Source organism: Ihuprevotella massiliensis (assembly GCA_900095835.1).
In the GTDB taxonomy this organism is placed as follows: domain Bacteria; phylum Bacteroidota; class Bacteroidia; order Bacteroidales; family Bacteroidaceae; genus Alloprevotella; species Alloprevotella massiliensis.
Genome location: LT608321.1, coordinates 954,160 through 1,607,719, shown reverse-complemented (window position 1 = coordinate 1,607,719; position 653,560 = coordinate 954,160). Strand labels below are relative to the sequence as shown.

The following is a 653,560-nucleotide window of genomic DNA, read 5'->3' as shown; positions in this document are numbered from 1 at the left end:
TCACGCCAAATCTTATGCTTAGTTCGACTGCGCAAGAATGAAGGTTTTTTGTAAATTTCGGTGTCTCCCTCTATTCCTGACCAATCATTTACAAACTCTATAGAGAAATTAGGTGCAGGAGTGTATTTGTAGGCAAAAGCGTAGTTGTCGAAGACAACTTTCGCCTTACCTTCCGACACCACAACAATCACTAACTCTGGTGCTTCATCTTGGTCATAATAGAACCATCCACCGAAGCAAAGAGCAAAGCTCTTGTCATCAAGGGGAATCTGCAAGAAGCGAGACTTGTCTTTATATAGCGTGATATTGCCACAATTATACAAGGGATCCCCTGTGTAGTATGAGAGGATAGTCTTTCCCTTATGCTCTATAGAGAATCCATTATAGTTTTCGCGGTTTACGCGAGAGTCGTCTACACTATTTAATTTGATGGTGTAAGTGTCTCCTTGAGAGTTCTTCACTGAATAAGTGTGAAGCGTGTATACTTTGTACTTGGGGTCATTCAGTGACACTGTATAACTATCTCTGATTAAAGGGCGAAAGACCTCTTTCACAGAAAAATCAGAGCTAGTTTTCCATTCAAAAATAGATTGAGATGTTTGTGCAAAGGTGGCTAGTTCTACGAGTGAGAACAAAACCAAAAGAATAGAACGTATCATAAAGGGCTAATTTGCATAATAGTAAAATTCAACATTTGGAATCTTAGATTTTCCAAAACCATCATTAAGGTAATAGTGGGTTCCGCGTCTACCAACTCCTGTGTCCATCATTGGAGGCATTTCTACACCCCAATGCTTGTTGTATTCCCCTGTTCCGGGGAGGATAACAACTACATGACCACTTTTATTCTTATTGGGGTTCTCCCAACCTGCCACAGCGTGTTCGTAGCAAGTTACTTCCAAGATTTATATTTGAGCATATTTCCCTCACGCCAAATCTTATGCTTAGTTCGACTGCGCAAGAATGAAGGCTTTTTGTAAATTTCGGTGTCTCCCTCTATTCCTGACCAATCATTTACAAACTCTATAGAGAAATTAGGTGCAGGAGTGTATTTGTAGGCAAAAGCGTAGTTGTCGAAGACAACTTTCGCCTTACCTTCCGACACCACAACAATCACTAACTCTGGTGCTTCATCTTGGTCATAATAGAACCATCCACCGAAGCAAAGAGCAAAGCTCTTGTCATCAAGGGGAATCTGCAAGAAGCGAGACTTGTCTTTATATAGCGTGATATTGCCACAATTATACAAGGGATCCCCTGTGTAGTATGAGAGGATAGTCTTTCCCTTATGCTCTATAGAGAATCCATCATAGTTTTCGCGGTTTGCCCGAGAGTCATCTACACTATTTAATTTTATGGTGTAAGTGTCTCCTTGAGAGTTCTTCACTGTATAAGTGTGAAGCGTGTAAACTTTGTACTTGGGATCATTCAGTGACACCGTATAACTATCTCTGATTAAAGGGCGAAAGACCTCTTTCACAGAAAAAACTGAGCTAGTTTTCCATTCAAAAATAGATTGAGAACTTTGCGCAAAGGTGGTTAGTTCTAAGAGTGAGAACAGAACCAAAAGAATAGAACGTATCATAAAGGGCTAATTTGCATAATAGTAAAATTCAACATTTGGAATCTTAGATTTTCCGAAAACATCATTAAGGTAATAGTGGGTTCCGCGTCTACCCACTCCAGTGTCCATTATTGGAGGCTTTTCTACCTCCCAATGCTTGTGGATTCTCCTGTTCCGAGCTGGACAACAACCACATGGCCACTTTTGTTCTTATTGGGATTCTCCCAACCTGCTACAGCATGTTCGTAGCAAGTTACTTCCAAGATTTATATTTGAGTACATTTCCCTCACGCCAAATCTTATGCTTAGTTCGACTGCGCAAGAATGAAGGTTTTTTGTAAATTTCGGTGTCTCCCTCTATTCCTGACCAATCATTTACAAACTCTATAGAGAAATTAGGTGCAGGAGTGTATTTGTAGGCAAAAGCGTAGTTGTCGAAGACAACTTTCGCCTTACCTTCCGACACCACAACAATCACTAACTCTGGTGCTTCATCTTGGTCATAATAGAACCATCCACCGAAGCAAAGAGCAAAGCTCTTGTCATCAAGGGGAATCTGCAAGAAGCGAGACTTGTCTTTATATAGCGTGATATTGCCACAATTATACAAGGGATCCCCTGTGTAGTATGAGAGGATAGTCTTTCCCTTATGCTCTATAGAGAATCCATCATAGTTTTCGCGGTTTGCCCGAGAGTCATCTACACTATTTAATTTTATGGTGTAAGTGTCTCCTTGAGAGTTCTTCACTGTATAAGTGTGAAGCGTGTAAACTTTGTACTTGGGATCATTCAGTGACACCGTATAACTATCTCTGATTAAAGGGCGAAAGACCTCTTTCACAGAAAAAACTGAGCTAGTTTTCCATTCAAAAATAGATTGAGAACTTTGCGCAAAGGTGGTTAGTTCTAAGAGTGAGAACAGAACCAAAAGAATAGAACGTATCATAAAGGGCTAATTTGCATAATAGTAAAATTCAACATTTGGAATCTTAGATTTTCCGAAAACATCATTAAGGTAATAGTGGGTTCCGCGTCTACCCACTCCAGTGTCCATTATTGGAGGCTTTTCTACCTCCCAATGCTTGTGGATTCTCCTGTTCCGAGCTGGACAACAACCACATGGCCACTTTTGTTCTTATTGGGATTCTCCCAACCTGCTACAGCATGTTCGTAGCAAGTTACTTCCAAGATTTATATTTGAGTACATTTCCCTCACGCCAAATCTTATGCTTAGTTCGACTGCGCAAGAATGAAGGTTTTTTGTAAATTTCGGTGTCTCCCTCTATTCCTGACCAATCATTTACAAACTCTATAGAGAAATTAGGTGCAGGAGTGTATTTGTAGGCAAAAGCGTAGTTGTCGAAGACAACTTTCGCCTTACCTTCCGACACCACAACAATCACTAACTCTGGTGCTTCATCTTGGTCATAATAGAACCATCCACCGAAGCAAAGAGCAAAGCTCTTGTCATCAAGGGGAATCTGCAAGAAGCGAGACTTGTCTTTATATAGCGTGATATTGCCACAATTATACAAGGGATCCCCTGTGTAGTATGAGAGGATAGTCTTTCCCTTATGCTCTATAGAGAATCCATTATAGTTTTCGCGGTTTACGCGAGAGTCGTCTACACTATTTAATTTGATGGTGTAAGTGTCTCCTTGAGAGTTCTTCACTGAATAAGTGTGAAGCGTGTATACTTTGTACTTGGGGTCATTCAGTGACACTGTATAACTATCTCTGATTAAAGGGCGAAAGACCTCTTTCACAGAAAAATCAGAGCTAGTTTTCCATTCAAAAATAGATTGAGATGTTTGTGCAAAGGTGGCTAGTTCTACGAGTGAGAACAAAACCAAAAGAATAGAACGTATCATAAAGGGCTAATTTGCATAATAGTAAAATTCAACATTTGGAATCTTAGATTTTCCAAAACCATCATTAAGGTAATAGTGGGTTCCGCGTCTACCAACTCCTGTGTCCATCATTGGAGGCATTTCTACACCCCAATGCTTGTTGTATTCCCCTGTTCCGGGGAGGATAACAACTACATGACCACTTTTATTCTTATTGGGGTTCTCCCAACCTGCCACAGCGTGTTCGTAGCAAGTTACTTCCAAGATTTATATTTGAGCATATTTCCCTCACGCCAAATCTTATGCTTAGTTCGACTGCGCAAGAATGAAGGTTTTTTGTAAATTTCGGTGTCTCCCTCTATTCCTGACCAATCATTTACAAACTCTATAGAGAAATTAGGTGCAGGAGTGTATTTGTAGGCAAAAGCGTAGTTGTCGAAGACAACTTTCGCCTTACCTTCCGACACCACAACAATCACTAACTCTGGTGCTTCATCTTGGTCATAATAGAACCATCCACCGAAGCAAAGAGCAAAGCTCTTGTCATCAAGGGGAATCTGCAAGAAGCGAGACTTGTCTTTATATAGCGTGATATTGCCACAATTATACAAGGGATCCCCTGTGTAGTATGAGAGGATAGTCTTTCCCTTATGCTCTATAGAGAATCCATCATAGTTTTCGCGGTTTGCCCGAGAGTCATCTACACTATTTAATTTTATGGTGTAAGTGTCTCCTTGAGAGTTCTTCACTGTATAAGTGTGAAGCGTGTAAACTTTGTACTTGGGATCATTCAGTGACACCGTATAACTATCTCTGATTAAAGGGCGAAAGACCTCTTTCACAGAAAAAACTGAGCTAGTTTTCCATTCAAAAATAGATTGAGAACTTTGCGCAAAGGTGGTTAGTTCTAAGAGTGAGAACAGAACCAAAAGAATAGAACGTATCATAAAGGGCTAATTTGCATAATAGTAAAATTCAACATTTGGAATCTTAGATTTTCCGAAAACATCATTAAGGTAATAGTGGGTTCCGCGTCTACCCACTCCAGTGTCCATTATTGGAGGCTTTTCTACCTCCCAATGCTTGTGGATTCTCCTGTTCCGAGCTGGACAACAACCACATGGCCACTTTTGTTCTTATTGGGATTCTCCCAACCTGCTACAGCATGTTCGTAGCAAGTTACTTCCAAGATTTATATTTGAGTACATTTCCCTCACGCCAAATCTTATGCTTAGTTCGACTGCGCAAGAATGAAGGTTTTTTGTAAATTTCGGTGTCTCCCTCTATTCCTGACCAATCATTTACAAACTCTATAGAGAAATTAGGTGCAGGAGTGTATTTGTAGGCAAAAGCGTAGTTGTCGAAGACTACTTTCGCCTTACCTTCCGACACCACAACAATCACTAACTCTGGTGCTTCATCTTGGTCATAATAGAACCATCCACCGAAGCAAAGAGCAAAGCTCTTGTCATCAAGGGGAATCTGCAAGAAGCGAGACTTGTCTTTATATAGCGTGATATTGCCACAATTATACAAGGGATCCCCTGTGTAGTATGAGAGGATAGTCTTTCCCTTATGCTCTATAGAGAATCCATTATAGTTTTCGCGGTTTACGCGAGAGTCGTCTACACTATTTAATTTGATGGTGTAAGTGTCTCCTTGAGAGTTCTTCACTGAATAAGTGTGAAGCGTGTATACTTTGTACTTGGGGTCATTCAGTGACACTGTATAACTATCTCTGATTAAAGGGCGAAAGACCTCTTTCACAGAAAAATCAGAGCTAGTTTTCCATTCAAAAATAGATTGAGATGTTTGTGCAAAGGTGGCTAGTTCTACGAGTGAGAACAAAACCAAAAGAATAGAACGTATCATAAAGGGCTAATTTGCATAATAGTAAAATTCAACATTTGGAATCTTAGATTTTCCAAAACCATCATTAAGGTAATAGTGGGTTCCGCGTCTACCAACTCCTGTGTCCATCATTGGAGGCATTTCTACACCCCAATGCTTGTTGTATTCCCCTGTTCCGGGGAGGATAACAACTACATGACCACTTTTATTCTTATTGGGGTTCTCCCAACCTGCCACAGCGTGTTCGTAGCAAGTTACTTCCAAGATTTATATTTGAGCATATTTCCCTCACGCCAAATCTTATGCTTAGTTCGACTGCGCAAGAATGAAGGCTTTTTGTAAATTTCGGTGTCTCCCTCTATTCCTGACCAATCATTTACAAACTCTATAGAGAAATTAGGTGCAGGAGTGTATTTGTAGGCAAAAGCGTAGTTGTCGAAGACTACTTTCGCCTTACCTTCCGACACCACAACAATCACTAACTCTGGTGCTTCATCTTGGTCATAATAGAACCATCCACCGAAGCAAAGAGCAAAGCTCTTGTCATCAAGGGGAATCTGCAAGAAGCGAGACTTGTCTTTATATAGCGTGATATTGCCACAATTATACAAGGGATCCCCTGTGTAGTATGAGAGGATAGTCTTTCCCTTATGCTCTATAGAGAATCCATTATAGTTTTCGCGGTTTACGCGAGAGTCGTCTACACTATTTAATTTGATGGTGTAAGTGTCTCCTTGAGAGTTCTTCACTGAATAAGTGTGAAGCGTGTATACTTTGTACTTGGGGTCATTCAGTGACACTGTATAACTATCTCTGATTAAAGGGCGAAAGACCTCTTTCACAGAAAAATCAGAGCTAGTTTTCCATTCAAAAATAGATTGAGATGTTTGTGCAAAGGTGGCTAGTTCTACGAGTGAGAACAAAACCAAAAGAATAGAACGTATCATAAAGGGCTAATTTGCATAATAGTAAAATTCAACATTTGGAATCTTAGATTTTCCAAAACCATCATTAAGGTAATAGTGGGTTCCGCGTCTACCAACTCCTGTGTCCATCATTGGAGGCATTTCTACACCCCAATGCTTGTTGTATTCCCCTGTTCCGGGGAGGATAACAACTACATGACCACTTTTATTCTTATTGGGGTTCTCCCAACCTGCCACAGCGTGTTCGTAGCAAGTTACTTCCAAGATTTATATTTGAGCATATTTCCCTCACGCCAAATCTTATGCTTAGTTCGACTGCGCAAGAATGAAGGTTTTTTGTAAATTTCGGTGTCTCCCTCTATTCCTGACCAATCATTTACAAACTCTATAGAGAAATTAGGTGCAGGAGTGTATTTGTAGGCAAAAGCGTAGTTGTCGAAGACTACTTTCGCCTTACCTTCCGACACCACAACAATCACTAACTCTGGTGCATTGTCAATACCAAAATTCCATCCACCGAAGCAAAGTGCGAAGCTCTTTTCGTCAAGAGGTATTTGTAAGAAGGGAGACTTGTCCTTCTCCAGTGTGATACTTTCGCAATTATACAGTGGGTCGCCAGGATAATAAGTCAGAATACTCTGACCTTTGTACAAGATAGAAAAACCACTGTATCCACCTTCTAATTTAGGGTCTGGATCATTTACGCTATTGAGGTTTAGTGTATAGTTCTCTCCAGATAGACTCTTGATGGTATAAAACTTGTGAGTATATATTTTCGACTTGGGAGACACCGAGTAGCTCCCTTTCGTTAGCGTGAGGTATGAATCCTTGCAGATAATTTCTGCATTAGTTCTCCATTCAAAAATGGATGGAGAACTTTGCGCAAAGGTGGGTAGTTCTAAGATTGAGAACAAAACCACAAGAATAGAGCGAATCATAAACATTAGTTTTTGTAGAATAAAATTCAACGTGGAGTCAGCTGATAAGTGCAAAAATAAGCTATTATTTTGAATAACTCTACTTTTGGTGTCTAAAACTTTAATTTATTCCTGGTCTGCTGTTGATGTTCTTTTGTATGCTCGCAATCTTTTTATCGGTAACATCATTTTATTGTCTTTGTATTCCTCACGGAGGCACTTGTGGTGATACAATCTCCCAGTATGATACAGAAAAGAGCTGTTCATAACTGTACATTTGCGGGTGATAATTCAAATATACAATATGTTCGGCAGTTTTCTTCTGTTTAAACAATATCACTCAAAATGTCAGATTAACCAATTAAAATTGCCACGCAAGGTGCAGCATCAAGTAGCGTGGGATGGTCAGTTGGGTGGTTTCCTGCCAATATGTGGCGGTGAGGAGACGCTCCGTGTTGTGCAACTGACGGAGCAGGTCGTAAGCCTCAAGGCGCACAGACCAATGCTTGCCGAAGGATTTGTTCAACGATGCGTTCCAGAGATTGCTGAAACGGCGCACCTGCGTGTTTTCATATCCTGAGCGCAGAAAGAAGGTGAAGTCCGAACTGGCTTGGAAGCCGAAGGGAAGATTATAGGTCAGTACCACGCCCGTTGTCCAGTCCGTGCCTTTGAGGGACTTTCCAGCTTGGGCTTTTGCGCTAAGGAGACTGATGCCAGCTTTGAGCGAGGCTTGCAGACTTTGAAGCCGCCATGTGAGGCGAGCATGCACCTTCGTGTTGAACGAATTGACGTGATTGAGCACAGCAGGAATAGGATGAGTGCCAAGTGTCGTTGCAAGGAAATGTTGCTGTTGCCATGTTCCTTCTGCTGTTGTGCCAAACACCCAACGATTGTCTGTGCCAAGATTGCAACTATAACCTCCATTGAAGCCCAAGAGGTAGTCACCACTGACATTTTCGGGGGTAAAGGTATAACTACCTGTTGCCAGATCGAGAACACTCGCCCAGACGATTTTGTTACGGTCTGTGCTCCAGCGTCCGTTGGCGTACCACGACTGTGCGTATCGTTGCGAACGCCCCGAGTAGTTGAGCTCTACACTGTGCGTTAGCGAGGATTTGAGATGAGGGTTACCCCGATAGCGCATTTGCGTGTCGTAACTATCGGTCAAATTGAAGAGTTGTGAAAGCTCTGGAGCTTTTCGGCTAAGGCGATAATTAAGATGTAAGCCCCAAGGAGACAGCCAAGTGAAGGACGGCTGGAAGAATGTGTAATGTGGATGCACAGAAGTGGTGCGACTATCGTGCGCGGTGGCGTGTTCAAAGCTGAGTGGAAGGCGAAGCATCAAAGCATGCTTGTTGATCCAAGTGCGCCATTCGCTGCGCACCTCATGCTTGTTGTTATGGTCAGCATAGCGATAGGAGTTATTCGCATCCATCGCCATCGCAGGCAAAGTTGTTCTGCCCATCGCTTCAGCCATGAAAATATCACGGCTTCGCTCATTATTGGTGTGCGAAAATCCATACGACAAGGTCCACTGCCATGCTCTCCAACGTATCTCGTAGTCAATGCCTGTGCTGAGGTTGTAAGTCTGCGTCGGAAGCGTTGCCGTTTTCTTCTCTAGCAGATTAAATTGTGCATCAGGTGTGAAGCGGTCCAAGTCTTCCCCACTGCGCGTTTTTCCATCAGCGAAACTGCCATCGGCACGCAACGTGATGCCGTTGCCCGTCCAAGGCGACACGAACTTCACTTTCAGACCAAGTGCTGCCTCCAACTGGTGCGAAGCATGATGACCCTTGCTGCGTGTGTCGCTCATCAGCAAGGGGGCATAGGTGGGAAGGCGCAAGGAGTCGAGCAGAGAAAGGGCAGGCACGAGCGCGGAAGTAGTTATCGCTCCATGCGTCAGCGCATCGTCATTCTCTTTGTAATAATTGAGCAAGGACGCCACCTCAATGAATGTTTTGCGAAGTGGTAGGACTAAGCGACCGTTGTATTCAAAGTTTCGTCGCTCCGATTCTCCTGTGGTAGCGTGCATGCTGTTGGTCGTTGTGCCGTCTGTGAGGAAATTGCGTTGTATCGCCGTATTCCCTATCGTTTCCCACTGCTGACCGCCTTTCACGGAAGCGGTAAAATAAGTTTTTGTTCGGCGGGAAGTCCAGTGGAAATCAGCACCGCCTTCTTGGTCTGTCAGCGGTTGTGTGGCGAAATCCTCAATGCTCCACGCATCGCTCTCCGTGGGACGTTGCGTGTCTCCCACATTGTTCAAACGCCCATAGACCGAAAGGCGTGAAATGTCGTTTGTGCGCATGCCAAACCCGCGCACATTGTAGCGGTGGTGCGTACCACCGCCAGCATCCATATTACCCAGCCAGCGCTCGTGAAACTCTTTTTTCAAGCGCACATCCATCACCAAAGGATTTTGCGACTTTGTCGTTGAATCGGGTGCCATCAAGTAGCTGTCTTCAGCCTCCTTGCGATACACCTTCACCTTGTTCACGGCATAGGCGGGGAGGTTGCGCAACGCCACAGTGGCATCGCCGTTGAAGAAGTCCTTGCCATCAATAAGCAAGCTGCTGACAAATTCGCCATTCACCATAATTTGTCCGCCACTACGCAAACTCACGCCAGGGAGCTGTTCAATGAGTTTATCCAACAACGAGCCTTCTGCCAACTGGAAGGCATCGGCGTTGTAGATAATCGTGTCGCCTTTGACCAGCATCATGATCTTGGATGCCCGCACCGTGGCTTCTTTGAGATTGATGCCACGTTCCAACGGCAAATCCCCCACTTCAAAGAGCGTCACTCGCTTCCCGTTCTGTTTCTCTGGAACGACAATCGGGTGTTGCAGCGTCATGAATTTAGCCTTGCTTATGATAAGCGTATAATTGCCTGCGGTAGGAACGCCAAGACTAAACTCAATGAGTACGTCGCCATTGCTGTCCACATTATAGAGCTTATAGTAATCTACGCTTTGGGTGCGCGAGACGGTGTCGCCCTTGGCATCTACGGCAACGATTTCAGCATGCTCTAGTGGTTGCAAGCTCAGGGCTTCGACCACACGTCCATGTATATAGATATAGATACTGTCTATACTTTCTTTTTGCTGCGCGGACAGAGCAGTATTACATAATAGGAATAATACGAGGGAGAAAACGTATTTCATTGGTAAGTATAATGTACAAGGAGTTGGTAAAAGACTGTTAGTCTACACGAATATTTTTGTAATATGTCTTTTGTAGACTTCCATAAGTGTTGATAATCTAAGGTTTTTCCCTAAACACACTGCTAAAGCCTTGTGTATTATTGCAAATGATTTGAGCCATCAGTTGTGTTTGGCGAAATCTTCGCATAAGCCTTAGTATTTGTAATGCAGGCTTCTTTTATAGTTTGTCCGATATAGGAATGAAGGTGCAAGTGGTTGATTATGAGCTCAACTATTACATCTATAAGCAAAGGTTATGAGTAATGTTTGTAAAAATAGTAGTTTTTTCTTCATACCAGACTACTATTAGATTGGGTAAAAGATGGAGTTAGATTAGGAGGTAAGAGAGTATATCTACGGCAAAGATAAGAGTTTTTTTGAAATATGAATAGATAGTAGTTGTGTAATCTTGAAAAATATTTCAGGGCTGATTGTTTTGTTGTGAAATAAGGTGTGTTTTTGGGCTGTGTGTCAAAAACTTTCTTATTTGTAGTCGCGCATACCTTGTGTTATAAGGAGAAGATGGGATTTAGGTAAAAAGTGACAATTACACGTACATAATAAAAGGAGTAATCAGCATTGTAGGAAATAATACTTTGCGTTGGTGTTGTGTGGCGCTGATTTACGATCTTTTCTCCTTATAGTTGGATAATAATATGGTTTAAGGGTTTAACCTAAACTATTCTTTTGGATAGCTCTGCTTTGGGTGTCTAAAACTTTGATTTTCTTCTGTATACTCGCAGTCTTTTTTGCAGCAGGCTTTTTTGGGGGATATACTATCTGATGAGTTTGTTTGTATTTTCAATCGCTTCTTTCTGCCACGAGGCAAAGATTTGCGATCTTTTGGTCTGAGTTTAGTTGTTTGTATATAAGCAATACAAAGACAATGAATCTCCAAGAGTACTCAAAAGGGGCTCTTTTTTATATCTTGCTGGCATCGCTCTTCGCGGCTACCTACCCAGACACGAGGCAAACCCACGGTATTTTTCATAGATTAGAACCTATGAGAAAACGACTGGTTTGTTGCACTTCAATTTTGAAAGCAAATGACTATGTTGGAAGCAAAAGGAAATCTAATAGATATTTTCCTTGACATTATGCTTTTTGTTTCTATGAGAATTGTTATATTTGCAATGTTATGAAGACCTTCTGACGAATTTAAGGAGAAGATACCGAAAATCTAAAGAGTCGGTAAAATAATAAACTTGGAGTATGGCTAAATCATTGAACGAGATAGTGCAGTTGTTGGGGAAATCCCAGTTATTAAGCCTGTAAGTACTGTTCTAAACAATGATATTTCCCAACATCAACGCAAATCTTATGAATAAAAAACTTGGCTTAGGGATACTTTCCCTCTTCTCATTATGTGGACTAGCACAAACACCAGCTGATAGCGTGCAAGTGCAGCAACTCAACGAGGCTGTAGTCAATAGTGCACGAATTGTGAAAAAGACAGGTGGCTATATTCTCTTTCCTTCTTCCTTACAAAGACAGCACACAACCAATGGGCTTGACCTGCTCTCTGCGCTACGTTTACCCGGTGTGAAGATTGATATAGTTGAGAAAAACATAATCAGTACGACCAGTTCGGGAAATGTGATTGTTCTCATCAATGGTGTTGAATCATCACTTGACAATTTGCAAACGTTGCCACAAGAAATGGTGGGGAAGGTGGAAATCTCCACTATTGTTCCTTCTAAATATGGAAGCCACGTAGCAGCTGTCGTTGATGTGCGTACGCATTTGGTTAATCATGGCTATGCCTTTGGCGCAAATGCGATGAATGCACTGACCACCAGTTATAACGACGATGGTGCTTGGGCTAAGTATTTTCACAGAAATGCTACACTAGGTCTGCAATATAATTTCAAGGCTAACGACGTGACCAAGGCTTTCTCAGAAAGTCACCAGAATTTCTTCTATCCTGACGGACATTCTCGTCAACGCTCAAAAACAGGAAGTTACGTAGGCAACGATTTCCGCAGCGATAACGCCGTGCTAACTTATGCTTTAGTAATTCCTAAGCAGCGAGTTGTCGATGTGAAAGGCGGATTCAGTAGTGAGCGATTTCCACAGCGCACGCTGCACGAGCGTGTGTGGGGAGATGCCGCAAGCGACCTTTTTACGCTGACACACAGCAAAGAAAATCGTACGCATCTCCGTGCCTATTACGAAGAAAACCTTTCTCCAGCCGATAAACTCACACTTTCTGCGGCTGGTGCGTGGATCAACAACCGCTACAAACGTGGACTGCGCACATCTCTCCTCAATAATGTTTATGATGTAGAGGGCGAAAAATACAGTTGGCGCGGAGAAGCCGACTTTCAACACACCTTTGCCAATGGACATACGTTAAATGTGGGTTATCAACACGCCAATTCTTTCACGCGCAACAGTTATCTTGGCACCAACAACGCATTGTTTCGCTTTCACGATGCCACACATTTTGCTTATGCGCAATGGAGTGGCAACTGGGATAAACTCTATTTTGCACTAGGCTTAGGAGGTAGCCGTGAGAACTTTGGTGAATCGCAAGAACAACACGTGTTTTGGACATTCCAGCCCAATCTGTCCTTGGATTATGTTTTTAATGATGTTTGGTCGCTCAACTATCGTTACGAACAAGTCTCCACGCTTCCTACGCTCTCCGAACTTTCGGCTTATCCTCATCAAGACGATGCCAACATATATTCCATAGGCAATGCAGGTCTACGTGGATTCAGCACCAACATCAACGCGCTCACACTCAGTTTTCAGCGTGCCAGCACCACGGCTTTTGCCTATGTGAACCACGAATATGCTCACCAGCGCATTGCCGAGCAAGAAGTGCAATGGAGAGATGAAAATTTCTGGATCAGTATTAACAATCATATCAACACACACCACTTAGATTTTGGACTTTACTTCTCGCAAGACCTGTGGAATCGTGCAGTCAATGTATATGTAGAACCGAAATTCTCTTGGGATAAATCGATTTATCTCCCCTCTGCTGCTCCTCAATCTGCCTCTTTTTCTAATCCTCCACGCACCAGCAACGGCTATTTCAATCTTCAGACAGGGCTCACTGCCTATTGGCGCGCTTGGAGTCTGACGGCATACTATCGTTCGGCTTCGGAGCAACTCATAGGTCCGATACTTGTGCACAAATATGCAGTGTCTGATGTGAAATTAGGCTATCAATGGCACAAGGTTTCATTGTCTTTGGGCTTGCGCAATGCGTTCTCCTGTGGCAAGACGATGCATCAAGAACGAATTTCTTCGGTGCTTCCTAGCACAAACATCATCGGCAATCTTGGATTTCGCAACATGCTCTATGTCTCTTGCTCATGGTCACTCTTCAAAGGACGTCAAAACAAAGCACGAAATATCAAAGACATACGCTCTAGTTGGGACAATGGGATTGTGAAATAGGTGTTCCTTAACTCCAAGAATTATAAAGGTTCATCCGATAAGGAGTAATAGTGGAAGTAGTTGATTCTTGATAACTCATTATTATCACTCCAAATTCTGGAAGACGCTGTTCTATTCCCTTCGGAGCGGATAGTGTCCGCGTTGGAATTCGAAAGAATTGGGCGCAGAGCGCAGGCGGAAGGTGTCGGCTAGTGCATCATACTGCTGCAACTGTGATGATGCGTTGTGGGGCAAAATAACGGTGATTTCGGGGGATAACCACGGATAGGAGGCGGAGAATGAAGCAGGGAGCTGCGATATGACCTCTTGTGCATAGTCGAAACCTTGTGGAAGGGTGGGAGCTTGCACAGAGAGTTGCGGACAAGGGGTGGGGCGGAAATGGTCGATGATGTGTTGCAAACTCATGCGTGTACCGTTGGCTTTGCCGTCTGCGCTATAGCCTGCGATGTGTGGCGTGGCAATGAAGGCTAGATCTAGGAGTTCACGGTCAATATGGGGCTCGTTTTCCCAAGTGTCGATGACGGCACAAGCCACTTTTCCAGAGCGAATCGCTGCCTTAAGGGCTTGCGTGTCGGTGCACTCACCACGAGCAGCATTGATAAACACGCGGCATTGATGGAGGGAAGCGAAGAATTCGGCATTTGCCAAATGGAAGGTGGCGTGCTCTCCTTCGGTGGTGAGGGGAGTGTGCAGGGTAATCACTTGACATTCGCGCGCTAGATCAGCCAGGGTGGCAGGTTCACCTTTGGGAGGGTCGCAGTGGAGGGTGCGAAATCCTTCGGCGCGGAGGGCGCGTGAAACGGCTGATCCCACGTGACCTACACCCACGATACCCACACAGGTGTCTTGGGGATTGGCAGAAAGATGACCAGCCAGCATGGCGCGCCAAAGACTATTGCGGACATATTGCGCCACACTCTCTGCATTGCACCCTGGGCAGTTGTGCCATTCGATGCCGGCTTGCGCCAGATATTCTTTGTCAAGGTGATCGTGTCCGATGGTGGCGGTGACTACGAGTTGCACCTTACTGCCTTTGAGCAGGGCTTCATTGGCATGTGTGCGCGTGCGTACGATGAGTGCATCGGCATCTTGCACATCTGCAGGAGAAATCTCCGATCCTGGACGATAAACACACGTGCCGAGCTGTTCGGCTAGTCCGTGAATAAATGGGATTTTATCGTCAATAACGAGTTTCATAGGCTATTTTATTAGATTCCCCTCGAAGAGTTCAGAGAAAAGTGGGTCTTCTCTGTCGGCTTCGAGGGGAATTTATGGTTTCTGTAAATGGAGTGGAGGAGGATAAACCCCTAAACTATCACGATGAAGTCTAGAGGAGGGTGACCTTAACCCATTATTCTCCACGTTGGCGCAAACGTTCGATGTTGCGCTGGTGAGTGTCAATCTTTTGTTTGTCGCTGCGTTGCTTGACAAGCGCGTCTGGTTTTTGTTTGTCTAAGCGTAGGGCAGTAACATCCCACGATTCATTCAAGTCCCAGTTGGCACGTACCTCAATTTCTTTTGGGAAATAGTACACCTCTTCTGGGTCGCGACGTGGTGACCAACTGCCCGTGGTCCACTTTCCATCGCCATTGCGGTCGAAGAAGCAGCGGAGGTAGTATTTACCGGGTTGCACGTAGTAGAACTCAGCACGGCCATTTTTCGTGGGTGCTTGTGCCACGGGTTTGCCATCGCTGCCCAGGAGTTGCACTACCGTAGATTCGTGGGCATTAGAGAGTGAAAGGAACACGGTGCCGAAGTCTTCGAGTTTAGCAATCGAGAACTTGTTGTCAGTGGCGAGATTGACGCGGCCATACAGACTGGTCATGGCTGCTGAGTCGATGACCAACTGATATTCTTGTCCCGGTCGCCACTCTGCGCGCAGTCGATAAGCCAAGATGTTATTGGGCACTGTGTCGAGCGCGTATGGTGCATCGTGATAGGTGCTGTCCTTCTTCAGCCGGAGATGCAGCTTTTTAGTGTCGAAACGCTGCAAAGGTTGGTCAAACTGAATGAGGATGTTGCGGTTAGGCACCAAAGAACTGCTCACGTCTGCGCGAAGTTGCAGAGCCACCATTGGTGGTTGTGACTTAGAGAAATCTCCACGCTTCTCACGCTTTTCACGTTGCTTGTTCCATTTCTCCAGTTCCTTGGCTTCGTTGGCAGCGCGCTTTGCAAAAGTCGTTTTAGGCACGAGTTCGAGGGTGTCGGTCTTCGGTAGCATCTGCGCCAGAGAGTCGTCCCAGTTGTCGTAAGTGTAGGCAAATCGCAGGGTGTCTTGGCGCAATAGCGTGGTATCTGCCAACCAATAAGTGAGGGTGTCGTTGCCGGCAGAAGCATTCACCACGAAGGCTTTACGCGCATCGAAGTTGAGGCCCTGGATGGTAGGGCGTTTGCGGCTAGGTCCAGTGAAGAAAGTGGTGAACCACTCCGGCACATCGCGCTGCGCTTTGAGGTAGTGGCGCGTATTGACATCAATCTTGAAGGCACGCACCACCAAATCATCGGGAGTGAAGTGCGTGTAGGGTATGATGCGAATGGAGTCGTAGCGCACAGAGTCCACCCACAGCGTGTCATAGCGCGTGTCGCGGAAAGCACCAGCGCGGAGATCGGTGTGGAGGAATCCCACCATTTCACTAGGTTGCGTGAAATGGAAGTCACCATCGGCATCTTGCAAGGCATAAAGTCGATAGTTTCTGTCGGGTGCTACTCCTTTGATGGAGAAAAATCCCGAAGCATCGGTGCGAGCCACGCGGTCGAAAGCGCGTAGTGCAAAGACACTGTCATGGTGCTGCTGGTAGAGACCTGCTAGGATGCCTTTGACCGGTTCGAGATCTTCGGCATTGAGCACATAGCCCGACATTTGCATGGTGTCGGTGGTCTGACCTGTGGAGAAAATGTAGGTGTATTGTCCGAGCGGATTTCCCTCATTGTTGTCGGTGATGGCATCAGAGAAGTCCACCGTGTAGGTGGTGTTGGGTCGCATCGAGTCGAGCAATTCCACGGTGATACGACGTCCCGACACCTTAATCTCGGGCGTTTCAATCTGCGGAGGCGACACGATGATTTTCTCCGTGGGATTATCCACCTTAATCAACTCGTTGAAGACCAGAGAGAACTTGGTGCGCTTGCCGTTTTGCAGTCGCTCCGGGGCAGTCATTCCCACGATGCGTGGTGGAGTCTCGTCATAGGGGCCACCATCAGGGCCAGCACCTTGGTTGGCGCAGGCAGCAATCAGACTTGTGAGTCCGATGAGAGCGAGGAGAAAGAGGGTGAATCTTTTCATGCGGTGAGCATGTTGAAGGTGAAAAATCAGAGAAGAGGAGTGCTGGCACGCGATTTCGGCTGTAGCTGCCATCCGAAGTGTTTACTCTATCCTAATGTGCGACGGCTAAACATTAAAAGCCAGGATCTGCTCTATGATGTCGCGCGTATTGCTCAGGCGGGGCACTTTGTGTTGTCCACCGAGTTTGCCGCGGCTCTTGAGCCAATCGTTAAAGAGATTGGGGCGAGCAGGCACGATTTCTAGTTCTTGTAGCGTAATATCCTTGTAGCGTTTCGCCTCATAGTCCGAATTGATGCGCTGCAAGGCTTGGTCGAGATGGCGTGCGAAAGTCGCTACATCCTCTGGAGCACGACGGAATTCGATGACCCACTGGTGGCGGCATTTGCCTTCTGCATCCATAAACACTGGGGCTGCGGTGTATTCGCTCACTTCTGCTCCTGTGGCTTCGCAGGCAGCTTTGAGACCTTGTTCGGCATTGTCCACCATGAGTTCTTCACCAAAGGCATTGATGAAACTCTTGGTACGACCAGAGATGATGAATTTCCAGGGGCGCACTTGGGTGAAGCGCACAGTGTCGCCGATTTGGTAACGCCAAAGTCCACAAGAGGTGGAGATGACGAGGGCATAGTTGCGCCCTGCTTCCACTTCCCAAATGGGGAGAATGGTGGGATTGTCGCTGCCAACTTCTTCGAGAGGAATAAATTCGTAGAAGACGTCGTAGTCGAGCATGAACTCCATGGACTTATCGGCAGAATCGGTTTGGAGTCCGAAGAATCCTTCCGAAGCATTGTAGGTTTCCATGTAGTGCATCTTGTCGGAAGGGATGAGGCGCAGGTATTGTTCTCGGTAGGGGGTGAAAGCCACTCCACCGTGGAAGAAAACTTCTAGATTGGGCCACACCTCGGTGAGGTCTTTTGCACCCGAAATCTCCATCAAGCGCATGAGCACTGCCATCATCCACGAAGGCACACCAGCTATAGAGGTAACGTTGGCGTGGAGGGTTTCTTGTGCAATGAGGTCGCGTTTTTGCTCAAAATCTTCCAAAAGTGCCACGCGCTTGGAGGGCACACGGAAGAGACGCACGAAGGGTGAGGCATTTTCGTTGAGAATCGCGCTCAAATCTCCCACGCGCGAAGTGGTGGAGTCGTAGTTGGGTTGGTGACTACCGCCAAGAATGAGCGATTTACCCGTGAAGAGTCGACTCTCGGGATTGTTGTGGAGATAGAGTGCCACTGAATCTCGTCCACCAGCATAGTGCAGTTGTTGGAGTCCTTGGTTGCTGACAGGGATAAACTTGCTCTTGTCGTTCGTGGTGCCGGAAGATTTGGCATACCAGCGCACTTTTCCTGGCCAGAGGATGCTAGACTCTCCGTGGCGCATGCGGTCGATGTCGGTTTTCAGACTCTCATAGTCGTTGAGTGGTACGCGCTGTGCAAAACTCTCGTAGGAGGTGATGGAAGTGAAATCGTAGCGTTCGCCATAGGCGGTGCGAGCAGCTTGACGAATCAAGCGTGCCAACACTTGGCGTTGCAGCATTTCTCCTTGTTCGGGATAGGACTGTATGGTGCGCACGCGGTGGGCGAAGAAGCGACGAACGAGAGGGGTGAGATTCATTGAAGCAAGAGTTTAGGAGAAGTGGAAGAAGACGGGCGAATCACTACAGATGAGTGTCTGTGGTGTTGCCGAGGGTAGCTCGCGATTGGATTAGGATTTCACGAGAAGATGGTGCAGCACGTGGTAGTCTTCGGGATAGGTGAGTTTGATGTTGCTTTGTTCGCCTTCCACCAAGGCAATTTCGACATCGGGAAGATAGCGAAACACCACACCGCAATCGTCTGTAGCTTGAAAGTTGGGATCGGTGAGGGCAACATCATAGGCGTGTTGGAGGGTGGCTGCGTGAAACCCTTGAGGAGTTTGCACACAGCGGAAACGAGCGCGCGAAGGCATGGCTGCAGTGGTGCCGTTTTTGTCTATTTCCAACAAGGTGTCTGTCACGGGTACTACGAGATTGACGGCAGCGTGTGTGTCGAGCGCAGTGCAAACGCGCGCAATCACGGCTTGACTCACAGCAGGGCGCACTGCATCGTGGATGAGGATGCGGAGCTGCTCCAAGGGTAGGTCGGTGACTTGCTCCAGTGCGCGCAGTGCATTGAGGGTAGAGTCCTGTCGCTCTGCCCCTCCTGCCACCACTGCACGGAGTTTGGGGTGCTGAGATGGGGGAAGAAGTTGACGCACCTCATCGAGATGCTGAGGATGCGACACGACCACTACGGCATCTATGTGTGGTGATTGCTCAAAAGCGGCAAGGCTATGCTCTAAGACGGTGCGTTCTCCGATGCGAACGAACTGTTTGGGACAGTCTGCTCCGTAGCGATGACCCGAACCTCCGGCAAGGAGAATGGCAACTTGTAGGGTTTTAGACATTAGAGGGTAGACGTTAGAGTGTAGACGTTAGACGTTAGAGCTTAGACGCTAGAGGAAGCACTGCCCCTTCTTGCTCGCCGCTACAGTCCTGGCTTGGAGCACTCGTTAAAGATAGACGTTAGTCGTTAGAGATTAGCCAAAGACGTGCTGATAAATCACGGGGGTAGCTCCAGCGTTTTGGTGAATGTAGTCGCCTGCTGCGCTTCCAGCTTGGGCGATGTGCGCAGGATTTTCCAAGAAGTCATCCATAATGACGGAGAAATCCTCGGCGTTCTCGATGCTTTTACATCCTCCATTAGCGATGAGTGCCATGGCTTCGGCAAATCGTTGGTGATTGGGACCGATGATGACAGGAATGCCGTAGACAGCTGCCTCGGGCACGTTGTGGATGCCTACACCAAAGCCACCACCCACATAAGCCACTGTGGCATAGCGATAGATGGAAGAGAGGAGTCCGTAACCGTCGATGATGAGTACGCGGTAATCGTCCACATTTTCCAATGTAGCTTGCGAATAACGTAGAGCAGGAGTGGTGAGTTTCTGCTCGATTTCCTGAATGTGTGCATCGTTCACCACGTGAGGAGCAATGACGAGACGAAGGTCGGGATGACGATTGACGTAGTCCAAGAGTATATCCTCATCGGGTTGCCAAGAACTTCCAGCGACAAGCACGAAAGGTGCTGTGTTGATGTCCTCTTTTGCACGCGTGAATTGTTCCACAAGTGGGAGAGGACGGGCATTGTTGCGGATGTCGATGACACGATCGAAGCGCGTGTCTCCTACGATGGTCACATTGTCTTGCACACCGATGGTGCGAAGGAGTTCGACAGAGCGTTCATTCTGCACGAAAAAGTGCGTGATGCGGCGTAGACAACGGGCATATTTGCGACCATACCAGCGGAAAAAGATTTGCCCTGGGCGAAAAATGCTGCTCACGCTGTAGATGGGGATGGACTTCTTGGAGAGGACGTCGATGTAGTTACGCCAGAATTCATATTTAATGAAGAATGCCATCTCAGGGCGTGCCAGTTTGATGAAGCGTCTTGCAGCGGTGGGGCTGTCGAAGGGAAGATAGCACACCACGTCAGCTCCTTTGTAGTCCTTGCGTACTTCATAGCCAGAAGGCGAAAAGAAGGTGAGAAGAATCTTGCGCGAGGGTTGTTCACGGCGTAGGCGTTCGATGAGGGGGAGTCCTTGTTCAAACTCTCCCAAAGATGCGGCGTGAAACCACACATATCGTGCAGTAGGGTCGATTTTCTCACGGAGGATGCGCCAAGTGTCGCGCTGTCCACGCACCATAGCGCGCGCCTTGCGGTGACCAAGGGCCGCCACAAGGCGCACAAGAAGGGCGTAGAGATAAATACCTAAGCTATACATGCAGTGTTATCCCAATTGTTCGATAGCAAAACGCAGACGGCGCAGCGTTTCTTCTTTGCCAAGGAATGCTGAAAGTTCGTACATATCGGGGCCTTTACCAGTGCCAACGAGGGCTACGCGCCAAGCATTCCAGGGTTTTACGCCTTCTGCTTCGCACCAAGGATCGATGGCTGCCTTTTGACTGTCGGCAGAAAAATCACTGAGTGCTTCGAGACGTTCTGCCACTTGTGCCATGACAGCTGCACTGTCCTCTTTCCAGTTTTTACGAACGAACTTATCTTCCTTGTCGAAGGTGGTAGGAGCGAGGAAGCAGAAGTCGCAGAGCGGCCAGAGATCAGCCACAAAGCTCACATTGCGCTTCTTGGTTTGTCCACTTTGTGCATCGACATACTCAATATTCTTGGTCTTGAGCATCTCAATCACAGCAGCCGCTTGCTCCGCAGAAGCAGTGATGTTGTGCTGAGCAAGGATGTCTACCAACTGAGGAGCGAGGGTTTCGGCAGGAGCGGCGAGGAGATACTCGCGATTGAACCACCAACCCTTCACGTAGTCAAACTTAGCACCTGCTTTGGAGCACTTGCTGAGGTCGAATTTCTCAATCAATTCGTCCATAGAGAGGATTTCCTGATCATCACCAGGGTTCCAACCGAGGAGGGCAAGGAAGTTGACCACGGCTTGTGGGAGATAACCACTTTCGCGATAGCCACTGCTCACTGTGCCATCGGCAGCATGCCACTCAAGAGGGAAGACGGGGAAGCCCAATTTGTCGCCATCACGCTTAGAGAGCTTACCATTGCCGGTGGGTTTCAAGAGAAGGGGAAGGTGAGCAAAGCGGGGCATGGTGTCTTCCCATCCGAAAGCGCGATAGAGCAGCACATGGAGTGGAGCAGAAGGTAACCACTCTTCACCACGAATCACGTGAGAGATGTCCATCAAGTGGTCATCTACGATGTTCGCCAAGTGATAGGTGGGAAGCTGGTCTGCGCTTTTGTAGAGCACTTTGTCGTCGAGAATCGTGGAATTGATGACCACATCACCGCGAATCAAGTCGTCTACATGTACATCTTCGCCAGGTTGGATTTTGAAACGTACCACATATTGGTCGCCACGTGCAATGCGTTGCTCCACCTCTTCGGCAGAAAGGGTGAGAGAATTGCACATGTTGCCACGTGTGGAAGCATCATATTGGAAGTTGGCTGTGGCTTCGCGAGCTGCATTGAGGTCTTCGGGAGAGTCGAAAGCGATGTAAGCCTTGTCCTCAGCAAGGAGTTGATCTACGTATTTCTTGTAGATTTCTCGACGTTCACTCTGACGGTAGGGACCTTTGTCGCCACCGAAGCTCACGCCTTCATCGAATTGGATGCCGAGCCATTTGAAAGATTCAATGATGTAGTCCTCAGCTCCTGGCACAAAACGCGCAGAGTCGGTGTCTTCGATGCGGAATACGAGGTCGCCACCATGTTGGCGAGCGAAGAGATAGTTGTAGAGCGCGGTGCGAACGCCGCCGATGTGTAGAGGACCTGTGGGGCTGGGTGCGAAGCGCACGCGTACTTTTCTTTCAGACATATTGAGGTGTGATATGTATATGTTGATGTGTGATGAGTCAAATAGAACGCTGATGGAGCGAAATCTGTGCAGCATTGGTGCAGTATCTCTGCTTATCAATGTCTTGCTGTGACTTTGTGGGAGATTTCTATTATTGCAGCAAGCGTTTGGTGAGCACCTGCACAGGTATCCAAACTGAGAGGAAACCCACTCCGATGACGGTCGCCAAGATGAGGGCGATGTCGGTGAGATGCACGCTGACGGGATAGGCAGGAATGATGAAATTCTGTCCGCTTCCAAACTTGATAATCCCGTATTCTTGTTGTAGCCAGCAGAGTCCTCCGCCAAGTGCTAAACCAAGCAAGGCTCCGAGGGTGGAGATGAACATGCCTTCGCGGACGAAAATTCCTCGGATTCGGCTGTGAGAGAGTCCTAGGTGACGTAAGGTCTCAGCATCATCGCGTTTCTCTATGATGAGCATGGAGAGCGAAGAGATGATGTTGAAACAAGCAATGAGGACAATGAAGGTGAGAAAGACATAAGCGATGAGTTTCTCCACGTTCATGATGTTGAACACGTCGGCTTGTTGCTCCATACGGTCGAGCACCTTGTAGCGATTGCCCACAATGTGGCGCAACTCTTCCTTCACAGCTTGGAGGTCTGCGTCAGGTTTCAACTTCAGTTCGAGGCGCGAGAGTTGACCGGGCTTTTCAAAGAGATCTTCAGCAAAGGTTTTGGAAGTGAGAATGTAGCTCTCGTCATATTTTCGCTGATTCACATTGAACGCCATCCCACTGCTGTGAAGGTCTTGCACCGAAAAGGACTCGATGGGGTTGGCAAGATTGATGCGCTCGCCGTCACGTGGGGCGCAAATCTGGAGTTGCTCAAAATCGAGTGTGCCAATCTGTTGTGCTAGTCCTTGACCTAGCACTCCATATTGCACGCTGGCAGCGGAGAGGACAAAAGGTTTGCGCTTGGGATTGACTAAGATGGAGCGGATGGCAGTGACTTTCTCAAAGTTTTTGTCGACCCCTTTGATGTAGACCACCAAAGGGTGACCGCGAAAGAGAATGAGTGCATTCTGTTCGAGCGTGGCACTGCTGGCGGCAACGGCAGGGTGTAGTTGCACTTTCTGAAGCACCATGTCATCCTCTGGTGCATATTTGCCCGTAGAGGGTACTACCACAATCTGGGGGTCGAAGGTGGTGTAGAGACTTCCGATGAGATCGCGAAAACCATTGAACACGCTGAGCGTGCACACCATGGCGGCTGTCGCCACTACAATTCCCCCCACGGCAATCGCCGAGATGAGGTTGATGGCGTTGTGACTCTTCTTGGAGAAGAGATAGCGGAGAGCAATGATGTTGGTGAGTGACATGGATGAAATCGCTTGTGATGCGCTGAAAAGCTGGCTATAGAGCAGCGTGGCACTGGTTTCTAGCCTTTGATGTACGGATGATTTCCTACGGCTGTCCTACGATGGGTAGCGAGCGGCGCAACTTATTGTTGCAAGAGTCGGTCGATGTTTTCGAGATAGTCCAAGCTATCGTCTACGAAGAACTTGAGTTCAGGGATGATGCGGAGCTGATGGCGCACGCGTTTGCCGAGTTCAAATCGAATGGCTGGGACATTGCCGTTGATGTTTGCCACAATCTCTTCGCTGCGCTCCGAGGGGAAGACGCTGAGATAGGCGCGGCAGATGCTCATGTCGGGGCTGATGTAGCACTTGCTCACCGAAACGAGCGTGCCTGCCATAGATTTTGTTTGTAAAAGGAAGATTTCGCTCAGCTCTTTCTGAAGCAGTCGCGATATTTTTTGTTGTCTTGTAGATTCCATGAGAATATGATTGATAGTATATGGAAAGAAGGGGAAACGATGGCAGAGAATCGAGTGGATACTACGCGATAAGTTTTAGCCTTAGCGCAATTACCGTGCATGGCGTGTGTGATGTTTGTACACTCAATGGGGAAATGCCTCGTGTGCTTTGTCCTATTCGATTCGCTGCTGGTTAGTCGCTCACCTTGCGAATGAGGGAGAGTCCATCGCGGAGGGGAAGAATGAGAGTTTCCACGCGTGAATCAGCTGCCATCTTGTCGTTGAAGGCGCGAATGCCTTCGGTTTGTGCGTCGTTGCGTTCGGCTTCTACCACATGTCCATCCCAAAGGGTGTTGTCGGCTAATAGGAAACCTCCTACTCGCATCATGGGGAAGAGAAGGTCGAAATAAGCACAATAGTCGCGCTTGTTGGCATCGATGAATGCTAAATCTATGGTGAGATGGAGCGGTGGGAGGAGTTTTTCAACTTCTCCGATGTGGAAGTGGATGTCAACGTTGGAAGACCACGGGGAGTTTTCTAGCCATGGGCGTGTGAAGTCCTCTTGTTCGTCATTGATCTCAAAGGTGTGGAGCACACTTCCGTGCGGCATACCAGCTGCCATCGACAGGGCAGAATAGCCAGAATACGTGCCAATCTCTACAACAGTCTGAGGTTGGTGCATCTGGCAGAGCATGGTGAGCAAACGTCCTTGGAGTGGACCACTCGCCATACGCGGACGAATGAGCTGCGTGTGCGTGGCGCGATAGAGTTGATAGAGATAGGGGTGCGCTGCAGAGGTATGACTCGCTACGTAATCGTCGAGAGCTTCGTTGACGTTGGACATGAGGGTGAGGACTTTGATGGGTGTCAGCATTGCAGTTGTGTCTTGAATAGACACAGAGCGTGCGAGTGTGCTGCGCCTTTCTTTTACAATCGAATGCAATAGACGTTGGTTTCTCTGCGCTCAAAGCCTTCCGACACATAGAGTGCATTGGCTGCCACGCGTTCTGGTCGGGAGGTGAGGTGGAGTGTGATGGCGCGGTGCTCAGCAGCGAGGTCTTTGGCTGCGCGGATGAGGCGACGCCCCAAGCCTTTGCCCCGATGCAATTCATCGACTACTACGTCCTCCACATAGGCTTTTGTGCCAGTGGGAGTGTACATCATGCACAGCGTAGCCATTCCCACCACCAGCATTTCGCCCGAACGATTGGCGTGCACCAAGATGAGATGGACATCGGGATGGTGAACGATGCGTTCCAGCGAAGCCCAGTCGAGTTTTCTACCTGGAGTGAGCTGTGGTAACAGACGATTGATGCTGTCTAGGTCAGAGAGTGAGGGCTCTGTGGGGAAAGCCAAATGATAATCTGGGGTGAGCTTATCGAGCAGTTGGCGGAAGGTTCCACCACCTTCGCCTGCGTATTCGCCATCAGGGTCAATTTCGACAAGGGGACGCAACACAAAGTCGCGTTCTGCCAAGCGAGGGTGGGGAAGTTCTAAATCGCGGTTGTGAATGTGGTGATCACCATATTGCAACAAATCGATGTCGATGGGACGATCAAAGTGCTCCCCTCCTTCACTCTTGCGCTCACGTCCGAGTTGCCGTTCGATACGTTTGGCAATTTGGAGAATGCGTCCAGGAGAGAGTTTTGTGTCGAAGATGGCAACAGCGTTGAGGAAGGCGTTGTCGGAGAGCATGTCCACGGGAGCTGTTTCGATGAGTGAGGAACAGCGGACAAGGGGTCCCACTTGCTGCGACATCAGTTGCACAGCTTGGTGAATGTTCTCCTCGCGGTCGCCAAGGTTGGCACCAAAGGCGATGTGTATGTGCATAGAAACTGATGAGGTTTTAATCAACAATGAGCATTACGTCGCCGAATGTGCCGAAGCGATAGCCTTCTTTCAAAGCCACTTCGTAGGCATTCATCACGTGTTCGTAGCCACCAAAGGCTGCAGTGAGCATGAGGAGTGTGGACTCAGGCATGTGGAAGTTGGAGAACATAGCGTCAGCCACCGAGAAATCGTAGGGAGGGAAGATAAACTTGCTCGTCCAGCCTTCAAATTCTTTGATGCGACCTTCTGTGCTCACACTAGCTTCAAGGGCACGCTGCACGGTAGTTCCTACGGCGCAAATCTTGCGTCCCTTCTCCTTTGCGGTATTGACCATCTCGCAGCACTCCTTGCGCACGAACATTTGCTCGCTGTACATCTTGTGTTTGGTGAGATCTTCCACGTCAGTTTGTGTGAAGTTGCCCAAGCCACAGTGGAGGGTGATGAAAGCAGATTCGATGCCCTTAATCTCCATGCGCTTCATCATGTTCTTGCTGAAGTGCAAACCTGCAGTGGGAGCGGTGACCGCACCTTCGTGTTTGGCGAAGATACATTGGAAACGTTCCAAGTCTTCGGGTTCAGAAGGACGCTTGATGATTTCATGAGGAATGGGAGCTTCGCCAAGTGCATAAAGTTGTTGACGGAACTCATCGTGATCACCATCGTAGAGGAATCGCAAGGTGCGGCCGCGGCTTGTGGTGTTGTCGATGACTTCAGCCACGATGGAGTTATCTTCTCCAAAGTAGAGCTTGTTGCCAATACGGATTTTACGCGCAGGGTCTACAAGAACATCCCAAAGACGAAGGTCGCGGTTGAGTTCGCGTAGGAGAAACACTTCGATGCGGGCACCCGTCTTCTCCTTGTTGCCATAGAGGCGAGCAGGGAAGACCTTGGTGTCGTTGAACACGAAGACATCTTCTTCATCGAAATACTCCAAGAAATCTTTGAACTCACGGTGTTCAATTTCCCCCGTTTTGCGATGGAGCACCAGCATACGGCAGTCATCGCGATGGGGAGCAGGGTATTCTGCAATCTTCTCTTGAGGGAGCTTATACTTGAATTGAGACAGTTTCATAAGTGAGATATAATTGGGGGTATGAGAAGTGCGGCACTCTCGTCATTGCTGTAGGCAGTGGGTGCACTTCTAGATGAAGAATTTTATTGAGGAAGTTCGGTTTCAATGGTTTGCTGTGCTAGCCAACCTTCGAAATCGTCGAGTTGCATGCAGTCTTCCACGCGGAAGTCGCCCACGCGAGTGCGTCGAAGCGAGGTGAGATGAGCACCACTGCCGAGGGCTTCACCGATGTCGCGTGCCAATGCACGGATGTAAGTGCCTTTGGAGCAGACCACACGGATGGTCAAGAACTTTTCTGCACCTGCCAAGGCACAATCCAGGAGTTCAAGTTCGTCGATGCGCAAGAGCTTCGGTTTGAGTTCCACTTCCTTTCCTTTGCGAGCCAAATCGTAAGCGCGCTTGCCATCTACCTTAACGGCGGAGAAAGCAGGAGGAGTTTGCCAAATGTCACCGATGAACTTCTTGAGTTGGGTTTCCACTAATTGGTGGTCGATGTGGCAAGTGGCGTAGGTGTGGTCTACGGGATGCTCCAAGTCAAAGCTGGGGGTGGTAGCTCCCAAGCGAAGGGTAGCGATATATTCTTTCACGCCAGCTTGCAACGTGTCGATTTGTTTGGTGGCACGTCCTGTGCACACCACCATCACGCCAGAGGCAAGTGGATCGAGAGTGCCCGCATGTCCCACTTTAATTTTCACTCCACCCATGGCGCGCGTGAGCAACCAGCGCACTTTTGCCACCAGTTGAAAAGAAGTCAGCCCGAGTGGCTTATCGAAGGTCAGGATTTGTCCAGTTAAAAAGTTCATGCAGGGCGTTGCGTTGCTGTTATTGTGCGCTGAGACGTAGAGATAGTGCGCTGAGAATGAATGTTAGTGCGACTTTGTGCAGCAGACTCCGCGTGAGGAGTTGCTGTTTTGCTTTCGTTTTCAGTCTGGAGTTTAACTCCGCAGAGGGGCAAAGCCAAAATCACTGCGCCAACTACGATGCGATACCATCCGAAAGCACGGAAACCATAGCGCGCAATGTAGTGGATGAAGTATTTCACTGCCATAAGTGCCACTACAAAGGCGATGAGACTGCCCAAAAGGAGTGTGGTGAGGTTGCCGTCCGCCGTGAGCACTTGCGTGCCTGTGAGGTGTTGTACCGTGCCATCTGCGAGGGTGATGTCTGCCCCATGTTTCATGAGGTCGTAGACTTCCTTCACAGCAGCCCCAAACATAGTTGGAACGGCGAGGAAGAAGGAGAACTCCGCTGCCATCTTGCGTGTGAGCTTTTGTTGCATACCGCCCACGATGGTAGCCATGGAGCGAGAAGTGCCAGGAAGCACCGCTGCAATGCACTGATAAAGTCCAATCATGAAAGCGCGACGATAGGTCACGGGTGTGTGCGAAAGGGCTTCTACTGCGGCTTTGTCTTTGGGGGCAAAGAGCTGATCGCAGAAAAGCATGAACACGCCACCAATGATGAGCATCACAGCTACCATGGTTACACTCTCTAGGTTTTGATCTATAACGTCTTTCAGCGTCAATCCTACCACCACTGCAGGCAATACGCCTACGATGAGTTTGAGGTAAAAGCGCCAAATGCGCGACCACCATTGCCCAAATCGTGATGTGTCTTGTGAGGCTTGGACAGAAGCTCCTTCTGCTGACGTTTGTTTTCCCAAGGCATCAGCCGATGGATAGAAAAACTTGCGCCAATAGAGCACCACTACAGCCAGGATAGCGCCCAACTGAATGATGACAGTAAAGGATTTCACGAAAGTCGTCATTTCGACGCCCAACAACCCTTCTGCAATCATCATGTGTCCTGTAGAACTAACGGGGAGAAACTCAGTGAGTCCTTCGACAATCGAGATGATAATGAGGTCTAGGAGATTCATGCTTCAGCAGAGGTTGTAGCGCAAGAAGTGGTTTGGAGGGGAGCGTCTGTCTCGAGGGTCACCACAACTTCCGCTTGTGTGTCGTTTGTGGTCTGAGCTTGTTGAGGATTTTCCGCCTCGTTCTTCGCCTTTGGACGATAGAGGATGGCAACAATCATGAAGAGATAACCCAAAAAGCAGATGATGGGAGCTACGACAGTGCGCGTGTTGTCAAAGATAGCGGGATTAAATTGTGTGTCAGTGCTACCTTTTCCGCTCATCAACACAAAACCGATGAGCACGGTGACGATGGCAACAGCCAAAAGATAGAAATTGATGGCTGAAAATGCGAATTGCTGTTTCTTTTGCATGGCGCAGAATTTAGCAGAGTTGTAGAGAATGAAAAAATGGTCAATGACAGAGCGCAGACCTCGCAAGAAGCGCGCAGAGTCTTGGACTAATAGGTTGAATCTAGCTAAGAAATTCAGCCCCTGATCAGGAGCGGAGGAAAATCTCGTTGGAGGATAGGGGTTGCAGTGTGCAGTCTTTGTAGAATTCTAATAGAGATAAGCCTCATGACGACTCATGCCCAAGTGCTTGTTCACGGAGAAGAAGGCACTGATGACGGTGAGAATCACACCAATCAAAGGTACGCTCACCAAAGTCACCAACATCACCGTGGGAGTGATGAGGGTAGAAATCTCTTTGTCCCAAGTCATCAAACCATACATGCCACCATAGAGCACAGCGTCAGCCACGAGTCCAGCCCAAAAGCCGATGTTGAAGGCTTGCCACAAGAAAGGACGACGGATGAAACTCCATTTTGCGCCCACGAGCTTCATAATTTGGATAGAGTGTCGACGCTTGGCAATGTTCATGCGCAGGGTGTTGTTGATGAGCGCAAGGCTCACAAAGCCTAGCAAAGCAGCCACCACGAGGAGCACGATGCTCACCTTGTTGATGTTGCTGTTGATGTTTTGCATCAAATCTTCGGGATACACCACGTCCACCACGCGTTCGTCGGCTTGCAACTTAGGCATAAACTTTTTGAGTGAGTCAGTGTCGGCGTATTCCGCTTTGAGCTGTAGTTCAAAAGAGGCGGGGATGGGGCTATAACCCAAGAATTCGTTGGGGTCGATGTTCAAAGCCTCGCTCTGCAACTTTGTCGCCTTTTCCTTAGAAATGTAGGAAATGCCGCGCGTGTAGGGCTGTTGCTTGAGCGTCGTTTGAAGATCATAGGCTTGTTCATGGTTGAGGCTGTCGGAGAGCAGCACCTCGACGGTGAAGTTCTCACGCAAGGCGCGACTAAGATTGTCTGCCATCGTGCCGAAGAATACAACTGTGCCCACGAGAATCAACACTAAGGTGGTGCTGATGCCGGCGGTGACGTATCTAAAACGTCCGTTGTTACGTGGTTTTCGCTTACTCATTGTGAGACGGTATGCAGGGTTTACCCCTCTTCTTGCAGAGAAAAGGGTAGAATGAGGGTAATTTGCTGCAAAATTACAAATTAAGTGGGGACTGCCACACTATAATTCTCTTTTTAACATTACACCTCATTCTCCTTTTTAGGGCTAAGATGGAGAAGTGGCTACGGCCTTGTTGAACGCGCTGCGTGCTTCGCAGGGAGGTCCACCTACTTCGATGGAGAATTTCTTGTTGAGGGAGCTTCGTCGAGCGATAGAAGAATGTGGAACATGCGTTGCTGTTATTAAACCAGCTGCAAGAGGTGATGCGCAGCTGCGATGGGATATAAAAAATCTCCCACCCCTCATGAAGAGGAGTGGGAGATGATATTTGGATTAGGCTTTCCTCAGTGATTGCACTGTGGACACTGGGGAAAATCTTTGAGGTATTATGCCTTAGCAGCCTTTTTTGCTTGACGGCGACCATAGATCTTGTAAGCGATAGGTGCAGCCATGAAGATAGAAGAAAGAGTACCTACTACAACACCGAGAATCATAGCAAACGAGAATGAGCGAATCGCGTCACCACCGAGGAAGAAGATGCAGAGGAGCACCAAGAGGGTAGTGAATGAGGTCATAATCGTACGCGTGAGCGTGTTGTTGATGGAGTCATTGAAGAGACGTTCGGGGTCGCGAGTGGGGTAGAGACCGATGTTTTCACGGATACGGTCGAAGACTACCACCTTGTCGTTGATCGAATAACCAATCACCGTGAGGATAGCACCGATGAACGTCTGGTCTACTTCCAATGAGAAGGGCAAGAAGCCCCAGCACACTGAGTAGATGCCGATGATGATGAAGGTATCCACTGCCAAAGCCACGATTGCACCCACTGAGAACGCCACGCTGCGGAAGCGGAAGAGGATGTAGATGAAGATGGCGATGAGCGAGAGAATCACACTGATGATAGCACCACGAGTGAGGTCTGCTGCTACGCTAGGACCAACCTTCTGTGCAGAGATGATAGAACCACCCTTGCGGTTGTCGCGATCCTTGAAGGTTGCGTAGTCTGCATTCACCAACTTGTTGTTGTGGAGCGCGCGCCAGATGAGTTGTTCTACTTCTTGGTCTACCTTTTCATCGTTTTGGTCAATCTTGTAAGAAGTTGAAATGCGGAGAGCAGGGTTCTGGGTGGTTACGATAGAGAGAACACCTACCGTACCTGTTTGACCTGTCTTGGCAATTTCGTCTTCTACTGCCTTCTTCACTTGTTCGGGATTTGCCTTCTGTTCAAATTCCACTACGTAGTTGCGACCACCAGTGAAGTCAATACCACGTTGGAGACCACGAGTTGCCAATGACACAGCACCTCCCAGCACGAGGATAGCCACGAGGATGTTCGTCTTAGAAGCCATCTTCATGAAACCGAAATTGGTGTTGGTGAGGAACTTCTTAGAGAGACCTGTTGTGAAGGTGAGATTGAGCCACTTGTCTTTGTCAAGGAAGTGTTCGTAAGCAATGCGAGTGAGCCAAACAGCGGTGAAGAATGAGGCTACGATACCGATGGCGAGTGTCAAAGCAAAGCCACGGATAGGACCTGTACCGAAGTTGTAGAGGATAATCGCAGTGATGATAGACGTGAGGTTAGAGTCGAAAATCGCAGAGAATGCGTTGCCGTAACCATCCGCAAGAGCTTGTTTGATGTTCTTACCTGCACGGAGTTCTTCCTTCGTACGTTCGTAAATCAATACGTTAGCGTCCACCGCCATACCGAGTGAGAGCACCATACCCGCGAGTCCGCTGAGTGTGAGTGCAGCTTGGAAGGAGGTGAGCACACCAAAGGTGAAGAAGAAGTTGAGGATGAGCGCCATGTTAGCGACCATGCCAGGGATCACGCCATAGAAAGCGCACATGAAGACCATCAAGAGCACGAATGCCACTACGCAGGCGGTGAAACCAGCTTGGATAGACGCAGCACCGAGGCTTGGTCCAACAGTTTCTTCTTGTACAATGTTGGTGGGAGCAGGCATCTTACCACTCTTGAGCACGTTCGCCAAGTCTTGGGTTTGTTGAGTAGTGAAATTACCGCTGATTTGTGACTGACCACCGTTGATTTCATTTTCGATTACAGGTGCGCTATACACCACACCATCAAGCACGATAGCCACAGGTTTCTTGAGGTTGTTGCGAGTCACAATAGCCCATTCGCGAGCACCTTCCGGTGTCATGGTCATGGAAACCATTGGCTTGTGGTATTGGTTGAAGTCGTCCTTTGCGTTTTCTACTACTTCACCAGCAAGTACAGCACCGCCATTGTTGCGACGAAGCGCATAGAGTTCATAAACGCCCTTTTCTGCGTTTACGCTCCAAGCAAGATTGAGGTCAGCAGGAAGGATTTCCTTTGCCACCTCTGAATGGATAGCCTTGTTGACTGCAGCAGTGTCTGTGGCGCGCACATAACCTACGATTGCAGATTTAGGATTACCAAGTTGCATAACAGCGAGGAGGGGGTGTTGCTTGAGCGCTTGTGCGCGAGCAGCATTTTCCTTACCGATACCATCAACCATTTTGTCTTGGGCGTTGCTGCCCTTGAGTGACGCCAAAGCATCTTTCACCTTAGTGTCAGTAGGCTTAGTGTCGGCTTTTGTGCTGTCTACTTTCGTAGAGTCTGTAGAAGTTTTGCCAGAGTTGATTTGAGCCAAACGAGTGTCGAGGGCTTGGAGAGCACCTTGCACTTCGCCAAGGGTGTAGGTTTCCCAGAATTCGAGGTTTGCACTACCTTGGAGGAGCTTACGCACGCGCTCGGGTTCCTTGATACCAGGCATTTCTACCATGATTTGACCCATTTGACCACGGCCCTCAAGGATTTGGATGTTGGGCTGAGCCACACCGAAGCGGTCGATACGTTGTTGTACCACTTGATAAGAGTTGCTCACTGCAGCCTTAATTTCCTTCTCGAGTGCAGCCTTCACTTGTGCGTCTGTGCTGCTAGGTGTGATACCATCGTCTTTAAGACGAAGAGAGAAGAGACCGCCGAGTTGGTTGGCACCTACTTCCTTTTGGTACTTGCTCACGAAGACATCGAGGAAGTTGTCTGAAGACTTAGCAGCTTCAGCTTGTGCTTCAGCAAGAATCTTCTTCACTTTGGGGTCTTCAGCACCACTGCCAGCGAGGTTTTTCACCACGTCGGGCACCGACACTTCGAGAATCACGTTCATACCGCCTTTGAGGTCGAGACCTAAGCCGATTTGGAGTGCTTCGCACTTCTTGTAACTTTGTCCCAGCCATACACCCTCGTCGCTTTGACGTAAAGAGTCGAGGTATGCTTTGCCAGCTTCTACGCCCATCGCTTCAGCTTTCTTCTCGTAATGGTTAGTTACGAAGCTGAAACTCAAATAGTAGACGCAGATAAGGGCAAGCAATACGGCGATTACTTTGACAAATCCTTTGTTTTGCATTTGAATTGAGGTTTATTTTATTGTTATTGATTTCCACTGAGGGGGTGATAAGGATGAACTTGTTGCTCGTCGACATCGTAAAACACCTCTTTCGTGTCTAGAGTCTTCGCCAAGGTACACTTATCAGCCTGCAAATATACCAAATTATTTTCAGATTTCTGTCTCGTTGGCTCGAAATCCGCGCTTTCTTCTCTCCTTTATGCTGTTTTCTCTAGTCTTTTGCTAAAATTTGCGCTAAGTTGCTTCGTTTTATATCGCCAATCTGGACCCATGATTGACTCACTTTTCCGATACCTCATTTTCTGCTTCTCGCGCGCACGCGTGCGCGCACATACTGCAATTTCGCTCTTTTTGCTTTCACAACCTTCACAGAAATCCGTGTAATGCATTGTGTGCAAGTGTGATATGTGGGTTTTTGCCCCTACTTTTTGTGACGTTTGATCGTCGGGGTAGGGTTTCTGCGAATAATCTGTTGTTTTGGACTGATTTTCTTTGTTGAGAAATGTGTTTTTTTTCGCCTTTTCTTTCCTTTTGGATAGAGGATAAGCGTGGTTCTTCGTACAGCGTTTATTCGCAATGGTGGGTAAAGGGTTTATTCTCGTAGCTATGGTAGTTGTTGTCTAAGCGGATTTTCGGAAAATATTGAGTTTGTAGACGAGGTTTCTTGTGCCGATGTTGTGATGTTTTTGAGTCTTCCCTTAAGAACTCCGACAGAACAGAAAAAACGTGGGAGTTTTTTCAAAAAATCTCCCACGTTTTTTGAGAATTCTCCCACGTTTTTGGAAAAAGCTCGGACATTTTTTGCGTGATTTTTGGTGATGTTTTGAAGCGCGTTAGCTGGTTTTTCTGTGTTTTTGGAGGTGTTTGAGTTGTCTGAACCTAAACGAATGTTATAAAAAGGGCTTACAATTCAGTCTGTCAGACGATTACAAAGAAAACTGTGAAGGTTGTGAAAGCAAAAAGTTATGTTTCTCTGTTACGCGCGCGCGAGGGATGGCAATTCAGCATGATTCTGCTGTCGTGTAAGGTCTATTAACAGTGACAGTTTGAGGAAATTTTTCACGGCACTGAAGAATGAATCACATGGGTTGGGGTTTAATATCTTGCAAATAGGGCAGCATGTTTTTTGTGGGGCTGATGTTCCTCTTGCGGCAGCGAGAAATGAAGGAGGGTAGGAGCAACGCTTGTTGTCATAGATAAGTCTACCATTTTCAGCATTTTTCATGACCGAATAGTGGGAAGTGAGATAATTACGGAACTGTGATGTGTTTATATGCTGTTGTTCCGTGTGTTGTTTTTCCCGTCTTTTTACGTACACTAGATTTTCTTGGAGTTATCTTAGTATGCTAATTGTCAAAAGGATATGACTTTCTGAGACCATTGGTCTTACCTCACTATCAAAGTTGATAGGTTTTACTAGAATTCGCGAAATAAAAAGACAAAGTAAAATTCTACAATAAGAGGTGGATTTCCGTTTTTCCGGTGAAATCGGCAATATGAGACAAAAAATGCGCGCACATCTCTCAGAAATGAGAAGTGTGCGCGCAAATGTTAGGATTTTGCCGTGAAAGAGTGGGGCAGAGGTCTTGAAGTTGTCTTACTTGCTTGCTCGTGGAAATTTGCGATTGTCGACCTTTCGTTTGTTGCGAGTTTCGCAGCTTTCAGATTGCGTTGTAAAAACGAGCAGTGCTGTGGAGAAGAACACTCACAAGGTTGCGATTTTTAGTAATTGACCGCCTTGCTGCTGAAAGGCGCGATGTCTTCGCCCACGATAGCAGAAGCGAGGAGATTTGCCAAACGGCTGGTGCCGATGCGGAAAAGACCTTGCTTGATGTAGTCTTCGCCAAGGGTCTCTGCCACGATGGTGTAGAAATCGATGGCTTCATCTACGGTCTTGATGCCACCAGCGGCTTTGAAGCCTACAAGACGACCAGTTTGTTCCTTGTATTCCAAGATAGCAGAGCACATTACCAAAGCAGCTTCTGGAGTAGCGGCAACAGCGACTTTCCCTGTGGAAGTCTTGATGAAGTCAGCACCGGCATACATGGAGAGGATGGATGCTTTTTTGATCAGTTCAGCAGTTTTGAGTTCGCCAGTCTCGAGGATAACCTTGAGAGGGTGGTCACCGCACACTGACTTGAGCTCTGCAATTTCGTCGGCGCAAGTTTCGTAGTCACCACTCAAGAAGGCACCTACAGAAAGCACCATGTCGATTTCATCGGCACCATCAGCAAGTGCAAGTGCAGTCTCCACAGTTTTCACTTCGAGGAAGGTTTGAGAGGCGGGGAAACCACCGCTCACGCAAGCCACTTTGACGTTATCGGCTTGGAGATTTTGGCTTACCGTAGCAGCAAAATTGGGGTATACGCAGATGGTTGCCAAAGGTGGAAGGTCAGGATGTTGGTCGCTCCAACGGTTGACGCTCTCTGTGAAATTGAATACGCTCTCGTGTGAGTCTGTCACGGTGAGGGTGGTGAGTTCCACCGTGGAGAGGAGGGTGTGCAGCACTTCGGGGGTGTTATATTTCTCGCGGTTTTGTGAGATGATTTCGCGTACAGTGCTGCTCACCTTCTCGTCGCTAAGATGGAGCTCGTATTTTGAAAAGGCTTGTTCGTACTGGTTATCATCGTCATGATGGGAGTGACCGCATTGACAGTCGTTGTTGTGCTGTTCGTGCCCTTCGTGTTGGCAGCAGCAATCATGTTCGTGATCGTGGTGTTCGTGACCACATTCGCAGTGATGTTCAGACATAGTGATAGTATGTTATGGGTGTATGGATGATTATATGGAAGCAAATGGGGGAATTTATTCCTTGTTATGTGTGTCCATGAGGATTGTGACAGGACCATCGTTGAGGAGGGATACTTGCATGTCTGCGCCGAACTCTCCGGTGGCAATGGGTCGTTGCAAGCCCAGACTGAGATTTTCCACAAAATACTGGTAGAGGGGCTCGGCATGCTCTGGACGAGCGGCACGGATGTAGCTGGGGCGGTTGCCCTTCTGCGTTGCTGCCATGAGGGTGAACTGACTCACCACCATCACTTCTCCTTGGATGTCCACGACGGAACGATTCATTACCCCTGCTTCATCGTCAAAGATGCGCATTTTGAGGATTTTCTGCACGAGCCATTCGGCATCGGATGCTGTGTCGTCGTGCGTGATGCCAAGCAGCACGAGGAGACCTTGCTCGATGTGGCTGTATTCTTGGGCATCGATACTAACTTGTGCGTGTTTGACACGCTGTATAACAACTCTCATAGTTGCAAAGTTACGTTTTTCTTCCGATTATATCTAGTACTACTTAAGATATTATCTTTTAATGGAGGGAGTTTAGACTTCTTTCTCGCTCGTAGGAGTGGGATGTAGGGCTTCAAAGAGCTTTGCACCGCGCTTCTCTCCCAACACTTCTTGAAATTGTTCCACTGTTGTCGCGAGGATTTGTTTCACACTGCCGAAGTGTTGTATGAGGGTTTGCTTGGTTTTTTCGCCTATTCCTGGGATGTTGTCTAGAGCAGAGGCGGTTTGTCGTTTGCTGCGCTGTTGGCGATGGAAGGTGATGGCGAAACGGTGCACTTCGTCTTGCATCTGCGTGAGCACCTTGAAGAGGTAACTGTCGAGTTGCACGCCCACTGACACCGGAGGATTGCCAAAGAGTAGTTCGCGGGTGCGATGGCGATGGTCTTTCACCAGACCTGCTACGGGGATATTTAGTCCGAGCGCTTCGATTTCACCGCGAATAGCTTCCATTTGTCCGCGCCCACCATCGGCAATGATGAGGTTGGGCATAGTGCCGTCTTCCTCTTTCAGACGAGCATATCGCCGATGCACGACTTCGCGCATCGAGGCGTAGTCGTCTGGACCTTCCACAGTCTTAATATGGAATTTGCGATATTCCTTCTTCGCTGGTTTGAGTTTGTCGAATACCACGCAACCGGCGACAGCATCAGTACCAGAAATGTTGGAGTTGTCGAAGATTTCGATGCGGAGAGGGAGGGAAGGTAGTCCCAGTTGTGTTTGTATTTCCTTCATCAATCGCACTTGCTTTTGCTCGGGATTGAGTTTTTCGGCTTGTTTTAGGCGGTCAAACTTGTATTGTTTGACGTTCTGGCGCGAAAGATCGAGGAGGGTTTTCTTTCCTCCTTGTTGCGGCACGACTAGTTTGGCGTAGTCATCGGGCAGTTCCACCAAGAAGGGCAACACAATCTCTTTGGACTTTGATTCGAAGCGTTCGCGCATCTCCACAATGCCAAGGGCAAGGAGGTCTTCATCGCTTTCATCGAGTTTTTTCTTAAACTCGAAGGTGAAAGATTGGGTGATGGCGCCATTGACGACGTGGAGAAAGTTGATATAAGCCAATTTCTCGTCGCTTTCGATGGAGAAAACATCGATATCGTAGCTGATCTGCGACACAACTTCTGATTTAGCACGAAAGTTTTCGATTAAATCATACTTTCGTTTCAATATAGCCGCTTCTTCAAAACGCATTTCTTCAGAAAGTCGCGCCATTTCATCGCGAAGATGCTGGGCTACAGCACGGGTGTTTCCTTTGAGAATCTCTCGACAAGCCTCGATGTTGCGCATATATTCTTCGTGGGTCTGCTTACCCACGCATGCTCCCTCACATTTATGGATGTGGTAATTGAGACAGAGCTCATATTTCCCTGTTTTAACCCCCACTTCCGTCATTGGTTGATGGCACGGACGCGGTTTGTAGAGCTTTTGACACAAATCTAATAAGGCATACATTGTGGGCAGGTGGCTATAGGGACCAAAATAGGTGGCCCCTCTACGTTCGCGGTGTCGTGTCTTGAAGATGCGAGGGAGATATTCGTGGGAGATCGCGATGGAGGGGTAGGTCTTATCGTCTTTGAGTAGGACGTTGTAGCGCGGTTTGTATTGTTTGATGAGCGCATTCTCCAACAACAAGGCATCTTCTTCCGTATTCACCACGGTGTAGGTGATGTTGCGAATCTTTGATACCAAGATACTCGTTTTGCGATTTTGGTCCTTATTGAAGTAGGAAGCCACACGGCGCTTGAGATTTTTTGCTTTGCCCACATATATGATGGTGTCTTCCTCGTCGTAGTATTGATAGCTCCCCGGCTTCTCGGGAAGATTTGAAACAATACCTTTGAGTTTTTGCTGAAGCGCTTCTTGTTCTGCCTTGTTCATGGTGTTGTGGTGCTAAGAAAAGGCGACCTCGTCCTTGGAGTTACGTGAATGTCCAGGGAAGGAGGTCGCCTTTGTGGGTGAAATAAGGAAAACAATGCCTTTGCAACGAGAGGTAATTACTCGTTGAGTGTGAGCAAAGCGGTTATTTCTGCCTTGTTTCCGAGGAATTCTTTTCCTTTTAGTCCTTCCATGCGGAGCTCGATGAGGAAGTTGACGTAGATTTTTTTTGCGCCAAAAGAATCCACCAAGTCGATGGCGGCCTTCATAGAACCACCAGTGGCGAGCAAATCGTCGTGGATGAGTACGACGTCTTCCGATGAAATCGCATCGGTGTGGATTTCTATCACATCTTCTCCGTATTCTTTGAGATAACTCTGCTTGCGTGTCTCTCCTGGGAGCTTGCCAATCTTGCGGCACATCACGAACCCGACGCCAAGACGTTGTGCTAAAATAGCGCCCATCACAAAACCGCGGCTTTCGATGCCGACAACTTTGGTAATGCCTTTGTCTTTATAAAGGTGCACTAATTCGTCAAGGATTTCATTCAAACACGCAGGCTCGAGGAAAAGGGTGGAAACGTCTTTGAATTGAATGCCGGGTTTGGGGAAATCGGGGATGTTTCTCAGATGAGAGAGTAACAATTCTGTATTCATAAGTGTTTGATAATTCGCCAGGTGACGTTGTTTTGTTTCACGTGGAACGCAGGTGTTTTGCGATGATCTGCGCTGAAAAACGCGATTCCATCGATTTTCTGTTCCTTTATGATGGCGCTACTTAGAGTGAAACTAAAACTATGTGGCGTAAACGGTTGATTCTATAATAAATGATGCAAAGTTTTATCTTCCTAGTAGCACGAGGAGGACGGAAATATCGGAGGGAGAAACGCCTGGGATGCGAGAGGCCTGTGCCAAAGTCTCTGGATTCACCGCTGTCAATTTCTGGCGAGCTTCTGTGGATAGTTGTGTGAGGGAGTTGTAGTCGAAGCGATCGCGGATGCGGATGTCTTCGAGACGTTGCATTTTGTCTGCCAGTGCTCGTTCGCGAGCAATATAGCCATCGTATTTAATGAGGATTTCTGTCGCTTCCATCGTCTCTTCTCGATCCACATTGTCGGAGGAAAGCGGTGCAAAGAAGCTTGCTACGGCAGGAATGTCTTGGAGGCTCGAGAAGTCTTCCACTTTTAATTCTGGACGTGCGATGAGTTCAAACAATTTTGCTCCGTGATTGAGCGGCTGTGAACCGTGGCTTTCCAAAAGTGCATTCACCTCGCTTGGTTTGAGATTGCCAGATTTGGCGGCTTCTATCATACCTGCGATTGTGGCTTGTTTGTGATGGAATCGTTCCAAACGTTCGCGAGTGGCGATGCCGAAACGCTCTGCGTAGGGTGTGAGGCGCACATCGGCATTGTCTTGTCGGAGCAAAATGCGATATTCTGCACGAGAAGTAAACATGCGATAGGGTTCGTCCACACCTTTCGTGACCAAATCATCGATGAGAACGCCAATATAGGCTTCATCGCGTCCGAGGGTGAAGCGTTCGTTGCCGTTGCAAGAGAGTGCAGCATTAATACCAGCCACGATGCCTTGTCCACCTGCTTCTTCGTATCCAGTGGTGCCGTTCACTTGTCCGGCAAAGAAGAGACCTTCCACTTTCTTCGATTCCAACGAGTGGTGGAGTTGTGTGGGAGGGAAAAAGTCGTATTCGATGGCGTAACCAGGGCGATATACTTTCACATCGCGGAAACAGGGCATTTGTTTGAGCGCTTCGATTTGCACATTCATCGGAAGAGATGATGAGAAACCATTTAAGTAAAGCTCGTTAGTGTCCAAACCTTCGGGCTCTAAGAACAGCGGATGCGAATCGCGACCCTCAAACGTTACCAGTTTTGTTTCGATGGATGGGCAATATCTTGGACCGATAGATTGAATTTGTCCATTATAAAGCGGAGAGTCTTCGAGTCCTTGGCGCAAGATGCGGTGAACTTCTGCATTGGTGTTGCACGTCCAGCAGTTGAGTTGTGGTAGTGGTCGATGCTCTGAAATGAAAGAGAAGCGGTGAAAATCGTTTTCACCAGGTTGCAATTCCATTTCATCGAAGTGTACCGAACGCGCGTCGATGCGTACAGGAGTACCTGTCTTCATTCGAAGGCTTTCGATGCCGAGTTCGTTGAGTGCTGTGGTGAGGAAGGTTGAAGCAGGTTCGGCGCAGCGACCACCTGGTACCATCTTCTTGCCGATGTGCATCAAACCATTGAGGAAGGTGCCCGCTGTGATGACAACTGCACCTGCACGAAACTCCGCGCCCCAAATCGTTCGCAAACCAGCAATTCTGCCGTTTTCAACGAGGAGTTCGCTTACTTCGTCTTGCCACACATCAAGGTTTTCGGTGTTTTCGATGCGGTGACGCCATTCTGCGATGAAGCGAATGCGGTCGCATTGTGCTCGTGGGCTCCACATGGCAGGACCTTTGGAGCGGTTGAGCATGCGGAATTGTATGGCGGTGGCGTCTGTCACCAAGCCCATCTGTCCGCCTAGTGCATCAATCTCGCGCACAATCTGACCTTTGGCAATCCCACCCACGGCAGGATTGCAGCTCATTTGTGCTATTTTGTTCATGTCCATTGTGATGAGAACGGTGCGTGCCCCCATGCGTGCAGCAGCGGAGGCAGCTTCGCAACCTGCGTGTCCTGCTCCTACAACAATGACATCATAGTGAAATATCGTGTCCATATCCTGCAAAGTTAATGATTTTCGGGCAGATAACCGAATTCTATTCTTGAGCTCTCTACTTCAAAATAGACAACAGTAAATCAAACCTTCCCGATTTTTTTAGTTGTATGAAACTTATTATTCGATGAAATCGGAATTTTTTGAGGAAAGGGCGTGGAAATTTAATAATTCCAAAATAGAAGCGACTTACGTATTAGCAACAAAAAAGTGGCGCTACGAATTCTCGTAGCGCCACTAAGGATGGGTAAATTAAGATATGAGATGAAAAAGAAGGGAGAAAGCTGAGAAGCGGAGGCTTGGGAGCGATTTTGCCACCCATCCCCCGATTTTACAATCCAAACTTTTCGTTTAGCTCTGGACAGTCGGAGAGACGACCATTGATGATAGCAACAATATCGGTTTGAGCACGGAGAGATAGTACTTCCTTTTGGTAAGAGGGGTCTTTCTGTGCGCGCTTTTCATCAGCCAAGCGCACAATGTCCTGATGGAAAACATAGCGAAGGCCTTGTTTTTCGAGAGCAAGACGGATCTCGAATTTATCGCCGGGACGGAGCGATGTTTTGAAGCGCATGTTGAGTTGTGCCACTACCACGTCGATGCCACGTTCGTGGAGGTCGGCGAATTCGATGCCGAGGGAAGCAATGAAGCAGCTTCGGCAGTGTTCGTTGTAGTTCTGATAAACTGCATTGTTCACGATGCCCTGGATGTCGCATTCGTAGTCGCGCACCACCATGGGGAGGGTAAAAATAGGTTGCATATATTAGAAGCTATGAAATGATGAAATCAATGTTTGTGAGGGAGTTGTTGAAAATGGTGTCGCTCTTCGCTCGAGAGTTTTAGAAAAGCGATTTACGCTGTTGGATATAGCGCGTGCCAAATCTGCAACGCAAGCAGTCGTGTCGATCACAGTATTGCCATTTGAGTTGCAGCAATGCTTGGGAGTCAGCAGCATGTTCGGCGGTGATGCCTACAGCTTGCCACATCTGCACCACGTGATTGCGCTCCGCCCGAAGTTGCTCAAGCCAATTGATGGCTTTGTCCATGAGTGTCGAGTCTTGGTGGTGACGTCCGAAGGCAAAAAGAAGCGGGATGACGGCATTGATCAAAAGTAAATCTTGACTTCCTGTTGAAAGGCAGGGCGTAACTTTTAGAGCCTTTTTCTTGCTGTCTACTTCTTTTTCGCAAGAAACAGTGTTTACCTCGCGATTTTGCTCTTGAGAACATTCTAATCCGTTCTGGTATTTGTCTTTCTTTTTCGTGGTTTTTGCGGAGTTGTCTCCAAATTTATAGCGGTCTATCCAATAGGGTAGTGTGTTGAAAGATAGTATGTTGCGTGCGTCTTCTACAGAGGTGGATTGACGGATTCGTGCGAGTGAAAAGCGTTGAGATCCGTAGAGCGCAGCCAACTGAGCCAGTCGTACGTGCGGAAAATTCTGCGGACGGAGTCGTAGGAATTTCCATTCCAAGGGGGAAATAGGAGTTAGGGAGAATTTTTGTTGAAGAAAGCGATAGTCGCGCACTAGGGCTTGAAAGTGCGAGTCTTGTTCGGAGGGAGGGGTGCGCTCGGTATCTAGCAAACCAGCTTGTCCAAAGAAGAAAGCCTCAATGAGTTGTGCGTCGTCGCGGTGCTTCCCCGTGTGTTGAGGATCGAGAGTTACTGCCCATCGTTCGAAGGCATCCGTGTTTTTACCAAACCCAAAGGCGCGTGCTAAAACGATGAATGCCACGCGTTCCCAGTCGCCACTCGTTTCCGTTAGCCAACGGTCTATGCGCTCTGTTTTTTGTTGCAGTCGCTCGAAAGTCAATGCCGAGAGCCAAGCGTGTACCTCGAAAATCGGCAGTGAAGCCAACAGTTGATGACAAGGAGGATAATTGTCTTCTTCCATCAGTTCGTGATAGTTGTCTGCTACATGTTGGGGCACCTCAATCACCAGTTGCGGGAGGGCTCTTCCTGACTTCGTAGACACTTCTCTATCAGCTTCGCACACTACATGGAGAATCACATTGTCGTAGCGTGCATCAGTTTCGTGCTGATGGCGAAACCAGTCGGAAGATCGCAAATGAATCTCCACATTTCCCACCCAAAGTTGTGTGCCGATGCGTATTTTCGCATTGAAAAAATCAGGACCCGCATCTGTGTTGTGGAGTCCCACATCGAGCACTTCCACTACTTCTCCCTGTGTGGTAGCGAGGGAGGTCTGTGGAAATAGGCGGTGCTGCCAGACATAGTGTAAGAGTGCTTCCATGAGTGTAATAAGGGATGTACGGAGTGTTTTGGCGAATGTAACAATTTTTTCTTGAAATGACAAGTGCTAAGGTTTCATTTCGTGAGAACTTTTTAGAAACAATCGAGAATTATGCGAGACAAACGGTTGTGGAAGGAAGATGAGAGAGGCTTTCCTCATATTCTCGTGCGCTGTAGCAAGAGGATTGTAGGATTTTGTAAGGTTGGCGGAGATGGGTGAGTCGTGCGTCGGTTTGAACCTGCGAGACAGTTTTGAGGTGTGGTTATTGACGTGGAGAAGGTGGTATGAAAATCGCATATGCTCTTGTGAAAAATGGCTGAGAATGAAGAAGAATTTCAGAAAAAGGCCTAGAAAATAGGCGAAAGTGCGGAGAAAATTGTATATTTGCACGATAACATCATCGCGCGCTTGCAAAGGTGTCCTCCTCGAGAGGTGCTTTTGCTCTTTTTCCGTGCAGTGAAATGGAAAGAGTATTTATTGTGCAAGTGCACGCCCTTGTTCCTCATTATCATGCCAATTCACATTACGAAAGTCACTACAAAGGACGAACTCAAGCAATTTATTCGTTTTAACTACGAACTCTACAAGAACAACGCATACTCCGTGCCTGATTTGCTCGAAGATATGCTCGACACCTTCAATCCCGAGAAGAACGCAGCTTATGATTTCTGTGAAGCGGAGCTCTTTTTGGCGGATCGCGAAGGCATCCTCGTAGGGCGTGTGGCTTGTATCATCAACCACAAGGCCAATACTACTTGGGAAACCAAGAATGCTCGCTTCGGATGGATTGACTTTGTGGATGACCTTGAAGTGAGTGGCGCGCTGTTGCGTCACGCTGAAGAATGGGGAAGACAACATGGTTGCGACAAAATTATCGGTCCTATGGGTTTTACCGATCTCGATGCAGAGGGTATGCTCATTGAGGGTTTTGACAAATTGTCAACCATGGCGACCATCTACAACTATCCTTACTACCCCAAACATCTTGAACATCATGGTTATGTACGAGAAATTGACTGGGTGGAACGTAAAATCTACGTTCCCGTGAAGGGGCACGAAGCCGAACAAGAGCGCTATTTCAAGGTGGCACGTCGCATGGGCGAACGTTTGAATCTCAAAGTGCGTAAGTTTAAGAATGTCAAGGAACTTAAGCAGGGCGGGTATGTCTACAAAATCTTTGATGTGGTGAACAAAGCCTATGCACCGCTCTTTGGATTTAGCGAGCTCACCCGCAAGCAAATCGACAAATATGCCGATGAATATCTGAAACTCCTCGATTTGCGTTTGCTCACTGTCATTGAGGATGCTAACGGTGAACCCGTAGCTATGGGCGTGTGTATGCCCTCTTTGGCTGTTGCACTGCAAAAGGCCAAAGGTAAACTCTTCCCCTTCGGTTGGTGGCATTTGCTCAAAGCCTTGAAGGTGAAGAAGTCAAAGACTGTGGAATTGCTGCTTGTCGCCGTTCTTCCTGAATATCAAAACAAGGGCGTTAACGCCTTGCTGTTTGCCGATATCATTCCCATTGCTAAGGAAATGGGTTTTGAATACGCTGAAAGTAATCCTCAGCTTGAAACGAACCACCAAAGCCAAGATCAATGGAAGGGACTCGACAATGTGGTGCACAAGCGCCGTCGCTGCTTCCAAAAATCGCTGGTTTAATCGATATATGCGGTGAAAATCGATGAAATAATATGGACTCATCGGACAAAATAACCGCCTTTATCGCTACATTAGCTCGCATTTTATCTTATCTATTGTTTATTTTTCCGCTCCATGTCCGAACTTCTCGACACCAACGTACGCAACGCTTCCGACTACAGTGAAGACTCCATTCGCCATCTTGACGATATGACCCACATCCGTATGCGTCCGGGTATGTATATTGGACGTTTAGGGGATGGCTCGCATGCTGAAGATGGGGTATATGTCTTGCTCAAAGAGAGCATAGACAACTCTATAGACGAATTTAATGAAGGATTTGGTAAAAAGATTGAGATTGATATCCAAGATGACCTCACGGCATCTATTCGTGACTATGGTCGTGGCATCCCCTTGGGAAGTTTGATTCCTGCTGTATCGAAACTCAACACTGGAGGTAAGTATGATAACGACCAATACACCGCTTCTGTCGGTCTAAATGGTGTGGGTTTGAAAGCTGTCAATGCGCTTTCTAAGAAATTTATTGCTCGCACTCATCGCGATGGTCAATATCGCGAAGCCACTTTTGAGGGTGGACAACTCGTGTCTGACGTTTCGGGAGATACCGAAGAGGAAAATGGTACGTTTATCTACTTTGAACCCGATCCGCAGCTCTTCCTCAACTATCGCTTTCATGGCGAATTCATCGAGACGATGCTCCGCAACTACACCTATCTCAACACGGGACTCGCCATTTTCTACAATGGTCGTCGCATCATCTCGCGCAACGGTTTGGAAGATCTTCTCACCGACAACATGACCGCGCAAGGACTCTATCCGATAGTGCACCTCAAGGGAGAAAGCATCGACATCGCTTTTACCCACACGGGGCAATATGGTGAGGAGTATTATTCTTTTGTCAATGGTCAGCACACCACGCAAGGTGGGACACACCAAAGTGCTTTCAAAGAGCACATTGCACGCACCATCAAGGAGTATTTCGGTAAGAACTACGAAGTACAAGACGTGCGCAATGGCCTCGTGGCTGCTATTGCGGTGCGTGTGGTAGAGCCCATGTTTGAATCGCAAACAAAAATCAAGTTGGGTTCGCTGACGATGGCACCTGATAAGGACAAGAGTGGACAGCCTTTTGCGCTTAGTGGCGTGAGTGTCAATAAGTTTGTGGGAGATTTTATCAAGGAACAAGTGGATAATTATCTCCACAAGCACCTAGATGTGGCAGAAGTAATCCAACAAAAGATTCAGGAGAGCGAGAAAGAACGCAAAGCCATCGCTGGTGTCACAAAACTTGCTCGTGAGCGCGCTAAAAAAGCTAATCTCCACAATAAGAAACTCCGTGACTGCCACGTCCATCTCAATGATGCTCCTCCCAAACCCAAGCGTGGGCAGGATGAAGTGGTAGATTTGCGTTTCGACTCTAGCATATTCATCACCGAGGGTAATTCCGCCTCGGGTAGTATCACGCAATGTCGCGATGTCAACACGCAAGCCGTGTTCTCTCTTCGTGGTAAACCACTCAACTCTTATGGGTTGACGAAGAAGGTGGTGTATGAAAACGAAGAGTTCAACCTCCTGCAAGCTGCACTCAACATTGAGGACGGACTGGATGGATTGCGCTATAACAAGGTGATTATCGCCACAGATGCCGATGTCGATGGCATGCATATTCGTCTGTTGATGATGACCTTCTTCTTGCAGTTCTTCCCTGATTTGGTGAAGAAAGGTCACGTATATATCCTTCAAACGCCGCTTTTCCGTGTGCGCAATAAGAAAAAAGCTGAAAAAGCTGTGGCTGAAGAAGGTAAAAAGACCTCAGGAAAGGGTAAATCTACGGCAAAAAATGCCGATTCCACCGAAAATACTGCCGATTCTACGTCAAAATCTGGCAAAACCTCAGCAGGTAAGCGCAAAACTGGTCGCACCGAGTTTGAGACCATCTATTGTTATAATGAAGAAGAGCGCGTAGCAGCCATCGAACGCCTATCTCCCAACCCTGAAATCACACGATTCAAGGGGTTAGGTGAAATCAGTGCCGATGAATTCAAGAATTTCATTGGACCCGACATGCGACTCGAACCTGTGACGCTGCACAAAAGCGACAAAGTCAAGGAACTATTGGCTTACTATATGGGTAAAAATACGATGGAACGTCAGAATTTTATCATTGACAACCTTGTCGTGGAAGAAGACCTCGTGGAAGAAATCTAGTGATTGTTTCAGAGGTTAAATGATAGTTCTGTCGTTTTGCTACTCCGTAGCTTCGACTGTTTTGCTCTTTCATCGCTTTGTAGAGTTCTGTTTTTTGCAGTTTGTCAGTGTTTCTTAGGCTCCGTCTCATCAAAATATCGCATTCAAATCCCCTTGTTCCCCTATGCGCATCGCTATCTTTCCAGGAAGTTTTGACCCCTTCACCATCGGTCATGCCTCAATCGTACGTCGCGGGCTCGAAATGTTCGATAAAATCGTGATAGGGGTGGGGTATAATACCAACAAACGCTCTTTTCTCACTCCCGAAGAGCGCGTAGCCGCCATCGAAAAGGTCTATGCATCGGAAGCTCGTGTGAAAGTGGTGGCTTATGACGACCTCACCGCTGATTTAGCACGCAGAGAACAAGCTCGTTTTGTGTTGCGTGGCATTCGTTCGGTCAAGGACTTTGAGTATGAGCGCGACATCGCGGGTATCAACCATCGTCTTTCGGGCGTAGAAACGGTGTTACTCTTCACCGAACCTCACTATGCCGATATTTCTTCGACTATTGTTCGCGAGCTTTTAGCGTTTGGCAAAGACGTAAGCGAATTCTTACCCCAAGTGGCCTCTCTAGACTAGTCCGCATTCATCGGCTTTCACTAAGCTATTTTCCCACCTCTGACTCCTATATTTCCTTTTCTCATGCAGCAATATCGCTATTTTCCCACTTTTTTAGCTAGCCTTCTTCTCTTGTTGGCTAGTACTTCTTGGAGCTTCGCCCAGTCGCGCAACAAAGACGCCGACATAGACGTGACGCAAATCCGCAAACTTCAGATGGCGCAACTTGCAGTTACCCAGCTCTATGTGGACTCTGTCAATCAGAAAAAGCTCGTAGAAGACGCCATCAAGGGAATGCTCGACAAGCTCGATCCACACTCTTCCTATAGCAATCCAGAAGAGACCAAGAAGATGAATGAGCCTCTCGAAGGAAACTTTGAAGGTATCGGTGTGCAGTTCAATATCCTCACCGACACCCTAGTTGTGGTGCAAACCATCAAGAAAGGACCTTCTGAGAAAGTCGGAATTCTCAACGGTGACCGCATCATTTCTGTCGACGGACGTGCCATAGCAGGGGTGAAAATGCCGCAAGATAGCATCGTGAAGTTGCTGCGTGGTCCCAAGGGCACCAAGGTGCGCCTTGGAGTAGTGCGTCGTGGTGCTGCAGGTGTCCTCTATTTCGTGGTGACGCGCGACAAAATCCCCATGAACACCGTAGAAGCCACCTACATGATTGCCCCTGGAGTAGGATACATTCGTTTTGATCGCTTCGGTGCAACTACTGGTGACGAAGTAGAAAAAGCCCTCCAGACGCTGAAGAAACAGGGAATGAAAGACCTCATTCTCGACTTACAGAGCAATGGAGGAGGTTATTTAGGAGCTGCTGTCGATGTCGCCAGCCAATTCTTGCGTCCAGGTTCTCTCGTGGTCTACACCCAAGGTCGCAACCAACCTAAACAAGTGCTGAAAGCTGAAGGAGGTGGATTGTTCCGTCAAGGCAGAATTGTGGTCTTAGTGGACGAATTCAGTGCCTCAGCAGCAGAGATTGTCACAGGTGCTTTGCAGGACTACGACCGCGCTCTTGTGGTAGGTCGTCGCACATTCGGTAAAGGATTGGTACAACGCCCCATCGATCTCCCCGATGGTTCGATGATTCGTCTCACCACGAGCCACTATTACACACCCTCTGGCCGTTGCATCCAAAAACCCTATGAGAAGGGAAAGAAGGAAGAGTATGCGCAAGATCTCGAACAGCGTTACACTCACGGAGAACTCCTTCACAAGGACTCCATCCGCTTGGATTCATCGCAGGTTTATCACACTCTCATCGACAAACGTATCGTTTATGGAGGGGGAGGTGTGATGCCCGATGTGTTTGTTCCGATTGATACAGCACAAATCACTAAGTTCCACATAGCACTTCGTCGCAATAATCTCATCAACGAAGCCACTCTGCGCTATATCGACAATCATCGTAAGGCACTTCGTCAGCAGTATAAAACCTTCGATCAGTTCGAACGCGAATTCACTGTTCCCCAATCTCTCATCGACGAAATTGTTGCAGCTGGAAAAGCTAAGAAAATTACGCCGAAAGACGATAAAGAATTAGCAGAAACGATTGAAGATTTGCGTTTCAGCTTGAAATCTATCTTTATCAATGGCTTGTTTGAATCGAGCGACTTCTATCATTTTGTCAATCAAAAGAATAATATTGTTCAAGAAGCTCTCAAGCAATTGAAAACCAATCCCAATATACCCACCCACGTGCGGTAAATCACACTGACTAGCGTGAGTAGAGACTTCTGCCCTTTCCTGTTATCTGATGTTTCTACTCACGCTTTTAATGCATCTACGACCCATGAACTTATTTTCTAAATACTCCCATCGTGCTTTTCTGCCATCGCTTTGTCTGTCGGCGGCTAGCCTGTTAGGCATCAGTGCAGCGCACGCCCAAATATCCACCCTCCGCACAGGAAAACTCCCCAACGGTCTTACCTACTACATCAGCAAAGATGCAGGAGGGTCGCAAGGTACTGCCCATTTCTACCTACTTCAGAACGTAGGTGCTTTGTTGGAAAACGACAAACAACAAGGTTTGGCACACTTCCTCGAGCACATGGCATTCAACAGCACCAAGCATTATCCCCAAGGCGTCATGACTTGGTTGCGCCAGCGTGGATTGTATGACTTTGATGCCCGCACCGGACAAGATGAAACGCGATTCTCCATCAGTGAGGTTTCCACAGAAGCTCCCGGACTCACCGACTCCGTATTGCTCGTGCTCCGTGACTGGTGCGATGGTGTCAACATCACCGACAAAGATACCGAGAAAGAGCGCGGTATCGTCATTGAAGAATGGCGCCAGCGTAACACGGTGTCGAAGCGTTTGAGCGACAGTATTGCGAGTGTTGTCTACAATAATTCCCAATATGCGCAGCGCAATGTCATCGGTCCACTGCAATCTTTAGAGACACTGACAGCGAAAGATGTGCAACGCTTCTATCGCACTTGGTATCGTCCCGACCTTCAGTGTGTCGTCATTGTGGGCGACATCGACCCAGAAGTCTATGAAGCAAAGGTAAAGCAGCTCTTTGGCAGCATCAAGAAGCCGAAGAAAGCGGAAGTCCGTCCTAATTTCACCATTGCCGACCATAATGCACCGCTTTATTATCGTTTTGTGGATGCTGAGAACCAATCCCATTCCTATGGCATCTACCAACGTGTCGCCACGCCTACAGACTTGAAAGGCGAAGCTGCCACGAAGGAATTTCTCTTCCAGCAATTGTTCAACGACATCGCACCTAAGTATTTCGCTTATCTGCGCAATGACAACCGCGAAGATTTCATTGCCGCCTCTGTGAGCTACACACCACTGGTGCGCGGTTATGGCCAGTTTGCATGGGATGTTGTGCCCTATCGTGGCAAAGATGTCTCAGCCGTGCAACAAGTGCTTGTAGAGCGTGCTCGTTTGCTCCAACCCATCCCCGAGCGACTCTTTGAGAATGCCAAGCAATCGCTGTATGATGGCATGAAGCAAGCCTTAGATGACGAGCAAAACTTGGGTACTCCCGACAATTTCTTCGATCAATACCGTCGCAACTACCTCTACGGCACACCCCTCAAGGAACTTCGTGCACAGTTGCAGGAGAATATTGAACAATTGGTGGAGCTTGAAGTCGAAGACCTCCAAGACTGGTTGCAAGCGAAGATGGGCAACAACAACAATCTTGCCTTCGTAGCCTACACCGCTTCAGCACAAGAAGCCGCCATTTCCCAAGCTGAGGCTGAAAAGCTCCTCGCTACGACAAAGGCGGTGGGCAACGCTGCCGAAAAACAAAGCGATATCTCCGGAAATCTCATTGATTTCACCCTCCCGCAAGGGAAAATCGTGCGTGAACAGCGCCTACCTTCTCTCGATGCAGTGGAGTGGACGCTCTCCAACGGCATGAAAGTTGTCTATAAGTCGCTCCCCAAAGACTTAAAAGGCGAAGTGATGCTCCTTGCTGCTGCAAAGGGTGGGCACATGCTCGTGAAGCCAGAGGATTTAGCTTCCTTTTCTGCCATGCAAGGCCTCATCATGCAGTCGGGAGTCTACAAGTATTCTCGCAATCAGCTCGCCAACTGGTTAGGCAATCGCCCCATAGAAGTAAGCCTCACCATCAACGATTATCTCGATGGAATGCAGGCGCGCAGCAAGACCGATGAGGCAGATGCCCTCTTCTCCTATCTCTATCTGGTGTTGGCACGACAAAACTTCTCACAGCCCGTCTTTGACAAGTGGCTCCAGCGCAAAGAATACGTGTGGGCATCGCGTCCACAAGTGGGAAAAGAAGCTGTGGATCGTCAGATTCAAGAAGTCCTCTCTCCCATCACTCCCAAGAATCCACGTGAAGACAAGGCGTTCTTCTCCAAGATGCGATTCAACGATTTGGAACGCTTGTACAAAGAGCACTTTGGCAACGCTGCCCACTTCAACGCTTGTTTAGTGGGCGACCTTTCTGAGGCAGAAGCCAAGCGACTCGTCACCACTTATCTTGCAGCACTTCCTGGTGATGTCAAGCAACCTCGCAAGGACTTCACCCCTGCCGACTATGCCGCTCGCGACTTCACCAGTAAGGAGCGTGTCATCGACCGTAATTTTGTAGTAGAAACCCCAGGTGATATGGGCGAAGTGGAACTATCCTTCTTGCTCGATCAACCTAAACTCGACGAACGTCAGACACTCGCGCTCTCACTGCTCGAACCGCTCCTGCAAAATGTGCTCTTCGACGAACTTCGTGAGCGAGAACAAGCCACCTATAGCATTGCGGTTAATGCTAACCACGTGGAAGAGCCCATAGAACGTGCCACATTGTCCATCCACTTCTCCACTTCTCGTGAGAAAGCCGACCTTTTGAAGGCTCGCACCTTGGAAATCCTCCGCAACATGGCAGCAGGACACATCGACAACGATGCGTTCAAAAAGGTACAAATCCCCTTTATTCTCGACGAAGAGTCTGGTGATAAAGCAGCCGCTGGTGAACTAGGCTTAGGGGTTTGGCTAGCCCTTCTCAATAATTACGTTGAAACGGGTAAAGTGCCACAGTTGCCCCTCGCTAATGGCTCAAATAAAACCTCAGTAATCCCCAATAAGTCGGCTACTGCGCCTACATCTTCCGCTACCGCTCCCACAGTGCGTGTATCAGATGTGAAAGCCGCTGACCTCTCTGCCGTCTTGCAGCGTTTCCTCAATGATGCTCGTCAGCGCTACATCGTAGTAAAGAGCCAAGCTCCCGAAGATAAAAAGTGGGAACACGATTAAGTCTTATCTCTCCTAACCTAGTTATAAAGATATGTCACAACATAACTCACCCCTGCGTCTAAGTCTGGTCGCCCTCATGGGAGGTGTCCTTCTTGCTGGAACACCTGCAATGACCGCGCAAGCGCAGACCACCCCCACCACCATCACAGTTTCTTTCAAACAGAAAGATATGTGGACGGTGCTCAACTACATCGTTCAAAAGGGTGGTTATCAACTTGAGGGCGGTGATGCCGTACGCCAAGCAGGCATTGCCGTGACCGTGGACTTCGACGAAACAACACCCGCGGCTGCACTTGCCCTCCTTTTCGAAAATAAGCCCTTCCTCTACACCTTGGACGGTAAGCATTTGCGCGTAGTTCGCAACGCAGTGACAGCGGCTCCTACTGCAGCCAAAACCACAGGACAAGCCATTTCAGCACAAGCCACTTCAGGAACGACTACTGCACAGCAAACTGTTGCCGAAGGTTTGCGCGGCATCGTGCGTGATGGTGCAGGCCATCCCATCATGTCTGCCAATGTGCAGCTCAAAGGCACCAAGTTTGTGGCTATGACCCAAGAAGATGGCACCTTCGTCCTCCCCACCACCGCTAAGAGTGGAGAGTTGGTGGTATCTTCCATAGGTTATCAATCCTCTACGGTGAAATTCACCAATGGGGTAGTGCCTCGCGTCACCCTCAGAGAGACCTCACTTCAGTTAGGAGAAGCCACAGTTGTAGCGTATGGTGAGCGCAACTCTCGCGAATTGGTGGGTGCCGTGAGCAGCATCAAGGCCGAAAAACTCAAGGATGCTCCAGCGCCCAGCATCCAAAACCTCTTGCAAGGTCAGCTCTCTGGCTTGGCAGTGACCAATGTCTCCGGTTCTCCTGGTGGCACGGGGGCACGCATCAACATCCGCGGCATCAGTTCGCTCAACGACCAAGGTATCAACGACGGCACACCGCTGTTTGTCATCGATGGAGTACCCATTTCTAAGGTTTCCAGCGATGCCACTGGTGGTATCAATGCCCTTGCTGGCCTTGACCCCACGACCATCGAGTCTGTGGAAGTGTTGAAAGATGCTGCCTCCGCTTCCCTCTATGGTTCGCGTTCGGGCAATGGTGTCATCTTGATCACCACCAAGAAAGGTCGTCTCGGTCGCCCCGAATTTGGAGTCACCCTTTCACAGAGCCTTTCTTTCCTTCCTGCCACTCCCCTGCAAATGCGCGGTAATGGCGAACGCTATGTGCACAACCTCTTGGCGCGCCATCAGCGTTATGGCTACTACGACTATCTCACAGGCAACTATGTGTTGCCCAATGGTTATGGACAGTCTTATGGTCGCTCCCAATATGGCGATGGAGCCTACGACTACTTCTGGGGCAATGGTAATGTCCTCGCCGATGACGCCTCCGCTCCTGGAGCCGTGCAAGACTCACTCAACTCTTTCTACAACAATAATACCAACTGGTGGAAATACTTCTTCCAAGTGGGTAAGGTCACCTCGGGCAACTTCTACGCTCGCGGCGGCACCGACAATGCTCGCTATCTCGTAAGCCTTGGACTCTATGATGAGACAGGCATCCAAATCAACAGCGGATTCCAGCGTCTCAACTTCTTGACCAATTTAGATTTGCGCCTTTCACCGAAACTCAACTTCTTCACCCGTGTGAATTTGTCGTATGCCAAGCAAATTGCCATCAGCGGATCTAGCATCCAAGGTCTTGAGGTCGATCCCAAGCAGATGCCCACCGTCTACCCCGGAGCTGGCTCTGTGGCAGAGCAACAAACGGTGCAACGCATCCGCGATGTCCACGCACGTAACGGTATGTTCAACCCCCGTCTCACCTTGGGTGCCGACTATACCTTCTTCCCAGGACTGAAGTTCCAGACCACAGCTTCTGCTGATGCCTATTTCTCCAACAATCATCAGTTCCGCCCCACCTATTTGAACTTTAACAACCTCTCTTCTGTGGAGACTGCGCGCTCCATGGTGGTCATGATGCAGTGGGAAAACATCCTTACCTACAAATTCAAGGTTAAAGAAAAGAATAACTTCGAGTTGATGGGCGGTTTCACCACGACCTACGACCTCAATGAGAATATCAAGGGTAAGGCAGCAGGTGGACCTACCAACCGCATCTTTGAGATTGGCGAAGGCTGGCCTCAAGGGCGCGAAGTGGAAGGCCGCACCGAATACTTGCAACGTCTTACGACCAATCGTGAGGAGCAACAAATGATGAGTTACCTCGGTCGTTTCGCCTACAACTACGATCGTCGCTATCTCCTCGAAGCCTCCATTCGTTATGATGGTTCTTCCGTCTTCGGAAGCGATGTGCGTTGGGCGTCCTTCCCCTCTGTAGCAGCTGGCTGGGCATTTAGTCAGGAAGACTTTATGCGCGACATCTGGTATCTCTCCTATGGTAAATTCCGTGCCTCTTGGGGACGTAGCGGACAAAAGTTCCAAGAAGCCTACTTGGCACATGGTCTCATGGAAGAATCCAATATCTTCATGGGAGAATCAGGTTTGCAGCCTAGTGAAATGGCAAATAGCCACCTCACTTGGGAAAAGAGCGACCAGTACGACCTCGGTTTGGATCTCGAGTTCCTCAACAGCCGCCTCAAAGTTCGTGCCGACTACTACTACAAGTATTCTCACGATTTGCTCATGCAAGTGCCCACACCTGGTAATTTCTTCATCTCGCGTAGCACTTGGACCAATGCTTCCTCCATCTCCAACGAAGGATTAGAACTCGACATCACCGCTTCGCTCTACCGTTCTAAGGACTTCACTTGGGACTTAGGTTTCAACATCTCTCGCAACTGGAACAAGTTCCTCTCTTCCTACGATGGCAAGGACCTCAATGACAAGGTGCTCGGTCGTCCCATGTACGGCATCTACACCTATCATGACGAAGGCATCGTGCAAAATGAGAGTCAAATCCCCTACTACTACAGCCAAGAAGGTAAGCGCGTGCCCCTTTCGTTTGGTGCCTTGAGCCATCCGCTCCGTCCTGGTGGTCGTAAGATCAAAGACCAAAATGGCGATGGCATCATCAACAGTGGCGACCTCTACTATGCAGGTTCTGCACTTCCCATTGCACAAGGCGGAATCACCAACACCCTTACCTACAAAAACTTCACCCTCACCGTCCTCACCACCTACACCCTCGGCCAGCGCATGATGAATATGGTCAAAGGTGGAGCCTTCTTGTTCAACAAGAAGTTTGGAGTGGTGATGAACGACTTCACCAAGGCTAAGTTCTGGAAGCAAGAAGGTGACCTTGCCGACTATCCCTCACTCGAATTCTCCGACGATGGCTATGTGGGGCAGTTTGATGGCGATATCGATAGCAACATCGAAAAGGTGAGCTACCTTCGTTTGAAGCAACTCACTTTGAGCTACACCCTTCCTGCCAAAATCACCAAGGCACTCCGTCTCACAGAGGGACGCATCTACTTCACCGGCGAGAATCTCTTCCTCCTCACCAACTATTCTGGCCTCGATCCCGAAATCGTCAATCCCGCCACTGGTAAGGACAACGGCACGATGTATCCTCTGAATCGCAAACTCACCCTTGGTCTAAATTTCAAGTTCTAATGAAACAGCAGTTCCTACCCTATATTTTCTCCGCCGTCCTCGGTTTGGGATTGGTGTCTTGCGATTTGGATCTCACCCCAGAGAACGCAATCACCTATTCCAACGCCTTTGCTACGGAAAGCGAGTTGAACACCACCACCATCACCATCCATTTCTATCTCAACAATGCTATGGATGCGGTGCGTCCTCTCACGAAAGTGGGACTTCTCGCTGACGAATCGCAATATGACGACCAACTTCGCCAAGGCAACCCTCGCACCATCCTCGAGAGTTCCGCAGACTGGCAAGGTCTCTATCGCATGATTTTTGAGTCCAATCTTTTGCTCGAAAACATAGGTTCGACCAAAGGGCTCACCCAAGACCGCTACAACTACCATGCTGGTCAAGCCCATTTTGCCCTCGGCTTCGGATATCTCCAGCTCGCTCGTGCTTATGGCAAAGCCGTAATCCCGCTTGATGCCAAAGAAATCCGCGTTTACAGTCTATCCTCTCAGCAAGAAGTCATAGATGCCGGTATTCGCCATGCCGAGCAAGCCTACAACATGCTCCCTGTCTTCTCGCAAGTGCGCAACACGGCAGGAGCTAGTGTCACCTCCAAGCAATATGCCGCAAAGGGTAGTGCAGCCGCTTTGCTCGCCCATCTCTACGCATGGAAGGGAAGCATGGCAGACCTCTACGGAGCGTCTGGTGTAGATGCCAAAGCCGCCTACGAAAAGAGTGTGGAATATGCCACCCATCTCATCAATGGTGAAGCAGGCACTTATTCCCTCGTCGAAAGCCCCGAAGCCCTTTGCCAATTGCTTTCCAACCCCACTGCCAACAATCCCGAAGAAATATTCTCTTTGGTCTACGATAAGAGTCGCGGCAATGAGTCTACCACGAAAAACGATGTCGCCACCTCCTACGCCACTTGGCCCGTCAATGACACCAAACTCGAAGGTGACCTGGCGCAAGCCGACTATCGTCTCTATCGCTCCACGGTCGATAGACTCTATCCCGATGCCACCGACCTGCGTCGCACCGCCTTCTTCTACAAGCAAGACGAAGAGCACCTGTCGGGAGGCACAGACTATGCCGTACCTTACAAGTTCCGCAATGCCGTCTACACCATCGACCAAAGTTCGGAAGCGGGTAAGAACTTCTTGAGCATCGATGCCAACTATGTCTATTGGCGTCTAGCCGACCTCTACTTGCTCCGTGCCGAGTGTCTCAACAAACTAGGCCGCACGGCTGAGGCGATGGCAGATCTCAACGTGATTCGTGCGCGTGCTGGTGCTGCAGCCTATCCCGCCAATGGAGAGAGCGATCTGAAGCGTGCCATCTTCCACGAGCGCGAACGTGAGTTTGTGTTGGAAAACGACTCTCGCTATTACGACATCCTTCGCAATGGCTATGTCAAAACCGACCTCACCGGCAAGTGGACCTTGCTCACCAGTCAAGATTTTGCCGATGGTGCACTCAATCTCCCCATCCCCTATGGTGCACAGCGTGACAAAGACGGCAAGGTCATTAATGGACTCATCCTCCAACGTCCTTATTGGCACCGCTACAACAACTAGTTTCATGATCCTTCCGAAGGAATTAAATCCAGTCTTATGATACATCGCATCAAACAAGGAGCACTCTTCTGCTGCCTCCTCCTCATGGGGTGGCTCACCTCCTGCACCGACTACAACTTCGTGGAGACAGGACTTGCCAAAACCTACCACGACACCTCGATGCTCACCTATTTCAAGGGTGATAACTACAACTATAGCTATCTCGTCTATCTCATCGATCGTGCTGGTCTCAACGATGTCTTTGAAGGAAAGAGCACCTATGGTAGCCAAATTACCTTTATTGCACCTACCAACCACAGCATCCGTCGCTATCTCCTCAAGACCTATGCTGCCACCACTGCTAATGAAGAAACCACAGAAACCTTCAGCACACGTGGAACGTTCGATAAAGATGCCGCCACCGACAGCATGATCATGCACCTCATCGATTCTATCAGTGTTGATTCGTGCCGCAACATCGTGCTCTCTCACGTCATCCCCAATGAGAATCTCCAGCTCGAAGACTTCGTTCGTGGAACAAAATCCACCAGTGGCGAGGCTATCGGTAAGGGCGGTAAACTCTACACCATGGCTTCTGGCACGCAGTTGTGGATGTACACCTTTGCTTCCAGTTTTGGGGGCGTAGCTGGTGCAGGACCTTTGGGCTTGCACGTGGTGTCGCCCACTACTCAAGTGGAGCGTTTGGTGGCTTCTCACAACATCCGCACCAAGACAGGCACCGTCCATGCCCTGCAATACAATTTCACGCTCTTTGAGTTTTAATCCCCACTTCCTTTTGTGATATGAAAAGAATCTTTCTTTACAGCCTGCTCCTCGCAGGTCTTCTGAGCACCCCCGCGCTCACCGCTTGTCACGACACCACAGTGGGCTATCTCGACACGCAGTACGCTGCCTTCTCCACCAAAGAACTCGTGGTGTATCGCGAAGTGAGCGACGATAACGTCCACAGTCTTACACACGAATATCCTGCCCCTTGGTCGTCACAACGCATCCAAGGTGTGTCGGGCACCAATCCCGTCAACTTCTACTACCAGAGTGTCACCGTCAGCGACGGAGGAGATGCCGCTGCTTTCAACAAAGCCGTGCAAGATGGGCTCGTCACCGTGGGTGGTGGCACCATCAATCTCTTCCCTAAAGCCGTAGCGACTCTCCCCAATGGCCGCTACACGGTCAATCTCCGCGTGAGCAACGAAGGCTATTCGCGTGAACTCAACGGGCTCTTCACCTTTGTGGTCAAGGACAAGGCTGAAGAAGTCGCAGATGAGGCCACCACAGAAGAGAATCCTCCGGCAGAAGATAGCCCAGTCGAAAACTCCTAAAACGAAGTCGTATGAAACAGTTTCGTCTTTTCCTCCTCTCCCTCCTTTGTGCCCTAATCGCACTGCCTGTTATGGCACAAGAGTCCAAAGGCATCCAGTTTTTCAAAGGCACCTTTGCTGAGGCACTTGCCAAGGCCAAGGCTGAAGGAAAACCCCTCTTTGTCGATTTCTATGCTGTGTGGTGTGGCCCTTGCAAGAAGATGGAGAAACAGATATTCACCCTCCCAGAGGTGGGCGAATATTTCAACAAAAACTTTATCTCTCTCCAACTCGATGCCGAGAAACCCGAAAATGTGGACATCGCTAAAAACTACAAGGTGGAAGCCTTCCCCACATTGGGCATCATCGATGGTGATGGTAAGGCGCTCTCCATCAATGTGGGCTATATGAACGCCCAAGAACTCCTCGACATGGCGAAGACGGCGATGGGAGAAATCAAAGGTTTTGAGCAACTCTACAAGGAATATCGCCAAAACCCCAACGACCTCACCATTCAGCAAGATTTGCTCACCATGGCTCCCCAATTTCTCACCACGCAAGACGGCATGGATGCAGAAAAATGGGTGGTACGCGTGCGCAAAATCTATCAGAAGTACATCGAAACCAAGATGGCGGACAATAGTCTCATCAATCGTAAAGACTATATCATCATCGGTTATCTTGGCGGTGACGATGATGAAACCACCGATCGCCTTGTAGATTACATCAGCACTCACCTCGATGCGTGGTTGGCTGCCGTGGGAGAACCTGCCGCCTACTATGTGGTCGAAAAGAACGACGAGCGTATGCTCAAACTCGTTAAGAAAGGCGATGCGAGCTACAAAGACTATCTCGAAAAGATCCGCACCGACTACAAAAAGGCTTACGATGTGATTCCCGTTTCCAGCGTAACTCCCTACGACAAGTCGCGCGACTACTTCAATGCCCTCTTTGCCATCTACAAGAACAAGGACGTGGCAGAATATCTCAAGCTCATGCGCAAATATCTTGCGGGTCTTGGCAAGGATGCCAATGCTGCCGACTATGCCATGGCTGCACAGTCCCTCTACTATGCTGCCGACAAGAAGTTGCGCGCTGCCGACCACGAACAAGCCATAGAGTGGCTCAAAATAGCCATCCCTTCCGAGAAAGTGTTGATGAACAAAATCAACTATCTCGTGATGGTGGGCGACTCCTATCGCGAACTCAAAAAATATTCCGAAGCTGAGCAATACTACAAGCAGGCTTATGGTGAATCGCTCCAAATGGGAGGAGAGTTGCAACAAGCGCAACAAATGATTCAAGCCAGCGTGCTTCATAAGCTCTCCACCCTAGAGTTGCTCATGCGCTAAGGGGAAACGCTCTCACAGCCCTTCTTTTGCCCCTTTTTCGCCCTGCTCTTATGTTCCCCCTCTATTCATATAGGGGAAGCAAATAGGGCAAAGAGTGAAAATTCGGCGGAAAAGTGAAGAAAAAATTTTAGACACCCTTTGTTTTGCTATTTCTACATGACAAATCAGGGATGTTTTGTTTTTGGCTTTTCAGTTTTCGGTTTGCTGCTTGCACACCATCTTTTTAGGGATGAGACGGCAGTCTTTGCTCACGCGCGTGTACGCGCGCCTTCCCTGGGATTTTGTGCTTTTTGCTTTCACAACCTTCACACGAAGGGTTGTGGAGAGCCATCAATCTAAGGTGAAACAACCATGTTCTCTGATGTGCGTAGAGGAACTTTTTTGCCCCCTTGCGACGCACTTTTGACATGTTCTGTTAAAATATGTCCGAAAATATCGTGTTACTTATTGATATATAGTGGGTTATATAGGGTGTCTGTGAAGGTTGTGAAAGCAAAAAGTGCAAAACTCCTGTTGTGTGCGCGTACACGTACGCGCGAGAGAACCTATTTTAACATCTAGTAGCAGCCAGTTTTCTGCTTATCTTTGCCTTTCCCCTTCTTTGCGCAATCTTTCTCCTTTGAGAGCGTGTGCTGTCGGTCGTGACAATCATCTTACGTCTTAAAATCGGTTTGCACTGTTGCAACAGGAATTCTCCGAACAACATAGAAAAATGTCCGACGTTTACTCAAAAAACTCCGACGTTTTCGGAAAAACGTAGGAGATTTCTCCAAAAATGTCGGAGATTTTTTTTGAATTCTCCTATTGTTTGGGTGCGCTATGCCCCAGCTATCATATTTGAGGGGGCAAAGTCTATTCTTATGTCTTTCATGAAAAAGTTATTACTCTTGTTTTTTGAAAAGAAAAAAATAGAGATTTTGACAGATGTGACAGAAACTTTAGGCATTTATGCGCAAATGTGTTGGGATATACAATAGAAAATGCTATATTTGCACTGCATAATATCATAAAACGTAGTCATGAATACATTTCGAAAGTTATTTCTTTTGTGTTGGGCTGTACTGGTGTCGCTAGTGAGTCTGGCAGCCCCTTCTATGCCGAAGGTGAGCACAGCGCAAGAGGTGCATTGGTATCTCTTGAAGTTTACTAACAGTGGATTGGTGGTGGAAGCCTCCAAAGCCAATAATGGTGTGCATCTTGCTGCCATGACGGGTGTAGATGCTCAGTTGTGGAAGGTAGAAGGTTCTGCTGCTGCGGGGTACACGCTCACCAACAAGATGGGCTTGCAACTCTATGTCACCAACACCCAAGAAAAGGGTATGGTAGAAGCTGCCAAGCAACACGCCAACAACAAGTTCTCCATTGAGCCTTGCAAGACGGCGAACTTCACCTCTTCTTTCGAAATTCATCCTAAAGCCAACAGTGAAGTAGGGTTCAACCAATGGGGGGGAGCAGCTGCAGGTCATCCCATCGGACTTTGGGGTTCTAGCAAAGACCGAGAAGGCAACAATGCTTTGACCTTTGAAACTACTGCGGCGTTGGACGTTTATAAGAATCTTCCTCCTTTGGTGCCCTATCCTCAGAACATCAACATCCAAGAAGGAAAGAATCTTGACTTGCGCAACTTGAAAGTCATCACTTCACCCGTTGACAGTTTGAAGGGCATGGTGCACGAGTTTGCAGAAGAAGTGAAAACTCGTTTGGGACTCACCCTCTCTTTGCAATCTTCTCCTGCCGCTGCTGCAGACGGCATGGTGGCTTTGATCACCGACAAGAGCCTTGCTGGTGCTGAAGCCTATACGCTAAACGTCACCGAAAAGCACATCGAAATCAAAGCCGCTCATCGTGCTGGTTTTTTCTATGGTTTGCAGACTTTGCGTCAGCTCATGACCAAGGCTTTCTATCCCAAGAATGTGGCACAGAGAGACTGGAATCTCCCCGTGCTTAGCATCAAGGACAAACCCCTCTTGTCTTATCGCGGATATATGCTCGACATTGCTCGTCACTTCTTCGACAAAGATGAGGTGAAGCGCATCCTCGACATCATGTCGTTCTACAAAATGAACCGTTTGCACTGGCACTTGACCGACGACCAAGGTTGGCGCATCGAGATTCCCGAATATCCCAAGCTCACCCAAGTGGGAAGCCGTCGTAAGGGTTCGTTTGTGAGCGATGGTACTAACCCACAATTCTTTGACGACACGGAATATGGTCGTGGCATGTACTACACCCTCGACGACTTGCGCGAGATTGTGGCTTATGCTGCCGAAAGAAACATCGAAATCATCCCCGAAATCGACATGCCTGGACACATGGTGGCTGCGCTTGCTGCCTATCCAGAGTTGAGCTGCTACCCTAATCGCACCTACAATGTTCGTGTGACTGCCGGTATCTCCAAAGACGTGTTGAACATCGGTGACGATAAAGTCATCGACTTCCTCAAGACAGTGCTCGACAATGTGGCGAAAGTATTCCCTGGACGCTACATCCACCTTGGTGGTGACGAATGTCCCACCGACCGATGGCAGGAAAATGCCCTTTGTCAAAAACGCATCAAGGACAATAACCTCAATGGCGTTGGTGAATTGCAACCTTGGTTGGTACACGAACTCGCGGTTTATCTCAAGAAGAAGTACAACAAAGACATTGTGGCTTGGGACGAACTCATTGAGACCAAGACCGATAACTACTGGAATCGCCACAAAGGTGAAGTTTCTCCGCTCATCATGGCTTGGAACCTCGGTAGAGATGGCACAGGCCGTTGGACTGACTGGACCGATATCTTGGCTGCTTCTAAGGGTTTCCACTCTGTGATTGTGCCTTACAATGTGCTCTACCTCGACTGGATGCAAGTGACTGCCGACCAAGCGGATGTCAATGAAGGCTACCGCGGAGGTTGGGGCGATGGCAGCGTGAACAGCGTTGAGAAAATCTACAACTTCGATCCCTTGGCGCGCCTACGCTCTGTGGGTAAGACCGAATTTGGTCTCGGTGTACAAGGTAATATGTGGACAGAAACGACCAACAACAACGCAGAATTAGAATACCAACTCTTGCCTCGTTTGTTGGCTATTTCTGAAATCGGTTGGTTGCCTAACAACCAAAAAGATTGGTTGAGCTTCTTCTATCGTTTGCAACAGCACAGTGTTGTCTTTGAAGATCGCAAGATGACCTATGCTAAGCACGATTTCTTGAAAGAAGCCAAGACTCCTCTTCAAGAGAAGATTGACGAAGCAGAAAAGTTGTTGGCAGACACACACGCTGACGAAGTGGGCTATGTGTCAAAAGCTACTTTCGATGCTTTGAAAACCGCTGTGACCACTGCCAAAGCGGCTGCGGCATCTGACGAAGCACAACAACTTGAGGCGATGACCGCAGCGCTTGCCACATTCAAGGCTGCACCTATCACACAGCCCGTCGCTGGCAAGGTGTATCGCGTGAAGTCGGCTTCTACCTACTACAAAGCTAAGTATGCTGGTGCTACGCTCTATGCTGATGGTACAACTGCTGTGCGTGTGCACTACACCGATCAGCAAATGCCCGAAGAACTCTTCACTTTCGTAGAGGCTAATGGTGGATGGATCATGCAGTCTGTTCACAACAAGCAGCAAGTGACTGTGGGAACTTATGACCAACCTTTGCGTTTCGTCAAGAAGAATGCTACTCCCATCCGCATTGACCGCGCTGCAGTGCCTGCGCAACAATATGACTACGTGCCTGGTGCAGTGGTGTTGTCTAAAGTACAAGGCTACAACGCTACAGCTAATGGAAGTGTAGGTCGCTTCTACATCAAGTCTTTTGGTGGAAATCGCAACGATGACGTGCCTTCAGAGAATAAGGTCGTAGCTTTCGATAACCCCACTTTGTGCAATCCTGGTACATGGTACATTGAGGAAGCTGATTTCCAAAAGATGCTTGCTGCGCTCTTGCAGCGTTGCGACCAAGCTGTAGAAGATGTGGTGCCCAACGAAGAAGGTCAGCACACCCAGGTGGCTATCCAGCAGCTGCAAAAAGACCTTGCTCCTGCTCGTGATTTGGTGGCAAAACAAGCTGCTGTGTCGCAAGAGGTGTATGAATCTTATGTGAAGGTCTATGAGAAGTTCCTCACTGCTCCTAAGACTACGGCTGTAGATGCGCTCTCCACTGCTCACTACTACGTGATTCGCTGCGCACATCCGAAATTGTCGGGCTATGTGGCTCAGTTGAAGGACGGCATGGTAGTACCTGCTGCAGTTAATCCTACTGCTGTTTCTGAAGACGATCCCACTATCTTGTGGCAATTGGTACGTCAAGAAGATGGTAGCTTTGCAATCCTGAACAAGGCCTCAGACAAGAAGTTTGTAGGGGTTAGCAACGCTAGTTCTGGTGAGAGCGTCGTAGAAAACAATGTGGCTTATCCTTGGAAGTTGCGCTTCCGCAAGCAAAGCGACATCTCAGGTTTCTTCATCTTGGCTGATGCTTCCAATTATGGTTGGTATCTTCCCTTGAGTCCTGCGTCTACTACGCGCATCACTTTGAAGCCTGCCAATCAATGGAACAATTACTGGAAGCTTGAACCCACCACCATTCCTACTGGTTTGGAGCGCTCTCCTCTCTTCCAAGAAACGAATGGCACTATTTACGACTTGTCTGGTCGTGTCGCTTCTCCCCATCAGCGCGGAGTGGTGATTGATGCCGCTGGTCACAAGCAAGTGCGCTAATTTCACGCAACTCCTCCTGTTGAGCTCTGTTTTGCTGCATGGCAAGGACAGACGCCCAGCTCCTAATACAACGACAGCGTCAAAACTCAAAGGTTTTGACGCTGTCGCTTTTTTTTGTCTCTCTCTGGAGGATGTAGGCACAATAGGCTTATCGTACGTTAGAGCGAAGAAAAAAGGGAATTAAGGGGAATAATAGACGCGCATGGTGGTGGAGTGTGGCTTTCTTCCTCATGTTGCATGCAAGAGAGGGAGAAAAAAACTACATAATGCGCCGAAAAATGAGCATTTCCGCGCGTGGGGCGGCTTATTCTCCACAAAGTGCTTGGTAGACCGGTTCAAGATGTTCCGCTGCAAGATAGGCAAAGAAGATAATCATCAAGGTGCTGTGTCGGCGAAAGAGGGAGCGATATTCCGCATCTTTCTCATGTTTCTTTTTGCGCTCAAACTGAATGCGCTCGATGATGCTTAAGATGAAGCCGAGGGTGAATAGGGCAAAAAGGAGGTAGTGACGCATAATCTATAGGTATGTTAGGAAATAAGTGTGCTTAAGAACTATGTTTCGTAGCAAAGGTAGAAAAAATAGGTGATAGTGCCAAATGAATCATGGGGGTATGATGAGAAATGTCTTTGACGCAGCTTGATAGTGGGGTAGATGACTCTTTATGGACTTCTGAACTATGGCTTGAAAAAACGGCAATTCCCACTACTCACAATCCGTGAGTAGTGGGAATTTTGAGGTAGAATAGTGGCTAGTGTGCAACTAGAATCGATACGTAGCCGTGAGATTGATGTTGCGAGGTGCACCTGGGAAGGAGCGCAAACGGTCATATCCTGAGATATAGTATTGCTTATTGAGCGCGTTATTGAGATTCAGTTGGAGCTGGACTTCACGCACCTTATAGTAGAGGGCGAGATTTAGTAGCCCATAACCAGGATAAGACACGACATTCTCGCGACGTCCCACTTGTCCTTTACGCTCGCTCACTCCATTCAGACCAACGCCAATGCCAAGATGGCGCAGCATACCTGTGGGAACGATGAATTTTGTCCAGAGATTAGCAGAGTGGCGCGGAGTGCCTGGACGTTGTAGGTTTAAGTCTTTTGTTCCTTCTGGCGCTTTTGAAATCTCTGCTACATTGAAGGCATAGCTAGCCATAATGCTCCAATAGGGGAGGATTCGTCCAGAAACATCAAATTCGACACCACGAGAAAGTTCTTCCCCAATAGGCACCATGAGGTCGGGTTGTCCTGATACTCCAGCATTGTAGAGTGTATTTTTCTGACGGAGACTGAAGAGAGCTGCAGTGACGCTGAGGCGTTTGTTGAGATATTCGCCTTTGGCTCCCACTTCCCAGAGTTCGCTTTCTACAGGATCGAATGGTCCTCCTGAGGCTGGATTGCTCTGGACAGCCACGTTTTGAGGTTCGAAACCTCGAATCCATGTGGCATAGAGATTGGTAGAAGGGAGCACAGAATAGACCATTCCTACGCGAGGGGTAAAGGCGTGTTGATGGGTTTTGCTCTCCGTGCCATTATCATGTTGGGTGATGTCGGTGAACCACTCCATGCGCGCCCCTAAGAGCAGCTGAAGTTTGCGCCAGGTGAGTTGTTCTTGGAAATAAACGCCATTGGTGTATTGGTCGCTAGGACGCACATCTTTAGATTCGTAGATGTATTTGGTCACGTCTTGATAGCGATTGCCAGCAGAAGAATTGAGATTAAAGGCAGGAACATTGGTGCGTGGGTTGCCGTCTTTGTCTAAGAGATAGTCGTCGAGCTTCTTCGTATTGAAAGTTTTGGCTGTGCCTCCATTCTTGAGGAGATAGCCCCCTGCTTCGATGTAGCTAGAACCAGGTGCAAGTTGCGTATTAAAATGGTCGTAGCCCACCAAAACCTTGTGTTTTACTGCTCCTGTGGCAACATCCCATGTGAGATAATTGTTGAAATTGTTGTTGCGGAAGTGGCGTTGACGTTGTGTCACGCGCATGAGCACAAGAGAAGGGTTGTCTTTTCCGTCAGCCTTCTTCACAAAAGCGTTGTCTTGAGAGTGTTCCATCAAGTCCTCATCGTAAGACGAATAGAGATAGGTACTGTTGAAGAGAAGACCTTGGGCTAGTTGATGTGAGAGAGCAAAAGATAAATTAAGATTGTTCTCCCGCAGATAGTCATTGGCTGCAGACTGTGTGGCAGATATCGGACGAGAGAATAGACTACCATCTCCGAATACGGCGACTCCTCGATCGAGCTTACCTTGGTTGTTGACATAAGTCATGTCCACATTAAGCTGTGTGCGGTCGGAAGGTCGATAGGTGAAGGAAGGGGCTACGATGTAGCTCGTGAGTCCTTGGAGATTGCGGTAGCTATCTGTGTTTTCATATCCGAGATTAAGGCGATAGAGCAGGGTCTTTTTATTGTTGAGCGGACCGGTGAGGTCAGCATAAGCGCGTGAGGTGTTGAAGCTACCCGCAGTGAGAGACACCGATTTTCGAGCAACATCAAGTGGTTTCTTGGTCACGCGGTTGATGATGCCGCCAGGAGCAGCATTGCCAAAGAGGGCAGAAGCTGGACCTTTGATGACTTCTACACGCTCGATGTTGGCGAGTGAGGATTGACGCCACAAGCTAGTTTGCGTGCGCATGCCATTCACCAGGTTGCCGGAGTTGCGATTACCCGTTGCTCGGAAGCCACGGATAGAGAAATCGTTGTAGAAAGAGTAGGGATTAACACCACTCATGTTTTTCACCACATCATTCACGGTGATGGCACCTTGGTCGAGCACTAACTCCTTGGTGACGTAGTTGATGGATTGAGGCACATCTTTGAGCAGTGTCGCAGTTTTGGTGCCCACAAATGACACCGTATTTTTATAGGATTGTTCTCTACGTCCCATCACATCGACCGTGGGCAGGTTGCCTTCATGTTCGTGAAGCATGAAATCCACATGACGATGAGCGTCTTTATTGTCAGAAATTCCGAGAGTGATGGCGCGTTCTTGTGCCACATATCCCATGGCTTGTACGCTAAGGATATACTCACCAGCAAGGAGGTTGCCAATCTGGAAGAAACCACTTTTTCCACTATTCACTTTAATCTTTGTTCCTTTCACCGTGATAGAGGCTCCTCCGATAGCATTCCCATTGTTGTCGGTGATTTGTCCGCGCAATTCGAAGAGACGAGTGGTAGAATCGTGTTGTATCACTGAAGCGGAAGAAGAGATGGGGGAAACTGCAGAACTAAACGGTTTACTCTTTGTTTCGCTATGGGCAAGGGCATGGGAAGGCGTAGCCAAGGCTGTCACCAATAGTGCCACAGGAATGAGTGGGTAAGTCATAAGAAGTAAGTAGTTTGACGTAGAAAATTAGCATGGGGAGAGCGTTCTGTGTGGTTGTCTCCCCATAGTTCTGTGTAAAATCGATAAGGGAATGTGTCCTTTCCACGACAAATTAGCCAACATATTAAGGCTACTTTGCCATTTTAGATCAGTCACATCGCATGGTACACGTACCAAAGTGCTCACAAAATTACGTGCTTCCCCTTATTTTCGATGAAGAATTTACAATTTTTCTACACCAGTTTCTTATAAAATACTCACATCTAGTGATGAAATGAAGCTCATTTGCCGACCGATGATATTTAATAAATCTAGAGGGCTAGCTCATCTCTAGTTTTATTCCTAATGCTTGCTTTTGAGGTTGGGATCAATCGCCTCGATGTTGCGCTTTAATCCCTCGTATTTGGCGCGTTTCACGGCAGAACCTTTGAAGAGGGTGCGATATTCCTCGAGGGTGAGATGGCGCCAATCTTCCCAAGTCATGGCAAGGAGGGCGGGGGAGGGCTGGAAAGCCTCAATGTTGGTGGGACGCGCTAGTCGATTCCAAGGGCAGACATCGCCACAACGGTCGCAACCGTAGAACATTTCGCCCATTTGTTCGCCTGTGCCTTCGGGGAGTTCTTCTCCGCGGTATTCGATGGTGAGGTAAGAAAGACATTTGCGTGCATCTAGTCCTCGTTCGCTGAGGCATTGTGCAGGGCAGGCACGCAAGCACTTTGTGCAGGTGCCGCAACGATTCTCCACGGGCTGGTCGTAAACATCGGCGGGGAGCGTGAGAAAGAGTTCTCCAAGAAAGAAATAACTCCCAGCACCTGGGATAATCAACTGAGAATTTTTCCCAATCCAACCGAGTCCCGATTTCCATGCCCAGTAGCGTTCGTCGACTGGTGCGGTGTCGGTGAACGCGCGAGAGGTTTCCAGCTGTTCGGCTGCGTCAGCATATCCCGTTTCGATGAGATGTTGGCGGATATTGCCCAGAAATTGGAACAGACGCGCTTTCATCTCGTCGTGATAGTCTTTGCCGCGGGCGTAGCGCGCTAGGGGAATGTAGCGTTCTTTTTGCTTTTCTCTACGCGGATTTGGTGTGGATGCAGGGGAAATGGACGAGCGGTTTGTATTTTCTGCGTCTAAAGTGTTGGGTGAGGTGGTTGATGTTGCGTTTGCTGTTATGTTTTGTGCTGTCTTGTCTTCTGATGAGAGATAGTTTGGTGCGCTTTCTTCGGGAACAAAGGTATAGTAATTGAGCGCGACAGAAACAATGCACTGCACCCCTTCGACAAGTAGGCGCGGATCACGACGTTTGTCTTCATTGCGCTCGAGATAGCTCATCTCTCCGTGCATACCACTGTCGAGCCATTGCTGACGGCGCGCAGCATGCTCGTCATCCATGGGGAGTGCAGGAGAGATGCCGCAAGCAAAAAAGCCGAGGCGTTGTGCTTCGGCTTTGATGTATTCGGAGGAAAGAATCATGTGTTGTGTCTGTGTTGAGAGGGCGGTAGAGCGAACCGCTGAAGTGGAATGAGAAGGCATAGGAAATCGTGGTTGTCGGTTATGGGAAAACCTTGAATTCGTAGCCTTGTTTGAGCAACCATTCTATGGCGCGAGGGAGCGCATATTGGAGCTTCTCGTAGCTCTTGATGCTGTCGTGGAAGGTGATAATGCTACCGTTGCGTGCATAGTGACGAACATTGGCAAGCACTTCGCGACCATTGAGCCGGGTGGAGTAGTCGCGAGTGACCAAATCCCACATCACGACGCGATATCTTCTGGAGATGGCATGATATTGTGCCCATTTCATCCATCCGTGGGGAGGACGGAAGAGGTCAGTATGGAGATATTCGTTAGCTCGTTCGACATTGCGCACATAACTACTGATGCCGTGGAGATGCCCCGAGATGTGATTGAAGGTGTGGTTGCCGAGTCGGTGTCCGCGACGGCGCACTTCTTCAAAAATCTCTGGATATTTCCGGATGTTGTCGCCCACCATGAAAAACGTCGCTTTGACGTTGTATTGATCCAACACATCGAGCACCCACGGCGTCACCTCTGGGATGGGACCATCGTCAAAGGTGAGATAGACCGAATGGTCATTGGGATCCATACGCCAGAGAGCATTTGGATAGAGCCAACGGAGAAAAAAAGCGGGTTGTTCGATAATCATAGCGTGCACTCAAAAGAGGGGCAAAAATCGCTGTCAAGAAGATAGAAATCTGCCCCAGACTTGTGAGAGTCTGGGGCGAATTTCGGAGAGATTATTCAGCTTCGTCAAGCATGGCAGGCATAGCACTTTGCTGTTGCTGCATTTGCATTAGACGTTCGCGTTCCATCATACGCTGGATGATCACTTGTCCAGCTGGTGTGCGCTCGAGGTTGCGCAAGAACTTGTCGTAAACCTTTGCTTCCGGAGCCTTGATTTCTGTAAGTCCTTCGAGAGCTATTTGCAGCACTTCCAACTTCTGCATGAGTGTGTTGCCATAAGATGCGAGGCGGCTCTCGGGAAGGGTGCTTGCCCAATTCATGTATTGCATGGTGTTTTTAGCAACCGCGGTGAGGATACGACGTGCATCGGCATCACGACCAAGCTCGTGATAGAGCTGTGGCATGAGGAATTGGCGACCGTTGGGGCTAAAGCCAAGCGAGAAGAAGTCGTAAGGCACTTGTTGAGCAGGGAATACTTTTTCGCACTTGTTGAGCACTTCTAAAGCCTCCTTCTTACGACCTTCCTTAGATAATTGGGCGGCGAGTTGCACCATGCGCATACGGTGGGTGAGGCACATGCGCATAATCGTTTGGTCGATGTAGACTTTAGGATCAGCGACATTACCAAAGCGGAACTTCTTCATGAAGTTGTCGTACATGCGCTGCGTATCAACCATCTCATTCTTTGAAGAGAAAGGAGTGATGCGTGCGGCAAGTCCTTCGAGCATGAGGAACTTTTCGAGTCCTGCTTGTGAATCGCTACCTAGTGTCGTGCTCATGTAGAGGGGACGAGTCCAGTTGTGGTGAGCGAGCATCTCATACATCATGATATCATTCTTGTAGAGTGCGCGCTTGCCTTTGAGCGAAATCACCATCTTCTCGGGGATGCTGTCTTTGCCGTGGGGCAATTTCATGCCACTGCGCAAGACGGCTGCCTTATCCACTGACAACACGAGGGAGTCGGTGGGGATGATGCCAAACTCCTTGTTGCGAACGAAGTTGTCCATCACATAGGAGAGTTCAAAAGGATCGACCTTCTTGCCTTCAGCTGCAAATTGTTGCTTAAGTTCTTCCAACTTATCGTTCATCGGCTCAATGCGAACGAGGTCGTGACCACCCACATTGTCCACATATTCCCAACGATTCCAAGTGATGGGGAGGGCAGGGCTGTTCCAAGCTGGACGACGCATTTGGTCGATATACCAGTCGGTGGAGAGGTAAGAAAGGTTGCAGACACGAGCATCTGTGCGATTGCCTTCTACATCTTGGTTGTACCAAAGAGGGAAGGTGTCGTTGTCGCCATTGGTGAAGATGACAGGATTTCCCTTTTCATCGAGCGAGTTGAGGTAGTTCAAACCGAAATCGCGTGCGGCAGTGCGGCCAGAACGATCGTGGTCATCCCAAGTTTGGCTCACCATCTGCAGAGGTACAGCGATGGCAATGACAGAAGCAATGCCGACAGCTGCGAGATGAGGCACTTTTACACGGCGAAGACCTTCGACGATAGCGGCTACACCCAAACCAATCCAAATGGCGAACGCATAGAACGAACCAGCATAAGCATAGTCACGTTCGCGAGGTTCGCTAGGTGTTTGGTTGAGGTAAAGCACAATGGCGAGACCTGTCATGAAGAAGAGGAAGAAGACCACCCAAAACTGTTGGATACCTTTCTTTCCGCGGTAGGCTTGCCAGAAAAGACCCGCCAAACCAAGCAACAAGGGCAGACAGAAGAATACGTTATGTCCCTTGTTTGCTTTCAAATCATCGGGCAGGAGTGATTGATCTCCGTAGAGTGCATTGTCGATGAAGGGGATACCAGTGATCCATTGACCATGTTCCACTTCGCCATAGCTTTGAACGTCATTTTGTCTACCAGCGAAGTTCCACATGAAGTAGCGCCAGTACATGAAATTCACCTGATAAGAGAGGAAGAATCGGAGGTTGTCCATCTGTGTGGGCATTTCTCCTGTGAAGCTATAAGGCTGTCCCTCATATTCTCCCGAAACATCTACAGATTTTGTGTCTACACCACCGAGCCATTCGTTGTAGAGGCTGGCGTGCTTGCGAGAGTGCATGCGAGGGAAGAGCATCTTTTGTGCGCTGGGGAACACGGGTTGGGTCGTCACCTCCACCACATCATAGCGGTCAGGTTCGTTAGCGTTTTGCTTTTCGTGGCGTTGCACTGTCTCTTCCTTAGAATATCCAAGCGCTTGAGAGGTGTAGGCTTCTCCGTAGAGCAAGGGTTTTGTACCATATTGCTCACGGTTGAGATAAGTGCCGAGGGAGAAAATGTCCTCAGGAGAGTTTTGGTCCATGGGAGGGTTCGCCACGGAGCGGATGACGATTACCGCATAGGTGGAGTAGCCAATCATGAGCATGAGCATGCACAAGAGAGAGGTGTTGAGTGCGCGTTTGCGTACCACGTATTCTCCATCGCGCTTCCAGAAGAGGAGTGCACCAAGGAGAGACAATACCACAGCTCCAATGAGGAGAGGACCTGCGATGCCTTTGCCATAGAAGGGGATACCCAACATGGCGACACTCGCAAGGTAGAGAGAAACGGCAGTAGTGCGGTTGTGCTGTGTGGTGCTCCAAATGGCAGCACCTACCACGCCGATGAGGGCAAGGATGTAAATCACCAAACCGGTGTTGAAAGGTAGACCGACGGTGTTCACAAAGAACAATTCAAACCAGCCGCCGACTTTCACGATACCAGGCACTACACCATAGAGCACTGCGGCAACGAGCACCAAGCTCAAGCCAAGGGCAAGGAGCGAACCTTTGAGGTTGGCGTTGGGATACTTCTTATAGTAGTACACCAACACGATAGCGGGCAAGCAAAGGAGGTTGAGCAGGTGGACACCGATGGAAAGACCTGTGAGATAGAAGATGAGGACGAGCCAGCGGTCAGAATGAGGAGCGTCCGCATTGTCTTCCCACTTGAGAATCAACCAGAACACCAAGGCGGTGAACATGGAAGAGTAGGCATAAACTTCGCCTTCTACAGCAGAGAACCAGAAGGTGTCACTCCAGGTGTAAGCCAAAGCACCAGCCACACCACAGGCGATGATGGTCACCGTCTGTGCCAGATTTTCTACCACACCTTCGGTGCAGATGAGTTTGCGTGCCAAGTGGGTGATGCTCCAAAAGAGGAACAAGATGCAGAATGCCGAGAGTGTGGCACTCATCACGTTGATCCAATATGCCACTTGCTCAGGGCCAGAGGCAAAGAGGGAGAAGAACTTGCCCGTGAGCATGAAGAAAGGTGCACCGGGTGGGTGTCCCACTTCAAGACGATAGGCGGTGGTGATGAACTCGGGGCAGTCCCAGAACGAAGCCGTGGGCTCTACGGTCGAGATGTAGGTGAAGGCTGCGATGAGAAAAACGAGCCAACCTGTGATGTTGTTGATAAGTTTGAACTGTTTCATTGTGGCACGGATGTGGTTGCACCTGTTGCTAATAGAGATTACAGCAGAAGAAAGAGTAGTGATGCACTGCGTGTTGTGGCTGTTGTTTATATCGAAGCTGCGAGCTACGCTACACTAGTGCAGTAACTATCTAATATCTTGCAAAAGTACAAAGTTTTTTTCGTTTTCCTCCCACGTTTGCGCTAGAATATCACTAGCAAAGTTATTTTCATCTGTTTTGAGGAGCATTCTTTCCCTTTAGGATTCTCGATAAGGGGAATTATCAGACAAAAAAGCAGGTTCGTTGAGAACCTGCTTAGGAGTTGTCCACCAACTCGTGCTTTAGAAGCGATAGTTCACGCCAACAGAAAGGCGAGCAACACTATACTTGCTGAAAAAGCCCGTGAGTTCAGTGGTGAGATTGATGCGATCGGCGAGCTCAAATTGTGCACCACCGCCGAAGCTTGCGCCCACAGTGGGGTGACTGTTGATGGCTACTTCTACACCAACGAGGGGATAGAACGTAACGAACTGATTGACGGGGAAAAGGTAGTGGCCATTGAGAGCGAGGTTCACGTTGTCGGGCAAGTAGCTGGGCATAACGCTCACACGACCTTCGAGACGAATGGGGTCGTCGAGGTTGTATTGAGCTTGCAAACCGACATAGAGGTCTCCGCCTACCATGACGTGAGCACCCAAACCAGAGAACTGGTATTCTTTGAAATTGTTTTTGGAGGCAGCCGCAGCGGGCGCGATGCTCAGAAGGGCGAACAGAGCAAGGAGAAGATTCTTTTTCATCTGATGAAATTTTGAAATGAAGAGAAGTGGACGGTCTGAAGTTTTGACGATGTCAAAGGGTTCAGTGAACTCCACCCAGAGAATTACTAATGATGACCGCGAGCACGATGGCGGTGATGGAGACATAAAGCCAGTCTTGCTCCACGATGAAGTCAAAAAGCGAAAGCACGACACGAGCTATTGGCGTGAGGATGAGTACTATGACCCCTACTTGCACGCAACTGGCTGCATCGTCATGGAGAATGCCTTGCCACAAACCGCCGAGTGTGGTGTAGTTGGTCTGTGCTGCTGCGCTGGCGATATCAAAATGTCGATAGTCGGGCACGGGATCTAAGCCATGCTCCATGAGATAATAGACGCCGCCAATGGTGGCAAGAAGACAAGCGAGAATGACTCCCCAACGGAGCGTGTTGCCTATGAGTTGTTGGATGTCCATATACGAAAGCTTTGAAACGTCTTGGGATTAGTGATTGAGTCCTCCCGTGAGTCCCATGTAAATCATGTTGATGGCAACAGCGAGAATGGCGTAGAAAAAGATTTTGCGAAGCAACTTTACATCCATCTTCTTCAGCAAGCGTGCGCCAGTAAGCGCCCCCAAGAGTACCCCAATCATCACTGGAAAGGCGATGCCAGGCACGATGTTGCCGCGCTGGATGTAGACCACTGCTGAGGCGCAGGCGGTGACACCAATCATGAAGTTGGACGTGGTGGTGCTCACTTTGAAGGGCACCTTCATGCAACCATCCATCGCGATGACTTTCAGTGCGCCAGAACCGATGCCCAAAATGCCAGAGAGGAATCCTGCTAAAGCCATCACCGAGAACCCACCTGCCACGTTGGTGAGCTGATAAGCCTGTTTGGTGCCATCTTTGAGGGGATATTCGCCATAGAGCTTGAGTTTTTGAGCCATGGCGCTGCCTTTCACATTGGTGTGGTCGGCATGTTTGCGACGTTGTGCGAGGGCTGTGGTGGTAAGTGCCAATCCGAAGATGATGGCAAGCACACTATTATTAAAATAAAAGGCTACGGCAGCTCCGATTACAGCCCCAATGGTGGTGGCAATTTCGAGTAGCATGCCCAAACGTATGTTGGTGATACCTTCTTTGACGTAGGCAGAGCCCGAACCGCTAGAAGTGGCTATGGAAGCCACCAAGGCTGCTCCTACGGCGTAGTGAAAGTCGATGCCAAAACAAAGGGTGAGTAGAGGAATCACTACCACACCTCCTCCCAGTCCGGTGAGCGAACCTAAAAGTCCTGCGGCATAAGCGCCAATGAGAAGGATGAGTGTAAAAACAAATACAGTCATGCTGTGTTGAAATCTTGTGGCTACGCTGTTGGAAGCGTGCGTGTTCGGTTGCAAAGTTACGATTTTGAGTGAGTTCGGTGGACTCTAGTGCGTTAAAAAAAGCCCCTTGCTAGACAGCAAGAGGCTTTTTGTCGTATAAATAACGCAAAATGCGTATTGTCAAAAGGAGAATCGTTGCCGATTAACCGATGGTGAGGAGGGTAGTGCCTTCGAGCACACTGTCGCCAGCGGCTACGCAAATACCAGTCACCGTACCGTCACAGTCAGCCGTGATGTTGTTTTCCATCTTCATGGCTTCGAGCACTACCACAGTGTCGCCCTTCTTCACAGCTTGACCGGCAGCAACAAGCACTTGGGTCACTACGCCGGGGAGGGGAGCATTGATAGGTTCGCCAGCGCCAGCTGCACCCTTGGCAGCGGGAGCAGGAGCAGCTTCTGCTTTAGGCGCAGCAGCTACGGGAGCTGCAGGTGCAGCAGCGGCTGCTACTTCGGGCAAATCGCCTTCAGTGAGGGGAGCTCCGAGGATTTCCACGTCGAAAGCCACGCCATTCACGTTGAGCTTTGCCACTTGGTCGCGGAGCGATTCGATGGTCACGTCGTAGCGCGCGCCATTGACCGTATAACTATATGTTCTCATTGCGGATTATCTATTGGAAAAAGGGTCTTGAGTGAACTGCAATGCGGGGTTGTTCCACGCAAAGTTTTGATTGGTGAAGGTGAGCACGTCGTGTTCTTCGTCGTGCACCTCCTCACATTCATACTGAGCAAGGGCAAGACTGATGAGACCTGCGTAGATGGGCATCTCCGCTTCTGTGGGTTGATAGCTTGCGCCATCTTCTTCCACCGAAACGATGGTGCCGCGGTGCTCACTCAGCGAGATGCGCACCGTGCGTCCACCAAAGTTATATTGAAATACTTTCATTGTCGTCTAAGAATTTAGAGCGGTTTGTCCCGATTAGAGCGGCTCGTTACCGTGCTTCTTGGCAGGACGGCTGTCGTTCTTGCTTGCGATTTGTTCGAGGGCGCGACATACGCGGAAACGGGTGTTGCGAGGCTCGATTACATCGTCGATATAACCTTCGGCAGCTGCCTTGTAGGGGTTGGTAAAGAGCTCGTTGTATTCCTTTTCCTTCTGAGCAAGGAAAGCTTTGGGGTCTGCTTCAGCCTTGGCTGCTTTAGCGCTGAGGATGGCAACTGCACCACTTGCACCCATTACTGCGATTTCTGCAGAAGGCCAAGCGTAGTTCACATCGGTCTTGAGCTGCTTGCTACCCATCACGATGTGCGAACCACCATAGCTCTTGCGGAGGGTTACAGTCACCTTGGGCACAGTAGCTTCACCATAAGCGTAGAGCAACTTAGCACCATGAGAGATTACAGCATTGTATTCTTGACCCGTACCAGGCAAGAAGCCAGGAACGTCTACGAGGCTCACGATGGGGATGTTGAAGGAGTCGCAGAAACGAACGAAGCGCGCTGCCTTGCGGCTAGCATTCACGTCGAGCACACCTGCATAAACCTTGGGTTGGTTGGCTACGATACCCACGCTTTGACCGTTGAAACGAGCGAAACCGATGATGATGTTTTGAGCGAAGTCGCGTTGTACTTCGAGGAAGTCACCATTATCCACCACAGCACCGATCACTTCATACATGTCATACGCCATGTTGGGGTTATCGGGGATGATATCGTTCAAGATATCTTCCTTGCGGTCGATGGGGTCGAGGCATTCCACACGAGGAGCGCGCTCGCGGTTGTTTTGAGGGAGGTAAGAGAGCAAGCGACGGATGAGGCCGGCAAACTCTTCTTCGGTCTTAGCACTGAAGTGTGCCACACCGCTCTTCTTGGTGTGCACGCTAGCGCCACCGAGGTCTTCTTGTGAAACGTCCTCGCCTGTCACGGTCTTCACCACTTTAGGACCAGTGAGGAACATGTAGCTCACGCCTTCGAGCATGACGATGAAGTCGGTCAAGGCAGGAGAGTAAACCGCACCACCAGCGCAGGGGCCGCAGATGCCCGAAATCTGGGGCACTACACCAGAGGCTTCGATGTTGCGTTGGAAAATGTCGGCAAAACCAGCCAAAGCGTTGATACCCTCTTGGATGCGTGCACCACCAGAGTCGTTCAGACCGATGCAGGGTGCGCCCATCTTCACGGCGAGATCTTGCACTTTGCAGATTTTCTCTGCCATAGTCTTAGAGAGCGAACCGCCATTGACGGTGAAATCTTGGGCATAGAGATACACCAAACGGCCGTTGATGGTGGCACTTCCGCACACCACGCCATCACCGTAGAAGTGTTTCTTGTCCATTCCGAAGTCGTGGCAACGATGTAGCTTAAACATATCGAGTTCTTCGAAGCTACCTTCGTCTACGAGGAGGGCGATGCGTTCGCGTGCCGTGGCTTTGCCCTTGGCATGCTGCTTGTCGATAGCTACTTCACCACCGCCGAGACGGGCTTTTGCGCGAAGCTCTACAAGCTGCTTGATTTTCTTTTGTTGTTCACTCATATTTTTAGTGCGTTTGTTTTGTAGTTGGAACTGCAAACTTGCCACCTTTCTGAGGTTGCTGCTTGGGTGTAGCTCAAAACAACAGAATGTGTGCAATGTTTGCGCAGCAAAATTACAGATTTATTTTGAGGTGACCAATGTTTTCTCCACTTCCTGTGCGATAAATGCGTAGATTTATCTTGCCCTCTTGGGCTGGTGGCTCATGCGCTGTCGGTGAGTAGGGGAACAAATCTCGGACAAACACAAAAAAATCTCCGACGTTTCTCAAAAAACGTCGGAGATTTTTCCAAAAACGTTGGAGATTTTCTCAAAAACGTCGGAGTTTTTTAGGGGAAATCTCTGAGGGAGGGGAAGGGTTGCTCCCTAAGTGGATGAAAAGCTTCGTGTGGTTACGACGCGATGAGCGTGGAAGCAGTGGAAACTTCACCAGTTTTAGAATTTCATACCGAGGCGAAGGGTGAGAGCTCCGTTGCTGTAGTAGTGGTAGACACTATTAAAAATATCTCTTTGGTTGTAAACGTAATAATCTCTAATGTTTTGCACTGAGTAGGCGAGACCCACGACAAAACGCTTGATTTGCACACCCGTGCCCAAGCTCCAGTAGGTGCTGTGGCTGTGATTGACTGAAAGTCCCGTCTTGAAGTCGATGTAGGGTGTCACGATGGAATGAGTGGGAATCTCAAAGCGTGGATTGATGACGAAGTTGACATCAGTGCGGTTGAAGTCGCTGTTGAAGTTGTCGTACCAATAAGTCATGTTGAGACCTCCGCCCAAATAGAAGAAATGGAAGAGCTGTGCGCCCAAAGTGGCGTTTATATCGAAATCTCCTCCTACACCGAGTTCTGCCAATGCGGCAATGCGGGGTGAGAAACTGCGGCGAGGGGCATAGCGTTTTTGGCGACCGCGAGGTGGTTCAGCTGTTGTAGTGGTGTTCCAAGTGGCAGATGTCTCTAAGGTAGTGGCGTCTGTGGTGGAGAAATCTGTGGACCCTCCGAGTGAGGTTGTGACAGGGGTAGCTTGCTCCTCGTTGGTGAGTGCCATTTGTGTTGAAGGTAGCACGTACTGTGCAGAAGCAGTTGCCGTGCCAAAGCAGGCGATGACGAGAGATATGAAAAGTTTGTTCATTTGTATCATTTGTTTTGTTGAATGAATCGTGAAGGTTCAACAAGGCTTAGTTTTTATGTCTTTGCGTAGGCTGAGATGCAACTTGCACGCAGTAGTAGCGGTTAAGCGAGCAATCTCTGATGAGCTTGTGCAGAAGGGCTTAGGTTTTGGAAAAAAGCTGTTCTCTCGTAGACTAACAGCTCCATGCTGATGCCTCCACAACCCATGAGAGATGGGTAAATTATTAGCTTTTAGAATTTTATGCCCAATCGGAAGGTGAATCCATCGTAGATGTAGTTGGTGTAATAGGTTCCTATGCAGCAACTCCCATCTAGACTGGTGTATTCTTCGTTGGTGACTTGTATGGTATATCCGATGCCAAGAATGAGATTCTCGAGTTGAACACCAGTGCTCAAGGCAAAATAGGGACCATGTTTGTGGGTAATGGCAAAGCCCGACTTGAGATCGATGAAGGGTGTCACGATGGAGCGCGTGGGAATCTCAAAACGAGGGTTGATGATGACGTTGAGATCGAAGCGATCGTGGTCGCTGACGAATCCATCATGCCAATAAGTAACGTTGAGACCTCCACCCATATAGTAGAAAGGTAGGAGCTGCGCCCCCACAGTGGCGTTGATGCCTATGTCGCTTCCGAGACCGACTTCTGCTAAGGCGGCAAAATGTGGTCTGAATCTGTGGAGTGAACCACGGTAATAGCGACTGCGTGGCGTTTCGGCAGTAGTTGTGCTGCTCAAAGTGGTCGAGGTAGGCAGTGTGGTCGCATCGATGGCGGAGGGCTGGGGAGTGAATTCGAGAGGACTTGCGGCAAGTGCTCCAGTAGCTTCGTGCGTGAGCGCTGTGGCTAGGGGTGTAGGCACATATTGTGCGGAAGCAGCCATAGTGCCAAAGCAGGCGATGATGAGGGAGAAGACGTATTGTTTCATGATGATGGTAATTAGAGGGATGAGGCAAGATTGATTACAAGAAAGGACCGCTGTGGAGCTAGCCTTCGACGACAAAGGTATAGAAAAAAACGGGAAATACTCGGGGATTATCACATAAATTACGCATTTCCCAGAGGATTTCTTAGGCAAACACCTTGACTTCTAATCTGTTTGTCCTTTTTTCTAAAGGAACTCCGCGGATTGCACTAGGCGATAAAGCCAGCTATGGACAGTCCTTTTACGATGAAGAAGCCACCCAATACTAGCCAAATATAGAGCACTAAGGCAAGTACAAAAGGACGCCAGCCGGCTTGTCGGAATTTGTCGAAACTTGTTTCGCAACCCAAGGCGGTCATTGCCATGGTGAGGGCAAAAGTGTCGAGGGTGTTGATGGTGGTGGATGCAGCAGTGGGAAGCGCGAGGATAGAGTTTACCCCGATGGCAAGAAGGAAGAGGAAGGCAAACCAGGGGATGACAATCTTGCGCTCTCCAGGGGTAGAGGAGTTGCTGCGTGAGCGCGCAAACCATCCGAAACTCAACAGCACAGGGACAAGCATAATCACGCGAATCATCTTGACGATTACTGCCACATCTGCCACTTCTTTGCCCATGGCATTGGACGCTCCCACCACGTGTGCTACTTCATGCACAGTGGCTCCTGTGAATAATCCCATTTCGCTTGTGGAGAGTGGGAAGACTCCATTGCGGTATAAGACGGGATAGAGAAACATGGAGAGGGTGCCGAAAAGCACTACAGTAGATACGGCTACTGCTGTTTTGTATGCCTCGGTTCTGAGCGTGGCTTCTGCTCCCAACACGGCTGCTGCGCCACAGATGGCACTACCGGCAGAGGTGAGCAAGGTGGTTTCGCGATCCATCTTGAGCCATTTGCCCACGAGGATGCCAATGATGAGGGTGCCGCAGACGATGATGAGGTCGAGTCCTATGGCTGGCATGCCCACTTGTGCGACATCAGCGAGCGTGAGACGGAAGCCAAAGAAGATGATGCCGATGCGCAAGATGCGTTTACTACAAAATTTCAGCCCACTGCGCCACGATTCGGGAAGAAATCGCCCAAGCGTGTTGGCGAAAAGCATACCAATGAGGATGCCGATAATGAGGGGGGAGAGAGAAAGATGCTGAAAGAAGGGGAGAGTGCTCAATGCAGTGGCTATTCCTGCAAATAGAGCGACGAGGAGAATACCTGGAATAGAAGGGAAAGAGGAGGCGAATTTCATACGATCGAGGGAGGCGCAAAAGAAACTCGGCTTGAGTGCAAGACCCAAGCCGAGTATGTAGAAAGTTATATGCTGCAACTCCTAGCTAGACATCTAGTAAGGAGTAAGGCTGAAAAAGCTTAGTGCAGCAAGCGGCAACTTAGGCTTATTTCTTACCTTGGTTGGCTACTGCTTCTTGGAGCTTCTTGATTTCTTCGGGATCGCCGAGGAAGTAGTCCTTTACGAGGTTGAGATCATCGTCGAACTCAAATACATAAGGAAGAGCAGTGGGGAGGTTGAGGCTGATGATGTCCTTGTCGCTGATGCCCTTGAGGTGCTTGATGACACCGCGAAGGCTGTTGCCGTGAGCAACTACGAGGAGGTCGTCTACCTTCTTGAGGGTGGGGAAGATAACAGCAGTCCAGTAAGGAAGTGTGCGACCGATGCAGTCCTTCAATGACTCTGTGCGGGGGAGTTCAGCATCAGCTACTTCAGCGTAGCGAGCTTCGTACTTGGGGTTGCGTTCCTTGTCGTCTTCAGCAATCGCATCGGGAGCGATGTCGAAGCTACGACGCCATACAAGCACTTGTTCCTCACCATACTTAGCAGCAGTCTCACTCTTGTTAAGACCTTGGAGCATACCGTAGTGCTTTTCGTTCAAGCGCCAGCTCTTTTGTACGGGGATCCAATCCTCGTTCATGGAGTCGAGCACGTTGTTGAGGGTCTTGATAGCGCGCTTGAGGTAGGAAGTGTAAGCCATACCGAATTTGAAGCCTTCCTTCTTGAGGAGTTCACCAGCCTTGCGAGCTTCGCCCATGCCTTTTTCGGTGAGGTCTACGTCTGTCCAACCCGTGAAACGGTTTTCGAGGTTCCATTGGCTTTCGCCATGACGGAGGAGTACGATTCTTTTCATAAGAGTAAATATGATGTGTTTATGAGATTGTTGCAATCAAATGTCTCAGAATAGCTGAGAGATGAGGGAGTGTGGGGAGCTTTCTCTCGAGACAGACGAACCTAGTGGACTACTGCACTCGATACCACGTTGCAAAGATACTGCCAACGGCGGACATAGCCAAGATGTTTTGCGGATTTTCTAGCACATACTTTGCCCATTTACTGTACTTCGAGTGTGAAGGTGCTGTACGTGTGTGAGTGCTTTCTACCCATCTTTAGCGGAGGGCGAGCGCAGCATCTTCTGCGGCTTCCATGATTTCACGTTCGCCAGGTCCTTTGTCGTTGATGCCCACAAGGTGGAGCACGCCATGAACGAGCACACGGTGGAGTTCGTCGTCATAGTTTTTACCCAGCATCTCGGCATTGGTGCGCACGGTATCGAGGGAGATGTAGAGGTCGCCTGCTAGCACTGCTCCTGCACTATAATCAAAGGTGATGATGTCGGTGTAGTAGTCGTGCTGAAGATACTGCCGATTAGTGGCGAGTATCTCTTCGTCATTGCAGAAGATATAGTTGATTTCTCCCAGTCTGCGATTGTGCTGCGCAGCGACACGGCGCAACCAGGCTTCTTCGGTGCGCACGTCTAGGGCAGGAAGGGGGAGGCTAAGACTGTTGAATGTAATCATTGCAAGAGGGTTGGAGGTGCTAGAAGGGCTAGATGCTCTAGAAGGACTAGGGACTTTAGAAAAGCTAGAGCCTCTAGAAAAAACTTGCTCCGCTAAATTCGCGTTGCTAAAACAACGTGGGTTCCGCTGCGGCTGGACTGCCGTATTCTGGGGTGCGGCCGAGATGGATGTAGGCTTGTTCGGTGACTTCGCGTCCACGAGGGGTGCGGCGAATGAAACCTTCTTTGATGAGGAAGGGTTCGTAGACTTCCTCCACGGTGCCAGCGTCTTCTCCAATAGCGGTGGCGATGGTGCTGATGCCCACAGGGCCACCCTTGAATTTGTCGATGATGGTGAGCAAAATCTTGTTGTCGATTTCGTCAAGACCATATTTGTCGATGTTGAGAGCTTCGAGAGCGTAGCGGGCTATTGGGACATCGATGCTACCATTGCCTTTGACTTGAGCGAAGTCGCGCACACGGCGCAAGAGGGCATTGGCGATACGAGGTGTGCCACGCGAACGTCCTGCAATTTCTGCAGCAGCTTTGGGGTCAATCATCACGCCCATCAGGTGTGCCGAACGCTGAATGATGTCTTTGAGTGTGGACGAATCGTAATACTCCAAGTGGAGGTTGATGCCGAAACGTGCACGGAGGGGAGCGGTGAGCAGACCACTGCGTGTGGTAGCTCCTACGAGAGTGAAGGGATTGAGGTCAATCTGTATGGAACGTGCCGCAGGTCCTTTGTCGATCATGATGTCGATGCGGTAGTCTTCCATGGCAGAATAGAGATACTCTTCGACTACGGGTGAAAGACGATGGATTTCGTCGATGAACAAGACATCGTTAGGTTCAAGCGCGGTGAGCAATCCAGCCAAATCTCCAGGTTTATCGAGCACAGGACCTGAGGTGAGCTTGAATCCCACCTGTAGTTCGTTGGCAATGATATTGGAGAGGGTGGTCTTACCTAGCCCAGGAGGTCCGTGTAGCAAGGTGTGGTCGAGGGGTTCTCCGCGACGTCGTGCGGCTTCCACGAAGATACGCAAGTTTTCCACCACCTTGGTTTGCCCCGTGAAATCGTCGAACGATAAGGGGCGCAAGGCATTTTCAAACTCGCGCTCTGTCACTGTCGGTGTATGTTGCTCGGATCGGATGTCGAAGGTGTCTTCTGTCATACTGCAAAGGTAATGATTTTTTGGGGGATAGGCACAAAAAGGGTGGTGCAATCGCAAAAGTTGGCGATGACACCACCCGAAAGAGTGAGGATTTGAAAGAACGTAACATGAATGCTCCTAAATTGTGCTTATGCATCCAAGAGGGTTGATGAACTGTTCTTCCTTTAGTGCTGTTTTTGCTACAATCCCCAAGCCGAAAGCGTCAAGTTGCTTTCCACACGCTGCTCCACATTATCGGGGAGATTGTGGAAGAAGTTGATGCCTGTGAGCTTTTCCAGAGCCGAAACACTCACGGCGTGTTTGCCCATCTCGTTGGCTTTGCCTGTTTTGCCGTAGTTTTTATGTTCCATCCAGAAACCGATGCTGCTATACACGCCATTTTTCACCTTGAGCAGTGCCATGAAGTAGTGGTGAGGAATAGGCATTTTGCCATTGGCAGCGTAGCCGTAGGACGAAAGAGGAGACAGTGCGCCACCTTTCACCACGTAGAGGGTGTCGGCAAAGGAGGAGTTGCGTCCTAAATCTTGAACGAGTGATTCAAGACCAGTCCAGTATTTCTGATTAAAACTGGCGAGTTGCGGACTCATATTACCCATATAGAAGGTTTGGTCGTTAGCTTCGCGAGAGAACAGACGGTCGGCAGAGGCTACCAAATGACCGTGGTCATAGCCACGTCCGAAAGAGAGGTCGCTTGGAATCGCCCATGCAATGGGGAGCTTGGGGTCGATGGGATATTGAGGTTTGTTTTTATAATCCTTACGTCCCACGGTCTTTGGACGCGTTTGAGCGTCAAAACGAAAGGCAACCCAACGTGAGTGGAAAGACTGTGGAAGATAGGCGTAGGCATAGTTGACGATAGAGTCTCGCCCATGGGGATTGACCACCCGATGCACAATGAAGAGTTCGCCATTTTCTCCTGTGAGTGCAGGCATTTCTAAGCGTGCTGCATCTGCGCGCCCTTGTGTATCTAGCTGTGGAGAAGGAGTTGGCGTAGGGTTGTCGGGCTTGCCGCTGGGATCTTCTGGCTTCGGTTGTGGATTGGGTCGTGGTTGTTCTTTGCCACCACCCCAATTGATATTGGGATTGTCTTCTTTGTCGCACGCAGTGAAAGTGAGACAGAGGGTGCAGAATAGGGGAAGGATGAGGCGAAAATATCGAGTCATAGTGAGTCGGTTTGTGCTGTTCTGTGGTTGCATTTTCGATGTAAGCGGAGGTTTTGCTGCAGGCTTGTCTGCAGTTCCCAGAAAAAGGCACGCAGGTGTGCCATTGCTTCAACTTTTTAAGGTCGTTGCATGGCACATCTGCGTGAGAGAGGGGAATGAGAAGAACTTATTTCTTCACCAAAGTTGCGCTGTCAAGCAAGAAAGCAGGCTTTGTCTTTGGAATCATCACTACGAGACTGAGGGTAGTGGTTTGCTTGAGCTCGAAGGTGTAGCTCACGAGAGTCCATTCTGAAGTAGAAAGGTTGTCGTGATAGCCCTTTTCGTAGTTGTAGCTCTTGCTGTCAGCTTTGCCGTCCTTTACAGGTACGAAGCCCAAACGGCAAGAAGAACCTGCAACGGTGCCACGCACATAGATAGAGAAGGTGTAGGTGCCAGCCTCAAGAGTGATGTCATTTGAACCCAAACGCTTGTTTGCCTTATCGTCTCCGCTCACTTGTACGGAAGACTTGCCTTCGTGTGCAGTGGCACTTTGTTGCAAAGTAGCGTTGCCAGAGCCAGAAGTGGGTGACCAGTGGTCGGGCTTACCATCTGTCCAAGTTTCAAAACTACCATTTTGAAGAGCCTTATCAGTGGTAGGTTGTGAAGGGTTTTCTGGGGTCACAGGCTTCTCTGGTTGAGGTTCTGGAGCAGGAGCTTGTGTAGCCTTGCCAGTAGCCACGGTGAGGTTCTTGATTTCCCAAGTAGAACCGCTTTCGGCATTGGTGTTGTAGCGGAAAGCGATGCGTACCTTCTTACCCACCCATGCAGCAGGGATATCGAGGTCAGCTTTGGTGAAAGTCTTCCAGTCGCGACCTTCCGTCCATTGTTGGTTCAAGAGTGTCCAACCTTCAGCTGCCTTTTGAGCATCGTATTTGTCGGTGATCAAGAGTTGTTGGTTTTCGTCGCCCTTGTTGTAGCGGAACACGTACTCAAAAGCTACGTGAGCTTCCTTCACATTGGTAAGGTCGATTTCAGGGCTTACGAGGTAGTAAGTGCCAGCAGTAGTCTTCTTCGTTGCATTGTCGTAGCCAGAAGCCTTGGCAGTTTTGAAATCAATCTTCCATTCGCCAGCACCAGCAGTGGTGACTGTCGTGAAAGAACCGAGGGTAGTGGTGAAAGTTTCGCTGAGCAATGTGCCGTCTTTGGGAGTGGTGGGATTGGCAGGATTGTCAGGTTTAGAAGGGACTACAGGCTCTTCAGGTTTCACATAAGGAGCTTCCACTTTGGAACAAGCAGTGAAAGCGAGGCTGCATGTAGTGATAGCAACCAGAAACAGCACGTTCTTTTTCATGTTGATTAAATAAGTTGATGGTTATGTATGACACTGAACTACTGGATGTCTTTTACATCGCGGAGTTGTAACTGCCAATTAAGATAATACGTCATGACACCTGTATAGGTCTTTGACTCTTCTGGTATGGGGAGATAGGAGATGGCATTGCGCACAGAGGTGCGAAGTGACACGTAGTCCGACTCTTGTGCATAGTCTGAAAGGAGTTGCAGACGGCGGTCTACACCAAATCCTGCATCGTAGAGCGCTTTGGGAGCGAAAATCTTAGGCAGAGGTTCGGTCTTGCCTGAGAGTTGTCCTGTAGCGGCCTTATTTTTCTCGTTGCCCATCACTTCTTGGATGGTGCCGCGCACCGACACGAGGAGAGGATTCACGAGATAAGATTGATTTGCGCGGTTGCTCAACCATGCCACACCCTCTTCTGTGGTAAAATCTCGAGGAGTGAGTTCGGGAGCTTGAGGATTGGGCGCTCCTACCAAGGCGATGTTGGTGGCTACATCTTCCAAGAACATGGGACCAAGGCGTAGGTTACCGCTTGAAGTGTAGTAAGGACGGCCCACTTTGGGTGTCTTACTGTAGTTGCCGATATAGAGGTTCTTGAGGTTTACTCGGATGCGCTGCCCCAGGGGGAAGTAAGGATAGAGTTGTGAACTCTTGATGCCGAGTGTGATGCACTGATCGTCGAGCGCGCCAGGTTGAGAGCCGATGTGGCGCACAACGAGCGTTTGGTAGAGATTGCCTGAGATGTCGTTGGCTACTACCACACCTTCAAACAAAAGGTCTTGTTTGACTTGTTCGAAAGTATTGTTCTTGCCCAGTACATTGCTGAATTTCTGCTTAACACTCAGTAGGTTGGTGTTGGTTGCAGGAAGTGCGGTCGCAGTAATCTGAGGTTGGTGAGTAGCATCTTGATTGTCCGTGCATGCCGCGAGAGAAATCATCACTGCCATGGCACAAAGGAGCGCTGCCGTGCGAGAAGTCTTTCTCACGAAGGGAGCGAAGATAGCATATATGCGATTCATGATGAGCTATGCTTTAGAATTTGAAACCGAGGTTGAGGAAGAAGTTGAAAGCATTGGCATAGTAGTACTTCGAATTGCGAGAGAACTTGTATGCCTTGCCTTCGCCTTTGGTGTAAACACCGCCATTCTCTCTGTAGTAGAAGTCTGAACGATTCTGTTCGTAGCCACCTGTGCGGAGGTTCGTGTTATTGTTGATGTTTTGGAGAGAGAGGTTGATGCTCAAGCTACGACCATGTTTCATGCGGATGAAACGACCAATAGAAGCGTCTATCATGATGCCGCCCTTAAACTTCTCCTGAGCTGCTGCGTAGCTCGCCACTTCATTGCCTTGTGCATCGAAGAGAATGCCGCCATCGCGCTTCACTTCTTCTTGAGAAATGTCAAAGGCAGGGCGCCCTGCACCGTCAGTGCCAGTAGCAGTGTAGAAGTGTCCATCTCCAGCATACGTGCTGTTGAGGCGACGATAGGGAGAGAAGTTCACATACACACGGTCGTAATAGTTGGCAGAAGCCTCAAAGAACCACGCTCCGAGGTTGTAGCGTGCACCCACGCTCAGAGCGGTGAGGGGAGTGTTGCCCACGCGCATGTCTTTAGCCACAACCCGCAGGGGCATGGTTTGTTTCGTTACAGGATTCACCACGGAGTTAAGTTTCTCCAGTTCTACGGGATTCATACCCTCATAGCTCACTTGAGCATAAGGATTGTTATTGTAGTAGGCATCGCCCACAGAAGCCATCACATTAAAGGAGAGATTTGTCGTAGCTTGCCAATCTAGGGCGGCTTCCACGCCATAGTGTTGCTTCTCCACATCGCTCATGGTGAGATAAGTGAAGGTAGATTGCTGGTCATTGTAGAAAGCCGACTGTTCCACTTGGCGACCAAAGCGAGCATAATATCCGCTCACCTTACCAACTACATTGCCAAAACGGAAAGCATAGCTGAGGTCTGCATCATAAATATCCTCGTTGGTGAGGTTGTTTACGAAATTATTTTGTGCACGTGCTGCTACAAAAGCATTGCGTGAGAGTGGAGCTTGTGAAGTAGCACCAAGACCGATGGCAAATCGGTGGTTGCGTGTGAGATAGTAAGCCAATTCTGCCTTACCGCCGCCACCAAGGAATTGGGCAATGCCGCTCTTGCCAAAACTATTATTCTGATAGCGACCATTCTCCATCAAACCTTCGCGCTCGATAGTCGTTCCATCCACCTGACCGCTCAGGTGTATGGTCCAGTGGAGCGTAGAGTATTGATATTGTCCCCAAAGGTTGGCTTTGCGCACATTGGTGTTGTAGTCGTAGCCAAAGCGATCGTTCTTTTGAATCTGACGATTGGGGTGACGAAGGTCGTTTTGTGCCTCAGGAGCTTGCGCACCATAGTCGTTCACCGCAAACTTATCGATGTCGGTGTAGCGTTCGCCGCCCAGGAGATCCGCCATCGTCTTGTAGTGCATGCCGTGTGTGCTGTTGAGTTGCACACCAATCGCAAACTTTTGACGAGAGTTAATGGCGTGATTGAACGTACTGCTCAGTGCGAAGACATTTTGGTCATTGTGACGACGCTCTAAATAGTAGAGTGCATCGCCGCCATTGGCGTTCTGCTGACGGTTCACGAAATACATTTCGTCCCAGTTCACCTGACGCGCAGCCTTGTTTCCTGTCCAGCGGTTGTAGAGCAACTCCCATTGTTCGTAGAGGAAAGGCTCTTCGTCTACATTGTGCTCCGCACCTTGCTTGGGGCTACGGCTGTCTTTCCACACATTGCCCACACTTGAAGGGAGATTCTTGTAGTAGTCTGGACGTGGGTCCGCTGCATTGCCGTTCCAGCCGAGTGCCGTGTTGCTATACATGCTGTAGGAGTGGCCCAAACTCGTGGTCCACTTGGAGGTATGCTTGTCATTTTCCCAGTCCCAGGTCAAAATTGTCGTAGGTGAAAAGGCATGTACTATGCGGCTGTTGCGCACTTGTCCTCCTTGATAGCCCCAGTTGGGATTATAGTAGTGTGAATTGGCCAACCAATAAGCCTCTTCCGTCGAAGCCCCTTGTTGCGCACGGTCGGTGGGAGCACCATAAGTGACGAGCGAAAGGGCATGATTTGTGTTGAAACGCTTTTCTGCAGCCAAGAAATAAGCTGCAGAATTGTAGTAGGTTCCCTCGATGTTGCCACGAGTGGCTCCGCGATAGCCCACACTTGCCGCCCACGCCCAGCCATTATCTTGCAGACCAGAGGCGTAAGTGAAGAGTGCACGACCCACATAATTGCGGTTGGCAGCAGAGAGAGAAATTTTGCGACCTTGTGCAAACTGCGAGGCGCGTGTGTTGTAGCTCTGTCCACCTCCGATGCCCACAACACCAAAGTTGGCAAATTCGTAGGCATCAACGCCTTCGCGGTTGCGCGTAGCATCATTCAAACCGCCGAGTGACGAATAATTGAAACGTCCCATCTCCACATCGTTGAGGAGCAAGCCGTTCATATAAGTCTGTTCGTAGCGATTGTCGTAGGCACGCACGCGGAAACGCATCGGGCTAAAGCGGAATCCCACCTCGTTAAGGAAGGGGTCGTTTTTAGCTACGATGGAAGAAATCGCTTGCGAAGCGATGACTTTTTCGTTGAGTTGTGATTCTGTGAAAGTGAAATCGGTGTTTTCATCAGGTTCACCAACAGCGTCGGTGACCACCGATTGGGCGAAACTTGCAGCGCCAGCCACGCACCATGCACTCACCAGCAGGAATACTCCTTTTTTCATGTAGTGGGGAGGGTAAATTGTGAGGTTTGTCTTTGCTATATCTCGAGAAATAACCACCATCTAGGGGCGCTTCTCGTTGAAAAAAACTGCGAGGTGCAGCGAAAAATGTATAGGGCAAAGATAAAAAAAAAAGCGATATTGGCAGGCTCTCTGCTCATATTTCGCACTTTAATAAGGCGTTTTTTAATGTTTCCTCAGATTTTCAGTAATTTCGGAGCCTGCAAACTGCGTGTGTTCCAACAATCTTGCGTAATTTTGCTGCGTAATCTATTCCTTTACTTCACAATGAAGCAATTTATATTGGCTCTTTTTGTCCTCATCTTTGCAGGACAGCTCAGCACTGCGGCACAAAAGAAGCTACTCTATGGAGTGGCTTTCTACAATGTAGAAAACCTTTTCGACACCAATCACGATGCTGGAAAAAAAGACTACGACTTTCTTCCCACAGGATCTTACCAATGGACAGAAAATAAGTATCAGTCTAAGCTCCGCAATATGGCACAGGTCATCAGCGAACTGTGCACTGAGGTGGGAACTACCCAATGTCCTGCTGGCGCAGCCGTAGTGGGTTTGAGTGAGGTGGAGAATGCACGAGTGCTCAGCGATCTTCTTCAGCAACCTAGTTTGGCAAAGCGTGGCTATAAAGCCATTCATTTTGAAGGTCCCGACCGTCGTGGCATTGATGTAGCCCTCCTTTACAACCCTAAAGCTTTCCACCTTGAAAGCGCGATGCTCATACCTTTCGTTTATCGCGATTCTCTTCAGCCCAATGTCGATTTGGGCTTCTATCAGGGAGCAGATGGCAAGATTCAGCCCTATTCCAACAAGAATGGTGAACTCATTGGCGATACCACCTACATCACCCGCGGTTTCCTCACTGTGGGCGGTAAATTAGGGGGAGAAAAATTCTATTTCATTGTCAATCACTGGCCCTCTCGTGGTGCGCAAAGTCCTGTACGTGAGCGTGCTGGTTATCAAGTGCGCAAACTGAAAGAAGCACTCTTGGCACAAGATCCTGGTGCGCGCATCGTCATTATGGGCGACCTTAACGACGATCCCAACAATGCCTCAGTAGATGCTCCCGAATCACTCGGAGCCAAGCATAAGGAGTCGGACATCACTTCGCCCGACGATTTGTACAATCCTTGGTGGGATATGCTTTACAACAAAGGCATTGGTACGCTTTACTATCGTGGCAAGTGGAATCTCTTTGATCAAATCATCTTCTCTGCTGGTCTTCTCGATAAGTCTCAGCCTGAGCGCTTGCATCTGCTCACCAATGCTGTGTTCTCGCGCGACTATCTTCTTCAGCAGGAAGGTAAATATAAGGGCACTCCTAAGCGCACCACTGCTGGTGGTGTATGGCTCAATGGTTATTCCGACCACCTTCCCACGCAGATTTTCTTGGTAAAAGACGCAAAATAAAGTGCGCCCTACCTTTAGGCGGCAGCAATAGGAGTCGAAACTTTGGTTGATGTTCAGACTTTCGTTGCAATACCTCGCTCTAAAGACTGGTGCAATACAGACACGAGCATAGCGGAGTTAAAGATAACAAGAACTGCGCTCTCTCGTAATGTCGCATTTCTAATGACTAACGCCTAAATATATTATGGCACAGAAACCCTCGATTCCTAAAGGTACCCGCGATTTCGGCTTTGTCGAGATGGCACGCCGCAACTATATCTTCGACACTATCCGTAGTGTCTATCGTCTTTACGGATTTTCGCAAATCGAAACGCCTGCCATGGAGAATCTCTCCACCCTGATGGGCAAATATGGCGAAGAAGGCGATAAACTCCTCTTTAAAATTCTCAATAGCGGTGACTTCACGCGTTCTGTTTCTACTGAGCAATATGAAGCCGACTCCGCAGCAGCCCTCGCTGCCAAGTTTTGTGAGAAAGGTTTGCGCTACGACCTCACCGTGCCTTTCGCACGCTATGTGGTGCAACACCGCGAGGAACTCCAGCTTCCCTTCAAACGCTTCCAAATCCAACCCGTATGGCGCGCCGACCGTCCGCAGAAAGGACGGTATCGCGAATTTTATCAGTGCGATGCCGACGTAGTGGGTAGCGATTCTCTCCTCAACGAGGTGGAATTGATGCAGATTGTGGATGAAGTGTTCACACGATTTGGCATCCGTGTTGCCATTAAAATCAACAACCGCAAGCTCCTCACGGGTATAGCAGAAGTGCTAGGTGCAGCAGATAAAATCATTGATATTACTGTAGCCATCGACAAACTCGACAAGATTGGTCTCGACAAGGTGAATGAAGAATTGAAGGCTGCCGGACTCTCTGCCGCACAAGTGGAAACACTCCAGCCCATCATTTCTCTCTCTGGCTCAAATACAGAGAAAATCGCTACCATGCGCCAAGTGTTAGCTGCGAGCGAAGTGGGCTTGAAGGGTTGCGATGAACTCGAGTTTGTGCTCAATGCACTTGACGGTTCTTTGAAAAATGTCCTTGAACTCGACCTCACCCTTGCTCGTGGTTTGAACTACTACACCGGTTGCATCTTTGAGGTGAAAGCTCTCGACGTAGAAATCGGTTCTATCACGGGCGGTGGTCGCTACGACAACCTCACGGGCATCTTCGGTCTTCCCGGACTTTCTGGCGTGGGCATCTCTTTTGGTGCCGACCGCATCTACGATGTACTCAATCAGCTCGAACTCTATCCTGCTACCACCGCAGCAAGTGTCGACCTTCTCTTCATCAATTTCGGTGAAAAGGAAGCAGCACACTGCTTGAAGTTGGCACGCGCCACTCGCGAAGCAGGCATTGCCACCGAGGTGTTCCCCGATGCAACGAAGATGAAGAAACAGATGAACTATGCTAACGCTCGTCAAATCCCCTTCGTCGCTCTCGTGGGAGAAAGCGAAATGGAGCAAAATCTCATCGCGCTCAAGAATATGACTACGGGCGAACAGCAACAAGTGTCGCTCGAACAACTCATTCAGCTCATTCAAGCTCAATAATTTCAAACCTAATCTTTGTCGCTGCAAGGGAGAACTCTTTACCTTTGCAGCGACAATTGGCACAAGATATTGCATGATCACTGCAGAACAACTCAAAGCTCTCCAAGACCGTGTGGAGCAGCTCCATCGCTATCTCGACATCGACGCTAAGACGATGCAGCTTTCCGAGGAGCAAATTCGTACCCAAGATCCATCGTTTTGGGACGACCGCGCTCGCGCTGAGGAACAAATGAAGCTCGTGAAAGGGCTAGAAAAGTGGATCAATGGCTACAAAGAAGCTAAGTCTATGACAGATGAATTGCAGTTGGCTTTTGAGTTCTACAAAGACGAGATGGTGACTGAAGAGGAAGTGGATGAGGCTTACACTCGTGCGCTGACGTCTATCGAAGATTTGGAGTTGAAGAATATGCTTCGCCAAGAGGAAGATGCGATGTCGTGCGTCGTCAAAATCAATTCTGGTGCTGGCGGCACAGAGGCGCAAGACTGGGCTTCTATGCTCATGCGCATGTATCTCCGCTATGCTGAGGCGAATGGCTACAAAACCACCATCGCTAACCTTCAAGATGGCGATGAAGCCGGCATCAAGACCGTGACTTTCGAGGTGGAAGGCGATATGGCTTATGGCTTCCTCAAGAGCGAAAATGGTGTGCATCGTTTGGTACGTGTGAGTCCATACAATGCCCAAGGCAAGCGCATGACCTCCTTTGCCTCCGTTTTCGTCACTCCTTTGGTGGACGACACGATTGAAGTTTATGTAGATCCCTCCAAAATCAGTTGGGACCTCTTCCGTTCTGGCGGTGCTGGTGGTCAGAACGTCAATAAGGTGGAGACCGGTGTGCGTCTGCGCTATCAATATGTCGACCCCGAAACGGGCGAAGAGGAAGAAATCCTCATCGAAAACACCGAGAGTCGTAAGCAGTTGGAAAACCGTGAGAATGCGATGCGTTTGCTCCGCTCTCAACTCTACGACCGCGAACTGCAAAAGCGCAAGGCAGCGCAAGCTAAGATTGAAGCTGGTAAGAAGAAAATCGAATGGGGCTCGCAAATTCGCTCCTATGTCTTCGATGATCGTCGTGTGAAAGACCACCGCACCAACTTCCAAACTTCCGATGTGAATGGTGTGATGGATGGCAAAATCGACGGTTTCATCAAAGCGTACCTCATGGAATTTGCGGAAAATCCAGAGTAATATGCAACTGCTCCTTCATCGTCACATCCATTGCGGATAGTTGCCGGGAAGGAGCGGTTTGTTTCGTGGAATAAACGCCCTCTTGCGTACGCTTGCGCGCGATGTAAAAGGTAAGCGGTTTCTCTCTCATTCTGCCCCTTTCTTTTTGACTACATGATTATTTCTGCTTATGGCTCTCGAAATAGAACGTAAATTCTTAGTCGTTGGCGACTATCAGTCCGCTGCTACTCGCCAAGTGCGCATCACACAAGGCTATCTTTCGGTAGACACTGGTCGTACCGTGCGCATCCGTCGTTGGGGAGATTGTGGATACCTCACCATCAAAGGCGCTTCCACCGACAATGGTCTTTCGCGCTTGGAGTGGGAAAAAGAAATCACCCTCGAAGAGGTCGAATTACTCCTTCCCTTGTGTCTGCCGGGTATCATCGACAAGACGCGCTGGCTCGTGCCGTGTGGCGAATTTACCTTTGAAGTTGATGAGTTCCATGGTGACAATGCGGGTTTGGTCGTGGCAGAAATCGAACTTCCCACTGCCGATGCTGTTTTTGAAAAGCCCGATTGGTTAGGGCAAGAAGTGACGGGCGACAGACGTTACTATAATAGTCAGCTCACCAAAGTCCCTTATTGCAAGTGGCACATTGAGAAATAGAACGCTATTCTACAATGAAGCGCAAACAAGCGATGTTTGAAGATGAGGTCTGGATAGGATTCCAGATGCCAACTTCTTCAAGCATCGCTTGTCTTTTTCCGTTTGTTGGTTAGCGTGTGCGTCGAGTGGTGAGAGAATAGACCATTTACCTCCACTCACATAGGGATACTTCTGCTCATTTTTTCCAAAATCGGTGGGTGATGTCTTCGCTTTTACCGTTTATGTCATAGCGATACAGTCGTTGGTTGGTGGAACTGCTGCTCAAAGGTCCCAATTCTGCTCGCCACGCTCCTATCTTAACGTAGGTGGGAGGAACATATTCCGCGAAAAAAAGAGGCAGTTGGTCGCGACCGCTGTACCATCCTGTGTGGAGGTGAGGATATTCTTCCCGAATCGTGGCTAGTAATGCCAAAACACTTCGTGGGTCGTTGTCGCCTCCCATGAGCGAAAGGCAGGTGATAGTGGTGCCATAGTGTTCAGCTAAGGCACGCAGACGGTCGAGCGTGAGTTCTTCGCCATTATCTCCCCACAGATAAGTGCTGTGACATCCAGGGCAAGCACAAGGACATCGCGAGAGATTGATGGCAAGGGTGACTTCGTCGGGAAATTCTTGGAAAACGATGTCGTGATTGACGTATTTGAGCATCTTATATTGGGGAAACTGCGAGAGGTGAGCCCAGCAAAAGGGTGGGAGGTCTGAGAAAAGTGGAAGATTTGCCAAGGCAAAAGGCTGGTCCTCCTATACAATAAGCCGCGCTAGGAAAGAGCGCGGCTTATTTGTTGGAAATCAATTCCTTCATCGTGAGATGAGGAAGAGTAGTCTTTCACGACAGGTCAATTATTTCTTAGGCATCACCGCATAATATCTGCGTTCGGCTTCGCGCTGGCGGTCGATAGAGAAGTTAGACACGCGCTTCAGATAGCCGATGATGCGAGTGAGGTAGTCCACATCTTGGCTTTCGCAGTGTGGGCACTTCGAGAGATAACGCTTGTCGATGTGTCCGCAACTGTTGCAGAGCGTATTGGGGATGTTGAACGTGAAATAATTGCAGCCCTCTTGTGCGGCAACGCGGAGGAGATGACGGTATTGCGCTTGGGAAAGGTGCTCCTCGAGGTTGCAGTGCAGTGCACTTCCGCCGGTGAGGTGGTCGATGTAGCGACGCCCGTGGAGGCGGAACTTCTCGATGGGATCGATGTTCTTGTTTTCTACCACATAGAAGTAGCTGTTGTAGCAATCGCGAGGCACATAGTAGCCATCTTCGCGGTCCCAACGTGCATGCTTCACGCCTACGTTTTCGGCAGGAATCATTTCGCAGTTGAAGAGCAAGTCTTTCGTGCGGTATTTCTTGTTGTAGTGCTCGATGAGCGAGAGGATGCGTTCCACAAAGTTAGCATACTCCTCGTTGTCGCTGATGGTGATGCCCAAACTTTCTGCAGCTTCCACAATGCCATTCACACCAATGGTGAGATATTGGCGCTTGATGTTGATGTAGCCAGCATCGAAGAGGGGGAGCAAGCCACGCTCGCGCATCCAGTCGAGATTTGCATTGTATGCCATTTGCACCTTGTGCATGAGGTCGATGATGCTGTCGAGATATTCCACATAGTCGCGACCTTCGCGTGTGGCTTGTTGCACACAACGGTTGATGTTGATGGTCAATACAGACTTAGAACCTGTGCTCACACCACCCGCTCCGAGGGAGTAGGAGAAACCATTGTCTTGGATTTCGTTGCGCAGGCGGCAGCAGCTAGCGAGCGAGTCGGCGTTGTCGCTCATATAGGTGAAGAAAGAGTGTCCCTTCGCATACATTTCTGCGGTGAAATCGCCATATTCTTTGTCGATTACATCGCCGTCTTTGCAGAGCAGTGCCATCGTTTCCACAGGGAAAGTCAAAACGGTCTTCGTGCGTTCGGCATTAAACCAGTTCATGAAGCGTTTTTGCAACCATGAGAGTGGTTCCCAGTGAGGACGAGAGCCGTCGGGGAAGATGAATTCTCCAAAGAGCGATTCAAAATAAGGACGGTCGTAGTAGGAGATGTTCCAGAATACAGACTGGAAATTGCGCGCTCCAGTGGGTTGGTTGATAGAGTAGACGATTTGCTCAAAGCAGTCTGTGATGACCTTGTCGAGGGTGCGATGACGCTGTGAGAGATCCACCACCTCTTCTGCGCGGAGATGGTAGTTTTCGCCATATTCCTTTTCGAGGAAGTGGCTCATATACATCAAGAACTCCACAGTTGCAATTGCGCCGCTGAGCATGGAACTTACGATGAAGACCATGTTGATAAATCCGCCGCAGAAAGATTTTAGATTGGTAGGTGCAGAGGAATTGCCACCGATGGACTTCGTGCCGTTAAGCAACCAGGGGTACATCGTGATAGAGGCACAGTAGTTTGCCAAAGACGTTTCGTCGTTCTTGTAGATGAAGTGGTGGTTGAGCAAGTCGAGGTAACGATCTGCAGCCTCTTTGCCATACATTTCTTTGAGACGGTCGCAGAGCAAACGACGGTTGAGGCGGATGAAGTCGCCCTTGGGAATTTCTCCGATGAGGGTCGCCAGGTTCTTGTTTTCTACATTGGCGTTAGAATCGAACTTAGAGCCAGTAGCTGCATTGGCGGCGTTGCAGTAGTCCACCAAGAAGCGGAGTTTTTGCAATGTTTGGCGATCTTCAGTGTGCTGATTGCGATAAACGATAAATGCCTTTGCAGTGGCGAAGAAGCCCTCAGCCATGAGAGCCATTTCCACTTGGTTCTGAATTTCCTCTACACTCATGTTGTCTGTGAAGAGCAAACGACGAATGAGCCCCTCCATTTGTGTGGCGCTGAGTGAGGTGCCAGTTGCGGCAGCTGCTTTGAGAATCGCGTTTTTGATTTTGTCGAGCGAGAAAGCCTCAGGCTTCCCATTGCGCTTGGTGATGGTGTGAGGGAGAGAGTACATGGCAGGAGCTAGAGATAAAAAAAGATTGTCGTTATATCAGGTAGGAGCAAGCTGATTGCATACGACCTTGGCCGTAGATTAGGAGAGAATCAGACTTTTTGAGATTACTGTGGATAGAATTTCCTCTTCGCGTGGATTTTCATGGCAAAAGTAAGGGGAATTTTTGAATTCTCCAACTATTTTGCAGACTAAATTTCAACAAAAATCTCTTTCCTTTTGGAAGTGCTTAGAAATCAATAGGTTTTCAAAATGGAAAACTTTTGGTAGATGTGATTTGCTGATGTGTGTTGAAAATCAGTGTATTATGATTTTGTTTAGAAAACTTTCGATTTTAATAGTTGTCTGTCTTGTGCGATAATGGATAACTTTGTCGTGCTCGATGGAATGTTATGAATTCTTGCGAAAGCGCGCGGAGAAGCGGGCAAAAAAGCCCGTAGAATGGAGCAAGAAACGCAGGGAATAAGCCCAAGAAATCGCAAAAAACAGTGTTCCGAAACCATAGCGAAGGAAGGGGACCTCTAATCCCAGTGAAAACCATCCCGCGAAAAGGAAACCACTTTGGACGAGTGTGCGCTGAAGGGTGTCGCGCGACATCGAAAAACCGAATTTATGGGCATAAATCGCCCAAGTCACCACCAGATAAAGAGCATCGGCGATAGAGAGTGCTGCGCCGGCGCCGGCATAGCTCCAAAGGGTATAGCAAATCGCCATCGAGGTAACAAAGAAAAGGGTGTAGGAGCTTTCTACTAAGAGGTAGAGGCGGCTGCGGGCATGCGCTAGTGCCAGATAACCGATGGGCACGGCAATGGCTTTGAAAAAGAGATAAGGTAGGGCATAGTGAGCCATGGTTGCCGCGGTGGCAAAGGCTGAACTATAGAGTAGGCGGACGAGCCAAGGAAGCAAGGCAGCAAAGAGCAGGATGCTAGGAGTAGCCAACTGCACCAGTACGTCAATCTGTCGGTTGACGGCTATATTTTGATGCGTACGATCGATGGTAGCGGCAGAAAGGCGCGGAAAATAGTCGGCATCCATTGCCGTAAAGAGCAAGCGTGAGTAAGAAACTGTGAGTGCAAAGCCAGCAGCATAGATGCCCACCGCCTCTAGTCTTTGTATAGGTTCGGTGAAGGGCGAAAATCTCATGATGATAATGCGTACTATCCACTCGCCACCCATCATGATGAAGCCTGCAATGGCATAGGCGAGTCCGAGTTGTACGATTTTCCATCCCCGTTTCAAGAAACTCCACGAGCGCAACTGCACGCGGTAGGGCACTACACGATGGCTCATGTGGAGGGTCAGGAGTAGTTGCCCCAAAGCAGAGAGACAAAGTGCAGGAAGCACCCCCGACAAGCCCCACAACAGATAAGCGGCTGTGGTGATGAGGAGCGTTGCCAAGGCAGTGAGGAGGGAGAGTAAGGCGATGCTTTTCACGCGGCCCAGCCCTTTGAGAATTGCCATTTCACCCCCACTCAGTGCACTCAATGCCACGATGGGCGCCACGGCTGCGATGCTAAGCACATTGCGCCAGTCGTCCCACAAGAGGGCAGAGGCTAAGGGAGCAAAGAAGAGCGTCACCACAAAACCTAGACATGCAGAGAGCATGGCCCAACTGCGCACGAGTGTGGCGTAATATTGGATGGCACGTGTGTGCCCAGCACTGTGCAGGCGTGCCAGATGTTGTACTGCGCTAAAGGCAATGCCGAGGTTGGTGCTCGCCCCAAGAAATTCTGCCGTGCGGTTGTAGTTCTCAATGAGTCCCATTCCGGTGAGTCCCAAGAGCACAGCTGTGATTTTATTGCGCACAATCGAGATGAGTGCATAAATCACTTGCACACCACCAAAGAGTCCCGTGTACTTGAGTACGCGAGCGATGGAGGCTTCGTCACGAAGATGACTTTTTTCCTCAGGATTTTGAGACATTTCGTCACGTTGTTGGGAAGTGGAATCAGACATAATAGGATTTTGAGTAATCATCGAGCCGCCTGGAGTAGGGGAACTTCGAGGATAGAATAGCATTCAGCCCAGTAACAAAACGGTTACTGGGCTGAATAATTGTAGCAAATGAGAAGAAAAATTGTTCTTCTCAGCGTTGATAGCGATGATTTACTTCAACACACCGAGTTCTTTGCCCACCTTTACGAAAGCCTCGATGCAGCGATCGAGGTGTTCGCGAGTGTGACCAGCAGAAATCTGCACACGGATGCGTGCTTCGCCCTTAGGCACTACGGGATAGTAGAAACCAGTCACGTAGATGCCCTCGTCTTGCAAGCGAGCTGCGTAGTCTTGAGAGAGTTTTGCATCGTAGAGCATCACTGCGCAAATAGCACTTTGTGTTGGTTTGATGTCGAAGCCAGCAGCCAACATCTTCGTGCGGAAATATTCCACATTCTCTACGAGATGGTCGTGAATTTCGTTGCTTTCATCGAGAATCTTGAACATTTCGATGCCAGCGCCCACCACTGAAGGGGGAATAGAGTTAGAGAAGAGGTAAGGACGGCTGCGTTGGCGGAGCATATCGATGATTTCTTGGCGTGCAGTGGTGAAACCACCCACAGCACCACCAAATGCCTTACCGAGTGTGCCAGTGTAGATGTCTACACGTCCGTAGGTGTTGAAGAATTCTGAAACACCACGACCAGTCGCACCAACGACACCAGCAGAGTGACTTTCGTCTACCATCACCAGCGCGTCATATTTTTCTGCGAGGTCGCAAATCTTGTCTACTGGTGCCACATTACCGTCCATGGAGAACACACCATCGGTCACGATGATGCGGAAGCGTTGCTCTTGCGCAGCTTGGAGTTGGCGTTCGAGGTCTTCCATGTCGGCGTTGGCATAGCGATAGCGCTTAGCTTTGCAAAGGCGCACACCGTCGATGATAGAAGCGTGGTTGAGTGCGTCGGAGATGATGGCATCTTCTGCAGTGAGCAGCGGTTCAAACACACCACCGTTTGCGTCGAAGCAAGCAGCATAGAGGATAGCATCGTCAGTCTTGAAGAAGCGAGAAACGGCAGCTTCGAGTTCTTTGTGCATATCTTGTGTTCCGCAGATGAAGCGCACAGAAGACATACCATAACCACGGGCGTCCATTGCATCCTTAGCTGCCTGGATGAGGCGAGGATGATTGGAAAGTCCAAGATAGTTGTTGGCACAGAAGTTGAGCACTGTCTTTCCGCCCACGTTGATCTCGGCTTGTTGAGGTCCTTCGATGAGACGTTCGTTCTTGTAGAGGCCAGCTTCGCGGATAGCAGCTAGCTCAGATTGGAGGTGTTGCTGAAATTTACCGTACATAGTTTGAGATTGGGCGGAACACTCCGTCGCATGGGTTGATTAAATGATGCGACAAAGGTAGTGAAAATCTCTAGATATCCACCCCTTCTTCGCGTGAAAATATTGCATGTATTGCCGTTTTTACGACAAAACCGACCTTCTTCTGCATAAATCCTGCATATTTCCTAAGAAAGGGTGGTTTTCTGAAAAAAAATGCCGTATTTTCTTTTGTATATCTATAGGCAAGCTGTAACTTTGCCTTTGCAAAATTGATAACTTCGCCGCTCCTTCTGTGCATTTTTAGGCAGGAGGTACGACAGTCACTCATAACCTTCTCACGTTTATCTCTTATCCATTTCAATGAAAAAGATTTTGGTCATCGGTGCCACTGGGCAAATAGGCTCAGAACTCACCATGAAACTGCGCAGCATCTATGGCAATGATGCTGTGGTGTGTGGCTACATCAAGGGTGCTGAGCCCCAAGGTGTCCTCCTCGAATCAGGTCCTGCAGCCATTTGCGACGTCACTGACGCTGCTTGTTTGGATGCTGTGGTGAAGAAGTATCAGATTGATGCCATGTTCAACCTCGCTGCCCTCCTTTCTGTTGTTGCCGAAGGTAAACCCCAGTTGGCTTGGAAAATCGGTGTAGATGGTCTTTGGAATGTCCTCGAAGTAGCGCGTCAAAACGGTTGCTCGGTCTTCACTCCCTCTTCCATCGCTTGCTTCGGTCCTGAAACTCCTGCCGACAACACTCCCCAAGACACCATCCAGCGTCCTCGCAGCATCTATGGTGTCACCAAGGTGACCACTGAGTTGCTCTCTGACTACTATTTCCGCAAGTATGGCGTTGACACTCGCTCGGTGCGTTTCCCAGGACTTATTTCCTACGTCACTCCTCCTGGAGGTGGCACCACAGACTACGCGGTAGACATCTACTATTCTGCAGTGAAGGGCGAAAAGTTTATCTGCCCCATCGGTGCTGGCACCTACATGGACATGATGTATATGCCCGATGCTTTGAATGCTTGCGTACAACTCATGGAAGCCAACCCCGATCGTCTCATTCACCGCAATAGCTTCAACATCGCAGCCATGAGCTTTGAACCTAACCAAATCCTCGCTGCTATCCAAAAGCAAGTGCCTGGATTTGAAATGGAATACCAAGTGGATGCGCTCAAGCAATCTATTGCCAACTCATGGCCCAACAGCCTCGATGATTCTGCCGCTCGTGCAGAGTGGGACTGGAAACCCCAGTTCGATCTCGACACCATGACCACAGATATGCTCAAGAACCTCCGAGCCAAATTAGGGTAACCCCATAACATTCATAATGTTATTTGTTTGTTAGTAGCAACGCAGCTCCTTTTTGGGGCTGCGTTGTTTGCGTTATAACGGTCTAACGACCGATTTTGGTTTAAGTTTTCGGCTTTGCCTAAAGATTGATGTGAGCAGTGAGGGAGATGGACAATGGACGGAGATGATAAATCGTGTGAACTTCTTCTAGTTCCTCAAGCGAATGCGTAATCAGTGAGCGCGTGTTAGAGAGATTATCTCCGTTGAGTTGTAGTTCTATCCCCTTAGATAGCTTAAATTTCAGTTCTCCTCCTATAAAATAAAAGTCTTTCTGCTCAGTTCCTAAATGATTATTATGTGTATGACTCATGTGTAGCTTTAGAAACATGCGCGAAGGCCAAAGCCTCAGATGAAGGTTTGCGCGTTGTTCTAAATCACTAGTAGTGAAGGTGTGGAAAGTAGTCTTCGAACGATGGTGTTGCCATGTGGCATTGTAGTCCATACGACAGCCATTGAAGAGGTCAAAACTGAGCGCACCTCTCAGCACATAACTGGTGGTGTGGTAAGTGAGGAGCGATGATTGCAGTAGCATTTCCCTTTCTCCTCGACCGCCAGTAGCAGATAGTTCGCATTGTAGCGTTTGCCAATCTATATCTTTGCGCCCATAAGCCGTAATTGAGTATTGATGGCTATGATTTGGTCTGTAGGCAGCTTCAACCACCGTATGCGCCTGCGCATCTAAAGTAGTGCCATAGGCGATGTTGCTCCACATGCGATTCCAGTTTCCCTTGAGATGGGCAAAGAGACCATTGAAAAGATCTTTATAAGTTATGACAAACTGCGCACTTGCCTTGTGATTGTCGTGGAGTAGTGCACGATAGCGAGACAAATTCTTATAATTCTGCATCACATTGGCGGTCAATAATCTATCCCAACTCGTTTCTTGTGCAGTATAGTCTGCTTTCGCGTTGAAAGTCGTCTCGTTCGTAACCTTCCATAATAATGACCATGAAGGTAGAAATCTCGCTTGCAGACGATGTGCATCAGTGATTTCTTCGACTATCTGGTTATTGTCTAAAGCCGTGTAGTGAAAGGTAAAGGGAAGTTTCAGCGTAGATTGAAAGCTCCCTTTGGTGTAGTTGAGCACTGGTCCAACACCCACGATGGTCTGTAAGTGAGTCAAGTGTCCATGAGGAGCGATGAGCGCATCGGGGTGTGATAGGGAAGTGGTGGCTGCCGTATAGGTTGCATCAAAATGCGCCGTCCCAGACAATGTCCAATTTCGGGTGCGAAGGTTTTGTAGTAGTTCCACTTTGTTAGACGTGAAAATTGTGGTTAAATCCACGTCCTGTCTTGCCCGCATGTCGCCGCCGATGGTGAGTGCCTGAGGAGATGATGAAAAGCTCTGGGTGGAGTTCCATTCAAATCCTCTTCCCTTAGAGGTGCGATGCACCCAGCGTGTGCGATTGAGCAGCCCAAGTGATCGATAGTGCAGCGCTTGTTGGATAGCCGTAGCTTTCTGAGTTCCTAGAGATAGTGCCAGAGAATTTCGATACTCTGACAGAATATCCCCTTTCCCTTCTTCCCATTGTCCTAACAAGGAGAACGAGTTATAGAGAAAGTTGCGTTGGAGGTTCTTCTCGTAGGTGAGTTGTAGATCAGCCGTGTTTGTGTGCGTGCGGTCGGCTATGTTTTCACGGAGCAACAACTGTGAGGCATCAGGCAATAGATAACGAGTTTGTGCGAAAGAACTCCCTCTCGATAGGTTGTAGCTATAATTGAAATTATAATAGATGGTTGCACTGTCTGTGAGCTTTGCCAGATTGTTGAGATGTAGCCCATGTTGGTAACCCAACCAGCTATTACCAATGGCAGGGGTAGCGTGTTTCACCAAATCCATCATGTGCCGGTTAGTGTTAGCTGAAATCCCATAGTGCGCTAATGCAGCATCGAGTCCATTGCCCATGTTGTCGCCGCTGTATTGCAAGAGGTGTTGCTGAGCTTTGCCAAAGTACATAGCTCGTGCGGTTCCCTTCCACAGCATTCCCTCAGCGTAAGCCCCACTCCCTACTTCGACCGATTGGCTCCAAATGCCTTTGGCTTTATTCTTGAGTTTTAGGTTGATGGCTGCATTCGCAGAGGGCATTTGATCTTGTAGAGCATGAGCATGTTCGTGATTCTCCAACACCTGTACCGTCGCCACATCTTCTGCCTTGATGCTTTGTGTAGCAAGGTTGTAACGACCTTGCAGCATATCTAGATTTTCAATGTAGAAATGGTTGATGGGAGTGCCTTGGTATTTTATATTGCCATTGTCTTCTATGGTGATGCCTGGCAGCTTGCGGAGCACATCAGCGATTGTTCGATCATAGTCCTTGAGATAAGCCGAAACTAGATAGTTGAGAGTATCTCGATTACCACATATTTTTTGCGATTTCACCACTGCTTCTCGCAACTTGATGTCCTCTTTCTCGACTGAAAAATCGAAAGTTTGTGTCTGGTTTTTTATGGGAGACAGCTGCCTCTTAATGCCAAATCCAGTCACCTTAATCAAGAGCTCACTGAGCGAGGTTGTCGTTTGTAGTTGATAGAATCCTTGTTTATTGGTCATTGCATAGGCTACGACCGATGAGTCTGAAGGTTGGAGCAGCGCCACGATGCTTCCTTCCACAGGAGTTTTCCCGCAGCGCACAACCCCCTTTATACTTGTGGGGAGGGTCTGAGCAAAAGCTGTGAATTGACTTAAAGTCAAGAGCATCGCCAACAAGAGTCTTTGCATCGTACCTAATCAGAAGTCTAGAGGTTGAAATTGGGCAGGTTTCATGTCTATGGGCAAAGAACCTATCATCATAGTACCATTCATAACCGTAATACTTTCTATTTCTTCTGCTTTGATGTAGTAAGCTGGGTTACTAAGATAATTCGGGTTGCCAAACAATCGATTGCGCAGTTGGACAAATTTGTTGCGCCCACATTTAATGCTGCGTTCTGGCACAATATAGCTCATCTTCTCCTTGACAGCCTCTACTTTGCGACACTCAAAATGATGAATACCATCGTCTGATACAGCCCGCAAAATCAATCCTGGTAGTCCTTGGAGTCGCCAAGGTCCGAAATGGCTGGGGAGTTGCTCTGCAAACCATGCCATCCACTTTCTTCCACCATATTGGGCTTCAGCTTTTTGGCAAATGTAGCCACAAATCGTGTCGCGATCAGCAAGAAGCTGCCACTTCATGGATGGCATCTTTTCAGTAGTAAGATATTGGTAAGGAGGGATAGTTTCCACCGAGGTCATTTGTCCTTGTGGGTAGTTTTGCCAAGTGGTGGGTACATACAGCAACTGTTCGCTTTTGTCGTTCTCACCCTTGTGCCGCTTGTAGCCCATGGTGCAAGCTAGGTGTTGAGCTATTTGGGTCGTAAGCCCATGTTTCACTTCGACTTCTCTTCCCTGAGCGTTGAGGGTATGACAGGTATAGTCATAGTCTGCCACCAGTAGAGTGTGCGCTATGCTATCCTGAGATTGTCCATAAAGCCACAACGAAAAGATGAAGTTGATAGCTAAAAAGATAAATTTCTTTTTCATGGTAAATCCGTTTTTCTGCAAGGTTTTTTGAGGGCGATTGCCCGTCTAGGTAATAGAGGGCACAGAACGAAGCGTATCATTGAAGATATGCGAGAACCATCGATAACAATCGGGAAATGAAAGGGTTACAGCGAAATCACGGGAAATGCACCACAAAACGAAATGATACATGGCGTTACATTTGGGTTACATTTGGGGGCGAAATGATGGGCGCGTTGCTGCAAAGATGATACGTGTAGGCACGTTTGCGTTACATGAGGTGGCACAATGGTGCGATGGAGGGAGAAAAGGGCGCGAGAGAGGCTAAAAAGGGGGTTATTTGGGATGTTTGAGAATGGAGTGGCTGCGTGGCTGCTCCATTTGTTGTATATAGATGAGATTGCTAGTGTTTATCGGAGGAGTTAAGATGTAAGGATGTGTGCGTGGTATCGTGTTTTTGCCCTGTTTTACGCAGTCTCACAGAGGTTGATGAAGGGTTGCGCTAGGATGGCATTGAAAAGCCGTCAGAAGGTCGTTACAATGGCTTTCTGACGGCTTTTTTGTGGGATTATTAGGGTGTGAAGCAATGATCACTTGGGAGGAAAAAAATAGGGGTGGGGTTACAGGTGGGGTTACAAAGTGGGGTTACAAAAATATAGAAGTGGGGTTACAAAGTGGGGTGTTATGAGGTAGTGAGTGAGGGGGGGGAATATACGCTATTCTAATTGTAGCGTATATAATTGTTGTGAGTTGTATATGAAAATATATAGTCGTTTTTTCTTCTCTCATCTTATATATATGGGAATATCAAGATGTTAGCTTGACTGTCCTCTGGAAATAGGTCGTCTAACTGGGGTGGATACACTGTTAGGAGGCGGAGCGGATAGACCCTATGACCTTGAATATACGCAGTATGCGAGATATAGAATACTCTTGCTCGTCATACTCTTCGGTATTGATTGGGATGAGTCTCAGAGTGTCGGGTGAAGACCCTCGTCTTACGACCTTGACGGTTCGAATGTCTCCCATATCTACAGCATATACTTCTCCGAATTGGATGGTGTCTAGCGTACATTGTTTTAGTGCTATTATATCACCATTGTTTATTCTTGGGGACATGCTGTCTCCAGATAAATTACACCAGAAGTCAGCATGATTATAGGGCTTGAAATCGATAAAATAACTAGGTGTAGCGTGATGGTCATTGAATATCTCGTTGAAGCCTCCTAGAAAGTCAACGTCATAGTAAGGTAATCCTGCCGTTATTTGCTGGCTTAATTGGGGTATACCGTGTTCTGTATGTTTGTAGTCTATGCTTCCAATGCCCGTCAGAATCCAATCAGAAGACACACCAAACTCCTTTACAGTATTCTGAAGTGCCGAAACTCCAACATTGCTTCTCCCTTTGGATATTTCTGTCAAAAAGGAGGCGCTTACACCGATTTTTTTTGCAAAGCTCTTCTTATCGGTTACTTTTCCATGCTCTACAAGCCACTCGTATGCTTGTAAAAAACGCTCTGCTACATCTAAATTTTTCGCCATAATTCAGTATTCTGAAAAGAAAATCCAGAATTTCCTTGGTTTATAATACAGAACTCTGTATCTTTGCAGTGTGTTCAATTTGCACACGCCCCAAAGATACACAAAAATGGCGGTGTGAACAAAGAAAAGCACATAAACTAATATATCTCTAACAATTGTTCAAACAAAATGGAACAGAAAATTGTGAAGCGTCGTCTTGTTGTAGGCGCAGAAGTAGAAAGCTATCTAGCTAAAGTATTCGGCTGTAGCTATCGAATGATTAAGAAGGCTATGTACTTGAGTGAGAAATCAGACCTCGCTCGTCGCATCCAAAAGGCAGCTCGCGAAAAAGGTGCTTATGTTGAACTTTCAGCCCCCGAGTGTGACACATTCCATTTTAGTGATGGGAAAATGGTGCAGGTATTTGGCAATGGCGCAGTCCTCGAAGTTGCTATGCAGACAGGACATTGCATCGTTACTCATCACGACAAGGTCGTGAAAGAGGTTGAAGTATTGACCATCCCCCAGCTAGAACAATTGCAGCACGAGATAGCTCAATTGAAGTAGTAACCGCCCAATGGGCAAAACACAACAACAATGGAGTATTACAACAAGCAGCTATGCATATCAGCGCGAGAGTTGATAGATAAGGGGATAATCTCCTCATCTAATTACAAGCAACTCTCAGCTCGCGGTCGCATCCAAGTGGTGCGTCGTGGCGGTGGTGCTGCTGGTTGTTGCGCGCTCATCGCAGTCGATAGCTTGCCCACTGCTTACAAGACTAAGCTCGATGCACTCTACCCTGAGAAACATCAGATAATGCTTGAGAATTGGCTGCGGAGCAACTATGAGGTAGACCAACGAGCGATGGCTTACTACTCAAGCAAGGCAGAATGTGGTATTGACCTACCAATTGAGAAGGTCAACGAGTATGTGACCAACGCCAGCGTGCTAAACTGCGCCATCTACCTCTACAACCACACAGCAACGACGAAGAAGCTCTTTAAGGAGAAATTCAGTTGGGAGCGCATGTGTGCAGTGATTGAAGGACTGCGTGACCTCTATGGTCACACACTGCCCAGCAGCACATTGCGCTTCAGGAAGAAAGCCAATGAGTATAAAAAGGAGGGTTACAGCAGTCTTATTAGTGGCAAGTTTGGCAACCAAGCAGCGCGCAAGGTAGACCACAAGACCGAACAGCTTATCATTGGCATAAGCTGCCTCCCCAATAAGCCCTTCAACTCGAACGTAGCCGAGATGTACAACCAGTTTGTCTGCGGTGAGCTTGAGGTCTATGACCCCGAAACAGGCGCACTCTTCGACCCCGAGGACTTTGTGGACAAGGATGGTAACCCTAAGGAGCTGAGCGAAAGCACTATCAGCAACTACCTCAACCGCCCCAAGAACCGCCTCCTCATTGCCAAGGCTCACAACAGCTACACCACGTATATGCACGAGCAGATGCCCCACATGCACCGACATGCAGGAGAATTTAGCCTCTCTCAGATTACGATGGACGACGTGGACTTGACTCGCAAGCTCAAAGACACCAAGCAGCGCATCCATGCCTACTACGCTTACGATGTGGTCAGCCAATGCGTTATCGGTGCGAGCTACGCGCGGAAAAAGGACGAGCGACTGGTGCTCGACTGCTTCCGCGATATGTTCCGCTTGATAGACCGCCAAGGTTGGGGCATGCCAGCAGGTATCGAGGTCGAAAATCACTTGATGACCCAATACAAGAGTGGATTTTTGCAGGCTGGTGTAGCCTTCCCATTCGTTCGCTTTTGTGCAGCTCAAAACTCGCAAGAGAAGTATGCAGAACCTCTCAATGGTGCGAAAAAGCGTAGCATCATCCACAAGAACCACGAAGGTATTGGACGATTTTACGGCAAGGGCAAGTGGCGGACTGAGGCAAAGAAGGTGAGCGATGCCACCAACGAGCTCTACGAGGATAAGCAATACTACACCTACGATGAACTTGTAGCCGACGACCGTAGGGACTGTGCAGAATGGAACGCAGCCTTGCACCCCAACCAGAAGAAGTACCCCAACATGAGCCGTTGGGACGTGCTAGTAGCCAATATCAACCCCACGCTCCTACCGCTGGATAAAATAACCTTGGCGCGCTATATTGGTGAGCGCGTAGAAACCAGTGTCAGACGTAATTCCACCGTGCGCGTGATGGGCGAAGATTGGTGGTTGAGCAAGACAGAGGTGCTTGAGCAGCTCGCTCCTAATGACTACAAGGTATCCGCCTGCTATCTCCCCGATGAGGAGGGACGACCTACGGAAGTCTACCTCTATCAAGGTGACCGATACATTGATACAGTCGAGCGCGTAGAGACTTACAACCGCGTGATGGCAGAGCAGACCACCGAAGATCATGCCAAATTTGCCAAGCAACAACAAAAGGTTGCCAAGTTTAGCAAGTACGTCGAAGACAACGCCATCCCTCAGCTGGGTATCATTAAGCCCGACCCGAATTTTGGCAAGTCCGACTCTATCAAGCCCCTGCTAGATATTGATGACCTCATCATCCCCACTCCTCCAGAGGAGGACGACCACTACCTCCCACCGCCTGCCACGGACTACCGCGCACGAGCGTTGGAGAGCTTATAACATCCCTCACAGCCCCTTATAATAGCATACAAATATGATTACAACGGAGTACAAGCATAAGATTATGGCTGCCATCACAGCCAATCGCGCCAACTATCCCTCGGATGCCAAGCACGCAGCTGCCTTGGGTATGACCACCTCAGTATATAGTGCCGTCAAAAAGGGTCAGACCGACCGCGTGCTGAGTGATGGCGCATGGGTGAGTATAGCCCGACGGTTGGGTGTAAACCTACGCGGAGAAGTAGAATGGCAAGCTGCTAAAACTGCCACCTTTGAGTTTGTAAGCGCGCAACTTGAGGCATGTCAACGGTCTAGCCTTAGCGGTATCCTCTGTGACCTCCCTAATATCGGCAAAACCTTCACCGCGCGCCACTATGTAAAAACCCACCGCAATGCTGTTTACATCGACTGCTCGCAGGCTAAGACCAAGCTCAAACTCATCCGTAGTATTGCCTCTGAGTTTGGGGTGACGACAAGAGGACGATACTCCGACATCTACGATGACCTCGTCTATTACCTCCGCAGTATTGACCGTCCCCTTATCATCTTAGACGAGGCTGGTGACCTACAATATGAGGCTTTTTTGGAGCTGAAGGCCTTGTGGAACGCCTCAGAACGCTGCTGCGCATGGTACATGATGGGCGCAGATGGGTTAAGAGCTAAGATAACTCGTAGCATTGAGTCTCAAAAGGTAGGATATACCGAGATGTTGAGCCGATATGGTGACCGCTACGCACGGGTGACTCCCGATGATGGCAGAGACCGCGAAGCCTTTTTGCGCGAGCAAGCTAGAGTCGTAGCGATGGCAAACGCTCCTGAAGGCACAGACATTGGTAGCATCGTGCGCAAAACAGCTGGAGGATTGCGCAGAGTCTACACCGAAATCGAAAAAATGAAACTACAACAATCTAATCCCAATGAGTAAACGAGCATACAGCCCAGAGGAAGTAATCAAGAAGCGATATAAGGTGCTGGATTGGGATGGCAAGTGGGCAGCAGCCTTTGGTCATCCTACAATAGGTGAGATGTGGTTTGTCTCTGGTCAAAGTGCATCGGGCAAAAGCAGCTTCACCATGCAACTCGCACGGAAGTTTTGCGAATATGGTAAAACGCTCCTTTGCTCTTACGAAGAGGGCATTAGACAGAGTCTTAAAGAGCGACTCGAGCGATTTAGGATGCACGAGGTGAGTAGACGATTTAACATTATCATCTCCGACACCTATGATGAGCTGGTGGAACGTCTCTCTAAACAACGCAGTCCAGAGTTTGTCATCATAGATAGCTTCCAGTACACAGGATGGACATACGCACAGGCGTTAGGATTGACGGAAAAGTACCCCAAGAAGACCTTCGTATTTATTTCGCAGGAAGACCGAGGAGCACCATTAGGTAAACCAGCCATCCGATTGCGCTATGCCGCAGGCGTTAAGGTGCGTGTAACGGGCTTCAAGGCTTACTGTCAAGGACGCTTCAGCGGTGAGGCTGGAAGTTATTACCCCGTATGGGAAGAAGGTATATTGAGAATTGAAGCAGGAACCTACAATGAGTAATCAGAAGAACCCAGAAATCTACCTCATGCTCCTACCCAACGACCGCGTGGCTGATGTGCTTGAGGATTGGTTGGCGAGAAATCTAGCTTGCAATCTCACCCTTCGAAGAGCCAAGACAAAAGGGCATACGGTGATTGAAACAAGTGATGTGATCTTTGCTGCACGCATCCAACAATGGCATGGCTGCCAAAAAGTACATATCATAAAAGAAGAAAGGCAATGAGAACAATCAAATTTAGAGGACGTGACAGCCTAGGAAAGTGGCACATAGGGAACCTGTCCTATCGTCACGAAGAAAATCAAGTACTAGAGAGTAAAGAATATGAAGAGTGGTGCATCTACGAGCAAGACCAGTGGAACAGAAAGCATGAAATAAACTCCTCAACCATCGGACAGATAGTTTGCGAAGCAACCGCAGAGCACCCCGAGATTTGGGAGGGGGACATCATAGAGATTTGTGGAAATGACCCCACGTTAGCACAAAGAACCGTTGTTGAATGGCATAAGCCTCAAGCGGGATTTGTTGTGCTATTGACTGACCCAAGTAACAGAGACATGGAGTATTACCCACTATCTTTAGTCCTCTTAGGATTACAGGGAGAAGATGCATTTGCGATAAAAGTTATTGGAAATATCCACGATAACCCCGAACTTATCACAAAACCATTTGCGCAACCTCACGAAAAAGCTCAAACAAATTGAATTATGGGAAAAGACAGAGCCACCGAGTATTGGGACTACGAAATAAAGTGCGCAGCGGAGGACTCCGCCAAAGCACTTGCGGAGTATGAGCAAGCCAAAGAAGAAGAGTTTGAAGCCTTCCACAGACTCAAGGCAGAAGATAACAACGCAGACGCGGAAATAAAGAAAGAAGCGCACGAAATCCACAGACGGAAGTCTCTCATCCGTTCGCAAAAGTGGGAAGCTTTTTTGATGGTGTCAAAATGGGAATGTGAAACCAGAGAAGCAGCCGCGAGTTACAAGAAGCGGAAAGCAGCGAAAGAAGAAAACAATCAAAACCCGAAGCAATGAAACAAGACTACGAAGAAAAATTCTACGAAGCCGTCAAGGAAGTCGCAAAAGACCTCCCCCTCCAAGAAGCAGCGCGGATTTTTATCTGTTGCCTAATCCGAGACACCAAGCCCACGCAAGACGCGACAAGCATCATTCTAGAGATGACAAATTTCGACATCGAAGTGAAGCTAAAGTTCCAAACAGAGGGCAAGTAAAATAGAACAATACCCCCCAACAACCATGAGTAAATTAGTACAACGCCTAGCATTGCACCCCACACGCTACGACCTCGGACACGAGGAACATTACCTAGCTCGAGGATTTGTCTGCCCCACCTGCAACGGAACTGGCTGTCTCGGAGGCATAGCCTTCAATGAAGAACGATATCCTTGCAAACGATGCCAAGGCAAAGGACAGCTCCAAGCACGCATCACCGTAGAGTGGTCGAGCGATGAACAGAGTCAGCCCTTATTTACAAACCCATAAACCATTACGTTTTTGAATTGTTATGTTGATATCGGGGGCGCGTGGTACGTGAGTATAGTCCGCCCCACCTTTTCCAAGGGAGTGTAACGGCAGAGTGCTGCCGACGGAGGTGCAAAAAATCTTTAGCAAGCTCGCACCGCAGGTTCGACTCCTGCCCTCCCACTCTACAATCTATTAGCCAAATTATGAACTACTCAAGATTTTACAGCCTGTTCGCCAAGCTCCCCAAATATGGGGATGATGACGACCAAAAAGCCCAACTAGTCAGCGAGATAAGTCAAGGGCGCACAACCTCACTACGTGAGCTTAGCCAGCAAGAGTATAACAGTCTTTGCTCTCTCCTCGAGGAGCGCATGAGCATCCGTGATAACCTCCGCAGACGACGTAGCGCGCTACTCCGACAGATGCAGCAGATGGGCATCAAGACTCACGATTGGCAAGTGGTCGACCAGTTTTGCCTACAACCGCGCATCGCAGGTAAGCCTTTTCGCTATCTTAGCCTCGCTGAACTTACGGCACTCTCGCGAAAATTACACGCCATAGACCACAAAAGACCAACGCAGAGCACAGAGCCAAAGGTTAAGATGCTCTACTATAAACCCTCAATTAACTCACAACAACTCCCCTCCTAGCACCATGGAAGAAGACCTCAAAAATTATCTAGAAGAACTCAAAGAAGAGATACGCATCGAGATGCAAGACCACACCTTGACCCAGCGTGCCAAGTTTTACGAACGTCTTGCCGATTGGGCGTATCAACGTCAAGAAAAAGTATTACAAGTCCTTTAACCCTAATCCCTATCTCCTATGATAAGTCTAGTCACCGCCAAAGTAATGCGCTCAGATGAAGCGCGAAACAGCAACGTCGCCAAGAGTGAGAGATACCTAGTTGAGCATACTCCCGAAGAGAGTGCAGGTGTCGTGGTTGCTAACTGGCTAGAATGCAGCAACGCAATGGTAGAAATAGAGAGTGTCGTACGCCAAAAGAATACAACGCTCCGCTATCAGAATCCTGAACCACCAGCCATCTACAAGGTCACTCTACATGAATATCAACTCACCGAGAAAGGCAAAGTCAAGAAAGTCCCTCGTAGAGTGTATGTCGAGGGAGAAGACCTAGAATGTGGACTAAATGCCACTATCAAAGAAGAAGGGCTGCATGAATCACAAGACCCCTCGACGGAGGTCGTATCCATCTGTAAAACCAATATTGTCGAATTTATAACCTCCCCACAATGGAACAAGTAACCATGACCCCCGAAGAGCGCGCAGAATTTGAAGCCTTTCGCGCTGAAAAAGAAAAGAAGGCAGCAGAAGAAGCACGCAAGCAAGCGCGCGTAGAGTATGCAGAACTAGTAGATGCCGAAGTTATCAAAGCCGTGGAAGAGCTTGAGTCTCTCAGCCAACAAATCAAAGCCACCAAGGAAAAAGTGTACAATGATTTTTCGACGGTACTGGATATGAAGAGTGAGGTGATAGGCATACCTAAGGACAATCAACGCAGCCACACCTTCACGACGAGTGACAGCCGATGCCGAATTATCCTAGGCGTGCACACGGTAGACGGCTACCGAGATACCGTGGAAGATGGTATTACGATGGTCAAGAACTACATAGAGAGCTTGGCAAAAGATGAAACCACGAAAGCACTTGTATCGGCAGTCCTCCGCCTATTGGCACGCGATGCCACAGGGCAAATCAAGGCATCTCGCGTGCTCCAGCTCCGTAAAATGGCAGATGAAGTGGGTGACGAGAAATTCTGCGAAGGTGTACGCATCATCGAGGAGAGTTACCAACCCACAGTGACCAAACAGTACATCAGGGCTGAGAAAAAGGATGACAACGGAGCTTGGCAAAGCATCCCCTTAAGCGTGACGGAAGTGTGAGAAGCTAACGTCTAACATCAACCAATTATGCAGCACCGAAAGGGAAGAAGTTATATTAAGCGTGTCTTGGAGATACAAGCTATCTACGATGAGTGGAGTCGTATCGGACTCTCCAACCGAGAGATTTGGCGACGGCACATCTATCCTAAGTATTGCATCTGCGAGCGCACCTTTAACAACATTATCAACCGACAAGTCGAAGAGGACAAATTGCCCTCTTCGGCTTTGCTGCATACCCCCGAACAAGGATTACCCTTATGGCAACAAACAAAGACTTCCGCGAAATAATCCGTCATATCCTGCAAGATGTGCGAGTAGAACTAGATGATGCTTTTGACCGCAACTTTGAGCGACAGGCTTTTTTTTCGGAAAAATGGGCGCGCGCTAAGCATCCCTCTAAGGCAGGACGACATGTGCTGGTGGACAGTGGTGCGCTCCGTCGCAGCATCCGTGGTAAGGTAAGTGCAGGTAAGATCACTTGGGAGAGTACGCTGCCCTATGCTGCTATTCACAACGAAGGTGGAGAAATCGTTGTCACAACCAAGATGAAGCGTTTTTTTTGGGCTAAGTACTACGAAGCCAATAAGGGCATGGGCAGGCGAAAAAATGGCGAGCTGAGGGCGAATAAGCAAAATGTACAATTAGGCGCGACAGCGGAATTTTGGAAGCGCATGGCACTTATGAAAGTAGGTAGCACCATCACCATTCCCAAACGACAATTCATTGGCGCATCTCCTGAGGTGGAGCGCATCGTGGAAAGTATTATCGATGAATGTCTAGATGAGTTTTTCAAACAGTACGAACTATAATATAACAGCATTAGAATATGGTCAGAAAAGAAATCTACCAGCGCATTGTAGAGCAATTGCGCACAGCATTAGGTGGTGAAATCAAGCACATAGACTTGTGGAATCACAACGTGGAATTTATCGAGCAGGAGCAGCAATGGTCTCGTCCTGCAGTGTTTGTTGAGTTTGGTGCAATCAATTGGCAGCGACTTGGCGGACAGCCCAATGCGATGCGTGGTGAAGGCACGGTGTCGCTGCACATCGTCACCGATTGGGTGGGTAGCACGGCACTAGGTGAGGACACAGACGACTTTGCAGCCTTCGAGTTGTCAGAGCGCATTTGCTCCGTTGTTAGAGGGTTACGAGGTGAGCACTTCCACGGCATGGAGCTTATCACGACCCACACCAACCACAACCACGAAGAGTTGCTGGAGAACATTGAGCAGTTCAGGTTCATTGTAGTGAAAGAGTCAAATAATCCCTAACAATTAAATGATATGAAAAAAGAAATTAAAATTGGGAGCTTCTTCCGCGGCAACGAAAAGTACGGTGAAGAACTCATTAAAGCTTTTAAAGATGCCGGGGGTGAGAATATTGTGGAGTACAATGGTCGTGATGAAACCCAAATCTATTACCTGACAGAAAAGTATCAAATCTCGCGCGCCCAGACCGAAGTCATTCACCACCTCTTCTTAGCGAAAAGCCCAGAAAATGAAATCACCATCGACGACCTGCGCGAAGATGAAGATATGACCCGCCCGCAATTCCCGAGCATCTTCAAGGTCGTGCCCTGCATTTCTTTCACGCCACTCATCTCACCCGAAGACGGTGAGGAATACGCCTACATCCTCACCAAGGAACAGATGAAAACGATTGACGAAACTTTAAAGGAACTCTTGTGAACACTGTAATCACCCGATTTTGAAATAAAAATCACGTCAAGACAACAAAACTCCGCAAATCATTTGGTGGTTTGCGGAGCTTTTTCTATCTTTGCGTCATCAAGATGTCGCTGTTAAAGAGCGCGATAACTTCAAGCTTAGCCTTCTTGATAAATCAGCTGAGTGTAAATTACTCAGCTGATTTGTTTATTATAGTGGTTAGATAAGAGTTAAGTTCTTTGGTATCACTGTTTTTGAAGTCCTTACTCATTATTAGAGTCGCTTTCTCTTTGTATAGAATATAGCACTCTATTATTGCACCAGAAACAAAGTCTTCCCTTCTACCACTTATTTGTTTTGCAAGCTTTTTGCTGCGTAAAGGAAAACGATTCATATGTGCATTGAGGTCAAGCACCACAATTTTGCATGTTTGCTCCTTAGCTTTTCTGAAAGCATTTCTGACACCTTTCTCGCTTTCAATACCCTTTCTATCGGCTCTTACGCCGTTAATGAGATACTCGGGATTCTTACGTCCATCTGTTATGTGTTCTCTTATCTTGATATGCATATCGGGAAAATTTCGAAGTAGTATACGAGCTGCCTCAGTGTTGAGTTTTATCTCATTTTGGTCGGCTTGCTTACTTATCAGTAGGCGTCTTCCAAACTCTTTGTCTGTGATGCACCCAGCACTGTCCATGCAGTCACGCAGCAAAGCACACCCAGCACAAAGCTCATTGGCATCCGCCTTTCCAAACTTCCCTTTTGCCAAGTCGCAGTCGCTACATCGCTTGATAGTGTAAGGATTGTAGTCGGGGAACACCTTGCGTTGCTTTCCTGGATTAAAACGAAACATCTCACTCTTGCCCTTACTCTTTTCCTGCTGCTCAGCTAGAGCCTTGGTGCGCTTAGACAGCTCATCCTCTGACGTCTGCTCGTGTGACGACTTACGTACCTGCACCGCCAAACAGCGACAATTCCATCCATTGGGTGGATAATGCGTATCCCAAAAGGGATGTGACACGGGTAGCGTAGTTCCATTGAGCGCAGCGTGCTCTTCGCGAACGTGACTATCTCCTACCGTGCGATATTGCAGGTAGTATCTATCCCCATCCCTTTCGTATTGTTCCCACTTGGCAGCCATCTCTGCAGAGGCAGTAGCAAAATTGTACTCCGCTCGTAGGTAGTTGCGGTTATAGGTTTCGTCCACCTTTCTAACGTCGTTGTAAAAGCGGTCGAACGGCTTTCTTTCTCCGTGTTCGTCAAGCAAGGACGGAAAGGCTTCATGGAGTTCGTGGAAAGCCTTCATGCCCGAGAAAATCCAGTCACTTTTTTGAAGCGATAAGCGCATACTATCACTCATCTTAACCTTGTCAAACGTACTATCAAGCACAGCAGCGTGAGCATCGATAAAATCTAATACCTCACTCTCACGCAAAACCTCCACATCTAGCATCGCCCCCTCTTGTCTGTAGAGAGCGCGCATCATCCCCTTGAACTTTTTCTTTAGTTTTTCGCGGTCTGCCTCGGGGACATCCTTACGCCCCATCTCAAGGTGAGACGAGCATCCACAGCTACATCCCTCTCCATGGTCGCAGGTGAGTAGCGCGCGATACCGAGCATGCAGCCCCTCATAATCAGAGGGGCTTAGTCGAAAAAAGGTTGCTTGGTCTTAGCTTGTGCCTGCAGTGTCTCCAGCCAGACTTGGCGCGCATCTACCTCGTGGGCAGACTTACCCTCAAGTTCTCGGCTCAATCGGGTCAGATAGTCGTGCAGGAGCTTCTTGTTCTTCGCCTTGTCCTTGTCTTTATCGTCGTCATTGTCTCCGCCTCCCAAGGGGTCGAAACCACCACTGCGACGTTCGCCTACAGGCATACCGTATTTTTCCTCGAAGTACGAACCATCCACCTCATAATTGTTGAGTACCATCTGCTCATAAGCGATTTGTTGCTCAGGAGTATAGTCCACAGAGTAGTCCCACTCGAACGATAAGCCCTGCACGGGGAAACCATGCAGCACCATGCGTGGCAAGAGGCGATTGTTGATAATGTCGCGCAGCATGTCGCAGTCCTGTTCGATGAGGTTTTTGAACACCTCAAGGTGAGTCTGTGACTGAGAAAGGGAGCTACCGTCCTCAATGGTCATGGTCTGTTGTAGGATGAGCTTAGATAGCTCAGAGTTGGCGCGGTCGATACGTCGGTCATAGACGTTGTAAGCATCGCCACGGCTATTTTCGACAACCTCAATCTCTGTACCCTCTTGCACCACCGCCCACAAGGCAGCCCCCATGCCCTCCATCATTTTTTCCATTTTTGCACGCTCCTTGTCGTCACGCGTGGTGGTTTTTGCTATGCGCATGGGCATACCAAAAATCTCGCTGAAGGTGTCCCAAAATCCGAGAGCATTTTTCTTGGGGATGGTCTGTGTGGCAGCCTTGAGATAGAGTCCAAGGTCATCAGCACTACCAACTTCTATGTACCAATCGCGCAGGTTGTCCGCGCGGTAATCAACCCCAGCCTTAGCATCCTCACCCACTTGGCGCACGACTACTCCGTACTCAGGAAGCACGTGCTTACGAGGTATAATCTTAGTCTCTGTGTACATCCGCTTGCCATCCTCATTAACGATGACATCTCCCAACTCAATGAGAGTATATCCCCAATAGATGTTGCTCAAGGCTTGCGTGATAAATTGCTTAAACCAAGGGGCATCAAATAACTTTACAGCCTCCTCATCTGCCGTGCCATCTGCCTTTTCGAGTTTGAAGGAGCGCGCGAGGACAAAGCCTGTGCGCTGTCCCACACAGCCCGATAGGTGCAAGTCTACATCTACATCTCGATATAAGTCGTAGAGTCGTGCGCGATTAGGGTTATCTACATTGATAGCCATCTGCCAAGCCGACCGCCAATCTTTCAAATCCTTGCGTGTGAGTGCATCTGTCTGTCGTTGCATCTCTACTACGGTGCGCTTTAGCGCAGCACGGTCACTGCTCTTGGCGAGGTTATAAGTGCCATAAGCAGTGTGTAATACATTATCTTCTTGTGGGGCAAACCAGCCCTTAAATTTGGATACTAAGCTCATAATTACCAGCTATAATGTTGTTTTTTTTCGCAGCCATACGAAATACTCGATGGGCTGTTGTCTACTCCGTTGCTACCACTACCTGCCAAAGGGAGGTCGGGGAGGATAAAGCCCCTTGCTACCCCCTCTAGCCACTTAATGGCGCGCTCATATCTCTCCTTACGCACCTCCGCTCCCATGCGCTGCTGTGTAGAGGCAGATAGGTGGTAGAGTGCAACGTCCACCGTGTACATCACGATGAGTCGATTGCGTGCCTCCCCCTCTGCAGCGTAGATAGCCTCGCAGTCGTATTTGGGTCGGAGATAAGAGCATATTTCTTCCTTTGCCTCGGCTTCCGCGTTAGCTATGTTGGCAGCATCAATGCGTGAGAGTACGCCTAGAGCAGCTTCGCCAATGACCACCTTATAGTCTTCCTGATTGACAAACATATCGTCTTATATTAGAGTTACCATACTTTGTTTTTTGCCGATGGGCGCATCCCCATCTTAGGCTCATACCGCTGTTGTCGGGTGTGCTTTTGGAGTATCCAAATAGCCCCCTCGTCAGCATCGGGCGCATCATCGTGGACAGAGCTACCGCGCTCCAGAGCGAGCGTTTGGTCAATGCCTGTCTGCATGTCGATGTTGTCGCGCAAAGCCTCGTTGTACCACACAAAGCCACGCTCCCACAGTGGAGATACGGCTTCAATGCGCTGTATCTTGTCGGGTTTCTTTCGATAATCGCCCATGATGGGGAGTTGATAGCCACGCACCTCACCCTCTGCCGTGAACTCATCTAAAATGATGTCCTGCATGAAGTTAGCCTCCATCAAGAACGGCACTGCCACGCCCTCAGGCAAACTCTCGTAGAGGTCGTAGAGCCAGCGCACCATGGCATTGACACTATCTTGGCGCACCCAGCAGTTGATAAGGTGCAGCTCGTTGCCAATCTTTCCCCAAAGGCGCGATGCCTTGAAGTCATTACCGCGCGATTTGAAGGATGGATCAGTGTAGCACACAAGCGCATCGTACTTGTCGAGCTTGGGGAGTTTTTTATACTGAATCCACTCTTGTTTGAAGATGCTCCCCTCCATGATAGGATTATGCATCATCTCTTTCTGCCAAGAGCGGTATCCGGCAAAGGCTGCATATTCCGCAGCTTCTTCCTTTGTCCATTTCTCTGCCCACACAGGGTTACCGTCACGGTCTACAGCCTTAATCTCAGAGACATGGACACTCTTAGTGGCTGCTATATTGGCAAGTACAGAAGTTTTTGAAATTAAGTTGCCGACCATGATAAAACGACCACGACCCACGTCGAGTGAGCCAAACAACGCCTCCTTAACCCAGTCAGTCAGCTCACGCACGCGTCGTGGATTTTTGCAGAGCTCGTCATCGTCTAAGTCATCAATGACGATGTAATCGGGGCGTGACTCCTTATAACGTAGACCACGTGGAGATTGTCCGCGACCACGTGCAAAAAAGGCAATATCCCCTTGGGTCACAAACTGACCATCCTCCCATGAGCCAACATTTTTGAATTGACCGAAGTCAGCTATCAATCGCTGGTTATACTCTAGCTCTGCTTGCAAGTCGCCTAACAACGTCTTAGCAGCATCCTCACTCTTACCGACAACCACCATTACATGTATAAGGGGTTGAGGTTGTATCATCATCCAAATAGGCACAAAAATGTCAAAGTGGGTGCTTTTGGCGTGACCGCGAGGCCATTTGAAGACCGCCTTAAGGTTGGGTGTTTCTTTTACCTTTTTCGCAGCTGCATTGTGGAAAGGTGCGTTGTGGATGGTGCGCAGCACCTCCCCTGTGGTCTTGTCGCGCAGGGTCAAAAAGTGAGGAAAGTAGTACTCGCAAAAGGCTGCATAGTCCTTCTGCAGGCGCGCGATACGCTTGTCTTTTTCGACTGCTGTTTCCAGCGTACTGGCTACTGCTGTTTGGGACTGTACGCGCTTACAATGCTCCTTCCATTCTTCAAGGGCTTTCTTACGTTCGGCTTGTGTCATAAGGGGATTATAATAGGGTTCGAGTGTGCTTATAATGTTGAGCTACTGCGACATCATCTCCACGATATACTTGTCTTGGTAGGTGTTGAAGAGTTTGAGCAGCTCAGGTGTAAGGTTTTTGTCTGTCTGTGAGCGGAATACTAGCCAATTTGAGAAAGCCATGAAGGACTCAATGGTATCTACCACATTTGCCTTTTTATCCAACTTGTCTATGACGGAGGCTAGTTTGGCGAGCTTATCGCCCAGTCCAGAGATGAGGGTTGGGTTGTCACTCTCATGTACTTGCTCTATGAGTTTGTCTATGGTAAGCAGGAGCTTATTGACGAGTTCGGGTCGGGTGATATTTTTGGCTGCACGCTGCTCCCTCCACCCCTCAGCTGAACACCAGCGAGAGATGGTCACGCGTGTCATCCCTATCTTGTCCGCTATCTCTGCTTGCTCCATCCCCGAGAGATAGAGCGAGCGAGCAAGCGACTTTTTCTTATCGTTTTCTGTTTTTTTCATGCGCTGTAAATGCTTGATTATAGTGCAAAGTTGCCCCTTTTTTGTGGGGTGTAAAAAAAAGGTTTGCAACCGTTGCATATATCTGTGCAAGGGTTGCAAACTTAATTTTTAAGGGTCGAAATAACGCAGTAATATTGCACCAGAAATCCCGCTCTCAAAGGGCATAATCATCAAATCAACCAAAAGACAATGGGCAAAAATAATACCTCTAACCGAGTCCGACTGACCAATGACTCTCTCAACTCTTACGGCACGAGAGTTTTGACCGATGGCTTGGACATCGAGCAATATAATCGCAACCCCGTGTTGCTCTGGATGCACTATCGTGGTCAAGTCATCGGTACAGTCACCGACCTCAGGAGAGAGCATGGAGAGATTACGGGGCTACTCAATTTCGATGAAGCCTCCGAGCTTAGCCAACGCTGCAAAAAGCAATGGGAGTTTGGCTCTCTGCGCATGGTGAGCGTTGGCATCGACATCTTAGCGTGGGACGATGACCCCAATCTTGCAGTGGAGGGTCAGACCATGGCTACCATCACCAAGAGCAAGCTCACTGAGGTGAGCGTGGTAGACATCGGTGCTAACGATGATGCCATCCGTCTCAACTATCAAGGACAGCAACTCAACCTCTCGGCAGGCGGAGCATGCCCCCTGCCGTCACTATATAATCAATCTAACCAACCTCAATCAACCTATCCTACCGAAATGGACACCAAAGTATTAGCCCTCAAGTTGGGCTTGCCCGAAGGGGCAGATGAAACGGCTATCTATGCCAAAATCGATGAAATCAAAGCCACCAGCACAGAGGTCGAAACCCTCCGTGCCGAGAAAGAAGCGGTCATTCAGCGTGAGGTCGAAGCCCTCGTTGATGGCGCAGTCGCTGAGAAGAAAATCGAGCTGAAAATGCGCGACCACTTCCTCCAACTTGGCAAGTCTGTCGGTGCAGACAATCTCCGTACCACCTTGCAATCCATGTCACCACGCGAAAAACTCTCTGCCACACTCAACTCCTCGGGTCAGGCTGTCCAGCCCAAGACCTATGCCAAGCTCAGTGATGTGCCTAGCGAGGAGCTCATGCAGCTGCGTGAGAGCGACCCCGACCACTACAAGCAACTCTATAAGGCAGAGTACGGTATTGACTGTGAACTCTAATTGCTAACCTCAAAACCACAAAATTATGCAGAAAATAATCCTACAAGCTGTCACGGCTCTCTTGCTCAACACTCTATCGGGAGCCACCATTGCCCTGCTCTTGGGCATCCCTCCCATTTTGGGAGCCATCCTTGCCGTTGCAGGCAGCGTATTGCTCTCCATCTATCTCCCTGCTAGCAAGTATCCCATCCTCCGTGCTGGGGTCTTGAAAGAAATCTGGACTGGCGAGCTGGTGAAGCAACTCCGTCGTTTGGAAGGAGCCACTTGGCTGGATGGCATCCCCGATGCCTCTAGCTTAGCCGAAAATGATGTCATCCACCTTGTAGATGTCGGTGTCGACCCCGATGTGCTCATTAACAATACATCCTATCCCATCGAGGTGCAAGAGCTTAAAGACGGAGATATCGCGCTCAAGCTCGACAAGTTCCAGACCAAGGCTACTCCCGTCACCGACGATGAGATGTACGCAAGCTCGTATGATAAGATGGCGCGTGTCAAAGAGTCTCACGCTATTGCTATCAGCAATGCCAAGTTTGTCAAGGCTGCCCACGCCTTTTGCGCCCAAAAGCATACACCACAAACCCCAGTGCTTAAGACCACTGGCGAAAAAGACCCAGAGACAGGTCGTGTCAAGATGGTCATGGCAGACGTCATCAATCTTAAGCGTGCACTTGACAAGTTGGGTGTACCAGCAGCAGGTCGTCGCCTAGTGCTTTGCTCCGAACACGTCAACGACTTGTTAGTGACCGACCAACGCTTCAAGGAGCAGTACAATATAGACCGCACTGATGGTAGAGTTGGACGTCAATATAGTTTTGACATCTATGAGTTTGATTTCAACCCCGTCTACACCACGGCTGGCGTGAAGAAGTCTGTAGGTGCGAAGGCTGAAACGGGAGAGTTCCAGTGCTCTTTTGCCTTTTTTGAGCAGCGCGTCTTCAAATGCACTGGCTCCACGAAGATGTATCACTCCGAGGCTGGAACAGACCCCCAACATCAACGCAATCTGATGAACTTCCGTCACTACTTCCTCGCTATGCCCAAGAAGCAAGATGCTGGAGCAGTGATCATGAGTGCACACAAACCCTAATGCGCTATGGCTGAACTCAAATATCTCGTTATCCACTGCACCGCCACTCCCGAGGGGAGGGAGGTGAGTGCTGCCGAGCTGCGCCATTGGCACACCGACCCCGTGAGTAAGGGAGGGCGTGGCTGGAAACAAGTGGGCTACACCGACATGTTTCATCTCGATGGCAGCGTAGAGCGACTCGTTGACAACAATGAGGATGCCAACGTCGACCCTTGGGAGCTGACCAATGGTGCAGCAGGCTTCAACTCCGTGTCACGCCACATTGTCTACGTGGGTGGACTTGCCAAAGACGGCAAGACTCCCAAAGACACACGCACTGCCCTGCAACGCTCCGAGATGGCACGCTACATCCGCGAGTTTCACCAACGCCACCCCAAGGTGCGCATCGTGGGGCATCGCGACCTCAATCGAGCCAAGGCTTGCCCCAGCTTCGATGTGGGTGCGTGGCTCAAGGTTATTCTCTAATTACTAACATCTAATCTCTAATGTATAGCAACCAATGATCGACTCCCTCCTCACGCTACTACAATGGCTCTTGCCCACTGGGAGTGTGGGAGCGGTCATTGTGTGGCTCACCAGCAAAACTCTGCGCCAAGCACGCACAGCCAAAGAGGTGCATGACACCTACAAGGCTATGTATGAGGACGTGCAAGGCACACTCATCAACCTACAGCATGATAACTCCCAACTCCACGACGCCATCCTCCGCCTTGAAGCTACCATTCGTCGCGCTACGGAGTGTCGCTATTACGGCACTTGTCCTCTGCGCAGCGAGTTGCAGCAGCTCAAGGCGCGTGACAGCGACTTCCAGCTCGTCCACCCGAGTGGTGGCACAGCACGCGGACAGCCTGCGCACCGCAAACTCTGTCCTACAGACGACCATAGTGAGGCGAGAGGGAGTGAGTGCGGACAGTCTATCGATGACGATTCCGCTGACCAACCTCCGTGACCTCCCCCAAGGGGCTAGCTACACACAGCGCAAGGGGCGCGCCCAAGTCACCATCCGCACCCTCCACGACACGCTCTATCTCGATGCATCGTGCGACAGCCTGCAACAGCTCGTCACCTACTATCAGCAGCGCAGCAACTCCTATCAGCGCACCGCAGCGCGAAATGCCCTGCTGGCAGAGCAGACCTTGCAGAGTTATCACCAAGAGGTCAAACGCACATCAGCCTCGTGGTGGGTAGCCCTCGTGCTTGGCATCGCACTTGTGGCAGTGCTGCTCTACTACATCGCCATCCGCAGCCATCTGTTTAGCTGGCTCTAACGTCTAATCTCTAACGTCTAAACCCTACAACCATGTCTGACTACAAACTAGGCACTGACCTCATCCTCTCGCTCAATGGCAAGCCCATGGGCTACTCCGCCACGTGCAAAATCTCCAACTCGACCGAGACGGGCGAGCGCGTCACCAAGGAGCGTGGCGAGGGACGATTCAAGGAAAAATACGTCAAATCTGTCTCCGAGCAAATCACCACTGAGGGATTTGAAGTGACAGGCTCTCGCACGCCCTATGCCGACCTCAAGAAACTCATGCTGGAAGGCACGCCCGTCAAGCTCACCTACTGCTTCATGGGAGAAACCGCTGCCTACTCTGGCACTTACATCATCACCTCTCTCGACCTCGATGCACCTGCTGGAGATGACGCCAAATACTCCCTCACGTTCGAAAACTCTGGAGCCGTAGCACCTGAGACCCTCACAGCCAAACAAGAGCGCACAGCAACAGTAGCCAGTGCTGCATCCACACCTGCATCCACACTTGCATCCACACATGAATCCTCCGAAACCCATTCAGCATAACGTCTCATCTCTCTAACGTCTAACATCTAATCTCTAAAAGCTATATGAATACTCTCACTCTTGATGGCAAGACCTATCCTTGCCGTGTCACCATGGGCGCATTTGTTCGTTTCAAACGCGAAACAGGGCGCGACGCATCACAGCTCGATGCCACAGACACTGCCGACAACCTCCTCTTCCTCCACTGCTGCCTACTCTCTGCCTGCAATGCCGACAAAGTGGAGTGCAACATCGACTTCCTCACATTTGCCGACCTCCTCGCTCCCAGCGACATGCAAAACTTCTACGCCGACATGGCTAGCACGGCAACCGACAGCGAAAAAAAAGAGACACCCCAAACGGAGACACCCGAAACCTAGACATAGACCAACTGCTAGGCATTGCACTTGGAGCCATGGGCATGGCGCGCTCCGATTTTGAGGGATGCACACCCACGGAGTTCCACGCTGCACACACCGCATGGACGCAACACCAACAACAGCAGCAGCGCACCTCGTGGGAACAAACACGCATCCTCGCTCTCTGCACGCTCCAGCCACACTCCACCCAATCGCTCACTCCTACAGAGGTTCTACCCCTGCCATGGGACAAGGAGCAGCTCCCCAGCGAGCCCCAACTCTCGCCACAAGAGCGCAAGGCACGCTACGAAGCTGCCCTTGAGCGATATGGAATGTCCGACAATGCCTAACGTCTAATTTCTAACGTCTAACTTCTAATCTCTAACGTCTAACATCTACCATCCCCATGGACAAAACCGTGAAATTTCGCGTCGAGATAGAGAGCAACGGGCAAAAGGTCCTCCACTCTGTCACGGCTAGCACCGAGGAGCTGCGCAAAGCCATCGGGGACATACCCGATGTGGCGCAACGTGCCACCTCCTCTCTCTCCAACATGGGCAGCTTTGCCCTTGCCCTCAACTCCTCCATCGAGGTCGTGGGACGTCTGCAAAATGTCATCTCGGGCATTGCCCAAGACTTCAACGCCTTCGACAAGGGCATGCGCGCTGTCAACACCATGGCTGGAGAGAGCAAAGAGGGGCTTTCGCTGCTCACGGGGCAAGTGGAGCAGCTTGCCAACACCATCCCCCTTGCCAAGGAGGAGCTGGCATCGGGGCTCTATCAAGTGATCTCCAATGGTGTGCCCAAAGACAACTGGATTGCCTTCCTCGAGCAGTCGTCTAAGTCTGCCGTCGGGGGCATTGCCGACCTCGGGCAGACCGTCACCGTCACCTCCACGCTCATCAAAAACTATGGTCTGGAGTGGAGCGAAGCTGCAGCCCTGCAAGACAAGATACAGACCACTGCCAAGAATGGTGTCACCTCCTTTGAGCAGCTTGCCCAAGCTCTCCCACGGGTCACGGGTAATGCTGCCACGCTGGGGGTCACTGTCGATGAGCTCATGGCGAGCTTTGCCACCCTCACTGGGGTGTCGGGCAACACCAACGAGGTGAGCACGCAGATGGCTGCCATCTTCACCGCGCTGGTCAAGCCCAGCTCCGAAGCCACCGAGATGGCACAAGCCATGGGCATACAGTTTGACGCAGCAGCCATCAAGGCAGCAGGGGGATTTCAAAACTTTTTGACTAACCTCGATGGTACGGTCAAGGCTTATGCCGCTGCCAACGGCATGATAGCAGAAGAAATCTACGGCAAACTCTTTGGCTCAGCGGAAGCTCTACGCGCACTCATCCCCCTTAATGGCGAGCTAGCAGATACGTACCGCAATAACGTGGCTGCGATGGCGGACTCAGGTGGGACAATAGATGCCGCTTTTGAGAGTATGTCAGGCTCTGGAGAAGCGGTCACGCAGATGCTTCACAACCAACTCTCCACTATGTTCTCATGGGTAGGGTCTGTAGCATCTGCCATTCAGCCCTACGTCACCTATACTGCGTTGGCAGGTCAAGCAACCTCTGGCTTGATACTTTTCGCCAAAGGTGCATACATGGCTTCAAAGGCTGTGTGGGCATTCACCGCAGCCAAATGGGCAGACGTTAAAGCATGGGTAGCATCTACTGCAGCTACGATACGCTCTACCGTAGCTTCCTTAGCGTCTCGTGCCGTTAGTATACAACTCACGGCTGCAATTATAGCAAGTGCTGTGGCACAAAAAGCAGTGGCACTTGCTAGTAAAACATGGACAGTTGCTCAATGGGCTCTCAACGTAGCCCTATCTGCAAACCCGATCGGGATTGTTATTATGGCTATTGCTGCTCTCGTTGCTATTGTTGTGTTGGCTTATAAAAAGAGCGATACCTTCCGTGCTATTTGTGACAAGGTTTGGGGTGTGGTAAAGAAATTGGCTGGTATCATTAAGGATGCCCTTGTCAAAGCCTTCAACTGGGTAATTGAGAAAATCAAGATAGCTTGGGAATGGCTCAAGAAATTCCTGGGACTAGACGATACAAAGACCATAACAGTCGAGACCAAGACAAAAGATAGGGGAAGTGGCAAGAATGCCAATACAGATAAATTTCAACCTCCAAAGACAAATCCTCCTAGAAATGCAATAGGGGGACATAGTGGGGGTGGTGGTCATGCTAATACTAATACCATCAATAAACCATCTGTAGGTCTTATTGCTAAGACAGAGGATAAACTTGAAAAAGCTCGTAATGCTTTGCGCGAAGCCACCAGCGAGGAATCCATCAAAGCTTTACGCGAAGAAATCACTCAGTACGAGAAGGAATTAGATAGACTTAATAAAATTGGTGCAGGTGCTCAGCAAAAGGGTATAAAGTCAGATGCATCTACGCTCAAAGACATTTCTACAAATATAGATATCCTTACTGAGCAACTTCAAACAGCCAATCTAGAAGAAGCTGCTGTCATCAATAAGCAGATTAAACTTTGGCGTGATAAAGAGGATGCTATCAAGAATGCTGGTCTCGTTACGAAAACTACCATAAACGAAGAGGCTAAGACACTCGAACAGATTAATGCGAATATTGATATCCTTACCGAACAGCTCAAAACAGCGACCTTAGAACAAGCTGCTGATATCAACCGCCAAATCAAAAAGTGGGATGAGCTAGGCAGAAGTATCCGCAATGCTGGGCAAGAAGCCGTCTTTAATGGGGCTGCTTCCACACTCAAAGATATTAATAGCAATATTGATATCCTCTCATCAAAACTCCAAACCGCCTCTCTTGAAGAAGCTGCACGAATCAACCGCGAGATACAATTGTGGGAGAAGAAGGCAAAAATCATCAAGGATATGGGGAAAGCTGGTGAGAGTGTAGGTAAACAACTCCTTTCGGGCTGGGGAAGCGTCAAGAGCGTGGCTAGTGGTATAGACAACATTACAACGGCTCTCGAAGGCAATGATAATGCTTGGAAAAAGCTCACTGCTGTTGTCGATGGCGTAATAAGTATCTTCCAAAATGTAGCCACTATCACGCAACTCATTACTACGCTTACTACAGCTCAGACAGCAGCTACCACGGCTGGAACGATTGCCAAGGAAGGACATGCTGTGGCTACCACCACTGCTGCAACTGCATCTACATCAGGAGCGACCGCATCGCTCACCGCAGCCACCGCAGCAGGAACAGAAGCAGCAGCAGATACCACCGCAGCAGCAGCGAAAACACTTAAAGCGCATGCATGGATGCCTTTTGTGGGTGTAGCCATCGGTGCTGCGATGGTAGGTGCCTTACTCGCTTCAGTGGTGAGTGCCAAAAACTCAGTCCCTAAGTTTGCCAATGGTGGTATCGCCTACGGACCGACCCTCGGTCTCTTTGGTGAGTACGCAGGCGCGAGTACCAACCCCGAGGTCGTAGCTCCCCTCGACAAGCTCAGAAACCTGCTCGACATCGACAGCCGAGGAGGAGGCGTGGGTGGACGCGTGGAGTTTGAAATCAAAGGACGCAATCTTGTGGGTGTCCTGAGAAACGAGCAACACCGCAGCAAGAGAAATCTATAACAACATCAATCATTATCCCCCATGGCAAAGCACACCATCCATAAAGGCCAATTTGTCTCGCAGGCCAACGTCGTGTGGCGCGCTGAGATATGGCGCGAGAGCAGCCAAGCCCCTGCCACGGTGGGGGAGCTGCGCTTCGATGCCTCGGAGGGCGTGAGCATAGAGTGGGGTGAGGTCTCCAAAGAAGAGCCTCTCTGCCCATCGACCGCCACTCTCAAAGTAATCTCTCCTGCCGATGGCACGTATCAAGACCTCTACACCATCCAAGCAGGTAGCGTGGGGGTGAGGATTTACCGCGAGGATGCCCTCTATTGGGCAGGCACGCTCGATGCAGAATTCTACGAGGAGCCTTATGAGATGCGCGACTCCTATGTGGTCTCACTCACCTTCTCCGACCTCGGCCTGCTCGACCGCGTGCCACTCCCCCTGCGCGGACTCATCACCCTCAGAGACGTCATCGCCACCGCCCAGCGCAGTGCAGGCCTCGACGCCCTGCAGCTCGACACCACGATGGTGTCGTTGCAAACCGCACAAGGGCAGCCCCTGCCCATCGACGTGGTGGCGGTGAGTGCCGACAATTGGCGCGACGAAACGGAGACGTATGCCACCCTCAAGCAGGTGCTCACCGACCTGCTACAGCCTCTTGCCCTGCGCCTCGTGAGCCGTGGCGGACGGCTCTACCTCTACGACCTCCACGGCCTCTACACCACAGCCCAGCGCGAAAAGATACACTGGATGAGCGACAGCCAAACGCTCAGCGTGGACAAGGTGGTCAACGACTGCACCCTCACCTTCTCGCCCAATGCCGAAAGCACCCTGCTCGATGGCAGCATCACCTTCACCGACCCTGCCAGCATCAGCAACATCAGTGCAGCGCGCATCTACGTGCATCCCGTAGCCCACGCGCGCAATGTCACCCTGCTCCAAGACTTCGCCCTCTTCCTCGGGGCTGGCAAGGGCTTGGCCTACATCAACCCCTCTGCGCGCTACTTCTCGCGCTTGGCCTTGGGTGGGGGCAGCCAAGACACGGGCGTGGCGTGGACAATAGCCCAGCAACGACTCAAAGACGTCACCACGGGTGATTCGGTCTTTGGCAATGCAGCTGCGCAGGCCGACACTACCGCCCCCCGACTACTCAACGACGTGACCCACGGCAACGGCTCGGTGGTGATGCGCTCGCATCGCGTCTATGTGCCACCCAGCTCCTCATCCGACTACATGCTGCGCCTCACACTGCCCATCTTGGTCGATGTGCGCTACAACCCCTTCCACGATGCTTCGCCCCTCAACGAGACCGAGCGCAACGTCTACAATCGCTTCAAAATCCTCACGGGCTGGGCTTTCATCCCCATCGCCCTCAATCTGCTCGACGCGCAAGGCCAAGTGTTGATGCACTACACCAATCGCGGTCTTGCAGAGTCGGCAGGCATCCCCTCCTCTCTAGGCTTGGGAGGGACGTGGGAGTCGGGTGTAGGGACGGTGGGCGATGCTTGGCTCGCCTACTACGACATCAAAGACCCCCGAGAGAGCACCGCCCTCTCGGGCTGGGCAAGCAATCGCCCCTGCATCGGGCGTGCCGACAACGAGCAGCGCACCCTGCTGCCCTTGGCCGACAACGCCAATAGCCATGCCTACGACATCCTCGACCGCTTTGGCGTGGGGCAGCCCATCCCCTATCCGCCCATGGGAGGCTATCTTGAGGTGACCGTCTACGATGGCATCCGCTGTTACGACTATGGCGAGACAGGGGGGTGGGAGCAAACTCTCTTGTGGCGACAAGACCAGCTCCACAGCAAGCTCCGCTGGATGCTCTATAAAGCCCCCAAGCTCGAGATAGCGCGCTGCTATGGCAACTTTGGAGCTGCAGAGCTAGATGATGTGCAGCACCGTGCAGTGGTCAACCCCGATGCGCGTGAGCACATGAGCCTAGACTTGGCTTGTGGCACGCATCCTGAGACTGCACCCTCCGCGCGTGGATTGCTCTATTATTATAGTCGTCCCGAAGGACGTCGCTCGCAGTTTGGCGCAGTCCATACTCTCATGCGCGCAGGCGACAAAGGCTCGCCCGAGCGACTATTGCTTAACACCATCTTCTCACAATTCTCCACGCGACACATCAAGCTATCGGGGGAGTGCGCTATCTCTAAACCCCCTCTCTCCCTCTTCACCGAGGGCTGCCAAGGCGACCGCGTGTTCATCTCCACTGGTACGACTGCCAACCTCATTGAGGACACGCAAGAGTCTACCTACGTGGAGCTCACCCCCGAGAGCTTCCGACCCTCTAACGTCTAATCTCTAACGTCTAACGTCTAATGTCTAACGTCTATACCCTCACCCAGCACCTCACCCCACGTGCCACTCAAGGCACGCGAGGAGGGCATGTCACCTCGATGGGCAACTCCGCAGGTCAGACAGACGGCAGTGGCACACCATTAGAGTGGCATAAGCACAACAATCTATCGCTATTACAACGCTTTACGACCGACAACGATGGTTACCTCTACTTAGCTGCTGCCCCGACCAGCGACAAACCCAACGAGGGGGCAGAGGGGCAAGAGTCAAACTCATCCAGCCAGCCCTATAAGATTAGAGCTGGATGGGCAGATGTGGCAGGAGATGTGGATAAGTCCTCTCCTATATGGAGCAAGTTTGACAATTACCTCTCTAAGACACAAGACGACACCGCAAAAGGTCATATCACCTATGATAAGGGATTGACCGCAAAAGGCAAAGCCCACCTGCAAGAGGGGGCAGTGTTTGGAGCTTTGCCTACCTACTACGTCGATGCTGAGGGACGCGCTCACTTGCGCGACCTCGCCATCGATGAGCATCTAGACGTCCCCGAGCTGCGCTACAATCGCACCAACGTCCACATAGGCTACGAGCTGCAGTCGCCAGCTGCTGGCATCATTGAGCGCGTGGAGCGACTCACCGATGATGTGGGCAAGGTCTATCTCAAGCTCCAAGAGGGCGAACTCGCCACAGTGGAGGTGGGCGACCTGCTCACGGGCATTTATCACGCCACCACAGCCCAAGGGGGCGCAACCAAGGACTCAGACGATGGACGGCTCAACCTCACCTTTGCAGGCTTCGCCACCACGTATTTCAAGGTGGAGACAGTGGACAGCGAGCGCAAGTGGTTTACCTACTCGCTGCGCCCCAACACGACCTATCACCCTCAACCTCACATGACCTTTGCCAGCCGTGGCTCCGTGTCTCGCCCCGAGCGTCAGCACTTTGCCGTCCACACGCGCACCTACACGCGCTACTTGCGTGGGGTCAATCAGTGGGACATCCTTGCGAGCCACGTGGCGATGCAGCAGGGAGAACTAGACAACCTCCATGAGCTGGGCTACCCCAGTGAGATATCAGGGGTCGGACTATTTGCCGATAATGTCTACCTCACGGGCAAGGTGGTGATAGACGGCAAGCTGCGCGACTTTAGCGATGTGGTACATGACCTAGATGGCAAGATTGCTGACAGTAGGCTCTACCTAGAGTACAGCAAGGACGGCAAGACCGATTGGCACGCGCCTGCTCAAGATGGTGACCAATACCTTCGCCAACGCAAGGGTGAGCATGGAGCGTGGAGCGATGCCGTACGATTTGCAGGTAAGCCCGTACAGCGTTTCTTCATTGACTGCGTGCGTGGTAGCCAATTTTATCGCGCTGGGCAAGGCTATGTTGGGACATTTCGCGCTGTCCTCGAGGAGGACAATGTAGACATCACCGACACTGTCCATCCCTCACGCATTAAGTGGACACGCGAGAGTGAGGGAGATGATAACTATTGGGCTCTCCAGCATGCTCACCTCGCACGAGAGATAGAAATCACCACCAATGATCTTGCAGGACAAACGACGCTCATTTGCACCCTATATACCCCCAACGGGGAAACCGAATCAACTCACAAACAATCCCTATAATCCCTATCACTATGGCAATACAAGCAAAATCGCGCCTCACGTTTCATCAGTTGGTCGATGGCACAACCGTATCATTTACCCTATCCACCTCCCAAGGCAGCACCCAAGTCAAAAGCAAAGACCCCGTGTCCTTCCTTCCTGACTACACTAAGACTGCACAGGTGATTACTCCCCATCTTGGCATCCCTGGACTATCGGGCAATCAAGTCAAGGGAGCTTGCACGTGGTATGTCAATGGCTCACGCGTGACAAGTGGACAAAACGGCATGACTATCGCTACGACTGCGCCCTACGCGCTGACCATTGGGCAAAATATGACGACTGCCACCACGCGTGTCACCTGCGAGTATGCACACACCGACCCAACGACGGGACTGAGCACCCAATTGCAAGCAGAGATCACTCTGTCGCAAGTGGAAAATGCAGGCACTATGATTATGGCTATGATACTCCCTCTTGATGGCAATATCTTTGTCACCGAAGGCGGTGCTAGCAAGCAGCTACGCTTCGAGGGACGGATGCTCCGCGGTGGTGCTGAGGACACAACCAACGTACAATACGATTGGCACATCCAAGGGGTTAATGGTCAGTTCTATCCCATTACGGCTGCGACTGCTCCAGCAGGTAGTGGATTGCCCTCGGGTAATCTCTTTGCCAATTGGACAAGCAAGACCATCACGGTAAGCTCTGATGCCATCCTCAACATCGGCACAATCAAGCTGATAGCCAAGGACACCGATAGCACTTCCTCAACCTACAACAAGACGGCAGAGGCTATCCAGAGTGTACTCGACACGACTGACCCCTATGATATTCTGCCTGATGCCAAGCAAGGCACGCATCTTAGTCGTGGTAATGCGATGGGACTGCCTATCGAGCTTATCGTTCGGCAAGGTTACAAGCCTATGGCGGAGGGCTTCTACGTGGGCAAGACCTTAGGATTTTACCGTCTCACGGCTGCAGATGCCAAGGATAACACTTGGTCTCCATCTCAATCGGACTTTGTGGGATGGACTATTTCGAGCAATGAGGTCAAGCGTACCTACTCTTCCTCCTCGGGACAGACCGCAACAACAGCCAACCGCACCATCCGCATCAAAAATGACCACCTACTCACTGCTAGTGGTTCTGGGACGACTTTCGAGTTCTTCTTAGACTTCTAGTTCTAATTCCCCCCCCTCCTCAATATGCGACACGCCAAATCAAGACTTACCATACACCAACTTGTCGATGGTCAGAATGGCAAAGATGGACTCACCCCACAGCCCAACCTGCTGCGCGATGCGCACCTCCCTCAAACACTCATTTCGTGGAATAAGAACGCCACCAACGGTGGTTCCATCAACTATGAAGGCATCGTCACTCCTCCCATCACGGGGGTACATGTGTGGTCGGCATCAGCCGTAGGACGAAATGAAAGTTATGGCGAACTCAACCAGAATCTTTCGGTTGTTGCAGGACGGACTTACACATTCTCGGTGTATGCAAAAGGCGCAAACTGCGGTTGGTTTGTTGTCTGGCCTATTGGAGTGCACAAACCTTTTCTTGAAGCCAAACAAGTGGAAGAGGAAGGTCTCTCCGATGGCTGGAAACGATATGCTGTGACTTTTACAGCCGATAAGAGCGGTAACACGAATGCTTATCTGCGTGCATGGTATCAAGGCGGACAGCGTCTGACGGGTAAGGTGTACTTCGCAGCTCCCAAATTGGAGGAGGGAGGGGTTGCTACCCCTTGGATGCGCGCGCAAGCCGATTATAAGGGAGAGGATGGTGTCGGAGTGTCCTCTGTGGTCACTGAGTATGTTGCCAGCTCGTCCGCCTCATCCGCTCCATCCTCGGGTTGGAGTACGACAATGCCCACATGGCAACAAGGGCAGTACTTATGGACACGCTCTCGCGTAACTTTTTCTAATGGGCGTATCACTACGACAACTCCGCAGGTAGACAGCGCGTGGAAAAAGCTCTCAGACCTAGCTTGGGAGCAGTCACACATGGCTTATCTCAAGCAGGTGTTTGAGCAGCGCGCAGGCATCGAGGGGGGCTTGCTCTTTGGGGCAATGCTCCAGATGCGCGATGCGCCCAAAAAAGGTGCATCGGTGGGCGATGTGGCGGCTTACTTCAATGGTCTGCGTTCGGTCAAGGTGGGCAATGCTCCACGCCCTGCGCTTGCGCTTGGGGTGAAAAACTTTGGCACTTCCGAAGAGGCGGAGTCGGTTGCCTTCAACTTCGACGGCAGCGGACACATCGGTGACCTCGAATTCAATGGCACGGGGTCACTCGTGACACGTGGAGAAGATGGACAAGTGCTGACGGAGTTTACCCGAGGACAGCGATGCAATGTAAGCGAGCTGGTTGGGAAATCACAGCACACGGTTTATATCAGTTCAGAGACCATCAATGTGCATGGAGATGGAATTGAGACTGGTAGAAGAACCTTTACGATTAGTTCTCCCTATGGACGCGGTGAGGTGGCTATTTCTGTGCGATGTATGGGAGACTACCGAGAAGGTGAGGATGAACGTGGAAACCCTTATGAGTTTGGAGGCTGGGCTCGAGCATTAGAAACAAAGGTCGTCCTGCAAAAAAGGCAATCTAATGGGGTTTACACTGATTTTCTCTTCGCCTACACTTACTCCTCTCGCGAGCTACAAGATAGTGGAAATGGTGTTTGCAAGTTGGAGAATCTTCCAATGGGTACATATCGCTGGTCGGTAGAATTAATAAGCAAAATCTTTCGGAATCCCGACACGAGTGTTTACATCAGTTCTTCTACTTACACTGAAGGTCTCATCAAACCCTTTAACGCCATTGCTGGTGATGGCATCATGTCTTTCTTCTCTTCGGAGCAATACACTTTCATCAAAAATGGAAAGCTCACGATTAAGGGGGACATGGGATTTCCGAGTGTTGTTGCGTGTGGGAGAGCTGGAGCAGATGGAAATTTAGTCTCCCAATGGGGCAAGGTTACGCGTGTTTGGCGAAAGTCACAAGGTGAGTATCTCATCTATCATACGATTGGGCATACCAACTATAGCATCGTGATTACTCCTCTCGGCAATGGTCACCTCATGCAAGGACAGCTTGCTGCGCATACGGGAGATGTGGCTTGGTGCTTTATCAAAGATATCCAAGACGGCTGTCGTATGGTGAACACGCAATTTACCTTTGCCATCTTGGCATGGTAGAAAACAAAAATCGCCCCACGCATCATTTCGATAACGTGGAGCGACCAACGGAGCATTAAAATAGGGACTAGTTCTTGCCTGCAGCTTTCAAACGCTGCCACTGCTTACCAGTGATGGGGCGGAACTTATAGGCTTCGTGGAACAAGCGATACACCTCGGTGTAGTTGCTGTCAGCATAAGCCTTGTAGATTTTCTTTTCGGCTTCACGCAGCACAGAGTTGGGGACGTAGGCGATAGTGTCGCGCTCGCGAAAACCATGCTCATTAAGGCGAGCATTAGGCTTCTCTTTACCGAGGACGAGTACATCGTAGCCTTTGAGGAAAGTCGGATATAAACCTTTTGCCGTGAGGATGTCTTCGCTGTACATCAGGAGGGCAGGCGTAGCGGAGACAGTGTCTCGCATGTTGTCGCCAAAAGCACGCTCACCATGGACATAGTAGGAAGGCTGCCAAATGAGCGAGGTGTCGGGCTGGTAGAAGTAGGTTCCTGCGAGTATTACCCCTTGCTTGGCTACTTCAAGAGCCGTGAGCAAACGCTCGCCGTCTTCGGTGTACTCCGCCTCAGCTGCGCGGACTTTCACGCCTTGCGCTGCTTCAATGCGCACCAGCTGGTCGGGGAGTATTTTGCCCTTGGGATTGTTCACCTCGGGGCTATCGCTGCCACATGCCATGAGCAGTGGCGCAGTCAGTAACATGAGTAGTAATCGTTTCATATAGATATTCATTGAGATGTCGCGAATATACGCATAATTCTCAAGTCCACAAAACAGATACACCACAATCTTAGCGACGGGGTAAAAAAAGCCCTCGGTCGCATAATAAAAGGGCTTCTCACACTCCTTTAATTATAACGCCTAGACAGCGCACACGCGACCGAGGGTAAACCTCGTCTTGTGAGCACTGCCTAGGCTTTATTAATTTCAAAGGATATGTGAGAAGTATTGCAAAGATACGACATTCTCATCATTCCGCAAAAACATTCGCATACAAACGGCATTAGGATGCCATTATAATACTATTATTCATCTAATCAAATCTCAAATCAATGCAACAGTACAATGCTGCTCCTCTCCCTTTTCAAGGTCAAAAGCGCAACTTCTTGCGCATCTACCGCGACCTGCTTGCCACACTACCCGATGATGCTATCTTTGTTGACCTCTTTGGAGGTAGTGGTCTCCTCTCCCATGCCACGCGCGTGGCTAAGCCCAATGCTACGGTGGTCTACAACGACTACGACAACTACCGCCAGCGCATTGCTGCTATCCCCACAACCAACGCACTACTGGCACGCATCCGCCCCCTTGTGGCTAATGTCGCTCGACACGCGCGCATCCCTGATGAGACGCGCCTTACTATCCTTGATATACTGCAACAAGCCGATAAGCAAGGATATGTGGATTATATCACGCTCTCGTCCTCGCTCCTCTTCTCGAGCAAGTATGCGACCTCCTTAGATGGATTTATCCGCGAGCAGCTCTATAATAACGTGCGACGTAGTGATTACTCTGCTGAGGGCTATCTTGATGGCATAGAGATAGCATCAGTCGACTATCGCGAGCTCTTTGAGCAATACAAGGATAATCCTCGCGCTATTTTTTTGCTCGACCCTCCATATCTCTCCACTGATACCACTACTTATAATATGTCGTGGTCGCTCTCTGATTATCTAGATGTGCTCACACTCCTCAATGGTCACCGCTTTGTCTACTTTACGAGCAGCAAGTCTCAGATTTTTGAGCTATGTGACTGGCTGGGACGTAATCCATCGCTGGGTAACCCCTTTGTAGATGCCGTCCGCCACGAGCATGTTGTTGCGCTTAACTACACTGCTGGCTACACAGATATCATGCTTGCCAAGGTGTCCTAACCCTCAGAGTTTGGCAGGATTCTCGCCCTCACTCTCCATACATCTCTTAATATGGCGTGCAGAACTCTTATACTAAGCTAAGTAGTTGCTATTCAGTTTATTTATTCCGCGAATGAACTTGCGTGTCCCACCATTAGTACGCATCTTTGCACTGCCACCAAGGGGAAGCCCCTAGAGTAGTGGAAAGACGTTTAACATTCAAATTTTCAATGCATTATGCTTACCGTTTACAACCGTACTTTTGTGACCCGCGACGCTCAGTACTCCTTTGCTCGCCAACTCCAAGTAGACCTTGTTCTTAAGGTGCTCAGAGCTCCAGAGCTCTACGCTGCAGCTGATTTCTACGCTAGCTTCTTAGAGGAGTATACCGATGAGTTTATGCCTGATTTCGAGCACGATTATGAGGACGAGGATGGAGAGCCTTGCAATGCCTTCCGCCATAATCCAGAGGCGGTGTGGGATTACATCATAGAGGATGTACTCGACCATTTGGGGTATCTTGACAGGATAATCAACCCCGATAGATAATCCAGCCCCAACGAGCAAGGAGGACTGCCTAGTAGGTAGCCCTCCTTTTTTTGTTGTTATTCTGTTAAGCTCGGGAGGAAAACAAGTGACAACTGTGTTAAATCTAATAGTTTCGCGAAAAATAGGGGCGTAAAATTTTGCGGTATCAAAGTCTTGCCATATCTTTGCAATGTAATCGAACGGGTAACACCCCAAGGTTGCACAAGACGTTTATTTATTCACCTCAAAACATTTATCATCATGTTTACTAAATCTCTTCTCGATTTTCCTCAATTCGTTGCAGCTAACTCACAAGCCAATACCGAAGGTTGGGCTGAAGCTGCTAGCCTCGAAGTTGTTGCTATGAGCGATGCAGCTAAGGCTATCCTTTCCCAAGTGGTCCTCGAAGTCACTGGCGACGAGGAAGCAGCAGAAAAGGCTGCTAAGTTTGGTCTCGTGACTCGCAGCGAGCTCTCCACTGCAGCTCACAATGGTGATTCTGCAGTCATCTACCAAGATGATGAGCTCACCCAAATCGTCAAGGCGATGGCTGACAAGCTCGGTAATCCAGCCTTTGAAGCAGTTGCTCCTATCGAGTTCTTCGGTTTCGCTGAGGGCAACAAGGCAGCTGAGTGGGACATCTGGACGCTCGAAGGTTACGAAGAGGACGGAGAAGTCGTAATCGTAGAAGCCTAATCAAAACTAACTGGGGAGCGACTTGAAAAAACCGCTCCCCTCATTTTACTTTAGTCAAAGCGAGAGACCCAATGAAAAAAGAGCAAATAGTAACTAGTAATGAGGAGTTTTGTACTTTGCTTCAAACTATCCGCATCGATAAGGAGATGACCGTCACAGCTCTTAGTGAGATACTTCGACAACAGACTGGTAAAAAAGTAAGTACAACCGCTATCCGACGTATAGAAGCGGAAGACACATCCCTCAGTTTGCATACTCTATTTGGTGTGCTTAAGGCATTAGGGGGTGAAGTTATCGTACGTTGGGAAAAAAAGTAGCAATTTAATTTGGTCACCTCTTGGAGATTTTATATTTTCGCGGTGTAAGATGCTAGCATCTTGCATCACCCCAGTTTTGGGGTGTGAATTTAAACGTCTCCGAGGTAGTCATACCTCACTAGCCACTCATTCGTGAGTGGCTTTTTTTTGCTCCGTGACATACTTATGATGGTCAGCTAGTGGTCTAGCTTAATGTCATTGTAATAATGCCCCTATGCCGTTGTAATGACAGCAGAGGGGCATTGTAATATCGTATGGGGTGGAGATTTTAAGGATACGCTTCGTTTTCAGACAAGCAACTTTTCGTTTTCCTTCGATGCAACTTTTCGTTTTGCGGATTATAGTAAAGGAGTACAACACGTAGTGCTGATTTATGGTTGAGTGATAAAGTCTCCAAGGCAAAGATAATCTTTTCAGCTTAAATAATGATTGTCTTGCTCTTTTTTTTAGAAAGAATCAGCGCAGAACATCTAGGTGGAGAGACTAAGGGACATCAACATGGTTAGGAGATTTTCTCGAAACATGGCGTCAAACTGTTGGAGATAATGAAGAAAAACTCCAACGTTTTCTGAAAAACGTCGGAGAAAATTTGGAAAATCTCCCACGTTTTTTGAGAAATCTCCCACGAAATTTCAAAAATCTCCGACGTTTTGGAGCAGGGTAAAGACAGGGAGTAAAAGACAGAATCTGACGATTTGTGAAAATCACTCTCTCGCGCGTACGCGTGCGCGCACACTACAGCAATTTCTCACTTTTTGCTTTCACAACCTTCACAGAAATCTTTGTAACTTCCTTATAGCTAGTGATATACAAGTAGTTTTCGGACGTTTTTTAACAGTGTGAGCTAGAAGTAGTCCTTTTCTGCCCATTTTTGGGGTGAAATAGAGGGGGAAATGATAGGAGTGTTGAGAAATCTAAAATCCGAGGTTTGGGAGCGGTGGTGTGAAGGTTGTGAAGGTTTTTTGTTCAAAATCCCAGGGAAGGCGCGCGTACGTGCGCACGTGAGCAACGCATTTCGCCAAACTACGTTTTGGGGAGAAAGTAGTTAGATGCAGAGCTTGACCACTTGATGCACGATAAAGTGTTACTTTAGTTTTTATTTTGGTAAGTAGATATTGCAATATCGATTGTGCTCAAAATTTTTTCGTCACTTTTTTGCCGATTTTTCTCACTTTGGGGACATATCTACCCCTATATGTTTAGGGGGGATGATAGACGAGGCAGGCAGTAGGAAGGCAAAGGGGCAGCCAAAGTGCAGGAAATGACCGATTGGGGTTTAGAAAGTGGAAAATTCTAGGGAAGAGGGCAGAAAAATCCCCCATGACTGGAAAAGTCCAATCATGGGGGAAACAAACTCAATCTGATATATTCGAAGGGAAAGAGTAGACGGACGCTATTCTGCCGTCTTTTGGTAGGCTTTGATGCCGTTGTTGAGGAAGTCTACATATTCCGAGATATTCTCGTTATAGCTACGGCTAGGACCTAAGGGCTGACCTTCACCATCGAGGACAATGTAGAAGGGTTGGGCATTCGCACCAAACTTGTTGCGTTGGAGATAGCTCCAACGGTCACCCACAGTGCGGAGCGTGGTGATTTTACCATTTTCTTCTACTTCGATGGGCGCAGGAAGTGCCGTCTTGTCGTCGACATAGAGTGAGATGAGCACATAGTCCTTGTTGATGAGGTCGCGCACTCGAGCATCGCGCCACACAGCGGTCTCCATCTTGCGGCAGTTGACACAGCCAAAACCGGTGAAGTCAAGGAGCACAGGTTTGCCCGTTTGGCGAGCATAAGCCATACCCTTTTCGTAGTCGGTGAATTTGGCTTCTACCTTCACCACATCAAGGTTGAAATCCTGTGTGCTCATGGGAGGAGCAAAGGCGCTGACAGCCTTGGTGGGCGCACCCCAGAGCCCTGGAATCATGTAGATGGCGAAGGCGAGAGAGGCGATGCCCAGGAAGAAGGAAGGTACGCTAGTCTTTCGCTCTGTTTCATCGTCGTGGGGGAACTTGATAAATCCGAAGAGATAGCAAGCCAAGAGGGCGAAGAGGGCAATCCAAAGGGCAAGGAAGGTTTCGCGATCGAGCAAACGCCAACCGTAAGCCAAGTCAGCTACGGAGAAGAATTTGAGAGCGAACGCCAATTCCAAGAACCCGAGGGTCACTTTGATCTTGTTCATCCACGAACCGCCACGGCTGGTCTTCTTCAAGAGGGTGGGGAAGAGGGCGAAGAGGGTGAAGGGGAGTGCCAATGCGATGGCGAAACCGAGCATACCGATGGTGGGAGCGAGTACTCCACCGCCAGAGGTGCTGACACCCACGAGGAGGAATCCAATGATGGGACCGGTGCAAGAGAAGCTCACCAAAGCCAAGGTGAACGCCATGAGGAAGATACTCAGCAAACCGGTGGTGCTGGAAGCCTTAGAGTCGATGGCGTTGTTCCACTTGGAGGGGAGGGTAATCTCAAATCCGCCTAAGAACGAAGCACCAAAGGCTACGAGCATGGCGAAGAAGAGAAGATTGAAGATGGCATTGGTGGAGAGGTCGTTCAAAGCTGAGGCTCCGAAGATGGAAGTCACGATGACACCAAGAGCCACGTAGATGATCACAATGGAGAGACCATAGGTGAAGGCATCGCGAAGGGCTTTGCGACGATCGCCACTGCGCTTGAGGAAGAAGCTCACCGTCATGGGGATGATGGGCCACACGCAGGGAGTGGCAAGTGCTATGAGACCGCCGATGAATCCGAGTCCGAAGATGACCCAAAGGCTTTGGTTCAAGTGATTGCCATCACCAAAAGCCTTGAGCGCTTCGATAGAGGGCTCGTAGAGTTTGCGGAGCGTAGCGCTGTCGAGTTCGGCTACACTAGCTTCGTTGGCAGACAATGCTGGTGTCTGTTCTGCACTTTCTCCAGTTGCAGCGATGGTGTCTACAAGACCGTCGATGGGATCGACATCAGCGGCTTTTGTTGCTGCTACTTCCTCTTCTGTTGCTTTTTTTTTATCAGCATCGGCAGCCTTCGCAGGACCGTCAGTGCCTTTCACGGAGCAGTCTACGCTGGTGGGAGGCAAGCAATTTTCGTCGTTGCAGGCGCCATATTTGAGATAGCCTTTGAGGCTGTAGTCCTTTTCGAGGAGTTCCACACGCTGGGTGAACTGCGCAGTGCCTTCGAAGTAGGTGACGGGCATTTCGAAGATGGGGTCTTGTTTGTGCTTCAAACCAGGACCTTCTTTGATTTTGCCTACGAGACGAACACCTTTGAGGTTGTCTGTGCCGAAAGTGGCAGCAGTGGGACCACCAGGACCGATGTTCGCGCCATAAACGTGCCAACCTTTTTCCATTTTGCCTGTGAAGACAATGTCAATTTCAGTGGGGCTAACGCGCTTGTAAGACACGCTGAAGCTCACCTGTGCTGCTACGGAGAGCACGCCGGCGATGAAGGTGAGCAAGAGAAGGGTGAGTTTATGTCTCATCTTGTAGTTTTAGTGGGATGAATGAGAAGTTGTCTGTCGTTCTAGCGAGAAGAATGAGCGTTCAACTAGTGAAATCAGAAAAGTGGCTCTCAAGATTATTTGAGGAGTTCAGCCACCTTAGCTTCGAGTTCTGCACCACGCAGACCGAAAGCCACGATTTTACCTTGTTTGTCGATCAAGAGCGTAGCAGGGATGCTGCGGATGCCATAGAGCTGTCCTGCTTCGTTTTGCCAGCCTTTGAGGTCGGAGAGTTGGGGCCACTTGAGTCCCATGCTAGCGATGGCACCCGTCCAAGCTTCTTTGCTTTCGTCGAAGCTCACACCTACGATTTCCAAGCCCTTGCTGTGGAAGTCTGCATAGAGTTTTTTCACGTGGGGCATTTCTCTGCGGCAAGGTCCGCACCATGATGCCCAGAAGTCAACGAGGGTGAGCTTATTTTTCTTGACAAAGCTAGAAAGCGATTTCACAGCACCTGTGGGAGTAGCCATCTTGAAGTCGGTGAAGTCCTTGCCAGGAGCGCGGAGAGCTTCGAGTTCAGCTTCCTTGTTGAGTTGCGTCATGATGGGTTTGAGCAAGTCGGTCTCAAAGCAAGCAGGTTTACCAGCCATGAGTTCTTTGATGTCGCTCTCTTCCATCACACCGAGATATTGGTAGACGAGGGCAGCGTTGTAGAGTCCTTCGGGATGGTCCTTGACGCTTTGCTTCACGATGGAAGAGATTTTGCCGAGATCTTGGAGATATTGCTCATAGAGTTTGTTGAACTCAGGAGTTTCGGTCTTTCCTGCCTGCTTGAGTGCCATGAGTTCGCGTGTGTAACCCAACACTTGGGGCACGATAGGGGTGATTTTGCGTTGCGCTTCGTTGAGGAGATGGTTTTCCGAAGTACCGCTTACGGTGCTGCTGGGGAGGTCTACTCTAACATCTCCATTGAGCACAACAGCGATGGCGTTGTCAAATCCTTCTTTTTCGGTGATAAGGACAAAGGGTTTGTTGTCTGCGGTGCCAGAGAGGGAAAATTGTCCGTTGGCATCCACCTTAAGTGAATCAATGCCTGAACCTTGAAGATTTTTATAATATACGGTCTTTACATTCGGTGAAGCTTTTCCTTCGAGGTTAAAGCGTTGTGCGAAACTAGTGCCGAAAGCCGACAGTAAAGCGAGGGTGCAGAGTAATTTTTTCATGCGTGTGTTGTGGGAGGTAAAGGGTGAATGAGCCGTGTTTCTCAAGGGTGTAGACCATCAAAATAAGCAATGAGGATCGGAGTCGGTGAGAACGCACGGAAAAAATGTGACGTTTCGCGAGGGAAACGCACTACTATAGTTGCAAAAATAATGATTCCTAGTCACAGGAACAAGAATTTTGTATCTTTTCGCGCAATTTCTGTTGTGAAATTACTAGTTCCACCACTTAACGTGGCGTGCGCGAACTAAACTCGAAAAGGTCATTAGAAGGAATAGTACTACTCGTTATAGAAAATCTAGCTTCCTGTCATCTTTTCCATTACCAGAAACACTTTTACGGTCTAATGACCGATTTGGCTTAAAAACGAAAGTAGCCATCTTCCACTGAAGACGGCCATCTTTCGAACATAGACATAACAATTTAAATTCTTACTCTGACGGGCAACAGGCTTGATATGAACCAAGCGGCCTTGCTATCAGATTGCACTGCAAAGGTAGGGACTTTTTGCACCTTGCACAATACTCATTTGCAGTGATTTTGTGTAATGACTCCCGTGTGCTAAGGTGAAATCATTAGTTCTAATGAGTAAAAACTTAACTATTGCGGTATTTTGCTATTTGAGAGTGGCAAAAGGGGGCGTAAAACGGGGCGATGGGGATGAAGTATCATCATTTTATTGATGTCTTTCTGTGGAGATGTGCCGAATCGCTAGGGCACCGGTGGTGTGAAATGTCTATTTTGAGTGACTTTTAGGCGTTCTACATACCTACTTTTGTGAGATAAGGGTGCAAAGCGTACCTACTTTTGTGGGTGGCTTGTGCTGAGAGGTCGTGCGGAAAAGCATCAAAGTGGTGAAAATGCCGAAGCAAATTCACCACTTTGTTAGGAGTTATCGACCGAAAAATTGCATCCAGTCGTCTTTTTTGTATTGACTGTCCTGACGGTTGTTGGAAGACTCGTAGCCACCCTTACCTTGTTTTTTGCGTGAGGGCTTCGCGTCGTAACCACCGCGGTCGGACTTGCGGCTGCCTTTTCCATAAGAATTGGCACCACGATCGGAATAGCGATTGGATTTCTCGCGACTTCGATCAGACTTTTCGTAACTGCGGTCTGATTTTTCATAACCGCGGTTGGACTTGCCACGCTTGCCATCGCGACCACGCAGACGTTGGCTGGTGTCGGCATCGCAGCGGTCGGCATCATCTACCACCACACGACGTTCGCCTACCTTGGCTTTCGCCATCTTAGCCTTCACCAATTCGGCATCGTCCTCGGGCACTTCAAAGAAGGAACAAGTGGGCAGGAGGTCGATGCGACCAATCTCCACTTTACCCTTGACATAGCGATTGACGAGGTTGATGATTTCACGTGCGAAGAAGTTGTCTTTCTTACCAAAATTGAGGAAGAGACGCTTGTAGCCTTCTTCTGCTTCTTGCACGCCGCCACCTTGTTTGGCGCGCTCTTTGCGCTGTGCACGACGTTCTGCAGCGGCTTCTCCCTTTTTGTCGGGACGGTCGGTGGGCTGCACGATTTCGGGTGCGTTGGCATAGTAGGAGAGGAAGCGACCAAACTCGTTTTGCACAAGACGCTTCACGAGTTCTTCCTTGCTCAACCACTCAAGTTTGTGCATCACTTCGAGGAGGAAAGGTGCAATTTGCTCTTCGTCTACCTCGGTATGTTCGAGTTCGTCGATGACTTTATAGAGTTGCTTGCTGCAAATCTCTTGAGGTTCGGGGAGGATGCCGACTTCAAACTTCTTGCCAATGACGCGTTCGATGAGGCGCACTTTCCCTTTTTCTCGGATGTGGATGATGGAGATAGACGTACCTCGTTTGCCAGCACGACCGGTGCGGCCAGAGCGGTGGGTGTAGTTTTCGACATCATCGGGCAAACCGTAGTTGATGACGTGGGTGAGTTCGTTGACATCGAGTCCACGAGCCGCAACGTCGGTAGCCACAAGGAGTTGGGTGCGGTGTTGGCGAAACTTCTGCATCGTCAAGTCGCGTTGGGCTTGTGCCAAATCGCCGTGCAGCGCTTCTGCGCTATAACCATCTTTGATGAGCTGGTTGGCAACCTCTTGGGTTTCGAGGCGTGTGCGGCAGAAAATGATGCCATAGATGCGAGGATAGTAGTCGACAATGCGCTTGAGAGCTGCATATTTGTCTTGTGCCTTGACGAGATAGTAGGTGTGATTCACGTGTTCAGCACCTTCGTTGCGGCTTCCGACTACAATCTCTTGGTAGTCTTTGAGATAGCTCTTGGCGATGCGCTCTATCTCTGGTCCCATGGTGGCAGAGAAGAGGAGTGTCTGACGCTCTTCGGGGAGGGCGGCAAGGATTTCGTCGATGCTGTCGGTGAAGCCCATATTGAGCATTTCGTCGGCTTCGTCGAGGACGATGTTGCGCACGCTGTGGAGCTGTGCCACCTTGCGGTGCATCAAGTCGATGAGACGACCAGGAGTGGCAACAATGATTTGACAACCCTTCTTGAGTTGACGGATTTGTCCTTCGATATTTGTACCCCCATAAACGGCTACGACGTGGAGACCATCAATGTAGCGGCTGTAATCCTTCAAATCATCCGCAATTTGCAGGCAGAGTTCGCGTGTGGGGCTGAGGATGACGACTTGGGTGGTGCGGTCTTTGGGGTTGATGTTTTGCAACACGGGAAGACCATAAGCAGCGGTCTTACCTGTGCCAGTTTGTGCCAAAGCGATGACGTCGCGGTGACGATTGCTTTCGGTTGGGACATCGGTGTTGGAGTCGGCATCGGTAACCCTGTCTGTTACGGCTTCGATGCTTTCTTCAAAGCTGTCTGTGGCATCTGCACTTTCAGCGTTGAGCACTGGTGCTGCTTCGGTGTCCATGGGGGCATCGTTGGCAGTGGGTTCGCTGTCGTTGGCAGCAGGAGTAAGTGTATTTGGGAATGAGGGGGTGTGGAGGAGGACGGGAATCACAGCCTCTTGGACGGGAGTGGGGTTTTCGTAGCCCATCTCGCTAATCGCGGTGAGGAGTTCTTCTCGCAAACCGAGTTCTGAAAAACTTTTCAAGGAATAAAGGGGATAAAAAATGAGAAACTGCGGTGTTTTTCCATAAGAAAAAAATGTCGGAGCGTATGATCTCCGATTTCACCCAAACATTCTCCGCCGAGTGGGGGAGGGGAGCACTGCAACCTGGCTCTGCTCTGGAAGAAAAAACACCAAACTTGAGAACAACAATAAGCGATGGGGCGCGTTAGCCATATTGATTCCAATCAATCCTGCGCAAGAGTCGTCATTTCTCCAAAAAAACATGGAGCTTCTGTGGCTGACCTAGAACTGCGCAACACCATTGTTGTCTCGTCCGTTTGCTCATTGTCGTGCTTTACACGCTACAAAGATACGATTTTCTGCCGAGATACTCCGCTTTTGTAGGTACAATCTCTTGATTTTCATTCTTTTTTCGTAGCTTTGTAGTGCTTATGCTATGTCGGCTTTCGCTTTTGTTTTAATTTCTACTCTGTGTAAAATGAAGGAACAACGGAGTTATCTGCATTTTTTTTAGCTTATTTTGCCGAATCCTTCGTGCGGTGGGGCACTGCCTGATGGAGGTATAGCTCTTTGTGATGGTCATGTTACTCTTTTTCGCTTGCTATGGAATATGAATCCCTTACTCGTGCTTTGCAATTAGTGGAGATTTTGGCTGAGGGTCAGTTTTTGACCGTGGCTCAAATGGCAGAACGCAGTCGCCTGCATCCCAGAAGGGTGTATCGATTGTTGGAGACTTTTCCGCGAGTGGGCTTGACCCTCGAGCGGCAGAGTCATAGTTATCGTTTGCGCGCTGATGCTCCTTTTCTTAAACGCGTAACATCGTTTTTGCACTTTACGTCCGATGAGGTGCTCACGCTTCGACAGATTCTTACTGCTGTGCCGAATAGTTCGGTGCAGGCGCGTTTGCTGCGCGAGAAATTGGAGCGTTCCACGAGTGAGAACTTGTTTATTCCTCCCGATGTGGACGAAGTGACGGGGCGCAACATTCGCACGATGTTTGAAGCCATCGAGGGGGAACGCATTGTGGTGCTGCGTGGTTACCGTTCTTCGCGCAGTCAAAAGAGGGATCGCTATGTGGAGCCTTATGCTTTCTTGCCGGGCAATCGTGATGTGCGGTGCTTTGAAATCAGTACGCGCACGAACAAAACCTTTAACCTCTCCCGAGCGGAAGAGGTGGAGCTGGTGGATTTGCGTTGGAGTTATCGTGAGGAGCATCGTCCGCTGTTGGTTGATTTGTTTCACTTCTCTGGAGAATGTACCACAAGGGTGGCGTTGCGTCTTGGGGTGCTGGCAAAGAGTGTGCTGCTCGATGAGTACCCGCAAGCTGAGCGTCGCTTGACGCAAGAAGACGACTCACATTGGTTGTGGGAAGATGAGTTCTGTTCGATGAAAGGTGTGGGGCGTTTTGTGATGGGGCTCCTCGAAGATATTGAAATTGTCGATGCTCCCGAGTTGGAAGATTACATTCGGGAACAGATTTCTCAAGCAGCTACGCGATTTATAAAGTAGGCGTGAGGAGGAAATCCGTCTTTTTTGAGAGGTGATATAAACTCCTTCTGAGAATTAAAGCCAAATCGGTTATTAGATGATGAAATATGTTCAGGGTCTAATGACCGATTGGGGTTCAATATGTATCTTGTGAGATGAGAGTTGTGTCCTGTGAGATGAAATAGCTTTCTTGTGAGGCAAGATATATTCCAAAAAACCTCAGTGTGTCTGAAATCTTGAGAGATAAAAACAAAAAAAGCCACTCCCAAAAGGAGTGGCTTTCTAATTCTATTGAAGAAGTCGGCAACTTAAGCCAATTTGCTCACGTGAATCATGAGGCTAGACTTGATGTTAGCGGCCTTGTTCTTGTGGATGATGTTCGTCTTAGCGAGCTTATCGAGCATCTTCTGTACTTTAGGAAGAAGTTCAACTGCTACAGCTTTGTCGGTAGTAGCGCGGAGCTTGCGAACTGCGTTACGCATAGTCTTAGCGTAGTAACGATTGTGCAAGCGACGAGTGGCGGTCTGACGAATTCTCTTTACCGATGATTTGTGGTTTGCCATGTGAAATGGAGTTGTTTGATTGATTAAAACTTAGAATTGACTGCCGGCACTCTTCAGCAGGAGGAATTTAGAACGTCTCACGACGGTGCTGCTTCAGACGTAGCCATTGCGAACGTAAAAGAATTGGGGAATTCTTTGCAGAACTCCCCACTTCGATTACTTGGTAGTCCCTAGGAGAGTCGAACTCCTCTTTAGAGAATGAAAATCTCTCGTCCTAACCGATAGACGAAGGGACCGTGCGTTTGGGTCAGCGTCGCATCTTGTAGTGTGCCGTTGTTTCCCGATTGCGATGCAAAGGTAGAGACTTTTTCTGAAACAACCAAGTCTTTCTCTGATTTTTTTTCGTTTTTCGTCGATTTTTCCTCATTTTCCTCGATTTTTGCCCTAAATCACCCCTTTTTCTCTGGGATTTTCGCCCAAATCAACTTTTCAACGTAACTTTGTCTGGACTGAAAAAAATGCCCTTTTGAGGGTGAATGACGAAGAAAAATATGATTATCCACGACGAAATACTCATTTTCCACACACTTCGACATCGCGACGACCAACTTATTGTGGAAGGTCTGGCGCGAAATCATGGCAGAATTTCCTTTGTCGTGCGAATTTCTCATGCGCCGCGCGCTAAAATAAGACATACCATCTTTCAACCAATGGCAGTGTTGGAGGTGGAGTGGGAGGAGAAACCTCGAGCCAAATTGATGAAACCGCTCTCTGCACGAGTGTCGCAACCTTGGCGTTCGCTACATACTTCTCCAATTAAAGCTACGCTCACGCTTTTTCTTGCGGAGTTTCTGATGCAGGTTTGTCGCCATGAACAGTCCGGTGAACTGTTTTTTGATTATCTCCTGCATAGCCTCACATGGTTGGACACCGCGGAAGAAGGATATGCCAATTTCCACCTGCTCTTTCTCATGCGTTTGGCGCAATTCTTGGGCATCTCTCCCAATACTGCTGACACTTCATTGCCCTTCTTTGACCTTATGGCAGCTGAGTTCGCCTCTCGCGCGCCCGCGCACGTATATTATATATATGGGGATGAGGCTAGAGCTTTCGAGCAGCTTTTGCGCATGAACTTTTCTACGATGCATCTCTTTCGACTCACACGAGTGCAGCGCAATCGCATCTTAGAACTGATTCTCACCTACTATCGTTTGCACATTCCCTCTCTACCAGAGTTGAAGAGTTGGGAAGTGTTGCGTGAGTTTTTTACGTAGATATTCGGTCTAAAATCAAAGAAAGATTTGCGACAATCGGCAGAAAGCCGTATTTTTGTCCCTAAATCCATCATTAAAAAGCAGATAATTCAGTATCATCATGAAGATAGCACTCATAGGATATGGCAAAATGGGCCACATGATTGAGGACATCGCAAAGAAGCGCGGTCACGAAATCGTGTCTATTATCGATGTGAATAATATCAACGACTTCGATAGTGATGCTTTTCGCTCGGCGGAAGTTGCCATCGAATTTACCAATCCCACCGCGGCTTACGACAACCTCCAGAAGGCTTGGGCGCAAGGCGTGAAAGTGGTGAGTGGAAGCACCGGTTGGCTCGCTGCCCACGAAACAGAACTCAAAGCCGCTTGCGCAAACGAGGGTAAAACTCTGCTCTGGGCATCGAATTTCTCTCTCGGAGTAGCCATTTTTGGTGCGGTGAATAAGTATTTGGCTCACATCATGAACCAATTTCCCGACTATGATGTGACGATGACGGAGACACATCATGTGCACAAATTGGATGCTCCTTCTGGCACTGCTATTACGCTGGCAGAGCAAATCGTGGATTGCATGGATCGCAAGAAGACCTGGGTGAAGGGTGAAGTGCTGGAAGCCGATGGCTCTGTCACGGGAAGCAAAGAAAATGCTCCCGAAACACTGCGCATTGATGCCATCCGCCGCGACGAAGTGCCTGGTATTCACACTGTCGAGTACGATTCTCCTGCCGATTGCATCCGCATCACGCACGATGCGCATTCGCGTCAAGGCTTCGCCCTCGGTGCTGTTCTTGCTGCTGAATATGTGGCTAAGCACGAAGGTTGGCTCACTATTGATGACCTTTTCAACTTCTAGCATATAGCGTGTGATTCTTGCCTAGCGTGTTGTGCAGCGTGCAAAATGTTTTTTGTAGCATGCTCGATGTCGCTGGCGAAGATTCTATATTCTTTATCATTTCTATCCATCATAAATCCTCGATTTATGTTCACAATGCCAAAAGCAACGCGCCGTCAATGGACGCTCTTTGGAGTGGTCACCGCGCTTTATCTTCTTTTCCTCCTTTGGGTAGGTTCATGGTGGGGACTTCTCGTAGTGCCCTTCATTTATGATCTCTACATCAGCCGCAAAATCAACTGGGGTTGGTGGCGCAATAGTCCTGATCCCATCGTGCGCATGGTGATGAGTTGGGTAGATGCTATTGTGTTTGCACTCGTAGCCATCTACTTTATCAACCAATATTTCTTTCAAAACTTTGTCATCCCCTCTTCTTCGCTCGAGAAGACGTTGTTGACTGGTGATTATCTCCTGGTGTCTAAGTTGAGCTATGGTCCGCGCATCCCACAAACTCCCCTCACGATGCCACTCACTCAGCACAATCTTCCTGCATGGTTAGGAGGTGGAAAGAGTTATATCGAGTGGCCACAATGGGACTACCGTCGTGTGAAAGGTTTGGGACGAGTGGAAGTTGGGGATATCGTGGTGTTCAACTATCCTTCGGGTGACACAGTAGCCAGCAACTTCCAGAATCAAGACTATTATGGGCTTGTTTATTCCACCGGTGCGCAGGCACTTGGCATCAACGAGCCTAGCGACTCGCTTTCTCCTCAAGAGCAACGCGCAGCCTTCGCCAAGATCTACAGCATTGGACAGCAGATTTTAAAGCAAAGCACCGAGATAGGGGAAATCATCTCCCGTCCTGTGGATCGACGTGAGAACTATGTCAAACGTTGTGTTGCGGTGGCAGGTCAAACTTTGCAAATCAAAAACAACGATATCTACGTCAATGGCAAGAAGCAAGCGCGACCTGAAAACATGCAGCTTGTATATAATGTACGTTTCAAGCAAGCACCCAGTGTGGAATTCTTGAAGGAAAATGGCGTCACTCGCGAAGATCTTTCTCGTGCTGGTGAGGGACAAGTCATCAGCATGCCACTCACAGCTCAGCTTTACAAGTATTTTGAGCAACATCCCGAAATTGCCACCATCGAAGGCAAAGAACCTAGTTGGAATCATTGGCTCTTCCCCCTCAATATGGCGAAGAATTGGACCACTTCCGATTACGGTCCCATCTGGATTCCTAAGAAAGGAGAAACGGTGCAGTTGTCGCTTGCAAATCTTCCCTTGTATGAGCGCTGTATTGCCGTTTATGAGGGCAATAAGTTGGAAGTGAAAGGCGATAAAATCCTCATCAATGGCAAAGTCGCTGCAAACTACACCTTTAAGCTTGACTACTACTGGATGATGGGCGATAATCGCGACCTTTCTGCCGACTCCCGATTCTGGGGATTTGTTCCTGAAGATCACATCGTGGGAAAACCCCTCATGGTATGGCTTTCTCTCGATCCAGATTATGGTCTTATGGACGGGAAAATCCGTTGGAACCGCACCTTCAAGTGGGTAGGTGGTATAAAATAGTTAGAAAGTATAATTTCAACTCTTGCTCCATCCCATGCTAGGGTGTGCAAGATGCTCTTTGATAGAGTGAAATATAGAAATGGGATGCACCGCCTATCATACAAACAGGACGTGCATCCCATACTTATTTATATAAACCTATAGAATATGTCTCCGATTCCGTTGCTCACTTCGGCTTACCTCGCTCCGGTGCATTATTATACCAAGCTCATCTCTGCCCCCTTTGTGGTGGAAGAACGCAGTGACCACTATGTGAAACAGACGTTTCGCAACCGATGTGTCATCGCCACGGCGGATGGCATGCAGTCGCTCACTATCCCTGTGCAAGGATGCAAGGAATTAGGTGGAGATCATAAGACCCCTACGCGAGAGATGCGTATCATCGACCACAATCGATGGCGACAGCTTCACTGGAATGCACTTGTGGCAGCCTATGAGCGCACCCCCTTTTTTGAATACTATGCCGATGACTTTGCTGCAATCTATCAAGGAGAATACGAGCGCTTAGTAGATTTCAACGCAGATTTGCACCACTTAGTCTTGCGTCTGCTCGATATCCATCCCAAGATTGTGGTGAATGAAGGAGAATATCTCTTGTTGGATGCAGAAGGGAGGTTGCAAGAAGCGAGTACCTCAACGCAAGCCACGTTGCAATTTCGGGATGAACTCGCAAAGCATCTTGCACCTCTCTGTGAAGGAAGCAAACAAGACGCCGCCGTTTCTCCTCGTACTCCAGTACTTCCCTCGTGGAATTATCAGGATTATCGGGAAACCATTCGTCCCAAATTGGATTTTCGTGGTGATCCCTCCTTCCATCCTCATAGCTATTATCAGATATTTTCTCAGCGTCATGGGTTTCTTCCCAATTTGAGCATCGTAGATCTCCTCTTCAATATGGGACCAGAAAGTCGAATCGTGCTGCGCAACTCCATCTGTTGAGGAGAAAAAAGGTTTATGTAGAGCAGAAAAAGGGCTTGTGTAGAGTCGTTTAAAGGCTAAAATTTCAACCCCATCCGACAAAATAGTCGCAAACGACAGAAGTTTGCGATTTTTTGTAGGAAAACATTTGGGGGAATGGAAATAAATTTCCAACTTTGCAGTGAAGGTTATGAGTTGCCATCGCGGGCACTCCCCTCTATCTCAACATAAACTTAACAATTTAACGATAAGACAACTATGCAAAAGTATCTTTGCGAGCCTTGCGGCTATATTTACGATCCCGCTGAAGGAGATCCCGATTCAGGCATTGCACCTGGCACAGCTTTTGAAGACATTCCAGAAGATTGGTGCTGCCCCATCTGCGGTGTTACGAAGGAAGATTTCGTACCCTACGAAGACTAAACATAGCCTCCATCGGAGGTAATTCTACATCATTCCCCGATTTGTTACGGCAAGTTGGGGAATGGCTTTTTCAGAAGATAGATTCTCTAGAAAAACTAGAGATTTTAGAAGTACTAGAGGTTTTAGAAGTACTAGAGCTTTTAGAAGCACTAGGTCCTCTAGAAAAACTAGAACTTCTAGAAGCACTAGCTCCTCTAACGACAAATTATTTTATCCCGAGCCACGCTTGCCGTGGCGAGCAAAAAAGGGTCTGCGACCCTCTAACGTCTAATCTCTAATCTCTAACGTCTAATATGAATATCGGCGACAAACTTCCCGAAATCCTCGGTGTGGATCAAAATGGTCAAGAAGTGCGCACCAGCGAATATGCAGGTCGCAAAGTGATTCTCTATTTCTATCCCAAAGATCAAACTCCTGGTTGCACGGCTGAGGCATGCTCTCTTCGCGACAACTACAGCGAACTTACCCAGATGGGATATGAAGTGATTGGCGTAAGTGCTGATAGCGCTGAGAGCCACCAGAAGTTCATTGCAGCTCATGAGCTACCCTTCCGTCTCATTGCCGATACCGACAAAACCCTCATCAACGCCATGGGAGTGTGGGGAGAGAAGAACCGTTATGGCAAAATCACGGTTGGACTCTTGCGCACCACCTTCCTCATCGACGAAGAAGGAAAGGTGGAAAGCATCTTCACCCCTGGTCAGATTCGCACCAAAGAGCACGCTGCACAAATTATTAAGCGCGTGAAAGGCTAGTTATTACCTTTGTATCGCCTATGAACTTGTGGATAAAACAAGTATCTAGCGCGACGAATGTGAATAATATGCTTATAGAACTGGACAAGCAGTAGGCAAAAGTTCGCTATTTGAGCACGATTTTGCCGTGTGGACTTGAAAAAATGCACTAATACGCGTTTTTTCTCCCCCAAAACTGCTATGTCCAGTTTTTTTTTTATACCTTTGTCCTTAGATATGTCTTGCTAGCACGCAGGATAAAGTGTTTGCGATTTGCAAAACTTTGGAAAATGCGCCCTTGTCACATATCTATTTCATCAAGCGAACCACAATTAATCGTTTAATTCTTAATTTAATCATTCAATGAAACAGGTTTACAAATTGCTCGCTTCGGCTGCCGTTGTGCTCGTCGGTGTGACAAATTTGTCGGCTCGTAACTGGTCTCCCGGCACTGACGCTGTGACCCAGATTGAAGCTGGCAAAAAGTATGCCCTGCAAGGTATTGTTTCTGCGACTGGTAACCAGCGTTATCTCCAAGGTACCGCCTTTACCGAGAAGCCATACCTCTCTCCCGACGGAGTCTTTGAGTTTGTCCCCGCTGGCGAACTGAAGGATGCAGAAGGCAACCAAGTTTACTACTTGGTAGTTCCTAGCAAGACTAAGGATCAGTACATTTCTGCTCCTGGCACCAGCACTTTCTACACTTCTTCTACCAACCGTGCGTGGAAGGTTGTTGTAAAGGCTGGCGTAAAGGCTGACAGAGAATACAGCTACAGCTGGAACACCACTAAGGATAATGGTGAAGACACCACTATCGTGCTCAAGGGTAAGGACGCTTACGTTCGTGAGTCTATGGAAGAAAATGAGGGTGTCAACAAGTACGACTTGAGCACTTTCACCTTCGCAGAACGCAACGACGGTGTTGTCATTGTTACTTACCAATCAAAGAACCCCAAGAAGAAGGAAAAAGATGCTGAATACAACTTCTTCCTCACCAACGAGGCTGGTTCTACTTCTGTAGGTAAGGGTACTAACTACAACATCAACCTCTGGAACATCTTCGAAGTGGAACAAAACGACGCTAAGACTTCTCTCAGCAATGTTTTGGACGCTACTTTCGGTGAAAGCTTCGATATTGCGGCTTTGGTAGACAAGAGCAACAAGGACGCTTACGTTTTGGGTAATGACATCGGTCAATACGACGAAACTAAGTACAACAAGCTCAAGGAACTCTACACCAAGGCTAAGGCTGCAGTAGATAGTGAATCTGGACTTTCTGACGATGAATTGGACAAGCTCGCTGAAGAGCTTCCCAAGGCATTTGCTGAGTTCAAGCAGTCTGGTAAGCCCCTTACTGAAGGTTACTACATCGTAGAATCTTACCGTGCTCATAAGGAAAGCGGTTATGATGGTGGTGCAATCTATGACGAAGGTGCTGTGAAGAACGGTGCTAAGAATCTTCTCTGGACCTACAGAGGCGGTGCTACTACCTACAAGCAAGGTGAAGCCCTTGACCACAAGTCTTTGAAGTTCATCTGGAAGGTTGAGAAGGACGAAGCTAACCCTGGTTACTTCTTCTTCAAGAACATGCAAACAGGTCGCTACATCGGCGAAACTCCTGTCCAAGGTCCTGGTGAAACTGTTCAAATGAGCGATTCTCCTAATGCTTCTTACAATATCGTTGCTAACCGCAACCAAGCAGGCTTCTTCACTTTCTATTCTCCTAAGCTTTGGAGAGGTAAGGGTGCTTACTGGGGTGGTAACTACCCCACAGATCGTTGGGAATTCGGTGGCTTGCACCCCGGTGGTGACCACGATCGTGTTGTAGTATGGGATTGGCAAGCTCCAGCTTCTGCATTCTATGCTCGCACTATCACTGAAGACCAAGTGAAGGCTATCCTCAGCGTAGCTCAACAAGGTATCAACAACGACAAAGCTAAGGGTCTCGTGAACCAAGCACAAGCTGCCCTCGATAAGGGTTATGCTTATATGGCTGTTAATGAAGCTGGCGAACGCCTCGAAAAGGCTAACTCTGGCGACTACTCTACTGAAGAACTCGGTCTCGTGACTGACGCTGAAAAGCTCAAGTCTCCTATGGCTGACTCTGAAGAAGGTAAGAATATCGGTGTTCTCCTCGACGGCGATGCTACTACCTACTTCCACTCTTCATGGCATGGTGGTGAAGGCGCTTGGAAGGGTGCTCACTATCTCCAATTCCAACTCGACGAATCTAAGAAAGATCTCTTCCTCAAGTGGGTGAAGCGTATCAACTCTAATGGTAGCATCAACGACAACGGTGCTCCTGCTAAGGTTACTCTCTGGGGTGCTAAGGACGATGCTGCTCTCAGCAAGGATAAGGCTAACAAGCTCGATGCCGATGGCAACGAAGCTACTGATGACAGTGGTAACCCTATCGTGAACTTCGACGCTTGGAAGACCAACGAAGGTTGGGATTCTCTCGCTGTTGCTAACTTCACCTATCCTTATGACATCACTGTAAACGACGCTACCAAGAAGAATGCTGCTGGTTATGCTTTCTTCAGCGTACCTGCTGGTTACAAGAACTTCCGTTTGGAAGTAGTGACTCGTGTGAACAATGGCGACAAGCCTAACGGCAACGCTTACTTCCACGCTTCTGAATTCCGTGTTTACGAAGGTAAGTTTGACCAAGTGAACTCTCTCATCGCTTCTGTTCCAACAGCTGACGTTGATGCCCTCAAGGCTGCTATCGCTAAGTTGAACACTGAAGTGAAGGCTGAAAAGGCTACCAAGGAAAGCATCGATGCTCTCCAAGCTGCATACGATCAGTTCCTCAAGAACTATCCTGAACCTAAGCGCGTGACTGACGCTCTCGCTGAAGCTCAAAAGCTTTCTAAGGCTTCTGTTGAAGGCGAAGCTGTAGGTTATTACAAGGCTGGTGCTAAGACTAAGCTCGATGAAGTTATCGCTTCTGTAAAGGGTAAGCTCGACGCTCAAGTGAAGACTAAGGCTCCTAACGTAAACCAAATCAACGATTACCTCGCTGAGCTCAACGCTGGTCTCACTGAGTTTGCTAAGCAACTCATCATGCCCGAATCTGGTATCTATCGCCTCCAAAGCGCTTCTGCTGAAAAGACTCGCGAAGGTCGCATCATCACTGCTGTAAACTCTTCTCGCCAAAGCGCATTGAAGATGTGGGGTCGCGTACTCGATCCTAACAGCAAGGGTAACTACAAGAACGAAGACGGCTTCGAAGCTGTTCTCGGTGCATACTGGGATGTTCAGAAGGTTGAAAACGGTTACACCCTCAAGAACGTCTACACAGGTCTCTACGCTGCTCCTAAGTCTGGCGAAGCTACTGTAACTCAAAGCGAAACTCCTTATGTCTTCAGCGTTACTTTCGCTAAGACTCCTGGTTGCTTCAACTTCGTAATCAAGGCTGACGACGCTGTATCTAAGAAGATCTACGTAAACGCTGAGTCTGACAACCTCGTTCTCTGGAATGCTGCTGAAGGTCAAGACAACTCTGCCTTCAAGTTCCTCCCTGCTGCTGATGGTCTCAAGAAGGCTCTTAACAATGAAGAAGGCTTCCGTGTATACATCCAAGCTAAGGTACCTCAAATCGTAACGCTCCCCGTGAACGCTGAATTCGATGCCGCCAACTCTGGTGCTGAATTCTACACTGTACTTGGTCAAGATGCTGAGTTCAACATCCAACTCAAGAAGGCTGAAAAGCTCGTCGCTGGTCAAGCATACGTATTGATTCCTACTGCTAGCAACGAAAAGAACTACGTTACTCTCTATGCTGCAGAAAGCTTGAATGAAGACTACACTAAGCTCAATCCTACTCACACTGCTGCTGAAGCTGTGAATGGTTTGACTCCTGTTTTCGAAAACACTCGTTTGCCCGAAAACAATGGTATCTTCAACGACGATCGCACACTCGTGCTTCTCTCTGTTCAAAACGAATCTGTAGCTGCTAACACTGGTTTCTTCGGTAAGATGCCTGCAACCACTGTAACAGGTGATGCTCAACTCTTGGCTGAAGGTACAATCACCACTCTTGGTCGTGTAGTTGTTCTCAACGGCAAGGCTGACAAGGCTGGTGTTTACACACTCTCTGGTGTTCGCGTGAACAATGCTAACCACCTCCCCGCTGGTGTTTACATCGTTAACGGTAAGAAGCAAGTTGTGAAATAAGTCAAGCCCAATGCTGACTTCCTCACACTGACGAGTTAATCTCGTACATATCTGCACCCCATCTCTATCTTAGAGGTGGGGTGCTTTTTTATACCCTTTTTCTATGCTCCGATTTTTCATCTGCTTCGACAAGTGATGCGAGCACCTACCCACACTTCTTCTTCTTAAATCCAAAAAGGTCATTAGAGTCTGAGTAGATCTTATTGAATTGTTGAGATTCGTACAGTTCAAAAAGTGGAACAAGCCCTCGAAAGTTCCACGAATAATTGGTAATTTTGCCAAGGCTTTGCTACATACTTTTGTGGAGCGCAAAAAAGCAAGGCAAGTGAGACTGACGAGCGGTGGTGAACCCTCTGTCGCCAGTATAACTATTACACACTGACTTTCTTTTAGCAATACTAAACTTCATGTCTTTTTTTCATAGATTGTTTCTCAAGTCATCAGCCACTTCACAAGAAGGTGGAAGGACGAGACATCATCGTCACCGTCGTCTGCACTTGATGCACAAGTGGGGTGGGCTATTTTTCACCTTCTTTCTCATCGTCTTTGCGCTGTCGGGCATCGTGCTCAATCATCGTGCGGCATTGAGCGAAGTGGATGTGCCTCGAGCGGTCTTGCCTCCCAGCTATCGCCTGCAACACTGGAACCTTGGTGCCGTGAAAGGTACACTTCGTGTTTCGAGCGACAGCCTCTTGCTGTATGGTGAAAATGGGCTTTGGCTCACCGACTCCAATCTCACGTGCTTTGCGCGGTTTGAGCGTGGAATGCGCCCAGGAGCCGACAACCGCTTGGTGGCGAATGTGGTGCGCACTCGCACTGGACAGATTTTCGCTGTCACCACTTTCGATGCTTATCAGTGGAATCAAACTGCCCAATCGTGGGAGCGACTCACCGAACGCTTTGCACCATCCGATCGCATGACAGATGCAGCAGTGAAAGGCGACACATTGGTGCTGCAAAGCCGTTCCGAACTCTTCCTCGCTACAGCCCCTTACAAGCATTTTGAGCGCATACATCTGCAAGCTCCTACCAATGCTGAGCTCGGGCGCTTCACCTTTCGTACACTCTGGATGCTCCACAGCGGAGAGCTTTTCGGGGTTTGGGCGCAATATCTTGTCGATGTTTTAGGACTTATCCTCATTGTACTTTGCATCACTGGAGTGGTGCTTGCCTTCTTCCCGAAGTTGTTGAAGCGACAGCGCAAACGCCAGTCAAAAGGCAAGAGCGGGCTGCGACGCATCTTCAAATCTTCGCTACAACTTCATAATAAGTTGGGAGTTTATCTTCTGGCTTTTCTCCTGTTGCTCACCGTTACGGGAATGTTTCTCCGTCCGCCACTCTTGGTAGCCATAGCCAGACATCGGCATCAACCGCTTGCGCTCACACATGAAGACAATCCCAACCCTTGGTGGGACAATCTGCGCATGATTCGCTACGACTCTCATCACAATCGATGGTTGTTGCAGACCCCCTTCGGCTTTTTCACCACCTCCGATCTCCATAGTGCACCTACTAAGTTGGACCACGAACCTCCAGTGGGTTTCATGGGCACCAATGTCCTCCTGCAGGAAGACGCCGACCATTGGATAGCCGGTTCTTTCAGTGGACTCTATCGTTGGGATGCACGCACCGGCGAGAGTTGGAATCTCTACACCGGACAGCGGTATGTGGCACCGAAGCATCAGGGAATTCCCGATTTCACTTATTCCGTGTCGGGCTATTCCACCGACTTGGGCGCACGTCCTGTGGTTTTTGACTACAATCGCGGAGCAGAATATGCGCTCGGTGGTGCCCAAAAAGCGGCAGTGGGCGACGACGGACAAGGGGCCGTGTGCTATGAGCGAGCGGATTTCAGCGTGATGCCCGAACAAGTGCAAGATGGTCGTTTGTCCCTGTGGAGAGTGGCTTTGGAAACGCACACAGGGCGTATCTATACCTTCCTTCCCAACCTCGTAATTCAGCTTTTCATCTTCCTCTCTGGCGTGTTCTTGCTCACGGTGCTCATTTCGGGCTTTATCATCTGGCGTAAATTCCATCGTTTTGCAAAGTCAAGATGAAATATTAAGTAGAAAAATAGTGGAAATCCATTTTTTATTCCGAACTTTGTAGCAGAGAATGTGGTGATTATTTGATTTCAGCTAGTGGCAGAATAAAAGTCTTATCACAGCTGTTCTCCTATAATTACCCTAACCCCAATACTCATCACTCCCCAACATCCTTACGTATGTCTTTATTCTTAGCTTGCAGTTTGCTTTTTAGTCTCGGTGCATCCGCGCAAACCGCACCCGCTTCTAGTGACCACATGCCAGGATTCGCCTATGATCTAAAGGTGAAAACCCCACTCGGCACTGAATGGCAAAACCCCACGCAGGTGGCACTCAACAAAGAGCGTCCCCACGCCTGGTTCTTCTCTTTTGCTGACGAGCAAGAAGCACTCAAAGTGCTCCCTGAAGCCTCTTCGTTCTATCAAAGCCTTAACGGAGAATGGAGCTTCCACTGGGTGGGAAATCCTGAAGAACGTCCCGTGGACTTCTACAAAACCAACTACAATGTGAGTGGTTGGGACAAGGTGCAAGTGCCTATGAACTGGAACATCGTAGGTATTCAGAAAGATGGTACGCAGAAGTACGGCATGCCCATCTATAGCAACCAGCGCGTCATCTTCCAGCACGAAGTGGCTGTGGGCGACTGGAAAAAGGGCGTGATGCGTGAACCCAACAAAGATTGGCTCACCTATAAGAACCGCAATGAAGTGGGTTCGTATCGCCGCACCTTCACGATTCCTCAAAATTGGGATGGTCGTGAAGTATATCTCAATTTCGATGGGGTAGACTCCTTCTTCTATCTCTACATCAATGGCAAGTATGTGGGTTTCTCTAAGAACTCTCGCAACTTGGCTTCCTTTGATGTGTCGCCTTATTTGGTGAAGGGAGAAAACGTGATTGCAGTGGAAGTTTATCGCCACAATGATGGCTCCTTCTTGGAAAGCCAAGATATGTTCCGTCTGCCTGGTATCTTCCGCAACGTAGGTTTGGTGGCAAAGCCCAAGGTGCAAGTGCGTGATGTGGTGGCAATCCCCGATTTCGATGCCAACCTCGTGAATGCTTCTCTAGACATCAAAGCCTCTTTGAGCAATCTCTCCAAGAAGAATCTCAAAGGCTTGCGTGTACGCTATCGCCTCTTTGAAAAGGAACTCTATGGCGAAAATACCACTCCTGTAGCAGGTGTGAATGTCGTAACTGCTCCTGTCGAAGTGCGCAAGGGTGGTGAAGCCACTGCTGCCGTGAAACTCCAAGCTGGTGCACTCGTGAAGAAGTGGAGTGCAGAAGCGCCTTGGCGCTATGTCCTCGTGGGTGAGCTGCTCGATGCGAAAGATCAAGTGCTCGAAACCTTCTCTACCATTGTCGGCTTCCGTAAGATTGAAATTAAGAATACTGCTGCTCAAGATGACGAATTTGGCAAGGCAGGTCGCTACTATTATCTCAATGGCAAGCCCATCAAGATGAAGGGTGTGAACCGCCACGAAACAAATCCCGAGCGTGGTCATGCCATCACTCGTGAGCAAATGGAGAAGGAAGTGATGTTGATGAAGCGTGGTAACATCAACCACGTGCGCAATAGTCACTATAGCAACGACCCCTACTGGTATTATCTTGCTGACAAGTATGGTATCTATCTCGAAGATGAATGCAACATCGAGAGCCACCAGTACTATTATGACAAGGAGTCTTTGAGCCACGTTCCCGAATTTCGCGATCACCACGTGTCACGCAACCTCGAAATGGTGCATGCTACGGTGAATCATCCCTCTGTGTGCATCTGGAGTTTGGGTAATGAAGCCGGTCCAGGCAAGAACTTTGTCGATGCTTACAATGCCATTAAGGCTTTCGACACGAGCCGCCCTGTGCAATATGAACGCAACAATGACATCGTTGACATAGGTTCTAACCAATATCCTTCCATCGGTTGGATGAACTACGCTGTTCAAGGCACTGACAAGGATATCAAATATCCGTTCCACGTGTCGGAATATGCTCACTCTATGGGTAATGCTGTCGGCAACTTGGTGGACTACTGGAAAGCGATGGAGAGCACCAACTACTTCATGGGCGGTGCCATCTGGGACTGGGTAGACCAAGCTATGTACAACTACACTCCCGACGGCACTCGCTATTGGGCGTATGGTGGTGACTTTGGCGACAAACCCAATGATGGCATGTTCTGCATGAATGGTGTGATGCGTCCTGACCTCACTCCTAAGGGGCAGTATTTTGAAGTCAAAAAGGTATATCAAAACGTCGATGTGCGTGGCGTAAAGCCCGAAGAAGGCGTCATCGAAATCTTCAATAAAAACTATTTCACTGACCTCTCTGGCTACGACATCCGTTGGTCGCTCTATGCTGATGGACAACCCGTAGCGGAACTCACCAACCAACCTCTTTCTTCTACACGACTCACGCTCGGTGCTCGTGAACGTAAGAACTATCAGCTCAACTTCAAGGGCTACCAGTTTGACCCTTCAAAGGAATACTTCCTCAAAGTGCAATTCCTCCAAGCCGAAAAGAAGCCTTGGGCTGAGAAGGGTTATGTGCAAATGGAAGAACAAATCGCAGTGAAACCTGCTGCTGCACAACCTGCCATGGCTAGTGTGGCGAAGGGTCGTGTGGCTGCACCTGTGGTGGAAGGCAATTTGCTCCGCGTGAAAGGACAAGGCTACGAACTCACCTTCGACAAGAACACTGGTGGTCTATATGCTGCTACTTACAATGGAGCAACTGTCATCGAACCTGGTCATGGTCCTCGTCTCGACGCCTTCCGTGCGCGCACAGACAACGACAACTGGATGGACGCTAAGTGGCCTAAGCTCGGACTCCACAACTTGAAGCACAAGACTACGGCATTTGCACAAAACATCACCAAGGAAGGCAATCTCCAACTCATCTTCACTGTGGAGAGCCAAGCACCTTATGGAGGGGTAGACAATTATTCTAACCGTGACCGTGATAAGGACGAAGTTTACAAGATTGTAGACGACAAGTCTAAGCCTTTCGGACCTAATGACTTCAAGTTTACCACGCACCAAATATATACCATCTATGCCGATGGTAGCGTGGAACTTGAGAGTGCTATCTCTTCCAACATGCCAAAGGCAAAATTGCCTCGTTTGGGTTATGCCTTTGAAATGCCTAAGGAATACCGTCACTTCACCTACTATGGTCGCGGACCTGTCAACAACTACGCTGACCGCAAGACGGGACAATTCATCGAACGTCACGAAGGTATCGTAGGAGAACAAGACATCATGCTCCCCAAACCCCAGTCTATGGGTAACCGCGAAGACGTACGTTGGTGTGCACTCACCAATGATGCCGGACAAGGAGTAGCCTTTGTGGCAGATAGCACCATGAGTGCTTCGGCTCTGCCTTGGAGTCACCTCCAACTCATGGGAGCCGCTCACCCCTATCAGTTGCCTACTTCCGATGGTACTTACGTGCACCTCGACACTAAGGTAGCCGGACTTGGTGGTAACAGCTGTGGACAAGGCGGTCCTCTCTCTCAAGACTGTGTACCTGGTAGCGCTTACCGTTTCGGATTCGTCATGCGTCCTGTGACAAACGACAATCTCAATGCAGCAGTTAAGGTGACACCTGCTGGACAACAACCTCTCAGCGTGCTTCGCAGCCCAATGGGAGAAGTGAGCATCACCTCACCCGATGCCAACCGCACTGTGCTTTACACCATCAATGGTGGAAAGGCGCAAGTGTATAAAGCGCCCTTCAATCTGCGCGATGGCGGTACCATCAAGGCTTGGTTTAAGGATAATGCAAAACTCTCTGTGGAGCAAGTGTTCTCCAAAATAGAGAATGTCCCCCTCAGCGTAGTCTTTGTGTCCAGCCAAGAGACTGGAAGTTATGATGCCGATTTGATGGTCGACGAAGACACTGACACCTTCTGGCACACCATGTACTCTGTCACCGTGGCGCAATTCCCCCACTGGGTAGACTTTGATGCGTCTGCTGTGAAGACGATGAAGGGATTTGTCTATGTGCCTCGTCAAAAAGGTGACAATGGTCTCATTAAAGACTATGAAGTCTATGTCAGCGAAGACGGCAAAAACTGGGGACAACCCGTGGCAAAGGGTAGTTTCCCCAATAGTAGAGCCGACCAACGTGTGATGTTTGCACAACCCGTGAAAGCGCGCTACATTCGTTTCAAAGCACTCAATAGTTTGAACGGACAAGACTACGCTGCTGCCGCTGAATTCCGTCTTTTGGCAGAATAAACTTAGCAATGTGAGTCCAAGACTCCTATTTACACTAATCTCTTTTGCAGCCCTGCACCTTCACAGTGCAGGGCTGTTTGTGTCTTATCGTGACCCTCCTCCTCCATCTAGGAATCTGGTAATGGAAAAGATTTCCTCCTGTCATCTTTCATTTTCTTGTTGGTGTCTTTGTTTCTCTTTTTTTTCGACGTAGCCCGCTACGCCATTGAGCAAACGAGGAACAAACTGCTCAACAATCCAATAAAATCTGTTCAGGATCTAATGACCGATTGGTGTTTAAGAGGGGTTCTTGAGATAGAAAATAAAAGTTGATTTTGTAATATCCATATAGCTACTTTGTCTGTTTGGTGCTGGTTAAGGGGAGAGAATGTCAAACAGCTCTAGCAAAATGACAGGAAAACCCTCGCGAAATCGTGATTTGTGGCCCCAATTTGTTAAAACACGAGATAGAAAAGCAAGAAAATAGTCCAAAGACTTGTCTTTCTGCTATCTTTACTGTAAATTTGTGCCTTAAATAGTGTCATATTAAAGAGGTTTCTTCTCACTCTACAACATCTCTTGCGAAGTTGAGATTTGCTAAAACCTATGAACCCCCTCTTTAATCCTGCACCCTGTTCCCATCTTTGAACATTTCAAAACCACAACTCCTATATGAAAAGCGTCTTCAAACTAGCTTTGCTCGCTGCGGTGGCTCTTCCTGCTGCCTTGCAAGCTCAGCCCGTTGTCGATCGTAGCAAATACCCTGACTACGATCCAACTGTTCGTCCAGACCGTACGCTTCGTCGCTATGGTCTTGCACATAAGGTAAAAGGCACTGACGCTCCCCCCGTGAGCCAACGTCCTGCTTATGTGAACAATGCTGCAAACATGTATTTCCCACCCATCTTTAGCCAAGAAGGTGGTTCTTGCGGCTCTGCATCACGTATTGGCTACATGTTCACCTACGAACTCAACGCCTACCGCGGCACAGATGCTTCTAAGTTTGAAAATCAATATCCCACCCACTTTGTTTGGTTGCTCACCAATGGTAACTCTGGTAAGGACCAATTTGTTCAATTCGTAGGTGTGCCTTCTGCTAAAACCTATGGTGGACGCATGAACTCTGCACTCTTCGGATGGAGAGAAGAGACCAACAACGACTTCGGTTGGATGACGGGCTATGACAAATGGTTTGAAGCCATGCACAATCGCATGTATCAGCCTGCCCACATTCCTAACAACTTGGGAACAGAGGAAGGTCGTGAGCAAATGAAAAACTGGTTGTGGAACCACAATGGCGACTCAGACTTCCATGCTGGTGGTATCGCTGGTATTGGTGTCGCTTCTGCTGCCACTCTCGTTCGCATCGGCAATACCTCTGCCAACCAAGCTGCTGGTGTTGTCGGACAACAATACGTAAAATATTGGGGTGTAGGTGTGGACCACGCACTCACACTCGTAGGTTACGACGATCGTATCGAATTTGACCTTGATGGCAACGGCAAGTATGGTGAAAAGGACAAAGACGAAGTCGGTGCTTGGATCATCGCCAACTCATGGGGTCTTTGGGCTAACAACGGTCTTGTATATTGCCCCTATGCTAACGCATTCCCAGCACACACCAAAGAAGACTCAAAGGGCGTGCGTCACCAAAGCGGTGGTTTCTGGCAACCCGAAATCTACCACGTGCGCAAAGACTATCGTCCTTTCCGCACCATCAAGGTGAAGATGGACTATTCTCGTCGCTCTGAGCTTCTCTTGCAAGTCGGTGTTTCTGCAGATCTCAATGCCAAGAAGCCCGATGCAGTCATCGATCTCCATCACTTCCGCTGGGCTGGTGACGGTCGCGGAGGTGACATCGGCACTGGCGAAAAGGATCAAAAGGAATTGCCCGAAATGCCTATGTTGGGACGTTGGGCAGACGGTAAGTTGCACACCGAACCCATGGAGTTCGGTTACGACCTCACCGACTTGAGCGCAGGTTTCGACCGTTCACGTCCTTTGAAGTACTTCTTCATCATCAACTCCAAGACCAAATCTGGACAAGCTCGTAACGCTAAGGGTTCTGGTCACCTCTACAATGTCAGCGTTCTCGACTATGAATTCGACAAGGAAGGTGTAGAAACTCCCTTCGTACTCGAAAAGAAAGAGGGCGAAAACAGTGTAGCGATTGACAAGGGTACAATTGCGATGTACAGCACCATTGTATATGGTGAGCAATTCTTCGCACCCACCAACGCTAATGTAAGCAACAACAAGTTCACTTGGTCTGCACCTCAAGCCAACGGCCACAAAATCAAAGAATATAAGGTGTTCGTCAATGGCACCCTTCGTGGCACTACCCAAGAACTCTCTTATCCCGTCACTGACGCTGGTAGCTACGGCGTAACTGCGGTTTACGAAGGAGGTCACGAAACTTCTATGGTTTCTGCCATCTCTTCTGTGGCTCGCCAAGAAAAGAATGTGGCTGTAGATCTCAAAAAGACCGGCTTCACCATTCCCGATGTCTTCAAGGAAAGCTTCCCTGATTGCACCATCGAGTTCTGGATCAAGCCTCATTCTGTTAGCGACTGGAACCAACAAGGTGGTCCAGGTTGGGGCACCTTCATGTGCCACGCCAATGCTGATGGCACCTACACTGCTGGTTGGGATGCAGTAGGCAATGCTCGTGCCAATGCTGCTAGCGCCCTCCGCGTGAACAAATGGAGCCACATCGCTATGGTGGTTCAGAAGTCCAACTTCCGCCTCTATGTCAATGGAGCACACAAGGCCTCTGCACCTAGCGCTGCTGGTCATAGTGGTCTCGGTGGTTTTGGCAACCTCGTCTTCGCAGGTGGCAGCAACGGCCAAGATGCAGTTTACGACGAAATTCGTATATGGAACAAGGCACGCAATAATAACGAATTAAGCAGTGCCCACACGACTGAATTCAGTGGTGAACTCATGCCACAAGGACTTATCGCCTACTATAAGGGTGATATCATCATGATCGATGGCAAGCCCTACTTGCGCGACTGCGTGGGTGGACACCACGCTCCTATCAATGGTGCTGGCTACGAACAAGTCAACTCTGACCAAACCTTCAGAGAACCTTCAGGCCGCAACTTCACCTTCTCTGGTACTTCCATCGCTGGTGCAAAGACTGTGGAAGCTGGTCAACCACTCTTGCTCAAGGCTAACTACCAAGACCAGACCAAGGAATTGGAGTGGAGTGCTCCTGACGCAAATGTAGAGAAATATGCTGGTACGGAACTCACCGTTGTCTTCCCCAAGGAAGGTACCTACAAGGTAACTCTCACCGTGAAGGACGGCGATAAGTCTAGAACTGCTGAAAAGGAAATTACCGTAACGCCTGCTGCTGCTTGCAGTGCAGATTTCGTGGCTTCCCTCACTCAGGTTCCTGCTGGTCAACGCGTAAGTTTCAACCCCGTTAATCCTGTGGCTGGTTACCAATATGCTTGGTCTATGCCCGGTGGTAACGTATCTGCTTCTAACGCTGTTTCTGCTGGTACTACTTATGAAACTCCAGGTAAGCACGAAGTTACACTCACCGTTACTTCTGCAACTGGTGAAGTGAAGACTAGCAAGCAAGTGGTGAACGTGGTGAATGTTGCTCCTGAAGCTGCATTTAGCATCAATAACCCTGTAGTCCTCAAGAACGAAAAGGGCACCATGACCAACGAATCTAAGTTCCGCCCCAGCCAACTCGAGTGGATCTTCAACAGCGGCAAGAATGTGCTTGTGAAGAAGGTAGAACTCAAGGATAAGCAGGACAACGAACTCCCCTACGAAGTGAAGCAACCTGGTGTTTACGATGTAACCCTCAAGGCTAGCAACGAAGTAGGCAAGAGTGAAACTACACAATTGCGCGGTTTGACCGTTGTCAATGCTGACTCTAAGAATGGTCTTTCCTTCAACCACATCGGTGCAAGCGTGGTATTGAGTAAGCAACCTATTGCTAAGGATACGAAGAACTTCACCATCGACTGGTGGATGAATCCTGCGAAGCTCTCCGACTTCTGCTGCGGTATCGGTGACCTCGATGCTACTTTCCAAATCAAGACTGACTATCGTGGTCGCTTGCAAATCAGCAAGAACGGTCTTACTGTTCTCACCAACGAAGGAACTGTCAAGGCAGGTGAATGGCACCACTATGCAGTTTGTGTAAACAATGGTAGCAACGTCAAAGTGTATTGCGATGGCGAACAAATCGCTACTACTGGTTACCTCTCTGGTAGCCAAATGCCTAACCTCTCTCGCTTCACCATTGGTAACGAATCTGCCGACATGAGCGGTCAAATCGATGAATTCCGCGTTTGGGAGAAGGCGCTTCCTGTGTCAACACTCCGCAAGTATGCCAATGTTCCTCTCGAAGGTGAACTCCTCGACAAGGCGAAGTCAGAAGATAAGTTGATCCTCTACTACAACTTCAATCAAACTTCTGGCAACGTAGTGGACCAATCTGGCAACGGCTATGAAGGTGTTCGCAAAAACTTTGGTCCTGAAGGTGACGCATGGGGTCTCTCTCGTGGCGTCTTCAGCTTGAACTTCGAAGACACTATGGAAGATGTGAGCAGCGAACTCAAAAACAACCATGCTCGCTTCGATCACACCAACAAGAAAGTCAATGGTTCTAACTCTCGCTGGCTCGAACTCAAAGACTGGCTCCTCGAAAATACCAACAAATCAGGTAATGTCACTGCTGGTGCTCACTATGACAACATGAAGGGCGGTGCCTTCACCGTTACTTCTGGTTGGGATGGATTCCCCGATTTGAAGGATCACAAGGTGTACCAAGTGCTCCACCTCAAGGCTGGTGCTTATGCGCTCACTACTTCCTTCGGTCAGCATGGCGAAAGTGCAAACTGCTTCCTTGTAGCTGCTTTGGGCAATAAGTTGCCTGACTCTAACCAACTTGATAAGTCCTTGGCTAGCACTCCGCTCAATCCAGGTCCTATGGGAGCTGAAAACACGCTCAACTTTGTCCTCACTGAAGATACTGATGTAGCTCTTGGTATTGTAGCCAACATGATTGGAAACAAGATTTTCTGCATCCACAACTTCAAGTTGGTACGCAACAGCGTTGAGACCATCACCACCATCGGTGGCGTGAAGACCAACGTACAAAACACCAAGACTGAAGGCACCTACGACCTTTCTGGTCGCCGCGTAGAAAAGACTGAAAGCGGTCAAATCTACATCCAAAATGGTCAACGTGTAGTGGCTCAGTAATCTCGTACTCTCCCTCTTCTCCGTTTGGAGACGAAGGAAATGATGAAATATCAACGGACACATCCTCCAATGGATGTGTCCGTTTTTTTGTGTCGCATCCTCATTTCCTCGCCAAAAATCCCTTAGCGTAACCGATGTTACGCTTTTTCGTTGTGACCCTTCGTATCTTTGCAACAACTAAACAACTAGTCTCGGGTTTCCTCTTTTTTATACTAGGGAAACCTATCGCGAATACTTCGCAATTTTCCATTAACCAACACAAGATGAACTCTCTGTTCTTCTGTCGTTCATCTTTTCTAAACACAATCCAAGAGGGTGTGCCCAAGATGTTGGGTGCACCCTCGGCGGTTTTTTCCTGCCTTCTTGAAGAGAAGCTCACCCCATTCCGTGTTCTCCATGTTGTCTGCCCCCTATAAGTATATGGGAGGATATGAGGCAAAAGTGAGGTAAATCGCTAAAAAACTGCAGAAAAATCTTTTGGTATTCTTTGTTTTGTAAGGTGGATATAGCAAAATATGGATTGACTGTATTGTTTTGGCTCTAGGTTAATTTCTCTTTTGTCTTTGCACTAGGCGCTGATTGCTGGTTGTTCCTGGTCTGCTCCTTCCGAAATTCCTTGCGTGCCTCTGTGACGCAAAAAAAGTGTGGTCTCGCACGCGCGTATGTGCTCGCGTACGCGCCCGCACCACAGGGATTTTGCACTTTTTGCTTTCACAACCTTCACACTAGCTCTAGCTTTGTCACCTGTTACGGTCTAGAAATCATGGAGATACGCCCTAAAACGTTGGACTTTTTTCAAATTTTCTCCCACGTTTTTCCAAAAAACTCCGACGTTTCTTTGAAAGGCTCCGACATTTCTGTTTTTTCTTCCCCAATCTCCTGGTGAAATCTTCGTTTGCTCATACTCCCTTTTTTCCTATTTTCAGCCTCTTTTCAGTCGCTCAATAGAGATTTCTGAAAATATGTTTAAAAATACGCGGTAATATATTGGTTGATAGCTACTCATGGAGAAATCTGTGAAGGTTGTGAAAGCAAAAAGTGCAAAAGTGCAGGGTGCGCGCGCATGCGCGCACGTGAGAGAGGATAGTGTAACCTTTCTTAACGCGAGTGAGATTAGAGAGTAGGCTGCGCTTACACGCCAACTGATTGTTCATACCGATGTTTTGTAGGAACTCTGGGCTATAAACATGCGCAACCGTAACTGATGTTACGTTTTCCTCCTACGGTGCTTTGTATCTTTGCAGCGACATAAACTAACATAGACATAACTTATGGACCCTAAAATGTTTTGCTTTCAGTGCCAAGAAACGGCACACAACACAGGTTGCTTGATCAAGGGTGTTTGTGGCAAAGAAGCCTCAACTGCTCGTTTGCAAGACCTCCTGCTCTTTGTAGTTCGCGGTATTAGTGTAGCCGAAACACTGCTTCGCCAACGTGGTGAGGCTATTCCTGCCGAAGTGTATCATTTCAATACGGATGCTTTGTTCTGCACCATCACCAATGCTAACTTTGACGATGACAGCATTGCTGCGCGTGTGGAGCGTGGACTAGAACTGCGTGACCAACTTGTGGCTCGTTTGCAACAACTCGGAGTGGAATTGCCCACTACTGACGCGCTCACTTGGAGCGATGTGCGTGACAACTTTGATGCTAAAGCCGCAGAAGTGGGTGTTTTGGCTGAGACTGATGCAGACAAACGCTCTCTCACAGAATTGATTATTTATGGTCTTAAGGGAATGGCGGCTTATGTGGAGCATGCCGAACGTCTTGGTTTTGAGGATATCACCATCAATCACTTCACTTGCGACGCTTTGGCTGCGCTCACTGTGGGCAATCTTGATGTGGCTGCCCTCATCGACCTCACCTTGCGCACTGGTGAATATGGCGTGAAGGCTATGGATGTACTCGACCGTGCCAACACGGGCACTTACGGTCATCCTGAAGTGACAGAAGTCTCTATCGATGTGCAAGACCGTCCTGGTATCTTGATCAGTGGTCATGATCTCAAAGACCTAGAACAACTGCTCGAACAGTCGGAAGGGCAGGGCGTAGACATCTACACGCATGGCGAGATGCTTCCTGCGCACTACTATCCAGCTTTCAAGAAATACAAGCACTTTGTGGGCAACTACGGTAATGCGTGGTGGCAACAACGTGCAGAGTTTACGACTTTTAATGGTCCGATTCTCTTCACCACCAACTGCATTGTGCCTCCGCTTCCCAATGCTACTTACAAGGACAAGGTGTTTACCACTAACGCAACGGCTTTCCCAGGATGGAAACACATTGTGGCAGACGCTGAGGGACGCAAGGATTTCTCTGAAATCATAGCTTTGGCAAAGACTTGTCCTGCTCCAAAACGCCTCGAGACAGGTAAAATCGTTGGTGGCTTTGGTCATAACCAAGTGTTTGCACTTGCCGATAAGGTGGTGGAAGCTGTGAAAAGTGGAGCCATCAAGAAGTTTGTGGTGATGAGCGGTTGTGATGGTCGTCAAGCAGGTCGCGACTATTATGGTGATTTTGCGAAAGCCCTTCCACAAGACACGGTGATTTTGACTTCTGGCTGTGCAAAATATCGCTACAATAAACTCGCTTTGGGCGACATCAATGGCATCCCTCGTGTGCTCGATGCTGGTCAGTGCAATGATAGTTATTCGCTCGCACTCATTGCATTGAAATTGAAGGACATCTTTGGCCTTGAAAGCGTGAACGATTTACCCATTGCCTACAACATTGCATGGTATGAACAAAAGGCGATTATTGTGTTGCTAGCGTTGTTGTATCTTGGTGTGAAGAATATCCACGTGGGTCCCACGCTTCCTGCTTTCCTTTCTCCCAATGTGGCGAAAGTGCTGGTAGAGAACTTTGGCATTGCTGGCATCACTGATGTAGAGAACGACATGAAGATTTTTGGCATCGAACCAGTTTCCCAATCCACCTGCTAAATGTCTTAAGATGGTGCATCGCTCCATCTAGAATGAATCATCCCCATTGACACCACTAGGGTCAATGGGGATGCTGTGTTTCTGCCTACATGGTCACCTTGATCTTGACAAGGCTAGGACTATTGTTCGTCTTTACGGTGCCTAGCAAATCCATCGTTATGGTGCCTGGTATTTGCTGGCCAGTGCTGCGATCGTATTGTACTTCACCTTCAAAGGTGAAATTATTCTCTGGGTTCATTTTCAAGACGCCTTTACTCTTTACGGTCAGAGTGGTTGGTGTAATCTTCGTCAAGCAAGATTCCGCTTGCATCTCCTTTTTGTTGTCTTTGATGTTGTTTTTCCAGGTGTCACCTTCGCCAATGGGGGTGCTGGGGAACCGTTGAATCTGGCTGTTAAGCTCCATTTGCTCTAATTGCGAGGAAAATTGTCCCAACAACTCTTTGGGTAGTCCTTTGACTTCTACATTTTTCACGGCACCATGTTTATCCGTTTGGTTGGTGATCGTGATTTGAGAAAACAGCTCATTGATTTTTTTTAACATAGCTTCCATTTCTGCACTTTGGGGCATATCTGGAAGAGAAATAGCGAGGTCGGTCATGTTGATAACCATAGTATAGACTTCATTTTCCAGTGAAGTTGCCTTGATATGAGTTGTCATACTCGTTTCCAGTTTTTGGGAATGGTTGGTGGGATTAGAGTCTTCTATCGTAGAAGTCATGTGATAGGTGAGGGTTTTGCCCAATTCTGGAGCGAAACGGTAGGTGATTTTTTCGCCTGCGACGGCGAGGAGGGTGCCAAGTGCAAAGACGAGGCAAAAACTAAGCAATCGTTTCATCATGATGTTAAGATTTTAGGATGAATAAATAGGGTTAAAGGAAGGGAAAGAACAGCCGATGCTCACTGAGAGCTTGTCTGACTTTCCGAAGAGATTAGGGATAAACAATTACTCACCAGAGCAGACCTTAAGCCTGTCCGGTGAGTATTTTACGGATTTCATGCAAGCGATTGAGGGCTTCCATGGGAGTAAGATTATTGATGTCGAGATGGAGTATCTCATCGCGCACGGCAGTGAGCACAGGGTCGTCGAGTTGGAAAAACGACAGTTGGGTGTTGGGTGCTGCCACGTGTAGACCTTCGGTGGGTGTTTCGGCAGGGGCAGAGACATTCTCGCGGTCATCGGCACGGTTGGCTTCGAGATGGTGAAGGATGCTTTCGGCTCTGCGCACGATATCGCCAGGCATACCAGCTAAGCGCGCCACGTGGATACCAAAGGAGTGTTCGCTACCTCCGCGTGCGAGTTTGCGGAGGAAAACGATGCGATGATCCACTTCGCGCACTGACACGTTGTAGTTTTTAATGCGTGCAAAGCGATTTTCCATCTCATTCAACTCATGATAGTGCGTGGCGAAGAGCGTGCGCGCATGAGCGGTGGGGTTTTCGTGGATGTGCTCCACAATGCTCCAGGCGATGGAGATGCCGTCGTAGGTGGAAGTGCCGCGACCAAGTTCATCAAAGAGCACGAGAGAACGCTCCGTGAGATTGTTCATGATGTTGGCAGCTTCGCTCATTTCCACCATAAACGTACTCTCACCTACGGAGATGTTGTCGGAGGCTCCCACACGGGTAAAGATTTTGTCGACTAATCCCACACGTGCGCTGTCGGCAGGAACGAACGACCCCATCTGCGCAAGGAGGGTGATTAAGGCTGTTTGGCGCAAGAGTGCACTCTTACCTGCCATGTTGGGACCCGTGACGATGATGATTTGCTGACTCTCGGTGTCGAGCAGAATGTCATTGGCGATGTATTCTTCCCCCACGGGCATCAAGGTTTCGATCACGGGGTGACGTCCAGCTTTGATGTCGAGGGTAGTGGTGTCGTCCACAATGGGGCGCACATATTTTTGCGTTCTAGCCAAATGGGCAAGGGAGTGGTAGCAGTCGAGGTCGGAGAGGGCTTGGGCATTGTGTTGGAGTGCTACGATACATTCCGCTGCAGCAGCGACCAACTGACCATAAAGACGCGTTTCGAGAATGAGAATCTTATCTTCCGCACCGAGGATTTTCTCCTCATATTCTTTGAGCTCTTGCGTGATGTAGCGTTCGGCATTGACAAGTGTCTGTTTGCGAATCCACTCTTCGGGTACAAACTCTTTGTAGGTGTTGCGCACCTCCATGTAGTAGCCGAAGACGTTGTTGAATCCGATTTTCAAACTTTGGATGCCGGTGCGTGCGATTTCGCGTTCTTGGATTTGGAGGAGGTAGTCTTTGCCCGAGGTTTGGATGTTGCGCAGTTCGTCGAGTTGTGCATCGACGCCTTCGTTGATGACTCCGCCTTTGTTCACCAATAGTGGTGGGTCAAGGCGCAGTTCGCGCTCGATGCGCTGGCGCAGTTCGGTGCAAGGCGCGAGTTTTTCTCCGATGGCGCGAATGCTCTCTTGTGGCGATGATAAACACACGTTTTTGAGCACCATCACCGTTTCCAAGGCGGCACGGAGTTGTTGCATTTCGCGAGGATTGATGCGTCCAGTGGCTACTTTAGAAACGATGCGTTCGAGGTCGCCCACCTTGCCGAGTTCCATCTCGCAGAGTTCGCGAAATTCGGGTTGGCGGAAGAATTGTTCTACACTGTCGAGGCGCGTGTTGATGTCTTTGACCGAACGCAAGGGGAAGAGCACCCATCGACGCAGTTGGCGCGCTCCCATTGGGGTGAGGGTGCGGTCGAGCACTTGGAGGAGCGAACGTCCATCTCCGTGGTTGGTGCTCACCAATTCGAGGTTGCGAATGGTGAATTTGTCGAGGCGCACGAAACGTTCTTCTTCGATGCGTGTGATGCGCGTGATGTGGTCGGTGTGGTGGTGCTGCGTTTGGTCGAGATAGGTCAAGATGGCTCCGGCTGCAGTGATGGCTGCGTGGAGATGGTCGATGCCGAATCCTTTGAGGTTTTTGACGTCAAAGTGTTTCAACACCTTGTTGCGCGCAGAAACATCGGCAAAAGCCCAGTCGTCGAGTTCAAACACAAAGTATTTTCCAGCGAAGAGATTGTCGAATTTCCCCTTCAATCCGCGTTCCACCAAGATTTCTTTGGGCGAAAATCCTGCAAGAAGTTTGTCGATATATTCCACATCTCCTTCGGCAACCAGATATTCTCCCGTGGAAATGTCCAACAAAGACAGTCCCACGCTTGCGGCTCCGAAGTGAATGGCTGCCAGGAAGTTGTTTTCTTTGCTAGCCAGTACGTTGTCACCTAGTGCCACACCAGGGGTCACCAATTCGGTGATGCCGCGTTTCACGAGTTTCTTGGTGAGTTTTGGGTCCTCGAGTTGGTCACAGATTGCCACTCGGTGTCCAGCGCGAATAAGGCGCGGAAGATAGTTGTCGAGCGCATGGTGTGGAAATCCTGCCATAGCAATAGAACCCGACGAACCTTTTTGGTTGCGTTTGGTGAGGGTGATGCCGAGGATTTGCGAAGCCACCACCGCATCATCACTATACGTTTCGTAGAAGTCGCCACAACGGAAGAGGAGAATCGCATCGGGATTCGTCGCCTTCATATCGTGAAACTGCTTCATCATCGGGGTGAGTGGTTCTTGCGCCATAAATATATCGTTGTTTACAAAGACTTGTTGCCTTGTCAGGGTTGTTGAGATGGAGCAAAGTTACAAAAAACCAGTGGTTTGAACAAATACAAAGAAGTTGGCTTCGGGTTATCTTGCGTCCCTTTGGAGTTGGCTGCTGAATATGGAGAAAAAGAAAGCGGAGTTGCACCAGAAAATACTGGTACAACTCCGCTGGAGGTTGTTACGTTTGCTATCAGCAGTGCCTGTTTACTTGGTGAGATTCACAGGGGTGAGACGCAAACGGAAAGATTGTGGGGTTTGGGGCACCCAGAAGGGCTTGATGGTGTCTACACCACCGCAGGAGGCATTACCCACACCGCGATAAGTAGCATCCATTTGCAGCACGAGATAGGGACGTTTCTTCAATTCCCAAGTGTGTTTGGCTTGTGCTAAGTCTTCTTCGCTAAAGGGGAGGGCAGAGAATCCCACTTCACCTTCGGTTTCGATGCGTACACCCTGACCCTTGTTGTCGGTGAAAGTGGCTTCGCGGAGTTCATAGCGATAGCCCGTGCTTTGGGGTTTCATGTAGCGTTCCATCGAGGTGAGGGGAGTGGTGGAATAGCGTCCCACGGTGACTCCATCGCGACGGTCGTTGTAGTTTTCCCAAGGACCGAGTGCCCAATAGTCAATGTGCTGGAGCGTGCTGTCGAGACCGACTTGGAAACCGGTGCGACGGAGATCTCCGCGCTTAGGATCGAACTGCACGTTCATGTCTACCACATTTCCACCACGGAGGGTGTAGACAATCGTCATATCGCTCAAAGAACCTGTGCGCTTGGTGAGGATTTGATAACCATCAGCCGTGCGAGATGCTGAGATTTTTCCTGCTGCGGTCATACCATTGCTGGCGTTGGACTGGCGGTCGTTCTCAATGAAGCGGAAGTTGGTGTAGTCGAGATTGAGACCTTGACCGAGGATTTCGCGATTTCCCCAACGAAGACTCTTGAGTTCGGCTGTCTTCGCGTCGAAAGTAAGTTGCACTTGGTCGGCAGTGTAGGAAATTTCATTGCCGTTGCGCACTTCTTTGACTTCTGCAGCGAGAGATTGTGCTTGAGCTAAGGGAGCGCGTTGGGTGAGCATAAACTGCTTCATCGCTTCTTCGTGCATCTTCTCACTCCAGCGTGTCGCTGCGCGGCGGAAAGCATAGAGATTGAGCATCCATTCTTCGCCATTTGCTGTAGCTTTCGCAAGTTTCACCTTGGGAAGTGTGAGGGTGAGCATCGCACTGTCGCCAGGAGCCACAGCGGGGAGTCTCATCTTGCGTGTGCCTTGCACATATCCATTGCGCAGGGTCGTCCAGTGGAGATCAAAATCACGGAGATTGGTGAAGGCATATCCGTTGCGCACCACCACTTGTGCGGTGTTCTTTTGCGTATCTACGCTAGCGAGACGGAATTTAACGAATTGGTGTGCAGCTTTCACCTCTTTGAGTTTGGCACTCTCCTCACGAGTACCCGGAAGAATACCATTGCTCATGAAGTTTCCTTGGTGAGGTCCTGGATAGTCATAGCCAGTGTGGAGGCGATAGATGCCTTGTTTCATCTCCTTCGGATCGTAGATGGTCTGGTCTACCCAGTCCCAAACGGCAGCACCGATGCAAGAGTTGCTGGCTTCAATGGCATCCCAGTAAGCACCAAAGTTACCCATAGCGTTACCCATGGCGTGCGCATATTCGCAGATGAACATCGGCTTATCCATGTTGTTGGTGTATTGGCTCATCCAGTTCATGTCGGGATACATCTTGGAATACATATCCGAGAAGCGTTCTCCACCAAAGGGGCGACGGATGCGTGTGCCTTCGTAGTGAACAGGGCGTGTAGGATCGAGCTTTGCGGCATGATTGTAGCAAGCACCAAAGTTTTCGCCGTTTCCTCCTTCATTACCCAAGCTCCACATGATGACAGAAGGGTGGTTGAAGTCGCGCTTCACCATGCGGTCAATGCGATCAACGAAGGCGGGCACCCAACTTTTGAGGTCGGAGATGCTTTGGTTAGCGTGGTCTTCGAGGTCAGCTTCGTCGCAGGTGTACAAACCATAGTAGTCGTACATCGCATACATGCGCGCATTGTTGGGGTAGTGTGAGGTACGAATCGTGTTGATGTTGTTTTGTTTCATCAACAAGATGTCGCGGAGCATTGTTTCGTTCGTCACAGCACGGCCGAGTTTGGGATCGGTGTCTTGACGATTCACACCCTTCAAGAAGACGCGCTTACCATTGATATAGAGGAGTGAGCCTTGGATCTTCACTTCGCGCATACCCACTTTGGTGCTCCATGCCATTTCTTCTTGTCCTTGAGCATCGCGTTGTACGAAGCGCACGGTGTAGAGGTTGGGAGTTTCTGCAGTCCACAAGGCAACATTGTTGAGGTCGAGATTGAGGGTGTATTGACTGAAGGTGGAGTCTTTGTGCGCTTCTGCGGTGAATTGCAATAAATCTTTCGCTACAAGTTTGCCCTTGGGGTCAAATACCTTCACATCCAGTTGCTTATCTTGCTTTTCTGCACTTGGATTTCTCACATCGAAGTTGAATTGCAAGGTAGCATCTTTGTAGTTATTGCGCAGAGAAGTGGTGATTTGGTGATCAAACACGTAAGCTGTGGGCACGTTGAAGAGATAAACATCGCGGAAAATACCCGACATGCGGAACATATCTTGACATTCCAAGTAAGAACCATCGCTCCAACGGAATACTTGTACCGCAAGACGGTTTTCACCTTCGCGAAGATAAGGCGTCACATCAAATTCGCTCACATTGTTAGCTCCTTGACGATAGCCCACAAAGTGACCATTCATCCAAATCATTGCAGCACTGTAAACGCCAGCAAAGTGAATGATGGTGCGTTGTTTCGACCATCCTTTGGGTAAATCAAACGTGCGCACATACGAACCCACAGGGTTGATGCCATAGTTCGCACCCCCATCGTTGTATCCTGGACGCGCCATGATGTAAGGTGGCGTGTTGGCGTGAGGATATTCCACATTGCAGTAGATAGGATGGTCATATCCTTGCATCTCCCAGTTGGAAGGCACAGGAATGTCGTCCCATTTCGACACATCGAAGCCTTCTTGGAAGAAAGTTGTGGGACGAAGTTTGGGTTCGCTCACCAAATTAAACTTCCACGTGCCGTTGAGCGAAAGATAACGCTCACTCACGGGCACAGACCACGGAGTGTTGTAGAAAGTCTTGTCTTTGAGCATCTCTGCTTCGCTCGCATAAGGCTGATAAGTGGTGTGTGCAGGCAAGCGATTGAGTGCAAAGACGGTTTCATCTTCCCACCAAGGAGATTTGATTTTAGGCTTGTTCACCTCGTCAAAAGCCACCCAAGCTGTGGAATCTTTGAGATTGAGCGGTACAATTTTCATGACATCTCCGCGCAACGCAAACATCTTCTCTTTTTTGTTGAAAGAAGCAATGACGTAAGCATCTTCTTGTCCAGGAACAGGTAGGATGGTGAGTTGAGCATTTCCGGGATTTCTCAGCGAAGCCGGCCACTGCAACAAGTAGTCAATCGAAGCATTGTTGCCCCCATCGTCAAAATGTTGCACAAAATAAGCATTTTCCACCACGCGGCGGTTGAGATCGAGCATTTTCACCGACCAGTATTGACCGCGATGCGTAGAGTCTTGAGGTTCTGCCAAGATGGGGCGACCATTTTCAGCCACTTCTCCGTTACCCAACACAAAGCCTGGTTTGTTGAGAAGACGCAAACGATAAGTTTGTTGATCATCAAATCCCGAAACACCTGCCGCAACAGCGCGGAGTTGAGGTTGTTTGCCTTTCAAACTCGCCAAATCAACGAGGTGGAAGTGTCCACTTTTGTCCAAACTGACGGCTTTGTCGCGACGTGTTGCTGGCACAAGCACCACACCAGCAGGCGATTGTTCGATGCTCCACAACTGATTCTCATCAGAACCATTGATTTCTCCGGTTTCCACTCGGTTACCATTGTGGCGCAAGGCTTGTTGGGTAAAGGGATTAAGGATGCGCCACGAACCAGAAAGCGGAGCAATCGTCCAGTATTGCTGTGTGCGTTGTGCATCTGTTGACGCGGTGATGGCTGTTGTACCCGTAACATCGAGCACGCGTCCTGAAGTTGTGGCTTGGAGACGGTAGAGTGCCCCCTTGCGCCAACTAGCAGTTTGCGCCATCATCGGGAGCGAAAATGCAATAAATGCGGCTCCCAAACAGAGTTTGCTGAAAAACTTCATTGGATTTTTTAGAAAAGGTGAGAGATTATGTGACAAAGATACGCAATAATCCCGAGATAATCGTCTAAAAATCCCAACCAATGCCGATTTCTGCAAAGTCGGCTTTTAATTTATGCGCTTTTATCCCTAGGCTCAAGGTAAGTCCACGGTGCTTCAAATCTTTCGAAAGGTTCCCAAAATGATAGCGCAGTCCGACTCGTTCGTAATAAGGGGTCTCATCGGTGGAAGGCAGTCCCCCAGTTTCGCGCAAAAGATAGTAACCCACATGGACATAGCTCGACAATCTTTGATAGTAACTCTCGTGTTTCAATGCTATACCCAAAGAAAGTGGAGCATATTTTCGCCCTTCTCCGTGACGCGGAGCATAATTGCGGAGCTCATCGACATAAGGCAAGGCGAAAACGTCCAACCCTGCACCAACTGCCCAACGGCGTGCATAGCGACGCATCACATCGCCTTGGAGATTATAGACGAAATATCGTTTGAAGTGATCAGTGCGATAGTCGGGTGACGTGGGTGACGTCTGATATTGCGTGCGTAACCATTCTTCGAGCAGCGTGCGCATGCCTAAATTTCCTTCTAGATGAACAAACCAATGGGGGCTAAACTGGCAGAAATAAGGGGAGGATTTGGAGAAAACCCCCGATTTCATCGTATTTCTTTTGTTCGCATGCTCGAAAACAGCCGATTTCATCGCACCCTTTCTCAAGGAGGTATGCTGAAGCTCATATTGCAATGCGAGTGTGGGTTGCCACATATTCGCTCCTTTGTTGGGACGATAGGTAGCTCCATTACTCACGTGTCGAAATGCCAAATCCGCGCGCAGAGAAAAGCGTGAGGAGAGACGTAGTTCTCCATAAAGACTAGCCCCAAAATGAAAAAGCAAAGGAGAACCCGTGAGTTCGTTGTCGGCATTATTCTTCTTGTTATAAGGGCGAGTGTTGAAAGCCAAACCTTCTTCGATAGAATATCCCCATTCTCCCCACGAACTACGTTGGAAAGGTCGCGAAAAACTCCCCACGAGTGCCAAAAGATGTCCAGGGTGCGAGGCATAGTCCACGGGTTGCAGTTGCCCCCAAGCCGAGGAAGCTGGCTTTTGCATCGTAGCGCGTGAGAGATTCGCCCATTGTAGCGACAATCCCCACGTGGGATAGTGGTAATCGTGCGCAAAAATATCGGTGGAATCGGATAAAGTGCGATGTCGCAGGGAGAAAATCACGTTGGAGAGGGATGTTCCGCTTGTCCAAGCGCGCTGATATTGGTCCATCACAAGCACATTTCCCAGCGAGCCTCCCACTTCCACGGCATCAATGCGTGAAAGTGAAGAAGTGTAGGGCTGAGGGGGCAAAGGTTGCTCTCCGATGGAGTCTACATTTTGCGCCCAGAGGGGCAGAAAAGACGCGACAAACCAGCTACCTAAAAAGAAAAAATGGGAAAAACGCATGGGCGGTATTCAAAGAGTTTGAAGTAGAATATCGATCTTTCAAAGCAAACTATGCTTTAACGAACGACAAAGTTACTCAATTCGTGGGAGCTAAGCTTCGTGTTCTTCTCAGAAAATCGTAATTTTGTGGAGATTACAAATTCTCACAACGGAGGCTAGTACTTGGTCTCTTGTTCGCGCTCTATTTCTTCTCCCAATTATTCCATCATTCCTCTCATGTTGCTCGCTCATTGTGCCCTCTTCATTTCTCTCTTTGGATTGGCTACTCCTACGGTTCAACCTGCTGCAAGTGCTCAACCGAAGTCGGTGACCGAACAACGGATGGAACAGCAAGGACTGGTAGACATCACAAAGGTGATTCCCGGCATTTACGTCAGTCTCATGTATGCTCGTGCAGACAACTTTGTAGGACGTGTGATGTATCGTGATTTGCAACGCGCTTATCTTCTTCCCGAAACAGCAACAGCGTTGCAGAAAGCCCAAGTTGCTTTGCAAAAAGCGCACCCCGAATTGAGTTTGAAGGTCTATGATGCCGCTCGCCCCATGTCGGTGCAACAGCAAATGTGGAATATGGTGGCTGGAACTTCCAAATCTATCTATGTCAGCAATCCGAAAAATGGCGGTGGTTTACACAATTATGGATTGGCAGTAGACATCACCCTCTGTTGGCGCAACGAGGTGCGCAATGCTCAGGGAAAGCTCCTCCATGCCGCAGGCGACACCACAGGGTTGTCCATGGGAACGCCCATTGACTATCTCGGAAAACTTGCTCACGTGCGCGATGAAACCGCGCATTTTAATCGTGGATGGCTCAAAAAAGAGCACATCACTCGCAGACAATGGTTACGCACAGCCATGGAAGCTGGAGGTTTCAAGGTGTTACCCACAGAGTGGTGGCATTTCAACTTCAAAACTCGCGCACAAGCCAAAGCGCACTACAAAGTGGTGCAATAAAAATAAAACTTCTCCCTCTTTTATTACCCTAAACTGCTCCGTGACATGAACCCAGATTTTTCGGCTTTGTTACTAGAAACCTCCGATTTCATCGCAGCGCATCGGCATGAACGGCCCGATGCGGTGGCGCTTCTATTGGCTAATCAAGGAGAGAAATTAGGTTTTGACAAAGAGACATCGGCATTTATCGTGCGACAAATTGAAGGTTGGCAAAAACTCTCCGCAAAAGTTCCGCAGTGGGCTGAGATTCCAACCCTCATCTATCCCCCTCGCTTGTCGTTAGAACAATGCAGCAGTCAGACTGCTGCCGAACATAAAGCCCGATTGGTAGAGGAAATTGTAAACAACCACAAGACTTCCGAAGCACCTTTCACGAGGATGATTGACCTCACTGGCGGACTTGGAGTAGATTTTTCTTTCATCGCTCCTCTGTTTCTCGAAGCCACTTATGTGGAGCAACGAGAAGAATTGGTGCAACTTGCTCGTCATAATTTCCCTTTGTTAGGATTGTCGCACGTAAACTGCCTTTGTGGCGATGGAGTGACGCATCTTTCCACGATGAAATCGGTGGATTTTGTCTATCTTGACCCTGCACGGCGTGACGAAAATGGTCGCAAAACGGTGCGCATCGAGGACTGCACCCCCAATGTGTTGGAGCTGTTGCCACAGTTGCGCGAGAAGGCGCGATGTTTGTTGGTGAAACTCTCTCCCATGTTGGATGTACATCAAGCCATCACCGCACTAGGATGTGTGACTGAAGCCCATGTGGTGGCAGTGGATGGAGAGTGCAAAGAGATTCTGTTGTTGTGCGATTTGCAAATGCAGCAAGTTCAACAATGCTCTGCTCCTACATCAGCCACGGACGAAAAGCCACAAAACGCAACGCGCTGGATTTGTACCAGTGAGAAAGGGACATTTGCCTTCACCCAGCAGGAAGAGCAAACAACTCTCTGCCCAATGGCGACACAAATTGAAGGATTTCTCTACGAACCCGATGCAGCGGTGATGAAGGCAGGAGGATACAAAACATTCGGTGTTCGCTTTGGGTTGCAGAAACTCCACCCCAACACCCAACTCTATGTTGGCGCGCAAGCAAACCTCACCTTGCCGGCTCGCTGTTTCCGCATCGTAGAAGTGGTCGGTTTCCAAAAGAAAGCTCTCCGCAGCATTAGCAACTTGAAGAAAGCCAATCTCACTGTGCGCAATTTTCCTAATTCTGTGGCAGAACTCCGCAAGCGCCTCAAACTAGCGGAAGGGGGCGATCGTTATCTCTTTGCTTGCACCACTGCACAAGATGAAAAAGTCATCATTGTGACCGAAAAAGTGCCTGCGTCTATGCCCACTGTATAATAGATTCTTCCTTTTTTGAGACTGAGTGAGCGATTCTCCTCTCATTTTCTTCCAAGTATCCCAAAGATATCTACTTTTTTCTTGTATAAGCATGTTGTTGTTTCTGTCTGTTTGATAATGGTTTATTGAGGACCGACAGTCTCTTCTCAGCAGAAAATGCACTTTTTCGAGAAAAAAATAGCGATTTCTTGTAACTTTTCCAACCCCTTGTCCGTCCTACCTATAGAGGCATGAAAGAAATAGACTTCCAAAACGATTTGCTGCCGCTAAAGAATAAACTTTATCGCCTGGCGCAGCGCATCACCCTCGACAGCCTCGAAGCTGAAGATGTGGTGGAAGATACACTCGTCCGTGTCTGGGAGCGTCGCAAGTCGCTCACGGATGTGGAGAACTTAGAAGTCTACTGCTTGACTATCTGTCGAAATTTAGCCCTCGACCGCGCAGAACGCAAAGATGCGCAGCACGCGGCACTCGATGCTAATGTTGATGCACCAGCCGACACGACGGCGCTCCCCGATGCTCAATTAGAAGCTGATGAGCGACTCGCTTTGGTGCGTCGAACCTTTGAAACGCTGCCAGAGAAACAGCGCACCGCCTTGCAGTTGCGCGACATCGATGGACACAGTTACCAAGAAGTGGCAACGGCGATGGATATTTCCGAAAGCGATGTGAAGGTAACCCTACACCGCGCCAGACAAGCACTCAAAGAAAAGCTCAGCCATCTGAGATTTCACCTCTAATTCTCACAAGAAACTCCTCATTATGAACTACAAGTACATTGAACAATTGATTGAACGCTACTTCGCCGCTGAAACTTCAGTAGCCGAAGAACGCATTCTTCGCGCATTCTTCGCGGATTGCAATGTGCCCAGTCATTTGCAGCAATACACTTCTCTTTTCCGCTTCGTAGCCGAAGAGTCTAAAGCTCCTGCAGTGCTTGGTGAAGAGTTTGATGAAAAGCTCATTGCTCGCCTTCGTGCCAAGGGAGATATGCCCGAGGTGCATGTGCGTGCCATCAAGATGACCCTCGGTGCTCGCCTACGTCCTTTGTGGCGTGCAGCAGCAGCGGTCACCCTTCTTGTTGCCATCGCTGGCACTGCTGAAGAAGCCATCGACAAAACGACAAGCATCCCCATGAACTTGCAAGCTGTGGAAGCCACGCACGGTGTAGACAGCACGGATGCCGAGCACAATCCCTACCGCCAAGTGCAAGAAGGGCTAAAGATGGCAGTTACCAACGATACACTCCCTCAAGTGTCGCCAAGACCTTGAGCACCGATACGAGATAGACTGACGCGCCAATTGCTTATTAAAACACCCTCCTGAACCCTTTGGTTTCAGTTCTCTCTCCCTCTTCGTCCCACAAAAACGATGACTATAACGCTCGTTACTGACGAACGATCACACCAGGAAGTAGCCTCGCTACTTTCTGGTGTGTCGTTTTATGGCACTTCTCAGCGCTGGTCTCATAGTCCTTCAAGCCTTAGTTTACCACCATTCGCTAGTGATTGCGACTTCCTCTGCGTTCATTCCCCATCAGACTCTTGGGGTTTTCTTCCTTTTTCATTCATCACAACCTAACCCTCTTCATACCTCTCTCATGTGTGGAGGCACAGTGAGGGTGTCTTTCACCTGCCTTCTCTCTTGTCTATCCCTCCCTTCTTTAACCCCAATCGCGGTTCTGGAGCCGGACATCATAAAAAAAACGCCTCGGACAGACCACTTTAGGTCTGTCCGAGGCGTTATCTATTTACGCTTAAAAGGCGCGGTTCATTAATTGAGGATTGACAGGAGCGTAGCAAGGATGAATTATCGCACGAGCCTGGTTGGAGGTGACCACAAAACCGCAATTATCTGTGACTTGACAGCGCACCCAGACCTGCATGAGGTCTGGAACGGCTGGAGGCACAAAAGAAAGTCGCTGATTAGTTTGCCCCACTATCGTTTGCCAGGTAGCACCATTGTCCTTACTCCATTCCCATTGGTAGGTGTAGGGAGCCTGACCATCTACAAACTGTGCCACTTGGAAGGAAATTGGTTCTTGCCAACACACTTCTTGTTGCTGCGCGTTGAGTTGTGCAGCAGAAAACTGTGGAAGCACTTGCACCTGCACCGTCGAGGTGAAGGGTTTACCATTGTCGCAGTTGTTGTCTATGACCGTCAGTTGATAAGTACCAGCGTCTGACTGCTGCGCATGAGGAATCATCAGCGTGCGTTGGTTCTGTTCAGGGTGAGTGAATGAAGGGTCACCCACTTTCGTCCAGTGGAAAGTCACGTCTTTGATGTTGTAGGTGAACAATTCTATGGGTTCTCCTTGACACACCACCGCCTTTTTAACAAAGGCACGTGCCACGTCTTTCAGTGGACGCATCACGTCTTCATAGAAGAAGTATTGTTGGCAAGCATCTTCTATCTTCACAATGTAGGCTTTCACGCCCAAATTGCTGAATGCCACTTGTTCACCTAAGGGCTTGTTGGTGTACGAACTCACCAGCGTACCCAGTTTGTTAGGCTTAGAAGCGTCCATTTCATAGAGATGGTAGCTGTAGGGAGGTGTACCATCATATGCTTCAATCTGAATTGTACCCGCTGTGTTGGGAGAGGTCTCTGCTGCCTTGCCACAATAGTAGGCAAGGGTGCTATTGTTCTTGAGTTTGGGATTAGGCACGGAGAGGTCAAACTCCACGATATTGTCTCTACAGAGGTCGACGAAGGCTCGGTAGTGTCCTGTTTGCGTCGTATAATAGGGCTGGTCACGCTCGAGGTTCGCCACCGGAATCCACCCACCATCGAGTTGCTGACGCTCCAAATACACCTGTTTAGCATTATTGTCACTGTAGCCTGGATAAACAGGCTCAGTGTATGTGCCATCTCGTGGCGTGATGGCAAAGTTCGTGCATTCGTTGCTCACGTCGATGCGCAAAGGATCCTTTCGTTGGAAGCCACCCGCAAAGTCGAAGTAGTAAACCAGCGGTGTGTCTGTGGTGGAGGTAGGATCCATGTCGATAGTCACCTTATACTTACCAGGAGGATAGGAACCCTTGGGAAGATAGAAGTAACCATCAGGACTAAACTGATAGATGTGGGTATAGGGTAAAGCAGAGGCGTCTACGTCCACGGCTTCAAAACGCCACACAGAGCCCACGGGCCATTTCTTTGTTCTTCCGTCATAATAGCCTTTTTCCCAGTCTATCCATGGACGCATCACGTGATTGCAGATTTCAATCTCATATCCATACATGAAAAGCTTTGTGGGCAGCGTGCGGATGAACTTTTGAGGAACGGCAATGGGTTGCGTAGAGGTCATGTTCTCAAAGAAATCTGCCGTGTATTCTTCCCCATAATTGAGGCAAGGTACATTAACTTCTATCCTGGCCATGCGCTCTTTGTAGACGACATTGCCATTGTGGTCCTTGATTTGGAGCACGGGCAAACAGTCATTTCCCAAGTTGCCAGAAAAAATGGTAACATCGATGCATTTGCTTTGATACACATCCAGATTCGGTCTAAATCCGATGTAAGGCGGCTCCTGATCCACACGGAACTCTTTGCTACCAATAACTTTGCCGTTGGCTTTAGCGGTAGCCACAAGGTCGATGCTATAGGGCCATTCCGTTGTTGCCCCAGGCTTTAAGCTATCAAAGGAACGTACGACTTCTCCGGTAGCTTTCTTGGTCACCACGATTTCTGCATTACAGAGTGCGCCTTCTACGATGAACCAAGGGCACCACCCCGACCATGTCATGCAATTACGATGACTAATGTAGTTAGGGGCCCATTCTATTCGTTTCAAAACAAGGTTGCTAGAGTAAGCCTTCTGACCCACTAAACAAACATATTCTGGGCGATCCGCGTAGCGCAATGCGATTTGGTATCCACCTGCGGCATCAATGGCTTCTGCCTCTGCCGTGGTAATTGGGTATTTGCGGCTATATACCGTCTGGGGGTGCCATTGGGTGAAGGGTTTACCAATGGGCGCAAAGGACAATTCTAACTTTTGGGATTCAAAATAGAGGAAGGATGAACGAATCCAACTACTGTTATAGTCGATCGACATCTTCGGAGCACAAAAGTCTAATTCGCTGGAGGGAGGACAAAGCACACGGAGTTCCTTTCCGTCAAATTTCAAGCGAAGTGGTACACCAAGACAACCGTCAAAGATGTTGAGCACATAGTCACCGGCGGGGTATTCGCCATCCAGCATCACCACATTGGCTTCTGCGGTTGGGGTGAAGTTGATGGGTACATTGAGCGTAGGAGGATAGAGTGGTGTATATCCTGCCATGGGAGTGTAGGATTGCACACTGATAGTGGTGGTGGCAAGTCCTTTACCTCCTTCCAACTTCAGCGCTATCTTACCTGTGCTTAGGTCCTTACCTGTAGCCACATCAATCACGCTGACGCGGGTATAGTAATCATTGACCGCGTAGTCACGTTCTGGCGTGGGTGGAGGAGTGGGAACGACGAAGTTGATACGTTCTTCAAAAGGCAATCCTGTGGTGGTGTTGACAGCCGTAATAAGGATGGTGTAGTTGTCGGCGCTGAGGGCATTAAACTCTGGTGTATTACTTCTATTTTTGAAGTGGCTGCCAAAGTTCTCTTCCAACGTATAGTTCACGTTGGTCAGATGGGTAACGTCCTTCTTCGGTACTATACGAATTGCAGCATCCTTACTGCAGAATACCTCTTTCGTCAGCTCTACAGCAAAGAAATTTCCTTGACCCAGGGTCTCTACGGCACTGGGTGTTGTTTGTGCCCAAAGTTGTGAGGGCATGCCCAACGTAACTAATAGGCACAGAGAGAGCAACCAGCTACAAAAATAGCGGGTATTGAAAAACCTTTGGGGTGATTTTGAAAACGAGGTGATTTTTCTTTCTTGTTTTAAAGAAAAATAGAACAATGCTTGTTGTATTGAGTTCATGAAAAGTGTTGTTACAGTACATTCTACAGTTATAATGGCGAATTTACGAAATGTATTGTTGACAACAATTTTTTTTTGTTAAAGTACATCAACGGCAAGATTAGGAAAACTGTATGGCGCAGTCTAGTGTTTTAGAACGAATGTATGATGCCATTGTTGTCTTGTAGTTGTGCTTTAACTTACCTGGGGGGGCAGTGCATGCCTTGATCGGAGTAGAGTAAATACCCTCTTTCTCTACTTATTAACGTTGTAAGTCACCCAAATAAGTCGGAGAAGTCTGAAGAAATGTCGGAGTTTTTGGGAAAAACGTGGGAGATTTTGAAAGAAATGTCGGAGATTTTTGGAAAAACGTGGGAGTTTTTCTGTGCTGTCTCGCACCAGCGCTTTTCGACTGATGAGAGAGTCTTGGAGAGGAAACGCGAAGGAGTGTTAATTGGCTCCGCTCACGCGTACGCGCGCACGCACACTACAGCAATTTTGCGCTTTTTGCTTTCACAACCTTCACAGATTTCTCCGCAATCGCTTGAAGGAGAGTGGATTACAGCTAGTTTTCGGACAAAAATTAACAGAAAGAGGTTGGAAGGAGGGAAAATATCCAGAAAAAGTATGAGAATCCGGCATTTTCTACTTGTGTTTTTGTGTGGATGTGAATAGAAGTCAAATTGTCCATTTAATGTAGGGGCGGTGAAGGTTGTGAAAGCAAAAATGCGAAATCTCCAGGGATGCGCGCGCGTACGCGAGGAAAATGACGGTTGAAAACGAGCTAAAAATGGTGGTTGTCGTTAGGAGCGAAAACGAGCAAGCAGTTGAGGAAGGTGTTCTCCATCGAACACAAGAAATTTGTGTCGTTTCTGCTTGTTTTGACAAGTCTACTTTGCGAAAATGTGGGTGGGCAAAGAAAATTCGTCACTTTTTTAGCAATTTTCCACTCTTTGTGCCCTTTTCTTCCCCTATATGATTAGGGGGCGTGACACAAAGAGTGGAAAACAAATGATGAGAGGAACGGAAGTGGGGAGGTCGTTCCGAGGGGTGAGCTAAGGTTGCGCAGATCTAAGGTTGTGTGGGATTGACGATGCGTGCGGAGATGATGCGCACATCAACGCGAGGGCGGTCGTTGCGGTCGGTGTTGACTCCTTGAATCTTCTCGATGACCTCAAGTCCCGTGAGCACTTCACCAAAGACGGTGTATTGTCCATCGAGGTGAGGAGAACCACCGCGCGTGTAGTAGTCGAGCGCCATGTTGTCGGTGATGAGCCCATTTTCGCCCGTTTCTGCATCCACATGCTCACGCACGTTGGCAAGCTCGTTGGGTGTCCAGCGTTTGCCCCAGACCACATAAAACTGTGTGGCGCTGCTACGGCGACCTGGATTCACATCGCCACTTTCGCGTGCTGCTGCCAAGGCACCACGACGATGGTAGTGAGTGGGGGTGCGAAACTCGGGAGCGAGGGTGTAGCCGCGGTCGGCTTCTCCCAACATTTGTCCGGGTTGTGCGTGGCGTGAGGTAGAATCACCTGCTTGAATCATGAAATTGCGGATGACACGATGGAAGAGCAAGCCATCGTAGTAGCCTTCGCGCACGAGTTGAGCGAAATGACGCGAATGGATGGGGGTGTCGCGAAATAGACGCACGCGGAAGTCGCCCATGGTGGTTTTGAACTCTACCTCAATGTCTTGTTCCAATGGAGCGGTGAGGCTAGGCGACTGGGCAAATGTGTGGGAAGCGATCAGGAGCAGGAGAAAGAGAAGGACTTGCTTCATGTTTGGTGCTGAATAGAGTTATTCTTTGGTGAATTCTTCTGCCGTGATGGCATTAGGAGCTTCTGTGATAACTTGCGTATCCTGGAGGTCTTTGCGTCTGATGGCGCGGCTGGCTGAGAGGATGATGCCAATGTAGGCTCCTGTGATGATGGTGGAGGTGCCTCCCTTGGAGATGAGGGGTAGGGGTTGACCAGTGACGGGACCAAGCCCCACTGCCACCGCCATGTTGATCATGGCTTGTCCGACAACCATCATGCCAAATCCCATGGCTACAGCCGCAGGGAATATCCTACTAGATTGGGTGGCGATGCGTCCACAGCGATAGAGTAGCCATAAGTAGAGGACGATGACTAACAAACATCCGGCAAGCCCGAGCTCTTCGGCAACGATGGCGAAGATGAAGTCGGAATAAGCAGCGGAGAGATAGTCGCGCTGGATGGAACGTCCCGGGAGTACGCCGGTGCCATGGGAACGCGCTACAGCAATGCGAGCATTGACGACTTGTCGATTGCCATCGGTGACTTCAAAGTCTTTTGGGTCGGGAGTCATCACAATCTTCTTGTCACTCGAAACACGAGAGCGCCAAGTGGTGACACGCTGCATGTAGGAATTTTGATAAATTGCTGCATTTGGGTCTTTGGGGAGAAGACTGATGACCATCACTGCAACAGCAAAAATGATGGCAAGAAATCCATATAGTTTCATCATCGCTTTACGCGGTGGACGAAAGAAAATGAACATGGAATTGATGGCGAGAAAGATAATGGCAGCTGTCGAGAAGTTTTGTGAGACAATGAGTCCACAGTGAAGGCAGGTTATTCCTACGATGCTGTAGAAAGCCCCCTTGGAGATTTCGCCATCACCTTTCTTGTTCGTTTTAAGCGAACTGGCGATAATGGCAGCTGCCGTAATGACCAGTACACCCTTTGATAGTTCTGAAGGCTGGAAGTTGAAGAGACCGAAAAAACTTACCCATCGTGCGCCATTGTTGAGCATTTGTCCATTTAATAGTGCATATGCGAGCAGAGGAACACAGATGAGATTGCCAAAGATCATAACTGCTTTGTAGATGCGGCAAGGGAGCAGGTGAAGTAACCATGCGGTAACTATTGCCATCAGAACAAAGATAGCTTGCTGGATAATGGGTTTTGCAAAACTTCCTTCCTTCAATACGAGATAGGACGCTGCACTGGACACCTCTACAACAGAAACGATGCAGAGCATGAAGAAAATGGCCCAGATGACTTTGTCGCCATGTAATAATTGGAGCTTCATGAAAAGGGAGTTTAGCGTTGACGTACGAGGTTTTTGAATTGATCGCCGCGATCTCCCATATTTTTGAAGAGATCGAAGGAAGCGCAACAGGGTGAGAGGAGCACGGTGTCACCCTCTTGAGCCAACTTGGCGCAGGCTGCCACACAGTCTTTCATGGATCCGGTGTCGGCAATGGCGATGCTGTGTTCCGCACAGAGGGTGTCGAAGACTTCGTGCAAGGGAGCATTGTTGGCTCCTAGGAAGACGAGCGCGCGGCACTTGCTGGTGATGAGGGGGAAAAGGGTGGAGTAGTCGTTGCCCTTGTCGAGTCCGCCCACGATGAGTACTACAGGGGTGGTTTGTGCGTCGAGTGCTACGAAGCAAGCATCGACATTGGTGGCTTTGGAGTCGTTGATATAGTGCACTCCCTGGAAGGTGCCCACGCGTTCTAGGCGATGTGGCACGCCCGAGAAGTCGCTCAAGCAGCGTGTGAGGGTGGTTTCATCCACACCAGCAGCGAGGGCAGCAAGAGCAGCCGAGAGGCAGTTGCGGAGATTGTGCTTGCCTGGTAAGGAGAGTTGTGAGAGGGCGATTTCAAAGGGACGAGGTTGTTCAATCTTGAGTTGCGCACCTTCGGCAAATCCGTAAGAGTCGTTGCCGCTTTCGCCCTGTCCGTAGCCCACGATGCCTTCGTGTTTGTGATCGGCAAAGGGTAACATACGTTGTCCGTGGTTGTGCGCTGCAAGCTGGCTAGGGATATATTCATCGTCTGCCCAATAGATGAAGCAGTCGTCGGCAGTTTGGTTTTGGGTGATGCGCATTTTAGAGCGAACGTAGCGCATCATTTCAAAGTTGTAGCGGTCGAGGTGGTCGGGGGTGATGTTGAGCAACACGGCAATGTTGGCACGGAAGTCGTACATATTGTCGAGTTGGAAAGAAGAGATTTCCAATACATACCAGTCGCGATCGCCCTTCTCTTCGATTTCTGCCACCTGGAGTGCGAGCGAACGTCCGATGTTGCCTGCCAATCCTACGTTGAAACCTGCTGATTCGAGGATATAATAGATGAGTGACGTTGTGGTGGTTTTGCCATTTGAACCAGTGATGCAGAGCATCTTGGCATTGGTGTAGCGCGCGGCAAACTCGAGTTCGGAGAGGATGGGGATATTCTTCTCTCGCAGTGCCACTACCATAGGGGCATCGTCGGGGATGCCGGGGCTCTTCACCACCTCATCGGCATCGAGGAGGTGTTCGGGCGTGTGTTTGCCTTCTTCCCACGCGAGGTGGTGGGCATCGAGCATCTCTTTGTAGTGTGGACGAATGGTGCCCATGTCGGAGACAAAGACATCATACCCCTTTTGTTGGGCGAGGATGGCGGCACCAACACCACTTTCGGCGGCACCGAGGACAGCAAGTTTCATAGTTTGAAGGGGTTTGCAGGGAGAGAGTTATCGAATCTTGAGGGTGATGATGGTGAGTGCGGCTAGGAGGATGGTGGTAATCCAGAAACGCACGGTGATTTTCGATTCATGCCAAGCACCACGGGGCCAGTTGCGGAAGATGTATTGGGAAGTGGGGTCGAGCTGGCTGTCGAGACGTCGGAAGGTGTCGTGGATGGGAGTGCTCTTGAACACACGGACGCGTTTGCCCTTGCGCTTGAAGAACTTGAACACCTGAGTCTGGACGATGACACTCAGACTTTCGATGAAGAAGATGCCACAGAGGATGGGAATGAGGAGTTCTTTGTGGATGATGATGGCAAAGACAGCTATGATACCTCCGATGGTGAGCGAGCCTGTGTCGCCCATAAACACCTGCGCTGGATAGGCATTGTACCACAAAAATCCGATGAGGGCTCCCACCATGGCGCAGATGAAGACCACTAACTCTTGGGAGCCAGGCACAAACATGATGTTGAGATAGGAGGCGTATTCGATGTGGCTCGACACATAGGCTAATATGCCGAGCGCAATACAGATGAAGGCGCTATTTCCTGCCGTCATTCCGTCCATTCCGTCGTTGAGGTTAGCACCATTGGACACTGCGGTGGTGACGAGAATCACCATCAATACGAAGACAATCCAGCCAGCGGCTTGTTTGTGTTCTCCAACAAAACCGACGATGTCGGCATAGTCGAGATAGTTGTTCTTGAAGAAGGGGATGGTGGTCTTGGTGCTCTTCACGGCTTCGCTCTTGTGCACAATTTCCACTTTGTCGCCCACGCGGCCGCGCTCCACATTTTCGCGAATCACTGCATCGGGACTGAGGTAGAGGGTGAGACCCACCACTAGCCCCATGACGACTTGTCCTAAGATTTTCCACTTTCCTGCCAAGCCGTCTTTATTTTTCTTGAAAATTTTGATGTAGTCATCTAAGAAACCGAGAAGTCCAAACCACAGAGTGGTGACAATCATGAGGATGGTGTAGATGTTGCGCAGTCGTCCGAGGAGGAGAGTGGGCACGAGGATGGCGACAATGATGATGATACCTCCCATGGAAGGAACACCAACTTTCTTTTCACCAAAGGGGTCGATGCTGGCATCACGTGCGGTCTCGCCGATGTTGCGGCGGCGCATATAGCGGATGAATCGCTCGCCAAACCACATGGAGATGATGAGGCCGAGCATCAGTGCCAACAAGGCGCGGAAGGAGATGTATCCCCAGATGGAAGCACCTGGGATGCCAAATTGTCCGAGAAAACGAAAGAGATAGTAGAGCATTGTCCTATACTATAAATTGAGGTGCATCGGGAGATGGGATGCACGTTAGGGTAAGGGGTGATGGAAAGTGGGTGTTTAGGCGATGCCAAAGGCGGAACGCACTTCTTCGTGGTCGTCGAAATGGTGCTTCACACCTTCGATTTCTTGATAAGGTTCGTGTCCCTTACCTGCCACGAGGATGACATCGCCTGCTTGTGCCAAAGCTGCAGCAGTGCGGATGGCTTCGCGGCGGTCGGTGATGGCAAGTGTCTTGGCACGTGCGGCTTCATCTAAACCTGCAAGCATGTCGGCAATGATGTCTTCTGGACGTTCAAAACGAGGGTTGTCGGAGGTGATGATGACGCGATCGGAGCGTTTTGCAGCTTCTTGCGCCATGAGCGGACGTTTGCCCTTGTCGCGGTTGCCACCAGCACCACAGACAGTGATGATTTGTCCTTTGCCGTTCACAATCTCTTGAATAGCGGTGAGAACATTCTCAAGAGCATCGGGCGTGTGAGCGTAGTCGATTACGGCGCTGCAACCTTTTGGGGAGCGGATGGCTTCAAAACGACCATTGACAGGGCGAAGGGTGGAGAGTACGCGAAGTACTTCGGCTGAATCTTCTCCCAACATCACGGCAGCACCATAGACCCCGAGGAGGTTGCTCACGTTGAAACGCCCCACAAAAGGTACGCTCACTTCGCTGCCGTTGATGTCGAGCAGCATGCCTTCGATGCTTTCCTCCACAATACGACCTTTGTAGTCTGCCATGCTGCGTGTGCTATAAGTGCGCACTTGAGCTTTGCAGTTTTGTACCATCACTGCGCCATTGCGATCGTCGAGATTGGTGATGGCGAAGGCAGATTTGTCCAAACCATCGAAGAACATCTTTTTCGCATCGCGATAGTTCTCAAAGGTTTTGTGATAATCCAAGTGGTCGCGAGTGAGATTGGTGAAAATACCTCCCACAAATTTCAGTCCTTCAATGCGATGTTGGTGGATGGAGTGGGAAGAACATTCCATGAAAGCGTATTCGCACCCAGCTTCCACCATGTCGGCAAGGAGCTTGTTGAGTGAGATTGGGTCGGGAGTGGTGTGAGTGGCTTCCACAGCTCGGTCGTCGATGTAGTTGCACACGGTAGACACAAGTCCAACTTTGTAACCAAGTCCGCGGAAGAGTTGATAGAGCACCGTGGCGATGGTCGTTTTACCATTGGTGCCCGTAACTCCCACGAGTTTCAAAGGTGCTTTTTGAGTCGTCTCTCCCTCTGCAGTTGCTACGTTTTGCGCCACATCGGATGCAGAAGTGGAGGAATCATTGACGAATCTTCCTGTGGGGTCGCCATAGAAAGTAGTTGCGAGGACGCCCACCACTTGTTCGGTGTTGGCAACACGAACAAAGGTCACATTTTCGGGCATATTTGTGGGGAAATCTTCGCACACCACCACAGCGCGTGCACCTTGTGCCACAGCTTTTTCGATGAAAGCGTGACCATCTGTTTGTGTGCCCTTGACGGCAACAAAGAGATGATTTTCTGAGACTTGACGAGAGTCAATGTCGATGCCGCTGATGTCGCAGTTTAAGTCGCCATGGCTGTCGAGCATCTCCACATGGCTAAGAATTTCTTTTAGAATCATGGATGCTGAGTTCTATATTGGGGTTTCGTGCGTGAGCACGTTATGCTTGTTTTTTATTGGATTTCTTAGAAGTGTCGTTCTTCTTTCCAGTAGCAGTAGCCTTAGATTTGGAAGAGTTGTCCTTCTTTTTCGGCACATCCTCTTTCTTCTTGGGAGTGCTTTCTTTCTTTACCGCAGCTGTCTCCTTTTTGTCCTTGGAGGAAGTGTCTTTTTTCTTGGGAGTTTCCTGCTTTTTGGAAGACTTTTCTTCCTTCTTGGTCGTCTTGTCGTCCTTTTTCGGTTTCTCCTTTTTCTTCGACTCTTCCGTTTTTGTAGAGGACTTCGACTTAACCTCTCCCTTTTTCTCAGACGAGGAGTCTTTTTTCTTGGGAGAATCTTCCTTCTTTTTGGAGGAATCCTCCTTTTTCTTTGCTTTATCTCCCTTATCAGATGATGAGGATTCTTTCTTGTCGGTTGAAGACTGCGACTTTTTGGAAGCGTCTTTTTTGTTGGAAGCTGGCTCCTTGTTAGTAGCAGAGGCTTCTTTCTTCTTTTCTGTAGAAGTGTCCATCTTTTCAGCTCTTTTCTCCGTCTTTTTCTCAGAGGAGACAACAGTCGGTGTCGTGGACTTCTTTTGTGGAGTCACTTCTTCATTGGGAGGAGAAGGTTGCTCAGACGCGGAGGTTGCACTCTCCACGGAAGCAGACATTTCCTCCGATTCTTTCCAGTCTTCAGGGATTTTGTGCTCCATCGAGAGCGCAATTTTCACCACCATTCCTGGTTTGATGGGAGTCCCTGCTGGGAGACTTTGTGCCACCACACGTCCCATGCCGGTGACTTTCACCCTCACGCCCATACGTTCTAGGCGATAAACGGCATCGCGCAAGCCATATCCGATGACAGAAGGCAGTCCTTTGGACGTCGTTTCATTGTTGAGCGTGATAGTGCCTTGGTGAGTTGGCGCACCCCATGCGAGACCTTCTGACGTGCGATAGTTGTTGCGGTGAGGCACTCGCAGTTCGTTAAGCACTTGACTGAGCATCACCAAATTACCATTTTGCATCATCGGGGGAACAGTGCGAAGGGCTGTAGTGTCAATCGCAGCTTTGTAGTCCGTTTTTCGATTTTTTGCCATCACACCTTCTGCCACCTTTTTAAACACTGGGCAGCAGTGGATACCCCCATACGCTGGGGCACCCTTCTCGATGCAGACAATCATCGAATATTGTGGGCGATCGGCAGGGAAATATCCTGCGAAGCTCACGAGGTAGTTGGAGGCAAAGCCGCCTTTGCTCCAGATCTGTGCCGTACCCGTCTTACCGGCTACGGCAAAGTACTTAGAGTAAGCCAGTTTACCCGTACCCGTGTTCTTGCCCACCACACCTTCTAGACAGATTTGGATATTGCGTAGCACATCTGGCTTGCACATTCGTTCGCGCAACACCACAGTGGGATATTTTTGTACCACTTCATCGCCACGACGCACCTCTGTCACGAAGCGGGGGGCGACAAGTTTTCCGCCATTCGCTACACCATTATAGAACGTGAGGGTAGAGATGGGCGGAATTTGTGTTTCATATCCGATGCTCATCCAAGGCAAGGTGGTGCCATACCAGCGATCGGGGTTGTCTCTACGATAGCGAATGCGAGGTTTTTTGTAGCCTGGGATAGGGATGTGAAGATCCTCCATAATACCGATGCGCTGTAGTCCAGATACAAATTGGTCGGGATTGCTCGCATAAGCGTTGTCAATGAGCGTACTCACCCCCACATTTGACGATTTCTTGATGATTTCTGGCACGGTGAGCACACCATTTCCACCTTTTCGCCAGTCGGAGTCGCGCATCTTGCGTCCGTGCATCTCGCGAATACCGTTTCCTGTGTTGCAGGTGGTGTTCATGTTGATTTTACCATCGTCCATTGCCACCATAAATGACATTGGTTTGAACACCGACCCTGGTTCCATCATATTTGTCACTGCGCGCGGATCAATTTCGGCGTAGTTTCCATTTTCAAGACGTGAGAGGGAAGAAATTGCTTTCACGTTACCGGTTTGCACCTCCATGAGAATACACATACCTGCTCGAGCACCGATAGCGCGCAACTGGTTGCCCAGCACCTTTTCGGTCAAGTCCTGCATGCCCACATCGATAGTCGTCACTACATCGCAGCCATCCACGGCAGGGGTGTCCACGAGATTGATGTATCTGTTCGCCACTTTTTGGCGATGGTATACGCCGGGTTTTCCGCTCAACACGGAGTCAAAAGCTAACTCCAGACCATTGAGCGCTTCGTCGTTTTCGCTGCGCAGATTACCAATCGTGCGAATTGCCAAACGGCCATAAGGATTTTTGCGGCGGCGGAATTCCTCTGTGGTAAATCCGCTCTGTCCAATGGGAAGATTGAGCAGCGGCACTTTCTTCAGTTCCGTCAGTTGGATATACGTCACTCGTTTGGGATAGAGTGAGATATTGTGACTCTGTTTTGCGCGTCCTTTGAGGATGGCAGCGCGTGTTTTTTCAATATCCAGGTCAGGGATGATGCGTTTCATGCCTGTGAGCATGCTGTCCATCTTGGTGGTGAGGATAGAGTCGCGAATGATTTGGTCTTTCACGCGTCGTGCCGAGTCAGGTTCCCACGACATAGGGTCGAGATAAAGACGATATTCGGGCAAAGAAGTCGCCAGCACTTGTCCATCTGCCGAAAGAATGTTGCCGCGTGTCGCTGCCAGGGGTTTGAAACGGCTTTCAAACTTCGTGCTCACAGCCATCCAATAGTCATGTTGCACGAACATGATGTATGCCGTCTTCCCCAGTATGATGAGACTAGCGACGACAAACAAAGCCAAGACAACACAATAGCGCTGAAAGGCCAATTTGATTATATTTTGGGGGATTTTTGTAGGCATAAGACTCTGTGCGAGCTATAAATCGGTTGGGGGGAGGGAGAAGTAGTGGCGAGAAACGCGGGACTTCAATGAGAACGGGGATAGGCAACATCCGTTCACACAGTTTATTCATCATCAGTAACGGGCAACTCAAAGGGAGCATCCGTGGAAGCCTGGATTGTGGAGTCTTGCAGTTGGCTTTCAATCTTAGAACCCAGTGTGCGTTCGCGCAGTTCACTCGAGCGGGTCAAGGCTTTATAGCGGCGGTCTAGTAGTTCCTTGTTGAGTTTGTCGTTCTCAATCATTAAGTTGCGATGGTGATATCCCAAACTCACATAGGCGATGAAGAAAATCATGATTATCACCACAAAAAACCAGTTGCGTCGCAGGAAGGAGAGGAACGAAATGCCTTGCACCAAATCTTTCAGCACCTGTTTGTCAAACTTCACATCATCATCAATAATCCACTGGCGCCAACTTTGTGCGCGCACTTCTTCAGGGCACTCCTCGTTGGAGTGTCCTTTTTTTGTGTCTTTCCCAGATTGTTTTGACGAATCTTCTTCTGCTGGTGCTTCTTCTAGGGCAGTTTCAGCATTGTCTTCAGTGGTTTCCGCCTCTAGGGGTGCCACTTGAGGTTCGTCTTCGGGAACGATGATGTCGAAATCAACTTCTTTCATAGGATTTTTGTCGAGGGTCAAAACTCCAAATCTTTGTGGGTGAAGAAGAAAGGGAGGGTCTTATAGTTTTTCAGCGATGCGGAGTTTTGCACTTCGGCTACGTGGGTTAGCCAGTTGCTCCTCTTCAGAGGGGATAATCACCTTGTTGTTTACGGGGCGCAGAGGCGAAAGGCGGTTTCCATAAAAATCTTGTTCCACCTTGCCCGCAATGTTACCCGAACGCATGAAGTTTTTCACCATGCGGTCTTCTAGACTATGATAGGTCAGCACCGAAAGACGTCCGCCAGGGCGCAGCACGCGGAGTGCCGCTTGCAACATCTCTTCCAGCGCGTCCATTTCGTGGTTCACTTCGATGCGCAGAGCTTGAAACACCTTTGCCAAGTCTTTCTTCTCACGATCGCGAGGCATGAGCGGTTGCACCACTTGCAGCAAATCATTGATAGTGCTGAAGGCGCGTTCTCCGCGCTGTTTCACTACCGCCGCTGCCAGTCGACGACCATTTTTCAGTTCTCCATAAATCTGAAACACCTTTGCCAGTTGCTCTTCTGTGGCAGTGTTGAGCACCTGGGCTGCAGTGTTGCCACCGCGCACGTTCATGCGCATGTCGAGGGGAGCATCAAATCTGAACGAAAAGCCGCGTTCTTCCGCGTCGAAGTGGTGGCTCGACACACCGAGGTCAGCCAACACCCCATCCACTTTGCCCACTTGGTCATAAAATCTCATCCATCGTGAGAGGAAGCGGAAGTTACTTGCTACAAAGGTCAGACGTTCTTCGTGTTCTGGCACATTTGCCACTGCGTCTGCGTCTTGGTCAAAACTAAAGAGACGACCATTTTCACCCAGACGAGCAAGGATCTCGCGACTATGTCCACCACCACCAAAAGTGGCGTCGATGTACACGCCATCAGGACGCATGTTGAGGCCATCTACAGTGGGATGGAGCAGCACAGGAACGTGATATGTGGGACAGATTGTATGCATTTCGTTGTGATAGTCTTATAGTAGCAAGCAAAGTTACTAATTTCTCTGCACTTTTATCCTCTATTTCTCTCTTTTTTTTGATACTTTGAAAGATTACTTTAGGGAATGAAATCTAATCTATTGATTGTCAGTGATAGTTGCTCAAAATAAAATGTGTGCAAAAAGTACCTTATGGCTTATTTCTTGTTGCAAAATTCGCCTAGGTCAATGTGCTGTGTTGACAAGTCCTGCAGAACTGTTTAACTCTGGGAAAAGTGGCTCTGTAATGACGATAGCGACGGCAGAAAAACGATATCGAAATGAAGGGAAGTGACGACAGAAATTATTGCAATGTAGTGGGGGACCGACGAACTTTCAGTGGCAGAGGAAGGAGGCACCTATTCTTCTGTACCAGTAGTGAGAGAAACTTCCATAAGGGGGGCTTGAGTAGTGAAAGCAAAAACAGCAAAATCCCAGGGAAGGCGCGCGCGTCGCGCGAGGGGAAGCAGGGTGGTCAACATCTGTTGAGCATCCATGTGTCATCGTAGGAAAAACTAGCCTGAAAGCCACAGCAGGGCAAAACGAAGTAAAATGAGAGAAAATAAAAAACGCAGGGTTCTGAAACTGTAAGTGGAGATTTCTCAGGAAACGACCATCGACAGAGTATGCCCCAATGTGGGAGAAACTTCCGAAAGTCTGAGTGAATGCTCTAATGTGTGAATGATTTTGCCATGATGTATGAAAAACTTCCTCAATGCCTGAGGCTTTTCTCTCAGAAAAGCTGGTGCGATTGGGGGATAAATCGAATGTGGAGGTTGTGCCATGGGCGATAAAATGTAGTTTTGTGTACTTATTTGATAGGTAGGTATTACAAAAAGCGGTGGATGCAAAGTTTTTTTGTCGGTTTTTTGTCGATTTACATCATTTTCGTTGGTTTTCTATCACTATAATTATGAAGGCTCATGCAAGAAGCCTGTCCATAATTTGTAACTTTGCGCCCATGTTGTCCATCCTTCTAAGTCTACTTTCTCTGTTGTCCCCCTCCTCTCCGCTCGAAGGGAGAGATACTCTCCGGCAACTATCTCCGGTGGAAGTGACGACTGCGGTTAGCCCATCGCAACAGATGGCGACCCACCAGCAATGGGGGATGGATCATCGTGACTGGCAGCGACAAGGCGCTACCCAACTCTCCGAAGCCTTGCGGAGTTTGCCCGGTGTGCAACTGCGCGACTATGGTGGGGCGGGGGCACTCGTCAGTTTGGCTGCCCGCGGACTTGGGGCAGCACACACCGTGGTTACCCTCGATGGATTTCCTGTCACCGACTTCACCACTGGAGCTGTCGATGTGGGGCGGTTTCGATTGAACGATATGTCGCAACTGCAATGGACGATAGCCGATGCTCCCGCTTTGCTCACGAGTGTGCGCACCCTTGGCACCGCGCATCTCGCCCTCCGTTCTGCCACCTCCTCGCCGCGTCTAGGAGTGGAGTGGGGCAGTTTTGGACAAATCGCTGTCGATGGCGCTACACATCATCGCATCGGAGCCCATGCTCTCGAAGCGCATGGCAGTTATGCTCGTGCCGACAATGATTTCCCCTATCGCATCACTAATGGTGAAGGCTATGAATATGGGCGCCGTCCTCGCAGTCCATGGACTCGATGGCAGGGGAGCGCACATTGGCTCTGGCAAACCCCACAGCACAGCACCCAACTGCGATGGCATCATCAGCACCACGTGCAAAGACTTCCCGGAGCAGTGACGCTCTACACCACCCCCGAAGGCGAAGATTGGCGCACTGAGCGCTCGGCACTTCAAGCCTCGCATGCCGCTCATGGTGAGCGTTGGGCGTGGCAGTGGGCAGGGCAATATGCTGCGCATCGACTGCAATATGTCGACCACGGCGAGGAATACCCCGATGCAGTGCGCGAAGAGCATTATCGTGAGCACGAACTCTGGAGCACACTTGGGGCACGCTATGATCTTTCCCCCTCGTGGCAGGTGGCTTATGCCGTCGATGCCACCCACACCACCTTGCGCAGCAATATGGCACGCTTCGATTGCGTGGCACGCACCGCGTTGCAGCAGAGTCTCTCGCTTCGTTATGTGCGTCGCACCACGATGTTCACCTTGCGCGGCTTGCGTCACGACTTCTTACACACTGTGCAAGGGCGCATGGAGAACGCTTCCCCCTTGCTGCCGTGGGAGTCCACAGCTGTTGCCACCGATGCGCATTCGTGGACGTGGAGCCTCGCAGTTGCCCAGCAACTCTGGCAGTCGTCTTCCACACGCGGCACACTGCGTGGTGTGGCACAAACCCTCTTCCGCATGCCGAGTTTTACCGAAAACTACTACCACCACTATGGCAATGCTAACTTGCGTCCCGAGCTTACACAGCAGTTTTCTGTAGGTTTGTCGGTTGAAAGTCGTCCCACTTCGTCTACCTTTGTCTGGCAAGGCAGTGTCGATGTCTATCACAATCGAGTGTTGGATCGTATCTTGGGCATTCCTGCCAACCAAACCGTTTGGCGCACCACCAATCTAGACCGTGTGCGTGCTGTTGGAGTGGACCTTTCGGGGCATATCTGGGCGAAATGCGCTTCGCGCCATACCCTAGAGCTGTCGGGCAATGCCTCTTTCCAGCGCGTCACCGACGAAAGCCAACGTGGGGCAGCTACTTATGGGCTGCAGTTGCCCTATATCCCCGAGTTGACCGCGCATCTAGCTCTTGTCTGGAGTAATCCTTGGTGCGATTTTTCGCTCACTAGCGACTTTTCTTCTGCTCGCCATGCCACTGCCAACCATTGGAAATCAGCGCGCTTGGCTCCTTATACCACACTACACACTGCAGTTGGGCGTACTTTTCGGTTGGGGGCATGTAGATGGCACATCCAATGGGTGATCAACAATCTCACCAATACCCACTACGAACTAGTGCGTGGTTACCCCCTTCCCGGGTGTAGCGTGATGTGGCGCAACACCTGGACGTTTTAGTCCATTCTGTTCTCTACCGATGAGTAGGAAAGGGAAAGAGTGTTCCCTGAAAACCAAACAAAGACTTATTGCATATTATTCTCACAAACAAAGTTTTAATGAAACAATTCAAATTCTATGCTGCCCTTTTTGTGGCTGCCCTGAGTTTCGCAGCGTGTTCGGACAACGAAACTCCCGAATTTACTCCCTCCCCTGCGACGGCATTGGGCGAAGGTGTGTTCATTCTCAACCAAGGTAACCAATATGCCAAGATTGATGGCAGTTATTCGTTCTTCGACTGGGAAACCAATGTGCTGAGCAATAGCGTGTTCAGCACGGTCAATGGTCGTTCGTTGGGCGCCGGTCCACAAGACGGTGTGGTCTATGGTTCAAAACTCTATGTGACTTTGCATGGATCAAACGCTGTACAAGTGATAGATGCGAAAACGCACAAGCTGATTCGTACCATCAGCACCCCTCAACCTCAGGGACTTGCAGCTCATGGAGGCCACGTCTATGTGGCGAACAATACGGGTCGTGTGACGAAAATCGACACCCTCGATTTGCAAGCCAAACAACAAGTAGAAGTAGGTCCTAACCCTGTGGATTTGATGGTGCGCAAAGGCGTGCTCTATGTGAGCATCAGCGATGGTTACAACCTGAAAAATGGTGCAAAAAATGGCAAGCGTCTTGACAAAATTGACTTGGCGCGCTTCCGCAAGGTGGGTGAAGTGAGACTCCAAGCCACAGAGCCTGCCACTCTCGAAAATGGTCGCATCCAAACCACCATCACTTGGGAGGGCGTGAATCCCACTCAGATGACGATGGACGAAGACGGCAATCTCTTTGTGGTGTGCATGGGCGATTATGCTCAGATTCCTGCTAAGGTGTGGAAGGTGGACAACGAAGAGAAGGTGAGCGTCTTTGCCAAGGGTAATTTGGCTGCGGCACATCGTCACTCCCTCTATGTGATCAATAGCACTACCGACTGGAAAACCGGCGAAGTGGATGTGCAGTGGGATGTGCTCGAAACGCGTACGGGTAAGGTGCTCGTGGAAAAGTTTGCACAGAAGAATTTGCCTCTCGATCCCATCGCCATCAATGTGCATCCTCGCACAGGTCGCGTGCTTGTGACCTCTCGCGGTTCGCTCGATGCCAAAGTTAAATACACTTCACCAGGTTATCTCTACACCTACACCCCCAAAGGTGATTTGCTCAATCGTTCGGTGGTTGGCATTGAACCCTATGCCGTGGCTTTTCGCTAAACAATGACCTCTCCTCGGAGCAAAGCAAAATTCAGTTGATATATTCTCCGAGCTTGCACGGTCGTTTCTGAAATTTCCTTTTTCAATCGAGTGCAAAACAGCACGTGTCTTCTGCGATTTTCAGTTTTGAAACGCAAGACGCGTGCTGTATTTTTTCACTCAAAATGGGGGGAGAAAGGAGGGATTTGGCGTGCGGAAATAGCGCTTCTCTATATAAAAGATGAGTAAAGGGGCAAAAAAAACACTTTTTTCTTGTAATATCTCACTATGTGGCGTAATTTTGCAGCAAATAAAAATGCTATGCAAAAGAATTTAGTCATTGTGGAGAGCCCGGCTAAGGCCAAAACTATCGAACGCTTCCTGGGTGAAGACTTCAAAGTGATGTCTAGTTTTGGGCATATCCGCGACCTAGATAAGAAAAACGACGGAGTGGACCCCGACACCTTCCAGCCGCACTACGAAATTCCTGCCGACAAACAAAAGGTGGTGAGCGAACTTCGTGCAGCTGCCAAGAAGGCGGAGACGGTGTGGTTGGCATCCGATGAGGACCGCGAGGGAGAAGCCATCTCATGGCACCTTGCGGAAGTCTTGAAATTGGATCCTGCTACGGCACGACGCATCGTTTTTCACGAAATCACCAAGCCAGCCATCCTCGATGCTATTGCACATCCGCGCACCATCGATTTGAATCTCGTGGATGCGCAGCAAGCACGTCGCGTGCTTGACCGTGTGCTTGGCTTCCGCCTCTCTCCCGTGTTGTGGAGAAAGGTGCGTCGCAACCTCTCCGCAGGACGTGTGCAGAGCGTCACGGTGCGGCTCATCGTGGAGCGCGAGCGCGAAATTGAGGCTTTCCAAGCTGAAAGTGCTTTCCGCGTGACCGCCTTCTTTGGTGTGCCAGGCGAAAACGGACAGACGGTGGCACTGAAAGCAGAATTGAACCATCGCTTTGCTACGATAGAAGAGGTGAATGCTTTCTTGGAAAACTGCAAAACAGCAGATTTCCGCATCGAGAGTCTCACCACCAAACCCACGAAGCGCACCCCTGCGCCTCCGTTTACGACCTCTACGTTGCAACAAGAAGCAGCCCGCAAATTTGGCTACGCCGTGGCTTCGACCATGCGCATCGCACAAAAACTTTATGAGTCGGGATTGATCACCTATATGCGTACCGACTCGATGAATCTCTCTACGCTCTGTCTCGACACGGCTGAGCCTGTGATTGCAGAGCGCATGGGAGCCAACTATCACAAACGTCGCAACTACCACACCAAATCAAAGGGGGCGCAAGAGGCACACGAAGCAATTCGTCCCACAGATATGTCGAGAGAAGACATTTCGGGTACGCCACAGGAACGCCGACTCTACAACTTGATTTGGAAACGCACGCTTGCGAGCCAGATGGCAGATGCACAGTTGGAGAAGACCACTGCGCTGATCAGCGTAAGTGGCTCTGAATATCAGTTTGCCGCTACTGGCGAAGTCGTGAAATTCGACGGTTTTTTGCGCCTTTATCGTGAGAGTGTGGAAGAATCGGAAGGCGATTCGGAAGAAAGCGGTTTGCTTCCTCCCATGACCGAGGGTCAACTGCTCGTGCGTCAGACGATCACTGCACAAGAACGTTTCACGCAAGCTCCTGCACGTTACAGTGAAGCCTCTTTGGTGCACAAGTTGGAAGAATTGGGCATCGGACGTCCGTCTACGTATGCGCCTACCATCTCTACGATTCAAAAGCGCGAATATGTGGCGAAGGGAGAAAGCGAAGGAAAACCTCGCTCCTTCGCTGTGGCAACTTTGGAGGGAAATGACATCTCCACAGAGACGCGCACCGAAAACTTCGGCAGCAATCGCGGAAAACTCGTGCCTACCGACACGGGTATTGTGGTGAATGACTTTTTGCTCAGCCACTTCCCCGAATTTATGGACTATAATTTCACCGCAAAGGTGGAACACGACTTCGACCGCGTGGCAGAAGGGGAAGAAGAATGGACGAATATCATCCGCTCATTCTGCGAAACTTTCAATCCGCAAGTGGATCGTGTGATGGCAGAACGCACCGAAACTCGCGTGGGTGAACGACATCTCGGCACAGAGCCTGAGAGTGGACGCTCAGTGAGTGTGAAAATCGGTCGTTTCGGTCCGATGGTGCAAATTGGTGGTGGAGAAGGCGATGAAGAAACTCCCAAGTTTGCAAGTCTAAAAACAGGACAAAGCATCACCACCATCACTCTGGAAGAAGCACTCGAATTGTTCAAACTCCCTCGCACTGTGGGAGAATTTGAAGGCACTACGGTGACGATTGGCGCAGGTCGCTTCGGTCCTTATGTGCTGCATGCGAAGAAGTACACCTCGATTCCCAAGGGTGAAGACCCAATGTCGGTGACACTGGAACGCGCAATCGAACTGATCGAAGAAAAGCGTGCGAAAGATGCGAGCAACCATCTTCGCTCCTTTGACGAAGAACCCGAATTGGAGGTGCTCAACGGACGTTATGGCCCTTATATCAAATATAAAGGCAATAACTATCGCATTCCCAAAGATCGCCATGCTGAGGCGGCTTCACTCACGCTCGAAGAGTGCATGAAGATGATCGAAGCCGAAGGCGAAAAAGCACCTAAGAAGGCGGCGAAAACGTCGTCGAAGACTGCCAAGACTACAAGTAAGACTGCGTCAAAGACCACAAAGTCTGCGACAAAGGCAAAGAAGACAACTTCGACCACCAAGAAGGCAACAAAAGCTCGCAGCACCAAAGCGAAGACAGAAGAATAAATGAGGTGTATCCCTCCTCTAAAAGTAGCTGCAAATGAAGTGTATCGTGCTCGTAGGCTATATGTGCGTGGGTAAAACCACCGTAGGCCGACAACTCGCTAAACGACTAAACTGCGGATTTTACGATTTGGACTGGTATATCGAGGAACGATTCCACAAGAAGATTCCAGTCATCTTTGCCGAAGAAGGCGAAGAACGTTTCCGTGACTTGGAGCGTCGCATGCTCCGTGAGGTGGCTGAGTTTGAAAACATCGTGCTCGCTTGCGGTGGGGGTACTCCCACACGCTTCGACAACATGGAATTCATGAACGAAGTGGCGCAAACCATCTACCTCGAAGCGCAACCAGAAACCATTCTTGCGCATCTGAAGGTGAGCAAAGGCACGCGCCCCCTGCTCCAGGGCTTGACTCCGGAAGAGACCGACCACTTCGTGCGACAGCAACTCCAAGAACGCAGCCCCTATTATCAAAAGGCGCACCACACGGTGAATGTCGATATTCTCGACTCGTATGAGAAAATCTCAGATGTGGTGGAGATGATTGTCCAACAACTCAATCTCTCAGCTTAGCTCACGGGCATTTGCTGCAGCTCTGCTACCTATTTTATATAAGAACCCCACTTCCCCCCTATAACACTACTGACAGACGATGAGAAAATGGCGTATTGAAGACTCCGAAGAACTGTATAACATCAAAGGATGGGGCGTGAACTATTTCGGTATCAACGAGAAAGGTCACGCTTTTGTGCGTCCGCGCAAAGATAATGTGGAGATTGATCTCTGCGACATCGTGAATGATCTCACGGAGCGCGACATCACAGCTCCTGTGCTCTTGCGTTTTCCCGATATCTTGGACAATCGCATCGAGAAGACCGCCGCTTGTTTTGAACAAGCTGAGAAGGAATATGACTATAAAGGTGAGCATTTCATCGTCTATCCCATCAAGGTGAACCAGATGCGTCCCGTGGTAGAGGAAATTATCTCCCACGGTAAAAAATACAATCTCGGATTGGAGTGCGGATCGAAGCCCGAACTTCATGCGGTGCTTGCCACTAACATGGACTCGGACTCCGTGATTGTGTGCAATGGTCACAAAGACCAAAACTTCATCGAACTGGCGTTGCTCGCTCAGAAGATGGGTAAGCGTGTGTTCTTGGTGATTGAAAAGCTCCACGAGCTGGAAATCATCGCACAAGTGGCAGAGCGCATGGGCGTACGCCCCAATTTGGGTATTCGCATCAAACTCGCTAGCCGCTCTACGGGTAAGTGGGAAAGTTCTGGTGGTGATGCTTCAAAGTTTGGCTTGAATAGTGCCGAATTGCTCACGGCATTGACCCGTTTGGAAGAGAAGGGATTGAAAGATTGCTTGCAACTCATCCACTTCCACATCGGTAGTCAGATTCCTAAAATCCGCTTGATCAGTACTGCGCTTCGCGAGATGGCACAATATTATGTGCAACTCCGCAAGATGGGCTTCAACATCGACTTCGTGGACTGCGGCGGTGGTCTTGGTGTGGACTATGATGGTACACGCTCGTCCAACTCTGAGAGTTCGGTGAATTATTCCGTGCAGGAATATGTCAACGACATTGTTTACATTCTCCGCGAAGCTGCCAACGAAAACGAGGTGCCACATCCTAATATCATCACCGAAGGTGGTCGTTCTTTGACAGCTCACCACTCTGTGCTGATTTTGGAGGTGCTCGAAACCACCGAAGTACCGCACATGGCAGAGGATTTCCATCCTTCAGAGCATGATCACAAGTTGGTGCACGATCTCACCGAGATTTGGGACAAGCTCTCCACGCGATCCATGCTCGAAGACTGGCATGATGCTGAAGATATTCGCGAAGAAGCACTTGGATTATTCCGTCACGGACTCTTGGATCTCCGCACACGTGCGCAAATCGAAAGCCTCTATTGGAGCATCTGTTCGGAAGTGGCAGAGTTGGTGCACCACCAAAAGCACGCTCCCGACGAATTGCGCAAGTTGGATAAGATGATGTCGGAAAAATATTTCTGCAACTTCTCACTCTTCCAATCTCTTCCCGACCACTGGGCACTCGACCAACTCTTCCCCATCATGCCCATTCATCGACTCGAAGAGCGTCCCACGGTGAGTGCTTCTTTGCAAGACATTTCTTGCGACAGTGATGGTAAGATTTCCACCTATGTCAACTACAACCAGCAGACCAACTACATTCCGCTCCATCGCTTTAAGCAGGGCGAAAAGTATTATATAGGTGTCTTCTTGGTGGGTGCTTATCAAGAGATTTTGGGTAATATGCACAATCTCTTCGGTGACACCAATGCAGTGCACATTTCGGTCAATGCCGATGGCTACACCATTGACAAAACGATTGATGGCGAAACGGTGGCTGATGTGCTGGAATATGTGCAATACGATCCCAAACGCTTGGTGCGCCGCCTGGAATCTTGGGTGACACGTGCGGTGAACGAGGGTAAGATTTCTGTCGAAGAAGGCAAGGAATTTATCTCCACCTACCGCGCTGGCTTGTATGGTTACACCTATCTTGAGTAATCTCATCGAGCAACTGAATTAAAGACTCCGCACAAGCTCAGGTTTGTTGCGGAGTCCACCTTCTTTTTACCATATATCATGGAGAAAGTAGGCAAGGAATCTCCAACCTTTAACATTATGGGCATGATCAAAATAGAGCCTTCTTGGCGCAACGCCTTAGCGGACGAATTTACAGCCCCTTATTTCGCGCAGCTCACTGAATTTGTGCGCCAAGAATATGCGCAAACGACTTGCTATCCTCCTGGAGGGCAAATCTTTGCTGCCTTCGATCTTTGTCCTTTTGATCAAGTAAAGGTGGTCATCATCGGACAAGACCCCTATCATGGGGCAGGACAGGCAGAGGGACTCTGTTTTTCGGTGGCATCAGGAGTGAGAATCCCGCCTTCGTTGCGCAATATCTTTAAGGAAGTGGCGGATGATCTGCAACAACCTATCGCTACAGATGGTAGTTTGCGTCATTGGGCAGAGCAGGGAGTGCTTTTGCTCAACAGCACCCTCACCGTGCGCGAAGGCAAACCAGGTTCGCACTTTGGCAAAGGCTGGGAACAATTCACCGATGCTGTCATCGATAGGGTGAATCGTGGTCGAGATCATGTGGTCTTCCTCCTTTGGGGGCGCAAAGCTCAGGAGAAGGCGAAGAACATCGACACGCAACGTCATCTCGTGCTCACCGCTGCGCATCCGTCTCCTATGGCATTAAATCACGGTGGGGCTTTCTTCGGCTTGCATCATTTCTCGCAAACCAATGCTTATTTGGTGCAGCATGGTCTTGCACCCATCCAGTGGTAAATCCTGATTGCTGAAGATTTACTACTCCAGTGCGGCTTTCTCTTCGTTTCGTCTTTAGAGGTGAGCATCTGCTCTTGCATATTCACAGACTTACCCTCACTTTTACAGACTTTTTCCTTTCATTCATAGACTAACCTACTCATGCTTCCCATTCTTCAAGTGGGCGATGTATTGCTTTCGCCCGATATTCTCACCGAACATTTCTGCTGCGACCTCGAAGCCTGCGGCGGTGCTTGCTGTATCGAGGGAGAAGCCGGTGCTCCGATCACACCAGCCGAGGTGAAAGATTTGGAGCGTGTGCTACCTGTGGTGTGGATGGAACTGGATCCAAAAGCGCGCAAGGTGCTCAACAACCAAGGGGTGGCTTATCGCGACGAAGATGGCGATTTGGTCACGAGCATTGTCAATGGCAAAGACTGTTGTTTCACCTGCTATGATGAGCGCGGCATCTGCTTATGTGCCACCGACCGTGCGCATCGAGAGGGAAGAATCGATTGGGCAAAGCCTATCAGTTGCTACCTCTATCCCATTCGTGAACAACAGCTCTCCAATGGCAATGTTGCGCTCAACTATCATCGTTGGTCAGTGTGCAAGCCAGCAGTCAAACTAGGCAGAGAATTGAAATTGCCTATTTATAAGTTTTTGAAAAATCCGCTGATTCGTCGTTTTGGTCAAGCGTGGTATGATGAACTTTTAGCGTTAGTTGAAGCCTTGAAAGCCGAAGGCATGCTGCCTAAGGACGAAGAATGAAAATGAAACTTCCGAACTTGGAATAGAAATCTCGGAGAAAATTGAAAAAAACGTGGGAGATAATCAAATTATCTCCCACGTTTGTGTTGAAATCTCCTTGCCATTAGTGATAGATTTCCTAGATTTTCATGGCTATCCCAAACAACAAGTGGATGGCTTGAGATAGCAAGCGCTAGCAAACCCTCTACTCGTTAGTCTTCTTCAGTGGAGATGGGGACTTTGTGCGCATTTTTCACTTCGCCAATGACGAAGATGCTATGCAGACTACCGATACTATCAATCTTGCCTAGCTTATTGAGCACAAAATCTTGGTAATGCTCCATATCGCGCACATAGATTTTCATCATGAAGTCGTAGTCGCCCGAAGTGTTGTAGCACTCTGTCACCTCGTCGATACCACGTACTGCCTCCATGAAAGCGCGACTGTGACTGCTGCTGTGTTGTTTCAGCTTGATGTTACAGAGAGCGATGATGGTGTTGCCCACGCGTTTGGGATTCACCACAGCCACATAGTTTTCGATATAGCCTTCACGCTCCAAACGCTTCTGACGCTCGAAGGTGGGAGACGCTGAAAGATGCACTTTATCTGCCAATTCTTTGACCGTGAGTTTGGCGTTACGCTGGAGTTCTTTCAAAATCTGGATGTCAATATCGTCTAGTCTTTCCATTTCAATAAGTGGAATTTGTGTAGAATATTATTCTGTGTGAGATGGGTTGTGGTGGCAAAAATAGTATATTTTTCCGAAATGAGCAAGAAATTTGTCTAGTTCAAGTCAATCTAATACCTTTGCACCATCAAACAGCAAGAAAGATGAAAACTTGTGAGCATGAGTATCTCAGAAAAGCCCCCTTTCGTCCTTGTGATTCACATAGCCCACCAGTAAAGTTTTCATGATTCCCTCACAGAACTTCACCTTGTGTCATAACTACACAGAGCGATTTGATTGCACGTCATCATTTTGACTTGAGACAAGGGATGAAGACTAAAAAAGACAATCGTATGAGTAAGAAATTTGCCCCACACCGCGCCGACATCGTTGGCAGTTTTCTCCGTCCTGCTCGCTTGCATGAAGCTCGCGCTCGTTTTCAACAAGGCGAAATCTCCGCTGCTGATCTTAAACAAGTGGAGGACGAATGTATCACAGAACTAATTCATAAACAACTCGATGCAGGTCTTGAGGTTATCACCGATGGAGAATTTCGACGTAGCTACTGGCACCTTGACTTCACCTGGGGATTTCAGGGCGTGCGACACATCGAGTTGGAGCAAGGCTATTTATTCCATGAAACAGAAACCACCCGTGGTTCTTGCGAACTAACTGGAAAAATCTCTGGTGAGCACCATCCCTTTGTGGAGCATTTCAAATTTGTGAAGCAGTTTGAGCGTTCTGGGGTAGTGGCTCGTCAGACAATTCCAGCACCAGCACAATTCTATGCCGAACTTTTCCGCGGCAAGAATACAGAAAACACGCTCAAAATCTATCCCAATCAGGAAGAGTTGGTTCAAGACATTGCAGCTGCCTATCGCACCGTTATCCAGGATTTGGCGGCGGCTGGTTGTCGCAACATCCAGTTGGATGACTGCACTTGGGGAGCCTTCTGCGATCATGGCTATTTACATGAAAAGATAGGCAATGATGCTGATCCAGAGCAACTCAAGTCCGTGAGTCTTCGTCTGAATAATTTGGCGTTAGAAGGTCGTCCTGAGGGAGTGACCATTACGACTCATGTGTGTCGCGGTAATTACCATTCCGACTGGGCATGCAGTGGTCCGTATGATGCTGTGTCGAAGACTCTCTTTGGTCAAGAGAAGGTGGATGCTTTCTATCTGGAGTTTGATGACGAACGTTCAGGAAGTTTTGCGCCATTGGCAGATGTGGCAGAAGGTGTGGATGTGGTGCTTGGATTGATTACCAGTAAGCGTCCCGAACTCGAAGATAAATCGACGATTATTCAGCGTATTCATGAGGCAGCGCAATATGTGCCTCTGGAGCGTTTGTACCTTAGCCCTCAGTGTGGTTTCGCATCGTGTGAGATTGGCAATAAACTCACAGAAGAAGACCAGTGGCGAAAAATAGCTTTGGTGCAAGAAATAGCCAAAGAAGTGTGGGGGTAAACCAGACAAAGATTGTTGGAATTTATAGAATGACAAGGAGCTTCGTGAGAGGCTCTTTGTCTTTTTATGTGGATATGCTGAGCAGAAATACGCTAAAGGAGGAGGGAAGGAAGAAAATATCATCACATCTAGTGAGAAATAGGTTCAAGATTGGGTTATTTCAAATAAACTTCTTATATTTGCACTATAAAATTCACTACATGCAGTGATTGTGGTAGCAAAGAAAATGTATTACCTTTGCTGCTGATATTAGTAACCTCTCAAAAACTTACGACAATGATTGGAATTTTCTATGGCAGCACTACTGGTAACACCGAAGCTGCTGCTCAAGACATCGCCGCAGCACTCGGCACAGACGCTGTTTTCAACGTTGGTGAAGTAGATGCAGCTTCTGTAGCTGACTACGACACCCTCCTTCTCGGTTCCTCTACTTGGGGTGCTGGTGATTTGCAAGACGACTGGTATGACTTTCTCGATGCTTTGAAGGCTCAAGACCTCAATGGCAAGAAGGTAGGTCTCTTCGGTTGCGGTGATTCCGACGGCTATGGCGATACTTTCTGCGGTGCTCTTCGTCAAATCTACGATGCACTCCAAGACTGTGGTTGCACTTTCGTAGGTGCTTATGAGCCAGAAGGCTACCAAGTGACCGATAGCGAAGTGAATGTAGACGGCAAGTTCGTAGGTCTCTGCCTCGATGAAGCTGACGCTGACAACAACGCTGCCCGTATCGCTGCATGGGTAGAACTCGTAAAGTAATCTTTTCGACACATACTCAATCTAAATTTCATATACAAGATGAAAATTGAAAAAATCGTAGCACGCGAAGTCCTCGACTCTCGCGGTTTCCCCTCTGTAGAGGTTGACGTAACTCTTGAAAACGGCGTTCTCGGCCGTGCTTCTGTGCCCTCTGGCGCATCTACTGGCGAAAACGAAGCTCTCGAACTCCGTGATGGCGATAAGGCTCGCTACGGTGGTAAGGGTACGCTCAAGGCAGTTGAAAACGTGAACAAGGTGATTGCTCCTGCTCTCGTAGGTCACTGCGTGCTCGACCAACGTGGCATCGACAGCCTTATGCTCCAACTCGATGGCACTAAGACTAAGTCTAAGCTCGGTGCTAACGCTATCCTCGGTGTTTCTCTCGCTGTAGCTAAGGCTGCTGCTGCTGGTCTCGGTCTTCCCCTCTACCGTTACATCGGTGGTACTAACACCTTCACGCTCCCCGTGCCCATGATGAACATCATCAACGGTGGTGCTCACTCTGATGCTCCTATCGCATTCCAAGAGTTCATGATTCGTCCTGTAGGTGCTCCTTCTTTCCGTGAAGGTCTCCGTTGGGGTGCTGAAGTGTTCCACGCTCTTAAGAAGGTGCTCCATGATCGCGGTCTCTCTACTGCTGTAGGTGATGAAGGTGGTTTCGCTCCTAGCCTCAATGGTACTGAAGATGCTCTCGACACTATCATCTCTGCTATCAAGGCTGCTGGTCTCGAACCCGGTAAGGACGTAATGATCGGTCTCGACTGCGCTTCTTCTGAGTTCTACGCTGATGGCGTTTACGACTACACTGAAAAGGAAGGTGCTAACGGTGCTAAGCGTAGCCGTGAAGAACAAGTGGCTTACCTCACTGAACTCGTGACTAAGTACCCCATCGACTCTATCGAAGACGGTATGGCTGAAAACGACTGGGAAGGTTGGCAAATGCTCACCAAGGCTATCGGCGACCGTTGCCAACTCGTAGGTGACGACCTCTTCGTGACTAACGTTGAATTCCTCAAGAAGGGTATCGAACTCGGTTGCGGTAACTCTATCCTCATCAAGGTTAACCAAATCGGTTCTCTCTCTGAAACTCTCGACGCTATCGAAATGGCTCACCGCGCTGGTTACACTTCAGTAACTTCTCACCGTTCTGGTGAAACTGAAGATGCTACTATCGCTGACATCGCAGTAGCTACCAACTCTGGTCAAATCAAGACTGGTTCTTTGAGCCGTTCTGACCGTATGGCGAAGTATAACCAACTCCTCCGCATCGAGGAAGAACTCGGTGACCTCGCTGTTTATGGTTACAAGCGCATCAAGAAGGCTTAATCCTTTTTGATTCCCTACCATTGCAACACTGATTCTTCAACTCTCTCTCTTCAGAGTTGCAATGCTTAGCGCGACATTTTTTGCGCTTTCTTATGCCAGCTGTCAACTTTTGACAGCTGGCTTTTTTTATAAACTTATTTGGCTGTTTGGATAGAAAGTATTAACTTTGCTCATTGAAAAAAGATACTTTCTCTTTTGGACTTGTAGCTCAGTTGGTTAGAGCAACAGACTCATAATCTGGAGGTCCTTGGTTCAAGCCCAAGCTGGTCCACAACAAACAAACTGCATCCGTTTCAATCTATTTGAAATGGATGCAGTTTTTCTTTGATAGAAGATTGGGACAATGAAAAAGGGAATCTAATCTATGGCTATGAAAGAGCAGTTTCTCTTCTATGTTCGTGTGAAAGAATTTGAGGTAGAACAGGTTTATGTTAGAGCCTTTTTTCTTCCAAACAACCAGGGTGAGAGGTGCAGCGCATCTAATGCTTTGCAGACTGCAAGAGCGCCTAGTATGCAGAGCGGCAAAGATAAGGTGAGAAACAGCACGCGTGAGGAATCGAATGTAAGATACGGGATGAATATCTTGCACACCATTGTGAAAATAGGAGAGAAGAGAAATAGGGCAAGCGAATTGCGCCCTAAAAAGAGTGCGGCTTTTCTGATGCATTGTAGAAGATGTGGGAAAACCGCTAATGTTGCAGAGATAACCAAGTAGACGGTTGCTAAACCTCCCAAAGATCCTTTGCGGAAAGTCTCTGGATAACAACTCAACCATAGGAGGGCAATGAACGCCAACCATGAGGGACGAAAGACTTGTAGAAACGTGAGTTTACTCTGACGAATGATGATACCCAAAAGGAAATACAAACTCACGTCCCATGCCACGAGTTGCACGAATGCTAAGCCTGCCAAATAGAAGCCAAGCAGAATAAGGCGCGAGATCGTGTTGCATCCTTTCTGTTGCCAAATGATAAAATATCCTATGCCGCAGAGAATCAGGGTGTGTAGATACCAATAAGGACCGAGAGGGTGCACGAAAAACTTGTCGGCAAAGGAGGACACTGTGAGATGGTCTATGCCATCGCGCACGGGCAAGAAGGAGGACAGTACAATGTAGCTCGATTCTAAGACCAGATAAGGCACGGCCAACCAAAGAAGGGTACGTGCAAATTTCCGTAATGGTCGATCCACCCTCATGAGATAGCCCGATATGAGAAGAAATCCCGGCATGTGGAAGGTATAAACCCATTGTTTGAGGAGTGGATATTCATCAGCAAAATAGGCGAGATGAAAAGCCACCATGAGCAATACGAAAAGACATTTGAGGTAGTCTAGCTCCTCGATGCGTGAAGTCTGCAAGAGCGAGTTTTTCTCTATGGGTGGAGTAGTGGAAGATGCTGTGGAAGTGGGTGATATTATTGTGTTCATGCCGCGCTGTTAATCGTAAATATGTTGCAAATGTACTGATAAGTTTTGGTTTGGTGCGTCCTTATTTATGAGATTTTCAAGAGATGAGACCTTGGCAAAGCAATATAAAGCTGAGGAAAAGGATTTATTGCTAGATAAACTCATTATAGAATAGTTGAAAATTGAAAGATTTTATGTACCTTTGCTTTGCAGAAATAGCATTTCTCATAGTTTGGCATCATCTGTTTGCACAGATGTTTCCAAACGTGATGATGAATGTAACTAAGAATGTCGTTTCATCTTTAATTTCTGCTCCCTAGAACCCCCAACTCCTCAATCCTTTCCTTCCCCATGACCGACATTGAAATCGCAAGATCAACACCGCTGTTGCCTATTGCAGAAGTAGCACAACAAATTGGTATCGATGCAGAGCAGCTTGAACAATATGGTAAGCACATTGCCAAAGTGCCCCTCTCGCTCATCGATGAATCAAAGGTGAAACGCAATCATCTCATTCTGGTCACTTCTATCACTGCCACGAAGGCTGGTATAGGTAAGACCACTGTAAGCATCGGTCTAGCACTTGGTCTCAACCATATCGGCAAACGTGCTGTTGTTGCGCTTCGTGAGCCTTCTCTCGGACCTTGTTTTGGTATGAAAGGTGGTGCCGCAGGAGGTGGATATGCACAAGTGTTGCCCATGGAGAAAATCAATCTCCACTTCACGGGCGACTTCCATGCCATCACCTCAGCGCACAATATGATTGCGGCTTTGCTAGATAACTATATCTATCAGCATCGTGCTGAAGGTTTCGGACTCAAAGAAGTGCTGTGGCGCCGTGTGCTTGATGTCAATGACCGTTCGCTTCGTCAAATCGTTACAGGTCTTGGACCTGCTACGAACGGTGTTGAGGCGCAAGCCGGATTTGACATCACTCCCGCTAGCGAACTGATGGCGATTCTCTGCTTGGCAACCGATGAGGCAGACCTTCGTCGTCGTATAGAGAATATTCTTCTCGGCTATCGCTATGATGGTTCACCTTTCCGCGTGAGTGACCTCGGTATTGCTGGCAGTATCATGGTGCTTTTGAAAGATGCTCTCCAGCCCAATTTAGTGCAAACTACGGAGAATACCCCAGCCTTTGTGCATGGCGGACCATTTGCTAATATTGCCCATGGTTGCAACACCATCATTGCTACCAAGATGGCGCTGTCGCATGCCGAATACACCATCACAGAAGCAGGATTCGGTGCTGATTTGGGAGCAGAAAAGTTCTTCGATATCAAATGTCGCAAGTCAGGTTTGCAACCTTCACTCACTGTCCTCGTGGCTACCGCACAAGGGTTGAAGATGCACGGAGGGGTTGCCCTCGATGCTATCGCGCAGCCCAACTTGGAAGGTTTGAGAAAAGGCTTCCCCAATTTGGATAAGCACGTGCGCAACCTCCGTAGCTTTGGGCAAACTGTTGTAGTAGTGTTCAACCGCTATGCCGCCGACACGGACGAAGAAATGGCACTCTTGCGCCAACACTGTGAGGAAGATTTGAAAGCCCCCTTCGTCATCAACCATGCCTACATGGAAGGTGGAAAGGGAGCAGCAGAAATGGCGCAAATTGTTGTAGATGCCATCGAGAATAATCCTTCGCAACCACTTCGATTCCCCTATGCAGATGAAGAGGGATTGCAAGAAAAGATTACCGCTGTAGCTACGAAAATCTATGGTGCAGGACAAGTCACCTTTGCTCCCATGGCTTTGCGTAAACTCAAGCAAGCTACTGAGAATGGAATGTCACACTTCCCAGTGTGCATTGCCAAGACACAGTTCTCTTTCTCTGCCGATGCCACCAAGTATGGTGCTGCAGAAGGTTTCGATTTCCACATTCGCGACATCGTCATCAACGCAGGTTCGGAGATGATTGTGGCTTTAGCTGGCGACATCATTCGCATGCCAGGTTTACCCAAATCCCCTCAAGCCCTCAGAATCGACTACAAAGATGGTGAAATCACCGGACTAAGTTAATATAGATATCACTCGCTATGCGTATCGTCATCAACCCTAAATACCAATACCTTTCTGAATATCTCTCACACATCGATGAACATTTTGAGCGTGAGGGACGCGAATTACATCGTGGTCGCAATATGCTTCGTACACTTCAAGTGGATGGACTCACTTTGGTGGTGAAACGCTATGGTCGTATGCCACTCACTACGCGCCTTGCTACTAAAATTTACAAGAGCAACAAAGCGAAGCGAGCTTATGTTTCGGCACTCATGCTCAAAGAGCGAAGTTTTGATGCTCCAGAGCCTGTGGCTTTTGTCAGCTATCGCCAGAATTGGCTCAATGCCACTTACTATTTTGTAAGTCTTCGCTCTGAGTATCGCCATTCTATGGAGGATATTCCTTCTTTAGAACCAGAAATGTTGGAAGAGGTGACGTCTGACTTTGCGCGTTATGCGGCAAGATTGCATACCAATGGTTTCTTGCATCGTGATTTCTCTGCCGGAAATATCCTTTTTGATCGAGTGGGCGACCGTTATCACTTCACTTTGCTCGACACCAATTCTGTGAAATGGGGCAAAGCAGTGACGGTGGAAAAGGGGTGTGCCAACTTTGCTCGATTGGTCGGTACTCCCATGTTCTTCGAGCGTTTAGCGCACCATTATGCCGCTTTAAGAAAAGCCGATTCTGCACAATGTTTAGCTTGGATTTTAGAGGCTTGCGATGAATATCGCCGTCGTCCTCACCCCCATCACAACAATATCACGGGCATCGTAGAAGCCTAGTTGTTGAAGGAAAGCAACTACAGCAACCCTTCATTCTAATGCAAAAAAATCCTCCTCAATCATCGAGATTGAGGAGGATTTTTTGTTTAGTCTCGATACAGAAGTTCGAGTTTCATCCACGCTTCATTTGCCATGGCATCAACCGTCCACGCCCGTATCTTCAATGTTTAAGCGTCAATCGTTGCATATTTTGCATTGCGTTCGATGAAGTCGCGACGAGGCTCCACGTCATCACCCATGAGCATAGAGAATACGTGATCAGCTTCAGCCGCATTTTCGATCGTCACGAGTTTGAGCATACGAGTTTCAGGGTTCATGGTCGTATCCCACAATTGCGTAGGATTCATTTCACCAAGACCTTTATAACGCTGCAAAGTGATGGAGTTTTCACCCTTCGTGGGATCACCATACTTTTCGATGAAGGCGTCTTTCTCGCGATCATTGTAGCAATACTCTTCCGTCTTACCCTTGCGGCAACGATAGAGCGGAGGCATAGCGATATAGAGGTGATTTTCGCGAATCACTTGTGGGAAGTAGCGATAGAAGAGCGTCATAATCAGAGTTGCAATGTGCTGACCATCGACGTCAGCATCCGCCATAATCACAATCTTGTGGTAGCGGAGTTTGTCGATGTTGGCTTCCTTAGAATCCACTTCGCCAGTTTCACCCTCCTTCTGAACGCCAAAACGGATGCCCAGTGCTTGGATGATGTTATTGACTTCGTCACTCTCGAAAGCCTTGTGCCACATCGCCTTCTCCACATTGAGGATTTTACCACGGAGAGGGAGAATCGCTTGTGTTGCACGGCTACGTCCTTGCTTGGCAGAACCACCTGCAGAGTCACCCTCGACGAGGAACAATTCGCATTCTTCAGGCACTTTGCTAGAGCAGTCGGCAAGTTTACCGGGAAGTCCACCACCGCTCATGGGGTTCTTGCGTTGCACGGTCTCACGAGCTTTGCGAGCAGCCACACGCGCCGTAGCAGCGAGAATCACTTTGTCCACAATCAGCTTCGCTTCCTTCGGATGTTCCTCCAAATAGTTGGTGAGTGCTTCACCCACAGCTTGGTTCACAGCACCCATCACCTCACTGTTACCGAGCTTCGTCTTGGTTTGACCCTCAAACTGAGGTTCTGCCACCTTCACGCTGATTACGGCAGTGAGACCTTCACGGAAGTCTTCACCCGTGATTTCAATCTTCGCCTTCTCAATCTGCTTTTGAGCTGTCTCTTCTGCATACTTTTTCAACACGCGAGTCACCGCAGAGCGGAAACCAGCAAGGTGAGTACCTCCTTCGATGGTGTTGATATTGTTGACGTAAGAGTGGAGATTTTCCGAATAACTAGTGTTGTAGACAATCGCTACCTCCACAGGGATGCCTTCCTTCTCCGTGTTGATGTAGATCACATCAGGGATAAGTGGAGTACGCATCGCATCTTGGTAGCGCACAAACTCGCGCAGACCTTGTTCTGAGTAGAAAGTCTCGCTGAGTGGCTTACCATTTTCATCGATTTCTCTCTCATCAGTGAGAACGATGGTGAGTCCCGCGTTGAGGAAAGCCAATTCGCGCATACGATTGGCAAGAATGTCGTAGCGATAGGTCGTAGTGGTGAAGATTTCTGGATCTGGCCAGAATTGTTGTCTCGTACCACGGCGATCCGTTTCGCCCACCACCTTCACTTCATAAAGGGGTTTACCTGTGTTGTACTCTTGTTGGTAGATCTTTCCATCGCGAAACACCTGCGACTTCATGTGCGTAGAAAGTGCATTCACGCAGGAAACACCCACACCGTGCAGACCGCCGGAAACTTTGTAGGAGCCTTTATCAAACTTACCACCAGCGTGGAGCACTGTCATCACGACTTGCAGCGCGCTCACCCCCTCTTTTTCGTGGATATCCACAGGGATACCGCGACCATTGTCTTGCACAACGATAGAGTTGTCTTCACAGATGGTCACCTCGATGTGGGTGCAGTAGCCTGCCAAAGCCTCGTCGATAGAGTTGTCCACTGTTTCGTAGACCAAGTGGTGCAGACCTTTTTCGCTGATGTCGCCAATGTACATGGCAGGGCGCTTGCGAACGGCTTCAAGCCCTTCGAGCACCTGGATATTTGATGCGGAATATCCCGCTGGTTTTTGTTCTTTTTCTTCCATACAAATGGGTGGGTTATAACGGAGCAAAGTTACAAAATAATTATGAGATAGCCAATTCTAACCACGTGTTTCTCATGCTCATAAAATGGAGCTGCGAGATTTCTTAGGGCTTTTCGCCGCCATAGAATGTGCATACCCAGTGAGGATGCCTTTCTTATTACAATTCTCTATGAAAAAAGCTGCATTTATTTGGATATTTCCTTCGGGTTTATTAAATTTGTGCTCAAACCCCTGCTGTTTTCACCTGCTATATCCACATCATACTCAGATGCTTCGTGTTGACTCGTTGGTGAAGTCTAGTTTTTCTCCTGCCATAAATCCTTATATGACTATGAATCGTTTTCATTCCTCCTCTTCTTTGACGGCTTTATCCCAATCTTTGGGGATAGTCCTCCTTTTGCTCGCTTCGCAGCTCGTTAGTTGCGGCACCATCGATCTACCCGATGAACCTAAACCTATTGAAAAACCCCACAAAGTGACCATCCACACGCGTGCTGTCACTCCCGAATCGGTGGCTCTTCCTATTGAAGTGGTGGCTTTCTCCGAAGGTGGTCAATACGTGTCGCATCAACGACTCACCAAGGCGGAAAATAAGCTCACCCTCTCTCTGGCAGAAGGGCGTTATCGTCTTGTGGCTTTTTCGGGAGTGGGAGCCTACACTCTTCCTGCCGAGGGAGTGACGCCCAAAAGCCCCATTGCTCAGAAAAACATTGCACCTTCAGGGGAAGAAAATACCAATGCTGCGACACTGACCGATAAAGCACTCACGGGCAAAGCCTTGATGCGTGGAGAAGCCGAAATTGAAGTGGGAAAAAAGCGCAACACAGTCGACATCCTGCTCGGTCACACCATGAGTGCTGTGGAGTTTCGCTTGTCGCAAATCCCCGCGGATGTAGAGCAAGTGCGTGTGCGACTTTCTTCAGTTTATGGCGAAATCAACTGGGATGGTCGTTACGCCCAACCCACCACTGCCACGCTCTCTGCCCACCGCACTGACAACAATGTGTGGACCACTGATATTTGTTATGTTTTCCCCACATCGGGGGATAATACCGTTGCCACGATTTCGCTGGTGAATCACGACGAAGAGCGCAACTATGCCTACAACCTTCGCCAACCTTTGACGGCAGGCACTCCCTATCGCTACTTTGGCGCTTTCAAAGCCGAAGCCAAGCACATTGCTTTGGAGGGAAATCTCACTACCACCGAGTGGCGCCCGTGGATAGAACAAAACTTCTCTTTTGGGGCTACGTTGGTCGATGGGCAACCTGACCATCCCAATACTCCAAATCCTGAACAACCTAACCCCAATCCCACAGATCCAAATCCTTCACCTGACAAGCCCTCGCCACAACCTCCTCACGAAGACACGCCCAATACTGGGAATTTGCAAGGATTTCCCAAAGTCGGCACCCTGTGGAAGGGCAAATTTCTCGTGGCTGCTGTGCGACTCATCACAGCCGATGAGGCAGATGTGATGTTGCTCAGCAAAGAACAGTTGGAAAATGCCGAATCAGCCTATTCCACACAAGGCAATGCAGAGGATGCTCCTCGCTATGCAAGCAGTTATCTAGAAGATGGGGAAGGTGGTTGGAGCGTTCCTACGAAGGAAGAAGCCCAGGTGTTGGCAAATAACTTCCATGGCGATCGTCTCAATGCGGTCAATGACGTGCTGAGAAGTGTACGCGCCACAGAAATCTATGATGTTATTGGTAAGTCCAAAATCCGATATCTTTGCGATGAAGGGCGCACCTCCTTCATGTTTGTTGAACACACCTCCTTCCGCAAGGGCACTGCCACAGGACAATCTTTCGTCGTGCGCCTCATTAAGCACGTTCGGGTCAGAAAACAATAAGTTCTGCTGCTATGTTCGCTAGATTCAGGGCCTAACCCAAGCAGTCCCTGTCATCAACAATCAACCTTTCGCGTGATAAGCAGTGGAATCTGCGATTACTTCTGCTTGTTGACTCTTCCTCTTACATAAAAATCAAGGTGAAACTCAATAGTTTGAGTTTCACCTTGATACTTTTTATCTGACGTCTGTCAGCTTTCTATTTCTTCCTGAGCAGTGCTCTGGCTTGTTCTAGGATGGTGTCGACTCCGCGTTGGTAGTCTTTGCGCGTGATGCTCACAGGGATGTCTGGTTCGATGCCAAACTCCGTGTGTTCCATCTTCGTGTTGTAGATAGGACTTGCCGAAAAACGGATGCTCCATCCCCCAGGAAGTTCTGAGGAGAAAGGAAGTCCCGAACCGCCACCCGTGTGGTCGCCCATAAAGGTCACGTTGGGCAAGGCTTTTATATACATCACAAAGGCATTGGCTGCACTGTAGGTGCGACGATTAGCCAACACCACGATGGGTTTCTGCCACCGAAGCCCTTTCCCTGGTTTTAGGATGATGGGTTGAGGTTGAGAGAAATCGGAGTGTCCAGGTCCAGTTTTGTGAGAAATATAGCCCACGGTCACTTCTTCGTTGGTAAACACCGAAGCCAAAGTCTGTGCAGCGGTGAGTAAGCCTCCACTATTGCTGCGCACATCGACAATCAAACCATCGCAGGTGGCGAGGTAGCGCATGATTTCGTGGAGATTTCCAGCACCGATTTCGTTGTTAAATGAGGCGCAGCGCACATATCCCACATTGTCGTCAAAGACCTTGTATTGTAGTCCAGAGGCAAGTTGATATTCTTCTGCAGTGCCGAGGGCGCGGCGCAACAGACTGTCACTGAAGTTCACCGGATACGCCTCATACCAGCGAGTGTAGCGCGCCGTGTTTTGGGGTGACCAGAGGTTTACGTGCCCATCGCGCAACTCGTTGCACATCTTGCCCAGCACCTGAAACAGTGCTTGTGGCGACATCGAGTCCGACACCTGCGCAGCATAGCGTTGGTGCACCTCGTTCCAGTCCAACCCATATTCTTGCTTCTTATAATCAAAGAAACAATAGTGGCGGTCGAAGATGCGCCACAGTGCCTCAAAGTCATCTCGAGGAGCGGTGGAGAATCCTTCAGAGGTGACGCAAGAAGCGCTCATGAGCAGCGTGAAGCCACAGAAAAGATAGGCGACGATTCGCTGGATGCGTGCAGAGAGTAAAGTCATCGTTTCAGGAATTGCAGCGTTTTGGTGTAACCAATGAGAAAGGTGTGGTGCCAAGCATGGCGATCGAGATGGTGCGCAGTGCTTTGTCGAATGTCCGCTTTGTATCCCAAAGTCAGACTACTTGTCCCGAAAGGTATGGAGATGGTCGAAAGCAATCGCATCGAGGGAGCATTGAAAGGATGCGAAAACATGACATTACCATTCGTATGTCCCAGATTGAAGATCTCGTAATACGACTGACCATAATTGGGCGTGAAGAAAGCACCCATCAGTGGGATGTCGCATTGCGTGCGCCATGTCCAGTGTTTCTTCCACAAGGTGAATTGTCTCATCGCTACTGCAGAAGCCGACAAGTCGACTGCCATGCGCATTTGTCCAGGGTTGTTGCCATTGCGCGTGTTGTACGTACCGCCGAAATGCGCCCCCAGCAAACCGCCGAGAGAGAAATTCCAAGTGGGTTGTACCATCACGTGGTAGTGCTGACCATAGTTGAATTGCATCTCTCCATCCCAAGTGGTTGCATTCCCCACTGGATTATAGAGATGCGAAGCATTGAGGTCAAAATAGGTCATTTGGCTCCAGCGTCCTTGTGCACGTCGCATCGTTCGTTCGCCTATTCGGGTAAATCCTAAAGTGCTACCCTTATAGTCCAAAGGCGAAAGATAACTGTCATAGACATGATTGTAGCCCACGCCCAAAAGATACGTCCGCTCCACCACACCCGAAAGGGGGGCGCGTTCGGGAGAGGTTGCAACTTGTTGTAAGGATGCAGCTAGAGAAGCGGTGTTTGCCTCTGGTATGTTCGATAAATCCTTATTTTCGGCTGCGAGCCACAGCGGAAGGCAAGCCCAAAAGGTGAGGAGTAGAAGGCGCATGGGGTTGGTATTTAGGGAGAAGAGATTCGTTGCCATAGGCATCCATCGCCACAACGGCATAGGTGTCGTGCAGCAGGCTAGGCAGCGCAGGGGTATAGTCAAAATGAGTGCTACGGAGATGGTGCGCCACCAGTTGTGCACCCTGTTCGGTGAGGCGGTATAGGTTGTAGACCACGGGCGTATTGTCCGCAACGGGTTGCCATGAGAAGCGCAAAGTTTGTCCCACGATTTGAGATTGCCACTGCGGACTCGCAGGAGCGATGCTGTCTAGCCACGTCATCGCAGGTGACAAGGCAGGTTGTCGATAAGCATCAGTCACAAAGTCCAGTAAACCTTTGACATTATTGAGTAGAAAACGGCTGCGGAAGTAAGCCTGACCGCTCATACCCAGTTGTCGGGTGAAGTTGATTTGTCGCATCACGCGCATCACGTCCCAGTCTTTCTCACTAGGATCCAGAAAATAGATGCCCAATCCTGGAATCACAGGGCGACCGCTCGACTGTTCGTGCCAGTTCACTGCAAAAGGGTAGAAATGTTTCCCATCGAAATACATCATCGGGAAGAGCATGTCCATCCAGCCCTCGCGGAGCCACGCTTGCGCATCTTGGTTCACCGCATCGCGAGCGTTCCATCCATAAGACATGTGGAGGGGAAGATCGGCATATTTGCCTATCGGAGAACAAGACATCTTCACCCAAGGGCGCACACTGCGCACCGCCTCTGCCACCTTACGCACCGTTCGTGTCACATTGTCGCGCCGCCATTGTGCTTTGGGTTGACCGTGTCCGTAGTGCGCATAGGTCTTGTTGTCGTTAAAGGGGATTTCCTTTTCAGGATAACGGATATAATCTAGGTGGATGCCGTCCACCTCATAGTTTTCCACAATTTCTCTCGCCATCGCAGCGATGTGTTCTGCCGTACCGGGGCGACCTGGATCCATCATCCATTTGTCGCCAGCGCGCACACAGAGGTCGGGACGTCGCGCAGGGAGCGACTGTTTGCCCAGTTGTTTCGCCAAAGCTACCGAGCAGATGGGATAAGCCACTAAATAGGCGTGCAATTCCATGCCACGGCGGTGCGCTTCTTCCACGGCAAACGCTAAAACATCGTAAGGCGGAGCCACGCCAGGCGTGCCCGAGAAAGCCCCATCCCAAGGTTCGTAGCGCGAAGGATAAGCCGTTGTAGAGCGTAGGCGCGTTTGGAAGAGAATAGTGTTGATGCCCGCACGTTGCAACTGGTCGAAGGTCTGACACAAGAGTTGTTTTTGCTGTTCTGCTTTGTAAGCCGTCTGCGCATATTGATGTCCGGGCCAGTCCATGCCACCAAGAGTGCAAAACCATACGGCGCGCACTTCGCGTTGAGGAGAGGGAACGATGTAACGCTGCGCAGCAATCGGGAGTAGACTGCTGAATGTGAGCAACATCGGGACGATAAATCGAGAGAAAACTCGCATGTAGTAATATAGGTTCTTAGCGTTTTATTTCAGTTTCTGCAACTGCACTGGCAATTCTTTGTGGGGAAAACCAGCGTGCAGCAACTTCTTCACCGCTTCTTTGGCTTTGGACTTCATGCCCAATGCCAACAGCATCTCTGCGCGCGCCACTTGGTAAGACAACTTTTGAGGGTTCTCCTTCACCAATGTGTCCCAGTCAGCCAATGCAGCCTCTTCATTCCCCATTTCGTGATGGAGTTTGGCGCGGGCTTCTAGCGGTTCTTCGTAATTTTCATATTGAAGCACGGCATTGAGGTAGAGCAAGGCTTCATCGTCGCGCTTCAGTGCGTGCAAAGCCTGTGTCAAGGGGAGTAGAGCTTCGCTGGCATTAGCTTCTATTTTCAGGGTATGCTTGTAGGCAGCGACAGCCGATTCGTACTCTTTGAGTGCGAGGTGACAATCCCCCAAGAGGGTATAAGCATCCATTTCTTCGTGGGGCGACAGTTCTGGGTTGTTCTGCAAGAATGCCTTTAGGCTGTCTGCCGTAACTTGATATTTGCCCAAACGATAGAGCGTATTGTACTGCCAAAGGTAAGTTTCGTTGATGAGCGATTGCAAATTGCTTTTGGGAGCAGCCTCAAGGGTGGTCTTGACATTGCCTTTCTGTGCCAACTGCTGCGTCAATTCAGCGCGCACCTCACGCAGTGTGCGTTCGGCATCGCGCCATTGTTCGCGCCAATAGTAAATCTTGGCAAGGTTCAAGCGCAACACCGCATTGCTCTCTGCTTTAGGTAGCAAGCGAAGCGCGTGTTCAAGTTCGTGCTGTGCTTGTGGCAAAGAGTCGTTGCGCAATAAGAAGAAAGCCTTCTTCACCGCTTCATTATACGCCAACGAGTCTTGCGTAGCCAGCACGCGATCGCGCGCCATGATGCGCTGTTTGCTCATCGGGTTCTCGTTGGGAGTAGCCTTTGTCACGCGCCCCGTGTGCAAATCGATGGCAGTTTGTGCCTTGGCAACGGTGGAGCATCCGCAACTGAGTCCTAACAAAAGTAGGACGATAAGCGAAAGTCTGATTTTACACATGAGATATAGGAAATGAGGGATGAAAAATGGATATTTCACCTAATCCAAATAGGCGATGATGAGGAAGATTATTCCTCTTCGAGTGCACCTTGGAGCACTTCATCGATAGTCGAAAAAATCAAATCCGCTTCAAACCCACGTGAAGCTGCATATCGCACGAGTTTCTGCGAAGCAGCAAACACCGCTTGTTTGTCGGAAGCATCGAAGCGAAGAGAGCGCAATTTGCTCGCTATCACCGCACGGAGCGCCTCGCGATAGGTATCGGGTTCGATCATTTCTGCAAAAGCCTCGGTGATGTCACATTGTGGGATGCGTTTCAGTCGCAGAGCTTGTTGCATCTTAAGTCGTCCCCATCGGTCGTAGGCTAATTTGTCGTGCACAAAAGCGCGTGCATAGCGTGCCGAATCGATGTATTTCTCATCCTCTAGGGCATCGAGCACGAGTTCGCGGTCAGCGGCAGAGAGGGGTGTCTCTCGGAGCTTCTGTTCGATGTCGAAACGGCAACACTCGCGCCGTGCACATCGGTCGGTTGCCCACGACCAAGCCGTGTCTTTATCGGTAATCTTCATGCTGAGAGAGGAGAGAGTGGGAGAAAAAGGAGAGGGAGGTTTATCGTTTGATCAAGGTGCGTGCCACAAACCATGCGTGCTGCGCAATAGTTTTGGTGGTGCCGAAATGGCGTTTCATGATGTGGAAACGCTCTAGGAGTGAGGCGCGGTGATTGCGTGTGGTCATCCCTTCTGCCAAATAGTCTGCCACGACGAGGTGCGTGTTGTGGAGGGGAAGTGCCAAGGTTTCAGCGCGCTGCATGATGCGGAGGCACCAATCGTAGTCAGCCGAAAAACGATAGGACAGATTGTAGTTGATCTCACGTCCTAAGTCGGTGCGCACGAAGAAGGCTTGGTGACACACGAGCATCCCTTGTTGGAAATCCTGCCATCGCAACTGCTCGGGAGGAGAAAGTCGGCGATGACGCAAGAATTGTCCATCATTGTCCACCAAGTCGGTGTCGCCATAGAGCACAGCCGGAAGTTGTCCGTCAGGATATTTCGCAGCCTGGATGCTCCGTGCGATGTCGCTGAGGGTGGTGGGGGAGTGGAAACAGTCGCCTGCATTGAGAAACAGCACGTAATCTCCTGTTGCCAAGCGCAAGGCTTTGTTCATCGCGTCATAAAGTCCCTTGTCGGACTCAGACACTACCACCAATTTGTGGGAAGTCGATATCTCTTCTTGTTGCTTTTCCCAAAGGTGCAAGTGATTGAGGGTCGCATCTTTTGATGCGCCATCGATGATGAGATGCTCCACAAAGGGATAGTCTTGCGCACCCACTGAATGAAGGGTGCGCTCTATGGTCTCGGCTGCGTTGTAACACACCGTGGCAATGGTGAAGGAGATATTAGACATTAGACGTTAGACGTTAGACGTTAGAGATTAGACGTTAGAGGGTCGCGGACCCTTTTTGCTCGCCACGACAAGCATGGCTCGGGGTACTTAGACCAGTTAGACGTTAGAGGGTCGCGGACCCTTTTTAGACGCTAGCAGTTAGACGTTAGAGGGTAGACATTAGACGTTAGTGCCTCCATACCCTTGGGCTTGACTGTGCTGTGTGGAGGTTGAAAATACTATTTCCCCTCGTAGATGGCGAGATATTGTTGCGCCACACTCTGTTGAGAGTAGCAGCGGTGCACCTTGTCGAGGGCTGCTTGTTGCAGCGTTGTGGCATCCGACTGAAGCACCCAGTGCAGTCCATTTGCTAAATCTTGCGTGTCTTGTGCGCGCGCCACATAACCGTTGGAGTGATGATCAATCATTTCGGGAATGCCGCCTGCTGCAAAACCTACGCAAGGGAGTCCGCAAGCTAAGGCTTCCATGATGGTGTTGGGCAAATTGTCCGACACCGAGGGAATGACAAAGAGGTCGGCAGCATTGTAGGTCTGCACGATGCGTTCCACTTCTTCGGTATATCCCACTGGAAAAACTGGGACATCAAAAGACGAGATGTATTGTTCGGCTGCCCCACCGAGGATGAGCAGGGCAGTGTTGTGGCGATAGTCGGGATGCGCTGCCAAGAGTTTTTGGAACGCCTCGATGAGGTAAGGACCACCTTTGCGCACATTGGTGATCTGTTGTGCCACGAAAAGCACGATTTTCAAATTTGGATCAGTGGGAAGTCCTAAGGCTTCGCGAGCTGCTCTGCGGTCCATGGGACGAAACACCTGCGTGTCGATGGCATTGGGGATGCTCACCACGCGATGTCCTTGTGAGAGAGAAGCCATTCGCGCTTGTGTCGCCAACCATTGGCTGCAAGCTACGAAGGTGATTTTTCCTTTTCGGTAAACTTTCTCTTTCTGTTTCCACACTTGGTGCGACAAGTCTTTGCTGCTGGGATGAGGCAGTTGGGGGCAGTGTCCGCATGCGTTGTGAAAACCGGTGCACTCTTCGGCATAGTGGCAAATGCTCGACACGGGCCAGAGGTCGTGCATCGTCCACACCACGCGTTTGCCACTCTGGAGAATGCGTTGCAAACTCTTGAGAGAGAGCCAACCTTGGTTGATCCAGTGTAGGTGAATCACATCGGCAGCCTTAAACTCAGGGCGTGCGGTGATGTCTGTGCCCACATTGGCGATGTCGATGGCAAAAAGTCCTTTGCGCGAGAAGCGGAGATGAATGAAGATAACGAGTCGTTCCCATAGGAAGCACCATTTGAGCCACCATTTGCAGTGGGGCGCATGCACGAGCGTATCGCTGGTGCTGCGGTTGCGCACCAACATTTCTGCCTCCACACCATTGGCGCGGAGGGCATCCATAAGGCGGTGGGCGGCAACGGCTGCTCCGCCAGTGGATTCGCTAGTGTTGACGATGAGAACTTTCATCCAAGTGAGAATAGTATATCGGACAAAAATAACCAAAAAAGCGGATATGACCAAATCAAATGCGGTAATCATGTAAGTCAGTAGGTCAGAACGTGGGCACCGTGCCGTTGTCCTCCTACTTATGTATGGGAGGATATGGGGGCAAAGAGAGAAAAATCGGCAGAAAAGTGCATTTTTTTCTTTGGATATAGATGATATTGCTATGTGGAAGTTGCAGAATCTAGTGTTTTTATTCTCGTTTTGTCGAGCGTCCAGCACAATAGGGACAATCTCCCGATTCCGTCTAATGTCCGAAATAGAGATTAGAAATTAGACGTTAGACGTTAGAGCCCTGCGGCGAAGATGTCTAACGTCTAACCTCTTACGTCTAATGTCTAAGTCCCCCGATCCATGCTTGTCATGGCGAGCAAAAAGGGTCTGCGACCCTCTAACGTCTAATTTCCTCGTACACGCGTGTGACGCGCGCGCCTTCCCTGGGAATTTTGACTTTTTGCTTTCACAACCTTCACCGAAACGAGTTTTTTTTCATGATTTTTGTGCCGAGAAAGAGCTGGAGGGAAGTCTATTTTTAATGCCGATTTGACCTATATTTTTCTGGATAAAAAGGTGGATTGTTAAAATATGTCCGAAATATACGCGTTATCTCTTGTTTTTGAGTGGGTTATAAAGAATTCTGTGAAGGTTGTGAAAGAGAAAAGAGTATAATCCCTTGTTACGCGCGCGCGAGGGAACTTGAAAACCTTGATGTTTTGATGAGTTGTCGCAAAATGTTAATTGCTTCGAGTGTGCCTTTCCAGGTCTATTCTATAAAGCTCCCAAGTTCGTTCTAAAACTTCCCACGTTTTTGAAAAAATCTCCGACGTTTTCCAGAAAAACTCCCATGTTTTTTGGAAAATCTCCCACGTTTTTTGCCGAGCATCTTGAAGAAATCGTTACATTTGTCGTGAGTATTTCCATAGCACCGTTTATGTTCACCCTAACACAATGTCTACTGATGATGTACCGCAGGTTTTTCCGCTGGTGTTTATACAGCGTTCTTGTCGCACTCTGGACGATGCCCCTATCGTCTAGGGCGGTGGCTTTTCGTTATGTCAAAAATTTCATGGTGATGGAGAGTACTTTGTTTTATCAAGACAAAGTGTTGCCCCATGAAGTGGGCGTCTCTACTACCCTGACACATTGTCTGATGGATTCTGCCTATGCCGTGAATGTGCTCAAGGTGGATGTTGCTCATCTAAAGTCGGCAGTAATGAATAAGAAAGAAGGAGGATACTATTCTTTGCAGTTAGACTCTTTGAATTTCTGCGGTGAAACTTATCGTAATGTCATGTTTGTGGTGACGGAAATGCAGCAAAAGTTCAAAGGAAAGGTGCCTGAGCTCGTGCTGGGCAACAGCATTCTGAGCCATCGCGCTTGGCATGTTGATTTGCAACGACACACTTTCACTCCATGCAGTCCTGATCGGTATTATAGGAAAATCCGTCTGAAATGCTCAATCGGTAAGGGGGTGGAATATGGTTTCGTTTTTCTGAAAGCAAAGGTGGGAGGACGGAAGGTGCGCATGCAATTTTCGCTCAATAAAGGGCTACATCTCTTACCGCATGGGGTGTATGGTTTTCCTTGGCAATCTCTGACCAGAGAAGGAGGGAGCTTTGATCGCCCCCTCTCTTCGGAGACTGTGCCTCTCTATAAGGACGTTCCTACCCAAATCGGGGATTTCTACTTCGTCGCGGACTATAGGCTAGGATATCCAGGCGAAGACAAGGTGGGTACATTATATCTCGATGCTTTAGAAGGCAAATCCTTCGTGTTGAACTACCCCAAAAAGGTGATAGAAATTTTGGAATAGGGGCTATTGCTGATTGACTTTACGCTGGTTGCCCCTACGGAAAATATCTCCTCTTTTTATTCCTAATACAAGAGTATTTGCTATATTTGCAAACTATCAGATGGTATTTATAGAATGTCCAACTAATAGAATTCAAGAGGTGCTTATCGAGAAAGGGATTAAGCAAACACGGCTTGCTGAGAAACTCTGTAAATCGTAGATTTCTATGTTGCAACCGTCGATAGCCAAGCCTAGAATTGCTATTTCATATAGCAGAGACCTTGCAGGTTCATCCAAAGAAATTGATTAACACCCCAGATGAGTAACTTTATTATGGCAGAGCATAAAGAATCTATTCGTTTTTTCAACGACCGTGAAGTTAGGGCGGTGTGGGACGAGGAACACAGTAAATGGTGGTTTTCTGTGCTGGACATCATTGCTGCGATTAACGAGCAAGATGATTACCAAAAGACGAGAAACTATTGGAAGTATCTCAAAACCAAACTCAGAAAAGAAAATAGTCAGTTGGTTAGTGCTACTAACCAACTGAAACTAAAAGCCTCTGACGGGAAGTTTTATAAGACAGATACGTTTGATGCAGAGGGTATTTCCCTTCTGGCAAAGCATATCAACAATACCAAGGCAACAAACTTTCTTGACTGGTTCCTCTATAGTGATAACACCCTTGACGGACAGAGCAAGAAAAAGGCTTATCAGCTTTTTGAAAGTGGCATCTTAAAGACTGTAGTTCCAGGTACAATCAAATGTTTACAACAAATACACGCTTATCTCTTTGGAGGACTGTATGACTTTGCAGGACAAATCCGCACCAAGAATATTTCAAAAGGTGGTTTTACCTTTGCTAATTGTATGTATTTCCCTGAAACCCTGCAAACAATAGAGCGAATGCCCGAAACTACTTTTGATGAGATAATGGACAAATATGTTGAAATGAATGTAGCGCATCCATTTATGGAAGGCAATGGGCGTAGTACTCGCATTTGGCTCGACCTCATGCTGAAGCGTTCTCTCAAACGGTGTGTGGATTGGAGTCAGATAGACAAGAACGACTATCTCAATGCTATGCGTGAAAGTGTTTCTGATAGTACATATATCAAGGCTTTAGTAAAACCTGCACTCACCACCAAGATTGACGACAGAGAAATGTTTATGAAAGGTATTGATTACTCATATTATTATGAACAGAGTAGTTAAGTGATTACTTAAGAAGTACCACTATCCGCAAGAAGCAGTTGCCTACGCATTAGAAAATGTTTCCGAACAATGTGAGCAATGGACGGATAATGAACCAGATATTTATTCCGCAAATTAGCTAAAATATATATGATCCACGAGGGAGGTATACTGTACTTTCAAAAGAATCTACCATTATGTGCGTTGGCTGTAGACTTAGTACTGTTATTCTAACCCTTTATAAAGATGTCCCTTGGAAGGGATGTGTGGAATGTGGTTTCGTTTTTCTGAAAGCAAAGGTGGGAGGACGGAAGGTGCGCATGCAATTTTCGCTCAATAAAGGGCTACATCTCTTGCCGCATGGGGTGTATGGTTTTCCTTGGCAATTTCTGACCAGAGAAGGAGGAAGCTTTGATCGCCCCCTCTCTTCGGAGACTGTGCCTCTCTATAAGGACGTTGCTACACAAATCGGAGATTTCCACTTCGTCGCGGACTACAGGCTAGGATATCCAGGCGAAGACAAGGTGGGTACATTATATCTCGATGCTTTAGAAGGCAAATCCTTCGTGTTGAACTACCCCAAAAAGGTGATAGAAATTTTGGAATAGGAGCTATTGCTGTTGGCACTTTTGTGGTGTTTCATGGGCTGTTTTTATAGCACCACACGAGGTATTTTGACTGAAACCAACAGCATCTCTGCAAGGTCAAGGGTGACGCTGCAGAGATGCTGTTGTTTTTGATGTGGAATGAGGGCTTTTTAGCCACCTATAATTCGATGTGGAACTATCGCTAGAAATATCCTCCAAAGGAGACACCCATCATAAAGGCGTTGAAACCAATGTGCCCTTCCATCTTGCGGAAGTTGAGACCTACATACGAGTGCTTCGTGCAGAGATATTGCAGGCTTGCACCGAGGTTGAGAGTGGGGGTCAGATATTCTTTGTTTTCATTCGTGTGTCCTTGCACCAGAGCCAGACCGATGGAGGTGACCACGCGCACTCTATCTTTGGAAAAAGAATAGCTCTGAAGGTCGAGCGACAAATAGCGTGGATTGTATTTCCATTCGTACCCGAAGCTGGCACCAGAAAGTTCCAAACCCAGGCGTTTGTTGAAGGTGTATCCTAACGTGAGCGCAGTGGCAGATTTTGCATCCCGTCCATAACGTGGATTGTTGTCGAACAGCACAAATTCATCCACGGAAAAATAGAACTTACCACCTTTCTGCACATCGGCAAAAGACTGCGCAAATCCGCTGAGGGAGCATAGGGCGCAAAGCAAAGTAAGGAACAGTTGTTTCATTTGCGATAAGATTTAGTAAAACTTAGATGCGGAGATATGGTTAATATCTCTTTTAATTGAGGGAGATGAGTAAAAAACTCTGCTGCAAACTTATCATTTCTTATTGAAACGACCAAATGAAAGTCTACTTTTTTGTTGAAAAGTTTGTATTTCTGTCCTTTTTTCTTCTTTTTTGAGCTGTTTTGCTGCTTTATAGCGTGATTTCTTTGTATCTGTCTTTTTTTTTGATGTGTAAAGTAGATGAATGGAATGAGTGGAAAACGTCTAAAAGCGTTGTACAGGAATGGAGGACTGTATGATGGACGAAGTAGCAGGTCAAAGCGATTACTCTGATGGTTAAGGACGTCTGCGACAGTCTTGATAAGCATACTATCAAGTGCAGAAATGTAGGAATATGCTTTTAAGTAATCTGTGATTATGAAGATAGCAGAACTGCTTTATCAAAAATATTTACTCCTAGTTTAGTAACAAACGTAGAGATTGTTCCTTCTACTATGACAGTGTCTGCGACGATTATCTTGTGAAAACGTCGCAAAATATGCGGTATTTAGTCATTCATTAGGCTGTTCGGTGTAGCTTCTCTATTTTTGTCGCAGAATATGCGACGTTTAATGCCGCATTTTGTCGCACATAAAACACTATTATGAGATACTGGAACGTCTGCAGCGCAGCGATGGTGATATCACGGAGTGGCTGGTCTGGTATATGATGAAATTGGTTGATGCGTTGGACGAAGCAGAAGCCATTGTCTCCACCATCTTAAACAAGAGCTTTTTCTGGCAGAAAGTATCCTCCGTAGCCATGACAGAGCGACAGACGCAGATGCTCAATCTCTTTCTTGACGGCTATGAGGCGAAGATAACTTCAAAGACTTGGGCTTCGTTGGCAAAGTGCTCCAAAGACACTGCTATACGCGACATACAAGATCTTGTGGCTAAGCATATCTTGGTAGAAGACATTCCTGGAGCCAAGCGTCCGAGCTATTCCATTGTCTGCGATGCAGAAGACCTAACCCAGTTCTTTACAGATGTGCAGATAACTCTAAAGAACGGCATGCCTTATCTCACTGCCCAGTTCAAAGGGGATAGGATATGTGAAAGAGTATTGCCACTCGATGCAGAACGCTATCAAAAAGGAGAGCTTCCACTCCCCAATCTACTCAACAAGTACTGCTCATATTTGATGGCGAATGCCTAAGAGGGGAGCAAGCCTAATCACCTAGTCTTCTAATCTGGATATTGGCAAATCCAAGGTCAGAAGACTAGTTTTTTGTAAAAGGAGAGTAGCTTTTCTTTTATTTGTTTAGGCTAATATTGGAGGGTATGAAAGAAAAACTTGAAAACTTTTTGGGTTAACACAAAAAAAGTGTAATTTCGCGCTGACAGGCTGCGCAACGTCTAGTGAGTGCATTTGTGCAGCATGGGCTTTTCACAGACCACACTCTCTCATTTTCAATACTTATTATACCATGACAAAAAGGCTGCTAACCTTCTTCCTCTTCTTCATTTTCTTTTTCGGGAACACCTATTCGCAAAAGCTAGTAGGTGCTCGAGTTGTAGATTATATTACAAACATAGACATCGCAGCAGATTCACTAATAAAAGTGGAGCTACTTGCTGCAGATAGTAGTTTTATTGCTGAAGGCTGGGCTGCACGAATGGGTTATGAGCCCAAATACAAAACTTATGCTGAAGCAATAGTTGAACGTGAAGGTTCTTACATCATGCGTGTAAGCCATCCCGACTATTATACCCTATACGCTCCTATACAGATTAAATTTTATCGTAGAGAAAGCAAAATTCTTCTCGGCAAGCTCGCTCTTAAACGTAAACTAAGAGAAAATACAACAGAGTTGGGTGAAGCTCTAGTGACTGCAACAAAGCTCAAGTTCTATTTTAACAACGATACTTTAGTCTACAATGCTGATGCTTTTATCACTCAGCAAGGTTTTGTGTTGCAAAACATCTTACAGAAAATGCCAGGACTTACCATCAACAACGATGGTGAGATTCTGTCCAATGGAAGAAAAGTAGAAACGCTTTTGCTCAATGGTAAAGATTTCTTCAATAACGACCGAAAGACCTTGCTTGAAAATCTGCCAGCTTTTATGGTGAAGCAGGTGAAAGTGTATGAGAAAGAAAAAGATACGACATCACTCTTTGAGCGCGAGCGCGAACTCAAAGGTTTGGTGATGGACATTCGACTGAAACCAGACTACCACTCCAACTTTTTGTCCAGCATAGATGCGGCAGCAGGCACGGACAAACGCTATTATGGACGAGCATTAGGACTTAAGATAAATGATTTTCATCGTTGGTCAGTTTTTGCAGGAGCTAATAATACCAACCACAACGAAGAGCTAACCCGTAACGGTCAGTTCTACAATATCGACAATGGTATTGGGCAAAAAGATTTCTATAATGCGGGTGTTCTCTACAATGTTGATGAGCGTGAAGGACGCTATTCATTGGAGGGGAAGGCACGCATACAATGGAGTAAAGAAGATGTAGATTTGAAGCAAGTGGTTCAGCAATTCTACGATAAATATCATATTTTTCAACTCGGTACATCTAGCAGTAGTAGTAGAAACTTTTCTTTTCAAACAGAGCATTCTCTCTCGTTGTTTTCTACTACTCCATGGAGATTTACCATCAAACCTTCGTTCTCTAAGGTCACATTGAAGAATCACTCAGAAAACAGTGGTGCGTCATTCGACCGCAATGTCAGTAACCTCCTAGGTAAATCTTGGAGCGATAGCATTCGTCTATTTTCTCTTGGCGAAACGCTCAACGCATACGGTATTAGTCATGCTAATGTATTGGCTTTTGCACCAACCACAATAACCAATGCAAAGCTCGAAATAGAGAAAAGTATCGACATACCACACACTGACGATAAGCTAACCTTAAACGTATCAGCCTATCGAGCACGTACCGCGCAAGAGACTTTTTCGTTGCGGCATGTAGATTATATACGTAATGCACAAAAACAATCCCAACATCAATATCGAAACGAGGACAATGACAAATGGACATGGACTGCGCAAGCTAATTACCTTCTCCGCTGGAGCGATCATCATAGTTTCAGTGGAAAGCTATCCTACGAACGCGATCAATTAAATTCTAGCGACCAATTTTATCAACTACACCATTTGCCTGGATGGACGCTACAATCTGATGTAGAGAAATTACCTAATAATGATCTTTTACAGCAAGCAAAAGACTCACGCAATAGTAAATCATACCAAGACTGGGGAAACAACCTTGTAGGGGAACTAGATTATATGCTCCAAAAAGGCAAGTATGACTTAAATGTAAGTATTCCTCTACGCTATGTGCATCGAAAATTGAACTTTTTTCAGAAGAATAATGACCAAACCGTCTATCGCTCTCAATTTTTCCCAGACGTAAATGTGCGTTTTGCTACTTGGCTAGGTGGACAAACAGGCTATAATTATAGTTTTAGCTATGAACTTAACCATGAAATGCCTATGATGCTGCTTCTTGTGCCACAAACAAACGATATAAATCCGCTATTAGTGGTACAAAGCAACCCAGAACTCGATAATATCACTCAACACAAGATAAATGGCAGATTCTATTGGGCTCCAACAATGAGACACAATCATACGGTGAACATGAACTACATCTACACCGATGGGCTCACCTCTTCCATGTTGTTATACAATGAGCGTACAGGGGTAACAACATCCAAGTTTAGAAGCGTCAACGGCAATCAGCACCTGCAAGCCTCTTTGGAAGACGCAGTGTACCTAACTCCCAGATATACCCATAAACTCACCAATAAGATTTCCTTCAACTACACGAAAAGTGTAGAATACAATGGTCTATCGCTTCAAGAAGCTGACAAACCAAGCACGGTGCATAACTATTTTTTCATTGAGGAAATAAACTATTCATTTGCTATTCCAAATACAAAGATACGCGGTGAACTAGCTCCGTATGTTCATTATCATCGTTCGGCTTCTATTCGCGATAATTTTAAGCCACTACATGCTACAACCTTCGGTTCTCATGTAAGCGTTTATGCGGAACTTCCTTGGTCAATGCGTTTGCAAACAGACTTACGCACCATTAGCCGCCGAGGATACAACGATGAGTCAATGAATGACAATGAGTTTATCTGGAATGCGAACCTCACCAAGGCTTTTTCCAATAAGTTCTCTATAAGCCTTGAGGCTTTCGATCTACTTGGACAGCGCAAGAATGTAGTACGTTTTGTGAATGCACAAAGTAATACAGAGAGCATATATAATAATCTACGTCAGTATATTATGCTCCATCTTACGTTGTCACTGAACAAGCGTTAGAACATTTTGGGGTAAACGAAAAATCCTCCCATTCTCAAGTTGAGAGTGGGAGGATTTTGTATGCGTGTGGCACAACTGCTCATGCAGGGATGAGCGGTGCGCAGGAACTATTTGAGGAAGTCATCAAAATAGCGAGTGATGCGCTCGTGGAGGTGGAGCATGTCGCGACCAGACATGTTGTGACCTTGACCAGGATAGACAAAATAGTCGGGTTGTGTGCCTGCATCTTCGGCAGCGCGGAGGAACATGAGAGAATGTTGCAAAACGCAAGTGGGGTCGTTGTAGCCTACGATGATTTGCAAACGACCTTTCAAGTCTTTGGCGCGATTGACGAGGCTAGCAGCTGCGTAGCCTTCGGGATTGGATTGTGGCGTTTCCATATAGCGTTCGCCATACATCACTTCGTAGTATTTCCAGTCGAGGACAGGACCACCAGCTACACCGACTTTGAAGACGTCGGGGTGGGTGAGCATGAGATTGGTGGTCATGAATCCACCGAAGCTCCAACCGTGGACACCTAGGCGATTGGCATCGACATAGGGCAGCGAAGTGAGTTTTTCCACACCCTTCATTTGGTCTTCCATCTCAATCTTGCCGAGATGGCGGTGGGTGCAGCTCTCGAAGTCGAAACCACGATCACCAGAACCGCGGTTGTCGAGGATGAAGAGGACATAGCCGCGATTTGCCATGTAGTATTCCCAAGGGCGAGCTTGGTAGTTGAACGACTCCTTGACGTTGGTGGCGTGAGGACCGCCATAAACATAGACCACAGCAGGATATTTCTTTGTGGGGTCGAAGTCTACGGGTTTCACCAAACGATAGTAGAGTGGGGTCTTCCCATCGGCAGCGAGGATAGAGCCGTTTTCCACCTCAGGCATGGTGAAGTTGCGCCATGGATTTTCGGCATTGAGGAGGCTGGAGAGGGTTTCTTTCTTCTCGGTGCTCTTGATGTCGATGTGGCGGTAGTCAGTAGGTGTGCTCCAAGTGTCGCGGAGATAGCGACCGTTTTCAGAAAGGCTAGCGCGGTGCAAACCTACGCCATTGTCCAACAAAGTGCGGCGACCGGTCTTGAAATCGACAGCGTAGAGGTTTTCACGGATGTGTCCGCTCTCATTGGTGCGAACGATGATGCTGCGCTTTGCGGTGTTGAATCCGAGGAGGTCGAGCACTTCAAACTTGCCCTGCGTGAGTTGGCGGAGCATCTTGCCGTTGGTGTCGAAGAGGTAGAGGTGGTTGAACCCATCGCGTTCGCTTTGGTAGATGAACTTGTGGTCATCCCAAGGGAGGAAGGTGAGGGGATTTTGGGGTTCTACGAAACGTTCGTTAGTCTCGGTGTAGAGCGTCTTGAGGCGTTTACCCGTGGTGGCGTCATAAGCCACGAGGTCGCAACGCTTTTGGCTGCGGGGTACCTCCATGATGTAGAGGGTTTTGCCGTCAGGACTCCAAGAGAGGTTGGTGAAATAGCGGTCGGTGACGTCGCCCAATTCCAACCAAACGGTGCGGTCTGTGGCAGGAGAGAAGATGCCAACAGTGACTTTGTGCATCGCCATACCTGCCATGGGATATTTGTCGGGGTCGGGTTGAGCAATGCGCACTTCTGGGCTCACCAAAGTGTTGACTTGTGGATAGTCTGTCACCATGGACTGGTCCATGCGATAGAATGCAAGTTGGTCGCCCTTGGGACTCCAGAAGGTGCCTTTGTGGATGCCAAACTCATCGCGGTGAACAGAAGTGCCGTAGAGCAGTTCGCGGCTGCCATCGGTAGACACTTGATGAGTGCGACCGTCGGAGGTGGTGACAAAGAGGTTGTAGTCTTTGGTGAAAGCGAGGGAACGAGAGGCGTTGCAAAAGTCTTGATGACCGATGCCTCTTTGGAGTGGAAGTGTCCAGACGATGGCTTTTTGCTTCCAGTCGTAGGCTACAATAGCCTTGGCAAGAGTAATCTTGGCTACGGTCTTTGTGCCTTCGGGGAAGGTGGTGCCGATGAGGTTGCGAGCTTTGCCATAGCGAGCAGTGTCGAGGACGTTATTAAGGGCAGCGAGATCGAACAGCACCTGTCCGTCTGTGCCAAGCTTTTTGCCTTTAGCATCGAGGGTAAGGCGCACATCGTTGACATTGGTTTGCACTAAAGCATCGCCCCACCATGTGGTTTGAACGGATGGGGGTTGGAGATTCCAGTAGTTGGTGCCGCCCCACATGAGGTCATCTAGAGTGGGACGTTGTTTGGTTTGTGCCATAGCGGTGAGGAAGAGAAATGGCAGGAGCAGAAAGAAAGTAAATTTGTATTTCATGCCAATGAGATAGTGAGTTAGCGAGGGCGGTTAGAAAAATCGTTCATTCCCACAAGCTGATGGAGCCAACTTGTGGGAATGATGTAGGGGGAAGGACTTTAGTCTTCACGACGTTTGCGGAGATTTCCACCGCGATTAGGGTGAGAGAAACCGCCTTCTTGACGGGGCTTGCGGTCGAAACCACCGCGCTTGTCGTAGCTTCCTCGTCTTTCACCTCGGTCACCACGGTCGCGATCACCGCGGTTGCGGTCGCCACGTCCTTCAAATCTATCGTCGCGACGCTTGAATTCGCGGTTACCGCGGAAGTCGTCACCTTCTCTGCGTGGAGCACGAGAGAAAGAACGGCGGTCGTCGCGTTGCCCACGAGAGCGATCGTCGTCGCGGCGTTCAAACTTGCCGCGTTCACCGCGGTCGCCACGTGCTGCGCGCTCTTTGGCTGCACGAACGCCTTCAAAGGCACTGTGACGTGCACGGAGGGTGCGGTAGGTGGCTGCGAGTTCGGGGTCGTCGGAGAAGTCGAAACCTGAGCGGTAGTCGCTGTCTTCATAGCGAGGACGGCGATCTTCGTAGCGGTCTTTGCGGTCGAAGGATTTGCGGTCTCTATCGAAAGGTTTGCGGTCTCTATCGAAAGGTTTGCGTTCTCTGTCGAAAGGCTTACGTTCTCTGTCGAAGGAGCGTTCACCACGTTCGGAGAAGTCGCGGTCGTCTTCGTCGTTGAAGCGTTTGCGAGAAAATTCACGCTTGCGACCATCGCGGAAGCGGCCCTTTTCGCTCATGCGCTGACGTTCTGCATCGGTCTTCACCTCGTTGCCTTCTGCGCGGAACTGGTCGAGCTTGCCGTCGAAGGTGACATACTTGCGGAGTTCGCAGTCGAGAGAACCATTGTTGAGAGGTACGCGGAAAGAGGGGCGTAGGCGCATGTCGTCGAACAATTCTTCCTTAGAAGAAATCACCCACGCATCGCAACCTTGGCAGTCTTTCTTGAGTTTGGTGCCGAGTGTGCGGTAGATTTGTGAGAGGTCTTCGGGACGAAGACGCTCACCATAGGGAGGATTGGTGACGATAATCGCTTTTTCGCAGCCTTCGGGAAGAGCGAAATCGCGGATGTCGCGCTGCTCGAGTGTGATGAGATCTGCCACTCGTGCAGCCTTTGCATTGTCTTGTGCAGCTTCGATGGCGCGAAGATTGAGATCGTAGCCGTAAATCTTGTGATTAAACTCACGTTCGTGGCTGTCGTCGTCGAAGATGTTGCTGAGGAGTTCGGGATTGAAGTCTTTCCAGCTTTCAAATCCAAACTTACGGCGGAAGATGCCAGGATAGATGTTGCGTGCCATGAGGGCGGCTTCCACTAAAATTGTACCCGATCCGCAGAAAGGATCGATGAAATCGCTGTTGAAGTCCCAGCCACTCATCTTGACCAAAGCTGCTGCGAGCACCTCGTTGATGGGAGCTTCCACCGTAGCTGTGCGATAGCCACGGATGTGGAGGCTTTCTCCGCTGGAGTCCAAAGAGAGTGTGCAGCTGTCTTCTGCAATGTGCATGTTGAGGCGGATGTCGGGATTGGCAACGCTGATGTTGGGGCGTTTGCCCGTATTTTCCATGAAATAGTCGACAATCGCATCTTTGACCTTGTAGGCAACAAACTTAGAATTGCGGAATTCGGTGCTATAAACGGTGGTGTCTACAGCAAAAGAAGTGTCAAGATCGAGAATTTCGTTCCACTCAATTCCCTTTACTGCCTTGTAAACAGCTTCCGCATCCTTGGCGCGGAAGTGGAGAATGGGCTTCAACACTCTGACTGCCGTGCGGAGGCAGAAGTTGGCACGGTACATCATTTCTTGATTACCCGAGAAAGAGACCATGCGGCGGCCGATTTGCACGTCGTCGGCACCGAGTTCGATGAGTTCCTGTGCCAAAACTTCTTCTAGACCTTGGAAAGTTTTGGCGATGAGTTCAAAAGTTTGTTGCATTAAATGGGCGGTTGTTGCAGATAGACTGGCGAATATATAAGCTAGTAAGGAGCAAAATTACAATTTTGTGGCGACTACACCAAAGAATCGGCGCAATATACGCGCAAAGAGGGTGCAATCTCTAAAAAAATATAGAGATTGTACCCTCTTTTTCTCATCAGTGTTGCACTGAGGTCTGTAGAATGCGGCACTCGCGTTAGCCTTGTTGGAAAGCGGCAAAGATGGCTTCGGCAGTCTCTGCCATTTTTTCTGGTGCAACCTCCAATTTGGGTTTGCGAAAATCCATATCACCTTCTTCTTTCAGAGGGATGAGATGGATGTGTGCATGTGGCACTTCAAGTCCAATCACAGCCATGCCCACTTTGCGGCAGGGAAGCACGGTCTGGATGGCGCGCGCTACACCTTTGGCAAAGACCTGATATTCGGCAAGGAGTTCATCATCAAGGTCAAAGATATAGTCTGTTTCTTGACGTGGAATCACCAAAGTGTGGCCGAGCGCTACGGGGTTGATGTCGAGAAAAGCGTAGAACTTGTCACTCTCTGCGCATTTATAAGAGGGGATTTCGCCAGCGGCGATTTTGGAAAAGATACTCATATCAGTTAGCTATAATGAGAGTTGGGATATCTGTTGAAGGTGGCAATTTGCTACCTCCAAAGAGAAGTCCGATAATTTGCGACAGCGTATAAATTATTTACCACCGTCTACTACTTATTTGCAGCTACCTACAATTTACTTGCGACCGCCTACAACGCCTTGTTGAGGAGAATTGGGGAGTATGGCTGCATCTTGTGCACTTGCATCTGCATCTTGCACGCTGCGCAGACCATTCCATGACCATCCATCGTAAGGATCATCAAAGTCAGTGAGGGCATAGTTACTCCAGAGTCCATAATTCAACTTGCGAAGGTTGAAACGGAAGCGGCTGTCGCCTGCGTAGCCCGTGAAGTAAGAGTTGTTCAAAGTGTAGTCGTAGATGGCAACATTGAGCGCAGGTTCTCCTGGATAGCTAAGATAGAGGACACCATTGCGCACCTCCCACACAAAGCGGTGGTAGCGTTGACGGATGGGACCATAATTGTAGAAGTCAATCTGTTTTCCCGTACCGCTAGTTCCATAATAGTAATCACTTTGGAAGAGGATGTAGGTGTTGCTTGCGTCAAACTGCACACCACGACCTGTGTAGGGGTTAGTGGCTGTGTAGAACATGCCGAAGTCGCCTTGCCATTCTCCTGAGATTACATTGGCGCGTCCGCGATCACCACGTCCTGTGGGGTAGTAGGGGTCATATTCGTCGTTGATGTAGATGTCGCAAGCCGAAAAACTCATTGCGGCGAACACGAGCATAACGAGAAAAGTGGGGAGAGAGTAGATTTTCTTCATAAGATGCAATGGATAAGGGCTACTCTGAGATTGCTTTCCAAAGATGCTCCCTATTGTAAAGTTACAGTTTGTCGCTTTCAAGGATGGCATTCGCTAGAGAATAGCAAGAGAAGCTGGTTTGTTTAGGAGCAAATGTAATTTATTTGGTGCATTCTGCCAAACTTTTGCCACATAAAAAACGCTTTCTCGCATCTAATTTTACATTTTAGAGGAGAAAGCGTTGTCTTAAGTTGGTGAATTATCCACTAATCTCTGTGAGAAGAGGGGAAAATCGCCAATAGTGTTGCACTCCATTGGGAGTGTTCTCGTTAATCAACGGGAAGTTCTTGTTAAACAACAGGAAGTTCTTGTTAATCAACGGAGATTTTGAGAATCTCAAGCTGAATCACACCGCGAGGAGTTTGTGCGTCTACCACGTCGCCCACCTTGTGACCAAGCAAGGCTTGTGCGATGGGAGTGGTGCTTGAAATTTTTCCTGCGCGAAGGTCTGCTTCACTTTCGGAAACAATGGTATATTTCATCACTGCACCAACCTTCACATTCTTCATCTCCACAGTAGAGAGGATTTGCACCACGTCGGTGCGAATCTTTGACGTGTCGATGATTTTAGCGGTGGCGATGGTCGCTTTGAGTTCATTGATTTTAGTTTCGAGAATCGCCTGCGCTTCTTTTGCCGCATCGTATTCAGCATTCTCGGAAAGGTCGCCCTTATCACGTGCTTCTGCAATAGCAGCAGAGGCAGCGGGACGGTCGATTTGCTCCATGTGTCGGAGCTGAGCCACGAGCTTGTCGTAGCCTTCTTGGGTCATATACGCCATGTTGATGTGATATGTCTATCTTATGGGTTTCTAAATAGGGAAGCTCTTCCCACGGTTGGGAAGGAGCCTCTAATCGGTAGGAAGAAAAGGCTTATGCCTCTTGGGAGTTGTGAGCAGCAGTGGGAGCTGACTTGCCCCCTTCCTTGCTTTCTCCTTTCGCAGTGTTGGAACGGTTGCCACCACGACGGCGATTGTTTCCACCGCGACGTCCACTGCGCGAACGATTGTTCTTGCGCTTTTCTTCGGGGTTGCCAGTCTTTGCCGCTTCATTTGCCTTTGTTGCATTAGCTTCGTTAGCTTTTGAGGCACTGGTTTCGCTAGATGGAGTAGTGTCCACTACCATGAAATCATCAATGTCTACATCGAGTTGGAAGGTTTCAGCCAATTCTTGTTGCACCTTCTTCACTTGACGTTGACGCGCTTCTTCCTTGCGCTTCTCCGCTTGCTCTTGGAGCTTGCGTTCTGCCTTCTGAGCGCGGTGGCTCTGTTCGGCTGGGGGCAGAGTCGTGTTGGTGAAGTCAGCCGCGCTTTGTCGCTTGTTTTGGCGACGCGCGCGCTTCTTCTCTTGCTCGGTACGCACACGAGGAGCAGGCTCTTCGGTGGCGTTGGTAGCTTCCTTGTTCTCTGCTGCTGTATGCTCTTCGGAGTGCTCAGTAGGCTCTTGGGTCACTGCTTCCACAGCTACAGTAGGTTCTTTCGTTGGCTCTTCAGTGAGGACAGTTGCTACCGCATCTGTCTTCAATTCTGGTGAGGGAGCTACAGCATCACGGAAGTTTTGAGGAACAGCTTCTGTTGTTTTTGCCAAATTAATGGTCATTTCAGGCACCACTTCTTCCTTTTCAGGAGTGGGTTCTGCGTTCACCTCTTCATGCTCTGTTTTTTGAGGAGCCACTGGAGCCTCTTTTACTGAGTTGGTAGATTGTTCCGTAGTGAAAGAACGAATCTCCTCTGTAGAAATAGGAGTATCAGCAGGAGTGATTTCGCAAGCGTGGTCGGCTGCTTCTGTCCACTGATCCAGCTCTTGTTGTAGGTCTTCAAGAGGTGCCTTCGGAGTCTCAGCGACAGGCTCGGTAGCCACAACTTGTGGTTCTACTATTGGGTTTTGCTGCTTTTCTTCGGGCAAATCCACAAACTCGACTGTAATGAGTGTGGGTGTTTCTTCTTGCTTTTGAACCTTTTCCTTGCTTTGATTCACAGCAGGAGTTGCCACTACTTCTTCAGCCGTTGCCTCTGTTGTTGAGTTAGGTGTAGGCTTTACAACTTGCTTAGCACGGGGTTTTTCTGTAGAGAGTGTGGGGGCATTCTTTTCAGCTTCAACTTTAGTTTCTGCTAGGACTGTCACCACTTTAGCTACTTTTTCTGTGGGCTTTTCAGTAGCTTGTTGAGGTGCCTCTACCTTTACTTCAGACTTTTGCTGAACCACCGCATGCTTGTTGGATTTCTGTTCACAAGTGGCAGCTTTCTGTTCGCTACGTTCTTCTTGAATTACGGGTTGAGTTGCGCGTTCTTCGCGTTCGCTCTTACGCTCCGAGCGTTGATTTTGCTGCTCTTCGGTTGTATTTTTACGCTCCTTACGATTGAGCTTAGAATTGTCGCGCTCATTCTTACGCTCCTCCTTGTCAGATTTGCGTTCATTGCGCTTTTCTTCACGAGCCGCATTTTCGTTCTTTCGCTGGTTGCGCTCTTCGCGTTCAGCGTTGTCGCTGTTGCTCTTGCGTTCGTTGCGTTCAGCTTTCTCGTTTTTGCGCTCATTCTTGCGCTCGTTGCGTTCGCTACGATTGCTGTTGCGTTCATTCTTCGCGCCACTGCGTTCTTTGGCTATTTGCTCGTCGATTTCAGAGATGTGAGGAAGGGCAAAAAACTCCTCCGCTCCCATAGCAGTGCGCTTTTCTTTGGCACGGAACATTGCATCCAAGAAGTCTGCATCACGACGCATCTGGGTGAGTGCGTCTTTTGCTGCTGCTTGGTGACTCTCTTTTTTAGAAAATCCCTTGCCTTCTCCAGCAGGGATGCCTTCAATGACCACAGTGGTGTGGAAAGATGGGCTCGTGCTGTTGGAATTGTTGGAGATGTTGTCGACAAAATCGAGGTGGATGCGATTTTTCTGCTTCCATTCCAAGAGTTTACTCTTGAAGTTCACCTCCTTATTTGCCACCGTGTCGAGGTCGAGCACAGCACCGATGATGCGCTTCTCGATAAATTGAAACGCATAGCGGAAACCGCGGTCGAGATAGATGGCACCCATGAGGGCTTCAAAACTGTTACCTTCGAGGTAGGAGTTGTGTGTGCGGCCGTGTGTTTGGCTTTGGATAAGGCGATCAATGCCTAGTTCTTTCGCCAGTTTGCCGAGCGATTCGCGGGAAACGATTTTAGAGCGCGTGTTGGTGAGAAATCCTTCGCGCTTGTTGGGATATTGTCGATAAACGATGTGGCTCACGACTGTTTCGAGCACGGCATCGCCGAGAAACTCTAGACGTTCGTTGTTGAGGGGCTTGTTGCCCGTCTTTTTAGAGCGGTATTCGTGTGATTTATGGGCAAAGGCTGTGCGGTACAAATCGATATTGTGCGGACAGAACCCCATAATTTGATAGAGGGCGGAGCGAAACTCTTTGTCTTTGCTAAAAAAGAGTCTGGCTCTGTCGAAAAGATTTTTCATACTGAGTTGAAGTTGGACGACACAAAATAATTTTGTACGCTTAACCGATACGAGGTATCAGCCAAGCGTACAAAGAATTATATCAAAAGTTTGTGCGATGTGTCGACCAGACTGTGATTAGTCTTGATACTTCTTCACGATGCAGCAGGCATTGTGGCCACCAAATCCGAATGTGTTGGAGAGGGCAGCACGCACAGTGCGTTGTTGAGCCTTGTTGAACGTGAAGTTCATGTTGTAGTCAATGTTTTCATCGCGGTCGTCCTCATCGTGGTTGATGGTGGGAGGGATGATGTCGTTTTGCACTGAGAGGCAGCAAACGATAGCTTCCACAGCACCAGCAGCACCGAGGAGGTGACCTGTCATAGACTTAGTAGAGGAGATGTTGAGCTTGTAAGCATGCTCGCCAAATACCTTGCTGATAGCTTTTACTTCTGAGGGGTCGCCCACAGGAGTAGACGTACCATGCACGTTGATGTAGTCGATGTCTTCGGGGTTGAGCTCAGCATCTTGGAGGGCGCGTTGCATCACGAGACTTGCACCGAGACCTTCGGGGTGAGAAGCGGTGAGGTGGTGAGCGTCGGCACTCATGCCAGCACCAGCCAATTCGCAATAAATCTTCGCACCGCGAGCCTTAGCGTGCTCGAGTTCTTCGAGAATGAGAATACCAGCGCCTTCACCCATCACAAAACCGTCGCGGCTTGCGCTGAAGGGACGGCTAGCGCGTGCGGGATCGTCGTTGCGGGTAGAGAGCGCGTGCATAGCATTGAAACCACCAAGTCCACCAGGGCTGATAGCAGCTTCAGCACCACCAGTGACCATCACATTAGCTTTGCCCAAACGGATGAGGTTGAAGGCATCAGCAATGGCGTTGGTAGAAGAAGCACAAGCCGAAGTTGTGGTGTAGTTTGGTCCGTGGAATCCATATTGGATGGAGATGCGACCAGATGCAATGTCAGCAATCATCTTGGGGATGAAGAAGGGGCTAAAGCGAGGGCCCTTTTCTTCGTGGGTGCGTGCGTATTCGCCGATTTGTTCTTCGAAGGTGTGAATACCACCGATGCCCACTCCGAGCACCACACCGATATTGTCCTTGTCGATAGTCTCGAGGTCCATTCCACTGTCTTTGACAGCTTCCATTGCTGCTACGAGTGCATATTGCTCATAGAGGTCCATCTTGCGGAGCTCTTTGCGGTCAATGAAATCTGCTGCCGCAAAATCCTTGATTTCGCAGGCAAAATGCGTTTTGAACTGAGAGGCGTCGAATCCTTTGATAGGTGCGGCACCGCTTACACCCTTGAGAAGGTTGTCCCAAGTAGATTGAATATTGTTACCAACTGGGGTAATTGCACCAAGACCGGTGACTACTACTCGTTTAAGTTCCATTGTGAGTGTGAGTTGAGGTAGTGAAGAATGAACTTCTACGCTGGATGGCGCGGAAGTCAGTCTGCGCTGACGCAGTAAACTTAAATGTGCTAATATGTAGGCACCACATGGAGCCTGTACACATTAGCACATTCAATCTGCAAGGCGGTCGTGCGTGGCGACCTCTCCTTTTTGGCGCAGGCTAAGATTACTTGGCGTTAGCTTCGATGTATTCGATAGCCTGACCTACAGTAGCGATCTTTTCAGATACTTCTTCAGGAATAGTGATGTTGAATTCCTTTTCGAGATCCATCATGAGCTCTACTGTTTCGAGAGAGTCAGCACCGAGGTCGTTGGTGAAGCTTGCTTCGTCCTTAACGTCAGCTGCGTCAACGCTGAGCTTCTCAACGATGATAGCCTTTACTTTTTCTGCAATTTCAGACATGATTGTTATTGTTATTTTTGATGAGTAATATTATCAATTATCGTAATTACGGCTGCAAAGGTAAGCCTTATTTTCAATACTCACAAATAATTAGTGAGGAAAATGTATGTTTTTTGCGCAAATACCCCCTGTTTGTGCATTTTTTGACCCCTTTTGGGCGATTTTCTTGCTGGTCGATGGTTCGAAAGAGTGCACAAACCTACTCAATGTGCTATGACAAGGGTGGGTGAGGACTTAACGTACAGCGATGCACTCGATTTCCACTCGAGCATTCTTGGGCAATGTCTTCACTGCTACGGCTGAACGAGCGGGGAAAGGAGCAGAGAAATAAGTGGCATACACTTCATTCATCGCTGCGAAGTCTGCGAGGTCTGCCAAGAATACAGTTGTCTTCACCACATTGGCAAGGGTGAGACCGGCTGCTTCGAGCACATGCTTGAGGTTGGTGAGCGATTGATGGGTGAGCGCTTGGATGTCGCCTGCAGCAAATTCGCCTGTTGCAGGGTCGATGGGGAGTTGTCCACTGACGAACACCATGCCACCAGCTTCGATGGCTTGAGAATAAGGACCGATGGCGGCAGGAGCTTGGTTAGTTTGGATGGGAGTCTTCATTGTTGTGATTTGTTGTGGAGAATTTTCCTCCGTGAGACAAGTGCAAAGGTATGAAATGTTATTGGAAACACCGCGTCTCTATCCTAAAAAACGTGTTTCGGTCTTTCGGCTAGCGATGGTTGTGGGCTTCCCCTTCCTCCTGTTCATGAGCAGGAGCCTGCGGTTCATGGTGCACTGCTGAAAAAAAGTTTGCGTGACTGCGGAGTGTCCACAAGACCTGCTAGAGAAACCGAAAGATTATTGGAGTATCTTGGAAAAATGTCCGAGTGTCGTGAGGTAATGTCCGAGATAAATGGAAAAACGTCGGAGTTTTTTCAGAAAACGTGGGAGCTTTTTCCGAAAACGTGGGAGCTTTTCTGAAGAATGTGGGAGTTTTTCTGAATGTTATCGGAAAGCCTTTGGAAGATGTGGAGCACAACTGTTGGAGTGCTGCGGCGAAGACAGAGTTAGTTTCTCGCGCGCGCGTATAACAGCGATTTTGCACTTTTTGCTTTCACAACCTTCACAGAATTGTTTGTAGTGGCATGTCTATCAGAGGATTAGGTGCTTGCTTTTCGCGTGAAATTTCAGGTGTTGCACTTCCTCTGCCTTTAGGTATCGTTGTGGAAATGTTAATAATTGTCCGAAAGATGCGTGTTGTTCGCTGTGATAGAGTGAGTTACAGCGAAATCTGTGAAGGTTGTGAAAGCAAAAAGTCGAAAATACTGTATGTACGCGCGCGAGCGCGTGCGCGAGAAAGCCTGTTTTAAGGAACGTTCACCTTCACTTCTTCCGCTTGCGGTGCAGTAAGACTAGAATTGGGGAAATTTTCTTGGGGAGTTCCCTCGAAGGGCTATCCAAAGAATAGATAGCAAATGCCGATGGCGGCGAGGATGCCAGCGAGGTCGGCGAGCAAGCCAGCCATGACTGCGTGGCGCGTGTGGCGGATACCTACGCTGCCGAAGTAGACGGCAAGAATGTAGAAGGTGGTGTCGGTGCTGCCTTGGAAGATGCATGACAAGCGACCCACGAAAGAGTCGGCACCGTGGGTTTGCATCGCATCGACCATCATGCCACGTGCGCCAGAACCCGAGAGAGGTTTCATCAAGGCGGTGGGCAGCGCACCCACCCATTGTGCATCGAGTCCGCACTGAGTGACGCACCATTGCACGCCACCGATGAGGGCATCCATGGCACCACTGGCGCGGAACACACCAATCGCCACGAGCATCGCCACTAAATAGGGGATGATGCGCACGGCAGTTTCAAAGCCCGACTTGGCACCTTCCACAAAAGTTTCGTAGACGTTGATTCGGTGGCGCATTCCTGCGATGAGGAAGGCAATGATGATGGAAAACAAAATGACGTTGGCAGAGGTGGTGCCCACGAGGTTCATCATGGTTTCGTCGAGCGAAGCCATGCCGTAGATGATACCTGCTACGACTATGCTTGCTCCTCCGAGGGTGAGGAGGAGAGTGCGGTTGAATAGGTTGATGCGCTGATAGAGGGCAGTGATGATGATGCCAGCCAGTGTGGAAAAGAAGGTGGCTAGGAGGATCGGTATAAAGACATCGGTGGGGTTCGCAGCTCCTTGTTGAGCACGATAGACCATGATGGAGATGGGAATCAGCGTCAATCCGCTGGTGTTGAGCACCAAAAACATAATCATCGCATTCGTAGCGCGCTCCTTGTTCGGATTCAGTTCTTGCAATCCTTCCATAGCTTTGAGTCCGAGCGGCGTGGCAGCGTTGTCCAGTCCCAGCATGTTGGCAGAAAGATTCATAAAGATGTTGCCCACCACGGGGTGCCCTTCCGGAATTTCGGGAAAAAGGCGTTTGAAAAGTGGTCCAAGCCATCTGGCAAGCACAGCCACGACACCGCCCTTTTCACCGATGCGCATAATGCCCATCCACAGCGACAACACTCCCGTGAGTCCGAGAGAGATTTCAAAAGCCGTCTTGGCAGTGTCAAAGGTAGACGCCATAATGTTGGGAAACACTTCTGTGTCGCCAAAGAAGAGCAATTTCACCACTGCAATGACAAAAGCGATGAGAAAAAATGCTAACCAAATGTAGTTGAGTACCACTGGAATGAAGAATTAGAAAGACGTTATTGGGGAATTATACCTTGTAAAAGAGGGCGCCATCGAAAGTGATGGCTTCGTCGTTGAGAAGTTGTGCGATGGCTTGCTGCACGCGGTGCTCGTCGAGGTGGGCAAACTGGAATTCACTGGCTGCGTGTCCTTGTCCGTCTGCTAACACCTGAAGCAGTTGTGCGCAGAGTTCCTCGTTGCTGGTGGTTGAGAGTGGATGGTCTTGGCACACGTCGCAGAGACCGCAAGGCGTGGAGTCCGTCTCGTCGAAATAGGAGAGAAGCAGTTGGCTACGACAAGTGGTCGAATCGGTGCAATAGGTGAGCATGCTGTTGATGCGGTGTTCATATTGTTCCAGACGCTTTTCGTAGACTTCGGGCGTGAGTGCCAATTTTTGTCCATCCACCCGAGGCGTGAGATAGGTCACTGTAGCCACATTCTTGCGAGGGATGTAGTGAATGATGCGCTCAGCGTTGAGTGCTTTGAGTGCATGATAAACTTGATGCTCGGTGAGATCGCACTTTTCGGCAAGGGTGGCTTCTTCGATAAAGATGTAGTCGGAGAAAATACCAGTGTATTGGCGCAAAAGTGTGGTGAGCACCTTGTCGCCACGGCGTGCACGGAGGTGAATGCGGTAGAGTTCATCGCGCTGCACAATCATCATGATGCGCGATTTGGTGTCGTGTTTGTCGGTGTAGGACAGATAGCCGGCGCGCTCCAAGATGGTGAAGGCATTGACCACGGTGAGGGGGAAATGCTTGAACTTGGCGCAGAATTTTTCTAAATCAAATTCGCGCACTTTGCCCTCGGCTTCGCCCTCTCCAACTTGCAGGAAATAGGCTACATCTTCGTAAATCTCGCGCACCTTGTCTTTGGCAGGGAAGGTTTGTCCTATGCGTTGGGAGAGACTTCGGGTGTCACGGGCATTGAAGAGGAGGATGGAGCGAGCTGGTGCACCATCTCTGCCAGCGCGTCCAGCTTCTTGGAAATAGGCTTCGATGGAGTCGGGAGGGTCGAGGTGCACTACCAGACGCACATCGGGTTTGTCGATGCCCATGCCGAAAGCATTGGTGGCAACCATCACACGAGCTTCGTCGCGCTGCCACGACTCTTGGCGAAAAGCCTTGTCGGCAGTGGGGAGTCCTGCGTGGTAGTAGAGCGCAGAAAGTCCTGCGGCTTGGAGGGCGAGGGCTGTGTCGCGCGTGCCGCCACGCGAACGGGTGTAGACGATGGCAGAACCTTCACTTTGTTCCAAAAGTTGGATTAAATCTCCTAGTTTGTCGTCGCTCATCTGCACGATATAGGTGAGATTGGGACGCGCAAAACTCATGCGGAAGACGCATTTCTCTCGAAAGCGAAGTTGTTGTTGAATGTCGTCTACCACGAGATTAGTGGCAGTAGCCGTGAGAGCGAGGATAGGTTTTTCTGGTAGTAGTTGGCGGATTTCCTTGAGTTGGAGATAAGAAGGGCGGAAATCGTAGCCCCACTGTGAGATGCAGTGCGCTTCGTCCACAGCGATGAAGCTCACCTTCATGTAGTTGAGCTTGAGCTGGAAGAGGTCGGTGTGCAATCGTTCGGGCGAAAGATAAAGAAATTTGTAGCGTCCGAGGATTACATTGTCCAGTTCTTGGTTAATTTCATCGCGTGATAGCCCCGAATGGATGGCAGTGGCGCGGATGCCCTTGCGTCGTAGGTGTTCCACTTGGTCTTTCATCAGCGCAATGAGCGGAGTAATGACCAAACACGTGCCTTCCATCATCATGGCAGGCACCTGGAAGGTGAGACTCTTGCCACCGCCTGTGGGCATGAGACCGAGCGTGTCGTGTCCTGCCAATATGCTGTCGATGATGTCGCGTTGGATGCCGCGAAAATCTGGATAACCCCACACGCGCTGCAGCATGATGCGTGGATCGGTGGGAAGTTCGCCAGACTCGTCTGTGCCGATGGTGGCTACAGAAGGGAGTGCGGAGGAAGGTGGCACGTAGTCTGTCGGCATTTCTATGGGCGCACCCAGCACCTCCTGCAGTTGTTGGTCAAGTGCAGAGAGAGAAAGTTCTTCGAGAGAGGAGTTTTCGCTCATGAGGTGAGGAGATGAATAGAAGTTGCCAGAGATTTTCTCGTGTCGCGCAGAGAGATAAGCTCGACTGACAGTCAAGAGGCACATAGGATGTGGCGCAACAGGAGGTGATGGTGTGTGAGAATGAGTAGCTATTCGCAGGGACGAATGTCCTCAATCTGCAGTTGCACTTCACCGCGTTTGTGGCTGTTTTCTTCGATGGCGTAGCAGATGTCGAAAGCGCGACGCGTCTTGATATAGCGGGCTTGCGAACTCTGTCCGAAGGCGATGCCGTTCATGATCGTGTTGGACTTGTTGTCCACCAACTCGAGTTTGATGTGTTCTTGTCCGCGACCGACTACTTTGGAGGTGCCATAGTCGTAGACGCGGTGGGTGCAGAAGAGGGGACGCTCATTGCCTGGACCGAAGGGCGCGAATTTGCGCAGCTGTTGATAGAAATCGAAGTTTACATCTTGGAAATCTAAGACAGCGGTGATGTCAAGACTGGCTTGCGTCTGTTCGTCGAGGATATGTTGGGTCACATATTCTTCAAATCTTCGGGTGAACTCTGCCACATTCTCCGCAGGGAGTGTGAGTCCGGCAGCATAAGGGTGACCTCCGAAATTCTCTAGCAAATCTGCACAGCTGTGAATGGCTTTGTAGACATCAAATCCAGTGACGGAGCGAGCAGAACCAGTCGCCATGTCGCCCGTGCGTGTCAAGACCACGGCAGGACGATAGTATTGTTCGGTGACGCGAGAGGCTACAATGCCGATGATGCCTTTGTGCCACTCTTCGTTGTAGACCACGATGGCACGACGTTCTTCTAAACCTTCCATCTGACTCACTTGGTTGGTGGCTTGTTCGGTCATTTGACGGTCGAGATCCTTACGCGCTTCGTTGTAGAGATTGATGTGCGAGGCTTGTTCTAGAGCTACTTGGTAATCTTTTTCCACCAGAAGTTGCACCGCTTCTTTTGCATTTTGCATGCGACCAGAAGCGTTGATGCGTGGTCCAATCTTGAAGATGATGTCGTTCATCGTGAGTTCGCGATCGCGCAGTCCACAGACTTCGATGATAGCTTGTAGACCGATGGAAGGATTGGAGTTGAGACGTCGCAAACCATGGTGTGCCAGGATGCGATTCTCGCCCATGATGGGAACGATGTCAGAAGCGATGGACACGGCACAAAGGTCGAGAAGCTCATGGAGTCGGTTGAATTCGATGCCATTGTTGGCAGCAAAAGCTTGCATGAACTTGAATCCTACGCCACAACCTGAGAGGTGGGTATAGGGATATCGGTTGTCGCGACGTTTGGGGTTGAGAATCGCCACTGCAGGAGGGAGTACTTCGTCGGGCACGTGGTGGTCGCAGATGATGAAGTCGATGCCAAGTTCCTTGGCATAGGCTATCTCGTCGACGGCTTTGATGCCGCAGTCGAGCACAATAATGAGGCGCACGCCCATTTCTGCCGCAAACTCCACCCCCTTGCGCGACACACCATATCCCTCGTCGTAGCGATCGGGGATGTAGTAATCTACTTGGGAGTAGTGGTGGCTAATGAATTTATAGACCAATGCCACTGAGGTGACGCCATCGACGTCGTAATCTCCATAGACCATGATGCGCTCCTTACGTGCGATAGCCTCGTTGAGACGCTCCACAGCCACCTGCATGTCGTTCATGAGAAAGGGGTCGTGGAGGTCTGTGAGTTGGGGGCGGAAGAATCGCCGTGCTTCAAAAGGAGAATAGATGCCACGATCGCGCAGCATCTGACCAAAGACGGGATGCACACCCACTTGTGCAGCGAGGCGGGCGGCTTCGTTGGTTTCTTCTAAGGAAGGGGTGTGGTAGTTCCACTTATATATCATGGGGCAGGAGCTTTTGTGGAGAGCAGTTCTCCCTGTGTGGAGATAGAAATCAGTTGGAAGCTATTTTTACCTTGACTCTGAATGAGGAAACATACTTCGTAAATGAGGGGTCTCTTCATCTTTGGGTGATGCCCATTCTTCTTGAAACAATGAGGTGGAGGTTTCTAGCAACTGAACTGATAGACGAAATGAGCCGTATTTCGGCACGCTAAGTTAGTGATTTTTTTTGAGTTGTTGGTCGAAAATAGAGAGGTTTTTCCAGATAAAAAGCAAACCCACCCTTGTAAAACTGTTTACATGGGTGGGTTGTAAGGAGGGTGAGGAATGAACCTTGTGAGTTAGGGGAGAAGGGTTAGACTGTTTAGCTCAAAAGTTCTTTCACCTTGGTGCTAATGGCGCGACCATCTGCTCGTCCTGCCAAGCGTGCAGAGGCTACTCCCATCACTTTACCCATTTCTTTGGGAGAAGTGGCGCCTACTTCTGCGATGATGTCACGAAGTGCAGCGGTGAGTTCTTCATCGGTGAGCGGTTTGGGGAGGTAAGTTTCGATGACTGCTACTTCTGCCAATTCGCCTTCTGCAAGGTCGGGGCGATTTTGTTCGGTGTAAAGTTGGGCAGTATCGCGACCTTGTTTGGCAAGTTTTGCCAAAATCTTCATCGCAGCCTCGTCGGTGAGTTCACCATTGTTGCCAGGTGCGGTTTTGGCTTCGATGAAATACTTCTTGATGTTGCGCAACGCTTGGGTGCGCACTTTGTCTTTGGCCTTCATAGCGGCCATGATGTCTGTGCTGATTTGATCGAAAAGCATAGCAAAATAGTAGATTGATGGTGAATCAGTGAAGAGAGTTACAGTCTTTTTTTGTGGGACTGCATTTACTCAAGCATAATCTCGATGGGATGACTGCTTCCTCCGATTTCGTGAAGTTTAACTAGGTCATTGTCTGTGCGGCGCACTGTGGCACGTGCCTCAAGTTGGTGCACCAGTTCTTCGTTGTCCAACTCTTCATCGGCAAAGATGTAGATACGCGGACGGCGGCGCGACTTTTCGTTATTGGGATCGTAGTAGCGTCCTCGACGGTCGTCGCGAATCTTTTCTTGTTCGCGAGTTTGAGGAGTATCTTCTTCCTCTTTCGGCTTTTTGTGGAAACCAGAGGCAATGATAATCACCTTAACTTCGTCTGTGAGTCGAGGGTCTTCTACAAATCCAGGCTTAAAGTCAGGATTGGTCTTGAAGCCTTTCATGAAGTCGTCTACTTCATTGAGTTCTTCAATCATGAGTGCGTTGCCCGTGCTCTCAGGAGGACTGAAGATGGCAAGGCGCAACGAGAGACTCTTTTGCACATCCGTGTCGTTGAGAAGGGGAGAGTGGAGTGCACTTTGGATGGCTTCACGCAGTCTGTGTTCTCCTCTGCCTTCGCCTGTAGCCATAATCGCAGCCCCACCTCCTCGAAGACAGGTGTCGACGTCTTGGAAGTCGAGATTCATGCCGAAGAGTCCTTGGCGACCGCGCATCTTTATCACCTCTACGATGGAGTTTACCGCGTTGGTGAGTGTTTGGTCTGCCTTGCGGAAGGCGTTGAGCACTGAAAAATCGGAATATATCTCGAGCAATCGCTGATTGTTGATGACCAACAACGTATCTACTTCTTGTGCAATGCGTGCTACACCATCAAGGGCTTTGTCGATTTGCTTCGGCATTTCAAACTTGAAGGGGATAGTGACGATGCCCACGGTGAGGATGCCCAGTTTCATGGCTTCGCGAGCGATGATTGGCGCAGCTCCTGTGCCAGTGCCACCTCCCATGCCCGCCGTGATGAAGAGCATGTTAGTGTCGGTGCCGAGAGCCTTGATGATTTCATCCACGTGCTTCTCCGCAAGTTCAGCACCCTTCTCAGGGCGTCCGCCAGCTCCTAAACCAGGACCAAGCTGCACTTGGTGAGAGATGGGAGAGTCTTCGAGTGCTTTGGAGTCGGTATTGCACACGATGAAGTGTACTCCTTCGATGCCTTCACGATACATGTTGGCGACAGCATTACCACCGCCACCTCCTACACCGATGACCTTGATGTTGGCAGGGAGAGCCGGTGCTGTAGGAGGCAATTCTATATCGAGAGATGAGGTGTATAATTGTTCAGACATATAGTGTGACGGCGTTAGGTGAGATAGATGAAGCCTTGCGGTGAAGTACTTGTAAGGTGAATGCTGGAGAGGCTACAGCTGACGGAGGAGTGGAGATTAGCTTTCGATAATCTCCATACCTTGTGTCTTGCTGCGGATTTCACTGAGCTGTTCTTTGGTACGGCGGCAAGTGGGAATGGCTTCAACGAGAGATACAAGTTCTTCGTTCTCCAAATCTTCTGGTTCAAAAAGATAAATCTTGTAGAAACGTGGTTGAACACCCTTTGGATTGTTCGTTTGGTAGTATTGACCACGACGTTCTGCACGTTCGTTCTCCTCTTGAGCGTTGCGTTGTTCTTCTTCAGAATTCTTAGCTGCAAGGTGTTCTTCCATGCCTGGGATGGCATTAACGTCGAAGCCAGTGGCAAGAATCGTCACTTTCACCTTCTTACCCAAGGTGCGGTCGATAGATACCCCCCATTTGGTTTCGACATCCTTGCGGAATTCCGACATAAACTTGTCCACCTCGTTGATTTCTTCCATCATCAACTCTTGAGGTTCGTTGTCTTCGTCTGGGAGATCGTTGAAGGAGATCGAGAGGAGAATCTTTGTCGAACTCTTGATGTCGCGGTTGTTGAGGAGCGGAGAGTTGAGCGCATCTTCGATGGCTTCTCTCACACGGTTTTCACCTTCTCCATATCCTGTGCTCATGAGGGCGATACCCCCTTGGCGCAACACGGTGCAGACGTCTTGGAAGTCAAGGTTGATGATACCATGCATCGTGATAATTTCTGCGATGGATCGTGCAGCCGTAGAGAGTGTAGTGTCCGCTTTTTCAAATGCCGAACGGAAGGTAAGGTCTGGATACACCGTGCGCAACAATTCATTGTTGATTACCAAGAGCGCATCTACCTCCTTAGCGATAGCATCTACTCCATCGAGCGCTTGGTCAATCTTCTTGTTACCTTCAAATTGGAAGGGGATAGTGACGATACCCACTGTGAGAATGCCGCGCTCTTTGGCTTCGTGTGCAATCACGGGGGCTGCGCCTGTACCAGTACCACCGCCCATACCAGCAGTGATGAATACCATCTTGGTATTAGCATCTAGCAAAGCGCGGATTTGGTCGATACTTTCATTGGCAGCCTGACGAGCACGCTCGGGGCGGTTGCCAGCGCCAAGACCATCTTTTCCCAGTTGCACCTTGTAAGGTACGGGAGAATCCTGTAGCGCTTTGGAGTCGGTGTTGCAAACTGCGAAGTTCACCTCCTTGATCCCCGTGCGGTACATGTAGTTTACGGCATTTCCACCGCCACCACCCACGCCAATCACCTTGATGATGCTGGGAGTTGTAGCAGGATTGCCCATGTCTAGAATCATGTTGTCGCTGGGAGCTTCGGAAGCTGTCTGAGGCACATCGACAGAGCTTGTCGCGGTCTCAGAAGTTTCGTTAGTATCTGGAAAAGAGACTGTGGTGTCAGCTTCAAAACCCATATCGATGATGGGAGTCTCTTGGAAGTTATCGTTATTCTCACTCATAGGGGTAGGAGAGTTTGGGGGAAGGTTCTATGATGAAAAGGAGGAAATAAACATAGCATCGAGCATCAAGCGGAGTGTATCGAGTGGTTTGCGTCAAACTTAAGGGATTGTGCAGCTTATACAAGACTGTATGTTTCAAACGATGCCCCTTGAGCAGTCTGTATCCAACAATCCTTCTCAATCTGTGTGTGCTCCGAACGCAGAGAAGCTAAGTTGTCTAGTATGTTAGTCGTTGTCGCTGACCAGTGAAGAAAGGTATTTTACTGCGCGCTTAAACCAGCTGTCCTTTTTGGGCTTTGGTTCCTCTTGTTGTTCCGGTGTTTCTACAGCAGGAGTTTCGGGAACTTCAGGAGTTGCGTCCTGTGTTTCTTCGTGTTCTTCTGGGAACAACAAAGGTTGTTGAGGAGTCACGCGTTCGCCACCGTTGCAGTTGATTTCGCCGGTTTCGATAATCGCCAATCCCACGTTGTACGTTCCGCTTTGGTTGAAGCGGCTGTCGTCAGCAATCACGCTCAAACGAGGAGGTGTGTTCACGATGCGGATGTTGAGGTCTTTGAAATGTTGCTCAAATGCCTTGTTGATATTGCGCAGTTGGGCAGCTCCGCCAGTGACAATCACGCCATTAACGAGTTTGTCCAAATCGATATTAGCACGTTTGGCTTGTTCTGCCACGTTTTGTACGATTTCTTCCACACGAGCCTCGATGATTTCAAGCAGATTCTTCTGGCTATATTTGCGACCGCCCTCGAGAGTGATGTGAGACTCTTCGCTTTCTTCCAGGTTTTGGAAATCAGGATAACCATAAGTACGCTTCAATTCCTCAGCACGATTTTCGTCGCAGTTGAACACTTTTACGATGTCCTGAGTAATGTTGTCGCTACCCAATGGAATCACAGCTAGATGACGCAACAAACGACTCTTATACACCGCCACAGTAGTGGTTTGACTACCCATGTCCACGAAGATGCAACCCGAGTTGCGTTCTTGTTCCGTAGGAATCACGTTAGCCAAATCTGTAGCAGAAACAGTGAGTTTAGCAATCGTGATACCGGCACGACGGAAGCACGTTTCGATAGTTTCAATCACTGTGCTATTGCAAGAGATGTTGAGGAAGTCGGCACGGATGTTATCGCTTTGCATGCCCACGGGTTCATTGGTCACCATCGAACCCACGCGATATTCCAGAGGAATAGCTTCCAAATAAAGATGATCATTGCTGCGTGTCTCTTGGTTGTGTTCGAGCACCATGCGCACCACGTCAGATGTAATGGTTTCGCGTGAACTGAAAGGTAGGGTCACGCTGTTGGTGATAGAGCGAATGCCCATGCAGTTGACCGATACATAGAACTTTCCTATGTTGCAGTTGATTTTCTCTTCCAGATGTTCTTTGATGTTTTTCAAGCAGTTGGTCATTTTCTCCAAGTTGTAGACACGACCTTTGCTAATGAACTCTGAGGAAAGGGTGGAGATGAAGGAGAGCACCTTGATGCTACCGTCAGCGGTCTTCTGACCTACGATGCCAGTGGTTTGGAACGATCCAAGAACAATGGCTGCAATGAAGCTGTCTTGTGGCATAGGAAGATAGTTTTCTTATTATCGGTTGTGGAAGAGTTTTTATTTTGAGGTCCAGTGTCGAAGCACTGAAGCAAGAGTAGTCTTTGCTGGACTGAGCTGCCAAAGAGACGGTTGGAGGAATGAGCAGAGATTAGGGCTCTTGTTTGATGCCAATCACCTGATTCTCATACGCTACTGAGATAGCTTGGTAGCGGTTCCAGCCCACGTTGGGCAACACCTTTTCATAGAAAGCGCGAAGGTTGTTGAGTTTTTGGTCAAAATTTTCCGCTTTTCCGAGGTGCACCAATGCATTGCCCACACGGAGCACCAAATCGATGTCCTGATTGGGCTGTACTTGGATTTGCATCACCTGATTGTTCCAAAACTCGTCTTGACTGAGCAACATTCCTAAAGGAAGCAGGCTTTTTTTGACAAAAGTATTGGTCACCTGACCAGTCACCACAGGCAAGTCCGCTTCGTATCCGCGAGCTGCCATGGGATATCCCTTGCTGTCCACGTAGTAGTCTTCGCCATTGTCAGCGATGATGCGCAGCAGCGGTAGGCGTTGCACCACAAACACATTCACGTTTTCGCCAGGCGTCTTCATGCAAATTGCCTCGCGGATAAACGGATCTCTTTGTAGTTTGTTTTGAATCTGAATCAAATCTACATCCTTCATCGATCTGCCGATAGGATAGAGGTTCGCTTTGCGCAGCATCATGTCAATATCTTTTGCGGTGATGAGCGTAGCTTGCGCGCTGTCGGCGATGACAATGTTGAGGCTTCTGCACTGCTTTGTGTCTTCGCGCGTGATGAAAGTGAAAAGCGCGAAAATCAGATAGGCAGTCATGCCAAAAAGCATCAGAAGTTTGAACAGTGGACGCATGAAAAGGAAAAATCAGAGCTTAGAGTTGAGAGAAGGCTGCGTAGCCTATGGACTGTGCGACAGCCATCACGAGTGCCGAGTCACTCTGCGTGGAGACATCTCGTTAGGGAGCAATAGCTATGCTTTTGTCGCCTGCTTTTTGAGAAGAATCTCTGTGAGTTGAGGGCAATAAGTGTCGGCATCACCAGCGCCAAGCACCACTAAAACGTCGAAGTCACCTTCAGCAACGATTTGTGGTAACTCCGTGAGGTGCGCCATACGCTTTGTCATCTCGGGACGCAGGCGGTCGAAAATGAGTTGTGAGTTCACCCCTTCGATGGGCAATTCTCGAGCAGGGTAGATGTCGAGCAAAATCACTTCATCGAGCAGTGAGAGCGCGTCTGCGAAATCTTTGTAGAAATCGCGAGTGCGTGTGTAGAGATGCGGTTGGAAAATAGCCGTAATCTTGCGACCATCGAAGACCTCACGCAGCGAAAGGATGCTTTGCTTAATCTCCGCAGGGTGGTGTGCATAGTCGCTGAGGAAAACGCAGTCCTCATTTTTAATCTTGAAATCAAAACGGCGATCCACCCCTTCAAATGTGAGCATTGCTGCGCGAATCTCTTCGGCAGAAACTCCAGCGAGCTGTGCCAAGGCACAAGCTGCAATACCATTCTCGATGTTGATGCTCACGGGCACACCGAGTTCGATGTCTGCGATGTTGCCCAAGGGCGACACCAAATCGAAGACGATGCGACCACCTCCGATGCGGATGCGTTCGGCATGGAAGTCCCCTTCGGTGCGGCTGTAGTCATAGCGACGCACACCCGCTTGGAGACGCTCTTCAAAGCGCAAACCGCGGTGCACCACCAAAGCTCCTCCGGGTTGGATGAGCGAAGTGTAGTGGGCAAAGCTCTCCAGATAGGCTTCTTCAGTGCCGTAGATGTCCAAGTGGTCAGGGTCGGCAGAAGTAATAGCTGTGGCATAAGGACGGAGGTGATGGAAGGAGCGGTCAAATTCGTCCGCTTCGATCACCACATATTCGCTTTCAGCCGAAAGCAGATAGTTAGTGCCATAGTTTTTGGTGATGCCCCCCAAGAAGGCATTGCATCCCACATGACTTTGGTGCAGCAGGTGCGCCGTCATTGCCGAAGTGGAGGTCTTGCCGTGTGTGCCTGCCACACAAAGTCCCTTCATGGACTGGGTGAGCGTGCCCAACACCTGTGCGCGCTTGTGGAGTTCAAAACCATTTTCGCGAAACCATGCCATTTCTTGATGATCGGCAGGGATGGCAGGTGTGTAGACCACCAATGTTTGTTGGGGATTGCGGCAAGGTGCCGGAATTAATTCGGGATTATCTTCAAAATGAATCTCGATACCTTCAGTCTGGAGAGCATCGGTGAGTGTGGAAGGAGTGCGATCGTAGCCTGCCACAAAAAGACCTTGTTGGCGAAAATAGCGTTCGAGTGCACTCATGCCGATACCACCGGCACCTAAAAAGTAGACAGCGTTGAAATTCATATAGAGTAGATGGGATGAGATTCGTAGTGTGAAGTTATGGGAGATGTGTAGCTCGCACAGACACAGTCAGCTGTGTACTTTAGGGTGCGCGGACTATGCCTTCTGTTGTGCTAGAGCAATAGCAAATTGTGCGATGTCGTGTGCCGCATTAGGTTTGGCAAGCTGGAGTGCATTTTCCGATAAGCGTTGGAGTGTTGCCGTGTCGCGCACCGTTGCCACCGCTTGTTCGAGGAGGGTGGTGGGAGCATCTGCGTCCGTGACATAGCGCGCTGCGTCTTTGTTTACGAGAGCCAGAGCGTTGTGTGTTTGGTGGTCTTCAGCCACATTGGGAGAAGGCACGAGAATCGAAGGTTTGCCCAGCAGGCAAATTTCACTGATGCTCGAAGCTCCTGCACGGCTCACCACCAAGTCGGCAGCAGCATAGGCAGCGCTCATGTCGCTCACAAACTCTGTGACGTGGAGATGAGCAGGTGGGGTGGTTTGTGCCAATCGTTCTTGGATGTTTGCACTATAAAACTTACCCGTTTGCCACAAAATCTGCACGTCTTTTTGTTGTGTCAACCATTCCAGGTGGTTCAGCACACTCTCGTTGAGCGTGCGTGCTCCAAGGCTACCCCCGATGATGAGAATGGTCTTCAAGTCGGGACGCAGTCCAAGCTGTTGGCGAGCCGCTTCGGGAGAAAGGTTGTGGTGCAAAAGATTCTGACGCACAGGGTTACCCGTCAGGACAATGCGCTCTGCAGGGAAGAATCGCTCCATACCTTCATACGCCACGCAGATTTTCTTTGCGCGCTTGGCGAGGAGTTTGTTGGTCACCCCAGCATAGGAATTTTGCTCTTGTAGCAGGGTGGGAATGCCCATTTTGCCACACATGTTGAGAGTCGGACCACTGGCATAACCGCCCACGCCGACTGCCACCATGGGCTTAAACTCCTTGATTACGCGCTTAGCGATGCGCTGCGAACGCCATAGTTTGAGCAGCACGCCAAAGTTTCGCCACAATCTTTTGCGGTCGAATCCGGCAATGGGCAGACCAACAATGCGATAACCTGCGGCAGGCACGCGCTGCATTTCCATGCGACCTTCCGCCCCGACAAAGAGAATTTCTGCTTCGGGGTGTAGGGCTTTTATTTCGTTGGCAATGGCAATGGCAGGGAAGATATGCCCCCCTGTTCCTCCGCCACTGATGATGACTCTCAATTCGTTCATGTTCAGAGACTTTTCAGCAAAACGAGCCCAGTAAGGGCAAGTTAGTGTCAATATCTGAGCAAAAGTAACAAATAAATTCCGAGTTTGCCCCTCTTTTGTAGAAAAAAGTACCAAAAAAAATCGGAAGTCGTTAGTTTGACTTCCGATTTATCAATTTTTACATCGTAAAACCTCTATTGGGACGTTGAGAGGATTCTTTGTATTATTTCACGATGATGAGGTAGTAATTCTTCTTACCTTTTTGTGCGAGGAGGTATTTGCCATCGAGCAAATCATCTTCTGTGAGTTCGCGGTCGAAGGCTTCGAGCTTTTCCTTATTGATGCTTACGCCGCCACCTTGGGTGAGTTTGCGCATCTCGCCTTTAGAGGGGAAGGCTTTGGTGGTTTCAGCCAAGAGGTCTACGGCTTTTGCACCTACCACTTGGTCGCGGTTCACTTCAAACTTCTGCACACCGTCGAAGACCGCCAAGAGCGTAGCTTCATCGAGCTTGAGCAAGTTTTCCTTAGTAGCCTTGCCGAAGAGGATGTTGGTGGCTTCCACTGCCATTTCGTAGTCTTGCTGACCATGCACGAGCACAGTGACTTCTTGACCGAGGCGCTTTTGCAAGTTGCGGAGACCAGGATTTTGACGATGCTCTTCGATGAGGCTGTCAATTTCTTCCTTGGTGAGGTCGGTGAAAATCTTGATGTAGCGTTCTGCTTCCTCGTCGCCCACATTGAGCCAGAATTGGTAGAAAGCATAAGGCGTGGTGCGGTTGCGATCGAGCCAGATGTTGCCTTGTTCGGTCTTACCAAACTTCTTGCCGTCTGCCTTGGTGATGAGGGGGCAAGTGAGGGCAAAGGCTTCATTGTCAGCACCCAATTTGCGACGAATTAATTCCGTACCGGTGGTGATGTTACCCCATTGGTCGCTACCACCCATCTGGAGTTTGCAGTTCTTCTCTTGATAGAGGTGGAGGAAGTCGTAGCCTTGGAGCAATTGGTAGGTGAATTCTGTGAAAGACATGCCTTCGGCAAATTCGCCATTGAGACGACGCTTCACGCTGTCTTTAGCCATCATGTAGTTCACGGTGATGCACTTACCGATTTCGCGTGCAAAGTCGAGGAAGCTGTAGTTCTTCATCCAGTCGTAGTTGTTCACCAACTCGGCTGCATTGGGGGCATCGCTTTCAAAGTCGAGGAAGCGTGATAATTGTTCCTTGATGCACGCTACATTGTGACGGAGAGTTTCCTCATTGAGCAAATTGCGCTCAGCACTCTTGCCCGAAGGGTCTCCTATCATGCCAGTAGCACCACCCACGAGAGCGAGGGGCTTGTGACCTGCTTGTTGAAGATGGCGAAGCATCATCACACCACAGAGGTGACCAATGTGGAGAGAGTCGGCTGTGGGGTCGATGCCCACATAGGCCGTCACCATTTCTTTTTCAAAAAGTTCGTCGGTGCCTGGCATCATTTGGTGGAGCATGCCACGCCATTTGAGTTCTTCTACAAAATTCATCGATGTATTTTTGCTTTTTTTGAATTGTCGATTCGCCAATGCTCCAGTTGCCTCTGTCTGTGCAGTAGCTTCCAAAAGCATGTTGTCATGTGCAAAAGTACGACTTCTTGCGCGGTCTACCAAAATTTTGAGGCAAAGTGTTGAAAAGTAGGCAGCATCAGTCGCGTACAAGGCGTCGGCAGAACCCTATGAGGGGCAATGAGGCTATGGTCACCCATATTCCCATCAAGAGATAATACACCCCTGGCATATTGGTGGGGAAGATGACTGCAATGAGGGCAACATTGGCATGAAGGTAAGCCACGACTTCGCGCGGCGTGACGCGGGTGCCCAAGAGTTCGGTGCAGTTTTTCGCTAAAGTGATGAAGGCTTGTTGCTGTGCCAACCATTTGATGAGGGAAAAGCGCAAAATCATGAGGAGGAAGGCTGCACTGGAGTCTAATTTTTCGGTGCTGCGACGCACTGTAGAAGGAGTGACAGAAGTTGTAGGGTTCATGGTGTTGGTGTCGTTCTATGTGAGTATTGTGATGTTTTGATGGTGCAAAGATAGGATGTCTTTGTGACGCTGTGTGTCAATCATGAAGTTGCGTCGTTAAATCTTCGTAGTTTTTAGCGCACCTTCGTGTTATTCTTGCTAAGAAAACTCAGAGGTGAAAATGGGAATGGGACGAGCTAGGGAAATCATGGGATTTGGGTAGCTCCTCAACCGCCCTCGCGCGTGACACGCGCGCGCATCCCCTGGAGTTTTGCACTTTTTGCTTTCACAACCTTCACACGCAGTCCGATTTTCTCCGACGTTTTCGAGAAAACGTGCGACTTTTTTTCTTTTTTCTCCCACGTTTTTTGAATTATCTCCGACGTTCTTTTTCAAAGCTCCCACAAAGGTGGATGTGTGAAGGTTGTGAAAGCAAAAAGAGCGATTTCCCTGTAATGCGAGCGCGTGTCACGCGCGCGTGAGAAAACATTAGACGTTAGAGATTAGACGTTAGAGATTAGACATTAGACGTTAGACATTAGATGTTAGAGATTAGATTTTAGACGTTAGAGGTTAGACATTAGATTTTAGACATTAGACTTTGGGAATTAGTCGAGCAGTTAGAGAGTGGCTATAAGGTGAAAGAGGAACTTACTTGTCGTGGACGTAGAGGAGATTTTTCTTGTAATACTGTTTTGTTGATATCTTTACATTGCAAAATAGTGGGTATGTAAAGAAAAAACTGCACTTTTTTGCCGATTTTTCTCACTTTGGGTATTTTGCTTCCCATGTATTTATAGGGGGCATGAGATTGAAGGGCCAAAAAAACAGGGTGTTTGATAAAGGGCAAACTGCTGCGTTATTTTCGACATTCAGCTTTGGTCACGTACTTCAGTACGCTCCCTTCAGCCTCCATCTTAATGTCTTGCATTTTATCCCTTTATCAAACACCAAAAGGAGATGCTGCAAAAACGAGTTTTGCAACATCTCCAAACTAATTAGAAAGTATGAAACGATCGTGTTACTTCACGATAACCTTGTGGCCGTTGATCACGTAGATACCAGCAGGGAGGCTGTTCACGTCGTCAACACGCACACCGGAGAGGGTGAAGGTACCCTTCGTCTTGCTAGCAGGAGCAAGGACACCAGTCTTGATGAGGGTGATGATTTGGTTGGCTGGGATCACGAGGTCACCATTTTCGGTAGTTTCGGGGAGCTTGCCGAAGTAACCTGCGTTAGGAGCAGCCTTGTCGCCCTGTTCTGAGAGCACCACTTTCGTGCGGTCGGGGCTCAACAGACCATTGTTTTCGCGAAGAGGAGTAAAGTCAAATGTACCATAAAGACCATTCACAGCTTCAGCGGGCTTGTTGGTTGGCTTGAGGTCGTTGAGTGTCTTAGCAGTGGTGAAGAGGAGGGCAGTGCCCTTGTTGTTTGCACTAGGCTTGAACACATAACCTTGACCAGCCTTGAGCTTTCTGTCTGTTACAGCCTTGAGCACAACGTCCTTAGTGTCTGCCTTCTGACCGATAACGGTGTAGAAGTTACCATTTGCGTCTTCTTCAGTGAACTCAGCGTCGATGGGGAGAGTCACAAATTGGAGGCCTTCCTTAGCAGCAAGTTGGTAGGTGAAGCCTTCTTCGAGCACGTTCTTGATTTGTTCGTCTGTAACAGGATGGAATGAGAACGCAGAGTTGTCATTTTCCTTTGCAGCAAGCCAAGTCACGATGGTCTTAGAAGATGGATCTGCATTGACGTAAGGATAGTTGGCTTCAGTGGGATCGGTAGATACGAAGCGGAAAGCACCTGGGAAGTTGATGAACTCCACCTTGAAGACATAAGGAGTCTCAGAGAGCATCATGGCGCGTTGTTGCTTCTTATCGTCGCGAGAGAGGTAGAGACCATTGAAGATATTGCGGAAGGTGTAGCCACCACCGTCCACCTTTTCTACTTGCCAGAAGTAGTCGAGGTGTTGCTTGCGGTCGGGAGTATCTTCAAATTCACCATTTACAGTGGCAGAAGGTTGGCGACCTGCTATGCACACTTGGTCGTTGGTGGTGGTAGAAGAGTTGCGCACAGAGAGTACGTTGTGATAAACCTTCTTGTTGCTAGATTCGCTCTGGATGATGTAGATGCCACTACCAGGTACGCGGAGCTTGCTTTCGAAGGTAGTAAGTGCAGCGTTGAGTTGTGCAACGATGTTGTTGATTTCCTCTACGTTGGCAGCCTTCACATCGGTAATAGCCTTGAGGTCAGCGAGCGCCTTATCGCGAGCAGCCTTGAGGGCTTCCTTCGCACCATCTTGGTAGTAACCCAGTCCTTCGCCTTCTTGTGCCTTGTCGAGACGGCCATTGATGAGGTTGGCAACGTCGGTGACGCGAGTGACATCGGGATAGTTGGAGCGGAACTTTTCGTAAGCAGCCTTGAACTTTTCGATGGTAGCTTCAGAAGCTGCCTTCTTATCGAGTTCAGCTTCGGCAGTCTTGATGACGTCTTGGAGAGCTTGCATCACGTCGGCAGGAACACCAGCGTTGGGTGAGTTGAGCTTGTCGTATTCACCCTTGTAGACACGAAGTTCGTTGGCATAAACAAAACCGCTTGGGTTGTTGTCCATTCGATCTACAATCTCAAGACGGAGGTACTTGTACTCTTCGTCGAAGCCGAGAGCTGCGAAACCAACTTTGCGACCGTTTTCTGTGCCGTCAGCGGCGAGCATCTTGGTAGCGTAGTTGAATGTGCCAGAAGTGAGGGGCACCCAGCCATCCTTCTTCCAAGCGTCGTAGTCGTATTGACCTTCGATGGGAGCGCCAGCTGCATCCACTTTTTGCACCTTGCCCTTAGCTAGTGCACTTTCGTCCTTTGCACCCCAGAGGATAACCTTCTTGGGAGCACCAGAGGCTGCATTGGCAACGAGACGTTCACCCCATTTCACTACGATGCTTTTGACAGGGTTGTCCAATTTGAAGTTGAAGAAGTGGTGTGCGTTCCAAGCATGTTCGCCACCATGCCATGTGGTGTGGAAGAAGGTGCCGAGGTCTTTGTCGAACAATACGTTGATGTCCTTACCTTCCTCGGGGTCTGCCATGGGGCAAGAAATCTGAGCTTCAGAAGTTACAAGACCATCGAGTTCGTTGAAGTCACCCTTGAGTGCAGATTCGAGCTTCTTGCCGTCAGAACCAACAGGGAAGTAAACATTACCATTGATGATTTCTTCCTTCGCCTTTTCCACGAGAGCCTTGAGCTCGATGTTGCGCTTGGGTTGAGCGATGAGTGCCTTGAGTTGTTCCACTTCTTCCTTGCTGATGGTGCGAGTGTGCCAAGAAGATGCTTTGGCAGTAGCGCCCCATACTACAGTGCTGTAGCCACTCACTTGCGCGTGAATACCACCATTGTTGACAAGTTTGTCTGAAGTGAAGGTGAGGTAACCAGGTTCGTCAGCATTAGCACCGATGGAGAATGCTGCCTCTGGTTTTTCGGTCATCGTAATGTTACGATAGTAGTTAGGTTGTGGACCGATGTAGCGACCAGTTTCGAGGTTGCGGAAGTAGAACTTGCCTTCTTCGCCAGTAGCGATAACTTCCCACACGAACTTCGCCAAGTTATAGCTAACGGGGTCGTTGTGATGATATTCTACTGCGTCGTTTTCCTTACCAGACCAGCTGAGACCATTGGCACCAAAGGTTACTGCACCTTGGTCGTAGAGTGCTGTGCCGTCGTAGCCTGATTCGTTTTCACCACGCCAGTTGGTGATGATGTAGTAACCTGGGATGAGGGGATTAATCGCCGTTACGAATGCATTGTAAGTGGGCTTGAGCTCATCGATAATCTTGTAGATTTCTTCGTCAGACAATTTGGTAGTACCTTCGGTCACTCCCTTTGCCTTGTTCCACAATTCTACCAAGGTCTTGTGCTTCTCGGCATCGTATTCACCAGAACCGCTACCGATGCGATAGTTCTTGAGCACTTCTTCGAGCGTCTTGCCTTCGGGCACGATCTCTTGCATTGCAGTTTCGAGAGCTTCATTAGCAGACAACTTGATGGCAGAACGAAGAATCCATGCATTTTGGTTGTAGTCTGTGCCGATAGAAACCTTGCCACCGCTCAACAAGAATTGGTATTGAGCATATTGGTTGTTGGGGTCGAGAGATTGTGCAGAAGCAATGATCAATTCACCAGGAGCTACGCTTTCGGAGATGTAAGTAGCCTTCTGAAGATTGAGTTCATCGCCATCTACCTTTGAACGCCAGATGTAAGCATCGATACCCTTGTACTTCACGGGATCTTTGTCGCCTTCAACGTAGTCGTAGGATTCTTCTGGATTCTTTTCTTCCACTTCCACAACGACCACCTTCCAAGCGCGTTCCACTTGTTTGGTGTAGAAAGAAGCTGAACCAGGAAGAGCTACGTATTCGCCATTTTGGCACTTGATGTAGTAAACTTCAAGACCGTTTACTTTTTCGTTAGCCTTCTCAAAGGTGAAAACGCCCTTGTCGTTAAAGCCAGATGCGCTGTTGATGAATCCATCACCGAAAAGGTAGGCTGCAGTTCCTGCTTTGGCAGAGGCTGCACTTTGGAATACATATTGTTTGCCTGCTTCGATTTCTGCTGCAGCAACAGGATCTTCGCTGACGCTTACAGACCAGTAGTCAGCAGCTGCGTTGATGGAACCCACTGAGGTGAGTACGCAAGCTGCCATCATTGTTTGGTAGATGTGTTTCATGATAGAGTATTTGAATGATTGTTTTATTGAATTCGTTGAAGTGGGGCGAGTGTTCGCCACTTGAATAACGGGGGCAAAGATACAAATGATTTTGTAACTACAAAAAAAAACGGAGTAGTTTCTGTGTATTTTGCAAAGTTTATATTTCAAATTTGCGGTGAAGATATAGGCGTTTTCTAAACAAAGGCAAAGAAAAGTCCACCTCTCAGTGAGAAGTGGACTTGAAAAGTAATGTGTAGCTAGCAAAATGTGCGATTTTGCGCGACACCGTTATTATTTCTTTTTCATCACCCCTTCGGGGAGCATGATGATGGTGGCGCGGTTGCGGTCACGAAGGAGGACACCATTGACAAAGGCTTTGATGTCGGCAGAGGTGACGGCGTCGAGGGTTTCGAGATAGTTCTTGCGACCATCTTTGCCCCAGTTGTTCTTGGCTGAAATCAAACCTTGCCAGTAGCCATTGCGACGTTGGGCTTCTTCGTATTCCTTGTGCTCAAATTGCTTCACCTCGTTCAATTCCTCATCGGTGACACCGTCTTTGGCGATTTCATTGAGGCCCTGATCCATGAGAAGGAGCACAGAGTCTACCTTTTCGGGGGTGAAAGGAGCGAACACTTGAAGAGCGTAGATGTCTTTCGCACCGTAGCTGAGATTAGCATCAGCCCCCACGTTGTAAGCCATACCGCCATCTTCGCGGATAGACTTGAGATAACGCTTGGTCAAGATAGCACCGAACACATTGGCCACTTGAGCTTCCTTCAAGCTGTAGGGGTGGTTGCCTTGCCAGTACTGAATGAGCATGGCTTGAGGGGTTTCCATCTTGCGCTCGAAGCGATTTTCTACGACACCCTTGCGAGCATCGAGATTGAGCTTGGTGTAAGTCTCGCGCTTCTTCACTGCGGTGAGGGGAGCAATGTATTGTTCGGTGAAGGCACGGAGAGAATCTTCGTTGATAGCACCGGTGAAGTAGAAGTCGAAATCTCCACCCTTGTCGAAGCGCTGAGCATAGAGTTGCTTGATCTTTTCGTAGTCAGCCTTGTCGAGGTCAGCGAGTGTGAGCTGTGCCTTGCGGGGGTTGTTGCCATAGAGGGTGCGACGAATAGAGTCGCCAAATGCCTTCTGAGGATTCTTATCAGCGTTTTCCAAAGCGGTGCGAAGATTGTTGAGCACTGTGCGGTAAGCATCAGGGTCGTTCATGGGCTTTTGGAAACGGAGATAGAGGAGTTCGAAGAGGGTGCGCAAGTCTTTGGGAGTGGCGCTACCAGAGAGACTTTCACTGTAGTTGCTCAAACCTGTAGAAAGGCTGACTTGTTTGCCGGTGAGTTTCTTCTCTAACTCGGTGGCGTTGAAGTCGCCCCAGCCTACACTTGACATCACGGGATCGATGAGGCGAACGTTGGCGAGATCTTTTTCTGCGAACTTGCTAGTACCACCGAAACTGCTAGCATGGAAGAGGATTTGAGCATCGTTGAAGTCGGTCTTCTTGAAGAATACGCGAGCACCGTTGCTGAGAGTCCATTGTGTGTAGCCGAAATCGGCAGCGTTAGTCTTCACAATCTTACCCTTCTTAGGGAGTTTTTCCACGAGAGGACCAGTCTTCACATTGTCCACGTAAGCTTCGATTTTGGCATTAACGCCAGCTTCGATCGCCGCTTTCATTTCTTCGACGGTGGGCACTTTCGTGTTGTCGTTCTCGGGGTACATACCCAAGAATACGAAGTTCTTCTGCGTGTCGGCAGTAAGCTCTTGAATCACTCCATTCACTGCCTCAGCATTGATCATGGAAGCAATCATTTTGTAGGCGTTGAATTCGTCTTCTACGCTGGGGATACCCTTCTTTTCCAAGAAGTGGCGCACGTATTGTGAAGTGTAGAAATTGTGCTTCTGCTTGGTGCGGTTGTTGTAAATCACTTCAAGTCCGCTGATGATGTTCTCAGAAGCACGCTTCACTTCCGATTGGCTGAGTCCGAACTTGGCAGCGCGTTTTATTTCTGCCATCACAGCAGTCACAGCAGCAGCATCTTGTCCGGGTTTGGGAGTGAGGCTCACAGAGAAGCAGTCGGCAGTCTTGGAGAGCAAGTAGTTCTCATAGCTCACACCAGCATTGAGGAAGGGGCAGTCTTCCTTCTGGGCAAGTTCGCTAAGACGAGCATTGATGCCTTGTGTAGCAAGCGCCAAGATATAGTCTTGCATGATTTCGGCAATCGTACCGCGCATCTCTTCGGGCATGGGGTCGGTCTTGAACATGAACGAGAGAGAAGCCACGGTCATTTCCTTGTCCTTGTCGATGACATAGATGGGCTGTTCGTTGTTGGGCACAGGATAAGTTTCGTATTGCGCTGCGTTGGCAGGCATCACCACGGCACCAAGGATAGATTTCACCTTAGCTTCCACCTCATCTACGTTGATATCACCTACAATCACGACCCCTTGCAGGTCGGGACGATACCACTTCTTATAGTAGGCACGGAGAAAATCGGGTTCGAAGTTGTCGATGATTTCCATCAAACCAATGGGCATGCGGTGACCGTACTTGCTGCCAGGGTAGAGTTCGGGCAGGCGACGCTCGAGGATGCGCATCACAGCGCTGGAACGCATGCGCCATTCTTCGTGAATCACACCACGCTCCTTTTGGATTTCTTCCTTTTCGAGGAGCAAACCGCCAGACCAGTCTGCAAGGATGAGGAGACAAGAATCGACATTGCGACCTTTCACGGGCACATTGTCAATGTTGTACACAGTTTCGTCAGTAGAAGTGTAGGCGTTGAGGTTTTCACCAAACTTCACACCAATACTCTCGCAGTATTTAATGAGTTGGCCATCTTTTGGGAAGTGCTTCGAACCATTGAAGGCCATGTGTTCGAGGAAGTGTGCCAAGCCACGTTGGTTGTCATCTTCTTGCACCGAACCCACCTTTTGGGCAATGTAGAAGTTTACTTGTCCTTTGGGCTCTTCGTTGTGGCGGATGTAGTAGGTCAATCCGTTGGGGAGCTTGCCGATGCGCACCTCTTTATCCACGGGGAGAGGAGGGAAAGCATCCTGTGCCACCACGGGAGTGACCACTAGAGCCACAAGACTCAGGAGGAATAGCTTAATTTTTTTCATATATACATCAGATTATAGAATGAATGCGTGTCTTATAGCTTGAGAGAATTTGAGGCAAAGGTAAGCATTTCTCGCTAGTTTGCAAAGTTTCGTCGTAGACAAATAAAGAATTTGTAGACATTTGTTTTCAAACCTTTATTCGTATGGATAACACAAAAGCCTTCCCGTTAAAATAGAGGGAAGGCTTCGCGGATGGGAAAGATATTTTTGCTTTTTGAGGAGGCGGCTCCCTATTATTCTACGTACATGCTTTCTATTTCTGCTGCATAGCGATCATACACCACGCGACGCTTGATTTTTAACGTGTTGGTGATTTCGCCTTTCTCCATCGAGAGGGGTTCTGGCAGGAGTACAAAGCGCTTGATTTTCTCATAAGCTGCGAGATCTTGTTGCAGTGTTTCGATGTGTTGCGCCAAATACTTCTTCACGCGCTCATCGTTGCAGAGTTCTGCACGGGATTTGAAAGTGATGTCTTGCGATGCTGCCCAGTCTTCCAACACCTTATAGTTGGGAACAATGAGGGCAGAGACGAATTTGCGCTGGTCGGCAATCGCTACCACTTGATCAAAATGACGATCGATGGTGAGCTTTCCTTCGATTACCTGAGGAGCGATGTATTTGCCGTTGCTCGTTTTGAAGAGGTCCTTGATTCGCTCGGTGATATAGAGCTCGCCGTCTTTGATATAGCCGGCATCTCCTGTGCGGAACCAGCCATCTTCGGTGAAGGATTTGCGCGTTTCTTCTTCTTTTTTGTAATATCCTGGGGTTACGGAAGCCCCGCGCACCAAAATTTCATTGTTTACTCCGTCAATCTTCACTTCGACACCGGGCAATGGACGGCCGATGCTTCCCATAGTCACGGGTTTTCCTGGTTGGTCGCAACTCACTGTAGCACAAGTCTCTGTGAGGCCATAGCCTGCCAGCATGTTGAAACCTGCGGCGTGGACGAAGCGTTCTACTTCGGGAGAAATCGTAGCACCGGCAACGGGGAAGATGTTAGGACGCGTCAACCCGAGGGTCTTGCGGAGCACGCGGAGCAGGGTTTTGTCGTAGGCTGCATACTTCATGCGTAGCCCGAGGGGCGGTTGCTTGCCTTTGGAAATGTATTTCTCCCAAACTTCGCCACCCACTTTGAGTGCGTCTTTGATGAGGTTGCGTTGGATGGGACTTCCAGACTCCATTTTTTCGAGTACGCCTTGGTACACCTTTTCCCAAAAACGCGGAACGGCACTCATGCAAGTGGGCTGCACTTCGCGCATGCTGCGCTGGATGTCGAGCGGACGGAGGTTGATGGCAAGTTGAGCACCGCAACTCAAGCACAATTTAGCCCAAGCTCCTTCAAATACGTGACTGAAGGGGAGGAAATTGATGACCACATCATCGGGAGTAATCTTGAGTATTTTGGTGTGTGCTTCCAGTGCATGATTATATTGTGAGTGCAGCAGAATGACTCCTTTGGACTGTCCGGTGGTACCACTTGTATAGAGGATGTTGGCAACGTCAGAATCTTTAGCATCGTTCACACGACGTTGTACCTCAGCTTGGTAGCGTGGCTCGTTGATGCCCAAACGGAGGAATTCATCGAAGCTCATAGAGATGTTGTCACTGGGATGACGTTCTACCTTAGGATCGAAGATGACGATGTGTTCCAGTGAGTGGCAAAGGCTCATCACGCTCCAGGTGGTGTCGTATTGCTGTTGTTCACCCACAAAGATTACGCGGATTTGTGCATCGTTCACCATATATTGCACCTGGGCTCCAGCTGTGGTGGCATAAAAAGGAACGAGAGCGGCACGGGAACGAAAACAACCAAACTCTACAAAGAGGCTTTCTGGCTTGTTTTGTGAGAACACAGCCACATTGTCTTGCACTCCAATGCCTAAAGCCACAAGTGAGCGCGCAGATTGATCCACGCGGCGAGCAAAAAGGTTCCAAGAAATACCCATCCACTGTTCGCGATCGTAGTCGCGATAGCTGAGGGCGATCTTTTCGCCGTAGACTTCGGCTGATTTCTCAATGAGTTGGGAAAGATGACAAAGGATTTGCATAATGTGGTATTGTGCGATAGGAAAGAGAGGGTTACTTGAAGGCATAGATCACTGGTGAGTGTGGAGAGAGGGTAGAGTTCTATTTTCCATCACTCCCGACAAGTGTTATCACTAAAAACCAATAAGTTTCCCATGATAGATGGGGCAAAGTTAGTGTTTTATTTCGTATTACATGTTGAATCTCTGCACAAATGTTGCTAATTTGCGCAGAAATATTCTCCCTTTTTTCGGTTGGTATATCGAAAATCACCGAAAAGGAAGGCGAAATTTAAGGATTGTAGTCTCAATATATTCGGAACTTACTGTGTTTTTCTGTGCTTCAGGAGCAAGGAGGTGAAGACAGCTGGGAACTAGATGTTAGGGCAGAGCATCTGTTTCGAGGTGACGATGGTCAGGAGGAGTGAGAGCAAAGGCTCTTTCATTGTAGTGTTGTCCAAAGCTTAAATCAAATCCTGCTTTGAGCAGTTGTTGAGCTAGGGCTGGTTTGCCGCGAAATCCATGAATCGTCCATACTTGTTGCGGACGCAAAGTTTTGCGAGCTTGGAGGATGAGGTCGAAAGCACGAACTACATGGAGCGTCATGGGGAGTTGACGTCGCTCAGACTCTGCCACTTGTGCACTAAACACAGCCCATTGCAGCTCGAGACTCGCACCGCGTAAACGGTCAAAGCCGCATTCTCCTATTTGCACTATTTGTGGCAAATCCCAAAGTTGCGACAAACTAGCTTTGTATTCTTCAAAATCGAAGTCTTCGTCGAACGTCCACCATGGATGGATTCCGGCAGCGTAAAGTCCTTGGGGATGGAGCTGCTGAGCGCTTGGATAAGTTGTCCAGACTTTCGGATTGCGCACGATGTCTTGCGGTAAACTCACAATGCCAGTGCCGGGAGGAATGTCAAGACGATGGGTGTGAAAATCAAAATCCATGGGTTAGAAAATATGAAATGTGCAGAAACTCCTATATAAAAGCGCAGTGCGACGTTGGGAAGAGAGCGGTTTTACCTTGTTGTTAGAACAGTTGTTTTACTGCACGAGGGGATTCTGCAAGACTTATTTGTTGCATTTGCAAAAATCTATAGTGTGCGCTATCTGCTTAATCTGCGAGCTGTGCTTAAGGCACGGGATCGTAGCCATGTCCTCCCCATGGATGACAGCGAAGGATGCGACGCACAGCGAGATACATCCCTTTGAGAGGACCGTGCTTGCGGAGCGCCTCGACTGCATATTGCGAGCAAGTTGGGGTGTAGCGGCACGAAGGCGGAGTGAGAGGGGAGATGAATTTCTGATAGAAGCGGATGGGAAGAATGAGCAGTCTTGCCATCGTGCGGGAAATGGTATGCAATATCATAGTATGACAAGGAATTATGTGGCTGCATTTGAAAGTTTAACGTCTGCTGTGTCAGCCATCGTTGAGAGGTTTGAGGTCTCCTTAGTAGTCGCATTGATTTTCTCTGCAACGCGGTGAAGGAGGTTGACCAGACGTTTGTGCACCAGTGCGCTGTCTTGAGGTTGATCTGCCACCCACACAAAACCTAGATGAATAGCGGTGTTTTCCGGTAGATTTTCCCAAAGAATCTCTTTATTAAGGCGGTAGGCTTCCCGAATCTGACGTTTGGCGCGGTTGCGATCCACGGCATGTCTTAGTCTTCGCTTAGCTACAGAGATGAGCACCTGCACTTGTGGTCCTTTTCCCTCGTAGGGATGTGTGCGCACGATGGCGCGGAGTGGAAAGGATACGACAGACCGAGCTCCTGCGGTGAAGAGTTGGTCGATGTCGCGTTGGAGACAGAGATGTTCGGCTTTGGGAAACTTATGACGCATAAGGAGTGTGAGATGGCACCCATGGACTAGGGTGGTGAGAACTGTCGACGAGCTAAGACAGTATGCAATGATTCCTAAGAATGGATACAATGCTTTCTATATAGAATACAGACTTCCTATATAGAATACAGACTTCTAAGATTGGATACAGGGGTCTCTACTCAAAAAACAAGAGCTTGTGTGTCATCCTCAGGACAGTAAAAAACAAAAGGTGGTCACTAACCCACGATTGTGGGGCAGCGGACCACCGATATGTCAGGAAGCAAAAACTTATTTGCTATTTTCTTCGCGGATGAAGTTGCCAAGGCTTTCGGCAATAGAACCGCTGACTTTCAAGTCGACTCTCAGACCAGCCTCTTCGATGGCCTTAGCAGTGGCATCACCAAAGCAGCCTAAGCGGATGTCGCCTTGATTAAAGTTTGGGAAGTTACTGAGCAAACTCTGCACTCCTACGGGAGTGAAGATGAGAATCATGTCGTAATTCTTGAATGTGTCCTCATCGAGTTTAGCTTGCACGGTGCGGAACATAGCGCACTCAGTGTGCTTAATCTTCTTCTGGTCAAGTTGTCCTGCTATTTCGAGAGAAGTGCCTTCGGAAAGAGGGAAGAGATACTTCTCGGTCTTGTGCTTCGCCATCACGGTGAGCAATTCAGGCCAGTGACCGCTTGTGCCGAAGAAGACCTTACGCTTGCGATATTGCACGAACTTTTGAATGTAGAGAATTACTTTTTCAGAGATTCCGAAGTACTTCATGTCTTCGGGGAGAGTGACACGGAGTTCCTTGCAGAGGTGGAAAAAATGTTCGATGGCATTGCGTGAGTTGAACACAATGGCAGTGTGATCGAGGATATTCACCTTCTGGCTACGAAACTCACGAGCTTCTAAACCTTCGACCTTCACGAAGGGTTGGAATGTGAACTCCACGCCTAAGTTCTGAGCAATGTCGTGATAGGGCGATTTATCTGTGGCAGGTGCGGGTTGCGAAACAAGAATTTTCTTGATCATCGTGAAAGGTTAGAGTGATATTTAGCGGAGAGGCTATATAGGTTTGTCTATAATCGCTTACAAAAGTGTGGCATTTTGATAAGCCACGCTGACCAAAGCCCCTCCGAGTAGTACGTAAGGTACAATTTCTAAGGCGCAAAAGTACAAAATAATGAGCAGATAGCCTACCGCACCATTGAAAAATGTGCGGTAACACTTATATAATAGTAGCATTTTGATAATCGCCATAAGCAAAATGTAGGCAATTATGGCTTCTTGATATGCTAAGTCGAAGAATATCACCAAGAGTGTGAGGGGTAACAGCAATGCACCTGTGGTGAGTATCGAAACGAGGTAGTAGTTGTCCCAAGCACTGTTGCTTTCGCGGTCGAAAAACACATGATTGACGCACCGATAGAGGAGTAGTTTAGCGCCATAATACCCCAAGACGATAAGGGTAGAGAGAGAAAGTAGCAAATATGGAGAGACGCCTTCGAATACTTCTGGGAGCATGGCTTGTACAAACCCGAAAAATAAGAGACCTTGTAGAAAACTAGTTTGCAAGACCAGAAAGAAGCGCCCTCGCAAAATGGTGTCGGCACGGTCAATGAAGAGATTGGCGCGTGTGCGGTGATAGAAGAAATCTTTGATCGATGTGCGGAGAAATCGCCATGATGCAGCAATCACCCAAGCCATGATGACAAAGCTCAGTAGCAGTACCGAAGTGACAACATCGTCATTGCGAAGTTCGTAGTCGATGGGCATTCCTGAGACTCCTTGATGCGCTTGAGTGGTGTGATAGTGATCTGCCACCAATTTCCGCATTTCGGGTGTGAAAAGTTGCCAATATTTTGCTTCGTATGCGCTATCGGCAGGCATCGGAAACCGCTTCTCAATTTGTTTCTTCGGCTGTGGTGGTGGAGGGAGCAGAGAAAAACGCCCATTAAACTGAGCTTTTAGCGTAGAATCTGCTGGCTCCATCGTCAAACCAGGGGCATCATCAAGGTTGCGCACTCTAGCAGAGGGAAGCGCGCTGGGAGAAATCGTAGAAAGACTGTCGATGGGCATGATGAAAACTATCGATGTTTGACGAAAGGAAAAGATGACTCAAGCAAAACTACCTACGCTCGTTGCTGAAGTTTGGATGAAGTTATGAAGGTCTGCTCATGGTAGATGGAGTTTCTGCTTTACAAAGCAGCAAATCGTCGAATGGAAGCATCCCAAAGTGGCGTTTCTTCACAGAGTTTCACCGCTTCTTCGGGAGTGGCAGCCACCTTCCAGATGTCGCTATGCACACGGCGCATAAATTGCTGATCGATGCAACGTTCGAGTTGTGAGAGCAACGGGTCGAAATAGCCTTCCGTGTTGAGCACCACGATAGGTTTAAGGAAGAGACCTAGCTGTTTCCAAGTAATCACCTCCAAGAGTTCTTCGAGAGTGCCCACACCACCAGGGCAAGCGATGCAAGCATCGGCACGATCTGCCATCATCGTTTTGCGCTCGTGCATGTTGGGAGTCACCACAAGTTCCGTCATTCCTTTGTGTTGCCACGATTCGTCAATCATGAATTGAGGAATGATGCCAATCGCCTTTCCTCCCTTTTCGACGCAAGCATCGATGGTCGCGCCCATGAGTCCAGTGCGCCCTGCACCATTGATGAGAATATGGCTACGCTCGGCTAGGATTTCCCCTAGCCGAGCGGCAGCTTGTGTGTAAACTTCAGGCACTTGTCCCGAAGAGGCAGCATATACAGTGATATTCACGTTTGTATGTCGGTTTTAGAGGGTTATACACCCTGGTTATTCGCAGCCTAAGGCGTTTTAACCCCAATCGGTCATTATGGGGCTAATCGTCAGCGAGTTGTTGTGAAACAACTTTCTGCGACTTAGGCAAGTCCGAATTCCTGCTTAATATCTGCTACGCGATCGAGCTTTTCCCAAGTGAAGAGTTCCACCTCGAGTGTACGAGCTTCCTCGCCCTTGGGTTGGAAAGTCTTCGTGATTACGCGGTTGCTGCGTCCCATGTGCCCATAGCGCGCAGTTTCCTCATAGATAGGTTGGCGAAGCTTGAGGTTCTTCTCAATGTCGTGAGGACGGAGTGCGAAGAGTTTCTTCACGCGCTCTGCAATTTCTCCATCGCTGAGGTTCACATGACTCTTGCCATAGGTGTCCACAAACACGCTCACGGGTTCTGCCACACCGATAGCATACGCCAGTTGCACGAGCATTTCGTCAGCCACTCCAGCCGCCACCATGTTCTTAGCGATGTGGCGCGCAGCATAAGCCGCAGAGCGGTCTACCTTCGAGGGGTCTTTTCCAGAGAAAGCACCACCACCATGAGCACCCTTGCCACCATAAGTGTCTACGATAATCTTACGTCCCGTAAGACCCGTATCGCCATGAGGACCACCAATCACGAACTTACCGGTAGGGTTCACGTGATAAGTAATGTCGCTTTGTTCAAAGAGCGCCTTCACTTCGGGAGTCGTCACTCGCTGTTCGAGCACACGAGGAATGAGAATCTCAATTACATCCTTGCGGATTTGCGCCAACATTTGTTCGTCAGCAGCAGCTTGACTACCAGCTTCTTCGGCAGAGATAAAATCATCGTGCTGCGTGCTTACCACAATAGTATCGATGCGCACTGCACGGTCGTTGTCGTCATATTCCACTGTCACCTGACTCTTAGAGTCGGGACGGAGATAGGTCATCACCTTACCTTCGCGACGGATGTCAGCCAGCACAATGAGAATGTCGTGTGCCAACGAAAGGGGGAGAGGCATGTAGCGATCCGTTTCGTTGTTGGCATAACCAAACATCATACCTTGGTCGCCTGCACCTTGCAGTTCGGGAGCTTCGCGCTCTACACCACGGTTGATGTCGTCACTCTGGTCGTGGATGGCAGAAAAAATGCCACAGCTGTTGGCATCAAACATATATTCCGCCTTGGTGTAGCCGATGCGTTGGATGGTGCGGCGAATGGTGTCTTGCAAATCCACATAAGCCTCCGACTTCACCTCACCAGCCACCACCACTTGTCCGGTAGTAACGAGGGTTTCGCAAGCCACTTTAGAGGTAGCGTCGAGCGCAAGAAATTGGTCAAGAAGTGCGTCTGAGATTTGGTCAGCTACTTTGTCGGGGTGTCCTTCCGACACTGATTCAGAAGTAAAGAGATATGACATGATAAATGTGTAGTAGTGAGGGGAGTTAAAATAAAAAGTCTGATTTGCGGTGAATACAAACAAAAACGTCTGCCCATCGCGATAGCGAAAGCAGAACGAAACAAATCAGTGTGTGCGAGAGAGCAAGAATAAAATGTAAAGTGTGTCCCGAAACCGTAGGATTCTATGTGGGGAGTGACTTGTCGTTTTAGCATTTTTTCTTGAGGTTGCAAGCAGTCAAATCTGTCCTCGTTCGTGTTTCGACGGCAAAGTTACAACTTTCTTCGCATACGACCAAAATGAATGGTCTGTTTTCTTGTTCAATAGAATAGATTTACTTTCTTTATACTGTGCAGATTAGCTCTTGTCCTAGGTGGATGCACCCTCTATCTTTCCTTCTGTTGGGAGTCTTCGCAGAGGGACGATGTGTAAAATCGCATTTTGTGCTGAAGAAATCCTCATTTTCTTTTGAATTGTCGAAAGACTGTCGTATATTTGCCTAAAATATACCCAACAACATCAACGTAAAAGAACGAAAACGATATGTTAGACGTAAAGCAACTACTTGCTGAATGCGAGGAACGCATGGAAATGAGCGTGATGCACCTCGATGAAACTCTTTCGCACATCCGTGCGGGCAAAGCCAATGTTCACATCCTCGACCAAGTGATGGTTAACTCCTATGGTTCTATGGTGCCTGTGAACAATGTAGCTGCAATCACTACGCCCGACTCTCGCACCATCGCCATCAAGCCTTGGGACAAGAGCATGTTTGCTCCCATCGAAAAGGCCATCATTGATTCTAATGTAGGCATCATGCCTGAAAACAATGGTGAAATCATTCGCCTTGGCATCCCCCCTCTCACTGAAGAGCGTCGTCGCGACCTCACCAAGCAATGCAACCAAGAAGGTGAGGAGTCTAAAATCGCTATCCGCAACGTGCGTCGCGATGGTATCGACAAACTCAAGAAGAGCACCAAAGATGGTGTGCCCGAGGATGTGGCTAAAGATGCTGAAAACGACCTCCAGAAGCTCCACGACAAGATGATCAAGCGCATCGAAGAATTGCTTGCCAATAAGGCTAAGGAAATCATGACGGTGTAAGTCTTTCTGGCTCGATCGCTTTATTTCTATGGTAATCTATCAGACCCTTCGAGCCTAGTGCGTCGAAGGGTCTGTTTTTAATTTTGCACAATTTGGCTCACACATCTAAGTCCGCTTCCAAAAAGGCTAAGTCCGCTTTGAAGAAATCACAAGCGAATGCTCATTCATCCATGTCTGTCTCTTCGTCATCAAGCACTGCCGACAACCTCTCCACTCAGCCGCTACACGGCATTGTAGTGCGCAACACGGGGAGCAGCTACATGGTGCGTACCGAGGAAGGCAATGTCGTGGAATGTCGCGTGAAAGGTAACTTCCGTCTCAAAGGCATCCGCACCACCAATCCTGTGGCAGTAGGAGATGGGGTGACCATTCGTCCTGCTGCCGAGGGAGAACTCGCTTTTATTGTCGCCATTGACGACCGCCGCAACTACATCATCCGCAAGGCCTCCAATCTCTCGAAGCAGAGCCACATCTTGGCGGCGAATATCGACCGTGTGTTGCTGCTCATCACTGTGGCACGTCCCGAAACCACCACCACTTTCATCGACCGCTTCTTGGCTTCTGCCGAGGCTTATCGCGTGCCGGTGACATTGGTATTCAACAAAGTGGACGATCTCAACGAAGAAGAGCGCGCCACCTTAGACTATCTTACGTGGATCTATCGCGACATTGGATACGAAGTGTTGCAGCTCTCTGCGCTTCACGGACAAGGTGTGGAACAACTTGCGCCTTTGCTCACCGAGAAGATTACTCTTTTGGCAGGGCACTCTGGGGTTGGCAAAAGCACCCTCATCAATCGTTTGATTCCTCATGCTGGCGCGCGCACTGCAGAGGTGAGCGAAGCCCATGGCACGGGGATGCACACCACCACGTTCAGCGAACTTTTCGATTTGCCTTCAGGCGGTGGACTCATCGACATCCCTGGCATCAAAGGATTTGGTACGTTTGACATGGAGCCGGAAGAAATCGCTCACTATTTTCGTGAAATCTTCCGCATCGGCAGTGGTTGTAAATTCAATAACTGCAAGCACACTCACGAACCTGGATGCGCGGTGCTCGAAGCCATCGAAGCTCACCAACTTGCCCCCTCTCGCTACACCTCCTACCTCTCCATGCTCGAAGACAAGGAAGAAGGGAAGTATAGGGATTAGACGTTAGAATTTAGACGTTAGAGTCTAGATGTCAGCACTTCAATATTCGACGTAAGACTTTAGACGCTAGACGCCTGAATCACGCGCTCACCCATTGCGTGGTTTCGTCTAGCGTCTAATTGTATCTGAAGGTCTATTCCCTAAGCCGCTAACGTCTACCTGCTACTATTCCTATAATCAACAAGACCCGAGCCACGCTTGTCGTGGCGAGCAAAACGGGTCCGCGACCCTCTAACGTCTAACTCGTATGCTCGACAAACAACTCCTCAATCAACTATATCTCAAAGATACCTCGTTTGTCAATCTCATGACACGGCGTATCTTCAATGTGCTCCTCATCGCCAACCCCTACGATGCCTTCATGCTCGAAGACGATGGACGTATAGACGAGAAACTCTTCAATGAATATGCCGCACTCTCCTTGCGCTATCCTCCGCGCTTCACGCAAGTGAGCACTGAGGCTGAGGCATGGGCGGAACTGCAACGCAATTCTTTCGACCTCATTATTGTGATGCCTGGCACAGACAATAGCGACACCTTCGACATTGCCCGAGGCATCAAGCATCAATTTCAGCACATTCCCCTCGTGGTGCTCACCCCCTTCAGTCACGGCATCACCGCGCGCATCGAAAATGAGGACCTTTCCGACTTTGAATACGTATTCTGTTGGTTGGGAAACACCGATTTGCTGCTCTCCATCATCAAGTTGATTGAAGACAAGATGAATCTCGATCACGACATCGAAGAAGGGGGTGTGCAACAGATTATTCTTGTCGAAGACAATATCCGTTTCTATTCCTCTGTTCTGCCCGAGTTGTACAAATTCGTGTTGCAGCAGAGCATGGAGTTTGCCACCGAAGCTCTCAACGAGCACCAGCGCACCCTTCGCATGCGCGGACGTCCGAAAATCGTATTGGCGCGCACCTACGAAGAAGCCATCGACCTCTACGACCGCCACCCCAACAACGTGCTGGGCGTCATCACCGATGCGCGCTACCCCCGTGGCGGTGTTGTGGATCCCCAAGCTGGGGTGCATCTGCTGGCTGAGTTGCGCAAACGCGACCCCTTCCTTCCGCTCATCCTCGAGTCGGCAGAGTCGGAAAATGCCCTTCAAGCCAAAGCCTACAATGCCGATTTCATCGACAAAAACTCCAAGAAGATGGCGGTGGACCTCCGCGAAGTGGTGAAACAACGATTCGGTTTTGGTGATTTCATCTTCCGCGATCCGCAAACTCACCAAGAGGTGATGCGCGCTCACAATTTGAAAGAGATGCAATCCGCCATTCTCAGCGTACCAGCAGAATCCTTACTCTATCACATCACCCGCAACCACGTGTCGCGCTGGTTGCGCAGTCGCGCCATGTTTCCTGCTGCTGAGTTTGTCAAACAACTCTCGTGGCAAGAGCTCCAAGACATCGATGCCCACCGTCGCGCCATCTTTGAAGCCATTGTGGACTACCGCCGCATGAAAAACCGAGGAGTCGTTGCTGTGTTCCGTCGCGATCGTTTCGACCGCTACTCCAATTTTGCGCGCATCGGAGAAGGTTCGTTGGGAGGCAAAGGTCGTGGTCTTGCCTTCATCGACAACATCGTGAAGCATCATCCCGAACTCAACCAGTTTGACAATGCCACCGTCATGATTCCCAAGACCGTAGTGCTCTGCACCGACCTCTTCGAGGAATTCATGGACCACAATAATCTCTACCAACTTGCGCTCTCCGATGCCGACGATGCCGTCATCCTTGATGCCTTCCGCCGCGCCACACTTCCTGCAAGTTTGGAGGGCGACATCCTCACCTTCATTGAAGCTACCAGCAGTCCCATTGCCGTCCGCTCCAGTTCGTTGCTCGAAGACAGCCACTATCAGCCCTTTGCAGGTATCTACAACACCTACATGGTGCCCCTGTTGGACAATCGTCACCGCATGCTCTCCATGCTCTGCGATGCCATCAAGGGAGTGTATGCCTCTGTTTTCTTCAAAGACTCCAAAGCCTACATGCAAGCCACGCGCAACGTCATCGACCAAGAGAAGATGGCAGTGATATTGCAAGAAGTTGTGGGACGACAATATGGTGATCGCTACTATCCCAGTATATCGGGTGTAGGACGTTCGTTGAACTACTATCCCATCGGGGACGAGCGAGCCGAAGAGGGCATCGTGAGTCTAGCCCTCGGATTGGGAAAATATATTGTAGATGGCGGACAAACCTTGCGCATCTGTCCCCATCATCCGGGAAAAGTGTTGCAGATGTCGGACACTGAAATGGCATTGCGCGAAACGCAAACCAGATTTTATGCCCTCGATCTGAAGAATATGGGTGAGAATTTCTCCGTAGACGATGCTTTCAATCTCTTGAAACTCTCTGTGCGAGAAGCCGACAAAGACGGTGCGTTGCAATATCTTGCTTCGACCTACAATCCCACCGATCAAGTCATCTATCCAGGTGTGTATCCCGATGGACGAAAAATTATCAGTTTTGTGGGAGTTTTGGAGCACGATGTCGTGCCCCTGCCGCATCTCTTGCGCGAAGTCTTGCGCCTCGGACAAGAGGCGATGCGCCGCCCTGTGGAAATCGAATTTGCTGTGGAAATCGATGCAGCCACACGCAGTTGTGTGTTCTATATGCTGCAAATCCGCCCGATGGTCGATGTGAAAAGCGATGTCCATATCAATCTTTCTGAAATTCGCCCTGAAACCATTCTGCTGCAAAGCAACAACGCCCTCGGTCACGGACAAATGGACGACATCACCGATGTCGTTTATGTCAAAACAGACGGCTACAATGCAGGAAATAACCCCTTGATTGCGGAAGAAATCTCGCGCATCAATGCCAAATTCCTCGATCGAGGCGAGCACTATGTCTTGGTGGGTCCAGGACGTTGGGGGTCGAGCGATTCGTGGTTGGGGATTCCGGTAAAGTGGCCCAATATCTCAGCTGCACGAATCATCGTTGAGGCAGGATTGACCAACTATCGCGTGGATCCTTCGCAAGGTACCCACTTTTTCCAAAACCTCACCTCCTTCGGGGTGGGCTATTTCACCATCAACGACTTCAATGGCGACGGAGTCTACAATCGTGCAGTCCTTGATGCCCTCCCTGCTGTGGAGGAAACAGCTCACGTGCGCCATGTGCGCTTTCCACATGCCCTCTCCATCAAGGTCGATGGCAAGAAGAAGTTGGGCTATGTGCTGACCGAAGAGTAGAGTAGTGGTGTTGGTTGTGCTGCGTTCTTGTGTCGGTGTCTCCCTAATAGTATATGGGAGGATAACTAGGCAAAGAGAGAAAAATCGCCGAAAAAGTGACATAAAAAGTGATATTACACCTTGTTCTGCTATGTGCATTTGACAAATGTGTAGTTTTCTGCGGTTCTTTTTGAGAGCGTGCCAAAGCACTTGCAAGTTTGCGTGGCATCTGGCTGTGAGGACTCCTCTACTTGTGCTGAGGCACATGGGTGGGCAAATCCATCGATTTTCACCTTCGGCAAATTTGTCTCACAAATGGCTCGTTTTTTGTCGCAATTACTGCGTAGAGTTTTCGCTTTTCATCAGTGCCCTCTTCACGCGCGCGCATCACAGCAATTTTGCACTTTTTGCTTTCACAACCTTCACCGAAAGGGAATGAAAAAACGTCGGAGTTTCCTTGAGAAAAGCTCCGACGTTTTTCTTTTTTTCTCCGACATTTTCCGAAAAACGTCGGACTTTTTTGGATATTCTTCCCACGTTTTTGAAAGTTCGCTGTTGTTTGCTAGCATGGCACTCTGTGAAGGTTGCTTTTTCTCCCTTTTTTCTTGTCGAAAAACCGTCGTTTCCCACTACCACGTGTGAAGGTTGTGAAAGCAAAAAAGCAAGAATCCCAGGGAATGCGCGCGCGTGTCACGTGCGCGCGAGAAAAGCCGATTTTTTCTGAGTAAAATATGATGTCCAACAAGAAATCTTGACTGACATGAAATTCCCCTGATTTCTTCCTCCACTTTTGCACCATTTTAGTCCAAAAAATGAGCTATGGGCTTTAGCGATGAAACTGGCAGAATTAGTCCGTGGCCTTTACGTAGAAAATGCGTTTTGTTTTATTCTGTAATGTGTGGTTGTCAAAATAAGTGGTATGAGTAGAAAAAACTTCACTTTTTTGCCGATTTTTCTCTCTTTGCCCCTTTTTCGACCCATATATAAACAGGGGGCTCAACGAAGGGCTAAGGCAGAAAGTGGAAGATTGTGAGCAGAGATAATCGATATTTGTGTGTGCTGCTGTGTTCCTCCATCGAAGGTTAGGTTGCCGCTTGTGACCTCACGGTAAAAGGGGATATGTGTTTTTGAGCCATGTGTGTTTGCTCACAAGTTCTGGTATGATTAGAAAAAGTGCCCTGATCCTTTCCCGATTAGGCACAAAAAAAGGAAAGCCTTTTGGGCTTTCTCGTCGTCTTCTGCGTTGTGCGTAACCATTTGTTACGACAACTGGTGAATAAAATTTCAATCCATCGCTCTCGACTTCCCCGAATTGGGAAGACGGAGATGGAAAAATGAGAATCTATCTCTTGTAGATTTTTGAAGCTTTCCTTATTCGATTTCCGAATATTCTGTTGCTTCTGGTGAATCTCATTTTACTTGCGCATTGAGTGCACGCAGTTGTTGGTTGAGGGCTTGTGCCATAGCACCATTACCCATGGAGCGGTATCGGTCGATGCGATACATCAGCTCGTCGATCATCTTTTGTTGTTTCATAATGTTCTAATTTAGTTGTGCAACAGCTCATGTTGTCAACAACATTTTGCTGTTTGTTAATATAATGTTCTGTTTTTGTGGTGAGCAGTAGTGCTCTGATTACAGGTGCAAAAGTACGACTGAAAACGAGCAAATGCAAGTTTTTTGAAGAAAAAGTGTCGTTCAAGCCATTTCTCACCGGCGAATTGACAGGCAAACTTAGCAGGAACTATGGACAACTTGCCACCATCATGGTGACAAACGCCGACAGTGTCTGAACGATTCTTCCAAGCCCCACAAAACGTCTGCAATCTCTACATGTCAAACGCTGAAATCCACAGTTGGCATTTTGGATATATCCGATTATTCACCCTGATTACTGCAATTACATACGAAAAACTGGGCTGTTCATTCTTATATATACCAATAAGGTAGTTGAGAGCAGATAAAAGAAATCCAGTGTTTGAAACGCATTCTTTCAAACACTGGAAATATAGTTAACTGGCTTGGGAGTGTGAAGTTCGGCTCGCCACTAGAAGATTCTCCACCGAGGGACAAGTCTTCAGTTGTGGGTGAGTGTGGGGGACATCATGCAGCAAGTAAGCATTTGTCCTCAAAACATACCCACCACGCGCTGGAGCGCTTTGATGAAGCTGTCCACTTCCTCACGCGTGTTGTAGAGACCGAAGGAGATGCGTGCCATGCTCTCCACGCCACAGCGCGCCATGAGCGGTTGTGCACAGTGGTGTCCCGTGCGGATGGCGATGCCCAGACGGTCGAGAAGCGTGCCTAAATCCATGGGGTGGATGTCGCCCACATTGAACGACACGACAGAAGTCTTGGCAGCGGCTGTGCCGAAAAACTTCATGCCTTCCACCTCAAGCATACGAGTCATGGCATATTGGGTGAGTTCTTCCTCGTGCGCTGCAATTTTGTCCACCCCAATAGCAGAGATGTAGTCCAGCGCAGTGGCTAAAGCATGCGTACCCACATAGTCGGGTGTACCGGCTTCAAACTTATAGGGGAGACGCTCGAAAGTGGTGTGCTCAAAACTCACACGCGCTATCATTTCTCCACCACCTTGATAAGGAGGGAGTTGGTCGAGCAAGTCTTCTTTACCATAAAGCACGCCAATGCCTGTGGGACCGTAGATTTTGTGTCCACTGAAGACCATGAAATCGCAGTCCAAGGCTTGTACGTCAACAGCAAAATGTGGCACACTCTGAGCACCATCTAGCAACACTCTTGCTCCAGCTTCATGAGCGATGCGGATAATCTCCTGTGCAGGATTTATCGTCCCTAGCACATTGCTCACGTGACAGATGCTCACCAAGCGAGTTTTAGGCGTAAAGAGTCCGCGATAAGCCTCCAAATCCAATTCACCCGCCTCATTCATCGGCACTACTTTAATCACAATACCTTTTCGCTCGCGTAGCAACTGCCAAGGCACGATGTTAGAATGGTGCTCCATCACAGAAAGGATCACTTCGTCGCCTTCTTTCAGGAAGGCTTCTCCGAAGGAATATGCCACAAGGTTGATGCTCTCTGTGGTGCCACGTGTGAAAACGATTTCACTCGTGCTGCGTGCATTGATAAACTGACGCACGGTTTCTCGTGCAGCTTCGTGCAGCTCTGTAGCTTGTTGCGAAAGATAGTGAATCCCTCGGTGCACATTAGCGTTCACCTCCGCATATTCGCGCGCAATGGCATCAATCACACACTGCGGCTTCTGCGTTGTGGCAGCATTGTCAAAGTAAACAAGCGGATGCTTGTAGACCTCTCTAGAAAGTATTGGAAAATCTTGACGATAGGTGTACATAGAAATCATAAATCATAGCGATGCGTCACAAACTGATGCGATGATGAACATCCATCTTGGCTGTGCGCGTGCATCAGTTCAAAAGAAATTCCGCACCGCAGCGGCTCAACCCGGTAGCGGTGCGGAATTATATTTAGTTCATTTGAATTGTGCAAGGGAGCAATGCCACTTTAGGAGTGACAATCTTGGCAATGGTGCAACTCACCACGGAAACGAAGTTCCACAAGATGCGACAAGCGCTCACGGAGGGCTTCAATGGGGATGCGTTGCAACACATCGTTCACGAAGGCATGTTGTAGCAACAACTTGGCTTCTGCGAGAGGAATACCGCGTTGGCGCAAGTACAAGAGCGCACCTTCATCGAGTTTACCAATCGTAGCGCCATGGTTACAACGTACGTCGTCAGCATAAATCTCCAGCATAGGAAGGGCATGCACGTGTGCCGTAGGCGACAAACAGATATTGGCACTGCTCTGTTGTGACAGAGTCTTCTGAGCATCGGGACGCACCATCACTTTTCCGGCGAACACAGCAGTGCTATCACCGTCGAGCACATACTTGTACATCATATCGGACGTACAATTCTCTGCCACGTGATCCACAAGGAGGGTATTGTCTACATGCTGCTTGCCATCGGTGATAGCCATACCGGCTGTTTGGCAGTCTGCACCTTCGCCCAACAAGCGAGCGTTGGTCATGGTGCGAGAAATACCAGTACTGAGGGCTAGATTGTTGAGAGAGAAACGACTTTCCTTCTGTTGTTCTACGTAGATATTGGTAAAACGGCTGTGACCTTCGCGTGTCTCTTCGAGATTGTAGATGGATACAGCGGCTTTGTCATCCAAATATACTTCAGTGACTTGGGTGGAAAGACTGTCTTTTAATCCCTTTGCGTGCTCGCAGACTAGAATATCCGCAAAGCTATCGGCTTCTGCCACTACGAGGAGGCGGCGATTCGCCATGATGGGTTGCTTTGACTGCGTGTGGAAGACGATTTGCAAAGCCTTATCGAGCTTAGCCCCAGCCGCAAGATGGACTAAGATACCATCTTGCACGAGTAAGGTGTTGAGCAAAGTCAACGCATCGTACTCCGTGCGCTGCACATTCTTGTGGGCATTGGCTGGTTCTTGTTGCGCTGCCTTGTGATAATACTTATCGAGGAGCTCAGGGCATTGTGCAGCAGCTTGTGCAAAGGAGAGCACGGTCACTCCCTCGGGGAGTTGTTCTTCCTCCGACATCGGCATCACCACATCGTTTACCACATACAGAGCATAAGTGGGAAGTCCTGGAACGCTGCATTTGCAGAGCTTTTTAGCCTGAGCACCACCCAAGAGACGTTTGATATTGATGCCAAAATCGGGAGCAAAGGCGGCATCGGCATTTGTATATTTGTAGCGCTCCACCTTCGTGTTGGGGAGCTGACGATCTTGCAAAAGTTGCGCTACCTCCTTGCGACGCTCATTGAGCACAGCACAACTGTGTTGGTCGATGAGGTCGTGGGCATCGCGATAAAGATCGAGATATTGTTGAAGACTGGACATAAGTTCAGAAGAATTAGTTGAGGTGTGAAGCAAAAAACTTTAGGTTATTAGGCATCAGCACAAATGAGGCACGGCAAGAGCAGTACCTATTTTTGTCTTATTGCGCCAATTCTTCTTTGATCCAGTCAAAACCGCGCTTTTCAATTTCGTAGCCGAGTGAAGCATCGCCTTCTTTCACCACCTTACCATTGACAATCACGTGCACAAAGTCAGGCTTTAGATAGTCGAGCATGCGTTGGTAGTGCGTAATCACAAGCGCAGAAGTCTCAGGTTTGCGGAGCTGGTTGAAGCCCTCAGCCACAATGCGGAGCGCATCAACGTCAAGACCAGAGTCCGTTTCGTCCAAAATGGAGAACTTGGGTTCGAGCACTGCCATTTGGAAGATTTCGTTGCGCTTACGTTCACCGCCTGAGAAACCTTCATTGACACCACGGCTCATGAAGTGAGCATCGAGTCCCACGAGCTTACGCTTTTCGCGAAGCACCTTGAGGAAATCAGAAGCAGAGAGGGGTTCTTGACCGAAGTATTCACGCTTAGCGTTGATGGCAGCGCGCATGAAGTTGGTCATCGAAACACCTGGAATTTCGATGGGAGCTTGGAACGACATGAAGATACCTTCGTGGCTGCGTTCCTCGGGTTCGAGTTCGAGAAGGTTTTTACCGTTGAAAATGATTTCACCTTCTGTCACATCAAACTTAGGGTTACCCACAAGCACATTGGAAAGTGTGGACTTTCCTGAGCCATTGGGTCCCATGAGCACGTGCACCTCACCATCGTTGATTGTGAGGTTGATGCCGCGAAGGATTTCTTTGCCTTCTACAGAAGCGTGAAGATTGCGTATTTCGAGCATGATTTTGTAGAGCTGTTTAGTTTTTTCCAGAAGAAAGCTCAGAATTCAAGCATGATGAGCTAGAAATCATAACTTTCTCCTTTGCCACTTTGTTTGATTGAGGACAATCTCACTCTGTGGCTTATTATATAGTTGTGTTGTTGTTTGCTTTGTACAATGTCGCTTTCATCTTGCGGATGAAGGACAGATTAGGGGTGCCAAAACTGCTGCAACTGCAAGTCGAAGATGAGCATCGAACCTGCTGGAATAGAAGTTTGAGCTGCATTGCCGTAGCCCGACTTGGCTGGGATAAAGATACGCCAGCGGTCGCCTACGTGCATTTGTTGGAGAGCGGTGGTGAAACCAACCACTAAGTTGCTCACGGCAAACTTAGAAGCTGTGCCGAGAGTGGGGTTAAACACATCGCTTTCAAGTTTAGAAGGACCGCTATAGTCAAAGAGTTTTCCCGCAGGATTAGCCGAAGTGGGCATCAAACGTCCCATGTAGGCCACGCGCACAGTGTCGGTGTAGAGGGGGCGAGGTGCTTTGAGAGCTTCAGCAGCAGAGAGTTGACTATTCACCACACGCACCACCAAACTGTCATTGGCAGTGGGTTTTCCTCCCGTGCCGAGTGTGTAGTTGCCAAACACGCGCCAAGGGGTATGTTCTGTCCAGGCATCGCCATATTGTGCTTTGGCTTGTGCAATAGCCGTGCGTGCTACACGCATTGTATCGGAAAAAGCAGCAGCATTACGTGCTGTCCAATTTTCGTAGACGGGGTCGGAGGGTTCATCGCTAGAACAAGCAGTCACTGCCCAACCGCAGCCCACAAGAAGGAGCACAAAACAAGCACGGAAAGTTTGAGTCATCAAGCCCCAACTTCCCGTATATCCAGCACGAAGAGCAGACATAAGAGTAGAGAAATTTGCGCGATTCATAGAAATCCTTGACTAACTGCGCTGCACCCACCTTGCCAATGCAGACAAGGTGGGGACAACGAGAGATTATTTAAGTTTCTTGAGCAAAGATGTGATGGACACCTTGTCCTCAATCAAAGCACGGAGGTCTTCGATTTTCACACGTTCTTGCTTCATGGTGTCGCGTTCGCGTATGGTCACGCAACCATCATTGAGTGTTTCGTGGTCAACGGTGATGCAGAAAGGTGTACCGATGGCATCGTGACGACGATAGCGCTTACCGATAGAATCCTTTTCTTCGTAAGCACACTTGAAGTGGAAACGCAATTCGTTCATGATTTCGTGTGCCTTCTCGGGGAGTCCGTCTTTCTTCACCAAGGGGAAGATTGCCAACTTCACAGGAGCGAGGGCAGCTGGCAAGCGGAGCACCACGCGGCTATCACCACCTTCGAGCTGTTCTTCTTCGTAGGCATGGCTCATCACACTGAGGAACATGCGGTCTACACCGATAGAAGTCTCGATGACATAGGGAGTGTAGCTTTCGCCCAGTTCGGGGTCGAAGTATTCAATCTTCTTACCGCTGAATTGGGCATGCTGTGAAAGGTCGAAGTTGGTGCGAGAGTGGATACCTTCTACTTCCTTGAAGCCGAAAGGCATCTTGAACTCTACATCACTTGCTGCGTTAGCATAGTGCGCGAGCTTCTCGTGGTCGTGGAAGCGATAGTTTTCAGCACCAAAACCGAGTGCTTGGTGCCAAGCCATACGAGTTTCCTTCCACTGGCTGAACCATTCGAGTTCAGTGCCTGGCTTCACGAAGAATTGCATCTCCATTTGTTCAAATTCGCGCATGCGGAAGATGAACTGGCGAGCTACGATTTCATTACGAAAAGCTTTACCGATTTGTGCAATACCGAAAGGAATCTTCATGCGACCGGTCTTTTGCACATTGAGGTAGTTCACGAAGATACCTTGTGCGGTCTCAGGACGGAGATAGATGGTAGAAGCACCCTCAGAGGTAGACCCCATTTCGGTCTTAAACATGAGGTTGAATTGGCGCACTTCAGTCCAGTTGCGAGTACCGCTGATGGGGCAAACGATTTCCTCATCCAAGATGATTTGGCGCAATTCTTCAAGGTTGCTATCATTGAGAGCTACCGCAAAACGCTCGTGCAAAGCAGCGCGCTTAGCAGCGATTTCGAGCACACGACCATTGGTGGTGCGGAATTCTTCTTCGTTGAAGGCTTCCTTGAAACGCTTGCGACCCTTAGCCACTTCTTTCTCAATCTTCTCGTCATATTTTGCGAGTTGATCTTCGATGAGCACGTCAGCGCGATAGCGTTTCTTAGAATCCTTGTTGTCTATCAAGGGATCGTTAAATGCATCTACGTGACCTGAAGCCTTCCAAATGGTGGGGTGCATGAAGATGGCAGAGTCGATGCCCACGATGTTTTCGTGGAGCAAGGTCATAGATTGCCACCAGTATTGCTTGATGTTATTTTTGAGTTCAACGCCGAGTTGACCGTAGTCATAGACTGCGCCCAATCCGTCATAGATTTCACTGGAGGGAAATACAAATCCGTACTCCTTGCAGTGGGAAACTATTTTCTTAAAAACGTCTTCTTGTGCCATGTGTTGTAATTATCATTTGACTATTTGGTGCAAAGGTAATGATTTTCTTTGAATTGCCCCCATTTTCTATGCGATTTTAGGCAGTGGCTCACCACTAGTCACTGCCGTTTGATTGATAAAGTGCAGTGTTCTCCATACAAATATCGATTAGATTTTTTTACAATGCTCGTTTTCCCACCTCGACTCCTTCATTTCTCCTCTCTTTATAGTAAGGGTTGATATAAGGGAGAAGAGTGAAAAATGCGGCGAAAATGTGAAGGTTTTTCTGTTGATGTTACTCTGTTAGTTCTCTCTATGTTGCAAAACAATTTTATATTACGCTCTTATAGTCATGGTGAGAAATTATACTTTATACTGTAGAAATCAGAAAACCGATAATCTTAATCAAGGTGTTTTCATCTTGATGTTTCATTGTGATGCCAATCGTTCTATTCTACTTCAGAGATGAGCATAATAAAAATGTCCTCACACTCCGTTGGGAATGTGAGGGCAAATGGTATATTATCCTATGCTGCAGATGCAAGTTATAGACAAAATGCAGCTAATAGGCTGCTAAAACGCAGCTTATAAGGTAAAAGCAGCCTACTAGGTTAAAAAGCGAATTAGTCGCGTTGTTCACGACGGGGGCGACGCTCACCGTCTTCGCGGCGAGGACGACGTGCAGGACGTTCTTCCCAACCCTCGGGCTTCTCGGTCAAAACCTTGTGAGAAAGACGGAACTTGCCAGTCTTTTGGTCGATTTCGAGGAGCTTCACTTGGATTTTGTCACCTTCCTTGATGCCAGCGTCTTCAACGCTTTCAAGGCGGTTCCAAGAGATTTCTGAGATGTGGAGCAAACCTTCCTTAGAAGGCATGAACTCTACGAAGCAACCGTAAGGCATGATGCTGATGACCTTAGCGTCGTACACTTCACCTACTTCGGGGATAGCTACGATAGCACGGATCTTAGCAACAGCTGCGTCGATGCTATCCTTGTTAGGAGCAGAAACTTGAATCTTACCTACGCCATCCACTTCTTCGATGGTGATGGTAGCACCCGTTTCTTCTTGCATACCTTGGATGATTTTACCACCAGGACCGATAACGGCACCGATGAATTCCTTAGGAATCTCGAAGGCTTCGATGCGAGGCACATGAGGCTTGTAGTCTTCACGTGGGTGATCCATGGTCTTCATCATCTCACCGAGGATGTGTTCGCGACCAGCCTTAGCTTGTGCAAGTGCCTTTTCGAGGATTTCGTAAGAAAGACCATCGCACTTGATGTCCATTTGCGTAGCGGTCAAGCCCTTGAGCGTACCCGTGGTCTTGAAGTCCATATCACCGAGGTGGTCTTCGTCACCAAGGATGTCGGAGAGAACGGCATATTTGTCTTCACCTGGGTTCTTGATCAAGCCCATTGCGATACCAGAAACAGGAGCCTTCAAGGGTACACCAGCATCCATGAGAGAGAGTGTACCAGCGCAAACGGTAGCCATAGAAGAAGAACCGTTAGACTCGAGGATATCACTTACCACACGTACAGTGTAAGGGAAGTCTGCAGGGATTTGCCCCTTCAAACCGCGCCATGCCAAGTGGCCGTGACCGATTTCGCGACGACCTACACCGCGTTGAGCGCGAGCTTCACCGGTAGAGAAGGGAGGGAAGTTATAGTGAAGGAGGAAACGCATGTAGCTCTTATCGAGTACATCGTCCACCATCTTTTCGTCAAGTTTCGTACCGAGGGTTGTGGTAGAAAGGCTTTGTGTTTCACCACGTGTGAAGATAGCGCTACCGTGAGGACCGGGGAGAGGATTCACCTCGCACCAGATAGGACGGATGTCAGTAGTCTTACGACCATCGAGGCGCACACCTTCGTCGAGGATGCAACGACGCATAGCGTCCTTCTCAACATCATGGTAGTAACGATCGATGAGTGCATTCTTTTCAGCGAGTTCGTCTTCAGTGAGCTCTGTGTGAGCCGCAGCGTAAGCCACCTTAAATTCTTCGCGAACAGCTTCGAAAGCGTCGAAACGATCGTGCTTTTCGAGTGCAGACTTCGTGATGTCGTAGCACTTTTGGTAGCAGTCGTTCTTCACTTGTGCGCGGAGGTCTTCATCGTTCACCTCGTGGCAGTATTCGCGCTTCACGTCCTTACCCAATTCCTTAGAAAGTTCCTTCTGGATTTGGCACATAGGTTTGATAGCAGCGTGCGCCACTTTGAGGGCTTCGAGGAGAGCGCTTTCGGGCACTTCGTCCATTTCACCTTCCACCATCATGATGTTTTCTTCAGTAGCCGCAACCATGAGGTCCATGTCGGCACCCTTGAGTTGTTCGAAGGTGGGGTTGATCACAAATTCTCCGTTGATGCGAGCCACGCGCACTTCAGAGATAGGACCATCAAAAGGAATGTCGGTGCAAGCCAAAGCAGCAGAAGCAGCGAAACCGGCAAGTGCATCGGGCATGTCCACGCCATCAGCACTGAAGAGTGTGATGTTCACAAACACTTCTGCGTGATAGTCAGAGGGGAAGAGGGGACGGAGGGCGCGGTCAACGAGACGAGAGGTCAAAATCTCGTAGTCGCCAGCACGGCCTTCGCGTTTGGTGAATCCACCGGGGAAACGACCCACAGCGGAGTATTTTTCTTTATAGTCACATTGGAGCGGCATGAAATCGGTGCCGGGGGCAGCGTCTTTGGCACCGCAAACGGTAGCGAGAAGCATGGTGTTGTTCATGCGCAGCATCACTGCGCCGTCCGCCTGCTTCGCGAGCTTACCGGTCTCAATGCTGATGGTACGTCCATCAGGCAGGGAGACAGTCTTTGTAATAACGTTCATCTTATACTTTTATAATGGATAATTTCGTCGGGATTGGTCCGCTTAGTTGCGTCCATGTGGTGTGACAAGCCGGAGCACTGAAAATCTTCGCATGCACACAGGGGCAAATTTACTAATTTAATTTGATTTCGAGGTACTTCCCTCTGTGATATTTACAAGTACGCTTTGCATTTTGCGAACACTTTTCAAAAACATCCGATTTCATCGGGAGAGGAAAAGTCATTCTTGGTGCCCTTTCTTCGCGGGATTAGTGATAAATCAGCGTGTATCTCGCTTCGGGACGATAAATCTCTGCGGCAAGCTGTTGAAGTTCTTCTACTGTTATCGCACGAATTTTGTCGTATAGGCGCGCAATGTTGCGATAGGTGCCAAAGTGAGCAAACTGTTTTGCCATAGCCAGGGCAGCACTCTCGGAATTGTCGCCAGAAATACCAATCTGTCCGCAGAGTTGTTCTTGCGCAGCACGAAGTTGGCGAGTGGTGAGCGGTTGGTGAGCCAGTTTCGCGAGTTCGCGTTCCACGAGTTTGCAACAACGCTCCACGTCCTCTAGGTCGCAACCGAAATAGACGTTCCAGAATCCAGTGTCAGGATAGGTGTTGAGATAGGCATCAATGCTATACACCAAACCGCATTTTTCTCTCACAGCCATGTTGAGGCGTGAATTCATGGCAGGACCACCCAATATGTTGTTCAGCAAAAGAAGGGTAAAGCGTCGGTCATCATTACTACCAAAGGTGAGACCACCCATCATCACGTGCGCTTGGTGAGTGTCACGTTTGACGCGGCGCACACTCGGTGCAGCTGGTTGAATCGCGCTTATTTCTTCCTCTTTGTTTTGAAAAACCTCGATTTCATCGCGCGTTCTCTCTACTTTCTCTTGTTGAGTGTCGCAAGAAACTTCGGTGAAATCAGCATTTTTTGAAGAACTATCTTCGATGGAACCGACCATTTTACAGTTGTTCCATTTTTCAAGTTGACGAATCACGGTGCGCATCTCCACTTCTCCATGCACGTAAAACACGGCATTTTGCGGAACGTAATGCTCTTTGGCAAATCGCACCGCATCGGCAGTGGTGTAGGTGCGCAGGCGATCGGGATCTCCCAAAATGTCGCGACCTAAAGGAGCGTCACCATAGACTAATTGTTCAAATTCATCGAAAATCAATTCAGCGGGGCTGTCGCGATAACTATCGATTTCATCGATGATTACTTCCACTTCCTTGTCGATTTCTGCCTGCGGATAGGTGCTGTGGAAAACAATATCAGTGAGCACATCCACTGCGCGTGAGAAGTCCTTGCGCAGCACTGTGGCAGAGTACACCGTTTCTTGTTTACTTGTGAAAGCATTGATTTCACCTCCCACGCGTTCCAAATAGTCATTGACTTGTCGGGAGCGACGACGTGAGGTGCCCTTAAAACTCATGTGCTCGATGAAGTGCGCCATACCACTGTCGGCTACATCTTCGTGGCGAGTGCCCGTGCACAACACGTAGCCGCAGTGGAGCACTTCGGAGGGGTGATAGTGCACCACTACGCGGAGACCATTTTCTAAGCGGAAACTCTTCATGAATATAGGGATGTGAGAGGGGGATAAACCCGATGAAATCGGAGAAAATGAATTGTTTTTTGGTGCAAACACCAATTTGGAACTAATCTTAATTGGGGAGAAGTCACGAATGCAAGAGAGAAAACTTGACTCGCTGTTTCAGCTTCTTGAGATTTAGTGCTTGCGAAAATACTTACCTACTACAGGCAGTGAGGAGAGCGGAAAATCCGTACGCACAATATAGGTGAGGAAGATGGCGATGAGCACCGTATTAAAGGCAATTCGCGCAACATTATTATCGATGAAATCGGCAAAAAACACCATTCCAACGTAGAGCACTGCAGTGAGTGCAACATAGCGGAAAATGCTTTTGAGCGGATAATTGATGGGGTAGTACTTTTGTCCTACGAAGTAACTCAAGAGCATCGCGACACTGTAGCCTGCCACGCCAGACCATGCGCAAGCCATGTAGCCATATTGTGGAATGAAATAGAGATTGCAAGCCACCAGCACCACACAGCCAGCGGTGGAGAACCAAGCCCCCCAAATGGTGCGGTCGGTGAGTTTATACCAGAAAGAGAGGTTGAAATAAACGCCTTTGATGATTTCTCCCACCATCACCACTGCCACCGTGGGAAGTCCTTCCCAGTAGTCGCGTCCCATGAGGTATTTCAGCACGTCGATATACGCCATCACGAGCAAAAAGGCTGCCAATGTAAAGATGATGAAGTATTTCATCGTGGCAGCGTAGGTGGCGCGATTATCCCCCGATTGGTCATTCTTTGCGGCTGCAAACACAAACGGTTCGTAGGCATAGCGGAAGGCTTGTGTGATGAGCGCCATGATCATGGCAATCTTCACCGCAGCGCCATAAATGCCGAGTTGCACGCGTCCTTCTGTACCAGGCACGAGCCATGGGAAGATGATTTTGTCGATAGTTTGGTTCAAAATGCCTGCAATGCCAAGCACCAACATGGGCCAAGAGTAAGACAGCATTGGACGGATGAGCGAGCGGTCCATGCGCCAGCGCACGCCAAAGAGCTCTTTCCAAAATCCAAAAGTGATGAGCCCTGTGCAGATGAGGTTGACAAAAAATACGTGTCCCACTTCGATTTGCCAACTAGGCATCACGTGTGGAAGAACAACGAAGTAAAGAAGATTGAGCAGGATGTTGAGCGCGATAAAGCTTAGTTTGAGGGCGGCAAACTTGAGAGGACGCTTCAGATAGCGCAAATAGCAGAAGGGGACTGCCTGAAAAGCGTCGAGAGCCACGACGGCTGCCATCATCATCACGTAGTTGTGATGGTCGGGATAGCCCATTTGTGTGGCAATGGGGTCGATGAACGCCCACGCTAAAGCCATAAACAGGATACCGATGCTTCCGACCATCGCCAAAACCGTGGTGTAAACGCGCTCAGGGTCTTTCTCCTCATTTTTGTTGAGAAAGCGGAAGAGCGTCGTCTCCATGCCAAAGGTGAGAATGACAAAGAGGAGCGCAGTGTAGGAATAGACGTTTGTGATGACGCCGTTGGCTCCAGTGCCTGCAGCAAATACGTGTGTGTAGAGTGGAAATAAGAGATAGTTGAGAAAACGCCCCACAATGGAGCTCATGCCGTAGATGGCAGTGTCTTTGGCGAGCGATTGTAGTGATGCCATAGTCCGTGACGGAAAAGAAAAGGTGGAAGACTAACAAAAAGAAGTAGGGGTATAAACACAAAAACGCGCTAATCGTCAGCGTCGATAACGCAGCCAATCAGCGCATTTTGTTGGGTCACCGGGATTCGAACCCAGAATGACAGAACCAAAACCTGTAGTGTTACCATTACACCATGACCCAATTGCGATGCAAAAGTACGAACTCTTTTTGAAACATGCAAGAGTTAGGGCGAAAAAAATGCGAGAATAGTGAGTTTTTTCTGTTTTTTTGCCCGAAAACAAGCTTTTGAGGCTGATTTTGGTGGTAAATGCGCGATATTTTGCGATGTCGGCAAAAACGAAGTGGAGAAGAAGCAGTCAAGATTTCTATCGAATGGCGAGTCTTGCTGGAGCGCTTGAGCATCTTTCCTCAAAAATCTCCAAGGTTGTTCACTTCCTTGCTTCGCTGCATCGTTTGATTTTGCTGTACCCTCTATACTATATGGGAAGATATGGGGGCAAAGAGAGAAAAATCGGCATAAAAGTGACAAAAAATTTTGATGTGTACTAGAAACTGCTTTCTCGACTTTGCAAAACCTAAGGACAACATTTCAGTTTACCTTTGTCCTCTCTGTAAATCCCCCAGATTACGTGCGTGGGTGTTTCTTCTTAAACTTTCCGTCAGTGTCTTTCTTCAAAGCTGCTGACCCTCTATGTAGTTCGTCCTCTCTTGTGAATGTCTACACGTCTGTTCCTAGATACCCTCCTTTTACCCCAATCGGTCATTAGACCGCAATAGTGCTCAGAGTCTAATGACCGATTGGGATTTAAGGTTGCGGCGAACTCTATGTGGAAGCCTTAGCCCTCCGTGCATGCCCGTCTGCGCGTGTGCTCGCGTACGCACATGCGTGTGTGCGCACATTACAGCGATTTCATGCTTTTTGCTTTCACATCCTTCACAGATTTCTTTATAATCAGCTTGTAATGAGTATTATATCCCTGTTTTTGCTCTCTTATTATCGCCTTCTCCTTCATTCCTCCTTTGTTTGAACTGTTAAAATATGTCCGAAATACACCTGTAAATCCTTGTGTCACAGTTTATTGTAGCGATTTCTGTGAAGGTTGTGAAGGATAAAATGCGAAAATCGCTGTAGTGTGCGCGCACGCGTACGCGCGAGAGGTATGATTTTAGATTCGTTTACACTCGCCTGTTTGGACTTCTTTCACTCCCCCTTTTCGCGTTCATTGCTTTTTTCCTAGTTGCTCCAAATTTCGTGCGACTTTTTCTAGAAAATCTCCCACGTTTTCAGAAAAACGTGGGAGAAAAATAAAAATATCTCCGACATAATTTTGTCAATGTCGGAGATATTTGTAATGATAAGATTCTTTCGCCTACCCTCTAGGCAGGGTTGCCATGTCCTTCACGTCTAGCAGTGCTCAGTTTCTAGGCTCTTTCTTATCTCAGGTTGTGAGATAGCATCGGCAACATCTATAGTATATCCACACGCCAACAGAACGATACGCTCATTAGTGGATTATTTTATGGGCTCGATCTCTTGCCTGTTGTTTAATCTCTGGTGTGATGTAAGTTGCTAGGCTCTTGATTAAATAAGCTATTGCCCCGATGTCGTCTGTTAGTCCAACTACGGGGATGAAATCAGGGATAGCATCGACAGGGAGTATTAAGTAACCTAGTACTCCAAGTACTTTCATTTTTTCTGATGTGGGGAGATTGGGAGATTTAGCTAGATAATACAGAAGGCAGACATTGTAGATGGCTTCTTCTCCCAGTTTGCTACTCCATTTTTTTACGGTATTCCAGAGGCTTCCTTCTGAATACTCCTTTTCGTACTTTTGGTAATCTTCCATAGTGGTAAGCGTTGAAGATAAGTAATCAATAGATTTCTTGAACATTTGTGACCTTAATCACCTGGTCTCGGTGGTGAATTTCATTGGGGTGATTGAATTTCTTGGTGTTTTTAGGGGTAGAAAGAATGATGTGTTTGAGAGTACTTAATATGGTTGCAAATCTACGAATAAAAATGAAGAAACAGAATTACAGCACTATTTATTTTGTGACTAGAACACATGCTTCTCCCTCTTCTCAGAAAAAAGACAGGGTGTTTGGTAAAAGGATAACTCCTGCGTTACTTTCAATTTTCAGCTTTGGTCATGTACTTTTGTATGAACCCTTCAGCCTCCATCTCAATGCCTGGCATTTTATCCTTTTATGAAAAAACAAAAAGAGGTGCTGCAAAAACGAGTTTTGCAACACCTCCTATGTTTATAATACTACATCATCGAAAATCGGTGTGCAGTGAGGTAAACCTACAAATTAGAGGTTAGGATTGATTTTGTTCCATTCAGATACGGGAGGAACAATGTTGAGTGTCACGAGTTCGTCGCGCATCTTGCAGAGGTGTTCGTAGCTAGCATCGAGGGCAGCCACTTCGTCAGCAGTACCCACGGGCATCTTGTAGCTGCAGCCGTTAGCATCGAGGACAGTGTCCATAGCCATCATGATGTTTTGATACTTTTCGTTCTTCACGTAAGTACCAGCAGGGTAGCGGAAGGTTTCGCCGCCCATCACGCTGCGAATCATTTCTACAGAGAGGTAAGAAGGGCTTTGGAAAGAAGAGCGACCGCGGAGCTTGATGATAGCAGCACCACCTTGTGTCACGTCCTTGCGCATTTGAGCCCATTCTTCTTCGGGGAACTCAGCAGTGCCGATGATGTCAGAAAGTTTGCGACCAGCGATTTCAACAGCAGAACCGAATACTGCCATTTGTTCACCGTGACCACCGTAAGTGGCGCAACCCTTCACTTCGTTTTGCATCACGCCGAACTTCTTAGCGAGAGCGCTTTGAAGACGAGTAGAGTCGAGCGCAGCGAGCGTAGTCACTTGACCAGGCTTGAGGCCAGAGTAGAGGAGAGTCACGAGACCAGTGAGGTCAGCAGGGTTGAAGATGATAACCACGTGCTTCACGTCGGGGCAGTAAGTCTTGATGTTCTTACCGAGTTCTTCAGCGATTTTGCAGTTACCAGCGAGGAGGTCTTCACGAGTCATACCTTCCTTACGGGGAGCACCACCAGAAGAGATGATGTATTTGGCATCCTTGAAGGCTTCAGCTACGTCGGTAGTAGCAGTGATGCGAGCATCGTTGAAGCCGCATTGGCGCATTTCTTCAGCCACGCCTTCGGGAGAGAATACGTCGTAGAGGCAGATGTTGGAAGTGAGGCCCATCATGAGCGCACTTTGTACCATGTTGGAGCCGATCATGCCAGCTGCGCCAACGATTACCAATTTTTCGTCAGTTAAAAATGCCATTGTTGTTGGGGTTATATAGATGAATAGATGTTTATTCTATTGATATGTCGGTGAACTATGGAGCAAATTTACTCATTACTTTTGGATTCGTGGAGTATTAGCGTAACTTTTTTCGGGGGATTTCTGAAAAAAATGAAGTGGGGATTTGAAAAAAACGAAGCTCTGCTTGCGTGTGTTTATAATTATTGGTAATTTTGCAGCGAAAAGTAAGCAATATACTTGATTTTTCTCCTTCCTTTCAAAAATATCTCTTATGAACGCTTCAAAAGTTCTCGAAGACCTCAAACATCGTTTCCCCAATGAACCTGAGTATCATCAGGCGGTGGAAGAAGTGCTCTCCACTATCGAAGAGGAGTACAACAAGCATCCTGAGTTTGACAAGGTGAATCTCATCGAACGTCTCTGCATCCCAGAGCGTGTCTATACTTTCCGTGTCACTTGGATGGACGACCAAGGCAACATTCGCACCAACATGGGTTACCGTGTGCAGCACAATAATGCCATTGGTCCTTACAAAGGCGGGCTGCGTTTCCACTCTTCGGTGAATCTTGGTATCCTCAAGTTTTTGGCTTTCGAGCAAGTGTTCAAAAATGCGCTCACCACACTCCCTATGGGTGGTGCAAAGGGTGGTTCAGACTTCTCTCCCCGTGGCAAGAGTGCTGCCGAGGTGATGCGTTTCTGTCAAGCCTTTATGCTTGAGTTGCACCGCAACATTGGCGCAGACTGCGACGTACCTGCCGGTGACATCGGTGTGGGTGGTCGCGAAGTGGGCTACATGTTTGGTGCTTATAAGAAATATACACGTCAGTTTGAAGGCGTGCTCACGGGCAAGGGACAGGAATTTGGCGGTAGCCTCATTCGTCCTGAAGCTACGGGCTATGGTAATGTCTATTTCCTCCAACACATGTTGGCGACTCGTGGCGAAACACTCGAAGGCAAGACCGTGCTCATTTCGGGTTCGGGCAATGTGGCGCAATATACTGCAGAGAAGGTGCTCCAACTCGGTGGTAAGGTGCTCACCCTCTCCGATAGTGATGGTTTTGTGTACGATCCCGATGGCATTGATCGCGAGAAACTAGACTATGTGATGGAATTGAAAAACCTCTATCGTGGTCGCATCCGTGAATATGCCGAGGAATATCCTAACGCACAATATTTTGAAGGACAGAAGCCCTGGGGCATCAAGGCTGATATTGCTCTGCCATCTGCTACCCAAAACGAACTCGATGGCGAACACGCCAAGATTTTGGTGGCGAATGGTTGCATTGCCGTGAGCGAGGGTGCTAACATGCCTTCTACTCCCGAAGCTATCCATGTGTTCCAAGAAGCTAAAATCCTCTATGCTCCTGGTAAGGCAGCCAATGCAGGCGGAGTTTCCGTGTCTGGTTTGGAAATGAGTCAAAACTCAGCGCGTCTTTCTTGGACTGCCGAAGAGGTGGATGCTCGTCTTCACCGCATCATGGAAAGCATCCATGAGTCGTGTGTGAAATATGGCACAGAAGCCGATGGCTATGTGAACTATGTGAAAGGAGCGAACATCGCTGGTTTCATGAAGGTGGCAAAAGCCATGATGGCACAAGGCGTGATTTAAATGCTTCATTAGACTCCGTATCACTCTTTGATAAAACAAAAAATCCGTGGACGAATATCACATCGTCCACGGATTTTTTCATGTTGTAAGGAGTTTGTGTTTAGAGTGAGCGGGGATTAGAACCAAAGGCTACCGCTCTCTTTGTCTACTTCTCCCAAGATTTGTTCAAACCACTCGTTGATGGCTTGAGGGATCGAAATCTTGTAGGCGCGAGCCGTAGAAGTGACAAGACGTTGTTCGTCAGCATTGAGCTTGTCGAAAGGTACTCGGTCGAGCTTTTCCCAAAGTCCAGTCTCTTCACGTGAAGCAAAGACGATGAAAGGAATCTTGAATTGTGCTTCCAGGTGACCCATTCCGCGCTGTCCAGCACGAGGAGCCACAAAGCCCGATGGAGTGCCGTCGAGGAATTTCGCGTTGCCTTCAAAGTGGTAGAGGCTGATGTTCAAGTCAAACTGCTTGCGCTCGCGTTTGAACTGGAAGAAGCCTTTCATACCAATTGGATTTTCAGGAGCAAAAATCAGGTCGCGCCCCACGGTGTCGGCACCGGGTAACAGCGTATCAGGTCTCTGCTTGAACTGCCCTATAAGTGCATTGATGTCCTCAAGGCATTCTCCATCACAAAGTTTGCTGAAGAAGAGAGAGCCCAGGCTGCTTCCATAACTGAATGCCTTGCCGCTACTTCCACGTCTGTCCAACACGGATTCGGTAAGTTTTTCAAAGCCCAGCTTTGAGAAAACGTCCATAATATGATAAATTCCACCGAAAGAAGTGATACTCTCGTTTTTAATTGCTACCTTTGTTATGTCAGTTTTTTGCTTACTTGTTATGTTTGCAGCACCAAGATAGGTGAAATTTCTAACATATCCAAGTGTTTTGAAAGCTTTGTTTCTCAGATACTTGGAGTTCTTGTAAGAATTTATGCTGCGGAATTAAGGTAATAAATTATTGCCTCATACAAGTTCTGCAAGAGATAGGAGAATAGGAAGTAATCATTCCAATCATTTGCACTTACAAGGATTCAAACCCAATATAAAAACAGTAGAGTATATAAATGCTCTTCCTGAAGTAGTTGTTATTGGATAACGAAAATGAAAAAAACACTCCTTATATTGATTATTTTATCACTTCCCTTGATATCTAAGGGGAGTGATAACCTTGTTGCTGTTCTTTACTTAAAAAACGGCAGTTACGTATCATCTGATAGCGTATATACATTTCTTAATTTAGATGGAACTCTGTTTGATGAATTAAAATCAAGGAATGGCAATGAACCAACGTGTCTGAAAATAGATAGGGATAATGCGGTCTCATATTATCCGGATTCAATGATTTACGTCTTCTTTTGTAAATTATCACCAACCAGAAAGGTCCTTGTTAAGGTTGGTAATGATTGGAAAATATTAAAAACAAATAGTCCTTTTACAGTCTTACCTACGAAGAGGTATCTTTTATCCTTAGATATTCAGTTAAGAGTTGGTGATATTTTATACGATAAAAGAGATAAGGTGAAAGTGAAAAGATGTATAACACGTCATATTATTGACACAAGAGGAGATTACGTCGCAGTTGAAATAAAGAAAAAGAAGTTGTGGTTTCGATGGAAGAGACATTATCAAGTGACCCCTGATAGATTATTGTATGACTCCTCAATTCCGCAGCATTATTCCTTGTGAGGTACTTTTATGTATTGAAGTGACATTTGCTATTAGATATATTTGCATGACAAAAGGGTGATGTAACAGAGGAACTTAGGAGGGTTTTTGGGATAATACCATTTGTTTTTTCACTACAATAATAAGAACTTTGGTGCTTACACACAACTTTAGGACACCATCGAAATCCTGCTACAGTAGACTCCGTAGTACTCTTTGATAAAACAAAAAATCCGTGGACGATGTGATATTCGTCCACGGATTTTTTCATGTTGTAAGGAGTTTGTGTTTAGAGTGAGCGGGGATTAGAACCAAAGGCTACCGCTCTCTTTGTCTACTTCTCCCAAGATTTGTTCAAACCACTCGTTGATGGCTTGAGGGATCGAAATCTTGTAGGCGCGAGCCGTAGAAGTGACAAGACGTTGTTCGTCAGCATTGAGCTTGTCGAAAGGTACTCGGTCGAGCTTTTCCCAAAGTCCAGTCTCTTCACGTGAAGCAAAGACGATGAAAGGAATCTTGAATTGTGCTTCCAGGTGACCCATTCCGCGCTGTCCAGCACGAGGAGCCACAAAGCCCGATGGAGTGCCGTCGAGGAATTTCGCGTTGCCTTCAAAGTGGTAGAGGCTGATGTTCAAGTCAAACTGCTTGCGCTCGCGTTTGAACTGGAAGAAGCCTTTCATACCAATTGGATTTTCAGGAGCAAAAATCAGGTCGCGCCCCACGGTGTCGGCACCGGGTAACAGCGTATCAGGTCTCTGCTTGAACTGCCCTATAAGTGCATTGATGTCCTCAAGGCATTCTCCATCACAAAGTTTGCTGAAGAAGAGAGAGCCCAGGCTGCTTCCATAACTGAATGCCTTGCCGCTACTTCCACGTCTGTCCAACACGGATTCGGTAAGTTTTTCAAAGCCCAGCTTTGAGAAAACGTCCATAATATGATAAATTCCACCGAAAGAAGTGATACTCTCGTTTTTAATTGCTACCTTTGTTATGTCAGTTTTTTGCTTACTTGTTATGTTTGCAGCACCAAGATAGGTGAAATTTCTAACATATCCAAGTGTTTTGAAAGCTTTGTTTCTCAGATACTTGGAGTTCTTGTAAGAATTTATGCTGCGGAATTAAGGTAATAAATTATTGCCTCATACAAGTTCTGCAAGAGATAGGAGAATAGGAAGTAATCATTCCAATCATTTGCACTTACAAGGATTCAAACCCAATATAAAAACAGTAGAGTATATAAATGCTCTTCCTGAAGTAGTTGTTATTGGATAACGAAAATGAAAAAAACACTCCTTATATTGATTATTTTATCACTTCCCTTGATATCTAAGGGGAGTGATAACCTTGTTGCTGTTCTTTACTTAAAAAACGGCAGTTACGTATCATCTGATAGCGTATATACATTTCTTAATTTAGATGGAACTCTGTTTGATGAATTAAAATCAAGGAATGGCAATGAACCAACGTGTCTGAAAATAGATAGGGATAATGCGGTCTCATATTATCCGGATTCAATGATTTACGTCTTCTTTTGTAAATTATCACCAACCAGAAAGGTCCTTGTTAAGGTTGGTAATGATTGGAAAATATTAAAAACAAATAGTCCTTTTACAGTCTTACCTACGAAGAGGTATCTTTTATCCTTAGATATTCAGTTAAGAGTTGGTGATATTTTATACGATAAAAGAGATAAGGTGAAAGTGAAAAGATGTATAACACGTCATATTATTGACACAAGAGGAGATTACGTCGCAGTTGAAATAAAGAAAAAGAAGTTGTGGTTTCGATGGAAGAGACATTATCAAGTGACCCCTGATAGATTATTGTATGACTCCTCAATTCCGCAGCATTATTCCTTGTGAGGTACTTTTATGTATTGAAGTGACATTTGCTATTAGATATATTTGCATGACAAAAGGGTGATGTAACAGAGGAACTTAGGAGGGTTTTTGGGATAATACCATTTGTTTTTTCACTACAATAATAAGAACTTTGGTGCTTACACACAACTTTAGGACACCATCGAAATCCTGCTACAGTAGACTCCGTAGTACTCTTTGATAAAACAAAAAATCCGTGGACGATGTGATATNGGCTTGAGGCCAGAGTAGAGGAGAGTCACGAGACCAGTGAGGTCAGCAGGGTTGAAGATGATAACCACGTGCTTCACGTCGGGGCAGTAAGTCTTGATGTTCTTACCGAGTTCTTCAGCGATTTTGCAGTTACCAGCGAGGAGGTCTTCACGAGTCATACCTTCCTTACGGGGAGCACCACCAGAAGAGATGATGTATTTGGCATCCTTGAAGGCTTCAGCTACGTCGGTAGTAGCAGTGATGCGAGCATCGTTGAAGCCGCATTGGCGCATTTCTTCAGCCACGCCTTCGGGAGAGAATACGTCGTAGAGGCAGATGTTGGAAGTGAGGCCCATCATGAGCGCACTTTGTACCATGTTGGAGCCGATCATGCCAGCTGCGCCAACGATTACCAATTTTTCGTCAGTTAAAAATGCCATTGTTGTTGGGGTTATATAGATGAATAGATGTTTATTCTATTGATATGTCGGTGAACTATGGAGCAAATTTACTCATTACTTTTGGATTCGTGGAGTATTAGCGTAACTTTTTTCGGGGGATTTCTGAAAAAAATGAAGTGGGGATTTGAAAAAAACGAAGCTCTGCTTGCGTGTGTTTATAATTATTGGTAATTTTGCAGCGAAAAGTAAGCAATATACTTGATTTTTCTCCTTCCTTTCAAAAATATCTCTTATGAACGCTTCAAAAGTTCTCGAAGACCTCAAACATCGTTTCCCCAATGAACCTGAGTATCATCAGGCGGTGGAAGAAGTGCTCTCCACTATCGAAGAGGAGTACAACAAGCATCCTGAGTTTGACAAGGTGAATCTCATCGAACGTCTCTGCATCCCAGAGCGTGTCTATACTTTCCGTGTCACTTGGATGGACGACCAAGGCAACATTCGCACCAACATGGGTTACCGTGTGCAGCACAATAATGCCATTGGTCCTTACAAAGGCGGGCTGCGTTTCCACTCTTCGGTGAATCTTGGTATCCTCAAGTTTTTGGCTTTCGAGCAAGTGTTCAAAAATGCGCTCACCACACTCCCTATGGGTGGTGCAAAGGGTGGTTCAGACTTCTCTCCCCGTGGCAAGAGTGCTGCCGAGGTGATGCGTTTCTGTCAAGCCTTTATGCTTGAGTTGCACCGCAACATTGGCGCAGACTGCGACGTACCTGCCGGTGACATCGGTGTGGGTGGTCGCGAAGTGGGCTACATGTTTGGTGCTTATAAGAAATATACACGTCAGTTTGAAGGCGTGCTCACGGGCAAGGGACAGGAATTTGGCGGTAGCCTCATTCGTCCTGAAGCTACGGGCTATGGTAATGTCTATTTCCTCCAACACATGTTGGCGACTCGTGGCGAAACACTCGAAGGCAAGACCGTGCTCATTTCGGGTTCGGGCAATGTGGCGCAATATACTGCAGAGAAGGTGCTCCAACTCGGTGGTAAGGTGCTCACCCTCTCCGATAGTGATGGTTTTGTGTACGATCCCGATGGCATTGATCGCGAGAAACTAGACTATGTGATGGAATTGAAAAACCTCTATCGTGGTCGCATCCGTGAATATGCCGAGGAATATCCTAACGCACAATATTTTGAAGGACAGAAGCCCTGGGGCATCAAGGCTGATATTGCTCTGCCATCTGCTACCCAAAACGAACTCGATGGCGAACACGCCAAGATTTTGGTGGCGAATGGTTGCATTGCCGTGAGCGAGGGTGCTAACATGCCTTCTACTCCCGAAGCTATCCATGTGTTCCAAGAAGCTAAAATCCTCTATGCTCCTGGTAAGGCAGCCAATGCAGGCGGAGTTTCCGTGTCTGGTTTGGAAATGAGTCAAAACTCAGCGCGTCTTTCTTGGACTGCCGAAGAGGTGGATGCTCGTCTTCACCGCATCATGGAAAGCATCCATGAGTCGTGTGTGAAATATGGCACAGAAGCCGATGGCTATGTGAACTATGTGAAAGGAGCGAACATCGCTGGTTTCATGAAGGTGGCAAAAGCCATGATGGCACAAGGCGTGATTTAAATGCTTCATTAGACTCCGTATCACTCTTTGATAAAACAAAAAATCCGTGGACGAATATCACATCGTCCACGGATTTTTTCATGTTGTAAGGAGTTTGTGTTTAGAGTGAGCGGGGATTAGAACCAAAGGCTACCGCTCTCTTTGTCTACTTCTCCCAAGATTTGTTCAAACCACTCGTTGATGGCTTGAGGGATCGAAATCTTGTAGGCGCGAGCCGTAGAAGTGACAAGACGTTGTTCGTCAGCATTGAGCTTGTCGAAAGGTACTCGGTCGAGCTTTTCCCAAAGTCCAGTCTCTTCACGTGAAGCAAAGACGATGAAAGGAATCTTGAATTGTGCTTCCAGGTGACCCATTCCGCGCTGTCCAGCACGAGGAGCCACAAAGCCCGATGGAGTGCCGTCGAGGAATTTCGCGTTGCCTTCAAAGTGGTAGAGGCTGATGTTCAAGTCAAACTGCTTGCGCTCGCGTTTGAACTGGAAGAAGCCTTTCATACCGATGGGATTTTCAGGAGTAAAAATCAGGTCGTCGCCCTTCTTGCCAATGACACGTGAACCGCGAAGTGTGGCAGCTGGAATGGTTTTTCCATCCACGGTGGTGGCTTTCAAAATGCCATCGGTGGGATTAGTGTCCATGTAGATGTAGTCCATCAGAGAGTCTGTGACGTTGTCATATTCTTGAGCTTTGCCATCGAAAGTGGGGCGCACATTGCTGGCTTGGAAGAAGTGCTGATGCGCTTTGCTTTCGCCATTTTCTGCGATGGTGCTTGTGATGTCTTTGCCATCCTTGTCGTAGTATTTGATCCACAAACCATAAGGATAGCGATATTCGTTGGAACTCATCACGCGAAACACGGAGTCACTGCCTTCTGCCAACTTCCATTGGTTGCCTTCGCGCACATAGGTGATGTGCTGCACCGCCTTTTTGTAGAGCATGCCCTTGGCATCGGCATCTTGGTGGAAGGCTACACCATGGAAATGACCACCAGCCAGGGTCAGTTGTACTTTGGCAGGCGCATCTTCGTCCTCGTGAGGAGTTTCTGATTTGCCGTTGTCTGGTTGAAGAGGAGTATTGTGCTGGGGGCGAATCCAAGTTTCGTCTTTTCCGCAGGCTGCAAAAGTGAAGCCGCAGAGCAAGACCATGAGGAGAGAGAGAATCTTCTTGTTCATCTTGATATTGTGTTATAAAAGTTCGTGATTATTTTTGTGTAGAGGGTGCCTGAGTCACAGATACGGGGAAGCGCATTGCCACATCCCAAGCATCTTCGCTACGTTGTCCAGGTGTGGGTGCGTAGAAAGGAGAGATAGTGTGGTTGACGCGATTGTATTTTGAAATACGAGCGTGCATAAGGCGCGTGTTGATTTCAAAATTGCGTACTTGTTTGAAGCGGAAATAACCCTTAAATCCGATAGGGTTGTCTTTGCCAATCCAGCGCACCCCATTGTTGCCCATTTCTAGTGACCATGGATCTGTGTCGCCATACACATAGTCAAACACAGCATTGGATTTGACTTCTTTATGCTCGAGCATGCCGTCGGCGGTCTTCACATTTTCGGCTGTGAAGAAGTGTTGGTGAATTTTATCTTGTCCGTTTTCTACAAACTGATACGTAATATCTTTGTGTTCAAGATCGTAGTAGCGGATGTCGAGACGGTAGACTTGTGTGGGGTCTTCGCTAGCTTGATACACCTCAAAGCCTGCATTGCTGCCTGCCTTGGGAGCCCAACCAATCTCTTTTTGGAGGGAGTATTCGATGGTCTGACGACTACGTTGTGGCATCGTGGGATTGAGCTGTGGGGTGAACACTTGATTCACGAGAGTGCCGGGAGTGAGCGTCAATACCACACTGATGGGGTCACCGTGGTCTTTACTTTTGCGTTCATCTACTGGTTCGCGCACAGTGGAGTTGCAGCTGACAAAGGCTATGAATAGCGCAAACATCAGCGATAGGAGAGAGAAGGATTTGTTCATATTCTTGTGCAATGTTAAGAGGGGTAGCCTCGTTTGTATTCAGATTCTAGTGGAATGTTAGAAATCCCAGGTGAGCATCAAGCGCACATCTCGTCCGAGGTCGTGGGCATAATAGCGGAAACGATTGGTGTATTCACGATAGGTGAGATTGAAAATATTGTCGGCCGTGAGGAGAATGTGGAGGTGATGTCCATTGCGCATCACGAAGTTTGCACTCAAGTCGGCACCCCAAAGTTGATAGGCAGGTGGGGTGTGGTCAATCAAGTCGGCTTTTGCATCAAATCGTGTCTGTTTGGCAACAAAGCGGTGCGTCACCTTGGCATGGATGTCGTGGAGGTGTCCCAGATTGCCGAAATGATAAGCCAAACTTTGCGTGGCGCGGAAAGAGGGGATGTAGGGGAGAGGACGATTAGTCTTTGTTTCATTCGCCCATACCATGCTCGCACCTAAGGTGTAATGGAGTTTCGGAGTGATTTTCGCAGAAAAATCGCCATCAATGCCACGGAAAAAAGCATTGGCGCTGCGATATTGAAACACGGGATAGGCTCCTGACACCATGGTGATGACTTCTTGCGTGGGCTCATCGTAGATGTAATGGTCAATCCATTGCAGATAAGCATCCACTGAAGCGGTGATGTGCTTAGAGGCATAACGCAAGGAGGTTACCCATTTTGCGCTCACCTCGGGGCGGAGTGTGGAGTCGCCACGGGCAAATAGACCACTGGATTGTTCCACGCCATAGCTGTACAACTCATGCACGTGAGGAGCGCGCCAGGCTGTGCCGAAATTGGTGAGTACATCGAGTTGAGGCAACACATGATAGTGCGCGCCAGCAGAGTAGGTGAAGTTGGGGTAGCGGGTCAAGTTGCCATAATTCTCCCCATAGATGTTTTTGCCGCGTGCATCAATGGTTTGGTGATCGGCCCGTGCTCCAAGTTCTGCGCCCCAATCGTGGCCCGTGTATTTCTGAATGCCGTAGACCCCGAGGTTTTGTTGAGTGTAGTTGGGGATGATGGGTACTACTCCGGTGCCTGGTTCGTTGTAATTGTCGATTGTGCCGTAGAAAGCCCCGATTTCGCTAGACCAGTTGTCAGCGTAAGTGTGTTTCCACTGAGCGTCGGTCTGAAAGTTGTTGAGGCGCAAATCCAAGGTGGGAACCATGGAACGATAGTTTCTGCGCTGATTGTATTCGCGGCGGTCGTCGTGCTGCCAGGCGGTTTTTATGGACAATCGGCTTTTGTTGGCGAAGGTGTAGCGCCCTTCCAACTTTCCCACGTGGTGCATGACCTTTTGGTGTGGATAGTCGATGCTGCGCGTCCAGGGATAGAAATTGACAGGCTGTCCTATTTTGATACGCTCGCGCAAGAGTTCTTCATCTCCCATCTGTGCACTGAAGAGCACGCCCACTTGGGTGGAGTAAAAACTGTAGAAGCCTTGCAATTCTAGACGTGAGTTGCGCCAGCCCAACGCAGCGGATGCGGTGACTTCTCGCATGCCAGTATTGTTAAGAAGATAGCTACCAGTGCTGCGGTCGCCACCATTGACATAAGTGCCTTGTGCTCGCCAAGCCGCATCGCCGCCGAAGAGTGGAAAACTTTGACTCAAATGCTGGGTCACGGCATATTTTCGTCCATTGCTGCCGTAGAGTCCACTCAATTTACCCATGATTTTTCGTTGACCATAGGGTAAGGGCTGAGCATCCATCAAGACGACACCACCAAGAGCTTCCGAACCATAGCGCACGGCTTCTGCACCTTTCACCACGGTGACCCGACCTGCCGCACTGGCGTCGAGCTCGGGCGCGTGATCCACGCCCCATTGTTGTCCTTGCTGGCGCACTCCATTGTTCATAATCAACAAGCGGTTGCCATACATGCCGTGCACCACGGGTTTGGCGATGGTTGATCCTGTCTGAATCATGCTCACGCCACTCACTTGTTCGAGCATTCCGGCGAAAGTGTTTCCCAGATTTTTGGCAATGTCAGCGGTCCCAATGGTGTTTGCCACTGCATTTTGCGTGTGCATCACGCGTTGTCCGCTCACCACAGCTTCGTTGAGCTGGTTGCTCATGGGGAGTATCTGCACACGCAGAGGTTGGTGGTGGCGCACTTCCTGCACGGCAACTGCCAAAGGATAGTAGCCGATGGCACGAAGCAGCAAACTGTCGCCTTTGAGTTGAGAAGACGCGATGTGCAATGTGCCGTCGCTAGCAGAGGGAGCAATGTCTTTGTGTCGCGCCACGCTTACTCCCATCACGGGAATACCATTATCGGCATCCAGCACAATGATGCGGAAGAAATTAGAATTTTGAGCAAATGTAGGCAATGCGGCAGATAGTAGGCACAGCACAACCATCAACCACAAGGCGAAATTCATGGAGAAAAATCGCTTCATAGAGAAATCCTAAGTCATCGTCTCACACTTCGGACGGTAGCTGAGGACGCACGAAGAAATGATCCCTCAGACGAATGCCGAAGCCGCAGAAACACCTCGCGAAAGGAGGGGTATTTCTGTCATGAGAACACAAAAAGAAGAAAAATAGAGGAAAGAATTTGCCTAAAAAAGGGCAAATTGAGGACTAGACCAGAGGCATCTCATCTCGACAAAGGGAGATGGCAGTGATGAAAATCTAGTCTAAGTCAGTGTTTTAGCCTTGTGGAGGTCCACGAAGTTGGGGAGTGGCCACGGCAACCGAGCACACCGCATCGGCTTGTTGCAGGTAGGCAACACGCACGGTGGGAGCATAGAAAGAGAAAGCCGTGAAAGTGGGAGGGGTGAAGGGCGAAATCAAGAAATGGCAGATGGCGCAATCGTGACCATCTGTGCTGTTGCCTTTCCCCTCATCTGAAGAGTTTTTCTGATGTTGCGCAAGGTGTTTGCGCTGGTTGTCATGCTGTTTTTGCGTGGCTTGAGCATTTCTGTCCTCAGCCGTCGAAGTAGAAGGGGCATGCAGGGTGCGTGCCACTAAATTGCATTCCACCTTGTCCAACGAAGTCCCATGCTGGTGAAATCCCTTCACCAACACTTGAGGCAAAAATGACAATAGCATGACCCATGCCATCATCATAGCCTTGTATTTTCGTTTGAACATTCGTAGCATGATAGGGGCAAAGATAGAACGAATTTTTGAAAATGGCAAGGGGGGCAGCAAAAAGTGTAGCCGTTTTTCTGTTTTTCTTGCAATTCAGCAAAGAGAAGTTCCTATATTCCTCCTCTTGGATTGAGGAAAAACAAATCAATCCAGTCTAAAAGGCTAGACTGGATCGACATCAAAGTAGAGGGTTACGTTGCGAAATTGGGGGAGAGCGATGAGTCCATCTCGATAAGCACTAAGCATTTGGCGAACTTCAGAAGCGCTTCGTGAGGAATCTATCTTCAAGAGTATTTTGCGAATGTGGAGCAGTTGCACATATCCCACGTGTGGACGGTCGGGACCGAGGAGGTCTTCGCCAAACTGAGGCTGCAACCACGCTGCCAACTGGCGTGAGGCACCTGCCACCACACGTTCTTCGCGATGTTTCAGATAAATGGCGATGAGACGCACCACAGGAGGGAAGCGAAACTGATGGCGGTTGCGCATCTCTTGTCGAAACATCGCACCATAGTCTCCTGCCACTATCTGTTGCACCACCGGAAGTTTGGCTTGTCGTGTTTGGAGCACCACACGTCCTTGTTTGCCGCGTCTGCCAGCGCGACCTGCGACCTGTGAGAGCATTTGAAAAGCACGTTCGTGGGCGCGAAAATCACATTGATTCAGCAGTTGGTCTGCGTTGATGATACCTACCACGCTCACTCCTCCAAAGTCCAATCCTTTGGTCACCATCTGCGTGCCTACCAAAAGATTGGTTTGTCCGTGTTGGAAATCGCGAATGATGCGCTCGTAGGCAGAGCGAGAGCGTGTGGTGTCGAGGTCCATGCGTCCCACTTTGGCTTGGGGGAAGCAAGTTTCGATGGCAGCTTCAATCTTTTCAGTACCGGCTCCCATGTCGCGCAAGTCAGCCTGCTCACATTGTGGACAGTGGGTGGGAACATCATAGTGTGTGCCACAATAGTGACACACCATTTTGTTCATCTTCAAATGGAGGGTCAGCGGTACATCGCAGCGTGTGCAGTGAGGCGACCATCCACAGCTGCGGCATTGGAGCACCGGACTATAGCCACGGCGATTAAGAAACAGGATAGCCTGTTGTCCTTGTTGGAGAGCGGCTTCTATCTCGTCGCGCAGTCGAGGGGAGAAGGGCGTAGGCATGAGGCGTTTGCGGCGCAGTTCAGCCACGTCTTCTATCACGATTTCGGGCATCGCCACCTCGCCAAAGCGTTGGTTCATGACTACATAGCCATATTTTCCCTCTTGGGCGTGGGCATAAGTCTCTACGGAAGGGGTGGCAGTGCCGAGGAGCACCTTTGCCCCTGCTTGATGCGCCATGAGGATAGCGGTGTCGCGTGCATGATAGCGCGGTGCAGGGTCTTGCTGTTTGTAGCTCGATTCGTGCTCTTCGTCTATAATCACCAAACCTAGGTTTTGGAAGGGAAGGAACAAGGAAGATCGAACACCGAGAATGAGAGGAAAAGGAGCATCGGAAAGTTGCTTTTGCCACAACTCTACGCGCTCATTATCGGGGAACTTGGAATGATAGACCCCTAACTGCTCTCCAAACACGCGTCCGAGACGGTCGGTAATTTGAGTGGTGAGCGCAATTTCGGGGAGGAGAAACAATACTTGTTGTCCGCGCGCAATCGTTTCTTTAATCAACTGGATGTAAACTTCTGTTTTTCCGCTAGAGGTGACTCCATGCAACAAGACAACGTGGTGTTTTTCCCACAAAGCTACAATCTCATCGTGCGCTTTTTGTTGTGGTTCGCTGAGAGGGTGGTGCAGGCTTTCGGGGAGGGCCTTGTGCAGTTTGAGACGTCCCACCTCCACATTGTATGTCTCGAGCACTCCGCGCTTCACGAGGGCAGGAATGCCAGTCGTAGAATCACCAAGCTGTTCTTGGAGCAAATGGCGCTGTACTGGTTGCAACAAAGAGAAGTTTTTCAGGGTCGTGGCACTGTCCACGCCAGCCATGTCGAGAAAAGCAAGGAGCGCCTCGCGTTGACGTTCCGCACGCTTTAGTTGATTGTCCAGTTGTAAGAGGGCTTCCTCCGAATGATAGGCATCAGCCAAACGGAGCATCGGGGTGGTTTTGCTCTTGAACGATTGGCTCACGCGTTCTTCTACCTCAATCAAGCCGTTTTCGATGAGTCTTTTAGCTGCTCGGGTGAGTCCTGGAAGCGGCAGTGCCTTTCGCACTTGGAGCAAACTCTGTGCTTTGGTGAGTGCACGAAGGAGGGCTTGTTCCGTCTTCGTCAGTTGCTCATCATTTGGGTCTGCATCTTCAGTCGCCACAAGAAGCGTTTCACTTTCGAGTTTTAAGCCAGCAGGTAGGGCAGCTTTCATCACTTCGCCAGGGCAGCAGAGATAGTATTGCGCCATCCAGCGCCAAAGCTCAATCTGTTGAGGTAAGAGTAGGGGCTGTTCATCTACCAACTCTTCTATATCCTTTATTTTTTCGGCTTCAATGGTGCTGTTTCCATCATGTAAACGGATGACAATTCCGGTGTAGCGTTTAGATTTTCCCAACGGCACCACTACGCGTGAGCCTACGACAAGATTTTTCCCCAACGTGGGGGGAACGCGATAGGTATAGGCACCCGGAACAGCCAAAGGAAGTACGATGTCTGCGTAGTGTGACATGGGAAGAGTGGGAAACTATTTGAAATCTAATTCGAGTTGAGCTCGATCGCCTAAGAGGTTGAAGGTCAAGCGATGGAAGGGAGTCGTGCCGTGTTCGGCGATGCCCGCACGATGTTGGCGAGTTGGGTAACCTGCATTGTGGTCCCAGCCATAGTGAGGGTGTTGTTGGTGGAGCTTCGTCATATAGTCGTCGCGATAAGTTTTCGCTAAGATAGAAGCTGCTGCGATGGATAGATATTTTCCATCACCTTTCACGATGGTCGTGTGGGGGATAATAGCCGGTTCTTCTGTTGGGGTTGATACCTTATCCGTGTGTTGCACTCGGCAGTCGTGATAAGGTTTGAAACGATTGCCATCGACGATGATGTATTCGGGGCGAAGGGTGAGCCCATCTAGGGCACGGTGCATAGCGAGAATGGCAGCATTGAGGATGTTGATGCGGTCTATCTCTTCAGGATCCACTTGTGCTACACACCAAGCTAGCGCATCTCGCTCAATGACCGCGCGCAGTGCATCACGTTTCTTGGCAGACAACTGTTTGGAATCATTGAGTAGTGAGTTCTCATAGTTCGGAGGGAGAATGACAGCAGCTGCAAAGACGGCGCCCGCTAAACAGCCGCGGCCCGCTTCGTCGCAACCTGCTTCGATGAGACCTTCTAAGTTGAAGTGAGATTGTAGCATAAAATCATCATGTTCTTCTTTATAAATCTCCAAACAAGCTGGAAATTTACAAAGAAGAACGATTGAAGCTGCACATCAGAAGGTGCAGCAATGGGGAAGAAGGGAGAAAAGGGTGGAGCCTAGAGCACAACAGCAGTACCTGTGGCGACCACCATGAGCATGGATCCGTTAGCACCTACGGTGTTGTAGTCAATATCAACACCAACGATGGCATTCGCTCCCATGCGAGCTGCTTGTTGTTCGAGTTCGCGAATCACCGTTTCTTTGCCTTCGCGGAGCACCTTTTCGTAGGTGTTAGAGCGTCCTCCGAAGAAGTCGGTGAGGTTAGCCAAAATATCTTTGAAAAAGTTGGCACCAATGATTGTTTCAGCGCTGATGACCCCAAGGTATTGGCGAATGGGCTGACCATCTACTTGATAAGTGGTTGTGATGAGCATGGAATCTAGAGTTTAAGTAATGATTAAAAATTAGGATTGGAGGTGTACTCCTATTGCAAAGGTAATGAATTTGGCGGAAACGAGCTTGTGTCTACCTCAATTTTTACATAAAAAAGAGCAACACTCTTGCTAGAATGTTGCTCTTGAATGGGGAGCTCTGAAGCGGAAAGGAACTACTTACTTGAGCATGTAATGGATGCGCACTTTAACACAACGGTTAAGTTTTGCGTTGAGGCTACGAGTGCTATGGTCTTGTACGTTGCGGATGGTGCCATCGAGATTGTTCACGAGGAAAATCTGAGATGCCACTTGTTGCAAGCGATCTTTGCCCTTCAACCACGCAATAACGGTGTTAGCGCGATTGTGAGACAAGGCATTGTTGCGTTGCATGCCCACTTGTGCTGCATCGACCCCGTAGGAATTGTCTTGGCTAGTGGCGAGACCTTCCGCTTGAATCATGGTGATAGTTCCCTTCTCGAGGATGTTCTTGATTCGTGCTACAGTGGCTGCATCGGTATATTGAGCAATATATCCTTCGTTGCTCATCATGGCTGCATAGATATCTGCAAAGCTCACTAATTCATCGCCATTTTCCACTTTAAGATATTGACGTACAGTGCCGAGACCTGCATGAGCATTGAGCTGATAGGAGTTGGTTTCTTTGTAATTTTCCTCGCTTGCTAGACGTTGCTTCCAGGCTTCATTGTCGATGCGGTATTGCCACACATTGTTGCCATCGAAGATAGGGGCATAGAAATAGCCTGCGTGGCGTTGATAGCTCACCATTTCATCAGGCTGGAGGCTGAGTGAGAGGGGCTTCGCAGAGAGTTCATAACCACGGGGCACATAGTTGATGGCGAAGTTGCGGTTAGCAGGTTCGGTGGGAAGGTCTACAAATGCCAGACCGTTGGTGTTGGCATTGCGATTGAGACGAGCGTTGACCGCAGCATTGTCGGCAAACTTCTTCTGCGTGTAGATACCGCCTGCCAGATAGTCGATGGCATTTACTGAGGAAGTGGGCACAAGAGGAGCGTCATTGCGCCCCGAATAGTTGTTAGGATAGAAGACATAGAAGGTCAGTGTGCTGTAATTGACAGGATTCATGCCTTCTGGCACCTTCACAATCTCTATTCTACGTTCGCGATAGTCGGTCTTATAAATGGTTTGACCGGTTGTGTGCCAAGCATTGCGCTTAGTTCCTCCAAGATAATAGGTGAATCCTACTGCAAGTCCAAGATTGGCATCGATTTTCTTTGCGCTATAGTCGCGTTGGCCGTATTCGAGGTCAAAATTTGTTTGATAGATGAGGGCTCTTGCTTTGAAGTCAAGAGAGACATTCTTCTTTTTATTGAAGAAATGGCTGTATTGGAATTCTGCATGAGCGCTCCATTCATTGTTGTTACCTCCTGCATTCATGTGATGCACGGCGCCGAGACCTAAGTTGAGCCAAAACTGATTCATGAGTTGGCTACTGTTGATTCCCTCATAACCTGCAATCATGCGTGAGAGATTGAAGACGCTGTTGATGCTGAAGTCCCACCAATTGGTCTTCATCTTTTGATATTTCTCTCCTTTGTCGTTGGTGAGCACATCACCGACTAGATAACCATAGCCTGGGAGGGCATATCCACGAGAGGAGCTGCGGATGAATTCTGCCTTGAAACCGAAACCGGGGGTTATCCATTTACCGATACCTAAGCTGAAATCTGGAGAAAGAGTACCAGAGAAGTTGCCGAGTTTGGAATGATCTCCCCAAAAGCTGTGTGCACCACCAGTGGCAAAGAGAAACCAATTGTCGAGTATGCCATTGGTCATGATTTGTTTGGGAGTAGAGACTGAGTCGATAACCACACGTGTGGTGGTGGACACGTTTTCAATGGTGTCGCGGCGCACTTCTTGGTAGTTTTTGTAATCGTCAGTTTGTGCCATTGCAGTAGAGCTGCAGAAGGCTACAGCTAATAATACAAAGGTAGAAAGCGTGTATTTCATTTTGATAAGATATAGAGTTGTTGCAGAGATGATTAGGATTGGCAAAGATTTTTATACTCAGGATTCTGAGGAACGTATTCTGGCACAATTGACTTGAGGGTCTTTACGGTCTTTGCAGCGTCGTAAGACTTCGCTATTTCTATAAGCGAGAGAATGTCTTGTTCTACTTTGTCGAAGTTATACTCGCGCACTTTTGCTATTTTGATGCGCTCGTGGCTGGTGGGAAGCACCTGTTCTTCGTCATTGAGCACCTCTTCATAGAGTTTCTCTCCTGGGCGTAGTCCGGTGTAAATGATTTTGATATCGGATTTTCCGCTAAGCTTAATCATACGTTTAGCTAGCTGGTTGATTTTGACGGAGTGGCCCATGTCAAAGACATAGATATGCCCTCCTTTTCCAATCGTGGCAGCTTGTAACACCAACTTGCAAGCTTCGGAAATGAGCATAAAGAAGCGGACAATATCAGGGTGTGTCACATAGACTGGGCCGCCATTGCGAATTTGCTCGCGGAAGGCTGGGACAACAGATCCATTTGAACCCAATACATTACCAAAACGGGTGGTTACAAAATTGCAACCTGCAGTATTACGTGGGGAGTTGTGGAGACTTTGGCAATAAATCTCGCAGACACGTTTGGAACATCCCATAATATTAGTGGGATTGACAGCCTTATCTGTGCTCACCATCACAAAAGTTTGTACGCCATATTTTACGGCAAGGTTGGCGAGTTTGATGGTTCCATCGATGTTATTGAGTACACTCTCCGTGGGATTGTCCTCCATCATCGGCACATGTTTGTAAGCTGCGGCATGAAAGATGATTTCGGGATGATTATGTTTGAAAAATTCCTCCAATCGATGATGGTGGCAGATATTGCAGACCACAGTTTTACAAGGAATGTTGGAAAATTCTCGTTGCATCATCACACGCACATCATGCAAAGGAGTCTCTGCCATATCTAAAAGCAACAAACTCTTAGGAGAGAATTGTGCTAATAGACGAACGAGTTCTTTGCCGATACTTCCTGCAGCGCCTGTGACCAGAATGTGCTTTCCTTGCATCTTGGTGCGGATAGCGTCCATGTCCACCTCTATCTCTTTGCGTGGTAACAAGGAGGATAGTTCGATATCAAGCAGGTTGCTATTGGACAATCCATAGAGACCAGTGAGGTGGTTGCGCTTTACATAACCCTCAAAGTTGATGCGAACCATGATGCGTAAGCATATCATGAGCACCATGGATAGCAAGCACTGTAACAACAAATCGCGCGATCTTATCGTTTGTCCTATCGAATCGGTGTGAAAATTGATGCGTAGGAACATGATGATGGCAAAGCCCAATAACAGAGCTCCACTGATGCGAAGCACATCCTTAGGCATCACTCGACGGGCGGGAGCTAGATAGGTGCGGAAAACACGAAATCCGACAAGATAGGCAGGTAGATAGGCCATCAAAGTGAGCAAAACAGGCAATACACTTACCCCTTCCAAGCTGTGGTTAGCATAGAAGGCAGCAATTCCTGCCAAGAGGATGAGGACGCAATCGGCTATTAGTAAATACCAATAGGGGAGTGCATCGTAAGAAAGATACCAACGAATGAATTTGTTCAGCATTAGCCTTGGAATATGTTTATCCCTTTGGGGAAATTGTGCTTATAATAGTGCTTGATGCAGGAAACTGCTGTTTTTTGTGTTTAATATCTTGATATATTTGCAAAAATAAGATTTATATTTCAATAAAGCAACGATAATCGTTGCGAATTCTCAACAAATGCATCTTTCAAGCTGTAAGAACTCTGAAGATGTTTGATTCCTTATGTCTACTTTATTTTTTGAGATGTGCTTCTTTTTCAAGAGTTGACCTGCAGATGTCCACAATGCGTTGCAAATCTTCTTCTGTGACCCAAGGACCGCTAGGGAGACATAATCCGCGCTTGAACAAATCCTCACTGACTCCATTCACATAAGCAGGCGCATTTTTAAACACAGGTTGGAGATGCATAGGTTTCCACAACGGACGGCTCTCGATTTTTTCTTCTGCAAGTGCTTCACGCAAAACGTCGGTGGAGCAGGGAGCGTCCTCCGAAAGCGTGATGGTATTCAACCAATAGTTGCTGGAAGAAGCGGTGTCGGGATTGGTATGTAGGGTGACGTAAGGATGGTCTGCAAAGGCTTTTGCATAGAGATTAGCAAGATGCTGGTGATGTTCGATATGCTGGTCGAGCACTTCCATTTGTCCGCGACCAATACCAGCGCTGATGTTGCTCAGACGATAATTAAATCCGATGTGTTCGTGTTGGTAATAAGGATAGTTTTCGCGGGCTTGCGTCGCAAAGAAAAGTGCGCGCTGCTTCTCCTCCGTAGTTTTGCAGACAATAGCGCCTCCACCTCCAGTGGTAATCATCTTATTACCGTTGAAACTTAGGATACCATATTCACCGAATGTGCCACAGCGTTGACCCTTGTAGGAAGAACCAAGGGCTTCTGCTGCATCTTCCACAATGGGGATGTCGTAGTGTGTGGCTATTTCCATGATTTCTTCCATCTTAGCAGGCATACCATAAAGGTGCACCACTACGATGGCTTTGGGTTTCTTACCGGTTTTTGCCATGCGATCCTCGATAGCTTCGCGAAGCAGTTGAGGCGACATATTCCAAGTGTCTGCTTCGCTGTCGACGAAGATTGGTGTTGCACCCTGGTAGGTGATTGGATTAGCAGAAGCTGCAAATGTGAAACTTTGACAAATCACTTCGTCTCCAGCTTTAATGTCTAAGAGCACCATGGCAAGATGTAGCGCTGCGGTGCCTGCTGATAGCGCACAAACATGAACAGCAGGAGTTGAAGCACTGCCTTGTTGTAGGAAGTGTTCTAGGTCTTCTTCAAAACCATTGACATTGGGTCCAAGAGGCACGACCCAATTGGTGTCGAAGGCTTCTTGAATATAGCGTTGTTCTCCACCTCCCATGTGGGCGAGGCACAGATAGATAGGAGCTTTCATAATACAGTTTGGATGATAATGCTTTATCTCCCTAGTAGGAGCGATGGTGCAAGTATTTGAGATTGATTTTTACCTTATCCGAAAAGATAACTTCGTTGTAGTGTGAACCGATTTACTGTTTTATCTAGATTTGTTATAGGGAGTTTATCTTGTTCTCTTCGATTATGTGCCAAATCCAGTGGAAGTGGTGCTTGATGAAGAGTAGGATACCAGTCATGATAGCAGTTGTTGATAGTAACACTTGAGATTTTTCCACACCAAGGGTTGTGCAAAATGTTCCTGCACATGGTGCAGTGCCGCAACACCCATTGTCTTTCGGTGAGGAGAAGTCCACATCTCCATCATGGCTCGAGCAAGAGCGACACTATCGTGGGGCGGAACGATGAAACCATTCTTTCCATGAGTAATGATCTCTCGCGAACCATTGATGTCGGTGACGATGCTAGGTAGAGAAAACGCCCCTGCCTCAAGCACTACATTGGGAAATCCCTCACGATAGCTTGGAAACACCAGAGCCTGTGCTGCTGCATACATCGGACGAACATCCGTGTGATGTGGCAGTAGATAGACATTGGGTAATGTTTGAATGAGTTGTTCCGTGGCTGTGGGAAGTGGATCGAGGTGACTTTCTTTGTTTCCCACTAGAAGCAATGCTATTTTGGAGAAACCCTCCACACCACTTGCGAAATTCGCGGAGGTTTTTGAAAGATTCTCCGAGTGCTTCTCCGAAACATTGAAGTTTTTCCCTAAACTCTCGGAAACAACTTTGAAAGCCTCCAGCAATTCAGCGATTCCCTTGTCCCGAACGATTCTTCCCACAAAGAGAAAAAGAAAGGTGTCGGAGGAGAGGGCCAATTTCTCTCGCAGTCCCTTTGCTGCCTCATTGACTTCTGTGGAGGGGTGATAATAGTTGAAGTCAATGCCTCTCACATTCCCCTTACCCAATATCTTGAGCGGTTTGTGGGTGATGCCTTGTGCTTGCAAATCATTGGCGACCCCTTCCCCTTCAGCGTTGAGATGTGTGGCACAAGAGCAGAGCAACTTGTCCATTGCTATAAGAATCTTTCGTTTCAGTCCCTTGGCAGTGGGCCAGATGAGACCCGTGAAAGTGTGAAGCCGCACCGGAACTCTAGCCAACATTGCAGCTATCATTGCCAACAGACCAGCTTTGGGAGTGATGCTGTGCACCATATCTGGCTGTTCTCGTCGAAAGAGCCAGAATAGTTGCCACAGCGCCCATAGATCGTGGAAGGGTGCGATGTGGCGACGCATAGGTACTGCTATGGCACGCACATTTTCTCGTGCAGCTAGTTCGTCGAGATCCTCACCAGGCGAAGATACAGCCACAATCTCATAGTCGTGCGACAAATCGCACAACAGCCCTCTACAGAAGACGTTGAGCGAAATGGGAACGGTGGAAATGCGGATGATTTTCTTCATGAATCTTGCCTTATAAATTTTGATACACTTGCCAATACGCCTCGATCATCGTGGAGATGTCGTATTGTCGAGCGCGTTGTAAGCCCTTCTCAATGGTCTGTTGGCGGAGGGTTGCATTTTCTTCCAAATCTAGGATAGTTTTGGCTAGCGCTTGTGCATCTCCTTGCGGAAAGAGTAGCCCTGCATCACCCACAATTTCCCGCAATCCTGGCACATCACTTGCCACAACTGGGCGACCAGAAGCTAAACCTTCTAATGATGAGAGAGAGAGCCCCTCATATCTACTTGACATCACAACAATGTTTGCAGCCTTAAGCACTGCATCCACATCTTTGCGATTGCCAAGGAAATGGACACGCTGTGAGAGTAGCTCTTTCTCTACGAAGTCTTCGACCATCGTTCTGCGTTCCCCATCTCCTGCGAGAAGGAGGTGATAGTTGTTGGGAAGCAGATGTAGCGCACGAATAACTGTTTCGTGGTCCTTTTGTGCGCGGAATGCAGCTGCCATCACCAAGCGTTTATATTGGCTATATTGTTCTATTATATCGTTTGCTGGGAAGGCTTCTTGAAATTTAGTAACCACAATACCGTTGTTGATGGTCAGGCAGTGAGGTAGTTGTGGGAGGTAGTCTATTAAAGCTTGAGTGGTGCTTTGACTCACGCCTATGATTTCAGCGTATCGGCTGTACATCCAGCTATCAAGCCTTCGAAGCCAAGGGATATTTCTTCTGGTGTTTGTTGTGTTGTGCTCCGTTGTGACCAGTTTGGGGGCTTGTTTCATTCCCACACTAGCGATTGCCACAAAAAATTGGCAAGGAGTATTGTGGGTATGGATAACATCAAACTGACGCATCAAACGGCGCAAAGCAGGAATACAGCAAGGAGAATGCATCGCTCTGACACTCATGCCTAGCGCGTGAATCGGAATTCCTAGCGCCTCTAAAGCAGAATAGAAGTCGGTCTGTGTTCCATCCAGTACCGCCAGTTCCACTACCAACCCTCGTTCTCGTAATCTAGGGAGTAAATCCACCATGAGACGCTCCGCACCACCGGTGCGAAGAGAGGTTATCACGTGAAGTACTTTTAGTTGTGACGGCATATTGACGCGATTTTTGGAGTTATAGCTATGAAGGTTTCTTGAACTGATAGGGACGAAGAACAACAAACTCTGGAGAATGTACGAATTGCCAGCCCTCTCTCAGTCCTTTTATCACCTGCGCAGGAAAATCCCACCTTCTCAAGAAAGGAGTAGCCAGCAGTATGAGAAGAAATTGATACGTCATCTTGAGAGAGAATCGCAAGAGCATAGCCCCCTTGGCAAAGCGATTCGTTTGCCAGAAGCATCTCCACCAGATGATAAACTGTGCCTTCGTGCGGAGTTGCAAGCGATTGGATTGTTGTTTATAGCGAGCACTTGAAGTCTTGCCATCCATGTGTTCGATGTCTACGCCATAGTGAATACCTAATTTGTATCCATTGACCACCAGTTTGTAAAACTCTACAAGGTCGTCTCCATAGGAAAAACCTAGGTCGTCTAACCACAACTCATCTTCTAGGTGCAATTTGAGAAAAGTCTCTCTTTTCCACATAGCTGCAGGTCCAGCACAGCTATCAGAAATATAAAAAGTAGGCCGTGGATGGTTATTATAAGAGAAGGCACCCGTAGAGAGTACTCGAAAGGCATAGTTGTCGTTCCAGTTAGGGTAGACTCCACCTAAGAGGAATGCCTTCATTTTTTGCACCCAACTCATGTCTTGATTGCGAAAGGTGTCAGCCCCTACACAGTCTGCTTCTTGTTCTGAAAGTGTTTGCACGAGATTTTCAGCTGCATTTTCTCCTAACCTTACATCATCATCTAAGAGTAGTATACAATCGCTAGAGATTTCTTGATAAGGAAGTATGCGCTGCTTAGCCATTCCCTTGGGGACAACTACATATTCTTCTTTGCCTATTCTGTAGTTGGGGATGTCGTATCCTTCAGCAATATATACCACCACTCGTTCGGGAGCAAGGGTTTGTGTGTTGATACTTTCTAGGAGTATGCGATATTTTTCTCCACCAGTCCCCAATGTGCGAATGGCTATAGAGTAGGTTAGTGGCGATTTTTCCATAAGATGAAGCAAAAGAGTAGGAATCCCAAAGGAGACATCAACAAGGTGAGAAGAGGTTTAGGAGAGTCTTTCAACCAATGCTTGTTGCGAGCAATGAGGCAGCTAGACACATAGTGAATGTTGAGCCGAAGAAGGTTGCGAATAGATTTTGATCCTACTGTCATTTCTATTTGTCGCATCTTCATGAAACTCCATGGTGAACGGTAATATTGTTTATAGATGTTTGCTGCCATCCCAGTTGGTTGGTAGTCTACAAAGCAAAGATTATCGTTGATGACGAGCAAAGGAAGCGAGTTTGCCGCTTGAAAGACCATACTATATGGATTAAAGTCTTTTTCTCCATGAAAGTCTTCTTCGATTATTGCTGTTCGAGTTAAGTCGGAGCGCATCACTTGTTTGGCATCTCCTTTATATAACCCTTTTTCTGAAATTTCATTGAGTGACACCTCTTGGAGATTTTCTGGGAAATATCCCCCTATGGGTTGCTGCTTGTCAGCATAAAAGTCTAACCCTATGATACCAGCGTATTGTTCCCCACCACGTTCGTTCCACATTTCTAGAATCAGCTCCACGGCATTCTCTGGCATAAAGTCATCACTATCGATGCAAACATTGAGCGGAGAGGTGATGTTGGCATAAGCTGTATTGTAGCCCGTGTAGAGTCCCCCATTTTCTTTCCAGATATAGCGGATAGCGATGCGCTGTTCTGCTATGTATTGTGCTATGACTTCGCGTGTGTTGTCGGTAGACCCGTCGTCAATGACCAACCATTCGAAGTCTTGGCAAGTTTGTTGGCAAAGACTTTCATACACGCGCCCGATGAGGTGGGCGCGGTTGTAGGTTGGGGTGAAGACGGTGAGAGAATATTCAGCCATAATTGATGAGTCAAAGAGAAGTTCTTCCTACCAATAGAAGAATTGCATAAAGGCGGTGAAACCTACGTATGCCATGATAATGAGACCAATGTTTTTATCTTGGTTGTGCCAAATCTTGAGCATGAATAGTGGATAGGCTATGAGAACCGGATAGAGGAACCAAGAAAGGTAAGCAAAGCGGTTGGAGAACGCAGCACGGATGAAAATCACCCAAAAAGCATTGGTAAAACAATAGGTTGAGAACAGCACCGAATACCAATTGTCGGTGATGCGCTTCTTGACGATGGAATAATATCCCAGTGCAATCGGCATCGCGCTATACAACAAAAAGTCCCATCGGAAGCCGTAAGACGAGAACTGGATACCAACTTCCCCTTGTTCCGCATTTGTATAGTGGGATAGTCGTTCATCGAAGCTTAACTGCTCGATGAAGCTGGTGAGACTATTGCCCAAGAGTAAGGAGGCTACGATGGATAGTGTCCAAAGGTATATTGCCCATTGAGGGCGTTTGTAAACCAAGAGGCTCAAAGCAAAGGCAGCGATAGGAACACCCACACTGTGGTGGATACCATAAGCCAAGAAAGCCAAAAGGATTCCGATGATTTTTTGATCCTTCAGATACAATGCAAATGCCAACATCGTGAAGTGGCAAGCGAGTCCATTACGAATACCATTGGTGGCAAAGGAAAAGAACATGAGGGAAGCGCCAACTAAGACCAAAGAAGTCAAAGGCTTCTTGGGAATGAGAATGCGCATCGTGGCAAACGCAGTCAAGGTGTAAAGTAAGGCGATGAATACGAAATAGTGTTCCGTAGTGAGATGGAGTAAATGAGCTATCGCCTTTAGACTATCCCAAAACCATTCTGTTTGAATATCAAAATCGATGAGATGTCCACTAAAGTTATTATACATGTTTGCATAAGCAATCATGTCGCCAAAGTAGTAGGCACTAATAGGCCGCATGCCGATCCAAAAAGCAACAATAAAAGAGATAAACCATCCCCAACGTGATGATTCAATGGTGGTTATGAGCGTTTTCCCCTGTGAAACACGATATCTCAAGGCGATAATTGCTCCCCACAAACAGAAGAAGCCAAAGAATAGTGGATGATAAAGTGAAGCGTCCATTATAGTGCTTGAGGATTTTAAGCTTTATAGTTTTGAATGAGGCGATAGAGCCAAGTGCGGTGCCAGAGTCTTGACAGCCAAATGTAGAAGGAACTTTGGTTGCTCCAGGTGCGATCGTAGCGGTGAATGGTGCGCGTGTTTATGCTGAGCTTGATTTTTCCCGTAGCATTGTCCATTGGGTCGAAGTAGTCTGCAGGGTAAATAGACACGCCAGCAACTTTTTGGTAACGATTCTCAGGGATAAAGCCATGTTGCTTGAATATCTCAGTCATACCACGTACCACCAAGCCTACTTCTAGCAGTGTCTCTTTTAAGAGAGTTGTTTGCTTGTCGTAGTAATCGAGCATCTCTCGGATAATAGGGTGTTTAGGCTCTACTGCCATCACTAATCCAGGGCTAACCGTAGGGGGAAAGGCTTTCTCCATCCCCATAAAGGCCCCCTTCTCTAATAAATCTTCCAATGAGGCAATTACTTCAACATCAGTGTCAAAGTACATTCCTCCATGCTCTTCCAATATTTTGTAGCGAGCAAAATCACTGACATAAGCAAATTTCCCTGCAGCGTATGCTTCACGAGTGTAGGGGTGAGCATTGACATCAAAATTCAGCTCGTTCCATTCGCGAATCTCACAATTGGGCAACCATTTTTTCCACGATGCAATGCAACGCAATGCAGAGGGAGGCAATGGACGCCCTCCAAACCAACAGTAATGAATGATAGATGGAATCATAAATCAGTTCTTAAATATAAAAAGTTATTTCCAGCCATGCTGTTGTAACTTCTTTTCAATGAAAGCTGAGGTGATTTGAGGATAGCTCAAGCGTCCCTCTTTAAGATGATAAAATAAGGCTTTGAGGCGTTTAACAATCGATGGAAAGTAACTGCGCATCTGCAAGGGATGCTCCATCCGCTCGTTGGTCTTGTACCATGGAGCTTGAAAACGAGGGGCTATTTTGCTTAGTTCCTTATACCAGGGTGCACATCCTGCATAGTGAATGATTCGTGGTTGGTGGTAAGCCTCAGCCGCCTCTTCTGTCTCGTAAAACGCATCGTATAGGTAGTTTTTAGCTATGATGCCCCATTGTGCTGGTAAAACGAGAATATTGTTTTTAAGAACCGCGTTGATGGCATCTTGATCAGGGCATCCTAATCTTCGAGCATTATCTATCGCCCAAGTTATAACCTGTTGAGCTGTATTATTTTCCCGCCAATACCGCAAGTTCATTAGCAACACACCGGAGCAAACGTAGGTATAATTGGGGGGGAGTCCTAATCTTCGTTTCGTTGCAGAGATAAAATTCTGCTGATCCTTCACAGCCCCCACTGCTTTGTTTTCGAGCGATATCGTAAACAACTCCTCTATCGGCGCTGTTACTAACGTATCAGCATCCAAATATAGCACTTTGTCTATGTGTTCTGGCAAAAGTTGTCCTAGAAAAACCCGATACCAAGCATGTAGAGTAAAGGGCCCTGTTGGGATGTGAGTTAGTTTTTGCTGATCTATTGGATGATAGCATAATTGCCAGTTGTGACGTTGCGCAACAATTCTGCTGAGATAGTCATAGTTCTCAGAAGAGAGTTCTTCTGAAACAATATGAAAGACAAACAGACTATCGCTGGTGTGGTGGTCCACAAAGCTCTGTAGGGTGATAGCTACAAGAGGGGTGTAGTTGTCACTGATACAAAAAACAACGTGCATATCTGACATAGAAGTAGTATCGTTATGAAAGAAATAAAATGCTATCTACCAATCATGAATTGTCCCCATTTGAATTGATAGAGCAACCACGAGAGAAGGAAACTTCCCAAGATGCTGCAGATGGTTGTAACAAGGTAGAGTGGTAGGAAAGGAATTTCCGTGACGATTGAAAAAGGAAGAGAGCGAAGGGCTAGAATCAACAACCAGTGCACCAGGTAAACTCCAAAGGTGAGTTGGGATAGTCGTTCGATGATGGGCTGATACTGTTGCAGCTTTTTACAAATTGTAAGGGAATGAGCTAGCTGCATCCAGAAGATACATTGTGCTACGACGAACACAGAAAGATACCAAAAGGTTTGGTAGAAATTGATGGGCAGTTGCAATAACTTTACCATCGTAGGTGTCCCCCAAGCTAGTAGCAACGCCACTATTGAATAGCGTGTAAGTTGTGATGCATACTTGGTGAGATAGCTACCTAGAAGGTAGTAGCCGATATAGCCTGAAAAATAGTAGAAGAGACTAGTCACACCTTCTTCTATCGGAAATATCTCCTTAAACCAAGGTAGGCAGAGGGTCCCTCCCCATAGCATTAAGTAGAAACGCTGGTGTTGTCGACTACTCGATTCTAGCCATGCTTGGAGTATTGGTGTTATGATGTAGAGTCCTAGTAGTGGAAAGATAAACCACAAAGTAGGGTTGTTCATTTTAAGAATGAAGCGGAAGGTAGTCCATTCTGTCCAAGGTCGCCCTTGTAAGATGACTTCCATGATGCCATAAAAGAGATTCCACAAGAGCACTGGTAAGAGAATCTTTCGTAAGATATTATTGAAATATCTGCGAAAATTGGAGATGGGACGAGATAGTCGCAAAGCACCTGAAAGCATAAAGAATAGTCCAATACAAGGTGCGGTAGCGTAGCTTGACACCGCCAATATCATCCCATTAGGATTAGATGAGATAGGTTGCGCATGCATCATGATGACCATCAGGCAAGCCAAGATGCGGAGTAAGTCAAAACTGAGATTTCTGGTCATTAGTTTATACGCTATAATATTTTTATCGGCTGATTCCTGATAACGTGTCACATCTCATGAGGGGGCTACTCAGTTAAGAGAGCAACTGGTAAACTTTCTCGACCTCCGCAGCGTTACCATAATCATGTGTTTGCAGATAGGAAATCATTTGTTCACGGGTGTCGGTGTCTCGCAGGGCTACGCCTATGGCTTGAGCTGTGCTCTCTGGTGTATCCATAGGAACGATGAGCCCATCTTTGCCTGGTGTGATTTGAGAGGCTGCTGTAGGGTACGCTGTGACCATGACAGGTTTACCTAGAATCTGTGCTTCGGTGACCGCTATTGATTTCCCCTCGTAGCGCGAAGGTTGGATGTACCAGTCACAATGGGCAATATAGGGATAAGGGTTGGCTTTTTTTCCAAGCAGATGTATGTGGTCTTCCATCTGTTCTTGAGCAAGTGCGCTTTGAATGAGGCTATCATCGCCATAACCTATGATAAACCACTCGATGTTCAATCCCTGTTCTCGAAGCAAACGACAAAGTAGTGGGATACTCTCGAGGTTTTTGGGGTAAGAGTAGCGTCCAATAGTGAGTAGGCGAATGGCGTCTTTCTGAAGAGACATATCCTGAGGACAATCCCTTTTTGCTCGTTGTCTGACGAAATCAGAGGTCAGTAGATTGTCTATGCGGAGCAATTTAGGGCTGAGACTCGGAAACACTGTACTAAAAGTTTGACTCACGTGGTCTGAAATGCTCACAATGTGGTCAAAACTAGCCCAAATGGGGAGTTCCAGTTCGGCATTCACGTCAATCGTACTATAGTCCGTGTGAATCCAAGCGATTTTTTTTCGTGCGTTCACCTTCTCTTTCACAATATCGTGTGGAGTGAGATAGGAGATTGCCAAATCGTATTCTCCAAGATAGTCAAGGGAGGGGAGAATCGGAGTGACATATTTGCCAATGTATCCGAAAATGGCACTACCATCTTTAGGCTTCTTGATATGGATATATTGTCGTATCGCCCATTTCGCGCGCAGTCTTGCCCACACCATCTTCCATTCTCCTGCTAGAAGTGCCTCCTTTAGGGGACGCTCGATGTAGTGATAAGTTTTGGGAGCCTTGATTTGATGCACCCAATCTGGAATCAACTCCATCATTTCTCCACGAGGGTCGTAGACCAATAAGTCCACCTCGACGCGATTGGGGTCGAGAGCCAAGAGGAGATTGATAAGACTGGTCTCTACTCCTCCTATTTCAAGGTAGTGGATGGCGATGAAGATGCGCATGTTGGATGATGTCTTAGTTTACCTTTGCGTCATGATGTCATTTTTCCGCAATTATCCTTTTTATTGTGAGCTCTTATTATAGAGAAACTCTTTGAAGTTTTACCCTTTTCTGAGTCTTCTTTGTAGATATTTCAGAGATGGATTGTGAGGTCGTCCTTGAATCCATCTAAGAATAAAAAACGCATGAAGTATGATTCTTATTTTGAGTGAATTCCTTCTTGTTGTTGGTATATTGGTAGAGAGGGTATTGGCAACCTCCCACCAGTCCTCGCGGTAAGGGTGCATAGGTACAGTCATATCCCAAGGTGCGCAGGCTGCATAATGTACTATTTTAGGTGAGAAAAGACTATTGTAAATTCCTTCCTTTTGTGATGAACTATAGTTCTTGTAATCCACCAGATTGTGGTAGGTAATGTTGTATTCTAAGGGAAGTTCTATAATCTCATTATAAAACAATACATTAATTGCGTCTTGGTCAGGAAATGCTAGCTTTTCAAAGTTCGTTTGTAGAAAATCAAAAAATCTTTGCCGATTGTTGTTTGCTCTCCACATAGATAAGTCCATAAGTATAACCCCCGAATTGTAATACTTAGAATGACCTAGATTATGCTTGTAGACATAGTTATAGCTTTTAATTTCTGTCTCTCTTACCATCGCTGTTGAGTGTCTTTTCATGTCAAAATGAAAAAGCTCATGTATTGCACCTTTAAAGAGTACATCAGTATCTAAGTACAGCACCTTTTCCACATCCAACAGAATATCGGGAAGTTCGGCTCTTAGTATAGTGTAAATAGGGTATCTAGATTTTGAATATCTAGTATAGGTTTCAACGTTAATCTGATGTACTATTATTTTGACATCATCCCGGTCTTGGATAATAGAGCTAAAGAATGAGGTACAAAACACCTTTTCACTATCAGTAATTAAGTGAATCTGCCATTGTGTATCTGCTTGTTGAGGATTGTATAGGCAAAAACTTTTTAAGGTGACAGCGAGATAAGGAAAGTAATCCTTGTTAAGAGTGAAAGCTAGATGATAGGTATTAGTGTTCACGATAGATCTTATTTTTATAGATAAAATGAATGTTGATTATTACTTTTCACAATGAATGATTCTTTATCTGTTATTTTTACTCTATCATTGAAGGAAAGTCATAGTACGAAAGCCGCATTAGTTTTTGTCGAAATAGTCTATTCTTCACTCTACATAGGAATTGCCCCAATAGACTCTGTTCCCATTTCAGCTGTTGCCATAGATGGGGAGCATATTGCTTTATAATGTCGCTATATTGCTGTTGCACGTAATTCTGATACGCTTCGAAGGCTTGAATGGTTGGAGTGTCGAGAGTACGCTTAGCAGCTGCGAGGTGTTGAAATACTTGTCGCAGATATTCTGGAACCACCCAAGCCAAAAGTTTTTCTCGATGGGTACTCTGCAGAAATTGGATGCGCATCTCATAGGCTTCCAGCAGGTCTTTTCGACGGATGGAGAAATGCCCAGAAAGTCCTGTGTTGCGCTGACGATAAAACCATAGGGGCTGAGACATACAAACCACTTTGGAGCAGCGTGCCACAATTTCGTGCATCACAAAGGCATCCTGTGCTACGCGACCGGGAGGATTAGGACAGGCTAAAGCAATCTCTCTTTTCATCACTTTTGCCCACAGAAAGTTGTTGAGTAGGGGATGAGGCTGACACAGAGCTTCGAGTGCTGTTTCAGTGTTCAGCATCTGTGGAGCATCTTGCGGAGATTGTCTGCGATTGTCGTAAAGCAGATGTTGCTCATAAGCATAGAAAAATCCACATTGCACAAGATCTGCCTGCGCTTGCTGTGCTGTTGTGAGCAACTGCTGCAGTGCTTGAGGAGCCAACCAGTCATCCCCATCCAGATAAGCCACATATTCGCCCTTTGCTTCCTGCGTACCCACATTTCTTGCCACACTCACTCCTTGTTGTGGTTGCATGATGAGTTGCCAATTTGGGTGCTTTGCTACATAAGTCTTAGCAATCACAGCCGTTTGGTCGGTGCTTCCGTCATCCACAAGAATCACTTCCATGTCGTCTTGTGGTTGTTGTGAAACACTTTCCAAAGTCTGGTGCACGTATTCTTCCACATTGTGTAAAGGAAGAATGAGACTTAGCATAGGTGGAGTGGCATTCATACGAAGAGAGGAAGGATAAGATATGGAACCATCATTGGCAGAAGTTCAATTTCTGGTGAATACTCTTTGCACAACGGCTTTCGCCTTTTGTATAACCATGCTTCGTTCTTCTTTCGTAAGAAGGAAGAAATAAGCAATTAGAGTTAAGTTGAGGACATAAGCAACGCTGCTTGTTAGTAATTGAAGAATGCCAGAAGAAATAGCAGTGAAAATCCAATAGGGAATGATAGCAGCGAAAATAATGCCCAAAATGGTAATGAGAACTGCTATAAATATCCGTTTTAGGGATAAACGGGGGATATATCGTTGAGTAATGATTGTCGGAAGAAGAATGTAGATAAATTGTCCGAGGGCAAGAACAACGAAGCCTCCCGTAAAAATGTGTACGCTACTATAGGTGATATAGACAGCTGCAAATTGAAGCAGAAGAAAAATACCACTTAGCATTGAGTAGATCCGAATTCTCCCAGTTGCTTGTATTGATTGATGGAAAGGCGATTGCAACACGTATCCAAAACTAATGAGTAATAAACAACGTAGTACAAAAGGTGCAAAATCAGGAACAGAGCCCAACCATAAGGAGAAGAGTGTTTCTGCGTTCATCATTGTAGGAATTGCAATGATGGCGAGAATGAGTAAAGAGAAGCGCATCGAAGTTTTGATTACGCGTTCCATTTCTTGGATATTTCCTTGTGCGTATTGTTTCGTGATTTGAGGGAAAAAGGCTGTTCCAAAAAGTCCCGAAAATGATCCTACGGCGCCGTGTACAGTTGTGGCAACACTGGTTGTTGCATTGTAACGTACCCCAAAGAAGATATTCACCAGGTAGTTACGAGATTGTTGGTTAAGAAGTGTACAAGCGTTACCGAATAAGTTCCATAAACTATAGGAGAGAATAGGCTTCAGAATACTAAAATTGACGCCTTTGAGCAAATGTGACTCTGGGTGTTTACGCAGGCAATAGATACGATTTAATACAGGAACAAGAAGAGCACCCGTTGCAGCAAGTAGACTATAGAGGATGAGTTTGTCTACAGGGGCATATTTCACTATAAGTGCTGAAATTAATCCGAAGAACGTCCCTGCTAAGCTAAAATAGGCGTAGATGTTAAATCGTTCGTTGGCAACAAGTATCGCTGAATAAGGTACTTGGGTGATGTCAAAGAAAATCGTGGCAATAGAGCACTGCAATACAATCAAACTCGCAACTTCTCTTCCTTCGGGTATGTTCATCTGATGTTGAAGGAGGTAGATGCCACCAATTTCTGCTAATGCTACGAATAGAAGGGCAAAGAGGAGATGCGCCCAAAATGTAGCTGTAAAAGTTTCGCGGATGCGTTTCTCGTCTCCTTGTCCAATTTCAAAGGTGAGAAAACGAGAGGTGCCAGAAGCAAGAGCCGCAGTAATCACCGTGAAAGCAGGTACAAGTCCCCCCACAACAGCGTTGATACCATAATCTTCTACTCCAAGTGCATTGTAGACAATGCGAGAAGTAAAAAGCCCCACCACAATGCCTATAGCAGAACGCAACATGAGAAGTGTTGCATTCCATGTTGCGCGTTTGGCACTAAATTCCTGTGTGGATGAAGTAGAAGACATTTATTGTAAATTTAGAATGAAGGCACGCAGAGCGTCGTGACTAGGAATTCCGCAAAGCTGCGGAATTCCTAGTGGGACTTATGAGAGAGGACTATCTCTTTCCGTATCCGTAGCCACCATAGCCGTAACCGCCATAGCCATAACCATATTTGTGGTAGCCATAACGACCGAGAGCATCGGTGGTACCGTTGAGGACAAGGGTGAGATTGTGGAATTTCTTTTCGCAATACCAGCGTTCGATGTCTACGAGGAACGAGCGTTCCATCAAGCCTGCACGTACGGCAAAGAGGGTGAGGTCGGCTACTGGATTGATGATTTCGGCATCGGCAACGATTTCTACCGGAGGACAGTCCATGAAAATCAAATCATATTCTTCACGCACAGCCTCAATCATTGCCTTAAAACGAGGAGTTGAGAGCAATTCCGCAGGGTTGGGAGGAATCACACCACTGGGCAAGCAGTCCACTTGTCCGAGAGGAGTGATAATTTCGTGCCAATCGTCAATCTGTCCAGAGAGGTAGTTGGAAATACCCATTTGTGGGTTGCCCACATATTCGGAAAGAGAAGCCTTGCGGAGGTCGAGGTCCATGATGAGCACACGCTTTCCCTTGAGTGCATAAGCTGTTGCCAAGTTGGCGGTGATGAAGGTTTTCCCACTTCCTGGATTCATAGAAGTGACCATCACCACTTTGTTTTGTCCATCGAAACCCATGGTGAATTCGAGTTTCGTGCGCACAGTGCGGAAAGCCTCGTTGATAATGTCGCGCTGTTGATCAGCCACCACCAAATTAGGTTGCTTGATAATCTCTTCTTTGCGCCAGCGTTGCCAGAAAGGACGTTTCTTGCCCTGGAAGGGAAGTTCGCCCACCAAAGGCACGCTCAATTCTTCGAGATCCTTGCGACCGCGCACCGTAGTATTAAACCCTTCGCGAGCAAAGATGAGCCCAGCGGGAATGGCCAAGGCAATGAGGAGAGCCATGCCCATCACTCGCTTTGATACTGGAGTGGGAGGAGTGCCGGTGACATGAGGCGTCTCGATGATTTGCGTGTTGTAAGCTGTGAAAGCTTGTGACAACTCATTCTCTTCTCGCTTTTGAAGCAAGAAAATGTAGAGAGATTCTTTCACCTTTTGTTGACGCTCCACCGAGAGGAGGTAAGACGCTTGGCGAGGATTTGCAGAAATTTTGCTGGTGGCTTCACTGTGACTAGCCTCAGTGGCGCGCTGTTGCGTCTTCAGCATGTCCAATTCATTGTCCAATGACTGGATGATACCGCGACGAATCGAACCTAGTTGTGTCTCCAGATCCATCACAGTAGGGTTTTGTGCAGAAGAAGTGGCGAGCAAACGATTACGCTCCAAAAGTTTGGAGTTGTAGTCGTTAATCTGCGATTGAATCGAAGGGTTGTTGATACCCGAGTTGGAGGGCAACACCTGATTCTCATGGCGGCCATCGGTGAGATATTCGCGCACATGGCGTGTCATGTACGTTTGGGTAGAGAGTTCGCGCGCCTTGATTTCCGCTTCGTTGGCTTGCGTCATCGCCATTGCTCCCGATTGTTCTACGTCGGGGAGGAGATTAGCCGATTTATAACCCGCAATGTTTTGGTCCACATTGCCCAGTTCGCGCTGAATCACTGCCAAACGATCTTTGATAAACTCATTCGTGCTCACTGAAATCTGGTTGCGATCTTTCACCCAGTTCTCGTTGTACACAGAAATCAGCATGTCTATGGCATCTTTGGCGCGCGCCGTATTGACATCGCTGTAGCGAATGTCGATGATGGTCGAAGCTTTGTCGCTCAACTGCACGTCAAATCGAGAGCGCACGATAGCAGCGGTGGTGGACATTGGAGAGCGTCTCACGTCATATTCGTCGGTGAGTCCTTTGTGATAAGCATTGGTGGGCACGATGTTGAGGAGACCCACAGGAGTGGCGCAACGCTTGCCCACGTGAGCCAGTACACTGCCATCCATACTTTGGCCATTGCGTACGAAATCTTCGAGCAACACTTTCCCATCTGCCATGAGCGTGAGCGAAAGTGAAGCTGTTTGCTCCTCACTTATGTTGAGAAATTCCACTTTTACAGGGAGTTGTGTGCCATAAATCACCTTAGGGTGAAACATCCCTTTGTGGGTATATTCTACATCGAGGTTGAGTCGTTCTGCTACGGTGCGTGTGATGGTGACACTGTTGAGTGCCAGCATCTCATTGGTCATTTGGGCATCCACACCACTTTCCACACTCATGCGGCGCGCCAGCAGTTCATCGGGGGTATGGCCCTTGTTGCTGTCGGGCTTGATGAGAATAGAAGCCGATGCCACGTAAGTTTTAGGAGTGCGGAGCAGGTGGTAAGTTGCTGCGCTCAGACAAACGAGGAGTGAGAGCACAAACCACTTCCAGTGTGCTAGACAAAGGTAGAAACCATCGCGCACCAAGAACAAAGCACTGTCGGAGTGCGCCTTAAGTGTAGACGATGCAGGAGTGTAATTTTCAGAAGGATTGCGTTGCATGAACGAATATCTTATTTCTTGATATAGAGAAGTACAGTTGTCAACAAGGTGATGGCAGAGAACCAGAAAGTTGGTGTACGGAGCGTGTTGGCATTGTTCACCGATTCGTTGGCTCTCTTCGTATTAGGTTCGACATAAATGATGTCGTTTTGTTTCAAGTTGAACACCGGAGAAGCATACACACTCTCCGTGTTGGTCAAGTCAATGCGATAAGCCGTTTGTTTACCATTGACATTGCGCATCACCAGCACATTGTTGCGTTTGCCATAGATGGTCAAGTCGCCAGCTTGTGCCAGTGCATCCAGAAGAGTCATGTGGTCGCGGTCGATAGGTTTACGACCAGGCATCGCCACTTCTCCCAGCACCGAATAAGTCATCGTAGCAAAGTCTACCACCACCACTGGGTCGCGAACTACGCCACTCGACACCAAGCGATATTTGATTTGGTTGGCAAGTTCAGCGCGTGTGAGTCCAGCCACAGGTATCAGTCCGAATTGGAGCATATCGATTTGTCCATTGGCATTCACAGTGTAGCTGGCTTTCGTGGAACCACCAGTGGCGTTGGTGACATTGGGCATATTGTAGATTTCCACCACCTTCGGGTCACGGCCATGGATACTAATGCTCAACTGATCTCCTGGTTCGAGGCGAATGTCCTCAGGATTTTGCAAGGTGATGGGCGTTGTGGTAGAGATATCCTGCAGATAGGCAATGTCTTTGATGGTATTACAGCTGGTGGCCATCAAGGCACACACAGCAATGATCCACACGTGAAGGCGGCTGGCAGAAAGCAATAAGCCATGGCGCAAGGCACCCTTGAAATAATTGTTGTTAAAGGAGTAAGTTGTCATACAAAAGAAATTTCACCACAGCATGACGAAGTTGTGGTGTAGGTGACAAGTTTAGAGTGGAGGCTTTACAATAAAAGTTTTTACGTATTACGTGTTTGTTAAGCTATGAGGGCTTATTTCTAATACGCTTACTGCTGGATTTCGCTCCTTTTTTATGGCAAAATCCGTTGTTATCGTAGTATAGCGCAAAGAAATCAGGGGGCTGGGCAAGCCCAAGTACGGAAGACTGCACAAAACGCCGCTTTTTGCGGGGAGAGTATGTGCGGTGCTTTTCGATGCTATATCGCAAAGGTATAGAATTTTGTTGGTTTGCACAAATAGAAGTTGAGATTTTTCTAAAAAATCGTGTTTTTCTCCTGAAATTTGAATAGTCCAAAGAGGAATCCTGGTGGAAGGACGTTAGACCTTGCTTTTTGCCGTTAGAAAACGTGGAGATCTTTTTTGTTTTTCTCCAAGAGAGTTGGAAAAACGTAGGAGAAAAACAAAAAAACGTGGGAGTTTTTTGGAAAAAAGTCCAACGTTTTTGGGGAAATCTCCAACGTAATTTTCTTGTTGTGGGCAACTTCTTCTCGGACGCTTGGTGAGGTGAAAAGCTGAGTTGATGGATTTGTATTGGGTGAAGTGTATAAAAATCTAAAACCCCCTCGTTTTGAGGCTTCCTCGCGCGCGCGTAACAGGGATTTTCGTCTTTTCTCTTTCACAACCTTCACAGAAAACGCTGCAAGTCGCAGTGTGTCAGTTTATAACGTGACTCTTTCGGACAACTTTTAACACCATCAGTGAACCTGTGTCAGAAGTCCATCGTTTTTGCGTCGATTTTCCAAACGAAAAATAGCCTCTTTGCAGTAGCTTCTGTGAAGGTTGTGAAAGCAAAAAAATGGAATTCCCAGGGAAGGCGCGCGTGTGACGCGCGCACGAGAAAACCACCCCCCGTTTATGATGCTTTGAGGATTCCAGAGACGAAAAGCCTGTCCGTCACTCTTGTGAGGAACTTTACGGATTGTTAATGTCTTGTTCTGTAAAGTGTAGATGTCAAAAATGATGGTGCCTAAAGAAAAAAGTGCAGTTTTCTTCCGATTTTTATCACTTTGCCCTCAATTCGACCCATATCTATTAGGGGGCTGTGGTGGCGGAGGAGCTGTCCACAAAAAAGTCGCACCGAAATTGGGGGAATTTCGATGCGACCGAATGAAAGTTTGTGCGTGATGCACAAAGGAGCGTGATGTACAAAATGAGCGTGTAGGGGATTAAGCCACCTTTTCGAGCTTCTTCATTTGAGAGAAGATGAAGAGGAATGAGAGGAGGCAGAGGGCGGCAAGTACACCCCATACATAGACGAGGGGAACAGCACCCCAAAGCATAGCAGGGATTACGGTGAGGAAGTTACCGATGGCAGTAGCCACGAACCAACCACCCATCATCATACCCTTGTACTTGGGAGGAGCCACCTTCGATACGAAGGAAATACCCATAGGTGAAAGGAGAAGCTCAGCAAAAGTGAGCACGAGGTAGGTATAAACCAAGATTTGAGGGCTCACTCGATTCACTTGTTGCCCAGCTTCGATGGCTGCTTTTTGAGCATCGGGTGTTTCCAAACCGATAGAGGCAGCGAGAATGACGCAGAAACCAATGGCAGCAACGAGCATACCATAAGCGATTTTGCGAGGAGCAGAGGGCTCGAGACCTTTCTTGTTCAACCATCCGAAGAGCGCAATGCTAACGGGGGTGAGACCAACGACAAAGCAGGGATTGAATTGTTGGAAGATAGGTGCGCTCACTTCTACTGATTGATCACCAACGGTGAGTCCTTTGAAGATGACAAAGGCAGCACACAAGAGGGTGATGGCAGTAGCAATGGTGCGACCCTTGAGGGTTTTGCTTTGCACGACTGCAAAAGAAGCGTAGATGGCAATGATAATCATCACCAAGTTGGTCACATCGAAGAGGAGGGATTCAACACCGGTAGAGCTAGTTGCCACAAAGTCACGCGCGAAGTAGGTGAGTGTCAAACCATTTTGGTGGAAAGCCATCCAGAAGAAAATCACCACAGCAAAAACGAGGCAGAGTGCCACGATGCGCGCTTTGGTGTCTTCCTTGCTCAATTCGGGTTCTGCAGCGACTGCGGCGTTGTTGTCTTTTGCTGGAACAGCAACGTGTCCGCCTTCAACATGACGGAAGGTGCTGCGAGTGGCAAAGTAAATCAAGATAGAGATGATGAGTGAGATACAAGCCACGCCAAAGGCAAAGTGATAGCTGTCTGCCTTGTTGAATCCATTGGCTTGAGCATACTTCATGATTTCAATGGCAGCAGTGGGTGCAAAGAGGGCACCGATGTTGATCGCCATGTAGAAGAGCGAGAAAGCAGAGTCGCGCTTGCTAGCCATTTCGGGAGAGGCGTAGAGGTCACCGACCATCACTTGCAGATTTCCCTTGAAGAGACCTGTGCCGATGCTGATGAGCGCAAGTGCACCGATTACGGCACTTACGGCTACAGAGCCGCTGCCGAGGGGTACAGCCAAGAGCACGTAGCCAAGGAACATGATGCTGATACCGATTTTCACCATTTTGCCGTAGCCAAACTTGTCAGCGAGAATACCGCCAACGAATGGCAAAAAGTACACGAACATCAAGAAAGTAGAGTAGTAAGTACCGGCAAGACCAGCACTCCACCCAAAGTTTTCTTGGAGGAACAGCACGAAAACGGCTAGCATGGTGTAGTAGCCGAAGCGTTCGCCAGTGTTGGCGAGGGCAAGGGCGAAGAGCCCTTTGGGTTGTCCTTCAAACATGGTAAGGGAGTTAGGGGATTATTAAATGATTGGATTGAATTTTTGTGGGAGTAGCGCGAAAGTTGCGTACCAGCATCTGCGTCTGGTTTTGGCATGCCTTTCCTTACTGTCTCTGCTTTTGTGCAGCTGCCAATTCCGCTTGGAGGAAGGGGGCAGTAGGTCCTTTGCCTTGTTTCACCACAGCTTCGGGAGTGCCTTCTGCGACGATGTAGCCACCACCGCGGCCGCCTTCGGGACCCATGTCGATGATATAGTCTGCCACTTTGACCACGTCGAGGTTGTGCTCAATGACAATCACCGTATTACCTTTGTCAACCAACTTGTTGAGTACGTCGATGAGCACACGGATGTCCTCAAAATGAAGACCTGTGGTGGGTTCATCGAGAATGTAGACGGTGTTGCCCGTGTCGCGCTTGGAGAGTTCGGTCGCTAGTTTCACGCGCTGGCTTTCTCCTCCCGAGAGGGTGGTGCAGGATTGACCGAGTTTCAGATAGCCGAGACCGACTTCTTGCAACACTTTGATTTTGTGCAGGATATTGGGCACGTTTTCAAAGAATTCTACTGCCTGATTGATGGTCATGTCAAGCACATCGGCGATGCTTTTGCCTTTGAAGCGCACTTCGAGTGTCTCGCGGTTGTAGCGTTTGCCGTGGCAGGTTTCGCAAGGCACATACACATCGGGAAGAAAGTTCATCTCGATGGTTTTGTAGCCATTGCCGCGACAGGTTTCGCAGCGACCACCTTTGACATTGAAGGAGAAGCGACCGGGCTTGTAGGCACGTATCTTGGCTTCAGGAAGATTGACAAAGAGGGCGCGGATGTCGTTGAACACGCCTGTGTAGGTGGCAGGGTTGGAGCGCGGAGTGCGACCGAGCGGACTTTGATCCACAGCCACCACTTTGTCGATGTGTTCCAATCCTTCTATCTTGTCATAAGCGAGGGGCTCGCGGAGAGAGTGATAGATGTGTTGCGAGAGCAGGGGTTGGAGGGTGTCGTTGATGAGCGTGGATTTTCCCGATCCAGACACTCCCGATACGCAAATCAGTGTGCCGAGGGGGAAGGTGGCAGTGACATTGCGCAAGTTGTTGCCTTTTGCTCCGATGAGTCGGAGTTGTTTGCCGTTGCCTTTGCGACGTTGGGGAATCGCAATGAAGTTATCGCCATTGAGATAGCCTGCGGTGAGGGTATTGCTCTGGAGCATCTCGGCTGGTGTGCCTTGAAACACCACTTCTCCGCCTTTGCGTCCAGCTCGTGGACCGATGTCCACCACATAGTCTGCAGCGAGCATCATGTCTTTGTCGTGTTCTACCACCACCACTGTGTTGCCCGTGTCGCGGAGTTGTCGGAGCGAATGAATGAGGCGCACGTTGTCGCGTTGGTGAAGTCCGATGGAGGGTTCGTCGAGGATGTAGAGCACATTGACCAACTGCGAACCAATCTGTGTGGCAAGGCGAATGCGCTGACTCTCACCACCAGAGAGTGTCATCGATGCGCGTGAAAGCGACAGATAGTCCAAACCTACATCGAGGAGGAAAGATAGTCGCGTGCGGATTTCTTTGAGGATTTCCGTGGCTATCGCGAGCTGTTTTCCGCTCAGATTCACGGACACGGCGTCAGCCCATTCTTTGAGTTGCGCTACATCCATTGCGGAAAGTTCGGCGATATTCTTGTCACCAAATTTGTAAGATAAGGCTTCGCGGTTGAGACGTGCGCCATGACATTCGGGGCATTCTGCGGTGCGCGAGAATTGTTCTGCCCAGCGTTGCGATTCGGCAGACATTTCCGCATCTGCCATCTGCTGGATGTATTTCACCAACCCACCAAATTCGGTGTAGATGTCGTCGCCTGTTCCTGCGATACTTTTGGGGATGCGCAAGCGTTCGGTGGTGCCATTTAAAATTTCATCCAACACTTCTTCCGAGAGATCTTTAACGGGGGTGTTGAGTGTGGCATCGTGCTGTTCGAGAAGGGCTGCTATCGCCCAGAAAATCATTGCGTTCTTGGCTTTTCCGAGGGGAACGAGTGCGCCTTGTTTGATGCTGAGTGAGGAGTCGGGACAGACTTTTTCCCAGTCGATGACGTTCACTTGTCCTAAACCCTTGCACTTGGGACAAGCCCCTTGTGCAGAGTTGAAAGAGAAGTTGTGGGGCGCGGGTTCGCGATAGGCTAAACCTGTGGTAGGACACATGAGCCGCTTAGAAAAATAGCGGATGCTGTTGTCCTCTGCATCGAGGATGAGCATCAGTCCTTCGCCTTGTTGCAAAGATTGGCGCACGCTTTGTTGCAGCCGCTCCTCATCTTTGGCTTGCACCTTCAAGCGGTCTATCACCACTTCGATATCGTGGTTTTTGTAGCGATCCACGCGCATACCCGATTCAACGGTGCGCAGTTCGCCGTCGACACGTACATTGAGAAAGCCTTTTTTGCGAACGGACTCAAACAACTCTTTGTAGTGTCCTTTGCGCTGCTTGACGAGGGGAGCCAGAAGATAGATTTTTCGTCCCTCATACTGCTGGAGTATGAGTTCGAGAATCTGTTCTTCGGTGTATTTCACCATCTTTTCTCCACTCAGATAAGAATAAGCATCGCCAGCTCGAGCAAAGAGCAGGCGGAGGAAGTCGTAGATTTCCGTGACAGTGCCCACCGTAGATCGCGGATTCTTGTTGGTGGTCTTCTGCTCGATGCTGATGACCGGAGATAATCCTGTGATTTTGTCTACGTCAGGTCGCTCGAGGTTGTCGAGGAAGTTGCGCGCGTAGGCAGAAAATGTTTCAATATATCGGCGTTGTCCTTCGGCATAAAGCGTGTCGAAAGCCAAGGAAGACTTTCCGCTTCCGCTCAAACCCGTGATGACAGTGAGCGCATTGCGTGGAAGGGTGACATCGATGTTTTTGAGATTGTGCACACGGGCTCCCAAAATCTCAATATTGCCGTCCTCAAGCGTGGGAACGGCAGAAGTGAAAGAGGGATTGAGGGAGGAAGAGGACTGCGTAGGATTCATGCTAAAGTCTGTGTGCTGAGTCGTTTGTGGAGGATATGGCGTCTAGCCAAACGCTGGTGAGCGTGCAAAGGCTAGTGCTAAAAGCTATTTGGCGACCGCATCGTAGCGGCGCAGGAGGTTGATGGTCTTTTTGAGGTTGTATTTTCTGCCATCGGCTCCGCGAGCAGTGACGATGAGATAGTAGGCACCTTCGGGGGCATCCGCACCACCAGATTTTCCATCCCAACCTTCGGCAGGATGGCTCCAGTGAGCCACGCGTTTTCCCCATCGATTCACCACATCGGCGCGGAAGGCAACAATACTTTGATACCCCTCTTTGGCTTTGAAAATGTCGTTGATGCCATCGCCATTGGGGGTGAAAGCATTTGGGAATTCAAGTTTACTCTCTGCAATGTTCAGCGCAAAAGCGTCCTCTTGTGCATAGCTGACGGTATCGTTGTTCAAAACAAAGGAGACAAGTAGGCGCACGCGGAAGTTGCCACTCTCAAGGAAATCATAAGTAGTGGCTTGTTCGTAGCGGATGAGAAAGGGGGTTGTGCCATTTTCGCGTGTAAACTGCCATTCGTAGAGTGGGGTGTAGTTGCCCAAATCTTTGGTGGTTGCTTCAAAGCGCACATGAAGTGGGGCTCCCCCATCGTAGCTAGTTTCTTGCACTTCCTGACCCTCAGCATTGGTATAGGTCATTTTGGGGGTGACAGAGGGGGTTGCCGAGGTTTGTGCATGCCCGTGGATGCCTGCCAGAAGGAAGCAGACCAAAGCAAGACACCGAGCGAGGGTGCGACGGAGAGAGGAAGCAAAGAAATTTAGCGTCATTTGAACTGGCTTGTTCATGCAAAAATACCAATTTGCAGCCGAAGAACAAAAAAAGTGGTCGATTTTCTTTGTATTTTGCAGATTCTGCCGTAAATTTGCACCAACGAAATCGCGCCTGTGGCGAAATTGGTAGACGCGCTAGACTTAGGATCTGGTGTAGCGATACGTGTAGGTTCGAGTCCTATCAGGCGCACACGACAACAGCCCCCTTCTGAATTTCAGAAGGGGGCTGTTGTTTGATATTAGCTGCGAGCAAGGTGCGCACCAGTTCGACTACCTTTTCTCTCCAAAGAGAAGCAGACGGAGGAAGGGAATCCGGCAGAGGAATCGGTAGACTCCCCAGCAGAAAGGGATGAGTGCAAGTGCTGTTGCGACTTGTAGCAGATGATTCTGAGAAAATCCCTCCACCACTTCGCGTATCACAAAGAAATGCGTCTGCACTACGTAAATAGGGAGGGTGATTGTGCCTGCCCAGACTGTGGTTTTTAAGAAAGGTTGTAAAGAAACGAAGCGTTCTATGCGAGTATAACTCCCTTCGATGAGGAAAAGTGTGGCGCAGATTCCTCCAAATCCATTGGCATAGAGGAGAAGATAGTGCAACATGTTGGTGAGTTTGGAAGGGGCATAAGGCAACATGTAGATGGAGTGAGAGAAGTCCCACATGGGCAAGACGAAGCACCAAAGCAGGCTGCCTGTTGCGAGGAGGAAAAGTCGAAGAGAGTGAGGAAGTTGAGTTAGTTTACGATAGAGGTGTCCCAATAAAAAGAAGGGGAGCATGAACTTGGCATACATGCTGAGTGGATAGTAGTGCCAGAAAAAGACGAAAGCGTAGGCACCCATCCAGAGCAAAATGCGTAAGAAACGAAAGGGAAAGCAGGCAACGATGCGAGCAAATACTAGAAATAGCCACAGGACATTGAGATACCACAAGGCTTGCGCATCCCATTGGGGTATTCGTGTACTAATGCCTAATGAGATGGGAATCAGTAATAAAGCAGAATAGAGGAGGCTATTGACCAGGCTGGGAATCAATAGCTGACGCATTTTCTGTTTTTGCCATTTCCAAAATGCTATTTGATGGAGGTTATTTCTTAAAAAATAGCCGGAGATGAACATAAAAAGCGGCATGTGAAACGAATAGATGCCGATAAAGAGCAGGTTGTGTTTCCAGTCTGGGTCCATCCATTGAATGGTGTGGCCAAGTACCACGAGAAAGATGGCTATACCACGCAAAAAATCCCACTTCCTCTCGCGAGATGAGCGAGAAGAAGTGGGATTGGTTTTATCTGTTTGTTGCATATCCTTAAGGGAGCATCAGGGAATTGCGGTCTGAAACGACGTAATTGTGCCTTTCAAACCCGATGTATCTGCGTAGCCTTATAGGGCTTTTGTAGCTTGAAGGAGCCATTCTTTATCTTTTTCGTCTGAAAGCAGTGGGAGCAATTTTGCACGCACCACCTCATGATAAGCATTGAGCCACTGGCGCTCGGAAGGTTCGAGCATTTCCACCACGATGGGACCTAAATCAAGGGGACAGAGTGTGAGGGTCTCAAACTTGAGGAAGTTGCCAAAGGGCGTTTGCTGCGCTGGTTGTGCCACGAGGACGTTTTCGAGACGCACTCCAAATTTGTCAGCGACATAGATGCCAGGTTCGTTGCTCACGGTCATGCCCACTTGGAAGGGGACTTCCGTGGCTGCACGTCGGTCTTTGCGAATCTGGTGAGGACCTTCGTGCACGCACAAGTGGCTACCCACTCCGTGTCCAGTGCCGTGTCCGAAGTCGTACCCCTCGCGCCACATAGATTGACGAGCTGCAAAGTCGAGAGCTAGTCCTGTCGTACCTGCAGGGAAGTGTGCCATGGAGAGTTGAATCATGCCTTTGAGCACAAGGGTGTAGGCTTTTTTCTCCTCATCGCTTAGCACTCCGAGGGGAATGGTGCGCGTGATGTCGGTGGTGCCGCTCACATAGTGTGCGCCACTATCCAAGAGTAAGAAACTTTTGTCGGCAAGTTGGGCATGATCTTCGGCAGTGGCTTCATAGTGCACGATGGCTCCATTGCCGGCATATCCTGCAATGGTGGCAAAAGATAGACCGCGGTATTCAGGATGCTCAGCACGAATTTCTTCCAATCGTTCTGAGGTGCTCCATTCTGTCTCTTGGTTGATGCTACCGTCTGCCACTTTTTCGTCTAGTTCGCGATGGAAGCGCACCATGGCTACACCATCGTGTTGCATGGCACGGCGGAATCCTGCAATCTCTGCCTCGTTCTTGTGCGCGCGCCAAGAGGTGATGGGTGAAAGACCTTGTTCGGGAGTCCAATGTCCTATGCACGCCTCGGAAATTAACTCTGCAAAAGCATAGTTGATGTTGAAGGCATAGAGGAAACTGTGCTCGTTTTGAGGGGCTTGTTGGAGGAAAGCTGTGACCCCATCGTAAGGGTGATAGGTGGTGTTCACACGTTGTAGGTAGTCTTTCACCGAAGGAGTGAGATGCTCATTGGTGATAAACAAGTGCACATTTTCTGCTCCTACGATGAGGTAAGCTAAGAAAACGGGGTTATAAGAGATGTCTTCGCCACGAAGGTTGAGCAACCACGCAATTTCAGATGCATCGTTGGTGATATAGTATTGTGCGTGCTGAGCTCCGATGAAGGTTCTCAAGCGCGCTATCTTAGCTTCGATGCTTTCGCCTGCCCATTCTTCGGGTTGAATGTAGATGGGATGAGCTGGAAGTGCTGGACGGTCTGTCCATACTTCATCGAGTAAATCGATGTTGACCAAGAAATCTGCGAAATCGTAGACCAAGTCGATTTGTGGTTCATACGATACGCTCATGAAATCAAAGCCAATTTGTGGTGAGCTCTCTACGTTTTTGAAAGATAATCTCTCTTCCTCTTCCAAGGTATATCCTAACACGTCTTTGATCCACTCTTGTTCGCTGGGCACTCCTTCGACACCCATGCGCATGAGTTCGATGCCACTGCCTGCAAGTTCTTTTTCGGCTTGAAGGAAGTAGCGCGAATCTGTCCAAAGTGCGGCTTTGTCGTGCGCCACTACGAGCGTTCCTGCGCTTCCGGTGAATCCGCTGAGCCACTCACGCCCTTTCCAGCGATCTGCTACATATTCGTTGTTGTGAGGATCGGAGGTGGGAACAATGTAGATGTCGATATTGTGCGCTTTCATCGCTGTGCGGAGGGCTGCGATGCGTTGGGCTGGAAGAGTGTGGGGAGTCATGGGAAGGAGATATAATAAGGATGAGAGAATTATGAGATAACCTTCTTAAACGCTTATAAAGGAAGCTAAAAGGGAGCTGAGAATAGATTGAAGAATGGTTGGGACTATCAAAACGTAGGGGTGATTACTACACCCTGCCAGCTATTCTGAAAGGTTGTCTGCGTGGAGTAATGGGCGAATGCTTTCGAGCAACTCAAACAATTCGTCCATTCTTTCGGTGCGCAACATTTGGATGCGTGTTTGTCGGAAGTTGGGAATGCCTTTGAACAAGGGAGTTGCTGCCAAATGGCGACGTACGTGGAGAATGCCTCGATATTCGTCGATGCGTTCCACACTTTGACGCACTTCCTCTTTGAGGACATCCAACTGCCAGTCGGGAGACATGGGAGCATAGTCACTCTGCACAGCTGCGGAAACATCGAAAGGAGTGCCGTCGAGTGTATCGCGGATTTCTTTGAATATCCAAGGACGACCGAAGGTGGCGCGGCCTACCATCACTGCGTCCACGCCATATTCCTCAAAACCGCGGAGGGCATCTGCGCCAGAGGTGATGTCGCCATTGCCGATGATGGGGATGTGCATGCGCGGATTGCGTTTCACTTCGCCAATGAGCGACCAATCGGCTTCTCCTGTGTACATTTGGCAACGCGTGCGACCGTGAATGGTCAGCGCTTCTGCACCACAATCTTGGATGCGCTCTGCCAAATCGACGATGATGCGGTGTTCGTGGTCCCAGCCTAAACGGGTTTTCACCGTGACTGGTACACGACTGCTCACGCGATCCACGACTGCGCGGATGATTTCTTGCATCAGTTCGGGAGTTTGCAGCATGCCCGAGCCTGCGCCCTTTCCGGCTACCTTCTTCACTGGACAACCGAAGTTGAGATCCAAAATGTCGGGCTGTGCTTTCTCCACCACAATCTCTGCTGCCTCTGCCATTGCACCGGGATCGCGACCATAAATTTGAATCACCACAGGACGTTCGTCATCGCAGACGGTGAGTTTTTGTAGAGATTTGTTGACCATGCGCACCAAAGCGTCGGAAGCCACAAATTCTGAATAGACCATTGAAGCCCCGAGTCTGCGACAAAGCAGGCGGAAACCGATGTCGGTGACGTCTTCCATCGGTGCCAGAAGCACAGGACGATGACCTAGGTTGAGATTTCTTATTTGCATTCTAGATGTTAGAGGGTCACAGACCCTTTTATATTCGCCACGACAAGCGTGGCTCGAGCATTAGAAATTAGAGATTAGACGTTAGAGGGTCACAGACCATTTTGTACTTGCCACGACAAGCGTGACTCGAGCCTTAGGCGTTAGAGATTAGACGTTAGACCTTAGTCCTTATCTCTTGGTGCGACCAAATAGTTTTTTGAGCAGCGAACCTTTTATGAGCAAGCCTACAGCACCGAGTACAAACATCAGCGCGCCGATGCCCACTTGTTGGGGGATGGGCCAGCTATCGCCAAAGTGTTCAAGAGCCGGGATGCGTATTGTCAAGAGTGCTATCACATTGTTCGCCAAATGTGCAGCCCAACAGAGGCGTAAATCTTCCGTGCGAACATAGAGATAAGCCAGCGCAAAGCCCAGAATAAAGGCAGGAACTCCTTGTTGCAAGTTGCCATGAACGACAGCAAACATCAAAGAGGAGAGGATGAAGGCGCCAATGTTGCCAATGTGCTTTTGTGTAAGGCGCAAGATACCAGCACGATAAGTCAATTCTTCGGCAAGTGTTCCCACGATGGTTACGGAGAGGATGCCCCAAATGTTTGTAGTAAGTTGGCGCAAAAGTGCCACCGAATTACCATCGTCCATTTTTAGAGGCTGAAGCATAAGACCTAGTCCTAGGCTCATCACCACAAACGCACCCGTGAAGTGGAGAATGGGCATCCCAGAAAAGCCAAAGTTGGCAGATTTTCCGCTGAAGAGTTTGATTCTTGCCCATCCCGTGAAATGGAGTAACAATACGTAGGCAAGTTGTACAATAAAGAAGGAGAACGCCATCGCTGGGATTGTGATAGCTAGTAGTTTTCCCTCTATACCTGGGAGGTTGAACTGTGCCCCGTGAAAGACTTGAATCTGAGAAAGACCCAAGGCTAGGAAGGGGATGATCAGTTGGAGAGAGAGAAACAAGCAGAATAATCCTGCAGACTTTAGGAAATCTTTGGTGATTGGGGCCATAATGATGCTATAATAGTTGTGGAAATATTGCAATGTTTTGTTGATTTACAGTGCTTTGCTGAGCATCTCACGTGTTTTCTCGGCATCTTGTGCCAGTTGAGCTTTAAGATGCTCCAAACCTTCAAACCGTTTTTCATCGCGTAAGCGACCGATGAATTCGAGCGTCAATGATTCGCCATACAAATCTTCTTTGAAATCTAGCAAATGAGTTTCAAGACTGATTTGTGTGCCGTTGTTGAGGGTGGGACGACGCCCGATATTCGTCATTCCTGCGAAGCGTTGTCCACGCCATTCCACCCACGTGGCATAGCTTCCCAAATGAGGGATAAGTTTTGTTGGATCAATTTCCAAGTTAGCCGTGGGGTAACCCAACTTTCTGCCGTTTTGGAAACCATGAACCACCGTGCCCGACACCTTGTAGGAGCGTCCGAGTAGGAGATTGGCTTCTGTCACATTGCCCTGCTCGAGAAGTAAGCGAATGGACGAGGAAGATAACTGAAGTTCCGCTTCCTCTTTGTCGCAAAGGACAACTTCAATTCCTAAATCTGCACCATAGCGCACATAATCTGCAAATTCTTCATCGGCTTTCGGACGACCAAAACGATGATCGTAGCCCATGAGTAGAAATTCCGCTCCCAATCCCTCATGCAAGACGATTTGCATAAATTCTTGTGCAGTAAGTCGTGCCATCCCCGGAGTGAAGTTTAGCACAGCCACTGCGTCAATGTGGCAATCTCCGATGAGTTCTATCTTCTCTTGGAGTGTGGTGAGTGAAGGAGGAGCAGCGATATTGCGCACCAACGAGCGTGGATGTTGCGCGAAGGTGACCACGAGTGTGGAAAATCCTCTTTCGCGAGCAGCAGTGTGCAGCGATTGCAGCACATGTTGATGCCCACGGTGCACGCCATCGAAGAAGCCCACAGTGCAAGCGACCTTTGCCGAAGAGAACGTGCAATCGTGTTGCGAGATGTCTTCGGACAAAGTAGGAAATGCTGCACGATTCAGCACAAACACCTCAGCTATGGGAACAGAAAAATGCAGAGAATCAATCGCGTAAACGTCCATTGTCATCAAAATACTTGAGCCATTTGCCACCAGCAGGTGCAAGCAGAGCTTTCCACCCAAAGGCTTCGGCAGCTTCGCAGTTAGTTTCGCTGTCGTCAAAGAACAAAATCTCACTGGGTGCGCAGTGGAGAACGTCGGTCACCTTTTGGAAAATCGCTGGATCAGGTTTCTGTTCGTGTAGTTCGTAGGAGAGAAACAAACCGTCAAAGAAGTCGTTGACAGTATGTCCTTCCCACGTGAAGAAATCGCGTAGACTCTGCGTCCAGTGTATCACGTTGGTGTTGGATAGCGCATAGACTTCGTAGTGCTGACGAATCTTGAGTAGCAGTTGCAGTCGTTCTGTAGGAATGCCTTTGAGATAAGCCTCCCACGCTGTGCGAATTTCGTCGTCGGTCAAGGCTGGGTTGTTGGCAATTTTGCGGATTTCATTGTAGAAATCGCTGAGACTGATGTCGCCATTTTCCAACAGAGCAAACACACCACCTTGACGAAATGTGCCAATGTAGGGACGAATGTCCACTCCCAAACGGTCGAATGCTGCGATGGAATCGGACTTTTCTAAATCCACCAACACTGCGCCGAAGTCAAATACGAGTTTCATACACCTGTTTAATTGTCGGTCTTCACTAATTTATAGAGTTTATCGCTAGGACGCACCTTTTCGCTCACGGGGAAAGCCACGGACATACCCTTAGTTGCCTTCTCCACAGGACCGTTGTCGCCGTGCATAGAGGTGACATCAATGTACACCACTCCTGTTGTAGGACCAATCACCACGAGTTTGTCACCCAAGTTGATTTCGCCAGCTTCCACCAAGAATTCGGCAACCCCAAGTTTAGAGAAATACTTCGTGCCCTTCGCCACATATTCTTTCTTTTCTGTAGCGGAAGAGCCATTCTTGTCTGTCCATTCTCCCAATTTCTTGCCTTGGTAGTAACCATCCCAGAAACCGCGGTTGAAGACTGTCGCCAAGCGTTCATCCCATGCTTTCACCTTCTCTTCTGAGTAAGTGCCGTCTTGCACCGCCTGAATGGCTTCTTTGTAGCACTGCACCACGGTGTAGACATATTCGGCTGAGCGCGCACGACCTTCGATTTTGAACACAGACACGCCAGCCGCCATCATCTTGTCGATGAAACCGATGGTTTTCAAGTCCTTTGGACTCATGATGTATTCATTGTCAATATCGAGCTCTACTCCGGTTTCCTTATCCTTGACCGTATATTTGCGGCGACATTGCTGCATGCACTGTCCGCGGTTGGCAGAGCGTCCTTGGTTGTCGAGCGAGAGATAGCACTTTCCGCTCACCGCCATGCAGAGCGCGCCATGGCAGAACATTTCGATGCGAATGAGTTCACCATTGGGACCCTTGATTTGGTTTTCTTCGATGAAATCGGCGATTTTACGCACCTGCTCCATGTTCAATTCACGCGCCAACACCACTACATCAGCAAAGGCAGAGTAGAAGCGCAGAGCCTCTTCGTTGGAAATATTGAGTTGTGTGGAGAGATGTACCTCTTGATTGATGGTGCGGCAATAGCTAAGCACAGCCACGTCTGCCGCAATCACAGCAGAGATCTTTGCCTCTTTCGCAGCATCGCAAATTTTGCGCATGAGAGCAAGGTCTTCGCCGTAGATGATGGTGTTCACTGTGAGATAGCTTTTAACACCCTTCTCTTCACATTGCGCGGCGATGTCGTGCAAGTCCTCGATGGTGAACTTGCTTGCGGAGTGCGAACGCATGTTGAGCGATTCGATGCCAAAATAGATGGAGTCGGCACCAGCTTTGAGGGCTGCGGCAAATGCTTCACGTGAACCCACGGGTGCCATTATTTCGTATGTCATAGTTGTTTTGTCTGTGTGAAATGGAGTTGTAGTCAATGTTGAGTTGTTGTGTTGTTCTTGCGGCAAATAAATGCGCAAGATATGACAAGCAAAGATACAGAAAAAGCGTGAGATGCTCGCCGTTTTTTGACTGAAAACCTCCCACGCGACTCAAAATCTCTTGATAGTTGTGTGCTGCACTTTGCGATTGTCCTCATTGCATACAATAATGTAGTGGGAGAACTAGTAGTTGAATGGAGCGCAAAGGGAGCCTAGTCGAACAGTCGGCTAGGCTCCCTTTGGAATAGAGAAGATGTGGACAAACCACACCAAAGATTTTCAAAATCAGACCAAGTAGCGACTATCGCTTCTTGGCATTTGCCATTTTGGCGGAATTTTTCACTCGATAGCGAGGAGCGGTCTTCTTAGCCACCAACTTTTGAGGTTGTTTAGCGGAAGAGTTCTTCGCCAATTCCTTGCGCTTTTCAGCACGTTCTTGCCATTGCGTCATCGTGTAGTAACGTCCAGTAGTAGGATCGAGCAATTGCAATTCTGGAAGAGTGGGCATTGTTTTCTCCGTCTTGGTGGGTGCATTAGCATTCACCACAGGAGTCACTTCTACCGAAACCACGCCAGCTTGCACCATGTCAATTTGTTGGGCTGCAGCTTTGGAGAGGTCGATAATGGTGTTGCGACGGTAGGGACCGCGATCAGTGACTTTCACTACAACGACTTTTCCATTTTTAGGGTTGCGCACGTGAAGGAGCGTTCCGAAGGGCAGCGTGCGGTGAGCGCAGGTCAGAGAATCTTTGTTGTAAGCCGAACCGTCGGCTGTGCGACGACCGTGCCAGCGGTCGCCATAGTAAGTAGCGTTGCCCACTTTGGTGTGCTTCTCGTCGGTTTGACGCGCGGCGAAAGCACTGCTTGCTAGTGAAAGCGAAGCCAAGAGGGCTACAGCAAATGATTTAATATGCATTGTTTGTGATTTGCGACAAGGCACATCCTTCAAACTTCCAAGGAAGTTGAAACAATGCGGTCGCTCAAGTCGAAACTCGAGGAGCAGGAGGTTCCGTGGCAGGGAGAACGGCTCCGCCATTTCGTGCGAAATGGTTGCTCGGCCTTGCCATATTAACTCCGCAAAGGTACAAAATAAGGTCGCCCCTCCCAGAAATTTATGGAAAAAGCGACCTTGAGAATGTTAAAACTACGAATTTTGCTAGTTTAGAAGTAGCAAAATAAGCTCAAATATCGGTGCTGTCGGTGGAAAACTATCTTTAGAGAAGACCTCCATAAGGCGGAAATATCAACTGCACGATAAGAAAACTCATAGGATAGTGGCTAATTTCTAGCGTTTTACCTCCACTTCCACAGCCGAAGAGTTTCCCACAAATTCAGGAGCGAAGGTGCATTGCACCGTTGCCACACCACCGCTGAAGGCTCCAGCGCGCATCACCACCATCTCATCGTAGAAGGTGTACTTGCCTTTTGCCAAATGCTCAAAGAAGTATTCGTTCTCTGCATCGCGTACCATGCGATAAGCGGACAATCCATTCATCCAAGTCATCCCCGAGAAGGGATTCTTCGACTCTAGGGCAGCTGGACGAGTGGATTTCAGTGCCACGTGGTCGAAGTCACGCTCAGCTTTGAGGGTATAAACCCAGCGCACGTGATCTCCCACTTTGAGCGTGAAGAGAGTGTTCTTCTGCTTGCCCGAAAGTGTCTTCCACTTGCCATCGCGCAGCACTTGCAGGCTGCGTTGGAGCATAAATCCGCTACCTTGTGCCGCAATCTCTTCTGGTGAAGCCGTATAAGTAGCCTCCACCGCTCCCCAAGTGGGGGATAGACCGAAAAATGTTCGAGTGGTGAGCAGTGAATACGCTGCATCTGTGGTAGCACGGGAATTATTCCATACTTGCGTGCGCTTCGACTGCAAGAGCCATAAATACATCTCATTGATGACTTCTTCTCGATCGAGTGACAAAGGTTTGAGCTCCTCGCCGGAAGTCTTTTGCAATGCCTCGAGCGTCATCACTTGAGTGGGAATGCGATAGGAAGCATATCCGCTGAGTGCACGCTGAGTGTCGAAGTAACGTCCCATCTCGGGCGATGCCACCGTGTGCTCAATGACACTTTGCAAGGCAGTCTTCGCAAGCTCTTTGTATTTCGTTTCTGCCAATATCTGTGCCTGCACCGCTTTGCCATACATCGTGTAGGCATACACATCGTCTTTGCCCATCTGGTTGCGCCAATAACGAATGGTTGGCGTTTCTTTATTGTCAAGCAGGTGGCACAGATAGAGATAATTGATTTCAGTTTCTCCTACGTAAGGTTGCAATTTTTTTTGCTTACACTCTGCCATGCGATTCGTCATTTCTTTGTCAAGAAACTTCATCGCAGCTTGGAGCAGTGATCCGTCCAGAGGATAGCCGGTTGAGGGTCTATTTGCACGCGCTAAGAGAATGGCAATTTGTGAGGTGATGTAAGGCGAAGCCTTCATCCCTGGATACCAGCTCCATCCCCCTTCGCTCGTTTGTTCAGCTTTCAGACGGTCGTAAGCGGATTGACGATAAGCCTGTAGTTCACTATCGGAGAGTGACACCAAAGGACGAAGTGCATAGCTCATGGCATATTGGATGCCGTAAAGGTTCACCGCCTGATCGTAGGCGGAGCCATTGACCACTTGCATCCATTTCGGCACTAAATCTGCCACTTCTTTGTAGACATCTCTTTCCGCTGCCACCTCTATTTTGGCATCCTTGTGGTTGCCCAAACGCGCCATCAGAGCAGCTTTTGCCTTTTCGGTTTTTGCTGTTATGTCTTCTCTGCCGCGTACCATGAAAGGTTCTGCCACCGTCACGGTGATGTCGCGAGGGAGGATGGGAATTTCATGCTCCTCCCCATCGGAGAAGTTTTCAGCCTTTGCCATCATGCGCACATCTATGCCGGGACAACCCATAGGCACTTCCCACTCCCATTGTTGAGTGAGCGATTTTCCAGCTTCCAATTCATAGGGTTGAGAGAAACTTTGGAGCGTTTCTCGAGTGCTTGCGTCGATGATGTCCAAATAGAGATTGCCTTTTTGAGACTGCTCACTCCTATTATATAAGGATACGGGCCATTGCATACGGTCGCCCTCTCGGAGGAAACGTGGAGTCGCCACTTGCGCATTGAGCTGCTTGCGTGCCACCACCTTGTCAGTCAGTGTGCCAGAGTTGAGCGTGCGGTCGAAGGCAAAGGCGTTGAACGTCCATTCGGTCAAACTACTGGGGAGGATAAAACTGATGCTTGCCTTACCCTCAGCATCTGTGCGAAGCGTTGGATTGAAGTAAGCCGTTTCTGCAAAATTTTTGCGAACAGCGTTAGCGGCATCAGCACTATCCCCGTTTTGCTCTGCTTTCGCTGCTCTATTTGCTTTGAGCGGCATGGATCGCGCCTCTTGCACCCTACCACCATCCATGACAGATTCTGCAACGGGCATGGCATAGTCAGCACAGACTATAATACGATCACGGCGTAATTGGGGGTCCAAATAATAATCAAACAAACCACCGCGCCAAGTTACGCTAGGTTGCTCTTTATCGTAGGAGGGCTCGTAATAATAGCGCGGATAGAAGGAAGGCATTCCCACATTGGGGTGATACCAATCTCCAGAAGGCTCTTCGCGCGGAAAGAGATATTGAAATTTCCACGGGTCTTTCTCGGCTGTTCCATCTGGATTGAGGAAGGCATCGAGCGAAGCATCATACAATCGTGCGATGACATTCGCATCAGCAGGCTTGCCGTCTGGGTACGTGACATGCAGTTGCCACTCTTCATATTGTCCAGGAGTGAGTTGCGAGCGAAAAGTGCTCCACGAAAGTTGCAAACGCTTGTCGGGATGTGGACGAGTCACGGTGATGGTTTTCGTGTGAAATTCGCCATCTTTCAAAAGATAGAGATAAGCCGTCACCGCATCACCCAGATTGTCTTTCTCCTTCCATTGGAAAGTGTGGGTGTATCCATCTTTGACTGCCAATGATTTGCGCTCGATGACACCGCGATTAGTACTCACCAAGCGGAGGAAAAGGCGACCACTACCATTGATGGTGAGTTGGGCTTCGTCTTCAGCATCATTATATTTCACCTCAAAGAGCGGTTTCTGCTGTTGCTCCTCTTCAGTTTCTGTTCGTGGAGAGATCCACTGGTTGAAATTCGTGCTTTGCACCTCGCCATCAGGAGCCACCACCTCCACCGAAAAGTTGAGGCTGAGTGCAGACTTATCTTCAAATGTCCAATCTACAGGGATAGAAAAACGGCCATTTTCATCCGTCTTTGTCTCTCCACTGCGATTTTTCAACGAACGATCCATCCCTCCCTTGTTTCCGCTGTGGTAGAAATACCAGCTGTCGAAATTTAATTTCCACTTAAGTACTGCATTCGCTACGGGAAGTCCAGCGAAGGTCTCTGCCACTCCTTCAAATCTCACGCTGTCTGAAAGTGCAAGTTTACGAGTGAGGTCATCGAGCTTCACCGAGAAATTCGGACGCTTGTATTCTTCTACACGGAAACTTTTAGCGTTGTTTACCGAATGTGGGTTGCCATTGTCATCCACCAAGGCAAATTCTACCTTGAAATGTCCAGGCTTGCAGTATTTGGGGAGCATGAATCTCGTGCTCACCACCCCCATCTCGTCCGAAATCAGCGTTTGTGCTTTCACCTCTTTGCCATCGGTGTCGAGAAGTCGTGCTTTCACACGCGCATTGGGGAGCACCTGATAGGCATCTTTGTCTTGCGAGTAGAGTAGGGCAGAGGCTTCCACCATTTGATTCGGGCGATAGACTTCGCGATCGGTGTACACCTCAATCGAGTGTTCCAATTTTAGATTGAGCGGAGTGTGTTTGCGCTGCATCCAGAAGGGGAGTTCTGCTATTTCGGGAAGCGCATCCAAGTCGGCTTTGTTGTTGATTTCTTCGCCAGAGCGTTGGTCCACCACGAGATATTCCGGAGCATCCTGGTGTCGGCTCGCACTGTTGAAGAGCAATCGTTGTCCGCGCGACACGTAGCATGGCGCCAGTCTGTCGTACCATCCATCCACGGTGAGGCGCATCATATAGAGTCCCGACTTCGGAGCTTGAAATGCAATCGAGTCTTCGCGTTCTTCGTAAATAGGAGCAGGAGAGGGGCGCAGCTGTTTGGTGAAAAGCGGCACTTTTGCCCCATTCTTTTTCAAAATCTGTTGAAGACGCTGTTGTACATGGTTGCTCGCGTCGGCTTTCTCCAATTCTGTGGCAGAAATATTCGAGAGACGATAGAGTTGCACGCTTGCTTTCTGCACGTTGCGGAACTTCACAGGGAGCACCACCTCTGTTTCTGGGTAGAGCGCACGTCCTGCTTGCACCGCTTTGCTGTCAGCCCACGACACTTCAAAGGTGGGGTGCGTCTGTTCGTTGATGAAATTCTTCAACTCGTGTGCATAGTCCACATACTTCTTCGTGTATTCTTGTGCCAATGCTATCACTTTAGGTAACTGCATCTCGAGATTCTCCTCATCACTCACCATGAGATGGCATTGCCACACAGCCACCTCGCCAGCTTCGGGGAGGTGACCATAGCGCGCCAGCACTTTTTCCACCGCTTCCAAAGCGGCAGCCTGTGAAACAAAGGTACATTTTCCCCCTACGTCAGTCTTTTCATCGTTATCCAAGGAAAGTGTTGATGTGAAATTCTCTAGATAAGAGTCCCCTTTCGCCTGAAGGATCAGAATCTCAGCCTGCAACGCAGCACGCTCTTCTTGATTCTTGAGGAAAAGGTCGCGCGACTTTTCGAGCAATGCGACATATTCTGTAACACTGAAAGGAGGTTTGGAGTGATAATTTTCGATTTCAAATAAATCTTGGAGTAGCGCCACCAGCAGTTTGTGGTCTATCCTTGTTGCTGCTTTGGGAGAAACATTGAAGAGCGCCTCATAATCCTCTATTTTAGCAGTTGCCAAGGTGGGGATATCCTGAAAGGCAGCGCGGAAATGCTCGAGTGAACGTGTGAGCGGCGTTTTTGCCTGCTCGCCAGCTTCTTCGCCTCCTTCAAGTGCTTCATTGAGTACTTCTGCTTCGTTGTCTACCGATTCTTCACCAAAGATATCCTCCACAGAAGATTCTTGGTTCAGCACCTGACCTAATACGGAATGCCACAAAGCACGAGGCACAGGGTGCATCTCAGCAGCGCAAAATCGTTCCATCTCTTCAATCACCTTTTGAGTGCTATCGGGCGATATTTCTTTTTCCAGCTGATAAGTGGAGAGCATCGCAGCTATCAGTTGTGGAGTGTCATGGGTTTCCAGTGCCTTTTGGCGAATCGCATGGATTGCTTTGAGTGCACTTTTCGGGAGATCCTTTCTGCGGTGTTGTTCCACATTCTTCCATAATTGCTTGAAAGTTTGCGTAGTTGCATCCTTCTGTGGAGATGTATTTGTAGTGCGCTCAGCTTGCACTTGAGAAGCCCCCAACAATGAGGAGAGTGCAAGGGCGATGATGTTCTTTTTATCCATAAAGTAGTGGGATTATCTCGAGAGAGGTTCAGAAGTTCTTGGGAGTGCGTGGGACCAATTAGTAAGGAGTGTCTTCATGGCAAGAGGGAATTATCCCAGAAATACAGACCAGATAAGTTTAGAGAAACTCCTTCGTCCTACCGACAAAGTTAGCAGAAACCCACCGAAGTACCAAAGTATTAGGTGGAAAAGTGAATAGTATTTTCCGAAAAAATATATTTTGTGCGCCAGCTACTTTGTGGACTGTCTAGAAATTAGTACATTTGCTGCACACAACAACACAACCCACTAGCACACACTTGACTATGAATCATCAAATGCAAGCGCATCTGCCACAAATCGATTTGGACAAGATGCAAGCTGTCTTGGACATTGAAACACGTTTCGTGACCGGACAAATCACTCTCGAAGAAGGCCGCAAAGAAGTGGCAGAGCGTGTGGGGAAAATCCGTCCCTTCCACCTCGCTTTCATCGAACAAACACTCATCGAACACACCGACGAAGAGTGCATTCGCGAAAATATGGCGCAAAAAATCCAACTCTTTGAAGGATACATGGACTATTCTCGTCCCGATGTGCCCGAAGATCATCCTCTCTCTCGCTATTATCAAGAGAACGAGGAAATGAAGCGCCTCCTCCTTGCCGTGGAAGACTTGGTGCAATATCCCGTCATCAAGAATCAGTGGTTGGAGCTTTTTGACCAAATTCGCAAATACCCCATCCACTATTCGCGCAAGCAAAACCAGCTCTATCCCCTTTTGGAGCAAAAAGGCTTCGATCGTCCCACCACCACGATGTGGACATTTGACGACATGGTGCGCGACAACATCCGCGATGCCTATAATCTCCTCGAAGCAGGCAACGAAGAAGAGTTCATCAAGTCGTGCAACAAACTCATCTTCTATGCTCGCGATTTGATGGAGAAGGAAGAAACCATCCTCTATCCCACTTCTTATGCCATGATCACGGCAGAGGAATTTGAATATATGAAAGAGGGTGATTTGGAAATTGGATACGCCTTCTTCACCCCTGCGGAGAAGCGTGTTAAAGGCACAACCGTTGCTGGAAAATCTACCGACACTTCTGCATCTTCCGCTCCCGAAGCTGCTGGCTTTGCTGCCGATTTGCAACAACTTCTCTCGAAATACGGCTATTCTGCTGGAGGAAGCGAAAAACTCGATGTCACCACGGGTAAACTCACCTTGGAGCAAATCAATCTCATCTATCAGCATCTTCCCTTCGACATCAGTTTTGTAGATGAAAACGAACTCGTTTGCTTCTATTCCGACACCGACCACCGCATCTTCCCACGCAGCAAAAACGTCATTGGTCGTCAGGTGATGAATTGCCATCCTCGCAAGAGCGCTCACGTGGTGCGTGAAGTCATCGACAAACTCCGCAGTGGAGAACAAGATAAAGCCGAGTTCTGGATCAACAAGCCCGACTTCTTCATCTACATTATTTATGTAGCGGTGCGCGATGCCGAAGGCAACTTCCGCGGAGTCATCGAAGTGATGCAAGACTGCACCCACATCCGCGCCCTCGAAGGTTCGCAAACCCTCCTCAAATGGGCAAGTGATGAAGGCATTCCCACGGAAGCTCCCACCGACAACGCAGCAGCTCCCACCGCGCAGCCCTCATCCACTCCTCCTGCTGCCATTCAGGTCGAAGCAGAAGACACAGAAGAGGTTGCCAGTGAAGGTCTTCGCTACACCGCATCGGGAGAAGTAGAAATCACCCCCACCACGCGTTTGATGGATTTGTTGAATCGTTTCCCCGAATTGCGCAATCGTCTCACCGAAATCTCCTCCCTCTTTGCCATGCTGCGCACACCTTTCGGCAAATTGATGGCGAAAAAAGCCGATGTGCAAAAGATGAGCGACCGTTCGGGCGTTCCTCTCGATAAACTCATTGCAGGACTCCAACGCATCACTAGCGAATTGCTTGCCAAAGAAAAGCAAGCCTAAGCGCGAAGCTGGAATACTAGAGCACGCATTTCCTGGGAAATCGGGGAATGCGTGTTTTTTGTTGATGAATGCTTCAGTTGCTCAGGGAAAACAACTCTGAAAATGTTAAATCGGAAGAAAAAATGTCCCATTTTCAGAGTGATAGTTCTCTAGATTTCCATGATTATTGTAACTTTGCACGTATGGAATTTATCATAGAAACCATTGATAGCATCAACACCACGGCACAAGAATTTGTTGCCGCGGTAGACCTTCGTAACAAGCGCCGTAATGTCTTTGCCTTCTATGGCAAGATGGGCGCAGGAAAAACTACTTTCATCAAAGCACTCTGCGACGCCCTCGGTGTGGATGATGTCGTGAACTCGCCCACTTTTGCCATCGTCAACGAATATCACAGCGCAGTGTTGGAGGGACCTGTTTTCCACTTTGATTTCTATCGTATCAAGCACGTGGAGGAGGCCTTCGACATTGGCACCGATGATTACTTCTATTCGGGCTATCCTTGTTTCATCGAGTGGCCCGAACTCATTGAGCCCCTCCTTCCCGACAACGCTGTGCGTGTCGACATTGAGGAAATGCCAGATGGTCGTCGCAAGGTGACCGTCGATGTTTAGTCTTTCCGCTAGTCTGCTCCGATTTTATTCATTCATCACACATATTTAGCCTAATCTATGCACCTACTTTCCCGTTGCTCCGCAGCATTGCTGTGCTGCTTGTTGGCACTACCCCTTAGTGCACAAAGCACGTCTACTCCAAGTGCACCTGTGGAGGCGTATACCCTAAATCTCAGTCAAGGAAGTGCCACCACAGCTCAGGTACGTCTACTCCCAGCAGAACTTAAGGCTGGTCTTAAAACCCTTGTGCTCACTGGCACTTTGAGCAGCGACCGCAATGGTGACTTTCGTCAAATCCGCGATCTATGCCCCAATATTGAGGTGCTCGACCTCAGTGCAGCCACTTGCACTGAAATTCCTGACAATGCTTTCTTAGGACATCGCGGACTACGCAAAGTAGTGTTGCCCAATGGGGTGAAACGAATCGGCCGTCAAGCCTTCTTCAACTGTAAGAATTTGCAAGAAGTTGTGCTGCCAAGTGCTGTGGAAGTCATCGAAGATGGTGCTTTCAACGGTTGCACTGCCCTCCGCAAACTCGACACCTCTCGTGCCACATTGCGCAACGTAGGATTTGCCGCTTTTGAAGGCGTGCCTACTGCCCATTTGCCCCAACCCACCTTCGACCTTTGGGCAAAGGCTGCTCAGGAGAAATACTCCCTCATCCCTTATCCTGCCCAGTTGGAGGTGCAGAAGGGAAAGCCCCTCATGGTGAGCAAAATCGGTAAAGTAGAAGCTGCGCCCGAACTAGCAAACGAAGCTGCCTATGCGCGTCGCATCCTCCGCGATCGTGCTGGACTCAATGTGTTGCGTGGCAGTGCCAAGGTGCAACTCCTCCTTGATGCCACGGTGCAAAATGCCGAAGGCTACGAACTGATTGCCAGCAAGAAAGGCATCGTCATCAAGGGAAGCACCCCTGCAGGCGTGTTCTATGGATTGACCACCCTCGATCAACTCCTTACGGCTCAGCCCCAATCGCTAGAACCCGTGAAAATCGTCGATGCTCCTCGCACTCGTGTGCGTGAACTCATGGTCGATCCTGTGCGCACCTTCATTCCCTTTGCCGAACTCAAACGTATGGTGACCGAGATGGCGCGCTATAAATACAACGCCCTCCATCTCCACCTCGTCGATGACCAAGCTTGGCGCATCGAAATCAAGAAATATCCTCGTTTGGTGGCAGAAAGCAGCATGCGCCCTGCCATGGACGACATGTTATACACCAGCCCTGGTTTCTACACCCAAGATGAGATGCGTGAACTCGTGGCTTTCGCAGCGCAGCACCACGTCATGGTGATTCCTGAAATTGAAATGCCAGGACACGAAGTGGCTGCCATTCATGCCTATCCTCAACTCACCGTGGGCAACAAGAAAGTGGATGTACGCACCACCAGCGGTGTGTCCAACAACCTCCTCAATCCTGCTTCTGAGTTCACCTATCAGTTCCTCTTCGATGTCTTCGACGAACTCGCCACTGTTTTCCCTGCACCCTATGTGCATCTTGGAGGAGATGAGGCTGGAAATCCGCCACTCGATGATTGGACCACTGACTCTGCTTGCATCGCCCTCAAAGAAAAACTCGGCATCACCACGCGCGACCGCTCCGAAAACTGGAAGTTGCAGAAGTACATGTTCGATCGCGTGATTGCTCACCTCCGCGACAAGCTCGGTAAGACTCCCATGTTCTGGTACGAAACCGACTTCAAGGAAATTCAACCCGGATGCGTCACTTTCGCTTGGCGTCACGGACTCACCAAAACTGCCATTGACGCAGCCCGCGCCAACAAGGCTAAAATCATGCTTTGCCCTGGTGAGCACTGCTATTTGGATTACCCCATGGACAAAGGCGACTTGCCCGAAGTGAACTGGGGAATGCCTGTGACGAGTCTCAAACGTGTCTACGAACTTGACCCACGTTGGGGACAAGATGACGAATTTGAGCGCGATTTTCTCTTTGGTGTCACTGGTACGCTTTGGAGTGAATGTATGCCACAGCCCGAGCGCGTGTACTACCAAGCCTTCCCTCGTGCAATGGCACTAGCAGAAGTGGGCTGGACACCACAAGCGCGTCGCAACTACGACCACTTCTTGCGTCGCCTGCAGTTGATTCAAGCCGATCAACTTCGCCGCGGTTATCCCTCTTCCAGTCGTTTCGCTGGTTATGACCAACTCCGCAAGGAGGAGGCTCCTGCTACCAACAGCAAATAATGCTGGTTAGCCGTTTTTAAGCTATCAAAGCCAGTGCACATAAGTCCTTGCCCTTGTGGCAAGCCTTAAAACATCTGTGTCTGCTTTCTGTTTTTTTCCATCCGCCTCAATGCCCCACGGTGTTGGGGTGGATGTTTTTTAGAGGTTGAGGTAATCCTCTAGGGTTTGTAAATATGTTGGGTTGGCTCTTGCCGTGAAAGTAGATGAGTAGGTGAGGGGGCTCGCCCTATGCAGAGCGTATAGCGTTGATGATGCCCCCTATCAGTATATGGGAGGATATGCGCCCAAAGTGAGAAAAAATCGCAGAAAACTGCATTTTTTTCTTTGACAGGGTGCGATTTTGTTATGTGTGGTTGTCAGTTTGCGGGTGTTGTACACCTCCGTTCCTAGTTTTCAATGGGATTTGACTTTAGCGGAAGCGCCAGTTTGAGATTGTTATTTGAGGTTATTGGCGTGTATTGATCAGAAAAAGGAGATGATGCCTCTTTGTTTGGGGTGATTTCCTCGTACGCGCGTGACCCGCGCGCGCATTCCCTGGACTTTTGCACTTTTTGCTTTCACAACCTTCACAGCACCCTTCGTTTGGGGAGATAAATGGAGGATGAAAAAACGTCATTTGAAAGGGATGAAAATACCGCAAAAGGGGGTGAAAATCGCTTGATAACTCGTGGAATGTTAAAATATGTCCGAAATACGCACGTTATTTGTTGATAAATAGGTGATTACACGAAAATCGGTGAAGGTTGTGAAAGCAAAAAGTGCAAAATCGCTGTAGTGTGCGGGCGCGCGCACGCGCGAGAGGGATGCTTGAGAGTCTTTTTAACAGTGGGTGATTCCACTCGTTGGGAGAAGTTAGTTGGCGATGCTGTAATCTCCTCCGACGCGTCTAAAAAAAAACTCCCACGTTTTTGGGAAAATCTCCCACGTTTTTTGAAAAAAGTCCGACATTTACTGGTGAAACTCCGATGTTATTTTTTAGCCCCTTGAACTGAGGTGTGTCACATCCTCGCTTTCGGAGAAAACATGGGTGGAACTTTTCCGAGTCTTGTTTCTGTGACGCGATAGAGCAGCCCATGTGAGGGCATTGTTTTACAAAGTTCAGATTGCCTCTTTCTCCTTATTTCTGGCTTTTTATCCGAACTTGCGAAGGAAGAGGAGAGCATAAAATCTGAAAAGCAGGGAGGCACGCTGGCAAAACGACGGATAAGGTGGTTGTAACTTGTGATTTTATGCGCTATGCCTGCTATGGCTCGTAAATTTTCGTTATCTTTGCAAATTGGAATGCAGTACGCATGTCTGTGGAAAATTCCTGCTTGTGCGTGCTCTGCGCAATGGGCAGTGTCAGTAGCCCTGCTTTCCAAGGTCAAAGGATCGACCGTGCCATTCCAGAACGTATGGACCACAGAGAAAACGTGGACGAGAGAAAAGGTGAATCGGCGATACTCCTCAGACCCTCGAATAATCCAAAAGCGGATATGAAACAAATAAAACTCCGAAAAGGAATCTATTCTTCCCCACTTGCTTTTGTGTGCAATATGCTCTTAGTTTACGTGTTGTACACTGTGTGCCGTCTTGTGTTTTTGTGGAGCAATTGGGAGAGTTTTGCCACTGGTTTTGACAAATTGGAGCTCAACCAGTTGATTGTTGGCTCGCTCCTGTTTGACACTTCTGCCATCCTCTATACCAATGCCCTATATGCGTTGCTCCTCCTCTTGCCGCTGCACTACAAAGAGCGCAGACCCTGGAAGCGTGTGGCAAAATGGGTGTTTGTCGTGATCAATGGTTTGTGCATCGCCATGAACCTTGCCGATGTGGTCTATTTCCGATTTACTGGTCGTCGCACCACAACGAGTGTTTTCCAAGAATTTAGTCATGAAGGCAACCTCCTTTCCATCGTAGGAAAGGAAGTGGCACACCATCCTTTTCTTCTTTTGTTGGGCATTGTCCTTATCGCCCTCTTGTGGGTGTTGTATGTAGAGCCGCGTGCCTATCGTCCGCAGTTGCGTCCGCGTTGGAAATACTATGTGGTGCAGGTTGTGGCGATGGGTATCTTTGTGCCCCTCTGCATCGGGGGTATGCGTGGCGGATTCACCACGGCAGTGCGCCCCATCACACTGAGCAACGCCAATCAATATGTGAACCAACCAGCGGAAGCGGCTTTGGTGCTCAACACCCCCTTCTCGCTGTTGCGTACGCTCACCAAGAAGTCTTTTGAAAATCCTCAATACTTCACGGCTGAAGAGTTGGATCAAATCTATTCGCCGCTCCATACCCCTCGCGCAGGACAAGGAGAGATGTTGCGCAAAAATGTGGTGGTGCTCATCCTCGAGAGTTTCGGACAGGAGTTTGTGGGCGCGCTCAATAAAGACTTAGACGGTGGAAAATACAAAGGTGCCACCCCATTTCTCGATTCTCTCATCGCGGTGAGTACCACCTACGAACAGTCGTTTGCCAACGGGCGCAAGAGCATCGATGGCATGCCTTCGGTGCTTTCGAGCATCCCGATGTTCGTAGAACCCTTCTTCCTCACTCCGGCTTCGCTCAATCATTTGAGTGGACTGGCAGGAGAACTCAACAAGGAAAGCTATTACACGGCGTTTTTCCACGGAGCTGCCAATGGGTCGATGGGCTTTCAAGCCTTTGCTAAGTCCACCGGATTCAAAGACTATTTCGGTCGCACCGAGTTTAACGAAGACAAGCGTTTCTGTGGCGATGCTGACTTTGATGGCACTTGGGCGATTTGGGACGAGCCCTTCTTGCAATACTATGCGACGAAGATGAATGAGATGCGCGAGCCCTTCATGACTGCTGTGTTCACGGCTTCTTCACACGCCCCCTTCAAAGTGCCTGAGCAGTATGAGCGCCAGTTTCCCGATGAAGGACCGACGGTGCTTCACCGCTGCGTGAAATATAGCGATATGGCGTTGCGCAAATTTTTCGCCAAAGCGCGCACAATGCCTTGGTATAAGAACACGATTTTCGTGCTCACTGCCGACCACACGAGTCTCTCGAGCCACCCAGAATACGGTACTCCCGTAGGTACCTTCCGTGTGCCCATCATCTTCTTCGATCCTTCTGGACAGATGCCAGCAGGCCGTCACGAAGGAATTGCAAAACAAATCGACATTATGCCCACCATATTGGGCTATCTGCGCTATCCTCATCCCTACATTGCTTTTGGCAACGACCTCACACAGGTGGCAGCGACCGACAATTATGAAGTGGCTTACCTCAATGGTGTTTACCTCTTCGTACAAGGCAATGAAGTGCTCCTCTTCGATGGACAGAAAGTGACCGGTTTGTATGATTATAAGCACGATGTGATGATGCAGCACAACTTGATGGGCAAGTCGGCTCGACAAGGGGAGATGGAACGCAAGTTGAAAGCGATCATCCAGTCGTATATGTCGCGTATGATCAGCGACGAAGTCACGATTAAAAAATAATATGAGTCGTCCCATGACGTTGAAAAAGAAAATAACACTAGGTAGTTTAGCACTCCTCTTGGTGGGACTCACGGTGCTCGCCATCGTGCGTTGGGAGGTTTGGTTTGGCAATCCTCCCGAAGCTCCTTATGTGCCGAAGGCAGAACCCACACGCGTGCTCCTCACCTTTGGTGATGATGGCGAGATGTCGCGCAACGTGAGTTGGATGTGTGACACTGCGATTCATGAAGCTCACCTAGAACTCTTGCCCGATGGCACTGATCATCCCATGTGTGTGAAGGCAGAAGGGGAAATCTTCGAGTCGCGCAGTGGCAAAGCCGCCTATTATGTGGCGCGTTTGAAACAGTTGCAAGACGGTTTGTGCTATCGCTATCGCGCGGTGACCAATGGCAAGGCGTCCCCTTGGTATGAGTTTGGGGTGACGGATCCTGCGGTGAAGAAAGATGTGTCGTTTCTCTTCTTCGGCGATGTGCAAGATAGCCTCAATGGGGTGAGCAATCGCTACATCAGTAAGGCTTGGGCGCAGCATCCAGCTTCAGATTTCGTTGTTTTTGGCGGAGATTTGATAGAACGTCCCACCGATGCCTACTGGGAGGAGACTTTTCGCAGCATCGATGGCGTGGCTCAGACCATTCCGGTGCTTTGTGCAACGGGAAATCACGAATATCTCAAATATCCCATCCGCAAGTTGGAGCGTCGCTTCTCACTGGTGTTTTCTTATTTCCTCAAATCGATGGAAGGCGAAAATCAAGTGTACAGCCTCCGCTATGGAGATGTGCAGTTATTTTTGCTCGACTCCAATCGAGAGTGGCCCTACTTGGCGGAACAAGCCACGTGGTTGCGCAAAAAACTCGCAGAGAGCACAGCGCGCTGGAAGGTGGTGGTGCTGCACCATCCCATCTATTCCATCAAATCTAAAACGAACGATTTGCTCCAACGTTGGGAATTTGCTAGTTTGCTGAATGAAAATGTGGACTTGGTGCTGCAGGGACACGAACATGCCTATGCGCGCATGACGCAATGGGAAGGGGGCAAGCGCATTCCTCCCATCTACACCGTGAGTCACTGTTCTCCAAAGTTCTATCGGGTGCAATTTGACGATCGCTTCGACCGTTTCTGCACAGGAACGCAGATTTATCAACATATCGTCCTCCACGGCGACACGCTCTCGATGAATGCCTACGATGCGCGTACGGGAAAACTCTATGACCGTGTGGATTTGGTCAAGGGAATGCACGATCATCCCACCATCATCGACCGTGGAAAGGATATTCCCGAAATTTTGGATTTCACACCGAGACCCGGAAATAAGAAAGATGCAGCCTTTGCCGAACGCATCCGTGCGTATAAGGCAAAAAAGGAATTAAACCCCAATCGGTCAATAGACCGTTATAGTACGACTCGTGATTGAAAAGGACCGATTTGGGTTAAATAATACGACGATTTCACTATGAAGTGTCTACATATAATCACTCCCGTCAAGGATAGTATCGACAGCACGCTCGAAACGATGCGTGCGGTGCTGGATAGTGCTTTGACGATGCCCTACACCTACACCATCTACAATGACAATTCGACGCCAGAAAACACTGCGCGCCTCCATGCTGAGGCGGAGAAAATGGGCGTGAAGGTGGTGGATTTGTCGGATTTGACGGATCATCCTTCTCCCAATTATCTCTTTGTCTTGCGTCGTTGCCAACAAGAATGTTTGGCTGCCGATGCGGGTTTGCTCATCGTGGAGAGTGATGTCACCGTGAAGCGCGACACCTTGCAAGGCTTGGCAGACGGAGCTTTGGCACGAGAGGATTGTGGCATTGCAGCTGCTGTGACGGTGGATGAAGCGGAACAGGTGAATTATCCCTATCTTTATGCCAAAGGTTGGAATGGGGTGGTGGACTCTCGCAAGCACTGCTCGTTTTGCTGTTCACTGCTCACTCCGAAACTGTTGGCTGCCTTTGACTTCCAGCAACTGGACGACACGAAAAACTGGTTCGATGTGACGATTTCGCACGAGAGTTTGGCGGCTAAGCTCCACAATTATCTCTTCTGCAATCTCACCGTTTTGCATCGCCCTCACGGCAGTCGTCCGTGGAAACAACTGAAATATAAGAATCCACTCAAATACTACTGGATCAAATGGACGAAGGGATTCGACAAGATTTAAGGGCTGCCGACCTGCCTTTGGTGTCGGTCGTTGTGCCCCTCTACAACATGGAAGAGTTTGTGGGCGACACTTTGCGCAGTGTGTTGGCATCGACTTATCGTCACCTCGAAGTTATCGTGGTGGATGATGGTTCTTCTGATGCTTCAGCCTCGATAGTGGCAGAAATCGCTGCGCAAGATTCGCGCGTGACTTTGCTGCATCAAGAGAATGCGGGACCTTGCCGCGCTCGCAACAATGCGGTGGCAGCTTCACATGGACAATACGTTCTCCCCGTAGATGCCGACAATCTGCTGGTATCTCAGTTCATTGCGCAGGCAGTATCCATATTAGAGGCGCAACCTAACGTGAAAGTGGTGTGCCCGACGATGGAATTCATCGGAGATAAGCAGGGACCGTGGCGACTTCCCGAATTTTCGCTCTCACTCCTCGCTCGTCGCAACCACATCGACACTTGCGCGCTCTATCGCCGCACAGACTTCGACCGCATCGGTGGATATTGTGAGGAAATTATTGCGCGCGAAGATTGGGATTTCTGGATTTCTCTGCTCAAAGATGGCGGTGAGGTGGTGCGACTGCCCGAAGTGGGGTGTTATTACCGCGTGCGCAAGCAGTCGAAGCGCATCAGAGACCGCAAACTCAAAGCACATGTCACTGCTGTGCTCAATGAGCGTCATGGGGCTTTCTTTGAGGAACAGCTCGGTGGTCCGCTGCGCAGGATGCGCTCTTGGTCGCGCTGGATCAACTTTCTCACGCGTCCGCTGCGCTATCGCAAAGTGGTGACTGCTCCTGCGATTGCTCCCGAAGTGAAACGCTTCGTTCATCAACTGCCTTGGAGATTTGCTCATGAGGGGCGCGAGATTTTCAAAAATCGCAATGCCATTCGTCAATACGAACTCGGAGAAGACTCGGTGGTGGTGAAACAATTCACGCTCCCCATCACTTTTAATCGTGTGGTCTATCGTTGGTGGCGCAAGAGTAAGGCGCAACGCTCCTACGAATATGCCATGCAACTTCGTGCCCTTGGTGTGGGTTCTCCAGAACCTCTCGGTTTTTGCGACACGGGCTCGCTCTGGCAAGTGGGATATTGCTATTATGCTTCGCGCACTTCTAAGTTGCGCTATAACTATCACGATGCGGTGAATGGAAAACAGCCCGACGAAGAATATGTTTTGCGCACTTTGGCGAAAACCGTGGCACGAATGCACGAAGGAGGTTTTTGGCACAAAGATTTATCGGGGAATAACATCCTCTGGGATCGAGTAGACGATGAAGGAAATCCATTAGATGTTGCAGTATCTTCACCCCAAGATTATAAGATTGCAATCGAACTCATTGATCTCAATCGTATGCGTCTAGGAAAAGTGTCGCTGGTTTTGGGGTGTGCTAACTTTCAGCGCATAGGAATGTCTGAAAAACATCAGATGCTGGTGGCAGAAGCTTATGCTGAGGAGCGAGGATTTGATGCACAACTCTGTTTTCAAAACATTGTTGCAGCACGGAACCGCTTGCTCGGACAATAGGGTGGTGAGAGGGCACTCTTCGTTTTTGAACAGTTTGGCTCTATCTTTTAGGTGAATATTCTGTGACCTTTCCACTTTTCTCCAGTCCACTGCATTTTTGCGTCCTGATATTTCCTACTTCTCATCCTAGATTCTACCATCGTTCTCTGTTTTCCACAGGCTACTTCAACGTAAGTTTCTCTGAAATCTAATCTTTTCTTTATGCCACTCAACACTTTTCATGTTGCCTTTGCGAGTAATGATGCATACGTGCCATATCTTGCTGTGACTTTGCAAAGTTTGCTTAGTTACCAAGTCCAAGTCGAAGGACGAGAATGGCATGTGCATGTTCTCACCGATGGCGTGTCTGAAGGCAACATCCGAATGCTGGAAGAAATAGTGGGAAACAGAGCCGACTTTCAACTAGAAGTGCATGTAGTGTCTACAAGCAGTTTTTCCGAACTTCCAGATGTTGGATATTCCATTTACACCTATCTGCGTTTTCTTTTGCCTACTGTGCTTTCCTCTGTGGAGAGAGTTTTGTATTTAGATGTCGACCTTTTGGTTCATGCTGATATTTCGGAGCTATTTCTTGCTCCTCTCGACACTGCCATAGCAGCGGTTCCCGAGTTTTGGAATAAGAAACATCGTAAAAAATGGCAGCTTCCAGAAGATACCTTCTATTTCAATGCAGGAGTGTTGCTAATGAATTTGTCGATGTGGAGAGAAAAAGATTACGCAAAAAAACTTATAGAGTGGTGCGAAGCACATCAAAAACAGTTGAGTTTTCCCGATCAAGATGCGCTCAATGTGGTGCTGCAAGAAGACGTGTCGTGGCTTCCACTGCGTTATAATGTGATGTATAATCATCTAGAGCGCACAGCCTATTATAAAAAAGCGCGTTTCCAGAGTGAGATAGGTGAGTGCTTGTATCATCCAGCCATTATACACTATGCAGGCTGCGCACCTTGGTTTGACGACAAGCGCAAACATCCTTATCATCATTTGTGGTGGGAACAATCTGCACAGATGAACTTACTATACAGTTCTCGTAGCAGTTTGAGTGGATGGAGAAGACAAAAGTTCTTTCTCAAACAATTTTTCTACAAACTCATCTCGCGTTATCCATCTTTGGAAAAGTTGCAGGCGCAGTATCAGCAGGTGTTAAACTCCTCGCCGTTGAAGCCCTTCGGTTCTTAGTTTTCAAGGTAGATATGAAGCATGCTTATCTCATTTTAGCTCATCACGAACCAGAGGTTCTTCGCTTATTGCTTACGCTGCTCGATGATGCGCGCAACGACATCTATTTGCACATTGATGGCAGAGCGCAGCATCTCTATGAACAATTTGAGCATTGGCAACCCCAATCGGCTCGTTTCTTCATACTTTCTCAACGTGTGAAACCCGAATGGGGACAAGTGAGCATCGTACGCGCAGAATTATTGCTTTTTTCGGCAGCTTTGCAACAAAAATCGCCTTATGCCTACTATCATTTGCTTTCAGGGGTGGATCTTCCTTTGAAATCGCAAGATGAAATTCACGCTTTTTTTGCGAAACATCAAGGAAAAGAGTTTCTGCATTGCGGATTTGACGATGCCTCCATGTGTGTAGCTTTTAAGCGAGTCAGTCGTCACTATCTCTTTTTGCGAGCTTTGTGCAAACGTAAGAAGGCTCTCTCTGAGGTGTTCAAGAAAATCCTAAGTAAAAGTGTCTTAGGTGTGGAGAAAATTGCTCGTTATCGTCGTTATTCTCTCAAGCAGAAGTTCTATTACGGTTCGCAGTGGGGTAGTTTTACACACGACTTTTGTGAATATCTGGTGAAACACTCTGATGAAGTGTTAGATACCTTTAGTCACACCTTTTGTCCTGATGAGCTCTATAAGCAGACGGTGATTATGTCTTCACCTTTTGCTGAACGTCTTTATGCCAAAAATGCCGTATCCAATGAATGTACACAGCGTTTTATAGATTGGTCGCGAGAAAAAGACGGGCATCCTCACATCTTTGATAGTGAAGACTATGATTTGTTAGTGAATAGTCCCTATATGTTTGCACGCAAATTTTCATCTCATCATCCGCAACTCCTCAAACTTTGGTATGATAGGTTGTCGAAGAAGTAATAATGGCACAACGTTTACCCGAATACAAAAACATTCCCTAAGAATATCTCCCAATATAAAACAACACTCTTGCAAAATCACTGGATATTGCAAGAGTGTTGTTGGTTTCTCTAAGAAACTTGCTCTTTATCGACTGATTGTGAGTTGTTCAATCAGTTGTTCATATTCCTTTGCTGCAGCTTCAAGAGAGTAACGAGCCGCTTGAGTACGCACGCTTTCGCTCATTCTTTCTCGTAACTCATGGTTTTGTGCCAGTTTCACCAAAGCTGCTGCAAAAGCGTCAATGTCGAAAGGAGGAATGATAACCCCATTCTCCCATTGAGGCGCCATTTGTTCGCGCATTCCATCGCAAACATCAAACCCCATGGGCACTACTCCGCACATTTGCGCCTCAGTAATCACGAGTGGCCATCCTTCAAAGGTGGAAGTCAGACATAAAATGGCTGCTTTATCCATGTATGGCGTAGCATCCTCTTTATAGCCTTCAAAAGTAATGCGCGGCAATGCAAGTTTCTGAGCGAGAATTTCCAAGTTCTTACGGAAAGGTCCGTCCCCCACAAATTTGAGTTCCCAATCTGGGAGTTGCTGATATGCTTTTTCCCACACCTGTAATAGTCTTTCAGGACGTTTGTCCGCAAATTCAATGCGTCCCACAAATAAAATCACTTTGTCTTTCTGAGACGACGGAGACGCCACGAGTTTACTGCCATTGTGCAACACCTTGATTTTCTCTTTCAACGTCTTGTCAAAAGAAAATGTATCCAATAATGTTTTTCGATATCCCTCGCAGAGCACAGTGTAAGCATCAACTTCGTGAAGACGAGTGAGGTAGCGGCGAAATTGTCTTTTCTTGTAGACCTGAAAAACGTGTATTTTCCAGAAATCGTGAAACATCCAGCGCAGCATACGACCAGGACTTGTCAAAGCCAACGCCTTCAGTTTGCTGATTTTTGCAATACTTTCCCAGAAAGGAATGCTGTGTAGACTATAGATGATTTTACAACCAGACGCTTCACGTAGTTCTTTCGTGTAGCGATAGTAAAAACCTGGGATAAAACAAAGTTGTATATTGCGTTCTCTGAGCGATTTGATGAGAAATGGCAGAGCTTCTGCTTCTGTTTTTCTCATCTTCTGGTTGGGTTTATGGGGGATTTCTATCACCTCATAATCCAAAGAACCACGAGTGGTGGGGGCCTTGTAACAATATAAAGTGATGGGATGCCCATAAGCCGCCAGCTGTTCCACAATATCAAGACAAATCTTTCCGGTACCACCGCCGGGAAACTCGGCATTAAAGAAAAAAGCAACAGGCGTTTTTATCATACTAGATGATGTTATAAAGTTGTGATGAATCCGAAAAACTCATCTATCATTGTGGTGTTTCGTAAACCCAAGGTTCACTGAGTTGTATTCTTTCTCTGACGCTCATCCCACTCCTTCTTGGTACGTTTCCAGCGGTTGTGTGTCCAGAGCCAGAGGTGAGGATGCGCTTCGATACTCGCTTCTAAGGCTTGTACATAAGCATCGGTGATAGGGAAGGGCGAAGGCGTTGCGGTCTTCGCGTCATCTGCTCCGTTTGCTTCATCCGCTCCGTTTATTTCAGAGCTATCTTGGAAACCAGCCTTCAATTCTATGAGTTCAGCGCGATATTCTCCGCGGTGGGGACGAGTGATGTCCAGATAATAGTAGCGTGCACCCACTTTTTGTCCAATCTTTTCCGCACCCGTGAAGAAGGAAGTCTCGTGGTGCAGAAAATCGCACCAATGGTGCATCGCTTCCCACTTCGGAGATTGATCCGAAATAAAACCAATCATCCCCTTCTCTTCGTTTTTCTTCCACGATAAAATCGTGCGAAGCGTCTCTTTCATCGCGATATTTGTAGCCCCCATTCTACCGCGAACGTGTAAGAAAAGCTCGTCCATGAGCGGACTGTGGAGAGGATGGTAAATTTGTCCGAAATGGATGCCCCCATCGCTCCAAAGCGGAAGTGAGGAAACCCATTCCCAGTTGCCAAAGTGTCCCAGATAGAGAAACACAAATTGATGCTCTCCATTGCGCAACTCCCGAAGCACCTCATGAAGATTGACAAAATCCATACGGCGGTAGAGCTCCTTGCGCGAAATTGACATCAGTTTGAGCGTTTCCACGACATAGTCGGCAAACCAGTGGTAGAAATCGCGCTCTATCTGGGCACGTTCTTCCGCAGACCGCGTAGGGAAAGCCTCAGCCAATTGACGTTGCACGAGTGCGCGCCGATATTTCAACACATGAAACACCAGCGGAAAAATTAGCACATCGGCAAAAAAATAGTGCAGTCGGAGCGGCAATAGTGAGCAAAGCCACCAGAGTGCACGGCAGAGAGGGAGTAATCGTTGCACGAGTGCAAAGTTAAGCATTTTCTCCGAACTCCCTTGGGTTCACACCGCTAATTTCCCGCTCCACAAGAGGCTAAACAGCGGAATCCTAACTAAAATACGATAAAGCCGTGGTAAAATTCCTGGCATCTCCCGAAAAATCAGTAACTTTGCCTAGAGGCAGAATGCCCTTATCTCCAACGACGAAACGATAACCACTAACGATGCAGGAAGAACAGCCCATTAACGACGCAATGCAATGCCCTAACGCTGAGCCCAACGCCACAGCAGAAGACACCAACACCGCGCTCCACTCGGAAGACGCGGAAGTCGCCGTGGATTTTGACCCAGCAGAGATGAAACAAGATGAAACAGTGAATGTGCACCCTCTCACCGGGATGTACCAAAACTGGTTTCTAGACTATGCTTCCTATGTGATTTTGGAGCGTGCTGTGCCGCATCTCTACGATGGTCTCAAACCTGTGCAGCGTCGCATCCTTCACACCATGAAGCGCATGGACGATGGTCGCTACAACAAGGTGGCAAACATTGCTGGTGAAACCATGAAATTTCACCCCCACGGTGATGCCTCTATCGTAGATGCTCTCACCCAGATGGGACGTCAAAATCTCCTCATCGATTGCCAAGGTTCGTGGGGAAATATCCTCACGGGAGATGAGGCTGCTGCTCCGCGTTACATCGAAGGACGACTCACCAAGTTTGCCCTCGATGTATTGTTCAATCCTAAAACTACAGAGTGGAAACTCTCCTACGACGGACGTAACAAAGAACCAGTTGCCTTGCCCGTGAAGTTCCCCCTTCTTTTGGCGCAAGGAGCAGAAGGTATTGCGGTGGGATTGAGTGCAAAAATCTTGCCCCACAACTTTGGCGAACTCTGCCAAGCTGCCATTTCCTACCTGAAAGGTGAGGATTTCACCCTCTATCCCGACTTCCAAACTGGTGGTCTCATCGACGTTTCTCGCTATAATGATGGACTTCGAGGAGGAGCGGTCAAGGTGCGCGCACTTGTGGAAAAACGTGATAGCAAAACCATTGCCATCACCGAGCTACCTTATGGTAAGACAGTCGATAGCCTCTGCGAAAGCATCAAGAAGGCAGCTGACAAAGGACGCATCAAAATCCGCCAAATCCAAGACTTCACTGCTGAGAATGTGGAGATTCTCATTCACCTCGCACCCGGTGTGTCGAGCGATAAGACCCTCGATGCGCTCTATGCCTTCACCGACTGCGAAGTGAGCATCTCGCCCAACTGCTGCATCATCGACAAAGACACTCCCCGATTCGTCACCGTCAAAGAAGTGCTCAAGAGCAATGTGGAAAACACCAAGGCTCTCTTGAAGCGCGAACTCGAAATCCGCCGTGCAGAACTCCTCGAAAGCATGATGTTTGCGTCGCTCGAGCGCATCTTCATCGACGAACGCATTTATAAGGATAAAGCCTACGAGAATGCGGCGAACATCGATGCTGCTTTAGCGCACATCGACAGCCGTCTCGAACCCTTTAAGGCTGATTTCGTGCGCGAAGTGGTGCGCGAAGACCTCTTGCGTCTCTTGGAAATCAAGATGGCACGCATCCTCAAGTTCAACAAAGCCAAGGCGGATGAACTCATTGCCCGCATCAAGGCAGAACTGGCGCAGATAGAGCACGATCTCGCGCATCTCACGGAGGTCACCATCGATTGGTTCACCACCATTTACGACCGTTATGCAGCCGAACACCCCCGCCGTACGGAGATTCGCTCGTTCGACACCATCGAAGCTGCCAAAGTGGTGGAAGCCAACGAGAAACTCTATGTGAACCGTGCCGATGGCTTCATGGGAACCTCTCTGAAGAAGGATGAGTTTGTGGAGAATTGCTCCAACATCGACGACGTCATCATCTTCTATCGTGATGGTACTTACAAGGTGACGCGAGTGGCTGAGAAGGTGTACATCGGTGAGACAGAACGCTCCAAAGCTGAGAAGAAGAAAGCCGAGATTGTACACATTGCGGTCTTCAAGAAGAACGACCAGCGCACAGTTTATAATGTGGCTTATCGCGATGGAAAAGACGGTGCCTACTATGTCAAGCGATTTAACGTGACGAGCATCACCCACGATCGCGAGTATGATGTCACCCAAGGCACGCCAGGATCCAAAATCCACTATTTCACTGCCAATCCGAATGGAGAAGCCGAAGTAATTAAGGTGACTTTGAAACCCAATCCCAAACTGCGTCGCATCTTTTTTGAAAAGAGCTTCAGTGAATTGGCTGTCAAAGGTCGCGGTTCGCGTGGTAATCTTCTCACGCGACTTGATGTGCACAAAATCACGCTCAAATCTCATGGTGCCTCCACATTGGGAGGGCGCAAGGTGTGGTTTGATCACGATGTGCAACGTCTCAACTTCGACGAGCGTGGCGACTATTTGGGCGAATTCCACAGCGACGACTTGGTGCTTGTGGTGCTCGATAATGGCGATTTCTACACGACCAATTTCGACCCCAACAATCACTACGAGAGCACTGGGCTCATGCGTGTGGAAAAGTTCGACGAAACCAAGGTGTGGACGGCTGTGCTCTATGATGCGGACAATGACAATAATCTCTACATCAAGAGATTCAATTTTGAACGTGCCTCGCAGACGCGTCACCAAAACTTCATGGGCGACAACCCCAACTGCAAGTTTGTGGCACTCACCGACCAAGCCTTCCCACGTTTCCAAGTGAGCTTTGCGGCTCCCGACGATTTCCGCGAACCCCTTGTGGTGGATGCAGAAGAGTTTATTGCTGTGAAAGGATTCAAGGCGAAAGGTAAGCGCGTGACGACCTTTAATGTGGCGAAGGTGGAGCAGCTCGAGCCCACTCGATTCCCCGAACCTCCGGCTGAGACAAATGATTCTGCGGAGGAGGACGATGAATTGCAACAAGATGCTCCTACCCCTGCACAAACGGAGACGGACATCATGGACGACCTGACGGGGCAACTCAAGTTGGGATTTTAGTTACCCCCGCGCTCTCTTAAATAGAGTGACCGCTGAAACTCATGAGTTTCAGCGGTCACTTTATGTTTTGAGGCTAAGGGGCTATTTTCCTGCTCTTCTATGGAAGGGAGGAGCCGTCGCACCAAACAATAATCCCAAATCGGTCATTATCCAAACTCTTGTCCTAGACGAAGTTGGGCAGCGTCGGCAAGTTGTCGCGTGTGAGCAGGTTCGTCGGTCGGTGTAATCATGAGCATATTGCCCTCGAGTGCCACCACATAGCCCTCGAGTCCGCGCACCACAGCGCCGATGCCTTGCGGCAGATGCACCAAAGTGTGGCTCGTGCCTTGGAAAATCACACCAGCACCACCCACGGTGGCGTTGCCATCAGCATCTGTGTCTTGTACCTCCTTCATCACGGGCCATGAACCCACATCGCGCCATCCGAAAGAGCATTCTTGCACCACTGTGGGCAAGTCGCGATCGAGGAGCACAGCGTCAATGCTGTTGTATTCCGCAGCAGGGTAGTAGCGTTGAAGTGCCAGCTTGGCTTCCTTTTCTGAGAACTCCACCGCGCTCAGCCCGATGCCGGGTAGGAGTTGAGGCACGTGGCTCGCCATCGTTTGCACGTGCCAGAGGAAAAGCCCTGTGTTCCACAAGAATTCGCCGCTCGACACGAAGGTCTTAGCAAATTCAATTGGTGGTTTTTCGGTGAAGGATTTACGCATGAAGCGTTTTTGGTCGATGCTATTGCCCTTTTGTAGGTAGCCATAAGCCGTGTTGGGAGTGGTGGCTTTGACGCTCATCGCCAAAAACTGAGGATGTTCACGCACATAGTCCAAACCCTGCAATAATTCTTGCTCAAAGGCAGCCTCGTTGGTGATGAACTGGTCGGCAGGCGAAGCCACAATGCAGGCTTCGGGATCGCGCTGACTGATGTACCACGATGCCCAAGCTGCGGCTGGTGCCGTGGACAACTGGGCAGGTTCTGCCAAAATTTGAGCGTCTTCGAGTTCGGGAAGTTGCGTTTTTACCAATGGCACATAGTCTGTGAAGGTAGAAACGTAGATATTTTGAAGGGGAATGAAGCGTGCGATGCGGTCGAAAGTCAGCTGCAAGAGCGTGCGTCCCACCCCGAAGAAGTCGATGAACTGTTTGGGGTGTTGAGCGCGGCTCACGGGCCACAATCGACGACCTTGACCGCCTGCCAGTATGATGCAATAATCGTGAGTTCTCATGGAAAAATGATGTAAATTGAGTACAGCGAATATAACGATAAAGCATGAAATAACGAAGAGAATAAGGGAGAAATACATGGTGTGATAAAGTTTTTCGTGTAAAGGTTTGGTGGATAGATAAAAAAGTAGTACTTTTGCATCACGTTCGCACTACAAGTGCTGAATGATGCTCCGATGGCGGAATCGGTAGACGCGTCGGTCTCAAACACCGATAGGGAAACCTGTGCCGGTTCGACCCCGGCTCGGAGTACGATAACCACTCTTCAACGAAAGTTGTAGGGTGGTTTTTTGTTGTGCCTACCCTCATGGCACCCTTCTATATGTGGGTTGAAGGAGGTTAATTCAGTCGCTTTTTATCGTAAAGAATGTTTCGATATTCTGTTTCTTAAGCTCTTTTAGCTTTGTGGCGGGTTTAGCGAGGTTTTCGGGGGAGATTTGGGGTGTGCTTAATGTGTTTTTCTTGTTTTCGTGCTTCTGGCGCGAAAATAGAGAAAATAAGTACTTGCTTGAGCTCCGAGTTTCCTCGCATACGCGCGCGCATTACCAGCAAACATACACTTTTTGCTTTCACAACCTTCACCGATGGGCATTGAGTTTCCATAAAATTGACTGACAAACCACACTCTTTCGCCCTCCAATATGGCACCTTTCATAGCCTCTACCAGACGGACTTTGGTGCTCATTTGAAGAACATCGTTCCTAATACCCTCGCATTGCGTTGTATTTCAGTAGACTACACCCGTTTTTGTGAAGGTTGTGAAAGCAAAAAGTGCAAAAATGTAGGGTGTGCGCGCACACGCGCACGCGCGAGAGAGGTGCAAAAGACGAAAATCTGGAGCACTCAAAATGGTTCTCGGAAGTGAGAACAGATTTCCTCCGAGAAGCTAACTAAAATGTCGGACGTTTTCCAAAAAACGTTGGACTTTTTCCCAAAAACGTCGGAGATTTTTCTCAAAACGTCGGAGATTTTTTTGAATATCTCCCACGTAATTTGAGCGTTCTACAAGATTCTATAGAAAACCACACAAGGTATCCTATACTCACAACCAACATTTCCCTAAAGAACTTTGTCCTGTCCGTTTATCCCCTTCGGTACAACAGAAATTGAAGTACTAAGAAAATAGAGGTGGTCAAAAACGATAGCGCAACCACAGTCCTCCATGCAACGACAAAGTGGGAGCAGCATCGAAGCCTGAAGTGTTGGATGAAAGTGGGCGACTCCAGTGGTGGGTCAGCGCAAGACGAGCAGAGAGCGCCCAAGCGCGAGATGGGGTCCACGACGCGACAGCCACTCCGGAACAACCTTTTCCATAAAAACTCGGAAAAGCTCCGGTGCTTGGCAGTTGCGGTTGGTAGACAAAGAGTCGCGCGTCAAAACGCTCAGCAGAAAACACCCCCACAAAGGCAGAGGCGTGCCAAACAGTCTGGGGAGCATAGCGCAGACGCAGCGAAAGCATTGCCCCAAGGTGGGGAGTGCTCGAAACTTGCTGTCGCGTCATGGCACCATCAAGGTTGGTCTGCCACATCCACGCTCCAGAGCTATACTGATGTTGTAGGCGGAGCGACTGACGCATCACCCACTGCAGCAGAGGTGCATGCTGTGGAATGGTTTGTTGCTTTGACGTGAGGCGATAGCGCAAAGCCCACTGTTCCGCACGATGCGGAGCGTAGGTGAAGAGAGTTTGTAGCACCAGTCCGGAAGACGGAGCGGAAGCGCGCCAAGTGGGAAGAGGATGGTGGTAGATCTGGGCAAAACTTTGCCAGTGGAGTTTGCGCCAGCGCGCAGTTTCGTAGCCAAGAAGCAGCCCCATTTCATTTTGCACTTTGCTGCCCTGTTGAAAGGTGCGAGCAGAAGGCGCAATGTTGTGCCCACTGAAGTGTCGCAGTTGGAGCAGCAGGATGTCGGACGCAGTGAGTTGACAGCGCAAGAAGGCAGCAAAGGCAGTTCCTCCAGACGCATCTAGTGTTCCCTCGCTTTGCAGACTCCATCGGCGCGCATAGTGGGCAAAGTCCACACTCATCGCCAACGCATTGTTTCCGACCATGGGAGAGGGCACACCGCGCGCGGTTTTGTTTTCTGGAAAAGGCTGAGAAAAGTGATTCCCCAAAATGCCAACACCCCATTCAGTTTGTGGCTGTTTCCACGCAGCATGCGCCCCTAGTTGATAGTGCCCTAATGTGCTGCGATGGGAGAGCTCTAGTCGATTGCGGTGGTAGCCGTTTTCATAGATAGACTTCACCTCTCCGTCTTCAAAACTCGCATCCAATGCGCGATAACTCGCAAAGGCTGTCCATTGCCAATGTCCCGTTTGTTGTTGCCAGGCTGCTCCGCGCAGATAATGCGTCTCATCGGTGGAGGTGTTGGGGGTGATGCGCGTGAGATGTCGCGGAAGATCTATAAAATAAGGTTGAATGAAGCTGCCAAAACGATGTCCAATGAGGAGTCCTTGGGCAAACTGGACATGATAGTCGCCCAAGATGATTTGGCGCTGAGCCGAGATGTTGTGTTTTTCGATAAAGAAGGAGGTATGATCAAAGGGCAGATTGCGATAGGCGGCAAACGGTTCTCCGATGTCGTGATCGAAGGTGAGGCCAGCTCTCCACGGTTCGCGCGACTGCACGCGATAGCGGAGTGTGTTGCTCCAAGGGAGTCCGAGAAAGCGGTGCTTTTCATCGACGGGATGACGAAGATTACCACCAAACAAAGGCGAACGGGGAAGGGGCAACTGGGCACGATATTCGAGAGTGTGGCGTGCTGCCTGCCACTGTTGTCGCCAATCGGGCTGCGCACGCAAGGTGTCTCCCACTTCAACAAAAAGACTGAGCCAGCGCAGCTGCTGCGCCTCTATGCCATGCACCATCATGAGCTCGGAGGGGGAAGCAAAGGCGCGCAAGCGACTACGATAAGCCAACAATGAGTCCACCTGCGCTGCAGTGAGCAAGGAGAGATCGAGGAGTTGTTGGCGTGTGGCAAGGTTGATGTTGAGGGGATGCTGATGCTGATCTTCGAGAAAGTCGAGCGTCGTGCCCCCGCGGTCGATGGGGGAAGGGCTATCCTCATCCACCCCTCGGCTTTCGAGATATTCTTCCACAAATTGATCCCAAGAAAGAAGGGGCATTCCGCGCACGATGGTCTGTGCAGGCAGGAGAAGCGTGCAGCATAATCCTAAAATGAGAAGGAGGGCTTTCATAGTCAGAGCGCGGTTAATAAAGGAGATATCAGAGGTAAGGGAGGAAATGGCGTCTTTACGAACTAGAATTGTGCCAGGCAAAATAAGCGCACCCTTCTTTCGCGCAGCGATGAGCGAGAAAGAAGGGTGCGCGAAGCAAATGTGGAAAGAAGTAGTTGCTTAGAAACGAGCAGCAATACCGACAGAGAGATTAGCTTGTGAGTAGTTGCTTGAAAGCACTTGTTGGCGTGCTTCAGCATTTACAAACACATTGTCAGTGAGGAAGTATTGCACACCACCACCGAAGTTAGCACCAAGAGTACCTTCATGATTGTAAACTGTGGTGTTATCGAGAATGCCGAGCTTAAGACCCCAGTTTGCGTAAGAGAAACCAACGAGGGGATATACGGCAAACTTAGGTGAAAGGCGGAACACGTAGTGTGCGTTGGCATTGATATCCCAAGCGTAAATGCCATTTGAAGGGAAATAGTAGCCAAACGAACCTTCGAGACGGATGTTGTCCGTGATGAAGTGCTGATACTTAGCACCGACACCAAAGTTGCTGTTGTTAGTACCCAAAAGGAGGTTGACACCCAATGCCTTTGAGTTGGTTACATCGTAAGAGGCATTACGAGTGGTGCGTTGAGCCTGACCTTGCACAGCGAATGCAAGCAGAGCAGCGAAAAGTAGAGTTTTTTTCATCTGATAACTTATGTTGGATGATTCGAAATAAAAGCGCACCCACCTCCGCAAAGGGCTGGGTGGGTGCTGCAAATATAGTAAAACTTTTTGAATATCACGTCTTTCTGTACACAGATTATGCTTTACAGGACTTATTTATCCGATTTCTAACATACGTGCGCCCTCTGGAAGGGGGAAATGAGCATCGTGACTCACCACCACTATTGCACGATTTTGGTGCTCTTTGAGTAGCGTGTCATAGAGTTCTTGACGCGTGGTCGAATCGAGGTGGGTGTCTGGCTCATCGAGGAGCAATAACTGCGGCGAACTCACCAAGGCGCGTGCCAAAAGGGTGCGTTGCCATTGACCTCCGCTCAGGGAGTCGATGGGACGGTCGGCAAGTTCAATGAGATTGAGCGACTCGAGGGTGGAAAGGGTCGTGGCGCGCTCCGATGCTCCGAAGGGTTTCCACCAAGGCATGCTGCATTGCAACCCACTGCGCACGGTCTGAAAGACGGTGATGGGGAATTGACGGTCGATGCTGCGATGCTGAGGAAGATAGCCCGTGGTGAGTCCTTCTGCACGACGGATTTTGCCGCTCGTGGGGGTGAGCAGGCCGCTGATGATTTTGAGAAGGGAGGTTTTTCCCCCACCGTTCTTTCCACGCAAAACGATGAAATCTCGCTCTTCGATGGAGAGTGAGAAGTGGGAGAGGATGTCGCGACGACGATCGTAGGAGAAACTGACGTCGCTGAGGGTGATGAGGGTGGACATTACTGAGGAGGCTGTACGAGGGTTCGAGCGATGTGGAGCATTTGTTTGTCCCACTCGACAGAAAGGGGGGCGATGCTGACGATGCGTGCGCCTGTGCTTTCGGCGATGCGACGTGCGGCACGGCCTGCATGCTCTTCTTGGATGAAAATCACTTGCACATTGTTGCGCTGCGCTTGCAGGATGAGTTGCTGCATACGGTCGGCAGAGGGTTCACGACCATCTTGTTCTACCGCGACTTGCTGGAGGCCGTAGTCACGAGCGAAGTATCCCAAAGCGGGATGGTAGATCATAAAGGTGCGATGGGCGAGTGGACGGAGGATTTGACGGATTTCTCCATCTATCGAATCGATGTGTTGCACCAAACTGTCGTGGCGATGCTGATAAAACTCGGCATTGGCACTGTCTACTTGGCAGAGAGCACGCAACACATTGTGAGCAATTTGCTTGCCCGAGGTAGCTGAGATCCAAGTGTGTAGATCAATGCCTTCGATATGCCCCTGAGGATGACTGTGACTATGGTCGTCTTGAAGGAGGGCAATGCTATCGGAGCTGTTGACGACCAATAGGTTAGGGGCATTTTCTGTGAGCTTTTGCAAACGTGCTTGTTCAAATCCAAGCGTGCCGATGCAGAAATAGGCGCGGCTGTCGCTGGTTTGCACCACTTGTTGGGGAGTGAGCTCGTAGGTTTCTGGACTCGCTCCGGCAGGAACGAGGGTGTTGACTTGGAATTTTTCGCCTCCAATGCTTTGCACAAAGTAGCGCAAAGGTTCGATGCTCACCGTGATGACGGGGCGATCGCTAACCACGTCACGACAAGAACCAAAGAGGAAGGGCAAAAGTAGGAGAAAGAAGTGGTGGAGTCTGAAACGCATAAACCAAGGGGTAGATTTACAAAAAAGATTGTACTCCTTCGGTGGCGATAATCACCAAACAATAGCGGAGAAATTTACCTAAAGTGAGCATGAGGAGGGTGAGAGGCAAGTTTACTCTCAAATAACCGAGGGCGATGGTGATGAGAGATCCAAGGATGGGTATCCAAGAAAGGAGCCCTCCCCAATATCCAAAACGATGAACATAGCGTTTGCCACGCTCTAACGCTTGTGAATTGACGCGAAGATAACGCTCTATCATGTCTTCACGTCCGAGACGTCCGATGCCGTAGTTGGTGGCAGAACCGAGGGTGTTGCCAATGGTACTAACGATAAGCAGTTCTAAAGGGGCTACTCCCGCTGCAACTAGTGCAGACAACACAACTTCAGAGGCTAGAGGTAGGATGCTACCGGCAAAGAAGGCGGCGATAAACATGCCCCAAAGCCCGTGTTCAATCAAAAAGTGGATAATAACGTCCATAAATCAAGGTAGTTGGCAATGCCAAGTAGGAGAAAGAGAAGCAGCCAAAGGATGAACCACAGATTCATGCCGCGACCTTTGGCAAGCGCAAAGTAGTGTCCGACCAAAGGGGCAAGTGTAACCAAACATAACGGCAAAGTGGTGTTGAAATGCTGCGGCAAAGCGAAATGAATCAACGCCAGTGGCAGCACTTGCAATAGGAGGAGATAGTAGTATTGGCGCGTGCGGATTTTATCATTGTAGGCGGTGCGCAAGAAATGCACCAAACTCACCACGCTGATGAAAAAGAAAAGTCCACTCCCCACCCACTGCGAGAGGGGAACGTGGCTGAAATCTGGCAATGCAGTCAGTTGACTGAAATCCCATATCGCAAGATAAGGAGCTAACCATTCGCGCGCAAACAGAAAAACTGGGAGCAACAACCAATAAGGTAGCGACAATCCTAGTAATGCTGCCATAGCGGATTTGCTGGTGAGCGCACGAAGATGACGTTCGGAGGAGAAGAAGAGAAACGGCACCAGCAATAAAAGCGGAGGAAACGCAACACTTCCCAATCCAACGAGGAAGAATACGTGAAAAAAGTAGCCTTGCGGTGCATAAACTCCATAAGTGCGGAAAAGCAGGAAGTAGGCACCGAGCAAACAAGCCGCAGGAAAGAAGTGAATTCCTAGAGCATGGAGCTGAGGAAACGCAAGATAGACATAGAGGAATGAGATACTGATCATGCGCGATCGCACACGTATGAGCTGATACTGCGTGTTCCACGCTATCATGACGTAAGTCATCATTCCTACTGCCGCCAATCCTCCCCACAACGCTACACTCTGGATGTCGGGAATCATCCAGATGACGGAAGCAAGCACTACCAATATCGGTAGAGAAATCATGCTTTCTGAAACGCGAATGCGAAATGACTGTGAGCGCATGGGAAGGATTAGGGGGGAGGGGCTGTCGAGTAGTGGAATTATCAGAGCTGCAAGGAGCTTCCGAGAAATCACAAGGAGCTTCCGAGAAAATTCACTGAAAATCCGAATAACTGCTCAGTATATTCTGTTGCGGAAAAGGATTTACAAATCAAATCCAATGTCGCGACGGAAATACTTCTTCTCAAATTGGATTTGTTCGGCACCACGCATCGACTTGGCAAGTGCTTCTTCGCGAGTGGCTCCGTAAGAGCTCACAGCGATGACACGACCGCCAGCAGTGACGAGTTGTCCGTCTTTGAGCGTCGTACCAGCATGGAAGACTACACTTCCTTCTACTTCAGCGTTTGAGATGGGGAATCCTTTGTCGTAAGCCTCGGGATAGCCACCGCTCACGCACATCACGCAGATAGCTGCACGTTCGTCAAAGGTGATTTCACGTTGATCGAGATTGCCTTCTGCTACACCTTCGAGGAGGTCTACCAAATCGCTCTTGATACGGAGCATCACACTTTCGGTTTCGGGGTCACCCATGCGGCAGTTGTATTCAATCACCTTGGGTTGTCCGTCGCAGTTGATGAGTCCGAAGAAGATGAAGCCTTTGTAGACAATCCCCTCTGAGCGCAAACCTTCTACAGTGGGACGAATGATTTCGCGCTCCACTCGTGCCATCCACTCTGGCGTAGCGAAGGGGACGGGAGTCACCGAACCCATGCCACCGGTGTTGAGTCCGGTGTCGCCTTCTCCAATGCGCTTGTAGTCTTTTGCCTCGGGGAGAATCTTATAGTGCTCTCCGTCGGTGAGCACAAACACAGAGCATTCGATGCCAGACAAGAATTCTTCAATCAACACGCGACTTGAAGCATTGCCAAACTGACCGCCGAGCATTTCTCTGAGTGCTTTTTGAGCTTCTTCGAGCGTGGGGAGGATGAGCACACCCTTACCAGCACAGAGACCGTCGGCCTTCAACACATAGGGAGCGGAGAGTGTTGCCAAAAATTCGCAACCAGCTTCCACTTGTGTGCCATCGAAGGTTTGATAAGCTGCGGTGGGAATGCCGTGACGTTGCATAAAGGCTTTGGCAAAGTCCTTTGAACCTTCGAGCACTGCGCCTGCCTTTGAAGGACCAATGACAGGGATGTGTGCCGTAGCCGAGCGAGAGAGGAAATCATCGTAGATACCCTTCACCAATGGATCTTCCGGACCGACAACCACCATGTCCACTTGCTGCTTCACGACGAAGTCTGCAAGGGCATCAAAATCTGTGGCAGCGATGTCCACGTTTTCGCCTACACTGGACGTGCCAGCGTTGCCTGGTGCAATGAAAAGTTGCTCAACTTTAGGACTTTGGGCGATTTTCCAGGCAAGTGCGTGTTCGCGACCACCGGAACCAAGGAGAAGGATCTTCATGAGAGGAGGGGTGTTGTGAGATGAATGTATAAATGAGGAATGAGAGATTGCGTTTATTTGCGCAACAACTTGTGGTATCGGTCTTTATCGAGTAAAATCTCTGTAGAGAGCGTCAATTCTTTATCATTGCGCAGTTTGTAAGCATAAGCACCTTGCAGCCCATAGTGCGAGGAAACGATCGCGTATTCCAACAATTCGCGCACCTCCTTCTGCCAGCGACGCAAGTCGGCTGCCACGTTTGGAGCAAGTTTCGTGGACAATGCTTTCAACTCGGTCTGAATGCTGTCGCTATATCCCTCATAGTCTGCCCATTTCTTCAGATAATCCAGCATGCGCTTCGTCTGCGTGTTGTAGGTGAAGGAACTTTTTTCCATGAAAGATAGGAAATCTTGGAAATCTGCATCAGAGATATTGAATGACGCTGCAGGTGCCAATTCGCGATGGGTGTTGAGGTATTTCACCACATAGTCGAAAAACTCCTCAGAGAGAGCAAGATCATCGAGCATGTCAGGCAGCGAATCGGGGGTCACAGCCACATCGGGGGTGATGCCACCACCATCTTTCACCAAGCGACCGTTGCTCGTCTTGAAAGTTTTGCAGAGCGAATCGGGCAAGTGCTTAGGTTGTCCATCAGCGCCACGATTTTTGAAATCATAAGCCTGCACACAGCGTCCAGAGGGGATGTAATACTTTGCCGTGGTGAGTTTGAGCATCGTGTTGTAAGGCAATTCTCGTTGCGACTGCACAAGTCCCTTACCATAGGTGCGCTGTCCCACAATCACTGCGCGGTCATAATCTTGCAGCGTACCCGAAGTGATTTCAGCAGCCGAGGCAGTGCCGTAATTCACCAACACCACCATGGGGATGTCTGCATCGAGCGGAGCCTGTTTGGTTTTGAGAATGGCATTCTGTTCGGGATCCTTTCCGCGCATCTCTAGCACCTTTTTGCCTTTGGGGATGAAAAGATTCACCACATCTACAGCCTGATTCATCAGTCCGCCACCATTGCCGCGCAAATCCAGCACCAGACGTTGTGCTCCCTGCGTTTTTAGTTGTTCAATGGCTTGGCGCAAATCATGAGTCGTATCGTCGCGATAGCCCGTCATCACCACATATCCCACATGGTTGGGCAAAAGTTGCGCAAAGGGCACCGAAGGTTGTTTGATCAACTGTCGCTTCAATCGGAAGCGCAACAACTTCTCGTGCATCGGACGCTTCACGGTGACGGTCAGCGACGTGCCAGCTTCTCCACGCAGTTGGTTGGAAATCTTGCTAGAATAGTCCGATTTTGCTTGTTTTCCACAGACCCCCACCTCTTTATCATTGATTTTCATGATGATATCACCAGTGCGCAAACCTGCTGTCTGAGCAGGCATTCCCACATAAGGTCCGTCAAAGACGCAGCGATCGCTCCCTTTGTGGTAGCGAATCGGCGACCCTATGCCGGCATACTTTCCGGTGGTGAGGGTTTTCAGTTCATCGGTGCGAGAAGCTTTGTAAAATTCGGTGTAGGGGTCAAGGCAATTGAGCATATAGCGGATAGCATCACCCGTCACCTGCTCCGCATCGAGCGTATCTACGTAGTTTAGTTCCAATTCTTCGTAGAGCGCATTGAAAATGTCCAAAGCCTTTGTGGTTTTGAAATTGTCAGACTCCTGCGCTTGGAGTGAAATCTGCGCCCCGAATCCGAAGAGGAGGGTTATAAAGAGAAAAATTCTTTTGATCATTTTGTGTCGGTTCTGCACCCACGTCACGAGGCATTGGCGAATTTGCTTTCGCGCACGCACGTGTGTGACTACAAAGTTACGGCCTTTTTGAGAAATAGCTGTGCAGTGAGGCTTTGAAAATAGAGTTTTTTCGACACTTCCCCTTGCGCTTGCCACTTCTATGCTCTGTTTTGGCGCAATTCGGCCCAGGTTTCAGTGGACAACTGCGTCCCCATCACTTGGATCACCGCAGCTGCACAGCGTGCACCCATCTGCAAACAGTGCTCCAACGAAGCACCTTTCGCATGCTCATAGAGGAATCCACCAGCAAAGAAATCACCTGCACCAGTGGTGTCTTCCACCTTTGCCACGCGCTCAGCAGCGACGCTTACCTTTTTGTCGCCTGCCACCGCAACGGCTCCATCGGCTCCGCATTTCACCACGGCAATGGCACAAGTGCGTGCCAACCACTCGGCAGCAGCAGCCCCAGTTGCCCCCGTCATGGCTTGAGCTTCTTCTTCATTAGCAAAGACGATGTCAATCTTAGGCAAGAGTTCAGCAAAGAAAGCACGCTCTTCTTCCACAATGTTCCACGATGCCAAATCCAGACACACCTTCACGCCATTGCGCTGCGCCAATTCCACAGCACGCAAGATCAGTCCATGATTTTGCACCAAATAGCCTTCAATAAACATGTAGTCGACAGCCGCAAAGTCGTCTTCGTGCAAATCCTCAGCACTTACGGTTGCCGCTGCCCCAAGATAAGTAGCAAAAGTGCGACGTCCATCGGGAAGAATGAAGGTGGTGGCAACACCGGTGGGAATATCTTCTGAAATAGTGGTAAGGGGCTTCACACCAGCCTCGGCACACGACTCTGCATAAAACTTGCCATTGTCGTCCTTACCCGTGCGACCGATGAAACTAGCATCACCTCCCAGAGCAGCGACACAATGCACCGCATTGCTTGCCGAACCACCTGTTCGACACTCAAAAGGCACATTTTTGAGCTGTTCCACGATTTTTTTTCTACGGTCAGCATCTATCAGCGTCATGCCATCTATCGATACCCCTAATTGCTTGATTATATTTTCGTTATCTATTTTATAGAGGGCGTCAACTAGAGCATTTCCTACGCCTAAAATTTTCTTCATGCAATTTTTTCTTGAAATTTTCTCTGCAAAGATAGTGCTTAATTCGAAATAAAGTACTACTTTTGCACTGCAAACGAGAAATAAGGACGCACTTTTCAAGGTTTCGTGCCAATAAAACTCCAGTTTTCTCTTCGCAAAAGACCTGCTTCAGTAGCTCAGTTGGTTAGAGCACCTGACTGTTAATCAGGGGGTCGTTGGTTCAAGCCCATCCTGAAGCGCCACTACCAAGTCTGCGGTAGTAAAATAAAAAGACACCTGCTTCAGTAGCTCAGTTGGTTAGAGCACCTGACTGTTAATCAGGGGGTCGTTGGTTCAAGCCCATCCTGAAGCGCAACGCGCAACATTCGAAAGAGTGTTGCGCGTTTTTTTTGTAATCATCACCCAATCATCTTAGACACAACTACACTGAAACTAATGTGACGTGATACCTCTTTGAAAGTATCACGTCACATTTTACCATACAGTGGCAGGACTTCCGGGATAGGTGGTACCTATCCAAAACTCAGAATGCGAAAAAATATTGTTATTGGCAGTCCAAAAGGTCGCTTTCTGCGTTTCTTCTTTGATGAGTTTGCCATTCAAATACAAACTTCTATTATCCACCTAAAATTCTACTTATCTAGAAGTGCCCATAACGATAGTCGCACATTCAAGAATTTATCTCCCACGTTCTTAAAATTATCTCCCACGTTTTTTGGAAAAAGTCCAACGTTTTTTGGAAAACGTCCGATGTTTTTATTGGATGCTTGGAGAAGTATGAATCTCACTTCAGAGGAGTGTTTTATCGTGCTCCAGATTTTCGTCTTTTCCACCTCTCTCGCGCGTGCGCGTGCGCGCACACCCTACATTTTTGCACTTTTTGCTTTCACAACCTTCACAAAAATGGGTGTAGTCTACTGAAATACAATGCCATGCGAGAGTATTAGGAACGGCGTTCTTCAAAAGTGCATGAAAGTCCGTCTGGTAGAGGCAACGATAGGTATCGTATTTGGGGGCGAAATAGTGTGGTTTGCAAGTCTTTTTTATGAAAACTCAACGCCCATCGGTGAAGGTTGTGAAAGCAAAAAGTGTATGTTTGCTGGTAATGCGCGCGCGTACGCGAGGAAACTCACCCTTTATTTTTCTTCATTTGAAGTGAGTCGCTTGTACAGGAGAGGGTAGTAGCGCCTTCTTGATTATTTTCATCACTTTGAATGCTGCTTTTTTTTAGGTGTATCGTGCTTTATTGTAAGGTTTAGTTTGCATAATCTGGTGCTTCTAAAGAAAAAAGTGCACTTTTCTTTGATTTTTTCTCACTTTCGCCTCTTATCCTCCCATATAAAATAGGGGCGCAAAAAAATCTGCGTAGCCCTGAAGGACTGCGCAGATGAGCATTGATTCTAGAAAGAGAGAAAGATCGAAAGGAGGCTGACTAGAGAATTGTGATGTTGGGGAGGTGTTCGGCAAAGATGCGTTGAGCATTCTCCTTACGCTCTTTAGAGAGTGGGTCTACACCTTCAAGTGGATATTTCAGACCCATCTCCTGATATTTGTACGACCCCATCACGTGATAAGGCAGCACTTCCACACGCTCAATCACGGTGTAGGGCTCTAGATATTCTGCCACGGCATGCAGACGGTCGTCTCTATCGGTGATGCCTGGCACCACCACGTGACGCAACCAAATGGGTTTGCCAATTTCTTGGAGATAGTCCAAAAAGCGAGCATTGTTTTGACGCGTCACACCGATGTATTCTTTGTGGATGCTGTCGTCCACGGTTTTAACATCGAAGAGAATGAGGTCGGCTTCGGCTGCTGCACGGCGCGCTGCTTCGTTCCATACAGAACCCGCTGTGTCGAGCGCGGTGTGGATTCCCTCTTCGTGACAAAGTTTGAAATAAGCTTCCACAAACTCAGCTTGCACCAAGGGTTCTCCGCCTGTGCAAGTGACTCCTCCGGTGCGAATGAAGTTTTTGTATTTTCGCACCTCTCTCATGAGTTCTTCTGGGGTCATCTCGTATTTGGTTTTGGCAGCAATTTCCCAAGTGTCGGGATTGTGGCAAAATTGGCAACGCATGGGGCACCCTTGTAGGAAGGTGACAAAACGGATGCCAGGACCATCTACAGTGCCCATGGATTCGAGAGAGTGTATGCGTCCAATGATGGGAGAAGGTGTACTCATGATGAGGAAATAGGATGAAAAAGTGTGGAAGGATTGAGGCTATGCTCAAAAAGGGCAAGACACCCAATGCCGGGGCAAGCCGCAGCGATGAGTGTCTTGCTGAGAGAGTTCTCGTAGGGATTGCGCAACGAGGGCGCAATGTTGATTAGCAGCTAGCGCTAATGGTACGAGAGATAACGTCGAGTTGTTGTTCGCGAGTGAGCTTGATGAAGTTCACAGCGTAACCAGAAACGCGGATGGTGAGCTGAGGATACTTCTCGGGATGCTCCATTGCATCATAGAGAAGATCGCGGTCAAATACATTCACATTGAGGTGTTGACCACCGTCGGGAGTGAAGTAACCGTCCATGAGGTTCACGAGGTTAGCTTCGCGGCTCGCTTCGTCCTTACCGAGAGTGGCAGGAGAGATAGCCCAAGTGTAAGAGATACCGTCGTGAGAGTGTTGGAAAGGCAACTTCGCTACAGAAGCGAGAGAAGCAACAGCACCCTTAGTGTCGCGACCGTTCATGGGGTTAGCACCAGGAGCGAAAGGCACACCAGAAGGACGACCGCAAGGAGTAGCACCAGTGTGCTTACCATAAACCACATTAGAAGTGATGGTGAGCAATGACTGTGTGGCGATAGAATCGCGGTATGTGTCGTGCTGACGCATGTAGTTCATGAACTTCTCGGTGATCATCACAGCGAGTTCGTCAGTAGCTTCGTCGTTGTTACCGAAAGGCACGTAAGAACCTTCTTGTTCGAAACCTACTGCAAGACCGCGTTCGTCACGGATCACGCGCACCTTACCAAACTTGATGGCAGCGAGTGAGTCGGCAACGATGGAGATACCTGCGATACCGCTGGCACGAGTGCGAATGATGTCGCCATCGTGGAGAGCCATTTCGAGTGCTTCGTAGCTATACTTGTCGTGCATGTAGTGGATGATGCGGAGGGCGTTGCAGTAAACGCGAGCCAACCAGCTCATCATTTGCTCGAACTTAGCCATTACCTCATCGAAATCGAGGTATTCGCTAGTGATAGCAGGGAAGAGGGGAGAGATTTGCTTGCCGTTGAGTTCATCGACACCACCGTTGATGGCATAGAGAAGGCACTTAGCAAGGTTGGCGCGAGCACCGAAGAACTGCATTTGCTTACCGATGCGCATAGGAGATACGCAGCATGCGATACCGTAGTCATCACCGTAGTCAGGACGCATGAGGTCGTCGTTTTCATACTGGATAGCAGAGGTAGCGATAGACATCTTAGCGCAGTACTTCTTCCAGTTTTCAGGAAGGCGAGTAGACCAAAGCACAGTGAGGTTTGGTTCGGGGGCAGGTCCGAGGTTGGTGAGGGTGTGGAGGATACGGAAGCTGGTCTTGGTAACCATGGTGCGGCCGTCCATGCCCATACCACCGATAGATTCAGTCACCCATACAGGGTCACCAGAGAAGAGAGCGTTGTACTCAGGAGTGCGGAGGAAGCGCACGATGCGGAGCTTCATCACGAACTGGTCGATGAGTTCTTGAGCTTCTACTTCAGAGAGCTTACCAGCCTTGATGTCGCGTTCGATGAAGATGTCCAAGAAAGTAGACACACGACCGATAGACATAGCAGCACCATCTTGGTCCTTGATGGCAGCGAGGTAAGCGAGATATACGTATTGTACTGCTTCGCGAGCGTTTTCAGCAGGACGAGAGAGATCGAAACCATAAGCTTCACCGAGCTTGATGAGTTCCTTCAAAGCATTGATTTGCTCAGTAGTTTCTTCGCGGAGCTGAATCGTCTTGTCGTTCATCTCTTGGATTTCGAGACGATTGAGATAAGCTTGCTTGTCAGCGATGAGGTTGTCTACACCATAGAGAGCAACACGACGGTAGTCACCGATGATACGACCACGACCATAAGCGTCGGGCAAACCAGTGATGACGTGGCTGTTGCGGCAACGGCGGATGTCGGAAGTGTAAGCCGAGAACACACCTTCGTTGTGAGTCTTGCGATACTTGGTGAAGATTTCCTTAGTCCATGGATCCAACTCGTAGCCATAAGCGTTGAGTGCATTTTCTACCATGCGCACACCGCCCTTGGGGAAGATACCGCGCTTGAGGGGAGCATCGGTTTGGAGACCTACTACGACTTCCTTATCCTTGTCGATGTAGCCAGCACCATAGGTGGTTACGCTTTGGGGAAGACGAGTTTCTACGTCGTAGAGACCCTTCTCGCGTTCTACCTTGAACATTTCGCTCAATTTGTCCCAAAGGGCGAGCGTGTTCTCTGTAGCGGGGGCGAGGAAGCTGTCGTCGCCTTCATAGGGAGTGTAGTTGTACTGGATGAAGTCGCGTACGTTTACTTCGCGCTTCCAGATGTTACCTTCGAAGCTACCTGCAATATCGGTCAGTTTCATGATGGTTGTTGTTTGGAGTGATTGTTTGGTTGAGATGACCTCCCTCAGTAGTGGAAGAGATGGACAGTAGTGAAGAGTAAACGCCAGTTTTTCTGAGAAAAGAAGGCGGTTAACCTGAAAGAATATGCAGACAAGTGCTGCATTTTTACACTGCTGTTAGGTCTGTTTCTGCACTGCTGATGGAGATCCATCGCGGGTTATTTATCTCAGACGACACAAAAATACGATTTTATCCCTATATCATGCAAGTATTTCGTAGAGAAACTGCAATAAAAATAGTGTTAAGAGGCTGGATTGTACTCATGGATGCGCAAAATAGGGGGTGCGTGCGCAAAAAACGGCGCGCAAAATTTCTTTCACCTCCAAATTGTAACATCTATACTTTGCAAAATTGAAGGAAAATTTGGGTGAATAATTTTTGGATTGTAATGATTACAATTTGATTTTTGCCAATTGCGTGGAGAAAAAACATAGGGTTTCTCAAAACTGCGCGTCAAAAAGACTTTACTTTTAGGAGTGGGGTATAAAAAATCCCCTGCATCTGTGACGATGCAAGGGATGAGAAGTAGCCGCTCTGTTGAAATATCATGGAATGATATATATACATAGCGAGGGGTTCTAAAGTTTAGGCTTCGGAGTCGTTTTTGAATACCAAACCCTCGGCTTGTTTTTCCACCAAGATGGGCTGAGCGGAAGAAACGGTGCCACCCAGGATGGCGCGGGACAAATCGTTGAGGAGATATTGTTGGAGTGCGCGCTTCACAGGGCGTGCGCCAAAATCGGGATCGTAACCCTCTTCGGCTAGGAAGGCTATCGCATCGTTGTTCACACGGAGGGTGATGCCTTGTTCTTCCAAACGGCTAGCAATGGTCTTGATGTGGATGCGCACAATCTGCTCGATTTCGTTGCGAGAGAGGGGGTGGAACATGAGGATGTCGTCGATGCGATTGACAAACTCGGGGCGTAGTCCAGGAATGGGCGTGCCATTAGAAGACAATCGAGGTTGCGTGAGCTGATTCACCAATTTCTCTCGAGTGGCTTCCGAAATATGGTGTTCGCCTTCAGCGTTTGTACCGAAGACTTCCGTTTCCTTACCCGTGAGCAAGTTGGACGTCATGATGATGATGGTGTTTTTGAAGTTCACCGTGCGACCTTTGTTGTCGGTGAGGCGACCATCATCGAGCACTTGCAAGAGGATGTTGAATACGTCGGGGTGTGCCTTCTCAATCTCATCGAAGAGTACGACAGAGTAGGGTTTGCGGCGGACAGCTTCGGTGAGTTGACCACCTTCGTCGTAACCTACGTATCCCGGAGGAGCACCAATCAAACGCGTTGCAGAAAACTTCTCTTGGTATTCGCTCATGTCGATGCGCGTCATCATGTTTTCGTCGTCGAAGAGACATTCTGCGAGTGCTTTTGCCAACTCCGTCTTACCTACACCCGTTGCACCGAGGAAGATGAACGAACCAATGGGACGTTTGGGGTCTTGCAAACCAGCGCGACTACGACGCACAGCATCGGCTACGGCGGTGATGGCTTCGTCTTGTCCGATGACACGAGCGTGAAGTTCGTCTTCGAGATGAAGCAACTTCTCACGTTCGCTTTGAAGCATACGCGTCACGGGGATGCCCGTCCAACGGCTTACCACATCTGCGATGTCGTCGGCGGTGACTTCCTCCTTGACCATGGCTTCTGCACCTTGACGTTGTTGGAGTTGTTGGTGAATTTCTGCAATCTCCGTTTCAAGTTGTTGCAACTTGCCATATCGAATCTCAGCTACCTTGCCATAGTCTCCTTCACGCTCTGCGCGTTCTGCCTCGTATTTGAGGCTTTCGATTTGTTGCTTGTGAGCTTGAATCTTTGCCAGCAACTCGCGTTCGCCTTCCCACTTACCTTTCAACTCATGTTCTTCTTCCTCGAGCGATTGAATCTCTTGGTTGAGAGCGGTGAGTTTAGCTTGATGCGCTTGTTCTGCAGTCGCACCAGCTCCGTTGGCAGCAGGAGCATTTTGAGCAGCCACCTCGGCTTCGCGGCGAATGGCTTCACGTTCGATTTCGAGTTGTCGCAAACGGCGTGAGATTTCGTCGAGCTGTTCTGGTTGAGAGTCGCGCTCCATGCGGAGTTTTGCAGCAGCTTCGTCCATCAAGTCGATGGCTTTGTCGGGAAGGAAACGGTCGGTGATGTAACGATGAGAGAGGGTCACCGCAGCAATTAAAGCATCGTCTTGGATGCGCACGTGGTGGTGATTCTCATAACGCTCTTTCAAACCACGAAGAATGGAGATGGCATCTTCGGGAGTGGGTTCGTCTACAAGGACAGTTTGGAAGCGACGCTCCAATGCCTTGTCTTTCTCGAAATACTTTTGATATTCCTCAAGTGTAGTGGCACCGATGCTGCGGAGCTCACCACGGGCGAGCGCGGGTTTTAGGATATTGGCAGCGTCCATTGCACCTTCACCCTTGCCTGCTCCGACAAGTGTGTGGATTTCGTCGATGAAGAGAATGATATCTCCGTTGGCAGCAGTGACTTCGTTGACAACGCTCTTGAGGCGTTCCTCAAATTCACCCTTATACTTCGCACCAGCAACGAGGGCACCCATGTCGAGTGAGAACAGTCGTTTGTTGCGCAAGTTTTCAGGAACGTCACCGCGAACGATGCGTTGTGCTAATCCTTCCACAATCGCAGTCTTACCTGTGCCAGGTTCACCGATGAGGATAGGGTTATTCTTCGTTCTGCGTGAAAGAATCTGAAGTACACGGCGGATTTCGTCGTCGCGACCAATCACAGGGTCGAGTTTTCCATCGCGGGCTTCGGACACCAAATCGCGAGCATACTTGCTGAGTGCTTGATAAGTGTCTTCGGCTGAAGCAGAATCCACCTTCTTACCTCCACGCAATTCCTTGATTGCAGCCGTAAGTGTGTCAGTCGTCATGCCCGCATCTTTTAGCATCTGGGCAACCACGCTAGGTGTGTTGAGCAAAGCCAAAAGAATGGGCTCAAGTCCAGTGAATTGGTCTCCGTCTTTGCGAGCAATGTCTTGTGCTGTATTGAGCACCTTGTTGCTGTCGCTGTCAAGATAAGGTTCGCCGCCCTCCACGCGAGGCAGGCTTTGCAAGTGGCGTTCGAGTGTTGAAGCAAGTGTTTGGGCATTCACTCCAGTCTTTCCGAAGAGAAATTGGGTGATATTTTCGCCCACTTCCATAATGCCATGCAGCAAGTGGGCAGGTGTGATACTTTGTTGGCGCAATTCCGAAGCACGTTGCACTGCATGTTGCAAGGCTTCTTGTGCTCTGATGGTAAAATTGTCGAATGTCATATCTTATATTGTTTTTAATCGTGAATAATAATATCGGAGATTTGTCGCTTGCGCTGCGACTGCACGCTAGTATCTAGTGTCAACTTGGTCATTTTCATCGTAGCCTTATAAATAGGTCTGAAATGACTTCGTTATCTCTGAGCAGAACTTTTGGTAAATCACTCCACCGCTCTATTGCTTGATTGCATGCTCTATTTTATTGCATTATCATAGTAGAGCAATGTGCTTGATGTAGCGAAGCTGAATTCTTCATGTAAGAGCATTTTGCTTGATGTAGCGAAGCTGCATTCTTTATATACTATATAATATAGTAGAGCTACATTCTTACTCCAGCAGAGTATTGTTCTTATTCTTATTGGCGTGCTTTGGAAGAATCCTCGACGCCCCATAGAGTGCAATAGTTTTGCCAACCGCGTAGGTATAGTCGCAAAATTCGATTGTAGTGCCGTTTTGTCGTGAATAATCTGCAGTTTTGTCTGTAATATCCTGATATTAAGAGTTTTGTATGACAAAATTGCAGAGTGTTTTTGTGATGCTTCGCAATGTAATTATAAAATACTCAAGAAATTCTCGCGAAAATTCAAACTTTATTTGGCAAATTGCTATCTAGATATTACTTTTGCAGTGGAAAACGACCGAATCTCTGCTTTCAGCTTAATGCTTTTCTTCTTATTTCTGCGAAGACTTGGGCAAGTAATCTCTCTCCATAACGAGAAGTTTGTTCTCAACGATTGAGAAAATAGGTGGAAACATAGAAATCTAGAAGCGGAATTCTGAGCAATATAGTAGCGGCTTCCCAATATCGAGCCACAACCGCTTTAGATGCTAGAAGTTATCTCCTTTGCCATCGGTCAAATGTATCATCTATATAATAATCAACTATTATGGCTTTTATCGAAACACTCCAAGAATATCTCAAAAAAGAAGGCTTCTTGCCCGAACTCACCGAATTCGGTCTTCAGTTCAAGTATGAAACACTTGACTTCGTAAGTTTCAAGGACGAACAAGACGAGCTTTTCCTCAACCTCTTCTTCCCCCAAATCTTTGAAGTCAATGATGAAAATCGTCAAGATGTTCTTGCTGCTCTCGATCAAGCAAACAGTGAAGTCAAGGTTGCGAAGGCAAGCGTACGTTTCGGCAACGCAGTTTGGGTAGGTGTTGAAATGCTTCTCTCTGAGAACTTTGATCTTGGTGACATCGTTCCACGTTCGCTCAACATGATGATCTACTATCGCGACGTATTCTACCACCACTTCTCTCAAACTCCTTCTGGCAAGGCTGCTATCGAAGCTGCTCAAAAGGCTGCTCAGTAGTCCATCCTAAGTTTGGGTTCATCATTCCGTCTAGCGATGTCTAAATCATCGGCGACAAGGTGAGCCATCGTGTCGAAGCAACTCAGGTGACGTCTTCACCTCCTCTTAAATATCATCCTTTTGTGCTGAGTCATCAGCGCAAAAGGTGTATGTTTTTGTTGCTTTTACTCTTCTCACTCTCCCACTCAGCTATTTCAAAGCACTATTCATACTATGACTCTCATTAAATCCATCTCCGGATTCCGTGGCACCATCGGCGGTCGCGTCGGAGATACCCTCAACCCCGTTGACATTGCTAAGTCTGTTGCTGCCTACGCTAGTTTGCGTGAAAAAGTAGTAAGCCGCAAGTATCGCCGCAAGATTGTGGTGGGTCGCGACGCACGCATCTCAGGCGAAATGGTCACTCACGTAGTGTGTGGCACTTTGATGAGCATGGGTTTCGATGTGGTCAACATTGGTTTGGCATCTACTCCCACCACCGAATTGGCAGTCACCCTCGAGAGTGCTTGTGGTGGTATCATCATCACCGCATCTCACAACCCTCGTCAGTGGAATGCACTCAAGTTCCTCAACGAACATGGAGAATTCCTTCCTCCTGCTGAGGCTAGCGAAGTAGTGCGTTGCGCCAATGCAGACTGCTATGAGTTCGCTGATGTGGACAATCTTGGTTGCGATATCCAAAACTACAGCTACGACCAACGCCATATCGAGCTTGTTAAGCAACTCGAGTTGGTTGACGTTGAAGCAATCCGACGCGCACACTTCACCGTAGCTCTTGATGCCGTGAACTCTGTGGGTGGTGTCATCATCCCCAAGCTCTTGGGACAACTCGGTGTGACACAAGTCACCCAACTCAACTGCGAACCCACTGGTGATTTCGCACACAATCCCGAGCCCCTCAAGGAGCACCTCACCGAAATCCGCAACCTCATGCGTAAGGGACGCCACGATATCGGTTTCGTAGTAGACCCCGATGCCGATCGTCTCGCCCTTATTTGTGAAGACGGCACCATGTTTGGTGAAGAAAATACCCTCGTGGCGGTTGCCGACTATGTGCTACAGCACACTCCTGGTAACACTGTGAGCAATCTCTCTTCTACTCGCGGTCTTCGCGACGTTACCGAAAAGCATGGTTGCAACTACACTCCCGCTGCCGTAGGTGAAGTGAATGTGGTGACCAAGATGAAGGAAACCGGTGCAGTGATTGGTGGTGAAGGTAACGGAGGTGTTATCTATCCTGCTGCTCACTCTGGTCGCGATGCTTTGGTCGGTATTGCGCTTATCTTGACTCATTTGGCGAAGCTCGGTTGCAAAACTTCAGAGTTGCGCGATAGCCTTCCCCAATACTACATCTCTAAGAATCGCATCGACCTTTCTCCCACCACCGACATCTTTGCACTGCTCCAGAAGGTTAAGGAAATCTACAAGAACGAGCAAATCACAGATATTGATGGTGTGAAAATCGACTTCGCAGACAAGTGGGTGCATCTCCGCAAGTCCAACACGGAGCCCATCATCCGTGTTTATGCTGAAGCCCACAGTCGTGAAGAAGCAGATGCTTTGGCACAGCAGATTGTGGACATGGTCTACACCATGACCCAACAATAATAAGGCAACAACACAATAGCTATGTCCCCTCTGCCTCAAATTGAGGGAGAGGGGATTGCTTATAAGCCTGATACATTCCTCCAACTCCCAAGGAACATATTGAATCTATGAAGAAAAACCTTCTTCCTCTTGCAGCGCTACTGCCCCTCTGTGCTGCGGCTCAGCAACGCTACAACATCATCTACATCATGACGGACGACCACACCGCGCAGATGCTTTCTGCGTATGATAGTCGCAACATTCAAACTCCCAATCTCGATCGCATCGCACAAGATGGGGTGAAGTTTACACGTTCGTTTGTTGCCAACTCCCTCAGTGGTCCCTCTCGTGCCTGCATGCTCACAGGTAAGCACTCTCACAAGAATGGTTTCACCAACAATGAGCATGGTATCTTCAATGGTGCCCAACAAACAATGCCCAAACTCTTGCAAAAGGCAGGTTATCAAACTTCCATCGTGGGAAAGTGGCACTTGGTGAGCCGCCCCACCGGTTTTGACCACTGGGACATCCTTCCTGCGCAAGGCAACTACTACGATCCCGACTTCTACAATGCCGATAGCTCCTATCGTGTGAAGGGGTATCTCACCAATATCATCACCGACAAGGCGATTCATTGGCTCGATGAAGAACGCGATCCCAACAAGCCCTTCGCCCTCTTTGTGCACCACAAGGCTTGCCACCGCGATTGGTTGCCCGAACTCAAATATCTTCGCGAATATGAAGATGTCAATTTCCCACTTCCTGCCAATTTCTACGACGACTATGCAGGTCGCGAAGCAGCTGGCAAGACAGAAATGGAGATCGACGACCACATGACGCTCGACTACGACTGCAAGATCATGCCTCGTGATGGCAAGGGTTCACACCTCTTTCCCTCCTATTTGAGCTTCTTGGGACGTCTTAACACGCAGGATCGTGCGAAGTACGATTACTTTTACGACAGCATCAGTGTCGACTTCCACAAGCGCAATCTCAGTGGCAAGGCACTTGCTGAGTATAAGTTCCAACGCTACATGCGCGATTATGCTAAGGTAGTGAAGTCGCTCGATGACAATGTAGGTCGTCTGCTCGATCACCTCAAAGAGAAGGGATTGCTCGACAACACCCTAGTGGTTTACACCTCCGACCAAGGTTTCTATATGGGGGAACACGGATGGTTCGACAAGCGCTTCATGTATGAAGAATCATTGAACACCCCTCTCCTCATGCACCTTCCTAAGGGACTTCAAGCACGTGGTGACATCAACGAAATGGTGCAAAACATCGACTATGCACCCACCTTCTTGGAACTTGCTGGTGCTCCCATCCCAGCTGACATCCAGGGGGTATCTCTCGTGCCTCTGCTCAAAGGACAGCATCCTAAGAACTGGCGCAAGAGTGTCTACTACCACTTCTACGAATTCCCTGCTGAACACAGTGTGCGTCGTCACTATGGTGTGCGTGGTGAGCGCTACAAGCTCATACATTTCTACAACGACAATGATGCTTGGGAACTCTACGACTTGAAAAATGATCCCACGGAGATGCACAATCTTTATGGTGATCCCAAGATGAAGGGGGTAACCAAAGAAATGAAGAAGGAATTGCTTCGTTTGCAAAAGCAGTATGACGATAGTATTCGCTTCCAACAAAAACTCTAATCGAGTTTTGAAGATAGTCCAAAAGTGGCACGAGACTTCCGAGTTTCGTGTCACTTTTTTGTTTTCCGAGTGAGAGAATTGTGATTGTTTCATAGTGTGCATGGATAAGGTAATTTAGTGAGAACGAAGAAAATAGGGTAGGGAAAGCAAAAGAGAGAATTGAACCGCACAAGTTGTCCCAGCGTCTTGCCACTCTTTACGCCTTCCTCTAAAATTTCCAGTTTGAGAGGAAAGACGATGACAGTGCGTTGTCATCCCCCTATAATATATGGGAGGCAAAAGCCCCAAAGTGAGAAAAAATCGCGAAAATCTGCAATTATTTTTTGATATGCGGTTATTTCTGCAAAGTGTGGTTTCCAAAATGTGGGTATTCTCCACTTGTGCTGCGTCAGTTGTAACTCAGCTGTGGGTGCTTGGTGTTGACGTTGAAATCAAAAGTTCAGTCCTACGAAGCGCAGGCCGTGGTCTTCGTAAATGCAGCCGAGGTGTTTTTTACTCGTTGTTGAAGAACCAGAATTAGTAGCGAACCCTATCAGAAGGGTAGGTCGGTACTTAACTTTTGCGTGAATCCTTTTGCTGTTCTCTGAAATCGATGGAGCCTTCACTTTCGAGAATGCGTTTTTCGCGCGCGCGTGTCACGTACGCGCCTTACAGAGATTTTTATCTTTTTGCTTTCACAACCTTCACCAGACTCCACAATCTTTCCCCAAAAAAGGAAGGAAAACCTCCCAATTTCGGAAAGTCGTTTTTCATCTCTTTTTGCCATTTGTTCTCTCTATTCTTGGAATATTTGCGAACGATGTTCCTAATACCCTCGTATCTTGTTGATTAATAATTTTCTATGCGTGATTTTGTGAAGGTTGTGAAAGCAAAAAGTATGAAATTGCTGTAGTGCGCGCGTAACGCGCACGCGCGAGGGCATGACTGTTAGAGATTAGAAATTAGAAAGTATTGGTTCTAGATGCTAGATAATGAGTTATGTCCCCTTTTTGTCTTATTTGTTGCGATAGAAATGAGGTGTGGAATGTCAAACTGAATTTGTTTACTGCCTAGGTTGAGCGGTAGTTGCTTTGAAAAAACTCCCACGTTTTCGGAAAAACGTTGGAGATTTTTCTGATTTCCTCCCACGTTTTCTCAAAAAAGTCCCTTGTTTAATCCAAATCGCTCATTTGATTCTGAACAAATTTCCTTAGATTGTTGAGCAGATTGTTTCTCGTTTGTTAGAAGGCGTAGCGGGCTACAGCGAGAACGAACGAGAAATAAGAGATCAACAAGGATATGAAAGATGACAGAATGTTATCTTCTCCATGACGAACTGCACGATAACGGTCTAATGATCGATTAAGGTTTAATGGTGAACCTCCGTAATCACTCTCACTACCAGAGAGAAAAGACATTGCAAAATGACACTGGCTTTTGGACTTCTTTCCTCGAAAAAGTTGGAGATAACTTGTAAATTGCTTGGTCAAGTCGTCAAAAATGACTATCTTTGCCCCGTTCGTGTGGAAAACTTCATTTCCCGAACTTCAATCATCCCAATAATTAAACCTGTTGTGGGGTGTTTGTTGTTAGGAATTGCGAACGTATGTGTAACCCCTGAAAAAATAAGGAACACAGTGAAGTCAAAACATATCATTGCCACGATTGCAGTGGTGCTTACCGGATGGTTGGCATCTTCGCAAATCAATGGTGTACAAGCAAAATATGAACAAGACGTGGAGGATTACCAAGCGGTAGTTGCAGGCGACACATTGCCCCTGCAAGCTCGCATGGAAAAAGCTAGTCCTCGTCAAAGCATTATCGATCTTTCCAATGCAATCCAGCATTTCCGTAAAGAACATCTGGCAGAGGCAGTCCCCATTAAAGAGGTGGTGTCTGGTGACGCTCAAGGTATTGTGGATCGATTGCTCAATACAGCATATAGCTATCTCGGTGTGCGCTATCGAAGCGGACAAAGTGGCCCTGATGGCTTCGATTGCAGCGGATTTACCAGCTTTGTCTACAAACAAAACAACCTCAGTCTTACGCGTTCTTCGCGTAGCCAGTTCACCGAAGGCCAGCCCATCGCTATGGTAAGCGATCTTCGCAAGGGCGATTTAGTGTTCTTCGGCGGTCGTAGCGGCCGTGGTGGCGTTGGTCACGTAGGCATCGTTACTGAGGTGAACCGTGAGGCTGGAAGTTTTAAGTTTATCCATGCCAGCATCTCGTCGGGTATCAAAGTCGATTCTTCTACAGATGCGTACTATAGTCGCCGCTATGTCGGTGCTCGTCGCATTGTTCAATAATTTATCAGAAACTTCTAACTGAGTCTTCGCACATTGCGAGCTTAGCGATATAGAAAGGAGGGTTCGTTCCTAATAGAAGTTTTTCTCCCCTAAAGGGTAGTTGCAGTGGAGGTTAGGTCCATTAGCACTGCTATCGCACGAGAGAATACTTCCCATCATTACAATCACCACATTATATTACGTTTTTCGGTTAGTTTTGCCGTGTGATACGAGCAAAATCAGCCAATTCTGAGTCAAAGTCGTAAAAAACTACTGCAAGAAAGTCTTGTAACTCAGAATTTATCTGTACATTTGCACCCCGTAACTTGTGCGAATCACAAAATCAATAATAATAATACACCACAACAATGATTGTAGTACCCGTTAAGGAAGGCGAAAACATTGAACGCGCCCTCAAAAAGTTCAAGAGAAAGTTTGAAAGAACTGGAGTAATCAAGGAACTCCGTCGTCGTCAGCAGTTCGACAAGCCCAGCGTACGTAAGCGTTTGGCTATGGAACATGCAGTTTACGTGCAACAATTGCACCGCAACGAGGACTAATCCTCTCCTGCTCCTTTGATATACGCGTTGTCTCTGTTGATGAGATGACGCGTTTTTCTTTTGTGAAGATCTCTTTTACGCCCTCTTCGTTTAGTTTGTCTACACAACGCTTGTCTTTAAGACAATAGCGAATCTTTTTATCGAGTAGGTACGATAGATGGAGTAGGGTAGGGAGAAGGTGATGGTCTGTAAAATGCAAAACGCTATGTCGGAAAACAACGAGATGCAACAGTGGATGAGCGATTTCCTCCATTATATGCAGGCGCAACGAGGATGCTCGCCTCGCACGCTTATCACTTATGAGATAGCATTGAACGATGCCTATCATTTTTTGTGCGCTTTTGCGCCCGTAGAGAGTTGGCAGGCTGTGAAGACTGAGCATGTGCGCCATTGGGTGGGAAATATGGCAGAGCGAAAATACTCCACTAATACCATTAATAAGTCGCTTTCTGCTTTGCGATCCTTTTTCAAGTATCTGTTGCGCGAAGAGCGCGTAGAGGTTGATCCAGCGCGTTTGGTGAGTAATATGAAGAGAGGAAAGCGGCTGCCAACTTTTATTCGCGAGAGTGAAATGGATCGCTTGTTTGAATATTATCCCTTTTCAGATGACTATATAGGACATCGCGATCGTACATTGCTATTATTGCTTTATCACACCGGGCTGCGGGCAGCTGAGTTGTTGGCGCTTTGTCCCGCAGATGTTGATTTGTTGCAGAAGCAACTTCGGGTAACTGGTAAGGGAAACAAACAACGCATTGTGCCTTTTGGCGAAGAACTGCGAGAAACACTTGAGCAGTATATCGAAGAGCGAGCTGCTTACTTTGCAGATACTCCACATGCGCCACAATTGTTTCTCAATCCACAAGGACGTGCTTATACTTACGCAGCGTTGCGCAAAATGGTACATCAAACACTATCGGCAGTCACCACTCAAACCAAGAAAACCCCGCACGTGTTGCGGCATAGCTTTGCGACAGCTATGCTCGCCAATGGGGCACGACTGGAGGCAATACAGCAATTGCTTGGTCATGAGAGTGTTGCCACGACGGCTATCTATACCCACACCACATTGTCAGAGTTGCAGCAGCAATATGCGCAAGCGCATCCGCGGCAGCGCAAATGAAGCAGCTGCTAGCCAAAGAAAAGATTTGCAGAAAAAATAAAGAAAAAGTTTGGAGGTTTGCGTGGAAGTTCTTATATTCGCTGATGAAGAAAGGTGCTTCCAACTTCGCACCAATAATCTAGTCCATTAACCTATAAAGAAAAGGAGGACACCATGGAATTCAAACTTAAAACAAACAAATTCACAGCCACTGATAAGCTCATGGCATACGTGGAAAAGAAAGTGGCTAAACTCGAAAAGCACGAAAATGTGCAACATGTAGAGTTTACCCTTGAAGTGGTAAAGCCCGAGACTGCAAAGAATAAGGAAGCTCGTCTGAATGTCGTTCTTGCTGGTCGTACCATTCATGCGGAAAAAACGGCTGATACTTTTGAGGAAGCGGTAGATCTTTGCATCGATGTAGCTCGCCGCGAGCTTGCTGAAAATAAAGAAAATCATAGTTGACGCGAAAAAAAAGCGCAGAAAAGTTTGTAGGTTTCAAAATTATGCCTACCTTTGCACTCGAAATCGAGACGACGCTCCGATGAGCACTTGTAAATCTCGATTTCGTCTGGGTAGTTACCAGAGTGGCCAAATGGGGCAGACTGTAAATCTGCTGGCTTACGCCTTCGGTGGTTCGAATCCATCACTACCCACGCCTGCTAAAGTCAGGTTGCCCGCTAAAGTCGGGCTCTGCGGAAATAGCTCAATTGATAGAGCACTAGCCTTCCAAGCTGGGGGTTGCGGGTTTGAGCCCCGTTTTCCGCTCTAATATAAGGGTATGCTGTTATAGCTCAGCGGTAGAGCACTTCCTTGGTAAGGAAGAGGTCGTGAGTTCAAGTCTCACTAACAGCTCTCTAGAGTGAGATTGGGGAGGGTTCTGCTCTTTTTCTCCAGTCTTTTTCAGTATCTGATTTCTAACAATCTAACAATAACTACAATGGCAAAAGAACATTTCGAGCGTACCAAGCCGCACGTGAACATTGGTACTATCGGTCACGTTGACCACGGTAAGACTACTCTTACTGCTGCTATCACTAAGGTGCTTGCTGATGCTGGTCTTTCTGAAGCTAAGTCTTTCGACCAAATCGACAACGCTCCTGAAGAAAAGGAACGTGGTATCACTATTAACACTGCTCACGTTGAATACGAAACTGCGAAGCGTCACTACGCACACGTAGACTGCCCAGGTCACGCCGACTATGTGAAGAACATGGTAACTGGTGCTGCGCAAATGGACGGTGCTATCATTGTAGTTGCTGCAACTGACGGTCCTATGCCTCAGACTCGTGAGCACATCCTTCTCGCTCGTCAGGTAAACGTTCCTCGTCTCGTTGTATTCCTCAACAAGTGCGACCTCGTTGAAGACGAAGAAATGCTCGAGCTCGTTGAAATGGATATGCAAGATCTTCTCAGTCAATACGATTTCGAGGAAGATACTCCTATCATCCGTGGTACTGCACTCGGTGCACTCAATGGCGATCCTAAGGGTGTTGAAAGCGTAATGAACCTCATGAACGCTGTTGACGAATGGATTCAAGAGCCTCCTCGCGATCGCGATAAGCCCTTCTTGATGCCTGTTGAAGACGTGTTCTCTATCACTGGTCGTGGTACTGTTGCTACTGGTCGTGTAGAAACTGGTATCGTTAAGGTTGGTGACGAAGTTCAAATCCTCGGTCTCGGTGAAGACAAGAAGTCTGTTGTAACTGGTGTGGAAATGTTCCGCAAGCTCCTCGATCAAGGTGAAGCTGGTGACAACGTTGGTCTCCTCCTCCGTGGTATCGACAAGCAAGAAATTAAGCGTGGTATGGTTATCACCCACCCCGGTGTTATCAAGCCCCACACTACTTTCAAGGCTTCTATCTACGTCCTCAAGAAGGAAGAAGGTGGTCGTCACACTCCATTCGGTAACAAGTACCGTCCTCAGTTCTACCTCCGTACCATGGACTGCACCGGTGAGATTATTCTCCCCGAAGGCGTTGAAATGGTAATGCCTGGTGACAACGTGGAAATCACTGTACACCTCATCTACGCTGTAGCACTCAACGTAGGTCTCCGCTTCGCTATCCGCGAAGGTGGCCGCACAGTAGGTTCTGGTCAAATCACCGAAATCCTTGACTAATCCAAGTCTAGCATAGCTGACTTAGTCACACTATACTAAGGTCTCCGGTTCTTCGGAGCTGGAGACCTTCCTACGGGAATAGCTCAGTTGGTAGAGCACTGGTCTCCAAAACCAGGTGTCGGGAGTTCGAGCCTCTCTTCCCGTGCAAATAAAAAGAAAAATGAATCGGATTATCAAATACTGCAAAGATTCGTATTCAGAATTAGCGCATAATACCACTTGGCCCACACGCCGGGAGTTGACGCACAGCGCAATTGTAGTGCTCGTTGCTTCCATAATCATTGCAATTGTGGTCTTTGCGGAAGATTCGCTTTTTGAGACGATTATGAACTTTGTCTACCAACGAAATTAAACTCATCTTATGGCTGACGAAAAATTCAAATGGTACGTTATGCGTGCCGTAAGTGGAAAGGAAGCCAAGGTGAAGGAGTACATCGATGCTGAAATTAAAAATGGTCAGCTCGGTGGTTTCGTGGCGCAGGTAATGATCCCGACAGAGAAGGTTTACCAGATGCAAGGCTCTAAACGCGTTGTGAAGGAAAGAAACTATCTGCCGGGTTATGTGCTTGTAGAAGCACACCTGGTGGGCGAAATTGCTCATATCCTCAGAAGCACTCCCAACTGCCTTGGATTCCTAGGAGGAACGGATAATCCCGAACCTCTTCGTCCAAGTGAAGTAAATCGTATCCTCGGTAAAGCGGATGAACTCGAAACCGAACCGGCTGAGATGGTCATCCCTTACGAAGTAAACGATAGCGTGAAGGTGAAGGACGGTCCTTTCAGTGGATTCTCTGGTGTTGTCCAAGAAGTCAACAAAGAGAAGAAGACTGTTACGGTGTCCGTTATGGTGTTCGGCCGTGCACAACCGCTGACACTTGGTTTTATGCAAGTCGAGAAGGAATAATAGATTCGGTTACGCAAATCTCTATCCTCTCAAACTCAATCATCAATAAGTATAATCACAATGGCAAAAGAAATTGCTGGACAAATCAAGCTCCAAATTAAAGGTGGTGCTGCTAATCCAAGTCCTCCCGTAGGTCCTGCTCTCGGTTCTAAGGGTATCAACATCATGGACTTCTGCAAGCAGTTCAACGCCCGTACTCAGGAGAAGGCTGGTAAGGTTCTTCCTGTTGTAATCACCTATTACACAGACAAGAGCTTCACTTTCATTGTAAAGACTCCTCCTGTGGCAATTCAATTGTTGGAAGCTGCCAAAAAGAAGAGTGGTTCCGCTCAGCCTAACCGTAACAAGATCGCTGAAATTACTTGGGATCAAGTTAAGGCTATCGCAGAAGATAAAATGCCCGACCTCAACTGCTTCACTGTTGAGTCTGCTATGCGCCTCGTTGCAGGTACTGCACGCAGCATGGGTATCACAGTTAAGGGTGACTTCCCCGCTTAATTCATAACAATCCAATTTCTGAACAATGAGTAAACTTACTAAAAATCAAAAGTTGGTAGCAGGGAAGGTTGAAGCAGGTAAGGCGTATTCACTCGCTGAAGCTTGCAACTTGGTAAAGGAAATCACCACTACCAAGTTCGACGCATCCCTCGATATCGACGTTCGTCTCGGTGTAGACCCTCGTAAAGCTAACCAAATGGTTCGCGGCGTTGTAGCCCTTCCTCATGGTACTGGTAAGTCTGTACGTGTGCTCTGCCTTTGCACTCCCGATCAGGAAGCTGCTGCAAAGGAAGCTGGTGCTGACTATGTAGGTCTCGACGAGTATATTGACAAAATCAAAGGTGGCTGGACTGACATCGATGTAATCATCACGATGCCTGCCATCATGGGTAAGATTGGTGCACTCGGCCGTGTTCTCGGTCCTCGTGGCCTCATGCCTAACCCTAAGAGTGGTACTGTAACCATGGACGTTGCAAAGGCTGTTCGTGAAGTTAAGTCTGGTAAGATCGACTTCAAGGTGGACAAGGCTGGTATCATCCACGCGTCTATAGGTAAGGTTTCTTTCGATACTGAGAAGATGATTGGCAATGCCAAGGAATTTATCTCTGCTATCATGAAGTTGAAGCCCGCTGCTGCTAAGGGTACCTATGTAAAGAGTATTTATCTTTCTTCCACCATGAGCAAGGGTGTCAAGATTGACCCCAAGTCAGTTGAAGAAGCCTAATTTGTTATCGCATCATGAGAAAAGAAGATAAAGCCCTTATCATCGAGCGTCTCGGTGAACAACTTAAAGAATATGCACACTTCTACCTCGTTGACGTAACGGGCTTGAATGCTGAAGCTACTAGCAACTTGCGTCGCAAGTGCTTCGCTGAAGGCATCAAGATGGTAGTCGTAAAGAATACCCTTCTCGAAAAGACTTTCGATAAGGCTGAAGTAGACTACAGTCCCCTCGTTCCCGTTCTCAAGGGTACAACGGCTGTAATGTTCTGCAACACAGCTAACGTTCCTGCTAAGCTTATTAAGGAAGCTGGTAAGGCTACAGGTATTCCCGCACTCAAGGCTGCTTACGCAGAAGAAGGTTTCTATGTAGGAGCAGAACAACTCGATGCCCTTTGCGCTATCAAGAGCAAGAACGAGGTTATCGCAGAAGTTATCTCTCTCCTCCAAAGCCCTGCCAAGAATGTTGTTTCTGCTCTTACCAGCGCAGGTTCTACTATTCACGGTGTGCTTGAAACCATCGGCAAGAAGAACGCTTAATTCTTGCGCATAGCTCACATTAGCTATAGCTCAAATTGCCCTCAATCTTTTTCTGCTGCACTACAAATGTCAAATGCAGACGGAAGAAGTTGAGATTTCACACAAAACTCAAATCAATAAATACATACAATTATGGCAGATATCAAAGCCCTTGCAGAAGAACTTGTGAATCTTACTGTAAAAGAAGTAAACGAACTTGCAACTGTCCTCAAGGAAGAGTACGGTATTGAACCCGCTGCTGCAGCTGTTGCTGTTGCTGCTCCTGGTGCAGCTGGTGCTGCTGCCGCTGAAGAGAAGAGCTCTTTCGACGTTGTTCTCAAGAGCGCAGGTGCTGCTAAGCTCCAAGTCGTTAAGGCTGTGAAGGAAGCTTGCGGTCTCGGTTTGAAGGAAGCTAAGGACCTCGTTGACGGTGTTCCTAGCAAGCTCAAGGAAGGTGTAGGTAAGGAAGAAGCTGAAGCACTCAAGAAGGCTCTCGAAGAAGCTGGTGCTGAAGTAGAACTTGCTTAATTCAAGTCTACCCTCCCAATAGGGAATACGGTTAAGGATCCTCTGGTAGAGGGTTCTTAACCTTTTTGTGTCTTATCGCGAAGTACGTCACTTTGATGTGCTTTCAAGGACTTTCTGCTTCTTGTGATTGTCTTTGGAAGAAGCTTACAACGTCTTGATTGTTTGTTAGTTTGTTTGTTATCATCCTGTCAGTTGTAGTTTTCACGAAGCACAGATGTGTCGTTCTTTCGTAAGACAAGGTCTCAAGCGGCTGATACCTGCTTGAGGTCACCAATAATAATTTAAGATAAAGACTTCTAGAATGTCGCAAGTAATCAATAATCGTGTCAACTTCGCGTCGGTAAACAATCCGATGCCGTATCCCGATTTCCTCGACGTCCAGTTGAAATCATTCAAGGAATTCCTCCAATTGGATACTCCTTTTGAACAACGTAAGAACGATGGCTTGTACAAAGTGTTTGCTGAAAACTTCCCCATCGCAGACACTCGCAACAACTTCGTCCTTGAGTTTTTGGACTACTATATTGATGCTCCCCGTTACAGCATTGAAGAGTGCTTGGAACGTGGTCTCACCTATAGCGTGCCCCTCCGTGCAAAACTCAAGTTGTTCTGCACTGACCCCGATCACGAAGAGTTTGAGACGGTGGAACAAAGCGTCTTCCTCGGTCCAATCCCCTACATGACCGACAATGGTACGTTCATCATCAATGGTGCTGAACGCGTTGTTGTGTCACAGTTGCACCGTTCACCTGGTGTATTCTTTGGATCGAGCGTACACGCTAACGGCTCTCAACTCTATAGTGCACGTATCATTCCTTTCAAGGGAAGCTGGATCGAGTTTGCAACGGATATCAACAGCGTGATGTATGCTTACATTGATCGTAAGAAGAAGTTGCCCGTTACTACGTTGCTTCGTGCCATCGGTTATGCTAACGACAAGGACATCCTGTTGCTCTTTAATCTTGCAGAAGAAGTTAAGGTCAACAAGACCAACCTCAAGAAGGTAATCGGCCGCAAGGTTGCGGGTCGTGTTGTTCGCACTTGGGTAGAAGACCTCGTAGACGAAGGCACTGGTGAAGTTGTTTCTATCGAACGTTCTGAGATTATCGTAGATCGTGAAACCACATTGGATGAAGACAACATCGTTGACATCATCGAATCTGGTGTAGATACAATTTTGCTCCACCACGAAGATGCTTCAAACAGCGATTACTCTATCATCTTTAACACGCTCCAAAAGGACGCAACTAACTCTGAGCGCGAAGCTGTGATGTATATCTACCGTCAGCTCCGTAACTCAGACCCTGCTGATGAAGCAAGTGCTCGCGAAGTTATCAACAATCTTTTCTTCTCAGAAAAGCGTTATGACTTGGGTGAAGTAGGTCGCTACCGCATCAACAAGAAGTTGGGACTCGACACAGACTTCGATGTTCGCGTATTGACTCGTGAAGACATCATCGAAATTATCAAGTATCTCGTTGAGCTCATCAACTCTAAGGCACAAGTAGACGACATCGACCACTTGTCTAACCGTCGTGTGCGCACCGTTGGCGAACAACTCTCCAACCAATTCTCTATCGGTTTGGCACGTATGAGCCGCACTATCCGTGAGCGCATGAACGTTCGTGACAACGAAGTCTTCACTCCCGTAGAGCTCATCAACGCAAAGACCATTTCCAGTGTGATCAACTCGTTCTTCGGTACGAACGCTTTGTCACAATTCATGGACCAAACCAACCCCTTGGCTGAAGTAACGCACAAGCGCCGCCTTTCTGCACTTGGTCCTGGTGGTTTGTCTCGTGAGCGTGCCGGCTTCGAGGTGCGTGACGTACACTACACTCACTATGGTCGTCTCTGTCCTATTGAAAGCCCTGAAGGACCAAACATTGGTTTGATCTCTTCTCTCTGCGTATATGCTAAGATCAACGACCTCGGCTTCATCGAAACCCCTTATCGTGTCATCGAAAACAGTGGTGAGAAGGATGCTGAAGGCAACGATATTTATAAAGTAAATCTTGACAACAGCACTGCAGTGTATCTCAGTGCTGAAGAAGAAGAAGGCAAAATCATCGGTCAGGGTAACGCACCCTTGAACGAAGATGGCAGCTTCATCCGTAAGACGGTTAAGAGCCGTCAAGATGCTGACTATCCCGTGGTTCCCCCTGCGGAAGTGCAGCTCATGGACGTAGCTCCTCAGCAGATTGCCTCAATCGCAGCAGCTTTGATTCCCTTCTTGGAGCACGATGACGCTCACCGTGCACTCATGGGATCTAACATGATGCGTCAGGCTGTGCCTCTCATTCGTTCCGAAGCACCTATCGTCGGTACAGGTATTGAGAAGCAAGTCTGCGAAAACAGCCGTACGATGATCACCGCAGAACGTGATGGTGTAATCGATTACGTTGATGCCACTAAGATTGTTATCACCTACGATCGCACCGAGGACGAAGAGTTTGTAGCCTTCGAACCTGCCACTGTAGAGTACAACATTCCTAAGTTCCGTCGTACCAACCAGAACATGACCATCGACCTTCGTCCAACTTGCGACAAGGGACAACGTGTCAAGGCTGGTGACATCCTCACCGAAGGTTATGCTACAGAAGATGGCGAACTCGCATTGGGTCGCAACCTCCTCGTTGCTTATATGCCTTGGAAGGGATACAACTATGAAGATGCTATCGTGCTCAACGAACGTATGGTGCGCGAAGATATCCTCACCTCAGTACACGTCGATGAGTACTCCCTCGAAGTGCGCGAAACCAAGCGCGGTATGGAGCAGCTCACCAACGACATCCCCAACGTGTCAGAAGACGCTACCAAGGATCTCGACGAAAATGGTATTGTTCGTGTCGGTGCTCGCATCGTTCCTGGCGATATCCTCATCGGTAAGATCACTCCAAAGGGAGAAAGCGACCCCACTCCAGAAGAAAAGTTGCTTCGTGCCATCTTCGGTGAGAAGGCAGGCGATGTGAAGGACGCTTCTTTGAAGGCCAATCCTTCTCTCTCTGGTGTTGTTATCAACAAACGCCTCTTCAGCCGCGTTCACAAACTCTCTCGTGCAGAAAAGCTCAAAGACAAAGAACGTCTTGAGAAAATTGACAATAAGTTCGATAGCGAAACCAACGAACTCAAGAGCATCATGCTCGATAAGCTCGTTGCCCTCACCAAGGACTTCACCTCTCTCGGTGTGAAGGACAACATCGGTGCAGAAGTTATCGCCAAGGGTGCTAAGTTCTCTAAGAGCCTCTTTGCGACTCTCGACTTCACTGCGCTCGAGTTGGAAAACTGGACGGGTGATGCTCGCATCGACGGCATGATTCGTGCACTTGTCATCAACTATCTCCGCAAATTCAACGAGATGGATGCCAAGCGTATGCGCGAAAAGTATGCCATCACCATCGGTGATGAACTCCCCAGTGGTATCATCCAGATGGCTAAGGTCTACATCGCTAAGAAGCGTAAGATTGGTGTCGGTGATAAGATGGCAGGTCGTCACGGTAACAAGGGTATTGTCTCTAAAATCGTGCGTCAAGAAGATATGCCATTCCTCGCAGATGGTACTCCCGTCGACATCGTGCTCAACCCCCTCGGTGTGCCTTCTCGTATGAACATCGGACAGGTGTTTGAAGCCGTACTTGGTTACGCTGGTAAGAAGCTCGGTCTCAAGTTTGCTACCCCCATCTTTGACGGTGCACACCTCGAAGACCTCTGTGAATGGACCGACAAAGCCGGTCTTCCCCGCTACTGCGCAACTCAGCTTTATGACGGTGCCACCGGTGAAGAATTCGACCAAAAGGCAACCGTTGGTGTGACCTACATGCTTAAGCTCGGTCACATGGTAGAAGACAAGATGCACGCACGTTCTATCGGACCTTACTCTCTCATCACTCAGCAACCTCTTGGTGGTAAAGCACAGTTTGGTGGTCAGCGTTTCGGAGAGATGGAAGTCTGGGCAATCGAAGCCTTCGGTGCTAGCCACGTGCTTCAAGAAATCCTCACCATCAAGTCCGATGATGTCACCGGCCGTTCCAAGGCTTACGAAGCTATCGTTAAGGGTGATTCCATGCCAACTCCTGGCATCCCCGAATCACTCAACGTGTTGCTCCATGAGCTCCGTGGTCTCGGTCTCAGCATCTCGCTCGACTAATCACAAGCATCTTTCTCACCCACATATATTTCAGTTATGGCTTTCAAGACAGACAGAAAGATAAAAACTAACTTCACCAAGATTACCATAGGCTTGGCTTCTCCTGAAGAAATTCAGGAGAACTCCTATGGTGAAGTATTGAAACCCGAAACCATCAACTACCGCACCTACAAGCCCGAGCGCGATGGACTTTTCTGCGAACGCATCTTCGGTCCTACCAAGGACTATGAGTGCCACTGCGGAAAGTATAAGCGCATCCGCTACAAAGGCATCGTCTGCGACCGTTGTGGTGTGGAAGTGACCGAGAAAAAGGTGCGTCGTGAGCGTGCTGGACACATCCAGTTGGTCGTGCCTGTAGCACACATCTGGTATTTCCGCTCTCTTCCCAACAAGATGGGCTATCTCCTCGGTATCCCCACCAAGAAGCTCGATCAAATCATCTACTACGAACGTTATGTTGTCGTACAACCTGGTGCTCTTGCAGATGATTTCGCAGTCAACGATTTGTTGACCGAAGACGAATATCTCGATGCTTTGGCTAAGCTCCCCCGTGATAATCAATATCTCGAGGACAGCGACCCCAATAAGTTCATCGCAAAAATGGGTGCAGAGGCGATCCTCGACCTTTTGCAACGCATCGACCTCGACAGCCTCTCCTATGAGCTCCGCGACCGCGCCAACAGCGATGGTTCTGTAGCTAAGAAGAACGATGCCCTCAAGCGTCTCCAAGTCGTAGAGTCTTTCCGTGCCTCTAAGGATCGCAACAAGCCCGAGTGGATGATCATGAAGATTATCCCCGTCACTCCTCCCGAGCTGCGTCCCCTCGTTCCCCTCGATGGTGGCCGTTTCGCCACTTCCGACTTGAACGACCTCTATCGCCGCGTGCTCATTCGCAACAATCGCCTCAAGCGTTTGCTCGAAATCAAGGCTCCCGAAGTCATCCTCCGCAACGAAAAGCGTATGCTTCAAGAAGCAGTGGATAGCCTCTTCGACAACAGCCGCAAGAGTAGTGCAGTGAAGAGCGAAAGCAACCGCCCCCTCAAGTCCCTCTCCGACTCATTGAAGGGTAAGCAAGGTCGCTTCCGTCAAAACCTCCTTGGTAAGCGTGTCGACTATTCTGGTCGTTCCGTTATCGTTGTAGGTCCCGAACTCAAGATGGGAGAATGTGGTCTTCCCAAGCTCATGGCAGCAGAGCTCTATAAGCCCTTTGTCATCCGCAAGCTCATCGAGCGCGGTATCGTGAAGACCGTGAAGAGCGCGAAGAAGATTGTCGATCGTCGCGACCCCATCATCTGGGACATCCTCGAACTCGTCATGAAGGGACACCCCGTGTTCCTCAACCGTGCTCCATCGCTTCACCGTCTCTCCATCCAGGCGTTCCAGCCCAAGATGATTGAAGGTAAGGCTATCCAGCTCCACCCCTTGGCATGTACTGCATTTAACGCCGACTTCGACGGTGACCAAATGGCAGTCCACCTCCCCCTCTCCAACGAAGCCATCTTGGAGTCACAAATGCTCATGCTCCAGAGCCACAACATCCTCAACCCTGCCAACGGTGCACCTATCACAGTGCCCTCGCAGGACATGGTGCTCGGTCTCTACTACATCTCTAAGCTCCGTCCTGGTGCGAAGGGCACTGGTCTCACCTTCTACGGACCTGAAGAAGCCATCATCGCCTACAACGAAGGTAAGGTTGCGATGCACGCCCCTGTCAAAGTGTTGGTAGACGACATCAATGAGAATGGTCTCCCCATCCGTCACTTGGTGGAAACTTCTGTAGGTCGTGTCATTGTCAACGAAGTCATTCCTAGCGAAGTAGGTTTTGTTAATACCATCATCTCTAAGAAGTCTCTCCGCGACATCATCACCAAGGTCATCAAGTGCGTTGGTATGACCCGCGCTTGCGAATTCCTCGATGGCATCAAAAACCTCGGTTATCGCAAGGCATACGAAGGTGGTCTTTCGTTCAACCTCGACGATATCATCATTCCTAAGGAAAAGGCTGAAATCGTGAAGGCTGGTAACGACCGCATCGAACAAATCATGGGTGACTATGGTATGGGTTTCATCACCGACAACGAGCGTTACAACCAAGTTATCGACACTTGGACCAAGGTGAACAGCGACATCAAGAGCACCCTCATGAAGCAAATGACCGAAGCCGACCAAGGTTTCAACGCAGTCTTCATGATGCTCGACTCTGGTGCTCGTGGTAGCGCCGATCAGATTGCTCAGCTCGCTGGTATGCGTGGTTTGATGGCGAAGCCCCAAAAGGCAGGTGCCGACACCCGTTCTACGATTGAAAACCCCATCCTTTCTAACTTTAAGGAAGGTATGTCCGTGTTGGAGTACTTTATCTCTACCCACGGTGCGCGTAAGGGTCTTGCGGATACCGCTTTGAAGACTGCCGACGCAGGTTACCTCACTCGTCGTCTTGTAGACGTGTCACACGATGTCATCATCAACGAAGAAGACTGCGGCACCCTCCGCGGACTCGTTTGCACCGCATTGAAGAATGGTGAAGAAATCGTTTCTTCCCTCTCTGAGCGCATCCTCGGTCGCGTTTCTGTTCACGACATCGCACACCCCGAAGATGGACACATCCTCGTGCACAGTGGTGAAGAAATCACTGAAGCCATCGCAGCAGCTATCGAGGCTGCAGGCATCGAAGAAGTGGAAATCCGTTCCGTGCTCACCTGCGAAAGCCGTCATGGTGTCTGCATGAAGTGCTACGGTCGCAACCTCTCTACCTCTAAGATGGTACAGAAGGGTGAAGCTGTGGGTGTCATCGCTGCACAATCCATCGGTGAACCTGGTACACAGCTCACACTCCGTACGTTCCACGCCGGTGGTATCGCCGGTGGTGCTGCTGCCAACGCAACTATCGTGGCTAAGAGCGACTGCCGTGCTGAATTCGACGAACTCCGCACTGTAGACGTGATGGGTGACGACGGCACTCCCGGCAAGGTGGTTGTTTCTCGACTCACCGAAGTTCGCTTCATCAACGAGAATACAGGCATCGTCCTTTCTACCCAAAACGTACCTTACGGCTCACAACTCTTCGTCAACGATGGGCAGAGCATCTCTAAGGGAACTGTGGTGGCTAAGTGGGACCCCTTCAACGCCGTTATCGTTACCGAAGTGGCTGGTCGCATTGTCTTCGAAGACGTGCGCGAAGGTGTCACCTACCGTGTCGAAGAAGACGAAGCTACTGGTCTCCGCGAACGCATCATCATCGAATCTAAGGAACGTGGTGTAGTGCCTACTGCGCACATCGTCAACGAAAGTGGCGAAACGCTCCGCACTTACAACTTCCCCATCAACGGTCACTTGTCTGTCGAAGACCAACAAGTGCTCAAGGCGGGTGACGTCATCGTCAAGATTCCTCGTGTGGTCGGTTCTGCTGGTGACATCACCGGTGGTCTGCCTCGTGTGACTGAGCTCTTCGAGGCGCGCAACCCATCCAACCCCGCTGTCGTTTCTGAAATCGATGGTGAAATCACCATGGGTAGCATCAAGCGCGGTAATCGTGAAATCATCGTGACTTCTAAGCTCGGTGAAATCAAGAAGTATCTCGTGCCTCTCTCCAAGCAAATCTTGGTACAAGAGAACGACTACGTTCGCGCTGGTACGCCTCTCTCCGATGGTAGCATCACTCCTGGCGACATCCTTGCCATCCAGGGTCCTACCGCCGTTCAGGAATACATCGTCAACGAGGTGCAAGACGTTTATCGTTTGCAAGGTGTAAAAATCAACGACAAGCACTTTGAAGTTATCGTGCGTCAGATGATGCGCAAGGTGCAGATCAACGAAGCTGGTGACACCCGCTTCCTCGAATCTCAAATCGTCGACAAAAACGACTTTGCAGAAGAGAACGATCGCATCTGGGGTAAGAAAGTCGTTGTGGACCAAGGCGATTCTGAAACAATGAAGAAGGGTATGATTGTAACGGCTCGTAAGCTCCGTGACGAAAACTCACAGCTCAAGCGCCGCGACCTCAAGCCCGTAGTTGTTCGCGATGCCGTGCCTGCCACCTCTACCCAAATCCTGCAAGGTATCACTCGTGCAGCCCTCCAGACCAAGTCCTTCATGTCAGCAGCATCCTTCCAAGAAACCACTAAGGTGCTCAACGAAGCTGCTATCTCTGGTAAGACGGACTACCTCGAAGGTATGAAGGAAAACGTCATCTGCGGTCACCTCATTCCTGCCGGTACTGGTCTCCGCGAGTTCAACCGCATCGTTGTGGGTGACATGGACGACTACCAAACCTCTGAAGAGAAGTCTGAAGACTAATCTCTCTCACATTTCGCCCCTTGTGGGCTAAACCTCCCGACACTCCCCACTGAGTCCTCCACTTGGTGGGGAGTGTTTTTGTTTTTCCTCCCTTTCATCGACCGCTGCTCCTGCGTCTTGTCACGCCTGCCGTTGTTCCATTTCACTGCAATGAAATGCAGGAAGAGCATCACAGCTCGCGCCGACACGGAGTAGCCCCTTCATCCTTTTCCAACTATGACCCTCTCTCCCCAACATGATCCGATGGGACAAGCCGTGCTCGACTATTTGCAAAATGGACAGGCAGAATCCATCGCGGTGCATTCCACGATATTTGACGATGATGAGATTCCTGTGTCGCATCTCTTCAGAACTTTCACCGAGATGCCGCCCCTAGAGCGTGCTGCGCTGAGCCATGCTTGCGGCAGAGTGCTCGATGTGGGTGCCGGAGCCGGATGCCATGCTCTTGCCCTTCAAACCCAAGGGCACGAAGTGGTGTCTATTGATGTGAGTCCGGGGTGTGTGGCTGCCATGCGCCAACGCGGATTGCAGCAAGTGCAACTGGCAGATTTCTTCACCGATGATTTTGGCAAAGACTATGATACCATTTTCATGCTCATGAACGGTCTGGGCATCTGCGGAGGTCTCAACGAGCTCCCAGCCTTTTTTGCACGCCTAGATGAACTGCTGGCTCCTGGTGGTAGCGTCATCACCGATGCTTGCGACTTGTCCTACATCTACGAAGATGAAGACGGTTTTCTCGACCTCACTGGGGTGGAAGGCTACTATGGCGAGGTGGACTATCGCATGAGCTATGGAGCAATGGAAGGCGAACCCTTTAATTGGCTCTACATTGACCGCGAGACGCTGGTGGCAGAAGCTGCGCGCCATGGTTATAGCGTCGAAGTGCTTCGCGAAGACGCTGATAGCACTGCCTATTTGGCGCGCATCACGAAGAACTGAGGGCAAGTCCTCTGGTGAGGAAGTATATGGTGTTGGCTTAGTGCCGTGAAAGAAGATAGAGTGGGGGAGCGCGGCTTCCTCACTTTTTTGTGAGCGGTGTTTTTCTGCCTGTGGCTCCCTATAAGTATATGGGAGGATATGAGGGCAAAGTGATAAAAAATCGCAGAAAACTGCATTTTTTTCTTGAGCCATAGTGTAAAATGATAGGTAGAGATTGCAATATGTAGTGATAATGAGTTTTATTGCCAGCATAGAGAGTGAGTTGCGAAATCAGCTGAGCAGCATCCCTCGCTTGCCTCTGCGCTTGCATCCTCTGTCATGACACCAAGTCAAAAGGGGACATTTGCCCGTCACCACGTGTTTTTCATGCGTTTTCTCAATCAATTTTGTTTCTCCCTTAGCTTTCATTGTTTGAGGGGCTTTTCCCTCACGTTTTTTGATGCGGTTTCTCACGCGCGCGTACATGCGCGCCTTCCCTGCGATTTCCACTTTTTTGCTTTCACAACCTTCACACGTGTCCTGTTTCAAACTCGAAAAATCGGGTTGCTGTAGTCACGGGAAACCAGTGCCGAAAATCTCGAGGCTATGTCCCTTTTCAAGGAGGAACTCGTTGTTTTGTTAAAATATGTCCGAAAAGTGCTTGTTACGACTTGATACAAAGAAGGTTACGCGGAAATCTGTGAAGGTTGTGAAAGCAAAAAGGCATAAATTGCAGGGTGCGCGTGCGCGCGCCCGCGCAAGGGGAGAGGATTGCAACACTTTTTAAGGCTGTGTTTTCGCGCTTCCTTGCCAGGCTTTCCAGAGGAGAGATTTTCTAGGTAAAGTATTGCAGCGGAATGCTCCATGCCGCTTGCTCAATCGTCCGTCGCTTAGAAATAAAGCTCCGTTGTTCAGAAAAAAAACTCCCACGTTTTTTGAAAAATCTCCATCGTTTTCGAGAAAATCTCCCACGTTTTTGAGAAAATCTCCATCATTTTTTTAGTCCTCTCCTACGTATTGAGCTACACTTCTTCTGAAGGGGAGAGAGCAATCATGAATTTCTGAGGTTTCAAATTCGATGTGTTGAAGCGAGGAAGCCCTTTATGATTGACATCTTCAGAATTAATTCGTCTTCAGCGCAGCAGTATTCGTTGGGAGCCAAAAAAATCCCACTCATCGCAGGATGAATGGGATACTTTTATCGTTCAGCGCAGTGCTGACTACCGCATCAAGGACGCAATTAAGCGTTGCCTTCGGGCAAACCGAAAGGAGTAGCAGTGCGGCCAATGCCTTCGGGTTGAGCAGCTTCAGGAGCGCCACCAAGTTGAATCGTGCCAAATTGTTGCTCGTAGTTCACTACATTTTCTTGAAGCGCGAAAAGGAGACGCTTAGCGCTTTCGGGAGAGAGGATTTGGCGGTTGTTCACGCGAGCTTGGGGCAAACCGGGAAGAGCTGCCACGAAATCGATGACAAATTCTTGGTTGCTGTGGTTGATGATTGCCAAGTTGCTGTAGTTGCCGTTGGCTACTTCGGGAGTCAGCTCGATTTGGAGCTGTTGAGGAGCTTGTTCTTGTGCCATGATGTGGTCAAGTTATTAGGATGATAAATGTGAATTCTAGTAGGGTGACAAAACTTCCGAACGGCACAGCCTCTAGTGCGTGCATTGCGCGTTGGATGTCGTCGAATTGTAATTTTGCAATTTCAGTGCCAAAGCGAAACACTGTCATTGCATGACAAACAATCATAAGCAAATATAGCACGAAACAGCGAATTGAGCAAACGAAGTGCAAGAAATCTCTGTAATAATTTGGATTTCTCTTAATTACCCCGTAATTTTGCAAATGAGGAATTGTGTCCCTATGTGCCGTGGCAACTATGGCGCTTAGATATGACGACAGTGTACTTGTTTTGGCTCTTCCTCTCACCCAGAAATGCGTGATGGATGTAGTAAACTCCTTGACGTCATAGCGCATTTGCTTGAAGGGTGTGAGGCTATGTGCAGGCGATGCGCTATGATATCCTCACAGAAGCCTTGAAAGAAGGCGATATATAGAATTATAGTTTTATGAAAAGACTGCTCTTTACCCTGTTGGCTGGCACGACACTCGTTGGTGCACGTGCGCAATACACCGCTTTCCCTAAATTTTCGGACAACTGGTCTGTTACTGTAGCAGGGGGAGTCGTGCATCCCCTTATTTACGAACCTCAACCCAAACTCCTCACACCAACTCTCACAGTAGGGATGAAGAAACAGCTCACCTCGGCTTTTTCTCTCGGTGTGGACGTGGATTATGTGTCTTGGAACAACAAGCTCTCTCTTACACGTTACGAGCGTTCGCAAGTGCATCTGGTGGGTAGCCTGAACTTGGGCAATCTCTTTGCTGGAAGTGTGGGACGACCCCGATTGTTTGAAGTCGAAGTAAAGGGTTCTGCCGGATGGGGACATATTTTCAATAAATCGCGCCGCAACAGTTTTGATGCCAACTATTTGGTGAGCAAGTGGGGTATAGATTTTACTTGTAATTTTGGTGCCCATCGACGTTGGGGCATCGGTGTGCGCCCTGGTGTGCGTTTCGACTTACGCAATGATGGGGCAGTAAATTATGAGAGTTTTAATGCTAATCGCGCAGAGTTTGACCTCTCTCTTGGAGTCACTTATCGTTTGGGGGCAAAGCGGACTCTTGCCCTCTGTCAGCTAGTGCCTGCACCTATTGCGCCTGTTGCTCTGGTGAATGAGCCTGTGGTGTCTGCACAGGTGGCTAACGCTCCAGCTGTGGTGAATGCCCCAGTGGAAACTCCCACCCCTGTCGTGTCCACTTCTACTACTGTTTCCAACGCCCCTGTTGTTCCAGTTGAGACACAACCCGTGCTTGAGGCGGCAACAGCTGCTCCCACTACGCTTGATGGGTTAGCTTTAGGAGTACCCATGACGGATGATAAAAAAGTGATGCAATTCTTCTTGAAAGAAATGGCGAATCGCGATGTGCTCCTCGCTACCCAGAAGCAGCGCATCGCGCAACTCGAGTTGCTTTTGGCAAAAATAGTCGCCAATCCTCAGACGATGCCCTTGATTGCTCCCATAGCTGAGACCACTCCAGCTACCACAGCCACTGGCGTGACAACATCACCAGCTGTGACTTCTGCTCCTGCGACTGCACAGACTACGGCTAAAGTAGTGCATAAATTAGAAACTATCATCAGCTTTGGTGTGGGACGTGTCGTGGTCGATGCACCTCAGTTTCCTAATGTGGAGCGTGTGGCAGCTTACTTGAAGTCCCACCCTCGTGCGCGTGTGGAGGTCCGCGGATATTCTTCTCCCGAAGGTCCGCTTGCTACCAACATACGCATTGCAAAGCAACGTGCGGAAGCCGTTAAGAATCTGTTGATTGCACAATATGGCATTTCTAAAAATCGCATCGATGCAGATGGCGGCGGAGTAGGTCATCTTTTCCGTGAATCCGAATGGAACAGCGTGGCAATTTGCACCGTCTTTGAAGATTAGAGGGTGAGATTTTATTATAAAACTTTCGATTCGTGGTGTTGTACTCATCCTTGAAGTTTTGTCTTTTTTGTTGCTCGAAATGGCAAGAAAGGGGATAAAATAGAGAAAAATCAACATAAAACAACAGAGAATGACCATATATTTTGGTCATTCTCTGTTTTATTTGTAACTTTGCTCCCGATTAGAGACTATACGCAAGGTGCTATAGTTTTCTTATTCTACAGCGTGTAGAGTAAATTGAAAAAGCTTATCTATCGAATAATCAATGACTAAATCTTTGACTCTTCTCACTTCTTTTCTTGCTCCATGCACGAATGGTGTGTTGCGTAGTTTTATCGCAATATGCCTTCTTGGTGTAGGTGCGCAACTTCCTGCGCAGACTAGAGTAGCTTCAGAAAAGGTCACAAGTAACCTCCATCAGCGCGTGAAACTTTTGCGTAGCGTGAATGGTGGTAAACTATATTTTCAATTAGCTCCTGAATTGCCTTCGCGTGTGGAGCGTGAACACTGGCCCATTATCTTCTACACCACTCTTAATGACGAGGGTGAAGAGGTGCAGGTGATGGAGAATATGACTTCCTATACATATATGGAGGTCGATATCCCTGCTGGAAAGAATGAAGTAAAAGTAGCTGGTGAAGATGGAATCTGGGGTGTTGAAGCGTTTAAAGCGAAAATTAACGCCTTGGAACTCGAGACTCCTGCTTTGCGTTTGCTCTCAATGAGAAACAATGAATTGCATACACCAACAGAAGGTGCAGGGCGATTCATTCTACCTACTCTTCCCAATCTCGAAAACATAGATGTCTCTCACAATAACTTGACCAAGTTGGACTTGAATGGGAGTGCATCTTCTTTGAAGCGTGTGATTGCCTTGGGTAATGGCTTGGTGAATGAAGATTATAGTAATTTGACCAGTCTTACCGTTATGAGTCTTCAAGGTAATAAACTGGAACACATTAAAGTACCTAGTACATTTGTTGCCCAGCAGCAAATTTTCAGTGCATCTCGTTGGCAGAGAGAAGAACCGGGCCAGCGAACGGATTATGAAAATGATTTAGCAAATCTTGATATTAATAATTATGATGCTGACTTTTTCCAGAATTTGAAGTCGGAATTAGATCTCTCAGTGAATAATTTGAAAATCTCCACTTTGCCAAAAGTGCCGGTTGGGTTAGATATGGCCCTGGATGGTAAAATTGGATATACAAACCGTCCTAGATTTAATGTTGCAGCACAGCGTCGCTTTGTTATTCCTCAGACAGAGTATAAACTGCAGCAAGAGATTGATTTAAGCTCTGAGCTAAAAGCTTATGCTCAAGATGGTACTGAGCATAAAACTCAGTACATTTGGTATGTCGAAAAGAATGCAGGAACTGACGCATATGTAGAGGTTGATCCTGCAGACTATGAGGTCGTAAATGGTGTGACGAAATTTAAGCGTGGCTTTGGACGTGATGCTAAAATTTTTGCGATGCTTTATAATAAGGCATTTGATACTTCCGTCAGAAGGCCAGAACAAACTTCTACTGATGTCTTTCAAGTCGGTTTGTCTAGCTTTGAACCTAATGCGTCAGCAGGTAATCATGCTAATGGTTACATGTACACCACCGAGCAGCCAAGTGGTAATCCGTATGTTATTCAAGAATTAAGTCAGGTTGGCCCACCGCTTGTGTCGTCTTATGAAGCAGAATTGGTTGGTGCTATATTCTTTAATATTACCCCATATCCTTTCTATAGAACGGTAGTAGAAGATGCTAGACCCACTCAAGGTGGTGATAGAGCTCGCTTTTATCGCACGAATGTGATTACGCTGAAGGGTAACTATTGGTATGGCTTTGAAGACAATGTTTGGAATAACGAGAAAAACTGGACGATGCGCTATGTGCCACCAACCACAGAAGATGAGTATGCAGCATTGACCGATAAGTCTGAGGCAAACGTAGAATTTGCTACTGAAGATAATTATGGATCCAATGCCATTCGTGATCTTTGGACTGATGGTGTTGGTCGTGTAGTTCAGAACTATATCAACTATTCGCCTAAGGCTTTGGCTGTGCAACCTACTACACAGTTAATCATTAAGGATGAGGTTAAAGGCCGTGAGCTTTATGATGGTGATTTTGGACAAGCTATACTCCGTGTAAAGGGAGGATATGACTTTATGTCAAGTAATGGTACGTTGATTGTTGAATCGCAGAAGCCTGCGGAAGCAGATGTTGAGTTCGCAACTAGAAGTCATAGCAGAGGCAATGGTTTGCTCCGCGCTGGCTGGCAATACTTTGGTGTGCCTGTAGACGAAGTCGATGATGCTGACTATAACACGAAGTCTAATGTCTTTGGCGATGAAATAGTGCGTAAATATAATCGCACACTACAGGTTCCTAATAGCGATGAAAAGTGGGAAGCTCTAGCATCTAATGAATTGCTGATACCTGGCGTAGGTTATGAAATTACCACTGCAACTCCCAGTCGATACACCTTTAAGGGTAAGTTGATTTATGGAAATGACACTGATGTTGATGGTTCTGCAATCTATAACTTCCCAATCGATGGTTCGCCTGTTGGCACAAACTACAACGATATCAACATCCTCGGCAATCCATTTACCGCTGCAATGGATATTTCGAAGTTTAAATATGAGGATGATAACAAACTTGTAAAAACGTTCTATCTGTTTAATACAGGTTCACGCGAGAATTGGCTTGCGCGTGATGGTGCTAACACTACAGGCGATAGATCAGGTCAGTACACTGCGGCTATTCCTGCTGGATTGGCAGGCTATGTAGAGGATATGCCCTCGGAGATTCCATCTCTCAGCTCATTCGCTGTCAAGGCCAATGCTCAGACAACAATATCCTATCGTTATAAGGATGTTATGCAGTCGGAGACGGCAAACCGTGCTCGTCGCAGAGATGTTGAGGGTTCACACCTGGCTTCGCTCATGGTAGATGTAGCTTCTGAGAAGTCTATGGACAGACTCTGGCTCGTGGAGCATGAAGAGGCTACTGATGCCTTCGATAATGGTTTCGATGGTGAAAAGATGCTCAGCGCAGGTGCTGCACAACTTTATGCCGAAGAAAGCAAGAATCTGCAAGTGAAGACCACCAATCGCTTGAAGCGTACGGATCTCAGCTTCGTTCCCGCGGATAAGGCTGGACGCTACGAACTCAAGTTCCATCTCAAGGGCTTCAAGGCTAGCGATGAGTTTGTGCTTCTCGACAAGCGTACAGGTGAAGAAACCCCCATCAACGATGGTGATAAGTATAGCTTCGTGGCTGATGTCAACGATAAGCCACAGCGCTTCGCCATCCTCCGCAAGGGTAGTTCTATGGATAGCGCTGCTGAAGCAGGATTCACTGTGGTAGCAGATGCTCAGCGCAATATCGAAGTGGTGAATGCAACCACCGAAAGCGGTGACGTTCTCGTGGTTGATGCGGCTGGTAAGTCCATCGCTCGCTTCACACTCGCAGCTGGTGCTCGCAAGAGTGTCCAAGTGAACATTCCTGGTGTTTATGTCGTAAAGGCTGAAAATGCTCAAAGTCGTTTGTCACAATCTGTACTTGTTCCTTAATCGAACAAAGATGATTGTTCAAATGCTACAATAGAAAAAGCGTGAGTGCTGACTCGTTCAGTACTCACGCTTTATTTTGTTGTCTGCTGCTGGGGAAGATGTCTTAGTTGGTCAAAGTCTTGAATAGTGTGTGTTGATGCAAGTGTGATGGATGTGGTGGTGTGTTCAGGGAATGGCTGGTTTGAAATCTCCACCCGCGGAAATGGAGCGATTGTCGAAGGAAATGTGGAATATGCAAGAGCGCGTGTAATAAAAGACTATAAATAGTTGGCTACGCCAGAAAAAAACGCTAACTTTGCACCTCAAAGGGCTTAGTATGCACTAAAGCCTGGTGAAAAAGCAGTGCAATCTGCTCCTAAAACTCGCAACAAAATCAACAATATAAACAATTAAAAAACAAACAAAATGCCTACTATTCAACAACTTGTACGCAAGGGTCGTTCAGTAGCTGCCGAGCAATCAAAGTCTCCAGCTTTGGAAAACTGCCCCCAGCGTCGTGGTGTTTGCGTGCGCGTTTACACAACCACGCCTAAGAAACCAAACTCTGCTATGCGTAAGGTAGCACGTGTGCGCTTGACCAACGGTAAGGAAGTCAACTCTTACATCCCAGGTGAAGGTCACAACCTCCAAGAGCACAGCATCGTTCTCGTTCGCGGTGGTCGTGTAAAGGACCTTCCTGGTGTGCGCTATCACATCGTTCGCGGTACTCTCGATACTGCTGGTGTAGCAAACCGTACTCAACGCCGCTCCAAGTATGGTGCGAAGCGTCCTAAGGCTGCTAAGAAATAATCAGCCTTAATTGATGGTGCGAAGAGTAATCAGTTGCGGTGCTCCTACTAAATTGAGCAATGCCACAACGATGAAGGACTGCTTTGAATAAGTGCAACACTCGATGATACTCATGCGCAGTGTTTGCCTTAAGCATTCAATTCGTGACCATTTAGCGTATTTATTTTACAACTAAGTATTGGTTGGCAAAGGTTGAGTAAGCTCTTCATTGATGTGCACTCATTAAGTTTGATAAGCGTGCACTCCGAAGGTGCTGAAGACACATTGCAGCCTCTTACAAAACCAAAAAACAAAACTCATGCGTAAAGCAAAACCAAAGAAGCGCCTGATCCTTCCTGATCCCGTGTTTGGCGACCAAAAAGTATCTAAGTTCGTAAACCACCTCATGTATGATGGTAAGAAGAACGTGAGCTACGAAATTTTCTACTCTGCTCTCAAACTCGTAGGCGAAAAGATGAGCGGCGAAGAAAAGAGTGCACTCGAAATCTGGAAGACTGCTCTCGATAAGGTAACTCCCCAAGTGGAAGTAAAGAGCCGTCGTATCGGTGGTGCTACTTTCCAAGTTCCTACAGAAATCCGTCCTGATCGTAAGGAATCCGTTTCTATGAAGAACCTTATCTCTTTCGCTCGCAAGCGTGGTGGTAAGACTATGGCAGACAAGCTCGCTGCTGAAATCATGGACGCTTACAACGAACAAGGTGGTGCTTTCAAGCGTAAGGAAGAAATGCACCGTATGGCAGAAGCTAACCGCGCATTCGCACACTTCCGCTTCTAATTTAGCACATCGCACAATAGCATACAAACAAAATGGCAAAGCAAGATCTCCATTTGACGCGCAATATCGGTATCATGGCGCACATCGATGCCGGTAAGACCACCACGTCTGAGCGTATCCTTTTCTACACTGGTAAGACGCACAAGATTGGTGAAGTGCACGAAGGCGGCGCAACCATGGACTGGATGGAACAAGAGCAAGAACGTGGTATCACGATCACTTCTGCTGCTACCACCGCTTTTTGGAACTTCCGCGGCACTCAATACAAGTTCAACCTCATTGACACTCCGGGACACGTTGACTTCACCGCTGAAGTAGAACGCTCACTCCGTGTGCTCGATGGTGCTGTCGCTACTTATTGCGCAGTAGGTGGTGTTGAACCTCAGTCTGAAACTGTTTGGCGTCAGGCTGACAAGTACAACGTACCTCGTATCGGTTATGTGAACAAGATGGACCGTTCTGGTGCTAACTTCTTCGAAGTAGTGCGCCAAATGAAGGACGTCCTCGGTGCAACTCCTTGCGTTATCTCTGTGCCCATCGGTGCTGAAGAAAAGTTCAAGGGTATCGTTGACCTCATCCGCATGAAGGCTATCCTTTGGCACGATGAGACAATGGGTGCTGAATATGACGTAGAAGATATCCCCGCTGAACTCGTTGACGAATGCAACGAATGGCGCCAAAAGATGATCGAACTTGCTGCAGAGCAAGACGAGACTCTCATGGAGAAGTTCTTCGATGATCCCGATAGCCTCACTGAGGAAGAAGTGGTTGCTGCTATCCGTAAGGGTACGCTCGCACTCGACATCGTTCCTATGACCTGCGGTTCTTCGTTCAAGAATAAGGGTGTACAAACTCTCCTCGACTATGTCGTAATGTTCCTCCCTTCTCCACTTGATACTCCTGCTATCGAAGGTGTAAACCCTGACACTGGTGAAACTGAAACTCGTGAGCCTTCTGAAGATGAAAAGACTTCTGCGCTCGCGTTTAAGATTGCTACTGACCCCTACGTTGGTCGTCTCACCTTCTTCCGCGTTTACTCGGGTAAGGTAGAAGCTGGTTCTTACGTTTACAACGTACGTTCTGGTAAGAAGGAACGCGTTTCTCGCCTCTTCCAAATGCACTCTAACAAGCAGAATCCTGTTGAAAAGATTGGTGCTGGTGATATCGGTGCAGGTGTAGGTTTCAAAGATATCCGCACTGGTGATACCCTCGCTGAAGAAGGTGCTCCTATCGTACTCGAATCTATGGATTTCCCCGATCCCGTTATCGGTATCGCAGTTGAACCTAAGACTCAAAAGGATCTCGATAAGCTCTCTACTGGTCTTTCTAAGCTCGCTGAAGAAGACCCCACCTTCACTGTGAAGACTGACGAACAAAGCGGTCAAACTGTGATTTCTGGTATGGGTGAGCTCCACCTCGATATCATCATCGACCGTCTCCGTCGTGAGTTTAAGGTGGAAATCAACCAAGGTAAGCCCCAAGTAAACTACAAGGAAGCTATCACGAAGACTGTAAACCTCCGCGAAGTCTACAAGAAGCAATCTGGTGGTCGCGGTAAGTTCGCTGACATCATCGTGAACGTTGGTCCAGTAGATGAGGACTTCAAGGAAGGTGGTCTCCAGTTCGTGAACAAGGTGACTGGTGGTAACATTCCTAAGGAATTCATCCCCTCTGTACAGAAGGGCTTTGAGAACGCTATGAAGAGCGGTGTCCTCGGTGGCTTCCCCCTCGATAGCCTCAAGGTTGAACTCCTCGACGGTTCTTTCCACCCCGTTGACTCTGACCAACTCTCCTTCGAAATCGCTGCTCTCCAAGCTTACAAGAATGCTTGCGCACAAGCAGGTCCTGTACTCATGGAGCCCATGATGAAGCTCGACGTTATCACTCCTGAAGAAAACATGGGTGATGTGATCGGTGACTTGAACAAGCGCCGTGGTCAAGTGGAAGGTATGGAAAACAGCCGTTCTGGTGCTCGCATCGTGAAGGCTACTGTACCTCTCGCAGAAATGTTTGGTTATGTGACTGCGCTCCGTACCATCACTTCTGGTCGTGCAACTTCTTCTATGCAGTATGACCACCACGCTCCTGTTTCTAGCGGTATCGCTAAGGCTGTACTCGAAGAAATGAAGGGTCGTGTAGATCTCATCAAATAATCCTGATTGAGATTTTAATCCTAAAAACAACTTTCCGCACTCGGCAGGTGGGATAGCGAACGACTCTTATCCCACCTCCGCCGATACGGAGCAAATTCAATACAACAATGAGTCAAAAAATTCGTATCAAGCTCAAGAGCTACGATCACACTCTCGTAGAAAAGTCTGCTGAGAAGATTGTTAGCAACGTAAAAGCTACTGGCGCTATCGTTAGCGGTCCAATTCCTCTCCCCACTCGCAAGCGTATCATCACTGTGAACCGCTCTACCTTCGTTAACAAGAAGAGCCGCGAGCAATTTGAGGTTTCCACTTACAAGCGTCTCATCGACATCTACAGCTCTAACCCCAAGACTATCGATGCTCTCATGAAGCTCGAACTTCCTTGTGGTGTTGAAGTTGAAATCAAGGTGTAGTCTTACGCTTGAATCAGCTTGAACAATGAAGCTTATCCGCAGTTCCTCTCCAGGAGCTGCGGATTTTTTTGTCTTTCTACACCTCCTATTCTTCTTGAATACTTCATCCTCTGGTTCGATGTTCTTGGCTTCCTCACCAGCTTCCTCTCCAACTTCTTTTCAGCTTCCCCAGCTTCAACTTCGTTTTATCGTTCTTGGTGTGAAGCATTGATGCTTCACAACAAGTAGCTCGTGCGTATAAATGCCTGTCCCATTCGTTGTCCCATTTGTTCTCTCATTTTGTCATCTCATTTGTTGTCTCCTTTGCTGTCTCATCTGATGTTTCATTTTCCCGCCTCATCTGATGTCTCTTTACCCGTGTTATGTCGTATGCAGCGCGCAAAGTGAGAGAAAAAGAACGTAACCTGCTGATTTTCGTCGAGAAAACTTGTACACTCCAGAGAAAAGCCGTAACTTTGCCGTGCTTTTCCGCTCAACCGCTGCAAGGCGCACCGAAAGCACCCTAATCCGTACGAGTTGCGCTCTTTTGAGAGCAAAGTCAGCTCATAGGATGAACGGCTTCGGCGCAGTAGAATCCGAACATGTTGGGCTGGGGCGATTAACAATTTCAAAATCAAGCATTACACAATGGCTGATCTCATTAAAATTGCTGAAGAAGCATTTGCTACTGGCAAGCAACACCCCTCATTCAAGGCTGGTGACACTGTAACTGTAGCTTACAAAATCGTCGAAGGTAACAAGGAACGCGTACAGCTCTACCGCGGTGTTGTCATCAAAATCGCAGGTCACGGCGAAAAGAAGCGTTTCACTGTGCGCAAGATGTCTGGTACTATCGGTGTAGAACGTATCTTCCCCCTCGAGTCTCCCGCTATCGAGAGCATCGAAGTGAACAAGGTGGGTAAGGTTCGTCGCGCTAAGCTCTACTACCTCCGTGCCCTCACTGGTAAGAAGGCTCGTATTAAGGAAAAGCGTACCGCTACTAAGGCGTAAGACGTCTCGTCCTAAGCGACTTTCACTCCGCCGCGCTTTCAGCTACCTTGCGCTAGCATTAAAAGCAAAGCTATCGAGTGAAGAAAATCACAAAGTCCGCGTCCAAACTCAGGTTTGGCACGGACTTTTTTGTATCTTTTCGGGTATGGCTGTGCCTAATTGAGGCAAGGATATTTGCCGAAAAAGAAATCCCCTGCCACGTCACTTCCTAGAGTGATTGTGGCAGGGGAGAGTTTTCATCAGAGAAAGCCGTCATTAAGGTTGAGCGAGAAGTACTTTGTAACTGCGTTGTGCCACTTTGAGCAGCAATACTTGCGGCATCTGAGGGAAGACTATTCGTAGTGGTTCGCCATAACTTTTCACTTGATGAAGCAGACGACCTTGCACGTCTAGTATGCGCAACCATTGTCCACTGGGCACTTGTTTGACGACTAAGGTATTGCCGTCCACCCTCACCTGAGGTGCGACATCAGCCGCCACCGCTTTTTTAAGAGCAGTGGGAGGCACAATTTCGATGCGACAACTTGCTTCTTGTTTTGAGCCATCCCGTGCTTGCGCCGTTATCGTAGCACTACCTGTTTTTAGAGCTTCAAAACTACCTGCTTCCAAGTGTTTCAATAGCAGTGGGTCAGAAACCGACCATAGCAAAGTTCTATTTGTCGCATTCTTGGGTAAAACATCAGCGGTCACCGTGAAATGTTCGCCAACAGCTACGGTATCTTTCTCGAGTTTGAGCGAAATCGCTTGAACCAAACGAGGTTTCACCACCACTTTACACTCCGCTGTGATGCCGCTGCCGTCCACAGCTTCAGCACGAACGAGGGCTTCACCCACTTTCTTCGCTAGAATGACTCCAGTGTTGGAGAGAGAAATCGCATCACCGCTCACAAGTTTCCAAATCACGTTGCGATTGGTGGCATTCTCGGGCATTGCAGTAGCAGTGAGCGTAAAGGAATCCCCAACGACGAGGACTTTCTGCGTGGCATTGAGCGAAATCGCCTGTACCAAACGAGGTTTCACCACCACTTTACACTCCGCTGTGATGCCGCTGCCGTCCACAGCTTCCGCACGAACGAGGGCTTCCCCCACTTTCTTCGCTTGGATGACTCCAGTGTTGGAAAGAGAAATCGCATTACCGCTCACGAGTTTCCAAATCACGTTGCGGTTGGTGGCATTCTCGGGAGAGAGTGTAGCAGTGAGCGTGAAGGAATCCCCAATGATGAGGACTTTCTGCGTGGCATTGAGCGAAATCGCCTGTACCAAACGAGGTTTCACCACCACTTTACACTCCGCTGTGATGCCGCTGCCGTCCGCTGCTTCCGCACGAACGAGGGCTTCTCCCACTTTCTTCGCTTGGATGACTCCAGTGTTGGAGAGAGAAATCGCATCACCGCTCACGAGTTTCCAAACTATATTGCGGTTGGTGGCATTCTCGGGCATTGCAGTTGCCGTGAGCGAGAAGGCATCGCCAATGATGAGCTCTTTCTGCGTGGCATTGAGAGAAATCGCCTGCACCAAACGAGGTTTCACCACTACTTTGCACTCTGCTGACACTCCGCTACCATCCACAGCTTCCGCACGAACGAGGGCTTCCCCCACTTTCTTCGCTTGAATAACTCCAGTGTTGGAGAGAGAAATCGCATCACCGCTCACCAGTTTCCAAACTATATTGCGATTGGTGGCATTCTCAGGCATTGCAGTTGCCGTGAGCGAGAAGGCATCGCCAATGATGAGCTCTTTCTGCGTGGCATTGAGCGAAATCGTCTGCACCAAACGAGGTTTCACCACCACTTTGCACACTGCTGTGATGCCGCTGCCGTCCGCTGCTTCCGCACGAACGAGGGCTTCTCCCACTTGCTGAGCCGTGAATTGTCCAGGTGCAGCAGTTGGTTTCAAGATATTCTCAGGCGTGATTTTCCACTTCAGCGTAGCATTAGTTGCGTTCTCGGGCAATACCTTAGCCGCGATTTGCAACGATTCTCCCACAACAACCGAAGAGGCAGAAGGATTGAGTGTGATTTGTTGCACCTTCACTTCCTTTGGAGTTTCAGGAGTTTCAGGAGTTTCTGCCACTTCACGCTCAATGAACTGCTGTCCGCCATATACTTCTCCGCCTTGTTGCACCCTCCACGTGCGAATGGTCATGTTGCCTTCTGTCGTCTCAGAAAAAGTGGGTTCAACAGCAGCATTATTCACCTTCGCTGTGACTTGTGGAGCTGGAGGAAGTGGAGCATCGGCAGCAAGTTTGAGGTAGTTGTTCGTGGGAAGACCTTCAAAAGTAACTGGAGATTTCACCACCTCTATACCTCCATCCACTAGCGCATTGTTGCTGAGGTCATAATACTGGAAATCGTCGTCGATGGTTTCTAGGCGAATCAAACCCTTACCCGCAAACCAGATGTTGAAATAGGTGGAGAACTTCTCCATCAACTTTTGAGGAAGGTACACCTCGCACTCCCCATCGTTGGCAGTGCTAGGCACCAGAACGTGAGAGAATGTCTCGCCAAAATCATCGGACATCACGACACGCACCTTGCTACCTCCCTTGAAGAAGGTCTTATCCACCGACCATTTCAGCGTGAGCTTCTGCCCCATGGCATATTGCGACGCAATGTTGGAAGTAATCTTGAAAGGAGTGGCGTTGACCACTTTGACCTTCGCGATGTAGCCATCATAGAGCGGTGCTTGTTTCTTTGCTATCGCCTCTTCCACAGGGAGCGCATCGCTCACACTGAGCCAAAACTGATAGTTGCCTACGGGGATTTCGTCAGAATTGGCAATCATACTTGCTCCACCATAGCGACGACCGAAGGAGAGTTTGGCATCGTGCTGCGGAGGAAAAACGGGGAATGTGGCAGGGTTTCCGGAATGGCAGCCAAATTGGTTGAAAGCATAGAGCAATGAAGACTGTTCGGCATCGGTGGCATAGACGGGAATGGTGAAAAAGGTGCCTTTGGGGACACGATATTCCGCGCGCATCTTCGAGCGATCTATGCGCGGCGCCGTGTTGGTGGGAGAGGTGTGCTTAGCAGCGGCTGGAAGTTTGAAGTCACTAGCCTTGGTGACTGGGTGCATCATACGCAGACTCTCCAAACTGATGAAGTCTTCTTTGTAAGGATATCCATAACTCATCATGGATTGTCCTGATTTGGGCTCGGTGCAACGACCCACTAAGCCTGCGCCGCCGACAAAGGGATGGTCTGCCCCGAAAAGGTGGCCGAGTTCGTGACCGATGGTAATCATTTCTTGTGAATTGACAATCGCCCATCCTTTGCGATCTTGAAAATTCACTCCACCAGGACTGGCTAATCCTTGCAAAGCACCACCTTCTATATAATTCACTACAATGCCGATGTCGTAGGCATCAGATCCGATGGCTGCATTGATGAGTTTTGTGCCCGCGTCATAAGCATACGAGCCCTTATAAGACTTCTCAATCAGTCGCTCGTCTTGCACGATGGTGAAGCGCACCCCCAAATCGCGCACGTAGATATTATTGAGAAAAGTCTCGAGTTCTTTCCAGAAGGCTTTGACTTTAGAAACATCTTGATTGAGTTGCTCCGATCGAAAGCCTTCATTGGCCATGTAGACTGCCAAGCGATATTCGCGAAAAACACCATCACTAATCGTGGGGGCGGTGGTGGCATTGTTCACCCCACGCACGGCAAAGACGGAATGTGAAGTAGAGGAGCGTTGCTCCGCTGAATCATCGTTGGGAGTTGAAACATTCACCCCACAAAAGCAACGAGGTTGCTGCGAAGGGAGAGTAATTGCGCGCTTCTGTGCCGTTGCCGGGGAAGAAAATCCGAGGGTAGTAAAAGCCACTCCGACACAAAACCGTGAGAATCTGAAGAACGTGTTCATAGAAGAGAGAGTTTATTAGATACAAAGTTAGGGAATTATCACGAAGAAAGGGCGAAAAGCAAGATATATATGCAAAGAATAGGAGCATAATTCCGTATAAATTCGTAATTTAGCAGTCAGAATCAAAATAATCTCTGAGAGAAAACCAACTTCATCTCTTGTTGCGCTTGAATGGTCTGCAAAGTTCTCTTTCCGCAGACGGAGAAAGTGCTGTGCAAAATGACGATTTTCAGGAAAATCTCAGACTATCTCATACTTCCACATGAAGCAAAAATCTTCTCTACTGCCTCAGGCTCTGGGGTTGGTCACCTTGGTGGGTGGCATGACGGCAGCACCTGCCATGGCGCAAGCTGCCGCCTCAGATGCAGGTGCAAACACTGTGACCGCAACGGCGCAAAACAGCCAGCAGACTACCGCGACCCCTGATCGTTCAGGCAAAAATTTGGTTTCGGCTCGTAAAGTCAACGATACCACCATTGAGTTTGTCAACAATCAGCAGCAGCGCATCACGCTCGACTTCTACGGCAATGGCATTTTCCGTCTATATCTAGACCCTGCTGGTCGCGCTCCTCACAACCCTGAAGCAACTCCTGCTGCAGACATTCTCGTGGAAAATCCGCGCCGTGGTGTAAAATCGCTTGATTTGAAAGGCGATGCCAATAACTTTACAGTGACGACTCCCCAAGTGACCCTCGTGTTCGACCGTGCCACGGGTGGTTTTGTGGTGAAGAAAGCCAGTGGTGAAGTCGTGTTCCAATCGCTCACCGCTCCTAGCTTCGACAATGATGGCACGCACCTCACACTTGCCAATCATGAAGGCGAATACTTCTATGGAGGTGGTGTGCAAAATGGTCGTTTCTCGCATCGTGGACAAGTGATTGCCATTGAAAACACCAACAACTGGGTGGATGGTGGCGTAGCTTCTCCCACGCCTTTCTATTGGAGCACGAAGGGCTACGGCATGATGTGGCACACTTTCAAACCTGGTCTTTATGACTTTGGCAACACCCAAGGCAATGTGGTGAAATTGCGCCATGCAGAGCAATATCTCGATGTGTTCTTCATGGTGGCAGATCGCCCCGAAGCCTTGTTGAGCAGTTTCTACCAACTAACCGGTAATCCTGTGCTGCTCCCCAAATTCGGTTTCTATCAAGGTCACCTCAATGCCTATAACCGCGACTATTGGACAGAAGCGAAGGATGGCCGTGGCTTCATGAAGATGGAAGATGGCAAGACTTACAACGAAAGTCAAAAGGACAATGGTGGCATCAAGGAGAGCTTGAATGGCGAACTCAACAACTACCAGTTCTCGGCTCGCGCTGCGATCGACCGCTATCTCAACAATGATATGCCCTTGGGCTGGTTCCTCCCCAACGATGGATATGGTGCGGGCTACGGACAAACCTCAACCCTCGATGGCAACATTGAGAATCTCCGCCAATTTGGCGACTATGCTCGCAGCAAGGGTGTGGAAATCGGTCTGTGGACACAAAGCGACCTTCACCCCAAAGACAGCATCGAAGCTCTCCTGCAGCGCGACATCGTGAAGGAAGTCGGCACAGCTGGTGTGCGTGTGCTCAAGACAGATGTAGCCTGGGTAGGTTGGGGCTATAGCTTCGGACTCAATGGTGTAGCCGATGTGGGTCGCATCATGCCTAAATATGGCAACAATGCGCGCCCCTTCATCATCTCTCTCGATGGATGGGCAGGCACTCAACGCTATGCGGGAATCTGGAGTGGTGACCAAACCGGTGGTGACTGGGAATATATCCGTTTCCACATCCCTACTTTCATCGGATCTGGACTTTCTGGACAACCCAACATCACTTCTGACGTAGATGGTATCTTCGGGGGTAAGAACATTCCCGTGAATGTGCGCGAATTCCAATGGAAAACCTTCACCCCCATGGAGTTGAACATGGACGGATGGGGTAGCAATCCCAAATATCCTCACGCACTCGGTGGCAAGAGCATCGCGCTCAATCGCTGGTATCTCAAACTCAAGAGCGAGCTTCTGCCTTATACCTACACTGCAGCCGCTGAAGCGGTGAATGGTAAGCCCATGATTCGCCCCATGTTCATGGAAGAAAGCAATGCCTACACACTGGGTAAGCGCACACAATATCAATTCATGTATGGTGACGCCTTCCTCGTGGCACCCGTTTACCAAAACACGGCAGCTGACGAACAAGGTAATGACCGCCGCGACGGTATCTACCTCCCCAAGGGAAATTGGGTGGACTATTTCACGGGCGACCTCTATGCTGGCGGACGCATCATCAACCACTTCGATGCTCCGCTCTGGAAGCTCCCCGTCTTGGTGAAGGCTGATGCCATCATCCCCATGGCAAATCCTAGCAATACACCTGCCGAAATCAAGAAAGACCTTCGCATCTTTGAGATTTACGCAGAAAAAGGCACCACCGCTGGTTTGTATGACGACGATGGCAAGACTCAAGCCTATCTCGAAGGCAAGCACGCCAACACCCCACTCAAGACAACGGTGAAGAAACAAGTGTTGACTTTCGACATTGATTGCACTATGGCACGTTTCCCCGAATTTGTCAAGATGCAACAAACGGAATTGCGTATCAATGTGTCTAAGGCGCCTAAGAAACTCACTGCCACCGTGGGAGGTGCTAAGGTGAAATTGGTGCAAGTGAACACACGCGAGGAGTTTGAACAAGGCACCAACGTGTGGTTCTACGATGCGAAGCCTAATCTCAACCGCTGGGTGCGCACTGGTGAAGAGAGTGTGGGCGAAGTCATCAAGAATCCTCAAGTGCTCGTGAAACTTGCAGCTACTGATGTCACAGAAAACGCGGTGAGTGTTACGGTGAAAGGTTTTGAGTTTAAGACCCCCAATCGCCTTCTCGTGCACCACGGCAAACTTGCTGCGCCTCGATTCAACAAGCAACAAAGTAAGGCTCAGGCCTACACGCTCCAACCTGCGTGGGATGCGGTAGAAAATGCCGACTACTACGAAGTGGAACACGATGGTCAAATCTATTCCACTATCCGCGCTCTGAATCATCTCTTCGACGATTTGGCACCTGTCACGAACTACTCGTTCCGTGTGCGCGCTGTCAATGCCGATGGCGCAAGTGAGTGGACAGATTTCCAACTCTCTACGGTGAAAGATCCTCTCGAATGGGCTGTGAAGGGTGTGAAAGCTACCACTTCGGTGCAAAACCAAGGTGGACAAGGCACGGACAAACTCTTCGACCGTGATTTGAAGACGATTTGGCACACTTCATGGAGCAACAAACAAGCCACACCCTTTGAAATGATTGTGGACTTGAGAGGTGTCAATCAACTAGAGCGATTTGAATACATTCCTCGTGAAGATGCAGGCAATGGAACGATTCTCTCGGGTGCGTATTCGCTCTCTACAGACCGCCAAAACTGGTCTGCTCCCGTGGCATTCAACTGGGAGAAGGATGGTGAAACCAAGACTGTGAAGTTCGGCGAGGGTGCTGCAGCTCGCTACATCAAACTGAACATAGAGAATGCTGTAGGCAACTTCGGTTCTGGTCGTGAAATGTATGTGTATCGTCGTCCTGGAACGGAAGGTGTGATGCAAGGCGACATCAACCGCGACAAGCGCGTGGACGAAAATGACTTGACTTCCTACATGAACTACACCGGTTTGCGTCGTGGTGATGGTGACTTCGACTATGTGGCGATTGGTGACATCAACAATAATGGTTTGATCGATGCCTACGATATCTCCTGCGTGGGTGTGGAACTCGATGGTGGTGTGCGCAATTCTTCCGACAAGGTGCGCGGACAACTTGTGCTGACTCCCAACGTGAAGACCTACAAGGCTGGCGACGTGGTGGAAATCAAGGTTTCGGGTAAAGACCTCCACTATGTGAACGCGCTCTCCTTCGGGCTCCCCTATAAAGCGGATGAGCTCGAATACAAAGGCATCACGCTCAAAGGCATGAAGGATATGGTGAATCTCACCTACGATCGCCTGCACACTTCGGGACAGAAGGCGCTCTATCCCACCTTCGTCAACCGCGGTAACAACTTCTTGCTCGAAGAGGGCAATCCCGAACTCTTCACCATCAAGTTTGTGGCTAAGAAAGCTGGTAAGTTCAACTTGAAAGCTGTGGACGGTCTGCTCATCGACCGCAACCTCGGCACCGTTTCTTTCTAAAAACGCTAAGACAGCGGGTGTGTCAAATTTTGACACACCCGCTTTTTTTGTGCCTTCAGGCACGAGGTGCGATTATGAATGCGCCAGTTCTGCAGAGCAAAAGTTATTTTCCGAAGCTGCAAACAAGCCCAATCACGAAGGGGCTGAAGCGGGCGACAGCTGTAGTGCCCCACTGCGATAGTGCAAGGTCGGATTGTTTCTTGAAAATGTAGGAGAACGTTGAAATAATGTCGGAGAATTTTTGGAAAACGTCCGACGTTTTTTAGAAAATCTCCCACGTTTTTGGAGAAACGTCCGAGATAATTTCTTTTTTGTCGGACCTTTTCTCGAACCTTTTGTCGAAGGCTTCGAGAGGGAAGAAATGGCAGATGAAAGATGAAATATTTTCGTTTGTGAAAAATGTGTGTTGAGGTGCTTCTCGCGCGCACGCGCGCACGCGCATTACAAGAGTTTTGTACTTTTTGCTTTCACAACCTTCACAGAAATCTCTATAATAAATTGATACACAGTGAATAAGAATGGTTTTTCGGACAAAATTTAACACTGGAGCGATGAAATGCCTTTGAAGGACCCCAAAAGTGGAAAAAGAGAGCCCGAAGAGAGACAAAAGAGAGGGGCAAGAAAAAGCCCCAAAATCGTACGAAATTGGGGCTATCGGTGAAGGTTGTGAAAGCAAAAAAACGAAATTGCTAGGGATGCGCGCGCGTACGCGAGGAAAACTGATGCGAAACGACCACCCTTGTGGAGCTCTTTTTGGGGGAACTATAAGTCGATTGCGCGAATAGAACAATAAATAGGTTTGTTTTGTAATGTTAATCTGGCAAAATGAGGGGAGTCTGAAGAAAATCTTCACTTTTTACCCTGTTTTTTGTCCATTCGCGCCAATTCTTCCCATATATATTTAGGGGGGGCAAGAAAAAGCAGAGGGATTATTCCCCCTGCTCTGACTCGAGTGTTTCTTCTGCAAAGCATTCGTCTTCCACAGCTTCTTCCAAAATGTAGCGCTGATAGTAGGCGAGCATGAGCGTGGTGAGCGGAAGAGCGACCATCAAGCCGATGATGCCAGCGATATATCCCCAAACTGAGAGGGAAAGCAAGACTACGGCAGGTGATAAGCCCATGATTCGTCCCATGATGCGAGGGGTGAAGATAGTGTCTTGCAACACTTGCACGACGATGTAAACCACAATGACGAGAGCCATCATGCCCCAAAACGAATGGCCGGTGTCTGCCATTTGCAGTAAAGCCAAGAGAGCGGCTGGCAAGATGCCGAGCACCTGAATGTAGGGAATGAAACTAAGGACACCCACGAAGATGCCCATGCCCACTGGCATGGGGAGGCCGATGAGCCAGAAACCAATGCTAAACATGACGCCATTGCTGATAGCCACTAGCACTTGTCCGCGGAAATAGCCTCGCATATTGTGCGCCACGTCGTTGGATAATTGCTCGAGGAACGCGCGTTGTGAGCGTGGCACATATTTGAGCCATACGGTGGAGTAGTGGTCGTAGTCGGTGAGCAGCAACACCAGATAGAGCAGGGCGAAAGCAGAACTAGCCAGGCTCACCACCACGTTGGCAGTGGATTGCACCACATTCCAAACATGGGGTAGGGAGGTGCGCACCATTTGCAGCAGATTATCTTGTTGCAGCATCTCCTCAAGTTGCAGTGACCCAATCCACTGTTGTAACAAATGCTGTAACCACTCCGGCAGCTGAGTGTTTTGTCCGCCGCTTTGGAGATAGCGCAAGAGGGCATCTTTGATGTGGAGCACACCCTCGATGAAGGGAGGTATGATGAGCCACAAGGCTCCCACCGCAATGGCAATGGCTAGGATGAGGGTGAGCACTACGGCTACAGAACGCGGACGAATGTAGCAACGATCGTGGAGAAATTTGACCACGGGGGCTAATACCCACGCGATGGCCCACGCTGCAAAGAAGGGAAGGAGAACTGCGCTGAGCCAGTTGAGGCCAGCGACAAAGAGGGCAAGTAGAGCCACAAAAAGTACTCCGCGAATGAAACGATCAAATGTGATTTCTTGGCGAAATAATTGCATAAAAAAAGGGGGATTGATGAGACGACAACGACGACCTCAGCATACGTCAGAAAGGAAGGGTGCATCTTTGACAAAGTCTCATATCATGAAAAGAAAAGGATGCTGCAAAGATAACACTTTTCGAGTTCGTTGGTCAAGTTTTTGGCAAATAATTTGTTGCAATGAGGTGAAAGTACTATTTTTGCAACTAGCAACTCCTAGAAGTAAACCTATAAAATGAGCCTGAAGTAGTTGAAAATGAATGGAGCATCCACCCTGGGATTCTATGGTTGTGGTGCTTCTCTACCTCAGCATTAGCCCGTGGCTCCTCTTCTCTTGGGCAGAGCAAAGACTTATATTGCATCACTTACAAGCTCTGCTGGTCTGTCTGAAGAAAACGATTCTATTCCCCCACCATCATGTTGTATCTTGTTCCTACGCCAGTTGGCAATTTGGAAGACATCACGCTTCGTGCGCTGCGCATCCTTAAAGAGGTGGATGTGGTCTTGGCTGAAGACACGCGCACCAGCGGAATCTTACTCAAGCACTACGACATTTCCACTCCACTGGTGAGCCACCACAAGTTTAATGAACACCAGACGGCTGCGACGCTAGCGGCGCGCATTGTGGCGGGGGAGACCATGGCACTCATCAGCGATGCCGGCACGCCTGCTATCTCTGACCCTGGGTTTATGCTGGTGCGTGAAGTGGTGAAACAAGGTGGCGAGGTGCAATGCTTGCCCGGTGCTACAGCTTTCGTGCCTGCCTTAGTGGCGAGCGGACTGCCTTGCGAGCGCTTCTGTTTTGAAGGATTCTTGCCCCAAAAGAAAGGGCGGCAGTCAAAGCTCCAAGCTTTGCAGCGCGAGGAACGCACGATGATTTTCTACGAAAGTCCTTATCGGGTGGTGAAAACTCTCGAACAAATGGTGGAAGTGTTTGGCGCAACGCGTCTTTGCAGTGCGTGCCGCGAGATTTCAAAGCTCCATGAAGAGAGCGTACGCGGCACTTTGCAAGAGGTGTTGGAGCATTTCCAAACCACTGAGCCCAGAGGCGAGTTTGTGCTCGTCGTGGCAGGGGCTCCCGACTCGGAGGTGGGTGACGCAGAAACGACAACGTCACACCGCACCAAACGAGCGGTTGTGGAGCGCGACCCCATCACAGGGCAACCACTCCAGACTTCTCCTACAGCGCCCACCGATAAAGCTGAATTGCGTCGCAGCAAGCGACATCGATGAGCACTGATCATTCCTTTTATTATTGACATCAACTAACACCTAAGCGTATGAAGAAAATAGCATTTCTCCTGATCGCCGTATTCGGTATGACTTTCATTTCGTGCAACACGAAGAAGGATAAGGAAACGGTAGCTGAACTCTCTGCTGCTGACTCTTTGCAACAGATTGTTGCGCAGAAAGATAAGGAGCTGACGGACATGATGACGACCATGAATGACATTCAGGACGGCTTCCGAAAAATCAATGAAGCCCAAGGTCGTATCACCACAGAACGTCGCCAAGGCGAGCGCAACAACCGTGCTCAAATCGTGGAAGATGTGAAACTTATCGAGAACACGATTCGTCTTAACAACGATTTGATCAGCAATCTCCGCCAACAAGTGAAGGCTTCTAAGTCAAACAATGCGGACCTTCGCAAGAAGATGGAGGCTACCGTGGCTGCTTTCACTGCTCAAATCGCTGATTTGACCAAGCAAATGGAGGAACTCCGTGCGGAACTCTCTAAAAAGGATATCCAAATCGCGGAACTTGGCGAACAAAACGCTAATCTCCAAAGCAATGTGAACGAACTCAGCGTGCAAAATGAAACAAAAGCACGCACTGTGGCATCACAAGACCGCGAACTCAATAGTGCTTACTATGTGTTTGGTACAAAGAGCGAACTGAAGGAACAAAACATCCTCAAGGGTGGTGAAGTGTTGCGCAACAACAACTTCAACAAGGATTATTTTACCAAGATTGATATCCGTGTGGATAAGGTGATTCGCCTTTACTCTAAGAGTGCTCGCTTGATGACTACTCACCCCGAAGGTAGTTATTCGCTCGATAAAGACGCGCAAGGTCAATATACGCTCCGCATCACAGATCCTACTCGTTTCTGGAGTGTGAGCAAATATCTTGTGATCACCGTGAAATAAGGCTTTCTAGCAAAGCTTCTTTCGACATTAAAAGATAGTTTATGCCTATTCCCACGTGGGGTTCTACGTAGGGATAGGCATATTTGCACCTTTGCGAACTAGGCAAAGGTATTGTCTCACTTATAATATGAATATGACAATGAAAAGATATTCTCTGATTTTTTCTTTCCAGCATGTGGTGAAAAATCTCGCATTAGCGTTGATGATTCCTTTCCTGATGAGCAGTTGTGTGAGCTATGATAGTTGGAACCGTACAACGACTGGCATGAGCCTTGGTGCTTTCTTTGGTTCTACCGTGGGAGGGATCCTCGGAGGTTATCGAGGTTCGGACATCGGTACACTCGTAGGTGGTGCGGCTGGGGCTGCTATTGGTGCGGCTACGGCAGAAAAGAACGCGCAGCAGCGCGAACAGGTGTACGATCAACGCTATGGTAGTCAACGCTATGATGGCTATCGCACACAAGATGGCAGATATGGCAATGAGCAAGTGGGCTATGGTCGCTACAATAATGGCAGTGATGTGTATGCTTCGTTCAACGGCATAGAGATTTCTAACCTCACTTTCTCTGACTACAATGGAGATCGTGCCCTTCAACCCGGTGAACGTGCACAGATTTCTTTTGATCTTTACAATAATTCTGGTCGCACACTCTATAACATTGCGCCAGTGGTATCTTGCGACTATAAGCGTGTGAACGTGTCTCCTACGGCTATCATTGGCGAGCTTCCTGCAGGACGTGCCATGCGCTACCAAGCTGAGGTCGTGGCTCGCAACAATGCGCGCGATCGTGAACTAGTGTTCCAAATCGCACTCCCTGATCCTCAAGGGCGTCTTTACCCTGTCAAAACTTTTAGTATCGAACTTTTTAAACGTAGATGAAATTTTCCTCGCATTATTCAGCAACACTCCGCCTAGGACTTCCCATTGCCATTGCGCAACTTGGCACGATTATCTTAGCTTTTGCCGACACCATCATGGTGGGGCATTATAGCACACCTGCGCTCTCGGCAGCATCGTTTGTCAATAGCTTGTTTAATCTGGCTACCATGATTATTTTAGGCTATAGCTACGGATTGACGCCCTTCGTTTCGGCAAAGTATAGTCAGGGAGACAAGGCTGGAGTGGGTGCGATTATGCGCCGAGGGCTCATGATGAATCTCTTCTTTGGGGCAGGAGTGCTCTTTTTCTTTGGTGTCCTGTATTTCCTTCTTCCCTATCTCAGACAGCCAGAGGCGTTGCTCCCACTCATGCAGTCGTATTACATTACGCTTTGGGTGTCGCTCTGGTTTGTGGTGCTCTTCACAGCAGCGCGCCAGTTCACCGACGGTATCACCTATACCAGTTTAGCGATGTGGCTCATCTTGGCAGGAAATGTGATCAATATCGTGCTGAACTATCTGCTCATCTTTGGCATAGGTCCATTTCCCGAATGGGGGCTCTTTGGTGCGGGGTTCGCTACTATGGTGAGCCGCATATTGGTGGCAGTGGTTTTGTTGGCAATTATCTTTTGGGGTAAGCGTTTTGCTGATTTCCGCCTTCCACTCTCGGCTGATAGCCTCTCGCAGTTGCCCTCGTTACGCGATATTCATCGCAAGTCGTGGCCCGTGAGTTTGCAGATTGGTTTGGAAACTTTCTGTTTTGCTGGTTCGGCTGTGATGACAGGATGGTTGGGAGAAATTCCGCTCGCGGCTTATCAGATTCTCATGACTTTAGGCACGCTGGGATTCACCCTTTACTATAGTTTGGGGGCTAGCATGAGCATTCGTATCTCTTACTTCCTGGGACAAAATGATAAGGCTGAGGCTTTGTTGGCTGGAAAAGCGGGAAGAAATTTGCTTTTGCTCAATGCTACTTTGTCTTCGATGCTGTTTTATTTTGCCGGTAATGTGATTGTTCATCTCTTTACGCGAGATATGGCTGTGATTTCAGCTGCACTTGCCCTGCTAGTGCCGCTGGTGGTATACCAATATGCTGATGCGCTGCAGATTTGTTACGCTAATGCGCTGCGCGCTACGCAACATGTGTTGCCGATGACGTGGAGTTCTGCGGTGGCTTACCTTGTGGTAGGCATGCCTGCGGCGTATTTGATGGGCTTTACGCTGAAGGGCGGTGTGGAAGGTATCTTTTATTCATTTGCTATCTCGCTGATGGTGGCTGCGCTTCTCTTTGCGTTTTTCTATCATCGATTTATGAAGGCGAAAAACTAGCAAGTTTGGCGTAGTTTAGGCAGATTGGAAGAATGTGAAGCGAAATAGGCAATGTTTGTTTTGTTTGTTTTGATGAACGAATAATGTATTGTGTAGTTGCTTTGTTTGTTTTGATGAATGTGATGCGCAATGTTTGCTTCATCTCTTCCGAAAATCAGGGTTATAACGAAAAATCCCCATTTGCATGACGCAAATGGGGATTTTTGTGTGTGGTATTTCGGATTAGAAACCTGCGAGTTCAAGCACTTTGGCAACGGCTTCGTCAAGACCTGCGGTGTTCTTACCACCTGCAGTGGCGAAGTGGGGAGCACCACCGCCACCACCTTGGATGAGGCGTGCGGCTTCTTTGACGAGATTGCCAGCATGGAGCTGACGACTTGCAATGAGGTCTTTGCTCACCATGACAGTGAGTAGAGGTTTGTCATCGTGTTTCGAACCGAGAACGAGGAAGGTGTTTTCGGGCAGCTGTCCTGACACTTGGAAGGCGAGGTCTTTCACTGCGCCTGCTTCTACGTCCATGGGGAGAACTTGTGCAATGACTTTGACACCATCAACTTCTTTGGCGGCTTCGATGAGGCGACCTTTGAGTTGTCCCACGCGTTCGCGAACGGCAGCTTCCACTTGCTTCTTCAAGTCGGCGTTTTCGTCGATGGCTTTTTGCACAGCGGCTTTCACATCCTTAGCATTGTTGAAGAATGCGCTGACATCGCTGAGAATGTCTTGTTGGAGATACATGCTTTCTTCTGCTGCTTCACCGGTGATGGCTTCGATGCGGCGGATACCTGCCGCAACACTGCTTTCGCTCACGATGCGGAAGAGACCGATCTTACCAGTTGCACTAACGTGTGTACCACCACAGAACTCTACGCTATCACCAAATTGTACGACACGCACAGTGTCACCATACTTTTCTCCGAAGAGTGCGATAGCACCCATGTTCTTCGCTTCCTCAACGGGCACATCGCGGTGGTCTTGGAAGGGGATGTTTTCGCGGATACGACCATTGATGATGCGCTCGATTTGACGAATTTCTTCGGGAGTCACCTTTTGGAAGTGAGAGAAGTCAAAGCGAAGGCTACGATCGTTATTGAGCGAACCCTTTTGTTCTACGTGAGTGCCGAGGACTTCGCGGAGTGCTTGGTCGAGCAAGTGAGTAGCGGTGTGGTTGGCTTCAATCTTGTGACGACGATCCACGTCAACACATGCCATGAATTCTGCTTCGGGGTGCTTGGGAAGTGCCTTGGTGAGGTGGATGGGAAGGTTGTTTTCGCGCTTGGTGTCGAAGATTTCCACTGTTTCTTCCTCATTGATGAGCACACCAGTGTCTCCCACTTGTCCACCCATTTCAGCATAGAATGGCGTGTTGTCCAGTACGAGTTCGAAGTAGGTTTGCTTCTTTTGTTGCACTTGACGATATTTCAAGATACGGCAACCATATTCGGTGTAATCCCAACCGTGGAAAGTGGTGTTGCCTTCTGCCAAAACCACCCAGTCGCCTGTTTCTGTGGCTGCGGCATTGCGCGCGCGCTCTTTTTGTTGTTGCATTTCTGCATCAAAACCAGCTTCGTCCACGGTGAGACCGGCTTCAGAACAGATGAGTTCGGTGAGGTCGAGGGGGAAACCATAGGTGTCGAAGAGGGTGAAGGCTTCTTTTCCTTCCACCACTTTGTTGCCTGCTGCCTTCGTGGCTTCAATGATATTTTCCAAACGGTTGATACCAGTGGCAAGGGTGCGGAGGAATGATTCTTCTTCTTCGCGAATCACCTTGGTGATGAGTTCTTGTTGTGCAGGAAGTTCGGGATATGCACCTCCCATCTCTTGTACGAGGGTGGGAACGAGGCGGCAAATGAAGGCTTCGCGCTGGTTGAGGAAGGTGTAAGCGTAGCGCACTGCACGACGCAAGATGCGACGAATCACATAACCTGCTTTCGCGTTGGAGGGAAGTTGTCCGTCTGCGATGGAGAACGCGATGGCGCGCAAGTGGTCAGCAATAACACGCATTGCCACGTCGGTAGCTTCTTCTTTTCCATAAGCAAAACCAGAAAACTCTGCGATTTTGCGGATGATGGGTTGGAAAATGTCGGTGTCGTAGTTGGAGTTTTTACCTTGAAGCACACGCACCAAACGCTCAAATCCCATACCGGTGTCGATAACCTTGTGGGGAAGACCTTCGAGAGAACCATCGGCTTTGCGATTGTATTGCATGAATACGAGGTTCCAAATCTCGATTACCTCGGGGTTGTCTTGATTGACGAGAGAAGCTCCAGAAACTTTGGCTTTTTCTTCTTCGGAACGTCCATCGATGTGGATTTCTGAGCAAGGACCACAGGGACCGGTGTCACCCATTTCCCAGAAGTTGTCGTGCTTATTACCGTTGATGATATGATCTTTGGGGAAGTAGCGTTCCCAGATAGCCGCAGCTTCGTCGTCGCGCTCGAGCCCAGCTTCCTTGTCACCTTCAAAGACAGTGACGTAGAGATTTTTGGGATCAATCTTGAGCACTTCCACCAAGAATTTGTAGGCGAAAGTGATGGCGTCTTCCTTGAAGTAGTCGCCAAATGACCAGTTACCGAGCATTTCAAACATCGTGTGGTGGTAGGTGTCGTGTCCCACCTCTTCGAGGTCGTTGTGCTTACCACTCACGCGCAGACACTTCTGAGAGTCGGTCATGCGGCGGCATTTGGGTTCTGTGTGTCCAAGGATAATGTCCTTGAACTGGTTCATACCCGCATTGGTAAACATGAGGGTGGGGTCATCTTTAATCACCATAGGAGCGGAAGGCACGATGAGGTGTCCATGCTCCTCAAAGAAACGCTTATAAGATTCGCGTATTTCGTTTGCAGTCATCATACTGTTTTCTAAACTATTTGGGTGCAAAGGTACGATTTTTTGAGCGAAAATCGAGCGATTCTGCCACGAATTGTGGCGGAATCGCTCGATGTATGAGAGAGTTGAGAGGAAATGTCTCCTAAAGGAGCTTATTGTTGATGGGTGTATCCACCATTATTGGGTTGTTGGTATCCACCATTATTGGGTTGTTGATATCCACCATTATAGGGTTGTTGATATCCTCCGTTATTGGGTTGTTGGTATCCATAAGGTGCTCCTTGANCGACGATCCACGTCAACACATGCCATGAATTCTGCTTCGGGGTGCTTGGGAAGTGCCTTGGTGAGGTGGATGGGAAGGTTGTTTTCGCGCTTGGTGTCGAAGATTTCCACTGTTTCTTCCTCATTGATGAGCACACCAGTGTCTCCCACTTGTCCACCCATTTCAGCATAGAATGGCGTGTTGTCCAGTACGAGTTCGAAGTAGGTTTGCTTCTTTTGTTGCACTTGACGATATTTCAAGATACGGCAACCATATTCGGTGTAATCCCAACCGTGGAAAGTGGTGTTGCCTTCTGCCAAAACCACCCAGTCGCCTGTTTCTGTGGCTGCGGCATTGCGCGCGCGCTCTTTTTGTTGTTGCATTTCTGCATCAAAACCAGCTTCGTCCACGGTGAGACCGGCTTCAGAACAGATGAGTTCGGTGAGGTCGAGGGGGAAACCATAGGTGTCGAAGAGGGTGAAGGCTTCTTTTCCTTCCACCACTTTGTTGCCTGCTGCCTTCGTGGCTTCAATGATATTTTCCAAACGGTTGATACCAGTGGCAAGGGTGCGGAGGAATGATTCTTCTTCTTCGCGAATCACCTTGGTGATGAGTTCTTGTTGTGCAGGAAGTTCGGGATATGCACCTCCCATCTCTTGTACGAGGGTGGGAACGAGGCGGCAAATGAAGGCTTCGCGCTGGTTGAGGAAGGTGTAAGCGTAGCGCACTGCACGACGCAAGATGCGACGAATCACATAACCTGCTTTCGCGTTGGAGGGAAGTTGTCCGTCTGCGATGGAGAACGCGATGGCGCGCAAGTGGTCAGCAATAACACGCATTGCCACGTCGGTAGCTTCTTCTTTTCCATAAGCAAAACCAGAAAACTCTGCGATTTTGCGGATGATGGGTTGGAAAATGTCGGTGTCGTAGTTGGAGTTTTTACCTTGAAGCACACGCACCAAACGCTCAAATCCCATACCGGTGTCGATAACCTTGTGGGGAAGACCTTCGAGAGAACCATCGGCTTTGCGATTGTATTGCATGAATACGAGGTTCCAAATCTCGATTACCTCGGGGTTGTCTTGATTGACGAGAGAAGCTCCAGAAACTTTGGCTTTTTCTTCTTCGGAACGTCCATCGATGTGGATTTCTGAGCAAGGACCACAGGGACCGGTGTCACCCATTTCCCAGAAGTTGTCGTGCTTATTACCGTTGATGATATGATCTTTGGGGAAGTAGCGTTCCCAGATAGCCGCAGCTTCGTCGTCGCGCTCGAGCCCAGCTTCCTTGTCACCTTCAAAGACAGTGACGTAGAGATTTTTGGGATCAATCTTGAGCACTTCCACCAAGAATTTGTAGGCGAAAGTGATGGCGTCTTCCTTGAAGTAGTCGCCAAATGACCAGTTACCGAGCATTTCAAACATCGTGTGGTGGTAGGTGTCGTGTCCCACCTCTTCGAGGTCGTTGTGCTTACCACTCACGCGCAGACACTTCTGAGAGTCGGTCATGCGGCGGCATTTGGGTTCTGTGTGTCCAAGGATAATGTCCTTGAACTGGTTCATACCCGCATTGGTAAACATGAGGGTGGGGTCATCTTTAATCACCATAGGAGCGGAAGGCACGATGAGGTGTCCATGCTCCTCAAAGAAACGCTTATAAGATTCGCGTATTTCGTTTGCAGTCATCATACTGTTTTCTAAACTATTTGGGTGCAAAGGTACGATTTTTTGAGCGAAAATCGAGCGATTCTGCCACGAATTGTGGCGGAATCGCTCGATGTATGAGAGAGTTGAGAGGAAATGTCTCCTAAAGGAGCTTATTGTTGATGGGTGTATCCACCATTATTGGGTTGTTGGTATCCACCATTATTGGGTTGTTGATATCCACCATTATAGGGTTGTTGATATCCTCCGTTATTGGGTTGTTGGTATCCATAAGGTGCTCCTTGACCATTAGGATTTCCCCAATAGTTGCCGTTATTTCCTATACCTTTAGGGTTAGGACCATATTGGTTCTCGCCTGGAGTACTATCCGTGCAATAGAAAACAAGGAGCACAATGCCAGTGATAACGTTCACATAGGGAATCATTCCAATGAGCATTAACCAACCACTTTTTCCGGTGTCGTGTAGACGGCGTGCTGTTACAGCCCAAGTGGGGACCAATAATCCCAGACAAGCAATGATACCGACAAACGATAGCAGAGCACCAAGTATAATAAGTGCAGAAGGTGACCCTGAGGTTGAATAGTCTTGAAAAGCCCCACCCGCAACTAATAGAATAAGACCAATAAATATGGGTAAAAAGACGAAGAGAAAATGGAAGAGGGTATAAAACCAAAACTCAGAACGGCGAGCACGACCGTTGAAGTCGGCATAGTGCTGAAGACAATAGAGGAAATACTTCATAAAAGGATTATTTAAAGGGTTTATTGTTGAGATGAATGTTTAAGCACTTCAATTATTTCTTTTCCTTGAGGAGAATACCATTGTTAATGAGTGTATCCACCATTATTGGGTTGTTGATATCCACCATTATTGGGTTGTTGATATCCACCATTGTTGGGTTGTTGGTATCCACCATTATTGGGTTGTTGATATCCTCCATTATTGGGTTGTTGGTATCCATAAGGTGCTCCTTGGNTTTTGGAAGTGAGAGAAGTCAAAGCGAAGGCTACGATCGTTATTGAGCGAACCCTTTTGTTCTACGTGAGTGCCGAGGACTTCGCGGAGTGCTTGGTCGAGCAAGTGAGTAGCGGTGTGGTTGGCTTCAATCTTGTGACGACGATCCACGTCAACACATGCCATGAATTCTGCTTCGGGGTGCTTGGGAAGTGCCTTGGTGAGGTGGATGGGAAGGTTGTTTTCGCGCTTGGTGTCGAAGATTTCCACTGTTTCTTCCTCATTGATGAGCACACCAGTGTCTCCCACTTGTCCACCCATTTCAGCATAGAATGGCGTGTTGTCCAGTACGAGTTCGAAGTAGGTTTGCTTCTTTTGTTGCACTTGACGATATTTCAAGATACGGCAACCATATTCGGTGTAATCCCAACCGTGGAAAGTGGTGTTGCCTTCTGCCAAAACCACCCAGTCGCCTGTTTCTGTGGCTGCGGCATTGCGCGCGCGCTCTTTTTGTTGTTGCATTTCTGCATCAAAACCAGCTTCGTCCACGGTGAGACCGGCTTCAGAACAGATGAGTTCGGTGAGGTCGAGGGGGAAACCATAGGTGTCGAAGAGGGTGAAGGCTTCTTTTCCTTCCACCACTTTGTTGCCTGCTGCCTTCGTGGCTTCAATGATATTTTCCAAACGGTTGATACCAGTGGCAAGGGTGCGGAGGAATGATTCTTCTTCTTCGCGAATCACCTTGGTGATGAGTTCTTGTTGTGCAGGAAGTTCGGGATATGCACCTCCCATCTCTTGTACGAGGGTGGGAACGAGGCGGCAAATGAAGGCTTCGCGCTGGTTGAGGAAGGTGTAAGCGTAGCGCACTGCACGACGCAAGATGCGACGAATCACATAACCTGCTTTCGCGTTGGAGGGAAGTTGTCCGTCTGCGATGGAGAACGCGATGGCGCGCAAGTGGTCAGCAATAACACGCATTGCCACGTCGGTAGCTTCTTCTTTTCCATAAGCAAAACCAGAAAACTCTGCGATTTTGCGGATGATGGGTTGGAAAATGTCGGTGTCGTAGTTGGAGTTTTTACCTTGAAGCACACGCACCAAACGCTCAAATCCCATACCGGTGTCGATAACCTTGTGGGGAAGACCTTCGAGAGAACCATCGGCTTTGCGATTGTATTGCATGAATACGAGGTTCCAAATCTCGATTACCTCGGGGTTGTCTTGATTGACGAGAGAAGCTCCAGAAACTTTGGCTTTTTCTTCTTCGGAACGTCCATCGATGTGGATTTCTGAGCAAGGACCACAGGGACCGGTGTCACCCATTTCCCAGAAGTTGTCGTGCTTATTACCGTTGATGATATGATCTTTGGGGAAGTAGCGTTCCCAGATAGCCGCAGCTTCGTCGTCGCGCTCGAGCCCAGCTTCCTTGTCACCTTCAAAGACAGTGACGTAGAGATTTTTGGGATCAATCTTGAGCACTTCCACCAAGAATTTGTAGGCGAAAGTGATGGCGTCTTCCTTGAAGTAGTCGCCAAATGACCAGTTACCGAGCATTTCAAACATCGTGTGGTGGTAGGTGTCGTGTCCCACCTCTTCGAGGTCGTTGTGCTTACCACTCACGCGCAGACACTTCTGAGAGTCGGTCATGCGGCGGCATTTGGGTTCTGTGTGTCCAAGGATAATGTCCTTGAACTGGTTCATACCCGCATTGGTAAACATGAGGGTGGGGTCATCTTTAATCACCATAGGAGCGGAAGGCACGATGAGGTGTCCATGCTCCTCAAAGAAACGCTTATAAGATTCGCGTATTTCGTTTGCAGTCATCATACTGTTTTCTAAACTATTTGGGTGCAAAGGTACGATTTTTTGAGCGAAAATCGAGCGATTCTGCCACGAATTGTGGCGGAATCGCTCGATGTATGAGAGAGTTGAGAGGAAATGTCTCCTAAAGGAGCTTATTGTTGATGGGTGTATCCACCATTATTGGGTTGTTGGTATCCACCATTATTGGGTTGTTGATATCCACCATTATAGGGTTGTTGATATCCTCCGTTATTGGGTTGTTGGTATCCATAAGGTGCTCCTTGACCATTAGGATTTCCCCAATAGTTGCCGTTATTTCCTATACCTTTAGGGTTAGGACCATATTGGTTCTCGCCTGGAGTACTATCCGTGCAATAGAAAACAAGGAGCACAATGCCAGTGATAACGTTCACATAGGGAATCATTCCAATGAGCATTAACCAACCACTTTTTCCGGTGTCGTGTAGACGGCGTGCTGTTACAGCCCAAGTGGGGACCAATAATCCCAGACAAGCAATGATACCGACAAACGATAGCAGAGCACCAAGTATAATAAGTGCAGAGGGTGACCCTGAGGTTGAATAGTCTTGAGAAGCCGCACCCACAAGTAATAGAATAAGACCAATAAATAAGGGTAAAAGGGCGAAGAGAAAATGGAAGAGAGTGTAATACCAAAACTCGGAACGGCGTGCACGGCCCTCGAAGTCGGCATAGTGCTGAAGACAATAGAGAAAATACTTCATAAAAGGATTGTTTAAAGGGTTTGTTGTTGAGATGGCTGTTTTAGCACTTCAATTATTGCTTTCCCTTGAGGTGAATACCTTGTTGATTTGGATGTCCACCATTATGGGAAGCCTATTGATCTGGATCTGCGTTGTTTTCTTCTTTGGGGTTCGGACCAAATCTATTTACCCCTTGTTGGCTGTCTCTGCAATACCAAACCAGTAGAAGAATTTCTGCAGCTATGTGACAAATGATGGAGACGAACAAGAGGATTGAAAGCAGCTTTTCTTCCCTAAAAATAGAGAAGCCACGCATATCTGCGCCCCATATGACATATAAGCATAGCAGATACGCGAAGGTCATTACAAAACCATACATAATGAGTCCAGTAATGATGGTCAATAGTTGCCACCAACCGCTTCGATTCGTGTCGTGTAAGCGTCGAGCTGACACAGCTAAATTAGGAATAAATAAGGCAATAGGATATACAAATCTTAAGAAGCCCAAATCTATTCCTATTACTTCTTTTATTGCTAAAACGATAAGGTAAATACCAATTTCAATCAGAAAGTTGAAGAGCTGAAAGTACCAATACTCAGAACGACGTGCACGGCCGCCGAAGTCGGCATAGTGCTTAAGACAATAAAGGAAATACTTCATCAAATAAATTCTTTTCTAAGAAAAGACTACTTATCGTTGGTAGTGGCTATCCCCGCCATTCGGGTCCTTTTCGTAGTTGTCCCCTTCTCCATTTTGGGGTGTTTGAGGTGTACTGCCGTAGGGTGGTTGTTGGGGTGCATCACAAGGATTCTGTTGCGCACCATAAGGAGGTTGCTGCGGAGCATTCATCCCTCCATAAGGCTGCTGTCCGTAAGGAGGTTGCTGCCCACCATAAGGATTCTGTCCATAAGGTTGCTGTTGAGGATTTCCAAAGCCATGCCTCATCATTTCTTTGGGATTAGGACCATATTTGTTGGTGCCTGGTTGACTATCGGTGCAGAGCCACACTAAGAGGAAAATACCAAAGAAGAGCGAAAGGAATAGACAAAGAAGAATGCCCACAACGGTTATCCATGGAATATCCTCTGGGCGAATTTTGTTCATCTCGTAGAAAGAGAACTCTGAAAAGATTTGGACAAACAACACCACAAAAAATACGACGGTCAAAAGGATAGGGAGATGGTAAGATAAAATCCACCATCCACTTTTTCCTGTGTCGTGCAATCGACGCACCGTCACTGCTAAGGAAGGAATGAAAACAGCCAAACCGTAGATATTGCCGATGAGTACCACCCAAATCATATCATCGTTGACCCACAGCAAGCTTTGGGACATAATGTTCAGTGCGTTTGAGATGACGAAGTTGAAGAGCACAAAGAACCAAAACTCTGAACGGCAGGCTCGTCCACTGAACTTTGCATAGTTCTTAAAACAATAGATGAAATAGTCAAAGGGCTTCATTCGGTTCTATTTTTATTTTAGGGATTAAAAAGTCTGCTTGATATAGTACAGCCTAATCGAGAGGAATCGTAACCCCCAAGTTGATGTTGTTGGCACGGCTGCTGAATAGACCATCTTCAGAGAAGGCTCCGGAGAAGTAATCTGTGCCTACAAATACTTGGAAATGTGGTGCTTGCACGGTGAGCATGGCGCCGAAATTTATGCTGTTTTTTACGAGTGTGGTGCTCACACCCAGTTCGATAGGAGCTATGGGATGCCATGCAGCACCGAAGGTAAGTTGGTCGAGACTGAAGTTGCCTTCAAGATGCTTCGAATAGAGCACCCCCACATTCAGGTGTTTCGCGAAAGGAAGTTCATATTTCGCCCCTAAGTTGAGCGTGCTTTTAAGAGCAGATTTTTTAGTCGTTTTGCCACCGTCACGGAGCGAAAGGAGTTCTTGAAGGTCGTCCTTAAATTGCTCCACACCATCTTGTAGCATTTTGCCGTTTTCGTCCTTTGTGTTACGGAAACCCTCAAACGACCAAGTACGATAAACATCATTGTTGAGGGCATAAGCCTTCGTGTGATTGATGAAGCCCAAGTCTGTGAGTGAGGCATTCACGGTGAGTCCCTCGACACCATGCACCTCATAGATGACACCAAGGTCAGCACCAAGTCCCCAGCCAGTGATGCCAGGAGATAAGTCTTCAAGGCCATCGAAACGCCCTTTCTCGTTGAAAGTGGGAGGAGTGTTGAGCACAGCCAGTGTGCCGCGTGTACGTCCCGACACTGACCAGCCCAAGCCAGCCTGCTTCACGTCCAAATTGTCCGCTTGGATATCTGCATACCCCACTCCTATCAAACCTTTTACCTTTGCGCCCACCGTGAAATGGTTGCCCACATTGTGCGCATGACCGAGTGCTATTTCAGCATAAGTTTGGTGGTTGAGCGCCAAATGGTCAAGGTAATAAGCATTTCTGTCGTTTGACTCCTTGGCATAGTGGAAGAGCTGGTTAGGCAATTCCAAGCGAGAAGAGGATCTAAGGTTTATTTCAACCAAATTGGTTCCACCAAATCCATTCACAGCTATGGAAAAAATGTTTTCGTTCAAATCCACGTCGAGCGATAAATCTTTAGTACCCAGTCTGCTGTAGAATTGTTTGGGGGTTACCTCTGTGTTCATAAAGGTGTCATATTCCTTTTTTCCTGTAGTGGGGTCGGTCACTTTATAGACGAAAGCATCCGTGTTGTGGCTGCTGATGGTGCTCGCATAGATATTGCCTAAGAAGGGGAACACCAAATAGGGATTATCCTCGAGCAATGCAGGGTTAATCTGGTGGCGGAATTTAGAAGTTTCCATGAAGAAACCAGTACGAGCTGTTTGTGCTGTAATTGAATTGACAAAGCAACTAGTACTTCCCAAAATGAGCAATATAAAAGCGAGGAAGCGGAGCCAATTTTTCATCATAGTTTTATAAGTGATAAGCAAAGGTGATAGTCGATTCTTTAGAGCGATTGCAAAATGGCTGTTTTTGCAATCCTTCTGTTTCGATGGAGAAAGGGCATAACAGCTTTGTATAGAGGAAATCAACATCACCAGCCCGTTGTTGTGGACAGAGATAATTTTGAGCGGTTCTAAGGAGGCAATAATTTTTCATCAAGAGCGATAGAGTTTACCTCTGTGATCCGCTGCAAATGTAGAAAGAATTGTTCAATCTAACAAATAAAATGCAGACAAACGCAAATTTTTTTTACATGAGTATCCAGATATTTGCATCGGTGGTGCGAGAAAGTAGGTCGTAGCTAGCCCCGCACTCATTACTAGTGCGCTCTCTATATATATGGGATGAATTGCGTTAATTGGCGCACAATAGAGATTAAGAAATGTTGTAACGCCGATTTTGTTAAGTACTTTTATAGGTTGGCGGTGATTTGGGCAGTGAATGAGCGCGCCATGGGAGGTTATGCGTGGGACGAAAACTGGACGGCTGAAAAAAGGAGAATGCGAAGGGGTGAGAAAATCCTCGCGTACGCGCGCGCCTTCCCTGGGATTTCGCACTTTTTGCTTTCACAACCTTACCGATGAGGCTTTTTGCCATTCATTTTGCACCTCGAACTGATGCTTTTTTGTGGGACAAAAGCGGTTTTTTCTAGGGAACCTGGACAAGGACTTCCAAAAATATAGGACATTTCTTTGAAAACGTGGGAGATATTTTGGAAAAAGTCCAATGTTTTTGGAGAAATGTCCAACGTTTTTGGAGAAATGTCCAACGTTTTAGCACCTATCTCGGAAAAAGGCTAAGCCAAAAAGCCTTCTATCTTCTTGATAATGTTTTTCTTACAAAGAAAACTGTGAAGGTTGTGAAAGCAAAAAGTGCAAAATCGCTGTAATGTGCGCGCGTAACGCGCGCACGAGAAGAGCGGATACTAGAGGTGAGCCATAGAGCACGAAAAACGAACACCGCGCAAAAGGGCAAAAATCCCTTTGCGCGGTGCTCAAAACTTAAATAAGCACAATAAACCCCTGAAATCAACATCTTTTACACTCCATTATGCTCCATTTAACGCAATTCGTTCCCTATAGATGAAGGGGGCAAAGCGAAGGAAGTCTAGCAGATTGCTCTCATCGGCTCACCGTCTGGCAGCAGCATTGTCGGTCGTGGGCATGGAGCTGCGGTGGTGAGCATGAGAGGAGTTGTGCGTCTGCCACAGTGACTGGATTACTGCAAGCAGGGTTGCAGAAGTAGACCCACGCAGAAGCTGAGGGCAAAGAGGAGAATGTTGCGGGAGGTGGCGCCCAAAAGCGCATTGAGTGCGCGACCATGGCGAATGCGCTTCAGCTCTTGCCAAGTGTGTAAGTGAAGAGGTAGGAAAATTAAGGGCACAAACACAGGCAGATACTGCACCCAGACGTTGCTAAAGGAGGTGGGCAAGTGGTAGCAAAGTGCAAAAAGGAGCAACAGAGCTCCCACACCAAGCAAGAGATAAAACGCAAGTGTGTAGCGTTCGCCTAAATAGACCACCAGAGTGCGCTTATTTACCCGAGCATCGTTGTCGCGATCGCGAAAATTGTTGATCACCAGCAATAAATCCACCACGAGTCCAATGCTCAACCCTAGGAGGAGCGCAGGAAGGGTGAGGTGATCGGTGAGCAAAAAGTAGGTGCCACCCACTGGAATCAAACCAAAGAAAATGAGCACCATAACATCCCCTAGCGCCAGACGGCTCAAGTGAGTGGTGTAGAGAAAAGCACCTGCCCCACAACTTACCCCCACTAATCCTAGCCACAGCGCCAGTTGGGCGAAGTGGTATTGCGAAGCGTGGGCAAAGAGGACTAAGCTGCACAGTCCTACTGCGGCAGCGAGAACGAGGGTGAGGGTTATGCCTCGCTGCATGGCTTGTGGAGTAATCCAACCTTGTGCACAGGCGCGTTCCGGACCGAGTCGGTCTTCTCCATCGCGTCCACGGCGGAAGTCGATGAGGTCATTGATGAAATTTGAAGCGATTTGCATCAATCCAGCAAAAGCCGCGCAGAGCACCGCCAAAAGTGGCGCTGCAGCATGGGGAGTGTCGCTGGCATAGGCTAGAGCAGTGGCTGTCACCACCGAAACGAGTGCGCCCGAGAGGGTCTTAGGCCGAGCTGCCAACCACCACGCGCGCAGAGAATGAGGAGCACCTTGTGAGTTCATACAGCGAAGATAGAAGTTTTGCTTGGCGTAACCAAGAATAATTGCTACTTTTGCCCTTAAATCAACCAATCATTATGCCTTATCACGAACACTTTCCTCGCAGAGGCCGCATCGAAGTGGTGTGCGGAAGTATGTTTTCTGGAAAAACAGAAGAACTGATTCGTCGCATCAAGCGTGCACGAATTGCACAGCAGCAGGTGAAAATATTCAAACCCTGCATCGATACGCGCTACAGTGACGTAGAAGTGGTGTCGCACGATGCGCAGTCCGTGGCTTCAGTGCCTGTGGCATCGGCTGCCGAACTAGTAGCTCTGGCTCAAAATGCCGATGTGGTGGGCGTGGATGAAGCGCAGTTCTTTGACGAAGGTCTGGTGGAGGTGTGCAATACTTTGGCGAATCAGGGTAAACGCGTCATCGTGGCAGGGCTCGACATGGACTTTCGCGGTCAGCCTTTTGGTCCGATGCCTGCGCTCTGTGCCGTGGCAGAAGATGTGACCAAGGTGCATGCTGTGTGTGTGCGCTGTGGCGAGTTGGCGCAGTATAGTCACCGTTTGGTGGCAGGCGACAATCAGGTGATGCTCGGCGAGATGCAAACCTATGAGCCACTTTGCCGCCAATGCTATGATCGCTGTTGCGAGCATGCCGAGGAGTAGTCGGTGCGTGAGTAGCAGGGATGAGTGTGTCGCTGCACTGTTGATATTTTATGGAAAGTTGCAGACCCTTGTTTGAAAAAAACGTCTGCGAACTTCTGTCATTTGTCTAATGTCTAAATAAGAATAGGATATGAAACACTATCTTTTACTGCTACTTCTGTTGCTGGGCTTGGGTACAGCGCAAGCGCAACAGTTGCAAGAGGAGCAACGCTCAGAGCGTCAATTGGTATTTGCTGATTTCCGTGATGCCAAAGTGCTCCAAACCTTTGGACGTTTTGTAAAGGCAAAAGCCAATATCCTTTATAAAAATGCTGCCCTCTGCTACGTTGATGAGAAAGATGGCAAGGTGTATCAAGCCAGCAATGCCAGTATTATTGGCGTTGAATTTGATAGCATCCGTTATCAGAAAGTCGATAAAGTGGCGATGGGGCGTGTGATTGCCGAACGTGGTGGCAATAGTTTGCTCTGTGTCACTACCATCGACATGGAAAAATATAAGGAAATTACTGGTGGAAGCACGGATTTACCTTTTGTCTCTCTCGATTTAGGTGGACTAGCTCGTGAAACATTTATCGACATGAGTGGTGGCGAACAGCAGTCCAATAAAGGTTACCCCTTGAAACATACCTATTATTTCAGTTTGAAGGGACGCATTGTGCCTGCTCGTGAGAAGACCATCAAGAAAGAAGTGAAGCCCGACATGAAGTTGGCTTTCAAAAACCTGATGGAAGATCGCTGGTGGAGTTGGAATGATGTACCTTCTTTGAAGCAACTCTTCCTTTATTTCCCTGAATAGGGATTTGTAAAACACAAGCGCAACTAAACATGTCAACTATTCTTTTTCCATCCCCAATCTTTGGACCCGTGCAGAGTCGAAGGTTGGGCGTTTCGCTCGGCATCAACCTATTGCCTTCAGATGGCAAACTCTGTACCTTTGATTGCATCTACTGCGAATGCGGATTTAATGGTGATACAAAGCCCAAACTCCGTATCCCTTCGCGTGCAAAAGTGGCGCAAGAGTTGGAGCAAACCCTGCAGGAGATGGAACGCAACGGACGTGGTCCCGATGTCATCACCTTTGCTGGTAATGGTGAACCCACCATGCACCCCGACTTTCCTGGTATCATTGAGGACACCATCGCGTTGCGCGATCACTATTTCCCAAAAGCTAAAATCAGTGTGCTGAGCAATGCCACCTATTGCCATCTGCCTGCGGTGCACGAAGCCCTGCGAAGAGTAGACAACAACATTTTGAAACTCGACACCCTTTCCAACGAATACATTACCCTCGTCGATCGCCCTGTGTTGAAATACGATGCTGAAGAAATGGTGGAGCGACTTTGTGCTTTCGAGGGCAAGGTGCAAGTGCAGACCCTATTCATGAGTGGTGAATATCAAGGACAGTCTGTAGACAACACTGCCGAGAGTTTCGTTGCTCCATGGCTAGAGGCTTTGCAGCGCATTCGTCCCGAAGCGGTCTACATCTACACCATCGATCGCGATACTCCTGCGAAGGGACTGAAAAAAGCCTCACCTGAGGTGCTCGATGCCATCGGTGAGCGCGTGAAGGCGCTCGGTCTCTCCTGCACCGTTTCCTATTAGTCATTGCTGAAAAACAAGATAACCCCATGAAACTTTCCCAAGAAATTGCGCCTTTCTTTGCATCGCGTGCCGATCGTTGGCGCAGCGAGGGATTGTTTTGTGCTTTAAGTGGTGGAGCTGACTCTGTGGCACTGGCGTTGGTGATGCGCGATTTGCAACTGCCTTTCACGGCTTTGCACTGCAACTTTCATCTTCGTGGTGCGGAGAGTGAGGGTGACGAAGCCTTTGTACGCGCGTTTTGTGCGCAACATGGCATTCCACTTTTGGTGAAGCATTTTGATGTGGAAGAACAGTGCAACCAGACGGGCGAAAGCATCGAAATGGCAGCGCGCACGTTGCGCTATGCTTGGTTTGCCGAACAAGGCGGCTATGTCTGTGTGGCACATCACGCCGATGATCAAGCAGAAACCCTGCTGCTCCAACTCATTCGTGGCACGGGGCTGCGTGGCTTAGCTGGTATGGCTGCTGAGCGCGACCGCGTGTGGCGTCCCTTTTTAATCTTTTCGCGCGATCGCGTTTTAGACTTTTTGCAGCAGCGTGGTGCAACCTTTGTTGAAGATTCCACCAATAGCGACACCCACTATCGTAGAAACTGGGTGCGTCATGAGCTTTTACCCCTGTTGAGAGCGGTGAATCCCTCGATGGCTAACACCTTGTCAGAAACAGCAAGCCACATGAGGCAGGCGCTGTCGGTCTACGAACTTGGTTTGCAGGCAATAGCCACTCAGGTGGAAGACGTGCAGTTGGAACCTCATCCCTTGTGGGGACGTGATTTGCGACGTTTTTCGGTCGTTGCGCTCCAAAATTTGGGAGCTGCAGGCGAACAGTGGTGGCGAGAGCTTTGTTGGCAACATGGCTTTTCTACCGATGAGGCGCAGCAAGCCTGGCAAGGGCGAGAAGGTTTGTGGATTTCGTCCAAGACCCACCAGTTGTGCAGGAATGGCGCGTGGTTGGAATTGGCGAATCTAGATTTTCCACTACCTATACTTCGGATAGAACGTCTAGTTTCCTCATCGCCTTTCATTCCAAGCCGCGACCCTTATTGCGCAACGATAGATGCTGCATCTGTAGACGGTGAATTATATCTGCGCACTGTGACTGTGGGTGACCGTTTTTCTCCTTATGGCATGCGGAAGGGGAGCAAGTTGGTGAGTGACTATTTGACCGATCGTCATCGTTCCCGTATTGAAAAACAGCGGGCTTTGGCTGTGTGCGATGCCCAAGGTATCGTGTGGCTGGTAGGCGAAACGATTGCTCACCGCGTGGCTTTGTCTGACTCCACTGAGACGGTGCTGCAACTCACCCTTCAAGCAGTGAAAACACTGGAAGAGCAGAGCGAAGGGCAGTGATGTGGTATCGAAAAAACAGTTTCCCGGAAAAAACTTTGCATTATGGGATAAAATTTTGCTTTTCGTTCGTCTATTCTAGTGCTTTTTGCTAACTTTGCATCACAACTTAATGGTCAATTTCATCATGAAACCCACACTATTTCTCCTTGCTGCCGGTATGGGCAGTCGTTATGGTGGTCTGAAACAACTTGACAAGCTCGGACCCCAAGAGCAAACCATCATGGATTATTCCATCTATGATGCCATCAATGCTGGTTTTGGCAAACTCGTTTTTGTCATCCGCAAAGATTTTGAAGAAGATTTCCGCAACATCGTTCTCACGAAGTACCAAGATAAAATTCCTTGCGAGTTGGTGTTCCAAGCACTCGACGCACTTCCCGAAGGTTTCACTTGCCCCGAAGGTCGTGAAAAGCCTTGGGGAACAAACCACGCTGTGATGATGGGTGCTGGTGCGATTAATGAGCCTTTCGCTGTGCTCAACTGCGATGACTTCTACGATCGCGACGCTTTCCAAGTGATGGGTAAGTTCCTTTCTTCACTTCCTGAAGGCAGCACCGGCAAATATGCTATGGTGGGCTTCCGCGTTGGCAATACACTCTCTGAAAGTGGTACTGTAAGCCGCGGCGTTTGTGAAGTAGATGACAAGAATCTCCTCACGTCTGTAGTGGAACGCACTAAGATTGAGCGTCACGATGGTGTGGTGCAATACTTGGATGAAAAGGGCGAATGGGTGTCTATCCCCGACACTACTCCCGTTTCTATGAACTTCTGGGGCTTCACTCCCGACTATTTTGCACACTCTGAAGAATTCTTCAAGGCTTTCCTCTCTGATCCTAAGAATATTGAAAACCTGAAGAGCGAGTTCTTCATTCCTCTCATGGTCGATCACCTCATCCGTAAGGGTGTTGCTACTTGCGAAGTGCTTGACACTACCTCTAAGTGGTTCGGTGTGACTTATCCCGAAGATCGTCCTGAAGTAGTAGAGAAGTTTGCTAAGCTCGGTGCAGATGGTGTTTACCCTGAAAAGATGTTCTAATAGAACTTTCTGTCTTTGTCTTCGGACAAAGAGCAGACAATAAAATATAATTGCTGCGCGACTACTGAAAAGTGGTCGCGCAGTTTTTGTTTGAGAGTGGCATTGCATCTGATGCTGTGTCCATATCTTGGGGTTTCCTAGGCAAGAGTAGCTCGATCTTGCTGCAAGTCGCGATAGGGAAGTTGAGGTTGTTGTGAGTTTTTCGTAAGGAAGACAACAGCCAAAGGATGCCACAAGGGGGGATGGAGAGAATCTCAACTGTAGACAACAAAATGCGCCTCATGGTTCAAAGCTGAGTTTGAACGATGAGGCGCAATATGCGTTAAGAGAGTGTAGCGTGCGCAATTCTATGCGGCAGCTGCGGGGTTTCTCTTATTTGGCAGCTGCGGGTGCAGGAGTTTGTGCAGCAGGAGCAGCAGTGCCTTGTGTGGCAGGAGCAGCTTGATTAGCAGGTGCAGCGGGAGCTGCAGGCGCGGGAGCAGCAGTCTTGATGTTGTTCACATCGAAAGTGCCATCCGTGTTTTGGTGCACGAAGAAGCTAGTAGCAACACTGAACACCACGAGGAGAGCAGCAAGCGTCCAAGTTGCTTTTTCCACGAAGTCGGTAGTCTTGCGTACACCGAGTACGGAGTTTGCACTTGAAACGTTAGAGGCGAGACCACCACCCTTAGATTCCTGAATGAGCACCACAATGGCGAGGAGAACAGCGGTGATGACGGCCAAAATAACAAAAAGCGTGTACATGATGGGATTATGATTTGTATTTATTGTTGATTGCTAATTTGCGCAAAAAGCGTATTTGATCTGCAAAGTAAGCACTTTTTCTTGGATTATTCAAGTGAATTTGGGTGAGAATTGCAATTGCGTGCTCATATCGCCCTTGTTGGATGCAGATTTTTGCCAAAGATTCGGAATAACAGCCTTCTGCCACAAGACATTCGTCGAGTGTTGCTGGTTCTGCTTCGGGTGGGTTGGTAGTAGATGACTCAGGCTCAGACAAATTGATGCGATCTTGAGGAGGCACCGACATGAACTGTTCGATGAGCGATTGAGTGCGGTCGGTAGGTTGCTCCAAGGGGGGAGGGGCTTCGACGCCATATTGCACAGCTACTGTGGCGGCTATCGCCTCTTGCTGGAAGAGGTAGCTCATGTAGTCTGCCGAGGGGTCGGCAGTAGGCATCCGTTTGGAGGAGTCCTGACCTTCCTTTTGTTTGTCCAAAAAGCCATCAATGAGCGCTGCCATGCGGTCTTTGGCGGGTGCCGCTGGTTTGCGAATGGGTTTTTGCGGAATTTCGTAATCTTTTGCCTTCGCTAAATCGAAGAGCGGTTTGCGGTCGGGGAGCAGGACGGCAGCTTTTCGGAGTTCGTGCTCATAAGATTCGTGCTGAAGTTTGTGAGCATTTTTCACCAAGAGCAGGCGTGCTGCATGATAGTAAGGATATTCCTCCACCAACTTGCTGAGCTGGTGAAACGTCGAATCGTCGAGGGCTTCGGGATGTTCGAGGTAATAAGCAATATCCATTATTTCGATATGTGAGGCATACCACTTGAAGTGGCAAAGGCAAAGAACTGCCAGTGAAAGTTGGGAATGAGCGAGGGAGAGCAGCGGTTACCAGTCGGCAACGGTGGCATTGAAAATCTGATCGCAGATGTCGCGAATCAATTCGGTGACCAATCGTTCTTGCACTTGTGAGAGTTGCAAGTTGGCATTGTAGGGTGCCGTAGCAGAGAATTGTCTTTCCCAGCGTTGATTGGTCTTTTTATTTTCAAAACGGATGTTTACCGTTAAGCGCAGTTGCACTTGAGAGGAGAAACCGTCTGCCGAAATAGACTTGTTGAATTGGTCGTATCCAGTGATTTCACCTGAGATGTGCATGTCGCCATTACGTTTAACAAGGCGCAAACGAGTTTGGTTGACATATTGGTCTTGCAAGCGGTTGTTGAACATGGCTTGCATTGGAGCCCAACCATAGGGGGCACGGTTGGCGATAGGGTCGATTTGCAAGGTCTTGATCAAATCGTAGTTGAGGTTTGTGCCTGTGAATTTGTAGGACACACTACATGCTGCCAACACGATGGTGAAGAGAGCTGGTAAAAGAAACGCCCAACTCCGAAGTAAGGGACGAATGCCACGCGAGAGTTGTGAAATGATGCTCATAGAGAGTCCGTGTTATAAGTCTTCAAGACCGTATTCCTTAATTTTGCGATAGAGTGTACGTTCGGAGATACCAATCTGATCGGCTGCTTGCTTGCGATGGCCATTGTATTTGCGGAGCGCCTGAATAATCAAGTCGCGTTCCACATCGTTTTTTGTACGCAGTGGAGCCGTTGGGGTAGAGGATTGCGTTTCTTCCTCCACGATTTCTTCCGCGTTGTCTATTATTTCGTGGGCAATGACGGGGGTGTCACGATGGTACGACAAGTAGGATGGAGTGGTGCTGGGTGGGTTGTTGGCATTCCATTGCCCTTGTTTCAGTTGTGCTACCTCGGCTTTTAGTTGCTCGATGTCGTGACGTAGGGTGAGAATCATCTGCAGGATTGCATTGGTGTCTTTTCCTAGTCTGGCGTTGGCATCCGACTGTTCGAGTGCTGTGTGAGTCCCACTCACCGTGATTTGCGTATGCTCTGTTTGGAAGTTGATGTAGTGGGCTAAAATCTCAGGTGTGATTTCGCGGACATCCTCTGTGACTGACATGGTTTCTGCCACATTTTTGAGTTGGCGAATGTTGCCAGGCCAAGAGTACGATAGAAGAGCCGAGCGTGCCGCATCGTTGAGACGGATTGGGGGCATCTGGTATCTTTCGCTCATCTCAAGAGCAAATTTGCGAAAGAGCATGTCGATATCGTTGCCTCGTTCACGCAGAGGGGGGATGGCAATGGAGACGGCTGCTAGTCGATAGTAAAGATCTTGTCTGAACTCTCGATCGGCAATGGCTTGCTTCATATCGACGTTGGTGGCAGCCACAATGCGCACATTGGTCTTCTTCACTTCACTCGAACCTACAGGGATGAATTCCCCAGTTTCGAGGACACGCAAAAGACGGACCTGAGTCTGAAGGGGAAGTTCGCCCACCTCATCCAAAAAGAGAGTTCCACCATCGGCAGCAGAAAAATAACCTTCTCGACTGTCAACGCTTCCGGTGAAAGCGCCTTTTACGTGTCCGAAGAGCTCGGAGTCGATGGTTCCTTCAGGAATCGCACCGCAGTTGAGCGCCAAATAGCGTTTGTTCTTGCGAGGACTTGCATCGTGGATGATGCGTGGGATGATTTCCTTACCCACACCATTCTCACCTTGTATGAGTACTGACAAATCCACGCGTGCCACTTTGAGTGCGGTTTCGATGGCACGATTCAGAGCCTCGCTGTTGCCAACGATGCCATAGCGGTGTTTGATGGATTGTAGTTCTTTTTCGGTCATAATGAGAAGAGAGCTTTGCTCGATGTGGGTCTGTACTCCTTTATTATATATAGATGTAAAACACTAGGGCGAATTGCCAAACATATGGATAGTACCTCTATATAATAGGCGGAGGAGTATAGGTGATTTGCGCTTGTGGTGCCCCCCTTAAGCGTTGAGGCGGTCTAAGCCAAGGAAATAGAGATTGCAAATTTACGAATTTATTTCCATGTGTATCTGCGTTTCTCTGTTTTTTCGTACATTTGCAGGATAACAGTTGGTTGTTTTTACTGCTTGGTTAGTCTAGATAATTCAGAGCGGTATTGTGAAATAGATGGAAGAATGAAAACATTATTAAATTCGCTGTTTGTTATTTTCTTTTTAATTGCACCGTGTGCAAGTGTTGTCAGTTGTATTGGGGAAGATGAACCTAATCAGCAGGTAGAAGTTGTGCAGGTGGGGGATAGGGTGCCGGAATTTGAGGTGCTACTCTCTGATGGACGTCGCTTTTCTACAAAAATATTAGGGGAAGGCGTGAAAATTATTGTCTTCTTTGATACGGGGTGTTCTGATTGTCAGGCTTTTTTGCCAGAATATCAGGCTTTTGTGGATGAACTCCGATTGCAGGATGATAAAATGGAGGGGGTGTCGGTGCAGTATTGTGCTTTGGCGCGTGATGAGTCTATGGCGTCGGTGAAGGATTATTGGGTTAAGCACGGTTTGACTCTTCCTTATTATGCTTCCGGTGGTCGCAACTTGTATCATCGTTTTGCGCGTGCTGTTGTGCCTAGAGTGTATGTGGTCAATTCGCGTGGTGTTGTAAGGGCTAGGTTGACTGATAATCCCGTGCCCACGCGTGAGGTTTTACGTCAGGCTGTGAAGGCTGCTGTCTGGCAATGATAAAAGAGTGCACTAGTAAAAGAGTTTGTCTTGAAAAGAGTACGCTAAATAAAGTCTTTGTGCAACTTTTGATTAGTTTCGCATTAGAGATTGTTGTGGAGGTGCATTTTTTGAGATGAAAATTGTTGCTGATAATTAAAACTCAGTACGTTTTGCAGCAAACTGATGGGTGTTTAGGTGAGCAATTCGGATAATTAATATTTCCTTTGCGATGTCTAGTTGACGTTGTGAGTGGAATAATGGTGCAAGGTGAAAAATAGAAGAAAAATGACTGAAAACTAGTTTGTTTGCTTGGTAGTTTCAGAAAAAGTTCGTACCTTTGTACCGCAAAAGTAAGAGCTGTGCGCTCTTCTGCGGCTTCAAGCCGTGATAATCAATCGGTTATACGACTTAAACTGAATAATAACCATTCGCCCCGCTGAGGTAGTGACTGAGGCGGGCTACGAAATCAAAAATCAATAAAATTCCAAATGCCAGGATTATTAGGTAAGAAAATCGGAATGACTTCCGTTTTCGGTGCCGACGGCAAAAATGTGCCGTGCACTGTAATTGAATGCGGTCCTTGCGTAGTAACTCAGATTAAGACTGTCGAAAAAGATGGTTATTCTGCTGTGCAAGTTGGCTTTCAGGATGTAAAGGAAAAGAATGTTTCTGCTCCTCTCCTTGGTCACTTCAAGAAGGCTGGTGTTACTCCCAAGCGTCACTTGGCTGAGTTTGTTTACGAACAAGAGCTCAATCTCGGTGAAGCTGTGACTGTAGAACTCTTTGGTGAGAATGACTTCGTTGATGTTGTCGGAACTTCCAAAGGTAAAGGCTTCCAAGGTGTTGTGAAACGTCACGGATTCGGTGGTGTAGGTCAGTCTACTCACGGTCAAGATGACCGCCTCCGTAAGCCAGGTTCTATTGGTGCTTGCTCTTACCCTGCAAAGGTGTTTAAGGGGCTGCGCATGGGTGGTCAAATGGGCGGTAAGCGCGTGACTACTCAAAACTTGAAGGTTATTAAGGTAATCCCTGAACACAACCTCCTCTTGGTGAAGGGTAGTGTTCCTGGTTGCAATGGTTCAATCGTAATCGTAGAAAAGTAAGACATGGAAGTTAGTGTATTGAATATTAAGGGTCAGGACACTGGTAAGAAGGTGACTCTTAACGACAGTGTCTTCGGTGTTGAACCTAATGACCACGCAATCTATCTTGATGTGAAGCAATATCTTGCTGCACAACGTCAAGGAACTGCAAAAACAAAAGAACGTAGCGAACTCTCTGGTTCTACTCGTAAGCTCGGCCGTCAAAAAGGTGGTGGTGGCGCACGTCGTGGTGACATCAACTCTCCATTGCTCGTAGGTGGTGCTCGCGTGTTTGGCCCTAAGCCTCGTGATTATCGTTTTAAGCTCAATAAGAAGGTGAAGCAATTGGCTCGCCGCTCTGCTTTGAGCTACAAGGTGCAAGAAAATGCGCTCGTAGTAGTGGAAGACTTCACTTTTGAAGCTCCCAAGACTAAGAACTTCATTGCTTTGCTCAACGATCTTAATCTCGCAGGTAAGAAGGTGCTCGTTGTAGCAGCTGGTAGCGACAAGAATCTCTATCTCTCTGCTCGCAACCTTCCAAAGGCAAAAGTTGCTGTTGCTTCTGATATCAATACTTATGGTGTGCTTGATGCCTCTGTTTTGGTACTCACCGAGAGCGCAGTAGCAAAGGTAGAAGAAGTACTCGCTAAGTAATCATCTCATTAAACAACGAAGTAATGGCATTCATTATTAAACCCATCGTTACGGAAAAACTGAACGAGCTTTCAGAAAAGCAAAATAAGTTCGGTTTCGTAGTGAAGCCAACTGCCAACAAGCTCCAAATCAAAGCTGAGGTAGAAGCACGCTACGGTGTGACGGTTACTGACGTAAACACAATGGTTTACGCTGGTAAGAGCAAGTCTCGCTATACTCGCGCTGGTCTCCTTCGTGGTCGCACCAACGCTTTCAAGAAGGCTATTGTCACTGTGAAGGAAGGCGAAGCCATCGATTTCTATAGCAATATCTAAACAAAGAAATGGCAGTACGTAAATTTAAGCCCACGACTCCGGGCCAAAGACACAAAGCTATCGGTACTTTCGAAGAAATTACTGCATCAGTACCGGAAAAATCTCTCGTTAGCGGTAAGCGTGCTAGCGGTGGTCGCAATAACGTCGGTAAGATGACTATGCGTTATCTCGGCGGTGGTCACAAGCGTAAGTTCCGCTTCATCGACTTCAAACGTGAGAAAGATGGAGTTCCCGCAGTGGTAAAGACTATCGAGTATGATCCTAACCGTTCTGCTCGCATCGCTCTTCTTTATTATGCTGACGGTGAAAAGCGTTATATCATCGCTCCCAATGGATTGAAGGTTGGCGATCAGCTCCTCTCTGGTGCTGAAGCTGCTCCTGAAGTAGGTAATGCACTTCCTCTTCAAAATATCCCTGTGGGTACTGTGATCCACAACATTGAGCTTCGTCCTGGTCAAGGCGCACTTCTCGTTCGCTCTGCTGGTAACTTCGCTCAGCTCACTTCTCGTGAAGGTAAATACTGTGTTATCAAGTTGCCTTCTGGAGAAACTCGTCAAATTCTCAGTGCTTGCAAAGCTACAATCGGTAGCGTAGGTAACTCTGACCACGCTCTCGAATCTTCTGGTAAGGCAGGTCGTAGCCGCTGGCTTGGTCGTCGTCCTCACAACCGTGGTGTTGTGATGAACCCTGTAGACCACCCCATGGGTGGTGGTGAAGGACGCCAAAGCGGTGGACACCCACGCTCTCGTACTGGTCTCTATGCTAAGGGTCTCAAGACACGTGCACCTAAGAAGCAGAGCAACAAGTACATTATCGAAAGACGTAAGAAATAACAGCACTAAAAGAATCGCAATATGAGTCGTTCTCTTAAGAAAGGTCCATACATCGCAGTTTCTCTCGAGAAGAAAATTCTCGCCATGAACGAAAGTGGCAAGAAGAATGTGGTGAAAACTTGGGCTCGCGCTTCGATGATTTCCCCCGATTTCGTGGGTCACACTGTCGCAGTGCACAACGGTAACAAGTTTATTCCCGTTTACGTGACTGAAAATATGGTAGGTCACAAGTTCGGTGAGTTTGCCCCCACCCGTAAGTTCGGTGGTCACGGTGGCAACAAGAAGAAGTAATCCACTTCTCACTTGATTACCTCACACAAATCAATCCATTCCAATAAATCAACATCTCAATCTCTAAATAATGGGAGCTAGAAAAAGACTCGCCGCTGAAGCTCGCAAAGCGGCTCTCAAAACCCAGTATTTTGCAAAGTTGAATGATTGTCCTTCGTCACCCCGCAAGATGCGCTACGTAGTAGACTTGGTGCGCGGCATGGAAGTGAATCGTGCACTTGGCACGCTTCGTTTCAGCAAGAAGGCTGCGTCTAACGACGTGGAGAAGCTCCTTCGCTCTGCCATCGCTAACTGGGAAGCAAAGAACAATCGCAAGGCCGAAGAAGGCGAACTCTTCATCACGAAGATTTTCGTTGACGGTGGTGCAACCCTCAAACGTATGCGCCCCGCACCTCAAGGTCGCGGCTATCGCATCCGCAAGCGTTCTAACCACGTGACTGTGTTCGTGGGCACTAAAGAAGAAACCAACGACTAATTAGAATAAGAAATGGGACAAAAGATTAATCCTATCGCCAACCGACTTGGCATCATCCGCGGTTGGGACTCCAACTGGTTCGGTGGTTCTAACTTCGGTGATAGCATTCTCGAAGATAGCAAGATCCGCGAATACCTCGATGCTCGTTTCAAAAACTACATCGAAAAGCCCGGTCGCAACGCTAGCAAGAAAGAATTTACCAGCGTTTATGAATATGTTTCTCGCATCGTTATCGAACGCACACCCAAATTGGTGACTATCACCGTGTGCACTAGCCGTCCTGGTATGATTATCGGACAAGGCGGTAAGGATGTAGAACAACTCAAACTTCAACTTCAGAAGATTACGAACAAGGATGTTCAAATCAACATCTTCGAAGTGAAGAAACCTGACCTCGACGCTAACATCGTAGCTAAGTCTATTGCTCGTCAAGTTGAAGGTAAGATTGCTTACCGCCGTGCAATCAAAAAGGCTATTGAAAACTCAATGCGTGGTGGTGCTGAAGGTATCAAAGTACAAATCAGCGGTCGTTTGAACGGTGCTGAAATCGCTCGCAGCGAAATGTACAAGGAAGGTCGTACTCCTCTCCACACTTTCCGTGCAGACATCGACTATTGCCAAACTGAAGCCCTCACTAAAGTGGGTATCCTTGGTATCAAAGTGTGGATCTGCCGTGGCGAAGTTTATGGCAAGCGTGACCTCGCTCCTAACTTCACAGCTGAAAAGGAAAATGGTCGTCGTGAAGGCGGTCGCCGTGAAGGTCGTGGTAACTTCCGCAACAAGAGAAATTCAAACCGTTAATCGATTCCGTTTAGAGCATTATGTTACAGCCTAAAAGAACTAAGTACCGCCGCCCTCATAAGGGCCGCAGCAAAGGCAACGCCCAGCGCGGTAACCAACTCGCTTTTGGTAGCTTCGGCATCAAGAGCCTCGATACGCACTGGATTACCGGTCGTCAAATCGAAGCTGCACGTATCGCTATGACGCGTTACATGCAACGTGAAGGACAGAGCTGGATTCGCATTTTCCCCGACAAACCTATCACTAAGAAGCCTGCCGACGTCCGCATGGGTAAAGGTAAGGGTGACCCTGTAGGTTTTGTGTTCCCCATCACTCCTGGTCGCATCATCTTTGAAATCGAAGGCGTTCCCTTCGAAGTGGCAAAAGAAGCTCTCCGCCTCGCAGCGCAAAAGCTCCCCGTAACCACTAAGTTCATTGTTAGACACGACTACGACAAAAAAGCTTGATTATGAAGATTGCAGAAATTCGTGAACTGAAAAGCAAGGGCGAACTCGCAGAACGCCTTGCAGCTGAGGTTGCAGCCTATGACACTTTGGTGATCAACCACAGCATCTCTCCCCTGGAAAATCCTGCACAGATCAAGACGCTCCGTCGTACCATCGCGCAGATGAAGACTGTGTTGAACGAAAAGTAAATCGGTGACGAACTAAAGGCTATGCTCATGCTATGCGTTGCTGCGGCTGATTGTTGAATTGCTGAGAAGTTGGCACTACAACGAATAGACAGTGAACATAGCACTGAAGTTCAAACCAACAAACTATACACAATCCAGAATGGAAAGAAATTTAAGAAAAACTCGTCAGGGTGTTGTTGTGAGCAACAAGATGGACAAAACCATCGTCGTTGCCGCAAAGTTCAAAGAGAAGCACCCTATTTATGGTAAGTTTATCTCCAAGACGAAGAAGTATCACGCTCACGACGAGAAGAACGATTGCAACGTTGGTGATACCGTGCTCATCATGGAAACCCGTCCCTTGAGCAAGACCAAGCGTTGGAGAGTTGTAGAAATCGTAGAAAGAGCTAAGTAATCATGATCCAGACAGAATCTAGATTGACCGTTTGCGACAACAGCGGTGCTCGTGAAGCACTCTGCATTCGCGTACTCGGCGGTACGAAGCGTCGCTACGCTTCTGTAGGTGATGTGATTGTCGTTTCTGTGAAGAGCGTCATCCCATCCAGCGATATCAAAAAGGGTGCTGTTTCAAAGGCACTGATTGTACGTACGAAGAAAGAAATCCGTCGTCCCGATGGTTCTTACATCCGTTTTGATGATAATGCATGCGTTCTCTTGAACAATGCAGGTGAGTTGAGAGGTAGCCGTATCTTCGGCCCTGTGGCTCGTGAACTTCGTGCAGTAAACATGAAGGTGGTTTCTTTGGCACCTGAAGTACTCTAATCCCACACCAATTAAGACTAACATCTCACATGAGTAAGTTACATATTAAGAAGGGTGACACCGTTTGCGTGCTTGCAGGTAAGGATAAGAACAAGACCGGTAAGGTGGTTCGCGTCCTTGTTGACAAACAACGCGCTATCGTGGAAGGTCTCAATATGGTTCAAAAGAGCCAGAAGCCCAGCGCCCAGAATCCTCAGGGTGGTTTCGTGAAAACGGAAGCTCCCATTCACATTTCCAATTTGAATGTGGTTGACCCTAAGACCGGCAAGCCCACTCGCATCGGTCGTCAGCGCAACGCTGAAGGTAAGCTCGTCCGCATCGCTAAAAAATCAGGAGAGGAGATTTAGTAATGAATACCGCACAACTCAAGAAAGAATATAAGGAGCGCATCGCTCCCGCGTTGATGAAGCAGTTCAACTACTCTTCTTCTATGCAGATTCCCGTCCTCAAGAAGATTGTTATCAACCAAGGTCTTGGTAGTGCTACTGCTGATAAGAAAATTATCGAAGTGGCTATCAACGAACTTACTGCTATCACCGGTCAAAAGGCCGTTGCTACAGTTTCTAAGAAGGACGTTGCAAACTTCAAACTTCGTAAGAAGATGCCTATCGGCGTGATGGTTACTCTCCGTCGTGAGCAAATGTACGAATTCCTCGAAAAGCTCGTACGTGTGGCTCTCCCACGTATCCGCGACTTCAAGGGTATCGAAAGCAAGTTCGATGGCCGTGGTAACTACACTCTCGGTATCCAAGAACAAATCATCTTCCCTGAAATCAACATCGACTCTATCGATCGTATCTTGGGTATGAACATCACTTTCGTGACTTCTGCTCCCACAGACGAAGAGGGCTACGCTCTCCTCAAGGAATTTGGTCTTCCTTTCAAGAACGCTAATAACAACTAATCAGCGATATGGCAAAAGAATCAATGAAAGCACGCGAAGTGAAGCGTGCCAAAATGGTTGCTAAGTATGCTGCTAAGCGTGCTGCTCTTAAGGAAATCGTTAACCACAGCGATGATCCCCAAGCTGCTTTCGAAGCTGCTCAAAAGCTCCAACGCATTCCTCGCAACGCTAACCCCATCCGTTTGCACAACCGTTGCAAGATCACGGGTCGTCCAAAGGGTTATATCCGCCTCTTCGGTCTTTCTCGTATCCAATTCCGCGAGATGGCTTCAGCAGGTCTTATTCCTGGCGTTCGCAAAGCATCTTGGTAAGATGCACTCTCAATTGAGACCAACAAATATTTAACACTGTCGGGAAATTCCCGATAAATTAAACTCTCAATAAATGACTGATCCTATAGCAGACTTTTTGACCCGTCTTCGCAACGCGATCCAAGCTAAGCATCGCGTAGTTGAAGTACCTGCGTCAAACTTGAAGAAGGACATCACTAAGATCCTCTTCGACAAGGGCTATATCCTCAACTACAAGTTTGAGGAAGTAGGGCCTCAAGGCACTATCAAAATCGCTCTTAAGTACAACCCCGCCACTAAGGTGAGCGCAATTAAGAGCTTGAAGCGTGTTTCTACTCCAGGTATGCGTAAGTATACTGGTTATCGTGACATGCCTCGCGTAATCAACGGACTTGGTATCGCTATCATCTCCACGTCCAAAGGTGTTATGACAGACAAGGAAGCTGCTGCCCTCAAGATTGGCGGTGAGGTTCTTTGCTATGTATACTAATAAACAGAAGGAACAAAATGTCTAGAATTGGTAAATTGCCGATTAACATTCCTGCAGGCGTAGAAGCTACCCTGAAGGATAATGTAGTGACCGTTAAAGGTCCGAAGGGTGAACTCTCTCAGGCTGTTGATCCCTCTATCATTGTCACTATCGCAGATGGTCAAATCACCTTCGCTATCGATGAGAACAGCGAAGTGGAACAAAAGCAAAAGCAAGCGTTCCATGGCCTCTACCGCGCCCTCGTCAACAACATGGTTGTTGGTGTGACTGAACAGTACAAGGCTGAAATGGAACTTGTGGGTGTCGGTTATCGTGTAGAGAATAAGGGGAATCTTATCACTTTCTCTCTTGGCTTCACGCACCCCATCTTGATTCAGCTTCCTAAGGAAATTTCTGTGGAAACTAAGATGGAGCGTAACAAGAACCCTTATATCTGCCTCACTTCTTGCGACAAGCAGCTTCTTGGCCTCGTATGCGCTAAGATTCGCTCTTTCCGTAAGCCTGAACCTTACAAGGGTAAGGGTATTCTTTACGTCGGTGAACAAATCCGTCGTAAGTCTGGTAAGTCGGCAGGTGCTAAGTAATCTCTAATCACGACACAAGATTATGACAAAAGTAAAAGAAGCAAGACGCGTAAAGATTAAGTATCGCGTTCGCAATAAGATTTCTGGCACGGCTGAGCGTCCTCGCATGAGCGTTTTCCGTAGCAACAAGCAAATCTACGTTCAGATCATCAATGATGAAGTAGGCAGCACGCTCGTTGCAGCTTCTTCTCTCGGTCTTGAAGCTTGCCCCAAGAAGGAACAAGCATTCAAGGTGGGTGAAGCAGTAGCCAAGAAGGCTCTTGAAGCAGGTATCACTACTGTAGTTTTTGATCGTAACGGCTACCTCTACCACGGTCGCGTGAAGGAAGTTGCTGAAGGCGCTCGTAATGGTGGACTCAAATTCTAAAGATTATGGCAAACAGAGTAAATGCAAACAATGAAGAATTGAAAGATAGACTCGTTGCTATCAATCGTGTAACGAAGGTTACAAAGGGTGGTCGCACTTTCACTTTCGCTGCTATCGTAGTAGTTGGTGATGGTAAGGGTGTTATCGGTTACGGTCTTGGTAAGGCTGGCGAAGTTACTGCCGCTATTGCTAAGGGCGTAGAAGCTGCCAAGAAGAACCTCGTTAAGGTGCCCATCATCAAAGGTACTGTTCCTCACGAACAAGCTGCTCGCTTCGGCGGTGCTGAGGTTCTCATCCTCCCCGCTTCTGAAGGTACTGGAGTGGTAGCCGGTGGTGCTATGCGCCCCGTGTTCGAAAGTGTAGGTATCACCAACGTTTTGGCTAAGTCTAAGGGTTCTTCTAACCCCCACAACTTGGTAAAGGCTACCATCCAAGCTCTTGGTGAAATGCGTGATGCACGCACTGTGGCTCAACATCGTGGTGTTTCATTGGATAAAGTTTTCAGAGGATAATCACATGGCAAAGATTAAGATTCAGCAAACTCGCAGCCGCATCGGCGCGCCCGTAGATCAAAAGCGTACTCTCGATGCGCTTGGTCTCACTAAGCTCTACCATGTTGTAGAACTCGAAGACAATGCTTGCACTCGCGGTATGATTCGCAAGGTTCACCACTTGGTAACAGTAGTAGAATAATCCAAAACGTAACGACATTATGAAATTACATACTCTCAAACCTGCCAACGGTTCTACCCAAACGCGCAAGCGTATCGGTCGTGGTCCTGGTTCTGGACTCGGTGGTACTTCTACCCGCGGTCATAAGGGTGCCAAGTCTCGTTCTGGTTACAGCAAGAAGATTGGTTTCGAAGGTGGTCAGATGCCTCTCCAACGCCGTCTTCCTAAGTTTGGTTTCAAGAACATCAACCGTGTCGAGTATAAGCCCATCAATCTCAACACCCTCCAAACTCTTGCCGAGGCTAAGAACCTCGAGAAGATTGGTGTTGCAGAGCTTATCGAAGCAGGTTTCATCAACGGTAAGTCACTCGTAAAGGTGCTTGCTAATGGTGAATTGAAGGTTAAGCTTACCGTAGAAGCTCACGCTTTCTCCAAGGCTGCTGTAGCTGCTATCGAAGCAGCAGGCGGTACGGCTGCTCAACTCTAAATAACGAAATTCTAAGAGTCGAATGAAAAAAATAATCGAAACACTCAAGAACATCTGGCGCATTGAGGACTTGCGCGTGCGCATTCTCATCACCATCCTGTTCGTAGCCATCTATCGTTTTGGTTCGACTGTGGTTCTCCCCGGTATCGATTCAAACGCGTTGGCTAATCTGCACAAGCAGACGGAGGGCGGCCTTATGTCGCTTCTTGACATGTTCTCTGGTGGAGCATTCTCTCAAGCGTCAATCTTTGCTTTGGGTATTATGCCCTACATCACAGCTTCGATTGTTATTCAGCTCTTGGCAGTTGCAGTTCCCTATTTCCAAAAGATGCAACGCGAAGGTGAAAGCGGAACGCGCAAGATCAATCAGTACACACGCTTTTTGACCCTTGCCATCCTCACCTTCCAAGCTCCTACTTATCTCATCAACCTCAAGGCGCAGACGCAAGGAAGCGGTGCGTTCTTGATGGGTGATGGATTGGGATTCATGGTCATGTCGACCATCATCCTCGCAGCAGGCTCTATGTTTGTATTGTGGCTTGGAGAACGCATCACCGACAAAGGTATTGGTAATGGTGTCTCAGTCATCATCATGATTGGTATCATTGCCCGTCTCCCAGCGGCATTTGTTGAAGAACTCACCTCTGCTCTTTCTGGTGCAGAAGGTGGTGGTCTCATCAAGTTCCTTGTAGAGATTATTGCTCTTGTCGCAGTGATGGCTTTCGCTATTCTTTTGGTAAAAGCGGTACGTAAAGTTCCAGTACAGTACGCTAAACGCATTGAAGGTCGCAAAAATCAGTTTGGTGGTGCGCGTCAGTACATTCCTTTGAAGCTCTTTGCGGCTAACGTGATGCCGATCATCTTTGCTCAGGCCATCATGTTTATCCCAATGATGCTCGTACAGTCGCTGAACGTGCAAAGCCCCATTTTGCAACAATTCCTTCATAACAATAGCGTTCTTTACAATGTAGTGTTCGTATTGCTCATTGTAGCATTCACCTACTTCTATACGGCGATTACAATGAATCCCGTACAGATGGCAGAAGATATGAAGCGTAACAACGGTTTCATTCCAGGCATCAAGCCAGGTAAGGATACTGCTGATTACATTGACAATGTGATGTCACACCTCACTTTGCCAGGTTCACTCTTCATCGCTGCAATTGCTATTCTCCCTGTCTTCGCTCAAATGAAGCCATTCGGAGTGCACCAAGCATTTGCACACTTCTTCGGAGGTACGTCGTTGCTCATCCTTGTGGGTGTTGTGTTGGATACCATCCAGCAAATCGATAGCCACATGTCAGTGCGCAACTACGACAGAATGCTCAATGCAGGACACACTCGCAACCGTTCAAACGTATAAGGTCCATAGAATCTCGTCAGATGATTTATCTGAAAACTGAAGAAGAAATCGAGTTGCTGCGTGCAGCCAACCAGTTGGTCAGCGCAACACTCGCAGAAATAGCTAAGGTTGTGAAGCCTGGTGTGACGACTCTCGAGTTGGACGCTCTGGCAGAGCAATTCATCAGAGACCACGGCGCGATTCCTACTTTCAAAGGTTTCCCCGCAAGTTTCCCTGACACCGATCCCTTCCCTGCATCCATTTGTGCTTCGGTCAACGAAGTCGTGGTGCACGGTCTTCCCACGGCAGAGCCGCTCAAAGATGGAGACATCGTTTCTATCGACTGTGGCACTTTCCTCAACGGATTTTGTGGTGACTCCGCCTACACGTTTTGTGTAGGAGAAGTTAGTGAAGAGGTGAAACGCCTCTTACGCACCACAAAAGAGAGTCTTTACAAAGGCATCGAAGCTGCTCTCCCCAATCACCGCATTGGTGACATAGGTGCGGCAGTGCAGAGTCATTGTGAAGCAGAAGGATTCGGAGTCGTTCGCGAATTCGTCGGTCACGGCATCGGTCGTGAAATGCACGAAGAACCCTCAATTCCCAACTATGGTAAGCGAGGCACGGGTAAGCAACTCAAAAATGGTCTCTGCATCGCCATCGAACCCATGATCACTTTGGGTAGTCCTGAAATAGGTATGCACCCCGATAAGTGGAGCATCCTGACTCGCGACAGAAGTATGGCAGCGCATTTCGAGCATACCATCGCCATTCACAATGGCAAAGCTGATATTCTTTCTTCGTTTGAAGAAATCGAACGAGTGGAAGGTAACCTCTATTAGAACATCTATGGCTAAACAAACTGCAATTGAACAGGACGGAACAATCATCGAAGCTTTGAGCAACGCGATGTTCCGTGTAGAGTTAGAGAACGGTCATCCCATTACCGCTCACATCTCGGGTAAGATGCGTATGCACTACATCAAGATTCTTCCTGGTGACCGAGTGAAAGTGGAAATGAGTCCTTACGATTTGTCGAAAGGCAGAATCGTATTCCGATACAAATAAAACATCATTCAAGATATGAAGACAAGAGCATCCTTGAAGAAGCGCACTGCTGACTGCAAGATTGTACGTCGCAAGGGCCGCCTCTATGTGATTAACAAGAAAAACCCTAAGTTCAAGACACGTCAGGGTTAATCCAACAGACAAAAATAAAATAAGTATATGGCAATAAGAATTGTTGGTGTTGATTTGCCTCAAAACAAGCGAGGCGAAATCGCTTTGACCTATATCTTCGGTATTGGTCGTAGTAGCTCGGCAAAAATCCTTGACAAGGCCGGGATCGACAGAGACATCAAAGTAAAAGATTGGACGGACGACCAAGCCGCCAAGATTCGTGAAATCATTGGTGCTGAGTTCAAGGTTGAGGGTGACCTCCGCTCTGAAGTACAGCTCAACATCAAGCGTCTCATGGACATCGGTTGCTACCGTGGTATTCGCCACCGTATTGGTCTTCCCCTCCGTGGCCAGAGCACGAAGAACAACGCTCGTACTCGCAAGGGTCGCAAGAAGACCGTTGCTAACAAGAAGAAGGCTACTAAATAATAAGTAAACTTATGGCAAAGAAAACTGTCTCTGCAAAGAAGCGTAACGTGAAGGTTGACGCGCAAGGTCAGCTCCACGTACACAGCTCTTTCAACAATATCATCGTTTCACTCGCTAACGGCGAAGGTCAAGTTATCTCTTGGTCAAGTGCTGGTAAGATGGGCTTCCGTGGTTCTAAGAAGAACACTCCTTACGCTGCCCAGATGGCTGCTCAAGACTGTGCAAAGGTAGCTTTCGACCTCGGTCTCCGCAAGGTTAAGGCATACGTTAAGGGTCCTGGTAACGGTCGTGAAAGCGCTATCCGCGCTTGCCACGGTGCTGGTATCGAAGTAACTGAAATCGTCGACGTTACTCCACTCCCACACAATGGCTGCCGTCCTCCCAAGCGCCGTCGCGTGTAATTAAAGACAACCTGAGCTTCTCTTCCGCAACATTGTAAACTGTGCACCCTCGAGTGACTGGATCATGCGGCTTAGTGCTTCGATAGTGGATTTTCAGTAGTATTCACATCGTTAGTACGAAAAAGGAAGAAAGCAAACTAGAACGATTTCATCCCACCGCATACTGGAGCATTCCAGTTGCAGTGGCTGAAGTCGCCCTAAGATAACGATAACAATTACAAAGTAAATCAACCAATATGGCAAGATATACAGGTCCTAAGGTTCGTCTTTCTCGCAAGTTCGGTGAAGACATCTTCGGCAACACTACCAAGCGTATGCAGGGTCGCAACCAAAACGTGCGTCGTCGCAAGACCTCTGAATACGGCATCATGCTCGCCGAGAAGCAAAAGGCTAAGTTCACCTATGGCGTTCTCGAAAAGCAATTCCGTAACCTCTTCGATAAGGCTGCAAAGGCTAGCGGTATCACCGGTGAACTTTTGCTTCAAGCTCTCGAATGTCGTCTTGACAATGTCGTATATCGTCTTGGTATCGCTGGCACTCGTGCTGCTGCTCGTCAGCTTGTAAATCACAAGCACATCACAGTAGATGGTCGTGTGGTAAACATCGCTTCTTACAGCGTTAAGCCTGGTCAAGTGGTTGCTGTTCGCGAAAAGTCTAAGTCACTCGAAGTGATTGCTGACTCTCTCGCTGGATTCAATCATTCCAAGTATCCTTGGGTGGAATGGGACGAAGCTACCAAGTCTGGTAAGCTCCTCCACAAGCCCGAGCGCGCTGACATTCCTGAGAATATCAAGGAACAGTTGATCGTCGAGCTCTACTCTAAGAACTAATTCATAATACGATTTTTCATGGCGATATTAGCATTCCAAAAACCCGACAAAGTGGTTATGCTCGAAAACGATTCCAAATACGGAAAATTTGAATTCCGTCCTTTGGAAACAGGTTTCGGTACCACCGTCGGCAATGCTCTACGTCGCATCCTCCTCTCCTCGTTGGAAGGTTTCGCCATCTGCGCTATCAAGATTGATGGAGTAGAACACGAATTTGCTTCTGTCCCTGGTGTGAAGGAAGACGTAACCAACATCATTCTCAAGTTGAAGCAAGTTCGCTTCAAACAGTTAGTAGAAGAATTCGAGACTGAGAAAGCAAGTATCACCATTTCGAACTCTACGGAGTTCAAAGCAGGTGACATTGGCAAACAATTGTCCGGTTTTGAGGTCCTCAATCCCGAGCTTGTAATTTGCCATTTGGATTCCAAAGCCACGATGACGATCGAAGTTACGATCAACAAGGGTCGCGGATATGTTCCCGCTGATGAAAATCGCGAGTTCTGCACCGATGTCAACGTAATTCCCATCGATTCTATTTACACTCCCATCCGCAACGTCAAGTACCTCATCGAGCCCTTCCGCGTTGAGCAGAAGACCGACTACGATAAGCTCGTGCTTGAAGTTACTACGGACGGTTCCATCCACCCAAAGGATGCACTGAAAGAGGCTGCAAAAATCCTCATCTATCACTTCATGCTCTTCTCTGATGAGAAGATCACCGTGGACGATGCTCCCGATGCTGATAATGAAGAGTTCGATGAAGAAGTATTGCACATGCGTCAGTTGCTCAAGACGAAGCTCGTCGACCTTAACCTCTCTGTCCGCGCTCTCAACTGCTTGAAGGCTGCAGACGTAGAAACCCTCGGCGAACTCGTTCAATACAACAAGAACGACCTCTTGAAGTTCCGCAACTTCGGTAGGAAATCGCTCACCGAGCTTGATGATTTGCTCGAGAGTCTGAATCTGTCGTTTGGAACCGACATTTCAAAATACAAATTGGACAAGGATTAATCCCGAGCATTCGGAATGATTAGTCAACTATCCCATTAAACAACAAGTACCCAAATGAGACACAATAAGAAATTCAATCATCTCAGTCGTACTGCTTCTCACCGCGCTGCTATGCTCTCTAACATGGCTGTGTCGTTGATCAAGCACAAAAGAATCACTACGACTGTCGCTAAGGCCAAGGCGTTGAAGAAGTACGTCGAGCCCCTTATCACTAAGTCTAAGCAAGACACCACCAACTCACGTCGTGTTGTCTTCTCTTACCTCAAAGATAAGTTCGCCGTAACTGAGCTCTTCAAAGAAGTCAGCGTCAAGGTTGGTGATCGTCCTGGTGGTTACACCCGCATCATCAAGACTGGTTTCCGTGCAGGAGACGCAGCGCCCATGTGCTTTATCGAATTGGTTGACTACAACGAGAACATGGCCAAGACTGAAAAGAAGGCTAAGCGTACTCGTCGTTCTAAGAAGGCCGCTGCTGAAGAAGCTCCCGTGGCTGCTGAAGCTCAGGTCGAAGCTCCTGTTGCTGAAACAGAGGCACCTGCAACTGCAGAGTAATTTTACACCACATACTTATGCCATCCTCACTCCTCACAAAGGAGTGGGGATTTTTGTAGTTTTATACACGATTGGGAGTTGTTTGTCTGTTCCTCGCTCTCCATCTTTGGTCTTGTCCAGGCATTGTCCGAAAAAGTGTGTAAGTTTCTCTATTCTCCCTCCCTTTTGTTAGGCTAGCCCAACAAAAGGGAGGGCATTTTTGCAATGAACAATTACGTCGATTATTTGATGTACCAGTCATCAAATTGACCCTTAAGCCAAAAGACTACGTTCGTGAAGGCATAAGGCGTTCAGCATAGCTTCAACTAAAGTGTTAAAACAACCTCTAGAGGCGAGAAATATGGAAACTAATTCCTATATTTGTAGCGTCGTAAGCTCTATTGTTCTTGTTTCTTTTAAGTTCACCACAAAAATAAGAACTTGCCGCTTGACTCTACGTACCGAGCAATTTCGCCATCGCTCGGTATCTTTTTGCTGATTACTTGGTATCTTTTAGCAATAAATCAAGTACATTGTGTTATTGGTTCAAGAAATCTCTCACGTAAGCGAATTCCTCCGACTCCAGAAGAGGGAATAAAGGAGAAAACGTATCTTAAAGAATAATATCCGCATGGAATATAAAAGACTTATTGGAATTATATCGTCAAGATTGGCGTACCTTTCAACAGAGGTTAAATTGAGTAGTGCGGTCAATCTTCTTGATACTAATGTCTTGTCTGAAGACGTATTCAAGACTATTTTGAACACCATTTATGGTTGGAATCTTCAAAATGCGAATATGGCTAAGCAAAACATCAAAGCCATTGATTTAGTCGACAACACTGCAAAAATCTTTGTACAAGTCTCGTCTGATAACAGCAAAGCCAAAGTTCAAAGTTCGTTGAACAAAATAGAACTCCCGAAATACAACGGCTATTTATTTAAGTTCGTCTGCATATCAAAGGGTGTTTCTCATCTGAAACAATCCTCCATTGATGTTCCGGCAGGAATACGTTTTGATGCTGACTCCGATTGTTATGACGACAAACGTCTCTTGAAAGATGCAAAGAACAAAGATATTGACAAAATTACTGAATTGGCTTTATACCTTGAAAGGTCCATATTACCAGCTTCCACCAAGGAACGCAGATCTTCGGTAATAACATACGTCATTAACTGTCTTTCTGAAGAAAGCCTGGATAAAGTTACCATTAATCCTAATACCAAGCCATTTAACCTAATACCGAAGATCGACTTAAATAAATTGATTAAGTGGAGGGATATTATCATTAAATATGCTGTTTATGGTGTATTGGTAGACAATATATATAGATTGTATGACAAACAAGGTGTGAACAAAAGTTTTGCGGTGCTTACATCGCTCCATGATCTCTATCTGAATCTTTCTATAGAAAGAGACGGGGATGATTTGTTTGATACACTCTTAGAGAAAGTTTACGCACTTATTGATGGAGACGGAACATGCAATGAATCGTTAACACGCGAAGAGTTGATAATGAACATAAAGATTGTGTTGGTCGACGCCTTTGTAAAGTGTAAGATTTTTAAAAAGCCAGATTGATATGCTTTTGCCTGATAATATAGCCCCAGAAGACAGCATCTACTATAATGGTGCAATTGTTTTGAAAGTTGTTCAGAGAGAAGGTCGTATCTCCTTGGTTAATTTGTTCTATGAGGTGAACAAACATGAGAGTCTTTCTTTCCAAATATTCATACTCTGTTTGGATTGGCTTTTTTTGATTAATTGTATTTCCATACAAAATGAGGAGGTAGTATTATGTTCTTAAAGTATTTACTCATAGAGAATTCCGATGGTTTGGTTCGTCGTATAGACTTTCATCAGGGACTGAACCTAATAGTTGACGAAACACTCACAGGAAATGAAGAAACTGGAAATAACGTCGGCAAGACAACTGTCTTGCGACTAATTGACTTCTGTTTCGGCATGGATGGAAGTAAAATTTATTCTGCAACTGAGGGAACGAAAGTCATTAACGAAGATGTGAAGGACTTTCTCTTCAGTACAGAAGTCGTGATAACCTTGTGTCTGACCGACAGTTTTTCAGTAGACGCCAAAAGTATTATTGTGAGACGCAATTTCCTTGCAGGGAAAAGAAACCTAATGGAGATTAACGGTAAGAAGGTTGACAAGAAAAGTTTTGAGACAGAATTACAGAAAACTCTTTGGAACATCGAAACTTCCAAGCCGTCATTCCGACAAATTATCTCCCACAATTTTAGATATGATGAAGAACGTCTTACGCAAACCTTGAGGACGTTGAATCGATACACTTCGGATGTAGAATATGAGACGTTACACTTGTATATGTTTGGCTGCAATTTTGATGATGGTGACCGTAGGCAGGAACTCAACAAGAAGTTGAGTACTGATTATAAATACAAGCGTCGTCTCGAAAAGGCTGCCAGCAAAAGCGCCTTGCGTTCCAAATTGGCTATTGTTGAGAGTGAAATTGCTGAACTGAATAAGAAGAAAGAAGAGTTACATCTCAATTCTGACTTTGAAAAAGATTTGGAGCAACTCAATGAAGTTAAAGGTCGTTTAAGCGAACTTGCAATCAAACAGAGTTCTCTCCAAATTAGATACACTTTAATTGAGGAAACCGTTGAGGACCTAAACAATCAGAAGTCGGATGTAGATACCAAACAACTTAAACTGATCTATCATCAGGCTTCTGCCATGATAGGAAAACTTCAGCACACTTTTGAGGAATTGGTATTATACCACAATGAGATGCTTAACCGTAAAGTTGCTTTCGTGTCAGCAGAATTGCCTCAGATAAGGGAATTTATTTCTATTTGCAACGACGAAATTGCTTCTTCACGTATCAAAGAGCGTGTATTGGCTGAGAGATTGCAACAATCTGTCTCCGTTGAAGCGCTAGATGAATTAGTTGGCAAGTTAAACCTTAAATATCAAGAAAAAGGTTCTCTGGAGCAGCGTATAGCACAGATTGAAGAGGTAGAAAAGACCATTACTCAGAGCGAAGAAATTCTTAAAGACATAGATAATGGTTTGTTCGCACAAAGTAAACAGGATTTGATACAGAAACAACTGGATAAATTCAATCAATATTATTCAGTTTTGTCCAAACGACTTTACGACGAGAGCTACGCAATAGAATATAAGTTGATAAAGAATAAAGAGGGTAAGTCTTGTTATAAGTTTTCGCCTTTTTCTACAGATAACTTCAGTACAGGAAAGAAACAAGGTGAGATTACCTGCTTTGATATGGCATATATCATGTTTGCAGATGAGGAACAGATTCCATGTTTACATTTCATCTTAAATGACAGAAAGGAACTTGTGCATGATAACCAGCTTCTGCAGATTGGAATTTTAGCCAACGAACATGTTGATATTCAGTATGTTGCTTCAATTCTGAGAGATAAACTACCAGCGGAACTCAATAAAGAGCAAAATATAGTATTGAAATTGTCTCAGCGAAGCAAGCTTTTTAGAATTGAGGAATAGTATCTCGAAAATATATTTCAAACATATATGAACGAAATTTATATGATCGTATATTCATAATGTGGCGAAAACACTAATGGCGTATATCAAGTGAAATTATAGTGATTTTATACATTGAGTCTGTATATTTTATTATTACATTAACCTCTCCATATCCTTTGCGATCTTTTGGTCTGTTATTTGAGCGTAAATTTGTGTGCTGGCAATGGATGAATGCCCCATCATCTTGGCAATGCTCTCCATAGGGATACCTGCCTCCAAGGTCAGCGTGCCGAAACTGTGGCGAGCCATGTGGTAGGGTAGGTCAGTGGAGTGCGAATAACACAAGCCAAGCCTACGGCTTTAAGGTGGGTAAGCAGCTTCCCTTTGCTCATCGTATCGGGAAATATCTTGTAATCTCCTTTGCTCTTCTCCTTTATATCGTCGCCCCTTAACAAGATGTTTATCATCTGTCATTCAGCAATATAATGGTCTAAATCCTTTGCTAAATCTGCAAGTTTTGTTATCTTTACGGTAAGAAACTTGCAGATTTATGATTACAAAGCCACATAGTACTCCATCATTCTTCAGCAATCTATCCGATATGCTGAACCAATCGCACCCACTCTACAAACTAGCCGATAAAATCGATTGGGCAAAATTTGATACCGCCTTCTCACCTCTGTATTGTCAGCATAATGGTCGCCCTGCTAAACCCATTCGTCTGATGTGTGGCTTGTTAATTCTCAAACACCTTCGTAATCTCTCCGATGAATCCGTTGTGGAACAATGGAGTGAAAATGCTTATTACCAATACTTTTGTGGTATGCAAGAGTTCATACCTAATGCACCTTGTGCTTCTTCTGAATTGGTACATTTTCGCAATCGTATTGGAGAAAAGGGGGTAGAGCTTATCTTCCAAGAAAGTATTCGTGTCAATAACGAAGATAATGATGGGCATCATCATGAGACAGCTTTTATTGATTCTACTGTTCAAGAGAAGAATATCACCTACCCTACAGATGCTAAGTTGCATAAAAAGATTATCCGTAAGATTCTCAATATCGTCCACCAATTAGAGCTACCCCTTCGCCAAAGCTATACTTTTGTCCTCAAGCGCATTTATCGAGACCAGCGTTTCCGCAATTATCCCAAGAATCGCCAAAAGGCTGTTAGAGCAGATCGGAAATTGCGAACCATAGCAGGTAGATTAGTCCGAGAGCTCAAGCGCAATCTAGGAGAGTCTTCTGTTTACACTGAGCTGATTGAAAGATTTGAGGCGATTCTAGTCCAAAGGCGCCATAGTGGGAAAAAGATTTATTCTATTCACGAGCCAGAGGTGCAATGCATCAGCAAGGGTAAAGAACATAAGAAATACGAATTTGGTAACAAGGTATCCATCATCCGTTCGGCTACGGGTGTTGTTCTTGGCGCACAATCTTTTCGTAATGAATATGATGGACATACGATAGAAGCCTCGTTGGCACAGGTTGAACGCCTGACACAGAGAAAGATTAAAATACTGGCAGGCGATAGGGGCTATCGGGGTATGAAAGAGGTTAATGGCACTCTGATTGAAATACCAGATGTTCCCAAACCCTCAGATAGCAGATATCAGAAGCGAAAGAAACACAAACTATTCTGCAAGCGAGCAGGCATAGAACCAACCATCGGACACTTGAAATCAGATCATCGTTTAGGACGCAACTTTTACAAGGGAGTGGTAGGGGATGCTGTGAACCTACTATTGGCAGCTGCTGCTTATAACTTCAAAAGAGCCATGAGAGCTCTTTTGACCCTGCTCAAAATAATAAGCGAGAGGCAGGAAAGGAATGACTTTTCACTTATCAAAGCTTTTTAAGGGACGACTAGATACTAACGCTTGGAATTGTATGCCTTTTCCATGCAATCTTGTTGCTATATATAGTCATTTATGGTATCGTCTGAAACTATTGTTGTCAGTAATTGTTTCTTGATATGATAAAACAAGGCTGAAACCCTCTAGCAGGATTTCAGCCTCTTTTGTTACTTTGCTTGTTGTCATAACTCGCTAGTACCATGTGCTAAATATAGATTATCCAGACAGCCACAACAAGAAACAAGAATTCTTTTGTAGTGTCTTTTTTTGTGTATTCTATTATATTGAGTAAGACGAATAGCAAGATTGGACTTGTATAATCGATAAACCAGTGAAAAGGGATTTGATAACTTGCGTTGATTTACTTCTCTAGTCCTTCTTAGTGTCGAATCTATACCTAAATGATAGCATGGCATAGCGACCTAGCGTTTGCTGGTAAGTTTGAGTCAAGGCTGTTGCGCTATACTCTTGCAGAAAACCGTTGTTTTGGTTGAATACATCATGTAAAGCCAGTGCAATTGAGAAATTATCCTTCTTCAAGAAGCTACGTTCCACTTCACCGTCTAACATAATCCAGTTTTCTCTTTTTCTAGAAACGTAGCCTGCGTAATTGTGATATTTGATGCTTGTATTTAGATGGAGACGCAAGGGTAGTGTCCAGTCTAACTTTCCTTTCAATTGGTGTTGCCATTGCCCTGTCTGGTTAGCTGAAGCATACGTTCCCTTATTGCTTTCTAGTGTCAGCTGATAGGTGAGCGAGCAGTCGAAGGATGCAAGTCTCAACCGTGGTGTTATATTCAGTGAATGACTAGAGAGAAGGTTGTCATTGACTTGCTGACCATTGACTCCTTGTTCGTTTGTGCCCAAGAATGTTTTGGTGCGTAACAAAGACGTTTCGGCAAGAAGTTCCAGCCACCAATGCTGCGCTAGATCTATTGGAGAGCTAAATCCGATATTCATCTTTCCGTTCCAATTACCCGAAACATTGACTGGTTGTATCGTCACGACGCCAGTCTTGCGGTTGTAAGTGGTAAAGTTCGCAACATGATTTTGTTGTCGAGAATAGAGGAAGTGTGCAGATAGAGTACGAGTTAGCTTCCCTTTCTCTCCATCTTGCACGAAATTACGCCAATACCAAGCTAGTAGCGTGTTTTTACGACCCATAGTAAGGTTCTCGTTACCCATAACGATATATTGTGGGTCTGTCTTATCTGGATAACTAACGAAAGAGTGAATGCTAGGAATGTTGGGGGTGCTAAGAAATCTCGCCAACAATGACCCTAAGGAGGTAGAACGTATTCTAAATTGAGTCTCAATAGCCCAGTATCTATACTCTTGTTTCAAAGATAGATCAGGAAGATTCCGTTTGTGGTAGTCTAGTTGTTGACGCTTAAGGTTTAGTGTGGGAGTGAATTCAAAGTTAAAAATACTCTTGGCTATACCAAGCTTAGGTTCAATTGTATGCTGACAATCCTTTTCATTCCAAGAACGTGTGCTTTCGTCATCTATTGCTCGAGAAAGAGGAGAGTCTTGCCTCATTTTGAGTTTCGCAAGAAATCCGTCTCTGCCATACTCAATGTTGCTTTGATTATATCGATAGTCTAAAGATAGAGAGAAACGTGAGAAGCCTTTCACCGTAAAGAAGTGAATAATACGGGCATGGATGTCTTGTGTGTTCTTGTTAGTTTCCGTATCTAATTTGCGATCAAACCCATACGATTTGTGTGCTTCTTGATTGAAGTATTTGTAGTACGCATTTTGTTGTTTTTCTTGAGCGTCACTGTTCAAGTTGAGTCGGTGTTTAACTGTTAAGTAGGTGCCCGACTTGAGAAAATCATAGTTGAAGGAGAGTTGATGTTGATAGGCTGAGTTGTTCTGATTAAAGTCGTTTTTTCTTTGTTGAAAATCAATAGCTGTTGGCTCTTGCCCATTAGAATTTTGTAAAATCATAAGAGCATTAGCTATGTTTCCATCCTCAACTATTGGTGCTTCATTCCAGTTCGCTTTGACGACATTGTGATTATCCCTACTACGATTCAACTCTAATGAAGCAACGTAACTTGCCGAGAGGGAGTTGGAAATGTTCCAATCCATCTTCAGGTTGTTCGAGAAGCGGTTTAGATTTGTGGTACTTATGGTTTTACCTGCAGAGAAAAGACTACCGTCAGAGAGGTATAGTTCCGTACGGTAAAGTTCTTCTTTGTCATAGATCTCTTTGTTGTAATCCAAGTCGCCAGTGATTTGGAAATATCCCTTTTCTTTAGAGGTTTTCTTAGTTTTCCACAAAAACGTTGCCCCTGGAGTGTAAAAATGATTATCTCCAGCTGGTGCTATACTAGCTCGTTCCTGTCCATCACCAGAATACCACATTTGTTCATTGACATTGTTGGCATTGCCAAAAAGCGACACACGAAACTGGTCTGTGAAGGTGTTACCAAAGCCTTTTCCCGAGAAGCGTTTGTCTGTTCCCACACCAACAGTTAGCTGCCCCGTCCATACCCCCATATATTTACGACGCACACTGACATCTGCTACGAGTTCTTGCTGTCCGTCATCAATACCAGTCTTCTCACTGAAGTCACTCTTCCGTTCATACACTTTGATATTCTTCATCATATAAGATGGAAGTGCCTGCAAGGCTAATAAAGGATTTTTTGTGGAAAAATCAAGTCCATTGATGAGTACGCGTTTAACTTCTTGCCCGTTGTGGTAAAGTGAACCATTGCGAAAGCTGATGCCTGGTAGTTTTTCAAAGGCTTCTCTCAGAAGTGCCCCATTTTTCAAGGTCAAAGCATCAAGGTCATAAATAGTGGTGTCCTTCTTTGTGACCAACAAGAAACGAGTACCTATCACTTTCGCCTCTTTCAGTTGATGTTCTTTCTCACCTTTGGTGTTTACCGAGTCAGTAGCGAATATTGGTCTGTTGGGACATGAGGGTATAGCATATCCAACACCAAAGTGGGCGAAGAGAATAAAAATGAATCCAACTATTTTTAGAACGACCAGCGAGTAACGCATGCAAGATGTTATTTGTCTCATGGGGTAGATAGAAAAAGGAGGTATGTTAGCTTTCTGTAATGCTCAAAAAACAGGAGCGAGTTTAAGTTCTTCTTGTCCATTGTCTTTACAGTGGATACAAAGATAAGAAAAGAATTTTATTTGTTGGTATACTTCGTGATTTTCGGGGGGAGGTAATGTATTTTAATTTGGGTATATGTTTATTGTGTGTTTATGGAAGTAAGGGAGATATATTGCTTTGGCTTTCGCCGTGGAAGTAGGGGATTGTCCGAAAAAGTGTACAGGTTTCTCTGCCCCCTCCCTTTTGTTAGTACGCTAGCCTAACAAAAGGGAGGCATTTTTGCGGTGAAAAATTACGTTGATTGTTTGATGTACCAGTCGTCAAATTGACCCTTAACCCAAAAGACTACGTTCGTGAAAAGTGTTAAAACAACCTCTAGAGACGATAAATATGGTAATTAATTCCTATATTTGTGGCATCGTAAGTTCTATTGTTCTTGTTTCTTTTAAGTTCACCACAAAAATAAGAATTTAGGTGCTTATACCAAATATAGGACACTATCAGTTTTCCAGGATTTCGTGAATGCAAAGGTGTTCTAGGTAGCTGTAAACAAATTAATTGCATCGAGCATATCAGTAACAAAGATAACTTTTTCATCAAAATAATTATGAACAACAAGAGAAAGAGTAAATATGACTATTCTGAGGGGCAAAAAGAATTGAACCGTGCATTTAAAATGCAAGATATTGAACTTAAGAAACTTGAAGAGTGTTCTCAACAATTGAGTTCCTCTATCACTGAAAATGAAAAGCAAATTGCAAAGATGGGATTAGACGTTGAAGAACTCAAAAGTCGATCAGAACAATTGAGATCTCAAGCTTTGACAATGGCAAAAGACCTAGGTATCAATCTCCCCGAACATTTGACTCGTCCGGTTGATTTAAAAGTTGAAAAAGCTGATATTGATAACAGTCCATATTTGACAGATGAAAAAATATCTTTTAATGATATTCCATCTTGGGATGAAATTATGGAGAAAACCGATGAAATTGTCCCAGAAGAAGTGGTGTTAGAGGATTTGCTCTCAGCAAAGGAATTTCAGTATTGTATCGAAGATATTGAAAGAATAAACAATGAGTTTTTGAAGAAAACAAAGCTGAGCAAAGTTGATATTGCCTTTCTTATGGTTGCTACTGCATTGCAAACTGCAAGGTGGATTATTATCCAACAAATTTTAGGTGACCTGGGAGAAACAATAAACGAGGATAATCGTATACATAATAAGCAAGGTGATAAACAGAAAAAGAAAGACATTCATGATTGGAATGAAAAGCACAAGGGAAGAGAGAATGTAAAGAGCCAAAATGATTATCCTACATGGAAAGACATCTTATTCGGTCAATATAAAAGAATCGATGGGAAAGGAACATCAGCTGGAGTTTGTCCTTATGACGCACAATCTAATGCACCCGCAGGTTTTGATGATGGTGGCAAGGGAAACCATAGAGTACATACATTAGGACATGATCCAATACTTGGATGGATTTTTGGAACTGCCAATTTGATGACATGCACCATATCTCTATCTAAGAAATTTAATTTTGCCACATATGATGTAGAATATCCTGGTGGCAGGTTTAGTGACGTGCCAACATCAATGACTAAAATGTTCCATGATGTTTTTCAGAGTACAAAAGAAGATAAGTTTAGACTTGCAGCCGCATTATTTGCACAATATGCTCATTTAAAGTCGGATGTTTTTACCAAAAGAGGATTACCCGCACCACTCTTAGAAGCCTTCTCTGAAGAGTTGACAGGAAAATTATATGCGGAACAATATGATTCTTTATGTTTACTCGATGACCTGAAAATTGTAGGGTCACAAGCAGCATTTTCCATTATCATAAACATGATAATTGGATTTATCCATGGTTTTTTCTACAACAAAGAAAAAGATGGAAGACGTGAACACTACGAAGTGCGAACCCGTAAAATATTATTATATTCAAATGCTATATCTTCAAGTATAAATCTAGCATACGTTGGTATCAATGCTTGTACAGGAAATGAAGGAGAGGCATTAAAGAAACTAGATCTTGGAGGTCTGTTGGTTACGCTCTGGAGACTATTCTCTGATGTTCGATTCATTACAAGGATAAAGGAACAGTATTTAAATGAAGAATTGGATAAAGTAACTAAATGTGCCATTGCAGAATTGGATGCCATGTTTGAATAAATATAAGGGTATGAAACAAGAAATAAAACAATTAGAGTGCCTTTCACATATAGCTTCAGCTATTATTGAAAATCCAAGTCTTTCACTAAGTGATTTTGGCATTGAAAAAGAGAACTCTACAGAAAGGCTTAAATACACCGAATTTAAGCCATGGAATGCTGTGGGTATTGCTCATCCGGGTTTGTATGAGGAAATTGCAAACTTATCGAATAAATATGTGATAACCACATCGAGTAACTTATCTGCTATCGGACTAGTTGCTGGGGCAACTGTTGCAGTTGCCCCAGCAAGTGGTGCGTCAGCGACAGGAATTGGTATAGCCGTTGCACCTTTTATCTTACTCTGGGGCTATAAAAAATATAAGGCTAAAAAACTAGAGCAAGAGCAGAAAGAACGCATGTATAGGGAAATTATTGCCAAACAACAGGCTGCCATAAACCGTCAAAAACAAATAAATCGTGAATTGGTATTAAAACTTCGCTCTCAAAATTCTACAATGGAACAATATAAAAAGGAGATAGAAGAACTCGCAAAACAAATCAGCCATCTAGTTGAGGTGATTGAAGTTTTAAGTGAACAAATAAATCAATTTAGACAAGTAGGATAATTATGGTAGAAGTTAGCATCTCACAGATTGTAAGTGCATCTAGCACTATTGTAAATGATCCAAACAAATCTATATTTAAAGAACTTGGTATTTCTAAGGTCGATATAGGTTTGGTGTTTATTAGTCCTCAGGTATTTATTGCTAAAAAAGCCTATGATTGGGTTAAGGATAAAATCAATGGCAATAAGAAGAAAGAACGCATGTATAGGGAAATCATTGCCCAACTACAAGCAGTCATCAAGAAACAGCAAGAAGTTCAGAGAGAATTAGAGAGAAGACTTAGAGCCTCAAATGCTTCTAATGAAAGGAATCAAGAGGAAATACGAAGACTTCGTCAACAACTCGATAATTTGGAGGACGTTTTGAATTTGTTATGTTACGCAAAGCTCAGCAAGCTTAATTATTAAAATAACTTTTTGGCGCACCATCCGTTGTGGGTGATGCGCCAATTCGTTGAGAGGTTAAGTGTACGTAGTCAACAAAAGTGCAATAACGAGATATAACCTTATAATTAAACTCCTTATTACCATTATAGACAAGCTCTGAAGCCTTCTTCCAAGCACTAAATCCATCGCACCAAGTATTGAAGTAAACAGCCACTTGTATTTGAAACTATTGGTATTGTCCAATAGTAGATAAATGAAGGAGCACTAAATGGATGTGTCCCTATAATTATATGAGAGGATATGAGGCGAAATCTCCCACGTTTTTCGAGAAATGTCCGAGAAAATTTAGAAAATCTCCGACGTTTTTTTGCGCTTTCTCCTAGCGAAGATTTCGAGGAAGGGATGTTTAGCAAAAAGGATGAGTATTATCTCGTGGGAAAGCCTTATTTTTGCAGTTCGCGAGGTGGCGCAAATGGGGATTTTGGCTCTGTTTTGACCAGAAAATCCTGAGTGTCAGCCCTCGTTGTTCCGCATATTCTCCCAAAACGATTCAGCTATTTTTCATCATGTCCCAACTCATCATTCAAGGCGTAGAATTTGACGAAAGCACCGCCCTCCCATTTGCCGAGAGCGGACCACAGGCAGGGTTTCCCTCGCCAGTGCCTTCGCAGTATCAAGAGAAAATCGACTTGAATCGTGAGCTGGTATCTCATCCAGAAAGCACTTTTTATGCTAAGGTGGTGGGTGATTCGATGATCGATGCCAACATCTATGCCGGAGATATTCTCGTGGTGGATCGCTCCATCGATTTTCAAAATGGGGATATAGCGGTTTGCATCGTGGATGACGAATTTACGGTGAAGCACATCTTTGTGGAGGCAGATCATGTGCGGCTGGTGCCTGCCAATAGCCAATATCCAGAGATACGCATCGAGTCGGATCAGCAATTTAGTGTGTGGGGTGTGGTGACTTACGTCATCCATGCTGTGCGCAGAGAGACGATGCCGAAGGCGCAAAAGAACAAGAAATAGCGCGTCGCTTCGTCACTTCGTGGAGGCTTGCGTCGCTCTCGTTGCGCTACGCACAATTCACCTCCAAAACCTCGAGGGAGGTGGTTTCCTCTTCAGTTTGTTTCTCCCTTATACCCGAAAAGTTGGCATGATAGCTGTCATCGATTGCAATAATTTCTTCGTGTCGTGCGAGCGCGTCTTTCGTCCGTGTTTGCTCGACAAGCCCGTTGTGGTGCTTTCCAACAACGATGGGTGTGTGATTGCGCGCAGCAACGAAGCCAAAGCTCTCGGCATTGGCATGGGAGAACCCTATTTCAAGGTGAAGCATCATTGTCAGCGGAGTGGACTGATGGTGTGCTCTGCCAATCACACACTCTATTGCGACATGTCGCAGCGCGTGATGCAAATCATCGGGCAATATGCCACGCGGATGGAGCAGTATAGTGTCGATGAAGCCTTTGTCGATTTCAGTGGCATCCCCGATGTTCACAGCGTGGCACGGCAGTTGGTGCAGCGCATCAAGCAGTGCACGGGCATTCCGGTGAGCATCGGCATGGCACCCAACAAGACTTTGGCAAAAATCGCGAGCAGATTTGCCAAAAAATATCCAGGTTATCAGAGTTGTTGCTTCATCGATAGCGACGAGAAGCGTGTGAAAGCCTTGCAACTCACGGCGATAGAAGATGTGTGGGGTGTGGGACGGAAGACGTTTGTAAAATTAGCAGCTGGGGGAGTGAAGACAGCCTACGACTTCGCACAATGGGGAGTGACGCGCGTGCGCAATAGTTTTCACAAACTGGGCGAACAAATGTGGCGCGAACTCAATGGAGAGCACGTTTTAGACCTTGAAACACCAGCCGCGCGACAGAGTTTGCAGCACACCCGTACCTTCAAACACCCTATCACCGATGCAGAAACCCTGCACAGCCTCTTGGTGGATTTTGCGGTGCAGGTGGGCAGGAAGTTGCGCAAAGACCGCTCTGCAGCCTTGCAACTCAATGTCTTTGTGGCTACCGATCGCTTCTCCACGATCCAGCCCTATGTTTTTCGCAGCACGTTTCATCGTTTTGAAGTTGCCACCAATGAAGCTCGTGAATTGGCAGCCGCTGTGGGGCAGTGTCTTGTGTCGTTGCATCTTGACGGATTGCCCGTGAAGCGTGCAGGGGTGGGGGCAACACTCATCGAGCATGATGGGGTGCAAGGTGCGCTTTTTGATACGGTAGATCGTGAAAAGCAGCAGCGACTGCAAGCGGCTGTGGACAATCTGCATGCCGTCATAGGAGAGCACTCCCTCCGTTTGGCTTCGCAGACTGACCCTTCTTCGGTGGTATCGTCAGAGCATCGTTCGCCTCACTACACCACGCGCTTGAGCGATGTGATCGAAGTGAAATGAGCCGTGGTGATGACAGCCAATTCAGAAAGACGTAATGAGATAAAATGGACTGGTGCTTTTGCACGATTAATCTTGCAAAAGCATATAAGATATATTTTAGAATACTTTTCTCCCTTCTGTTTGTATATATAAGCAGAAGGGCGTTGTTTTTAGGAGTGGAAAGCGCATATATGACAAAAAATCACTATCTTTGTCATCTGAATTTACAGAAATCTACATGAAATCTACCTTATTATCCACTTTATTGGCTTGTGCTTTGTTTGGGACTTCTCAAGCACAAGCTCAGCAGTTTGTCAATTTGACTCCTGTTCCCATGCAGATGCATGTGGACAAGGGAGTGTATCGTCTGCCTGCGCAGTTCACCATTGGTGGTGCGCAACTTCCCGATAGCATCAAGGCAGAAGCCCAAAAGTTTGTCGCTGATTTTAATAAATCAGCCACTGGTGCTACGGCTTTTTTCAACAAGAAGGCTGAAGGTGCGGCGCTCGAGTTGGTACACAACCAGACACTCTACAAAACTCTCGGACAAGAGGGCTACAAACTTTCGGTGACTGCTAATGGCATCCGCTTGGAAAGTGCCACTACCAGCGGTTTCTTCTATGGTTTGACCAGTTTGAAGAAGATGTTGCCAGCCTGCATTGCTGCTGGAGTGAAGGATGAAAAGGTGGTCACTTATGAATTGCCTTTGGTGCAAATCACCGACAAACCCCGATTCCCTTACCGCGGTTTTATGCTCGACGTGGCGCGCCACTTCTTCAGTGTGCAAGAGGTGAAGAAGATGCTCGATGTGATGGCGATTTACAAGCTCAATAAGTTCCATTTTCACTTGACCGAAGACCAAGGTTGGCGTTGGGAGGTGAAGAAATATCCCAAGCTCACGAAGGTGGGTGCGGTGGCTTCCAACACCTATGTGACGTCAATGGAGCATGGAGCTTACTGGACGAACCAACAATACGGTCCCTATTTCTATACTCGTGAGGATTTGAAAGAAATCGTGGCGTATGCGGCATCTAAGCACATTGAGGTCATTCCCGAAATCGATATGCCTGGTCACTTCTCCGCAGCGATGGCGGCTTATCCCGAGTTTTCGTGCAATCCCGATGGAGTGCACCGCGTGGAGACTTGGGGTGGGGTGTTCACCGATGTGTTGAACGTGGCAAATCCTAAGGCAGTGCGCTTCGTGAAAGACATTCTCGATGAGTTAATGGCGATTTTCCCCTCGAAAAATGTGCACATCGGGGGTGACGAATGCCCCACCACGGCTTGGGAACACAATGCAGAGTGTCAAGCGATGTACAAGAAATTAAATCTTACGAGCTACCGCCAACTGCAAACGCACTTTATCGCAGAAATTACGGACTATCTCAAGAGCAAGGGTCGCAAGATTTCGGTGTGGAACGAGACCGTGACAGAAAAGGGTGCGGATCTTGATCTGATGAAGAAGACCGGCGCAACGGTGTATTGCTGGGTGCCTGCTCGCAAGGGCGCAGAGATAGCTAATAGTTTGGGACTTCCTAGCATCTATACGGTTTATGGACCTTATTATATCAACCGCGCGCCTCGCAAGGAGGGTTGGATGAAGACACTCCCCGGCAATGGTAGCGATCATCTCAAAGCTACTTATGAGGAACAACCCACAGACTTTTCACACTCCATCGGTGTGCAGGGCACATTCTGGACAGAACACGTGGCGACTCCCGATGTGATGGAATTCCTCGCCTTACCTCGTTTGATTGCCGTGGGTGAAGCCGGTTGGTCACCTCAATCGAAGAAGAATTTCAATTCGTTTGTGCAGCGCATGCGCGCCGACACCACGATGTTGAACTATGGTGGGTACAGCTACGACCGTGCTTATCTCAATGAGGATAAGGCTTCTACGATGATCTATCCCACGGTGAGCACTGCTGAAAAAGAAGTGTATTATCGCATCGTGACTCGCAGTAATGACAAAGAACGCAGCGGTCGTTGCATCGAACTCTTGAGCAATACCTCTCCGATTGTGGCTACCGAAAAGAACAATGGTGCACAAGCTTTGCGCCTTTGGACGGCTCCTCAAGCCAAAGAAGGGGAAGCGGCTTATGATTATCAACAATGGAAGTTGGAGGTAGACCCCCAAAATCCCGAACGCTTTGCACTGGTTTCTAAGGCTTATCCCGAAGGTAGCGTAGCAGCTAGTCCCACCGCCGTTGCGGTGAATGGTCGCTGGAGCTACGACACTAAGGCGAAGCACTATGACTTCATCCTCGGTGACAAGGGCTATGGTGTAGCAGATGGTTATCGTTACTACACCATTCGTTCGGCAAAACACGACGGACAGTGGTGGAACGCTTCGATGTCGCGTCAAGGATTGGCAGTGAATGTCTACACCAATCCCACAGATGGAAATGGTGGTTTGTGGAGCTTTGTAGGCGGCACACCTGTTGGGGAAGAAGTTCCCACAGTGGACGCTCCTGCCGCGCTTCCCAAAAACGGACAAGTTTATGTGGTGCGCAACACGGTGGCTGGACACACTGGTGCGATGCTCGCTGATGATGGTCAACAACAAGGACTTATCCACAGCAACACTGGACAAAACTCCAATAACGGTTGGGAAGTGGTGAATGCTTCTGCCTTTGACACCAAGGGAGGAACGATGACCGTGCAACTGCGTAACGTGACAACTCAGCGTTTTGTGGGACAACCTGAAACGCAAAAGGTGGAACGCTTCGGATTCCCCGTCACGATGTCGAAGACTCCTGCGAAGATTACCCTCACTTATGCACCCAAAACGAAGGATTTCACCCTCGCTTCGGGTGGTAAATTCCTCTTCCCCGTGTCGGCTTCTGCTCCTCAATTACAAGGTCGCGTGTCTTCGGGTAGCGGTGTAGGCGGTGAGAATGCCGTGCGTCCGCAAGGTACGGGATGGGAATTTGTTCCTGCTCGTGCGGTGACTTATCGTTGTGTCACGACTGATGGCAAGGAATTGCAAACCATTACGGAATATCTACCCACCGATGCCACGCAAGTGACGGTGCCTCAGTTCAAGGGGTACAAGGTGAAAGGGGAAGTTCCCCAACTCCAACAAGGCAACGAAGCGCAAACCTTCACGATTGTCTACAAAAAGTCGAAGCACCTGGTTTTTCTAGACGCCATCAATGACGACGGCACGTTGTTGGCACAAGATACTATCGCCGTACCCGTGGGGGAGAGCGTGGTGATTCGCGCCCCCAAAATCGACTTTTTTAGTCTGAAAGAATTCCCTGAAGAGGGAATCCAACTAACCCCTACAGACGATGTGCATCGCACGATAGTCTACACTACTTCAGCGTTGCTCGGTGTGAAAGCTGTGGCAACTCCGCTGAAGGAGTTGAAAGACGGACAGCAGGTGCTCATCTACGACCTTTCTAGCAAGGACCCTAATCGTGCTGGTTTCCGCAATGTCTCCGCTACTTCTGGCAGAGTGTTGCAAGGCGGTCTCAACAATGGGGAAGCCTCTCCGCAGTTTGTGTGGACTGTACAGAAGAAAGGCAGTCATTGGCAATTTTTCCACCCCGCAACTGAGTTGTTTATGCCCATGCTCAAAGAGAGCCAAGAAGTGATTGTCGCCAAAGAAGCGGGACAATTCAGTGCTTCTCGCAATGCTGACGGCACGTGGAAGGTGCAAGGCACGAACGGACAATACTGGGATGGGGTAGTTGGGGGAATGACTGGTTGGCACACCTATGGTCATCCTTATCAATTCTACACTTTTGTGGCTGCTCCTTACTTCCGTGTCACGGTGCGCTATGTGGATACTGAAGGAAAATCGGTTCTTCCCTCCGAGCAAAGCATCGTACCTGCTGGAAGCAAGGTGACGGTTGTGGCTCCCGAACTCAAAAGTTTCAAGTGGAAAGAAAACACCACAACGCTGAGCGATCTTCACCGCATAGATGCACATGGTGAAATCACCGTGGTATATGAGAAAGCCACTGGCATCAGCAGTGTGACAGAGGTGAAATCCTCTCTTCACTCCTCCACCTACGATCTTCAAGGTCGCCGTGTGGAAGCCGCGCGCCATGGTCTGTTCATCGTCAATGGTAAGAAATTGCTGAAACCCTAAGCGAAAGTGATTCCACGATAGCATTGTTCGATGGGAACTTTCTCAATCGTTCATAGTAAGACTAAGCGTTCGTTCAGGGCTTGCATAGTTCGGTGATTACGTTCTTCAATCGTTGCATCATTCAGAACTTGCATCATTCAGTAGTAACTTAACATAAGATAAAATGATCCCCCGATATCCATCGTGACATCGGGGGATTTGTTGTTTGTGAAGAAGATGAGATACTAAAATCTCCGCATCAGAAGAGAACTTCTCATGCGGAGATTTTAGAGTTTGCAGTATTCTGCTGCGAATGCTCAGCGCAAGCAAGGGGTATATGTCCTTTTACACAAGGTGAGCAATCAAGGCTTCGCGGTCGCCTTCGAGATAGTCAATCACGGGAATCTCAATCATGGTGTAAGCACCAGGTTGTTGCTTCATAGAAGCGCGAGCCACATTGATGAGCACTTGAGCCGTGAGAGCTGGATTATTGATACGCATGTTAAACTCAAAGAGTTGGTTGTGCGTGCAGCCCGACACACCCTTGCGCACGAGGTTCACTCCGTGACCCACATCGTTGAGCGCGTCCACACTCTCCACTTGATTCACGTGCGTTTCATCGTTCACAAAGTAAGGATCCGCCTTGACAGCAGCAGCCACTTGCTTGAAGTCCGCACCCTCTTCGAGTTCCACATACACCATACGACGGTGAATGCCCGTGCCGAGAGGAATGGTCACTGACAACGCATCGCGCACACCATCAATGGCACGCACAGCCACCGAGTGACCCATGGAGCGACCAGGACCAAAGTTCGTGTAGCTCACACCTTTAGGAGCCAGACCTTCGATGAGCGTGCGCACCACAGAGTCAGAACCTGGATCCCAACCCGCAGCAATCACGCTCACTGCGCCATGTTCTTTGGCTGCCGCATCGAGCGAACGGCGCAAATCTACGATTTGAGAGTGGATGTCGAAGGAGTCCACGGTGTTAATGCCCAGTGCAAGACACTCTTTCGCGTAAGCCTCCACTTGTCGAGTGGGAGTAGCGAGGATAGCCACGTCCACATCTTGGAGTTCGGAGATATGCTTCACCACAGGATATTTCGCCAATTCAGCAGGTTGTTCACCCGTCACGTTGCGGCGCACCACACCAGCGCACACCATGTCGCCAGAAGCCTCGATAGCGTCGAGAGCATATTTACCAATGTTGCCATAACCCACGATGGCAGCGCGAATTTTCTTTTCCATATTATTTGAGTGTTTGGATTTTAAGAAGTGATTGTTTGAAAATCTAACCCAAGGAGAGGTGCCAAGCCTCGTTGTTTGAGGAGGAAATTCTCGTTGTTTGAGGAACAAATCCTCATTATTTAAGGGGCAAGTTCAACCTCTGGTGATCAACTTTCATTTTGCGTGGTGCAAATTTAGAGAGAGCTATCGAAGTGAACAAGCACAAGCCCTATTTTTTGAAACGTCTTAGTGCAAAAAGTCCTAATGCCGTGAGCAGACCATTGAGCATGAGCAGTTCATAACCGAAGGTATATCCCCACCAGATGGGTGCATAGTGGTCGAGGAGAGCGGTCGCTATGGGAGCCGCGATGACCACTATGGGCACCAAGCGGTCGCGAATCTCCCACCGCGTGTAAAGTCCGAAGGCAAAAAGCCCCAACAGCGGACCATAAGTGTAAGAAGCCATCACGTAAATCGTGTTGATCACGTTCGGACTATCCACGATGCGGAAAAGAAGCAAGCACACAAAACAGAGCACCACCACAGTAGCATGCACCATTCGTCGCAAGCGCACATCGTGTTCGCGGTTGAGAATGTCGATGCAAAAACTCGTGGTCAAAGCCGTTATTGCCCCATCGGCAGCCGAGAAGGCAGCTGCCACAATGCCGATGGTGAAAGGCAGCACCACCAAATTGCCCAGTGCTCCACTGCTCACCAGCATCGGCAGGAGTTCGTCACTCTTTGCAGGAAGCGCAATGTGTTGCACCGCGCAAAAATGATAGAGCAGCACCCCCAGACCGAGCAACAAAGCATTGATGGGGAGGAAAGAAAGTCCATAGACACACATATCCTTCTGCGCATCGCGGAGCGTGCGGCAAGTGAGATTTTTCTGCATCATGTCTTGGTCCAATCCCGTCATCACAATCACGATGAAAATGCCGCTAAGAAACTGTCGCCAGAAGGCTTGTTTCGAGGAAGCATCCCACACCCACACACGGCTCATGGGACTCTCGTCAATCAACTTCCACGCACTGTGCCAGTCCAGCCCCATTTGCTGCATCACTGCCCAGAGCGTTCCGACGACAGCCAGGATGAGCATCAAGGTTTGCAGCGCGTCGGTGTAGAGCAAACTCGCTTGTCCTGCTCGAAAGGTGTAGAGCCAAATCAAGAGGAGTGTCACTGCAGCTGTGACGACAAAAGGAATGCCCAGTGGAGCTGCGATAAAAGTGTGGAGCACCAAAGTCGCCACATACAGTCGAGCAGTGGCACCCGCCAATTTGCTGAGGAGGAAAAATCCCGCCCCCGTTTTGCGCGTGCGGTTGCCAAAACGGTGCGAGAGATAACCATAGATGCTCGTGAGTTGCAGTCGATAATAGAGTGGCAGAAGCACCATCGCCACCACAATATAGCCCACGATGAAGCCCATGCACATTTGCAGATAGCTCATGCCGATGCCCCCCACCCAAGCAGGGACACTCACGAACGACACGCCCGAGATGCTCCCCGCAATCATGCCAAAAGCCACCATAGCCCAAGGCGCGCGCTGAGAAGCCCGATAGAAAGCAGCGTTGCTCGTTTGATGTTTGCGCCCACTCACCCAGTGAGCGATGCCAAGCAATACGAAGAAGTAGACCGCCAAAGTGGCGATCATCCAAAGAGAAGTAGACATAGTTTAGTAGTCAAAATCATAGTTTACCATAAGGTTTCACCTTCGGCGACTTCGGACGCTCCGAAGTGTTGAGGCGCCCCTCTGTTCGCTCTCGCGAATCAAAGTGTTTTTTGTGGACAAGTTCCACATTAGATTCTAGAGAAGTGGAGATGTCCTTTTGAGGCTCGGGACATTGTGCTGCTTCCTCGCAGCGGGTCATAAGCATTCTCGCCGCCTCCACAATCCGTGCAAAAGCCGCTGTATGGTGATAGGCAGTTTGCTTGCGCACCATCGCTTCAAAGGGAGCAATGGCATGCTGATAAGCAGCCAATTCGTTGCGCTTCTGCACCGCGTGGCAAGCCAATTTAGAAATCTCTCGTTCGCGCTGTCTGCGCAGCATGTCACAAATGCTCGTCATCAAGGGCATCACCACTCCATCCAGCAAGTCGTGCCCACGCATGTAGAGATAAGCCGTTTGCGGTGTCACACCCAACTGCAACAGTTGTTTGCGCAGGGGAGCATACGTTTGTCTGCCTTCGGGAAACATCCGTTGCAGGCGGTTGATTTGCTGATTCACGCGCCGTTTCAAGGCTTGCAGCATCTCCTCGGGGTGGTAGATGTTGACAAATCTCAGTTCCACCACACGCGCAAAGTCGGAGAGCGAGAACTGCGTGTAGCGGCCATAGCGATACGCCCACACATTCCACACCAAAAGTGGGAAGATGATTTCAGAAAACTCTGCGAAGAAAGCCTCATAGTCCATCACCTCCTGGTCATTGAGTGTAGCCATCACACACACGTGCGCCAGCGTCTCCGCATGGCATTGCAAATTCTCGATGGCATAGACCCCCGTGTGCAACACATAGGGCGAAAAACATATCATCTCACTCGTGGGCGTAGCCCCTTGCATGAGAAAATCATAGTCGGCATCCACACAAGCAATCATGCTGTGACCCAGTCGATTGGAGAGAGCTATCTTCTTGCCACGTCCCAGAGAGGTTTGTGATGGGAGTAGCACCTCAAACTCCACCTTGTCCGTCTCCACCTCACTCAACACGTCTTTCCAAAACAAGATGTCGTCATAACTTTCCACATACGCCACCACTTTGCGGCGTGCTTCTTTGCCTCGCAAGCGGTTGGCAGCTGCGATGTAGGCAGAATTGATATGGTGAGAGAGGTGAGACATAGGGCAGAGCATTAGAACGTAATCTCTGAGACTTCCGTGACGCAATCTTCCCAGCCGTCCATAATCACCGCAGGAGAGTGAGTGGTGAGAATGATTTGCACGTTGGGATTCAAGGTTCGCACCATCGAGATGAGGCGTTTTTGCCAATCGAAGTGCAGCGACACCTCTGGTTCGTCCATGAAGAGTACATAGGGTTGGCGATCTTGCGTGAGTGTGGTGAGGAGAATGATGAGCATCTGTTTTTCTCCAGAAGAAAGCACGTAGGGCGAAAGCACCTCTTCGTATTGGAAAAAGCGCAGTTCATTGCTTTCGCGGTCGATGCGTTTGCCCGTTTCGGCAAAGAGTTCGTCCACCAAATCCAGAAAATGCGTCTTAGCTTCGGCAGCGGCAGCCGCTTCTTCGCGTGCCGTTTCGCTTCCGCTGGTGAGGAGAGCAATCATGCGGTTGCCGATGTTCACTTGATAGTCGAGATATCGGCGCTGCAGTTGATAGAGTTGCCAGTCGAGTTCGGTCACCACCTGTCCTTCGGCAAGGGTAGTCACGCGTTCGCTTGTCACCATCTGTCGATCCACCGAGCGCACCACGTCATAGCGTATGCGCTGAGCATCAGTGGGAAAAAGGTCGAGCTTTACGCCCAGTCGCGCTCCGAGGTGCAGTTCGCCCGAAGCGGTGAGGCTGCCCACCTGCTGCACCATGCGCGAAAGGATGGTGCTTTTTCCTGCGCCATTTTTTCCACTCAGCACATTGACGTCGGGGCGCAGTTGCCAGACGATGTGCTTGTGTCCGCTCCAAAGACTTGAAATCTCGATGCGTGCGATGTAGTCAGCAAAGATAGTGTTCATAACCGAAAGATATTTATAACTACAAAAGTAACGAAAATCTCTGAGATGGTGCCTCGAATGATGACAAATTGTGTCGCGCTTTTCCTCCTCCTGCTTTTCCTTTGCGCGCAGCCCCCTAATTTATATGGGAGGAAAGGGGCAAATGTGTCACTATAAATGTTAAATCTCTTCTTTTACAGCTGGATTTTGAGATAGTTTAAGAATGCGAAGGAACGAGGGCTTGATTAAGGCGCAGACCAGTGGCGGTTGCCTCGCGTGGGCGCATATACGCGCGCGCATCCCTGGGATTTTGCACTTTTTGCTTTCACAACCTTCACACCAAGGGGAGTTTTGGGCGCATTTTTGACGAAAAAATGAGGAGTTTTGCGATGCGTCATTGGGAAGATATAAGCAGGAAAAAACGGAGAGTTTTCCAGAATGTGTTAAAATATGTCCGAAAAGTGCGCGCTATGAATTGAAATAGAGAGAGTTGCAAGGATTTCTGTGAAGGTTGTGAAAGCAAAAACACGAAAATTGCTGTTATGCGCGTAGGCGTGCGCGCGTGGGAACACCATTTTAAGATTTGTTGATTCACTACTTTGCTTTCTTGTTTCCTTGGTGTGGAAGACAAGCAGCGTAGCTTCCTTTTCATCTCTTCGAGCGAGAGCAAAAAACGTCCGACGTTTCTTGAAAAACGTGGGAGATTTTTCCAAAAACGTTGGAGTTTTTTTCCAAAACGTGGGAAGTTTTTGGGGCGAATCTCTGACAATTTCTGCTTGTTTTTCCAAGGTGTGGCAATGTGTGTGGCAACGTGTGTGGCTCAAGAAATGGAGCGTCGTGATTGGTTGAAGGCTTAATGAAGTCTTACGAAGGCTTAGCAAAGGGCTATAATTTGCGAGCAGGCGGAAAATAGTGGGAAAGATATTTGGCGCGCCACGAGCAAACTACTAATTTCGCTGTGTAGAACAACGGACGGAACGGCAGATTTCTCTTCTGCTTGCGAGATCGAAAGGTCCGCTTCCCCTTGTTTGTTGTACGCCACTTGCAAGTGACCCTTGTTTCACCCAGAGTCCAGCCCCTTCCTTGCTTTTCTAGGCGGCAATGTCGGAGCCAAACTCTACAACCTCTACTCATCATGAAGAAGATATTCACCCTTCTCGCTTTCTCTTCCTTCCTGTTTACTGCCAGCAGTGTCGCCATGGCTTGCGCTCCTGTGGAAACGGTGAGCATCAGTAGTTCCGAAGAAAAGACGAATGTGCAGACCCAAGCTAAATATGGCACTGGCGATGCGGAACTCATGGCGGATGTAGCCAAACTGGTCAAATATCCCAAAGATTGTATTGAAAAAGAAATTCAAGGGGTCGTTTACGTGAAATTTACGATTAGTGCTAAAGGCAAAGCAGGCGGTTTTAGCATCCTCAAATCGCTCCATCCTTCGGCAGATGCAGAAGCCATTCGTGCAGTGAAGAAACTGCCCGGCAAATGGAAACCTGCGCTCGATAGCAAAGGAAAGCCCGTGAGCTGTAATTTTGTATTACCTATTAACTTCCGATTGAAGTAAGCCGCGGAGCATTCGCGCCCGATAACTCCAAAAATCATGACCTCACGTTTCTCACTTCATCGACTCGTGCAACTCATTTCGCTCAGCATCATTGTGATGCTGAGCCTTTTGGGCGTGTGGCAGGTGCAGCGACTGCGCCATGAAGTGGCACAAGCTAACGAACGAGTGCCGAGTTGCTTGCAGAGTGCTGATGTGGTGGAGATGTTTGTCCGAACCAGTCGTCATCGTGTCACGGACAACATGTATTTCTATTTGCCTGCGAGTCTCGAGCTCTCCCACCTCATGAAGTTGCCCAATGCTTCGGACGAAGTGGCACTTGAGATGCAGCGCACGCTACACACCTCGATAGATTCGTGGTTGCCGCCCGATGCCGCCTTGCTCGACAGTCTGTTGCATGCGCAACTGATGCGCGAGCAGCTACCCATCAGTTATGAATTACGGAAAGTGGATTTGGTCAATGATAAAGTGACATTTCACGCCCTTCACACCCAGCAGTGGATGCCGTGGGGCGGTGATGAATTTAATCCCTCTGCGCAGGACTTGGCAGACACGCTCTTTGTGAGCGATGACTATTCTCAAGCCTATGTGCTGCGCTATGAGTCGTGCTGGAAGGTGGTGCTGCGCAACGAAATTCCGAGTCTTGTGGTCTTCCTGCTTTTCCTCATCATCTCTATAGTGGTGCTGGCATTGTTGCGTTTGCGACAGCAGGAAACGACTGCCACCACGCAGTTTGTGCGCAATCTCTCGCACGAACTCAAAACGCCGATAGCTGTGGCGCAGGCTGCCCACGAAGCCTTGTTGGATTTTGGTGCCGATCAGGATGCGGAGCGAAGACAACAACTGCTGCGCACCTCGCAGCGACAAATCGGGCAACTGCAACAACTGGTCACTTCGTTGCTTGATGCACTGCGCCCTCAGCCACAATGGCGCAAACCGCAGTATGAAGGCTTGGTGGTGGAGGAACTGCTCTTGCAACTGCAAGACGAACACGAACTGGGGCACGACAAACCAGTGAGCATCTTCCTAGATGTTCAACCGAATGATTTGAACTTTTCGACCGATCGGCAGATGCTGCGCGATATGCTCAACAATCTGATAGACAATGCCATCAAATACTCCAAAGAAGAAGCTGTGGTGGACCTTCGAGTGTGGCAAGATGAGGCTGCGCGCGCGGTCATCATCGAGGTGGCAGATCAGGGGGTGGGCATCGCTGCACGCGATTTGCGCAAAGTGTTCCGAAGGTTTTATCGGGTGGAGCAGGGCGATTTGCACACAGTGCGTGGTTATGGGCTTGGGCTTTATCATGTGGACTGTCTGGTGCGGCAACTCGGTGGTCGCATCAGTGTGCATAGTGAGGTAGGGCAGGGCAGTTGCTTCCGTGTTGTTCTTCCTCTCGATGCGGCATCGCAGACTTCTTGACTTCTGCCGATGATGGTGTGGAAAACTGCACCAATCTTTTTAACAACGAATAGTACTTTTACGGTCTAATAACCGCTTGGGGTTAAATCTCTCATGAAGATATGAATAAAATTCGCATTCTCCTCGCTGAAGATGAACGTGATCTGGCGGGTATTCTCCGAGATACGCTCGTCACCCTTGATTTTGCCGTAACCCTAGCGCACGATGGGGCTTCGGCACTGGAGGCTTATGCAGCAGAACGTCCGGACTTGTTGGTGACAGATGTGATGATGCCAGTGATGGATGGTTTCTCCCTGATCAAACAACTGCGACAGGTGGATGCGCGACTGCCCATCATCGTGCTCACTGCGCGCACCGACACGGACGATGTGGTGCAGGGGCTGCAACTGGGGGCGAATGATTATCTGCGCAAGCCCTTTTCGATGCGCGAACTCGTGGCGCGCATCCAGGCATTGCTGCGACAGTTTCCTCCCCAGTCAGAGAGGGAAAACGGAGCAGTGGATGAGGCTATGCACCAAGGAGCGATGGTGGAGAAGGGAGATAACGTAAATCATGTCGCAGCTGTGGAAAACTCTAGAAAAATGTTGTGCTGCGGAGCCACTACGCTCTATCCTTCGCGCGGGTTGTTGCAGACAGCCGATGGCACAGAGCAACCCTTGACACAGCGCGAAGCGGAGATTTTGCGACGCCTCTTTGCGCATCCTAATGAGATAGTGGAGCGACATGGCTTGTTGCTCGATTTGTGGGGCAGCGATACGCCTTACAATGCTCGTTCTCTTCACGTTTTTGTGTCGCGATTGCGCACAAAATTGCTTGCCGATGCTCAGCTGTCTCTGCGCAATGTGCATGGGCAGGGGTATCGCCTTGTGGTGGAGGAGAATTAAAGAGGGAGTGGAGGGGAAAATATGCTGATTTTTTTGTAACTTTGCGCCACTGTCTTTGGCTGGCTGTGGCTTTGTCGAAGATGAAAGACATTGACTCCTCCTTAACCTCCTCATATCCCGCACTATGTCACAAAGATGGTCCTCCACTTTGCAAATCTTGAAGCCAACCATTTCCATAAACACCTACACGATGTTTGTGGAACACATGAAGTGTAGCCAAGAAGATGAGCACATGTTGGTGCTGGAGGTACCCACTGCGGCTTTTCGCGATACGATGTTTAAGGCGATGGGGCAGCAGTTGCGCGATGCAGTGTTGCAGGCGTGGGGGACAATGCCTAGTGTGAAGTGGGTGTTCACTGATATGCTGGCGAACCCTGACAACTCAGGGCAAGGGGCTGGCGGAGCAAGCGTGGTGCGTGCTTCGGGACCGGTGGCAAAATTGACACCTGTGGCGCAGCCCACAAATTTTGAATCGCATCTCATCGAAGCCTACACGTTTGATAGTTATTGCGAAGGTATCAGCAATCGTGCAGCGGTGAACATGGCGCGCGCTATGGCTGAGAATCCCGATGTGCAGACCTTCAACCCCTTCTTCTTGTATGGACCTTCGGGGGTGGGAAAGACACACTTGGTGAACGCGGTGGGCAATGCCGTGCGTGAGAAATTTCCTGACCGCCGTGTGCTCTTCGTCTCGGCTCGTAATTTCCAAGTGCAGTATGCCGATGCAGCAATGGCAGACCGCAACAACAGAAATTCCACGGCTATCAATAGCTTTATCCACTTTTACCAAAGCATTGATATGCTCATCATCGATGATTTTCAAGAAATCAGCGGTGAAAAAACGCTCAAGGCTTTTTTCCATATCTTCAACCACTTGCATGCCAATGGTCGCAAGATGCTCTTCACCTGCGACCGTTCGCCAGCAGAGTTGAAAGGATTGGAAGAGCGCATCCTCTCGCGTCTGCGTTGGGGGATTACGCTGCCTTTGGATCAGCCTGACCGCACTTTGCGTCGCGACATCATCTTGTGCAAATTGCGTCGTGATGGGGTGGAAGGATTCCCCATGGAGGTGGTGGACTATTTGGCGGATGTGGTGTCGGAAAATGCGCGCGAACTCTATGGCATGGTCAATTCAATCATGGCAGAGTCGATGAAAACGGCAGACTATCGCATCACGGTGGAGATGGCGCAGCGTGTGGTGCCGCGCATTGTGAACCAAGCGCGCAAAGAACTCAGCTTCCGCGAAATTTTGGATTTAGTGTGTGAGCATTATGCGTTGAAATCCAAAGACGTTTGTTCTAAATCGCGCAAAGGAAATATCGCTGCTGTGCGCCACATCGTGTGCTACCTCGGACAGAAATTTACGGATGTTTCGCTATCCCAAATCGGACGTGAACTGGGGGGGCGCGACCATTCTACCATCCTCCACAGTTGTAAGAAAATCGAGCGCCAGTTTGCCACGGATGCTACATTCCGTGAGGAGATTGAAAACATCGAACTCACCTTGCGCAAATAACAGGCGAATGAAGGGAGGTGTATCAGCCTGAATGGGCAACCTGCGCTGTACTTTCGCAGAGGGGCTAGGCTATGATGTCTTTCTTTTGCGATGTTTTCTTGCAGTTGGTCTTTGCTCTTGGCAGATGATGCTGTTGCTGATGTTTCCGCTCCCTATGCCAAGAGCCATAAATAGCGATATTGCACAGTGGGCAAAGGGCGACTTATGGCGATAGAACAAAATAATGGAGCAGATTTCTCTAAATTCTCGAGAAATCTGCTCCGTTTTGCATTATTTATCGCTGGCGATAGGAGAGAATTGTGGTGAAGTTTGTAAATTTACGCCACCAATACAAAACACATGAAACACTCTTTTGGACAACGCTCTCTTCTTTTGGCGACCATGTTCGTCATTGTTATTGCAGCTTCTGCAGGATTTACAAAAAAAATCAGGATGAAATGTTACGATCAGCACGGGACATTTCTACTCACCGACTCGATTGTGCAGCCGATTTCAGACTGTTTCTTTCTGATCCCTCCCAAGATTCCTTATTATGTTTGCGCCACCTACGACCCGAATGGTTCAAGTGCTTGTCTGATTGGTGGAGAACTCAATGTGGAGTATAAGGCGTTGGGGCTTACTGGATTTGATAAACTCACCCAACAACCCATTGAAATCCAAGACAACATGAGTTTTGTCATCACAGAACAGCGAAATGACGTGACTTATGTTTGGGCTGCGAAACCCAATGAACACGCCAGACTTTCTGTGATTCCTATGAAGGAAGCGACGCACGATCCTACAGAAACGTGGGTGTTTGTGCGCGGCGCAACAGGGTGGTACCTCCACAATGAGGCAACTGGACTTTATGTTTCGGGTATTTCTGAGAAAGGAGAACTTTCGATGTCGGAAGATCCTGTGGACTTCTTGTTGCAAACGAGTCGCGTGACGGGAGAACCTTGGAAAATCACGGAACTGGAGTCGCAACGCTCTTATAGTTTTGTGCCTCGTCACTATGCGGTGCGTCCTTTCTTCAAATTGCAGGAGAATTTTATCGATGATAAGTACAATGAAATCGCAGCCTCTCGCGAATCTTATGTGAAGGCTGGTGATACCTTTGCACTTGCACAAAAGAACATTCAAGATTATGCTTACGAGGCATGGAAGTTGGATGATAATGCCACGGACGAAAGCACGACTTTGCCGAAGATGGAATCGCAGCACACTGTGGATTATGTGTACAAGCACGTGACGGCTATTCCCTCTCTGAGAAAGTCGGTTAGAAACTTGTCTCCGGTAGATTTGAGCGGCAGAAGGGTATCGCCTGACTATCGAGGATGGGTGGTTGTCAACGGCCGCGTGAAGTGGCAATAATGCTGAGAAAGCAACTAGAAAAACGATTAGAAACAAAAAAGACCGTGATGTAGGCGAATACATCACGGTCTTTTTATGATAGAACCCCAGTTTGTTAGAGGGAATTACTCGCCTTCTCCAAAGGAACTCTTACGGAGGTGACGTCTATGACTCAGCAACTGTTGATTGTGCGCAGGTACATTGTACTTATACTTTTGTATAAAGCACGTATATGTAGCATTGTGCGCGAATCGATTGTGCTAGGTGCTGAATTATTGTGCTAGGTGCTGACTTATTGCGCTAGATGCTGACTTATTGCGCGCGGAGAATGAGTTGAAGTTGCTCAGCTTTGGAGCGTGTCTTGAGCCAGTCGTTGAGGCGTTTTCGTTCAGCTTCGGAGAAACGGCCTTTGTGCGTAACAACTGCAAGGACGATGTGCGATTTTTGATCATCGGTAGGGGCAGAAATAGTTGGAGTATCAGGCGACATCACACTATCTGTTGGCACTTCCATATCTTGAGAGAGACTGATAGTCTGAATGTTGGGCCACAAACTCTTGATTTCACCGCTGATGTTGCGACTCAGTGTCTCATATTGTGTGTAAGACTGAAGTTGCGCTTCGAGATGTTGGATGCGCCCAGCTTGTTCCAACAACTTTGGGTTGTTAGCTTCGGTGTTAATTCCCATTTTCGAGAGTGAAGCATTGAGAAGTAACAAACTATCGGATTGAGCACCTTGGAAAACTTGGAGTTTATAGTTGCCTAAACTATATTGTTCCAACTTATTCTGTGCTTCCTCAATGTTGCCCGCAGAGATAGGATTACCCACTGCCACGACACTCAATAGTTTTTTCTCGCCATCCTTCTGGTGAGACACGATTTGCGTACCCGGATAGTGGAGTTCGTGTTTTAGGAATCTCGCAATGTTATTGTCGAGCATGCTATCGCGGATAATGCGTACCGTCATGATAGTAGCAGGAATCATGGTGACAACCACAATGGCAAAGATAGTGCGATTCACCACTCTCATGCGATCTTTGCTCACCGCTATCTTAGGACGGAAGCGAAGCATGCGCACTCCGATGTAGGTGGCGAGAGCGATGAACACCGTGTTGATGAAATAGAGATAGAATGCGCCGAAGAAAAACGACCATTCTCTCATTGCCAAACCATAGCCAGCGGTGCAAAGTGGGGGCATGAGCGCAGTTGCAATGGCTACACCCGGCACCACATTGCCCTTGCCACGTGTGGAAAGAGCAATAATTCCCGCTGCACCACCGCAAAGCGCAATCAAAACATCGTAGAGGGTGGGAGAAGTGCGCGCGAGTAGCTCAGATTGTGCCTCGGTGAGTGGAGAAATTGCAAAGTAAATCATTGCGGTTAGCACACTAATCACAGTGGCTACAAAGTAGTTCTTGATAGAACTTTTGAGCAAGGGCAAATCTCCGATACCAATCGCCAATCCCATGCCAATGATGGGACCCATGAGTGGGGAGATGAGCATCGCACCGATGATGACAGCGGTGGAATTGACGTTGAGCCCGAGAGACGCGGTGAAGATGGCAAAGACCAATACCCACAAGTTGGAGCCGCGGAAGGACACACCGCTACTGATTTGTTCGATGGTGTCCGCTTCTTGCTCTTTGTCGGGTAGTGCATTGAAATATCGCTTGATGATTTTCCATACTATTTGCATAATTCTTTTCATCATTCTGTTCTTTTGGGGTGGTAAATCAATTCTAAATTGTGTGTAGCTCGTTGTAGTCTAGGAGGAGTTGTCGGTTTTCTTTTCTTGAAATCCTCCTCCTCTTGTGGAGAGTCTTCCATTCTTTGGGGGCATCCACTCTATTGGGTGAGCCTTCGTGTTATCTTTGTCGGAAATAAAAGCAAAAGTTGGGTGCTTTACGTCGTCTTACTATGACGTTGCACCCAACTTTGGATTTTTTCTTTTCGAAAAACTTATGTTGTGTCGCAGTTTACTCCTACGGTGTGGATTAAAACGACAAACCGAAGGAGATATGTGGTGCAACTGCCGTATGTTGGCTGACAGAATATTTCAAATCTTTGAAGCCAGAAAGGAACGCTACACCCACTCGGAAGAAGAGACCTCGTGGTGCTTGGTATCGATAGCTCACTCTCAAACTGCTATAGTAACCAAAACTTCCTTCTTTTTGAAGGGGATCGCTAATCAGGTTACGCATCCCCTTTTCGGTTACTGAGCTCCCGTCGTTATTCATTTGCATCAAGGCCCATGAATATGTGGTTCTATGCTGGTAATACCCCAAACTCAAGCCGATACCGAGGTCGAGGAAATTACGTCTTCCACCAATCAACGTGTTGATTTCTAGAGGAACCGCAACTCCATCGCACATGTAGGAATCTTCGTTGAGAATGTCGAAGGGAGAGTCTTCGCCGCCATAGCTAAGACCAACGCTATAACCCAAACCTTTGTTGCCATGAAAACGAGCATCGTAGCTCACGGAGAACGTATTGGAGATGCCGCCAAATTCAGTATATACAGCCTGTTGAGGCTTTTTTTCTGCTGCCATAGGGAGAGCTATGCAGAGGAAAACCAAGAAACCTAAGAAGGATTTCATAGAAGTTGAATATTTAGAAGGAGAAACAGAAGAAATACTCGGAAATGCAATAGATGCTGAGGCACAGTTGGGCACAGCATATTACAGAATACTCAGGTTATCGCGTTATGGAAAAACGTCTTACAACACGTAGACGAGTCTCATTCATTGTCTTCCTGCACGAAATGTGCTTAATCAGAACAAGAGTTGCCTACATCATCCTGAAATTTAGAAAGAATAACCGAGTGAGATGTAGGGTTGAATAACGTTGTCCGCATTCTCACGCTCGTGGGCGTTGATGCAAAATCCCGTGCGTAAGATTACGCCATGAGGCATTTGAAAGCGATAACCCATGTTGAGGGTGAGATAATAGCGAAACTGCTTAATGTTTGCTCTGACATAGCGCATGCGTGTTTCCTCTTTCGTAACATACTGCTCGGTATATTGGGCAAAACCAGGGACAACTCCGATACCACTTTCAAAAAAATGGTACTTTCTGCCAGTCAGATAATACATGCGTAAGGGCAACGACACGTGAGCTATGGAATAGCGATTCTCTGTAAAATATGTCTTATCGCTATATCCCAGACCTACATCATATCCCCAGTGAGAACGAGGGGCAAGACGAGAGTCGAAGCTGAAGGAAAATCCATTGGAAGCTCCATTCACTTCTGTGTACACTGCGCGCTGTTGGGCTGCAGCTCCCAGAGACGTCAGAGAAAGAGCAAATAAAAGTAGTCGATTCATAGAAAAGAGAAGATATTTTATGGTCAAATTCAAAGTGTAATTGAGCAATAAAACCGATTTATATGTGCAAATATAGGATATTTTGGAGAAATAGTCGTTATATTCATTCGAATTTTGCGGCAAACCATTTATATTCTGGGCTTTTTCTAGAGAAGAGTTGGAGAATCGCTGTCAAAGTCGTATTTTTGTGGTCAATATGTGCATCAAAATCAGCAAACACTGCATCCATCAGCAGTACGGGTTTCCTCTTGGGCGACATCGCACGATAACATTTTCACAGACGCTCACTATGTCAGGGCATTCTCGCCTCACGATCATCATAGAAACTAGCAATACTCCATATATTTCAATGAAAAAATCGCTCCTCTTCCTCCTCCTCTTCGTCATGCAACTTGTGGTGCATGCTCAAAACCCATTTGAAGGACCTAAACGCGAGATGCGCGGTGCTTGGATTCAGTGTGTCAATGGACAATTCCAAGGCATGAGTCGCGAGCAGATGCAAGCCAATCTCACCCGCCAACTCGATGTTTTGCAAGCCTGTGGCATCAATGCCGTGATGTTTCAAGTGCGTGCAGAGGCCGATGCCCTCTATCAGAGCAACTACGAACCTTGGAGCAAATTTCTCACCGGACGTCAAGGTCAATATCCAGGTTGGGACCCACTCGCGTGGATGATCGACCAGTGTCATTACCGTGGCATGGAGTTGCACGCGTGGATCAATCCCTTCCGTGCCAAGACCAAAGGTACTAACGAACTTGCCACCACACACCCCTATTTTAAGAATCCCGAACGCTTCTTGCGCTATGATGGACTGCTGCTCTTCGACCCTGGCATCATGGAAAATCAGCGTTACATCTGCGATGTGGCTGCCGACATCGTGCGCCGTTACGACGTGGATGGTCTCCACATCGACGACTATTTCTATCCCTATCCTGCTGCAGGTCACGTCATTCTCGACGATGCCACTTATCTTGCCAATCGCAATGGCATTCAAGACCGTGCAGAATGGCGCCGATATAATGTGAATTCCTTCGTCAAGATGCTCTATAACACCGTGCATAGTGTCAAACCATGGGTGAAATTTGGGGTTTCTCCCTTTGGCATCTACCACAATCTTTCTGCAGGAAGCAACGTGCCTGGTAGTGACACTCGAGGACTTCAAAACTACGACGACCTCTATGCCGATGTGCTCTATTGGGTAAACCAAGGTTGGGTGGACTATGTGGTGCCACAACTCTATTGGGAAATCGGACACAAATCAGCCGACTACGACCGACTCATTCGTTGGTGGTCACGCCACACCAATGGTCGTCCTTTGATCATCGGACAAGATGTGGAACGCACCGTTCGTGCGCGCGATGTCAACAATCCCACCGTCAATCAGATGGCAGCTAAGTTCGAGTTGCAGCGCAATTTGCCCAATGTTGCAGGTAGCTGCTTGTGGTATTCTGCTGCTGTGGTGCGCAATGAAGGAAACTTCGCTTACGAACTTCAAAACAACTACCACCTCACCCCTGCACTCCAGCCGCTCATGCCCTTCATCGATGACAAGGCTCCAAAGAAGCCGCGTAAGGTGAAGAAGCTCTGGATGCCCGATGGCTACTACCTCTTCTGGACGGCACCCAAGGCAAAAACAGAAATGGACGATGCGAAGCGTTATGTAGTCTATTGTTTTGAAAAAGGGCAAAAGATCGATTTGAATTCTTCTACCCACATCATCGCCATCACCGACCAAACGATGTATAAACTCCCCTATCAGTTTGGTAAAGAAAAATACACTTATGTCATCACGGCGCTTGATCGCTTGCAAAACGAGTCGAAACCCGTGAAAGTCAAAGTGAAACTCTAAAGGCTTCTAGCGTTGCGTGCCGCAGCTGTGCACTTGTACTCCCTGCGAGAAAGTCAAGCCTCGGCACGCAACGTCTTTTATATAAGTAGCTGTAGACAGTAGTTACGCGATGTGTGTCCATTATTGCCCTTCTTGTTTAGGCAAATGTAGGGTGGATTTTGCATAGGTCACCATGCACCGTAACGACTTTCTACATACATAGAACTTATTCCTTCTCTCCACTTTTTTATTCAGACAGCCCATGAAAGTACTCAAATTTGGTGGTTCTTCTGTCGCCACACCACAAGCCATTCAGCAAGTCAGACAAATCGTGCAGCACACTGCTGCTCCCATGGTGATAGTGGTTTCTGCGCTGGGTGGAGTCACCGATCAGCTCATTGCTCTTTCTCATCAAGCCACCAAAGGGGGCGACGATTATCTGCCTGCACTCGAAGCCCTCCATCAACGTCATTGCGACATGGTCAAAGCGGTGGTCGAAAAGGCTGAACAACCTGCTCTATTAGAGTTGGTCAATCGCCGCTTCCGCGAATTGGGGAGCTTGCTTCAGGGCATCAGCCTTATCCAAGAACTTCCCCCTCGCATCGCCGACACCATCGTGGCTTACGGTGAACTCCTTTCGTCGGCTATCGTGGCACGCGCCATCGACAAAGCTATCTATATTGATGCACAGAAAATCATCAAAACACGCAAAGAAGGATCTCGTCAAACCGTAGATTTTGAAGCCACTCATGCAGCCATCGAGCAACACATGCACGCGCTGCCACAAATCACCGTTGTTGGTGGCTTCATTGCGAGCGATGTCACCACGGGGCACACCACCAACCTCGGACGTGGTGGCTCTGACTACACCGCTGCCATCATTGCTGCGGCACTCGGTGCTGAGGTGCTGGAGATTTGGACAGATGTTGATGGATTCATGACAGCCGACCCAAGAGTCATCCCCACGGCTTTCACCATCGACGAACTCACCTACGATGAGGCGACAGAATTGTGCAACTTCGGGGCTAAAGTCATCTATCCCCCCACCATTTTCCCAGTGTGCAAGGCGGGTATCCCCATCCTCGTGCGCAACACGTTCAACCCCACTGGTCGCCACACCATCATTCGCCAAGATGCAGCACCTGGAGAGCGACTCATCCGCGGCATTTCTTCCATCAACCAAACCGCACTCGTCACCGTGAGTGGTATGTCCATGGTGGGGGTCGTGGGTGTCAATCGCCGCATCTTCTCTTGCCTCTCCGATGCTGGAGTGAGCGTGTTCATGGTGGCGCAATCCACTTCCGAAACCTCCACTTCTCTCGCCGTCACCCCTTCGCAAGCGGAGCAAGCCTGCGCTATCCTCGACCGCGAATTTGCCAAGGAAATCGAGTCTGGAGCCATGAATCCTGCGCAGTGCAACAACGACCTAGCCACTGTTGCCATCGTTGGTCAAAACTTGCGCTTCCACACGGGCACAGTTGGTAGACTTTTCTCGGTCTTAGGTCGAAACGGTATTGGGGTCAACGCCATTGCTCTCGGAGCACTCGAACTTAGTGTGTCGCTCGTCATCCCACAAACTCAGTTGCGCAAGGCGATTGGTGTGCTCCACGACAGCTTCTTCATGGGCAATTACGAAGAGTTTAACCTCTTCCTCTGCGGTGTCGGCACAGTGGGTAGTCAGCTCATCGCGCAACTCCAATCGCAGACGGAGACACTGCGCCAAGAACGTGGTGTCAAAATCAATCTAGTCGGCATCTGCGGCAGATCTTCCGCTGTTTATGCGCGCGAAGGACTCGATACTGCGCAGTATCGCGAACTTCTCGATGCTTCCCCCGTTTCTGGTGGCATTGAAGCCATGCTCGACACCATCGAAGAGATGAACGTGTTCAACTCCGTCTTTGTCGATTGCACGGCTTCAGCCGAGGTGGCAAAGCACTATGCGCGCTTGCTCGATCACCACGTCCATGTGGTCACTGCCAACAAGATTGCGGCTTCGGGGGATTACGACAACTATCAGCATCTCAAATCGCTGGCTCGCCAACGGGGTGTGAAATTCCTCTTTGAAACCAATGTCGGAGCGGGCTTACCCATCATTCACACCATCGATGACCTCATGGCTTCGGGCGACAAAATCAAGAGCATTGAAGCGGTACTCTCTGGCACGCTCAACTATGTGCTCAATGCTCTCTCCTCTGAGGTGTCTTTCTCGCAAGCTGTGCGCCAAGCGCAGGAGGAAGGTTACAGCGAACCCGATCCTCGCATCGACTTGAGTGGCATCGATGTAGTGCGCAAACTCACCATCTTAGCACGTGAGAGCGGTTATCGTGTCGAGAGCAGCGACATTGAAGCGCGCCGCTTCTTGCCCGACCATCTGTTTGAAGGTTCGCTCGAAGATTTCTGGGCACAACTTCCTTCGCTCGATGCGCATTTTGAAGAAGAACGCCAACGTCTTGTGCGCGAAAATAAGTGCTGGCGCTTTGTGGCAGAGTGGCACGAAGGCAAGGGTAAGGTCGGTCTTAAGGAAATCCCACAAGGTCATCCCTTGTATCATCTCGAAGGCTCTAACAACATCCTTTGTCTCACCACCGAACGCTACGACACGCCCATGATCATTCGCGGTTATGGCGCAGGAGCTGCCGTCACTGCCGCTGGTGTCTTTGCCGATGTCATGCGCGTCGCTCATCTCTAATGTTTCTTTGTCACTACCATTACCACCTTCCTAGGTAGGGTAATTTCTCATTTCATCACGCCCGTCCGCATCAGAACACAAGTTTTGATGCGGACGCGCTGTTTCTGGTGCAACCATCTTTCTTTGCTGCTTCCTTTCTCCTTTCTCCTTTCTCCTTTCTCCATCTACCTTCTCTTCCTTCACTCTTCCTTCATTCTCTTTTCTTGCATTCGCTCTTCTTTCGCTCGCCTTTTTGCCTTCTTTCTTCCTCCTTTCACATCTGTTGCCTGTCCTTGTCCCTTGTCGCACATCCTCTTTATTCATCTGTTCTTCTTTCTTTTCCTCTGCCCCCTATAAGTATATGGGAGGATATGAGGCGAAAGTGAGAAAAATCGACAGAAAAGTGACATTTTTTCTTTGAAAACCTTTTATTTGATAAGTCTACTTCTCAGAATGACATTGTAACGTACTCCAAAACACCAGACTTTCGAGAAATCTATTTCTCTTTGTGCTTTCTTGTTTTGACCTAGTCTTGCTGTTTTCCTCCATTTTCCCAAATTGTGATAGGGTAGCGTAGAAGAGGGCAAGGTTCACTCGTTGCACTGTGGAAAACTCCCTCCTCGCGCGCACGTGCGCGCACCCTACAGCAATTTTACACTTTTTGCTTTCACAACCTTCACACTCTCTCCGTTCATCTGTCTTGATTTCCCCTTGATATCAAGGCATTATCCTCCTAAAATCTCCAACGTTTTTCGAAAAAACTCCCACGTTTTTTGAGAAATCTCCCACGTTTTCTCAAATATCTCCGAGAGTTGTGGACAACACTCCGATTTGTCCCATTTTCTCCCCCTCATCCACACTTCCTCCCAGTTGTCCCTATACCGCTTTTTTCATCCCATTTTCCTTGATTTTCTGCTCTTCTCGCTCACTTTTCTAAACGAATGCAAATAAATCGCTTGCATCTCTTTGTGTCCCAGTGTATTACAGCGATAAGTGTGAAGGTTGTGAAAGCAAAAACTACTATTTTGCAGGGTGCGCGCGCGTGCGCACGCGCGAGAAACCTTGATTTTACATCTGTTAATTCGGAGATTCTGTCGGCAGATATTTCTTGTTTCTATTATTATTTCAATGTATGAAAATAAAGGAGAGTACCCTAAACGAGTGTGCAAAGAAGATGCTAGGCAAAAACTGACTATGCTGATAAAAGACTCAAGGAATCTGTATCTTTCAGATAATCAATAAAATAAGAATGAATAAAGGGTAAATGGGTTACGAGATGGAAACGAGCGAGTTTCTTTTCCCTTCTTTATTCTGCAATGCCTCAAAGAACACTTTATTTTCTATTGCAAAGATAATCATTTCCAAATGAAAAATTACAGGAAAAGAAGAAAAAATGGAAAATCACCATCCCTTGCCCACAAGTGCATGAATTTGTTTCTCATATTCGACCTAATCCCGTAAATGAGGCGGATACCTTGATTAAACAGGTTCTCGAATTGTCGTGAAGCTCCTTGATAGTTCTGTTGTCTACGTTTGCGGGGCAATGTGGAGTTTTTGTGAGATTAGTATATGATTTCTTGCAAAACTCACCCAAAGTTACAATTCTGTTTTGTATAAGCATAAAGAGAAGGTGTTTCAGGTGGTCAAATGATTGCCGGGTAATGAATAGGCTACCGTTTTATTTGCTACATTCTGCATCAACTTGCTTATTGCGACAGTCCTTTGTTACGACAAACAATCATCATTTATATTGAGAGAAATGGCCTTTAGGTATTATTTTTGTGTTAAATTCCTCTGTCTTCACGATTTTTCTTCTTTTATTTTTGGCTTGCATTTGTTTTTTACTCTCAATTCCGCAACCTTTACATTCAGTTCTTCACATAGCTGTCAATGCACTTGTTGTTTGTAAAATCTCCTTTTTCGATAGCTCTCTCCTCACAAATTCTGCCAAAATCGCATAGTGCCCCCTTTCCCCCAGGAGGGGGGGGATTTACCCTCGAAAACTATACATTATGGACTTGCAGCGTTGAAGATGGACCAATAGTGCAGACATCTATTTGTTGTGTAAATGTTCAACGTCCATTGTCTGGCAACCAGAACCCATTTTGTAGGAACAGCAATGAATGAAAAGATAAAGCGCTTAAGCCTACTTTTCATGTTAATGCAGAGAAAGATGCCACTGACTTTTGACAATAAATGCTGATAGAAGTTTTTCAGCATGGAGGTAATCAGCATAAACACCGTATTCTCTTCCATCTTTGAGAAAGGCAGATTCCTCCACCCAAAGTCGTTGTTTTGCACATCAAAATTCTTTTCACTCGCACCTCTCTGGTTGTACTTTTCAATGACCTCTTCTTCGGTACTCTCGTGGTCATTGGTCAGAAGAGCAGGGTATATGTATCCCATACCGGGCAGGAGCTGTTCTCCACTTTCTGTGTTTATCTTGGTGCGCTGCACGACAAGGCGAAGATGCCAGTCGGAAAGGAAATCATTGAACGCAAACGATGTAACCTCCATCTTCTCTACATTGACAGACATGGGCTTCCACACCGTACATTTTTCGTACATCTCTCTGCGGCTAGAGCAGCTGCTAGCACGAAGGTAGAATGTTTCGGTACGCAGGAAGAGTTCCTTGATGAGTTCCTTGGTGAATGAGCCACAATCAGCGCGAAATGTACGGACAGAAAGTCCGTGATTTTCAATGTTGTCAAACATCCGTGTGAGTTCTTCCTTCTGCTTAAACTTCACGTTGGAATTCCCCTGCCGGTTCTCAACACCGATGATTAACGGGCCACAGGTCATCACACCTGGGAAATAGCCAGGTTGTTTCTTGTAGGAATAATGTGCATCGCTTTTCTCTGTTGAAATAAACACGTTATCAAAGTCTACATCGATCTCCTGTCCTCTTTTCAGAAGTCCTAGCTGCAAGGTCATATCCAGCAGCAAAGAATTCAGCTTTATGGCAGGGTCGTGAACATAGATGCCACCTTCCTGACTCCTGTAGGCAATACTCATACTGCGTAGTTCCTTTAGACCACGTGCAATGGTATCAGAACTAGGGATTTTCGCTCCAGGTGCTGTGATAAGATATTTTTTCAGGTGAGTAGTGATGTCCTCTATATGGTCGCCACCACAGAGATATATGCAGAAGAGCGCAAGTAGAATGTCGCTGTACTGATAACCATAGTTCGCACAACGCTTACCTAGACAATGGTCTACTAACTTATCCAATCCTGTGCGCTTAAATTCGTCCATCACGTAAAAAATCCCGCCATGAGGAACGATATTCTCATATTTTATTGCTATTTTTGCCATGCTTCGTAGAATGATGTTTGACGACATAAATTTAGTGATAATTCTGCGAATAGCAAAACCCTGAGGAACTTACTGTTCCTCAGGAAATTATTTATCATGTAAACAGCAAATTTTCTGTTTAGTTGCGGAATTAAGATCTACTTAAAAAGTAACCTCCAACGGCATCTTTTGGTCAAAAATATTCATTCTTATAAGAGTGTATAGGTGAAAATTGAGAGGGTGCAGGTTTTGCAGAGGTCTCTGTATATTAAATTTTTCTCAAAGTTTTCTTTGCTAGTTTTGATAAATGTTTGTAACTTTACGACCGCTTACCTCACGCCGAGCCACTGTCACAAGATGAGAGGAGCGGATATGGGTGGGCACATATATAATAGAAGGCGTTACTGACGCTTTGGGTTTGACAGTATGAGAATCTAGCAAGTTCACAAGAATAGTCAAAAACAAAGCAACGGAACGCCCCAATGGGTGTATTGTACACTGTCGGTATTGTATCTTCTTGTTGGCATCACTGCTAAGGATGGTATGATAAAGGCATCTATACATATGCACAGCGTGGGGCTGGACGTTGCTCGTTTCGACTATTCGGGCAATGCTAGAGCCTTCATACAGTGTAACGAGCGACAGGACTTGCTCCACGTTTTTCCGTTTTATATGGGTGATAGCAAAAGGAATTAGTCTGGCACGGAGCTCCCAGATATTAGTGGTCATATCTCACCTCTGTCGCATCTGCCTAATCGTATGAGTTCCGTAAGCAACAAATATATAGACATCTTTATTGATAACTATGTAGGGGCTTTCCGCAGTTATATAAGAAGTAAGTTCACTGTACGAATCAGTGGGCTGGTTGATTTTATCGCAGCAGACGACCGTGATATAACTCTGCTTACATCTAAGTTGCATTTGTGTGGTTTTGATGTTTCATTCTGCAATGGGCAAGACACCATTGATGAGATACAAGTAGAGTATGTCTGCAATGATAAAGAAGGACAACCAGAACGCCTGAAATATAGCATTGACAACCTTATCTTCATTATCGGCCTGTCAAGCAAAACTGACATTTCCGTTATCGGCATCTTGACTATGCGAATTGTGTCGAGAATAATCTGCAAGTTCAAGACTATATACAAGGCGGTTGCCCTTGACCTTGATGACACCCTTTGGAAAGGCACGCTTGCAGAAGTGGGATTCGATGATATTAAGCAAACACTCCGAACAGACGAGGCCATGCCCTTTGTCGCTTTCATGCTTTTTATCAAAGCAATGGCAAAGGAACTTGGTTTGTATGTTGCAATCTGCTCCCGAAACGATATTGCCACTGTACAACGTGCTATTGACGGACTAAGCGAGGCTGAATTCCCTATCAAGAATCAAGTCGATTGCATTGTTACGAATTACAACGATAAAAGCAAGAACATTGAAGCCATAGCTCAAAAACTATCGATATTACCCAAATCTATTGTATTCATTGACGACAACCAAATTGTACGAGACGAAGTTAGAAGAAATCTCCCAGGGGTTTTTGTGCCAGACTGGAACAGCCATGAGGAACTTATGACTGCACTAATGGTGTGCTGCATATTTGATAGGTTTGAGTTGTCATTGAACGCAAGGCGGAGAAAGCGTCAGTTCAGCATCATACAGCAAGAACGTATCAACAACGCTCTACCCAAATTGTATATAGGCGTTCGTGTTGATACTGAACACAGGGATGCTAAGAGGTTGTATGCGAAATCAAATCAATTCAAGACCAATTTCAATTCTATTCCGCAATCATCAGAAGAAAAGTCGCTAATCTTTGAAATCTATCGTGATAATGGTGAATACCTTGGTATTTGTGGTGCATTGACATATACAGAAACGGCAAATTCCGTGGAAGTCGTAGAATGGGCTATCAGTTGTCGATACTTTGAAATCGGTTTGGAAGAATACATTTTGTTGTACATTGGGCAAATGGCAAACTTCAAGAATGTACGTCTTCGTTTTATGAGGAACGACACAAATATAAAAGCGCAAGAACTAATTGACAAGTACATTGATTACTATGATTCCTCTAAAGGGCAAATCATAGGACTCAAATACAATCACCAATTTATCAACGTGTTGCAATCAAATACGAATCTAAAAGAATTGAATAAATGAGCAAAAAAATCATATACACAATCGGCTACACTCTTTTTCAAAATGAAAGGGGAATTGACGTGGATGCCTTGTTCAAGACATTGCAGGAATACAACGTGCAATTCCTTGTTGACGTGCGTTCCGTTCCATTCTCGAAGCAATATCCGCAATGCAATGCAGACAACATGAAAATGGCATGTAAGAACTTTGTCATAACCTACATGAATATGCCAGAGATAGGCGCAAAGGCGGATAGTCAACAGGAAGTGTTCTCCAAAGCATCTGACATCTTCTTTGAGCTGGAGGTGTTCCCTATTGCAAAGAGCTATCGACCAGAGAAAACCGAACTGGCAGGCTCGGACGAGATTGTGGACTTCAACAAATTCAGACACGATGAACACTTCACAAGCGGCTTAAAGCGTATTGAAGATGCCTACGACAAGGACTTTACCCTGTGCCTGATGTGTAGCGAAAAGAAACCAATGGATTGCCATCGCTACTTCTTAATCAGCAAGGCACTTGAACAGAGATTTGGAGAATGGCTTGAAGTAAGACATATCACCGAGCGACCAGATGGAAGTATTGGCTGCATATCCAATGCAGAGTTGGACAAACAGCTTGAGGAGTTTGTTTGTGTCAAGAAGCATGTGCTGAGCCCGATGTTCAAAGATGATGTCTTGACAAACTACTTTGGAGATACCGAGCAGGAGAAAATCAATGACTTCTGCGATAGGTATTGGAATCTCATGCATGGTTGGAAGAAATTTAATTACAAGAATAATAACGTAGAAGACTATGATTAAGCTGTTTAACATTGGTTTTACCCAAAAGACCGCAGAGCAGTTTTTCGGGATTATCAAGGCAAACAAAATAGATTGCCTTGTAGATGTACGTCTCAATCCTAATGGGCAACTTTCACGTTTCGCCTTTGAAAAAGACTTACCTTTCTTCCTTTCGGAGTTGGCAAATTGCTGTCAGTATAAGCACCGTCTGGATTTAGCTCCAACGAAAGAGTTGTTGAAAGAGGTTAGGGACAAGTCTTGCCCCATGAGCAGAGACTACAAGCTGTTCGAGGTTGCATACAGAAAACAACTCGAAACCAAGTCGCACATTTCCAATTTTGTAGCAGAGTTTGGAAAGTATGAGAATGTGGTATTGCTTTGCTCCGAGCCAACAAACGAGAAATGCCACAGACGAGTACTCAGCGAAATGCTTCTTGAAAAATATGGCAATGACATCAAATTTGGTGGTAACTTATGAAGAAAAGAGTATTGTTGCTTGCAGTGAGCTGCAAGACTGGTGGGCTATGTCCTGGCGGTATCGACTTGGATAATCCTTCCCAGTGGATTCGTATTGTGCGTGATGATGATCATGCTGGTGCAATACAAGGATACGAGATAGATTTTGCTCGTCCACTTGATGTGATAGAATTTGATGGGCGTCCTATGCCCCAAGGCAAACAAAGAGAGAATTGGGTGATAGACAATCACTCATGTAGAAAAATAGGAACAGAACCTATCAAAAGAATAGTACAAGCATTCAGCGAATATAGCTATCATGGCTTTTGGGACAATGGGTATGCCTATCTGAGGGAAAGAGAGTTTGAGCAAACAACTTATCCGTCAGAATCCATAATGCTCGTTTCAGATGTAAGGTTATACAAGAATGATAACGGAAAGGCCAAAATCGACTTCAAATGGGAAGGCTTGCCTTATCCTATGCAGGGAGTGTCAATGACTGACCAAGATTTTTATGACAAAATTGACGGTCAAGAAGTTTGCTTCAAAAATGCCATTATAGTGGTATCAATACCCAAAGATGTAGATTGGACACATCCTGTGACGGGCGAAAAAAGAGCTTATAAATTCGTTAGTAGAGTATTTGGAGGGAAGTAATTGCATAAACATGAGCAACAAAAAGAAAGGGAAGACAGAAACTGACCTTCCCATTTCCTGTGTTGACTATCCACAACATATAGTGCAGATGGTTTTGATTCTAAAGAACGCCAAAGGTGTGTGAACGTGCCTAGAGATATTAAGGCATTTGAAGCATAAGAAGCAACGGCAATAAGTTTAGAATGGAAGTATTTAACGTGAGTTCGACGAATTCAGAACAATGCAAGCTGCGTATCAATGGTCCTTTGTACATTGATGCATGGCTTCTTTGGAAATAGGCAATAGGCTGCAATTGCCCCTAATAAGTTGACGATGAAATTGTCAAAGCATCTATGCCTGGAGTGCTCCACTTGTGCAATGTTCTTAAGTTCATCATTCACAGTTTCTATAATGGCTCTTTTTCTGAGTAAAAGTCTGTCTGAAACACTCATTAAAGCTCCTTTCATGTTACTCTTTAATTTGGTAATAAGCTGTATTCCGTCAACGAAAAGCCTTTGAAAAAGATTCTTGCCGATGTAACCCTTGTCACCGAATAGCTTACCATATATAAAATCTATGAATGCTTTGTACTCCAAAGGCTTACGGTCATCAATATCTCCTGGCGTTATCATAAAGTTGAGAAGTTCTCCTTTCTCATTGCAAATCAAATGCAACTTGAAGCCAAAGAACCAACCCATAGAGCATTTTCCTCTTTGAGCTATGCCTTTGAAAACCTTGTGAATATGTATTCTTTGGTTTTTGCACACACGCAGTGGTGTACTGTTAACAAAGCTTTATACCCGTGCATTTACCCAGCAGGACCTTCTTGATAAACAAGATTAAGGGTACAGCTACCTCCCTTTCCAATTCTACTAAACGGTTATAAGAAACAACTTTGCCATACTTACCATCTTTCTGAGCTTTTACAATACGCGCCTGAAGCTTCTTGACCGCCTCCTCTGCTTTATTCCAGTCTATACTGGTCCAACTTTGGTTTCAGAAGGCGCACACTTAATATTTCTATTTTCGTTCATTTGCTTTCCTCCTTTAAGAAGTTCTTTAAGTTATCTTGTAAAAGAATTATTACTGTCCGGTAATCTTCCGAACGGCACAAGAAAGCTTCCCGAAGCCCTTTAGAATAGGACTTCGGGCTTTCTTTTTCAAAAAGCAAGCCCCCTAATTGAATAATGATGGTTCCGAGGGTGGTGATTTAGCTCTTTCAGTCCAAATTGCACACTCATCCTTTTGAGGATTTTCCATGAAAGCGATGGAATTAGTGTAATACATGAGCGTCAATCTAAGCATGGTTACGATTTGAGAAAAAGCTCAAGTGTATTCCGCGACCTGCGATGAGTCGATAAGAAACGGGCATTTGATACCGCATAAGTCCATTTTGTAAAATAGAGGATGCAGTTTGCGAAAATAAGAAAGAGAATTAATATAAATAAGAATCATTTGACATTTTAGCGGCTCCAAAATACCTAAATGTAGTGATTGCACGGCGCAATTGAATGCCGTAACTTTGCACTCTCAATTCTGCACAGAACCTCCAGGTGGCTTCGCTCCACACAAAATGACATAAGATGACTTCTTTTCGCCGTATTTCGTTCCCCTCCCTCACGAGTCTTTGCCGTTTGCGTATTGCGCATTCTGCGATGAGTGCCCGCTCACGCCGCATATCCTTGCTTTTTACCGCCTTGTTGTGCGCCACGATCAGCCATGCTGCCGGAGATTACGAAGTGCGCGGACGAATCACCGACCAACAGGGACGCCCTGTGCCACAAGCGGTGGTCGTCATTCGCGGAACGCAGCACCATGCACTGACCGACTCAGTCGGTGGCTACAAACTAGGGCGTCTGGCAGGACAACACGCCCTCACCGTTTCTGCTATTGGTTATAGTCAAGTCACGCATGCGCTTAAAGTCTCGTCAGACAGCGTGGTGGTGCTGGATTTTCGTCTACTTCCGCTCCAAAACAGCCTTCGCGAAGTGGAAGTCACCACAAGTCGGATCGGCCGACTGAGGCATTCGGCTTTTAACACCATAGCCATCGACACGCGCGCGTTGCAAAACACGACTAAATCGCTTGGTGATGCGCTGGCAGCTGCACCGGGGGTGAAGGTTCGCGAGACCGGCGGTGTGGGATCGGACATGAATGTCTCGCTCGACGGCTTCAGCGGAAAACACGTCAAGGTGTTTATTGACGGCGTTCCACAAGAAGGAGTAGGAAGTGCGTTCGGGCTCAATAATATACCGGTCAACTTTGCGCGCCGCATCGAGGTGTACAAAGGCGTTGTCCCTGTGACTTTCGGCGCAGACGCCATAGGCGGGGTGATAAACATCGTCACCGAGACGCCACAATCGGGATGGCACGTCGACGGTTCGTATGCCGGCGGTTCATTCAACACACACAAGAGCACACTCAACTGGAATTGCACGTGGCAGTCGGGATGGAAACTCGAAATGAGTGCCTTTCAAAACTATTCGGACAACAACTATATGATTACTGCTCCTGTGAAAGACCTCAGCAATGGGAGTATTGATTTCAAACACCCCAAGCGGGTGCGCCGATTCCACGACACTTATCACAACGAAGCCCTAACCGTGCGCGGCGGTGTGATTAATCGGCAGTGGGCAGACCAGCTTTTGCTCGGATTTACGCTGGCGGGCATGCACAAAGACCTACAAACCGGTGTAAGACAGGAGGTTGTCTATGGCGAAAAGTATCGTTTCGGGCATACCTTCATGCCTTCGCTTCAATATGTTAAGCGCAATCTCTTACACAACCGCCTAGATCTCACGCTCACCGCCAACTATAATCGCAACCTCACCACCAATGTCGATACGTCGGCTTACGCTTTCAACTGGCGCGGCGAATCAATTCCGCGAAACTCCCCCGGCGAACAAAATTACCTCTTCTTGCGCTACAACGACGACAACTGGAATGCCGGACTCGATACGCGTTTTCGCCTCGATGAGCATAGCCTTCTCACCTTCCACCACACTTTCGGCCGCTTCGACCGCAACGCCACCTCACTTTTGGCGCGTGAGAACGAGAAAGCCCCCATCGGACGCGGGACAACCAAGCACATCAGTGGACTTTCTTACCTCTTTACGCCCAATGAGCACTGGAATGTGACCGCCTTCGGCAAGTTCTACCATTTACACGTGAGCGGTCCTGTGAGTACTAGCGATTTGCAAGAAAAATTCATCCGCAAGGAGCACCAACTGGGCTTCTTCGGCTTCGGCGCAGCGGGCACCTATCGTTTCTCTCCCCATTGGCAGGGAAAATTGTCGTATGAACGCGCTTGTCGCCTGCCCAATGTCGATGAACTCTTCGGCGACGACGATCTCGAAAGCGGCAGTGTCACCCTGCAACCCGAGCAGAGTCACAACTTCAATCTGAATATTTCTTACGCACAGAGCAGCGGCCTGCACCACTTGTTGGTCGAAGTGGGCGGCATCTACCGCGACACGCGCGACTACATTCAGCGCAATGTCATCAGTGTGGGGGGCGGTCGTTTTGGATCAAGCTATGTCAACTTCGGACGCGTGCGCACTTACGGCTTCAACTCCTCCTTACGCTACGATATTGGTCACCGCCTCAGCACCGGCGCCAACTTCACTTACATGGACGTGAGAGACAATATGCCTTTGGCGCAAGATGGCGTGACGCGCAACTATGGTTACCGCGACCGCATGCCGAATCTCCCCTATTTGTTCGCCGATGTCGATCTTACCCTGCGGTGGCCGCTGAACTCCTCGCGAAGTCGCATCTTTTCGTTGACGTACGACAGCCAATATCTCCACAGTTTCACGTTCTACTCCTCGCTTTTCGGCGCGAATAAGGGTGAATATCTCGTTCCCGCCCAACTTTCGCACAACCTCAACGCCACCCTAACGCTCGCCAATGGACGTTATGCCGTGAGTCTTGAGGCGCGTAACTTCACCGATGAGAATCTCTACGACAATTTTAGTTTACAAAAAGCAGGACGCGCCTTCTACGCCAAAGTGCGTTTCAACTTTGGGCGATAAATCCTGCACTTTTTCCATGTAATATCTAATTCAAACGCATCATGCAACTCTCTCTCCTCTCCAAGTCGCTGCTTCCCGCAGCCCTGCTTGCCGCCACTCTCACGAGCTGTGGCACTGATGAACCTGGACAAACGCCCACCACTCCCACAGTGGAGCAAAAAGGTACCTTCGTTATTCCCGCCGACATCGTCGCTTCGGGCAGTGCCGCTTCGCATGTGCTGATCACCACTGCCAATCTATCGAGTGGAACGCTCAGCCCGCGCAACAACGGTCTCCTCTTTGACGGTGGTTACGAGTACATTTTCTTCCAAAATAAGTATCTCTGCACGCTTCAGTACAACCAAGGCAACGCTGGCACCACGCGTTCGTACATTCTGCGCAACGGTCAGCTCGAAAAGCGTGACAAAGGTTTCGAAGTACGCCGTTTCACCACCTACGGCACGTGGAATGATGAACTGATGACCGTTTCAACGGGAGACGGCAACAAAGATGCAGCCGATGCCAACGGCTATCTGCCCAAAACCTTCCTTGTTTCGTATCTGAACATCCCCGCCGAGACCGAACGCAACAACGACACCAAGCAACCCCAGTTCCGTTCTGAGAATTTCCTCGGCAACGGTGAATTCGTCACCCTCTCCGGGCTGCTCCAACGCGAGGGCAAACTCTACTCTGCCGTCATCCCCATGGGATTAAGTCAGTACGGTTCGGCTGTAGATGGTGGAAAATACATTCGCAACGGCTATGCAGATCTCGTTAAGAAGGAAAACGGCGGCAGCAAGAGCAGTGCTTACAAGAAAGGCGAACTGCAATGGACGCAATATCCCGACGAATGCTGGATCGCCATCTTTGACAACAATGCATTTGAAGGACGTAAGCTCATCAAAACGGACAAAATCAGCTACGCCTGCGGACGTTTCAAGTCACAGTACTTCCAAATGATTTGGAACGACGCTGATGGCGATCTTTACGTCTTCTCTCCCAGCTTCGCCAAGACGATGACCGACAAGCGCCAGCAGACTTCGCTTCCCGCTGGTGTGGTGCGCGTGAAGAAAGGTGCAACCGACTTCGACAAGAATTACTACTTCAACCTCGAAACGCTCACCGGTGGTCGCGCCTTCCAACGCACCTTCCCCGTTGGTGGCGACAACTTCCTGTTCTACCTCTACAATAAGGTATATGGTCAGCTCACGAACCAAGATCTGGCGAACGAACTTGGCATTTTCAGCGCCAAGAGCGGTAAATTCATCTCCGTCACTGGTCTCCCCGCCGATGTTGTGTCGCTGGGTAACCGTCCCTTTGCCGAAAACGGTGTAGCTTACGTTCCTGTCATGACAAAAACCGGCAATCCCGCCATCTACCAGATCAATCTCTCCACTGGTGTCGCCACCCGTGGCGTGGAAGTCGAGGCCACTCATCTCAATGCGGTCGGTCGTCTGCTTCCCTTCTAATTGATTATTCGGATTGCTCCGCACGCTTATTCTTACGTTCCTACGCCGAAACTCCCGCTCTGGCGCGCCGTCACTGTAGTGACTGGCGCGCTATTGCTGACTTTGGCTCTAAAAGCTTCACACATGAAAAAAACGTTCAAACGTCTCCACTTTTGGCTCGCTGTTCCCTTCGGTTTGGTCATCGCGCTCATCTGTTTCTCGGGTGCTATGATTGAATTTGCAGGCGAAATTTCGGAATGCGCCTACCACGATCGTTACGAAGCCCAAGTGTCTTCGCAAGGTCGCCTGTCGCTCCCGGAATTAGTGCAGCGTGTCGAGCCGCATCTTGAACCGGGTGTCACCATAACGGGCGTGAGCATTCCTAATGACAGCACGCGCAACTACGAATTCAACCTCTCTGCGCCTCCGCGTACCGAGTGGCTCGTGGATCCCTACACAGGTCGTGTCGCCGGTCCCAAAGAACATCTCTCCTTCTTCGAAGTGATGTTCAAACTCCACCGCTGGTTGCTCGACTTTCCCCACGAGGGCGAAGGTATCTGGTGGGGCAAACTCATCGTGGGCGTGAGCACGCTCATGTTTCTGTTCGTGTTGATCACGGGTCTCGTGGCTTTCTGGCCACGCACCACGCGCGGTCTGCGCAAACAACTCACCATCCACCTTCGCCGCGGACGCCAGCGCCGCTGGTTTGACCTCCACACCATCGGTGGCGCCTACCTCTTTGTGCTGCTGCTTGCCATGGCGGTCACCGGTTTGACGTGGTCGTTCGATTGGTATAAGAAGGGTTTTTATAAAGTATTGGGTGCCGAACCTCCGCAACGCAAAGGCGGTCACGGCGGCGGTGAACATAAGGGTGGCAAAGGCCATCATGGTCGCCCCAAACACGGTGCCAAGGCCGAAGCCATGCCCGAGGTCGACGAAAACGCCAGCCCCGATGCACGCACTTATGCCGCATGGCAAGCCGCAGCCGACCAACTTCGTCAAAAATACCCCACAGCCGATGCCGTGGAAGTGAACGAAGAAGGCGGCAGTGTGTCGCTTGGCGAATGGGGCAATGTCCGTGCTACCGATCATTACAGCTTCGATTCTACCGGTCATCACGTCACCGAGGAAAAACTCTATGCCAGTGCCGAGCGCGGACAGCGCATCCGCGGTTGGATTTACTCCGTACACACGGGCAGATGGGGTGGATGGCCGATGCGCATCCTCCAATTCTTCGCGGCTCTCTTCGGCACCTCTCTCCCACTTTCAGGCTACTATCTGTGGTGGAAACGCACCCGCAAACGGAAAGCCCGCAAGTAACGGCGAAAAGTGCTCTGTTTTCGAACAAAACTTCCCTACTTTCAGCAAAAAGTGGGGAAGTTTTTTTGGGTATCGCCTGTTGAGTTCCTTCAACTCCTGTCAACAGAGGAGCATAAAGATGAACAGGGGAACGGTTTCCGTCCTCGTCGTTGGCGCGGCAGGGTTATAGTTTTAACTTCGCATCCCTTGCACTCGCTCAGGGTCTTCCCAACCGGTCATACTGCGTATCTTTGCTAGGGGTTGAGGCATGAAAGACCCGAGTCTTGTTCGATTTAGTTCTGTCCGGTAAAAGTTTTCTGGTGATAAAAACAAGGCTGAAGCCCTTTTGCAGGATTTCAGCCTATTTTGTTACTTTGCAAATTGATAAAAACACTAGTAACATGAGCAATAGTACGCATTATACCGGACATCCAGTCTATGCGTAAGTCTTAAAATTGCTTGATAAAGAAAAACCGAACAAATCACAAAATAAGAGGTTTAAGAGGAGGGCGTCAGCTGAAGGGGCTTATCTCCACAATGAACACTCCCCATCGTTCGCAGGGAAGAGAACGATGGGGAGTGTTTTGAAATGGGCACAGCGCGCTTAGAAAGTGTGTAATTTTCCGACCACGCGATAGAGTTGTTGGATGCGACTGATGGGGTAGCGTTCCACACCATAGTCGGGGTTGCTAGCAATGAATTCTAGCAATTCGGGATTGCCAGGTACGCGACGTAGTTTTTTAACCGTGCGTAGGTCGTCGAGGACAACGGCATAGATGTGTCCAGGCTCGAAGCTCTCGAGCGAGCACTGGCGGAGCGCAATTTTGTCGCCAGGCTCAAGGTCGGGCAACATGCTTTTGCCTTGCACTGAGCACCAAAGATCAGCTGAGCGGTTGAGTGGCGTGTCCATGTAATAATTGGGCACTGGAGGTTGCTCATTGTTCACTTCTTCAAATCCGCAGGTAAAATCGTTGTCATACACGGGAAGTGCTTCAAAACGATTGGCTCTGTGGGCATCACTCTCTGCCGATTCGCGATCGGCTTTCATCATTTCTCCCTCCCCTGTGAGCAACCAATCCACCGATACCCCCAAACGCTCGCTAATGGCAGCTAGAAAATCGTACTTGGGTAAAACCGTACCCGTGAGATACGATCGAATTCGCGCTTCGTTCGTATCGAGTAAACTTGCAAAGCGCGTGTTACGCCCGTCTGCAAATTTCTTGACCAAAAGTTGGAGTCGGTTTGTCATAACATATCGTTGTTTGAGATGTGACAGCCACATCTTTCATGGTTAGAGATAAGGCGCATGCTCCGCAAACGGCGGAACTTGTGGGGAAAAGAACCTCGCTGCACCGTATGGCTTATATGCGAGAATGGCTGATTTTTAATTCTGCAAATATACGATTTACGAAAGAAATTTCAAAATAAACCACCTAAATTTGCTTGAAAAAATGTGGAATGCGCAAGAAATCTAGTGATTTTGAACATTGTCCGTGTGGGGGACGCATATTTTTGCGACTGTTGTGCACAAAAAGCAGGAGCTTCCTGCGTGAGGAAGCTCCTGAGAGGGGAAATCAACGATTGATGTTGTGCTGAAATAACGTACAAAATAGTTGACTATTAGAACATGTGACCGCCGCCTGGGGGAGGAGTAGAAGGACGGAAGTTGCCTGGTCCACGATGCTCGCCAGGACCTCCAGGGCCACCACCTTCGGGAGGAGTGGGAAGTTTAGCACCTCCGAAGACATTGAGTTTGAAGATGGCATGGAGCATAACATAAGTGTTGAGGATGTTGCTCCTGGTGTCGGTGCGCATCAAAGCGGTGAGTGAACGACTGATGTTGTTTTGCTGATTGAGCAGGTCGAAACCTTCAAGGCGCATGGTGAGTGCATTGTCTTTCAAGAAGGATTTTGAGAGAGAGGCGTTCCATACGAGTTCGTTGGTGTTGAGCTCCGAAGCAGCAAAGCCACGACGAGAAGTCATGCGCAAGTCGGTGGAGAAACTGATGCTCCAAGGCAACGTGATGTTGGTGGAAACACCATAGTCGTAGCTCCAAGTGTCGAGATTCTGACTAGGGTTGAGTGAGGAGCGTGAGTGCTGATAAGACACACGACCATCGAGGGTCACGTCCCACAAGTCGCGACGATAGGAGAAGTCGAGTTTCTCGGAGAAACCACTGATGCGGTTAGTGCTCTTTTGTGCCACTGCACCTGCAAATAGTTGATTCACCTGTGACAAATTAGGCGCGTCGGCGAGGGTGATGGGTTGTGAGGTGGTGGCAATGTAGCCAACAGAGCGCGACAAGTTCACGTTGGTCGAAGTGGACATGGTGAACATTTTGGAAGCATTGAGGGGAGTGTTGAAGGTGAATCCTCCATTAGCGCTCCAGTTGCCATTGATGTTCTCGGGACGTGTGAACTGGCGACCGCTGGCATCGTCGTAGATGAGCATTTGCGTCACAGCATTGCGCTCGTTGGTGAAACTGAGATTACCCATGATGCCACGTTGCGACTCGGTGTTGTAGCCATTGTAGAACAAACGGAAATTGTCGTTCCAAGAGGGTTTCAAACCAGGATTACCCACAGTGATGTAGAGAGGGTTGGAGTTGTCCACCACATTGAGCAGGTTGGTCATCGAAGGTTGGTTCGTTTCTCCACGATAGAAGAAATCTAAACGCTGCGTCTTAGAGAATTTGACGCGCAAACGAAGGTTGGGCGCAAAGGTTTGCACGGTGCGAGTGGTGTCGATGTGTCCCACTGAGCCGCGAGTGTAGTCCAAACGCGTGTTCTCGGGCATATAGCGCAGACCCACATTGAGGTTGATGAGGTTAGTGTTGTAGCGGAGTCCGATTTCTGCGCGGTGAGTGTTGTAGTGGTAGGTGGCGGATTGCGAATTTGCGGCATCACGCGCGGCTGCGTATAGGTCGTTGGTATTGATACGGTCGAGCAACTGTGCTGGATCTACTTGAGTTTGCACAGCTTCGCTACTCAACTTATATAGGGCTTCGGGCAAACTCCCGTTGGCGGTGATGTAATCGTTGAGGGTGTTGTAGCCCGATAGGGAAGTGAGGTTGTAGAGATCGCGATGGCCATCGGTGACACGGTGCTGATAGGAATAGCGAAGTTCACCATAAAGTTTTCCCACAATGGGTTCTACATACGACGCCCCCAAACGATAGTTCCAACTGGTGGAAGGACGGTTAGAAAATTGGTGCGTGCCGTTGGGAGCAAGCACAGACTGGGTGTCATCGAAACGCAAACGACGATGAATGTCGGCAAGGCTATAGCTGGTGGAGCCTGATTCCTCCCATTTGCCTCGCGCTTCTACGCTCAAACTGCGACCTGTGCGACCTGGTAGCTTGCGCGTTACATTGAGTTCTCCTTCAAAAGTATGACTCCAGGAAGTGCCCAACTTGTTATTGTTGTTGAGATTGACCAGATAGGGGAGAGTGCTGACCAAGGTGTCGGCAGTGCCGCGTGTGGTGCTTGCATAGGCGCGGTCGAGCACTTCGTCGGTGCTGCTCACACCCAAAGAAGCGAAAGGATCACTGTCGAAAGTGGCAGCTCGCTTGTTGCTACTAGAATTTCCCTTGCTCCAGTTGAAGTTGGGGCGGAAAGTCACAGAAGTCATAGAGTCTGGGCTCCACATTAGACGAAAAGAAGCTCGAACACTTTGACTGAGATTATTGGCAAAGCTATGTGAGTTGGAAAAACTGGGTTTGCGTCCAGCTGTGAGGAAGGTTTCGCTAGTGGTGATACTCTCGGTGTTGTTGTCGTTGCGAAAATAGAGGACATTACCCCCAATTTCAAATGCTCCCGACTTGAAGCGCTTGATGCCATTGTCCCACGAGAAATCTAAACCAGCCATGGTGGAGGTGGTGCGGCCATCATTGTTGGACATGAAACCACGAGGACCTCCAAAACCGCGATCGCCGACGTTGTTGTGCGACCCAAAGAACCCAAAGCGGCTATTGTCGGTGAAACGCATCAACATAAGTTTGGTCTGATAGAGATTGTTCTTTTCGTCATCGCGTCCACCCGCTACTTCAATGTTGCTTAGGAGTGTTTGGTTGAGTTCGCGCTTGGTGGAGATGTCGAGAACAAAACTTTCTTCGCCATCGTCTATGCCGGTTTGCTCTGCTAAATCGCTCTTCTTTTCGTAGCTCTTTACCTTAGAAACCAAATTGACGGGAAGATTTTTCATCGCGATTTTGGTATCTCCTTTGAAAAAGTCCTTACCATTGATGAGCAATTCCTTCACGGTTTTGCCATTCACCTTAATGCTACCATCGGCGCCCACTTCCGCACCGGGAAGTTGTTTGATGAGCGCTTCCAAGGAAGACCCTTCTGCTGTGCGGAAGGCTGCTGCGTTGAACACAGTGGTGTCTTCACGCTGTTCCATACGCGCCAGTACGGCTTTTACTTCGGCTGCACTAAGGAGGACGTCACTATTGTTGAGCGATACTTCCCCAATGTGCAAAGTGTCGCCGTTATTCTTCAGAGCCACCGCAAAGGATTGAGATTCGTATCCCAAAGCACTTGCAGTGAGATGCAGACTGTCGGTGGCATTGGTTTCAGTGCGCAGGGTGAAGCGACCCAAACTGTCGGTGGTGGCAACGGAAGGGCGTGAACCTTTGGTGCGAACGTCGGCATTACGAATGGGAAGATTGTCCGTCTTTCCAACGAGGGTGCCGACAATGACGCGATGTTGGAGCGCATTAGCTGCATAGATCCCGATGGGCACGACAGCACAAATCGACAAAAATAGGGGAAGTAATGATTTTTGCATACGCTTAGGGTTGTGAAAGTTCTGTGATGGGAAATAGCGATTGCACTTGCCTAGTAACTTTCCGTAGTTTTGGTGCAATGAAGATAAGCTAGTGGTTGTCTATGCTCTCTTTCTTTCTTGTTTTTGTCATGCAAAAACAAAGAGTAAGTCTAATTTAGGTGTCACGATATGGCTAAGTCCATACGCAAAGGTAGTTCATTTTCAAACAATGACAAGAAAAAATATTTCTAATGTGCGGAAATCAAACGATATTTGGCACTTTTTTCGTTTTGAAGTTGTCATTTGTCTATATATGATGCCGAAAAAAAACAATAATAGAGTGTCGAATGATTGTTAGAATGCAAAGTCGTTTCCATATAAAGTTGTATAAGATGTTCTTGTCATTGCTTTAAGGATTGGCGATATCCCCTTGTATATAGTTGATTCATGGCTTATCTTACGATGAAATAGTGACTAGAGGAGAGAGAGGTTGCCTTCAGTTATTGATATATTCTCAATATGTCCCCTTCAAGAAGGCATTGCACCAAATGAGGGGGGGGGGGAGTGCTTTGTAAATATGGCGGACATTTCGGCTTTTCTACTTCTGATGCTCGTTTTAGTCTGTTTTTGACTTTAAGTCTGTGAGAGGTTCTTCTAGGCGTTTATCGAGGATTTGTCTTGTTTTTGCAAACTCTAGAGATTGCAAAATCGCACTATCTAAAATTTTTCTGCGATTTTTTTGTAGGAAGTCTTGGTAGTTTGCGAATCTTGCCGTACTTTTGCATCGCAATCGGGACGCAAGGGTCACTTGCTAAGATACAACGTGCTTAGTTAGATGAGACTTGACAACCTGAACGCCTGACAGCAGCAAACGAGCTGCGAAGTCATTGAAACGATTACATAACAGATTGTAGAGAAGTACAAGGAACAATCAACAATGAAGCAGAAGTGCTTCGGGTAAAATGAATTGTACCGTCAATTTCTACTCCAAATCCAAAGTAACAAGACAGGAAGCTGAGCAATTTATACAGAATCAAAACAAATTATTATATTACAATGAAGAGTTTGATCCTGGCTCAGGATGAACGCTAGCTACAGGCTTAACACATGCAAGTCGAGGGGCAGCATGGAAGAAGCTTGCTTCTTCTGATGGCGACCGGCGCACGGGTGCGTAACGCGTATCAAACCTGCCTCATACTCGGGGATAGCCTTGCGAAAGTAAGATTAATACCCGATGTTGTTATGTTGCCGCATGGTGATATAACCAAAGATTTATCGGTATGAGATGGTGATGCGTCCGATTAGGTAGTAGGCGGGGTAACGGCCCACCTAGCCTTCGATCGGTAGGGGTTCTGAGAGGAAGGTCCCCCACACTGGAACTGAGACACGGTCCAGACTCCTACGGGAGGCAGCAGTGAGGAATATTGGTCAATGGACGCAAGTCTGAACCAGCCAAGTAGCGTGCAGGATGACGGCCCTCCGGGTTGTAAACTGCTTTTAGTTGGGAATAAAAAAGAGGACGTGTCCTCTATTGTATGTACCTTCAGAAAAAGGACCGGCTAATTCCGTGCCAGCAGCCGCGGTAATACGGAAGGTCCAGGCGTTATCCGGATTTATTGGGTTTAAAGGGAGCGTAGGCGGATTATTAAGTCAGTGGTGAAAGACGGTGGCTCAACCATCGTTAGCCATTGAAACTGGTAGTCTTGAGTGCAGACAGGGATGCTGGAACTCGTGGTGTAGCGGTGAAATGCTTAGATATCACGATGAACTCCGATCGCGAAGGCAGGTGTCCGGGCTGCAACTGACGCTGAGGCTCGAAAGTGTGGGTATCAAACAGGATTAGATACCCTGGTAGTCCACACAGTAAACGATGTATACTCGCGGTTTGCGATATAATGTAAGCCGCCAAGCGAAAGCATTAAGTATACCACCTGGGGAGTACGCCGGCAACGGTGAAACTCAAAGGAATTGACGGGGGCCCGCACAAGCGGAGGAACATGTGGTTTAATTCGATGATACGCGAGGAACCTTACCCGGGCTTGAACTAAGAGTGACAGATTTAGAGATAGATCTTTCTTCGGACACTCTTGGAGGTGCTGCATGGTTGTCGTCAGCTCGTGCCGTGAGGTGTCGGCTTAAGTGCCATAACGAGCGCAACCCTTTTCCTTGGTTGCCATCAGGTAATGCTGGGCACTCCAGGGATACTGCCATCGTAAGATGTGAGGAAGGTGGGGATGACGTCAAATCAGCACGGCCCTTACGTCCGGGGCTACACACGTGTTACAATGGGGGGTACAGAAGGTCGCTACCTGGTGACAGGATGCTAATCTTAAAAACCTCTCTCAGTTCGGATTGGAGTCTGCAACCCGACTCCATGAAGCTGGATTCGCTAGTAATCGCGCATCAGCCATGGCGCGGTGAATACGTTCCCGGGCCTTGTACACACCGCCCGTCAAGCCATGAAAGCCGGGGGTGCCTGAAAGCCGTGACCGCAAGGGTCGGCCTAGGGTAAAACTGGTGATTGGGGCTAAGTCGTAACAAGGTAGCCGTACCGGAAGGTGCGGCTGGAACACCTCCTTTCTGGAAGTTCAGTTACCTGGTTACTTGAATGGAAATAAAAGAAAATGGTACAATTTAGAAGATTGTCACCTATACTTCTCGCAATAGGTTATGCTAAGCATAAGAGAAAGATGAAGCCGAGCAGCTCTGAAGTAGTTTGACTTGCGTGGATTTTTTCTGCCAGTCCTATAGCTCAGTTGGTTAGAGCGCCACACTGATAATGTGGAGGTCGGCAGTTCAAATCTGCCTGGGACTACTTGCAAACGGAGCACCGCGCTCCGAAGATTTGGGGGATTAGCTCAGCTGGCTAGAGCACCTGCCTTGCACGCAGGGGGTCAACGGTTCGAATCCGTTATTCTCCACTCATTCTACTGCTCAGTCGCAATGATGATAAGACATCAAAGCATAATGACAGAGCAAGAGATCTTTGACATATTGAACACGCAACAAGTTGATTCTTGTTTCCATCCATCGCAAGGTGAGATGCGAAAACAGAGAATCATCCAAGTAACGAAACAAAGGTAAACGAAAGTACAGCTTTAAGTATATTCCCACCTTCTAGTTACGAAAGGATTAGCAAAGACTAAGGTCTAACGTCTAATTCCTAACGTCTAGAATAAGGAAAAGGAAGTAATTAAGGGCGTACGGTGGATGCCTAGGCTCTTACAGGCGATGAAGGACGTGATAAGCTGCGATAAGCTGTGGGTAGGTGCAAATAACCATTGATCCGCAGATTTCCGAATGGGACAACCCAGCAGGTTGAAGACCTGTTATCCCGCAAATGCGGGAGGCTAACGGGGGGAACTGAAACATCTTAGTACCCCTAGGAAAAGAAAATAATAATGATTCCCCTAGTAGTGGCGAGCGAACGGGGAAGAGCCCAAACCATATAGATTTCGGTCTATATGGGGTTGTAGGACCACGACGTTGCACGAAATACGATTAGAGGAACACTTTGGAAAGAGCGACCATAGAGAGTGACAGTCTCGTACTCGACAATCGTATGAAGCATAGTGGTATCNTTTCTTCGGACACTCTTGGAGGTGCTGCATGGTTGTCGTCAGCTCGTGCCGTGAGGTGTCGGCTTAAGTGCCATAACGAGCGCAACCCTTTTCCTTGGTTGCCATCAGGTAATGCTGGGCACTCCAGGGATACTGCCATCGTAAGATGTGAGGAAGGTGGGGATGACGTCAAATCAGCACGGCCCTTACGTCCGGGGCTACACACGTGTTACAATGGGGGGTACAGAAGGTCGCTACCTGGTGACAGGATGCTAATCTTAAAAACCTCTCTCAGTTCGGATTGGAGTCTGCAACCCGACTCCATGAAGCTGGATTCGCTAGTAATCGCGCATCAGCCATGGCGCGGTGAATACGTTCCCGGGCCTTGTACACACCGCCCGTCAAGCCATGAAAGCCGGGGGTGCCTGAAAGCCGTGACCGCAAGGGTCGGCCTAGGGTAAAACTGGTGATTGGGGCTAAGTCGTAACAAGGTAGCCGTACCGGAAGGTGCGGCTGGAACACCTCCTTTCTGGAAGTTCAGTTACCTGGTTACTTGAATGGAAATAAAAGAAAATGGTACAATTTAGAAGATTGTCACCTATACTTCTCGCAATAGGTTATGCTAAGCATAAGAGAAAGATGAAGCCGAGCAGCTCTGAAGTAGTTTGACTTGCGTGGATTTTTTCTGCCAGTCCTATAGCTCAGTTGGTTAGAGCGCCACACTGATAATGTGGAGGTCGGCAGTTCAAATCTGCCTGGGACTACTTGCAAACGGAGCACCGCGCTCCGAAGATTTGGGGGATTAGCTCAGCTGGCTAGAGCACCTGCCTTGCACGCAGGGGGTCAACGGTTCGAATCCGTTATTCTCCACTCATTCTACTGCTCAGTCGCAATGATGATAAGACATCAAAGCATAATGACAGAGCAAGAGATCTTTGACATATTGAACACGCAACAAGTTGATTCTTGTTTCCATCCATCGCAAGGTGAGATGCGAAAACAGAGAATCATCCAAGTAACGAAACAAAGGTAAACGAAAGTACAGCTTTAAGTATATTCCCACCTTCTAGTTACGAAAGGATTAGCAAAGACTAAGGTCTAACGTCTAATTCCTAACGTCTAGAATAAGGAAAAGGAAGTAATTAAGGGCGTACGGTGGATGCCTAGGCTCTTACAGGCGATGAAGGACGTGATAAGCTGCGATAAGCTGTGGGTAGGTGCAAATAACCATTGATCCGCAGATTTCCGAATGGGACAACCCAGCAGGTTGAAGACCTGTTATCCCGCAAATGCGGGAGGCTAACGGGGGGAACTGAAACATCTTAGTACCCCTAGGAAAAGAAAATAATAATGATTCCCCTAGTAGTGGCGAGCGAACGGGGAAGAGCCCAAACCATATAGATTTCGGTCTATATGGGGTTGTAGGACCACGACGTTGCAAGAATTACAGTTAGAGGAACGCTTTGGAAAGAGCGACCATAGAGAGTGACAGTCTCGTACTCGACAATCGTATGAAGCATAGTGGTATCCTGAGTAGGGCGGGACACGTGAAATCCTGTCTGAATCCGGCGGGCCCATCCGCCAAGGCTAAATACTCGTAAGAGACCGATAGCGAACCAGTACCGTGAGGGAAAGGTGAAAAGCACCTCTTTTAGAGGAGTGAAAAAGTTCCTGAAACCGTACGCCTACAAGCGGTCGGAGCACCTTATGGTGTGACGGCGTGCCTTTTGCATAATGAACCTACGAGTTACCGTCGTCGGCAAGGTTAAGTGCTATGAAGCACGTAAGCCGAAGCGAAAGCGAGTCTGAATAGGGCGCATAGTCGGCGGTGGTAGACGCGAAACCAAGTGATCTACCCTTGTCCAGGTTGAAGTCCCGGTAACACGGGATGGAGGACCGAACCAATAAGCGTTGAAAAGCTTCTGGATGAGGTGAGGGTAGGAGTGAAAGGCCAATCAAACTTGGAGATAGCTCGTACTCCCCGAAATGCATTTAGGTGCAGCCTCGGGCGTTCCCTGTGTGAGGTAGAGCGACTGATTGGATGCGAGGGCTTCACCGCCTATCAAGTCCAGACAAACTCCGAATGCACACAGGCTAAGCCCGGGAGTGAGGGCGTGGGTGCTAAGGTCCACGCCCGAGAGGAGAAGAATCCTGACCACCGGCTAAGGCCCCGAAATATAGGCTAAGTTAAACTAACGAAGTGTGGTCCCCGTGACAGCTAGGATGTTGGCTTGGAAGCAGCCATTCATTCAAAGAGTGCGTAACAGCTCACTAGTCGAGGGACTGTGCATGGATAATAATCGGGTATAAAGTCTATTGCCGAAGCCGTGGGATATCAAATGATATCGGTAGGGGAGCATTCATGCGGCCTTGAAGATAGAGGATAACCTCTGTTGGAGCTTCATGAAAAGCAAATGTAGGTATAAGTAACGATAAAGAGTGTGAGATGCACTCTCGCCGAAAGACTAAGGTTTCCAGGGCAACGTTAATCGTCCCTGGGTCAGTCGGGACCTAAGGTTCAACCTAATGGTGATGCCGATGGCAGAAACGGTTAATATTCCGTTACTATCTTTGTTGGCGATGTGGAGACGGAGGAGTGACACTTCCGCGAGCTGACGGAATAGCTCGTTAAAGATTGTAGGTTATGAGGATGGCAGGCAAATCCACCATCTGAGCTGAAAGTCGATAGTATACAGCGTCTTCGGACAATGTAATAGTGAAGGTAATCCTACTCCCGAGAAAATCCGCTAAGCTTAACAGCAAAGATACCCGTACCGTAAACGGACACACGTAGTCGGGTAGAATATACTAAGGCGCTTGGAAGATTCATGGTTAAGGAACTAGGCAAATTGACCCCGTAACTTCGGAATAAGGGGTCCTCACAGTAATGTGAGGCGCAGAGAATCGGCCCAGGCAACTGTTTAACAAAAACACAGGGCTGTGCAAAATCGAAAGATGCAGTATACAGTCTGACACCTGCCCGGTGCTGGAAGGTTAAGAGGAGAGCTTAGACTCCGGTCGAAGGTTTGAATTGAAGCCCCAGTAAACGGCGGCCGTAACTATAACGGTCCTAAGGTAGCGAAATTCCTTGTCGGGTAAGTTCCGACCTGCACGAATGGTGTAATGATCTGGGCACTGTCTCAACCATGATTCCAGTGAAATTGTAGTATCGGTGAAGATGCCGATTACCCGCGATGGGACGAAAAGACCCCGTGAACCTTTACTATAGCTTAACGTTGTAATTGGGCAGTCGATGTGTAGGATAGGTCGGAGGCTATGAAGCAGGCACGCCAGTGTTTGTGGAGCCGCTGTTGAAATACGACCCTTTGGCTGTCTGGTTCCTAACTCTCAGATGAGAGGACCGCGTTTGGTGGGTAGTTTGACTGGGGTGGTCGCCTCCAAAAGCGTAACGGAGGCTTCTAAAGGTGCCCTCAGGCCGATTGGTAACCGGCCGTAGAGTGTAATGGCAAAAGGGCGCTTGACTGAGAGACCTACAAGTCGATCAGGTGCGAAAGCAGAGCATAGTGATCCGGTGGTTCCGTATGGAAGGGCCATCGCTCAAAGGATAAAAGGTACTCCGGGGATAACAGGCTGATCCCTCCCAAGAGCTCATATCGACGGAGTGGTTTGGCACCTCGATGTCGGCTCGTCACATCCTGGGGCTGGAGAAGGTCCCAAGGGTTGGGCTGTTCGCCCATTAAAGTGGCACGCGAGCTGGGTTCAGAACGTCGTGAGACAGTTCGGTCTCTATCTATCGTGGGCGTAGGAAATTTGCGTGGCTCTGACACTAGTACGAGAGGACCGTGTTGGACTGACCTCTGGTTTACCGGTTGTGGCGCCAGCTGCACCGCCGGGTATCTACGTCGGGATCGGATAAGCGCTGAAAGCATCTAAGTGCGAAGCCGGCCACAAGATTAGATTTCCTCATAAGGGTCGTTGTAGACTACAACGTTGATAGGGTGTAGGTGTAAAGACGGTGACGTCAAAGCCGAGCACTACTAATTGCCCGAAACTTCTATTCCTTTGGTGGAATACACTTAAAGCTGCTTTGTTTGCTTGTTTTCTGAATAAGAAGACTAAAGTTAGAGTTACAAGGAGAATGCGAAAGCGTTGCATGTTCAAGAGATATTTCCGGTGGTTATAGCGACGGGGTTCCACCTCTTCCCATTCCGAACAGAGAAGTTAAGCCCGACCGCGCCGATGGTACTGCACACCCGCGGGAGAGTAGGTCGCCGCCATTTTACGAAAGCCCTGAGTTCTAAATGAACTCGGGGCTTTTTTGTGTTTATATTCCAGCTGTGGTTTATGAGTTCGCACGTGCTGTTGTTGCTTTAACAGATCGGTTTTGAGGTTCATATTTAAGAGCTGTTTTATTGCTTGTGGATAAAAACTATTTTCTATTGCTTGTTATTCGCAGAAAAGTCTTAACTTTGCAAACAGCAACTCTAAGGGGTGCTGGTATAGAACCGCTATGTTTCTCCCAATCACATCATCTACGGTATGACTTTTACGTAGGGATATGGGAACATTGCGTGAAGTGCTTGTAAAGCAATGAGTGAATCGTTCTATACTGTGCTGAGATTATACCCAAAGACCTGATCCAGATAATACTGGCGTAGGCAAAGAGTGCGGTGAACTGCGAAACTTTTTTCGCATTGAGTCCAACCTCCACTATGATCTTCTATTGAGCTTTTAGTTTCATCGAGACAATTCATTCGAGAGAGAATGAAAAGCAAATAGCTCTTAGAGTCGCATTTAATAATAGACTAACAATTTATACTCTAAATGCGACCGTTATGAAGATCCTTCTAAATGGTGAAGTTCAGCAGGTAGCACCATCTTGTACGCTTGCTGAAGTTTTTCAACACCTACGTATTGACTTAGCAACCCATTGTGCAGTTGCCGTCAATGCAAAAGTTATTCCTCGTGATAAATTTGCTCATACTCCTTTGCATGAAGGAGATGAATTATTGGTTATCCATCCTACTTTTGGTGGATAAGCATTGTTATGCCCATATCAAACACACATTAGTGTTTCTATTCATTACACAGTAGTGCGATAGCGCATTCCTTTTTTTCCTGAATCATGATGTAAGACTTTTCCGAAATACATTATCATTCAAGGGTACACATACTAATGCTCAATATCTAATTCCATTGGTTGATTTATCACCAGTCCTTTCTTTCTGAAAAACTCAATCCTTATGCAAATTCAAGACATCGTCACCCACGGTTCCCTTCTCGGTTCAGAGAAAATCTATGCCACCAGTCCACGTTTCCCACACGTTCGTGTTGGAATGCGTCGCATCCCATTGACAGCTACGCGTAACGACGATGGCACTTACACTCCCAATCCGGACGTAATCGTTTACGACACCGGCGGTCCTTACACAGATGCAGCCTATGAAGTCAATCTCGAGCAAGGACTTCCCAAACTCCGAGCAGCGTGGATAGATTGTCGTCAAGACACCGAGCAGCAAGCCGGTTTAGACAGTTGTTTTTCTCGTGAGCGTCTAGCTGATGAATCGCTACAGCATTTGCGTTATCCCAACATCCAAACCCATCCCCTCCGTGCCAAAGACAAGTGCGTTACCCAACGCTATTATGCAGTCCGTGGCATCATCACCGAAGAAATGGAGTATGTTGCCATGCGCGAAAACCAGATGCTCGAAACCGTCACAGAGCGTCACGTTTTAGGTGGAGATCCGCAAGGAGCGGTGCTTCCCACCGTGGTGACAGCCGAATTTGTTCGCGATGAAATAGCCGCAGGACGCGCCATCATCCCAGCCAACATCAATCACCCCGAGAGTGAACCCATGATCATCGGTCGCAACTTTCTCTGTAAGGTAAATGCGAATATCGGGAATTCCGCTACCACCAGTTGCATAGCAGAAGAAGTTGAAAAAGCTGTTTGGGCCACACGTTGGGGAGCCGACACCGTGATGGACTTATCCACTGGTAAGCACATTCACGAAACCCGCGAGTGGATCATCCGCAATAGTCCCGTCCCCATTGGCACAGTGCCCCTCTATCAAGCCTTGGAGAAAGTGAATGGTCGTGTAGAATCCCTCACTTGGGAAATCTATCGCGACACCCTCATCGAACAAGCCGAGCAAGGTGTAGACTACTTCACCATTCACGCTGGTCTTCGCCAGCAACACATCCCACTCACCCTACGCCGTCTCACAGGTATCGTGAGTCGTGGAGGAGCCATCATGGCAGGGTGGTGCACGGCTAAGAATCAAGAGAGTTTTCTGTATGACCACTTTGAAGAAATCTGCGAGATAGCCGCTCGTTATGACGTAGCCTTGTCGTTGGGTGATGGTCTTCGTCCAGGTTGCATCCACGATGCCAACGATGCCGCGCAGATGGCAGAATTGAAAACCCTAGGAGAGCTCAATCGCATTGCTGCGCGCTACCATGTGCAAGTCATGATAGAAGGTCCAGGACACATACCCATGCACATGATTCCCGAGAATATGACGCGCGAACTTCTCGATTGTGATGAAGCCCCCTTCTACACCCTCGGTCCCTTAGTTTCCGACATCGGCGCAGGCTATGATCATATCACTGGAGCCATTGGAGCCTCCATCATCGGACATCTCGGTACTGCCATGCTCTGCTACGTCACTCAAAAGGAGCATCTCGGTTTGCCCGAACGAGATGATGTGCGACAAGGTGTCGTCACCTATAAGTTGGCAGCCCATGCTGCAGACTTAGCCAAAGGTCATCCCGCAGCCTTCATGCGCGATTATGCCATGAGCAAAGCCAGATTTGAATTCCGTTGGCGCGATCAATTCCACCTCTCGTTAGATCCCGAGCGCGCGCAAGAATTTCACGACCAAACTCTGCCCGAAGAATCTCAAAAAGAGAAACATTTCTGTTCTATGTGTGGAGAGCATTTCTGTTCTATGCGCGCCAACCGTAAGTTCCGCAAAATTCTGCAATCACAAGAAGATGTCTTTGTTGCCCCGTGTTCTGAAAGCAGGGTAGACACAGATGGTGAGCAACAAGCAGATAATGAAACCACAGCCAACCATCGTTGCAACTGCCACCACAGTGAGGACCCACTAAAAGCATAACACCATGCACCCCAAACATCATATCGTCATCACTGCCCCCGAACTAAATGTTGCTGCCGAGGGGCAATGGATTAGCGCGTTGTTGCGGTTAGGCATTGGGAAGGTGCACATCCGAAAACCCCAAGCCACCGCAGACGAAATCGCACGTTTGTTGGAAAATATCCCTCAAACGCTGCGCCATCGCTGCATCTTGTCGGAACACAGCCACCTTGTCCGCCAGTATCATCTTGGAGGATTGCATCTTTCCGTCAAAAGTTGGCAATCTCTCACCCATCGTCCCGAACTCTTCGACGACCAAACCCTAAGTGTGAGTTGTCACAGTGTTGAAGAACTCCATAAACTCCCTTTTCTGCCCGACTACGCCTATCTCAGTCCCGTAGCCAAAAGTTTGAGTAAACCTGGATATGGCAACAGCACGTGGACAACTGCTGAGTTGCAGCAAATATGCGCTCAATCCCCCTGTCCTTTTGTCGCTTTAGGAGGAATCCAACCCTCCAATGCCAATCACTTTCTGCGCTTAGGATTTACCGCAGTCGCCAGTTTAGGGCATTGGCAAGGACTCAGCATCCATCAACTCGAAGGCGCAGTGCACCAAATGTGTAGTCCACGTTTGCTGTTGTGTGGTGGCATAGACCCCACCTGTCAAGCCGGCATCACCGCCGATGTGCGCCATGCTGAGCGTTTAGGAGCGTGTTGTTTCGCCATTCCCACAGCCATCACCCAGCAAAACTCATCAGAGTTTTTGGGAATGACGGCTGTGAGCCACGAGCAAATCATCCAACAATTTACCGCTCTCCAATCACAGTCCGGTCCAGATGTCGTCAAGATAGGACTTGTTGCCTCTTTGCAGCAATTGCAAGACCTCTGTGCGGAAGTGCGCGAACACTATCCTCATAGCCTCATCATTTGGGACCCCATTTTGCGCACAAGTTCTGGCTATGATTTATTGCCTGATGCAGATTGCGAATCCTTGCAACAAGCCGCTGCGAGTGTAGACCTCTTGTTGCCCAACCGCTATGAACAAACCCTGATTTTGGGAGAATTGTCTCCTGAAATCGCTGCCCGTCGTTGGAACATCACCATCGTCTGCAAAGGCATTGCGCACACAGCCGACAGCATCACCGACAGAGCATATCTTCCCACAGGAGAAATCGTGGAGAGCCAATACCCGATGGTGGGAATCGACCGCCATGGCACGGGTTGTCTTTATGGCACCACCTTGGCTTTTCATCTCGCTAATGGTGTATCTTTGTCTTATGCCATGAGTGCTGCCCAGCGCGCTGTGGCGCACTATCGTAGTCATCAAGCCCTACCCACGCAAAGCCGCAAAGCCCACTTGGGACATCGTATGTTCATCACCCATGCCTCCTCCACCGAAGAGGTGCTACGACAGACCGAAGCCGTGTTGTCGCAAGGGCGCGCTGACATCGTGCAACTCCGCATGAAAAATGCGCCCAAGTCCTTGTTACTCTCCACCGCTCGAGAAATTCAAGTGCTCTGCCGCAACTATGGCGTCCCCCTCCTCATCAACGACCATGTCGATGTGGCACGCGCCATCGGTGCTGATGGAGTGCATCTCGGCAAAGAAGATATGTCGCCCTCTTTGGCGCGTGAACTCCTCGGAGATGCCGCGTTGATAGGTCGCACCTGCAACACGCAAGCCGATTTGCAAACTGCTCTCTGTGAACCCATTGACTATGTGGGCGTAGGTCCCTATCGTTTCACACAGACCAAGGAGCGTTTAGCCCCCATCCTCGGCATCGAAGGCTATCGCGATTTGCACTTAGCGGATTATCCCCTGTCTGCCTATGCCATTGGTGGCATTCGTCCCGACGAAGCTCCACTGTTTGATGCGTTAGGCATCTACGGCATTGCCATGAGTGGAGCGTTAATTCGTGCCATTTCTTCTGCAAATACCCCCTCCTTATCATCCTCTCTTCCCAACTCGTCTTTCCCTCTTCAGTAAATCTCAAAACTATGTTGACCATTGCCGACAAAACTTTCACTTCTCGTCTTTTTTTAGGTACGGGAAAATTCTCTTCCTCTTCTCTCATGGCTGCTGCTGCCAAAGCCTCGGGCTCAGAGTTAGTGACCGTAGCCCTCAAGCGCGTGGAACTTTCTGCCAGCACCGCCGACGACATGATTGCACCCTTGCTGAAACAAAACCTCAATCTCTTGCCCAACACCAGTGGCGCGCGCACTGCAGAAGAAGCCATTTTAGCCGCAGAATTGAGTAGAGAAGCCTTGCAAACCAACTGGTTGAAACTCGAAATTCATCCCGATCCGCGCTATCTCATGCCCGATCCCATTGAGACCCTCAAAGCCGCTGAAGCCTTGGTGAAGCGTGGTTTTGTCGTTTTGCCTTATGTGCAAGCCGATCCCGTGCTCTGCAAACGTCTTGAAGAAGCGGGTTGTGCCACTGTCATGCCCCTTGCTGCCCCCATTGGCAGCAACCGCGGACTAGACACGCGCGCCATGCTCCGCATCATCATAGCCGAAAGTAACATTCCCGTGGTGGTCGATGCAGGATTGGGAAGTCCCAGTCACGCTGCGGAGTGTATGGAGATGGGAGCCGATGCTGTGTTGGTGAATACCGCCATAGCCGTGGCGCGTGATCCTGAGCGAATGGCGCGCGCTTTTCGTCTTGGTGTAGAAGCCGGACGCGAAGCCTATCTCGCCAAACTTGCCCCTCAACGTGCAGAAGCCCAAGCCTCTTCACCGCTCACCGCTTTTCTTTTCGACTAAAATCTTACTCAGATGAACTACAACACGGCTTATGATTTCTTACGTCAATTCGATTTTGAGGAGGTAAGACGCAACATTTATGCGCAAACATCTGCCGATGTGGAGCGCGCGTTGAGCCACAATCACCGCGATGTCGAAGATTTCTTTGCGCTCATTTCGCCTGCTGCGGAATACTATCTCGAACCGATGGCGCAAGAAGCGCACCGACTCACCCTCGAACGATTTGGTCGCACCATGCAACTCTATCTTCCGCTCTATCTTTCCAACATCTGTTCCAACAGTTGCGTGTATTGTGGATTCAGCAAGGAACACAAAATTCATCGTCGTCGATTGACACTGGCAGAAATTGATCTCGAAGTAGAAGCCATTCAGCAACTCGGTTTTCGCCATCTTTTGTTGGTGAGTGGTGAGGACAATAGTCGGCGTTCGTGGGAGTATTATCTCGAAGTGGTCAAACATTTGCGACCGCATTTTGCGCAACTATCTCTCGAGGTTCAACCGCTCGACACCGAACAATATGCCGCACTCGGAGCAGCTGGCATCAGCAACGTCTGTGTTTATCAAGAAACTTACCACGAAGCGCGCTATCCCGAATACCATCCTGCTGGCAAAAAGTCCGATTTTCGCTATCGTCTCGAAACTCCCGATCGCATAGCCCAAGCCGGCATCGAAAAAATAGGAATTGGTGCACTACTCGGTCTCGAAGATTGGCGCACCGACAGTGCGTTTACCGCCCTGCATCTCAGCTATCTCAAACGCCACTATCGACAAGCGCGCTATTCCGTTTCTCTTCCGCGCCTGCGTCCTGCTGTGGGAGGCTACAATCCCGCTTGCCCCATCGACGACAAAGGAATGCTTCAACTCATATTGGCTTTTCGCCTGCTCGATCAGCATCTCGAAATCTCCCTCTCCACTCGTGAGTCGGAAGCCTTTCGCAACAATGTGCTCACCTTAGGGATCACCAGTATGAGTGCCGGCAGCCACACCGAACCAGGAGGATATGCGGAGGAGCACGAGGAGTTGGAGCAATTCACTATCAACGACAGTCGCAGTCCCGAAGCATTTGCGCAATACCTTCGCTCTGTGGGCTATGAACCTGTGTGGAAAGATTGGGATGGATGGTTATGAGGCATTCCTTGAAGCCCGCTGCAAAGGCTAAGAAATCTATGTTACAAACTGTGCCTCCATCAAAGTAGAATCTGTTCAGAATCTACTGATCAACTTGGATACTAAAACCGCCCCTTTTTTATGATGTCAAATGATTTTAGAGAACGTTATCAGCGTCAGTTGCTCCTGCCCGAAGTGGGAGAAAAAGGTCAGATTCTCCTCGCTCAAAAGCGCGTTGTGGTGGTCGGTGCTGGCGGACTAGGTTGCACACTCTTGCCCCTCTTGGTGGGAAGTGGAGTGGGGCATCTGGTGATTTGCGACAACGATGTCGTTTCGCTCAGTAATCTCCCTCGACAAACGCTCTACACCGTGTCGCAAATCGGACAATGCAAAGCTCAACTTGCTGCAGAACATCTGCGCGCTAGCAATCCCGATTGCGACATTCTGGTCTGCACCGAGCGATTGGTGGAGCAAAATGCAGCGCAAATACTAGACAACTGTGATTTAATTGTTGATGCCACCGACAATGAGTCCACCCGACGCTTGCTCGATCGCTATGCCCAAGCACATTCCACACCGTGGCTCTATATCTCTGTGGAAGGTTGGCAAGGACAAATCGCACTTTTCGATGCACAGCATCCCACTTACGGCGATTTATTTCCGATTGATGACAATGAAGTGACGGCAATAGACAAGGCAGATTTGTGCAGCGCACCTATTCCTGTGATGACCACCACACCAGCTTTGCTGGGAGCGTTGGCTACCACAGAAGCGATCAAGTACTTGTTGGCACTTCCCACACAGTTGTCTGATAGCTTGCTACTTGTAGACGGACTTCGTCTGTCGTTTCAGCGCATCCTCCGCTAGATTTTATTTGGGGTTAAGGAAAGAAAATGAGAAAAGGGCACCCTTGTTTCAATACTGAAACAGGGGTGCCCCTTAGTTTGTAAGGATAAATGAAGCTGTGAAATGAGAAAATACTGCAGTGAACCACTGTGTCCGTTTGACAGCTAAAGTTCTCATTTGCAAGGAGAAAAAGGAACCTCTCTAAGCGACGAAAAAAATCTCCCACGTTTTCAAAAAAAAACTCCGACGTTTTTTGGAAAAAGTCCAACGTTTTTCAGAAAATCTCCCACGTTTTTTGGAGAAAGTCCAACGTTTTTGTTGGTAACAGGAGAAGGAGGTACAAGCACTAGTCTTCTTCTAAATCGAAATCCTCGTCTAAGAAGAGGGGAACGTCTGCAAAGTCATCGAGGGCACGACGATCTTTCTTAGTGGGACGTCCTGTGCCACGCGCGCGGTCGATAAATCCGCTGATGCGACTCATTTCCAGCAATTCGTATTGTTCGGGAGCGGTGATGTTTTCCAAAATCTCGGGAATGAGTTTTGCCCCCACACGTTTTTCAATGGCTTGAAGCACGCGGAAGGTGTAGGTGATGGGCGCCTTTTTCACCCCGACTTCGTCTCCCACTTTGACAGAGCGTGAAGGTTTCACCGCAGCACCGTTGATGGTGATGCGATTGTTTTTGCAGGCGTCGGCAGCCAGCGTGCGCGTCTTGTAGATGCGTGCTGCCCAAAGCCATTTGTCTATGCGAGCTTCTGTTGGCATAAGCAATATAGAGTGAGGAATGAGATGGCGAAAGTGGGAAACCGTGGGGCACTCGAGAGAGTGGCAGATGATTGCGACGGATGAGGTGGTGGATTCGTCTAGCGATTGAAGAGGTTCATCGTGCGATCGAGACCTTGAAGGGCAAAACTTTTGACAGCTTCTGCAGCGCGTGCCAAGGCTTCTGGCTTTTTTGCCAAATCTTCTCCTTCAAAATGTCCAAGCACAAAGTCTACTTGTCCACCACGTGGGAAGTCGTTGCCGATGCCAAAGCGGAGTCGATTGTAAGCCTGGGTGCCCAACACTTGTGTGATGTGGCGCAGACCGTTGTGTCCAGCCTCACTTCCGCTAGCTTTCATGCGAAGTTGTCCGAAAGGAAGGGCTAGATCGTCCACAATGACAAGCATTTGGGGCAAATCTACTTTCTTCTCCTTCATCCAATAGCGCACAGCGTCGCCGGAAAGGTTCATGTAGGTGGAGGGTTTGAGGAGAACGAGTACTTGGTTTTTGACACGGATGGTGCAGACAGCGCCATATCGGCGGTCTTCCCAGGTGGCTCCTGCATCGGCAGCTAGTTTGTCCACTACGTCAAAGCCGATGTTGTGGCGCGTACCGGCATATTCTGCGCCGATGTTGCCGAGTCCTACGATGAGATGCGTCATATAAATGATAGAAAACAACTCCTTTTGTATGTTCCACTGTGGGAGGGGCAGGGGAGCGCATCGCACGCTGTGGTGGGTGCTTCACCTTGCTCACCGAAAATGGTAGACAGTGGGTAGAGGAGGCGAAAGGTTAGCTTTAATGTTTAACGTCAAATGCCCAACATCTAACGTCAAATTTCTAATGACTAACGTCTAAATAGGGAGAAATAGGGATAAAAAAAGGTGCCAGTACCCCAAGGGGCACTGGCACATAGGGGATTGCACAGAAATGCGCTATTACTTCTTGGCAGCAGCGGCAGCGGCAGCAGCAGCACCCATTGCAGCACGGGTCATCTTAACTGTTACAACAACTACTTCCTTAGGAGTTACGAGTTCGAGACCTTCGTAAGAGAGATCGCCGCACTTGATAGACTTACCAAGACCGAGGCTAGTCACGTCGATGGTGAGCTTTTCGGGGATAGCGTCAACAGTAGCACGAACCTTGAGCTTACGTACCATAGTAACGAGCTTACCACCAGCGCGCACACCTTCAGCGAGACCTGTAGGAGCGATGGGCACACCGATAACGATGGGCTTAGTGGGGTTCACTTGGTAGAAGTCAACGTGAAGCACGTTGTCCTTTACAGCGTGGAATTGGATTTCCTTTACCACAGCTTGGCAGTCTTGACCATCGATGTTGATGTTTACCAAGTAGATTTCGGGAGTGTAAACCACCTTGTTGATTTGCTTTTCGTCAACGAGGAAGTGGAGAGCTTCGGGAGCACCGTTAGCATCCTTCTTTTCACCGTAGATTACGCAGGGAACGAGACCTTGCTTACGAACTTCCTTGGTAGCCTTCTTACCGAGGTCGGTACGCTTAGTACCAGTAATAGAGATTGACTTCATGAGTTGGGTTGTGTTACTCTGAATTAAACAATAGATTTTGTATAATTCGCCATCACACAGTGGTCTTATTTAGACCTATGGAGGACAAATTCGGCTGCAAATTTACGCATTATCTGTTGATTGCGCAAATTTTAGGCAGAAAAAGCAGCTATGAAGCGCATTTTCCGCTATTGAGTTCCTACTTATTGTTCGGCATCGGTAATGATGATGCGACGCGAAAGAAAAGAATCGTAAAGTGAGACTCAGAGAGCTTGAGCTCTAAATGGATAGAGTTTTGTCAGAGCTTTAGACTAAAATTCTATGTCAAAATTAGTGCTGAGTGTGCTTGCTGCGTCAGACTCTTGTTGTGTGCTGGTGTCGAAAGTCTGTCCAGCATCATTATGACGACGCGTCAAACTGGTGTGTTCTCCCACAAAATGCACCGCATCTCCAAATGCCTCGAAGAATTTCAGCATATCTTCGCGATAGAGGAAGATTTTATGTTTTTCAAAAACTGGACGCTCATTCTCCGAGCCGTCTTTAACTCGCTTGCTCTCGGTCATCGCCAAGTAGTATTCTCCGCGACGATCGCTTTTGACATCAATATAGTAGACACGCTTACCGGCTTTGACAACTCGTGAAAACAAGATGTCACTTTCGGCTTGTTCTTTCCATGGTTCAAGAGGAGTGCTCATGCAGTGTTTAAGTTTTGGAGAAGCCATACGCGTCGAGCGAATAGCTTCTAGTGTTTCTGCAGCAAAATTGCATTTTTTTTTGAGAAGCACCAAGCGAATAACAGCTTTTTTTGTAGTCTGCACTGCGATTTCTATTACATTCTTGTTTTTTCTAGCGAAAACGATAGGTATTACTTCTTCACCTCACCATTTATTTGTATCTTTGTGGGTACATAACAGTCTCAACGGAGACATATCCAGAATTAAATCTTGCGACAATGATTAATCGTGCACTTATCCGTCTGAAAGTAGTTCAGCTTATCTATGCCTACTATCAGAACGAAGGCAAAACTACAGAGGTAGCCTTGAAAGAACTTGACTTTAGCCTTCAAAAGGCTTACGACTTATATCGTCTTATGCTCCTGCTCTTGGTTGAACTTCGCCGTAGAGCAGAACGAGTGGATGCTGCTCGCGAAGCCAAGAAGCAACGAGTGGGTGGAGGGGATGCACCTTCCAATGATCGTCTCTTGGCTAATAATCTTTTCTTGAAACAACTTTCGGAGAACGAAGCTCTGCTCGAATTTGAAGCTGCTCAGAAGTGGAACTGGAACAACGAAGACATTTTCCTCAAAAAGATTTATGATGCTTGGCTCAGCGACGACCTCTTCTTGCGTTATGTCGACACGAAGGAGCACGATTACGAAACGGATCGCGAGCTTGTGCGAAAACTCTACAAGAACCACATAGAAAAGTCTGATGAATTTGACGCTTTGCTCGAAGAACAAAGCCTCTATTGGAACGATGATAAGGAGATTGTGGACTCTTTCGTGCTGAAAACAATCAAGCGTTTCCAACCTGAGAATGGTGCGGCACAAGAATTGCTGCCTGCTTATGCGGCTCAGGAAGACCAAGAATTTGCAGGACGTTTGTTCAAAACCACCATTGAACGCTGTGACGAACTGAGAGACCTTATCAAGGGAGGCACAAAGAAGTGGCAGTTTAGCCGTATTGCGTTCATGGACTTGGTGATTATGCAAATCGCTTTGGCTGAGATGCTTGAGTTTCCCAGCATTCCGCTCAATGTCACTTTCAATGAGTATCTTGACATTGCCAAAATCTATAGCACTCCTCGCTCCGCTGGTTTCATCCATGGCATGATCGATGGCATCACCAAGCGACTCCAAGAAGATGGTGTGCTGCTTAAGTAATCTGATTCTTCAAAATTTTCAATCATTTATCCTCTTATGACTACTATTCTCAACGCAATGCTTGCAGCTGCTGCTGAGCAACCCTCTATGTTGCCCACTATTTTGATGTTTGTGGCACTTGGTGCTGTGATGTATTTCTTCATGATCCGTCCACAACAAAAGAAGCAAAAGGAAATCAATGCTTTCCGCAATTCCCTCACTGTGGGACAAACTGTAGTGACCATCGGCGGTCTTCATGGCACCATCAAAACCATGGACGACACCACTGTGACGCTCCACGTGGCTACTGGCGTAGACCTCCGTTTTGAAAAGGCTGCCATCAACCCCACGGGCACCACACCCGCGCAAGCATAATATAGTGTAGCTCACTCCAGAAACCAAGTGTGAGACTCGTCCACACTTGGTTTCTTCTCTTTTATGGGAATTCTTTTCCCTCTTCTCCAAAATCTCCTCCAGCATGCGTAGTGATTTTGACCTACTTCAATTCGTGAAGAACTGCCTACATCGTATTTACAATAGGCAGTTCCTCACGTTTTTGTTATTTCTGCTCCTCTCTGCTTCATTTTGGGTTTTTCAGAAACTCAACGACACCTATGAACGCGAGTTTGCGCTCCGGGTGCGTTTGGTCGATGTGCCCAGCAATGTAGACATCACCACGGGACCTCCCGACTACATTCATGTCACTCTTCGTGACAAAGGGGTAACTCTGCTGCGTTATCGCTACCTTCGCAATTTCCCCTCTGTGGTCATTCATTGGAAAGATGTAGAAAATCGTAGAGGACATGCCACGCTGCGCACGCGCGATTTGCTCAAATCTTTTTCCTCTACGCTTGATGGTACTCAACTCGTGGGATATCGTCCTGACAACATCGACATCTACTACAACTATTATAATAAAGGTAGGATGCTCGACGTGAAATTTCAAGGCACAGTTGTTCCTGATTCCGGTTACACTTGGGTAGATACCCAAATCGCCCATCCACGCGTGATGGTTTATGGTCCTCAACACATCATTGACACCATGCAGTTCGCACGACTCAATCCCGTTCATCTGAGCAATGTCAAAGATACGCTCACGATGCGTTGTCGGTTTGTGAAAGTGCCTGGAGTGAAATATGTGGCACTTGATGCTAAAAAGTCCGTACTCTCTAGTATCCGAGTGGGCATCATCACCGACCGCATGATTGATCGCGTGGTGGAAGTGCCTGTGCAAGGCGTGAACTTCCCAGCCACTAAGAGTCTCCATACTAATCCTTCGAAGGTGCGCATCGAATATCAAGTGGGCGTGCGTGATCATGAGAAAATCACTGCTAGTAGCTTTGTCATCATTGCGCGCTACGAAGACTTGATTAATCTTCCTGGTAATACCTTTACGGCGCGTCCGCGTTCTACTCCTCCTGGAGTGCGTCGTGTGCGCGTGCGTCCCGAACAAGTGGAATTCATTATCCAAGAGAAGAGTAGCGAGACGGAATAGTTTTACCTACTCGGTATCTCTATCTATCTTTCACGTCATCATTTTCCTATCGATAGTATTCATGACCTCTCCTTCGCAAACCCTCGGTGTCACTGGTGGCATAGGCTCTGGCAAAAGTTATGTCTGCAGTATCTTAGCACAGCAGGGAGCTCCGATTTTCTATGCTGACGATGCGGCAAAACAGATTATGCGCACCCACTCTGCAGTACAAGAAGAGCTGTGTGCCTTGTTGGGATCTGAGGTTTATGATGCGGAGGGACATTTGGTGAAATCTGTAGTTGCAGCATATCTTTGCCAAGGCGAAGCTCACAGTCAGCGGGTTAATGCAATCGTTCATCCACGCGTGGAGGAAGCCTGGCGCGAATTTGTGGCGCAACATGCTGATGCTCCTATTATATATATGGAGTGCGCTCTCCTTTTTGAAGTCGGTTGGCAACGATTAGTAGACAAAAGCCTCCTCGTCACTTGTCCAGAAGAAGAACGCATAGCGCGAATCATGGAGCGCGACCACATCGACCACACCACGGCCTTGAAATGGATAGCCCTGCAAATGCCAGAAACCGAAAAGCAACAGCTTGCCGATATCGCCATTGTCAATGATGGTAAAGCAGATGTTGCTGCGCAGCTTCGCACACTAGGACTATTGACTTAAATGAAGGGAGATTTGCCAGATAATCATGGATAGATGCTGACAATCACCCCCAACCTTACGATATTATTCATACTCTATTTCTATAAAGCATGAAGCATTCCTTACTCACTATGTTTATTTCCCTCTCTGCTTTGGGAGCTGGCGGCGCGTTGTCCGCAACTGCCCAAACCGACGACTTCAAGTACACCAACGAACAGTTTGCCGACATCCAAATGCTCCGCTACAAAGTGGAAGGATTTGAGCAACTCTCTTTGCGTCAGAAAACGCTCATTTATCATCTTTCAGAAGCTGCACTCGCAGGTCGCGACATCCTCTTCGATCAAAACGGACGCTACAATCTCCGCATCCGCGATTTGCTCGAAACTGTCTATCGTGACTACAAGGGCGACCGCAAGTCAAAAGATTTCCAAGGTCTCACGCTCTATCTCAAACGCGTGTGGTTCTCTGCTGGCATCCATCACCACTACGGCAATGAAAAGTTCGTTCCCGAATTTTCTGAGAAATGGTTGCGCACCACGCTTGCAAGCCTTAACTATAAGGTAGAAGACGAAGTGCTCGATGCTATGTTCAATCCCAACACGTTCAAAATGCGTGTCAATCAGAAAGATGGCGACGACCTCGTGCTCACCAGCGCAGGCAACTACTACGGACACGATGTGACCCAAGCTGAGGCAGAGCAATTCTATGCAGAGCGCAAACCAGCTGGCGATCCTCGTCCGGTGATGATGGGCTTGAACTCTCGTTTGGTGCGTGGGGAATTTGGTTTCCTCGAAGAACGCGTTTGGCGTGTGGGTGGACTCTACGGCACAGCCATCGAGCAAATCGTCAAGCATCTCGAAGCTGCAGAACCTTTTGCAGAAAATGAACAACAGGCAGGTGTTATCCGTCGTCTCATCGAATACTACCGCACGGGCGACCTCCGCACCTTCGACCACTATTCTATTCAATGGCTCAAAGACACGGAGAGTTTGGTGGACTTCGTCAACGGATTCACTGAAACCTATGGTGACCCCCTCGGCATGAAAGCCTCATGGGAAAGCATCGTGAACTTCAAGGATATTGCTGCTACAGAGCGCGCCCATCAGTTGGCAGTTAATGCACAATGGTTTGAAAATCATAGTCCCGTTGATGCGCGCTTCAAGAAAAAGGAAGTAAAGGGCATCTCGGCTAAGGTGATCACAGCTGCTATCCTCGCTGGTGACCTCTATCCTTCCACTGCCATCGGCATCAACCTCCCCAATTCCGATTGGGTTCGTCGTGACTTCGGTTCTAAGTCTGTCACCATTTCCAACCTCACCTCAGCTTATGCTAAGGCTGCTCATGGTAGTGGCATGGATAAGGAATTCATCATCGACGAGCCAACTCGCCAGTTGGTGCTCAAGTATGGCGACCGCTGCGACGACCTTCACACCGATCTCCACGAATGTCTCGGCCATGGTAGTGGACAACTCCTCCCTGGTACTGACCCTGACTCTTTGAAATCCTATGGTTCCACCATCGAAGAAGCCCGCGCCGACCTCTTCGCGCTCTACTATTTGGCTGATCCCAAACTCGTAGAACTCGGACTCACCCCCAACATGGACGCTCACAAAGCTTCCTATTATAGTTACATCCAAAACGGAGCCCTCACCCAGTTGGTGCGCATCAAACCTGGCAACACTATCGAAGAAGCTCACATGCGCAACCGCGCTTTGATTGCACATTGGGTGTTGGAACAAGCCAAGTCGCAAAAGACCGCTAAACCCTGTGTGGAATTGGTGAAGCAAAAGGGTAAGACCTTTGTTCGCGTCAATGACTATGCCGAGATGCGTCATCTCTTTGGCAATCTCCTTGCCGAGATTCAGCGCATCAAGAGCGAAGGCGACTACGAAGGTGCGCGCAAACTCGTAGAAACCTACGGTGTGCAAGTAGATGCCAAGGTGCACAAGGAAATCCTCGAACGCTATGCGCGTTTGAAACTCTCACCCTACAAGGGTTTCATTAACCCCGTCTATAAGGCGGTGTATGATGCACAAGGCAACATCACCGATGTTACCATCAATTACGATGAAGCCTTCGATGCTCAAAACCTGCGCTACTCTCGCGACTATCATTTCTTGTCTTTGGTCAACGAATAATCGCCAATCGGTCATTATAGCGTAAAAGTATTAACGCTAAACTCTTTCTTCCTCGCTTAGTTTTCCCCGAGAATACTGAGCGAGGATTTTCTTTTCTATCTGATAAGACTACATAGTATTTGACTATCAGTTGATTGCGTCTTTTTTGTCTGAGAAAAACACACTATTGCGCATTTTCGTCTGAAAAATGGATTAAGTTTACCCTTCTTCCTTTGCTAAAAATGCTGCATAATGTCTGATTGCTTCGGTGATGAATGCGTTCTTATTTGGTTGCTGTTGGAAAATCTCTAGAGCATCTTGTGGTATTCCTATTGTGATTTGCTTTGCAATAGTTCTAGGACGCCCCGCCCCCTTTCTTGCACCTCCTCTTGATTTTTTACTGAGAGTTTCTTGGATGTTATTCATTTTGTTTGTATTTTTGCAGTGTTCCCTCAAAAGTATGGGGTGGTGCTTTCACCCCTTCCCCTTTGCGTTTAGAGCTTTTCGCCCTTTCTGCGCTTGCGCAATCTGAACTTGAATGTGACATTTAGCCCAACTACGTAACCGAAAACATCGATTAAATACATTGCTATTACTTTTGAGGGTTCAACTTGCAACCACTTACGCGTTAGGTTGAGTTGCGGTAATCCTTAAGGGATGCCCCCCTTTCGATTACAATACAAAGATGCGAATTTCCTTTGAGATAAACAAGTGTTCTTCTTGTTTATGTTCGAAGGATATTCGTTTTTTTGTGCGCTAAAATGCACTTTCCTAAATGGGGCTTCTGTGAAAATCTTGTCGATTTCTCGACGGATTCCGTGAAAATTTCGTCCGTTTCGTGCCGGATTCTGTGTAAGTCTGGTTCATTTTGCCAAATGCAGTTGCATTTTTCTGAGTATTAGCGATCAAAAACAGAATTTTTTGCGTAACTTCGCCCTATAATCCTACTAATGCCCATATACAATGGAACAACAACTTAAAAACATTGCTCAACAATTCGCCATTGAAGGTGAAATTGCCGATATTCGTCCCCTCGGAAACGGACTCATCAACACTACTTATGCTGTAACCACCACGGGCAGCACCCCCGACTACGTGCTTCAGAACGTAAATGTTGCCATCTTCCCCGACATCAAACTCTTGATGAACAACATCGTAGAAGTGACTACTCACATTCGCAAGAAGCTCGAAGCTGCTGGCACTCCCGACATCGATCGCAAAGTGTTGAATTTTGTCCCCACCAAGGAAGGGGTTTACTACTATTTCGATGGTGAAAAGTATTGGCGTGTCATGGTGCTCATTTCCGACACAACTTCCAAGAGCGGTGTAAGCATCGAAAATGCCAAGATTGTGGGTAAGACGTTCGCAGAATTCCAAGGTATGCTCGCAGATATTCCTGCTGAATTGGGTGAAACCATCAAGGACTTCCACAACATTGAATTCCGTTTGAAGCAACTTAAAGAAGCTGTTGCTGATGACAAGGTAGGACGTGTGGGAGAATCCACAGTTGCTCACTTGCTTGAAGAAATTTTTAAGCGCGAAGACGAAATGACGAAAAGTGAGAAGCTCTATCGTGAGGGTAAACTTCCTAAGCGCATCTGCCACTGCGACACCAAAGTGGACAACATCCTCTTCGACAAAGAGGGCAATGTGCTTTGCGTTATCGACCTCGACACTGTGATGCCTTCCTTCATCTTCTCCGACTTTGGCGACTTCCTCCGCACTGCTGCCAACACTACGCGTGAAGACGATCCCAACCTCGAGAATATCTCTTTCCGTTTCGATGTCTTCGAAGCCTTCGCTGGTGGTTATCTCGCTGGCGGCAAGAGCTTCCTCACGCCCATCGAAATCGAGAATTTACCCTATGCTGTAGCTCTCTTCCCTTATATGCAGTCTATCCGCTTCTTGGCAGACTACATCAACGGCGATACTTACTACAAGACTACGCATCCTCTTCACAACCTCGAACGTGCGGCCAACCAATTCCGCTTGCTCGAATGCGTAGAAGAAGCTACTCCCAAGATGGAGGCTTACATCCAACAACAGCTTGCGAAATAATATATCCTCGCTGAGGCTTTGCCGTCTGGGACAAAGCTACGCATGATAGATTTCTTCCCCATTTGTACTTCGGTAGGAAGGGCAGATGGGGAAGTCTGTTTGATCACTAGCCGTGTGCTTGGCGACAGTAAGAATAAGCAATAAAATAGTTAGCGTGTTTATGGCAACGTCAAAGGAATTTATAGACTATGTGGTGGCGCAAGTGTCCACTGCTGGGGTGGTGGAAATCAAACGAATGTTTGGAGAATATGGACTTTATCTCGATGGTAAGTGTGTGGCACTCGTGTGTGATGACACCGTGTATGTGAAAATGCTTCCAACACTCTCCGATTTGATGGCTGAGGCAGAAACGGGCTTTCCCTATCCTGGAGCAAAAGAGCATTATGTGCTTTCGGTTGAACATCGGCAGCACGCTATCGTAGTGTTGCAAACCTTGGCACCGCTCCTTCCTTTTCCTAAACCGAGGAAGAAGAAAGCCAAAACAGAATAGAACTCTCTAAATAATAAAGTAAGCTAGAAAAACAAATACAGCGCAATAGCTCAAGCTATTGCGCTGTATTTGTTGTGTCGGGAGTGGTAGAACCAGAAGAATTGCTACTCATGCTAGAAGGCATCGGGATGAAACCACGGGTGCGGCGGACCTCATAGCGAGTGAGTTGTTCGTCCGAACGGAAGCGATCGCCTTGCAAATCTCTGTCGGGAGTGACAATGTGCATAGGGACGTTGGAATAAAACTCATGTTTCTCGTTGTCCCAATAGAGTTGCTGACTTGTGTAGGTCGTACCATCTTGGAGATTGCGCACTCGCACACGTCCACGCAACTCCCAAAGCTTTTGGTCATACCAATATGCCGTGTCGGCAGTGATGTAGAGATCCACATTAAATTGGGCATCGTAGCGTTGCAAGAAGATGCCCTTGAGAAATTCGTTGCGTGGAGGATGTGTGCGGTCAAAGAAGCGCCATTCTTCTGTCATGATTTTATAGCGCACCACGCCTGAATCACTGATGAGCTTCGAAATACCATAGCTTGTCATGAGAGGGAGAGAGTCGCGGTGTCGCACTGCTGCGGCTTGCGGAGGAGCATCGTTGCTACATGCTCCAAGACCGATGGCGAGCAGCAGAAGGAAGAAATAGCAGAGTTGGCGCATGTGAGTGATAAACGCGAAAAGAGTGGGGAAGAGGTTGGAGTCGTTAGGAGAAATGAGAGAAACCGTAGATGGGCGACGTCGTAAGGCGTGACTACTTGTGGGAAATTCTTGTGGAGAATTCAAGGGATGTCGCACTAATATCGCCACTAATGTTTCTTAGTCTACCAACCACTTCTTAAACCAACGCTCGTTGAAAGTGACACCGATGGTGAGGAGGAAGTTGCGCTCGGTGAGAGAACCACCCACTTTCGAACGAAGTTGTTCGTAAGAAGCAGAGAGGTTGAGGAAACTACGGTTGTTGTAGCTCGTCAAGATGGGCAATCCCACTCCAGCAGTGGCAACAAACGTGCTGGCTCCCTTTTGTCCATTGATGAGAGTGTAGGGAGTGGCGTAGCTAGCACCAAGACGATAGCGCACGCGTCCTGCCCACGTGTAACCTTGTGGAGCAGGCACATATTCAAGACCGAACGACATCTTATCCAAATCGCGCAAGTTGGCAGATGATTTCACAAAAGTCACCTCCGACGTACCATCATTGGCTTGAGCTTCTGCTTGAGTAGCCTTCGACCATGCTTGGTGCGTGTAGTCCACTGCCACACGAAGACGGTCGCTGTGTTGCCACATCAAACCTGCCCCAAAAGTAGTGGGGAGACTATAAGCGTCTGTCAGAGAATAGACGTGGGAAGAGGTGATTTGGTTGTTGGAAATGATTTGGTTGTCCACCGAAGCAGTGCCCGCGAGAGAATGGCTTGGTGCAAAGGTCAAGCCGAGGGTGAGGGCATTGCGCTTGTTGATACGCGCGGTGTATTGTGCACCAAAGTCGAAGTGCAGAGAACGTACTTCCGATTCGTAAGCCACACGAGGGCTAGGTACAGTGGCATCAGTGAAAGAAGTCGTGGCAGTGTGAGTGGTGACTCCCCACAGATAGCTAGCATTGAAACCCAACGAAAGGTTGCGCAATGGAGCATATCCCAGACCGATGTTGGCACGGTGCACTCCACCATCACCTGAATAGGTGCGAATGGCAGTAACTTCTGAGAAACCATTGGAGAGTGTCGCATCGTTACTCGTGATTTCATAGCCCACTTGTGTGTATGGACGCAAACCGAAGCTCACTCCCAAGCCGGGAAGAACGCGGAAACCACCGACCACATGATCGAAAAAGGCGCGGCTGTTGGTGCTGTGAGTCTGCCCTGTGGCGGAAAGACGAGAGGCTTGCAACGTGCCTGCCACATCCATCAAGAAGGTAAGCGAGTCGAGACGTGCATAAGAAGCTGGGTTCGTCATATTAAGCTGCTTACCATCGTGCCAAGCATAGCCCGTACCTGCCATGGCTTTGTTGAAACCTAGCGAGCCATCGCTGATGCGTCCCAAACCATAGCGTGTGAAGGCGGAGTTAACCCCCGTTTCTTGAGCGGCTGCGGTGAGAGACATGGTGGAGAGCAAGAGAGCTGAGAGCAGTATTTTTTTCATACAATAGAGTCTTGTGGAGAAAAGCGAAAAGGATACGTGGCACCTACGAGTTTGTGTCATCTAGCAACGAGTGCTCACAATCTAGAAAAAGTAAGCCCTACAGAAGCAAGGTTCATTCTACAGGCAAAACCAGTGCATCTTCTCGGGAAATCATGACAGGGCATTCAATCCACGTGCCACGAGATATTCATCTGCAAAGATACGATTATCTGTGGCAATAGCATCACTTTCATCTGCAAAGTTGCAACTTTCTGTGGAAATGCCGAAGTCGAAACGGTTGCCCCCCGTTAAAAAAGCGCAAGCATCGGGGTGTTCTGCACGCACTTGTGCAAGATAACCCATGATTTCTAGACGAATGCCACTTTTCGCACCACTTCGTAAGGCTGTGATCGTGTCATATCCATAATCGGGATTTTCACCTTCAGCACTGATGAGGGGCAAGCGTGCGGTAAACTCGTGCATCGCTCGCAGGCGCATGTCGAGTCCTGGGCTGATGTTGCCGCCCAAATAGTGACCATTGGAGAGCAAGAGGTCGAAGGTGATGCAGGTGCCGGCATCGATGACAAGCACAGTGTGATGAGGGAGGAGGGATTGTGCGCCCATCACGGCTGCCAAACGGTCAGCACCGAGGGTTGCTGGTGTGCGATAACCGAGGGTGATGCCCGAGGGAAGAGCCGTAGGACTGAGTTGTTGCACCGCACAGCGGCAGTTTTTCAAAAACGCAGGAAATTCAGCCGGAATATCTCCTACAGCACACCAGCAGATGCGGCGAATCTCTGGGCGCACGCTGAGCAGTTGATGCAGTTGCTCCACAAGATTGTGGTGAGCTACTGAGCGATGCTCCACAATAGTGGCTTGAGCATCGAAAATCGTGAGCTTCGCGCGCGTGTTGCCAAGGTCGATGGTGAGCGTCATGGGCGATGAATAGAGAGAATAACGTGGTTTTAAGGGCAAAGTTACTGCCTATTGGCAAAAAAAGCAAGCTTTATCTTTGTATTTCGCTGTATAGCCACTAACTTTGCTGTAGAAATGGTCATCTGACAACAGTGATTTTATGAATACCAACGAACAAACCCTCCACCAAATCGAACGCGCTCTCAAGAAGACTGCGGAAAAGTTTGCTGCCATCCCTCAAGAGGATGCAGTGCTCACCGACTTCTATCTGCTCGTTCGTCAAGAGAGTGGAGAACTCCTTGTCTTCGACGATGATGAGCGCGAGATTACTCGCTGCGTGGTGGAAGAATGGATTGGCAATAGTAGCGAAGAATTCTACACCGCTATCCAACCCGTGCTACACGCCGCCCTCAAACGCTGCGAACCCATCCTAGAGGCGATGTCCGTGCTTCGCCCTTGCTCTTTCGTCTTGCTCGACGATGAGCAACAAACGGTGGCAGAACTTTTCCTTATCGACGATGACACCATGATTCTTGGACAAGATCTCATGGTAGGTCTCTCGGATGACTTGGATGCCTTTTGGCAAAAACTGTCTGCAGAATGATGAATCCATCTGTATCTATCGAAAATCCGACCCTCGAGAACGACTTGCAGCGTCTGGCGCACGCTTTGACGCAGCTCGATGCGGTGAAGGCGCAGCACTCCGAAGAAGATGTGCTGGCATGCCTCGCGCAGATTGCTGCAGAGAGTGCTGTCTCTTCTGAATCTAGCGCCACCCCCTCCGCTGCTTGTGCTGCTTCCCCAGCCCTCGTGCAAGGTCTCATGCAGTTGGCTCTCGAGCAACTCAAAGAGCGTGAGTTCATGGAAAGCATCGAGCATCGCCCACAGAGTTTGGCTTGCGATGTGTGGAGATTTCAAAACAAAAAAGAGAAGTGGGTCGCTTTTGTCGGCTTACTTGAGGGGCGCCCTTATGAAATCTTTACCGGACTCCAAGACGATGAAGAAGGCATCGTGCTTCCCAAAAGCGTAAATACGGGTTGGATAGTCAAGAATCTCAATTACGATGGTTCATCTCGTTACGACTTTTCTTTCCAAAATCGGAGAGGCTACAAGACCACCGTCGAAGGGCTTTCGGCACGCTTCAACAAGGAGTATTGGAACTACGCCAAACTCATTTCGGGAGTGCTGCGCCATGGTATGCCGGTAGAGAATGTCATTCGACTCATTGACTCTCTCCAGCTCGAAAGCGACACCATCAACACGTGGAAGGCTGGAGTAGTGCGCGCCCTCAAAAAATATGCCCACAACTTGGGAGACACCGACGAATCCTTTGCACAAGATTGATGCCACAAGCATCAATTCTTGTTTTCATAGCACCAGTTTCGCTTCGGGTCGCTTCATCGTGCCACGGAGTTCTGGGCTGTTGCATGCGGAACATCTTTTCCGCTTCACCTCTCCTTTGTCCCTCTTTTCATGAATAGTTCACAAACTCCAGTTTTGCTTCAATATTCCCCCCTTGAGATTCGGTTAAACAATCTCCACTTCTACGCCCATCACGGTGTATTGCCCCAAGAGCGTGTAGTGGGTGGCAAATTCACCCTCCAGATTCTCCTAGAGCTTGCGCCCAGTTGTGCTGCATTGGAGCACGACCAGCTCGAAGGCACGGTGAGCTATGCCGATGTTTACGAGTTGGCAAAGGAAGTGATGGCACAACCTTCACAACTTTTGGAACACGTTGCTGCGCGCTTGTTGCAACAACTCTTCCGTCACTTCCCACAAGTGCAACGTGCCACCGTGGAAGTGCAAAAAGACAATCCCCCCATGGAGGCAGACCTCCGAGGATGCAGCGTGCGTCTCTCTGCCACGCGTGCAGATGATGAGGCTTAATCAATACTTACGTTTTGTCTTCTCTTTAATATCGTGGGAACACACCAGTTCCCCCTCTACTTTGTTTATTTCTTCTTTCATAATACCACATTATGCGCATGTCTAAAATCAGAACCCTCCTCTATACACTCTTGCTTGGGCTTGGATTTAGCCAAGAAACCACCGTTTCTGCCGCTACTTCTCCCGAAGCGCAACCCCAATCTGCCACCACGGGCATCACCCTTAAAGACGTCACAGGCGGAACCATCGCCCCTCAACACGTTTATGGCGTGCATCCCCTCAACGATGGTGAGAGCTATTCTCAACTTTCTGGCGATGGCAAACGCATCGTGCGCAGTTCGTTCAAGACGGGTAAGGAGATTGGGGTAATTTTCGATGTAGAGAAAGCACGTGGCACCACCAAACTCTCGCGCATTGATGGCTACATCATGAGTCCTGATGAGAAGAAAATCTTGTTGCGCACGCAGACCAAAGCCGTCTATCGTCGCACTTCCACAGCCGTTTACTACATCTACGATGTGGCAAATGGCAAGTTCTCTCCCCTTTCCGATGGAGGACCTCAGATGTCGCCACGCTTCTCTCCCGATGGCAATGTCGTTGCCTTCGTGCGCGACAACAACCTCTTTGTCGTGAAGCTCCTCTATGGCAATGCAGAAACCCAAGTCACCAAAGATGGCAAGCGCAATGAAATCATCAATGGTATCCCCGACTGGGTGAATGAAGAAGAATTCTCCACCAATGCTTCTTTCGACTTCAGTGCCGACAGTCAAATGTTGTGCTGGGTACGTTACGACGAGTCCAAAGTTCCCGTCTATCGCATGCAGATGTTTGAGGGACAATCCCCACGTCATCCCGAATATGCCGAATATCCTGGCACCTACGACTATAAATATCCCATCGCTGGTGCGCAAAACTCCACCGTGTCTGTCCACAGCTACGACCTCAAGAGCCGCGCCACCCGCCAACTCGCAGTGCCCCTTCCCGAAGAGGGCTACATTCCTCGCATCATCGCCACAAGCGATGCCGACAAACTCGCCGTCGTGACCCTCAATCGTCATCAATCGCAGATGGATCTCTACATGGTCAACCCTCGTAGTGGGGTGGCAAAACTCGCCCTTCGCGAAACCAATGAGCGTTATCTCCGCGAATCAGCCTACACCGATTTGCAATTCTATCCTGGACACTTCGCCATGCTTTCCGAAAAGAGCGGTTATCAACACCTCTATTGGTACACCCTCAACGGACAACTCGTAAGCCAGATTACCAAGGGCGACTATGAGGTGAGCAATTTCTATGGTTACGATGCCAAGAATGGACGTTTCTATTTTGCCGCACACAAGGATAGTCCTTTGCAAACTGCCATCTATTCTGCCAATGTCAAAGGGCAGATGCAACGCCTCACCGCTGAAAGTGGCACGAGTGCAGCGACTTTCTCTTCCGACTTCCGCTACTTCCTCAATGTGCACTCCGCACTCGCCAAAGTGCCCGTGACGACGCTTCGTGATGGTCACAATGGCAAAGTGCTCACCACCCTCATTGACAACAAGCAAGCGCAAGAACGCTTCGACAAAATCGGTACTACACAAGAATTCTTCCAGTTCAAACTCGCCGATGGCACCCTGCTGAACGGTTGGATGTTGAAGCCTCGCAACTTCGATGCCACGAAGAAATATCCCGTAGTGATGTATCAATACAGCGGTCCTGGTAGCCAAGAGGTGAAAGACGCTTGGAGCACAGGTTTCTATCCTGGAGGACAGTGGGAAAGTGTGCTTGCCGAAGAAGGATTCATCAGTGTCATTGTCGATGGTCGCGGCACAGGCGCACGCGGTGCACAGTTTGAGAAATGCACTTACTTGCGTTTGGGGGATCTCGAATCGCAAGACCAAGTGGCAGCTGCTCAATATCTCGCCACCTTGTCTTTTGTCGATGCACAGCGCATTGCACTCTGGGGCTGGAGCTTCGGAGGTTTCAACACCCTCATGGCAATGACCGACGGACGCCCCGTCTTTCGTTGTGGCGTTGCTGTGGCTGCGCCTTCCAACTGGAAATACTACGACACGGTCTACACCGAGCGTTATATGCGCACACCCAAGGAAAATGCCAATTATGAGGCGGTCAATCCCATTGCTCGTGCTGCCAAACTCCATGGCGACCTCTTACTCATTCACGGCACAGCCGATGACAATGTGCATTTCCGCAACTGCGCTGAGATGTCTGAGGCTTTGGTACAAGCCGACAAGCCTTTCGACATGCAGATCTACACCAACCGCAATCACAGCATCTATGGTGGCAACACGCGCCATCACCTTTTCAGCCATATCTTGAACTACCTCAAAGTGCATCTCAAATAATGTTTATCGACACCCATTGCCACCTCTATGCCGAAGAGTTCGACGAAGATCGAGCTGAAGTAGTGGCGCGCGCCCTTGATGCTGGAGCCGACAAAATCCTCCTGCCGAATATTGATGCCAACACCGTTGGACCCATGTTGGCTGTCTGCGATGAGTGGCACGAACTCTGCCACCCCATGATGGGATTGCATCCCACGGAGCTACCCCCTAATCCCACTCCGCTACTCGACCAGATGGAGCGTATGCTCATGGTCGAGGGCAATCCTTTCATCGCGATTGGCGAAGTGGGCGTAGATTTGTATTGGGATGCTTCGCGCAGAGCAGAACAAATGGAAGTGCTGCGCCGACAAGCCGAGTGGAGCATCCGTTTTCAACTCCCCCTCGTCATTCACATGCGCTCCGCTCATGACGAATTGCTCGAGGTGTTGTCGCCCCTTAAAGACGAACTCCCTGGTGGCATCTTCCACTGTTTTGGAGGAAGTGCCAAAGAAGCCGAAGACCTCCTTGCCTTCGAACGCTTCTATCTCGGCATCGGTGGGGTAGTGACTTTCAAAAAAAGCACGCTTCCTGCCGTCCTCGAAACTACGGTGCCCCTTTCGCGCATCGTTCTCGAAACGGATGCCCCCTATCTGGCTCCCGCCCCCTATCGTGGCAAGCGCAACGAACCAGCACATATTCCCCTCGTGCTCCACAAAGTGGCTGAAGTCTACGGAGTGACTCCCGAGGAAGTGTCGCGCATCACCAGTGACAACGCAAGACGACTATTCAAATTATGAAATAAGTACTCACGCATAGGTTTTCCCTTTTGTTGGCTATCATAGCGCAAAATGGAGTTATGCTTAACCATCACAAGCGTGAGTCGCCAAAACCTCACCAACTATGCCCATGCTGAAACACATCGAAGCGGCGATTGAAGCCCTCAACTATCCCAAACGTCCCAAGGGACTCTACGACCCCATTCGCTACATTCTCGCTGGTGGGGGCAAGCGCTTGCGCCCCATGCTCCTGCTCACGGCTTACAGCCTTTATCGTGAGGACTATGTCCGCGCGCTTTCAGCGGCTGTCGGCATCGAGATGTACCACAATCACACCCTTGTGCACGATGATGTGATGGATCGTGCCGATATGCGCCGCGGTCGTGAAACGGTGCATCAGAAATGGGATGATAACACCGCCATCCTTTCGGGCGACACCATGCTCCTTTTGGCATACAAACTCATTTCTTCCGCGGGCATTGGTCGCTGGCACGAAGCCTTGCGCCTTTTCACCAACAGTGCCATCGAGATTTGCGAAGGACAGCAATACGACGTCGATTTTGAACAAGACACCCACGTCACTGAAGCGGAATATATCGAGATGATTCGTCTCAAAACCTCTGTACTCTTGGGTTGTGCGACCAAGATGGGAGCCCTCTTGGCTGATGCGCCCAGCGATGATTGCGATGTGCTTTATTCATTTGCCGAGAAGGTGGGACTCGCTTTCCAACTTCAAGATGATTATCTCGATGCTTTCGGTGATCCCGCTGTGTTTGGCAAGAAAATCGGGGGTGACATCCTCTGCGGCAAAAAGACCTTCCTCGTCCACGCTGCCACCGCGCAGATGACTCCAGAGGAAGCCCAAACCTTCTTGCAAAAACTTTCCACACCAGTCGGAGATGCTTCGGGTTTGTATTCCACAGAAGAAGAGAAAATCAGTGACATCATGGCGGTCTACACACGCTACAACGTAGCCGAACGCTGCCAACAGCGCATTGCTGCCTATTTTGACGAAGCCGAAGGCGAACTTCCGCGTCTTTCCGTCGATGCCACCCCGCTGCGCGACTATGCCTTCTCGTTGTTGAATCGCAATAAATAACCTTCAATTTTTGGGCACTTTTCCTTACTAATTCCTTTAATACCTTAGTTATGAGAACAGTTAAAAGCCTCCTGCTCTTGTTGAGCGCATTCAGTTTGTGGTCGTGTAGTGACTATGAATCCACTCATAGCGTGGCACCTATTCCCATAAATCGTGCCATCAGTACGTATTATTCTGCTCGAGAAGTGCGTATCAAAACGCAGAATACGCAGAGGTTTCCTCTCATCTATGAAATCTCCAATTCTCTGTATTGCGCTAATCCGTTTTATGCTTCAGAGGATTTATCTGGTGAGTGCAAAGAGTTTGTGGTTGTAGCCAATAGCTATGGAGAGAAAGGCGCACCTAAGATTACATACGATTTTTACAAAGTTCCCACTACTATTGTAACCAATGTGTCACGCCTGCAGTTACTTGCCGTGGCTGCTCCCAAAGATACGGTTGATGTATCGTCGCAAGCTCGTCTTTCATTCCCCACAGCACAGGATTTTATTGCTTCTAACTATCAAAATCGTGTGGTGACAACGGTAGAGGGAAGTTTCAAAGAACTCACGCGTGAACAATTACGATGGTTGCCTAAGTCCGAAGTGACTCGTTGCACTCTACCTCGAATTCGCAATAAAGAACTCTGGTTGAAAACGACCTTCACTGATGGTCATCAGTCGCTCACCAAAGTTGAGCTGCCTCGATAAAGACCGTAGGTTGATATTGGCTTTATCCAGTAATTTAATGCCCTGACTATAGACTGGCTATCCAGTAAAATATGTACTTTTGCTCATGTTACTAGTTTTTTTCCAACAAGCAAAGTAACAAAAGAGGCTGAAATCCTGCAAGGGGGGGAAGCCTTATTTTTATCATCAGAAAAACTCTTACCGGACAGCAATAGAAAGAAATAAATTAGCAGACCCTACAGTACTTTGAGGATTGTATTCAAGTTCACCATATTTATTTCTTAAACGTAAAGTGCATCTTCGCGTGATATACCAAATGGTATTCCACCAATATTATGGACTTGTTGTAATCTAAGATTTTTTTCCATAGTCTCCATAAAGAGCTTTTGAAGAGCCTGTACTGAATCCTTTTGTTCAAGGGTAAGACTGTCCATTAAGGCATTTAAATCTTTCTCACTGTTGATTTCTTGCGAATATGCACAATGGGAAACTGCTAGATAATCAATAAAATAAACTTCTTCATAGTTTTGAATATTTGATAGTTTTCTGGTTGTAAATTATCTTGGCCCCATGAACTTGTCACCGTTGAGATGTATCATGTGATCTGGCATATCTGCAATCCACACCTCCGTTTCCCAGGCCAACTGCCCAGAGAAACGTTTGTATTTAGCAAAATCAAGAAAGGCTGTTATATATATTCTCCCAGACTTCACATGTTGAGTCATTATCTCAATATCTCGAACTCTTGCAGGGCTCATTGGACCGACAGAATCTACTGCTTCTATGAAGTAAATCCAATCTTTATCAGAACGGTAAAGCACAACGTCAGGCATCTTGTTATGCATCGTGATTTCAAAGCCCAATTCCGCCAGCTTTTCTACGTTTTTTACCAAGTCCTTTTGAGTTGTTTCTCCAACATAAAGACACTCAGAATTTGGGGCAAAACGAGGAGCAAACTCCTCAATAATAGCCTTTTGTAGCTCATTATGCGATCCTGGACTAAATGTAAAGTCTTGATGATTGATTTTGACAGGCATCTTCTTTACTTCCTTTTTAGAGGCATAAATGTCTTTAAGACGTTCATGCTTATACAGAAAGGATTTGATAGAAGCATCAGTTTCACCAACGATGTTGCAATTGTAATCTCTTGGTGCTTTCAATACACTAAGAAATTCAGCAGTAAGCCTATATCGATAGTTGGGGCTATTGGTTGCTTTACCATTGTCCTCAATAAGAGCAGCAGTTCTAAAGTGATGCATAGCTTGCTTTCTGAATGTTTCTCGTGAATTTTCTGCATAAGAAACATTGTAATTGGCATTTACAAAAGCAATTACATCATGGATTCTAATCCAATCATTTGTTGCACTAGCAAATGAGTCTACCTCTTTGAGGTTCGCCATAGCAAGCACAGTCAATGCACATAAATCTGATTGCTGCGCTGTTGGCATGCCTATCGCACGCAATATGTGTTTTACGCTTGAAATTTTATCCATTTATTGATTATTTTATTGCAATTTGTTTCCGTCAATTCTAAGCCTTGCAACTCTTGCCCCATCTTCACGATAATATCTTTTGAAGGTACTGGCATGTTGTTTATTTCGGTAGAGTTTACCTGAGTGGAGCCATTCAATATTCGGTAATAAGAATCGTATAATTGAGAATTGAGTAATACATATAACCCATAAACTTCTTCAGTAGTTTCGCACTTGATAAAGTTAAGTTTATTTTGAGTGCTAATATACTTATACTTCGAGTACTCTTCTGCTAAGTATATACCACATTGAAGCCTTCGTTTTTCTTCTTTTGCCGTGAATCGCTTTACTAATAAATAATTACTATTCTGTTGGAGAAAGCCTTGCTTATCAGTGCAGATATATTCTGACTCTTTACCAATAGGCCAAATAACTTTTCCCTCCTTAATGTGCTGAGAGGAGAATAAAGGATAGGTATTGTCCTCGTCATTGTCTCTCAGCACTTCTCGCGTTCTAAAATCCACAATAATGCCAGTTTTCATCCTAAGATTTTCAGACACCAGTGTGGTTTTATATTGCTGTAAGGTTGACAAGACTTTAGCATCCTCAGACTTTGTTACCAAATATACGTAGCCATTATCCCCAACAGCAACATTATAATCAACCTCTAAAGATGAGATGTTTGAGAAGTCTGAGGTTTCTGAAAATGACATTGTAATTTTTGAAGGCTTATCGACGGTCTTCTTTAATTTGATAATCATAGTTTCTTGCAACACAGATTCTCCATTAAAGACCTTATCCCTACTTCCAAACAGATGGATATATGTGATAGCACAATTAGCATGCAGGTAATTTCTAAACTCCTCAAAGTAAGCTCCTGAGGTCCAAGAACGAGGTATTATATATACTAATTCTCCTCCTTCTTTGAGATTATGTATACCCATCGCCTCAAATAAGAAGTATAGATTAGGTGCTCCATAACAAATTGAAGGCATACAATTAGCTTCAATAGCATCTTTCGAAATCTTTTTGTATGGAGGATTACCTATAACCATATCGTATTGATTGCTTGTATCAATATCAAACAATGTACGCTGTTCAAAAGACTGTGATGTGATATAATTCTCCGTAAGAACATGATAATCAAAAATGTATTGCTTTCGAAGCTCATTTAAATTATCAATCAATACAGGTCTTACGTTATCATCAGTTTCGTAACAGGTTATGTCGATTGTACCTTGATAGCCATGCTCACGTAGATGACAAATCAAAGCAATAGACAGTATTCCTGTTCCCGCCCCAGCATCAAGGATGTTCAGTCGCGGCTTGCCGTATTCAATATTGAATAGAGTGGCCATAAACTGAGCTGATTTCATTGCTGTAAAAAACTGCCCATATTGTTTACGTAATTTTTTTGGCATTTGTTGAATGAAATCTTGGGTTGTATTACATGCTTCTTTTAGCATAAGACTAATAATCTTGTTCGTTACTTAATTGAATAGAGAAGATCTTTTGAATCTACATCAAGGCATCGTGCTATTTGGACTAGTGTCTCAAGGTTTGGTTGCATTTTGATAGTGTCCATAATTTGTGTGTAAGCTCCAAAGTTCTTATTTTTGTGGTGGAATACAAATCAAATAAAAACAATGGAGCTTACATGACCACAAATATCGGAATTATTTTTCACTTTTCTCTCCTCTGGAGGTCGTTTTAACACATTAGTAGAATCCTTATTGGATGCCATAAGTCGTCATGAGCGAAGCCTGTTTATCGACTCCCATGAGAGAGAACAATGCAACGGCTTCCGTCCACGCAAATGGCGCAGCCAAGGTCTTTGCTTCGAGTTGCGCATTCCTCGCATTCGCTCTGGTGCATTCCGTCCCATGATATTGGGTATTCTAAAAAATGAAGCAGACGAGCGCGCAGCCCTATTTCATGAACTTTATGTTCGTGGGCTAACGTGTCACGATATCGGTGAAATCTGCGAAAAAATATACGGTAAAATATATAGTAAACAGCAAGTTAGCATGCTAACAAATGCTTGTAGAGAAGATATAAACGCTTGGCTGTTGCGCCCTCTTTCCCAACGCTACCTAGCGCTTTATATCGATGCAACCTACGTAGCCACACGGCGCGATGGAAGCGTTTCTCAAGAAGCTTATTATAGCATTCTGGGCTTGCTTCCTGGTGGTAAACGCGAGGTTCTTAGCGTTGTGCATCACCCCGAAGAAGGTGCATTATGCTGGGAAATGGAGCTAGAAGCGCTCAAAGACCGAGGAGTAGAGTCGGTGGATGTCATTATCTCAGACGGGCTTTCTGGCATCGAGAATGCCATTAAAAAGGCATTTCCTAGGGCATTTCATCAACTTTGTACAGTGCATTTCAAGCGAAATGCAGTGGGGTTAGTAGCAAGGAAGGATCGGAAACAGCTCCAAGCTGACCTCAATGAGGTGTTTCCCATGGAGACAACGGATATTCCCCCATAGAAGCTTATGAGAATCTGAAGAAGTTTACGGAGAAATGGTCGCGTAAATACCCTTCATTCAGTAGATTATCCCATCCCAGAAGTATAGCTTACTTCACCTATCTTCGTTTTTCCCCTCATCTACAGCGGATGCAAAGTACTACCAATTGGATTGAGCGACTGAATCGCTGTTATAAACGTACATTGAATATGCGAGCTTCGATGCCTTCGCCCGAGTCGGTGGTTTTCCTTTTGGGGTCTGTGGCACTGCAAATGACAACAGAAACCTATTCACATCGCCTTTACCAGTTTGACGACTGGTATATCAAATAATCAACCTAATTTTTCATTGCAAAAATGCCCTCCCTTTTGTTAGGCTAGCCTAACAAAAGGGAGGGGGAACAGAAAAACTTACACACTTTTTCGGACAATACCGAAAAGCCATCTGCTCAACAATCAAATAAAATCTGTTCAGGATCTAATGACCGATTTGGGATTATTTTACATTAGTCTTGTGGGGAGACATCATTATGTTATGCCCCCTCTTCCTGCAGCTGGACTAGTCGATAGGTGTTGCCTTGTCGGGTGTGGGTGGGACGCAAGCCCTCACCACGGAGGAGACGACCAAGACCTTCGGGAGTTTGCTGGCGCAAAGCTGCGGGGAAACGCTGTTGCATCGCCACAAAAATCTGGGAGGCGGTGAGATGTTCCCCATCTTCTCTGCCACGGGGCAGACGGAAACATTGCCACAACACCTCCATCATGGGCGAACGACGCCAAAAGGCGCGGTTGTGTTCCTCGAGTTCACGCTCCTCCGACTTCGAGAGAAAAAGCGGTGCACCTGCCAATACCTCCGCTTTGAGTTGCGCAAAGAGTTGCGCATGATCGAGCGGAGAGCAATCGATGTCGTGCTCAAGTTGCACGCAGAGAAAACGACGCGAACCAGTGGGGTCGTTGAGGAGTTCGACTTCATTGCTCGTGCCGATGAAAGAAGCCGTGCGCGGCAGGGCGAGCACCTCCTGTTTGTAGAGCCTGCGCACAGAGAGGTGTTGGAGTTGGATGAGGTTTTTCAACTTGGGCAACTGCTGTGGAGAATAGCGGTCGAACTCATCGAGATTGATGAGCCCCATGCGCGCAAGCAGCGGTTCAGCCCCCTTGTTGGGAGTGAACTGGTCGGTGTAGTAGCGCAGGAGCGGTTCGGGCATGAGCAATCGGCAAAAACTACTCTTGTGCCAGCCTTGCATCTCGCTGACCAAAAGGGGGACGAGCTGATTACTACGGCAGGCGGAGTGCCCCATCCAAAGGGCAGCAAGTGCGCGCAACCACACGCGGAACCCCTTTATCCACAGCGGATGGTGGCTCACTCGCTGCGCCAGAAGAGTAGCGCGGTCTTGGTGGTCCCACGCAGGAAGTTGCGCCATGTAGTCGTGCAAGGGGTGAAAACTCTCCATCTTGTGAGAGTGGAGCAGTCGATCGACATCGCGCCCCCACATGCCGAGTTTTGCCTCGATGGTGTCAATAGTCATCGTGTTGAATGTGCGCTGGTCGAGCGAACGCCAAGGGGAAGCAGCATCAGTTTTGAACCGATATTCCGCTTCTTCCGTCATCACATTGTAGCGCAGGGCATAGCGCGCTTGCAGCAGTTGGAGTGCCTGCTCCAGTTGAGGCACATAAGAGCGATGTTCGCGAGTGGGTGCTGCGGAGGTGGTGGCGGTTGTGGCTGATTTGTGCCAGAGTCGTTGCCACCACTGGACACAGCGGTGCAGGAGTTGGTGAAAGGTGTGTGTCATGAGTAAAAAGATTTAATCCTCAAAGATTATTTGACCGTAATACTTTTTGTTGGCATCTCAGTCTATAAGGACCTTTGAGGGGTTAAAGGTAAAAATGAAACGGAGCTTTCTCTCAAGTGGGAAAGCCCTACAATAATACTGGGTCGAAATCGCTCGAAAGTGAGAAAAATCGCGTTAAAAGAATTGAAATGGCGTGTTTTTCTCTGGTGTAAAGAATTTACTCCTTGGTTTTGCTAGATGTAGTTTGCAATTTGCGCGTTCTCTTCATTTCGCATTTCTGCTGACTAACGGAAGGTGGCTGGGGCGATGGAGGAGTGGAGCAAAACACTCGATGATGGCGAGTGCTCCCGCGCGCGTGACGTGCGCGCCTTCCTTGGGAATTTCGATTTTTTGCTTTCACAACCTTCACCGAAAGTCGAGTTTTCCACAAGAAAGTATTCCTTAAAACGACACCTTCACTGGGCGATTTGCCATTGAGAAAACGAAAGGTTTTCCCCCTTCTGCAACCTGAAAAGGTAAACCGTGTTCCTAATACCCTTGTAATGTGTTGTAAGATAGTTTGTTATGAGAGAATTTGTGAAGGTTGTGAAAGCAAAAAGTACAAAACTGCTGGGTGCGCGTGCACACGCGCGCGTGAGAGAGCCCTCCCATAGAGCGAAAAAGGAAGAGAAAATCTGGATGAGGGAGAATGGCAAAAGCGTGAGGGCAGTGGGAGATAAAATCGTGCGAGTAATCTCAAAAACGTGGGAGAAAAAAAGAAAAACGTGGGAGATTTTCCAAAAAACGTGGGAGAAAATTTAGAAAAACTCCGACGTTTTCTCAGAAATCTCCGTAGTTTGGTGGTAATGCTTGCAGGGTGTGTGTGATGGGGCGGACAACGCATCGAAACAGAGCCTTCTTGCCCCATGGGACCACGCTATTGGGAAGAACTAGATTTACGTTTGCGTTCGCGCCACCAGTCGCGGATTCGATGCGCCCCCTCTTTGCCGAGAATGAGCAAAGCCGTATATTGTAGCGTCTTGGCAAGTCCGAAGAAGATGAACCAAAGCACCCCTTTGGTTGTCAAAGAAAGGGGGAACAGCAAGGGGACGAAAGCCAAAAGATAGCTCACAGCACAGCCGGCAAGCACCCACATTCCAGTGCGAAAAGAGAGCTTAGCAAGCTGAGATTTGAGTTGTAAAAGGAATTGTCGAAACTTCGAGGGGTTCGGCATAGAAATTGCAGAGAAAATAGTATAATAAGTCATGAGATTTCACACGCGATGCGGGGTGACTTCTCTTGCTGCAAAATTACACCTTTTCGGATGAACCACCAAATGGGGTGAGTCGCCGTTTTAAGTTTCCCACTTCGTCCATGCCACAACATCACACCTCTTCGGGCGCGCTCGAGCGCACCCGCCTGCGCCCTCCACATTCCTATGTCGTCATCATGCACAATGACGACGAAACCACCATGGACTTTGTGGTGGATGTGCTTATGCAGATATTTCGTTTGAACTATCAGCAGAGCATGAAGGTGATGCTCAAAGTGCACAAGGAAGGCCAGTGCACCGTGGCAAAATACCGCTCGCTCGATATGGCACAGACCAAGGTGCGCCGTGCGGTGCAAGCTGCCGAAGAAGCTGGTTTTCCTTTAAAGTTCAGCATCGAACCCGTGGTGGAGGAGTAAGTTTTTGCCACAACATTCAATAGCCGAACCTCTTATCCCTCTCGATATTTCCCACACAACTTATGCCTAGAAAGAAAAAAATAGTTCTTCCCCTCGAAACGGTGATAGCCTCCGCACACAATCTTGCGATGGAGCAGCACTTTGACCTCATCACACCTGAAATTTTCGTGTTTTGCCTCTTGGACAACTGGTGTCAACTGGATCAAGAGTTCTACTACGAAGATGTGATGAGCCTATTGCAATTTTACATCTCCGAAACCATGGAGCGATTGCCCGAACCCACGGACAAAGCGACCATAGAGCTTTCCTATCAACTGGGAGAGTGCTTGCTTCGTGCGCAAGAGGCACAAGAGAAATTGGGTACTAAAGAGATGACCGTGACGCAAGTGATGTGTGAAATCTTGTGCACCGACGAGTGCTGGGCGAACTTTCTCTTGCGAGAGCATCTCGAAGATTTGCATGATTTCTTAGCTAGTCTCAATGCCCTTTGTGGAAACTATGCCTATAATGGTGAAGCGGTGGATAGTTATCAGCAGTTTGTGCAAGCGAGAGAAGAAGTGCTTGGTTTCGCTGAAGAGTTGGGGAAACACCTCAGTGAGTTGACTGGAAATGCTGGTGAGGAGGGTGGAGCATCGGCTGAGGGTGCCAAGAAAAAAACGGAGGATTGGCGACAGTGGGTGACGTGTGTGAATGATCATCTGGAAGGACGCAATCCCCTCATCGGTCGCGAGGATGAATTGGAACGCACGATTCGTGTGCTCTGCCGTCGCGATAAGAACAATCCCCTTCACGTGGGCGACCCTGGAGTGGGTAAGACTGCGCTCATCTATGGACTGGCAGAACGAATCAAAGCGGGTGACGTGCCCGAACGCTTGAAAGATGCTCAGATATTCTCCCTCGATGTGAGTACGCTCTTGGCAGGTACGCAGTATCGTGGCGATTTTGAGAAACGCTGGAAGTTGATCATGGAAGGCTTGCTCACCGTTCCCAACGCGATTGTGTATATCGACGAGATTCACAACATCGTTGGCGCTGGACGCACAAGCGATGGGGCAATGGATGCTGCCAATATGCTCAAACCTTTCTTGGAAGAAGGGCGCATCCGATTTGTGGGAGCCACCACTCACGAAGAGTTCAACCGCCACATTGCAGGACATGGGGCTTTGGTGCGCCGTTTTCAGACCATCGAAGTGCCCGAACCCTCGATAGAAGAGGCGGTGCGCATCCTCGAAGGTTTGCAGTCGCGCTACGAATCTTTCCACAACGTCACGTTTGCGCCCGACGCGGTGCGCCATGCGGTGCATCGTGCTGCTCGATTCATCAATGATCGACGCCTGCCGGACAAAGCGATTGACCTCATCGACGAGGCTGCTGCCTATCGAGAGGTGCATCCTGCCGAGAATCAAGTGGTGAGCAAGGCGCTCATCGACCAAGTGCTGGCTGGCATTTGCAAAGTGGAGAGCTTGCGCGATGTGGAAACGAGCGAAGTGGCAGATTTGCAGTCGCTCGAACCGGCTATGAAGCGTCAGATCTTCGGTCAAGATGAGGCGATAGCAGCGGTGACAGAGGCTGTGCTTTTGTCGCGCGCTGGACTTACTGACGAACGCAAACCCGTGGCTTCGCTCTTGTTTGTGGGACCCACTGGTGTGGGTAAGACGGAAGTGGCGAAGGTGCTGGCAGAAGAAATGGGTGTGGAACTGTTGCGCTTCGATATGAGCGAATATGCAGAGAAACACACGGTGGCGCGTCTCATCGGTGCTCCTGCGGGATATGTGGGTTATGAAGATGGGGGACTGCTGACAGATGCGGTACGCCGTACCCCACACTGTGTGCTGCTCTTGGACGAAATCGAGAAGGCGCACCCAGATATTTTCAATCTCCTCTTGCAGGTGATGGACAATGCTTCGCTCACCGACACTCGCGGTCGTCAGGCGGATTTCCGCCATGCGGTAGTGGTGATGACTTCCAACGCTGGTGCGCAGCACGCTCACCAAGCAGCCGTGGGATTTGGCGGTGGTGTTTCGGCTGGGCAGGCGATGTTGGCACAGGTGAAGCGCACCTTTAAGCCTGAATTCCTCAACCGTCTTTCGGCTACGGTGGTGTTCAACGCGATGAACACGGAGATGGCTCAGTTGATTCTCCGTAAGAAGGTGGATGCACTACGTGGAAAACTCTTGGCACGCCGTGTGGAGTTGGTACTTTCGCCAGAAGCTGAAACTCATCTGCTCAACCTCGGTTATACGCCTGAATATGGTGCACGCGAAATCGAACGTATCGTGGCGCGTGAACTCAAACCGCTGCTCACTCGCTCGTTGCTCTTTGGCGATTTGAAGCATGGTGGGGAGGCAAAGGTGGATGTGGTAGCCAAGAAATTGGTGCTTTCCACTACGCCTTTGGTACTTCCGGATGAAGCAGCGGAGAGTGCTCTAAAAAATGAGGCTTTTCCTGCATCGACAGAGGAGGAATCGAACAAAAAGAAGCCAACTCGCAGCACTACTGGCAAGACAACAAAGAAAACGACTAAGAAGTCTGACGAATAATTCTCATACCTATGATATACTTTTTAGACAAAGAACAGGTGGAATTTCCCGATCCACATGAAGCAGAAGATGATGGTCTCTTGGCAATCGGTGGTGATATTACCCCTGAATGGCTGATGACGGGCTATGGTTTGGGCATTTTTCAATGGTATGCTTATGAAGATAAGGAAGAACCTTATTGGTGGTGTCCGCCCGAACGCTTTGTGATTTTCCCCGATGAACTGCACATTTCGCACTCCATGCGCCAGTTGTTGCGCAGTGGCAAGTATCGCGTCACTTTTGATCAAGACTTTGAACGTGTGATGCGGGGATGTGGTGAAGTCAATGGTCGCAACCACGAATATGGTCGCTGGTTGGGCGAACACCTCATCGGGGTGTATGTAGAATTGCACCGCCGCGGCATTGCGCACAGTGTCGAAGTGTGGAAGGACGATGAATTCGTGGGTGGTTTGTATGGCGTGGAGATTGGTCGCACTTTCTGCGGAGAGAGCATGTGTTCGTTCGCTCCAAATGCTTCAAAAGTGGCATTGTCTGCTCTGGCAGATCGCTTGAAAGAACGTGGTAATTGGTTGATAGATTGTCAACTCCACACCGATCACCTCCAGTCGATGGGCGGAAAATTCTTGCCTTACGATGAGTTTATGACTTACGTGAAGGGATAAAAAGGCTATCGCCTGCAACGTCTCAGGATTTGCTGAGGTGTTGCAGGCGATATTGTCTTGGAGTCATGTTGAAACTCCGATGGAAAGCGTTGTAAAAGGATTGTCGCGAGGAAAACCCACAGTGGAGTCCGATTTCTTCGACAGTGTAATCGGAGAATTTGGGATCTACCAATCGTTGTGCTACTTCGTTGCTGCGAATCTTTCCAATGAGCTGGTGGAAATTGATGCCCGCTTGGGTGGCGATGGCAGCACTAATGGCACGGTGGTCGCAACCAATCTCTTGGGCGATGTCGCGAGCTGAGACCTTCGGGTTGCGCGACATGCGTTTGAGTTGGAGCAATCGCAAGACCTCAATGTAGATTTGTGCCATGCGTTGCGCATTGAAGTTGTAGGTGTAGGGTTTGGACATCCTTAAACTATGACATTGTGGTTAGACGTTGAGGAGTTGTTGCTAGCTGCTGAGCATCGTGAGTAGCCTCGACTTCGCAAGATTTGCGGAGTGTTTTGTCATTTCGCAGTATAAGCCACGCGATTCTTTCATTGACCTCTGCGAAATGGGAAGAGTAACGCAGAGCCACTAAGCAGTAGATGAGAGTAAACACTAAATAGCGATTTCTCCCGAACCGATGCAGATGCGACCATCGCGAGAATAGACCACTCCAAACTGTCCAGGGGCAATGCCTTGGATGGGGTCGTCACCATCGATGTGGAAACCGCCTTCTTCGGTGCGTGTCAAGATGCCTGTGCGCCAGCGGTCGGTGTGACGCACTTTGAAAGTCACGTCTATGCTGCCTGAAGATGGCCAAGGATCGCCCGTGAGGAAGTGGAATCCAGCGATGTTGAAAGAGCGACCATATTGGAGCAAGTTGTCGTAGCCGTGAGAAACATAGAGAATGTTTTGCTCTAAATCCTTTTTCACCACGAACCAAGGTCCACCCCCGAGCCCTAAACCTTTGCGTTGACCGATGGTGTGGAACCAATATCCGCGGTGTTCTCCCACCTTTTTGCCCGTTTCGAGTTCGATGACATCGCCCACTCGTTCGCCGAGGAAGCGGCGCACAAAGTCGTTGTAGTTGATCTTTCCCAAAAAACAGATGCCTTGAGAGTCTTTGCGGCGCGCAGGAGCAAGTTTGTTGTCAAGGGCAATCTGGCGCACTTGTTCTTTGCGGAGATGTCCGAGGGGCAGCATGATTTTTCCCACTTGGTGCGCATCGAGTTGAGCCAAAAAGTCGGTCTGATCCTTGATGGGGTCGGGAGCTGTGCCCAACCATGAGGCACTGCTCGACAAGTCGATGCTTTCTCCCGAACGAGGATCTGCGAAGACTTCATCGTCGCGCACCACACGAGCATAGTGTCCAGTGCAGATGCGGTCGTAGCCATGTCCGATTTTCTCCTCAAAAGCTCCGAACTTGATGAGGCGATTGCACATCACATCGGGGTTGGGCGTGAGTCCTTGTTTCACGTGCTCCATGGTGTAAGACACCACACGCTCCCAGTATTCCTTTTGTAAATCAATGACTTCGAGGGGAAGACCATAGCGGCGTGCAATGGCTTGACACAGTTCGAGATCCTCCTCTGCGGTGCAGGTGAGGTCTTCGTCATCGTCCATGCCGATTTTGATGTAAAACAAGTCGGGGCGAAGTCCGCGCTCCACCAAGAGGTGGGTGGCGACGGCACTATCTACACCGCCTGAGAGCAAAAGTGCTATATTCATTGCTTGGAAAAGTCTTGTCGTTGTTGAGAGATTTTCTCGTGAAACTCTCGTGATATTCCGTGATTTATCACCTTAAAGTCGAGCTATGTGTTACACTCCTCCGTGATATTTCACCTTAAAGTCGAGCTGCGTGTTGCGCTATTCTGTGATTTCTCGCACGCGTTCGGCACATTTCTCCATGAGCCATTTGGGAGTAGATGTGGCACCGCAGATGCCCACGCTCTGAGCACCATCAAACCACGCAGCGTCTAGCATATTAGGATCATCGACTAGGTGTGTGCGCTCGTTGATTTTGTGGCAAGCCTCGTAGAGCACACGTCCGTTGCTGCTTTTGAGACCGCAAACAAAGAGCACCACATCGTGTTTGCGTGCAAACTCTTGCACTGCTGGCAGACGATTAGAAACACTGCGGCAGATGGTGTCGAAGCATTTGAATTCGGCTGGCGCTTTGATGTGTTTGGTGAGGTAATTGATCACCGTCTGGAAACCCTCCAGCGGTTTGGTGGTTTGGGAAAAGAGATACGTGTTGCGCGTGAGGTCTACCTTGTCCACTTCGCTTATGTCGGCTATCACGATGGCTTCGCTGTTGGTTTGACCCACGAGTCCGAGCACTTCTGCGTGTCCGTGCTTACCATAAATCACAATTTGGGGATCATTGCCCATTTCGTGATACACCCGTCGGATGCGCTTTTGGAGATTCAAGACCACGGGGCAAGTGGCATCGACAAGCGTGATGTTGTTGCGACGCGCTGTTTCGTAAGTAGAGGGAGGTTCGCCGTGTGCACGGAGCAGCACTCGCACATCGTGGAGTTTTTCAAAAGTGGCATGGTCTATCATCACCAGTCCACGCTCGCGGAGGCGTTCACACTCGCGGCTATTGTGCACGATGTCGCCAAGGCAGTAGAGAATATCGCGTTCGGTGAGTTCGTCTTCCGCCTTTTTGATGGCACTTGTCACGCCAAAGCAGAAGCCCGAACCAGCGTCGATTTCGATATGAAGCATAGTTGTTGTCTAGTTGTTGTGTTGTTGAATCCAAATTCATGGAGTAGGGCACTGGTAGGAACGTAGCACACTTTGTGCCATTCACGAAAAGAGACAGTGGAAAGGAAGGGTATTCAGCCCAACCGCTTCTTAGAGTGCCATAGACAGGGTGCCCATGATGCTCGAAGCCGCAACGTGCTGCTTGCTCCATGCCAAATCAATTTTCACTCGTGAGAAAGTGAGTCCAGCACCAAGAGAGAAACCAGCACCGTGTGCTGCCCCAAGGGTGGAAAGTTCGTAGGCACGGCGAAAGTTGTAGCCTGCAGAGAGGGTGATTAAGTCACTGGGCATCCAGTCTACCCCCACCACCAGGTGATTCGTGATGAGGCGTGCTGTGCTCAGAGATTTTTCATCCGCTTGCACATAGTCTGTTTTGTTCCAGCGCGTTAGGTCCGTGAGGGTGGCATGAAAACGCAAGGGGACGTGGAGCAATTCTTTCGACACCCCCAGTTGGAGATTGTGCCGCACATTTTCTGTGCGTCCGTTGAAACTCTTGAATTGTGCGCCAGCATTGCGAAGCACCATCGAGAGCGAAAGCCCTTCTGATTCGTTGTAGTAGTTTAAGCCTACATCCACTGCCAAAGCTGCGGCAGCGTAGTCGCCCAAAGTTTCGTGCACCACTTTTAAGTTGGCTCCCCCTGCCCAATTATTGCTCAGCACATAGCCGTAGCCTATTCCGGCAATGATGTCTTTGGGAGAGAAAGTCCCCATGTCGTTGCCTTGTTCGTCGCGTGCAGTCATCTCCCCATAACCCCGATATTGCGCAAAAGCAGCTGCCGTGTGGCGTTCGCCAAAAGCACGCACATATTGTGCACCACTCCACGTGCCGAGTTCTCCGAGTGACATAAAAGAGAGTCCCAAACGCTTGGGCGTCACATTGGTGAGAAGGGCAGGGTTGTGCTGCACGAGCGCAGGGTCATCGTCGTCCATTGTGATGTTTTCTCCGCCCACTGCAAGTGCATGTGCTGAAGTGGGCAAGTGCAAAACGCGATAGGCGGAATTGCTTTCTTGAGCTTGCAGACTGAGCACAAGGACAGAAAAGAGCGCGAGAATTAGACTTTCTTTCATTTCAACGATAAAATATAGGGACAAAGGTAGTACTTATTTTCCTTTTTGGCTGTACTTTTGCTCTGAAAAACGATGTGAGTGGTACATTCTCTCTTGATCTGCTGAATGTCCCTTACAGAATAGTCGTTCAGCTTCTTGTTCCGTGGTGGAAATTCTGCAGCGGACAGTATGCAGCTACATCTTCTATAGAGCGTAAAAATTAGTATCCATAAAAGCATAACGTGAGGAATACGGAATTATTTTCCCGACAATGGTGCGAGGTGGTCTTTGAGGGCCGCAACAAAGCCTATGGCGCGTATGTCATCCGCAAGGAGACTGGTCGTCGCTATCGTCGTGTCATGTATGTATTTCTCTCTATCTTGATGGTTGCACTTACTTTTGGTGCCACCCTTGGCTATGTGGCTTACACCAAAGTCAAAGAGATGGCAACGGAAATCCAAGCAGAGGTGAAGCAGCTCCGCCCCTTGGAGGCGCGCGATGGATTTGAGCGCAAACGAGTGTCGGCTGGTCGTGCGGTGTCGCGTGTCATCACCACGCCTGGTGGCAAGACCGGTGCGCCCACCATTGTGGACGAAGCTGTGACGTCTTCTCCCATCGGTATTGATGGACCCGATGACAGTAAGGTGGTGCCCAACGATGATTTGACCGATCATGATATACACCATAATGCTGGGCAAACCGATTTGCCGGTCGAAGGTCCTCAACTCACTGCCACGCAGGTGGTGGAAGAGATGCCGCAGTTCCCTGGTGGTCTCATCGCTCTATCCCAATATCTTGACGAGCATATCGTATTCTCTGGCGGTGCGCAACGTCGTGGGGTGCGTGGCGTCATTGAAGTATCGTTTGTGGTGCAACGTGATGGTAGCGTCTCGGATGTCCGTATCACCAAGCATCTCGATGATCCCTTGGAGCACCAAATCATTTCGGTGATTCAAAATATGCCCAAATGGAAGCCTGGTCGCCGCGGTGGCGTGCCCTCGCCCGTGATGGTCACGGTGCCCGTGTGGTTCAACAAATGATGCCGCCTCTATTGACTGGCTTTATGGGGATTATGGCTTATGGGGCGGGCTAATCGTCCGTCTTTATTGTAAACTTTCCTTGCTTTGTGTATTTCTTGCCACAAAGTATTCAACACTCGCTTACTTTACCTGTGAAAGTAGGCGAGTGTTGTTTTATTTATCCCCGAGTTTATTGAAAAATAAGTCCCCTCATGGTCGGAGACGCAGCTTGTGGAGTGAGTTGAAGGAGAGGGGCACGCAGTAGCAGGAGTTAGGCACGCAGAAGTTGGGAACGAGGACTCAAGGGAAGGGTAAGCGTTCCCAAATGCAGCGAGGGAGGGCGGACCACAAAGCGATGAGCACGCGATAACGCCAATCGATGACGATGCGGCGACGACGATGCAGAATGCCTTTGACGATGTGGCGCGCAGTCTTCTCGGGAGAAATCACCATGGGGTAGTTGCGTTTGGCGATGAAATCGGTGCGCACGAAACCCGGCAGGATGTCGGTGATGGCAATGTCGTGTTGTCCTTGGTGGGAGATTTGCGACAAAGCTTCGAGATACTGGCTCTGCATGCGCTTCGTTGCGCTATAAGCAGGGGAGATGCCTAACCCACGAGTGCCAGCTACCGAAGTGATAGCAGCCAGATGCCCCCTTTGTCCGCGACTTGTCCAATAGCGGAAGGCGGCAGTGATCATGCGTATGAAGCCCGAAGCGTTGGTTTGCACGATGTCGAGTTCGATGCCCGGATCCAGTTCCTTGTTTTCGTGACCCGCTCCAGAACTGTGGAGATACACGTCCATGCCACCGAGATCTTCTGCCAGTTGGAGGAGCCGAGTCGCGGCTTCGGGAGCATTGATGTCGATGGCAGCAAAGACCACCTGTGTTGGATATTCCGCTTGAAGAGCAAGTAAGGGAGCCGTTCTGCGAGCTGCCACTCCTACACGATGACCGAGCCGCAGAAATTCACGAGCGGTCGCCATGCCGATGCCGGAAGACGCTCCTACGATGATAATGTTCATGATTGGAGTTTGGGGTTGTTGTGATGACGATCGTGGTCGCGTTTGGTTTTCTTCTCAAGATTTTTCTGAAAGGCTTCTGTGAGATTCACCCCGGTTTGATTGGCGAGGCAGAGGAGCACCCACAACACATCTGCCATTTCATCGGCTGGATCTTGATTTTCTCCAGCTTTGAAAGATTGGTCGCCATAGCGGCGCGACATCACACGTGCCAGTTCTCCCACTTCTTCGGTGAGAACTGCCATATTGGTGAGTTCGGAAAAATAGCGAACGCCATAGGTGCGTATCCATTCGTCTACTTGATTTTGAGCTTCTTGGAGAGTCATTTTTAGCTTTGGGATTTTAGGTTTAACCCAAATCGGTCATTAGACCGTTATAGTACTACTCATCATTGAATAGATAACTTCCTGTTATCTTTCATTTTCTTGCTGGCATCTTGCTTTTCGTTCGTTCTCACCGTAGCCCGCTACGCCAAAGACTAACGGTAAACAATCTGCTCAACAATCTAATGAAAACTGTTCAGGATCTAATGACCGATTTGGGTTTAAGAGGAAACGAGGAACACTCCGCGTAGAGGTTCCTCGTTGGTGAGTTGAGTTCACGCACTGGTGCGCTTATTCCTCATATTCATATTCGTTGTCGTCGGGCTGTTGCTTTGGCTTTGCCTTGCGAGTGTTTTGCCCTTGCGGCAATTCGTCTTCGTAGATTTGCTTAGGTGCATCATCGGGTTCAAACTCAAGGGGAAGTTCGGGCTTAATCTTGAGTGGAGCAAAGTGTTCGTTGTAGAACTTGCGATAGTCTTCAAACGAAACGACGGTGCCGAGCAAACGGAGATTGCTTACACTGATGAGTTCGGTGCGCGCCATGCGGAAGAGCCCGCGCAGTTTAGGCTGTGCATAGAGTTGCTGCGCATAGTGGTGCACATCGGCAAAGGAGCGGAAACCCTGCACGCGAAATTGTGTCAATCCATTGCCGCGTTCTTGCGCGATGTCGAGATTGCGCGACGTGAAATGTTCGATGTTGAATTGCGCCAATGCAAAGAGCACCTTGTCGTTGTCGAGCGAATCGGTGGGATACGCCACGAGGAAGACGAAGGGCACGTTGCGGTCGTCGGAGAGTTGCGTGCTCTCACCAGCTGCCGCAGCTTCCACCTTGGCATCGTTGAGTCGGCGATTCCACAAGTCAGAGGGACGGAAGGTTTTTCCAATGGTGCGTCCCTCTTGCAGTCCGCGAGCTATCATACCTGCCAGTTCTGCTACGTCAGATTTGGGGTAGTCTTTGGCTAAGTCGGTGAGCTCGCGTTGGAGCGTGTCGCGCGGTGCCTCTTGCAGACGTGCCAAACTATGGAGCAAGATGAACTTGGGGCGGTTGGCACCCGTGGGGAATTGCTGTGTCGAGCGATCGAATAGACGTGATACTTCGGCTTTATTGCCTGATAGATAAGCCGTATAGGCAGTCGTGTAGAGCGAATCTTCGCGCTCGCGACCATAGCGAAGGTTGTTATCAAAATCTGGGTCGGAGATGACGCGTGTCATCGGGAAGTTTGGGAAAGATTGTGCCAGAATGTTCTTCAATCTTTCGGCTTCTGCGCGTTGTTGCGTGCGCTGCGCCATGAGGAAGAGGTGGTAGTAGGCTTCGGGCACACGATTGTGCTTTGGAGCTTCGCGCACAAATCGCTGGAGGGTGCGACGAGCCAGAGCGAAATCTTCGAGTTCGTCTTTCTCTATTAAACCAGCTTCGATGAGAGCGTCGTGGATTTTGCTGCGCGCTTCCTGTTGAGCTTCAGCCGTGAGGGGAAGTTGCGCTAGATAATAAGCACGCTGCGTGGGGTCTTGCTCCTTTTTGTCGGCTTTTCCTGCGCTTGCAGCAGAGTCGGCAGGAGCGGCAGTCGTGCCTTCTGCCAGTTGCTGAGCATAGTCGCGGAGTTGCGCATCGATGTCGCGCTGTGCCACGCCAGCTAGGGTGAGGCTATCGCGGCGATGACGGAGAAGGCTGTTGATACTGTCGTCGGCTGCGTAGTCAAAACCTTTTTGATCGTTGTCAGCAACGACAGTGTGATTGGCACGTCGCCAGTCGTCCTCGTTTTTTCTCCGTCCCCATTGCCGCGCGAAGGCTTGCTTACCTTGTTGCACGGCTTGGGTGTTGTAGAAATACCAACCACCACCCGCGCTATTGGGACGTGAGGAAGGGAGCGATGGACGTTGGGGCAAATCTTCTCCACCATTTTCACGAGCAGCACGCAAGGCGCTGTCTGCTTTGGCTTTCTTGGTTTCTGCAAGTTCCTTTTTGTAGTGGGTAATCTTCGCATCGATCACCGCATTGCGTTGAGCTTCGGGAAGAGATGCCAAATGGAGCAGAGAGTCTTGCTCAAAAATGATGGTGGTAGATGGAACTAGTTGGTCGAGAATCGCAGAACGGCGGAGGATTTCGTTGTAAGAAGGCTGCGTTTTGTCGAGCAGACCGATGGCTTCTGTGTAGCATGATTGGGCTTTGTCGAAGCGTTGCTGTTGCCAGTAGATGTCGGCTAGTGTGTTCAACAATACGCCCTTGTCAGGTGTGGACTGTGTGGCACGAAATCTTCCCGTTTCATAAGATTTTATGGCAGCGGCAGTGTCGCGTTGAGCCATATAGATGTTGCCTTGCGCGTAGTAGATTTGGTCGAGATAGTCGGCATTGTTGGGATCTTTCGCCATGCGATCTAGGCGGCGCAGCATGGATGCCACATTCTGTCGAGTGGTGAGGGCTTCGGTCTGCAAGATACGCGCTTGGAACGCTAGTGCATAGGGCGGATTTTGTGCAAGACAGCGGTTGAGGGCATTGTAAGCATCGGTCTTACGTCCCAACTGCATATTGACTTGTGCCAAAAGATAGTACCATCGCCCTTGGTCGAAATTGTGCGAAGCTTGACGAGCGGCACGTGCCAAATAGGGCAGAGCTTCGGCATATTGCTGCTGAGCGATGTGGAAATCTGCCAGAGTCAAATCGCGTTCGCGCTGCAACCGCTTGGGAAGTTCCATCTTTGCCACTTGTCGGAGAGCATCTTCTGCATCGTACATCCAGTTGAGGCGCACTTGCGAACGCACTAACCACAAGCGAGCTTCGGCTGCCACGAGCGGTTCGGGGGCATAGAAGCGGGAGATGTAGGCAAAAGTGGAGGCGGCTCCAAGGAAGTCGCCTTGTTGAAATTGGGCTTTCCCCATGAGCAACCACGCATTTTTCAAAAAAGGATTGAACTCCTTGCGCGAGAGATAGGCTTTGAGCTGAGGAGAAGCGTTGCGCCCCGGAGCGATTTGTGGGCGTTTTTTGATGCTGTGTAGTTGAATGGCTTTTTCACACTTGGTTACTGCCGTTTCAAAATTGCCCTTGCCGAGGTTTTGTTGTTGAGGGTACGCCACCCCAAAGAGCGGCAACATCTGCGTGTAGTCGTCTTTGAGTCCACTGCGTTGGGCAGCTTCTCCTTCGCGATAGGCTGTGGCAGCATTGTAATACACGTTGTAGCGGGTGACAAAGGCTTGCCACCATCGTGTCGTTGCGGTGTTGCGGCTGGTGCTGCAAGCAGTGACGACCAATAACAGGAGAAGAAGATAGAAAAGTCGCTTCAACGTGGAAAAATATAGAACTTTAGAAGAGATTAGAGAGCAAAATTAAAGCTACGCTATGAAGAAAAACGCTGAAATAGGGCTTTTATTGCACGCACTACGAAATAAAGCACCACGCTCACTACGATGATTGCAGCTCCCGAAGGGACATTGAGCAGATAGGAGAGGGAGAGTCCGCCTAGACAGTCGAGGAATCCTACCACCATGGACCACAAAATCATGCCGCGGAAGGTGCGTGTGAACACAGCTGCTGTGAGTTGAGGAATGGACAGCAAGGAGATGACCATGACGATGCCTACCATGCGCAGACAACCGACAATGGTGAGAGCCGTGAGAGCGGTGAGGAGGGTTTCAAAAGTGCGGACGGGTAAACCTTGTGTGCGTGCAAAATCGCGATCGTAGGCGAGGGTGATGATGCTGCGCTCAAAAAGGAAGAAGAAAAGCAGGGTGACGGTGGTGAGGACTCCCATGGCGAGGAGATCGCTGTGCGAGATGCTGAGGATATCGCCAAAGAGATAGGTGGGGAGGTCGGTCATAAAACCGGGGGCAAGATAGGCAAAGAGAATTCCGATGCTCATGCCGAGTGTCCATATCATGGCGATGGCACTGTCGCCGCGCACTTCGCGTTTGCGACTCAACCAGTCGATGCCAAGACCACTGGCTAGGGCAAAGCAGGCAGCACCGAAGATGGGGGAGAATCCCCAAAATGCGCCCATCCCCACACCGCCCAGTGAGGCGTGTGCCATGCCACCACCGGCAATGACTAAGCGGCGAGTCACCACATAAGTGCCGATGCAAGCGCAGAGCACGCTGGAAAGCAGCGCACCGAGTAGGGCATTTTGGAAAAAGGTGTAGCTAAAAATTGATAGCATGATGGAAAGAAGAGATAGAGGAAGAGAGATGCTTATCCCACTCTGGTAGTGAGGCAGGAAGAAGAGTTTTCCTTCTAAACAGCAAAGGAGAGGAGAGCTTGAAATTCCTTACAAGTTGCTGAGGGAAAGCGTTGTAATCACGAAGTTTGCGAGAGTTCGCGCTGTTCTCCCACAAGGAGGATGACGTCATCTTTGAGTTCGATGGGAAGATTTACTTCGCGCAGTTGCAACGAACGCACCCATCCCGCCACTTCTTCTGTCTTGAGGGTGGTGAGGACGTCTGCAAATTCGTCAATTTCAGCATCGTTGTAGTCCTCACCCGAGCGTCCCTTGAAGCGGTCGAGGTCTTCGTCTTCGTAATACTCAATATCCTTGCTCACTCCTGCCAAGAGACTTTCCGATTCGCAGGTTTCGTGGAATCCACAACAGCCTGCGGCAGCATTTTCCTGTATGGTGGGCATCTCTGTAAGTTCGCCTTTCTTCACTTTTTGTCTGAGCCACCATTGGCGAATGGCTTCAGCCACAGCAGCAATGATGCCAAGGGAGATTAAAAGTAGGATGAGATATAGCACGATAATTGGTTTTTGAATTTGATATTTAGTATAGTTCGGAGAGGTCTCTCCAATAGTGGGGATAGGATTTTGCCACTACTTCTGGATGCTCAATGGAGAGTTGTGGAAAAAGCAACGCTGCTGGAGCGAAGGCTAGTGCCATGCGGTGATCGTCGTAGGTGGCTATCGTGATGGCTTGTGCGTGGGGAGAGTCGTCTTGAGCTGTATATCGAAGTTCTCCTTCCCCGATGGCTTCGATGTGCTTGCCCAACTTCTGCAGTTCTGCTATGAGAGCTGCGATGCGATTGGTCTCTTTGATACGTAAACTCTCCAAACCTTTGAAGTGGAAGGGGCGAGAGAGCAGAGCGCAAGTGACCACAAAAGTTTGAGCGAGGTCGGGTGCTGCCGTGAAATCTAGCAAGAGGGGAGGGGCATCCTTGCAGTAAAAATAATCCGCTTGCGAGGAATGACTAGTTGTCTGCGGCAAATCTTCGTTGCTTTCGCAGAAGTTATCATCAGTTTGTGATGAAAGCTCGTTGTCTTCCGAAGTACTAGTATCACATTCAAGTGTAACTTGCGGAGACTTGGTTGATTTTTCCAAAACAGCTCCTTCTGCGGTGAAAGTTGTCATCACTCCGAGTGCTTCAAACCATCTTGCGCAGACGGAATCGCCTTGTTCACTGGCTTCTCTCAATCCTCTAAGTAAGACTCTCGCAGTTTGGTCGGGATGAAGAGCGACAATTTCGTACCAATACGAAGCTGCGGTCCAATCGCATTCGATGGTGTAGGACGCTGTTTGTGCCGTTTTCTCAGTACCTCCGCAGTGTGAGGAGAGCGTGCGAGCGTATCGCTGACCACTCTCAATGCTGATGAGATTGTTTTCCCACTTTGCTTCCACGCCAAAGGCTTTCATCACCTGCATCGTCATGCGAATGTAGGGAGCGGAAGCCACTTTCCCCACCAATTCTAGTTGGAGTTCGTGGCGCATCGTGGGTGCAATCATCAAGAGGGCACTCACATATTGCGAACTGATGTTGGAAGGGAGGGTAAGCGTGCCACCTTCGAGTTGCTTACCTCGGATGTGCAAAGGAGGATAGCCCTTTTTTTTCACATAACTTATGTCTGCTCCTGCCGCCTGAAGCGCAGTGACGAGAGCACCAATGGGACGTTCTTGCATGCGCTGACTACCTGTAATCACAACATTGAGCTGAGGGGTGGCAGCAAATAGCGCGGTGAGGAAGCGCATCGCAGTGCCGGCTGCACCAATGTCCACGCGAAGTGGAGCATCCTCCGAGTTGCGGAGTGCTTCTAAGCCTTGGAGGATGGCTTGCGTGTCGTCGCAGTCCGACAAACCTTCGAGGTGAACGGGTTGTTCGCAAAGATGATTGACCACCAAAGCGCGCGCGCAGAGGCTCTTGCTCGTGGGAAGATCAAGACTTGCATTGAGTTTTAGCGGAAATCTAGGAACAACGGTCATAGCGAAGATTGAAAGGAGAGATTAAGTCGTTGGTTGCTTCTTGGATTTGTGGGAAGCCACCTTATAAATAAGGTAGATGAGCACCAAAACCACCAATCCACCAATGGCGTAGCCGATGATGTGGCTGTATTGATTAGCCTTTTCCATCACCTGTTCGGGCGTGGTGACACTGGGGAAGAGGGTAGGGATGAGGTAAAATCCCAAGAAAGCGAGGACGATGTTCCAAGCTCCAGCACCGAGTGTGGTGTAGAGCATAAACTTACCTAGGTGCATGCGTGACAAACCAGCAGGAATGCTGATGAGTTGTCGCACCCCTGGCACAAGACGTCCGATGAGTGTGGAGATAACACCATGATGACGGAAGAAACGCTCCGACTTCTCCACACTTTCTCGATCTATGAGCAGCAATTTTGCCCATCTTGTGTCTGCCAATCTATAGATGACAGGACGCCCTAGGTAGTAAGCCAAACCATAGTTGATGAGTGCACCGGCATCAGCTCCCAAGGTCGCAACGATGACCACCAAGAAGATGTTGAGTGCACCATTGTTCGCCATCCAAGCTGCAGGAGGAATGACGGCTTCCGAGGGGAAGGGGATGAAAGAACTTTCGATGGTCATGCCCAAAAATATGACCCAATAGTTGAGGTGATTGAGCACCCATGCGATGATTTCGCCCATAATGTGTTTGTACCTATTTATATCTTGTTTTGAAACTCTTCTTTGCGGTTGGCACAGTAGGAATGACCGAAGAGAAAGTCGTTGAGTTGATTCGACGCTTTCTCTTCTTTTTGTTTAAATCCTCGTTGGTTAGCACGCACAGCGCAAGCTATCAAAGAGGGTGTTCAAACACTCCTTTATTTACCATCCAGCGGCTTTCCATCCAGCTGCGGTGTACCACTCCGTTTTGCGGAATTCCTTGTTGAGGTCACCATGTGGGCAAGCACGATTCCAGTAGGGAGGGTTGCTCACGGCATGAATGGTGTAGGCTTCTTGTGGCACAAACATGGAGATACCACAGAAGTTTGCTTCGTCCACAGCTATGACGTCTGCGGTATAATTGCCTTGATAGAGCACGGTCAAGCCCGTCATGAATCGTGGCGTGGTGAATTTATACACCGTCGCTGCGTCCAGTGCTTGCTTCACGCGTTGCCAACTATCAGTGGGCAATGCACGACGAAGGGCATCGTTCATATCGTAGTAGTGAGGACGCCAGAATTTATTGGAGGTGTAGCGACCATAAGTTTGCGTGTCAGTCATGTCAGGGAAGTTCTTCGAACCATCCGCTTTCAATGCTGGGAGATGTTGAGGCAATTCTGCTGCCATCGCATCTGCCACAGCCTGCAGTTTGTCGGTGCGCACGATAGCAAATACCAATCCGAAGTTGTCGGTATAGGGTTGGCTTCCCTTTCCTACATAATAGTTGGAGTAGGTGATGCCCAAATCCTTGATTTCTTCAGAGAAATATCCCCAACGGAGCATGTCAGTGTAGAAACCGCCAATGGCAGAAATCTCAATGGGAGAAGCCGCGATGTAGTCTGCTGCATGACGGAGTGCGTAAAACGCTTGAATATCGCCCATCAAGCAGCAATCCATGTGGATGAAGCGCAGAGGAATGTTCGCCGCTGCGATAGCTTTGCTCAAATCATCAATGTTGATTTCTTCGGCAGGTGCGCCCAGTGCAGCGACATCTCTTTCCCAATTTCCGTTTTTACCCACATCCATGCCGTAACTCTTCGCTGAAAAGGCAGGCTTTTTGCGAGAAGTGGTGCGCTTGTTGCCTGCGGAAGAACTTTCTGCGTTGGCGTCAGTAGTACAACCTTCGGGCAACCATAAGTCGTTTCGCGTGAGCAAGGACGTATTTTGCACCGATGAAGCCGCACGACTTGCTAAACCCTCTGCTGCACCAGCTGTTGTGTTGTGGGTGGGGACGTTAAACTTTTCCTCCGACACCGATCTAGGACTGGGAATCCAACCTGTAGCGTGACTCCAGAGCACCAAACCATAGCTTTCGGAAGTGAAATCCGTGCGCATCGTGGTGAGCAATTCGGTGAGCGTCTTGGGGTCTGCAGAGTTCAGGTCCTCTTTCCATTGTTTTACCAACTGAGGAGAGGACAATCCTTTGCGCAGTTCATAGAGACGAGGTGCTCTGTCGTCGTCGAGAAACATCAGCACACGCTCTCCAGGAAGAAGATATCGCATGCCATGTGCCATTTCTGCACTGTCTTGTCGCGCAAATCCTGAAGCACCTAAGCTGTTTTGCGCAGCCATATACACCATCACGGTGCGTTTGTACTTGCTACCTGGTGGATATGGGGAAACTTCGGGCTCATCTCCACAAGAGAATACTCCAAGGAGTATCGCCATAATGGAGAAAAGGTAGTAAAAAGTCTTTTTCATCTTGTTCTATTTTAGTTTGTGTTTGTGCTAGTTGTTTGTTCAAATTCCACCACCACATCCTCATATCCCATGGCACGGAAGAGGTTTTGGAATTGCGCTTCGGCATTTCTGCGCGCTATACTCAGGTTTTCTGTAGTCATAGCACGTTTTTTCATTTTTTCCTTCGCCTCTGTACGTACCGCATCTCGCTCCTCGGGGCGGAAAACACCTTGTTCAAAGAAGACCGTCGTGCGACTCTCGTCGAGGAAGTTCTCGTCGAGTAAAGAGGGTTGTGGGAGGTGCAAAATCGCACTACGCTCTTTCATCTCCACCCAGTCAGAGGGAAGTTTGCGCATATCGACACCGATGCGTAGCGTACCGCGGTAGATACACACCAAATCGCGCTCGCTCATCAGTCCTGAATAGTGACGTTCCACTAGTTCTTCTGCTTCCACAGAGAGAAACTCCCACTGACCGATAGCTTGTAAGCGCACGATTTCTTCGGGCGATTGTTCGATGGGCTTTTCCACAGCATCGTTAGAGTGGGTGAGTGTGCGATAAGCCACCATCGCTCCATAACCAATCAAGGCTAGTAGGAGCAGAAAGAGCGTGATGCGCCAGTGTCTTACCATCGCTTTGAGACACCACCACAAGATGCTCCAGCATCCGTGTTTGGATTTCCCATCGGGAGGCAGTGGAGGAGTAGGGGGAGTGGCTATGACTTCTGCAGGGGAGGCAATTTTTGCTGGGATGTTCTCTCCTTCTTCCGCATTCTTGTCCGCCACTTCCGAGGATTGAGCGGTCTGTTCTGCGTTCTCTGGTGTCGTTTCCGCTTGATCTGCCGAGAGCGTGCCTTGCAGTTCTTCGGCATTTGTGGTCAAATTCTCGTTCATGAGCGGTCACTATTGAGCGGTTTAACAATCTGTTTCCAGTCGGCTTGGTTGAAATCTTTGCGGAAACGCACCACCACATTGTTTTCTGCATATCCCAGTCGGGTGGCGATGGGCACCAGCGTGCGCGCAGCCGAGGTGCGTGCCAATTCCACAATGCCAAAACTAGCAGCGTGGCGGCGGATGCTGTCCACTCCTTGGCGAGCGAGTCGGGTCACTTCGTCACTGGAAAAGTTAGAACGCGTGAGCGATACATATTGGCGCGCTTTCTTATGATCTATCTTTGAGGCGGTGAGCATCACCTTCGGGTCTGGCAGCGTAATCACCAGCAGGTCTCCTTCGCGCGACACGTTGTCGGCAGAGAAATCCGCAAAATCAATATAACCCTTGAGAGTAACATCTATGGGAATGGCTATTTTGCGGTAACCCACTTTGTTGAATTTGACCAAACCGCCATCTATCTGACTTTTGTCGGTGAAGAGCACCACCTTATGCACCATGCAGTCGGCAGCATAGAGCCTGCTTTGTTGCTGCACTCTTGCCACGAGTGTAGCCAGCGTGTCGATGGCAGCCTCCTTTTGTGTTGTCTTTAAGGAGTCAGCCGAGGAGTCGGAGGGAGCACTTGCAGAGTGGCAAGCCATCATGAGGGCAAGCAGTCCCAATATGAATAATTTCTTCATGCGCATATTATAGCTATGAAGAGCAAAAATAACGAATTATTTTCGTTCTGCCTTGTCATCTTGGATTTATTTACTATCTTCGCTGTTAAATCAAACATGAGTTGACGACTATGCAACACAAATATTCTGTGATAGCTCTCTTCGCACTCCTCCTCACAGTGGCAGCCTGCGGTGGGAAAAACGACAAAAAAAATAACGCTTCGTCAGTCGATACTGGTCAGATTGCCTTAGCCCAAGAGCAAGGTCCAGGACATGATGACAACCAGACCATTCCCACCGATGTAGAGTGGAGTGGACACAAATATCACATCCTCGTCGAGCGCACTCCTGCCGATTCGCTCGCGCAGGTGAAGGACAGATTTGGAGATCCCTTCCTCGACAATCAAGTCACCATCACCATCACTCGCGATGGAGAAGCCCTTGCCAAGCGGGTCTTCACCAAAGCCCTCTTTGCAGGACAGCCCGAAGTGGCTTCCTCTAAAAACTTAGTCCTCGGTGGCATCGCCTTTAGCAGTGTCGATGAGCGCGGTTTTCACTTCGGTGCACAACTCAATCTCCCTGGAGATGACGAAGGTGGTTTGATCTACAAACTCACACTTCCCCTCAGTGCTCAAGGCAACCCAGCCATCGAGCGCGACACCAACCAAGACACCTCGGCTTCTGACGAAGTTTCCGATTAGTCTTCGCCCACTTCTAAGGTGTTTTGAGGTGGAAAAGCGCCAAAACGTAGAAAAATCGCGTTGAAAGCGAAAAAAAGCCCGAAAAGATTTGGAGGTTTCGCAGAAAGTCCGTACTTTTGCATCGCCTTTCAGATGAAAGGGCAACATGGTGACCGTAGTTCAGTCGGTTAGAGCGTCAGATTGTGGTTCTGAATGTCGTGGGTTCGAATCCCATCGGTCACCCAAGGAAATCCCTTGCAACATTCCGTTGCGAGGGATTTTTTGTTTGGTACTGGTTGTATTATGCTAGACCGAGTATTGCTATGAAACAAAGGAGGCGATCGTATAGTTTCAACACAGCAGAAAAGTTGAATACCTTACTTTTACGAATGATACGGAGGATGAGGCTTATAAAGGTGGGTAGTCATGTTGACTTAGACTTTGACCACCAGTTTATTCCAGCCCACAAGTTCGATGCTAAGTATTCTTATAAGCAGGCCCTTGGCTATTTCCCTGGTTGGGCTTCCATTGGGGGAATCATAGTCGGAGGTGAGAACCGTGACGGAAACACCAATGTGAAATTCCATCAGGAGGACACGCTCCGTCGCATTATGGACCGTGTAACCTCAGAACTTGGTGTGGTAATAGAGCGTTTCCGTGCTGACTGCGGGTCGTTCTCAAAGGAAATCATCCAAACCGTAGAGCAGCGCTGCAACACGTTCTACATTCGTGCTGCCAACTGCGGCAGTCGCTACGAGAATTTCCAACAGTTGAAGGAATGGAAAGACGTTGAGGTTGGCTATGAGAAATGCGATGTCACATCCATCAGCATAGACAGCTTGATAGAAGGAAAGTCATACAGGCTCGTCGTACAGCGTAGTCCTTTGAAAGGCAAGGATGGCAGTGAGCAGACGGATATGTTCGGAGTAATATACACATACCGCTGTATCCTCACCAACGACTGGGTGTCTACCGAGAAGGACATCATTACGTTTTATAATGAACGTGGAGCAAGCGAAAAGAACTTCGACATACAGAACAATGACTTCGGCTGGTCACATCTGCCCTTTTCCTTTATGGCTGAGAACATTGGTTTTCATGATGGTTACCGCCATGCAGAAGAACTTCTATCTCTATCTCATCCGTAATATCAGCGATAAGGTCAAATCATTGAAAAAAGACAAGCAGGCTGAAAGCCTTTATCCTGCATTTTGTCAGCGTGCCAGAAAAATGGGTGCGCACTGGAAGGCTGAACGTTCTGAACCTATATACAAATAAAATCTACTACGCTGAGGTCTTCATTGAATAAACTGTATTTCTTTGTAGTTATCATACTTCCCCTTTGGTTTGGGTGGGGGATTTTATACTTAGAAAAGACCCAAGAAACACCGAAACACCTCATATCAACATATAGAACCCCAAAAGACATCTCAACATATAAAATTTTCTCACAAGAAAAAATACTGCGGAATTAAGGTTATAATAGAAGCAATTTGATTAGTAATCTAAAAGCACTCCGATAACGATTAGAGTGCTTTTAGATTGTTTATCATTAATTATCAAAGCAAGTGCAGTTTAAGATTTTACTGAAGTTTGCATTAATAAAGAATATACTACAGCTGATATATGCGCAACATATTGTGACGCTTGTGATTCATTTCCCTTGAAATCCTTAACAAATACCGCTAAGGTATAACTGATATTATTAGGCAGACATATATAGGCAACATCATTGTGAGCTGCAAGAACACCATTTTCATTAACATAACCTGAACCTGTCTTATGCGCTATAACAACCCCTTCTTTATCAAGAAGTGGAGCTGCTATCCTATCTACACCTGTTTTGCATTCTTTTAACGTATTCTTAATGAAACTTTGTTTCTCATCATCGATAAGACCTTCAGTAAACAAACGATTCATCAACATTGCAGCACCAAGAGGAGATGTATAGTTAGAGTAAGCCTTGTTATGGTCAGCCGACATTTCCTCTTCCGTATAAGCTATCTGAAAACTTGAACGAGGAATGAGTGTGGCTATAAAACTATCTGTTTGAGCGACATTAACCATATCCTTAAACATAAGGTTGCTTGCATTGTTGTCACTCTGAGTAAGAGTATAACGCAGCAAATCTCTCACTGTCAATGATATGACTGGCCCTGAATAATCTTTCAGCATAGGACTCCAAGTCTTTGGGTCAAGTTTATCCCTATTTATATTTACTAAGGTATCAAGTGAAATTCCTTTATTGTCAAAGTCATTACAAAGAGCTAATGCCTGATGAACCTTAAACACACTCATCATAGGATAAACACTCTTATTATTGACCTTAACCGTATCTCTGTTATTAAAAATAACCGCCACACCAATTTCGCCAGGACAAGCTGAGACAATTTGAGAAATGCTATCAGTCAAAACATTTGTTAAAGGAGGATTTGCGCTATCTTTTGTCGCTGATTTATGGAACAATGAAAATACCAAGATGAAAATGCAAACTAAAGCTATACTCAAAACTACGATTTGTTTTTTTCTGTTTTTTTTCATGTTTATATTATTTATATTTGTTTGACGAGAATATCTTTATTTGCCGACAAAGGTACATAACTTTACGGAAAAATATGTTTCTAAAACCTTAATTCCGCAGCATAAATTCTTGTAAGAACTCCAAGTGTCTGAGAAACAAAGTTCTCAAAACACTTGGATATGTCAGAAATTTCACCTATCTTGGTGCTGCGAACATAACAAGTAAGCAAAAAACTGACATGACAAAGGTAGCAATTAAAAACGAGAATATCACTTCTTTCGGTGGAATTTATCACATTATGGACGTTTTCTCAAAGTTGGGCTTTGAAAAACTTACCGAATCCGTATTGGGCAAACGTGGAAGTAGCGGCAAAGCATTCAGCCATGGAAGTATTTTCGGCTCTCTCTTCTTCAGCTACCTTTGTGGTGGAGAATGCCTTGAGGACATCAATGTGCTTATAGGACAGTTCAAGCAGAGACCTGATACGCTATTACCCGGTGCCGACACTCTGGGGCGCGGACTAAAGGAGCTTGCCGAGAAAAGTATTGTCTATAAGAGCGAAACCTCCGACAAGTCGTATAGTTTCAACACGGCACAGAAGTTGAATACCTTACTTTTACGAATGATACGGAGGATGAGGCTTATAAAGGTGGGTAGCCATGTTGACCTGGACTTTGACCACCAGTTCGTTCCAGCCCACAAGTTCGATGCAAAGTATTCTTACAAGCAGGATTTTGGCTATTCCCCTGGTTGGGCTTCCATTGGGGGAATCATTGTCGGAGGTGAGAATCGAGACGGAAACACCAATGTGAGATTCCATCAAGAAGACACGCTCCGTCGCATTATGGACCGTGTAACCTAGAACTTGGTGTGGTAATAGAGCGTTTCCATGCCGACTGCGGGTCGTTCTCAAAGGAAATTATCCAAACCGTAGAGCAGCGCTGCAACACGTTCTATATACGTGCAGCCAACTGCGGCAGCCGATGTGAGGAGTTCCGCCAGCAGAAAGAATGGAAGAGCGTTGAAGTTGGCTATGAGAAATGCGATGTCACATCCCTTAGCATGGACAACTTAATAGAAGGAAAGTCATATAGGCTTGTCGTACAACGTAGTCCTTTGAAAGACAAGGAGGGCAAGCAACGGACGGACATGTACGGAGTAATTTACACATACCGCTGTATACTTACCAATAACTGGACATCTACAGAGAAAGACATCATTACATTTTATAATGAGCGTGGAGCAAGCGAAAAGAACTCCGACATACAGAACAATGACTTCGGATGGTCGCATCTGCCCTTTTCCTTTATGGCTGAGAACATTGGTTTTCATGATGGTTACCGCCATGCAGAAGAACTTCTATCTCTATCTCATCCGTAATATCAGCGATAAGGTCAAATCATTGAAAAAAGACAAGCAGGCTGAAAGCCTTTATCCTGCATTTTGTCAGCGTGCCAGAAAAATGGGTGCGCACTGGAAGGCTGAACGTTCTGAACCTATATACAAATAAAATCTACTACGCTGAGGTCTTCATTGAATAAACTGTATTTCTTTGTAGTTATCATACTTCCCCTTTGGTTTGGGTGGGGGATTTTATACTTAGAAAAGACCCAAGAAACACCGAAACACCTCATATCAACATATAGAACCCCAAAAGACATCTCAACATATAAAATTTTCTCACAAGAAAAAATACTGCGGAATTAAGGTTATAATAGAAGCAATTTGATTAGTAATCTAAAAGCACTCCGATAACGATTAGAGTGCTTTTAGATTGTTTATCATTAATTATCAAAGCAAGTGCAGTTTAAGATTTTACTGAAGTTTGCATTAATAAAGAATATACTACAGCTGATATATGCGCAACATATTGTGACGCTTGTGATTCATTTCCCTTGAAATCCTTAACAAATACCGCTAAGGTATAACTGATATTATTAGGCAGACATATATAGGCAACATCATTGTGAGCTGCAAGAACACCATTTTCATTAACATAACCTGAACCTGTCTTATGCGCTATAACAACCCCTTCTTTATCAAGAAGTGGAGCTGCTATCCTATCTACACCTGTTTTGCATTCTTTTAACGTATTCTTAATGAAACTTTGTTTCTCATCATCGATAAGACCTTCAGTAAACAAACGATTCATCAACATTGCAGCACCAAGAGGAGATGTATAGTTAGAGTAAGCCTTGTTATGGTCAGCCGACATTTCCTCTTCCGTATAAGCTATCTGAAAACTTGAACGAGGAATGAGTGTGGCTATAAAACTATCTGTTTGAGCGACATTAACCATATCCTTAAACATAAGGTTGCTTGCATTGTTGTCACTCTGAGTAAGAGTATAACGCAGCAAATCTCTCACTGTCAATGATATGACTGGCCCTGAATAATCTTTCAGCATAGGACTCCAAGTCTTTGGGTCAAGTTTATCCCTATTTATATTTACTAAGGTATCAAGTGAAATTCCTTTATTGTCAAAGTCATTACAAAGAGCTAATGCCTGATGAACCTTAAACACACTCATCATAGGATAAACACTCTTATTATTGACCTTAACCGTATCTCTGTTATTAACAATAACCGCCACACCAATTTCGCCAGGACAAGCTGAGACAATTTGAGAAATGCTATCAGTCAAAACATTTGTTAAAGGAGGATTTGCGCTATCTTTTGTCGCTGATTTATGGAACAATGAAAATACCAAGATGAAAATGCAAACTAAAGCTATACTCAAAACTACGATTTGTTTTTTTCTGTTTTTTTTCATGTTTATATTATTTATATTTGTTTGACGAGAATATCTTTATTTGCCGACAAAGGTACATAACTTTACGGAAAAATATGTTTCTAAAACCTTAATTCCGCAGCATAAATTCTTGTAAGAACTCCAAGTGTCTGAGAAACAAAGTTCTCAAAACACTTGGATATGTCAGAAATTTCACCTATCTTGGTGCTGCGAACATAACAAGTAAGCAAAAAACTGACATGACAAAGGTAGCAATTAAAAACGAGAATATCACTTCTTTCGGTGGAATTTATCACATTATGGACGTTTTCTCAAAGTTGGGCTTTGAAAAACTTACCGAATCCGTATTGGGCAAACGTGGAAGTAGCGGCAAAGCATTCAGCCATGGAAGTATTTTCGGCTCTCTCTTCTTCAGCTACCTTTGTGGTGGAGAATGCCTTGAGGACATCAATGTGCTTATAGGACAGTTCAAGCAGAGACCTGATACGCTATTACCCGGTGCCGACACTCTGGGGCGCGGACTAAAGGAGCTTGCCGAGAAAAGTATTGTCTATAAGAGCGAAACCTCCGACAAGTCGTATAGTTTCAACACGGCACAGAAGTTGAATACCTTACTTTTACGAATGATACGGAGGATGAGGCTTATAAAGGTGGGTAGCCATGTTGACCTGGACTTTGACCACCAGTTCGTTCCAGCCCACAAGTTCGATGCAAAGTATTCTTACAAGCAGGATTTTGGCTATTCCCCTGGTTGGGCTTCCATTGGGGGAATCATTGTCGGAGGTGAGAATCGAGACGGAAACACCAATGTGAGATTCCATCAAGAAGACACGCTCCGTCGCATTATGGACCGTGTAACCTAGAACTTGGTGTGGTAATAGAGCGTTTCCATGCCGACTGCGGGTCGTTCTCAAAGGAAATTATCCAAACCGTAGAGCAGCGCTGCAACACGTTCTATATACGTGCAGCCAACTGCGGCAGCCGATGTGAGGAGTTCCGCCAGCAGAAAGAATGGAAGAGCGTTGAAGTTGGCTATGAGAAATGCGATGTCACATCCCTTAGCATGGACAACTTAATAGAAGGAAAGTCATATAGGCTTGTCGTACAACGTAGTCCTTTGAAAGACAAGGAGGGCAAGCAACGGACGGACATGTACGGAGTAATTTACACATACCGCTGTATACTTACCAATAACTGGACATCTACAGAGAAAGACATCATTACATTTTATAATGAGCGTGGAGCAAGCGAAAAGAACTCCGACATACAGAACAATGACTTCGGATGGTCGCATCTGCCCTTTTCCTTTATGGCTGAGAACATTGGTTTTCATGATGGTTACCGCCATGCAGAAGAACTTCTATCTCTATCTCATCCGTAATATCAGCGATAAGGTCAAATCATTGAAAAAAGACAAGCAGGCTGAAAGCCTTTATCCTGCATTTTGTCAGCGTGCCAGAAAAATGGGTGCGCACTGGAAGGCTGAACGTTCTGAACCTATATACAAATAAAATCTACTACGCTGAGGTCTTCATTGAATAAACTGTATTTCTTTGTAGTTATCATACTTCCCCTTTGGTTTGGGTGGGGGATTTTATACTTAGAAAAGACCCAAGAAACACCGAAACACCTCATATCAACATATAGAACCCCAAAAGACATCTCAACATATAAAATTTTCTCACAAGAAAAAATACTGCGGAATTAAGGTTATAATAGAAGCAATTTGATTAGTAATCTAAAAGCACTCCGATAACGATTAGAGTGCTTTTAGATTGTTTATCATTAATTATCAAAGCAAGTGCAGTTTAAGATTTTACTGAAGTTTGCATTAATAAAGAATATACTACAGCTGATATATGCGCAACATATTGTGACGCTTGTGATTCATTTCCCTTGAAATCCTTAACAAATACCGCTAAGGTATAACTGATATTATTAGGCAGACATATATAGGCAACATCATTGTGAGCTGCAAGAACACCATTTTCATTAACATAACCTGAACCTGTCTTATGCGCTATAACAACCCCTTCTTTATCAAGAAGTGGAGCTGCTATCCTATCTACACCTGTTTTGCATTCTTTTAACGTATTCTTAATGAAACTTTGTTTCTCATCATCGATAAGACCTTCAGTAAACAAACGATTCATCAACATTGCAGCACCAAGAGGAGATGTATAGTTAGAGTAAGCCTTGTTATGGTCAGCCGACATTTCCTCTTCCGTATAAGCTATCTGAAAACTTGAACGAGGAATGAGTGTGGCTATAAAACTATCTGTTTGAGCGACATTAACCATATCCTTAAACATAAGGTTGCTTGCATTGTTGTCACTCTGAGTAAGAGTATAACGCAGCAAATCTCTCACTGTCAATGATATGACTGGCCCTGAATAATCTTTCAGCATAGGACTCCAAGTCTTTGGGTCAAGTTTATCCCTATTTATATTTACTAAGGTATCAAGTGAAATTCCTTTATTGTCAAAGTCATTACAAAGAGCTAATGCCTGATGAACCTTAAACACACTCATCATAGGATAAACACTCTTATTATTGACCTTAACCGTATCTCTGTTATTAACAATAACCGCCACACCAATTTCGCCAGGACAAGCTGAGACAATTTGAGAAATGCTATCAGTCAAAACATTTGTTAAAGGAGGATTTGCGCTATCTTTTGTCGCTGATTTATGGAACAATGAAAATACCAAGATGAAAATGCAAACTAAAGCTATACTCAAAACTACGATTTGTTTTTTTCTGTTTTTTTTCATGTTTATATTATTTATATTTGTTTGACGAGAATATCTTTATTTGCCGACAAAGGTACATAACTTTACGGAAAAATATGTTTCTAAAACCTTAATTCCGCAGCATAAATTCTTGTAAGAACTCCAAGTGTCTGAGAAACAAAGTTCTCAAAACACTTGGATATGTCAGAAATTTCACCTATCTTGGTGCTGCGAACATAACAAGTAAGCAAAAAACTGACATGACAAAGGTAGCAATTAAAAACGAGAATATCACTTCTTTCGGTGGAATTTATCACATTATGGACGTTTTCTCAAAGTTGGGCTTTGAAAAACTTACCGAATCCGTATTGGGCAAACGTGGAAGTAGCGGCAAAGCATTCAGCCATGGAAGTATTTTCGGCTCTCTCTTCTTCAGCTACCTTTGTGGTGGAGAATGCCTTGAGGACATCAATGTGCTTATAGGACAGTTCAAGCAGAGACCTGATACGCTATTACCCGGTGCCGACACTCTGGGGCGCGGACTAAAGGAGCTTGCCGAGAAAAGTATTGTCTATAAGAGCGAAACCTCCGACAAGTCGTATAGTTTCAACACGGCACAGAAGTTGAATACCTTACTTTTACGAATGATACGGAGGATGAGGCTTATAAAGGTGGGTAGCCATGTTGACCTGGACTTTGACCACCAGTTCGTTCCAGCCCACAAGTTCGATGCAAAGTATTCTTACAAGCAGGATTTTGGCTATTCCCCTGGTTGGGCTTCCATTGGGGGAATCATTGTCGGAGGTGAGAATCGAGACGGAAACACCAATGTGAGATTCCATCAAGAAGACACGCTCCGTCGCATTATGGACCGTGTAACCTAGAACTTGGTGTGGTAATAGAGCGTTTCCATGCCGACTGCGGGTCGTTCTCAAAGGAAATTATCCAAACCGTAGAGCAGCGCTGCAACACGTTCTATATACGTGCAGCCAACTGCGGCAGCCGATGTGAGGAGTTCCGCCAGCAGAAAGAATGGAAGAGCGTTGAAGTTGGCTATGAGAAATGCGATGTCACATCCCTTAGCATGGACAACTTAATAGAAGGAAAGTCATATAGGCTTGTCGTACAACGTAGTCCTTTGAAAGACAAGGAGGGCAAGCAACGGACGGACATGTACGGAGTAATTTACACATACCGCTGTATACTTACCAATAACTGGACATCTACAGAGAAAGACATCATTACATTTTATAATGAGCGTGGAGCAAGCGAAAAGAACTCCGACATACAGAACAATGACTTCGGATGGTCGCATCTGCCCTTTTCCTTTATGGCTGAGAACATTGGTTTTCATGATGGTTACCGCCATGCAGAAGAACTTCTATCTCTATCTCATCCGTAATATCAGCGATAAGGTCAAATCATTGAAAAAAGACAAGCAGGCTGAAAGCCTTTATCCTGCATTTTGTCAGCGTGCCAGAAAAATGGGTGCGCACTGGAAGGCTGAACGTTCTGAACCTATATACAAATAAAATCTACTACGCTGAGGTCTTCATTGAATAAACTGTATTTCTTTGTAGTTATCATACTTCCCCTTTGGTTTGGGTGGGGGATTTTATACTTAGAAAAGACCCAAGAAACACCGAAACACCTCATATCAACATATAGAACCCCAAAAGACATCTCAACATATAAAATTTTCTCACAAGAAAAAATACTGCGGAATTAAGGGAATACCTAAACTTATGCTTGACGATTAGCGTGATATCTTTGTATATGCTCGTTGATTCTATCATATACTTTAGGTGTTTGTGGATGTTCCCTTTCTGCTTAGTTAAAAATGTGGGAGATTCTTGAAAAAACGTCGGACGTTTTTTGAAAAACGTGGGAGATTTTTTGAATTATCTCCGACGTTTTTTTTGTTTCGTGGGAGAAAATATCTTGCTTGATGGGAGAGATCTTTTGCTCGATGAGAGCAAAGTTTTTGGTGGATGATAATGAACTTTTGGTGAAATCGAATAATATAGAGGAAATCTTCGGTGAATTTTGAGGTTGGAAACTGTGATTTTTATGCTCTCAAATGGGAGGGAAAGTGGAGACGGAGTGGAGGAGAGAAAATCACAACATAATGAGGGGTAAAAATGGGGCTCTCGCGCGTGCGCGCACGCGCACACCCTGCAAATTTGCACTTTTTGCTTTCACAACCTTCACAAAACCGATCGTAAGAAGCAGTAGATGAGGAGCTTATGAGGGTAATAGGAACAGAGTTCGTGAAAGAGTGGTGTTTGAGTGCTGGAAAGGGAGGAAAAAAGGCTGATTTGGGGAGGAAAGAAGACACGTTAGAAATTGCGGTTTTTGAGGTGGATTTTGGGCGGTACTGTGAAGGTTGTGAAAGCAAAAAAGTGGAAATCCCTGTAACGTACGCGCGTCACACGCGCGTGAGAAAAACGCCCAATAAAGGGGTGCAAAATTGGAACAAAAGCGACCTTCCGTTTCATCCCACATGGCTCGTGCCCTACCCTCTAAACCCCAATCGGTCATTAGACCGCAATAGCGCTAGTCAAAATTGAAAAGATCGCTTCCTGACCTATTTCATTTTCTTGTTGGCATCTTGTTTCTCGTTTGTTCTCGACGTAGCCCGCTACGACTTCGATCAAACAGTAAACAATCTGCTCAACAATCAAATAAAATCCGTTCAGAATCTAATGACCGATTGGGGTTAAAACTGACCAGGGATTTTGCTGGACAAAAGGAAGTGGACTTTGAAATTCTAGACAGGAGCGAAAAGTAGCTTATGCGCGGTAGAGCAGATTTAGGGAAAAGGGAGAAGATACACAAGGCTCCGCAACGATGAGGTTACGGAGCCTTGTGTCGAAAATCTACAAAACATCCGAAATAAACGTGTTTTGAAATCTTTGCATTGCAAAAACAATGGTTTCTCAAAAAGTTTTGTCACTTTTTCGCCGATTTTTCACTCTTTGGGTCGATATGTACCCATATAAAGTAGGGGGCAAGGTGAGGAAATGTGGAAGAAAGGGGAAGGCTATTGAGGTTTCCAGCGATAGCAATTACCTGAGGAGAGCGAAATACAGTTGAGCATCTCGAGTTCAAAAACGAGGGTATTGATTTTGGGGAGGTCAAAACCCGTGTGAAGCATGAGCTGTGAGAGCGTGCAACCATCGTTGTCTTGCAGCACACGCGCCATCAGTTGTTGGTCGGGCGTGAGTTGAGGTCCGAAAAGTTCGAGTTGCACTGGTGCATCGGGCTGAGCCGGTTCAATCCAGTTGAGCAGTTCGAGAACATCAGTGGCAGAGGTGACCAATTCCGCGCGACGTTGGCGAATGAGGTGCAAGCAACCTTCGCTAAACTTGTCGGTGGTTCGCCCAGGGAAGGCACACACCGTGCGGTTGTATTCGCCTGCTAAGCGCGCAGTGATGAGGGCACCACCATGGTCGGCACTCTCGATGACGATGGTGGCATCTGCCATGCCAGCGACGATGCGATTGCGGCGGACGAAATTACCCGCAAAGGGGCGCACACCGCGTGGGTGCTCCGTGAGCAGACCGCCATTCTTCAACATTTCGCAGGCGGTGTTGCGATGAGCCGCAGGATAGATTTGATCCAGTCCATGCGCCAACACCCCGATGGTGGGGAGTTGCTGATCCAAACAAGCCTTGTGCACATGCACGTCCACGCCATAAGCCAGTCCGCTGATCACGAGTGTGTCGGGAAGCAAGCGCGCAAGTTCTTGGCAAAACATCCGGCAGAGGTCTTTGCCATAAGGGCTGATGCGACGCGTGCCTACGACGGAAAGCACGTGAGGGACATTCCATTCCGCTGCCCCCCGATAGAAGAGCACCGCAGGCGCATCGGGGCAATCTTTGAGCCGTTGCGGATAGTCGCTCGCGGTGATGGCAATGGGGCGGATGCCGTGTTCTTGACAAAACTCCCATTCCGCTTGCGCCTTCTGTAGCGCCTTTGCCCCATTGGTGCGCAGTAGTTGCTTCACCTCTTGTTGAAAACTCGGGGCAAAATCAGCCAAAGCCACATCAGGTTGCTCAAAGATGAGTTGCGCATCGTTGGTTTGTCGCAACAAGGTGAGTGTCTTGTTTTGGGTGAGTCCTTCTAAAAGGGAGAGCGCAATGGTGTGTATCATAGTCATGGGAGCTAGAAGAAGGGAAAGGATAGGCAGGTAAGCGCAAGTCGATTCTTGCCGCTGTTTAGTCTTGGGGTGCAAGTCCGAAGAGCTGGCGCAGTTGTTGCCATGCTTCTGCCAGAGCCTGCATAGAGGGAAAGAGGAGATGAGCCCCTTCGTCTAAGAGCGCGCTTTCGGGCAGTGGACCCGTATTGACTGCAATGGTGAAAATGCCAGCTGCCACACCAGCGCGCACACCGAGAGGTGCGTTTTCCACCACGATGGCTTCCCAAGGTTGTACCCCAGCTTTCTCCAGCCCCATGAGATAAGGTTCGGGATCGGGTTTGCCATGCTTCACATCGAGCGAAGACACAATGCGTTCGGGTGCAAAGATGCCAGGATAGTGGCGCGTGAGGCGATCGAGCAAACTAGCTTGTCCGCTACCAGTGACCACCACACGGGTGAGTCGGTCGGCGGTGATTTGGTCGAGGAGTTCTTGTGCTCCTGGCATTTTAGGAGCCGTGGGGAAGGTGTTGAAAATCTCGCACTTGCGCTGATACACGCGTTCCACTTCCTCTGGATTGGTGTCACGTCCGAATTGTCGCTGTGCAAACACATTGAGTGTGGTGAAAGCTGTGCGCCCTTCGTTCATGTAGATTTCCTGTTCTTCGATGTCGAAGCCAAATTCGCGACACACCTGTGCCCACGATTTTGCGTGCGCTGGCATGGAATCGAAAAGCACCCCATCCATGTCGAAGAGGGTGGCGCGGAGAGGGAGGAGGGCAGGGCAAGCCTCAGCAGTAGTGGCAGAGCCTTCTACACTCGCAGCGAGCAATCGTGAAGAAGCGGTGGCTTGGGCTAGGAAATCAGGATGTTGCGCCCAATATCGGGCGATAGCAGAAGCGAAGGTATTGGACATGAAAAGAACCGTATGCGAGAAATCAGTAGATAAAAGCAGCGACCCCACCTCACTCTTGGGGAGGACGGTGGGGTCGCAGTATAGTGATAGAAAAATGAAACTTATTTCAGACGAGCTTGGATAGCTTCTGTTTCAGCTTCATAACCAGGTTTGCCGAGGAGCGCGAACATGTTCTTCTTGTAAGCCTCCACACCTGGTTGGTTGAAAGGATTGACATCGAGCAAGAGACCGCTCACACCGCAGGCACGCTCGAAGAAGTAGATGAGCTGACCGAGGTAGTATTCGTTGAGTTCGGGAAGCACCACGCGCATGTTGGGCACACCGCCATCAACGTGAGCGAGGAGAGTGCCAAGCTCAGCCATCTTGTTCACTTCGTCCACACGCTTACCCGTGAGGAAGTTGAGACCATCGAGGTTTTCTTCATCGTGGGGGAAGAGCACTTTGTGGCGAGGAGTTTCCACAGAAATCACCGTTTCAAAGATGCTGCGTTCACCTTCTTGAATCCATTGTCCCATGGAGTGGAGGTCGGTGGTGAAGTCTACGGCAGCAGGGAAGATGCCTACGCCATCCTTACCTTCACTTTCGCCATAAAGTTGCTTCCACCATTCGTTCATGAAGTGGAGCTTAGGCTGATAGTTGACGAGGATTTCGATCTTCTTGCCAGCGCGGTAGAGGGCATTGCGGACTGCAGCATATTGTGTAGCGATGTTGTCGTCGGTGCTGCATTCCTTTTCCATATCAGTGGCACCTTGCACGAGCGCGTCGATGTCGAAACCAGCGCAAGCGATGGGGAGCAAACCTACGGGAGTGAGGACAGAGAAGCGACCACCCACGTTGTCGGGGATGATGAATGAAGTGTAGCCTTCTTGGTTGGCAGTGATGCGAGCTGCACCCTTCTTAGCATCGGTAACGGCAACGATGACTTTGCGCGCTACTTCCTTGCCGCGTTGGTCTTCGCATTGCTTCTTGAGGAGGCGGAAAGCGAGGGCAGTTTCGGTGGTCGTACCACTCTTAGAGATGTTGATGACACCGAATTTGCGGCCCTTGAGATATTCGCAGAGTTCGAAGAGATAGTCTTCGCCGATGTTGTTACCAGCAAAGAGAATCACGGGATTAGAACCATCGTTGGTGAGCCACTCAAATTGGTTGCCGAGTGCTTCGATCACGGCGCGTGCACCGAGGTAAGAACCACCGATACCGGCTACGACGATGGTGTCGCAGTTTTCGCGCAAAGTTTGTGCGCAAGCCTTGATTTCTCCCAAGAACTCGGGAGTGATGCTTGAGGGAAGGTGCATCCAGCCGAGGAAGTCATTGCCAGGGCAGGTTTGTTGTTCGAGTGCCTTTTGAGCGGCAGGTACGTTTGCGCTCACTTCGTCAAGTGCACCAGCGGCGAGGAAAGAAGTGGCGTTGTTGATTTCTAAGCGAATAGATTTCATCTGAATGAATTTTAAGAGGTGGGAGAGCGTGGTCGGTGTGCCGCTCTCAACGAGGTAAGGAGCGACAGCGCGAGCGCACGTTCGTTTGTTGCAACAAAATTACGAACTCCCTATGAAACAGCCAAGGATTTCACAAAAAATGCCCTCTCCAGCTGAGAATACTGAAGAGGGCGATGGAATAAAAAGCTATGCTGCAAAGTGCAGGTGCTTATTTTTTAGGCACGCGCTTGAGTGTTTCGAGCACAAGACGCCAGTACTTTTCCACAGAGGGGATGTTGCAACGCTCATTGGGCGTGTGAGGCGATTGCAAAGTGGGACCGAAGGAAACAACGTCCATGCCAGGGCAGTGGGTGAGGATGATGGAGCATTCCAAACCAGCATGTACCACAGTGACTTTGGGGTCTTCGTTGAAGAGATCTTTGTAAACCTCGGTCATGAGTTCCACGATTTCGCTCTTGGGCGAAGGTTGCCATGCGGGATATGCACCATCGGTGGTGACCTTCATGCCAGCCATAGAGAAACCAGCTTCGAGGGTGTCTACGCAGTATTGGCGCATGGAGTCGGCACTAGAGCGCACGAGAACTTTGAAGAAGGCTTTGCCTTCGCCAATCTCGATGATTGCCAAGTTGCTTGATGTTTCTACGATGCGGGGGAGATGGGGAATGAAGCGCAACACTCCGTTGTGGCAAGAGAGGATGGCGTTGACCAAATTGTCTTGCACCGCTTCGGGCACGATGGCAGCAGGCAGAGCTACCTCGTTCACTTGGAGTGTGAGGTTGGGTTCGATGAGACCATATTCGTCGGTCAAGTCGGTGAGCCATTCTCCGAGCACCACTTCGCGCAATTCTGCTACATTCTCCTTGGGGAGGGTGAGCACTGCGTGAGCATCGCGGGGGATGGCGTTGCGCATGTTGCCGCCTTTCCAAGAAGCCAAACGAGCTTCAAAGTTGGCGATGGCATCTGTGACGATGCGTGCCAAGAGTTTGTTGGCATTGCCACGACCTTCGTTGATTTCCAAACCAGAGTGTCCGCCGCGGAGACCGCCAATCACGATTTCCACAGCTACATCTTCCGCATCGGGAGCCACTTCTTGGTATTCGAGTTCTGCGCTGAGGTTGATACCACCAGCAGAACCAGTCATGAGTTCGCCATGCACCTCGTTGTCAAGGTTCATGAGGATGTCGCCTTTCAAAAGACCGTCCTTCATGTAAGTGACACCGTGCATGGTGGTTTCTTCATCGGAAGTCATGAAAGCTTCGAGAGGTCCGTGGGGAATGGTGTCGTCTTCGAAAATCGCCATGATGGTGGCAATCGCCATGCCGTCGTCAGCACCCAACGTGGTGTTGCGCGCACGCACCCAGTCGCCATCAATCCATGTTTCGATGGGGTCCGTCTCAAAGTTGTGGGGAGAGTCTGGTGTCTTTTGAGGCACCATGTCGGTGTGACCTTGTAGGGTGATCATCTTTCTGTCTTCCATGCCAGGAGTAGCAGGCTTGTACATCAAGATGTTACCAGCATCATCGAGCGAGGCTTCAATGTTGCGTTCGGCAGCCCATTGGAGGAGAAACTGTTGAATCTTTTCCAAGTGTCCAGAAGGACGTGGCACTTGGGTGAGGAGATGGAAGTTGCGCCAGATAGCTTCGGGCTGCAATTTGAGAATTTCGCTCATAGTGATAAGTATTAAGAGGAAGCATTAAGGCTTAGTCGTAACGGTTCCTTTGATTTTAGTTGTTTTTTTCATGGAGAATAAATCTGCCCAACCCACAGCTCCCATGAGCACGACGAGTGCTGTTTGAATGGTGTGTACCACTAGGGCAAACAAAACGGCAGGAGCTTGTGCCACGCCATAAAGCACGAGCATCGTCTTCACGGCGAAGTGCCATGGTCCGGCACCATTGGGGGTGGGCACGAGCACGGCAAAGGTGCCGGCGCTAAAGATGAGCAATCCAGCCATGATGTCGATGTGACTGGTGCTTTGATAAGCAAAGAAGGCAAGATAGAAATGGAGAAAATAGCCCACCCAAATGCCGATGCTATAGAGCAGATAGAGCGGAAGTTGACGCAGATGGCGCAGGGAGGAAACTCCATCAAAGAAACTGCGCATCTTGTCTTTACCTCGCTGAAAGAAGGGCACTTTTGCCAGTAGGAAGATGGCAAATCCAGTGCCGACGATGATGCAAATGGCAGTGACGAGATAGCCTGTGGAGGTGAATCGCGCCAAGATGTCGTGGGCGTTTGTGCCTGTGGATTGCAAGAAAGACAGAAATTGTGGTAATTGCAAACAGAGAGCAAGCACCGCGATGAGGAGCATCAAGAGCGCATCTACCATGCGTTCAGCCACCACCGTGCCGAGGGCTTTGGAAAAGGAGGTGCCTGCATAGTTCTTCAAGGTGCCACAACGGGTGATTTCTCCCACGCGGGGGATGATCAGACTTGCAGCGTAAGAAACGAAGATGGCATCGACGCAGATGCGTGTGGAAGGACGCTCCTGAAGTGGCTGCAAGGCAATTTTCCAGCGCAGCGCGCGAAGCACAAGTGGCACAATGCCAAAGAGCAGTGAGATAAACATCCATCCCCAGTGCGTGGCTTGGAGCATTGTGAGTACGCTTTCCCAGTCGAGTTCGCGGTACATCCACCACAATATGCCAATGCTGAAGACAAAAGGCAATAGAATCTTGAATATGTTGAGGACTTGCTTCACTCGAATCAGAGTTTTTTTGTAAATTTGCCGTTGCAGGGCATCTTATCACACTTTATGGTGCAAGATTTCGCCCACAATGCTTTGCAGGATGGGTTGAGCCTCCGTATTAAATGGGGACATTTGACTGCTCCTGCTACCGCAAAAATACAAATTATTTCGTAGAATGAAATCCGTACGCCCGAAAAAATTCCTTGGACAGCACTTTTTGAAAGATTTGAATGTGGCACGTGCCATCGCCGACACGGTGGATGCTTGTCCCGAACTTCCCATTCTGGAAGTGGGACCTGGTATGGGTGTGCTCACACAATACCTCCTGCCGAAAGAGCGTGAGGTGAAAGTGGCAGAGATTGACTTTGAGAGTGTGGCTTACCTCCGTGAGGCTTATCCGCAACTCGAAGCTGAGGGCATCATTGAGGACGACTTCTTGAAAATGCACCTCGAACACGTGTTCGACGGACGCTCGTTCGTGCTTACGGGTAATTATCCTTACAACATCTCGAGCCAGATTTTTTTCAAAATGCTCGACTATCGCCACCTCATTCCCTGCTGCACAGGCATGATTCAAAAAGAAGTGGCAGAGCGTCTTGCGGCTAAGCCAGGCAATAAGACGTATGGCATCTTGAGTGTCTTGGTGCAGTTGTGGTATGACGTGGAATATCTCTTCACTGTCGAACCAGGGGTGTTCAATCCTCCTCCCAAGGTGAAGAGTGCTGTGGTGCGTATGACCCGCAATAATGTAGAAGACTGCGGATGTGATGAGCGTTTGCTTCGCCGTGTGGTGAAGACAGCGTTTAATCAACGTCGCAAGATGATGCGCGGAAGTCTCAAACCGCTCTTTGCGCAACTTAATGCGGAACGCAACTGTGGCAGCGATCATGCTGAGTTCCTGGCACAACCGCTTTTGACAAAACGTCCTGAGCAACTTTCTGTTGCGGAGTTTGTGCAGTTGACCAACGATATTGCTGCCGAAATGGCGCGATAAGGGGATGGTTCTTCTCTGTTTTTATAAGCTACTAATGTGTTGACGCTAGACTCTCGTTTATCTTGATGGTAAATTCTCATTCCATAGCATCTACTGTTGTTGATTCAATAAAACCTGTAGGGAAGTTTATCATAAAGAAAATAGAGTGATTTAACTTCGAAAGAAGAGCCGTTTATTTTCAATTAGGCTGTTTTTACTCAATAACCAATATGATTTATCCCGTTTTTCTCAAAACCATTTTGCGCACCACCAACACCGAGGGCGAGCACGATGAGATTCGCTACGAAGGTCGCGCTATGGCTGCGCTTCGTGATAACGGCACTTGGTCGGTGCGTTACACTGATGCAGAGAATCACGGACAAACAGCGCTGCAAGGGGCTGATTTGTGGGTGTCGGTGTCGCGAGATGGTGACACAAAATCGCGCCTCCTCTTCCGTGTGGGCGATCTTTTGGAGAGCACTTACGTCACACCACAAGGAGAGTTTGCTATGTCCACGAAAGCCACCTATTTGCAGCAAGAAGTGACGGAAGCACATGCCGAGGTGCAGGTGCATTATGAGCTTTACCTCTCTGGAAAACTCGTCACCACCAATGAATTGACCCTGACTTGGATGCCTCTTCCCAAGAAATAGTCCATCATAACCTAAATATTCTCTCTTATGACTACGATACAAGAATATATCGCCGCCAATGAACCGCGATTTCTCGAAGAACTTTTCTCGCTCATCCGCATTCCTAGCATCAGTGCGCATCCCGAGCGCAAAGGCGACATAGAGCGTTGTGCCGTTCGTTGGCAAGAACTGCTCACCGAAGCTGGTGCAGACAATGTGAAAGTGATTCCTTCCGAGGGAAATCCTTTTGTTTATGGTGAGAAAATCGTAGACCCTTCTGCGCCTACTGTGTTGGTGTATGGACACTATGACGTGATGCCTGCCGAACCTCTCGAACTTTGGCACTCCGATCCCTTTGAACCCGAGATTCGCGACGGACACATTTGGGCACGCGGAGCTGATGATGACAAAGGACAGTCGTTCACGCAGGTAAAAGCCTTTGAGTATCTGGTGAAGCACGACCTCTTGCGCCATAATGTCAAGTTCATTCTTGAGGGAGAAGAAGAAATCGGTAGTCCCTCTCTCGTAGGGTTCTTGGAAGCGCATCGCGATCTCCTGCGTAGCGACATCATTTTGGTGAGCGACACCTCTATGTTGGCTGCTAATCTTCCCTCGCTCACCACGGGACTTCGTGGCTTAGCCTACTGGCAAATCGAAGTCACTGGTCCTAATCGCGACCTGCACTCTGGACATTTCGGAGGAGCTGTTGCCAATCCAGCCCTCGTGCTCTGCGAACTGCTTGCTAAGATGGTCGATGAGAATGGACGCATCACCATTCCTGGATTCTACGACGATGTAGAAGAACTTTCAGCAGAAGAGCGCGCCATGATTGCTTCCATACCTTTCGATGAAGAAGCCTATAAAAAGTCTATCGATGTGGAAGAAGTGCGTGGTGAAAAGGGATATTCTACCATCGAGCGCAATGCTTGTCGTCCTAGCTTCGATGTTTGCGGCATGTGGAGCGGTTATCAAGGCGAAGGATCCAAGACAGTGCTTCCTTCTAAAGCCTATGCCAAGGTGAGTTGCCGTTTGGTGCCTCATCAAAAGCACGAGAAAATCCAACAACTCTTCATTGATTATGTGGAAAGTCTTGCACCCAAATGCGTGAAAATCAAGGTGACTCCCATGCACGGTGGAGAAGGTTATGCTTGCCCCATCACACTTCCAGCTTATAAAGCCGCAGAAGAAGGGTTCACCGAAGCCTTTGGCAAGCGACCACTTGCTGTGCGTCGTGGCGGAAGCATCCCCATCATCAGCGAGTTTGAACGTGTGCTCGGCGTGAAAACCATCTTGATGGGCTTCGGACTTGAGAGCAACGCCATCCACTCTCCCAACGAGAACTTCAGTCTCGACATCTTCCGCAAAGCCATTGCAGCCGTGGCAGGTTTCCACCTCCACTATAAAGGCTAAACGATTCGTTTGTAACGAGGAGGAAATCTCTCTCAATGAGGGGATTCCTCCTTCGTTGCGCTATCTCACTTGCTCTCTAAATTGCGAATATCGTCAATGATTTCTCCTCGAAAAACGCTCAAAATCTTTAGTATAACTCTTGCCATCTTGTTGGTGCTACTGCTATTGCCCATCATTGCGCTTTATCTTCCCCCCGTGCAGCGGTGGGCAGTGGAGCGTGTGTCGGCTTCTTTGGAGGAATCCATGGGAGTGAGGGTGAAAGTGGAAGAAGTGCATCTTACCCCCTTCCTCAACTTGGACGTGCAAGGCATGGTGGCACAAGATGCAACAAACGACACCTTACTGTCTACCCAAAACTTGCACCTCGATGTTGCTTTCTTGCCCTTGCTAGATGGAAGAGCCGACATAGAAGGATTTCATTTGACAGATGCTCGCATCAACTCAAAAAGTCTTATCCCCGATGTGGGAGTGAAAGGCCGCATCCAGTCTTTTTCTGCCGAGGCAAAAGGAGCAGACTGGAAGCAAAGCATCTTCACGCTCAATCGTGCTCGCCTTGATGGTGCAGACCTCACCGTTGCGCTTGCCGACACCGCCCAAAAAGACACCACCTCTAAGCCCGTGGTTTGGGTGATTGATGTGCAAGATGTTCAGATACAGCGGAGTAGGATAGCCCTATCCATGCCAGGAGACAGTCTTCATCTTGTAGCAGCTTTGCAAGATGCACGCATGATCAAAGGACATTTCGACTTGGGAAAGAAAGACTATCGTGTACAATCTCTCACCCTCTCGCAAGGAGCAGCCAGCATGAACATGACGCGTCGTCCGTTACCTGCCGATGCGCTGTTCGCACTTACGGGGATAGACCTCAAAGCTAGCGGAGTGAGCTACGATGCACAAGGGCGATTTTTGGCAAATGTGCAACACCTTTCGTTGAGAGAAGGAAAACATGATTTTTATTTGACGCACTTAGGCGGAAAAATCGAGGGAGACACCACATGGGTAAGTCTTCCCAATCTGCGTATATCTACCCCTAACTCTCAACTCACCGCTTCGCTCGTAGCCGATTACTCTGCGTTCCAACCCACAGGCAAAGGACGTTTCTCGCTCAAATCACAAGCCAGTGTGGGCATGGTTGATGTGCTCTCCGCACTGAAGCCCTATATCTCAGCAGCACAACACCGACAAATGGCTGAAATGAGTCGCAAATTGACTGGAGGCAATCCAATAGAACTGCAATTCAATGCCGAAGGCAATATGCGCCATCTCGCTGTGCAACGTGCTTCGGTGGAAGTGGCTGGTTTGGCGCGTGTTGCAGCAGATGGTTTTGTGCGCAATGCCATGGACAAGCGTCGTAGTGGAGACTTCCATTTCTCCCTCAATTCACAGTCCTCCCAGCGCATTCGTCCCTTGCTACCCCCCGATTTAGCCCAGACTTTCCATCTTCCCGATGGACTCTCCGCTCTCGGACATCTGCAATTCAACGGTGCCGACTATCGCACCAATGCCACCTTCCAGCATGCACAAGGACAAATCACCGCGCGTGCTTCCGTCAACACCGACACCGAGCGCTACGATGCCGAAGTCAATGTGCATAATTTCCCCCTCCACCACTTTATTAAGGAGCAACCCCTCACGCCCTTCACCGGAAGTTTTGGTGTGCATGGACAAGGGTTCACGCCACTCGCCGTGCGCAGCAACCTGCAAGCCACTGCCGACATTCGCAGTTTCCGCTACGATCGCTATCCCCTCGATGGCATCCGTTTGAAAGGGGCACTCCGTGGCACTCACGCTTTGGTCGATTTTTCTGCCAACAATCCCCTCATCGAAGGACGTGGCAGCATAGATGCCCAACTTCATCGACGCTATGCCGCAACCGTGGATGTGCAACTCGACAAACTCGATCTGCGCCGTCTCACTGGCATGGAAGACACCCTCACGTTTGGAGGTAGTTTTAAGGGAAATCTGGAAGCCACGTCCGACATGAAGCACTTATCGGCGAAAGGTTCCATGCGACACCTTCGTTTGATTGCGCCCGAACGAGCGATTTTAGCGCGCGACATTGATTTCAACTTCCGTTCGCAGCCTGACACCACCACACTGCAAGCTTATTCTGGTGACATGCTTCTCGACTTCTCCGCTCGAGGCGGCTTAGAGCAGATAGGCAAAAAGGGAGCTGAGTTGGCGAAAGTCGCGCAAGCTCAGTTGAAGCATCAACGCATTGATCAGCATGCTTTGAGAAAGCACTTGCCCAATATGTCCCTCCACATGGTGGGAGCGCACAATAACATCATCAGCAACCTGCTGCGCTATCTGCAATACGAGGTCACCTCCTTCAAAATCCATCTCGATGCCAATGCACGCGAAGGGTTGAATGGTTCGCTTGCAGTGGGACAACTCAAACATGGTGCCCTCGTCATCGACACCATTCACGGAAAGTTGGAGCATGTGGACGATCGTTTGCAATTCTCCGCAATGGTCCACAACGACAAGCGCAAGAACCCCAATCCTTTCACTGCCACCCTGCAAAGCGGACTTTTGGAGCATGGTGTGAAAGCCGAAGTAGCTTTCGTCGATGCTACCAACAAGACCGGACTCCAGCTTGGTGCTGAGGTGGAAATGGCACAAGGGGGTATGCGCTTCCATCTCACACCCGAAAAAGCCATTGTAGCCTATCGAGAGTTCACCATCAATCCCGACAACTTTGTGTTCTGGGGCGATGATCGTCGCTTGAAAGCCGATGTCCGTTTGTTAGCAGACGACGGCACAGGCTTGATGCTCCGTGCCGAAGAGCCCGACAGCCTTTATAATAATGACATTGCGATAGAAATCAATCGTTTGAACCTCGGTGAGTTGGCAAATGTGATGCCCTATCTCCCACCCATCGGAGGGGTGCTCAATGCCGATTTCCACCTCGTCGAGCAAGACCGCGTGTTCTCTGCTGTAGGTACTGCCGAAGCGCGCAAGTTTGCTTACCAAGGTGTGGAGATGGGCGATTTAGGAGCAGAAATCTCCTATCAACCCACTCGCGAAGGCGATCACAAAGCCGATGCTTTTATCATGTTCAATGGCTCAGAAGTGGCTGAGGCATCCGGCACTTATTATGCGAAAGGCGAAGGATCATTTGCAGGTAATGTCAAACTCAAGTCGTTGCCCATGAGCATGATGGATGCTTTCCTGGAAGGCACGCAGACCAAGATGAAGGGAGCCCTCAATGGAGAACTATCTATCGTGGGAACGGCTGAAAAACCCGTCATCAATGGTGCCCTCTCCTTCGACAAAGCTCATCTTTATAGCAATGTCTATGGCGTAGATTTGACATTCGCTGCCGACACCGTCCAGATTCACAACTCCGTGGTGAAACTCCAAGACTTTGCCCTCACCACTGCCGATGGTAGTCCGCTGAAAATGTCGGGAATCCTCAATCTCGAACATCCCGATGCGGCATATCTCAACATCGACATGATCGCGAAAAACTTCCCCGTCATCGACACGAAGCGCAATCGCGAATCCTTGGTTTATGGCAAGGTGCTCACCAACTTTGCTGCCAACATCCAAGGCACACCCTCCAAGATGACCGTGCGCGGTTTGCTCACCGTCTTGGACAAGACCGATGTCACCTATCTCTTCACCAATTCTCCGCTCAGCAGTGGAAACGACTTGTCCGATTTGGTCACCTTCACCGACTTCTCCGACACTCTTGCTGCCGTTGTACCCGAGGAGAAAGCCTCCTCTTCGAGCATGGACATAGCCCTCACCATTCGCCTGCGACAAGGGGCGCGTTTCCAGTGCTTCCTCACCCCCAATGGCGAAAGTTATGTCGATGTTTCTGGGGAAGGAAATCTAGATTTGCGCATGCCTCCCGAAGGCGAAATGCGACTCACGGGACGTCTCACGCTCAACGAGGGTAAGATGAACTACGAACTCCCCGTCATTCCGCTCCGCACCTTCACGCTGGCTTCTGGCTCTTACGTCGAGTTCACCGGAGCCATGATGAATCCCACACTCAACATCACTGCCACCGAGCGCGTGAAGAGCATTGTCACCGAAAACGACAATCAGCGTGCGGTCAACTTTGAAGCTGGTGTCAAGATTTCACGCACCCTCGAAGACATGGGACTAGAGTTCATCATCGAAGCACCCGAAGATTTGACCATCAAAAATCAGTTGGCGTCAATGAGCACCGAGGAGCGTGGCAAAGCCGCTGTTGCCTTGCTCGCCACAGGCATGTACATCACCGACGATAATTTGTCCACTGGTGGTTTCAAGGCATCCAATGCGCTCAATGCTTTCTTGCAAAGCGAAATACAAAACATTGCCGGTAAGGCGCTTTCAACCATTGATATGTCGTTCGGCATGGAAAATGGTGTCAGCTCTTCTGGCGCTTCCACCACAGACTATTCGTTCCAGTTCTCCAAGCGTTTCTTGAACAATCGTATGCGCGTGGTCATCGGCGGAAAAGTTTCCTCGGGAGCTGATCAAGTGACCACTGCCGAATCGGTGATTGACAACATCTCCTTGGAATATCGTCTCGACCCCAACAGCACACGCTATGTGCGTCTCTTCTATGATCGCAACAGCCGCGATCCCCTCGAAGGACAACTCATGAAGACGGGTGTTGGTCTTGTCATGCGTCGTAAGTCCAACAGACTCATCGACCTCTTCCTCTTCAAGCCACGCAAGTCTTCCAAACCTGCGAAGCCGCAAAACACCTCGGCACAATAAGGAACCATCATATCCTCCTTGTCTATTCTCATTCTCATCGATAACTCTTGCTCACGATGCGCATATCACAGCTATATTCTCTTCTCCACCGCCTGACGCGCCCCATGAGGGTAGTTTGGTCAAGCTCAGCACTACTGCTTTGTGCTGTGGTGTTGGTGCAGGCATGTTCCACCACCGACAAGATTCCAGAGGGGGAACAACTCTACACCGGCATCAAAAGTATCACCTACGATCTCCCTACGGCAAAGTCCAAACAACGCCGCAACTCCAAAGCGGCAGCCGACAGTGCTGGTGTCATCACTTCTATTGCCAATGCAGTGGAAGCCATAGACCGTGCTGTCAATGGAGGACAGAAACATTCAGTCTCTATGGCAGAGTTGGAAAAACGCGACCCCAGTAGTCTGACCACTGCCGAGCGCAAAATGATAGAGCATAAGGAAGCAGACGCCAAGGCAAATCTCGCTGCTATGCGCACCGAAGTAGAAGCTGTGTTGGCTTACCCTCCCAATGGCGCACTCTTTGGTTCGTCCACCTTCACCAGTCCTTGGAAACTTGGACTGTGGGCGTACAACACCTTTGCTGATGCCGAAACACTTGTGGGGAAATGGTTGTTTAAGGCTTTTGCAGAACCACCAGTGCTCATTTCTTCCGTAGCCCCTCAGATGCGTACGAAAGTGGCTACCACTACACTGCGCAACTATGGTTATCTGCGTGGAAAGGTGGACTTTGATGTGATCACCGGCAGTAATCCTCTCAAAGCCAAACTAGACTATACGGTCACTCCAGGGTTACTTTTCTATCTCGACTCCATCGAATATCGTCATTTCGATCCCGTAGCCGACTCGCTGTTGGCACGCACTCGCCAGAAGTCGCTTTTGCGTCGAGGAGCCCCCTTCAGCACGGCAAATCTTACGGGCGAACAATCTCGCATCGAAGCCTTGATGCGCAACAATGGCTACTATTTCTACACCGCTGCCACGACTACCTTTCAAGCCGACACTTTGCGCCAAACAGGATATGTGGACTTGCGAGTGCAACCTAATCCAAAGCGAGCCGACAACACGCGTCGTCCTTGGCACATGGGACATACTTATGTCATCATTCGCGACAATCAAGACACTCCCCTCACTGGAAGATTAGAACGCTCTGGTTACACCTATTTCTTCCCTGGGCAAAAGATTCCTTTGCGCTCTGGCTTGTGGCGCCGTTCCATCGCCCACGTCGAAGGAGAACGTTTTGCCCTCTACGATCAGAAGGCAACGCAGGAGCAACTCTATGCGTTGGGACTCTTCTCTTCGCTCGACATCGAATATTATCCACGCGACACCACTGCCACCTGCGACACCCTCGACATGCGCATCAATGCCACATTGGGCTATCCCTTTGAGTCGGGGTTAGAAATGAATGCCACGCTCAAAAGTAACGACCAGTTCGGTCCTGGTGTGAGCTATGAACTTTCGCGTCACAATGCTTTTCGTGGTGGCGAAACCGTGGCTTGGAAAGCCTTCGGCAGTTATGAATGGCAAATCGGGAAAGGCGCTTCGAGCAACAACAATAGTTTTGAATTGGGCACACAACTGAGCTTCAAATTCCCTCGTCTCATGATGCCTTGGTTCAATCCTGCTGCCATGGGGCGCAGAGCGCGCCGCAAACTCAAATTGGCACGTATCGATGCTGCTGCACATGGATTGGCTGCTCCCTTGCGTCTTTTCGATGTGAAGCCGCTCAACGGAACCACTACCTATGCACTCAATGCCGATTGGCGCAATCGTTCTGGTTTCTTCCAATTCATCACCTTTGGAGGAAATATGATGTACAAATGGTCGCGATCTGCCAATATCCGTCACGAACTTTCGCCCCTCACCATCGAATACAACAGTATCGTGAGCAAGACGACCGTGTTCGACTCCATCACGCGCGCCAACCCTGCGCTCTACATCTCCATGCGCAATCAGTTTGTGCCTTCCATCAGCTATCTCTTCACCTACAATTCTCCTGCATCGGTGAGCAATCCCCTCTGGTTGCAATTCTCCTTGAAAGAAGCGGGTAATGTGACTTCGGGCTTGTATGCGCTCACGGGCAAACCTTTTGACGAAACCGACAAGAAAATCTTGGGTTCGCCCTTCGCTCAGTTTGTCAAAGCCACTGCCGAAATGCACTACACCCACCGCATCTCCGATCGCTACTCCCTTGCCACGCGTGCTTTTGTTGGAGCGGTCTATTCCTACGGCAACAGCACCCGCGCTCCCTTCGGTGAACTCTTCTATGCTGGTGGTGCCAACAGCGTTCGTGCCTTTGGCGTGCGCACCATCGGACCTGGTGGATACAGTGCTCCACACTCCAACTATTCCTACATCGACCAGACTGGAGATTTCAAACTAGAAGCCAATGCCGAATTGCGAGCCCATTTGTTTGGTTCGCTCCACGGAGCAGTTTTCCTCGATGCTGGCAATGTGTGGTTGATGCGCCCCGATGCGCAGCGTCCACATTCTGAACTCAGTCTCGACAACCTCCGTCGTGTGGCTGTCGGCACCGGTGTTGGTTTGCGCTATGACATGCAATTCCTCGTCCTCCGCTTCGATCTCGGCATTGGGCTCCATGCACCCTACCAGACTCAACGTAGCGGATTCTACAACATGAACTCGTTTCGTGAAAGCCTAGCGTTCCACTTCGCCATCGGCTATCCCTTCTAATTTCGTTTCCTCTTTCTAACTGCACTTTTTCTGCTGTTTTTCTATCTCGTCCCCCTCTATACTATATGGGTGCCAAATGAGGCAAAGAGATAAAAATCGCCGAAAAAGTGCAGTTTTTTCTTTGTGTGTAGGTGAAATTGCTTTGTTCACTTTGCAAATCTGCGTATTTCTGTCTTGCAACTTGTGTATTCCCTTCCTGTCTTTAGTCATTAGGTGCTGATTGTGATTTAAGAGGGTAGGGCACGAGCTATGTGGGATGAAACGGAAGGTCGCTTTTGTTCCATTTTGCCCCCCTTCATAGGGACTTTTCCTCACGCGCGTGTGACGCGCGCGCCTTCCCTGGGATTTTGCACTTTTTGCTTTCACAACCTTCACACCTCGCCTCCCGAAGTCACTCTTTTCAGATTGGGATAATATCTCCGACGTTCCAGAAAAAACGTAGGAGATTTCTTGAAAAACGTTGGAGTTTTTCCAAAAAACGTCGGAGATTTTTCCATATTTCTCGTACGTTTTTTCTGTGTTGGTCTTACTCTTTTTGGAAAACTCTCCTATCATTTCTTTCCATTTTTGGAGCATTTTTCCACCACTTTTCTTCTGTTTTTCTGGAAAAGCGTGATTTATACCCTAAAAATCTCTCTTAATGTGTAGTCCTTCAATACTTTACAAGGATTCCTGTGAAGGTTGTGAAAGCAAAAAGTGCAAAATTGCTGTTATGTGCGCGCACGCGCACGCGTGAAGGATGGAAAAACCTAAGAAAACTCACTGTATTTCATGATGCATTTTCGCAACAGTAGGCTGCACTGGAAAGAAGCTGCCAACAGCTTCTAAGTTTTCCCTTAGTCCATGTGTTTAAGGTAGTCACCTAAATAAGCCCAAATCTGCTATTTCGCGTCCTGAAACATCTGCCTTTTCAACAGCAACTCATAGCCCTTTCTCATCCTATTCTCGTACTTTCAAAAACGAATGCATTGTTGCACTTCGTTTTTGAAAGTACGTACCTAAGCAAGCAAACTTTGATGATTACATCGATAAAAAAATTGCAATGATACAGAAGTAAATCAATAATAGACCCAGACAGAAACTTAATTTTAAAACACCCCAAAAAGAGTTCTACAAAAGAATATTGTAAGGTTGACTTTATAAATAGCGTAAAAAAAAAACAGCACATCATTTTTTTTGTATAAAATCATAATTTCTTAGTGTATTTTCGTACCTTTGCCAATGCTTAGGATTGACGATATTAATCGTGCATCGCTGCAGCAGCAATTCTTTTGTCTATTCGATTGATTAGAAAACTCTTACAAAGACAAAATATTTATCCAAGATTAGAAAAAAACAATGATAGGAGCGATAGCATCAACGAAGATATTTTTTCTCTGTTGAGTATGATAATGAGCTAGAAATGTGGAATGTTCTCGGTGGGTACTCTTATTTGAAGAAAGCCTACAATCGTGCTAAAATGACTCGAAAAATCCTGCTATCGTGGATAATCTTGCTGAACTTATTAAGAAATACACTATGTAGTATTCCCTACCTTCAACATGCCACACGAATATAATAAATCACACATAATAATATAAAAAACAATCAGTATGAAAAAACTTTTTTGGGGAGCTGTGATCCCCCTCATGCTCAGCGTGGGTTTCACGGCTTGTTCAAAGTATGACTTCAACGATGAGATCGGTGAGGACAGTAAAGAGGTGAGCACAAAGGCTACGACTTACATGTCTGTGTCTTTCACGTTGCCTACTTCAAACGACACTCGTAGTTACGATGATGGCCAAGACAAGGATGATCCTGACTTCAACAATGTTGGTAAATGGCACGGTAAAGACAAGATTAAAAGCGTAAATGTTTACGTATTCAAGATTATAGGAACAAGAGGTGAGTTGGAAGTAATTCACAAGTATGCTGCCAGTGATTTAGGCTTTACCCAAAAGTCTATCTCTAACAAGACTCTTGTTACTGCAAACAAAGCATTCAAGGTGACTCCTGGTGAGAAGGCCGTTTATGTTGTGGTTAACCCCACTCAGGCAGCCGAAGACCTTTTAACAGTACCTAAAAAACGACCAAATTGGACAGGGGCAAACGCTCTACTCAATGGTCCTGTATCTCCCAAGGATTTCGAGGTCTTTGATGATTTTTACAATTCTTCATTAATGCAATTTTCTACTAGTGCAACTTTAACAGAGGAATACACTACAGGTGACAAAACCCGTGCTGGTGAAATTGCTAAGGTTGAGGATGGTAAGGATGTTATCTTGATGACAGGTGATGGGGTTGATCCTATTATTGATGACAATGTTTCTGCTACAGAAGCTGTATCTGGTTATAAGAATCGCCCAGAATTGTCTGTAAGACGCGCTGTTGCTCGTGTGCTTGTGACTACTGCTGCTACTTCATTTGATTTTAAGGGTGTTAACCCCAATAATGGCAATATAGAAGCTTCTGCTATTAAGGTTTCTAATTTGACTTATGTAGTAGCTCAAGGTGAAAACAAGATCTACTTCGACAATTATGCTAATCGTTTTCGTTCGCCTGCTTACGATAAAGTTCCTTCAAACGACGACTACTGGACCGAGAATTTCCAAGCAAGCTATCAAGATGTAGGTAGTCATTACGACTACTCTGGTCTTTGGAAAAATACTGCTGGTGCTTCTGCTAAGGTGAAGGGTATTACAGTGCCTACTCGTACTGTATTCAATGCTAACGCAGCTGACGAACTCACGAATGTTACTAATGATCTTAATGAAGGTCTCAAGGGAGAATTTATTCTTCCTACTAGTCACTATTATAACACAGATCGTGCGCAAAGCAAATACCGCAAGGGCAACACTGCTTACATCCTTGTTCGTGGCTTCTTGACTCCTAAATATGTCGTTCAGGCTGATGGTTCTGTAGTTGATGGTGCGACTCTTCCTGCAAATGCGGACTTATACCTTGGTGCAAATGGTGTTTTCTATGCAGATCAAGCTACAGTTCGCAATACTGCTAAGAAGGGCGTCGCTGGTCAAACTGCTCAACTCTACAAGGCTCGTAAGGTTCTCTATTTCGCATGGATTAACCCTGATAATCTTGCTACTAATAAGGTAGTTAATTCACCTGTTATACGCAACAATGTCTACCATGTTCAAATCAAGGGTATTACTAAGGTTGGTGCTAACTGGAATCCACTCGTCCCAACACTAGACCCTCACAATCCAAATATTGCTGACCCTAACGATCCCGACAACCCCATCAATAACAACCCCATTAATCCTGACCCACGTCCCAATAACAATCCTTATGAACCAACGGATCCCCCTATAAATCCTCAGGATCACCTCTCAATTAAGGACACTTGGATGTCAGTAAATGTTGACATTCTCCCATGGGCAGTTCACTCCTACGAAATTGAATTCTAATAAAATTCGCACACTTAGCTTACACTAGACTCGCAATACCACATGCCAAGCGAGGGCGCACGAACGCCCGAACTTTGCCTTCACTCCACGAAATGGCACTTACACGAGCAAGCCTATCCAGACTAGATGGTAGGATATTGTCCGAAAAAGTGTGTAAGTTTCTCTATTCCCCCTCCCTTTTGTTAGGCTAGCCTAAGAAAAGGGAGGGGATTTTTGTGATGAAAAATTACGTTGATTATTTGATGTACCAGTCGTCAAATTGATATAGACGATGGGAGTATGTTCCAGTTTATTGCTGTCCGGTAAAAGTTTTTCTGATGATAAAAATAAGACTGAAACCCTCTTGCAGGATTTCAGCCTCTTTTGTTACTTTGCTTGTTGGAAAAAAACACTAGTAACATGAGCAAAAGTACATATTTTACCGGACAGCAATAATTCGGATATAGCATTTGATTTATAAGGATGTTTGATGGAGATACGATATTGACTGCAGCCTCCATCAAGTATTTGCGCTTTTTATTTTTATCATGCACTTTCGGAGGATTCAAAATGCATAGAAAAGGAAGTGCCACCAGCTTTTGCAAAGTTTCCATTTGCTCAAGTGTAAGGGCGACGAAAAACCGCCACTTCCCGTTAGGGAGGTGGCGGTAAACGCAATATAAAAACAAGTGAGAGATACTAGAATTGGTAGCTGGCTCCTGCCATAACCACAAAACCGGGTTGTTCCACATTTGCCAAATCGTAGAAACGATGGTTGGTGAGGTTTTGCAAATCGCAGAAGAGCGAATAATTCTTCGCATCCCAGTGGAGTTTGAGGTCAAGACGACCGTGCAGACCATAGGGCATCAACTGATCCGTGGCTTTGAGCTTCGCAGGATTGGTGCGATCCACCACGACGTAATTGCCATTGCGCTCTTGCAAGCGGAACACCCATGAGGCATTCAAGCGAGAGATGAGGCGATGGTCGAGGGTAGCGACAAACTTGTGGCGGAGGTATTCACCAGCATAGTTCGACTTGAAGTAGACTTCCTTGTCCTTACGCGTCTGTGTGAGGTAGGCATAGTCCAAACGCAGGCGACGAAGGGGCTGATTTTCGCCAAATACCATTGCGCCATCGAGGGCAAGGCTAGCAGAAACGCCATAGTTGTCGAGCTGGAAGTTGTGTGCATGGAATTTGTCTTTGGCATCATACATCACCCAGTCCAACACATCGGTGCCGTGGTTGTATTGTGCTGCCACGTCGAGTGTCACGCCAGCTGTGGGGCGGAAGGTAGTACCCAGACGGAACGCGCTGTTTTCCTCAGGCTTCAAACCGATGTTGCCCTCTTGCGAAGGACTCTTGTAGTAGAGTTCGGTGAAGGTGGGGAGGCGGAGCGACTTGTTCCACGAAGCATAGATCTTCCAGTCTGCCGTAGGGCGATAAGCCACGTCGACACCTGGATAGAAGCGGAAGTTTTTGCCAAAAGCATTGTTGCGCTGAGCGAGCACGCCTAACGACAGTGTCCAATCGTGGAGCAACACATTGTGTTCGGCAAAGAGACTCACGTTGGTGCGGTCCACCGATTTGGTGTATTCTGCCAAATGTCCGTCGTGGGTGCGCCAAATGCCCTTGTCGTCTTTCTTGTCGAGCGACTGTCCAGGGATGCGGAAACGCTGATCCACATTGAGGTCACGGCCGAGGTTGCCCGAATAGATGTTTTCGTGGCGCACTTCACCACCGATGGCAGTGCGACCGAGCGACCATGCCGTCCATAAGTTCAAAGCGGCAGTGAGCACATCTCCACGATTGAAATTTTCATACGTGGGGGTGTTGCGGAAAAACTGGAAATGGTCGTAGTTGCGCAACCAAGAGATTTGGGGCGCAATGTGGATTTTTCCCTTCGTTTCCGCCTTGACAGAAGCCAAATAGCGCGTAGTGCTTTCCCATTGGTCGGTCGATGCGATGGAGTAGAAGGTGTTGGCACCAAAGTCCGTGTTGGTGTAGCCAGCTTGCGCATCGACTTTGTATTGCGCTGCATCGAGCGAACCTTGCCAGAAGGCTTTGCCACCCTTGAAATCTCCATTGCGGACGGCACCATCCGAACGCTGATAACCTGCGCTCAAACTAGAGGTGAACAAGTTGCCATTGGAGAATTGGTGGCGGAAAAGCCCACGCGCTTCCCCTTGAGCTGTGCCATACGAACCACCAGCCGCACGGGCATAGAAAGTTGGTCCGACTTGTCGTGTGACAATGTTGATGGCACCAGAAAAAGCCTGAGTGCCTAACACACGAGAAGCCGCACCTTCGAGCACTTCGATGCGCTCGATGTCAGCAAGATTGAGGGGGAAGTCGGCAGCGTTGTGCCCAGTCTGTGGATTGTTGATGGCGATGCCGTTGACAAGAATGGTGAGTTGGTCAAAGGTGCCGCCATTGATGCTGATGTCCGTCTGAATGCCAAACGCACCACGCTGTCGGACATCGACTCCAGCGCAGAGTTTCAGTGCGTCGTTGATACTCGTGACACCCGCCGCCGCGAGTTCAGCACGGCTGAGGGTCATCACCTTGCGTGCTGCTTGGTCGGCAGCGAGGGGAGTGCGGGAAGCGGTGGTGACCACTTCGCCCAATCGCTGATCGTCGTCGAGGGTCGCCACTTGCTCTTGGTCGCTCACATGAGCCACGTGCTGAGCTTTGCTGGAAGCTGCCAAACATGGAGCGGCAGTGCCCAGAGTAGCCACCGCAAGAACGCCAACCTTCACTTCACAACCGAGTGCAGCAAACAAGGAATAACCCTTGCGGCTGAAACTGCGGAAGGTGAATTGCGCTCCCTTGGGGGATGAATTTTGAAACATAGAGGTGAATAATATAGATTTAACGGCTGCAAAGTTACAAAAAGACTCACAAATATGGGTGATGGGCTAAGAAAAATATGTATTTTTGCAAATCAAACCAATTAGGCATGCTGGACATGCCGACGCTTAATGGGCTTACTCCTCTTTTATTTAATCCTTTCTCTTTCCCTCTCCTCGTTATGTTCGGTGCTTGAAGCGGTGCTTTTAGCATCTACCGTTTCGTATGTCACCATCAAAGAACAAGAAGGTTTCAAAATTGCATCGGTGCTCAAACGCTATAAGGCAGACATAGACCGTCCCATTGCAGCCATTCTTTCGCTCAACACCATCGCGCACACCGTGGGTGCGGCTGGAGTGGGTGCACAGGCAGCTGAGTTGTGGCGTGAATATGGCGGTGCACCTGGCAGCGAAGGCGATGCAGTGGGTATAGCCTCGGCGATTATGACCTTGCTCATCCTTGTGGTGTCAGAGATTTTGCCCAAAGTGATTGGCGCAACCTATTGGCGACAACTCGCCTTGTGGGCTACGAGGGTGATTCGTGTGCTCATTGTCATCATGTATCCTCTTGTGTTGCTCTCTGAATTTATCACCATCCTCATCAATCGAGGGAAGGTGCAAACCTCGGTGAGCCGTGAAGAAGTGCAAGCTATGATGGATGTGGGTGTGGAAGAAGGAGTGTTCAAAGCAAAAGAGAGTAAGGCGCTCCGCAGCTTCCTCAAACTGGGTGAAATTCGCGCTGACGAAATCATGACCCCTGCACCTGTGGTGGCTACGGTCAATGAAACCATGACGCTGGGCGAATTTTTCCGTAGCGACGACGAACATCTCGATTTACACAGCCGTCTTCCGGTGTATGACGCTGAAGAAGAATACATCAAAGGTTATGTGTTGCGCTCCGAACTTTTGGAAGGCTTGTCGGAAGACCATTTTGCGCAAGAAATCAGTACGTTAGTTCGTCCCATTCTCACGTTCAAAGATGATGAAATGGTGTCTAACATTTGGGAAAAAATGCTTGAGCAGAAGGAACATATCGCAGTAATCACCGACGAATATGGCACTTTGCGTGGTATTGTGACGATGGAAGACCTCATCGAGACCATGTTGGGGGTAGAAATCGTGGACGAATATGACGAAGCGGTGGATATGCAAGACATGGCGCGTGAGAAGTGGCAGCAACAACAGCTACAGAATCCCGAACCCGCTCAAGCATAGTTTTCTTGCTGTTTCTTAGGTGTTTCAATTGCACCTGCCTAACAGATGGTTAGATGACTTAAAATAATGGTCAGTCCGTGAAGTTCGCAGTAGGATATTCAAAAAGAAAGTTATTGCAGTGCGTTGCTTCCTATAAAGCGTTTGGAGATTTGCAGGTTTAGATGTACATTTGCAAAATAACGAGCTCTGCTTGTCTACATTTTGTACCTCTAAACTTGTCCAACATGCGCCAGATTTACTTCTTCTTTCTCTTGTTGATCGGCCTCACAGCCTGCTCTTCGCAGTACAACATCGATGGAAATTCATCGTTGGCGTGCTTGGATGGTAAAAAACTCTACCTTCGTGTGCCTAACACCAAAGGCGAAGCCGCGAAGAATGTCAATCTCGACTCGTGTGTTGTGGTGCACGGACGTTTTTCTTTCGGAGGTAGAATCGACAGCATAGCTATGGCAGAAATTTATGTCGGTGATCAGCACCTCATGCCAGTGGTGTTGGAAGGTGGACAATTATTGTTGCAAGTAGATAACTACGCGCAAACTGTCACAGGAGGACCACTCAACGACCGCTTGACGGAGTTTATGACGCAGCGCGCACGATTTGACAACGAGTTGTGGGAACTAGACCGCATGGCAAACCGTATGATCTTCAATGGAAAGACCATGGCTAGTGTGGTGGAAACGCTCGAACCCAAACGCCGCGCCCTGCTCAACAAGATTGAAAAGCTCGAAATCAAGTTTGTCCTCGAGAATGCCAACAATGTGTTGGGCGAAGGTTATTTCCTCATGCTCACTGAGCAGCAGCCCTTCCCCGTGATGACAAAGCAGTTGCAAGAGATTGTGGAGAAAGCTCCTGCTTCCTTCCGCAAGACACCTTCAGTTAGAAACTATCTCTTGGCAGCTGGTTATCTTCCTTCAGCAGCAGAAAAGCCGCAGACGGCTAAGAGTGGAGAGGAAAATCCCAAACTGCCGAAGAAGGTGCTCAAAGAGAAACCCTAATCTCCCCACCAAC

Annotated in this window: 472 protein-coding genes, 16 tRNA genes, 3 rRNA genes, 16 pseudogenes and 2 other annotated features; of the genes and pseudogenes, 247 read left to right on the top strand and 260 right to left on the bottom strand. The window is 48.3% G+C overall.

Features of this window, described 5'->3' with window-relative positions; translation table 11 throughout:
• The 9 genes from BQ2633_RS11460 to BQ2633_RS06575 all read right to left on the bottom strand — a co-directional run.
• The coding region (locus BQ2633_RS11460; protein ID WP_176720099.1) for a hypothetical protein at positions 1-659 on the bottom strand (659 nt) is incomplete at its 3' end.
• 233 nt (positions 660-892) lie between these two features.
• On the bottom strand, positions 893-1,480 hold the full coding sequence (locus tag BQ2633_RS06625) for a hypothetical protein (RefSeq protein WP_141700153.1): 588 nt from the start codon (positions 1,478-1,480) through the stop codon (positions 893-895).
• A gap of 337 nt (positions 1,481-1,817) precedes the next feature.
• Entirely contained in the window at positions 1,818-2,405 is a 588-nt protein-coding gene (locus tag BQ2633_RS06620; RefSeq protein WP_141700154.1) for a hypothetical protein, read from the bottom strand.
• Between the two features lie 337 nt (positions 2,406-2,742).
• Positions 2,743-3,435, bottom strand: a complete 693-nt coding sequence (locus tag BQ2633_RS06615; protein ID WP_075565929.1) for a hypothetical protein — start codon at positions 3,433-3,435, stop codon at positions 2,743-2,745.
• 233 nt (positions 3,436-3,668) lie between these two features.
• On the bottom strand, positions 3,669-4,256 hold the full coding sequence (locus BQ2633_RS06605; RefSeq protein ID WP_141700153.1) for a hypothetical protein: 588 nt from the start codon (positions 4,254-4,256) through the stop codon (positions 3,669-3,671).
• A gap of 337 nt (positions 4,257-4,593) precedes the next feature.
• A complete protein-coding gene (locus tag BQ2633_RS06600; protein WP_075565929.1) occupies positions 4,594-5,286 on the bottom strand; it encodes a hypothetical protein in 693 nt (230 codons plus the stop codon).
• Positions 5,287-5,519: 233 nt separating this feature from the next.
• Positions 5,520-6,212: a hypothetical protein gene (locus BQ2633_RS06590; protein WP_075565927.1), complete on the bottom strand. Its 693-nt coding sequence runs from the start codon at positions 6,210-6,212 to the stop codon at positions 5,520-5,522.
• A 233-nt stretch (positions 6,213-6,445) separates the two neighbouring features.
• A complete protein-coding gene (locus BQ2633_RS06580) occupies positions 6,446-7,129 on the bottom strand; it encodes a hypothetical protein (RefSeq protein ID WP_075565923.1) in 684 nt (227 codons plus the stop codon).
• A gap of 340 nt (positions 7,130-7,469) precedes the next feature.
• Entirely contained in the window at positions 7,470-10,268 is a 2,799-nt protein-coding gene (locus BQ2633_RS06575) for an outer membrane beta-barrel protein (protein WP_075565921.1), read from the bottom strand.
• 1,359 nt (positions 10,269-11,627) lie between these two features.
• Here BQ2633_RS06575 and BQ2633_RS06570 point away from each other — a divergent pair.
• A complete protein-coding gene (locus BQ2633_RS06570) occupies positions 11,628-13,718 on the top strand; it encodes a TonB-dependent receptor domain-containing protein (protein WP_141700152.1) in 2,091 nt (696 codons plus the stop codon).
• Between the two features lie 111 nt (positions 13,719-13,829).
• Here the strand turns inward: BQ2633_RS06570 and BQ2633_RS06565 are convergent, their stop codons facing one another.
• The 23 genes from BQ2633_RS06565 to BQ2633_RS06450 form a co-directional block, all read right to left on the bottom strand.
• A complete protein-coding gene (locus tag BQ2633_RS06565; RefSeq protein ID WP_075565919.1) occupies positions 13,830-14,915 on the bottom strand; it encodes a 4-phosphoerythronate dehydrogenase in 1,086 nt (361 codons plus the stop codon).
• A gap of 154 nt (positions 14,916-15,069) precedes the next feature.
• The gene (locus BQ2633_RS06560) at positions 15,070-17,001 is read right to left on the bottom strand and encodes an Ig-like domain-containing domain (RefSeq protein WP_075567268.1); all 1,932 of its coding nucleotides are present in this window, start codon (positions 16,999-17,001) and stop codon (positions 15,070-15,072) included.
• A gap of 105 nt (positions 17,002-17,106) precedes the next feature.
• Positions 17,107-18,615 carry a GH3 auxin-responsive promoter family protein gene (locus BQ2633_RS06555; protein WP_075565918.1) on the bottom strand — a complete coding sequence of 503 codons (1,509 nt, stop codon included), beginning with the start codon at positions 18,613-18,615 and terminating at the stop codon, positions 17,107-17,109.
• A 90-nt stretch (positions 18,616-18,705) separates the two neighbouring features.
• On the bottom strand, positions 18,706-19,425 hold the full coding sequence (gene ispD / locus BQ2633_RS06550; protein ID WP_075565917.1) for a 2-C-methyl-D-erythritol 4-phosphate cytidylyltransferase: 720 nt from the start codon (positions 19,423-19,425) through the stop codon (positions 18,706-18,708).
• A 132-nt stretch (positions 19,426-19,557) separates the two neighbouring features.
• A complete protein-coding gene (locus tag BQ2633_RS06545) occupies positions 19,558-20,802 on the bottom strand; it encodes a 3-deoxy-D-manno-octulosonic acid transferase (RefSeq protein WP_075565916.1) in 1,245 nt (414 codons plus the stop codon).
• A gap of 6 nt (positions 20,803-20,808) precedes the next feature.
• The gene (gene gltX / locus BQ2633_RS06540; protein WP_075565913.1) at positions 20,809-22,368 is read right to left on the bottom strand and encodes a glutamate--tRNA ligase; all 1,560 of its coding nucleotides are present in this window, start codon (positions 22,366-22,368) and stop codon (positions 20,809-20,811) included.
• 130 nt (positions 22,369-22,498) lie between these two features.
• A complete protein-coding gene (locus BQ2633_RS06535; protein ID WP_075565911.1) occupies positions 22,499-23,725 on the bottom strand; it encodes an FtsX-like permease family protein in 1,227 nt (408 codons plus the stop codon).
• 122 nt (positions 23,726-23,847) lie between these two features.
• On the bottom strand, positions 23,848-24,183 hold the full coding sequence (gene rbfA, locus BQ2633_RS06530) for a 30S ribosome-binding factor RbfA (protein ID WP_044063079.1): 336 nt from the start codon (positions 24,181-24,183) through the stop codon (positions 23,848-23,850).
• Between the two features lie 172 nt (positions 24,184-24,355).
• Positions 24,356-25,006, bottom strand: coding sequence for a class I SAM-dependent methyltransferase (locus tag BQ2633_RS06525; protein WP_075567266.1), 651 nt, complete (start codon positions 25,004-25,006; stop codon positions 24,356-24,358).
• Positions 25,007-25,089: 83 nt separating this feature from the next.
• The gene (gene folK, locus BQ2633_RS11455) at positions 25,090-25,992 is read right to left on the bottom strand and encodes a 2-amino-4-hydroxy-6-hydroxymethyldihydropteridine diphosphokinase (protein WP_075565910.1); all 903 of its coding nucleotides are present in this window, start codon (positions 25,990-25,992) and stop codon (positions 25,090-25,092) included.
• Between the two features lie 16 nt (positions 25,993-26,008).
• Positions 26,009-27,064 (bottom strand): tRNA preQ1(34) S-adenosylmethionine ribosyltransferase-isomerase QueA, encoded by a 1,056-nt coding sequence (gene queA, locus BQ2633_RS06515; protein ID WP_075565908.1) that lies wholly within the window; start codon positions 27,062-27,064, stop codon positions 26,009-26,011.
• Between the two features lie 83 nt (positions 27,065-27,147).
• The gene (truB, locus tag BQ2633_RS06510; RefSeq protein ID WP_075565907.1) at positions 27,148-27,867 is read right to left on the bottom strand and encodes a tRNA pseudouridine(55) synthase TruB; all 720 of its coding nucleotides are present in this window, start codon (positions 27,865-27,867) and stop codon (positions 27,148-27,150) included.
• Positions 27,864-28,943, bottom strand: a complete 1,080-nt coding sequence (locus BQ2633_RS06505) for an undecaprenyl-diphosphate phosphatase (protein ID WP_075565906.1) — start codon at positions 28,941-28,943, stop codon at positions 27,864-27,866. The genes truB and BQ2633_RS06505 overlap by 4 nt, the downstream gene beginning before the upstream one ends.
• A complete protein-coding gene (locus BQ2633_RS06500) occupies positions 28,940-29,293 on the bottom strand; it encodes a DUF3098 domain-containing protein (protein WP_083234061.1) in 354 nt (117 codons plus the stop codon). The genes BQ2633_RS06505 and BQ2633_RS06500 overlap by 4 nt, the downstream gene beginning before the upstream one ends.
• 186 nt (positions 29,294-29,479) lie before the next feature.
• On the bottom strand, positions 29,480-30,352 hold the full coding sequence (locus BQ2633_RS06495; RefSeq protein WP_075565904.1) for a cell division protein FtsX: 873 nt from the start codon (positions 30,350-30,352) through the stop codon (positions 29,480-29,482).
• Between the two features lie 425 nt (positions 30,353-30,777).
• The gene (secDF, locus tag BQ2633_RS06490; protein WP_075565902.1) at positions 30,778-33,786 is read right to left on the bottom strand and encodes a protein translocase subunit SecDF; all 3,009 of its coding nucleotides are present in this window, start codon (positions 33,784-33,786) and stop codon (positions 30,778-30,780) included.
• A gap of 1,722 nt (positions 33,787-35,508) precedes the next feature.
• Entirely contained in the window at positions 35,509-36,537 is a 1,029-nt protein-coding gene (gene deoC / locus BQ2633_RS06480; RefSeq protein ID WP_075565898.1) for a deoxyribose-phosphate aldolase, read from the bottom strand.
• A 54-nt stretch (positions 36,538-36,591) separates the two neighbouring features.
• Positions 36,592-37,044 carry a D-aminoacyl-tRNA deacylase gene (gene dtd / locus BQ2633_RS06475; protein WP_075565896.1) on the bottom strand — a complete coding sequence of 151 codons (453 nt, stop codon included), beginning with the start codon at positions 37,042-37,044 and terminating at the stop codon, positions 36,592-36,594.
• Positions 37,045-37,116: 72 nt separating this feature from the next.
• Positions 37,117-38,958 (bottom strand): excinuclease ABC subunit UvrC, encoded by a 1,842-nt coding sequence (gene uvrC, locus BQ2633_RS06470; protein ID WP_075565894.1) that lies wholly within the window; start codon positions 38,956-38,958, stop codon positions 37,117-37,119.
• Between the two features lie 116 nt (positions 38,959-39,074).
• Positions 39,075-39,611 carry an adenine phosphoribosyltransferase gene (locus tag BQ2633_RS06465; RefSeq protein ID WP_075565892.1) on the bottom strand — a complete coding sequence of 179 codons (537 nt, stop codon included), beginning with the start codon at positions 39,609-39,611 and terminating at the stop codon, positions 39,075-39,077.
• Positions 39,612-39,794: 183 nt separating this feature from the next.
• The gene (gene mnmG / locus BQ2633_RS06460) at positions 39,795-41,687 is read right to left on the bottom strand and encodes a tRNA uridine-5-carboxymethylaminomethyl(34) synthesis enzyme MnmG (RefSeq protein WP_075565891.1); all 1,893 of its coding nucleotides are present in this window, start codon (positions 41,685-41,687) and stop codon (positions 39,795-39,797) included.
• 328 nt (positions 41,688-42,015) lie between these two features.
• Positions 42,016-42,444 (bottom strand): acyl-CoA thioesterase, encoded by a 429-nt coding sequence (locus BQ2633_RS06455; protein ID WP_075565888.1) that lies wholly within the window; start codon positions 42,442-42,444, stop codon positions 42,016-42,018.
• Positions 42,445-42,523: 79 nt separating this feature from the next.
• Positions 42,524-43,933 (bottom strand): DUF2851 family protein, encoded by a 1,410-nt coding sequence (locus BQ2633_RS06450; RefSeq protein ID WP_075565887.1) that lies wholly within the window; start codon positions 43,931-43,933, stop codon positions 42,524-42,526.
• Positions 43,934-44,443: 510 nt separating this feature from the next.
• Here BQ2633_RS06450 and BQ2633_RS06445 point away from each other — a divergent pair.
• The 11 genes from BQ2633_RS06445 to BQ2633_RS06390 all read left to right on the top strand — a co-directional run bounded on the left by BQ2633_RS06445 (position 44,444) and on the right by BQ2633_RS06390 (position 65,625).
• Positions 44,444-45,592, top strand: coding sequence for a GNAT family N-acetyltransferase (locus BQ2633_RS06445; RefSeq protein ID WP_075567265.1), 1,149 nt, complete (start codon positions 44,444-44,446; stop codon positions 45,590-45,592).
• Between the two features lie 114 nt (positions 45,593-45,706).
• Positions 45,707-47,800 (top strand): DNA topoisomerase IV subunit B, encoded by a 2,094-nt coding sequence (locus BQ2633_RS06440; protein ID WP_075565886.1) that lies wholly within the window; start codon positions 45,707-45,709, stop codon positions 47,798-47,800.
• Between the two features lie 163 nt (positions 47,801-47,963).
• A complete protein-coding gene (gene coaD, locus BQ2633_RS06435; RefSeq protein ID WP_075565885.1) occupies positions 47,964-48,419 on the top strand; it encodes a pantetheine-phosphate adenylyltransferase in 456 nt (151 codons plus the stop codon).
• A 63-nt stretch (positions 48,420-48,482) separates the two neighbouring features.
• Positions 48,483-50,111, top strand: coding sequence for a S41 family peptidase (locus tag BQ2633_RS06430; RefSeq protein ID WP_075565883.1), 1,629 nt, complete (start codon positions 48,483-48,485; stop codon positions 50,109-50,111).
• A gap of 85 nt (positions 50,112-50,196) precedes the next feature.
• Positions 50,197-53,139, top strand: a complete 2,943-nt coding sequence (locus BQ2633_RS06425; protein ID WP_075565881.1) for an insulinase family protein — start codon at positions 50,197-50,199, stop codon at positions 53,137-53,139.
• Between the two features lie 31 nt (positions 53,140-53,170).
• Positions 53,171-56,716, top strand: a complete 3,546-nt coding sequence (locus tag BQ2633_RS06420; RefSeq protein WP_346048309.1) for a SusC/RagA family TonB-linked outer membrane protein — start codon at positions 53,171-53,173, stop codon at positions 56,714-56,716.
• Positions 56,716-58,275, top strand: coding sequence for a RagB/SusD family nutrient uptake outer membrane protein (locus BQ2633_RS06415; RefSeq protein WP_075565878.1), 1,560 nt, complete (start codon positions 56,716-56,718; stop codon positions 58,273-58,275). Before BQ2633_RS06420 ends, BQ2633_RS06415 begins: the two co-directional genes overlap by 1 nt.
• A 36-nt stretch (positions 58,276-58,311) precedes the next feature.
• Positions 58,312-59,037 (top strand): fasciclin, encoded by a 726-nt coding sequence (locus tag BQ2633_RS06410; RefSeq protein WP_083233977.1) that lies wholly within the window; start codon positions 58,312-58,314, stop codon positions 59,035-59,037.
• 20 nt (positions 59,038-59,057) lie between these two features.
• Positions 59,058-59,594: a hypothetical protein gene (locus BQ2633_RS06405; RefSeq protein ID WP_075565876.1), complete on the top strand. Its 537-nt coding sequence runs from the start codon at positions 59,058-59,060 to the stop codon at positions 59,592-59,594.
• Positions 59,595-59,605: 11 nt separating this feature from the next.
• A complete protein-coding gene (locus BQ2633_RS06400) occupies positions 59,606-60,925 on the top strand; it encodes a thioredoxin fold domain-containing protein (RefSeq protein WP_075565875.1) in 1,320 nt (439 codons plus the stop codon).
• A 1,019-nt stretch (positions 60,926-61,944) separates the two neighbouring features.
• The gene (locus BQ2633_RS06390) at positions 61,945-65,625 is read left to right on the top strand and encodes a family 20 glycosylhydrolase (protein ID WP_083233976.1); all 3,681 of its coding nucleotides are present in this window, start codon (positions 61,945-61,947) and stop codon (positions 65,623-65,625) included.
• Between the two features lie 304 nt (positions 65,626-65,929).
• On the opposite strand, the gene BQ2633_RS06385 is transcribed toward BQ2633_RS06390, so the two are convergent.
• The 21 genes from BQ2633_RS06385 to BQ2633_RS06285 form a co-directional block, all read right to left on the bottom strand.
• The gene (locus BQ2633_RS06385) at positions 65,930-66,139 is read right to left on the bottom strand and encodes a hypothetical protein (protein ID WP_075565870.1); all 210 of its coding nucleotides are present in this window, start codon (positions 66,137-66,139) and stop codon (positions 65,930-65,932) included.
• A 246-nt stretch (positions 66,140-66,385) separates the two neighbouring features.
• Positions 66,386-68,956: a TonB-dependent siderophore receptor gene (locus BQ2633_RS06380; RefSeq protein ID WP_075565868.1), complete on the bottom strand. Its 2,571-nt coding sequence runs from the start codon at positions 68,954-68,956 to the stop codon at positions 66,386-66,388.
• 342 nt (positions 68,957-69,298) lie between these two features.
• The gene (queG, locus tag BQ2633_RS06375) at positions 69,299-70,486 is read right to left on the bottom strand and encodes a tRNA epoxyqueuosine(34) reductase QueG (protein ID WP_346048305.1); all 1,188 of its coding nucleotides are present in this window, start codon (positions 70,484-70,486) and stop codon (positions 69,299-69,301) included.
• 19 nt (positions 70,487-70,505) lie between these two features.
• Positions 70,506-71,117 (bottom strand): polysaccharide deacetylase family protein, encoded by a 612-nt coding sequence (locus BQ2633_RS06370; protein WP_075565866.1) that lies wholly within the window; start codon positions 71,115-71,117, stop codon positions 70,506-70,508.
• Positions 71,118-71,208: 91 nt separating this feature from the next.
• A complete protein-coding gene (locus BQ2633_RS06365; protein WP_075565865.1) occupies positions 71,209-74,583 on the bottom strand; it encodes a glycosyltransferase family 117 protein in 3,375 nt (1,124 codons plus the stop codon).
• 321 nt (positions 74,584-74,904) lie between these two features.
• Positions 74,905-75,360 (bottom strand): outer membrane beta-barrel protein, encoded by a 456-nt coding sequence (locus tag BQ2633_RS06360; protein ID WP_075565864.1) that lies wholly within the window; start codon positions 75,358-75,360, stop codon positions 74,905-74,907.
• 61 nt (positions 75,361-75,421) lie between these two features.
• The gene (locus BQ2633_RS06355; protein WP_075565862.1) at positions 75,422-75,796 is read right to left on the bottom strand and encodes a DUF1634 domain-containing protein; all 375 of its coding nucleotides are present in this window, start codon (positions 75,794-75,796) and stop codon (positions 75,422-75,424) included.
• Positions 75,797-75,823: 27 nt separating this feature from the next.
• The gene (locus BQ2633_RS06350; protein WP_075565860.1) at positions 75,824-76,666 is read right to left on the bottom strand and encodes a sulfite exporter TauE/SafE family protein; all 843 of its coding nucleotides are present in this window, start codon (positions 76,664-76,666) and stop codon (positions 75,824-75,826) included.
• A 181-nt stretch (positions 76,667-76,847) separates the two neighbouring features.
• The gene (locus tag BQ2633_RS06345; protein ID WP_075565859.1) at positions 76,848-77,303 is read right to left on the bottom strand and encodes an acyl-CoA carboxylase biotin carboxyl carrier protein subunit; all 456 of its coding nucleotides are present in this window, start codon (positions 77,301-77,303) and stop codon (positions 76,848-76,850) included.
• Positions 77,304-77,309: 6 nt separating this feature from the next.
• Positions 77,310-77,588 (bottom strand): hypothetical protein, encoded by a 279-nt coding sequence (locus tag BQ2633_RS06340; RefSeq protein ID WP_075565857.1) that lies wholly within the window; start codon positions 77,586-77,588, stop codon positions 77,310-77,312.
• A gap of 33 nt (positions 77,589-77,621) precedes the next feature.
• Entirely contained in the window at positions 77,622-79,175 is a 1,554-nt protein-coding gene (locus tag BQ2633_RS06335) for an acyl-CoA carboxylase subunit beta (protein WP_075567262.1), read from the bottom strand.
• 432 nt (positions 79,176-79,607) lie between these two features.
• Entirely contained in the window at positions 79,608-80,300 is a 693-nt protein-coding gene (locus BQ2633_RS06330) for a hypothetical protein (RefSeq protein ID WP_075565856.1), read from the bottom strand.
• Between the two features lie 230 nt (positions 80,301-80,530).
• Positions 80,531-81,223 carry a hypothetical protein gene (locus tag BQ2633_RS06325; RefSeq protein WP_075565854.1) on the bottom strand — a complete coding sequence of 231 codons (693 nt, stop codon included), beginning with the start codon at positions 81,221-81,223 and terminating at the stop codon, positions 80,531-80,533.
• Between the two features lie 206 nt (positions 81,224-81,429).
• Positions 81,430-82,461 (bottom strand): YeiH family protein, encoded by a 1,032-nt coding sequence (locus BQ2633_RS06320; RefSeq protein ID WP_075567260.1) that lies wholly within the window; start codon positions 82,459-82,461, stop codon positions 81,430-81,432.
• 145 nt (positions 82,462-82,606) lie between these two features.
• Positions 82,607-83,353: a 2,3-diphosphoglycerate-dependent phosphoglycerate mutase gene (gpmA, locus tag BQ2633_RS06315; RefSeq protein WP_009437010.1), complete on the bottom strand. Its 747-nt coding sequence runs from the start codon at positions 83,351-83,353 to the stop codon at positions 82,607-82,609.
• Between the two features lie 256 nt (positions 83,354-83,609).
• Positions 83,610-84,020 (bottom strand): rRNA maturation RNase YbeY, encoded by a 411-nt coding sequence (ybeY, locus tag BQ2633_RS06310; RefSeq protein ID WP_075565852.1) that lies wholly within the window; start codon positions 84,018-84,020, stop codon positions 83,610-83,612.
• A 106-nt stretch (positions 84,021-84,126) separates the two neighbouring features.
• The gene (ruvB, locus tag BQ2633_RS06305; RefSeq protein WP_075565850.1) at positions 84,127-85,173 is read right to left on the bottom strand and encodes a Holliday junction branch migration DNA helicase RuvB; all 1,047 of its coding nucleotides are present in this window, start codon (positions 85,171-85,173) and stop codon (positions 84,127-84,129) included.
• A 179-nt stretch (positions 85,174-85,352) separates the two neighbouring features.
• The gene (locus tag BQ2633_RS06300; RefSeq protein ID WP_176720098.1) at positions 85,353-86,336 is read right to left on the bottom strand and encodes a DNA/RNA non-specific endonuclease; all 984 of its coding nucleotides are present in this window, start codon (positions 86,334-86,336) and stop codon (positions 85,353-85,355) included.
• A gap of 166 nt (positions 86,337-86,502) precedes the next feature.
• Complete coding sequence (locus BQ2633_RS06295; protein ID WP_075565846.1) at positions 86,503-87,666, bottom strand: choice-of-anchor J domain-containing protein; 1,164 nt, start codon at positions 87,664-87,666, stop codon at positions 86,503-86,505.
• Between the two features lie 38 nt (positions 87,667-87,704).
• Positions 87,705-88,688 carry a DUF5689 domain-containing protein gene (locus tag BQ2633_RS06290; protein WP_075565845.1) on the bottom strand — a complete coding sequence of 328 codons (984 nt, stop codon included), beginning with the start codon at positions 88,686-88,688 and terminating at the stop codon, positions 87,705-87,707.
• A gap of 13 nt (positions 88,689-88,701) precedes the next feature.
• The gene (locus tag BQ2633_RS06285; RefSeq protein WP_075565844.1) at positions 88,702-91,431 is read right to left on the bottom strand and encodes a TonB-dependent receptor; all 2,730 of its coding nucleotides are present in this window, start codon (positions 91,429-91,431) and stop codon (positions 88,702-88,704) included.
• A gap of 285 nt (positions 91,432-91,716) precedes the next feature.
• Here BQ2633_RS06285 and BQ2633_RS06280 point away from each other — a divergent pair, with 285 nt between their 5' ends.
• The 4 genes from BQ2633_RS06280 (at position 91,717) to BQ2633_RS06265 (ending at position 96,243) form a co-directional block, all read left to right on the top strand.
• Positions 91,717-92,856: an endonuclease/exonuclease/phosphatase family protein gene (locus BQ2633_RS06280; protein WP_075567259.1), complete on the top strand. Its 1,140-nt coding sequence runs from the start codon at positions 91,717-91,719 to the stop codon at positions 92,854-92,856.
• A gap of 184 nt (positions 92,857-93,040) precedes the next feature.
• Positions 93,041-94,405: a histidine--tRNA ligase gene (hisS, locus tag BQ2633_RS06275; RefSeq protein WP_075565843.1), complete on the top strand. Its 1,365-nt coding sequence runs from the start codon at positions 93,041-93,043 to the stop codon at positions 94,403-94,405.
• Between the two features lie 73 nt (positions 94,406-94,478).
• Positions 94,479-95,594, top strand: a complete 1,116-nt coding sequence (prfB, locus tag BQ2633_RS06270) for a peptide chain release factor 2 (protein ID WP_075565842.1) — start codon at positions 94,479-94,481, stop codon at positions 95,592-95,594.
• Between the two features lie 169 nt (positions 95,595-95,763).
• Positions 95,764-96,243, top strand: a complete 480-nt coding sequence (locus tag BQ2633_RS06265) for a CYTH domain-containing protein (protein WP_075565840.1) — start codon at positions 95,764-95,766, stop codon at positions 96,241-96,243.
• A 175-nt stretch (positions 96,244-96,418) separates the two neighbouring features.
• On the opposite strand, the gene BQ2633_RS06260 is transcribed toward BQ2633_RS06265, so the two are convergent.
• From BQ2633_RS06260 to kbl, 4 genes are all read right to left on the bottom strand, one after another.
• Entirely contained in the window at positions 96,419-96,889 is a 471-nt protein-coding gene (locus tag BQ2633_RS06260; protein ID WP_075565838.1) for a 4Fe-4S cluster-binding domain-containing protein, read from the bottom strand.
• A gap of 192 nt (positions 96,890-97,081) precedes the next feature.
• Positions 97,082-99,181 (bottom strand): anaerobic ribonucleoside-triphosphate reductase, encoded by a 2,100-nt coding sequence (gene nrdD / locus BQ2633_RS06255; protein ID WP_075565836.1) that lies wholly within the window; start codon positions 99,179-99,181, stop codon positions 97,082-97,084.
• Positions 99,182-99,568: 387 nt separating this feature from the next.
• On the bottom strand, positions 99,569-101,134 hold the full coding sequence (locus BQ2633_RS06250; protein ID WP_075565834.1) for an oligosaccharide flippase family protein: 1,566 nt from the start codon (positions 101,132-101,134) through the stop codon (positions 99,569-99,571).
• Positions 101,135-101,284: 150 nt separating this feature from the next.
• Entirely contained in the window at positions 101,285-102,472 is a 1,188-nt protein-coding gene (gene kbl, locus BQ2633_RS06245) for a glycine C-acetyltransferase (RefSeq protein WP_075565832.1), read from the bottom strand.
• Between the two features lie 339 nt (positions 102,473-102,811).
• Here kbl and BQ2633_RS06235 point away from each other — a divergent pair, with 339 nt between their 5' ends.
• On the top strand, positions 102,812-103,765 hold the full coding sequence (locus BQ2633_RS06235) for an NAD-dependent epimerase/dehydratase family protein (RefSeq protein WP_075565828.1): 954 nt from the start codon (positions 102,812-102,814) through the stop codon (positions 103,763-103,765).
• A 118-nt stretch (positions 103,766-103,883) separates the two neighbouring features.
• On the opposite strand, the gene BQ2633_RS06230 is transcribed toward BQ2633_RS06235, so the two are convergent.
• The 3 genes from BQ2633_RS06230 to BQ2633_RS06220 all read right to left on the bottom strand — a co-directional run bounded on the left by BQ2633_RS06230 (position 103,884) and on the right by BQ2633_RS06220 (position 108,848).
• Positions 103,884-106,523, bottom strand: a complete 2,640-nt coding sequence (locus tag BQ2633_RS06230) for a TonB-dependent receptor (protein WP_083233975.1) — start codon at positions 106,521-106,523, stop codon at positions 103,884-103,886.
• A gap of 9 nt (positions 106,524-106,532) precedes the next feature.
• The gene (locus BQ2633_RS06225) at positions 106,533-107,327 is read right to left on the bottom strand and encodes a GLPGLI family protein (protein ID WP_075565827.1); all 795 of its coding nucleotides are present in this window, start codon (positions 107,325-107,327) and stop codon (positions 106,533-106,535) included.
• Positions 107,328-108,173: 846 nt separating this feature from the next.
• Positions 108,174-108,848: an XRE family transcriptional regulator gene (locus tag BQ2633_RS06220; protein ID WP_075565826.1), complete on the bottom strand. Its 675-nt coding sequence runs from the start codon at positions 108,846-108,848 to the stop codon at positions 108,174-108,176.
• A gap of 168 nt (positions 108,849-109,016) precedes the next feature.
• On the opposite strand from BQ2633_RS06220, the gene BQ2633_RS06215 reads away from it, so the two are divergent.
• The 17 genes from BQ2633_RS06215 to BQ2633_RS06145 all read left to right on the top strand — a co-directional run bounded on the left by BQ2633_RS06215 (position 109,017) and on the right by BQ2633_RS06145 (position 118,075).
• Positions 109,017-109,394 (top strand): hypothetical protein, encoded by a 378-nt coding sequence (locus tag BQ2633_RS06215; protein WP_075565825.1) that lies wholly within the window; start codon positions 109,017-109,019, stop codon positions 109,392-109,394.
• 30 nt (positions 109,395-109,424) lie between these two features.
• Positions 109,425-111,449 (top strand): hypothetical protein, encoded by a 2,025-nt coding sequence (locus BQ2633_RS06210; RefSeq protein ID WP_075565824.1) that lies wholly within the window; start codon positions 109,425-109,427, stop codon positions 111,447-111,449.
• Between the two features lie 34 nt (positions 111,450-111,483).
• Entirely contained in the window at positions 111,484-112,374 is an 891-nt protein-coding gene (locus BQ2633_RS06205; RefSeq protein WP_075565823.1) for an AAA family ATPase, read from the top strand.
• Entirely contained in the window at positions 112,367-112,999 is a 633-nt protein-coding gene (locus BQ2633_RS06200; RefSeq protein ID WP_075565822.1) for an AAA family ATPase, read from the top strand. Before BQ2633_RS06205 ends, BQ2633_RS06200 begins: the two co-directional genes overlap by 8 nt.
• A complete protein-coding gene (locus BQ2633_RS06195; RefSeq protein WP_075565820.1) occupies positions 112,992-113,222 on the top strand; it encodes a hypothetical protein in 231 nt (76 codons plus the stop codon). The genes BQ2633_RS06200 and BQ2633_RS06195 overlap by 8 nt, the downstream gene beginning before the upstream one ends.
• Positions 113,219-113,701 carry a YopX family protein gene (locus tag BQ2633_RS06190; RefSeq protein ID WP_075565819.1) on the top strand — a complete coding sequence of 161 codons (483 nt, stop codon included), beginning with the start codon at positions 113,219-113,221 and terminating at the stop codon, positions 113,699-113,701. The genes BQ2633_RS06195 and BQ2633_RS06190 overlap by 4 nt, the downstream gene beginning before the upstream one ends.
• 3 nt (positions 113,702-113,704) lie before the next feature.
• The gene (locus BQ2633_RS06185) at positions 113,705-114,031 is read left to right on the top strand and encodes a hypothetical protein (protein WP_075565817.1); all 327 of its coding nucleotides are present in this window, start codon (positions 113,705-113,707) and stop codon (positions 114,029-114,031) included.
• Complete coding sequence (locus BQ2633_RS06180) at positions 114,028-114,228, top strand: hypothetical protein (RefSeq protein WP_075565816.1); 201 nt, start codon at positions 114,028-114,030, stop codon at positions 114,226-114,228. Before BQ2633_RS06185 ends, BQ2633_RS06180 begins: the two co-directional genes overlap by 4 nt.
• 25 nt (positions 114,229-114,253) lie before the next feature.
• Positions 114,254-114,499, top strand: a complete 246-nt coding sequence (locus BQ2633_RS11310; protein ID WP_141700149.1) for a hypothetical protein — start codon at positions 114,254-114,256, stop codon at positions 114,497-114,499.
• A 185-nt stretch (positions 114,500-114,684) separates the two neighbouring features.
• Positions 114,685-115,131 carry a hypothetical protein gene (locus tag BQ2633_RS06175; protein WP_083233973.1) on the top strand — a complete coding sequence of 149 codons (447 nt, stop codon included), beginning with the start codon at positions 114,685-114,687 and terminating at the stop codon, positions 115,129-115,131.
• Between the two features lie 4 nt (positions 115,132-115,135).
• Complete coding sequence (locus BQ2633_RS11450; protein ID WP_176720097.1) at positions 115,136-115,288, top strand: hypothetical protein; 153 nt, start codon at positions 115,136-115,138, stop codon at positions 115,286-115,288.
• An 18-nt stretch (positions 115,289-115,306) separates the two neighbouring features.
• The gene (locus BQ2633_RS06170) at positions 115,307-115,747 is read left to right on the top strand and encodes a hypothetical protein (protein WP_075565815.1); all 441 of its coding nucleotides are present in this window, start codon (positions 115,307-115,309) and stop codon (positions 115,745-115,747) included.
• Positions 115,735-116,385, top strand: a complete 651-nt coding sequence (locus BQ2633_RS06165) for a DUF3164 family protein (RefSeq protein WP_075565814.1) — start codon at positions 115,735-115,737, stop codon at positions 116,383-116,385. Before BQ2633_RS06170 ends, BQ2633_RS06165 begins: the two co-directional genes overlap by 13 nt.
• Before the next feature lie 27 nt (positions 116,386-116,412).
• Complete coding sequence (locus BQ2633_RS06160) at positions 116,413-116,673, top strand: hypothetical protein (protein ID WP_075565813.1); 261 nt, start codon at positions 116,413-116,415, stop codon at positions 116,671-116,673.
• Complete coding sequence (locus BQ2633_RS06155; RefSeq protein ID WP_075565812.1) at positions 116,643-117,194, top strand: phage virion morphogenesis family protein; 552 nt, start codon at positions 116,643-116,645, stop codon at positions 117,192-117,194. Before BQ2633_RS06160 ends, BQ2633_RS06155 begins: the two co-directional genes overlap by 31 nt.
• A gap of 17 nt (positions 117,195-117,211) precedes the next feature.
• Positions 117,212-117,658, top strand: a complete 447-nt coding sequence (locus BQ2633_RS06150; protein WP_075565810.1) for a hypothetical protein — start codon at positions 117,212-117,214, stop codon at positions 117,656-117,658.
• Positions 117,659-117,670: 12 nt separating this feature from the next.
• The gene (locus BQ2633_RS06145; protein WP_075565808.1) at positions 117,671-118,075 is read left to right on the top strand and encodes a hypothetical protein; all 405 of its coding nucleotides are present in this window, start codon (positions 117,671-117,673) and stop codon (positions 118,073-118,075) included.
• A gap of 169 nt (positions 118,076-118,244) precedes the next feature.
• Here the strand turns inward: BQ2633_RS06145 and BQ2633_RS06140 are convergent, their stop codons facing one another.
• From BQ2633_RS06140 to BQ2633_RS06120, 5 genes are all read right to left on the bottom strand, one after another.
• Positions 118,245-119,600, bottom strand: coding sequence for a phage minor head protein (locus BQ2633_RS06140; RefSeq protein WP_075565806.1), 1,356 nt, complete (start codon positions 119,598-119,600; stop codon positions 118,245-118,247).
• 98 nt (positions 119,601-119,698) lie between these two features.
• A complete protein-coding gene (locus BQ2633_RS06135) occupies positions 119,699-121,132 on the bottom strand; it encodes a phage portal protein family protein (RefSeq protein WP_075565805.1) in 1,434 nt (477 codons plus the stop codon).
• A 2-nt stretch (positions 121,133-121,134) separates the two neighbouring features.
• Complete coding sequence (locus tag BQ2633_RS06130; RefSeq protein ID WP_075565803.1) at positions 121,135-121,560, bottom strand: phage protein Gp36 family protein; 426 nt, start codon at positions 121,558-121,560, stop codon at positions 121,135-121,137.
• Positions 121,561-121,577: 17 nt separating this feature from the next.
• Positions 121,578-123,131 (bottom strand): hypothetical protein, encoded by a 1,554-nt coding sequence (locus BQ2633_RS06125; protein WP_075565801.1) that lies wholly within the window; start codon positions 123,129-123,131, stop codon positions 121,578-121,580.
• Positions 123,132-123,173: 42 nt separating this feature from the next.
• Positions 123,174-123,635: a terminase gpP N-terminus-related DNA-binding protein gene (locus BQ2633_RS06120; RefSeq protein ID WP_075565799.1), complete on the bottom strand. Its 462-nt coding sequence runs from the start codon at positions 123,633-123,635 to the stop codon at positions 123,174-123,176.
• A gap of 189 nt (positions 123,636-123,824) precedes the next feature.
• On the opposite strand from BQ2633_RS06120, the gene BQ2633_RS06115 reads away from it, so the two are divergent.
• Genes BQ2633_RS06115 through BQ2633_RS06055 form a run of 13 tightly spaced genes read left to right on the top strand, consistent with a single transcriptional unit; the run spans position 123,825 to position 138,716 of the window.
• The gene (locus BQ2633_RS06115) at positions 123,825-124,787 is read left to right on the top strand and encodes an HK97 family phage prohead protease (protein WP_075565797.1); all 963 of its coding nucleotides are present in this window, start codon (positions 123,825-123,827) and stop codon (positions 124,785-124,787) included.
• A 25-nt stretch (positions 124,788-124,812) separates the two neighbouring features.
• The gene (locus BQ2633_RS06110) at positions 124,813-125,877 is read left to right on the top strand and encodes a hypothetical protein (RefSeq protein ID WP_075565796.1); all 1,065 of its coding nucleotides are present in this window, start codon (positions 124,813-124,815) and stop codon (positions 125,875-125,877) included.
• A gap of 6 nt (positions 125,878-125,883) precedes the next feature.
• Positions 125,884-126,342: an N-acetylmuramoyl-L-alanine amidase gene (locus tag BQ2633_RS06105; protein ID WP_075565794.1), complete on the top strand. Its 459-nt coding sequence runs from the start codon at positions 125,884-125,886 to the stop codon at positions 126,340-126,342.
• Positions 126,343-126,376: 34 nt separating this feature from the next.
• Positions 126,377-126,826 carry a hypothetical protein gene (locus BQ2633_RS06100; RefSeq protein ID WP_075565792.1) on the top strand — a complete coding sequence of 150 codons (450 nt, stop codon included), beginning with the start codon at positions 126,377-126,379 and terminating at the stop codon, positions 126,824-126,826.
• Positions 126,798-127,145: a hypothetical protein gene (locus BQ2633_RS06095; protein ID WP_075565790.1), complete on the top strand. Its 348-nt coding sequence runs from the start codon at positions 126,798-126,800 to the stop codon at positions 127,143-127,145. Before BQ2633_RS06100 ends, BQ2633_RS06095 begins: the two co-directional genes overlap by 29 nt.
• 32 nt (positions 127,146-127,177) lie before the next feature.
• Positions 127,178-127,681: a phage tail tube protein gene (locus BQ2633_RS06090; RefSeq protein WP_075565788.1), complete on the top strand. Its 504-nt coding sequence runs from the start codon at positions 127,178-127,180 to the stop codon at positions 127,679-127,681.
• A 44-nt stretch (positions 127,682-127,725) separates the two neighbouring features.
• The gene (locus BQ2633_RS06085; protein ID WP_075565786.1) at positions 127,726-128,040 is read left to right on the top strand and encodes a hypothetical protein; all 315 of its coding nucleotides are present in this window, start codon (positions 127,726-127,728) and stop codon (positions 128,038-128,040) included.
• A gap of 41 nt (positions 128,041-128,081) precedes the next feature.
• Positions 128,082-128,369, top strand: a complete 288-nt coding sequence (locus BQ2633_RS06080; RefSeq protein ID WP_141700148.1) for a hypothetical protein — start codon at positions 128,082-128,084, stop codon at positions 128,367-128,369.
• A gap of 56 nt (positions 128,370-128,425) precedes the next feature.
• The gene (locus BQ2633_RS06075; RefSeq protein WP_075565783.1) at positions 128,426-131,605 is read left to right on the top strand and encodes a phage tail tape measure protein; all 3,180 of its coding nucleotides are present in this window, start codon (positions 128,426-128,428) and stop codon (positions 131,603-131,605) included.
• Positions 131,606-131,626: 21 nt separating this feature from the next.
• A complete protein-coding gene (locus BQ2633_RS06070; RefSeq protein WP_075565781.1) occupies positions 131,627-133,897 on the top strand; it encodes a hypothetical protein in 2,271 nt (756 codons plus the stop codon).
• 20 nt (positions 133,898-133,917) lie between these two features.
• Entirely contained in the window at positions 133,918-135,531 is a 1,614-nt protein-coding gene (locus BQ2633_RS06065; RefSeq protein ID WP_075565779.1) for a hypothetical protein, read from the top strand.
• Between the two features lie 11 nt (positions 135,532-135,542).
• Complete coding sequence (locus BQ2633_RS06060; protein ID WP_075565777.1) at positions 135,543-136,694, top strand: hypothetical protein; 1,152 nt, start codon at positions 135,543-135,545, stop codon at positions 136,692-136,694.
• A 24-nt stretch (positions 136,695-136,718) separates the two neighbouring features.
• Positions 136,719-138,716, top strand: a complete 1,998-nt coding sequence (locus BQ2633_RS06055) for a phage head spike fiber domain-containing protein (protein WP_075565776.1) — start codon at positions 136,719-136,721, stop codon at positions 138,714-138,716.
• Positions 138,717-138,783: 67 nt separating this feature from the next.
• Here the strand turns inward: BQ2633_RS06055 and BQ2633_RS06050 are convergent, their stop codons facing one another.
• Positions 138,784-139,428, bottom strand: a complete 645-nt coding sequence (locus BQ2633_RS06050; protein ID WP_141700147.1) for a hypothetical protein — start codon at positions 139,426-139,428, stop codon at positions 138,784-138,786.
• A 332-nt stretch (positions 139,429-139,760) separates the two neighbouring features.
• Between BQ2633_RS06050 and BQ2633_RS06045 the strand changes: the two genes are divergently transcribed.
• The 4 genes from BQ2633_RS06045 to BQ2633_RS06030 all read left to right on the top strand — a co-directional run bounded on the left by BQ2633_RS06045 (position 139,761) and on the right by BQ2633_RS06030 (position 142,102).
• The gene (locus BQ2633_RS06045; protein WP_075565772.1) at positions 139,761-140,582 is read left to right on the top strand and encodes a DNA adenine methylase; all 822 of its coding nucleotides are present in this window, start codon (positions 139,761-139,763) and stop codon (positions 140,580-140,582) included.
• Between the two features lie 216 nt (positions 140,583-140,798).
• Positions 140,799-141,110, top strand: a complete 312-nt coding sequence (locus BQ2633_RS06040) for a hypothetical protein (RefSeq protein ID WP_075565770.1) — start codon at positions 140,799-140,801, stop codon at positions 141,108-141,110.
• A 240-nt stretch (positions 141,111-141,350) separates the two neighbouring features.
• Complete coding sequence (locus BQ2633_RS06035; RefSeq protein ID WP_075565768.1) at positions 141,351-141,785, top strand: hypothetical protein; 435 nt, start codon at positions 141,351-141,353, stop codon at positions 141,783-141,785.
• Between the two features lie 71 nt (positions 141,786-141,856).
• Positions 141,857-142,102, top strand: coding sequence for a hypothetical protein (locus BQ2633_RS06030; protein ID WP_075565767.1), 246 nt, complete (start codon positions 141,857-141,859; stop codon positions 142,100-142,102).
• 1,393 nt (positions 142,103-143,495) lie between these two features.
• Here BQ2633_RS06030 and BQ2633_RS06025 read toward each other — a convergent pair.
• The 3 genes from BQ2633_RS06025 to BQ2633_RS06015 form a co-directional block, all read right to left on the bottom strand.
• A complete protein-coding gene (locus tag BQ2633_RS06025) occupies positions 143,496-145,574 on the bottom strand; it encodes a protein-disulfide reductase DsbD family protein (protein WP_075565765.1) in 2,079 nt (692 codons plus the stop codon).
• A 95-nt stretch (positions 145,575-145,669) separates the two neighbouring features.
• Positions 145,670-146,755 (bottom strand): redoxin domain-containing protein, encoded by a 1,086-nt coding sequence (locus BQ2633_RS06020; protein WP_075565763.1) that lies wholly within the window; start codon positions 146,753-146,755, stop codon positions 145,670-145,672.
• 890 nt (positions 146,756-147,645) lie between these two features.
• Entirely contained in the window at positions 147,646-149,805 is a 2,160-nt protein-coding gene (locus BQ2633_RS06015) for a DEAD/DEAH box helicase (RefSeq protein WP_075565761.1), read from the bottom strand.
• Positions 149,806-150,387: 582 nt separating this feature from the next.
• Between BQ2633_RS06015 and BQ2633_RS06010 the strand changes: the two genes are divergently transcribed.
• A complete protein-coding gene (locus BQ2633_RS06010; protein ID WP_075565759.1) occupies positions 150,388-151,293 on the top strand; it encodes a helix-turn-helix transcriptional regulator in 906 nt (301 codons plus the stop codon).
• Positions 151,294-151,580: 287 nt separating this feature from the next.
• Here the strand turns inward: BQ2633_RS06010 and rpsT are convergent, their stop codons facing one another.
• Positions 151,581-151,835, bottom strand: coding sequence for a 30S ribosomal protein S20 (gene rpsT / locus BQ2633_RS06005; RefSeq protein WP_075565758.1), 255 nt, complete (start codon positions 151,833-151,835; stop codon positions 151,581-151,583).
• A 161-nt stretch (positions 151,836-151,996) separates the two neighbouring features.
• Positions 151,997-152,071: transfer RNA gene (locus tag BQ2633_RS06000), tRNA-Glu, on the bottom strand.
• Positions 152,072-152,326: 255 nt separating this feature from the next.
• Here BQ2633_RS06000 and recO point away from each other — a divergent pair.
• The 11 genes from recO to hcp all read left to right on the top strand — a co-directional run bounded on the left by recO (position 152,327) and on the right by hcp (position 176,158).
• Positions 152,327-153,049: a DNA repair protein RecO C-terminal domain-containing protein gene (gene recO / locus BQ2633_RS05995; RefSeq protein WP_075567254.1), complete on the top strand. Its 723-nt coding sequence runs from the start codon at positions 152,327-152,329 to the stop codon at positions 153,047-153,049.
• Positions 153,050-153,149: 100 nt separating this feature from the next.
• Complete coding sequence (gene dapB, locus BQ2633_RS05990) at positions 153,150-153,905, top strand: 4-hydroxy-tetrahydrodipicolinate reductase (RefSeq protein ID WP_075565756.1); 756 nt, start codon at positions 153,150-153,152, stop codon at positions 153,903-153,905.
• A 135-nt stretch (positions 153,906-154,040) separates the two neighbouring features.
• Positions 154,041-155,465: a S26 family signal peptidase gene (locus tag BQ2633_RS05985; RefSeq protein ID WP_075567252.1), complete on the top strand. Its 1,425-nt coding sequence runs from the start codon at positions 154,041-154,043 to the stop codon at positions 155,463-155,465.
• Positions 155,466-155,612: 147 nt separating this feature from the next.
• On the top strand, positions 155,613-156,404 hold the full coding sequence (locus BQ2633_RS05980) for a WbqC family protein (protein ID WP_075565755.1): 792 nt from the start codon (positions 155,613-155,615) through the stop codon (positions 156,402-156,404).
• Positions 156,405-156,641: 237 nt separating this feature from the next.
• A complete protein-coding gene (gene rd, locus BQ2633_RS05975; RefSeq protein ID WP_009437052.1) occupies positions 156,642-156,806 on the top strand; it encodes a rubredoxin in 165 nt (54 codons plus the stop codon).
• Between the two features lie 293 nt (positions 156,807-157,099).
• Entirely contained in the window at positions 157,100-157,561 is a 462-nt protein-coding gene (bcp, locus tag BQ2633_RS05965; RefSeq protein WP_075565752.1) for a thioredoxin-dependent thiol peroxidase, read from the top strand.
• A 342-nt stretch (positions 157,562-157,903) separates the two neighbouring features.
• Positions 157,904-161,719 (top strand): hypothetical protein, encoded by a 3,816-nt coding sequence (locus tag BQ2633_RS05960; protein WP_075565751.1) that lies wholly within the window; start codon positions 157,904-157,906, stop codon positions 161,717-161,719.
• Positions 161,720-162,126: 407 nt separating this feature from the next.
• A complete protein-coding gene (locus BQ2633_RS05955; protein WP_083233971.1) occupies positions 162,127-163,776 on the top strand; it encodes a PepSY domain-containing protein in 1,650 nt (549 codons plus the stop codon).
• 167 nt (positions 163,777-163,943) lie between these two features.
• Positions 163,944-168,002 (top strand): glycoside hydrolase family 2 TIM barrel-domain containing protein, encoded by a 4,059-nt coding sequence (locus BQ2633_RS05950; protein WP_075565749.1) that lies wholly within the window; start codon positions 163,944-163,946, stop codon positions 168,000-168,002.
• A 651-nt stretch (positions 168,003-168,653) separates the two neighbouring features.
• The gene (locus BQ2633_RS05945; RefSeq protein WP_075565747.1) at positions 168,654-173,213 is read left to right on the top strand and encodes a LamG-like jellyroll fold domain-containing protein; all 4,560 of its coding nucleotides are present in this window, start codon (positions 168,654-168,656) and stop codon (positions 173,211-173,213) included.
• Positions 173,214-174,484: 1,271 nt separating this feature from the next.
• On the top strand, positions 174,485-176,158 hold the full coding sequence (gene hcp / locus BQ2633_RS05935) for a hydroxylamine reductase (RefSeq protein WP_075565743.1): 1,674 nt from the start codon (positions 174,485-174,487) through the stop codon (positions 176,156-176,158).
• 85 nt (positions 176,159-176,243) lie between these two features.
• Here the strand turns inward: hcp and BQ2633_RS05930 are convergent, their stop codons facing one another.
• From BQ2633_RS05930 to BQ2633_RS05915, 4 genes are all read right to left on the bottom strand, one after another.
• Positions 176,244-176,996, bottom strand: coding sequence for a DUF6263 family protein (locus tag BQ2633_RS05930; RefSeq protein ID WP_075565741.1), 753 nt, complete (start codon positions 176,994-176,996; stop codon positions 176,244-176,246).
• 124 nt (positions 176,997-177,120) lie between these two features.
• A complete protein-coding gene (gene mutS, locus BQ2633_RS05925; protein ID WP_075565739.1) occupies positions 177,121-179,754 on the bottom strand; it encodes a DNA mismatch repair protein MutS in 2,634 nt (877 codons plus the stop codon).
• A 228-nt stretch (positions 179,755-179,982) separates the two neighbouring features.
• Complete coding sequence (locus BQ2633_RS05920) at positions 179,983-183,984, bottom strand: glycoside hydrolase family 2 (protein WP_075565737.1); 4,002 nt, start codon at positions 183,982-183,984, stop codon at positions 179,983-179,985.
• 64 nt (positions 183,985-184,048) lie between these two features.
• Entirely contained in the window at positions 184,049-185,428 is a 1,380-nt protein-coding gene (locus BQ2633_RS05915; RefSeq protein WP_075565735.1) for an acyloxyacyl hydrolase, read from the bottom strand.
• A gap of 216 nt (positions 185,429-185,644) precedes the next feature.
• Here BQ2633_RS05915 and BQ2633_RS05910 point away from each other — a divergent pair, with 216 nt between their 5' ends.
• The 4 genes from BQ2633_RS05910 (at position 185,645) to BQ2633_RS05895 (ending at position 189,004) form a co-directional block, all read left to right on the top strand.
• On the top strand, positions 185,645-186,382 hold the full coding sequence (locus BQ2633_RS05910) for a M15 family metallopeptidase (RefSeq protein WP_346048271.1): 738 nt from the start codon (positions 185,645-185,647) through the stop codon (positions 186,380-186,382).
• Between the two features lie 45 nt (positions 186,383-186,427).
• Complete coding sequence (locus tag BQ2633_RS05905) at positions 186,428-187,732, top strand: THUMP-like domain-containing protein (RefSeq protein WP_075565733.1); 1,305 nt, start codon at positions 186,428-186,430, stop codon at positions 187,730-187,732.
• Between the two features lie 230 nt (positions 187,733-187,962).
• On the top strand, positions 187,963-188,472 hold the full coding sequence (locus tag BQ2633_RS05900; protein ID WP_075565731.1) for an RNA polymerase sigma factor: 510 nt from the start codon (positions 187,963-187,965) through the stop codon (positions 188,470-188,472).
• Positions 188,473-188,494: 22 nt separating this feature from the next.
• The gene (locus BQ2633_RS05895; RefSeq protein ID WP_075565730.1) at positions 188,495-189,004 is read left to right on the top strand and encodes a hypothetical protein; all 510 of its coding nucleotides are present in this window, start codon (positions 188,495-188,497) and stop codon (positions 189,002-189,004) included.
• A gap of 484 nt (positions 189,005-189,488) precedes the next feature.
• Here the strand turns inward: BQ2633_RS05895 and BQ2633_RS05890 are convergent, their stop codons facing one another.
• From BQ2633_RS05890 to rsmH, 9 genes are all read right to left on the bottom strand, one after another.
• The gene (locus BQ2633_RS05890) at positions 189,489-192,506 is read right to left on the bottom strand and encodes a hypothetical protein (protein ID WP_075565728.1); all 3,018 of its coding nucleotides are present in this window, start codon (positions 192,504-192,506) and stop codon (positions 189,489-189,491) included.
• Between the two features lie 1,197 nt (positions 192,507-193,703).
• Complete coding sequence (locus tag BQ2633_RS05880; protein ID WP_075565724.1) at positions 193,704-194,414, bottom strand: peptidylprolyl isomerase; 711 nt, start codon at positions 194,412-194,414, stop codon at positions 193,704-193,706.
• Between the two features lie 18 nt (positions 194,415-194,432).
• Entirely contained in the window at positions 194,433-195,689 is a 1,257-nt protein-coding gene (locus BQ2633_RS05875; RefSeq protein WP_075565722.1) for an FtsW/RodA/SpoVE family cell cycle protein, read from the bottom strand.
• A gap of 11 nt (positions 195,690-195,700) precedes the next feature.
• On the bottom strand, positions 195,701-197,089 hold the full coding sequence (gene murD / locus BQ2633_RS05870) for a UDP-N-acetylmuramoyl-L-alanine--D-glutamate ligase (protein WP_075565720.1): 1,389 nt from the start codon (positions 197,087-197,089) through the stop codon (positions 195,701-195,703).
• A 27-nt stretch (positions 197,090-197,116) separates the two neighbouring features.
• Positions 197,117-198,388 (bottom strand): phospho-N-acetylmuramoyl-pentapeptide-transferase, encoded by a 1,272-nt coding sequence (locus BQ2633_RS05865; protein WP_075565718.1) that lies wholly within the window; start codon positions 198,386-198,388, stop codon positions 197,117-197,119.
• A 75-nt stretch (positions 198,389-198,463) separates the two neighbouring features.
• Positions 198,464-200,005, bottom strand: coding sequence for a UDP-N-acetylmuramoyl-L-alanyl-D-glutamate--2,6-diaminopimelate ligase (locus BQ2633_RS05860; RefSeq protein WP_075565716.1), 1,542 nt, complete (start codon positions 200,003-200,005; stop codon positions 198,464-198,466).
• Positions 200,006-200,045: 40 nt separating this feature from the next.
• Positions 200,046-202,892 (bottom strand): penicillin-binding transpeptidase domain-containing protein, encoded by a 2,847-nt coding sequence (locus BQ2633_RS05855; RefSeq protein WP_075565714.1) that lies wholly within the window; start codon positions 202,890-202,892, stop codon positions 200,046-200,048.
• Between the two features lie 104 nt (positions 202,893-202,996).
• Positions 202,997-203,548, bottom strand: coding sequence for an FtsL-like putative cell division protein (locus BQ2633_RS05850; RefSeq protein WP_083233970.1), 552 nt, complete (start codon positions 203,546-203,548; stop codon positions 202,997-202,999).
• 60 nt (positions 203,549-203,608) lie between these two features.
• Positions 203,609-204,529, bottom strand: coding sequence for a 16S rRNA (cytosine(1402)-N(4))-methyltransferase RsmH (gene rsmH, locus BQ2633_RS05845; RefSeq protein WP_075565712.1), 921 nt, complete (start codon positions 204,527-204,529; stop codon positions 203,609-203,611).
• Positions 204,530-205,508: 979 nt separating this feature from the next.
• Here rsmH and BQ2633_RS05840 point away from each other — a divergent pair.
• The 7 genes from BQ2633_RS05840 (at position 205,509) to BQ2633_RS05810 (ending at position 215,589) form a co-directional block, all read left to right on the top strand.
• Positions 205,509-207,500 carry a TonB-dependent receptor domain-containing protein gene (locus BQ2633_RS05840; RefSeq protein WP_176720096.1) on the top strand — a complete coding sequence of 664 codons (1,992 nt, stop codon included), beginning with the start codon at positions 205,509-205,511 and terminating at the stop codon, positions 207,498-207,500.
• Positions 207,501-207,598: 98 nt separating this feature from the next.
• The gene (locus BQ2633_RS05835) at positions 207,599-208,744 is read left to right on the top strand and encodes a YncE family protein (RefSeq protein WP_075565708.1); all 1,146 of its coding nucleotides are present in this window, start codon (positions 207,599-207,601) and stop codon (positions 208,742-208,744) included.
• A gap of 300 nt (positions 208,745-209,044) precedes the next feature.
• Positions 209,045-211,510 carry a type I DNA topoisomerase gene (gene topA / locus BQ2633_RS05830; protein ID WP_075567249.1) on the top strand — a complete coding sequence of 822 codons (2,466 nt, stop codon included), beginning with the start codon at positions 209,045-209,047 and terminating at the stop codon, positions 211,508-211,510.
• Between the two features lie 34 nt (positions 211,511-211,544).
• Positions 211,545-212,078, top strand: a complete 534-nt coding sequence (locus tag BQ2633_RS05825) for a shikimate kinase (RefSeq protein ID WP_075565706.1) — start codon at positions 211,545-211,547, stop codon at positions 212,076-212,078.
• 79 nt (positions 212,079-212,157) lie between these two features.
• Complete coding sequence (speA, locus tag BQ2633_RS05820; protein WP_075565704.1) at positions 212,158-214,050, top strand: biosynthetic arginine decarboxylase; 1,893 nt, start codon at positions 212,158-212,160, stop codon at positions 214,048-214,050.
• 123 nt (positions 214,051-214,173) lie between these two features.
• Complete coding sequence (gene ung / locus BQ2633_RS05815) at positions 214,174-214,839, top strand: uracil-DNA glycosylase (protein WP_075567248.1); 666 nt, start codon at positions 214,174-214,176, stop codon at positions 214,837-214,839.
• 141 nt (positions 214,840-214,980) lie between these two features.
• Positions 214,981-215,589 carry a DUF3109 family protein gene (locus BQ2633_RS05810; protein ID WP_075565702.1) on the top strand — a complete coding sequence of 203 codons (609 nt, stop codon included), beginning with the start codon at positions 214,981-214,983 and terminating at the stop codon, positions 215,587-215,589.
• Between the two features lie 191 nt (positions 215,590-215,780).
• Here BQ2633_RS05810 and BQ2633_RS05805 read toward each other — a convergent pair whose 3' ends face one another.
• A complete protein-coding gene (locus BQ2633_RS05805) occupies positions 215,781-216,257 on the bottom strand; it encodes an Lrp/AsnC family transcriptional regulator (RefSeq protein ID WP_075565700.1) in 477 nt (158 codons plus the stop codon).
• 332 nt (positions 216,258-216,589) lie between these two features.
• On the opposite strand from BQ2633_RS05805, the gene BQ2633_RS05800 reads away from it, so the two are divergent.
• The 4 genes from BQ2633_RS05800 to BQ2633_RS05785 all read left to right on the top strand — a co-directional run bounded on the left by BQ2633_RS05800 (position 216,590) and on the right by BQ2633_RS05785 (position 220,058).
• Positions 216,590-217,705, top strand: coding sequence for a 5-methyltetrahydropteroyltriglutamate--homocysteine S-methyltransferase (locus BQ2633_RS05800; RefSeq protein ID WP_075567247.1), 1,116 nt, complete (start codon positions 216,590-216,592; stop codon positions 217,703-217,705).
• 276 nt (positions 217,706-217,981) lie between these two features.
• The gene (locus BQ2633_RS05795) at positions 217,982-218,461 is read left to right on the top strand and encodes a flavodoxin (RefSeq protein WP_009437101.1); all 480 of its coding nucleotides are present in this window, start codon (positions 217,982-217,984) and stop codon (positions 218,459-218,461) included.
• Between the two features lie 39 nt (positions 218,462-218,500).
• Positions 218,501-219,787, top strand: a complete 1,287-nt coding sequence (gene eno, locus BQ2633_RS05790) for a phosphopyruvate hydratase (protein WP_075565698.1) — start codon at positions 218,501-218,503, stop codon at positions 219,785-219,787.
• 197 nt (positions 219,788-219,984) lie between these two features.
• Positions 219,985-220,058, top strand: a tRNA-Ile gene (locus BQ2633_RS05785).
• Between the two features lie 155 nt (positions 220,059-220,213).
• Here BQ2633_RS05785 and BQ2633_RS05780 read toward each other — a convergent pair.
• Positions 220,214-221,215: an acyltransferase family protein gene (locus BQ2633_RS05780; protein WP_083233968.1), complete on the bottom strand. Its 1,002-nt coding sequence runs from the start codon at positions 221,213-221,215 to the stop codon at positions 220,214-220,216.
• A 330-nt stretch (positions 221,216-221,545) separates the two neighbouring features.
• On the opposite strand from BQ2633_RS05780, the gene BQ2633_RS05775 reads away from it, so the two are divergent.
• Together BQ2633_RS05775 and BQ2633_RS05770 are read left to right on the top strand one after the other, a co-directional pair.
• Positions 221,546-223,213, top strand: coding sequence for a formate--tetrahydrofolate ligase (locus BQ2633_RS05775; protein WP_075565696.1), 1,668 nt, complete (start codon positions 221,546-221,548; stop codon positions 223,211-223,213).
• 17 nt (positions 223,214-223,230) lie between these two features.
• Positions 223,231-223,980, top strand: coding sequence for a protein kinase family protein (locus BQ2633_RS05770; RefSeq protein WP_075565694.1), 750 nt, complete (start codon positions 223,231-223,233; stop codon positions 223,978-223,980).
• Between the two features lie 167 nt (positions 223,981-224,147).
• Here BQ2633_RS05770 and gyrB read toward each other — a convergent pair whose 3' ends face one another.
• A complete protein-coding gene (gyrB, locus tag BQ2633_RS05765; protein WP_428829841.1) occupies positions 224,148-226,139 on the bottom strand; it encodes a DNA topoisomerase (ATP-hydrolyzing) subunit B in 1,992 nt (663 codons plus the stop codon).
• 325 nt (positions 226,140-226,464) lie between these two features.
• Here gyrB and BQ2633_RS05760 point away from each other — a divergent pair, with 325 nt between their 5' ends.
• Positions 226,465-227,988, top strand: a complete 1,524-nt coding sequence (locus BQ2633_RS05760) for a FimB/Mfa2 family fimbrial subunit (RefSeq protein WP_176720094.1) — start codon at positions 226,465-226,467, stop codon at positions 227,986-227,988.
• A gap of 196 nt (positions 227,989-228,184) precedes the next feature.
• Here the strand turns inward: BQ2633_RS05760 and BQ2633_RS05755 are convergent, their stop codons facing one another.
• The 7 genes from BQ2633_RS05755 to BQ2633_RS05725 all read right to left on the bottom strand — a co-directional run bounded on the left by BQ2633_RS05755 (position 228,185) and on the right by BQ2633_RS05725 (position 235,491).
• Positions 228,185-229,228, bottom strand: coding sequence for a S41 family peptidase (locus BQ2633_RS05755; RefSeq protein WP_083233967.1), 1,044 nt, complete (start codon positions 229,226-229,228; stop codon positions 228,185-228,187).
• On the bottom strand, positions 229,225-230,103 hold the full coding sequence (locus BQ2633_RS05750) for a DUF3316 domain-containing protein (RefSeq protein WP_075565689.1): 879 nt from the start codon (positions 230,101-230,103) through the stop codon (positions 229,225-229,227). Before BQ2633_RS05750 ends, BQ2633_RS05755 begins: the two co-directional genes overlap by 4 nt.
• Positions 230,042-231,556: a glycoside hydrolase family 10-like protein gene (locus BQ2633_RS05745; protein WP_346048258.1), complete on the bottom strand. Its 1,515-nt coding sequence runs from the start codon at positions 231,554-231,556 to the stop codon at positions 230,042-230,044. The genes BQ2633_RS05750 and BQ2633_RS05745 overlap by 62 nt, the downstream gene beginning before the upstream one ends.
• A gap of 24 nt (positions 231,557-231,580) precedes the next feature.
• Positions 231,581-232,618 (bottom strand): tetratricopeptide repeat protein, encoded by a 1,038-nt coding sequence (locus BQ2633_RS05740; RefSeq protein ID WP_141700144.1) that lies wholly within the window; start codon positions 232,616-232,618, stop codon positions 231,581-231,583.
• A gap of 68 nt (positions 232,619-232,686) precedes the next feature.
• Positions 232,687-233,187, bottom strand: coding sequence for a regulatory protein RecX (locus tag BQ2633_RS05735; RefSeq protein WP_075565683.1), 501 nt, complete (start codon positions 233,185-233,187; stop codon positions 232,687-232,689).
• 40 nt (positions 233,188-233,227) lie between these two features.
• Complete coding sequence (locus BQ2633_RS05730; RefSeq protein WP_075565681.1) at positions 233,228-234,022, bottom strand: glycosyltransferase family 2 protein; 795 nt, start codon at positions 234,020-234,022, stop codon at positions 233,228-233,230.
• 218 nt (positions 234,023-234,240) lie between these two features.
• Positions 234,241-235,491 carry a glycosyltransferase family 4 protein gene (locus tag BQ2633_RS05725; RefSeq protein WP_075565680.1) on the bottom strand — a complete coding sequence of 417 codons (1,251 nt, stop codon included), beginning with the start codon at positions 235,489-235,491 and terminating at the stop codon, positions 234,241-234,243.
• Between the two features lie 1,075 nt (positions 235,492-236,566).
• On the opposite strand from BQ2633_RS05725, the gene BQ2633_RS05720 reads away from it, so the two are divergent.
• From BQ2633_RS05720 to BQ2633_RS05705, 4 genes and pseudogenes are all read left to right on the top strand, one after another.
• The gene (locus BQ2633_RS05720) at positions 236,567-237,340 is read left to right on the top strand and encodes a hypothetical protein (RefSeq protein ID WP_075565678.1); all 774 of its coding nucleotides are present in this window, start codon (positions 236,567-236,569) and stop codon (positions 237,338-237,340) included.
• A gap of 109 nt (positions 237,341-237,449) precedes the next feature.
• A pseudogene (locus BQ2633_RS11580) lies at positions 237,450-237,645 on the top strand (helix-turn-helix domain-containing protein).
• On the top strand, positions 237,638-238,534 hold the full coding sequence (fic, locus tag BQ2633_RS05710) for a protein adenylyltransferase Fic (RefSeq protein WP_083233965.1): 897 nt from the start codon (positions 237,638-237,640) through the stop codon (positions 238,532-238,534). Before BQ2633_RS11580 ends, fic begins: the two are co-directional and overlap by 8 nt.
• A gap of 299 nt (positions 238,535-238,833) precedes the next feature.
• The gene (locus tag BQ2633_RS05705) at positions 238,834-239,121 is read left to right on the top strand and encodes a hypothetical protein (RefSeq protein WP_346048254.1); all 288 of its coding nucleotides are present in this window, start codon (positions 238,834-238,836) and stop codon (positions 239,119-239,121) included.
• Between the two features lie 181 nt (positions 239,122-239,302).
• Here BQ2633_RS05705 and BQ2633_RS05700 read toward each other — a convergent pair whose 3' ends face one another.
• A complete protein-coding gene (locus BQ2633_RS05700) occupies positions 239,303-239,812 on the bottom strand; it encodes a hypothetical protein (protein WP_075565677.1) in 510 nt (169 codons plus the stop codon).
• A gap of 636 nt (positions 239,813-240,448) precedes the next feature.
• Between BQ2633_RS05700 and BQ2633_RS05690 the strand changes: the two are divergent.
• Positions 240,449-241,009: pseudogene (locus tag BQ2633_RS05690) on the top strand (Fic family protein); the annotation flags it as partial.
• Between the two features lie 271 nt (positions 241,010-241,280).
• Positions 241,281-244,142 (top strand): TonB-dependent receptor, encoded by a 2,862-nt coding sequence (locus BQ2633_RS05685; protein ID WP_075565673.1) that lies wholly within the window; start codon positions 241,281-241,283, stop codon positions 244,140-244,142.
• Positions 244,143-244,249: 107 nt separating this feature from the next.
• On the opposite strand, the gene BQ2633_RS05680 is transcribed toward BQ2633_RS05685, so the two are convergent.
• The 31 genes from BQ2633_RS05680 to metK all read right to left on the bottom strand — a co-directional run bounded on the left by BQ2633_RS05680 (position 244,250) and on the right by metK (position 288,310).
• A complete protein-coding gene (locus tag BQ2633_RS05680; protein ID WP_075565672.1) occupies positions 244,250-246,433 on the bottom strand; it encodes a S9 family peptidase in 2,184 nt (727 codons plus the stop codon).
• 98 nt (positions 246,434-246,531) lie between these two features.
• A complete protein-coding gene (locus BQ2633_RS05675) occupies positions 246,532-248,403 on the bottom strand; it encodes a THUMP domain-containing protein (protein WP_075565670.1) in 1,872 nt (623 codons plus the stop codon).
• A gap of 196 nt (positions 248,404-248,599) precedes the next feature.
• Positions 248,600-248,998, bottom strand: coding sequence for an HIT family protein (locus tag BQ2633_RS05670; protein ID WP_075565668.1), 399 nt, complete (start codon positions 248,996-248,998; stop codon positions 248,600-248,602).
• Between the two features lie 135 nt (positions 248,999-249,133).
• Positions 249,134-249,784 carry a hypothetical protein gene (locus BQ2633_RS05665; RefSeq protein ID WP_075565666.1) on the bottom strand — a complete coding sequence of 217 codons (651 nt, stop codon included), beginning with the start codon at positions 249,782-249,784 and terminating at the stop codon, positions 249,134-249,136.
• A gap of 350 nt (positions 249,785-250,134) precedes the next feature.
• Positions 250,135-250,602 (bottom strand): transcription elongation factor GreA, encoded by a 468-nt coding sequence (greA, locus tag BQ2633_RS05660; protein WP_075565665.1) that lies wholly within the window; start codon positions 250,600-250,602, stop codon positions 250,135-250,137.
• A gap of 91 nt (positions 250,603-250,693) precedes the next feature.
• Positions 250,694-253,258 (bottom strand): ribonuclease III, encoded by a 2,565-nt coding sequence (gene rnc / locus BQ2633_RS05655; RefSeq protein WP_075565663.1) that lies wholly within the window; start codon positions 253,256-253,258, stop codon positions 250,694-250,696.
• A gap of 117 nt (positions 253,259-253,375) precedes the next feature.
• Positions 253,376-254,641, bottom strand: coding sequence for a beta-ketoacyl-ACP synthase II (gene fabF, locus BQ2633_RS05650; protein WP_075565661.1), 1,266 nt, complete (start codon positions 254,639-254,641; stop codon positions 253,376-253,378).
• 187 nt (positions 254,642-254,828) lie between these two features.
• A complete protein-coding gene (locus BQ2633_RS05645; protein ID WP_009437140.1) occupies positions 254,829-255,065 on the bottom strand; it encodes an acyl carrier protein in 237 nt (78 codons plus the stop codon).
• A gap of 234 nt (positions 255,066-255,299) precedes the next feature.
• Positions 255,300-255,677: a RidA family protein gene (locus tag BQ2633_RS05640; RefSeq protein ID WP_075565659.1), complete on the bottom strand. Its 378-nt coding sequence runs from the start codon at positions 255,675-255,677 to the stop codon at positions 255,300-255,302.
• Between the two features lie 832 nt (positions 255,678-256,509).
• Positions 256,510-257,742 (bottom strand): nucleoside recognition domain-containing protein, encoded by a 1,233-nt coding sequence (locus BQ2633_RS05635; protein WP_075565657.1) that lies wholly within the window; start codon positions 257,740-257,742, stop codon positions 256,510-256,512.
• 34 nt (positions 257,743-257,776) lie between these two features.
• Positions 257,777-259,648, bottom strand: a complete 1,872-nt coding sequence (locus tag BQ2633_RS05630; protein ID WP_075567241.1) for a RecQ family ATP-dependent DNA helicase — start codon at positions 259,646-259,648, stop codon at positions 257,777-257,779.
• A gap of 308 nt (positions 259,649-259,956) precedes the next feature.
• Positions 259,957-261,675 carry a single-stranded-DNA-specific exonuclease RecJ gene (gene recJ, locus BQ2633_RS05625; RefSeq protein WP_075565655.1) on the bottom strand — a complete coding sequence of 573 codons (1,719 nt, stop codon included), beginning with the start codon at positions 261,673-261,675 and terminating at the stop codon, positions 259,957-259,959.
• Between the two features lie 361 nt (positions 261,676-262,036).
• Positions 262,037-262,483, bottom strand: coding sequence for a GatB/YqeY domain-containing protein (locus tag BQ2633_RS05620; protein WP_075565653.1), 447 nt, complete (start codon positions 262,481-262,483; stop codon positions 262,037-262,039).
• 65 nt (positions 262,484-262,548) lie between these two features.
• Positions 262,549-263,814 (bottom strand): cell division protein FtsZ, encoded by a 1,266-nt coding sequence (locus tag BQ2633_RS05615; RefSeq protein ID WP_075565651.1) that lies wholly within the window; start codon positions 263,812-263,814, stop codon positions 262,549-262,551.
• 96 nt (positions 263,815-263,910) lie between these two features.
• Positions 263,911-265,173, bottom strand: a complete 1,263-nt coding sequence (gene ftsZ, locus BQ2633_RS05610) for a cell division protein FtsZ (RefSeq protein WP_075567239.1) — start codon at positions 265,171-265,173, stop codon at positions 263,911-263,913.
• Positions 265,174-265,557: 384 nt separating this feature from the next.
• A complete protein-coding gene (ftsA, locus tag BQ2633_RS05605) occupies positions 265,558-266,907 on the bottom strand; it encodes a cell division protein FtsA (RefSeq protein ID WP_075565649.1) in 1,350 nt (449 codons plus the stop codon).
• 130 nt (positions 266,908-267,037) lie between these two features.
• A complete protein-coding gene (locus BQ2633_RS05600; protein ID WP_075565647.1) occupies positions 267,038-267,772 on the bottom strand; it encodes a cell division protein FtsQ/DivIB in 735 nt (244 codons plus the stop codon).
• Positions 267,773-267,889: 117 nt separating this feature from the next.
• Entirely contained in the window at positions 267,890-269,272 is a 1,383-nt protein-coding gene (locus tag BQ2633_RS05595) for a UDP-N-acetylmuramate--L-alanine ligase (RefSeq protein WP_075565646.1), read from the bottom strand.
• Positions 269,273-269,365: 93 nt separating this feature from the next.
• Positions 269,366-270,481 carry an undecaprenyldiphospho-muramoylpentapeptide beta-N-acetylglucosaminyltransferase gene (gene murG, locus BQ2633_RS05590; protein ID WP_075565645.1) on the bottom strand — a complete coding sequence of 372 codons (1,116 nt, stop codon included), beginning with the start codon at positions 270,479-270,481 and terminating at the stop codon, positions 269,366-269,368.
• Between the two features lie 202 nt (positions 270,482-270,683).
• The gene (gene tyrS / locus BQ2633_RS05585; protein WP_075567237.1) at positions 270,684-271,979 is read right to left on the bottom strand and encodes a tyrosine--tRNA ligase; all 1,296 of its coding nucleotides are present in this window, start codon (positions 271,977-271,979) and stop codon (positions 270,684-270,686) included.
• Between the two features lie 157 nt (positions 271,980-272,136).
• Positions 272,137-272,475 carry a hypothetical protein gene (locus BQ2633_RS05580; RefSeq protein ID WP_075565643.1) on the bottom strand — a complete coding sequence of 113 codons (339 nt, stop codon included), beginning with the start codon at positions 272,473-272,475 and terminating at the stop codon, positions 272,137-272,139.
• 1,000 nt (positions 272,476-273,475) lie between these two features.
• Positions 273,476-277,171, bottom strand: coding sequence for an RICIN domain-containing protein (locus tag BQ2633_RS05575; RefSeq protein WP_075565642.1), 3,696 nt, complete (start codon positions 277,169-277,171; stop codon positions 273,476-273,478).
• A 273-nt stretch (positions 277,172-277,444) separates the two neighbouring features.
• A complete protein-coding gene (locus BQ2633_RS05570) occupies positions 277,445-280,276 on the bottom strand; it encodes a M16 family metallopeptidase (RefSeq protein ID WP_075565640.1) in 2,832 nt (943 codons plus the stop codon).
• Positions 280,277-280,509: 233 nt separating this feature from the next.
• Entirely contained in the window at positions 280,510-282,324 is a 1,815-nt protein-coding gene (locus BQ2633_RS05565) for an AMP-dependent synthetase/ligase (protein ID WP_075567235.1), read from the bottom strand.
• A 357-nt stretch (positions 282,325-282,681) separates the two neighbouring features.
• Entirely contained in the window at positions 282,682-283,251 is a 570-nt protein-coding gene (locus BQ2633_RS05560; protein WP_075565638.1) for a TatD family hydrolase, read from the bottom strand.
• Between the two features lie 184 nt (positions 283,252-283,435).
• Positions 283,436-283,645, bottom strand: coding sequence for a membrane protein insertion efficiency factor YidD (gene yidD / locus BQ2633_RS05555; RefSeq protein ID WP_428829834.1), 210 nt, complete (start codon positions 283,643-283,645; stop codon positions 283,436-283,438).
• A gap of 41 nt (positions 283,646-283,686) precedes the next feature.
• Positions 283,687-284,145, bottom strand: coding sequence for a ribonuclease P protein component (locus BQ2633_RS05550; protein WP_075565636.1), 459 nt, complete (start codon positions 284,143-284,145; stop codon positions 283,687-283,689).
• Positions 284,146-284,415: 270 nt separating this feature from the next.
• Complete coding sequence (locus BQ2633_RS05545) at positions 284,416-285,150, bottom strand: uroporphyrinogen-III synthase (protein WP_075565634.1); 735 nt, start codon at positions 285,148-285,150, stop codon at positions 284,416-284,418.
• A gap of 57 nt (positions 285,151-285,207) precedes the next feature.
• Entirely contained in the window at positions 285,208-286,197 is a 990-nt protein-coding gene (locus tag BQ2633_RS05540) for a DUF4271 domain-containing protein (RefSeq protein ID WP_075565632.1), read from the bottom strand.
• 119 nt (positions 286,198-286,316) lie between these two features.
• Entirely contained in the window at positions 286,317-286,892 is a 576-nt protein-coding gene (locus tag BQ2633_RS05535) for an LOG family protein (protein ID WP_075565630.1), read from the bottom strand.
• A 122-nt stretch (positions 286,893-287,014) separates the two neighbouring features.
• Positions 287,015-288,310, bottom strand: coding sequence for a methionine adenosyltransferase (gene metK, locus BQ2633_RS05530; RefSeq protein WP_075565628.1), 1,296 nt, complete (start codon positions 288,308-288,310; stop codon positions 287,015-287,017).
• Positions 288,311-288,832: 522 nt separating this feature from the next.
• Between metK and frr the strand changes: the two genes are divergently transcribed.
• The 3 genes from frr to BQ2633_RS05515 all read left to right on the top strand — a co-directional run bounded on the left by frr (position 288,833) and on the right by BQ2633_RS05515 (position 293,749).
• Entirely contained in the window at positions 288,833-289,393 is a 561-nt protein-coding gene (frr, locus tag BQ2633_RS05525; protein ID WP_075565626.1) for a ribosome recycling factor, read from the top strand.
• A gap of 170 nt (positions 289,394-289,563) precedes the next feature.
• Positions 289,564-290,544: a ribosome small subunit-dependent GTPase A gene (gene rsgA / locus BQ2633_RS05520; protein WP_075565624.1), complete on the top strand. Its 981-nt coding sequence runs from the start codon at positions 289,564-289,566 to the stop codon at positions 290,542-290,544.
• 247 nt (positions 290,545-290,791) lie between these two features.
• On the top strand, positions 290,792-293,749 hold the full coding sequence (locus BQ2633_RS05515; protein ID WP_075565623.1) for a PEP/pyruvate-binding domain-containing protein: 2,958 nt from the start codon (positions 290,792-290,794) through the stop codon (positions 293,747-293,749).
• Positions 293,750-295,138: 1,389 nt separating this feature from the next.
• On the opposite strand, the gene BQ2633_RS11575 is transcribed toward BQ2633_RS05515, so the two are convergent.
• The 12 genes from BQ2633_RS11575 to BQ2633_RS05445 form a co-directional block, all read right to left on the bottom strand.
• On the bottom strand, positions 295,139-295,264 hold the full coding sequence (locus BQ2633_RS11575; RefSeq protein ID WP_009437177.1) for a hypothetical protein: 126 nt from the start codon (positions 295,262-295,264) through the stop codon (positions 295,139-295,141).
• A 592-nt stretch (positions 295,265-295,856) separates the two neighbouring features.
• Positions 295,857-297,062, bottom strand: a complete 1,206-nt coding sequence (locus BQ2633_RS05500; RefSeq protein ID WP_141700218.1) for a cysteine desulfurase — start codon at positions 297,060-297,062, stop codon at positions 295,857-295,859.
• Positions 297,063-297,232: 170 nt separating this feature from the next.
• On the bottom strand, positions 297,233-298,603 hold the full coding sequence (sufD, locus tag BQ2633_RS05495) for a Fe-S cluster assembly protein SufD (RefSeq protein ID WP_075565615.1): 1,371 nt from the start codon (positions 298,601-298,603) through the stop codon (positions 297,233-297,235).
• Between the two features lie 97 nt (positions 298,604-298,700).
• Positions 298,701-299,453: a Fe-S cluster assembly ATPase SufC gene (gene sufC / locus BQ2633_RS05490; RefSeq protein ID WP_075565613.1), complete on the bottom strand. Its 753-nt coding sequence runs from the start codon at positions 299,451-299,453 to the stop codon at positions 298,701-298,703.
• 188 nt (positions 299,454-299,641) lie between these two features.
• Positions 299,642-300,343: a BamJ family beta-barrel-assembly machinery protein gene (gene bamJ, locus BQ2633_RS05485; protein WP_075565611.1), complete on the bottom strand. Its 702-nt coding sequence runs from the start codon at positions 300,341-300,343 to the stop codon at positions 299,642-299,644.
• A gap of 93 nt (positions 300,344-300,436) precedes the next feature.
• Complete coding sequence (locus BQ2633_RS05480; protein WP_075565609.1) at positions 300,437-301,978, bottom strand: glycine--tRNA ligase; 1,542 nt, start codon at positions 301,976-301,978, stop codon at positions 300,437-300,439.
• Between the two features lie 602 nt (positions 301,979-302,580).
• Positions 302,581-304,791 carry a polyribonucleotide nucleotidyltransferase gene (gene pnp, locus BQ2633_RS05475; protein ID WP_075565607.1) on the bottom strand — a complete coding sequence of 737 codons (2,211 nt, stop codon included), beginning with the start codon at positions 304,789-304,791 and terminating at the stop codon, positions 302,581-302,583.
• Between the two features lie 247 nt (positions 304,792-305,038).
• The gene (locus BQ2633_RS05470; protein ID WP_075565606.1) at positions 305,039-306,358 is read right to left on the bottom strand and encodes a M16 family metallopeptidase; all 1,320 of its coding nucleotides are present in this window, start codon (positions 306,356-306,358) and stop codon (positions 305,039-305,041) included.
• A 153-nt stretch (positions 306,359-306,511) separates the two neighbouring features.
• Entirely contained in the window at positions 306,512-307,993 is a 1,482-nt protein-coding gene (locus BQ2633_RS05465) for an oligosaccharide flippase family protein (protein WP_075565603.1), read from the bottom strand.
• 110 nt (positions 307,994-308,103) lie between these two features.
• Positions 308,104-308,174: transfer RNA gene (locus BQ2633_RS05460), tRNA-Gln, on the bottom strand.
• A gap of 1,325 nt (positions 308,175-309,499) precedes the next feature.
• A complete protein-coding gene (locus BQ2633_RS05450; RefSeq protein WP_083233963.1) occupies positions 309,500-309,886 on the bottom strand; it encodes a YkvA family protein in 387 nt (128 codons plus the stop codon).
• Between the two features lie 421 nt (positions 309,887-310,307).
• Positions 310,308-311,300 (bottom strand): malate dehydrogenase, encoded by a 993-nt coding sequence (locus BQ2633_RS05445; protein ID WP_075565599.1) that lies wholly within the window; start codon positions 311,298-311,300, stop codon positions 310,308-310,310.
• Positions 311,301-311,553: 253 nt separating this feature from the next.
• Here BQ2633_RS05445 and BQ2633_RS05440 point away from each other — a divergent pair, with 253 nt between their 5' ends.
• Entirely contained in the window at positions 311,554-312,891 is a 1,338-nt protein-coding gene (locus tag BQ2633_RS05440; protein ID WP_075565593.1) for an NADP-specific glutamate dehydrogenase, read from the top strand.
• 518 nt (positions 312,892-313,409) lie between these two features.
• Here the strand turns inward: BQ2633_RS05440 and BQ2633_RS05435 are convergent.
• A pseudogene (locus BQ2633_RS05435) lies at positions 313,410-313,694 on the bottom strand (IS1380 family transposase); the annotation flags it as partial.
• Positions 313,695-313,979: 285 nt separating this feature from the next.
• On the opposite strand from BQ2633_RS05435, the gene BQ2633_RS05425 reads away from it, so the two are divergent.
• Complete coding sequence (locus BQ2633_RS05425) at positions 313,980-314,564, top strand: hypothetical protein (protein WP_075565595.1); 585 nt, start codon at positions 313,980-313,982, stop codon at positions 314,562-314,564.
• 686 nt (positions 314,565-315,250) lie between these two features.
• On the opposite strand, the pseudogene BQ2633_RS05420 reads toward BQ2633_RS05425, so the two are convergent.
• Positions 315,251-315,535, bottom strand: a pseudogene (locus BQ2633_RS05420) (IS1380 family transposase); the annotation flags it as partial.
• 285 nt (positions 315,536-315,820) lie between these two features.
• Here BQ2633_RS05420 and BQ2633_RS05410 point away from each other — a divergent pair.
• Positions 315,821-316,405, top strand: a complete 585-nt coding sequence (locus tag BQ2633_RS05410) for a hypothetical protein (RefSeq protein ID WP_075565595.1) — start codon at positions 315,821-315,823, stop codon at positions 316,403-316,405.
• Positions 316,406-316,638: 233 nt separating this feature from the next.
• Here BQ2633_RS05410 and BQ2633_RS05405 read toward each other — a convergent pair.
• Positions 316,639-317,055: pseudogene (locus tag BQ2633_RS05405) on the bottom strand (lactate/malate family dehydrogenase); the annotation flags it as partial.
• Positions 317,056-317,308: 253 nt separating this feature from the next.
• Here BQ2633_RS05405 and BQ2633_RS05400 point away from each other — a divergent pair.
• Positions 317,309-318,646 carry an NADP-specific glutamate dehydrogenase gene (locus tag BQ2633_RS05400; protein ID WP_075565593.1) on the top strand — a complete coding sequence of 446 codons (1,338 nt, stop codon included), beginning with the start codon at positions 317,309-317,311 and terminating at the stop codon, positions 318,644-318,646.
• Positions 318,647-318,762: 116 nt separating this feature from the next.
• On the opposite strand, the gene BQ2633_RS05395 is transcribed toward BQ2633_RS05400, so the two are convergent.
• The 27 genes from BQ2633_RS05395 to BQ2633_RS05265 all read right to left on the bottom strand — a co-directional run bounded on the left by BQ2633_RS05395 (position 318,763) and on the right by BQ2633_RS05265 (position 355,751).
• Positions 318,763-319,812 (bottom strand): hypothetical protein, encoded by a 1,050-nt coding sequence (locus BQ2633_RS05395; protein ID WP_075565591.1) that lies wholly within the window; start codon positions 319,810-319,812, stop codon positions 318,763-318,765.
• A gap of 28 nt (positions 319,813-319,840) precedes the next feature.
• Entirely contained in the window at positions 319,841-320,614 is a 774-nt protein-coding gene (locus tag BQ2633_RS05390) for a hypothetical protein (RefSeq protein ID WP_141700143.1), read from the bottom strand.
• Between the two features lie 57 nt (positions 320,615-320,671).
• Positions 320,672-323,008 (bottom strand): TonB-dependent receptor, encoded by a 2,337-nt coding sequence (locus BQ2633_RS05385; RefSeq protein WP_083233962.1) that lies wholly within the window; start codon positions 323,006-323,008, stop codon positions 320,672-320,674.
• 253 nt (positions 323,009-323,261) lie between these two features.
• On the bottom strand, positions 323,262-323,705 hold the full coding sequence (locus BQ2633_RS05380) for a hypothetical protein (RefSeq protein ID WP_141700142.1): 444 nt from the start codon (positions 323,703-323,705) through the stop codon (positions 323,262-323,264).
• Between the two features lie 162 nt (positions 323,706-323,867).
• Positions 323,868-326,351, bottom strand: a complete 2,484-nt coding sequence (gene priA, locus BQ2633_RS05375) for a replication restart helicase PriA (protein WP_075565584.1) — start codon at positions 326,349-326,351, stop codon at positions 323,868-323,870.
• Positions 326,352-326,366: 15 nt separating this feature from the next.
• Positions 326,367-327,032, bottom strand: coding sequence for a ribonuclease HII (locus BQ2633_RS05370; RefSeq protein ID WP_075565582.1), 666 nt, complete (start codon positions 327,030-327,032; stop codon positions 326,367-326,369).
• A 119-nt stretch (positions 327,033-327,151) separates the two neighbouring features.
• Positions 327,152-327,469, bottom strand: a complete 318-nt coding sequence (locus BQ2633_RS05365; RefSeq protein ID WP_075565581.1) for a YbjQ family protein — start codon at positions 327,467-327,469, stop codon at positions 327,152-327,154.
• Between the two features lie 177 nt (positions 327,470-327,646).
• On the bottom strand, positions 327,647-329,458 hold the full coding sequence (locus BQ2633_RS05360; RefSeq protein WP_141700141.1) for a hypothetical protein: 1,812 nt from the start codon (positions 329,456-329,458) through the stop codon (positions 327,647-327,649).
• A 32-nt stretch (positions 329,459-329,490) separates the two neighbouring features.
• Complete coding sequence (locus BQ2633_RS05355; RefSeq protein WP_075565577.1) at positions 329,491-331,071, bottom strand: UDP-N-acetylglucosamine 4,6-dehydratase family protein; 1,581 nt, start codon at positions 331,069-331,071, stop codon at positions 329,491-329,493.
• 211 nt (positions 331,072-331,282) lie between these two features.
• A complete protein-coding gene (locus tag BQ2633_RS05350) occupies positions 331,283-332,455 on the bottom strand; it encodes a DegT/DnrJ/EryC1/StrS family aminotransferase (RefSeq protein ID WP_075565575.1) in 1,173 nt (390 codons plus the stop codon).
• Between the two features lie 213 nt (positions 332,456-332,668).
• Positions 332,669-333,895: a glycosyltransferase family 4 protein gene (locus BQ2633_RS05345; RefSeq protein ID WP_075565573.1), complete on the bottom strand. Its 1,227-nt coding sequence runs from the start codon at positions 333,893-333,895 to the stop codon at positions 332,669-332,671.
• A gap of 10 nt (positions 333,896-333,905) precedes the next feature.
• Complete coding sequence (locus tag BQ2633_RS05340; protein ID WP_075565571.1) at positions 333,906-334,994, bottom strand: glycosyltransferase; 1,089 nt, start codon at positions 334,992-334,994, stop codon at positions 333,906-333,908.
• Positions 334,995-335,019: 25 nt separating this feature from the next.
• Positions 335,020-336,006 carry a glycosyltransferase family 2 protein gene (locus BQ2633_RS05335; RefSeq protein WP_075565569.1) on the bottom strand — a complete coding sequence of 329 codons (987 nt, stop codon included), beginning with the start codon at positions 336,004-336,006 and terminating at the stop codon, positions 335,020-335,022.
• A complete protein-coding gene (locus BQ2633_RS05330; protein WP_075565567.1) occupies positions 335,988-336,881 on the bottom strand; it encodes a glycosyltransferase family 2 protein in 894 nt (297 codons plus the stop codon). Before BQ2633_RS05330 ends, BQ2633_RS05335 begins: the two co-directional genes overlap by 19 nt.
• A 27-nt stretch (positions 336,882-336,908) precedes the next feature.
• Positions 336,909-337,844, bottom strand: coding sequence for an EpsG family protein (locus BQ2633_RS05325; protein WP_176720093.1), 936 nt, complete (start codon positions 337,842-337,844; stop codon positions 336,909-336,911).
• Between the two features lie 182 nt (positions 337,845-338,026).
• Positions 338,027-338,740, bottom strand: a complete 714-nt coding sequence (locus BQ2633_RS05320; protein ID WP_075565564.1) for a glycosyltransferase family 32 protein — start codon at positions 338,738-338,740, stop codon at positions 338,027-338,029.
• 24 nt (positions 338,741-338,764) lie between these two features.
• Positions 338,765-339,718, bottom strand: a complete 954-nt coding sequence (locus BQ2633_RS05315; protein ID WP_075565563.1) for a glycosyltransferase family 8 protein — start codon at positions 339,716-339,718, stop codon at positions 338,765-338,767.
• Between the two features lie 32 nt (positions 339,719-339,750).
• Positions 339,751-340,743 (bottom strand): acyltransferase, encoded by a 993-nt coding sequence (locus BQ2633_RS05310; protein ID WP_075565562.1) that lies wholly within the window; start codon positions 340,741-340,743, stop codon positions 339,751-339,753.
• A gap of 73 nt (positions 340,744-340,816) precedes the next feature.
• On the bottom strand, positions 340,817-342,010 hold the full coding sequence (locus BQ2633_RS05305; RefSeq protein ID WP_075565561.1) for a glycosyltransferase: 1,194 nt from the start codon (positions 342,008-342,010) through the stop codon (positions 340,817-340,819).
• A 99-nt stretch (positions 342,011-342,109) separates the two neighbouring features.
• The gene (locus BQ2633_RS05300) at positions 342,110-343,063 is read right to left on the bottom strand and encodes a glycosyltransferase (RefSeq protein ID WP_075565560.1); all 954 of its coding nucleotides are present in this window, start codon (positions 343,061-343,063) and stop codon (positions 342,110-342,112) included.
• A 76-nt stretch (positions 343,064-343,139) separates the two neighbouring features.
• Complete coding sequence (locus BQ2633_RS05295) at positions 343,140-344,153, bottom strand: glycosyltransferase (RefSeq protein WP_075565558.1); 1,014 nt, start codon at positions 344,151-344,153, stop codon at positions 343,140-343,142.
• A gap of 63 nt (positions 344,154-344,216) precedes the next feature.
• A complete protein-coding gene (locus tag BQ2633_RS05290) occupies positions 344,217-345,770 on the bottom strand; it encodes a lipopolysaccharide biosynthesis protein (protein ID WP_075565556.1) in 1,554 nt (517 codons plus the stop codon).
• Between the two features lie 91 nt (positions 345,771-345,861).
• Complete coding sequence (locus BQ2633_RS05285) at positions 345,862-348,282, bottom strand: GumC family protein (protein WP_083233959.1); 2,421 nt, start codon at positions 348,280-348,282, stop codon at positions 345,862-345,864.
• Between the two features lie 11 nt (positions 348,283-348,293).
• Positions 348,294-349,133, bottom strand: coding sequence for a polysaccharide biosynthesis/export family protein (locus BQ2633_RS05280; RefSeq protein ID WP_083233958.1), 840 nt, complete (start codon positions 349,131-349,133; stop codon positions 348,294-348,296).
• Positions 349,134-350,380: 1,247 nt separating this feature from the next.
• Positions 350,381-351,919 (bottom strand): peptide MFS transporter, encoded by a 1,539-nt coding sequence (locus tag BQ2633_RS05275; protein WP_075565554.1) that lies wholly within the window; start codon positions 351,917-351,919, stop codon positions 350,381-350,383.
• Between the two features lie 103 nt (positions 351,920-352,022).
• Positions 352,023-354,920, bottom strand: a complete 2,898-nt coding sequence (gene uvrA, locus BQ2633_RS05270) for an excinuclease ABC subunit UvrA (RefSeq protein WP_346048225.1) — start codon at positions 354,918-354,920, stop codon at positions 352,023-352,025.
• An 84-nt stretch (positions 354,921-355,004) separates the two neighbouring features.
• Entirely contained in the window at positions 355,005-355,751 is a 747-nt protein-coding gene (locus tag BQ2633_RS05265) for a T9SS type B sorting domain-containing protein (protein ID WP_083233957.1), read from the bottom strand.
• Between the two features lie 93 nt (positions 355,752-355,844).
• On the opposite strand from BQ2633_RS05265, the gene BQ2633_RS05260 reads away from it, so the two are divergent.
• Positions 355,845-355,926: transfer RNA gene (locus BQ2633_RS05260), tRNA-Leu, on the top strand.
• An 80-nt stretch (positions 355,927-356,006) separates the two neighbouring features.
• On the opposite strand, the gene BQ2633_RS05255 is transcribed toward BQ2633_RS05260, so the two are convergent.
• The 9 genes from BQ2633_RS05255 to BQ2633_RS05215 form a co-directional block, all read right to left on the bottom strand.
• On the bottom strand, positions 356,007-357,032 hold the full coding sequence (locus BQ2633_RS05255) for an acyltransferase family protein (protein ID WP_075565553.1): 1,026 nt from the start codon (positions 357,030-357,032) through the stop codon (positions 356,007-356,009).
• Positions 357,033-357,110: 78 nt separating this feature from the next.
• Positions 357,111-358,967: an aminopeptidase P family protein gene (locus BQ2633_RS05250; RefSeq protein WP_075565552.1), complete on the bottom strand. Its 1,857-nt coding sequence runs from the start codon at positions 358,965-358,967 to the stop codon at positions 357,111-357,113.
• Between the two features lie 141 nt (positions 358,968-359,108).
• Entirely contained in the window at positions 359,109-360,143 is a 1,035-nt protein-coding gene (gene dusB, locus BQ2633_RS05245; RefSeq protein WP_075565550.1) for a tRNA dihydrouridine synthase DusB, read from the bottom strand.
• 168 nt (positions 360,144-360,311) lie between these two features.
• Positions 360,312-361,148, bottom strand: a complete 837-nt coding sequence (locus tag BQ2633_RS05240; RefSeq protein ID WP_141700140.1) for a CPBP family intramembrane glutamic endopeptidase — start codon at positions 361,146-361,148, stop codon at positions 360,312-360,314.
• A 45-nt stretch (positions 361,149-361,193) separates the two neighbouring features.
• Positions 361,194-362,213: a bifunctional riboflavin kinase/FAD synthetase gene (locus BQ2633_RS05235; protein WP_176720092.1), complete on the bottom strand. Its 1,020-nt coding sequence runs from the start codon at positions 362,211-362,213 to the stop codon at positions 361,194-361,196.
• Positions 362,194-362,814: an HAD family hydrolase gene (locus BQ2633_RS05230; protein WP_075565547.1), complete on the bottom strand. Its 621-nt coding sequence runs from the start codon at positions 362,812-362,814 to the stop codon at positions 362,194-362,196. The genes BQ2633_RS05235 and BQ2633_RS05230 overlap by 20 nt, the downstream gene beginning before the upstream one ends.
• Positions 362,815-362,822: 8 nt before the next feature.
• Positions 362,823-364,058 carry a peptidase U32 family protein gene (locus BQ2633_RS05225; RefSeq protein WP_075565545.1) on the bottom strand — a complete coding sequence of 412 codons (1,236 nt, stop codon included), beginning with the start codon at positions 364,056-364,058 and terminating at the stop codon, positions 362,823-362,825.
• A gap of 340 nt (positions 364,059-364,398) precedes the next feature.
• The gene (locus BQ2633_RS05220) at positions 364,399-365,013 is read right to left on the bottom strand and encodes a septal ring lytic transglycosylase RlpA family protein (RefSeq protein WP_075565543.1); all 615 of its coding nucleotides are present in this window, start codon (positions 365,011-365,013) and stop codon (positions 364,399-364,401) included.
• A 369-nt stretch (positions 365,014-365,382) separates the two neighbouring features.
• Positions 365,383-370,560: an alpha-2-macroglobulin family protein gene (locus BQ2633_RS05215; protein ID WP_075565542.1), complete on the bottom strand. Its 5,178-nt coding sequence runs from the start codon at positions 370,558-370,560 to the stop codon at positions 365,383-365,385.
• Positions 370,561-370,865: 305 nt separating this feature from the next.
• Between BQ2633_RS05215 and BQ2633_RS05210 the strand changes: the two genes are divergently transcribed.
• From BQ2633_RS05210 to BQ2633_RS05170, 9 genes are all read left to right on the top strand, one after another.
• Positions 370,866-372,527 (top strand): PAS domain-containing protein, encoded by a 1,662-nt coding sequence (locus tag BQ2633_RS05210; RefSeq protein WP_075565541.1) that lies wholly within the window; start codon positions 370,866-370,868, stop codon positions 372,525-372,527.
• 182 nt (positions 372,528-372,709) lie between these two features.
• On the top strand, positions 372,710-373,141 hold the full coding sequence (tsaE, locus tag BQ2633_RS05205) for a tRNA (adenosine(37)-N6)-threonylcarbamoyltransferase complex ATPase subunit type 1 TsaE (RefSeq protein ID WP_075565540.1): 432 nt from the start codon (positions 372,710-372,712) through the stop codon (positions 373,139-373,141).
• Between the two features lie 57 nt (positions 373,142-373,198).
• Positions 373,199-375,346 (top strand): family 20 glycosylhydrolase, encoded by a 2,148-nt coding sequence (locus tag BQ2633_RS05200; protein WP_346048219.1) that lies wholly within the window; start codon positions 373,199-373,201, stop codon positions 375,344-375,346.
• Between the two features lie 1,475 nt (positions 375,347-376,821).
• Positions 376,822-378,792 (top strand): LTA synthase family protein, encoded by a 1,971-nt coding sequence (locus BQ2633_RS05195; RefSeq protein WP_075567217.1) that lies wholly within the window; start codon positions 376,822-376,824, stop codon positions 378,790-378,792.
• A gap of 1 nt (position 378,793) precedes the next feature.
• Positions 378,794-380,203, top strand: coding sequence for a metallophosphoesterase family protein (locus BQ2633_RS05190; RefSeq protein WP_346048216.1), 1,410 nt, complete (start codon positions 378,794-378,796; stop codon positions 380,201-380,203).
• A 39-nt stretch (positions 380,204-380,242) separates the two neighbouring features.
• The gene (locus tag BQ2633_RS05185) at positions 380,243-380,956 is read left to right on the top strand and encodes a family 2 glycosyl transferase (RefSeq protein WP_075565538.1); all 714 of its coding nucleotides are present in this window, start codon (positions 380,243-380,245) and stop codon (positions 380,954-380,956) included.
• Positions 380,929-382,476 carry a glycosyltransferase gene (locus BQ2633_RS05180; protein WP_075565536.1) on the top strand — a complete coding sequence of 516 codons (1,548 nt, stop codon included), beginning with the start codon at positions 380,929-380,931 and terminating at the stop codon, positions 382,474-382,476. Before BQ2633_RS05185 ends, BQ2633_RS05180 begins: the two co-directional genes overlap by 28 nt.
• Before the next feature lie 201 nt (positions 382,477-382,677).
• Complete coding sequence (locus tag BQ2633_RS05175; protein WP_075565535.1) at positions 382,678-383,655, top strand: glycosyltransferase family 8 protein; 978 nt, start codon at positions 382,678-382,680, stop codon at positions 383,653-383,655.
• 14 nt (positions 383,656-383,669) lie between these two features.
• A complete protein-coding gene (locus BQ2633_RS05170; RefSeq protein WP_075565533.1) occupies positions 383,670-384,575 on the top strand; it encodes a beta-1,6-N-acetylglucosaminyltransferase in 906 nt (301 codons plus the stop codon).
• Between the two features lie 126 nt (positions 384,576-384,701).
• On the opposite strand, the gene BQ2633_RS05165 is transcribed toward BQ2633_RS05170, so the two are convergent.
• Positions 384,702-385,898 (bottom strand): glycosyltransferase, encoded by a 1,197-nt coding sequence (locus BQ2633_RS05165; protein WP_075565531.1) that lies wholly within the window; start codon positions 385,896-385,898, stop codon positions 384,702-384,704.
• Between the two features lie 74 nt (positions 385,899-385,972).
• A complete protein-coding gene (locus BQ2633_RS05160; protein ID WP_346048213.1) occupies positions 385,973-386,953 on the bottom strand; it encodes a lysophospholipid acyltransferase family protein in 981 nt (326 codons plus the stop codon).
• Positions 386,954-387,285: 332 nt separating this feature from the next.
• Here BQ2633_RS05160 and BQ2633_RS05155 point away from each other — a divergent pair, with 332 nt between their 5' ends.
• A complete protein-coding gene (locus BQ2633_RS05155; RefSeq protein ID WP_075567213.1) occupies positions 387,286-389,931 on the top strand; it encodes a DNA gyrase/topoisomerase IV subunit A in 2,646 nt (881 codons plus the stop codon).
• Positions 389,932-390,077: 146 nt separating this feature from the next.
• Here BQ2633_RS05155 and BQ2633_RS05150 read toward each other — a convergent pair whose 3' ends face one another.
• Positions 390,078-391,148, bottom strand: coding sequence for a mannose-1-phosphate guanylyltransferase (locus BQ2633_RS05150; RefSeq protein WP_075565528.1), 1,071 nt, complete (start codon positions 391,146-391,148; stop codon positions 390,078-390,080).
• Positions 391,149-391,316: 168 nt separating this feature from the next.
• Between BQ2633_RS05150 and BQ2633_RS05145 the strand changes: the two genes are divergently transcribed.
• A tRNA-Leu gene (locus BQ2633_RS05145) sits at positions 391,317-391,398 on the top strand.
• 880 nt (positions 391,399-392,278) lie between these two features.
• On the opposite strand, the gene BQ2633_RS05135 is transcribed toward BQ2633_RS05145, so the two are convergent.
• The 9 genes from BQ2633_RS05135 to BQ2633_RS05090 all read right to left on the bottom strand — a co-directional run bounded on the left by BQ2633_RS05135 (position 392,279) and on the right by BQ2633_RS05090 (position 402,313).
• The gene (locus tag BQ2633_RS05135) at positions 392,279-394,339 is read right to left on the bottom strand and encodes a ComEA family DNA-binding protein (protein WP_075565524.1); all 2,061 of its coding nucleotides are present in this window, start codon (positions 394,337-394,339) and stop codon (positions 392,279-392,281) included.
• 159 nt (positions 394,340-394,498) lie between these two features.
• Positions 394,499-395,020: an outer membrane beta-barrel protein gene (locus BQ2633_RS05125; RefSeq protein ID WP_075565520.1), complete on the bottom strand. Its 522-nt coding sequence runs from the start codon at positions 395,018-395,020 to the stop codon at positions 394,499-394,501.
• Between the two features lie 135 nt (positions 395,021-395,155).
• On the bottom strand, positions 395,156-395,773 hold the full coding sequence (locus BQ2633_RS05120; RefSeq protein ID WP_075565517.1) for a metal ABC transporter ATP-binding protein: 618 nt from the start codon (positions 395,771-395,773) through the stop codon (positions 395,156-395,158).
• Positions 395,773-396,645, bottom strand: coding sequence for a metal ABC transporter solute-binding protein, Zn/Mn family (locus BQ2633_RS05115; RefSeq protein WP_075565516.1), 873 nt, complete (start codon positions 396,643-396,645; stop codon positions 395,773-395,775). The genes BQ2633_RS05120 and BQ2633_RS05115 overlap by 1 nt, the downstream gene beginning before the upstream one ends.
• Positions 396,646-396,661: 16 nt before the next feature.
• Positions 396,662-397,123, bottom strand: a complete 462-nt coding sequence (locus BQ2633_RS05110; RefSeq protein ID WP_075565515.1) for a YqaA family protein — start codon at positions 397,121-397,123, stop codon at positions 396,662-396,664.
• The gene (locus BQ2633_RS05105) at positions 397,099-398,049 is read right to left on the bottom strand and encodes a hypothetical protein (RefSeq protein ID WP_141700138.1); all 951 of its coding nucleotides are present in this window, start codon (positions 398,047-398,049) and stop codon (positions 397,099-397,101) included. The genes BQ2633_RS05110 and BQ2633_RS05105 overlap by 25 nt, the downstream gene beginning before the upstream one ends.
• A 141-nt stretch (positions 398,050-398,190) precedes the next feature.
• On the bottom strand, positions 398,191-399,456 hold the full coding sequence (gene purD / locus BQ2633_RS05100) for a phosphoribosylamine--glycine ligase (RefSeq protein WP_075565513.1): 1,266 nt from the start codon (positions 399,454-399,456) through the stop codon (positions 398,191-398,193).
• A 53-nt stretch (positions 399,457-399,509) separates the two neighbouring features.
• Entirely contained in the window at positions 399,510-401,183 is a 1,674-nt protein-coding gene (locus BQ2633_RS05095) for a S41 family peptidase (RefSeq protein WP_083234056.1), read from the bottom strand.
• Between the two features lie 158 nt (positions 401,184-401,341).
• The gene (locus BQ2633_RS05090) at positions 401,342-402,313 is read right to left on the bottom strand and encodes an adenosine kinase (protein WP_075565512.1); all 972 of its coding nucleotides are present in this window, start codon (positions 402,311-402,313) and stop codon (positions 401,342-401,344) included.
• 144 nt (positions 402,314-402,457) lie between these two features.
• Between BQ2633_RS05090 and BQ2633_RS05085 the strand changes: the two genes are divergently transcribed.
• The 3 genes from BQ2633_RS05085 to BQ2633_RS11305 all read left to right on the top strand — a co-directional run bounded on the left by BQ2633_RS05085 (position 402,458) and on the right by BQ2633_RS11305 (position 403,213).
• Positions 402,458-402,534: transfer RNA gene (locus BQ2633_RS05085), tRNA-Asn, on the top strand.
• A gap of 36 nt (positions 402,535-402,570) precedes the next feature.
• Positions 402,571-402,644 (top strand) — tRNA-Asn (locus BQ2633_RS05080).
• A 176-nt stretch (positions 402,645-402,820) separates the two neighbouring features.
• Positions 402,821-403,213, top strand: a complete 393-nt coding sequence (locus BQ2633_RS11305; protein ID WP_141700137.1) for a hypothetical protein — start codon at positions 402,821-402,823, stop codon at positions 403,211-403,213.
• A 511-nt stretch (positions 403,214-403,724) separates the two neighbouring features.
• Here the strand turns inward: BQ2633_RS11305 and pflA are convergent.
• The 3 genes from pflA to clpB form a co-directional block, all read right to left on the bottom strand.
• Positions 403,725-404,474: a pyruvate formate-lyase-activating protein gene (pflA, locus tag BQ2633_RS05070; protein WP_075565510.1), complete on the bottom strand. Its 750-nt coding sequence runs from the start codon at positions 404,472-404,474 to the stop codon at positions 403,725-403,727.
• Positions 404,475-404,619: 145 nt separating this feature from the next.
• Positions 404,620-406,857: a formate C-acetyltransferase gene (gene pflB / locus BQ2633_RS05065; protein ID WP_075565509.1), complete on the bottom strand. Its 2,238-nt coding sequence runs from the start codon at positions 406,855-406,857 to the stop codon at positions 404,620-404,622.
• A gap of 625 nt (positions 406,858-407,482) precedes the next feature.
• Positions 407,483-410,173 (bottom strand): ATP-dependent chaperone ClpB, encoded by a 2,691-nt coding sequence (clpB, locus tag BQ2633_RS05060; protein WP_075565507.1) that lies wholly within the window; start codon positions 410,171-410,173, stop codon positions 407,483-407,485.
• Between the two features lie 884 nt (positions 410,174-411,057).
• Between clpB and BQ2633_RS05055 the strand changes: the two genes are divergently transcribed.
• The 21 genes from BQ2633_RS05055 to BQ2633_RS04950 all read left to right on the top strand — a co-directional run bounded on the left by BQ2633_RS05055 (position 411,058) and on the right by BQ2633_RS04950 (position 433,333).
• A complete protein-coding gene (locus BQ2633_RS05055) occupies positions 411,058-411,486 on the top strand; it encodes a hypothetical protein (protein ID WP_075565506.1) in 429 nt (142 codons plus the stop codon).
• Positions 411,487-411,699: 213 nt separating this feature from the next.
• On the top strand, positions 411,700-413,094 hold the full coding sequence (gene glmM, locus BQ2633_RS05050; protein WP_075565505.1) for a phosphoglucosamine mutase: 1,395 nt from the start codon (positions 411,700-411,702) through the stop codon (positions 413,092-413,094).
• 107 nt (positions 413,095-413,201) lie between these two features.
• Positions 413,202-414,734 (top strand): sulfatase family protein, encoded by a 1,533-nt coding sequence (locus BQ2633_RS05045; RefSeq protein ID WP_075565504.1) that lies wholly within the window; start codon positions 413,202-413,204, stop codon positions 414,732-414,734.
• Positions 414,735-416,350: 1,616 nt separating this feature from the next.
• Positions 416,351-417,019: a C40 family peptidase gene (locus BQ2633_RS05035; protein ID WP_346048205.1), complete on the top strand. Its 669-nt coding sequence runs from the start codon at positions 416,351-416,353 to the stop codon at positions 417,017-417,019.
• Between the two features lie 347 nt (positions 417,020-417,366).
• Complete coding sequence (gene rpsU / locus BQ2633_RS05030; RefSeq protein ID WP_009752364.1) at positions 417,367-417,558, top strand: 30S ribosomal protein S21; 192 nt, start codon at positions 417,367-417,369, stop codon at positions 417,556-417,558.
• A gap of 205 nt (positions 417,559-417,763) precedes the next feature.
• Entirely contained in the window at positions 417,764-418,681 is a 918-nt protein-coding gene (locus BQ2633_RS05025) for a tyrosine-type recombinase/integrase (protein WP_176720091.1), read from the top strand.
• 153 nt (positions 418,682-418,834) lie between these two features.
• On the top strand, positions 418,835-419,125 hold the full coding sequence (locus BQ2633_RS05020) for an HPF/RaiA family ribosome-associated protein (protein ID WP_075565503.1): 291 nt from the start codon (positions 418,835-418,837) through the stop codon (positions 419,123-419,125).
• Positions 419,126-419,233: 108 nt separating this feature from the next.
• A tRNA-Tyr gene (locus BQ2633_RS05015) sits at positions 419,234-419,316 on the top strand.
• A 39-nt stretch (positions 419,317-419,355) separates the two neighbouring features.
• A tRNA-Gly gene (locus BQ2633_RS05010) sits at positions 419,356-419,428 on the top strand.
• Positions 419,429-419,443: 15 nt separating this feature from the next.
• Positions 419,444-419,515: transfer RNA gene (locus BQ2633_RS05005), tRNA-Thr, on the top strand.
• Between the two features lie 85 nt (positions 419,516-419,600).
• Complete coding sequence (gene tuf, locus BQ2633_RS05000) at positions 419,601-420,782, top strand: elongation factor Tu (protein WP_075565502.1); 1,182 nt, start codon at positions 419,601-419,603, stop codon at positions 420,780-420,782.
• A gap of 72 nt (positions 420,783-420,854) precedes the next feature.
• Positions 420,855-420,927, top strand: a tRNA-Trp gene (locus BQ2633_RS04995).
• Positions 420,928-420,942: 15 nt separating this feature from the next.
• Positions 420,943-421,134, top strand: coding sequence for a preprotein translocase subunit SecE (gene secE / locus BQ2633_RS04990; RefSeq protein ID WP_075565501.1), 192 nt, complete (start codon positions 420,943-420,945; stop codon positions 421,132-421,134).
• Positions 421,135-421,143: 9 nt separating this feature from the next.
• Positions 421,144-421,686 (top strand): transcription termination/antitermination protein NusG, encoded by a 543-nt coding sequence (nusG, locus tag BQ2633_RS04985; protein ID WP_009752359.1) that lies wholly within the window; start codon positions 421,144-421,146, stop codon positions 421,684-421,686.
• 60 nt (positions 421,687-421,746) lie between these two features.
• Positions 421,747-422,184, top strand: a complete 438-nt coding sequence (gene rplK / locus BQ2633_RS04980; RefSeq protein ID WP_075565499.1) for a 50S ribosomal protein L11 — start codon at positions 421,747-421,749, stop codon at positions 422,182-422,184.
• Between the two features lie 25 nt (positions 422,185-422,209).
• Positions 422,210-422,908 carry a 50S ribosomal protein L1 gene (gene rplA / locus BQ2633_RS04975; protein WP_075565497.1) on the top strand — a complete coding sequence of 233 codons (699 nt, stop codon included), beginning with the start codon at positions 422,210-422,212 and terminating at the stop codon, positions 422,906-422,908.
• A gap of 14 nt (positions 422,909-422,922) precedes the next feature.
• Positions 422,923-423,444 carry a 50S ribosomal protein L10 gene (gene rplJ, locus BQ2633_RS04970; RefSeq protein WP_075565495.1) on the top strand — a complete coding sequence of 174 codons (522 nt, stop codon included), beginning with the start codon at positions 422,923-422,925 and terminating at the stop codon, positions 423,442-423,444.
• Positions 423,445-423,576: 132 nt separating this feature from the next.
• The gene (gene rplL, locus BQ2633_RS04965) at positions 423,577-423,951 is read left to right on the top strand and encodes a 50S ribosomal protein L7/L12 (protein WP_075565493.1); all 375 of its coding nucleotides are present in this window, start codon (positions 423,577-423,579) and stop codon (positions 423,949-423,951) included.
• A 301-nt stretch (positions 423,952-424,252) separates the two neighbouring features.
• A complete protein-coding gene (rpoB, locus tag BQ2633_RS04960; RefSeq protein WP_075565491.1) occupies positions 424,253-428,098 on the top strand; it encodes a DNA-directed RNA polymerase subunit beta in 3,846 nt (1,281 codons plus the stop codon).
• A gap of 36 nt (positions 428,099-428,134) precedes the next feature.
• Complete coding sequence (rpoC, locus tag BQ2633_RS04955; RefSeq protein ID WP_075565489.1) at positions 428,135-432,391, top strand: DNA-directed RNA polymerase subunit beta'; 4,257 nt, start codon at positions 428,135-428,137, stop codon at positions 432,389-432,391.
• A 216-nt stretch (positions 432,392-432,607) separates the two neighbouring features.
• The gene (locus BQ2633_RS04950; RefSeq protein WP_075565487.1) at positions 432,608-433,333 is read left to right on the top strand and encodes a methyltransferase domain-containing protein; all 726 of its coding nucleotides are present in this window, start codon (positions 432,608-432,610) and stop codon (positions 433,331-433,333) included.
• Positions 433,334-434,552: 1,219 nt separating this feature from the next.
• On the opposite strand, the gene BQ2633_RS04940 is transcribed toward BQ2633_RS04950, so the two are convergent.
• Positions 434,553-434,891, bottom strand: a complete 339-nt coding sequence (locus tag BQ2633_RS04940; protein WP_075565483.1) for a DUF3467 domain-containing protein — start codon at positions 434,889-434,891, stop codon at positions 434,553-434,555.
• Positions 434,892-435,377: 486 nt separating this feature from the next.
• On the opposite strand from BQ2633_RS04940, the gene BQ2633_RS04930 reads away from it, so the two are divergent.
• From BQ2633_RS04930 to rplS, 7 genes are all read left to right on the top strand, one after another.
• Positions 435,378-436,814, top strand: coding sequence for an OmpA family protein (locus BQ2633_RS04930; protein ID WP_075565480.1), 1,437 nt, complete (start codon positions 435,378-435,380; stop codon positions 436,812-436,814).
• Between the two features lie 265 nt (positions 436,815-437,079).
• Positions 437,080-440,388, top strand: a complete 3,309-nt coding sequence (locus tag BQ2633_RS04925; protein ID WP_075565478.1) for a leucine-rich repeat domain-containing protein — start codon at positions 437,080-437,082, stop codon at positions 440,386-440,388.
• 405 nt (positions 440,389-440,793) lie between these two features.
• Positions 440,794-441,177 carry a 30S ribosomal protein S12 gene (rpsL, locus tag BQ2633_RS04920; protein WP_009752346.1) on the top strand — a complete coding sequence of 128 codons (384 nt, stop codon included), beginning with the start codon at positions 440,794-440,796 and terminating at the stop codon, positions 441,175-441,177.
• A gap of 298 nt (positions 441,178-441,475) precedes the next feature.
• Positions 441,476-441,952, top strand: coding sequence for a 30S ribosomal protein S7 (gene rpsG, locus BQ2633_RS04915; protein WP_075565477.1), 477 nt, complete (start codon positions 441,476-441,478; stop codon positions 441,950-441,952).
• Between the two features lie 32 nt (positions 441,953-441,984).
• Positions 441,985-444,105, top strand: a complete 2,121-nt coding sequence (gene fusA, locus BQ2633_RS04910; RefSeq protein WP_075565476.1) for an elongation factor G — start codon at positions 441,985-441,987, stop codon at positions 444,103-444,105.
• A gap of 107 nt (positions 444,106-444,212) precedes the next feature.
• Positions 444,213-444,518 carry a 30S ribosomal protein S10 gene (gene rpsJ / locus BQ2633_RS04905; protein WP_009752343.1) on the top strand — a complete coding sequence of 102 codons (306 nt, stop codon included), beginning with the start codon at positions 444,213-444,215 and terminating at the stop codon, positions 444,516-444,518.
• A 627-nt stretch (positions 444,519-445,145) separates the two neighbouring features.
• On the top strand, positions 445,146-445,508 hold the full coding sequence (gene rplS / locus BQ2633_RS04900; RefSeq protein ID WP_075565475.1) for a 50S ribosomal protein L19: 363 nt from the start codon (positions 445,146-445,148) through the stop codon (positions 445,506-445,508).
• 255 nt (positions 445,509-445,763) lie between these two features.
• Here the strand turns inward: rplS and BQ2633_RS04895 are convergent, their stop codons facing one another.
• Complete coding sequence (locus BQ2633_RS04895; protein WP_083233952.1) at positions 445,764-449,372, bottom strand: Ig-like domain-containing protein; 3,609 nt, start codon at positions 449,370-449,372, stop codon at positions 445,764-445,766.
• Positions 449,373-449,634: 262 nt separating this feature from the next.
• On the opposite strand from BQ2633_RS04895, the gene BQ2633_RS04890 reads away from it, so the two are divergent.
• Positions 449,635-453,537, top strand: a complete 3,903-nt coding sequence (locus BQ2633_RS04890) for a TIM-barrel domain-containing protein (protein ID WP_075565473.1) — start codon at positions 449,635-449,637, stop codon at positions 453,535-453,537.
• A 929-nt stretch (positions 453,538-454,466) separates the two neighbouring features.
• On the opposite strand, the gene BQ2633_RS04885 is transcribed toward BQ2633_RS04890, so the two are convergent.
• Positions 454,467-455,597, bottom strand: a complete 1,131-nt coding sequence (locus BQ2633_RS04885; RefSeq protein ID WP_075565472.1) for an AI-2E family transporter — start codon at positions 455,595-455,597, stop codon at positions 454,467-454,469.
• 398 nt (positions 455,598-455,995) lie between these two features.
• On the opposite strand from BQ2633_RS04885, the gene rsmI reads away from it, so the two are divergent.
• The 4 genes from rsmI to BQ2633_RS04865 all read left to right on the top strand — a co-directional run bounded on the left by rsmI (position 455,996) and on the right by BQ2633_RS04865 (position 459,936).
• A complete protein-coding gene (gene rsmI, locus BQ2633_RS04880; protein ID WP_075565470.1) occupies positions 455,996-456,811 on the top strand; it encodes a 16S rRNA (cytidine(1402)-2'-O)-methyltransferase in 816 nt (271 codons plus the stop codon).
• Between the two features lie 47 nt (positions 456,812-456,858).
• A complete protein-coding gene (locus tag BQ2633_RS04875; RefSeq protein WP_075565468.1) occupies positions 456,859-457,728 on the top strand; it encodes a Cbp1 family collagen-binding glycoprotein adhesin in 870 nt (289 codons plus the stop codon).
• A gap of 139 nt (positions 457,729-457,867) precedes the next feature.
• Complete coding sequence (locus tag BQ2633_RS04870; RefSeq protein ID WP_075565466.1) at positions 457,868-458,608, top strand: glycine zipper domain-containing protein; 741 nt, start codon at positions 457,868-457,870, stop codon at positions 458,606-458,608.
• Entirely contained in the window at positions 458,605-459,936 is a 1,332-nt protein-coding gene (locus tag BQ2633_RS04865; RefSeq protein ID WP_075565463.1) for an MATE family efflux transporter, read from the top strand. The genes BQ2633_RS04870 and BQ2633_RS04865 overlap by 4 nt, the downstream gene beginning before the upstream one ends.
• A gap of 222 nt (positions 459,937-460,158) precedes the next feature.
• Here the strand turns inward: BQ2633_RS04865 and alaS (BQ2633_RS04860) are convergent, their stop codons facing one another.
• The 10 genes and pseudogenes from alaS (BQ2633_RS04860) to menA all read right to left on the bottom strand — a co-directional run bounded on the left by alaS (BQ2633_RS04860) (position 460,159) and on the right by menA (position 473,302).
• A complete protein-coding gene (gene alaS / locus BQ2633_RS04860; protein ID WP_075565461.1) occupies positions 460,159-462,786 on the bottom strand; it encodes an alanine--tRNA ligase in 2,628 nt (875 codons plus the stop codon).
• Positions 462,787-463,050: 264 nt separating this feature from the next.
• Positions 463,051-464,715, bottom strand: a pseudogene (alaS, locus tag BQ2633_RS04855) (alanine--tRNA ligase); the annotation flags it as partial.
• Positions 464,716-464,843: 128 nt separating this feature from the next.
• On the bottom strand, positions 464,844-465,434 hold the full coding sequence (locus BQ2633_RS04850) for a DUF805 domain-containing protein (RefSeq protein ID WP_075565458.1): 591 nt from the start codon (positions 465,432-465,434) through the stop codon (positions 464,844-464,846).
• 52 nt (positions 465,435-465,486) lie between these two features.
• Positions 465,487-465,654 carry a hypothetical protein gene (locus BQ2633_RS11445; protein ID WP_176720090.1) on the bottom strand — a complete coding sequence of 56 codons (168 nt, stop codon included), beginning with the start codon at positions 465,652-465,654 and terminating at the stop codon, positions 465,487-465,489.
• 17 nt (positions 465,655-465,671) lie between these two features.
• Positions 465,672-467,474, bottom strand: a pseudogene (gene alaS / locus BQ2633_RS04845) (alanine--tRNA ligase); the annotation flags it as partial.
• Between the two features lie 128 nt (positions 467,475-467,602).
• A complete protein-coding gene (locus tag BQ2633_RS04840) occupies positions 467,603-468,193 on the bottom strand; it encodes a DUF805 domain-containing protein (RefSeq protein ID WP_075565456.1) in 591 nt (196 codons plus the stop codon).
• 112 nt (positions 468,194-468,305) lie between these two features.
• A complete protein-coding gene (locus BQ2633_RS04835; RefSeq protein ID WP_075565455.1) occupies positions 468,306-468,833 on the bottom strand; it encodes a DUF805 domain-containing protein in 528 nt (175 codons plus the stop codon).
• Positions 468,834-468,863: 30 nt separating this feature from the next.
• Entirely contained in the window at positions 468,864-469,634 is a 771-nt protein-coding gene (locus tag BQ2633_RS04830) for a DUF805 domain-containing protein (protein WP_075565453.1), read from the bottom strand.
• A gap of 52 nt (positions 469,635-469,686) precedes the next feature.
• The gene (locus tag BQ2633_RS04825; protein ID WP_075565451.1) at positions 469,687-471,081 is read right to left on the bottom strand and encodes a DUF5723 family protein; all 1,395 of its coding nucleotides are present in this window, start codon (positions 471,079-471,081) and stop codon (positions 469,687-469,689) included.
• Between the two features lie 1,252 nt (positions 471,082-472,333).
• Complete coding sequence (menA, locus tag BQ2633_RS04815) at positions 472,334-473,302, bottom strand: 1,4-dihydroxy-2-naphthoate octaprenyltransferase (RefSeq protein WP_075565447.1); 969 nt, start codon at positions 473,300-473,302, stop codon at positions 472,334-472,336.
• 74 nt (positions 473,303-473,376) lie between these two features.
• Between menA and BQ2633_RS04810 the strand changes: the two genes are divergently transcribed.
• The 5 genes from BQ2633_RS04810 (at position 473,377) to BQ2633_RS04790 (ending at position 477,942) form a co-directional block, all read left to right on the top strand.
• Positions 473,377-473,955 (top strand): thymidine kinase, encoded by a 579-nt coding sequence (locus tag BQ2633_RS04810; RefSeq protein WP_075565445.1) that lies wholly within the window; start codon positions 473,377-473,379, stop codon positions 473,953-473,955.
• 130 nt (positions 473,956-474,085) lie between these two features.
• On the top strand, positions 474,086-474,751 hold the full coding sequence (locus BQ2633_RS04805) for a hypothetical protein (RefSeq protein ID WP_075565443.1): 666 nt from the start codon (positions 474,086-474,088) through the stop codon (positions 474,749-474,751).
• A gap of 29 nt (positions 474,752-474,780) precedes the next feature.
• Complete coding sequence (locus tag BQ2633_RS04800) at positions 474,781-475,557, top strand: radical SAM protein (protein WP_075565441.1); 777 nt, start codon at positions 474,781-474,783, stop codon at positions 475,555-475,557.
• Between the two features lie 26 nt (positions 475,558-475,583).
• Entirely contained in the window at positions 475,584-476,906 is a 1,323-nt protein-coding gene (gene tilS / locus BQ2633_RS04795; RefSeq protein WP_075565439.1) for a tRNA lysidine(34) synthetase TilS, read from the top strand.
• Positions 476,907-477,030: 124 nt separating this feature from the next.
• The gene (locus BQ2633_RS04790; protein WP_075567207.1) at positions 477,031-477,942 is read left to right on the top strand and encodes a glycosyltransferase family protein; all 912 of its coding nucleotides are present in this window, start codon (positions 477,031-477,033) and stop codon (positions 477,940-477,942) included.
• 372 nt (positions 477,943-478,314) lie between these two features.
• Here the strand turns inward: BQ2633_RS04790 and secG are convergent, their stop codons facing one another.
• The 4 genes from secG to BQ2633_RS04770 all read right to left on the bottom strand — a co-directional run bounded on the left by secG (position 478,315) and on the right by BQ2633_RS04770 (position 481,360).
• Positions 478,315-478,686 (bottom strand): preprotein translocase subunit SecG, encoded by a 372-nt coding sequence (gene secG / locus BQ2633_RS04785; protein ID WP_075565437.1) that lies wholly within the window; start codon positions 478,684-478,686, stop codon positions 478,315-478,317.
• A gap of 7 nt (positions 478,687-478,693) precedes the next feature.
• Positions 478,694-479,464, bottom strand: coding sequence for a hypothetical protein (locus BQ2633_RS04780; RefSeq protein WP_075565435.1), 771 nt, complete (start codon positions 479,462-479,464; stop codon positions 478,694-478,696).
• An 87-nt stretch (positions 479,465-479,551) separates the two neighbouring features.
• Positions 479,552-480,100, bottom strand: coding sequence for an LPS assembly lipoprotein LptE (lptE, locus tag BQ2633_RS04775; protein ID WP_075565433.1), 549 nt, complete (start codon positions 480,098-480,100; stop codon positions 479,552-479,554).
• A 12-nt stretch (positions 480,101-480,112) separates the two neighbouring features.
• Entirely contained in the window at positions 480,113-481,360 is a 1,248-nt protein-coding gene (locus BQ2633_RS04770) for a sigma-54 interaction domain-containing protein (protein WP_075565431.1), read from the bottom strand.
• A 321-nt stretch (positions 481,361-481,681) separates the two neighbouring features.
• On the opposite strand from BQ2633_RS04770, the gene BQ2633_RS04765 reads away from it, so the two are divergent.
• The 33 genes from BQ2633_RS04765 to BQ2633_RS04605 all read left to right on the top strand — a co-directional run bounded on the left by BQ2633_RS04765 (position 481,682) and on the right by BQ2633_RS04605 (position 501,098).
• Complete coding sequence (locus tag BQ2633_RS04765) at positions 481,682-482,239, top strand: TlpA family protein disulfide reductase (protein WP_075565429.1); 558 nt, start codon at positions 481,682-481,684, stop codon at positions 482,237-482,239.
• A gap of 470 nt (positions 482,240-482,709) precedes the next feature.
• Positions 482,710-483,324: a 50S ribosomal protein L3 gene (gene rplC, locus BQ2633_RS04760; protein ID WP_075565427.1), complete on the top strand. Its 615-nt coding sequence runs from the start codon at positions 482,710-482,712 to the stop codon at positions 483,322-483,324.
• 3 nt (positions 483,325-483,327) lie between these two features.
• Positions 483,328-483,957, top strand: a complete 630-nt coding sequence (gene rplD / locus BQ2633_RS04755; protein ID WP_075565425.1) for a 50S ribosomal protein L4 — start codon at positions 483,328-483,330, stop codon at positions 483,955-483,957.
• 23 nt (positions 483,958-483,980) lie between these two features.
• On the top strand, positions 483,981-484,271 hold the full coding sequence (gene rplW, locus BQ2633_RS04750; protein WP_009752310.1) for a 50S ribosomal protein L23: 291 nt from the start codon (positions 483,981-483,983) through the stop codon (positions 484,269-484,271).
• Positions 484,272-484,279: 8 nt separating this feature from the next.
• Positions 484,280-485,104 (top strand): 50S ribosomal protein L2, encoded by an 825-nt coding sequence (gene rplB, locus BQ2633_RS04745; RefSeq protein ID WP_009752309.1) that lies wholly within the window; start codon positions 484,280-484,282, stop codon positions 485,102-485,104.
• Between the two features lie 21 nt (positions 485,105-485,125).
• Positions 485,126-485,395, top strand: coding sequence for a 30S ribosomal protein S19 (gene rpsS / locus BQ2633_RS04740; protein ID WP_075565423.1), 270 nt, complete (start codon positions 485,126-485,128; stop codon positions 485,393-485,395).
• 70 nt (positions 485,396-485,465) lie between these two features.
• Positions 485,466-485,870, top strand: coding sequence for a 50S ribosomal protein L22 (gene rplV, locus BQ2633_RS04735; protein WP_075565421.1), 405 nt, complete (start codon positions 485,466-485,468; stop codon positions 485,868-485,870).
• A gap of 12 nt (positions 485,871-485,882) precedes the next feature.
• Positions 485,883-486,671: a 30S ribosomal protein S3 gene (gene rpsC / locus BQ2633_RS04730; RefSeq protein ID WP_075565419.1), complete on the top strand. Its 789-nt coding sequence runs from the start codon at positions 485,883-485,885 to the stop codon at positions 486,669-486,671.
• A 20-nt stretch (positions 486,672-486,691) separates the two neighbouring features.
• On the top strand, positions 486,692-487,117 hold the full coding sequence (gene rplP / locus BQ2633_RS04725) for a 50S ribosomal protein L16 (protein WP_009752305.1): 426 nt from the start codon (positions 486,692-486,694) through the stop codon (positions 487,115-487,117).
• A 2-nt stretch (positions 487,118-487,119) separates the two neighbouring features.
• Complete coding sequence (gene rpmC / locus BQ2633_RS04720; RefSeq protein WP_009752304.1) at positions 487,120-487,305, top strand: 50S ribosomal protein L29; 186 nt, start codon at positions 487,120-487,122, stop codon at positions 487,303-487,305.
• Positions 487,306-487,444: 139 nt separating this feature from the next.
• Positions 487,445-487,699 (top strand): 30S ribosomal protein S17, encoded by a 255-nt coding sequence (gene rpsQ, locus BQ2633_RS04715; RefSeq protein ID WP_009752303.1) that lies wholly within the window; start codon positions 487,445-487,447, stop codon positions 487,697-487,699.
• Positions 487,700-487,701: 2 nt separating this feature from the next.
• Positions 487,702-488,067 carry a 50S ribosomal protein L14 gene (rplN, locus tag BQ2633_RS04710; RefSeq protein WP_009752302.1) on the top strand — a complete coding sequence of 122 codons (366 nt, stop codon included), beginning with the start codon at positions 487,702-487,704 and terminating at the stop codon, positions 488,065-488,067.
• A gap of 29 nt (positions 488,068-488,096) precedes the next feature.
• The gene (rplX, locus tag BQ2633_RS04705) at positions 488,097-488,414 is read left to right on the top strand and encodes a 50S ribosomal protein L24 (protein ID WP_009752301.1); all 318 of its coding nucleotides are present in this window, start codon (positions 488,097-488,099) and stop codon (positions 488,412-488,414) included.
• Positions 488,415-488,416: 2 nt separating this feature from the next.
• A complete protein-coding gene (rplE, locus tag BQ2633_RS04700; protein WP_075565417.1) occupies positions 488,417-488,971 on the top strand; it encodes a 50S ribosomal protein L5 in 555 nt (184 codons plus the stop codon).
• A gap of 8 nt (positions 488,972-488,979) precedes the next feature.
• Positions 488,980-489,282: a 30S ribosomal protein S14 gene (gene rpsN, locus BQ2633_RS04695; RefSeq protein WP_009752299.1), complete on the top strand. Its 303-nt coding sequence runs from the start codon at positions 488,980-488,982 to the stop codon at positions 489,280-489,282.
• A gap of 73 nt (positions 489,283-489,355) precedes the next feature.
• Complete coding sequence (rpsH, locus tag BQ2633_RS04690; protein ID WP_009752298.1) at positions 489,356-489,751, top strand: 30S ribosomal protein S8; 396 nt, start codon at positions 489,356-489,358, stop codon at positions 489,749-489,751.
• A 17-nt stretch (positions 489,752-489,768) separates the two neighbouring features.
• The gene (gene rplF / locus BQ2633_RS04685; protein ID WP_009752297.1) at positions 489,769-490,335 is read left to right on the top strand and encodes a 50S ribosomal protein L6; all 567 of its coding nucleotides are present in this window, start codon (positions 489,769-489,771) and stop codon (positions 490,333-490,335) included.
• 22 nt (positions 490,336-490,357) lie between these two features.
• Positions 490,358-490,702: a 50S ribosomal protein L18 gene (gene rplR / locus BQ2633_RS04680; protein ID WP_009752296.1), complete on the top strand. Its 345-nt coding sequence runs from the start codon at positions 490,358-490,360 to the stop codon at positions 490,700-490,702.
• Between the two features lie 5 nt (positions 490,703-490,707).
• On the top strand, positions 490,708-491,214 hold the full coding sequence (gene rpsE, locus BQ2633_RS04675; protein WP_009752295.1) for a 30S ribosomal protein S5: 507 nt from the start codon (positions 490,708-490,710) through the stop codon (positions 491,212-491,214).
• Between the two features lie 4 nt (positions 491,215-491,218).
• Positions 491,219-491,395, top strand: coding sequence for a 50S ribosomal protein L30 (gene rpmD / locus BQ2633_RS04670; RefSeq protein ID WP_009752294.1), 177 nt, complete (start codon positions 491,219-491,221; stop codon positions 491,393-491,395).
• Between the two features lie 19 nt (positions 491,396-491,414).
• Positions 491,415-491,861, top strand: coding sequence for a 50S ribosomal protein L15 (gene rplO / locus BQ2633_RS04665; RefSeq protein ID WP_075565415.1), 447 nt, complete (start codon positions 491,415-491,417; stop codon positions 491,859-491,861).
• A 22-nt stretch (positions 491,862-491,883) separates the two neighbouring features.
• On the top strand, positions 491,884-493,224 hold the full coding sequence (gene secY / locus BQ2633_RS04660; RefSeq protein ID WP_075565413.1) for a preprotein translocase subunit SecY: 1,341 nt from the start codon (positions 491,884-491,886) through the stop codon (positions 493,222-493,224).
• A 20-nt stretch (positions 493,225-493,244) separates the two neighbouring features.
• Positions 493,245-494,045 carry a type I methionyl aminopeptidase gene (gene map, locus BQ2633_RS04655; protein WP_075565411.1) on the top strand — a complete coding sequence of 267 codons (801 nt, stop codon included), beginning with the start codon at positions 493,245-493,247 and terminating at the stop codon, positions 494,043-494,045.
• Positions 494,046-494,052: 7 nt separating this feature from the next.
• Positions 494,053-494,271, top strand: a complete 219-nt coding sequence (gene infA, locus BQ2633_RS04650; RefSeq protein WP_009752290.1) for a translation initiation factor IF-1 — start codon at positions 494,053-494,055, stop codon at positions 494,269-494,271.
• 15 nt (positions 494,272-494,286) lie between these two features.
• Positions 494,287-494,403: a type B 50S ribosomal protein L36 gene (ykgO, locus tag BQ2633_RS04645; RefSeq protein WP_009752289.1), complete on the top strand. Its 117-nt coding sequence runs from the start codon at positions 494,287-494,289 to the stop codon at positions 494,401-494,403.
• Between the two features lie 27 nt (positions 494,404-494,430).
• Positions 494,431-494,811: a 30S ribosomal protein S13 gene (gene rpsM / locus BQ2633_RS04640; RefSeq protein ID WP_009752288.1), complete on the top strand. Its 381-nt coding sequence runs from the start codon at positions 494,431-494,433 to the stop codon at positions 494,809-494,811.
• Between the two features lie 11 nt (positions 494,812-494,822).
• The gene (gene rpsK, locus BQ2633_RS04635; protein WP_075565410.1) at positions 494,823-495,212 is read left to right on the top strand and encodes a 30S ribosomal protein S11; all 390 of its coding nucleotides are present in this window, start codon (positions 494,823-494,825) and stop codon (positions 495,210-495,212) included.
• A 236-nt stretch (positions 495,213-495,448) separates the two neighbouring features.
• Complete coding sequence (gene rpsD, locus BQ2633_RS04630) at positions 495,449-496,042, top strand: 30S ribosomal protein S4 (protein WP_075565408.1); 594 nt, start codon at positions 495,449-495,451, stop codon at positions 496,040-496,042.
• An 18-nt stretch (positions 496,043-496,060) separates the two neighbouring features.
• Complete coding sequence (locus tag BQ2633_RS04625) at positions 496,061-497,053, top strand: DNA-directed RNA polymerase subunit alpha (RefSeq protein ID WP_009752285.1); 993 nt, start codon at positions 496,061-496,063, stop codon at positions 497,051-497,053.
• Positions 497,054-497,107: 54 nt separating this feature from the next.
• Positions 497,108-497,605 (top strand): 50S ribosomal protein L17, encoded by a 498-nt coding sequence (gene rplQ, locus BQ2633_RS04620; RefSeq protein ID WP_075565406.1) that lies wholly within the window; start codon positions 497,108-497,110, stop codon positions 497,603-497,605.
• Between the two features lie 610 nt (positions 497,606-498,215).
• Positions 498,216-499,166 carry an ABC-three component system protein gene (locus tag BQ2633_RS04615; RefSeq protein ID WP_075565405.1) on the top strand — a complete coding sequence of 317 codons (951 nt, stop codon included), beginning with the start codon at positions 498,216-498,218 and terminating at the stop codon, positions 499,164-499,166.
• Between the two features lies 1 nt (position 499,167).
• Positions 499,168-499,392 carry an ABC-three component system middle component 6 gene (locus tag BQ2633_RS11570; RefSeq protein ID WP_075565404.1) on the top strand — a complete coding sequence of 75 codons (225 nt, stop codon included), beginning with the start codon at positions 499,168-499,170 and terminating at the stop codon, positions 499,390-499,392.
• Entirely contained in the window at positions 499,383-501,098 is a 1,716-nt protein-coding gene (locus tag BQ2633_RS04605) for a DUF2326 domain-containing protein (protein ID WP_075565402.1), read from the top strand. The genes BQ2633_RS11570 and BQ2633_RS04605 overlap by 10 nt, the downstream gene beginning before the upstream one ends.
• Before the next feature lie 135 nt (positions 501,099-501,233).
• On the opposite strand, the pseudogene BQ2633_RS04600 reads toward BQ2633_RS04605, so the two are convergent.
• Positions 501,234-501,514 (bottom strand): annotated as a pseudogene (locus BQ2633_RS04600) (tyrosine-type recombinase/integrase); the annotation flags it as partial.
• 116 nt (positions 501,515-501,630) lie between these two features.
• Here BQ2633_RS04600 and BQ2633_RS04595 point away from each other — a divergent pair.
• Positions 501,631-502,938, top strand: coding sequence for an IS5 family transposase (locus BQ2633_RS04595; RefSeq protein ID WP_075565400.1), 1,308 nt, complete (start codon positions 501,631-501,633; stop codon positions 502,936-502,938).
• A gap of 366 nt (positions 502,939-503,304) precedes the next feature.
• Here the strand turns inward: BQ2633_RS04595 and BQ2633_RS04590 are convergent, their stop codons facing one another.
• The gene (locus BQ2633_RS04590; RefSeq protein WP_075565399.1) at positions 503,305-505,953 is read right to left on the bottom strand and encodes a porin family protein; all 2,649 of its coding nucleotides are present in this window, start codon (positions 505,951-505,953) and stop codon (positions 503,305-503,307) included.
• A gap of 668 nt (positions 505,954-506,621) precedes the next feature.
• Between BQ2633_RS04590 and BQ2633_RS04585 the strand changes: the two genes are divergently transcribed.
• The 6 genes from BQ2633_RS04585 to BQ2633_RS04560 all read left to right on the top strand — a co-directional run bounded on the left by BQ2633_RS04585 (position 506,622) and on the right by BQ2633_RS04560 (position 515,664).
• Positions 506,622-508,190 (top strand): hypothetical protein, encoded by a 1,569-nt coding sequence (locus BQ2633_RS04585; RefSeq protein WP_075565398.1) that lies wholly within the window; start codon positions 506,622-506,624, stop codon positions 508,188-508,190.
• 10 nt (positions 508,191-508,200) lie between these two features.
• Positions 508,201-508,797: a hypothetical protein gene (locus tag BQ2633_RS04580; protein ID WP_141700134.1), complete on the top strand. Its 597-nt coding sequence runs from the start codon at positions 508,201-508,203 to the stop codon at positions 508,795-508,797.
• Between the two features lie 2 nt (positions 508,798-508,799).
• Positions 508,800-509,204 (top strand): hypothetical protein, encoded by a 405-nt coding sequence (locus BQ2633_RS04575; protein ID WP_075565396.1) that lies wholly within the window; start codon positions 508,800-508,802, stop codon positions 509,202-509,204.
• 545 nt (positions 509,205-509,749) lie between these two features.
• The gene (locus BQ2633_RS04570; RefSeq protein ID WP_075565395.1) at positions 509,750-510,214 is read left to right on the top strand and encodes a LexA family protein; all 465 of its coding nucleotides are present in this window, start codon (positions 509,750-509,752) and stop codon (positions 510,212-510,214) included.
• Positions 510,215-510,341: 127 nt separating this feature from the next.
• Complete coding sequence (locus BQ2633_RS04565) at positions 510,342-511,586, top strand: Y-family DNA polymerase (protein WP_075567206.1); 1,245 nt, start codon at positions 510,342-510,344, stop codon at positions 511,584-511,586.
• Positions 511,587-511,803: 217 nt separating this feature from the next.
• Complete coding sequence (locus BQ2633_RS04560) at positions 511,804-515,664, top strand: beta-N-acetylhexosaminidase (protein WP_083233949.1); 3,861 nt, start codon at positions 511,804-511,806, stop codon at positions 515,662-515,664.
• Between the two features lie 324 nt (positions 515,665-515,988).
• On the opposite strand, the gene BQ2633_RS04555 is transcribed toward BQ2633_RS04560, so the two are convergent.
• The 5 genes from BQ2633_RS04555 to BQ2633_RS11300 form a co-directional block, all read right to left on the bottom strand.
• Positions 515,989-516,891, bottom strand: a complete 903-nt coding sequence (locus BQ2633_RS04555) for a diaminopimelate dehydrogenase (protein WP_075565391.1) — start codon at positions 516,889-516,891, stop codon at positions 515,989-515,991.
• Positions 516,892-517,099: 208 nt separating this feature from the next.
• The gene (locus BQ2633_RS04550) at positions 517,100-518,539 is read right to left on the bottom strand and encodes a sodium:solute symporter family transporter (RefSeq protein ID WP_075565389.1); all 1,440 of its coding nucleotides are present in this window, start codon (positions 518,537-518,539) and stop codon (positions 517,100-517,102) included.
• Between the two features lie 16 nt (positions 518,540-518,555).
• Positions 518,556-519,704 carry a DUF4435 domain-containing protein gene (locus tag BQ2633_RS04545; protein WP_075565388.1) on the bottom strand — a complete coding sequence of 383 codons (1,149 nt, stop codon included), beginning with the start codon at positions 519,702-519,704 and terminating at the stop codon, positions 518,556-518,558.
• A gap of 11 nt (positions 519,705-519,715) precedes the next feature.
• Positions 519,716-520,546 carry an AAA family ATPase gene (locus BQ2633_RS04540; protein ID WP_075565387.1) on the bottom strand — a complete coding sequence of 277 codons (831 nt, stop codon included), beginning with the start codon at positions 520,544-520,546 and terminating at the stop codon, positions 519,716-519,718.
• 422 nt (positions 520,547-520,968) lie between these two features.
• Positions 520,969-521,313 carry a hypothetical protein gene (locus BQ2633_RS11300; RefSeq protein WP_141700133.1) on the bottom strand — a complete coding sequence of 115 codons (345 nt, stop codon included), beginning with the start codon at positions 521,311-521,313 and terminating at the stop codon, positions 520,969-520,971.
• A 347-nt stretch (positions 521,314-521,660) separates the two neighbouring features.
• Here BQ2633_RS11300 and BQ2633_RS04530 point away from each other — a divergent pair, with 347 nt between their 5' ends.
• From BQ2633_RS04530 to BQ2633_RS04510, 5 genes are all read left to right on the top strand, one after another.
• Positions 521,661-522,086: an energy transducer TonB gene (locus tag BQ2633_RS04530; protein ID WP_075565383.1), complete on the top strand. Its 426-nt coding sequence runs from the start codon at positions 521,661-521,663 to the stop codon at positions 522,084-522,086.
• Positions 522,087-522,122: 36 nt separating this feature from the next.
• Positions 522,123-523,505: a sensor histidine kinase gene (locus BQ2633_RS04525; RefSeq protein ID WP_075565382.1), complete on the top strand. Its 1,383-nt coding sequence runs from the start codon at positions 522,123-522,125 to the stop codon at positions 523,503-523,505.
• A 101-nt stretch (positions 523,506-523,606) separates the two neighbouring features.
• Positions 523,607-524,389, top strand: a complete 783-nt coding sequence (locus BQ2633_RS04520; RefSeq protein ID WP_075565381.1) for a response regulator transcription factor — start codon at positions 523,607-523,609, stop codon at positions 524,387-524,389.
• 124 nt (positions 524,390-524,513) lie between these two features.
• Positions 524,514-525,905 carry a chromosomal replication initiator protein DnaA gene (gene dnaA, locus BQ2633_RS04515; protein ID WP_083233948.1) on the top strand — a complete coding sequence of 464 codons (1,392 nt, stop codon included), beginning with the start codon at positions 524,514-524,516 and terminating at the stop codon, positions 525,903-525,905.
• Positions 525,906-526,244: 339 nt separating this feature from the next.
• The gene (locus BQ2633_RS04510; RefSeq protein WP_075565379.1) at positions 526,245-527,258 is read left to right on the top strand and encodes a MucBP domain-containing protein; all 1,014 of its coding nucleotides are present in this window, start codon (positions 526,245-526,247) and stop codon (positions 527,256-527,258) included.
• A 291-nt stretch (positions 527,259-527,549) separates the two neighbouring features.
• Here BQ2633_RS04510 and BQ2633_RS04505 read toward each other — a convergent pair whose 3' ends face one another.
• The 3 genes from BQ2633_RS04505 to BQ2633_RS04495 form a co-directional block, all read right to left on the bottom strand.
• Positions 527,550-528,944, bottom strand: coding sequence for a DUF389 domain-containing protein (locus tag BQ2633_RS04505; protein WP_075567205.1), 1,395 nt, complete (start codon positions 528,942-528,944; stop codon positions 527,550-527,552).
• Positions 528,945-529,230: 286 nt separating this feature from the next.
• Complete coding sequence (locus BQ2633_RS04500) at positions 529,231-529,833, bottom strand: hypothetical protein (protein ID WP_075565377.1); 603 nt, start codon at positions 529,831-529,833, stop codon at positions 529,231-529,233.
• A gap of 207 nt (positions 529,834-530,040) precedes the next feature.
• Positions 530,041-530,559 (bottom strand): hypothetical protein, encoded by a 519-nt coding sequence (locus BQ2633_RS04495; protein ID WP_141700132.1) that lies wholly within the window; start codon positions 530,557-530,559, stop codon positions 530,041-530,043.
• Positions 530,560-530,902: 343 nt separating this feature from the next.
• Between BQ2633_RS04495 and BQ2633_RS04490 the strand changes: the two genes are divergently transcribed.
• Both BQ2633_RS04490 and thrA read left to right on the top strand, forming a co-directional pair.
• Positions 530,903-532,408: a glycoside hydrolase family 10-like protein gene (locus BQ2633_RS04490; RefSeq protein WP_428829840.1), complete on the top strand. Its 1,506-nt coding sequence runs from the start codon at positions 530,903-530,905 to the stop codon at positions 532,406-532,408.
• A gap of 241 nt (positions 532,409-532,649) precedes the next feature.
• Entirely contained in the window at positions 532,650-535,076 is a 2,427-nt protein-coding gene (gene thrA, locus BQ2633_RS04485; RefSeq protein ID WP_075565372.1) for a bifunctional aspartate kinase/homoserine dehydrogenase I, read from the top strand.
• 30 nt (positions 535,077-535,106) lie between these two features.
• Here thrA and BQ2633_RS04480 read toward each other — a convergent pair whose 3' ends face one another.
• Together BQ2633_RS04480 and BQ2633_RS04475 are read right to left on the bottom strand one after the other, a co-directional pair.
• Entirely contained in the window at positions 535,107-535,379 is a 273-nt protein-coding gene (locus BQ2633_RS04480; protein ID WP_075565371.1) for a hypothetical protein, read from the bottom strand.
• 1,686 nt (positions 535,380-537,065) lie between these two features.
• Complete coding sequence (locus tag BQ2633_RS04475; protein WP_075565369.1) at positions 537,066-538,370, bottom strand: IS1380 family transposase; 1,305 nt, start codon at positions 538,368-538,370, stop codon at positions 537,066-537,068.
• A gap of 738 nt (positions 538,371-539,108) precedes the next feature.
• Here BQ2633_RS04475 and BQ2633_RS04465 point away from each other — a divergent pair.
• From BQ2633_RS04465 to BQ2633_RS04450, 4 genes are read left to right on the top strand one after another with little or no spacing between them, the layout of a single operon-like run.
• Positions 539,109-540,509, top strand: a complete 1,401-nt coding sequence (locus BQ2633_RS04465) for an HAD-IIIC family phosphatase (protein ID WP_075565365.1) — start codon at positions 539,109-539,111, stop codon at positions 540,507-540,509.
• Positions 540,506-541,291 (top strand): DUF488 domain-containing protein, encoded by a 786-nt coding sequence (locus BQ2633_RS04460; protein ID WP_075565364.1) that lies wholly within the window; start codon positions 540,506-540,508, stop codon positions 541,289-541,291. Before BQ2633_RS04465 ends, BQ2633_RS04460 begins: the two co-directional genes overlap by 4 nt.
• Positions 541,284-541,748: a DUF488 family protein, N3 subclade gene (locus tag BQ2633_RS04455; protein WP_083233947.1), complete on the top strand. Its 465-nt coding sequence runs from the start codon at positions 541,284-541,286 to the stop codon at positions 541,746-541,748. The genes BQ2633_RS04460 and BQ2633_RS04455 overlap by 8 nt, the downstream gene beginning before the upstream one ends.
• Positions 541,745-542,383, top strand: coding sequence for a dual OB domain-containing protein (locus BQ2633_RS04450; protein ID WP_075565363.1), 639 nt, complete (start codon positions 541,745-541,747; stop codon positions 542,381-542,383). Before BQ2633_RS04455 ends, BQ2633_RS04450 begins: the two co-directional genes overlap by 4 nt.
• A gap of 212 nt (positions 542,384-542,595) precedes the next feature.
• On the opposite strand, the pseudogene BQ2633_RS04445 reads toward BQ2633_RS04450, so the two are convergent.
• Together BQ2633_RS04445 and BQ2633_RS11565 are read right to left on the bottom strand one after the other, a co-directional pair.
• Positions 542,596-543,265: pseudogene (locus BQ2633_RS04445) on the bottom strand (IS982 family transposase); the annotation flags it as partial.
• Positions 543,254-543,396, bottom strand: a pseudogene (locus BQ2633_RS11565) (reverse transcriptase N-terminal domain-containing protein); the annotation flags it as partial. The pseudogenes BQ2633_RS04445 and BQ2633_RS11565, both read right to left, overlap by 12 nt.
• Before the next feature lie 621 nt (positions 543,397-544,017).
• Here BQ2633_RS11565 and BQ2633_RS04440 point away from each other — a divergent pair.
• The 3 genes from BQ2633_RS04440 to BQ2633_RS04430 all read left to right on the top strand — a co-directional run bounded on the left by BQ2633_RS04440 (position 544,018) and on the right by BQ2633_RS04430 (position 549,143).
• Positions 544,018-546,396: a TonB-dependent receptor domain-containing protein gene (locus BQ2633_RS04440; RefSeq protein WP_075567203.1), complete on the top strand. Its 2,379-nt coding sequence runs from the start codon at positions 544,018-544,020 to the stop codon at positions 546,394-546,396.
• A 41-nt stretch (positions 546,397-546,437) separates the two neighbouring features.
• A complete protein-coding gene (locus tag BQ2633_RS04435) occupies positions 546,438-547,844 on the top strand; it encodes a DUF4374 domain-containing protein (protein WP_075565361.1) in 1,407 nt (468 codons plus the stop codon).
• A 123-nt stretch (positions 547,845-547,967) separates the two neighbouring features.
• Complete coding sequence (locus BQ2633_RS04430; protein WP_075565359.1) at positions 547,968-549,143, top strand: PepSY-associated TM helix domain-containing protein; 1,176 nt, start codon at positions 547,968-547,970, stop codon at positions 549,141-549,143.
• A 583-nt stretch (positions 549,144-549,726) separates the two neighbouring features.
• Here BQ2633_RS04430 and BQ2633_RS04425 read toward each other — a convergent pair.
• Complete coding sequence (locus BQ2633_RS04425; RefSeq protein WP_075565358.1) at positions 549,727-550,371, bottom strand: S24 family peptidase; 645 nt, start codon at positions 550,369-550,371, stop codon at positions 549,727-549,729.
• Positions 550,372-550,742: 371 nt separating this feature from the next.
• Positions 550,743-553,910: an outer membrane beta-barrel protein gene (locus BQ2633_RS04420; RefSeq protein WP_083233945.1), complete on the bottom strand. Its 3,168-nt coding sequence runs from the start codon at positions 553,908-553,910 to the stop codon at positions 550,743-550,745.
• 1,032 nt (positions 553,911-554,942) lie between these two features.
• Here BQ2633_RS04420 and BQ2633_RS04415 point away from each other — a divergent pair.
• From BQ2633_RS04415 to BQ2633_RS04355, 13 genes are all read left to right on the top strand, one after another.
• A 16S ribosomal RNA gene (locus BQ2633_RS04415) occupies positions 554,943-556,469 on the top strand.
• A gap of 161 nt (positions 556,470-556,630) precedes the next feature.
• Positions 556,631-556,704 (top strand) — tRNA-Ile (locus BQ2633_RS04410).
• A gap of 32 nt (positions 556,705-556,736) precedes the next feature.
• Positions 556,737-556,810 (top strand) — tRNA-Ala (locus BQ2633_RS04405).
• Positions 556,811-557,386: 576 nt separating this feature from the next.
• Positions 557,387-557,828: a sequence feature (16S ribosomal RNA rRNA prediction is too short), on the top strand.
• Positions 557,829-557,841: 13 nt separating this feature from the next.
• Positions 557,842-557,965: a sequence feature (16S ribosomal RNA rRNA prediction is too short), on the top strand.
• A 174-nt stretch (positions 557,966-558,139) separates the two neighbouring features.
• Positions 558,140-558,213 (top strand) — tRNA-Ile (locus tag BQ2633_RS04400).
• 32 nt (positions 558,214-558,245) lie between these two features.
• Positions 558,246-558,319, top strand: a tRNA-Ala gene (locus tag BQ2633_RS04395).
• Between the two features lie 262 nt (positions 558,320-558,581).
• Positions 558,582-561,470: ribosomal RNA gene (locus BQ2633_RS04390) — 23S ribosomal RNA — on the top strand.
• Between the two features lie 109 nt (positions 561,471-561,579).
• A 5S ribosomal RNA gene (gene rrf, locus BQ2633_RS04385) occupies positions 561,580-561,690 on the top strand.
• Positions 561,691-562,245: 555 nt separating this feature from the next.
• The gene (thiS, locus tag BQ2633_RS04380; RefSeq protein WP_075565356.1) at positions 562,246-562,449 is read left to right on the top strand and encodes a sulfur carrier protein ThiS; all 204 of its coding nucleotides are present in this window, start codon (positions 562,246-562,248) and stop codon (positions 562,447-562,449) included.
• A gap of 204 nt (positions 562,450-562,653) precedes the next feature.
• Positions 562,654-564,531, top strand: coding sequence for a phosphomethylpyrimidine synthase ThiC (gene thiC / locus BQ2633_RS04375; protein WP_346048160.1), 1,878 nt, complete (start codon positions 562,654-562,656; stop codon positions 564,529-564,531).
• A gap of 4 nt (positions 564,532-564,535) precedes the next feature.
• Positions 564,536-566,497 (top strand): thiamine phosphate synthase, encoded by a 1,962-nt coding sequence (thiE, locus tag BQ2633_RS04370; protein ID WP_075565355.1) that lies wholly within the window; start codon positions 564,536-564,538, stop codon positions 566,495-566,497.
• A gap of 11 nt (positions 566,498-566,508) precedes the next feature.
• Positions 566,509-567,276: a thiazole synthase gene (locus BQ2633_RS04365; protein WP_075565353.1), complete on the top strand. Its 768-nt coding sequence runs from the start codon at positions 566,509-566,511 to the stop codon at positions 567,274-567,276.
• Between the two features lie 12 nt (positions 567,277-567,288).
• Positions 567,289-568,404, top strand: a complete 1,116-nt coding sequence (thiH, locus tag BQ2633_RS04360) for a 2-iminoacetate synthase ThiH (RefSeq protein ID WP_075565351.1) — start codon at positions 567,289-567,291, stop codon at positions 568,402-568,404.
• 120 nt (positions 568,405-568,524) lie between these two features.
• The gene (locus BQ2633_RS04355) at positions 568,525-569,250 is read left to right on the top strand and encodes a HesA/MoeB/ThiF family protein (RefSeq protein WP_083233944.1); all 726 of its coding nucleotides are present in this window, start codon (positions 568,525-568,527) and stop codon (positions 569,248-569,250) included.
• A 325-nt stretch (positions 569,251-569,575) separates the two neighbouring features.
• Here BQ2633_RS04355 and BQ2633_RS04350 read toward each other — a convergent pair whose 3' ends face one another.
• The 4 genes from BQ2633_RS04350 to BQ2633_RS04335 form a co-directional block, all read right to left on the bottom strand.
• Entirely contained in the window at positions 569,576-569,992 is a 417-nt protein-coding gene (locus BQ2633_RS04350) for an RNA-binding S4 domain-containing protein (RefSeq protein ID WP_075565347.1), read from the bottom strand.
• A 98-nt stretch (positions 569,993-570,090) separates the two neighbouring features.
• Positions 570,091-570,651 (bottom strand): aminoacyl-tRNA hydrolase, encoded by a 561-nt coding sequence (pth, locus tag BQ2633_RS04345; protein ID WP_075565346.1) that lies wholly within the window; start codon positions 570,649-570,651, stop codon positions 570,091-570,093.
• A gap of 276 nt (positions 570,652-570,927) precedes the next feature.
• Positions 570,928-571,536, bottom strand: a complete 609-nt coding sequence (locus BQ2633_RS04340; protein WP_075565344.1) for a 50S ribosomal protein L25/general stress protein Ctc — start codon at positions 571,534-571,536, stop codon at positions 570,928-570,930.
• Positions 571,537-571,826: 290 nt separating this feature from the next.
• Entirely contained in the window at positions 571,827-572,210 is a 384-nt protein-coding gene (locus BQ2633_RS04335; protein ID WP_075567202.1) for a DUF3276 family protein, read from the bottom strand.
• Positions 572,211-572,467: 257 nt separating this feature from the next.
• Between BQ2633_RS04335 and BQ2633_RS04330 the strand changes: the two genes are divergently transcribed.
• From BQ2633_RS04330 to BQ2633_RS04310, 5 genes are all read left to right on the top strand, one after another.
• The gene (locus BQ2633_RS04330) at positions 572,468-573,397 is read left to right on the top strand and encodes a transcription antitermination protein NusB (protein WP_075565343.1); all 930 of its coding nucleotides are present in this window, start codon (positions 572,468-572,470) and stop codon (positions 573,395-573,397) included.
• A gap of 87 nt (positions 573,398-573,484) precedes the next feature.
• Positions 573,485-573,751, top strand: coding sequence for a preprotein translocase subunit YajC (gene yajC, locus BQ2633_RS04325; RefSeq protein WP_428829839.1), 267 nt, complete (start codon positions 573,485-573,487; stop codon positions 573,749-573,751).
• A 103-nt stretch (positions 573,752-573,854) separates the two neighbouring features.
• The gene (locus tag BQ2633_RS04320; protein WP_075565341.1) at positions 573,855-574,871 is read left to right on the top strand and encodes a CdaR family protein; all 1,017 of its coding nucleotides are present in this window, start codon (positions 573,855-573,857) and stop codon (positions 574,869-574,871) included.
• Between the two features lie 61 nt (positions 574,872-574,932).
• Positions 574,933-575,523, top strand: coding sequence for a dephospho-CoA kinase (gene coaE / locus BQ2633_RS04315; protein ID WP_075565340.1), 591 nt, complete (start codon positions 574,933-574,935; stop codon positions 575,521-575,523).
• Positions 575,524-575,612: 89 nt separating this feature from the next.
• The gene (locus tag BQ2633_RS04310; protein ID WP_075565339.1) at positions 575,613-577,640 is read left to right on the top strand and encodes a dipeptidyl-peptidase 3 family protein; all 2,028 of its coding nucleotides are present in this window, start codon (positions 575,613-575,615) and stop codon (positions 577,638-577,640) included.
• A 198-nt stretch (positions 577,641-577,838) separates the two neighbouring features.
• Here BQ2633_RS04310 and BQ2633_RS04305 read toward each other — a convergent pair whose 3' ends face one another.
• Positions 577,839-578,045, bottom strand: coding sequence for a hypothetical protein (locus tag BQ2633_RS04305; RefSeq protein ID WP_075565338.1), 207 nt, complete (start codon positions 578,043-578,045; stop codon positions 577,839-577,841).
• Between the two features lie 537 nt (positions 578,046-578,582).
• On the opposite strand from BQ2633_RS04305, the gene BQ2633_RS04300 reads away from it, so the two are divergent.
• Together BQ2633_RS04300 and BQ2633_RS04295 are read left to right on the top strand one after the other, a co-directional pair.
• Positions 578,583-579,677: a phosphotransferase enzyme family protein gene (locus BQ2633_RS04300; protein WP_075565336.1), complete on the top strand. Its 1,095-nt coding sequence runs from the start codon at positions 578,583-578,585 to the stop codon at positions 579,675-579,677.
• Positions 579,678-579,837: 160 nt separating this feature from the next.
• Positions 579,838-580,167, top strand: a complete 330-nt coding sequence (locus BQ2633_RS04295; protein ID WP_075565334.1) for a TfoX/Sxy family protein — start codon at positions 579,838-579,840, stop codon at positions 580,165-580,167.
• A gap of 55 nt (positions 580,168-580,222) precedes the next feature.
• On the opposite strand, the gene lptC is transcribed toward BQ2633_RS04295, so the two are convergent.
• The 3 genes from lptC to BQ2633_RS04280 all read right to left on the bottom strand — a co-directional run bounded on the left by lptC (position 580,223) and on the right by BQ2633_RS04280 (position 583,213).
• Positions 580,223-580,948: an LPS export ABC transporter periplasmic protein LptC gene (gene lptC / locus BQ2633_RS04290; RefSeq protein ID WP_346048152.1), complete on the bottom strand. Its 726-nt coding sequence runs from the start codon at positions 580,946-580,948 to the stop codon at positions 580,223-580,225.
• 33 nt (positions 580,949-580,981) lie between these two features.
• A complete protein-coding gene (bamG, locus tag BQ2633_RS04285) occupies positions 580,982-582,298 on the bottom strand; it encodes a BamG family beta-barrel-assembly machinery protein (protein ID WP_075565333.1) in 1,317 nt (438 codons plus the stop codon).
• A 150-nt stretch (positions 582,299-582,448) separates the two neighbouring features.
• On the bottom strand, positions 582,449-583,213 hold the full coding sequence (locus BQ2633_RS04280) for a type III pantothenate kinase (RefSeq protein ID WP_075565331.1): 765 nt from the start codon (positions 583,211-583,213) through the stop codon (positions 582,449-582,451).
• A gap of 139 nt (positions 583,214-583,352) precedes the next feature.
• Here BQ2633_RS04280 and BQ2633_RS04275 point away from each other — a divergent pair, with 139 nt between their 5' ends.
• The 7 genes and pseudogenes from BQ2633_RS04275 to BQ2633_RS04245 all read left to right on the top strand — a co-directional run bounded on the left by BQ2633_RS04275 (position 583,353) and on the right by BQ2633_RS04245 (position 589,973).
• The gene (locus BQ2633_RS04275) at positions 583,353-583,796 is read left to right on the top strand and encodes a hypothetical protein (RefSeq protein ID WP_075565330.1); all 444 of its coding nucleotides are present in this window, start codon (positions 583,353-583,355) and stop codon (positions 583,794-583,796) included.
• Between the two features lie 266 nt (positions 583,797-584,062).
• Positions 584,063-584,491 (top strand): annotated as a pseudogene (locus tag BQ2633_RS04270) (hypothetical protein); the annotation flags it as partial.
• Positions 584,492-584,665: 174 nt separating this feature from the next.
• Positions 584,666-585,079, top strand: coding sequence for a dihydroneopterin aldolase (gene folB / locus BQ2633_RS04265; protein WP_075565329.1), 414 nt, complete (start codon positions 584,666-584,668; stop codon positions 585,077-585,079).
• 98 nt (positions 585,080-585,177) lie between these two features.
• Positions 585,178-587,430 carry a S9 family peptidase gene (locus tag BQ2633_RS04260; protein WP_346048148.1) on the top strand — a complete coding sequence of 751 codons (2,253 nt, stop codon included), beginning with the start codon at positions 585,178-585,180 and terminating at the stop codon, positions 587,428-587,430.
• Positions 587,430-588,206, top strand: a complete 777-nt coding sequence (locus tag BQ2633_RS04255) for a TatD family hydrolase (protein WP_075565328.1) — start codon at positions 587,430-587,432, stop codon at positions 588,204-588,206. The genes BQ2633_RS04260 and BQ2633_RS04255 overlap by 1 nt, the downstream gene beginning before the upstream one ends.
• Positions 588,207-588,315: 109 nt before the next feature.
• Positions 588,316-589,284: a polyprenyl synthetase family protein gene (locus tag BQ2633_RS04250; RefSeq protein WP_346048146.1), complete on the top strand. Its 969-nt coding sequence runs from the start codon at positions 588,316-588,318 to the stop codon at positions 589,282-589,284.
• 50 nt (positions 589,285-589,334) lie between these two features.
• Entirely contained in the window at positions 589,335-589,973 is a 639-nt protein-coding gene (locus BQ2633_RS04245) for a hypothetical protein (RefSeq protein WP_141700130.1), read from the top strand.
• Positions 589,974-590,509: 536 nt separating this feature from the next.
• On the opposite strand, the gene BQ2633_RS04240 is transcribed toward BQ2633_RS04245, so the two are convergent.
• A complete protein-coding gene (locus BQ2633_RS04240) occupies positions 590,510-591,445 on the bottom strand; it encodes a BsuBI/PstI family type II restriction endonuclease (protein WP_075565323.1) in 936 nt (311 codons plus the stop codon).
• Complete coding sequence (locus BQ2633_RS04235) at positions 591,424-592,890, bottom strand: Eco57I restriction-modification methylase domain-containing protein (protein ID WP_075565321.1); 1,467 nt, start codon at positions 592,888-592,890, stop codon at positions 591,424-591,426. The genes BQ2633_RS04240 and BQ2633_RS04235 overlap by 22 nt, the downstream gene beginning before the upstream one ends.
• Positions 592,891-593,091: 201 nt before the next feature.
• Here BQ2633_RS04235 and BQ2633_RS04230 point away from each other — a divergent pair.
• A pseudogene (locus tag BQ2633_RS04230) lies at positions 593,092-594,221 on the top strand (IS256 family transposase).
• A gap of 200 nt (positions 594,222-594,421) precedes the next feature.
• Here BQ2633_RS04230 and BQ2633_RS04225 read toward each other — a convergent pair.
• On the bottom strand, positions 594,422-595,678 hold the full coding sequence (locus BQ2633_RS04225; protein ID WP_075565320.1) for a VapE domain-containing protein: 1,257 nt from the start codon (positions 595,676-595,678) through the stop codon (positions 594,422-594,424).
• 916 nt (positions 595,679-596,594) lie between these two features.
• Entirely contained in the window at positions 596,595-596,924 is a 330-nt protein-coding gene (locus BQ2633_RS04215) for a hypothetical protein (RefSeq protein ID WP_346048140.1), read from the bottom strand.
• Between the two features lie 107 nt (positions 596,925-597,031).
• Here BQ2633_RS04215 and BQ2633_RS04210 point away from each other — a divergent pair, with 107 nt between their 5' ends.
• The 3 genes from BQ2633_RS04210 (at position 597,032) to aat (ending at position 600,548) form a co-directional block, all read left to right on the top strand.
• Positions 597,032-597,346, top strand: a complete 315-nt coding sequence (locus tag BQ2633_RS04210; protein WP_075567193.1) for an ATP-dependent Clp protease adaptor ClpS — start codon at positions 597,032-597,034, stop codon at positions 597,344-597,346.
• Positions 597,347-597,408: 62 nt separating this feature from the next.
• Positions 597,409-599,886 carry an AAA family ATPase gene (locus tag BQ2633_RS04205; protein ID WP_346048138.1) on the top strand — a complete coding sequence of 826 codons (2,478 nt, stop codon included), beginning with the start codon at positions 597,409-597,411 and terminating at the stop codon, positions 599,884-599,886.
• 11 nt (positions 599,887-599,897) lie between these two features.
• Entirely contained in the window at positions 599,898-600,548 is a 651-nt protein-coding gene (aat, locus tag BQ2633_RS04200; RefSeq protein ID WP_075565315.1) for a leucyl/phenylalanyl-tRNA--protein transferase, read from the top strand.
• A 22-nt stretch (positions 600,549-600,570) separates the two neighbouring features.
• Here aat and BQ2633_RS04195 read toward each other — a convergent pair whose 3' ends face one another.
• The 4 genes from BQ2633_RS04195 to porQ all read right to left on the bottom strand — a co-directional run bounded on the left by BQ2633_RS04195 (position 600,571) and on the right by porQ (position 604,371).
• Positions 600,571-600,957 carry a helix-turn-helix domain-containing protein gene (locus BQ2633_RS04195; protein WP_075565313.1) on the bottom strand — a complete coding sequence of 129 codons (387 nt, stop codon included), beginning with the start codon at positions 600,955-600,957 and terminating at the stop codon, positions 600,571-600,573.
• 192 nt (positions 600,958-601,149) lie between these two features.
• Positions 601,150-602,262 (bottom strand): tRNA 2-thiouridine(34) synthase MnmA, encoded by a 1,113-nt coding sequence (gene mnmA / locus BQ2633_RS04190; RefSeq protein WP_075565311.1) that lies wholly within the window; start codon positions 602,260-602,262, stop codon positions 601,150-601,152.
• Between the two features lie 138 nt (positions 602,263-602,400).
• Positions 602,401-603,264 carry a 4-hydroxy-3-methylbut-2-enyl diphosphate reductase gene (locus BQ2633_RS04185; protein ID WP_075565309.1) on the bottom strand — a complete coding sequence of 288 codons (864 nt, stop codon included), beginning with the start codon at positions 603,262-603,264 and terminating at the stop codon, positions 602,401-602,403.
• A 129-nt stretch (positions 603,265-603,393) separates the two neighbouring features.
• Positions 603,394-604,371 carry a type IX secretion system protein PorQ gene (gene porQ / locus BQ2633_RS04180; protein WP_075565307.1) on the bottom strand — a complete coding sequence of 326 codons (978 nt, stop codon included), beginning with the start codon at positions 604,369-604,371 and terminating at the stop codon, positions 603,394-603,396.
• Between the two features lie 221 nt (positions 604,372-604,592).
• Between porQ and BQ2633_RS04175 the strand changes: the two genes are divergently transcribed.
• Positions 604,593-605,390, top strand: a complete 798-nt coding sequence (locus BQ2633_RS04175) for an energy transducer TonB (protein ID WP_141700129.1) — start codon at positions 604,593-604,595, stop codon at positions 605,388-605,390.
• 279 nt (positions 605,391-605,669) lie between these two features.
• Here the strand turns inward: BQ2633_RS04175 and BQ2633_RS04170 are convergent, their stop codons facing one another.
• From BQ2633_RS04170 to BQ2633_RS04120, 10 genes are all read right to left on the bottom strand, one after another.
• Positions 605,670-606,392 carry an SDR family NAD(P)-dependent oxidoreductase gene (locus BQ2633_RS04170; RefSeq protein WP_075565304.1) on the bottom strand — a complete coding sequence of 241 codons (723 nt, stop codon included), beginning with the start codon at positions 606,390-606,392 and terminating at the stop codon, positions 605,670-605,672.
• Positions 606,389-606,715, bottom strand: a complete 327-nt coding sequence (locus BQ2633_RS04165; RefSeq protein WP_009437456.1) for a nucleotide pyrophosphohydrolase — start codon at positions 606,713-606,715, stop codon at positions 606,389-606,391. Before BQ2633_RS04165 ends, BQ2633_RS04170 begins: the two co-directional genes overlap by 4 nt.
• Positions 606,716-607,003: 288 nt before the next feature.
• On the bottom strand, positions 607,004-609,991 hold the full coding sequence (porW, locus tag BQ2633_RS04155; RefSeq protein ID WP_083233942.1) for a type IX secretion system periplasmic lipoprotein PorW/SprE: 2,988 nt from the start codon (positions 609,989-609,991) through the stop codon (positions 607,004-607,006).
• A 53-nt stretch (positions 609,992-610,044) separates the two neighbouring features.
• The gene (locus BQ2633_RS04150) at positions 610,045-610,860 is read right to left on the bottom strand and encodes a metal ABC transporter permease (protein ID WP_075565302.1); all 816 of its coding nucleotides are present in this window, start codon (positions 610,858-610,860) and stop codon (positions 610,045-610,047) included.
• Between the two features lie 137 nt (positions 610,861-610,997).
• Positions 610,998-611,432, bottom strand: coding sequence for a phospholipase (locus BQ2633_RS04145; RefSeq protein ID WP_083233941.1), 435 nt, complete (start codon positions 611,430-611,432; stop codon positions 610,998-611,000).
• Between the two features lie 25 nt (positions 611,433-611,457).
• Positions 611,458-612,888 (bottom strand): 3-phosphoshikimate 1-carboxyvinyltransferase, encoded by a 1,431-nt coding sequence (locus BQ2633_RS04140; protein WP_075565299.1) that lies wholly within the window; start codon positions 612,886-612,888, stop codon positions 611,458-611,460.
• Positions 612,889-612,909: 21 nt separating this feature from the next.
• Positions 612,910-613,566, bottom strand: coding sequence for a DedA family protein (locus tag BQ2633_RS04135; RefSeq protein ID WP_075565297.1), 657 nt, complete (start codon positions 613,564-613,566; stop codon positions 612,910-612,912).
• Between the two features lie 180 nt (positions 613,567-613,746).
• Complete coding sequence (locus tag BQ2633_RS04130) at positions 613,747-615,285, bottom strand: clostripain-related cysteine peptidase (RefSeq protein WP_075565295.1); 1,539 nt, start codon at positions 615,283-615,285, stop codon at positions 613,747-613,749.
• 11 nt (positions 615,286-615,296) lie between these two features.
• Positions 615,297-616,157 (bottom strand): DUF4230 domain-containing protein, encoded by an 861-nt coding sequence (locus BQ2633_RS04125; protein WP_075565292.1) that lies wholly within the window; start codon positions 616,155-616,157, stop codon positions 615,297-615,299.
• Entirely contained in the window at positions 616,154-616,834 is a 681-nt protein-coding gene (locus tag BQ2633_RS04120) for a DUF4230 domain-containing protein (RefSeq protein WP_075567188.1), read from the bottom strand. The genes BQ2633_RS04125 and BQ2633_RS04120 overlap by 4 nt, the downstream gene beginning before the upstream one ends.
• A gap of 110 nt (positions 616,835-616,944) precedes the next feature.
• On the opposite strand from BQ2633_RS04120, the gene BQ2633_RS04115 reads away from it, so the two are divergent.
• The 3 genes and pseudogenes from BQ2633_RS04115 to BQ2633_RS04105 form a co-directional block, all read left to right on the top strand.
• Positions 616,945-617,514: a DUF4738 domain-containing protein gene (locus BQ2633_RS04115; protein ID WP_075565289.1), complete on the top strand. Its 570-nt coding sequence runs from the start codon at positions 616,945-616,947 to the stop codon at positions 617,512-617,514.
• 148 nt (positions 617,515-617,662) lie between these two features.
• Positions 617,663-617,736 (top strand) — tRNA-His (locus BQ2633_RS04110).
• Positions 617,737-617,831: 95 nt separating this feature from the next.
• Positions 617,832-618,802 (top strand): annotated as a pseudogene (locus BQ2633_RS04105) (IS1380 family transposase); the annotation flags it as partial.
• A gap of 266 nt (positions 618,803-619,068) precedes the next feature.
• Here BQ2633_RS04105 and BQ2633_RS04100 read toward each other — a convergent pair.
• Complete coding sequence (locus BQ2633_RS04100) at positions 619,069-620,034, bottom strand: CfxA family broad-spectrum class A beta-lactamase (protein WP_075565287.1); 966 nt, start codon at positions 620,032-620,034, stop codon at positions 619,069-619,071.
• Positions 620,035-620,252: 218 nt separating this feature from the next.
• Here BQ2633_RS04100 and BQ2633_RS04090 point away from each other — a divergent pair.
• Positions 620,253-621,555, top strand: a pseudogene (locus tag BQ2633_RS04090) (IS1380 family transposase).
• A gap of 266 nt (positions 621,556-621,821) precedes the next feature.
• On the opposite strand, the gene BQ2633_RS04085 reads toward BQ2633_RS04090, so the two are convergent.
• On the bottom strand, positions 621,822-622,787 hold the full coding sequence (locus tag BQ2633_RS04085) for a CfxA family broad-spectrum class A beta-lactamase (RefSeq protein ID WP_075565285.1): 966 nt from the start codon (positions 622,785-622,787) through the stop codon (positions 621,822-621,824).
• Positions 622,788-623,005: 218 nt separating this feature from the next.
• Between BQ2633_RS04085 and BQ2633_RS04075 the strand changes: the two are divergent.
• Positions 623,006-624,308 (top strand): annotated as a pseudogene (locus BQ2633_RS04075) (IS1380 family transposase).
• A gap of 266 nt (positions 624,309-624,574) precedes the next feature.
• On the opposite strand, the gene BQ2633_RS04070 reads toward BQ2633_RS04075, so the two are convergent.
• Positions 624,575-625,540: a CfxA family broad-spectrum class A beta-lactamase gene (locus tag BQ2633_RS04070; protein WP_075565285.1), complete on the bottom strand. Its 966-nt coding sequence runs from the start codon at positions 625,538-625,540 to the stop codon at positions 624,575-624,577.
• A 218-nt stretch (positions 625,541-625,758) separates the two neighbouring features.
• Here BQ2633_RS04070 and BQ2633_RS04060 point away from each other — a divergent pair.
• A pseudogene (locus BQ2633_RS04060) lies at positions 625,759-627,061 on the top strand (IS1380 family transposase).
• Between the two features lie 1,480 nt (positions 627,062-628,541).
• Here the strand turns inward: BQ2633_RS04060 and dprA are convergent.
• From dprA to BQ2633_RS04025, 5 genes are all read right to left on the bottom strand, one after another.
• A complete protein-coding gene (gene dprA / locus BQ2633_RS04045) occupies positions 628,542-629,654 on the bottom strand; it encodes a DNA-processing protein DprA (RefSeq protein WP_346048129.1) in 1,113 nt (370 codons plus the stop codon).
• Positions 629,655-629,718: 64 nt separating this feature from the next.
• On the bottom strand, positions 629,719-630,552 hold the full coding sequence (locus BQ2633_RS04040; RefSeq protein WP_346048127.1) for an inorganic diphosphatase: 834 nt from the start codon (positions 630,550-630,552) through the stop codon (positions 629,719-629,721).
• A gap of 101 nt (positions 630,553-630,653) precedes the next feature.
• On the bottom strand, positions 630,654-631,988 hold the full coding sequence (locus BQ2633_RS04035; RefSeq protein ID WP_075565281.1) for a glucose-6-phosphate isomerase: 1,335 nt from the start codon (positions 631,986-631,988) through the stop codon (positions 630,654-630,656).
• A gap of 208 nt (positions 631,989-632,196) precedes the next feature.
• Positions 632,197-633,657 carry an aminoacyl-histidine dipeptidase gene (locus BQ2633_RS04030; RefSeq protein ID WP_075565279.1) on the bottom strand — a complete coding sequence of 487 codons (1,461 nt, stop codon included), beginning with the start codon at positions 633,655-633,657 and terminating at the stop codon, positions 632,197-632,199.
• Positions 633,658-633,681: 24 nt separating this feature from the next.
• Entirely contained in the window at positions 633,682-634,689 is a 1,008-nt protein-coding gene (locus BQ2633_RS04025) for a lysylphosphatidylglycerol synthase transmembrane domain-containing protein (RefSeq protein WP_083233939.1), read from the bottom strand.
• 163 nt (positions 634,690-634,852) lie between these two features.
• On the opposite strand from BQ2633_RS04025, the gene rsmA reads away from it, so the two are divergent.
• From rsmA to BQ2633_RS03990, 6 genes are all read left to right on the top strand, one after another.
• A complete protein-coding gene (gene rsmA / locus BQ2633_RS04020) occupies positions 634,853-635,671 on the top strand; it encodes a 16S rRNA (adenine(1518)-N(6)/adenine(1519)-N(6))-dimethyltransferase RsmA (RefSeq protein WP_075565276.1) in 819 nt (272 codons plus the stop codon).
• 209 nt (positions 635,672-635,880) lie between these two features.
• Positions 635,881-636,303: a YwiB family protein gene (locus BQ2633_RS04015; protein WP_075565275.1), complete on the top strand. Its 423-nt coding sequence runs from the start codon at positions 635,881-635,883 to the stop codon at positions 636,301-636,303.
• 27 nt (positions 636,304-636,330) lie between these two features.
• Positions 636,331-637,692 carry a dipeptidase gene (locus BQ2633_RS04010; RefSeq protein ID WP_075565272.1) on the top strand — a complete coding sequence of 454 codons (1,362 nt, stop codon included), beginning with the start codon at positions 636,331-636,333 and terminating at the stop codon, positions 637,690-637,692.
• A gap of 96 nt (positions 637,693-637,788) precedes the next feature.
• On the top strand, positions 637,789-642,414 hold the full coding sequence (locus tag BQ2633_RS04005; protein WP_075565270.1) for a translocation/assembly module TamB domain-containing protein: 4,626 nt from the start codon (positions 637,789-637,791) through the stop codon (positions 642,412-642,414).
• A gap of 56 nt (positions 642,415-642,470) precedes the next feature.
• Positions 642,471-645,107 carry a translocation and assembly module lipoprotein TamL gene (gene tamL, locus BQ2633_RS04000; protein ID WP_075565269.1) on the top strand — a complete coding sequence of 879 codons (2,637 nt, stop codon included), beginning with the start codon at positions 642,471-642,473 and terminating at the stop codon, positions 645,105-645,107.
• Between the two features lie 1,592 nt (positions 645,108-646,699).
• Positions 646,700-648,511, top strand: a complete 1,812-nt coding sequence (locus BQ2633_RS03990; protein WP_075565267.1) for an Mfa1 family fimbria major subunit — start codon at positions 646,700-646,702, stop codon at positions 648,509-648,511.
• Between the two features lie 678 nt (positions 648,512-649,189).
• On the opposite strand, the gene BQ2633_RS03985 is transcribed toward BQ2633_RS03990, so the two are convergent.
• Positions 649,190-651,340, bottom strand: a complete 2,151-nt coding sequence (locus tag BQ2633_RS03985; RefSeq protein WP_075565266.1) for a TonB-dependent receptor plug domain-containing protein — start codon at positions 651,338-651,340, stop codon at positions 649,190-649,192.
• 129 nt (positions 651,341-651,469) lie between these two features.
• Here BQ2633_RS03985 and BQ2633_RS03980 point away from each other — a divergent pair, with 129 nt between their 5' ends.
• Both BQ2633_RS03980 and BQ2633_RS03975 read left to right on the top strand, forming a co-directional pair.
• Entirely contained in the window at positions 651,470-652,552 is a 1,083-nt protein-coding gene (locus BQ2633_RS03980; RefSeq protein WP_075565265.1) for a CNNM domain-containing protein, read from the top strand.
• Between the two features lie 224 nt (positions 652,553-652,776).
• Positions 652,777-653,547, top strand: a complete 771-nt coding sequence (locus BQ2633_RS03975; RefSeq protein WP_075565263.1) for a DUF4369 domain-containing protein — start codon at positions 652,777-652,779, stop codon at positions 653,545-653,547.
• Positions 653,548-653,560 lie beyond the last annotated feature (13 nt).

Excerpts from the sequence above, each read along its gene's own strand:
- BQ2633_RS06050 (WP_141700147.1), bottom strand. The coding sequence starts at position 139,428 with ATGAAACGATTACTACTCATGTTACTGACTGCGCCACTGCTCATGGCA.
- rpmC (WP_009752304.1), top strand. The coding sequence starts at position 487,120 with ATGAAGATTGCAGAAATTCGTGAACTGAAAAGCAAGGGCGAACTCGCA.
- BQ2633_RS06285 (WP_075565844.1), bottom strand. The coding sequence starts at position 91,431 with ATGAAAAAAGGAGTATTCCTGCTGGTGAGTGCATGGTGCGTGGCTGGC.
- BQ2633_RS05745 (WP_346048258.1), bottom strand. The coding sequence starts at position 231,556 with ATGCGAGTTTTCTCTCGATTTATCGTCCCGATGTTGCTCACATTCAGC.
- BQ2633_RS04330 (WP_075565343.1), top strand. The coding sequence starts at position 572,468 with ATGATTAATCGTGCACTTATCCGTCTGAAAGTAGTTCAGCTTATCTAT.
- BQ2633_RS05165 (WP_075565531.1), bottom strand. The coding sequence starts at position 385,898 with ATGATAAAAACGCCTGTTGCTTTTTTCTTTAATGCCGAGTTTCCCGGC.
- BQ2633_RS04305 (WP_075565338.1), bottom strand. The coding sequence starts at position 578,045 with ATGAATAACATCCAAGAAACTCTCAGTAAAAAATCAAGAGGAGGTGCA.
- nrdD (WP_075565836.1), bottom strand. The coding sequence starts at position 99,181 with ATGTACTCTCTCCCTCACACCATCACCAAGCGCAATGGGAAGCCTGAG.
- BQ2633_RS05755 (WP_083233967.1), bottom strand. The coding sequence starts at position 229,228 with ATGACTTTACTCTCTGCACGCATCCAGCGAATCGTCGCCTATCTTTTC.
- BQ2633_RS06525 (WP_075567266.1), bottom strand. The coding sequence starts at position 25,006 with ATGTCCAACGTCAACGAAGCTCTCGACGATTACGTAGCGAGTCATACC.
- rplP (WP_009752305.1), top strand. The coding sequence starts at position 486,692 with ATGTTACAGCCTAAAAGAACTAAGTACCGCCGCCCTCATAAGGGCCGC.
- BQ2633_RS04070 (WP_075565285.1), bottom strand. The coding sequence starts at position 625,540 with ATGAAAAAAAACAGAAAAAAACAAATCGTAGTTTTGAGTATAGCTTTA.
- BQ2633_RS05515 (WP_075565623.1), top strand. The coding sequence starts at position 290,792 with ATGCTCGACAAACAACTCCTCAATCAACTATATCTCAAAGATACCTCG.
- BQ2633_RS05875 (WP_075565722.1), bottom strand. The coding sequence starts at position 195,689 with ATGAAGCTCCAATTATTACATGGCGACAAAGTCATCTGGGCCATTTTC.
- BQ2633_RS05255 (WP_075565553.1), bottom strand. The coding sequence starts at position 357,032 with ATGCAACAAACAGATAAAACCAATCCCACTTCTTCTCGCTCATCTCGC.
- hisS (WP_075565843.1), top strand. The coding sequence starts at position 93,041 with ATGGCACAGAAACCCTCGATTCCTAAAGGTACCCGCGATTTCGGCTTT.
- BQ2633_RS06020 (WP_075565763.1), bottom strand. The coding sequence starts at position 146,755 with ATGAAAAAATTACTCTGCACCCTCGCTTTACTGTCGGCTTTCGGCACT.
- BQ2633_RS05285 (WP_083233959.1), bottom strand. The coding sequence starts at position 348,282 with ATGCAACGCAATCCTTCTGAAAATTACACTCCTGCATCGTCTACACTT.
- BQ2633_RS06055 (WP_075565776.1), top strand. The coding sequence starts at position 136,719 with ATGCGACACGCCAAATCAAGACTTACCATACACCAACTTGTCGATGGT.
- BQ2633_RS04125 (WP_075565292.1), bottom strand. The coding sequence starts at position 616,157 with ATGAACGAGAATTTGACCACAAATGCCGAAGAACTGCAAGGCACGCTC.
- BQ2633_RS05440 (WP_075565593.1), top strand. The coding sequence starts at position 311,554 with ATGAACGCTTCAAAAGTTCTCGAAGACCTCAAACATCGTTTCCCCAAT.
- frr (WP_075565626.1), top strand. The coding sequence starts at position 288,833 with ATGTTAGACGTAAAGCAACTACTTGCTGAATGCGAGGAACGCATGGAA.
- BQ2633_RS06390 (WP_083233976.1), top strand. The coding sequence starts at position 61,945 with ATGAATACATTTCGAAAGTTATTTCTTTTGTGTTGGGCTGTACTGGTG.
- BQ2633_RS05335 (WP_075565569.1), bottom strand. The coding sequence starts at position 336,006 with ATGGAAAAATCGCCACTAACCTACTCTATAGCCATTCGCACATTGGGG.
- BQ2633_RS05800 (WP_075567247.1), top strand. The coding sequence starts at position 216,590 with ATGAGTAAGAAATTTGCCCCACACCGCGCCGACATCGTTGGCAGTTTT.
- BQ2633_RS04100 (WP_075565287.1), bottom strand. The coding sequence starts at position 620,034 with ATGAAAAAAAACAGAAAAAAACAAATCGTAGTTTTGAGTATAGCTTTA.
- BQ2633_RS05210 (WP_075565541.1), top strand. The coding sequence starts at position 370,866 with ATGAATCATCAAATGCAAGCGCATCTGCCACAAATCGATTTGGACAAG.
- rplR (WP_009752296.1), top strand. The coding sequence starts at position 490,358 with ATGACAAAAGTAAAAGAAGCAAGACGCGTAAAGATTAAGTATCGCGTT.
- BQ2633_RS05850 (WP_083233970.1), bottom strand. The coding sequence starts at position 203,548 with ATGAAAGAAGTTGATTTCGACATCATCGTTCCCGAAGACGAACCTCAA.
- BQ2633_RS04365 (WP_075565353.1), top strand. The coding sequence starts at position 566,509 with ATGTTGACCATTGCCGACAAAACTTTCACTTCTCGTCTTTTTTTAGGT.
- BQ2633_RS04895 (WP_083233952.1), bottom strand. The coding sequence starts at position 449,372 with ATGAACACGTTCTTCAGATTCTCACGGTTTTGTGTCGGAGTGGCTTTT.
- BQ2633_RS06250 (WP_075565834.1), bottom strand. The coding sequence starts at position 101,134 with ATGTCTGATTCCACTTCCCAACAACGTGACGAAATGTCTCAAAATCCT.
- BQ2633_RS06075 (WP_075565783.1), top strand. The coding sequence starts at position 128,426 with ATGGACAAAACCGTGAAATTTCGCGTCGAGATAGAGAGCAACGGGCAA.
- BQ2633_RS11570 (WP_075565404.1), top strand. The coding sequence starts at position 499,168 with ATGCTTTTGCCTGATAATATAGCCCCAGAAGACAGCATCTACTATAAT.
- BQ2633_RS05390 (WP_141700143.1), bottom strand. The coding sequence starts at position 320,614 with ATGAACAAATCCTTCTCTCTCCTATCGCTGATGTTTGCGCTATTCATA.
- tsaE (WP_075565540.1), top strand. The coding sequence starts at position 372,710 with ATGGAATTTATCATAGAAACCATTGATAGCATCAACACCACGGCACAA.
- BQ2633_RS04240 (WP_075565323.1), bottom strand. The coding sequence starts at position 591,445 with ATGGATAAAATTTCAAGCGTAAAACACATATTGCGTGCGATAGGCATG.
- BQ2633_RS06175 (WP_083233973.1), top strand. The coding sequence starts at position 114,685 with ATGAACTACTCAAGATTTTACAGCCTGTTCGCCAAGCTCCCCAAATAT.
- BQ2633_RS04840 (WP_075565456.1), bottom strand. The coding sequence starts at position 468,193 with ATGAAGTATTTTCTCTATTGTCTTCAGCACTATGCCGACTTCGAGGGC.
- BQ2633_RS05340 (WP_075565571.1), bottom strand. The coding sequence starts at position 334,994 with ATGCCGTCACAACTAAAAGTACTTCACGTGATAACCTCTCTTCGCACC.
- BQ2633_RS04480 (WP_075565371.1), bottom strand. The coding sequence starts at position 535,379 with ATGAATAAAGAGGATGTGCGACAAGGGACAAGGACAGGCAACAGATGT.
- thrA (WP_075565372.1), top strand. The coding sequence starts at position 532,650 with ATGAAAGTACTCAAATTTGGTGGTTCTTCTGTCGCCACACCACAAGCC.
- BQ2633_RS06220 (WP_075565826.1), bottom strand. The coding sequence starts at position 108,848 with ATGGCGAAAAATTTAGATGTAGCAGAGCGTTTTTTACAAGCATACGAG.
- BQ2633_RS04800 (WP_075565441.1), top strand. The coding sequence starts at position 474,781 with ATGTCAACTATTCTTTTTCCATCCCCAATCTTTGGACCCGTGCAGAGT.
- BQ2633_RS04780 (WP_075565435.1), bottom strand. The coding sequence starts at position 479,464 with ATGGATATTGCTTATTACCTCGAACATCCCGAAGCCCTCGACGATTCG.
- BQ2633_RS04940 (WP_075565483.1), bottom strand. The coding sequence starts at position 434,891 with ATGGCACAAGAACAAGCTCCTCAACAGCTCCAAATCGAGCTGACTCCC.
- rsmH (WP_075565712.1), bottom strand. The coding sequence starts at position 204,529 with ATGCATACAATCTGTCCCACATATCACGTTCCTGTGCTGCTCCATCCC.
- BQ2633_RS04605 (WP_075565402.1), top strand. The coding sequence starts at position 499,383 with ATGTTCTTAAAGTATTTACTCATAGAGAATTCCGATGGTTTGGTTCGT.
- BQ2633_RS05805 (WP_075565700.1), bottom strand. The coding sequence starts at position 216,257 with ATGGAAAGACTAGACGATATTGACATCCAGATTTTGAAAGAACTCCAG.
- BQ2633_RS04005 (WP_075565270.1), top strand. The coding sequence starts at position 637,789 with ATGATTTCTCCTCGAAAAACGCTCAAAATCTTTAGTATAACTCTTGCC.
- BQ2633_RS06445 (WP_075567265.1), top strand. The coding sequence starts at position 44,444 with ATGCCAATTCACATTACGAAAGTCACTACAAAGGACGAACTCAAGCAA.
- BQ2633_RS06355 (WP_075565862.1), bottom strand. The coding sequence starts at position 75,796 with ATGGACATCCAACAACTCATAGGCAACACGCTCCGTTGGGGAGTCATT.
- BQ2633_RS04770 (WP_075565431.1), bottom strand. The coding sequence starts at position 481,360 with ATGACCGAAAAAGAACTACAATCCATCAAACACCGCTATGGCATCGTT.
- BQ2633_RS04215 (WP_346048140.1), bottom strand. The coding sequence starts at position 596,924 with ATGACTTATTATACTATTTTCTCTGCAATTTCTATGCCGAACCCCTCG.
- BQ2633_RS05980 (WP_075565755.1), top strand. The coding sequence starts at position 155,613 with ATGTCTCCGATTCCGTTGCTCACTTCGGCTTACCTCGCTCCGGTGCAT.
- BQ2633_RS05170 (WP_075565533.1), top strand. The coding sequence starts at position 383,670 with ATGAAGCATGCTTATCTCATTTTAGCTCATCACGAACCAGAGGTTCTT.
- gpmA (WP_009437010.1), bottom strand. The coding sequence starts at position 83,353 with ATGAAAAGAATCGTACTCCTCCGTCATGGCGAAAGCCAATGGAACCTC.
- BQ2633_RS06065 (WP_075565779.1), top strand. The coding sequence starts at position 133,918 with ATGTCTAACGTCTATACCCTCACCCAGCACCTCACCCCACGTGCCACT.
- BQ2633_RS06165 (WP_075565814.1), top strand. The coding sequence starts at position 115,735 with ATGGAACAAGTAACCATGACCCCCGAAGAGCGCGCAGAATTTGAAGCC.
- ftsZ (WP_075567239.1), bottom strand. The coding sequence starts at position 265,173 with ATGATTCTAGACATGGGCAATCCTGCTACAACTCCCAGCATCATCAAG.
- BQ2633_RS04555 (WP_075565391.1), bottom strand. The coding sequence starts at position 516,891 with ATGGAAAAGAAAATTCGCGCTGCCATCGTGGGTTATGGCAACATTGGT.
- BQ2633_RS05240 (WP_141700140.1), bottom strand. The coding sequence starts at position 361,148 with ATGGCCCCAATCACCAAAGATTTCCTAAAGTCTGCAGGATTATTCTGC.
- clpB (WP_075565507.1), bottom strand. The coding sequence starts at position 410,173 with ATGACATTCGACAATTTTACCATCAGAGCACAAGAAGCCTTGCAACAT.
- truB (WP_075565907.1), bottom strand. The coding sequence starts at position 27,867 with ATGAACTTTTTAACTGGACAAATCCTGACCTTCGATAAGCCACTCGGG.
- BQ2633_RS04165 (WP_009437456.1), bottom strand. The coding sequence starts at position 606,715 with ATGACTCTCCAAGAAGCTCAAAATCAAGTAGACGAATGGATACGCACC.
- BQ2633_RS04450 (WP_075565363.1), top strand. The coding sequence starts at position 541,745 with ATGAAGAAAAGAGTATTGTTGCTTGCAGTGAGCTGCAAGACTGGTGGG.
- ftsA (WP_075565649.1), bottom strand. The coding sequence starts at position 266,907 with ATGCCACAAGACAGCTTCATTGCAGCCATTGTTCTTGGATCGTTCCAA.
- BQ2633_RS04565 (WP_075567206.1), top strand. The coding sequence starts at position 510,342 with ATGATAGCTGTCATCGATTGCAATAATTTCTTCGTGTCGTGCGAGCGC.
- BQ2633_RS04585 (WP_075565398.1), top strand. The coding sequence starts at position 506,622 with ATGAACAACAAGAGAAAGAGTAAATATGACTATTCTGAGGGGCAAAAA.
- BQ2633_RS06090 (WP_075565788.1), top strand. The coding sequence starts at position 127,178 with ATGTCTGACTACAAACTAGGCACTGACCTCATCCTCTCGCTCAATGGC.
- BQ2633_RS04890 (WP_075565473.1), top strand. The coding sequence starts at position 449,635 with ATGAAGCAAAAATCTTCTCTACTGCCTCAGGCTCTGGGGTTGGTCACC.
- BQ2633_RS05330 (WP_075565567.1), bottom strand. The coding sequence starts at position 336,881 with ATGGCTGAATATTCTCTCACCGTCTTCACCCCAACCTACAACCGCGCC.
- kbl (WP_075565832.1), bottom strand. The coding sequence starts at position 102,472 with ATGTACGGTAAATTTCAGCAACACCTCCAATCTGAGCTAGCTGCTATC.
- tamL (WP_075565269.1), top strand. The coding sequence starts at position 642,471 with ATGCGCATATCACAGCTATATTCTCTTCTCCACCGCCTGACGCGCCCC.
- BQ2633_RS05670 (WP_075565668.1), bottom strand. The coding sequence starts at position 248,998 with ATGAGTATCTTTTCCAAAATCGCCGCTGGCGAAATCCCCTCTTATAAA.
- BQ2633_RS05740 (WP_141700144.1), bottom strand. The coding sequence starts at position 232,618 with ATGTGTAAAATCAGACTTTCGCTTATCGTCCTACTTTTGTTAGGACTC.
- BQ2633_RS04340 (WP_075565344.1), bottom strand. The coding sequence starts at position 571,536 with ATGAAGTCAATCTCTATTACTGGTACTAAGCGTACCGACCTCGGTAAG.
- BQ2633_RS05865 (WP_075565718.1), bottom strand. The coding sequence starts at position 198,388 with ATGCTCTACTATCTCTTTCGTTTTCTCGGACAATTTGGCATCCCAGGT.
- BQ2633_RS05595 (WP_075565646.1), bottom strand. The coding sequence starts at position 269,272 with ATGAATTTCAACGCTGTCTACTTTTTAGGTGCCGGTGGTATCGGCATG.
- BQ2633_RS04435 (WP_075565361.1), top strand. The coding sequence starts at position 546,438 with ATGCAACTCTCTCTCCTCTCCAAGTCGCTGCTTCCCGCAGCCCTGCTT.
- rpsS (WP_075565423.1), top strand. The coding sequence starts at position 485,126 with ATGAGTCGTTCTCTTAAGAAAGGTCCATACATCGCAGTTTCTCTCGAG.
- BQ2633_RS05920 (WP_075565737.1), bottom strand. The coding sequence starts at position 183,984 with ATGAAGTTTTTCAGCAAACTCTGTTTGGGAGCCGCATTTATTGCATTT.
- BQ2633_RS11450 (WP_176720097.1), top strand. The coding sequence starts at position 115,136 with ATGGAAGAAGACCTCAAAAATTATCTAGAAGAACTCAAAGAAGAGATA.
- rplX (WP_009752301.1), top strand. The coding sequence starts at position 488,097 with ATGAGTAAGTTACATATTAAGAAGGGTGACACCGTTTGCGTGCTTGCA.
- mnmA (WP_075565311.1), bottom strand. The coding sequence starts at position 602,262 with ATGAATATAGCACTTTTGCTCTCAGGCGGTGTAGATAGTGCCGTCGCC.
- coaE (WP_075565340.1), top strand. The coding sequence starts at position 574,933 with ATGACCTCTCCTTCGCAAACCCTCGGTGTCACTGGTGGCATAGGCTCT.
- BQ2633_RS06410 (WP_083233977.1), top strand. The coding sequence starts at position 58,312 with ATGATACATCGCATCAAACAAGGAGCACTCTTCTGCTGCCTCCTCCTC.
- folB (WP_075565329.1), top strand. The coding sequence starts at position 584,666 with ATGAATAGTTCACAAACTCCAGTTTTGCTTCAATATTCCCCCCTTGAG.
- thiS (WP_075565356.1), top strand. The coding sequence starts at position 562,246 with ATGAAGATCCTTCTAAATGGTGAAGTTCAGCAGGTAGCACCATCTTGT.
- BQ2633_RS06495 (WP_075565904.1), bottom strand. The coding sequence starts at position 30,352 with ATGAGTAAGCGAAAACCACGTAACAACGGACGTTTTAGATACGTCACC.
- BQ2633_RS06135 (WP_075565805.1), bottom strand. The coding sequence starts at position 121,132 with ATGAGCTTAGTATCCAAATTTAAGGGCTGGTTTGCCCCACAAGAAGAT.
- BQ2633_RS04590 (WP_075565399.1), bottom strand. The coding sequence starts at position 505,953 with ATGCGTTACTCGCTGGTCGTTCTAAAAATAGTTGGATTCATTTTTATT.
- BQ2633_RS04035 (WP_075565281.1), bottom strand. The coding sequence starts at position 631,988 with ATGAAATCTATTCGCTTAGAAATCAACAACGCCACTTCTTTCCTCGCC.
- pflB (WP_075565509.1), bottom strand. The coding sequence starts at position 406,857 with ATGAAACTGACCGATATTGCAGGTAGCTTCGAAGGTAACATCTGGAAG.
- BQ2633_RS05370 (WP_075565582.1), bottom strand. The coding sequence starts at position 327,032 with ATGCTACAATCTCACTTCAACTTAGAAGGTCTCATCGAAGCAGGTTGC.
- ispD (WP_075565917.1), bottom strand. The coding sequence starts at position 19,425 with ATGTCTAAAACCCTACAAGTTGCCATTCTCCTTGCCGGAGGTTCGGGT.
- BQ2633_RS06465 (WP_075565892.1), bottom strand. The coding sequence starts at position 39,611 with ATGAATACAGAATTGTTACTCTCTCATCTGAGAAACATCCCCGATTTC.
- thiE (WP_075565355.1), top strand. The coding sequence starts at position 564,536 with ATGCACCCCAAACATCATATCGTCATCACTGCCCCCGAACTAAATGTT.
- BQ2633_RS04235 (WP_075565321.1), bottom strand. The coding sequence starts at position 592,890 with ATGCTAAAAGAAGCATGTAATACAACCCAAGATTTCATTCAACAAATG.
- BQ2633_RS06385 (WP_075565870.1), bottom strand. The coding sequence starts at position 66,139 with ATGCGTCACTACCTCCTTTTTGCCCTATTCACCCTCGGCTTCATCTTA.
- BQ2633_RS05960 (WP_075565751.1), top strand. The coding sequence starts at position 157,904 with ATGAAACAGGTTTACAAATTGCTCGCTTCGGCTGCCGTTGTGCTCGTC.
- BQ2633_RS04250 (WP_346048146.1), top strand. The coding sequence starts at position 588,316 with ATGCTGAAACACATCGAAGCGGCGATTGAAGCCCTCAACTATCCCAAA.
- rnc (WP_075565663.1), bottom strand. The coding sequence starts at position 253,258 with ATGAAAAATCTTTTCGACAGAGCCAGACTCTTTTTTAGCAAAGACAAA.
- BQ2633_RS05150 (WP_075565528.1), bottom strand. The coding sequence starts at position 391,148 with ATGAGAACTCACGATTATTGCATCATACTGGCAGGCGGTCAAGGTCGT.
- BQ2633_RS06555 (WP_075565918.1), bottom strand. The coding sequence starts at position 18,615 with ATGAATCTCACCCCTCTCGTTCGTCGCTTCTTCGCCCACCGCGTGCGC.
- rpsT (WP_075565758.1), bottom strand. The coding sequence starts at position 151,835 with ATGGCAAACCACAAATCATCGGTAAAGAGAATTCGTCAGACCGCCACT.
- BQ2633_RS06170 (WP_075565815.1), top strand. The coding sequence starts at position 115,307 with ATGATAAGTCTAGTCACCGCCAAAGTAATGCGCTCAGATGAAGCGCGA.
- BQ2633_RS04850 (WP_075565458.1), bottom strand. The coding sequence starts at position 465,434 with ATGAAGTATTTCCTCTATTGTCTTCAGCACTATGCCGACTTCAACGGT.
- BQ2633_RS06155 (WP_075565812.1), top strand. The coding sequence starts at position 116,643 with ATGGCAACAAACAAAGACTTCCGCGAAATAATCCGTCATATCCTGCAA.
- topA (WP_075567249.1), top strand. The coding sequence starts at position 209,045 with ATGCAAAAGAATTTAGTCATTGTGGAGAGCCCGGCTAAGGCCAAAACT.
- rd (WP_009437052.1), top strand. The coding sequence starts at position 156,642 with ATGCAAAAGTATCTTTGCGAGCCTTGCGGCTATATTTACGATCCCGCT.
- yajC (WP_428829839.1), top strand. The coding sequence starts at position 573,485 with ATGTTGCCCACTATTTTGATGTTTGTGGCACTTGGTGCTGTGATGTAT.
- BQ2633_RS05775 (WP_075565696.1), top strand. The coding sequence starts at position 221,546 with ATGACCGACATTGAAATCGCAAGATCAACACCGCTGTTGCCTATTGCA.
- BQ2633_RS06040 (WP_075565770.1), top strand. The coding sequence starts at position 140,799 with ATGCTTACCGTTTACAACCGTACTTTTGTGACCCGCGACGCTCAGTAC.
- BQ2633_RS05320 (WP_075565564.1), bottom strand. The coding sequence starts at position 338,740 with ATGATTCCATCTATCATTCATTACTGTTGGTTTGGAGGGCGTCCATTG.
- BQ2633_RS05685 (WP_075565673.1), top strand. The coding sequence starts at position 241,281 with ATGACAAAAAGGCTGCTAACCTTCTTCCTCTTCTTCATTTTCTTTTTC.
- BQ2633_RS04530 (WP_075565383.1), top strand. The coding sequence starts at position 521,661 with ATGAAGAAGATATTCACCCTTCTCGCTTTCTCTTCCTTCCTGTTTACT.
- BQ2633_RS06335 (WP_075567262.1), bottom strand. The coding sequence starts at position 79,175 with ATGAGTGAACAACAAAAGAAAATCAAGCAGCTTGTAGAGCTTCGCGCA.
- BQ2633_RS11445 (WP_176720090.1), bottom strand. The coding sequence starts at position 465,654 with ATGGATACCAACAACCCAATAATGGAGGATATCAACAACCCAATAATG.
- BQ2633_RS06085 (WP_075565786.1), top strand. The coding sequence starts at position 127,726 with ATGAATACTCTCACTCTTGATGGCAAGACCTATCCTTGCCGTGTCACC.
- rsmA (WP_075565276.1), top strand. The coding sequence starts at position 634,853 with ATGAAATCCGTACGCCCGAAAAAATTCCTTGGACAGCACTTTTTGAAA.
- BQ2633_RS05465 (WP_075565603.1), bottom strand. The coding sequence starts at position 307,993 with ATGGCATCACTACAATCGCTCGCCAAAGACACTGCCATCTACGGCATG.
- BQ2633_RS06535 (WP_075565911.1), bottom strand. The coding sequence starts at position 23,725 with ATGTCACTCACCAACATCATTGCTCTCCGCTATCTCTTCTCCAAGAAG.
- BQ2633_RS06455 (WP_075565888.1), bottom strand. The coding sequence starts at position 42,444 with ATGCAACCTATTTTTACCCTCCCCATGGTGGTGCGCGACTACGAATGC.
- BQ2633_RS06160 (WP_075565813.1), top strand. The coding sequence starts at position 116,413 with ATGCAGCACCGAAAGGGAAGAAGTTATATTAAGCGTGTCTTGGAGATA.
- BQ2633_RS05810 (WP_075565702.1), top strand. The coding sequence starts at position 214,981 with ATGCTTCCCATTCTTCAAGTGGGCGATGTATTGCTTTCGCCCGATATT.
- BQ2633_RS04540 (WP_075565387.1), bottom strand. The coding sequence starts at position 520,546 with ATGAACACTATCTTTGCTGACTACATCGCACGCATCGAGATTTCAAGT.
- BQ2633_RS06030 (WP_075565767.1), top strand. The coding sequence starts at position 141,857 with ATGAAAAAAGAGCAAATAGTAACTAGTAATGAGGAGTTTTGTACTTTG.
- BQ2633_RS05770 (WP_075565694.1), top strand. The coding sequence starts at position 223,231 with ATGCGTATCGTCATCAACCCTAAATACCAATACCTTTCTGAATATCTC.
- BQ2633_RS04925 (WP_075565478.1), top strand. The coding sequence starts at position 437,080 with ATGACTAAATCTTTGACTCTTCTCACTTCTTTTCTTGCTCCATGCACG.
- BQ2633_RS05615 (WP_075565651.1), bottom strand. The coding sequence starts at position 263,814 with ATGTCTGAACAATTATACACCTCATCTCTCGATATAGAATTGCCTCCT.
- BQ2633_RS04010 (WP_075565272.1), top strand. The coding sequence starts at position 636,331 with ATGACTACGATACAAGAATATATCGCCGCCAATGAACCGCGATTTCTC.
- BQ2633_RS06330 (WP_075565856.1), bottom strand. The coding sequence starts at position 80,300 with ATGAACAAACTTTTCATATCTCTCGTCATCGCCTGCTTTGGCACGGCA.
- BQ2633_RS04300 (WP_075565336.1), top strand. The coding sequence starts at position 578,583 with ATGGAACAACAACTTAAAAACATTGCTCAACAATTCGCCATTGAAGGT.
- rpsJ (WP_009752343.1), top strand. The coding sequence starts at position 444,213 with ATGAGTCAAAAAATTCGTATCAAGCTCAAGAGCTACGATCACACTCTC.
- BQ2633_RS06405 (WP_075565876.1), top strand. The coding sequence starts at position 59,058 with ATGAAAAGAATCTTTCTTTACAGCCTGCTCCTCGCAGGTCTTCTGAGC.
- BQ2633_RS05880 (WP_075565724.1), bottom strand. The coding sequence starts at position 194,414 with ATGAAGCAAGTCCTTCTCTTTCTCCTGCTCCTGATCGCTTCCCACACA.
- rpsC (WP_075565419.1), top strand. The coding sequence starts at position 485,883 with ATGGGACAAAAGATTAATCCTATCGCCAACCGACTTGGCATCATCCGC.
- dnaA (WP_083233948.1), top strand. The coding sequence starts at position 524,514 with ATGTCACAAAGATGGTCCTCCACTTTGCAAATCTTGAAGCCAACCATT.
- BQ2633_RS05220 (WP_075565543.1), bottom strand. The coding sequence starts at position 365,013 with ATGCATATTAAATCATTTGCTGTAGCCCTCTTGGCTTCGCTTTCACTA.
- BQ2633_RS05410 (WP_075565595.1), top strand. The coding sequence starts at position 315,821 with ATGAAAAAAACACTCCTTATATTGATTATTTTATCACTTCCCTTGATA.
- BQ2633_RS05540 (WP_075565632.1), bottom strand. The coding sequence starts at position 286,197 with ATGCCCATCGACAGTCTTTCTACGATTTCTCCCAGCGCGCTTCCCTCT.
- BQ2633_RS05545 (WP_075565634.1), bottom strand. The coding sequence starts at position 285,150 with ATGATCAAGAAAATTCTTGTTTCGCAACCCGCACCTGCCACAGATAAA.
- BQ2633_RS05725 (WP_075565680.1), bottom strand. The coding sequence starts at position 235,491 with ATGAAAGTTCTCATCGTCAACACTAGCGAATCCACTGGCGGAGCAGCC.
- BQ2633_RS05550 (WP_075565636.1), bottom strand. The coding sequence starts at position 284,145 with ATGCGTCATAAGTTTCCCAAAGCCGAACATCTCTGTCTCCAACGCGAC.
- BQ2633_RS04835 (WP_075565455.1), bottom strand. The coding sequence starts at position 468,833 with ATGAAGTATTTCCTTTATTGTCTTAAGCACTATGCCGACTTCGGCGGC.
- rplA (WP_075565497.1), top strand. The coding sequence starts at position 422,210 with ATGAGTAAACTTACTAAAAATCAAAAGTTGGTAGCAGGGAAGGTTGAA.
- secE (WP_075565501.1), top strand. The coding sequence starts at position 420,943 with ATGAATCGGATTATCAAATACTGCAAAGATTCGTATTCAGAATTAGCG.
- rbfA (WP_044063079.1), bottom strand. The coding sequence starts at position 24,183 with ATGGAATCTACAAGACAACAAAAAATATCGCGACTGCTTCAGAAAGAG.
- BQ2633_RS05640 (WP_075565659.1), bottom strand. The coding sequence starts at position 255,677 with ATGAAGACTCCCATCCAAACTAACCAAGCTCCTGCCGCCATCGGTCCT.
- pflA (WP_075565510.1), bottom strand. The coding sequence starts at position 404,474 with ATGAGTACACCTTCTCCCATCATTGGACGCATACACTCTCTCGAATCC.
- BQ2633_RS05665 (WP_075565666.1), bottom strand. The coding sequence starts at position 249,784 with ATGAAGAAAATCTACTCTCTCCCCACTTTTCTCGTTATGCTCGTGTTC.
- BQ2633_RS04525 (WP_075565382.1), top strand. The coding sequence starts at position 522,123 with ATGACCTCACGTTTCTCACTTCATCGACTCGTGCAACTCATTTCGCTC.
- BQ2633_RS04030 (WP_075565279.1), bottom strand. The coding sequence starts at position 633,657 with ATGAGCGAAATTCTCAAATTGCAGCCCGAAGCTATCTGGCGCAACTTC.
- BQ2633_RS04295 (WP_075565334.1), top strand. The coding sequence starts at position 579,838 with ATGGCAACGTCAAAGGAATTTATAGACTATGTGGTGGCGCAAGTGTCC.
- rplB (WP_009752309.1), top strand. The coding sequence starts at position 484,280 with ATGGCAGTACGTAAATTTAAGCCCACGACTCCGGGCCAAAGACACAAA.
- BQ2633_RS04350 (WP_075565347.1), bottom strand. The coding sequence starts at position 569,992 with ATGCCAACAGAAGCTCGCATAGACAAATGGCTTTGGGCAGCACGCATC.
- priA (WP_075565584.1), bottom strand. The coding sequence starts at position 326,351 with ATGTCACACTACGCAGACATCGTACTTCCTTTGGCTGTTCCGGGTGCC.
- BQ2633_RS04500 (WP_075565377.1), bottom strand. The coding sequence starts at position 529,833 with ATGAAATCCTTCTTAGGTTTCTTGGTTTTCCTCTGCATAGCTCTCCCT.
- BQ2633_RS04185 (WP_075565309.1), bottom strand. The coding sequence starts at position 603,264 with ATGCTTCATATCGAAATCGACGCTGGTTCGGGCTTCTGCTTTGGCGTG.
- BQ2633_RS06430 (WP_075565883.1), top strand. The coding sequence starts at position 48,483 with ATGCAGCAATATCGCTATTTTCCCACTTTTTTAGCTAGCCTTCTTCTC.
- BQ2633_RS05500 (WP_141700218.1), bottom strand. The coding sequence starts at position 297,062 with ATGTACACCTATCGTCAAGATTTTCCAATACTTTCTAGAGAGGTCTAC.
- BQ2633_RS06360 (WP_075565864.1), bottom strand. The coding sequence starts at position 75,360 with ATGAAAAAGAATCTTCTCCTTGCTCTGTTCGCCCTTCTGAGCATCGCG.
- rpsD (WP_075565408.1), top strand. The coding sequence starts at position 495,449 with ATGGCAAGATATACAGGTCCTAAGGTTCGTCTTTCTCGCAAGTTCGGT.
- BQ2633_RS11305 (WP_141700137.1), top strand. The coding sequence starts at position 402,821 with ATGCGAAAAAATATTGTTATTGGCAGTCCAAAAGGTCGCTTTCTGCGT.
- BQ2633_RS05985 (WP_075567252.1), top strand. The coding sequence starts at position 154,041 with ATGCCAAAAGCAACGCGCCGTCAATGGACGCTCTTTGGAGTGGTCACC.
- rplW (WP_009752310.1), top strand. The coding sequence starts at position 483,981 with ATGGCATTCATTATTAAACCCATCGTTACGGAAAAACTGAACGAGCTT.
- BQ2633_RS04575 (WP_075565396.1), top strand. The coding sequence starts at position 508,800 with ATGGTAGAAGTTAGCATCTCACAGATTGTAAGTGCATCTAGCACTATT.
- BQ2633_RS06105 (WP_075565794.1), top strand. The coding sequence starts at position 125,884 with ATGGCTGAACTCAAATATCTCGTTATCCACTGCACCGCCACTCCCGAG.
- BQ2633_RS06025 (WP_075565765.1), bottom strand. The coding sequence starts at position 145,574 with ATGAGACATAAACTCACCCTTCTCTTGCTCACCTTCATCGCCGGCGTG.
- BQ2633_RS03985 (WP_075565266.1), bottom strand. The coding sequence starts at position 651,340 with ATGTTTCAAAATTCATCCCCCAAGGGAGCGCAATTCACCTTCCGCAGT.
- BQ2633_RS04465 (WP_075565365.1), top strand. The coding sequence starts at position 539,109 with ATGAGTTCCGTAAGCAACAAATATATAGACATCTTTATTGATAACTAT.
- BQ2633_RS04040 (WP_346048127.1), bottom strand. The coding sequence starts at position 630,552 with ATGTCCAATACCTTCGCTTCTGCTATCGCCCGATATTGGGCGCAACAT.
- BQ2633_RS05565 (WP_075567235.1), bottom strand. The coding sequence starts at position 282,324 with ATGCAAATCCTTTGTCATCTTTCCCAACTCATTGAGAAATCAGCCGAA.
- thiH (WP_075565351.1), top strand. The coding sequence starts at position 567,289 with ATGAACTACAACACGGCTTATGATTTCTTACGTCAATTCGATTTTGAG.
- BQ2633_RS06570 (WP_141700152.1), top strand. The coding sequence starts at position 11,628 with ATGAATAAAAAACTTGGCTTAGGGATACTTTCCCTCTTCTCATTATGT.
- BQ2633_RS05250 (WP_075565552.1), bottom strand. The coding sequence starts at position 358,967 with ATGACTCCCCACACTCTTCCAGCCCAACGCATCGCAGCCCTCCGCACA.
- BQ2633_RS04765 (WP_075565429.1), top strand. The coding sequence starts at position 481,682 with ATGAAAACATTATTAAATTCGCTGTTTGTTATTTTCTTTTTAATTGCA.
- rpsH (WP_009752298.1), top strand. The coding sequence starts at position 489,356 with ATGACTGATCCTATAGCAGACTTTTTGACCCGTCTTCGCAACGCGATC.
- mnmG (WP_075565891.1), bottom strand. The coding sequence starts at position 41,687 with ATGGACACGATATTTCACTATGATGTCATTGTTGTAGGAGCAGGACAC.
- BQ2633_RS04595 (WP_075565400.1), top strand. The coding sequence starts at position 501,631 with ATGATTACAAAGCCACATAGTACTCCATCATTCTTCAGCAATCTATCC.
- BQ2633_RS04170 (WP_075565304.1), bottom strand. The coding sequence starts at position 606,392 with ATGAACATTATCATCGTAGGAGCGTCTTCCGGCATCGGCATGGCGACC.
- BQ2633_RS05175 (WP_075565535.1), top strand. The coding sequence starts at position 382,678 with ATGCCACTCAACACTTTTCATGTTGCCTTTGCGAGTAATGATGCATAC.
- BQ2633_RS04495 (WP_141700132.1), bottom strand. The coding sequence starts at position 530,559 with ATGAATCGACTACTTTTATTTGCTCTTTCTCTGACGTCTCTGGGAGCT.
- BQ2633_RS06440 (WP_075565886.1), top strand. The coding sequence starts at position 45,707 with ATGTCCGAACTTCTCGACACCAACGTACGCAACGCTTCCGACTACAGT.
- sufD (WP_075565615.1), bottom strand. The coding sequence starts at position 298,603 with ATGTCCAGTCTTCAACAATATCTCGATCTTTATCGCGATGCCCACGAC.
- rplS (WP_075565475.1), top strand. The coding sequence starts at position 445,146 with ATGGCTGATCTCATTAAAATTGCTGAAGAAGCATTTGCTACTGGCAAG.
- BQ2633_RS06035 (WP_075565768.1), top strand. The coding sequence starts at position 141,351 with ATGTTTACTAAATCTCTTCTCGATTTTCCTCAATTCGTTGCAGCTAAC.
- rplK (WP_075565499.1), top strand. The coding sequence starts at position 421,747 with ATGGCAAAAGAAATTGCTGGACAAATCAAGCTCCAAATTAAAGGTGGT.
- ruvB (WP_075565850.1), bottom strand. The coding sequence starts at position 85,173 with ATGACAGAAGACACCTTCGACATCCGATCCGAGCAACATACACCGACA.
- BQ2633_RS05235 (WP_176720092.1), bottom strand. The coding sequence starts at position 362,213 with ATGGACGTTTACGCGATTGATTCTCTGCATTTTTCTGTTCCCATAGCT.
- dapB (WP_075565756.1), top strand. The coding sequence starts at position 153,150 with ATGAAGATAGCACTCATAGGATATGGCAAAATGGGCCACATGATTGAG.
- BQ2633_RS06380 (WP_075565868.1), bottom strand. The coding sequence starts at position 68,956 with ATGACTTACCCACTCATTCCTGTGGCACTATTGGTGACAGCCTTGGCT.
- rpsN (WP_009752299.1), top strand. The coding sequence starts at position 488,980 with ATGGCAAAAGAATCAATGAAAGCACGCGAAGTGAAGCGTGCCAAAATG.
- prfB (WP_075565842.1), top strand. The coding sequence starts at position 94,479 with ATGATCACTGCAGAACAACTCAAAGCTCTCCAAGACCGTGTGGAGCAG.
- BQ2633_RS05200 (WP_346048219.1), top strand. The coding sequence starts at position 373,199 with ATGCACCTACTTTCCCGTTGCTCCGCAGCATTGCTGTGCTGCTTGTTG.
- BQ2633_RS04115 (WP_075565289.1), top strand. The coding sequence starts at position 616,945 with ATGCAACACAAATATTCTGTGATAGCTCTCTTCGCACTCCTCCTCACA.
- BQ2633_RS06110 (WP_075565796.1), top strand. The coding sequence starts at position 124,813 with ATGCAGAAAATAATCCTACAAGCTGTCACGGCTCTCTTGCTCAACACT.
- purD (WP_075565513.1), bottom strand. The coding sequence starts at position 399,456 with ATGAAGATCCTTCTCCTTGGTTCCGGTGGTCGCGAACACGCACTTGCC.
- deoC (WP_075565898.1), bottom strand. The coding sequence starts at position 36,537 with ATGTCTGAACATCACTGCGAATGTGGTCACGAACACCACGATCACGAA.
- BQ2633_RS06070 (WP_075565781.1), top strand. The coding sequence starts at position 131,627 with ATGGCAAAGCACACCATCCATAAAGGCCAATTTGTCTCGCAGGCCAAC.
- BQ2633_RS04825 (WP_075565451.1), bottom strand. The coding sequence starts at position 471,081 with ATGATGAAAAATTGGCTCCGCTTCCTCGCTTTTATATTGCTCATTTTG.
- mutS (WP_075565739.1), bottom strand. The coding sequence starts at position 179,754 with ATGGCGCAAGAACCACTCACCCCGATGATGAAGCAGTTTCACGATATG.
- BQ2633_RS04475 (WP_075565369.1), bottom strand. The coding sequence starts at position 538,370 with ATGGCAAAAATAGCAATAAAATATGAGAATATCGTTCCTCATGGCGGG.
- BQ2633_RS06205 (WP_075565823.1), top strand. The coding sequence starts at position 111,484 with ATGATTACAACGGAGTACAAGCATAAGATTATGGCTGCCATCACAGCC.
- BQ2633_RS04790 (WP_075567207.1), top strand. The coding sequence starts at position 477,031 with ATGAAACCCACACTATTTCTCCTTGCTGCCGGTATGGGCAGTCGTTAT.
- BQ2633_RS05185 (WP_075565538.1), top strand. The coding sequence starts at position 380,243 with ATGAAGTGTCTACATATAATCACTCCCGTCAAGGATAGTATCGACAGC.
- BQ2633_RS05645 (WP_009437140.1), bottom strand. The coding sequence starts at position 255,065 with ATGTCTGAAATTGCAGAAAAAGTAAAGGCTATCATCGTTGAGAAGCTC.
- BQ2633_RS05675 (WP_075565670.1), bottom strand. The coding sequence starts at position 248,403 with ATGCAACAAACTTTTGAACTCATCGCCAAAACTTTCCAAGGTCTAGAA.
- rpsE (WP_009752295.1), top strand. The coding sequence starts at position 490,708 with ATGGCAAACAGAGTAAATGCAAACAATGAAGAATTGAAAGATAGACTC.
- hcp (WP_075565743.1), top strand. The coding sequence starts at position 174,485 with ATGGACCCTAAAATGTTTTGCTTTCAGTGCCAAGAAACGGCACACAAC.
- BQ2633_RS04510 (WP_075565379.1), top strand. The coding sequence starts at position 526,245 with ATGAAACACTCTTTTGGACAACGCTCTCTTCTTTTGGCGACCATGTTC.
- fusA (WP_075565476.1), top strand. The coding sequence starts at position 441,985 with ATGGCAAAGCAAGATCTCCATTTGACGCGCAATATCGGTATCATGGCG.
- BQ2633_RS05730 (WP_075565681.1), bottom strand. The coding sequence starts at position 234,022 with ATGTCTAATATCTCCTTCACCATTGCCACGGTGTGTTACAACGCAGCC.
- BQ2633_RS06615 (WP_075565929.1), bottom strand. The coding sequence starts at position 3,435 with ATGATACGTTCTATTCTTTTGGTTTTGTTCTCACTCGTAGAACTAGCC.
- rpsG (WP_075565477.1), top strand. The coding sequence starts at position 441,476 with ATGCGTAAAGCAAAACCAAAGAAGCGCCTGATCCTTCCTGATCCCGTG.
- BQ2633_RS04505 (WP_075567205.1), bottom strand. The coding sequence starts at position 528,944 with ATGAAAAGAATTATGCAAATAGTATGGAAAATCATCAAGCGATATTTC.
- pnp (WP_075565607.1), bottom strand. The coding sequence starts at position 304,791 with ATGAACGTTATTACAAAGACTGTCTCCCTGCCTGATGGACGTACCATC.
- BQ2633_RS05105 (WP_141700138.1), bottom strand. The coding sequence starts at position 398,049 with ATGCGCTCACAGTCATTTCGCATTCGCGTTTCAGAAAGCATGATTTCT.
- alaS (WP_075565461.1), bottom strand. The coding sequence starts at position 462,786 with ATGATGACTGCAAACGAAATACGCGAATCTTATAAGCGTTTCTTTGAG.
- BQ2633_RS04870 (WP_075565466.1), top strand. The coding sequence starts at position 457,868 with ATGAAAAGATATTCTCTGATTTTTTCTTTCCAGCATGTGGTGAAAAAT.
- BQ2633_RS05705 (WP_346048254.1), top strand. The coding sequence starts at position 238,834 with ATGCAATTTTCGCTCAATAAAGGGCTACATCTCTTGCCGCATGGGGTG.
- BQ2633_RS06280 (WP_075567259.1), top strand. The coding sequence starts at position 91,717 with ATGAAGCAATTTATATTGGCTCTTTTTGTCCTCATCTTTGCAGGACAG.
- BQ2633_RS05620 (WP_075565653.1), bottom strand. The coding sequence starts at position 262,483 with ATGCTTTTCGATCAAATCAGCACAGACATCATGGCCGCTATGAAGGCC.
- BQ2633_RS06415 (WP_075565878.1), top strand. The coding sequence starts at position 56,716 with ATGAAACAGCAGTTCCTACCCTATATTTTCTCCGCCGTCCTCGGTTTG.
- ybeY (WP_075565852.1), bottom strand. The coding sequence starts at position 84,020 with ATGATTACATTCAACAGTCTTAGCCTCCCCCTTCCTGCCCTAGACGTG.
- murG (WP_075565645.1), bottom strand. The coding sequence starts at position 270,481 with ATGAACGAATTGAGAGTCATCATCAGTGGCGGAGGAACAGGGGGGCAT.
- BQ2633_RS06600 (WP_075565929.1), bottom strand. The coding sequence starts at position 5,286 with ATGATACGTTCTATTCTTTTGGTTTTGTTCTCACTCGTAGAACTAGCC.
- rplQ (WP_075565406.1), top strand. The coding sequence starts at position 497,108 with ATGAGACACAATAAGAAATTCAATCATCTCAGTCGTACTGCTTCTCAC.
- BQ2633_RS05265 (WP_083233957.1), bottom strand. The coding sequence starts at position 355,751 with ATGAACAAGCCAGTTCAAATGACGCTAAATTTCTTTGCTTCCTCTCTC.
- BQ2633_RS06580 (WP_075565923.1), bottom strand. The coding sequence starts at position 7,129 with ATGATTCGCTCTATTCTTGTGGTTTTGTTCTCAATCTTAGAACTACCC.
- BQ2633_RS06230 (WP_083233975.1), bottom strand. The coding sequence starts at position 106,523 with ATGCAAAGACTCTTGTTGGCGATGCTCTTGACTTTAAGTCAATTCACA.
- gltX (WP_075565913.1), bottom strand. The coding sequence starts at position 22,368 with ATGTCTGAAAGAAAAGTACGCGTGCGCTTCGCACCCAGCCCCACAGGT.
- BQ2633_RS04335 (WP_075567202.1), bottom strand. The coding sequence starts at position 572,210 with ATGAGCACTCCTCTTGAACCATGGAAAGAACAAGCCGAAAGTGACATC.
- glmM (WP_075565505.1), top strand. The coding sequence starts at position 411,700 with ATGACTCTCATTAAATCCATCTCCGGATTCCGTGGCACCATCGGCGGT.
- rpmD (WP_009752294.1), top strand. The coding sequence starts at position 491,219 with ATGGCAAAGATTAAGATTCAGCAAACTCGCAGCCGCATCGGCGCGCCC.
- dusB (WP_075565550.1), bottom strand. The coding sequence starts at position 360,143 with ATGCAAATAAGAAATCTCAACCTAGGTCATCGTCCTGTGCTTCTGGCA.
- BQ2633_RS05095 (WP_083234056.1), bottom strand. The coding sequence starts at position 401,183 with ATGATCAAAAGAATTTTTCTCTTTATAACCCTCCTCTTCGGATTCGGG.
- BQ2633_RS06125 (WP_075565801.1), bottom strand. The coding sequence starts at position 123,131 with ATGACACAAGCCGAACGTAAGAAAGCCCTTGAAGAATGGAAGGAGCAT.
- BQ2633_RS05890 (WP_075565728.1), bottom strand. The coding sequence starts at position 192,506 with ATGCCCTCACAACTTTGGGCACAAACAACACCCAGTGCCGTAGAGACC.
- infA (WP_009752290.1), top strand. The coding sequence starts at position 494,053 with ATGGCTAAACAAACTGCAATTGAACAGGACGGAACAATCATCGAAGCT.
- BQ2633_RS06420 (WP_346048309.1), top strand. The coding sequence starts at position 53,171 with ATGTCACAACATAACTCACCCCTGCGTCTAAGTCTGGTCGCCCTCATG.
- BQ2633_RS05290 (WP_075565556.1), bottom strand. The coding sequence starts at position 345,770 with ATGTCTTCTACTTCATCCACACAGGAATTTAGTGCCAAACGCGCAACA.
- BQ2633_RS04425 (WP_075565358.1), bottom strand. The coding sequence starts at position 550,371 with ATGACAAACCGACTCCAACTTTTGGTCAAGAAATTTGCAGACGGGCGT.
- greA (WP_075565665.1), bottom strand. The coding sequence starts at position 250,602 with ATGGCGTATATGACCCAAGAAGGCTACGACAAGCTCGTGGCTCAGCTC.
- secG (WP_075565437.1), bottom strand. The coding sequence starts at position 478,686 with ATGTACACGCTTTTTGTTATTTTGGCCGTCATCACCGCTGTTCTCCTC.
- BQ2633_RS04120 (WP_075567188.1), bottom strand. The coding sequence starts at position 616,834 with ATGAAGAAATTATTCATATTGGGACTGCTTGCCCTCATGATGGCTTGC.
- BQ2633_RS05090 (WP_075565512.1), bottom strand. The coding sequence starts at position 402,313 with ATGAAGAAAATTTTAGGCGTAGGAAATGCTCTAGTTGACGCCCTCTAT.
- BQ2633_RS05215 (WP_075565542.1), bottom strand. The coding sequence starts at position 370,560 with ATGGATAAAAAGAACATCATCGCCCTTGCACTCTCCTCATTGTTGGGG.
- BQ2633_RS06195 (WP_075565820.1), top strand. The coding sequence starts at position 112,992 with ATGAGTAATCAGAAGAACCCAGAAATCTACCTCATGCTCCTACCCAAC.
- BQ2633_RS05310 (WP_075565562.1), bottom strand. The coding sequence starts at position 340,743 with ATGACCAGAAATCTCAGTTTTGACTTACTCCGCATCTTGGCTTGCCTG.
- BQ2633_RS05190 (WP_346048216.1), top strand. The coding sequence starts at position 378,794 with ATGAGTCGTCCCATGACGTTGAAAAAGAAAATAACACTAGGTAGTTTA.
- BQ2633_RS06210 (WP_075565824.1), top strand. The coding sequence starts at position 109,425 with ATGGAGTATTACAACAAGCAGCTATGCATATCAGCGCGAGAGTTGATA.
- BQ2633_RS05860 (WP_075565716.1), bottom strand. The coding sequence starts at position 200,005 with ATGATTCTAAAAGAAATTCTTAGCCATGTGGAGATGCTCGACAGCCAT.
- BQ2633_RS05385 (WP_083233962.1), bottom strand. The coding sequence starts at position 323,008 with ATGAAGCGATTTTTCTCCATGAATTTCGCCTTGTGGTTGATGGTTGTG.
- BQ2633_RS05560 (WP_075565638.1), bottom strand. The coding sequence starts at position 283,251 with ATGGATTTTGATTTTCACACCCATCGTCTTGACATTCCTCCCGGCACT.
- BQ2633_RS04810 (WP_075565445.1), top strand. The coding sequence starts at position 473,377 with ATGCCTTATCACGAACACTTTCCTCGCAGAGGCCGCATCGAAGTGGTG.
- BQ2633_RS04430 (WP_075565359.1), top strand. The coding sequence starts at position 547,968 with ATGAAAAAAACGTTCAAACGTCTCCACTTTTGGCTCGCTGTTCCCTTC.
- folK (WP_075565910.1), bottom strand. The coding sequence starts at position 25,992 with ATGCACATACACATCGCCTTTGGTGCCAACCTTGGCGACCGCGAGGAG.
- rpsK (WP_075565410.1), top strand. The coding sequence starts at position 494,823 with ATGGCAAAGAAAACTGTCTCTGCAAAGAAGCGTAACGTGAAGGTTGAC.
- nusG (WP_009752359.1), top strand. The coding sequence starts at position 421,144 with ATGGCTGACGAAAAATTCAAATGGTACGTTATGCGTGCCGTAAGTGGA.
- BQ2633_RS03980 (WP_075565265.1), top strand. The coding sequence starts at position 651,470 with ATGGGCTTACTCCTCTTTTATTTAATCCTTTCTCTTTCCCTCTCCTCG.
- sufC (WP_075565613.1), bottom strand. The coding sequence starts at position 299,453 with ATGCTCGAAATACGCAATCTTCACGCTTCTGTAGAAGGCAAAGAAATC.
- BQ2633_RS06295 (WP_075565846.1), bottom strand. The coding sequence starts at position 87,666 with ATGAAAAAGAACGTGCTGTTTCTGGTTGCTATCACTACATGCAGCCTC.
- BQ2633_RS05115 (WP_075565516.1), bottom strand. The coding sequence starts at position 396,645 with ATGCGTTTCAGACTCCACCACTTCTTTCTCCTACTTTTGCCCTTCCTC.
- uvrA (WP_346048225.1), bottom strand. The coding sequence starts at position 354,920 with ATGAATCCTACGCAGTCCTCTTCCTCCCTCAATCCCTCTTTCACTTCT.
- bamJ (WP_075565611.1), bottom strand. The coding sequence starts at position 300,343 with ATGTCTGCTCTTCGTGCTGGATATACGGGAAGTTGGGGCTTGATGACT.
- BQ2633_RS04245 (WP_141700130.1), top strand. The coding sequence starts at position 589,335 with ATGAGAACAGTTAAAAGCCTCCTGCTCTTGTTGAGCGCATTCAGTTTG.
- BQ2633_RS04560 (WP_083233949.1), top strand. The coding sequence starts at position 511,804 with ATGAAATCTACCTTATTATCCACTTTATTGGCTTGTGCTTTGTTTGGG.
- BQ2633_RS06290 (WP_075565845.1), bottom strand. The coding sequence starts at position 88,688 with ATGAATCGCATATATGCTATCTTCGCTCCCTTCGTGAGAAAGACTTCT.
- pth (WP_075565346.1), bottom strand. The coding sequence starts at position 570,651 with ATGACGCATCTCATCGTAGGACTCGGCAACATCGGCGCAGAATATGCC.
- BQ2633_RS06590 (WP_075565927.1), bottom strand. The coding sequence starts at position 6,212 with ATGATACGTTCTATTCTTTTGGTTTTGTTCTCACTCGTAGAACTAGCC.
- BQ2633_RS05045 (WP_075565504.1), top strand. The coding sequence starts at position 413,202 with ATGAAGAAAAACCTTCTTCCTCTTGCAGCGCTACTGCCCCTCTGTGCT.
- rplD (WP_075565425.1), top strand. The coding sequence starts at position 483,328 with ATGGAAGTTAGTGTATTGAATATTAAGGGTCAGGACACTGGTAAGAAG.
- BQ2633_RS06200 (WP_075565822.1), top strand. The coding sequence starts at position 112,367 with ATGAGTAAACGAGCATACAGCCCAGAGGAAGTAATCAAGAAGCGATAT.
- metK (WP_075565628.1), bottom strand. The coding sequence starts at position 288,310 with ATGTCATATCTCTTTACTTCTGAATCAGTGTCGGAAGGACACCCCGAC.
- BQ2633_RS06235 (WP_075565828.1), top strand. The coding sequence starts at position 102,812 with ATGAAAAAGATTTTGGTCATCGGTGCCACTGGGCAAATAGGCTCAGAA.
- BQ2633_RS05365 (WP_075565581.1), bottom strand. The coding sequence starts at position 327,469 with ATGCTCATCACAACCACTTATCAAGTAGATGGTCAGCCCATTCGCCAA.
- BQ2633_RS04885 (WP_075565472.1), bottom strand. The coding sequence starts at position 455,597 with ATGCAATTATTTCGCCAAGAAATCACATTTGATCGTTTCATTCGCGGA.
- BQ2633_RS04805 (WP_075565443.1), top strand. The coding sequence starts at position 474,086 with ATGAAACACTATCTTTTACTGCTACTTCTGTTGCTGGGCTTGGGTACA.
- rpsL (WP_009752346.1), top strand. The coding sequence starts at position 440,794 with ATGCCTACTATTCAACAACTTGTACGCAAGGGTCGTTCAGTAGCTGCC.
- secY (WP_075565413.1), top strand. The coding sequence starts at position 491,884 with ATGAAAAAAATAATCGAAACACTCAAGAACATCTGGCGCATTGAGGAC.
- fabF (WP_075565661.1), bottom strand. The coding sequence starts at position 254,641 with ATGGAACTTAAACGAGTAGTAGTCACCGGTCTTGGTGCAATTACCCCA.
- dtd (WP_075565896.1), bottom strand. The coding sequence starts at position 37,044 with ATGAGAGTTGTTATACAGCGTGTCAAACACGCACAAGTTAGTATCGAT.
- BQ2633_RS05025 (WP_176720091.1), top strand. The coding sequence starts at position 417,764 with ATGTCGGAAAACAACGAGATGCAACAGTGGATGAGCGATTTCCTCCAT.
- BQ2633_RS05230 (WP_075565547.1), bottom strand. The coding sequence starts at position 362,814 with ATGAAACTCGTATTTGACTTCGGCGCAGTGTTGGTGGATTTAGAAAAG.
- rplL (WP_075565493.1), top strand. The coding sequence starts at position 423,577 with ATGGCAGATATCAAAGCCCTTGCAGAAGAACTTGTGAATCTTACTGTA.
- BQ2633_RS05895 (WP_075565730.1), top strand. The coding sequence starts at position 188,495 with ATGAACTACAAGTACATTGAACAATTGATTGAACGCTACTTCGCCGCT.
- BQ2633_RS05355 (WP_075565577.1), bottom strand. The coding sequence starts at position 331,071 with ATGCTGAACAAATTCATTCGTTGGTATCTTTCTTACGATGCACTCCCC.
- BQ2633_RS06100 (WP_075565792.1), top strand. The coding sequence starts at position 126,377 with ATGATCGACTCCCTCCTCACGCTACTACAATGGCTCTTGCCCACTGGG.
- BQ2633_RS05955 (WP_083233971.1), top strand. The coding sequence starts at position 162,127 with ATGTCTTTTTTTCATAGATTGTTTCTCAAGTCATCAGCCACTTCACAA.
- BQ2633_RS06565 (WP_075565919.1), bottom strand. The coding sequence starts at position 14,915 with ATGAAACTCGTTATTGACGATAAAATCCCATTTATTCACGGACTAGCC.
- BQ2633_RS06095 (WP_075565790.1), top strand. The coding sequence starts at position 126,798 with ATGACGATTCCGCTGACCAACCTCCGTGACCTCCCCCAAGGGGCTAGC.
- BQ2633_RS06145 (WP_075565808.1), top strand. The coding sequence starts at position 117,671 with ATGAAAAAAGAAATTAAAATTGGGAGCTTCTTCCGCGGCAACGAAAAG.
- BQ2633_RS05760 (WP_176720094.1), top strand. The coding sequence starts at position 226,465 with ATGAATCGTTTTCATTCCTCCTCTTCTTTGACGGCTTTATCCCAATCT.
- BQ2633_RS05795 (WP_009437101.1), top strand. The coding sequence starts at position 217,982 with ATGATTGGAATTTTCTATGGCAGCACTACTGGTAACACCGAAGCTGCT.
- BQ2633_RS04615 (WP_075565405.1), top strand. The coding sequence starts at position 498,216 with ATGGAATATAAAAGACTTATTGGAATTATATCGTCAAGATTGGCGTAC.
- BQ2633_RS05425 (WP_075565595.1), top strand. The coding sequence starts at position 313,980 with ATGAAAAAAACACTCCTTATATTGATTATTTTATCACTTCCCTTGATA.
- BQ2633_RS05395 (WP_075565591.1), bottom strand. The coding sequence starts at position 319,812 with ATGAACAAGAAGATTCTCTCTCTCCTCATGGTCTTGCTCTGCGGCTTC.
- BQ2633_RS05945 (WP_075565747.1), top strand. The coding sequence starts at position 168,654 with ATGAAAAGCGTCTTCAAACTAGCTTTGCTCGCTGCGGTGGCTCTTCCT.
- fic (WP_083233965.1), top strand. The coding sequence starts at position 237,638 with ATGAGTAACTTTATTATGGCAGAGCATAAAGAATCTATTCGTTTTTTC.
- rpsQ (WP_009752303.1), top strand. The coding sequence starts at position 487,445 with ATGGAAAGAAATTTAAGAAAAACTCGTCAGGGTGTTGTTGTGAGCAAC.
- BQ2633_RS05930 (WP_075565741.1), bottom strand. The coding sequence starts at position 176,996 with ATGATGAAACGATTGCTTAGTTTTTGCCTCGTCTTTGCACTTGGCACC.
- BQ2633_RS05110 (WP_075565515.1), bottom strand. The coding sequence starts at position 397,123 with ATGGACGTTATTATCCACTTTTTGATTGAACACGGGCTTTGGGGCATG.
- BQ2633_RS04310 (WP_075565339.1), top strand. The coding sequence starts at position 575,613 with ATGAAGCATTCCTTACTCACTATGTTTATTTCCCTCTCTGCTTTGGGA.
- BQ2633_RS05020 (WP_075565503.1), top strand. The coding sequence starts at position 418,835 with ATGGAATTCAAACTTAAAACAAACAAATTCACAGCCACTGATAAGCTC.
- BQ2633_RS04085 (WP_075565285.1), bottom strand. The coding sequence starts at position 622,787 with ATGAAAAAAAACAGAAAAAAACAAATCGTAGTTTTGAGTATAGCTTTA.
- BQ2633_RS05055 (WP_075565506.1), top strand. The coding sequence starts at position 411,058 with ATGGCTTTTATCGAAACACTCCAAGAATATCTCAAAAAAGAAGGCTTC.
- queA (WP_075565908.1), bottom strand. The coding sequence starts at position 27,064 with ATGAAACTGTCTCAATTCAAGTATAAGCTCCCTCAAGAGAAGATTGCA.
- aat (WP_075565315.1), top strand. The coding sequence starts at position 599,898 with ATGATATACTTTTTAGACAAAGAACAGGTGGAATTTCCCGATCCACAT.
- BQ2633_RS03990 (WP_075565267.1), top strand. The coding sequence starts at position 646,700 with ATGAAAAAACTTTTTTGGGGAGCTGTGATCCCCCTCATGCTCAGCGTG.
- BQ2633_RS04440 (WP_075567203.1), top strand. The coding sequence starts at position 544,018 with ATGAGTGCCCGCTCACGCCGCATATCCTTGCTTTTTACCGCCTTGTTG.
- BQ2633_RS05120 (WP_075565517.1), bottom strand. The coding sequence starts at position 395,773 with ATGTCCACCCTCATCACCCTCAGCGACGTCAGTTTCTCCTACGATCGT.
- BQ2633_RS06575 (WP_075565921.1), bottom strand. The coding sequence starts at position 10,268 with ATGAAATACGTTTTCTCCCTCGTATTATTCCTATTATGTAATACTGCT.
- BQ2633_RS04420 (WP_083233945.1), bottom strand. The coding sequence starts at position 553,910 with ATGCAAAAATCATTACTTCCCCTATTTTTGTCGATTTGTGCTGTCGTG.
- BQ2633_RS05470 (WP_075565606.1), bottom strand. The coding sequence starts at position 306,358 with ATGAAGAGTTTCCGCTTAGAAAATGGTCTCCGCGTAGTGGTGCACTAT.
- tuf (WP_075565502.1), top strand. The coding sequence starts at position 419,601 with ATGGCAAAAGAACATTTCGAGCGTACCAAGCCGCACGTGAACATTGGT.
- ung (WP_075567248.1), top strand. The coding sequence starts at position 214,174 with ATGATCAAAATAGAGCCTTCTTGGCGCAACGCCTTAGCGGACGAATTT.
- BQ2633_RS04225 (WP_075565320.1), bottom strand. The coding sequence starts at position 595,678 with ATGACACACACCTTTCACCAACTCCTGCACCGCTGTGTCCAGTGGTGG.
- tilS (WP_075565439.1), top strand. The coding sequence starts at position 475,584 with ATGAAACTTTCCCAAGAAATTGCGCCTTTCTTTGCATCGCGTGCCGAT.
- BQ2633_RS06350 (WP_075565860.1), bottom strand. The coding sequence starts at position 76,666 with ATGACTGTATTTGTTTTTACACTCATCCTTCTCATTGGCGCTTATGCC.
- BQ2633_RS06300 (WP_176720098.1), bottom strand. The coding sequence starts at position 86,336 with ATGACTCGATATTTTCGCCTCATCCTTCCCCTATTCTGCACCCTCTGT.
- BQ2633_RS04135 (WP_075565297.1), bottom strand. The coding sequence starts at position 613,566 with ATGGGCGAAATCATCGCATGGGTGCTCAATCACCTCAACTATTGGGTC.
- BQ2633_RS04130 (WP_075565295.1), bottom strand. The coding sequence starts at position 615,285 with ATGAAAAAGACTTTTTACTACCTTTTCTCCATTATGGCGATACTCCTT.
- BQ2633_RS05570 (WP_075565640.1), bottom strand. The coding sequence starts at position 280,276 with ATGAAAAAAATTAAGCTATTCCTCCTGAGTCTTGTGGCTCTAGTGGTC.
- BQ2633_RS06560 (WP_075567268.1), bottom strand. The coding sequence starts at position 17,001 with ATGAAAAGATTCACCCTCTTTCTCCTCGCTCTCATCGGACTCACAAGT.
- BQ2633_RS04275 (WP_075565330.1), top strand. The coding sequence starts at position 583,353 with ATGAATACCAACGAACAAACCCTCCACCAAATCGAACGCGCTCTCAAG.
- rplO (WP_075565415.1), top strand. The coding sequence starts at position 491,415 with ATGAAATTACATACTCTCAAACCTGCCAACGGTTCTACCCAAACGCGC.
- thiC (WP_346048160.1), top strand. The coding sequence starts at position 562,654 with ATGCAAATTCAAGACATCGTCACCCACGGTTCCCTTCTCGGTTCAGAG.
- BQ2633_RS05910 (WP_346048271.1), top strand. The coding sequence starts at position 185,645 with ATGTTGCTCGCTCATTGTGCCCTCTTCATTTCTCTCTTTGGATTGGCT.
- BQ2633_RS06325 (WP_075565854.1), bottom strand. The coding sequence starts at position 81,223 with ATGAAACAATACGTCTTCTCCCTCATCATCGCCTGCTTTGGCACTATG.
- BQ2633_RS06010 (WP_075565759.1), top strand. The coding sequence starts at position 150,388 with ATGGAATATGAATCCCTTACTCGTGCTTTGCAATTAGTGGAGATTTTG.
- BQ2633_RS06140 (WP_075565806.1), bottom strand. The coding sequence starts at position 119,600 with ATGGGGCGTAAGGATGTCCCCGAGGCAGACCGCGAAAAACTAAAGAAA.
- BQ2633_RS06340 (WP_075565857.1), bottom strand. The coding sequence starts at position 77,588 with ATGAAAGTATTTCAATATAACTTTGGTGGACGCACGGTGCGCATCTCG.
- BQ2633_RS04210 (WP_075567193.1), top strand. The coding sequence starts at position 597,032 with ATGCCACAACATCACACCTCTTCGGGCGCGCTCGAGCGCACCCGCCTG.
- BQ2633_RS11575 (WP_009437177.1), bottom strand. The coding sequence starts at position 295,264 with ATGAAACAACAAAAGATGATCGACGAGCTGATGTATCGCATCGACCGA.
- map (WP_075565411.1), top strand. The coding sequence starts at position 493,245 with ATGATTTATCTGAAAACTGAAGAAGAAATCGAGTTGCTGCGTGCAGCC.
- rplE (WP_075565417.1), top strand. The coding sequence starts at position 488,417 with ATGAATACCGCACAACTCAAGAAAGAATATAAGGAGCGCATCGCTCCC.
- BQ2633_RS05680 (WP_075565672.1), bottom strand. The coding sequence starts at position 246,433 with ATGAAATACAAATTTACTTTCTTTCTGCTCCTGCCATTTCTCTTCCTC.
- lptE (WP_075565433.1), bottom strand. The coding sequence starts at position 480,100 with ATGAGCATCATTTCACAACTCTCGCGTGGCATTCGTCCCTTACTTCGG.
- BQ2633_RS05900 (WP_075565731.1), top strand. The coding sequence starts at position 187,963 with ATGAAAGAAATAGACTTCCAAAACGATTTGCTGCCGCTAAAGAATAAA.
- dprA (WP_346048129.1), bottom strand. The coding sequence starts at position 629,654 with ATGATACACACCATTGCGCTCTCCCTTTTAGAAGGACTCACCCAAAAC.
- BQ2633_RS04140 (WP_075565299.1), bottom strand. The coding sequence starts at position 612,888 with ATGACCGTTGTTCCTAGATTTCCGCTAAAACTCAATGCAAGTCTTGAT.
- BQ2633_RS06320 (WP_075567260.1), bottom strand. The coding sequence starts at position 82,461 with ATGAAATTCGCCTCCTCTTTCCCTTCTATTCCAGGTATTCTCCTCGTC.
- BQ2633_RS04580 (WP_141700134.1), top strand. The coding sequence starts at position 508,201 with ATGAAACAAGAAATAAAACAATTAGAGTGCCTTTCACATATAGCTTCA.
- BQ2633_RS04875 (WP_075565468.1), top strand. The coding sequence starts at position 456,859 with ATGAAGAAAATAGCATTTCTCCTGATCGCCGTATTCGGTATGACTTTC.
- BQ2633_RS05835 (WP_075565708.1), top strand. The coding sequence starts at position 207,599 with ATGAAACAATTCAAATTCTATGCTGCCCTTTTTGTGGCTGCCCTGAGT.
- BQ2633_RS05380 (WP_141700142.1), bottom strand. The coding sequence starts at position 323,705 with ATGTTCAAACGAAAATACAAGGCTATGATGATGGCATGGGTCATGCTA.
- BQ2633_RS04545 (WP_075565388.1), bottom strand. The coding sequence starts at position 519,704 with ATGTCTCACCTCTCTCACCATATCAATTCTGCCTACATCGCAGCTGCC.
- recJ (WP_075565655.1), bottom strand. The coding sequence starts at position 261,675 with ATGATATATAAGTGGAACTACCACACCCCTTCCTTAGAAGAAACCAAC.
- rpoB (WP_075565491.1), top strand. The coding sequence starts at position 424,253 with ATGTCGCAAGTAATCAATAATCGTGTCAACTTCGCGTCGGTAAACAAT.
- rsgA (WP_075565624.1), top strand. The coding sequence starts at position 289,564 with ATGTCTGTCTCTTCGTCATCAAGCACTGCCGACAACCTCTCCACTCAG.
- BQ2633_RS04460 (WP_075565364.1), top strand. The coding sequence starts at position 540,506 with ATGAGCAAAAAAATCATATACACAATCGGCTACACTCTTTTTCAAAAT.
- secDF (WP_075565902.1), bottom strand. The coding sequence starts at position 33,786 with ATGCAAAACAAAGGATTTGTCAAAGTAATCGCCGTATTGCTTGCCCTT.
- rpsU (WP_009752364.1), top strand. The coding sequence starts at position 417,367 with ATGATTGTAGTACCCGTTAAGGAAGGCGAAAACATTGAACGCGCCCTC.
- BQ2633_RS06260 (WP_075565838.1), bottom strand. The coding sequence starts at position 96,889 with ATGCTCAAATACGTCAATCACGACATCGTTTTCCAAGAATTTCCCGAC.
- BQ2633_RS06115 (WP_075565797.1), top strand. The coding sequence starts at position 123,825 with ATGGGCAAAAATAATACCTCTAACCGAGTCCGACTGACCAATGACTCT.
- BQ2633_RS06180 (WP_075565816.1), top strand. The coding sequence starts at position 114,028 with ATGAAACAAGACTACGAAGAAAAATTCTACGAAGCCGTCAAGGAAGTC.
- coaD (WP_075565885.1), top strand. The coding sequence starts at position 47,964 with ATGCGCATCGCTATCTTTCCAGGAAGTTTTGACCCCTTCACCATCGGT.
- BQ2633_RS05855 (WP_075565714.1), bottom strand. The coding sequence starts at position 202,892 with ATGCCTACAAAAATCCCCCAAAATATAATCAAATTGGCCTTTCAGCGC.
- ykgO (WP_009752289.1), top strand. The coding sequence starts at position 494,287 with ATGAAGACAAGAGCATCCTTGAAGAAGCGCACTGCTGACTGCAAGATT.
- BQ2633_RS06265 (WP_075565840.1), top strand. The coding sequence starts at position 95,764 with ATGGCTCTCGAAATAGAACGTAAATTCTTAGTCGTTGGCGACTATCAG.
- BQ2633_RS04320 (WP_075565341.1), top strand. The coding sequence starts at position 573,855 with ATGCGTAGTGATTTTGACCTACTTCAATTCGTGAAGAACTGCCTACAT.
- BQ2633_RS05180 (WP_075565536.1), top strand. The coding sequence starts at position 380,929 with ATGGACGAAGGGATTCGACAAGATTTAAGGGCTGCCGACCTGCCTTTG.
- BQ2633_RS05445 (WP_075565599.1), bottom strand. The coding sequence starts at position 311,300 with ATGGCATTTTTAACTGACGAAAAATTGGTAATCGTTGGCGCAGCTGGC.
- BQ2633_RS04550 (WP_075565389.1), bottom strand. The coding sequence starts at position 518,539 with ATGTCTACTTCTCTTTGGATGATCGCCACTTTGGCGGTCTACTTCTTC.
- rplV (WP_075565421.1), top strand. The coding sequence starts at position 485,466 with ATGGGAGCTAGAAAAAGACTCGCCGCTGAAGCTCGCAAAGCGGCTCTC.
- BQ2633_RS04520 (WP_075565381.1), top strand. The coding sequence starts at position 523,607 with ATGAATAAAATTCGCATTCTCCTCGCTGAAGATGAACGTGATCTGGCG.
- BQ2633_RS05315 (WP_075565563.1), bottom strand. The coding sequence starts at position 339,718 with ATGTCAGATATGCACGTTGTTTTTTGTATCAGTGACAACTACACCCCT.
- BQ2633_RS05905 (WP_075565733.1), top strand. The coding sequence starts at position 186,428 with ATGAACCCAGATTTTTCGGCTTTGTTACTAGAAACCTCCGATTTCATC.
- BQ2633_RS04830 (WP_075565453.1), bottom strand. The coding sequence starts at position 469,634 with ATGAAGCCCTTTGACTATTTCATCTATTGTTTTAAGAACTATGCAAAG.
- BQ2633_RS11310 (WP_141700149.1), top strand. The coding sequence starts at position 114,254 with ATGAGTAAATTAGTACAACGCCTAGCATTGCACCCCACACGCTACGAC.
- BQ2633_RS05735 (WP_075565683.1), bottom strand. The coding sequence starts at position 233,187 with ATGAAGATTACCGATAAAGACACGGCTTGGTCGTGGGCAACCGACCGA.
- BQ2633_RS06425 (WP_075565881.1), top strand. The coding sequence starts at position 50,197 with ATGAACTTATTTTCTAAATACTCCCATCGTGCTTTTCTGCCATCGCTT.
- rsmI (WP_075565470.1), top strand. The coding sequence starts at position 455,996 with ATGTTGTATCTTGTTCCTACGCCAGTTGGCAATTTGGAAGACATCACG.
- BQ2633_RS05325 (WP_176720093.1), bottom strand. The coding sequence starts at position 337,844 with ATGCGGCCTATTAGTGCCTACTACTTTGGCGACATGATTGCTTATGCA.
- BQ2633_RS05840 (WP_176720096.1), top strand. The coding sequence starts at position 205,509 with ATGTTGTCCATCCTTCTAAGTCTACTTTCTCTGTTGTCCCCCTCCTCT.
- BQ2633_RS04255 (WP_075565328.1), top strand. The coding sequence starts at position 587,430 with ATGTTTATCGACACCCATTGCCACCTCTATGCCGAAGAGTTCGACGAA.
- BQ2633_RS05125 (WP_075565520.1), bottom strand. The coding sequence starts at position 395,020 with ATGAAAAAAACTCTACTTTTCGCTGCTCTGCTTGCATTCGCTGTGCAA.
- BQ2633_RS06185 (WP_075565817.1), top strand. The coding sequence starts at position 113,705 with ATGGGAAAAGACAGAGCCACCGAGTATTGGGACTACGAAATAAAGTGC.
- BQ2633_RS04625 (WP_009752285.1), top strand. The coding sequence starts at position 496,061 with ATGGCGATATTAGCATTCCAAAAACCCGACAAAGTGGTTATGCTCGAA.
- BQ2633_RS05275 (WP_075565554.1), bottom strand. The coding sequence starts at position 351,919 with ATGTTTGAAGGACAACCCAAAGGGCTCTTCGCCCTTGCCCTCGCCAAC.
- BQ2633_RS05600 (WP_075565647.1), bottom strand. The coding sequence starts at position 267,772 with ATGCGTCCACTGTTCAAACTTCTGATGCTTTTTGGCATGACTGCCTAT.
- BQ2633_RS06400 (WP_075565875.1), top strand. The coding sequence starts at position 59,606 with ATGAAACAGTTTCGTCTTTTCCTCCTCTCCCTCCTTTGTGCCCTAATC.
- BQ2633_RS06345 (WP_075565859.1), bottom strand. The coding sequence starts at position 77,303 with ATGAGAACATATAGTTATACGGTCAATGGCGCGCGCTACGACGTGACC.
- BQ2633_RS06500 (WP_083234061.1), bottom strand. The coding sequence starts at position 29,293 with ATGCAAAAGAAACAGCAATTCGCATTTTCAGCCATCAATTTCTATCTT.
- BQ2633_RS05480 (WP_075565609.1), bottom strand. The coding sequence starts at position 301,978 with ATGGCACAAGAAGACGTTTTTAAGAAAATAGTTTCCCACTGCAAGGAG.
- BQ2633_RS06130 (WP_075565803.1), bottom strand. The coding sequence starts at position 121,560 with ATGTTTGTCAATCAGGAAGACTATAAGGTGGTCATTGGCGAAGCTGCT.
- BQ2633_RS05305 (WP_075565561.1), bottom strand. The coding sequence starts at position 342,010 with ATGCGCATCTTCATCGCCATCCACTACCTTGAAATAGGAGGAGTAGAG.
- BQ2633_RS06505 (WP_075565906.1), bottom strand. The coding sequence starts at position 28,943 with ATGAATCTCCTAGACCTCATTATCATCTCGATTGTCGAAGGACTCACT.
- BQ2633_RS06150 (WP_075565810.1), top strand. The coding sequence starts at position 117,212 with ATGGTCAGAAAAGAAATCTACCAGCGCATTGTAGAGCAATTGCGCACA.
- BQ2633_RS05950 (WP_075565749.1), top strand. The coding sequence starts at position 163,944 with ATGTCTTTATTCTTAGCTTGCAGTTTGCTTTTTAGTCTCGGTGCATCC.
- BQ2633_RS04260 (WP_346048148.1), top strand. The coding sequence starts at position 585,178 with ATGTCTAAAATCAGAACCCTCCTCTATACACTCTTGCTTGGGCTTGGA.
- BQ2633_RS05580 (WP_075565643.1), bottom strand. The coding sequence starts at position 272,475 with ATGAACCCTACAACTTCTGTCACTCCTTCTACAGTGCGTCGCAGCACC.
- BQ2633_RS04950 (WP_075565487.1), top strand. The coding sequence starts at position 432,608 with ATGACCCTCTCTCCCCAACATGATCCGATGGGACAAGCCGTGCTCGAC.
- queG (WP_346048305.1), bottom strand. The coding sequence starts at position 70,486 with ATGCCTTCTCATTCCACTTCAGCGGTTCGCTCTACCGCCCTCTCAACA.
- BQ2633_RS06365 (WP_075565865.1), bottom strand. The coding sequence starts at position 74,583 with ATGAAACAGTTCAAACTTATCAACAACATCACAGGTTGGCTCGTTTTT.
- BQ2633_RS04280 (WP_075565331.1), bottom strand. The coding sequence starts at position 583,213 with ATGACGCTCACCATCGACCTTGGCAACACGCGCGCGAAGCTCACGATT.
- menA (WP_075565447.1), bottom strand. The coding sequence starts at position 473,302 with ATGAACTCACAAGGTGCTCCTCATTCTCTGCGCGCGTGGTGGTTGGCA.
- rplJ (WP_075565495.1), top strand. The coding sequence starts at position 422,923 with ATGAGAAAAGAAGATAAAGCCCTTATCATCGAGCGTCTCGGTGAACAA.
- BQ2633_RS04195 (WP_075565313.1), bottom strand. The coding sequence starts at position 600,957 with ATGTCCAAACCCTACACCTACAACTTCAATGCGCAACGCATGGCACAA.
- BQ2633_RS04015 (WP_075565275.1), top strand. The coding sequence starts at position 635,881 with ATGATTTATCCCGTTTTTCTCAAAACCATTTTGCGCACCACCAACACC.
- BQ2633_RS05345 (WP_075565573.1), bottom strand. The coding sequence starts at position 333,895 with ATGAAGAAAATCATCCGCATTTCCACCGTTCCCATTTCGCTCAACGTC.
- recO (WP_075567254.1), top strand. The coding sequence starts at position 152,327 with ATGATTATCCACGACGAAATACTCATTTTCCACACACTTCGACATCGC.
- BQ2633_RS06060 (WP_075565777.1), top strand. The coding sequence starts at position 135,543 with ATGGCAATACAAGCAAAATCGCGCCTCACGTTTCATCAGTTGGTCGAT.
- BQ2633_RS05575 (WP_075565642.1), bottom strand. The coding sequence starts at position 277,171 with ATGAAACACATCTACCAAACAATGATGGCAGCTTGCGTACTCACCTCA.
- rplF (WP_009752297.1), top strand. The coding sequence starts at position 489,769 with ATGTCTAGAATTGGTAAATTGCCGATTAACATTCCTGCAGGCGTAGAA.
- bamG (WP_075565333.1), bottom strand. The coding sequence starts at position 582,298 with ATGAAAAAAATACTGCTCTCAGCTCTCTTGCTCTCCACCATGTCTCTC.
- BQ2633_RS04570 (WP_075565395.1), top strand. The coding sequence starts at position 509,750 with ATGTCCCAACTCATCATTCAAGGCGTAGAATTTGACGAAAGCACCGCC.
- BQ2633_RS04150 (WP_075565302.1), bottom strand. The coding sequence starts at position 610,860 with ATGCTATCAATTTTTAGCTACACCTTTTTCCAAAATGCCCTACTCGGT.
- BQ2633_RS04355 (WP_083233944.1), top strand. The coding sequence starts at position 568,525 with ATGATGTCAAATGATTTTAGAGAACGTTATCAGCGTCAGTTGCTCCTG.
- BQ2633_RS05350 (WP_075565575.1), bottom strand. The coding sequence starts at position 332,455 with ATGAAAGCTCCTATCTATCTGTGCCTCGCCCACATGGGAGGTGGAGAA.
- BQ2633_RS03975 (WP_075565263.1), top strand. The coding sequence starts at position 652,777 with ATGCGCCAGATTTACTTCTTCTTTCTCTTGTTGATCGGCCTCACAGCC.
- speA (WP_075565704.1), top strand. The coding sequence starts at position 212,158 with ATGAGAAAATGGCGTATTGAAGACTCCGAAGAACTGTATAACATCAAA.
- BQ2633_RS04455 (WP_083233947.1), top strand. The coding sequence starts at position 541,284 with ATGATTAAGCTGTTTAACATTGGTTTTACCCAAAAGACCGCAGAGCAG.
- BQ2633_RS05780 (WP_083233968.1), bottom strand. The coding sequence starts at position 221,215 with ATGAACACAATAATATCACCCACTTCCACAGCATCTTCCACTACTCCA.
- BQ2633_RS05195 (WP_075567217.1), top strand. The coding sequence starts at position 376,822 with ATGAAACAAATAAAACTCCGAAAAGGAATCTATTCTTCCCCACTTGCT.
- BQ2633_RS05135 (WP_075565524.1), bottom strand. The coding sequence starts at position 394,339 with ATGAAAGCCCTCCTTCTCATTTTAGGATTATGCTGCACGCTTCTCCTG.
- BQ2633_RS04865 (WP_075565463.1), top strand. The coding sequence starts at position 458,605 with ATGAAATTTTCCTCGCATTATTCAGCAACACTCCGCCTAGGACTTCCC.
- uvrC (WP_075565894.1), bottom strand. The coding sequence starts at position 38,958 with ATGAACAAGGCAGAACAAGAAGCGCTTCAGCAAAAACTCAAAGGTATT.
- BQ2633_RS06190 (WP_075565819.1), top strand. The coding sequence starts at position 113,219 with ATGAGAACAATCAAATTTAGAGGACGTGACAGCCTAGGAAAGTGGCAC.
- BQ2633_RS05295 (WP_075565558.1), bottom strand. The coding sequence starts at position 344,153 with ATGCTAAGTCTCATTCTTCCTTTACACAATGTGGAAGAATACGTGCAC.
- tyrS (WP_075567237.1), bottom strand. The coding sequence starts at position 271,979 with ATGAATTTTGTAGAAGAACTCAAATGGCGTGGCATGCTCCACCAAATG.
- BQ2633_RS04930 (WP_075565480.1), top strand. The coding sequence starts at position 435,378 with ATGAAAAGACTGCTCTTTACCCTGTTGGCTGGCACGACACTCGTTGGT.
- BQ2633_RS06045 (WP_075565772.1), top strand. The coding sequence starts at position 139,761 with ATGCAACAGTACAATGCTGCTCCTCTCCCTTTTCAAGGTCAAAAGCGC.
- BQ2633_RS05700 (WP_075565677.1), bottom strand. The coding sequence starts at position 239,812 with ATGAAACAACTGTTCCTTACTTTGCTTTGCGCCCTATGCTCCCTCAGC.
- BQ2633_RS05915 (WP_075565735.1), bottom strand. The coding sequence starts at position 185,428 with ATGCGTTTTTCCCATTTTTTCTTTTTAGGTAGCTGGTTTGTCGCGTCT.
- BQ2633_RS06080 (WP_141700148.1), top strand. The coding sequence starts at position 128,082 with ATGGCGCGCTCCGATTTTGAGGGATGCACACCCACGGAGTTCCACGCT.
- BQ2633_RS05630 (WP_075567241.1), bottom strand. The coding sequence starts at position 259,648 with ATGCTGCAGCGCGTGTGGGGTTATCCAGATTTTCGCGGCATCCAACGC.
- BQ2633_RS05825 (WP_075565706.1), top strand. The coding sequence starts at position 211,545 with ATGAAGTGTATCGTGCTCGTAGGCTATATGTGCGTGGGTAAAACCACC.
- BQ2633_RS06545 (WP_075565916.1), bottom strand. The coding sequence starts at position 20,802 with ATGTATAGCTTAGGTATTTATCTCTACGCCCTTCTTGTGCGCCTTGTG.
- BQ2633_RS06450 (WP_075565887.1), bottom strand. The coding sequence starts at position 43,933 with ATGGAAGCACTCTTACACTATGTCTGGCAGCACCGCCTATTTCCACAG.
- BQ2633_RS06225 (WP_075565827.1), bottom strand. The coding sequence starts at position 107,327 with ATGAAAAAGAAATTTATCTTTTTAGCTATCAACTTCATCTTTTCGTTG.
- rpsM (WP_009752288.1), top strand. The coding sequence starts at position 494,431 with ATGGCAATAAGAATTGTTGGTGTTGATTTGCCTCAAAACAAGCGAGGC.
- BQ2633_RS05450 (WP_083233963.1), bottom strand. The coding sequence starts at position 309,886 with ATGTTCAAGAAATCTATTGATTACTTATCTTCAACGCTTACCACTATG.
- murD (WP_075565720.1), bottom strand. The coding sequence starts at position 197,089 with ATGAAACTTGCTGTCCTCGGTGCCGCCGAAAGTGGTGTTGGTGCCGCC.
- BQ2633_RS05360 (WP_141700141.1), bottom strand. The coding sequence starts at position 329,458 with ATGAAATACACGCTTTCTACCTTTGTATTATTAGCTGTAGCCTTCTGC.
- rplN (WP_009752302.1), top strand. The coding sequence starts at position 487,702 with ATGATCCAGACAGAATCTAGATTGACCGTTTGCGACAACAGCGGTGCT.
- bcp (WP_075565752.1), top strand. The coding sequence starts at position 157,100 with ATGAATATCGGCGACAAACTTCCCGAAATCCTCGGTGTGGATCAAAAT.
- BQ2633_RS05280 (WP_083233958.1), bottom strand. The coding sequence starts at position 349,133 with ATGACAACTTACTCCTTTAACAACAATTATTTCAAGGGTGCCTTGCGC.
- porQ (WP_075565307.1), bottom strand. The coding sequence starts at position 604,371 with ATGAAAGAAAGTCTAATTCTCGCGCTCTTTTCTGTCCTTGTGCTCAGT.
- BQ2633_RS05750 (WP_075565689.1), bottom strand. The coding sequence starts at position 230,103 with ATGCGCCTTCTACTCCTCACCTTTTGGGCTTGCCTTCCGCTGTGGCTC.
- eno (WP_075565698.1), top strand. The coding sequence starts at position 218,501 with ATGAAAATTGAAAAAATCGTAGCACGCGAAGTCCTCGACTCTCGCGGT.
- BQ2633_RS06215 (WP_075565825.1), top strand. The coding sequence starts at position 109,017 with ATGGAACAGAAAATTGTGAAGCGTCGTCTTGTTGTAGGCGCAGAAGTA.
- BQ2633_RS06370 (WP_075565866.1), bottom strand. The coding sequence starts at position 71,117 with ATGATTATCGAACAACCCGCTTTTTTTCTCCGTTGGCTCTATCCAAAT.
- rplC (WP_075565427.1), top strand. The coding sequence starts at position 482,710 with ATGCCAGGATTATTAGGTAAGAAAATCGGAATGACTTCCGTTTTCGGT.
- BQ2633_RS05155 (WP_075567213.1), top strand. The coding sequence starts at position 387,286 with ATGAAACAAGATGAAACAGTGAATGTGCACCCTCTCACCGGGATGTAC.
- rpoC (WP_075565489.1), top strand. The coding sequence starts at position 428,135 with ATGGCTTTCAAGACAGACAGAAAGATAAAAACTAACTTCACCAAGATT.
- yidD (WP_428829834.1), bottom strand. The coding sequence starts at position 283,645 with ATGGCAAGACTGCTCATTCTTCCCATCCGCTTCTATCAGAAATTCATC.
- BQ2633_RS06120 (WP_075565799.1), bottom strand. The coding sequence starts at position 123,635 with ATGAAAAAAACAGAAAACGATAAGAAAAAGTCGCTTGCTCGCTCGCTC.
- BQ2633_RS05225 (WP_075565545.1), bottom strand. The coding sequence starts at position 364,058 with ATGACATACGAAATAATGGCACCCGTGGGTTCACGTGAAGCATTTGCC.
- BQ2633_RS04205 (WP_346048138.1), top strand. The coding sequence starts at position 597,409 with ATGCCTAGAAAGAAAAAAATAGTTCTTCCCCTCGAAACGGTGATAGCC.
- BQ2633_RS05400 (WP_075565593.1), top strand. The coding sequence starts at position 317,309 with ATGAACGCTTCAAAAGTTCTCGAAGACCTCAAACATCGTTTCCCCAAT.